897 protein-coding genes, 12 tRNA genes, 3 rRNA genes and 15 pseudogenes (1 of these 927 only partly in view) are annotated in these 922746 nt (G+C 37.5%); 424 read left to right on the top strand and 503 right to left on the bottom strand.

Going from position 1 to position 922746, the window contains the following annotated elements:
• From Q9M50_10440 to Q9M50_10430, 3 genes are all read left to right on the top strand, one after another.
• A protein-coding gene (locus Q9M50_10440; GenBank protein ID MDQ7091043.1) for a Na/Pi symporter crosses the window boundary here: on the top strand, positions 1-727 show its 3' end. 1085 nt of this gene lie to the left of the window's left edge; 727 of the gene's 1812 nt are visible here — the last part of the coding sequence; its start codon lies beyond the left edge, outside the window; it ends in the stop codon at positions 725-727.
• A 203-nt stretch (positions 728-930) separates the two neighbouring features.
• Entirely contained in the window at positions 931-1167 is a 237-nt protein-coding gene (locus Q9M50_10435; GenBank protein MDQ7091042.1) for a hypothetical protein, read from the top strand.
• 365 nt (positions 1168-1532) lie between these two features.
• Positions 1533-1868: a hypothetical protein gene (locus Q9M50_10430; protein MDQ7091041.1), complete on the top strand. Its 336-nt coding sequence runs from the start codon at positions 1533-1535 to the stop codon at positions 1866-1868.
• Positions 1869-2009: 141 nt separating this feature from the next.
• On the opposite strand, the gene Q9M50_10425 is transcribed toward Q9M50_10430, so the two are convergent.
• From Q9M50_10425 to Q9M50_10410, 4 genes are all read right to left on the bottom strand, one after another.
• A complete protein-coding gene (locus Q9M50_10425) occupies positions 2010-2993 on the bottom strand; it encodes a DNA cytosine methyltransferase (GenBank protein ID MDQ7091040.1) in 984 nt (327 codons plus the stop codon).
• Positions 2990-4045 carry a HindVP family restriction endonuclease gene (locus Q9M50_10420; GenBank protein MDQ7091039.1) on the bottom strand — a complete coding sequence of 352 codons (1056 nt, stop codon included), beginning with the start codon at positions 4043-4045 and terminating at the stop codon, positions 2990-2992. Before Q9M50_10420 ends, Q9M50_10425 begins: the two co-directional genes overlap by 4 nt.
• A gap of 124 nt (positions 4046-4169) precedes the next feature.
• Complete coding sequence (glmS, locus tag Q9M50_10415) at positions 4170-5915, bottom strand: glutamine--fructose-6-phosphate transaminase (isomerizing) (GenBank protein ID MDQ7091038.1); 1746 nt, start codon at positions 5913-5915, stop codon at positions 4170-4172.
• A 128-nt stretch (positions 5916-6043) separates the two neighbouring features.
• On the bottom strand, positions 6044-6367 hold the full coding sequence (locus Q9M50_10410) for a rhodanese-like domain-containing protein (protein ID MDQ7091037.1): 324 nt from the start codon (positions 6365-6367) through the stop codon (positions 6044-6046).
• Between the two features lie 61 nt (positions 6368-6428).
• On the opposite strand from Q9M50_10410, the gene dcd reads away from it, so the two are divergent.
• From dcd to Q9M50_10390, 4 genes are all read left to right on the top strand, one after another.
• The gene (gene dcd, locus Q9M50_10405; protein ID MDQ7091036.1) at positions 6429-6995 is read left to right on the top strand and encodes a dCTP deaminase; all 567 of its coding nucleotides are present in this window, start codon (positions 6429-6431) and stop codon (positions 6993-6995) included.
• A gap of 159 nt (positions 6996-7154) precedes the next feature.
• Entirely contained in the window at positions 7155-7568 is a 414-nt protein-coding gene (locus Q9M50_10400; GenBank protein ID MDQ7091035.1) for a sodium-independent anion transporter, read from the top strand.
• Between the two features lie 273 nt (positions 7569-7841).
• The gene (locus Q9M50_10395) at positions 7842-11243 is read left to right on the top strand and encodes an EAL domain-containing protein (protein MDQ7091034.1); all 3402 of its coding nucleotides are present in this window, start codon (positions 7842-7844) and stop codon (positions 11241-11243) included.
• A gap of 31 nt (positions 11244-11274) precedes the next feature.
• Positions 11275-12726 carry a M48 family metalloprotease gene (locus Q9M50_10390; GenBank protein ID MDQ7091033.1) on the top strand — a complete coding sequence of 484 codons (1452 nt, stop codon included), beginning with the start codon at positions 11275-11277 and terminating at the stop codon, positions 12724-12726.
• A gap of 462 nt (positions 12727-13188) precedes the next feature.
• Here the strand turns inward: Q9M50_10390 and Q9M50_10385 are convergent, their stop codons facing one another.
• Entirely contained in the window at positions 13189-13995 is an 807-nt protein-coding gene (locus Q9M50_10385; protein ID MDQ7091032.1) for a spermine synthase, read from the bottom strand.
• Positions 13996-14147: 152 nt separating this feature from the next.
• Between Q9M50_10385 and Q9M50_10380 the strand changes: the two genes are divergently transcribed.
• The 3 genes from Q9M50_10380 to Q9M50_10370 are packed head-to-tail and all read left to right on the top strand — an operon-like array spanning position 14148 to position 17299.
• The gene (locus Q9M50_10380) at positions 14148-14525 is read left to right on the top strand and encodes a hypothetical protein (protein ID MDQ7091031.1); all 378 of its coding nucleotides are present in this window, start codon (positions 14148-14150) and stop codon (positions 14523-14525) included.
• 3 nt (positions 14526-14528) lie between these two features.
• A complete protein-coding gene (locus Q9M50_10375; GenBank protein MDQ7091030.1) occupies positions 14529-15206 on the top strand; it encodes a DUF2760 domain-containing protein in 678 nt (225 codons plus the stop codon).
• A 2-nt stretch (positions 15207-15208) separates the two neighbouring features.
• The gene (locus Q9M50_10370) at positions 15209-17299 is read left to right on the top strand and encodes an Hsp70 family protein (protein ID MDQ7091029.1); all 2091 of its coding nucleotides are present in this window, start codon (positions 15209-15211) and stop codon (positions 17297-17299) included.
• A 28-nt stretch (positions 17300-17327) separates the two neighbouring features.
• Here Q9M50_10370 and Q9M50_10365 read toward each other — a convergent pair whose 3' ends face one another.
• The 4 genes from Q9M50_10365 to Q9M50_10350 are packed head-to-tail and all read right to left on the bottom strand — an operon-like array spanning position 17328 to position 20938.
• Positions 17328-18236 carry a response regulator gene (locus tag Q9M50_10365; GenBank protein ID MDQ7091028.1) on the bottom strand — a complete coding sequence of 303 codons (909 nt, stop codon included), beginning with the start codon at positions 18234-18236 and terminating at the stop codon, positions 17328-17330.
• Positions 18142-19968, bottom strand: a complete 1827-nt coding sequence (locus Q9M50_10360; protein MDQ7091027.1) for an ATP-binding protein — start codon at positions 19966-19968, stop codon at positions 18142-18144. Before Q9M50_10360 ends, Q9M50_10365 begins: the two co-directional genes overlap by 95 nt.
• Before the next feature lie 53 nt (positions 19969-20021).
• Complete coding sequence (locus Q9M50_10355) at positions 20022-20393, bottom strand: transposase family protein (GenBank protein MDQ7091026.1); 372 nt, start codon at positions 20391-20393, stop codon at positions 20022-20024.
• Positions 20394-20419: 26 nt separating this feature from the next.
• On the bottom strand, positions 20420-20938 hold the full coding sequence (locus tag Q9M50_10350) for a transposase family protein (protein MDQ7091025.1): 519 nt from the start codon (positions 20936-20938) through the stop codon (positions 20420-20422).
• Positions 20939-21503: 565 nt separating this feature from the next.
• On the opposite strand from Q9M50_10350, the gene Q9M50_10345 reads away from it, so the two are divergent.
• Positions 21504-21863, top strand: a complete 360-nt coding sequence (locus Q9M50_10345) for a hypothetical protein (GenBank protein MDQ7091024.1) — start codon at positions 21504-21506, stop codon at positions 21861-21863.
• Between the two features lie 53 nt (positions 21864-21916).
• Here the strand turns inward: Q9M50_10345 and cysS are convergent, their stop codons facing one another.
• Positions 21917-23302 (bottom strand): cysteine--tRNA ligase, encoded by a 1386-nt coding sequence (cysS, locus tag Q9M50_10340; GenBank protein MDQ7091023.1) that lies wholly within the window; start codon positions 23300-23302, stop codon positions 21917-21919.
• A 117-nt stretch (positions 23303-23419) separates the two neighbouring features.
• Here cysS and Q9M50_10335 point away from each other — a divergent pair, with 117 nt between their 5' ends.
• From Q9M50_10335 to Q9M50_10310, 6 genes are all read left to right on the top strand, one after another.
• Positions 23420-24001 (top strand): peptidylprolyl isomerase, encoded by a 582-nt coding sequence (locus tag Q9M50_10335; protein ID MDQ7091022.1) that lies wholly within the window; start codon positions 23420-23422, stop codon positions 23999-24001.
• 60 nt (positions 24002-24061) lie between these two features.
• Complete coding sequence (locus tag Q9M50_10330) at positions 24062-24814, top strand: UDP-2,3-diacylglucosamine diphosphatase (protein ID MDQ7091021.1); 753 nt, start codon at positions 24062-24064, stop codon at positions 24812-24814.
• A 107-nt stretch (positions 24815-24921) separates the two neighbouring features.
• A tRNA-Pro gene (locus tag Q9M50_10325) sits at positions 24922-24998 on the top strand.
• Between the two features lie 4 nt (positions 24999-25002).
• Positions 25003-25079 (top strand) — tRNA-Arg (locus tag Q9M50_10320).
• A gap of 36 nt (positions 25080-25115) precedes the next feature.
• Positions 25116-25191, top strand: a tRNA-His gene (locus tag Q9M50_10315).
• Between the two features lie 1131 nt (positions 25192-26322).
• Positions 26323-26673, top strand: a complete 351-nt coding sequence (locus Q9M50_10310) for a cupin domain-containing protein (GenBank protein MDQ7091020.1) — start codon at positions 26323-26325, stop codon at positions 26671-26673.
• A gap of 408 nt (positions 26674-27081) precedes the next feature.
• Here the strand turns inward: Q9M50_10310 and Q9M50_10305 are convergent, their stop codons facing one another.
• A complete protein-coding gene (locus Q9M50_10305) occupies positions 27082-27210 on the bottom strand; it encodes a hypothetical protein (GenBank protein ID MDQ7091019.1) in 129 nt (42 codons plus the stop codon).
• Positions 27211-27568: 358 nt separating this feature from the next.
• On the opposite strand from Q9M50_10305, the gene Q9M50_10300 reads away from it, so the two are divergent.
• The 3 genes from Q9M50_10300 to Q9M50_10290 are packed head-to-tail and all read left to right on the top strand — an operon-like array spanning position 27569 to position 32606.
• Positions 27569-31939 carry an N-6 DNA methylase gene (locus Q9M50_10300; protein ID MDQ7091018.1) on the top strand — a complete coding sequence of 1457 codons (4371 nt, stop codon included), beginning with the start codon at positions 27569-27571 and terminating at the stop codon, positions 31937-31939.
• A 14-nt stretch (positions 31940-31953) separates the two neighbouring features.
• Positions 31954-32166 carry a DUF4177 domain-containing protein gene (locus tag Q9M50_10295; GenBank protein ID MDQ7091017.1) on the top strand — a complete coding sequence of 71 codons (213 nt, stop codon included), beginning with the start codon at positions 31954-31956 and terminating at the stop codon, positions 32164-32166.
• 59 nt (positions 32167-32225) lie between these two features.
• Positions 32226-32606 carry a hypothetical protein gene (locus Q9M50_10290; GenBank protein ID MDQ7091016.1) on the top strand — a complete coding sequence of 127 codons (381 nt, stop codon included), beginning with the start codon at positions 32226-32228 and terminating at the stop codon, positions 32604-32606.
• 122 nt (positions 32607-32728) lie between these two features.
• Here Q9M50_10290 and Q9M50_10285 read toward each other — a convergent pair whose 3' ends face one another.
• On the bottom strand, positions 32729-32923 hold the full coding sequence (locus Q9M50_10285; GenBank protein ID MDQ7091015.1) for a hypothetical protein: 195 nt from the start codon (positions 32921-32923) through the stop codon (positions 32729-32731).
• Between the two features lie 183 nt (positions 32924-33106).
• Here Q9M50_10285 and Q9M50_10280 point away from each other — a divergent pair, with 183 nt between their 5' ends.
• Both Q9M50_10280 and Q9M50_10275 read left to right on the top strand, forming a co-directional pair.
• The gene (locus Q9M50_10280; protein MDQ7091014.1) at positions 33107-33589 is read left to right on the top strand and encodes an IS1634 family transposase; all 483 of its coding nucleotides are present in this window, start codon (positions 33107-33109) and stop codon (positions 33587-33589) included.
• A 172-nt stretch (positions 33590-33761) separates the two neighbouring features.
• A complete protein-coding gene (locus Q9M50_10275) occupies positions 33762-34346 on the top strand; it encodes a YigZ family protein (protein ID MDQ7091013.1) in 585 nt (194 codons plus the stop codon).
• A 122-nt stretch (positions 34347-34468) separates the two neighbouring features.
• Here the strand turns inward: Q9M50_10275 and Q9M50_10270 are convergent, their stop codons facing one another.
• Together Q9M50_10270 and Q9M50_10265 are read right to left on the bottom strand one after the other, a co-directional pair.
• Positions 34469-34756, bottom strand: coding sequence for a hypothetical protein (locus Q9M50_10270; GenBank protein MDQ7091012.1), 288 nt, complete (start codon positions 34754-34756; stop codon positions 34469-34471).
• Between the two features lie 9 nt (positions 34757-34765).
• Positions 34766-35242, bottom strand: a complete 477-nt coding sequence (locus Q9M50_10265) for an EndoU domain-containing protein (protein MDQ7091011.1) — start codon at positions 35240-35242, stop codon at positions 34766-34768.
• Between the two features lie 189 nt (positions 35243-35431).
• On the opposite strand from Q9M50_10265, the gene Q9M50_10260 reads away from it, so the two are divergent.
• The 4 genes from Q9M50_10260 to Q9M50_10245 all read left to right on the top strand — a co-directional run bounded on the left by Q9M50_10260 (position 35432) and on the right by Q9M50_10245 (position 39987).
• The gene (locus Q9M50_10260) at positions 35432-36943 is read left to right on the top strand and encodes an endonuclease/exonuclease/phosphatase family protein (protein MDQ7091010.1); all 1512 of its coding nucleotides are present in this window, start codon (positions 35432-35434) and stop codon (positions 36941-36943) included.
• An 11-nt stretch (positions 36944-36954) separates the two neighbouring features.
• Positions 36955-38553 (top strand): phospholipase D-like domain-containing protein, encoded by a 1599-nt coding sequence (locus Q9M50_10255; protein ID MDQ7091009.1) that lies wholly within the window; start codon positions 36955-36957, stop codon positions 38551-38553.
• Positions 38554-38679: 126 nt separating this feature from the next.
• Positions 38680-39264, top strand: coding sequence for a TerD family protein (locus tag Q9M50_10250; protein ID MDQ7091008.1), 585 nt, complete (start codon positions 38680-38682; stop codon positions 39262-39264).
• Between the two features lie 84 nt (positions 39265-39348).
• Positions 39349-39987: a VWA domain-containing protein gene (locus tag Q9M50_10245; protein ID MDQ7091007.1), complete on the top strand. Its 639-nt coding sequence runs from the start codon at positions 39349-39351 to the stop codon at positions 39985-39987.
• Between the two features lie 56 nt (positions 39988-40043).
• Here Q9M50_10245 and Q9M50_10240 read toward each other — a convergent pair whose 3' ends face one another.
• From Q9M50_10240 to Q9M50_10225, 4 genes are all read right to left on the bottom strand, one after another.
• A complete protein-coding gene (locus tag Q9M50_10240; GenBank protein ID MDQ7091006.1) occupies positions 40044-40685 on the bottom strand; it encodes a uracil-DNA glycosylase in 642 nt (213 codons plus the stop codon).
• A gap of 230 nt (positions 40686-40915) precedes the next feature.
• Entirely contained in the window at positions 40916-41092 is a 177-nt protein-coding gene (locus tag Q9M50_10235) for a hypothetical protein (GenBank protein ID MDQ7091005.1), read from the bottom strand.
• A gap of 255 nt (positions 41093-41347) precedes the next feature.
• Complete coding sequence (locus Q9M50_10230; GenBank protein ID MDQ7091004.1) at positions 41348-43762, bottom strand: hypothetical protein; 2415 nt, start codon at positions 43760-43762, stop codon at positions 41348-41350.
• A gap of 134 nt (positions 43763-43896) precedes the next feature.
• The gene (locus Q9M50_10225) at positions 43897-44067 is read right to left on the bottom strand and encodes a hypothetical protein (protein MDQ7091003.1); all 171 of its coding nucleotides are present in this window, start codon (positions 44065-44067) and stop codon (positions 43897-43899) included.
• A gap of 451 nt (positions 44068-44518) precedes the next feature.
• Between Q9M50_10225 and Q9M50_10220 the strand changes: the two genes are divergently transcribed.
• The 12 genes from Q9M50_10220 to Q9M50_10165 all read left to right on the top strand — a co-directional run bounded on the left by Q9M50_10220 (position 44519) and on the right by Q9M50_10165 (position 55242).
• Positions 44519-45346: an MOSC domain-containing protein gene (locus Q9M50_10220; GenBank protein MDQ7091002.1), complete on the top strand. Its 828-nt coding sequence runs from the start codon at positions 44519-44521 to the stop codon at positions 45344-45346.
• Positions 45347-45433: 87 nt separating this feature from the next.
• Entirely contained in the window at positions 45434-46789 is a 1356-nt protein-coding gene (locus Q9M50_10215) for a porin (GenBank protein ID MDQ7091001.1), read from the top strand.
• A 198-nt stretch (positions 46790-46987) separates the two neighbouring features.
• Positions 46988-47497, top strand: coding sequence for an FMN-binding protein (locus tag Q9M50_10210; GenBank protein ID MDQ7091000.1), 510 nt, complete (start codon positions 46988-46990; stop codon positions 47495-47497).
• The gene (locus Q9M50_10205; protein MDQ7090999.1) at positions 47484-48236 is read left to right on the top strand and encodes a PepSY-associated TM helix domain-containing protein; all 753 of its coding nucleotides are present in this window, start codon (positions 47484-47486) and stop codon (positions 48234-48236) included. The genes Q9M50_10210 and Q9M50_10205 overlap by 14 nt, the downstream gene beginning before the upstream one ends.
• 12 nt (positions 48237-48248) lie before the next feature.
• Positions 48249-49070 carry an aminodeoxychorismate lyase gene (gene pabC / locus Q9M50_10200; GenBank protein ID MDQ7090998.1) on the top strand — a complete coding sequence of 274 codons (822 nt, stop codon included), beginning with the start codon at positions 48249-48251 and terminating at the stop codon, positions 49068-49070.
• Positions 49067-50068: an endolytic transglycosylase MltG gene (mltG, locus tag Q9M50_10195; protein MDQ7090997.1), complete on the top strand. Its 1002-nt coding sequence runs from the start codon at positions 49067-49069 to the stop codon at positions 50066-50068. The genes pabC and mltG overlap by 4 nt, the downstream gene beginning before the upstream one ends.
• Positions 50065-50682 (top strand): dTMP kinase, encoded by a 618-nt coding sequence (tmk, locus tag Q9M50_10190; protein ID MDQ7090996.1) that lies wholly within the window; start codon positions 50065-50067, stop codon positions 50680-50682. Before mltG ends, tmk begins: the two co-directional genes overlap by 4 nt.
• Positions 50682-51671, top strand: coding sequence for a DNA polymerase III subunit delta' (gene holB, locus Q9M50_10185; protein ID MDQ7090995.1), 990 nt, complete (start codon positions 50682-50684; stop codon positions 51669-51671). Before tmk ends, holB begins: the two co-directional genes overlap by 1 nt.
• A gap of 2 nt (positions 51672-51673) precedes the next feature.
• Positions 51674-52030, top strand: a complete 357-nt coding sequence (locus Q9M50_10180; GenBank protein MDQ7090994.1) for a PilZ domain-containing protein — start codon at positions 51674-51676, stop codon at positions 52028-52030.
• Positions 52031-52084: 54 nt separating this feature from the next.
• A complete protein-coding gene (locus Q9M50_10175) occupies positions 52085-52864 on the top strand; it encodes a TatD family hydrolase (protein MDQ7090993.1) in 780 nt (259 codons plus the stop codon).
• A 15-nt stretch (positions 52865-52879) separates the two neighbouring features.
• Positions 52880-53257: a hypothetical protein gene (locus tag Q9M50_10170; protein ID MDQ7090992.1), complete on the top strand. Its 378-nt coding sequence runs from the start codon at positions 52880-52882 to the stop codon at positions 53255-53257.
• Positions 53258-53340: 83 nt separating this feature from the next.
• Positions 53341-55242, top strand: coding sequence for a DUF4105 domain-containing protein (locus Q9M50_10165; GenBank protein MDQ7090991.1), 1902 nt, complete (start codon positions 53341-53343; stop codon positions 55240-55242).
• Position 55243: 1 nt separating this feature from the next.
• On the opposite strand, the gene Q9M50_10160 is transcribed toward Q9M50_10165, so the two are convergent.
• Positions 55244-56335 carry a hypothetical protein gene (locus Q9M50_10160; protein MDQ7090990.1) on the bottom strand — a complete coding sequence of 364 codons (1092 nt, stop codon included), beginning with the start codon at positions 56333-56335 and terminating at the stop codon, positions 55244-55246.
• A gap of 235 nt (positions 56336-56570) precedes the next feature.
• Here Q9M50_10160 and Q9M50_10155 point away from each other — a divergent pair, with 235 nt between their 5' ends.
• A complete protein-coding gene (locus Q9M50_10155) occupies positions 56571-57176 on the top strand; it encodes a histidine phosphatase family protein (GenBank protein ID MDQ7090989.1) in 606 nt (201 codons plus the stop codon).
• Positions 57177-57392: 216 nt separating this feature from the next.
• Here the strand turns inward: Q9M50_10155 and Q9M50_10150 are convergent, their stop codons facing one another.
• Positions 57393-59006: a hypothetical protein gene (locus Q9M50_10150; protein MDQ7090988.1), complete on the bottom strand. Its 1614-nt coding sequence runs from the start codon at positions 59004-59006 to the stop codon at positions 57393-57395.
• A gap of 349 nt (positions 59007-59355) precedes the next feature.
• Between Q9M50_10150 and Q9M50_10145 the strand changes: the two genes are divergently transcribed.
• The 3 genes from Q9M50_10145 to Q9M50_10135 all read left to right on the top strand — a co-directional run bounded on the left by Q9M50_10145 (position 59356) and on the right by Q9M50_10135 (position 63105).
• On the top strand, positions 59356-60615 hold the full coding sequence (locus Q9M50_10145) for a formylmethanofuran dehydrogenase subunit B (GenBank protein ID MDQ7090987.1): 1260 nt from the start codon (positions 59356-59358) through the stop codon (positions 60613-60615).
• 9 nt (positions 60616-60624) lie between these two features.
• Positions 60625-62283, top strand: coding sequence for a formylmethanofuran dehydrogenase subunit A (locus Q9M50_10140; GenBank protein MDQ7090986.1), 1659 nt, complete (start codon positions 60625-60627; stop codon positions 62281-62283).
• Positions 62284-62802: 519 nt separating this feature from the next.
• Positions 62803-63105, top strand: a complete 303-nt coding sequence (locus Q9M50_10135) for a hypothetical protein (GenBank protein MDQ7090985.1) — start codon at positions 62803-62805, stop codon at positions 63103-63105.
• Here the strand turns inward: Q9M50_10135 and Q9M50_10130 are convergent.
• From Q9M50_10130 to Q9M50_10110, 5 genes are all read right to left on the bottom strand, one after another.
• Positions 63071-64297 (bottom strand): DUF6399 domain-containing protein, encoded by a 1227-nt coding sequence (locus Q9M50_10130; GenBank protein MDQ7090984.1) that lies wholly within the window; start codon positions 64295-64297, stop codon positions 63071-63073. The genes Q9M50_10135 and Q9M50_10130 overlap by 35 nt on opposite strands.
• A 45-nt stretch (positions 64298-64342) precedes the next feature.
• Entirely contained in the window at positions 64343-64573 is a 231-nt protein-coding gene (locus Q9M50_10125; protein MDQ7090983.1) for a hypothetical protein, read from the bottom strand.
• 29 nt (positions 64574-64602) lie between these two features.
• Entirely contained in the window at positions 64603-64800 is a 198-nt protein-coding gene (locus tag Q9M50_10120) for a hypothetical protein (GenBank protein MDQ7090982.1), read from the bottom strand.
• Positions 64801-65017: 217 nt separating this feature from the next.
• Positions 65018-65650 (bottom strand): hypothetical protein, encoded by a 633-nt coding sequence (locus Q9M50_10115; protein ID MDQ7090981.1) that lies wholly within the window; start codon positions 65648-65650, stop codon positions 65018-65020.
• A 104-nt stretch (positions 65651-65754) separates the two neighbouring features.
• Entirely contained in the window at positions 65755-66963 is a 1209-nt protein-coding gene (locus Q9M50_10110) for an argininosuccinate synthase (protein ID MDQ7090980.1), read from the bottom strand.
• Between the two features lie 136 nt (positions 66964-67099).
• Here Q9M50_10110 and Q9M50_10105 point away from each other — a divergent pair, with 136 nt between their 5' ends.
• The 5 genes from Q9M50_10105 (at position 67100) to dhaL (ending at position 70751) form a co-directional block, all read left to right on the top strand.
• Positions 67100-67708 carry a TetR family transcriptional regulator C-terminal domain-containing protein gene (locus Q9M50_10105; protein ID MDQ7090979.1) on the top strand — a complete coding sequence of 203 codons (609 nt, stop codon included), beginning with the start codon at positions 67100-67102 and terminating at the stop codon, positions 67706-67708.
• Positions 67709-67809: 101 nt separating this feature from the next.
• Entirely contained in the window at positions 67810-68157 is a 348-nt protein-coding gene (locus Q9M50_10100; GenBank protein ID MDQ7090978.1) for a hypothetical protein, read from the top strand.
• A 122-nt stretch (positions 68158-68279) separates the two neighbouring features.
• Positions 68280-68675, top strand: a complete 396-nt coding sequence (locus Q9M50_10095) for a CBS domain-containing protein (GenBank protein MDQ7090977.1) — start codon at positions 68280-68282, stop codon at positions 68673-68675.
• A 10-nt stretch (positions 68676-68685) separates the two neighbouring features.
• Positions 68686-70113, top strand: coding sequence for an exodeoxyribonuclease I (sbcB, locus tag Q9M50_10090; GenBank protein ID MDQ7090976.1), 1428 nt, complete (start codon positions 68686-68688; stop codon positions 70111-70113).
• Positions 70110-70751 (top strand): dihydroxyacetone kinase subunit DhaL, encoded by a 642-nt coding sequence (gene dhaL, locus Q9M50_10085; GenBank protein ID MDQ7090975.1) that lies wholly within the window; start codon positions 70110-70112, stop codon positions 70749-70751. The genes sbcB and dhaL overlap by 4 nt, the downstream gene beginning before the upstream one ends.
• Here dhaL and Q9M50_10080 read toward each other — a convergent pair.
• From Q9M50_10080 to sucC, 3 genes are all read right to left on the bottom strand, one after another.
• Positions 70746-71732, bottom strand: coding sequence for a hydrolase (locus Q9M50_10080; GenBank protein ID MDQ7090974.1), 987 nt, complete (start codon positions 71730-71732; stop codon positions 70746-70748). The two genes, dhaL and Q9M50_10080, sit on opposite strands and share 6 nt — an antisense overlap.
• Positions 71733-71806: 74 nt before the next feature.
• Positions 71807-72673 carry a succinate--CoA ligase subunit alpha gene (gene sucD, locus Q9M50_10075; GenBank protein MDQ7090973.1) on the bottom strand — a complete coding sequence of 289 codons (867 nt, stop codon included), beginning with the start codon at positions 72671-72673 and terminating at the stop codon, positions 71807-71809.
• The gene (sucC, locus tag Q9M50_10070) at positions 72670-73839 is read right to left on the bottom strand and encodes an ADP-forming succinate--CoA ligase subunit beta (protein MDQ7090972.1); all 1170 of its coding nucleotides are present in this window, start codon (positions 73837-73839) and stop codon (positions 72670-72672) included. Before sucC ends, sucD begins: the two co-directional genes overlap by 4 nt.
• A gap of 107 nt (positions 73840-73946) precedes the next feature.
• Here sucC and Q9M50_10065 point away from each other — a divergent pair, with 107 nt between their 5' ends.
• The 4 genes from Q9M50_10065 to Q9M50_10050 all read left to right on the top strand — a co-directional run bounded on the left by Q9M50_10065 (position 73947) and on the right by Q9M50_10050 (position 79353).
• Positions 73947-75578, top strand: coding sequence for a HAMP domain-containing sensor histidine kinase (locus Q9M50_10065; protein ID MDQ7090971.1), 1632 nt, complete (start codon positions 73947-73949; stop codon positions 75576-75578).
• Complete coding sequence (locus Q9M50_10060) at positions 75575-76918, top strand: sigma-54 dependent transcriptional regulator (GenBank protein MDQ7090970.1); 1344 nt, start codon at positions 75575-75577, stop codon at positions 76916-76918. The genes Q9M50_10065 and Q9M50_10060 overlap by 4 nt, the downstream gene beginning before the upstream one ends.
• A 174-nt stretch (positions 76919-77092) precedes the next feature.
• Positions 77093-78685 (top strand): phosphoethanolamine--lipid A transferase, encoded by a 1593-nt coding sequence (locus Q9M50_10055; protein ID MDQ7090969.1) that lies wholly within the window; start codon positions 77093-77095, stop codon positions 78683-78685.
• 11 nt (positions 78686-78696) lie between these two features.
• The gene (locus Q9M50_10050; GenBank protein MDQ7090968.1) at positions 78697-79353 is read left to right on the top strand and encodes a riboflavin synthase; all 657 of its coding nucleotides are present in this window, start codon (positions 78697-78699) and stop codon (positions 79351-79353) included.
• Positions 79354-79452: 99 nt separating this feature from the next.
• Here Q9M50_10050 and Q9M50_10045 read toward each other — a convergent pair whose 3' ends face one another.
• From Q9M50_10045 to Q9M50_09990, 12 genes and pseudogenes are all read right to left on the bottom strand, one after another.
• Complete coding sequence (locus Q9M50_10045) at positions 79453-79722, bottom strand: hypothetical protein (GenBank protein MDQ7090967.1); 270 nt, start codon at positions 79720-79722, stop codon at positions 79453-79455.
• Complete coding sequence (locus Q9M50_10040; GenBank protein MDQ7090966.1) at positions 79703-80608, bottom strand: hypothetical protein; 906 nt, start codon at positions 80606-80608, stop codon at positions 79703-79705. The genes Q9M50_10045 and Q9M50_10040 overlap by 20 nt, the downstream gene beginning before the upstream one ends.
• A 156-nt stretch (positions 80609-80764) precedes the next feature.
• Positions 80765-81601 (bottom strand): cyclic nucleotide-binding domain-containing protein, encoded by an 837-nt coding sequence (locus Q9M50_10035; protein MDQ7090965.1) that lies wholly within the window; start codon positions 81599-81601, stop codon positions 80765-80767.
• Complete coding sequence (locus Q9M50_10030; protein ID MDQ7090964.1) at positions 81577-81756, bottom strand: hypothetical protein; 180 nt, start codon at positions 81754-81756, stop codon at positions 81577-81579. Before Q9M50_10030 ends, Q9M50_10035 begins: the two co-directional genes overlap by 25 nt.
• Positions 81757-81799: 43 nt before the next feature.
• Positions 81800-81934, bottom strand: coding sequence for a hypothetical protein (locus Q9M50_10025; protein MDQ7090963.1), 135 nt, complete (start codon positions 81932-81934; stop codon positions 81800-81802).
• A gap of 47 nt (positions 81935-81981) precedes the next feature.
• Complete coding sequence (locus Q9M50_10020; protein MDQ7090962.1) at positions 81982-82212, bottom strand: hypothetical protein; 231 nt, start codon at positions 82210-82212, stop codon at positions 81982-81984.
• A 118-nt stretch (positions 82213-82330) separates the two neighbouring features.
• Positions 82331-82597 carry a hypothetical protein gene (locus Q9M50_10015; protein MDQ7090961.1) on the bottom strand — a complete coding sequence of 89 codons (267 nt, stop codon included), beginning with the start codon at positions 82595-82597 and terminating at the stop codon, positions 82331-82333.
• A 21-nt stretch (positions 82598-82618) separates the two neighbouring features.
• Positions 82619-82852 (bottom strand): annotated as a pseudogene (locus Q9M50_10010) (type II toxin-antitoxin system RelE/ParE family toxin).
• Positions 82853-83001: 149 nt separating this feature from the next.
• Complete coding sequence (locus tag Q9M50_10005; GenBank protein ID MDQ7090960.1) at positions 83002-83631, bottom strand: hypothetical protein; 630 nt, start codon at positions 83629-83631, stop codon at positions 83002-83004.
• A gap of 16 nt (positions 83632-83647) precedes the next feature.
• The gene (locus tag Q9M50_10000; GenBank protein MDQ7090959.1) at positions 83648-84769 is read right to left on the bottom strand and encodes a hypothetical protein; all 1122 of its coding nucleotides are present in this window, start codon (positions 84767-84769) and stop codon (positions 83648-83650) included.
• A 2-nt stretch (positions 84770-84771) separates the two neighbouring features.
• Positions 84772-86754, bottom strand: coding sequence for an N-6 DNA methylase (locus tag Q9M50_09995; protein ID MDQ7090958.1), 1983 nt, complete (start codon positions 86752-86754; stop codon positions 84772-84774).
• A 283-nt stretch (positions 86755-87037) separates the two neighbouring features.
• Complete coding sequence (locus tag Q9M50_09990) at positions 87038-87235, bottom strand: hypothetical protein (GenBank protein ID MDQ7090957.1); 198 nt, start codon at positions 87233-87235, stop codon at positions 87038-87040.
• A 741-nt stretch (positions 87236-87976) separates the two neighbouring features.
• On the opposite strand from Q9M50_09990, the gene Q9M50_09985 reads away from it, so the two are divergent.
• Positions 87977-88495 carry a transposase family protein gene (locus Q9M50_09985; GenBank protein MDQ7090956.1) on the top strand — a complete coding sequence of 173 codons (519 nt, stop codon included), beginning with the start codon at positions 87977-87979 and terminating at the stop codon, positions 88493-88495.
• A 26-nt stretch (positions 88496-88521) separates the two neighbouring features.
• Positions 88522-88905, top strand: a complete 384-nt coding sequence (locus Q9M50_09980; protein MDQ7090955.1) for a transposase family protein — start codon at positions 88522-88524, stop codon at positions 88903-88905.
• Between the two features lie 339 nt (positions 88906-89244).
• Here the strand turns inward: Q9M50_09980 and Q9M50_09975 are convergent, their stop codons facing one another.
• Both Q9M50_09975 and Q9M50_09970 read right to left on the bottom strand, forming a co-directional pair.
• On the bottom strand, positions 89245-90411 hold the full coding sequence (locus Q9M50_09975) for a DUF6399 domain-containing protein (protein ID MDQ7090954.1): 1167 nt from the start codon (positions 90409-90411) through the stop codon (positions 89245-89247).
• Positions 90412-90466: 55 nt separating this feature from the next.
• Positions 90467-90745 carry a hypothetical protein gene (locus tag Q9M50_09970; GenBank protein ID MDQ7090953.1) on the bottom strand — a complete coding sequence of 93 codons (279 nt, stop codon included), beginning with the start codon at positions 90743-90745 and terminating at the stop codon, positions 90467-90469.
• 295 nt (positions 90746-91040) lie between these two features.
• Between Q9M50_09970 and Q9M50_09965 the strand changes: the two genes are divergently transcribed.
• Positions 91041-91445, top strand: a complete 405-nt coding sequence (locus Q9M50_09965) for a transposase family protein (GenBank protein ID MDQ7090952.1) — start codon at positions 91041-91043, stop codon at positions 91443-91445.
• 26 nt (positions 91446-91471) lie between these two features.
• A complete protein-coding gene (locus Q9M50_09960; protein ID MDQ7090951.1) occupies positions 91472-91855 on the top strand; it encodes a transposase family protein in 384 nt (127 codons plus the stop codon).
• A 7-nt stretch (positions 91856-91862) separates the two neighbouring features.
• On the opposite strand, the gene Q9M50_09955 is transcribed toward Q9M50_09960, so the two are convergent.
• The 5 genes from Q9M50_09955 to clpB form a co-directional block, all read right to left on the bottom strand.
• On the bottom strand, positions 91863-92087 hold the full coding sequence (locus tag Q9M50_09955) for a hypothetical protein (protein ID MDQ7090950.1): 225 nt from the start codon (positions 92085-92087) through the stop codon (positions 91863-91865).
• A 131-nt stretch (positions 92088-92218) separates the two neighbouring features.
• Entirely contained in the window at positions 92219-93220 is a 1002-nt protein-coding gene (locus tag Q9M50_09950; GenBank protein MDQ7090949.1) for a DUF6399 domain-containing protein, read from the bottom strand.
• 59 nt (positions 93221-93279) lie between these two features.
• Entirely contained in the window at positions 93280-93714 is a 435-nt protein-coding gene (locus tag Q9M50_09945) for a hypothetical protein (GenBank protein MDQ7090948.1), read from the bottom strand.
• A gap of 390 nt (positions 93715-94104) precedes the next feature.
• Positions 94105-94674 carry an RnfABCDGE type electron transport complex subunit B gene (locus Q9M50_09940; protein MDQ7090947.1) on the bottom strand — a complete coding sequence of 190 codons (570 nt, stop codon included), beginning with the start codon at positions 94672-94674 and terminating at the stop codon, positions 94105-94107.
• A gap of 66 nt (positions 94675-94740) precedes the next feature.
• Positions 94741-97317, bottom strand: a complete 2577-nt coding sequence (gene clpB / locus Q9M50_09935; protein MDQ7090946.1) for an ATP-dependent chaperone ClpB — start codon at positions 97315-97317, stop codon at positions 94741-94743.
• A 171-nt stretch (positions 97318-97488) separates the two neighbouring features.
• Between clpB and Q9M50_09930 the strand changes: the two genes are divergently transcribed.
• Positions 97489-98292 carry a symmetrical bis(5'-nucleosyl)-tetraphosphatase gene (locus Q9M50_09930; protein MDQ7090945.1) on the top strand — a complete coding sequence of 268 codons (804 nt, stop codon included), beginning with the start codon at positions 97489-97491 and terminating at the stop codon, positions 98290-98292.
• A gap of 22 nt (positions 98293-98314) precedes the next feature.
• Here Q9M50_09930 and Q9M50_09925 read toward each other — a convergent pair whose 3' ends face one another.
• The 6 genes from Q9M50_09925 to Q9M50_09900 form a co-directional block, all read right to left on the bottom strand.
• Positions 98315-98731 carry a hypothetical protein gene (locus tag Q9M50_09925; protein ID MDQ7090944.1) on the bottom strand — a complete coding sequence of 139 codons (417 nt, stop codon included), beginning with the start codon at positions 98729-98731 and terminating at the stop codon, positions 98315-98317.
• 153 nt (positions 98732-98884) lie between these two features.
• Positions 98885-99000 (bottom strand): 5S ribosomal RNA (gene rrf, locus Q9M50_09920).
• Between the two features lie 136 nt (positions 99001-99136).
• A 23S ribosomal RNA gene (locus Q9M50_09915) occupies positions 99137-102045 on the bottom strand.
• Between the two features lie 256 nt (positions 102046-102301).
• A tRNA-Ala gene (locus tag Q9M50_09910) sits at positions 102302-102377 on the bottom strand.
• A gap of 63 nt (positions 102378-102440) precedes the next feature.
• Positions 102441-102517: transfer RNA gene (locus tag Q9M50_09905), tRNA-Ile, on the bottom strand.
• A 66-nt stretch (positions 102518-102583) separates the two neighbouring features.
• Positions 102584-104122 (bottom strand): 16S ribosomal RNA (locus Q9M50_09900).
• Together the 16S, 23S and 5S rRNA genes with 2 tRNA genes alongside form the textbook arrangement of a ribosomal RNA operon.
• Positions 104123-104633: 511 nt before the next feature.
• Here Q9M50_09900 and Q9M50_09895 point away from each other — a divergent pair.
• A complete protein-coding gene (locus Q9M50_09895; protein MDQ7090943.1) occupies positions 104634-105296 on the top strand; it encodes a TIGR04282 family arsenosugar biosynthesis glycosyltransferase in 663 nt (220 codons plus the stop codon).
• Between the two features lie 2 nt (positions 105297-105298).
• Here the strand turns inward: Q9M50_09895 and Q9M50_09890 are convergent, their stop codons facing one another.
• Together Q9M50_09890 and Q9M50_09885 are read right to left on the bottom strand one after the other, a co-directional pair.
• On the bottom strand, positions 105299-105490 hold the full coding sequence (locus Q9M50_09890; GenBank protein ID MDQ7090942.1) for a dihydrofolate reductase family protein: 192 nt from the start codon (positions 105488-105490) through the stop codon (positions 105299-105301).
• A 67-nt stretch (positions 105491-105557) separates the two neighbouring features.
• Positions 105558-105809: a hypothetical protein gene (locus Q9M50_09885; protein ID MDQ7090941.1), complete on the bottom strand. Its 252-nt coding sequence runs from the start codon at positions 105807-105809 to the stop codon at positions 105558-105560.
• Between the two features lie 427 nt (positions 105810-106236).
• Here Q9M50_09885 and Q9M50_09880 point away from each other — a divergent pair, with 427 nt between their 5' ends.
• A complete protein-coding gene (locus tag Q9M50_09880; GenBank protein ID MDQ7090940.1) occupies positions 106237-106437 on the top strand; it encodes a hypothetical protein in 201 nt (66 codons plus the stop codon).
• Positions 106438-106522: 85 nt separating this feature from the next.
• Here the strand turns inward: Q9M50_09880 and Q9M50_09875 are convergent, their stop codons facing one another.
• Complete coding sequence (locus Q9M50_09875) at positions 106523-108046, bottom strand: restriction endonuclease subunit S (GenBank protein ID MDQ7090939.1); 1524 nt, start codon at positions 108044-108046, stop codon at positions 106523-106525.
• Between the two features lie 327 nt (positions 108047-108373).
• On the opposite strand from Q9M50_09875, the gene Q9M50_09870 reads away from it, so the two are divergent.
• The 3 genes from Q9M50_09870 to Q9M50_09860 all read left to right on the top strand — a co-directional run bounded on the left by Q9M50_09870 (position 108374) and on the right by Q9M50_09860 (position 110325).
• Positions 108374-108781, top strand: coding sequence for a HEPN domain-containing protein (locus tag Q9M50_09870; protein MDQ7090938.1), 408 nt, complete (start codon positions 108374-108376; stop codon positions 108779-108781).
• 17 nt (positions 108782-108798) lie between these two features.
• Positions 108799-109515: a transposase gene (locus Q9M50_09865; GenBank protein MDQ7090937.1), complete on the top strand. Its 717-nt coding sequence runs from the start codon at positions 108799-108801 to the stop codon at positions 109513-109515.
• Between the two features lie 144 nt (positions 109516-109659).
• A complete protein-coding gene (locus tag Q9M50_09860; protein ID MDQ7090936.1) occupies positions 109660-110325 on the top strand; it encodes a TIGR04282 family arsenosugar biosynthesis glycosyltransferase in 666 nt (221 codons plus the stop codon).
• Between the two features lies 1 nt (position 110326).
• On the opposite strand, the gene Q9M50_09855 is transcribed toward Q9M50_09860, so the two are convergent.
• The gene (locus Q9M50_09855; protein ID MDQ7090935.1) at positions 110327-111511 is read right to left on the bottom strand and encodes a hypothetical protein; all 1185 of its coding nucleotides are present in this window, start codon (positions 111509-111511) and stop codon (positions 110327-110329) included.
• Between the two features lie 140 nt (positions 111512-111651).
• On the opposite strand from Q9M50_09855, the gene Q9M50_09850 reads away from it, so the two are divergent.
• The 4 genes from Q9M50_09850 to Q9M50_09835 all read left to right on the top strand — a co-directional run bounded on the left by Q9M50_09850 (position 111652) and on the right by Q9M50_09835 (position 114774).
• Positions 111652-112128, top strand: coding sequence for a DnaJ domain-containing protein (locus tag Q9M50_09850; protein MDQ7090934.1), 477 nt, complete (start codon positions 111652-111654; stop codon positions 112126-112128).
• 52 nt (positions 112129-112180) lie between these two features.
• Positions 112181-113200 (top strand): M23 family metallopeptidase, encoded by a 1020-nt coding sequence (locus Q9M50_09845; protein ID MDQ7090933.1) that lies wholly within the window; start codon positions 112181-112183, stop codon positions 113198-113200.
• Between the two features lie 29 nt (positions 113201-113229).
• On the top strand, positions 113230-114225 hold the full coding sequence (rpoS, locus tag Q9M50_09840) for an RNA polymerase sigma factor RpoS (protein MDQ7090932.1): 996 nt from the start codon (positions 113230-113232) through the stop codon (positions 114223-114225).
• Positions 114226-114339: 114 nt separating this feature from the next.
• Entirely contained in the window at positions 114340-114774 is a 435-nt protein-coding gene (locus Q9M50_09835) for a lysozyme inhibitor LprI family protein (GenBank protein MDQ7090931.1), read from the top strand.
• A gap of 53 nt (positions 114775-114827) precedes the next feature.
• Here the strand turns inward: Q9M50_09835 and queA are convergent, their stop codons facing one another.
• Positions 114828-115853 carry a tRNA preQ1(34) S-adenosylmethionine ribosyltransferase-isomerase QueA gene (queA, locus tag Q9M50_09830; protein ID MDQ7090930.1) on the bottom strand — a complete coding sequence of 342 codons (1026 nt, stop codon included), beginning with the start codon at positions 115851-115853 and terminating at the stop codon, positions 114828-114830.
• 90 nt (positions 115854-115943) lie between these two features.
• Here queA and Q9M50_09825 point away from each other — a divergent pair.
• Positions 115944-116028 (top strand) — tRNA-Leu (locus tag Q9M50_09825).
• 125 nt (positions 116029-116153) lie between these two features.
• Entirely contained in the window at positions 116154-117269 is a 1116-nt protein-coding gene (gene ribBA, locus Q9M50_09820) for a bifunctional 3,4-dihydroxy-2-butanone-4-phosphate synthase/GTP cyclohydrolase II (GenBank protein ID MDQ7090929.1), read from the top strand.
• An 87-nt stretch (positions 117270-117356) separates the two neighbouring features.
• On the opposite strand, the gene Q9M50_09815 is transcribed toward ribBA, so the two are convergent.
• The 5 genes from Q9M50_09815 to smpB all read right to left on the bottom strand — a co-directional run bounded on the left by Q9M50_09815 (position 117357) and on the right by smpB (position 121165).
• Positions 117357-118544: a hypothetical protein gene (locus tag Q9M50_09815; protein MDQ7090928.1), complete on the bottom strand. Its 1188-nt coding sequence runs from the start codon at positions 118542-118544 to the stop codon at positions 117357-117359.
• Between the two features lie 32 nt (positions 118545-118576).
• Positions 118577-118951, bottom strand: coding sequence for a YajD family HNH nuclease (locus Q9M50_09810; protein ID MDQ7090927.1), 375 nt, complete (start codon positions 118949-118951; stop codon positions 118577-118579).
• Positions 118952-118967: 16 nt separating this feature from the next.
• Entirely contained in the window at positions 118968-119321 is a 354-nt protein-coding gene (locus tag Q9M50_09805) for a response regulator (protein MDQ7090926.1), read from the bottom strand.
• 70 nt (positions 119322-119391) lie between these two features.
• Positions 119392-120396, bottom strand: a complete 1005-nt coding sequence (moaA, locus tag Q9M50_09800) for a GTP 3',8-cyclase MoaA (GenBank protein ID MDQ7090925.1) — start codon at positions 120394-120396, stop codon at positions 119392-119394.
• 283 nt (positions 120397-120679) lie between these two features.
• On the bottom strand, positions 120680-121165 hold the full coding sequence (gene smpB, locus Q9M50_09795) for an SsrA-binding protein SmpB (GenBank protein ID MDQ7090924.1): 486 nt from the start codon (positions 121163-121165) through the stop codon (positions 120680-120682).
• 97 nt (positions 121166-121262) lie between these two features.
• Here smpB and Q9M50_09790 point away from each other — a divergent pair, with 97 nt between their 5' ends.
• The 3 genes from Q9M50_09790 to Q9M50_09780 are packed head-to-tail and all read left to right on the top strand — an operon-like array spanning position 121263 to position 123329.
• A complete protein-coding gene (locus tag Q9M50_09790) occupies positions 121263-122627 on the top strand; it encodes a sodium-dependent transporter (GenBank protein ID MDQ7090923.1) in 1365 nt (454 codons plus the stop codon).
• Positions 122627-123058, top strand: a complete 432-nt coding sequence (locus Q9M50_09785) for a type II toxin-antitoxin system RatA family toxin (GenBank protein ID MDQ7090922.1) — start codon at positions 122627-122629, stop codon at positions 123056-123058. The genes Q9M50_09790 and Q9M50_09785 overlap by 1 nt, the downstream gene beginning before the upstream one ends.
• Positions 123051-123329 (top strand): RnfH family protein, encoded by a 279-nt coding sequence (locus Q9M50_09780; protein ID MDQ7090921.1) that lies wholly within the window; start codon positions 123051-123053, stop codon positions 123327-123329. The genes Q9M50_09785 and Q9M50_09780 overlap by 8 nt, the downstream gene beginning before the upstream one ends.
• 39 nt (positions 123330-123368) lie before the next feature.
• Here the strand turns inward: Q9M50_09780 and glyA are convergent, their stop codons facing one another.
• A complete protein-coding gene (gene glyA / locus Q9M50_09775; GenBank protein ID MDQ7090920.1) occupies positions 123369-124622 on the bottom strand; it encodes a serine hydroxymethyltransferase in 1254 nt (417 codons plus the stop codon).
• Positions 124623-124726: 104 nt separating this feature from the next.
• On the bottom strand, positions 124727-125584 hold the full coding sequence (locus Q9M50_09770) for an NADP-dependent methylenetetrahydromethanopterin/methylenetetrahydrofolate dehydrogenase (GenBank protein MDQ7090919.1): 858 nt from the start codon (positions 125582-125584) through the stop codon (positions 124727-124729).
• 241 nt (positions 125585-125825) lie between these two features.
• Here Q9M50_09770 and Q9M50_09765 point away from each other — a divergent pair, with 241 nt between their 5' ends.
• From Q9M50_09765 to Q9M50_09745, 5 genes are all read left to right on the top strand, one after another.
• Entirely contained in the window at positions 125826-126803 is a 978-nt protein-coding gene (locus tag Q9M50_09765) for a malate dehydrogenase (GenBank protein ID MDQ7090918.1), read from the top strand.
• 58 nt (positions 126804-126861) lie between these two features.
• A complete protein-coding gene (locus Q9M50_09760) occupies positions 126862-127659 on the top strand; it encodes a sulfite exporter TauE/SafE family protein (GenBank protein ID MDQ7090917.1) in 798 nt (265 codons plus the stop codon).
• Positions 127660-127722: 63 nt separating this feature from the next.
• Positions 127723-128520, top strand: coding sequence for an Rpn family recombination-promoting nuclease/putative transposase (locus tag Q9M50_09755; protein MDQ7090916.1), 798 nt, complete (start codon positions 127723-127725; stop codon positions 128518-128520).
• 75 nt (positions 128521-128595) lie between these two features.
• Entirely contained in the window at positions 128596-130041 is a 1446-nt protein-coding gene (gene gnd, locus Q9M50_09750; GenBank protein MDQ7090915.1) for a decarboxylating NADP(+)-dependent phosphogluconate dehydrogenase, read from the top strand.
• A 24-nt stretch (positions 130042-130065) separates the two neighbouring features.
• Complete coding sequence (locus Q9M50_09745; protein MDQ7090914.1) at positions 130066-130392, top strand: ASCH domain-containing protein; 327 nt, start codon at positions 130066-130068, stop codon at positions 130390-130392.
• A 53-nt stretch (positions 130393-130445) separates the two neighbouring features.
• Here the strand turns inward: Q9M50_09745 and rsxE are convergent, their stop codons facing one another.
• The 13 genes and pseudogenes from rsxE to gatC all read right to left on the bottom strand — a co-directional run bounded on the left by rsxE (position 130446) and on the right by gatC (position 142516).
• Entirely contained in the window at positions 130446-131117 is a 672-nt protein-coding gene (gene rsxE / locus Q9M50_09740) for an electron transport complex subunit RsxE (protein ID MDQ7090913.1), read from the bottom strand.
• 12 nt (positions 131118-131129) lie between these two features.
• Entirely contained in the window at positions 131130-131813 is a 684-nt protein-coding gene (locus tag Q9M50_09735) for an FMN-binding protein (GenBank protein MDQ7090912.1), read from the bottom strand.
• Between the two features lie 323 nt (positions 131814-132136).
• Complete coding sequence (locus Q9M50_09730) at positions 132137-132541, bottom strand: XdhC family protein (GenBank protein ID MDQ7090911.1); 405 nt, start codon at positions 132539-132541, stop codon at positions 132137-132139.
• 584 nt (positions 132542-133125) lie between these two features.
• Positions 133126-134601 carry a restriction endonuclease subunit S gene (locus Q9M50_09725; protein ID MDQ7090910.1) on the bottom strand — a complete coding sequence of 492 codons (1476 nt, stop codon included), beginning with the start codon at positions 134599-134601 and terminating at the stop codon, positions 133126-133128.
• 111 nt (positions 134602-134712) lie between these two features.
• Entirely contained in the window at positions 134713-134934 is a 222-nt protein-coding gene (locus Q9M50_09720; GenBank protein MDQ7090909.1) for a 2Fe-2S iron-sulfur cluster-binding protein, read from the bottom strand.
• Positions 134931-136925 carry a heavy metal translocating P-type ATPase gene (locus tag Q9M50_09715; protein ID MDQ7090908.1) on the bottom strand — a complete coding sequence of 665 codons (1995 nt, stop codon included), beginning with the start codon at positions 136923-136925 and terminating at the stop codon, positions 134931-134933. The genes Q9M50_09720 and Q9M50_09715 overlap by 4 nt, the downstream gene beginning before the upstream one ends.
• Positions 136926-136965: 40 nt before the next feature.
• Positions 136966-138168: an adenylosuccinate synthetase gene (locus tag Q9M50_09710; protein MDQ7090907.1), complete on the bottom strand. Its 1203-nt coding sequence runs from the start codon at positions 138166-138168 to the stop codon at positions 136966-136968.
• Between the two features lie 161 nt (positions 138169-138329).
• Complete coding sequence (locus Q9M50_09705; protein ID MDQ7090906.1) at positions 138330-138602, bottom strand: transposase family protein; 273 nt, start codon at positions 138600-138602, stop codon at positions 138330-138332.
• Positions 138603-138751: 149 nt separating this feature from the next.
• Positions 138752-139255 (bottom strand): transposase family protein, encoded by a 504-nt coding sequence (locus tag Q9M50_09700; GenBank protein ID MDQ7090905.1) that lies wholly within the window; start codon positions 139253-139255, stop codon positions 138752-138754.
• Positions 139256-139425: 170 nt separating this feature from the next.
• Positions 139426-140007 (bottom strand): TIGR00730 family Rossman fold protein, encoded by a 582-nt coding sequence (locus Q9M50_09695; GenBank protein ID MDQ7090904.1) that lies wholly within the window; start codon positions 140005-140007, stop codon positions 139426-139428.
• Between the two features lie 130 nt (positions 140008-140137).
• A complete protein-coding gene (locus tag Q9M50_09690; GenBank protein MDQ7090903.1) occupies positions 140138-140743 on the bottom strand; it encodes a Uma2 family endonuclease in 606 nt (201 codons plus the stop codon).
• 11 nt (positions 140744-140754) lie between these two features.
• Positions 140755-142208: pseudogene (gatA, locus tag Q9M50_09685) on the bottom strand (Asp-tRNA(Asn)/Glu-tRNA(Gln) amidotransferase subunit GatA).
• Positions 142209-142228: 20 nt separating this feature from the next.
• Entirely contained in the window at positions 142229-142516 is a 288-nt protein-coding gene (gene gatC / locus Q9M50_09680; protein ID MDQ7090902.1) for an Asp-tRNA(Asn)/Glu-tRNA(Gln) amidotransferase subunit GatC, read from the bottom strand.
• A 124-nt stretch (positions 142517-142640) separates the two neighbouring features.
• Here gatC and Q9M50_09675 point away from each other — a divergent pair, with 124 nt between their 5' ends.
• The 20 genes and pseudogenes from Q9M50_09675 to Q9M50_09580 all read left to right on the top strand — a co-directional run bounded on the left by Q9M50_09675 (position 142641) and on the right by Q9M50_09580 (position 164226).
• A complete protein-coding gene (locus Q9M50_09675; protein ID MDQ7090901.1) occupies positions 142641-143690 on the top strand; it encodes a rod shape-determining protein in 1050 nt (349 codons plus the stop codon).
• Positions 143691-143699: 9 nt separating this feature from the next.
• Positions 143700-144620, top strand: a complete 921-nt coding sequence (gene mreC / locus Q9M50_09670) for a rod shape-determining protein MreC (protein MDQ7090900.1) — start codon at positions 143700-143702, stop codon at positions 144618-144620.
• On the top strand, positions 144586-145140 hold the full coding sequence (gene mreD, locus Q9M50_09665) for a rod shape-determining protein MreD (protein MDQ7090899.1): 555 nt from the start codon (positions 144586-144588) through the stop codon (positions 145138-145140). The genes mreC and mreD overlap by 35 nt, the downstream gene beginning before the upstream one ends.
• A 10-nt stretch (positions 145141-145150) precedes the next feature.
• Positions 145151-147028 (top strand): penicillin-binding protein 2, encoded by a 1878-nt coding sequence (mrdA, locus tag Q9M50_09660; protein ID MDQ7090898.1) that lies wholly within the window; start codon positions 145151-145153, stop codon positions 147026-147028.
• Positions 147015-148145, top strand: a complete 1131-nt coding sequence (gene rodA / locus Q9M50_09655) for a rod shape-determining protein RodA (protein ID MDQ7090897.1) — start codon at positions 147015-147017, stop codon at positions 148143-148145. Before mrdA ends, rodA begins: the two co-directional genes overlap by 14 nt.
• Positions 148146-148154: 9 nt before the next feature.
• On the top strand, positions 148155-149147 hold the full coding sequence (gene mltB, locus Q9M50_09650; GenBank protein ID MDQ7090896.1) for a lytic murein transglycosylase B: 993 nt from the start codon (positions 148155-148157) through the stop codon (positions 149145-149147).
• On the top strand, positions 149137-149865 hold the full coding sequence (locus Q9M50_09645; GenBank protein MDQ7090895.1) for a septal ring lytic transglycosylase RlpA family protein: 729 nt from the start codon (positions 149137-149139) through the stop codon (positions 149863-149865). The genes mltB and Q9M50_09645 overlap by 11 nt, the downstream gene beginning before the upstream one ends.
• Before the next feature lie 149 nt (positions 149866-150014).
• A complete protein-coding gene (locus Q9M50_09640; GenBank protein MDQ7090894.1) occupies positions 150015-150455 on the top strand; it encodes an FxsA family protein in 441 nt (146 codons plus the stop codon).
• Entirely contained in the window at positions 150445-151005 is a 561-nt protein-coding gene (locus Q9M50_09635) for a TRAP transporter small permease subunit (protein ID MDQ7090893.1), read from the top strand. Before Q9M50_09640 ends, Q9M50_09635 begins: the two co-directional genes overlap by 11 nt.
• On the top strand, positions 151006-152388 hold the full coding sequence (locus Q9M50_09630; protein MDQ7090892.1) for a TRAP transporter large permease subunit: 1383 nt from the start codon (positions 151006-151008) through the stop codon (positions 152386-152388).
• Position 152389: 1 nt separating this feature from the next.
• Positions 152390-152596 carry a lipoprotein gene (locus Q9M50_09625; protein MDQ7090891.1) on the top strand — a complete coding sequence of 69 codons (207 nt, stop codon included), beginning with the start codon at positions 152390-152392 and terminating at the stop codon, positions 152594-152596.
• A gap of 7 nt (positions 152597-152603) precedes the next feature.
• Positions 152604-153859: pseudogene (lysA, locus tag Q9M50_09620) on the top strand (diaminopimelate decarboxylase).
• 144 nt (positions 153860-154003) lie between these two features.
• Positions 154004-154690 (top strand): hypothetical protein, encoded by a 687-nt coding sequence (locus tag Q9M50_09615; protein ID MDQ7090890.1) that lies wholly within the window; start codon positions 154004-154006, stop codon positions 154688-154690.
• Positions 154691-154704: 14 nt separating this feature from the next.
• A complete protein-coding gene (gene dapF, locus Q9M50_09610) occupies positions 154705-155529 on the top strand; it encodes a diaminopimelate epimerase (protein ID MDQ7090889.1) in 825 nt (274 codons plus the stop codon).
• Between the two features lie 267 nt (positions 155530-155796).
• On the top strand, positions 155797-156858 hold the full coding sequence (locus Q9M50_09605) for a DUF2333 family protein (GenBank protein ID MDQ7090888.1): 1062 nt from the start codon (positions 155797-155799) through the stop codon (positions 156856-156858).
• Positions 156859-156942: 84 nt separating this feature from the next.
• Positions 156943-157245: a DUF4389 domain-containing protein gene (locus tag Q9M50_09600; protein ID MDQ7090887.1), complete on the top strand. Its 303-nt coding sequence runs from the start codon at positions 156943-156945 to the stop codon at positions 157243-157245.
• Positions 157246-157733: 488 nt separating this feature from the next.
• The gene (locus Q9M50_09595; GenBank protein MDQ7090886.1) at positions 157734-158990 is read left to right on the top strand and encodes a TerD family protein; all 1257 of its coding nucleotides are present in this window, start codon (positions 157734-157736) and stop codon (positions 158988-158990) included.
• A 137-nt stretch (positions 158991-159127) separates the two neighbouring features.
• Complete coding sequence (gene gatB / locus Q9M50_09590; GenBank protein ID MDQ7090885.1) at positions 159128-160567, top strand: Asp-tRNA(Asn)/Glu-tRNA(Gln) amidotransferase subunit GatB; 1440 nt, start codon at positions 159128-159130, stop codon at positions 160565-160567.
• A gap of 1465 nt (positions 160568-162032) precedes the next feature.
• Complete coding sequence (locus Q9M50_09585) at positions 162033-163775, top strand: TolC family protein (protein MDQ7090884.1); 1743 nt, start codon at positions 162033-162035, stop codon at positions 163773-163775.
• Between the two features lie 121 nt (positions 163776-163896).
• A complete protein-coding gene (locus Q9M50_09580; protein ID MDQ7090883.1) occupies positions 163897-164226 on the top strand; it encodes a hypothetical protein in 330 nt (109 codons plus the stop codon).
• A gap of 218 nt (positions 164227-164444) precedes the next feature.
• On the opposite strand, the gene Q9M50_09575 is transcribed toward Q9M50_09580, so the two are convergent.
• Both Q9M50_09575 and Q9M50_09570 read right to left on the bottom strand, forming a co-directional pair.
• Complete coding sequence (locus Q9M50_09575; protein ID MDQ7090882.1) at positions 164445-165689, bottom strand: HlyC/CorC family transporter; 1245 nt, start codon at positions 165687-165689, stop codon at positions 164445-164447.
• A 265-nt stretch (positions 165690-165954) separates the two neighbouring features.
• Positions 165955-166305: a hypothetical protein gene (locus tag Q9M50_09570; protein MDQ7090881.1), complete on the bottom strand. Its 351-nt coding sequence runs from the start codon at positions 166303-166305 to the stop codon at positions 165955-165957.
• 115 nt (positions 166306-166420) lie between these two features.
• Here Q9M50_09570 and Q9M50_09565 point away from each other — a divergent pair, with 115 nt between their 5' ends.
• From Q9M50_09565 to Q9M50_09555, 3 genes are all read left to right on the top strand, one after another.
• The gene (locus Q9M50_09565; protein ID MDQ7090880.1) at positions 166421-167332 is read left to right on the top strand and encodes an SPFH domain-containing protein; all 912 of its coding nucleotides are present in this window, start codon (positions 166421-166423) and stop codon (positions 167330-167332) included.
• A gap of 3 nt (positions 167333-167335) precedes the next feature.
• On the top strand, positions 167336-167776 hold the full coding sequence (locus Q9M50_09560) for an NfeD family protein (GenBank protein MDQ7090879.1): 441 nt from the start codon (positions 167336-167338) through the stop codon (positions 167774-167776).
• Positions 167777-167978: 202 nt separating this feature from the next.
• On the top strand, positions 167979-169145 hold the full coding sequence (locus tag Q9M50_09555; protein ID MDQ7090878.1) for an HPP family protein: 1167 nt from the start codon (positions 167979-167981) through the stop codon (positions 169143-169145).
• Between the two features lie 145 nt (positions 169146-169290).
• Here Q9M50_09555 and Q9M50_09550 read toward each other — a convergent pair whose 3' ends face one another.
• The 12 genes from Q9M50_09550 to Q9M50_09495 all read right to left on the bottom strand — a co-directional run bounded on the left by Q9M50_09550 (position 169291) and on the right by Q9M50_09495 (position 182881).
• A complete protein-coding gene (locus Q9M50_09550; protein MDQ7090877.1) occupies positions 169291-169833 on the bottom strand; it encodes a hypothetical protein in 543 nt (180 codons plus the stop codon).
• 33 nt (positions 169834-169866) lie between these two features.
• Entirely contained in the window at positions 169867-171612 is a 1746-nt protein-coding gene (gene recJ / locus Q9M50_09545) for a single-stranded-DNA-specific exonuclease RecJ (GenBank protein MDQ7090876.1), read from the bottom strand.
• 27 nt (positions 171613-171639) lie between these two features.
• The gene (gene cysN, locus Q9M50_09540) at positions 171640-173253 is read right to left on the bottom strand and encodes a sulfate adenylyltransferase subunit CysN (protein MDQ7090875.1); all 1614 of its coding nucleotides are present in this window, start codon (positions 173251-173253) and stop codon (positions 171640-171642) included.
• A 53-nt stretch (positions 173254-173306) separates the two neighbouring features.
• Positions 173307-173744 (bottom strand): PIN domain-containing protein, encoded by a 438-nt coding sequence (locus Q9M50_09535; GenBank protein MDQ7090874.1) that lies wholly within the window; start codon positions 173742-173744, stop codon positions 173307-173309.
• Between the two features lie 3 nt (positions 173745-173747).
• On the bottom strand, positions 173748-174857 hold the full coding sequence (locus Q9M50_09530) for an AAA family ATPase (GenBank protein ID MDQ7090873.1): 1110 nt from the start codon (positions 174855-174857) through the stop codon (positions 173748-173750).
• A 2-nt stretch (positions 174858-174859) separates the two neighbouring features.
• On the bottom strand, positions 174860-175474 hold the full coding sequence (locus tag Q9M50_09525) for a hypothetical protein (protein ID MDQ7090872.1): 615 nt from the start codon (positions 175472-175474) through the stop codon (positions 174860-174862).
• Between the two features lie 16 nt (positions 175475-175490).
• Positions 175491-176399: a sulfate adenylyltransferase subunit CysD gene (gene cysD, locus Q9M50_09520; GenBank protein ID MDQ7090871.1), complete on the bottom strand. Its 909-nt coding sequence runs from the start codon at positions 176397-176399 to the stop codon at positions 175491-175493.
• A gap of 187 nt (positions 176400-176586) precedes the next feature.
• Positions 176587-176733, bottom strand: coding sequence for a hypothetical protein (locus Q9M50_09515; protein ID MDQ7090870.1), 147 nt, complete (start codon positions 176731-176733; stop codon positions 176587-176589).
• Between the two features lie 89 nt (positions 176734-176822).
• A complete protein-coding gene (locus Q9M50_09510) occupies positions 176823-177011 on the bottom strand; it encodes a hypothetical protein (protein MDQ7090869.1) in 189 nt (62 codons plus the stop codon).
• Between the two features lie 98 nt (positions 177012-177109).
• Positions 177110-179803 (bottom strand): Ig-like domain-containing protein, encoded by a 2694-nt coding sequence (locus Q9M50_09505; GenBank protein MDQ7090868.1) that lies wholly within the window; start codon positions 179801-179803, stop codon positions 177110-177112.
• Positions 179804-179940: 137 nt separating this feature from the next.
• Positions 179941-181329 (bottom strand): Re/Si-specific NAD(P)(+) transhydrogenase subunit beta, encoded by a 1389-nt coding sequence (gene pntB / locus Q9M50_09500; GenBank protein ID MDQ7090867.1) that lies wholly within the window; start codon positions 181327-181329, stop codon positions 179941-179943.
• 13 nt (positions 181330-181342) lie between these two features.
• Entirely contained in the window at positions 181343-182881 is a 1539-nt protein-coding gene (locus Q9M50_09495; protein MDQ7090866.1) for a Re/Si-specific NAD(P)(+) transhydrogenase subunit alpha, read from the bottom strand.
• A 275-nt stretch (positions 182882-183156) separates the two neighbouring features.
• Here Q9M50_09495 and thyA point away from each other — a divergent pair, with 275 nt between their 5' ends.
• The gene (thyA, locus tag Q9M50_09490) at positions 183157-183990 is read left to right on the top strand and encodes a thymidylate synthase (GenBank protein MDQ7090865.1); all 834 of its coding nucleotides are present in this window, start codon (positions 183157-183159) and stop codon (positions 183988-183990) included.
• Between the two features lie 10 nt (positions 183991-184000).
• Here the strand turns inward: thyA and Q9M50_09485 are convergent, their stop codons facing one another.
• Positions 184001-184417: a YeeE/YedE family protein gene (locus tag Q9M50_09485; protein MDQ7090864.1), complete on the bottom strand. Its 417-nt coding sequence runs from the start codon at positions 184415-184417 to the stop codon at positions 184001-184003.
• A complete protein-coding gene (locus Q9M50_09480) occupies positions 184414-184845 on the bottom strand; it encodes a YeeE/YedE thiosulfate transporter family protein (protein MDQ7090863.1) in 432 nt (143 codons plus the stop codon). The genes Q9M50_09485 and Q9M50_09480 overlap by 4 nt, the downstream gene beginning before the upstream one ends.
• 333 nt (positions 184846-185178) lie before the next feature.
• Here Q9M50_09480 and Q9M50_09475 point away from each other — a divergent pair, with 333 nt between their 5' ends.
• Positions 185179-185586 carry a cyclic nucleotide-binding domain-containing protein gene (locus Q9M50_09475; GenBank protein MDQ7090862.1) on the top strand — a complete coding sequence of 136 codons (408 nt, stop codon included), beginning with the start codon at positions 185179-185181 and terminating at the stop codon, positions 185584-185586.
• 208 nt (positions 185587-185794) lie between these two features.
• Here Q9M50_09475 and ribA read toward each other — a convergent pair whose 3' ends face one another.
• Together ribA and yaaA are read right to left on the bottom strand one after the other, a co-directional pair.
• A complete protein-coding gene (gene ribA / locus Q9M50_09470; protein MDQ7090861.1) occupies positions 185795-186397 on the bottom strand; it encodes a GTP cyclohydrolase II in 603 nt (200 codons plus the stop codon).
• Positions 186398-186478: 81 nt separating this feature from the next.
• Entirely contained in the window at positions 186479-187237 is a 759-nt protein-coding gene (gene yaaA / locus Q9M50_09465; GenBank protein MDQ7090860.1) for a peroxide stress protein YaaA, read from the bottom strand.
• Between the two features lie 133 nt (positions 187238-187370).
• Between yaaA and Q9M50_09460 the strand changes: the two genes are divergently transcribed.
• On the top strand, positions 187371-188135 hold the full coding sequence (locus Q9M50_09460; protein MDQ7090859.1) for an elongation factor-1 alpha: 765 nt from the start codon (positions 187371-187373) through the stop codon (positions 188133-188135).
• A gap of 33 nt (positions 188136-188168) precedes the next feature.
• Positions 188169-189041, top strand: coding sequence for a fumarylacetoacetate hydrolase family protein (locus tag Q9M50_09455; GenBank protein ID MDQ7090858.1), 873 nt, complete (start codon positions 188169-188171; stop codon positions 189039-189041).
• Between the two features lie 181 nt (positions 189042-189222).
• Here the strand turns inward: Q9M50_09455 and Q9M50_09450 are convergent, their stop codons facing one another.
• The 18 genes from Q9M50_09450 to Q9M50_09365 form a co-directional block, all read right to left on the bottom strand.
• A complete protein-coding gene (locus Q9M50_09450; GenBank protein MDQ7090857.1) occupies positions 189223-189963 on the bottom strand; it encodes a hypothetical protein in 741 nt (246 codons plus the stop codon).
• A gap of 473 nt (positions 189964-190436) precedes the next feature.
• The gene (locus Q9M50_09445) at positions 190437-191561 is read right to left on the bottom strand and encodes a WecB/TagA/CpsF family glycosyltransferase (protein MDQ7090856.1); all 1125 of its coding nucleotides are present in this window, start codon (positions 191559-191561) and stop codon (positions 190437-190439) included.
• 32 nt (positions 191562-191593) lie between these two features.
• Positions 191594-192442 carry a glycosyltransferase gene (locus Q9M50_09440; protein ID MDQ7090855.1) on the bottom strand — a complete coding sequence of 283 codons (849 nt, stop codon included), beginning with the start codon at positions 192440-192442 and terminating at the stop codon, positions 191594-191596.
• Positions 192443-192446: 4 nt separating this feature from the next.
• Positions 192447-193481 (bottom strand): peptidoglycan bridge formation glycyltransferase FemA/FemB family protein, encoded by a 1035-nt coding sequence (locus Q9M50_09435; GenBank protein ID MDQ7090854.1) that lies wholly within the window; start codon positions 193479-193481, stop codon positions 192447-192449.
• On the bottom strand, positions 193481-194299 hold the full coding sequence (locus Q9M50_09430) for a polysaccharide deacetylase family protein (protein MDQ7090853.1): 819 nt from the start codon (positions 194297-194299) through the stop codon (positions 193481-193483). The genes Q9M50_09435 and Q9M50_09430 overlap by 1 nt, the downstream gene beginning before the upstream one ends.
• Complete coding sequence (locus Q9M50_09425) at positions 194300-195247, bottom strand: sulfotransferase (GenBank protein ID MDQ7090852.1); 948 nt, start codon at positions 195245-195247, stop codon at positions 194300-194302.
• A 2-nt stretch (positions 195248-195249) separates the two neighbouring features.
• Positions 195250-196197 carry a glycosyltransferase family 2 protein gene (locus tag Q9M50_09420; protein ID MDQ7090851.1) on the bottom strand — a complete coding sequence of 316 codons (948 nt, stop codon included), beginning with the start codon at positions 196195-196197 and terminating at the stop codon, positions 195250-195252.
• Positions 196198-196201: 4 nt separating this feature from the next.
• A complete protein-coding gene (locus Q9M50_09415) occupies positions 196202-197014 on the bottom strand; it encodes a hypothetical protein (GenBank protein ID MDQ7090850.1) in 813 nt (270 codons plus the stop codon).
• A 23-nt stretch (positions 197015-197037) separates the two neighbouring features.
• Complete coding sequence (locus Q9M50_09410) at positions 197038-197532, bottom strand: hypothetical protein (GenBank protein ID MDQ7090849.1); 495 nt, start codon at positions 197530-197532, stop codon at positions 197038-197040.
• A 78-nt stretch (positions 197533-197610) separates the two neighbouring features.
• On the bottom strand, positions 197611-198582 hold the full coding sequence (locus Q9M50_09405) for a glycosyltransferase family A protein (GenBank protein ID MDQ7090848.1): 972 nt from the start codon (positions 198580-198582) through the stop codon (positions 197611-197613).
• A 1-nt stretch (position 198583) separates the two neighbouring features.
• Positions 198584-199156: an acyltransferase gene (locus Q9M50_09400; GenBank protein MDQ7090847.1), complete on the bottom strand. Its 573-nt coding sequence runs from the start codon at positions 199154-199156 to the stop codon at positions 198584-198586.
• Between the two features lie 70 nt (positions 199157-199226).
• Entirely contained in the window at positions 199227-199877 is a 651-nt protein-coding gene (locus Q9M50_09395; protein MDQ7090846.1) for a hypothetical protein, read from the bottom strand.
• On the bottom strand, positions 199840-200139 hold the full coding sequence (locus Q9M50_09390; protein ID MDQ7090845.1) for an oligosaccharide flippase family protein: 300 nt from the start codon (positions 200137-200139) through the stop codon (positions 199840-199842). The genes Q9M50_09395 and Q9M50_09390 overlap by 38 nt, the downstream gene beginning before the upstream one ends.
• A complete protein-coding gene (locus Q9M50_09385) occupies positions 200051-200818 on the bottom strand; it encodes an oligosaccharide flippase family protein (GenBank protein MDQ7090844.1) in 768 nt (255 codons plus the stop codon). Before Q9M50_09385 ends, Q9M50_09390 begins: the two co-directional genes overlap by 89 nt.
• A 56-nt stretch (positions 200819-200874) precedes the next feature.
• A complete protein-coding gene (locus tag Q9M50_09380; GenBank protein MDQ7090843.1) occupies positions 200875-201576 on the bottom strand; it encodes a CpsD/CapB family tyrosine-protein kinase in 702 nt (233 codons plus the stop codon).
• Positions 201577-201621: 45 nt separating this feature from the next.
• Positions 201622-203229 carry a Wzz/FepE/Etk N-terminal domain-containing protein gene (locus Q9M50_09375; GenBank protein MDQ7090842.1) on the bottom strand — a complete coding sequence of 536 codons (1608 nt, stop codon included), beginning with the start codon at positions 203227-203229 and terminating at the stop codon, positions 201622-201624.
• A gap of 2 nt (positions 203230-203231) precedes the next feature.
• Positions 203232-204362, bottom strand: coding sequence for a hypothetical protein (locus tag Q9M50_09370; GenBank protein ID MDQ7090841.1), 1131 nt, complete (start codon positions 204360-204362; stop codon positions 203232-203234).
• A gap of 167 nt (positions 204363-204529) precedes the next feature.
• Positions 204530-205084 (bottom strand): polysaccharide biosynthesis/export family protein, encoded by a 555-nt coding sequence (locus Q9M50_09365; protein ID MDQ7090840.1) that lies wholly within the window; start codon positions 205082-205084, stop codon positions 204530-204532.
• Positions 205085-205769: 685 nt separating this feature from the next.
• Between Q9M50_09365 and Q9M50_09360 the strand changes: the two genes are divergently transcribed.
• Both Q9M50_09360 and Q9M50_09355 read left to right on the top strand, forming a co-directional pair.
• Positions 205770-206891, top strand: a complete 1122-nt coding sequence (locus tag Q9M50_09360; GenBank protein ID MDQ7090839.1) for an efflux RND transporter periplasmic adaptor subunit — start codon at positions 205770-205772, stop codon at positions 206889-206891.
• Positions 206891-210016, top strand: a complete 3126-nt coding sequence (locus tag Q9M50_09355; GenBank protein MDQ7090838.1) for an efflux RND transporter permease subunit — start codon at positions 206891-206893, stop codon at positions 210014-210016. The genes Q9M50_09360 and Q9M50_09355 overlap by 1 nt, the downstream gene beginning before the upstream one ends.
• 225 nt (positions 210017-210241) lie before the next feature.
• Here Q9M50_09355 and Q9M50_09350 read toward each other — a convergent pair whose 3' ends face one another.
• Positions 210242-210664 carry a hypothetical protein gene (locus Q9M50_09350; GenBank protein ID MDQ7090837.1) on the bottom strand — a complete coding sequence of 141 codons (423 nt, stop codon included), beginning with the start codon at positions 210662-210664 and terminating at the stop codon, positions 210242-210244.
• A gap of 80 nt (positions 210665-210744) precedes the next feature.
• On the opposite strand from Q9M50_09350, the gene Q9M50_09345 reads away from it, so the two are divergent.
• From Q9M50_09345 to Q9M50_09320, 6 genes are all read left to right on the top strand, one after another.
• Entirely contained in the window at positions 210745-212490 is a 1746-nt protein-coding gene (locus Q9M50_09345) for a GTPase domain-containing protein (protein ID MDQ7090836.1), read from the top strand.
• Complete coding sequence (locus Q9M50_09340; protein MDQ7090835.1) at positions 212471-214051, top strand: GTPase; 1581 nt, start codon at positions 212471-212473, stop codon at positions 214049-214051. Before Q9M50_09345 ends, Q9M50_09340 begins: the two co-directional genes overlap by 20 nt.
• Before the next feature lie 118 nt (positions 214052-214169).
• Positions 214170-215285: a histidinol-phosphate transaminase gene (gene hisC / locus Q9M50_09335; protein ID MDQ7090834.1), complete on the top strand. Its 1116-nt coding sequence runs from the start codon at positions 214170-214172 to the stop codon at positions 215283-215285.
• Between the two features lie 2 nt (positions 215286-215287).
• Positions 215288-216193, top strand: a complete 906-nt coding sequence (locus Q9M50_09330; GenBank protein ID MDQ7090833.1) for an AAA family ATPase — start codon at positions 215288-215290, stop codon at positions 216191-216193.
• Positions 216190-217200 (top strand): DUF4435 domain-containing protein, encoded by a 1011-nt coding sequence (locus Q9M50_09325; GenBank protein ID MDQ7090832.1) that lies wholly within the window; start codon positions 216190-216192, stop codon positions 217198-217200. The genes Q9M50_09330 and Q9M50_09325 overlap by 4 nt, the downstream gene beginning before the upstream one ends.
• A complete protein-coding gene (locus tag Q9M50_09320; GenBank protein ID MDQ7090831.1) occupies positions 217193-218065 on the top strand; it encodes a prephenate dehydrogenase/arogenate dehydrogenase family protein in 873 nt (290 codons plus the stop codon). The genes Q9M50_09325 and Q9M50_09320 overlap by 8 nt, the downstream gene beginning before the upstream one ends.
• Positions 218066-218080: 15 nt before the next feature.
• Here Q9M50_09320 and rsmI read toward each other — a convergent pair whose 3' ends face one another.
• Entirely contained in the window at positions 218081-218944 is an 864-nt protein-coding gene (gene rsmI / locus Q9M50_09315) for a 16S rRNA (cytidine(1402)-2'-O)-methyltransferase (protein MDQ7090830.1), read from the bottom strand.
• A 109-nt stretch (positions 218945-219053) separates the two neighbouring features.
• Between rsmI and Q9M50_09310 the strand changes: the two genes are divergently transcribed.
• On the top strand, positions 219054-220760 hold the full coding sequence (locus tag Q9M50_09310) for a penicillin-binding protein activator (GenBank protein ID MDQ7090829.1): 1707 nt from the start codon (positions 219054-219056) through the stop codon (positions 220758-220760).
• Between the two features lie 197 nt (positions 220761-220957).
• A complete protein-coding gene (locus Q9M50_09305) occupies positions 220958-221287 on the top strand; it encodes a hypothetical protein (GenBank protein ID MDQ7090828.1) in 330 nt (109 codons plus the stop codon).
• Between the two features lie 49 nt (positions 221288-221336).
• Here the strand turns inward: Q9M50_09305 and alr are convergent, their stop codons facing one another.
• The 7 genes from alr to Q9M50_09270 form a co-directional block, all read right to left on the bottom strand.
• Positions 221337-222413 (bottom strand): alanine racemase, encoded by a 1077-nt coding sequence (gene alr / locus Q9M50_09300; GenBank protein MDQ7090827.1) that lies wholly within the window; start codon positions 222411-222413, stop codon positions 221337-221339.
• Complete coding sequence (dnaB, locus tag Q9M50_09295) at positions 222410-224830, bottom strand: replicative DNA helicase (protein MDQ7090826.1); 2421 nt, start codon at positions 224828-224830, stop codon at positions 222410-222412. The genes alr and dnaB overlap by 4 nt, the downstream gene beginning before the upstream one ends.
• 150 nt (positions 224831-224980) lie before the next feature.
• Complete coding sequence (locus Q9M50_09290; GenBank protein MDQ7090825.1) at positions 224981-226321, bottom strand: S41 family peptidase; 1341 nt, start codon at positions 226319-226321, stop codon at positions 224981-224983.
• A 78-nt stretch (positions 226322-226399) separates the two neighbouring features.
• Positions 226400-227620, bottom strand: a complete 1221-nt coding sequence (locus Q9M50_09285; GenBank protein ID MDQ7090824.1) for a peptidoglycan DD-metalloendopeptidase family protein — start codon at positions 227618-227620, stop codon at positions 226400-226402.
• A gap of 4 nt (positions 227621-227624) precedes the next feature.
• Positions 227625-229157: a 2,3-bisphosphoglycerate-independent phosphoglycerate mutase gene (gpmI, locus tag Q9M50_09280; protein MDQ7090823.1), complete on the bottom strand. Its 1533-nt coding sequence runs from the start codon at positions 229155-229157 to the stop codon at positions 227625-227627.
• Between the two features lie 165 nt (positions 229158-229322).
• The gene (gene mnmA / locus Q9M50_09275; protein MDQ7090822.1) at positions 229323-230417 is read right to left on the bottom strand and encodes a tRNA 2-thiouridine(34) synthase MnmA; all 1095 of its coding nucleotides are present in this window, start codon (positions 230415-230417) and stop codon (positions 229323-229325) included.
• The gene (locus tag Q9M50_09270; protein MDQ7090821.1) at positions 230414-230866 is read right to left on the bottom strand and encodes an NUDIX hydrolase; all 453 of its coding nucleotides are present in this window, start codon (positions 230864-230866) and stop codon (positions 230414-230416) included. Before Q9M50_09270 ends, mnmA begins: the two co-directional genes overlap by 4 nt.
• A 133-nt stretch (positions 230867-230999) precedes the next feature.
• On the opposite strand from Q9M50_09270, the gene clpS reads away from it, so the two are divergent.
• Together clpS and clpA are read left to right on the top strand one after the other, a co-directional pair.
• Positions 231000-231320, top strand: a complete 321-nt coding sequence (gene clpS, locus Q9M50_09265; protein ID MDQ7090820.1) for an ATP-dependent Clp protease adapter ClpS — start codon at positions 231000-231002, stop codon at positions 231318-231320.
• 15 nt (positions 231321-231335) lie between these two features.
• The gene (gene clpA, locus Q9M50_09260; protein ID MDQ7090819.1) at positions 231336-233603 is read left to right on the top strand and encodes an ATP-dependent Clp protease ATP-binding subunit ClpA; all 2268 of its coding nucleotides are present in this window, start codon (positions 231336-231338) and stop codon (positions 233601-233603) included.
• Positions 233604-233646: 43 nt separating this feature from the next.
• On the opposite strand, the gene infA is transcribed toward clpA, so the two are convergent.
• Positions 233647-233865, bottom strand: a complete 219-nt coding sequence (gene infA / locus Q9M50_09255) for a translation initiation factor IF-1 (protein MDQ7090818.1) — start codon at positions 233863-233865, stop codon at positions 233647-233649.
• 168 nt (positions 233866-234033) lie between these two features.
• Here infA and Q9M50_09250 point away from each other — a divergent pair, with 168 nt between their 5' ends.
• A complete protein-coding gene (locus tag Q9M50_09250) occupies positions 234034-234504 on the top strand; it encodes a DciA family protein (protein ID MDQ7090817.1) in 471 nt (156 codons plus the stop codon).
• Positions 234505-234512: 8 nt separating this feature from the next.
• Here the strand turns inward: Q9M50_09250 and lpxC are convergent, their stop codons facing one another.
• The 19 genes from lpxC to dbpA all read right to left on the bottom strand — a co-directional run bounded on the left by lpxC (position 234513) and on the right by dbpA (position 256995).
• Positions 234513-235427: a UDP-3-O-acyl-N-acetylglucosamine deacetylase gene (gene lpxC / locus Q9M50_09245; GenBank protein MDQ7090816.1), complete on the bottom strand. Its 915-nt coding sequence runs from the start codon at positions 235425-235427 to the stop codon at positions 234513-234515.
• A gap of 35 nt (positions 235428-235462) precedes the next feature.
• The gene (gene ftsZ / locus Q9M50_09240) at positions 235463-236626 is read right to left on the bottom strand and encodes a cell division protein FtsZ (protein ID MDQ7090815.1); all 1164 of its coding nucleotides are present in this window, start codon (positions 236624-236626) and stop codon (positions 235463-235465) included.
• 32 nt (positions 236627-236658) lie between these two features.
• Complete coding sequence (gene ftsA, locus Q9M50_09235; GenBank protein MDQ7090814.1) at positions 236659-237885, bottom strand: cell division protein FtsA; 1227 nt, start codon at positions 237883-237885, stop codon at positions 236659-236661.
• Positions 237886-238421: 536 nt separating this feature from the next.
• Positions 238422-239117 (bottom strand): cell division protein FtsQ/DivIB, encoded by a 696-nt coding sequence (locus Q9M50_09230; GenBank protein MDQ7090813.1) that lies wholly within the window; start codon positions 239115-239117, stop codon positions 238422-238424.
• A gap of 23 nt (positions 239118-239140) precedes the next feature.
• Positions 239141-240073, bottom strand: coding sequence for a D-alanine--D-alanine ligase (locus Q9M50_09225; GenBank protein ID MDQ7090812.1), 933 nt, complete (start codon positions 240071-240073; stop codon positions 239141-239143).
• Entirely contained in the window at positions 240070-240960 is an 891-nt protein-coding gene (murB, locus tag Q9M50_09220; protein MDQ7090811.1) for a UDP-N-acetylmuramate dehydrogenase, read from the bottom strand. Before murB ends, Q9M50_09225 begins: the two co-directional genes overlap by 4 nt.
• On the bottom strand, positions 240957-242393 hold the full coding sequence (gene murC, locus Q9M50_09215) for a UDP-N-acetylmuramate--L-alanine ligase (protein MDQ7090810.1): 1437 nt from the start codon (positions 242391-242393) through the stop codon (positions 240957-240959). The genes murB and murC overlap by 4 nt, the downstream gene beginning before the upstream one ends.
• Positions 242393-243445, bottom strand: a complete 1053-nt coding sequence (gene murG / locus Q9M50_09210) for an undecaprenyldiphospho-muramoylpentapeptide beta-N-acetylglucosaminyltransferase (protein ID MDQ7090809.1) — start codon at positions 243443-243445, stop codon at positions 242393-242395. Before murG ends, murC begins: the two co-directional genes overlap by 1 nt.
• Positions 243430-244608: a putative lipid II flippase FtsW gene (gene ftsW / locus Q9M50_09205; protein MDQ7090808.1), complete on the bottom strand. Its 1179-nt coding sequence runs from the start codon at positions 244606-244608 to the stop codon at positions 243430-243432. The genes murG and ftsW overlap by 16 nt, the downstream gene beginning before the upstream one ends.
• Complete coding sequence (murD, locus tag Q9M50_09200) at positions 244608-245984, bottom strand: UDP-N-acetylmuramoyl-L-alanine--D-glutamate ligase (GenBank protein ID MDQ7090807.1); 1377 nt, start codon at positions 245982-245984, stop codon at positions 244608-244610. The genes ftsW and murD overlap by 1 nt, the downstream gene beginning before the upstream one ends.
• Positions 245985-245986: 2 nt before the next feature.
• Positions 245987-247069: a phospho-N-acetylmuramoyl-pentapeptide-transferase gene (gene mraY, locus Q9M50_09195; GenBank protein ID MDQ7090806.1), complete on the bottom strand. Its 1083-nt coding sequence runs from the start codon at positions 247067-247069 to the stop codon at positions 245987-245989.
• A gap of 3 nt (positions 247070-247072) precedes the next feature.
• Positions 247073-248437 (bottom strand): UDP-N-acetylmuramoyl-tripeptide--D-alanyl-D-alanine ligase, encoded by a 1365-nt coding sequence (murF, locus tag Q9M50_09190; protein MDQ7090805.1) that lies wholly within the window; start codon positions 248435-248437, stop codon positions 247073-247075.
• A complete protein-coding gene (locus Q9M50_09185; GenBank protein ID MDQ7090804.1) occupies positions 248434-249903 on the bottom strand; it encodes a UDP-N-acetylmuramoyl-L-alanyl-D-glutamate--2,6-diaminopimelate ligase in 1470 nt (489 codons plus the stop codon). The genes murF and Q9M50_09185 overlap by 4 nt, the downstream gene beginning before the upstream one ends.
• A 148-nt stretch (positions 249904-250051) precedes the next feature.
• Positions 250052-251752: a penicillin-binding protein 2 gene (locus Q9M50_09180; protein ID MDQ7090803.1), complete on the bottom strand. Its 1701-nt coding sequence runs from the start codon at positions 251750-251752 to the stop codon at positions 250052-250054.
• Positions 251753-251826: 74 nt separating this feature from the next.
• The gene (gene ftsL / locus Q9M50_09175; protein MDQ7090802.1) at positions 251827-252108 is read right to left on the bottom strand and encodes a cell division protein FtsL; all 282 of its coding nucleotides are present in this window, start codon (positions 252106-252108) and stop codon (positions 251827-251829) included.
• 1 nt (position 252109) lies between these two features.
• Complete coding sequence (gene rsmH, locus Q9M50_09170) at positions 252110-253036, bottom strand: 16S rRNA (cytosine(1402)-N(4))-methyltransferase RsmH (protein ID MDQ7090801.1); 927 nt, start codon at positions 253034-253036, stop codon at positions 252110-252112.
• Between the two features lie 78 nt (positions 253037-253114).
• Positions 253115-253486 carry a cupin domain-containing protein gene (locus tag Q9M50_09165; protein MDQ7090800.1) on the bottom strand — a complete coding sequence of 124 codons (372 nt, stop codon included), beginning with the start codon at positions 253484-253486 and terminating at the stop codon, positions 253115-253117.
• 9 nt (positions 253487-253495) lie between these two features.
• Positions 253496-255529, bottom strand: a complete 2034-nt coding sequence (gene prlC, locus Q9M50_09160) for an oligopeptidase A (protein MDQ7090799.1) — start codon at positions 255527-255529, stop codon at positions 253496-253498.
• 83 nt (positions 255530-255612) lie between these two features.
• Complete coding sequence (gene dbpA / locus Q9M50_09155; protein MDQ7090798.1) at positions 255613-256995, bottom strand: ATP-dependent RNA helicase DbpA; 1383 nt, start codon at positions 256993-256995, stop codon at positions 255613-255615.
• Between the two features lie 174 nt (positions 256996-257169).
• Here dbpA and Q9M50_09150 point away from each other — a divergent pair, with 174 nt between their 5' ends.
• The 4 genes from Q9M50_09150 to rdgB all read left to right on the top strand — a co-directional run bounded on the left by Q9M50_09150 (position 257170) and on the right by rdgB (position 261124).
• Positions 257170-258501, top strand: a complete 1332-nt coding sequence (locus Q9M50_09150) for a DUF58 domain-containing protein (GenBank protein MDQ7090797.1) — start codon at positions 257170-257172, stop codon at positions 258499-258501.
• A 94-nt stretch (positions 258502-258595) separates the two neighbouring features.
• On the top strand, positions 258596-259729 hold the full coding sequence (zapE, locus tag Q9M50_09145) for a cell division protein ZapE (protein ID MDQ7090796.1): 1134 nt from the start codon (positions 258596-258598) through the stop codon (positions 259727-259729).
• A 73-nt stretch (positions 259730-259802) separates the two neighbouring features.
• Positions 259803-260522, top strand: a complete 720-nt coding sequence (gene rph, locus Q9M50_09140; protein MDQ7090795.1) for a ribonuclease PH — start codon at positions 259803-259805, stop codon at positions 260520-260522.
• Positions 260522-261124 carry an RdgB/HAM1 family non-canonical purine NTP pyrophosphatase gene (gene rdgB / locus Q9M50_09135; GenBank protein MDQ7090794.1) on the top strand — a complete coding sequence of 201 codons (603 nt, stop codon included), beginning with the start codon at positions 260522-260524 and terminating at the stop codon, positions 261122-261124. Before rph ends, rdgB begins: the two co-directional genes overlap by 1 nt.
• 57 nt (positions 261125-261181) lie before the next feature.
• Here the strand turns inward: rdgB and Q9M50_09130 are convergent, their stop codons facing one another.
• From Q9M50_09130 to cpdA, 8 genes and pseudogenes are all read right to left on the bottom strand, one after another.
• Entirely contained in the window at positions 261182-261568 is a 387-nt protein-coding gene (locus tag Q9M50_09130; protein MDQ7090793.1) for a hypothetical protein, read from the bottom strand.
• Between the two features lie 473 nt (positions 261569-262041).
• Positions 262042-262473: pseudogene (locus Q9M50_09125) on the bottom strand (transposase family protein).
• Positions 262474-262499: 26 nt separating this feature from the next.
• The gene (locus Q9M50_09120) at positions 262500-262970 is read right to left on the bottom strand and encodes a transposase family protein (protein MDQ7090792.1); all 471 of its coding nucleotides are present in this window, start codon (positions 262968-262970) and stop codon (positions 262500-262502) included.
• Positions 262971-263122: 152 nt separating this feature from the next.
• The gene (locus Q9M50_09115; protein MDQ7090791.1) at positions 263123-264553 is read right to left on the bottom strand and encodes an SPFH domain-containing protein; all 1431 of its coding nucleotides are present in this window, start codon (positions 264551-264553) and stop codon (positions 263123-263125) included.
• A 249-nt stretch (positions 264554-264802) separates the two neighbouring features.
• Positions 264803-266752: a dynamin family protein gene (locus tag Q9M50_09110; protein MDQ7090790.1), complete on the bottom strand. Its 1950-nt coding sequence runs from the start codon at positions 266750-266752 to the stop codon at positions 264803-264805.
• Between the two features lie 132 nt (positions 266753-266884).
• Positions 266885-267526: an orotate phosphoribosyltransferase gene (pyrE, locus tag Q9M50_09105; GenBank protein MDQ7090789.1), complete on the bottom strand. Its 642-nt coding sequence runs from the start codon at positions 267524-267526 to the stop codon at positions 266885-266887.
• 45 nt (positions 267527-267571) lie between these two features.
• Complete coding sequence (gene hemW, locus Q9M50_09100; GenBank protein MDQ7090788.1) at positions 267572-268711, bottom strand: radical SAM family heme chaperone HemW; 1140 nt, start codon at positions 268709-268711, stop codon at positions 267572-267574.
• A gap of 78 nt (positions 268712-268789) precedes the next feature.
• Positions 268790-269596, bottom strand: a complete 807-nt coding sequence (gene cpdA, locus Q9M50_09095; protein ID MDQ7090787.1) for a 3',5'-cyclic-AMP phosphodiesterase — start codon at positions 269594-269596, stop codon at positions 268790-268792.
• 650 nt (positions 269597-270246) lie between these two features.
• Here cpdA and tldD point away from each other — a divergent pair.
• Positions 270247-271692 carry a metalloprotease TldD gene (gene tldD / locus Q9M50_09090; protein MDQ7090786.1) on the top strand — a complete coding sequence of 482 codons (1446 nt, stop codon included), beginning with the start codon at positions 270247-270249 and terminating at the stop codon, positions 271690-271692.
• Between the two features lie 76 nt (positions 271693-271768).
• Entirely contained in the window at positions 271769-273097 is a 1329-nt protein-coding gene (gene pmbA / locus Q9M50_09085; GenBank protein ID MDQ7090785.1) for a metalloprotease PmbA, read from the top strand.
• A 335-nt stretch (positions 273098-273432) separates the two neighbouring features.
• On the opposite strand, the gene Q9M50_09080 is transcribed toward pmbA, so the two are convergent.
• Positions 273433-274569, bottom strand: a complete 1137-nt coding sequence (locus Q9M50_09080) for a response regulator (GenBank protein MDQ7090784.1) — start codon at positions 274567-274569, stop codon at positions 273433-273435.
• A 308-nt stretch (positions 274570-274877) separates the two neighbouring features.
• On the opposite strand from Q9M50_09080, the gene dusB reads away from it, so the two are divergent.
• The 23 genes and pseudogenes from dusB (at position 274878) to Q9M50_08965 (ending at position 295451) form a co-directional block, all read left to right on the top strand.
• Positions 274878-275855, top strand: coding sequence for a tRNA dihydrouridine synthase DusB (dusB, locus tag Q9M50_09075; protein ID MDQ7090783.1), 978 nt, complete (start codon positions 274878-274880; stop codon positions 275853-275855).
• Positions 275855-276130 carry a helix-turn-helix domain-containing protein gene (locus tag Q9M50_09070; GenBank protein MDQ7090782.1) on the top strand — a complete coding sequence of 92 codons (276 nt, stop codon included), beginning with the start codon at positions 275855-275857 and terminating at the stop codon, positions 276128-276130. The genes dusB and Q9M50_09070 overlap by 1 nt, the downstream gene beginning before the upstream one ends.
• A 25-nt stretch (positions 276131-276155) precedes the next feature.
• Positions 276156-277715 (top strand): bifunctional phosphoribosylaminoimidazolecarboxamide formyltransferase/IMP cyclohydrolase, encoded by a 1560-nt coding sequence (gene purH / locus Q9M50_09065; protein MDQ7090781.1) that lies wholly within the window; start codon positions 276156-276158, stop codon positions 277713-277715.
• A gap of 287 nt (positions 277716-278002) precedes the next feature.
• Positions 278003-278572 (top strand): hypothetical protein, encoded by a 570-nt coding sequence (locus Q9M50_09060; GenBank protein MDQ7090780.1) that lies wholly within the window; start codon positions 278003-278005, stop codon positions 278570-278572.
• 138 nt (positions 278573-278710) lie between these two features.
• Positions 278711-278842, top strand: a complete 132-nt coding sequence (locus tag Q9M50_09055) for a hypothetical protein (protein ID MDQ7090779.1) — start codon at positions 278711-278713, stop codon at positions 278840-278842.
• A gap of 57 nt (positions 278843-278899) precedes the next feature.
• A pseudogene (locus Q9M50_09050) lies at positions 278900-279214 on the top strand (transposase family protein).
• A gap of 196 nt (positions 279215-279410) precedes the next feature.
• The gene (locus Q9M50_09045; protein ID MDQ7090778.1) at positions 279411-279638 is read left to right on the top strand and encodes a transposase family protein; all 228 of its coding nucleotides are present in this window, start codon (positions 279411-279413) and stop codon (positions 279636-279638) included.
• Between the two features lie 263 nt (positions 279639-279901).
• The gene (locus tag Q9M50_09040) at positions 279902-280264 is read left to right on the top strand and encodes a hypothetical protein (GenBank protein MDQ7090777.1); all 363 of its coding nucleotides are present in this window, start codon (positions 279902-279904) and stop codon (positions 280262-280264) included.
• 115 nt (positions 280265-280379) lie between these two features.
• Entirely contained in the window at positions 280380-280994 is a 615-nt protein-coding gene (locus tag Q9M50_09035) for a hypothetical protein (protein ID MDQ7090776.1), read from the top strand.
• Positions 280995-281040: 46 nt separating this feature from the next.
• A complete protein-coding gene (locus tag Q9M50_09030; protein MDQ7090775.1) occupies positions 281041-282501 on the top strand; it encodes a radical SAM protein in 1461 nt (486 codons plus the stop codon).
• Between the two features lie 186 nt (positions 282502-282687).
• Positions 282688-282981 (top strand): VTT domain-containing protein, encoded by a 294-nt coding sequence (locus tag Q9M50_09025; GenBank protein ID MDQ7090774.1) that lies wholly within the window; start codon positions 282688-282690, stop codon positions 282979-282981.
• A 138-nt stretch (positions 282982-283119) separates the two neighbouring features.
• The gene (locus Q9M50_09020; GenBank protein ID MDQ7090773.1) at positions 283120-284061 is read left to right on the top strand and encodes a glycosyltransferase family 2 protein; all 942 of its coding nucleotides are present in this window, start codon (positions 283120-283122) and stop codon (positions 284059-284061) included.
• A 271-nt stretch (positions 284062-284332) separates the two neighbouring features.
• Positions 284333-284851, top strand: a complete 519-nt coding sequence (locus tag Q9M50_09015; GenBank protein ID MDQ7090772.1) for a transposase family protein — start codon at positions 284333-284335, stop codon at positions 284849-284851.
• Between the two features lie 136 nt (positions 284852-284987).
• Positions 284988-285260, top strand: a complete 273-nt coding sequence (locus Q9M50_09010) for a transposase family protein (protein ID MDQ7090771.1) — start codon at positions 284988-284990, stop codon at positions 285258-285260.
• 280 nt (positions 285261-285540) lie between these two features.
• On the top strand, positions 285541-286050 hold the full coding sequence (locus tag Q9M50_09005) for a hypothetical protein (protein MDQ7090770.1): 510 nt from the start codon (positions 285541-285543) through the stop codon (positions 286048-286050).
• Positions 286041-286814 (top strand): hypothetical protein, encoded by a 774-nt coding sequence (locus tag Q9M50_09000; GenBank protein ID MDQ7090769.1) that lies wholly within the window; start codon positions 286041-286043, stop codon positions 286812-286814. The genes Q9M50_09005 and Q9M50_09000 overlap by 10 nt, the downstream gene beginning before the upstream one ends.
• A gap of 172 nt (positions 286815-286986) precedes the next feature.
• Positions 286987-288420 (top strand): mannose-1-phosphate guanylyltransferase/mannose-6-phosphate isomerase, encoded by a 1434-nt coding sequence (locus Q9M50_08995; GenBank protein MDQ7090768.1) that lies wholly within the window; start codon positions 286987-286989, stop codon positions 288418-288420.
• A 9-nt stretch (positions 288421-288429) separates the two neighbouring features.
• The gene (locus tag Q9M50_08990; GenBank protein ID MDQ7090767.1) at positions 288430-289224 is read left to right on the top strand and encodes an ABC transporter permease; all 795 of its coding nucleotides are present in this window, start codon (positions 288430-288432) and stop codon (positions 289222-289224) included.
• Complete coding sequence (locus tag Q9M50_08985; GenBank protein ID MDQ7090766.1) at positions 289224-290453, top strand: ABC transporter ATP-binding protein; 1230 nt, start codon at positions 289224-289226, stop codon at positions 290451-290453. The genes Q9M50_08990 and Q9M50_08985 overlap by 1 nt, the downstream gene beginning before the upstream one ends.
• Positions 290443-291300 (top strand): class I SAM-dependent methyltransferase, encoded by an 858-nt coding sequence (locus Q9M50_08980; GenBank protein MDQ7090765.1) that lies wholly within the window; start codon positions 290443-290445, stop codon positions 291298-291300. The genes Q9M50_08985 and Q9M50_08980 overlap by 11 nt, the downstream gene beginning before the upstream one ends.
• A gap of 52 nt (positions 291301-291352) precedes the next feature.
• Complete coding sequence (locus Q9M50_08975; GenBank protein ID MDQ7090764.1) at positions 291353-293113, top strand: methyltransferase domain-containing protein; 1761 nt, start codon at positions 291353-291355, stop codon at positions 293111-293113.
• Positions 293110-294168, top strand: a complete 1059-nt coding sequence (locus tag Q9M50_08970) for a glycosyltransferase family 4 protein (protein MDQ7090763.1) — start codon at positions 293110-293112, stop codon at positions 294166-294168. The genes Q9M50_08975 and Q9M50_08970 overlap by 4 nt, the downstream gene beginning before the upstream one ends.
• On the top strand, positions 294168-295451 hold the full coding sequence (locus tag Q9M50_08965) for a glycosyltransferase (GenBank protein MDQ7090762.1): 1284 nt from the start codon (positions 294168-294170) through the stop codon (positions 295449-295451). Before Q9M50_08970 ends, Q9M50_08965 begins: the two co-directional genes overlap by 1 nt.
• A gap of 62 nt (positions 295452-295513) precedes the next feature.
• Here the strand turns inward: Q9M50_08965 and Q9M50_08960 are convergent, their stop codons facing one another.
• Positions 295514-295861, bottom strand: a complete 348-nt coding sequence (locus Q9M50_08960) for a zinc ribbon domain-containing protein YjdM (GenBank protein ID MDQ7090761.1) — start codon at positions 295859-295861, stop codon at positions 295514-295516.
• 162 nt (positions 295862-296023) lie between these two features.
• Here Q9M50_08960 and tsaE point away from each other — a divergent pair, with 162 nt between their 5' ends.
• Both tsaE and Q9M50_08950 read left to right on the top strand, forming a co-directional pair.
• Entirely contained in the window at positions 296024-296485 is a 462-nt protein-coding gene (gene tsaE, locus Q9M50_08955) for a tRNA (adenosine(37)-N6)-threonylcarbamoyltransferase complex ATPase subunit type 1 TsaE (protein MDQ7090760.1), read from the top strand.
• Between the two features lie 29 nt (positions 296486-296514).
• Entirely contained in the window at positions 296515-297729 is a 1215-nt protein-coding gene (locus tag Q9M50_08950; GenBank protein ID MDQ7090759.1) for an N-acetylmuramoyl-L-alanine amidase, read from the top strand.
• An 80-nt stretch (positions 297730-297809) separates the two neighbouring features.
• On the opposite strand, the gene Q9M50_08945 is transcribed toward Q9M50_08950, so the two are convergent.
• The gene (locus Q9M50_08945) at positions 297810-298280 is read right to left on the bottom strand and encodes a DUF697 domain-containing protein (GenBank protein MDQ7090758.1); all 471 of its coding nucleotides are present in this window, start codon (positions 298278-298280) and stop codon (positions 297810-297812) included.
• 18 nt (positions 298281-298298) lie between these two features.
• Positions 298299-299624 (bottom strand): hemopexin repeat-containing protein, encoded by a 1326-nt coding sequence (locus Q9M50_08940; protein MDQ7090757.1) that lies wholly within the window; start codon positions 299622-299624, stop codon positions 298299-298301.
• Positions 299625-300068: 444 nt separating this feature from the next.
• On the opposite strand from Q9M50_08940, the gene Q9M50_08935 reads away from it, so the two are divergent.
• The gene (locus tag Q9M50_08935; protein ID MDQ7090756.1) at positions 300069-303518 is read left to right on the top strand and encodes an AAA family ATPase; all 3450 of its coding nucleotides are present in this window, start codon (positions 300069-300071) and stop codon (positions 303516-303518) included.
• A gap of 70 nt (positions 303519-303588) precedes the next feature.
• On the opposite strand, the gene gluQRS is transcribed toward Q9M50_08935, so the two are convergent.
• Positions 303589-304509: a tRNA glutamyl-Q(34) synthetase GluQRS gene (gene gluQRS, locus Q9M50_08930; GenBank protein MDQ7090755.1), complete on the bottom strand. Its 921-nt coding sequence runs from the start codon at positions 304507-304509 to the stop codon at positions 303589-303591.
• Entirely contained in the window at positions 304490-304921 is a 432-nt protein-coding gene (gene dksA, locus Q9M50_08925) for an RNA polymerase-binding protein DksA (protein ID MDQ7090754.1), read from the bottom strand. Before dksA ends, gluQRS begins: the two co-directional genes overlap by 20 nt.
• Before the next feature lie 675 nt (positions 304922-305596).
• Between dksA and Q9M50_08920 the strand changes: the two genes are divergently transcribed.
• Genes Q9M50_08920 through Q9M50_08910 form a run of 3 tightly spaced genes read left to right on the top strand, consistent with a single transcriptional unit; the run spans position 305597 to position 307139 of the window.
• A complete protein-coding gene (locus tag Q9M50_08920; protein MDQ7090753.1) occupies positions 305597-305764 on the top strand; it encodes a hypothetical protein in 168 nt (55 codons plus the stop codon).
• Positions 305765-305804: 40 nt separating this feature from the next.
• Positions 305805-306476: an MFS transporter gene (locus Q9M50_08915; protein MDQ7090752.1), complete on the top strand. Its 672-nt coding sequence runs from the start codon at positions 305805-305807 to the stop codon at positions 306474-306476.
• Positions 306477-306485: 9 nt separating this feature from the next.
• Positions 306486-307139 (top strand): hypothetical protein, encoded by a 654-nt coding sequence (locus Q9M50_08910; GenBank protein ID MDQ7090751.1) that lies wholly within the window; start codon positions 306486-306488, stop codon positions 307137-307139.
• Positions 307140-307234: 95 nt separating this feature from the next.
• Here the strand turns inward: Q9M50_08910 and Q9M50_08905 are convergent, their stop codons facing one another.
• Together Q9M50_08905 and plsY are read right to left on the bottom strand one after the other, a co-directional pair.
• Entirely contained in the window at positions 307235-307675 is a 441-nt protein-coding gene (locus Q9M50_08905; GenBank protein ID MDQ7090750.1) for a hypothetical protein, read from the bottom strand.
• 123 nt (positions 307676-307798) lie between these two features.
• Positions 307799-308374: a glycerol-3-phosphate 1-O-acyltransferase PlsY gene (plsY, locus tag Q9M50_08900; GenBank protein ID MDQ7090749.1), complete on the bottom strand. Its 576-nt coding sequence runs from the start codon at positions 308372-308374 to the stop codon at positions 307799-307801.
• Between the two features lie 84 nt (positions 308375-308458).
• On the opposite strand from plsY, the gene folB reads away from it, so the two are divergent.
• Complete coding sequence (gene folB / locus Q9M50_08895; protein MDQ7090748.1) at positions 308459-308812, top strand: dihydroneopterin aldolase; 354 nt, start codon at positions 308459-308461, stop codon at positions 308810-308812.
• A 2-nt stretch (positions 308813-308814) separates the two neighbouring features.
• Positions 308815-309309, top strand: a complete 495-nt coding sequence (folK, locus tag Q9M50_08890; GenBank protein ID MDQ7090747.1) for a 2-amino-4-hydroxy-6-hydroxymethyldihydropteridine diphosphokinase — start codon at positions 308815-308817, stop codon at positions 309307-309309.
• A 53-nt stretch (positions 309310-309362) separates the two neighbouring features.
• Here the strand turns inward: folK (Q9M50_08890) and Q9M50_08885 are convergent, their stop codons facing one another.
• On the bottom strand, positions 309363-310403 hold the full coding sequence (locus Q9M50_08885) for a serine protease (protein MDQ7090746.1): 1041 nt from the start codon (positions 310401-310403) through the stop codon (positions 309363-309365).
• Between the two features lie 275 nt (positions 310404-310678).
• On the opposite strand from Q9M50_08885, the gene Q9M50_08880 reads away from it, so the two are divergent.
• From Q9M50_08880 to Q9M50_08825, 12 genes are all read left to right on the top strand, one after another.
• Positions 310679-311254: a TerD family protein gene (locus Q9M50_08880; GenBank protein ID MDQ7090745.1), complete on the top strand. Its 576-nt coding sequence runs from the start codon at positions 310679-310681 to the stop codon at positions 311252-311254.
• Between the two features lie 64 nt (positions 311255-311318).
• The gene (gene mutY / locus Q9M50_08875; protein ID MDQ7090744.1) at positions 311319-312098 is read left to right on the top strand and encodes an A/G-specific adenine glycosylase; all 780 of its coding nucleotides are present in this window, start codon (positions 311319-311321) and stop codon (positions 312096-312098) included.
• A complete protein-coding gene (locus Q9M50_08870) occupies positions 312022-312300 on the top strand; it encodes an NUDIX domain-containing protein (protein ID MDQ7090743.1) in 279 nt (92 codons plus the stop codon). The genes mutY and Q9M50_08870 overlap by 77 nt, the downstream gene beginning before the upstream one ends.
• Before the next feature lie 59 nt (positions 312301-312359).
• Positions 312360-312632, top strand: coding sequence for an oxidative damage protection protein (locus Q9M50_08865; protein ID MDQ7090742.1), 273 nt, complete (start codon positions 312360-312362; stop codon positions 312630-312632).
• A gap of 35 nt (positions 312633-312667) precedes the next feature.
• Complete coding sequence (gene rpe, locus Q9M50_08860; GenBank protein ID MDQ7090741.1) at positions 312668-313336, top strand: ribulose-phosphate 3-epimerase; 669 nt, start codon at positions 312668-312670, stop codon at positions 313334-313336.
• Between the two features lie 346 nt (positions 313337-313682).
• Complete coding sequence (gene ggt / locus Q9M50_08855; GenBank protein ID MDQ7090740.1) at positions 313683-315308, top strand: gamma-glutamyltransferase; 1626 nt, start codon at positions 313683-313685, stop codon at positions 315306-315308.
• Positions 315309-315587: 279 nt separating this feature from the next.
• Positions 315588-316271, top strand: coding sequence for a tRNA (guanosine(46)-N7)-methyltransferase TrmB (gene trmB / locus Q9M50_08850; GenBank protein ID MDQ7090739.1), 684 nt, complete (start codon positions 315588-315590; stop codon positions 316269-316271).
• Positions 316268-319009 carry an RNA polymerase-associated protein RapA gene (gene rapA, locus Q9M50_08845; GenBank protein MDQ7090738.1) on the top strand — a complete coding sequence of 914 codons (2742 nt, stop codon included), beginning with the start codon at positions 316268-316270 and terminating at the stop codon, positions 319007-319009. Before trmB ends, rapA begins: the two co-directional genes overlap by 4 nt.
• Positions 319010-319174: 165 nt before the next feature.
• A complete protein-coding gene (locus tag Q9M50_08840; GenBank protein MDQ7090737.1) occupies positions 319175-319762 on the top strand; it encodes a hypothetical protein in 588 nt (195 codons plus the stop codon).
• Positions 319749-320108, top strand: a complete 360-nt coding sequence (locus tag Q9M50_08835; protein MDQ7090736.1) for a hypothetical protein — start codon at positions 319749-319751, stop codon at positions 320106-320108. Before Q9M50_08840 ends, Q9M50_08835 begins: the two co-directional genes overlap by 14 nt.
• A gap of 19 nt (positions 320109-320127) precedes the next feature.
• A complete protein-coding gene (locus tag Q9M50_08830) occupies positions 320128-320592 on the top strand; it encodes a GFA family protein (protein MDQ7090735.1) in 465 nt (154 codons plus the stop codon).
• Between the two features lie 518 nt (positions 320593-321110).
• Positions 321111-321806 carry a transposase gene (locus tag Q9M50_08825; protein ID MDQ7090734.1) on the top strand — a complete coding sequence of 232 codons (696 nt, stop codon included), beginning with the start codon at positions 321111-321113 and terminating at the stop codon, positions 321804-321806.
• A 545-nt stretch (positions 321807-322351) separates the two neighbouring features.
• Here Q9M50_08825 and Q9M50_08820 read toward each other — a convergent pair.
• The 5 genes from Q9M50_08820 to Q9M50_08800 all read right to left on the bottom strand — a co-directional run bounded on the left by Q9M50_08820 (position 322352) and on the right by Q9M50_08800 (position 330190).
• Positions 322352-323290: a Gfo/Idh/MocA family oxidoreductase gene (locus Q9M50_08820; GenBank protein MDQ7090733.1), complete on the bottom strand. Its 939-nt coding sequence runs from the start codon at positions 323288-323290 to the stop codon at positions 322352-322354.
• Between the two features lie 56 nt (positions 323291-323346).
• Entirely contained in the window at positions 323347-326130 is a 2784-nt protein-coding gene (locus Q9M50_08815) for an EAL domain-containing protein (protein ID MDQ7090732.1), read from the bottom strand.
• Positions 326131-326835: 705 nt separating this feature from the next.
• The gene (locus Q9M50_08810; GenBank protein ID MDQ7090731.1) at positions 326836-327333 is read right to left on the bottom strand and encodes a hypothetical protein; all 498 of its coding nucleotides are present in this window, start codon (positions 327331-327333) and stop codon (positions 326836-326838) included.
• A 64-nt stretch (positions 327334-327397) separates the two neighbouring features.
• Complete coding sequence (locus Q9M50_08805) at positions 327398-329644, bottom strand: heavy metal translocating P-type ATPase (GenBank protein MDQ7090730.1); 2247 nt, start codon at positions 329642-329644, stop codon at positions 327398-327400.
• A gap of 330 nt (positions 329645-329974) precedes the next feature.
• The gene (locus Q9M50_08800; GenBank protein ID MDQ7090729.1) at positions 329975-330190 is read right to left on the bottom strand and encodes a heavy-metal-associated domain-containing protein; all 216 of its coding nucleotides are present in this window, start codon (positions 330188-330190) and stop codon (positions 329975-329977) included.
• A gap of 138 nt (positions 330191-330328) precedes the next feature.
• Here Q9M50_08800 and Q9M50_08795 point away from each other — a divergent pair, with 138 nt between their 5' ends.
• The 3 genes from Q9M50_08795 to Q9M50_08785 are packed head-to-tail and all read left to right on the top strand — an operon-like array spanning position 330329 to position 332322.
• Positions 330329-330766, top strand: a complete 438-nt coding sequence (locus Q9M50_08795; GenBank protein ID MDQ7090728.1) for a rhodanese-like domain-containing protein — start codon at positions 330329-330331, stop codon at positions 330764-330766.
• 4 nt (positions 330767-330770) lie between these two features.
• Positions 330771-331397 carry a high frequency lysogenization protein HflD gene (gene hflD, locus Q9M50_08790; GenBank protein ID MDQ7090727.1) on the top strand — a complete coding sequence of 209 codons (627 nt, stop codon included), beginning with the start codon at positions 330771-330773 and terminating at the stop codon, positions 331395-331397.
• Positions 331398-331404: 7 nt separating this feature from the next.
• On the top strand, positions 331405-332322 hold the full coding sequence (locus Q9M50_08785; GenBank protein MDQ7090726.1) for an ABC transporter ATP-binding protein: 918 nt from the start codon (positions 331405-331407) through the stop codon (positions 332320-332322).
• Between the two features lie 152 nt (positions 332323-332474).
• Here the strand turns inward: Q9M50_08785 and htpG are convergent, their stop codons facing one another.
• Positions 332475-334412 carry a molecular chaperone HtpG gene (gene htpG / locus Q9M50_08780; GenBank protein MDQ7090725.1) on the bottom strand — a complete coding sequence of 646 codons (1938 nt, stop codon included), beginning with the start codon at positions 334410-334412 and terminating at the stop codon, positions 332475-332477.
• 369 nt (positions 334413-334781) lie between these two features.
• Between htpG and Q9M50_08775 the strand changes: the two genes are divergently transcribed.
• Complete coding sequence (locus Q9M50_08775; GenBank protein ID MDQ7090724.1) at positions 334782-335561, top strand: outer membrane lipoprotein-sorting protein; 780 nt, start codon at positions 334782-334784, stop codon at positions 335559-335561.
• A 106-nt stretch (positions 335562-335667) separates the two neighbouring features.
• On the opposite strand, the gene Q9M50_08770 is transcribed toward Q9M50_08775, so the two are convergent.
• The 7 genes from Q9M50_08770 to rpsF all read right to left on the bottom strand — a co-directional run bounded on the left by Q9M50_08770 (position 335668) and on the right by rpsF (position 341779).
• Positions 335668-337326, bottom strand: a complete 1659-nt coding sequence (locus tag Q9M50_08770) for a glutamine--tRNA ligase/YqeY domain fusion protein (protein ID MDQ7090723.1) — start codon at positions 337324-337326, stop codon at positions 335668-335670.
• A gap of 96 nt (positions 337327-337422) precedes the next feature.
• Positions 337423-338679, bottom strand: coding sequence for a lipid IV(A) 3-deoxy-D-manno-octulosonic acid transferase (gene waaA, locus Q9M50_08765; GenBank protein ID MDQ7090722.1), 1257 nt, complete (start codon positions 338677-338679; stop codon positions 337423-337425).
• A 7-nt stretch (positions 338680-338686) separates the two neighbouring features.
• The gene (rfaD, locus tag Q9M50_08760; protein ID MDQ7090721.1) at positions 338687-339631 is read right to left on the bottom strand and encodes an ADP-glyceromanno-heptose 6-epimerase; all 945 of its coding nucleotides are present in this window, start codon (positions 339629-339631) and stop codon (positions 338687-338689) included.
• Between the two features lie 6 nt (positions 339632-339637).
• Complete coding sequence (gene rplI, locus Q9M50_08755; GenBank protein MDQ7090720.1) at positions 339638-340087, bottom strand: 50S ribosomal protein L9; 450 nt, start codon at positions 340085-340087, stop codon at positions 339638-339640.
• A gap of 48 nt (positions 340088-340135) precedes the next feature.
• A complete protein-coding gene (locus Q9M50_08750) occupies positions 340136-341053 on the bottom strand; it encodes a hypothetical protein (protein MDQ7090719.1) in 918 nt (305 codons plus the stop codon).
• Positions 341054-341070: 17 nt separating this feature from the next.
• Positions 341071-341298: a 30S ribosomal protein S18 gene (gene rpsR / locus Q9M50_08745; protein ID MDQ7090718.1), complete on the bottom strand. Its 228-nt coding sequence runs from the start codon at positions 341296-341298 to the stop codon at positions 341071-341073.
• A gap of 31 nt (positions 341299-341329) precedes the next feature.
• Positions 341330-341779: a 30S ribosomal protein S6 gene (rpsF, locus tag Q9M50_08740; protein MDQ7090717.1), complete on the bottom strand. Its 450-nt coding sequence runs from the start codon at positions 341777-341779 to the stop codon at positions 341330-341332.
• Between the two features lie 347 nt (positions 341780-342126).
• Between rpsF and Q9M50_08735 the strand changes: the two genes are divergently transcribed.
• The 3 genes from Q9M50_08735 to Q9M50_08725 are packed head-to-tail and all read left to right on the top strand — an operon-like array spanning position 342127 to position 345771.
• Positions 342127-342879, top strand: coding sequence for an ABC transporter permease subunit (locus tag Q9M50_08735; protein MDQ7090716.1), 753 nt, complete (start codon positions 342127-342129; stop codon positions 342877-342879).
• Positions 342876-344195: a Gldg family protein gene (locus Q9M50_08730; GenBank protein ID MDQ7090715.1), complete on the top strand. Its 1320-nt coding sequence runs from the start codon at positions 342876-342878 to the stop codon at positions 344193-344195. The genes Q9M50_08735 and Q9M50_08730 overlap by 4 nt, the downstream gene beginning before the upstream one ends.
• Before the next feature lie 55 nt (positions 344196-344250).
• A complete protein-coding gene (locus Q9M50_08725) occupies positions 344251-345771 on the top strand; it encodes an aldehyde dehydrogenase family protein (protein ID MDQ7090714.1) in 1521 nt (506 codons plus the stop codon).
• A gap of 195 nt (positions 345772-345966) precedes the next feature.
• On the opposite strand, the gene crcB is transcribed toward Q9M50_08725, so the two are convergent.
• Both crcB and orn read right to left on the bottom strand, forming a co-directional pair.
• Positions 345967-346677, bottom strand: a complete 711-nt coding sequence (gene crcB, locus Q9M50_08720) for a fluoride efflux transporter CrcB (GenBank protein ID MDQ7090713.1) — start codon at positions 346675-346677, stop codon at positions 345967-345969.
• Entirely contained in the window at positions 346677-347225 is a 549-nt protein-coding gene (gene orn, locus Q9M50_08715; protein ID MDQ7090712.1) for an oligoribonuclease, read from the bottom strand. Before orn ends, crcB begins: the two co-directional genes overlap by 1 nt.
• Positions 347226-347316: 91 nt before the next feature.
• On the opposite strand from orn, the gene Q9M50_08710 reads away from it, so the two are divergent.
• Genes Q9M50_08710 through Q9M50_08700 form a run of 3 tightly spaced genes read left to right on the top strand, consistent with a single transcriptional unit; the run spans position 347317 to position 351710 of the window.
• Positions 347317-348573, top strand: coding sequence for a M48 family metallopeptidase (locus Q9M50_08710; GenBank protein ID MDQ7090711.1), 1257 nt, complete (start codon positions 347317-347319; stop codon positions 348571-348573).
• Positions 348573-349451, top strand: coding sequence for a ribosome small subunit-dependent GTPase A (rsgA, locus tag Q9M50_08705; GenBank protein ID MDQ7090710.1), 879 nt, complete (start codon positions 348573-348575; stop codon positions 349449-349451). The genes Q9M50_08710 and rsgA overlap by 1 nt, the downstream gene beginning before the upstream one ends.
• Before the next feature lie 27 nt (positions 349452-349478).
• Complete coding sequence (locus tag Q9M50_08700; GenBank protein MDQ7090709.1) at positions 349479-351710, top strand: DNA internalization-related competence protein ComEC/Rec2; 2232 nt, start codon at positions 349479-349481, stop codon at positions 351708-351710.
• Between the two features lie 55 nt (positions 351711-351765).
• On the opposite strand, the gene Q9M50_08695 is transcribed toward Q9M50_08700, so the two are convergent.
• Positions 351766-352140: a DUF3015 family protein gene (locus Q9M50_08695; GenBank protein ID MDQ7090708.1), complete on the bottom strand. Its 375-nt coding sequence runs from the start codon at positions 352138-352140 to the stop codon at positions 351766-351768.
• Between the two features lie 429 nt (positions 352141-352569).
• Between Q9M50_08695 and Q9M50_08690 the strand changes: the two genes are divergently transcribed.
• On the top strand, positions 352570-353079 hold the full coding sequence (locus Q9M50_08690; GenBank protein MDQ7090707.1) for a DUF2062 domain-containing protein: 510 nt from the start codon (positions 352570-352572) through the stop codon (positions 353077-353079).
• A 63-nt stretch (positions 353080-353142) separates the two neighbouring features.
• Here the strand turns inward: Q9M50_08690 and metF are convergent, their stop codons facing one another.
• Entirely contained in the window at positions 353143-354003 is an 861-nt protein-coding gene (gene metF / locus Q9M50_08685) for a methylenetetrahydrofolate reductase [NAD(P)H] (protein ID MDQ7090706.1), read from the bottom strand.
• A gap of 634 nt (positions 354004-354637) precedes the next feature.
• Here metF and Q9M50_08680 point away from each other — a divergent pair.
• The 5 genes from Q9M50_08680 to Q9M50_08660 all read left to right on the top strand — a co-directional run bounded on the left by Q9M50_08680 (position 354638) and on the right by Q9M50_08660 (position 361716).
• Positions 354638-356140 (top strand): DUF6399 domain-containing protein, encoded by a 1503-nt coding sequence (locus tag Q9M50_08680; protein ID MDQ7090705.1) that lies wholly within the window; start codon positions 354638-354640, stop codon positions 356138-356140.
• A gap of 208 nt (positions 356141-356348) precedes the next feature.
• Positions 356349-356867 (top strand): transposase family protein, encoded by a 519-nt coding sequence (locus tag Q9M50_08675; protein ID MDQ7090704.1) that lies wholly within the window; start codon positions 356349-356351, stop codon positions 356865-356867.
• Between the two features lie 136 nt (positions 356868-357003).
• The gene (locus Q9M50_08670) at positions 357004-357243 is read left to right on the top strand and encodes a transposase family protein (protein ID MDQ7090703.1); all 240 of its coding nucleotides are present in this window, start codon (positions 357004-357006) and stop codon (positions 357241-357243) included.
• A gap of 197 nt (positions 357244-357440) precedes the next feature.
• Positions 357441-361355 carry a response regulator gene (locus Q9M50_08665; protein ID MDQ7090702.1) on the top strand — a complete coding sequence of 1305 codons (3915 nt, stop codon included), beginning with the start codon at positions 357441-357443 and terminating at the stop codon, positions 361353-361355.
• A gap of 22 nt (positions 361356-361377) precedes the next feature.
• A complete protein-coding gene (locus Q9M50_08660; GenBank protein ID MDQ7090701.1) occupies positions 361378-361716 on the top strand; it encodes a DUF2782 domain-containing protein in 339 nt (112 codons plus the stop codon).
• A gap of 84 nt (positions 361717-361800) precedes the next feature.
• Here Q9M50_08660 and Q9M50_08655 read toward each other — a convergent pair whose 3' ends face one another.
• Positions 361801-362988, bottom strand: a complete 1188-nt coding sequence (locus Q9M50_08655) for a pyridoxal phosphate-dependent aminotransferase (protein MDQ7090700.1) — start codon at positions 362986-362988, stop codon at positions 361801-361803.
• A gap of 137 nt (positions 362989-363125) precedes the next feature.
• Between Q9M50_08655 and uvrB the strand changes: the two genes are divergently transcribed.
• Together uvrB and Q9M50_08645 are read left to right on the top strand one after the other, a co-directional pair.
• On the top strand, positions 363126-365129 hold the full coding sequence (gene uvrB, locus Q9M50_08650) for an excinuclease ABC subunit UvrB (protein MDQ7090699.1): 2004 nt from the start codon (positions 363126-363128) through the stop codon (positions 365127-365129).
• A 547-nt stretch (positions 365130-365676) separates the two neighbouring features.
• A complete protein-coding gene (locus tag Q9M50_08645; protein MDQ7090698.1) occupies positions 365677-366072 on the top strand; it encodes a hypothetical protein in 396 nt (131 codons plus the stop codon).
• A 246-nt stretch (positions 366073-366318) separates the two neighbouring features.
• Here the strand turns inward: Q9M50_08645 and Q9M50_08640 are convergent, their stop codons facing one another.
• A complete protein-coding gene (locus tag Q9M50_08640; GenBank protein MDQ7090697.1) occupies positions 366319-366570 on the bottom strand; it encodes a YfhL family 4Fe-4S dicluster ferredoxin in 252 nt (83 codons plus the stop codon).
• Between the two features lie 9 nt (positions 366571-366579).
• Entirely contained in the window at positions 366580-367059 is a 480-nt protein-coding gene (coaD, locus tag Q9M50_08635; GenBank protein ID MDQ7090696.1) for a pantetheine-phosphate adenylyltransferase, read from the bottom strand.
• Positions 367060-367395: 336 nt separating this feature from the next.
• On the opposite strand from coaD, the gene dnaE reads away from it, so the two are divergent.
• Positions 367396-370893, top strand: a complete 3498-nt coding sequence (dnaE, locus tag Q9M50_08630) for a DNA polymerase III subunit alpha (protein ID MDQ7090695.1) — start codon at positions 367396-367398, stop codon at positions 370891-370893.
• A 176-nt stretch (positions 370894-371069) separates the two neighbouring features.
• Here the strand turns inward: dnaE and Q9M50_08625 are convergent, their stop codons facing one another.
• The 4 genes from Q9M50_08625 to Q9M50_08610 form a co-directional block, all read right to left on the bottom strand.
• Complete coding sequence (locus tag Q9M50_08625; GenBank protein ID MDQ7090694.1) at positions 371070-371651, bottom strand: Fe-Mn family superoxide dismutase; 582 nt, start codon at positions 371649-371651, stop codon at positions 371070-371072.
• Between the two features lie 271 nt (positions 371652-371922).
• Complete coding sequence (locus Q9M50_08620; protein ID MDQ7090693.1) at positions 371923-372579, bottom strand: hypothetical protein; 657 nt, start codon at positions 372577-372579, stop codon at positions 371923-371925.
• A 47-nt stretch (positions 372580-372626) separates the two neighbouring features.
• Positions 372627-374648 (bottom strand): heavy metal translocating P-type ATPase, encoded by a 2022-nt coding sequence (locus Q9M50_08615; GenBank protein ID MDQ7090692.1) that lies wholly within the window; start codon positions 374646-374648, stop codon positions 372627-372629.
• Positions 374649-374744: 96 nt separating this feature from the next.
• On the bottom strand, positions 374745-375515 hold the full coding sequence (locus Q9M50_08610; protein ID MDQ7090691.1) for a hypothetical protein: 771 nt from the start codon (positions 375513-375515) through the stop codon (positions 374745-374747).
• 116 nt (positions 375516-375631) lie between these two features.
• Here Q9M50_08610 and Q9M50_08605 point away from each other — a divergent pair, with 116 nt between their 5' ends.
• From Q9M50_08605 to Q9M50_08595, 3 genes are read left to right on the top strand one after another with little or no spacing between them, the layout of a single operon-like run.
• Positions 375632-375997, top strand: a complete 366-nt coding sequence (locus Q9M50_08605; GenBank protein MDQ7090690.1) for a YraN family protein — start codon at positions 375632-375634, stop codon at positions 375995-375997.
• A 54-nt stretch (positions 375998-376051) separates the two neighbouring features.
• Entirely contained in the window at positions 376052-376639 is a 588-nt protein-coding gene (locus Q9M50_08600; protein ID MDQ7090689.1) for a phosphoheptose isomerase, read from the top strand.
• Between the two features lie 4 nt (positions 376640-376643).
• Positions 376644-377219, top strand: coding sequence for a BON domain-containing protein (locus Q9M50_08595; GenBank protein MDQ7090688.1), 576 nt, complete (start codon positions 376644-376646; stop codon positions 377217-377219).
• A 130-nt stretch (positions 377220-377349) separates the two neighbouring features.
• Here the strand turns inward: Q9M50_08595 and Q9M50_08590 are convergent, their stop codons facing one another.
• Positions 377350-378306 (bottom strand): LamG domain-containing protein, encoded by a 957-nt coding sequence (locus tag Q9M50_08590; protein ID MDQ7090687.1) that lies wholly within the window; start codon positions 378304-378306, stop codon positions 377350-377352.
• A gap of 603 nt (positions 378307-378909) precedes the next feature.
• Here Q9M50_08590 and rep point away from each other — a divergent pair.
• The 4 genes from rep (at position 378910) to Q9M50_08570 (ending at position 381763) form a co-directional block, all read left to right on the top strand.
• Complete coding sequence (gene rep, locus Q9M50_08585; protein MDQ7090686.1) at positions 378910-380916, top strand: DNA helicase Rep; 2007 nt, start codon at positions 378910-378912, stop codon at positions 380914-380916.
• 275 nt (positions 380917-381191) lie between these two features.
• A complete protein-coding gene (locus tag Q9M50_08580; GenBank protein MDQ7090685.1) occupies positions 381192-381365 on the top strand; it encodes a hypothetical protein in 174 nt (57 codons plus the stop codon).
• Complete coding sequence (locus Q9M50_08575; GenBank protein MDQ7090684.1) at positions 381366-381599, top strand: hypothetical protein; 234 nt, start codon at positions 381366-381368, stop codon at positions 381597-381599.
• Positions 381600-381686: 87 nt separating this feature from the next.
• Positions 381687-381763 (top strand) — tRNA-Arg (locus Q9M50_08570).
• Positions 381764-381788: 25 nt separating this feature from the next.
• Here Q9M50_08570 and Q9M50_08565 read toward each other — a convergent pair.
• From Q9M50_08565 to rlmE, 7 genes are all read right to left on the bottom strand, one after another.
• The gene (locus Q9M50_08565) at positions 381789-382559 is read right to left on the bottom strand and encodes a YwqG family protein (protein ID MDQ7090683.1); all 771 of its coding nucleotides are present in this window, start codon (positions 382557-382559) and stop codon (positions 381789-381791) included.
• Between the two features lie 132 nt (positions 382560-382691).
• Positions 382692-382776, bottom strand: a tRNA-Leu gene (locus Q9M50_08560).
• An 11-nt stretch (positions 382777-382787) separates the two neighbouring features.
• Complete coding sequence (secG, locus tag Q9M50_08555) at positions 382788-383354, bottom strand: preprotein translocase subunit SecG (GenBank protein ID MDQ7090682.1); 567 nt, start codon at positions 383352-383354, stop codon at positions 382788-382790.
• 14 nt (positions 383355-383368) lie between these two features.
• On the bottom strand, positions 383369-384115 hold the full coding sequence (tpiA, locus tag Q9M50_08550; GenBank protein ID MDQ7090681.1) for a triose-phosphate isomerase: 747 nt from the start codon (positions 384113-384115) through the stop codon (positions 383369-383371).
• A 55-nt stretch (positions 384116-384170) separates the two neighbouring features.
• Positions 384171-385508: a phosphoglucosamine mutase gene (gene glmM, locus Q9M50_08545; protein ID MDQ7090680.1), complete on the bottom strand. Its 1338-nt coding sequence runs from the start codon at positions 385506-385508 to the stop codon at positions 384171-384173.
• A 115-nt stretch (positions 385509-385623) separates the two neighbouring features.
• A complete protein-coding gene (gene ftsH / locus Q9M50_08540) occupies positions 385624-387552 on the bottom strand; it encodes an ATP-dependent zinc metalloprotease FtsH (protein ID MDQ7090679.1) in 1929 nt (642 codons plus the stop codon).
• Positions 387553-387725: 173 nt separating this feature from the next.
• Positions 387726-388343: a 23S rRNA (uridine(2552)-2'-O)-methyltransferase RlmE gene (rlmE, locus tag Q9M50_08535; protein ID MDQ7090678.1), complete on the bottom strand. Its 618-nt coding sequence runs from the start codon at positions 388341-388343 to the stop codon at positions 387726-387728.
• Between the two features lie 50 nt (positions 388344-388393).
• Here rlmE and Q9M50_08530 point away from each other — a divergent pair, with 50 nt between their 5' ends.
• The 4 genes from Q9M50_08530 (at position 388394) to thiS (ending at position 391569) form a co-directional block, all read left to right on the top strand.
• Positions 388394-388660, top strand: a complete 267-nt coding sequence (locus Q9M50_08530; protein MDQ7090677.1) for a YhbY family RNA-binding protein — start codon at positions 388394-388396, stop codon at positions 388658-388660.
• Positions 388661-388798: 138 nt separating this feature from the next.
• The gene (locus tag Q9M50_08525; protein ID MDQ7090676.1) at positions 388799-389434 is read left to right on the top strand and encodes an EF-hand domain-containing protein; all 636 of its coding nucleotides are present in this window, start codon (positions 388799-388801) and stop codon (positions 389432-389434) included.
• A gap of 71 nt (positions 389435-389505) precedes the next feature.
• Complete coding sequence (gene aroG / locus Q9M50_08520) at positions 389506-390576, top strand: 3-deoxy-7-phosphoheptulonate synthase AroG (protein ID MDQ7090675.1); 1071 nt, start codon at positions 389506-389508, stop codon at positions 390574-390576.
• A 15-nt stretch (positions 390577-390591) separates the two neighbouring features.
• Positions 390592-391569, top strand: coding sequence for a sulfur carrier protein ThiS (gene thiS, locus Q9M50_08515; protein MDQ7090674.1), 978 nt, complete (start codon positions 390592-390594; stop codon positions 391567-391569).
• A 299-nt stretch (positions 391570-391868) separates the two neighbouring features.
• Here the strand turns inward: thiS and Q9M50_08510 are convergent, their stop codons facing one another.
• From Q9M50_08510 to nth, 7 genes are all read right to left on the bottom strand, one after another.
• Positions 391869-393230, bottom strand: a complete 1362-nt coding sequence (locus Q9M50_08510) for a FecR family protein (protein MDQ7090673.1) — start codon at positions 393228-393230, stop codon at positions 391869-391871.
• A gap of 12 nt (positions 393231-393242) precedes the next feature.
• Positions 393243-397643, bottom strand: coding sequence for a filamentous hemagglutinin N-terminal domain-containing protein (locus Q9M50_08505; GenBank protein MDQ7090672.1), 4401 nt, complete (start codon positions 397641-397643; stop codon positions 393243-393245).
• 24 nt (positions 397644-397667) lie between these two features.
• Positions 397668-399224, bottom strand: coding sequence for a ShlB/FhaC/HecB family hemolysin secretion/activation protein (locus Q9M50_08500; protein MDQ7090671.1), 1557 nt, complete (start codon positions 399222-399224; stop codon positions 397668-397670).
• 710 nt (positions 399225-399934) lie between these two features.
• On the bottom strand, positions 399935-400711 hold the full coding sequence (locus Q9M50_08495) for a putative DNA-binding domain-containing protein (protein ID MDQ7090670.1): 777 nt from the start codon (positions 400709-400711) through the stop codon (positions 399935-399937).
• A complete protein-coding gene (locus tag Q9M50_08490; GenBank protein ID MDQ7090669.1) occupies positions 400692-401543 on the bottom strand; it encodes a DUF692 domain-containing protein in 852 nt (283 codons plus the stop codon). The genes Q9M50_08495 and Q9M50_08490 overlap by 20 nt, the downstream gene beginning before the upstream one ends.
• Positions 401544-401641: 98 nt before the next feature.
• Complete coding sequence (locus tag Q9M50_08485) at positions 401642-402229, bottom strand: hypothetical protein (protein ID MDQ7090668.1); 588 nt, start codon at positions 402227-402229, stop codon at positions 401642-401644.
• Positions 402230-402364: 135 nt separating this feature from the next.
• On the bottom strand, positions 402365-403000 hold the full coding sequence (gene nth / locus Q9M50_08480; protein MDQ7090667.1) for an endonuclease III: 636 nt from the start codon (positions 402998-403000) through the stop codon (positions 402365-402367).
• A gap of 103 nt (positions 403001-403103) precedes the next feature.
• Here nth and msbA point away from each other — a divergent pair, with 103 nt between their 5' ends.
• Positions 403104-404870: a lipid A export permease/ATP-binding protein MsbA gene (gene msbA, locus Q9M50_08475; protein MDQ7090666.1), complete on the top strand. Its 1767-nt coding sequence runs from the start codon at positions 403104-403106 to the stop codon at positions 404868-404870.
• Between the two features lie 101 nt (positions 404871-404971).
• Here the strand turns inward: msbA and Q9M50_08470 are convergent, their stop codons facing one another.
• The 11 genes from Q9M50_08470 to Q9M50_08420 form a co-directional block, all read right to left on the bottom strand.
• Complete coding sequence (locus Q9M50_08470) at positions 404972-405490, bottom strand: hypothetical protein (GenBank protein MDQ7090665.1); 519 nt, start codon at positions 405488-405490, stop codon at positions 404972-404974.
• A gap of 79 nt (positions 405491-405569) precedes the next feature.
• Positions 405570-406427: a transporter associated domain-containing protein gene (locus Q9M50_08465; GenBank protein MDQ7090664.1), complete on the bottom strand. Its 858-nt coding sequence runs from the start codon at positions 406425-406427 to the stop codon at positions 405570-405572.
• Positions 406424-406876, bottom strand: a complete 453-nt coding sequence (ybeY, locus tag Q9M50_08460) for an rRNA maturation RNase YbeY (protein ID MDQ7090663.1) — start codon at positions 406874-406876, stop codon at positions 406424-406426. The genes Q9M50_08465 and ybeY overlap by 4 nt, the downstream gene beginning before the upstream one ends.
• 7 nt (positions 406877-406883) lie before the next feature.
• Positions 406884-407867, bottom strand: coding sequence for a PhoH family protein (locus Q9M50_08455; protein MDQ7090662.1), 984 nt, complete (start codon positions 407865-407867; stop codon positions 406884-406886).
• 3 nt (positions 407868-407870) lie between these two features.
• Positions 407871-409226, bottom strand: a complete 1356-nt coding sequence (gene miaB, locus Q9M50_08450) for a tRNA (N6-isopentenyl adenosine(37)-C2)-methylthiotransferase MiaB (protein ID MDQ7090661.1) — start codon at positions 409224-409226, stop codon at positions 407871-407873.
• A gap of 134 nt (positions 409227-409360) precedes the next feature.
• Positions 409361-410110, bottom strand: a complete 750-nt coding sequence (gene cobI / locus Q9M50_08445) for a precorrin-2 C(20)-methyltransferase (GenBank protein ID MDQ7090660.1) — start codon at positions 410108-410110, stop codon at positions 409361-409363.
• A complete protein-coding gene (gene cbiE / locus Q9M50_08440) occupies positions 410107-411384 on the bottom strand; it encodes a precorrin-6y C5,15-methyltransferase (decarboxylating) subunit CbiE (GenBank protein ID MDQ7090659.1) in 1278 nt (425 codons plus the stop codon). Before cbiE ends, cobI begins: the two co-directional genes overlap by 4 nt.
• Positions 411381-412487 (bottom strand): cobalt-precorrin-5B (C(1))-methyltransferase, encoded by a 1107-nt coding sequence (locus tag Q9M50_08435; protein MDQ7090658.1) that lies wholly within the window; start codon positions 412485-412487, stop codon positions 411381-411383. Before Q9M50_08435 ends, cbiE begins: the two co-directional genes overlap by 4 nt.
• A gap of 9 nt (positions 412488-412496) precedes the next feature.
• On the bottom strand, positions 412497-413153 hold the full coding sequence (locus Q9M50_08430) for a precorrin-8X methylmutase (protein ID MDQ7090657.1): 657 nt from the start codon (positions 413151-413153) through the stop codon (positions 412497-412499).
• A gap of 95 nt (positions 413154-413248) precedes the next feature.
• Positions 413249-414205: a sigma-54 dependent transcriptional regulator gene (locus tag Q9M50_08425; protein MDQ7090656.1), complete on the bottom strand. Its 957-nt coding sequence runs from the start codon at positions 414203-414205 to the stop codon at positions 413249-413251.
• Positions 414206-414232: 27 nt separating this feature from the next.
• The gene (locus tag Q9M50_08420) at positions 414233-414949 is read right to left on the bottom strand and encodes a sulfite exporter TauE/SafE family protein (protein ID MDQ7090655.1); all 717 of its coding nucleotides are present in this window, start codon (positions 414947-414949) and stop codon (positions 414233-414235) included.
• Positions 414950-415117: 168 nt separating this feature from the next.
• Between Q9M50_08420 and Q9M50_08415 the strand changes: the two genes are divergently transcribed.
• Entirely contained in the window at positions 415118-415474 is a 357-nt protein-coding gene (locus Q9M50_08415) for a hypothetical protein (GenBank protein ID MDQ7090654.1), read from the top strand.
• A 25-nt stretch (positions 415475-415499) separates the two neighbouring features.
• On the opposite strand, the gene yihA is transcribed toward Q9M50_08415, so the two are convergent.
• Positions 415500-416117: a ribosome biogenesis GTP-binding protein YihA/YsxC gene (gene yihA, locus Q9M50_08410; GenBank protein MDQ7090653.1), complete on the bottom strand. Its 618-nt coding sequence runs from the start codon at positions 416115-416117 to the stop codon at positions 415500-415502.
• A gap of 120 nt (positions 416118-416237) precedes the next feature.
• Here yihA and Q9M50_08405 point away from each other — a divergent pair, with 120 nt between their 5' ends.
• Together Q9M50_08405 and Q9M50_08400 are read left to right on the top strand one after the other, a co-directional pair.
• Entirely contained in the window at positions 416238-416954 is a 717-nt protein-coding gene (locus tag Q9M50_08405; GenBank protein ID MDQ7090652.1) for a c-type cytochrome, read from the top strand.
• A gap of 89 nt (positions 416955-417043) precedes the next feature.
• Positions 417044-417649, top strand: a complete 606-nt coding sequence (locus Q9M50_08400; protein MDQ7090651.1) for a thiol:disulfide interchange protein DsbA/DsbL — start codon at positions 417044-417046, stop codon at positions 417647-417649.
• A 206-nt stretch (positions 417650-417855) separates the two neighbouring features.
• Here Q9M50_08400 and Q9M50_08395 read toward each other — a convergent pair whose 3' ends face one another.
• Both Q9M50_08395 and Q9M50_08390 read right to left on the bottom strand, forming a co-directional pair.
• On the bottom strand, positions 417856-418188 hold the full coding sequence (locus tag Q9M50_08395) for a DUF5615 family PIN-like protein (GenBank protein ID MDQ7090650.1): 333 nt from the start codon (positions 418186-418188) through the stop codon (positions 417856-417858).
• Positions 418185-418415, bottom strand: a complete 231-nt coding sequence (locus Q9M50_08390; GenBank protein MDQ7090649.1) for a DUF433 domain-containing protein — start codon at positions 418413-418415, stop codon at positions 418185-418187. Before Q9M50_08390 ends, Q9M50_08395 begins: the two co-directional genes overlap by 4 nt.
• A 342-nt stretch (positions 418416-418757) precedes the next feature.
• Here Q9M50_08390 and Q9M50_08385 point away from each other — a divergent pair, with 342 nt between their 5' ends.
• Positions 418758-419198: a DUF3597 family protein gene (locus Q9M50_08385; GenBank protein ID MDQ7090648.1), complete on the top strand. Its 441-nt coding sequence runs from the start codon at positions 418758-418760 to the stop codon at positions 419196-419198.
• Positions 419199-419504: 306 nt separating this feature from the next.
• Here Q9M50_08385 and Q9M50_08380 read toward each other — a convergent pair whose 3' ends face one another.
• The 3 genes and pseudogenes from Q9M50_08380 to Q9M50_08370 form a co-directional block, all read right to left on the bottom strand.
• On the bottom strand, positions 419505-419933 hold the full coding sequence (locus Q9M50_08380; GenBank protein MDQ7090647.1) for a hypothetical protein: 429 nt from the start codon (positions 419931-419933) through the stop codon (positions 419505-419507).
• Positions 419908-420387 carry a metallophosphoesterase gene (locus Q9M50_08375; GenBank protein ID MDQ7090646.1) on the bottom strand — a complete coding sequence of 160 codons (480 nt, stop codon included), beginning with the start codon at positions 420385-420387 and terminating at the stop codon, positions 419908-419910. Before Q9M50_08375 ends, Q9M50_08380 begins: the two co-directional genes overlap by 26 nt.
• Positions 420351-420824: pseudogene (locus Q9M50_08370) on the bottom strand (class I SAM-dependent methyltransferase). Before Q9M50_08370 ends, Q9M50_08375 begins: the two are co-directional and overlap by 37 nt.
• A gap of 713 nt (positions 420825-421537) precedes the next feature.
• Between Q9M50_08370 and Q9M50_08365 the strand changes: the two are divergent.
• The 4 genes from Q9M50_08365 (at position 421538) to Q9M50_08350 (ending at position 424233) form a co-directional block, all read left to right on the top strand.
• The gene (locus tag Q9M50_08365) at positions 421538-423010 is read left to right on the top strand and encodes a DUF4214 domain-containing protein (GenBank protein ID MDQ7090645.1); all 1473 of its coding nucleotides are present in this window, start codon (positions 421538-421540) and stop codon (positions 423008-423010) included.
• A 34-nt stretch (positions 423011-423044) separates the two neighbouring features.
• Positions 423045-423242, top strand: coding sequence for a CopG family transcriptional regulator (locus Q9M50_08360; protein MDQ7090644.1), 198 nt, complete (start codon positions 423045-423047; stop codon positions 423240-423242).
• Positions 423235-423747, top strand: coding sequence for a DNA-binding protein (locus Q9M50_08355; protein MDQ7090643.1), 513 nt, complete (start codon positions 423235-423237; stop codon positions 423745-423747). Before Q9M50_08360 ends, Q9M50_08355 begins: the two co-directional genes overlap by 8 nt.
• Positions 423748-423999: 252 nt before the next feature.
• Positions 424000-424233 carry a hypothetical protein gene (locus Q9M50_08350; GenBank protein ID MDQ7090642.1) on the top strand — a complete coding sequence of 78 codons (234 nt, stop codon included), beginning with the start codon at positions 424000-424002 and terminating at the stop codon, positions 424231-424233.
• 311 nt (positions 424234-424544) lie between these two features.
• Here the strand turns inward: Q9M50_08350 and der are convergent, their stop codons facing one another.
• The 15 genes from der to tgt form a co-directional block, all read right to left on the bottom strand.
• A complete protein-coding gene (gene der, locus Q9M50_08345; protein ID MDQ7090641.1) occupies positions 424545-425948 on the bottom strand; it encodes a ribosome biogenesis GTPase Der in 1404 nt (467 codons plus the stop codon).
• A 2-nt stretch (positions 425949-425950) separates the two neighbouring features.
• Complete coding sequence (bamB, locus tag Q9M50_08340) at positions 425951-427171, bottom strand: outer membrane protein assembly factor BamB (GenBank protein ID MDQ7090640.1); 1221 nt, start codon at positions 427169-427171, stop codon at positions 425951-425953.
• A 45-nt stretch (positions 427172-427216) separates the two neighbouring features.
• Positions 427217-427873 carry a tetratricopeptide repeat protein gene (locus tag Q9M50_08335; GenBank protein ID MDQ7090639.1) on the bottom strand — a complete coding sequence of 219 codons (657 nt, stop codon included), beginning with the start codon at positions 427871-427873 and terminating at the stop codon, positions 427217-427219.
• A 15-nt stretch (positions 427874-427888) separates the two neighbouring features.
• Entirely contained in the window at positions 427889-429169 is a 1281-nt protein-coding gene (hisS, locus tag Q9M50_08330; protein ID MDQ7090638.1) for a histidine--tRNA ligase, read from the bottom strand.
• 36 nt (positions 429170-429205) lie between these two features.
• A complete protein-coding gene (locus Q9M50_08325) occupies positions 429206-429841 on the bottom strand; it encodes a PIN domain-containing protein (protein ID MDQ7090637.1) in 636 nt (211 codons plus the stop codon).
• A gap of 1 nt (position 429842) precedes the next feature.
• Positions 429843-430574: a type IV pilus biogenesis/stability protein PilW gene (gene pilW, locus Q9M50_08320; GenBank protein MDQ7090636.1), complete on the bottom strand. Its 732-nt coding sequence runs from the start codon at positions 430572-430574 to the stop codon at positions 429843-429845.
• On the bottom strand, positions 430574-431608 hold the full coding sequence (rlmN, locus tag Q9M50_08315; GenBank protein MDQ7090635.1) for a 23S rRNA (adenine(2503)-C(2))-methyltransferase RlmN: 1035 nt from the start codon (positions 431606-431608) through the stop codon (positions 430574-430576). The genes pilW and rlmN overlap by 1 nt, the downstream gene beginning before the upstream one ends.
• Positions 431609-431647: 39 nt before the next feature.
• Entirely contained in the window at positions 431648-432079 is a 432-nt protein-coding gene (ndk, locus tag Q9M50_08310) for a nucleoside-diphosphate kinase (protein MDQ7090634.1), read from the bottom strand.
• A 65-nt stretch (positions 432080-432144) separates the two neighbouring features.
• Positions 432145-432324, bottom strand: a complete 180-nt coding sequence (locus Q9M50_08305; protein ID MDQ7090633.1) for a hypothetical protein — start codon at positions 432322-432324, stop codon at positions 432145-432147.
• 70 nt (positions 432325-432394) lie between these two features.
• Positions 432395-432814: a hypothetical protein gene (locus tag Q9M50_08300; GenBank protein ID MDQ7090632.1), complete on the bottom strand. Its 420-nt coding sequence runs from the start codon at positions 432812-432814 to the stop codon at positions 432395-432397.
• The gene (locus Q9M50_08295; GenBank protein MDQ7090631.1) at positions 432793-433209 is read right to left on the bottom strand and encodes a HEPN domain-containing protein; all 417 of its coding nucleotides are present in this window, start codon (positions 433207-433209) and stop codon (positions 432793-432795) included. The genes Q9M50_08300 and Q9M50_08295 overlap by 22 nt, the downstream gene beginning before the upstream one ends.
• 17 nt (positions 433210-433226) lie before the next feature.
• The gene (secF, locus tag Q9M50_08290; protein MDQ7090630.1) at positions 433227-434153 is read right to left on the bottom strand and encodes a protein translocase subunit SecF; all 927 of its coding nucleotides are present in this window, start codon (positions 434151-434153) and stop codon (positions 433227-433229) included.
• Positions 434154-434171: 18 nt separating this feature from the next.
• The gene (gene secD / locus Q9M50_08285) at positions 434172-436022 is read right to left on the bottom strand and encodes a protein translocase subunit SecD (GenBank protein ID MDQ7090629.1); all 1851 of its coding nucleotides are present in this window, start codon (positions 436020-436022) and stop codon (positions 434172-434174) included.
• Between the two features lie 36 nt (positions 436023-436058).
• On the bottom strand, positions 436059-436427 hold the full coding sequence (gene yajC, locus Q9M50_08280) for a preprotein translocase subunit YajC (protein ID MDQ7090628.1): 369 nt from the start codon (positions 436425-436427) through the stop codon (positions 436059-436061).
• 67 nt (positions 436428-436494) lie between these two features.
• Positions 436495-437610 carry a tRNA guanosine(34) transglycosylase Tgt gene (gene tgt, locus Q9M50_08275; GenBank protein ID MDQ7090627.1) on the bottom strand — a complete coding sequence of 372 codons (1116 nt, stop codon included), beginning with the start codon at positions 437608-437610 and terminating at the stop codon, positions 436495-436497.
• Between the two features lie 259 nt (positions 437611-437869).
• Between tgt and tpx the strand changes: the two genes are divergently transcribed.
• Positions 437870-438364, top strand: coding sequence for a thiol peroxidase (gene tpx / locus Q9M50_08270; GenBank protein ID MDQ7090626.1), 495 nt, complete (start codon positions 437870-437872; stop codon positions 438362-438364).
• Between the two features lie 9 nt (positions 438365-438373).
• Positions 438374-439450, top strand: coding sequence for a bifunctional diaminohydroxyphosphoribosylaminopyrimidine deaminase/5-amino-6-(5-phosphoribosylamino)uracil reductase RibD (gene ribD, locus Q9M50_08265; protein ID MDQ7090625.1), 1077 nt, complete (start codon positions 438374-438376; stop codon positions 439448-439450).
• Positions 439451-439531: 81 nt separating this feature from the next.
• Here the strand turns inward: ribD and Q9M50_08260 are convergent, their stop codons facing one another.
• Entirely contained in the window at positions 439532-441409 is a 1878-nt protein-coding gene (locus tag Q9M50_08260) for a cytochrome c peroxidase (protein ID MDQ7090624.1), read from the bottom strand.
• Between the two features lie 134 nt (positions 441410-441543).
• Between Q9M50_08260 and pssA the strand changes: the two genes are divergently transcribed.
• The 8 genes from pssA to Q9M50_08220 all read left to right on the top strand — a co-directional run bounded on the left by pssA (position 441544) and on the right by Q9M50_08220 (position 451122).
• Positions 441544-442284 carry a CDP-diacylglycerol--serine O-phosphatidyltransferase gene (gene pssA, locus Q9M50_08255; GenBank protein ID MDQ7090623.1) on the top strand — a complete coding sequence of 247 codons (741 nt, stop codon included), beginning with the start codon at positions 441544-441546 and terminating at the stop codon, positions 442282-442284.
• A gap of 233 nt (positions 442285-442517) precedes the next feature.
• Positions 442518-444059, top strand: coding sequence for a 2-isopropylmalate synthase (locus Q9M50_08250; protein ID MDQ7090622.1), 1542 nt, complete (start codon positions 442518-442520; stop codon positions 444057-444059).
• A 92-nt stretch (positions 444060-444151) separates the two neighbouring features.
• Positions 444152-444697 carry a DUF2058 domain-containing protein gene (locus Q9M50_08245; protein ID MDQ7090621.1) on the top strand — a complete coding sequence of 182 codons (546 nt, stop codon included), beginning with the start codon at positions 444152-444154 and terminating at the stop codon, positions 444695-444697.
• Between the two features lie 894 nt (positions 444698-445591).
• Positions 445592-445969: a hypothetical protein gene (locus Q9M50_08240; protein ID MDQ7090620.1), complete on the top strand. Its 378-nt coding sequence runs from the start codon at positions 445592-445594 to the stop codon at positions 445967-445969.
• Between the two features lie 10 nt (positions 445970-445979).
• Positions 445980-446648: a methyltransferase domain-containing protein gene (locus tag Q9M50_08235; protein MDQ7090619.1), complete on the top strand. Its 669-nt coding sequence runs from the start codon at positions 445980-445982 to the stop codon at positions 446646-446648.
• Between the two features lie 376 nt (positions 446649-447024).
• Complete coding sequence (locus Q9M50_08230; GenBank protein MDQ7090618.1) at positions 447025-447627, top strand: Mur ligase family protein; 603 nt, start codon at positions 447025-447027, stop codon at positions 447625-447627.
• Between the two features lie 51 nt (positions 447628-447678).
• Positions 447679-447924, top strand: coding sequence for a hypothetical protein (locus Q9M50_08225; GenBank protein MDQ7090617.1), 246 nt, complete (start codon positions 447679-447681; stop codon positions 447922-447924).
• Between the two features lie 111 nt (positions 447925-448035).
• The gene (locus tag Q9M50_08220; GenBank protein ID MDQ7090616.1) at positions 448036-451122 is read left to right on the top strand and encodes an exodeoxyribonuclease V subunit gamma; all 3087 of its coding nucleotides are present in this window, start codon (positions 448036-448038) and stop codon (positions 451120-451122) included.
• A gap of 287 nt (positions 451123-451409) precedes the next feature.
• On the opposite strand, the gene dapE is transcribed toward Q9M50_08220, so the two are convergent.
• Genes dapE through Q9M50_08200 form a run of 4 tightly spaced genes read right to left on the bottom strand, consistent with a single transcriptional unit; the run spans position 451410 to position 454140 of the window.
• Positions 451410-452540 (bottom strand): succinyl-diaminopimelate desuccinylase, encoded by a 1131-nt coding sequence (gene dapE, locus Q9M50_08215; GenBank protein ID MDQ7090615.1) that lies wholly within the window; start codon positions 452538-452540, stop codon positions 451410-451412.
• Complete coding sequence (locus Q9M50_08210; GenBank protein ID MDQ7090614.1) at positions 452537-452878, bottom strand: Spx/MgsR family RNA polymerase-binding regulatory protein; 342 nt, start codon at positions 452876-452878, stop codon at positions 452537-452539. Before Q9M50_08210 ends, dapE begins: the two co-directional genes overlap by 4 nt.
• A 2-nt stretch (positions 452879-452880) precedes the next feature.
• Positions 452881-453123 carry a hypothetical protein gene (locus tag Q9M50_08205; GenBank protein MDQ7090613.1) on the bottom strand — a complete coding sequence of 81 codons (243 nt, stop codon included), beginning with the start codon at positions 453121-453123 and terminating at the stop codon, positions 452881-452883.
• Between the two features lie 12 nt (positions 453124-453135).
• On the bottom strand, positions 453136-454140 hold the full coding sequence (locus Q9M50_08200) for a tryptophan--tRNA ligase (protein MDQ7090612.1): 1005 nt from the start codon (positions 454138-454140) through the stop codon (positions 453136-453138).
• Between the two features lie 207 nt (positions 454141-454347).
• Here Q9M50_08200 and Q9M50_08195 point away from each other — a divergent pair, with 207 nt between their 5' ends.
• Positions 454348-454650, top strand: a complete 303-nt coding sequence (locus tag Q9M50_08195) for a PilZ domain-containing protein (GenBank protein MDQ7090611.1) — start codon at positions 454348-454350, stop codon at positions 454648-454650.
• 293 nt (positions 454651-454943) lie between these two features.
• Here the strand turns inward: Q9M50_08195 and Q9M50_08190 are convergent, their stop codons facing one another.
• The 4 genes from Q9M50_08190 to grxD all read right to left on the bottom strand — a co-directional run bounded on the left by Q9M50_08190 (position 454944) and on the right by grxD (position 460691).
• Positions 454944-458345, bottom strand: coding sequence for an EAL domain-containing protein (locus Q9M50_08190; GenBank protein ID MDQ7090610.1), 3402 nt, complete (start codon positions 458343-458345; stop codon positions 454944-454946).
• 232 nt (positions 458346-458577) lie between these two features.
• Positions 458578-459534 carry a lipoyl synthase gene (gene lipA, locus Q9M50_08185; GenBank protein ID MDQ7090609.1) on the bottom strand — a complete coding sequence of 319 codons (957 nt, stop codon included), beginning with the start codon at positions 459532-459534 and terminating at the stop codon, positions 458578-458580.
• On the bottom strand, positions 459531-460139 hold the full coding sequence (lipB, locus tag Q9M50_08180; GenBank protein ID MDQ7090608.1) for a lipoyl(octanoyl) transferase LipB: 609 nt from the start codon (positions 460137-460139) through the stop codon (positions 459531-459533). The genes lipA and lipB overlap by 4 nt, the downstream gene beginning before the upstream one ends.
• A gap of 231 nt (positions 460140-460370) precedes the next feature.
• On the bottom strand, positions 460371-460691 hold the full coding sequence (gene grxD / locus Q9M50_08175; protein MDQ7090607.1) for a Grx4 family monothiol glutaredoxin: 321 nt from the start codon (positions 460689-460691) through the stop codon (positions 460371-460373).
• A gap of 175 nt (positions 460692-460866) precedes the next feature.
• On the opposite strand from grxD, the gene Q9M50_08170 reads away from it, so the two are divergent.
• The 12 genes from Q9M50_08170 to Q9M50_08115 all read left to right on the top strand — a co-directional run bounded on the left by Q9M50_08170 (position 460867) and on the right by Q9M50_08115 (position 470833).
• Complete coding sequence (locus Q9M50_08170) at positions 460867-462039, top strand: aspartate aminotransferase family protein (protein ID MDQ7090606.1); 1173 nt, start codon at positions 460867-460869, stop codon at positions 462037-462039.
• 2 nt (positions 462040-462041) lie between these two features.
• Positions 462042-462944 carry an ornithine carbamoyltransferase gene (gene argF, locus Q9M50_08165; protein ID MDQ7090605.1) on the top strand — a complete coding sequence of 301 codons (903 nt, stop codon included), beginning with the start codon at positions 462042-462044 and terminating at the stop codon, positions 462942-462944.
• Between the two features lie 77 nt (positions 462945-463021).
• Complete coding sequence (locus tag Q9M50_08160) at positions 463022-463648, top strand: TIGR04211 family SH3 domain-containing protein (GenBank protein ID MDQ7090604.1); 627 nt, start codon at positions 463022-463024, stop codon at positions 463646-463648.
• Positions 463649-464032: 384 nt separating this feature from the next.
• Positions 464033-465730: a dihydroxy-acid dehydratase gene (gene ilvD, locus Q9M50_08155; GenBank protein ID MDQ7090603.1), complete on the top strand. Its 1698-nt coding sequence runs from the start codon at positions 464033-464035 to the stop codon at positions 465728-465730.
• Positions 465731-465789: 59 nt separating this feature from the next.
• Positions 465790-466071, top strand: a complete 282-nt coding sequence (locus tag Q9M50_08150; protein MDQ7090602.1) for a DUF29 domain-containing protein — start codon at positions 465790-465792, stop codon at positions 466069-466071.
• Positions 466049-466258 (top strand): DUF29 family protein, encoded by a 210-nt coding sequence (locus Q9M50_08145; protein ID MDQ7090601.1) that lies wholly within the window; start codon positions 466049-466051, stop codon positions 466256-466258. The genes Q9M50_08150 and Q9M50_08145 overlap by 23 nt, the downstream gene beginning before the upstream one ends.
• A 59-nt stretch (positions 466259-466317) precedes the next feature.
• Positions 466318-467067, top strand: coding sequence for a hypothetical protein (locus tag Q9M50_08140; protein ID MDQ7090600.1), 750 nt, complete (start codon positions 466318-466320; stop codon positions 467065-467067).
• Between the two features lie 23 nt (positions 467068-467090).
• Positions 467091-467291, top strand: coding sequence for a DUF433 domain-containing protein (locus tag Q9M50_08135; protein ID MDQ7090599.1), 201 nt, complete (start codon positions 467091-467093; stop codon positions 467289-467291).
• A gap of 171 nt (positions 467292-467462) precedes the next feature.
• Positions 467463-467981 carry a DsbE family thiol:disulfide interchange protein gene (locus Q9M50_08130; protein MDQ7090598.1) on the top strand — a complete coding sequence of 173 codons (519 nt, stop codon included), beginning with the start codon at positions 467463-467465 and terminating at the stop codon, positions 467979-467981.
• Entirely contained in the window at positions 467974-468450 is a 477-nt protein-coding gene (locus Q9M50_08125; protein ID MDQ7090597.1) for a cytochrome c-type biogenesis protein CcmH, read from the top strand. The genes Q9M50_08130 and Q9M50_08125 overlap by 8 nt, the downstream gene beginning before the upstream one ends.
• Positions 468450-469751: a c-type cytochrome biogenesis protein CcmI gene (gene ccmI, locus Q9M50_08120; GenBank protein MDQ7090596.1), complete on the top strand. Its 1302-nt coding sequence runs from the start codon at positions 468450-468452 to the stop codon at positions 469749-469751. Before Q9M50_08125 ends, ccmI begins: the two co-directional genes overlap by 1 nt.
• Positions 469751-470833 (top strand): protein phosphatase 2C domain-containing protein, encoded by a 1083-nt coding sequence (locus Q9M50_08115; protein MDQ7090595.1) that lies wholly within the window; start codon positions 469751-469753, stop codon positions 470831-470833. Before ccmI ends, Q9M50_08115 begins: the two co-directional genes overlap by 1 nt.
• Here Q9M50_08115 and epmB read toward each other — a convergent pair.
• The 7 genes from epmB to Q9M50_08080 all read right to left on the bottom strand — a co-directional run bounded on the left by epmB (position 470827) and on the right by Q9M50_08080 (position 479842).
• Positions 470827-471819 (bottom strand): EF-P beta-lysylation protein EpmB, encoded by a 993-nt coding sequence (gene epmB / locus Q9M50_08110; GenBank protein MDQ7090594.1) that lies wholly within the window; start codon positions 471817-471819, stop codon positions 470827-470829. The genes Q9M50_08115 and epmB overlap by 7 nt on opposite strands.
• 69 nt (positions 471820-471888) lie before the next feature.
• Positions 471889-473850 carry an SUMF1/EgtB/PvdO family nonheme iron enzyme gene (locus Q9M50_08105; protein MDQ7090593.1) on the bottom strand — a complete coding sequence of 654 codons (1962 nt, stop codon included), beginning with the start codon at positions 473848-473850 and terminating at the stop codon, positions 471889-471891.
• 311 nt (positions 473851-474161) lie between these two features.
• On the bottom strand, positions 474162-475433 hold the full coding sequence (locus Q9M50_08100) for a restriction endonuclease subunit S (protein ID MDQ7090592.1): 1272 nt from the start codon (positions 475431-475433) through the stop codon (positions 474162-474164).
• On the bottom strand, positions 475434-476066 hold the full coding sequence (locus tag Q9M50_08095; protein ID MDQ7090591.1) for a hypothetical protein: 633 nt from the start codon (positions 476064-476066) through the stop codon (positions 475434-475436). It abuts the gene before it with no gap.
• 119 nt (positions 476067-476185) lie between these two features.
• The gene (locus tag Q9M50_08090; protein MDQ7090590.1) at positions 476186-476608 is read right to left on the bottom strand and encodes a hypothetical protein; all 423 of its coding nucleotides are present in this window, start codon (positions 476606-476608) and stop codon (positions 476186-476188) included.
• A 46-nt stretch (positions 476609-476654) separates the two neighbouring features.
• The gene (locus tag Q9M50_08085) at positions 476655-479153 is read right to left on the bottom strand and encodes an FtsX-like permease family protein (protein ID MDQ7090589.1); all 2499 of its coding nucleotides are present in this window, start codon (positions 479151-479153) and stop codon (positions 476655-476657) included.
• On the bottom strand, positions 479150-479842 hold the full coding sequence (locus Q9M50_08080) for an ABC transporter ATP-binding protein (protein MDQ7090588.1): 693 nt from the start codon (positions 479840-479842) through the stop codon (positions 479150-479152). The genes Q9M50_08085 and Q9M50_08080 overlap by 4 nt, the downstream gene beginning before the upstream one ends.
• Between Q9M50_08080 and Q9M50_08075 the strand changes: the two genes are divergently transcribed.
• The 3 genes from Q9M50_08075 (at position 479841) to crp (Q9M50_08065) (ending at position 482205) form a co-directional block, all read left to right on the top strand.
• Positions 479841-480455, top strand: coding sequence for an arylesterase (locus Q9M50_08075; GenBank protein ID MDQ7090587.1), 615 nt, complete (start codon positions 479841-479843; stop codon positions 480453-480455). The genes Q9M50_08080 and Q9M50_08075 overlap by 2 nt on opposite strands.
• Before the next feature lie 98 nt (positions 480456-480553).
• Positions 480554-481393, top strand: coding sequence for a carboxylating nicotinate-nucleotide diphosphorylase (gene nadC, locus Q9M50_08070; GenBank protein MDQ7090586.1), 840 nt, complete (start codon positions 480554-480556; stop codon positions 481391-481393).
• Between the two features lie 152 nt (positions 481394-481545).
• Positions 481546-482205: a cAMP-activated global transcriptional regulator CRP gene (crp, locus tag Q9M50_08065; GenBank protein MDQ7090585.1), complete on the top strand. Its 660-nt coding sequence runs from the start codon at positions 481546-481548 to the stop codon at positions 482203-482205.
• A 75-nt stretch (positions 482206-482280) separates the two neighbouring features.
• Here crp (Q9M50_08065) and Q9M50_08060 read toward each other — a convergent pair whose 3' ends face one another.
• On the bottom strand, positions 482281-482763 hold the full coding sequence (locus tag Q9M50_08060) for a YchJ family protein (protein ID MDQ7090584.1): 483 nt from the start codon (positions 482761-482763) through the stop codon (positions 482281-482283).
• A 190-nt stretch (positions 482764-482953) separates the two neighbouring features.
• Positions 482954-483736, bottom strand: a complete 783-nt coding sequence (locus tag Q9M50_08055; protein MDQ7090583.1) for an enoyl-ACP reductase — start codon at positions 483734-483736, stop codon at positions 482954-482956.
• Between the two features lie 140 nt (positions 483737-483876).
• On the opposite strand from Q9M50_08055, the gene pyrF reads away from it, so the two are divergent.
• From pyrF to Q9M50_08010, 9 genes are all read left to right on the top strand, one after another.
• On the top strand, positions 483877-484593 hold the full coding sequence (pyrF, locus tag Q9M50_08050; protein ID MDQ7090582.1) for an orotidine-5'-phosphate decarboxylase: 717 nt from the start codon (positions 483877-483879) through the stop codon (positions 484591-484593).
• On the top strand, positions 484594-486234 hold the full coding sequence (gene soxB / locus Q9M50_08045; GenBank protein ID MDQ7090581.1) for a thiosulfohydrolase SoxB: 1641 nt from the start codon (positions 484594-484596) through the stop codon (positions 486232-486234).
• A gap of 36 nt (positions 486235-486270) precedes the next feature.
• A complete protein-coding gene (locus tag Q9M50_08040; GenBank protein MDQ7090580.1) occupies positions 486271-486549 on the top strand; it encodes a hypothetical protein in 279 nt (92 codons plus the stop codon).
• A 576-nt stretch (positions 486550-487125) separates the two neighbouring features.
• A complete protein-coding gene (locus tag Q9M50_08035; GenBank protein MDQ7090579.1) occupies positions 487126-488286 on the top strand; it encodes a cytochrome D1 domain-containing protein in 1161 nt (386 codons plus the stop codon).
• On the top strand, positions 488286-488741 hold the full coding sequence (locus tag Q9M50_08030) for an Lrp/AsnC family transcriptional regulator (protein ID MDQ7090578.1): 456 nt from the start codon (positions 488286-488288) through the stop codon (positions 488739-488741). The genes Q9M50_08035 and Q9M50_08030 overlap by 1 nt, the downstream gene beginning before the upstream one ends.
• On the top strand, positions 488734-489216 hold the full coding sequence (locus tag Q9M50_08025; protein ID MDQ7090577.1) for an AsnC family protein: 483 nt from the start codon (positions 488734-488736) through the stop codon (positions 489214-489216). The genes Q9M50_08030 and Q9M50_08025 overlap by 8 nt, the downstream gene beginning before the upstream one ends.
• A gap of 6 nt (positions 489217-489222) precedes the next feature.
• On the top strand, positions 489223-490116 hold the full coding sequence (locus tag Q9M50_08020) for a hypothetical protein (protein ID MDQ7090576.1): 894 nt from the start codon (positions 489223-489225) through the stop codon (positions 490114-490116).
• Positions 490116-490613: a hypothetical protein gene (locus Q9M50_08015; GenBank protein MDQ7090575.1), complete on the top strand. Its 498-nt coding sequence runs from the start codon at positions 490116-490118 to the stop codon at positions 490611-490613. Before Q9M50_08020 ends, Q9M50_08015 begins: the two co-directional genes overlap by 1 nt.
• A 15-nt stretch (positions 490614-490628) precedes the next feature.
• The gene (locus Q9M50_08010; protein ID MDQ7090574.1) at positions 490629-491072 is read left to right on the top strand and encodes an AsnC family transcriptional regulator; all 444 of its coding nucleotides are present in this window, start codon (positions 490629-490631) and stop codon (positions 491070-491072) included.
• Positions 491073-491188: 116 nt separating this feature from the next.
• Here the strand turns inward: Q9M50_08010 and Q9M50_08005 are convergent, their stop codons facing one another.
• From Q9M50_08005 to Q9M50_07965, 9 genes are all read right to left on the bottom strand, one after another.
• Positions 491189-495553 carry a translocation/assembly module TamB domain-containing protein gene (locus Q9M50_08005; GenBank protein MDQ7090573.1) on the bottom strand — a complete coding sequence of 1455 codons (4365 nt, stop codon included), beginning with the start codon at positions 495551-495553 and terminating at the stop codon, positions 491189-491191.
• Between the two features lie 73 nt (positions 495554-495626).
• Entirely contained in the window at positions 495627-496097 is a 471-nt protein-coding gene (locus Q9M50_08000; protein ID MDQ7090572.1) for a CYTH domain-containing protein, read from the bottom strand.
• 12 nt (positions 496098-496109) lie between these two features.
• Complete coding sequence (locus Q9M50_07995) at positions 496110-496358, bottom strand: CDGSH iron-sulfur domain-containing protein (protein ID MDQ7090571.1); 249 nt, start codon at positions 496356-496358, stop codon at positions 496110-496112.
• A 141-nt stretch (positions 496359-496499) separates the two neighbouring features.
• The gene (locus Q9M50_07990) at positions 496500-497600 is read right to left on the bottom strand and encodes a response regulator (GenBank protein MDQ7090570.1); all 1101 of its coding nucleotides are present in this window, start codon (positions 497598-497600) and stop codon (positions 496500-496502) included.
• A gap of 4 nt (positions 497601-497604) precedes the next feature.
• Positions 497605-500886 (bottom strand): PAS domain S-box protein, encoded by a 3282-nt coding sequence (locus Q9M50_07985; GenBank protein ID MDQ7090569.1) that lies wholly within the window; start codon positions 500884-500886, stop codon positions 497605-497607.
• 78 nt (positions 500887-500964) lie between these two features.
• A complete protein-coding gene (locus Q9M50_07980; protein MDQ7090568.1) occupies positions 500965-504369 on the bottom strand; it encodes a PAS domain S-box protein in 3405 nt (1134 codons plus the stop codon).
• Between the two features lie 84 nt (positions 504370-504453).
• Positions 504454-507153 (bottom strand): right-handed parallel beta-helix repeat-containing protein, encoded by a 2700-nt coding sequence (locus Q9M50_07975; protein ID MDQ7090567.1) that lies wholly within the window; start codon positions 507151-507153, stop codon positions 504454-504456.
• 255 nt (positions 507154-507408) lie between these two features.
• The gene (locus Q9M50_07970; GenBank protein MDQ7090566.1) at positions 507409-507870 is read right to left on the bottom strand and encodes an RDD family protein; all 462 of its coding nucleotides are present in this window, start codon (positions 507868-507870) and stop codon (positions 507409-507411) included.
• Positions 507871-508050, bottom strand: a complete 180-nt coding sequence (locus Q9M50_07965; GenBank protein ID MDQ7090565.1) for a hypothetical protein — start codon at positions 508048-508050, stop codon at positions 507871-507873. It lies immediately after the preceding gene.
• A gap of 413 nt (positions 508051-508463) precedes the next feature.
• On the opposite strand from Q9M50_07965, the gene pcnB reads away from it, so the two are divergent.
• Genes pcnB through panB form a run of 3 tightly spaced genes read left to right on the top strand, consistent with a single transcriptional unit; the run spans position 508464 to position 511131 of the window.
• The gene (pcnB, locus tag Q9M50_07960; protein MDQ7090564.1) at positions 508464-509843 is read left to right on the top strand and encodes a polynucleotide adenylyltransferase PcnB; all 1380 of its coding nucleotides are present in this window, start codon (positions 508464-508466) and stop codon (positions 509841-509843) included.
• On the top strand, positions 509840-510325 hold the full coding sequence (folK, locus tag Q9M50_07955; GenBank protein MDQ7090563.1) for a 2-amino-4-hydroxy-6-hydroxymethyldihydropteridine diphosphokinase: 486 nt from the start codon (positions 509840-509842) through the stop codon (positions 510323-510325). Before pcnB ends, folK (Q9M50_07955) begins: the two co-directional genes overlap by 4 nt.
• A complete protein-coding gene (gene panB / locus Q9M50_07950) occupies positions 510322-511131 on the top strand; it encodes a 3-methyl-2-oxobutanoate hydroxymethyltransferase (GenBank protein MDQ7090562.1) in 810 nt (269 codons plus the stop codon). The genes folK (Q9M50_07955) and panB overlap by 4 nt, the downstream gene beginning before the upstream one ends.
• Before the next feature lie 56 nt (positions 511132-511187).
• Here panB and Q9M50_07945 read toward each other — a convergent pair whose 3' ends face one another.
• The gene (locus Q9M50_07945) at positions 511188-512711 is read right to left on the bottom strand and encodes a SwmB domain-containing protein (GenBank protein MDQ7090561.1); all 1524 of its coding nucleotides are present in this window, start codon (positions 512709-512711) and stop codon (positions 511188-511190) included.
• A gap of 596 nt (positions 512712-513307) precedes the next feature.
• On the opposite strand from Q9M50_07945, the gene Q9M50_07940 reads away from it, so the two are divergent.
• The 11 genes from Q9M50_07940 to Q9M50_07890 all read left to right on the top strand — a co-directional run bounded on the left by Q9M50_07940 (position 513308) and on the right by Q9M50_07890 (position 519185).
• Entirely contained in the window at positions 513308-513523 is a 216-nt protein-coding gene (locus tag Q9M50_07940; GenBank protein ID MDQ7090560.1) for a hypothetical protein, read from the top strand.
• Between the two features lie 5 nt (positions 513524-513528).
• Positions 513529-513810, top strand: coding sequence for a hypothetical protein (locus tag Q9M50_07935; protein MDQ7090559.1), 282 nt, complete (start codon positions 513529-513531; stop codon positions 513808-513810).
• Positions 513773-514234, top strand: coding sequence for a transposase family protein (locus Q9M50_07930; GenBank protein ID MDQ7090558.1), 462 nt, complete (start codon positions 513773-513775; stop codon positions 514232-514234). Before Q9M50_07935 ends, Q9M50_07930 begins: the two co-directional genes overlap by 38 nt.
• A 58-nt stretch (positions 514235-514292) precedes the next feature.
• Positions 514293-514823 (top strand): NAD(P)H-dependent oxidoreductase, encoded by a 531-nt coding sequence (locus tag Q9M50_07925; GenBank protein MDQ7090557.1) that lies wholly within the window; start codon positions 514293-514295, stop codon positions 514821-514823.
• 26 nt (positions 514824-514849) lie between these two features.
• Positions 514850-515143 (top strand): hypothetical protein, encoded by a 294-nt coding sequence (locus tag Q9M50_07920; GenBank protein ID MDQ7090556.1) that lies wholly within the window; start codon positions 514850-514852, stop codon positions 515141-515143.
• 523 nt (positions 515144-515666) lie between these two features.
• A complete protein-coding gene (locus tag Q9M50_07915) occupies positions 515667-515801 on the top strand; it encodes a hypothetical protein (protein ID MDQ7090555.1) in 135 nt (44 codons plus the stop codon).
• On the top strand, positions 515794-516426 hold the full coding sequence (locus tag Q9M50_07910) for a hypothetical protein (GenBank protein MDQ7090554.1): 633 nt from the start codon (positions 515794-515796) through the stop codon (positions 516424-516426). The genes Q9M50_07915 and Q9M50_07910 overlap by 8 nt, the downstream gene beginning before the upstream one ends.
• Positions 516427-516645: 219 nt before the next feature.
• Positions 516646-517008, top strand: coding sequence for a roadblock/LC7 domain-containing protein (locus Q9M50_07905; protein ID MDQ7090553.1), 363 nt, complete (start codon positions 516646-516648; stop codon positions 517006-517008).
• Between the two features lie 35 nt (positions 517009-517043).
• Positions 517044-517529, top strand: a complete 486-nt coding sequence (locus Q9M50_07900) for a PAS domain-containing protein (protein MDQ7090552.1) — start codon at positions 517044-517046, stop codon at positions 517527-517529.
• A 3-nt stretch (positions 517530-517532) separates the two neighbouring features.
• Complete coding sequence (locus Q9M50_07895) at positions 517533-518279, top strand: phosphate/phosphite/phosphonate ABC transporter substrate-binding protein (protein ID MDQ7090551.1); 747 nt, start codon at positions 517533-517535, stop codon at positions 518277-518279.
• 6 nt (positions 518280-518285) lie between these two features.
• Entirely contained in the window at positions 518286-519185 is a 900-nt protein-coding gene (locus tag Q9M50_07890) for a 5'-nucleotidase (protein MDQ7090550.1), read from the top strand.
• An 11-nt stretch (positions 519186-519196) separates the two neighbouring features.
• Here Q9M50_07890 and Q9M50_07885 read toward each other — a convergent pair whose 3' ends face one another.
• The 3 genes from Q9M50_07885 to Q9M50_07875 all read right to left on the bottom strand — a co-directional run bounded on the left by Q9M50_07885 (position 519197) and on the right by Q9M50_07875 (position 521002).
• Positions 519197-519514: an excalibur calcium-binding domain-containing protein gene (locus Q9M50_07885; GenBank protein ID MDQ7090549.1), complete on the bottom strand. Its 318-nt coding sequence runs from the start codon at positions 519512-519514 to the stop codon at positions 519197-519199.
• Positions 519515-519542: 28 nt separating this feature from the next.
• The gene (locus tag Q9M50_07880; GenBank protein ID MDQ7090548.1) at positions 519543-519845 is read right to left on the bottom strand and encodes a hypothetical protein; all 303 of its coding nucleotides are present in this window, start codon (positions 519843-519845) and stop codon (positions 519543-519545) included.
• Between the two features lie 227 nt (positions 519846-520072).
• Positions 520073-521002 carry a hypothetical protein gene (locus Q9M50_07875; GenBank protein MDQ7090547.1) on the bottom strand — a complete coding sequence of 310 codons (930 nt, stop codon included), beginning with the start codon at positions 521000-521002 and terminating at the stop codon, positions 520073-520075.
• 298 nt (positions 521003-521300) lie between these two features.
• On the opposite strand from Q9M50_07875, the gene Q9M50_07870 reads away from it, so the two are divergent.
• The 4 genes and pseudogenes from Q9M50_07870 (at position 521301) to Q9M50_07855 (ending at position 523996) form a co-directional block, all read left to right on the top strand.
• Positions 521301-522398 carry an FAD-dependent oxidoreductase gene (locus Q9M50_07870; GenBank protein MDQ7090546.1) on the top strand — a complete coding sequence of 366 codons (1098 nt, stop codon included), beginning with the start codon at positions 521301-521303 and terminating at the stop codon, positions 522396-522398.
• 5 nt (positions 522399-522403) lie between these two features.
• Positions 522404-523418: pseudogene (locus Q9M50_07865) on the top strand (quinone-dependent dihydroorotate dehydrogenase).
• Positions 523419-523602: 184 nt separating this feature from the next.
• Positions 523603-523692, top strand: a tRNA-Ser gene (locus Q9M50_07860).
• 52 nt (positions 523693-523744) lie between these two features.
• Positions 523745-523996 (top strand): hypothetical protein, encoded by a 252-nt coding sequence (locus Q9M50_07855; GenBank protein ID MDQ7090545.1) that lies wholly within the window; start codon positions 523745-523747, stop codon positions 523994-523996.
• A 444-nt stretch (positions 523997-524440) separates the two neighbouring features.
• Here the strand turns inward: Q9M50_07855 and Q9M50_07850 are convergent, their stop codons facing one another.
• From Q9M50_07850 to Q9M50_07835, 4 genes are all read right to left on the bottom strand, one after another.
• Positions 524441-525583, bottom strand: a complete 1143-nt coding sequence (locus Q9M50_07850) for a hypothetical protein (GenBank protein MDQ7090544.1) — start codon at positions 525581-525583, stop codon at positions 524441-524443.
• 168 nt (positions 525584-525751) lie between these two features.
• Positions 525752-526207, bottom strand: coding sequence for a hypothetical protein (locus Q9M50_07845; protein MDQ7090543.1), 456 nt, complete (start codon positions 526205-526207; stop codon positions 525752-525754).
• A 195-nt stretch (positions 526208-526402) separates the two neighbouring features.
• A complete protein-coding gene (locus tag Q9M50_07840) occupies positions 526403-526852 on the bottom strand; it encodes a hypothetical protein (GenBank protein MDQ7090542.1) in 450 nt (149 codons plus the stop codon).
• Between the two features lie 176 nt (positions 526853-527028).
• Positions 527029-528147 carry an SPOR domain-containing protein gene (locus tag Q9M50_07835; protein ID MDQ7090541.1) on the bottom strand — a complete coding sequence of 373 codons (1119 nt, stop codon included), beginning with the start codon at positions 528145-528147 and terminating at the stop codon, positions 527029-527031.
• A 411-nt stretch (positions 528148-528558) separates the two neighbouring features.
• Between Q9M50_07835 and lpxA the strand changes: the two genes are divergently transcribed.
• The 8 genes from lpxA to Q9M50_07795 all read left to right on the top strand — a co-directional run bounded on the left by lpxA (position 528559) and on the right by Q9M50_07795 (position 538485).
• Positions 528559-529320, top strand: coding sequence for an acyl-ACP--UDP-N-acetylglucosamine O-acyltransferase (gene lpxA, locus Q9M50_07830; GenBank protein MDQ7090540.1), 762 nt, complete (start codon positions 528559-528561; stop codon positions 529318-529320).
• A 158-nt stretch (positions 529321-529478) separates the two neighbouring features.
• Entirely contained in the window at positions 529479-531785 is a 2307-nt protein-coding gene (locus Q9M50_07825; protein MDQ7090539.1) for an alpha/beta hydrolase, read from the top strand.
• A gap of 74 nt (positions 531786-531859) precedes the next feature.
• On the top strand, positions 531860-532174 hold the full coding sequence (locus tag Q9M50_07820) for a hypothetical protein (GenBank protein MDQ7090538.1): 315 nt from the start codon (positions 531860-531862) through the stop codon (positions 532172-532174).
• The gene (locus Q9M50_07815) at positions 532101-532307 is read left to right on the top strand and encodes a hypothetical protein (protein ID MDQ7090537.1); all 207 of its coding nucleotides are present in this window, start codon (positions 532101-532103) and stop codon (positions 532305-532307) included. Before Q9M50_07820 ends, Q9M50_07815 begins: the two co-directional genes overlap by 74 nt.
• Positions 532252-533001 (top strand): thiolase family protein, encoded by a 750-nt coding sequence (locus Q9M50_07810; protein MDQ7090536.1) that lies wholly within the window; start codon positions 532252-532254, stop codon positions 532999-533001. Before Q9M50_07815 ends, Q9M50_07810 begins: the two co-directional genes overlap by 56 nt.
• A complete protein-coding gene (locus Q9M50_07805) occupies positions 533001-535316 on the top strand; it encodes a 3-hydroxyacyl-CoA dehydrogenase/enoyl-CoA hydratase family protein (protein ID MDQ7090535.1) in 2316 nt (771 codons plus the stop codon). The genes Q9M50_07810 and Q9M50_07805 overlap by 1 nt, the downstream gene beginning before the upstream one ends.
• 148 nt (positions 535317-535464) lie before the next feature.
• A complete protein-coding gene (locus Q9M50_07800; protein ID MDQ7090534.1) occupies positions 535465-537873 on the top strand; it encodes an acyl-CoA dehydrogenase in 2409 nt (802 codons plus the stop codon).
• Between the two features lie 324 nt (positions 537874-538197).
• Positions 538198-538485 (top strand): hypothetical protein, encoded by a 288-nt coding sequence (locus tag Q9M50_07795; protein MDQ7090533.1) that lies wholly within the window; start codon positions 538198-538200, stop codon positions 538483-538485.
• 98 nt (positions 538486-538583) lie between these two features.
• On the opposite strand, the gene Q9M50_07790 is transcribed toward Q9M50_07795, so the two are convergent.
• The 8 genes and pseudogenes from Q9M50_07790 to Q9M50_07755 all read right to left on the bottom strand — a co-directional run bounded on the left by Q9M50_07790 (position 538584) and on the right by Q9M50_07755 (position 549622).
• Entirely contained in the window at positions 538584-538961 is a 378-nt protein-coding gene (locus Q9M50_07790) for a 4a-hydroxytetrahydrobiopterin dehydratase (protein ID MDQ7090532.1), read from the bottom strand.
• A gap of 64 nt (positions 538962-539025) precedes the next feature.
• Complete coding sequence (locus tag Q9M50_07785) at positions 539026-540219, bottom strand: GIY-YIG nuclease family protein (protein MDQ7090531.1); 1194 nt, start codon at positions 540217-540219, stop codon at positions 539026-539028.
• Positions 540216-542078, bottom strand: coding sequence for an ATP-dependent helicase (locus Q9M50_07780; GenBank protein MDQ7090530.1), 1863 nt, complete (start codon positions 542076-542078; stop codon positions 540216-540218). Before Q9M50_07780 ends, Q9M50_07785 begins: the two co-directional genes overlap by 4 nt.
• A 67-nt stretch (positions 542079-542145) precedes the next feature.
• A complete protein-coding gene (locus tag Q9M50_07775) occupies positions 542146-542355 on the bottom strand; it encodes a hypothetical protein (protein MDQ7090529.1) in 210 nt (69 codons plus the stop codon).
• Positions 542352-542648: a BrnT family toxin gene (locus Q9M50_07770; GenBank protein ID MDQ7090528.1), complete on the bottom strand. Its 297-nt coding sequence runs from the start codon at positions 542646-542648 to the stop codon at positions 542352-542354. Before Q9M50_07770 ends, Q9M50_07775 begins: the two co-directional genes overlap by 4 nt.
• Before the next feature lie 6 nt (positions 542649-542654).
• On the bottom strand, positions 542655-545294 hold the full coding sequence (locus tag Q9M50_07765) for a class I SAM-dependent DNA methyltransferase (protein MDQ7090527.1): 2640 nt from the start codon (positions 545292-545294) through the stop codon (positions 542655-542657).
• Between the two features lie 401 nt (positions 545295-545695).
• Positions 545696-548545 carry a DNA gyrase subunit A gene (gyrA, locus tag Q9M50_07760; protein ID MDQ7090526.1) on the bottom strand — a complete coding sequence of 950 codons (2850 nt, stop codon included), beginning with the start codon at positions 548543-548545 and terminating at the stop codon, positions 545696-545698.
• A gap of 90 nt (positions 548546-548635) precedes the next feature.
• Positions 548636-549622, bottom strand: a pseudogene (locus tag Q9M50_07755) (LAGLIDADG family homing endonuclease).
• 268 nt (positions 549623-549890) lie between these two features.
• On the opposite strand from Q9M50_07755, the gene cysM reads away from it, so the two are divergent.
• The 3 genes from cysM to Q9M50_07740 all read left to right on the top strand — a co-directional run bounded on the left by cysM (position 549891) and on the right by Q9M50_07740 (position 552176).
• A complete protein-coding gene (gene cysM / locus Q9M50_07750; protein MDQ7090525.1) occupies positions 549891-550787 on the top strand; it encodes a cysteine synthase CysM in 897 nt (298 codons plus the stop codon).
• 269 nt (positions 550788-551056) lie between these two features.
• Positions 551057-551890, top strand: a complete 834-nt coding sequence (locus Q9M50_07745) for an ATP-binding protein (GenBank protein MDQ7090524.1) — start codon at positions 551057-551059, stop codon at positions 551888-551890.
• Positions 551871-552176 (top strand): response regulator, encoded by a 306-nt coding sequence (locus Q9M50_07740; protein ID MDQ7090523.1) that lies wholly within the window; start codon positions 551871-551873, stop codon positions 552174-552176. Before Q9M50_07745 ends, Q9M50_07740 begins: the two co-directional genes overlap by 20 nt.
• Before the next feature lie 12 nt (positions 552177-552188).
• Here Q9M50_07740 and trmL read toward each other — a convergent pair whose 3' ends face one another.
• The 3 genes from trmL to secA form a co-directional block, all read right to left on the bottom strand.
• Positions 552189-552659, bottom strand: a complete 471-nt coding sequence (gene trmL, locus Q9M50_07735; protein ID MDQ7090522.1) for a tRNA (uridine(34)/cytosine(34)/5-carboxymethylaminomethyluridine(34)-2'-O)-methyltransferase TrmL — start codon at positions 552657-552659, stop codon at positions 552189-552191.
• A gap of 187 nt (positions 552660-552846) precedes the next feature.
• Entirely contained in the window at positions 552847-555351 is a 2505-nt protein-coding gene (locus tag Q9M50_07730; protein MDQ7090521.1) for a glycogen/starch/alpha-glucan phosphorylase, read from the bottom strand.
• A gap of 114 nt (positions 555352-555465) precedes the next feature.
• Positions 555466-558201 carry a preprotein translocase subunit SecA gene (gene secA, locus Q9M50_07725; GenBank protein ID MDQ7090520.1) on the bottom strand — a complete coding sequence of 912 codons (2736 nt, stop codon included), beginning with the start codon at positions 558199-558201 and terminating at the stop codon, positions 555466-555468.
• 395 nt (positions 558202-558596) lie between these two features.
• Here secA and Q9M50_07720 point away from each other — a divergent pair, with 395 nt between their 5' ends.
• From Q9M50_07720 to pabB, 3 genes are all read left to right on the top strand, one after another.
• Positions 558597-561443: a DUF1800 family protein gene (locus Q9M50_07720; protein ID MDQ7090519.1), complete on the top strand. Its 2847-nt coding sequence runs from the start codon at positions 558597-558599 to the stop codon at positions 561441-561443.
• 10 nt (positions 561444-561453) lie between these two features.
• Positions 561454-563067 carry a DUF1501 domain-containing protein gene (locus tag Q9M50_07715; GenBank protein ID MDQ7090518.1) on the top strand — a complete coding sequence of 538 codons (1614 nt, stop codon included), beginning with the start codon at positions 561454-561456 and terminating at the stop codon, positions 563065-563067.
• Positions 563068-563169: 102 nt separating this feature from the next.
• A complete protein-coding gene (gene pabB, locus Q9M50_07710) occupies positions 563170-564555 on the top strand; it encodes an aminodeoxychorismate synthase component I (GenBank protein ID MDQ7090517.1) in 1386 nt (461 codons plus the stop codon).
• 371 nt (positions 564556-564926) lie between these two features.
• On the opposite strand, the gene Q9M50_07705 is transcribed toward pabB, so the two are convergent.
• The gene (locus Q9M50_07705) at positions 564927-565268 is read right to left on the bottom strand and encodes a tetratricopeptide repeat protein (protein ID MDQ7090516.1); all 342 of its coding nucleotides are present in this window, start codon (positions 565266-565268) and stop codon (positions 564927-564929) included.
• A gap of 193 nt (positions 565269-565461) precedes the next feature.
• On the opposite strand from Q9M50_07705, the gene Q9M50_07700 reads away from it, so the two are divergent.
• The 7 genes from Q9M50_07700 to Q9M50_07670 all read left to right on the top strand — a co-directional run bounded on the left by Q9M50_07700 (position 565462) and on the right by Q9M50_07670 (position 570505).
• The gene (locus Q9M50_07700) at positions 565462-566100 is read left to right on the top strand and encodes a DUF1294 domain-containing protein (GenBank protein MDQ7090515.1); all 639 of its coding nucleotides are present in this window, start codon (positions 565462-565464) and stop codon (positions 566098-566100) included.
• Positions 566101-566224: 124 nt separating this feature from the next.
• On the top strand, positions 566225-567055 hold the full coding sequence (mutM, locus tag Q9M50_07695; GenBank protein ID MDQ7090514.1) for a bifunctional DNA-formamidopyrimidine glycosylase/DNA-(apurinic or apyrimidinic site) lyase: 831 nt from the start codon (positions 566225-566227) through the stop codon (positions 567053-567055).
• A 266-nt stretch (positions 567056-567321) separates the two neighbouring features.
• Entirely contained in the window at positions 567322-568233 is a 912-nt protein-coding gene (locus Q9M50_07690; protein MDQ7090513.1) for an ABC transporter ATP-binding protein, read from the top strand.
• Complete coding sequence (locus tag Q9M50_07685) at positions 568230-569534, top strand: ABC transporter permease (protein ID MDQ7090512.1); 1305 nt, start codon at positions 568230-568232, stop codon at positions 569532-569534. Before Q9M50_07690 ends, Q9M50_07685 begins: the two co-directional genes overlap by 4 nt.
• A gap of 53 nt (positions 569535-569587) precedes the next feature.
• Positions 569588-569908, top strand: a complete 321-nt coding sequence (locus Q9M50_07680) for a multidrug efflux SMR transporter (protein MDQ7090511.1) — start codon at positions 569588-569590, stop codon at positions 569906-569908.
• Entirely contained in the window at positions 569898-570203 is a 306-nt protein-coding gene (tusB, locus tag Q9M50_07675; GenBank protein ID MDQ7090510.1) for a sulfurtransferase complex subunit TusB, read from the top strand. The genes Q9M50_07680 and tusB overlap by 11 nt, the downstream gene beginning before the upstream one ends.
• Positions 570194-570505 (top strand): TusE/DsrC/DsvC family sulfur relay protein, encoded by a 312-nt coding sequence (locus Q9M50_07670; protein ID MDQ7090509.1) that lies wholly within the window; start codon positions 570194-570196, stop codon positions 570503-570505. The genes tusB and Q9M50_07670 overlap by 10 nt, the downstream gene beginning before the upstream one ends.
• A gap of 15 nt (positions 570506-570520) precedes the next feature.
• Here Q9M50_07670 and Q9M50_07665 read toward each other — a convergent pair whose 3' ends face one another.
• Complete coding sequence (locus Q9M50_07665) at positions 570521-570913, bottom strand: S4 domain-containing protein (GenBank protein ID MDQ7090508.1); 393 nt, start codon at positions 570911-570913, stop codon at positions 570521-570523.
• A 174-nt stretch (positions 570914-571087) separates the two neighbouring features.
• Between Q9M50_07665 and Q9M50_07660 the strand changes: the two genes are divergently transcribed.
• From Q9M50_07660 to Q9M50_07630, 7 genes are all read left to right on the top strand, one after another.
• The gene (locus Q9M50_07660) at positions 571088-571471 is read left to right on the top strand and encodes a DUF6394 family protein (protein ID MDQ7090507.1); all 384 of its coding nucleotides are present in this window, start codon (positions 571088-571090) and stop codon (positions 571469-571471) included.
• A 26-nt stretch (positions 571472-571497) separates the two neighbouring features.
• A complete protein-coding gene (locus Q9M50_07655) occupies positions 571498-573261 on the top strand; it encodes an NAD-binding protein (protein MDQ7090506.1) in 1764 nt (587 codons plus the stop codon).
• A gap of 245 nt (positions 573262-573506) precedes the next feature.
• Positions 573507-574391, top strand: a complete 885-nt coding sequence (rfbA, locus tag Q9M50_07650; protein ID MDQ7090505.1) for a glucose-1-phosphate thymidylyltransferase RfbA — start codon at positions 573507-573509, stop codon at positions 574389-574391.
• The gene (gene rfbC / locus Q9M50_07645; GenBank protein MDQ7090504.1) at positions 574388-574963 is read left to right on the top strand and encodes a dTDP-4-dehydrorhamnose 3,5-epimerase; all 576 of its coding nucleotides are present in this window, start codon (positions 574388-574390) and stop codon (positions 574961-574963) included. Before rfbA ends, rfbC begins: the two co-directional genes overlap by 4 nt.
• Positions 574964-574974: 11 nt before the next feature.
• Positions 574975-575856 carry a dTDP-4-dehydrorhamnose reductase gene (gene rfbD, locus Q9M50_07640; GenBank protein MDQ7090503.1) on the top strand — a complete coding sequence of 294 codons (882 nt, stop codon included), beginning with the start codon at positions 574975-574977 and terminating at the stop codon, positions 575854-575856.
• 1 nt (position 575857) lies between these two features.
• Positions 575858-576910, top strand: a complete 1053-nt coding sequence (rfbB, locus tag Q9M50_07635; GenBank protein ID MDQ7090502.1) for a dTDP-glucose 4,6-dehydratase — start codon at positions 575858-575860, stop codon at positions 576908-576910.
• Positions 576911-576914: 4 nt separating this feature from the next.
• Complete coding sequence (locus Q9M50_07630; protein MDQ7090501.1) at positions 576915-578009, top strand: glycosyltransferase family 9 protein; 1095 nt, start codon at positions 576915-576917, stop codon at positions 578007-578009.
• Between the two features lie 89 nt (positions 578010-578098).
• On the opposite strand, the gene Q9M50_07625 is transcribed toward Q9M50_07630, so the two are convergent.
• From Q9M50_07625 to Q9M50_07590, 8 genes are all read right to left on the bottom strand, one after another.
• Positions 578099-578488: a hypothetical protein gene (locus Q9M50_07625; GenBank protein MDQ7090500.1), complete on the bottom strand. Its 390-nt coding sequence runs from the start codon at positions 578486-578488 to the stop codon at positions 578099-578101.
• 221 nt (positions 578489-578709) lie between these two features.
• Positions 578710-578832, bottom strand: coding sequence for a hypothetical protein (locus Q9M50_07620; protein MDQ7090499.1), 123 nt, complete (start codon positions 578830-578832; stop codon positions 578710-578712).
• 342 nt (positions 578833-579174) lie between these two features.
• Positions 579175-581082: a DmsC/YnfH family molybdoenzyme membrane anchor subunit gene (locus Q9M50_07615; GenBank protein ID MDQ7090498.1), complete on the bottom strand. Its 1908-nt coding sequence runs from the start codon at positions 581080-581082 to the stop codon at positions 579175-579177.
• A gap of 17 nt (positions 581083-581099) precedes the next feature.
• Positions 581100-583301, bottom strand: coding sequence for a nitrate reductase (locus Q9M50_07610; GenBank protein ID MDQ7090497.1), 2202 nt, complete (start codon positions 583299-583301; stop codon positions 581100-581102).
• A gap of 98 nt (positions 583302-583399) precedes the next feature.
• Entirely contained in the window at positions 583400-584311 is a 912-nt protein-coding gene (locus Q9M50_07605) for a PhzF family phenazine biosynthesis protein (protein ID MDQ7090496.1), read from the bottom strand.
• Between the two features lie 3 nt (positions 584312-584314).
• Entirely contained in the window at positions 584315-584647 is a 333-nt protein-coding gene (nirD, locus tag Q9M50_07600; GenBank protein ID MDQ7090495.1) for a nitrite reductase small subunit NirD, read from the bottom strand.
• Positions 584648-587185 carry a nitrite reductase large subunit NirB gene (gene nirB, locus Q9M50_07595; GenBank protein MDQ7090494.1) on the bottom strand — a complete coding sequence of 846 codons (2538 nt, stop codon included), beginning with the start codon at positions 587183-587185 and terminating at the stop codon, positions 584648-584650.
• Between the two features lie 180 nt (positions 587186-587365).
• Positions 587366-589114: a bifunctional protein-serine/threonine kinase/phosphatase gene (locus Q9M50_07590; GenBank protein MDQ7090493.1), complete on the bottom strand. Its 1749-nt coding sequence runs from the start codon at positions 589112-589114 to the stop codon at positions 587366-587368.
• Between the two features lie 170 nt (positions 589115-589284).
• Between Q9M50_07590 and Q9M50_07585 the strand changes: the two genes are divergently transcribed.
• Positions 589285-590763: a NarK family nitrate/nitrite MFS transporter gene (locus Q9M50_07585; protein ID MDQ7090492.1), complete on the top strand. Its 1479-nt coding sequence runs from the start codon at positions 589285-589287 to the stop codon at positions 590761-590763.
• 220 nt (positions 590764-590983) lie between these two features.
• On the opposite strand, the gene Q9M50_07580 is transcribed toward Q9M50_07585, so the two are convergent.
• A complete protein-coding gene (locus tag Q9M50_07580) occupies positions 590984-591217 on the bottom strand; it encodes a DUF2281 domain-containing protein (protein MDQ7090491.1) in 234 nt (77 codons plus the stop codon).
• 302 nt (positions 591218-591519) lie between these two features.
• Here Q9M50_07580 and Q9M50_07575 point away from each other — a divergent pair, with 302 nt between their 5' ends.
• Positions 591520-591804 carry a type II toxin-antitoxin system Phd/YefM family antitoxin gene (locus Q9M50_07575; GenBank protein ID MDQ7090490.1) on the top strand — a complete coding sequence of 95 codons (285 nt, stop codon included), beginning with the start codon at positions 591520-591522 and terminating at the stop codon, positions 591802-591804.
• Positions 591801-592223 carry a type II toxin-antitoxin system VapC family toxin gene (locus Q9M50_07570; protein MDQ7090489.1) on the top strand — a complete coding sequence of 141 codons (423 nt, stop codon included), beginning with the start codon at positions 591801-591803 and terminating at the stop codon, positions 592221-592223. The genes Q9M50_07575 and Q9M50_07570 overlap by 4 nt, the downstream gene beginning before the upstream one ends.
• 679 nt (positions 592224-592902) lie before the next feature.
• On the opposite strand, the gene Q9M50_07565 is transcribed toward Q9M50_07570, so the two are convergent.
• The 10 genes from Q9M50_07565 to Q9M50_07520 form a co-directional block, all read right to left on the bottom strand.
• Entirely contained in the window at positions 592903-594285 is a 1383-nt protein-coding gene (locus Q9M50_07565) for a sigma-54 dependent transcriptional regulator (GenBank protein MDQ7090488.1), read from the bottom strand.
• Entirely contained in the window at positions 594282-595715 is a 1434-nt protein-coding gene (locus Q9M50_07560; GenBank protein ID MDQ7090487.1) for an ATP-binding protein, read from the bottom strand. The genes Q9M50_07565 and Q9M50_07560 overlap by 4 nt, the downstream gene beginning before the upstream one ends.
• A 196-nt stretch (positions 595716-595911) precedes the next feature.
• Positions 595912-596421 (bottom strand): NADH-quinone oxidoreductase subunit NuoB, encoded by a 510-nt coding sequence (nuoB, locus tag Q9M50_07555; protein MDQ7090486.1) that lies wholly within the window; start codon positions 596419-596421, stop codon positions 595912-595914.
• Between the two features lie 9 nt (positions 596422-596430).
• On the bottom strand, positions 596431-598011 hold the full coding sequence (locus Q9M50_07550) for an NADH-quinone oxidoreductase subunit C (GenBank protein MDQ7090485.1): 1581 nt from the start codon (positions 598009-598011) through the stop codon (positions 596431-596433).
• Positions 598008-599471 (bottom strand): hydrogenase 4 subunit F, encoded by a 1464-nt coding sequence (locus tag Q9M50_07545; protein MDQ7090484.1) that lies wholly within the window; start codon positions 599469-599471, stop codon positions 598008-598010. Before Q9M50_07545 ends, Q9M50_07550 begins: the two co-directional genes overlap by 4 nt.
• A complete protein-coding gene (locus Q9M50_07540) occupies positions 599468-600145 on the bottom strand; it encodes a formate hydrogenlyase (protein ID MDQ7090483.1) in 678 nt (225 codons plus the stop codon). Before Q9M50_07540 ends, Q9M50_07545 begins: the two co-directional genes overlap by 4 nt.
• Positions 600145-601089 carry an NADH-quinone oxidoreductase subunit H gene (locus tag Q9M50_07535; protein MDQ7090482.1) on the bottom strand — a complete coding sequence of 315 codons (945 nt, stop codon included), beginning with the start codon at positions 601087-601089 and terminating at the stop codon, positions 600145-600147. Before Q9M50_07535 ends, Q9M50_07540 begins: the two co-directional genes overlap by 1 nt.
• Positions 601089-603206: a hydrogenase 4 subunit B gene (gene hyfB, locus Q9M50_07530; GenBank protein ID MDQ7090481.1), complete on the bottom strand. Its 2118-nt coding sequence runs from the start codon at positions 603204-603206 to the stop codon at positions 601089-601091. The genes Q9M50_07535 and hyfB overlap by 1 nt, the downstream gene beginning before the upstream one ends.
• A gap of 25 nt (positions 603207-603231) precedes the next feature.
• Positions 603232-604896 (bottom strand): SulP family inorganic anion transporter, encoded by a 1665-nt coding sequence (locus Q9M50_07525; GenBank protein ID MDQ7090480.1) that lies wholly within the window; start codon positions 604894-604896, stop codon positions 603232-603234.
• A gap of 345 nt (positions 604897-605241) precedes the next feature.
• Positions 605242-605394, bottom strand: coding sequence for a hypothetical protein (locus Q9M50_07520; protein MDQ7090479.1), 153 nt, complete (start codon positions 605392-605394; stop codon positions 605242-605244).
• Between Q9M50_07520 and Q9M50_07515 the strand changes: the two genes are divergently transcribed.
• Complete coding sequence (locus tag Q9M50_07515; GenBank protein MDQ7090478.1) at positions 605329-605463, top strand: hypothetical protein; 135 nt, start codon at positions 605329-605331, stop codon at positions 605461-605463. The two genes, Q9M50_07520 and Q9M50_07515, sit on opposite strands and share 66 nt — an antisense overlap.
• Positions 605464-605483: 20 nt before the next feature.
• Here the strand turns inward: Q9M50_07515 and waaF are convergent, their stop codons facing one another.
• The 3 genes from waaF to Q9M50_07500 all read right to left on the bottom strand — a co-directional run bounded on the left by waaF (position 605484) and on the right by Q9M50_07500 (position 608766).
• Positions 605484-606512, bottom strand: a complete 1029-nt coding sequence (gene waaF / locus Q9M50_07510) for a lipopolysaccharide heptosyltransferase II (GenBank protein MDQ7090477.1) — start codon at positions 606510-606512, stop codon at positions 605484-605486.
• Positions 606513-606675: 163 nt separating this feature from the next.
• Entirely contained in the window at positions 606676-607602 is a 927-nt protein-coding gene (locus Q9M50_07505) for a branched-chain amino acid transaminase (GenBank protein ID MDQ7090476.1), read from the bottom strand.
• 276 nt (positions 607603-607878) lie between these two features.
• The gene (locus Q9M50_07500) at positions 607879-608766 is read right to left on the bottom strand and encodes a hypothetical protein (protein ID MDQ7090475.1); all 888 of its coding nucleotides are present in this window, start codon (positions 608764-608766) and stop codon (positions 607879-607881) included.
• Positions 608767-609175: 409 nt separating this feature from the next.
• On the opposite strand from Q9M50_07500, the gene panC reads away from it, so the two are divergent.
• The 10 genes from panC to Q9M50_07450 all read left to right on the top strand — a co-directional run bounded on the left by panC (position 609176) and on the right by Q9M50_07450 (position 621013).
• A complete protein-coding gene (gene panC / locus Q9M50_07495; GenBank protein ID MDQ7090474.1) occupies positions 609176-610018 on the top strand; it encodes a pantoate--beta-alanine ligase in 843 nt (280 codons plus the stop codon).
• 132 nt (positions 610019-610150) lie between these two features.
• On the top strand, positions 610151-612004 hold the full coding sequence (locus Q9M50_07490) for a mechanosensitive ion channel family protein (GenBank protein MDQ7090473.1): 1854 nt from the start codon (positions 610151-610153) through the stop codon (positions 612002-612004).
• Positions 612005-612061: 57 nt separating this feature from the next.
• Positions 612062-612442, top strand: coding sequence for an aspartate 1-decarboxylase (locus Q9M50_07485; protein MDQ7090472.1), 381 nt, complete (start codon positions 612062-612064; stop codon positions 612440-612442).
• A 246-nt stretch (positions 612443-612688) separates the two neighbouring features.
• Positions 612689-613156 (top strand): 23S rRNA (pseudouridine(1915)-N(3))-methyltransferase RlmH, encoded by a 468-nt coding sequence (gene rlmH / locus Q9M50_07480; protein ID MDQ7090471.1) that lies wholly within the window; start codon positions 612689-612691, stop codon positions 613154-613156.
• A gap of 6 nt (positions 613157-613162) precedes the next feature.
• Positions 613163-613738: a Maf family protein gene (locus Q9M50_07475; GenBank protein ID MDQ7090470.1), complete on the top strand. Its 576-nt coding sequence runs from the start codon at positions 613163-613165 to the stop codon at positions 613736-613738.
• Entirely contained in the window at positions 613731-615176 is a 1446-nt protein-coding gene (gene rng / locus Q9M50_07470) for a ribonuclease G (protein ID MDQ7090469.1), read from the top strand. Before Q9M50_07475 ends, rng begins: the two co-directional genes overlap by 8 nt.
• Before the next feature lie 106 nt (positions 615177-615282).
• On the top strand, positions 615283-619074 hold the full coding sequence (locus Q9M50_07465) for a YhdP family protein (GenBank protein ID MDQ7090468.1): 3792 nt from the start codon (positions 615283-615285) through the stop codon (positions 619072-619074).
• A gap of 27 nt (positions 619075-619101) precedes the next feature.
• Positions 619102-619926, top strand: coding sequence for a carbon-nitrogen hydrolase family protein (locus tag Q9M50_07460; protein MDQ7090467.1), 825 nt, complete (start codon positions 619102-619104; stop codon positions 619924-619926).
• Positions 619927-619936: 10 nt separating this feature from the next.
• Entirely contained in the window at positions 619937-620527 is a 591-nt protein-coding gene (bamC, locus tag Q9M50_07455) for an outer membrane protein assembly factor BamC (protein ID MDQ7090466.1), read from the top strand.
• Positions 620528-620719: 192 nt separating this feature from the next.
• Positions 620720-621013, top strand: coding sequence for a hypothetical protein (locus tag Q9M50_07450; protein ID MDQ7090465.1), 294 nt, complete (start codon positions 620720-620722; stop codon positions 621011-621013).
• Between the two features lie 103 nt (positions 621014-621116).
• Here Q9M50_07450 and Q9M50_07445 read toward each other — a convergent pair.
• The 3 genes and pseudogenes from Q9M50_07445 to Q9M50_07435 all read right to left on the bottom strand — a co-directional run bounded on the left by Q9M50_07445 (position 621117) and on the right by Q9M50_07435 (position 624857).
• Positions 621117-621524 (bottom strand): annotated as a pseudogene (locus Q9M50_07445) (M48 family metallopeptidase).
• A 653-nt stretch (positions 621525-622177) separates the two neighbouring features.
• On the bottom strand, positions 622178-623491 hold the full coding sequence (locus Q9M50_07440) for a pitrilysin family protein (protein ID MDQ7090464.1): 1314 nt from the start codon (positions 623489-623491) through the stop codon (positions 622178-622180).
• Positions 623481-624857 carry a pitrilysin family protein gene (locus tag Q9M50_07435; protein MDQ7090463.1) on the bottom strand — a complete coding sequence of 459 codons (1377 nt, stop codon included), beginning with the start codon at positions 624855-624857 and terminating at the stop codon, positions 623481-623483. The genes Q9M50_07440 and Q9M50_07435 overlap by 11 nt, the downstream gene beginning before the upstream one ends.
• Before the next feature lie 98 nt (positions 624858-624955).
• On the opposite strand from Q9M50_07435, the gene cyoE reads away from it, so the two are divergent.
• A complete protein-coding gene (cyoE, locus tag Q9M50_07430; GenBank protein MDQ7090462.1) occupies positions 624956-625843 on the top strand; it encodes a heme o synthase in 888 nt (295 codons plus the stop codon).
• Between the two features lie 308 nt (positions 625844-626151).
• Here cyoE and Q9M50_07425 read toward each other — a convergent pair whose 3' ends face one another.
• A complete protein-coding gene (locus Q9M50_07425) occupies positions 626152-626313 on the bottom strand; it encodes a hypothetical protein (GenBank protein MDQ7090461.1) in 162 nt (53 codons plus the stop codon).
• A gap of 254 nt (positions 626314-626567) precedes the next feature.
• Between Q9M50_07425 and Q9M50_07420 the strand changes: the two genes are divergently transcribed.
• Positions 626568-627425, top strand: a complete 858-nt coding sequence (locus Q9M50_07420; protein ID MDQ7090460.1) for a transposase — start codon at positions 626568-626570, stop codon at positions 627423-627425.
• A gap of 514 nt (positions 627426-627939) precedes the next feature.
• On the opposite strand, the gene Q9M50_07415 is transcribed toward Q9M50_07420, so the two are convergent.
• Positions 627940-628089, bottom strand: a complete 150-nt coding sequence (locus tag Q9M50_07415) for a hypothetical protein (protein ID MDQ7090459.1) — start codon at positions 628087-628089, stop codon at positions 627940-627942.
• 135 nt (positions 628090-628224) lie between these two features.
• Between Q9M50_07415 and Q9M50_07410 the strand changes: the two genes are divergently transcribed.
• Complete coding sequence (locus Q9M50_07410) at positions 628225-629538, top strand: YihY/virulence factor BrkB family protein (protein MDQ7090458.1); 1314 nt, start codon at positions 628225-628227, stop codon at positions 629536-629538.
• A 25-nt stretch (positions 629539-629563) separates the two neighbouring features.
• Here the strand turns inward: Q9M50_07410 and Q9M50_07405 are convergent, their stop codons facing one another.
• Both Q9M50_07405 and moeB read right to left on the bottom strand, forming a co-directional pair.
• The gene (locus Q9M50_07405; GenBank protein ID MDQ7090457.1) at positions 629564-630088 is read right to left on the bottom strand and encodes a DUF523 domain-containing protein; all 525 of its coding nucleotides are present in this window, start codon (positions 630086-630088) and stop codon (positions 629564-629566) included.
• 3 nt (positions 630089-630091) lie between these two features.
• A complete protein-coding gene (gene moeB / locus Q9M50_07400; protein ID MDQ7090456.1) occupies positions 630092-630841 on the bottom strand; it encodes a molybdopterin-synthase adenylyltransferase MoeB in 750 nt (249 codons plus the stop codon).
• Between the two features lie 162 nt (positions 630842-631003).
• Between moeB and Q9M50_07395 the strand changes: the two genes are divergently transcribed.
• Complete coding sequence (locus tag Q9M50_07395) at positions 631004-631291, top strand: co-chaperone GroES (protein ID MDQ7090455.1); 288 nt, start codon at positions 631004-631006, stop codon at positions 631289-631291.
• A gap of 46 nt (positions 631292-631337) precedes the next feature.
• On the top strand, positions 631338-632993 hold the full coding sequence (gene groL, locus Q9M50_07390) for a chaperonin GroEL (protein MDQ7090454.1): 1656 nt from the start codon (positions 631338-631340) through the stop codon (positions 632991-632993).
• A 658-nt stretch (positions 632994-633651) separates the two neighbouring features.
• Here the strand turns inward: groL and Q9M50_07385 are convergent.
• The 3 genes from Q9M50_07385 to Q9M50_07375 all read right to left on the bottom strand — a co-directional run bounded on the left by Q9M50_07385 (position 633652) and on the right by Q9M50_07375 (position 637904).
• A complete protein-coding gene (locus tag Q9M50_07385; GenBank protein ID MDQ7090453.1) occupies positions 633652-634185 on the bottom strand; it encodes a copper resistance protein NlpE in 534 nt (177 codons plus the stop codon).
• Between the two features lie 124 nt (positions 634186-634309).
• Positions 634310-637189, bottom strand: a complete 2880-nt coding sequence (locus Q9M50_07380) for a type I restriction endonuclease subunit R (GenBank protein MDQ7090452.1) — start codon at positions 637187-637189, stop codon at positions 634310-634312.
• Positions 637190-637493: 304 nt separating this feature from the next.
• On the bottom strand, positions 637494-637904 hold the full coding sequence (locus tag Q9M50_07375) for a nucleotidyltransferase substrate binding protein (GenBank protein ID MDQ7090451.1): 411 nt from the start codon (positions 637902-637904) through the stop codon (positions 637494-637496).
• A gap of 130 nt (positions 637905-638034) precedes the next feature.
• Here Q9M50_07375 and Q9M50_07370 point away from each other — a divergent pair, with 130 nt between their 5' ends.
• Both Q9M50_07370 and Q9M50_07365 read left to right on the top strand, forming a co-directional pair.
• Positions 638035-638286 carry a type II toxin-antitoxin system prevent-host-death family antitoxin gene (locus Q9M50_07370; protein MDQ7090450.1) on the top strand — a complete coding sequence of 84 codons (252 nt, stop codon included), beginning with the start codon at positions 638035-638037 and terminating at the stop codon, positions 638284-638286.
• Positions 638283-638537, top strand: coding sequence for a Txe/YoeB family addiction module toxin (locus tag Q9M50_07365; protein MDQ7090449.1), 255 nt, complete (start codon positions 638283-638285; stop codon positions 638535-638537). Before Q9M50_07370 ends, Q9M50_07365 begins: the two co-directional genes overlap by 4 nt.
• Positions 638538-638566: 29 nt before the next feature.
• Here the strand turns inward: Q9M50_07365 and Q9M50_07360 are convergent, their stop codons facing one another.
• The 6 genes from Q9M50_07360 to Q9M50_07335 form a co-directional block, all read right to left on the bottom strand.
• Positions 638567-638788: a type II toxin-antitoxin system VapB family antitoxin gene (locus Q9M50_07360; GenBank protein ID MDQ7090448.1), complete on the bottom strand. Its 222-nt coding sequence runs from the start codon at positions 638786-638788 to the stop codon at positions 638567-638569.
• Between the two features lie 14 nt (positions 638789-638802).
• Positions 638803-640344, bottom strand: a complete 1542-nt coding sequence (locus Q9M50_07355; protein MDQ7090447.1) for a restriction endonuclease subunit S — start codon at positions 640342-640344, stop codon at positions 638803-638805.
• Entirely contained in the window at positions 640325-640741 is a 417-nt protein-coding gene (locus Q9M50_07350) for an HI0074 family nucleotidyltransferase substrate-binding subunit (protein MDQ7090446.1), read from the bottom strand. Before Q9M50_07350 ends, Q9M50_07355 begins: the two co-directional genes overlap by 20 nt.
• 11 nt (positions 640742-640752) lie before the next feature.
• The gene (locus Q9M50_07345; GenBank protein ID MDQ7090445.1) at positions 640753-642330 is read right to left on the bottom strand and encodes a type I restriction-modification system subunit M; all 1578 of its coding nucleotides are present in this window, start codon (positions 642328-642330) and stop codon (positions 640753-640755) included.
• A gap of 214 nt (positions 642331-642544) precedes the next feature.
• On the bottom strand, positions 642545-643153 hold the full coding sequence (locus Q9M50_07340) for a TerD family protein (protein MDQ7090444.1): 609 nt from the start codon (positions 643151-643153) through the stop codon (positions 642545-642547).
• 17 nt (positions 643154-643170) lie between these two features.
• The gene (locus tag Q9M50_07335) at positions 643171-643779 is read right to left on the bottom strand and encodes a TerD family protein (GenBank protein MDQ7090443.1); all 609 of its coding nucleotides are present in this window, start codon (positions 643777-643779) and stop codon (positions 643171-643173) included.
• Between the two features lie 167 nt (positions 643780-643946).
• Between Q9M50_07335 and polA the strand changes: the two genes are divergently transcribed.
• From polA to Q9M50_07320, 3 genes are all read left to right on the top strand, one after another.
• A complete protein-coding gene (gene polA / locus Q9M50_07330) occupies positions 643947-646709 on the top strand; it encodes a DNA polymerase I (protein ID MDQ7090442.1) in 2763 nt (920 codons plus the stop codon).
• Between the two features lie 67 nt (positions 646710-646776).
• Positions 646777-647931 carry a methyltransferase gene (locus Q9M50_07325; GenBank protein MDQ7090441.1) on the top strand — a complete coding sequence of 385 codons (1155 nt, stop codon included), beginning with the start codon at positions 646777-646779 and terminating at the stop codon, positions 647929-647931.
• A gap of 10 nt (positions 647932-647941) precedes the next feature.
• Positions 647942-649414 (top strand): cobyric acid synthase, encoded by a 1473-nt coding sequence (locus Q9M50_07320; GenBank protein ID MDQ7090440.1) that lies wholly within the window; start codon positions 647942-647944, stop codon positions 649412-649414.
• 34 nt (positions 649415-649448) lie between these two features.
• Here the strand turns inward: Q9M50_07320 and Q9M50_07315 are convergent, their stop codons facing one another.
• The 6 genes from Q9M50_07315 to Q9M50_07290 all read right to left on the bottom strand — a co-directional run bounded on the left by Q9M50_07315 (position 649449) and on the right by Q9M50_07290 (position 656883).
• Positions 649449-651563, bottom strand: a complete 2115-nt coding sequence (locus tag Q9M50_07315; GenBank protein MDQ7090439.1) for an adenylate/guanylate cyclase domain-containing protein — start codon at positions 651561-651563, stop codon at positions 649449-649451.
• A gap of 165 nt (positions 651564-651728) precedes the next feature.
• A complete protein-coding gene (hemN, locus tag Q9M50_07310) occupies positions 651729-653108 on the bottom strand; it encodes an oxygen-independent coproporphyrinogen III oxidase (GenBank protein ID MDQ7090438.1) in 1380 nt (459 codons plus the stop codon).
• A 115-nt stretch (positions 653109-653223) separates the two neighbouring features.
• A complete protein-coding gene (gene clpX / locus Q9M50_07305) occupies positions 653224-654492 on the bottom strand; it encodes an ATP-dependent Clp protease ATP-binding subunit ClpX (GenBank protein ID MDQ7090437.1) in 1269 nt (422 codons plus the stop codon).
• A gap of 250 nt (positions 654493-654742) precedes the next feature.
• The gene (gene clpP / locus Q9M50_07300; protein ID MDQ7090436.1) at positions 654743-655387 is read right to left on the bottom strand and encodes an ATP-dependent Clp endopeptidase proteolytic subunit ClpP; all 645 of its coding nucleotides are present in this window, start codon (positions 655385-655387) and stop codon (positions 654743-654745) included.
• Between the two features lies 1 nt (position 655388).
• Complete coding sequence (gene tig, locus Q9M50_07295) at positions 655389-656711, bottom strand: trigger factor (protein ID MDQ7090435.1); 1323 nt, start codon at positions 656709-656711, stop codon at positions 655389-655391.
• A gap of 87 nt (positions 656712-656798) precedes the next feature.
• Positions 656799-656883, bottom strand: a tRNA-Leu gene (locus Q9M50_07290).
• Positions 656884-657818: 935 nt separating this feature from the next.
• Here Q9M50_07290 and Q9M50_07285 point away from each other — a divergent pair.
• Together Q9M50_07285 and Q9M50_07280 are read left to right on the top strand one after the other, a co-directional pair.
• Positions 657819-658340 carry a YfiR family protein gene (locus tag Q9M50_07285; protein ID MDQ7090434.1) on the top strand — a complete coding sequence of 174 codons (522 nt, stop codon included), beginning with the start codon at positions 657819-657821 and terminating at the stop codon, positions 658338-658340.
• A 5-nt stretch (positions 658341-658345) separates the two neighbouring features.
• Complete coding sequence (locus tag Q9M50_07280) at positions 658346-661300, top strand: response regulator (GenBank protein ID MDQ7090433.1); 2955 nt, start codon at positions 658346-658348, stop codon at positions 661298-661300.
• Here Q9M50_07280 and Q9M50_07275 read toward each other — a convergent pair whose 3' ends face one another.
• From Q9M50_07275 to coaBC, 7 genes are all read right to left on the bottom strand, one after another.
• Positions 661301-662464, bottom strand: coding sequence for a TonB-dependent receptor (locus tag Q9M50_07275; GenBank protein ID MDQ7090432.1), 1164 nt, complete (start codon positions 662462-662464; stop codon positions 661301-661303).
• Positions 662465-662625: 161 nt separating this feature from the next.
• On the bottom strand, positions 662626-663180 hold the full coding sequence (locus Q9M50_07270; protein MDQ7090431.1) for a TonB-dependent receptor plug domain-containing protein: 555 nt from the start codon (positions 663178-663180) through the stop codon (positions 662626-662628).
• Between the two features lie 55 nt (positions 663181-663235).
• Positions 663236-663658: a protoporphyrinogen oxidase HemJ gene (hemJ, locus tag Q9M50_07265; GenBank protein ID MDQ7090430.1), complete on the bottom strand. Its 423-nt coding sequence runs from the start codon at positions 663656-663658 to the stop codon at positions 663236-663238.
• A gap of 27 nt (positions 663659-663685) precedes the next feature.
• Positions 663686-664342, bottom strand: a complete 657-nt coding sequence (gene crp / locus Q9M50_07260; protein MDQ7090429.1) for a cAMP-activated global transcriptional regulator CRP — start codon at positions 664340-664342, stop codon at positions 663686-663688.
• Between the two features lie 201 nt (positions 664343-664543).
• Positions 664544-667072 (bottom strand): phosphomannomutase/phosphoglucomutase, encoded by a 2529-nt coding sequence (locus Q9M50_07255; protein MDQ7090428.1) that lies wholly within the window; start codon positions 667070-667072, stop codon positions 664544-664546.
• A 23-nt stretch (positions 667073-667095) separates the two neighbouring features.
• Positions 667096-667551, bottom strand: a complete 456-nt coding sequence (gene dut / locus Q9M50_07250; GenBank protein MDQ7090427.1) for a dUTP diphosphatase — start codon at positions 667549-667551, stop codon at positions 667096-667098.
• On the bottom strand, positions 667523-668740 hold the full coding sequence (coaBC, locus tag Q9M50_07245; protein ID MDQ7090426.1) for a bifunctional phosphopantothenoylcysteine decarboxylase/phosphopantothenate--cysteine ligase CoaBC: 1218 nt from the start codon (positions 668738-668740) through the stop codon (positions 667523-667525). The genes dut and coaBC overlap by 29 nt, the downstream gene beginning before the upstream one ends.
• Before the next feature lie 100 nt (positions 668741-668840).
• Between coaBC and radC the strand changes: the two genes are divergently transcribed.
• The 3 genes from radC (at position 668841) to Q9M50_07230 (ending at position 671153) form a co-directional block, all read left to right on the top strand.
• Positions 668841-669515, top strand: coding sequence for a DNA repair protein RadC (radC, locus tag Q9M50_07240; protein MDQ7090425.1), 675 nt, complete (start codon positions 668841-668843; stop codon positions 669513-669515).
• Positions 669516-670033: 518 nt separating this feature from the next.
• The gene (locus Q9M50_07235; GenBank protein ID MDQ7090424.1) at positions 670034-670294 is read left to right on the top strand and encodes a hypothetical protein; all 261 of its coding nucleotides are present in this window, start codon (positions 670034-670036) and stop codon (positions 670292-670294) included.
• A gap of 73 nt (positions 670295-670367) precedes the next feature.
• Positions 670368-671153, top strand: coding sequence for a hypothetical protein (locus Q9M50_07230; GenBank protein MDQ7090423.1), 786 nt, complete (start codon positions 670368-670370; stop codon positions 671151-671153).
• Positions 671154-671697: 544 nt separating this feature from the next.
• Here the strand turns inward: Q9M50_07230 and Q9M50_07225 are convergent.
• From Q9M50_07225 to Q9M50_07180, 10 genes are all read right to left on the bottom strand, one after another.
• Entirely contained in the window at positions 671698-671946 is a 249-nt protein-coding gene (locus Q9M50_07225) for a hypothetical protein (protein ID MDQ7090422.1), read from the bottom strand.
• A 169-nt stretch (positions 671947-672115) separates the two neighbouring features.
• Positions 672116-672499 carry a transposase family protein gene (locus Q9M50_07220; GenBank protein MDQ7090421.1) on the bottom strand — a complete coding sequence of 128 codons (384 nt, stop codon included), beginning with the start codon at positions 672497-672499 and terminating at the stop codon, positions 672116-672118.
• Positions 672500-672525: 26 nt separating this feature from the next.
• Entirely contained in the window at positions 672526-672945 is a 420-nt protein-coding gene (locus Q9M50_07215; protein MDQ7090420.1) for a transposase family protein, read from the bottom strand.
• Positions 672932-674098 (bottom strand): DUF6399 domain-containing protein, encoded by a 1167-nt coding sequence (locus tag Q9M50_07210; protein MDQ7090419.1) that lies wholly within the window; start codon positions 674096-674098, stop codon positions 672932-672934. The genes Q9M50_07215 and Q9M50_07210 overlap by 14 nt, the downstream gene beginning before the upstream one ends.
• The gene (locus Q9M50_07205) at positions 674095-674433 is read right to left on the bottom strand and encodes a hypothetical protein (protein MDQ7090418.1); all 339 of its coding nucleotides are present in this window, start codon (positions 674431-674433) and stop codon (positions 674095-674097) included. The genes Q9M50_07210 and Q9M50_07205 overlap by 4 nt, the downstream gene beginning before the upstream one ends.
• 154 nt (positions 674434-674587) lie before the next feature.
• Entirely contained in the window at positions 674588-674755 is a 168-nt protein-coding gene (locus Q9M50_07200; GenBank protein ID MDQ7090417.1) for a hypothetical protein, read from the bottom strand.
• Positions 674756-674934: 179 nt separating this feature from the next.
• Positions 674935-675306, bottom strand: a complete 372-nt coding sequence (locus tag Q9M50_07195) for a transposase family protein (GenBank protein MDQ7090416.1) — start codon at positions 675304-675306, stop codon at positions 674935-674937.
• A gap of 26 nt (positions 675307-675332) precedes the next feature.
• Entirely contained in the window at positions 675333-675851 is a 519-nt protein-coding gene (locus Q9M50_07190; GenBank protein ID MDQ7090415.1) for a transposase family protein, read from the bottom strand.
• A gap of 138 nt (positions 675852-675989) precedes the next feature.
• Complete coding sequence (locus tag Q9M50_07185) at positions 675990-676256, bottom strand: hypothetical protein (GenBank protein MDQ7090414.1); 267 nt, start codon at positions 676254-676256, stop codon at positions 675990-675992.
• 3 nt (positions 676257-676259) lie between these two features.
• Complete coding sequence (locus Q9M50_07180) at positions 676260-676961, bottom strand: Crp/Fnr family transcriptional regulator (GenBank protein ID MDQ7090413.1); 702 nt, start codon at positions 676959-676961, stop codon at positions 676260-676262.
• Positions 676962-677267: 306 nt separating this feature from the next.
• Between Q9M50_07180 and Q9M50_07175 the strand changes: the two genes are divergently transcribed.
• Both Q9M50_07175 and Q9M50_07170 read left to right on the top strand, forming a co-directional pair.
• A complete protein-coding gene (locus Q9M50_07175) occupies positions 677268-679367 on the top strand; it encodes a TonB-dependent receptor (protein MDQ7090412.1) in 2100 nt (699 codons plus the stop codon).
• 193 nt (positions 679368-679560) lie between these two features.
• Positions 679561-680418, top strand: a complete 858-nt coding sequence (locus tag Q9M50_07170) for a transposase (GenBank protein ID MDQ7090411.1) — start codon at positions 679561-679563, stop codon at positions 680416-680418.
• A gap of 113 nt (positions 680419-680531) precedes the next feature.
• Here Q9M50_07170 and Q9M50_07165 read toward each other — a convergent pair whose 3' ends face one another.
• Together Q9M50_07165 and Q9M50_07160 are read right to left on the bottom strand one after the other, a co-directional pair.
• Positions 680532-680729: a hypothetical protein gene (locus Q9M50_07165; protein ID MDQ7090410.1), complete on the bottom strand. Its 198-nt coding sequence runs from the start codon at positions 680727-680729 to the stop codon at positions 680532-680534.
• Between the two features lie 10 nt (positions 680730-680739).
• Positions 680740-682043 (bottom strand): annotated as a pseudogene (locus Q9M50_07160) (FMN-binding glutamate synthase family protein).
• A 468-nt stretch (positions 682044-682511) separates the two neighbouring features.
• Here Q9M50_07160 and Q9M50_07155 point away from each other — a divergent pair.
• The 15 genes from Q9M50_07155 to Q9M50_07085 all read left to right on the top strand — a co-directional run bounded on the left by Q9M50_07155 (position 682512) and on the right by Q9M50_07085 (position 694001).
• Positions 682512-683102 carry a DUF547 domain-containing protein gene (locus tag Q9M50_07155; protein MDQ7090409.1) on the top strand — a complete coding sequence of 197 codons (591 nt, stop codon included), beginning with the start codon at positions 682512-682514 and terminating at the stop codon, positions 683100-683102.
• The gene (locus tag Q9M50_07150) at positions 683099-684238 is read left to right on the top strand and encodes a hypothetical protein (protein MDQ7090408.1); all 1140 of its coding nucleotides are present in this window, start codon (positions 683099-683101) and stop codon (positions 684236-684238) included. Before Q9M50_07155 ends, Q9M50_07150 begins: the two co-directional genes overlap by 4 nt.
• Positions 684239-684295: 57 nt before the next feature.
• Positions 684296-684814, top strand: a complete 519-nt coding sequence (locus Q9M50_07145) for a hypothetical protein (protein MDQ7090407.1) — start codon at positions 684296-684298, stop codon at positions 684812-684814.
• A gap of 25 nt (positions 684815-684839) precedes the next feature.
• Complete coding sequence (locus Q9M50_07140; GenBank protein ID MDQ7090406.1) at positions 684840-685106, top strand: hypothetical protein; 267 nt, start codon at positions 684840-684842, stop codon at positions 685104-685106.
• Between the two features lie 22 nt (positions 685107-685128).
• A complete protein-coding gene (locus Q9M50_07135) occupies positions 685129-685815 on the top strand; it encodes a TVP38/TMEM64 family protein (GenBank protein ID MDQ7090405.1) in 687 nt (228 codons plus the stop codon).
• Positions 685808-687295 carry a dihydrolipoyl dehydrogenase gene (gene lpdA, locus Q9M50_07130; GenBank protein ID MDQ7090404.1) on the top strand — a complete coding sequence of 496 codons (1488 nt, stop codon included), beginning with the start codon at positions 685808-685810 and terminating at the stop codon, positions 687293-687295. Before Q9M50_07135 ends, lpdA begins: the two co-directional genes overlap by 8 nt.
• Positions 687280-687954, top strand: coding sequence for a DUF3047 domain-containing protein (locus tag Q9M50_07125; GenBank protein ID MDQ7090403.1), 675 nt, complete (start codon positions 687280-687282; stop codon positions 687952-687954). Before lpdA ends, Q9M50_07125 begins: the two co-directional genes overlap by 16 nt.
• 2 nt (positions 687955-687956) lie before the next feature.
• Positions 687957-688916, top strand: coding sequence for an arsenosugar biosynthesis radical SAM protein ArsS (arsS, locus tag Q9M50_07120; GenBank protein ID MDQ7090402.1), 960 nt, complete (start codon positions 687957-687959; stop codon positions 688914-688916).
• A gap of 28 nt (positions 688917-688944) precedes the next feature.
• Positions 688945-690069 carry a methyltransferase domain-containing protein gene (locus Q9M50_07115; GenBank protein ID MDQ7090401.1) on the top strand — a complete coding sequence of 375 codons (1125 nt, stop codon included), beginning with the start codon at positions 688945-688947 and terminating at the stop codon, positions 690067-690069.
• Between the two features lie 649 nt (positions 690070-690718).
• Entirely contained in the window at positions 690719-691222 is a 504-nt protein-coding gene (locus Q9M50_07110) for a transposase family protein (GenBank protein ID MDQ7090400.1), read from the top strand.
• Positions 691223-691372: 150 nt separating this feature from the next.
• Complete coding sequence (locus Q9M50_07105; GenBank protein MDQ7090399.1) at positions 691373-691645, top strand: transposase family protein; 273 nt, start codon at positions 691373-691375, stop codon at positions 691643-691645.
• Positions 691646-691736: 91 nt separating this feature from the next.
• Positions 691737-692057, top strand: a complete 321-nt coding sequence (locus tag Q9M50_07100; GenBank protein ID MDQ7090398.1) for a Fic/DOC family N-terminal domain-containing protein — start codon at positions 691737-691739, stop codon at positions 692055-692057.
• 138 nt (positions 692058-692195) lie between these two features.
• Positions 692196-692714, top strand: a complete 519-nt coding sequence (locus Q9M50_07095) for a transposase family protein (GenBank protein ID MDQ7090397.1) — start codon at positions 692196-692198, stop codon at positions 692712-692714.
• A gap of 26 nt (positions 692715-692740) precedes the next feature.
• A complete protein-coding gene (locus Q9M50_07090) occupies positions 692741-693124 on the top strand; it encodes a transposase family protein (GenBank protein MDQ7090396.1) in 384 nt (127 codons plus the stop codon).
• An 88-nt stretch (positions 693125-693212) separates the two neighbouring features.
• The gene (locus Q9M50_07085; GenBank protein ID MDQ7090395.1) at positions 693213-694001 is read left to right on the top strand and encodes a Fic family protein; all 789 of its coding nucleotides are present in this window, start codon (positions 693213-693215) and stop codon (positions 693999-694001) included.
• A gap of 544 nt (positions 694002-694545) precedes the next feature.
• Here Q9M50_07085 and Q9M50_07080 read toward each other — a convergent pair.
• The gene (locus Q9M50_07080; GenBank protein ID MDQ7090394.1) at positions 694546-694818 is read right to left on the bottom strand and encodes a transposase family protein; all 273 of its coding nucleotides are present in this window, start codon (positions 694816-694818) and stop codon (positions 694546-694548) included.
• Between the two features lie 136 nt (positions 694819-694954).
• Positions 694955-695473 (bottom strand): transposase family protein, encoded by a 519-nt coding sequence (locus tag Q9M50_07075; GenBank protein ID MDQ7090393.1) that lies wholly within the window; start codon positions 695471-695473, stop codon positions 694955-694957.
• 968 nt (positions 695474-696441) lie between these two features.
• On the opposite strand from Q9M50_07075, the gene Q9M50_07070 reads away from it, so the two are divergent.
• Positions 696442-696645 carry a reverse transcriptase N-terminal domain-containing protein gene (locus Q9M50_07070; protein MDQ7090392.1) on the top strand — a complete coding sequence of 68 codons (204 nt, stop codon included), beginning with the start codon at positions 696442-696444 and terminating at the stop codon, positions 696643-696645.
• A gap of 591 nt (positions 696646-697236) precedes the next feature.
• On the opposite strand, the gene nqrF is transcribed toward Q9M50_07070, so the two are convergent.
• The 7 genes from nqrF to Q9M50_07035 all read right to left on the bottom strand — a co-directional run bounded on the left by nqrF (position 697237) and on the right by Q9M50_07035 (position 703932).
• A complete protein-coding gene (nqrF, locus tag Q9M50_07065; GenBank protein MDQ7090391.1) occupies positions 697237-698457 on the bottom strand; it encodes an NADH:ubiquinone reductase (Na(+)-transporting) subunit F in 1221 nt (406 codons plus the stop codon).
• A 12-nt stretch (positions 698458-698469) separates the two neighbouring features.
• Positions 698470-699078, bottom strand: coding sequence for an NADH:ubiquinone reductase (Na(+)-transporting) subunit E (nqrE, locus tag Q9M50_07060; protein MDQ7090390.1), 609 nt, complete (start codon positions 699076-699078; stop codon positions 698470-698472).
• A complete protein-coding gene (locus Q9M50_07055; GenBank protein MDQ7090389.1) occupies positions 699078-699746 on the bottom strand; it encodes an NADH:ubiquinone reductase (Na(+)-transporting) subunit D in 669 nt (222 codons plus the stop codon). The genes nqrE and Q9M50_07055 overlap by 1 nt, the downstream gene beginning before the upstream one ends.
• A 1-nt stretch (position 699747) precedes the next feature.
• Positions 699748-700635: a Na(+)-translocating NADH-quinone reductase subunit C gene (locus tag Q9M50_07050; protein ID MDQ7090388.1), complete on the bottom strand. Its 888-nt coding sequence runs from the start codon at positions 700633-700635 to the stop codon at positions 699748-699750.
• On the bottom strand, positions 700628-701830 hold the full coding sequence (locus tag Q9M50_07045) for an NADH:ubiquinone reductase (Na(+)-transporting) subunit B (protein MDQ7090387.1): 1203 nt from the start codon (positions 701828-701830) through the stop codon (positions 700628-700630). The genes Q9M50_07050 and Q9M50_07045 overlap by 8 nt, the downstream gene beginning before the upstream one ends.
• Positions 701830-703173 carry a Na(+)-translocating NADH-quinone reductase subunit A gene (locus Q9M50_07040; protein ID MDQ7090386.1) on the bottom strand — a complete coding sequence of 448 codons (1344 nt, stop codon included), beginning with the start codon at positions 703171-703173 and terminating at the stop codon, positions 701830-701832. The genes Q9M50_07045 and Q9M50_07040 overlap by 1 nt, the downstream gene beginning before the upstream one ends.
• A 252-nt stretch (positions 703174-703425) precedes the next feature.
• Positions 703426-703932: a phosphatidylglycerophosphatase A gene (locus Q9M50_07035; GenBank protein ID MDQ7090385.1), complete on the bottom strand. Its 507-nt coding sequence runs from the start codon at positions 703930-703932 to the stop codon at positions 703426-703428.
• A 145-nt stretch (positions 703933-704077) separates the two neighbouring features.
• Here Q9M50_07035 and Q9M50_07030 point away from each other — a divergent pair, with 145 nt between their 5' ends.
• Both Q9M50_07030 and ubiD read left to right on the top strand, forming a co-directional pair.
• Positions 704078-704536, top strand: a complete 459-nt coding sequence (locus tag Q9M50_07030) for a ferritin-like domain-containing protein (protein ID MDQ7090384.1) — start codon at positions 704078-704080, stop codon at positions 704534-704536.
• Between the two features lie 111 nt (positions 704537-704647).
• Positions 704648-706111, top strand: coding sequence for a 4-hydroxy-3-polyprenylbenzoate decarboxylase (gene ubiD / locus Q9M50_07025; GenBank protein ID MDQ7090383.1), 1464 nt, complete (start codon positions 704648-704650; stop codon positions 706109-706111).
• A gap of 57 nt (positions 706112-706168) precedes the next feature.
• Here ubiD and Q9M50_07020 read toward each other — a convergent pair whose 3' ends face one another.
• Entirely contained in the window at positions 706169-707479 is a 1311-nt protein-coding gene (locus Q9M50_07020) for an ABC transporter permease (protein MDQ7090382.1), read from the bottom strand.
• On the bottom strand, positions 707479-708450 hold the full coding sequence (locus Q9M50_07015) for an ABC transporter permease (protein MDQ7090381.1): 972 nt from the start codon (positions 708448-708450) through the stop codon (positions 707479-707481). Before Q9M50_07015 ends, Q9M50_07020 begins: the two co-directional genes overlap by 1 nt.
• Before the next feature lie 263 nt (positions 708451-708713).
• On the opposite strand from Q9M50_07015, the gene Q9M50_07010 reads away from it, so the two are divergent.
• The 9 genes from Q9M50_07010 (at position 708714) to Q9M50_06970 (ending at position 717841) form a co-directional block, all read left to right on the top strand.
• On the top strand, positions 708714-709340 hold the full coding sequence (locus Q9M50_07010; protein ID MDQ7090380.1) for a phosphoribosylanthranilate isomerase: 627 nt from the start codon (positions 708714-708716) through the stop codon (positions 709338-709340).
• Positions 709340-710542 carry a tryptophan synthase subunit beta gene (trpB, locus tag Q9M50_07005; GenBank protein ID MDQ7090379.1) on the top strand — a complete coding sequence of 401 codons (1203 nt, stop codon included), beginning with the start codon at positions 709340-709342 and terminating at the stop codon, positions 710540-710542. Before Q9M50_07010 ends, trpB begins: the two co-directional genes overlap by 1 nt.
• Entirely contained in the window at positions 710539-711342 is an 804-nt protein-coding gene (gene trpA / locus Q9M50_07000) for a tryptophan synthase subunit alpha (protein ID MDQ7090378.1), read from the top strand. Before trpB ends, trpA begins: the two co-directional genes overlap by 4 nt.
• Positions 711343-711355: 13 nt before the next feature.
• Entirely contained in the window at positions 711356-712291 is a 936-nt protein-coding gene (gene accD, locus Q9M50_06995) for an acetyl-CoA carboxylase, carboxyltransferase subunit beta (protein MDQ7090377.1), read from the top strand.
• A 6-nt stretch (positions 712292-712297) separates the two neighbouring features.
• Positions 712298-713569 (top strand): bifunctional tetrahydrofolate synthase/dihydrofolate synthase, encoded by a 1272-nt coding sequence (gene folC, locus Q9M50_06990; GenBank protein ID MDQ7090376.1) that lies wholly within the window; start codon positions 712298-712300, stop codon positions 713567-713569.
• A gap of 11 nt (positions 713570-713580) precedes the next feature.
• A complete protein-coding gene (locus tag Q9M50_06985; protein ID MDQ7090375.1) occupies positions 713581-714186 on the top strand; it encodes an SPOR domain-containing protein in 606 nt (201 codons plus the stop codon).
• A 28-nt stretch (positions 714187-714214) separates the two neighbouring features.
• The gene (locus tag Q9M50_06980; protein MDQ7090374.1) at positions 714215-714694 is read left to right on the top strand and encodes a CvpA family protein; all 480 of its coding nucleotides are present in this window, start codon (positions 714215-714217) and stop codon (positions 714692-714694) included.
• A 339-nt stretch (positions 714695-715033) separates the two neighbouring features.
• Positions 715034-716542, top strand: a complete 1509-nt coding sequence (gene purF / locus Q9M50_06975; GenBank protein MDQ7090373.1) for an amidophosphoribosyltransferase — start codon at positions 715034-715036, stop codon at positions 716540-716542.
• A 114-nt stretch (positions 716543-716656) separates the two neighbouring features.
• Positions 716657-717841, top strand: a complete 1185-nt coding sequence (locus Q9M50_06970; GenBank protein MDQ7090372.1) for an O-succinylhomoserine sulfhydrylase — start codon at positions 716657-716659, stop codon at positions 717839-717841.
• 63 nt (positions 717842-717904) lie between these two features.
• Here the strand turns inward: Q9M50_06970 and murJ are convergent, their stop codons facing one another.
• Positions 717905-719545, bottom strand: a complete 1641-nt coding sequence (gene murJ, locus Q9M50_06965; protein MDQ7090371.1) for a murein biosynthesis integral membrane protein MurJ — start codon at positions 719543-719545, stop codon at positions 717905-717907.
• Between the two features lie 93 nt (positions 719546-719638).
• Here murJ and rpsT point away from each other — a divergent pair, with 93 nt between their 5' ends.
• The gene (gene rpsT, locus Q9M50_06960; GenBank protein ID MDQ7090370.1) at positions 719639-719902 is read left to right on the top strand and encodes a 30S ribosomal protein S20; all 264 of its coding nucleotides are present in this window, start codon (positions 719639-719641) and stop codon (positions 719900-719902) included.
• Between the two features lie 368 nt (positions 719903-720270).
• On the opposite strand, the gene Q9M50_06955 is transcribed toward rpsT, so the two are convergent.
• Together Q9M50_06955 and Q9M50_06950 are read right to left on the bottom strand one after the other, a co-directional pair.
• A complete protein-coding gene (locus tag Q9M50_06955; protein ID MDQ7090369.1) occupies positions 720271-720534 on the bottom strand; it encodes a hypothetical protein in 264 nt (87 codons plus the stop codon).
• A gap of 54 nt (positions 720535-720588) precedes the next feature.
• Positions 720589-720894: a hypothetical protein gene (locus tag Q9M50_06950; GenBank protein MDQ7090368.1), complete on the bottom strand. Its 306-nt coding sequence runs from the start codon at positions 720892-720894 to the stop codon at positions 720589-720591.
• Positions 720895-721660: 766 nt separating this feature from the next.
• On the opposite strand from Q9M50_06950, the gene Q9M50_06945 reads away from it, so the two are divergent.
• Positions 721661-722413: a DDE-type integrase/transposase/recombinase gene (locus Q9M50_06945; GenBank protein MDQ7090367.1), complete on the top strand. Its 753-nt coding sequence runs from the start codon at positions 721661-721663 to the stop codon at positions 722411-722413.
• On the opposite strand, the pseudogene Q9M50_06940 reads toward Q9M50_06945, so the two are convergent.
• Positions 722412-722780: pseudogene (locus Q9M50_06940) on the bottom strand (methanogen output domain 1-containing protein). The gene Q9M50_06945 and the pseudogene Q9M50_06940 sit on opposite strands and share 2 nt — an antisense overlap.
• Before the next feature lie 192 nt (positions 722781-722972).
• On the opposite strand from Q9M50_06940, the gene Q9M50_06935 reads away from it, so the two are divergent.
• The 4 genes from Q9M50_06935 to Q9M50_06920 all read left to right on the top strand — a co-directional run bounded on the left by Q9M50_06935 (position 722973) and on the right by Q9M50_06920 (position 725263).
• Positions 722973-723629, top strand: a complete 657-nt coding sequence (locus tag Q9M50_06935; GenBank protein MDQ7090366.1) for a DUF938 domain-containing protein — start codon at positions 722973-722975, stop codon at positions 723627-723629.
• A 68-nt stretch (positions 723630-723697) separates the two neighbouring features.
• Positions 723698-724276, top strand: coding sequence for a carbonic anhydrase (locus Q9M50_06930; protein ID MDQ7090365.1), 579 nt, complete (start codon positions 723698-723700; stop codon positions 724274-724276).
• On the top strand, positions 724276-725016 hold the full coding sequence (locus Q9M50_06925; GenBank protein MDQ7090364.1) for an SDR family NAD(P)-dependent oxidoreductase: 741 nt from the start codon (positions 724276-724278) through the stop codon (positions 725014-725016). The genes Q9M50_06930 and Q9M50_06925 overlap by 1 nt, the downstream gene beginning before the upstream one ends.
• A 22-nt stretch (positions 725017-725038) precedes the next feature.
• Positions 725039-725263, top strand: a complete 225-nt coding sequence (locus tag Q9M50_06920; protein MDQ7090363.1) for a DUF1326 domain-containing protein — start codon at positions 725039-725041, stop codon at positions 725261-725263.
• 221 nt (positions 725264-725484) lie between these two features.
• Here the strand turns inward: Q9M50_06920 and Q9M50_06915 are convergent, their stop codons facing one another.
• Entirely contained in the window at positions 725485-726342 is an 858-nt protein-coding gene (locus tag Q9M50_06915) for a transposase (protein MDQ7090362.1), read from the bottom strand.
• Positions 726343-726469: 127 nt separating this feature from the next.
• On the opposite strand from Q9M50_06915, the gene Q9M50_06910 reads away from it, so the two are divergent.
• Positions 726470-726673 carry a hypothetical protein gene (locus Q9M50_06910; protein MDQ7090361.1) on the top strand — a complete coding sequence of 68 codons (204 nt, stop codon included), beginning with the start codon at positions 726470-726472 and terminating at the stop codon, positions 726671-726673.
• A gap of 221 nt (positions 726674-726894) precedes the next feature.
• On the opposite strand, the gene Q9M50_06905 is transcribed toward Q9M50_06910, so the two are convergent.
• Positions 726895-727149, bottom strand: a complete 255-nt coding sequence (locus tag Q9M50_06905) for a BrnA antitoxin family protein (protein ID MDQ7090360.1) — start codon at positions 727147-727149, stop codon at positions 726895-726897.
• A gap of 189 nt (positions 727150-727338) precedes the next feature.
• Here Q9M50_06905 and Q9M50_06900 point away from each other — a divergent pair, with 189 nt between their 5' ends.
• The 4 genes from Q9M50_06900 to Q9M50_06885 all read left to right on the top strand — a co-directional run bounded on the left by Q9M50_06900 (position 727339) and on the right by Q9M50_06885 (position 729173).
• Positions 727339-727518 carry a hypothetical protein gene (locus tag Q9M50_06900; GenBank protein ID MDQ7090359.1) on the top strand — a complete coding sequence of 60 codons (180 nt, stop codon included), beginning with the start codon at positions 727339-727341 and terminating at the stop codon, positions 727516-727518.
• A 154-nt stretch (positions 727519-727672) separates the two neighbouring features.
• Positions 727673-728011 carry a hypothetical protein gene (locus tag Q9M50_06895; protein MDQ7090358.1) on the top strand — a complete coding sequence of 113 codons (339 nt, stop codon included), beginning with the start codon at positions 727673-727675 and terminating at the stop codon, positions 728009-728011.
• On the top strand, positions 728008-728514 hold the full coding sequence (locus Q9M50_06890) for a hypothetical protein (protein ID MDQ7090357.1): 507 nt from the start codon (positions 728008-728010) through the stop codon (positions 728512-728514). Before Q9M50_06895 ends, Q9M50_06890 begins: the two co-directional genes overlap by 4 nt.
• On the top strand, positions 728508-729173 hold the full coding sequence (locus Q9M50_06885) for a DUF6399 domain-containing protein (GenBank protein MDQ7090356.1): 666 nt from the start codon (positions 728508-728510) through the stop codon (positions 729171-729173). The genes Q9M50_06890 and Q9M50_06885 overlap by 7 nt, the downstream gene beginning before the upstream one ends.
• A gap of 24 nt (positions 729174-729197) precedes the next feature.
• Here Q9M50_06885 and alaS read toward each other — a convergent pair whose 3' ends face one another.
• From alaS to Q9M50_06845, 8 genes are all read right to left on the bottom strand, one after another.
• Positions 729198-731813 carry an alanine--tRNA ligase gene (gene alaS, locus Q9M50_06880; GenBank protein MDQ7090355.1) on the bottom strand — a complete coding sequence of 872 codons (2616 nt, stop codon included), beginning with the start codon at positions 731811-731813 and terminating at the stop codon, positions 729198-729200.
• A gap of 21 nt (positions 731814-731834) precedes the next feature.
• Positions 731835-732317 carry a nucleotidyltransferase substrate binding protein gene (locus Q9M50_06875; GenBank protein ID MDQ7090354.1) on the bottom strand — a complete coding sequence of 161 codons (483 nt, stop codon included), beginning with the start codon at positions 732315-732317 and terminating at the stop codon, positions 731835-731837.
• On the bottom strand, positions 732299-732589 hold the full coding sequence (locus Q9M50_06870; protein MDQ7090353.1) for a nucleotidyltransferase domain-containing protein: 291 nt from the start codon (positions 732587-732589) through the stop codon (positions 732299-732301). The genes Q9M50_06875 and Q9M50_06870 overlap by 19 nt, the downstream gene beginning before the upstream one ends.
• A gap of 9 nt (positions 732590-732598) precedes the next feature.
• Positions 732599-733177 (bottom strand): Uma2 family endonuclease, encoded by a 579-nt coding sequence (locus Q9M50_06865; GenBank protein MDQ7090352.1) that lies wholly within the window; start codon positions 733175-733177, stop codon positions 732599-732601.
• Between the two features lie 10 nt (positions 733178-733187).
• Positions 733188-738095, bottom strand: a complete 4908-nt coding sequence (locus Q9M50_06860) for an alpha-2-macroglobulin (GenBank protein MDQ7090351.1) — start codon at positions 738093-738095, stop codon at positions 733188-733190.
• A 406-nt stretch (positions 738096-738501) separates the two neighbouring features.
• Positions 738502-739422 (bottom strand): hypothetical protein, encoded by a 921-nt coding sequence (locus Q9M50_06855; protein MDQ7090350.1) that lies wholly within the window; start codon positions 739420-739422, stop codon positions 738502-738504.
• A 200-nt stretch (positions 739423-739622) separates the two neighbouring features.
• Positions 739623-741962 (bottom strand): hypothetical protein, encoded by a 2340-nt coding sequence (locus Q9M50_06850; protein MDQ7090349.1) that lies wholly within the window; start codon positions 741960-741962, stop codon positions 739623-739625.
• A 215-nt stretch (positions 741963-742177) separates the two neighbouring features.
• A complete protein-coding gene (locus Q9M50_06845) occupies positions 742178-744175 on the bottom strand; it encodes a TonB-dependent receptor (protein MDQ7090348.1) in 1998 nt (665 codons plus the stop codon).
• A 561-nt stretch (positions 744176-744736) separates the two neighbouring features.
• Between Q9M50_06845 and serC the strand changes: the two genes are divergently transcribed.
• The 3 genes from serC to erpA are packed head-to-tail and all read left to right on the top strand — an operon-like array spanning position 744737 to position 747309.
• Positions 744737-745816 carry a 3-phosphoserine/phosphohydroxythreonine transaminase gene (gene serC, locus Q9M50_06840; GenBank protein MDQ7090347.1) on the top strand — a complete coding sequence of 360 codons (1080 nt, stop codon included), beginning with the start codon at positions 744737-744739 and terminating at the stop codon, positions 745814-745816.
• Between the two features lie 28 nt (positions 745817-745844).
• The gene (gene pheA, locus Q9M50_06835; GenBank protein ID MDQ7090346.1) at positions 745845-746933 is read left to right on the top strand and encodes a prephenate dehydratase; all 1089 of its coding nucleotides are present in this window, start codon (positions 745845-745847) and stop codon (positions 746931-746933) included.
• A 37-nt stretch (positions 746934-746970) separates the two neighbouring features.
• Positions 746971-747309: an iron-sulfur cluster insertion protein ErpA gene (gene erpA, locus Q9M50_06830; protein ID MDQ7090345.1), complete on the top strand. Its 339-nt coding sequence runs from the start codon at positions 746971-746973 to the stop codon at positions 747307-747309.
• Positions 747310-747433: 124 nt separating this feature from the next.
• On the opposite strand, the gene rpsI is transcribed toward erpA, so the two are convergent.
• The 4 genes from rpsI to rpmE all read right to left on the bottom strand — a co-directional run bounded on the left by rpsI (position 747434) and on the right by rpmE (position 749950).
• A complete protein-coding gene (rpsI, locus tag Q9M50_06825) occupies positions 747434-747826 on the bottom strand; it encodes a 30S ribosomal protein S9 (GenBank protein MDQ7090344.1) in 393 nt (130 codons plus the stop codon).
• A gap of 9 nt (positions 747827-747835) precedes the next feature.
• Entirely contained in the window at positions 747836-748264 is a 429-nt protein-coding gene (gene rplM / locus Q9M50_06820) for a 50S ribosomal protein L13 (GenBank protein MDQ7090343.1), read from the bottom strand.
• Between the two features lie 115 nt (positions 748265-748379).
• Positions 748380-749687, bottom strand: coding sequence for a citrate synthase (locus Q9M50_06815; GenBank protein MDQ7090342.1), 1308 nt, complete (start codon positions 749685-749687; stop codon positions 748380-748382).
• A 62-nt stretch (positions 749688-749749) separates the two neighbouring features.
• Positions 749750-749950, bottom strand: coding sequence for a 50S ribosomal protein L31 (rpmE, locus tag Q9M50_06810; protein MDQ7090341.1), 201 nt, complete (start codon positions 749948-749950; stop codon positions 749750-749752).
• A gap of 96 nt (positions 749951-750046) precedes the next feature.
• Between rpmE and Q9M50_06805 the strand changes: the two genes are divergently transcribed.
• Both Q9M50_06805 and Q9M50_06800 read left to right on the top strand, forming a co-directional pair.
• Positions 750047-750820 carry an exodeoxyribonuclease III gene (locus Q9M50_06805; protein MDQ7090340.1) on the top strand — a complete coding sequence of 258 codons (774 nt, stop codon included), beginning with the start codon at positions 750047-750049 and terminating at the stop codon, positions 750818-750820.
• 186 nt (positions 750821-751006) lie between these two features.
• Positions 751007-752011, top strand: a complete 1005-nt coding sequence (locus tag Q9M50_06800; protein ID MDQ7090339.1) for a class 1 fructose-bisphosphatase — start codon at positions 751007-751009, stop codon at positions 752009-752011.
• 49 nt (positions 752012-752060) lie between these two features.
• On the opposite strand, the gene Q9M50_06795 is transcribed toward Q9M50_06800, so the two are convergent.
• On the bottom strand, positions 752061-754733 hold the full coding sequence (locus tag Q9M50_06795; GenBank protein ID MDQ7090338.1) for a UPF0182 family protein: 2673 nt from the start codon (positions 754731-754733) through the stop codon (positions 752061-752063).
• A 328-nt stretch (positions 754734-755061) separates the two neighbouring features.
• On the opposite strand from Q9M50_06795, the gene ispH reads away from it, so the two are divergent.
• The 3 genes from ispH to Q9M50_06780 all read left to right on the top strand — a co-directional run bounded on the left by ispH (position 755062) and on the right by Q9M50_06780 (position 760159).
• On the top strand, positions 755062-756018 hold the full coding sequence (gene ispH, locus Q9M50_06790; protein ID MDQ7090337.1) for a 4-hydroxy-3-methylbut-2-enyl diphosphate reductase: 957 nt from the start codon (positions 755062-755064) through the stop codon (positions 756016-756018).
• A 36-nt stretch (positions 756019-756054) separates the two neighbouring features.
• Positions 756055-757149, top strand: a complete 1095-nt coding sequence (gene hisC, locus Q9M50_06785) for a histidinol-phosphate transaminase (protein ID MDQ7090336.1) — start codon at positions 756055-756057, stop codon at positions 757147-757149.
• Between the two features lie 328 nt (positions 757150-757477).
• Positions 757478-760159, top strand: coding sequence for a bifunctional acetate--CoA ligase family protein/GNAT family N-acetyltransferase (locus Q9M50_06780; GenBank protein ID MDQ7090335.1), 2682 nt, complete (start codon positions 757478-757480; stop codon positions 760157-760159).
• A gap of 159 nt (positions 760160-760318) precedes the next feature.
• Here Q9M50_06780 and Q9M50_06775 read toward each other — a convergent pair whose 3' ends face one another.
• From Q9M50_06775 to moaC, 4 genes are read right to left on the bottom strand one after another with little or no spacing between them, the layout of a single operon-like run.
• Positions 760319-761098 carry a hypothetical protein gene (locus Q9M50_06775; protein ID MDQ7090334.1) on the bottom strand — a complete coding sequence of 260 codons (780 nt, stop codon included), beginning with the start codon at positions 761096-761098 and terminating at the stop codon, positions 760319-760321.
• 14 nt (positions 761099-761112) lie between these two features.
• Positions 761113-761379 carry a glutaredoxin 3 gene (gene grxC / locus Q9M50_06770; protein MDQ7090333.1) on the bottom strand — a complete coding sequence of 89 codons (267 nt, stop codon included), beginning with the start codon at positions 761377-761379 and terminating at the stop codon, positions 761113-761115.
• 40 nt (positions 761380-761419) lie between these two features.
• Positions 761420-762058: a class II aldolase/adducin family protein gene (locus Q9M50_06765; GenBank protein ID MDQ7090332.1), complete on the bottom strand. Its 639-nt coding sequence runs from the start codon at positions 762056-762058 to the stop codon at positions 761420-761422.
• Positions 762055-762528 (bottom strand): cyclic pyranopterin monophosphate synthase MoaC, encoded by a 474-nt coding sequence (gene moaC / locus Q9M50_06760; GenBank protein ID MDQ7090331.1) that lies wholly within the window; start codon positions 762526-762528, stop codon positions 762055-762057. The genes Q9M50_06765 and moaC overlap by 4 nt, the downstream gene beginning before the upstream one ends.
• A gap of 63 nt (positions 762529-762591) precedes the next feature.
• On the opposite strand from moaC, the gene Q9M50_06755 reads away from it, so the two are divergent.
• From Q9M50_06755 to Q9M50_06715, 9 genes are all read left to right on the top strand, one after another.
• On the top strand, positions 762592-762825 hold the full coding sequence (locus tag Q9M50_06755) for a MoaD/ThiS family protein (protein ID MDQ7090330.1): 234 nt from the start codon (positions 762592-762594) through the stop codon (positions 762823-762825).
• Between the two features lie 3 nt (positions 762826-762828).
• The gene (locus Q9M50_06750) at positions 762829-763275 is read left to right on the top strand and encodes a molybdenum cofactor biosynthesis protein MoaE (GenBank protein ID MDQ7090329.1); all 447 of its coding nucleotides are present in this window, start codon (positions 762829-762831) and stop codon (positions 763273-763275) included.
• Positions 763276-763396: 121 nt separating this feature from the next.
• A complete protein-coding gene (locus Q9M50_06745; protein ID MDQ7090328.1) occupies positions 763397-764119 on the top strand; it encodes a TSUP family transporter in 723 nt (240 codons plus the stop codon).
• 40 nt (positions 764120-764159) lie between these two features.
• Positions 764160-764735 (top strand): DUF502 domain-containing protein, encoded by a 576-nt coding sequence (locus Q9M50_06740; GenBank protein MDQ7090327.1) that lies wholly within the window; start codon positions 764160-764162, stop codon positions 764733-764735.
• A 2-nt stretch (positions 764736-764737) separates the two neighbouring features.
• Positions 764738-766075, top strand: coding sequence for a sodium:alanine symporter family protein (locus Q9M50_06735; GenBank protein ID MDQ7090326.1), 1338 nt, complete (start codon positions 764738-764740; stop codon positions 766073-766075).
• A 304-nt stretch (positions 766076-766379) separates the two neighbouring features.
• Complete coding sequence (locus Q9M50_06730) at positions 766380-767384, top strand: hypothetical protein (protein ID MDQ7090325.1); 1005 nt, start codon at positions 766380-766382, stop codon at positions 767382-767384.
• A gap of 247 nt (positions 767385-767631) precedes the next feature.
• The gene (locus Q9M50_06725) at positions 767632-768213 is read left to right on the top strand and encodes a c-type cytochrome (GenBank protein ID MDQ7090324.1); all 582 of its coding nucleotides are present in this window, start codon (positions 767632-767634) and stop codon (positions 768211-768213) included.
• Between the two features lie 344 nt (positions 768214-768557).
• Positions 768558-769220, top strand: coding sequence for a lysophospholipid acyltransferase family protein (locus Q9M50_06720; GenBank protein ID MDQ7090323.1), 663 nt, complete (start codon positions 768558-768560; stop codon positions 769218-769220).
• 109 nt (positions 769221-769329) lie between these two features.
• Positions 769330-769405: transfer RNA gene (locus Q9M50_06715), tRNA-Phe, on the top strand.
• Between the two features lie 293 nt (positions 769406-769698).
• Here Q9M50_06715 and Q9M50_06710 read toward each other — a convergent pair.
• The 3 genes from Q9M50_06710 to Q9M50_06700 all read right to left on the bottom strand — a co-directional run bounded on the left by Q9M50_06710 (position 769699) and on the right by Q9M50_06700 (position 771355).
• Complete coding sequence (locus Q9M50_06710; protein ID MDQ7090322.1) at positions 769699-770061, bottom strand: hypothetical protein; 363 nt, start codon at positions 770059-770061, stop codon at positions 769699-769701.
• 270 nt (positions 770062-770331) lie between these two features.
• Positions 770332-770607 (bottom strand): Lpp/OprI family alanine-zipper lipoprotein, encoded by a 276-nt coding sequence (locus Q9M50_06705; protein MDQ7090321.1) that lies wholly within the window; start codon positions 770605-770607, stop codon positions 770332-770334.
• Between the two features lie 88 nt (positions 770608-770695).
• Positions 770696-771355, bottom strand: coding sequence for a L,D-transpeptidase (locus tag Q9M50_06700; GenBank protein MDQ7090320.1), 660 nt, complete (start codon positions 771353-771355; stop codon positions 770696-770698).
• A 73-nt stretch (positions 771356-771428) separates the two neighbouring features.
• Here Q9M50_06700 and Q9M50_06695 point away from each other — a divergent pair, with 73 nt between their 5' ends.
• The 3 genes from Q9M50_06695 (at position 771429) to Q9M50_06685 (ending at position 774347) form a co-directional block, all read left to right on the top strand.
• The gene (locus tag Q9M50_06695) at positions 771429-773063 is read left to right on the top strand and encodes an alpha-D-glucose phosphate-specific phosphoglucomutase (protein ID MDQ7090319.1); all 1635 of its coding nucleotides are present in this window, start codon (positions 771429-771431) and stop codon (positions 773061-773063) included.
• Between the two features lie 527 nt (positions 773064-773590).
• Positions 773591-773923: a hypothetical protein gene (locus tag Q9M50_06690; protein MDQ7090318.1), complete on the top strand. Its 333-nt coding sequence runs from the start codon at positions 773591-773593 to the stop codon at positions 773921-773923.
• A 7-nt stretch (positions 773924-773930) separates the two neighbouring features.
• Positions 773931-774347 carry a hypothetical protein gene (locus Q9M50_06685; protein ID MDQ7090317.1) on the top strand — a complete coding sequence of 139 codons (417 nt, stop codon included), beginning with the start codon at positions 773931-773933 and terminating at the stop codon, positions 774345-774347.
• A 504-nt stretch (positions 774348-774851) separates the two neighbouring features.
• Here Q9M50_06685 and Q9M50_06680 read toward each other — a convergent pair.
• From Q9M50_06680 to Q9M50_06655, 6 genes are all read right to left on the bottom strand, one after another.
• Positions 774852-775313, bottom strand: a complete 462-nt coding sequence (locus Q9M50_06680) for a transposase family protein (GenBank protein MDQ7090316.1) — start codon at positions 775311-775313, stop codon at positions 774852-774854.
• Positions 775276-775779: a transposase family protein gene (locus Q9M50_06675; protein ID MDQ7090315.1), complete on the bottom strand. Its 504-nt coding sequence runs from the start codon at positions 775777-775779 to the stop codon at positions 775276-775278. The genes Q9M50_06680 and Q9M50_06675 overlap by 38 nt, the downstream gene beginning before the upstream one ends.
• 138 nt (positions 775780-775917) lie before the next feature.
• Positions 775918-776058 carry a hypothetical protein gene (locus tag Q9M50_06670; GenBank protein ID MDQ7090314.1) on the bottom strand — a complete coding sequence of 47 codons (141 nt, stop codon included), beginning with the start codon at positions 776056-776058 and terminating at the stop codon, positions 775918-775920.
• A gap of 63 nt (positions 776059-776121) precedes the next feature.
• A complete protein-coding gene (locus tag Q9M50_06665) occupies positions 776122-776256 on the bottom strand; it encodes a hypothetical protein (protein MDQ7090313.1) in 135 nt (44 codons plus the stop codon).
• Positions 776257-776303: 47 nt separating this feature from the next.
• Positions 776304-776534 (bottom strand): hypothetical protein, encoded by a 231-nt coding sequence (locus Q9M50_06660; GenBank protein ID MDQ7090312.1) that lies wholly within the window; start codon positions 776532-776534, stop codon positions 776304-776306.
• A 182-nt stretch (positions 776535-776716) separates the two neighbouring features.
• A complete protein-coding gene (locus Q9M50_06655) occupies positions 776717-777094 on the bottom strand; it encodes a hypothetical protein (GenBank protein MDQ7090311.1) in 378 nt (125 codons plus the stop codon).
• Positions 777095-777276: 182 nt separating this feature from the next.
• On the opposite strand from Q9M50_06655, the pseudogene Q9M50_06650 reads away from it, so the two are divergent.
• From Q9M50_06650 to Q9M50_06635, 4 genes and pseudogenes are all read left to right on the top strand, one after another.
• A pseudogene (locus Q9M50_06650) lies at positions 777277-777447 on the top strand (GTPase).
• Between the two features lie 168 nt (positions 777448-777615).
• Positions 777616-778119, top strand: a complete 504-nt coding sequence (locus Q9M50_06645) for a transposase family protein (protein ID MDQ7090310.1) — start codon at positions 777616-777618, stop codon at positions 778117-778119.
• On the top strand, positions 778082-778543 hold the full coding sequence (locus tag Q9M50_06640) for a transposase family protein (protein MDQ7090309.1): 462 nt from the start codon (positions 778082-778084) through the stop codon (positions 778541-778543). The genes Q9M50_06645 and Q9M50_06640 overlap by 38 nt, the downstream gene beginning before the upstream one ends.
• A gap of 22 nt (positions 778544-778565) precedes the next feature.
• A pseudogene (locus tag Q9M50_06635) lies at positions 778566-779123 on the top strand (ribosome biogenesis GTPase Der).
• 164 nt (positions 779124-779287) lie between these two features.
• Here the strand turns inward: Q9M50_06635 and Q9M50_06630 are convergent.
• From Q9M50_06630 to Q9M50_06615, 4 genes are read right to left on the bottom strand one after another with little or no spacing between them, the layout of a single operon-like run.
• Positions 779288-779830, bottom strand: a complete 543-nt coding sequence (locus tag Q9M50_06630; protein MDQ7090308.1) for a PriCT-2 domain-containing protein — start codon at positions 779828-779830, stop codon at positions 779288-779290.
• Complete coding sequence (locus Q9M50_06625; GenBank protein ID MDQ7090307.1) at positions 779827-780066, bottom strand: hypothetical protein; 240 nt, start codon at positions 780064-780066, stop codon at positions 779827-779829. Before Q9M50_06625 ends, Q9M50_06630 begins: the two co-directional genes overlap by 4 nt.
• A gap of 44 nt (positions 780067-780110) precedes the next feature.
• On the bottom strand, positions 780111-780734 hold the full coding sequence (locus tag Q9M50_06620) for a recombinase family protein (GenBank protein ID MDQ7090306.1): 624 nt from the start codon (positions 780732-780734) through the stop codon (positions 780111-780113).
• Positions 780731-780898, bottom strand: a complete 168-nt coding sequence (locus Q9M50_06615; GenBank protein ID MDQ7090305.1) for a hypothetical protein — start codon at positions 780896-780898, stop codon at positions 780731-780733. The genes Q9M50_06620 and Q9M50_06615 overlap by 4 nt, the downstream gene beginning before the upstream one ends.
• 128 nt (positions 780899-781026) lie before the next feature.
• Between Q9M50_06615 and Q9M50_06610 the strand changes: the two genes are divergently transcribed.
• The 5 genes from Q9M50_06610 to Q9M50_06590 all read left to right on the top strand — a co-directional run bounded on the left by Q9M50_06610 (position 781027) and on the right by Q9M50_06590 (position 784890).
• Complete coding sequence (locus tag Q9M50_06610) at positions 781027-781470, top strand: hypothetical protein (protein ID MDQ7090304.1); 444 nt, start codon at positions 781027-781029, stop codon at positions 781468-781470.
• Between the two features lie 118 nt (positions 781471-781588).
• Positions 781589-781819: a hypothetical protein gene (locus Q9M50_06605; protein ID MDQ7090303.1), complete on the top strand. Its 231-nt coding sequence runs from the start codon at positions 781589-781591 to the stop codon at positions 781817-781819.
• A gap of 47 nt (positions 781820-781866) precedes the next feature.
• On the top strand, positions 781867-782001 hold the full coding sequence (locus tag Q9M50_06600) for a hypothetical protein (protein ID MDQ7090302.1): 135 nt from the start codon (positions 781867-781869) through the stop codon (positions 781999-782001).
• Positions 782002-782104: 103 nt separating this feature from the next.
• Positions 782105-783943, top strand: a complete 1839-nt coding sequence (locus Q9M50_06595; protein ID MDQ7090301.1) for an N-6 DNA methylase — start codon at positions 782105-782107, stop codon at positions 783941-783943.
• 5 nt (positions 783944-783948) lie between these two features.
• Positions 783949-784890 carry a restriction endonuclease subunit S gene (locus Q9M50_06590; GenBank protein MDQ7090300.1) on the top strand — a complete coding sequence of 314 codons (942 nt, stop codon included), beginning with the start codon at positions 783949-783951 and terminating at the stop codon, positions 784888-784890.
• An 80-nt stretch (positions 784891-784970) separates the two neighbouring features.
• Here the strand turns inward: Q9M50_06590 and Q9M50_06585 are convergent, their stop codons facing one another.
• Together Q9M50_06585 and Q9M50_06580 are read right to left on the bottom strand one after the other, a co-directional pair.
• On the bottom strand, positions 784971-785624 hold the full coding sequence (locus tag Q9M50_06585) for a group II intron maturase-specific domain-containing protein (GenBank protein MDQ7090299.1): 654 nt from the start codon (positions 785622-785624) through the stop codon (positions 784971-784973).
• Positions 785554-786234, bottom strand: a complete 681-nt coding sequence (locus Q9M50_06580) for a reverse transcriptase domain-containing protein (protein MDQ7090298.1) — start codon at positions 786232-786234, stop codon at positions 785554-785556. Before Q9M50_06580 ends, Q9M50_06585 begins: the two co-directional genes overlap by 71 nt.
• A 146-nt stretch (positions 786235-786380) precedes the next feature.
• On the opposite strand from Q9M50_06580, the gene Q9M50_06575 reads away from it, so the two are divergent.
• A complete protein-coding gene (locus Q9M50_06575; GenBank protein MDQ7090297.1) occupies positions 786381-786539 on the top strand; it encodes a hypothetical protein in 159 nt (52 codons plus the stop codon).
• A 199-nt stretch (positions 786540-786738) separates the two neighbouring features.
• Here Q9M50_06575 and Q9M50_06570 read toward each other — a convergent pair whose 3' ends face one another.
• The 5 genes and pseudogenes from Q9M50_06570 to Q9M50_06550 form a co-directional block, all read right to left on the bottom strand.
• Positions 786739-787143 (bottom strand): hypothetical protein, encoded by a 405-nt coding sequence (locus Q9M50_06570; protein MDQ7090296.1) that lies wholly within the window; start codon positions 787141-787143, stop codon positions 786739-786741.
• A 13-nt stretch (positions 787144-787156) separates the two neighbouring features.
• Positions 787157-788323 carry a DUF6399 domain-containing protein gene (locus Q9M50_06565; protein ID MDQ7090295.1) on the bottom strand — a complete coding sequence of 389 codons (1167 nt, stop codon included), beginning with the start codon at positions 788321-788323 and terminating at the stop codon, positions 787157-787159.
• Positions 788320-788658 carry a hypothetical protein gene (locus Q9M50_06560; GenBank protein MDQ7090294.1) on the bottom strand — a complete coding sequence of 113 codons (339 nt, stop codon included), beginning with the start codon at positions 788656-788658 and terminating at the stop codon, positions 788320-788322. The genes Q9M50_06565 and Q9M50_06560 overlap by 4 nt, the downstream gene beginning before the upstream one ends.
• A gap of 154 nt (positions 788659-788812) precedes the next feature.
• Positions 788813-789043, bottom strand: a pseudogene (locus Q9M50_06555) (transposase family protein).
• 57 nt (positions 789044-789100) lie between these two features.
• Positions 789101-789232, bottom strand: coding sequence for a hypothetical protein (locus Q9M50_06550; GenBank protein MDQ7090293.1), 132 nt, complete (start codon positions 789230-789232; stop codon positions 789101-789103).
• A gap of 475 nt (positions 789233-789707) precedes the next feature.
• Between Q9M50_06550 and Q9M50_06545 the strand changes: the two genes are divergently transcribed.
• Complete coding sequence (locus Q9M50_06545) at positions 789708-789965, top strand: BrnT family toxin (protein MDQ7090292.1); 258 nt, start codon at positions 789708-789710, stop codon at positions 789963-789965.
• Between the two features lie 20 nt (positions 789966-789985).
• Here Q9M50_06545 and Q9M50_06540 read toward each other — a convergent pair whose 3' ends face one another.
• Together Q9M50_06540 and Q9M50_06535 are read right to left on the bottom strand one after the other, a co-directional pair.
• Positions 789986-790447 (bottom strand): transposase family protein, encoded by a 462-nt coding sequence (locus Q9M50_06540; GenBank protein MDQ7090291.1) that lies wholly within the window; start codon positions 790445-790447, stop codon positions 789986-789988.
• Positions 790410-790802, bottom strand: coding sequence for a transposase family protein (locus tag Q9M50_06535; GenBank protein MDQ7090290.1), 393 nt, complete (start codon positions 790800-790802; stop codon positions 790410-790412). Before Q9M50_06535 ends, Q9M50_06540 begins: the two co-directional genes overlap by 38 nt.
• 178 nt (positions 790803-790980) lie before the next feature.
• Between Q9M50_06535 and Q9M50_06530 the strand changes: the two genes are divergently transcribed.
• A complete protein-coding gene (locus tag Q9M50_06530) occupies positions 790981-791859 on the top strand; it encodes an Rpn family recombination-promoting nuclease/putative transposase (GenBank protein MDQ7090289.1) in 879 nt (292 codons plus the stop codon).
• Between the two features lie 388 nt (positions 791860-792247).
• Here the strand turns inward: Q9M50_06530 and Q9M50_06525 are convergent, their stop codons facing one another.
• From Q9M50_06525 to Q9M50_06500, 6 genes are all read right to left on the bottom strand, one after another.
• Entirely contained in the window at positions 792248-793180 is a 933-nt protein-coding gene (locus Q9M50_06525) for a methyltransferase domain-containing protein (protein ID MDQ7090288.1), read from the bottom strand.
• A gap of 166 nt (positions 793181-793346) precedes the next feature.
• A complete protein-coding gene (gene rnt, locus Q9M50_06520; GenBank protein MDQ7090287.1) occupies positions 793347-793988 on the bottom strand; it encodes a ribonuclease T in 642 nt (213 codons plus the stop codon).
• A gap of 72 nt (positions 793989-794060) precedes the next feature.
• Entirely contained in the window at positions 794061-794528 is a 468-nt protein-coding gene (gene tadA, locus Q9M50_06515) for a tRNA adenosine(34) deaminase TadA (protein MDQ7090286.1), read from the bottom strand.
• Complete coding sequence (locus Q9M50_06510) at positions 794521-794985, bottom strand: hypothetical protein (GenBank protein MDQ7090285.1); 465 nt, start codon at positions 794983-794985, stop codon at positions 794521-794523. The genes tadA and Q9M50_06510 overlap by 8 nt, the downstream gene beginning before the upstream one ends.
• Before the next feature lie 10 nt (positions 794986-794995).
• Positions 794996-795589 carry a CPBP family intramembrane metalloprotease gene (locus Q9M50_06505; protein ID MDQ7090284.1) on the bottom strand — a complete coding sequence of 198 codons (594 nt, stop codon included), beginning with the start codon at positions 795587-795589 and terminating at the stop codon, positions 794996-794998.
• 105 nt (positions 795590-795694) lie between these two features.
• Positions 795695-795877, bottom strand: a complete 183-nt coding sequence (locus tag Q9M50_06500; GenBank protein ID MDQ7090283.1) for a hypothetical protein — start codon at positions 795875-795877, stop codon at positions 795695-795697.
• A gap of 65 nt (positions 795878-795942) precedes the next feature.
• Here Q9M50_06500 and Q9M50_06495 point away from each other — a divergent pair, with 65 nt between their 5' ends.
• Positions 795943-797838 carry an ATP-binding cassette domain-containing protein gene (locus Q9M50_06495; protein MDQ7090282.1) on the top strand — a complete coding sequence of 632 codons (1896 nt, stop codon included), beginning with the start codon at positions 795943-795945 and terminating at the stop codon, positions 797836-797838.
• 6 nt (positions 797839-797844) lie between these two features.
• Positions 797845-798369, top strand: coding sequence for a hypothetical protein (locus Q9M50_06490; GenBank protein ID MDQ7090281.1), 525 nt, complete (start codon positions 797845-797847; stop codon positions 798367-798369).
• 97 nt (positions 798370-798466) lie between these two features.
• Here the strand turns inward: Q9M50_06490 and Q9M50_06485 are convergent, their stop codons facing one another.
• Both Q9M50_06485 and Q9M50_06480 read right to left on the bottom strand, forming a co-directional pair.
• Positions 798467-798727 (bottom strand): hypothetical protein, encoded by a 261-nt coding sequence (locus Q9M50_06485; GenBank protein MDQ7090280.1) that lies wholly within the window; start codon positions 798725-798727, stop codon positions 798467-798469.
• A 56-nt stretch (positions 798728-798783) separates the two neighbouring features.
• Complete coding sequence (locus Q9M50_06480; GenBank protein MDQ7090279.1) at positions 798784-800496, bottom strand: SpoIIE family protein phosphatase; 1713 nt, start codon at positions 800494-800496, stop codon at positions 798784-798786.
• A gap of 240 nt (positions 800497-800736) precedes the next feature.
• Here Q9M50_06480 and Q9M50_06475 point away from each other — a divergent pair, with 240 nt between their 5' ends.
• Entirely contained in the window at positions 800737-801180 is a 444-nt protein-coding gene (locus Q9M50_06475) for a hypothetical protein (protein ID MDQ7090278.1), read from the top strand.
• Here the strand turns inward: Q9M50_06475 and Q9M50_06470 are convergent.
• From Q9M50_06470 to trxA, 4 genes and pseudogenes are all read right to left on the bottom strand, one after another.
• Complete coding sequence (locus Q9M50_06470; protein ID MDQ7090277.1) at positions 801177-802559, bottom strand: class II fumarate hydratase; 1383 nt, start codon at positions 802557-802559, stop codon at positions 801177-801179. The genes Q9M50_06475 and Q9M50_06470 overlap by 4 nt on opposite strands.
• Positions 802552-802803, bottom strand: coding sequence for a glutaredoxin family protein (locus tag Q9M50_06465; GenBank protein ID MDQ7090276.1), 252 nt, complete (start codon positions 802801-802803; stop codon positions 802552-802554). The genes Q9M50_06470 and Q9M50_06465 overlap by 8 nt, the downstream gene beginning before the upstream one ends.
• Before the next feature lie 47 nt (positions 802804-802850).
• A pseudogene (gene rho, locus Q9M50_06460) lies at positions 802851-804112 on the bottom strand (transcription termination factor Rho).
• Between the two features lie 200 nt (positions 804113-804312).
• Positions 804313-804648, bottom strand: a complete 336-nt coding sequence (gene trxA / locus Q9M50_06455) for a thioredoxin TrxA (protein MDQ7090275.1) — start codon at positions 804646-804648, stop codon at positions 804313-804315.
• A 99-nt stretch (positions 804649-804747) separates the two neighbouring features.
• Between trxA and Q9M50_06450 the strand changes: the two genes are divergently transcribed.
• Positions 804748-806010 carry a DEAD/DEAH box helicase gene (locus Q9M50_06450; GenBank protein MDQ7090274.1) on the top strand — a complete coding sequence of 421 codons (1263 nt, stop codon included), beginning with the start codon at positions 804748-804750 and terminating at the stop codon, positions 806008-806010.
• Between the two features lie 11 nt (positions 806011-806021).
• Positions 806022-806297, top strand: coding sequence for a hypothetical protein (locus tag Q9M50_06445; protein ID MDQ7090273.1), 276 nt, complete (start codon positions 806022-806024; stop codon positions 806295-806297).
• A gap of 16 nt (positions 806298-806313) precedes the next feature.
• Here the strand turns inward: Q9M50_06445 and bluB are convergent, their stop codons facing one another.
• The 3 genes from bluB to Q9M50_06430 form a co-directional block, all read right to left on the bottom strand.
• Complete coding sequence (gene bluB / locus Q9M50_06440) at positions 806314-806958, bottom strand: 5,6-dimethylbenzimidazole synthase (GenBank protein MDQ7090272.1); 645 nt, start codon at positions 806956-806958, stop codon at positions 806314-806316.
• 4 nt (positions 806959-806962) lie between these two features.
• Positions 806963-808780, bottom strand: a complete 1818-nt coding sequence (locus Q9M50_06435) for a VWA domain-containing protein (protein MDQ7090271.1) — start codon at positions 808778-808780, stop codon at positions 806963-806965.
• 502 nt (positions 808781-809282) lie between these two features.
• Positions 809283-809543, bottom strand: coding sequence for a hypothetical protein (locus Q9M50_06430; GenBank protein MDQ7090270.1), 261 nt, complete (start codon positions 809541-809543; stop codon positions 809283-809285).
• Between the two features lie 301 nt (positions 809544-809844).
• Between Q9M50_06430 and Q9M50_06425 the strand changes: the two genes are divergently transcribed.
• The gene (locus Q9M50_06425) at positions 809845-810348 is read left to right on the top strand and encodes a transposase family protein (GenBank protein MDQ7090269.1); all 504 of its coding nucleotides are present in this window, start codon (positions 809845-809847) and stop codon (positions 810346-810348) included.
• Between the two features lie 150 nt (positions 810349-810498).
• Positions 810499-810771, top strand: a complete 273-nt coding sequence (locus tag Q9M50_06420; GenBank protein MDQ7090268.1) for a transposase family protein — start codon at positions 810499-810501, stop codon at positions 810769-810771.
• 164 nt (positions 810772-810935) lie between these two features.
• On the opposite strand, the gene Q9M50_06415 is transcribed toward Q9M50_06420, so the two are convergent.
• Positions 810936-811610 carry a transaldolase family protein gene (locus Q9M50_06415; GenBank protein MDQ7090267.1) on the bottom strand — a complete coding sequence of 225 codons (675 nt, stop codon included), beginning with the start codon at positions 811608-811610 and terminating at the stop codon, positions 810936-810938.
• 702 nt (positions 811611-812312) lie between these two features.
• On the opposite strand from Q9M50_06415, the gene Q9M50_06410 reads away from it, so the two are divergent.
• From Q9M50_06410 to Q9M50_06385, 6 genes are all read left to right on the top strand, one after another.
• Positions 812313-812954, top strand: coding sequence for a cell division protein ZipA C-terminal FtsZ-binding domain-containing protein (locus tag Q9M50_06410; GenBank protein MDQ7090266.1), 642 nt, complete (start codon positions 812313-812315; stop codon positions 812952-812954).
• A gap of 592 nt (positions 812955-813546) precedes the next feature.
• On the top strand, positions 813547-817716 hold the full coding sequence (locus Q9M50_06405; GenBank protein MDQ7090265.1) for an SNF2-related protein: 4170 nt from the start codon (positions 813547-813549) through the stop codon (positions 817714-817716).
• A gap of 297 nt (positions 817717-818013) precedes the next feature.
• Positions 818014-818808, top strand: coding sequence for a hydroxymethylpyrimidine/phosphomethylpyrimidine kinase (locus Q9M50_06400; GenBank protein MDQ7090264.1), 795 nt, complete (start codon positions 818014-818016; stop codon positions 818806-818808).
• Complete coding sequence (thiE, locus tag Q9M50_06395) at positions 818808-819440, top strand: thiamine phosphate synthase (protein MDQ7090263.1); 633 nt, start codon at positions 818808-818810, stop codon at positions 819438-819440. The genes Q9M50_06400 and thiE overlap by 1 nt, the downstream gene beginning before the upstream one ends.
• Before the next feature lie 5 nt (positions 819441-819445).
• A complete protein-coding gene (gene soxX / locus Q9M50_06390; protein ID MDQ7090262.1) occupies positions 819446-819808 on the top strand; it encodes a sulfur oxidation c-type cytochrome SoxX in 363 nt (120 codons plus the stop codon).
• 21 nt (positions 819809-819829) lie between these two features.
• Entirely contained in the window at positions 819830-821755 is a 1926-nt protein-coding gene (locus tag Q9M50_06385; GenBank protein MDQ7090261.1) for an ATP-dependent DNA helicase, read from the top strand.
• Positions 821756-821757: 2 nt separating this feature from the next.
• Here the strand turns inward: Q9M50_06385 and Q9M50_06380 are convergent, their stop codons facing one another.
• Positions 821758-822114, bottom strand: a complete 357-nt coding sequence (locus Q9M50_06380) for an Hpt domain-containing protein (protein ID MDQ7090260.1) — start codon at positions 822112-822114, stop codon at positions 821758-821760.
• Between the two features lie 106 nt (positions 822115-822220).
• Here Q9M50_06380 and Q9M50_06375 point away from each other — a divergent pair, with 106 nt between their 5' ends.
• Positions 822221-822544, top strand: coding sequence for a ferredoxin family protein (locus Q9M50_06375; protein MDQ7090259.1), 324 nt, complete (start codon positions 822221-822223; stop codon positions 822542-822544).
• 70 nt (positions 822545-822614) lie between these two features.
• On the opposite strand, the gene rplQ is transcribed toward Q9M50_06375, so the two are convergent.
• The 41 genes from rplQ to Q9M50_06170 all read right to left on the bottom strand — a co-directional run bounded on the left by rplQ (position 822615) and on the right by Q9M50_06170 (position 852393).
• Entirely contained in the window at positions 822615-822995 is a 381-nt protein-coding gene (gene rplQ / locus Q9M50_06370) for a 50S ribosomal protein L17 (GenBank protein MDQ7090258.1), read from the bottom strand.
• Between the two features lie 21 nt (positions 822996-823016).
• The gene (gene rpoA, locus Q9M50_06365) at positions 823017-824027 is read right to left on the bottom strand and encodes a DNA-directed RNA polymerase subunit alpha (protein ID MDQ7090257.1); all 1011 of its coding nucleotides are present in this window, start codon (positions 824025-824027) and stop codon (positions 823017-823019) included.
• A 20-nt stretch (positions 824028-824047) separates the two neighbouring features.
• Positions 824048-824668, bottom strand: a complete 621-nt coding sequence (rpsD, locus tag Q9M50_06360; GenBank protein MDQ7090256.1) for a 30S ribosomal protein S4 — start codon at positions 824666-824668, stop codon at positions 824048-824050.
• An 18-nt stretch (positions 824669-824686) separates the two neighbouring features.
• Positions 824687-825073, bottom strand: a complete 387-nt coding sequence (gene rpsK / locus Q9M50_06355; GenBank protein ID MDQ7090255.1) for a 30S ribosomal protein S11 — start codon at positions 825071-825073, stop codon at positions 824687-824689.
• Positions 825074-825101: 28 nt separating this feature from the next.
• Complete coding sequence (rpsM, locus tag Q9M50_06350) at positions 825102-825458, bottom strand: 30S ribosomal protein S13 (GenBank protein MDQ7090254.1); 357 nt, start codon at positions 825456-825458, stop codon at positions 825102-825104.
• Positions 825459-825532: 74 nt separating this feature from the next.
• On the bottom strand, positions 825533-825646 hold the full coding sequence (gene rpmJ, locus Q9M50_06345; protein ID MDQ7090253.1) for a 50S ribosomal protein L36: 114 nt from the start codon (positions 825644-825646) through the stop codon (positions 825533-825535).
• A 21-nt stretch (positions 825647-825667) separates the two neighbouring features.
• Positions 825668-826972, bottom strand: coding sequence for a preprotein translocase subunit SecY (secY, locus tag Q9M50_06340; GenBank protein ID MDQ7090252.1), 1305 nt, complete (start codon positions 826970-826972; stop codon positions 825668-825670).
• A gap of 25 nt (positions 826973-826997) precedes the next feature.
• Positions 826998-827432, bottom strand: coding sequence for a 50S ribosomal protein L15 (gene rplO / locus Q9M50_06335; GenBank protein ID MDQ7090251.1), 435 nt, complete (start codon positions 827430-827432; stop codon positions 826998-827000).
• Positions 827432-827617, bottom strand: a complete 186-nt coding sequence (rpmD, locus tag Q9M50_06330) for a 50S ribosomal protein L30 (GenBank protein ID MDQ7090250.1) — start codon at positions 827615-827617, stop codon at positions 827432-827434. The genes rplO and rpmD overlap by 1 nt, the downstream gene beginning before the upstream one ends.
• 4 nt (positions 827618-827621) lie before the next feature.
• Positions 827622-828125: a 30S ribosomal protein S5 gene (gene rpsE / locus Q9M50_06325; GenBank protein MDQ7090249.1), complete on the bottom strand. Its 504-nt coding sequence runs from the start codon at positions 828123-828125 to the stop codon at positions 827622-827624.
• A 9-nt stretch (positions 828126-828134) separates the two neighbouring features.
• Positions 828135-828488: a 50S ribosomal protein L18 gene (rplR, locus tag Q9M50_06320; GenBank protein ID MDQ7090248.1), complete on the bottom strand. Its 354-nt coding sequence runs from the start codon at positions 828486-828488 to the stop codon at positions 828135-828137.
• Between the two features lie 8 nt (positions 828489-828496).
• A complete protein-coding gene (gene rplF, locus Q9M50_06315; GenBank protein MDQ7090247.1) occupies positions 828497-829030 on the bottom strand; it encodes a 50S ribosomal protein L6 in 534 nt (177 codons plus the stop codon).
• 9 nt (positions 829031-829039) lie between these two features.
• Positions 829040-829435: a 30S ribosomal protein S8 gene (gene rpsH / locus Q9M50_06310; protein ID MDQ7090246.1), complete on the bottom strand. Its 396-nt coding sequence runs from the start codon at positions 829433-829435 to the stop codon at positions 829040-829042.
• A 31-nt stretch (positions 829436-829466) separates the two neighbouring features.
• Complete coding sequence (rpsN, locus tag Q9M50_06305; protein ID MDQ7090245.1) at positions 829467-829772, bottom strand: 30S ribosomal protein S14; 306 nt, start codon at positions 829770-829772, stop codon at positions 829467-829469.
• A 10-nt stretch (positions 829773-829782) separates the two neighbouring features.
• Positions 829783-830322: a 50S ribosomal protein L5 gene (rplE, locus tag Q9M50_06300; protein MDQ7090244.1), complete on the bottom strand. Its 540-nt coding sequence runs from the start codon at positions 830320-830322 to the stop codon at positions 829783-829785.
• Between the two features lie 11 nt (positions 830323-830333).
• On the bottom strand, positions 830334-830651 hold the full coding sequence (gene rplX / locus Q9M50_06295) for a 50S ribosomal protein L24 (GenBank protein ID MDQ7090243.1): 318 nt from the start codon (positions 830649-830651) through the stop codon (positions 830334-830336).
• A 14-nt stretch (positions 830652-830665) separates the two neighbouring features.
• Entirely contained in the window at positions 830666-831034 is a 369-nt protein-coding gene (gene rplN / locus Q9M50_06290; protein ID MDQ7090242.1) for a 50S ribosomal protein L14, read from the bottom strand.
• A 43-nt stretch (positions 831035-831077) separates the two neighbouring features.
• Entirely contained in the window at positions 831078-831338 is a 261-nt protein-coding gene (gene rpsQ, locus Q9M50_06285; GenBank protein ID MDQ7090241.1) for a 30S ribosomal protein S17, read from the bottom strand.
• Entirely contained in the window at positions 831335-831532 is a 198-nt protein-coding gene (gene rpmC / locus Q9M50_06280) for a 50S ribosomal protein L29 (protein ID MDQ7090240.1), read from the bottom strand. The genes rpsQ and rpmC overlap by 4 nt, the downstream gene beginning before the upstream one ends.
• Positions 831532-831945, bottom strand: coding sequence for a 50S ribosomal protein L16 (rplP, locus tag Q9M50_06275; GenBank protein ID MDQ7090239.1), 414 nt, complete (start codon positions 831943-831945; stop codon positions 831532-831534). Before rplP ends, rpmC begins: the two co-directional genes overlap by 1 nt.
• Before the next feature lie 2 nt (positions 831946-831947).
• Positions 831948-832634 (bottom strand): 30S ribosomal protein S3, encoded by a 687-nt coding sequence (rpsC, locus tag Q9M50_06270; GenBank protein ID MDQ7090238.1) that lies wholly within the window; start codon positions 832632-832634, stop codon positions 831948-831950.
• A 13-nt stretch (positions 832635-832647) separates the two neighbouring features.
• Positions 832648-832983, bottom strand: coding sequence for a 50S ribosomal protein L22 (gene rplV / locus Q9M50_06265; GenBank protein ID MDQ7090237.1), 336 nt, complete (start codon positions 832981-832983; stop codon positions 832648-832650).
• 4 nt (positions 832984-832987) lie between these two features.
• A complete protein-coding gene (gene rpsS / locus Q9M50_06260; protein MDQ7090236.1) occupies positions 832988-833260 on the bottom strand; it encodes a 30S ribosomal protein S19 in 273 nt (90 codons plus the stop codon).
• Positions 833261-833270: 10 nt separating this feature from the next.
• Positions 833271-834098 (bottom strand): 50S ribosomal protein L2, encoded by an 828-nt coding sequence (gene rplB / locus Q9M50_06255; GenBank protein ID MDQ7090235.1) that lies wholly within the window; start codon positions 834096-834098, stop codon positions 833271-833273.
• A gap of 36 nt (positions 834099-834134) precedes the next feature.
• A complete protein-coding gene (rplW, locus tag Q9M50_06250) occupies positions 834135-834434 on the bottom strand; it encodes a 50S ribosomal protein L23 (protein ID MDQ7090234.1) in 300 nt (99 codons plus the stop codon).
• A complete protein-coding gene (rplD, locus tag Q9M50_06245; GenBank protein ID MDQ7090233.1) occupies positions 834431-835051 on the bottom strand; it encodes a 50S ribosomal protein L4 in 621 nt (206 codons plus the stop codon). Before rplD ends, rplW begins: the two co-directional genes overlap by 4 nt.
• A gap of 2 nt (positions 835052-835053) precedes the next feature.
• A complete protein-coding gene (gene rplC / locus Q9M50_06240) occupies positions 835054-835704 on the bottom strand; it encodes a 50S ribosomal protein L3 (GenBank protein ID MDQ7090232.1) in 651 nt (216 codons plus the stop codon).
• Between the two features lie 30 nt (positions 835705-835734).
• Entirely contained in the window at positions 835735-836046 is a 312-nt protein-coding gene (gene rpsJ / locus Q9M50_06235) for a 30S ribosomal protein S10 (GenBank protein MDQ7090231.1), read from the bottom strand.
• Positions 836047-836051: 5 nt separating this feature from the next.
• Positions 836052-837272, bottom strand: coding sequence for an elongation factor Tu (gene tuf, locus Q9M50_06230; protein MDQ7090230.1), 1221 nt, complete (start codon positions 837270-837272; stop codon positions 836052-836054).
• Between the two features lie 29 nt (positions 837273-837301).
• Entirely contained in the window at positions 837302-839398 is a 2097-nt protein-coding gene (gene fusA, locus Q9M50_06225; protein ID MDQ7090229.1) for an elongation factor G, read from the bottom strand.
• 23 nt (positions 839399-839421) lie between these two features.
• The gene (gene rpsG / locus Q9M50_06220; GenBank protein ID MDQ7090228.1) at positions 839422-839892 is read right to left on the bottom strand and encodes a 30S ribosomal protein S7; all 471 of its coding nucleotides are present in this window, start codon (positions 839890-839892) and stop codon (positions 839422-839424) included.
• Positions 839893-839906: 14 nt separating this feature from the next.
• Positions 839907-840281, bottom strand: coding sequence for a 30S ribosomal protein S12 (gene rpsL / locus Q9M50_06215; protein MDQ7090227.1), 375 nt, complete (start codon positions 840279-840281; stop codon positions 839907-839909).
• 143 nt (positions 840282-840424) lie between these two features.
• Positions 840425-844657, bottom strand: a complete 4233-nt coding sequence (gene rpoC, locus Q9M50_06210; protein MDQ7090226.1) for a DNA-directed RNA polymerase subunit beta' — start codon at positions 844655-844657, stop codon at positions 840425-840427.
• 66 nt (positions 844658-844723) lie between these two features.
• Positions 844724-848818 (bottom strand): DNA-directed RNA polymerase subunit beta, encoded by a 4095-nt coding sequence (gene rpoB, locus Q9M50_06205; GenBank protein ID MDQ7090225.1) that lies wholly within the window; start codon positions 848816-848818, stop codon positions 844724-844726.
• Positions 848819-848941: 123 nt separating this feature from the next.
• Positions 848942-849316 carry a 50S ribosomal protein L7/L12 gene (gene rplL / locus Q9M50_06200; GenBank protein MDQ7090224.1) on the bottom strand — a complete coding sequence of 125 codons (375 nt, stop codon included), beginning with the start codon at positions 849314-849316 and terminating at the stop codon, positions 848942-848944.
• Between the two features lie 75 nt (positions 849317-849391).
• Positions 849392-849919: a 50S ribosomal protein L10 gene (rplJ, locus tag Q9M50_06195; protein ID MDQ7090223.1), complete on the bottom strand. Its 528-nt coding sequence runs from the start codon at positions 849917-849919 to the stop codon at positions 849392-849394.
• A gap of 207 nt (positions 849920-850126) precedes the next feature.
• A complete protein-coding gene (gene rplA / locus Q9M50_06190; protein MDQ7090222.1) occupies positions 850127-850819 on the bottom strand; it encodes a 50S ribosomal protein L1 in 693 nt (230 codons plus the stop codon).
• Entirely contained in the window at positions 850819-851250 is a 432-nt protein-coding gene (gene rplK, locus Q9M50_06185) for a 50S ribosomal protein L11 (GenBank protein ID MDQ7090221.1), read from the bottom strand. The genes rplA and rplK overlap by 1 nt, the downstream gene beginning before the upstream one ends.
• Before the next feature lie 102 nt (positions 851251-851352).
• A complete protein-coding gene (nusG, locus tag Q9M50_06180; protein MDQ7090220.1) occupies positions 851353-851886 on the bottom strand; it encodes a transcription termination/antitermination protein NusG in 534 nt (177 codons plus the stop codon).
• Between the two features lie 3 nt (positions 851887-851889).
• A complete protein-coding gene (gene secE / locus Q9M50_06175) occupies positions 851890-852270 on the bottom strand; it encodes a preprotein translocase subunit SecE (protein ID MDQ7090219.1) in 381 nt (126 codons plus the stop codon).
• Positions 852271-852317: 47 nt separating this feature from the next.
• Positions 852318-852393 (bottom strand) — tRNA-Trp (locus Q9M50_06170).
• Positions 852394-852654: 261 nt separating this feature from the next.
• Between Q9M50_06170 and Q9M50_06165 the strand changes: the two genes are divergently transcribed.
• The 6 genes from Q9M50_06165 (at position 852655) to rimI (ending at position 857556) form a co-directional block, all read left to right on the top strand.
• Complete coding sequence (locus Q9M50_06165) at positions 852655-853185, top strand: ACT domain-containing protein (GenBank protein MDQ7090218.1); 531 nt, start codon at positions 852655-852657, stop codon at positions 853183-853185.
• A gap of 4 nt (positions 853186-853189) precedes the next feature.
• Positions 853190-853648, top strand: a complete 459-nt coding sequence (locus Q9M50_06160) for a peroxiredoxin (protein MDQ7090217.1) — start codon at positions 853190-853192, stop codon at positions 853646-853648.
• A 588-nt stretch (positions 853649-854236) separates the two neighbouring features.
• Positions 854237-855544, top strand: a complete 1308-nt coding sequence (locus Q9M50_06155; GenBank protein ID MDQ7090216.1) for a sensor histidine kinase — start codon at positions 854237-854239, stop codon at positions 855542-855544.
• Entirely contained in the window at positions 855541-856185 is a 645-nt protein-coding gene (locus Q9M50_06150; GenBank protein MDQ7090215.1) for a response regulator transcription factor, read from the top strand. Before Q9M50_06155 ends, Q9M50_06150 begins: the two co-directional genes overlap by 4 nt.
• Positions 856186-856270: 85 nt before the next feature.
• Positions 856271-857005, top strand: a complete 735-nt coding sequence (locus Q9M50_06145) for a uracil-DNA glycosylase (GenBank protein MDQ7090214.1) — start codon at positions 856271-856273, stop codon at positions 857003-857005.
• Entirely contained in the window at positions 857005-857556 is a 552-nt protein-coding gene (gene rimI / locus Q9M50_06140; GenBank protein MDQ7090213.1) for a ribosomal protein S18-alanine N-acetyltransferase, read from the top strand. Before Q9M50_06145 ends, rimI begins: the two co-directional genes overlap by 1 nt.
• A 43-nt stretch (positions 857557-857599) precedes the next feature.
• Here the strand turns inward: rimI and dctP are convergent, their stop codons facing one another.
• From dctP to rpsB, 28 genes are all read right to left on the bottom strand, one after another.
• Entirely contained in the window at positions 857600-858586 is a 987-nt protein-coding gene (gene dctP / locus Q9M50_06135) for a TRAP transporter substrate-binding protein DctP (protein ID MDQ7090212.1), read from the bottom strand.
• Between the two features lie 26 nt (positions 858587-858612).
• Positions 858613-859467, bottom strand: a complete 855-nt coding sequence (locus Q9M50_06130) for a TRAP transporter TatT component family protein (GenBank protein ID MDQ7090211.1) — start codon at positions 859465-859467, stop codon at positions 858613-858615.
• A gap of 8 nt (positions 859468-859475) precedes the next feature.
• Positions 859476-860969 (bottom strand): polyphosphate:AMP phosphotransferase, encoded by a 1494-nt coding sequence (gene pap / locus Q9M50_06125; GenBank protein MDQ7090210.1) that lies wholly within the window; start codon positions 860967-860969, stop codon positions 859476-859478.
• An 89-nt stretch (positions 860970-861058) separates the two neighbouring features.
• Entirely contained in the window at positions 861059-864304 is a 3246-nt protein-coding gene (locus Q9M50_06120) for a TaqI-like C-terminal specificity domain-containing protein (protein ID MDQ7090209.1), read from the bottom strand.
• 298 nt (positions 864305-864602) lie between these two features.
• Complete coding sequence (gene parC, locus Q9M50_06115) at positions 864603-866834, bottom strand: DNA topoisomerase IV subunit A (protein MDQ7090208.1); 2232 nt, start codon at positions 866832-866834, stop codon at positions 864603-864605.
• Between the two features lie 45 nt (positions 866835-866879).
• Complete coding sequence (locus Q9M50_06110) at positions 866880-867608, bottom strand: protein phosphatase 2C domain-containing protein (protein ID MDQ7090207.1); 729 nt, start codon at positions 867606-867608, stop codon at positions 866880-866882.
• A gap of 24 nt (positions 867609-867632) precedes the next feature.
• Complete coding sequence (locus Q9M50_06105; protein MDQ7090206.1) at positions 867633-868454, bottom strand: hypothetical protein; 822 nt, start codon at positions 868452-868454, stop codon at positions 867633-867635.
• A gap of 277 nt (positions 868455-868731) precedes the next feature.
• Positions 868732-870150 carry a hypothetical protein gene (locus Q9M50_06100; protein MDQ7090205.1) on the bottom strand — a complete coding sequence of 473 codons (1419 nt, stop codon included), beginning with the start codon at positions 870148-870150 and terminating at the stop codon, positions 868732-868734.
• Between the two features lie 111 nt (positions 870151-870261).
• Entirely contained in the window at positions 870262-871020 is a 759-nt protein-coding gene (kdsB, locus tag Q9M50_06095; protein MDQ7090204.1) for a 3-deoxy-manno-octulosonate cytidylyltransferase, read from the bottom strand.
• Positions 871017-871208 (bottom strand): Trm112 family protein, encoded by a 192-nt coding sequence (locus Q9M50_06090; protein ID MDQ7090203.1) that lies wholly within the window; start codon positions 871206-871208, stop codon positions 871017-871019. Before Q9M50_06090 ends, kdsB begins: the two co-directional genes overlap by 4 nt.
• Positions 871201-872196 carry a tetraacyldisaccharide 4'-kinase gene (gene lpxK / locus Q9M50_06085; protein MDQ7090202.1) on the bottom strand — a complete coding sequence of 332 codons (996 nt, stop codon included), beginning with the start codon at positions 872194-872196 and terminating at the stop codon, positions 871201-871203. The genes Q9M50_06090 and lpxK overlap by 8 nt, the downstream gene beginning before the upstream one ends.
• Complete coding sequence (locus Q9M50_06080; protein ID MDQ7090201.1) at positions 872193-872630, bottom strand: biopolymer transporter ExbD; 438 nt, start codon at positions 872628-872630, stop codon at positions 872193-872195. The genes lpxK and Q9M50_06080 overlap by 4 nt, the downstream gene beginning before the upstream one ends.
• Positions 872611-873243 (bottom strand): MotA/TolQ/ExbB proton channel family protein, encoded by a 633-nt coding sequence (locus Q9M50_06075; GenBank protein MDQ7090200.1) that lies wholly within the window; start codon positions 873241-873243, stop codon positions 872611-872613. The genes Q9M50_06080 and Q9M50_06075 overlap by 20 nt, the downstream gene beginning before the upstream one ends.
• 130 nt (positions 873244-873373) lie before the next feature.
• A complete protein-coding gene (pdxJ, locus tag Q9M50_06070; GenBank protein MDQ7090199.1) occupies positions 873374-874117 on the bottom strand; it encodes a pyridoxine 5'-phosphate synthase in 744 nt (247 codons plus the stop codon).
• 67 nt (positions 874118-874184) lie between these two features.
• Positions 874185-874388, bottom strand: a complete 204-nt coding sequence (locus Q9M50_06065) for a hypothetical protein (GenBank protein MDQ7090198.1) — start codon at positions 874386-874388, stop codon at positions 874185-874187.
• A 161-nt stretch (positions 874389-874549) separates the two neighbouring features.
• A complete protein-coding gene (locus Q9M50_06060; protein ID MDQ7090197.1) occupies positions 874550-874744 on the bottom strand; it encodes a hypothetical protein in 195 nt (64 codons plus the stop codon).
• On the bottom strand, positions 874720-874995 hold the full coding sequence (locus tag Q9M50_06055) for a hypothetical protein (protein ID MDQ7090196.1): 276 nt from the start codon (positions 874993-874995) through the stop codon (positions 874720-874722). The genes Q9M50_06060 and Q9M50_06055 overlap by 25 nt, the downstream gene beginning before the upstream one ends.
• A gap of 45 nt (positions 874996-875040) precedes the next feature.
• The gene (locus Q9M50_06050; GenBank protein ID MDQ7090195.1) at positions 875041-876162 is read right to left on the bottom strand and encodes a glycosyltransferase; all 1122 of its coding nucleotides are present in this window, start codon (positions 876160-876162) and stop codon (positions 875041-875043) included.
• A gap of 144 nt (positions 876163-876306) precedes the next feature.
• Entirely contained in the window at positions 876307-877779 is a 1473-nt protein-coding gene (locus Q9M50_06045) for a phosphomannomutase (protein MDQ7090194.1), read from the bottom strand.
• A gap of 230 nt (positions 877780-878009) precedes the next feature.
• Positions 878010-878723 carry a DsbC family protein gene (locus Q9M50_06040; protein MDQ7090193.1) on the bottom strand — a complete coding sequence of 238 codons (714 nt, stop codon included), beginning with the start codon at positions 878721-878723 and terminating at the stop codon, positions 878010-878012.
• Positions 878724-878791: 68 nt separating this feature from the next.
• Positions 878792-880150, bottom strand: coding sequence for an RIP metalloprotease RseP (gene rseP, locus Q9M50_06035; protein ID MDQ7090192.1), 1359 nt, complete (start codon positions 880148-880150; stop codon positions 878792-878794).
• The gene (ispC, locus tag Q9M50_06030) at positions 880150-881331 is read right to left on the bottom strand and encodes a 1-deoxy-D-xylulose-5-phosphate reductoisomerase (GenBank protein ID MDQ7090191.1); all 1182 of its coding nucleotides are present in this window, start codon (positions 881329-881331) and stop codon (positions 880150-880152) included. Before ispC ends, rseP begins: the two co-directional genes overlap by 1 nt.
• Complete coding sequence (locus tag Q9M50_06025; GenBank protein ID MDQ7090190.1) at positions 881328-882203, bottom strand: phosphatidate cytidylyltransferase; 876 nt, start codon at positions 882201-882203, stop codon at positions 881328-881330. The genes ispC and Q9M50_06025 overlap by 4 nt, the downstream gene beginning before the upstream one ends.
• A 33-nt stretch (positions 882204-882236) precedes the next feature.
• On the bottom strand, positions 882237-882989 hold the full coding sequence (locus Q9M50_06020) for an isoprenyl transferase (GenBank protein ID MDQ7090189.1): 753 nt from the start codon (positions 882987-882989) through the stop codon (positions 882237-882239).
• Between the two features lie 12 nt (positions 882990-883001).
• Positions 883002-883559, bottom strand: a complete 558-nt coding sequence (frr, locus tag Q9M50_06015; GenBank protein MDQ7090188.1) for a ribosome recycling factor — start codon at positions 883557-883559, stop codon at positions 883002-883004.
• The gene (gene pyrH / locus Q9M50_06010) at positions 883556-884284 is read right to left on the bottom strand and encodes a UMP kinase (GenBank protein ID MDQ7090187.1); all 729 of its coding nucleotides are present in this window, start codon (positions 884282-884284) and stop codon (positions 883556-883558) included. Before pyrH ends, frr begins: the two co-directional genes overlap by 4 nt.
• A 224-nt stretch (positions 884285-884508) precedes the next feature.
• On the bottom strand, positions 884509-885402 hold the full coding sequence (tsf, locus tag Q9M50_06005; protein MDQ7090186.1) for a translation elongation factor Ts: 894 nt from the start codon (positions 885400-885402) through the stop codon (positions 884509-884511).
• Between the two features lie 107 nt (positions 885403-885509).
• Positions 885510-886283 (bottom strand): 30S ribosomal protein S2, encoded by a 774-nt coding sequence (gene rpsB / locus Q9M50_06000; GenBank protein ID MDQ7090185.1) that lies wholly within the window; start codon positions 886281-886283, stop codon positions 885510-885512.
• A 357-nt stretch (positions 886284-886640) separates the two neighbouring features.
• On the opposite strand from rpsB, the gene map reads away from it, so the two are divergent.
• Positions 886641-887405 (top strand): type I methionyl aminopeptidase, encoded by a 765-nt coding sequence (map, locus tag Q9M50_05995; protein MDQ7090184.1) that lies wholly within the window; start codon positions 886641-886643, stop codon positions 887403-887405.
• A 3-nt stretch (positions 887406-887408) separates the two neighbouring features.
• Positions 887409-890027 (top strand): [protein-PII] uridylyltransferase, encoded by a 2619-nt coding sequence (gene glnD / locus Q9M50_05990; GenBank protein MDQ7090183.1) that lies wholly within the window; start codon positions 887409-887411, stop codon positions 890025-890027.
• Positions 890028-890138: 111 nt separating this feature from the next.
• On the opposite strand, the gene Q9M50_05985 is transcribed toward glnD, so the two are convergent.
• From Q9M50_05985 to Q9M50_05955, 7 genes are all read right to left on the bottom strand, one after another.
• The gene (locus tag Q9M50_05985) at positions 890139-890705 is read right to left on the bottom strand and encodes a hypothetical protein (protein ID MDQ7090182.1); all 567 of its coding nucleotides are present in this window, start codon (positions 890703-890705) and stop codon (positions 890139-890141) included.
• A 120-nt stretch (positions 890706-890825) separates the two neighbouring features.
• The gene (locus Q9M50_05980) at positions 890826-891197 is read right to left on the bottom strand and encodes a hypothetical protein (GenBank protein MDQ7090181.1); all 372 of its coding nucleotides are present in this window, start codon (positions 891195-891197) and stop codon (positions 890826-890828) included.
• 31 nt (positions 891198-891228) lie between these two features.
• The gene (locus Q9M50_05975) at positions 891229-891471 is read right to left on the bottom strand and encodes a succinate dehydrogenase assembly factor 2 (protein MDQ7090180.1); all 243 of its coding nucleotides are present in this window, start codon (positions 891469-891471) and stop codon (positions 891229-891231) included.
• Entirely contained in the window at positions 891472-892272 is an 801-nt protein-coding gene (locus Q9M50_05970) for a hypothetical protein (protein MDQ7090179.1), read from the bottom strand.
• Between the two features lie 396 nt (positions 892273-892668).
• A complete protein-coding gene (gene guaA, locus Q9M50_05965) occupies positions 892669-894249 on the bottom strand; it encodes a glutamine-hydrolyzing GMP synthase (protein ID MDQ7090178.1) in 1581 nt (526 codons plus the stop codon).
• A 113-nt stretch (positions 894250-894362) separates the two neighbouring features.
• Complete coding sequence (locus tag Q9M50_05960) at positions 894363-894956, bottom strand: TMEM165/GDT1 family protein (GenBank protein MDQ7090177.1); 594 nt, start codon at positions 894954-894956, stop codon at positions 894363-894365.
• Between the two features lie 256 nt (positions 894957-895212).
• Entirely contained in the window at positions 895213-895455 is a 243-nt protein-coding gene (locus Q9M50_05955; GenBank protein MDQ7090176.1) for a DUF2892 domain-containing protein, read from the bottom strand.
• A 112-nt stretch (positions 895456-895567) separates the two neighbouring features.
• Between Q9M50_05955 and uvrD the strand changes: the two genes are divergently transcribed.
• From uvrD to Q9M50_05915, 8 genes are all read left to right on the top strand, one after another.
• Entirely contained in the window at positions 895568-897706 is a 2139-nt protein-coding gene (gene uvrD / locus Q9M50_05950) for a DNA helicase II (protein MDQ7090175.1), read from the top strand.
• A 30-nt stretch (positions 897707-897736) separates the two neighbouring features.
• The gene (locus tag Q9M50_05945) at positions 897737-898333 is read left to right on the top strand and encodes a hypothetical protein (protein MDQ7090174.1); all 597 of its coding nucleotides are present in this window, start codon (positions 897737-897739) and stop codon (positions 898331-898333) included.
• 10 nt (positions 898334-898343) lie between these two features.
• Complete coding sequence (locus Q9M50_05940) at positions 898344-898634, top strand: hypothetical protein (protein MDQ7090173.1); 291 nt, start codon at positions 898344-898346, stop codon at positions 898632-898634.
• Between the two features lie 8 nt (positions 898635-898642).
• The gene (locus Q9M50_05935) at positions 898643-899749 is read left to right on the top strand and encodes a hypothetical protein (protein ID MDQ7090172.1); all 1107 of its coding nucleotides are present in this window, start codon (positions 898643-898645) and stop codon (positions 899747-899749) included.
• A gap of 11 nt (positions 899750-899760) precedes the next feature.
• Positions 899761-900144, top strand: a complete 384-nt coding sequence (locus tag Q9M50_05930) for a hypothetical protein (GenBank protein ID MDQ7090171.1) — start codon at positions 899761-899763, stop codon at positions 900142-900144.
• Positions 900141-900620: a thioredoxin fold domain-containing protein gene (locus Q9M50_05925; GenBank protein MDQ7090170.1), complete on the top strand. Its 480-nt coding sequence runs from the start codon at positions 900141-900143 to the stop codon at positions 900618-900620. The genes Q9M50_05930 and Q9M50_05925 overlap by 4 nt, the downstream gene beginning before the upstream one ends.
• Before the next feature lie 107 nt (positions 900621-900727).
• A complete protein-coding gene (gene hemL, locus Q9M50_05920; protein MDQ7090169.1) occupies positions 900728-902014 on the top strand; it encodes a glutamate-1-semialdehyde 2,1-aminomutase in 1287 nt (428 codons plus the stop codon).
• A 36-nt stretch (positions 902015-902050) separates the two neighbouring features.
• Positions 902051-902284, top strand: a complete 234-nt coding sequence (locus tag Q9M50_05915; protein MDQ7090168.1) for a nucleotidyltransferase domain-containing protein — start codon at positions 902051-902053, stop codon at positions 902282-902284.
• Between the two features lie 192 nt (positions 902285-902476).
• Here the strand turns inward: Q9M50_05915 and Q9M50_05910 are convergent, their stop codons facing one another.
• From Q9M50_05910 to Q9M50_05890, 5 genes are all read right to left on the bottom strand, one after another.
• A complete protein-coding gene (locus Q9M50_05910; GenBank protein ID MDQ7090167.1) occupies positions 902477-902812 on the bottom strand; it encodes a pyridoxamine 5'-phosphate oxidase family protein in 336 nt (111 codons plus the stop codon).
• 141 nt (positions 902813-902953) lie between these two features.
• Entirely contained in the window at positions 902954-903577 is a 624-nt protein-coding gene (locus tag Q9M50_05905) for a glutathione S-transferase (protein ID MDQ7090166.1), read from the bottom strand.
• A 63-nt stretch (positions 903578-903640) separates the two neighbouring features.
• Positions 903641-904096, bottom strand: coding sequence for a nuclear transport factor 2 family protein (locus Q9M50_05900; protein MDQ7090165.1), 456 nt, complete (start codon positions 904094-904096; stop codon positions 903641-903643).
• A gap of 171 nt (positions 904097-904267) precedes the next feature.
• On the bottom strand, positions 904268-906088 hold the full coding sequence (locus Q9M50_05895; GenBank protein MDQ7090164.1) for a sigma 54-interacting transcriptional regulator: 1821 nt from the start codon (positions 906086-906088) through the stop codon (positions 904268-904270).
• Between the two features lie 70 nt (positions 906089-906158).
• Positions 906159-906872, bottom strand: a complete 714-nt coding sequence (locus Q9M50_05890; protein MDQ7090163.1) for a transposase — start codon at positions 906870-906872, stop codon at positions 906159-906161.
• An 85-nt stretch (positions 906873-906957) separates the two neighbouring features.
• Between Q9M50_05890 and Q9M50_05885 the strand changes: the two genes are divergently transcribed.
• The 9 genes from Q9M50_05885 (at position 906958) to Q9M50_05845 (ending at position 913212) form a co-directional block, all read left to right on the top strand.
• Entirely contained in the window at positions 906958-907818 is an 861-nt protein-coding gene (locus tag Q9M50_05885) for an ATP-binding protein (GenBank protein ID MDQ7090162.1), read from the top strand.
• Positions 907819-907836: 18 nt separating this feature from the next.
• A complete protein-coding gene (locus tag Q9M50_05880) occupies positions 907837-908040 on the top strand; it encodes a (2Fe-2S)-binding protein (protein ID MDQ7090161.1) in 204 nt (67 codons plus the stop codon).
• A gap of 142 nt (positions 908041-908182) precedes the next feature.
• Positions 908183-908956, top strand: a complete 774-nt coding sequence (locus Q9M50_05875) for a DUF3450 domain-containing protein (GenBank protein MDQ7090160.1) — start codon at positions 908183-908185, stop codon at positions 908954-908956.
• Positions 908957-908961: 5 nt separating this feature from the next.
• Positions 908962-910290 carry a MotA/TolQ/ExbB proton channel family protein gene (locus Q9M50_05870; GenBank protein ID MDQ7090159.1) on the top strand — a complete coding sequence of 443 codons (1329 nt, stop codon included), beginning with the start codon at positions 908962-908964 and terminating at the stop codon, positions 910288-910290.
• Positions 910290-910823 (top strand): MotA/TolQ/ExbB proton channel family protein, encoded by a 534-nt coding sequence (locus Q9M50_05865; protein MDQ7090158.1) that lies wholly within the window; start codon positions 910290-910292, stop codon positions 910821-910823. Before Q9M50_05870 ends, Q9M50_05865 begins: the two co-directional genes overlap by 1 nt.
• A 7-nt stretch (positions 910824-910830) precedes the next feature.
• On the top strand, positions 910831-911238 hold the full coding sequence (locus tag Q9M50_05860; GenBank protein ID MDQ7090157.1) for a biopolymer transporter ExbD: 408 nt from the start codon (positions 910831-910833) through the stop codon (positions 911236-911238).
• A gap of 123 nt (positions 911239-911361) precedes the next feature.
• Positions 911362-911592, top strand: coding sequence for a hypothetical protein (locus tag Q9M50_05855; GenBank protein MDQ7090156.1), 231 nt, complete (start codon positions 911362-911364; stop codon positions 911590-911592).
• Positions 911593-911746: 154 nt separating this feature from the next.
• Positions 911747-912031, top strand: coding sequence for an energy transducer TonB (locus Q9M50_05850; GenBank protein MDQ7090155.1), 285 nt, complete (start codon positions 911747-911749; stop codon positions 912029-912031).
• The gene (locus Q9M50_05845; GenBank protein MDQ7090154.1) at positions 912028-913212 is read left to right on the top strand and encodes a tetratricopeptide repeat protein; all 1185 of its coding nucleotides are present in this window, start codon (positions 912028-912030) and stop codon (positions 913210-913212) included. Before Q9M50_05850 ends, Q9M50_05845 begins: the two co-directional genes overlap by 4 nt.
• An 18-nt stretch (positions 913213-913230) precedes the next feature.
• Here the strand turns inward: Q9M50_05845 and Q9M50_05840 are convergent, their stop codons facing one another.
• From Q9M50_05840 to Q9M50_05810, 7 genes are all read right to left on the bottom strand, one after another.
• On the bottom strand, positions 913231-913938 hold the full coding sequence (locus Q9M50_05840) for a prolipoprotein diacylglyceryl transferase (protein MDQ7090153.1): 708 nt from the start codon (positions 913936-913938) through the stop codon (positions 913231-913233).
• Positions 913939-914308: 370 nt separating this feature from the next.
• Complete coding sequence (locus Q9M50_05835) at positions 914309-914446, bottom strand: hypothetical protein (GenBank protein ID MDQ7090152.1); 138 nt, start codon at positions 914444-914446, stop codon at positions 914309-914311.
• Positions 914447-914466: 20 nt separating this feature from the next.
• Positions 914467-915858, bottom strand: a complete 1392-nt coding sequence (locus Q9M50_05830) for an aspartate aminotransferase family protein (protein MDQ7090151.1) — start codon at positions 915856-915858, stop codon at positions 914467-914469.
• A gap of 13 nt (positions 915859-915871) precedes the next feature.
• Positions 915872-918478: an MMPL family transporter gene (locus Q9M50_05825; GenBank protein ID MDQ7090150.1), complete on the bottom strand. Its 2607-nt coding sequence runs from the start codon at positions 918476-918478 to the stop codon at positions 915872-915874.
• Positions 918475-919188: a phosphorylase gene (locus Q9M50_05820; GenBank protein MDQ7090149.1), complete on the bottom strand. Its 714-nt coding sequence runs from the start codon at positions 919186-919188 to the stop codon at positions 918475-918477. Before Q9M50_05820 ends, Q9M50_05825 begins: the two co-directional genes overlap by 4 nt.
• On the bottom strand, positions 919188-921146 hold the full coding sequence (shc, locus tag Q9M50_05815; protein ID MDQ7090148.1) for a squalene--hopene cyclase: 1959 nt from the start codon (positions 921144-921146) through the stop codon (positions 919188-919190). The genes Q9M50_05820 and shc overlap by 1 nt, the downstream gene beginning before the upstream one ends.
• Positions 921147-921167: 21 nt before the next feature.
• A complete protein-coding gene (locus tag Q9M50_05810; protein ID MDQ7090147.1) occupies positions 921168-922256 on the bottom strand; it encodes a phytoene/squalene synthase family protein in 1089 nt (362 codons plus the stop codon).
• Positions 922257-922746 lie beyond the last annotated feature (490 nt).

Genomic DNA, 922746 nt, shown 5'->3' with positions numbered 1-922746 from the left:
AGCGGTACGTCAAGAAAGTACACATCTTTATGATAATGCCATCCATGTAATTTTACGCACCTTTGGTTTACGGCGTGCGGAATTATCCTCTAATGTCGACTTAGCCGACTTAATACAAAAACGACAACATCATGTTGAATATGATATAGATGCGGGTTATGAAAAACGTATAAAAGGTATATACAGTGCTATTATAGCGTTCATTAGCCAAGCAAAGTTCACTTGGGAAATGGAGCAATCATCAGGGTTAACCTGGTTAAGAGCGGCTAATAAAAATTTAGTTGAAGCGATTAAAGAAACCAAACATTTACAAAAAAATCTTATTCGTTTTAAAACCTCAAAGAATACCGCAACAGTCACAGAATATAATAATATCGCCTATCAAATCGTTTCTTTAATACAAGAAATCGAAGCAGTAAGAAAAGATATTAGCGAAGATGAGTTACCTTTATTATCATTTGATGCTTTAAAAATTAAACTAGAAGACAATGATGTACAAATGAATCGATCAGTTGAAACGCTCATCAGAGAACAGCATATAACCCCTGAAACGGGGACATCATTAATTAATGATACGGCTTATATGTACCGAATCAAGAAAGACCTTATTAAAGCCGCTGAAACGTTATTTATATTTTCTAATTCAGACAATGCACAAGTAGAATCTCAATTAGCCTTAAATGAAACAGAAATTCAGGATGTTGTCGATACAATGGATGAAAAATAGTCTCCCTTGTTAGGTAACTCGCAAAAAATAACTTACCCTAATATATTATTCTCACCATCAAGTTAAACCGTTCGTGCCGAGCTTGTCGAAGTATGAATGGAAAAATTCTCAACTTATGGGTATATTATTTATTTCGAGTTACTTTACGTTTTTGTTATTTTAACTAATGCCAATCAACGATATTTATAATTTGGATAAATCTTATGACCCAAAAAAAATTGTTAGCTAAGTTACATGCTCTGTTAAATACTGATGTTCATAAAAAAAACAAACGACGTGACGCGTTAAAAAAGATTTTAAAGAAATTAAAGAAAAAAGAATTAAAAGTTAAAGATAAAGTAAAGATATGTACCCATAAAGAAAGTAAAAAGTTATTGGTGATGGAATTAAAAATTATTCATGCGCAACGTAAAAAAGGCATTGCGGTTTTACGTGGATAGCATCCTACCGAAATGCCAGCTATAATGCGAAGCTCACGGCGTGCGGAAGCGAAGCGTTATCCTCCCTTGCTTGCATAGTAAACTCACCTCTATGCAAGGCTACCTACTTAAGACGGGACACTATGGAGTGAGGCTTAACCTCAATTTGTCCCGCCTTAAGTTGGTAGTCGCTATCTTTGGCTTTTTAAATAATTGCCAATATTGTTGGCGTTCGTTCCTTGCTTTAGCCTACGTGCTAAAATCCACTTTTAAGGTACAACCTATATGTACCAATCATTTAGATTTTATAAGTCATGAAAACACTGATAATAATTGGATTAATAATTTTTTTGGTGGTATTTGATATTATATGGAATTATTATCGAATGAAAAAAATAGCCAAATGTCGAGGAAAGCCTGATATTTGTAGCTACGCACGTTCCTTTGATTATCGTAAAATTGATACAAAAATTATACGAGAAGTCTTTAATTCAACTCAAGACTGGGTTGGAAAGTATGAGGGAGTTCCATTTCCTATCAGAGCAGACGATTGTTTTAATACGATTTACAAAATAGATTCCGATGATTTGGATGATATTTATAGTGAAATTGCAAAAAAACTAAACATTAATATAAATAACCCAGAAAAAAACCCATATTGGAATAAGGTCAATACTGTGAAAGATTTAGTGATGTTTCTACATTTTCAAAAAATATCGTAGGGTGCCTAAAAAACATCTGGCACTCGATGTAAACCTACCTGGGTTAGCTTATTGTGCATAACGAAATAACGTAGCCCCGCTTTAGCCTCAATTTATATTAAGATTAGATACTCTCAAAAATGGCCTTGCCAAATTTACTTATTATTCTACCCGCTGAAGTACTTTACCAGGCATTATGAAATCATCAAGACCTGTAAACAAATCCTGTTGTCCCTGTATTTCGACTTCTGAATTAGCTATAAACTCTAAAATACCACTAGCAACAAATTTAGCAAGATTAACTGGAACAGCATTACCAATCATTTGCTCGAGATTTGTTTTTGTTCCTAAAAATTCAAAAGTTTCAGGAAATGTTTGCAAATAACTTCGTTCTATTGTTGTCAATGGGCGAACATCTGAAAGTATAGCATTTACAGGATCTCCTGAATGCTTATTGTAGCCTGATGGTACAGGTCTATTAACACCTCTAACCGTAGGGCTAGGCTCATCAATAGAAAAAATTCCTCGACGATTATAGTTTCTTGGGTGTCGATAATAATATTTGAGTCCTAAACTACCCCCCAGATAATCCCTAATCGTCATTCTTTTATTAGTTAATTTTTTCTGAAAAATAGGTGTCAATACGTTATTTTCCTGTCCCAATGCACCTATTAGAAAAAATCTTTTTCTTGATTGAGGCGTATTACAATAGGAAGCATCTAATATAACCGAGGTTAACCCGTAACCAGCTTTTTCATACTGTTGGATAACCTCTGCAAGAATATGGCTTTTTTTAATGCGTTCTACATTTTCCATCACAAACCATTTCGGTTGATAAGAACAAATAATATTTGCAAAATGATAGGTCAAATCAGCTCGACCTAACGTTTCATCTCTTTTTCCCGCAGATGAAAAATCTTGACAAGGAGGCCCTCCTATTATCATCTCAGGATTAAACTTATCTATAATTTTTAATGCCCCTTCCTCATCTTTCAGATCATGCAGATAACATTTATGTGAAAAATTTTTATTATAGACATTAATGGATTTTTCCCAATTATCAATAGCGGCCAATATGTCCACACCAGCCATTTGAAAACCCAAGGACATTCCTCCACACCCCGAAAATAAATCAACACATTTCATGATTCAAATAGCCCAGGTGAATTAAAAACGATCGCATCAAATCGACGTTCGGGGCTAAGCATATTTTGCCCACCACCTAAAATGATATTTTTAATTTCTGATTTAGCTATAATTGGCTTTTTAAGCCGCTCAGTTGACATGTATTTATGGGTAATATTTCCTGTTGATGAAAATGCTTTATCATTTTTTGTGTTATACGAAAGGCTATCGATGATTTCTTTATGATTAAATTTCCCATGCTCATTAAAGTCTTTTAACATTTTATACAGCCATATAGCCGTCCGTGTTTGGCGAGTAATTTTATTGGCATTAGGGTCTTTACTTGCAATCTTGGAAATAAAATAGCTAAATCCTGCATCACTCCAAACGAATACATCTAAACACTGCTCTGCTAATTGTGGCGATTTTCCTGTTGTCTTCCAAACAGGTTGAATAAGAAAGGGAGTTTGATATTTTTCAGTAGCCAGTGAAATTTTTTCAATAGCTGTAACAATATTTTTAATATGAGGTAATACTTGAGAGGCATCTGACCAGTCATCTATAGTCATTTCACCGAGATAATCAGCCAGTTTTTCACTGAAATTTAATGCAAGACTACACGCTAAATAAACAATAGAATCAGGGCGTACAACTATTTCACTACCGTAAAAATGATCGTCTAAATTACACGTTGTGTTATCGGGTAAGGCCGTTAATTTCACTTCAAGTCCAGCTAAACATTCTCCTGTGCTTTCTTTTTGAATAACTATGTCCGTTCTTGGTAGTGTCCCGATAACATATTTTTGGAATGGCGTATACTGAGATTCAAACGCAAAATATAAATCGTTACTCTCTGCTGGAATTCCAAATACGTCTTGCACTCCTATTAATGAATGTGTATAGCGACTATTTTTAATGGCTAAATAATTGGCCTCAATATTTTTTGATGCCAGATAACAGCATAGCGAGGCAGGAAAAGAGGAATTAAATTGATTTTTACCCCATGATTCTTTCTGACTAAAGTCTCTGTTGGTTTTTAGTAAACCAAATAGGCTTGGTGATGTTATTGACAAAATTTTATGACCTTTATTAAAGATGACACCCAATAGGTTGCCTTAGCGAAACGTCATGCCCCCATCACTAAAACCTCTACCTCATTTTCGGAATACCTTACATCCACAATGACAAAAATAGTTACTATTCTACCGTAACTGATTTGGCTAAATTTCTAGGTTTATCAACGTTAATATTACGGTGTAAACCTGCATGATAAGCAAGTAATTGTAAGACAACTATTTGAGCAATTAAGTTAAATGGCTTTTTAAGCGGAGGAATTTTTATATAACTAACGTCACACGAAAAATCAAAACATTCACCATCTAGTGAATCAATAACCAGAAGTTGCCCCCCACGTGTAGCGACTTCTTCTGCATTAATCACTGTTTTTACCGCAACGGATTCATCACCCAGTAAAATTAACACAGGCATTCCATATTCAATTAAAGAAATACTCCCATGCTTAAACTCGCCTGCATACATCGCTTCTGCATGGATATAAGCGGTTTCCTTTAACTTTAATGCCCCTTCTAATGAAGTTGGATAATCTAGTCCTCGGCCCACAACAAACATATTTTGATGCCCTGCCAAGAGTTTGGCATAATTTTTAATGTCTTCTTCCATTTCTATTATTTTTTCTATGCCTACTTCCAGTTCTTCAATAGATACAAGCCATTGCTTTAATGCCTCTCGCTTTTGTTGACGTAAAACCTCAATAAGAAACACCGCCGCAATAAATTGATTAATCACGGCTTTCGTACTAGGAACCGCCACTTCAGGGCCTGCACTAAGATTCAGCGTTAAATCACCAATCATACTAATCGTACTCCCAACCACGTTAATAACCGAAATTATTTTTGCGCCTTTCAATTTGGCATAACGTAATGCACTCACCGTATCCGCCGTTTCACCTGATTGACTCATTCCAATCACTAAGGTTTTTTCATTAATAATCGGAGGGTTATATCTAAATTCAGAACCAATTTCCCATGATACACGTTGTTTTAATTCTATATTTCGTGCAAAAACGGTGGCAAAAACACAACTATACGAAGCCGAGCCACACGCAATAAAAATAATAGCGTCTGGATTAACGGAGGTTATAAACTCATCAATTTCATTAACTTTTTCCATTAACGTATTTTTTAACCCGCGCACAGAAGTCGGCTGTTCCGCAATCTCTTTTCTTAAAAAATAATCGTAACCTAGTTTTTCAGCCGCTTTAACATCCCAATCAACATTAACATGCAAACAATCTACTTCGGAACTGTCAAAGTTAATAAGATCCTCTGTATCTAGGGTTAAATGAACCGCCTGCCCATCACGTAATATATTTATATTCCGATCATAGCCGATTAAACTGGCTATATCAGATGATATGGCAACCGTGGTTGGCGTTTGAACGTAGGCTAATGGGCATTCAAACCGTAACCCATAAATTTCATTGGGTTTATTTACAAACTGAATCAATAAAGCGTAGGCCCCTTTTAATGTTTCAGCTAAATAAGCGACCAATTCATTAAACGTCCAGTGAGGATTATTCACCGTAAATAATTCTATTAAGTGGGCTATGACTTCTGAGTCAGTTTCAGACTCCATCGCATACCCTTTTTCAGATAAACTTTGTCGAAGGGCTTTATAGTTTTCAATAATGCCGTTGTGGACAACCGTCACCGATGAATTGAAGGATAAAAAAGGATGGGCATTATTATCGGTGGGGGCCCCATGAGTTGCCCAACGGGTATGCGCAATGCCAGAGGTTCCTTTTAAGGTAATGCCTTCGATTTCTTTTTTTAAAACTGATAACGCCCCTGCTTTTTTTGTAAACTTGAAAATCTCCATTATAATTGACCGCAATCCCTGATGAATCATACCCTCTGTATTCAAGTCCTTGAAGCATTGTTATCAGTTCGGTTGAAATATCGTTAAGACCAATAATACCTACAATTCCACACATGTTTATTTCCAATTAAGTTAATTAATATAGTATCTGTATTCAAACAAGTTAAGATAATTTAATACCGTCGCATAGTGGGGTTACACTTAATTGCCCACGCATCAATTCCACCAACAAGATTGAATAAATTTATAAAACCTGCTTTATTCATATACTCTGCCGCCTGTTGACTTCGCATTCCGTGATGACAAATCAGGACAATAGCTTGTTCAAAATCCAAGTTAGTAATATAGTTTGGAATTTGATTAAGCGGCACTAAATTACTCTCTTTAATATGGACGAATTCAAATTCATGTGGCTCTCTAACGTCTAATAATAAAGGAGGATGATTCGTATTTAAATCGTGCTGTAACGTTTCTGCTGAAATTTGTTTGATGGTCATGATTGTTTTTAGGGAGATGAGGGTAATACAATAGTACCATTTTGCTAAACTTTAATAAATTATGAGTATTAAATCTGACATTTGGATCCGCCGTATGGCTCAACAACATAAAATGATCGAGCCTTTCATTCCCGGTCAAATAAAAAATTCATCGCAAGGGCGAGTCATTTCTTATGGAACATCAAGTTATGGTTATGATGTTCGCTGCGCGGATGAATTTAAAATTTTTACGAATATTAACTCGGCCATTGTTGATCCCAAAGATTTTAATGAAGATAGTTTCGTTGATGTCAAATCAGATGTCTGCATTATTCCACCTAACTCTTTTGCCTTAGCAAGAACGATTGAATTTTTTCGTATTCCACGCGATGTACTCACGATTTGTTTAGGGAAAAGTACCTATGCCCGTTGTGGTATTATTGTGAATGTAACTCCTTTAGAACCTGAATGGGAAGGTCATGTCACACTAGAATTTTCTAATACCACCCCCTTACCCGCCAAAATTTACGCCAATGAAGGCGTTGCACAAATGTTATTTTTTGGGGGCGATGAAGTGTGTGAAACGTCTTATAAAGACAGAGGGGGGAAATACCAAGGACAACAAGGGGTTACTCTACCTAAAGCCTAATGCCCCTACCGTATTTTAATAAACGTCAACGCTTTCTATAAGCCATTCAAAAAGTGGGGTACCAACTTAAGACGGTTAAGCGGTTCATACTTCGACAAGCTCAGCACGAACGGCTTAACCTCAAGGTGTCCCGCCTTAAGTTGGTAGCCTAAATCAGCAATGGGGTCAGTCGCCCAATTTGCACATGAAGAATCATGCGATGATGAGGAAAATATTTCAAAAAAAATTCAGACACAGGTTTATATTAAACATTTTGACAGGCCTATATTTTTTGGTTTTGCCGTCGCTTTTCAAGATATGCACCATAAACTTCCTGAGGTAAAAGTCGTCGTTATGCGCATGTCTAAAGTACCTTACATTGATCAGTCTGGAATTTATGTCATTGAAGATGCTGTTCTTTCTTTAAAAGAGAAAGGCGTTGTCGTCATGATGATTGATATACAAGAACAACCCAAAGATATGTTAAAAAATATTGGTTTAATTCCCTGCTTGATTCCAGAGATAAATTTATTCTCTAATTTTCGGGATTGCGTTGAAGCATTAGAAACGGGTGATACCATCAAAATGGATTAAAAAATCGCAGAAATGGGATGTTTTTTATCTCTATGGTATACACTGTAAATTAAATACAGAGATATAAAGCAACCCATCTCTTCTGAAATTTTATATTCAGATATTGAGTTAATTTAGGCTACCAACGTAAGGTAGAATCGTTGCATTCAGATCTTTGAGGTTTTCAAAACCTCAAAGATATAGCGCCTGTTTTTTTGTCCCATATTACGTTGGTAGCCTTAATCTACACGCGTTATAATTTAATAATCACTGTTACCTAAAGAAAGGTGTTTAATGAAAACTGTTTCTTTACGTTTATGGATTCCTGTTGTTGTTTTACTATTAACAATAGTATTAATTTCTGGGCTATTATTTTGTCAATTAACATTGCAAACAAACAATCTAAAACAACATAAAATAGAAGACGTACGTTATTTAATGATTCGTTTACAAAAGCTTGCGGAAAAAGCAATCGTTCGGCAACATTTGTATTTTATTGAACAAGAGATTAATGTCTTAGCGATAGAAACAGGCATTAAAACATTGGTATTAATCAACCCTCAGGGGCAAATAGAGTATGCCAATCATTCTCATTGGAAGTCCAAAAAAGCCACGGAGGTTATTCCTAATAACTATATCAAGCAGGATAAACAAACGCCCATAAAATTTAAGATCGAGCTTTCAGAAATTGACCCGTCTATTCATGCTGTTTTTCCAGTCCTATTCCCCTCCGAAGTAAAAAAATCAGATTCATTTTCTTATGGATTACTATACCTCCATTATAATTTAACCCCTGCTTTAGCGACTATTCAGGCTAATGTTTTCGCCCAAGGAGTCCTTTTATTACCAATGGCTTTGCTTTCGATGCTAATTCTAATGGTTCTTTTAAGCTATTTTATTAATCAACCCATTAACCACCTAGTCAGGGTCATCGAACTTTTTTCTGAAAATAAATTAGCCCAATCTGAATTAACAGGAACAGGGGAATTAGCGGTTTTAGGGCGTGCCTTTAATGAATTAACCTTACATTTAGAAACAACCCAGCAGAACTTGAAGCGACAAATGGATTTATATTCATTATTAAGTGCAAGCAATCAATTAATTATTCGAGCTAAATCGCAGCAAAAATTATTTGATGATATTTGTCAAATCACCGTAGAAAAAAAACAATTCTCATTAGCATGGATAGGGTTACTTAACCATCAAACCTCCAAAATTGAAGTGGCCGCTAAATCGGGTTCAGCCGAAAATTATTTAGAAAATATTTTTATTTCTGTCAACCCAGAAATTCCTGAAGGTCAAGGAGCAACGGCTATTGCGATTAGAGAAAATACACATGTTATTAATAATGACTTTTTACATGCCATTCGTAATAAGCCGTGGTATAGAGTCGCAAAAAAGAAACCCATACAATCAAGTGCCGCCTTTCCTATTGTTAAATTTGGTTTGGTCGTAGGAGCCTTTAATATTTATGCCGATGTAAAAAATTATTTTTCAACCGATCTTATTAGCTTACTTGATGAGATGGCACAAGATATTTCGTTTGCCCTAGAAAATATACTGTTAAATCAATTACGGAACAAAGCGGAAGCGGCCTTACTTGAGAAAGAAAAAAACTTATCCGTTACGCTTGATTCAATTGGGGACGGTGTCATCGTCGTTAATAAAATAGGCTTAATCACTCGAATGAACCCCGTTGCCGAATCCTTAACAGGCTGGAAAGAAAAAGATGTCCTCAGACTTCCCTTTGATAACATTTTTCATATTATCAATACCAGTACTCGAAAAGAGGTTATAAACCCCATTCACCAAGTTTTACGCGAAAAAAAAATTGTTGGGCTTGCAAATCATACAACCCTCATTTCCAAACAAGGGGTTGAATATCAAATCTCTGATAGTGCCGCGCCTATTTTAGATGAAGGCAAGCAAATTGTAGGGGCTATTTTAGTTTTTCAAGATGTGACCAAACAATACATCACGATGGAGGCATTAAAACTGAGTGAATTACGATTTCGTGATGTTATTGAAGCCTCAGAAGCTTATATCTGGGAAGTTGATCTTGAGGGTTATTACACCTATTTAACTGAAAAAGTAGAGGCCATTAAAGGTTACAAGCGTTCAGAATTGTTAGGACATAAACCCTTTGAATTTATGCCTGAAGAAGAAGAAATTGTTTCTGCGATGAGCATTTTAAAGAACGTCATTCATGAAAAAGGTAAATTTGAACTAACCCACCGAAATATTACCGCCAAGGGAACCATTTTATGGGAAGAGGTTAAAGGGCAAGTCGTTATTAATAACGAAGGTAACGTATCCGGTCTTCGAGGCGTGGGTGTCAGTATTAATCAGCGTAAACAAGATGAAGCAGAAATCCAACGGTTAGCTTATTACGACTCATTAACCTCGTTGCCTAATCGCCGAATGATTAATAATCGCCTTGCTGATGAAATTTCAGCCGCTAAACGACACCATTTTTTTGGCGCGTTATTATTTATTGATTTAGATCATTTTAAAAACCTTAATGACTCACTAGGCCATGAAGTCGGTGATGAACTTTTAGTTCAAATTGCTAAACGACTTAAAAATGAATTACGCAAAGAAGATATAGCGGCCCGACTTGGCGGTGATGAATTTATTGTTTTACTCACCCATTTAAGTTTAAATTTAGAAAGTGCAGTAACCAAAGTAAGAAAAGTAACCGAAAAACTACTACAGGAATTGCGTAGACCTTATCAACTAAAAGAGCATCAGTACTATAATAGTAGTAGCATTGGTATTGCCTTATTTCCAATTAAAAATGAAAACGCTGAAATTGTATTTAAACAAGCGGATACGGCTTTATATCAGGCCAAAGATAAGGGACGAAATAACTTTCTATTTTATCATCCACAAATGCAAGCAATGGCTAATAAACGCCTAGAAATAGAAAAAGATTTACGCATCGCCTTGTTAGAAAAGCAACTCCAATTATATTATCAACCCCAAGTCAATCAACAAAAAGAGTTAATCGGTTCCGAAGTTTTATTACGTTGGAAACACCCAACAAAAGGTTATATTCCACCCGATCAATTTATTCCTATTGCGGAAGAAGTCGGGTTAATTATTGAAATCGGTGATTGGATTATTCAACAAGGATTTCAACAAATTAAACAGTGGGAAGAATCTAAGTTCTTAAAAAAAGGACAAAAATTTTCAATTAATGTCAGTCCTAATCAATTTAAAGAAGAATATTTTGCGAACAAATTAATTCAACAAATCAATAAAATTGGAATCAATCCAAAATTAATTATTTTAGAATTAACCGAAGGAACCTTTTTAGACGACATCACAGAAACGGTCGAAAAAATGAAGCATTTAAAGAATTTAGGCTTTATTTTTTCAATTGATGATTTTGGGACAGGTTACTCTTCACTTTCTTATTTAAAACGTCTTCCGATTGATGAACTTAAAATTGACAAAGCATTTATTGATGATTTAGAAAATGACAGTGATGACCAAATCATTATTGATACCATTATTGCTATGGCTAAACACTTAAAATTAAGTGTTATTGCCGAAGGGGTTGAAACACAACCCCAATTTGAATTTTTGAAAGCGCATGGATGTTTTAATTACCAAGGGTATTTATTTAGTAGACCTTTGAATACACAAGACTTTGAAGATTACATGCAAAAAACATTAAATCCCCCCTTATAGGCAAGCGATTATTCTTAGGATTAAAACCATAATGAAATTAAAATTTGCTATTTTAACGGTCTCTTTCGCCTTTTTTTCAACGGCCTTGTACGCCATAACCCCCTCTAAAATCAATTTACCCGACATGGGGGATTCAAGTGGAACGTTAATTTCGCCTATTCAAGAACAAAAACTGGGCGAGGCTTTTTTTCGGAGTTTACATTATCAACTCACGATTAATGAGGATATTGAAATTGAACACTATATTCAATCCATGGGAAGACATTTAGTTTCAAATACGGATGCCCCCAGTAATCCCTTTCATTTTTTTATCGTGTTAGATAAAAGTATTAATGCCTTTGCAGGGCCTGGGGGTTATATTGGCATTAATTCGGGGTTATTTTTATTAACCGAGGCTGAAAGTGAATTAGCCTCTGTCGTCGCCCATGAAGTCGCTCATGTAACACAACGCCACTTATATCGTGCTTTTGAAGCCGCGAGTCAACTTTCTATTCCAACCGCCGCCGCGACCTTAGCCGCTATTTTAATCGGCACTCAAAATCCAGCATTAGGTCAGGCCGCCTTAGTGGCGATACAAGCGAGTAACATGCAATTTCAAATTGATTTTACACGTGATAATGAGCAAGAAGCGGATCGCGTCGGTATGCAAAATTTAGCCGATTCAAACTATGACCCACGCAGTATGCCTTCTTTTTTTGAACATTTACAACAATCTAGCCGTTTTTATGGAAAAGGAATTCCAGAATTTTTACGCACCCACCCTGTTACGGTTTCCCGCGTTTCAGATACACGCGGTAGGGCAGAAAAATACCCTTATCAACAATACCCTAACTCGATAAGCTATCTTTTAATTCGAGCAAAACTAAGAGTGTTAAGTGCGGACAATAGTGACACTGTATTAGATTATTTCAAACTCAAATCGACCCTTGGCACATCACAGCAGCGCGCTGTTGCCCGTTATGGGATTGCCTTAGCCCACTTAAAAAAACAGCAATTTTCTAACGCTGAAGAAATATTAATTGCCTTAAGTAAACGTTACCCTAACCAACCACACTATATCAATGCCCTAGCAAAAACAGCTCTAGAAACAAAGAATTATAAACAGGCCATCCGACTTTATAAGCAAGCACTCACTCGCTTTCCAACCAATAAAGCCCTTAAAATTGATTATATAAAAGGATTATTAAAATCAGGACAGCCCTATATCGCAAAACAACACTTAGAAACATTAGACGAGGCCTTTCGTAAACGCGCTTTATATTTTGAATTGCTCGCTCAAAGTTATGCAGGTTTAAAACAAATGGCCGAATCACATCGTTATGTTGCCGAATATTATTATGCTATAGGCGATACACAAACAGCCATTTTACAACTTAAATTAGCCCGAAAATCAAAACCCATGGATCTTTATTTAAACGCTATTTTAAATGCACGTTTACATTTTTTTCAAAAAGAAGAACAACAAAGAAAAAGAAATGAATAACCCATAGCCATTATTTTTTAATAATTTGTGAGATATCTCTCTAAAATAAAGAGGCCAATACTGCGTGTTTTAAAGCACTCTTAATACAAAAAACCGTCTTAGCTGCCCATTAATTATCTAAACGATAGTTAAATAACATTACAACGCATTGTTTTTAATCTTTATTTTTAATAACCTGAATTATTTTAATGATAATTTTATTTTTTAATTAGGTATTTATGCCGTTATCACTTAAACTGAACACCAGCTTAACGGATTAAGCGGTAGCGTCAAACCTACTCATGAGGATAGAGCGACCTTTAGTAATAATAATAATAATTTTAAAGGTAATCATAATTATAATAAATAACCGCTGACATTAAGCTGTGATCGTAGCAGTCGCGTATGACACAATAATAACAATAATACTGAACGCAAGCCCGCTTTAAGCGGGCTTTTTGTTGCCTGTCATAAAATAATTAACTAAGACAAGACGATTTTTTTAAATGTTGTCGGGTTATTTGTTTTTAGTTTTTTCAAATACAAAGGAAAATCAAGAAAATGAGACTGCTGTAGTTGGTAAGTCTGTTTAATTAACGATTTAAAGTTTAAGGGTTGAAAACCGTCATTAAAAGCAAAGGCAATCACATTATCACGTCCTTCTACTGGTAAAAATAAGACCCGTTCATGAAAAACCTGCTGTAAATCCCAACTTATTTTTTCATAAAGAGCTTTATCGGTTTTCCATAAGTTAATGACTAATAAACCCTCTTGGTTAAGGGCTGATTTACAGTGATCGAAAAAAGCACTGTGCGTTACTGCATCCGACATCCCTTGGCTGTCAAAAGCATCAATAATCATAAGAGGATAACGTCCTTCGTCATGCGTCGATTGTTTTCGTAAATAATCACTGCCATCGGCAATTAAGGTTTTTAAACGTGACTCTTTTAGCGGTAGTCCAAAATGGCTACGCGCAATTTTTAGCACATTAGGTCGATATTCAACTACTTTTACGTTGCAATCGTCAAAATGATATAAAAAATAATTAGCCAATGTTCCGCCCCCTAAGCCAATCATCAAGACATCATTAATTATCGGTTTAAATAATAACCAACTCATTAACGTTTGAGTGTACCGTAAATATAATTGATACGGATGCGATAATTGAACACTACTTTGCTGGGCATCATTACCAAAATGTAACGACCGAATCCCTTTAGTATCAATTACTTCAATTAAACCTTGCTCATCATAACTTTGATGAATCAATAGCCCTCCATATTTATTCATTGATTGTCCTTTGCTTAATAGTATTTCATTCAAATACGTGTACATGGCTTGAAAATTCAAGGTATAAGACGCATTATATTTTGATAATTCATTTTTTTAGCTGTTCGCGTAAAATAACGCGCTTAACGATCTATCTTAATAGAGGAAAACCGATGAAACAATTTTTAATGGTCACTATTTTACTGTATTCAGGGCTACTAGCGGCTGCTGAAACTAAAAATGAATGGCAAGGCACCGTATTAACAGAGGCATTGATTAAAAAAATTCAACTTTCACAACGCCACTATAAAGAATGCGTTATTAAAGAAATGCAAAAACCTGCTTATAATGCGCAAGAAAGTCGTCATGCGACCGAAGCAATCATTAAACAATGTGAATCTGAATTGGCTAAAATGCGAAAAACTTACATTGATGCCAACGTTCCAAAGACAATTGCTGACCGATATTTAAAAAAAATGCGGATTCAAGTGACTCGACGATTATTAAAAGAACTTATGTTTAGAGAAGCCGCTAAAAAGGCAGGTCAATAACTCATGTTTTACACCATTGATTTATCATTAAAACCAACAACCTTTGATTTGTGGCATGTTTGCTTGGCAGGAACCATTGCAATTTTAGCGTTAACCCTCTTAATCGTCTTACTGTCATGGGTTATTTCTTTAACCCGCTCTAAAAAACAAGTAGCCCCTGTCGTGATTGAAAAACCTGCGCCTGAAATTCAAACTGTTGAAAAAATTGTTGAAGTTGAGAGAATTGTTGAGGTTGAAAAGATTGTTGAAGTTGAAAAAATTATTGAAGCCCCCATACCTGAGCCTGTTATTTTAAAAGAATCGACTCCAGATGCAGCCTTACAATTATTAGGCTTGTTACAAAAAGAAGCCCGTTTTATTGATTTTATAAAAGAAGATATTACCGTTTATAGTGATTCCGATGTAGGCGTTGCCGCACGAGTCGTTCATGAAGGCTGTACCAAAGTCATTAATGAACATTTGAGCCTAGACATCATACGCAATGAAGACGAAGGCAGTAAAATCACCCTTCAAAAAGGGTTTGATGCATCTAAGGTACGGCTAACAGGAAACATTGTCGGTGATGCCCCTTTCACGGGGGAACTTATTCATAAAGGCTGGCAAGTTACCGAGATTCGTTTACCTAAATTAACACAAGGGCATAATGCAAAAATTATTGCTGCGGCAGAGGTTGAATTATGAAAATGAAAGGCTTATTTGGACACGCTAAAAATAAATCGGATGATTCAGAGACATCTGAACCTGAAACAACAAATGAAATTGAAAACGCTGATGAAGTTGAAAGTGTTGATGAAATGGAAGCCGATGAGAAAATTGAATTGAATGATGAAACCATAGCGTCGGAAAAAGTTATCGATGCAGAGGAAGAAAATGAGGCCATTAATGAAGAAGAGTCCCTCGTTGAAGAAGAAATCATCTCAGAGAGCGGCCCTCGTTTTACGGTAGGTATCGATTTAGGAACAACCCATTGCGTATTATCGTATGTGGATTTAACCAACACCGATGACGATCATATTGAACAACATGTGATGACTATTCCACAGTTAATTGCACCCGGTGTGGTTGAAGATAAAAGTCAATTGCCTTCCTTCATGTATTTAGCGCATGAAGCTGAAATGACCGCCGATGATAAAACCTTACCGTGGACAGCCTCCACTGATTATCTTGTTGGCGAAATTGCCCGAAACATGGGCGGAAAAACGCCTATTCGATTAGTTTCCAGCGCAAAAAGTTGGTTGTGTCATGCGGGGGTTGATTGTAAAAAACCCATTTTACCCGCCGAATCACCTGAAGAAATTGAACGGGTTTCGCCTTTTCAAGCCACCACCGCTTATTTACAGCATTTGCAAGCGGCTTGGAATAGCCAGAACCCCGATTTCCCCTTAGCTGAACAAAATGTAACCCTTACAGTTCCCGCATCATTCGACCCCTCAGCACGGGAATTAACCGTAGAAGCGGCGCGAGAAGTGGGGTTAGGTCAAGCGGTTTTATTAGAAGAACCCCAAGCCGCCTTATATAGCTGGATAGAAAACAGTGACGGGGACTGGCGTAATCATGTCAATATAGGCGATGTTTTATTAGTGATTGATGTCGGGGGAGGAACCACTGATTTATCGTTAATTGCAGTCACTGAACAAGAAGGTAATTTAGAATTAACCCGTGTTGCGGTCGGGGATCATATTCTTTTGGGCGGTGATAATATGGATTTAGCCCTCGCCTATACCATCAAAGCGAAAATTGAAAAAGAAGGAACGCGACTGCAACCATGGCAAGTACAAGCCTTAACCCATAGCTGTCGTGATGCCAAAGAGAAAATTTTTAATGATGGCGATATTGATACCATCCCGCTCGTTATTGCAAACCGTGGTTCATCCCTGATCGGTGGAACCTTGCGTAGTGAATTAACCCGTGATGAAGTTAATCAAGTCTTAGTCGAAGGTTTTTTACCTAAAACTGCCGTGAGTGAACGTCCTGTTACTCGAACACGTACAGGCTTGAGAACGACTGGCTTACCTTACGCACAAGATGCAGGGATTACGCGCCATTTAGCGGCTTTTTTAACCAAACAATTATCCGCCACAGCCGATTTAAAAGATATTTCATTACCTGAGAATGCTAGCTTTTTACACCCAACCGCTGTTTTATTTAATGGGGGCGTTTTAAAAGCGGATATTCTCTCAGAACGTTTAATGTCAATTTTGAATGACTGGTTAGCCACCGAAGAGGCTCCTGATGCTCGATTATTAGAGGGGGCTGATTTAGATCTTGCCGTCGCACGAGGGGCGGCTTATTACGGCTTTGTTCGTAAAGGTAAAGGCGTTAGAATCAAAGGCGGCACCGCTGCGTCTTATTATGTCGGTATTGAAAGCTCAATGCCCGCAATCCCTGGAATGCCTCCCGAAATTCAAGCACTTTGTATTGCCCCTTTCGGAATGGAAGAAGGCACCGATGCGTTATTACCCGATGATGAGTTTGGCTTAGTCATCGGTGAACCCGTCCGTTTTCGTTTTTTTGGCTCAAATAACCGTCGTGACGATTTAGTGGGAACACGACTTGATTATTGGAGTGATGACGAGCTTGACGAATTAGACGAAATTGAAATTACCTTACCCGAAGATACGCATAAAGCAGGTGAAGTCGTTCCTGTTCATTTACGAGCTGCGGTCACCGAAGTCGGAACACTGGAGCTTCATGCCGTTTCTCAACGTAATAAAGCCAGTTGGAAAATTGAATTTGATGTCAGAGCAAACGATGAAGACTCATTAGCTAATTAATGCTAAAACGGGGTAAGGAACGATTTCTTTATCCCGTTTTTTTTAACCATTTTTTTAACATATCCGCAAGCAAAAGACCCTCAATCGGTTTTGATAAATAATCATCCATACCCACGCCAAGACATTTTTCTTTATCAGAGAGACTGGCATGGGCTGTTAACGCAATAACAGGAACCCGACTATCAACTGTTTCTGCTGAGTAATATTCACGTAACTTTTGTGTCGCTTCATACCCATCCATAACAGGCATTTGACAGTCCATAAAAATCAAATCATATTTTTGAATGGTTATTCTATCGAGTAATAACTGACCATTATCAACTAAATCAGCCGTAATATTAAATTGACGTAAAAGCCCTGAAATCACTTTTTGATTAATGATGTTATCTTCTGCGACCAATATTTTATAATCGCTATAGTTAGGACGCTCAATACGATTCGGTGACATTATGACGGGTAAATCATCTTTCATATTTAATAGTTTAGATAAAGTGTGAAATAAAACATCTTTACGAATAGGCTTCGCAATACTTTGTAAACTGTTTGTTATTTTATAATCTGGATTAATGACCTTTTCTGAAAATAACAATAAACAGGGTGTTTTTTCATACGCCTCTTTTTGATGTATTTTTTTAACCAGCTCAAGCCCCCCCATCTTAGGTATTTGGGTATCTAATAACAAGACATCATATTTCTTTTGTTGCTCTAATGCATTATCGAGTCGATCCAATGCTAACGAGGCCGATGTCACCTGCTCAACCTCACATCCCCAAAATTGTAAATAATCATCCAGAATAGACTGACTTGCTGAATGACTATCAATAACAAGCACTCGTTTTCCCTTAAAATAGCCTGATGAATGAACCGTTTGACGTTTTGAGGCTAACAAAGGCAGGGTAAACCAAAATAAGGCCCCTTCCCCTAATTGACTGTCCACGCCAATTGAACCCCCCCATAAGCTCAACTAAATCTTTACAAATAGAAAGTCCTAACCCAGTTCCACCAAAGTGACGAGCGGTTGAACTATCGGCTTGCGAAAAAGGTTTAAATAAGTTCTTTTGAATTTTTGGGGTAATACCAACACCCGTATCTTGAATTTCAAAACGTATATCGCATTTTCCATTCTCAGCTACCACCGATTTTACACGAACAAAAACATCCCCTTGTTGCGTAAATTTAATCGCATTTCCTAAAATATTCGTGACTATTTGTCGAATTCTAATCGCATCACCTTGCCAATAAGATTGTATTTCAACATCAAGGGAACACGTCAGTTTTAGGGTGTTATGCCGTGCTTCTATAGCAAGTAAAGAACAGACATCTTCCACTAAATCAGGCAAATGAAATTCAATGGTTTCAAGCTCTAATTTCCCCGCTTCTAACTTAGAGAAGTTTAAAATATCGTTAATAATCGTTAGGAGTGCATTCGCTGAATTTGCCGCTGTTTTTACCATATCACGCTGCTCTGCCTCCATTTCGGTCTCTTTCAATATACTAAGCATTCCTAAAACCCCATTCATTGGCGTTCTAATTTCATGACTCATATTCGCTAAAAAATCACTTTTATTCTTTGCTGCCAGCAACGTGGTTTCATGGGCAAGCCTAAGTGATTCTTGTGCCTTTTCACGTAATAAAGCAATAGCCATCATCTCACTAACCTGCATAAATATATCAATCCTTTCTTGATTTTTTGCAGGATAGGGCGATGTATATAAAAATAAAACCCCTAATATTTCAGTATTAAATGCAATCGGCATAATATAATGCCCATGGGCTTTCATGCCTTCAAATTGATGCTCATGGCGTGGATCACAAAAACAATCATCCGAAATAATCATCTTCCCAGAGACGGCCGTACGACCACATAAACAGGCCCCTAAAGGAATCCGTTTTTCTCTACGAATAAATTCATCACTAAATTGTCCTTTCATCACAAACATATCTAAAAAATCATCAGCCTCGTCTTTAATAAAAACGCCGCCTTTACTTTCTAGCTCACAATTTTTCAAAGAAAATAAAACCGCCATGACCTCAATAAAACGTTGTTTTAAGGGGGATGTTTGTTGCAATATATTCGCAATTTCAAATCGAGCAGCAATATCCTTTTTTTCTATTTCTACGACGATCTCGTGTGACACTTGGGCGCTAATGTCACGTAAAACTTCAACGTAGCCTATATTTTCACCCTCCCTAATTATGGGAGTTATGCTAACGTCAACCCAACATTCCAAAGGATCAGGAGCGGTTGTTTGTCCTAAAATTTTAATTTGCTCCATGCCTTTTCGACGCGCGAGTAATCGACCCGACCAGGGTTTATGCTGTTGTAACCTATGCTGTAATTCTTTTAAACTGGCTTTATCTGTATTAGGACTATTCAAAATATTTGCATTTTTTTTCAATAAAGAAGCACTTGTCCAGCCTGTTAATTGAAAAAAAGATTGATTTGCATAAGAAATATTTCCCTTAATATCCATTAGTAAAATCATATCATTACAGCTATCTAGTGCCTCAAGCAAACTCATGTTAGCAGCCGTTTGTTTTTCAAGGTGTTGCTTTTCTTCAATTATTTGTATAGATAAAGGCCGTAATGCAAAAAACCAAAGCGGTAAAGAACTTGAAAGAGCTAATAAAACAACATCTAAAACAGTTAGTTGTAGCGGCGTTAACACGCTAAAAAAATGAATATTAGACTTGTTCTTTAAGAAGAAGTTAATATATCATGTTAAAATTCCATAGGATAGCCGCTAAAAAAGAAAATAAATCTTTTACACCTTCTTTTTTTATTTCTAAACTTGTCAACTAGGCATCTATATCTTTTCATTCCACCGATTACATGCTCAACAATGACTCTTTCACGACTCATCTCTTTGTTTTCTTTTTTTTGATTTTCTGTTAATGTTGGGTTTGGATTATGCTTAGATTTATTTGGTTTTTTATGAGGAATATTTACCGAATTAGTTTTATATTCATTATTAAACCCCAAATAACCTAAATCAATAAATATATTAAAATTACTAAACCAATTTAATTCTGGATTAAATTCTTTTTTAAACATTCCATAATCATGATTTTTACCTGGAAAACTAACCCCAATATATAAAATTAAATGACCTAAAGAAGCTATAGTGGTATTTTTAATTGTATGCTGTTTTTTTTACCACTGTAAAATTCATTTTGTTCTTCATAGTCACTAGGGCGTTGTACAGCACGCTCTGTAGCATCTATTATCAATGTTTGAACTCCGCCAAAAGCCTGCTGCATTTCTTCAGGGGTTGAAAAACTTGTTGCAGGTAAAACATTAAATATATCTAACGTCTTTATTAAAATTGGAAATAATTTGTATACATGAGTATGGGCGCATGATTTATTCATATTAAAAGAAAACCCTAAGTGATCGAAAGTAGAATAGCACTTCATATAATTTAATATAAATAATAATTTGTCTGCGGGTGTTTTTAATGTGCTATCTAAACCACTACCGTATTTTCTTTCTTTATTTTCATGTTTTTCTTTTTGATCTTCAATAAGGGTCTTTTCAAATAGAGATAATAGTAAAATAAAATGTTCTGTTTTTAATCCTGTTAAAGCTCTTAACTGTCTATCATCATAAATTCTTGGTAAAATTTCTTTTATTTTCATGTTATACTTTGATTTTTATTTTTTATAGAAATTTATTATAAAGCTTATTTATTATTTTTAATAATTTAATTTAAAGTTTATTTATTAGGCTGTATCAACTGATTGTGAATGTTATCAAGTATATATAAGCAATTGATTTTAATATATTTTATTTAGAAGAACAAGTCTATTATTTAATAACAGCATAATAAGTGCTTCAAAGAGGCCGATAATAAAAATAATAAGACATAAGGAATGTATAAAATTTTTTTTCAACGAATAGGAAGCTGATAATGGTTTTATAAAAAAAAATTCTTCATTAAATTTTAGAATAAATTGATTGAAATTGAACAATTAATAATTGCCATACTGATAGGGTTAATTGATAGATAGTATATAGAAATTAAATAAAAAAGGGCGATTATCAGCTAATGCTTACAATTTCTTAATTAAAAATATAAATTTAAATTTTATTTTAAAGAGGGCTGTTTTTATTTTTACCCCTATTTTTTTTATGGTAGAATGCGAAGTTAGTAGATGCTCTCTATTAACATAATAATAAACATCATCTATTAGGTTTTAATCTATGAAATTTTTAAAAAATATTGCGTTAAGTCTTTTTATAGCTGCCTCATCTGTAGGCATTTCTTCTGTTGCCTTTGCAGGACCTTCTCAAGCAATTGATAGTGTTTCAGTCAAAGTAACTGAAGCATCAAAAGCCATTGAAAGTGGTTCTTCAAAAGAAGATATTATTCTTATAATCAGAGAAGCCGCTGATTTAGTTAAAGAAATACATGTTAGTGATAATATTGATGTAAAACGTCAACGTGCTAATGCTCATTTGAAAAAAGCTCGTCTTGCGGCTAAAAAGAGTGATTTAGACGGTGCAAAATCACACTTAAAAGAAGCGACAAAAGCCTTTGCCAATTTAAAAAGTCTTTTATAATAACGCGTTAGGATACTCTTTTGAGTGTCCTATTTATTTTTATCAATAAATTTTTATTCGCGTCGCCATAGGGTTACATTACCCGCAGAATCTTCAAGAACCACCCCTTTCTCCTTTAAATCATCTCGAATTTTATCCGCCATTCCCCACTCTTTATTTTGTTTAGCGGTTATTCGCTCTTGAATGAAGGCTTCAATTTTTTCAGCAGATAGCTCATTATTATTTGAACACGTTCCTTTTAAAAAATCCTCAGGATTTTCTTGTAAAATACCTAAAATAGAACTTAATGAATATAAAGTTGCCGCTAACACGTTAACGCGATGTGGATCTTCCTTATCTTTATTTAATTCTTTGGCAATATCAAATAAAACAGCAAGAGCAATCGCCGTATTAAAATCATCATTCATCGCAGATTCAAAACGCGCGATATAATCGGCATCCCCCGTTCCATCAACTCGTTCGACCCCTCGCAATGCCGTATAAAGTCGCGTTAACGCTGCTTGCGCCTCATTTAACTGAGTATCCGAATAATTCAAGGGACTGCGATAATGACTAGAAAGGATAAAAAACCGAATAACTTCGGGGCGATATTGTTTTAAAACTTCACGCACCGTAAAAAAATTACCCAAGGATTTCGACATTTTTTCATCATCAACGCGAACAAAACCGTTGTGCATCCAATAATTAACAAATTTTTCACCCGTCGCGCCTTCCGATTGCGCTATTTCATTTTCATGATGGGGAAACTGTAAGTCCATCCCGCCCCCATGAATATCAAAATGATTTCCTAAACAACAAGTCGCCATTGCTGAACATTCAATATGCCAACCTGGACGACCTGCGCCCCAAGGAGATTCCCAAGCAGGCTCGCCCTCTTTAGCCATTTTCCAGACGACAAAATCCAAGGGGTTATTTTTCGCATTATCCACATTAACACGCTCACCCGCCTGTAATTCCTCTAACTTTTTACCCGACAAAGCCCCGTACGATTTAAATTTATTAACCGCATAAAATACATCGCCATTGGTTCCGACATAAGCCAATTCATTAACAATCAACTGTTCAATCAGCGCGATAATAGCGGCGATAGACTCCGTTGCTTTCGGTTCACTATCAGGCGGTAATACCGCTAAGGCCCTTTCATCTTCGTGCATCGCCTCAATAAAACGCGCGGTTAATTGCGTAAAGGCTTCTCCTTTCTCATTGGCTCGCTTAATAATTTTATCGTCTATATCGGTCACATTACGCACATAGGTTAACTCATAACCTGAGTATCGAAAATAACGCGCCACCGTATCAAAAACCACCATTACCCGTGCATGACCAATATGACAATAATCATAAACCGTCATTCCACAGACATACATGCCCACTTTGCCTGCAATTCTAGGCGTAAAAACTTCTTTTTTTCGAGTAAGGGTATTATATATTTTCAGCATTTTAGGTAAATAAAGATAAAAAAGACAATAGAATTAGGCCAATTTACCAAGCTTGAATTTCTCTTTCAAGTAAAAAACCATTAAAATGACTGATTTGCATCAACTTTGGAGAAATTTATGCGTTATTTGTTTTTGGGTTTGATGCTGTTTTCATTCACAAACCTATTAATTGCAAAGGAAACCACCATGTCGGTAGAAACAACTCAAGTAAAAATGGTCACATCATTAGGGGATATTATTATTGAAGTTGATAATAAAAACGCACCCGTTTCAGCGGCAAATTTTTTAAATTACGTTAAAGATGGCTTTTATGATGGTACAATTTTTCATCGAGTGATTCCAGGTTTTATGGCACAAGGCGGCGGGTTTGATACCAACTTTAACGAAAAGAAATCAAAAGATCCGATTAATAATGAAGCGAACAACGGTGTAAAGAATACTCGTGGCACCTTAGCAATGGCAAGAACAGGCGATCCGCATTCAGCCAGTTCACAATTTTTTATTAACTATAAAGACAATGACTTCTTAAATTATACAGGCCCGAATCCTCAAGGTTGGGGTTATGCCGTATTTGCTCACGTTGTTGAAGGGATGGATACCATTGATGAAATAGAGAAACAATCAACAAGCTCAAAAGGTCATCATCAAGATGTCCCTAAAATTAATATTGTGATTAAAAAAGCAGAAATTATAAACTAACAACAACGTCCTGAGACGCGATAGTTCGCGTCTCTATCTAAATTATTGTCCCCTCTACAGATGTCTTCTATCCCGCGCTCAGATCATCAAACTATTTTTTTTATTTCAGACCTCCATCTTGCTCTGGAGAAACCTAAAATCACCCAGAATTTTTTAAATTTTTTAACGAATGAAGCCAAAAAAGCCACTAAGATTTATATTTTAGGGGATTTATTTGATGTTTGGCTTGGGGATGATGATTTTATGCCCCCGATTAATAAAATTAAATATCACTTAAAAGAACTCACAGAGTCAGGGGTTATGATTTATTTACAACAAGGTAATCGTGACTTTTTACTAGGCCAACAGTTTTGCCAGCAAACAGGGCTTATATTATTAGATGAATACAGCGTTATTAATTTATTTGGTATTGATACCTTACTAACACATGGTGATTTATTATGTAGCGATGATTTAGCCTATCAAGCGTTTAGAGAAAAATCACATAGCAAGGCTTGGCAACAAAATGTGTTATCGAAACCCTTGGTTTTAAGATTATTAGTAGCACGCTGGTATCGTGTTCGGAGTTTTTTTCATAAAAAAAATAAGTCGTCTGAAATAATGGATGTGAATCAAAACACCGTCATCGAGATAATGCAACACTATCAAGTTACCCGTTTAATTCATGGACATACACATCGTCCTGCACTGCATAATTTTAAAATAAATGAAAATACGGCTCAACGTTTTGTCTTAAGTGAATGGTCAAAAAATACGGTTAATCTCTTATCTTGGAATTCACAGGGCTATCAAATGGTTCCATTAAAAACTTAAAATTTAAAAAAAGTTTGACGAAAGGGTTTTTTATCGTTAACATAGTCAGCTCTTTAAGAGATTAAAGATGACTTAGCACAGACACAAGTCAGCTAGTAGGATTATATCGGGGTATAGCGCAGTTTGGTAGCGCGCCTGCTTTGGGAGCAGGATGTCGGGAGTTCGAATCTCTCTACCCCGACCAATTTGCGTTTGTAGCTCAGCTGGATAGAGCATCGGCCTTCTAAGCCGAGGGTCGCAGGTTCGAGTCCTGCCAAGCGTACCATCTTCTTTAAATTCAAAATTACTTCAATACGCTATGGTGAGCGTAGCTCAGTTGGTAGAGCCCCGGATTGTGATTCCGGTTGTCGTGGGTTCGAGCCCCATCGTTCACCCCAAGTATCCATTATAACGCAAGTCCTCTTATTTTAAATTCTCCAATCATTGCCTTTTCTACTCCCCCTTTAACAAGCACAATTATTACGTCCTTTATTTTTGCTTGATCTAAATAAATTCAACTGCATTTCCCTTACCTCTCTAATTTTAGAGTAATAAATCCGTTAGCAATCTCTTTGTAAATAAACTCGAACTTACTATTTATAACTATACTATATTCAGGTAACTTTTTAAAATAAAAGGACCTGAAATGACTCATAAATTAAAAATATTATTCTATGTATTTTTTACATTTATTATCGTAAGTTGTAATAACCATGAGCCTATAAACAGCTCAGTAGAACAAAAAAACATTCCTGAAAAATTAGCTAATTGTCACATCTTGTATGATGCAGGAAGCAGAGGCCAATAGCTTTAACTATTAACCTCCGATTTAAACTGCCAACCCAAAAATGAAAGAGGCTATTTAACCTCTATTTTTTAATTAATCAAAAACAGGTAAGCCACTTGGAACAGTAGTCGGTGTAGTATGACATAAGTCAAGACAGCTTTGGTCAGTTAATGCGTTTAAAAAATCTAACAAATAAGACACTTCTTCATGGGAAAAGACTTAACTATTAGACGTATGGATTTTATATTTTACTTTTCAGGTGTACTGATGGGCATCTTTATATTGATATTCCAGCAATACACCCGATTAAAAAAAATATTCAAATTAAAAATAACGGGAGGGAAATAAATATCCGTAATCTTAGCTTTAACCAACTGATATTAATATAGTTTTAGGCATTAAAAATAAATGATATTTTATATTTTTTTAACCGTCCTAGATAATCAAGCCCCTTCTAAATTTCTCCTTTTAAAATTTTACAAAAAGCCATTCCAAGGAAATTTAATTATTATAAATCAATTAGTTACCTTTAATTTATTGGCATTAATTCTAACTCCAGTTATTTCAAAGGTTGATTTTATTGGTTGCTTTTTGGTTTTTAGCTTATTGGCTTTCAATAACTCGGATTTTTTGATTCCAATTTTTGTTACTTAAAATGTAGGCAAAAGAAGATAAACGATATATTATGACCTATCCCAAATCATTCTGGTTCTGGGCATAAATCTAATTTTTAGGAATAAACATGAAAGAAATTACAGTTGATAGCAGCCCAAGCGAAGCACTTTTAAAAGAAATGGGTGCTGTTTACTGGCCAACATGGGAAAAAGAAGTGTCTGTATTCCCATGGGAATTTGTTACCACAGAAACGGCTCTTATTTTAGAAGGTGAATGTGAAATGACACCTGCAGAGGGCGGCCCTTCAACTACGTTTAAAGCGGGTGACTTAGTCGTCTTTCCATTAGGCTATAAAGGAACATGGGAAGTTAAAAAAGCACTTAAAAAGCGTTACAAACACAGCGAAGGTGATATTAAGAAACGTTTTTTTAACCGTTTAGCTAGAGTGTTAAATATCATTAAATCAATTATGAAATAAAGCTCACATTCATATCGTGTCCCGTCTTAAGTTGGTAGTCCAACCTTAGATGAACGTGCGGTAGGTTGGAATAAAGAACAAACTCCAATATTTGTTGCAACCAAGCCTAACGAATAAGAATATCTCATAGTGCTTACCTTTGACTTGTTAGCCTATATTTTAATATTGATAGAAAACAATCGCGCAACATTTGCTATGGATTCTTTGTTTTTTTGAGGTGCATTTTTATACCATTCATTAAGATATGTTGAAAATTCTTTTAAATTACTCTTAGAACCAAGGTTTAAATATTCAATAGTTCGGACAGTTTTTGTAACCCATTGATTTAAAAAAGAATTCACCAACACACCTCGTAAATATAAAACCCTTTAAAATCAATGTCTTATAGAATTAAGACCGCTATCTTTTTTAAAACTGTCCGAAGTATTGATAAAGTTGATTAAACTGTTTTGATGTTACTTCCTGCTGATAGTGATGATTATTTTCTGCATATAAATCAGAGGATAAAATAAAAAAACAAAGTAAAATAGTTTTCATAAAAATCTCATTAAAGACTCACAATTGATAGTAAGCACTTTCGCTCGAATAACCTAACATCGCTGGAAATTCAAGATAACCTTACCCATTTTTAAGTTTTTTCCAAGCAGATTCACCCTCATCTTTAGCCATTAGCTGGATATTCAGATAAATATACTTTATATTTAAAATAATAACTGATTCTAAACTCTAATTTAAAAATGTCAATCAAAAAATAAAACGGTTAAGTTAGGTGAAAAATATCAACGAAAATGATACGCTTAACGAGTCCCCTCCCCTTTTTTTCCACAAACCTTTTTTTAAATAAATAAAAAATGGATAAAAATCAATCATCAATAAAAATATAAGGCAACTATTCATGGATTTTGTTGAAAATAACGGTTTATTTACCCAATCTGTCTTTGATGTTTTTGCTCAGAATGAAGATTTCTTATATATAACAGAACATGATTTAAAAAAATCAGCCCAGCATTTAACAGAATTGGTTAACTATTGGAATAAAGCCGCCGCGATGGTTTTACAGCCGCTTTCCAAAGCGGATAAAGCTGTAAAATTACTCGGTGTTCCTATAGGTTTTAAGCTTTTAAACGCCTCTGAAAGCGAGATAGAGCAGGGAATCATTAGGAAAACCTTAGAAATAATAGGCTTTGAACATAAAATTGCGAACAATAAAAGCCTAACAGAAAAAAATAAATCTAATCGTCCTGATATGGTTTTATTCAGTTTGAAGAAAGATATTTATGCGGTTAATAAAGCGTTAGCAAGTAGCAGAACGTTTAACGGGCGAAAATTTTGTCAGCCTGCAGTCTTTATTTTAGAGGCAAAGAAACCTACTGAAAAAACTGAAAATGAAAATCATATTGCCCAGTTACAAGGCTATTTAGATAATTATGCGAAAGACTGGGGTATTTTATCCAATGGTTTAAGTTGGCGTTTATCACATAAAAGCAATCAAGAAAATTATTTTAGATTTGATTTAGTGTTGTTTTTACAACAATTTATTGGAAAAAATAAGTGCAAGCCAAATGATGAGGATATAAAAACCTTTGCTTTATTTGAGCATTTATACGGGGCTAAAGCGCATTCATCGGGTTTTTTAAAGAATCTTTTTAGTGAAACCCAACAAGCTAATGAAAATTTACGCGAAGTTTTAAAACAAAATGCCCATAATGCGGTGGAACACATTGCTAATGGTTTTTGGTTAGATGGTAAAAACCGTGATAAAGGCTTTATTGCAGAAGAACCACAGCAGAAGGATTTAGATTATTTACGCGAGCAATCGTTAATTTTACTTTATCGGTTGTTATTTATTCTTAAAGCAGAAAGTCGGCAATTATTATTAAAAGAAGTGGATGGCGAATTATCCGCTTATGCTCAGGAATACGCGCTTTCAACATTATTAGAAAACTTAGAAGCGAAAACCCCTGCACAATTAGAACGTTCTACCGTTTATCGGGTTCTACAAGCTTTTTTTAAAGATATAGATGGCGGTGATTTAAGTTATGGCGTTCCTGCTTATAACGGCGGATTGTTTGACCCAGAAACCCATACCGATTTAATTAAATGGCGGATGACGGATGCCGCATTAAAAAAGGTTTTAACCGCGTTAATGTATGCCGATGAAGCGCAAAAAGAAGAAATTGTTTGGAAAGAATTAGAAGTTAGGGATTTAGGGGATGTTTACGAAGGCTTATTAGAACAGCGTTTGATTTTAGAGGATAGCGGCGAATTATCAGAATTAGTGTTAAAAAATGAGAAAGGCGAGCGTAAAGCCAGTGGTTCTTATTTCACCCCCGATTCAATGGTGACTCAGTTAGTCAATGCGACTTTATTACCGTCATTAAAAGCCTGTAAAGCTAACCCTAATAAAATTTTAGACTTAAAGGTTTTGGATCCTGCTATGGGGAGTGGGCATTTTTTAGTTAAAGTCGTTGATGTGATGTCGCGTTATTTGGCGATGTATTGTAATCCGCAAGATTTAACTCATCCTGATAAGGGGATTAAAGATACTAAGGATGCCGCAGAACGGGCGTACTGGAAACGTAAAATTATTGATAATTGTATTTATGGGGTCGATTACAACCCGATGTCGGTTGAGTTGGCAAAAGTGGCTTTATGGCTGCATACGGCGGAATATGCCAAACCGTTATCATTTTTATCGCATCATTTAAAGGTCGGTAATACTTTGTTAGGGGCAGATATTGATGAGTTACAAGAGCCTGCGTTAGAACTTAAAGCCTTAAAGTCTGGAATGATATGGAAAGTTAAACCACGCACTAAAGAGACCTTAGAAAATAAACCTCAAAAAGTACCAGTTGAGCAGCAGTTGGATTTATTTTTTATTGACGAAAATATTATCAGTGGGGTACTGGAAAATGTGCGTAATTTATTGGCAGCAAGCAGTGCTAACAGGGATGATATTCATAATAAGCGTAAAAAATATCAACAAATTGTTAGGGAGTTATCTGCCCATAAATTATTAGCCGATTTATGGTGTGTACAGTGGTTTTTTGTTAAACCTGATAGTCGTGGCGAAAAGGCATTTGGTGTTCATGGAAATAGTTTATATAACCAGTTGTTAAAAATTTGTAATATTAAAGATTCTGAATCGCGACAAGTAGAATTAGAAAAATTTAAGAATAATTCCTTCATTAAACGGGTAAGGAAAAATACGGAACATGGTTATGGCGCACGTCCGACGATGTTTTTTCATTGGCAATTAGAATTTCCCGAAGTCGCGTTTGATAAAAGAGGACAACCTAAAACGGATTATGGTTTTGATGTGGTGTTAGGTAATCCACCGTGGAATAAAATTAAACCTGACACTAAAGCCTTTTACGCGCCATACTCTGAAGAAGTTGCCAATACCCAAGGCACTAGTATTAAAAAGTTAGTGCATGAATTAGAGCTAAAACACCCACATTTACCGCAAGAATGGTTAGATTATGAAAATACGATTAAAAAAACGGTGTTCTTTTTAAAAGAAAGTCAGCATTATCAACATCAATCTGCTTTAGTTGAGGGTAAAAAAACAGGCGGCGATCCTGATTTATTTCGTTTTTTTATTGAACGAGCTTATCAATGTGCGCGTGTCGGGGGGCGTGTTGGTTTGGTAACGCCCGCAGGATTATGGCAAGCCGAAGGTTGTACCGCATTAAGACGCTTATTATTTCAGCATAATCAATTAGAACAGCTTTATACCTTTGAAAATTTTCGTAAATGGGCGTTTGGTATTCATACCAGTTTTAAATTTAGTAGTTTTGTGTTTAAAAAATTAGCTGAGGATAAAAAACCCAAAGCAGAGCATACTTTTAAGGCGGCGTTTATGTTGCGCCATGACCGTATTTTAAATGAAACGCCACCGAGTTTACGTTTAATGGATTTATCGTTTGAAGCTGTTCAAGCCTTTAGCCCTGAAACCTTAGCGTTATTAGATTTTAAAGCAGCGGGTGATAGTGCTTTAGTGTCTAAATTGCATCAGAATTTTTCGGCCTTAGGTAAAAGTGATTGGAAAATAAAATATCGTTGTGAATTGCACATGACCAATGATGCGTATTTATTTAAAAAACCTGAATGGATGGCGATACGCGGTTTTACGGGGTTAGTTTCCAATAAAGCGGATTTTTATGAAAATCGCGGTTATGAAAAACTGGAAATTGAATTAAAAAATAAAGAAAATTTGAGTGTTTATCTTCATCCAGACGATAAAAAATCGGCTGAAGAAAATCCACATTTAAACGAAGCTCATTTTTATATTGTCCCTGATGAAACTTATGTACCGTTATACGAAGGGCGTATGGTACATATTTTTGACCATTGCCAAAAAGAATATTTAGAGGGCGAAGGCAGAACGGCTAAATGGGGAAATTTAGATTTTGACAATAAAGCGTTAAAACCCAGAGTTTATGTAAGTTTAAAAGAATCTCAAATTGATTTACATGACAAGCTAGGCTTTTGTGATGTTACAGGTGCGACAAACGAACGAACAACTTTATCTTCATTATTACCAAAAAATATAGCTTGTGGGCATAAAGTTCCGACTTTTACAGTTAAGGATAACTCATCAAAAAATTTAATTCTCCTACAATGCCTAATGTCGTCTTTTGTATGGGATTTTCTGATTCGTTTACGAGTATCAACGTCAATGACCATGAATTTTTTAACCCAAGTTCCCGTGCCTAATTTAGCCGATATTGACGAATTTCTAAGCACAGAATTATGCCAACGCGCGGTTAAATTAAGTTGTACCACCGCAGAAATGGCAAGCTACTGGAATCATGTTTATCCAGATAATACATGGACAGAAGACTCCGCCGAAAAAGACTTAAATAAACGCGCTTTATTACGCGCAGAAATAGATGCTCGCATCGCTAAATTGTATGGATTAAGTTTAGAAGACTACGCGCGTATCCTCACGCATTTTCCCTTATTAGACCGAAACTACGAGCCTCTAACAGGCGATAAATTTGTCGCAGAAGGCACAACCGAAGAAAAAACTGATCGCGCCTTCATCACGCGTGACCTTGCTTTACATGCTTATTTATGTTATCTAAATAAACAAGGAGAAAAAATTCCTTTTATTGACGATTTAGAAAAATTCTACTCCGAACACGTCCAACTTAATCCAATAAGCGAAGAAAGTCGCTTTAGAATCGGCGAGATTAAAGACTTAGAAATTCGCGTAAAAACCGCCCTAAAAAATGGCGCAATTGCTTATTCACCCTCATAAAAAGAGACACTATCATGGCATCAAAAGAATATAAAGTTTTACATATTGTAGAAGGCGGTCTAGGGACTATATTTTTAGGCGCGTCAGGTATTCCTATCAAAAAAATGGAATTAGCCTTAAATAAAGAAGCTGCTGCGGGTTGGTCATTGGCTTTTCAAATCGTTGAGCAAAAACGCTTTTTACTTTTTTGGAAACGTGAAGCCGTTATTATTACCCTAGAACGCTAATCCCTAACAAAAGGCGGCGACGGTCGCCTTTTGTCATTATTTTTATCAAGGTAGTTAAAATGACAACCCAAGAAGCCGCTCAAGAGCATGAAGAATCTATTAGAAAAAAAGTTCGTAATCTCTCTGATGACCAACGCCTTGCCTTTTTTAAAGAATCTGAAAAAAAACTTAAAGATCCTGATACCTATGCAACTTTAAATTATATTTTTATCGCAGGCCTTCATCATTTTTATTTAGGAAAATGGGGCTTAGGTTTAATGAATATTTCTATTTTTTGGACGGGAGTCATTCTTTTATTTTCCGATTACACAACCAGTGGCCTTGTTGTTATTGCTGCCATTAGCATCTTTGAGTTTTATGAACTCTTTAAATCACAAGTTATTGTTCAAGAATATAACAATAAAATGATGGAAGAAATTTATACGCAGATTAATCAATAATTTAATCGGATGGATCCCACCTTTTTCAGACAAATAAAAATCCCTCCTTCGTTAAAAATGCTGATGATGAATATTGTAAAGACTAAAAATAGCGAAACGACTTCCTTCTTGTAAGCTGGAATCTATTGGTTGATTTGCATGACCTTAGTATCCGATAGCGCAGTTACCGTGCCGTCAATAACCTCACGATTAAGTCGTGATAAATCACCAAAAATATCCGCAACCCCTAATTTAATTTCACCCATTTCTCTCTTATTAAGACTTACGGCCCCTTCTGTAATAATAAAAAGATCCTTATTATTTTCATTTTCTGTCAAAATAACTCACATTGAGCGGCTATTATCACTTGAAAAATTGATTTAAACTACACACCTTATTTTCATATTTTAAATGTAGAAAAATTATCGCAACCAACTATTCAATAGAACGCTTAGATCACTTAGGAATTGTGGCAGGAGTAATAAAAGACTTGAACATTGTTCAGCTCATTGACGAACGCCTTGGTACTTTCGAAAGCGAAAGAGGCGCATTACATCATTGGCGGTAATACCGATCCAAAAGAGCTGAGCGATCAAGAAGTTGTACAGGCTTACAAAGAGCAGCATCAAGTAGAACGCGGCTTTCGTTTTCTCAAAGACCCGTTGTTTTTTGCATCCTCGTTATTTGTCAAAACGCCAAAGCGCATTATGGCGTTATTAATGGTGATGTTATTGTCATTGTTGGTGTATGGGATTGCAGAAAGACGAATGCGAGCCAGTTTAGCTGAACAGGGTGAAACGTTACCGAATCAAATTCACCAACCGACAGCCACTCCGACTTTGCGTTGGGTCTTTCAGTTATTGTATGGCATTCATTGTCTTGAGGTTTCCACTGAAAAACAGACGCAGCAAGTAATTGAAGGGCTTACACCTTTGCGACAGAAAATCTTGCTTCTTTTTGGGAGAACGGTGGCAGAGATATATCAACTTTCTTATGAGTCATAGCCGCTCAATGTCAGTTTTAATTCCATAAATCATGCCTCATTTTTAGTCGTGTTATTGAAGTATTTAATCGTTTAAATTAAAATAATGGCCTTAATTGTAACAAAAAATTACAATCTTTTCCTTAAACCATCATGCCCCTCATCATCATTTTCAATGTCATTAGGTTGTAACTATGTATTGTGTTAAATCTACACACATAATTGAAGAAATTATTAAGAAATCACGTTTTATAGGGATTATTATGTCCTGTGAATCAGAAGGTCATTGTTTAGAATCCCTAAATCAGCTTCATCAAGCCTACCCACAGGCCAGTCATATTGCATTTGCTTATCGAATAAAATCGTCAACAGGATTAGTTTATCGTTTTCATGATGCAGGTGAACCTTCGGGGACTGCGGGGAAACCTATTTTCAAGCATTTGGAAGGCAAGCAATTAATTAACGTGCTAATCGTCGTTATTCGTTATTTTGGCGGTATAAAATTAGGAGCAGGTGGATTAACCCGTGCTTATGGTAATACCGCGTCTAAAGTAATTGCCACGACTGAACTTATTAGTTATATCGACTATGTAACGATTAACGTTTGTTTAGCCTATCCACAAATGCAATTATTTGAATATCAATTAAAAAAATTAGAGGGTAAAATTATAGATCAGAATTTTACGGATAAAATACGACTTTTAATCATAATTCCTCAACAAAATTTAAATAAACTGACTAGCCTTTATAGTAGAGAGACTCGTGTTATAAAAAAATAAAATACGATAACCACTCCATTAAAATGAGATGCAATACGGGCTACGGGACACTATGGAACAAGGCTTAACCTCAACTTGTCCCGTTTTAAGTGGGTAGACGCAATGCATTGCATCTCAATTATTTATGCGTTTATATTTTTATCCTCCTTTAGTATCTTTTTTCGCCAGTCCTCTATCATTAATTGTAATAATTCGAGGGTCATTGATTCTGAAGCAATCTCATCATCATGAATATTTTCTAAAAATACCTTATCTGCAGTGAGTTGTAATTCGTAAACATTGCCACAAAAACAGCTTGTTTTAAGCGGTCTTTGTTTTAAAGCGAGTAAAATATCATCACAAAAATCAATATTTTTATTAATGTCTGTGATTAAAAAATCCATAAATAAAGCGGAATACTGAGGCATCATTTTAATTTTTTAAGGTTGAGGAAAGGCGGTATTAACCCGGCTTCCATTTTTCATTAATCCCATTCGTATCGTAAACGTATCGCCATTAAATTGTAAACAATAACCTCTACTGTCAGGTTTAGGGGCGGATTGCCCTAAAATTCCCCATTGTCGATGGTTAGCGGTCTTATGAGTAGAGGCATAAATCACCGATCGGGTAATCGTCGCTAACGTACAATGATCGGGGAAAAAAGTAGAAAACTTACTTTTTCCATCGCTAAATTTAACTTTAGCACTATAAATCCCGCCTTTGAGTTGTTTTTTATTAGAAATTCCCGTGACAAGGGGGGAGGTTGAGAGTAAATAATTGGAATGAACGCCTTTATTGCGCCCGTTCTTACTTTCACCACAAAAAATATGTTTTAAATTAACCGCAGGTCGGCTGTCACTCCATGTTACCAGCTTGCTTTGACAAGAAAGTTCGGCATGAGCTGCGACTGGAAGCATTAATAGTAAATAAGAAAAAAGTCGTACTTTTAACGTAAGCATCAATAATTACCGTGTAGTTTAAAAAACAGAATCGGTTATTATAGTCTTAAAGTTAAAGTTCTCATTAATCTTGTTCCTAAAGTATTTCTTTGAATATCAAGCAATGCTCTCTATCATTTTACGAATATTAAAATCAGGCGTATTATTATGAAGATGGATAAAATAAAATTACTTTATGTAGAAAATATAATCACTCGAAAAACATCCCTCGTTCAACAACAGCTCACATTTTTTATTTTGGTTGAAAATGTCAGTTACAGCAAACAAGTCGATGTTATCTGGGCGGGAGAAGATGATATTTGGCATACCTTACCCGTTAATTTTCATGGTATGCAAGGGCTTGATAAGGAGCATTGGCACGCGACAATTAATTTTGATTTAACGCCAAAACAATCCCTAGCAGGTAACATTAAATTTAGTTTACGTTATCGGGTTTCAGGCAAAGAATATTGGGATAATAATCATGGGCTTAATTATGCCGCTGAAGCCGATTCGGGTATCCAATTAACCCATAACCAGCAAATACAAAATGTAGGTTTTGATAATCATCTTGAAGATAAGCCCCAATCTATTGCCCTCACGATTGCGGTGGCAAATGCATTTAATGCAAAAACAGTCACCATTCACTGGACGACCAATCGCTGGGAAACGACCCATAAAACAAAGTGTTGTTTGAATCATAATTACTGGGACACGAATTTTCAAAGCAATGCTAGAAATCCAAATCAATATGAGACTCAGCTTTGGACGGCTGAATTAAAAGGCGAGGATTGGTTTAAATCAGAATATATTATTAAGTGTGAAAATAGTGCGCAAACGTTATGGGAGAATAATGCAGAACATAATTATCGTTTTCAGCATGAACGATTAAAAATTCTTATCCTCAACTTACATTGCTATCAAGAAGAAAATCAGGATGATAAATTCACACAAATTGCAAAAACGATTGATAAATTAGAAATTGATATTGTCTGTTTACAGGAAGTCGCTGAATACTGGCGGGATGGTGAGGGCGACTGGGAGTCTAATTCGGCAAAAATTATTAATGACCGTTTAAATAAACCCTTTTACCTTCATAACGACTGGTCACATTTAGGCTTTGATAAATACAGGGAAGGCGTGGCTATTTTAAGCCGTTACCCGTTGTCGAATAAAGAATCAAGCTATGTCTCAGAAAGTCATGATATTTACAGTATTCATTCCCGTAAAGTCGTTGCCGCTGAAGTTTATGTCCCTTTCATCGGTAAAATCAATGTCTTTTCTGCCCATTTAAGTTGGCTGGAAGATGGTTTTAAAGCTCAATTCGAACAATTACAACAATGGGCCGATAAAAATAACCGTGATGAGATTAAAGCCACGTTACTTTGTGGTGATTTTAATGTTGCCGCAGGCTCTAGCGGCTATCAATTAATCGTTGATTCAGGGGATTATGAAGATCAATTTTTAGCGATTAATAAACAGGGGGTTTTTGAAAAAGTTTTCAAGGTTAATGATGACCATTGGCGTGAGCTTTTAGCCGATGATTACCGAATTGACTATATTTTTATGAAAAAAGGTAGCGAATTACAGATCACTTCTGCTAAGGTTATTTTTACGGATCAAGATTATGGGCCAGTCTCAGATCATTGTGGTTACTTTATGACATTTGAACCTCGTTAAAAGGATGTACTATGCAAATAGCTGAACACTACGCCAAACCAGTACAAGGTGAGTTAGGGGGTTCATTCGCTAGAACCAATGATTTTAATCATAAATTTTTTTTACGCTGGGGGAAAATTGACTTTGAACTCTTTCAAGGCGATCAAATTAATTTAAAAGTTATTTTAAAGGTTTATCGAAATCATAATATTTGTGAAACTTATATCGTAGATACCGATGCCTATGATATTAAATGGAACCATCATAAACGTAGAACAAGAGATTTTTACCTCCATCCCTTTTCCAATTCGTTTGGTTCCATTAATTGTGTTAAATTTTCGTTTATTATTCATCAAGGTAACCACTCCATTGCCTCGAAAAAAGATTATGTGTTTATGGATTGGTCGCTATTACATGGGGATTCAGGTAAACCACAAACCCGTGAAATAACCGCGCTTCACTCGACACCCAATAGCTATCAAACCTATGAGTTACAAGCCAATGCGCTACAAGATGATGTTAATTGGATAAATCATCATTTTGAATCATTGCATTTGATGCCTAAGTTTACCAAAGGACAGCCTAATCATCCTTACCATCCTAAAAGCTATATCCATTCCCTCATTGATAAGGTTATTACCTCAAAACAACAATCGCCCGATCGACTTTGTACGATTAAAGTAAGTGTTGATTGTATTGATGATACGGATTTCATAACCCATTTAATTCATGCCAGCACACAAGGCGTTTGGGTGCAATGCATTGTGGATTGGCGAAAAATGACCTTAACCAACAGTCCTAATTATGCACGTTTAAAACAAGCAGGCGTTGAACTCATGGGGGTTGTCTGTAGCCCGAATCACTCACTTATTGAAGTTGAACCCGATATGCACACAAAATTCATTATTTTTAATGATGAAGATTGTATCTTAGGCTCGTTTAATATCACCTTTGATCGCTGGTGGGCAAACTGGGAATCAGGAATGACCTTTCATTCTAAGGGCGTTTGCCGATTGCTCGACAATATTTTTCAAAGCCAACGAGGCGGAGTTATTCAGCACTACGGCATAGATCCTTTTAGCCACTTTAACTTGCTTTATACCTTTGGGCATCACACGCTGCAAAATGGAGAAAATTATTTACCTCATCATGCTATTTTAGCTGAAATTAATCGCGCTCAAACCTCCATTAAAATAAGTTTGTTTTTGATTGGCGAATTATTAGGCAATCATAATGACAGTGTCATTTGTGCGTTAATTCATGCTAAAAATAGAGGGGTTCATGTCCATATATTATTCAATGGTCATTTAGCGAGGCAAGGAAAAATTGGGGTCGAGCGAACGATGGAAGAAGAGTTAAATCGTCCTCTGCTGCCTGTGATTGATCGTTTAAAATCAGCGGGGATTGTTGTAGGTCTGGTTTATGGTCAAGACGATCACCCCATCCCTTACTCTCCCATCCATTCTAAATATTGTATTATTGATAAATCTATTATGATAGAGGGAAGTTTTAATTGGTATAATACCTCTGTTTTTTCGCATGACTTAATTGTTATTGCAGCCAATTCTGAAATTGTAAAACCCTATTTATACGAGTTTGAACGAATACAGCAATTATTTCGAGTTTATTAAGCCGGCGTGCATTTTTAAACTAACGTGAATAAACACTCCGTGTAGAGTATATAGCGTAAAATTTTTTGACCTTACGCTCGTTTTCAACCCCTACTTTCTATTGACAACTACCCAAGAGGAAATCACATGGCCGTACAATTAAACAAAGGTGGCAGGCTGTCACTTTCCAAAGAAAACCCAGGTTTAAAAAAAATCCAAGTCGGTTTAGGCTGGGATGAGCGTCAAACAGATGGCGCAACCTATGATTTAGATGCCTCCGCATTTATTTTAGACGCATCCGATAAAGTAAGAAGTGATTCTGATTTTATTTTTTATAATAATTTAACGGGGGCAAATAATGCCGTTGAACATCAAGGTGATAATTTAACAGGCGATGGCGAAGGCGATGATGAAGTGGTAAAGCTGGACTTATCCCTTCTTAACCAGCAAATGGATATTGCAAAAATTGCAATTGTCGTTACCATCCACGATGCCGATGCAAAAAATCAAAATTTTGGACAGATAGAAAATGCGTTTATTCGTATTGTTAATGATGAGACCAACCAAGAAATTGTACGTTTTGACTTAACCGAAGATTATTCCATTGAAACCGCCATGATTTTTGGTGAAATTTATAAGAAAAATGGGGAATGGCGTTTTTCAGCCGTCGGTCAAGGTTTTGCGGGGGGCTTATCCGCTGTTTGTAGTCGTTATGGCATTGATGCCGCTTAAACGTTTGAGTCTTTTCATTATTTATACTAAGAGAGCTACCTAAAAATAGCTCTCCAGAACTAATTATCAAATAGGATCACTTTAATGCGACGATTACCCGTTTATTTAGTTCTTGACACCTCAGCATCTATGGCAGGAAAGCCTCTTGATGCGGTTAAGCAAGGATTAAACGCGCTTATTTTAACCCTACGACAAGACCCTTATACCTTAGAAACCGCTTACATTAGCATTATTACCTTTAATTCTACCGCCAAACAAACGATTCCTTTAACCAATTTAATCAGTTTTCAAATGCCCAGCATCGAAGTCGAAGGAATGACCGCCCTAGGCGATGCCCTCTCATTAACGGCCGACTGTATTGAAAAAGAAGTCATCAAAACCACCGCAACACAACGTGGAGATTGGCGACCTATGGTCTTTTTAATGACCGATGGCGAGCCAACGCATAATTGGTCAAAAGGTTTAGAACGATTTAAAGCCTTAAACTTACAAATGGTGATCGGTTGTGCGGCAGGTCATTCCGTCAATCCCCAAGTATTAAAACAAATTGCCAATGTCGTGGTACGACTGGATAGTGCCAATGAATCAACCATTAAATCTTTTTTTAAATGGGTGTCTGCCAGTGTCAGTAGCCATAGCCATAAAGTCAATTTAACAAAATTAAGTACACTTAATATCAATGATTTACCTTCCCTACCCGCAGAAATCACGGTTATTTCCTAAATTAGCTAAAATAGACTAAGTTCTAACTCCCCTTACGATTACATAGAATCCATTACTTAAGCTAACAAGGTTTGAATCTGAGAAAAAACAGCGGCAAACATTTCACTGTTTAAGCGTTTAGTTTGAATGTTATAACGACTGGTATGATAGGAATCAACCAAATATCGTCCATCAGGTAATTGATAGAATGCATTGTGTCCAAATTTTGCACTGCTTAATTTTAACTGATACGCCTTTAAAATTGCATTATGGGCAAGTCCACCCAACGCTAATAAAACTGATTTTTTAGGCAGCGTTTTTATTTCTGCCTGCAAATAATGATTGCAAAGATTAACTTCCGCACCTGTGGGTTTATTTTGAGGCGGCAAACATTTAACCGCATTGGTAATCCGCGCATTTTGAAGTATAAGCCCATCCTCTAATGACCTCGAATCGGCTTGATTACTAAAGCCAAAATCATACAACGCTTGATAGAGTAATAATCCTGCATAATCACCTGTAAAAGGACGGCCTGTTGCATTTGCACCGTGCATACCAGGGGCTAACCCCACCACTAATAATTGAGCATTCGCATCACCAAAAGGAGCAACAGGACGCGCATGATAATCAGGGTACTGACGTTTAACCTCTTTTAAAAAAGAGCTTAAACGAGGACATTGCTCACATTGAAGATCAAAAATTTGTTTTGTAAAAGTCATGGGTTTCAAGTTAATATTAAATTTAGCGTAAAAAATGTGTTTTTTGACTTCGTTGCCTCATATCAGTTTTAATAACGCTACATGACTCACATCTAAAAAGGTGAGTCGCTTCATAAAACGCTGTTGTTTCTAAAATAATTATGATTGGACACTATTATATCATTTTAAGATGATGACTATTTTCATCGAGTTTTGATATTAAAAATGTCTCGCTTTAAGTTAGTAAGTACTCAAACAAAAGTTATTAAGTATTTTTTACCGAAATTATCTAATATCTCTAAAACTGATTTTTTCAAATGTTCATACCTTAAATAACAATCCAAAGGTAACCCAAGTCCTTGCCCCATCCAATCGTCGTGTTTCTCTAAAAATGCCTGACGGGTATGAACGGAAGCATTATCAACCACGATAATTACGGGTATTTTATGTTCAGCGTAAAAAGGCGCATAATAGCCTGCAAAAGCATTAAATGCTTCGATGATATTTTCACTTTTAGCACTTCCCTCAACGGTAAAGTAGCTTTATAAATTTCATGCTATTTTGGTTTAAATTATTACATTGTATACCTGATAATTTTTATTTTGGTACTTATATTATTTTTAATAACTTAATTTAATCCAACCCCTTTATCATAGTTATTTTTCTTTAAATTATTAATTCTATTACGCTTTCAAAAAACCCAACTCAAACACTTGCGGTTTAAGTTTTTCGGTGAGGGTTTTATACGCGGTTTCAAAGGGGGTAAAATCGGTAGGAATAGCGTCACTGTCTGTATTACGTTTTTTGAGGGCGTTGCGGATTTGATACCAGCCGACATCGGGGCGGTTGAGTTTGAGTTCTTCGCGGACGTTGTAAACATCGGTTTCAGAAAAATAAGCTTTCCATAATTCGCGTCCTGCATTTAAAACGGCTTTGGCTTCTTTTGAAAGTTTCTTTTTTTCGAGGTATTGCACCATAAAGTCGGATTCAAAACGGTCTGGGGCGTTTACTTCGTCTTCGGTGAAAGGGATGAAGTGATTAACGATTGACCATGTTTTATCGTTCCATTCGAGGTCATTTGCACTGGCAGTTAAATTACTGTTATGAAATAACATCCAAATTAAACAGTCGTGTTTAAATTCATCGGATAAAGGTTTAGTAGGTTGTAAAAATTGGTCGCGGTCATTTTGCCATGTAGGTTTGATTAATCGGCGAACTGAAAAAATTACAGCGGCTTGCCAAAGATTTTTAGAATTAATAAAAATTCCATGTCCACCATTAAATCCAGATGAAAATAATGCAGTTCTAAGTGATTGTTGTATATCGTTACTATTACACCAAAGATATGCAATTGCATCATTTGACCATTTTCTTCCTCTTAAATCCTTGGTTGATGTGGCGGGTGTAATTGCATTCTTTAGCGGAATTACTTCTGTCTTATTAGTTTTTGGACGTTCAGCCCAATTGGTCAATAGTTGTTCATTGGGTAAGTTGTAAAAATGTTTTTCACCAATAGCTTGTATATTTTTATTAAATACTTCAGTAGTAATTTTAATAATAGGTTGTTTTTTCTTGGCATTTTGATTTGTTGCCCATACTAAAAAACCAATGGGGAAATTTCCTTTTAACCCATCAAACGATTTACTGTGAACAATAAACCCTCCTAAATATTTAGCATTCCAAGAACCACGAAAAACATTCATTGTTTGTGAATTAACATATTTAAGTGTACTAAACATGGCTAAAGTGGCACTAGGTATTTCTTTTGCAATTCGAGCAACAAATTGAGTAAAGAGTTCGTTACTCGCTCTGCCATAATCCACCATTCCAACAGTTGCAAGTTTGGTTTTTGCAACACCCGTTTTACTTGCTTGAGCTATACCTCCAGAATTAATATTATCTGAACTTGTTGCCTCTGCATACGGCGGATTAATCAACACTAAAATCTTTTTTCCCTCTGCAATCGCCTTGCGTAAACCCGGAGGGACTTTATTCGTCAAACTATAATCAATCGCGCCGTCATCCATAATATCATCATTCAAATAATCATACTGAAAACGCTGTGCTGCCACACAAGTCTTAGTCGCTTTCATCACATCGACATCCGCTTGATCTAAAGTACTCATAAAAATATTACGCGGATTACTGTGCTTAACCTCCAAATTCCCCACACCACAACACATATCCCAAACCACATAATTCTTTTGCCAATTCTTGCCCAAGGTCTGCGTCAACTTATCATAAGCCTTATCTACCACCGCCAACGGCGTATAATAAGCTCCTTTAAAACTGCGCTCATCCAAAGGAATCAAACTGTCACGCCGCTCTAACAAATAATTACGATATTGCGCCTCAGGTGGCTTATGATAAATCGCCCAAAACTGACGATAACCTTCCTTATTCCCCAATTCATACAACTTGCCATCCAAACTAAACACAGGCGCATTATTCTTATGTAACAATTCAGCAGGCAAATTATCATGAGTCGAAACCGTCCCATCGTGCATAATATCGGCAAAAAATAATAAGGCGTATTTATCCTCATCAACCCCAATCACCTCACGCCCAATCATCATCACCCATTTATCAAACACCTGCTTTAAATTATCTGGGGTAATCTGAGTGCGAATAATATCGCCTAATTTAATGGCATCCTGAACGGTGCTAATAAACTTATCTTCATGGGTTGCCATTTTAAACGACACAAAATGCGTCCCAATATGTGCCGACACTTCATCTAACGCCTCTTTAGGGTATTGACTCGCCGACTTGCCCCACTTCACCGTCTTTTTTTTCAAAAATGGCAACACATCAGAAGTCTTCATTAATGACGCTTTTTCGGTATCAATCACCGCTAAAAACGGCGGAATGGTTTCACCCTTATTCAAACCATCTTGAACATAATGCAATAATTGGGTAAACATGGCATAACTGGAATGCCTGCCTGTATCTTTGGCTTCAAACCAGATTTCATCCGTGCGAATATCAACTAAACCTTTGGTATAACTTTTAAGTCCTAGGGCTTTAATGTAAATATCCTTAACGTCTTCTTCACTTTTAGCTTGTTTTAAATGGGTATATAAATTGGTTGCAGTCATAAAATTAAATTGGCCTAAAATAGTTAATTTAGTATAGCGTTTTGTAACATAATAATGCTATAACCTATTGCGTTATTTTTTTAATAAACTTGAATTCCAGAAAGGCAGAACGTTGACTAAAAAATACTAAAGACTCAGGATTTAATAAAACCCGAAACGATGGAGTCAACAGGAATGGCAACATAATTCCATTGAGGCAAGAACTCATCAAACTGAATTTGCATATTTTCTTTGAAATCATCCGCTACTTTACGCCCTGTTTCAAAGGTTGTATTGAGAATACTCGAAAATACTTTGCTTTTCATTAGATAGGTCGGTTTTTAATTCCTGCTGACCGCGAGTAATGGTACGGTCATCACACTGTAAAATTCGACAAATATAGCTTACCCCCGCCATAGCCCAATTTTGTCGCTTCAATAGCGGCGACGGTCTTTTTCCGATAAGCTATTATAAAAATTGCGCATTTGCGCTTCAATGTTTACTGGATAATTTTGTATTTTCATAACAATAGAGCATACTTGATTCAAAACTTGTTACCAACTGATATAATTTATTCAGATTTGGGTTTTATTAAATCCGCATTCCTTAGTGTGGAATTTTATGGTTTTAAATAATAATCAATATTGTATTAGCAAAAACTATAATGCCGATGATAAAGAACTGTTTACTATTTTTAAAATGCTAAAACGTTTAAAACAATAAATAAAAAAAGAACGCCCTTCATCAACGTAACAAATACTGCAAAGGATCATTGCCATGCCCCCTTTTTTAAGTCAACTTATTATTTACCCTATAAAATCATTAGCAGGGATTCATGTTAATCACTGGCCTGTCAATGAAAAAGGGTTACGCTATGATCGAAAATGGATGTTAATTGACTCGGATAATAAATTTTTATCTCAACGCCGTTTACCTAAAATGGCCTTAATTAAAACCCATCTAGTTGATACCACCTTAATTTTATCCGCGCCTGAAATGGATGCTATTCAACTCTCATTAAAGGACACAACCGAAGGTGAGCCTGTCATCACCCATATCTGGCATGATGACTGTTTAGCGCGTTGTGTCTCTACAGAATTAGACCAATGGTTTACGACCTTTTTGAAACAACCCTGTCGTTTAGTCTATCAACCTGACTCGGTTAATCGTATTGTTGATTTAACCTATGCAACCCCAACCGATAAGGTTAATTTTAGTGATGGTTTTCCTTTTCTCATCCTTTCAGAAGCCTCTTTAAAATCACTTAATGAGGCGATGCAATTAGAAGTCACCATGGCCCGCTTTCGACCTAATTTAGTCATTGCCAATTGCAAGGCTTATGCGGAAGATTATTGGCGAGAAATAATGATTGGTGAAATTAATTTCCGATTACCAAAACCCTGTTCTCGCTGCTCAGTTCCTGCCATAAATCCCAACAATGCTGAAATAACAAAAGAGCCGTTAACAACGCTTAATCGTTTACGAAAATGGCAGCATAAAATATTTTTTGGACAAAATGCGTTACACGATCAACAAGGTCTATTAAACATTAATGACCCATTAATTATTCATCTGAGTGGAAAATCTCAACCCCCGCTTATTTAATCCATAAATTTTCAACCCAAAATTAAGCTGATATATAAAGTTAAAGACTGACCGTCAAGATCTGTTGTGTAAAAGCAACACTAGTTATTGCGAATCATTCGTATTTGTATTACTATAGACACTTATCTTTATCTTATGGACTTTTCTATGTTATCCACTCAATCTTATTTGACGATCATCATAGCTTCAAGCTTATTATTAACCTCAACAGCCCACGCAATTACCGCCGATGAATTAGCGGTTCAATTTGAAGCGTATAAAAAACAACAAGCAATTGCATTAGAAAAAATTTCACGCGAAAACTCAAGCTTAAAACAACAAAATAAAACCTTAAAAACCAAACTTGAAAGCACTCAAAAACAAGTTAAAAATAATACGGTCGCGGTTGAAACCGTGAGTGATAATGTAACCGTCAGCTCACAAGTAAGCGGCTTCTTTAATAATACGACCATAGGCGGTTATGGCGAATTACACTACACGAACCGTAGTCGAGAAAATGGCCGCCATCAAGAACAAGTTAACTTTCATCGCTTCGTTTTATTTTTTGGTCATGAATTTTCTGATAATTTACAGTTTTTTTCTGAATTAGAACTCGAGAATTCCATTGCAGGTGATGGTCAAAGTGGCGAAATTGAATTAGAACAGGCGTATTTAGAATATTATTTTAATGATAACTTTTCTGCAAAAGCGGGTTTATTTTTAATGCCAATAGGCACTATCAATGAAACTCATGAACCTTATACCTTTTATGGCGTAGAGCGTAATGAAGTTGAAAAATATATTATTCCTACAACATGGTGGGAAGCGGGGATTGGAGCCCGCTATAAATTTGATAATGGCTTAAGTGTGGATGCCGCTGTAATGACGGGGTTAGAAATGGGCAATGACTATTCGGTTCGCTCAGGTCGTGGTAAAGTCTCCAAGCAACAAGCGAATGAACCTATTATTGTTGCTCGCGTTAAATATACGGGCGTTCCTGGTTTAGAAGTTGCCGCAACCGTACTGCATCAAACCGATATGGGACAAGGTGATAACCCAAGTGCGGATAAAGTGGATGTCGGTTCAGGAACATTAGTTGAAACCCATGCGATTTATAGTCATAGTGTAGGACCTGGTGTCTTTACCGCTAAAGCACTTTATAGTCGTTGGCAGATTACTATAAATGGCGATGCCAACCAAGCCGCCGAAACACAATACGGCTGGTATTTAGAACCAAGCTACCGTTTACCTACAAATTATGGTGATGTCGGTATTTACGGACGCTTTCAAAAACTTGATTACTACAGTGGTCGTGACAAAAATTATAATATATGGGAAGTGGGCGCAAATTGGTGGATACATGAAAATGTAGTCTTAAAGGTAAATTATATCTATAAACAAGATACCTTAACGGAAAATAGCGATGAGCGAGGCTTTGATTTAGGGATTGGTTATAGCTTCTAATTAAAAAAAGCGTTTATAGTTCGGCATCCTTTATTTAGCTTAAACGTAGTTTACACTTTATTCTTAAAAAATAGTGTGTAGTAAAATAAGGCTATTGAACTCCGATTTAAACTGTAAACCGAAAAATGAAGGATGCCTATCGTTCAAACTTAAGCGATGCCAAACATCGTATCTCTACTTTATTTTAAAATCGTAAGTATGTTAAAAAAAATAGCTTTATTATTCTTTATTAGTTGCTCAATTGTTTTTGCTGAAACCTATCAAAGTAAGGACGATTTTTTAAATCAAATTTTTACCGACACCCTGCCTGAACCTCAGCTATTATGGCTTGATAAAACCATAAAGCCTCATGTTGAAAAAATTCTTCAACATAAAATGAGTTTTTTACGCACGCGTTATTGGCAAAATGCGGATAAAAGTGTCTGGATATTGGATGAAATAGGTAAAACGAAACTCATTACCGTCGCCGTCGTTGTTGAACAACAAAAAATTAGCCAATTAAAAGTACTGGCCTTCCGAGAAAGTCGAGGGTGGGAAGTTAAACATGACTTTTTTACCCAGCAATTTAAAAACATAAGCTTAGCGGATAATTTACAACTAACTCAGGCTATTGATGGAATTTCAGGGGCCACACTTTCTGTTCGAGCTTTAACTAAAATAGCTAAACTCGCTTTATTCTTTGACCAAAAAATTAATGAAGAAAAATAGCCATTCCTTTTGGCGATTACTTTATAAAGCCCATCGTTATATGGGATTAATTTCCGCGTTGGTTTTATTAGTACTCGCTATAACAGGCATTGCTTTAAATCATACCGACACCTTAAAATTAGATAGTCGTTATACGCATAACCCTTATTTACTTACTTGGTATGGCATCCTTTCCCCAAATGCAACCCGTGTTTTCAAAACATCTCAGCACTACATCAGTCAATTCGACAAACAACTTTATTTAAATAAATCGGTTATTTCAAACACCACTGAGGTTTTACAAGGGGCGATTGAAACCCATGATTTCATTGTTATCGCATTAGAAAATAGCCTGATATTACTCTCTTTAGACGGGGCTATCATTGAACACATTGAACAGCCTCGTTTAGAAAAAATAGGGATAAATACCCAACAACATATTTTTATTAAGCAATTAAAAACTATTTTAGTCTCCGATGATGGCTTACTTAGCTGGAAATCGGCATCAACAACACAAATTCAATGGTCACAAACGGCAAAATTACCTGAATCCATAGAGACCGTTATTAAACAAGAATTTCGTGGTACAATTCTTCCCCTAGAACGTATTTTTTTAGATCTACACAGTGGACGATTCTTTGGAAAAATAGGCGTTTTTATTGTCGATGCCTGTGGCATCTTATTAATCTTACTTATTTTTTCAGGGTTGAGTATTTGGTTAAAACATGCCCTTAAAAAACTATTACCGCCCTATAAATGATAGGTTTATTTGATGATGTTAGTGAATGGCCAACCGCAAACACAGATTAATGTCGCTGACCGAGGATTTCAATACGGGGATGGTTTATTTGAAACCATTGAAATTTTAAATAGCCAACTTGTTTTTTTTGAGCAACATCTACAACGTTTAATACAAGGCTGTGAGCGATTATTATTCCCCCCATTAGATCGCCAACGCATCACCGAAGAAGCCCTACACAGTGCCAAAAACTGTTCTCACGGTATTTTAAAAATTATTATTACCCGAGGAACGGGGGGACGCGGCTATCAACAACCTCAAACCATTATTCCTACCCGTGTTTTATCGCGTCACCCCTTCCCCGATTATCCTGATAGCTTCCAAAAACAAGGCATTAACGTTAAATTATGCCAACAACGATTAGCATTAAACCCAACGCTTGCAGGACTTAAACATTTAAATCGTTTAGAACAAGTCCTTGCGCGTGCGGAATGGTCTGATTTAGCAATTCAAGAAGGCCTGATGCGAGACCTTAACGGTCACGTTATCGAAGGGACAATGAGCAATATTTTTTTTGTGACCGACAATAAACTTTATACGCCTTCTTTAGAACAAGCGGGAATTGCAGGTATAATGCGCGGCTTCGTATTAGAAAAAGCAGCCACATTAGGAATAGAATGCCAACAAGGAATAGTTACCCTGCAAACATTATTGGCGGCTGATGAAATTTTTATGACCAATTCGATTATCGGAATCTGGGCCGTTAATCAATTAGATGCTCACGTTTTTCATAAAGGCCCCTTAACTCAACAATTACACGCGTTACTCACACAACATAAGCAGCAATTTTTATGAAAATTTTCGTTAATATCTTAGCTTTTTTATCATTTGCATTCATCGCAGTGGCTATTTTTGGCTGGGTGACCTATCACAAAGAAAATCTACGAATTGTCGTCATTGAGTCGCAATCCTTTGAAATAAAAAAAGGCGATTCCGTCACTCAAATCATTCAAAATTTGCAAAAACAAAAGGTTGATATTAACCCGTTATGGTTTAAAATTATAGGCTACAGTCAACAGTCTATTCATACCTTAAAAGCGGGGGAATACACGTTAAAGAAAAACCTAACCACGCGTGAGTTATTAGCCTTATTAACGTCAGGAAAATCACGTCAATATTCGATTACTTTTCCAGAAGGTTGGGCCTTTAAGCAAATGCTTAAAAAGATTTCAGAAACGCCTAACTTACAACAAACACTGGCAGGCGTTGATAATGAAACCTTGATGTCACGCTTAGGGGCCGATTATAAACATCCCGAGGGCTTATTTTTCCCTGATACCTATTTTTTTAATAAAAACAGCAGTGACTTTTCGATCCTTCAAAAAGCCTATGATAAAATGCAACGCGTTTTACAACAGCAGTGGGACAATAAAGAAAAAGACTTAGTCATAAAAACACCCTATGAAACCTTAATTCTAGCGTCTATTATTGAAAAAGAAACCGCTGCCATGAGTGAAAGAACCTTAATTTCAGGCGTTTTTAGTCGGCGTTTACAAAAAAGAATGTTGTTACAAACAGATCCTACGGTCATTTACGGAATGGGCGATCATTATCAAGGTAATATTCGCCGCAAAGATTTACGAGAGGCCACCCCTTATAATACCTATGTTATTAAAGGATTACCGCCAACGCCCATTGCCATGCCCGGAAAAGCCGCTATTCATGCCGCCCTGCATCCTGCGAAAGGAAAGAGTCTTTATTTTGTCTCACGGGGGGATGGCACCCATGTTTTTTCAGCTACTTTAAAGGATCATAATAATGCCGTTAATACTTATCAAAGAAACCCTCAATGAAATTAGGTAAATTTATTAGTTTAGAAGGCGGTGAGGGGTTAGGGAAAACCACCAATCTAGCGTTTATTGAAGCCTTGCTCATTGAACGCGGAATTTCCGTTGTTGTCACGCGTGAACCTGGAGGAACGCCTCTTGCTGAAAAATTACGGCACTTATTATTAACCCATGAGAGTGAAACTATTGCCGAACAAACCGAATTATTATTAATGTTTGCCGCACGAGCGCAACATCTCAATAATGTTATTAAACCTGCTCTAAACCAAGGACAGTGGGTTTTATGTGATCGTTTTACCGATTCAACCTACGCCTATCAAGGGGGAGGACGGAAACTAGAACGCGCCTCGATTGCTTGGTTAGAAAACTTTGTTCAACATCAATTAAGGCCCGACTTAACCCTTTTATTTGATGCCCCCGTTGAATTAGGCATGGCCCGTGCAAAAAAACGAGGGAATTTAGATCGTTTTGAAACCGAGCAACTGGTTTTTTTTAATAAGGTTAGAGCGGCTTTTTTAAAACAAGCGGCCAATAACCCCCAACGAATAAAAATGATTGATGCGTCATTGCCTTTATTATCCGTTCAGCAAAACATTAAACAGTTACTGGACCTCTTATAATGAGATATGAGGAAATTTTTCCGTGGCAACAACCCAGTTGGGCTTTATTTAATCAATATTTATTACAAAATAGAGTGCCACAAGCCTTATTAATCAATGGCGTAAAAGGCTTAGGAAAACAACAATTAGCGCGTGGATTTGCCAAGGCATTATTATGTCCTCAACGCCTACCCTCTGGACAAAGCTGTGGACAATGTGACCGTTGCAAATTATTTAAGGCACAAACCCACCCCGATTTTATAAGCTTAAGCCCTAAAGAAGAGGCTAATGTAATCGGAATTGATCGCATTCGAGAATTAATTATAAAACTATCCTTAAAACCTCAGTTTGAAGCCTATCGGGTTGTACTAGTCGCTCCTGCTGACAAGCTTAATAAGGCCGCTGCGAATGCCTTTCTAAAATGTTTAGAAGAACCCAATGAACGTACCTGCATCATTCTCCTAACAGAGACCTTATCAAAACTACCCGCGACAATTCTAAGTCGTTGTCAAAAAATGTCATTACTTAAGCCAAGCAATGACGTTGCTAATCGTTGGTTAATCGAGCAACAGGTATCCGAGCATAGAGCCTTATTGTTAAATTTAGCGCAGGGTGCGCCGCTGTTAGCAAAAGACTATGCAGAAACCAACATTTTACCCTTACGTCAACAATGTTTTAGTGATTGGCTCAACGTAGCAACGACACAGGCAAATCCTATCGAAATTGCTGAAAAGTGGGTTAAACAGTCCTCCCCCTTAATTATTTTTTGGTTAATTGCGTGGGTAGCCGACTTAATTAAATGTTTTTATCAATCTAAAGAAATTAACTTATATAATCCTGATTTACAACAAAACTTACAAAAATTGATCAGTCAATTAAACGTAAGGAATCTGTATCACTTTTATGATAAGTTACTTCAAAGTCAAAAAAGGCTTGATTCTCAAATTAATAAACAACTTATGTTTGAAGAATTACTTATTTTATGGGCGCAACTTAATCAAGGGAATTAAAAATGGTCGAAGTGGTTAAAAAATCTTCTTCAGGTATTGCAACACTGACAATTAAAGAAAAAAAACAACTGTATAAGGCCTATATGCCTTTTATTGAAAATGGAGGCTTATTTATTCCCACCAAACGACCGTATAAAATGGGGGAGGAAGTTTTAATGTTGTTATCACTCATGGAAGAAAAGGAACGAATCCCCCTTGCTGGAAAGGTTATTTGGAAAAGCCCCGAAGGCTCTGATGGCCATCGAGCAGCAGGAATCGGTATTCAATTAAACAATAAAGACGGTGGCAAAGTCAAAGATAAAATTGAAGCCTATTTAGCGGGTGCCTTAGAATTAGACCGAGCAACCCATACGATGTAACTAAATAGTCTATAATCATCCTCTTATTTTTCCCAATATAACGAATACGTCCCCATGTTTATCGACTCCCATTGCCACCTTGATCGCATTGATCTTACCCCTTATCAAAATGATTTTGCTGTCTTTATGCAAGCGGCAAAACAGCAACACATTCAAAAAATGTTATGCGTTGCGATTGATTTAGAATCCTACCCCGCAATGAGGGCATTAGTTAAAGACTATCCTCAAATTTTTTTATCCGTAGGAGTTCACCCTAACGTTGAAAATAAGCAACCCTTAACCGAATCTCAACTCTTAAAATGGGCAGAAAATGACCAAGTTATCGCGATTGGTGAAACAGGGTTGGATTATTTTCGTAGTGAGGGTGATTTAGACTGGCAGCATCAACGCTTTAAAACCCATATTCGCGTTGCAAAAGCCTTAAAAAAACCCTTAATTATTCATACCCGTGAAGCAGGTCATGATGCCTTAGACGTGTTAGAACAAGAAGGGGCCGCCGAAGTCGGTGGAGTAATTCATTGTTTTACCGAAGATTGGGAGTTTGCTAAAAAAGCCTTAGCCCTTAATTTTTATATTTCATTTTCAGGGATTGTCACCTTTAAAAATGCTTTAGCCATTCAAGAGGCCGCTAAACAAATTCCAAATGATAAATTTTTAATTGAAACCGATTCGCCTTATTTAGCGCCTGTCCCTTTTAGAGGGAAACCCAATTATCCGCTTTATGTCCCTTATGTTGCCAAACAACTGGCTTTATTACGTGACGTTGATATTGATACCATTGCCACGCAATCTACCGCTAATTTTAATCGCTTATTTGGTACTCACGATTCATAGGAATTTAAATTATTTATGATGCACTTAAAATCATCGGCCCTTTGTCTTTTATTACTCAACGTAACAGGCTGTGCCTCATTCGGCTACATCAGCACAGCCGACTATGTTGAGGCGGTTTTTAAACGTCAAAATTCATTCTCAGCCCAAATTATGATGCTGACAGACGATCAGCTATCGGCTGAAGATTACGACATTTTATTGCAAGCTGAATCTAAAATGCAGCAAGCCTGCCAATTACTGAATGATTATGCCGTGAAAGAAATGAATCATGAATCCACAGGGCTTTTATTTAAAAAACGAGTGAAGGATAGTGCTGAAAACTGTGATTTAAGTGCGGATGATGTTGAAGATTTATTAGATGATTTTGATCTGGATTCAGATGACTACGATTAACCCTTCTAAATCCTGATGTTTTTATTTTACACCGTAAAAAACGGGTCTATCCTTCCACAGTGTAATGTCTGTTATGAATAAAATTGACTAATTATTTTTTAATTATTACGCTAATAGTAAGCTATCCCTCTATTAGCTCTGCGGCGAACCCTTACCTAATCACCCAGAAACAGCACGCAAACACGTTAAAACTTTCAGAACAACGGACATGGCAACGTTTATTGCATTATCAAACGAAATGGATAGGTCAACAAACGTATAGTCTTGTTAAGGATGACGCATTTTTTTTTCATCCCCAAGGAATGACCTCTCCTAAAGCCGAATTATCAGCCACCCTCGCTGCTTTTTTTTTAACCACAGACTCGGATAAAAACTCGGCACAGTGCCGTTTTCCAGCTCGCTTTCAATGGTTAAAACAACAATTAAACCTTGATCCTAACCAACTCCCTAAAAGAAATTGTACCGAATTAACGCATTGGTTAAATAAGCTGGCGGTTAAAAGCATTACCGTGGTTTTCCCCGTGGCTTATTTAAATAACCCCGCCTCCATGTTTGGCCATAGTTTTTTAAAACTTGATAAACAACAGACTGCCAAGGGAAGTGAGTTACTCGCCTCAACCGTCAATTATGCGGCTGTCACTGAAAAAGAACGGGGACTGAGTTTTGTTTTAAAAGGACTTTTTGGCGGCTATCAAGGCCAATTCACCTTAGCCCCGTATTACTTATTGCTAAAAGAATATGCCGATTTAGATAACCGTGATCTTTGGGAATATAAGCTTAATCTTAATTCCGATGAAATTAAACGACTGTTACAGCATTTATGGGAGTTATTACCCACTCATTTTGATTATTATTTTATTAATAAAAATTGCTCGTATCAATTATTATCGTTGCTCGAAGTCGCCCGCCCTCAACTGGAGTTAAGTACGCACTTTAAATTCGATGCGATTCCTGCCGACACGATTCGCGCAATTATTAAACCCTACGGCTTATTAAAAGACGTTCATTACCGCCCTGCCCTCGCCACCGTTGTCACCGCTAAAGCCAATTTATTGACTCGCGAACAAAAACAAATTGTAAAAGCACTGGCTTTAGGGGAACTCAAACTTAACGACGCATCGTTAAAAAGTAGTTCACGTTTACAACAAGCGCAGGTTTTAGAATTAGCCTCCGATTATTTAGCTTATTTAAACGCCCATAAAATTAAATACCAACAAAAAATCAATGGCACACGGGCTTATGACTTATTAGCGGCTCGAAGTTTACTTAAGGTAAAATCATCAACGTTGACACTTCTTACCCCACCAACACGACCTGATGAAGGTCATGCAGGTCATCGTCTTCAAGTAAGCTATGGTTATGATGGTCAACAATCGTTTATCGAAACAGGTTATCGCTGGGCGTATCATGACCTTTATGATGATCCCCTAGGCTTTGTTAAAGGAGCGGAAGTTGAATTTTTTAACAGTCAATTCCGCTATTACCCCACAACCGATCAAATTAAATTAGAAGCGGTTGAACTCTTAAAATTGACCTCGCTGCCTCAATTTAATAGTTTTATCCAGCCTTTTTCTTGGCAACTGTCCTTTGCGATAAAACAAATGCGCTTTGCTAACAATCAACGTTATTTAACCGCTGTTAGTAAGTTCGGGGGCGGGATAAGTTACTACCCCACCCCCAACAGCTTACTTTCCTTAAATTTATTGACCTCAGTTTTATTTAACACCGAGTTTCACCAATCAACGGCAATCGACATGGGCGTAAGGTTACACGGACATTATGACCCCATACCCGCGTGGCGCATTGCATTTAATGCGACTATTTTTCACTCTATTCAAGGAATAACACAAACACGCCATCATTATCAATTAAAACAACGCCTTAGCGTATCAAAAAACACCGCTTTAATTTTAAATTTTAATCATCTTCGTGAGTTTTCTAAAGCTGAATTAACGGCCCAACTTGCCTTACAGTTTTATTTTTAACTTATCGTACGGGGAGTGTTAATGTCGGTGCTGAAAAATTAGGCTTTCCTGCTTGCAAATTAAATAACTGCATTAACAACATAAACGTCGATTTAGATTGTAAATCATTATCGTCAATATAATACCAATAGCCTCGATAAGGAATCGTCAAAAAAGCATCACCTGGGTGAAATTCGCTAAATTTTACATCAAAAACAGAGCCTGCAGGCGTTTGTGACCAATTAAAATCAACCCCTTCGCTATCTTTTGCCATCGTGACTAATCCCTCCTTAATATGCGATTGAGGGGTTGCAACACTTTGAGATAAGTAAAATAAAATACTTGAAATAGAGCGAGTACGAATCGTTAGTTGATTAGGAACAGGGCTTAAGAAATTAGTACTAATATTTACCCGTAATTCATCAGTAATGGTGGGGGTAAAATTTAACATTTCAGATAACTCCGTCATCATTTTACGATTACTCTCCATGTTTTCAAACTGTATCATTAAGCTATTATCGCGATTGGTACTCGCGCCAATTTCCATATCACCTTTACGTTGTAATTTTCTAAAAATAGACAGCATTCGATTAAACTTTTTAAACCGAGGTTCATACTCAGGCGTTGGCCCTGATGCTTCAGGAGCATTGTAAAGTTTATTAATTCGCTCAACACACAAGCCAAAAATACGCTTAATACTCCACCCTGATTGTGTCATCACTAACAGTGATTCTAATGAAATAGGGGATAAAACACTTTTTAAAAAATCTTCACCTTGCAGGGGTTGATATGAAATAGTGGGGCGATCACTATACGTAATCCCTAATGACGGCTTAATCAGGTTTCCACCCACCCCTAAATCTAATTCAGATCCGACACCTAGACTACTCCCAAACGTTAATGACTCGGTAACGCTATTAATTTTCAAAAAATAAGCTTCATCACGATATTTTAAACGAACTAAATTAAGCAACATTTGTTGATTTAGCGTATTAACAATCGATTGATTATAGGCATAATGGGTATTATTAAGTGCATCAGGGCCAAAACTTGATTGGCAGGCGGTTAGAAAAACACTTAATATTAAAAGCACAAAATAAAATTTTCGTCTCATAATCATTGATTTCGTTTAGAATTATTAGCTTCTACTATAAAAAATTAAAATAACATGAACTATTTAAATTCAAGTAACTAAATGGGGGTGTTAAATATAATTACAACATAAAAAAATGCGGATTATACCCTTGGAAAAAACAAACAAAGGCGGTAATTTAATCATGAATTTATTATTTTTTCCTTTATTATTCGCATTAATTTTCTGGCTAAGTGCAAAAATCAATTAGATGACCATGATACCTAACTCAAAAGAAACATTTATTGATGTACTACGGCATGGTGAGGTCTTGGGCGGATCTTATTATAGAGGAATAACGGATGATGCGTTAACTGAACGTGGTTGGCAACAAATGCAACAACGCAGTGATACGATTGAAACGTGGGATGTTATTGTTAGCTCACCGTTACAACGTTGTTTAAAATTTGCAACCCACCTAAGTCAGCAACGACAATTACCCTTAAGAATTGAAGTAGGTTTTCAAGAAATTAATTTTGGGGATTGGGAGGCTAAAACAGCGTTAGAAATTGAAACACAGCAACTAGGTGACTTAATGAAATTTTATCAAGACCCTATTAATAATACGCCCCCGAATGCCGAGCCTATTTTAGAGTTTCAGCAACGGGTACTGAAAAGTTGGCAAGAATTACTCAAACAACAACAGGGAAAACGCATTTTAATAATTACGCATAGCGGAGTCATTCGCGCCCTCTTTTCGTTAGTCTTAGACATTCCTTTAAAAAATAGCTTTGCAATTCAAGTTAATCACGCGGGGTTAAGCCGTTTTCAATGCTTTCATGGTAATCCTAACTTTATTCAGTTAAACGATCACCTAAGTTAAAAGGCTACCAATTTAAGACGGGAGGCAAGTTGAGGTTAAGCCTCGCTCCATAGTGTCCCGTCTTAGGTTGATAGCCAGTTAAAAACAACCCCGTGTAGAGATGCTAGGCTTCACATCTCTTATGTTCAGGTTCTCAAACAACCTTTATAGGATATGTTTCAAGACGGGAAGCATCGCATCTACCTCATCTTGAATCAATAGCGGACTAAACGCGGTTTAAGGGTTATAAAACTCCCCATCTTTACGTAAATAAAACCACCAATTAATCATAATACAGGCAATATAAAACACTGCAAAACCAATTAAAGCGACTTCTGGTGTGGTCTCTTTAATTTGCTCACCCAAAACTTTAGGGATATAAAATGCGCCATACGCTGCAACCGCTGATGTCCAACCTAAGACAGGGCCAACTTGTTCTTTTGGAAACACCATTGCAATCGTTCTAAACGTTGATCCATTACCAATTCCTGTCGCTGCAAATAAAATTAAAAATAAAACAAAAAACTGAACAAAAAATTCTTCTGGCGTTGCCGAGTTATAAGCCGCTTTCATATAGTAAGCCACACCCCCTGCACTTAAGACCATAATACCTGCACAAATATGGGTGACCCACGCGCCCCCAAACTTATCAGCAATCATGCCGCCAACAGGACGAATCAATGCACCAATAAAAGGCCCCATCCACGCATACATTAACGCACTTGGACCATTGACATTGGCTGTATCATGATTCATCACGCCATCAACTATTAAATGCTGATAACCAAAAATAACTTTAATAGCTAAAGGGAAACAAGCCGCAAAACCAATAAAAGAACCGAAGGTCATGGTATAAATAATACTCATTACCCACGTATGTTTATTATCAAAAATTTGATATTGATGCTGTAAACTATCCCCAATTTGGCCAGGAATAATTTTAAGTAACGAAACCGTCAACATGATGACAATAAATAAAACAATCTCTTTAGGGACTTTAAAACCTGAACCATTAACGGATTCGGGTAACATTAACCATAAACCAAAAATAGAACTACCAAAAGCAATTAAAAACATGCCTGTAATCATCCCAAAACAAGTAACGGGACTGCGTACTGTGGGTGAAATATTTTCAGTCCGAATATTATTCATTCCAAACCAACCCAGAAAAGCCAATGGAATTAATAAGATTAACCAAATAAACCCTGCATTTTGAATATAGGTTTCCGTTCCTGCGGGTATTTTTCCAATCAATGTCCCCGACGTGGATTGCAACGTCATCGACTCGCCTCCCATTGAACCAAATAAGCCAAAGGTCATGGATAGCGGAATCAACATTTGCATGGTGGTAACCCCAAAGTTCCCCAACCCTGCATTAAGACCTAAAGCTAATCCTTGTACTTTCTTTGGGAAAAAGAAGCTAATATTTGACATGGATGAGGCAAAATTTCCACCACCAAAACCTGATAATAAGGCTAATATTTGAAATACCCAAAAAGGCGTATTTTTATCTTGTAACGCGATCCCTGCACCGAAGGCTGGAATCATTAATAGTGCGGTCGTAAAGAAAATCGTATTTCGTCCCCCACAAAGACGAATAAAAAAACTACTGGGTATTCTAAGCGTTGCTCCCGTTAATCCTGCAATGGCCATTAACGAAAATAATTGTGATTTTTCATAGGGAAAACCTAAATTCAACATTTGAACCGTAATAATTCCCCAATATAACCAAACTGCAAAACCGCTTAATAAACTCGGGATTGAAACCCACAAGTTACGATTTGCAATCTTTTTGCCTTTAGACTCCCAAAAATCAGAATCTTCAACATCCCACTTATCTATATCTGCCACTCTACTCTCCAATTAATTTAATTAATTCTACGCTTTAGCTCATCAAAAATCCCTTTGTTTTCGACTTTTATCATGAGTAAACACTTGAAAATACAAAGTAATTTAGTAGGGATTTACCCTTAACTTATTTAATTTGTTAGTCTTTATTAAATCAATGCACTCTTTAAATCAATAACAGCAATGCGATCTAAATAAAATAAACCGCAATAATAGAGGAAGACACTGCTCTAAAAATTATCTATAAAAATGAAACCAGATAGACTATTTGTCATTTGTAAAAAGAGTTACAATACTCAGTTACATAGAATCTATAAATTACACATTTAATCACATTTTTAAGGGGATACGCGTGAATGAAATAACGGAAGTACCCAGTCCTTTTTGCGGTATTGGAACCGATGATCTGACGATTCAGGTTGACGGCGAATCGCTTAAAGTCATCAAAAAGGGTTGTCGTATTAACACCCCTAATTTTGAACAAGCCATCACCGATAAAAGTCCTAGAATTAAGGGCAAAGAAGTCAGTTTAGAGCAAGCCGTCGCCAAAGCCGCTGACTTATTGAAGGAAACAAATCAATCGGTCATTGCGGGCTGTGCAACCGATGTGAATGGAATGCGGGCTTTAATGGCCTTAGCCGATAAAAATAACGCGGTGGTTGATAATATTAATTTTAAAGGCGCGAAAAATAATTTCCTCGCCCTTCAAGACAGTGGTTGGATGAATACCACCTTAGCGGAAGTTAAAAATCGCTGTGATTTATTCGTTATCATCGGGTGTGATCCTGAAGCCTTTGCTCCTCGATTCTTTGAGCGTTATTTATGGAATCAAGAATCCATGTTTTTAAACGATACCGCGCAACGTGAAATCGTTTATATCGGTCAACCGCCCAAAGGGAGTACATCAACCTCACCGAATGGAACCGCTGCACAAACGTTAGTCTGTGATGAGGCGGATTTACCCGACGTAACCGCCGTATTAAGAGCATTAATTAAAAATAAAATCGTTGCGGCTGACAACGTGGCGGGGATTAGCCTATCCGACTTAAAGGTATTGGCCGATAAATTAAAAAAGGCAACCTATAGCGTGGTAACGTGGGCTGCGGGGAGTTTAGACTTCTCACACGCTGAATTAACCGTTCAAATGATTTGTGAAATGGTCAAAGATGTCAATGCGTCAGGCACACGCTGTTCTGGATTACCGTTAGGGGGAAAAGAAGGCGACCAAACCGCTAATCAAGTCTGTGGTTGGCAAACAGGCTATCCCGCTAGAATGCACTTCTCACAAGGGTTTCCAGAATATGACCCCTATCTTTATGATAGCCAACGTTTATTAGATGACAATGAAGCGGACGCGCTGCTCTGGGTACATGCGTTTAATAGTCAAGCAACCCCGCCTAAAACCCATATTCCGACGATTGTCGTCGCTCGCTCAGGGATGGTATTTGAACACGAACCCGATGTTTTTATACCGATAGGCACACCAGGTATAGATCATGCGGGACATGCTTATCGCATGGATAATGTCGTGGTGATTCGTTTAAAAAAATTAAGAGACTCCCGTTTACCCAGTACCGCCGAGGTACTTAATGCCATTGAACAGGCTTTGTAGGATACAATTATGTTGACAAAATTAACAGGGGGACGCATTTATGATCCTGCAAATAAAATTGATGGCCAAATAGCCGATATTTATATTCAAGACGGGAAAATTATTACCCCCCCTCACGAGGCCAAAATAGATAAAGAATATGATCTTAAAGGCAAAGTGGTCATGGCTGGGGCGATTGATTTACATACCCACATTGGCGGCGGTAAAGGCAATATTGCACGGATGTTAATGCCTGAAAGCCATCGTCTTGATCCTGAACCGCATACCGCAATTAAACGAGCGGGAACGGGTCATCCAATGCCAAGTACCTTTACCACGGGGTATCGTTATGCAGAAATGGGCTATACCGCAGGCTTTGAACCCGCTGTATTACCGATTAATGCCCGCCAAGCCCACATGGAAATGGGTGATATTCCCATTTTAGATAAAGGCGGTTATGTGATGCTAGGGAGTGATGATTATTTACTCCGCATGATGACGGCAAAAAAAGATCAACAAGCGATTAATGATTATGTCGCATGGACCTTACACGCCGCAAAAGGGATTGGGATTAAAGTCGTCAATGCAGGCGGAATTAATGCCTTTAAATTTAATCAACGAAAATTAGATTTAGATGAGAATAATAGCCATTACAATGTCACCCCGCGTGAAATATTAAAATCTCTAGCCACGGCGGTTAACGAACTCGGCGTTAAGCATCCCTTGCATGTTCACGGGAGTAACTTAGGCGTTCCAGGAAATATCGAAACCACCTTAAATTCCATTGCAGGCGTTGAAGGCTTGCCGATGCACTTAACTCACGTGCAATTCCATAGTTATGGCACAGAAGGGGATTTTAAATTTTCATCAGGCGCGGCACAAATTGCAGAAGCGACCAATAAAAATAAAAACATTTCGCTTGATGTCGGACAAATTATGTTTGGGCAAACTATCACAGCCTCTGGCGATGCCCAACGTCAATATGCCAATCATAAAATTGCCAGTCCCAATAAATGGGTCTCTATGGATATTGAATGCGATGCAGGCTGCGGTCTTGTTCCCTTTAAATACAGAGATAAAAACTTTGTTAATGCCTTGCAATGGGCGATTGGCTTAGAAATCTTTTTATTAGTTGATGACCCTTGGCGTATCTTTTTAACGACAGATCATCCTAATGGCGCTCCGTTTACCTCTTATCCACATTTAATTCGTCTCTTAATGGATAAAAGCTTTCGTAACGATAGGTTATCAACCATTCACCCTGAAGCCCAAAAAATGACGACATTAGCCTCCATTGATCGTGAATATACGATGTCAGAAATTGCGATATTAACCCGTGCAGGAGCGGCAAAAATTACGGGATTAGTCGGGCGTGGCGCGTTAGGAATTGATGATTTTGCAGATATTACGGTTTATACCGAAAATGCCGATCGTGAAAAAATGTTCAGTAAACCCGATTATGTATTTAAAGACGGTGAATGTGTGGTTAAGGATGGTGAGGTTGTTAAAGTTACTTGGGGAACGACTCATCTTGTCAAACCTGATTATGACAAATCGGTAGAAAAAGATTTAGAAAAATACTTTAGTCGTTTTATGACCATGAAGTTAGGCAACTTTAAAATCAGTGATGATGAAATTACCGAAGATGGACGCGGGAGTATTACAGTGCATCCCACGGTAAGAAATTAAGCGTTGAAAAAAGGGGTGGAAATGTATTTTTCACCCTTTTTAATAAATCACCAATTTCGGTGTGAAAAAACTTGTGTTTTCACTCTATAATGCCCCGATTTATAGGAAGTGCCTAGGCTGTTGAAATAAAATTTTAACCTTTATAATTCAAATATTTATAAATTTTAAGGGGTAAAAAACCAACCCCTAAACCTGCTTTTATTTTTCTGACCAACCAATAATCAATAACTTAGGTAAAAATAGCAAAATTGAACGCGTTATAACTCTCCATCTTATCGTAATTTTATTTTCTCAGCTTATAGATTTAAAGTAATCGAAAAAATTGTTATAAATATTCTTTTTAACCAATATTCTTAAATACTATGCTTCAAATGTCAAAAATATTAAACGGCCGAGATGAATGGAAAAATAAAGCCACTGAGCGTGCCGCTAAAATTCGAGAATTTAGAAAAACTTAAAAGCGTCACCTAGAAAAAATAGCTGAACTTAAACGGCATAACTGTCAATTAGAGATACTTGTTGAAAAAAAAATTTGTTGCCGCTAATAAGCGAGTCTTAGAAAATCAACAAATTGTTACAGCAGAAAAACTTTCAAATGTAACAGATATTAATCAAGCCCAGAAAATACGCACCTTATGTGTCTTGTTGGTTCTTGAAGCAGTGGTTTCTTTTCGTAGCGCTCCTCGTATTCTTGCGTTATTTAATTTAAAAACCCCACTCGAATTAGCTTGGATCCCTCATTTCACTTCAGTTATTAACTGGAATCTACGTGTTGGTGGCTACCAATTTAAGACGGGACATCCAGCAATTTCAAAGGGTTAGAAAACACACGCTTTCGACTATTTCTAGGAAGCGGTAACTCGCCCATTTCATTCAGTAGCCATGAAAACAAGTCTGGAAACTCGGTATCAAATAAACGCATGGCGGCGGTTGTGCCATCCTCACGTTTGATTCCGTAGTTATGAATGACCGTCAACGCGTTTAATCGCTTTTTATTCAAACCTCGCCCATTGCGATACATTTGCGATAAACAGCCATTTCGCCCTTCCACCGCAGATGAACTGCGTTGAAACTGCCTTGCCATATGCTCCGCCAATGTTAGCCATCGCTGCATTTCACTGATTGATAACTTTGCACTAAATGGGTCTGATTTGAGCTTATCAGACGCGGTTTCCCAAGCTTTTCGATAGTTTTCCTTTGACCTGCGGCTTTTAGTTTGTTCCATTTTCTGATGCCAATAAACAACGGGTAATAATGTTGTGGTCAACCAATATTCGGTATCCGCATCAAGCCCCAAATTTTGCAAGGTTTCGCGTACCCAAAGCCACCAAAAACTGATGGATACCGCTAACGGTTTTATTTGATTACGAAACTTTTTCATCACGCCTTTATGATCGTTAATCCCTTGTTTTTCCGCTATTTTTTCAAAGGCTCGCGCTCTTAACTCTAGCAACTTCTCAACCTGTTCCGCATCGTTTCTACGACTATCATTGAGTGAAAAAGGATGAACTTCATCCGCAATCCCTTGTAAGTTTTCGTGATAATCTGTTTGTATTTTTTTGGCTTCTTCAAGCTCTTTTTCAGCCGTTATCCGTGTTGTTTTAAGTCCAATAATTTTCTGCATCGTTGCCGTTTTAGAAACAGTAGACTCTGCGGTTTGCGCTGCTTGCCGCTGTTTTTCAGCCCTTGCTGCACGCCTGCCGATTTTCGCGCCTAACCAGCGACTCATATCTTGTTGAGCATGAAAAATATCTGCCCCCGATTCGCACTTAAACCCCGTCACTGCCATTTTTATCAACGCCTTAGCGCGATCACTAATCGCATGATTAACCTCAATGCCTAATGATTCTAATCGTGGCGAAACCTTTTTATACCAAGTATCGTAGCACCTATCATCGCTAATATCTTCCAACAAAAGATAGCCAGAACGTAAGTCCATTAAAACTAAAATCATAAAGTTGCCGAAAAAAGTCTCATCCAGCCCAGCAACAACTTTACGTGTTTGTTTTTTCACACTTTTTCGCATTCTTGCTGAAACTGCGGCAATAAGACTTCCATTTTATTGATTTGAGTCCGCAGTGCGTCGGGTGATACGCCCAACATGGGTGTCAATCCGTATCATTTTAAAAAACAGCGATAAAGTCTCTGCACCTACGCCTGCCTTTAATCCAAAGACATACAAGGCGGAAAACACCATTAATCTTTGCCAAGAACTACCTGCCTCGGTTTCCCATAATGATGATTCAGGATGTCGATTTCGCTTTGTTTGCGCTTGACGATGACGATGCACACTGCTTTTTGAGCGACCAACAATTGAAGCTAAGTTACGAACAGTTTGCTTGCCTGTTGTTGTAATTTCAGCGATAATTGCGTGACTAGCTGCGCGTATTTTCTGTGTTGTTCTGTTTTTTTAGTCATTAACCTATGATACAAGAATATCGCAGTTAGTTCTTTATTTTGTCCCGTCTTAAGTTGGTAGCCGTGTTGGTTTGGGATTGATTTTTCAAGTTTGTCCAATTTGTGAGCCTTGGGTTGCCTTTATCGAATCATTGTTTGGTAATTATAAACATATAATGGGAGAAAGAAAATATCCCTTATACTATACGAAAAAAACGCCAATAATTCCTTGTTAATTTAAGCCAAAAATCGGAAAAATAATTAGTTTTTATTATCAGTTTTTCGGCAGTCTAGGAAGTGCCTATTTTAATTTTGAACGAACTCTGTATTATTTTAGTTATTCTTCAGATTCTTTTGCTGACTTAAGTAAATAGTGATTATCTTTTTCGTAATTTAAAAAATATTTACGATTTTTCACCCAAATTAACACGAATGCGGTAAACATTAAGCCACATGAACCTAAGGTTAAATAAATTAAACCTCTAAGATGAGAAACTTCTTCAATTAAAACCAGATTCGCCTGTGCAATTTGTTGTTGTTTTTGTTTTAACGGCTCAGAATAGCCATGCAGCACTTTAATATCATGACGAATAGTCGTTAAGGTTTGCAACGAACCTAAAACACTCCCTAATTTAATGCCTTCTTCAAGCGAGTTAAGTCGCCTTTCAATGGAACCACTAACGACACCGACAAGTTCCCTTTTTAAGCTATCAATTTCAGCATTCATTTCTAAAGGCGTTTTTGTTGTAATAATAGACTGCTGTTTATTTTTTAAAGCCTCTACAATGTCATTACCGTTAGGAAATATAAAAAGACCTAACATAAAAACGGCGGTCATTAATATAAAAACAGCGGCGATTAAATAGCGATTAATCGTAATTAATCGACGTTGTTGAGGTTGATGATGAACAATGACCCTATTATTCTGCATTTTGCCAGATGTTGGAGTGATTTTACGAGTCTTAGCCATAATTATATCCTATGCTGGATCAAACGCCGTAATTAAAGCGTTTGGTTGTTATTATTATAAACTCACAGTAGAGTGAGCAATGGCTCACCCTACTTGCCCACTATTTATTTATTTTTTGCAGCAATACGCATTCTTAACGCATTTAATTTAATAAACCCTTCGGCATCTTGTTGATTATAAGCCCCTTCATCATCTTCAAAGGTCGCAATCGCTTCATCAAATAAACTATTGGTTTCTGATTGACGACCGACCACACTGACGCTGCCTTTATACAATTTAATTCTGACTTGACCATTCACATTAATTTGCGAGGCATTAATCATCGTTTGTAACATTTCACGTTCAGGTGACCACCAATAGCCGTTATAAATAAGTGAGGCATAACGCGGCATTAATTCATCTTTCAAATGCGCGACTTCACGATCTAAGGTTAATGATTCAATCGCACGATGTCCTTTTAGCATCACGGTTCCTGCGGGTGTTTCATAACATCCACGCGATTTCATACCCACATAACGGTTTTCAACAATATCTAAACGACCCACCCCATGAGCCCCTGCCACGGTATTAAGCTTTTCCATCACTTGGTGAGGACTATGAGCTTCGCCATCAATGGCAATAATATCACCTTGACGATACGTTAATTCGATATAAGTTGCTTTATCAGGTGCATTCTCAGGTGAAACAGACCAACGCCACATATCATCTTCCGCCTCAGTCCACGGATCTTCTAAAACCCCGCCTTCATAGGAAATATGCAAGGAATTCGCATCCATTGAGTAAGGCGATGCTTTGCCTTTTTTCATATCGACGGCAATACCATGCTGTTCCGCATAGACTAGTAAGGCTTGACGCGAGTTTAAATCCCATTCACGCCACGGTGCAATGATTTTAATCTCAGGACGTAACGCATAGGCTCCTAATTCAAAGCGAACTTGATCGTTCCCTTTTCCTGTTGCGCCATGAGAGATCGCTTCAGCCCCTGTTTCATTGGCAATATCAATTAATCGTTTGGCAATTAACGGGCGTGCAATTGAGGTGCCTAGTAAATACTCCCCCTCATAGATCGTATTGGCTCGGAACATAGGGAAAACATAATCACGCGCAAATTCCTCACGTAAATCTTCAACATAAATATCTTTAATGCCTAATGCTTGCGCTTTTAAACGAGCGGGTTCAACTTCCTCACCCTGACCAATATCAGCGGTAAAAGTAACCACTTCAGCAGAATATTCATCTTGTAACCATTTCAAGATAACAGAGGTATCTAGCCCGCCTGAGTAAGCTAAGACCACTTTCTTAATATCTGACATAATCCTTAATACCTTTAGACTTAAAATTTTTTGATTATACCTGAAAATAAGCCAACTATGAATGAAACTTTAGGGTTTCAAATCAAAACAAAAAGAAAGCATTGCTTTTTAAAAAAATGGGTCATATTATTTATCCATGAATGAATCAATCTCGAAACAAATTAAACGCGAAAAATTACTTGAACAAGGTGTCAATTTAATCATGACACAGGGGTATCATGGCACAGGATTAAAAGAAATTTTAGACAACGTTAATATACCCAAAGGTTCTTTTTATCACTATTTTGAAAATAAAGAAGTGTTCGGCTCTGAAGTTATAAAATATTATATCGCGCCCTTTATAACGCAACTTCAAGCGCATATCGATGATGATCGCTATGATACCCTTTCTGCCTTAACTTTTTATTTTGATGAATTAATCCGTCTTTCTCGACAAGAAAATTTTAAAGGCGGCTGTTTATTAGGTAATTTAATGGGTGAAATAGGCGATAGCAGTGAAATTTGTCGATTAGCCCTAAAATCAGCCGTTGAAGATTATCGTGATTTATTAGAATACGGGCTTAATAAGGCACAAAAACAAGGCACCATACGCCCTGACAAAACAGCAAAAAGAATGGCTGATTTATTGGTCGATAGCTGGCAAGGGGCTTTACTAAGAATGAAAATAGAGCAATCAACCACCCCCTTAGCGCGTTGCTGTGATGATTTATTACATGATTATTTTAAAGTTAATCCTCGTCAATAAAGAGGTATATTGTTTTTGTCATTCACGCAATAATGTTAAAATTACAGGGGTCAATGATATGAATAACTTGACAACTTACAATAATTTTTAGGAGAAAATAGATGAAATTCAAACTATTAATTTTATCAGCTGCTTTGTCTTTTTTTACAGCAAATAGCTTTGCAGCAAATACGGATGATTGGGTTTATAAAGAAACATCAGGCCATTTAAAATCAAACCCAGGCTGTTTGACCAAAGAAAAAGCCTCAAAAAAAGCCTCAAAACCGTATCGTTTTAAAAAATACAGCACACTTTTATGTAATGATCTGGGCTATGGCTGGAGTCTTTCTGAAGTTTTAGAGCAAGGAAGCCTTGTCTGTGATGAGTGTGGAGGCGAATATGAAGGATTTTATCGCTGCCAAGTTGAAAATGTAAAAGTAAAATGTAAACAAGTTAAACGAAGCTGGTAATTAACGAAAAAATAACGCATAAAACCGTATAAAAAACCTTACTTTGGTGATCCTATTTTCATCAAGGTAGGGTTCATGCGCCAGCAAAAATATAAAATTCATACCGAGAAAAAGGAGTTGCTATGTTAGCAAAAATAACCATTGCCGATTATATGGCAAAACATATTGTTACGTTAAAAAAAGAAACGGATGTCTTAACGGCCATTAAACAATTATTGTCACATAAAATTACCAGTGCGCCTGTATTGGATGAAAATGGTCATTTATTAGGTATTTTTTCTGAAAAAGATTGCATGAAAGTTGCATTAGAAACGGTTTATAACGAAGGGCCTATTGCCAATGTTGCCGAATATATGGCGACGGATACGGTAACCGTCAATGCCGATGCCAGTGTTATTGATCTGGCTGAAAAATTTAAAAATAGTTCCACCCGTAGCTATCCCGTTTATGATGATAGAGAACTCGTTGGAATGATTAGTCGAGCCGATGTTTTAAGAGCCTTAGTGACAATTTTGTAAAGGAATAGTGATGGAAAACACCCGCTTTTATTGGCATGATTATGAGACTTTTGGCACCGACCCGCGTCGTGATTGGCCAATGCAGTTTGCAGGGGTTTGTACCGATGCTAACTTTAATCCCATCAGTGAACCACTAACGCTTTATTGTCAACCGCCGAGTGATTGTTTACCCCAACCCGATGCCTGTGTCATTACAGGCATTACGCCTCAACTAGCCGCAGAAAAAGGGGTGTGTGAAGCTGAATTTATTAAAACCATTCATCAGCAATTTATACAGCCCAATACCTGTGTCTTAGGCTATAACAGTTTACGTTTTGATGATGAAGTCACTCGTAATAGTCTTTACCGTAATTTTTATGATCCTTATGAACGGGAATGGAAAAATAATAATTCACGTTGGGATTTAATTGATGTTGTAAGAGCGGCAAGAGCGTTACGTCCTGAAGGCGTTAATTGGGTGGATGATGAAAATGGAAAGCCGAGTTTTAAACTTGAACGTTTAACGAAAGCCAATGGTATTGCGCACGAATCGGCACATGATGCGTTATCCGATGTTTATGCAACGATTGCCATCGCAAAATTAATCAAACAAGCGCAGCCCAAATTGTATGATTTTTTATTTTTGCATCGTGGAAAGCAGGCGGTTAATAGTTTATTACAATTAGGAACATTTGAACCGCTGGTACACATTTCAGGAATGTACCCTGCCACTAAAGGCTGTTTAACGATTGTTTTACCGCTTTGTCCACACCCTACGAATACCAATGGGGTTATTGTTTATGATTTATCCTCTGATCCTGCACCGCTTTTAGAGTTAACGGCGAAAGAGATTAGTCAGCGTCTTTTTACCGCAACGGCTGATTTACCTGAAGGCATTGAGCGGATTCCCTTAAAAACCGTCCATATCAACAAATGTCCTGTCTTAGCGCCACTTAAGGTCTTAGGAGAAAACGATCAACTACGTTTAAACATAGATTTGGAAGGTTGTTTGGAAAATGCCAAAAGAATAAAAAATGCGCCTTCGATTACGCATAAATTAATTGACGTTTTTACACGAATATATGAACCTGAAACGAACCCTGATTTAATGATCTACAGTGGTGGTTTTTTTAGTGGTACTGATAAAGCGGCAATGACTAAAATTAGAAATAGCTCTATTGATAAACTCGCTGCATTAAAACCTCAGTTTCAAGATAAGCGTTTAGCCGAAATGTTTTTTCGTTACAAAGCCCGTAATTATCCTCAAACGTTATCAGAGGAAGAAAAACAACGCTGGCATATTTTTTGTCAGCATAAATTAACCGACAATGAAGCAGGGGCCAGTTTAACGGTCACTGAGTATCGTCAACGTTTGACTGAATTAAAAACCGAAGGAACAGCCGATAAAAAGTGTTTAGAGGCATTGGAGGCTTACTTAGACAGGAGGCTCGCGCTATGACACTAACGCCCGAAATATTACCTGCGTTAATCCGTGCCATCGTGACGGTGATTGAAACCCATAAAGACGAAGTAACTGCCCTAGATCAAGCAATAGGGGATGGCGATCATGTCATCAATTTACAACGAGGGCTTAATGCGTTAACAAAACAACACGCCGAATTAGCGAATTTATCGTGGGAAGTGGCTTTTCAAACCATCGGCATGACCTTGTTAAGTACGATGGGTGGGGCATCAGGGTCTTTATTCGGTACTTTATTTTTAACCATGAATAAAGCGTCTAAAGGCAAAGATCTTGATTTAAAAACCTTTGCTGTGGTTTTTACAACCGCCGTTGACGCCGTTAAAAAACGAGGGAAAGCCGAGGCAGCTGAAAAAACTATGTTGGATGTTTTAATTCCTGTTGAGCAAAGACTCCACCAAGAACTTACCGATAACGCTTCTCTTGAAAAAATGCTCAATACACTGTCTGAAACCGCCATAACAGGAATGGAAGCAACGCGTGATATGATTGCAACCAAAGGACGGGCTTCTTTTATGGCAGAACGTTCACAAGGCCATATTGATGCGGGGGCAAGAACGAGTCAATTAATGATTTGTGCCATTATCGACACGCTCAAACCGATGCAAATATCATAAATGTTGGTTTAAAAACACAGGAATCCGTTGCTCCAACCAATAACAGGGTTTTAAAGGATTATCACCCGTGATAAACCCAACATGACCGCCGCCTGTAGTTACTTCTAAACAAACACTTTCCGATAATTCATCCGCAGAAGGAATTACGGATGGATTCATAAAAGGGTCGTCTAAAGCTTGAATAATCAGAGTCGGGTGTTTAATCTGTTTAATAAATTGTCGAGAACTGGACGACTCATAATAATGATGAGCATCTTTAAAACCATGTAAGCTCGCCACCACTTGATTATCATAGTGCCAAAAAGAATGGATAGGCGATAAATCGCCTAATTGCTTCAATTTTTCAGCTTCTTGATAACACCCTTGTTTTTCTAAAGCCGACCGTTTATTTCCAATATAATCTTTTAATTCACGTAATAAATACTCGCGATAAATTTTAGAAAACCCTTGATCCATTTGAGTGGCACAGGTACTTAATACCAAGGGAACCGAAACCGCGACCGCTGCAAATAATTGAAGCGTCGTTTGCTGCTCACCTAACCATTTCAATAAGACATTCCCCCCAATTGAAAAGCCAATAACCGCTAAAGGGGTTTTGGGGTAACGTTGACGTAAGGTTTGATAAACAAAATGAATATCCTCGGTTTCACCTGAATGATAACAACGCGCTAAACGATTGGACTCCCCACTGCAGCCTCGAAAATTTAAAGTGACACTGTTAAATCCTTCGTCCAAAAGTGCATGTTGCAACCCGCTGATATACCCTGATTTTGAACTGCCTGAAAGTCCATGTAATAAAATAACCAGCGGCTGCTGTCCTTGAACACACCAATCAAGATCTAAAAAATCATTATCAGGGGTTATTAACCGCTCTCGCCTGACTAAAGGATGCGTTCGTATTTGGCGAAATAACGTGGGATACAGTGTTTGTAAGTGAGGGTTATTAAGCCACCATGCGGGCTTAAATGCAGCAGTAATCATCAGTGATTGCCTTAAAAAATACGATTAAAAAACCCAGTATGAATTTTACTGGGTTTCAAGCTCATAACAACAGGTTAAAAACAAGCCTTCATCGCTTCACCCATTTGTGTCGGTGACTGAACCACATTAATATTGGCCGCTTTTAACGCTGCAATTTTCCCCTCTGCAGTTCCTTGTCCCCCCGTTACAATCGCCCCCGCATGTCCCATTCGTTTCCCAGCAGGCGCGGTTTGTCCTGCAATATAGGCGACAACGGGTTTATCGACATACGATTTAATATACTCTGCGGTCTCCTCTTCTTCAGACCCCCCAATTTCACCGACCATGACAATGCCTTTCGTTTGTTCATCGTCCTGAAAACGACGAATAACATCAATGAAATTCATACCATGTATAGGATCGCCACCAATGCCCACGCAGGTACTTTGTCCTAAGCCTTGGGCGGTTGTTTGAGCAACGGCTTCATAGGTTAATGTCCCCGAACGTGAAACAATACCAATCGACCCCTGCAAATGAATGTGGGCAGGCATAATGCCAATTTTACATTCACCCGGTGTAATCACCCCTGGGCAGTTAGGGCCGACGAGTAAAACATCCGTGCCTTGCATCGCCGCTTTCACCTTAAGCATTTGCAACACGGGAATACCTTCGGTAATACAAATAATCAGGCCAATCCCCGCATCAATCGCTTCTAAAATTGCATCAGCGGCAAAAAAAGGAGGAACATAAATCATACTTACCGTCGCCTGCGTCACCGTAACGGCCTCGGAAACGGTATTAAAAACAGGAAGCCCTAAATGTATTTGTCCACCCCGATTAGGGGTTACGCCCCCGACTAATTGCGTACCATAAGCCAACGCTTGTTCCGAATGAAAAGTACCTTGTTTTCCCGTAAAGCCCTGACAAATGACTTTTGTTTGCTTATTAATTAAAATACTCATGCGATTTCCTCAGCTAAACTAACCACTTTTTCAGCCGCCGTGGCTAAATCATCCGCCGCCACAATCGCCATTTTTGACTGACTTAAAAGTAAACGACCCTCAGGCGCATTCGTACCTTCTAAACGTACAACAATAGGAATTTCAACATTAACTTGCTCAACCGCCGCCAAAATACCTTCCGCAATTACATCACATTTAACAATTCCCCCAAAAATATTAACAAGCATCGCTTTAACATTTTTATCGGATAAAATAAGCTTAAACGCTTCCGCTACTTTTTCTGGTGTCGTACCACCACCCACGTCTAAAAAGTTAGCGGGTCTTCCGCCTTTTAATTTCACTAAATCCATCGTGGCCATCGCTAACCCCGCCCCATTCACCATACAACCAATATTACCCTCTAACGAAATATAATTTAAATCAAACCGAGCGGCTTCATTTTCTTTTTCATCTTCTTGAGACGGGTCTTTAAATGCTAAAATATCAGGGTGAAGCGCGACTGCATTATCATCAAAATTGATTTTGGCATCAATCGCTAACAAATCCCCTGTCTCCGTTTCAATCAACGGATTAATTTCAATTTGGCTGGCATCTTTAGCCCGCATTAAGTCATACATCCCTGACATAACGGTCTCTAACGCTTTAAATTGTGTTTTTTCTAACCCTAATGTAAAGGCCACTTGCCGACATTGATAACCTTGCAACCCTGCCGCTGGATGAACCACGACTGTAATAATTTTTTCAGGGGAGGTTTCCGCAACGGCTTCTATATCCATACCCCCTTCACTTGACGCTATAAAAATAATCCGTTCGCTTTTTCGATCAACCAGTAAGCTCAAATAAAACTCACGCTTAATAACCGACGTTTGTTCAATTAAAACCGACTCAATCGGTAAGCCTTCGCTGCCTGTTTGTTGAGTAACTAAACGCTGACCTAACATTTGTCGACTAATTTCTTCAACCTCCGCCACTGTTTTCGCTAATTTAACGCCTCCCACTTTACCGCGCCCTCCTGCATGAACTTGAGCTTTAACAATCCAAGGCGATTCATTTAAATAATGAGCCGCATCAATCGCTTCTTGGGGAGAGGTTGCCAATTTATTTTTAGGCGTTGCAATACCAAATACGTTAAACAATTGTTTAGCTTGATATTCATGAATATTCATTTGTATTTATTTCCTCTTAAAAATGAAAAATTAAAAGACTGCTTTTTTATTTTCTTATCAATGCTATGATAAAATCCTATTTTATATCAGGGTTTTATCCAAATTATATGGCAGAACTTCAGCAAACTGAAACTATCTACCCCTGCCCTTTTTCCAAAGGTTACGGGATACCCAATCAGCAAGCATGGCTATTATTAAAAGTATTTTTGTTATATCGGGTTGTGCTTTCGAGTTTACTCGTGATTTTGTTTTATAGTCATTTTTCACACACACTCATCGTCACTAAATATTCAACATTATATAACTACAGTAGTAAACTCTATTTGTTTTTATCGGTTATTTCTATTTTCTTTGCCTTTTGGCGAATTATAACCTACAGCATTCAAACACAAATCATTATTTTTGTAGATATTATCGCAATTACCTTAGTGATGCACAGTTGCGGCGGCATTAGCAGTGGTTTTGGAATTTTACTCGCGGGCTCACTTGCCGCCTCGGGTTTATTGATTGGAGGCCGATGCTCCATGGTATTTTCAGCCATCGCAACTGTCTCAATATTTACTGAACAAGCGTATGCCATTCGTTTAAATGAAGTGCCTAACAGCACTTACCCGACAGTAGGTATGTTAGGGGCCACTTTTTTTATTACCGCGTTTTTAGCGTATATATTAGCCAAACGTTCAGAACAATCGGAGTTATTAGCCAATAAACAACAACAAACCATTGTCTCTTTAGAAGCCTTAAATCAATATATTATCCAACACTTACAATCTGGAGTTATTATTGTTAATAAGCATCAACAAGTTATAACGATTAATGAAGCGGCTTCAAGCTTGCTCTTTCAATGCCAAACGCCCTTAAAACTAGACGATATATCAACCCCTCTTTCCTTATTATTTAAAAACTGGATTGAAACTAAAAACCAAGATTTTTTTACACTACAACGTTCAAAACAAGCCAGTTTACATCTACGTTTTGACGCGCTTAAAACGGGTGAAAAAAACTTTTATATGATTATGCTTGAAGATATTAGCTTACATAATCAACGACTACAACAAGGCGTTTTAGCCTCTTTAGGGCAATTAACCGCTAATATTGCCCATGAAATTAGAAATCCGTTAAGTGCGATTACTCATGCGACACAATTATTATCTGAAAATACCGAACTTAACCCACAAGACATTCGACTAACCGAAATTATTTTAAATCACAGTGGCCGTGTTAATAAAATTATCAACGATATATTGCAATCCTCTAAAAGAACGCCCCGCAATAGAAAAAATATTGAACTCAATGAATACCTCAAAAAATATTTAGATGATTTTATATTAGAACAAAATATTAATACCGATTTTTTGCAACTGAGTTTGTATGATCGTCAATTATCGGCCCGAATAGACAGCGAGCATCTTAAACAAATTATGGATAATTTATGTCAAAATGCTTTAAAGTACGGTCACCCTGAAAAAGGGACTATTATAATAAAATTAAGTGAATTAACAGGAAGTCCCTGTATTGATATTATTGATAATGGAACTTTATTTAACTCAGAAGTGATTAGCCATCTATTTAAGCCTTTTTTTACAACGTCTAAGTCGGGAACAGGTTTAGGGCTTTATATTTCACGTGAATTAGCTGAATTAAATCAAGCATCATTAGATTATCGAATAAATTCAAAGAAAAAAAATAGTTTTAGATTACAATTATCAAATTCTGACAACATAAAAATAGAATTATGAAAAAAAATAAAGCCTTAATTATTGATGATGAACCTGATATCTGTGAGTTATTAGAAATCACTTTAAATCGCATGGGCATAGAAACCGAAAGTGCAGCTAATGTAGCCAACGCTAAGAAATTACTGAAAGAATCCCATTTTAACTTATGTTTAACTGATTTACGTCTACCTGATGGTAATGGCTTAGAAATATTAGATTATATACAACAGCATTACCCTCAACTCCCTGTTGCGATGATTTCTGCTCATGGAAGCATGGATACCGCCATTATTGCAATGAAAAAAGGTGCCTTTGACTTTATTTCTAAGCCGATTAATTTAGAGGGTTTACGACAACTTATCACCAATGCCCTTAAATTATCATCGGAAAATAGCCCGCCGAAAAAAACGGAAAATGAACAATCCCTCTTAGGGCAATCAGAACTCATCGTTAATTTACGTAAAAAAATAACTAAATTGGCACGCAGTCAGGCTCCTGTCTACATTACAGGCGAATCAGGATCGGGAAAGGAATTAGTGGCTAAACTAATCCATCAACAAGGAGGACGTGCAAACAACGCCTTTATTGCCATAAATTGTGGAGCCATTCCTCACGAACTCATGGAAAGTGAATTTTTTGGTCATAAAAAAGGCAGTTTTACGGGGGCTATTACCGATAAAAAAGGATTATTTCAAGCCGCTAATGGGGGAACCTTGTTTTTAGATGAAATTGCTGATTTATCACTTTCATTACAAGTTAAATTATTACGTGCGATCCAAGAAAAAAAAATTCGCCCTGTCGGCGGACAACAAGAAATCCTTGTTGATGTCCGTTTACTCAGTGCTACTCACAAAGATTTAGCGGCCATGATTAAAACAGGGGATTTTCGTCAAGACCTTTATTATCGTATTAATGTTATTGAACTTAATGTTCCTCCCTTACGCAAACGAATGGATGATCTTCCTGAATTGGCTGACTATTTATTAACTATTTTGGCAAAAAACAATGGCATTAAAAAACCAAATATATCCGTTAGTGCCTTAAAATCCTTAAAAAATTATAGTTTTCCAGGTAATGTTCGCGAATTAGGTAATATTTTAGAATGTGCCTTAGCTTTATATGAAGGCTCCGCTATTAATAGTGAGGATTTAAATTTACCGCTAAATGAGGATACTCTCAGTTTAGTCGAAAATTTTGATCCTAATAAAAATTCATTAGAGGATTATTTAGAAGTCATGGAGAAACGATTAATTAGTGACGCGTTAATTGAAAACAAATGGAATAAAACCGCAACCGCTAAATATTTAGGGCTTTCTTTTCGATCATTACGTTATCGTTTAACCAAACTTGATTTAGAGTAATTCATCGTAATGCAAAATTTGGCTACCAACCTAAAACGGAACCCTATGAGGCGAGGCTTAACCATCCTCCCTTCGACTAGGCTCAGGACGAACGGTAACCCCCCCCATCTTAAGTGGGTAGCCCTTTAAGGTGAGTAACCTTATTAATCATTTTTTAAACCAGTCTTTATTTTTATGAACATAACCCCTTTTAAATTAATTTGTATGAGTTCATTTTTTTTAGTGACCTTTTATAATCAGTCTTTCTTTAAAGCTGTTTTAAATAGCTACCCTCTCTCGTGGAAAACGGCTGGATTTATAAGTTCGTTAACCATCGCTCTTTTTTGTTTTATTGTTTTATTATTGACCCTATTAAGTGCTAAAAAAACACTCAAAATTAGTATTATTAGCCTTTTAATGATTTCATCGTTCAGTAGTTATTTTATGGATAGTTATCATCTGGTGATTGATGATAACATGATTCAAAATATTATTGAAACCAATTTAAATGAGTCTTTAGATTTATTTAGTTTTAATTTAGTTCTTTATACCGTATTACTTGGCATTCTTCCTGCAATTTTTATCGTTAAAGTCAATATTCAACATCATTCATTAAAAATAGAATGTATCCATAAATTAAAAGTTATCATTGGCGTTTTGGTTATTTCTCTCATTCTATTTTTCAGCTTTAGTAAGGCCTATTTATCCTTTATCAGGGAACATAAGCCGATTCGTTATTATATTAACCCTTTATATTATTTGTATTCAACAGGGCAATATATTAATCGGCTCACTCAGAAAAAAGAACTTGCTTTTAAAAAAATAAGTCAAAATGCACAGACACCGATAACGGATAATGATAGAGAATTAGTGATTCTTGTGGTTGGAGAAACCGCGCGGGCGGATCGATTTTCCTTCAACGGCTATCATCGTGAAACTAATCCGTTATTAAAAAAAGAACGTATTATTAATTTACCTAATATGTCCTCCTGTGGCACCTCAACAGCCACCTCTGTTCCCTGTCTTTTTTCAGTTTTTACACGTGAAAACTATGAGGCTAACAAAGCCTTTTCCACTGAAAATGTATTAGATGTTTTACAACATGCAGGCGCGAGTGTCTTATGGCGGGATAATAATTCAGATTCCAAAGGAGTCGCCTTACGAGTTCCTTATGAGGATTATAAAACGCCCCAAACGAATACGATTTGTGATAGCGAATGTCGTGATGAGGGAATGTTAGTCGGTTTACAAGCTCATATTAATAAAACAACGAATAAAGATATTTTAATTGTGTTACATCAAATGGGGAGTCATGGGCCTGCGTATTATAAACGTTATCCAAAGCGTTTTGAAAAATTCAAACCCGTCTGTAAAACGAATCAATTGGAACAATGTACCACCGATGAAATTAATAATGCGTATGATAATACCATTCTATATACTGATTATTTCTTATCAAAGGTTATCGCGTTATTAAAACAAAACTCAGCTGAATTTGAAACCGCGATGTTTTATGTCAGCGATCACGGCGAATCATTAGGGGAAAAAGGCTTGTATTTGCACGGACTTCCTTATTTTATGGCCCCCAAAGAGCAAACACATGTGGCCTCTCTCTTATGGTTTGGTAAAAACTATAAAATAGAGATTGATAATTTGAAAAAAGAAGTCACGCAGGCTTATTCACATGACCATGTTTTTCATACACTGTTAGGCTTAATGGAGACAAAAATTTCTGTTTATGATAAAAATTTAGATATTATCGGTAACCACCAACATCACTATCATTAAATAAGGTTTATATGTTTACAGGAATTATTTTAGCGATCGGTAAAATTACCAGTCTACAAAAACGACAAGGAGATTGTCGATTAACCATTAATACAGGAAAACTTGCGTTAAATGAGGTTGTATTAGGCGATAGTATTGCGGTTAATGGCGTTTGTTTAACCGCTGTAGACCTAGGCCAAGATTACTTTTGTGCTGATGTTTCAAATGAAAGTTTATCTAAAACCACCTTAGCCTTCGCTCAAGTAGGTACTGAGGTTAATCTTGAATTAGCATTAACGCTAGCGACCCGATTAGGCGGTCATTTAGTCAGTGGTCATGTCGATGGCGTTGCGACGGTGATTGAGAAAGAAGCCGATGCACGCTCCATTCGATTTAAATTAAACGTTCCCGATCACTTAGCCAAATACATTGCAGAAAAAGGGTCTATTTGTATTAATGGAATTAGCTTAACCGTAAATCGGGTCGAGGGGGCTGTTTTTGAGGTCAATATCGTCCCGCATACCTTAAAAGAAACGACGTTAGAGGCGACTGTTGTCGGGTCAAAAGTAAATATCGAAGTCGATTTATTAGCACGCTATATGGAGCGTTTAATGAAAGGAGAGGCGGCGGCAGAGCCTTCTAACAAAGTAACCTTATCATTATTACAGCAATCTGGATTTACGACTTAAGAAAGACGAATTGAATCACCGCCAAATTTTTTGTAATATGGACTGCGTAGGCCTGAATTTAGCCCACGCAGTCTGATATTTTACAGGTAAAATCCGCCATTAAAATTTATAAATAGTTCTAAAACGTAAATAATCATTATCTTCCCAGCGACCGAATTGAGTATCCGATAACCCGTTAAAAAAAGCCCCTTCTAACCTAAATTTTAAATTATCATTAGGTTTATATTCAACCCCGCCGAATAAGCCAAAATCAGATTCAACATTATGAATTGCGGAAAAAACGTAGCCCCATTGATGATTGTGTTCTATTTCAATTTTTCCTAAAATAGTATTACGAAACAGACGGGCTTTACGTGAGCGCGTATCCACTTGGATTTGAATTTTCAGCATCAACCGACTCATCCCCTGACCATTGCAGTGTGGTGTTAATTTGATTGAAACCTAAAAAATTAGCTAACACACTCTCGTTATAACTCACCCCTATGGCATAGCGAATAAAGTCTTCATCCCGATTATTATCGGAATACTGATAAATAACTTCGGAATAAAGCCCCCATTCCTCAATCACTTTTAAAACGCCTGCGGCAACCGACGTGGCTAAAGGATTAACTTTATTACGCTGATTCGGTGATAATCCATGCTGTAAGGTAGGATAGATTGAAGGCCCATGATGAATCAAACCAAAAAAATCATAACCCGCTCGTGTCCCTTTGTACTGTAATAAATACCCCATATTTTCAAGTCTAATGGGATAAAACTTTTCTTGGATTTCGTATGTGGTGGCTAAGGCTGTAAATTGAGGATCACTGGTATTACCTAACCATCGTGAATCTGTGGATGGAAGGGCTAATTTATCATTAACAGGAATAACCTTAAACGTCAGGGTATCATCACCCATAAAAAAATCGATGCCTGCTTGCCAAACCCCCATTTTATAGGTTTGAGTTGGATTAGCCGCGTTATAAAGCCCAAAACGATCAACGGGCGAATACATTTCTGATAAGCCCATTTCAATATAATCTTTACCCACCATAACGGCAAAATTATCCGCTTCATAACGTAACCACGCCGTATTAAAATCAATAAGTCGAGGTTGACGTGTGCGATGATCTGGATGAGTAAAGGTACCGTAATATTGATTTTTTTGGGTTGAATACGCGGTATAAAGACTAAAGCCTGCGGAAAGATTATCCGTTAAATAACTTTGAGATTTAACCGTAAAGCGGCCTAAAAAGGCAACCTCATCACTATCCACGGCACTTGAAGACGGGGTTTAAAGTAGCCAGTGCTGGTTATATCCAGTTCATATTCCGCATTATCAACCAATTAAACCAGTGGGTTTTTATCTGCCTGCCCATTAACCGCGTAAACAGTGGTTAAAACCAGTGCGAATAACGATTTTAAATTCACCTTACCCCCTATTATCATAAGCATTCATCTGCGTTCTTTCTAATAAACGTTTTGCTAATATCTTACAAATATTATAATTCAATTTTGCATGTAAGCGGGGATGAAAACGCATAACCGATTGTATTTGTTGTTGGTTTATCATAATAAGTTGCAAGGGCTGACTTTTAGACGACACCTTAACCGTCGCCGTACGCGTCACATTCCCTGTATAACCTGCTTCCCCAAAAACATCCCCTGAACCTAACTGAGCAATTGTTTTCTCACGTTCATTTTTTTCATGCAAAATAATTTCAGCGTCACCTTCAATCACAATAAATAATTTATCATCAACGTCACCTTGTTGAATAACCGTTTCCCCCGCTTGATATTCGCGCATTTGAGATAACAAGATCACGCGTTTAATTTGAAACGGGGTCATATCTGCAAAAATTTTACTGCTCGCTAAAACTTCTTTACCGACATTAAGCGCAATAACATCCCATAAACTGACCAACCGAATGCGTTTAAATAAAACGGGGGTGATTAACAAATCACTAAAAACGGCAACAATCATCGTTAACGCCGACAATTGACCAAATTGAGCAATAATATTAAACCGTGAAGCCGTTAAAATTAAAAAACCTGCGGCTAATGAAAGTGAGGTCGCCATAACAGGCATTGCCTCAGATCGAATAGCACGCCGAGCCGCTGCAACTTGATCGCCATCAATACGGCACTCTTTATTATAGGTACTTAAAATATGGATGGTATCATCTATTGCAATCCCAATCGCAATAACGGCGACAATGGCCGTTCCAGGATTCAGTGGAATCCCTAAAAGTCCCATAGTTCCAAACATATAACCACCACAGGGATAATATTAGGCACCAGCGAAACTAAACCTGCGGTAAAGGATGAATACAACAGCGACATCAGCAAACAAATAATAGCAATTAGAAACGCGCCTGACCAAACTTGAGTAATAAATAACGTTTCCGCCGCCTTATTCACCATAAGGTTTTTAGTATCTACTTTAAATTTCAGGGTAAAACAAATATCAGACCTGCAAACTTTGCGCTTTTTGAGCGATAAGATTCGCCATAGACGGCATTTTGAATTCACCACTAACTCGGTCATAAACATAATCATAAAAACTCACGGCTAGTTTTTTAGCCGTTTCAGCAAGACTCATAAAACTGTCTTTGATTTTCGTGCCTTTCTCATTTCGAGTCTGGAAGCTTATGTCTCGCGCACGCGCTTGTCTTCTTGATTCATCACTGTATTAACAGGTATTTGAGCATCAACTTTTACCCGCGCTTTATCAGCTAACTTGAACTCGTCAAGCAAGGATTGAGCTTGTTGATTGTAGATATAATGGCGTGGCGCATAGTCGGTCAGCACGTCGAGAACCGATAAACGGTCTTTGTTTTTAGGGGTGAAATAAGCGGTAAACAAGTCATTGCAGACCACCTGACAATAGTGGTTATCACCGTTGACTCGCGCACTGGTATCATCAATATGACCGTATCACTATTGAGAATACCGCTGCGATAAAGCTCGCTTTTTTCCTGAGACTTAAGCATGGGAATTAAGCTACGAAAAAGCCTTTAGATACTAAGTCGCTAGGCAAGCCAGTTTTGTCGAGTAGGCATTTTAGCGTTTGGTCGATTTTAACTCGTGGGATCTTGGGTTTACGGCGGCGTTTTTTCTTATCCGAGTCCGTATTTTCAGTGTCGTTATTAGTTTCTTTTTGCGCGTCAACTTGTGCTTTTTTACGTTCGTCTTCGGATGAAATATCATCACCCTTATTATTTTTATTGGGTTTGATATCAGGCTTTCCCTGCTCACCTTTCAAGCGATTAACCTCGTCACGTATCTACTGTAATTCAGTTTCTAAAGACAATTTATCACTGGCTAAGAGTTCAATAAGATTGAATATTTTTTTGACAATATCCTGCGCTTCGCTACTTTCCATTTCTAAGGTCATCGACTTATAAATCTTCTTTCGATGCCCAATTTTTAAAACCAAGATGATAACCTCATCATCCTGTATATTGCAAATTAATCTGTAATCCCCCACCCAATAACGCCATAATCTCTTATATTTCCCTGCTAATGGTTTAGGGTTGCCTAGGTGCTAAAATGTGTTGTCAATAAAGTTTAAATCAATAAGTTACAACCAAGGCTAACGCTTACCATATTTGGATTAGGGACTTTACCCCCCCTATTAGTAATGGGGGTAGAAAGATATTAGAGGAATCAGGGGTTAGGGGCGCGGCAAAAAATCAAGCTGGCTGACCCCTTGTTGGACCCTTGTTTGGACCCTTGTTTGGACCCTTGTTTGGACCCTTGTTTGGACCCTTGTTTGGACCCTTGTTTGGACCCTTGTTTGGACCCTTGTTTGGACCCTTGTTTGGACCCTTGTTTGGACCCTTGTTTGGACCCTTGTTTGGACCCTTGTTTGGACCCTTGTTTGGACCCTTGTTTGGACCCTTGTTTGGACCCTTGTTTGGACCCTTGTTTGGACCCTTGTTTGGACCCTTGTTTGGACCCTTGTTTGGACCCTTGTTTGGACCCTTGTTTGACCCCTTGTTTTATTTGGACTTCAATTTTTAACCATTTGATTGCTGTTTGTTCGTCTTGCTCGATTGCCATTTCTACGGCTTTTTTTGCACTCTCTAACAGGTGCTTGGATTGTTTTCGTAGGTTAAATGATTCGGTAACTTTTTGCTGGATTTCTACTTGTTTTACCTCTGACAAAATAGGAATAACCGTTTCTTTTACCTGATCGGGTCGCCAGTGGAGAATGATTGAACCACCCACATCACGGTTTACCTGCTCTTGCGTTAAAACGGAATTAAGTACCAAGGTTAAATATTCGTTATTCACTTTGTCTGTTTTGCTTTTAAGCCGCAATATGCCGCCAGACGGGAAGCATTTTTTGTGGTTCATCTTTTAGGTAATAGGCAATGCCTGGAGTACCATCTTTGCTGAATAATATCTCGCCTTTTTGGGGTTGGTGACTTTTTGATTTTTCAAATGGGACATTTTCTTCCTTTGGTGTTAGTTTTTTATAGAGTTCGTTTGAAATATATTTCTCTTCTGTCATTTCAAGCGGACTAATATTGCTAACGCGAACAAAAGGGACACCCCCATCAAGGTATTGACCACTTCCAACCTCAATACATTTTTTTATATGCGCCAACTTTTCCAGCGACTCCCAGCCACCAGAATATATTTTTATTGCCTTTATGATTTCTTCGTATTTCGGCTGGTAGTATTCTGCGTCTATGCGTTCAGCATGTTGAGTATCGGAATAATTTTTGATAAAAGTGAGCTGGTGTTTAGGTTGCCAGTGAGTTAAGCCGAGTTCAGAGAGGAGGAGGGTTTGAGCTTGGGTGTATACTGTTTCTCCATTTTTTTGATTTATTCTAGCCACTTGGCATAGACGTTCTATAATCTCTTGAAAATTAATAGGTAATTCAGGTACTAAAATTTCATTTATTTTATATACGAACAAGCTTAACTGTACATTACCTGTTGATTCTCGCAAAGATTGAAATTTGCCATATTTTGTAAGCATAAATGTAGAAATAAATTGAGGTTTAAAATTTTTATTTTGCAATCTAATAATACCAACATGCCTATCTGAATTTGCAGGCAGTATTTCTTTGTCAACAACAGCACAATTGCCAATTGTTCCAACACTCGAGATAATAATGTCGTTTTCTAACAGTTGTGTTCTTGGATTTTTTATATTTTGCTCATTTGATATATTTTTTAAACCAGAAACATCAAAATAATTTTCTTTGGGGGCTTTTGCTGAAACTAATTTGACATTACTATTTTCATCAAAATTGATAGACTCATGTATTCCATCAGTAACAAATGCGATATTTTTTATTTTTTTATATTTTGTCTCCACTAATTTGTCATTCAACACTAAATAGTAAGGATGGTAATATTCAGGATCTAAACGCAAGGCGATACTTTCAAGTTCAGAATAATTAACAATAGAAACCTGCACCTTTACCCCTCCGCCCAAAACGACAACTTTTCACTTTTTGCCCATTCAATAAAGGCTTCAGCTATGCCATCTTGTAATTCTCCATCGTGATTATGCAAATCATGGTCAACAATCAAATGCCCATTTTTATCTAGTTTTTGTTGCCCGTTACCATTTTTAACATAGATGTAATCGCCCGAATTATCCTTACCGCCTTTTTCCGATACAGCAAAAAAGATAGGGTAATCATCTACTTTAGGGCAAAGCTCATCGTGCCATTTCTGCACAAACAAGACGCTGGTTTTTGTGCCAGTATGGGGTTTAAAGCTATTTCCGTGCAAACCAACCACGCCCAAAATACGCCCATGTTGGGCGATAAATTTCCGAATATGCTTGTCTGAGGTATTATTAAAACGTCCTTGCGGTAACACGATTGCCATGCGTCCACCTGCCTTGATAAAATCAAGGTTTCTTTCAATAAATAAAATATCTCGCCCGACTTTTGTTTGGGCTTTTTTACCGTCTGCCTTAAAGCCCAGTTCATATTGATGCAAGATACGGCTTTCTTTAATGTCCCCGGCAAAAGGTGGGTTTGCCATGAGAATATCAAAGTTGAATTGCTTGTCTTGACCTTTTTCGGCTCGTAGTTTCTCTAAGCGTTCAAAGCCTTTTCCGTAGGTGTTGATCCATTTTTTGTCTTTTTCTGTTTTATCTTTCCAGCGGTCAAAGTCTAATGTGTTTAAGTGCAGTACATTGGTTTCACCGTCTCCTGCTATCAGGTTTAGGGTTCTGGCAACCCTCACGGTTTTTTCATCAAAGTCGATACCAAAAACTTTGAGTACATGCTGCTTATCTTCATCGGGTATTTCGGCATTGGTGAATAAATGCCCTGTGAGTTTAAAAATGGTGTGAACGGGAAAGCCACAACTGCCCGAAGCGGTATCAATCATATACTCGCCCCGTTTGGGGTTGAGCATTTGCACGCACATATCAATCACATGGCGAGGTGTAAAGTATTGACCTTTTTCACCTTTGGCAGATTTATTGACCAAGTATTCAAAGGCTTCATCTACTACTAGCAAATTAGAATTAAACAGTTTGACATCTTGCAAGCTGGACACGCAAACCGATAAATGACTATCGGATAATTCAAAGTTTGAACCTTCAGGAAATACCCCCGACCACTGGCTTTTAGCTTCATCAAATAGCGTTTGAATTTTGTTTTTTAATTCCGTATCGGTTTGTCCTGTATTTCTAAATTCCATCACACGGAATTTTTTATCATTAATACCTGACAAGGTGTTTTTAAGTTGGTCGTAATCGCCCCTGTCTTCATCATCAAGGTTTTGGTCAAGATAAAATTCAATATTGGCTTTGTCTTTTTTAGAGCCAAATTCATCATAGAGTTTGGTGAATATAAGCTTAAAAACTTCTTCAAATACATCAACGCCGGCATTAGCTAAAACTTCATCTTCCATTTCAAGAATGATGTCTTTTAGGGATTTACGCTCATTGGCGATTTTATCCTTGATAATAAGGTCTTTGAGGGTAAAGCGTTCGCTGAGAATATCCTTGAGGCTTTGGTTTGCCTTGGGAATATCGGTAATGTCTTCAAAATAATTGGGGTCTTTGCGGTGATAGTGGGATATTTTCTCACCATTCGTCCATACGCCAATCGGCGCACCTGTGGCGTTGCAGTATGAACGAAGTTGGTCTTTACCGTCTTTGAGCTTGGGTTTTTTAAGTTCAATAATAATAAATGAAGCATCGGAACGGTCTTTGTCAAATATGACAATATCGGCACTTTTCTTTTCTCTACCAAAATTTACCGAATATTCAAAAGCCAGTCGCTTTTTTGGATAGCCATACTCATTGATAAGCCGTGCGGCATAAAGCTGGCGGACTATTTCCTCTGGCTTTAGCTGAATATCCTTTTCTCGAACGATACATTTAATGTATGGGGTTTCTTTACCTCTGGTAGTTTTGGTAAAAACTTCTTTACGCAAGGCTTCAATTTCACCTGCGGAAAATAAGGCAAGATGATAATTACTGTCTTTAAGTATTATTTGGATAATGTCCGATTGTGTCATTTACTCTCCATTGTCTTTGTTTTTTGTTTCGGTCTGGCACGGTGGTTGGTTTGCAAATATAACGACTAAATCACTTGACGTAAAAAGGGGCAGAAATTTTGCGACAGCAAAAATTTGTGACGCTTTTTACGGTCAAGTGGATTTTTTTGTTATGTTTTTTATTAAATGAACCGTTCAACATTAACATTAAAAAAAGCACTTAATTTTTTTGCAACCTCTTTACTAATACTTCGTCGACCAAGCTCAAAACAAAACCGACCATGGGTTTTTCGGTCACGCCCATCAACTTTTGCATGGGAATTAAGCGAACTTTGGGTTTTTCGGTCACGCCCATCAACTTTTGCATGGGAATTAAGCGAACTTTGGGTTTTTCGGTCACGCCCATCAACTTTTGCATGGGAATTAAGCGAACTTTGAAATTATAAGGGGACGAGAAAAAAGTGCATCCCCTTTTTTATCTCGTCCCCTTTTTATCCCTAGCATATCAATGTATTTAACATTTTTAAAGATTCAAAATGGTAATGAATAAAGGGGTCGTGAATAAAGGGGTCGGAATAAAGGGGTCGGAATAAAGGGGTCGGAGTAAATTATAAGGGGACGAGAAAAAAGTGCATCCCCTTTTTTATCTCGTCCCCTTTTTATCCCTAGCATATCAATGTATTTAACATTTTTAAAGATTCAAAATGGTAATCAATTCTTTTATTGATAAAATCTGAAATTAATTGTCGAGCTTTTGGCTTCATTTCCCTTTTAATATCTAGCATAATATGACTATAGATATAGTCTCTTGCTTTGTACTCAATCTTTGATTGACTATTCCAGCCATTATCTTTTTCTAAAACTGAATTTATATAAATATTCATATTGATTACAACCCAGTTTGAAGAGTCTCCTTCATAAATTTTTGGAAGAAACTCTTTTTTAAAATGATTATATTTATCACCACCTAACTCACGAATTTCTGGATAATAGACTTGTTCTTCTAAATAAAATATATTAAAATCAATTGCTTATATATACTTGATAACACTCACAATCAGTTGATACAGCCTAATAAATAAACTTTAAATTAAATTATTAAAAATAATAAATAAGCTTTATAATAAATTTCTATAAAAAATAAAAATCAAAGTATAACATGAAAATAAAAGAAATTTTACCAAGAATTTATGATGATAGACAGTTAAGAACTTTAACAGGATTAAAAACAGAACATTTTATTTTACTATTATCTCTATTTGAAAAGACCCTTATTGAAGATCAAAAAGAAAAACATGAAAATAAAGAAAGAAAATACGGTAGTGGTTTAGATAGCACATTAAAAACACCCGCAGACAAATTATTATTTATATTAAATTATATGAAGTGTTATTCTACTTTCGATCACTTAGGGTTTTCTTTTAATATGAATAAATCATGCGCCCATACTCATGTATACAAATTATTTCCAATTTTAATAAAGACGTTAGATATATTTAATGTTTTACCTGCAACAAGTTTTTCAACCCCTGAAGAAATGCAGCAGGCTTTTGGCGGAGTTCAAACATTGATAATAGATGCTACAGAGCGTGCTGTACAACGCCCTAGTGACTATGAAGAACAAAATGAATTTTACAGTGGTAAAAAAAACAACATACAATTAAAAATACCACTATAGCTTCTTTAGGTCATTTAATTTTATATATTGGGGTTAATTTTCCAGGTAAAAATCATGATTATGGAATGTTTAAAAAAGAATTTAATCCAGAATTAAATTGGTTTAGTAATTTTAATATATTTATTGATTTAGGTTATTTGGGGTTTAATAATGAATATAAAACTAATTCGGTAAATATTCCTCATAAAAAACCAAATAAATCTAAGCATAATCCAAACCCAACATTAACAGAAAATCAAAAAAAAGAAAACAAAGAGATGAGTCGTGAAAGAGTCATTGTTGAGCATGTAATCGGTGGAATGAAAAGATATAGATGCCTAGTTGACAAGTTTAGAAATAAAAAAGAAGGTGTAAAAGATTTATTTTCTTTTTTAGCGGCTATCCTATGGAATTTTAACATGATATATTAACTTCTTCTTAAAGAACAAGTCTAATGTTCCATAAAAAATTTATAAACCTTTATCTCAAATTCTTTAGAGACCCAAGTAGCAAATTTAAATGCTAATAAATGATGAATTCTTTTTGTTTTTCCTCTTCCAAAAATTATTTTATTAGACTTGTTCTTCTAAATAAAATATATTAAAATCAATTGCTTATATATACTTGATAACACTCACAATCAGTTGATACAGCCTAATAAATAAACTTTAAATTAAATTATTAAAAATAATAAATAAGCTTTATAATAAATTTCTATAAAAAATAAAAATCAAAGTATAACATGAAAATAAAAGAAATTGGCTACCAATTTAAGACGGGACATCCAGCAATTTCAAAGGGTTAGAAAACACACGCTTTCGACTATTTCTAGGAAGCGGTAACTCGCCCATTTCATTCAGTAGCCATGAAAACAAGTCTGGAAACTCGGTATCAAATAAACGCATGGCGGCGGTTGTGCCATCCTCACGTTTGATTCCGTAGTTATGAATGACCGTCAACGCGTTTAATCGCTTTTTATTCAAACCTCGCCCATTGCGATACATTTGCGATAAACAGCCATTTCGCCCTTCCACCGCAGATGAACTGCGTTGAAACTGCCTTGCCATATGCTCCGCCAATGTTAGCCATCGCTGCATTTCACTGATTGATAACTTTGCACTAAATGGGTCTGATTTGAGCTTATCAGACGCGGTTTCCCAAGCTTTTCGATAGTTTTCCTTTGACCTGCGGCTTTTAGTTTGTTCCATTTTCTGATGCCAATAAACAACGGGTAATAATGTTGTGGTCAACCAATATTCGGTATCCGCATCAAGCCCCAAATTTTGCAAGGTTTCGCGTACCCAAAGCCACCAAAAACTGATGGATACCGCTAACGGTTTTATTTGATTACGAAACTTTTTCATCACGCCTTTATGATCGTTAATCCCTTGTTTTTCCGCTATTTTTTCAAAGGCTCGCGCTCTTAACTCTAGCAACTTCTCAACCTGTTCCGCATCGTTTCTACGACTATCATTGAGTGAAAAAGGATGAACTTCATCCGCAATCCCTTGTAAGTTTTCGTGATAATCTGTTTGTATTTTTTTGGCTTCTTCAAGCTCTTTTTCAGCCGTTATCCGTGTTGTTTTAAGTCCAATAATTTTCTGCATCGTTGCCGTTTTAGAAACAGTAGACTCTGCGGTTTGCGCTGCTTGCCGCTGTTTTTCAGCCCTTGCTGCACGCCTGCCGATTTTCGCGCCTAACCAGCGACTCATATCTTGTTGAGCATGAAAAATATCTGCCCCCGATTCGCACTTAAACCCCGTCACTGCCATTTTTATCAACGCCTTAGCGCGATCACTAATCGCATGATTAACCTCAATGCCTAATGATTCTAATCGTGGCGAAACCTTTTTATACCAAGTATCGTAGCACCTATCATCGCTAATATCTTCCAACAAAAGATAGCCAGAACGTAAGTCCATTAAAACTAAAATCATAAAGTTGCCGAAAAAGTCTCATCCAGCCCAGCAACAACTTTACGTGTTTGTTTTTTCACACTTTTTCGCATTCTTGCTGAAACTGCGGCAATAAGACTTCCATTTTATTGATTTGAGTCCGCAGTGCGTCGGGTGATACGCCCACATGGGTGTCAATCCGTATCATTTTAAAAAACAGCGATAAAGTCTCTGCACCTACGCCTGCCTTTAATCCAAAGACATACAAGGCGGAAAACACCATTAATCTTTGCCAAGAACTACCTGCCTCGGTTTCCCATAATGATGATTCAGGATGTCGATTTCGCTTTGTTTGCGCTTGACGATGACGATGCACACTGCTTTTTGAGCGACCAACAATTGAAGCTAAGTTACGAACAGTTTGCTTGCCTGTTGTTGTAATTTCAGCGATAATTGCGTGACTAGCTGCGCGTATTTTCTGTGTTGTTCTGTTTTTTTAGTCATTAACCTATGATACAAGAATATCGCAGTTAGTTCTTTATTTTGTCCCGTCTTAAGTTGGTAGCCAAGAAATTTTACCAAGAATTTATGATGATAGACAGTTAAGAGCTTTAACAGGATTAAAAACAGAACATTTTATTTTACTATTATCTCTATTTGAAAAGACCCTTATTGAAGATCAAAAAGAAAAACATGAAAATAAAGAAAGAAAATACGGTAGTGGTTTAGATAGCACATTAAAAACACCCGCAGACAAATTATTATTTATATTAAATTATATGAAGTGCTATTCTACTTTCGATCACTTAGGGTTTTCTTTTAATATGAATAAATCATGCGCTCATACTCATGTATACAAATTATTTCCAATTTTAATAAAGACGTTAGATATATTTAATGTTTTACCTGCAACAAGTTTTTCAACCCCTGAAGAAATGCAGCAGGCTTTTGGCGGAGTTCAAACATTGATAATAGATGCTACAGAGCGTGCTGTACAACGCCCTAGTGACTATGAAGAACAAAATGAATTTTACAGTGGTAAAAAAAACAGCATACAATTAAAAATACCACTATAGCTTCTTTAGGTCATTTAATTTTATATATTGGGGTTAGTTTTCCAGGTAAAAATCATGATTATGGAATGTTTAAAAAAGAATTTAATCCAGAATTAAATTGGTTTAGTAATTTTAATATATTTATTGATTTAGGTTATTTGGGGTTTAATAATGAATATAAAACTAATTCGGTAAATATTCCTCATAAAAAACCAAATAAATCTAAGCATAATCCAAACCCAACATTAACTGAAAAACAAAAAAAAGAAAACAAAGAGATGAGTCGTGAAAGAGTCATTGTTGAGCATGTAATCGGTGGAATGAAAAGATATAGATGCCTAGTTGACAAGTTTAGAAATAAAAAAGAAGGTGTAAAAGATTTATTTTCTTTTTTAGCGGCTATCCTATGGAATTTTAACATGATATATTAACTTCTTCTTAAAGAACAAGTCTATTGTCTTTTAAGCTTTCAGAGTGTTTTAATACGGAAATAAATTCTTTTGTGTCTTTTCTTGACATAAAAATGTTAAATCTTTTATCAAGCAACCCTGTAAATTTTAGTATCTCAACCTCAAGCTCATTGACATAAATCATTTTCAAATGCATGTCTTGAGCAAAAATCAACCCATCAAATTCAATCTCCAACTTTTGATTTATTTTCATATTTTTAGTCTATTTTCATATCATGCTTTTTTCATAAAATTATGTTTTTTTAACAAATGAAAGTATATCATGTTTTTTTCATAGAATTATGTTTTTTTTAACAAATAAAAAAAGGGATGAAGGCTACCAATTTAAGACGGGACATCCAGCAATTTCAAAGGGTTAGAAAACACACGCTTTCGACTATTTCTAGGAAGCGGTAACTCGCCCATTTCATTCAGTAGCCATGAAAACAAGTCTGGAAACTCGGTATCAAATAAACGCATGGCGGCGGTTGTGCCATCCTCACGTTTGATTCCGTAGTTATGAATGACCGTCAACGCGTTTAATCGCTTTTTATTCAAACCTCGCCCATTGCGATACATTTGCGATAAACAGCCATTTCGCCCTTCCACCGCAGATGAACTGCGTTGAAACTGCCTTGCCATATGCTCCGCCAATGTTAGCCATCGCTGCATTTCACTGATTGATAACTTTGCACTAAATGGGTCTGATTTGAGCTTATCAGACGCGGTTTCCCAAGCTTTTCGATAGTTTTCCTTTGACCTGCGGCTTTTAGTTTGTTCCATTTTCTGATGCCAATAAACAACGGGTAATAATGTTGTGGTCAACCAATATTCGGTATCCGCATCAAGCCCCAAATTTTGCAAGGTTTCGCGTACCCAAAGCCACCAAAAACTGATGGATACCGCTAACGGTTTTATTTGATTACGAAACTTTTTCATCACGCCTTTATGATCGTTAATCCCTTGTTTTTCCGCTATTTTTTCAAAGGCTCGCGCTCTTAACTCTAGCAACTTCTCAACCTGTTCCGCATCGTTTCTACGACTATCATTGAGTGAAAAAGGATGAACTTCATCCGCAATCCCTTGTAAGTTTTCGTGATAATCTGTTTGTATTTTTTTGGCTTCTTCAAGCTCTTTTTCAGCCGTTATCCGTGTTGTTTTAAGTCCAATAATTTTCTGCATCATTGCCGTTTTAGAAACATTAGACTCTGCGGTTTGCGCCGCTTGCCGCTGTTTTTCAGCCCTTGCTGCACGCCTGCCGATTTTCGCGCCTAACCAGCGACTCATATCTTGTTGAGCATGAAAAATATCTGCCCCCGATTCGCACTTAAACCCCGTCACTGCCATTTTTATCAACGCCTTAGCGCGATCACTAATCGCATGATTAACCTCAATGCCTAATGATTCTAATCGTGGCGAAACCTTTTATACCAAGTATCGTAGCACCTATCATCGCTAATATCTTCCAACAAAAGATAGCCAGAACGTAAGTCCATTAAAACTAAAATCATAAAGTTGCCGAAAAAAGTCTCATCCAGCCCAGCAACAACTTTACGTGTTTGTTTTTTCACACTTTTTTCGCATTCTTGCTGAAACTGCGGCAATAAGACTTCCATTTTATTGATTTGAGTCCGCAGTGCATCGGGTGATACGCCCACATGGGTGTCAATCCGTATCATTTTAAAAAACAGCGATAAAGTCTCTGCACCTACGCCTGCCTTTAATCCAAAGACATACAAGGCGGAAAACACCATTAATCTTTGCCAAGAACTACCTGCCTCGGTTTCCCATAATGATGATTTAGGATGTCGATTTCGCTTTGTTTGCGCTTGACGATGCACACTGCTTTTTGAGCGACCAACAATTGAAGCTAAGTTACGAACAGTTTGCTTGCCTGTTGTTGTAATTTCAGCGATAATTGCGTGACTAGCTGCGCGTATTTTCTGTGTTGTTCTGTTTTTTTAGTCATTAACCTATGATACAAGAATATCGCAGTTAGTTCTTTATTTTGTCCCGTCTTAAGTTGGTAGCCGGGATGAAAAAAGGCGGAAATAAAGGGGGTCGAATAAAGCGAAAAAATAACCTACCCACTTTTTCCTAGTTTGCGGGGACAGTATAAATTTAAATCAAAACAAGTCGCCCGTATGAAACTTGCGTAATATGAGAAACCCCGCGTTAACGCTTCATATAAAACTCGATCAACAACCCAACCTATCATTTTAAACGATAACTTAATTTTCAGCTCTCACTTTTTTTGCTTGCATCATTGCCTTTAACGCGGCCTTCTTTTGATTAGCTCGCTCCTTTTTTTCATTTTGTAACACCAATAAACGATGCTGTTTCGCTTGATAACGTTGTTTTGCTAAAGTTTTGTTATATACATTATCCGTTACCTCAATAACAATACAATCAACGGGACAAGGAGGAATGCATAAATCACACCCCGTGCATTCCTCACTGATAATCGTATGCATCATTTTAGAAGCCCCTAGAATCGCATCAACAGGACAAGCCGTTAGACATTTTGCACAACCAATACAGTCTTGTTCAACAATAAGAGCAACATGAGGCGGCTGATATTCACCAAACTTAGGATTTAAGGGTTTAACCACTTTATTAAGCAAAGCCGCCAGTGACTGAATCGTCTTATCCCCACCAGGTGGACACTGATTAATCTCCGCCTTATTATTGGCTAACGCGTGAGCATAAGGCTCACAACCTGAGTACCCACAGCGCGTACAGTGTGTTTGAGGTAAAACATCACTGATTTGTTTTGTTAATTCAAGTTGAGATAGGCTCATTCCTTTATTCCTTTATCTTTTTTAAAATGGATTTCGCATTTTCCACTCAATTGATTCATCTTGAAACTAGGTAGATGAGAACTGCAGCTGATTGTTATCTAATTCAACCTTGATCGTTGAGCCTGCTAAAAATTCACCCGCTAATAATTTTTCAGCTAAAGGGTTTTCTAATTGTTGTTGAATAGCTCGCTTTAACGGTCGTGCGCCATAAATAGGATCAAACCCTGCTTCCCCTAATAAATCCAATACCGCCACTGAAAGCTCTAGGTCAAGATCTCGTTCCAGTAGTCGTTTGCGTAATGATTGAATTTGTAGTTTACAAATAGCCCGAATATGTACTTTTCCTAAAGGATGAAAAACAACGGCTTCATCAATTCGGTTAATAAATTCGGGTTTAAATTTCCATTCGACAATATCCATAACCGCCTTTTTCATAGCAGGATAATTATTTTCACCCGCTAATTCTTGAATGCGTTCTGAACCTAAATTAGAAGTCATAATAATGACCGTATTACTAAAATCAACGGTACGTCCTTGGCCATCGGTTAAACGCCCATCATCCAAAACCTGCAACAAAACATTAAAAACATCACTGTGGGCTTTTTCAATTTCATCGAGTAATACAATAGAATAGGGCTTTCGGCGAACCGCCTCGGTTAAATAGCCCCCTTCTTCATAGCCCACATAACCAGGAGGCGCACCAATGAGGCGAGCCACTGAATGTTTTTCCATAAACTCAGACATATCAATCCGCACAATTGAATTTTCAGAATCAAACAAAAAATCCGCTAACGCTTTGCAAAGTTCAGTTTTCCCAACCCCTGTAGGGCCTAAAAATAAAAAAGAACTAATCGGTTTATTTGGATCAGAAATCCCTGCTCTGGAACGACGAATAGCATGACTCACGGAGGTTAAGGCATCGTCTTGACCAACAACACGCAAGACTAATTCTGTTTCCATGCGTAATAATTTATCTTTTTCACCCTCCAGCATTTTTGAAACAGGAATGCCTGTCCATTTTGAAACCACTTCGGCAATTTCATCCTCGGTAACGTTGTTACGTAACAATTGTAATGGCTTAGTTTCAAGGGTATTTGCTTGCGTCAATTCCTGTTCCAATTTAGGAATAACGCCATACTGCAATTCTGACATTTTGGCTAAATCATTATGACGACTGGCCACGTCCAAATCTAATCGCGCTTGCTCTAACTTTTCTTTAATTAAGCTTGAACCCTCCAACATCAGCTTTTCGGCCTTCCAAATTTCGTCTAAATCAGCAAACTCTTTTTCTAAGGATAAAATTTCAGTTTCTAAATCCTGTAAACGTTTTTTAGAACTGACATCTTTTTCATTTTTCAACGCCACTTGTTCAATTTTTAACTGAATCAAACGCCGTTCTAATTTATCCATCACTTCAGGTTTAGAGTCAATTTCCATCCGAATTTTACTCCCCGCCTCATCAATTAAATCAATGGCTTTATCGGGCATTTGTCGGTCTGAAATATAACGATGCGATAAAACCGCCGCCGCCACAATCGCGGGATCGGTTATATCAACTCCGTGATGAACTTCATAGCGTTCTTTTAATCCCCGTAAAATAGCAATCGTCGCTTCAACATTGGGTTCATCCACTAAAATCTTTTGAAAACGTCGCTCTAAAGCCGCATCTTTTTCTAAATATTTTCGGTATTCATCTAATGTCGTCGCTCCAACACAATGCAATTCGCCTCGTGCTAATGCAGGTTTTAGCATATTCCCTGCATCCATTGATCCTTCCGCTTTCCCTGCGCCGACCATCGTGTGTAATTCATCAATAAACAGGATGATTTGTCCTTCCTGTTTTGCAAGTTCTTTTAAAACCGCTTTAAGTCGCTCTTCAAATTCCCCTCGAAATTTTGCTCCTGCAATCAATGAGGCCATATCTAAGGATAATAGCTGCTTATTTTTAAGTCCTTCAGGAACTTCACCCTTGATAATTCGTTGCGCTAACCCTTCAACAATCGCCGTTTTTCCCACACCTGGCTCACCAATTAGAACAGGATTATTTTTAGTTCGCCGCTGTAATACTTGAATCGTCCGTCGAATTTCATCATCACGACCGATCACAGGATCAAGCTTACCTTGGGCGGCTTGCTCGGTTAAATCAGTGGTATATTTTGATAAGGCTTGACGCTGGTCTTCTGCATTTTCATTGTGAACCTTTTCGTCTCCACGAAGTGCGTTAATGGCCCGCTCTAAAATTAGTTTATTGAGTCCTAATTTTTTTAATATCCCCTGTAATTTATCTTTACTTTCAATCGCCGCTAATAAAAATAACTCACTAGAAATAAAACTATCGCCTTGTTGTTGTGCTAATTTATCGGTTAAATTAAGAGTTCGTGTTAATTCCGCTGAGATTTGAACATCGCCACCTGCCCCTGAAACAGTGGCTATTTGTTTTAATTCATTGTCTAAAATTGATTGAAGTTGGTTAACATTGGTTTCAATTTGAGTTAATAAAGGGCGAATACTTCCCCCTTCTTGGGTTAATAAGGTCAACATCAAATGCAGGGGCGTAATAAATTGATGATCTTTCCCCACGGCTAAGCTCTGAGCATCCGCAATCGCTTGTTGAAATTTGTGTGTTAATTTATCCATTCTCATAAAATAAGCCTTAATCAGTAATAATATAAAGGTAACATGGAGATTAATAGGCGAACTTTCAATATAATTTACCCAAGTTCGGTTGTACTTTTAAAAATTAGGTATAATTTGACTCTGGTTTTAACATTAAGATGTGGGGATGACATCTTTAATTTATAAAGGGAACGTCTCGTGGCTATTTATGCAATTGGTGACATACAAGGGTGCTATGATGATTTATTACGTTTACTTGAGGTGATTAATTTTGATCCTAAAAATGACCAACTTTGGTTTGCGGGTGATTTAGTTAATCGGGGAGATAAATCATTAGAAACGCTACGTTTTGTAAAAGGGCTTGGGGCGGCGGCGATTACCGTATTGGGTAATCACGATTTACATCTTCTTGCGATTGCCTATTTACATAAAAAACCGAAATGCAAAGATTCATTTGATGCCATTCTTCGCGCAAGTGATCGAGATGAGTTAATGAACTGGTTACGAAAACGCCCTTTTTTTCATTATAATGATGAGTATTGCTTACTTCATGCGGGATTACCACCACAATGGAGCATTGCACAAGCTAAAAAAATGGCTCTTTCATTGGAAAAAGTTTTAAAATCGGATGATTATCTGGCATTTTTTAAGGTTATGTATGGAGACCAGCCTGATTTATGGTCTAAAAACTTAGAGGGCGTTGATCGTTTACGCTTTATTCTTAATTGTTTTACACGGTTGCGTTATTGTGATGCGATGGGGCGTTTAGATTTTTACCATAAAGATAAACCAGGAACACAACCTAAGCACTTACAACCTTGGTTTAGTTTTAAATCCCGTAAAAATAATGAATTAAAAATTATTTTTGGTCATTGGTCAACTTTAGGATTTTATCAAGATAAAGATTGTTATGGTATTGATACTGGATGTTTATGGGGGGGGCAGTTAACGGCCTTAAAATTAGGACAAACGACTAAGCGCATTAGTATTGACTGTGGTTAACGTTACTTTTCTATCCTATTTATTATACAAATAAGAACGTAATGAATGTTGAGCCGATCAGTAAATAAGTTAGGGATAATTTAATTTTTTCTAATAACCTTAATGTGTACCAAAAGCCCATAAATTGTCGTCTAAAGCCCTCGCCTATATCACTTAAGTAATCGTATATGCGTGGTGATGCAATCCATAAATAAACCAGACTACATAAAGCAATGGCTAAAAATAAATTAAGAACAATAATTTCACTCACATGATGGCCAACTCCTAACATCTCTTGGGCAATTTCTTCTAAATTATATTCCATGAATTCAAATATAACTTCAATTAGATAACTTAACATCCCCAACCAAATATCATACATAAAGAGGACAATTGTAATTGCAATAACTTTTTGGTTAATCGTTAAATTTATGGGTGATTTTCTTAATAAAACTTTCATAGTTTATAGTGTTGAACCTAAAGTATTTGATCGTGTTTTTAGAAAGACTCAATATATCAAGATAAGTTTCCATCTCTGTTTCATTGCTTTTTTTAATAAATTTCAAACAAAAAAAAACCGTTGTACTTTCGTAAACGGTTTTTTTAAATTTAAGCTTGGCAATTCCCTACTTTCACATGGCAACCTGCCACACTATCATCGGCGCTAAGAGGTTTCACTTCTGAGTTCGGGATGGGATCAGGTGGTTCACTCTCGCTATGGTCACCAAGCAATTTGGTGTAATAAGTAACTCACTTATTATCAATCAATGCAGCTCTGTTGCATTGAGTTGGAAATCTGTATCAATTCTCTTCGCTTTAAAAGCATGTTAACTTCCAATAACGACCCAAACTGATTGGGTGTTATATGATCAAGCCTCACGGGCAATTAGTATCAGTTAGCTTCACACATTACTGCGCTTCCACACCTGACCTATCAACGTTGTAGTCTCCAACAGCCCTTCAGGGAACTTTAAGTTCCAGTGAGATCTCATCTTGGGAGGGGCTTCGCGCTTAGATGCTTTCAGCGCTTATCCTGTCCGAACGTAGCTACCCAGCAATGCCTCTGGCGAGACAACTGGAACACCAGGGGTTCGTCCACTCCGGTCCTCTCGTACTAGGAGCAGCTTCCCTCAAATCTCAAACGCCCACGGCAGATAGGGACCGAACTGTCTCACGACGTTCTGAACCCAGCTCGCGTACCACTTTAAATGGCGAACAGCCATACCCTTGGGACCTGCTTCAGCCCCAGGATGTGATGAGCCGACATCGAGGTGCCAAACACCGCCGTCGATATGAACTCTTGGGCGGTATCAGCCTGTTATCCCCGGCGTACCTTTTATCCGTTGAGCGATGGCCCTTCCATTCAGAACCACCGGATCACTATGACCTACTTTCGTACCTGCTCGACACGTCCGTCTCGCAGTCAAGCACCCTTATGCCATTGCACTAAACTCCTGATTTCCGACCAGGATTAGGGTACCTTCGTGCTCCTCCGTTACTCTTTGGGAGGAGACCGCCCCAGTCAAACTACCCACCATACACTGTCCCCAACCCGGATAACGGGTCTAGGTTAGAACTTCAAACATACCAGGCTGGTATTTCAAGGGTGACTCCACCCCACCTAGCGATGTGGTTTCAATGTCTCCCAGCTATCCTACACAAGTAGGTTCAAAGTCCAGTGTAAAGCTATAGTAAAGGTGCACGGGGTCTTTCCGTCTAGCCGCGGGTATACGGCATCTTCACCGCAATTTCAATTTCACTGAGTCTCGGGTGGAGACAGTGTGGCCGTCGTTACGCCATTCGTGCAGGTCGGAACTTACCCGACAAGGAATTTCGCTACCTTAGGACCGTTATAGTTACGGCCGCCGTTTACTGGGGCTTCGATCAAAAGCTTCGTGCAAGCACTAACCTCATCAATTAACCTTCCAGCACCGGGCAGGCGTCACACCCTATACGTCCACTTTCGTGTTTGCAGAGTGCTATGTTTTTGCTAAACAGTCGCAGCCACCAGTTTAATGCTGCCCTCTTTGGCTCCATCCGCAAGGGACTTCACCTACCAAGGGCGTACCTTCTCCCGAAGTTACGGTACCATTTTGCCTAGTTCCTTCACCCGAGTTCTCTCAAGCGCCTTAGAATTCTCATCCCACCCACCTGTGTTGGTTTGGGGTACGGCTCGTTATAACCTGAAGCTTAGAGGTTTTTCTTGGAAGCATGGCATCAATCACTTCGGTTCATCCCCGAGGGGATTACTTCTCGTCATCACATCTCAGGATTAACAAAAGTCCGGATTTACCTAAACTTTCTCCCTACCTGCTTAAACAACCTATTCCAACAGATTGCTGATCTAGCCTTCTCCGTCACCCCATCGCAGTTATAACAAGTACAGGAATATTAACCTGTTCTCCATCGACTACGCCTTTCGGCCTCGCCTTAGGTACCGACTAACCCTGCGTCGATTAGCGTTGCGCAGGAAACCTTGGGTTTTCGGCGTGGGAGTTTTTCACTCCCATTATCGTTACTCATGTCAGCATTCGCACTTCTGATACCTCCAGCCCACTTCTCAATGAACCTTCAACAGCGTACAGAACGCTCCTCTACCACCTTACTCAAAGTAAGATCCGTAGCTTCGGTATATAGCTTAGCCCCGGTAAATCTTCCGCGCAAGCCGACTCGACCAGTGAGCTATTACGCTTTCTTTAAAGGATGGCTGCTTCTAAGCCAACCTCCTGGCTGTCTGGGCCTTCTCACATCGTTTTCCACTGAGCTATAATTTTGGGACCTTAGCTGACGGTCTGGGCTGTTTCCCTCTTCACGACGAACCTTATCACCCGCCGTGTGTCTCCCGTGCTGCAACTTGTTGGTATTCGGAGTTTGCATTGGGTTGGTAAGTCGGGATGACCCCCCTAGCCAAAACAGTGCTCTACCCCCAACAGTTATACACGAGGCTCTACCTAAATAGATTTCGAGGAGAACCAGCTATCTCCGGGCTTGATTAGCCTTTCACTCCGATCCACAACTCATCCCCTCATTTTTCAACATAAGTGGGTTCGGTCCTCCAGTAGGTATTACCCCACCTTCAACCTGGTCATGGATAGATCGCCCGGTTTCGGGTCTACACCTTGCGACTAAACGCCCTATTAAGACTCGCTTTCGCTACGCCTCCCCTATTCGGTTAAGCTTGCCACAAAATGTAAGTCGCTGACCCATTATACAAAAGGTACGCAGTCACACCGATAAATCGATGCTCCCACTGCTTGTACGCATACGGTTTCAGGTTCTATTTCACTCCCCTCACAGGGGTTCTTTTCGCCTTTCCCTCACGGTACTAGTTCACTATCGGTCAGTAAGGAGTATTTAGCCTTGGAGGATGGTCCCCCCCTATTCAGTCAAAGTTTCTCGTGCTCCGACCTACTCGATTTCACACCTAATAAGTTTTCGTGTACGGGGCTATCACCCTGTATCGCCAGACTTTCCAGACTGTTCCACTAACTTAATAAATGCTTAAGGGCTAATCCCCGTTCGCTCGCCGCTACTAAGGGAATCTCGGTTGATTTCTTTTCCTCTGGGTACTTAGATGTTTCAGTTCTCCAGGTTCGCTTCCTTACCCTATGTATTCAGGTAAGGATACTTATCTTATGATAAGTGGGTTTCCCCATTCGGAAATCTTCGGATCATAGTGGGTTTGAACACTCCCCGAAGCTTATCGCATTCTACAACGTCCTTCATCGCCTCTTACTGCCAAGGCATTCACCGTATGCGCTTATTCACTTGACCATATAACCCCAATAAGTCTGTTAAGGCTTATTTAACGTTATACGGGTTCGCTAACATTTTCGCTTTTTTCTGCTTGAGAACTCATTATTCAACAGTTTAATTATAAAAATTAATCCATTGTTTAACTCGTTTTAAAATATTTATCGTTATAATAAAGATAAACACTATAGTTACAGATTTCCAAATTTTTAAAGAGCTTATTAATAACCAAAGTTACCAATTCTATAAAATCTTAACCTACAAAATCTTATAGAAATGGTGGAGCTATGCGGGATCGAACCGCAGACCCCCTGCGTGCAAGGCAGGTGCTCTCCCAGCTGAGCTATAGCCCCAATAGATACAGACACAAATAGAGATGAAAAACTTATTTTCCATCCTTAAAATTATCTATAAATTGGTGGGTCTGGGAGGATTTGAACCTCCGACCTCACCCTTATCAGGGGTGCGCTCTAACCAACTGAGCTACAGACCCAATTCGTCTGAGCATTAAACCGAAATAATTTGTTGTGGATACTTATGCCTAACTTAAGTCATTTTGTAAGGAGGTGATCCAGCCCCAGGTTCCCCTAGGGCTACCTTGTTACGACTTCACCCCAGTCATGAATCACAAAGTGGTGAGCGACCTCCCGAAGGTTAGTCTACCCACTTCTTTTGCAACCCACTCCCATGGTGTGACGGGCGGTGTGTACAAGGCCCGGGAACGTATTCACCGCGACGTTCTGATTCGCGATTACTAGCGATTCCAACTTCATGGAGTCGAGTTGCAGACTCCAATCCGGACTAAGACCAGCTTTCTGGGATTTGCTTACTCTCGCAAGTTCGCAGCCCTCTGTACTGGCCATTGTAGCACGTGTGTAGCCCACCCCATAAGGGCCATGATGACTTGACGTCGTCCCCACCTTCCTCCGGTTTATCACCGGCAGTCTCCCTAGAGTTCCCACCATTATGTGCTGGCAACTAAGGATAAGGGTTGCGCTCGTTACGGGACTTAACCCAACATCTCACGACACGAGCTGACGACAGCCATGCAGCACCTGTCACAGAGTTCCCGAAGGCACTCAATTATCTCTAACAGATTCTCTGGATGTCAAGGGGTGGTAAGGTTCTTCGCGTTGCATCGAATTAAACCACATGCTCCACCGCTTGTGCGGGCCCCCGTCAATTCATTTGAGTTTTAGCCTTGCGGCCGTACTCCCCAGGCGGTCAACTTAATACGTTAGCTCCACCACTAAGTACCGAAGTACCCAACAGTTAGTTGACATCGTTTACGGCATGGACTACCGGGGTATCTAATCCCGTTTGCTACCCATGCTTTCGTTCCTCAGCGTCAGTTTTAGTCCAGGAAGCCGCCTTCGCCACTGGTGTTCCTTCAGATCTCTACGCATTTCACTGCTACACCTGAAATTCCACTTCCCTCTCCCAAACTCTAGTCTGCCAGTTTTAAATGCCGTTCCCAAGTTAAGCTCGGGGCTTTCACATCTAACTTAACAAACCGCCTACGAACGCTTTACGCCCAGTAATTCCGATTAACGCTTGCACCCTCCGTATTACCGCGGCTGCTGGCACGGAGTTAGCCGGTGCTTCTTCTAAAGGTAATGTCAATCTAATGGCTATTAACCACTAGGTATTCCTCCCAATTGAAAGTGCTTTACAACCCTCAGGCCTTCTTCACACACGCGGTATTGCTGGATCAGGCTTTCGCCCATTGTCCAATATTCCCCACTGCTGCCTCCCGTAGGAGTCTGGGCCGTGTCTCAGTCCCAGTGTGGCTGATCATCCTCTCAGACCAGCTATAGATCGTCGCCTTGGTGAGCCATTACCTCACCAACAAGCTAATCTAACATAGGCTCATCTAATAGCACGAGGTCCGAAGATCCCCCGTTTTCCCCCGTAGGGCTTATGCGGTATTAGCACGAGTTTCCTCGAGTTGTCCCCCACTACTAGGCAGATTCCTATGCATTACGCACCCGTCCGCCACTCGTCAGCCAGAAGCAAGCTCCTGCTGTTACCGTTCGACTTGCATGTGTTAAGCATACCGCCAGCGTTCAATCTGAGCCATGATCAAACTCTTCAGTTTAAACGTGCATTGGTTGATTTTATAAAGATAAACCAACCAAAAAATCTTGACTCGATTCAGAATTAAACGTAAACATTCAAATGAATGATTGTTCAGTGTAAATACTGTCTCGAATATTTTTTACAAACTTAATATCCAAGCACAAGTACCCACACAAATTATTTCGATTTACTTGTTAAAGAGCGTAAGAACCGAAGTTCTTAATCACTTTAAAGAGTTAATTAACTCTCCTTAGTGAGCCGACCATTATAACTTAATGTTCGTTTTTGTCAACACCTTGTTGAAAATTCTTTTTCCTTAAAGTTCTTCCCGAAACAGTGTGTTGCTGAAAGAAAGGCGTATTATACAGTTCTATTTTCTTTCGTCAACACTTTTACAAAAATATTTTTGTCTATATTCAACATTCCTTTACTTTCAATAGGTTACTGTAAAAAATTAATTTATCTTATCCTAATCATTCTATATATTTAGTGACTATTAACCTTCTCCTAACCTTTTATCCCTCAAATTAATGATAAATAATTACCCTTTTCCACAAACAATTATCCAAATTTTTTGTAAAGCCCCTATTGCCAGACAAGTTAAAACTCGCTTAACACCTGAATTAACAATAGACCAAGCTGCTATTGTACATCAACATTTATCAAAAAATATAATTAACCAACTTTCTAAATTCAAGCTTTGTCCTTTGCAATTATGGTGTTCACCTAATGAAAACCATCCTTTTTTTCAACAACTTAAGATTGATTACAATTTATCTTTGCAGGTTCAATCTACAGGAGATTTAGGACTGCGGATGTTTAATGCTATAAATTCTGGTTTAAATGATTATCAACAGGTTCTATTAATAGGGTGTGATTGCCCCTCATTTAATAAACAAGATTTTATTAATGCGATTGAAGCTTTAGAACGGGGCGTTGATGTGGTTATCGCACCGACAGAAGATGGCGGTTATAGTTTAATCGGTTTAAACCAGTCTCAAATTAGCTTATTTGAGAATATGACTTGGGGGCATTCTGAGGTTTTAAAGACAACACTAATAAAAATTAAGCAGCAAAATTTGAATTGTAAAATACTGAGACAACAGTGGGATATAGACACAGCTGGAGATTGGACGAGATATTGTCAACAAAATGACATACAAAAAATAGAAGATCTAGTGCAAAAAGATTAGGCTTACGAAAATATTAATTTTAAATCGTTTCCTACTTGTCGAGTTTGTTTTAAATGAAATTCCTTTTTATCTGCCATTGTTTGCAAAGTGGGGATATTAAATAAACCGCGTCCTTGATCGCCTAAAATAACGGTCGCCATGTAAATAACCCACTCATCAACTAATCCCGTTTCTAATAATGCACCATTTAATATAGCCCCAGCCGGCTACCAACTTAAGGCGGGACAGCAGTAAATTCAACTACTGCATGGTTATTAACTTTCATTCAACCTTGAAGTTAAAAGTGTCCCGCTTTAAGTTGGTAGCCGCCCCAGCCTCAACTAGAACCTCATTAATTTGCTGTTTTGCTAAAAATAAAAAGACGGTCTTTAAATCTAAACGTCCTTTTCGTTCTGCTAAAACAAACACTTCAAAGCCGGCCTGTTCTAAAACCTGCTTTTTTATTTTATCTTTAGAACACGTTAAAATTAAACAACGACCGTCAAGCAAACGCATTTTTGCATCACAGGGCATTTGTAACGGGGTCAGGGGTCAAGTCTTGCAATTTGCGTATAATTTCACCTATACTGCATTATTGTATTTATAGTAGTAGGTGAAAGATGAGCCGCCCACGTTCGGTTATTTGATCTTAACACATTATGCACAATGAAAGACCTGACCCCCAATTTTCTTTAACCATATTTTAGAAACTATTGGTTTATTAGTGTTTTAAAGTCACAACACAAAATAAATAATGAAAGAACAAGCCAAGGAAAGTAATGAAAAATAGATTGTTCAAAAGTTAGCATAATTTCAATTTCATTTTAACTTGTCGCACACCCCTTGATTTTGTAGTATTACCAAGCTGGCTGACCCCTTGATTTCCCAAGCTGGCTGACCCCTTGATTTCTCGAAATTACCATTACATAACAATGCAGCCGAACTCGGCGCAAGAAGACAAGTGCGTGCGCGAGACATAAGCTTCCAGACTCGAAATGAGAAAGGCACGAAAATCAAAGACAGTTTTATGAGTCTTGCTGAAACGGCTAAAAAACTAGCCGTGAGTTTTTATGATTATGTTTATGACCGAGTTAGTGGTGAATTCAAAATGCCGTCTATGGCGAATCTTATCGCTCAAAAAGCGCAAAGTTTGCAGGTCTGATATTTGTTTTACCCTGAAATTTAAAGTAGATACGTATTGTTGATATGGAAAAATATCGTGACGCAACTAAAAAATAGCGATTAGGTTAAACGAACATCTTCTGCAACAATCCTTTTTTATAGTCCTTTGTGCCATTTAGTTGTTTTTCTACGAGGTTTATTTTTTGATCGAGTTCGGTTAGGAAGTTGGCGATTTTAGTTTGTTCTTCAAGACAAGGGAAATTTATTAAACAATGACTAATTTCACCTAAATTTATTTTTTTAGGGAATGCAACATGAATAATCCTTTTATGTAATTCCTTTTGAAAAAGTGAAGATTTAATATACTGATTAATAAATAAAGTATTATTAATTTCTGTTTTTTTTATTAAGGCAAGACTTACATAAAATGAAGCATTAACATCCCAATTAATATATTTTGATGTTCCAATATCTCCTATTTTAGTCATCAAAATATCACCTTTTTCCAGTTTTACCCTTTTATTTTCTTTTTCAAAAACCTCTTTAGAAATAAATTTTGTATTAAAAAAATTATTACTGGTTAAATGTTCAACACTATAAAAAGGTATTCCCTCTTTTTTATAATCAGGAGTCATATGAGTACCATCATAAATTTTTGTAACATCCCCCAACCTTTTAACTTCCCAATCAGGGTAAGCATTGCCGTTGTCGTCTTTAAATCTCAACTCTTGAGAAAAAACCTTTTGCATCAGCCCTTTTTTATAGCGTTCTAAAAGCTGTTTTTTCTTGCTTAACTGCTCTATTTTGCTGTCGATTTGGGTTAAGAAATCAGCTATTTTTTGTTGTTCTTTAATGGATGTTAGAGAAATATTTAAAATTTTATACTCTTCCGCATTTATTCCAGGTTGTCCTGATCTTACAGACATAACATGAACCCAGTTATCATAGTAACTTCTTAATGACTGACTAAAAATAAAATATGGATTATTCAACTTAATTGTAAATTTAATTAAAAAACCTGCAAAATATAACTTTCCATCTTTAGGAGTATATAAATAACTTTTTCCTACACTAGCTCCTGTTCTAGTAAAAACAATATCGCCTTCTTTTAACTTAAACTTATCATCTAAATCACCACTTGGGGTTGTTAATGGATTAGGCTTAAATCTTCTTGAACCTTCATCTATATCGGTTATTCTTAAATATTGATTTTCACCATCAAAGTTTATTGCTGAACTATTAAGTCCATACATTACATTTTCAGAAACCTCTCCTAATTTCTTAACTTCCCACTCCCCCGAAAACTCAGGAAACCGTAACACAGGCACTTTATTCAAATGATTCAAAGGAAACAAAACCCTCTCTTTATCAATAATTTCTTTAAAATAAGGCTTAACCGCCTTCATATCAACAACATCGACCCGATAAGGCAGCCGTGAATCTTCAAACGCTATTTTTAGCGCAGTCAATAATTTTAGCTCTATTTTAGCATCACATTCTATGGCTAAATCTAAATCAGAACCCACTAAAGAACGACTTTTAGCACGACTACCAAAAATCCAAACCGTGCAATCCTCTTGCAAATACTTCGCTAAAATATCCCTAACGATAACTAGCTCTTTTGGTGTCACATCAAATTTAATTTTCATTATTAGTAATTTTCATTATTAGCATTAATACGTTCACTTAAAAATAAAATCTCATGATAAAACGCGGGTAATTGTTCCACAATTTCAACAGGAAATCAAGGGGTCAGCCAGCTTGAAATCAAGGGGTCAGCCAGCTTGATATTGAAATCAAGGGGTCAGCCAGCTTGATATTAATGGAAATCAAGGGGGCAGCCAGCTTGATATTGAAATCAAGGGGTCAGCCAGCTTGATATTAATGTAAAGAATCAAGGGGTCAGCCAGCTTGATATTAATGTAATATCAAGGTATAATTTATATGTCTGTCACTATAAGTAGTTGGTGTATGCCGTGTATCAAGAAAAAATAAAATATTTTGAAAATATAGAAAATTTAGGCGGTAAGGCTTGGGAACATGCTGTCACTTTAGATATACTAAATAAATCTAATATTAAAGATTGCTCAATTCATTGTTTTCATTATCAACAGATGCTAGAGTTATTGATTAAGCATTTACTAGAAACTCAAAGTAAATTTGGAGCTTATAGTAAAACACATAAGTTACAAAAACTATTAGAGGAGTTGATTGCTAACACTTCATTTAAAACTGATAAAACACAGTATTTTATGGCGCTACAGGTCATTACTGTTTGCGCGGAAGAGTATCGTTATAATTTTTTAATTGATTGTGCAGGGTATAAGCAGAGTGTAAAAATTTGTGATGATTTGTTGAATGAGCTACTTGCTTATATAAAATAAAAAGAGGCTTAATTTATATGGCACGATTACCCAGAATAGTCATTCCCAATCAACCGTTACATATTATGCATCGTGGAAACAACAAGCAAAACATCTTTGAATCTGAAGAGGATATGCAACGGATTAAAGAAGATATTGCCTCTGCTTTATCTAAAACAGGTTGTGCATTACATGCCTATGTCATTATGTCTAATCATTTGCATTTATTAATAACCCCTCAAAGTAAAAAAAGTCTTGCAACCTTTATGCAAACAATGGCGAATCAGTATACACGCTATTTTAATGCCAAACACAATCGAACTGGAACGATTTGGGAAGGTCGGTTTAAATCTTGTTTGGTAGATAGTGAACAGTATCTATTTGTGTTGTATAAATATATTGAAATGAATCCTGTTAAAGCTGCCATGGTTAAAAATGTAGGGGATTATATGTGGTCAAGTTATGCTCATAATGCTTTGGGTAATAAGGATGCGTTAATCACGGAGCATGTGCTTTATAAATCACTTGGTATCAATAAATGCCGTTATGATGCGTACAAAGATTTTTTTAATACACTAACTATTTCTAATCAACAAAATAAGGATATTACTAAAGCTACACTAGCTGGTGAGGTGTATGGTAGTAAGATTTTTCATGATAAAATAAGATTAATGGTTTCTAGGGTTACACGATTAGGGCAACATGGTGGCGATAGAAAAAGTGATATTTATAAAACGAAAAGAGATCAGACCTGATAACCTGACACAAAACATTTAAGCTATTGGGCTACCAACTTAAACCATTCATACTTCGACAAGCTCAGCACGAACGGCTTAATCTCAACTTGTCCCGTCTTAAGTTGGTAACCATAAATTTAATCTAAGGATTCTACACATTCAATGTCTCATTACTCTTTTCAACACGCAACCTTACAAATTTTCTGTAAAGCCCCTGTAGCAGGCAAGGTTAAAACCCGTTTAACACCCGAATTAACCCCAAAACAAGCCGCTATCATTCATCAATATTTATCGGAAAAAATAATTGAACGCCTGATTGAATTCAAATTATGCCCTTTACAATTATGGTGCTCTCCTGATATAGACCACCCCTTTTTTCAACAATTAGACGCTTATTATAATTTGTCCCTACATACCCAATCAGAAGGTGACTTAGGTCTGCGAATGTTCAATGCCTTAGAGAGCGGTTTAAAACATTACACTCATACACTACTCATAGGCTGTGACTGCCCGTCATTCAACCGACAAGACTTTATGAATGCTATTGAAGCCTTAGAACAAGGACATGATGTCGTTATCGCTCCCACGGAAGATGGAGGGTATAGTTTAATTGGCTTAAATCAATCGCAAATGGGCTTATTTAATGACATGACCTGGGGGCATTCTAACGTTTTTGAAACCACTCTGGCTAAGGCTAAAAAATTAAATCTAAACGTTCATTTACTTAAACAACAATGGGATATTGACACCCCTTTAGATTGGAAACGATATAATAATCTCTATGGCGTACAGGCTATAGATACCAATAATTTTTTAAAATTTAATTAATTTACCCCAGTTCAAAATCTAACTGACATAACGCTTTTGCCGCATGTAATCGCCCATTTAACAACGCTTCTGTTAAATTTTCCATACGCGCCATATAAACATCGGTGTATTCGCCAAACGCTTGCGGTAAATGATAACGTTCAAGCCGTGAAAGATTACCATCAAAGGCCGCCGATACAGAAAGTAAATCTAAAATAAAATACCGCTCATGTGTTTCTACCTCACTTAATACCTGTAAAAAATCATCCCAATTATCATACTCAACTTGTTTTTTAATTTTAAAAACATCACTCAACTTAATCATCAAAATCAACATATTAGGGTGATAATTTTGTGATAAAACCATCGTTGTTGCAACCGCCCTAATCGCCCCTTCACGTGCTTTAGGGGATAAACGATCCATTAATTCAGCCTGCATAATACTGTCCGCTAAATAATGCGCTAATCGATTACCAAACAAACGCAATCGTGCTTCCTTTGCAACTTTATACATCACAAAAGCATCCCAAATCCCTGTAATAGGGATGGCAATCCATGTAAACCCTAAACGACTACTGCCTTTACCAAAAATACGGATAAAAAGAAACTTAATCACTAAGCCACTCAATATCACTTTCGCTTTATAAAGCACACTAATAAAAAGTAATTTCGTTCTCGGCGCATGTTTTAAAGGATCAATCCCTAAATAATGCACCACCGGATCAGGGACTTCTAAGGCCGCTCGCGCTAAAATATTAGCGACCGCATCATTTCCAGGCAGCGACATCTCATCATTAGCATAGTGATGACCTGTTAAGCACGCTAACCCATGCACTGTTTTTAAACTTAACCAAAATAACACCCCCATTTCTATCACTAACATAGCAATAACAATTAAACCATAATAAAAATAATAGAGGGTTTCATCCATTCTTTGATAATATTGCCATTCAAACCAAACCGAAATCATCGTGGTTAATGCCCCCACACTAAAGGCAATAATCGCTGCAAAATGCGTCATATTTGCCGCAATGGAACACATAACATCATCAGGCGGCAAATCATCAATCGACAGGGAGGCCATTTTGGAAATTCCTGCTTTTTTGGCCATATACTGATAGTATTTAACCCCTATTTTTTCTAAAATACCTGATTCTTCTTCACGAACAGCGTAATTTTTTTCGGAGGCGTACTTATTTTCTGACATAATTAAACACTACAAAAAATTAATAAAAATAAACGTTAAAATTTCAGCAACCCATTTAAAACGAGACAAAATGGATTGCGCCTTTTCCATTAAACATTCAAGGTAAACATCATTTGATTCGACTTTTTTTAATTATACTGTTGATTTTTCTGGTCTGGTTTTTATTGTGGCTATTTTTAAGAATACCTGCGGAAATCCAAGCAAAATACATTAAAAAAATAACACTTTGGGTAACTGTCATCGCGTTATTATTACTGACCCTGACAGGAAAACTAAATGGTATCATTGCATTATTCGGTCTTATCATCACCGCGATAATTCGACTGTTACCTACCCTGCTGCGCTTTTTTCCGCAATTTCATCAACTATGGTCTATATTTAAAAACAAGCCTGAGCAAGATGACCGTCAACACAAAACTAACACCGCGCCAGAAACTAAGGATCAAATGACAAAAAAAGAAGCTTATGCGATTTTAGGGTTAGAATTAGGGGCAAGTGATCAAGATATTATTTCAGCCCATCGACAATTAATGCAAAAAGTACACCCTGACCGTGGAGGTTCTAATTATTTGGCCACTAAAATTAATCGAGCAAAAAAAATTTTACTACAAAAATAACGCTATTAAACAGGCTTTATTTTTGTAATTAATAACCATCGTTTTTAATTCAATGTCTATTTCCCGAAAATTACATCTTGTTTTACACCTTTTACTGCCTTTATCGCTACAGGCCTGTCAAAAAAATGAAACAAACGCCGCTGAAACCCTCGCTGAGTCATCCCTTGCAAAACAAACAATAAAATATTACAACGTTAAAGCTGGGGATACTTTAATTAACATTAGTGTTCGATATGGCTGTAGTTACCAAGATATTGCGCGTTGGAATCATATCAAACCACCCTACGCAATAGCGATTGGCCAACAAATAAAACTTTTTAAAACGATAAGTTCCGCTTCAATTATTCAAAATAAAGCCGCGCCTACGTTACTAAAATCTGCTGCTATACCCACCACAACCTTAACACAAAAATCATCCCCTCCCCGTCTTAGACAAAATTTTAATTTTGTCCCCTACACCATCAAAAAAGGGGATACTTTATTTTCAATTAGCCGCCATTTTAAGGTTGATCGCCACCTTATTGCTGCCGCCAATAATCTTTTAGCCTTAAATAAATTAAATACAGGACGTAAATTAAAGATTCCTAATACGAAACAAAAACATAGCGAACAAGAATTAACCTACAACCAGCCCCCCCCTATTCAAAACCTGAGATTTAATCCACAAAAAACTTCAATAATTTCAAATAATAACGAAAACATGTTAAAGTTTTACTGTCACTGGCCAATTAACGGAAAAATCTTAAAAACATTTTCCACAACAGGTCACAGAGGAATCGAAATTAGTGGATATTCAGGGCAAAAAGTAAAAGCCGTTGCCAATGGTATTGTCGTTGCAGTGAATGCAAGTATTTATGGCTATGGCAAATTTGTAGTCATTAAACATCATAATCATTACATGACCTCTTACGCTAATAATCATCGAACCCTCGTTAAACGCGGCCAAATAGTAAAACAAGGTCAAGTCATAGCAGAGCTTGGGAAGATTGGATACAAAGCACCGTTACTAAAATTTGAAATTAGAAAAGCGGGCAAACTCATCAACCCAATGTATTTTTTACCTAAAAGGTAAGCACGCTTTAATAAAGCTTGGAGGTTAATATGAAGGTAGAATTAGTTGAAATGGTAACAGATAACATGGGAATGTCTTTTTCTGAAAATGTTAGTTTTAATGCCGATGATAATGTTACTGAACGTGTTGAAACTCGCCGTCAAGACCCTCCTAAAATAGAAGGTTCTGAGGCAATCGACTTGCAACAAGCCCCCCATTTTGATGCAACCCGTATTTACTTAAATGAATTGGGTAAGTCAAAACTCTTAACCGCTGAAGAAGAAAAGTTTTATGGAAAACGAGCCATAAAAGGGGATCAAGAAGCCCGTAAGGTGATGATAGAGAGTAACTTACGATTAGTGGTAAAAATTTCAAAACGTTATTTAAATCGAGGACTCCCGTTATTAGATTTAATTGAAGAGGGAAATTTAGGCTTAATACGCGCGGTTGAAAAATTTGATCCCGATCGTGGTTTTCGCTTTTCGACCTATGCAACATGGTGGATTAGACAAACCATAGAGCGAGCGATTATGAATCAAACACGCACCATTAGACTCCCTATTCATATTGTTAAAGAAATGAATGTTTATTTAAAAGCCCAACGATTTTTAACGCAAAAATTTAATGCGGAACCTTCAATGGACGACATTGCAACCTATGTTAATAAACCCGTTCAAACTGTAACAAAAATTTTAAAACTCAATGAACGCGTAACGTCTGTTGATATTTCTTATAACCAAGACTTTGAACGTTCCATTATTGATTCCATTGCGGACGATGAAAATAAAGCCGCTCCCGAATCATTACAAGAAGAAGGCATTAAAAATAATGTCGCTAAATGGGTGTTTCAATTATCCGAAAAACAGCGTGAAGTCATTTGCCGTCGTTATGGTTTATGTGGCTATGAAAATGCAACCTTAGAACAAGTGGCTAAGGAATTAGAAGTCACCCGAGAACGCGTCAGACAAATTCAAATGGATGGTTTGAAACGCTTAAAAGAAATTTTAGAATTTAGTGGCTATTCTTTTGAAGCTATTTTTCATTAAAAAAAGTTCCGCCAATCAATGTAATATGAGTCTAAAAAATTAAAATGAATACGCTATTTTTCATTCTGTCAATACTATGACTGTTTAATTCAAAATTATAATAAGAGAATCAAAATGAAGATCAAACAATTCATAGGACAATTTTTACTCGTTATTATTTCAACGACGGCCATTGCAGAGGACACACAAACCTGTTTAGGAGCAGCCGTCACTCAGACAGCCATGAATCAATGTACGGGCATTGCCTACAAGGAAGCCGATGCGGAGTTAAATCGGGTTTATAAAAAAATCGTAGTCCGTTACCAAGACAATGCTTTGTTTTTAAAAAAATTAAAAAAAGCACAACTTGCGTGGATTAAACTTCGTGATGCTGATTTTGAGTTGCAATACCCACATACCGATGAAGCGAACTATTACGGCAGTATATTTCCTATGTGTGCGAGCAATTATAAAACACAACTGACCTTACAACGCGTTGTATTTTTAAAGCAGTGGCTCCTCGGTCTCAAAGAAGGGGATCTTTGTAGTGGCTCTAAAAAATCTCAATAAGACTTATAAAAACCTCATTTTTTAAAACATGAGGTTTTATTCACCATAAAAATTTAAGCCGATAAAAACATCGCATCCCCATAACTAAAAAAACGGTACTCTTGCTTTATCGCATGTTGATACGCTATTTTGGTCGCCTCATACCCTGAAAATGCTGAAATCAACATTAATAACGTTGACTCAGGCAAATGAAAATTCGTCAGCATCGCATCCACACTTTTAAATTCATAACCGGGTGTAATGAATAAATCGGTATGACCTAATCCCGCCTTAAGGACACCCTCTTTAGAGGCAGATTCTAAGGCTCGCACTGCCGTTGTTCCAATAGCAATCACCCGTCCCCCTTTTGCCCGCGTTTTTTCAATCGCCGTCACCGTAGCGTCATCAACTCTAAAATATTCCTTGTGCATTAAATGGTCATCTAAATTTTCAACACGAACCGGTTGAAAGGTACCACTACCGACATGCAATGTTACAAAAGTCATTGCGATCTCACTCTCTCGAAACCGCTGCATTATTTTATCATCAAAATGAAGCCCTGCGGTCGGTGCAGCAACCGCCCCTTTTTGTTTGGCAAACACCGTCTGATAACGTTCTAAATCCGATTCATCATCTTCACGCGTAATATAAGGTGGCAACGGGATATGACCTATTTTATCCAATAATGTCAATAACGTCGTTTCTCCCTTAAAATAGAGTTGAAATAAATCCGCCTCTCGTCCTAATACCTCACAACTAAAACCGTCCTCTAATTCAATCGTTGACCCTGATTTAGGCGACTTACTCGCTTTTATATGCGCAATAGCCCTATTTTCATCGACTATTCGCTCAATTAAAATTTCAACCTTCCCCCCTGCTGTTTTTTTTTTACCAAATAAGCGGGCGGGAATCACTTTAGTATCATTAAAAACTAATAAATCATCGGGGTTAAGTAAATCAAAAAAATTATTAAACTGCTTATCCTCTAACTCTCCTGTCTTTTTATTCATGCAAAGTAAACGACTATCGCCACGATTTTTCAGTGGTTTTTGAGCGATAAGCTGCGGGGGAAGTTGGTAATTAAAGTCACTTTTTTTCATAGAGAGCGATATTATCAGCTTTGGCGATTTAATTCACGAAAAAAAATACTAGTATTTTTCAAGTCATTACTCTATAATTATGGATTCTGTGCCGGGGTGGTGAAACTGGTAGACGCGCTGGATTCAAAATCCAGTTCCTTCGGGAGTGTCGGTTCGATTCCGACCCTCGGTACCACAGATTATAAAGTTTAAACACTTAAGCATTAGCCTGCAAACACTGATATTTTTAAGTATTAAGTGTATGCGGGCTTTTTTATGCGTGGTGTTTTATTATTTTCGTGTTTGACATACTCCAAAAATATGAACTCTACTGAAGAAGTTATTGAAGATTTAAAACAAGGTAAAATGGTTATCATTATGGATGATGAAGACCGTGAGAATGAAGGGGACCTAGTGATGGCGGCCTCATTTGTTCGTGCTGAAGATGTTAATTTTATGGCACGTTATGGGCGCGGGTTAATTTGTTTAACGTTAACAGGCGACCGTTGCCAGCAATTAAAATTACCCTTAATGGTGGATGAAAATAACACCCCTTACTCAACTAATTTTACAGTTTCTATAGAAGCGGCAACGGGGGTTACGACAGGAATATCAGCCGCCGATCGAGCATTAACGATTCAAACCGCCGTTGCTAAAAAGGCAACTGCGGATGATTTAGTTCAACCCGGTCATATTTTTCCTTTAAAAGCACAAGCAGGCGGCGTACTTAATAGAGCAGGTCATACCGAAGCGGGCTGTGATTTAGCACGATTAGCAGGGCTAGAACCTGCGGCCATGATTGTTGAAATTTTAAATGATGATGGCAGTATGGCAAGACGTACGGATCTTGAAAAATTTGCCCAAAAACATCAGTTAAAAATAGGAACAATTGCCGATTTAATTCACTACCGCATTGAACATGAAAGCACCTTAGAACGTGTAAGTGAATGTAATTTTCCAACAGAATTTGGGGACTTTAGACTTTACGCCTATCAAGATAGAAACGACAATAACCTGCATTTAGCCTTAGTGATGGGGGATATTTCAACGGATGCTCCCGTGCTTGTGCGGGTTCATGCGCGTAACTTACTCGATGATGTCCTCGCCTCTAAACGTAACCCGTGCAGTATTTCTGTTCGAGACGCGATGAAAAAAATTGCTGAAGAAAAACGCGGCGTACTCGTTATTGTTAGGCAACAAGAAGGCGATCAATCCTTAGTTGAACTCATTCATCATTATCAAATGGAAGATAATGGCTTTGTTATGGACTCTAAAAAAACAGAAAGCAATAATGACTGGCGAACAACGGGAACGGGGTCACGGATTTTAGCCGATTTGGGGGTGCATAAATTAAAAGTATTAGGGACTCAAAAAAAATATATTGGGTTATCAGGCTTTGATTTAGAACTCATCGAATATGCTAACAAAGAAAGTTAGTCCCCACGTATCGACCCGTTCTTAAAACAGAATAAGGATGAGTAGAGAGGCAAAGCCTTCCCTCTCTACTCATCAAATTTTTAAGACTTACTCATTATTAAGTGGCAATAATTGTTTAAACTGCTTTTCCTTTTCAAACTGCTCACCCGCTTCCTTATATTTTTCTTGCTTAAATAAAAACATCCCATACGCGTTATACAAAAGATCATCATTTAATTTTTCTGCCCGTTCAATTTCAATAGCAGACTTAAAAGCGGCCTCAGCTTTATCATTTTCCCCCATTGACTCATAGGTTAAGGCCAAATGAAACCACGCTTTATAAAACTTAGGTTGTTTTTCAATGACTTGCTCTAATATTTTCACAGCAAAAATATAACGCTCACTTTTCCTAAGCACGCGGTCTAATTTATACTTAACTAAAATATCACTGGGAATTATTTCTTTTTTTTCGGTGGGGATGAGTTGAGTAGAGGGAATGGCGGCTATCATTTGCCGTTGTTTTGGATTAGTTTCAGGGTTAAAATTTTGTTGCTGCAACGTATTTTGATAATAATTAGCCCGTGCTATCTCAATCAAATCACTGACTGTCTTTGCGCGTTGCTGAAAGGCAAATAAGCTGTCAATATTATATTTTTTATTTAACCGATTGTTAATATAGGATAAGTCTATATTATCTAAACTTAAATCATCGCGTAATGATATATTTTTTGAAATTTCATCAAATTTAATTTTTGTAATCACCTCTAAAGCACGAAAAATTTCCTTATCAATATCGTCATTAGGTTCAGATCGATTATCATCTGCATAGGCAATTGAAATAGGGTTTAATGTTAACAATAATTGCTGCGTATTTTCAATAATTCCATTGGGAACAATTTTATAAGAATTTGTTTTTTTTGTATAAATTATTTTTGAACGTTTTAAATACGAGTTAGAAACAGGTACTTTGATTTCTTTAATTTTGGTGCTATTGGAATCAGGCGATAAAATAAAAAGATAAGAGCCGATCGGATAGTTTGTTGAAATAGGGACTGAAAAGCGTCCTTTACTGTCCGTTAATAAAATTAAAACCCGCCCTTCAATTTCAATTTCAATTTGCGCTCCGCCAATAGGAAACTCATCCCCATAATCATTGGAGACTAAACGCATATCTAAAAAACGCGGCGCGGTTAATAAATAGATAAATAAGATGACAAAAGATACATAGGTAAAGACCTGAACCCATTGCGGCATGAGTAAAAATCGGTCTTTGATAAATTTAAATAAACCATCCATTAACAAACTATCCTATTGTATTGTAACAATCATTATTTTTTATTCAGTAAGCCTTTAAGATTAGCAAAAGGATTATGTGTTCCCCCAACATTATCTTCAACAACCCCTGATTCGACACTCCCATAGCGCACTTGCTCTTCATAACGCGAATGTTCATTATCGTGGCAATATAAGCATAATAGCTCCCAATTACTGCCATCGGATGGGTTTTGATCGTGATTGTGATTTTTATGGTGGACGGTGAGTTCTTGCAAATTTTTATGCGTAAACTCCCGCGCACAACGCCCACAAACCCACGGAAATAATTTTAACGCCTGCTCTCTATAACCCTTCTCTCGATCTTCTTTATAACCTCGAGCTTCCGCAATAATTTTATTGCCTTCTGTTTGAGTCGCCTGTTGATTCATCTCTATTTCACCTTAATTACAATGCCTGTACCGCTGCAACAATGTCATGAGGCAACATAGATTTATTCAAGGCCAAATTAGCCCCTAATGCTTTAATCGTCGGTAAATATCCATCATTGGATGAAATAGCAACGATTAAGCTGGTCGAACATTCTTTTCTAATCGCCCTAACAATTTCAAAGCCATCTCTATCAGGCATAAAAACATCTAATACGATGGCATGGGGTGAATGCTCATTAAATAACGCTTCCGCGTTTAAACTATCTGTTGTAGTGACGACATGATACCCTTCCATTTCAAAGGCATTTTGCAAAATAAGCAAAGAAATTTCATCATCATCAATAATAAGTATTGTCGCGTTTTTATCCATTTTTATAATCTTGTCATAGACTGTTTAATTCATTATTATTCATTTTTTCCCTTATAGTATATAGGGTTTTTTACCCCCCAGTCGCATTCATATACCTCAAAATAATGGGTTGCTCGTCAAGACTAAACTCATGCTGCTCAGGCTTAATTTTCATTGCCTCAACAATAACTTGTTTTAGATACGTCATATCCCCTGGGTTTGCCCGAATAATATGTTTTAAATCAATGGAATGTTCATTGCCTAGACACAATAATAAACGCCCTTCCACGGTTAAACGGACTCGATTGCAGGTCGAACAAAAATTTTCACTATGCGGGGATATAAAGCCCACCCGTGTATGGGTCGCGGGGACTTGAAAATAATTGGACGGGCCGCCTGTTTTTTCAACACTGGGAATAAGCAAAAAACGCTGCGCTAAATCTGCTTTGATAAAATCACTTGAATAATAACTTTCGGCACGATTGTGTTGACTAACAATCCCTAGCGGCATTTCCTCAATAAAACTAATATCAATCCCTTTATCAATCGCAAATTGAACCAAATCACACACTTCTTGATGATTACGATTTTTTAAAATAACCGCATTAATTTTAATTCGTTCAAACCCCGCGTCTATCGCTGCATCAATACCCGCCAGTACTTGCTGCAAATCGCCTGTACGCGTAATGGCTTTAAACTTAGCCGCCTTCAAGGTATCCAAACTAATATTAATCCGTTTAACCTGCGCTTGCTTTAACCCTTCGGCCATTTGAACTAAATGCGACCCATTGGTTGTCAGAACTAATTCCTTCAACGCCAAGGTATGACCAATTTTATCCATTAGTCCAAGAACCCCTTTTCTTATCAAAGGTTCACCGCCTGTCACGCGAACTTTTTTAACCCCTAATTCAACAAAGGCTTTTGTAATGGTATAAATTTCCTCAAGCGTTAAAATCTGCGCACGCGGCAGAAATGTCATTTCTTCCGCCATACAGTACACACAACGAAAATCACAACGATCCGTTACTGAAATTCTTAAATAATCAATTTTTCGCCCAAAACGATCAATTAATGGCGACGAGGGTAAATTATTCATAGGTTATTATAAATTATTTAAAATACAAAACCGTGATATTAATCACAACATATAATGAGGCATAAATCACAATTAAACGATTAAAACGTGTTAATTATTTTTAACTCGGTGATAGATTATAAGCCCATTCCCTATTAAACAAAAACTATTGAGTGTAACACTTTAGATTATGCCATAGATTTTAGATAAAACCGACCGTATTAACAATGAAAAAATTTAAACGCGCCCATCTTATCCCCTTTATTCTTATCCATTTTAACCGCACTAAGTGATTGACTACCGTCTATGCATGTTTCATGATTCGCGCTTTTTCACGTTGCCAATCACGATCTTTGGAAGTCGCCCGTTTATCATGTAATTGCTTACCTTTGGCTAAACCAATTTCAAGTTTAGCTCGTCCTTTCACCCAGTACATGGACAACGGAATGATGGTATACCCCTTTCGTTCTACCGCCCCAATTAAACGACTTAATTCGCGTTTATGTAACAACAGCTTTTTAGACCGAATATTATTAGGCACGACATGAGTAGATGCCGATAGTAACGGAGAAACGTGCGCGCCAAATAACCATGCCTCCCCTCTTTTAAGCAAAACATAACTTTCTTTTAATTGAATTCGTCCATCTCGAAGACTTTTAACTTCCCAGCCTTGTAAGACAAGTCCAGCTTCAAAACGTTCTTCAACAAAATAATCATGCCGTGCATGACGATTAACCGCAATATTATTATCGGCTGATTTGTTTTTTTTCTTGGATTTTTTCGTTGCCATTACTTTATAAAAAGATTATTAAACTGACTAAAGGGAATATTTTTGTTATTTTACCTGATTCATTCATAAAAATTTAGTTTTAAACGGGGGAGTGGGTGTGTCAGAGATAAAAAAATCACAACATAGCGAATGGTCATCTCGATTTGCGTTTATTTTAGCGGCAACGGGATCAGCGGTTGGCTTAGGAAATATTTGGAAATTTCCTTATATCACAGGTGAAAATGGCGGCGGGGCATTTGTCATCGTCTATTTACTCTGTGTCATTGCGATTGGTATTCCGATTATGATTGCGGAAACGATGCTCGGACGACGTGGACGGCAAAGTCCAATTAATACGATGTCACAGTTAGCCAATGAGGCAGGTGCTAATAAAAATTGGCATTATGTCGGCTGGTTAGGGATTACTTCAGGTTTTTTAATCCTTAGTTATTACAGTGTCATTGCAGGCTGGGTATTGTCCTATGTCTTTAACGCCTTTATAGGCAGTTTCTCAGGCGGCACGGTAGACACCATTGGGGCGTTATATCAAGGTTTAATAGATAGCCCTGTCCAGCAAGTTTTTTGGCACAGTCTTTTTATAGTAGCAACCATGCTTATCGTTGCCCGTGGTATACAAGGTGGATTAGAAAAGTCCGTTCGCTTTTTAATGCCAACCTTATTTGTTTTACTCATTTTATTGGTCGGCTATGCGATGACCACAGGTTATTATCAACAAGGCCTTGATTTTCTATTTAAACCTGATTTTAGCCAAATAGATGCCGATGCTGTTTTAACCGCAATGGGACATGCCTTTTTTACCTTAGGGTTAGGTATGGGCGCGATTATGGTTTATGGCTCTTATTTACCTAAAAATATATCCATCGCTAAAACCACCTTAATTATTGCAGGGGCTGATACCGTCGTTGCCTTATTAGCGGGGATCGCTATTTTTCCATTAGTATTTGCCAATGGGTTAGAAGCCAGTGCAGGGCCTGGATTAATTTTTCAAACACTGCCTTTAGCCTTTGGTAACATGATAGGAGGCTGGTTATTTGGTCTTTTATTTTTTATATTACTTTTTTTTGCCGCCCTCTCGTCCTCAATTTCATTGATAGAACCTGCGGTTGCTTTTTTAGTTGAAAATAAAAACATTAAACGTCAACAGGCATCTATTTATACAGGATTAATGGTCTGGGCGGTGGGCGTAGTGGTTGCCTTGTCCTTTAATGTTTGGTCTGATGTTACTCTATTTGGTAAAAGTATTTTTCACTTACTTGATTATTTAACCGCTAATTTAATGTTACCGTTGGGTGGGCTTTGTATCGCTATTTTTGCAGGCTGGATTATGAAGACTAAAGACACTGAGCATGAATTAGCCATGGAAAAATCAGACTACTACTCAATATGGAAATTTTTAATTTCGTATGTTGCCCCGCTCGCCGTGTTTATTGTCCTGTTAAATGTCATCGGGGTTATTGGATGATTACTGTGGTACAAAAAAGTGCCTTAGTAAAGTTTTCAGCACAGCAAATGTTTGATATTGTTAATGATATTGAAACCTACCCCGAGTATTTACCTTGGTGTAAAAGTAGTCGTATTTTAACGCAAAATGAAGATATTATTGAAGCTGAATTAGTCATTGCAAAAGGGGGCTTACAAAAATCATTTTCGACTCGAAATAAATTAGACCCTGGGGGCCGAATTTATATGACGTTATTAGACGGCCCGTTTAAATCACTTGAAGGGGTCTGGAACTTTATGCCCTTACGTGAAGATGCCAGTAAAATATCGTTGGATTTAGAATTTGAAGTCATGGGAAAACTAGCAGGATTAACCTTTGGCGCGGTTTTTAGTCAACTTTGTAGCGGCATGGTTTCAGCCTTTAGTACACGAGCAAAACACCTTTATGACTGATACACAGATCACGATTGAAGTGGCTTACGCGCCTCATAATGAACAAGTTCTGATTCCTTTAAAAATCGCAAAAGGGACGTGTATTGAACACGCTATACAGGCCTCAAACTTATTAATGCGGTTTCCTGACATTGATCTTAAAAAAACAAAAGTAGGGATTTTCGGAACTATTTATCCGTTAAATAAAGTATTAATCGAAGGCGATCGCGTTGAAATTTATCGTCCATTACGTTGTGATCCTAAGCAAGCACGTCGTGATAGAGTAAAGTAGGTATCGAAGAGCCGTTTTCCAACGGCTCTTTTTTATTCTTTAACTATAAACAGGAAAGCGTGAACATAAAACGCTGACTTTTTCACGAACGGCTGAAATAATCGCATCATCGCCAATGTTTTCCATCACATCACACATTAAATTAGCAATTTCTGTCATTTGAGCTTCTTTAAATCCACGTGAAGTCGGGGCAGGCGTTCCAACACGAATACCACTTGTGACAAAAGGAGACTGCGGGTCATTAGGGACGGCATTTTTATTGACCGTAATACGTGCCTCATTTAAAGCCGCATCCGCCGCTTTTCCTGTAATGCCTTTTTCAATCAACGAAACAAGCATCAGGTGATTGTCGGTTCCGCCTGAGACCACATCAAATCCCCGTTGAATAAAAACTTCTGCCATCGCTTGCGCATTTTTAATCACTTGTTGCTGATACAATTTAAATTCAGGCTCTAAGGCTTCTTTAAACGCCACCGCTTTTGCCGCAATTACATGCATTAGCGGCCCCCCTTGAATCCCTGGGAAAATATTAGAATTAAATTTTTTCTCAAGCTTTGGATTACTTTTACATAAAATCAATCCTCCACGCGGGCCTCTTAACGATTTATGGGTTGTACTGGTCACGACATCGGCAATGGGAACAGGGTTAGGATAAAGTCCCGCTGCCACTAAGCCTGCCACATGCGCCATATCAACAAATAAATACGCGCCTACTTTATCGGCAATCTCCCGAAAACGTTGCCAATCCCACGTACGCGAATAAGCGGAAAAACCAGCAACAATTAATTTAGGTTTATGTTCTAAGGCTAAAGCTTCAACTTGTTCATAATCAATATCACCCGTTTCCGCATTGAGTCCATATTGAATGGAATTATAAATTTTCCCTGAAAAATTAGGGCGCGCACCGTGTGTTAAATGCCCGCCATCCGCAAGACTCAACCCTAAAATAGTATCACCTGGTTCAATTAATGCCATAAAAACGGCCATATTGGCTTGAGAACCTGAGTGCGGCTGAACATTCGCATAATCCGCACCAAATAATTCTTTCGCACGATCAATCGCAAGTTGCTCAACCTTATCAACAAACTCACAGCCACCATAATAACGTTTACCCGGATAACCTTCGGCATACTTATTTGTTAATTGTGAGCCTTGCGCTTCTAAAACCCTAGGACTTGCGTAGTTTTCAGAAGCAATAAGCTCAATGTGGTCTTCTTGACGTTGATGCTCTTCTTCTATTGCTTGAAAAAGATCATCATCGAAACCTGCAATGGACATGGATTTTTTAAACATTTATTTCTCCTAATGAAGCGCTGATAGTTTAAGGTTGAATAAGGACTATTTGAAGGTCAGCAACATTTCTACCCGTTGCCCTCCGTCTGAAAAATACGGTTGTATTAAGCCATTTCTTTGGCTAATTTAAAAATCAATTCTGCATCAAGCACTTGTTTATTATCTTCAAATAATTTCGCAATACAGGCACGATGTAACGCAAGCTTTAAAGCACCAAAACCAAGAGCACCCCAAATAACTTTTCCATGCCGTTCTCTCCCTTTATCCATCATTTCAGTCCCGCCAATACCCAAGGGGGGCGTTGCATTTGCATCCGCTATGATTTCAATATTTGCATTATTTTTCCAATGCTCAAGTCTTAATAGCTCAATCCCTGAGGCTCCTGTTGCAAAAACAATTTCCGCATCGGCGATCACATCCCCACGCGCGTCACAATCACGGGCTTCAATAGGGGTTAATTCAACGCCAAATCGTTGTTTCATTGCTGTGCAAGCTACTTTGGCCTGAGATAGATTACGCGAAGTAATTGAGACCTTCGCCCCTTCTTTTGCCAACATCACCGCCGCTCTTTGACCCACAGGCCCTGTTCCCGCTAAAATAACGGCTTTTTTACCCGCCACAGGCCCCAATGTTGCTAATTTTGCAACCCCCGCTGCCGCCGTCGTATTACATCCATTGCAATCCAACATGACCGACACTTGAAAGCCTAAGAAAAAATGCTGTTGAATGGCGTTAAGCAGGGTTTCTCCTGCCAATATATCACTGCCTCCAACAAAAATAGCGGTATTTTTTTTATCTTTCGGGGCGCGTGTAAAAATTGCACCATCAATCAAGGGGGCGACATTATCTGGGGTTAAGCCACCGTAAGCTGTCACATGATCTGCACCACCATCATAAGCGACAACGGTATCAAAAACAGAGGGATAAGCATCCGTATCAAATTGAAATAATAATTTTTTCATAATATTAACCGTCTAATCTGCTGTAAATTCCTAAACGCAGGCTAAAATCGCGCCATTGTAACGCATAATTTTAAAGTTACGATTTTATCATAACAAAAATTTTAATCGTCATACTTTTATCACTAAACACGATGACCCCTTAGATTTAAAGAAGAAACTAGCTATTAAGCCTATTTTTAAGTAATCTTGACTAAAATAAACAGGCTTACCAAATACCCTCTTAACTAAAAGGAAAAATACCATGAAAACGCCTATTGATATTGCTGTAACAGGCGCAGCAGGACAAATTAGTTACTCTTTATTATTTCGTTTAGCCTCAGGAGAGCTTTTAGGCAACGATCAGCCTATTAATTTGCATTTATTAGAAATTTCACCGGCCCTACCTGCATTAGAAGGTGTCGTCATGGAGCTTAATGACTGTGCTTATCCCTTGTTAAATAAGATCATAATAACCGATGATCCTCAAGTTGCCTTTAATAATGTTGATTATGCTTTTTTAGTGGGGGCGCGTCCTAGAGGTCCTGGTATGGAGCGTAAAGACTTATTACAATGTAATGCTGAGATTTTTTCAACACAGGGACGTGCGTTAAATGAGGTGGCCAGTCGAAATGTTAAAGTTTTGGTGACAGGGAACCCCGCGAATACCAATGCTTTAATTGCTATTCATAATGCGCCCGACCTAAAGCCTGAAAATTTTACAGCCATGACGATGCTTGACCATAATCGGACCATTGCCCAATTAGCCGAAAAAAGCGGGGTAAAAACAACCGATATTAAAAATGTTATTATTTGGGGAAATCATTCCAATACCCAATATCCCGATATTCACCACGCTAAAATTAAAGGGCAAGATGCCCTGTCTTTAGTTGAAAAAAAATGGTTTATTAATGAGATGATTCCATGCGTACAAACACGAGGCGCAGCCGTTATTAAAGCGCGAGGCCAATCAAGTGCGGCATCGGCCGCCACAGCCGCCATCAAACAAATGCGGTTATGGGCATTAGACACACCCGAAGGTGATTGGGTTAGTATGGCCCTATTCTCAGATGGAAGTTACGGCATTGAAAAGGGCTTAGTTTACTCATTTCCCATCACGGTTAATCAGGGTGAAATTAGTATTGTTCAAGGACTTGATATTAGCCCCTTTAGTTTGGAAAAAATGCGTTTAACCGAAAAAGAATTACACGAGGAAAAAGAAGCGATTAAGCATTTATTATAATCTAAAATAAAAACCGACTAATTACCTTTTAAAATGCTTTAAAAAACCGAGAAAATCAATGTGGGAAATTTTCAGTATCAGTTTATTATTAGGGGCATTATCAGGGGTATTAGCCGGTTTATTTGGAATCGGTGGGGGACTCGTTATTGTTCCTATATTAATGATGTTATTTTCGATGCAAGCGATCATCCCAATAGAACAACAAATGCTGTTCGCCATTGCTACCTCATTAGCAACCATCGTTTTTACAGCCAGTTCATCCGTTTTAGCCCATCATCGACAAGGGAATGTTTTATGGTCTAAAGTCGCCCGATTAACCCCTGGAATTATTATAGGGGCCATAATCGGCGCGGTCATCGCCCATAAAATAAGTGGTGATGACTTACGCTTTATTTTTATTGCTTACCTAAGCTATACCGCCTTAAAAATGGCGTTTAAAACGTCGTCAAAAGCAACCGAAATTGTTAAGCAAAAAAAATCGCTAGATTATATTGCCAGTGGAGGCATTGGCTTTTTATCGTCTATCTTAGGGATTGGTGGAGGCTCATTAACCGTGCCTTATTTAGTCGCCTGTCAGGTTCCCATCAAAAATGCGGTCGCTATTTCAAGTGCCTGTGGCTTACCGATTGCCTTGGCGGCCACGCTTAGTTATATTTTTTTAGGCTTACAACAACCTAACCTTCCTGAATGGAGCTTAGGTTATATTTATTTACCCGCTTTTTTCGGCATTGTTTTGTGCAGTATTTTAACCGCTCCTTTGGGGGCAAAATTAGCCACCCAATTACCCGCCGTAAAATTAAAACGCTACTTTTCAATAATGCTTTTTATTATGGCTTTAAAAATGATTTTTGCATAAATTTATAATCGTTTAGATAAATACCTTACTGACAAACCCTTTTTTTAGCTTTATACTTCTCTCATGAAGCATCGTATAGATCCCAAAATAGATTGTGTTTTCAAAGCAATATTAGGTACAACTGCAAATAGTAATTTATTAATTCATTTTTTAAATGCCATTTTAAAACAAGAATTTGAATATCCCATAAAAAGCGTTGAGATTTTAAACCCTTACAATGATAAAGAATTTATTAATGATAAATTAAGTATCGTTGATGTCAAAGCAAGTGATGATTTTGGTCACCTTTATCAAATTGAAATTCAGCTCAACTGTTTCAACTACTTACCTCAACGCATGATTTATAATTGGGCTGATATTTATAGTAATCAGCTTACGCAAGGCGAGCATTACAGCACCTTAAAACCGACCTATTCTATTTGGCTATTTGCAGAAAACTTACTTCAAAATGATAGCCACTATGCCCATAATTATCAACTTCGCGATCAAAATGGACAGGCTTTAAATAAACATGGCGGTATTGGGTTATTGGAATTGAATAAATTTAATGTTGTCGATGTCAAACAAAATGATCATCGCTGGTTAAAATTTTTTAAAGAAGGCAGCCAACTGGATGACCCATCACTCCCTAACTGGATGCAAACCGATAAAATGAGACAAGCCATGAATACGCTAAGTATTTTTTCTGAAAAAGAGCGTGAATATGACCGTTATCAAGCACGACAAGAATATTTACGCATACAACGTAGTAATCAATTTATGTTCGAGCAAGAACGTGAGGCTAAATTAAAAGCCCGATCCACGTTGAAACAGGCCGTAGAAGAAAAAAAAGCCACTATCCAACGTGAAAAAAACTTTTAGCCGAACTTACTCATCTCAAATCACTACAAAAATAACATTCCCCCTTACAATTTTAGTCTTAATCAAAGAGAATACATGAAAGCAGATATAGGTTTAATCGGATTAGCCGTCATGGGACAAAATCTTGTCCTTAATATGAATGACCATGGTTTTAAAGTCGTGGTTCATAATCGTACCCATCGTAAAACCGAAGATTTTTTACAAGAAGGGGCTAAAGATACGCAAGTTACTGGGGCTGAAAACCTTGTGTCCCTAGTTGAGCAACTGGACACACCGCGCAAAGTGATGTTGATGGTAAAAGCGGGGGAAGTTGTCGATCATTATATTGACCAGTTAATTCCTTTACTCTCAGCCGGTGACATCATTATTGATGGCGGTAATTCATTGTATACCGATAGCAATCGCCGTACAGAAATGCTTAAAAAACACGATTTATTATTTATCGGCACAGGGGTTTCAGGGGGTGAGGAAGGCGCGCGCTTTGGACCGTCTATTATGCCTGGTGGAAACCCTGCGGCATGGGAGGCTGTTAAACCTATTTTTCAAGCTATTTCAGCAAAAGTTGATGACCAGCCGTGCTGTCAATGGGTGGGTGATCAAGGCGCAGGACATTATGTCAAAATGGTTCATAATGGGATTGAATATGGGGATATGCAGCTCATTTGTGAAGCCTATCAGTTATTAACGGAAGGTTTAGGCTTAACGAATGATGAAGTTCAAGCCATTTTCGCTGAATGGAATCAAGGTCAACTTAGCTCTTATTTAATTGAAATTACCGCTAATATTTTAGCTTACAAAGATGAAGATGGTAGCCCCTTAGTTGAAAAAATTCTTGATACCGCAGGTCAAAAAGGGACAGGGAAATGGACAGCAATTAATGCACTTGATTTAGGAATGCCGTTAACCTTAATTGCTGAATCCGTGTTTGCACGCTGTTTATCCGCCCAAAAATCAGAACGTGTCATTGCAGCAGCCGCGCTTCCTAAAGAAAAACGTCATTTTTCAGGGGATAAATTAGCGATGATTCAAGCCATTGGGGATGCGTTATATGCGGCAAAAATCATTTCTTACGCTCAAGGCTTTCGATTAATTAAAGAAGCGGCTAATGAATACCAATGGTCACTTAATTATGGTGAAATCGCACTGATGTGGCGAGGAGGCTGTATCATTCGTAGCCAATTTTTAAATGATATTAAAGACGCTTATGATACAAATCCTGAGTTAGATAACTTACTCCTTGCGGATTATTTTTCAACCGCGATGAAACAAGCCGATAGCGGTTGGCGACAAGCGGTTATTTTAGGGGTTGAACTGGGAATTTCTACCCCCGTTTTTTCATCAGCTTTAGCCTATTATGATGGCTATCGTACCGAACGACTTCCCGCTAACCTATTACAAGCGCAACGCGATTATTTCGGTGCGCATTCTTATGAACGTCTTGATAAACCCAGAGGTGAATTTTTTCATACCGACTGGACAGGACACGGCGGCAAAACCGCATCATCAACTTACAACGTTTAATAACTTAACTCACTTATATCAATAATGACTGATTATCCTGAAAAAACCTGTGAAATTGCCAATTTAGTAAAACACCCTAAATTAGTTGAAGCAACTTTAGCGGGTCGTAAAACCCAACAACGCCGTGATGGCGTTTATGCCTATCCTGATGAAACTTTTGACTTAGAGGGGGTCACGTTTAAAGTAACGGCTTTAGATCGCCAACGCTTAGGGGATATGACCGATGCAGATGCACAAGCCGAAGGCTATCCTTCTTTGGCGATGTATAAAAATATTATTTTAAATATGCACGCAGGAATGACGTGGAATGAAGATGATCTAGTTTGGGTACATTGCTTCGAGAAAGCGTAAGTTTTCTTAGTTGTTAAAACAGAGCGGTCTATACAACCGCTCTGTTTTTAAAATTAATTAGAATGAATGGAACAATGGCTTGCTTCATTCGTAAGCGTCAACTGATCTATTTTTCGTTGCTGTAGATAATTAAATAAAAGTAACCACGATCCCAGAACAATAAACCCCCCTGGTGGTAAAATCATCACCACCCACGGTTCAAAATTAAGACTAAACACTTGATAACCCAAAAGCTGTCCCGCGCCTAATAATTCTCGAACACCGCCTAACGCCATTAAGGCTAATGTAAATCCTAAGCCCATTCCTAACGCACTAACCACTGACTTTGTAAATCCATTTTTAGACGCATACGCTTCTGCGCGCCCTAAAATGAGACAATTCACCACAATTAATTGTATAAAGGCCCCCAATTTATTATGCAAATCTAAACTAACCGCTTGAATTAAATAATCAACGACGGTTACAAACGTAGCAATAATAATAATATAAGCAATGATACGAATTTGTTTCGGTATAAAATTTCGTAAGGCGGACACTAAGGCATTCGAGCCGACCAAAACAAAAAGGGTGGCAACACTCATACCCAATGAGTTTTCTAGGGTATTAGTGACGGCCAACGTAGGACATAACCCTAACATCATCACAAATACAGGGTTTTCTTTCCACAAACCTGCGGTAAAGACATCCATAGTTAAAGGGGTTTCTGCTTTTTCCAATGCCGACATAAAAGAGTCTCGTTAAGGGTGTTTAGGGTGTTTTAGAAGAATTAAATTTTTTTCAACTAAGGGATGTAGTCGTTGCCCACTTTGATTAAGCATTCGACCCACGGCATTTGAGGTAATCGTTGAGCCTGAAATCGCATCAATTTCAAAAGGGTGTTTTTTAGTGCCATGGCGTACGGTTTTTATGCTATTTTCAAGTCCTGTTTGCGCCTCATTAACTGCGGCTTGTAAACAATTAAAATTCGCTAAAAAATCCTCATCTGTGGTAATTTTTGTCCCAAATCCTGGTGTTTCTGTACTTTTTAACACATCATAAGCGGTAATACAGCCTGTTTCTGGCTGGTAACTATAAAGTAATTTAACCACATCTTGATACCCTTGTGCGGCTGCATTTAGTGCGATCCCTACCAGTTGTTTATGACTATCATAGCCTGCATAAAGTAATTCCCCTGTGGCTTTATCATCCACTTGTTTCAGGCTATTATTGTCTACCAAAAAAGTCAGACGTGTTTTTGCTGTTGGTAGAACCTTAAAAATAGCATTTTCCGTGGCAACACGCTGATTTTCAGCAATAATAGGTTGGGTATATTCATAAACCACCACCACTAATAATCCCGCTATCATCGCAATGATCCCTAGGGTACTAATGAGTGTGGTGCTTTTAGGAAATTGCGGTTGTTGTTCCGAGGATTCACTCATCTATTATTCCTTAATCCTGATCGTATACATACATTCCTCAAAAAATAAAAATCTGGGTAACGTTAAGGTTGTTTTTGTTTTTTACCAGCTCTCAATTGTTTTTCGATTTGTAATTTAAGTCGAAGTTCAATCATTTTGATGTTCAGTCCCTCCCCCAAGAATAGCGAACTAGGCTGTGAAAGCATTCATGATATACAGAAAAATGTGAGTTTATTTTTTTATAACACATTGATTTAATTATGACGCATGGAGTCCAAAACATGTTTTGGACTCCAGATTTTTAATACTTTCACAGTCTCGAACGCTATTTTATTTCCAATTATTTAATTCACTTTATTTTTAAATAATATTATTTCTGCCGCAATGCTAATGGCAATTTCAGTAGGGGTGTGACTTCTTATCGGTAAACCAATAGGAATTTGAAGCTGAGATAATTTTTCAGGCGAAATACCTGCTTGTTTAAGCGTCGTAAAAATTCGTTTAATTTTCGCAGGACTTCCCATCAATCCTAAATACGATAGTTTTTTTTCAAGCAGTTGCTTTAAAACAATCTCATCTGTACGATGATTTGGGGTCACAATGACGACATAATTTCGTGATTTTTCTAAAATATGGGTATGAACATCATGATAAGAACAGGTTATCTTTTTATCCGCATCATGATTATTTTTAAAGGTGTGAAGATCAGCACGCTCATCTAACACCACAATATAAACAGTATGTGACAAGGTAACCCGACTGCCCCCTCACAGCATAAAATGATGGGTTTCGTTCCATTTCGCTATCGCTCATTACACTCTACTCATCCTTGTATCTCTCCAAACCATGATATATTGCTTAGCTGGCATTGTATCGAAGTGCATGATTAGAGTTTGTACCCATCCTTAGATGAAAGTCTGTGACGTAGATAAAACCCATGCGCTATTTTTCTTAAAACTGAATGGTATCCAAGTCCTTCCAATGCGGAATGAGACTGAATGAACAAGGGGAGTATACAAGAAATGAACACAATTAGGTATAGATATTAGTAAAGCGAAGATAGACTGTGCGTGGCTTAGAGAGTCTGAAAAACTAAAATTTAAAGTCTTTCCGAATACCAAAGCGGGTTGTATTGAACTCATAGAATGGTCACTAAAGAATACAGAAATGAAAATAAATGAGCTTCATTTTATCATGGAAGCCACTGGAATTTATCACGAGCAAATGGCACTAGGTCTTTATAATGCTGGTGCAATGGTATCTACGAGCTTGTTTACACAAGATTAAAAATCAAGCTGGCTGACCCCTTGTTTTTTATTTTATTTTCCTTGTTTTATTTAGGTCGAAAAATCAAGCTGGCTGACCCCTTGTTTGGCTGACCCCTTGTTTTTTTGCTGGCTGACCCCTTGTTTTTTTGCTGGCTGACCCCTTGTTTTTTTAACCATTTTATTGCTGTTTGTTCGTCTTGCTCTATTGCCATTTCTACGGCTTTTTTTGCACTCTCTAACAGGTGCTTGGATTGTTTTCGTAGGTTAAATGATTCTGTGACTTTTTGTTGGATTTCTAATTGCTTTTCCTCTGTAATTTTAGGCAAGACAATATTCTTAAATTCATCTTTGTTTATTGCGGTTAAAATTGTTCCATTACACCCTTTTTTTAATAACATTTGACCTGCAATGCTTTTCATTAACACCAACAATGTTTCTGAGTTAAAAGAGTTTGATCTAATGACATAAAAACCTGTTGAACATAAGACATTGTTATATTCCCTCCCAACTAAAGCAATACTTGATAAAGAACCCTCTATAGACGAAACAATCACATCACCTGATGCAACGATACGCCTTGCCCTGCTTGGCAATTCATTACCAAATTCGTACATGCACCCTGTTATTTCGCCATTTCCCGCAATATTGGAAAGTTCAAGATATTTGTATTCCTTGTCTGATTTTGGGGTATAGTTTTTGTCTTTAAGGTGAACGAGATTACCCAAAGTATCCCAACCACCCGAATAGCTTTTTATCGCCTTGATGATTTCATCATATTTAGGCTGGTAGTATTCTGCGTCTATGCGTCCCGATTTCTGGGTGTCGGAATAGTTTTTAATAAAGGTCAGCTGGTGTTTAGGTTGCCAGTGGGTTAAGCCGAGTTCGGATAGGAGGATGTTTTGAGCTTCTTCAAATAATCCTGTTGCTTTTTTAGTGCCATCGAATGACAGTTTTATTATTGCTTCAATTTGCTTTTGAAATTCATTAGATGGGATAAAAACTTGGATTTCTTTAAGATCTGGAAGGTTTAGCCCCTCTTGTATTGCCCCACGCTTTCCTCTAAGGGAAAACAATTTCCCTGTATTCGTGTTGAGATAAGTTAGTAGATAAAACGGATTTATATTCCTTGTTCTTATAATTGTGCTTTTACAGCTAAATATTGAGTTGGTATCTTTTTTTGTTGCGATAGCAACTTTTCCAAGTGTACCGACAACTGTAATCAATAAATCATTTTCTCTAATATGATATTTTGGTAGCTCTTCATAAACAGCCTTTGGTATAAGTGCCAGATCAACATCTTTTATCAAAAAATCATTTATGTCTTTATTTCTGACATATCTATAATCTGAATTATCTGAATATTGGTCTACTGTTACCGTTGACCCAAAGGGGCCGATAACAAAATCTACTAAATTCTCTAAATCGTCTTTGTTGTGTTTGTCTAACACATTAAGTTTATTTAGGACTTCTTCTCTATAGTATTCGGCATCAATCCTAAATTCGTGATTGAGTCTTTGAAACGCTACCACTGAAACCTGCATCCTTACACCCCATCCCAAAAAGACAATTTTTCACTTTTCGCCCACTCAATAAACGCCTCAGCGATTCCGTCCTGAAAACAACAAAACAAGAAAACAAGGGGAAACAAGGGGTCAGCCAGCTTGATTTTTAATCTTGTGTAAACAAGCTCGTAGATAAGACACCTCGTCATATTTTTTTTCGCCCACTAAGACTAAACACGCTCCGCAATCGCCTTCTCGACAGCCTTCTTTCGTGCCGACTAATCGCTGTGATTGACGTAAAAAATCTAACAGAACACTTCCTTCTGATAAGTCTGTATTAACGACTTTATCGTTTAAAATAAATGAAATCATTCTTTTTTAGTTTTTAATTTGGCTAACATGGCATTACCAACCCCAGCACTTAAGCCTATGTTATAAAGCATTCCTGCGGTTATCACCCCAATTTGAAACACATAAACGCCCCCTACACAAATGATACCAGGAATAAGACCGGTCATAAATCCAATGCGTAAGTTTTTATCAAGGTGTCCTGCAAGATCAAACAAATAAGGAAGTTGTCGTAAGCTTTCATCCATTAAAATAACTTGAGCGGTATCCGTAGCAATAGATGATGCACCACTTAAAGAAACCGATACATTGGCTTTTTTCAACGCGATGGTGTCATTAATGCCATCGCCGACAAAACAAACTGAACGCCCTTCTTTTTGTAAGCCTTCAATGAGTGCCGCTTTATTTTCAGGTAAAGTTTCAGCAAAATATTCATCAATTCCCAATTGTTGAGCAAGTTGCTGTGTGGGTTTTTCATGATCGCCTGAAATAATCATCACCCGTTTACCCAGTGCATGCAAATCATCAATAATTTGTTGAGCTTCAGGACGAATAGTGGCTTCTAATTCAATCGCACCACTTAACTGTTCATCAACGGCGACGTAGACTAAAGATGAACTATCGGCTAAGCTTTTTTCCTGTAAGGTTTTAATACTCGCTGGAATAGTAATATTTTCCATCGTCATAAAGCGAAGACTTCCAACTCTAATTAATTGACCGTCAAGTGTAACCTTTAACCCATAACCCACTTCGTAGCTTGCATCATCAATGTTCGGCAATTCTATATTTAATGCCTGTGCTTCATCAAGAATAGCCAATGCAATCGGATGTTTTTGTTTGTATTCTGCCGCTGCTGCAAAACGAATAATTTCATTTTCAGACTGTTGCGAACAACCATGAATGGCTTTAATATGGGGGCGTTCTTGCGTCAATGTTCCTGTTTTATCAAAAACGACCGTATCCACCGTATGTAAGGATTCTAAGGCGCGTCCATCTTTAATGAGAATGCTATGATCCGAGGCCACTTTTAGAAAGTTTAAAATACTAATAGGCGCGGTAATTCGCATTTGACTGCCAAATGAAGCCAATAAAACCGCTGCCGCACTTGCTGCCCCTAAAATAGGAAAGGTAATTACCCCTAAAATTAAGGTAGGTAGGGCTGCTTTTTCAGATATCTGTTCACCTCTCGCTTGTAAAGAGGATTTAAAATCAGTGGTATTATTTAAAATATGTTTAATTTTTGCCGCAACGGTTTCAGTACCCGCTTTATCAACTTTTATATACAACCGACCTGACAATAAAACCGTGGAAGCAAATACCGTATCTTTTACAGTTTTTTCTGCTAGTTGAGACTCGCCCGTTAATATATGCTGGTCAACATTACCGATGCCTTTTTCAATAGTGCCATCAACAGGAATCGTCTCCCCTGCATTGATAACAATAATATCGCCTAGTTCTAACTGTTCAAAGTCAATTTCTACTTCAACGCCTTCGCGTTCAATCCAAACAGATTGCGGCGTAGTTCCCCAAATATCAATGAGACTATGACGTGAAGCATCTTCTGTTTTTAATAAAATTTTTCGACTAGCATGGTACATAGTAAAAAATAATGCCGATGCAAAAAAATATTGCATACTTAGCATCGTCACACTAATAACCCCATCAAGTGCCGCAGAACCTACCTTATGTTCTTGTGTTAGTTCACAGTATGCACGCTTAATAAAAGGTATTTGAAAATAAAAAATTCCAGGTATACTTAAAAAAGTTAGAATGGGGAATCCTAAAGCCCCCCCTATCGTCAGCCCTGTCAACCCCGACGCTAATAAAATATTTTTATTAATTTCAATTTCTTCTTCACTTTTGACCGTTTTATCAATAGATAGACTATTTAACAGCGTTGAGGGCTGTTCATTAGGATTCTTAGTTATTTTATTATTTTGCCGTCTTTGACGAATTTTATTAGCAACATAAACACATCCTCCAGCAAGGATGACACCCACGATAGGTAATGGCATTTTGTTATCTCTTTAAAGTATCAACAAGGTTGTTGTGAAATTAACGAATAATAAGTTCTTCATTTAAAGGCCCTGTCCCAATCATACTGACTCGAACACCCAGTTGTTCTTCAATAAACATCACGTAATTTTGTGCTTCTACAGGCAAGTCCATAAAATTTTGTACACCCCGAATAGAACATTGCCAACCTTTTAGAACTTTATAAACAGGTTCATATTCACTGGCATCCATGTTACTCCATTCATAATGATTATCCAGTGTTTTACCTTGATAACGATAAGCGACACAAACAGGGATTTCTTTAAGCTCTGATAAAACATCTATTTTCGTTAAAGCAAGTTCCGTATAATCATTAATTGCTTGTGCATATTTTAAAGCCACAAGATCTAGCCAACCAACTCGTAACGCCACAAGTGTTCCGTGACTAAATTCATTCCCTGCCTTACGTATGTATTCTTGTTCACTTTCAGTACATTCTGTTGGGAGAACTCCGACAGAATATCGTGTTAAATAGGCTTTAGTAATCCCTATATTACGACTCACTTGACTAAAAGGAAGCCCAGCCCCTTGCAGTAACCCAGTAGAAGAGGTGTATGATGATGTCACAAAAGGATATGAGCCATGAACATTATCCAGCATAAATCCTTGCACCCCTTGAATGAGAATTTTTTTATCCGTTTTTCTCAAACTAGCAAGGTAGTGTTTGGTATTTTGTCGAAATTGAGTCAACATTTTAACGTAAAGTTTTCGATCATCCCAATGTTTACTTTGTCCCTCAGGCTCACCGCCTGACGCGATAAAAGTATCTACATTAACCCCCATTCGATAAGCTCTATCCGCTAATGCAGGCCCTACGCCTTGACGAATTGTTTTTATTTTCAATACCTTTTCATCCAAAAAAGCATCTTTATCGCGTTGTGAAGGCAAAACAACATGCGCATTACCACTAATCATAAAACGAGAAGATATATCACCAAAAACCGCTTCTAGTTGTTGAATTTCATTGATAAGATGATCGCAACCAATTAAAACACCATCGGATAGAATGCTGACATTATTATGCATAATACCAATTGGCATCATTCTAAAATGAAAGCCTTTTTTATTATGATAAAAAGTGGCTTCGGCATTTGAACCTCCGCCACAACGCATAGACACATCCGTAAATTGAGACAAATAATAATTTATTTTTCCCTTACCTTCATCGCCCCATTGAATATCACTTGCTACAATTATTTCCATTATTTTTCTTCTTCTTTAATGTTTAGCGTAGGGTGGGCTAAGCCCACCCTACGCTAGGTAATTTTCGAGAATGATTAAGTTTTCACTCTTTCCTTTAAAAGCCAGATGCTTTCAATATTTTTAGCCAAAAGACTACAATAGACTTGTTCTTTAAGAAGAAGTTAATATATCATGTTAAAATTCCATAGGATAGCCGCTAAAAAAGAAAATAAATCTTTTACACCTTCTTTTTTATTTCTAAACTTGTCAACTAGGCATCTATATCTTTTCATTCCACCGATTACATGCTCAACAATGACTCTTTCACGACTCATCTCTTTGTTTTCTTTTTTTTGATTTTCTGTTAATGTTGGGTTTGGATTATGCTTAGATTTATTTGGTTTTTTATGAGGAATATTTACCGAATTAGTTTTATATTCATTATTAAACCCCAAATAACCTAAATCAATAAATATATTAAAATTACTAAACCAATTTAATTCTGGATTAAATTCTTTTTAAACATTCCATAATCATGATTTTTACCGGAAAACTAACCCCAATATATAAAATTAAATGACCTAAAGAAGCTATAGTGGTATTTTTAATTGTATGCTGTTTTTTTACCACTGTAAAATTCATTTTGTTCTTCATAGTCACTAGGGCGTTGTACAGCACGCTCTGTAGCATCTATTATCAATGTTTGAACTCCGCCAAAAGCCTGCTGCATTTCTTCAGGGGTTGAAAAACTTGTTGCAGGTAAAACATTAAATATATCTAACGTCTTTATTAAAATTGGAAATAATTTGTATACATGAGTATGGGCGCATGATTTATTCATATTAAAAGAAAACCCTAAGTGATCGAAAGTAGAATAGCACTTCATATAATTTAATATAAATAATAATTTGTCTGCGGGTTTTTTTAATGTGCTATCTAAACCACTACCGTATTTTCTTTCTTTATTTTCATGTTTTTCTTTTTGATCTTCAATAAGGGTCTTTTCAAATAGAGATAATAGTAAAATAAAATGTTCTGTTTTTAATCCTGTTAAAGCTCTTAACTGTCTATCATCATAAATTCTTGGTAAAATTTCTTTTATTTTCATGTTATACTTTGATTTTTATTTTTTATAGAAATTTATTATAAAGCTTATTTATTATTTTTAATAATTTAATTTAAAGTTTATTTATTAGGCTGTATCAACTGATTGTGAATGTTATCAAGTATATATAAGCAATTGATTTTAATATATTTTATTTAGAAGAACAAGTCTAATCAACTATTTTCTTCTTTCATCCATCGTTTAAAATCAACAGGCTCGTAGGCCTCTAATTCATTAAGAAGTTCTGATGAGTCTTCTTTAACGATTAACAACTCTCTATGCACTGACTTTAAAAATCCTTGCTCCACCATTGTATCTAAACACAAAATAAAAGGATCGTAATAACCCGCCACATTAAGCAAACCGCAGGGTTTCTTATGAATCCCAATTTGCGCCCACGTTAAAATTTCACAGGCCTCTTCCAATGTTCCAATACCCCCTGGCAACGTAATAAACCCTGATGCAAGCTCTGCCATTTTAGCTTTTCGTTCATGCATTGATGTCACGACATGTAATTCAGTCAAGCCATCATGAACAATTTCTTTTTGAGTTAATCCTTCTGGAATAACACCAATAACACGACCTTTTTGCTCAAGCACTTCATCCGCAAGCGCACCCATCAGTCCTATTTTTGCACCGCCATAAACAAGCTCTATATTACGTTTAACTATTTCAGCGGCTAACTGCTTTGTCTGCAATAAATAATCGGTATTAACGCCTAATTCAGACCCCATAAAGACACAAACTCTTTTCATAATTTCTCCTAAAATAAAGTGTTTCGAGCATGATTACTCATATTGAGTGAATATAACGCCCACTTTTTGTATTAAAAATGCTATGGGTTTTGAACAATGAATGACTCATAAACCTTACAACACTGATTTATTATTCTGTAAAAACATCGGATAATTCAATTTTTAAATCGGGAAACAAACAGGGTGAAATAAGACCATTTTGTGCATACATTTTATGTAATTGATAACACCCTGTTTCTTGATCTAAAATAAATTGGTGAATAGCTTCTTCATAGGGGAAAACTAACCAATATTCTTCTACTCCATTTTCTTGATAGAGTTCATATTTTAAGAGTAAATCTTTTTTAGAATTCCCTTTCGAGACAATTTCAATAATAAACTCAGGCGCACCATCACAGCCTTGGGTCGTTAATTTATGGGTATCACAAATCACACATAAATCAGGTTGAACCACGCTATAAGCGTTATCATCCGATAAATGTTCTTTTTTACGATCATATAATTTGACATCAAAAGGGGCAACAAATAATTCACAACGCTTATCATGTAAATAATGGGCAATTTGGTAAGACAATTTACCAGAAAGTCGTTGATGATTTAAATTCGGTGCAGGTGACATTAACATGATTTTACCTTTAATTAATTCAACTCGTTCATTAAATTGCCAACGTAAATAATCCGCATAAGTATAAGTTTTATCTAAATCTAATTGTGAAAATTTAGTTATTGTTGCCATGATAACGTCCCCTATGAATAACCTTTAGGAATTTGTTGATGCCAGTCTGTTACTTGTTGGTATTGATGCGCTGCATTTAATAACTGAGCTTCTTTAAAATAATTACCTATGATTTGTAAGCCCACAGGTTTGTTACCCACAAAACCTGCGGGAACAGACATCGCGGGCAACCCAGCAAGATTAATCGCAATCGTATAAATATCCGCTAAATACATTTGCACAGGATCACTGGTTTTTTCCCCGATTCCAAAGGCCGTGGAAGGTGCAACAGGACTCATTAATACATCAACATCGCTTAATGCTTTTTTAAACTCTTCCGCAATTAAACGTCGTGTTTTCTGGGCTTTTATATAGTAAGCATCGTAATAACCTGCCGATAACGCATAGGTTCCCATTAAAATACGGCGTTTGACTTCCGCACCAAAGGCCTCCCCGCGTGAACGGGTATATAAATCGTTCAAGTCTTCGGGATTATCACAACGGTATCCATAACGAACCCCATCAAAACGCGATAAATTAGCCGAGCATTCAGCCGATGCAATCACATAATACGCAGGAATAGCATATTTCAACATGGGCATGGAAACTTCTTTTATTTCCGCACCTAATTTTTTATATTCATCGACCGCTGCAAGAATGGTTGCCGCAATATTAGCGTCTAACTCGGCACTAAAAAACTCGTTAGGCAACCCAATTTTTAAGCCCTTTAACGGTTGGTTTAAATTTTCACTGTAATCAGGAACAACCTCATTTGCACTGGTTGAATCCTTCTCATCAAACCCTGCCATCGCTTGTAATAAAATAGCCGAATCTTCAGCACTACGGGTCATCGTCCCCCCCTTGATCTAAACTTGAGGCATAAGCAATCATCCCATAACGAGAAACACGTCCATAAGTCGGTTTTAACCCTGTAATGCCACAAAAAGAAGCGGGTTGTCTAATTGATCCACCTGTATCCGTTCCTGTTGCGGCAACGGTTAATCGTGCAGCAACAGCCGCAGCTGATCCGCCTGAAGACCCTCCCGCAACGGTGTTATGATCCCAAGGGTTTTTTACACACCCGTAAAAGCTGGTTTCATTGGATGATCCCATCGCAAATTCATCCATATTCAATTTACCTAGCATTACTGCCCCTGCTTGATTAAATTTTTCAATGACCGTCGCATTGTAAGGGGCCACAAAATTATCTAACATTTTTGAGCCGCAGCTGGTTTTTACCCCATCGGTACAAAAAAATGTCCTTTTGAGCAATAGGTATACCTGTTAATAAAGGTGCGTTACCTGCTTTTAAACGGGCATCGGCCAAGCGAGCATCGGTTAATGCCTGTTCTTCGGTGACGGTAATATAACTATTCAGTGAAGTATGTTGCTTAATGCGCTCTAAATAACTTTGAGTTAATTCAACACTAGAAATATCGTTAGCGCGTAAGCTTTTGGCTAATTCGGTAATGGTTTTGTTGTGCATAATTTCGTAAATTGGACGCGTTAATCAAGAACTTTAGGGACAAGATATAAGCCTGCTTCTGTTTCTGAAGTCAGGGTTTGGAATTTATCACGTTGATTGGTTTCTGTGATTTTATCAGCGCGTAATCGTTGCATAGGATCTAAGGGATGCGACATGGGAGCCACGTTATCCGTATTTAATTCCCCCATTTGCACCATAAGTTCCAACATCCCTGATAAATCTTTGGTATACGTTGCTACATTTTTTTCATTAATTCCCACTCTAGCAAGATGGGCTATTTTTTTTACATCATCCGCCGATAATGACATTTTTTCCTCCGAATTTTCATTTAGAACATTTTAATTACTAAATATGATACGTTATATCTTGCCTAAATACCTTATTGATTGATAAAGTGACAAGATTTTTCATCCGTTAAGGAACCCGACAAAAATGCTTTTCAAACGAATTCGCGGACTTTTTTCTAATGATTTATCTATTGATTTAGGAACAGCTAATACTTTAATTTATATTCCAGGGCAAGGCATTGTACTGGATGAACCCTCAGTCGTGGCAATTAAAGAAGATCGGGCGCGAGGAACTAAAACTATTTCAGCCGTCGGAAATGATGCTAAAAAAATGTTGGGGCGTACACCAGGCAATATTGAAGCCATTAGACCGTTAAAAGATGGAGTAATTGCCGATTTTTATGTCACTGAACGAATGCTACGTTTCTTTATTGAAAAAGTTCATGAAAGTAAACTATTACGCCCTAGCCCTCGAATTTTAATTTGTGTTCCTTGTGGCTCGACCCAAGTGGAACGGCGGGCTATTCGTGAATCGGCTGAAATGGCAGGGGCGCGCGATGTTTATCTCATTGAAGAACCGATGTCAGCAGCCATTGGCGCAGGAATGCCAGTCGATCAAGCCCAAGGTTCTATGGTTTTAGATATTGGAGGGGGAACCTCTGAAGTTGCGGTGATTTCATTAAATGGAATTGTTTATTCATCCTCTGTTCGTATTGGCGGTGACCGTTTCGATGAGGCCATTATTAGTTATGTCCGTCGAAATTATGGAACATTAATTGGGGAGGCCACCGCTGAACGCATTAAAAAAGAAATTGGTACCGCTTACCCAAGCAGTGAAGTTAAAGAGATTGAAGTAAAAGGGCGTAATTTAGCGGAAGGAATTCCGCGTAGTTTTATCCTGAATAGCAATGAAATTTTAGAAGCCTTACAAGAATCTTTAGCGGGTATTGTCGGCGCAGTAAAATTAGCCTTAGAACAAACGCCACCCGAATTAGGCGCGGATGTTGCTAACAAAGGCATTGTTTTAACAGGAGGGGGGGCCTTATTAACCGATATTGACCGCTTGATTTCAGAAGAAACGGGCTTACCTGTTTATGTCGCTGATGATCCTTTAACCTGTGTTGCGCGGGGCGGTGGTATGGTGTTAGAAATGATCGATCAAGCCGGTGGTGCCGATAGTTTTTCTTTAGAATAGAGCGTTACGATAAAACTTTTATTTGCAAGAGGCCCGTCACTCAATACTCGTTTATTGGTTTTGGTTTTACTCTCCGTTTTATTATTAGCAATCGAACGTCAAAGTTCTCGATTGGAGAGTGTACGTGCCTTTTTATCGGTTATCGTTTACCCTATTCAATCCTTAGTCAGCTTACCTCTTTCGGTTACCGACCAAACGTTTCAGCTTTTTATTTCTTATAATGAACTAAAAGATGAAAATAAATTTTTAAAAGCACGGGCAAGATTACAAAAAACAGATTTATTAAAATTAAAAAACCTCGAAAAAGAAAATATTCGATTACGAGCATTAATGAATAAATCGTATACTCTAGGTGAACATGTGTTAACCGCCGAGTTAATTGGGGCAACGCATTTTCCTTATGAGCATGTGGTATTAGTGGATAAAGGCTCGCATTTTGGGGTTAATAAACGCCAGCCTGTCTTAGATACCAATGGTATTGTCGGACAAGTTATTCGTGAATACCCTTTAAGTGCTGAAATAATGATGATTACCGATCCTAGCCACGGCATTGCCGTTGAAGTCAATCGTAACGGATTACGTACGATTGCATTGGGTAATGGACGGTACAATGAATTGAAACTTCCTTTTTTACCCAATGATGCTGATATTAAAAAGGGAGATTTATTAATTTCTTCAGGACTTGATGGAACCTTTCCACGAGGATACCCTGTTGCAGTGGTTAATAAAATAGAACAAATAAGCAAGCCGTTTGCGGATATTTTTGCAGAACCTGTGGCACAATTGGATAAAATTCGAGAGGTTCTTATTGTTTTGAACAAACCTAAATCAATTTCTCTGATTGCAACCGAGGACGGGGCTAAAGGCGTAGACGATAAAAACCCTGCCGATTTCAATGAAAATGAGGTGGAACCGAATCATGCTGAATGATTATCAAAATTTAATTTTGACGCTAGTCTTAGCGATGTGTTTGAGAGTTGCCCCCTTTCCTCAAGTTATTAATCATTTAAATCCAGATTGGGTCCTATTAATCCTAATTTACTGGTCACTTGCCTTGCCCTATCAACAAGGGATTGTTAATGCTTGGTTTACAGGTTTATTAACCGATGTGTTAATAGGCGGTCCTTTAGGGGAACACGCACTGATTTATGTATTGGTTATCTATGTTTGTATCCTGCTGCATAAACGCTTACGCCAATTTCCGCTGTTTCAACAAATGGCTTTTATTTTTAGTTGTTTATTGGTTGCACGCGTGATGGTATTTTGGATCGGATCTATGCAAGGAACCATACAGATTGAAAGTATTTTAAGCCGTGAGAGTCGTCAAATCGTGATACGTCATTCATCCCTTTCCTTCTGGTTATCTATATTGACAGGTACACTGGTTTGGCCTTTCATTAATCCTGTTTTGCACTTTATTCGTCATTTTGGAAAAAAATCACTAATTTGAGCCCTTTTTTATGTCGCGCCGTTATACCATTAGAGATGCTATTGCTGAGCATCGTGTTTTTCTGAACCGTGTCGTTATTATTTTTGTCTTGGCCATTATATTAATGCTGGGCTTAGTCGTCCGTTTAATCTATTTACAAATAAATGGTCATGAACATTATTCAACCTTAGCCACTAAAAATCAGGTTAAAACCTCCTCAATCCCGCCTATTCGTGGCGTTATTTATGACCGAAATGGCATTGTACTTGCTGAAAATAGGCCTACGTATAATTTAGAAATTCTACCTGAAAAGGTTAAAAAAGATGGAAGTTTGGAGGATACGCTGACTCGATTGCAACAGCTTTTAGCCATTCCTGATGAAAAAATAGCTGAATTTCATAAACAACGTAAACGCCGTAAATATTTTGTGGCAACGCCTTTTCTCACTAATTTAACCGAAATAGATGTAGCACGTTTTGCAGCCATGCGTCCTTTTTTCCCTGGTGTTGAAATTAAAGTAAGTTTAGCGCGTTATTACCCACACGGGTTATTATCTTCCCATGTGGTCGGGTATGTCGGGCGAATTAATGAAAAAGAATTAAAATCATTACCGATTGCCGAATACAGAGGAACGCATTATGTTGGAAAAGTCGGTATTGAAAAATCGTATGAAACCTTATTACATGGTAAATCGGGATATACCGAAGAAGAAACTAATGCCCAAGGACGCTCAGTTAACACCCTACGAAAAGTAGACTCGCAATCGGGTGCTAACCTTTATTTAACCGTGGATATAAACTTACAAAAAACAGCCTACGATGCATTAGAGGGCTATAACGGGGCCATTGTCGCCCTTGATATTAAAACAGGCGAAGTATTAGCCTTTACCAGCCGACCTAGTTTTGATGCTAATCTTTTTGTTAATGGAATTAGTTTTAAAAATTACCGTCTGTTACAAGACTCTGAAGATAGACCGATGTTTAATCGTGCGTTACGGGGACAATATCCGCCAGGCTCAACCGTAAAACCCTTTATCGGGTTAGCAGGATTAGAATATGGGGTGATTAAGTCGCGTGAAAGTAATTATTGCCCAGGTTATTATCAATTACCCAATGTTAAACATCGGTTTAGAGATTGGAAACGGTGGGGACATGGGGCCACTAACTTGAATAAAGCGATTACACAATCCTGTGATGTTTATTTTTATAGTTTAGCGATGACCTTAGGCATCGATAAAATGCATAGTTTTATGTCTAAATTTGGGTTTGGGCAGAAAACAGGCATTGATTTAATCGGTGAAAAAAGTGGATTATTTCCTTCACGCGAATGGAAGAAACGGGTAAAGAAAAAAGTTTGGTATCCTGGCGATTCAATTATTACAGGCATTGGTCAAGGATTTACCTTAGCAACTCCGCTACAATTAGCGAAAGCAACGGCCACCTTAGCTGGCTATGGAAAAATAATTACGCCTCATTTAGTCAGTAAAGTGATTGAATCTAACAATACACGTTCAGAACCTAGGCCTCAAAGGGAAACAATTCCATTAAAACTACAGAATGTTGATGATGTGATTGCCGCGATGGTGAATGTTGTTCATAGCTCTGCGGGAACGGCAAAACGAATTTCTAAAGGCATTAATTATAAAATTGCAGGCAAAACAGGGACAGCACAGGTTTTTACCGTGAAGCAAAATGAAAGTTACAATCGACATAAATTAAAAAAGAAACTTCATGACCATGCCTTATTTGTTAGTTTTGCCCCTGTGGCTGACCCCCAAATTGCAGTCGCTGTTATTGTTGAAAATGGGGGGCATGGAGGCTCGGTCGCAGCCCCGATGGCATCAAAGGTTATTAAACAATTTTTAGCCGAATACAAAACTAATCTTGAGGCCAGTTATGAAGACCAATGATAGCCCTCCCTTTGAATCCCCCTCACTCATAGGCAATATTCTTAGAAAACTGCATATTGACATCCCTCTTTTTCTTACGTTAAGCATCAGTTGTTTATTAAGTTTTATTATTTTATACAGTGCGAGTGGTAAAAGTGAAGCCGTCTTAATTAAACAAGTGGTTCGTATTGTCATTGCCTTTTGTTTGATGGTTGTCTTAGCTCATGTCAATCCTGAGCAATTTAAGCGTTATTCTCCCCCTCTTTACGCGATAGGCATTATCCTCTTAATTGCGGTCTTATTAATCGGCGATATTGGAAAAGGGGCGCAGCGATGGCTGGACTTAGGTTTTTTTCGCTTTCAACCGTCAGAAATGATTAAAATTACGACCCCAATGATGTTGGCGTGGTACCTTTCCAAGCATCATTTTGAATTAAAATTTAAACAAATTTTAGTCGCTACGGCCTTGATTCTTACCCCCACCTTGCTAATTGCGAAACAACCTGATTTAGGAACGTCGCTATTAGTGGCCAGTTCAGGGGGGATTATTTTATTTTTTGCGGGAATTTCATGGCGATTTATCATCGCTATTGCTTCGTTGATTGCTGGATTTATACCTATTTTATGGTTTTATTTAATGCATGATTATCAGCGCGGACGGGTATTAACCTTGTTTAACCCCGAAGCAGACCCGATGGGAAAAGGCTATCATATTATTCAATCAAAAATAGCGATTGGTTCAGGAGGAATTTATGGAAAAGGTTGGCTGGGAAGTACACAAGCCCAATTAAATTATTTACCTGAAAGTTCGACCGATTTTATTTTTGCCGTCTTTGCCGAAGAGTTTGGTTTGATGGGGTGTTTAGCCTTATTAATCCTTTATCTCCTTATTATTGGCCGAGGTTTATATATTGCGGTTCAAGCCCAAACGACTTATAGTCGGTTATTAGCGGGAAGCTTAACCTTTACTTTTTTTGTTTATGTTTTTGTTAATATTGGGATGGTTATTGGTATTTTACCCGTAGTCGGTGTCCCGTTACCGTTAATTAGTTACGGCGGAACCTCTATGGTGACCTTGTTAGGGAGTTTTGGCATTTTAATGTCGATTCATACGCATAAAAAATTCTTAGTCCACTAGAAAATGATGATGAAAAAAATATTTATTAATTTAATGGTAATTGTCTGTTTTGTTTTGAGTCATTCTACGATGGCAGCGATTAAAATCACCCCTGAAGTAACCGTATTTATGGATAAAATGGTTAAAGAGTATGATTTTAAACAAAGTGACTTAACGGTTTTATTTCAAGCAGCAAAGACTAAACAAAGTATTTTAAAAGCGATGTCAAGACCTGCCGAAGGACACATGACATGGGGGAAATATCGGAAAATTTTTCTGACCAAAGCACGTATCGCAGGGGGCGTTAAATTTTGGCAAAAAAATCATGATGTCTTATTAGATGTTGAAAAAAAACAAGGCGTTCCTTGGCAAATCATTGTGGCTATTATTGGGGTAGAAACCCAATACGGCGGTAACATGGGATCATTTCGAGTGATTGATGCCCTCGCAACGCTGGCCTTTTCTTACCCTAAACGAAGTCAATTTTTTACATCCGAATTAGAAAACTTTTTATTATTATGCCGTGATGAAGGTAAAAATCCACTTGAACCTAAAGGCTCTTACGCGGGCGCGATGGGATTGCCTCAATTTATGCCGAGTAGCTATCGAAACTATGCGGTTGATTATGAACAGGATAAACAGCGTAATATTTGGTCAAATCCTGCCGATGCCATTGCAAGTGTGGGTAATTATTTATCAAAATATGGGTGGCAACGAGATAAAACCATCGCTCACCCTGTTACCGTAACGGGGAATGATTATTTAAGCGCGTTGTCCGATGATTTAAAGCCTAGTTTTAGTTTGGCGCAATTAAAAGATTTAAAGGTGAAAATACCAGACAACGTCGCCGAGGAAAGTCTGGCTAAGTTATTAGACTATGAGCAATCGACGGGTAAAGAATTTTGGGTTGGGCTGACTAACTTCTATGTGATTACCCGTTATAATCATAGTCGCCTGTATGCTTTGGCTGTTTATCAACTAAGCCAAGAAATTTTAACCAAGGTCAAAAGCGGTGAAAATTAAATCACTGTTATTAATTGGTTTATTGTCTGGCTGTTTAACTCAAATTCCATTGGGTGAAAAAGATGAAACAGCCGATGTAACCGTTGATAAACCGACTAAAATAGACACGCAAACCAGTGCGGGGAATCCAAGTTCCTATCATTTGTTAGGGCAATTTTATAAAGTATTAGCCTTTAGCAACGATTTCAAGCAACAAGGGATTGCCTCTTGGTATGGCGATGATTTTCATGGAAAAAAAACCTCTAATGGTGAGATTTATAATATGTATGGAATGACCGCTGCCCATAAAACCCTCCCCATTCCAAGCTATGTTAAAGTGACTAATGTTAAAAATAACCTTAGCATTACAGTTAGAATTAATGATCGCGGCCCTTATCATGATAATCGGGTTATTGATTTATCCTATGCAGCCGCACAAGCACTAGAGATTGAGATACAGGGAACAGAACAGGTAGAAATAGAAGCAATTAATCCTGATAATAATAACAGCCCTATTTATTTACAACTCGGGGTTTTTAATGAGGCGGATAATGCCCGCAATTTACAATATAAAGTTCGTGTTCATTCACTGCCTACCCCGACCATTAAACCCGTTATTTTACAAGGAAAAATGGCGTATAAAGTACAAATTGGCCCTTTGTATACCAATACCGAAGTCGATGACCTTACGCTAAAACTTGTTGATTTAGGGGTTTATAAAACGCGTTATGTCCGATAATACTCAGTCAATGAGAGTATGAAACACCGCTTTATACAAAGATAAAGCAAATTTAAAAATTATCCCGTTAAGGTGATTATTGCTTTTATTCCCCCTTTAAATAAGGAATAATTAAGCGTCTAATTCTAAGTTTTTTTAAGAGGTTTATTGTGAAAATGGTACAAATTCTTTTCTTATTCTTTTTAACAATACCTTTTGTAGAAATTTATTTATTACTACAGTTAGGGGGCATTGTTGGTATATTTCCGACTATTTTATTAGTTGTTTTCACCGCTATTCTAGGCGCGTGGCTCTTAAGGCGACAAGGGTTTGAAACGTGGAAACGCTTCCAAACTAATTTAGCCAAGGGTGAAATTCCTGCGTATGAAATGATTGAAGGGCCTCTCCTTTTAGTGGGCGGTGCCTTATTACTCACCCCTGGTTTTTTTACTGACGCGCTCGGCTTTGCGTGTCTTATTCCTCAAATTCGTCGAAAATTTGCCCAGTATATTATTGAAAAACATCTCATTAAATCACCCGATGGCTCTCCTTTTCAGCAAGCTAAACCGAAAGATAATGCCCTAGAGGGTGAATACAAACGTGAAGACTAATTTATCCTTAACTTCACGGCTCGTTGATGCCAGTCATTATTGCATTAACGCCATTAATTTTATTAATGAACGCATCGGGCGGCATATTTCATGGCTGACCTTACTCATGGTTTTGGTCACTTTTGCGATTGTAGTTTTACGCTATGTTTTTGATTGGGGTTTAATCTCAATGCAAGAAACCGTGACCTATATGCACGTCATTGTTTTTATGTTGGGAGCCGCTTACACGCTCAAACATAATGGGCATGTCCGCGTTGATATTTTTTATCAATCCTACCGCCCTAAAACACGAGCATGGGTTGATTTTTTAGGAACGTTATTACTTCTCTTACCTGTTACTGAATTTATTATTAGCAGCAGTTGGGATTATGTGAAAGATTCATGGGAAATTCACGAAGGATCAATGAATTCAGGCGGCTTAGAAGGGGTTTATCTACTCAAAACAACAATTATTATCATGGCCTGTTTACTGCGATTACAAGCAATTTCCATGCTATTAGAAAACTTATTAGTCGCCTTAAATTTATCGCCTCCCAAGGAAATGTCATAAATGGAAGATTACATGGCATTGTGGATGTTTGCAGCGGTCTTTATCGTGCTATTAACAGGCTACCCTGTTGCGTTTGCATTGGCGGGAACAGCTCTTGCTTTTGCAAAAATAGGGATGCAATTAGAACTGTTTGATGACGCTTTTTTAACGGCGATGCCCAATCGGCTATTTGGCATCATGAACAATCAAACCTTACTAGCTGTACCGTTATTTGTTTTTATGGGAGTGATGCTAGAGCGTTCAAAAGTGGCTGAAAGTTTATTAGAAACAATGGCAGAAGCGTTTGGCAATTTAAAAGGAGGCTTAGGCGTTGCCGTCACTTTAGTGGGTATGTTAATGGCGGCAAGTACAGGGATTGTGGGGGCGACGGTCGTGACGATGGGATTACTTTCCTTACCGACCATGCTGCGGAGTGGTTATAACCCCGCCGTGGCCTGTGGCACTATTTGTGCATCAGGAACCTTAGGGCAAATTATCCCCCCATCCATAGTATTGGTTTTGTTAGGCGATGTAATTTCTAATGCCTATCAGCAAGCACAGCTCGATATGGGCATTTTTTCTCCTGAAACCATTTCAGTCGGGGATTTGTTTACAGGGGCGGTCATTCCTGGTTTGGGCCTCGTTTTATTCTACTTAATATACTTACTCATACTCGCACGAGTCAAACCTGAATTAATGCCCGTATCAACTCATCATCAGCAACGACAACCTGATTTTTATAAACGTATTCTCATTAATTTATGCCCCCCCTTAATTTTAATCTTTTCAGTCTTAGGTTCAATTATGGGCGGATTAGCCACACCGACGGAAGCTGCTGCGGTGGGTGCGGTTGGCGCACTCCTACTGGCCATCATCAAAGGTGAATTTACGATTGAAAAATTGAAACAAGTCATGGAAAATACCACGCAAGTAACCTGCATGGTTTTTATGATTCTAATCGGAGCCACTTTATTTTCATTGGTGTTTCGAGGCTTTGGTGGGGATGAACTCATTGTTGATTTATTATCAGATTTACCAGGGGGCGTCTTCGGGGCAATGATGAGCGTGATGTTAATCATGTTTTTGCTGGGGTTTGTCCTCGATTTTATTGAAATCACCTTTATTATTGTCCCCATTGTTGGGCCTATTTTATTAACCATGGGCGTTGATCCCATCTGGCTAGGCATTATGATTGCGATTAACTTACAAACCTCATTTTTAACCCCTCCATTTGGATTTGCATTATTTTATTTACGCGGTGTTGCTCCCGCTGAGATTAAAACGATCGATATTTATAAAGGCGTTATTCCCTTCATTATTATTCAGCTTATGATGTTAATCATTTTAGCTATTTGGCCACAATTAGCGACATGGCTCCCTTCCTATGTTTATGATAAAATTTAAAATGAAAAGAAACTACGGTATAAAACTGAGCGTTTGGGTCATCTTATTAAGTGGCTGTGGTCAAGAGGGGCCTTTGTACTTACCAACAAATACCCCCCCTATTGCGGTTGAACCCAGTAAGAAAACGGAACCGAAAACTAAAAAAACACCGCCCGTCATTCTAAAAAAACAACACGAATCTCCTCCTGATTTAATTAACAACAACTAACCTAACTATGGACTATTTTAATTACCGTGAGCAACAGTTGTTTGCTGAAGATGTCGCTGTTTCAACGATTATTGAGCAATACGGATCGCCTTGTTATATTTATTCTAAAACCGCCTTTGAAAACCATTGGAATGCTTTTAATAGTGCATTTGGATCACACCCCCATTTAATTTGTTATGCCGTTAAAGCCAATTCTAATATTGCCATTCTTAATGTATTAGCTCGTTTAGGCTCAGGCTTTGATATTGTATCCATCGGTGAATTCGAGCGGGTCATTGCAGCCAAAGGCGACCCGAAAAAAAATTGTTTTCTCAGGGGTTGGCAAACGTAAAGATGAAATTGAAGCGGCCTTAAAAGCAGGGATTCGTTGTTTTAATATTGAAGTCACGGGTGAGTTAGATCGTATTAATCAAATTGCGGGCGAGTTAGGGCTGATCGCTCCCGTTTCTTTTCGGGTTAATCCTGATGTCGATGCCAAAACACACCCTTATATTTCCACGGGGTTAAAAGAAAATAAATTTGGTCTTGATTCCGATGCAGCAATCAATGAATATATTCGGGCGGCCACGCTATCACATATTAAAATTGTCGGAATTGATTGCCATATTGGCTCTCAATTAACCGAAACTCAACCTTTTTTTAGATGCGCTTGATAAAGTATTAGCCATTGTCGATCGTTTAAATGAAAAAGGAATTCAGTTAGACCATTTGGATTTAGGCGGCGGCCTTGGAATTTGTTACGACAAAGAGCAACCTCCCGAACCTAAGGCTTACATCAGCGCACTTTTAGAACGATTAGGAAACCTTCCTTATGAAATTTTATTAGAACCTGGGCGGGCAATTGCAGGGAATGCAGGCATTTTAGTCACCCGTATTGAATATTTAAAGACAACGACGGATAAAAATTTTGCCATTGTTGATGCGGCCATGAATGATTTAGTCCGCCCGTCACTCTACGGGGCTTGGCAAAAAATCATCCCTGTTAATCAACAGACGAATGCAACGCTATTTAACTGGGATATTGTCGGCCCTGTTTGTGAAACGGGTGATTTTTTAGGAAAAAATAGAGATTTAAAATTAACCGAAGGAGATTTATTAGCCATCCATTCATCGGGAGCGTATGGATTTACGATGAGCTCAAATTATAATTCACGCCCCCGTGTCGCTGAAATTATGGTTGAAGCCGATAAGCACTATTTAATAAAGAAAAGAGAACGCATCACCTGTCTTTGGGAAAATGAAAAATTATTACCTCTGGATTGAGGCGGTTCTCACGATAGAATAAAAATAAATAAAGTAGAAACAAAACACATTTTAGACACTGACTTACATTTTTATCACCAATATAAATTAAAATACAACTCACCCAAATTATTTTAAGGAGGGGCTTCCTAAAAGGAAAAGGCTATGAGTTTTTTAGAAATATTGTTTACACTAAGTTCACTGGCCATGTTTATTACGTGGGGGTGGTTTATGATGCTTGGATTTCGAGCAAATAAAGCCTGGGGATTGTCAATTATTTTTTTATCCCCAATTGCCCCCTTTATGTTTGCTTCTCGATTTGCGCGTAAAGCAAGGCGAGCTATTTATTATTATATGATTACCTTGTTCGCATTTATTTTATTAACCGCTTATATTCATTTTTCAACCATTAATTTTTATAGAAACTTATTAGGAAAAATAGGTCAAGAAAGCATTGTTGAAAATCAATATGAAACGCAAACAGCCGAGATAGAACAAGTATTACCTCAAGAAGATCAAATAAATAGCCCCGACATAAATAAGGAAATTTTACGTAAAGAGCCACCGACTATTGAAGCGTCTCCCGTTATTGAAGAGCGTATTATTTTACCTGCTGTAAAAACTGAGCCTCGAAAAAAGCCTAAAAGAAGAGGCTATAAGCCTGTTCAGCTCAATAGCATTCATCAGTATCTTAATAAACGTATTATTATAACGACGGCAATCAAAACACATAAAGGAAAACTTTCTTCGGTAACCGCATTAACGCTATTAATAAAAAAACGATCCTCTAGTGGTTCTGTTGTTATGCCTATCAAAAAAAGTAAAATTATAAAAATTGAAGTTTATCTATAAATTATAAAATGAAAATTAACTTTACAAAAATGCATGGGTTAGGAAATGATTTTGTTGTCATTGACGCAGTTACTCAAAAACTTACGTTAACGCCTGAAAAAATAAGTGAGTTAGCCCATCGTAATTTTGGTATTGGCTATGACCAATTACTCATTGTTGAACCTGCGGTTACCAAAACGGCTGATTTTAAATACCGTATTTTTAATGCCGATGGCAGTGAAGTTTTTCAATGTGGCAACGGGGCGCGTTGTTTTGCACGATTTATTTATAATCATAATCTATCTGATAAACGGAAAATACGCGTTGACACGGGCGCAGGGCAATTATTATTGTGTTTAAATGAAAAAGGCTTAATTACCGTTGATATGGGGATTCCTCGCCACTTACCTCAAGATATTCCGATACAAGCCACCCATGAAGCTCGGTTTTATTCCATTAATGTTAATGGAATAGAGCGAGCTGTCGGCGCAGTCTCTATGGGGAATCCTCATGCGGTTATGCAGATCAATGATATTAAATTTGCCCCCGTTGCTGAATTAGGTTCTGCCCTTGAAAGTCATTCTTTTTTCCCTGAACGGGCCAATATTGGCTTTATGCAAGTGGTCGATCGAGGGCATATTAAGTTACGGGTCTACGAGCGAGGCGCGGCGGAAACATTAGCATGTGGAAGTGGAGCCTGTGCCGCTGTCGTCATTGGAATAGAACGAAATTTATTAGATAACGATGTCACCGTTAATTTATTAGGGGGCGATTTGTCCATTCGTTGGCAAGGGCGAGGTCATTCAGTTTTTATGACGGGTCCTGCGGTATCAGTCTTTGAAGGACAAATTGAATTATAACCATTAGACGATATTTTAGTGCGTTATTAATTTTCGGGAGCTGAATTTTTGTAGGATTCCCAGCAATAGAGTTAGAAGCAACAACGGTATTTAATTGATAACTCCGCTTTAAAAAAATCTAATCTAAAATTTCAGGTCGTACGCAGGCATCCCCCTTAAATATCTGCTACTATAGCCCCATTATAAAATCATATTTTATTGTTCTTCCAGTATTAATTAAATAAGGGTACTTAACAAATGTCAGATACTGAGTCTTTAGACGATCAAATGCCAAAGTCAGACTATTCCGAAGATGCTAAATCAAAGGGAATTCTTTGGGCTTTTAACATTTTTTTTGGTATTGTTTTGTGTGTTCTTCTCATATTAGGCGCGTGGTGGGGAGCGGAACCCGATTCATTTGATGTTGAAAAAGAAGCGATTGAACGTTATTCACAAGAAGATATTGATAATGGAAGTGAGACGTTAAAAAAATTGGAAGACTTACCCGATGGTTATGTTTACACCAATACCTTAGCGCACATGGCAGAAATACTAATGCATAAACCTGGCGGCTATTTAACCAACGATGTCGCCCCTCCAGGGGTGCTTTTAGATAATGTTCCGAGTTGGGAGTATGGGGCCTTAATTATGTTACGTGATGCAACCACGGCATTAAGGAATCACTTTTCTCGTGACCAATCACAATCGGCAGAAGATATTGATTTATCAATAGCAGAACCTTACTTTTATTACGAACGTAATTCATGGGCATTACCCTCGACAGAAGCAGAATACGAAAAAGGAATTGAAGCCTTGCATTCCTATATGTCACGATTAAAAAGACCTACAAACAATCAAAAACGAGGACAGTTTTATTCACGAGCCGATAATTTATGGCAATATTCAGAGGTTGTTATTAAGCGTTTAGGGGGGTTGTCAACCCGTTTAGGAGCGAGTACAGATCGTCATGAAGCGATGGCCTTACTTGCTGTTGATATGCTGCCTACGGAGAAAACAAAAATAGGAAAGCAAACCCTACTGGACAAAACATCATGGTTAGAAATTGATAATGTTTTTTATGAAGCGCGTGGTGCGAGCTGGGCTTTATTGCATATTTTGAAAGCCATAAAATATGATTTTCGTCTTATTTTACTAGACAAACGCGCCATGCGAACAGTTGAGTCAATGATTTATTCAATGGAAAATGCGTTAAGCCCTATTTTAAGCCCAATGATTTTAAATGGGAGTGGCTTTGGTTTTTTAGCTAATTACTCTCTTTCTATGGCCAATTATATTGCACGAGCCAATGCAGCAGCCCTTGATTTGCGGGATGTTATGAATCGAGGTTAATTAAAAATAGCAAAAACGTTATTTTATAAATAACGTTCATTTTTTACTCCAGTAAATTATTTAGATAAGACGAAGGTTAGGTTAATGAAAGAACAAATTAATGATAATTTAAAAAAACTCAGCACCTGGAAAAGAATCTTTTTTATGGCTATTTTTTCAGTGATTATAGGGCTCGTTAGAATTTTATTATGGGCCATTATCTTCTTACAAGTCGCATCAACCCTTTTTACAGGGCATGTGAATAAAAATATTCTAACATTTGGGCAAGGGCTTTCCGCTTATTTATACCATATCTTACTTTTTCTAACCTTTAATACCGATACCCGCCCTTTCCCTTTTTCTGATTGGGATTTAACCGAACAAGTTGACTTACCTAAAATTAAATAAGCTAACGACCGTTTTTTTCAATGATGAGCAACCCCGTTAAAAAACTATCTGGATAGTTTTTTGAGCTACCAACTTAAGACGGGGCGCTATTGAGCAAGGCTTAACCCTTCGTCCTAAGTCCAGTCAACGGACAGTTAAGCCGTTCATACGAACGGCTTAACCTCAACTTGTTCCGTCTTAAATGGGTCGTTATTTTTTGCAACCTATAGAACCACAGGGTTTTTCACCCTATCTCGTAATAAGCCCTTAGCTGTTGGTAAATCAGCTCATTCTTTTAATCGTGTAATAATCAATTGCACGACACCTTGGTATCCATTCTGGCGATACTATCTAAGTCGTCTAAAAATAAATGATGACAACCCCGTAAATAATACCCTTGGGGCATTATAAAAATCACTTTAAAGTAGCTATCCCATTCTATTGCCAAAATTTTAATAGCAAAAACGGGTAAAGTTTATTTAACTAAGTTTACATATTGAGAGAATAAAATGACACAGATTTTACAAAAAGGAGCGAACGCTTCATTAACTCAAATTATGTCAAACAATAATGAGGCATTAATCACCGTAGAATGGATAAAAAAATCCGATAATGAAATTGAACTTGATATTGATGCAAGTGCCTTCATGCTAACGGATAAAAATAAAATTAGACAGGATGAAGATTTTGTATTTTATAACCAATCCAAATCGTTAGACGGTTCTTTTGAATTAATAACCGCGACCAAAGAATATACTCAAGACTTTAATGTTTTACTCAATCAAATTGATGAGGGGATCAATAAAATCGCACTTGTTTTAACCATTCATGAAGCACAAGAGCGACAACAAAACTTTGAAATTCTTGAAAAAATAGTCATAAAAGTGATTAATCCTATTGGAAAGCTAGAATTACTTAGCTACGTTTTAGATGATGCCGAAGAAGAAACGGCTCTTATTTTAAGCGAAATGTATCGCCATAATGGTGAGTGGAAATTTAAAGCCATTGGTCAAGGTTATATTAATGGATTAGATGTATTAGCGAATAACTTCGGTGTTGATGTTAGCGATTCAAATTCAACCCCAGATAAAGCACCTGTGCCTAAAAAGCCCATTATTGTTAAGTATACTGAAGCCATAAAGCCTAATATTTTAAAATTCACGACAAAAGCGAAAAGAGCAAAACGAGACAAAATAAATGAATCAGGGACTCGTTTAATTATTGACAGTGTTTTACAAGGCATCTTAGGTTACCAGTTACAACACATTAAAACGGAACATAGAATTCCAAACCGACGCTTACGGATAGATTATTTAATTTCAATTGATGATAAGCCGATCATGGCCATTGAAGCAAAGCATATTAACCAGAATTTAAGCGAAAGACATATTTCACAAGCAACCTCTTATGCTTACTACATGAAGCTAGACTTTGCCTTGTTAACCAATGGGATTGAGTGGCAACTGTATTATGTTATCCCTAAACGATTAAAAAAGTATGAATACCATCATGTTTTTACACTTAACTTACTAAATTTTAATCACACCATTGCCGAACAATTATTTAAAATTTCTAGGTTTGGTTTTGCAGAAAAAAGTTTAGAGGCGATTAAAAATAAAATGGATACATTAAACAGGATTAATGACGCTCTTTTAATGGATGATATTTTAGAAAAAATCACGACGACGGTTAATCAAAAAGAGTCACACGGTCATGTAACCTCAGCAGAAGTTCGTGATTTTATAGAAAATAATATATTACTTTAATTTTCTTTATCCCCTCTAAATTCATATAATCATGCTTGAAACGATAAACAGTCCCTTAATATCTCATTTATTCTAAAATTGAGTATTTTCACAAATCTATTTAGCTGTTGTGAACAGCATTTTCAAAAGGAATCAACATGAACTCACAATGGGAAACCGTCATTGGTTTAGAAATCCACACTCAACTAGCCACCCAAACTAAAATTTTCTCAGGGGCCGCAACGGCTTACGGTGCAGAACCGAATACTCAAGCCTGTGCTGTCGATTTAGCCCTTCCTGGCGTTTTGCCTGTTTTAAATGAAGAAGTCGTGAGTATGGCGATAAAATTTGGGCTTGGAATTGATGCTGAAATTGCGCCGTCTTCCGTATTTGCCCGAAAAAATTATTTTTATCCTGACTTACCGAAAGGCTATCAAATTAGTCAAATGGATCATCCTATTGTCGGTAAAGGCTATATGGATATTGAAATCAAGGGGAAAACAAAGCGTATTGGGATTACCCGCGCTCATTTAGAAGAAGACGCAGGAAAATCGTTACATGAAGATTTTCAAGGCTTATCAGGTATTGATTTAAACCGCGCGGGAACGCCTTTATTAGAAATCGTTTCAGAACCTGAAATGAGTTCTGCAAAAGAAGCGGTGGCTTATATGCGTAAAATTCACGAACTGGTACGTTATTTAGAAATATCAGATGGTAATATGCAGGAAGGCTCATTTCGCTGCGATGCCAATGTTTCTGTACGCCCTGTGGGTCAAAAAGAATTAGGAACGCGTGCAGAACTTAAAAATATCAATTCTTTTAAGTTTGTTGAAAAAGCGATTAATATTGAAGTTGAACGTCAAATTGATGTCATTGAAGCAGGGGGTAACGTTGTACAAGAAACACGACTTTATGATTCCGTAAAAAATGAAACCCGCTCAATGCGAAGTAAGGAAGAAGCCAATGATTACCGCTATTTTCCAGATCCTGACTTATTACCTGTTGAAATTAATGAAACCTTAAAGGCAGCCATTAAAGAAGATTTACCTGAATTACCTGCGGCAAAAAAACAACGTTTTCAAGATCAATATGCGTTAGATCCTGAAACGGCTGCGCTGTTAACTGGTTCTAGGTATTTTGCAGATTTTTATGAAGCGGTTATTAAGGAATCAGGTTCTGATATTAAGTTGTGTACTAACTGGATGATCGGTGATTTTTCAGGGGCTTTAAATAAAGCAGGGTTGGATATTAAGCAGTCTCCTATTGATGCGGTTCGATTTGCCGATTTATTAAAACGTATTAGTGATAAGACGATTTCAGGAAAAATTGCCAAGCAAGTTTTTGAAATTTTATGGCAAGGACAAGCTACGGTTGATGAAATTATTGAGACCGAAGGTTTAAAGCAAATCACCGATACTGGGGCTATTGAAGTCATTATTGATAAAATTATTGCTGATAATACCGCTCAGGTTGAACAGTATCGAAGTGGGAAAGAAAAAGTTTTTGGTTTTTTTGTCGGTCAAGTGATGAAGCAAACTCAAGGCAAAGCGAATCCTGCGGATGTTAATAAGATGCTCAGGGAAAAGTTAAGCGTGTAATTTTAATACTGTTTAGTGAGGGTTATGAATTTTTAAAAATAAATAATCCTTCTAACGTCTTTGTTGGGAACGCTCTACTTCTAATATCGCTAAGCAGATTTTGATACTAGGCGTTTCTGATTCTTTAATTATCCCGATTATGAAATATAATAAAAATTAAAAATGAATGAAGCTAATACAATTATATTAATTAGCGGTCTATTGGTATTATTAACAATAATTATATTATTATTAATATCAATTAGAAAAGCATCAAAATTAAAAAAGAATTAATAAAAATAGATACCTCATTTAAAAAATATAAAACAGTTACCGAACCTTTAAAAAAATATATTTTAGTTATAGATGCTGAACAAGCCGCATTATAAATAAAAAATAGTTCTGAAGAAAGAGCATTATTATTAATAAACAAATCAAAAAATATTTCTAAAAAAATAATTAGTTCTGCTCAAGAAAAATTAGACGATATAAACAAATTAAAATCTCGTGTCCGAGCTAATTATGACAACAAAATACTAGAAGCTATGTAAATAAAGTTAATTCAAGAAAAGAGTTTTTTAAAGTACCTCTTAGTGAAATAAAAAATAAAGTTGATAATCTAAAACTTGAGGCTCATTGGACTTTAGAAGCAGAAGCCTTACAGTACAGAGAGCCAACAAATATCCAAATAAATTAGTCAGCTCGTAAGTTGGATTTAGGTATGAACGCCCACCTACCATGCTAGGCACACTGGAACAAAGCGAATGAAATATTTAATAGCCCATAATTTTTAAAGACAGATAAGGCGCAACCATAAAAACTAATGTCACTATTTTATAATTACTCAAAAAATTAAAATACTTAAAATTTAACTACTTTTCATCTATATTAAACATCTTGCTATGAATAGAAACTATAGATCCTCTCATAAACATAAGCGTTATAGTCGCTATAAAAAGATAGCCTATATTAAGTACGGATGCCCACCCTAAAAACTCAGTTAACTTTGAAATAGTAATCATAACTTTTTCCTCTTGTTATCAAATTAGATTTTGTTAAATTCCTTCTTCACTACAAACTTCAAAATAACGCAGAAGAAATCAAACCCATTGCAACAGCCACCACAAACCATAAAAAACTGACTCTAAGCTTTAGAGTCTAAATCGTCAATTAAAATATCGCTAATTCAACGTTAAACTTAAAGGAAAGATGCCGATAATTCGGTGGGAAAAAAACTTGTTTTTTCACGCCATCATTTCCCACTTTATATCAATAGCCTATTTTAATTTGGATAATTATATTTTTCAATTTCTCTTAGCCTTATTCAAGTGTACGAGCCTATAGGGAAGAAAGTTATATTTATAGACCTATATCACATTTTTTGTTTTATAATAAATAGGTATTATCATATAAAATAGATATAGCATTCACACTTTACACGCTAAAATAATGTGGGCGTGATATTACACAAAACACGAGGTTATTCATGAATTTTTCAAGGAAAGTGACGCTTTCTTTCGCTATTATGGTTTCATTAACAGGCTGTATTAACCCTAAATCATTATCAGTCGATGAAATTGCAGAATCTGCTTTAGCAGATGTGACGCAAATTTATGCTGAACAAGAACCCATAGATGGCCCCTTAACGCTTTCTGACGCAATGGCTCGTGCGTTGAAATACAATCTTAATAACCGCGTTAAATTAATGGAACAAGCGGTTGCACACCAAAGTGTTGAAATGGCAAAACTTGATATGTTGCCCATGCTCGGCGTTTCTGCGGGTTATTTAAACCGTAATAATGTCGATGCCTCTGAAAGTGTTTCTATTTTTACAGGCCGTCAATCCTTAGAACCCTCAACCTCACAAGATAGAGAACGCTATATAGCCGACCTTCGCTTTACTTGGAATCTTCTTGATTTCGGTGTGAGCTACTTCCAAGCAAAACAAAATGCAGATCGGTTTTTAATCTCACAAAAAGCACGTGAAAAAGTGATGTTAAAACTATTGCAACAAGTGCGTTCAGCCTATTGGCGAGCCGTTATTATGCAACGGATGGAAAGAGATGTTAATGCTATTTTAAAAAGTGTTAAGGAATCTTTGCGCGATTTAAAAGAAGTTCGGGAACAACAACTTTATACCCCTTTATTTGCCCTTAATGATATTCGGCTATTAGTTGAAACTCAAGATCAATTAGTGGGCCTAAAAGAATCAATTAGCATTGCAAATGTTGAGTTAACAACCTTAATTAATGTCCCCCCGACGACAAAATTAAAATTAGCCACCTCGCAAAAATTTAAAGCGATACCCGTTATTCCTAATAAAATCGAAGAAATGGAATTAACCGCTTTAATTAACTCATCGGATTATGCCACCGAAATGTACAATGTTCGTATTGACCAATTAGAATCTCGAAAAGCATTGACCCGATTATTACCAGGTATTGAATTTTCTTATGCAGGGAACTTTACTTCAAATTCATTTTTGTGGAATAGTTTATGGGGCGAGTTAGGACTTAGATTGGCCGGTGATTTATTAAAATTAATTACAATTCCTGATATTTTAGAGTATGCCGAAGTCAGTAAACATCTGGCAAAATCACGACGTTTAGCGGTTAATACCGCTGTTATTGCGGGTGTTCATTTAGCCTGGCAAGATTATACCAACCGAATCGAACGCCTTAAACAAGTCTCTTTTCTTAATGAAATTGATAATGATATTGCAAAACTCACACGTAATGCCGAAAAAAATCGCTCAGGAAGTGAAGTCGAGGCGATTCAAAGTGAATTTAAAGCCTTTAATTCACAGTTACACTACCTCGTAAATTACGCCTTAACACAAGAATCCTTTGGGTCTTTTTTAGTGAGTTTGGGTTCAAACCCTGTGCCTGATAATTATCAACATTTATCAATCCAAGAATTATCGACTATTTTAAGTGAACGAAATAAATTATGGGAGCAGGGAAAATTAGAAATTTTAACCCCTGATGACATGAAAAAACGAATTCGTTTGAAAAAGAAAAAAGAATCTCAGCGTTCTTGGTGGGAAAAATTATTAGAGAGGCCCGTTACTATGCCAGCGGTAAAATATACTACGCTAAAATCGTCTAAGGCAAAGCCTGTTGTTAAAAAGAAAGAGCCGCAATCGAAAACGCTTAAGGTAAAAAAAGCGACCCCTAACGTTATAGAGATGGATTCATCCTATCAAGATGGTTATTTTGTTGTTGAATAAGACCTAAAAAAATAATGAATCCTATTGAATTTTTTATTAAAAATAAGCTCCATTTAGTTGACGACTATAACCACTTTTTTCAGTAGAATAGTGGGTTCATTTATTAACAACAGGATATATTATGAAAAAAACTAAACACAGCTCTTTTATTTTAACCCTAGGGACAACACTGGTTTCAGGATTGGCAGCAACTTCTGTTTATGCAGAAACCTCCAACCCTTTTGTAATGACTGAACTTACTGAAGGTTATATGCAATTAGCCGCCGCTGACACCAATACAGACGATAAAGATACCAGTAAAATGAAAGCAGGATCGTGTGGTGAAGGAAAATGTGGGGGTGAAATGATGAAGGGCAGTGAAGAAAAAACAACCGAGGGAAATTGCGCTGGAAATAAACCCATGCCGAAATCAAAAGGGGATAATGCAAAAAGTGGGTCTGACCAAAAATAACAGGTCTTTAAAGCGATGGAAAAAAGGAGTCAAACGCCTTTAATTTTGGTGATAAGAACCACTTTATTATCAAATTTTACGGCAACCATTGCTCATATAAATGTTATTGAAAAATAAGAAAAATGGGGGGAAGGAATAGAGGGTGATAAATCCCCTCTTAAACCTTTAGCCTAATTTTCTAACTCACCCCGATTATTTTTAAATGTTCGGGGTGTTTTTTAGTTGGGCGGATGAAATTTAACTTGCCGAATTGTTTTTTTATCACATTCAATAATTTCTAACAAATAACCATGAAGCTTCAAGCTTGTTCCATCGGCTGGAATAGTTTCCATAAATTCAATAATTAATCCATTTAACGTTTTAGGCCCATCTGTAGGTAATGACCAATGCGTGATGCGGTTTAGTTCACGTACAGTCACACTTGCATCCACTAAATAAGCCCCATCAGGTTGTTCTTTTACATTCGCTTCTTCCGTAATTAATTCACCAACAATTTCTTGTAATAAATCATCCAGCGTGACTAACCCTTGCACATCCCCGTATTCATTAACCGCTAACCCTATCCGCAAGCTCTGTGCTTTAAAGCTTTGCATTTGTTTGTGTAATGAAGTACTAATCGGAATAAATGAGGGTTTAATTAATTTTGCAGTAATTTTTTTCTTGCTAAAATCATCGTCATTTAGCAAAGCTAAGACCACCCGTAAATGAAGAAATCCAATCACTCGATCAATACTGGTTTTATAAACAGGTAAGCGAGTATGAGGGCTGCTAAGGATTTGTTGACAAATTTCTTCCATCGAATCGTCTAAATCTATGCCCACAATTTCATTACGCGGGGTCATAATGTCTTCAACGGTGGCGGACTCTAAATCTAAAACGCCCAGTAACATATTTTGATAACGGATTGGCATAATATCATCCGTATCCGCAAGAATGCTTTTTAACTCTTCTTTATCCAACCGATCTTGTTTATTTTCAGTGACTCGAACACCAAAAATTCGTAAGAGTAAGTTAGCAATCAGGTTAACAATCCAAACAATTGGGTAAAATAATTTTAATAACGGCGTATAAACCCATGCAGCAGGAAAAGCAATTGCCTCAGGTTTTATGGCGGCCAATGTTTTAGGGGTGACTTCTGAAAAAATTAAGACCACTAAGGTTAGTAAGGCTGCGGCAATAGGGATCCCTTGTTCACCTGCAATACGAATAGCAATAACGGTGGCAAGGGAGGAGGCCAGAATATTAACAAAGTTATTGCCTAATAAAATAATGCCAATTAAACGGTCAGGTCGTCGTAACAATCTATTCGCTTTAATCGCACTTTTATGTTTTTGTTTAACCAAGTATTGTAAGCGATAACGATTTAAAGTCATTAATGCAGTTTCAGAACCTGAAAAAAAGGCAGAAAGAAGGAGAAGGACTGCAAGTATACTGAATAATATACTAAGAGGGATGTCGTTCAAGGAGGTCTCTGAATTAATTGGAAAGTAGTATGCTCTCTAGGATAGCACCGTTTGTCAAGTATTGATTATCAAGTCCTTATTTTTATTACGTTATAATCCGCCTAAAAATTTGATGCCTTAAAACACAATGATATGATTAATAACGCTTAAATAGAAAAACAGGTGTTTTAAGGCCATTGCGTATTCAACGCGATGAGTGCTATTTAATTAATCACATGGCTTCATAATTTTAATTCAGACCGATATAAAATGTCATCTTTAGTTATTAAGGGTTATTAACCGTATTTAGTTCTGTGGTAGGTGCTTGTTTTTCATTATTAATTGCTTGTTTAGATGCCGTTGTTTCCATCACGCTAGGAATGTCCGCCGATGCATCCAAAGGTATTTTATCAGGGCTGATTTTTTTAGACTGTAGCGCCTCTAACTCCAATTGTTTTTGTCGTGTTCCTTCGCCAAATAAAGTAGCTCCCACCATAGCAAAGATGATAAACACAATGATAATAGGCCAACGACCGGGACTATCTAGCCAAAAAAGAATTATTTTAGGTCGCCATAAACCCACTAAAAGAAGAAGGATACCCAAAAGTAAAATGTTAATTGCTGCATGAATCATCATAGTATTACCAATTAATCGTATACAAAGTTAATAGAGATACATTATTATTAGATAATCGTTGTTTATTTGCAACAGGTTGTCTAGTTTTATTCGTTTATAAATTAAGGAGACTGTTATGATTGTATTTGCACTCGTTGCTGCTGTGGTGGTTATTTTAGGTTTATTTTTAACTATCAAGGCCGTGCCTCAAGGAGCAGAATATACGGTTGAGCGTTTTGGAAAATATACTAAAACCTTAACCCCTGGATTAAATACTGTTTTCCCCGTGATGGACAGCATTGGAAGAAAACTCAATATGATGGAGCAAGTTAAAGATGTTCCCTCACAAGAGATTATTACCAAAGATAATGCGATGGTGACCGTGGATGGCGTGGTCTTTTTTCAAATTATGGATTCCCCTAAAGCGGCGTATGAAGTGAGTAATTTGGATTTGGCCATTTTAAATTTAGTCATGACCAATATTCGTACGGTCATGGGGTCAATGACTTTAGATGAGCTTTTATCTAAACGGGATGAAATTAATGCGCGTTTATTGGATGTGGTTGATGAAGCCACTCATCCTTGGGGCGTTAAAGTCACTCGAATTGAAATTAAAGACATCGCACCGCCTAAAGATTTAGTGGAAGCGATGGGGCGACAAATGAAAGCGGAACGTTTGAAAAGAGCTTCAATTTTAGAAGCTGAAGGTCAACGTGAATCTGAAATTTTACGCGCAGAAGGCGATAAGGCTTCCGCTATTTTAGAGGCCGAAGGGCGAAAAGAATCGGCCTTCCGAGATGCGGATGCACGAGAGCGATTAGCAAAAGCAGAAGCCAATGCAACCATCATGGTTTCAAAAGCAATCGCAGAAGGGGATGTTCAAGCGATTAATTATTTTGTCGCCCAAAAATACATTGAATCCTTAAAAGACATCGCCACCGCCGATAATAGTAAATTAATTTTAATGCCCCTAGAGGCTTCAAATGTGATTGGTGCATTAGGTGGCGTAAGTGAAATTGCAAAAGAAGTCTTTAATAAAAAAGGGTAAGTAATGATAGCAATTGAAATTTTGTTTTGGTATTGGTGGGTTATTGCCGTATTTCTACTTGGGGTAGAAATGCTGTCGGCAGGTTTTTTCTTTTTATGGATGTCCGTATCCGCGTTTATCACAGGGCTGTTATTATTATTGTTCCCGATGATCGTAGAAATACAATTATTTATTTTTTCAATTCTATCCGTTGGGTCTGTGGTCGCATGGAAGCGATATATGAGGAGTCACCCCATTAAGTCCGATCAGCCGCATTTAAATCAACGTAATGATCAATATATAGGCCGTGTCTTTACGTTGGTAACCGATATTGATGGGGGGGATGGTAAAATAAAAATTAATCGTTCCCATTGGAAGGTCGAAGGCGAAGATTGCCCAGTGGGAACACGCGTAAAAATAGTTTCCGTTAATGGCAATTTTTTTAACGTCAAACCTGTTGATTAAAAAATTTAATAATCCTTGTTGATTCAAACTAACCAATACCTTCGCCAAACGTATAAAGTAAGTTGAAACTCTACTTTTTAATATTATAACTACTTGATTTTATTAGAACCTAAATATTAGATTTTGAAAGATTCTGGCTCAAAACCTAAATTGGCGAAGGTATTGAACTAACAAGACCTAAATTTAATCCCATCATTGACTTATGAATCTATTTCACTTTATAAAATACGTTACCATTGATCCTGTTAACTTAAGTATTAAAGCGAAACTTGTTTCTTTGATCGCTTGTTTTTGTTCCATTTTTTTTATTGCCTTGATAACTAAAATTATCTCACCTTGGCAAGGATACCCGATGATTGTCGCCTCAATGGGGGCCTCATCCGTTATTTTATTTTTTATTCCCAGCAGCCCATTAGCCCAACCGTGGCCTTTTGCAGGCGGACAATTAGTTTCTGCTATTGTTGGGGTTGCCTGTGCCTTAAACATACCTGAAATTGCAACAGCCGCCGCCACAGCCGTTGGCGGTTCTATCTTTATGATGCTTATTTTACGCTGCTTACATCCTCCTGCAGCCGCAACGAGTTTAACCCCCATCATGGCAGGGCCTTCCATTATTAATTTAGGGTATTCTTTTGTACTGGTCCCTGTGGCAATTAATGTTGTTACCTTATTATTACTGACGGTTATCATTAATCGTTGGGTCATGCGAAGACGCTACCCAAGTTCACTGCCTGTAAAAAATTCCCCCCGTCAACGCCATATTATTAGCCAACCGAGTCATCATATTGGTTTTTCCGAACAGGATCTTAATTTAGCGTTAAGTGAGAGTGATGTTTTTATTGATATGACCTATTCCGAATTGAGTCACTTATTAAGTCAGGCCGAAATAAATTCCTTTAAGCGACTTAAAACCGATATTATTTGTGCAGATATTATGATTACAAATATAACGACCGTTGAGTTTGGAACGGAAGTTGAAGACGCTTGGAAATTGATGATAAAAAAGCAGCTCAAAGCGATGCCTGTTATTGACAAAGCAGGACGGGTGATTGGGATGATTACTTGGAATGATTTTTTTAAATTTATAGATTTAAGTTTATATGATAATTTTCAAGATAATTTACGCGCATTTATTCGCCGAACCCCGCGTATATCGGCAACAAAACCTGAAGCGGTAGGGCTTATTATGAGTACCCAAGTCATGACATTACCCGAAACAGCGCATATTGTTGAGCTAATTGGTTTAATGTCTACTCATGGGCGACGACAAATCCCTATTATTAATGCTGAACGAGGTTTAGTCGGCATGGTCTATCAAGCCAATTTAATTGCCGCCCTGTATAACCAACAGTTAGCCCATAAACTCTGAATTATTTGGCGACCAACTTAAGACGAAACACCTGAAAGTTTATTCCATGTAGAAATTAAACAGACGGTCTCCACGATTTTAAAAACTTCGGAGGTCTAAATGCAACCGTCTCGCCTTAAGTGAGTAGCCCATTATTTAAAACAATTTAATGCCAACCGCCATACTGTTTTGTTGGATCCCCTCTAAAACCGCGTGTGCTTTTATTATCATCAGGAATTTTTACCATACTTTCAGCAGCAACGACCATATTAGAATGCGTATAACCCCCAAGTTTTTTCGCTTTTTCGGCAATTTTTGTAGATAAAGGGTTAATATCAAATTTTGTCATGGAAGTATAAATAATCGCTGCCGTTAATTCTTTATTTTCTGCCTTATCATTCGCTAAAGACACCTTTAATAAAATAGGGAGAACGGTTAATGCGGGGATTTCAATCTTATAATAACCATCCTCTTGAACACTTGCGGTTGCAATCACCTTCTTTTTATCATTAATCGCGCTAATTTTCCCTGCTTTTATGCGTCCTTTATCATCAGAAACCAACCCTTTTAGTATTTTTGCCTGTTTAAATATTTTTACAGTCTTAACGGATGTTTGCGTTTTTTTAGAGTCACTATCACCACAGCCATAAAGAAAACAACTGGTGGTTAATAAAATAAACCCCGTATTAAGAAGTGTACGTTTTATCATAAAATATGCCTTAACGATTGAAATGAAAACTAGTTAGTGTATTTTTTCTAAGTAATCCACTTTTAGTTGTAATGTTCGTTGCCCTCGGTATTCATTAATATCCAGTTTATACGCCGCTTTAATTTGTCGAATACCTAACCAATTTTCAGCGCGTTCAACAAAAAAAGCAATGCCATCAATAAAGACATCTTCTGAAGGTTGCCTTAAAACCAATTTAAGATGATTTCCGCCGACAATACGACATTGAATCACATCAAATAGCCCATGAAAAACAGGCTCTGGAAACCCTTGACCCCACGTTGCTACAGTTTGTAAACTTTCAGCAAATTCAAGGGTTAAGTACTTTGCGGACAATTCACCGTCAGAGTAAATTTTTTGCTGTAAATTCATCCCATGTAAAGACTTGCCGACCCGTTCATCAAACGCTAAGGCAAACGCAGGATAATCATGGGTTTTAATACTTAACCCTGCGGCCATCGCATGTCCCCCAAATTTACTTAATAAGGCGGGATGTTCTGTCGCTATATCGGCTAACACATCACGAATATGAACCCCTTCAATCGAACGGGCCGAACCTTTCATTTCACCCTCATCTGCGGGTGCAAATGCAATCACAGGTCGATGTTCACTTTCTTTTATTCGTGAGGCTAAAATACCAATAACCCCCTGATGCCACGCTTCATCGTATAAACAAATACCCGACATCAAACGATGTTTATCATTTGGACGCATGACATCCAATAATAAAGTCGCCTGTTGTTTCATTTCCGCTTCGACTTCTTTACGTTGCTGATTAAATTGATCGAGTTGCTGCATAATGGCGTAGGCTAATTGCGGATCATCTGTTAAAAAACCTTGAATCCCTAAACTCATATCATCCATTCGACCCACAGCATTGAGTCGAGGGCCTAATGCAAAGCCTAAATCAGCAGGCGTTAAATTTTTAGGATCCCGTTTAGCCACTAACATTAAACTTTTAAGACCCGTATGAGCGTGACCTGAACGCATTCGTAATAAGCCTTGATGGACTAAAATACGATTAACCTCATCCAACTGCACGACATCCGCAACCGTTCCTAATGCCACAAAATCTAATAATTGAGCTAAATTAGGTTCAGGAAAATTAATAAAATAATCCAATTCACGTAAACGCGCGCGTAAGGCCATTAAGACATAAAAAATAACCCCCACGCCTGCAATATTTTTACTGGGAAATTTATCATCGACTACGTTAGGATTCACAATCGCATCCGCAACGGGAAGTTCATTCGCAGGTAAATGATGATCGGTGACTAAGACTTTAATCCCTAATGCTTTAGCCGCCTTAACTCCTTCATGACTGGATATACCATTATCAACTGTGACAATAACGTCAACATCCTCATTACGCGCTTTGACTAAATCAACAATTTCAGGTGTGAGTCCATAACCGTATTTAAAACGATTAGGAACAACAAAATTAAGATTTGTCGCCCCTAATAAATAAAGCCCACGAATCGCAACCGCACAACTGGTTGCGCCATCGGCATCAAAATCAGCAACAATAACAATTTTTTGCTGGTTTTTAAGCGCGGTTATTAAATGAGAAACCATCGCTTCCATCCCTGATAATAACCACGGTGAGGGAAGTTTGGCTAAATTCCTATCTAATGCATTGACCGATGTAATGCCCCGTGCCGTAAAAATACGCTGTAAAAGAGGGTCTAAATGCGAGAGGTCTGTCGCTCTGTTTTCAACTTTACGGAGGATTATTTTCTTTTTAACAGGAATTTTTTCCATCACATACCTACTGATAAATTCAAACTATTAATAAATAACTGCTTGTTCCTTCAACGTGCTATAAATTTGTTCAATTGTTTGCTTATCGCAATCAAAACTTAATTCAGCATCCGCATTAACACACAAGCCAATTAAGCCCGCATTTTTTATTACACCGATATAATCAGGGGTTACTTTTTCTAAAATGGTTGCCGCATGACCGTTATCAAATAAATGCCGTTCCAATTGATAAACAATTTCCGCCGCCTTCTCACCGTTCAACGCAATCATCGTCGGTTGCTGACTAAAACGAGCGGCACGTTCTGCGGGGGTCACGGCTGTAAAATCACTCGCTTCCGTTCCGCCTAAAATCATACCCGCGCCAACCGTTACATTGGTTAGACGATCGACAATAATAAACGAACCCGTGCCTTTCGTTTTGGCGTAAGGGTCAAAAACAACAGGGGCATTAACAGAGACATTACAACAGCCAATTTCATTAAGTTCTAACTGCTCGGCATCGTGATGTTCTAAGGTGTTAACATCAATTCGATGATGAATAGATGAAATAGACCCTGAAACACTGCGCGTGGCTAATTTTATTAAATATTGTCGCCCAGGAATCATGGCTTTTTCAGTCATCCAAACCAAGACAGCTTTAAAACTATCTGCAATCATAGGAGGACTATCACCACTAACCAGAGTATCACCTCGGCTAACATCTATTTCATCATCAAGCGTTAAGGTAACGGCCATCGGTGGAAAGGCTTGTTCTAATTCACCGTCATAAGTCACAATGGATTTAATAGTGCTGCTTTTTCCAGAAGGGAGGGCGGTAATTTTATCGCCTTTATGAAATACCCCTGACGCGACAGTGCCACAAAAGCCTCTAAAATCAAGATTAGGCCGATTAACATATTGCACAGGAAAACGGGCTTCAACAAAATTATGGTCATCGGTAATTTTAATTGTTTCCAAGGATTCCATCATTGAAATCCCTTGATACCAAGGCATGTTAGCACTTTTATTGACGACATTATCGCCATCTAAGGCTGACATCGGAATAAAGTGAACATCCTCTAATTCTAGCGTGGAAATAAAACTTTGATAGTCTTGTTGGATTCTTAAATAGATTTCTTCGCTGTAATCAACTAAATCCATTTTGTTGATGGCAACAATAATATGTTTAATCCCTAATAAAGAGGCGATGAAACTATGGCGTTTAGTTTGTGTTTGCACGCCATAACGCGCATCAATTAAGATGACGGCTAAATCACAGGTTGAAGCTCCTGTTGCCATATTACGGGTGTATTGTTCATGCCCTGGTGTATCGGCAATAATAAATTTACGATTTTTAGTTGAGAAATAACGATAGGCCACATCAATGGTGATACCTTGTTCACGTTCGGCTTGTAATCCATCAACTAATAAGGCTAAATCAACTTTACCCGCGCCTGTTGTCCCTGATTTGACACTATCGGCTTGGACAGCGGCCAGTTGATCTTCGTAGATCATTTTTGAATCGTATAAGAGTCGCCCGATGAGGGTACTTTTACCGTCATCAACGTTACCGCAGGTTAAAAAACGTAAGAGTTCTTTACGTTCATGTTGAGCAAGATAGGCGTTTATATCGGTGCTGATTAAATCGGATTGGTGGGACATGGTATTCCTAAGTAATAACTATAATTTTTAATAAAGGAAGATAAAAGACGACGTTAGCTTGATTGGGAGTTTAACCAGCTTTGATAAAGATTTTCTAATTTTTCCAAATCACTATCATTTGAACATAACTCAAGCTCATTACATTTAGCGGTTGCAAGATGAAAAACATCAAAACTTCGTTTATCAACTAAGGCATTTTTTCCTGCTTCTTTTTTTGACTGAGAAAGGCGAAATAAATTAGACGATAATGCCGCTATATCACAACCAATATCAAATTCCTCAAAACCATTAAGAATAGAATTTAAATTATCATATCTTTCATGATGAGAATATGAAACGCCCCTTAAAACTTCATAACGAATTAAAGGACTAATGGCTAACGCCACATTTTCATCACCTAATAATTCTTTAATTTGATTGATCGCTTTTTGATTCTTCGTATCAAATGCAGCGATAATCAAATTGGTATCTAATAATACTTTTCTTTCCATTCGTTAAGTCTCTTCTTGTATTAAAAAATCAAGAAGTTTCTTTTTTGCCTCTTGCTGCTGTTTAGCAGACATATTGTCACGCTTCATTTTATTTAAATCAATATCAAACGCATCTTTAAGCACATCAATTAAAGCCGCTTTATTGGGTGCAATAATAGGCGAAGAACGTACAACACCATCATTCTCACGGTTTAATTTATACGCTTCACCTTCTTCAAGTTGTGTTAAAACAATAGATGAATGGGTGGTAATATAAAACGTGGTATTGGGAAATAATTTTTTTAATAAGGGAATAATTTTAGCTTGCCATGAAAGATGGAAATGACTTTCTATTTCATCTATTAAAACAATGCCTTTTACTTGCTGTAAGTTTTGCTCATTAGTAAAATTTCCATAACCTGCTACGATGGACTGAATAATTTTTAAAATGGATGCAAACCCTGTACTTAATTGGGATAACTGTCTTTTATTACCATTAATATCTATAAAAACCCGATTGTCACCGCTAATTTCAAGAAAATTTTCATCAATTCGAGTATCTAATTGATGTAATAATTTTAAAACAATTTGTAATTCTGCCACTCGGTTATCCGCTTGTTTTTGATAACTATTTGAAGATTGAGCGCGAGTAATAAACCATTGCTCAATATCATTTTCCATATTTAGGTTAGAAAAATTTTGCTGCATTCCTTGAAATAAAGAATCAATGTAACGTTTTCTTCTATCTGAAAAATTACCAATAGCTTTTGTTGCTTGTTGCTGGTGTTTTATAAATCCTCGGTTTTGTGATGCCATGTAAACGATGGGTAAATTATGTTGCTTAATATTATTAAAAAGACACTTATAACTAAAACTGCTTTTTGGAAATATAAACCTTATATCATCCACTTGTGCAGTAGTTAAAACAAATAACTCAGACAAATAACGCTCATTAGTTATTGTTGTTAACAGTTCATGAGAACCTAAAAATATTTGAAACAATGACTCTAAAAGTTTAGTTTTCCCTACGCCATTTTCAGCAATGAATGTATATACTTTTTTTTCAGGTATAAGGTCTAAGCCTATCGTACCTACACCTTTTACACCTTTTAGTAAAACTTTAGAAAAAATCATAATTATTTCACACCATCAAAACTATCAATAACAACCTGCCAAACCCCTAATAATTCAGATAAATTTTTAATCCCATAACGATGAATATCAAGTATGACCTCTTTATTCTCAAGCCTCAAAAAAATCCATTCGTAACCATTGGTAATTGAGCCATAAATAGCCGTGATTTTTTCCTCATTTTTTTCATTGTATAATTGAGCGGCATACATTTCAGCAATACATTGAGGTGATGCATCCGGTAAATCTTGGTTACTTTTAACTTCAACAACCGCAACAAGCGGGCTTTCTATAAATACAGCATTATATTTTTTTGAAATAATAAAATCGCAAAAACCTTTTAAACCTAACTGACTATCTACATTAAATTGATAGCCTGAAAAACAAGTAAACTTTTTAGGGTTTTTTACCTGTATTTCAGTCAAAATAGGGACAATCAAGTATTCCGATTTCGCTTTTTCAGATTCAATAGGAAACTCTTGATTAATTGCCAACGTATCAAGCAAAAACTGGGAAGGTTCTAAACGTTTTATTGAGTTAAATATTTTTCCTCGAATAAAACTTAATCCCAAGTTTTTAATATCATCAGGCTTAAATTGAGAATACGATTTTTTCATCATTCTTCACCAATTAAAATTAAAAATACCCTTCACGCTTTTTCTGTTCCATAGACCCAGATTGGTCATGGTCAATTAAACGCCCTTGCCGCTCAGAGGTTGTGGTTAATAACATTTCTTGAATAATTTCAGGCAACGTTGTTGCCGTGGATTCCACCGCCCCCGTTAAAGGGTAACAACCTAATGTGCGAAAACGAACCATTTTCATTTCAACTTTTTCATTTTCACCAATGGGCATACGCTCATCATCAACCATTATTAACATCCCATCTTTCTCAACCACAGGACGTTCTTTAGCAAAATATAACGGTACAATCGGAATATTTTCTAAATAAATATATTGCCAAATATCTAATTCAGTCCAATTTGATAACGGAAAAACACGAATACTTTCATCCTGATCTAATTTACCATTATAAATATTCCATAACTCAGGCCGTTGATTCTTAGGATCCCAACGATGATTTTTATCTCTAAACGAATAAACCCGTTCCTTTGCTCGTGATTTTTCTTCATCACGCCGCGCACCGCCAAAAGCGGCATCAAACTTATATTTATTTAAGCCTTGTTTTAACGCATCGGTTTTCATCACATCCGTATGCTTTTTACTTCCATGCGTAAAAGGCCCGACCCCTTGATCTATCCCTTCTTGATTACTATGGACTAATAACTCTAAGCCTAAATCGTCAATCAATTTATCACGAAAAGAAATCATTTCCTTAAATTTCCATGTCGTATCAACGTGCATTAATGGAAAGGGCAGTTTTCCTGGATAAAAAGCTTTCATCGCTAAATGCAGCATTACCGCAGAATCTTTACCTACGGAATAAAGCATCACAGGTCGCTCAAATTCAGCGGCCACTTCACGAATAATATGGATACTTTCAGCTTCCAATTGTTTAAGGTGGGTTAATTTATAATCAGTCATGGAATATCCGTAAAGAACAGAAAAAAGTGAGTAAACGAACTATTCTAATTTGAACCGAGGATGAAAGCTATAGTGTGATGAAAATTATTAATCAACACAAAAGCATCATCTGAAGAAATCAATGCTCAGAGTACAGTTAATTACTGTACTCTGAACACGATAACAAGTGAGGAATTTAGATAAATAATTATGGGGAAAGATCAAATAAATATTGTTCCACTTTCGCATCAATCATAGTGTCATAATGGTGTTTTAAAGCCGAGTCTTCTGGCCGCTCAGCCTGTTCAGATTCGATAATAGAACGAACATGCGTTAAATAATGCCGTCTTAACATTGAATCTTGAGGAAGGTTTTTATCTATTTTAGTTGCGTATTTCGTTTGTAAATTCGGTTTAGCGATGACTTCTATTACAGGATCTAACGTTAACTTAGTTTCAATCGGGGTTCAATTTCTGACGCTATAATAGGTTCTGGCGTTATTTCTTTGGCGGCAATGGTTTCTTTTTCTAATAAGCGGGCTTCTTTTTTAGCAAACCGTTTCCGCCCTAGAATATAAGTAACGACTAATAATAAAGCCAAAAAGCCGCCGAGTATGTATTCCGTTTCTATCATGACATTCTCCTATTTTTTTAAAATATGCAACGACTCGCGTCTCTGTCTAAATTAATAACATGAAAAATAAGTCATTACGAAAAACTATATTCGTACTTTTATATGAGTCCTTGAGAACTCAAAATACCCGCTGGCATGTTTATTTTGTAATCGTTACCGACCAGCTCTATATGGGCACTTCCATTCCATAACCCTGATTTATTGGTACCTATACTAAATAATCTTGTTGCTATACCACTTTTATTTAACACCATCGCCACTCCATCAACAGCAGCCTCATTAACAATCGTTATCCATTCTATTTTATTTTTTAAAACAGTTAATTTTCCCTTTGATAAAACTGTATTCATATTGACACCTTGGACAGGAGCTCCACCACTACCGACTAAAATTATTTCATCCCCTGCGCCTAAATTTGCACCTCCTGTCCATGGCGTGATTGTCGTAAAGACATCAGAATTACTATTAACCTTTATATAGAGCTTATAATCAACATTGGTCTTAAAGGTTCGGTTACTATGGGATGAGCTGTTACCTGTCGTCATATCAAAGACAACGATATTAGTATTAATTGCCGTCTCAAAAGAATAGTTATTCGCTGATAAACCCGCATAAGGGTTTCCTGCAAGATCCGTTATCGAACCTGCTCCAATAACAACATCATACGTTGACAAACCCTTCCCTAAATCATTATTCGGGTTGATTGTTAATACTTTGCCACTCACGGATAATTCAGATTCAGTAATCACTATATTATCCGAGCCACTGGTGAGTGTAATATTACTGGTTCCTACGGCAATATCTTCATTAAAGGTTAAAGTAATATTACTATCAACGGTGATTCCTGTCGCCCCGTCTATAGGTAAACGCCCTTCCGTGGTTAATAAAGGCGCGACGTTATCTAAAACAATCGCTTTACTTCCTGCTAATGACTTAGCTGAGGCTAGCACCGCTAAGGTTAAGATCGCATCATTTCCTGATTCATCTTTAATTGAACCGCCATTTAAACCTAATGCGGCTGTACTCGCATAATCTAAATCGCTCGTTGCATCCTCAGCAGCCACGATATAATCAAATGTTAATGTATTACTACCCGCCCCTGAAAGATAATTAATTGTTTTTTCAATTTCGCCAATTTTTAAGGTTAATGTCGGGGTTCCTGTCACGAAAATTATCTCACTAAACGCCACGGTAACTGCAATCACATCCCCTACTTTATAACTTCCATCCGCTGTTGTTGAACTTACGGCACTGACAGTAGGTACGATCTCATCAACGTCATTAATTTTTAAGGTCACCGCTCTTTCATTCTTATTTCCAGCGGTATCACTACTCACGGCGGTAAAACGATAATCGGGCTTAGTTTCAAAATCAGGATTACTAATAAGCCTTACGATACCTGTACTACCGTCAACAGAGAAAAAATCACGATCGCCTGTGTTTTTTAAACTATACAGGGCATTAACATCATTAGAGACAATGGAGTAAACTGCCTGACCTGCCCCACTATTTTCATCAATCGCAAAAGCCACATCTTCTGAGGTCAAAGCGGGGGCATTATCAACCACAAATAACGTATTTGTAGCAATAACGTCTGTAATCGTTTCGGTCTGCACCGCTTTGGTATTAATAATAACTGTTCCCGTAAAATCCCCCGATGGAACGGCTAAATCATAATAATAGGTAATGTTACTAATATTTGCCATACTCGCAAAACTAATCACATCACTGGTGCCATTATTAATACTTATGACGGGGATTGTTTCTATTTGGATAGGTTCGTCAAAGGTCACGAAAATACGCAAGATTTGAGGCTCTCTAACCGTAATCGTATTTTCATCAACAGGCGGAACAGAGCCTGTGGTATAACGTAAAGAACTGCTAAGCGGTTTAGTCGTCGTTTGAATAATCGAAGTCCCCCCCTCAACCGTTACCGTTCCTTCTACTAATTGGCTGGTTGAAATATCAATCCCGCCAAAAGCCACTATCTTTCCTTCAAACGTTTCATCCCCTACAAATGACCAGCGACCTGAATTATCTGTTTTAGTAGAAAGTTCGCCCTCATCCAATAGATCATTATCATTTTTATCAATAAAAACGGTCGCGTCAGCAATAGCACCACTGCCAATCACCGTTCCTTTACTAATTAAATGAGGAATAGGTTCCCCTTTATAATCATCATTCAAATAAAGACGACCAATAAGAGCAACGGGGTCACTTTCTTCGATGGCTTCACTCAACTCTTGATCTGTTGGCTCTCGACCTAAAATAGAAAAATACTTTAAGGTTATATTTATTTTTTCACCATGATTTTTTTCAAATTCTGGCAATTTCGAGGCCCTGATGACTAAATCATTCCATTGCAACCCCTTATCAAGCGCATTTAATAAAAAAGTAAGTTCATTTGAATTGGGTAAATGATCAAACGTATTACTATAAAGTTGCTTTAAGTAGGCCTCATTCCCTGATAAATGTGAATAGCTTGTGTCAAATTCAGAAGACGTTAAAAGGGCACTCGCAATATCATCTAGTGAAATTCCTTGGTTAAATTTCTCTATCCAAAATAAAAGCCCTGTAACATCAGGAAGACGTTCAAAAATTGTAAAATAAAGCCGAGCAATAGGAACCACGGTTTCCGTAAAATAAGCATCATTGATAAAAACCTCGGTCACTTCAAAAGCAGTCGCCACCTGCTTATCAATTTTATCAACCCAAAATAAACTTTCTCCCTCTAGGGAGCCTCGCCCTAAATATATTCGATAAAGTTGCTCAACAAAATCTTTGGTATTCATTGGATAAATCCATCATCAGAAACTTGAAAAAAATCATAGGTTATTACTCTACTCGTAAGTAGAGTGACTCTCATTAAAAAGATTACAATTAGTTGATATTCATCCCAAAAATATCAACACAACGCACCTAAAACAGCTTAATTTTGTAATTCTTTTAAAACAGCTTGCATACTGTCATTCGCATCACCAAATAACATTCGTGTATTCTCTAAAACAAACAAAGGATTACCCACTCCCGCATACCCTGATGCCATGCTACGTTTTAACACAATAGTGGTCTGACCTTTCCAACATTCTAATACGGGCATTCCTGCAATCGGGCTGTTTGGATCATCTAGTGCAGAAGGATTAACAATATCGTTGGCACCAATCACAATAGTGACATCAATTTTATCAAAATCGTCATTAATTTCATCCATTTCAAACACAATATCGTACGGAACTTTGGCTTCGGCTAATAAAACATTCATGTGACCGGGCATTCGCCCTGCAACAGGATGAATACCAAAACTGACTGTTTTACCTTCATTGCGTAGTAATTTAGTCATTTCATTAACCGTATGCTGTGCTTGTGCCACTGCCATTCCATAGCCTGGGATAATCATAATATTTTTAGCTTCAGCTAAGAGTTGCGCCGTTTCAGACACATCAATGGGCTGAACATCGCCTTCAACTTCAGCCGCCTCGCCTCCTGCCGAACCAAATCCGCCCGCTATCACACTTAAAAAATGTCGATTCATTGCACGGCACATGATATAGCTTAAAATGGCCCCGCTACTCCCCACTAAGGCCCCTGTTACAATCAACAAATCATTGCTTAACATAAAACCTGTGGCTGCCGCTGCCCAACCTGAGTAACTATTCAGCATAGAGACAACAACAGGCATATCAGCGCCCCCAATTGCCATCACCATGTGAACCCCAAAAGCTAATGCAATCAAGGTCATTAAGATTAATGCAATCGTACCGCCCCCGTCTTCGGCACCGTCTAAAAATAGAGTTCCCAACCCAATACACGCTACTAAAATACCGAGATTTAACCCATGTCGCATAGGTAACAAAACAGGTTTACCTGAAATTTTTCCGCATAATTTTCCAAACGCAATCACTGAACCTGAAAAAGTAACCGCACCAATTAAGATACCGATATAAATTTCTACTTCATGAATGGTTTTTTCAGCCCCTTCCAAAACTAAGGTACTGTCCATAAAATTAGCATACCCCACTAAGACTGCCGCCATTCCTACTAAGCTGTGCATTAAGGCGACTAACTCAGGCATCTGGGTCATTTCAACATTTAAAGCCGCTTTAGTACCAATAAAGCCACCCACAATTAAAGCAATGATTAAAATGGCATACGAGGTCACCGCATCACTTAACACGGTGGCTAAAATGGCAATCACCATCCCTACCATCCCGTAGTAATTACCTCGCCGTGCAGTTTCTTGGTTGCTTAACCCACTTAAACTTAAAATGAATAAAATGGATGCCGCAACATAAGACATTGAAACTAAACTTTCTGACATGATTCTATCTCCGTTATTTTCTAAACATTTCAAGCATACGGCGCGTCACTAAAAAGCCCCCTGAAATATTGATTGCAGCAATTAAAATGGCCAGTCCTGAAAAGAGACTAATCCAAAATCCTGTTGCAGAAATTTGTACCAATGCCCCCACAACAATAATACCGCTGATCGCATTTGTCACACTCATTAAGGGCGTATGAAGGGAGGCCGAAACACTCCAAATAACTTGATAACCTATAAAACAAGCCAGAATAAAAACAGTAAAATGCGACATAAAAGAGGCAGGGGCAACCGACCCGACTCCAAATAAAATAGCCCCTCCAATGATAACGGGTAAAAAAGGTTTTACAGAGTCAGGAATCCATGATTTTTTAGGCTCCTCATTAATAGCAGGAACTTCTGTTTGAGGCGGTGGCGCGACTGAAATTTTAGGCGGCGGGGGTGGCCATGTGATTTTTCCTTCTTTAATCACCGTTGCCCCACGAATCACCTCATCTTCCATGTTAACATTAATATGACCGTCTTTTTCAGGGGTTAATTCCGTTAATAAATGACGCAAATTAGTGGAATACAGTTGACTGGATTGATTGGCCAAACGACTGGGTAAATTCGTGTAACCAATAATCGTTACCCCATACTTAACCACCACCTTATCTTTTTCAGTTAAAGCACAGTTCCCGCCTCGCTCGGCGGCAAGATCAACAATCACACTCCCCGCTTTCATCGATTCAACCATACCCGTTGTAATCAATTCAGGCGCAGGTTTACCAGGGATCAACGCGGTGGTAATAATAATATCCACCTCCATTGCTTGACGTGCAAACAAGGCCATTTCCGCGTCAATAAATTCTTTTGACATGGTTTTAGCATAGCCGCCAGCCCCCGAACCTTCCTCTTTAAAATCCAGCATTAAAAATTCAGCATCCATGCTTTCAATTTGTTCTTTCACTTCGGGGCGCGTATCAAAGGCCCTAACAATTGCCCCCATACTTTTAGCCGTCCCAATAGCAGCAAGTCCTGCCACACCTGCACCAATAACCATAACTTTAGCGGGATTAACTTTACCTGCAGCGGTAATTTGCCCTGTAAAAAAACGTCCAAAATGCTGCGCTGCTTCAATAACCGCCCGATAACCTGCAATGTTTGCCATTGAGCTTAACCCGTCCAGTTTTTGCGCCCTCGAAATTCGTGGCACACTATCAATGGCTAAAACAGTCACTTTTTTGGATGATAGCTTCTTCATTAATGCTTTATTTTGTGCGGGCCAAATAAAGCTAATTAAGGTACTGCCTTCTTTTAATAAACCCGTCTCACTATTTTCTGGGGGACGAACCTTCATTACGATGTCCGCATTTTTCCATAAGGCTTTACTGGTTTTAACAATTTTCACCCCCACTTCTTGATAAGCTTCATTAGAAATATCGGCAGCCTCCCCTGCTCCTGATTCAACGCTGATCTCAAAGCCCATTTTTATAATTTTTTCAGCGGCCTCGGGCGTTGTGGCAACCCGCTTTTCACCTTTATGGATTTCTTTTGGAATACCAATTTTCATACAATCCTCATTTCGTTGTGTTTATTTATACGTTAGGCGCAATAAAACTATTCGATTCTAAACTGAGTTTATAATATTGTAACTGAGGATATGAGAAAAATTATTTTTTTTCAATCCCTAAATCAATACACTAACGTATCGTTCTATTATAGGAGAATTTTTTACCCCCTAACGCCTCATTTAAAACCGTATAAACGTTATAATATTCCCACTTTAAACTATTAAACATAATTTAAAGCTAAACGACCTTCATTCCCTAAATTACGTTTAAAACTATGCAACAATATTTACAACTTCTGGAAAAAATCTTAACCGATGGCGCACTAAAAGGCGACCGAACGGGCAGCGGTACACGCTCTATCTTTGGGCATCAAATGCGTTTTGATTTGCAAGCAGGCTTTCCTTTATTGACCACTAAAAAAGTCCATTTAAAATCCATTATTCATGAATTACTGTGGTTTTTAAAAGGGGATACCCAACTCGATTATTTACATCAACACGACGTTAAAATATGGAATGGCTGGGCGGATGAGCAAGGAAACTTAGGGCCTGTTTATGGCGAACAATGGCGTTCATGGTCGTCACCAAATGGGGAAAAAATTGATCAAATAGCCCAAATTATGCAGCAATTAAAGCAAACCCCTAATAGTCGACGAATCATTGTATCTGCATGGAATGTAGCCGATTTACCTGATGAATCCATTACTCCACAAGCTAATGTCAAGCAAGGAAAAATGGCCTTAGCGGCTTGCCACGCCCTCTTTCAATTTTATGTTGCCGATGGAAAATTATCGTGTCAACTGTATCAACGCTCTTGTGACACTTTTTTAGGACTGCCCTTTAATATTGCCAGTTATGCCTTATTAACACAGATGGTCGCCCAGCAAACAGGATTAGCTTTAGGGGATTTTATTTGGACAGGCGGCGATGTACATTTGTATTTAAATCATTTAGAACAAGCGCAACAACAACGACAACGCCAACCCAAGGCACTGCCTCAATTAATCATTAAACGTAAACCCGATTCTATTTTTGATTACCATTATAATGATTTTGAAATAACCCATTACAATCCGCATCCTGCGATTAAAGCCCCTATTTCAATTTAAAATCTGGGGGTTATTTTTTAGGATAAAGATAACCCTGCAACCAAGACCCTGTCACGAATGCAAGCATAAAAATAGCAGGGTCCACTAAGCCTAGCCCTAAACTTGCGAGTGCAGGCCCTGGACAAAACCCCGCAATGCCCCAGCCAATACCAAATAAAGAAGCACCGATGACTAACGGCCGATCAATATCGGTTCGTGTGGGTATGCGAAATTTAAGATCAAAAATAGGTTGGCTTCGTTTTAAAACCAATCTAAAACTGATCGTCGTCACCAGTAAAGCCCCTCCCATTACGAGGGCTAAACTCGGATCCCAGTGACCTGTCACATCTAAAAAGTTAAGCACTTTGTTAGGGTCAATCATTTTTGAAAGAGCCAACCCTATGCCAAAAATAAAACCTGCAACTAAGGCCGCTAGATTTTTTTTCATGACGACAGACCGATGACATGTCGAATAACAAAAACAGATAATCCACCTGAAAATATAAAAACGACAGTTGCCACTAAAGAACGTATCGAAAAACGAGCGATACCACAAACCCCATGACCGCTGGTACACCCATTGCCCAAACGCGTGCCAAACCCAACTAAAAAACCCCCGATAATTAATAATAATGGCGAAAAATTTTCACGCGCACTAAAGGATTCAGGAAAAAAGAAAACAAAAGCACTTGCCCCTATCATCATCCCAAAAATAAAGGCTAAACGCCAAAGTGACTCCCCTTTATCGGGTGATATTAAACCTGAAACCATTCCGCTAATACCTGTAATACGACCATTGAGTAACAACATTATCGTTGCACTTAACCCAATAAATAAGCCGCCAACCAGTGAGGCATAAGGTGTGAAATTTTCCATTAACGCTCCCAAAAAATAATAAACCCCCAACCGTTTAAATTAGGGAAACTTGCTATGTTACTTTAAAATAAATTTAATTATCAACAGTGTCATCGCTGGCTACCAACTTAAGACGGGGCAAGTTGAGGTTAAGCCGTAATGTCCCGTCTTAAGTTGGTCGTCGTCATCGCTAAAATTATTTTATCTCACCTTCTATGCAAAAAAATATCAAGACTTAATTTTTTCAACCCTCTTTTTTGGCATTTTTATATTTTGTTACCAAAAAATTAGAACGGACTATTTTGAAGTTATTGCTTATAACCCATCTACCCGCTTAATCTCCATTAGTGTACTTTGGATATTAACAACCTATTTATTGACGACGTATACCAAGGTATTATTCTGGCAGTTATCATTGAAAATAAAGACGAAAATATTAAATCCATTGATCACTTAAAAGTCGGTGATGTCTTTGGCGAAAACTCATTATTAACGGGTGAACCCCGTAATGCAACCATTATCCCTATCGTGGATAGTATTGTTTATGAAATAGATAAACAAATCATTGAGCCTTATTTCCACCGTTATCCTGTTTTTTTAGAGCATATCGAGTCTCTTTTAACAGAACGTAAATTGCATAATATGCAAATGATGACACTTTTTAATGAAGAAAAAACTAACGAAATAAAAGCGAGTATTTTAATAGATGTTAAGCAAAAAATTCGGCGATTTTTTAATCTTAAAAATGATTTACCCGCTTAAGTTAAATGCCTCTAAAACCTGAAGCACATTACAGCCGCCTTCCTTTATTACCGATTACAATACCTTCGCCAAACGTATAAAGTAAGTTGAAACTCTACTTTTTAATATTGTAACTACTTGATTTTGTTAGAACCTAAATATTAGATATTTGAAATATTCTGGCTCAAAACCTAAATTGGCGAAGGTATTGCTATTAAAGAGAGTTTTTTTAATTATCTAATGATAATAAATGCCGCATTTTTTTTACTTTTGTTTTTAAATAGCCTTGGTTATCTGAGTGAACGGGTGATTCTAAAGGAATACGTTGCTCAACGTTAATCCCTAATTCTATTAATGCTTCAATTTTTTTAGGATTATTAGTCATTAAGTTGACCGAAACCACTCCCAACGTTTGCAACATTAGAGCGGCAATATCATATTCCCGTTCATCGGCTAAATGCCCTAAATGTAGATTGGCATCAACAGTATCTAAACCGTCATCTTGTAAGTTATAAGCTTCGAGTTTTTTTAATAAGCCAATGCCCCGCCCTTCTTGACGTAAATATAACAAAACACCACTGCCTGCCTCAGAAATCATCCGTAAAGCCATATCAAGTTGCTCACCACAATCACAGCGGCGTGAACCTAGTACATCGCCTGTAAAACACTCAGAGTGAATACGAACAAGTACATTTTTTTTATGCAGGACATCGCCTTTAACAAAAGCAAGATGTTCTTTGTTATCTAGCAGGTTATTGTAGTAATGGAGTGTAAATTCGCCATATTGAGTAGGAATTCGAGTTTGAACTAAAGTTTCTAATTTTTCTTTCACGAGGGTAACGACATCAAAAAAGAGGGGTCATTTTACTACTGTTAAATAAAAAAAGGGAATAAGTTATTTTACAATCTCTATTTAACGACTAAACACCCATTCAGTAGCGGTCGATAATGACGCATTAAAATGATAATTTGCCTCCTTAAACGCTTTAAGTGATTCCGCTTCGGTTAAGTGATTTTTTATAATAAAATTAACCATTAACCCACGTGCGCGTTTAGCATAAATAGCAACTACCTTATAAATACCCTGTTTATTTTCTTTAAAAGAAAGGGTTAAAATTTTAGCGTTTAAATGGTTAGGTACAACAGCTTTAAAATATTCATTAGAGGCTAAGTTAACCAATAATGGCGACGTATTTGCTAAATCTTGATTCAGTATTTCAGTAATTTGAGTCCCCCAAAAATTATACAACTGTTTGCCCGCCTTATTTTCAAGCCGTGTCCCCATTTCTAAGCGATATGGCTGCATTAAATCCAAAGGACGTAACACGCCATAGAGTCCTGATAAGACGCGCAAATGCTGCTGTGCAAACTTAAAATCGTCATCACTATAAGCCGCTGTATCAATCCCTTGATAAACATCGCCTTTAAAGGCTAATAAGGCTTGTTTAGCATTTTCAAGCGAAAAAGGCGACTTAAACGATTGAAAACGTTGCCAGTTAAGATGACTTAATTTTTCACTTATTTTCATTAATTTGGCTAAATCCTCGGGTGATAATTGAATTAACTGTTCAATAAGTTGCTCGCTTTGATCTAATTGTCGAGGGATACTAAAATTAGTCTGTGTCGTCGATGAAAAATCTTGTGTTTTAGAAGGAGATATAACAACAATCATTAAAAAATAGCCATAGAAAAAATAGAAAAACGTAATTATCACTATAAATTAAACAAATTCCTAAATCTTGCCTTTTATTTTTTAAATAAAGAAATTTATGCTATTGTTGAATTATTTGCAACCAATCACGTCAATGAAAACCCTACCTGCACCCAGTTGGATTAATTTACCGAGCTTAGGTCTAAGTTTAAAAACATTATTTAGTAGTTATCTCATTATTATTGGTTTTGGTGCCTTGCTTGCCAGCGCGCAATTATTAATGACGCATGGCATGGCTGATGGCAAATTAGGTCTCTCTATCGACGATATTGTCTATAGTTATCACGGAGATCCCAAGCACAGTAAAATTGAAATAAAACTTAATGGTTCTATGAAGGATAAAGCCCCTCAAAAAGAGCGCGTGAAAATTATAAAGTGGATACATAATGGCACGTCTAACGAAGAATGGCATAATGAAATCAAAACAATTTTTGATAACCGCTGTATCTCCTGTCACAGTACTATACCTGGACTACCTGATTTTACGCAATTAGAACAAGTCTTAGCGGTCTCTAAACATAGCAAAGGCATTTCTGCTTCAACATTAACCCGTGTTTCTCATATTCATATTTTTGCCATTGCTTTTATCTTTTTTTTTAACGGTCTTATTTTTAGTTTATCGGTCGGTATCAATCGCGAATTTAAGGCATTAATGATTAGCCTCCCTTTTTTCTGTTTGATTTTTGATGTTTTTTCATGGTGGTTAACTAAAATTAATCCTGAATTTGCGTGGATAACCATGGTTAGCGGGATTAGTTACACCTTAATTTCTGCGTATACATGGACTGTTTCGATGTATCAAATGTGGATTTTGCCATTGAAGGGTAAAAAATATACGATCAATGCTTGGCGAAACTAATTTTTATACGTCACTATTTCTTCTTTAAATTTTATGAAACTAATTACATTTACCCATAATCAACAAACCCGTATTGGTGCGGTTATTAACAATAAAGTTATTGATACCTTAGATAACCCGAATATAGCGACTAGCATGATAGAGTTTCTCGCCCAAGGTGATGACGCATTAACTCAAATACGGCAACAAATAAAGACGGCCACGACTTATTTAAACTTAAATGAGGTTAAGTTACTTGCCCCTATTCCGAATCCCAGTAAGTTTTTGGGTATTGGATTAAACTATGCCGACCATGTTAATGAAACAGAACGTAGTCAGCCTGAGTTTCCTGTCTTTTTTAATAAACAACCGAGCTGTATTATTGCCCATGGTGAGGCCATTCATTTACCGAAAGTGTCTGATAAATTAGATTATGAATGTGAATTAGCCTTTGTGATTGGAAAACGCTGTCGTCATGTGCCTAAAAATAAAGCCCATTTAGTTATTGCAGGGTATACGATTGTAAATGATGTCACCGTCCGTGATTGGCAAATTCGCACACCAACGTGGACTATGGGAAAATCTTTTGATACGCATGGGCCTATAGGGCCTTATTTAGTGACTGCTGATGAAATTAGCGACCCACATCAATTAAATTTAAAAACATGGGTCGATGGCCAATTACGACAAAGTTCAAATACCGCACACATGTTATTTAATTGTTATGAAATGATCGCTTATTTAACGACCGTGATGACGTTGGAGCCAGGCGATATTATTTCGACAGGTACGCCAGCGGGAGTTGGGGTTAAAATGAGTCCACGTGGTTATTTAAAAGCAGGGCAAACTGTAAAAATTGAAATTGAAAAAATAGGTATTTTATCCAATCCTGTTATTGATGAACCTGATAATTTAGCCCTGTATTAGTCCTTTTTTTCACCAAGACAAGCATTCATTAATACGTTTTTTATCTAACGCATTAATAGATTTCACTATTTTAAAACACTTGAGTTCAACGCATAAAAAAAGGAAGCTAACCTAAATTAGTCCCCTTTCTTATTATAGATAAAATTATATCCTAAAACATAATTATCTAACTCTTGTCGATCTATGCAGCAACTAGTGCTTGACCTTTCTTTCGTTTTTTAGACAAACCAATCAAACCTAAACCAGAACCAAATAACCAAATTGCGGCTGGAATGGGAGTAACCACACCAATGTTATCAAGTGTTAAATCAACGGCATTAGCTGATTGAGTCACATTAAGCTGAATAGAATCAACTGAACCCCAATTAAAAGCTGCATTTGAAAATGAACTAAAACTCACTCGCTGATCATCGCCTTGAATTAAATTATTACCCGAGACAGTTGTAGTTTGACCAAATGTATCACGTAGAACCAACCCAAGAATCACCTCTCCTTGATCAATGCTTAAAATATCAAATGTAAACGCCCCTTTACTTACATCAGAAACACCCTGTAAAAGGTTTTTTCCGCCAAGACCCGCTCCATTTGCATCCCAAGTTACTGAACTACGGATTTTTGTACCCGAATCAGAACTATACGCAAAAACACCAGCAACTACTGCTGTATTTCCACCTAAGTTTCCTGATACATAATTTGTATCAGTAGTTCGGTAATCACCAATAATCTGATCGCTAGGTGTTGCTTGAGTTGTTCCACCTGCATTTTGATTACCAACACCAACCCGATATACTTCAACACTGGGAAGAGCAGGTGTATCAAATGTATCAATCATCAACCGACTTCCCGCTCCAACAACAGATGCAGAAGCTTGACCAGCCAGAGCAAGAGTCGCAACAGTCGCTACTAAAAGTAACTTTTTCATGACTTTCTCCTTAAAAAATAATTTTAAAAAAATTCCAATAAATATTTTCAATGTTTACAGAAAATTCTCGGAATCTCTAGGCCGATTATATTGTAATTACATAATTCAAAGCAACCCTAATTTTTATATCATGAGTAATTCGTTCATTTAAAATTAATTATAACAAATAACAAACCTTACTATCTTTATTGTTTACAGTATTTTTTAACTTATTTATCAGTAGGTTATATTAAAAAACCGGAGGATCTTCATATTTTATATGATAAAAAATCACATTTTTTTTACTATTTATATTTAAAAATAACATTTTTAAAAAAGGAATCAAGCAAGCAATGCCACTTATATTAAAAGCCAGAGTTTTTAAAGAAATCAAGATTTTTTCATTGATTTTATGATCAAAGTACCATCCCGCTTAAAATAATTATCACGCTTTATTATAAGAATAATGCCTCTCAGATAGCTAACTTCGCTCATCACTCCTTAAGTTGTAACGAAGGCTGATTTAAGGCGATGAGTGATAATTCGATGCCATTTGTTTTTAAATACTTATGTATCTTATGACTTAAATTAGTAAGCGTTAATTTTTTTTCATTAAGCTGTTGATATTTAATCATCAACAAAAGTTGGCCTAAAAATTTATTCTCGACATAATCAACTTGTTTAAAATTAAGAGTAATCGTCTTATTTTTTTTCAAGCTTTCTATGAAAATATCCCTTATTTCATCTTTATTTTTAAGCGTTAAATGACTTGCTAAAATAATTTCAAGCTCGCCATTACTTTCGATTAACGTATAAGGTTTAACCTCGGCCTCTGAAACAAGATTTTTGCTTGCCAATGCATAATTCGTGAGTATTTTAATAAATCCTAACCCATCAAAAAGATAACGCGTAAATAATTTAGGTTCTTTTAGAATACGCCAAACCCATTCTAAGCCTATTTTTTGAACATTTTCGGGCGCTCTTTTTAATGTATTCGTAAGAAAATGAATCGTAGCCCCTAAATAACTAATAATCGGAGCATTAATTTTATATTTATTTTCCATAATCCACTTTTGACCTTTATTAGCACCCAATGCAACCAATACAAAATCAGGTTTTGAATCATTAATATCATCAATGTTTTTAGGTCTACTTTGTTCTTTAACCGACCCAAATCCTGGGTCTTTTGCCCCTGCGTAGTTTATTCCTGATTGAGTCTGGCTGAATTTTTCTTTAAGCTTATCCAATGTCGCTTTTTCACCTCCAAAAAAATACATTGAAACAGAATGACGACCCTGATTAATTTTTTCAGCCAGCGTTGAGCCTTGAACAACCTCAACCAAAGGTAAACCAATTCTTTGAGCCAACCAAAGTAAAGGCACGCCATCTATGCTACAAAGTTCACTTAAGAGTATACTTTTTCTAAACTGCTGATCGCTCAATGACAAAATAAGTAAATTAATATTAATCGTTGTCAATACGGTTTTAGTCTTACTTTCAATTCGCTTATGAATAGTTTCAATTGTTTCTTCTAAGGTTAAATTATCAATAGGCAGACCATGTAAGCACCATATATCCCGATTGAAATCGTGTTGCAACGCATTATCATCATAATTCATTATTCTATTCCTAAAAATCAAGCAAGTATCGTTTAAGAGCGACTCGAATCATCTCGTTCCCAGACAGTTATTTTTCTTATTATTTGGTATTTTGCACGAACTCTAGTAATGATATTTATCCCAACATAAACCATAATTTTTGGCCATTGTTTGAAATTTAATAAAAAATCAATGAGTGCTGTTTGATAATTTTTAGCTTCGTTAGAAATTAAATCAGGAAATTTTTCTCGTAATTCATAGCACCCAACCCGACTACGGGTCGTAATCTTAATTAGACTCATTAAATCATGAGGCGCCGTAACGGTTGAATAACAATCGACTGTTAAAGGTCGTTCCGATTCGGTAAATAGACAACGAACATAACCATCATCTGCAATAATATCAGGAAATTTTTGAAAACGTTCACGGCCTTTTTTAGAAAGGGCATAAACACCACTTCCAATCATACCCGCCTTACAATAAGGTAAATTCAGCCAAACCTCATAAAAAGCACGCACAAACCACGAGCTTGAGTCTAAATCCATCTTAATGCAACTTGAGGTCGCCAAAAATTTTTCATCCGTCAGAGTTAAACAAAGCGCGTTAACCGCCTCAATCGTTAAAATAACATCGGCATCTAAATAAATTCGAGGATAAAATGTGGCCACTTCATCCCCTAAATTCAACGCGTGACTTTTAGAGGCAACCTCCGTTTCTAAACAGGTAATTGTTGAATCAAAGGCATTAACAAGGTCGGCGGTTTTATCATGACAGCCATTACAGACCACAATAATTTGCACCTTATAATCCGAATTAGGACGGGTTAGCGCACTTAAACACCGATTAATACTGGCTTCTTCATTATGGGCTGGAATAATAATTGAAATATTTTTTTGATCCATAACTTTAAACTCTAATTTTAGAACGCAACTGTTTGTATAATTTTTCAAGACCCAAGGTCAATATTCCCTTTAAACCTGACTGTATTTGAAACACAGGGGTGACTTCCGTTTCCTCGCCGCCCATGCGTTTTTTAAATTGATAAACAGGGGGGTTTTCTTCAGGGTTGATTCCCCCTAAATCATACCATTGGCATCCTTGTTTTTTTGATTCTTCGATCACATGCCATTGCAACAAATAAGCCGCCCCTAATTTTCTTCCGACATCATTAGTTGCCCCTAAAATATAAACCGAGGTATCTCCACTTATACTTGAGACATGACCCGATATAGGCAATTCATCCTTGTAAGCAATCGCAATGTGAAATTTTTCTTGCTCAGGCGAATTTTCCTGAACCGCTTTAAAAAAATGATTATCCATATCAATATCCAGTCCTTTTCTCTGCAATAAATCCGTAAAAAGACCTTCAAAATCGGTAAAAAGACTGAGTTCATTACCCGCAACCACGGTAATTTCTTGCTTTTCACTTTTATTTAATATATTTCGCCATTTTTGATGGAGGTTTTTCCGAATTAACGCAAGATCAGGCGATAAATCAACCAATATAGTGGCATTGGTTTTTCCCTGTTCAATAAAACCCAATTGATGATAAATAGTCGCTTCATCTGCAAACATGGAGGCCGTTTTAGGTCGTAAAAAAATGCGTAAAACTAGGCCGCGTTTCGTTACATAGGCTTGTTTAATCACCGTTAATACGGCCGTTAATGTCGTGCCAAGATCTGTTTGACCTTTATCAATCATTGCGCCACCACTGATATAAGCAATGCCGCCTAATTCAAAGGGGATTTTTTTAACTCGTACATTAAACATCGCCACTATCTTTTGATTTTCATCAAGCACGGCTATTTGATCCGAATCGGCATTAACTCGTTTTGCAGCCTGTTCCCCATACGCCCAATAGTGCATATAGCCATAATCATTAAATTCTTTTGCCGCTGAAAGCCAGTCTGTTTGATTTAATTGTTGTAATTGATAGGTCATTATTTCCCCAATCCTTTTTTTAATACCTTAATCAGGTGTCTAAAATAAAACAACCACGCATAAGAACCCGCCACCGTTAACCGAAATTCAATCGGCCAAACCGAAGGTTCCATGATAAATCGTCCCATTTTTCCTTGAGATTGCGTATTATCCAGCAATTTTTCTTCAAGGGTTAATAAGTGGGTTAAACCACAACGCGTTGCGACATTGGAAACCTCCGCATTAAACGCCCCATGCGGAAAAGCTAACACCGTTACTTTTTGAGTTATTAACGCCTCTAAAATTTCTTTAGAGTCTTTTAATTCATTTTCCAATGATTCCGCATTAAGTGTTGTTAAACTGGGGTGGGTATGAGTGTGGCTCCCTATAGAAATTAAAGGATTTTTTGCCAATTCCGTTATCTGCTCTTTTGTCATCAACCTTTCATGCTCATCATGATGTCCCGTATTTTTTAACCAAGCGGGTTTCCCTCCTAGATAATCCGTGACCACATAAATCGAAATAGGAATTTGATAATCCTCAATCACAGGGATTACATTCGTTAATACATTTTCAAACGCATCATCAAAAGTTAAAACAATTGAAGGTAATACGGAGGACGCTTGTTCTGAATGGTCGTTTTCTAAAGCCACCACTCGCGGAGCAATCTGCGCTATTTGACGACGAAAAGCCGCCGCATCCTGATCCGTTATTCCATGATAACAAAGTACCACGCGTTTAGATTTAAACAGTAATCCACCTAACGAGACACCCCAAACCATCGTTGAAACAATAAGATATAAAAATCGAACGATTTCACCTCGATTACTATAAACCATTTAACCTTCCTCCAATTCCAATAATGTTTGTTCAATTAACGCTTCTCTTTTTAAATCAAATAGTTTTGAGGGCGAGGGTTTAATCGTTGTCACTAAAGGTTGCCGAACGTTTAATTTACCGATTGAGGGCTTAAGAAAAGAAGCAATTTCTTCAACAACTAATGTGGGCTGTAAACACAGTTTTTCGTAGTTTACGATTAGTCGTCTATTTTCACCAATGACTTTAAACCCCGCCTCACTGTCTTTTCGTAAAAAAATAAGTTGCGCGCACGCTTGTTCTTCTAATGACCGACCACACCATTGATCGACATTACGAGGCTTAACCGACCACCAACCTTCCTTGTCCGCTTTAGGGCCCGCTTCATACTCACGCGCTCGAACGATGGACCGAACATTCGCTTTCATCTCTCGCCGAAGATCTATAAATAAACAATTTGGAAAAGCCGCATTAAGAAATTCTATATGCACGCTGTGCATCACATTTTTATTAATAAAAGGGGCTTGTTGAATATGTTGTAATTTTTGTATCACCTGAGCCGCTTCCGATAGGCTCTTTCTACGCGACTCAATCTCTTCTTTACCTAAATAGCCAAACTCAGGAATCCAGCGATCCCATAAACTGCCGGCTTCACTGGGCGCACCGAAGCCTTTAACATAACCAAATTCACTTTTTTGTCCCCCTTGCCAATGGGTTTTAAAACGATGACTTAATTTGGAAATAGCTAAGGGGGTTTGAGGAAAGGTATTTGCTAAATTAGTAAAATACGAAAAGGTATAATGACTAATTAATAACTCATAAAGTAAGGTTGTCCCTGATCGTGGTGCTCCTAATATAAAAACAGGCGGCGAAAGCGGCTCAGAAGAATCGGAGTTAAGCAATAGCGTTTCTAAAGGTGATAATAGTTGCTGTACACTGCCTCGAATGGCTGATTTTAAAATTTTTTTCACGGTTAAATCTCTTTTTCAATACCGATTAAATACTGAAGCAAATAAATAAATCGAAGCGGGGATATTTTTAAGGATTCCATTTTATCGGCCTTTTTAGGAACTAATAATTTACAAACCAAAAAAATACAAGCACGAGGCCCATCTCGCAGCAGCATAAGTAAATTAGCAATCGTTGCCACTAAAGCTCCGCGTGTTTTTTTAAAAACCATCAATCCGCCTTTGGCAATTAAGAGTTCTTTTCGATAGGACAACGTCGAGCTACAACCGCCCCCCGTATGAATGATCGTATTTTCAGGATAATAACGAATTTTTTTACCCGTTTGGCTAATGCGCCAACACCATTCTATTTCTTCCCCAAACATAAAAAAATCATCATCCATCCCCCCCACCTCATCAATAATCACATGGGGCAACAACATAAAACACCCTGCAACCACATCAACATCATGGTGTAAATTCGTATCAATCCCTGCATAACGCGAACGACCTAAATAAGGCAGTGTGCGCATTATTTTATAAGGGATAAATAAATTAATCAAAATACTGGTTAAAGCAGGAAAACGAATCAATGTCGATTGAATTTCCCCCGTTTCCCATAAGACTTTACACCCTAAAACACCCACTTCAGGATGATCCATAAGATAGGTAAGCGAATAATCAATCGCTCTATCCGTAATTAAAGTATCAGGGTTAAGCACTAAAATATAGTCGCCTTTGGCGGCCTCAAACCCAATATTATTACCCGCAGCAAATCCTAAATTAGCCCCTGTTTCAATCACATTAACGCTTGGAAACTTATTTTTAATCACAGCGATGGACTCATCGGATGAATCATTATCAACCACAATAATTTCGTAGCTATTATTTCTAGTTTCTTTAATAATGGATTCAATACACGCGGTAATTAATTCACCCGCATTAAAATTCACAATCACAATCGAGACTAACATTTTATTATCCTTTAATCCGTAGTTTTTCTTTGGCCGCTTGTTTTGCATCGTTAATAACGGTAGCCGCAACCGACACGCTTGCCCCCGTCAATAAAAAAAAAGCAATGTTAGTTTGTCCAAAATAAGCGGCTGCAAAAAAGCTCATCGTATGTGTAAATAACATCACGCCCGATGCCCATAAAATCCATAAATCAGATTTTGAAGCCGCTTTACGTTGCGCTTCGCCTAAAATCCCATAAGTCCGTTTAATAAACGTAATAAACAAGATCATGCCGACAATCCCACCCCGCACGCCTTCCAATAAATATTGATTGGTCATATCCTGCATCCCAAATGCCCAATGTCGGGTTGATAACGTCCCTACCATCCACCATTCATTGAAATGATTAATAGATTGCTGAATTAAATTAGAACGATGCCAACCTGTCGATCCCCCACTTAAATCAATTCGAGAAATAAGATCCCATATCGGAGCTTTCATTGCAAAATGAAGGGTCACTAAGAAAATAAATAATAATTTTCTCATCATGCGCATTTGATGGCGCACTTTAAAGGCCATAAATCCTAAAACAGTGAATAAAATAACCATAATAGGGGTACTTGAAGCCGTATTAGCCACAATAATAAAAATACAGATCATATAAAGCATGACCCGTGATTTCGAGGCAAATTTTCCATACCAAATCCCCCCCAGCCACGGCAATAACGAGGCCCAAAAAACCCCCGCCATAATCGGATGTGAAAAGGGCCCTTGACAGCGAAGTCTACCCTTACGAATCATGGTGTTTTCAGGAACCCCGCCCAAGACATGAAACATATTTTTTCCCGTTGCACGCTCAATCAGAAAAAAAAAAATAACATTGGAATTGCAATAGCACCGATGGCTAAGGATAAACGTTTAATATCCTCCGTCGTACGAATGTAAACCCGCCCAACATAGTAAGCTCCAACCGTATCAAGCATATAACCCGTTCGGGTAATAACCCCTGATGGCCCTCCTTTTAAAATTCCGTAGGTAATAATGCCAAAACCCATCCACCAAAATAATACTTTATCAGGCTTTTGTATCTTAAAATAACGACTTTCCCCGGTCATAAACATCCGTGCGAGTGAGACCATCACTAAAATCCGCACAAAACTAAAATCAAGGGTTGCAATCACCAATCGCTGCGCACTTGGAATCGAGACCATAAACAAAACCATCGGTAAAACAACCCGCTCACGGGGCTGTTTAAAAATAGCAATCGCACAAATAACTAAGAGCGCAATGCCGATGGGGTGAGCAATAGTTTCGCCCCCAATCGTATGTCCCTTACCAAACTGAGTTGTAGACATATTATGAGTGGTCGAGCGTCATTATTAAGTGAGTTCTTTGTATCATCTCTTTATTTTTATTACGCATGAAATTTGGGCTTATTTATGTAAAATACGGTGTTTTAATTGACGATAAATACTAATTAATGAACACGGCGCTAATGCGTAAAGCAACGGTTTAACATAATAAAAATCGAGCGGGTGCAGAATAAAACACTGCCAACCGACATAAAAAGCCTCACCTAATCGTTGTTTACTTTTTAGGTTTAAGACACTTTTCATGCAATGTGGAATAATATGGGTATCCGCATCACGATGTTTGAAAAAAGTCGATGGTTTTTGAAATGAAATTTTAAATTTTTCAAAATCCAATTGCCGCCGCTGACAGGCTTTTTCACGGACACTATTAATATGGCGGTTATTCTTAGTGGCATCTTGACGAATCGTTGAATCATAGTTGATTCGGTAAGTATAAAGACATTCCCCCAAACACATCATCGGAAATTGCTCACCAATGCGTAAAACAAAATCTACGCCTTGACCAATTCTTAGGGATTTATCAAAACGCATTCCCTTTATCAGTGAAAGTCGATACATCCCTGTCGCATCATGGGCTGGAATTTTAAATGCTTTAATCATTTCATCACAATCTGTGGCACTCAGTTCCTCAAAACTGGGTGCAAATTGTATTTTACCCAAAATAAGATCATGTCCAATATAAACGGCGGCTAATTCAGGGTAGCGAAATAAGCACTCTAATTGTTTTTCAATACGCTGTGGATCACTTTTATCATCCGCATCTTGAATAATAAAATAATCCCCTTGCAATTCGTCAAAAGCTCGGTTTAAAGCGGCGGCTTTTCCTTGATTTTCTTGATAAATAATTCGTAGGCGAGCCTCCTTTAAATCACCGATCGTTTCCAGACAACCATCGGTACTGCCATCATTGATGATGATAATTTCAAGCTCGGTATAGCTTTGATTGATAATACTTAAAACCGCTTCTTTAAGGTAATCCCCTGCGTTATACACAGGAATTAAAACGGAAACTAACGGGGCTTTTTTTAACATATTAATTTTTCTCGGCAGACGATTCTATTTTTCTAATAACTCTTGCAGGAATTCCTCCAACAACAGTATAGGGGGGAACATCTCGCGTTACCACGGCATTTGCACCGATAACGGCGCGCTTTCCAATCGTGACTCCTTTTAAAATAGCAACGCCTTCACCAATCCAAACTTCATCTTCAATAACCACAGGCGTGGTTGTTAACCCACTACGAATGGGGGGAACCGCTAAGTCATCTATTTCATGGTCATGATCTGAAATATAAACACGTCCCGCAATTAAAACATCGTTACCAATCGTAACCGATTCCGCTGCACCACAATGAAAATAAAATTGAATCGAGGTTCTATCACCGATCACTAATTTAGGGGTTTTACCCGCCCAATCACCAATCGTTTCAAGCCTTGCTCCTTTACGAATATTAACCCGATCACCCACTTGTATTGCCTGAGGTTGAAATAACAAATCAGGTTTATGTAATACGGCTCGCGTTCCCCACGAATAAAATCGTTTGGAATAAAAAATATAACTGCTCAGTAATAAGGTTAATCTCTTTATTTTTTGGATTATTTTCATGTTTAACCATAAATTTGTTTGTGTAAGTCACTTGAGTCACTTGTATTACTTAGGAAAAACAAAACCAACTTTAATTCCATAAGGCCACAAGCCATTGATAGGTAGCTATCTGGAGCGGATTGACAGGGATAATATTGAGATAGGTAAACGAAACAACAGCAATCAGGATAACAAGACCAAAAGCGGCAAAAAATATATTTTCATGATTATATTTTATAATGCCGAGGCAGTTATCAATTTTAAAACGCAGCGGTTTAAATGTAATAATTTTAAAATAAGGGATAATCATGACCCCCATAATTAGAGTCACCGCGATACCAATTCCAATTAGGGTGATAAATTCATTTTTTACCGTGCCAACCCAAATTAAATAGGTCATGCTAAACAAAACAATAGCATAAGAAAAAATTCGTCGCATAGATTGCAAATAGACTTTACCACTCATTTCTATTGATTCAAGGGTCATTATTTTTAAAACAACATAATAGAAGGACAATATAACGCTATAAGCCATTGCCATCCCAATAATACCCATTTTATCAACGATATAATAGCCGACAACCAATAACAACAATGACATCAATAGTTTAACAATATTTAAGGGAACAATTTTTCCCTTAATCATTAACACAGGTTCATCTGCAAAGGAAAAGCTCAAAAATAAAATATACACACTAAATATTTTAATCAGGGGAACCGCCCCTAACCACTTTTCCCCCACCACTAAAACCACTAAAGGTTCGGTGGTAAAAAATAAAAAAAACTAAAAAAGGCACGGTAATTAAGGCGACAAAGGCTGAGATCCGCAAAACATTGGTTCGAATCTGTTCTGGGTTATCTTGCATTAAGGCAAATGCAGGCATCAGCATTCGTCCTAAAACGGGCCCCATTTTTTCAATCGGGTAGCGTGAAAGCCGAAACGCCATCGTATAGATCCCTAATGCTTCTGAGCCTAATAATTTCCCGACTAAAAGGTAGTCTATGTTTTCTGAAAAAAAACCGAATTAAATTATTAACCGTTACATGCATTCCAAAGCCAAATAAGTCTTTAAACCGCGCATAGGAAAATCGAAATTTTGGCTTCCAGCTCATCCAAAAAAAGGTGGCAACTACTGTAACAATTTTCATACTCAACTGCTGAAAGACCAAGGCCCAAACCCCTGCCCCTCGTACCGCAAAGTAAATTGCAACACAGCCTGAAACAAGCAAACTAATCAGGCGAATAATGGAGAGCTTTTTATACTGTAATTTTTTTTGTTCTAATGCAAAAGGGACAAAGGTGTAAGAGCCTATAATAAAGGCCAAAGCCAAGACACGCGAAAGATCCGTTAATTCAGGTTGATTGTAAAACTGGGAAATATAAGGTGAAATTGCGTAAATAAACACATAAACAATCACCCCAAAAACAATCCCACCCCAAAACGCCGTATCACAATCTAACGCATCAATTTCTTTTTTCTTAATAATACTATAAATTAAGCCACATTCTGAAAAATACCCAAAAAAACCGGTAATAACGGACACCATCCCCAGTAAACCAAATTCTTCAGGCGACAGAAAGCGAGCCAGTACTAAGATTAAAACAAAACTAATTCCTTGTGCGCCGAACTGAGAAATTCCATTCCAAAGCCCTCCATTAATTATTTTCTTTTTTAAACTCATACGTCTCTAACGGTAATTTTCAGGAGGGTTCGGCAACATAATTTCAACGTGAAACGTTATAAATAATCGTGATAATGACTTGGGATGCTTTCAGACTTATTTAATACCGTGCCTAATAAGCTAACTTCTGAGAGCATTTTCAAGCTATTCTTTACCTCTTCAGCCGTATTTCCCCCCTCTTCAATAACGAGTAACATCGCATCATAATAATCTATACTGGCTAAGACATCATCCGACCCTAGAATGGGCGGTAAATCAAACAATGTAATTTGGGGATGATAAATATTTTTTAATTCCCGAACTAAACGTTGCATTTTAGGCGCTGTCATCATTTCTGATGAATTGCTTATTTGACCCCGACCGGGAAGTACCGCCAAACGATCAATTTGAGGGGTAATTAATATGTCTTCCAGCGACGTATCTGAAACTAAAAAATCCTTAACCCCTAAAGTGACCTCTAAATCAAAATAGTGATGAATTTTTGGGTTTCTTAAATTCATATCCACCAATAGAATAGTTTGATTAAGCTCCATTGCCATAACCATAGCAAGATTAACCGCAACCATTGTTTTTCCCGAATTTTTCGTTGGGGCGGTAATGGCAAAACTAGTCCACTGATTATCTTTTAATTTTTTAAGTATTTTAGTTCTCAATATCTTAAACGTATTAATTTCTAAGGTATTATTTTGCATAGCAACAATACGACGCTGCTTTAAAATATCGTCACTCATAGGAAGCGATTTAGAATCTGTTTTCATACGATCTATTTTTTATTTTATTCATAGTAAAAATTACCAAAAAAATTAAAGATTACCCAAAGAAACCAGTAAATCACTCCAAAGAAAGTAGAGTTTCCTATAAACAACGTGAATAGCAAGGGTAACAATGATTAATACGCTAAAGCTAAAGACAATAAGTCCCAGGCTTCTTTTATCTTTCTTTTTTCTATCTAAATCAAGTTGATTACTAATATAAGGAATTACAACGAGCGGATCTACCCCTGTTATAGCGGTGATATTTTTATAACTTCTAATTTTTCCATCTAATAGTTCAACTAAAAAGCCTAAAACGAGTCCAACCCCGATAGCGCCGCCCAATCCCATTAATAAAAATTTAAGTCGTTTAGGACTTTCTGGTTTCGTCGGCTTTACAGGCTGTTCCAGTAATACAAATTTTTCGGCCTTCTGTTCTTCTTCTAATGATTGCGATAAACGGGCCGCTAAGGCTTTGGATTTTAATTCTTGATATTTAGTTTTATAGTTCTCAAGGTCACGAACATAAGCATGATAACCTCGCTCAACCTGTGCGGTTGCTTCCACATAGGATTCTGTTTTTTCTAATTTTTTCTTCAAACGTTCTTTCTGCTTCACAATTTCTTGTAAGCGAATTTCCGCAAGTTTTATTTCATCTTGTACCTGTAAATAGGGCGGATTATTAATGGTTATCCCTGTTTTTTTAGTCTGTCCATACCCACTACTGGTTTCTTTTTGCTTAAAATTATCAATGCGCCGTTGTAACGATTTAATATCAGGGTGTGCCTTTGAATATTTAGTTGATAAACTTTCAAGTTTCGCCATCAGCATAGGTAATGTAATAATAGCCTCAGTCTCATTCCCCGTATTAATAGCCAACACAGGGCTAATTGATAATAACTGTGTTCGCAAGGTAATTTCCCTTGCCACTAACATGGTTCTCTCTAATCTCAACTGGGACAAATTAGTTTCTATTCGATTAATGGATGATAAATTAGTCGCGAGTAATTCAGGCAAACTATATTTGTTTTTTGCCTTATATTCCGCCATTTTTGTTTCAGTTTTTTCAATTTCGAGAATAAATTTGTGAGCTTCATCATCAAAAAAGGTCGTAGTATCCAAGGCATTTCGCTTTCTGGTTTTTCTATTTTCTTCCAAAAATAAAGTAACCAATTCAAAGGCTATTTTTTGAGCTATGCGTGGATTTTTATGATCAAACGAAAGTTTAAATGACAAGGTGGCTTTTGACTTTTTCCCTCGAACAATCACATCTTGTGGTTTGACTTCAAAATTAGTATGACTTCTAAATATATCCGCTAAATCGGAAATATTTAACTTCTTGTACTGTTCTGAATAAAGATTAAATTTATTAATAATTTTACTTAAATTATTAACAGTCATTAGTTTTTGTCTATTTTGCTCAATACGTTGACTTACATAACTTACAACCGATGTTTTCACATCCAATGGAATACTTTGTTGTTCAATCGCAATCGTCGCTTCTGAGCGATATAAAGGGGGTAAACTAAGCGCGATAATGATGCTTATTTCCAATATAATTAATATCGGAATAATAATAATTCGTTTGCGTCGTTTAAGTATATTGACATAATCTGCTAACGATTTGCCATTTTGTGCTGTTTCTTCTTCTGTTTCCATGTTTATCTCGCGATACTCAAACCCTGCCAATTATAATTAATCGACACCATAACAGAATTAGAGGCAACGACCGCTGAATCACTGCCTCTATCTTGTTGTCGATAACGATAATTCGCCGAAATTCGCCAGTCTCGTGCTATTTTCCAGTTAATTGAAGGTTGTAATACGCTATTTTTACGGACGCTTGTTTGATCTGAATTTGAGCTTGCCGATTTACTTACTTGATAAGAGACTAAAAATCCTGCGGTTAGATGCTCACTTAAATCATAATCTAAATTTAAACTCACTCGGTTTTGCTCATTTAATTGTCCCGTACTTGAGGGAACGAGAGAACGACTGACATTTAATTTAACGCGGTATAGTTCAGCCTTGTAATTGATCGCTGTGTTGGATAAAAACCCCATGCCTTTCGTTTTATCTACAAAATTTGCCAGCCTATTTTCGGAAGCGGTCATTCTTACGCCTAAAGAACTTGAGAGCTGTAAATTTTCAGACCACCAATAAGTACTCGAATAATTAATGCCATAACTATTACTGAGTGTTGCTCGAGTTGAATTTTGTGAACTAAACGTTGAATAAAAAACACTGATTGAACTTGAATAACGTTCTGTCCATTCGTGCGACCACGCAAGACTTATATTTGAATTTTTATTATCACTAAAATCGCCTTTTGAATAAGTATTTTCTGAGTAACTAGGTAATAACGTCAACCGATCAAGTTCAGTAAGCTGGTAGGCATAAAATAGGGCGACGGAACGCGTCATTTTTTCAGCATTTGACGTGAAATTACCCGAATCCTCTTCTGCGGTATTTCTAACGGGAGCCATATTTAAACTCACATTTCCGCTCCAATAACTTCGTTCTGTTTTATAATTCCCTTTGAGCTGATATTTTTGTGAATCTTGATTAAATGAACTGATACTTAAATAACGCTGTATCCCGTAATTAATGCTGCCACTAATTTCAGAAATCTCCGTTTTATGTGAGAAATTTAGGGCGGGGGTTAGCTTGTAAATAAGCGATCCTTTCCCGTTTTCTTCCATTCTTACATTATCATCATAAGACGTAGACTGCTTAATTTTTGCATCCATCGACCATTCAGCAGAGTGAACCGTGGGTATTACTGTCATCATGATAAAAAAACACAATAGCGGTTTAACGTGTAAAAACATTACATTACAAAAATAACATTAAGTATATAGACATAAGTGCTTTAATAACCGAAAAAATAAATAGGCGTTAACAATAACGATTTAAAAATGTAACGTGTCCTGCATCTAATCGCTTACTATAACTGATTTTAAGGAACAACAATCACATCCCCTGTTTTTAACAGATGATTTTCTTTTAATGATTCACCGTCTTCTATATCGCCATAACGAAAGGGGATTGAATCAGAAATTCCATTTTTCCGACGTAATATTAAAATATCATTTGACTTTGCAAAGGGTGTTAACCCACCCGCAAGACTTAATACTTGCATCACATCCATCGGTTGATACATTAAAAAATGACCTGGTTTTTTAACTTGCCCAATAACATAGACAAAATTTCCTTCGGCTAATTTAACTGATACATTAACCGTGGGATCAGGAATTGTTTCTGATATTTTTTCAGTCAATTCGAGTTGAACATCATTAACGGTTTTACCCGCCACGACAATGACACCGACAAGAGGAAAACTAATACTTCCATCCGGTAAAACGCGTAATTCACGCAACATTCCTTCTTCTTTCCAAACAGAAACATCTAAAATATCACCGGCATGAATTTTATATTGATAAGGTTCTGCCTGTGTAGTAGGCAACCATAATGCGATAAATAAAAAACCTAAAAATTTCATAAGCGAATGCATAAAATATATCAATAATTAAGGGCTTTAATTATAGCCTAAAGTTTTTTTTTCGTACGATTTTTCACCCAAGAATAGGAAATAAATAACTGATGGACGCTTATTTTTTCAATATTTGCACTATTTCTTCGCTCTAACCTATAATGCTTAAAAAATACAAATGCTTGAGAGACTTAATTTATTATCATCCTTATCTTAAGTGACTAGCCTATCAACTAAAAATATCTATTTTTTACTTCATTAGGTCACATTCATTATTTTCCATTTTTCAATTTTAAAGTTAAGTACCTAACGTAAATATTTTCGGGTCTTTTTAACGTTCAAAACATGTTTTTAACGCTAATTTTCACGATAAATTTTTAAACTCTATGAAAATTCATACTCGATTACTTAAAATCTAAAAATACTCAGTTACTTTAAAAGGTCAACAAAGTCAATACTTCGGACAGTTTTAAAAAAGATAGCGGTCTTAATTCTATAAGGCATTGATTTTAAAGGGTTTTATATTTACGAGATGTGTTGGTAAATTCTTTTTTAAATCAATGGGTTACAAAAACTGTCCGAACTATTGCAAAGTATGTCTTTATATTATTAATATTATTAAATTATTCCCATGCGTAAATTTCTATTCCAATGGTTACCTTCAATTCTTGTTATTTTGATAGCAGGAGGTCTTTCTTATTATTGGATGAGTTCAAAACCTCAAGCCAATCGTACCTCGTCTAAAAAAACAACGATGCTGGTTGAGCTAATAACGCCTGAATTTAAAAATCATACGTTAAGTGTTTATGCAATGGGAACCGTCATTGCCGCACAAGAAGTTAACTTAACCTCACGAATTAGCGGAATGGTGTTAAAAACTAACCCTAATTTTGTTGAAGGCGGAATTCTAAAAAAAGGCGAGCAAATTGTAAGCCTAGATCCAACGGACTATAAATTAGTCATTGCACAGCGAAAAAGTGACCTAGAAAAAGCGCGTTTTAATTTAAAGCTCGAACAAGGGCAACAAGCGATTGCGCTGCGAGAATTCCAATTACTCGGCTCAAAACTCGCCCCACAAGAAAAAGAGCTGGTTTTACGAAAGCCCCATTTACAAGCGGCTAAAGCCGCGTTAAATGCGGCAGAAGCCTCATTAAAACAAGCGCAATTAGACTTAGAACGAACGCGCCCTTATTCCCCTTTTGATGCTATTGTTATTAGTCGAAATGCCAATGTAGGCTCTTGGATTTCAACCTTTTCAACAGGAACACCCTTAGCAAAATTAGTCGGTATTAAAAATTTTTGGATTGATGTTTCCCTTCCCGTTGATAAATTGCGTTGGATAAATGTACCTGGAATTAACAGTAAAAAGGGAGCCAGTGTCCGCATTGCCTATGAAACAGGCTGGGGAAAAGGTATTTATCGTCAAGGTGAAATTACACGTTTAAAAGCCTCTGTTGAAAAGGAAGGCCGAATGGCTAAACTTGTGGTTGAAGTGAATGACCCCCTTAGTCAAAAACCTAACAATAAAAATTCGCCGCCGCTCATGTTAGGGACATTTGTACGTTTAAAAATACAAGGCCATACTTTAAACAACGTTGCCGCATTACCTGAAAGCCTTTTACATGAAGGCAATAAGCTGTGGTTGATGACCCCCGATAATAAATTAGCCATTCACCCTGTCACGCCTATTTGGAGAGAGCAAGGCTTAGTTTATTTTTCAATAGATGCGTTACCTCAGAATACACAGATTATTAAAAGTAACTTATCAACCCCCGTACAAGGAATGGATTTACGTGAAGCAACGCCAGTAACGAAGGATAACACCTAATGTCTTCAAAACAAAAGTCACAACCCTTAGGGGCCATTAGTTGGATGGCAGCGCATTCAATTGCCCCTAATTTAATTATGTTTGCCTGCATTATTGGTGGGTTGATGTTTTTACAAACCATGAAGCAAGAGGTCTTTCCTGATTTTGAACTTGATAAAGTCAGTATTAAAGTGATCTATCCAGGAGCAAGTCCTGAAGAAATTGAAAGTGGCCTATTATTGTCGATTGAGGATGCGATAAGTGGTTTAGATGGCATTGATGAAATTCGCTCAACAGCAACCGAAGGGTTAGCCATGGTTGTGGTCGATGCCTTGGCAGGTAGTGATATTCAACGCCTTGTTCAGGAAGTAGAAAAAGAAGTTGATCGAATTACGACCTTTCCAGAAGATGCTGAAGTCCCTCAAGTTTCCATTATCTCAGAAAAACAACAAGTGCTGACAATGGTCCTGTATGGTGACACCAATGAAAAGGTACTCCATCAATTAGGCGAAGATTTTCGAAAACAATTATTACAAAGTAAAGAGATTACCCAAGTTGAATTATCGGGGGTAAGACCACTGGAAATTAGTATCGAAGTTAGCCAAGAAAATTTACGTCGCTATAAAATTTCATTGGCCACCATTTCCCAGCGCATTAAAGAGGCGAGCTTAGATTTACCTGGGGGAAGCGTTAAAACTCAAGCGGGTGAAATTTTAATTCGCATGAAAGAGCGTAAAGATTATCAACAACAATTTGCGCGTTTACCGATCATTATTACCGCGGATGGCAGTGAAGTTTTACTTGAAGATATTGCCGTCATCAAAGATGGCTATCAAGAAACCGATTACTCAGCCACCTATAATGGTAAACCCGCCATCATGCTATTGGCCTTTAGTGTGGGTAACCAAACCCCTATCAGTGTTTCAGATGCGGTCAAAGCCAAAATTAAAACGTCAAAACAAAGCTTGCCCGCAGGGATCCATGCTGAAATTCGTTTTGATATGTCAGAAATTTATGCGCAACGGGTTGATTTATTATTACGCAACAGCGCTATGGGATTGCTCTTAGTTTTTTTTACGTTGGCCTTATTTTTAGAATTACGCCTCGCATTTTGGGTGATGATGGGGATTCCCATTGCTTTTTTAGGTTCATTTTTAGTTTTACCTTTATTAGGCGTAACGATCAACATGATTTCGTTACTTGCCTTTATTATTGCCTTGGGTATCGTTGTTGATGATGCGATTATCATTGGGGAAAATATTTATCATCACCGTCAAAACGGACTCCCCCCTTTAGAAGCGGCAATCAAAGGAGCCCGTGATATGGCGCAACCTGTTACCTTTAGTATTTTGACAAATATAGCAACGTTCATGCCACTATTTTTTATTCCAGGTCTCATTGGAAAAATGTTCTTCATGATTCCGTTGGTTGTCGTGACTGTTTTTTTATTGTCCTTAGCCGAAAGCTTATTAATTCTTCCCAATCACCTAGGGCATTTAAAACCATTAAAACGGACAGGATTTCAACGTTGGTTATTTGATAACCAACAAAAATTTAGTGATGCCTTTAAAGAATGGACGATCCATCGTTATGGCGGAGCCTTAGAGGGTATTTTAAAACATCGCTATCTAACCACCATTATTGCGTTTTCATTATTAGTCGCGGTCTTATCTTATGCCGCGAGTGGCCGCATGGGAATGAGTTTATTTCCAAAAACAGAATCTAATTTTTCCCAAGCAACCATTACCTTACCTTACGGAACCCCCATTGAAAAAACCCAAGCCGCCGTTAAAATATTAACCCAACATGCACGGCAGGTTATCAAAGATGTTCCTGATGGCGATCAATTAATCAAAGGCATTTTTTCTCAAATTGGTAAAAACGGCACCCATGTCGCATCCATCAAAGTGTATTTAGCCGCACCTGAAATTCGTGAAAGAATCATGGGGACGGATGAGTTTAGTCGGCGTTGGCGTAAATTAACAGGTGAATTAGTCGGAGTAGACTCCTTATTATTTGAATCCAATGCGGGCGGACCTGGGGCAGGCGCGGCTCTTACCATCGAATTAAACCATCAAGATATGGCTATCCTTGAAAAAGCCAGTAAAAAATTGGCCGATGCCATACGCTCCTACCCTATTACTAAGGATATTGATGATGGCTTTAGTTTGGGTAAACCCCAGTTAGATTTTAAATTGTTACCTGAGGGATTAAGTTTAGGCTTTAGTGCGCAAAATGTTGCTCGCCAAATCCGCAATGCATTTTATGGAAGTGAAGTCGCTCGCCAACAACGCGGACGTAATGAAATTAAAATTATGGTAAGACTTCCTAAAAATGAGCGTATTTTAGAACAAAACATTACCGACTTATTATTATGGACCGATTCGGGAAAAGAAATCCCTTTAACAGAGGTCGTTAAAATAGAACGAGGACGCGCTTATACTGAAATTAATCGTCGTAATGGTCAGCGTAATGTTCAAGTAAAAGCGGGAGTTTCTCCTAAAACAAAAACAGGCGATGTTATTAATAGTCTGAAAGCAACCGATTTGCCCGAACTGCTCAAACAGTTTCCAGGATTAAATTATAGTTTTCAAGGCGAGCAAGCTGAAATGACCGATAGTTTAGGCAGTTTAAAACTAAGTTTTGTGATTGCCGTTATTATTATCTATGCCATGTTAGCCATTCCATTTCAAAGTTATATTTTACCTTTTATTGTTATTATTAGTATCCCTTTTGGCATTATTGGCGCTATTTTTGGCCATTTAATCATGAGTTATGATTTAAGTGTTTTAAGTTTATTAGGGGTTGTGGCACTTTCTGGAATTGTCGTGAATGACTCATTGGTCTTAATTGATTCAGCCAATCAAATGCGAGCTAAAACGCAAAAACCAGCCTTTGAAGTAATTAAAATGGCGGCTATCCAACGATTTAGACCCATTATTTTAACCACGATGACCACTTTTTTAGGCTTGTTTCCAATGATATTAGAAACATCACGGCAGGCTAAAATATTAATCCCTATGGCCATTTCAATCGGTTTTGGAATTTTATTTGCAACCTTTATTACTCTCGTATTACTCCCGTCATTATATTTAATTATTGATGATATTGCCGTTTTATGGAAACGTATCAAATCCAATGACTAAAAAATAATCCTATTTTTAAGAGACGCGAACGATCGCGTCTCTTAAAAACTGATGTTACGCAGAGAAGTGAAAATCAAATTTTTTTACGTTTGCATATATCGACGGAGTCCAATACTTCGATTTTAAAGGTCTGTGAAAAAACTTGTTTTTTCACTCCAAATAACAAAAATGTTTATTGCCTATTATTTAACTATTTATAATTTTTTGCGTAACATCCATTAAAAACTACAAATCATAAATAACACTATTACCGGTATCACGAGTATCTGTTTTTTTCTTACGTTTGTTTTGATCCAGTCTTTCCTGTGCATAATGACTAATCATTTGATCCCAATTATCAAATTGGTCATAGTTTTTATAGCCTTCATTTTTACGTTTTTGATATAATGCTTTACCTAATTCAATGAGCTCCTCGGCGGAACTGCCTCCGACCTCATCAAGAAAGTCACTCTGATCTTTAATTTCATCTTTCAACATCCAAAAGGACATCTCAAATTCAATCCGCATTTCAGTAGACAAACGACTTTTAATATAATTTACCGAACGATAAGCACTGCGCATACTACGTCCACTGACTTCGCTACCTTTATTGCACCCTAATAAAGAAAGTAAAGCAAAAACAAGCACTAACATCGAAATTTTTTTCATTCATTTATCCTCAAAAATTATTAATTACACTATAAGCCAAAGTAAAAAACTTGGTTATTATAAACCTAAGCCTATTTTTTATGCTGAATTTTATCACCCTTTTAAGACAACGCTACCAAACACTTTTATCCCAATTAGATCATAAAAGCGCACATGCCATAACCTTTCAGCAGCGACTTGAACAACTTATTTTTGCCGAAGCATTTATCCGTAAGGGCGATCTTTTAGACGCTGAATTCAAGCTTCCTTTACAAATTGCCGTCATAGGACCGACGCAAGCAGGTAAAAGCTCGGTGTGCAATGGTCTACTTAATAATCCGCTTGCAGGGGTGAGTGCCTTGGCAGGTTATACCGTTCATCCCCAAGGTTTTTGTGCGGGTGTTTCATTAAACGCGACAACCGCTTTACAGCATTATTTTGGTCGCTACCAACAACTGGCCCCATCAGAATTATCCGCTAATCGGTATGATTGTTTTGCCCTTTCTGAAAACTTAATCGACGCGCCTTTATTACCCCCTTGTATTTTATGGGATACGCCCGATTTTGATTCGATCCACGCCCCTGATTATAAAGAAGGGGTCATTCGTACGATCGCATTAGCGGATATTATTATTTTAGTGTTAAGCAAAGAAAAATATGCCGATCAATCGGTTTGGGAAATGATATCATTGATTGAAGCCTTTAATCAGCCCACTTTAATTTGTATTAATAAATTACCTGAAAACACCGAAAACATAATCACGCGTTCACTCAAACAAAAATGGCAACAGGCACGAACCGATGTTTTTCCTGAAACGATTCCCCTGTTTTATGATAAACAAACAAATCGCCCGCATTGGCAACAAAAATATGACGATCTTATTTACCAATTAGCGAAAAAAGCGGTTAAACGTAACCATTTTCGGTACCAATCTAACTTAATTCGTCGTTATTGGTCTACGTGGCTCGCACCCGTTATTGCTGAGCATCAAGCCGCCGATGAATGGCAACGTCTCGTTTCCAAACAAATTGATCGCGCCTTAATTGGCTACCAACGAGATTATTTGAATCACCCCCATTATTATGAAACCTTTCAACAAACCTTAATAGAGTTACTTAATTTATTAGAAATTCCAGGTATTGCAACTGTATTAACCCAAACACGTCGTATTTTAACCTGGCCGATTAGAAGTTTATTACGCTTAAAAAAAACCACACCCCAGCACGGTCTTCATTCGAAAGAGTTAATTTTATTAAACCAACAAGCGGAACACTTATTCATTCAACTCACCGAACACTTGTTAGATAAAATAGATACCGACTCTCAAAAAAATAGCTGGTGGAAAGAAAATTATCGTTTATTACGACAACAACGTAAGCAAATACTAGAAGATTTTAGCTTACAAGTAGACCATTATCATGAAAATTTTCAACAAGATATTGAAGCCACGGCCCACCGTTTATATAAAAAATTGCAGCAAAAACCCCTAATATTAAATAGTTTACGAACCACCCGTTTAAGTGTCGATGCGGCAACGATTGCATTAGTGATAAAAACGGGGGGGATTGGTATTCATGACTTAGTGCTAACCCCCGCCATGTTATCATTGACCTCGCTGTTAACGGAAACAGCCCTCGGGAGTTATATGAATAAAACCGAAAAACAATTGAAAACACATCAACTTGAAACCGTTAAACAACAGCTTTTTATTGATTGCCTACAACACTGGCTTTATCAATTACCCGAACAAATGACAACAGATAATCACTTTAATATTTCTCCTGAGCAACTCGCAATGGCTGAGAAACAGCGTGTAGAAAAAAAACATGGATTACAAATACTCTGAATTAGTACAACAAAGTAAAGACTGGGCATTACAGGTAGAAAAAAACCATTGGCTAGAAACCGAGCAATTAGCCCCTCTTTTAACCATTGAACAAGCCTCACCGCAATCGTTACTGTCCTCAACGGATGAAAGACCTTTAATTGTCGCCTTTATGGGCGGAACAGGGGTGGGTAAAAGTACGTTGTTAAATCGTCTAGCGAAACAGGCCATCGCGAAAACAGGAATTGAAAGACCGACCTCCTATGAAGTAACCTTGTATCATCATTATTCCTTATCGCTCCAAAGCCTTCCTGAAAAATTTCCTTTAGATAAAATTAAAACCGCCTCACATACGGATGACACCCATAAAAATATCATCTGGGTTGATATGCCTGATTTTGATAGTACGGAATTAGCCAATAAACAGTTGGTCTTACAATGGCTCCCTCACATCGATGTACTCATTTATGTCGTGAGTCCTGATCGTTACCGTGACCATAAAGCATGGCAATTATTACTTTCTGAAGGTCAAAAACATGGCTGGTTATTTGTTTTCAATCAATGGGATTTAGGGCAAATTGAACAATATGAGGATTTTAAAAATCAACTTACAGAAGCGGGATTTAATGATCCCCTTATTTTTCGGAGTAGTTGTACCGAGCAAGCCGATGATGAGTTCCCCCCCCTCCTAGAGACTATAACCGCCTTAGCCACTAAAAATACCATTAGTCAATTAGAACAACAGAGTTCACACATTAAAAAGCAACAGCTACAACAGCAACTGCAACACTATTTACCTTTATTAGGGAGTGAGCAGGATTTCATTGAATTACGCCAGCACTGGAAACAACAATGGCTGTCTACAAAAAATAGTTTGAGTGACGGGTTTAGTTGGGAAATGAGTCAATATGCCAGCCAATATGCTGAAAAAGAAGGGCAATTATCGGCTAAAAAAAATCCACTTTATTTATGGGGAACATGGGCGCAGAATCGTTTTGATGATGTTTTAGATGAACTTATATTAACGGCGGACCAGTTAAAGCTTGCAACCATTCCATTACGAAAAAATTTAACCCCCATCCGAACCCGTGTCGGAGACACCCTAGATCAGCAAGTAGAATTACGTTGTCGGCAGGCCTTAATTAATCCGGGAAATATTCTTCATCGTGGGTTATTAAAACTGAGTCGATTTTGTGAAATTGTATTTCCATTACTCACCATGAGTGGCGTGGGTTATCAGCTATTTTTAGGGTTTTATCAAAGTGCGCAAGATAAGCAAGATTATTTAGGCATTGATTTTGCCGTACACAGCAGCTTATTAATCGGTATTAGTTGGCTCTTACCTTATTTTATCCATAAAAAGATGCAACCCTCCCTTCAAAAAGCCGCCTTAAGAGGATTGAATCAAGGATTAGAATTAGCGACCGATCATATTGGCGAGGCCGTTGATTTAACATTAGAAGGGATGCAACAACAACAAGAGCAGTTTATAGTGGAATTAACCCTGACTATTCAACAATGTGGCCTTAATAATGAAATTCCTGATAAAAAAGGCGTATTGACTCGAATTATACCTAAATAAAGAACGCGTAAGAATGGCTGACTCGCCATATAAAATCAACCCCTCGTTACAGAATGGTATAATTTAGTGATCTTTAAATTCCGCCATCTCGCTTCATTTTAAAATTTTTATTAATCCCATGACAAACACATCAACTATTTTTGACCTTGCTCTAAAGGGCGTACAACAACTTATTCCTTATACACCGGGTAAGCCGATTGATGAGTTAAAGCGTGAATTAAACTTAAGAAAAATTGTTAAGCTAGCCTCAAATGAAAGTCCTTTAGGCATAAACCCTACTATAACCCAAGCTATTACTAAAGTTTTACCTGAATTAAGTCGTTACCCAGATGGCAGTGGTTTTAATTTAAAAACGGCCTTATCTAAAAAATTAAGCGTGGGCATTGAACAAATTACCTTGGGTAATGGCTCAAATGATTTATTAGAAATTATTACTCGCACCTTTGTTAATCCTGATTTAGAAATTATTTATTCACAACATGCGTTTGCGGTGTATCCGATTGTTACGCAAGCAGTGGGGGCAACGGCACGAGTAATTCCTGCTAAAAACTATGGGCATGATTTAGAGGCGATGCTAAACGCGGTCAATAATAAAACCCGCTTAGTATTTATTGCCAACCCTAATAATCCGACGGGAACATTATTAAAACCTGAAGCGATTAAAGCCTTTATAAGTGCATTACCTAAAACCGTATTATGTGTGTTAGATGAAGCTTATTTTGAATTTATCGCTGATGATAAACGCGCGGATTCGATTAGTGGGTTGAGCGAATTTCCTAATTTAATCATCACTAGAACATTTTCTAAAGCTTATGGACTCGCTGGATTAAGGATAGGTTATAGTTTATCTAGTCCAGAAATTGCGGATTTATTAAATCGAGTTCGCCAACCGTTTAATAATAATGTCTTAGCATTAGTTGCCGCAGAAACCGCTTTAGCCGATGAAAAGTATTTACAATTAGCGGTAGAAACCAATAATAAAGGCATGAAACAATTAACCACAGCTTTTGAATTTTTAGATTTAAAATGGATACCGTCGGCGGGTAATTTTGTCAGTATTGATTTTAAACAGCCTGCGATGCCAATTTATGAAGCCTTATTACAAAAAGGGGTGATTGTGCGTCCTGTTGGGGGAATTTATGAAATGCCGAATCATTTACGCATTAGTATTGGAACTGAAAAAGAAAATCAGTTTTTTATTAATAGCTTAAAAACTAGTCTAACGGATATTTAATCATGACTGAATCTATAGATAATCAAATTACACATTTAACTAAGTTAGAAATAACAGGACTTTTGGGGAAATACGATATTGTTTGGAATTTGAATCCTGATGTTAATGTGCTTGCAGGGGGGAATGGGAGTGGGAAGTCAACTATTTTAAATAGCCTTTACCAAGCATTATCGGTTAAATCTAATATATATTCTGAAAGATTAGATCATATTAAATTATTTCTAAACAATGGAGTGTGGCTTCGTTTAAAAAGTTTTACGATACCAGATGATGAAGAAACATCAGGTAAACCAAAATTTGAAATTAAAACGAACTCCCCCCAGCAACCACCACATGAGCTTAAGAAAAGAATTAATATAGATTTTATTAGCACTTTTGATACAGAAGCAAAGCCACTAGAACTTTTACAAAAAGCAGGTAGACACGTTCAAACAGAATTAGATTGGGAATTATGGTTACTACAACAAGAATATACAAAATATCAAGTCAGAATTTATAAAACAAATTCTGAAGTTAATCGTGCTACACATATTCGTTTTTTAGCTATTATTGATGAGTTGTTTTTGGAAACTCATAAAAGAGTTAATGCCAATAAAGAAGAACTAGCATTTTTATTAGACAATAAAGAAATTAATACTTATCAATTATCCTCAGGTGAAAAACAGCTTTTAATTATCTTATTAACGGTTCTTATCCAAGATAATAAACCATTTATTTTATTTATGGATGAACCTGAAATATCATTACATATAGAATGGCAAAGAAAACTGATTAAATATATTCGTGAACTTAACCCTAATGTACAACTCATTATTGCAACCCATTCGCCCGATATTATCGTACATGGATGGCTAGATAACGTATTCAACCTTCAAGATCTCATTGTTAAGGATAACACGCGGCTATGACCCCTTTTGAAAATTACGCGCTTGATTCTGAACGGAGAAATGCGTTTAATCGTACTCAACAAAAATCTAAGCCAGCAGAAATTCTTGTTTATGTTGAAGGGTTTTCTGATGTTGGATTTTGGCATGGTATTTTAAGTCCTTATGAAAAACAAAATAATATTAAATTTGATATTTCACCTTATTCAGAAAATAACCTTACAACAGGGAAGGATAAGCTAATAAAGTTATTTTCACAAACCGCTCAAAATTTTATTATTTGTTTAGACAGTGATTATGACTATCTTTTAAAATCAAAAATTGCTAACCAAATTAATCATAACCCCTATATTTTTCAAACTTATGCGTATGCCATAGAAAATTTAAAATGCTACGCAGAAAGTCTTAACTCTCTTTGTATCAGAGCAACTAATAACACAGATGATACCGTAAATTTAGCTGAGTTTTTAAAAGATTATTCTGGCATTATCTACAATTTTCTTGTTTGTAACTTATATTATTACAGTATAGGTGATGAATCTACTTTTTCAAGAGATGAGTTTGGTAAAATTGTAACTTTTGGGGATAAAAAACCTAAAGACTACACTATAAATTCTAATAATTGGAAAGAAAAAATAAACCTTATTGAAAAATCTATTTCTGAAAAATCAAAAACATTAATTGATAAAGATATTCCTATTGAATTTTCTAAGCAACTAGATGAATTAGGTTTGAATAGAGAGAATGCCTATTTATTTATGCGCGGTCATAACCTTTATGACTTTATTTCAAAATTTCTTGTCGTCATTTGTAATACACTAAAAAACCAATACGAAGAATACATTACAACTTTAGCTAAAGACGAAGCTGAATTAAAGACTAATAAAGGTGGTCTTCATAATTCAAGTACTCATGTTACCTGTCTTTTAGCTAACAATGATAAATTTAAAGGTTGTAATTTATACCAAAAAATAGAAGATGATATTCAAGCCTACTTAGAAATTCTTAAAACATCAGAGACTCATGTTTAATAAATTATGTATCATCGGAGTTGGTCTAATCGGCGGTTCAATTGCTAAATCTGCTCGTCAAAAAAAATTAGCCAAAACCATTGTCGGTTTTGGTCGCCCAGAAGATTTTGAAAACTTAAAACACGCTCAAAAACTAAAAATCATAGACCATTATTACACCGATATTCAACTCGCTGTTGAAAATGCAAATTGCGTCATCATTGCAACCCCAGTCGGCAGTTTTGAACGCATTTTTAAACAATTAAAACCACATTGGTCAAAAGAAACTATTTACACCGATGCAGGCAGCACTAAAGGCAGTGTCATTAAAGCCGCACAAACTGTTTTTGGTTTTGTCCCCACTAACTTTGTCCCCGCACACCCGATTGCAGGGGCTGAAAAAAGTGGCGCAGAGGCCGCACAAATAGAATTATATAAAAATAAACGCTTAATTATTACCCCTTTAAAAGAGACCAACAAAAAGGCGTTATCCACTATCCAAACATTTTGGGAAGCTATCGGTTCGTATGTTTCATTCATGGACATCAAACATCACGATACCGTATTAGGGGCGACTAGCCATTTACCCCACATTTTAGCCTACGCTCTTACCGATTTATTAGGTCAAAAAAATGAAACTATCGAAATTTTTAAATATGCCGCAGGCGGATTTAATGATTTTACCCGCATCGCCTCCAGCGACCCCACCATGTGGCTAGATATTTGTATGGCAAATAAAGATGAAATTATTCCTTTACTCTTTGAATTTCGTCATAAATTAGAACAAATTGAAATCATGTTGCAAGACAATAAAACGCACGACTTATTTGAAACCTTTAGTTATGCTCAAAATTCCAGACAACAGTTTCTCGACCAACAAAAATAAGTTACCGTTAAACGATCAATCATGACTCACACCCTCCTTCAATAATAAAGCCTGCTGATATAATGTTTTTTTACGAATCCCTGTTATTTGAGCCGCCAATGAAGCCGCCGTTTTAATCGAACATTCACTTAATAAAATCTGTAATAAGTCCGTCTGTTCCTTCGTTATTGTTTGTTCTTTTTTATCAATTTTAACGCCCTCAACAATCACCACAAATTCACCTTTTTGCATATTGGGATCATTTTTAACCTGCGCCAACAAATTAACTAAGGTATCTTTAACGATTGTTTCATGCAGCTTTGTCATCTCTCTTGCAATCACCACAACCCTATCTAAAGGTAAAATAGCCACCATATCTTCCAAACACGCTAAAATTCGATGACTTGATTCATAAAAAACCCACGTTATCGACCAATCTAACCGCTCTGAAAAAAAGTTTTGTCGCGCATTGGATGTTCTTGGTAAAAAACCTTCAAAACAAAAACGATTAATCGGTAATCCTGCAACTGATAAGGCTGAAATCACCGCGCAAGCCCCAGGAATAGGGGAAACTTTAACTCCCTGTTCTTTAGCTAATCGAACCAAAGGCATCCCTGGATCACTTAATAAAGGGGTTCCTGCATCTGAAACTAACGCTACCGATAAGCCTTGCTGAATTTTCTCAACTAATTGCGGAGCAACATGGGCTTCATTATGTTGATGTAGCGAGACGACTCGTGTGGTGATACCATACTGTTGTAATAAAATTTTTACATGCCGCGTATCTTCAGCCGCAATTAATTCAACCTGTCGTAAAGTATCTACCGCGCGATAACTAAAATCTGCTAAATTGCCTATTGGGGTTGCAACAACGTATAATTCGCCGTAACTCTCTGACATTTAGTCTCCTTCATTTAAATTACAATAGACCCTTATGATACACCGTTATTTGATATTGTTAATTATTAGCTTACCCCTTTTTTATGGTTGTTCATTAGCAACACAAATAATGTATAACCCTGAAATTAATCAAGCCGAAGCATTTCTTAAACAAGGTAAAAATAAAGAAGCTGCTACGATTTACAAAAAGTTAGCCACCCTTAATACCAACCAGCGTAACCAGTTCAATTTATTAGCCGCCGATGCGTTAATTGGTTCAGGCGATGCCGAGCAAGGTAAAAAATATATTACCGTTATTGATTCCTCTAAATTAACGCCTGCGCAGTACAATCATCTAAAATTATTACAAGCACAAATTGCTCTGAGTGTGGGCGAGGCCAAAAAATCACTCAATTTATTTGAAACAATGGAAGTCAAATCCTTAGATACGCGCTCTAAATTTGCCTACTATGACTCCTTAGCTTTAAGCCATTCTTTACTCGGTAGTCCCCTAAAAAGTGTGCAAGCATTAGTCGCCTTAACACCCTTTATCGTTTCATCTGAAAAACGGTTACACCATTACGATAGAATTTTAGACATCTTAATGAAAACGTCCGTTACCGCATTAAACAAACGACCTGTTGCGGCCACAAAAAACTTTAATGGCTGGGTAGCCTTAGTCAAATTATTACGTTCTAATAACGTAAACCTGTCTACAAGCTTGGCTAAATGGCGACAAACCCACCCTAATCATCCAGTAACATCGGACTTATTACTGTCTTACGAAAAAAAATATCAGAACCAGTTTTCGCCTCCTGCATCCATCGCACTATTTTTACCTAAATCAGGACGTTATGCAGAAGCCGCTCGTGTTATTAAACAAGGTTTTATGGCGGCATACAACTTAGCCGTTCGTAGCAACCCTAATCAACCTAAAGTGGTTTCTTATGATACTGAAAGTGCAAGTATTACTGATTTATACAGCAAAGCCATCAATAACGGCGCGCAATTAATCGTCGGGCCGTTAAATAAAAAATACCTGCGTCGATTAGCAACCCATCCCGCTTTAAATATTCCTGTTCTGGCTCTAAATCATGATGAAGGTTTAAGCCATCCCCGTCTTTATCAGTTTGGTTTAAGTCCGATTGATGATGCCGAACAAGTAGCTTATAAAGCCTATCAAGATGGTCATAACAATGCGTTACTCTTAATTCCTAACTCAAAACGGGGACAACGTATTCAACATTATTTTACGAGCCATTGGCAACATCTAGGCGCGTCGATTGCGAGCGTTCATAATTATGATCCCGCTGCCGACGATTTGCGTCCCGTTATAAAGCAAGTGGCCCATAAACTATTAGAAAATAAAACGACTAATGTTATTTTTATGAATGCTTATTCAAAACAAGCGGGTGTTTTAAACCCATTGTTACGCTATAAAAAGACAACATCGAATATCCCCATTTATGCAACGTCAAATATTTATTTAGGCTCACCTAATAAATTTCGTGATGAAACCCTTAATGGTATTATATTTTGTGATATTCCTTGGGTCTTTGAAAAAGTTTATACAGGGGCATTAAGCAAAACGGCTTTGTATACACGATGGAGTGAGTTAAACCCCCTTTATCTACGGTTATTACCTCTAGGGATTGATGCTTATAATTTAACGTCTTATTTAGACCAATTAAAAACAGAAGCCTACCCTGGTGCAACAGGTCAATTAACATTAGGTGCCGATAATCGAATTAATCGTGAATTATTTTGTGCTAAATTTGTTAATGGCGAACCCCACTTACTTAACTTTTCCAGTAAAAAAACACCTTTTGTTCCATAAACATTTCGCTTAAATTAGAACGGGCGGGATTTAAAATCACGTCCGCTTCTAAAACGAGTCGATAAATTCCTGTTTCGACTCCAAAAAATAAAATCTGTTTCAAGTTTGCGTTATAATGCGGCAGTTAAAATTTATTTCACCTGTTAATTTTATAAAAATTAATACTATCAAACTCTTGATTCTGCTAAAAAATTATTATGAAAAAAATCAATGTCGCCCTTGTCAGATTACTCCAATTTATTGTTTTCGTTATTTTTACGTTTACAGTATTAAGTTATTTTTCAGCGATGGTATTACTCCCTTTAGAATTTGTCGCGTTACTGATTAAACTTTTAGGATTATTCGGTCTTAGTAGCTTAATCGCTGCATTAATCGCCATTCCTTTAATTGGGTACTTATCATTTTCTGCCTATAAAATACCTGGCTTAGGCAAAATGGTTGTTGATACCGGTGTTGATCTAATGCACATCGGTAAAGCACGTATTGAAGCCTTTAATGAAATTGCCGAACAAGTTAAAGAAGGCTAGTTTGACCTTATTATGAAGACGTGATACGTTACGTTTTCATAATAAAAAATTATTTTATTTCAAGCCTTGGAACCCGTGCAGTTACCCCACAGACCAACGTGTAAGCAATTGTTCCCGCACACGTCGCAATATCTTCAACAGCCAGATCATCCCCCCAAAGCATCACAGAATCATAAACGGCCGCCTCCAATTGGGAGGATAAATCAACAGTTATCATATCCATTGATACGCGCCCGACTAAAGGAACCTGTTTCCCTTTAATTAACATAGGGGTTCCCGTTTTAGCATGACGTGGATAGCCATCACCATAGCCTATGCCCACAATGCCTATACGGGTCGTTTTCTCAGCAATCCATGTCGATCCATAACCCACGGTTTCCCCTTTTTGAAGGGTTTTAATCGCAATGAGTTGTGAATAAAGACTCATGACAGGTTTTAAATTAAATTGTTTGCCTATTTCATTCTCAAAAGGAGAAATTCCATAGAGCATTAAACCAGGACGAACCCAATCACTTAAGGCCGCCGTCCATTCCAAAATTCCTGCTGAATTAGCCATACTACGCTGTCCTTTAACCCCCTTAATGATCGTTTTAAATAAATCAATTTGCGCTAAAGTTTTAGTATCTTTTTTATCATCTGCATTAGCAAGATGAGTCATTACGTTAATTTTAGTCTCATCCTTCACACAATCCTTTACTCGTTGATAAATATATGAAAAATCAGCGGATTTAAACCCCAAACGATTCATGCCTGTATCTAATTTTAACCAAACGAATAAGCTTGTTTCTGCTTTTTTTTCCAATAACGCCACTTGCTCAACACAATGAACAACGGGGTCTAAGTTATACTGAATAAATACATCAAGTTCTTCCGCATTCATAAAACCTTCCAAAACCACTAACCGTTGCTTAAAACCCGCATAACGTAAACGCATGGCTTCATTAATTCGTGCAACAGCAAATGCATCAGCGTGTTTTAACGCCTCGGCAACCTGTAATAAACCATGCCCATAACCATCGGCTTTAATCACTGCCATGATTTGAGCTTTAGGCGCATAATAACGAACCCTCGTTAGGTTATGCTCAATGGCCGATAAATTAATGGTCGCATAAGTAATTGGCGTCATTCGTCATAGCCCTCATTATCCCCATAAGGATCCCCCGCATAATTTTCAAATTTTGTGTATTGCCCTAAAAAAGTTAACCGTACGGTTCCTAAAGGGCCGTTACGTTGTTTACCAATAATAATTTCGGCAATCCCCTTATCAGGGCTATCTTCGTTATAAACCTCATCTCTATAAACAAATACAATTAAATCAGCATCTTGCTCAAGCGCACCACTCTCCCGCAAATCAGACATTACGGGGCGTTTATTCGGACGTTGCTCCAAATTACGATTTAATTGCGATAACGCAACAACGGGGACTTCCATTTCTTTAGCTAACGCTTTTAATCCACGTGAAATATCAGAAATTTGTTGAACTCTATTTTCACCACTACTCGGTGATTGCATTAATTGAATATAATCTAAAACAATAAGCCCTAATGGCCCATGATCTCGCGCTAAACGCCGTGATCTTGAACGAACTTCAGTCGGCGTTAACGCAGGTGTATCATCAATAAAAATATTCGTTTCAGCAAGCATATTAATAGCCGATGTCAAACGAGGCCATTCATCTTCTTCAAGCTGACCTGTACGCACTTTATGTTGATCAATACGTCCTATCGAAGACATCATTCGCATCGCCAAAGAGTCGCCAGGCATTTCCATACTAAAGACAGCGACATTTTTTTTGCCTGCAATGGCAATATTTTCAGCCATATTCATCGCTATGCTTGTATTATGAACAACCGTCATATCCTCCAATAAAAACAACCCATTCCCTTCAATCTCAAAGCCATAATAATCATCCACCTCTCCTTTTTCAAGAGAGATCTCTGTTTGATTCCAACTTCGACTGCACGTCCAAGGACGTGCTTTTTTTCTAACCACTTTGACAGGAATCGTATCAACATTACCCAACAAACGAACGCAATAAACCTCACAACTATAATTTTTATCAGCTTGTTTACTCATAAGTGACGTTCGGAAACCTAAGCTATCACATAAAAATTTAATGTGTTCTGTAAGGGATTTATTTTTCTGAGTAATTTCATACCCTCCAAACACATCCTCATAATGCCCAACGCTATCAATTAACCCAGCTAATAGCTCCAATCTATTTTCATAACTATTAATTAAAAACGACTTGGGAATATGTTTATTATTGAGAAGGTTTGATTCCCGAAAAACCCCCTGTAAACTAAATCGAAGGTTGGAATTTTCCCCCGCAATTCCCGAAGTAATCGTATAAAAAGGACATTTTCCTATTGTTTTTTTAACGGTTAATTGCAACCCTAGGTCTTTGGCATAATTAAATAAGTAATCAGCAACTTCTTTATCTTGATTAAAAATACTAATGCCTTTACTTTCACCCTCACCCAACCATAATCCTAAAAAATAAGGATCGAACGCTAACGATTGCACGGGGAAATCAACCGCCACTTTATAGCCCTCATAATTTGATTGAAACTTGGTTGATGAAGCTAAATAATCCATTAAAGCAATATTTAATAGGTCTCCATGCGGATGTTTTCCTTCATTACAACTACGTTTTAAAGACAAAATATGAGATTCATTCACGCAGTAATCCATTGCCTTGTTTTGTCTAACCCAATACATATTTTCTCGACCTTGTGCGAGAGAAAGTACTTTTCTAGGGGTTGAATCATCCCCCATTAACACATCGCCAAGTTTTATATTCTCAATAGATTTAACCTCACCTGAAAATAATAAAACGTTCGTTCCTTTAGCAAAACACTTTCCCATCGACGGACGACCTGCAACAATAATTAAATCCCCCGGTTGCAATCCTGACGTTTTCTCATCAAAATCCGTAAACCCCGTTGCCGCCCCCGTAATATTGCCCTCTTGTTCAAATAAGGTTTCGATTTTATCAACCGCTGAGGCTAACAATGATTTAATCGGCTCAAACCCCCCCTGCCCTTTTTGACGTTGCTCCGCAATTTTAAAGACATTACGTTCCGCATTTTCCAACAATTCAGCCGTTTCTCGCCCGTCAGGTGAAAAGGCGGAATCAGAAATATCGGTTCCTACGTGAATGAGTTGTCGTAAAATAGAGCGATCACGAACAATAGCGGCATAAGCGGCTATATTCGCTGCACTGGGCGTATCTTTGACCAACATTCCCAAATACGCAAGTCCACCTACTTCGGCTAATTGATGGGTTGTCTCCAGCACTTCTGAAAGCGTCACTACATCGAAAGGATCTTGTCGTTCGGCTAGCCGTGCAATGGACTTAAAAATTAACCGATGATCTCTACGATAAAAATCTATTTCAGTTAACTTATCAGCAACGGAATCCCACGTTTGATTATCTAACATTAACCCGCCTAAAACAGATTGTTCTGCCTGAATAGAATTGGGAGGAACTTTAAGCGCGGCAACGTCTAAGTCACCCGAGGGGTAAAAATCTTCGGACATAGAGTAATTTTAAAATGATAAAAAGGGAGAGATAACCTCACAACGATTATGAGCGGTTATTATTTAAGAGATATTAATGATTTAGGTTAATCATTGTAACGTAAAGACGTGATGATTCACGTCTTTACGACAAAGGAGTGCCTGATAATTTTATGGCTTAAGAATACTAATTGCTTTCAATAAATTTAAAGCTTCATGTAACGCATAATCACGTATTTCTTCAGAGGATGAGCCATCCTTAGTTTCTTTTTTAAGCGTTTTTTTATCCTCTACTTTTTTAGACGTTGATTTTGTCTCACGTTCGCCCTTATCTAAATGGCCTGATAAATCAGCTTCTTTAATAGATTCAAAATTAGAGGGCTTTAAGGATTCTAATTTAAGCTTCTTCAAAGGAATATCAGGCTCAATCCCTTCCGCTTGAATTGAACGACCTAACGGTGTGAAATAACGCGCTGTGGTTAATTTAACCGCCGCACCACTACTGGTGGGTAAAATAGTTTGTACTGAGCCTTTTCCAAAGGATTTTTCCCCCATAATAACCGCACGTTTATGGTCTTGCAATGCGCCTGCAACAATTTCAGAGGCGGATGCTGATCCTCCATTAACCAAGACAACTAAAGGAGCTTTATCAATCACATCCCCTCTTTCCGCATTAAAACGCATTTGTGAGTTTTTAATCCGCCCTTCCGTATAAACAATTAAACCCTCATCTAAAAAAGCATCACTAACGTCTACAGCCGCCTGTAAAACGCCACCTGGATTATTACGTAAATCCAATACTAATCCATTTAATTTTCCTTCATTTTCTTCAATTAAATCATTAATGGCTTCGGATAAATTTTCACCGGTTCTTGATTGAAAACTACTAATTCGCAAATAACCGTAATTTTTCTCTAGCAAACGACTTTTAACACTTTTAACTTTAATAATGTCGCGTGTCACCACCGTAACAATCGGTGCATCGGCACCTTCTCGGATAATGGTTAATGAAATATCTTCACCAGGATCCCCGCGCATTATTTTGACCGCATCCCCTAGTGACATCCCTTTGACAGGTTGCTCATCTAATTTGACAATTAAATCACCCGCCTGTAAACCTGCACGTTGAGCGGGGGTATCATCAATCGGTGAAACGACTTTAACAAACCCATTTTCCATCGTTACTTCAATCCCTAACCCACCAAACTGCCCACTTGTTCCTTCTCTTAATTCCTTATAATCCTCAATATCAAGATAAGCTGAATGAGGGTCTAAGCCTGTTAACATGCCTCTAATCGCATCTTCCAATAATTTTTTATCCGCAACAGGTTCAACATAATCTCTTTTTATACGTCCGAATATTTCTGTAAACGCACGTAATTCATCATACGGCAAAGCCTCTTGAATAACGCTATCTTCGCTACGTTCAGCCAGCACATTGCTGCTGGTTGCAACAAAAACCCCTAAAGAAAAGCCAAGGGATAAAATTAATATATTTTTCTTTTTAAGCATTTGCTTTCTAGTTTCCTAAAATTAATCGTTAATGATTAGTTTTTTAAATTCAAATTTATTGAGGTAAAAAATACTTTTTTACCCGACATAACCGCTTCGTATTTTTTGACACCAACGGGCAGGATTAATTGATTTCCCTTGAAATCGAACCCCAAAATAAAGTCCTGCCTGACTACGCCCCCCACTTTTCCCAACCGAGGCAATAACCATTCCAGTCTTCACTTTATCGCCAACTTTTTTATTAAGACTTTGATTAAACGCATATAAACTCATATAACCCGAACCATGATCAATAATAACCAACAATCCATAACCTCGCAACCAGTCTGCATAAATAACCTGCCCATCCGTAATCGCATGAATACTCGCGCCTTCTTTTGCTGAAATTAAAAAGCCGTCCCAACGCCCGTCATCACGCCTACTTCCAAATTTTTTCACAACCTTACCTTTTAAAGGCCACGGTAATTTTCCTTTTAGCTTCCGAAAAGACAAACCCGACTGCGTATAAGCAAGCATTTTCTGTTTAGCTTTTATTTTTTTCGGCTTATCCGTCTTAACAAGAAGTGTCTCAGCGTCATGTTGACTCATGACAGGCTCTCCTCCTCGACCTAATGAAACAATTAAATCACGCAATTGTTTTTCATTACCTTTTAATTGCGTTAGTTGTTGTGATTTTAAACTCATATCTTCATCCAATAAAGATAATAAATGTTGACGCTGACGCTTGGTTTTAATTAATTTATTTTGCTGGTTTTTTTTAACACTTGATGTTTTTTGTAACTGTTTTTTTTCTTGTTTTCTTTCTTGCCCTAGCTGCTCCAACACAGCAATATGCTTTTTTAACGTAATCAATTTTGTTAGTCGCGCCTTATTTAAATAATGATAATACATCATCATTCGACTGGCTAAGGCAGGGTCTTGCTGGTTGAGCAATAACTTTAGCTTTTCTCTTTTTCCCATAATATGAGTAGCTTTAAGCTGACCATTTAACTCATGATTTTCAATATCAAGCTTTTTTTGTCTTATACTTATTTCTTTATTAATTTCTTTTAATCGTCGCCGTTTACCATCAATTTTTTGTGTCAATGATTTAAGTAAATTAGTCGTTTTTCCATATTGTTTTTCAATCTGGCCTAACTTATTTGATAAATGCGTTCGCTTAACAGAGATCTGTTCTATAGTTTGATTAACATCTTTAATATCTGTTTGTAATTCATTCAGCTTTTCTATTTTCTCATTCGCCGACAACGGCAAATGACCACTGATAATAAAAAAAGCAACGATTAAAAAGAAGTGCATTGCTTTAATCAGCTAACAAGGAACGACCTGTCATTTCATCAGGTTGCTTAACCCCTAAAATAGCCAATAAGGTCGGGGCTAAGTCGGATAATCCGCCGCCATGACTCAAGCCTTGTTTTCCCCCGACATAAAGTAAAGGGACTTTATTAATCGTATGAGCCGTATGCGCCTGCTCCGTTTCAGCATTTATCATTTGTTCAATATTACCGTGATCGGCGGTAATTAACATTTGTCCATCAACCTCGTTGAGTGCATTCACAACACGCTCTAAACAGTGATCAATCGTTTCAACTGCTTTTAAGGCTGCATCCCAAACCCCCGTGTGTCCCACCATATCGCAATTTGCATAGTTACAAATAATGATGTCAAAGTCACCTGATTTAATTGAATCAACTAAATGATCGGTCACTTCAGGCGCATTCATTTCTGGCTGTAAGTCGTAAGTTTTTACCTGTGGAGACGGGACTAAAATACGCTTTTCTCCTTCAAAAGGTTCATCACGCCCTCCATTTAAGAAAAAAGTAACATGGGCATATTTTTCAGTTTCCGCTAAGCGTAATTGTGTTCGCCCCGCATTCGCTAAGACTTCGCCTAATCCATTTTCTATATCCGTTGGAGGATAAGCCACAGGATAAGGGAAATCTTGGTGATATTTAGTTAAGGTTGCAAAATGCCCTGTATGGGGTTCACATCCTCGTTCAAATTCAGAAAAATCTGTTTGAGTTAAGGCTCTGGAAATCTCACGCGCACGATCGGCTCTAAAATTCATAAACACGATTGAATCCTGTGAATCCAATGCTATTGCATTTTCACCAATCGCCGTGGCTTGTACGAATTCATCGCTTTCATCGCGTTGATAAGCCGCGTCCAATGCCTCTAAAGCTGTTTTAGCGGTAAATTCACTTTCACCTTTAGCAATTAAATTATAAGCAGGTTGCACGCGTTCCCAGCGGTTATCTCTATCCATCGCATAAAAACGCCCTGTTAATGAAACTATTTTCCCCACACCCAAGGCTTTAAACGTTTCTTCAATAAAGGCAATCGAACTTGCTGCACTTTTAGGAGCCACATCACGTCCATCTAAAAAGGCGTGTAAATAAATCTTTTTTAAGCCTCGTTTAGCCGCCAATTCAATCATGCCAGCAATTTGCTTTTCATGACTATGAACGCCGCCTGGGGAGAGCAAGCCTAATATATGCAGGGCTTTATCATTTTCTAAAGCTTTATCAACCGCTGTTTGCAAGACTTTATTATCAAAAAAACAACCGTCTTCAATCGCATTATTTATTTTAGGTAAATCTTGAAAAACAAAACGCCCACTGCCGATATGTAAATGCCCTACTTCAGAATTTCCCATTTGACCTTCAGGTAATCCGACTAAAGCCCCTGCGCAATCTAATAACGTTTTAGGGTTAGTTTGTTGTAATTGATCCCAAAAAGGTGTTTTAGCGGCTGCAATCGCATTATGATCGTGTTCTTCTCTATGTCCAAAGCCATCAAGAATTAATAAAACTAAGGGGGTAGGTCGTTTTAACATATTTTTATAATTTTCCGTATTAGTATTTGATTATTATAATCTATTTTTATTTATTATGACTGTATTGTCCAATAATCGATGACAAAACTGCTAAAAATTTAGGCCGTTCGGTAAACGTTAGTTTAAATTTAACGGTAAGACATTTTTATTTTATCCCCTAAAACGTTATACATTCGCTTTAGATTCAATAACACCGCCTCCGAGACAAACATCACCTTGATAAAAAACCACAGACTGCCCAGGCGTAATTGCCCGTTGAGGGTGTTCAAACGTAGCACGACAGCGATTATTTTCTAAAGGCTCTAAATAACAGGCTTGGTCTTGCTGACGATAACGAGTTTTAGCATGGCATTGTTTTGCCTCAGTTAAAGGTTGATTATCACACCAATCTAACTGCCCCGCTTCCAAGGAATTATGCAGCATCAAAGGGTGTTCATGCCCTTGCCCCACGATTAGAATATTAGTAGCTAAGTCTTTTTCTAAAACATACCAAGGCTCATCAGGGGCATTTTTAACCCCACCAATCCCTAATCCTTGTCGCTGTCCTAGTGTGTAATACATCAACCCGTGATGCTTACCAATGAATTGACCTTCAGGCGTTCGCATTTCACCGGCTTGTGTCGGTAAATAGCGTTGTAAAAATTCTTTAAACTTACGCTCACCAATAAAACAAATGCCAGTACTGTCTTTCTTTTTATAATTATCAAACCCAGCTTTTTTCGCCAAAGCACGCAATTCAGGCTTCATCATGGCACCAATGGGAAATAAGGTCTTAGATAAGGCTTTTTGCCCTAACGTATATAAAAAATAACTTTGTTCCTTATTCGGGTCTAAGCCTTTTAATAATTGATGATAATTAGCTTGAAAACCCACACGGGCATAATGCCCCGTAGCAATATATTCAGCCCCTAAATCATCAATCGCATAATTTAAAAAGGCTTTAAACTTAACATGTTTATTGCACAAAATATCAGGATTAGGCGTACGCCCTAATTTGAATTCAGATAAAAAAACTTCAAAAACCTCATCCCAATATTCAGCCGCAAAATTAACCGTTTTTAATTCAATGCCTAATTTATCACAAACTTGTTGAGCATCGGCTAAATCTTCCAGTGCGGTACAATAATCAGTGCCATCATCTTCTTCCCAGTTTTTCATGAACAAACCAGTCACCTGATGACCTTGTTCTAATAAAACCAAGGCTGTCACCGAAGAATCAACCCCCCCCGACATACCCACAATGATATTTTTTTTATTCATAATCCTAAACGAGACCTCACTAATGAAAGGGGATAAAAATGTCCTTCAAGATACTCATCAATGGACTCTAAAACTAAAGAACTGCGCAATAAAGAGGCTTTTTCAGCCACTTCATCACGCGTTAACCAATGCGTTTGAACAATCCCCTCATCCAAACATTGTTCACGATTATGACTATGAACGTTACCTGAAAAACAGACTCTTAGAAAACTGTCGGCCTCTGAATTTTTTCGCCAAAGTTGAATAGACATCAGTTTCTCAGGTTCAAATTGCCATGCGGTTTCTTCGAGTACTTCACGTTTAATCGCTTCAATAAGCGTTTCCCCTTCTTCTAAATGACCTGCGGGTTGATTAAAAGCAAGTCCAGAGGATACCTGTTCTTCAACTAATAAAAATCGTTGCTGGTTTTCAATAACGGCGGCAACGGTGACATGAGGTTTCCAAATCATAGCAAAGGTTAATCGCAAAAACGCGTCATTTTACTTGATTTATAACAATTATGTGTCTAAAGATTGAAATTTATTACATTTAGCATTATGGTAAGGTGTAATGATGTTTATTAATCTAATAATTATGAGAGCAATGTCAAATAGCAACCCTTTTGATGATGATGGTGATCTAGCCATTCAAGAAAGTAAACCACAATTAAAACGCCCCCCTTTGTATAAGGTCTTGTTATTAAATGATGATTTTACCCCCATGGACTTTGTTGTTGAAATTTTAACCGATTTTTTCAATTTAGATTTTGAAAAAGCCACCCTAGTTATGTTACAAGTTCATCACGATGGTGTCGGCGTTTGTGGAACCTTTTCTAAGGATGTGGCCGAAACTAAAGTTCATTTTGTAAACGAATACTCGCGTGAGAATCATCACCCTTTAATGTGTTCCATGGAAAAAGCGTAAACGAGGAAAATTAAAATGTTAAGTAGAGAAATAGAAGTTACGTTAAATCAAGCCTTTACAACCGCTCATAGCTTGCGCCATGAGTTTATTACCGTTGAACATTTATTATTGGCTTTATTAACAACCCCTTCAGTTGAGCCCATTTTAAAATCCTGTGCTTGCGATATACCCATGTTAGCGGATGAGTTAACTCAATATATTAAGGATACCATTTCTTTAATTCCCGCAGAAATAGACCGTGAAACCCAACCCACTTTAGGTTTTCAACGGGTTTTACAACGGGCTGTTTTTCATGTCCAAGCCTCTGATAAAAAAGAAGTCTCGGGTGAAAATATTTTTGTCGCTCTCTTTAGCGAGCAAGAATCTCATTCGGTTTTTTTGCTAAAAAAACAAGATATTACTCGATTAGACGTGGTTAATTACTTAGCTCACGGCATTTCAAAAATTGAGCAAGAAGAAAATGAAAATATAGAAAAAACTAACGCGAACAAAGAGACGGAACAATCGGCTAACAACCCCTTAGAAAAATACACCCTTAATCTGAATGAAGAGGCCAAGAAAGATAGAATCGACCCTTTAATTGGGCGAGAACTTGAAATTGAACGAACCATTCAAACCCTCTGCCGCCGCCGTAAAAATAATCCGCTTTTAGTCGGTGAAGCAGGTGTCGGTAAAACGGCTATTGCCGAAGGCTTAGCCAAACGAATTGTAGAGGGTGAAGTTCCTCAAATTTTAAACGATAATATTATTTATTCGTTAGATTTAGGCGCATTAGTTGCTGGAACAAAATACCGAGGGGATTTTGAAAAACGCTTAAAAGCCTTAATGAATCAACTCAAAAAACAGCCTGAATCTATTTTGTTTATTGATGAAATCCATACTATTATTGGCGCAGGTTCTGCCTCTGGCGGGGTTATGGATGCCTCTAACTTAATTAAACCGATGCTTGCTTCAGGCCAGCTACGCTGTATAGGCTCCACGACTTATCAGGAATACCGTAGTATTTTTGAAAAAGATCATGCACTGGCACGCCGTTTCCAAAAAATTGATATTATTGAACCGTCTGTAGAAGAAACTTTTCAAATTTTACAAGGATTAAAATTTCGTTTTGAAGCCCATCATCAAATAAAATACAGTGATGAAGCCTTACAGTCGGCGGCTGAATTATCAGAACGCTTTATTACAGATCGTTTTTTACCTGACAAAGCCATCGATGTGATTGATGAAGCGGGTGCAAAGCAACGCATTACCGATAAATCTCAACGTAAAGAAACCATTAATTCCGCCGAAATTGAAGAGATTATTGCAAAAATTGCCCGCATCCCTGAAAAATCTGTTTCAACAAAAGATAAAAAGACCCTAGAGAATTTAGAAAAAAATCTAAAAATGCTAGTCTTTGGTCAAGATGAAGCGATTAACTCATTAGCCTCGGCAATTAAACTATCACGTGCGGGGTTGCGTGATAAATCCAAAACCATTGGCTCATTTTTATTTGCAGGCCCCACAGGCGTAGGGAAAACAGAAGTTACACGACAACTGGCTAAAGTACTTGGGGTTGAATTAATTCGCTTTGATATGTCTGAATATATGGAAAGCCATACCGTTTCCCGTTTAATCGGCGCGCCCCCAGGGTATGTCGGGTTTGATCAAGGAGGGTTATTAACCGAGAAAGTCACCAAAAATCCTCATGCCGTCTTACTACTGGATGAAATTGAAAAAGCCCATCCTGATGTTTTTAATTTATTATTACAAGTTATGGATCATGGAACCTTAACCGATAATAATGGACGTAAAGCTGATTTTAGAAATATTATTCTCGTCATGACGACCAATGCAGGGGCAGCCGAAGGCAGTCGTGCATCAATTGGCTTTACACAACAAAATCATGCCACTGACAATTTGAAAGCCATCGAAAAAAGTTTTTCACCTGAATTTCGTAATCGTTTAGATGCGATTGTCCAGTTCAAGGCACTGGATATACTAATCGTAGGTAATGTTGTCGATAAATTTATTTTTGAATTGGAAGCATTATTAGATGAAAAGCATGTAACCCTTGCACTGACTGCAGATGCACGTTTATGGTTAGCAGAAAATGGGTGCGACCCCAAAATGGGAGCAAGACCGATGGCTCGTTTAATTCAAGAAACAATTAAAAAGCCACTCGCCAATGATTTATTATTCGGAAAACTTGCACAGGGCGGTCATGTTCGTATTTTTATCGAAAACAAAAAACTTTGCTTTGCGATTGAAAGTAAAAGTTTAAGTATCACCGAGAAAAATTAAACGATCCCTAATAAAATGCGCTATTCTTCTATGGATAATAAGATTAGCGCATACGAAAAGTAATCCGCCCCTTTGATAAATCATAAGGGGTCATTTCTACTTTTACTTTATCACCCGTTAAAATACGAATATAATGCTTACGCATTTTTCCAGAAATATGTGCGGTAACCACGTGTCCATTTTCAAGTTCAACCCGAAACATGGTATTAGGTAAGGTATCAATTACTTTACCTTCCATTTCTATCTGATCTTCTTTTGCCATCACAGTTCTCCAATTAATTTAAAACCGCCCATAATAGCATAAGTCTTCAACTAGCAGTAGATAGGGTTATATTTATTTGATGTTAACCTGTTTATATTGCCTTTTAAACTTAAAACATCAACGTTTTTTAAGCCGAATCATTTTTCAATAAAAATAACGTTAAAATCTATGATAGCCCCTAAAAAAGAGCATTTTAAAACGATAAAGACTTACAATAACCGTATTTTAGCCAATTACCAACGTAAGATAAATCAACAGAATCACCTGCTCATGTTAGTCAAAAAACCCTTACCCGATTTAATGGCTAAACACCTTTTATATTGTGTGGTTTTAAACAAAAAACTCCATATTTATACCGATTCTGCCGCGTGGTCTTCCCAATTACGCTTTTATCAACAGGCGATGTTAGAGGCGATCGTTAATGCCAAAATAACCCAAATCAGTAGTCTAAAAATTCAACTAATTCCATCAATTCATAAGCCAAAAAAAAACCAGCACAGTTTAAAAAAAACACCCTCTAAGCGTAATATTGAACTGTTAGATTATTGCAGCGAATCCATTCATGATAAAAAATTAAAGCAATCTTTAGTGAACTTAAGCCAAACGTTAAAAAAATTACTCCCTAAAACTAACGCATAAGCGTCTTATTATTCCGTAACGGGTGGGGGCTGTGAAAAATAAATAGAGGCTTTTTCTCCATTTTCAAACGTGACCATTTCCCAAGCATCTTCATTTGCTAATAAAGCCCGTAACAATTTATTATTTAAGGTATGCCCTGATTTATACCCTTTAAAGTGTCCAATTAAACTATGACCCAATAAATATAAATCACCAATGGCATCTAAAATTTTATGTTTAACAAATTCATCGGCATAACGTAACCCCCCTTCATTTAAAACTTTGTCATCATCAATAATAATGGCATTATCAAGACTTCCCCCTAGTGCTAAGTTATTTTCTCTTAAAAATTCAATATCTTTCATAAAACCAAAGGTTCTAGCGCGACTCACTTCTTTAACAAACGTCGTTGATGAGAAATCCATGGTTGCCATTTTTAAATGATCCGCAAAGGCTGGGTGTTCAAAATCAATCGTAAAAGAGACTTTAAAACTTTCAAGCGGTTCAAATTCTGCCCATTTATCCCCCTCACTGACTCGAATAATACGCTTTATACGAATATATTTCTTAGGCGCGTTTTGTTCAGTAATTCCCGCTGATTGAATCAAAAAAACAAAAGGGCCTGCACTTCCATCCATAATAGGCACTTCTGCCGAACTGACATCAATAATCGCATTATCAATGCCTAAGCCTGCTAATGCTGATAGCAAATGCTCAACGGTCGATATTTTTATTTCATTTTGCACTAAGGTGGTTGACAGCAGTGTTTCACCCACATTCTCAGGGGTTGCCTGAATAGTCACAGGCGGTGTTAAATCTACTCGTCGAAAGCAAATTCCCGTATTAACCTCCGCGGGGTGTAAGGTCAGATAAACCTTATCACCGGTATGTAAACCCACACCTGTGGCTCTAATCGTATTTTTTAATGTTTGTTGTTTTATCATAAATATAAATGTGTTAAGTCAGCTAACGATACGTTTTAATCGGCTTGTCTACGTAAAAAAGCAGGAATATCCAGATAATCCAAATCCATATCACCGTTCTTTTGAGGTTGTGCGCCAAACCGTGTTTCTTTGGTTTCTGTTGTCTTATTGCGAAGAATCGTCGGTCTATCTAAAACATCGTAGCTAACATCACCGACTGCCGCTTTTTGAACTAATTTAACAGGATCTACCATCACTCGATCCTCACTTCCCATCCCCGTTGCGACCACGGTTACTTTAATTTCATCGCCCATTTCAGAATTAATGGCCGTTCCAATTTTCATATCCGCATCATCTGAGGCAAATGAGTGCATAATATTACCGACTTCATTAAATTCAGTTAAGTCCATGTCGGAAGCCGTAATATTCACTAAAATTCCTTTCGCGCCTTGTAGACTAATATCCTCTAATAAAGGACAGGCTATCGCTTTTTCTGCCGCTTCTCTCGCACGATTTTCACCCGATGCGGAACCTGATCCCATGATAGCTGTTCCCATATTAGTCATCACCGTTTCTACATCGGCAAAATCAACGTTAATGAGTCCTGGATGGGTTATTAATTCAGTGATCCCCTGTACGGCATCAAGCAATACATCATTAGCGGCTTTAAACGCATTGACTAAAGAAAGATTATTACCTAAAACAGGTAATAATTTTTGATTAGGAATAATAATTAAAGAATCAACATGCTCTTCTAATACTTTAATGCCCTCTTCTGCCACTAAAATTTTCTTTTTTCCTTCAAAATCAAATGGTTTTGTTACGACAGCAACAGTTAGAACTCCGAGTTCTTTGGCGATTTGAGCAATGACTGAAATAGCCCCTGTTCCTGTGCCGCCGCCCATTCCTGCGGTTAAAAAAACCATATCTGCGCCTTCAATAACTTCTTTGAGACGTTCTGAATTCTCTTCGGCGGCTTTTTTACCTACTTCGGGGCGAGTCCCTGCTCCAAGTCCATTTGTAAGCTCAATACCTATCTGTACCACCGTATCGACATTTAAACGTCTTAGTGCTTGCGCATCGGTATTAGCACAAATAAACTGTACGCCATCAATACTACTATCCACCATGTGATTAACCGCATTACCCCCACCGCCTCCAATACCAATAACCTTGATGATAGCATTCTCATTGCTTGCATCGACTAGTTCGTATTTCATTTTACCGCCCCTAAATAAAGCCTTATAAATTTTTAAAAGTTGCCCTGAAACCAATTTTTGATCATTGATAACAATCCAGAAGACTCCTCGCCTCTTTTATCAAAACCACCATGATGTTCACGCCCATAAAGTAATAAACCCACACCTGTTGAGTAAATTGGGTTTTGTACCACATCAGTTAACCCCGCAACATGTTGAGGCATTCCAACACGGACAGGAATATGAAAAATTGATTCGGCTAATTCAGTCAGTCCTTTTACTTTTGAACTTCCCCCTGTTAAGACAAGACCTGCAGTAATTAAATCTTCGTAACCACTTCGCCTTAATTCAGCCTGTACCAACAAGAGTAGTTCCTCATAACGGGGTTCAACCACTTCAGATAAATGTCTAACTGAAATTTCACGCGCTGATCTTTCGCCAATACTAGCCACTTCAAGAATGTCTTCATTACTTGTCATTTCTGTCAATGCGCAGGCATATTGACATTTTATTTGTTCCGCATTTTTAGTCGGGGTTCGTAAAGCAACGGCAATATCATTGGTCACCTGATCGCCTGCAATAGGAATCACGGCGGTATGTTTTATTGCGCCATCCGTAAAAATAGCAATATCGGTTGTTCCACCACCTATATCACATAATAAAACCCCTAATTCTTTTTCATCTTCAGTTAAAACTGAGGTACATGAGGCTAATTGCTCTAAAACAATATCATCGACATCTAAGCCACAACGACGAATACATTTTATAATATTTTGAGCCGCACTCACACTGCCTGTGACCATGTGAACTTTCGCCTCTAAACGAATCCCCGACATTCCAATCGGCTCTTTAATTCCATCTTGCTGATCAATTACAAACTCTTGAGGCAAGATATGTAATATTTTTTGATCGGCTGGAATAGCCACAGCTCTCGCCGAATCAATCACACGATCTATATCATGCTGTCTCACTTCTTTATCGCGGATAGCAACAATTCCGTGAGAATTAAGACTTTTAATATGACTCCCCGCAATCCCTGCAAAAACAGATTGAATTTGGCAGCCTGCCATTAACTCAGCCTCTTCAACAGCCCGTTGTATTGAATGAACGGTTGACTCTAAGTTAACCACTACGCCTTTTTTTAACCCACGCGAGGGAGCGGTTCCTATTCCAATAATTTCAAGATCATCTTCATAATCATATTCACCCACGATAGCGGCAACTTTTGATGTCCCTATATCTAATCCTACAACAATACTACGCTCTGTTTTTTTTGCCATTGTGCATACTCATTTTAAGTATTGATTATTTGCCAATTATATTTAATGATGTTCAGACAATTTTTATTGCCCACTAAAATTTAGTTGCTTTACGATCAATCAGGGTTTAAATTGTGTCCTACAGTGAAATAGTTTAGAAACTATAAATGCATTTCATAATGATTTTTAATCAACGCATTCCGCTGATTAAATACCCAAACGCCACAATACACTTATTAGGTTAATTATATAAACCATCAGGTTTTATACTTATAAATAATTACACAAATACGACTATTTCCAATAATTTAATTAAAACATCAACTAAAAACGCGACCCCATACGTTATAAAAATGTTTCAACCTATCTTTTTCTCTTAAGCCAAATTACAATTTTAAATAATCATTATTATCATTTTCCTTAGTTATAACATCAACATATAGAAATAAAAACGCAGAAACCATTAAATATAGGATACATTATTCCCCCTTATTTTTTGAATTTATTTTTATTTCGACTATTCTATATAAATAGATTTTAGATTCCAGCTAGCGAGCTTATTTCCATGTAACAGCATAACCATTAGAGTATCTTAAATCTACTTTTTCAATGGCTCTTCTTTGATTTTTTTTCAATATAGGTAACGTTATCAAGAAGCGATTCAATTTTTTAAGCGGGTTTTTTTGCCCTAATCTTAATTTTAATCCATTCGATAACCGTAAATCCCATGCACGGCGATCATTGACATTAAATGTCTGTAACACCAGTGACTGTTGCGCTAAAAGCCCTTGTAAACGTTTCATCATTGGCATTAATTTTTTTTCTAAGCCTTCAGGTCCTTTCAGTAAAGGTAATTTATTAAATTTTGCTAAATTATCAGGAATAAATAAATCCCCGTCTTCATTTAATAACCCTATATCTCCCCAACGGGCAATAGGATATTGTTCATATATTTTAACTTCAATGGTATCAGGCCATATACGCCTAACTTTAACTTGAGCAATCCAGGGTAAATCCAATAATTCAATTTGAATGGCCTGCATATCCGCATTTAAAAAACCCGTCAAAACTTGTTTAAGTAACGCCTGCTTTATATCATCTTTAACAATATGTTGGTAAATTCCTGCTATTCTAACATATTTAATTGGCAGTAAATCAGCTCCTTGCGCCTTTAATTCGTTCCAACCCGCCCAAGCTCCCCCGATAATGAACACGCTAATCGCTAGCCATTTTAAATTTATGTATTTCATCATCATTAATTAAAATAGCAAAAAAATTAATTCAAACTGGTTTCTAAAATCCGCCAAACTAAGTCATCAAAATCTATTCCAACTTTTTTAGCGGCCATCGGGACTAAACTATGATCCGTCATCCCAGGAACCGTATTAACTTCAATTAATTGAGGGGTATTATTTTGATCTATAAAAACATCAACACGTCCCCATCCCACGACACCCACACCCTCAGAAGCCTCTAAAGCTAATTGTTGCAAGTTTTTTTCTTGTTTAAAATCTAAACCACAAGGGCAATGATAAGCCGTTGTATTCGACTCATATTTTGCCTGATAATCGTAAAAATCATGCGTTGTTTCCAGTCTAATCACGGGTAACGCTTCCCCCTTTAAAACACCCACAGTATATTCATTACCTTGTACCCAGCTTTCAGCATAAACGTCACACTTATATTGAGATGCCTCCTTAAAAGCATCGACTAATTGTTGCGAGGTATTTACTTTATTCATTCCAAGGCTAGATCCTTCTAAGATGGGCTTCACCATCATCGGAAACCCTAATTTTTGAATACACGCATCAATCTCATCCAAAGATTTTAATAAAAACCATTCAGGCGTTGGTAAACCTAAGCCCCGCCAACATAATTTGGTTTTCAATTTATCCATTGTCAAAGCCGAAGCCATCACCCCACTTCCCGTGTAAGGTAGTTTCATCACGTCTAATGCGGCTTGCAAAATCCCATCTTCACCGCCTCGTCCATGAATACTATTGAAAACTCGTGTTATCTTTTGACCCTCTAATGCCAAAAAAGGATTATCATCTACATTAATGGCGACCACATCGACATTTTTACGTTTTAACGCATTAAATACCGCCGTCCCACTCTTGATAGAAACCGCTCTTTCTGCTGAACAGCCCCCCATTACGACCGCAACACGACCAAATTTAGCAGGATCATCAATCATTAACGGTTTCATAAACTGACTCCCACCTTACAAACCTCTGTTTGCAAGCGGATCCCCTGTTCCAGCTCTACCTGACATTGAACATAATCAATTAAGGCTTCAATATTAGCCGCAGTCGCGTGCTCTATATTAACAATAAAATTAGCATGTTTTTCAGAAACACACGCGCCCCCAATGCAATAACCTTTTAAACCTGTTTTTTCAATTAATCTCGCGGCATAATCCCCTTCAGGATTCTTAAAAACCGACCCACAACTCGGTAGATTAATGGGCTGAGTTGCCGAACGATTTTCCATAAAACCTTTAATGTTTTCTAAGCTATTTGAAGTATCCCCAGGATTCAATTGTAATTCTGTGGCTAAAAACCACGAATCCTTTAGGTTTTTAACAGTTCGATAACTGACTTCAAATTCATCAGCTTTTCGCCAAGAGGTCACGCCGTCACGATTTAACATTTCGGTACGTGCAACGATTTCCCAAGTCTCACTCCCGAAAGCCCCTGCATTCATTTTTAAGGCTCCGCCCATTGTTCCTGGAATGCCTGCTAAGAATTCAGCGCCCATTAAGCCGTTATCAACACAAAAACGAGCAACACGCGCACAAGGAACCCCCGATTCAACATAAATACGCCCCTCATCAAGCAGATACATTTTTTTTAAACGGCCCCGTGTATTAATAACCACCCCCGAAATTCCACCATCACGAACTAAGAGGTTACTACCCAGCCCTAACCAAAAAATCGCGCTATCTTGGGGTAATTTACGAATAAAGTTAATTAAATCGTCTTTGTCATGAGGAAAATACATTTTTTCAGCGTTTCCACCCACACGCCAACTCGTATATTTAGCCATTTTTTCATTTAACAATAATTTACCGGTTGTTTCTAAACGTTCATTCATCGGTTTAAAGCGTTCGCCAATTCATCAGGTAAGGTACTTGCAATTTGTCCGACATTGCCTGCACCCATAGTTAAAATAACGTCATTTTTTTGAACAATCCCTGTTAAAATTGAGACTAAATCATCGGTATTTTTTACAAAGACAGGATCCACTTGCCCACGCGTCCGAATAGCGCGACAAAGCGTCGTACCATCCGCACTCATAATCACCGCTTCCCCCGCTGAATAAATATCTAATAAAATCAACACATCCGCTGTCGATAAGGCATCAACAAAATCTTCAAATAAATCACGGGTTCGCGTATATCGATGGGGTTGAAAAATCACCACCGCCCGTCTAGTTGGCCATGTTTGACGCAAGGCATCCATCATAGCGGCTACTTCGCGTGGATGATGTCCATAATCATCAACAAGGGTAATAATGCCCTCCCCCATCGCAATATCACCTTGCAATTGAAAACGTCGGTCAATGCCTTTAAAGGTTGAAAGACTTTGAGTAATTGCGTTATCCTTTACTTTTAAATGCCTAGCAATGGCAATCGCCCCCAAAGCATTTAACATATTATGCCACCCCGGCATGTTTAAACTGACCTGCAAAGAAGAACCATCCTCTCTAAATAGGACTTTAAACGAAGTCGTTAAGCCTTGTTGCTTTATCTCTACAGCACGTACATCCGCTTGCTCATCAACACCATAAGTTATAATAGGTTTAGACACGTTCGGTAAGATTTCTTTCACCCCCGCATCATCTAAACACATAACCGCCATGCCATAAAAAGGTAAATGGTGTAAAAACTCAATAAACGTTTCCTTTAAACGTTCAAAACTGCCCGCATAGGTTTCCAAATGATCTTGATCTATATTTGTAACCACCGCAACCATTGGCTGTAAATATAAAAATGAGGCATCACTTTCATCGGCTTCGGCGACTAAATATTTTCCTGAGCCTAATTTAGCATTCGTTCCTACACTATTTAAACGCCCTCCAATAACAAAAGTGGGGTCTAAATCATCTTCGGCTAAAATACTGGCCACTAAACTCGTCGTCGTTGTTTTTCCATGCGTTCCTGCCACCGCGATTCCAAAACGAAACCGCATCAATTCAGCTAACATTTCAGCACGCGGAATCACTGGAATCCTCTGTTGATAGGCTTTATCGACTTCAGGATTACTACGATCTATCGCCGTTGAAACAACAACAACATCGGTATTTTTAATATGAGTCGAATGATGACCGATATAAATTTTAACCCCTTGTTTCTGTAAGCGTTGCGTTGCAGCTGATTCCTTTATATCAGACCCTGACACTTGATACCCTAAATTAGATAACACTTCTGCAATTCCGCTCATCCCCGTGCCGCCGATTCCGACAAAATGAATATTTTCTATGTTACCCAAGGCTTTTGTAGGGATTTGTGTTTCAACATTACTCATTAATTCGCTGCCTCAATACAAAGGGTGGCCACCGTTTTCGTTGCCTCTAATCGTGCTTTATTTTTTGATCGTTTTGCCATCGTCTCTAAATTAGTAGAAATTTCTGTAATTGCTGCCGCCAAACTTGCCGCAGTTAATTGTTTTTGGGTTAAAATCAACGCCGCGCCCTCATCTGCTAAATAGCGTGCATTGGCCGTTTGATGGTCATCAATGGCCTGAGGTAACGGAATAAAAATAGCGGGTAATCCACAGGCAGCCACTTCACTCACCGTCATCGCACCTGCCCGACAAACCATTAAATCCGCCCATTGATAGGCTGTCGGCATATCATCAATAAAGGCTTTAACCTCAGCAGTAACGCCCAACGCCTGATAACGTGATTCAACCGATTCCAACATCACCAGCCCCGTTTGGTGAGTTACAGTGATATTATCTAATAAAGCCGTCGATTGAGGAACTATTTCATTTAAAATTTGCGCCCCTTGACTGCCGCCGACCACTAATAATTTTAACGGCTCACCCATTTTTTTTATCAGCCTAGGCTTTAAATTCATAAAATCTTGACGTAATGGGTTCCCCGTAAAGATAGCCGCTACTTTAGTCGAAAAACTATCAGGAAATGCTTCTAACCGTCGCGTTGCAATTTTTGATAATAATTTATTGGTTGTTCCAACCACACGATTTTGTTCATGAATAACCAAAGGAATCCCCAACACCTTGGCCATCAATCCCCCTGGGCCTGCAACAAAGCCTCCCATCCCTAACACCACATGCGGTTTTCGATGACGTAAACAAGTAAATGCCTGCCAGCATGCTTTAATTAACAATAAAATGCTTTTAAATTTAAAGATAAGTCCTTTTCCACGCAATCCTGAAACCGATAACCAATCAATTTCAATCTGATGTGCGGGAACAACGCGGGCCTCTAAGCCTTTTTGAGTCCCTAACCAACTGACAGACCAACCCTCTGCGCGTAAATATTCGGCCACCGCTAAAGCAGGAAAAACATGACCTCCTGTCCCCCCTGCCATAATAACTATTCGTCGTCCCATTTTTTATTTCTCTTGGTTTGTTGACTCACTTGCTTCATTACTTCGTAATGAATTCGAAATAAAAGCCCAATCGCAGCGCACATGACAATGATGCTTCCTCCGCCATAGGACATAAAAGGTAAGGTAAGCCCTTTCGTGGGTAACATTCCCATATTAACCCCCATGTTAATGAACGATTGAAAGGCAAACCAAACGCCTAAGCCATAAGCCACAAAAGCTGAAAAACGCAATTTCATTTGTTCTGCTTTAATGCCAATAATAAACGCTCTTAAAATTAATAAGGTATATAAAATGATAACGCTTAAAACACCCGTTAGCCCAAGCTCCTCGGCTAAGACTGAAAATAAAAAATCCGTATGCGCCTCGGGAAGATAAAATATTTTCTGAATACCACTCCCTAAACCGACACCAAAATACTCGCCTCGTCCAAAAGCAATCAAAGCTTGTACTAATTGAAACCCTGTGTCTTGAGCATCCGCCCACGGATCTAAAAAACTGGTTATTCGAGCCAAACGATAGGCGGAGTTATAAATTAATTCTTTTGCCAATACCGAAATTACAGTAATTAAAATAACAAATTGCCATAATCGCGCCCCTCCTAGGTACATAACGGACATTGCAATGGTTAATAATACCACTGCTGAACCAAAATCTGGCTCTAATAATAATAAAACACAAGCCAATAAAAATAAGAGGAGCGGTTTTAATAAACCAAAAAAATCCGTCTCAACCACGGCCTGATGACGAACAACATAACCTGATACATAAATAACCGAGGCAAATTTCATTAACTCCGAGGTTTGTATTCTCACGCCCATTAAGGATAGCCAACGACTACTGCCGTTGACTTTAACACCTAAACCTGGCACCAGAACTAAGACCAGTAAAAACAAGCCAAAAATAAATAAAACCGAGCCGTATTTTTCCCAAACTTTCATCGGAATAAAAACAACAACCGACATGACAATAAAAGAAATAATAATATGGGTCAACTGCCTCATCGGGTAATAAAAACTATCCCCTGTTAATTTCACCCCCAAATGTAAAGAGGATGAAACCATCATCACATAGCCGATTCCAATTAATGAAAGCGTAACCGTAAATAAAAACCAATCAACATAAGTAGGAGAGGCCGTCGTATTACGTTGTCTTTTTTCAGCCACTAACCCGTCTCCAAAGCCTTCACTGCCGTCATAAAACAGTTTCCTCGATGTTGATAATTTTGATATTGATCTAAACTCGCACAAGCGGGTGAAAGCAAAATCGTATCGCCTCTAAACGCAATATTAGCCGCATACAAAACCGCCGCCGCCATTGAATCAGCATGATACACAGGAATACCGTTATTTAAAGCAGATTCCATTAGATTTGCATCCTTCCCCATTAAAATGATATTTTTTACCTTTTTATAAATACTGGCTTGCAACTCATTCATATCCGCGCCCTTTGCATCGCCTCCTGCGAGTAAAATAACCTTGTCCTTGTAACCGTCCAACGCCGCGATACACGCCCCTATATTCGTGGCTTTAGAATCATTAACCCACTTAACGCCATTAATTATCGCCACTTGCTGCATTCGATGCGCCAACCCTTGAAACCCGGCCAACGCTTGGCACATTGGCTTAATCGCTAACCCCGCTGCAAACCCTAATGCAAGCGCGGCTAACGCATTGGCGATATTATGCTGACCTTCCAACGATAAATGACGACAAGGCATTAAAAAATCATTATTATAAACAAGGTAATCTTGATTTTCTTTCGTTTCCACATGAAACCCCAAAGGCTGATGCACACCAAACCAAAGACAACGACGCGCTTGTTTGTGCATTGATTTTACGTTGGAATCATCTGCATTTAACACCATGATACCGTTACCTTTAAAAACTTTTTCTTTTTCAATGCAATAATTTTCAAACGTTTCATGACGATCAAGATGATCGGCACTCAAATTTAAAACAGTTGCCGCAACCGCCTTTAAAGCAGACGTTCGTTCAAGTTGAAAGCTGGATAATTCCAAAACATAAAGTTCCGCCTCTTGATTCAATAAATCCAACGCCGCCGTACCTAAATTTCCACCCATCCTTGTTTTTTTACCTGCGGCATTCCCCATTTCGCCCAACATCGTGGTCACGGTACTTTTTCCATTGGAGCCTGTAATCGCAATAATAGGTCTATTTGTCGAGAGCGCAAATAAGTCTATATCACTCACAAGCCGGACTCCCTTCAGACACGCCGATTTAATTTGAGGCGTTAATGCAATTCCCGGACTTACGATTAAATGCGTTGCCTCAGAAAAATCAAAATTCTCAAAATTGCCTGTTATTAAGTTAATATTAGGTAATTCATGGCTCAATTGTTCCGCCATCGGGGGATTACGGCGGCTATCAATCAGTTTAAATTCAAACGAATAATGACTTAAAAAACGAGCCACAGACAACCCTGTTGCGCCCAACCCAACAATAATTAATTTTGAATGCTTAGTCTGCAACCCAAAAAAATCATGGAGTTGGTCTAAAACGAGGTCATCGGCTAATCGCATAACTATCTTAATTTCAAACTGGATAAACCAATTAAGACCAAAATAAAAGTAATAATCCAAAAACGGACAATAATACGCGGTTCTGGCCACCCTTTTAATTCAAAATGATGATGAATCGGAGCCATTTTAAATACCCGCTTGCCTGTCATTTTAAATGAAATAACTTGAATGATAACGGACAGAGTTTCAATCACAAAAATTCCGCCCATAATCGCTAAGACTAGTTCTTGTCTAATTAAAATAGCTAAAACGCCTAATCCTGCCCCCAATGCTAACGAACCGACATCCCCCATGAAAACCATCGCAGGATAGGTGTTAAACCATAAAAATCCCAAACCTGCCCCGATTAACGCGCCACAAAAAATAATTAACTCGCCACTGTTAGGTAAATAAGGAATGCCTAAGTATTGTGCAAAATTAACATGTCCTGACAGATAAGCAAAAATCCCCATCCCCGCTGCAATCATGACGGTGGGCATAATCGCCAAGCCATCCAATCCATCGGTTAAGTTGACCGCGTTACTGGTTCCGACAATAACAAAATAACTTAAAAGAATATAACCCCAGCCTAATTCTAAAACAACATCTTTAAAAAACGGCACAATTAATTGGGTTTCTACGGGGAGTTCAGCCGAATAATACAAAAAAATGGAGGCTATTAAACCAATAACCGATTGAAATAAATATTTCATTCGTCCTGATAAGCCGTCGCTATTTCCCATCATGACTTTTTTATAATCATCAATAAAACCAATCACACCAAAGCCAATCGTCACTAATAAAATAACCCAAACATAACGATTGCCTAAATCAGCCCAAAGTAACGTACTTACACTGACTGCGACTAAAATGAGCGTCCCCCCCATTGTCGGCGTTCCCGCTTTTTTAAAATGTGTCTCAGGGCCATCATCACGCACACTTTGACCAATTTTATCGCGCGTTAATTTCTTAATCATCCAAGGGCCAATCAAAAAAGAAATAACTAACGCGGTTAATGCCCCCAAAATTGTTCTAAAGGTTAAATATTGAAAAACTCTAAAGCCGCCATCAAGTGACATTAAAAAATCAGTTAAATACAATAGCATCCGTTATTTCCTAAAATTATCTATTAATGCCGCTGCAACCTGTTCCATTCCTTGCGCGCGTGAACCTTTAATTAACAAAGCTTCCTCTCCTTTAAGCCCTGCTTTTAAACTCGTAATTAATGCGACTTGACTTTCAAAAAATAACGCCCCTTCTCCAAATTCCTCCACACTGTAACGCGCATCAGTCCCTATTGCAAACAACCGTTTAATCCCTTGTTCGCGAATTAAAACACCGAGCTGTTGATGAATTTCTTGGCTTTTATCTCCTAATTCACCTAACTCACCCAAAATTAACCATGAATCGCCCTGACAAAATTTTAAAACCTCTATCGCCACTTTCAGTGATGCAGGGTTAGCATTATAGCTATCATCAATAACAATATTCCCATAACGACTGACCCAAGGTTGCAATCGACCTTTAACGGGTAAAAGCTTTTCAAGACCTTGTTGAATTTGAACTAACGGTATATTAACGGTTAAAGCCGCTGTTGCCGCTGCCAGTGCATTATAAATATTATGTTGACCTGCTAATTTTAAACTAATGGCGATTTTTTCAGTCGCCGTATGTAAATTAAACGTCGTCACGAATGCATTATTTTCAATCGTGGACTCTATTTCAGTGGCATAAACATTAGCCGATTTATCATGAAGTGAAAAACTATAATGGCTTCGATTTGCGGCTATCTTTACCCAGAGTGAATAAAAGGGGTCGTCTTGATTAAGAATGGCTATGCCTGACGCTTTTAAACCCGCAACAATTTCACCTTTCGCTTTAGCAATCCCTTCTAATGAACCAAAGCCTTCAAGATGCGCTTCGGCCACATTATTAATGAGTGCAATATTCGCCAAGGCTGCGCGACTACTAAACGCAATTTCACCTCGATGATTGGCCCCCATTTCAATCACCGCATAACGATGATCGACCGATAATTTCAATAAGGTTAATGGAACCCCTATTTCATTATTTAAGTTTCCTTCCGTCGCTAAAACAGACGCATTAACGGACAGAATGATGGCAAGCATTTCTTTAACGGTGGTTTTACCATTACTTCCTGTGACCGAAAAAATAGTCGCCTTACTTTTTTGGCGGGCTAAACCTGCCAGTTCAGCCAACGCTAAACGGGTATTTTTAACCACTAATTGAGGTAATAAACTTTTTACTTGATGTTCAACTAATAACGCACAGGCCCCAGCTTTTTCAGCCGCTTCCGTAAAATTATGGCCATCAAAATTTTCACCGCTAATCGCGATATATAAGTCCCCTTTTTTCAACGTCCGACTATCAATGCTAACGGCGTTAATTTCAGTACTCACCCCAATTAAATGAGCATTGAGATGCAAGGCAACCGTATTTAAATTTAATTTCATGGGGCGACCCATTCCTGTAAAACCTGTTCAACAATTTCTTGATCACTGAACGAATAATGGGTCCCTTCAATGGTTTGATAATCTTCATGGCCTTTTCCCGCAATTAAAATACAGTCATCGGAAGACGCTTGCCTAATGGCGCGGGTTATCGCAGCTTTTCTATCGGTTATAATTGTCACTTTATCTCTATCACAGTCAGTTAAAATATCACAAATGATGGCTTGGTTATTTTCATAACGTGGATTATCATCGGTAATAATAATTCGATGAGCTTGCTGAGAGGCCACTTTTCCCATCTGCATTCGCTTGCCTTTATCTCTATTTCCTCCACAGCCAAAAACAAGTGAAATTTGTTGGTGATGATGCTGTTTTAACGCGGTGAGGCTTTTTAGTAGTGCATCAGGCGTATGTGCATAATCAACAAAAACTTGAGGCGATTTAGTGTTACTAAAACGCTCCATTCGTCCTGAAATAGCCTTTAAAGAAGTGGCTTTTTTTGCCGCCTCAGTCAACGATTCACCCAGTGCTAATAAAGTGGCCATCATTGCTAGAATGTTTTCAACATTAAATTCCCCATAAAAATCAGATGAAACGGTTACGCTCTCATTTTTATAACGAACCTCAAAACAAAGCCCTGTGGTCACGAATTGAATTTTTTCAGCCACCAATGAATTCCCTTGATTTAAGGTCTTTCCACGACAACTAAAAGTCCATAAAACAACGTGTTCAGACAATGCATCAATAATCCGTAAACCATAGGCATCATCTAAATTAACAATGGCAAATTCTAATTCTGGGCGTTTAAAAAGTGAACATTTAGCTTGAAAATAAGCCTCCATTGATGGATGGAAATCTAAATGATCTTGCGTTAAATTCGTAAAAATAGCCCCTTTAAATTTTACGTGCTTAACACGACCGAGTTCTAAACCATGAGACGAAACCTCAAGGGTTAATAATTTTTTTTTCTCATTAACACAATGTGCCAAAATGGCGTGTAATGAAAGGGCATCGGGGGTGGTATTTTGAGTTTTTTGTAATTTCCCCCATACGCCCCAGCCTAATGTTCCCACAACGATAGAGTCGGGTAACACTTGCGCCAAAAATTGACTGCAACTTGTTTTACCATTCGTCCCCGTAACACCAATAACAGCCAATTTTTGGGCAGGATAGCAATAAAAACGCGCTGCAATATCCGCAAGCTTGGACTCTAAATTTTCTATTTCAATCAAAGGGAAAGGGGTTAACTTCATTGCCAGTGCTTTACCGCCGCCTTTGGGGTCATAAATAATAACCCGCGCCCCTTGTTTTATAACTGGGTCCGCGTAATCTAATCCGTGAGAATGTTCACCGTTTAAGGCCATAAACGCATAACCCGAACTTACTTGCTGACTATTAAGAGCGAGTCCTAAAATTTCAATATCAATTGATCGTGTTGTAAACCCTATGAGTAATTCATCAAGCTTCATTTTATTTTATTCCGATGGGCAAAAAAATAATCTAGGAAGACACGCTTAACGTCTTATTCCTAGGCATATTAGCGTATTCAAGCGTGTCTTCTCGTCTATCTTTCTAAACACTGAGTCTTAACCCTATTTATCACTTAACTCTCATTAATCAAGGCATTTTTTTATCAGGTTCAACACCATAAATTCTAAGTGTACCCGCCATTACTTTAGAAAAAACTGGCGCGGCCACAAGTCCCCCATAAAATTTACGTTTAGGTTCATCCACCATAACTGCAATCACAAAGCGTGGATTACTCGCAGGAGCCATTCCAACAAACACTGAAAAATATTTTTTTGCAGAATACCCGCCTTTTTTAGCCTTTTTTGCGGTTCCCGTTTTTCCTGCCACCCGATAACCTGTAACCGCGGCACGTTTAGCGGTTCCACCTGGCTTAACAACCTCTTCAAGCATTGTTCTCACTTTTTTGGCCACATCCGCTGTGAAAATACGCTTCGCATTAGGATCCCGATCTCTTTTCAATAAACTCACGGAGTGTAAAATGCCATTATCAGCTAATGCCGTATACGCTTTGGCTAATTGTAATGTTGAGGTTGATAAACCATAACCAAACGAAAGCGTTGCTTGCGCAAAATCATTCCACTTCATTAAGGGCAATAAAATACCATGCGCTTCACCTGGAAAGCCAATCTCAGCCGACTGGCCAAAACCTAATTGCTTATAAATACGCCATAAATAATCATCGGGCATTAATAAAGCCACTTTACTCGCCCCCACATTACTTGATTTTTTTAACACATTGGTTAAACTTAGCACCCCATAATTATGACCATCTCTCACCCAATTAACCCCAATTTTGTACGATCCATTCGTACGAATTCGGGCATCTTCGGCAATGTATTTTCCATCTAAAGCGGCGGCAATCACAAATGGCTTCATGGTAGAACCGGGTTCAAAAACATCCGTAATCGCTCGATTTCTATAAACGCCACTTTTTAAATTTTTTCGACTATTAGGATTAAAGGCAGGCTGAGTTACAGCGGCCAAAACATCCCCTGTTTTAGCATCTAAGACCACCAGCGACGCTGATTTTGCTCGATATTTAATAAAGGCGTGTTGTAATTCTCTAAACGCTAAATATTGGATGCGACGATCAACACTCAAGGTCAAATCTTTACCGGGAACAGACTCTTCAAGATTTTCAAAATCCTCAACAATACGTCGCCGTCCATCTCTAATAATTCGTTTTAATCCCGCCTTACCTTTTAAATGATCTTCATAGGTTCTTTCGATGCCTTCTTGCCCAACATCATCAACATCGGTAAAGCCAATTAAATGCGCAGACATAACGCCAGCGGGGTAAAAACGTTTAAATTCTTGATCAAAATGAATGCCCTTAATCCCCATTTTTTTTACTTTCATCGCCAACCCAGGACTAATCCGCCGCTTCAAATACGAAAACCGCAATTTTGAATTTTTATCCTTTAATAATTTAATTTTAGACGCAGGCAAGCCTAAGACTTTAGTCATTTCCTCAATCTCTTGAGATTGATTGCGATCTAATTGCCGTGGATTAACCCAAATGGAGCGAACAGGCGAGCTAATCGCCATAATTTCCCCATATCGGTCAAAAATTTTTCCACGATAAGTAGAAACAGGAATTTTACTAATATACCGCTTCGCCCCTTGCTGTTGTAAAAATTGCTTATCAATGACTTGTAAATTAATGGCGCGCAAGACCAATGAAAGCATTCCTAATAAAATAAGAATGACTAAGAACCGTCGCCGAAGAGCAAACGTCTTTATTTTTTTTGAGGGGCGAGACGTATTGCCTCTAAAAAGATCATGCATATAGATAAAAATTAAATGAATCACTCACACGTATTCGCTCGGCCATGTAAACATTAATTTCCAATAAAGCCTGATTATTTTTCATCTTGCTTTAAATAAATAATTCGTTTTCGATACGGAAATACTAATCCTAAGTTTTCAATGGCTTCAATTTCAACGCGATTTTCAGAGGTTAACGTCGTTATTTCCAATTGAAGTTGTCCCCATTCAATCGCTTGTTTTTCTAAGTAACTTTGTTGTTGCTGTATCTCAAAAAACAATAACCTAGATTGATATTTGCTATAAACGACCCCCAATGCGGAAGCCATCAAAAAACTTACAAATAAAAACCAGATAAAAAACCGAGCAACCGTCACCTTATACTCGCTCGGCAATCCGCATAACAGCACTACGCGATCGAGGATTCAAAGAAACTTCCTCTTTTCCTGCTCGTATCATTTTTCCCACTTTGTTTAACAAGCCTCGTTCTAAATCAACTTCTTTAATGGGTAACTTTCCAGGGGGATTTTTATAACCCGATTCGCGACGAATAAATCGCTTCACAATTCTATCTTCAAGGGAATGAAATGAAATAACCACTAACCGTCCTTCGGGTTTTAAAATTGCCGTCGCTTGCTTTAACGTAGCCGTTAACTCACCTAATTCGTCATTAACCGCAATCCGAATAGCCTGAAAACTACGTGTCGCAGGATGCTTATGTTTTTCTTTAAAAGGAACCGCATCAGAAATTAACTTCGCCAACTGCAACGTTGAAACAAGAGGTGTTTCTTGACGTTCATTAACAATGGCCGCGGCAATTCGTCGGGCAAAACGCTCTTCACCATACTCAAATAAAACCTGTCTTAATTCAGCTTCCTCTATACCCGCCAACCATTCTGCGGCGGATAAACCTGCTTCTGTATTCATCCGCATATCCAAAGCCCCTTCTTTTAAAAAACTAAACCCCCGTTCAGCCGTATCCAATTGAGGGGATGAAACCCCTAGATCCATAAAAACACCCTCCACTAAACCCGCCTCAACCGTAGATTTTATTGTCGCTTCTAATTCCGTGAAACTACCATGATGTAAGGTAAAGCGTGAATCCTTGCTCATTTCTTTAGCTATCGGCGAATGAATCGCGTCTAAATCTTTGTCAAAAGCTAATAATTGGCCGTGTTCATTTAATTTTTCTAAAATACCTTGACTGTGTCCACCGCGCCCAAACGTACAATCAACATAAATGCCATTGGCTTTTATCTTTAGGGCGTGCAGGGATTCTGCATACATAACAGGGAGATGTTCCATAGAAGGCATTTATAAGCAAAACGTTCTACTATAATTTTCAATGCGTTAATAGTCAAGATAAAAAATCACAGGAAAAATTTAATCCTTTTCAATCGCCTGATACGCCTCATTTAAAAATCTCGGGGTACAAATAGCCAAAAAAACCAAACTTTCCGTTCCTGTATTTGTAATACGTTGACGACACTGAGGCGGAATTAACACCACATCCCCTGTTTTAACGTCTTTTGGCGGCAATGTTCCCACTTCCATAATGCCACACCCACTCAGAATATAATAATATTCAGCGGTGGCCGTAAGTCGATGCCAACAGGTTGTTATTCCTGGCTCAACTCGCGCCCTAGCTATTGATAAATCAGGATTATCAACGGTATTAAGAAGCTCTGTAATATAACATTTTTCTGGTGTATAAAACTCATCGTTACGCGAGAAGGGTTGAATAACGTCGCTCATTTAATCATCCTAAATTATAATTCCATTATGTCGCAATAACGCATCAATTTTAGGCTCACGACCCCGAAAATCTTTAAATAACGCAAGAGCATCGACACTTCCGCCTTTCTCTAAAATATGCGTTAAGAATGCCTCACCTGTTTCACGGTCAAAAATACCCTTTTCTTCAAAAAGAGAATAGGCATCACTGGATAAAACTTCCGCCCATTTATAACTGTAATAACCCGCGGCATAGCCGCCTGCAAAAATATGAGAAAACGCATGAGCAAAGCGGTTAAAATTAGGCGGTAAAACCACTGAAACCTGCTGTCTAATGTCATCCAAAATTTGATAAATACGCCCCCCTTGTTCAGGGTCAAAGGCTTGATGAATTTTAAAATCAAATAAACTAAATTCTAATTGCCGAACCATCATCATGCCTGCTTGAAAATTTTTCGCCGCCAGCATTTTGTTATATAAGCTTTCAGGTAAGGGTTCACCCGTTTGATAATGCGCTGACATCAGAGCTAACGCTTCTTTTTCCCAGCACCAGTTTTCCATGATTTGACTTGGTAGCTCGACCGCATCCCATTCCACTCCATTAATTCCTGAAACCCCTAAGTAATCAATTTGCGTCAACATGTGTTGCAAACCATGACCAAATTCATGAAATAAAGTCGTCACTTCATCATGCGTCAATAAGGCGGAAGCCTCTCCCATCGGCGGGGTAAAATTACAAACCAAATAAGCCACAGGAATTTGAATCACCTCACCTATTTTTTTACGTCCGACGCAATCATCCATCCAAGCGCCGCCTCTTTTCTGCCCTCGAGCATAAAGATCTAAGTAAAACTTTCCGCGAACCTCTTTATTTTTATCTTTAATTTCAAAAAAACGAACCTCATCATGATAACGATCAAACTCGCTTATTTCATTAATTTCAAGCCCATAAAGCTTATTCACCACCGAAAACAAACCACTCATTACTTTATCAACGGGAAAATACGCTTTCACCTCTTCCTGTGATAAGTCATAACGATGTTGACGCATTTTTTCTGAATAATAACCCACATCCCACGCCTCAAGTGCTTGTAATTCAAACGCTTGCAGAGAAAATTTCTTTAACTCATCTAAATCTTGACGGGCTTGCGGTAATGATTTTTTCGCTAAATCCTCTAAAAACAAAGTCACATCAGCGGGCTTATCCGCCATTTTGGTTGCTAAGGATAATTCTGCATAATTTTCAAAGCCTAACAAACACGCTTTTTCATGACGTAAGCTTAATATTTTTTCCATGACCTCCGAATTATCCCAATCGGAATTTGCGCCTAATTCAGAGGCTCGTGTTGCAAAGGCTTGATAATGTTCTTGGCGTAAATCTCGATTAGCCGCATACGTCATTACCGCAATGTAAGAGGGAAATTGTAAATTAATTAACCAGCCTTCATGACCTGCTTGTTCCGCCGCTTGTTTTGCTTGATCTAAGGCCGATTCGGGTAACCCGTTTAATTCGTCCTTATCCGTAATTAATTTCACCCAGTCATTGGTCGCATCCAATACATTATCACTGTAACGACTGCACAACTCAGAGAGTTGCTGACTAATTTCCTTGTAACGTTGTTGCTTACCCTGCTCTAAATTAATGCCTGACAGTTGAAAATCTTTCAACGCATTACTAATAATTTTTTTTTGAGCGACCTTTAAATCAACAAAGTCTGAACCTTCAGCAATCGCTTGATAAGCGTCAAAAAGAGTTTTATTTTGTCCCATTTCGGTTGAATATTCGCTTAATTTAGGTAAACAAGCCTTATAAGCATCACGCACCGCCTCATTATTACAAACTGAATTTAAGTGACTAATAGGGGACCATGCTTTACTTAGCTTATCCTCAACGGCCTCAATCGGTTCAATTAAGTTTTCCCATGTATGGATAGTTTGCTCTAAACACTCGCTAACAACAGCACGTGCCTGTGCTAACAAGTCATCCACTGCGGGGATAATATGCTCAGGTTTAATCTTGGAAAATTGAGGTAATGCGGTGGTTTCTAATAACGGATTGGACATATTTAATAACAAATTAGAGATAAAAAATAAAGCAGGATAAATAATCTAAATAGACGCGTTAAACTTAATTTAATGCGTTTATTTTAAGAAATCATTCGCGCTCTGACGCTACGACCTTTTACTTTGCCTTCGATAAAATAATTTAAAACTTTGCGTAAGGCCATGCGCTCAATGGCAATATAACTTTGCTTATCAAAAATATCAATTTTACCAATTTGAGGGCCTTTTAACCCCGCATCCCCCGTTAAAGCCCCTAAAATATCACCTGCACGGACTTTATTTTTTCGACCAGCATCAATTTGTAACGTCGCCATCTTCGGGTGAACAGAAAATTTAGCATCCCGATTTAAGTGCTTAAAATCCTCATAAACACAGGCTTTATCTTGATAGCCCTCAATCGCTGTGACCCGCATTTTTTCAGAGTCAATAAAAAGACTCAAGGCCATGCCAGTCTCTCCCGCTCGCCCCGTTCGTCCAATACGATGAACATAAATTTCAGGGTCTCGCGGTAATTCAAAATTAATCACTGCTGATAACGATTTAATATCTAAGCCTCGCGCAGCCACATCGGTTGCCACTAAAACCGAACAACTTTTGTTGGCAAAGCGAACTAATACTTGGTCACGATCACGTTGTTCTAAATCGCCATGAATCGCTAAAGCCTCAATAGCATGACCGTCTAAAAATCGGGCCACTTCATTACATTGAATTTTCGTATGACAAAAAACAACGGTTGTTTCAGGTTGATAATGCTCAAATAAGGCCAATAAACTATCAAAACGCTGCGATTCTTTTACAGAATAAAAGGTTTGCTTAATAATATTGGTTTGATGTTCCGATTCAACGCTAACCGTTATCGGGTTATCTAAAACAGAGTGACACATTTTTTTAATCGAATTAGGATAGGTCGCCGAAAAAAGTAAGGTCTGACGTGTCGCAGGCGTTTGATTAATAATGTCATTAATCACCTCCGAAAATCCCATATCCAACATTCGATCCGCTTCGTCTAACACGAAGGTTTTTAAACCCTTTAGGTCTAATGTTTCCCGTTTTAAATGATCTTGAATCCGTCCTGGTGTTCCAACAACAATATGCGCCCCATGCTGTAAGGAATCTTTTTGAAAGGCAAACGGCTTCCCGCCACAAAGGAGGACTACTTTTATATTGGGGATAGCGCGGGCTAATTTACGCAATTCTTTACCCACTTGATCGGCTAATTCACGCGTAGGGCATAAAACTAAACCTTGTACGCCAAAAAATCGCGGATTAAGTGCATTTAATAAACCAATACCAAAAGTTGCTGTTTTTCCACTTCCTGTTTTTGCCTGTGCAATTAAATCTTTCCCTTGTAAGACATGCGGCAAACCTTGTGCCTGAATGGCAGTCATTCGCTGGTAGCCCAGAGAATCTAAATTAGTTAGTTGGTTTTTACTCAGGGGAAGTGTTGAAAAACTATCGCGCGTCATAATGGTATTATTCTCATTTAAAGAGGGCAATTATAACAGTAATCAGGTATTTAATCGTTTCAATCCTTATCAAATGTCATAATCAAAAAAATCAAGGGGCAGTTTTAAAACAACACCGATTAATTTAAACTGCTAAGATTGTTACATTAATCAACTTTGATCCCATTTTTAAACATGTTTCAGCGTTTTTTACTTCGACTCTATTATAAAATTTATCGTTATGATCATTGGCGGCGTTATCACTTTAGCTTTAATGGCCACTTAATTTTATTAGTGATGTCGATGGCGATTGTGTTTGGTATTGATACCAAACAAAGTACAACTTATCAATTAGCGGCCTTTTTATTCGCTTTAATCTTACTGGCTTTCATCAATAGCCTTTTTAATCGTTTAAACGTCTCTAGTCACCGACAATTACCCCGCTATGCAACCGTAGGGGAGCGTTTTAGTTATAACATTATTCTAAAAAATTTAACCCCAAATACCTACGATCAATTAATTTTAATTGAACGCTTACACGTTTCTGCGCCGTTATTAAGCCAATTACACACATTTTATCAATCCAAACATCAACCTTTTTTTAAGCGTTTCATCGGCTTTAAAAAATGGTATCAGTTTTTAAATTACCAACGCGGTGGAATTCTTGATGAAACCCCCTTGCCCCCATTAAGTCAACGCCCGCTCTCCGTTAAAATCCACTTAACCCCAACACGACGGGGAAAATTAACCTTAGATAACAGCTATTTAGCAAAAACAGATCGCTTAGGTCTTTATCGACGACTTATTTTATTGAATAATAGCCAAAGTTTACTTATTTTACCCCAACGTTACCCGATAAACCCCTTGAATTTAAGCGGTCAACGTAAATATCAACAAGGGGGTGTTTCCTTAGCCAATTCAGTCGGTGATTCATCGGAATTTATGTCGTTACGTGATTATCAACAAGGCGATCCCTTAAATACCATTCACTGGAAAAGTTACGCTAAACAAGGCAAATTAATCGTTAAAGAATATCAAGATGAATATTTTGTACGTCGAGCCTTATTATTAGATACCTTTGTCGGATCACAGCCGAACGATCAGTTTGAAGCGGCGGTCTCTGTTGCCGCCTCTATTGCGATGAGCGAACGCCAAAATGAAGCCTTATTAGACTTAATGTTTGTCGGTCATCAAGCTTATTGTTTTACCACGGGAAGAGGCGTGGATCACTTACCACATTTACAAGAAATTTTAGCCGCCGTACAAACAAGCTCTGAAACTGCCTTTGAAAAATTACAACAGCATGTATTTTCACAGTTAGGACAGTGTAGCAGCTTTTTTTGTGTGTTAATGCACTGGGATAATGCGCGTCAATCATTCGTTAAGCAGTTATTAGCGCGCAACATACCCGTTGCCGTTTTTTTAATACACGGTGGAGAGCTAATTTTAGAGCAGTGTAATAATAAACCTGAGCATTTTTATTTAATTAATTATCATCACTTAGCCACCGAATTAGCAAAAATATAAACTCACACTCAATAAATTGGCCTAATTCCGACTTTCTTCGTGACTCCTATCACTCATTCATTTCTCTAATCACTCATTCATTTCTCTAAAATAAATGTTCAATTATTTTTTTCGGCCCTCTAAAAAACCGCAGCCTTCTCACCCCTTTAGCGTTGAAAAAGATGCTCTTAAAAAACGTTACCAACACTTAGTTCAGCAACATCATATTAAAACTGACCTCGCCCAAGTAGCTGTCCTCGAATCGTTACAACATCTGCTCTATGCAATGGCTGAACAAAGACACCCAGAAAAATCGGCCAAAAGTCTGTATATTTTTGGCGATGTGGGGCGCGGAAAATCCTTGTTAATGGAATTATTTTTTGAAGCTTGCCCAATTAAGCAAAAACGCCGCGTTCATTTTCATAATTTTATGCTCGAAGTTCATGCTTTTGTTCATCAATGGCGTAAAAATAATCAGAGCGATCCTCTCGCCGCTTTTGCCAAACAGTTACGCCATTCAACCTGGTTATTATGCTTCGATGAATTTAATGTCACCGATATTGCCGATGCGATGATATTAACCCGTTTATTTAATCATCTCTTTGCCGAAGGATTAATTTTCGTCGCTACGTCAAATTATCACCCCGATAATTTATACAAAGGGGGCTTACAACACGATTTATTTTTACCCTTTATTGCGCGATTAAAACAAGCCTCCGATATTTTAGAACTGGTGGCAATAAAAGATTACCGCTTACGCCCTATGGATGCGTTAAATTATAGTTTCCATATTGGCTTAGGTATTGATGCCAGTCATTTTTTAACCCAAAAGTTAGCCCAGTTAAGCCATAACGCGCTAACTCATCGATATTCATTAAACATACAACAACGAGAAGTAGTTTTTAACGCCGTCTCAGGCCGTATCCTATACAGTTCCTTTGATGAACTTTGTCATCGAAATTTAGGATCTGCTGATTATATTGAAATTTCTAACTGTTTTGATACCGTATTTATTGCTGAAATACCGCAATTATCAATAGAATGCCGCGACCAAGCACGACGTTTTGTTACCTTAATTGACGCGCTCTATGAGGCTAATATAAAATTAATTTGTAGCGCAGCCGTGGCTATTGACTCCCTTTATAAAGAGGATGGGGTCTTTGAATTTAGGCGAACTCAATCGCGATTAACTGAAATGCAATCGGCTGACTACCGACAAAGACGAAAATTATTACAAATCAACCCTTAGTTGCCCACTTCATTAATCATTTATCCATAAAGAAGGTATACTGTAGCGTTTTTATTTTATTGAGAATCACATGATGAGACCAAGCGGACGTTTACCTGAGCAATTAAGAGAAATTAAATTTACCTGTCATTTTACCAAACATGCCGAAGGCTCCGTATTGGTTGAGTATGGTGATACCCAAGTGTTATGTACCGCCAGTGTTGAACGCCGTGTTCCTCGGTTTTTAAAAGGGAAAGGCGAAGGCTGGGTTACCGCAGAGTACGGAATGCTCCCTCGTTCAACCCATGACCGTATGGGACGAGAGGCCACGCGAGGGAAACAAGGCGGACGAACCTTAGAAATTCAACGTTTAATTGGCCGTTCATTAAGAGCGGGAATTAATCTAAAAGCTTTAGGTGAAAATACCATCACGATTGATTGTGATGTTTTACAAGCCGATGGCGGAACCCGAACAGCCTCGGTTACAGGGGGGTTTATTGCTTTATCATTAGCCATTAATGCAATGCTAGCAAAAAAAACAATTAAGAAAAACCCTTTATTCGGGCAAATTGCGTCGGTTTCGGTGGGGATTTATGAGGGCGTTCCCGTCTTAGATTTAGACTATGCCGAAGACAGTCATGCTGAAACAGATATGAATATCGTCATGAATGATGCGGGGGCTTATATTGAAGTTCAAGGAACAGCCGAAGGTCATGCCTTTAGGAAAGAGGAACTTGATGCCATGTTAGCGTTAGCAAGTTCAGGCATTAAAATCTTATTAGAAAAACAGCAACAAGCCTTAGCAGGCAGCTAATGATACTTCCTAAAGACCAAAAAATCGTTCTTGCCAGTAATAATCAAGGCAAAATAAATGAGTTTCAAACCATGCTTGCCGATTATTCAATGGTTCCTCAAAGCAACTTTAATATTAAAGCCGTTGATGAAACGGGAACAACCTTTGTTGAAAATGCTATTTTAAAAGCCCGTCATGCCGCTTTTAAAAGCCAACTTCCTGCCATTGCGGATGATTCAGGACTCGTTGTTGATGCGTTGGGAGGGCAGCCAGGTATTATTTCAGCACGTTATGCAGGTCTTAATGCTAGTGATCATGACAACCGTTTAAAACTTATAAACGAAATCAAACAACAGCCCGATAAACCGACTAATGCACGATTTGTATGTGTGTTGGTCTTTATGCTACATGCGGATGATCCTTGCCCGCTTATTGCACAAGGAATATGGGAAGGAAATATTATTTCCCAAGCGGCAGGGGATAATGGGTTTGGCTATGATCCTATCTTTTTTGTTAATGAGTCTAACTGTACTTCTGCACAATTAAGTTCTGAACAAAAAAATAGCTTAAGCCATCGTGGGAAAGCCCTAAGCTTATTAAGGCAGCAATTAGAAAGCAAATGACAAAAAAAATCAGGACACTTAAAAAGTGTCCTGATAAATCAAAATCAAAAAAACGATTTATAGGTGAGCTTTTAAACCAGCAAATTTTTCAACTGCTTCTTCTAAAAGTTTACCTGATTCTTCTAATTTTCCTTTTTTAGCAAGTGATCTTGCTTTAGTTAAATTAGAATTTGCACGTTGACGTCTAACATCAACATTATCATTTGCATTGATTTCTTTACTATAGTCTTTAGCTTCTTTGATAATATTAGCAATATCCATATTATCGCCACCCGCTTTAATGGCTTCTTCAGCTTCTTTGATTTTGCTAACAACTAAATCAATTGCCTCGGCTGGTTCATATGAAATTCTACCTGCATCAGATTCAGCAAAAGCTACTGAAGAAACGCCTACTGAAGAAACAGCAAGAAAAAGACCTAAAGCAATATGTTTTAAAAGTTTCATTAATTACGAACCCTCGTGTTGTTTATATGATTATTAATACATAAGCTTCTAGCTCATGTAAGAGTTATTCTAACACAAAAAAATACAATTTAAATCATTCACTCAAAATTTTCCGCTTAGATAAAAAAGTTTCAAAATATTGATCGACGCAATTTTAAAATAAATTATTTAATTTCAGCATCGATTCAGTTTAATCCCATTACCCATAAAAATAACATGAAAATCGGCATCCTTCATTTAGCTCAAAAATAGTTTACACTTCATTCTTAAAAAATAGCGTGGAGTAAAATAACTTTAGCTATTTTCGTGACTCACCAACAGCTAAAGCTATTGGACTCCGATTTAAACTGTAAACCGAAAAATGAAGAATACCTGAAAATCAACTGATTATTCTATTTTTAATTTATTTTTTCTTGGCGATTTTTTAGTGATTTTACGACGATAATTCAATAGACTTGTTCTTTAAGAAGAAGTTAATATATCATGTTAAAATTCCATAGGATAGCCGCTAAAAAAGAAAATAAATCTTTTACACCTTCTTTTTTATTTCTAAACTTGTCAACTAGGCATCTATATCTTTTCATTCCACCGATTACATGCTCAACAATGACTCTTTCACGACTCATATCTTTGTTTTCTTTTTTTTTATTTTCTGTTAATGTTGGGTTTGGATTATGCTTAGATTTATTTGGTTTTTTATGAGGAATATTTACCGAATTAGTTTTATATTCATTATTAAACCCCAAATAACCTAAATCAATAAATATATTAAAATTACTAAACCAATTTAATTCTGGATTAAATTCTTTTTTAAACATTCCATAATCATGATTTTTACCTGGAAAACTAACCCCAATATATAAAATTAAATGACCTAAAGAAGCTATAGTGGTATTTTTAATTGTATGCTGTTTTTTTTACCACTGTAAAATTAATTTTGTTCTTCATAGTCACTAGGGCGTTGTACAGCACGCTCTGTAGCATCTATTATCAATGTTTGAACTCCGCCAAAAGCCTGCTGCATTTCTTCAGGGGTTGAAAAACTTGTTGCAGGTAAAACATTAAATATATCTAACGTCTTTATTAAAATTGGAAATAATTTGTATACATGAGTATGGGCGCATGATTTATTCATATTAAAAGAAAACCCTAAGTGATCGAAAGTAGAATAGCACTTCATATAATTTAATATAAATAATAATTTGTCTGCGGGTGTTTTTAATGTGCTATCTAAACCACTACCGTATTTTCTTTCTTTATTTTCATGTTTTTCTTTTTGATCTTCAATAAGGGTCTTTTCAAATAGAGATAATAGTAAAATAAAATGTTCTGTTTTTAATCCTGTTAAAGCTCTTAACTGTCTATCATCATAAATTCTTGGTAAAATTTCTTTTATTTTCATGTTATACTTTGATTTTTATTTTTTATAGAAATTTATTATAAAGCTTATTTATTATTTTTAATAATTTAATTTAAAGTTTATTTATTAGGCTGTATCAACTGATTGTGAATGTTATCAATTATATATAAGCAATTGATTTTAATATATTTTATTTAGAAGAACAAGTCTAATCTTTCAGCGGTCTCTAAGGTTAATAACTTCATAAATGTTTTTGCTTCATCATCACGTCCTGTCGGTGTTCCATTACCGCCCCCAAAAACATTCGTTGGAACCGCTCGTTTTGCATACGCTTGCGCCCAAATTGTTTGAATTTTAACCTCAGCGTCTAGCTTTTGCGCTAAGGCATCATCGGCTTCTAAAATAACTCGTTTTTGATACGCCTCAGCCTCTGCTAAAGTTTGTTTCGTTTCTGCATCAATACGCGCTTTTTCTAAGTTAATTTGGGCTGTTTCCCTGCCAATTTCAGATTCTGCTTTGAGTTTTAGGGCGTGAGTAATGGCTAATTGCTTTTCCGTTTCAGCTTCTGTGGTACGTTGAATTTGTACCACTTTAGCTTTTGCTTGTCTTTCAGCGACTTCACGTTCTCCTGTTGCAATGGCTAATAAACGCTGCTCTTCTTCTTGTATTCGCTGCTCTCTCGCAATCGCCCTATCAGCCGATGCTTTTTGCTTTAATTGCATTCGCTCAATAAATTTACTATTAGGGACTAAGTCAGTAATGCGTGCATCAATAACAGTCACGCCATAATCCCCAAATTTTTGTTTTTTACGTCGTGGAATACCGTGTTTATCAAGCAGTCGTGTTACCACGTAAATCATTTTAGAATCATTACCATAATTTTTTTGATTTTGACCTAATGCCGCATTAGCAGAACCCTTTATTTTTCGTTTGGTTTCAACTAATTTTTCTTCTCGCCTTACCACTAATAAACCTTGGGTAATTTGAGTTTCAAATTCATTATTAAACTCTGTTCGCCCGCCTAAATAATACTCTTCAGCAGACATTAATGAACCTGTTGCTTGTAATGTTTCTTTAAAGGCTGGGATTAGAGCTGTTCTTAATAAATTAGAAGGCGTTCGATATTCATGCGCCATTTTTAAAAAGGCTTCTCGATCGGTCGGCATCGAAAAACGTACGGTTGCTTCAATATTTGCATCCACCTGATCTAAAAAGATAATATTTAAGGGCGATAATACCGCACTAGCCGCTCCCGTATCCTTTTCTGCCTCTATCAAATCGTTAACCCCTTCAGCTCCCTTGGATCCTAAAATATTTTTTTGCTGAAATGAACTTGCTTGAACCGTCATGGCACGTTTCCAAGAATTATAACGTCCAAATAAATAACTGTTATACCCAACGTCACTAATTACTTTTTCTTGGCCTGTAATGGTACGAACATGATAAATATAACCCGGTTCAGCATAAAAAAATACCTTATTAAAAACACCCCTAATAATCATAATGCCTGCAAAAACACCTAGCATTGGAATCACAAACAAGGGCGGGGTAATTTTATTCGATAATTTAATAATAGCGATGCCAATGATCGCTATAAAGCCAAGAACCAATACGAATGTATCCATAATGACCTACCTTTTATTGAGTTAACGTTACTTAAGAATAAGCCATTAAAATTGACAGAGACCTAAAGAGTAGGGTCAATAACAATGGGATTTAGTGTTTATTGATTAATACGAGGAAAACTAATAAAAATTAGGCCCTTAAAAATAAGGTCTTAACTTATTACCCGTTGATTGATGGGTAAAAGAACGTGGATTGTAAGCGTGTTATTTAATTTTCAAAGACGCTTACGTTAGGAAGGGCTTGTAACTTTACGAACTAACGCCTTCTTTTTCACGAAAGGCTTCAATCTGCATTTCTTTAATAATAAAAGAAAGTTCTTTTCGTTGTTGTTTCAAAGGTTCTAATTCCAATTTAAGATGGGCAATATTTTCAGATACACTGCCTTTAGATTCGTTGATTTTTTTCAACATCTGTAAGCGACTTTCAATTTGTTTTTTGTGATCTTTAATTTGGTGCATTAAAGGGACTAATACGCCATTACTCCACGTTAACGAATCTTTGTAAGCTTGTTTTAAAATGTTTTTAGCTTTTGCTATCAATGTACTGTAGAGCTTATTAACCACAACGCTTTGTTCCGTCATGGTTGTTTTTGTGCTTGAACGAAAAGCCTCACCTTCCGAAAAAATAACCTCTAACTCTTCTTGATACTGTTTAATTGAAAAAAGTTTAGGTTCAATCTCTTTAAAACCATATTCATCATGAAACTTTTTATGAATCGCCTTCACTAAGCGACGCGTTTCATTGGTAATATCAATAGAATCTTGTAATAAATCACGCAGATCATCAAATAATTTACGAATATTTTTCTTCATTCCAAACGTGGTTAAACTTTTACTCATTTCCCCTTTCGTTTCCTGAACAATGATTTCAATTTTCTCTTTAGCAAAGGATTCAATTAAAATTTTAGCTTGCACCGTAAAAACACGACGACTTGCTTGAAAGTTTTCAACATTTGATGCATAAGCTTTTTGTCTGTCGCGTGTTTCCGACATTAACTTACCCGTCATATCTTTATTTTCAAAATCAACTTTTTTAAATTCTTCTAGCTGTTTAGTCGCATTAACTAACTTAGAATCCGTTAAATTGGACGATTCATTAATTAAAAAACCAATGTCTTTAAGAATGGTTGACATTAAAATTTTACGGCGCTGCTTTAAAATATCATCTGAAAGATAATTTTCCAAGCCCTTTAAGCGGCTTCGCTCTAACAGCGCAGCATTTGACTTCACTTTAGCTAATAACGCTTGTTTCGCTGAAACAGGAAATATTAATCGCTCTTCAATCTTTAAAATAGAGGATGAGCTGCTAATTTGCTTTTTGATTGAGTTTTCATAGCCTGCCTCACCTGCAAGATCATCCCACATGGAATCAATCTTATTCATCACCACGGCAAGACCTTGCTTGTTATTACGCGCACTACAAATATGACTTCGCCACATTTCAAGGTCACTTTTGGTCACGCCTGTATCTGCCGCAAGAACAAAAATAATCGCTTGCGCATTCGGCAGCATACTCAGGGTTAACTCAGGTTCGGTTCCTAAAGCATTAAGCCCTGGGGTATCAAGAATAGAGAGTCCCTCTTCTAACAAGGGATGGGGGAAACTAATTAATGCGTGTCGCCAACAAGGGATTTCAACTTCCGTCGCATTAGCAAGTCCTTGTTCTGCCGCTTCTCGTTCATTCCATAAACCTAATTTATCTGCAATCGCAACGGGAACGGTCTTAACGGCAACAAGCTGCTTAAACGCATCTTGCATTTGGGCGGGAGTTTTTTTCTCTAACGAAATCTGTTTCCAGCTTTCAGGCATTTCTTTGTATTCTACCAATGAAATATCTTCAAGCCGAGTATTTATATCTAAAACCCTAATGTAGGAGGATTTAGCTTTTTTATCATAAAATATTTCTGTCGGACACATTGTTGTCCGCCCAGGTGATGAGGGTAATAATCGAACCCCTGTTTCTGCAAAGAATAAAGAGTTAATTAACTCTGTTTTTCCACGTGAAAATTCTGCTGCAAAAGCTAAGGTAATTCGGTCATTATCTAACCCACTAAGGATATTTAATAACGTATCAGTGCTATGAACGTCGCTCATTCCATAACGGCGACGCCATTCTCTGTACATTTCTATAGAACTTGCAAGCTGTCCACGCCATTGTGCGTATTCATGTAGCTGTTCTTTGAATTTCAAGTTCCCCATGGCAAGCCTTTTCCCGCTGTCACTATAGTGTAAAAATTAACAAAAATATGGTCATCATCCTGGTCTATTGTAGACTAAATATTAAAATCTGTTTAACTAATCAAGTATTTTCATTTAATTTAAAGATAATTACTAAACACCATATTGTTTTTGATAATTTTTAATAATCATAAGCTGTTTTTGATCGCTATCATTTAAGTCTAAATATTCAATAATATCAGCTAAACAAATAATAGCAATCACAGGAATATTAAATCGCTGTTCAACTTCACGTGTTGCAGACAATGCGTTTTGTCCTTTTTCAGCTCTATCCAATGCAATAAGTACGCCAGAAGGCGTTGCATTTTCTTGAGTAATAATTTCGATGGATTCTCGAACCGACGTTCCTGCCGTAATAACATCATCAATAATAACCACATTACCCTGTAATGGCGACCCCACTAAAACGCCACCCTCCCCATGATCCTTAGCTTCTTTACGATTAAAGGCAAAAGGAATATCACAGCCTTTCAGTCTTGAATAAGCAATAGAGGTGGTACTAACGAGAGGAATCCCCTTGTAAGCAGGTCCATAAAGTATATCCACATTAACCGTTGATGCGATTAAAGCTTGGGCATAAAAGTGACCTAATTTGTCAAGTTTTGTCCCTGTATTAAATAAACCTGTATTAAAAAAATAGGGGCTTACGCGGCCAGATTTTAACTGAAAACGCCCAAATTTAAGAACATTACATTCAAGCGCGTATTCGATAAATTGTTTTTGATAATCCAGCATAAAGTTTTCACGAAAAAAAGATTACCCCTATTATAAGTGAAAACCTTATGAAATAAATTTTTCTAAGAGCGTATCCATAAAATCCCACCCTTTTTCAGTACAAAAATAATTTTTTTCGTGTTCATACAGCAATTTTTGAGCCAGCGAGTTTGTAAGCGCAGGCTCTAATGTCATTTTTGATAACTGGGTTGTTTTTTGATAATGTTCAAGAGAAAACCCTTGTTTTAAACGCAATTGATTCATCATAAATTCTAAAGGTATCTCTTTTACAGCAATGCGTTTACTGGTTTTCTTAGTTTTTTCTAAATAATCGTGAGGATTTTTTGGTTTCAACGTTCGATAGATTTTATTCGGCAGGCACTGACTAATTTTACCATGCGCACCCGCTCCTATCCCAATATAATCACCAAATTTCCAGTAATTAAGGTTATGTTGACACTGAGATCCCTTTTTTGAATACGCGGAAACCTCATATTGTTCAAACATTTGTTCACGTAATAAGTGCTGACAATTTTCTTGCATCGTAACAATTGATGAATCTTTCGGTAATTTAGGTGGAAATCGATGAAAATACGTATTCGGTTCTAACGTTAATTGATACAATGATAAATGAGTAGGGTTTAGATCAATAGCCCGTTGAACATCCGCTACCGCTTGTTCTGACGTTTGCTGTGGAAGACCAAACATCAAATCTAAATTGAAGTTATCAAACCCTGATAAATGCGCTATTTCCGCTGCATTGATGGCTTCCGTCATCGTATGTACCCGTCCTAATTTTTTTAAATGCGCCTCATTAAAACTTTGTATCCCTATGGATAACCGATTAACGCCAGCCTCTCTAAATGCTTTAAATTTTTCGCTTTCAACAGAATTTGGGTTAGCTTCTAAGGTAATTTCTGCCTCGGGTTTTATAACAATGAGTTTGGAAATTTCTGATAATAACCGATAAATACTGGCTGCCGAAAATAAACTAGGCGTTCCCCCTCCTATAAAAATACTTTCAATCGGTCGTGTTATTTGAAAATGCGCTATCTCCGTCGCTAAGTCATCTAACAACGCGGTAATATACGCCGATTCAGGCAATTCACTCTTAACCGCATGTGAATTAAAATCACAATAGGGGCATTTTTGAATACACCAAGGAATATGAATATATAAACTTAACGGCGGTAGTCTTGATTTCATGTAGGGTTTAAGTAGCCAGCAGCTTTAATTGTTTAATTTAGTCGCGATAAAAATAAATTTTCGGTTCATTTTTAGTTATTAGTGATACCCATTCTGATTATTTTCAAGCTCATTTTGATCACCCGATAACCGATGAACATTCGTTTTAATCGCTCCTTCTGTGGATAACTCAATCACTCTATAGCCTGGCATAACCGAATCTAAGGTAAAGTTTTTGCATTTAGGTTTAAATTGAAAACACGTAGAGGGGGTACTCAAAATAGTAAGTCCTTGTTGCGAACTTTCCCTTGATTGATGAATATGACCTGTTACGATTAGTTTCACTTCAGAATAATCTTTGAGGCAATCCAGAAATTCACGGCTATTTTCTATCAACATGGTATCTAGCCATTCACTTTCACTCGGAATACAATGATGATGAACAACAACCATGACATGAGGTCGTTGCTTTTTCTTAAGTGTTTTTTCCAAAAAATCCAACTCTAGGGCGGTTAGCTTTCCCCCCGCATCATTAGGTTTTTTACTATTAAGGCAAATAATTTGCCAATTTTCTAGTAACAGTTGCTTTTCACAACTCACTTTATCTTTATTTAATAACCACGTCATTAAGGCGTAATCATCATGATTACCTGGAAGACAAATTGTTTTAGTGTCATACTTCGAAAATACTTTATGGATGCGTTGATAACTATCCACACAAGGCTGTTGAGCAAGATCACCCGAGGCGACAATTAAATCAAATTTGCCATGACGTTCATGAGCGGCCTTTAAAATACGCTTAAAATAATATTCCGTATCAATGCCCAACAGGGTCTCACCCGTTGTAGGTAAAACATGGAAATCAGAAATGTGTAAAATTGAAATCGGCGGTAAAATGGTTTTCATGGCTAATTCAGGATGTCTTTATAGAGAATTTTTGAATTTCTATCAGAATTATAATAATGCTTTAAAGAATAGGGCAATGACTGTTTGTCAGAAATGTGAAACCCCCGTTCTAAAAACCAATGCGTTGTTTGTGTCAATACTTCGGACAGTTTTAAAAGTAGAGGAAATCTTCAATTCATAGGAAAATGTAGTTTCTAAAGCAACAATTTCCTGAAAAGCAATAGTTCGGACAGTGTTTGTAACCCATTGATTTAAAAAAGAATTTACCAACACATCTCGTAAATATAAAACCCTTTAAAATCAATGCCTTATAGAATTAAGACCGCTATCTTTTTTAAAACTGTCCGAAGTATTGAGGCATTATACTTTATGAAAAAGGCGTTGCAAGTTGAATCAATCATCCTAAATAATCGATAAAATCCATCAAAAAAGTAATTAAGTCAGCAAACATAGGCCATTAAACGAATCAATTTATAGGCTATAATATACTCACTTAATTTCTAAATTGATAGGATACCAACAAATAAAAAATAGCGTGTAAATTGAAAAATAAAAACTTGTTTTTTACTTTGTTACCTAACCTCCTCTATCAAACATGTCGTTAGAAATCTTGCTATCAATCTATTCTAAAAGAACCCACACAACTATTTATGCCTACTAATCATTTAAGCCTTAGTCAAACTGCAATCCTCACGCCGAGTGGTTTACAACCTCAACAAATTGATGAGGTCATGAACCAACTTCTCTCCGCAAAAGTGGATATTGCTGACATTTATTTTCAATCAAGCCATCATGAATCATGGGTCTTAGAATCAGGTATCATAAAAGAAGGAAGTTATAATATAGAGCAAGGCGCGGGCGTTCGTGCTGTATGTGGAGATAAGACAGGGTTTGCCTACTCTGACCGAATCGAATTAGCCACGTTATTAAACGCGGCTAATAGCGTTAAGGCGATTGTAAGACAAGGGCAGAATGCGCGCGTTGCCATCAAATCTCCCTCAACATGGAAACACTATTACACCCATCAAAACCCATTAAAATCCTTTTCAGACCAACAAAAAGTTGATTTATTACGCCGTGTTGACAGTGAAACCCGAAAATTAGACCCTCGTATTGAAGAGGTGATTGTGAGTTTAGCAGGGGTGCATGAGTATGTCCTCATTGCGAATCAAGATGGCTCATTAGTAGCCGACATTAGACCGTTAGTGCGGATGAATGTCAGTGTTATTATTGAAGATAAAGGGCGACGCGAACAAGGCAGTATGGGCGGAGGCTCTCGGACTGATTATCATTATTTTATGAATGAAGATACCGCCTTAACGTATGGAAAAGAAGCCCTTCGACAAGCCTTAGTGAATTTAGAAGCCATTAATGCACCCGCAGGCAATATGACCGTGGTGTTAGGCTCAGGATGGCCAGGAATTTTATTACATGAAGCCGTAGGTCATGGTTTGGAAGGTGATTTTAACCGTAAAAAAACTTCCGCGTTTAGTGGAAAAATGGGCGAACGCGTTGCTTCCGATTTATGTACCGTGGTTGATGATGGAACATTAGAAAACCGTCGGGGATCATTGAGTATAGATGATGAAGGCACCCCGACCGAAAAAACGGTTTTAATTGAAAAAGGGATTCTCAAAGGCTATATGCAAGATAAATTAAATGCTCGGTTGATGAACCAGCCTTTAACGGGCAATGGTCGCCGTGAGTCTTACGCCTATTTGCCTATGCCTAGAATGACAAACACTTATATGTTAGCGGGTGAGCATCATCCCGATGAAATTATTCAATCGGTTAAAAAAGGTTTGTATGCTAAAAACTTTGGCGGCGGGCAAGTGGATATTACCTCGGGGAAATTTGTTTTTTCAACCACCGAAGTTTATCTCATTGAAAACGGTAAAATTACCCGCCCTGTTAAGGGAGCAACCTTAATTGGTAATGGCCCTGAAGTCCTCACAAAAGTCTCCATGGTGGGGAATGATTTAGAACTCGATAGTGGCGTAGGCACTTGTGGTAAAGAAGGCCAAAGTGTCCCCGTCGGCGTAGGACAACCCACTTTAAAAATTGATGGCTTAACCGTCGGTGGAACAAGCGTTTAACCCTTATTATTTTGAGAAAATGTAATCAATAGACGTTACTAATCCTCTCACTAGTTAACGACAAAGGAAATTTATTTTGCAAACTTCAAATCAAATAGAGTCATTAAAAAATCGGGTTCAGGACGCGCTCGATGAAGCTAAAAAGTTAGGGGCAAGTGCCGCAAAAGTGGGCCTCAGTACCAGCACAGGGCTTTCAGTCAGTGCGCGTTTAGGCGATGTTGAGACCCTAGAACATGACTGTAATCAAGGATTAGGGATTAGCGTCTATTTTGGCCAACGTAAAGGCTCGGCAAGCAGTACCGATTTATCAACAAAGTCGATAGAAGAAACGGTTAAAGCGGCGTGTAGTATTGCTAAATTTTCCAGTGAAGATGCCTTTTCAGGATTACCTGAGCCTGAATTGCTTGCCACCGAGTTTCCTGATTTAGAACTTAATCATCCGTGGGAATTAAGTGTTGAAGACGCGATTCAACTCGCTATTGAATGTGAAAATGCAGGGCGGAGTTTTCATCCTGAAATTACAAATTCTGATGGGGCCAGTGTTAATACTCATCAAAGCATTCAAATCTTAGGCAATAGTTTAGGATTTTTACAGGGACAGCAAGCCACCCATCATTTGATGAGCTGCTCTGTGATCGCCCAACGCGGCGATGATATGCAAACAAATTATTGGTACAGCGTCATGCGAGATGCCAATGATTTGGAAAAAGGCGTGAATATTGGACAAAAAGCGGCGGAACGAGCCTTAAAACGCCTAGGAAGTCGCTCTTTAACCACTCGTACGGCTCCCGTTTTATACAGCCCTGAAATGGCCTCAGGTTTATTAAGTTCATTAATGGGGGCTATTAGTGGCAGCAGTCTATACCGAAAATCAACTTTTTTATTAGACCGTCTTGATACTCAAATTTTTCCTGATTTTGTTCATATTCACGAACAACCTCATCTAAAGGGCGCGTTAGGCAGTGCTGCGTTTGATAGTGAAGGCGTTGCCACTCAAAACCGCGATATTATTGCAAATGGAATCTTAAAAAGTTATCTTTTAAGCAGTTATTCCGCTAAAAAACTAGGGATGAGAAGCACAGGAAATGCAGGCGGGGTTCGCAATCTAACGCTTAAAGCTCATAATGATGATTTTGATCATTTATTAAAAAAATTGGATACAGGCTTATTTGTAACCGAGTTAATGGGGCAAGGCGTTAACCCGATGACAGGCGATTATTCACGAGGAGCGGCAGGATTTTGGGTGGAAAATGGAGAAATTTTATACCCTGTAGAAGAAATCACCATTGCGGCAAATCTTAAAGATATGTTTAAAAACTTAGTCGCCATTGGCAATGATGTCGATCAACGTGGAAATATTAGGACGGGCTCTATTTTAATTGAAGAAATGTCAATAGCCGCTTAATTAAAAAATCGACTGAATGGCATTGCGTTAATCTAAGCAACAAATATCTGGAGAGACCCTATTATCAAGACAATAGCGACCTGAAAATCGCCTCTCCATTTATTTTTAGTCAATTTAGCGATCACGCACAAAAATTTAAAATATATTAAGTTCAGCGTCTGTGATGACAGTTTTCTGACCTAATTTTTCGCATCTTTCATTTAGCTCAGAAGTAGTTTACACTTTATTCTTAAAAAATAGTGTGGAATAAAATAACGTTAGCTATTTTCGTAACCCGCCAATAGCTTAAGCTATTGGACTCCGATTTAAACTGTAAATTGAGAAATGAAGGATGCCTAATCTTTATAATTAAAATCTTTTATCCAGCGCATAATGCGTAATAACATTTTTTGAAACTCATCCGATTCAATAGGCTTAGTCAAATACGTCGTACACCCTGAAATAATCCCTTTAACCTCATCAAGCGGCGATGTTTTTGCCGTTAACATAATGATCGGTAATTTGGACATTTTTTCTATTTTACGAATTTTCGCACAGGTTTCAAAACCATCAAGACCGGGCATCATCACATCAAGGAAAATGAAATCATAGTGTTTCGTTTCTAAATTTATCAAGGCTGCACTGCCATCAAGAACATAATCGGCCTGTAAATTAATCCCTGATTTATCAAATTCAAGTTTTAATGCTTTGTGCATCATTTCACTATCATCCACCACAAGAACACGATAACCTGAATGGTCAATATCATCCGTATCACTAGACACAATCATATTATCCGCATCGGCAAATGATTTTAAAATTCTAAGAACCACATGTGAATACTCAACCGCTTCCGCTTTAGTTGTCGGCATCACTACCGATGAACGATCATTGGCTTTTAAACTTTGATCAATGGCTTCAAAATTAGCCGTTTCCGCATCAACAAACAAAAAATCATAATATTTTTCATTAATCTTTTCAATTGCAAACGCATCATTTAAGGCAAAATCAATATTTAAAGGAATATCGGATTTAAGGAGTTCATTGCGTAATAATTGACGATTATCTTCATCTTCATTGACAACCAAAATATCATATTGCCCACCCACATTAACACTATCACTATCAACCGACTGTTGTCGCTCTAGTTGCGGTTTAGAGTCATCGTTAGCCATTAACGCCACTAAATCCAACACCTTCAATACCCGACTGAGTAACAAAACCCCTTGAATATGATACTCATAGCCTTCAACGGCTTCACGCCCCGCAGTAACCACTGGCATTTCACCATACTGCTGCTGATAACTTTCTAATTTTTTTAAGGCCGACTCTGCGGCTGTTTTTACAATTAAAAGATCAATATTTTCATCCACCGCGAGATCTTTTAAGTGATAAGTACGGTCACGTTCTAAACCCGCGCCAAATATCCACTTAAATTTTTCTTGTTCATGGTGAGAAAAGCCAATAATTCCAACATTAATATTTATAGACATAACTTATTTTGAGTAGATAACTTATTTTAAATAGACAGCGGCTGCTTGCAATGATGCTAATAATAGCACAGCATGAGCATAAAATGGAAAGCTAGAACCCCCGTTTTATTTTTAGCTTCAGAATTAACAAAGCATGTCGCGTTACAGCTTTTCAAATGCCGCAATATAAAATAGGTTTTACTTAAGCTGGCACTCACGATCTAAAATTTAGCTTAATTTTCCTATTTTTAAAGTCATTTATAAAAATTAACGTGCTTTTACGGCATCTTAGGTTAAAATAAACTGCCTATTTTTAACTTTGTAGCAACATGAGAATTGGTTCACATACGCTTAAAAACAAACTCATTCTTGCGCCTATGGCAGGGATTACTGACCAACCCTTTAGAAATTTATGTAGAAATTATGGGGCAGGTCTTGCGGTATCAGAAATGATTTCGTCTAATCCAAGTCTCCGTTCACACAGAAGAACCCGCCTGAAATCCGATCTGAGCAATGAAAATGGCCTACGAATGGTTCAAATTTTGGGAACAGAACCGCTCGTTATGGCCGAAGCCGCTCGTTTTAATCAGCAACAAGGGGCCGATATTATTGATATTAATATGGGTTGCCCCGCTAAAAAAGTCTGTGCGGTGGCCGCAGGATCAGCCTTACTAAAAAATGAGTCATTAGTTGCCTCTATTTTAGACGCTGTCGTGAATGCGGTCGATATTCCTGTCACCCTTAAAATTAGAACAGGGTGGGATTTAGAAAATCGCAACGCCTTAAACATTGCAAAATTAGCTGAAAACAGTGGTATCGCCGCGTTAACCATTCACGGACGAACACGCGCCTGTAAGTTTAATGGCCTTGCCGAATATGAGACCATTAAAAGGGTGAAGCAAAGCGTAACGATCCCTATTATTGCGAATGGTGATATTAATAGCCCTAAAAAAGCCGCGTTTGTTTTAAAGTATACAAACGCCGATGCGGTCATGATTGGGCGTAATGTACAAGGACAACCGTGGGTTTTTAATTATTTTCAGCAATACTTAAAGGAGGGAACGTACACCCCATTAAGTTTCCCCCAGATGATTCAAACCATCTTTACGCATCTTGAGCAGTTACACCATTTTTATGGTGAAAAAGGCGGGGTTAGAATAGCGCGTAAACATATTGGCTGGTATTTTAGTCAACTGGGTATTCCTCGTGAACAAACCCAACAGTTTTACCAAACCACCACCGCTCAACAACAAACCGTGCAACTTAAACGCTCATTTGATTCTTTTTTAAACACTACTTTCGCATAATGGATGATTCTGAAACTACGTCTCCTCAGGGACAGGTGACCCCTTTTCCTATTCCACTGTCTGTCTCTGTTGAACAAGCTGTGGAACTTTATTTTACCCAATTAAAAGGTCACGACACGGCTAATCTCTATCACCTAGTGATTAGTGAGGTTGAAAAACCTTTGCTCGCCACTGTACTTAAGCATTCGGGTTACAATCAAACCAAAGCCGCTAAAATTTTGGGTTTAAGTCGCAGTACCTTACGAAAAAAAATAGAAAGCTACCAGCTCTCCTAATCGTCTTTATACCCAAGAGGTTTATATGAATAAAAAAGTTTCTCGCGCTCTATTGAGTGTTTCTAATAAAACAGGCATCATTGAATTAGCATCAGGTCTCCAGAAATTAGGAATTGAGATTTTATCGACGGGTGGGACGGCTAAATTATTAATCACCCATAACATTGCTGTCACCGAAGTCTCTGATTACACCAATTTTCCTGAAATCATGGATGGTCGGGTTAAAACATTACACCCTAAAATTCATGGAGGCATACTGGCTCGTCGAGGAACGGATGATAAAGTCATGGCTGAAAATGACATTCAAGCCATTGATATGGTGGTTGTTAATTTGTATCCTTTCCAAGAAACGATTGCAAACCCTGATTGTAATTTAGCCACCGCCATTGAAAACATTGATATTGGTGGACCCACAATGATTCGCGCCGCGGCCAAAAATCACCATGATGTCGCCGTCATTGTTAATACGGATGATTACGCCCTCATACTAAACGAGTTAAACACCAACGAAGGCGCATTAAGTCAAGATACCCGCTTTGATCTCGCCTTAAAAAGTTTTGAGCATACGGCCAATTATGATAATGCCATTGCGACTTATCTAAACCATCTTAAGGGTGAACAGTTTCCACTGACCCTTAATCTACAGTTTCAACATTTACAGACGTTACGCTACGGAGAAAATCCGCATCAAAATGCAGCCTTTTATAAGGAGCATAATCCAGCTATCGGCAGCATTAGTGCCGCACAGCAATTGCAAGGTAAAGCCTTATCCTATAATAATATTGCCGATGCCGATACGGCCTTAGAATGTGTTAAATCATTTTCTGAAAAACCGACGTGTGTGATTGTTAAACACGCTAATCCCTGTGGCGTTGCACAAGCGGAAACTATTTTAGAGGCTTATGAACTCGCTTATGCAACCGACCCTACGTCTGCATTTGGCGGAATTATTGCGTTTAACCAAGAACTTGATGAAACGACTGCACATGAGATTATTAAGCGTCAGTTTGTTGAAGTCATTATTGCCCCTAAAATCAGCGAGGTCGCACAAAGCATTTTAACGACAAAGAAAAATGTACGCGTCTTAGTGACAGGGGTTTGGACGAACAAGCAAGCATTGGCCTTTGATTATAAACGCGTTGATGGGGGCTTATTAGTTCAAGATAAAGATTTAGACGAAATTAATGCCGACGATTTAAAAGTTGTATCGCAACGCGCTCCCTCTGAAGATGAATTATCTGATTTATTATTTGCGTGGAAAGTCGGTAAATTTGTCAAATCTAACGCCATTGTTTACTGTAAAAACAGTCAAACTATTGGAGTCGGTGCGGGACAAATGAGTCGAGTTTATTCGGCTAAAATTGCAGGCATCAAAGCTACCGATGAAAACTTAAAAGTGGAAGGATCGGTCATGTCCTCGGATGCGTTCTTTCCCTTTAGAGATGGCATTGATGCCGCCGCCACTGCGGGAATTACCGCCGTTATTCAACCGGGTGGATCCATTCGAGACAATGAAATAATTGCCGCAGCCGATGAACATAATATTGCAATGGTATTCACAGGAATGCGACATTTTAGACATTAAAAAAACGTTAATTTTTTGCCTAGGGTAGGATTAGCCCGCTTTAGGCAGGATAAATTTTGGACATTATTGTGAGTGTCACAGTAAACTTGCGGTATGGTGATGTTTTTCTCATTATTTAAACTTACTGAGTCATAGTTATAGCTTTAAAAACCTATTTTTCAAATAGGTGCAAGGGATCGTTATAGGTGATATTGTTTTCATCTATAATAAAAAATGAATGAGAAATTATATAGGATCTACATTTCACGCTCTAAATACTCTTTATTGAAATTAATTTAATTAACAACATGGAAAAATTAATAACCGAAAACATTGTTGAATGGTTTTATGAATGTAGAGGAAGTCAATATGGGTATTTATTATTAAATTCAGAAGATAGCAATCTAATTCAGCTCGTCAAAGATAAACTTATTACATCTGGTGTTATTTGTTTTAAGCATAATAGAAGTTTTAAACTGGCTTCTAATGATAGACAATATAAAGTTTATTTAACCATCGCAAAAGAATTGGGAGGAAGTCTTAATTTTGGAGAATTAAAAAGAATAATTAAAGATAATTTTCCAAACTTTCATTTTGATGCAGATCCTACTGAAATAAGACGATACTTTAATTATATGCAAGAGTCTATCGCTTTAAAAGAAGAAAAAATAAAAGAATTAAATGAGGGCTTATCGGAACAAGATGAAGAACTAAAAAATCTCAATAAAGAGTTGTCAATTTTGACTCATAATTATAAAAAACAACATAAAAAACTTGAGACTGAATACAACAAAGCTTTAAGAAAAATAAAAGAAAAAAATTCGAATGGTTCTTGGGATGAAATCATTAGACTTGTTCTTCTAAATAAAATATATTAAAATCAATTGCTTATATATACTTGATAACACTCACAATCAGTTGATACAGCCTAATAAATAAACTTTAAATTAAATTATTAAAAATAATAAATAAGCTTTATAATAAATTTCTATAAAAAATAAAAATCAAAGTATAACATGAAAATAAAAGAAATTTTACCAAGAATTTATGATGATAGACAGTTAAGAGCTTTAACAGGATTAAAAACAGAACATTTTATTTTACTATTATCTCTATTTGAAAAGACCCTTATTGAAGATCAAAAATAAAAACATGAAAATAAAGAAAGAAAATACGGTAGTGGTTTAGATAGCACATTAAAAACACCCGCAGACAAATTATTATTTATATTAAATTATATGAAGTGCTATTCTACTTTCGATCACTTAGGGTTTTCTTTTAATATGAATAAATCATGCGCTCATACTCATGTATACAAATTATTTCCAATTTTAATAAAGACGTTAGATATATTTAATGTTTTACCTGCAACAAGTTTTTCAACCCCTGAAGAAATGCAGCAGGCTTTTGGCGGAGTTCAAACATTGATAATAGATACTACAGAGCGTGCTGTACAACGCCCTAGTGACTATGAAGAACAAAATGAATTTTACAGTGGTAAAAAAACAGCATACAATTAAAAATACCACTATAGCTTCTTTAGGTCATTTAATTTTATATATTGGGGTTAGTTTTCCGGGTAAAAATCATGATTATGGAATGTTTAAAAAGAATTTAATCCAGAATTAAATTGGTTTAGTAATTTTAATATATTTATTGATTTAGGTTATTTGGGGTTTAATAATGAATATAAAACTAATTCGGTAAATATTCCTCATAAAAAAACCAAATAAATCTAAGCATAATCCAAACCCAACATTAACTGAAAAACAAAAAAAAGAAAACAAAGAGATGAGTCGTGAAAGAGTCATTGTTGAGCATGTAATCGGTGGAATGAAAAGATATAGATGTCTAGTTGACAAGTTTAGAAATAAAAAAGAAGGTGTAAAAGATTTATTTTCTTTTTTAGCGGCTATCCTATGGAATTTTAACATGATATATTAACTTCTTCTTAAAGAACAAGTCTATTGAAGAGGAAATAGCAAGACATCAAAAACAGGAGAAAGAGTTAGAGGAACTTTATGAAGCTGAAATTAAGCAATATAAATTTCAAATTCAACGTTATGAGATAGACATCATACGCCATAAAGCTAAAGCTGAAAATATTGAGTTATCTTTAGAGGAAAAAAAAATATGACTATGAAAAAATTTCAAACAATCGTGATATTCAGAATAAATTAAAACCATCAAAAAAAGATACTAAAATAATGAATTTATGTTTGGATGTTTTTTGTCCAAATTTACAATTTGATAATTTTTCTATCGACTATATAAATGATGAAATACAAGAACCTAAAGTATTATTGAATTGTTTGCATGATTTAAATGAACAAGTTAATCAGAAAAATAAGTTACCCTGTAAAAAATTTAAAGCTGTTCAAGACTGGTTAGAAATAAATAAACATATTACAAATGGCAGTTCAGCAGTTGTGCGTGTATATTATAAAAAACAAAATAATATTTATTATGTCCATGTTTCAGATAAAAACTATCAAAAGATTGTAATAAATAAATTGAAAATTTGGAAAAAACAAACACCTAATTACAATAATATATTTTCATCTAATTAAGTATAGCGAAATAACACCCCAAAAACTTTATTAAAAAATGATAAATAAACCCATAAAAACACCCATTAAATAAATAATCACGTTATAAAGCCCTCATTAGTTTAAAGGAAATTTCATGTCATACGGCGAATATAAAAATTATGGCAAAACGCAGTTAGCCAATATTTTTAATTTAACCATTAAATTAACGCCTATTTTTGATTTTAAGCCAGACGAAGAAGTGATAAAAAAATATACTGAGTTTCAAAATCGAATAGATAACTTAGCTGCTCGAACCAGAATTGCTAATACAAATGAAGCCACAAGAATAGGTCTTTTGGTGTCACCCATTTTGATAGAAGCCAGTATTTTATATGATCTAGGTCTTTTTTTTGAACAACCTTTCGATTTAACCAAAGAAGAAACACCTGATTTACCTCATCAACTCAATGGTGCATGGGATGGAGCTTTAACACTGGACAGTTTGGATTTTTCCGCTCCCATCATTTCTGTTGTGGACGTCAAACCCAACAAATTATCCGATGGGCTTGGACAATGTATTGCTGAAATGTATGCCACTAAAATAAAATTTAAACAAGATAAAATTTACGGTATTATTACAGATGGCGAAGTATGGGAATTTCTTTTATTAAAAGAAAAGCAATTACTTATCCATTCGGGTAATTGTCATATTAGTAACGTCATAAAAATTATTGGCAATATTGGCTGTATAGTAAAAGAGTTTAGTTAATAAAATTATTAAACGAATTAGATATTATTTTAAGAGAAAATTATTCATGACTGATATTGTATTTATAAACCCCGGTGACCGAAAAGCGGTTTTTCAAGAACTCGGTAAAAACCTAACCGCAATCGAGCCGCCCTTTCAAATTGCCTCTTATGCGGCTTATTTAAGAAATAATGGTTTTAGTGTGGCCATTATTGATGCCAATGCTGAAAATATTTCACCCGATGAGACCGCACAAAAGGTTAAAGAACTTAACCCTCTGTTAACGGCCATTATCGTTTATGGCAATCAACCTTCCGCATCGACTCAAAACATGAGCATCAGTGGAAAAATTGTTGATGCCGTCAAAGCAGGCAGTGATTCATGCGTCGTTTTAGGGGGGCTTCATGCCTCAGCCTTACCTGAACAAACCTTTGAACAAGAAAATGCGGATTTTATTATTGAAGGGGAAGAACAAATTCCGCTAAAAGAATTACTTGAACATTTGAAAGGTGAAAAAAAGGTCTCCGAAGTCAGTGGAGTTTGGTACCAAGACAATGGCGAAACAAAACATAACCCAAAACCGGCTTTAATTAAAGATTTAGATGAATACTTACCGATAGCGGCATGGGATTTATTGCCAATGGCGGTTTATCGCGCTCATAACTGGCATTGTTTTGATGACATTGAAAACCGTCAGCCTTATGCCGCCATTTATACCAGTTTAGGTTGCCCATACAGTTGTTCATTTTGCTGTATTAACGCACCTTTTGGGGGGTCAAGTTTACGTTGCCGTAGCCCTGAATTAGTCGTTGAAGAAATTACCTTATTAGTTGAAAAATATGGGATTAAAAATCTAAAAATCATTGATGAAATGTTTGTGTTAAATGAAAACCATTACATGAAAATCGTTGATTTATTAATTGAAAAAAACTTTGATTTAAATATCTGGGCCTATGCACGCGTGGATACCGTCAAAGAAAAAACGCTGAAAAAATTAAAACAAGCAGGAATAAATTGGTTAGCCCTTGGCATTGAATCCGCTAATGCCGATGTTCGTGATGGCGCATCCAAAAAAATGAAACCTCGTGATATTGCTGAAATAGTCAATGAGATTCAAGCCGCTGGCATTCGTGTGATTGGTAATTTTATCTTTGGTTTACAAGATGACACGCTGGCATCCATGACCGAAACCTTAACCATGGCAAAAGAGCTTAACTGTGAGTTTGCAAATTTCTATTGTGCAATGGCCTACCCCGGTTCTCAACTTTATACGATTGCCCTTGCGGACCATTTAAAACTTCCTGATGAATGGACGGGTTACTCACAACATTCTTATAATATCCAACCGTTACCCTCAAAACACTTAACGGCCAAAGAAATTGTTGCATTTAGGGATAATGCGTTTCATGATTACAATGAAAGTGACTTTTATCTTTCAATGCTAAACGATAAATTTGGCCTCGCGGTTAAGGAACACATGATGGAAATCACTCAAACACGATTAAAAAGAGCCATTTTAGACACTTAATTGTGGGGTTTTCTAAAAAAGACATCGTTCAATTAATTAAATTAGTTATTGTGTTGACGATTGTAATGGTCGGTATTATTTCACTACGCATTATTTTTGAAAACGAATATAATACCGCCGTTGACTTTGTTAAAACTAACCCTGACTCAGAAATAATTTTTTTAGTTTTTTTTTATTATTTCCAGTGTGGCCTCTTTTCCGACTTTACCGTTAAATGTTTTAGCGGGTTTACTTTATGGAACATGGGTTGGGGGAGGAATTGTGGTGACAGGGGCTGTGATTGGTTCTTATTTAACCTATGTTTTAGTACGAATTTTTAAAAAAAAACGTCGTCATTCATTTGAAGAAGATTCTTTATATGCTAAATTAGCTAACCATGATTTTGATTATAAAACGATTATTTTTTTTACGCTTAAATATTTTTTTACCGACTTTTTTAGTCAATACCGTCTTAGCAGGAAGCAAAATTGGGCCGTTTAAATTTTTTGTCACTGCACTCATTGGCTTTACGCCTTTTTCCTTTTTAATATCTTATCTAGGTTATTTAGCGAATGGGGACATGGACCTGTTCTACCGCTTACTTACCGAACATGATTTTTCTAAATACGAGTTATTTTAATGTTAGTATCTGTTGTTTTTTCTTTTCGTGATGAAGAAAGTAATATCAAAGAATTAATTAATCGCGTTCGTGCTGTTTTTTTAAAGATCAACGTTGATTATGAATTTATTTTTGTCAATGATGATTCAACTGACCGCTCTTTAGAACTCTTGCAACAAGAAAGAGCTGCGGATGATAAAATAAAAATTATTAGTATGTCGCGCTGTTTTGGCGTTTCTCCTTGTGTCTTAGCAGGGATGAAATACAGCACGGGCGATGCCGTGGTGTACATGGATAGCGATTTACAAGACCCCCCTGAACTCATTGAAAAAATGATCGCAGAATGGCAGCAAGGTTTTGATGTAGTTCACACTACACGTACCAAGCGTCATGGCGAACATCCCTTAAAAATGATGGTCACAGGCTGGGCGTATAAAATCATCAACTTTGTTTCTGAAATTAATATTAAAGAAAATACGGGCGATTTTAAATTATTATCTCGAAAAGTGGTCAATCAAATTTTAAAATTAGATGAACATGACCCGTTTATGCGAGGTTTACCTGTTTGGGTTGGCTTTAAACAAACGCATATTTATTATGAACGGGATGCACGTTTTGCAGGTGAGCCGCATTTTTCAATTTTTAGTAAAGGGCCAACGAAAGAATTTATTCGAGGCATTGTTTCTTATTCCTCCTCCCCTCTTTATTTATCCTTTTATCTAGGACTGCTCACTTGCTTGGTCTCCGCTTTTTTAATTGTTTATGCGTTAATTATTAAAGTATTAGGGGTTTCAGGCGAAGGGATTCCCAGCATTATTATTGCTATTTCATTTTTTAGTGGGATTACGATGGTCATCAATGGCATTATGGGACTCTATATCGCTAAAATATATGAGCAATTAAAAGGTCGACCTCGTTATATTATTGCGGATACCGAAGGATTTGAAGTATCTAATCAATAACTTATTATCACCTACCGTAAAATAAACATTTGATAATAAAATGGATATTATTGGGGATCTTGATTTGTCTACAATTAAACACCCCAATCAAAAACAAGTCAATAGACTTGTTCTTCTAAATAAAATATATTAAAATCAATTGCTTATATATACTTGATAACATTCACAATCAGTTGATACAGCCTAATAAATAAACTTTAAATTAAATTATTAAAAATAATAAATAAGCTTTATAATAAATTTCTATAAAAAATAAAAATCAAAGTATAACATGAAAATAAAAGAAATTTTACCAAGAATTTATGATGATAGACAGTTAAGAGCTTTAACAGGATTAAAAACAGAACATTTTATTTTACTATTATCTCTATTTGAAAAGACCCTTATTGAAGATCAAAAAGAAAAACATGAAAATAAAGAAAGAAAATACGGTAGTGGTTTAGATAGCACATTAAAAACACCCGCAGACAAATTATTATTTATATTAAATTATATGAAGTGCTATTCTACTTTCGATCACTTAGGGTTTTCTTTTAATATGAATAAATCATGCGCCCATACTCATGTATACAAATTATTTCCAATTTTAATAAAGACGTTAGATATATTTAATGTTTTACCTGCAACAAGTTTTTCAACCCCTGAAGAAATGCAGCAGGCTTTTGGCGGAGTTCAAATATTGATAATAGATGCTACAGAGCGTGCTGTACAACGCCCTAGTGACTATGAAGAACAAAATGAATTTTACAGTGGTAAAAAAAACAGCATACAATTAAAAATACCACTATAGCTTCTTTAGGTCATTTAATTTTATATATTGGGGTTAGTTTTCCAGGTAAAAATCATGATTATGGAATGTTTAAAAAGAATTTAATCCAGAATTAAATTGGTTTAGTAATTTTAATATATTTATTGATTTAGGTTATTTGGGGTTTAATAATGAATATAAAACTAATTCGGTAAATATTCCTCATAAAAAACCAAATAAATCTAAGCATAATCCAAACCCAACATTAACAGAAAATCAAAAAAAAGAAAACAAAGAGATGAGTCGTGAAAGAGTCATTGTTGAGCATGTAATCGGTGGAATGAAAAGATATAGATGCCTAGTTGACAAGTTTAGAAATAAAAAAGAAGGTGTAAAAGATTTATTTTCTTTTTTAGCGGCTATCCTATGGAATTTTAACATGATATATTAACTTCTTCTTAAAGAACAAGTCTAATATAGATTATTGGTTCTTTGGGATAGTTTTACCAAGTTTTAAACCATCAACTAAAAAGATCTTACTTGAATTACCTGAAATAATGATAGATAAACTAAAAGTATTAGCTAAATAAACAAAAAATTTTCAATAACATCATTTTCATTAGAAATTTATATACATCGTTTTAATTACGTCACACTATTAAAAATATCATAGTTTACATCCATATAAACGTAAGTACATTTAAACAAAATTCAGGTTATAGGTATCATTAATGAAAATAGACTCTCGTTTTACATCTACTGATTATTTTAAAGCCTCATTATTAAGAAATCAAGATTTAAGAAATCTTATGTTGAATACTAATCAATCTATTATTTTTTCATTATATTGTGCGGGTGTTGCTGTGGAATGTATGCTACGAGCATATATTTTAAAAATAACGACTGAATTTAATTCTAAACATGATTTGGAACTTCTTTATTTAGATTCTAAAATTGCCACATTGCTTAGTCTTGAAGAAAAGAAAGACTTAACAACTTCCATAAAAAAACTTAATAAAATATGGCGAAATGATTTACGTTATACCTCTAAAGATAGAATGATTAGATTAATATTATCAGAACTAAATTGTTCAAATAAAAAGCATACTCAACTGCAGAATTCTATTAACCAGCATAGAAATGCTGATGATAAATTCAATATGCTCTTTTATGATCATTTTAAACAAACTTTTGAAGCTGCAAATTTAATAGTTGAAATAGGAAAAAGAAAATGGACTTGATAGAAAAAATAAAAAAATCTTTTCATCGTAAGCAGACATTAATATCTCCACTTTTTGATATTCACTTTGATGTCGAAAATAAAATCGTAGGCTATGTAGCGGATGAAATTTTTGAAGATAAAAGTGATGAAGAATCACAAGAATTAATTTGGAAGACATTAACAAACTTTTTGTCCCAAGAAGAGCTTAACAGTATTTCAGCTATTTTCCATGAAACGCCTCAGGAAAAAAGCAATCGGTTAACTGTAACTAACTTAAATAAGGATAGTGAGGTTAATTTTTGGCTACATGAAACACCTGATCTAAGTAAATATTGGTTATTTATTGATATATTAAATATTGATGAAAATTATAAATCAGTTGTTATAATTATTAATGAAAAAAATAGTTTCCCCCAAAGAATCACTACTTACACTAACGATGTTATTCAATTTATGGGGTTGGTTAATGAAAATGAAATAAAAGATGAACTATATTCAAATACTATTAAGCAAGCTGAGGCTTCCATTAAGTTTGATTTAATGAAAAAGTACGAAAAACTAACAAAAAAAGGGCTTTGGGGGAAATATAATAGATTTAATTATGTTTTTGAAAATTTTAAAATCAATCCTATTTTGAAGAAAGATCTAATATTTAATAAAGAAGAAACTGTGCTTTTAGAGAAAGAATTAGTTAGTATTGGTGAGTTTAAGATGAAAAAGGATCTTGAAGAGGGAATTAAAATTTCAAAAATAATTAAGCCATTAAATTATGAAGCAGTATAAAAAATGGTATTTTTTCGTTACAGTTAATTAATTAAATATCAATACTATATTTTTTAGAACATTACCATCTTAAAACTATTTTTAAAGATATAAAAAACTGTAAAGTAGTTTAATTATTCTCAATAATGTGCATTATCTAAATACTACACAGGCATAAATTGGAAACCCTATTATGAAAAAAACAGTAAGAGCAGTTGTTTTAGCAGGCGGCACAGGTTCGCGTTTATGGCCTTTATCCAGAAAACAAATTCCTAAACAATTTCTTTGTCTTGATGGCAAAGAAACCATGTTAAAAGCGACCACTGATAGAATTGCCCCTTTTTGTGCCACTGAAAATGTAATCGTAGTTTCAAGTCAAGAACATGTGACGGGGGAAGCGTATCACGCCTTACAACCTTATCAAGTTATCTCTGAACCAGTCGGCAGAAATACAGCCCCCGCGATTGCATTGGCCGCAGCTTATTTACAGCTTCAAGATAATCATGAAGACCCTATCATGTTGGTTCTTCCCGCAGACCATGTTATTCAAGATATTGAGGCGTTTCATCAAGCCATAGAGCGCGCAATAGAGGCGGCCTCTGACGATTATTTAGTGTCATTTGGTATTTTACCCACACATGCGGACACAGGTTTTGGCTACATTAAGGCAAAAACAGATTATCCCGAGCCATTGCCCGCTCATACATTCATGGTTGAAGGCTTTACTGAAAAACCTAATCGTGAAACCGCAGAAGATTATTTAAAAGAAGGCGGTTATTTTTGGAATTCAGGCATGTTTGTTTGGAAAGCCTCGGTATTACTTGATGCTATAAAAAAATATTTACCTGAAGTCGATTCCGTATTAACCACCATTTTAGAAAACCATCAACACGGACTTTCACTCCAAGAATCCGTAGATAAAGTATTTGAAGAAATGCCTAATATTTCCATTGATTATGGGGTATTAGAAAAAGTAGTGGCGCAAGAAAATAAATTATTAGTCCTTCCTTGTAACATTCAATGGAACGATGTCGGTAGCTGGGATGCCGTCCATGAAATATCCCCTCATGATGGAAATGGGAACGTTACTCAGGGTAATGCCTTTGCTATAGATTGCAATAATTCATTACTTCAAAGTAATCATCGCCTAGTTGCCGCGGTTGGTTTAGAGGATATTTGCCTAATTGAAACTGCTGATGCGATTTTATTGGCTAAACGAGGGGACACTCAACGCGTTAAAGAGGTGGTTGAAGAATTAAAAAAACGCAATGCCACAGAACATCTATTACACTTAACCGTTCGTCGTCCTTGGGGAACCTATACGGTATTAGAAGAACAACCTGGGGTTAAAATAAAACGAATTATTGTTAATCCAGGGGCGGCTCTATCCTTACAACGCCATCAACACCGATCTGAGCATTGGGTGGTTGTATCAGGAACAGCCACGGTTACCTGCAACAATAAAACCATGATCGTCACTAAAAACCAATCAACCTATATTCCTGTCGGTGAAAAACATCGCTTAGAAAATCGGGGTAAAATTGACGTTCAACTGATTGAAGTTCAAGTCGGGGATTATGTGGCTGAAGATGACATCGAACGTTTTGATGACGTTTACGGACGATAAGGGCTAATTTTGAAAAATTTACTCTGTGTACTTTGGGATTACCGAGGATTTGTTTTAGGCAGTGTCAAACGCGAATTTCAATCTAAATATCGAAATTCAATGTTAGGGGCTGCATGGACAGTCATTAACCCATTGGCAATGATTGTGGTTTATACGGTCATTTTTTCACAAGTCATGCGTGCAAAACTACCGGGAATTGATACCACTTTTGCTTATAGCATATATCTTTGCGCAGGAATTTTAACGTGGGAGTTATTTTCTGAAATTGTTGACCGTGCGCAAAGTGTCTTTATTGATAATGCCAATTTACTTAAAAAAGTAAGTTTTCCACGTCTCTGCCTACCTATAATTGTGGTTGCTAATGCGGTTCTTAATTTTTCAATTATTTTTACCCTCTTCAGTCTTTTTTTAATCGTTTCTGATAATTTTCCAGGATGGAATTATTTTGCTATTTTTCCTGTTTTATTAATCAATATTATTTTTGCCATTGGTTTAGGCATAACACTTGGCATTCTCAATGTTTTTTTTCGAGATATAGGGCAACTTTCCACAATTATTTTAAAATTTTGGTTTTGGTTAACCCCCATCGTCTATCCCATTAGTATTATTCCTCAGCAATTACGCACCTTTGTCGATTTAAACCCTATGGTCAATATTATTTCAGCCTATCAAACCATTCTTGTTAAAGGTGAATTGCCTCAATGGCAAGAACTCTGGGTTGTTTCAGCCCTCTCCCTTTTATTATGTATCATCGGGCTGACTTTGTTTCGTAAACATGCAGGTGACATGGTGGATGAATTGTAATGGGCGCAATTACGGTTACAAATTTAGGTAAAGCCTATAAGCAATACCCAACACGCTGGTCACGTCTTTTTGAATGGGTTATTCCCTTTATCAAACCAAGACACCATTTAAAATGGGTATTACAGGATATAAACTTTTCAGTAAGTCCTGGTGAAGCTATGGGCATTATTGGTATTAATGGGGCGGGAAAAAGCACCTTATTAAAAATGATTACAGGAACGACTCAGCCAACCACAGGGAAGGTTCAGATTACAGGGAAACGCGTTGCCGCTTTATTAGAATTAGGCATGGGATTTCATCCTGACTTTACGGGACGACAAAATGTTTTTATGTCGGGGCAACTTTTAGGGTATACCGTTAACGATTTAACCCAATTAATGCCAGAAATTGAGCAATTTGCAGAAATTGGAGAGTATATCGACCAACCTGTTCGCGTCTATTCGAGTGGAATGCAAATGCGGTTAGCCTTTAGTGTCGCGACGGCGGTCCGTCCTGATATATTAATTGTTGATGAAGCCCTATCTGTGGGTGATGCCTATTTTCAACATAAAAGTATTGATCGAATTCGAGATTATCGTCAACAAGGAACAACCTTACTGATTGTTTCTCATGATAAATTGGCCATTCAAACGATGTGTGACCGAGCCATTTTATTAGATGCAGGTCATGTTGCGAAAGAAGGTAATCCTGAAGAAATCATGGATTTCTATAATGCCTTACTCGCTGATCGAGAAAATGAAAATGTCCAACAACAAAAAACAGAGGATGCTCGCATTCAAACGACATCAGGGACAGGGGAAGCGGTTATTAAAGATATAAAGCTATTCAATGAAACGAATGAAATAATTGATACGGTTGATGTCGGTGAACAAGTTTGCCTATCCATTCAAGTAGAAGCCAAAGAAGATATTCCCGAACTGGTCTTAGGCTACATGATAAAAGATAGGCTAGGGCAATCTATTTATGGTACCAATACCCATCACTTAAAAAACCATCATGAAAATGTAAAAAAAGGACAATTGATAACCTACCAATTTAAGTTTGATGCCAACTTAGGAAAAGGGTCTTATTCGATTGCGGTTGCGCTTCACTCATCCTCAACCCATATTCAAAAAAATTATGAATGGCGAAATTTAGCCTTAGTTTTTAACGTGGTTAATCTTAATAAATCGTCTTTTGTTGGAATGAGTTGGTTACCCCCTAAAACGGAAATTATTTATGAAGACTGATTTTTATCAAGCATTTGAAGAAAAATATCGAGGATCATCTGAATTAATTCAAACCCGTTTAGAGGTTTATTTTCCGTTCATCGAATCCTTAATTAAATTATCGCCTAAGGCAAATGCCGTTGATTTAGGATGTGGACGTGGCGAATGGTTAGCCTTATTGAAAGAATGGGGAATTGATGCCCAAGGGGTTGATCTTGATGAAGGAATGCTTGATTTAGCACGAAAAAAAGGCTTCAACGTTCAAAATAAAGAGGCGATTGCTTTTTTAAATTCATTAGCGGATGCGAGCCAATTAATTGTTTCAGGGTTTCATGTTGCCGAACACATTCCTTTTGCAGATTTACAACAATTAGTCCAAGAAGCCTTACGTGTTTTACAACCAGGCGGCTTACTTATTCTTGAAACCCCTAATCCTGAAAACATTGTGGTCGGAACCTCAACTTTTTATCTTGACCCAACACATAAAAACCCATTACCGCCCTTGCTTTTATCTTTTTTACCTGAGTATTATGGCTTTGATAAAGTAAAAATATTACGATTACAAGAACCGTCGTTTGCCATTGAACAAGGGGATGATATCACCCTTTTAGATGTCTTAAGTCGAGTAAGTCTTGATTATGCGATTGTGGCTCAAAAATTAGGCCAGGATGAATTAATGACCGCGACTCAACCCGCTTTTGAAGCCAATTATGGGCAGGAATTAAAAAAATTAGCCAATCTTTACGATCAACAAATTGACGCTAAAATTCAGGTGGCGGTTAATCGTATTTATTTAAGTCATTCTTGGCGCATTACTCAGCCTTTACGCTGGGTTATGGCTCGTATAAAGGCACTAAAGAAAAATTAGACACCCTATTAGAAATCGGTTGTTTATAATAAAAAATAAGGGGAATTAAATTATGGAAAAAAAAGTCATTCCAAAATTAAACATTGATACAATAATGCAAAAATTAAGAGATGAAAATAAACAGTCACAGGTCGTTGAAACAGCGTCAGCCGTCGCCGTGGAATCACAATTAAAGTTGAACTTAAATTTGGATATCTCTTTATTAGCCCCGTTGGAAAAATTAAAAAAAGTAGACACTGTTTTTCCAAATAACAACCGTTATCATATTAATGATTTTTGTGTTCATCACGATGAATTATTTATAACAAATATTTTTAAAGGGCTTTTAAAACGAAAACCCGATGCCGAGGAAATGAATCATTATCTTTTATTGGCACGACAGGGACAACTGTCAAAAAAAGAAATTGTTGCCAAAATACGGTTTTCAAAAGAAGGGCGAAAAAGAGGCATCACAGTCAAGGGATTAAAAATTCCTTATACCGTAATGCTCATTGGAAAAATACCGTTAATTGGTTTTATTTTCAAAATAATAATGGCAATCATACGATTACCTTTGCTCATTAATCAAATTCGCCAATTAGAAGCCCATAGTCAAATTCCTGAAATAAAAGTGGAGCAATTGGCTGAAATTTTAGAAGTTAAATTAAAAAATGCACTCGAGGATCGGTTACAAATAAACTTAGAAGAAAAGTTGAATAGTTTGCACCTCGCGATCGCACAAAAAGCCGAACGTTCCGAATTAGTAAATAAAGTCGAACGTTCTGAATTAGATGCTAAAGCCGAACGTTCCGAATTAGCCAGTAAAGTTAACCGAACTGAATTAGAAGAAAAAGTCGATTATATTTCCCTAACATCCCTACTCGAAGCAAAAGTAGACTACCCTGCTTTATATAAGGAGTTAGAATTACGAGTCGATTATGGTTCCTTAGAAATTAATTTAGCCACGAAAGCCAATCAAACGGAAATGATTAAGGCCTTAGAAAAAATTAACGCCAATAAATGTCGTCTCGATGAACATAAAACAACCTTTAGTGATCATAAAATTAATCTTATCGATAATCAGCGTCGATTAAATTTATTATTAGAAGAAGCTAGAAAACGCTTACCCGAACCTTTTTCTGTTGAACAACTGACCACAATAGCCAAAGAAGAAGATCATATTTTTGATGCGATGTATGTGGCCTTTGAAGATAAATTTAGAGGAACGCGTAACGATATACAACAACGTCAAAAAGTTTATTTACCCACGCTTGAAGCGGCCTTAAATGCAACCAATAAATCCTTAGTTTTAGATATGGGCTGTGGTCGAGGGGAATGGTTAGAATTATTGCAAAATCAGAATATTCGTGCCGAAGGGGTGGATTTAAATTGCATTATGATCCGAGAGTGTGAACAGCGAGGATTACAGGCAACCGAGGCTGATATTCTTGATTATTTACGTCCTCTTCAAGACAGTAGCATTGGTGCCGTAACAGGCTTTCATATCATTGAACATTTACCCTTTAAAGTTTTAATTGCTTTTTTTGATGAGTGCTTAAGAGTTCTTAAACCTGGAGGGACCATTATTTTTGAAACGCCTAACCCTGAAAACTTACTAGTCGGCGGGTGTAATTTTTACACCGATCCTTCGCATCACAACCCCCTTGTCCCAGAGACTATGCGCTTTACAATTGAACAACGCGGCTTTGAAAAAACTGAAATTAAACGCCTACACAAATATTCAGATTTTTATGAAACCACCTCAGATGATGAGTTTATCAAAGCGCATTTTTACAATGAAATGGATTACGCAATTATTGGGCATAAAGTATGAAACGGGTTGCTGTATTAGGGGCTCAAGTGCCTTTTGTTAGAGGGGGTGCTGAGTTATTAAATGAAAGTTTAGTCAAAGAAATTAACAAACTGGATGGAATTCAAGCAGAACTCATTCAATTACCCTTTAAATGGTATCCTGAAGAGCAAATGCTTAATGATATAGCGGCTTGGCGGTTATTAGATTTATCAGAAAGCTGCGGTAAAAAAATTGATTTAGTGATTCCCACTAAATTTCCCACTTATGCTGCCCAACACAGTAATAAAATACTATGGTTGGTTCATCAGCATCGAGTGTTATACGACCTTGAAAATACAGAATTTGATTACCCTGAAGAGATAAAGCGTCAATCAAATTCAGATATTATACGTAATAAAATTAGAAAAATAGATGTTGATTTTATTTCAGAATCCGTAAAAAAATACACGATTGCGGACAATGTAACCGCTCGTTTACAAAATTTTAATGGCATTCGTGCTGAAACTTTGTATCCACCCGCCCCCTTTGCCGATAAAATAGTGTCGGGGGATTATGGGGATTATGTCTTATTTATTGGTCGTATAGAAAAAATGAAACGGGCTGATTTACTGGTTAAAGCCATGATGCTCAGTTCTAAAAAAACAAAAGCTTATTTTATTGGAACAGGCTCAGAAAGTGATAATCTTCAAGCATTGATTGAAGCGAATAAATTAACCGATCGCTGTAAAATGCTCGGTTATGTAAGTGAAGAAGAACTGAGTAATTATTTAGCCCATTGCAAAGCTGTTTTTTATGCCCCTTATGATGAGGATTATGGTTATGCGACTATTGAAGCTTTTTTAGCTAAAAAACCCGTCATAACCTGTTATGATTCAGGTGAGGTAGCCACCCTTGTTCAAAATACAGAAAGTGGATTTGTGGTTGAAAATAAACCCGAAGCCATTGCCCATACGCTTAAAAAATTATATGAGTTATCACCGTCCCAATTAAAAAAGATGGCTCGTAATGGCTATGACTTTGCAAAATCAATTAGCTGGAATAACGTCTTAGAAAAGCTCGTTTTGGAAAATATCTAATGAAGATCGCCTTATTAAGCCCACTCCCCCCGCAACAAAGTGGAATTTCTGATTATGTTTTTCATTTATTAAAGGGATTTAATCATCATAAAACGGTAACGATTACTCTGTTTTCTAATGCGATGATTGATAACCTACTTAATTGCAAGGTTATAAATATTAATACACTCGCGGATAATAATGCATTGGATGATTACGATTTAATTATTTATCAGTTAGGAAATAATATTCATTATCATCACTATATGCTGGCATTATTAAAAAAATACGGGGGCATTGTTCATTTACATGATTTAGTCTTACATCATATGATTGCAGGAATGAATTATGAAAATGAACAAATGACCGCAGGCTATTTTAATATTATCGAAAATCATTATGGCAAAGAAAATAAAGCCTATATTGAGAGAAAATTAACTGAGGGGACTTCGGTATGGGAATCAAATGAAGTGATTGATTTCCCCTTATTTGAAGAATTTGTTCAATATGCCGATAGCTGTATTGTTCATTCTCAATATGCTTTAAATCGAGTCAAAGCGGTGTTTCCACGACTGAATGTTTATTGCATTGAACAATTATACGATTTAAAACCGTTACCTAAAAAAATCAAGGCTTCAAACTGTTTAAGAATTGGGGTCTTTGGCGGAGTTGATTTACAAAAAAAAGTAGATACTGTCATTGAAGTACTTGCGAGCATTCAAGCACTGGATCAACCCTTTGATTTTAGACTCGATGTCGTCGGTGCGGTTAACGAAACCTGTCAATCTATTTTTTCATTACCCGCAGAACTGGGTTTAGACGATAAGGTTTTTATTCACGGACGGATTGATGAAGCTTACTACCATGAGTTACTAATCCAAACCGATGTAATTGTGGCTTTAAGGGTTCCCACGATGGGTGAAACCTCAGCGGTTGTTATGCAAGGGTTACAATTGGGTATTCCTGTGATTGTGAATAATGTAGGCTGGTATCATGAGTTACCTGACGTTGTTGATAAAGTTTCCGCTGTAGAATTAAAACAAGGCTTACAAGCATTATTACTCAAATATTTAGAGACTGATTATTTACACCTAAAAACAGCCGCTATTACAGCGTATGCGTTAGAACATTTTAATTTTGAATCCTATATAGAACATTACCAAGCTATTTTATATCATGAATATAATGGCCAGTTAAATAAACCCCTTTACCCTCGGTTAGCTAAAGTTTTTAACGAACTTGATATTATTGATGATGATATTTTATTACGCGGCTGTTTGAAAAAAATTGAAGCCATTTTTTAAATTTAATCATTCCGTTAAAACAAGATAGGAATGATTAAAAATATAAGGTAAAAATAAGCGAATCAACCGTCCACTTTTTTTACAAACATTGACTTTAATTTCATCGCGCCAATCCCATTAATTTTACAATCAATATCATGATCACCCTCGACAAGGCGAATATTTTTAACTTTTGTGCCAATTTTTACCACCAGTGATGAGCCTTTTACTTTTAAATCCTTGATAACCGTCACCGTATCGCCATCCATTAACAAGTTACCATTAACATCTTTAATTTGGTTTTCATTTTCTAAAACGTCTTCATCCGCACTTTTTACCCACTCATGAGCGCATTCTGGACAAATATACATAGCCCCATCTTCATACGTATATTCAGAATTACATTCTATACAACGGGGTAAATCACTCATAACTACAGCCTCTATTGATTGGTTAAACTAAATTTTTCAGCCCTATCTTACTATAGATCAAGTTATGATAGGAATTCCTTCAAATTGAAACCTTCATTTTTTTGATCGCATTATTATTTGTTAAACTGGCCTTCAATTTTTAAATTATTAGGACTCAATCCATTGAATATTGAATTAGAAACATTAGACGAAACCGAGCATTTTGCAGCAGCACTTTGGAATGCCCTACCCCCTAACTATTTAATTTTTTTACACGGTCAACTGGGTGCTGGTAAAACAACCTTAGTACGCAGTCTATTAAGAGCGGCAGGCTATCAAGGGGCCGTAAAGAGTCCAACCTATACCTTAGTTGAAGAATATGAAATAAATCAGCAAAAAATATTTCATTTCGATTTATACCGTATTGCCGACCCTGAAGAGTTAGAACTCATCGGGATTCGAGATTATATGGAAGAACAATCTATTTGCTTTATAGAATGGGCTGAATTAGGTGAAAACTTCCTACCTGAACCCGATCTAGTTTTAAACTTTAGGGTTGAAGCGGATAAAAGGATTTTAAAATTGTCTAAAAAATCACAAAAAACTATCGAACTAAAATGGAAAAACAATAACCTACTGCTATAATCTAATCCAAGTTATTATTAGGATAGAACATGCATATCTTCTGGAAATTATTTTTATTGATCGGGCTACAATTTTTAGCATTCGCATCCGTTGCAAATCAAGTTGAAATTAGTGCGGTTAACTATTCAAACGATATTACCCATTCACGTGTTGTTTTTGATACCTCATCTTCGATTGTTCGTAATGTTTTTTTATTAGATGCCCCATCACGTCTAGTAATTGATTTTAAAAATGCACGGTTAAATAAACAACTTACACAACCGCCAACAAGTCATCCGCATTTTAAACGCATCCGCAGTGGTAAAAAAAATGCAGCGGATTTAAGAGTCGTTGTTGATTTAAAACACACGGTACAACAAAGTAATTTTAATATTGCCCCCTATGAAAAAAAAGGGCATCGTTTTGTTGTTGATTTAACCAATGCCTCAAAAAATATAACCCTTGTCCCCTCAATTAATCGCCCCCCTACGTTAAATAACTATCCTATTCTAGCCTCTAAAGGCACCCCAAAAACAATCTTAACAAAGAGCCAAGATATTATCATCGCTATTGATGCAGGGCATGGCGGGATTGATTCGGGAGCAAAGGGCCCTGAGGGAACACAAGAGAAAAAAGTCGTCTTTGCAATTGCACAAAAACTGGCAACATTGATTAATCAAAAAATAGGAATGCGCGCCATCTTAGTTCGTAAAGGGGATTATTATATTAAGCTAAGAAAACGAATGGAAATTGCACGCGCAGCAAAAGCAGACTTATTTATTTCTATTCATGCGGATGCGTTTAAAAATTCTGAAGTACGAGGGGCCTCGGTATTTACATTATCTCGTAACGGTGCATCCAGCGAAGCCGCTCATTGGTTAGCCAATCATGAAAATTCTGCCGATTTAGTGGGGGGGGTAAGTCTTGATGATAAAGATGATATATTAGCCTCCGTTTTATTGGATTTATCACAAAATGCAACAAAGGAAGCCAGTCGTAAGGTGGCAAGTAAAGTCTTAAAGCATTTCAAATCCATCGGAAAACTGCATAAGCATCAAGTACAAAAAGCTGCATTTGCGGTTTTAAAATCCCCAGACATCCCTTCTATATTGGTGGAAACAGCGTTTATTTCTAATCCCTATGAAGAGAGAAATTTATTAAGCCGCACCCATCAAGCTAAAATTGCTAATGCAATTTTCAATGGAGTCGTCAGTTATTTTAAAGAATACGCACCTGCCAATACCCGAATGGCCGCGATACGCTAATTTTATTAATTTCTTAAGTGACGCTTTATGATTATTCACCCCATCATAAAGCTAACATTAAACCCTAAATACTATTAACCCTATGGCGCAATACCTTCAAAATTTTTATTATTATCCGATGGATTTATTTTTAACTCTTGTTGATAATAAGCCTGTATTTTTTCGGCATCAAATGATAATAACGTTCCACCTGACTCAAAGTGCTGCCTAAAAACAGTTCCTATTGCGTAAGTAGACGTACAACCTAAGACAGAGCGGCTAATAATGCCTACCGCCATTCCATATCCAGGTACGAGACTCACTAAATTACTTGAAAATGAAGCAGGAATACTGCTACCCACCAGTGATGCAATAATAGATTTTGCTAAATCTTTTGAAAAAGAGACCTCGTAAATTGTGGATAAACGCTGAATCATTTTTAATTGGATGCCCGTTAATAAGGCAATATCAACAAATGTCATCGGAATAACCCCCACACCCGCTGATACCATGGTGTATTTTAAAATAGATTTTTCTGCTGATGATGAACATTCATTACATTCATTAGACATAATTTTTCTCCAAATAGATTAAAAAAACTTCCAGTCTTCAACATAACTACTGGTAATAAAACGAGGATAGCCTGGATCTGCTCGAAAATTAGTCATATCATAACGAATATATTGATTACCATGAAAAAAATATACTTTGCCATTCCCCCAATAAATAGCGGCATCAATACGATCAAAGACAACCCCTGACCAGCGTTTTCGAATCAATGCAGGATAACCTTCTTCGACTTTTCTATCACGAATGTTATAACGAACATATTGATTACCACAGAAAAAATATAACGAATTTTCACCTGCATTTAATGCCGCATCAATACGCTGAAAGGGAAGGTTTTCCCAGCCTTCGGCAATTTTTTTAGGGTAGCCCTCATCAACGCTCTGATTCTCAATATCGTAACGTAAATATTGATTATCACTAAAAAAGAATAATTTTTTCTCTAAACTTCCCCCATTTTTATCCCATAATTTATCGCCTTTAAAGGCGGCATCAATCATTTCAAAACCTTTAATAGTTTTGAATACAGGCCATTTTTCAGCCAAGGGTTTAGGTCTTTCACTCATTGACTTTTCAATATCGTAACAAAAATACTTTTTACTACTAATAAAGTAAATACTCCGTTCGATTCCTAAAATAGCGGTAATCGGGGTAAAGCTTGTCGCGGTTTTATAAGCCTCTGCAAGAGCTTTTGACTGGATAGGATCATCAATTAACGTCCATATTCCCGCGACTTCCAATTCAATGACTTGCGGGTTATCCTTAATAGTCATCAACCATTGAGTATAAACCGTTTCATCAAGCGTACTTAAACCCGCCAATTTTAATTCATCCCCCCCTTTACCTGACACCGTACATTGTGAATTACTCTGAACTTTTTGTTGCTTGTTTTTTAATTCAGTACTTATTTTTTGATCACCAGAACCTGTCGCAGAAACCTGCAAACTGGCTTGAATATCCGTTTTACTCAGTTCACTTGTTTTTTTGATAGTCATAGCGAAATTAGCTTTACCCCCCACCCAAACACGTTTTACATAATGCGTGCCATAACGCTCAAAAAATTTTTCATAATTTCTTCTGTCCGTATGTTTAAATGGCGCAGGAATTTTTAAATCAAACTTACAATGATACGCTTCAGGTAAGTAAACACTCCACAGGGGAATAAATGAGGTGCGTAAAGCATAATAAACTTCTCCCTCATTCTGAGATTGTTTGCTATAGCTTGCACTAGCATCAACCGTAAATAAACCGTTTCCCATCGCTAAATTACTGTCTAAACTCACTTGACAATTCATCTGCTCCCAAGACTCTTCAATAATTAATTGATTCAACGCCTTGTTAGGTGGCATAGGAGGGCTATTATTAACCCCATAATTATCAGGAATTGAATAGTTTATGTTCGTTTCTGAGGAGTAAAAACAATCTTCATTTAAGGTTTGTTCAAATAAAATTGTTTTAAGTTCGTAAGGCTGATGGGGGTCTTAAATAAATACCACGACCAACCACTTCTAAACCAGGTAAGGGAAGATTTTTATTCATTAGAATTATATTTATCCAAATAAGAAAAAAGGCATAATTACCCCGATATTTTTAACATTAAAAAATTAGGTATAAAACAACGACTTCCATTGTACACTTATTGCTTAGGAGTATGATGCTTTATACCGCTCAAACATTGAGCTTAAACCTGATAACTTGATAAACATTAGTCTCTATGGAAAAATAACAGACGGCGTTATAATACCTACATTCTACACTCAACCTTCAACACGCTCGAATAAAATCTATTGACCATGAAAATATTGAATCTTTATTTTAAAAACATCAACTCATTAGAGGGTGAAAGCCTAATTGATTTTCAAAAAAAACCACTCGTAAATGCAGGTGTTTTTGCCATTATTGGTCCAAATGGCTCTGGAAAATCAAGTATTTTAGATGCGATTAGTTTAGCTTTTTACGGAGAAACTTTTCGTTTTGATCGACCTGCGGATCATGTGATGACACAGAATACTGCCGAAAGTTTTGCACAAGTTGAGTTTTTATTGGCTGATAAAAAATTTAGAAGTCGTTGGCAAGTCAACCGTAAAAATAACAAAGTGAAAGGGGCGTTATTAGACCCTACCATGCGTTTATTTGCTTTAAATAAACAAGGGGAAGAATTATTAGCCGAATCATTACAGACGGTCACGACAACAATAAATGAAATTATGGGGATGGATTTTCATAGTTTCAGTCGCTCGATGCTGTTAGCTCAAGGTGATTTTGCCGCTTTTTTAAATGGGCTGGATAATGAACGCATTGATATTTTGGAAAAAATGAGTAGCCATGATATTTATGATGAACATAAACAGCAACTGATCACCAAAAAACAACAATCTGAACACGCATTAACACAGATTAAAGACGATTTAGATCAACTTCCCTTAATGTCTTCGATAGAAACTGAAGCATGTGCGCATGATTTACTGGATTTTAATGAACAGCTTAATGACTATCGACGGCAACAAAATGAAGCTAAAGTACAATTAGCATGGCATCAACGAATCAAATCGTTTGAACAACAACACGCTGAACTGAATAAAAAACACGCCATAACGCGTGAGAAAACCAAACTACTACAAAAAAAATTACAAAAAATTAACGCCGTAATGGATGTCGTTACCTTTAAAGACGATGTTGATACCTTAGATCGGCAACAAAAAAATTATAAGCAAAGTCAACTGGATTATGACCGCAGTAAAAGAGAATTAAAACAACTTGAGAAACAACAACAGCAACTTACGACTCAAATTGACCTCCGTGTTATTGAGGGTAAAAATACGGTTGAGCAAAAAAAGGTTATTGATGATATACGTTATCAAGTTAAACAAAAAAATGTTGTTTTAAAAACCGAATCCAGTGCTATTGAACTGATCCACAAAGAATTAACCACACATAAAAATAAACACGCTGATGTCATTACTTGGATGACCGCTCATTCAGCCGACAAGACCTTATTAGACGGGTTCCCTGAAACCAAAAAACTTAAACAATCTCGGCTAACGTTAGCTCAATTAGAAAAAAACTATGCAGCTGTTGAAAAACAAATGCTTGAAACACAGCAATTATTAGAAAAAAAACAAGCCACAGAACATCTCAGTGCTAGTAATTTATTAGAAATGAAACAAGACCTTGTTAATGCTGAAAAAAAATTAGCAGTCATGATTCAAGAAACACCGTTAATTGAACGCCAACAACAGGTGGATTACCAACAAAAACGAGTTAATGGTTTTAAAGAATTATATACCCTCGCAAAAGTTAATAACCAAGTAACAAAAAAAGGGTTTTTAGGCTTTTTTAGTGCTAAAAAAACGGCAGAACGATTAACCATCAAGCAATTAGAACAACAAGCCGCCGAGATAACCGCTCAAATAAGTGAAGCACAATTTTTAAGGAATACCTTAGAAAAAGCAATTATCAACGAAACTTTATTAAAAAAAATGCAGCAACATAGAGTGCATTTAGAAACCGATAAACCCTGCCCTTTATGTGGTTCTTTAGAGCATCCCTTTATCAAAAACCCACCAAGAGAGTCCGATTCACAACAGATTCTAAAAGACCAAAATATCAAACTACAAATATTGGTTATTAAAGCGGATAAACTTAAAAAGCAAATTTTTAATGCCGAAAAACGCGATAAAAAAGAAGAAACGAATGATAATAATTTACAACTTAATAATTCTCAATGGCATATTTTAAGTAATAAACTTAATGTTGCAGGCCATAAAATGGACATTGGTAATTTTTCATTAATGAAAGACTTATTAAAGAAAGAAGAGGAGGATTTGAGTGAATTTAAACAATCCCTAATCGTACTCCAGCAACAGTACTTATTAATTGAAAAACTGAACAAACAATTAGTGATTGAAAAAGAAAAGATATCTGAGTTAAAAATAGCGTTAGAACAACTCAGTAACCAAACTGAAAAAATACCTCAATCCCTTGCGACATTGAAAGTAGAGCTTGAAACATCGGTCACTAACGAAAAATCATTAACCGATAAAACGAACACACAATTAGCCCTATTAAATGAAAAAATGCCTTTAAAAAATAAAGATGCTCAACTTACTGAGCGTTTAAAGATTCGAGAACAAGATTACCAAGCTCACCAAGAAAGCGAACAACAGACTGCAAAAAAATTAACACAATTGAATGAAAAATTGACTGACAGTCAACAAAAAATGGCGCAGTTGAACGAGGATATTTTAGACAATGAAAAAAAATTAACCCACGAAGAATCCATTGGCCTACATTTAACCCTGCTTGAAAAACAAGGCTTAATTGTTGATGTTGAACACGAGTCTCAAAAAAAACAACAGCAATTAGAAACGCTAGAACACGCCTTGAAAGATAAACTAGATACCAGTCAATACTCAAACTTAGCTGCGCTGAAAGAAGCCTTGGTTTTAGTCGCTGAGAAAGAAACCGTTGAAGCGCAATATGCAAACTTACAGCAACAACTTGAACAGATGGACACAGAAAATGCTCAATTACAGGAACGCTCAGAGGCCGAAAAAAATCGGGCCATTAGCTCGCTTAATGTAGCCGAGTTAGAGGCCAATACCCGCGCCCTCAATGAAAAAATAAGCATTGCCAATGATGAAGTCCGTCATCTAAATGATAAGCAACGAAGTCAAACGCGTTTAGAACAGCAACAACAGCTTTTATCGGAAAAATTACAATATCAATTACAAGACTTTAATGAATCCGAAACTAATTTACGTGAAAGTAATGAAAATGGTCACGTTTTTCGTCGTCGTGTTCAATTAAAAATGGCGACAAAATTATTATCACAAACCAATACTATTTTAGAAAAAATTAGTGGGCGTTATTACGTTCGCCAAGCCCCTAGTGAAACAGGGTTAGCCTTAGAAATTGAGGATACAAATCAACAAAATAGTCGACGCTTACCTCAATCATTATCAGGCGGTGAAAGTTTTGTTGTCAGTCTAGCGTTAGCCCTAGGTCTCTCTGAATTAGCAAATAATGGTAAGGCGATGAATACGTTATTTTTAGATGAAGGCTTTGGTAATTTGGATTCAGAAACACTCTATACCGTAGTGACGACCTTACAAAATTTAAAAGCCCAAGGAAAAATAGTCGGGGTTATTTCTCATGTCGATGGGGTTAAAAAGCGGATTAAAACTCGCATTGAAATGATTAAAAAACCCAATGGGTTAAGTAAATTACGTAAAATTTCCTAATCACACGGTTCAACTCACCCGTTAACATGAATAAAAATAGAAGACGCGGTGAAGCATCGTGTCTTTACCGTTATTTTTTTAATTGTATGGCGTGTACCTGTTGTAAGTTTTTAACCTGCCAATGCGCAATAGCCCAGTTTAAAAGTTCGTTCACCGACGCGCCTTTTAATGTCACTGGGGGCTGTTGCTTTAAAAGTTCAAGAATATAAAAAAGCGTCTTTTCAGGTTGATGCTTATCAATGGCTTTAGCAAAGGTTTGCTTGCTCAGTTTTTGACCTTTTTCATCCATAATAATTGGACTGTGTAGATAATTAGGCGTGGGGAAGCTTAATAATTTTTGTAAGTATAACTGTCGAGGAGTCGAGGTTAATAAATCCATCCCTCGTAGTACATGATTAACGCGCTGCTGATTATCATCAACGACAACCGCGAGTTGATAGGCAATAATCTTATCTTTGCGCTGAATAATAAAATCCCCCTCATCCGTCGATAAATTATGAGTCGTTAACCCCTGTAATTCGTCTTGAAAATGAATAATCTGTTCGGTGGTTTTAACACGCAAAGCAACCTCTTTATCCGCCGCTATAACTTTATCGCGACAAAACTGAGGGTAAATTCCCTGACTATTTGCATCCGCAAGGTTTTTACGGCTACATATACACGGGTAAATACGTTGCTGTTGACGTAATTGCTTAATAACGGCCTGATAACGATGAGCGTGTTGGCTTTGATAGAAAACAGACTCATCCCAATGTAAACCAAAAACGTCAAGTGTTCTTAGAATATCATCGCTCGCCCCCACATAATTGCGTGGCGTATCAAGATCATCCATTCTAACAAGCCATTGTCCTTGATGAGCGCGTGCATCTAAAAAACTTGCAACCGCCGTATAAAGTGACCCTAAATGCAACTGACCTGTCGGCGAGGGCGCAAATCGCCCTCGGTAAATAAAAGAATCCGTCAGCGAAAAATCACCCCATTTGTTTTTCACGGATTTCATCTAAAGTTTTACAATCAATACACAAGGTTGCCGTCGGTCTTGCTTCAAGACGACGAACCCCTATTTCAATACCACATGAATCACAATAACCATAATCATCCGATTCAATAGACTCTAACGCTTCATCAATTTTTTTAATCAATTTACGCTCTCGATCACGAGTTCTGAGTTCTAAGCTGAATTCAGATTCTTGTGTCGCCCTGTCATTAGGATCAGGAAAATTGGCCGCATCATCTTGCATATGATGAACCGTGCGATCAACCTCTGCTCTCAACTCATTTTTCCAGTTGCTAAGTATTTTATTAAAATGAGCTTGTTGTGGCTCATTCATATACTCTTCACCTTCTTTTTCTTGATAAGGCATAAAACTGAAAGGGCTTTCACCTCTTTTAGACTCGGTCATCCATTAGCTCCTAAGCGTAATTAAAAACTGCGCATTTTTAACAGAATAGTGAGCAGTTAGCAAGAAATATTGTTATTATCACTCAAATTTTATTTAAAAACAGAGTGAAAAACACACCCCTCGTATGGCAACACGAATGGCTAATATTTTATTATTTTTTATTTCATTCTATTATCACAGCGAGTAAAATAATTAAAAAACCAAGGGCATGACCCTATTTATTTATAAATGGGTGAGCCTTATTTTTCAACCCCTGACCTCATTATTCAAGCTAAAATGAACTTTATTCAACAAGGTGAAATAAAATAATCATCGGCTGAGAGACCGTCTTTATTGCGAAAAATTATACCCCCACATTATTAGCGATAATTATGATGTTAACGTAACCGCCTAGATTTTTTTATTGGGCATTTTTTATTAACCTTAGCGGCAACGTTGAACCTTGATGAAGAATGACGCAAGCCCAATCTTTGTTATCCCTGTAATCGTACTTTTGGACGTTTATTTAATGGAAAACCCCCCCTTTTTAGCGGGTTATCAGTATTTACGCGTTATTTATACCCTCTCGATTGAAACCATTAAAGAAGCCATGACCCGATTAGAAAAATTTATAAACTAATGAGGTTATTCACGCCACGCTTAAGAACGCATAGCCCGTATTAATAATCTAATTTTATGCTCGCTGCCGTAGGGATTGAAAATATTCAAGTCTTAATTGCCCCCTCTGATCCTAGAAAAAAACCGTTACACTACAATAAAAATACACAGGCTCTTTGGGTGAATACTCTTTACCAGAGGCTTAACATTGAATTTAATCAATTCAAAATAAATAAGCCGTCATAAAACGCCTGACTAATGCAACCTAACCGAGTGTAAAAACCAAATGAATCACTATAAAAATTCCCCTGTTGCCACTGAAAAACTACCTGACGGTATCCCTTTTATTGTGGGTAATGAGGCGGCTGAACGTTTTAGTTATTATGGAATGCGAGCGATCTTAGTTGTCTTTATGACCCAGTATATGACCAATACACAGGGACAACTGGATGTAATGAGTGAAGCGGAGGCTCAAGGTTTTTTTCATTTATTTGTTTCCGCTGTTTATTTAACGCCTCTATTAGGGGCTTTATTAGCGGATGGCGTGTTAGGAAAATATCGAACTATTATTTGCTTGTCCATTGTCTATTGTTTTGGCCATTTTGCATTAGCATTAGATGACACCCGTATGGGCTTATTAATTGGGCAGAGTTTAATTGCATTAGGGGCGGGGGGAATTAAACCGTGTGTATCTTCTCATCTTGGCGATCAATTTGGCCGAACCAATCAACATTTATTAAGTAAGGTCTTCGGCTGGTTTTATCTATCCATTAACTTAGGCGCGTTTGCAGCCATGTTGATTATTCCTTGGGTATTACAACACTATGGCTCATCATGGGCCTTTGGTCTTCCTGGCCTAGTCATGTTATTAGCCACAATCTCTTTTTGGTGGGGCCGTCATCGTTTTGTACACATTCCCCCCGCAGGCATGAATTTTGTTAAAGAATCATTAAGTTGAGTCGGCTTAATGACTTTAGGTAAATTAAGCAGTATCTATCTATTTGTCGCCATGTTTTGGGCCTTATTTGAACAAATAGGTTCATCTTGGGTATTACAAGCACAAAAAATGGATCGAGTTTTATGGGGAGTTGAAGTCTTACCATCACAAGTCCAAGCGGCCAACCCTTTATTAATTATCCTCTTAGTCCCCCTTTTTTCCTATGGCATTTACCCGCTTTTAAACCGCCTATTTGAATTAACCGCCTTACGAAAAATTGCCATCGGCATGTTTATTACCGCGATTGCTTTTGCTGTTCCTGCCTTGATTCAAATGCAAATAGATGATGGTTTAACGCCTTCCATTGCATGGCAATTATTAGCCTATGTTTTATTAACCGCCGCAGAAGTCATGGTTTCAGTCACCTGCTTAGAGTTTTCATATACCCAAGCACCCAACAGTATGAAATCGTTTGTCATGGCCTTTTTCTTTATGTCGGTTGCGATCGGTAATTTATTTACCAGTGCGGTTAATTTTTTTATTATTAATGCCGATGGCAGTAGTAAATTAGCAGGTGCAAGCTATTTTTGGTTTTTTACGGGGCTTATGTTTGTAACGGCGGTCTTGTTTTTAGGGGTCATTCGTTACTATAAAGAACAAAATCATTTACAACTAGAAAAATAACCATTCCCCCCTAAATTATCCTTACTCACTCAAATCATTTTTAGCGATATTTCATCTCTTTACCTAATTTTATACGTTGAATCAGCAACCTCAGCTTATTCAAAAATCACTTCTGTTGATATTGAAGCCTCTAATTTGCATAAGGCTTCAATAAGTTCTACCCCAAAATAAACGCCTGTGGATTTTTCTTCAACAGATGCCGTATAAATCGCTGAAAAATATATTTCTACCGTTTCGTTTTTATAGGGTAAAAGTATTTTTTGTAACTCATAAAATTTTTTAAGAAAGTTAAGCATAAACCGCTCTTCATTCAAATAGATTTTAAAGGGGTTGGTAACACCATCATGACTAAAATAAGCCTTTGGTGTTTTCCAAGTACTTACACGCCCTAACTTTAATGCAGTGACCGGTGATCTTGGATAGTTTTTTTCTCGGTATAAAATCTTTGCATTCAAAATATTCATATCATCTGAAAAATTTTTAGCCTGAAAATCAGACCCAAAAACTTTCAGATGACAATAATCAAGATTTGGCATTCCCCCTCCCCTTTATTCAACATTTAACCTAAAATATTCAGTGCTTAAATATTTGAACCATTAATTTAAGTTTTAGAAAAAAAAGGTTATCTCATTCCTCGCCATTGTAAAAATAAAATTTCCTTAAGTTTCCGTTCCTTTTATCAATTTTTTAATATTACTTGTATGCCTATATAATAATAAAATTGTTGTTATTGTAAAGGTAATCACTAAATAACCATCCCCCACCATAAACCAAACATAAATCGGCGCGAAAATACTGGCGACTAAGGCTGAAAGCGACGAAATTTTACTTATTTTATAAACCAATAACCAAGTTGCTAGTAGGGAAAAGCCTAAAAAAACATCAACCCCTAAAGCAACCCCTAATGAAGTTGCAACGCCCTTCCCTCCTTTAAACTCAAAAAAGACAGGATATAAATGCCCAATAAAGGCAGCAAAAACAACACAGGCCAACAAAAGAGTCTCAACATTGAGTAATTGGGCAATTAAAACGGGAATCACCCCCTTTAATGCATCCCCAACTAAAGTAATTACACCCGCTTTTTTACCTCCGATGCGTACAACATTCGTCGCCCCTGGATTACCCGATCCTTGCCCCCTAGGGTCTGGTAATCCCATTAATTGACAAACAATAACAGCACTCGAAATTGAACCTATTAGATACGCACCAGGAACAAGTAACCACTCAATCATAATTTAATCCTCTTGAAAACCTGTATCATAATTATTTATACTTAACCGTTAATTATTTAAAATCACTATTTTAACTGGAAAAATACAATGGACATTATCTTTTTAGGCGGCCTTGAAATTAAAACAATTATTGGCATCTATGATTGGGAACGTGAAACTAAACAAACAGTGATACTCAATATAGAAATGGCTTTTGATATTACGCAAGCTGCAAAAAGTGATGATATTACGGATACGCTTGATTATAAAGCTGTTTCTAAACGTATTATTTCTTTTGTTGAAACCAGTCAATTCTTTTTAGTTGAAAAATTAATTGAAGAAATTGCACGCATTATTCGTTCAGAATTTAATGTACCGTGGGTCAAAATTACTTTAAATAAAAAAGGCGCAATTAGTGGCGCAAGCGATGTCGGCATTATTATTGAACGAGGAGCAATGTAATCATGCCAACAGGATACATTAGCATCGGCAGCAATATTGAACGAGAACACAATGTACGTTCCAGTCTAATTGCACTCGAAGACTATTTTGGCCAACTTATAATCTCAAGTGTTTATGAATCAGAAGCCGTGGGATTTTCAGGAAATTTTTTTTATAACTTAATCGTCGCCTTTAAATCAACGCTTGATGTAACGCTTGTCGCTAAACAACTAAGAGAGATTGAACTCGCTCATGGGCGAACGCGAAATAGTCAAAAATTCTCAGCCAGAACACTGGATTTAGATTTAATTCTTTATGGGGATCTGGTACTCACTAAAGAACGCTTACAAATTCCTCGTGATGAAATTGAACGCTATGCATTTGTATTAGAACCTTTAGCCGAAATTGCAGCCAATCTATTACATCCGATCAGCAAAAAAAGTTATGCTGATTTATGGTGCGAATTTGATAAAACCAATTTAAAACAACACAAGATTGATTTAAAGCTAACGATCTAAGCCAACCTTTACACCCTTTACTTTTTATGTGAGGATGTCGATAGCGAGTGCCTTTATTGTACAAGCCCAGAATGGCTAAACGATTCAATATTAGAAAAATCACTGAGGCAATTATCACGATAATTTGTTATGGCAACATAATAGGCATCCCCTGCTTTTAAAGCAACAGAATAAAGTCCTAATTGGTTCATATCTATACTATGAATGACTTGCCCTTGAGGATAGAGCGCGTAATTTAAACGGTATCCCGTTGCATTAGGCGCATGTGTCCACTGGGCAGTCACTAAATCATCCGTCACCGTTAACGCTAATACAGGGGGAATCAGCGCGTTATCCGTACAAATCGTTTTTGAAATAAAGTCAGTATATTTTTTAACGCGGGTATAAACCCCGTAGCTATCCTTTTGAGCGCACTTAAATCCCCAACTGGTAATTCCCGCTTGTTGCCAAGTATTGCTTTCCGTATCGAAAACAACTAAAGGCCCACCACTATCGCCTTGACAGGTATCTTTTTGATATAAATCATCGCCTGCACAGAGCATATTTTCAGTCACATTCCCCATAAAAGACCTGCAAATTGAGGTATCAACAATTGATAAGGCGACTTGTTGTAATTGGGTGGGATAAATTGTCTCCGTCGCCGAGGTTGTTCCCCAACCTAAGGCAATAGCCATTTTTTCTGCCCTATCTTGAGACGTATAAGGCGATATAATTTTAATAGGGTCATTTTTAGACTCATGGGTTAGTTGAATCAGAGCTAAATCATTATCAAAGGTTATTTTATTGTACGACGGATGAATAATAATACGCGCTACAAATAAGCGTTCATTATGGATGACAATACCAAAACTATCCGTAGTCTCCCCAATGACACAATGCGCCGCTGTTAGCAGCCAATCTTTAGCAATTAAACTTGCGCCACAAAAAATATTTCTATTTTCTGATAACGGTTGATAAGCCAATGCCGCCATCCAAGGCCATTTAGCCGAACTCGTTGTTTCGCCTCCAACAATTTTAGGGATTCGCTCTGCGTGAGTCCCATGACTGATCAATAATAAAATGAGTATTAAGCCAAATTTAATTTTTTTAAACATAAGATAATAAGTGTCCCTAAAATACTAAAAAATAGCCCTATGGATAAAGCAAATTCTTCACCCAACAAGCGGACGCTATCACCTTAACGTAACTCACCTTAATGTTCAATAGTTAAGCTTTTACAAAAATAACCCGTTAAATTATTTAAGGATGCCTTATTATTTAATACGGGATAGGTAGCTTTTTTTTAAAACTTAAGTAAACTCTTAACTGTGAGCAAAAATTTAGCGTTCACATTATTATGATAATCATTAATAACAATTAGGAGCAAAAAATGGCAGTTTCACTCTCAAAAGGCGGAAATGTAAATTTAAGCAAAGAAGCCCCAGGCTTAACACACATTAAAATTGGATTAGGCTGGGATGTCCGCGCAACCGATGGCTCAGCATTTGATTTAGATGCCGTGGGTTTTTTATTAAACACTGAGGGTAAAATACTCTCTGATAATAGCTTTATTTTTTATAACAATAAAACCTCAGAATGTGGCTCAATTGTTCATTTAGGTGATAATCAAACAGGGGAAGGGGAAGGCGATGACGAAGCAATCACCGTTGATTTAGCCAAAGTACCAACTAATGTGGATAAATTTATCATCGCCGTAACGATTCATGAAGCGGACACCCGTAATCAGAATTTTGGACAAGTCAGTAATGCCTTTGTTCGGGTGCTTAATGATACCAATGATACAGAAATTGCACGTTATGACTTATCAGAAGATGCCAGTGTTGAAACGGCTATGGTGTTTGGTGAATTGTATCGTCATGGAAATGACTGGAAATTTAGAGCGGTCGGTCAAGGTTTTAATGGCGGTTTAGGGCCGTTAGCCTCAAGCTACGGTGTCTCTGTTTAATCTTTTCTTTCTTTAAGAAGGGCTGTTTAAACACTAAACCTCCCTTTTTTATCGGCTCAATTTAATGAAAGCTTATTTCCAACAACAGTTGCTACTTTGGTTTGATCATAACGGCCGTAAAGATTTGCCTTGGCAACAACCTGTTACTCCTTATCGTGTTTGGATATCAGAAATCATGTTACAACAAACCCAAGTTGCCACCGTGATTCCTTATTTTGAACGTTTTATGCAGGCGTTCCCTGATATTGAAACCCTTGCAAACGCCTCTTTAGATGAAACCTTACATTATTGGGCGGGACTCGGCTATTATGCGCGGGCAAGAAACCTACATAAAACCGCAAAAATAATTGTTAAACAAGCTTATTTTCCCGATAATGTTGATGAATTAGTGACCTTCCCTGGAATAGGATTATCCACCGCAGGAGCTATTTCAAGTATAGCCTTTAATCATTCAGCGGCTATTTTAGATGGCAATGTACGGCGCGTCTTAGTCCGCTTTCACGCCTTATCAGGGTGGACAGGACTCACAGCGATGACTAAAAAGTTATGGGAACTCAGTCGTTTTTACACCCCTAATGAACGGGTCGCGGATTATACCCAAGCGATCATGGATTTAGGCGCAACATTATGCACACGAAGTAAGCCAGACTGTGAACATTGTCCATTAGTTAAACAGTGTCAAGCTTGGTTACAAGGAAGGGTCGCCGAATTACCCACCCCTAAACCTAAAAAAAGAAAAGCCCCTAAAAACCTGTGTATTTTTAATTTTGCACAGCCAACAACAGGTCTTATTAGAAAAACGCCCACCCACAGGTATTTGGGGGGGATTATGGAGTTTTCCTGAGTTTTCATCCATTCAGGAAGCCGATGATTGGTGCAAGCAATCTAATATTATTTTAAAAAAACAAACAAAACTGAGCTGTCAACGCCATACTTTTTCACATTACCATTTAGATTACACCCCGTTACTCATTAAGTGTGACTCACCGAATACAATTGTGATGGAAAAAAAAAGAAGCTGTTTGGACTCACTCAGAACACCTTAACACTTTAGCCTTACCTGCCCCTATTAAGCAGCTATTGCAAACTACAATGGAACCTATAAATGACCCGAATGATTCAGTGCGCTAAACTTAAAATAGAAGCGGAAGGCTTAGAGTTTCCTCCTTTTCCAGGGACGAAAGGACAACAAATTTTTGAACATATCTCTAAACAAGCGTGGCAAGAATGGATAAGTATGCAAACCCTGTTAATTAATGAACATCGGTTAGCCAGTTTTGAACCCAAAGCACGAATATTTTTAGAGTCTGAACGTGAAAAATTTTTATTTTCTGAAAATTTTGAAATGCCCGAGGGTTATGTCCCCCCTGCTAACTAGATTATAATAGTCAATTTTACAAAGAGGATACGAAAATGTCAAAAAATTGGATTGCGCCTTCAATTCTTTCCGCAGACTTTGCACGCCTAGGGGAAGAAGTTGATAATGTTTTAGCATCAGGTGCGGATATCGTACACTTTGATGTAATGGATAATCATTTTGTCCCTAACTTAACGATTGGCCCGTTAGTCTGTCAAGCCTTAAGAAATCATGGGGTTACCGCCCCGATTGATGTTCATTTAATGGTTGACCCTGTTGACAGAATCATTCCTGATTTTGCAAAAGCTGGGGCCTCTATGATTACGTTTCACCCAGAAGCCTCAACACATATTGATCGTTCGTTACAAATGGTACGCGATGCGGGCTGTAAATCAGGGTTAGTTTTTAATCCTGCCACCTCACTAAGCTATCTTGACTATGTGATGGATAAAGTGGACATTATCTTATTAATGTCCGTTAATCCAGGTTTTGGGGGACAATCATTTATTCCCGCAACCTTAGATAAATTACGCGAAGCCAGAAAAAGAATTGACGACAGTGGTTTTGATATTCGTTTAGAAATTGATGGCGGCGTTAAAGTTGATAACATCCGTGAAATCAAAGCCGCAGGGGCTGATATGTTTGTTGCAGGTTCCGCTATTTTTAGTCAACCTGACTACAAAAAAGTTATTGATGAAATGCGTGTTGAATTAGCAAACGCGTAATTTAAAATAGCCGACTATCACGATAGAACGTTTGCATTAAGAAACAAGAGATTAATAACGTCCGAAAGTCATATACAAAACCAAAATAGATTTTGTAGACTGAGTTACGTTTTTTGTAATCACAAAAAAACTAACCCAACCTGCAATAATATGTCGGATGTTATTAAACTTTTATTCCTAAGATAGGCTAACATTACGTATTAAATAGAAATAAACAGTCCACTTAACAAGTGTCCACTCAATTTTTCTACTACTAAATATGAATTATTTTAATAGTCTAATTTTAAAAAGGGTTAACACCTTTGGGTTAAAAAAAAGTACGCTGCTTATTTTATTAACCCTGAACATGGCTATTCCTGCTTATGCGGAATCATTAAAAACAGCCATTGCCAGTGCGCACCCATTAGCAACCGAAGCAGGCTTTGAAGTCTTAGCCAATGGGGGAAATGCCTTTGATGCCGCCGTTGCAGTAAGTGCGGCATTAGCCGTTGTAGAACCGACTGGATCAGGGCTTGGGGGCGGAGGTTTTTGGTTATTACATCGCGCGAAGGATAATTTTGAAACCATGATTGATGGTCGCGAAAAAGCACCGATAGCCGCGACTAAAAACATGTATGTTAATGAACAAAATAATGTCATTGAAGATTTATCAAAAGAGGGCGCACTATCGGCTGCAATTCCAGGACTGCCTGCGGCAATAACCCATTTAGCTAAAAAATATGGTCGCCTACCCTTAAGCGAATCACTAGCCCCTGCCATTCGTTATGCCACCGAAGGGTTTGCTATAGGGCCTCATTATTTAGATTTACTCACTCGGCGACAAAAACTCATCCGTAAAAATAAAGAATCCACCCGCATTCTCTTAACAGACGGTCAACTTCCGCTGCAAGGGGCCTTATTAAAGCAACCTGACTTAGCTCATACACTGCAACAGATTGCCGCAAAAGGTAAAGCGGGGTTTTATCAAGGTGAAACCGCTAAAAAATTAATACAAGCGGTTCAAGAAAAAGGGGGAATTTGGACACAAGCGGATTTAGATCGCTATCAAATTATTGAAAGAATGCCTATTTATGGCTATTATAAAGACATCAAAGTTACCAGCGCGGCCTTACCATCATCGGGTGGAATTGTACTGGTTGAAGCCTTAAATATTCTTTCAGCTTACAAATTAGATACCGTCACAAACATTCAAAAGAAACATTTAATTACTGAGGCCATGCGCCGTGCTTATCATGATAGAGCCTTATATTTAGGCGATAGCGATTTTATACAGGTGCCTATTTCTCAACTCCTAGATCATAATTATGCCGCTGGATTAAGAAGTAATATCCGTATTGACAGAGCCTTGCCGAGTAACGCGTTAAGCGGTGAAGAAGAAATAAAAATAAAAGGCGAAGATACCACTCATTTTTCCATTATAGATACCGAGGGTAACCGCATCTCAGCCACCTTAAGTATTAATTTCCCTTTTGGCTCAGGCGTTATTGCCAAAGGAACAGGGGTTATTTTAAATAACGAAATGGATGACTTTGTCAGCCTTGAAGGACAACAAAATGGCTATGGCTTAATCGGTGGTGCCGCCAATACCATTGCCCCTGAAAAACGAATGCTCTCAAGTATGACACCGACCTTCCTAGAAAGTCACGATCGCATTGCCGTATTAGGTACCCCTGGCGGGAGTCGTATTATTTCAATGATATTATTAAGTGTGCTTGATTTTTCGGAAGGAAATTCCCCCGATTCGTGGGTAAAAATACCCCGCTATCATCACCAATATATTCCCGATCAAATTCTTTATGAAGCAGGTGGCTTAAGTGAGGCAGAAGAAAAAGGTCTTTTTGCTTTAGGTCACTCCTTAAAAGAAAGAGAAAATACCTATGGAAACATGCAAGCCGCTGAGTTAAATAAGCATAAGGGAAAATTAAAAGCCGCCAGTGATCCACGCGGTGAAGGATTTTCGGATGTGCGTTAAAAATCGTTCATGTCCACCGTCCAACTTAAAGCGATAAAAAAATAAAAATTAAGGCATCCTTCATTTAGCTTAAAAGTAGTTTACACTTTATTCTTAAAAAATAGTGGGGAGTAAAATAGCTTTAGCTATTGAACTCCGATTTAAACTGTAAACCGAAAAATGAAGAATGCCAAAATTAACTAACCGCATCACACTCAAACACCGTCAGATAAGCTTTACCCAATCGAGCCTACTGCGTTTTAAACGATCACTTTCTCTCAAAAAAACTGCTGTTCAATTATGACCTCTCCCACCAAAAAACACCGTATCCGTAGCTTTATTCTTAGACAAGGTAGAGCGACTGCAGGTCAGAAACTAGCAATCGACACCCTTTGGGATAAATACTGCTTAGACCTCAACCAACCGCTGGATTTTAAACATCACTTCGATAACACCGCCCCTATTATTTTAGAAATCGGCTTTGGTAATGGCGATAGTTTAGCCAAAATGGCCGCTGCAAACCCAGAACAAAATTATTTAGGTATTGAAGTTCACAAACCAGGAGTTGCCCATTTAATGCTCTTGCTCGAACAACAGCAATTAACCAATGTGAAAATTTATCATCATGATGCGATTGAAATCTTAGAAAAAAAAATTCCCGATCACTGCTTGCAGGGCATTCAATTATTTTTCCCTGATCCGTGGCAAAAACGCCGTCATCATAAACGCCGCATTGTCACCCCCGATTTTTTAGACCTATTAGCTAAAAAATTAATCTCAGGCGGCTATTTTCATGCGGCAACCGATTGGGAACATTACGCCAAAGAAATGTTAAAAACCCTTTCAAATCAAACTCAATTTATCAATAACAACCCCGCTAAACGTTACAGCGAACGTCCTGACTACCGCCCTCTTACGAAATTTGAACAACGCGGAATTCGTCTAGGGCATGGCGTTTGGGATTTAATTTTTAAAACATTATGACTCATTTTATTGCAGGTCAACGTTGGATTAGTAGCACCGAACCTGAACTTGGTTTAGGCATCCTCCTTGACGTATTAGCCCATCGTATCACCGTACTTTTTTTAGCCACGGGTGAACGCCGTGTTTATGCGCGTGATAACACCCCTTTAATACGAGTTAAATTCAGTGTCGGGGATCAAATTGAATCCACCGATAACCAACCCCTAAAAATTAAAGCGTTCTCTGAGAAAAAAGGACTCATCACATACCAATGCACCAACCAAGCTAATGAAACCATAGACTTAGATGAAATTGATTTAAATCACCACCTCCAATTTAATAAACCGCAAGAGCGACTTTTCACAGGAAAAACAGATCCTACAGCGTGGTTTTTATTACGTTATCAAACGTGGCAACACCTCCAAAAGCAACATCAATCGCCTGTAAAAGGTCTACAAGGAGGACGTACCACCTTAATTGCCCATCAATTATTTATTGCCCAACACGTCGCCAATCGTTTCTCGCCCAAAGTCATGCTAGCCGATGAAGTTGGCTTAGGTAAAACCATTGAAGCGGGATTAATTCTACATCATCGGCTACTTAATGGATTAAGCCAGCGAGTCTTAATCATTGTCCCCGAACCTTTACTGCATCAATGGTTAGTGGAAATGCTAAGACGGTTTAATTTACAATTTAGTTTATTTAATGAAGACCGTTGCCATGAATTAACCGATGAAAACCCCTTTTTATCCGAGCAATTGGTGTTAGCGGGTCAGCAGTTTTTTTCAAACCATCCCAATCGTCAACAACAAGCCCTAGATGCGGGCTGGGATATGCTCGTGATTGACGAAGCTCATCATTTAGAATGGAATCAACAGCAACCCAGCCCTGAATATTTATTTGCCGAATACCTAAGTCATCAAACTCAAGGCGTTATTTTATTAACGGCTACCCCCGAACAACTGGGGAAAGAAAGTCATTTTGCACGGTTACGCTTACTTGATCCTGACCGATTTTATGACTTTGACACTTTTTTAAGCGAAGAACAGCAATTTGAACCCGTTGCCGCCATTGCAAAACTCTTATTAACGGGCAATCCTTTAGACGCTCAAGCAGAAATTAAGCTTAAAAAATTAGTCCAACACGATGCCATCGAGGGTTTATTAGATGCCTTAAATTTACCTGAAAAAGCAGCCGAGGCTCGCCAAAAAATTATTGCCATCTTATTAGACTATCATGGCACAGGGCGAATTTTATTTAGAAATTCACGGCAAACCGTCAAAGGTTTTCCTGAGCGTCAACCCCATCCCTACCCGATTAACATTGACCCTAGTGACTGGTTATTAGAAAAATTAAAACAAGAGGAACAACCTCAAATGGTTTTGATTTGTCATTTAGCAGAAACCGTAATTGCATTAGAAAAGAAATTAAAAAAACAAGGCATTCGGGTGGCTGTTTTTCATGAACAAATGAGTATTGTTGAGCGAGATCGAGCCGCCGCTTACTTTGCCGACACGGATAATGCCGCGCAAATTTTATTGTGTTCTGAAATTGGAAGTGAAGGCCGTAATTTTCAATTTGCTCATCACTTAATCTTATTTGATTTACCGATGAACCCCGATTTATTACAACAACGCATCGGGCGTTTAGACCGTATTGGTCAAAAATCAGTGATTCAAATTCATATTCCGTATCAAGAAAAAACGGCGGAATCTGTTTTATACCGTTGGTATGCCGAAGGGTTGGATGCGTTTCATCATAATTGTTCAGCGGCTCAATCCGTTGCCGTTCATTTAGGCGATGAATTACAACAAGTTATGATATCAACCGACCCAGCCCTCATTGATGATTTTATTGAAAAAACACGCCATTTAACGGCTAAAATTGAAGCTGAATTACATCATGGACGCGACCAGTTATTAGAATTAAATTCATGTCGTCCTGAGCAAGCTGAAAAATTAATTCAATTACTGAACCCAGCAGAACAACCGCATTTATGGCATTATGCCGAAGCGTTATTTGATTGTTATGGGGTGAGTTCTGAGGAACATTCAAAGGATTGTTATATTTTAAAACCCAGTGAAAGTTTACGTTTATCGCATTTTCCTTATTTATCGGAAGACGGGATGACCCTAACGGTTAACCGCGAAACGGCTTTAGTACGAGAGGATATGCAGTTTTTAACCTTGGAACATCCAATGATGGTGGCGGCAATGGATTTGGTGTTATCAAGTGAAACAGGTAATGCGTGTATGAGTGTTGTCGCTCACCCGTTACTCAAGGGCGGGCAATTTTTGTTGGAATGTTTATTTATTGTTGAATGTGCCGCCCCCATTGAATTACAAGTGGGGCGTTTTTTACCCCCGACCCCGATTCGAGTTTTGATTGATCAAAATCAAGAGGATATTAGTGACTTGATTTTTCATGAAGATTTAATTGAAGCCCATGATAAATTAAATAAAGAGCAAATCGCTGATTTTTTAAACAGTCAGCGTTCTTTGATTCAAGCTATATTAGCTGTTGCAGAGCAACAAGCCCAGTTAGAAATGCAGGTCTTAGTGACTGAAATCTCTAAAGCGATGATTGTCTCATTAGGGGATGAAATTAAACGGTTAACCAGTTTACAGAAGATAAACCCAAGCATCAAAACGAAAGAAATTGACCAGCTTAAAGACGTGATGTTGTTATTACATGAAAATATGAGTGAATCGCAATTGAAGCTTGATGCCGTTAGGTTTATTGTCACTAAAGAATCATAAAATATGATGACACACTCGTTTTGACTACCAGTTTAAGATTTGATCGTGACGCATAGGAATGCGGATTTAATAAAACCCAAAAATTAATAAATTATATTAGTTGGTAACAAGCTTTGAATCAAGTATGCTCTATTGTTATGAAAATACAAAATTATCCAGTAAACATTGAAGCGCAAATGCGCAATTTTTATAATAGCTTATCGGAAAAAGACCGTCGCCATTACTCGCGGTCAACAGGAATTAAAAACCGACCTATCTAATGAAAAGCAACGCATTCGCAAATCAGGAGGAGGACGTAACTTTTTACTGCCAACCCTTGATGGAATAGATGAGGTATTTTTAGACGTATTGAAAAATAACACGGCGGGATCACCCATGGATGAAACGATAAAATGGACAAATTTATCGCGCCCTGCTATCGCGAAAAAGCTTGGGGAACAAGGCTTTCCAATGAGTGTAACGGTTGTTGATAGACTGTTGAAAAAACATAATTTTCGTCCACGGCAAGCTTTTAAAGCCGAGGCAGGAAAGTCTAATATCCCTTATCGAGACGAACAATTTAAGAATATTGAACGCCTCAAGCAGGAATATACAACACAGGGAGATCCTGTTTTGAGTATGGATGTTAAAAAAGAATTAATCGGTAATTTCTTTCGTGCAGGTACGCTTTACACACAAGAAATTATCCGTGTAAATGACCATGATTTTCCATCCTATGCCAAAGGTAAAGTTGTACCTCATGGGATTGTATGATATTAATCGTAACGTAGGTTATATCACTCTGGGAGTCAGTCATGATACCTCTGAGTTTGCCTGCAAATGTATTCGTCAATGGTGGTTAGAGCATGGACAGGCATTGTATGAGGGATCGACAAATTTATTGCTACTATGTGACTGCGGTGGTAGTAATAATGCACGCTATTATATTTTCAAAGAAGATTTGGAAAAATTGTCAGAGGAATTAAAGATTAATATTCGTATCGCCCATTATCCGCCGTATACATCGAAATATAACCCAATAGAACATCGCTTATTTCCGCAATGGAATTATGTTGCCGTCCCTGTTGACCCTGTATCTTCGGGTTTTATTAAATCCTGAGTCCATAGTGAAAAAGGAAATGAAGACTGAAGAACAAAAAAATTATGGGGGATGTTCCTGTAAGTTAATTCGTTACCAATTTTCAGGGCAACCCATTATTGCTTATAAATGTCATTGCCTAGATTGCCAATTAGCATCAGGAGGTGGTGCAGTTGCTGCAATCTGGGTTAATACTAACGATTTGGTGATAACAGGAGAACTTAACTATCATGAAGTTATTGCCGATAGCGGTCGAAAAATTACCCGTGCTTTCTGTGGTCAGTGTGGTACACCCATCCTTGCAAAATTGAGCATTCCTAATGTGAATGGTATTTTTGCAATGAGTTTAGATAATCCTGATATTTTTTTTCCAGAATACGAAATTTGGACCTGTCGAACACGACGCTGGGAAATTTTAAACCCCACATCGTTATGTTTTGATCAAGGTTTTCCGTCTGCTATTATACGAAAACATTTAGCCGCCAATAGCCTTAAAACTAAGTAACCGACCTAGTTGTATCTAACTGGGGAGCTAAGTAAAATTAAGTTATTTATTTTTTCTAAAGTTAATGGGTAAAATAACTTAGAAAAATGGACTTTCTTTTTAAGAAAGTATCTACCTAGGATGCTGTCCGACAATAGTAAAATCAGCCTTTTTCAAAAATAAGATCTTATAAATCAAGTACTTAATTTTTTAATTTAGCCAAAAAGTGAGTTATTAGACAGCCTCCTAGCTTGGCTTTGATTCAAAACCCTCAAATGAAAAGAATATAGTTTATTAAGGTAGCTTATGAATGATTTTAGTTTACTAATATCCCATAAAGAAAAATTAATCCCTATTGGTATGATGCTTGCTGCATTAATAGCTGGATTTTTTTCATTATTAAATCTAACAATACTTCGGACAGTTTTAAAAGTAGAGGAAATCTTCAATTCATAGGAAAATGTAGTTTCTAAAGCAACAATTTCCTGAAAAGAAGATTTCCATGCAACTAATAGAAACGATTTTAGAAAAAATGTCTAGTGGTTCTAAACCACCGTTACAATGAGTTATCAGAAAAAACCTATCGTCGATGGTTTAATAAAAAGTTAGATTTTCTTAAATTTAATCAGGTAGGTAATAATGAAATTCTTTCAACGTCGGGACAAAAAATAGCGGCTTTAGAGTGTAGCTTTGTTAACAAAAGTGGTGAAAAAACTTACGGTTTAGCTAAGTTTTGGGATTCTAAACAAAAGTTTACCCATGGCGTGATCGCTAAAGGTTACCATCAAATTGGAAAATTACGTTATGATGCTAATTTACGTTTACTCTACGAAGGTGTGCAAAAAGAAAAAGGTCGCCATAAATGTTATGACAGTAAGTGGATTGTGGGTGAGACGAGAAAATTAGAATTAGCAGGTAAACAGGGTGGTGTTAAGATTTATACAGCAATCGTTAATTCTGTCTCATTGAAATGTAATATTCGCATCGCTTATTTAGTTAAAACAACGTCACAAGGTACACGTTATGCCTTGTTGTTTTCAACAGATACAGAGATTGATGCAATGACACTTTATAATTATTACAAGGCACGGTTTCAGATTGAATTTCTATTTCGTGATGCTAAACAATTTACAGGACTTTGTGATTGCCAAGCACGTTCTGAAGTAGACCTGAGTTTAATAAAATGCTCTTCTCAATACGAGGAGCTTTGTAGCTTCGGGGTTATCTCGCATTAAAACTGTCCGAAGTGTTGTTATTTCTAAACTTGAGTTTTTATCTTTTCCCAACCTCTCCGATAATGATGCTAAATTATTTGACGATTTTATTAAGAAAATTGAAATTATGGATTTATAAATACTAACTTTTCAATGGGAATCGCTTTAATTTTTTAACAATAATCTTCCCTTAATTTTTGGTTTTTTTCGCTATATTTTTAGGGTCATAGGGACTTTTTTTTAACGCTAATCCCTGCACGCTTTAATGCTCTATCCATTGAGCTTTTCCCCATTTTGACCTTAAAATGCGGGTCGTATTTATCGCAAAGTTCAATTAAAGTTAGATCAGATTCTTCATCTAACCATATTTTAAGCTGTTTTTCACCTGCTTTAGGAAGAGTATAGCCACCTGCTTGTTTAGGCTCAACACTACCTGTTTCTTGATAATGAAACCATAATGAACGAACAAAATGATAGGAAACACTAAAGCGTTTAGCAATTTCAGGTTTACTTTGCTTGCCTTCTTTTATGGCATCAATAACTCTTTTAAATAGCCCCTCTTTATTTTAAGAATCAGCTAATAAATCCGTGATCTTAATCGCGGTTTCTAATGCCCTTCGCCCCTCATGACCTGAAACTAAAGGGTTTGTACCTGTTTGAATACAGTCTATAAAATGTTTAATTTCTTCTAATAAAGCATCGCCGCCTTCAAAAACCGATTCTTCGGTTTCGATCTCAGGAATACCAGGAAACATTTCTTTTTTACCCGTACGATGTTTGGTGAGAATCTTATTTTGAAAATCAACGGAAATATAAGAACAGGGCCGAAACATTCGCATTTTACGTTCCGTTTTCAAACTAATACGACTTGCCGTAACATTCGCAACACAGCCATTTTTAAAGGTTAACCGTGCATTGGCAATATCAGTTCCTTGAGTTAAAACCGCAGTTCCACTCGCATCAATCCGTTCAATCTCACTATCAACTAACGCTAGAATAATATCTATATCATGAATCATTAAATCCAGTACGACGCTAACATCATTAGCTCGCGGATTAAAGGGCGATAAACGATGTGACTCAATAAAAAGAGGATTGTCATCACTTTTATTTAATCCCAAGATTGCAGGATTAAAACGTTCTAAATGACCGACTTGTAAAATCAGTTTTTTTTCATGTGCAATGGCAATCAGTTCGTCGGCTTCTTTTAGGGTAACCGTGATCGGCTTTTCAACTAAAACATGCACCCCCGCGTTTAAAAAATCTTTTGAGACGAGATGATGTAAACTCGTAGGAACAACAATACTAACGGCATCCACTTTGGATGATAATGTTTTATAATCTGTTAAGGCGGCTACGTTATATTTTTGAGCCATTTCATCGGCAATCGTAGGGTCAATATCGACAACCGCTACTAATTCGCAATCAGGATGATTCGCATATTTTTCAGCGTGAAATTTTCCAAGATAACCGGTCCCGATTACTGCACATTTAAGTTTTTTCATGTAAATTTAAGTTGATTAAAGAGAAAAGAATTTTAACGGATGTTTTATCTAGTGTGCTAATTGAGAGGCCCAGGTTTACCAATAAGATAGCCTTGCGCATATTCAATCCCAAATTCTTTTAAAATATCTAAAATGGCTTCATTTTCAACAAACTCAGCAATCACTTTTTTCCCCAGTGCTTGTGACACTTCGGTTAACGCTTTTACAAAAATTCTATCTTCATTATTTTTATCAACTTGACGAATAAAGACACCGTCTATTTTGACGTAATCGGCAGGTAAATATTTCAGATAATAAAAGGACGAAAAGCCGACACCAAAGTCATCCAAGGCAAAGGCACACCCCAGTTTTTTTATTTTTTGAATCAAGGATTGTGCCGCTAAAAAATTAGAAACTGCTGACGTTTCTGTAATTTCAAAGATAATATTTTTTGCATCAACATCGTGGTAATTTAACTCATCACTAATCGTTTCAAAAATTGACGTATCATTAAACGATGCCCCCGATAAGTTAATTGACATTTTATAATGTTTGCCACATCGTTTCAGTTCCGTATGTTTTTTAATCGCCATTTTTATGACCCAACGATCAATTTTTTCGATAATCCCTAAGTTTTCAGCAACGCCAATAAACTCATCAGGCATCACCAGTGTTCCCTCTTCAGAGTGCATACGAATCAAGCACTCATAATGGGTTATGACATTGGTTTTAATATTTAAAATAGGTTGATAAAATAAAACAAAATGATCATGAATTAATGCCTGTTCAATGCATTCGCGCCAATAATGATTTTGAGTCAATAAGGTATGATATTTAAGGGTGGGTGAATAAATATGATATTGTCCCCCGCCTTGTTCTTTAGCTCGATACATGGCTAAATCGGCATAGGTTAATAATTCATCTTTATTTTTTCCGTGAGTAGGATAGAGGGCAATTCCCGTACTTACGCTGACTTTATAAAGCTTGCCTTTGAGTTGATATTCTAATTGTGAAAGTGCACGATTAATTTTAGCTGCTATAATTTCAACACTAAAAGTATCATGGGTCTGCATAATAATACTAAATTCATCGCCCCCAATTCTAAAAAGGGCATCGGTATTATGCAACAGCTTCTTTAATTGCTTGGTCACTTGTATTAATAAGCGATCCCCTTGGGCATGATTACTATTTTCATTGATAATTTTAAACTGGTCTAAATCAAGATAAAACAAGGCGACTAAAAAACCATAGCGTTTTGCTGAATCAATTTGATTTTCCAAATCACTATGAAATATTTTCCTATTTTTTAAACCTGTCAAAGGATCTTCAGTGGCCATTTTAACCATTTCGGTTTCGACACGTTTACGCTCACTAATATTAATCCCTAACGTTAGAATTAATTTATCCGTGTTTTTACTTTTACCTTTAATTAATGAATGAACCCATGCAATATGGCAATTACCTTGGCTGGTTAATAAAATACCATCTATTTCAAAAATATCTAATAAATTACCTTGCTTTAATTGATTGATTTTTCTTAAATGTTCATTTTCTAATTTTGGAATAAAACTCGAAAAGTTTTTACCGATAATCGCATTTTTTTCAATTTCCAACGCATTAATACCTGCCTTGTTAACTGAAATAACCTCTCCGTCAAGATCTTGTAAAATAATGATAATGGGAGCAACTTCAATTAGTTGTTGAATAAAGTCACGTTCTAAAGCCAGTTCTTCAGATTTAATTAATAACTCATGCGTATTTTTTTTTACTTGTATTTCTAATGTTTCTAGCTTATCTGAAACATTTAACGCCATATTATTAAGTAAATCTAACTCATCGTTAACCAGTAATATTTTAGGTTGAAAGGCTATTTTTTGTTTAAATTTATTATATTTTTGATTAGCCAATAATGGTAATGCGGTGGATAAGTTTTTGATTCGTTTTAAAAACTTTTTAATAACGATTAATAAAATAATAAGGGCAATTAAAAAATTAGCCAGTCCAAAAACAACTATTTTATTCAAATTAGATTTTAATAATTTTAAATCCTGACTAATATCAACCATCACCATAAAAAAAGCAATTTGATTCGTGGTGTTTTTTTGAATAGGAAATATTTTTATTTCATAAGAATTATTATTAAGCATCACTATATTTTGTCGTGATAACAGCTCTGAACGTGAATATTGTTGCCTTGCTAAAGCAAAAATTGATTTAGAATTAGGATTTGTCATCCCTGCAAAATTAACTTCTAGCGCAAGGTCAGTAAAACTGGTATCCGTGACTAAAATAGCAATATCGGAATAGGTGACTTTTTTATAATTAATAATAATATCAGCAAATGATCGCGCGACACTTAAAGCCCCGACGAGTTCACCTTTAACTAAAATAGGAACAATCGCTATTTGATAACATTTTTTTCTACATTCAATTTGATACGTTGGGGCTTCAGATTTAAGCGTCGTTATAATATTTTTTTGGTTAGGGGTAATACCTAGTGATTCCCAGCGTTTAATAACCCGTCCCTGTCGGTCAAAAAAAATGGCATTTTCAATATTGCCTAATAGTAACCACCCCCCTAAATTTTTATCAATAAATTCAATTACATTATCAATCGATTGGAGTTGATTTCCAATTAAAAATAACTCAATAGATTTATTGAGGTTAACAAAAAAAATTTCAGTTAACGTATGTGCGCTAGTGATATGATTAATCGCTATTTTTTCGCGTGAGGATTCAAAATTTTCAAAGGTATCAATATATAAACGATAACTAAATAAACTTAAAAAAATTAAAAAAACACTGCCGAAAATAAGAGAAAATTGCCATTTCAAGCTTAAAAAAAATCGTTTTTTAACCATTGCTATCCCTCTGATTTAGGCTATTAAGTGAATGATTTACAAATGCTAGGTATGTGTTTTTATGTGTTTTAAATCAGGCTTAACCGTCTGCCCTTCGACAAGCTCAGGACGAACGGTTAAGGCTCGCTTCGTAGTATCCCGTCTTGTTAGTAGCCACTTTATTATTCCTAAAATTTAAATGATTATTGGGTATCCTTTATTTATCTCAAAAGTAGTTTACACTATATTTTTAAAAACAGAGTGTGGAGTAAAATAGCTTTATCTATTTTCGTGACTCGCCAACAGCTAAAGCTATTGGACTCCGATTTAAACGGTAAACCAAACAATAAAGGATGCTGATTATTGTAAGGCAAAAAAACAACGTTGGCATTTAACTTACGCTCTACGTTTTGAGTCTAAAGCTTAACAATGGACATTTAATTGAATGGATGTTTAATCATTTTAGCGATTACTGTGGCTTGTTCAAAAGAAAGTGTAAACTATTTTTGGAGTTTTGTGAGAAGTACCCCCATGATTTTAAATTAAAATTATTCCAATGGGCCTGCTATCACTAATAAAATGGATCGTTGCTACCGATAAAATAAATCGGCTACCAATCTAAGACGGGACACTATGGAGCAAGGTTTAAGCGGTTCATACTTCGACAGGTTCAGTACGAATAGCTTAACCTCAACTTGCCCTGTCTTAAGTTGGTAGCCAATAAGTCTATTGATAGTTAAGTCGACGAATATTTTTATGTGTTTTATTTTCGTCAATGTAACCAATAGCATAAGGCGTTACGGCAATGGCTTTTAACATTTGAGCTAAGGAGGCAACTTCAATGGGGGCTTTCCCCGTTCCTGACTGAACTAATCTATTCCAAAAACTACGTAATTGATGGGGAAATAGGGCTAATTTATTTTTTGTAAACGCTTGGTGACTGGGGTGATTATCGGCGAGAACAAAGACTTTAATTATTTTTCCATTGGCCCATTGTGTTGTTCGCATCATGAAAATAGCACGAACGTCATTTAAAGAGTAAGATTTTGCAGGGACACTGTTGTTAACCACAACGTCTACCGCATAACTCGTTGAGGGAATTACCAATAAAAAAATAAAACTGAGACACACCACCCGTAGAACAAAAAAAAATTTTGTTGTCAACAAAAGCAATGAGTCGCGATTATTACCTTGTTTTAAATCACAAAAGTCGGGGTATTTCATTAGACTTAGTCGTTTGTAATCAAATAATGTTAAATAACAGTGTGTGTCGGTTTTAATAGTGAGACTAATCAAGCTTAACCCAACGTAAACGATTAGCATTACTAACCACTGTAAAGGATGACATTGCCATAGCAGCCCCCGCAATCATAGGGTTAAGTAATACACCAAATAAGGGGTAAAACAGACCTGCGGCAACAGGGATACTTAAGGTATTATAGAAAAAAGCTCCGATTAGATTTTGTTTAATATTGGTGACCGTGACCTTTGATAATTGCATCGCTTCGGCGACTCTTAATAAAGAACCTTGTAAAATAACAATGTCTGCACTTTCTATAGCCACATCGGTGCCTGTACCGATCGCAAAACCGACATCTGCTTGTGCAAGGGCAGGGGCATCATTAATACCATCGCCTACCATCCCTACTTTTTCGCCTTGCTGTTGCAATTTTTTTATAATAGCTGCTTTATCGGCAGGTAATACTTGTGCACGAATATCTGTAATGCCGACCTGTTTAGCAACGGCTTTTGCTGTAATTTCATGATCACCTGATACCATCACACAGTGTACACCCAATTTTTTAAGTTGTTCAATAGCTTGCCTTGAGTCTTGTTTTATTGGGTCAACTACACTAATAATAGCGGCTATTTTTTGGTCAATCGCTAATAACATCGGGGTTTGACCTAATGCGGCTAATTTTTCAAGCTTTTGAATATAACGATTATACTTAATTCCCTTGGTATTCATCATGGAAATATTACCGAATACAATGACTCGTCCTTCAATTTCACCACTAATACCCTGTCCTATACTCGCTTTAAATGCCGTAACCCGTTGAAGATTAAGTTGTTGCATTTTTGCTTTTGCTAAAATAGCGGTTGCCAATGGATGCTCTGATCCTGATTCAATGCTCGCTGCGAGTTGCAGTGCGGTCTCTTTATTCGTATTTCCAAACGTTTCGATATGACTAACGCTCGGTTTTCCTTCGGTAACGGTGCCTGTTTTATCCAAAACAAGAGTCGTTATTTTTCCCGCTGTTTGTAGCGCATCCCCTTGACGAATTAGAATGCCTAGCTGGGCGGCACGACCTACGGACACCATGATAGAAATGGGCGTGGCTAAACCTAAAGCGCAGGGACATGCAATTACCAATACGGTCATTGAGGTGACAAACGCATACGCTAATGCAGATTCATCGGCAATAATAATCCAAAGAAAAAAGGTTATGACGGAAATGGCAACGACAATGGGGACAAAAACACTGGAAATTTTATCCGCTAATTTTGCAATTTCGGGTTTATTTGATTGGGCTTGACGAACACTTTGAATAATTTGAGCCAGCGCGGTATCACGGCCTATTCGTGTCGCTTTAAATAAAAAACTGCCTTGCTGATTTATCGTACCAGCAACCACTTTTTCACCTATAATTTTTTCAACAGGAATAGGTTCCCCCGTAAGCATGGACTCATCAACGGTCGAATGACCTTCAAAAACATCCCCATCAACGGCAATCTTTTCGCCTGGACGAACCCTTAAAATTTCACCTAACCCAACGGTTTCAATGGCAACATCTTGTTCAATACCCTCGCGAATTACGCGGGCTGTTCGCGGTTGCAAGCCTATTAATTGACGTATTGCCCCTGAAGTTTTACCTCGAGCGCGTGTTTCTAACCCTGCCCCTAAATTAATAAACGCTAAAATAATTACCGAGGCTTCAAAGTACGCATGGGTTGATAAGGAAGGGAATGACTGATAATAGTCCAAGACCACACAGGAATAAATCCATGCAGAGCCTGTTCCTAAAGCAATCAGGGTATCCATATTCGCTTGTTTAAGTTTTAATGCTTTGAGCGCACCCCGATAAATATGTTCTCCTGAATAAACCAAAACGCCAAGGGTGATAAGGGCTATTTGAGGCCAGAACCATTGACCTACCGTTGAGCCTATTTCAGGTAGAGCCTCAAAATAACCTAATAACATCAAAGGAACCCCAAAAGCGGCGGCGACTCCTGCTTTTTTCATTAAGTGCTGGTAATGTTGTAATTCTTGCTGTTCTTGTTGTTGAGGATCTTCAAAACCCTCCATAACAGCGGCCTCATAGCCTGCCTCTTTAACCGCTTTAATTAATTGACTCGCCTCTGCTGAACCGCTAACAAGTGCGGAATGATCGGCAAAATTTACACTAACCGTCACGACACCCTCAAGGGCTGATAATGCGCTCTCTACAGAGCCTACACAACCTGCACAGCTCATACCTAGAATAGATAACCTGAGTTCATTAGTCGTCGTGTTTGATTTTTTTTGTATACTCATCTAGGGTATCGCCTACGTTGTGAGGGAAGAAAACCGTCTTTGTAAAGGATTAACGCGTCGTTTTATAAAAAATTAACCCCCGTTATTTGCTCTATAGCTTAAGGAATGCGAATTTAATAATACTCGAAACTTTGTAACACGTAATATTATTGCTTGCGTGGAATGGTTTTAACTCACGCTACACTGAGTACATTTTGGAAATTATTAAGTTGTCATGCCTAAATTAAAGTTTGAACTTAGCAGGGCTAACTTAAAATATGCGGTTAATTTTTAAATACCCAAAAAATGGATTCTAGGTCGTTAAGCTTTAAAATCACCGCTTATTTACCATTACAATAGCATGACCTTATAACCCGCTTCAGTAATAACCTCAATAATTACCTCATTATTTATTTTTTCAGGGTCAAACTCAATTTTAATTTCATTATTCTTATGAGAGGCAATCACATCAATAATGCCGTCAACCGCGTCTAGTTTAGTTTTGGCATTGGTTTCACAACCTCCACATTTCATGCCAGTAACCGTTAATGTTATTAATTTGGACATTTTCTCTCCTCTTAAATTTTACAAAACAAGATGATACTCAACCTATAATTGGGTATTATGGTACAAAAGGACACCCTCGTTAATTAAGGGTGGGCTTTTTATAATAAACACTTTACCTTAACGACTCTATAGAAAACAATGATTTTAAGATTATTTTTTACCAGTTTACTCATTCTGTGCAGTTTTAATTTGTTTGCCACTGAACTGGGGCAATTAACCCCTCAACAATTAGAAACCCTTCAACAGCAACAAAACCCACTTGTTATTGATATTCGTACTCAAAAAGAATGGGCGCAAACGGGCATCATTCCTAAGAGTCATCCCTTACAATTTTTTGATGAACAGGGTCATTTTAATGAGGAACAATGGTTGGAAAATTTAAAAAAACTTCAAGAAAAGAGTGATCAACCTATTGTTTTAGTGTGTAACTCAGGGAATCGTTCCAGTAAAGTCGGTGAGTTACTAACCCAAAAACTAGGCATGAAAAATATTTATCATCTTTCTAAGGGATTTCGACATTGGCTAAAATCGAGTCATCCCGTGGTTGAAAACTGTCATCTTACTAAAACCTGTTAAACCCATGTCAACAAATCGAACATTTACCAATCAAACCATTGCATTAGCAGGTATTGCGCAATCCGTGTCACTGGTTCAACAATTAGCGACCACAGGAAAAGCGGATACCAATGCGTTGGAAGTGAGTATGAATAGTTTATTAAAAGTTAATTCTGATTCCGTACTCGATGTCTTTGGGGGACTTTCTGAAATTAAGTTTGGATTAACTCAACTTCAACAACAAATCACAGGCTATGATATAAAAAATCGAGAGCAAGCACGTTATGCGGCTTCTTTGGTTTTTTTAGAGCGGCAAGTCATTAAAAAGCCCGATATGTTGAAAAAAATTCAGCAAGGTATCGCACGGGTTCAACTTCAATCAGAACACTTTGAGGTGACTCATGAAAATATTTTAGCCAGCTTAGGTGATATTTATAGCAATACTATTAGCACCATTGAACCACGCATTATGGTTAATGGCGATGAGCAATTTTTACAACACGCTTATGTGGTTAACAAAATTAGAGCCTTACTCTTAGCAGGCATTCGTTCCGCACTTTTATGGCGGCAATGCGGTGGCAGTCGTTGGAAATTTATCTTTTATCGAGGTAAATTACAGCAAGAAGTTAAATTTTTATTGACGAAGGTTTAAGGGAGTAATGTCGGAATTAGTTCAGGTCATCGGACTTCATCGTTATTTTTCTAAACGATGTGTTATCAAAAATTTAAGTTTTAATTTAAAAAAAGGCCAAGTATTAGGTTTTTTAGGCATCAATGGCGCGGGGAAAACCACCACATTATGCATGTTGTCAGGCAACCTCGCCCCCCATGCAGGTCATATAAAAATTAACGGCTTTGATATACTGAAACAGCCACTGCACGCTAAAGAAAATTTAGGCTATTTACCCGAAATTGCGCCGTTATATAAAGAGTTAACCGTTTACGAATTTTTATATTATTGCGCTCAATTACACCGCATATCAAAGCCTTTTATTGATAAAGCCATTCAGAAAACTCAAGAACGCTGTGGTTTAACCGCTGTTTCAAAGCGATTAATTATGAATCTTTCTAAAGGGTATCAGCAACGTATCGGTATTGCTCACGCTATTTTACATAACCCAGACGTGATTATACTTGATGAACCGATGGTGGGATTAGATCCGATTCAAATTAAAGAAATCAGACAGTTAATTAAAGAACTCGGCCAAGAACATGGCGTTATATTATCCAGTCATATTTTGTCAGAAGTACAAGAATCCTGTACGGATGTTCAAATTATTCATCAGGGTGAATTAGTTTTAAAAGAAACCGTCGCCGATCTTAACCAACAAATGACGGATGCGAGTGTTAAATTAACCACTCGGAAAACAGTTGAAATCGTAAACTTTAAACCCATTAAGGGGGTTACAGCGGTTGAATCCTTAGGAAATAATCAGTATTTAATTCATCACAAACGCGATGACCGCCTAATAGAAAATTTGACTGAATTCATTATAGCGGGGGGATGGGGGCTGGAAGAAATTACGCCGATAAAACGTTCACTCGAAGATGTTTTTCTGACGCTAACGAAAAAATAAGTAAGCCGTTCAACTAGATTCGTTCATTGATCGCTGTAAAAAACGAGTTCTCTCTTGCCTAGATCATGACGGTTAACTAAAAAAAGGTCGGAAAAACCGACCTTTTCTATGAACAGTAAGACAGGGCTAATATCGCCCCTTCCATTCGTTTTTTATTTTAATAAGTTTTGCAATAAACCATTTAATTTATGAACAAATTCAGTTGGATTTTCCAATTGTCCACCCTCACTTAAAATCGCTTGGTCAAACAAAATCTGAGTAATATCCGCGAAACGCTCATCATCTTGCTCATCTTTAATATTAACCACAAGCGCGTGGGTTGGATTGATTTCAAAAATAGGTTTCGACCCGCCCATTCCCATCATGCTTAAATCTTGCCCTGCGTCCTTCATGATACGTTCCATGTTTAAACTCATATCATTCGTGCCGGTCACTAAACAAGCAGGGGAATCCGTCAAACGATGGCTTAAACGTACATCACTCACTTTATCGCCTAAAACCTCTTTAATCTGTTTTAAAACGGATTCAAAATCTTTAGTCGCATCTTCTTGTTCTTTTTTTTCTTCTTCACTGTCTAATTTATCTAAATCCAATTCACCTTTTGTGATGGACTGTAACTGTTTTCCTTCAAATTCAGTGAGATTAGAAAGCAACCACTCATCAACCCGATCAGACATTAATAACACTTCAATGCCTTTTTTACGGAAAATTTCTAAATGAGGACTATTTTTAGCCGCCGCATGGGAATCTGCGGTTACATAATAAATAGGCTCCTGCTCTTCTTTCATTCGACCTATATAATTAGCTAATGAGACATTCTGAGCCTCTGCATCGCTATGTGTTGAAGAAAAACGTAATAACTTAGCAATTTTGTCTCTATTTTTTTGATCTTCAATCACGCCTTCTTTAATGACGTTACCGAACTCTTTCCAGAAACCTGAATATTTTTCATGATCTTCATCATTAGCTAGCGTATTTAATAACGCTAAAACTTTTTTAACCGCGCCGCCTTTTATCGTACTGATTTTTTTACTTTGTTGTAAAATTTCACGCGAAACATTTAAAGGCAACGAATCGGTATCAATAATACCGCGAATAAAACGCAAATAACGGGGCATTAATTGTTCAGCATCATCGGTAATAAAGACTTTACGAACATAAAGTTTTACCCCATGTTTTGCATCTCTATCCCACATATCAAAAGGGGCATGACTAGGAATATAAAGCAATAAGCTGTATTGGGTATTGCCTTCAACTTGGCTATGAATATGAGCTAAAGGCTCTTGATAGTCATGACCGACATGCTTATAAAATTCGCTATACTCTTCATCAGAAATATCGTCTTTAGAACGCATCCATAACGCAGAAGCACTGTTAATCACTTCATCTTCGATACGCGCAGCTGCGGTTTCCTTACCTTCTTCATCCGTTTCAGCAGGAATTTCTTTATCCATAATAATCGGTAAAGAAATATGATCAGAGAATTTTTTAACAATCGTTTGTAAACGATAAGCGTCTAAAAATTCATCTTCAGCTTCTTTCAAATGTAAGACAATTTCGGTTCCACGCGTCGCTTTTTCAACCGACTCTAACGTATAATCACCTTCACCCGCTGATTCCCAACAAACCGCTTCTTCAGAGGAGGCCCCAGCTTTACGGGTGGTTAAGGTGACTTTATCGGCCACAATAAAAGAAGAATAAAAACCCACGCCAAATTGACCGATTAATTCACTGTCTTTTGCTTGATCGCCTGTTAATGCGTCAAAGAACTGTTTGGTTCCTGATTTTGCAATCGTACCAATGTGTTCTTGCACTTCGTCACGTGTCATACCGATACCGTTATCGGCAATCGTAATGGTCTTGGCTTCTTTATCAAACGCAATGCGAATATTTAAATCACTATCGCCATCATAAAGGCCGTCATTCGATAAGGCTTCAAAACGTAACTTATCTGCCGCATCCGAGGCATTAGACACCAACTCGCGTAAGAATATTTCCTTGTTGCTGTACAAGGAATGAATCATTAAATGTAATAAATGTTTAACTTCGGTTTGAAAGCCTAAAGTTTCTTTTTTTGCTTCAACAGTCATTTTTTCTCTTTCTTTACGATGATTAAAATTATAGCTACATCAATGGGGATGGGATTTCATTTTTCAATGAATAAAGTATTATAAATTTTTGCTAGGCATGAAAAAATAGCGACTAAATTAAGAGGGAATAAGTTGAGGTTAATCCGTTCGTGCTGAGCTTGTCAAAGAATGAATGGCTTAAGTTGGTAACCGAAAAAATCAATATATTCAGCAAATAAACGCAATCAATACAAAATAATAGAATTGCACAATTAACCCGCGTAGAATGCTCTTTTTAAAAACAAAAAAACGAGTTGACTCCACAGCCCTTAATTAATTTAGACACACCCTAAATTATACTTGCGACATAACGCTAACTAATCACCTAAAATGAAAAAATTACTATTAGCCTTGACCTTAAGCTTATTTTCCCTCTCAACGTTTGCCTTAACCCCCGAAGAACAAGGATTACAAATTGCTCAAGAAGTTGATAAACGTGATACGGGCTTTGGTGACTCACGCGCTCGATTGGAAATGGTTCTAAAAAATCGTAGCGGCGATGAAAGTCGGCGTTCGTTAGAATTAAAAACCTTAGAAATTAACGGCGATGGGGATAAAAGTTTAACCATTTTTGATACGCCCCGCGATGTAAAAGGCACGGCCTTTTTGAGTTTCACCCATGCGCTAACGCCTGACGATCAATGGCTTTATTTACCCGCTTTAAAACGGGTTAAACGTATTTCATCCTCTAATAAATCAGGGGCATTTTTAGGAAGTGAGTATTCATTTGAAGATTTAACCTCCTTTGAAATTGCGCGTTACAGCTATCGTTATTTAAAAGATGAAATGATTGATGGGATTGATTGTTTTGTAATTGAACTCAAACCTCAGTATGAATATTCTGGCTATACTCGCTTAGTTAGTTGGATTGATAAAACACGTTACATCCCGATTAAAGGTGAGTTTTATGATCGTAAAAATGCATTATTAAAGACCCAAGACTTTAAAGAATATAAACGCTATCTGGATAAATATTGGCGTGCGGCTATTCAAACAATGACCAATCAACAAAATGGAAAAAGTACGCAGTTATTATGGGAAGATTATGAATTTGGAATCGGTTTTACCGAGAGAGATTTTGATAAAAATACCTTAAAGCGTTCCAGATAACAACAGGGTATTATTAACAGCTCTAAAAAAACAATCCAAGGCTAACCGAGTCTTTAGTTGGCCTTGAGTTGATTAGCCCATGAAAATATGGCGTGAATAATTCAGCTTATTTAGACCATGTATCGCGTAATGAAACCGTCCGATTAAACACGAGTTTTTCCGCACGACTGTCTTTATCAACACAAAAATACGCACACCGTTCAAATTGATAGTGATTTTCAATTTGTGTATTTTCTAAGCTTGCTTCAACACGAACGTCCGTTAAAACAGTTAATGAATCAGGGTTTAAGGTTTCTAAAAAGTGAGCCTGTGCTTCTGGATTGGCCTCGGTAAATAAGGTGTCATAAAGGCGTATTTCCGCAGGAAGGGAGTGGGCTTCAGAAACCCAATGAATCACACCTTTAACTTTACGTCCTTCAGGTTTTTTACCTAACGTTTTTTCATCATAACGACAGCGTAATTCAACAACCTTTCCATCATCATCGGTGATTACTTGTTCACATTTAATAATATATGACCCTCGTAACCGGACTTCGCCCCCTTCAATCAGTCGTTTAAATTTAGCAGGCGGTTCTAACGCAAAATCGTCTTGTTCAATTAAAATCACCTTAGAAAAAGCGACCTCACGCGTTCCCAATTCCTCTTTTTGAGGGTGATTTTTAACGGTTAATGATTCTACTTGATTGTCAGGATAATTCTCAATCACAAGACGTAACGGATTCAATACCGCCATTGCTCGAGGGGCATTCTCATTAAGATCATCCCGAATACAACTTTCTAAGACCGCAAGTTCGATCCAAGCATCTTTTTTGGTAATTCCAATGCGTTCACAAAAATCAAGAATAGAGGCCGCAGTAAAGCCACGACGACGTAACCCAGCGATGGTGGGCATTCGTGGGTCATCCCAGCCCGTAACATGGTTATCAACCACTAATTGAGCTAATTTCCGTTTACTCATCACCGTATAGTCCAATTGCAAACGTGCAAATTCAATTTGTTGGGGATGGCAATTGGTTTGCACTTTTTCCAATATCCAATCATACAAAGGACGATGATCTTCAAATTCTAAGGTACATAACGAATGGGTAATGCCTTCAATCGCATCCGAAATACAATGAGTATAATCATACATCGGGTATAAACACCAGTGACTGCCCGTGCGATGATGGTCGGTGCGCCGAATTCGATATAAAGCGGGATCACGCAGATTGATATTAGGGGAGGCCATATCAATTTTAGCGCGTAACACATACGCGCCATCAGCAAATTCACCTTCACGCATTTTTTTAAATAAGGCTAAATTTTCCGCAATAGGACGACTTCGATCGGGACTTTCCTTCCCAACTTCGGTTAACGTGCCTCGGTAGGTTCTAATTTGATCCGCCGATAAACTATCAACATAAGCAAATCCATCTTCGATTAACTGTACGGCATAGTTATAAAGTTGTTCAAAATAATCCGAAGAATGGTATTCTGCTGTCCATTTAAATCCCAACCATTGGACATCTTTTTCAATGGCCTGTATAAATTCAATGCTTTCTTTTTCAGGATTGGTATCATCAAAGCGTAAATTACAACTTCCCTGATTTTCCTGCGCAATACCAAAATTTAGACAAATAGATTTCGCATGGCCAATATGTAAAAAACCATTAGGTTCAGGCGGAAATCGAGTGGCAACGCGACCCTTATGTTTATTACTGGCTAAATCATCCGCAATAATTTGGCGAATAAAATTTGAAGATGGCGTGTTTTCTGTCGTGGACATAGGATTATGAACTCCCCTTAAGGTAAAAAAATGAGTGTTAAAAATGGGGGAGGTTAACGTAATAAAAGAGGGGCTACGTTTTAACTTTTACCCATGTTACCTAATTAATTGTTTAATTATTTTTTGAATGCTTCCTTGATTTTGCTTTAAAAAACCATCCGCATTATTAATTAGTTGTTGTTTAAATTCTGGGTTTTGATAAAGCATTAAAACCGCGTTTATGAGTTCAGAACGATCGTTACATTGTAGCCCTGCCTTTGCCGCTAGAATCCCTGTTTCTATTGCTTTAAAATGGCGCATAAATCCTCCAAACATCACAGGAATACCGATTGCAATCGGTTCAAGTACATTATGTCCGCCCAACGTTTTAAATAAACTGCCCCCTACAAAGGCAATATCGGCGGCGGCATACAGCATTTTTAACTCGCCCATCGTATCAGCCAGATAAACCGCTGTATTTTTATGACAGATCGCCCGTTCACTGCGCCGTACTAAGGATAAATTTTCAGTCTTAGCTATCGCGGCAACCTCATCAAATCGTTCGGGATGCCTAGGGACAATGAGGAGTAATAAGTGAGGGATTTGTTGCTTAAGTTCAGAATACAGTTTAAAAAAAACCTGTTCTTCCAGCTTATGAGTGCTGGCAATAATCCAGACAAAACGATTTGCAAATAGAGTTGTTTTTAAAGAAGTTCCTTGTTTAATGAGTGCGTCCGTTATTTGAATATCGAACTTAATATTTCCCATTGTTTGTACGTTCAAGGTCTGACTTGAAATCGCTTGAAAACGTTCTTTATCCGTGTCTGTTTGTGTCGCAATCAAGGTAATAGCCGATAACGCAGGCTCTATGAGGGTCGAAACTTTTTGATAGCCTCGGCAGGAGCGTTCTGATAATCGGGCATTAATAATAAATAAAGGAATTTTTTGTTTTGCGGTTAATGTAAACAGATTTGGCCAAATTTCTGTTTCCATAATAATCGCTTTTTGGGGTTTAAAATGATTTAAAAACCGTTTAATCACATCAGGAAGATCATAGGGTAAATAGACATGCTCAACGGTATTCCCCATCACCGCTTTTACACGTGCAGACCCTGTGGGTGTTGTCGTCGTAATAAGGATAGGACATTTAGGTTGATCCAGCATGAATTGCTTAATCAGTGGAAAAACAGCTTCCGCTTCACCAACTGAAACTGCATGAAACCAGGCTACATTACGTTTAGATTTTTGCGAATAAAACCCTAAGCGTTCACGCCAGCGCAAACGGTAATCAGGGGCTTTATACCCTCGCCAATAAAGACGAAGTAAAATGAAAGGCGTTAGGCTATAAAAAAGGCAATTATAAATAACACGCATTAACGCTTTACGTATTTAACCATTCCATATACAGAGCAATCCCTTGTTCAACCGTTTTGAAATGATGATCGCAACCCGCTTCGCGTAATGCTTCAAGATTCGCCTCGGTAAAACTTTGATAACAGCCTTTTAAATGTTCAGGAAAAGGAATGTAGTCAATTTCACCCTGCTTATAATAATTAATGACCGCATTCGCCACGTCATTAAACGTTTGGCTACGACCTGTCCCGATGTTAAAAATACCTGAAAGATTCGGGTTGTCTAAAAACCATAAATTAATATCAATCACATCACCGACAAAAATAAAATCACGTCGCTGTTCGCCATTGCCATATCCATCACAGCCCTCAAAGAGGTAAACCTTACCCGATTCTTTAATTTGATTATTTAAATGGTAGGCAACGCTTGCCATGCTTCCTTTATGACCTTCTCTTGGCCCATACACATTAAAATAACGGAGTCCTACGACTTGTGAGTTAAATTTTCCTTTAAATCGACGGACATATTGATCAAATTGAAATTTTGAAAAACCATAAACATTAAGCGGGCTTTCAAACCGAGGATTTTCTTTGAAATTGGTATCCTTTCCATAAACCGCTGCTGAAGACGCGTAAACAAATGGAATTTCATGTTTTTGACAATAGTGCAGTAAAACTTTACTGTACTCATAGTTATTTTCCATCATATAACGCCCATCCCACTCAGTCGTGGTAGAGCAGGCACCCTGATGGAAAATAGCATCTATTTTTTCACTGCGAAAAAGACCTTCTTGCAGTTTTTTTAAAAAGACATCTCTATCAAGGTAATCAGAAATCTGACACCCTAATATATTTTTATACTTAACGCCTTTACTTAAGTCGTCTACAACTAAAATATCATCGTAACCCAGCTCATTTAGACCTAATACTAAATTACTACCAATAAATCCTGCGCCGCCAGTTACGATGATCATAGTCTGTTACTCTTCTGCGCTAATGTTGATTGAGAGTGTTATTACGACATCCGAATGTAATTGAATATCAATCCCATAGTCACCTGTATGGCGAATAACACCATCAGGTAAGCGCACTTCGTGTTTTTCAACCTTAGCGCCCGCCTCTGTGATCGCATCCGCAATATTTTGAGTGCCGACCGAACCGAATAACTTGCCTTCATCGCCTGCTTTATGAGCAATGGTGATTTCAAGTTTTTCTAATGCCGTTCCACGTACTTGTGCTGCGGCTAATTTTTCAGCGGCCACTTTTTCAAGCTCTGCACGACGCGATTCAAATTCAGCAATTTTTGTTGCAGTTGCAACTGTTGCTTTACCTTGTGGGATTAAATAGTTACGCCCATAACCTGATTTAATCGCAACCTTGTCACCAAGATTTCCTAGGTTTGTTACTTTTTCAAGAAGTATTACTTCCATCTTTTCACCTATGTAGTTCGACTTTTTGTCGAAGAATTGAATGCTTTATTAAGCATCCAGTTGATTTAGAGTAGTTTTTCGTAAGTTCAACCACGTATCAAGTAGTCCAATAATGGCAGCGGGTACCAGTGCATGAGGAATTAATACTATAGATACGTATAAAAAGGGGATCAGTATCTGTTTGCGCTTCATAATAGAAAACGTGCAATGTAAAACAACCGTTCCTAAAAATGCGTATAGCACAAAAAATATCACCATGATATTCCAGCAAATTTCCGCAGTAACACCTGATGAAAACCAAGCAACGCCTAACGTGATCAAGGTAATAAAAGCAAGATTTTTTTGACCTCTTAAGCCAATATACTCTCGCTTAAAACCACCAGGATTATAAAGGATTGCTTGCCATGCCCGTCCTAAAAACAAACCTGCTAACAAACCAAGAATATAAATTTGAGCCATAAGGCCTGTTAAGATGTAATGGAAAAAAACCGACAAGGAAGCCTGCATAACATCTTCGGGTAAATCGGGGTTACTTTTTATCACTAAAGGCTCAATAAACTCACTTAACTTGAGTTGCCAAGCATCCCCTAAATGAGGCTGATAAACATAAGCGGCTAAAATAGCAAGAATAGCCAATGAGACGACAATTTCTATGGCTAAAAATAAATGCCGCCCCTCTCTTAAAATAACCGCAATAACCCAAACAGGGGTCCATAAAAATAAGCTGTAAAAAAGCGTAAATTGATAATTACCCATCAATATTAAGCCTAATCCCCCTGCGGCTAAACACGCGAACATCAAAACATAGCCACCTTCTTTAGCACCCAATCTTAAGGTCACTAAAGCGATCATTGCTGAACTTACGATACTAATAGGGGGGAATTGAATGGATAATAGCGATAAAAAACAAGCCGTCATAATCGCTTGCATTTTTCCCCGCATAATATATGCTGCCAAAGCCCCCATACTATAAAACCTATGAATTATTTATGTGCGTCACAAAAAGGTAACAAGGCAATAAAACGCGCTTGTTTGATAGACGTTGATAACTTTCTTTGATACTTAGCCCCTGTTCCTGTGATGCGACTCGGGACAATTTTACCTGTTTCAGTAATGTATTCACTTAATAAATCTAAATCTTTATAATCAATCGCTTGCCCATCTGCTGAGCTAAAACGACATGATTTTTTACGTCTCATATTACGAGCCATGACAATCCTCTAATAATCTAATAAACTGTGATTACTCAGCGTCACTTGCTGAATCATCGCTTGCAGTCGCATTCGTTTCTTTAGCTTCGGCTGCTTCTTTCGCTTTTTTAGCCTCTTCTGCCGCTCTTACTTTTTCAGCGGCCATTTTACTTTCTTCGACTGCTGCCGCATTGGCGATAGGAGAAGGTTCCGTAATGGCCTCTTTTTTCAACAGCGTCATACTACGCAAAATAGCATCATTAAAACGAAAACCACTTTCAAGTTCGTCTAAAGTTACTTGATCACATTCAATATTCATTAGTACATAATGTGCTTTATGAATTTTATTAATGGGATAGGCAAGTTGTCTACGTCCCCAATCTTCAAAACGATGAATCGTACCATTATTCTCTTTAATAGTCGCTTTATAACGATCTACCATAGCGGAAACCTGAGAACTTTGGTCAGGATGCACTAAAAAGACAATTTCATAATGTCGCATGATTTCTCCTTGCGGGTTAAGCTTCCCACATTGTCTTATTATGCAGTGAAGCAAGGATGAGTAAAATACTCATAACTAATCATTATAATTTTTTTAGCCCTATTTGCAAAGAAAACCGCGTAATAATTAATATTATTAGCTATTTTAATTTTACTTATTGCTTTATAAGAGACATCTAAATACAATTAATATGAATGATTTTTTTAGCCAATAACGTAAAATAAAACGATCAAAAAGACACCTTATTTCAAGACATTATAAAAACGTAATGGGTCACGTTTTAAAAAAAAACACGGAACTCATGCGAGTTCTCCCGCCTCACTTTACGACTTTAACTTTTTATCTTTATGATTCATATTATCGCTTTACGTGAATTTAAAAATCAATTTTTATCGCCCCTAGCTTGGGTAGTTTTAGCGATATTACAATTTATTTTTGCTTATCTTTTTTTAACTCAGGTTGAAGCCTTTAACAGTTACCAAGTGCGCTTAACGGGGATAGACAATGCTCCTGGATTAACCGATGTCGTGGTGATGCCCTTGTTTTCTAATGCCGCTGTTATTTTACTTTTGGTGACTCCGTTATTAACGATGCGCCTCATTTGTGAAGAGCGACGTAATCACACATTTGCGCTCTTATTATCGGCTCCTTTACGTTCAACCGATATTATTTTAGGGAAGTATTTAAGTCTACTCAGTTTATTAATGACGCTCATTTTATTATTGATGCTAATGCCATTATCGTTGTTAGTGGGAGGAACTTTAGATTTTGGAAAGCTGTTCAGCAATTTTTTAGCCTTAAGTTTATTAGTTGCCGCCTTTAGTGCCGTTGGACTTTATATGTCAACTATTGCTTCTCACCCAACAATTGCCGCTATTAGTAGTTTTGGCTTGTTACTTTTATTATGGATGCTGGATATAAGCCGTAATATTCGTCAACATCACAGTGACTTGTTTGATTATTTGTCGTTACTTAACCATTTTCAATCCATGCAAACAGGGTTATTGAAAACGGTTGACGTGAGTTATTTTTTATTATTTATCAGTCTATTTATTATGCTCAGTATTCGTCATTTAGAAAAGGATAGGCTACAAAAATGAATAGGCTAAAAAGCGGACTGTTAACACTCGTTCTATTAGCACTCCTAAGTAGTGTGGCCTTGTTAACCCATCAGTATCAAGCTGAAATGGACGTGACGCTCAATGCACGCAACACCTTATCTGCCGCTAGTTTTAAATTATTAAAAACCTTAGACGAGCCGATTACGGTCACCGCTTATATTGCTTCGGGCTTACCTATACGGCAACAAATAGCCCAATTAATTAAACGGTATCAAAACTATAAAACAAACATTAGCTTATCCTTTATTGATCCTAAGCAAGATATTGAAGCCAGCAAGCGTTTAAATATTGGCTCACAAGGACTTATCGTCGTTACTTATAAACAGCGAATGGAAAAAATTGCTTTTTTAAATGAATCCAGTTTTACCAATGCCCTGCTGCAACTTTCGCAGGATAGCCAGCGATGGGTGAGTTTTTTAGCAGGACATGGAGAACGCGCCCCGAATGGGAAAGCTAATTTTGATTTTGGACGTTTTAGTCAAGAATTAGCGCGGCGACACATTAACGCGCAAACCTTAAATTTAGCACAGATGAGTAAGATTCCTGATAATACCGCTTTACTGGTACTAACGGCCCCTAGAGTGGCTTTACTTGCTGGTGAAATCACGCTTATTAAGGATTATATCGAGCAAGGGGGTAACCTATTAATTCTCACCGAGCCTGACAACCCTTATTTTGGTGCCTTTGAGCAACACCTAGGGGTTACTAAAGTGTCGGGCATTGTCGTTGATACAGGTTCTCGTCTTTATGGCATTGATGATCCTAGCTTTGTCTTAGTCAGTCGTTACAATCGCCATCCTGTGACCAAGGGAATGCAGAGTATGACCGTGTTCCCTGTCACCGCTGCCTTAACGATAACGAAAAAAACTGATTTTAGTGTCGAACCTATTTTAAAAACCATTGAACAAGCATGGACTGAACAGGATGAGATTAAGGGGGAAATTAAATTTGATAAAAACACCGAAGAAGTAACGGGAATTTTACCGATAGGCATGGCCTTAACGCGTAATTTAACGAAAGGAACGCAGCAACGGATTATTATAATCGGCGATGGTGATTTTTTATCGAATACCTTTTTAGGAAACGTAGGTAACTTAAACTTAGGGTTACGATTATTTAACTGGCTTATTCATGATGACCAATTTATTGATATTCCTGTTAAAATTGCTCACGATAAAAGCCTGCATTTAACGACATTATCCATTGCTCTGATGGGGTTTGGTTTTTTATTTGTAATCCCGCTCAGTTTAGTTGCGACAGGTTTTTTTATTTGGTATAAACGCAAGCACGCTTAAACAATAATATTGTATTCCCAACCCATTTTTTAAATTTTAGTGATTGAGGAAAGTCATGATTTATGCAAATCCAAACACCGAAGATTCAATTGTCTCATTTAAGGCACGCTACGAAAATTATATTGATGGCCAATGGGTCGCCCCTGTTAAAGGTGAATACTTTATTAATCGAACCCCTGTTACTGGTGAGGTTATCTGTGAAATTCCTCGCTCCAGTAGTGATGACATTGAATTGGCTTTAGATGCCGCTCATGCCGCTAAAGAAATCTGGGCGCAAACCTCGGTCACGGAACGGTCTAATATTTTATTAAAAATAGCCGATCGAATTGAAGCCAATACCGAATTATTAGCGGTGGCAGAGACGTGGGATAATGGAAAAGCGGTTAGAGAAACGTTAGCGGCGGATATTCCTTTGGCGATGGATCATTTTCGCTATTTTGCAGGCTGTATTCGCGCTCAAGAAGGGGGTATTAGTGAAATAGATAAAAATACCGTAGCTTATCATTATCACGAGCCTCTCGGTGTTGTTGCACAAATTATTCCGTGGAACTTTCCTATTTTAATGGCCGTCTGGAAATTAGCCCCCGCGCTTGTTGCAGGCAATTGTGTTATTTTAAAACCTGCCGAACAAACCCCTGTTTCTATTTTAAAATTAATTGAAGTGATCGGTGATTTATTACCTGCGGGAGTCTTAAATGTCGTAAACGGTTATGGTGCAGAAGCGGGTCAAGCCTTAGCAACCAGCACCCGTATTGCTAAAATTGCGTTTACAGGTTCGACCCCGACAGGCTCACATATTTTAAAATGTGCCGCAGAAAACATTATTCCCTCAACTGTCGAACTCGGTGGAAAGTCCCCTAATATATTTTTTGCCGATGTCCTTGACCAAGAAGATGCCTTTGTTAATAAATGTATTGAAGGCGCGGTATTAGCTTTTTTTAATCAAGGCGAAGTCTGCACCTGTCCTTCACGATTGTTAGTACAAGAGTCTATTTATGAGGCTTTTATCGCCAAGGTTATTGAACGGTCGAAAAAAATTAAGCGTGGGAATCCATTAGATACTGAGGTCATGGTTGGTGCGCAAGCCTCAAAAGAACAATTTGATAAAATTTTAGATTATATTGAAATTGGTAAAAATGAGGGCGCAAACGTATTAATTGGCGGAGAAATTGAACCGCTTGATGATGAGTTAGGGAAGGGTTATTACATTCAGCCGACCTTAATGAAAGGCACTAATAATATGCGAATTTTTCAGGAAGAAATTTTTGGCCCCGTCGTTTCTGTGACCACATTCAAAGATGAAGCCGAAGCCTTATCCATTGCGAATGACAGTGAATTTGGCTTAGGGGCAGGATTATGGACTCGTGATATGAATCTTGCTTATCGAATGGGACGTGGATTAGAGGCGGGGCGTGTCTGGACGAATTGTTATCATCATTACCCCGCTCATGCGGCCTTTGGCGGTTATAAAAAATCAGGTATTGGCCGTGAAACGCATAAAATGATGCTGGATCATTACCAACAAACTAAAAACATTATTACCAGCTATGACATTAATCCCCTTGGATTTTTTTAAGTAATAAGCATTTAATAGCCCTTAATTTTTTGGCTACCAACCTAAGACGGGACACTATGGCGCGAGGCTTAACCTCAACTGGCCTCGTCTTAAATGGGTAGTCAATTTTTTATTCTATATGGTATTAAAATCCGCCTAGGGTGGGCTTAACTCCTCCGACCTTAAGTGATTTTTTAATTAGGATGACCTTTTTGTTTATCGTGCTAATAAACCGCCAAACCAGCCTAATGTTAAAAAAGAACAACAAAGTAGAGTCTGGGTTAATAGGATCACTAGGATTTGTTTAATGTTTAATTCAAACGTATAGCCTTCACTTAATAACTGTAACGATAAGTAAAGATTAGAAAAGGTGATAAAAAAGCCGATTACAAGGATAATAATAGCGGCTTGATAGGCTATTGATAAACTCAATTTATGCAAAAGTAAGGAACTCGTAACGCCAATTAATAATGAAATAAATAAGTTAACCGCCACCAAACCGTAGGGAAAGACCCAGCCGTGCCAATAAAAAAGGCCTTTTTCATAAGAAAATAAAGCCTTCCCCATTAATAACCCCAGCCATACCATGAATAAGCAGCTAATAACGCTTATCGCAATATTACTCCCCGCTTTTGCTAATTGCCCTTGGGTGATTAAATAAACCGTGTCTAAAGAGAAGGTCGAAAAGGTGGTTAATGAGCCTAAAAAACCCACTAATAAGGCCGCCCGATATTCTGAACTTAACGCCACTTTTTCAACCACTAAAGCCGCTGTTAATAAACCCATTAACAACGAGCCTATGATATTAACCGTAAGCGTTCCATAAGGAAATCCACGCCCCAATCCACTATAAACCCCGCTGGAAATTAAAAAGCGTAAAACGGCCCCCGATGCACCGCCTAAAGCAATGGCAAAAATCTGCCCCATTAAGGTAATTTAATAAAATGCTTACGATAATGCTTAAGTTCATTAATGGACTCAATAATATCGCCTAAAGCAATATGCTCACTTTTCTTTTTAAACTGTTTCTTCATTTCAGGTGACCAGCGTTTAGCCAGTTCTTTTAAGGTTGAGACATCTAAATTACGATAATGAAAGAATTGCTCTAATTTAGGCATTAATCGATGTAAAAATCGCCGATCCTGACAAATACTATTCCCACACATGGGGGATTTATGGCTAGAAACCCATTGCTTCAAAAATTTTAAAGTCTGCTTTTCCGCCTCTTTTGCGGTCACGGTGGAGGCTTTCACATGCTTAATTAACCCCGAATTTCCATGATGTTTTTGATTCCATTTATCCATTGCTGACAAAACCTCATCAGGTTGATAAATCGCCAAAACAGGTCCTTGTGCAAGGGTATTTAAGTGCTTATCGGTAACAATTGTTGCGATTTCAATGATCCGGTCATTATCCACATCAAGCCCCGTCATTTCTAAGTCGATCCAGATTAAATTGCTAGAATCCTGTGCCATTAAGTTATCCGTAAAAGTGATTAAAGTTGCGGTAAATTGTAGCATTGGCTAATCTGTATGGCTAATTGTTAAATTTATCCCTTATTTACTCATGAATACCTTTACTTATATCTTCTTAATCGCCCTCGTTATTTCTTACAGCATTCAATTTTGGCTCGCCTTTCGACAGAAAAACCATGTCTTAGTTCACCGTAATGAAGTTCCTGATGCCTTTAAAGATAAAGTTTCCTTGGTCGATCATCAAAAAGCCGCTGACTATACCGCTGAAAAAGGAAGACTAGGTGACTTTGATAGTATCATCGGCATTATTTTTTTATTGGTTTTAACCTTAGGCGGCGCGATTGATTTAGTCTTTAAAAGCTGGACTGATTTAGGTTTTTCACCCACGATGACAGGCTTAGGCGCAATGGCCAGTATTTTTGTGGTGATGACGCTATTAGAAATGCCCACCAGTTATTATCAAACCTTTGTCATTGAAGAAAAATACGGTTTTAATAAAAGTACCTTACCGCAATTTTTTAAAGATCAAGCGATGTCAATAGGCTTAGTTTTTGCGATTGGAATGCCGTTATTAGGCTTGATTTTATGGATTATGGAATCCATTGGTTCAACATGGTGGTTATGGGCATGGGCTTTATTAATTAGTTTCTCATTATTAATGAGCTGGTTATTTCCAACGGTGATCGCCCCTTTATTTAATAAATTCACTCCGATGGAAGAGGGGTCATTAAAAGAACGGATTCAAGGGTTATTGGGACGCTGCGGCTTTAATAGTCAAGGCATCTTTATCATGGATGGGTCAAAACGCTCAGGTCATGGAAATGCTTACTTTACGGGCATGGGAAAAAATAAGCGGATTGTCTTTTTTGATACCTTAATTGAATCCTTAGATGATGAAGAATTAGAAGCCGTATTAGCGCATGAACTTGGTCATTTTAAATGCAAACATGTGATTAAAATGTTGGTCGCTAATTCCATCACCACCTTAATTAGCTTTGCTATTTTAGGCGCGTTGATTAATCAAGCGTGGTTTTTTAATGGCTTGGGGGTTGATTATATTCCTGAGTATTCCAATGCCGCTGCCTTATTGCTCTTTACTTTAGTTTCTCCTGTTTTCACCCCCTTCATGCAACCGATTAGTGCTTATTTTCAACGTAAATTTGAATTTGAAGCCGATGATTTTGCCGCCAATAATGCAAAAGCAACAAAAATGATTAGTGGCTTGGTTAAGTTGTATCAAGAAAATGCAAGTACGTTAACACCTGATCCCCTTTATTCCGCATTTCATTACAGTCATCCCCCTGCTGCAATCCGTATTGCCCACTTAAAAGAAAAGATGACATCCTAATGGCGATTTTAGAAGGACTGGTTATTTCCCATTTGGGTCAAGGCATTGCTGTTGAATGTAATGATGAAATAATACTCTGTCAAACCCGCCGAAAACTAGAAACCGTTGCCGTGGGTGATAAGGTTTTATTAACGGCGAAAGCTAATCAACAAGGGCGCATAGATGAAATTCTACCGCGCCGTTCGTTATTAATGCGTCCTAGCCGAGGCACTAAAACACGCCCTGTTGCGGCTAATATTGATAAAGTATATGTTGTTTTTGCCCGTGAACCGCATTGTGATTTTTTATTAATTGACCAATATTTAGCCATTTGTGAAAATCGTAATATTGATGCGGTATTAGTGTTTAATAAACAAGATTTACCCGCGTCAACTGAAATTGAAGCGGAACTTAAACATTATGAAGCCCTCGGCTATCCTATACATCGGGTGAGTGCCATCAGTCAGAAAGGCATTGATGCCTTAACCGCCTCGTTGAAAAACCAAGTGAGTTTATTTGCAGGGCAATCGGGGGTTGGAAAGTCATCATTAACCAACACGTTATTACCTGAAAAAAACTTAAAGACCAATACCGTGTCAGAAATCACTAAACACGGTCGTCATACCACTACAGCGGCTACTTTGTATCATCTTCCGAATGGCGGTGATTTAATTGATAGTCCAGGGGTGGCTATTTTTGGGTTAGCGGGTTTAAATGAAGTCCAGTTAGCCCAAGGTTATCGTGAATTTCAACCCTTAATTGCACGCTGTTATTTTCATAATTGTCGGCATGTTAAAGATAAGGGCTGTGCGGTTCGAGAAGCGGTTGAAAAAAAGACCCTTTCAGCCTTTCGATATCAACGTTTTCTTAAACTACGTGAAAAAATGCCCACGGCTTGAGTGAATAATCTAAGAATACCCTGTTTTGTGTTATTTTTTTTAACAGGGATTATTTTAGTTCAACAATTAACCCATCTGCCTACATTCATCGGGGTAGGCGTGATGGGTCTTTTAACCGCTGTTTGTTATTATCAGCGCGCTATGTATTTAGTGGCGTGCTTTGTGGGGGTTATTTGGGCGATCATTTTTGCTCAGATTCAGTTATCGCAGTCCTTAACTAACGATAAAGAAGGGGTTGATCTTAACGTCGCAGGCTATATTGATAATTTACCCAAACAGGATGACCGAAAGATTCGATTTGATTTTATTGTTGATCCGCCCCAAGCGAATCTACCGAATAAATTACGCCTGAATTGGTATACCCACGATAAAAGTCTTAAAGCCGGCCAATATTGGCATTTTACCGTTAAGCTTAAACGTCCACATGGCAGTTTAAACCCCTATGGATTTGATTATGAACGGCTCTTGTTTACCTACGGTATTGGCGCAACGGGTTATGTGCGTAAACCGCCGCCTGTAGCCGAGCCTAAAAAAAATAAACGCTACACCATCGCTCATTGGCGACAGTCTATTTCAGATCAATTAGACCAACTTTTAGACGAAAATACGCAGGTCGCCTTAATTAAAGCCTTAAGTATCGGGGAACGTTCACAAATAACCGATCAACAATGGAAATTATTATCTAAAACAGGTACGAATCATTTACTGGCTATTTCAGGGTTACATATTGGGTTAGTTGCAGGAATTGTCTTTTTTTTCACCCTAAAACTATGGGTTTGGACGGGTATTTTAAACGGTTCACCTCAAACCATCGCCGCGTACAGTGCCTTACTAGCGGCCACGCTTTATGCTGCATTAGCGGGGTTTTCTATTCCAACCCAACGCGCCTTAGTCATGTCAGCGGTGGCCATGATTTTTATTGTTTATCAACGCCATATTTTGCGTTCCACCGCCTTATCTATTGCCCTATTCTTAGTCCTTATTATTGATCCCTTAGCGGTTTTATCAGGCGGTTTTTGGCTCTCCTTTTCAGCCATCACGTTGATTATTTATTGCAATAGTAAACGATTGGGGAAAACAGGATGGCTCATTTCATTTTTAAAAATTCAAGTTATCATCTCATTAGGGCTTGCCCCCTTAACGCTGATATTTTTTCAGCAAGTTTCAATTATTTCACCCCTCGCTAACTTTGTTGCCATTCCTTGGGTGAGTTTTATTATTGTTCCTTTAATTTTACTGGCTCTTTTAACCCTTATTTTTTCAGCCTCCACAGCGACGTATTTATTAAATTTTGCGGATTACAATTTAGCCGCCTTGTTTGAGTTTTTAGAGCAATTGGCTGTTTTACCCTTAGCCACCGTCAATCATTCCTTTGTGTCCTTACCCGCGATTATCTTTGTTATCATCGCCCTTTTATTGCTCTACACTCCTAAAGGGATTCCCGCGCGTCATTTGGCTTTGTTTTTTGTTTTTCCTTTTTTATTTACAAAGCAAAATACACTTAAGCACAATGAATTTCGGCTTGATTTATTAGATGTTGGCCAAGGTTTAGCCACCGTTATTCAAACAAAAAATCATTTATTAGTCTTTGATACGGGCGTTAAACTTTCAGAAAGTTTTGATATGGGAAAAATGGTAATTATCCCGTATTTACGAGGTATCGGGATTTCAGAAATTGACCGATTAATCATCAGTCACGCCGATAATGACCATAAAGGGGGAATGAAATCGTTAGTTGAAACCCTGAATGTCAAGACTATTTATAGCAGCTATGGGCTGGCTAAGGCGTGTTTATCAGGAGACCGCTGGATCTGGGATGGCATTGTTTTTAAGTTTTTATCACCGCGAGAACACCGCTTCAAATCAAAAAATAATAATTCCTGTGTTTTAAAGGTGGAATCTATTTATGGCAGTGCTTTATTAACGGGGGATATTGAAGCACAAGCTGAAAAAAGTGTCGTGAACTATGCGGCCTCAGCATTAAAAAGTGATGTCTTAATTGTCCCTCATCACGGGAGTAAAACCTCATCAACGGCTTTATTTTTAAAACACGTTGATCCCAAATGGGCTTTAATACCTGTTGGCTATAAAAATCGTTATCGTTTCCCGCACGCTAAAGCATTAAAGCGTTATCAAAACCAAGGGGTTAAGACATTTTCAACCGCTAAACGGGGGGCTTTACAGCTCACTGTCTCCGATAAAGGTCTTCACTTAAGGGCTTATCGTGATGACGTTAGTAAGTATTGGAATTTTAAATAACGCGAATTGAAAAAGGCCAACTTCCTGTTAGCCCTTCCGATTTAAAAATTTTAAATTAAAGCTGGGTAACTTCTTGTTGTAATTGTTCTACTAATTGTGGAGCGGAGGCTTTTCCTTCCTTAAAAAGACGCACAAACTTTTGTTGGGTCATTTTATAAAAAGCCGTTTTTTGGGTTTCTTGAACTGCTAATAAACTTGCCATGGCGGCCAAATGTTCGCCTTCGCCTTTCGACATATTGGCACTTAGGTTCATCCAATTGATACGAGCAAATTCGATTGCTTTTTGTGTGTTTGAACTCGACGGCGATGAATCTTTAGAAATGTTCGTTGATGAGCCAGACGTTGAATCGGTCACATTGGTAAATGTTTGAGTACTGGCTGCAACCGTATCCGTCAGTGATGAACAACCTGATAAGACGAGACTTGTCATTATAATAACAAGCGTCCACTGTCGATAATAATTTTTCATACCTGTTCCATAAAATAAAAAAAAGAAAATTGTTTTAGCTATTTTAATGACCCTCGCGTCAAAATGGCAACTAATTTTCTATTAGGTCTGGGTATTTTAATTCAAACAAAATTTTCGTGACGTTAAAGAGCCGTCTTTCTGACGACTCTTTCATTTAATTACTCGCGATAACTCAGTGTTGCATAAATATTACGTTCTTGATAACGTGAGGCATTCTATTTTTTCGGGAAAAATTGACGTTCACAGCCCTGTTCTCATTCCTTAATTTAAAAGGACAGAACGTTTCATTTATGCGCTAAATGTGTGCATTCGTCTCAATTTGTAATATTATAACGACAGTACCTCATTAAATAATGTCGGATCCACTATTCTTAAATATGAAGTTTTGTTATGCCAAAAAAATTTATAAAAAAATACTTACCTAATCCTGAAACCTTAAAAAAACATAAAAACCTTCAGTTTTTGGGTGATCGACTGCACGATCCCAATCTTTGGCATTTAAATCGCCGCTCTATTTCAATGGCATTTGCAGTTGGCTTGTTTTGTGCGTGGATACCGACACCAGGACAAATGGCTATTGCAGCCGTGGGTGCCTTTTATTTTCGGGCGAACCTACCCATTTCAGTGGCGTTAGTGTGGTTAACAAATCCTTTAACCATGCCCCCTATGTTTTATTTTGCTTATTTTATTGGATTAAAATTATTAGCTCAACCCTCGCCCAGTAGCGACTTTGAATTTTCGGTTGAAAGTGTTTTGTCGGGGTTAGGCGATATATGGCAACCCTTTTTCTTAGGCTGTTTTGTTTTAGGCATTATTTCATCGCTTATTGGCTATTTGGGGATCCGAGGAATTTGGCGTTATTCAGTTGCCAAACAATGGAAGTTACGACAAAAAAGATAAATAAATTTTTGGATATAAATCAGAGACGCATGTTCTGCATCTCTGAATTTTTCGTTAAAAAAATTAGGCGATCTTGTCACCAAGACGTAAATTATTCCAAATAGCTTCTACGGGTTTTGCCTTATTCATCGTATAAAAATGTAATCCTGGCGCGCCATTGTCCAGTAAACGTTGACATAATCTAGAAACAACATCTTCACCAAAAGCACAAATAGAGTCACTATCATCACCAAACTGTTCTAAGCGTTTACGCATCCAGCGGGGAATATCGGCGCCACACATATCTGAGAATCGAAATAATTGTGAATAATTTGTAATCGGCATAATGCCTGGAACAATCGGAATATCAATGTTATTTTTTTCACATTCATCCAAAAAATAAAAATAGCTGTCCGCATTATAAAAATATTGAGTAATAACAGCATCCGCGCCTGCATCAACTTTACGTTTAAAATTTTCAAAATCATCTTTAGAGTTCTTGGCTTGAGGATGAATTTCAGGGTAGGCTGCGACATGAATTTGAAAGAAATCACCTGTTTCTGCACGAATAAATTCGACCAATTCATTCGCATAACGGAATTGACCTGCCGACATCATTCCCGAAGGTAAATCGCCACGTAACGCAACAATTTTTGAAACCTTGTTATTTTTATAATCATTTAATATTTCAGCAATATTTTCTTTTGTCGAGGCAACACAGGATAAATGAGGTGCGGCTGAAACGCCACTTTGTTGAATCTTAATCACAGTGTCATAGGTTTTATCCCGCGTTGAACCGCCTGCACCAAACGTCACTGAGAAAAAATCAGGATTGAGTTTATTAAGTCTTTTCTGAACTCTTTCTAGGTTGTTAGCTCCTTCATCTGTTTTAGGGGGGAAAAATTCAAAACTGAACAGAGACACGGTATTTTTAGATGATGACATAATTTAGAGTAAAAGTTATTTTTAATAGCGTGAAAATAAAGATCTTCATATAAAAGCTAGAATATAACTAGCGACATTAAAAATATGAAGAGGAGTAAATAGTAATGATTGGGGTCTTTAAAGAAGACAGCATTCATTGCAATCAACTTAAGACGGAATAAAAATGGGTAGAAACACTATGATTCACATCTCAAGGTCGTATAATATAAGACTTAATGTTAGTCCATGAATAGCAATACTTCGGACAGTTTTAAAAAAGATAGCTGTCTTAATTCTATAAGGCATTGATTTTAAAGAATTTTGTATTTGCGAGATGTATTGGTAAATTCTTTTTAAATCAATGGGTTACAAGAACTGTCCGAACTATTGTGAATAGGACAGATTGCTTTTCTATAGTTACTTGTAATAATTATGCACTATTATCCTATTTTAAGTTAGTTGCAGGCTACCAACTTAAGACGGGACAAAATAAAGAACTAACTGCGATATTCTTGTATCATAGGTTAATGACTAAAAAAACAGAACAACACAGAAAATACGCGCAGCTAGTCACGCAATTATCGCTGAAATTACAACAACAGGCAAGCAAACTGTTCGTAACTTAGCTTCAATTGTTGGTCGCTCAAAAAGCAGTGTGCATCGTCATCGTCAAGCGCAAACAAAGCGAAATCGACATCCTGAATCATCATTATGGGAAACCGAGGCAGGTAGTTCTTGGCAAAGATTAATGGTGTTTTCCGCCTTGTATGTCTTTGGATTAAAGGCAGGCGTAGGTGCAGAGACTTTATCGCTGTTTTTTAAAATGATACGGATTGACACCCATGTGGGCGTATCACCCGACGCACTGCGGACTCAAATCAATAAAATGGAAGTCTTATTGCCGCAGTTTCAGCAAGAATGCGAAAAAAGTGTGAAAAAACAAACACGTAAAGTTGTTGCTGGGCTGGATGAGACTTTTTTCGGCAACTTTATGATTTTAGTTTTAATGGACTTACGTTCTGGCTATCTTTTGTTGGAAGATATTAGCGATGATAGGTGCTACGATACTTGGTATAAAAAGGTTTCGCCACGATTAGAATCATTAGGCATTGAGGTTAATCATGCGATTAGTGATCGCGCTAAGGCGTTGATAAAAATGGCAGTGACGGGGTTTAAGTGCGAATCGGGGGCAGATATTTTTCATGCTCAACAAGATATGAGTCGCTGGTTAGGCGCGAAAATCGGCAGGCGTGCAGCAAGGGCTGAAAAACAGCGGCAAGCAGCGCAAACCGCAGAGTCTACTGTTTCTAAAACGGCAACGATGCAGAAAATTATTGGACTTAAAACAACACGGATAACGGCTGAAAAAGAGCTTGAAGAAGCCAAAAAAATACAAACAGATTATCACGAAAACTTACAAGGGATTGCGGATGAAGTTCATCCTTTTTCACTCAATGATAGTCGTAGAAACGATGCGGAACAGGTTGAGAAGTTGCTAGAGTTAAGAGCGCGAGCCTTTGAAAAAATAGCGGAAAAACAAGGGATTAACGATCATAAAGGCGTGATGAAAAAGTTTCGTAATCAAATAAAACCGTTAGCGGTATCCATCAGTTTTTGGTGGCTTTGGGTACGCGAAACCTTGCAAAATTTGGGGCTTGATGCGGATACCGAATATTGGTTGACCACAACATTATTACCCGTTGTTTATTGGCATCAGAAAATGGAACAAACTAAAAGCCGCAGGTCAAAGGAAAACTATCGAAAAGCTTGGGAAACCGCGTCTGATAAGCTCAAATCAGACCCATTTAGTGCAAAGTTATCAATCAGTGAAATGCAGCGATGGCTAACATTGGCGGAGCATATGGCAAGGCAGTTTCAACGCAGTTCATCTGCGGTGGAAGGGCGAAATGGCTGTTTATCGCAAATGTATCGCAATGGGCGAGGTTTGAATAAAAAGCGATTAAACGCGTTGACGGTCATTCATAACTACGGAATCAAACGTGAGGATGGCACAACCGCCGCCATGCGTTTATTTGATACCGAGTTTCCAGACTTGTTTTCATGGCTACTGAATGAAATGGGCGAGTTACCGCTTCCTAGAAATAGTCGAAAGCGTGTGTTTTCTAACCCTTTGAAATTGCTGGATGTCCCGTCTTAAATTGGTAGCCTAGTTGCACAATATAAATAATATTAATAATAGACTTGTTCTTCTAAATAAAATATATTAAAATCAATTGCTTATATATACTTGATAACATTCACAATCAGTTGATACAGCCTAATAAATAAACTTTAAATTAAATTATTAAAAATAATAAATAAGCTTTATAATAAATTTCTATAAAAAATAAAAATCAAAGTATAACATGAAAATAAAAGAAATTTTACCAAGAATTTATGATGATAGACAGTTAAGAGCTTTAACAGGATTAAAAACAGAACATTTTATTTTACTATTATCTCTATTTGAAAAGACCCTTATTGAAGATCAAAAAGAAAAACATGAAAATAAAGAAAGAAAATACGGTAGTGGTTTAGATAGCACATTAAAAACACCCGCAGACAAATTATTATTTATATTAAATTATATGAAGTGTTATTCTACTTTCGATCACTTAGGGTTTTCTTTTAATATGAATAAATCATGCGCTCATACTCATGTATACAAATTATTTCCAATTTTAATAAAGACGTTAGATATATTTAATGTTTTACCTGCAACAAGTTTTTCAACCCCTGAAGAAATGCAGCAGGCTTTTGGCGGAGTTCAAACATTGATAATAGATGCTACAGAGCGTGCTGTACAACGCCCTAGTGACTATGAAGAACAAAATGAATTTTACAGTGGTAAAAAAAACAGCATACAATTAAAAATACCACTATAGCTTCTTTAGGTCATTTAATTTTATATATTGGGGTTAGTTTTCCGGGTAAAAATCATGATTATGGAATGTTTAAAAAGAATTTAATCCAGAATTAAATTGGTTTAGTAATTTTAATATATTTATTGATTTAGGTTATTTGGGGTTTAATAATGAATATAAAACTAATTCGGTAAATATTCCTCATAAAAAACCAAATAAATCTAAGCATAATCCAAACCCAACATTAACTGAAAAACAAAAAAAAGAAAACAAAGAGATGAGTCGTGAAAGAGTCATTGTTGAGCATGTAATCGGTGGAATGAAAAGATATAGATGTCTAGTTGACAAGTTTAGAAATAAAAAAAGAAGGTGTAAAAGATTTATTTTCTTTTTTTAGCGGCTATCCTATGGAATTTTAACATGATATATTAACTTCTTCTTAAAGAACAAGTCTATTAAAATTATTAACGTAAGATGAGGTGTAATGATCTATTATATATAGGTTACCCCTTCTAAATCATTAAAAATAAATTGTACTTACTTGTTATATTTATTAAGTAAGCTTATGATTATAAAGAAATATGCGAGTGAATAATGACAACAACTAATAAACAATCAGATACTCAAAATATTCGTCGAGAATATAACCAATGGGTTGCTGATGAAACCTTAGAAGATTACTCGCTACGTTACACCCCAAAATCATTTCGTCAATGGCCTGAACTTTTAATTGCTAACACAGCAATAGGCAGTATTTCATTTTTAGTGTTAGAAGCTATTGGGGCATCCATTGCACTGAGTTATGGATTTAGTACCGCTTTTTGGGCAATTTTAATTTCTTCGATCATTATTTTTCTGACGGCTATTCCGATTAGCTATTATGCAGCACGTTATAATCTTTCTCTTGATTTAATAACTAGAAGTGCGGGTTTTGGCTATTTCGGTTCAACCATAACCTCGCTTATTTATGCAAGTTTTAGTTTTATATTTTTTGCACTTGAAGCCGCTATTATGGCTGAGGTGTTAGAACTCTATTTTGGTTTACCCTTGGTTTGGGGTTATCTTGTCTGTTCCATAGTCATTATTCCGCTGGTTTTTTATGGCATTACCTTTATTAATCAATTACAGTTATGGACACAACCAATATGGATTGTAATGATGGTAGTACCTATTGTTGCAGTAATAATGAAAGAAGGTCATGCGTTGGAAGCCTTTACCTTTTTCTCAGGAGTTAAATCTAAAACCCATGAATTTAGTTTTTATTACTTGGGCTTTGCAATCAGTATATCTCTGGCTTTAATTGCTCAAATTGGCGAGCAAGTTGATTATTTACGTTTTATGCCGCCGTTACAGAAAAATAATCGGTTTAAATGGTGGTTTTCAGTCTTCATAGCGGGACCAGGATGGATTATTTTAGGCTTTATAAGACAAATGGTGGGGGTTTTCTTAGCTATCCTTGTTTTTATCCTGAGTTTATCAGCTTATGAGGCTAAAAGTCCTGTCCAAATGTATTATACCGCTTACCAATATGTATTTGATAATACAGAATTTGCCCTCATAGCGGTCACTATCTTCGTTATTATTTCGCAAATAAAAATTAATGTGACTAATGCTTATACGGGTTCAATTGCTTGGTCTAACTTTTTTGCGCGATTAACCTATTCTCACCAAGGACGAGTGGTCTGGATGGTTTTTAATATTGGTGTTGCGCTATTATTAATGGAATTAGGAATTTTTAAGGCGTTAGAAAAAGTATTAGGACTTTATTCTAATGTTGCCATCGCATGGATTGCCGCTATTGTGGCGGATTTAGTGATTAATAAACCATTCGGTTTAAGCCCCAAGATTGTAGAATTTAAACGCGCTTACTTGTTTAATATTAATCCTGTAGGGATGGGGAGTATGGGAATTGCTTCAGTTGTTTCTATTTTAGCCTTTATGGGAGTTTTGGGTGATTGGCCACAAAGTTATTCAGCTGTTATTGCGTTGATTTTAGCCTTTATATTATCTCCTTTAATTGCATGGATTACGGAGGGGAAATATTATATTGCGCGTAAGAATGATTTTCAAGGAAGTCATGAAACTCATAAGCATTGTGGAACTTGTCGTTCAGATTATGAAATAGAAGATATGGCTTATTGTCCTCATCATAACGCTAATATTTGTTCCTTATGTTGTTCATTAGATGCCCATTGTCATGATAGCTGTAAAGAAGAAATTGTACGTACCTATCAGCAAAATTTAGCGGCTTTTCTTCAACGTTGTACAGGGGGGAAATGTTCACCTGCGATAATTTTAAAAATTTTTAAGTTTATAGCTATTTTATCACTGCTGTTTTTTATTATTGGGGTTATTTCATGGTTAGTGTTTTCAATTCAGACTGAAAATATGTCTGAAGAGATTATCGCTGTATTAGCAAGATCTTTTATCTTATTACTCTCTATTTTGGGTATTTTAATGACAGTGATTATTTGGTGGATATTATTGTTAAAAGAAAGAACTAATGAGGTGGAAAATGATCTGGAAAAACAAAATAAAAAATTAGAGCATGAAATTACAATCCGTAGTATTGCTGAACAAAAGGCGAATGAGGCAACCCGTACTAAATCGGAATTTTTAGCGAATATGAGCCATGAGATTAGAACCCCCATGAATGGTATTATTGGCATGAGTCATTTGGCTTTGTTGACTTCATTAGATGATAAACAAAAAAATTATCTTCAAAAAATAGATGATTCAGCTAAATCTTTATTAGGTATTATTAATGATATTTTGGATTTCTCTAAAATTGAAGCGGGTAAATTAACCATCGAAAAAATAGAGTTTGATTTATTTAAAACTATTGATGGGGTTATTGATTTAATCGAATTTAAAGCCCATGAAAAAAACCTTGAGTTAGTGGTTAGTTATGATGTAAATATGGGTAAGAATTTTTATGGGGATAGTTTAAGAATTAGTCAAATACTGACTAATTTAATGAGTAATGCGGTTAAATTTACGGGATCAGGTGAGGTTGGAATTTATATTAAAAAAATAACAAGCTCTACTTCATCTGATTTTATTCAATTTGAAGTGAAAGATACGGGGATTGGATTAAGTCCCAAACAACAAGAAAAATTATTTAAGTCATTTTCTCAAGCGGATGGAAGTACTACTCGAAAATATGGAGGTACAGGACTTGGGTTGACTATTTGCAAACAGTTAGTTGAACTCATGGAAGGTAAAATATGGGTTGAATCAGAATTAGGAAAAGGAAGCTCTTTTATTTTTGAAATAGAATTAACTCAGAAAAAAGAATCACTTAAAGAGATTACATTTTTTAATGATAAACATATTTTAGTGGTTGATGATAGTGAAAGTTGGCAACAAATATTGAATACATTATTACAAAGTTTTGGTTTTTCGGTTGATTTTGTTTCAGGGGGGCGACAAGCCTTAGAAAAACTCCATAAATTAAGTAATAAATACTATGATATTATCTTAATGGACTGGAATATGCCGCATTTAGATGGGATAGAAACAACTCGAAAAATTAACGAATTCTGTCAAGAAGAAAGTACAGCAACGATTATTATGATTAGTGCTTTTAAACAGCAAAGTATTATTACTTCCGCTAAAGAGGTGGGTATTGATGTTTTTTTACAAAAACCCATTAATCCTTCGATTTTAAATAATGTATTAACCGATATTTTATTAGGTGAGAAAACAAGCTCTTTTTCTGAACAAACCGCTAGCGCTAGTAGTGGTTTAAAAAATGATATTGAAGTCTTACAGGGCAGTAAAATTCTTTTAGCTGAAGATAATTTGATTAATCAAGAAATTATTATTGGATTATTAGAAAATAGTGGCATTAAAATAGATATTGCAAACAATGGTCAAGAAGCTATTTCATATTTTGAAGGGAATCAATATGATTTAATTTTGATGGATTTACAAATGCCAGTTATGGATGGTTATAAGGCAACAAAAATAATAAGAAATCAAAATAAAGACATACCTGTGATCGCATTAACTGCCAATGCCATGCGTGAAGATATTGAAAAAACACAGGCGATTGGGATGAATGAACATTTAAATAAACCTGTTGATGTTGAAAAGCTTTATAAGACTTTATTAAAATATATTTCTAAGAAAAATAGAGTCAGCGAACAGCTAGTTAATAAAGAAAAAGAAGTGATTAAATCAAAAAATAAGGACGGTTTTATTAACTTAGATATGAAAACTGGGCTGTTCTATTTTGCTAATAATAAAAAATTATATTTTAAAATTTTAATTAACTTTGCTCAGGAGTATAAAAATTTAAACTTAGATAATTTATCAGATGATGAGTTTAAAAGGGCGACTCATACGATAAAAGGTCTCAGTGCTAGTATTGGTGCAACAGCATTATCGGCTATTACTATTGAATTAGATCAAAGTCAAGATAAAGCCTTATTACCCCAGTTTTATAACGTACTTAAGGCGGTGATTAATGAAATAAATAAAAATGTACCCTCGCTTAATCCATAATAATTAAAAAGGATATTTTATGATGTATCGTTTATTTATTTTAATTCTATTTATCCCCGCACTTTGTTTGGCCGAGGATGAACTGGAAGAGCCAATGCCCCTTCCTGAATTACCTGAAATGCCCATGCCTGTTGAAGATAACGAGGTTATGGAACCTGATATTACAATTATTCGTCGCGATAATAAAACGATTCAAGAGTTTCGTAAGAATGGCGAGTTATACATGGTAAAAATCGTTCCTGATGTTGGCCCTCCTTATTATTTAATTGATACTGATGGGGATGGTAATATGGATGTCCGTGGTAATGATTTAGATCGTAATCTAAACGTCAATCAATGGAAATTATTGGAATGGGATTGATTTTAGTGACTGAGTGCAGTGTCATTTTAGACTTCAAATAGTAGAGACGCGAGATCTCGCATCTCTACTAACAAGATAACGAACTTAGGTTGAAAGGGCGGTTTTAATTCTTATCAGTGCGTTTTCTAAATTTTCCATACTGGTTGCAATTGAAATTCGCATGTGACCTGGACAGCCAAAAGCGGAGCCTGGAACAATCGCCACCCCTGCTTTTTCAATTAAATACTCGGCAAAATCCAAGTCATTTTTAATCCCGTCTAAGCGTTCAATCACCGCCTCTATTTTAGGGAAAACATAAAATGTTCCATCGGTTGAAAGGCACTCAAAGCCGTCTATTTTATTTAATTCTGCCACCACAAAATCATGACGTTTTTTGAATTCAACCATCATCGTATCAATACAAGATTGATCACCATTAATGGCTTCTTCAGCGGCAACTTGTGAAATTGAGGTAGGGTTAGAGGTGCTTTGCGATTGAATTTTGCTCATCGCTTTAATAATGGCCACAGGTCCTGCGGCATAACCAATACGCCAACCTGTCATCGCATACGCTTTAGAAACGCCATTTAAAACCAGGGTTCGTTCATAAAGTGCAGGGCAGGCATTCAGGATATTAACGAAAGTGCCTTTTTTCCACAAAATATGCTCATACATATCATCGGTTGCAATGATAACATTGGGAAAGTCGAGTAACACATCGGCTAAGGCTTTCAGTTCTTCTTCGGTATAAGCCACCCCTGTTGGGTTTGAGGGACTATTAATCACAAACAAACGCGTTTTACTGGTCATTGCCCCGCGTAATTGGGCAGGCGTAATTTTAAAATTTTGAGCTTGTGAGGTTCTAATCATAACAGGCACCGCACCCGCTAATAACACCATATCAGGATAAGAAACCCAGTACGGTGAGGGAATAATAACCTCATCTTCAGGATTTAAAAGGGCTTGCGCTAAATTGAAAAAACTTTGTTTTCCACCACAGGAAACTAAAATTTGATTGGCTTGATAATCAAAGCCATTATCGCGTTTAAATTTAGTAATAATCGCTTGTTTTAAACTCGCAATACCATCCACGGCCGTATAGCGGGTAAAGCCCGACTCAATGGCTTTAATCCCTGCGGCTTTAATGTGTTCAGGGGTATTAAAATCAGGTTCACCCGCACCCAATCCAATAATATCCTTACCTTCGGCACGCATTTGTGCCGCCCTTGCCGTAATTGCTAAAGTGGGTGATGGTTTAACAGCGTTGACCCGATTAGATAATTGAATGCTCATAGTGCCCTGTGAATAAAATCAAGATTTAAAAGAATTTGAGCATTATACGCTATGTATAATAGTGAACTCACTATAAAAAATAAAAATAATGACCCCTGTTTTAGATTTAAGTTAAAACGGATAAAGGAGACTCTGTTATGAAAAAACCATTTAAAATTAAAAGTCATTATCAGCCCGCAGGCGACCAACCTGAAGCGATCAATAAACTAGTGGAAGGACTTAATGACGGTGAGCTTCATCAAACGCTTTTAGGGGTAACAGGGTCTGGAAAAACATTCACCATTGCCAATGTTATTGAACGATGTCAGCGTCCTGCGATGATACTTGCACCGAATAAAACCTTAGCGGCTCAGTTATACGGTGAAATGAAAGAGTTTTTTCCGACGAATAGTGTTGAATATTTTGTTTCTTATTATGATTATTATCAGCCCGAAGCCTATGTGCCTGCGTCAGATACCTTTATTAATAAAGATGCTTCTTTAAATGAACATATTGAGCAAATGCGGTTATCGGCGACAAAGGCATTAATTGAACGGGACGATACTCTTGTGATCGCCACGGTCTCAGCTATTTACGGGTTAGGCGAACCTGAATCGTATTTTAAAATGGTTCTTCATTTAGTACGGGGGGACTTCATTAAACAGCGTGATATTTTACGGCGTTTAGCTGAAATGCAATACACTCGAAATGATACCGAATTGCGCCGTGCAAATTATCGTGTTCGAGGGGATGTGATTGATGTTTTTCCCGCTGAATCGGATAAAGCGGCCTTGCGTATTGAGTTATTTGATGATGAAATTGAACAACTGTCATTATTTGATCCGTTAACAGGCGAAATGTTACAACGGTTAGCACGGTATACGCTTTACCCTAAAAATCATTATGTAACCCCCAGAGATCAACTTTTAAACGCGGTTGAATCCATTAAAACTGAATTAGCATCCCGTTTAATTCAACTTCGTGAAACCCATAAATTAGTTGAAGCTCAACGTTTAGAACAACGGACTTTATTTGATATAGAAATGATTCTGGAAGTTGGCTATTGTTCAGGGATTGAAAATTATTCACGTTATTTATCGGGCCGTGATGCGGGTGAATCTCCGCCGACAATGTTTGATTATTTATCGGATGATGCCCTTATCATTATTGATGAAAGTCATGTGACCCTTCCACAGCTATCGGCGATGTATAAAGGCGATCGTTCTCGTAAAGAAACGTTGGTTAATTATGGGTTTCGTTTACCGTCGGCATTAGATAACCGTCCGCTGCGATTTGATGAGTTTGAACAGCGTTCAGGGCAACGTATTTATGTTTCGGCAACCCCGAGTGTTTATGAAAAACGACATTCTGGGGCGGTGGTTGAACAAGTCGTTCGACCGACAGGATTGTTAGATCCTCAAATTGAAGTACGTCCCGCAACGACACAAGTGGATGATTTATTATCCGAGATTAATCAACGTGTGAAACAACAAGAACGGATTTTAGTGACGACACTCACTAAACGAATGTCAGAAGATTTAACCGATTATTTAATGGAGCATGATGTCAAAGTTCGCTATTTACATTCGGATATAGATACCGTCGAACGGATGGAAATTATTCGTGATTTACGTTTAGGGTTATTTGATGTTTTAGTCGGAATCAACTTATTACGTGAAGGGCTTGATATTCCTGAAGTTTCCTTAGTCGCCATTTTAGATGCGGATAAAGAAGGTTTTTTACGCTCAGCAGTATCATTAGTACAAACGATAGGCCGTGCTGCGCGTAATAGTAAGGGAGTGGCACTTTTGTATGGGAACAAAATTACTCGGTCTATGCAGCAAGCGATTGATGAGACGAACCGTCGTCGTGAAATGCAGTTAACGTTTAATAAAGTCCATCAAATTATCCCTAAAAGTATTTCTAAATCGGTCACTGATATTTTAGAAATCAGTATTCCTGGAAAGGGTAAACCTGAAAAATTAGCGGTAACGATAAAGATTGCAGAAACATTGGCTCACTATCAGGCGATGAGCATCAAAGAAAAAAGTAAACATCTCAAACAACTTGAAGAACAAATGTATAATCATGCAAGAAATTTAGAATTTGAAGCGGCCGCTAAACTACGCGATCAGATAAAAGAATTAGATTCTTTTTTATAAGCTAATGTTACACAATAGTTCGGACAGTTTTTGTAACCCATTGATTTAAAAAGAATTTACCAATACATATCGCAAATACAAAATTCTTTAAAATCAATGCCTTATAGAATTAAGACAGCTATCTTTTTTAAAACTGTCCGAAGTATTGGTTACACAGAGGCGTGAAAAAACAAGTTTTTTCACACTAAACCCTAAAGATTTTTATGGCCTATTCGTTGGCTATTTACAATTTTTTCGTAACATTTGTTATAAACTTTAAACATTGAATTATTCATTTATTAATGAAACCTGCTATCTTTAATACACTCTAACTTTAGGAATGAAAATTTATTACTTTAAACGATTGGTCGTTTAAAGTTAGGCTGCTCGTGTGTAATCGCTTTATTACTAAGGAATAAGAGATTAATAACGTCTGAAAGCCATACAGAATGGAAATAAATTTTGGATGTTATTAGATTATTATGCCTAAATTAAGCTAAGGCGTTTATCCCAGCTGATATAAAATTTCATTATTTAAATTTTTAACACCCACGCATAGAGACTTAAAATGAAACTGTTAAATCATGGATTATTCATGCTTGTGATCGGCACGTTGTTAATGCAAACCGCCTGTAGTACACAAGGAGAAATGCCCCTTACGAATTCATATCCCTTAGTCAGTAATACTAAATGGCATTATATGGATACCGATTGGGAATATGATATGGAATTTATTTCCAATGGAACCCTACGAACCAAACACCCTAATGATAAAACGCCTAATAATGATACATGGCGACAAAGTGGTGAAAAAGTTTATTTTTATTTCAATAATAAATATTCTACCTATCAGGGAAGTTTTTCAGGAGACAATATTATTTCAGGGACGGCTGAAAGTAAAACAGGTGCGGTTTGGAATTGGAAAGCCGTTCGGGTTGACGAGCCGACTAATTTAAATAAATAGGGACTAATACATTAATAACATCCAAAATTTTATAGACCGCTTTCAGATGTTATTAATCATTCTGTTTTAACCCGCTACTCGTTGAAAGAGAGCGGATTATTTTTTCAACTATCAACTTAAACGCAGGGGTTAGACCTTCGAGGTTTTGAAAACGTCGGAGGTCTGAATGCAATGCCTCTGTTTTAAGTTGGTAGCCTATTGTTTATTAGGATGATTATTTTTTCTATCGCCCTAAAAACGATCGTTCTACGCTACTTTTGTTAAATTTAAGTATTTTTGATACAACGAATCGTGTTCTTCAACATTGCTGGCGTCTTTTTCAATACAGTCAACAGGGCAAACCTCAATACATTGAGGAAGATCATGATGACCGACACATTCCGTACAGAGGCTAGGGTCAATAATGTAAATGTCTTCCCCTTGACTAATCGCCCCATTAGGACATTCAGGTTCACAGACATCACAATTAATACATTCTTCGTCAATAATAAGTGACATAGATACTCCTTAAGTAAATTTTTTGATTAAAGATTGTTCAACAATAGGGGGAACGAAACTTGAAATATCCCCTTTTAATTTTGCTATTTCTCGGGTCATGGTGGATGAAATAAACTCATCGTATTCTGCGGGCATTAAAAAAATTGTTTCCAATTTAGGTGACAACCGTCGATTAACGCGGGCTAATTGAAATTCATATTCAAAATCGGAAACAGTGCGTAAGCCGCGCAAAATAACACGGGCTTGATGTTCGTTTGCAAAGTCTACGAGGAGATTTTTAAAGCCAATGACCTGTATGTTAGGATGATCGACCACGACTGATTGGAGGAGACCAATACGTTCTTCTAATGTAAATAAAGGCGTTTTTCTAATATTAGCGGCAACACCAACAATAAGCGTGTCATATAGTTTAGAGGCCCTTGCGATTAAATCTAAATGACCGTTGGTAACAGGGTCAAATGTTCCTGGATAAATAGCGGTAATTTGCATTTTTTAATAAAAAGGAGGGAATTTTATACTAAAAGTGATTGTCAATGTTAAAAAAATAGGAAACACACTTATATGAGTGGACAAATAACGTTAATAAATCAATTGCTTATATGAATAACGGAGACATTTTTAACAACTAATTGTAGTCTAAATCGTTCTATTAAGTCACGATTTCTATCATCTAACTCTAAAATTTCATAACCTACAAATTAAACGGTTTTTTTAGAGCAATCGCCTTATGCTGTATTTATCTTTAGTTTTTAAAAATTGAAGCGAAATAAAAAATAAGCGTAAACTAGCCACCTCTTGAATTTTTACACGATGTCTTAAATCCTCATGCAGCCTCAATTTATCCATCTTCGATTACATTCTGAATTCTCTCTTGTCGATGGGATTGTTCGCATTAAACCGCTGACTCAACGTTTAATAGACCTTAATATGCCCGCCGTCGCAATGACAGAGCAAGGCAATCTATTCTCATTAGTCAAATTCTATCAAGCCACCGCCGCAGTGGGAATTAAAGCGATTGTCGGGGCGGATGTTTATCTTTATAACCCTGAAACCCCGACGAAACCCTTTCAATTAACCTTGTTAGTGAATACACAACAGGGTTACATCACCTTAACGGAACTTATTTCTAAAGCTTACCAAGAAGGGCAGCATTTAGGCGTTCCGATGTTGAAAGAAAAATGGATATTTGAAAATCATGATGGCTTAATTGCCTTATCGGGAGCGATGGATGGCGATGTGGGCCAAGCCTTATTAGCTGAAAATAATGACCTCGCTCAACAACGCGCTCAAAAATGGGCGACCCTCTTCAAAGATCGTTTTTATTTAGAATTACAACGGATTGGAAAAGCAGAAGAAGAACGTTATCTGCATTCGGCGGTGAACTTAGCAACCGCTTTAAATTTACCCGTGGTTGCGACGAATAATGTTCGATTTTTATATCAAACTGATTTCGACTCCCATGAGGTACGGGTTTGTATTAACCAAGGTCGTGTCATTGATGATGAACGCCGTCCTAAAGAGTATACCGATCAGCAATATTTACGCAGCCCTGAAGAAATGCAGGCTTTATTTAAGGATCTTCCTGAAGCCCTCGCCAATACGGTTGAAATTGCCAAGCGTTGTAATTTAGAGCTGACTTTGGGAACTAATTATTTACCCGATTTTCCTGTCCCCAAAGGCATGACTTTGGATGAAGTCTTTCGTCAAGCGGCAAAAGAAGGGTTGAATCAGCGTTTGCAAGAATACGCCCCTATCGGTTCAGGAACGTTTGATGAAAACCGTCAAGCCTATGACGCACGATTGCAGCTTGAACTTGATGTGATTTGTAATATGGGGTTTCCTGGTTATTTTATGATTGTAGCCGACTTTATTCAATGGGCAAAAAATCAGAAAATTCCTGTGGGACCCGGACGAGGATCGGGTGCAGGTTCATTGGTTGCTTATGTTTTAAAAATCACTGATTTAGACCCAATAGAATTTGATTTATTATTTGAGCGATTTTTAAACCCAGAACGGGTTTCAATGCCTGATTTTGATATTGATTTTTGTATGGAACGCCGTGATGAAGTCATTGATTATGTGGCGGAACATTATGGACGCGACAAAGTTTCGCAAATTATTACCTATGGATCAATGGCGGCAAAAGCGGTGATTCGTGATGTCGGACGGGTATCGGGCCATGCTTATGGTTTTGTTGATCGGTTATCAAAACTGGTTCCTTTTGAAATAGGGATGACGTTAAAAAAAGCTTTACTGGCGAGTGCTGAATTAAAAGATTTGTATGATACGGATGAGGATGTTAAAGCCTTGCTTGATATGGCTTTATCATTAGAAGGTATTTCTCGAAACGCAGGGAAACATGCAGGGGGCGTTGTTATCGCGCCGACTAAGTTAACGGACTTTACTCCGCTTTACTGTGATGAAGAGGGTAATAATTTAGTCACTCAGTTTGATAAAAATGATGTGGAAGCGGTCGGTTTAGTTAAGTTTGATTTTTTAGGCTTACGAACGTTAACAATTATTGATTGGGCTTTGCAAACGATTAATGCCGAAAAGGAAAAACAAGGGGCGGCTTTCGTTGATATTAACAAGATTCCACGCGATGATTCATCGACGTTTGAAATCTTTCAAGCGGCTCAAACGACCGCCGTTTTTCAACTTGAATCTCGTGGAATGAAGGAGTTAATTAGTAAACTAAAACCTGATTGTTTTGATGATATTATTGCATTAGTGGCCTTGTATCGTCCTGGCCCGTTGGAATCGGGAATGGTGGATGATTATATTAATGTTAAACATGGGGCCAAAGCGGAATATGCTCATCCGATTTTAAAGCCGATTTTACAGCCGACGAATGGGGTTATTTTGTATCAGGAACAAGTGATGCAAATTGCACGGGAAATGGCGGGGTATACGTTGGGAGGGGCGGATATGCTACGGCGAGCAATGGGTAAGAAAAAACCCGAAGAAATGGCCAAGCAGCGTGAATTTTTTACCACAGGCTCTATAAAAAATAATATCGAGGCATCAATTTCTACCTATGTATTTGATTTAATGGAGAAATTTGCGGGGTATGGCTTTAATAAATCTCATTCTGCCGCTTATGCCTTAGTGGCTTATCAAACCGCATGGTTAAAAGCGCATTATCCCGCTGCTTTTATGGCGGCGGTTTTATCGGCCGATATGGACAATACCGATAAAGTGGTGATGTTAATTGAAGAATGTCGGCAAATGAAGTTAGAGCTTGCACCGCCTAATGTGAATGTTTCTAATTATCATTTTACGACCGATCATTCTCAAAAAATTGTTTATGGTATTGGTGCAATTAAAGGCGTAGGCCAGTCAGCAATTGAAGATTTAATGGCGGAACGCAAGCAAAATGGGTTATTTTTAGGGCTTTATGATTTATGTAAACGGGTTGAATTACGCAAAGTAAATCGTCGCGTTTTAGAAGGCTTAATTCGTGCGGGCGCATTTGATGTTTTTGATGATAATCGTGCAGGGCATTTTTCTGAGCTTCCTGTCGCGTTACGTGTTGCTGAAAAACATGGAAAAATGGCTGCAACGGGGCAGAATGAATTATTTGGCTTAATGGTTCAAGCAGAAGAATCCCATGAAGATGAGGAACGTTATTCCACTCAGGCCGAACCGTGGGCGGAACGGGATCGTTTAGAAGGTGAAAAACAAACGTTAGGCTTGTATTTAACAGGTCATCCGATTAATCAATATCAGCATGAGTTAAAGCAATTTACGCATGGAACCATTGCGTCCTTATTAGCGGATGCAGAACGTTCTCGTGGGAAAATGGAAGCGCGGGTCGCAGGGTTAGTTTTAGATATTAGGACAAGGCAAACTAAGAAAGGTAAAACAATGGGGTTTGCAGTCTTAGATGATCGAACTGGGCGGTTAGAAGTCGCGGCGTTTAGTAAGACTTACGACCAGTATCGTGATGTGTTTGTAAAGGATACGCTATTGGTGGCTGAGGGGAGTTTAACGATTGATGATTTTAGTGGCATGTTGCGGCTCACGGCGGATAAAATGTACAACATTGAACAAGCACGGGCAACGTTTGCACGTGGTTTAACCTTTGAATGGCATTGTCAGGATGAAACTACCGATACGTTTGTTTTTATGAAGACCTTACGCGAGATTATTGCTCCCTTTCAAGGCGGAAAGTGTCCTCTGCTTATTCATTATTTTTCAAAAGAAGCCTGTGCTAAATTACAATTAGGTGAAAGTTGGCGAGTAACGGCCACCGATGAATTAATTTCACGATTACAACGTTGTGCGGATATTCGCGCGGTCGAGGTTAAATACCAAGCGTAATTGTAGGCTTTAAAGAAGGAAAGGCTTTCTGTTGGGTCAAAATAATAAGCGATTAATAACACCCGAAAATCATCTACAAAATAAAAAAAATTGTAGGCTGGGTTAGCTTATTTCGCTGACGAAATAACGTACCCCAGCATTCATTAACAGTTCAGATGTTATTAAGTTCTTATGTCTTAAGCGGAAAAATTAGCAGCGGCAAAATCCCAGTTAACCAATGACCAAAAACCTTTCAAATAGCTAGGGCGTGCATTACGATAATCAATATAGTAGGCATGTTCCCAAACATCACAAGTTAATAACGGTGTTAACCCGTCAGTTAATGGACACGCGGCATTACTGCTGCTCACTAAAGATAAGTTACCTTCTTTATCTTTAACTAACCAAGCCCATCCTGAGCCAAAAGTAGTCACGGCACATTTAGTAAACGCTTCTTGAAACGCTTCAAATGAACCAAAACTTGCATTAATCGCACTCGCTAAGTTACCACTCGGTTGACCACCGCCATTTGGAGATAAGCTGTTCCAATAAAAAGTATGGTTCCAAATTTGTGCCGCATTATTAAAAGTACCGCCTGATGATTTAGCCATAATCTCTTCTAATGACAAGCTTTCAAATTCAGTTCCTGAGATCAAATTATTTAAGTTAGTAATATAGGTTTGATGATGTTTACCATGATGATAATCCAGAGTTTCTTCTGAAATATGGGGTGCTAACGCTGTTTTTGCATAAGGTAATGCAGGAAGTTCAAAAGCCATGATAATTTCCAATTGTGATTAAAAAAATAGATAACGAAATAATGATACCCGCTGTTCTTATAAATACCTAGTATTTTAATAAAGATTAGCGCGTATGACTAAAAAAAGGCAAAAAAAAGCGACTTAGTCAGTCGCTTGAAGAGGATATAATTTTTAGGACTCTTTAGCTGTGAGTGCATTTAAGAGTTGCCTTATGGTATCGCACTCATCCGCATAAGAAAATGTGACATATTGTCACGCGACAAAATGTCGCATTCTCAAAAGGTTACCTTTACTTAATCACTAACCCATTCAGTAGGGCTTTAAAATCCGCTTCATAATCCGCCATTAATGCGGTTGCCGTATAGGTGACGAACTGTACCGTTCCCCATTTTCCACTGGCATAATAATTAAAATAAGAAAAAGGCAGGTCTTCAATGACACTATTAATTTTTAGCACCATAATTTGATGGCCTTTAACACGTTTTTTTTCGGCTGAAATAATTTCAACTTTGGAGGCGACAGAACGCATTGTTATTAAGACTTCTTTTTTTAACGCTTCAAGATCAACAGGTGTTCGATCAAAAATGACCATTGCATAACCGTTGCCCTTTTTATGGGTTAATTGAATATCTGCATCCTTATTATTACTGTTTGTTTTTACCCACAAGGTATCATCATAACTAATTTTATAGGCATTTCGCTTACCTTTTAAAACAGGTTTCTTTTTAACTCGCTCAACAGCCTTTGTTGTTTTTATTTTTTTGACTTGGGTGACTTTTTTTAGAACAGGTAAGGGTAAGGTCGGTTCTAATTTAAATGCCCACGTCCCATTAGAATATAACACCACGCCTTGTCCTTTTTCAGTCACCGCATCTGTTCCTTCTTTTGCTTGCACAGATAAACTGATAAGCAATAGCAACATAACGTTAAAGCGCGTATTTTTCATGATTTATTTTAGACAGCTAAGTGAGAAGGAAAAAGTTTAGTAGTGAATTATACGTCTTCTTTTTTATACCACGGTAAAAAAGCATGAATACTTGCGGCACTAAACACAGAACCAAAAAGCAAGGTTGATTTAACTAAAGGTAAATGCAACGTACTAATCGCGGTAATATTTATAATTCCATAAGCCCCCCAAAATAGCATCACATGTTTTAAACGCTGTTCTAATTCATTAGAGAGAGTAAATAAGTCGGGAATATTGGCTAATTTATCATCCATCAATACAATTTGTGCGACATCGGAGGCGACATCGGAACCACTTTGTAAGGAAATAGAGACATCCGCTTGTTTCATCGCCAGTGCATCATTAATGCCATCACCCACAAAACAAACCTTGTGTCCTAATTGTTGATATTTAACGACTAGATCTGCTTTTTGTTGCGGTAACATTTCAGCATAAATTTCATCTAATCCAAGTTGTTGACCCACATGCTCGGCTGTTTGTTGATAATCCCCCGAAATCATACATACTTTTTTAATGCCTTGTGCATGTAATTGGGAGACCACGTCAGCCGCTCCTACGCGTAAACGAGGATGTATTTCAATCGCACCAATGACCTCTAAATCAATCGCAACAACAATAAGCACATGTCCGCGTTGTTGTATTTGCAGGTGTAATTGTTGAAGTGTATTGGGTAGTTTTAATCCAGATTCAACAATAAAGCGAACACTGCCCACACGAATTTTAGCGTCAAGGTAGTTTGCACTAATCCCCGCGCCTAATTCATAATGCTGATTATCAATCGGTAATGCTTCTAAATCACGCTGTACCGCTTCGTGGCATATTGCATTAGCAATCGGGTGTTTTAAATGCCCTTCTGTGGCGGCTGCATATTGTAATATTTGATCGGATGTGTAGGACGAACACACCATAATCCGTTCAACTTCTGCTTTATTTTCAGTCAAGGTGCCTGTTTTATCAAAAAAAACAATATCAATTTTTTTAATATTCTCTAAAGCACGCCCATCTTTAATAAAGATTCCCTTTTTAACCAAACTTGATAGATGATTCAAGGTTTGTAATGAGGTCATCATTTGAACGGTATTCGTTGGCGCGCTAAATAAGAGTCCAACAGCCGTTGCCGCCCCTAACGAAGGTGTCAGTAACGCCGCTCCTGCCAATAAAGGCAGTGCCATATTATTTGAAAATTTTTCGCCTTTTAATTGTGATTTTGATTTGTAATCGACTGTTTTTTCTAAAATTTCATTTAACTGTGCGACCGTGGTTTCTCCTCCTGCTTTTTGAACACAAATTTGAATTTCCCCTGCCAAAATAAGAGTGGATGAAAAAACGCTATCGCCTTTAATTTTTTCAACAGGCATTGACTCACCCGTTAAGACATGTTGATCTAACGTGGCAATACCCTTTGTAACCTCACCATCAACAGGAATAATATCGCCTGTTCGGACAATAAGAATATCACCGAGGTTAATATCGTCTAAGGGGGTTTCAATCACGGTTTTATCGGTTAGTAACCAAACCTTTTTATTTTGCGTTGAAAATACGCCCGTTAAGACCTGATGAGAAAGGTCTTTACTTTTATTTACCATTTTACAACTTAAATGGTAAATCCAAATTTGAATGCTGGCGGTAACAGGACTTCCTATGGCCATGGTTGCCACACTTACAACCGCCGTTAACAAATCATTTTTAATTTCTTTATCTTTAAACAAGGAGGCTTCTGTTTGTTTTAAAATCGGCAGGGTGTTATAAATAAGAAATCCCCACGAGATGACCGATAACGGTGGGTAAAAACGACCGACAACAACCATCCCCATGGTGGCCGTGCTTAATTTAAAATGATGATTAGCCGTTTCTTTGGCTACTGTATCCGCCGTTTTTTTTGACGAGGTTGATGTCGATTCGTTTAAATCCGTATTTTCATCCGTGGTTGTCGTTTTAGCCACAGGATGACGCGCTAAACTTAAATTAATTAACGTTTTATTGCTGTACCGCTCAAATAAGCGGAGTCCTGCATACAGGCCTAAAAAAATACTGGATTCAATTATCATAAGATTAAGGCTCGATAGGAATATAATTTATTTTAAAACGAACAGGGGGGGGTGATTTTTTTACGTCATTAGCATTCATTAGGCAACATCAATTAATTAGGTATAACGAATATGGAGCTGTCCTGTTTCTATACGCGTAAAGGCAAAAACAACATCATCGGTTTGTTTAGTAACCGTTTGAAGGGTTCCTATGATCGAATATTGTTCTACCTTGGCGAGACCGTCTACAATGATACCTTCAATAGGTATGATCTCTCCTTCGTGTATCGCTAAAACATCGTATTTTTGTAAGTCCGTAAACGGAATTTCAACTTCTATTTGCTCGCGTAAAACCCAAACGTTATAGGACTTAGCATTTAAAATTTCTTTAAAGCCAATATTAGCAGCATTTAATACTTTAAGTCGTAAAGTCCGAATATTAAATGAAAGTACTAATAAGAAAGACGACCACACATAATACCGACTTAATAATGTGAGGATTAAATTTGTTATTTCAAAAATATGAACCGCTGAAATCGTTTTATTTGTTTTTGAGGTTCTTTGTATGCTTCTTAATAAATAAAATGTATTGTAGGTGAGTAAAGGAATCGTGGCCAATAAAAAGGGGCTATAAAATAAAGCAAACGATGAGGTTAATGCCAACCCCATAAATGAGGAACGTTTATAATGCGTTAATTCAACCGCATCATCAACCATAACAGGTTGTTGCTCACCCCCTTCAATCATCGATGTTGATCGTTTTTTTGATGGATTGAACAAGTCATCTGCCAGCAAAATTTCTTGACGTTTTTTGTATTTATGTTCACGATATAATGCACCGACTAGCCCACTTAACGCTAAGGGAACCCAAATAACTAGATTAATCATCACAGACTGCTCCTTACATTTTTGTATGTAAAAAAATTCTTATTTTCAAATAAAACCAGTTTACAAGTAGATAGTCTAAAACTCAACCCATTGATTATTTTATACGATTTAAATTTATGTTTAACAAACAACGACCCGATCATTTAATTCAAGGGCAAATAGCAGAGCAACAAGCGTATGATTATTTACTAACGCAAGGGTTAAAATTGGTCTGTAAAAATTTTAATAGCCGATATGGTGAACTTGATTTAATCATGAAAGAAGGGGAAACACTGGTTATTATCGAAGTACGGTTTCGTAAAAACGATCATTTTGGCGGCGCATTAGAAAGCATCACGGCCAAAAAGAAAGCGCGTATAATAAAGACCACTCATTATTATTTAATGACTCATCCTATTGACTGCCCTATTCGTTTTGATGTCATTACCCTTTCACCTAAACAGGGCTTAAATTGGATACAAAATGCCTTTCAATGTCCCTAGAAGGTCTACTGTTTATCGTTCAATTTCCACTTTAGCTTACTCTGATATTTATTTATGACATTACAAGAAAGAATCATTAATCATTTTACTGAAAGCATTGAAACCAAACAAAAAACAGTCGATAATCTTTGTGGTACCTTAGAATTGGCCTCTCAAAAAATTGTTGAAACCTTAGTTAATGATAAAAAAATATTAACCTGTGGTAATGGAGGCTCTGCGGGCGATGCGCAGCATTTTTCCTCAGAAATGTTAAATCGTTTTGAACGTGAACGCCCCGCACTCCCTGCCATTGCGTTAACAACCGATACCTCAACACTGACATCAATTGCCAATGATTACCACTACAATCAAGTGTTTGCAAAACAAATTTCCGCTTTAGGACAGCGCGGTGATTTATTATTAGTCTATACTTCAAGCGGTAACTCTGAAAGTATCATTAAAGCCGTTCATCAAGCTCATGAAAAACAAATGTTAGTGATTGCATTAACAGGAAAAGATGGCGGTGTATTAGCCTCAATATTGACTGAATTTGATATAGAACTACGAGTTTCATCCCAGACTACCGCTCGTATTCAAGAAGTGCATTTATTAATGACACATTGCTTATGCGATTTAATTGATCATCAGCTCTTTGGAGACTAACAAAATGTTTAAAGCGCTTACTTTTATCATAATTAGTATGCTTATTAATGGCTGCTCGCCCTTAGCCGTGGGTACGTCAGAAATTACAGGAATTGCATTATTTAATGATCGCCGTCCTCTTGGAGATATTGCAAGAGATGAACAAATTGAGCTTGCCGTTAATATAGAATTATTAAGTGATAGTGCGATTAGTGATCTTACGCATTTTAATGTCACCTCGTTTAATGGCGTGGTTTTAATTACAGGTGAAGCACCAGGGAATGCCGTACGTCAAAAAATAACCACACTGGCCCGACGCGTATCAGGGGTTCGTTTACTCCAAAATCACATGGTACTCGCTTACCCCTCTTCATTGTCGAATCGCTCGAATGACAGCTTTATTACCTCAAAAGTGAAACTTAAATTCAGTAATAGTCCAAATATGCCAGGGTTTGATAGTACACGAGTTAAAGTGGTTACCGAAAATGCGCAGGTTTTTTTAATGGGCTTGGTACATAAAAAAGAAGCGTATATCGCCACTGAAAATGCTCGGCGCGTTTCAGGTGTTAAGAAAGTGATTAAAGTATTTGAATACCTTTAAGGCGTTGATAAAAATATAAACTATGGGTTACGTTATTTTGTAAGTGAAATAACGTAACTCAGTTTACACCCTCTATTTTTATTTGATACAGGGCTTTTGGCGGTTATTAAATTCTCGTTTTTACCCTCCTTTAATTTTCCCCAAAGTCTTTTAATTTCCAAGTGAAATCATTATTATTTTTACCTTGAAAGGTGAAGTCGGCCCATATATTCAGAACACCATTAGGCGATTGGTAGTTCATTGAAGGGACATGAATATCTAAACTGGTTGAAACCGTGCCTTGTAATGACTTATCAACGACTGTAGTTACTTGAGGTTCACATGTGGTAGGTTCTTGTGTCGTTGAGGGGGTTGTCGTAACCACGTCTTGACAGGTTCCCGTTCCATCATACAAGGCTTTTACCTCGCAATCCGATAAGGCGCGATTATAAATTTTGACCTCATCAATTTTTCCATTGAAACCTTGTCCGCCACTGGCCTCTGTTTGTCCAATGCGTAAGGGTAAACTTGTGTAACCAATCGCCCCTGTTTTTGAAAGTGATGATTTTAGAAGGCCATTAACATAGAGTTTAATATAAGACCCCGTATAAACCCCTGTGACCTGTGTCCAACTATTGGTTTTTAAATCCTCATTATCGGCGGTACAGGCTTGTGAATTTCGACTGTTATTTGAAAGACAAAAACGCCATTTATTATTAGAACTATTGCTGCTGCTTGAATCAAGAATATAGGAGTTAAAGGGACTTTCTGATTCACTGAATCGTTTAGTCATAATCGGATGCCATTCCGCTTTATGATCAGGATAAACCCAGGCAGAAATAGAGACACTGGATGTCGGCGAAATAGAATTAGAGGTGGGCGTACTTATAACCGAATTTTCAAATTGGTAAGCACTCTCCGCATTTTCAAGTCGATCGGTTGTTAAGACCGAATTGTTAACCGTTGGATTATTAGCATTGCCACTTTCATCATTTGCATTGCCATTGAAAGGATAATAAGCGACTAAACCACTTTGTAAGTCAGCAAGGGCATTTCCAGATAAGACCAGCCCAACGGCGGTGATTATTAAAAGGGAATGAATTTTCATTTTATACTCCTAACGTAAGTTTAAACAAATGAAGCTATTGATAGTTAAGACTTTATAGAGTCCGTAAAAGTAGCCATGATGCTTGTTAGATAATAGCAATAGAAAATAAATATGTCGATTTTATTTAATGATTTCATCGTGTTTTTTTGAATTAGGTCTTGTAGTTATGCCGCTACCAATTCAAGACGGGACACTATAGCGCGAGACTTAACTTCAACTTGCCTCGTTTTAAGTTGGTAGTCAGTTACGCAAAAATACGATTGATAATTAAGGTCTTCGCCTTCTTTGAAACTTTAACGTTCCTTACGATATAAATCTGTTATCTTTGTTAGTAAATCAATTGAAACGAGGGCATCCTTCATTTAGCTCAAAAGTAGTTTACACTTTATTCTTAAAAAATAATGTGGCGTAAAATAGCGTTAGCTATTTTCGTGACTCGCCAATAGCTAAAGCTATTGGACTCCAAATTAAACTGTAAACCGAAAAATTAAAGATGCCGACATTAGGTACTTTTTTATTCCTGTTCACTCAAATTTAAAAAAGATAATCGCCTTTGATATTTTTAAAATTATTCTTCATAAATTGCATTTCAACGTTGTCTCTATGTCAAAACTTAATACCCAACAACACGCGGCTGTAAAAATAACAGAACAACCGTTACTCGTTCTTGCAGGCGCGGGTAGTGGTAAAACGCGTGTTATTACTGAAAAAATTGCCCATTTAGTCAATAAAGGCTTAGCGGCTCGCCATATCGCCGCATTAACCTTTACCAATAAAGCGGCACGTGAAATGAAATCACGCGTTGAAAAACTTTTAGATGCCCAGCAAAGCCGAGGGTTACGAGTTTCAACCTTTCATTCTTTAGGCTTAGATATTTTACGCCGTGAACATAAGGTTTTAGGCTATAAATCAGGTATTACCTTATTTGATGAATCCGATAAAAAAACCTTATTAAAAAACCTTATCAATCAAGGAGTCGGACACTGTGATATTGATGAACTTGATTATTATTTGACCTTAATTGGAACATGGAAAAATGGATTTATTACGCCTGAACAAGCGATTAATACCGAAGATAAATCACACCATGAGGCCGCTGTTTTATATCAAACCTACAATCGACATTTAAAATCTTATAATGCAGTTGATTTTGATGATTTAATTTTATTGCCTGTTTTATTATTTCAACAATCATCAGAGACTTTAGAAAAATGGCAAAATAAAATTCGCTACTTATTAGTCGATGAATATCAAGATACCAATATCACCCAATATGAACTCGTGCGCTTATTAGCGGGAAATTTAGGACGGTTTACTGTTGTCGGCGATGATGATCAGTCAATTTATGCATGGCGTGGGGCGCAACCTGAAAATTTATCCCAATTACAAAAAGACTATCCACGATTAAAGGTTATTAAATTAGAGCAAAATTACCGTTCTATGGGCCGAATTTTAAACGTAGCCAATCATTTAATTGCAAATAACCCCCATGAATTTGAAAAACGTTTATGGAGTGAATTAGGCTATGGCGATCCGCTTAAAGTATTAGCTCATAAGAATGAACAAACCGAAGCACAGCAAGTGGTTTCAGAAATTATTCATCATAAATTTCATCAAGGCGGACGCTACCAAGATTACGCAATTTTATATCGAGGTAATTATCAATCACGTTTATTTGAACACTGTTTGCGTGAAAATAATATCCCTTATTTTATTAGTGGCAGCACCTCCTTTTTCTCCTACAGTGAGGTTAAAGATGTGATGGGGTATTTACGTTTATTGGTGAATCCCGATGATGATGCGGCTTTTTTGCGCGTTGTGAATACCCCAAGGCGTGAAATTGGCCCCACTACCTTAGAAAAATTAGGTGGGTATGCGAATGAACGGCATATTAGTTTATTTTCAGCCTGTTCAGAATTGGGATTATCCCAAAAATTACCTGAAAAGGCGGTATCGCGATTAACTAAATTTTGTCAATGGACTACTCGTACCGCTGAATCCATAGAAAATAATGATAATTTGACCCCCATTGATACGATGTTAGTGGATATTGGTTATGAGCAATGGTTAAAGGAAAACAGTAAAACTCCCGAGGCGGCTAAACGTCAGCAAAAAAATGTAACCGATTTGGTTGATTGGTTAAAACGAATGGGGACAGCCGAGGAGGGGGAAAGTGAAAAATCACTATCCGAGGTCGTTTCTAAAGTCATGCTGTTGGATATATTAGAGCGTCAGGAAGAAGACGAGGCGGATGACCAAGTGAGCTTAATGACGCTTCATGCAGCAAAAGGCTTGGAGTTTCCTCATGTTTTTTTGATTGGGATGGAAGAAAATTTATTACCGCATCAAAATAGTATTGAAATGGATAATATTGAGGAGGAACGCCGTTTAGCTTATGTGGGGATTACACGCGCACAACGCAGTTGTACGTTTAGTTATTGTACGCACCGTAAGCGTTATGGTGAGGTTTCTGAAACGGAACCCAGTCGATTTTTAGATGAACTGCCAGCGGATGATTTAGAATGGACGGCTAAAAACCCGATTAACCCAGAAGAGGTTAAAGCACGTGGGAAAGCCAATTTTGCGAATTTAAAAATGAGGTTATCATGACCCCTTATCTGATATTTTATTACCTATCTAATTTTTATGCCTAAAACGATACTGAAAGAAGGGAAAAAATACACGTTTAGTGATTATTTTAATATGCCCAATCCAGTAGAGGAAATCATTGCGGAATTTGGTTATCTATTATTCAATAGAAGTACTTAAATTACCCAAAAATCAGCAAATTGATCGAAATTTACTTTAGGTTTTAGTGGATTCATATTATTTATTAGTTCCAAAAGTATCTTTGAATTCAGAAATAGCTAAACGTGAATTAATGATTGCCCCCCTTACTTCATGCCGTCATAAAAACATTAAATGCAAGACTTAATATTGAATACTCTGTTGATATTAATGATAAATTAGCAGGAACCATTGATTATTTATTTCGTTCTCAGCAAGAACTGATTGTCATTGAAGCAAAAAAAGGTGATTTAGAAAAAGGGTTTAATTAATTGGCGGTTGAAATGATTGCAATGGATATTTACGAAGAAGACCTGTCTTCTGAAGTAATCTATGGGGCGATTACTATTGGGGAAGTTTGGCGATTTTCATTACTCAAACGACAAACGAAACAGCTTATAAAAGATGTGCATACCTTTCGATTTCCTGAAGATAGTGTGGATATTTTTTCGATTTTAACGGGTATTTTAAATAACAAAATTTTTAAAGAAAAATTAAAAAAATAGCCGTTTTTTAAGATTTAAGCGGTCAAATACAATAATATTATCGTAATTAGACTAAGAATCGGTTAGAATACGCCCTCTTTATGTCACGCGCCCGTAGCTCAGCTGGATAGAGTGCACCCCTCCGGAGGGTGAGGTCGGACGTTCGAATCGTCTCGGGCGTGCCATTTTAAAATTTCAATCCCTTGTTACCTAATAACATTGAAAAATTAATCTAACGTCATCAAAATTAGCAACACACGCATCGCGTTCTCGAACCCAAAAATATAACACACCACAATCGCCCCAAATCATCTCTGCATTTTCATCACTATCAAGCTGTAATAATAATCGCCAGTTATCTTTTTTATTCCCCTTTGTTTCAACAAGTTGATGACATTTTTTCTCCATAGTATCATCATGAATACAATCAGGAAACCCTGCCACTTGATGTGATGGTTGATCGCCTATTTCTCGGTCATAGAGTTCTTCATAGGCTATTTTTTGAACGTCCGTTAACTGTAAAGCGGTTACATAGCTTCTTTCTAGGCTAGGTAATTGTGTGATTTTAGTGGCGTTTAAATAATAAGTATCAAATTGAAACTCTGCGGCTAATTGATAAGGAAAATTTGCCTCGGTATCCGCCTTGGTACTATAAATAATTTTCCATAACCCACTGTCCTCGGTGTTAAGTCCTGAGGGCATTGTTTCAATATCATAAAAAAATAATAATATCCCCGTAATAGGAAGCCATTTGATGACTAAAGTACGCGCTAATTCGGTTAAATCTAATTGGGCAACGAAGGCTAATGGCTCACCACCACTATGAGGCCATTGAAATGAATTTAAGTCAACGCTCGGCTTTCCACCCAGTTTTGTTTGGGTTATTTGGTTGGTTTTAGATAAGCGTAAAGCAGAACGGTATAAATGACTGACATGGGGTTTTAATTGTTCCCAGTTTTTTTGTAAATTAATTAAGCTCATTTGATACCTTGCTAAAATATACGGTTAATTTAATTAGGATAGCGTTTTTTGCGTAAAGTCTCTAGTTGATTTGATTAAAATTATTTTTGACATAAAAAAAACCAGCGATTAAGCTGGTTTTTTATTTAATAATGGTGCCGATGGCCGGACTTGAACCGGCACAGCTTACGCCACTACCCCCTCAAGGTAGCGTGTCTACCAATTTCACCACATCGGCTTTTATCTTTTTTAAGGTTGTGTAACTATTTCGGTTGTTTCTTCAACAGAGGGGGTCGGTACGATTGATTCAACAGCATCCGTTGTTTCTACATTATTAACAACAGGTACATTGGGTTCAACAACTTGCTGTGGTTCACTTGTTGTTTCTGTAACCGATTCGACGACTGTGTTAACGACAGGCTCAACCGAAACAGCGGTGTCTTCAATAGAACTTGGAACAACAGGGACTTCATTAACCGGTGCAATAACAGGGATACTTTCAGCACTGGGTTTATTGACCCCCATTAAAGGAACATCTTCAACAAGTGTTTCTATAACAGGTTGTTCCATTAAGTCATCAGGTTTATTCTCATAACCACTTAAAACGGCTAACCCTAAACTGGTTGTAAAAAACAAAGCTGCGAGAATAGCCGTTGCTCGTGACAAAAAGGAGGCGGCACCTTGTGCGCCAAAAACAGACCCTGAACCGCCTGCAAATGCAGCGCCCGCATCGGCCCCTTTGCCCTGCTGCATTAAAATAAGACCGACTACGCTAAGCCCTAATAATACATGAACAATAATGATTAGTTGATACATAAACCTAAATCTATTTAAACTGAATGATAAATATCTAAAAAGGATTGAGCATCTAAGGATGCGCCACCAATTAAACCACCGTCAATATCTGCCATGCCTAATAATCCTTTAGCATTCGCAGGTTTCATACTTCCACCGTATAAAATTTGAATTTTATCCGCAATGGTTTGATTTTTTGCGGCAATACGCTCACGAATTGCTTTATGAACTTCTTGTGCTTGGTCATCAGAGGCGGTTACACCCGTACCAATAGCCCAAACAGGTTCATAAGCAATAACAGCATTACTTAAGGCTTCAATGCCTGCTTTTTCAATAACGGCATCTAACTGTCTATTGACCACATTAAAGGTCTCATTGGCTTTACGTTCGTCTAACGTTTCACCAATACATAAAACAGGAATTATACCTTGTGTTTGTGCTTCACAAAAACGAGCCGCAACAGAGGCATCGGTATCGCCATAATAAGAACGACGTTCTGAATGACCTACGAGTGCGTATTTACACCCAAATTCTTTCAGCATTGAGCTTGAAATCTCACCCGTGTAAGCCCCTGATGCTTGGTCTGCGACATTTTGTGCACCCACAGCTAAAGGACTCTTTGCTGTTAACGCTTGAAGGTCTGCTAAATAAACATAAGGCGCGCAAACTGCAATGCCTGCATCCCCTGCATTCAACCCTTCTATAATCGCATTACATAGCGATTTAGCACTTTCGGCTGAGCCGTTCATTTTCCAGTTTCCCATGATTAGAGACTGACGCATTACTTACTCCAAGACAAAATCAAACCAGCAATGATATAGGCTAATGCTTTGTAATTCAAGCGTTAATTGCATTTTTCACTTCATCGGCTAATTGTTGTGCATAATCGTTGACTTTTTTCATGTCTTTTCCTTCAACCATAACCCGAATTAAAGGTTCTGTTCCCGACGCTCTTAAAAGTACACGCCCGTCATGACCTAACGCTTTTTCAACCGCGACAACTGCTTTTTGAATCGCAGGGATTTCTAAAGGATTAACTCGTCTTGCGACCTTAATATTAAGAAGAACTTGAGGGTATTTCTGCATTCCTTGTTTTAAGGTATGTAAATCAAGCCCTGTTTGTTGAATTTCCGTTAAAATTTGCAATGCTGCAACAATACCATCCCCTGTTGTGGTTTTATCTAAGCAAATAATATGCCCTGAGCCTTCACCACCGAGCAATGCGTTATTCTGCTTTAAAATTTCCAAAACATAGCGATCACCGACATTAGCCCGTAGTAAGCTAAGCCCTAATTTTTCTAACGCATGTTCCATACCCAGATTGGACATCAATGTCCCAACGATCGCTTCCTGATGACCTTGTTTTAATCTAGATTTAGCGATAATGTAAATTAATTCATCCCCATCAACAATCTCCCCTTTATGATCCACCATAATGAGTCGGTCGCCATCCCCATCTAAAGCGATCCCTAGATCTGCTTTTTGCTCTATGACTGTTTTGGCCAATTGTTGCGGCTGAGTTGCACCACAGGCGTGGTTAATGTTCAACCCATTCGGTGAGACCCCGATACTGGTGACATTGGCCCCTAATTCTTCAAATACACAGGGAGCAATATGATAAGTGGCTCCATTGGCACAATCAACCACAATATTAAGTCCTTTTAGGCTCAGCGTAGTGGGTACGGTCGATTTACAAAATTCAATATACCGTCCTGCGGCATCTTCTACGCGTTTTGCCTTACCTAGCTTTGAAGACTCGACTGTAATAATAGGTTTATCAATATACCGTTCTATTTTATGTTCAAGTGCATCCGCTAATTTAGTCCCATCGGTTGAAAAAAACTTAACCCCATTATCATAATAAGGGTTATGGGAAGCACTAATAACAATACCTGCCCGCGCTCTTAAGGTACGGGTTAAATAAGCAATCGCAGGAGTTGGCATTGGGCCTAATAAATGGGTATTAACCCCCGCCGCGGATAAGCCTGCCTCTAAGGCAGATTCAAACATATAGCCTGAAATACGCGTATCTTTACCAATAAGAACAAAGTTTTTACCCTCTTCGGCAAATACACGCCCAATCGCCCAGCCTAATTTTAAGGCAAAGTCAGCCGTAATGGGATATTCACCCACTTTTCCGCGAATACCATCCGTACCAAAATATTTTTTTGACATAGTTTCTATTATTTTTAACCCATAAAAAAAGGAGAGGCAATCCTCTCCTTTCAAAAATTATGTTAATTGCCTAGTGGGTCTATTTATACCTGATAAATAGACCCCATTAGCCGACCTAATTTTGTTTAGCTTCACCACCTACCGAAGGCTTAGGCTTTTTTTTCTCTTCTCGTTTTTCATTGATTTCCACCCCATCATTAGGCGGTGTAGGGGTATCATCCCAGCCTTGAGGTTCTCTAACAGGTTTGCGACACATCAAATCTTCAATTTGATACTTATCAATGGTTTCATACTTCATTAGCGCATCGGCCATTGCATGAAGAATATCAACATTTTCTTTAAGAATTTTCTCAGAACGTTGATAGTTTCTATTGATAATGACACGAATTTCATCATCAATATTGTGCGAAGTTTCTTCAGCTACTGATTTGTGTTGCGTAACCGAGCGACCTAAAAAGACTTCCCCTTCTTCCTCACTATAAGCCAAAGGCCCGAGTCGTTGTGATAAGCCCCATTTTGTCACCATATTACGGGCAATTTCAGTTGCACGTTCTATATCATTAGAGGCACCCGTTGAAACTTCTTCCCAACCAAAAATTTGATCTTCGGCAATACGGCCCCCATAAAGACTGGAAATCATACTATCAAGTTTACGTTTACTGGCACTGTATTGGTCTTTTTCAGGTAAAAACATCGTTACCCCTAAAGCTTGACCCCGAGGCATAATACTGATTTTGTAAACAGGATCATGATCTGGAACAATACGACCAACAATAGCATGACCGGCTTCATGATAGGCCGTCATTTTCTTTTCTTTTTCATCCATGACCATCGTATGTCTTTCAACACCCATAATCAGTTTATCTTTAGCCCGTTCAAAATCGACCATACTCACAATACGTTTATTGATACGTGCTGCAAATAAGGCGGCTTCATTGACTAAGTTGGCTAAATCCGCGCCTGAAAACCCTGGGGTTCCTTGCGCTAAGTATTTAGTAATGACATCTTTATCAATAGGCAGTTTTTTCATGTGAACCGCAAGAATTTGTTCACGACCCTTAATGTCAGGTAAACCGACATTTATTTGACGGTCAAAACGACCAGGACGCAATAACGCACTGTCTAAAACATCAGCACGGTTAGTCGCTGCAATAACAATAATACCTTCATTGCCTTCAAAACCATCCATTTCAACTAAAAGTTGGTTTAAGGTTTGTTCGCGTTCATCATTGCCACCGCCTAAACCTGCACCCCGTTGGCGACCCACGGCATCAATTTCATCAATAAAAATAATGCAGGGTGCATGTTTTTTCGCTTGTTCAAACATATCTCGAACACGCGACGCTCCAACACCGACAAACATTTCTACAAAATCAGAACCTGAAATAGTGAAAAATGGAACTTTAGCTTCCCCCGCAATCGCTCTTGCAAGTAGGGTTTTCCCTGTTCCTGGTGGGCCAATCATTAATGCGCCATGAGGCACTTGACCGCCTAATTTTTGATATTTTGAAGGGTCTTTAAGAAAATCAACCATTTCTTCAACTTCTTCTTTGGCTTCGTCGCAACCTGCAACATCGGCAAAGGTGACTTTGATTTGGTCTTCTTCAAGCATTCGTGCTTTACTTTTTCCAAAACCCATCGCCCCTTTACCGCCCATGCCACCGCCACCTTGCATTTGGCGCATGAAGAAAATCCAAACGGCAATCAGCAATAAAATAGGCCCAAAAGAAATAAATATTTGCATCAGCATTGAGGTTTGCTCTGGGGGTTGTGCTTTAATTTCAACACCACTCGCCAGTAAATCATCAATTAAATGCGGGTCACTTGGGGCATACGTTTTAAATTTCTCCCCCGTTTGCATTCGGCCTTTAATAATATTATCGTCATCAATGATGACTTGTTGGACCTGTCCTGCCTTAACAGAATCAATAAATTGAGAATAGGATAACGACGAATCATTCTGATTGGGTCGTGAACCAAAACTGTTGAATACGGACATTAATACGACCGCAATGACAACCCATAAAATTAAATTTTTAAACATATCGCTCAAGTTACTCGCTCCTTACGGGACGGCCTCGTTAAAAAAAATACAGAGTAATTATATCAGGAATTAAGCCTGACTTTTAATCAAGACGATAGTTTTAAACAATCGCCTGTAGTACAGCTTGGGTTTTCTAATCCCTTTAGTTCATTCCAATATAAGGGCAATTAAATTTATTTAAAGCCTTTCGCTAAAATATAAACCTCGTTACTTCGCGCACGGGACGCTTTTGGCTTCCTAATCACGACGGAGTTGAATAGCTGTTTAACTTGTTGATGATAATCATCAAATCCTGCACCTTGAAAGACTTTAACTAAAAATGTTCCGCCTTGATTCAATGTGTTTTTTGCTGTGTCTAAGGCTAATTCAGCTAAATACAACCCACGGGCTTGATCCGTGCTTTTGTTACCACTTAAATTAGGTGCCATATCAGATAAGACCACATTAATCACCGCCCCGTCAAGCATGGCGTTGAGTTCATCTAAAACAGTGTCATTTGTAAAGTCACCTTGAATAAAATCAACCCCGTCTAAAGGGTCTATTGCCAGAATATCCAAGGCAATAATTTTATTTTTTTGACCGATAATTTTGCGAACATATTGAGACCAGCCGCCAGGAGCTGCGCCTAAATCAATGACATTCATCCCAGATTTAATGATTTTATCTTTTTCTTGAATCTCAATTAATTTAAAGGTCGCACGAGAACGATAACCCAGTGTCTGGGCTTGTTTAACATATTCATCATTAAAATGTTCTTGTAACCATTGTTTACTGCTTTTGCTTCGGGCCATATTTATTTGTTATAGTAGCTTTTATTTTATTTTAATTTATGAGGTTATGCGTGGATTCTACGGATAAGAGAAAACTAAGAGCTAAAGCGCACAGCTTAAAACCTGTGGTCATGATCGGTCAATCAGGATTGACACCCGCCGTTTTAACGGAAATTGAATCCGCTTTAGCGGCTCATGAGCTTATTAAGATAAAAATTCGCGCTGAACGTGAATTACGAAAACAAATAGGCCTCCAAATTTGTCTTGATACAAAAGCGGAGTTGATTCAAACGATAGGGCAAATTACAATTATCTATCGACATAATCCCGATAAATAATCCATTTGTCAATGGGATTAAACTGAAAACAAACGATTGATGTTGCCATAATCTAGGAAGCCCAACGGCTTTTTTGGCGACATCAATTTAAGTTTATCTAAATTAACGTAATCTTTACCCATTATTAAGGGGATATTTATGAAAAAATTTATTGTTTTAAGCAGCCTTTTTTTAGGTTCAATGCTGTTAGTGCAACTTCCTGTACAGGCAGATTCGGATAAGAAAGAACAAAAAGCAAAAGTTAAGCGGGGGTTTTTAAAAAAGTTTGATACTGATAAAGATGGCAAAGTAACGAAGGAAGAGTTTAAAGCGGCGATGGATAGACGCTTTCAACGTATGGATAAAAATGAAGATGAAACTGTCACGGTTAAAGAATTAGAGCAAAATCGTCAACGGCGACAGGATAAAAATAAAAATAAAAAATTTTCCAATTTAGACAGTGATAAGGATAACGCTATTAGCTTGGAAGAATTTTTAGTCCCCCGTATTAAGCGTAATGAAAAAAAGTTTTTAGAGTTCGATAAAAATAATGACGGAAAACTCACCGCCGACGAGCTATTTCATAAAAAACCTAAAAAAGGTAAAGGCTCAAATTTACCGCCCTTATTTCAAGGTATTGATGTTGATGGTGATGGAAAAATTAGTGAGGATGAAAAAAATAAAGCCTTTGACCGATTATTTAATCGTTTAGATCGTGATAAAGATCAAATTGTCACTAAAAAAGAAATTGATGCGGGGCGTAAAAATAAAAAACGCCAACGTGAAATTAAATAACTTCCTTTGACTAAAACGGTTAAAATGCTTGGTTTTATCATTTTTACAGCATTAACACTGACTTAACCATTATGCAAAGTAATTATACAACGGATGATTTGAGGATTACCGAGACTAAAGAGGTTATCTCGCCTGATCAGCTTCAAACCGATATGCCCCTCACTGAAATTGCAGCTAAAACAGTGTTGGCAACCCGAACCGATACCCATACTATTTTGCAAGGGAATGATGATCGTTTATTAGTGATTATTGGCCCTTGTTCTATTCATGACCCCAAAGCGGCCTGCGAATATGCCCATCGCTTGAAAGCCATTAAAGATGAATTGCAGGATGATTTATTGATTGTCATGCGTGTCTATTTTGAAAAACCACGAACAACGGTTGGCTGGAAAGGGCTTATTAATGACCCTGACCTTAATGATGCTTTTGATATTAATAAAGGGTTGCATATTGCACGTAAGTTACTCTTAGATATAAATAGTATCGGGGTTCCTGCGGCAACCGAATATCTTGATTTAATTACGCCTCAGTATGTTGCTGATTTAATCGCATGGGGAGCTATTGGTGCAAGAACCACCGAAAGCCAAGTTCATCGTGAATTAGCGTCGGGAATTTCATCACCTGTTGGCTTTAAAAATGCAACGGATGGATCGATTAAAATTGCTATTGATGCCATTGGGGCGGCTATGAGTCGGCATCATTTTTTATCGGTAACTAAGTCAGGGCATTCCGCCATTTTTTCAACAACAGGTAATGAAGACGTTCATATTATTCTTAGAGGCGGAAATGATCGCCCTAATTATGATGCCGTGAGTGTCGAGCAAGTTGCCGAAGGCTTGGAAAAGGCAAATTTAAATCAGAATATTATGATTGATTTTAGTCATGCTAATTGTTTAAAGCAGTATCACCGCCAACTCGTTGTCGCGGATGAAGTCGGAAGTCAAATCGCAGGCGGCGATCATCGTATTATGGGGGTCATGGTTGAAAGTCATTTAACCGCAGGCCGACAAGACCATTCTTCAGGTGATGCCCTTGAATATGGGAAAAGTATTACCGATGCGTGTTTAGGCTGGGATGACAGTGTCCTCTTATTAAAAAAATTGGCGAGTGCCGTACAAAAACGTAGAGCCCTAAAAATTTAAACCGAGTTTATAATTATGAATATTTTTATCAATGGTGATCGTCGTGATTATGGTGAAAACGCCACGGTTGCGGATGTTATCGCTGATTTAGGCTTGATTGGCAAGCGTATTGCTGTCGAACTAAATAAAGAAATTTTACCCTTTGATCGTTATACACAGCAATGTGTTGCGGCGGATGATAAATTAGAGATTGTACACGCTATTGGAGGCGGTGAGTCCGATCGTTTTACAATTGGTGATCGTGTTTTTAATTCACGATTATTAGTCGGAACGGGAAAATATAAAGATTTAGAGGAAACTCGTTTTGCGATTGAAGCCAGTGGCGCGGAAATTGTTACCGTAGCGATTCGACGTACCAATATTGGCCAAAACCCGAACGAACCTAACTTATTAGATGTTATCTCACCTGATAAATATACCATTTTACCCAATACAGCCGGCTGTTTTACCGCTGAAGACGCGGTGAGAACCTGTCGTTTAGGACGTGAATTATTAGGCGGTCATAACTTAGTTAAACTCGAAGTATTGGCCGATCAAAAAACCTTGTTTCCTGATGTGGCTGAAACATTTGGGGCGGCTGAATTATTAGTTAAGGATGGTTTTGATGTCATGGTGTATACCAATGATGACCCGATTGCAGCCAAACGGTTAGAAGATATTGGCTGTGTTGCTGTCATGCCATTAGCCGCGCCGATTGGTTCGGGATTAGGTATTCGCAATCCTTATAATATTTTAACGATTGTTGAAAATGCCACCGTTCCTATTTTGGTTGATGCAGGTGTTGGAACCGCATCAGATGCCGCGATTGCAATGGAGTTAGGTTGTGATGGTGTCTTAATGAATACCGCCATTGCTGCCGCACAAAACCCTGTCTTAATGGCATCCGCAATGAAAAAAGGCATTCAAGCAGGACGAGAAGCCTTTTTAGCGGGTCGAATGGCTAGAAAACGCTTTGCATCCGCTTCGTCCCCTATTGATGGTTTATTTTTGTAAAAATGAATTAAGTTTTAGTTAGCTGGGTTCTCTTTACAAAGAGAACCTATGGTATCTACACCTCTTAATGCGTTTATTTTTTTCTAAGTCATTAATCAACATCTGAGATACCGCTTAAAAAGAAAAGCAACGCGGGCTGTATCGTCTTTTTTTCCTTTGTAGCCGCGTAAGCATTATCAACCGTTTTGTTTAGGACGGTTGATACCATCTATCCAATAAATATGTAAATAACAAAGAAGCCACCTAAAATATTATTAAAATGAGGTGAATGTTATTAGGTTAGTAGCTGAGTTAAAAAATTATTCAGCGACACACTCATAAGTCGAGGCTGAACTCGAGGTGTATTTATCGACAAGTAATGAATATTTTCCAATTTTAGCGTTCAGTGGGTCAAAATTTGAGGGTAATGGGTAAGGGTCTTCTTCTTGAAACAGTTGTAATTCTAAGCGGATTATTTTCTTATTGTCATTAACATAGCCTGTTTCATTTTTCCCCAAATCCAATTCTGATGAACCTAGGCGGACATAGCCATCATGAACGGTGACATAGAGTCCTGCGGGAACGCCTTTTAATGAATTGGTTTTAAAAAGTTTTTCTTGGTTGATAGAAATTTTATCAGGTCGTAACGGCAAATTTTGTAAGAGCTTAGTTGGGAGCTTAGGTAAGGTTTTCATAATACTGTGTTCATTGGCAATATAACTACTTTTTAAAATAGTTAAAATGTTATCGCCTGCTTCATTGGTTTGGTCAATGGTGCCTTGCCAAACGTAGCTATAAAGCCCCTCTTCGTCAATATAATATAAGTCAAAGCCTGTGCCTCGAATGCCAATGGTGGCAACAGGGGTGTTAATTTTATAATTTTCTTTTTTTACTTTGCCAATTTTTCCTGTTAAAACACGCATTCCGCCCACGATAAGCTTATGAATGACCTTATCCTCTTGATTTTCTTGTTGGTATTGGTACTGTTTAATAACATACTCTGTTTTTGCTTCTACAGTAATGCGCTCGCCGTCCCGAAAGGCAATTACCGCAGAGCTATTTTTTTGACTGCTTAATTGGTCGCCACTGTATAAGGGCGATCCGACCACTAAGCGTCGTTGTTTGGCGGGGGGCTTACTATTTTCAGCGGTTACGTTTCCCTTAATTTTGGCAACACGGGCAACAACAAGGTTTGCTTTGGTTGGTTTTTTATTTTTAAGGCGTTTAGATTCTTCTTCGCAGTCATTTGTACATAACCTGACGGAGTAATCTGCTTGTTTAGCATTGACTGTTGTTAAGGGCGTTTTTATTTGAAATTTAGTCGGGTCGTCTTTGGATATTTCACCACTATTAGCCCGAATCCCTCCTTTATGGAGTTCCATTTTTACCGATTGTTTTGTTTGCTGATTGCTGTATTCGTTGATACTGAAACTGCTATCGGGTCGTACTGTAATTTTTGTGCCATCATTAAATATAATAATGACAAAACTTCGGGCAGAGGTTTGGATGTTATCGCCTTGATAAATGGGAGTATCTTTTCCAAGGAGTCTGGATTCTTTATTGGCGAGTATCGCTGCAACGCTGCCACGAACGAAGCTTACTTTTCCTATAGGCTCGGCTGCATGTAGTCGTTGTAGCATCAGTGATAGTACGATCAATAGGATGATTTTTTTGATGTTCATTTTTTTACCCGCTTAATTGGCTATACCAACGGTATTGTTATGGCTATCACTATTACTGGCATTGCATTGTTCTAAGGCGTAGTCTTTTTCTTCATCTTCGGTGGTTGTTTTAGTTTTTCTTTGATCAAGGTACGTTTTCTTTGATTCGGTGAGTTGAAAGCTTCCATTGTCGATTAGTGGGATAACATTGGATTCTGGGCTGATGGGGGTGCGAGTTAGTTCTGTTTCTTTTTTAGGTTGAAAAATAGAGGCATGTTTTGGGTCAATAACTGAACTAATAATGGGTTCAACGATAGGATCAATAGGCGCAATAACAGGAGTAATAACAACAGGTGTAACAACAGGATCAATGGGTATAATAATAGGATCCACAGGTGTAATTACTGGGTCAATAACAACAGGATCAATGGGTATAATAATAGGATCCACAGGTGTAATTACTGGGTCAATAACAACAGGATCAATGGGTATAATAATAGGATCCACAGGTGTAATTACTGGGTCAATAACAACAGGATCAATAGGTGTAATAATAGGGTCAACAGGTGTAATTACTGGGTCAATAACAACAGGATCAATAGGTGTAATAATAGGGTCAACAGGTGTAATTACTGGGTCAATAACAATAGGATCAATAGGATCAATAGGTACAACCACAGGATCAACCACAATAGGGTCAACAGGTACAACTACAGGATCAATGGGTGTAACAACAGGATCAACAACAGCAGGGGCTGTAAATTGTGAACCTAAACTTTTAGGGGTGACTGTCGCTGTATAATCAGCAGAGGGTAGGCCAGTTGTCTTAAAACTTCCAGAACAGGCCGTACCACAGTTAATTAAGGAAAAAGAGGCATCTGTTGTGGGTGTAAACCCCTCAATTTCAGTAATGTTGAGTGACCCCTCTAAGATGGCTTTACTGCCAATGTTAATGTGGTCATAGTCCGTTAATGATGTGCCTGCAAGTTCTATGTTAATGCTTGAGGATGTTGATAAGGTTAGATCATCCGTAAATGTGAGTGTACTAGGTGAGGCCCCAGGGCTTAGGATTCCGTTATTTAAAACGTTGTCTATGACAAATGTTCCAAAGCCACTTAACGTTCCTTCATTCGTTAATTGAGCCGATCCACTTGAAGCGGAAACACCAAATTTGGTACCACTAGCGGTTTTAATTAATCCCTGATTTACCCATTCGGTTTCTATGGGTAGTTCGATAAATAAATTTCCTTCTTGAATATCAAATAACCCATTGGTATCATTGGTCACATTACCCGTTAATAGTACATCGCCTGTATTCGTTTTAATGAGTGAACCGTTGTTATTAAGAGCTAATGTATGAAGACCTGCACCTTGTAATTCAAGTGTTCCTGTTGGGTTAATATCTATTTGACCCGTTCCACTGAGTCCACTTTGTACAATAAGTTTTCCATTATTAGTAATCGATAGGTTTTGATTACTGATTAACGTATCAATATCATAATTACCACTGTCTAAAGTAACTAAGCTACTGTCTTTATCAATAGTAACGGTATTACCTGATTCGGGTGAAAAATTAGTATTCCAGTTTTGAGGATCACTCCAAAGTCCATTATTATTATCATTATCCCAAAAAAGGTTACCGTTAAATGTAAATCCTGAGAGTATAACGTCCTTGGTATTGTAAGTTGGAGTCATGCTATAACTAAAGGGGGCATTGAGCGTATCAAATGTATTACTGATATTCCCAGCTGTACTGCTTATAATTTTAAAATTAAAGGGTGTAGGGTCAAAAGCAGTAGGTAAGGTTACATTGAATGTGCCTCCTAAGTTGATATTACCTGTTACATTAATTTGATCAAACTGAGGGATAGCGGCATTATTTCCTTCTATTTCTATATCTATAACTGATGTAGTCCCTAAATTTAAACTCCCTTTTATATTTAAAACTTCTGTAGATGATTCACCTGGAGAAATAGTCCCGTCATTTTGCAAGCCTGATGCGAGTGCGTTAAATGTTCCACTACCTTGTAATGTGCCTGTTGAGCTATTAGTAAAAGTACTACTTGCAACGCCAAAAGAGCTATTAGCAGTGGTGTTAATAATGCCATGATTGGTAAAGGTTGTTTTACTGGTTAACGTGCCTGTTTGTACGTCAATTTTACTGCCTGTAAATGTATTTAATTCAATAATATTATCTAAACCAATAACACTATCGTTAGTCCCCCCTGTTTTACGCAACGTTCCTTTATTATTAAAGAAACTTGTGCCGCTACTACTGGCTATATCTGAATCATCCGCAAATTCAAAAACTGCACCTGTTTGATTATTAAAAGTAGCTCCATTTGTGATTTTAAATAATTTATCATTTCCTGTGGCACTACTATAGATGACCGTTCCAGTATTGTTAACTGTTAGTCCTGAGCCTTTAAAATCGATAACACCGGTGTCAGACTTGAATACACTATTTCCTATTAAATTAAGTGTTCCTGCCCCTGTTGTCGTTATTATTGAGCCTAAAGTACTATCCCAATTTAAATTTTTAACGGTTGTCGTGTTATTGATATTGAGTTGACCATCATTAATATTTAAAGCATCTGCGGTGACAGTATTATTAAAATTAATGCTGGCAGTCGATGTAGGGGAAATATTAATTTCTTTGGCTAATAAAGGCGCGTTAATGGTTGCATTTTCAAGAATGAAAATTTTACCTGAGCCAGCGGTTTTCGCATCAATTAAGCCCCCATTAGTATCAAGGGTTACAAGATTCCCAATTTGAATGACTCCATTCGCATCCCCATCACTATCGGCAATTAAATTTAGGGTTAACTGTTGATTATTAGGGGCTATAGGATCATTGATATTTTGGTTTAAGATAATATCATTATGCGCTTCAAGAGTTAGGGTATTAGTCCCTATAGTACTACCTAACTCTAAGGGGACGGATAACGTTATATTACTATCAGTTCCTACAGCACTGGTTATGATGCTAACATTAGCCCCGCCATTTAAAGAACTTTCTATTAAATCAACCCCTAATTGAGAGCTAGTCCCTGTTGGGGTAAAAGGGTCACTTGCATTAATATTTGTGGTTCCAGATCCTGCAACAATCGTAATATTATTCGGATCAATTAACCATTCACCCGTATTTCCATCTTTTGACGAAATATTAGGGGATTGCGTGATAGTAAGGTGTTCTTTTGCTGAGGTTTCCACAAAACCACCATTCCCTGATATTTCACCGCCTTTAGCACTAATTTCGCCATGTATATTAGCGGTTTTATCTGCCCAGACAATGACTTTCCCTGCACTACCTTGGGTGATTCCATCGGCGTGAATTTGAGTCTCTTTTCCTGTATAAACCGCTGACGCATTTTTAATCGCGTTATTTTTACCTTGAAAATCGCCCCCCACTAAAACCTCACCCCCTTGGTCAACCCCACTGACATCAATAGTGGCTTTATCAAATAAACCCACCTGCTCACCTAATAAATGAATCTTTCCACCCTGTTTTGCTTTCGCTTCGAGTGTGCCTGAAACCGTGGTTGTGCCTGAGTCACTTACAACTGAAATGTTGCCTGCGTTGTTTGCATTATTCGCAGTGATTAAACTTTCTTCCGAGAGATTAATATCGCCTAAAGCAACGAGTTTAATATTGCCATTTTTATCAATGGTTACACTGTTGGCATTTAAATCACCGCTATGATGAATACTGCCCGCAAATAAATTAATAGCCCCGCCTTGGGTCAAAACTTTCCCCATATTTAAAACTTTATTTTCAGGGGCTTGGATTTGAAACTGAATTTCAGGGGAATCTAAATTTGTAAGCGTTAATTCAGACCCAGCGGCTAAGGTGATTTGCCCACCTTCCGTAGAAATAAGACCACTGTTTTTTATATCAGGGGCAATTAAAATAATATTACCGTCTTCGCCTGCACGAATAATGCCTTGATTAAGAATGCTCCCCGCATTATTACCCGCGACAAAATGATAATTGCCGTTTAAAAAATCTTGATTACTCAAGTTAAGCGTTGATGCAACTAATCCTTGAGTATCAATTACAGAATTTGCGCCAAAGACAATTCCATTCGGATTAATTAAAAAAACCTGCCCATTAGAAACCAGTTGCCCTAAAATTTGACTCGGATTTTGCCCAATAACGCGATTTAAAACCGCACTTTGGCTATTTTGTTGAATAAAACGGGTGATTTCATTTTGAGAAATATTAAAATTTTGCCAGTTAACAATTGCATTCGGGCTATTGGTAATCGTGGTTATATTTTCCAATGAGCGGTTAATAGAAACTTGACCCTTAATAATAGCCGCGCCATTAGGATTAGCATAGGCTCCATTTTGAAAAATAATGAGTAATATCGCCGTTCTGATGGCATTCATCTTAAAAAATGCAGTGTTTTTAGTTACTTTTTTTAGTTTCATGACGATACCTCGTTACCTTTTTTCTTAAAAACGGAAGACTAAACTTGCATGAGCACTATTTGTGCTTCGTTGTGTTCCTTCGATTTGAACATTTTTATCTAAGGCATGGGCTAGATCTAGTGTTGCAAAAACAGTGCCTTTCCATTGCCAGCGAATTCCTACACCTACACTACTTAATACCCAATTTTTTACTTCACCTTCGACGACATTTTGTTGATGGCCATAGCCATAATCATAAAAAGCTAATAAATTAACGCCGTATAAATGAGGGGTATACACTTCTAAATTAACAACCTGCCCACTATCAGCACTGGTTTCACGTTCATTATAGCCTCTGACACTGTAACGTCCCCCAATGCCTAACTGTTCACCTGAAATAATGGGTTCATCACTGTATTGGCCAGTTAAACTTACTTTAAATAACCATTCTTTAAAATTTGTACTTACATTCGCCCCATAACGAAATAAATGCCAATCGTGTTGGGCATTGAAGCGTGATTCCTGGTAATGGCTATCGCGATTATGGCCGCCCCAGCCTGTATTACCTACCCACTGCAGATGAAAATCAATTTTGGCATTTTTCCACGGGTACTCGCCTTTATATAAAAGACTGATCGGAACACTACGAATGCTATTGCCAATCGGGGTTTCTAAAAACTTAACATCATTAATAAAAAAACGATTGTCGATGCCTATTCCCATAGAATGTTCATATAACCCCCATCGCGGTAGAAACTGTTGATAATGTAATCCATACATTTCTCCAGAGCCTGTCACTGAAAAATCGTTAGCAATAATGCCATTGTCAACATCAGAAAACGCATAATAAGTACTTAATATTCCCTTTAATCGGTACAAGGGTAAACTGTAATTAACCCCATATTGTTTGACGGTATCAATATGATCGGGTGATGTGGTATAGCTGACACTCATTTGATGGTCAAGACCCCATAAATTACCGTGTTGTAGGGCGGCTGTAACTCTAAACTGTCCTGTTTTATTGGTTCCCGTGTTATTAAAAATTAAAAATGCTTGGTAAGGGCGTTTTTCCTTGACCGTAATCGTGGCATCAATTTTATCGGAGTCATTCTCACTTTGCTTAAAGGTGACTTTTATTTTTTTAAACGGATGACGGTTTGATAGTTTAAGGGCATCTGAAAGCGTGTCGGTATTAGGGGATTGTCCTTGTATCAAAGGGGGGACACTGCTTAAAATATTGGTCTGGCTAAATTCTTTATTGCCTTTTATATTAATGCGATTGACGACAAATGAAATAATTTTTAATTGAATCTTTTCATCCGTGAGTGTTTGAGGCGGTAATATAATGCGATAAAAAGAATAACCTCCAGTACGAATACGTTCTTCTAAGGCACTTGCAACTTGATTTAATCGTTCTAAGGTATAGTGTTGATTTTGGTAGGGCTTTAAAAAATCATTTATTTTTTCTATTGTTAGAGGACTCTCTCCTTGAATATAAAATTCTTTAACAAAAAAATTAATTTCTTGAGGAGCGGGGGCGGCGTAACAAAGTGTAATTAAAAAAAAATTAATAATTACTGTAAACAATAGATTTTTTAACATAGGTTATACCCCTTTATAACAACAATTATTCAGGGTGATAAATTAAACTTAGAAGGATAATAAAAGGGTTAAGATAAAAATGTAGAGCAACCCAAAGCTGTTTTAACGTCAGAAATTAAATCGGCTCAATAATTTTAATTAAGGCGGAATATCTTTTACAAGACTTTCGCCAATTTGAATTTTGAGCCAAAATCTTCCAAAATATAATATTTTAGGTCTAATAAAATCAATCGGTTACAAATTTTTAAAATGACATTTCAACTTAGGAATGAGAACTAAATAATACCCGAAACTTAAAATATATTTTTACCATGAAGAACATGAAGTTCATGAAGAAAAATCATTAAAACTTCATGTTCTTCATGATTTATATGTTTTATTGCGTAAACCAATGTGTAGTTTCGGGTATTATTAAAATGGCGTTCCTTACTCTATATATTTGGCGAAGGTATTGCTCTTAAGACTATATTATTTAATGCGCGCCGTCTGTTATTTTGTTCGCATTTTAAGAAAATTATTATGTAACAAAGCATTGCACTCCGATTACCTAACAAAAAATTCAGTCTTTCTTTAAAAAAGATTAGATAAAGAATATTTTTTATGATTTTCTTACTTTTGGCTACCAACTTAAGACGGGGCAAATTGGGCTTAACCGTGTCCCGTCTTAAGTTGGTAGCCCTACTTAGTTAAATGAAGGATGCCTGATTTTCTTACTTTTCTATAAAAAGAATTCCTTTTCTAATTAAACTTTTAAGGGTCTCAAGCCCATTGTTTACTAAGCTATCGATATTAGTTAGGTTCATTTCTAGGCCAATTTTCTGTAAACACGCATCGACTAAAAGCGTTGAATCTTCGTCTAATAACTGTAATAATCGAAAGGTAACGGGGGTGGTTTGAATAAAGTGGACATCATCCTCCCAATCACGATAAACGATTAAATACGTGGCTTGTGCTGGAGGTTCTAGGGGTAAAAAATCAGGGGATATTTTCTGAACAGGATATTGGTAAGCCAAAGACCACGCTAAGGGAGAGAGTCTCAGTGATTGGTGTAATAAATTGTCATGATCGCATTCAACCAAAGCGGGTAATGAGTCTGTGGCGATGGATAAGGCCATTTCAACCCATTCATAATGAGCCAGCTCCAGCATAAAGGGATAATCATTCGGATTATTCCGCTCATCTTGTAAATAGGCTAAAAATTCTTCAGGGATTTCAGAAAAATAAGGCGATTCACTTCGATGGTTTGCAAAGAAGTCTTGAGCGAGTTCAAGCCATTGGGCTTCGGTTAAAATTTTATTTAAAACGGGAAAATTACTACTTAAAAACCCCGAAACATTATTAAAAAATAATTCTCGGTAGATATTCATCCGTTGCGGTTTGACATCGGCTGGGGCTGGATTATTAAAGGGATCTTTAATATAGGCCGCAAACGCAAGCTGTGTCGCTTTAAAATCTACACCTTGACGACTAGGCAAGCAATCGGTCATGCTCGACACTCCACGAATTTTGTATTGTTTTAATCGTCTGTACTTCTTTAACTAATTCATCTAAGGCGGGAATATTAAAATCACGCTCTAATAAGGTAGGAAAAACGCCATATAATTCGTAGGCTTTACCTAACAGTTTCCAAACAGGATCAATAATCGTTGCTCCATGCGTATCGACTAAAAAATCATCCGCTTCAACGTAATGCCCTGCAATATGAGCATAAGCGATGCGTTTGGCAGGAATCGCTTTTAAAAAGTTTTCAGCATCATAGCCGTGATTAACACTATTAACGTAGATATTATTAATATCCAGTAAGATATCACAATCCGCTTCGGTAACAACCGCATTAAAAAAATCAATTTCATTCATTTCTTTGCCAGGTTCAGCATAATAAGAAACGTTTTCAATGGCTATTTTTTGTTCTAAGATGTCTTGTACTCGTTTAATTCGATTCGCCACATGGGTGACGGCTTCGCTGGTAAACGGAATCGGCATTAAATCGTATAAATGGCCTTCAGAACTGCAATAACTTAAATGTTCGCTGTAAAATTTTATTTGATGGGTTTTCATAAAGTCTTTGACTTGACCGACAAAAACTTCATCTAAAGGATCACTACTTCCAATAGAGAGTGATAAACCGTGACATACAAAATCATAACGCTCGGTCATTGCTCGAAATTGTTTCCCTAATTTACCGCCGAGGGTAATCCAGTTTTCGGGAGCCACTTCATAAAAATCGACATCAGAGACGGGGTTATTGATAATGTCCGTTAAGAACGAACGTCTTAGACCAAGACCTGAACCTTGAACAAGGTTGAGAGTTGTGTCCATCTGAACACCTTTTTAATTAGGGCGGCAAATAATCTTATCGACTATTTGCCGCTATCTTAAGAAAAGATAACTAAGGTTTAGCTATCCTGTAGTAAAGATTATTTTTTATCTGTTTTTTTATCAGTAGCTTTTACATCAGCTGCTTTTTTATCCATACCACATTTACCTTCTTTACCTTTCATCATTTCGCCACATGCTGCTTCTTGGCCTTTTTTCATTTTGCCATCTTTCATCATGCCGCCGCATTTGCCTTCACCACATTTACCTTCTTTAGCGTTAGCACCTGCTTTTTTATCCATGCCACATTTGCCTTCCTTGCCTTTCATCATGTCGCCGCATTTACCTTCTTTGGCTTTACCTTTACCTTTACAATCTTTCTTTTTTTTCATTCCACATTTGCCTTCCTTGCCTTTCATCATTTCACCACATTTGGCTTCCTGACCTTTTTTCATTTTTCCATCTTCCATCATGTTGCCGCACTTACCTTCACCGCAGGCACCATCTGCTTTTTTAGATTTTACATTTTTAGCCGGTGTTGTCGCTTTTGTATCGGCTGCTGCAAGCTGCATATAGCCTTCAGATAACTCTGTTACTGAAAATGGGTTGGCTTCAGCATGGGCTGCTGTGGTTGCGCCGAAAGCAGAAATAACCGCTGTTGTTACAATAGATGCTTTTAATTTTTTCATAAATATCTCTCAAATTGGTTGTTAGTACTAAGATTAATTTAAGCCAAGTGCGTTATTATTATTACTTGACAGGCTACTTCAAGCTCTCAAAGTATGCTGGTTAATTGTACCTTATATGATGCTTTAATGACTATCTTAATCTATTATTTTTTCCTTATATTCACATAAGTCACTAATAACACAGCTTTGACAGCGTGGCTTTCTAGCAATGCAAGTATAACGACCATGCAAAATAAGCAAGTGGTGGGCATCGTGTTTATATTTTTTTGGAACGTTTTTTTCAAGTTTTTTTTCAACTTCTAAGACATTTTTGCCTGTTGCTAACGGAATCCGATTAGACACTCTAAAAATATGAGTATCGACTGCGATTGTGGGTTGTCCAAAAGCAGTATTTAAAATAACATTGGCTGTTTTTCGACCGACCCCTGCTAAGGCTTCTAAGGCTTCACGGGTCGTTGGGACTTCCCCTTGGTGTTGGGTTAATAAGGTCTGACAGAGTTTTATAATATTGGCCGCTTTATTATTGTATAAGCCAATGGTTTTTATATGATTTTTTAGTCTATCCAAGCCCAAATCATAAATAGCTTGAGGGGTATTTGCCACCGCAAATAATTTAGCGGTCGCTTTATTAACCCCTTTATCGGTTGATTGTGCCGATAAAACAACGGCGATTAATAATTCAAAGTGACTTTGGTAATTTAATTCGGTGGTTGGTTCTGGAATGGCAATCGCAAGACGTTCAAAAATAGTGTGACGTTTTTGTGGGTTCATAAAAGTGAGCGAATAAACAAATAATTTAACAGTATTTTAGTTTACACTTAACTTTTAGTAAGCAGGCATTTTGCGTGTAAAAAAATTAACAAATGGATTCATAATGGCGAAATCAAAGCCCAAAAATACAGAAAATATAGAAAGTACCGAAAGTGCTGTTAAAAGTTATCAGCGTCTCTTTAGTTATGTTTTACCGTTTTGGAAGGCATTTACGATTAGTGTTTTTGGCTATTTAACCTATGCCGCAACGCAACCCTTATTTGCCGCTTTAATTCAATATATTGTTGACACGTTACAATCTAAAAATAAAGAAGCGATGATGATGCTCCCTGCTTTTTTATTGTTAATTATCATTGTTAGAGGGATCGGAACGTATTTAGGCACGTATTTTTTAGCTAAAGTTTCTACAAATGTTATTCATACCTTACGTTGCCATATTTTTAATAAGTATACGCAATTACCCACGGCTTATTTTGATTCTAAAAACAGTGGTTATTTAATGTCACTGATTACACATAATGTGAATGAAGTGACTCAAGCAACCACCGATGCGGTACGTACCTTTGTCCGCGAAGGCTTAACGGTGATTGGTTTGTTAATTTATTTATTTTACAGTCAATGGCAATTGTCGTTAGTGTTTATGTGTGTATCGCCGATTATTGTATGGATGGTGGCTTATGTGAGTAAACGGTTACGGCGATTGAGTAAATTAATTCAAGAGTCTGTTGGTAATATCTCGCATATTACTTCGGAAATGGTTAACGGACATCGTGTGGTTCGTAGTTATTCGGGCAAAGACTATGAAAAGCAGCGTTTTTTTACGGGGAGTGATTTTAATCGGCGGCAAAGTTTAAAATTAGCGACGACAATGGCGATTCATAATCCACTCTTACAGTTGCTCATTGGTATTTCTTTATCATCGCTGATGTATCTCGCGTTGTATATTATGGAAGATGCCAGTGCGGGCGAGTTTGTCAGTTATTTAACCGCTGCTTTCTTTCTCCCTAAACCTGTACGCCAGTTGAGTGAGGCGAATAGTAATATTCAAAAAGGCATTGCAGCGGCAGAAAGCTTATTTGCAGTGCTTGATGAAGAGGAAGAAGTTGATAAGGGAAGCTACCGCGTTGAGAGGGCGAATGGGGTGATAGAATTTAAGAATGTGAGTTTTTCATACCCTAATAGTCAAGAATTAGCGTTAAAAAACATTAGCTTTAAAGTTAAACAAGGACAAACCGTTGCGCTAGTCGGTGCATCGGGGGGCGGTAAAAGTACGGTAACGAATTTAGCTCTGCGGTTTTACTCCCCTCAAAAAGGTAAAATATTATTAGATGGGGTGAGTATTGATGACTATCAACTTGATAATTTAAGGCAACAAATTGCGCTGGTGACTCAGCAGGTCACGTTGTTTAATGACAGTGTGAGTAATAATATTGCTTATGGGGCCTTAGCGGATGCAACCGAGGATGAAATTACACAAGCGGTTAAACGTGCGTATGCCTTCGAGTTTATCACTAAAATGGATAAAGGCTTTGAAACTAAAATTGGTGAAAATGGGGTTAAATTATCAGGGGGACAAAAACAACGCTTAGCCATTGCGCGGGCGTTATTAAAAGATGCCCCCGTATTGATTTTAGATGAAGCGACTTCGGCTTTAGATGCCGAGTCTGAACGCCACATTCAACAGGCATTAACAGAAGTGATGCAAGGACGAACCTCATTAGTGATTGCTCATCGTTTATCAACCATTGAACATGCTGATTTGATTTTAGTGATTGATGAGGGTGAAATTGTAGAGCGAGGAACCCACCAAACCTTATTAGAAAAACAAGGGGCTTATGCGCGTTTATATGGGGTGCAATTTAAGCAATAATAAAGCGTTTTATTTTTTATAGTAGGAAGGAAGATTAGATATAACCCAACGGGGCGATGTGATTAAACGCACTGTTGGGTTATCGTGTCGATTGTTATGATTTAGCGGTTATAACGAAAGCCAAATCCACCTTTTGAGATTGATTTTTTAGTTTTTTTGTCTGATTTAGAAATAACGCCGTCTCTATTACGATCAAGATTTCCAAATTGTTTTTCTTGAAAATTCTCAAGTTCTTCAGGCTCAACTAAACCATCTTTATCGGTATCCATTTTTTTAATAATAGCGGCCGATTTTTTGTTAATACCTTTGAGTTCACTGGTAACGGTTTTATTAATATTATTTTCAGAAATGTTATGTTTTTTTAATTCTGTAACCGTTTCCCCCAAATTTTCGACTAATTCTGTTCTGACTTCATTTGCAGTAATATAGCCATCTTTATTTTGGTCATACTGGTTTTTAGTCTGGGTAAATTCTCTAATGTTAACTTCATCGTTACAGTCAGCATCGTCAACCGCAATGACTTCGTTAAGCTTATCCTCAGAATAAGAGTTAGCATAAACAGTCGCAGGCGATGCGATTACAAGGACACTTACAATTAGAGGGGTAATCAATGATTTCATTTTTTTTCCTTTGTATCAGTGGAGCTAGGGTAAATGGGTATTTTCACACCCAGTGGGTCATCTTAAAATATTATGAAAGCTAAGTGTTATCTTTTATTATTTTTTTTACTTTTAATTTGATTAAATGTAAGTGCCGACTATCGGCTCGTAAGACTTCAAAACGAAAGTTACCCACGTTTAATTTTTCCCCTTTTTTAGGAAAGCATTCGAGTTTATGAACAATGAAGCCGCCAATGGTATCAAATTCATCATCGTATAAATGGGTTGAAAATTTTTCGTTAAAATGCGCGATAGGAGTTAAGCCTTTTAAAATATATTCATGCTTATCCCGCTGCACTATAAAATCAGTATTCTCATCAACATCATGTTCATCTTCAATATCCCCGACAATTTGTTCGAGAACATCTTCAATGGTGACTAAACCTGCGGCCATACCATATTCATCAACGACAATGGCCATGTGATTACGTTCCGTTCGAAACTCTCTAAGTAAGACATTCAGGCGTTTACTTTCAGGGACAATATTGGCAGGGCGCATAATGTCTTCAACGGTTAAGTGTTTATTATTGACAATATAGGCGAGTAAATCTTTGGCCATTAAGACCCCAATAACTTCACTACGGTCATCCTCAATAACAGGGAATCGTGAGTGAGAGGATTCGGTGACTAAGGGATAAACAGCTTCCAACTCAATATTTTTGGAAACCACCACCATTTGTGTACGCGGGATCATAATATCTCGTACGCGCATTTCAGCGACATGTAAGACCCCCTCCATCATGGATAACCCTTCTGCATCTAAAAGATGTTTTTCGCGCGCGTCTTTTAATATTTCTAACAATTCAGTTTGATCTTGAATGTCGCCTCCTAAAAGTTGGGCTATTTTACTCAGCCAGCCTTTTTGCGAGCTAGTGTTCCTGGGAGGTTTATCGTTCATAAGGGAGTGTGTTCTTGATAAGGGTTCGGAATAGATAATTTTTTTAAAAGGTTAATTTCTTTGGTTTCCATTTCATCCGCATCGGCTTTATTTTCATGATCGTAGCCGCATAAATGTAACGTCCCATGAATAACTATATGCGCCCAATGATTGAGCAACGGCTTATGTTGTTGCAACGCTTGTTGTTCAATAAGGGGGACGCAAATGACCAAATCGCCTAATAATGAGGTGGTGACCATTTCAGGGGCTTCAAAGGGGAAGCTTAAAATATTAGTGGCTCCTTGTTTATGTCGATAACGTTGATTAAGTTCCGCACTTTCAGAGACATCAACGAGGCGTATCACTAACTCCGATGAGTCGTTTAAAACATTATCAACCCAGGTTTGAAAGTGCATTTCGGTGGGTAAGTTTTTAGCCGTTGATGCAATTTGAAGATCAATTTGAGTCATTAAAGGCTTATGACTTTTTTTGTTCGTAGGCTTCATACGCGGCCACAATCCGTTGTACTAAAGGATGTCTGACGACATCACGAACACTAAAGGTTGTAAAGCTCACACCTTCTACATCATGAAGCACATTTAAGACATGTTTTAAGCCTGAAAGTTTATCTTTAGGGAGGTCAATTTGAGTAATGTCACCCGTGACCACAGCGGTTGACCCAAAGCCAACACGGGTTAAAAACATTTTGATTTGTTCTGTGGTTGTATTCTGAGCTTCATCTAAAATAATGAAGGAATCATTGAGTGTTCGACCACGCATAAAAGCTAAAGGGGCGATTTCAATTATTTTACGCTCCAGTAATTTATCAACGCGTTCAACGCCTAACATTTCATATAAGGCATCATATAAAGGGCGTAAATAAGGGTCAACTTTTTGGGCAAGATCCCCTGGTAAAAAGCCTAACTTTTCACCCGCTTCAACCGCAGGTCGAACGAGGATGATGCGTCTAACTTGTTCGGTTTGTAAGGCTTCAACCGCACAGGCAACAGCAAGGTAGGTTTTACCTGTTCCCGCAGGCCCGACCCCAAAATTTATATCATACGTTTGGATTTTTTTTAAATAATGTTGTTGATTCCCCCCTCGTCCTTTGATCAGACCCATTTTTGTTTTAATGGTGACGAACTCGGATGTATTTTCTTTGGGAGAGAGGTCAAGTAGTTGGTCAACGGTTGCGTCTTGCATAGCTAAATGTATTTGTTCTGGAGTGATTTGTTCATGTTCAGTAGCCATAAATAAATTTTTAATAATCACACTAGCGGCTTTAATAGCGGTTTCAAGCCCTGTAATTTCAAAATGGTTCCCTCGATTATAAATATCAACGTTTAAACGCTGTTCAATTTGTCTTAGGTGTTGATCGCGTTCCCCACAAAAATTAGAGAATCGTTTATTATCAACAGGCTCTAATTGAAATGAATGGGATGATTTTACACTGTCCACCATAGGTTAACTCACCTGTTTTATTTTATCTAAGGACGATTCGACTAAACGTCCGCGTAATGAATTAGGGAGGGCTTCGGTGATGAGTATATCAACAAACTGACCCTTAAGCCTTGGATGACCTATAAAGTTAACCACACGGTTATTTTCAGTTCGCCCTGTCATTTGTAAGGCATTCTTTTTTGACTCGCCTTCAACTAACACGCTTTGAGTGCTGTTTATCATGGATTGAGAAATAGTTTGAGTGAGATCATTCAAACGTTTTTGCAGGCGTTTTAGGCGTTGTTTTTTGACTTCCATCGGAACATCATCGCTAAATTCAGCCGCAGGCGTTCCCGGTCGAGCACTGTAAATAAAACTATAAGAAAAATCAAAGCCCACTTCTTCAATTAAGTGCATGGTTTCTTCAAATTCCGCGTCGGTTTCACCCGGAAATCCAATAATAAAATCGGAGGAAAGGCTAATGTCAGGGCGAACCTGTTTGAGCTTCGTTAATTTATCAATATAATCTTCACGAGTATAGTCTCGTTTCATTTGTTTTAAAATATGATTACTGCCGCTTTGAACGGGGAGATGTAAATGATTAACTAATTGCGGGATTTCTGCAAAGGCTTCGATTAAATCATCACTGAATTCAACGGGGTGCGAGGTGGTAAAACGAATTCGGTCGATACCGTCAATGGTCGCAACATAATGCAATAACAGGGCAAAATCAATACTATCGCCGTCATCAGATTCACCTTGATACGCGTTAACATTTTGACCGAGTAAATTGATTTCACGAACGCCTTGTTGGGCAAGGGTTGTAATTTCATTTAAAACTTGGGTGAGCGGTCGGCTAATTTCTTCCCCTCGTGTGAAGGGAACAACGCAATAAGTACAATATTTACTACAGCCTTCCATAATAGAGACAAAGGCTTTAACCCCGTCAGCTCGAGGTTCAGGTAATGCATCAAATTTTTCAATTTCAGGGAAGGAAATATCAACGACTTTTTTATGCGTTTTTTGAGCTTGATCTAAAAGACTCGGAAGGCGGTGTAAGGTTTGAGGCCCAAAGACAATATCAACGTAAGGGGCGCGTTTTTGAATCGCCGCGCCTTCTTGACTGGCAACACAACCGCCCACACCAATAATAAGATCAGGGTTTTTGAGTTTGAGTTTTCGCCAACGACCGAGGGCAGAAAAAACTTTTTCCTGGGCTTTTTCACGGATTGAACAGGTATTCAATAATAAGACATCGGCCTCTTCTGGAAGGGGGGTTATGACCATTCCGTGTGATGCTTGGAGAACGTCCCGCATTTTTTCGGAATCGTACTCATTCATTTGGCAGCCGTTGGTTTGAATATAAAGTTTTTGTGTCATAGTTTGAGAAGAGAATTCAATCGTTTAGTCTGCGTAGCGATGGAGGCTCCGAAGGTAATATTCAATTAAATACAGTTGAAAATTTATGATTATAACCTGAAATTTAGTTATTACGTTAATTTTGAGTTAGGGGCTTATTTCTTTCGGCAACCTCGAATCATTTTTCCTCGAATACGATGCGGGTTTTGAATCATTATTAAGGATAAATAATTAACCTTTTCGCCGTATAAACAGGTAATGTCATGAATAATCCGTTCTTCACGCGAGCCTGCTTTTTCAATAAAACAGCTTTTATCTAATAAATTTTTACGAGTTAAAAAGGTAATTAGATCATCCAATATCGGTTTAACTTTTAAGAGAACTAAGGTATCAAAATCGTTTAATAAGGATTCAATCATCTCAATACCATACCCTGCGGGAATAATCGCTACGGTATCATCGGTATCGGCCAGTGGAATTTTTGCACAGGCCGCCGCCGCATTAAACGAGCTAACGCCTGCTATTGTTTCTATAACAATCGTTTGATCTAATCCTTGAACTGTTTTGGCTAAATGTTGGAAAGTTGAAAAGGTTGAGGCATCGCCTTCAACTAAAAAGACCACATCTTGACCTTGCTCTAAGACCGCTATGACAGTTTGTGCCGCTTGTAACCAGTAGTTAACTAAAATTTCCCGATTATGGGTCATTGGAAAAATTAAGGCGGTACTGTTTTCAGGCCGTGTTAACCCCGCATCCAGTGCAATCTGTAAGGCATAGCTCACCCCATTTTGTTTTTTAACGGGGTACATCCACTGGGCATTCGACTGTAATAAGGCCCATGAACGGCGTGTAATAAGCTCAGGATCACCGGGTCCTAATGACGCGCCATAAAGTTTTCCTGTCATTGGGATTCTCGTTGCGCGGATACAATCCAGACGGGGTTTTCAGCCTGCATTCGATTCATGTGTAAAATAGGTTGGCTGCGTGAGGCTTGTATTTGTACCACATCCCAGTAGGCCTGAACTGATTTTAAGGTCTCTAGTGCGGTATTGAGATTTTCTAAGGTCACAAAATTCATCACTAACCAGCCGTTTGTTTTTAAACGCTGTAAACAAAGATGAATTAAGCTAGCCAATTCACCGCCTGTTCCACCGATAAAAATAGCATTAGGACTCGGCCAAATTTCTAAGCCTTCAGGGGCTTTTGCATGAATGAGCTGATAATTGTGGATGTGTAATTGCTGACTGTTTTCACCCGCAATAACAAAATCGGCAATATTCTTTTCAATGGCATAGACATAACCTTGATGACATAAACGCGCGGCTTCAAGCCCCACTGAACCAGAGCCTGCGCCAATATCCCAAACCAGACTGTCGGCTTTTAATTGCATTTTGGCTAACGAGACTGCCCGAACTTCACGTTTGGTAATGAGACCTTTATCAGGTTTACGTTGTTTAAAACAGGTATCGTTTAATCCAAATAAAACCTCGGGATGAGGCGGTTGCTTGCGTTGTAAAATAACAATATTATTGCCATTGAATGATTGTTCAGCAATTGCTTTAATCGGTTGATCTTGGATTAAATTTTCATCCTCAGCCAATAAATTTTGAGCAATATAAATATCAAAAAAATGATCTAACTTTTCAATCCGTAATAAACGCGCAATACGGGCAGGGTCATTTTCGGGGGAGGTGAAAATAGCAATTTTTTTCTCGTGGGTCAAGGCTTGCAGTAAAACATAAAGTCCATGCTCAATGCCTGCGCCGTGTCGCCATTCACCCGTATCTTTTTTATGAATGGAAATAATTTTTGCATCGTGCCAAGGAATTGAAAACTTAGCAAAGGCCAGTGCAATAGTGGAAACGTTGGGTAATATTTCTAGGTGATCGGTGCCTAATTTTTTGGTTAAAAAACTAGCAAGCCCATGAAATAGGGGATCGCCTGTGGCGAGAACGACCACTTTTTTATTGTCTTTTTGTGCGGCTAAAATCCAATCAGGTACGGATTTTAAATGCCCGCCTAAATCTTTTTTTTCGGCATGACTAATTTGAGTTTCTAGCAATGCTAAGGTTCGTTCCGCCCCGATCACTAGGTCGGCTTGTTGTAAGGCAATTAAAGCTAAGGAGGTTAAACTGTCAATACCGTTGTCTAACACGCCCATTATTTTGCAAGGCTTCATCTATTATTTTCCTGATAATGAGCTAATTTTTCACCGTTAAAATCACACATAAGAACGGTGTAATTAAAGGTCTGAGGATAACGCGATTTTAAGGTGTTAACGACACGGCGACACAATTCATCATAAAACACTTGGCTCAAGCCGATTTCTTCCATACGTTCGCCTGCATAACGCGCGGTTTCATTGGCGGCAATCTCATTACAAACGGTTTCACCCGCGCCAACACTTTTTGCAATATCGGCTAATAATTGAGTATTAACAGGGTTGCGTCGTGCATGGGTTATTTTTTCACCTTGGGCCATTTTGGTTAATTTACCGACCATGCCGCCAATGACGATGTTTTTAATCCCCACCGTTTTAGCCGCATCTAAAGCAGGACTTAAAAAATCCCCCATTTGTACAAAACTTGCTTTACTTAAGTGGGGGAGTGTTTTGAGCGTGAATTTTTCAGTTCGTCCACCTGTGGTTAAAACAACGGTGTCTAAGCCTTGGTTTGCAGCGACTTCGACTCCTTGTACGACACTGGCTCTAAAGGCGGCGGTAGAGTAAGGGTGGACAATCCCTGTTGTCCCTAAAATAGAAATTCCCCCGATAATGCCTAAACGTGAATTTAGGGTTTTTTTAGACATTAATTCGCCGTCAGGTACGGATACCGTAATTTCTAAACCCTCGTGTTGGAGTAAGTCGGTTGCGATTTGTTGAAGGTTATCAATAATATTTTTTCGGGGAACGGGGTTAATTGCGGCCCCACCAACTTCTAAGCCTAAGCCTCGCATTGTGATGGTTCCTACGCCGTCACCACCGATGAGAATAATTTCTCCACGTTGGTTGGGTAAACGTTTAGCATCCACGGTTAAATGGGCCTTATGGGTACAATCAGGATCATCGCCCGCATCTTTAATAACGACTGCATGGGCTTGAGAGTGATTACCCTGACCTTCTGTTACCTGAAAGGTGACGTGTTGACCATTAGGCAGTTCGGCCTGTATTTGTTCAGGAACGTGTCCTGTGATTAAGCCTGTTACGGCTGCGCGCGCAGCAGCCGCAGTACACGCGCCTGTGGTATAACCTTTGCGTGTTCCTTTTTCTTTTTTAGGCTTCATGGCCACACGTTAAGCGGATTCGGCTAAGGCCAATAAGGCATGAATAGCGGAGACAACTAAGGTTGATCCGCCTTTGCGTCCGTGAGTGACAATCCACGGTGTTGACGCTAATAATTCAGTGGCCGCTTTTGATTCGGCGGCTGAAACGAAGCCTACGGGCATCCCTACAATGAGAGCAGGTTTTACACCCTCTTCTTTTATAAGCCGAATAACTTCTAATAAGGCGGTAGGGGCATTACCGACAGCGATAATACTCCCGTCTAATAACCCTTGTTGGTGTGCTTTACGCATGGCCTGTACGGCACGCGTGGTATTTTCTGCTTTTGCGGTGGTAATAACATCGTCATCGGCAATAAAGTGATGAGTTGTTACACCAAAATGCTTTAAACGGGGCTGTGATAAGCCGACACAAATCATTTCAACATCAGCAATGATTTTTGCCCCCTGTTTTATAGCCGTTAACCCTGATTTAACTGCGTGAGGATGAAAATGGGTTAATCCATTAAATTCAAAGTCAGCGGTAGCATGAATCATTCGCCGAACAATTCCCCATTGGTCAGCAGGATAGCTGTGTTCACCGACTTCATTATCGACAATGGCAAAGGAATTATGCTCTATTTTTTGACCTGCGGGGGTCATTTGTTCGGTAATACGGTTGGTTGTCATAGTTTAGTGTGATTTCAAAAAGACTACGGTATAAAGTTGAAAGGTAAGCATCAAAATTTAATCAACCTTGAAACGATAGGAATGACGGTTTGATCTTAACAGCTTGCTATTCCATGTTTTTGAATACGATAGAGCAAGGTGTCTCTTGAAATGCCTAATAAACGGGCGGATTTACTGCGATTGCCATTGGTTCGTATTAACGCTTGATTAATAAGATCGGCTTCAACCGTTTCTAATTTTAAACCTAGGGTTGGTAATTTAAAGGCCGTTTCGACAGCAGGTGTATTGCACGTACTAAATTCACGCGGTAAATTTTCAGGTTCAATGGTACGTCCTGCTAATAAAATACTTAATCGTTCGCATAAATTACGTAATTCACGAATATTTCCAGGCCATTGATAGCCTTGTAATTTTTTTATGCTCTGACGACTGAATTTAGACTTGTTAAGTTTATGAGTAATTGAAAAATGGTTCATGAAGTATTTGATTAAGGCATCAATATCTTCTTTTCGTTCTTTCAATGGTGGCAATTCTAATGGGACGACATTTAAGCGAAAAAATAAATCAGGCCGAAATTCCCCGCGATCAATTTGTTGATGAAGGTCTGCATTCGTTGCGGCAATGATGCGGGTATTCACTTTATAGGGTTTGATATCGCCAACTGCAAAACATTCGCCTGTTTCTAAAAAACGTAATAATTTTGCTTGCATGGCTAAGGGTAAGGAATTAATTTCATCTAAAAATAAGGTTCCCCCTTCAGCGGTTTGAAAGATGCCTAGTTTATGATTATTTGCACCGGTGAAGGCCCCTTTTCGGTGTCCAAATAATTCAGATTCCACAATGCCTTCGGGTAAGGCGGCACAATTTAAGGTGATAAAGGGTTTATCCGCGCGCGAACTGGCTTGTTGAATAGTGGTCGCTAAAACTTCTTTTCCTGTTCCTGTTTCGCCTTTAATTAAAACAGTGACATCCGTTGCAGCGACTATTCTAGCACTGCGTAATAAAGACTCAAAGGCGGGAGACTTACCGATAATAGAGTTGAATTGAGTCATATTAGACCTCATTATGTAATCATTGTGTTAAGTTGGCTGTAAACGCATAGGGTTTAGCCACGGGAATAACGCTACCAGCGCAAGTGCTATCATAAGAAGGCCGACTATTTGCTTGAACCCCCGCATTCTTGATAAATTCGCCAGAAAGCCTGTCATTATACCGACTCCTATTACAGCGGGTAAAGTACCTAAACCAAACGCTAGCATAGTTAGGCTGCTTTTTAGAACATTCCCTGTGGTGGCCGATAAGGTTAAGGCCCCATAAACTAAGCCACAGGGCAACCATCCCCAAATCATACCAAAAAAAAGGGCATGTAAATGCGTTTGCACAGGAATTAACCGTCGCCCGAAGGGTTCAATTAAGTGCCAAAATCGAGAACCTAGTTTTTCTATGTAAGCAAAGCGTGGGAACCAGCCCGCAATATAAAACCCCGCGCCGACCATGATAGTGGCTGAAAATAATTGTAATGCACGGTGTCCTTCCCCATGGATAATCGGTAAATTAAATAAAGTGCCTAATAATCCGACGATAGCCCCCGCAAGCGCGTAACTACTGATACGCCCTATGTTATAGCTTAGTACAAAGAAAAATAACCGCCATTTACACTGTCTAATTTTAGGCGAAAGACTTAAGGTTAATGTTCCAATCATAGAGCCACACATGCCGATACAATGAACGCTACTAAAAATACCCATGGTAAAAGCAACTAAGTAAGAGGCATTAAAAGCGAGATCAAATTCCATCACGAATCTGCATTATTATTAGGTTAAAGTTTAAATAGGCCATAACGTTTCAAAGTAAAAGTGTGGTCTATGCGACATTTTGTCACATTTATAAAGGAGGATAATTAGGCTAGTATGCTTGTCATTAATTTACACATAATTTTTATTAGTAATAAAGGACTTATGAGTATGACAATGAGTATCAGTAAGGCATCAAAAGCACCGCTTAAAACAAGAGTTCTACTATCCGTTTGGTTATCGTTTATGTTGCTACTGGTCTCAGTACTGCATACGGTCGAATTAAATTCGGCTCATTATGGGAATCGAAATGAACTTTTTCTAATTGAATTTACCTTATTTCTTATTGTTATTTTGCTGGGCATGAGTCATCTGATATCGAGTTTTTTTTATATTATCAATAATAATAGACAGAATTTACACTATTCATTAACCTGCTTATTTATTATCCTAGTCACGCTTATTATCGCATTTTTTCTTGATCCTGAAACATTGAATTTATGCAATACAGAGGCGTGTAAGAGATAATTCTGGTGTTTATTTAAATTAAAATTTAGGCAGTGATTACTCTTCGTTTGCCTTTAAACCACTGATCTAAAACGTGATGGGCATCATCAATCCCCTTCTTTTTAAGGGCGGAAAATAATTGTAGGCTCAGTGGAAAATCGACTTCCTCTAACTCACGCTGTACTTTTAGCAAGGTGTTTTTTGCCGCACCGTAATTTATTTTATCCATTTTGGTCAGTAAAATGTGTAAAGGAAGTGACGAATGCCCACACCATTCAATCATTTGCCAGTCAAAATCAGTCAGTGGGTGACGAATATCCATGACTAAGATAATGCCGCATAAGGCTTCACGCTTAATAAAATAATCTTCCATCATTTTACGCCACTGTTTTCTAACAGGAATAGGGACTTTAGCATACCCATAACCGGGTAAATCAACAAAACATTTTCCCTGTTCTATTTCAAAAAAATTTAATAATTGAGTTCGACCTGGTGTTTTACTGGTTCGTGCTAACGCCTTTTGGCGGGTCAAGGTATTTATAGCACTGGATTTACCCGCATTAGACCGACCTGCAAATGCAATTTCTAATCCGATGTCTTGAGGGGCATCACTAAGTTGTGGCGCACTATTAATAAATTTGGCTTGATGATAAACTGGATTCATCGTTGTCTCATGTAGATGTTGTAAAGGGTATAAGATGTTAATCTTAACTTAAACGATCACAGTCTTAAGCAAAAACTTAAGAACGTCTCCATTATTTTTTATTCCTTGAAGGGGAGTTTGATGATAAAAAAATTACTCACAATTTCAATTTCGCTACTATTGTCTACGACTGCGGCTATTCTACACGCTGAAGGTGATGTTAATGCAGGTAAACAACAGGCAGCTGCGTGTGCGGGATGTCATGGTGCTGACGGTAACAGTACGGTGCCTAGTTTTCCAAAGCTTGCAGGACAACATGCGTCTTATCTAATTAAGGAATTAACCGCCTTAAAAAAAGGGACTCGAAATGCACCGATGATGGCTCCGTTAGCGATGGGTTTAAATGAAAAATCTATGGCAGATCTTGCCGCTTTCTATGCCTCGCAAACGACATCTACTAATTCTATGCCCTCCTTACCGTTAGATGAGGATGATGAGGACGAAGAAGATGAAGCCGCACTTGCTGTTATTAAAGTCGCTCAACAAGAAAAATTGGATGGTTTATTAATAAAGGGGGCCGATTTATATCAAAATGGTAATTTAAAAAATAAAGTATCGGCATGTATTGCTTGTCATGGGGTTAATGGGGAAGGAAATCAACCGGCTAAATTTCCTGTTATTAATGGGCAACATGCCGATTATTTGATTAAAACACTCACTGATTTTCAACAAGGTAATCGTAATGCAGAATCTGAAAATATAATGAATATGATCGCTAAAAAAATGACGAGTGAAGAAATACAGGCGGTTTCTTATTATTTATCGGTTATGAATGAGCAAAAAAAATCGGCCAAATAATTTATTTTGTAACATTCAACGTATTGTATTAGACCTTAAAGTTTTTAAACGACTTTAAGGTTTTATTTTTTTTAACAAGGATATTTATCATGTTTAAAACTATTTTTTTCATTATGTTATTCAGTTTTACCACGTTGTTACAGGCCGAGGATAAAGGCTATGAAATTTTATCGCCTGCTCAACCCGTTACGAATCCCTCTAAAATTGAAGTCATCGAATTTTTTTGGTACGGCTGTCCACATTGTTACAGTTTAGAGCCGTATATTAATAAATGGTTAGCCACGAAGCCTGAAAATGTTGATTACATTCGTCAGCCAGCGGCTTTTAATCAGCAATGGGAAGATCATGCTAAAGCGTATTTTGTTGCTGAGACTTTAGGGGTTGTTGATACGGTTCACGCTGATTTTTTTGATGAGATTCAGAATCAAAAGAAAAAATTACAAACGGAAGAGCAGTTAGCGGGATTCTTTATCGCTCATGGGGTTGATAAAGCTAAGTTTCATGAAATCTTTAATTCATTTATTGTTGATAAAAAAGTCCGTCAAGCGAAAGTGCTTCCTGCACGTTATGGTTTAACAGGCGTTCCTGCGTTAATTGTTAATGGTAAGTATAAAATTAGTGCTAAATCAGCGAAGGGTCAAGAGAATATGATTAAAGTGTTAGACGCTTTAATTATGGAAGAAACAAATAAATAAATTATTTTATGGGTGGAGACGTGATGGTTTGCGTCTCTAGTCAAGTTACGTTTTATGGTTTGGTGAGGCGACGCATTATGCTAAATTTTTCGGCTATCAACTTAAGACAGGACACCATCTCTCCAAATCCATCACAAGTGAATTAATTTACCTCTTGTGATAGATTTGGAGAGATGGTATTGATTTCCAAGACGTGTTTTTATAACTTAAATTATCTGCAAAAAAGATAACTCATCATTAGCGATCAAACAACTAATTGCCTTAAACTTATTCCTAAGCAATAACTGAATATAACGATTTGAACAATTCTCACGCCTTATCCATATCACTTTAGGTGGATGTCCAAACAAAAGACTTTTATCATAAAAATCCGCATCCTTACTGACCACGATAAAACCATTTTCTTTAGCATAAGCCCAAACCTCATCATCACCAGCACCACCTAAACCAAGTCTGTGAATATGAGCCGATTCAGGAAACACATCTTCCAATACTGCCACTAACTTTGGAGATAGGTTTTCATCAAACAACAACTTCACGAATTAACAACCATCAAATGTTTCTCCCTATCCGCCGCATAAGCAAAACAGGCTTGAATATCTTCCTTAGTCAAATAATCAAAATCATCAAGAATCTCATCCATAGTCATCCCCGATGCAAAATATTCCAAAATATCATAAACCGTAATTCTTAACCCACGAATACAAGGCTTGCCACTTCTTTTTTCAGAGTCTATTGTAATGATGTTTTGATAATTAATATCCATGAGATTTAAACCTTTATAAAATTATTGATGAAAAAAAACGGACTAATCGTCAAAGTTTACCTACTTTCACAAATAACTGGATTCTTTTGCAATAATAACATAAAAAAATCAGGGATTTTATCTACAAACTACTTATAACAAGAACGAAAATATTGGCAAACAAAAATATTGAGGGTGGAGAGTAAACTTAAATTGTCATTCACTCTACCCTCCGTTTTCTTAGTTTTTATTTAACGTCAGATAAAGCTTAAAGTACCAGAATAAAAGATAGTGGTATGATGCCGTTTCCCGTATTAAATTTATGTTTTACGGATTTTTTAGTTATCTACTTGGAGAATAATTATGGGTATGTTTGATTCTATGATGGACACATTAGGCATGGGCGATGAAGCAGTTGAAGGAGAAAGCGTTGAAGCAGTTGAAGAAGAAGTAGAAAACGTTGAAGAAGTTGAAGAAGTTGAAGAAGAAATTCAAGATACAGAAGAACCCATGACTGTAGAGGCAATCGAAGTGGAGGCTAATTCTATTGATATTGTTAGTAAGTTGGAAGAGTTAGGCTCGGCTAATGAAGAAAATCTTAACTGGAAGGTGTCTATTGTTGATTTATTAAAATTATTAAAGCTTGATAGCAGCTATGGCTCACGTAAAGAACTGGCGGCGGAATTGAGTTGTCCTGAAGAAAAAATGGCGGACTCTGCACAAATGAATATGTGGTTGCATAGCACAGTATTACAAAAACTTGCAGAGAACGGCGGTAATATTCCACAAGAGTTATTAGATTAAAGTATTCGTAATGAAGGCAATTAAGCTAAGTTGATAGGCTTAATAACGGATGTTATGCAGGGAAGTGAAAAAACAAGTTTTTTCACGGTTGTAAATACTCGATATTTATAGGTAAGCCGAAGAGGGTATTTTAAAATTAAGATACTCTTTGGGTTCGTCTGATTTTTTTGTGAAAATATCGAAATAAATAAGTCGAGGTATGTTGTCCCTAATAAATAACTGGAGTCAGACTAAATTTAAACTCATCTGTCTTATTCTGACTCTCGTTATTCTATTAATTTCCATCACCCTTCATTTTTTGCTCTATCAAATATCAGAAGAGAGTACTTCTACCTTGGCTCTATCGGTTGAAAATATCCTAAAGCTATATTGGTTTTGTGCGCAAAAACTGCCCGTATTAACGTAAATATTATCATTAGAAAAATACTCTATTTTATGACTATGACTATGACTATGACTATGCCCAAAGGTAACGAAGGTCTTGCTTTTACTAAATTGCTTTTGAGCATGTTGCAGAAATAATTCATTAAGGGAGGCATAATCACTGTCAGAATTTAAACTGGCGTAAAAAAATGCTAACTTGATGATATTATTTTTAAGTCGATCATTCCAATGTTCAGAGCTAGTTTTGTTAGACCAATTTTCAAATTTCTGAGCAATGATGCTATCAAGACAAAAATCACGCCCTGATAACGTCATGCCGAGTTTATCAATCCACCAGCTCATGCAGTACATTAGGTGAAAATGCCAAGCATAGGAAGAATAGTGTTCTTTGGGGGACTCTTAATAGGTGACCATGTTCAGCTAATAGCGTGAAACCATGATCAAGTTCAACTTTTATTTTAACGGGTAAATCTAAAATTTTTTCTAGGGTATAGTCATGATTACCGACTACCCATAAATATTTTTTTGAAGAAATAATACGCTCAACGAATCTTTGACGGTTTTCTATCACTCGCATCGTTTGATCATAGTGAGAAAACTTTATTCGTGCACTTTTTAAGACTTCAAAAATATCACCATTTAATAAGATTAAATCGTTCTCACTCTCCCACTGGTCAAGCATATCAGTAAGCTGACTATTTGATAATTTTAAAGCATCACATGGATCCTTATAAATCCCCATGTGCCAATCTGAGGTACACAATACCTTCACCGTTTTTGTCCGATGTATATAAAGTAATTCCATACCCCTAAATAAGCTTTTTTAGGATGTAATATTTTTTTGTCAAATAAAGCGTCTAACTTTTCAACGGGGAAATCAGTTCGTATCGGAATACTATGTGATATCCAGCGTTTGAACGATTCATGGTTCGAGCTATGAAAATCAACGCAAGCAAAGTAGCCATTTTCATTAAGCGTTGCCGCCGTGAGTTCCAGCATTTTGGTTAACTCAGGGACAGTGGATGTCATATAAGAACATAAAATCAAATCAAATTTTGGTAGAACACTGTTGTGATCAAACATTTCATTGATTAAAGTGACATTTTTATTGTGACCTAGTTTTTTCTTAGCGACATCCAACATATCAGTTGATAAGTCGATACCAGTTAACTTAGCCTGAGGAAAAAATTTACTCAGCCTAAGCAAATTAGAACCTGTACCACAATCAATTTCAAGAATAGTTGACGGGGTAAGTGCATATTACTATCGGGTTCTAATTTACAATCCCTTCGCCAATTTGAATTTGGAGCCACAGTTTTCCAAAATCTAAAGAGTCTCTAAAACTATTTTGTGATAAAAATAAAATAAATATTCTGAATTTAGTTTTGCAGACGGTCTTAAGACAACATACTAACTTGAGCTAAAGCCAAACCCAACGCCATTAATTAATTTTTTTGCTATCCCAAGCTTTCCATTTTCAAAACAGAGTATCGGGGGCAGGTCTTGCATTTTGCAATCGCTCGATTTACGATAGAACCAAAATTTTAAGAGTGCAAGATAAAAGACCTGACCTAGGCTGTTGAAACACTGATAATAAAAACTAAGATTTTAAATCTATAAGCTGAGAAAAAAATTACGATAAGACGGAGAATTATAACGCGTTCAATTTTGCTATTTTTACCTAAGTTATTGATTGTTGGTTTGTTAGAAAAATAAAAGCAGGTTTAGGTGTTAGTTTTTTACCCCTGTAAAACTATAAGTATTTGAATTATAAAGGTTAAATTTTTATTTCAACAGGCTAGGTCAGCCCCCTATTTCCCTCCTATTTTGGAAATAACAACTAAGAATTGATTGTAGTATAATATTTAGTTAGCTTATAATCATGAAAGACAAATTTAAAAATCGACTGTAAAATTATAGGCTTTAAATTTTTTGAATTATTTTAAGGAATTAACATGGCAATAACCACCGAACAAAAAGAAACTATTATTGAGCTGTATTCTGCCTATTTTAACCGTGCCGCTGATGCGGGAGGTGCAAATTTTTGGATCAATTCATTTGAAACTTATATGGCTAATGCGCCGACCACATTATTAGCCCCCTCTCCAGAGCTGTATGCTTTCATAGAAGTGTTAGCCGATATTTCAACTGCAACGGAATATCAACAATTGTATCCCTCAACTTTGGAAAATAGTGATTTTATCACTAAAATTTACACCAATCTTTTAGGGCGTTTACCCGATGCTGGCGGGAAGGATTTTTGGGTTAATAATTTGAATGAAGGAAAAATGACTTCAGGAGAGGCCATTATTCGAATTATTGAGGGGGCGAAAGCAAACACTGAACCTCAAGGTTTAAAAGATGCCGCATTGATTGCCAATAAAACCGCTATTTCAGTTTATTTTGTGGATTATTTAAAATCAAATGATGGCAAATTATCGGCAAGTGCATTTTCTAATATTACGGCTGATATTGCGAGTGTTGAAAGTACGAAATCTGTCTTAAATATCGCTTTAGGGGTTTCTTTTAAACAAATTGTTGAATTATATTCTGCTTATTTTAATCGGGCGGCTGATGCAGGTGGGGTGGAATTTTGGGAGAAATCCTTTGAAACTTATCGTTTAAGTGCGGCTGATTCTTTATCAGATGCCCTTAAAGATCAATTTGCTTTAACGGCGGTTTCTAACGATATTTCAACGGCGGCAGAATATCAAGCGTTGTATCCATCGGCTTTGTCATCCAATGATTTTATTACCGCTATTTATACCAATCTTTTAGGGCGCGCGCCTGATGTCAGTGGTCGAGATTTTTGGGTCAATCAATTAGATCAAGGGGGAATGACTAAAGATGAGGCGATTATTCGGATGATTGAAGGGGCGAAAGCAAACACTGAGCCACAAGGTTTAAAAGATGCGGCATTGATTGCGAATAAAACCGAGGTTTCTATGTATTTTGTTGATCCTTTGCAATCGAATGATGTTACTTTAGCAAAGACGGCGTTAGCTACCCTGACTGCGGATGAATCGACCGTTGTGGTTGCAAAAGCTGCTTTAGATTCTGCTTTAGGGATGATTCATTTATCGGCGAATAATTCTCTTCCTCAACAAGGTACAGAAGGGATTGCTGATTTTTTTATTTATGATATAGACAGTAGTCTTTTTATTGTTGAAAGTAGTGAAGTAGTTGATGTTACGTTGCAAGGGTTTAAAGTGGGTGAAGATAAGCTGGTTTTTGATGATGTCAGGGGTAAAACGATCACGACTGAATCTTTTAGGCAGAGTGCCAGTATTGAATCGGCTACAGATACGCGAATTATTTTTGAGAAGGCGATTGTGCTTAATAATAACACGGTAGTTTCTGAGCCTGATGTTGCTTTAACATTGGCGGGTGTGAGTGATTTTTCTACGGTTGATTTTTCGATTGTTTAGCAGAGATTAAATTGAGTCAAATTAGGTAAAAATGATGAATAACGTAATTCAAGCAGAAATTCCAAAGCAATTATCTGAGCAAGCACAAATGTTAATACAGCGGGGATGGGCGGGTAGTTTACAAGAAATTATTAATGAATCTTTGCGGCGTTATTTAGAGTCGCATCAGGAGGTATTGACTGAGGCTTTTATTCAAGAGGATGTTGAATGGGGTTTGCGTGGTGATGACTAAGCAATCTTTGGTTGTTGCTGATGCGGGTGTGTTAATTCATTTGGATGAACTAGATGCGTTAGATGTTTTAAGTGACTATACAACGATTTTTGTCCCTGATGCAGTTTGGACGGAAGTTTTATATCATCGACCTCAGGCTTTACAAAATCAGGTTGTTACATTAGTTCATGTTCCCGCAACCCCTTATTTGGCTAAAGTGAATGCAATTGCGACCCTGTTTACTTTGCATCATGGTGAGCGTGAGGCTTTGAGTTTTTGTTTGACTAAAAATATCAATACTTTTTTGACAGATGATACGGCGGCACGGTTAGCCGCTAAAAATTTGAACATTAAAGCGCGTGGAACGTTAGGGTTGTTAATTCGTGCTGTGCGGCATAATTTGCGTTCTGTTGCTGAGATATTGGATTTATTGGTGGCTATTCCTGAAAAATCATCGTTACATGTTAGCCCAAAATTATTAGATGATGTTATTGAACAGTTAAACGCTGAATGGTTTGATAACTAATCGAAAGTATTAAGAATGAAAGTTTTAGTTTGTTTATATTTTAAGGATGTAACGCTATGAAAATAAGAAATTTTAGTGTGGTTTGGCTATTCCTGTATTTTTTCTCAAGCGCGGTGTTTGCAGAAACGATTACGATTATAACGCTTTCGCCTACGGGGGTTGCTACTTAAGATGTGCGGACAAAGGCGGTAGGGGAATCTATTAATGTGGTGGTTAAGCCTAAAGTGAGTTTTAAGGGGATTGTTAAGGTTAATGGGGGTAGTGGTTGCGACTGGAGAAATTAATCGTGTGCTTCGTTATAAATATAGGGTTGCGGGTAATTCTACGGTTGAGACATCTTATCTACAAACTATATCAAATAACAAAACAATCACAATAGGAACTTATACCGTTGATGAGATTGTCACTCCAACCGAAGAGCAAACACAAAATCTATCAGTACGTTTAGCTTTACCAGAAGGAACAAAGTTAAAACGTAGTCTGTAAAATAAAGGGGTCAAATAAAGGGGTCGGCAAATAAAGCAAATAAAGCGAAATAAAGGGGTCGGTGTTAATTATACTTTCTCTTTCTCCATCCAACAGGTCTCCCTCTGTTTACACTCACCAAATTATATATCAGCTATTCAAACCTGAAAGAGTCCGTACTGAAAATACTAAATAGCTTTGGTAAAAAATATACGATAATTTTTACTTAGGTACTTATAATTTACTACCCCGCCTGTATTTTATAATCTACAGACACCCTATTTATTATTAAAATAATTAGATTCAGCGGGGCAACAATTCATCCTATAAAATTAGTTTTTCTTTACCCTATTACGCGAGTTAATTCGGGCTAATCGCTCAACTTTCTTCTGGTGCTTCTCAGTCGGTTTCTTTTTAACTTCTTTATACGGATTATCAGGTGATTTAAACTTAAGCCGAATAGGCGTTCCTTTTAAGTTTAATTTATCTCGGTAAAAATTAATTAAATAACGCTTATAGGCATCAGGTAACGCATCCGTTTGCGCTCCGTGAATAATAATTACAGGCGGATTTCGTCCTCCTTGATGTGCATATTTTAATTTAATACGCCGTCCTTGTACTAAAGGCGGTTGATGCGCCATCGTCGCTTCTTTTAAAATTTGCGTTAATGCTGGCGTGGACATATTAATCATCGTCGCATCATAAAGCGTATGTACGACATCAAATAATTTTCCCACCCCACTGCCATGTAAAGCAGAAATAGGATGTTTCTCTGCAAAATCTAAAAAGGGTAATTTAACGTCTATTTGCCGATTAATCAGCTCTTTTTGGTCATGACTTAAACCATCCCATTTATTTAAACCTAGAATTAAAGCCCGTCCTGCTTCAATAACCAGTCCTAATAAATGACAGTCTTGATCGGTAATACCTTCACTCGCATCAATCAAATAAATGACCACATTGGCTTTTTCAATCGCTTGTAACGATTTAATAATACTGAACTTTTCAATGGCTAATGATATTTTTGCACGGCGACGCATTCCCGCCGTATCAATTAAGGTGAATAGCGTATCATTGCGTTCAAAGGGAATAAAAATACTATCCCGAGTTGTTCCCGGTTGATCAAAAACAACCACCCGCTCTTCACCCAACAAACGATTCACTAAGGTTGATTTACCGACATTAGGACGACCAACAATGGCAATACCAATTCCCTTATCGGCTTCATCAATTTCTTCCTCGACTTCGGGTAAAAGCGTGTCAATATGGTTTAAAAGCTCATGAACGCCACGCCCGTGTGTCGCCGCAATTCTAACGGGTTCACCCAAGGCTAATGAATGAAACTCGGCGGTCGCGAGTTCGGCATTAATACCATCCACTTTATTGGTCACTAGAATAACGGGCTTATTTAGCTTTCGTAATTCACTCGCCACTTGCTCATCCGACGCATTGAGTCCTTCCCGTGCATCAACAATAAAAAAAACAATATCCGCTTCTTCTAAGGCAATTTGAACTTGTTTTTTAGCAAAATCATCAACGCCTTCCGCATCATCCATAATGCCGCCTGTATCAACGACTAAACAATCGCGCTCACCTCGTTTAACCCGTCCATATTGGCGATCACGAGTTAAACCAGGGAAATCAGCAACGAGGGCTTCTCGGCTTCGGGTCAAATAATTAAATAAGGTGGATTTACCCACATTAGGTCGCCCAATTAGGGCAATAACAGGTAGCATTTTTAAAATAATCTCGCTCTTAAGGCGGCTAAAGTGCCATCTTTTGCATAAATATAAATGATGTCATTAACGACAACAGGATTTGAATCAATCGCGGCATCGGCAATTTTTATCCGATTAAGTAATCGACCATCCGTACGTGAAAGCCAATGTACATAACCATCATAATCACCCACCACCACATAATTATCGTACGCTATGGGGGAGGTTAATGAACGATAATGTAAGGCTTCTTGTTTCCATAAGGTCCCCCCATTACGTTTTTCTAATTCCCAAACATCACTTTTGGCATCACTTAAAAAAATATAACGGCGACTAATGGTTAAACCCGTATACGCGGATAAGTCTTCATTACGCCATAAGGGGTTGCCATTATCAATAGAAACCGCCGTTGTTCCCCCGTTATAACTGGAAATATAAACCACGCCATCACTTTCAACAGGGTCTGAATCTAAATCAACTAAACGTTCAACTTCGGAACGGCCACTCGGAATAGCCAGAGTCGTTTCCCAGTTATTTTTACCTGTTTTTAAATCAAGTGATAATAATTTGCCATTGGCATAACCTGCAATCACTTGGTTATCAAGAACAAGGGGCTTGCCTGTACCGCGTATGGTTAAGGCAGGAACATTTTTTTCAAACGACCAAAGTTGAAGCCCATCGGTTTCATTTAAGGCAATAATACGCCCATCGGTTGTACGAATAATAACAACCCCTTTGCTAATAACAGGAACGGCAAGGACTTCACTTGAAACCGTCGTTTTCCATAGTTCTTCCCCTGAACTACGATTAAACGCAACGACTTCTGCATTACTGGTTCCTAAAATTAAGTTATCAATACCTAAACCAGGGCCTGCTGAAAACGAATAGCTTGTTGTGGATTCCCAAAGCAGATCCCCATTAGAGGCCGATCGGGCTTGAACTAACCCCTCTCGATCAGCGACAAAAATATTATCTGAACTCAGCGCAATGTTTAATTTTAGGTATTTTTTATCTTTACCTACACCGATAGATTCTTTCCAGATAACATCGAGTTCTACTTCTATATCATATTCAGTCAGCGGGGCGGGGGGTTCGGACTCGCTATTGTTCCCTAGAATAGAACTGCCCAAACTTTGAACGGCATCGGATAAATTACTCAAGGATGCACAGGCGGGTAGCATTAGGCTAAAACCAAGGACAGTCAGCGGTAAAATATATTTTTGGGGTTTACGTTTTAGCATAATGTTTTAAAGAGTACGTAAAGTGGCATAGCCCAGCCTAGACAGCTAATTTTTAGTTTCAGGAGGCGTACTAATTTCAGTCGCGGTAATATCATCGAGTTTCATTTGCAATAAAGGCGAATCTTGAGCGGTTCTAATGGCATTTTGATAAGCGGTACGCGCTTCCCCGAGACGATCTAAAGCAACATATAAATCGCCTGTCAATTCATCATAACTGGATGAAAAACTTTCAGTGCTGGCAGGGTCGGTTTCAGAAATGAGTTGTAACCCTTTTTCATACTCTTTCGTCGCTAACATTAAACGAACCAAACGAATACGTGCGACATTTTTTAATTCAACATCACTTTGTTTTAAAATGCTTTCCAAAATTGTTTTTGCCGCAGTTAAATCACCCGCATTCACGTTCAATTTTGCCTGCATTAAGGTTGCATAATCCGCATAACTACTGCTTGGATAGCGTTCAATTAACTGGGTGGCAATTTTAGCCGCTTCCTCATCTTTTTCTTGATCGGAAAGGGTTAATAATTGTCCATACAAAGCAGAGGCTTCTAAGGCTTGTTCATGCTGTTGATCTTTCCAATAATTCCACCCTAAAATTAATGCCGCACCTAAAACGGCTCCCACAATAAGTGAGCGGCCATTTTCTTTCCACCACGCTTGGAGTGCTTCTACTTGTTCTTCTTCTGTATCGTAAATTGCCACGGTTTTTCTCTTAGTTTAATTTTGAGTATTTAAAAATTCAATTGCCGCTTCATACGACATGAGCTGTTGAGGCTGGGATTCGCGTAAAAATTTAACAGTGACCTGATTATTATCGGCTTCGTCTTCCCCTATAATGATCGCAAATTTCGCCCCGCTTTTATCGGCTTTTTTAAATTGGCTTTTAAAACTTCCCGCATTACAATTGACTTGTAATTTGAGTTGCGGTAGTTGATCTCGGATTTTTTCAGCAAAGATTAAGCCTTGTTTTTCAGCCTTCTCACCTACGCGAATCATGTAAACATCAACACTAGGGGCGATAGGGACATCGGCTAATAATTCAACCAATGACAATAAACGCTCCATGCCTAAAGCAAAACCAATGGCGTAATTATTTTTACCGCCCAATTGTTCAACTAACCCATCATAGCGTCCTCCCGCACAAACAGTGCCTTGTGCGCCGAGTTCATCCGTGACCCATTCAAAAACAGTTTTGCTATAATAATCCAAGCCTCTTACTAAGCGAGGATTTATCTGATAGGTAATTTCTAGGCTATCTAAGTTATCGGTTAACGTTTGAAAATGTGCGCGGCTATCCTCGCCTAAATAATCCATTAAACTGGGCGCATTTTCAACCACTGTTTTCATCTTAGGGTTTTTAGTATCTAAAATTCTTAAGGGATTAGTGGTTAAACGTCTTTGGCTATCTTCATCTAATTGGTCTTGATATTGCGTAAAATATTCAACTAGTTTTTCACGATAACGCGCTCGTTCTTCAATCGTTCCCAGTGAATTGAGTTGTAATTGTAATTTATTCTCAATCCCTAATTTTTTCCATAAACGCGTGGCTAAGGTAATAATTTCGGTATCAATATCAGCGGCAGCCATGCCATAGGTTTCCACCCCTAATTGATAAAATTGGCGATAACGTCCTTTTTGCGGTCTTTCATGGCGAAACATAGGGCCTAAATACCATAGGCGATGCACTTGATTGTGTAATAACCCATGTTCTAAACAAGCTCTTAAACAACCCGCTGTGCCTTCTGGGCGTAAGGTTAAAGAATCGCCATTACGGTCATCAAAGGTATACATTTCTTTTTCGACAATATCGGTGACTTCCCCAATAGCGCGTTTAAATAGGGCAGTCTTTTCAACAATGGGTAAACGAATTTCGTTGTAACCATAGACTGAAAGGACTTCTCTAATGTTTTGTTCAACGTAATGCCATAAAGGGGATTGTTCGGGTAATACATCGTGCATACCACGAATGGCTTGAATTGCCTGACTGTTTTTTGCCATAGTTTATATGTTTTTATTAATAATTAAATATTTACATTAATGATAAACAATTTCAGCTATTTTATTATCATTATAAATAACTTTATTTTCTTTAATAACAATTACTTTGTGCTTTATTAAAAATTTAAATACTACTTCAGGAGATTCTTGGTGATTTTTTAAAATACTTTTAATACTATTTAATAAGGTTTCTTCTTTTGAAGGTCTGTTTATATTATTAGTCATTAAGTATTTACAGTATGAATGAATTGCAACTAACGGTAAATTATTTTTTTCTTTTATTAAACCCACTCGTTCAGCAGTACACCCTTGACTTATCAATAAGCTAACTACATGATCTAAATCTAAGTCATTTGAGATGATAACAAAATGTGCTTTATTTTGAAATTCCTGCATTAATGCACCTGCAAAAAAACAAATGCCAAAATCAGCTGAATTTTTACCCACATGAGCCATTTTAAATATTTTAAGTTTATTTTTATTAACCGCACTACTTAACGATTCTAACCAATCAAGGGGTATTTTAACCCCAGTTTTTGCATAGCAAATAATGACTTGTGTATATTCTTCTATGTCATTTTGTAATTGATGAATTTGACAGGGACAATTCTCTAAATCAATCAATAAAATTTTAATTATTTCATCATTACAAGAGTCTTGCTGTATGTTCATATTATTCTACGCGTTGCGCTTCTTTGGAGTCAGGAAACTGGGTTAATAATTTATTTTTATATTGTTCTGCCCCTGATCTGTTTTTGAGTCCTAATTCTATACGGTAGGCATACCATAAAGAATCTGCAGATTCAGGACTAACACTGAAATAACGCTGTAAAAAAGCGCGGGCTGACATAAACTTATGAAAACGATAACTCATTTTTAGCATTTCTAATAAAGCTGGGGGATATTGAGGGTGAACCTCAAGAGCTTTTCTGAAATAATTCTCAGCCTCTTTCATTTTATTTTGCTTTAAATAACAGAGGCCTGCATTGGTCAAAGAAAACCATTTACGAGAATTTAAAGGCATATTAAATGCAACCGCTAAATGTGCGAGTCCTTCCTCATACTCGCCCTTTTCACATAAAAATCGGCCATAATTATTTCGAGGCTGCGGGCTTTCATCGTTCTCTGAAACCGCTTGCTTATAATGATACTTGGCATCACTTGAACGTTCAATTCGTTCATATAGCACCGCTAAGGCATTATGTGATTCACTATTACTGGAATTTAAATCAACGGATTTTTCTAATTTCTCTTTGGCAATCTCCAGTTTTCCCATTTCTAAATAACGAACGCCCATTTTTAAATAAATTTCAGCTTGTTCTTCAGAGCTAACTTCTCTTGGGGGATTTACTTGCACACAGGCAATTAAAAAAATTGAAAGATTGAAAATGACCCATAATTTCATTAAGGTTCTGCTAATTTAAGTTTTAAATGTCGGCGGCTTTTATCCTTTACTTTTCCCACTAATTGTCCACAAGCCGCATCAATATCTTCACCGCGTGTTCGTCGTATGGTGGTTATCATGGATGCATTATGTAAGACATCTCTAAAACGCTCGATTGTAGCCATTGATGAGCAAGTGTAGTTGGAGTTAGGAAACGGATTAAAAGGGATCAAGTTAAGTTTAGCAGGTATATTTTTTAATAACTTAATTAATGCGCGAGCATCGGCTCCTGAATCATTAATTCCCTCAAGCATAACATATTCAAAGGTTATGTTACGACGAGGGGACAGCTTGACATTGTCTTTACACGCCATCATTAATTCATTTAAGGGGTATTTTTTATTAATCGGGACTAAGACATCACGAAGTTCATTGTTTGCGGCATGTAAAGAAACCGCAAGGCTGACACCACAGACTTCCGTTAATCGGTATATCGCAGGGACAACGCCTGACGTACTCAGCGTCACGCGGCGTTTTGATAAACCATAAGCAAAGTCATCCATCATTAAGTTCATCGCACTGATGACATTATCAAAATTTAATAACGGCTCACCCATTCCCATCATGACGACGTTAGTAATGCGTTTTTCATCCCCTAAACGATTTTGAGCGACATAAAGTTGCCCAATAATTTCAGATACGGTCAGATTACGATTAAACCCTTGTTGGGCGGTTGAGCAAAAAGGACACGCTAAGGCGCAACCAACTTGAGAGGAAACACACAGAGTACCGCGTTTTTCTTCAGGAATGAAAACGGTTTCAATGCGATTATTACAGCTCATTTGTATCACCCATTTTCGCGTTCCATCGGAGGCGATTTGTTCGGTGATAATTTCAGGGGCTTCGATACGACAACTTTGAACTAATTTAGCCCGCAACACTTTGCTTAAGTTAGTCATTTCATCAAAATGAGTGACGTGTTCTTTATAAAGCCATTTTAGAACTTGAGTCGCACGAAAAGGTTTTTCGCCGATAGAGGCAAAAAAGGCCTCCATGCCTTTTCTGTCTAAGTCCAATAAATTAATCGTGGACACTTAACGGACGCGCTCACAAAGCTCATCATCAGAGAAAAAATAACTAATTTCTCTTGCAGCGGTTTCAGTTGCATCCGAACCGTGAACCGCATTTTCATCAATGCTCTCAGCGAAATCGGCACGAATAGTCCCCGCATCCGCTTCTTTAGGGTTTGTTGCGCCCATGATGTCACGATTTGCAAGGACTGCGCCTTCACCTTCTAAGACTTGCATGATGACAGGCCCTGAAATCATAAAGCTGACTAAGTCATTAAAGAAAGGACGCTCTTTATGTTCAGCATAAAAACCTTCCGCTTGCGCTTGGGTTAATTGAATCATTTTGGCCGCAACAATACGCAAGCCTTTTGCTTCAAAGCGACTGTAAATTTGTCCGATAACATTTTTAGCGACCGCATCGGGTTTGATAATAGAAAAAGTACGTTCTAGAGCCATGGTTTATTCCTGTTGGATTATATATAAATTAAAAGGGTTTTACTGTAAAGTCAGTTCGGTTTTAATTATTTTTTTAAAATTTTTATCATTTTTAAAATATCAATTATTTTTTCATCATCGGCATTATAATTTTTACTAATACAATAATGATTGCTGTCTAAAATAATAAAATTCCAAACCAAACCGACCACAAATAACCCATAAATGGGGTATTTATTTTGATTTATTTCTTTAGCAACTAACATAGCCGCTAATACTTGTGCATCGGGTGTTCCTTGGTTTTCTAGGGCTACTAATTTAAGACAAGATAAAATCTTAATTCATCCGATAAATATACATATCTTCAAAATAAATATTACTAAGAAAATTTTTACCAAGACGGGTATTTCTCCAATATTTATCATTCCACAAGCTAGAATTTTTTACATTATGTAATGCTTTTACAAAACGGTTATTGTTATCAATTACTTCAATATTATGTAAAGAAATTATATTTTTTTCTTTTGATTCACTCTCTTCATTAATTTCGTTAATGTGTTTGTAATAATCTCTTGCGCCTTTTTTAGCAACGATAGGTGATGCGATCATTAATGCCCAACTTTCTTTTTCTGTATCTAATAACCAAAAAGCCGCTTGTACTTTTAAATGCTTGTCTTCTAAATGTTTAATTAAAGCTTCACCTGCTAAAAGCATTTCTTGAGAAAGTTCCTGGGTTATAAAAAGTTCTTTAGCCATGGCAATACTCCTGATTCATTATTAGTCACTGCCTCAAAAAATTCTTTGGCTTTTATTGGGGTTATTGTACAGTCATAACGGGCTTCTTCTGACCAACTTTTAACGATATTCCAATTCAATTTAAAGGCTAAACTTCTATTTTCTTCTTCTCTTAATTTTTGATTCAAATTAGATATTTTCAATAGTTTGGTCAAGTCATGCGTATAGCTATCATTAGCAAGTTTCTTATCTGGAAAATCAAATGCACGTACTTGTTTTGTAATACAAGCTTTTAAGGTACATTCCAGTGCGTAACCTGCTAAATAATAAGCACCATGATAGCAACGTGCATTTAAAAGAATTTGGGATTCTTTAATTCTAATGTCTGCTAATTCCTTAAGTTCAACTTTATTCATTACTTAGTAAATAATCACTACGGCATATCATCAATATCCGCCCCTTCTGCAACAGGAATCATTAAATCTTCTTTACTAATTCCTAAACTTAAAACCACAGGGCTTGCAATAAAAATAGACGAGTACGTTCCAATACCCACACCCACCAATAAAGCAATGGCAAAGTTATGAATAATTTCGCCACCCAATACCGCTAACGCCGCTAATACCAACGCGGTGGTTACCGAGGTCATTAAGGTTCTGCTTAAGGTTTGATTTAAAGAAATATTCATAATTTCTTCCGCTGAATCCATTCGCAAATTTCTAAAATTCTCTCGAATACGATCATAAACCACAATCGTATCATTCAACGAATAACCAATGACCGCTAAAATGGCCGCTAAAACTGTTAGGTCAAATTCTAATTGTAAGACCGAAAAAAAGCCCAATGTAATTAAAACATCATGAGAAAGAGCCGCCACAGAACCTAATGAAAATTTATACTCAAATCGCCATGCAACATACAGTAAAATTCCAAACATCGAATATAACAGAGCTAACCCGCCATCTTCGGCTAGTTCATCGCCCACTTGAGGCCCTACAAATTCAACGCGTCGTACTTCGGCTTTTTCAGTGCTGTTTTTATTAACCGCCGCTAAAATTTGTGTACTAAGTTCTGCGTTACTCATGCCTTCTTTCGGTTTTAAACGAATTAAGACATCTTTTGCCGTCCCAAAATTTTGGACAGTTGCATCATCAAAACCACTTTTTCCTAATGTTTCACGTAATACGGTTAAATCAGCAGCTTGTTTATAGCCGACTTCAACCAGTGTCCCGCCTGTAAAGTCAATTCCCAGCTTTAATCCATTGATCGCTAAGGAAGCAATAGAAATAAGGAGTAAAATTGCGGATAAAATCATCGCAAACTTTCGTTTACCTAAAAAATCGAGTTCTTGTTTAAACATTTTTTTTATCCACAACAATTAAATAGAAAGTTTTTCTACACGGCGTTTGCCATAAAACCAGTTAATCAACATTCGTGTTCCTAAAATTGAGGTAAACATTGAACTTAAAATACCAATGGATAAGGTAATCGCAAAGCCTTTAATCGGGCCTGTTCCAAAACCAAATAAGACTAAGGCCACTAACAGCGTTGTAATATTGGCATCAAAAATAGTGGCAAAGGCTTTTTCATAACCTGAAAAAATACTTGATTGCGGGGTGTTTCCATTTTTAATTTCTTCTTTAATCCGTTCAAAAATTAAAACATTGGCATCAACCGCCATACCTACGGTTAAAACGATACCCGCGATTCCAGGTAACGTTAATGTCGCTTGTATCATTGATAAAACCGCGACAATAACAATAAGGTTAAACGCCAGTGCAACATTAGCCACCAGCCCAAATAAGCGATAATAAACTAACATGAAGACCAAAACGAGTGCTAACCCGACAATAACGGAGTTAAAGCCTTTATCAATATTATCTTGTCCTAAACTGGGGCCGACTGTACGTTCTTCAATAATATCAACGGGAGCAGCTAATGCGCCTGCTCTTAATAATAAGGATAAAGTACGGGCTTCTTCTGCATTACCTAATCCTGTGGTTTGAAAACGCTTACTAAATGAATCTCGAATCGTGGCGACACTAATAACCTTTTCAATTTTTTCTTTATATTTTTCTGTTTTCCCTTTGACAATGCGGGTTTTAGGCTTGTATTCAATAAAGACAACGGCCATCGGTTTACCGACATTTTTCTGAGTCATTTTACCCATTTTTTTCGCACCGACCCCATTTAAGGTAATGGAGACTGCGGGGGCATTATTTTGATCCATTGTATAGGCAGCATCAATAATTTCAGCCCCCGTTACGATGACACGACGTTTCAGTAAAATTGGAGTTCCATCGACTTCATAATACAAGCGACTTCCTATAACAGGTAAGCCTTGCACCGCTTTTTGTACATCATGTTCAACGTCAACTAAACGATACTCTAAGGTAGCTGTTTTACCTAAAATAGCTTTTGCTTTAGTGGTATCTTGCACACCGGGTAACTGGATAACAATACGGTTGTCACCTTGTTGTTGAATAACAGGTTCGGCTACCCCTATTTCATTGACACGATTACGTAAGGTGGTCATGTTTTGATCTAAAGCAAATTTTTTAATCTCTTGTTTTTCTTGCTCAGAAAGGGTGACTAACAACGTATTTTCAGATTCAGGGGATTCCTTGATATTTAAATCTCGGAAATCACGACTTAAAAAATCCAGTGTTGCTAGGGTATCCGCCGAATTCTTTAAGGTAACTTTAATCGCGCCCTTACTTTTAGCAACCGATTGATAACGAATTTTATGAGAGCGTAACGCCGCTTTTACATCCAGGTTATAACGCTCTTCGGCTTGTTTTACCGCAGCGTCCATATCAACTTCTAATAGAAAATGAACCCCACCGCGTAAATCTAAGCCTAAATACATAGGGCTTGCATTTAAAGCCCTTAGCCAAGTAGGGGTTGCAGGGGCTAAATTTAAAGCAACCGTAATATCATTGCCCATTTTAGCTTTTAATAAATCAGAAGCGTTTAGTTGATCATCTGTATTGTTAAAACGAACTAATACTTTATTATTTTTAAATTCAAATTCTTTAAGATTCAATCCTGCTTTATCTAACTCAGCTTTAATGATATCGGCTTGTTTTTGTTCTAATTTAGTCGTGGCACTAGAAGCGAGTTGTACAGAAGGGTCATTACCAAATAAATTGGGTAATGCATAAATAATTCCGACAACAAAGACGATCAGAATTATTAAATTTTTCCATAAAGGGAAATGGTTTTGCATGATTTTTCCAACAAATAAAGATGACTAAACCTTAAATTAAGATTTTTTAGTTTTTGCTAAGGTTGAGGATTTTTTACCCATCGCTTTATAGGTTCCTTTTGGCATCATATTTGCTATAGCGTGGCGTTGTACTTGGATAAAATTATTATCAGCAATTTCAAGTTTGACAAAATTATCGTCAATTTCTGTCACTTTGCCTAAAATTCCACCACTGGTTACGACTTCGGTCCCTTTATTTAACGCTTCTAACATTGACTTTTGTTCTTTTGTCCGTTTAGATTGAGGACGTATAAACATAAAATAGAAAAAAGCTAAAATGGCTAAAGGAAACAACATTCCTTCAATACCTGGTTGAGCAGCAGGTGCTGCGGCTTCTGCCATTGCATCCGAAATAAAAAAACTCATGATTTTCCTTAATTATTCTTAAAATTTAAAATAGTGTCCATTGACAAGTTGCCAATAAAACCGTCTATTATGCCACAGTTGGCACGGATTTTTCGCGTTGTTGATAAAAATGTTTTACAAAAGTTTCTAATTTTTGAGCGGCAATTGCATCCCGTAAGTCCTGCATTAGGTTTAAATAGTAATAAAGATTATGGATTGTATTTAAGCGTGATCCCAACATTTCATGACATTTATCTAAATGTTTTAGATAAGCCCGCGAATAATTTTGGCAGGTATAACATTCACATGATTCATCTAAAGGGCGGGTATCTAATTTATATTGACTATTGCGAATTTTAATCACCCCCGTTGATGTAAACAGATGTCCATTGCGTGCATTGCGTGTTGGCATAACACAGTCAAACAGATCAATACCACGTCTAACCGCTTCCACCAAATCTTCTGGGGTACCAACGCCCATTAAATAACGCGGTTTATCAGAAGGCATTTTAGAATGTAAGCCCTCTAAGGTGGCCATCATTTCATCTTTAGGTTCACCAACGGACAACCCACCAATAGCATACCCATCAAAGCCAAGATCAACGAGTCCATCCATAGATTCTTGACGCAGGTCATCATACATTCCGCCTTGAATAATACCGAATAAAGCCGCTGGGTTATCACCATGAGCTTGTTTACTCCGTTGCGCCCAGCGTAAGGAAAGTCGCATAGAATCCGCCGCTTCCTTGTGGGTTGCAGGATAAGGGGTACATTCGTCAAAAATCATGACAATATCCGAGCCTAAATCACGTTGAACGTGCATAGATTCTTCAGGCCCCATGAAAATAGAAGAGCCATTAATAGGTGATTTAAAAGTAACCCCTGCTTCGGTAATTTTGCGTAAATCACCTAAACTAAAAACTTGAAAGCCGCCTGAATCCGTCAAAATAGGTTTGTCCCAGTGCATAAAGTCATGTAAATCACCGTGAGCTTTAATGACTTCGACACCAGGGCGTAACATTAAATGAAAGGTATTACCGAGAATAATTTGCGCGCCAATCCCTTTGAGTTCTTCAGGCGTTAAGGCTTTAACCGTTCCATAGGTGCCTACGGGCATAAAAATAGGGGTTTCAATAACGCCACGTTCAAAGGTTAATTGTCCACGACGAGCATGACCGTCGGTATTTTTTAAAGTAAATTCCATAAGTTCTTGTTTAAACGTTTTCTAAAAAATAAAAAGTTAGCTCATTATACCTGTAAGGGTTGATCTTTAATTAACGAGCAGTGGGTAACATTAAAACACTATTTTAATAGGAACAAGCGGGGAATCGACCGATTTTTTAGCTTAAACTCATTGCGTTTAGCGAATAGGACTCTAATTAAATTAAGTCATCATGATTTAAAACAGTCACTTTGCTAAAATAGGTGACTTTATTTTTTACACTATTAATTTAACATTTATTATGGCAACGATTACATTTCATGGAAAACCCATTCATACCTGCGGTGATTTACCCTCTGTCGGTTCTAAAGCCCCTAATTTTGAACTGGTGAGCACTCAATTAAAAAACTTAAGCCTTAAAAACTTTCAAGGACAACGCAAGGTGCTGGTGATTGTTCCCAGTTTAGATACGCCAACTTGTGCCATCTCGACACGACACTTTAATGAAAAAGCCGCGCGTTTAGATAATACGGTGATCTTAGTGATTTCAGCAGATTTGCCGTTTGCACAAGGGCGTTTTTGTGAGGTTGAAACCATTAAAGGCGTACAGCCACTCTCTTGTTTTCGGAGTGATTTTGCCGATGATTATGGGGTACGTTTGACGGATGGTTTACTGAAAGGTTTAACGGCGCGTGCAGTGATGATTCTTGATGAAGATAATCAGGTGATTTATAGCGAATTAGTGGAAGAAATTACGAATGAACCTGATTATAAAGCCGCTTTAGCGATTCTTTAAAAAAATATGATGATGACACACGATGCAGTTTATATGGCAAAAGCTCTGGCTTTAGCTAAAAAAGGACGTTATACCACCGATCCTAACCCCCGCGTGGGCTGTGTTTTAGTCAAGGCGAATAAAATTATTGCTGAGGGCTGGCATCAATGGGCTGGACAGGGTCATGCAGAAATTGAAGCCTTAAAAAAAGCAACGGATGTTGTGGGCGCGACCGCTTATGTGACTTTAGAACCTTGCAGTCATTATGGAAAAACGCCCCCCTGTTGTGAGGCGTTGATTCAGGCAAAGGTTGCTCGTGTTGTCGTTGCCATGCAAGATCCGAACCCTTTAGTGGCAGGAAAAGGGCTAGTAAAACTTCAACAAGCAGGGATTGAGGTTTTATCAGGGGTTTTGGAAGCAGATGCACGGCTTTTAAATCAAGGTTTTATTAAACGGATGACCGAGGGCTTGCCCTTTATTCGGAGTAAATTAGCCATGAGTTTAGATGGTCGCACGGCAATGGCTTCGGGAGAAAGCAAGTGGATTACGGGGGATAAGGCCCGTGAAGATGTTCAACGGTTAAGGGCTAAAAGTTCGGCTATTTTAACAGGTATAAACACGGTGCTTGCGGATAATCCACGCCTTAATGTTCGTTTGGAAACGGAGGTATTACAACCGATTCGTGTTGTTTTAGACAGTCAATTACAGATGCCCTTAAATGCGCGTATGTTAGAGCTTGAAGGTCGAAGCCTTATTTTAACGTGTTCAGAAAATGCGATTAAAAAACGAGCATTGGAAGCGGTTGGCTTTGAGGTGTTTGTATTACCGTCAAAACAAGGACGATTAGATTTAAAGGCGGTTTTTTTATTATTAGCCTCGGAGCAGGTCAATGAGGTTTTAGTAGAAGCGGGCGCGGTGTTGAATGGGGCCTTATTGGAATCAGGGTTAGTGGATCAATGGATTATTTATATGGCTCCTGTCATTCTAGGAGATGAAGGCCGTGGTTTGTTTACCGTTCCTTCGTTACGAACAATGGCGGATAAAAAACGTTTAACGTTACAGCAAACAAGGCAGGTAGGAGAGGATTTAAGGTGCGTTCTTGTGTAGAACCGTTAGAGCCTCAGTAGACGGTCACAAAAAACAAAGACTTCACAGAAACCCACTCAGATTTCAGGTGTTATTAAATTCTTAGGGTTCTCCAATCGGAGCCGCAAGTCCGTCACTAACCAGCACGTCCACATTATTTCCTGTTAGGCTTTTCAAAAAAGAAACCAACTCCCCCTGCTCTTCTGTTGATAAATTTAAAGGGGTAACCCGTGAATCTAAATTTTCATTCGCAATGCCCCCTTGATTATAAAAATCAACCACGGCCTCTAAACTTTGTAACTGGCCATTGTGCATATACGGAGCCGTTAATTCTATGTTGCGTAAGGTGGGGGTTTTATACTTCCAACGATCCGTAGGTTTTTCGGTTATTTCATATAAACCCAAATCGGCCATTTTAGGCTCTGTAACACGTTTAATCACATCCGTCTTAACCTCAATAAATTGCCCCGCCGCTATTTGCAATGATTGTTTTTCAGGTGATTTCGCCATACTTTGTTGATAGCCTATCCCTGTATTATGAAGTTTTTGATCCATCAATAAGGCCTGTTTCTCATGGATTAAATGACATTGATTACAGCCTGCTTTACCTATAAATAACGCATACCCCTTCTTTTCATTATTACTTAATGCGTTAGTTTGTTTGCCGTAATGCCAACGATCAAAGTCAGAATCTGCCGCATTTAAACTGCGCTGATAACTGGCTAAAGCCTTCCCTATCGTTTCCATACCCGCCTCACGATTAAAGGCCGCTTCAAATAAACCCTTATAATCCACCTGCTGTTTAATTTTATTAATCACATAGCCAATCGAAGGGTTGGCCATTTCATTATGAGCTAATAAGGGTGACCACGCTTGCTGTTCCAACGTATTCTCACGGCCATCATGAAATAAATTTTCCATATAAGCCACATTATATAACGTCGGGGCATTACGTCTGACCGTTCGACCTTCAACTCCCACTGAGGTGGCCATTTCATCACTTCCAAATCCCTGCTCAGGAATATGGCACATCGCACATGAAAAGGTGTTGTTAATGGATAAACGGCGATCATAAAAGAGCTTTCGACCTAGCGCTATTTTTTCACGCGTTTGCGAATTATTTTTAGGAAACGTAATTGCAGGCAATCCTAAAGGTGGGTGCAGACTATTTTTTAATAAATTCGCAGGCTTTCCTTGACGTTGTTTTAAGGCCGTCGAGTGGGTTTGATACTCTTTATGCTGATAATTATGTTTAGTATCATCGGTTGTTAACGAAACGTGATTAGACTCACTTTCAATCACCGCGTGATTACCTTCTAATAAAGTTTTCATATCATTAATTAAGGTATCAGCATGTAAAAAATCCACACTATAAATATTACGAATCGTTTTGTTTTTATCAATTAAATAAACTCGTAATAAATGCGAAAAGGTCCCTGTAAATTCACCTTGTTGATTATATATTTTTTGAATATTCTGTTGATAATTCTTCAAAATAGGCTGTAATTCTTTTTCTGATTCTGTCGTTAAAAACTTCCATTCTAAAGGTTTACTTTGAAAGTTTTTTCCATAAACCCGCATTTTTTCGGGGGTATCCAATAACGGATTAAAACTTAAGGTCAATAGACGTAGTTTTTTAGCCAATTCAGGTTCTTTTAAAAGACGTTTTTTAATTTTATGAAAAACCATCGTTGCTAAAGGGCAACCATTGACATCACTGCAGGTGGCATAAATAAAACTTAATAAAACAACTTTATCGCCCATAAAATCGAAAAGTTCTTTAGATTGTTTTTGAGTCGTTAAAACACGACCATTATGGGCTTTTCCTAATTTATTTAACTGATAGCTGCCTACTTTAGGCGCGGTAAATTCTAAAATACCATAACCTGGGGCTAATTGAGGACGAATCACTGTATTCTCTGCATGTATGAATTTTGCCCACAAACCAATAAAGATGATAAAAATGAATTTAATTTGCATTATTTTTCTCATGAGTTTTCAGCTAACATCTTTAATTGTAGAATGCTAAACTATAGCAAGAAAAAGGAATACTAGCTTGTCTTAGTCCCCTTTAAATAAACATAAACGGCTTACACACTAAGGTTGAATCTATTATGAACCAAACTAAATTACCGCGTCATCGAGGTATTTATTTATTACCCAATTTATTTACCACGGGGGCCATGTTTTCTGGTTTTTATGCCATTACCTCGGCGATTAATGAAAATTTTGAAGCCGCTGCGATTGCAATTTTTGTCGCCATGATTTTAGATGGTTTAGATGGTCGAGTCGCACGAATGACCCACACACAAAGTGAATTTGGGGTGCAATATGACAGTCTATCGGACATGGTTTCTTTTGGGGTTGCGCCTGGTTTAGTGATGTATTTATGGGCTTTTTCATCACTTGGAAAATTAGGCTTATTTGCCGCCTTTGTCCATACCGCAGGGGGAGCTTTACGACTTGCCCGCTTTAACACCCAAGCTGAAACAGCCGACAAACGTTATTTTCAAGGCTTACCCAGTCCCGCAGCAGCGGCCATTCTCGCAGGTTTTTTATGGATTTGTGTTGAATATAACTATGATATTGAATCGTTAAAATTTATTGCCTTAATACTGACGATTAGTACAGGATTATTAATGGTGAGTAATTTTCGATACTCTAGTTTTAAAGAAATAGATTTCAAGGGGCGCGTCCCTTTTGTGGCCACCATTGTTGTTATGCTGAGTTTAGCTTTTATTATGATACAACCCCCAGCCATGCTATTTTTACTTTTTTTAGCCTATGCAATTTCAGGGCCTGTGATTACGTTGGTTACCTTACGACAAAAACGATTACAAAAAAAAATAAAATAACTTGAGTGAATGGAAACAAACGCGTATAGTTTTGACGCATGAATCCTCATCCATCGACCGCATCCAATTTTTCTAAAAAATTAGTCACTATGACTCGTTTTTGTGCGCGTGCTTATGCAAGTTTAAAGCTACTGCCTTAGGGCATACTCTTTAACCTTTCCACAAATAAACTCATCCTACCCTTTTTATCAACTTAATCATTAAGTTGAGGCTATTTCATGAACGGAGACATCATGAAAGATAAATTAATTATATTTGATACCACTTTGCGCGATGGCGAGCAAAGCCCGGGTGCATCCATGACGCGCGATGAAAAAATTCGCATTGCTAAAGCATTAGAACGTTTAAACGTTGATATTATTGAAGCGGGCTTTCCTGCTGCAAGTATCGGCGATTTTGAAGCGGTAAAAGCTGTTGCCAACGTAATTAAAAATAGTACCGTTTGTGCCTTGGCACGGGCTTTAAATAAAGATATAGACCGTGCAGGCGAGGCTATAAAATCAGCCGCCAGCTCGCGTATTCATACCTTCATTGCAACTTCCCCCATTCACATGCAATTGAAGTTAAAAATGCAACCTGAGCAAGTTATTGAACATGCGGTTAAAGCCGTAAAACGCGCTCGAAAATATACCGATAATGTTGAATTTTCACCTGAAGATGCAGGGCGTTCCGATGAAGATTTTTTATGTCGAATTTTGGAAGCGGTGATTGATGCAGGGGCAACCACGTTAAATATCCCTGATACCGTAGGTTACAGTATTCCTCAACAATTTGGGGCGACGATTGCCAACTTAAGACAACGTATTCCTAATTCTGATAAGGCTATTTTTTCAGTCCATTGTCATAATGATTTAGGATTGGCGGTTGCTAATTCATTGGCGGCGGTTATGAATGGAGCGCGACAAGTTGAATGTACGATTAATGGGTTAGGTGAACGTGCAGGGAATGCGTCCTTAGAAGAAGTTGTTATGGCCGTTCGTACCCGCCAAGATATTTTTGAGTGTGATACTCGTTTGAATACCACTGAAATAGTTACCTGCTCTAAATTAGTTTCTTCGGTGACAGGATTTCCTGTGCAACCGAATAAAGCGATTGTAGGGGCCAATGCGTTTGCCCATGAAGCGGGGATTCATCAGGATGGGGTTTTAAAGAATCCTGAAACTTATGAAATCATGAAAGCCGAAGCGGTGGGTTGGGCGACTAATCGAATGGTCTTAGGCAAGCATTCGGGGCGTAATGCGTTTAAAAGTCGAATGACCAGTTTGGGCTTTGAATTTCAAAGTGAACAGGAGTTAAATGAAACTTTTTTTCGATTTAAACAATTAGCCGATAAAAAACATGAAATTTTTGATGAGGACTTACAAGCCTTAATTTCAGAAGTTGCGACCCATGCTGAGGCTGAGAAAATTGAGTTAGTTTCATTGCAAGTTCAATCTGAAACAGGCGAAGTGCCTAAAGCTCATGTTACCTTAAGAATAGACAATGAAGAAGTCTCGGGTAATGCAGAAGGAAGTGGTGTCGTTGATGCCAGTTTAAAAGCCATTGAAGCCATTGTTCAAACACAGGCAACGTTAGAATTATATTCCGTCAGTAATATTACCAGCGGAACCGATGCACAAGGCGAAGTGACGATTCGTTTAGATAAAGGTGGACGTATTGTTAATGGCTCAGGGGCGGATACGGATATTGTTATAGCCTCAGCAAAAGCTTATATCAATGCGGTCAATCGCTTACAAATCCCTGATGAACGTCGTCATCCACAAGGGAATGTTTAAGTTAATTCATTTTTATTGACCAAGATCAATTTGAGTCCTTTTAAATAAGGACTCTTCTCTTTATTATTTAATTTTTAATCCAAAAAAATATCGTGGCAAAATCATTACAAGAGCAATTATTAGGTGCAGGGTTGACGAATAAGGCGAAAGCTAAAACGTCTAAAACCAATAAACGCAAACAAACCCAAGCACAGCGTAAAAATAAACTAGTTGTGGTTGATGAAACCGCAGAAGCGATGAAGCTGGCTAAATTAAAGCTTATTGAAAAAGATAAGGTTTTAAACTTACAAAAACAACAAATAGCGGCTAAAAAAGCCCTTGTGGCTCAAGTTAAGCAGTTAATTGAGTCTAAAAAGATTCCGCAAGATAAAGAAGGGGGCGCTTATAATTTTAGTGACGGTTCTAAAGTTAAAAAGATTTATGTGAGTGATGAAGTGAGGGATCAACTTGTTAAGGGACGTTTAGCCATTGTTAAAATAGAAAAATCGTATGAAATTGTAACGGCTGAAGTCGCTGAGAAAATTCATCAGCGTGATGAAAATTGTGTCTTATTATTAAATGAAGGGACTTCTTTAGAGACATTAGATGAAAATGATCCTTATGCGGATTATCAAGTGCCTGATGATTTAATTTGGTAGCTCAATAATTAGGACATTTTAGAGGACCTTCTTCCTCCCCCGTGCGGTGTTTCCAAAAAATAATCCCCCCATAAAAAAGAGGCGACCGATTTAAAATAGAATAGTTGCCTTGAGACCTCTGAGGTTTTCAAAGCCTCGGAGGTCTCGATTTGTATTTTTCTCTGTCTTAAGGTTGATAACTAAAAAACATAATCATCCACTATAGGTTTAAAATCAGACGATTATTAATGTTCATGCTCCTTATACTTTTAAAAAATAGCTATCGCGTTAATAGACAAGAATAAGCAATCTCACCTTTGATTTAAAAAGCGAGACTAGAAAAAATACCTAGTTCAGCAATTAAGTGTATAGTGGTAACCAATTCAAGATTAGGCTAGCTTCGTAAAAAAAAGGTTGAAATAGCGTTCCGCTCGTAAAGACTTTCATCCCATCACATTCTTTACCCCCCCTCATCGAATTTTGCTATCAGATGCCTTTACTCTAAATAGACCTAAGCGACCCATTAAAACGGAACCCTCTATTAATCAGCGTTCTATAATCACTTTAGCTATGGGCTACGTACTTACATCAGTAATTAACACGACTGGACTCTAATCTCATATCCTGTCTTAAATTGATAGTCGCTAATCTACCATAAACAGCTTTCATATTATCAACGACTCACATAAGGAATTATTTATTAGGACACAATCAAAATATAACATTTTAGGATCATTTTTTGTTTCTTCGCTGCTTATATTTGGCGTTAGCACCAGTGTCTATGCCGATGTCAGTCAGGAAACAATCCCTAAGAATGCGCGTTCTCAAACTTATGGAAATGGATGGGAATGTCTTTCAGGGTATCAACAAAAAGGTAAAACCTGTATTGCAATCAAGATTCCTGATAATGCCCATTTGAGTAATTCATCTTATGGTAATGGCTGGAAATGTAACTGGGGCTATCATAAAGCTGATAACCACTGTGTCATTATTAAAATACCTGAAAATGCTTATTTAAATTCTTTTGGTAATGGCTGGGCATGTCAACGTAAGTTTAAAGCACTTGATCAGCGTTGCGTTGCTGTAAAAATACCCGCGAATGGGTATTTTTTTGAATCGCCTTATGGTTCAGGCTGGAAGTGTGAGCGCGGATATTTAGCGCAAAATAAGGCGTGTATTCCCTTAAAAGTGCCTGCCAATGCTCATATTGATTATTCGGGGGCTGACTGGGGCTGCAACCCACCTTACATAAAAAAATTAGATCAATGCGAACGCCCTATCTCAAACGATTAGTTACCTAGTTATGGAAAATTCCCCATCAATACCTTTATTACGTGTTCGTTATCAAACCATTGAATTTGGTAACGTTGATATTCATTTACGGACTTTACGCAATAAACAACAATATCTTGATGTCGATGATATTGCTCAAAATCTCGGTATCTCATCGGCTATTTGGTCACTATTTGGCGTAGTTTGGCCCTCCAGCGAAGTGTTGGCGCATTTTCTATTCGATTATGACATTGCAGGAAAACGAATTTTGGAAGTAGGCTGTGGAATCGGCTTAACCAGTTTGATGCTGAATCATCGTCACGCCAATATTACCGCAACCGACTATCATCCCGAAGTTGAAAGTTTTTTAGTGGAAAATACCCGACTCAACAAGGGGAATAAAATACCGTTCGTCCGTATGAGCTGGAATAATGAAGACAGTGATTTAGGCAAATTTGATCTGATTATTGGCAGTGATTTATTATATGAAGGCGATCATGTCGGTTTATTATCGGATTTTATTAATCAACATGCAACGCCGCATTGTGAAGTCATTATTGTTGATCCAGGACGAAGTTATCATGGCCGATTTAGCAAGAAAATGGTTACATTAGGCTACTCACATAGCCACAGTAAAGCTGAAAATACCGATTATTTAAGCGACCCCTTTCGGGGACAAATTTTACGCTATCAACGATAGTCGGTCTTTTTCCAAATAATAACGAATACCCAGAAATGAAGCATCCCCTACAATCCTACTTTATATTTTATAACCTACTAGAGGCTACCTAATTAACACTATCGAACCCTATTCAAAAACGAATTATTTAAATAATTCTTTTGAGCCTGTCGAGTCAGTCGTTCAAAAAAAAATAGCCGTTACCTATAAACCCCGCCAACTTAAAAGCCTTGTCCCTTCATTAAAAAAAACGCAATCGTCTGCTGAGTTAAAGGAAACGGTTAATCCCCTTTCCACACATCGTTTAAAACGCCCTCAGCTTTCTTTAAAAAATCGGTCACGTAAAAAGGTTAATGCCCCTTACCAACATCCGTCAAAAGATCTTTGTGTCATTGGCATTACGGGAACCCATGGAAAAACGTCTGTTTCCTATTTAATTGGTGAAGTCTTAAAGTCCGCAGGTTATAAGCCTTTTGTATTAAGCCCCTTAAATTCAGATAATCAAGACCCGTCTAGCTCTAAACCATCTGATATTGAACGGGTTATGAACGATCATTTAAACCAAGGTGGAACGCACTTTATCATGGAAGTGACCTCTGAAGGCATCGATCAAGCACGCCTGTTAGGGATTGATTTTAATATTAAACTCCTTACCAATATTACCCCCAATCATTTGGATTACCATAAAACCTTTGAAAATTATAAACAAACAAAATTAAATTTTATGCGGGATGGCAAGGCTCATAAAATTCATCCGCAAAATTTTAAACAAGAAAGCATTGATTTTACGACTAAGCTGCTAGGGGATTTTAATCGTTTAAATATTAAAGCGGCGACCAATGTGCTTCGATATCTTAAAATTTCTGAAGAAGTGATTCAAACGACCTTATCATCCTATTTACCCGCTAAAAAGGGTTTAGAAACCGTTGATGCAGGGCAAGATTCCACTTTATTAGTCGATGATGCTCATACATCCGATGGATTGAAAATTGAAACCTAGATTAAAAAATATCACCTTCTCAACTCAACCTTTCTATGCCAGACATTAATCATGTATCGTTTGCTTAAATCTGAGATTATTCCCGTTCATAACCAACCTCCTTGGATTAAAACGGTTTATCGGCAAGTGGAGTTGCATCATTTTCAAGGATTGGAAGCCGCTTTGACCGCGTGCCATCTTTATAACGACAAATCTGATTCCTATCATTACATTATCAATGAATCGGGTAAAAAGTACCATGAGGGTATTTGGGTTGACTATGCAGAACCCTTAGCCGACCCAAAGATGATAAAATAACGGATCACCGCTTAGGCTTTAATTTTGAGTATCATTGACCTCAACGTACTCCCTACGCCAAAATTTTTCCCTCGTATTTTTTAAAATTTATGGGCTTCGTCCTTAAACGATATGTTTACACTTTATACCGCTGCTAATAACAGCACATTAGTTAGCCAACTAATCCGCTTCATTAAAAATTACCCTCTTAATGATGTCTTTGCAAAAGAACAGTTTTTAATTCAAAACTTCGCCACAGAACAGTGGCTATCACAGCAATTTGCACAACAGTTTAAAGTTTGGGCGCATTATCAATATCTAGCCCCCTCCCAATTTTTTAAATCAATTACCGCCAAAATCGCCCCTCTTTTAAACGAAGATTTACCCCTTAATAGCAACACACTCCGCTGGCAAATAGAACACGCACTCCATCATCTTGACAACCCATTTTACGCGCCGCTACAGACCTATTTAAATGCTGAAAATAAAGCCTTAAAACGTTATCAATTGGCCATAGAAATCGCTCAATTATTTGAGAAATACCAACAACTGCGCCCTGAATTATTAAACGCATGGCAACAAGGCGGTTATTTAACGCAAGATCCCTCAGAAAAATGGCAACAGGCGTTATGGCTACAAATTAAAACGCATCAAATAAGTGAAAAAACGCATTGGCAATCCGCGATTGATACCTTAAATAATTCCCCTATCGGAACGTTTAAATATTTATTACCTCAGCGACTTTTTATTTTGGGGGTTAATCACTTACCGCCATTACATTTAAATTATTTAAACGCCTTAGCAGGCCATTGTGATCTTCATTTCTTTTTACAAACACCGTCATTAGTTCCCTCGACGCATCCGTTAATAAAAAGTTTAGGGCAACAAGATCAGGGATTTTTGCACTTATTGCAAACAAATACCGCGCTTAATACACAACCGCTCATCCCTTTAAAAAGAACACTAAAAAATAATCTTCAACAATTACAGGATGACATTGCCTATTCATCGACTCAGCCCTTTTTTATTAAATTAACGGCGGATGATTCTCTTTCTATTCATGCCTGTCATTCCAAAACTCGTGAAATTGAAGTTTTAAAAAATGTATTATTAGCCGCGCTGGAAGAACAGCCTGAATTAACCCTGCGCGATATAAGTGTGGTTGCCCCTGATATAAATCAGTACGCGCCTTTTATTCGCGGAATTTTTGATGATATTCCTCACACGATTAACAGTCCTATTTTTTCACAGACGCATTCCGTCGCCGCCACGTTTATCCAATTTTTACGCCTTATCAACAGTCGATTTGAATGGCCTGATGTTTTGGATTTATTAGAACAAGAACTCATATTTCCACACTTTGATTTATCCATAACGGATTTAGCCACGATTAAACGATGGCTTGCGGATACTTATGTCCGTTGGGGGAAATCCGCCGAACATAAACACCAATTAGGGTTGCCGCCATTAAATGAAAATACATGGCAGGCCAGTATGGAACGGTTGCTTATGGGTTATGCTTTTGCAACGGATGATGTCTTAGTTGACGGGATTTTACCGTATATAGAACTCGAAGGTTCAACGGCCCAAGCTCTTGGCGGATTAAATGATTTCATTCAGCTTTTATTCAAGGCCAGTGATGAATTAACAACCGCTAAATCATTGAAAGACTGGGGGGAACGTTTAGTTCATTATGTAGACGTGCTGATGATCGACGATCAAGAGACGCAACCGCTTTACGCGCTATTGACAGAGATGGATGAAACCTTTGGTTTTCATTTCGATCAACCTATTGAATTATCGGTGATTATTTATTGGCTAGAAACTACACAGGTTAACCCAAAATCAGCACAGGGATTATTTCGAGGTCTGTTAAACTTTAGTATGATGACGGCTGTTCGAGGAATCCCTTTTAAAGTGATTGCGGTCTTAGGGATGAATGAAGGCGATTTTCCTAGTTTGGAACGGACACCCAGTTTTGATTTATTAGCTAAGTCCCCTAAACAAGGCGATCCGTCACAACGTAAAGATGACCGAGCGCAGTTTTTGCAACTTTTAATGTCCACAGAACAGCGTTTAATAGTGACTTATCGAGGTCAATCGCAACGTCAAAATGAAACCATTCCGCCCTCTGTTATTATCAGTGAATTATTAGAGACGATGATTCAAAATTACGGGTTAACGGCGAATGATTTAGTGATTAAACACCCCTTACAACCCTTTAGTTTGCCGTATTTTAATCCTCAAAATCCAAAGTTATTTAGTTATTCTGTTAATGATAAAGAAACCGCTCAGGCACTCGCTGAAGAAAAACAACCGCTTGCCCCGTGGTGGATAAACACACTTCCTCTCACGGAAAATAAAATTATAGAATTAGATGAGCTGTGTAAATTTTATCGTCATCCTCAGCGTTATTTTTTTCGTCGTCAACTGGGGGTTTATCTTCAGCCTTTAGACTCAGCCGCCGATAGGAATGAACCCTTTGAGATTGACCCTCTAACCGCTTATGGTATTAAAGACGATTGGATTATGACTTTGCTTGCCCAAAAAGAGTTTAATTTAGAAAAATTACAGGCGCAAGGTCGGTGGTTATCAGGGGTTTTGGGGGAAGTTGAATTTATCAAGCAACAACAAACCCTAGTGGCCTTTGTTCAACAAATTCAGGCATTAAATTTAGGTGAACCTTTAGAAAATTTAGCCCTTGATTATCGTTGTGGGGATTTTTATTTAACGGGGAAACTTTATAATCGTTATCAACACGGCAGTTTATTTTTTCGTTACGCGCCGCTTAAGGGAAAGGATTTATTACTGGCATGGCTACATCATTGCTTAATTAATCAGCATGAGCCTCAACGCACTTATATCGTCAGTAAAGAGTCCTGTTTCATTTTAAAAAGTGAACATCAAAGTGTTGAGATTTTGCAGACGCTTATTACGCTGTATCGTAGGGGCTTAGAAATACCTGATGCATTATTTGTTGATATTGCGTTAGATTATGCCAAACAAGTCCATAATTTAACCCTCAGTACGCGCAGTCATAAATCTGCGTTAGCGGTTGCAACGGACAAATTAAAGCTAGCATTAGAAACAAGCTACGAATTAGAAATACAACGACTTTATGGTCATACAGACGATTTATCCACCGTATTTTCCAGCGAATTTATTGAATTTTGTGAGCATTGTTTAGCTCCTTTATGGACAAGTCTACAAACAACCTAATACCTTCTCTAACAGGTAGCCATTCAAACCCCATAATTTTTTTATTTTCTAATAGATTCAATGATTTATAAGCGTGTTTTTTCCACATAAAATAGCCCTAAAAAGTTAGCCATTTTAAAACGCATTTTCAGCTCGTTTTTGTCTAAAAAATAGTCAATTTCATTCGTTTGAATGGCAGGGGTGATCATGCCTATTTAACGTAAAAAAATCAAAAAAAACATCCCGTATTTCAATAATTTTTAAACGTTCCCCCCTGCCCTCTTTCATTTCATTACTTAATTAATTACTCACGCTAACAACAAATTAACCAGTATTTTTTCATAAATCGCACTTAAAACCGCCAAATCATCCACAGGAATATTCTCATTCACCTTATGAATAGTGCCATTCAAATGCCCTAACTCAATGACTTGCGCCCCTGTCGGTGCAATAAAACGGCCATCCGATGTTCCACCGCCCGTATCATCTAAAGTCTCAATTCCCACCACCGATTTAATGGCTTGATGAGCGGCCTCAATTAACTCGTCTCCTGTCGTTAAAAATGGATTGCCCGATAACCGCCACACTAACTCATAACGAAACGAATACAGATCTAAAATAGCCTGAACCCGCTGTTTAATAACCGCTGCACTTAATTCCGTCGAAAAACGTAAATTAAACATCACATCAACATCGGCTGGAATAATATTTTCCGCCCCTGTCCCACTGTTAATATTGGAAACTTGTAAACTCGTCGGGGGGAAAAATTCATTCCCTTGATCCCAAACTTCATCCGTTAAAGCCTTAAGTGCCGCAGAAAAACTATGAATAGGATTATCGGCTTTATGAGGATAGGCAACATGCCCTTGAACGCCATGAATTTTCAAAGTCGCACATAACGACCCTCGGCGACCCACCTTAATGACATCCCCTACCCGCTTTTCACTGGACGGTTCACCCACTAAACACCAATCAATTTTTTCACCGCGTTGCTCTAAAACCTCGACAACCTTAATCACCCCATTTTTAGCACAACCTTCTTCATCACTGGTAATCATCAAAGCAATCGACCCTTGATGATCTGGGTTTTCCAAAACAAATTTTTCAACCGCCGTGACAAAACACGCAATCCCCCCTTTCATATCCGCAGTCCCGCGTCCATAAAGCTTACCGTCATGAATCGTCGGTTCAAAAGGAGGGAAATCCCACGCCTCTAAATTTCCCGTGGGGACAACATCGGTATGCCCTAAAAAAACCAATAACGGTTCAACATCGCCACGTCTCAACCAACTGTTTTGAGTATCTTCAAAATCTAAGCGTTCTTCTTTAAAACCCAGCTTAGATAACCGTTTAACCAAGACATCCTGACACCCTGCATCTCTTGGCGTAACCGATTCTCGGCGAATTAAATCATTTAATAACGCTAAGGTTTCACTCATAAGGCCGCATCATAATCATCAATTTTAAAACCTACCAATAATTGCTCACCCAGATCCAATAAAGGCCGTTTAATCAACGTCGGATAACGTATCATTAATGCAATCGCTTTGGCTGGATCAACGTCTAATTTTTGAGCTTCCTCCAACTGTCGCCATGTGGTGCTGCGCTTATTCAGCATTATTTTCCACCCAATACGGGCTTCTAACCCCCCGATTAAAGCCTCTGTTAACGGTTGTTTTTTTAAATCATAAAATTGATAGTCACATTTTTTTTCATCTAAAAAACGGCGAGCTTTAGTGACCGTACTGCAACTTGTAATACCATACAGGGTGTACATCGTTATAACTCGCTGGTGAGTAGTTCATCAATCGCAGGTAATTCTGAATCCGTTTTACATCGTTTTTTATAAAGATCAATAAATTCCATAAACGCTTGTTCAACATCATCTAAAATTTCTTGTTCTTCCTCTCGTTCTTCATTGGAAATTTCAGTGGATTCAATGAATTCTTTTTGTAAATCGGTTTCGCTTTTTAAGGCAAGGATGGCATAAATTAATGCGTTACTAGAAGGAGTTTCAGTCATTATTGGTTCACTTTAAAGGGAAAGGGCAGATATTCCTACAGCTTTGCGTAGGGTTTGGATAAAAGGTTGAGCAATCTCACGGGCTTTTTTTGCGCCTTCGAGTAATTCTTTTTCAATATGCTCAGGACTTTCTAATAAGGCTTGATAACGTTCGCGGGCTGGCGCGACTTGCGCATTAATATGCTCAAATAATAAATTTTTCATTTCACCCCATGCAATCCCTTCGGCATATAACTTACGAACGGCTTCGACCTCATTGGGACTCGCAAACGCTTGATAGGTACTAAATAAAGTACAGTTATCAGGGTCTTTAGGCTCACCAGGTTCTAAGGAATTTGTTTTTATTTTATTAATTAATTTTTTAAGCTTCTTTTCAGGCACAAATAAAGGAATGGTATTATTATAACTTTTACTCATTTTACGCCCATCCAAACCTAATAAGGTGGCGGAATTATCATCAATAATCGCCTTGGGCAAAACAAAATGATCCCCATAAATATGATTAAAACGACTGGCAATATCGCGGGCCATTTCAATATGTTGAATTTGATCTTTACCAACTGGCACTTGATGGGCGTTAAATATTAAAATATCCGCCGCCATTAAGACAGGGTAACTAAATAACCCCATAGTAATTCCCTTATCAGGGTCTTGACCTTCATTTTCAGCCACCACCGCTTTATACGCATGGGAACGATTCATCAGTCCTTTTGAAGTAACGCAGGTCAACATCCACATTAATTCCATAATTTCAGGCACATCGGATTGACGATAAAAGACCGCATTTGACGTATCCAAGCCTAAAGCTAACCAAGTCGCTGCAATTTCTAAACTGGATTGTCTCACTAACTCAGGTTGCTGACATTTTATTAAGGCATGATAATCCGCTAAAAAATAAAAAGGCGTGAGCGCTGAATTTTTACTCGCCTCAATAGCAGGACGAATGGCCCCGACATAGTTACCTAAATGCGGGGTTCCTGTGGTCGTAATCCCTGTGAGAACAGTTTCTTTGGTCATTATTAACTCAAGTAGTGATAATTAGAGGATAGTTAGTAATTAAATTTTACACAACTTTACTGAAATAGTCAGCGTTCCCGACAAATCAAAGCCCATATAACCTTAATTTATAGTAAAATTTAAACCGCTAACCCATGAACAAGATACCTTATTCGTTAGCCCCTGTTAAAAATAAACGCTTACTAAATTAAGAGGAACTTTTTTTAAATGACAGATTTTAGAGAAAAACGTGAATTTTTTAGAATGCAAGTCGATTGTGAAATTCAATATAAACACGCTGATGGCAGTAAAGAAAGTTATACCGGTCGCTGTACAACACTCAGTGGAGCGGGGGTTTCTTTTATTGGCTCACAGGCATTAAATATTAATGATACCTTAAATGTTATCATTAATCCTCAACAAACCTTAACACCTCCGATAACCGCTAAAGCCGTTGTTATGCGAGTTGTGAGTTTAGAAAATGATCAATATGAAATAGGGGCTACCCTAGAAATATTGAGCGATAACTAATCTGTCTATTAAAATTTATGCTTGTAATATCCAAAGACGTATTTTTTCTACGGTTCTGCCTAATGAATCTTACAGGTCAATACGGTCATTCACATAGTCATCGTGTTAAAACCTCCGTTTCAATAACCTAGAAACAACGCCATAAAAAAGGAGGGTTTGCAACGTTTCAGATGTGAAGTCCTGTGTTGAATTTTATATAAATACGCATTTTATGACGGTAGGTGAACACCCAACGGCTGAGGTGTTAAGGTTAATCAGGTTGTTTTATGGAAAACGGCCCGTGAAAATGCCTGCTATTGTGATGAAGAATCAAAAGGGTTAATTTTATTCGCTAATAGCTGACTAAATTCAAAGCACGGTAGGGGTTTACTAAAATAATAACCTTGATAATGGTAACATTTATTTTTTTGTAAAAATTGTATTTGTTCCTGATTTTCAACCCCTTCCGCAATAATATTTAATCCTAAATGAATCCCCATCATGAGCATCGCTTCCACAATTAAAGCAACGTTATTATCAGTACAAACATCTCGAATAAAGCTTTGATCAATTTTAAGCTGATCTATGGGTAAGTTCTTTAAATCGGCTAACGAGGAATGGCCTATACCAAAATCATCAATAGAAATATGAATGCCTAAGTCTTGTAAAGCGTTTAATTTTTCAAGACTTTCAGTTACATTTTGAGTAATAATTTCTTCAGTAATTTCAAGCATTAAACGATTCGGCGACAAGCTGTATTTGCTTAGTTTTTGTTTGATTTGTTCTACAAATAACTGTTGATAAAAATGACGGGGGCTTACATTTAATGAGATCGTCGCAAGCCTAGGCCATTTAACCAGTTGTTGACAAATAATTTCTAGCGTCGATTCCGCAATCACTAGGATCAAACCACTTTCTTCACACATCGGCATAAAATCAGGAACAGGTATTATCCCTTTTTCGGGGTGTATCCAGCGTAACAACGCTTCTGCACCTGTAATATGTCCTCGTTCATTATATTGTGCTTGGTAATATAACGTAAATTCAGCGTTGTTTACCGCCTTTCTTAAATCACGTTCTAACTGTAAACGTTGATTAACTTGCTCCGCCATACTGTTATTATAAAAACTAAAGGTATTACGCCCTCTATTTTTAGCCTCATACATGGCGGTATCAGCTTGTTTAAATAAATTGTCTATATTGTTATTATCCTTCCCAAAAAGGGTAATTCCAATACTTGAGGTGACAACATGCTCATATTTTTCGAGTGTATAGGGAATATATAAGGCATCTAAAATACGTTCGGCAATCATTAACGCATAATCCAATACATGTTCACTCGTCAAATTTTTATCATGACTTTTAAGTAAAACTACAAATTCATCGCCACCTAAACGTGCAACCGTATCGTCTTCACGAACGCATTTCTTTAGTCTTTCCGCCACTTGGATTAATAACATATCGCCAATATGATGACCTAACGAGTCATTCAATATTTTAAAATGATCTAAATCCAAAAACATTAAAGCACCATAATTAGAATGATCTTTGACTAATTTTAATTCTGTATTTAAGCGATCATACAATAAACGCCGATTAGGTAATTTAGTTAACGCATCATAAAAAGCAAGCGAGTGAATTTTAGACTCACTGGTTTTTTTCTCAATAGCAAGACTAATAAGCTGAGATAACCGAGTTATTTTGTCTAATATTTCCTGATCAGGGCTTTTAGGCTCATGATAATAAATAGCAAATGTACCTAATATTTGCTGTTTAGATGACATAATAGGTTCAGACCAACAAGCGGATAAGTTTGCTTTTTGGGCCAGTTCAGCAAAGTTTTTCCAATAAGGATGCTGACTAATATTATCAACAATAATACGTTTTTTTAAATACGCAGCCGTCCCACAAGATCCAACTAAATCCCCTATTTTAATTCCATCAATAGCTTGGATATAAAATAAAGGCAATCCCCCCGAGGCTCCGTGAACTAAGTATTCTCCCGACTCATCTACTAATAAAATCGAACATAAAATTTCTGAATTATCCGCCTCTGTAGTTTCTACAACCAAGGCTAATAACGCATCTAACGAAATGGGGCTTACCATCGCGTGTAAAACTTTATTATGCTGATCTCTTGCCTTAATAGCCTTACTTAAATCTAACGTGCGTAACCGTACTAATTCTTCTGTTCTTAATGTTCTTCCCGTTAACATGAGTAAGACAAAGCCTGTTAACCCTGTAAATAAAAATCCCCCCAATGTTAACCACCATTGCCCCCATGATTTTTGCATCAACATAAAGTTTTTTGACGGAGCATAGTTTATTTTCCAGCGTTGATTAGCAACGGATAAAATACTACTTCGGAGCAGAGAAAATGTCTGTAATTTTTTAGAATTTTCATGCGTTAATGAACTATAGATAACCGTGCTACCTGCTAAAATTTCTAACTCTATTTCTAATTTATTATTTTGTGTTTTTAACGCTTTGATCTCATTACTAATTGAAAATGTATTCGCAACAAATCCCCTAAGTTCTAATTTATCCCCCTGTCTCGGTGAAAAAATAGCCGAATAAAATCGTATACCATCCATCATACTTTCAGTTAACACTAACTTTTCAGTCACCACTAACTCTTCTGATTCCGATGCCAGTAATAAAGCCTTTTTAATCCTAGGATTAGAGCCTAAATTAAATCCTAAAACATTTTTTTTACCTTGCATCGGTTCAATATACGCAACAGGATAATATTGACTTCTTTCAGGAGCGATTAAAGCGATATTATTCGCATTTTTTTCATAAATGCACTGGTTAAATAAGACTTCAAATTCTGCTCGCTCTGATTGCTGAACCAAGGGAATCCATTCGATGGAAATTAAAGTTTGATATTGCTTTAAAATGACTGTACTAAAGCCTTTAAATTCCTCTTGACTAATAAATAATGAATTTTGAAAAAAACCCTTTAAAATTAAATTAACCGTTTGATAGGACTTTAATCTATTAAATAATGCATCATCTAATAAGTGACTTTCATGACTAAAAACCTCTTTGATACGAATGGCTTCTTGCTGTTTACTATAATTAAAAATAGTCACTGAAAGTATCAATAACAGAACCAAAGGGTAACCTACATAATTACATCGTTTTTTCCATAATTTACGGGGCTTAGCAAAAAAAATAAATAACAAAGGCATCATAATTAGGATACCAATCGCCTCGCTACTCCATTCTGTCAACCAATACGATAATAATTTCGCCGAGGTTATATCACTCTGTCGATAAAATAATTCAATTGATAAAAAAATAGGCGATAACGATGAGCCAAGGATGGATCCTAAAAATAAAAATTTAAGAATTTTTAAATCTTCAATAAGAGGATCATTTTTACCGACAAAACGTTGTATTAAATAGGTTGCAAATATCGCTTGTAAGCAAACACCTAACGTCACAAAAAGGCTGATTAATAGCGCGTCAAACGCTAGGTGTAAAGATGGGAAAAAAAAAGGAACGAGTTGGGTAACGAAAGCCCCTAAAAAAATTCCAGGTAAAACACGATAACCATAGAGTAATACGAGTGCTAATGCAATCCCTGCTGGTGGCCAAATAGGACTTACATCATTCGGTAAGAGTACAAGCAAATGCCCGACATATCGCCCTAAAATATAAGCGAATAAAGCAATAAAATTTAGAATAAATAACTGTTTTTTTTTAAACATATTAAACGTATCTAAGTAAAATAAAACATCTGCTTATGAGACCATAAAAGATACCATTAATTAAATTAATTGCCCAAAATATAAGGGGAGTATCACAAAATATAACCGACTAATTACTTAAATTCGCGTAGTCACATCACACGACTCAAAAAATTTATTAGAGAATAATAGCCCGCTTTTAATAATGACCGACTTAACTGAGCGTGTTTATATCAATAATGAAACACGGAGTTTAAATTAAAGCACTCGCCTGTAAATCTGCATGATAAGATGATCGCACTAAAGGCGCGCTTGCCACCTGCTTAAATCCTAATTCAGTTGCAATTTGGGCATAGCGATCAAATTGTTCAGGGGTGATATAAGCTTTAACCGCTAAATGCGCCTTACTCGGTTGTAAATACTGCCCTAGCGTTAACATCGAACACCCGTGAGCGACTAAATCCGTCATAACTTGAATAACTTCGTCACGATGCTCACCGAGTCCCAGCATTAATCCCGATTTAGTCGGGACATCAGGATGCTGCTGCTTATGGTGTTCTAATAAGTCTAATGATACCTGATAATCTGCCCCTGGACGGGCTTCTGGATAAAGTCTAGGAACGGTCTCCAGATTATGGTTAAACACATCACAACTGGATTTTTGTAAGCTATCCAATGCTTTCATCATTCGTCCACGAAAATCAGGTACTAAAATTTCAATTTTCGTATTGGGACTCACGCGACGAATTTCATCAATACAGGCCGCAAAATGTCCTGCGCCTGCATCGCGTAAATCATCTCGATTAACCGAGGTAATAACCACATAAGCTAACTTCATTTGTGCAATTGTTTTTGCTAATAAAATAGGCTCTTGGGGATCCAATGCCAACGGTTTTCCATGCGCGACATCACAAAAGGGACAACGGCGGGTACATAAGTCCCCCATAATCATGAACGTAGCGGTTCCTTGATTAAAGCATTCGCCCAAGTTGGGACATGCCGCTTCTTCACAAACCGTATGTAAGCCATTATGCCTTAAGACCTGTTGTAACTCAGAAACTTTTTTATTGCCCCCTAATTTTATTCGTATCCAATCAGGCTTTCGTAATAACGTATCCGTGGGTTGAACTTTAATCGGAATACGTGCTAATTTTTCACTGTTACGTTGATGGGTGGTCGGGGTTAAACGAGAAGGGGCTTTTAAACTCATGAGGTTATCGCCGTCAGCAGAGCATGAAGAACAGGAATCGCTAATTCATTTGTATGAATAGTAACGCCTAAATTTTGAAGTTTGGTTACCTCTAAGTTTTTAAAACCACAGGTATTAATTGCATCGAAAGGGGCTAGGTCAAGGGTGTTATTAAGACTTAAACCATGATAACTTTTCCCTTTTTTGATTCGCAGGCCAACAGATCCTATTTTTTTAGTATCAATATAAACCCCAGGCGCCTCACTTTTTGCTGTCGCCTTTAACCCATAATATGAAAGGCTTTCAATCATGACCTGTTCCAATAACGTGACTAATTGACGAACATCCCATTGTAAGCGTTCAATATCAAGTAATGTATAAACAATTAGTTGCCCAGGTGCATGATAAGTAATCTGCCCGCCTCGATCTGACTTAACCACGGGAATAGTTGTTTCACGCAGTAAATGCTCTGTTTTTGCATTAACCCCAAAAGTATAAACGGGGGGGTGTTCAACCACCCATAGCTCATCTACCGTGTCGGGTTTTCGTGCTTGGGTAAATTGCACCATAGCCTGCCAAACCGTTTGATAGTCTTGTAAGCCTTGATTACGAATAATAGGTTGCATAAAAATGACGCATAAATAGAGAAAGGATGCAGGTTTAACAATAATAGTGGATACTGTACCCTACCCTGCCCCGTTTAAATTTATTGAACTATATTTGACGGCGTTATTTAATTTCAATTCTTAAAGGAAATGATAAAAATAGTCGCCCACTTAAAACGTGAATTCGAAGAGAATAGAGTGAACAAATTTATTTTCACTCTATTTTATCCGATAAAGCCCGTCCTATGCGATCTAATTAGCCGCCTTGTTTGCCGTTGTTATCATAGGCTCTAATTCGCCTTTACCATGAAGCTCGGTAATAATATCGCAACCGCCAATCAATTCAGCATTAATATAAAGTTGAGGAAAGGTTGGCCAATTTGAATACGTTTTTAAGGCTTCTCTTAATTCAGGGTCTTCTAAAATATTCACATAGGTAAATTTTGCCTGACACGCTTGTAATACCTGCGCGACTTGTCCCGAAAATCCACACTGAGGAAAATCAGGCGTCCCTTTTATATAAACAACAACGGGATTTGAGAGTTGATCTTTAATTTTTTCAATAACGTCCATCATTTTTACTCTTAAGATAATTATAAAACCCAGTAATACTATCAAGAATAGGACGATAAAAAAAGCCTTATTTAAAAACAAAGGCTTGCTAGAAATGTTATAGAAAATTATAATTAAGGGTTTTTTAAATGGGTAGCTAATGGCTGCCTTTTTTGTTTTAGTACAGGATGATGTCATGCGTAGCCATATTATGCCAACCTATGGGCGTTTGCCCGTTACTTTTAGTCAAGGCGAGGGGGCTTGGTTATGGGATGAAAAGGGGAAACGCTATTTAGATGCCTTATCAGGCATCGCTGTCTGTAATTTAGGCCATGCCCACCCCGCGGTTCATGACGCTATTTGTAAACAGAGTAAAGCCTTAATTCATACCTCGAACCTCTACGGTATCGCAGCTCAAGAACAACTGGCTCAACAATTATGTGAAAAAAGCGGGATGGATAACGTTTTTTTTAGTAATTCAGGCGCGGAAGCCAATGAAGCCGCCATTAAAATTGCGAAAGCTTACGGCTATCAGCAAGGCATTAAAAAACCGATCATCCTTACTATGGAAAAAAGTTTTCATGGTCGAACCATGACGACCTTAAGTGCAACTGGAAACCCCAAGGTACATCAAGGCTTCGCCCCCTTGGTCGAGGGCTTTATTCATCTACCCTTTGATAATATTCCCGCCCTAAAAGCTGCGATTGCAGCCCATAAAGATTGCGTTACCATTTTAGTGGAACCCATACAAGGCGAAGGCGGGGTAAATATTCCTGCCCCTGACTACCTCAATCAAATTCGCACGCTTTGTGATCAAAACCAACTCTTAATGATGGTTGATGAAATTCAAACAGGTATTGGACGAACAGGGAAATTTTTAGCCTATCAACACAGCCCTATTCTCCCTGATGTATGTACCCTTGCAAAAGCCTTGGGCAATGGGGTTCCTATTGGCGCGTGTTTAGCACGTGGAAAAGCAGCCACCTTATTAACCGCTGGAATGCACGGCTCTACATTTGGAGGGAATCCTTTAGCGTGTAGCGCGGCACTGGCTGTTTTAAAAACCTTAGACGATGATAATTTAATCCCCACCGCCCAACTAAAAGGGGAAAAAATTGTCGCCTTATTAACTCAAAAATTACACGCCAATAAAAAAGTTACTCATATTCGTCACCAAGGATTAATGATAGGACTTGATTTAACCCTACCGTGTACAGATTTAGTCAATCAAGCACTAGAAGAAGGTTTATTAATTAATGTAACCAATGAAAAAACGATCCGTTTGTTACCGCCCTTAATCATTAATGACGCACAAATAGAACTGTTAGTGGACATACTATCCGCCCTAATTCAAAAATATACTCAGTAGCAATGACTCAACCAAGACATTTTATTAGCCTAAACGACCTTAGCAGCGATGAATTCAGAGCTTTAATTGCCCGAGCAATCGTCTTAAAAAACAATCGCGATCCTGATTTTCAACCCTTAAAAGGTAAGGTATTGGCGATGATTTTTGAAAAATCATCCACTCGCACGCGCGTTTCTTTTGAAGCGGGGATGGCACAACTCGGCGGCAGTGCTTTATTTTTATCCCCCAGAGATACCCAACTCGGACGAGGTGAACCGCTCACAGATAGTGCTAAAGTTATTTCAAGTATGGTCGATTGTATTATGATTCGCACCTTTGAACACTCAACCGTGACCATCTTTGCCAAGCACTCAAAAGTCCCTATTATTAATGCCCTGACTAATTTATTACACCCCTGTCAGTTACTGGCTGATATGCAAACTTATTTTGAGTTACGCGGCGATATTGCAGGAAAAACAGTCTGCTGGATCGGTGATGGTAATAATATGTGCCATTCTTATATCAATGCGGCCATGTCACTTGGGTTTAAACTTAACATAGCCACCCCTAAAGACTACCAACCCTTAGATTCAATGTTAGCGGGAACGGATAAGCGAGTACAATTATGTGACTCTGCCGAACAAGCGGCAATGAATGCTGATTTAGTCGTCACTGACGTTTGGGCAAGTATGGGGCAAGAACAAGAACAAAAGAAGCGCGAACAAGCGTTTAAAAATTATCAAGTTAACCAGAATATCATGGCTAAGGCTAATAAAGATGCGTTGTTCATGCACTGCTTACCTGCGCACCGAGGCGAAGAAGTAACCACGGAAATTATGGATGGAAATCAAAGCGTCGTTTTTATTGCGGCTGAAAATAGGCTTCATGCGCAAAAAGCACTATTAGAATTTTTAATATGTTGCTAAATTCGATAAAATCGTTTCCTCAATTTATAACAGAGACACTCGTGAAAAAAATAACGTTACTATTTTTGTTACTTAGTATGACTGGTTGGGTTCATGCCAAAACTCTTTATGTCACGGATAATGTCAAAATTAACCTAAGAGCAGGTGACAGTAATAAGAGTAAAATTATTGCAACACTTCCGAGTGGAACCGCCTTAACTTACATTTCTAAGCAACCCGGTTCAAATTTTGCCAAAGTACGGATGCCTAATGGGCGTTATGCTTTTGTCTTAAATAGCCAGACAACCACAGAACCTACGAATAAATTAGCCCTTGTTACCATCACGACAGAGCGGGATAAGCTTAGTCAGGAAAACGATGAATTAGAAGCCGAACTTTTAATGCTTCGTGGTGACTCTACTGCCGCAGAAACCTCTAAAAATTCATTAACCGTCGAACGTGAAAAATTAACTCGAGAGCTTGAAGATTTAAAATACACCTCCTCTCATGCGATTAAAATTAAAACGCAACGCGATAGTTTACAAGAACAAGTGGTTCAAACTCAAAAAGAACTTGAAGAATTCAAATTAGAAAATCAAACGTTAAAAGCAAATATAAAGTTGGAGTGGTTTCTATGGGGAGGCTGCGCCATTTTTTTTAGCATCCTATTAGGCGCTATTTTACCTAAATTAGGCTGGCGTAAACGCTCACATAATTGGGATTAATGGCTCTCCAGCTTAAATAGTCCCTTTCACCTAAGTTTTCTGATGTTATACCGTGTTTTCACACACGGTATAACCTATGACCCCTTTAAATCGCTTATCTTAGCGATCTTTAAATAAAAATTAGGCATCTTTCATTTAGCTTAAAAGTTGTTTACACTTTATTCTTAAAAAATAGTGTGGAGTAAAATAGCTTTAGCTATTTTCGTAACTCGCCAACAGCTAAAGCTATTGGACTCCGATTTAAACTGTAAATCGAAAAATGAAGGATGCCAAAAATTACGTTTTAACTCATTTAAAGTTTTAAACAAACCAACCCTGAAATACCTTTATATTGAAAGGTTGACTCTATATTTTTAACACTCAACGCCCAAGGAAATACAATCAATGGCTAATTCAACGGATAAACAAACACGACAATTTTCATCACAAGTCGTTGATGGTATGGAACGCGCACCCAGCCGAGCCATGTTATATGCGGTTGGTTTTGAAGAAGACGATTTTAAAAAACCCCAAATAGGCATTGCTTCCACATGGAGCATGGTCACCCCGTGTAACATGCACATCAACAAACTTGCCGATGATGCCGCTAAAGGCGTTAATGACGCATTAGGGAAAGCAGTCATTTTTAATACCATAACCATTTCTGATGGTATTTCAATGGGAACAGAAGGCATGAAATATTCCCTCGTTTCCCGTGAAGTCATCGCGGATTCGATTGAAACCGTCGTGGGTTGCCAAGGTTTTGATGGGGTCGTTGCTATTGGTGGCTGTGATAAAAATATGCCAGGCTGTTTAATTGCATTATCGCGCTTAAACCGTCCCAGTGTTTTTGTCTACGGCGGGACAATTTTACCAGGATGTCATAAAGATAAAAAACTAGATGTTGTCTCCGTTTTTGAAGCCGTTGGGGCCAGAGCTAATAATAAAATAGATGATATAGAACTTCATGCGATAGAAACCAAAGCCATACCCGGTGCAGGTTCTTGTGGCGGTATGTATACGGCAAACACGATGGCATCTGCCATTGAAGCCCTAGGGATGAGCTTACCGAACAGTTCTGCCCAAGCAGCTATTTCAGAAGACAAACGTTTAGATTGTGAACGCGCAGGTGCCGCCGTTTTAGAACTCTTGAAAAAAGATATTAAACCGCGTGACATCATGAGTAAAAAAGCCTTTGAAAATGCAATCACCATTGTTATTGCTTTAGGCGGCTCAACGAATGCAGTCTTACATTTATTAGCGATGGCCAATGCCACGGATGTTGATTTAAGCTTAGATGATTTTACCCGTATTGGTGCAAAGGTTCCGATGGTGGCCGATTTAAAACCGAGTGGTCGCTATCAAATGGCCGAATTAATTGAAATTGGGGGCATTCAACCCTTAATGAAAGAATTATTAGATCAAGGTTTATTACACGGCGATTGCTTAACCGTCACAGGAAAAACACTCGCTGAAAATTTAGCCGATGTCAAACCGTATCCTGCTGACCAAGATATGATTCGTCCTTTAAATAACCCGATTAAAAAAGACAGTCATTTGACCATTTTATATGGCAATCTAGCCACTGAAGGCAGTGTCGCTAAAATCACAGGGAAAGAAGGTTTAGTCTTTAAAGGTACTGCAAAAGTCTATGAAGCCGAAGAACAGGCATTAAAAAGTATTTTAGACGGTGAAATTGTTAAAGGCGATGTCATCGTCATTCGCTATGAAGGCCCTCAAGGCGGCCCTGGAATGCGCGAAATGTTATCACCAACTGCCGCTGTCATGGGTAAAGGTTTAGGCAATGATGTCGCTTTAATTACTGATGGGCGTTTTTCAGGGGGAACTCATGGCTTTGTTGTGGGTCATATTACCCCAGAAGCCTATGTTGGGGGCGCACTTGCTATTATTGAAAATGGCGATAAAATTACCATTGATGCCGAGACGAAACAATTAACTTTGCATGTAGATGATGCTGAAATTTCCCGCCGTAAAGTATTGTGGCAACAACCTAGCCCTCGTTATACACGCGGTGTTTTGGCTAAATACGCTAAATTAGTCAGTTCAGCTTCTAAAGGGGCTGTAACCGATAATTTAGATTAGATTTTTTGGGTAAGGTGAGTATTTATCATCTTCTCCCTTATTATAAATCAGGTAAGAAAATGAGTCATTTAAGCACACTTTATGAAACAGATTTTTGCTCATGGGCTTCAAAAAATGCCATGCTTCTTAAAGAAAAAAAATTCACTGAACTTGATGTCGAGCATGTAATTGAGGAAATTGAAAGCATGGGTGCAAGTGAAAAAAGAGCCTTAGAAAGTCGTTTTATTGAATTGATGCAACACCTTCTAAAATGGCAGTTTCAACCTAAACGACGCGGTAGTAGTTGGGAAATTTCGATTAATAAACAACGTATTGGTATTGAAAAAAGTATTACAAGATAATCCTAGTTTAAAATACAATTTAGAAGCGCGAATTTTAAAATGCTATGGCTATTCTCGCCGTTATACGGCTGTTGAAACCCAATTACCTTTAAAAAAATTTCCAGAGTCTTGTCCTTATTCATTGGAACAACTGGCTGATTTTGGTTTTATGGGGAATATTAAAAAAGAGAGACGGGGCGAGGTTTAACCGTTCGTCCTGAGCTTGTCCCGTCTTAAGTCAGTAGCCAAAAAAGATAACTAATACTTATGAAAACTGACGTTGAATTAAATTTATTAAAAGAAATAGATGCGTTAAAAAGGAAACTTTCTGTTTTAAAAGAAAGTGATAGCCCCTCAATCCCAACCTATCAATACAGTAAAATTCGAGAAAGTGATTTAAAAACCCTGTTTGATATTGAAAAAAAATTATCTACAAATAAGTTCGACGCTTGGTTTAATAATAAAATAAACTTAAACTCCGTGACCATTGATTTCTTACAAAATCTAATTGAACAAAACAGAGGCTTAATTGATGATTATAATGAAGAAGACCTAAAAATATACCTAATCAGCCCCTTACTCAATCGAATTAACTTTATTTTAAAAGACAAAGAGATACGCGGGTTTTATGAATTACCCATGCGTTATAGTACCGAAAAATTTATCTTAAATGGCACGGTTGATTTTGTTATTTCAAAAGGCTTATTTCAAAGTAAAAAACCCTATTTTTTTATTCAAGAATTTAAACGTAGTGAAGAGTATGGCAACCCAAGACCTCAACTTTTAGCCGAACTTATTAGTGCGATTGAATTAAATCATTGGAACTATATCAAAGGGGCTTATGTCATTGGTGGTAATTGGCATTTTGTTATTTTAGAAAAATTAAAAACGGCAAAATATCACTATTTTATTTCAGAGAACTTTGATGCCACGAAAATAGATGACTTAATATTAATTTATAAAAATTTAGTTTTTATTAAGAATGAAATTATCAATGAAAGAGGATCAAGTACATGAAATTTAATGATTACATTATAATTATGCCTGATATTCGCAGTGGAAATCCTTGTATCAAAGAAACTCGAATAACGGTCTATGATATTCTTCGGTATTTTGCAGGTGGAATGACCGAACAAGAAGTTTTAGATGATTTTCCAAGCCTAACTCACAAAGATATTCGAATGGTTTTTGCCTTTTCTGCTGCCAGAGAACACCGTTTATTTGGCTCTTTAGCCGCATAAAATTACTGTTTGATGAAAACATTAGACGTTCCTTTTAGTCCCTATCCATTATCCGCACGAGACTTCTTTTAAAATATTTTAAAACACACGTTGCCGAATGCCCGTATTCCGCAAGCTACCTATGGGCTACTTACTATTAATACTAACTAAACAATAACTTAGGAGTTATTCATGAAAAGAGGGTTATTATTTATTCCCTTAGCTTTATTTATCGTTTTAGGGGCATTTTTATGGAAAGGGTTAAGTATTGACCCCACCGAATTACCCTCCGCCCTTCTCGGTAAACCCTTCCCCAGTTTTAAGGTTGAAACCCTAAAAAATGCTAATACAATAGCCACTAATGCCGACCTTATCGGTCAACCTGTACTCGTTAATGTTTGGGCAACGTGGTGTCCTTCATGTCGCCAAGAACACATTCAACTCCTTAAAATGGCGCGAGAAAATAAAATTCCGATTATTGGACTTAATTATAAAGATAATCGTGAAGCGGCTTTAAATTGGTTAGAACAACTCGGTGATCCTTACCAATTTAATATCTATGACGAATCAGGTATGTTGGGGTTAGACTTAGGCGTTTATGGCGCACCCGAAACCTATTTATTAGATAAAAATGGGATTATTACATATCGCCATGTCGGTGTCGTCACCGAAGACGTTTGGAAAAAATTAAAAGGCATGATTAATGAATAAAATTTTAATGCTTATTTTAAGTGTCATGTCATTGAATGTATTGGCTGCCATTGATGTTTATCAATTTAAGGATGACGAAAAACAACATCGTTTTCAAACGCTTGTTGCAGAATTACGTTGCCCTAAATGTCAAAACCAAACGCTAGCCGACTCAAATTCAGAAATAGCAACTGATTTGCGGATGAAAGTTTATCAAATGCTCGAAAAAGATAAATCTGACGAGGTTATTATTGATTACATGTTGGAGCGTTATGGTGAATTTGTTTTATATAAGCCCCGTGTAAGTGGGCAAACCTTATTGCTTTGGTATGGTCCTATTCTATTATTAGTTATTGGCTTGATTATTGTGGGTTTTATTTTACGCCATCGACTTAAAAAAACGTCTACGAATGAAAATAATCCAACGCTAAACTCGCAACAACAGCGAACCTTAGCAACTTTATTAAATACAACGAATGAGAAAAAATAATGACAGAATTATGGTTGATTTTTGCGGGATTATCTCTGATCGCACTGCTGGTTATCTTTTTTCCATTAATAAAGCCGCATCATAGTGAGGCTAGCTTAAGTGATAAACAACAAAATATTGATATTTTTAAACAACGACTCGCTGAATTAGAGTACGAAAAGCTGCAAGGCAACTTAAATGAGGATACTTTTTTACAACTTAAGATTGAACTCGAAAAATCCTTATTGACTGATGTTCAGACTAATGTTGAGACTCCTTTAAAACCGATTTCCATACAACCCTCCCATTGGATGGTGAGTAGTGTCATTACCTTACTGGTCATTGGGATTAGTTTTGGCATTTATTTGAAAATCGGTCGTAGTGATGATTTTGCATTATCGTTAACAATGAATGCAGAAGCGGCATCTGAGCAACCAAAACAAACGGCAACGACGAAAAAAGAGGCCCCTAGTTTTGATAAAATCATCGTTATGCTCGAACAAAAATTGCAAAAAAATCCTAATGATTTAGAAAAATGGTTCTTATTAGCCAATACCTATTCTGCGACTGGAAAATTTGCTAAATCGGCTGATGCATTTTCATCTGCAATGAAACAAATGCCTAAAGACGATCCTAATCTTGCCGCTGTGATGGGTTCGTATGCTCAAATGTTATTTCAAGCCGCGGGTGAAGTCATCACTCCTGAAATAGAAAAAGCGATGAACACCGCATTGACCCTAGACCCACTTGAATCCTCTGCTTTAATTATTAAAGGCATACAAGCTTATACCGCAGGCGATTTAAAAACAGCGGTTGGCCATTGGGAAAAGGCAAAAACTAAAGCCAGCCCACAGCTTTTAAGCAGCTTTATTGAACCTGTTATTGCTCAAACTAACGCTAAATTAGGTCAAAAACCCATCGCCGCCGCGCCCATAAAAACAGCGGAAAAAACAACGGCAAAAATAGAATCCACCACTTCGGCTCATATTGAAATTAAATTAGATATTAGCCGCGAATTAAAAGCGAAAACTAAAGCCGATGATATTATTTTTGTTTTTGCTCAAAAAATGGGCGGCAGAATGCCTTTAGCTGCAGAACGCTTGCAGGTTAAGGATTTACCTAAAACCATTATTTTAGATGATACGAAATCACCGATGCCCTCCGCTAAATTATCCTCAGTTGATTTTGTTAGTATTACGGCACGAGTTTCATTTGCAGGACGACCTCAGTCAAATAAGGGTGACTTATTTATTAAAGCTGAGAAAGTAGCCGTTAAAGGAGCAGCCCCTTTTACTATGCTGATAAATCAAGTTGTCGAGTAATGAAAACCCTCTGTGCGGCAAAACAGTTACTAGGCCACCGAGAAAAGCAAGAAGATACCATCCGGTATCTTTCGCTTTCAACGACTAAGAGTGAGGGTGAAGAATCATTACTCTTATTAGCCGATGGAATGGGGGGTCATGTCGATGGGGAAAAAGCCAGTCAATTAGTCGTTCAGCAATTTATAGCAACGTACCAAAACGATCAAAAAGATATTGTCAACCGATTACAGCTAGGATTAGCTGAGGCTAATAACGCACTGGCAACACGAGTCTCTATACAGCCCGAACTTAAAGGAATGGGGACCACTTTATTAGTGGCCCATGTGAATAATAAGCAGTTACATTGGGTGAGTGTGGGCGACTCACCGCTTTGGCTGTATCGAAATGAAACCCTAATTCGTCTAAATCAAGACCATTCAATGGCCAGTGTTTACATGCGAATGGCGAAATTAGGTGAAATGACTGAAGAAGCAGCCAAAAATGAACCCTTAAGGCATAGTCTACGATCGGTTTTAAATGGCAAGGCCATCGCCTTGATTGATGCGCCTAAAAAACCGTTTGAGCTGTTGGAAAATGATATTTTACTGCTTGCCAGTGATGGCATAGAAACCTTAACTACGGATGAAATAAGCGCCATCTTACAGCAGAATCCGCATTATGATATGGCGTTATTAACAGAGGCGTTAATGCTGGCTATTCGCTCTAAAAATAATCCTATACAGGACAATACCAGTATTATTGCTTATAAAGTCGCAACGTTACCTAATCGTAACACCAAAAATTATGCGAGCTCTTTATCTTGGGCCTCAAAAAATTTAAACTTACTCATTATTATCGCTTTTGGTTTAGGGGCGTTATTTATCTTATTATTATTGCAATTTAATTTTCAAAATATTGAAGAAATACAACGTAACAATACGTTAGAGATTATGCGAGTAACACCGCCTATAATCCTCCCTAAGCCCGTATTTGATCCTCAAAATTTACTTAAAAAAAACACCTTAAACGCAACAATAACGATTGAAGATAGACATGAATCCGATGCTGTTATGGTTGAAATTCCTGAACGATTTAATCAATAATCTATCTGTGTTTTTGCCCTTTCGCCTGCTTCTTCTTGTACTAATTTAGGGATTAAATAACCTGATAAGTGGGCCTGTAATTCACGCATTAATAAAATGGCTCTTGCTTTTGAGACCTCAAAATGGGCGGTTCCTGCGGCTTTATCCAGTAAATGTAAATAATAGGGCATCACGCCAAAACTAACTAATTTTTCACTTAATTGCCCCAATTGAGCAACTTCATCATTAATACCTTTTAACAAAACACTTTGATTTAGTAACATAATATGAGCATCACGCATTTTTTCACACGCCCGTTTCACGTCTAAATTTAATTCATTCGTATGATTACAATGAATCACCATAATGATGTCTTTATTCGTTTGTACGAGCGCATTCATTAGCTCATCTGTAATTCGATCGGGCAAGACAATCGGTAAACGACTATGAATTCTAATCCGTTTTAAATGCGGAATCGTATTTAATTGCTGTATTAATTTAGCAAGCTTATCATCGGCTAATAACAGCGGATCGCCGCCACTTAAAATGACTTCATGAATATCCGTATGTTGTTGTAAATAAGCCACCGCTTGCCGTTGTTTTTGATTACCTAACTGAAAATCGGTATACGGAAAATTCCGCCGAAAACAATAACGGCAATGAATGGCACAACTTCCCGTATTAATAAATAACGCTCGTCCTTGATATTTATGAATAACACCCGTTTCGACCATCGCATTTAAATCACCCACAGGATCAAGACCAAATCCTGCAACGGTTTGCGTTTCTTGGATAAGTGGCAGTACTTGTTTTAATAACGGGTCATTCGGATTGCCTTTTTCCATTCGTTCGGCAAAACTTTGTGGAACACGTAACGGAAAATTAAGCTGCGCTGTCTTTGAAAAGGGAGTATTTTGCTCAAGTTCTAAATACGTGTAAAGATCTGAAATAGATTTAAAGGCATCAGTTAATTGTTGTTGCCAACGGCGGGTAGAATTAGGTTTCAAAGCAGTATATTTCCTAGCAAGATCATCAATAGGTGATTATTATTAAATTGAGCGGTGTGAGCGGATGAATTAACAGGTTCTAATAACCCGAAATCCTAGGTCGCTATTGCGATAACTGGCTTCCCAACCATCACGATAGGCTGAACGTAACCACCAAGGAATATAATCCCATGATCCCCCTCGGACGACGGGATGAAAAAAAAGATTATCTGCAAGCTGCATTTCATCAAGACTATAACTTTCATGGTATTTTGATGAAGTCCATTCCCATACATTACCGTGCATATCATAAATTCCCCAAAAATTAGGCTGTTTTAAGCCCACCTCATGGGTTTTAGCCTCCGCATTTTTTCGATACCACGCATAATCTTTTAATTCCTTCGTCGCTGGACCAAAATAATAAGCGGTTTCAGACTTAGCACGGCAGGCATATTCCCATTCAATTTCAGTGGGTAATTTATAATTTTTTCCTGTTTGCTCGGAAAGCCATTCACAATAAGCCATCGCATCAAACCATGAAACATGAATAACAGGACGCGCTCCTCGACCCCATCCTGAATCATCGGGCTTTTCTTTAGGGCTATGTGTCAAACTTGTTTGTTCACAAAATAAATCATATTCCGAAAAGGTGACAGGATATTTTCCAATATGAAAGGGTTTTTCTATAACCGCGTCATGCTGGGTTTCATTTTCAAAACGATCTATTTCTGTTTCTGCGGATCCCATTAAAAAACGACCTTCAGGAATAAGCACCATCACAGGAGCCAATTGCCCATCGATCAATTTATCTTGCGAGGTACTCAGTGAAAAGTGTTCGATAATCTTAATGCTTGGGGATACGCCATTTTGATTTTCTAAGGCAATTAATCGCGCTTCTAATTTTAAACGCTTAATGGCTTCTACGGCAATTTCGGCTTGCTCACCGAGTTCACAATGATCTAAATAACTTTGGTAGGCTTTAATGTTCTCGGCTTTTTTAGTTTGCTGCCACAGTGCGGAATCACGTTTACGTTGCTCCTCGAGTGACGCATTAGGAAATATCTGATTTGATGATGAAAAAAATGGAATTAAAAGTTTTTTTAACGCCGCTACTGTTTGAAGGCGATTTTTTTTAGATAACGCTAAACAACGTTCAATGGTTTTTTTTAAGGTGGGGTCAACATTTTTAATAAAGACTAAAGCGGAACCCATGCGGCGTATTTCAATATTAGGCATTTCTTTGCCATTAATACAATGAAATAAAACGGCCCCCAATGAATATAAATCGGTTAAGGCATCTATGTGGGTTTCAGGGTTATCAATATGTTGCTCAGGAGCTTTATATTTAATAGCATTAAGGTTTGTAACAGACGGTTGTATTGTTTGAAGTGATAATCCAAAGTCCATTAAAACAGGTTGGTTTATTTTGTCATCGCCGTCACGTAAAAATATATTTTTTAAGCTAATATTTTGATGATAATAATTACGTTGATGTAATTTTTCCAGAGTATCTAATAAGGGTTTTAACCAGAGTTTAATTTGTTTTTCAGAAAGTTTTTGCTGGTTTAACCATAAATCAAATAACGTACAGCCCTTTATATATTCCATCACTAAATACAGGGTATTGTTTTGTTCAATTAAGTCGGCATAGCGAACAATCCCCTCGATTGCGGGGTATTTTTGACAGTTTTCAAGTAAATGAGATTCGTTAATAAATTGTTTATGATAAAAATCAAATGCTTGTTTATTTTTTATTCCATTTTTAGGTTTGATATTGTTTCCGTCACGCGCGCGTCCTGCCAATTGTTCGGGGTAATATTCTTTGATAACAAATAATTCATTTTCATTATCTCTTTTTGCCCTATAAACAAGGGCGAGTTCACTGCTACTTAAGACACGCCCAAGGGTGTAGTGTTCGCCGATGATGCTAAATAAGGGTAAGTGTTGCTCCTCTTCACGATAACTTGTTCGATCAAAGTTACAAGATTGGCACTGTTTTTGTCGGCTAACCTTAAAGCAATTGGGACAAAGTGCGTTAAGCGTGTAGTTCATATCGGTTTATGACGTGGATGCCTTTAAAAATTTATAGATTTATTTGAGTATCGTAGGACGTATAAGCGATAGCGTCATACGCCATAAGCATTTGAACAGCATTAAAAAATTACGTGGAGTCCAATAGTTTTAGCTATTTTCGTGACTCGTCAATAGCTAAAGAGGCGGTGAAAATATTAGCAATCTGGAGTCCAAAACATGTTTTGGACTCCAATTTAAACGATCAACCGAGAAATGAAGGATGCCAAATAAGCATTATGTCATAACGAGGTTTTGGTGGATAACGCTACGTTTATCCACCCTACGCGAGATTAAACAAACAGTTGTTGCAGTAGTCCTTTTTTATAGTCCTTTGTGCCATTTAGTTGTTTTTCTACGAGGTTTATTTTTTGGTCGAGTTCGGTTAGAAAGTTGGCAATTTTGGTTTGTTCTTTAAATGATGAAGGGAAATTAACAACAATAACTTTCAAATCTTTAGTATAAATATGTTTTACTGTAGTACCAGTAACAAGGCGAATAACTTTATTTTTATCATAATTAATTAAATAACTTAAAAATATAGAGTTTATTCTTTCATTACTTCTTATAATATTAATATCTCCACCTAATAAAACATTACTTTTCATTAATACAGAAGCCTTTCCTAATCCTTGAGGAGTAACATCCGAACTAGGCATTAAAATATCTCCTACTTTACTCTTAACTCCTTCATTTTTATTTGTTTTAGAATTAACTATATTGATAACCTCATTATATAAAGTAAATAATTCACCATAATGAATACATTCATTACTTCCTTTATTATCTAAATCAGATTTAGATAAACCTCCCCCTCTATGAAAAGTTGCAATTAACTCTAACTTCTTAACTTCCCAATCAGGGTAAGCATTACCGTTGTCGTCTTTAAATCTCAACGCTTGAGAAAAAATATTTTGCATCACTCCTTTTTTATAGCGTTCTAAAAGCTGTTTTTTCTTGCTTAACTGTCCTATTTTGCTGTCGATTTGGGTTAAAAAGTTGGCGATTTTGGTTTGTTCTTTAAATTGTGGAAGGTTTAAATTTATTTTTGCTAACCTACTTGTTGATAAGCTTAAAACTTTTGTACCTTGAGCAATCGTCATAATCTGCTTTCTTACTTTCCAAGACTGTAATAAATATCCAGCATAACCTAAAGCCATATCATAATTGTTTGGTCTTGCTAAAAATGTATGTAAACCAGCTATTACTTTTTCATCATTTAAATTAATAATTTCCATTGTTTTACCAATGTCATCATAGTTTTCTGAAGCATCAGCTATCACTAAATCACCATTTAAGCAGTAGCTTTCTTTTTTAATTTTTGATAAATTAACATCGCTATTTATAAATGGTACATATTCATTTTTAATATTAAACATAGTATTAAATTTTGTATGTATATCTCCATAATGGATGTTTTTTACATTTTCATTATCATAATTTAATTTATCTCTTGAAAGTGAATTTGTAGAGTAAAAGGAATATATCTCTCCATATAATTTAACTTCCCAATCCCCCGAAAACTCAGGAAACCGCAACACAGGCACATTCTTAATCATATCCATCTAAAAATCATCACATTCATACAACGTCAACAAACTACGCTTAAACGCATCAAGCCGCTGTAAATCATCATTATGAAAAATTTGCCATTCCGCTATTCGTGAATCATAAAACAACGTACTGCCATCCACATCCACAGACCCGCCCAAAAATTGCAAAACAAAACGCCCGTCACCGTACCATAAAGAACCGACAGGGATTCCATCCTCCTTAATCATACGATTACTACGTCCGTTATAAGTAACCACCGTAGGAATATCAAAATACCCCCCTTCACAAGGCATCGGCATCTTCTCTCGAATCTTCTCAATCATAGGCCCGTAAGCACGGTTAAGTTTCCGTAATGCACTTTTTTGTGTATAGCGTAATAATCCACCCGCCAATAAAATACCCAAAATAAGCGTGCCTATCCCTAAACATCGTTTCCAACAAAAATCTTCTTTTTTCGCCAACGAATAACAAATAGAAATAAAATAATACAGAAAAAAAGGGCAAAAAAGGATTAACCAAAACCAAGATAAACACCCCTTCGTTGGCCACGAATGAGAAAGACTATAAACCGTATAAATATTAATACCGCTATAAATAACCAATAAAACCCAATGGAAAAATAATGATTTTTTATAATCATCCATAATCAGAAGAAATTAACAAAAGGTTAGTAATGAGCGCGTGGGTAATGTAAAACCAACACTTTACGAAACAATCGTTTGTAGAGATACGAACTCGTCGTATCTCTACAGCATAATAAATCTTAATCAAGTATGCGATGTCCACGATTTCTTAAACAATCCGAATAAATTTTCTTATATTGACTATTTGATTGATAACCTTGCTGAACGCCGCCTGTAATCGCGCCGACAGAAGCGCCTATAATCGCCCCTGTGCCTGCACGACTGCCTATATTACGCCCACTATAAAGACCTGATCCTGCGCCAATAGCGGCACCACCAGCACCCCCTGCAACCGCACCCACACCCGTACCAATCGCCGCTTTTTTAATCGTATCGCCCGAAGAATGTTTTGCAAGCTGCTCACACTCTTTCATATCTTGTTTAAGTAAATGGGCATTGGGGTCGTTATAACTGTCAACCGTTGGAGTCCAACCACTTTGCTGAGCGCAGGCCGTCAATAATAAAACACTTAAAGGCAGTGTTTTTGTTAATAATTTAATCATAGATGTAATCCTAATTTTTAAAATAATGAAAATAAGCTTTTTTTGATTATCTGTCTTCTGTCATTCGTAATACCCCCATTGGTGGCGATTTTACAACTTTTTTAACCCCCATATAACCTGCAATCGTTACCGTAAGCGCACCTATAATAGGTGTCAACCCCCATAATAACCCATGAAAATGAAACTCAAGATGCAGTACATAATGATAGAGTCCAAAAATTAAAGCTTCTGCAATCATAATCGCTAACAAACCAGAAATAAAGCCTAATAATGAAAATTCAACTAAATGACTGGTTTGTAATAATTTTCGATTTGCGCCTAAGGTTCGCATTAATGCACTTTCATAGATACGATCATCTAATGTGCCATAAACCGCCGCAAATAAAACGGTAAACCCCGCTAACAAGGCAAAATAAAGCAAGTAGTTAATCGCTTGCGTGAGCTGCATTAAAATAGTTTTAAGTTGCGTTAAAATAGCATCCACTTCCAATAATGTCATGGCAGGGTATTCTTTTACCAAGTGATTGAGGCTATTTTTATTTTCTTTAGGGACATAAAAGCTGGTTAAATAGGTATGCGCATAATTTTCTAAGGTTGCAGGTGAAAAAATCATATAAAAATTAGGCTTCATAGATTCCCAGTTTACCTTACGAATGCTGCTAATACGCGCATCAAATTGCATACTGCCCACAGTAAAGGTTAAGTTATCACCCAACTTAACCTTTAAACTTTTCGCTAATTTTTCTTCAATGGAAACCCACCCTTTTTCAGTCGTCTCTTCTGCCCACCATACCCCCTCAACAAGCGGGTTATCATCAGGCAAGGCAGCGGTGAAGGTTAAACTTAAATCTCGATGTGTCGCGCGTTGTCCCTGTGTATCTTTACTGACGATTTGCTGTACAGGCGTGTTATTAATTTTCACTAACCGCCCTTTTACAATTGGGTACAATTGACTCAGTTGAATTTTTTCAGCGTTTAAACTTTCTTCAAAACAAGCCAATTGCTCAGGGAAAATATTAAGCGCGAAATGATTCGGCGTATTTTCAGGCAATTGTTTTTGCCAATCACGAATCAAATCATGACTGACGATAAAACTTAAAATCATCGCCACTAAGGTCAAACTAAAGGCTAATAACTGCCCGACTGTCGCTTTCGGCTCGCGGAATAAAGCTTGAAGACCCAATCGCCAACTTAAGGGTAACTTAAATAAATAGCGACGCACAAAAATAATTAGAAAATAGAGGATAACCCCTAAAACTAATAAAATAATTGAACTTCCTCCCAGTAAGGTCAAGGTCATTTCAAGATCATCCGTATAATGCCAAATAAGCACACCGACCAACCCCAACGCGCAACTATAAACTAACCATGCGCTACTGGGTAACGGGGTTAAATCACGACGTAATACTCTTAAGGGGGAAACCTTTTTTAAACGCAATAACGGGGGGAAGGCAAAGCCGAATAATATAATGATCCCCGTTAAAAAACCTAAAACTAAGGCGAAAAAACTAGGGTCAGCCACCTTACTAGGTAATAAATTTGCCAGTAATTGAAACAATTGTTGCTGTCCAAACCAGCCAATAATGCAACCGATTGTGCTGGCAAAAATACCTAAATATAAAAATTGATAGGCATATAACTCTAAAATTTCGGTTTGTTTACAACCTAAACACCGTAAAATCGCCGAGGTATTAAAGTGTCGTTGACTATAACGCTGCGTTGCCATTGCAATAGCCACGCCTGCGATTAAAATCACCAAAATACTGGATAACCCTAAATAACGTTCCGAACGGATTAACGCGGTACTGAGTTCAGGACGGTCTTCATGAATGTCCATGATCCGTTGAGACGAATTTAAATAAGGCAGGGCCCAGTGTTTGAAATCAATAATATCGGATTGATCCCCACTAAATTGGAAAAAATAATGCACATGACTACCGGGCTGAACAACCTTTGTTGCCGATAAATCCCCCTTATTCATGATGACACGGGGCGATAAGCTATAAATATCACCACGTTTATCAGGTTCATAGGTAAGAATATGGCTGATTATCAGTGGCGTTTCCCCAATCGTTAACGCATCCCCTAATTTAAGTTTCAGGGCCGATAAAATCCGTAATTCAACCCAGACTTCGCCTTTTTGAGGCGGCTCTAAGCTTATTTTTTCGCCACTAAAGTCCGTCTTAGTATATTTTAATTGCCCTCGCAAGGGATACTGATCGCTGACCGCTTTAACCCCTACCAGTAATAACTCATCATTTTCCATTAATACGCTGGAAAACTCAGCCGTTTCCGCTTGTTTTAAATGAAATTGTTTGGCTTTTGCATACCAAACTGTGGGTAATAACGTGGGCGAGGCAACAACTAGATCACCTGCTAAAAAAGTCGCGGCTTGAAAATTCATCGTTCGATGCAAACGATTGGCAAATAAACTAATCGCAGTTGAACTACTTACCGCAATAATCAGGGCGATTAATAAAATAGTCAGTTCACCTGAACGACCTTCTCGCCATAATAAACGCAGAGCTAATGTTGAGTGTTTCATATAATTTTACCCGCTTCAAGCGTAATTTTTCGTCGGCAACGTTTAGCAAGGGCTTTATCATGCGTCACTAACACCAGCGTTGTTTTTTGCTCTTTATTAAGCTTGAATAATAAGTCAATGATAGACCGTCCTGTTTTACTATCAAGATTTCCTGTCGGTTCATCGGCAAATAAAATTGTAGGGCGAGTCACAAAGGCACGCGCTAATGCGACGCGCTGTTGCTCCCCCCCTGAAAGTTGTTTCGGCGTATGATGAAGGCGTTCCTTTAAGCCTACTTTTTCTAAAAATTCAGTCGCGGCTGTTTTAGCATTTTTATCCCCCGTTAATTCCAACGGTAACATCACATTTTCTAATGCAGTCAGATTAGGTAATAATTGAAAGGATTGAAACACAAAGCCAATGAATTGATTACGAATTGATGCCCGTCCATCTTCATTCATCGTGGTAATCGTTTGTCCTTTAATGATGACTTCACCGACGGTGGGGGTATCTAATCCTGCAAGTAAACCGAGTAACGTGGATTTTCCTGAACCTGATGCGCCCAAAATGGCTAAACTCTCTGCCGATTTGATTATTAAATCAACTGCTGACAGAATATGCAGTTCGGCATTGGAGCTAAAAACCGTTTTACCAAGATTTTTAGTTTCAATAACTACATCTGTTGTTTGATTAACCTGAAATTGAGTCATGTTTAAATTTATATGGGCTGTAATATTATTGATAAGTTCTTCAACACTGTTAGCAAATACGATCGTTGTTTTAGGCGATAGCTTGAGTGCCAGTCATGGTATTGAAGTTCAGCAAGGCTGGGTTAGTTTATTGCAAAAAAAATTAAATACAACTGAAAAAAAATATCAGATCATTAATGAAAGTGTCAGTGGCGAAACCAGCGCGGGTGGTTTAGCTCGAATAGACAAAATTCTAAATGATTATAAGCCTTCTGTACTCATTTTGGAATTAGGGGCTAACGATGGTTTACGTGGCTTATCACCTAAGATCATGAAAAAGAATCTGGCTGAAATTATTCATCGCAGTCAAAAGCACGATGTTAACGTGTTATTATTAAGTATGCGTATCCCCCCTAATTATGGTAAACGCTATACCGACCTATTTTATAAGGTTTACCCTCAATTAAAGAACGATTTAAAGGTGACACTGGTGCCTTTTATCCTTAATGATGTCGCCCTAATGAAGGGTTTAATGCAGAAAGATGGCCTCCATCCCAATGCAAAAGCACAACCGTTAATCATGGATAAAATTTGGCCTTATTTAAAAAAATTACTCGTTAATAAAGATAAATAACCCAAATAAACAAGGTGTTAATAATATTTTTAGGAATAAGGGTTTAAATTAAAAAACCTTTTATCTCACGCCCGTTTTCACTGTATACCAAATAAAAAATGATAACTTTACCCAGTAAAATAGATGTCAGTCCCTTTTTAGATGAAGATATTGGAACAGGGGATGTAACGGCCTTGCTCATTGATGAAACTAAAGAGGCAACCGCAACCGTTATCACACGCGAGCCGATGATCTTATGTGGGCAAGCTTGGTTTGAAGCTATTTTTAAAACCTTAGATCCTCAAGTAAAAATTCACTGGCAACACCAAGATAGTGAGGCCGTTGATGCCAATAAGGTACTCTGTACGCTAAGTGGGAATGCCCGTGCGTTATTAACAGGCGAACGAAGTGCGTTAAATATCGTACAAACGTTATCTGCCACCGCCACCCAATCAAAACGCTATGCTGAGGCGGTTTCTGAAACCCGCTGTCAGGTGTTAGATACCCGTAAAACACTCCCTGGATTAAGGCTGGCACAAAAATATGCCGTCACTTGCGGGGGCTGTCTTAATCATCGCATTGGCCTTTATGATGCCGTTTTAATTAAAGAAAATCACATCTTAGCCGCAGGTTCCATTGAACAGGCTGTAAAAAAAGCGCGTCAACAAACAACTCTAACTATTGAAGTTGAAGTTGAATCCATCCCTGAGTTAATACAAGCGATTGCCGCAAAACCTAATAAAATTATGCTGGATAATTTTTCAATCTCCGATTTAGAACACGCGGTGCGTTTAACCGATGAGACAATCACACTCGAAGCCTCGGGAGATATCACCTTAAATAATATCACTCAAATTGCAGAAACAGGGGTTGATTATATTTCTATTGGTTCACTCACTAAACATATCAATGCCATTAATTTATCCATGCGCATTGAGTTAGTTAGCGAAGAAGCGTAAGGTACCAACGGGTTAATAAACATAATCTAAACAGCTTTTGACGCTAAAATAGTCATGTCCACCCTTCATTCTATTCAAGTACTGTCTTTCTGAAGATGCTAGAATATTAAACTATTTAAACATAACTTTAATAAGGTCAAATCCTTGTGAGTATAACCATTAATAACCCTGATACGAATCCCGCGCTTAAAAATTTTTTACGTTATTGTCATATCAAAAACTACGCAGCTAAAAGCACGCTTATTCATATTGGCGACTATAATAAAAAACTTTATTTTATTATTAAAGGTTCTGTTACGGTCGGAACCATTGATGAAGACGATGGGCGTGAGCTTATCTATGCCTACCTTCATGAAGGTCAGTTTATTGGTGAAATTGGTATTTTCAACGAGACTGAAATTAGAATGGTTAATATAAAAACTCGTTGTGAGTGTCAATTAGCCGAAATAGATCATAAACGTTTAAAGCAACTCTTAAAATCTGAACTCGCTAAAGATGCCTTTGATATTTTATTTATGATTGGTAAGCAGTTGTCTGATCGTTTGATTATGACCAGTCGAAATTTTCGGGATTTAGCCTTTATGGATGTTGAAGGCCGCATGGCGCGAACCTTATTAGATTTATGCAAAGAACCCGATGCCGTTCCCCATTTACAAGGGACGCAAATCAAAATAACTCGACAAGAATTAAGCCGTATTGTGGGCTGTTCACGGGAAGTTGCGGGACGTGTTTTAAAAGAATTAGAACTTAAAAAACTCATTACCGCTCATGGAAAAACGATTGTAATTTTCCATAAAGAAGAACCCAGCTAATCGAAAATAGGATGCCAATAAATAGGGGAGCGCGTATCAACGTGTTTTTTCACCCCATTACGTCACCCCTATTCATTATTGACCACAACAGCGTTTAAACTTTTTACCACTGCCGCAAGAACAAGGCGCATTTTTCCCTTGATTGTGACTTTTGTTCACCAACCCCACTGATTTAACAAACCCATCCAAATAAAACCACTGCTCATCTATTTTTTTAAAGCGGCTAATTTCATTCATGACGGAGCTTTCACCCTGACTGATAAAATAAGCTTTAAATTCAACAATCCCTTTCGTATCCTTAACTCGCCCTTTTTTTATCGTTACAATTTCTAAACGTTGCCATTCCGCGTCTTCTTTCTCAAAATTAATAGCAGCGGGGCATTTACTTCCTGTCCAAGTGGCCAACAAATAATCTTCTTTTTTCAACGCGTAGGCGGTAAAGCGTGAGCGCATTAAAACTTCGGCTGTCGGGGCTTTTTTTTCACCTGAATGATAAAGGTAACAACAGTCCTGATACGTTAATTCTGAGCCACAAAGGCAAGCGGTTTCTGTATTCATTTAAAAAATAGGGGGTTAATTATTAAGTCGATAATATCTGAACGTTGAATCACATCCGAAACGTTAATGTGAGCTGAGTTATATTTTTACGACAACAAAAAACGTAACCCAGTAAGAAAGATAAATACTGAGTTACAAAATCCCTTTTTATTTTGCATATAACGATCGGAGATTATTACATTCGTATTCGTTAGCTTGCAACAATACCCGCAATATTATAACCACAATCAACGTAAGTAATTTCACCCGTCATTCCAGAGGCTAAATCAGAACACAAAAAAGCCGCCACATTACCGACTTCTTGAATAGAAACATTACGTTTTAAAGGGGCGGTATCTGCCGCTTTACTCAACATTGATTTAAAATTATTAATTCCAGCGGATGCTAAGGTTCTAATTGGGCCTGCGGAAATAGCATTGACACGCGTTCCTTCCGCCCCCAGTGCAACCGCCATATAACGAACATTCGCCTCTAAACTGGCTTTAGCCACACCCATCACATTGTAATTTGGGATAGCCCGTTCCGCGCCTAAATAACTTAAGGTTAATAAAGAACCATTACGTCCCGCCATCATTTCACGTCCCGCTTTGGCTAAGGCTGTAAAACTATACGAACTAATATCATGAGCCACTGAAAAATTCTCACGAGTGGTTGCATTGACATAATCCCCATCTAAAGCTTCACGAGGAGCAAAGGCAACCGAATGGATAATGACATCTAAACCATCCCAATGCTGACCTAATTCCGTAAAGACTTGGGTGATATTTTCATCTTTAGCCACATCCAATTCAATCGTAATATTAGAATCGCATTCAGCCGCCATTTTTTCAACACGCCCTTTTAATTTTTCATTTTGGTAGGTAAACGCTAATTCAGCCCCTTCACGGTGCATAGCAGTTGCAATTCCCCATGCAATAGAACGATTGCTCGCTAAACCTACAATTAAAACTCGTTTACCTTGCATAAAACCCATTCTAGTCACCCATTCATCAAATAAAATGGCAAGTATCCCTGAGCTATTTAATGATGTCCAGTTTTTTATAATCCCGCTTGAATAAATAATCAGTCTTAGTATACTGAGCCATTCATTTTTTACCTTTAAAAAAATACACTATGTCATTTATTTCAAACAAAGCGATCCCCGTGCAAGAGCGACTTATTATGGCTCTTGATGTTCCGAGTATTGAAGAAGCTCAAGCCTTGGTTGAGGAGTTAGGGGATTCGGTGATCTTTTATAAAGTGGGCATGGAACTTTTTATGTCAGGGAATTATTTTGAATTCATTGACTGGCTTAAACAACGTCATAAAAAAGTCTTTGTCGATTTAAAATTTTTTGATGTCCCTGCCACCGTAGGAAGAGCCATTAACGCCTTAAGTCACAAAGGGGTTGATCTCGCCACTATTCATGGAAATAACGCCATTATGGAGGCTGCGGCTAAAAATAAGGGTTCTTTAAAAGTCTTAGCCGTCACCGCGTTAACCAGTTTAGACCGAGGCGATTTAGATGATTTGGGCTTTCAATGTGATGTTAAAGCCTTAGTTTTATCACGCGCTAAACGCGCCTTAGAATTAGGCTGTGATGGCATTGTTTCGTCAGGACTTGAAGTGTCTATGATACGAAAAGAATTAGATCAACACTTACTCGTCATTACGCCAGGGATTCGTCCCGTTGATAATCAGGAAGAAGACGATCAAAAACGAGTGGTTAGTGTTGAACAAGCCTTTCAAAATGGCGCGGACTATATTGTCGTTGGGCGACCAATACGTGATGCTGAAAATCGTAAAGCGATGGCTGAAAAAATACAACAACAAATAGCATCACAGTTCTAAATGCAGCGTCGGCAATTTTTACAGTCATTAATAAGTTTAGGTTTATGCCCTACTTTAGGCCACGGATTTTCATCGACCCCTGACAATTTGTATCAATTGCCCGAACGCGGTCAGGCGCGTTTATTGCATTTTACCGATGTTCATGCCCAACTCCATCCTTTATATTATCGTGAACCGCATAGTAATATCGGCGTGGGTAAAGAAAAAGGTTTGCCGCCTCATTTAACGGGACAGGCTTTTTTAAATTTTTTTGGTCTTCACCCTCATTCACGTCATGCTTATGCATTTAGTGATCTTAATTTTGTGGAAGCGGCCAAAACTTATGGGAAAATGGGCGGAATGGCTTATTTAGCCACCTTAATTCATCAATTACGCCAACAAAGCGGGGAAGAAAACACCTTACTTTTAGATGGCGGCGATAGCTGGCAAGGGTCTGCTACCGCCTTATGGACACAAGGTCAGGATATGCTGAAACTCGCTAATTTATTAGGCGTAGATGCCATGACAGGGCATTGGGAATTTACTTATGGCGTTGAACACTTAAAAAAAAATATTGCCCAGTTTAAGGGGGAGTTCATTGCCCAAAATATTTCATTAACCGAAGAAGCTCAATTTAATCAAGACACCGATCAAGCGGAAGTTTTTAAGCCTTATATTATTAAATCCTTAAAAAATGCTCGTATTGCGGTGATTGGGCAAGCCTTTCCTTATACTCCCATTGCAAATCCACAACGCTTTACCCCTGATTGGCAATTTGGTATTCAAGAGCAACGGTTACAAACGATTATCAATGACATTCAACAGCATAAAAAAGCCGAAGTGATTGTTTTATTGTCACATAATGGCATGGACGTTGATTTAAAATTAGCCTCACGTGTGAACGGTTTGGATATTATTTTAGGCGGACACACGCATGATGCGATTCCAAAACCGTTATTAATTAATAAAACGTGGGTGACTAATGCAGGCAGTCATGGTAAATTTTTAGCCGTTGTGGATTTAGACATAAAACAAGGAAAATTAAAGCAGTGTCATTATCAATTACTCCCTGTTTTTTCCAATTTATTAGCCCCTGATAAAAAAGTCCAAACCTTCATTGAAGCCACTCGTAAACCTTATTTAGCCACGTTACGGAAGCCCTTAGCCATAACCGATAAATTACTTTATCGACGTGATAATTTCCAAGGAAGTTTTGATGAAATTTTATTAACGGCCTTACGCACAGTTAATAATGCTGAAATTTCTTTTTCACCAGGATTTCGTTGGGGCGCGAGCTTATTACCCCATCAAACGCTGTATTTTGAAGATGTCATGAATCACACTGCGATTACCTATCCGAACAGTTATACTCAACTGCTTTCAGGGGAAAAAATTAAAGCGATTTTAGAGGATGTGGCCGATAATCTATTTAATCGTGATCCTTATTATCGACAAGGCGGTGATATGGTTAGAGTGGGTGGAATGCGTTATAACATTAATCCTGAAGCGAAAATAGGCCAACGAATTAGTGCATTACGCTTATTAAACGGGCAATTATTAATGGCCTCTAAAAACTACAAAGTCTCTGGCTGGGCGAGTGTTAATACGCAAGCAACGGGGAGTCCTATTTGGAAGGTTGCAACCGATTACTTAGTGACCTAACCGATTTTTTCTCACCTTTAATTGAGACTTAATACCATGAAAAAAGTAGCCTCCTTACGGTATGGCGTCATTTTTAAAAAAGCATTCTGCGATGTCGATGTGTTTAAAGGGTTTGTCCGCGATATTTTAGGGATAAATTTAGAAATAGATCAGGTAGAAACCGAAAAATCATTTAAACCTAGCCTAGGGCGGGTCGAAGTTAAGTATAATTTATATGCCGACGATAAAAAAATCGTTTCATCGTTGATATTCAACACCCACGCCATAGCGATCATTATCACCGTTTTCTACATCATCATTGCATCGCCTTATTAGAACAAATTAAATCAGCCATTAATTATAAACCTCCGTTAGCAGTTTATACAATTGTTGTTTTAACGTCAGGTAATAAACATAAATACGATGTTTCGGTTATAGATTTTGACCCTAAAGATTTACAGGGAAACGCCTTAAATGAAATTCCACATAAAATTATTTATATTTACCCTAACTATTTAAACAATAACCCACCCCCCTGAATTATTTAAAGAATGGCTGCAAGTTATTGGTAATAGTTTAGATGGGGAAGTTAAAGAACACGATTATCAACGGCCTGAAATTCAAAAAATATTAACGCCTATTGAAGAAGATGAGGTATCCCCACAAGAAAAATCACGGATGATTGATGAAGTACATATTGAAGAGATGGAATCAACAGTGTTTGATAACGGAATTCAAATAGGGATGAAAGAAACACGGCAATTGCTAAAAACATGTTAAAGCAGGGACTAGATACCGAGGTTATTTCAAAAGCCACAGAGCTTAAGATTGAATTCATCCAATCATTAATTGATATAGAAAAATAAACCTTTAAAATAGTCTTACCATAGCCCCCCATAAAAATAATAAATTATGTTTAAACCTCTCTTTTTTTTAGCCCTAGTTTCCTTTAATAGCATGGCCGATTTACGCGCAACGGGTGATTTAGGCGTTGTTATTGAACGCGCCCAAGGCAGTGCTTTAATTGTCAATCATAGCCAACACACGACCTTAGCTAAAATTGAGGCATTAGGGGATTTATCCCACGCCTCAGTCGTTTTTTCCCGTGACCAACGTTATGCGTTTATTTTTGGACGCGATGGCGGGTTAAGTAAAATTGACCTATTAAAAGATAAAGTCGCCAAACGTATTATTCAAGCAGGTAATAGTATTGGGGGCGCGATTTCACAAGATGGACAGTTTATTGCCGTTTCTAATTACACCCCTGGTGGTATTAAGATTTTTTCAACCGACTCGTTAGAACTCATTGCGGATATTCCCGCAGAATACGGCGATAAAAAATTATCTAAAGTGGTTGGCTTAGTCGATGCGCCTAAACATCACTTTATTTTTAGTTTGTTTGATGCCGGTGAAATTTGGGCGGTCAATATTAAAAACCCTAAAAAACCTATTATTAAAAAATTTAAAAATATCGGTAAACAACCTTACGATGCCCTTCTTTCGCCTGACGGTCGTTATTACATTGCCGGTTTATTTGGTGAACAAGGCCTTGCTTTATTAGATTTATGGAATCCCGACCAAGGCGTAAAACGCATTTTGCCTGATTATGGTAAAAAAGATGAAAAATTACCTGTGTATAAAATGCCGCATTTAGAGGGTTGGGCGATGGCAGGGGATTTTATGTTAATTCCCGCAATGGGTCAGCATGAAGTATTAGTGATTGATAAACGTCAATGGACCTTAGTTAAACGTATCCCTGTTGCAGGACAACCTGTATTTGTCATGGCACAACCTGATGGCCGACAAGTCTGGGTTAATTTCGCCTTTCCCAATAATCAGACCTTACAAATTATTGATGTTAAAGACTTGAGTATTATTCACGCCTTAACGCCAGGTAAAGCTGTTTTGCACATGGAGTTTACGCCACGAGGTGAACAAGTTTGGGTCTCGGTGCGTGATGATAATCAACTGGTTATTTATGATACCGAAAATTTCAACCTAATAAAACGCTTGCCTGCCGATAAACCGAGCGGTATCTTTTTCAGCTCTCGCGCACATAAAATGGGTTTGTGATGTTATCACCCTTAGATCAACAACTTCTTAATAATTTTCAACATGATTTCCCCTTATCGCCGACCCCTTATAAAGAGATTGCGCGCTCACTTGGAGCCAGCGAAGATGAGGTCTTACTTGCTTTTGAGCAATTAAACGAACAACAATTTATCAGTCGGATTGGCTTAGTCATTCCCCCTAATCATCTTGGGGTTAGCTCATTAGTCGCTATGGCAGTTCCGCCCGATCAATTACAGGCCACAGCCTCCCTTATTAATCAACACCCCGAAGTGAATCATAACTATGAGCGGGAAAATCATTTTAATCTTTGGTTTGTATTAATGGCAGAAGACAGCGACCATTTACAAACGACCATTGAACGCATTGAAACCAAAACAGGTTTTAAAGCGATGCGACTGCCCTTATTGGAAGATTATTATATTAACTTAGGCTTTGAGATTGCATTTGATGATTGATATAAGAGATCAGCAGTTAATTGAAGCCCTACAAAATGGTTTACCGTTAGTTTCAAAACCTTATGCCTTAGTTGGAAAACCCTTAGGTTTAAGTGAACTAGAAGTCATTAAACGGTTATCAAAATTAAAACAAGAGGGGCTTATTAAACGCCTAGGGGTGATTGTAAATCATCGCCGCTTAGGGTATCGTGCCAATGCAATGGTCGTGTTTGATATTCCCAATAGCCAAGTGAAACAAATAGGTAAGCAAATTAGTCAATTTCAATTTGTGAATTTATGTTATTTACGCCCCCGTCATGGTGGAGTTTGGTCGTATAATCTTTATTGCATGATCCATGGAAAATCACGTGATAAAGTCTTGCAGCAATTAGAACAATTAATTGAATCCTGTGCCTTAGATAGTTTTAATCATGATGTATTATTTAGTCGTCAATGTTTTAAACAACGAGGCGCAATTTATAAAATTAAAGAATAATTAGCCTTGTCACCCACCCAAACACTTAAGTTTTCATGGTGGAATAGTAGTTTATCACCGCCCATAAAAAGAACCGAGAATGAATACGATAAACACAGAAAGGTTGCTGTCGAGGTTATTTATAAATTACTCAATGAAAAAGAGATTGATTTTCTTGCCCTAGGTGAGGTATCCGCCGACGACGTTACTTTTTTTAAGCAACTAAAAGAGCTAGAAAATTATGAAATAGTAACTGGGGTGGTTAAATCAGGTCGAGTAAACTTTGATACGTGTTTTATCTATCATCAGGATAAAGTGCGTATTCATTCAGAAGTCATTGTAATAGACACCGCACGAGGCGATCAAAAAATAAAAATTGCTCAAAAAATTATTTTAGAAATAATAAATGAGAAAGAGCCGTTCTATTTATTTGTTTCTCACTGGAAAAGTAGACTTCATTGTTCTAAAAGTGATGCAGATAGACATTTACTTGGAATGCGATTGCGCGATGAAGTCGATGATATTTATAAGAATTTTGGAAAAGACGCTCCTTTAATTTTATTGGGTGATTATAACGATGAGCCTTTTGATGACCCCTTAAGTGAACAACTGATGGCCACAAGAGATAAAGCTCTAATTTTGAAAAAAGAATTTTTACTTTATAATCCATTTTGGCAATATTTGAGCTATCAAAACCCAGACTATGCGGGAACGTATTATTATAAATCAGGGTCAATAACCCAATGGCATACATTTGATCAAATAATCGTATCTTCTGTCTTTATAATAGGTAATAAATGGTTATTAGACGAAAAAGAAACGGGAATTGTTTATTTTTCCGATTACTTAAAACAGGTAAAAAATGGGAAAACTATTTTCGATCATTTACCTGTCATGACAACACTTAAAAAGGGGGTATGATGATTAACTTTATTGAAGCGTTTAACCAAGGTCAAGAAGCGGTAGTAATCGCTGAAGAAAATAACTTAGAAATAAGGTTAGTTTTTGATGAATTAAATAACCAACTATCAAATGCTACCAAAGGGCAAATCAAAATTAGAATTGGTTTATCTATAAAGTTGTCTAAGCCAAAAATAGACAATGCATCTTTAGATGTCGCCAAATTTAATAATATATTTTCAAATAAAGTTACCACTAACGAATCTTTTTTTAAAGAAGAAAATGATGAGTCAATTATTGCTTATAACCCATCAGTTGAAAATTCTAAAAAAATAGAAATCGCAAAATGGTCTAAAGATAACAAAGGCTATCCTTGTAAGATTACACGGGATTATCGGCAGCATTATTGTGAAGATAAAATAGCATTGGAAAATACCTTAGCAGATATGCTAAAAGATCCTTCTGTTGGAAAAATTTTTCAAGAACTCATGCAACCGCTTGAAAATAAAGCCGCCTAACTTTTATATAAACCCATGGACGACATAGATAAAAAAATCATCAACGAACTGCAAGGGGGGTTTCCTATTTGTGAATCGCCTTATCAAGTGGTTGCGAGTCAATTAGGATTAACCGAAACGGTTTTAATTGAACGCCTCAAGCAATTATTAGCCTCAGGCATTCTCTCCCGTTTCGCGCCGTTATATCATGCTGAAAAAATGGGCGGCGCATTAACATTAGCCGCTGTTAAAGCACCTACCGATAATTTTGACGCAATTGCTAAAATTATTAACGCCTTCCCTGAAGTAGCTCATAATTATGAACGCGACCATATTCTTAATATGTGGTTTGTCATTGCCAGCGAAAACCCAGAACGGATTCAAGAAGTCATTCACGCCATTGAAGAACAAACAGGCTTAGAGGTTTATAACATGCCTAAAATTAATGAATATTTTGTAGGACTTAAACTAGAGGCTTAAGCTACCAACTTAAGACGGGGCAAGTTGAGGTTAAACCGTTCGTGCTTCGACTGAACTCAGGACGAACGATTAAGTCTCGCTCTATAGTGTCCCGTCTTAAGTTGGTAGCCAAAGACTTAATAATCGTGCTTCCATTTAATCCCTATCGCACTATCTGAGTTTTGATTAAATTCAACTTCGGCTTTTATATCGGGTAATAAATCCACTTCCACCGTAGCGGTACTCGACTCACTTTGTAACCCTTGCTCTACTTCCAGATAAATTTTATCCGTAATATATTTACCCGCTTTCACCGAGGCGGTATCAAAACTATCGCCACCTAAATTAAGACGATCCAATCCCAAGCCTGTTTGTAAATTCCCCAAGGTATCAATATTAGTTAAACCACCACTGGCCAGCATCGTAATGACATCGGCTAATTGTAATGCTTGCATCGGGGAAATACTTTTTGTATTTTCTTTGAATAATAAATACGATAAAATTTCATCTTGTGGACGAGTCGGATTATGTGAAAGTTCTAATTGGGGGTTATCTGCCATGCCTTTGATACGAACAAACGCTTCACCTTCGTCTGTATTAGCCACGGTTTCTATATCTAAACTGGGTAAAGGTGGATAAGCCCCATTAAAGTCAATTAATCCTTGTCGAAATGCAAAACGATTATTTAAAATTTCTAACGTTCCTTTTTTAATCTGAATTAAGCCTAAAACTTTAGGCATGGACGCATCCCCTTTTATAGTTAAATCCCCCTGCCATTCTGATTCTAAACCATAGCCTTTAATATAAAATTGATTGGCCATCTTAACGCCAACATCTAATTGCATATCGAATTCTTTTTTATTATTAACTTGTTTAATGGCTAATTGTTTCTTAACTGAAGGCCGACCTTTTCCAATTTCAATCACTTCTAATTCAGGAATGGCTTCTTGAGAACTCGAAATAGACGGCAGCGTAAAATGAAAATCATCAATACTTAATTGCCCTGATAACAAGGATTTTTTCTCATTTCCTTTGAGATAAATATTACCGCTCAAATGAGTTCGTAACTGAGGACTGTTCGCTAATTGAATGTGATTAATGTTTAATTCACCCTGAAAAGGAAACGTGGAATCGGTTGCTAATGTTAATAAGCCTTTACCGTTAATCGTCCCTTTTTCATTATCTTCTACCCTTAATTCAGTGAGTCTAATCTGTTTTGGCTTTGCATCAATATGCAATCGAATATTTTTAAGATGAGTCTCTGTGATGGCATTTTGATAATCGCCTTGTTCTAAACTCACTCGGCCATTGAGTTCTGGCTTCTTTAAAGTGCCTGTTAAATTAAGCCGTGTCTTAAAGTCACCCGCTAATTTTTGACCTTCAATCGGTATATTTTTCGTTAAATCCTTTAAATTTAAATCCGCAGTTAATTGTCCCTGTAATGCTTTGTCTTCAGGAAGTTTAAAATTAAACGGCTCAAGTTGTAAGCGCATAGGTAACTGTAACGCTAAATGCAGGGGCTTTTTAAATTGCGGATTCCGCATTTCAACTTGCGCTGATAATTGCTGCTGTTTAAACTGAGTAGTCAGCGCAATTTGAGTCGCAGGAATTTTTTCATAATCCTCTTCGTTCAAGCCTAAGTCATTAAGATTAAGCGCAAGCTCTATTTGAGGTTGCTTCCCTGTTCCTGACAACGTAACCTCTGTTTTAAAATCACCTTTTAAGGGCGTTTTGACCCATTGATTAATAAAACTTAAAGGGAAATCCAACTTTAAATTTCCTGCGACAAGTTCCTTACTGTAATTCACTTGCCCCTTAAGATGGGCTTTACCAATAAATAACGATAACGGACTCAAGGTTATTTTTTTAGGAGTTAATGTCAAGGTACTGAGGTGTTCTAGCTTAATTTTTTGTTTAGCCAGTTTTCCCGTAATACGCTGCAAGTGTAACTGTGTTTGTTGATCTTTTTGTTTAACGGTTGCGGTCACTGATAAATTAAACGGCTGTTGATGTTCGCCTTGAACCGCAAGCTGTACGTTTAATTGTTCTAATACCCCTAGGGCGGTTAGTTTTAAATCGTCTAATTGGGTTTGCTGTTGCTTGAGTTCTTTTAAATGCACACGCGCATTAAGCTTTGGCGTATTTAAAGCATCGTTAATCTCTGCATCGAATGTTAACGTTTTCAAACTTAACTCATCCAGCTTAAACCGCTTTAATCGAGCCTTTAATTGCACCGACTGCTTCCCCTGAATAGGTTTAAAATCGGCATTTAAAGCAAGACTTCCTTTTATTAATGATTTGTCTAACCACGGTTTAAACCCGCTTAAATCACTGGTTGCGGTTAATTTTCCTTGTAACTGTGTCGTTGATAAATCAACGGATAAATCCCCTTTTAATGTTGTTTTTGGGGCCTTAATTAAAATATTATTCAGGGTTAGCTGTTGTTTTTTTAAGCCGTAAGCTGTTTTTATGGCGAAGGGTTGTTGATAGTGTTTTAAATTTAAAGTTAATTTTCCTGTTAACTTATCAAGAACATCATTCGCTTTTACATGAAGTTTAATTCCGTTTAAATTTTGATTAGCCACCGTTAATTCAGGCAATGTCGCCAATAACGTGAGCTTCGGTTTTTTAGAACTCCCTGCAATCGTTAAATCAACTAAAGCGCGTTTAAAGTGTAAATCCTTGTTTTTAAAGTAAGGAATCGCAATCGTAACCTTGCCTTTAAGCTGTTGATTTTTTAAATTAAGGGTGGTCTTAGCCTTTAGATTAAGAGCTTTTGTATTAATAGCCAATCGTTTAATCTTAAGTTGCTGATTAGGAATCACTTCAATAGTTGAACTTAAATGAACCTGTTGGCCTAATAATTGATTAATTTCCGCATCAAGTCCTGATAATTGCAATAAATCGGTTTTTAAATCAATCGTTATTTTTTCAACTTTTGGATGAATTTTAATCGTTGCAGCGGCTTTTATATTTGCCTTGGCAACGGAGGTTACGGCCTTTAAATGGTCTACAACAAGGTTCAGTTTTAAATCACCTTGCTGCTGTTGGCTATCAAAAATACCCGCTAAGTGTAAATGCGACCACTCACCCTCTACGTTTAATTTTCTTAGGTTAAACCGCTTATTTTCATCAACCGTCGTGACCAGTTGCCATGATAAATTAGACTCGGGAAGTGATTGACCGTTTTGTTTTAAATCGGTCGCCGTTCCTTGTAATGCAATATTAAACTGCGCTTCAGCTAAGGTTTTTAAAGGGGCTAGATCAAGGTTTAATTTAAGAGCTTGGAGTGATAAATCATCCACCTTTAAATTTTTAACCCGTGCTTTTACATTAATTTTTGGGGCGGATAATAAACCTTCTGCCTTTAAATTCAGTTCACTTTCACCTGATAATTTAATCCCTGTTAACGTGGTTAATTTTTTTAATTGAGACAGTTTTAAATTAACCTGCGCCTCTATATTTTGAGTCGATAAATCAATGGTTGCTTGGGAATTTAAGCCGATTAATTTATTATCAAACGTTAAGTGTTTAAGTGCAACATTATAGGAGTTCGCGGCGATTACATTTAATTGAAGTTGTTGCTTTTGACCGATTAAATCAATTATATCCGCGTTTAATAACCCTGCTTGCAAGTGCAAATCAGTTTTTAAATTTAACCACGGTTGTTCTGTTAAACCTAACTGAATATCAGTTTTAAGCTGACCGATTCCTTCAATATCGGTCTTTAAATTAACCTTTAAGTTTGTTAATAAACCCGCTGTCGTTAAACTTAACTTTAGTTTTTTTAATTCAGGCTGTTGAGAAAGCGCGGCTAATATTCCCCCTGTTTCATCAAGGTCAAGTTGAGTCGTGAGCGTCAAAGGGTTAAGATGAATTTGAGCATCTAAATTTAAGGTTAAACTGGCTTGATCGGTCCGTTTTAACTGAAGTTTCGCCTTGATTTTTTGACCCACGGTTTGGGCATTCGCGGTAAATTTTAGGTTTAATGCCTGCCCTATAACCGCTTGTTCTAAGCGAATATCATTAATGCCTAACTGTTGAACATTAATGATCGGTAAATCAAGGTTAATTTCAGGGAGTGTCGTCGGGATTTCAAGGCCTGTAGCATCCTCTTTTTCAGGCGGAAGGGCGGGTGGTAAGCGTTTAATCCATAAACGTTTGGCTTCTAAGGCATCAATTTGAATTTCGCCTGTTAATAAAGCCGTCAATGACCATTTTAACTGAACGTCCTCCAATTCAAGCCAAACGCCTTGTTTATCCGCAAGACTAAAATTAGAAAATTGAATATCAAAAGGAAAGAACCCTTCAATCGGACTGAGCTTAATATGCACCGCATCATCACTTAAGGTTTGACTTAAAGTCTGTGCAATTTGTTTTTGTACAAAAGGAAGCTGTAATAAAATAACAAGGAGTAACGCGCTAATTAGGAGACCTAGCCCACAGTAGGTGCTAATACGGATTACTTTTCGTTGCCATAAATGAGCAATAAAAAATTTCAAATTTGATGCCCTGCTCTGTCAAACTTGAAATTTAATAAAAACCGCCCAGAAAACAGTTTTTCAACCATTTAATTTAGTTCCATGTGCTATAAGGTTGTTGGCTGAGGTTGTTATTATAATAACGAACATCGTCCGTGACTTCTTGACCTAACCAATCGGGACAGTGAAACGCTTCACCCACGACCGATAATTCAATTTCAGCCACAATTAAACCCTGATTATCTTGCACAAACTCATCTATTTCCCAAAGATGTTGCTCAATAGGGACAAAGTGCCGTGTTTTTTCAATCAAGGGTTTACGACAAAGGCTGTCAATAATTTCATTCGCATCGGTCATGGGAATTTCGTATTCATATTCTTGCCGCTGCGTGCCAATCGTCGCACTTTTTAAATTAAGCCATGCTTTATCATCGGCAATACGCACTCTAACGGAGCTTTGTTGATCCGAATTTAAATAACCCTGCTTATAATAAACGCTATGTGTTACTTGTTTACGCCATGTGTCATTCGCTAATAAAAACTTATGTTCGATTTCAATTGCCATTATTAACGCCTATTAAAATTCAGCCGTGCAGTGACTGCCATCACAAAGAGGGGGAACCTCTGAATTTGAACAGGCACATAAATAGGCTGTTTTGGTTTCTTCGGCAACAAAGATAACAGGACGTTTATCTGTTTTTTGATGTGAGCTATCACATAAAGGCATTGATTGACTTAACCCACAGGCACACCATGCGTAAGTTTTACCCGTTTCTAAATCAACCGATTGAGGCATTTTAGTTCGTGCAACCATTCGTATTTCCATTCTAAAAATTGCTTATTATAACCTGAGTTTACAAGTGTTGGGGATTCTAAGCAATGACCCTTTAATCACGTCTCATTCGCTATTTAAAACCCAGATAGCAACACGAAACCGCCCTATTTATAGATAATAATTACCCTAGCTTTAAGATTCAGGAAATTCTGATAATAATTCTAGTTTTATTTCAGTCCCTTGCTCTTCACTTTCTTCACTTTTTTCATGCGAAATAATGTCTATTTTGCCGCCATAAGCATCTATAAATTTTTTAACCAGCGGCATTCCAAAGCCTGTGCCTAATTCGCCGCCCGTCCCTTCCCGTGTCGTTGCTTTTTCAACATGAAAAACATCTTCTTGTAAGGATTTTGGCATCCCAACCCCAAAATCTTTGACCGATAAAAAGACTTTTCCCTCTGTTTTTTGAGCTGAAATAATAATTTTTGAATTCGGATATGAAAACTTAATGGCATTGGTTAATAAATTATTAAGAATCGAATTAATAAAAGAAACACTTTCAACTAAAACAACCACCTCTTCATCAACCTCAAGTACGATCTCAAGGCCTTTTTCTTTAATTTTAGCCCCCAAAATAATGAGCGTTTCACCAATTAAGCCCTTTAAATTTGATAAATTTAATTCAATTTCAACTTTATTTTCATCAATTTTTCTAAGTTGATGAACAATACCAATCACATCAACGGCATTATTAATGGCCAATGACATCATTTCATCTTCATCTGTAAGCCCTTCATCCATTTTTTTTATATCCATCATCGCTTGTGCGGCACCGACGGAATTCATCAAATCATGACACAAAACATGTAAAAGCTCTTGTTGAGCATGATTTTGTTTTACAATGGTTTCTTTGGTAAATTTAAGTTCTAAATGAGTTTTAACCCGAATAAGCACCTCGGTCGAATTAAAGGGTTTGGTAATGTAATCAACTGCCCCTAACTCAAAGCCTTTAATCACCGCCTCCGATTCTGTATTTGCCGATAAAAATATAATTGGAATATGCTTTGTTTTTTCAAAACTTTTTAGTTTCTCACAGGTTTCAAAACCATCCATTACAGGCATATTAATATCCAGTAAAATTAAATCGGGTGGAATGGCCTGTGCCGCTAATAAGGCTAATCTTCCACTGGTGACAGGACGGACATAATAATCGCTTCCTTTCATTAACTCAGCAAGTAATTTTAAATTTTGAGGTAAATCATCGACGATTAATATATTGGCTTTCGTTGTCATTCACTTATCCAAATAATTTTAATAAATTTTCATATTGAAAATCATCAATATGTTGTTGAATAGCCTCTGCAAGTTGACTATTTTGTTGGGAAACCTGTTGCTGTAACGCTTCTATTTTTTCAATATCAATATGTTCAATCGCTTGTTTTAATTCTGCTTGTAATTCTTCAGATAAGGATAATACGCTCGTTTTTAAATCAATCGCTGTTGATGTTTTTTCTATGACTTTATTTAAAGAAACATCACCATCATCGTCTTTAACATCCTCATTTTTCAAAAATTTTATTAGTTGTTTAATTAATTCATTTCGATTAACGGGTTTGCGTAAATAACCATCACAAATTTCACTAATCACTTCTTTATCTTGATTAAGTGCAAAAGCGGTGACGGCTATAATTGGAATATCTTGCGTTTTTTCAGTTGCTTTTAATTTATCAGCGGCTTCATACCCATCCATAACAGGCATTTTCATATCAAGAAGGATTAAGTCAGGATGGACATCCAACGCTTTTTCAAACGCTTGGATGCCATTTTCAGCAAAGTAAAGTTTAAATCCCCAATCCTCAAGATAGGTTGCTAAAATTTCGCGATTATAATCAACATCATCAACAATTAAAATTTTAGCGGGTTCAAAAAAGATGTTTTCGCTATCAAAGTCATTTTCTACTCCCAAATCAACAACGGTAGAGCCTATTTCAATATTAGGCATAAATAAACTAAACGAGGTTCCCACTCCTACTTCACTTTCAACCCGCACGTTCCCCTTCATTAAGGCCAAAATTTGTAATGTAATGGTTAATCCAAGACCTGTTCCGCCATAAAGTGTTTCTTTTTGTCCTTTTACTTGGGCAAAAGAGGAGAAAATAGTTTCTTGTTGATCTTTGGGAATACCAATGCCACTATCAGAAACCGTCATGGATAAATCCACTTTAGAGGGATCTGAGTTCTCAACCTGTTGACATTTTATGATCAGTTTAATAAATCCTTCATGGGTAAACTTAACGGCATTACCAATTAGATTAATTAAAACTTGGCGTAATCGTGACTCATCAATAATAATAACATCAGGTACATTTTCATTAACATTACACTCAAATGATAAGCCCTTATCGTATGTTTTTTGAGAAAAAAGACTATTTAATTCGGTACAAAGTGCGTTAATAGAAATTGAATGAGCTTGTAATTCCATTTTTCCTGATTCAATTCGTGAAAGATCAAGAATATCATTAATAAGATGTAATAAGGATTGTCCCGAGGTATGAATCGTATCAAGATAATGCGATTTTTTTGAATCGTGTTCTAACCGCTTAAGAATTTCAGTAAACCCTAAAATTGCATTCATTGGCGTACGAATTTCATGGCTCATATTGGCTAAAAATTCTGACTTAGCCCGATTCGCTGTTTCAGCGCGAATTTGTGCATCCTGTGTTTCTTCTTCATTTTTCTTACGCTTAGTAATATTATGCGTTGTTCCCAATACACCAATCAACGAGCCATCATCTGCTTTAACTGAGGTACTGGTCATTTCATAGAGTATTTTTTCATCTGAATTTTTATACGAAAGCCATACTTCACGCGTTGATGCTTTATCCGCCTTAATTGTTTCCCGATCTTGTCTAAGAAACATTTCAGCATCTTCAGGTTTAAAAAAATCAAAATCACTTTTACCAATAATTTCTGTTGATTTAACCCCTAAAAATTTTTCCATCATCGGGTTACAGGCAAGATAAATACCATTAATATCTTTTAACCACATTAAATCAGGAATATTTTGTAAAATATTTTTCTTTAACATTTCACTTTGATAAAGTTTTTCGGTTGCCTCACGCCGATCACTAATATCCGCATGAGTTCCCACTATACGTAAAGCAACCCCATTTTCATCCGTATCCGCTATTTTTCCCCGTGATCGAATCCATAAATAGCGTCCGTTTTTACATAAAAATCGTAATTCCGTATCGTAGTGATCACTTTTCCCTGAAATATATTCGCTGATACCCGTCTCGACTCTCACAATATCACCTGGATGAATACGTTTTTGCCATTCATCAAGCGTTTGTGGAAACTCATCAACTTCATAACCCGCCATTGTGTAATAACGCGCATCAAAGAGAATAGAGTTTGTCGTCAAATCCCAGTCCCAAACGCCATCATTGGCCACTGAAATGGCTAATTTAAAGCGATTTTCACTATTTTTAAAGGCAAGTTCAGCTTTTTTACGCAAACTTAAATCACGACAAACCGCATAAAGAATAGATTTACTATGATAAGGAATAAGCGTTAAGCAAATTTCAACAGGAAAGCTTTCACCATTAGCCCGTTCATTAGTCCATTCAAACGTATTAAGCCCGTCTTCATAAGCCAGCCCAATCATTTCATCGGCCTTTTCCAAAGAAAGAATACCATCTAATTGTTTTTTAGGCGAAATAAGCGCAAGATGCTTTTGTAATAATTCATATTTAGACTGATAACCAAACATAACAACCGAAGAATGGTTACACGCTATAATCTTATTACCATCAAATAATAAAATGGCATCATTACTTTTTTCAAAAATTATTTTGTATTTTTCTTCACTTTCACTCAGCTCCGTCATTTGTTTAATAATTTTAATTCTAATAATTAAAAATGCAAAAAATGAAAACCCCGCAATTAAAATAATAATAATTCTAAATATTTTATGCCCCACATCATCACGGTATCTAATTGTTTTTTGAATCCGTTTTTCTAATATTATAAAAAAATCATCAATTTCATTTAAAATTTTCGCTCTATAGTCAATGTAATTTTTACTCTCTAAAAGATCGACAGCCAATTCATAATCAGGCGACCCTTTAATCGTATATATTCCTTTTTCATCTGCAAAGACTCCATTCACCGCATTAAATGATTTTTTTTCTATTTTAAATAATCGTGTTGAATAAAGTTTAATTTGTTCTAATTTTTTTTGCTCAATTTTCGTAACAACTAATGCTTTTAACCTATTGTATAAAGCAATTTTCTTACCTTTAGCATTTGGCTGTGTTCCATTATAAATATTTCGTATATTCCAATACTGTCGCTCCCAGCCTTTATCTCTCTTTTTTACATAATTATAAGCATAACGTTCTAATTTATTAGTGCTTTGTTCTAAATCTTTAGCCACTAATAACGATTGTAGCCGCAATTTATAACTTTGCTCTAATTCAATATAATTTTCAAAAATCAATCCCGCCATAACCGCTAATGCGATTAAAAAAATAACGGTTATTCCGTGAAGTGTGGTAAATAATTTTTTTAGGTTCATTTAATTAACCTTAAATTATAGTTCATTATGATATTATTATTATGGTCAAAGCATCAATTTTTAGATCACTAAATTTATTTAATCACTAAATAGTTTTAATAATACTTCATATTCAAAATTATCAATTTGTACTTTAATTGCTTCAGCGAGAGGAACATCAAGCTTATCAATTTCTTTTAATAATATTTCAACTTGGTCAATATCAACTATTTCAATAGCTTGTTTTAGTTTATCACGCAACTCATCTGGTAATACGCTTAATGAATCCTTAGTGAGAATATAGTCGTCTTCTTTATCTTTTGTTTCTTCACAAATATATTTGACACCAAGATAACGTTGCATAATTTCAAAAATATCTGTGTGTCTAAAAGGCTTGCTAATAAACTCATCACAACCCGATTCAAAAATTTGTTCTTTTTTATCTTCAAAAACAGAGGCCGTTACGGCAACAATAATCGTATGTTTTAAGTGTTCCTTAATAATTCTACTGGCATCAAACCCATTCATAACCGGCATTCGCATATCCATAAAAACTAAATGCGGTTCCCACTCTTTACAAATATCAATTGCAATTTGGCCATTTTCAGCCTCCTTAATTTGAAACCCAAACGGGGATAGCAACTCAATAAGTATTAAACGATTTAAATAGTCATCATCAACAATTAAAATATTATGTTTACTTTGATTTGGTTCTAAAGCAACAATTTTAAAACTGGTCGGTTCCGCTACAACATTCTCTTTTGGTTGATTAACAACCAGATTAAATTTAAAAATAGAGCCTTTATTGGGTGTACTTTCAACATGAATATCCCCCTCCATTAATTTAATAAATTGCCGCGTAATCGCTAAACCTAATCCTGCACCCTCTTCTGATTTTAAACCACTACTCGTTTGCATAAAGGTTTGAAAAACCTTTTCTAATTCTGATGCCGCTATTCCACAGCCTGTATCTTCAACTTCAAAGGCAAGCATTAAATTTGTTTTGAAGGTTTGAGGAAGCCAAAGACGAAGCGTAATGCCTCCTTTTGAGGTAAATTTAATAGCATTACTAATTAAATTGACTAAAACTTGTCGTAATTTAGTTTTATCTGTATGAATATATTTAGGAATATTGCCATGATATTCAAAATTTAACGTTAATTTATTTTTTGCTAATTTATCTTGAAATAAAGGTTCTAATTCGGCCAGTAAATCCAGTAAATCAAAATCTGATTTTTGAAGCACTATCTTTCCTGCTTCAATTTTAGAAATATTGAGGACATCATCAATAAGATTCAGTAAATGATCCCCACTACGATTGATAATTTTAATATTTTCGCGTTGTTTTGCGGTTAAATTATCACTATTCGCCATAATTTGAGAAAACCCTAAAATTGCATTTAAGGGCGTACGCAACTCATGACTCATATTGGCAACAAATTGGCTTTTTGCTAAGCTGGCTTGTTCTGCGGCTTCTTTAGCTCGCTTTAATTGATCTTCTGCTTTGTTTCTTTCAGTAATATCTTGAATAATGCCCACAAAGATGGAGGTATTTTCTGTTTTAACCAGTTGTAATCGCACTTCTATTGGATAAATAGAGCCATCTTTACGTTGGTGTCGCGTTTGAAAAAGAATAAAGGGCAGCTTCCCTTCACGCAACGGTTGAATAATATTTTTAAAATAATCAAGACTGTAATCGGGTTTAATATCAACCGTCGTTAATTTTTTAAGTTCATCCATTGAGTAACCTAAATTATGACGAGCCCCTTTATTGACCTGAATTAAGAATAAGGTATCTGGGTCAAACATATAGATTTCATTCCAAGACTCTTCTAAAACGCGCCCTAAACGAGTACTTTTTTCTTCCGCCTCTTTATATTTGGTAATATCATCTTTAACCGCAACATAATGATCAATAATCCCCGCTTCATTACGTATCGGAGCGATGACGGTTCGTTCCCAATACGTTGCCCCATTTTTACGTTGATTAATAAACTCACCATGCCAAACTTCCCCTTTAGTTAAGGTTTCCCATAAATCTTCAAAAGTTTCTTTAGGGGTTAAATCTGATTTTAAAACACGTGGGTTTTTTCCAATAACCTCTTCGGCTGTATAACCCGTTACTTCGGTAAAGCGCGGATTAACGTACTCTATATTGGCCTTTAAATCTGTAATGGCAATGCTACTTGGGCTTTGTTCGATTGCCACTGTCAATTTTTTAAGTTCTTGAGTCCGCTCCGTAACAATCTTTTCTAACAGGTTTTTAGTTTCTGCATCAATCCGTGCTTTTCGGGCTTTTTTACCCAGAACTAAAATTAACCCGATTGCAAATAACGTCGAAATTAATGTAATCGCTGTCGTTAATAAAAAGATACGTTGCAAATTATTAAAATTCGCCATCGCTTCTTTTTCATCAATTTCTGTTGCAAAACCCACACCTAACGTACGATTCCATATCCACGCACCATAAACAGTAACGCCTCGATAATCACGATACCCTTTCATATTAATAATTATTTTACTGCGATGATCATTCAGGTTAGAAGATCTAGGTTGTTGGCTTAAAGATCGAATATCTTCTGCCATATAGGTAAAAGGGCGTTCTTTTAAAGGAACTCTGGGGATATAGCCATCTAGTAAGTCCCCTCCAGGATCACGAAGCTCCATCTGTGTGGACGGGGAGTCACTTACTAATAATTCAAGTTTAATCAACTGTTGCCGAAACCGAGACGTTGTAAACATACTCCCAAACTCATCAACCAAATAACTTTCTCCACTTTTACCAATACGTCCTTGCTGAATAATTTCAGACAGTGCATTTTCAGGTAATAAACGTTGCGTTAAGATGGCAATGACTTTGTTATCACGCGTTTGTATCGGTGCTGCAAAAAAAAGTGTTTTTGGACGTTCTATATCTTGACTTTCAAGCGGAACATCTGATTTAAGCGGCGGAACAAAAACCACTTTTCCTTGAAAAACCTGAGCCATTAAGGCAGGTTTTCTAAGACCAATAAAGTTTTGAGTCCCCAAATTAGTGTCGCGACGAGACCCTAAGCTTATGTTATCGGGCGAAATAATAAAAAAACCAATATTGTGTTGCTCTTGCTCTCTTCTAGCAAAATAATCTCTTGCTTTTTTTAGTGCGGCTGATTTTTTTAAACTGTCTGCATCCGTTGGTAATGTGAGCAGTTCTTCTGTTATTTTAACTAATTCGCTATCACGCCCCAGTTGTAGCAAATAACTTTTTCGTTCTTTAACAAAAAAATCCATTCGATCATGGGTCATTTCTAATACAAACTTAAGTTCATCCTCTACAGACTTGATCGTTTGTTTTCGGTTTTCAGTTAAGGTATATAAAATCAAATACATTGAAAAACTTACAATTGAAATCAGTACCAATCCAATTAAAGCGCGAAAAATCCGAGAATGGAAAGGGCGGACTAAATTATTATCCGAAAATGAATTATTTTTAGCGTCCGTAACATTAGAAGATGAATTTTTCATGGTTTTGCCATTTTTATATTTTACCCAAGGTAAAAGTAAGCGCGTTAAAATGACACGCGCATTGTGTTTCGCTTGATTCTTTATTTAAGGGATAAGAAAGGATTCAATATTAGAATAATCACTTTCACCTAATTTATTATAAGCTTTTACTGCAACATGAAAGGCGGAGCCTGAAGGTAACTCAACCCTAAAGTGGGTTTGATTCTTCACATCAAAAGACTGTATGCTCTTAGCACCTGTATAAGGCTTAGGGGCATAATATAAGCGGTAGCCTTCCGCATCAACTTCAGCTTCCCAAGTAATATCAATAATCCTCCCAGTCCTCTTCAACGTCATGGGTGGATTTTTAAGATTACCTAAAGACGGTGGGCGTTTCCCTGAAACATAGATTAATATTTGCGATGAAAAGGGTGCTAGAACTAAGCTTTCCCCCATGTCACGCCCGTCTAAATCCTTATAGAGCGTTCCATTCAAGCTAACTGTTTTTTCATGTGCGGTAATATTACTAAAAAGTACCGATTGTTTTTTAGCGTCATTCAATCCGCCCGCGACCGCTTCAAAAGTCAAACTATCTATTGTCAATGCATCCGCACCACTTCCCCCTTCTTTAATGGATGAAAAACTTAAAACCATTTCATCTCGGTCATCAGGGCCTACAAAAAATAATTCATGGGCTTTATTAGTTGAATCATACGCAACGGTAATGGTTTCAAAACGTTTCCATTTCCCATCTTTAGGCGCGTGATTGAGTTCAACACGCAAGGAACCCATTCCATTCCCCACCGCATTAAATTTTAAACGATAAACCTGATTTTTACTCACCGCAAAGCGATTACTATTCGGCGCGGTCTTTTTTGCCGTTTCTAAAACAATTTCAAACCCTGTTTTAGTTAATAAATTAGCACCGATTACCTGAGAAACCTGATAGATTTTAAGATTCAGGTCGCATCCTTTGGTGTCGGGTTCATCATCAGGAAAAAGGGTTTTCCAACGGGCTAATGAATAACTTTTATTATTTTTAACCAAAACCGTTTCACCGTAAGGATTACAATAACGCTTATTATTAAACGTCCCATGATCGACCGTCCCTGATAAAACTAATCCTCGTTGATTCGGGGTCAGTGAATACAGCGTATTTCCTTCAATAATATTCTGAGCCGATTGAGCCGATGTTCCCTCAATCGCCATTTGAGGATCATTGTTAAACACCACATTATTACGAACCGTGGTATTTTTAAACCGATTCAAACGAATTCCCATGTCAGGGTTATTCGCAATCGTATTTCCTTCAATAACGTTGTCTCTATAGTCATTATCCGAGCCAATTCCCATCCCATAGCTGGTATGATGCGTACACGGTGTATTATTTAAATTAGCGCAGCCATTCGATTCATCAATATTACCGACACTATCTAATAAAAAATTTCCTCGAATGACGTTGGCATCCGAACCAATGCTCATGGCTCCGCCATCGTTAAGCAGTGATAATGCATTTCTAACTAAATTGTTTTCAGCATAATGATGCCCTGAGGCTTTTAAATAAATTCCCGTCCAACCTGTGGTGTTAATGGTATTTTGACGTAATGATTGCGCACGTCCAAACACAGAAATCCCCAAACCATAGCAAACGCCTTCATAACGCTCACAATAAAGTGGAAACATGCCGGTATTATTAATTTCATTGCGTTCAACCACGCTATTTTCAACATCAAAATCACGCTCTCCATTCAATAAAATACCGATACTTAGTTGATTATTGAAGGTATTCTCAGAAACCAAAAGATTAGGGCTTTGCCAAACTGAAACACCAATCGTGTTATATTCAAAATGACAATTCCGAACGGTCACATTATTTGAATGATAAATTTTTACCCCTTCAAACGTAAAATGACGAAAGGTCAAGTTCTCAACAACATTATTATCTTCATGCCAAGAAAAATCGATTGCTCGACGATAAGTCGATCCTTCAATTAATACTGTATTTGGGTCACGATTTTTACGGGGATAAAGATAAACTTTTTTAGTTTTTGCATCATAATACCATTCGCCAGGATGATCTAATTCTTCTAATTTATCATCCAAAAAATAGCCCCACTCAGGTAACTGCGTTCTTAAGCCCGTTGCATTAATTTGACCGTTGGCCGCTTTATAACCCGTGACTTTAAAAACTTTATAATACCAACTATAAGTTCTAATGCGTAAGGTCGCATCTTTCCAATACCCATCAGGTTTAGGATAATTAGCCAAAGCAGGATCCGTAAAGGCATTATCACCCGCACTTGCGCCCACTTTAAGCCAATTTTTTTCCGCTGGCGAATCAACATTAGGATAACGCGCGATGGTCATCATCTCACCATTAACAAATAGGTGGTTAATCGTATTTTCGACGTTATTAATATTCGGGGTGATAAAGGCAGAGACATCCGCCTCATAAACAGCAGAGGATAACCCGCTGTGTGTTGTGGGTTTCCAGTTTGTTATTTGAACACTGCCTGAAATAACAGGATTCGGGCCTTCTCCATACGCCCCAAACGTTAAATTAGATTGAAAGGTATCCGCACTAACCACCCCCCGAAAAACCTCCCCTCGCTTAAACAGTATGCTCGAATTATCCGCATATTTTTCCTGATTAGCTCGCTCTATTGTTTTCCACGGTTGGGCTTCACTCCCGTTGTTCGCATCATTTCCAGTAAGATCGGAAACATAATAGTTAGCACTATAAGCAGGAAAAGCCCCCCCTAGAGCTAAACTACAGAACAAAATTAAAGCTATTTTTTTTGACACGACTCTACTCCCTTCATCATAAAAGCTGAACGGTCAGATAAATTCTTGGCGGTTAGCTCTTTGTTTTATACGTTTTAATAAAAATCACAGGGATTCTCACACATTTACTATTGCTATATTTTTTGTTTTAAATTTATTTAGTCAAATTGTGATATTTATTACAAAAATGTAAGCACTGACTTTCAACTATTTATTCGGCTACCCAGCGCATTTTAAAAAAAACAAGTCAACTTAAATAAATTCTATTTTTATTCTTCATTCTAATTTAGAATCATCAAAAACCAAATAGGTCTTTGATAAATGATCGTGCAGGGCATGGTTATTTTTATCCAGTACTATCCATAAAAAACCTAAGCCCCCGATCCCCCATGACAACAGGGCCGCTAAAAATCGTATTAGCGCGTGTTTCCACGTAACGGGCGTACCATCCAAGGTTTTTAAACGAATTTTCCACGTTCTAAGCCCTGCTGTTTGCCCTCTATGTGTCCAAAACCAACCATAGAAAATAAAACTCACTAATAAATAATAAGGCGTATTAATAATTTTGGAGGTAACCGCTTCACCCGCATTAAAAGGTAATAAACTCGTTGCCGCTAAAAAAAGAACCGCCAAAAGAAGAAACGAGTCATAGATTATCGCACCGAAACGACGAAAAAACCCCACGCCAGTGAAAACCATTAACGTAGGTTCGGGAGCAGACTCATTAACCACGTTCAATTATAACTTAAACAAGGCAAGTTTCTGTCCGTAATACATACACATTGCGCCTAAACCGCCTAGCATCAGTAATGAAAATACAAAAGGAGGTTTATGCAATAGAAGTATTGATAAGTCTATAACGAAAATACTTGATAAAATAGGGGTATCAACAAAGGCATTAATAATTTTTTTAAACATAAATTTTTCCAATCATGACCCTTTACTATGCGTATTATAAAGAGTATAGCTATAGATAAGCGTAAGATGTATTACAATTCACCTTACACGTTCAATTGACAATTTTACGGTTCTTTAAAACTTACCTCAACGTGCACACATAAGTTGAGTGTTGTGTCTTATCCAGTTTCTAGTTTCACTTAGTAAACTAAGCAGAGCTTGAAAAACACTAAGCTAACCTCGTAGAACCGACGGTTTAAAAGCAAGAAAGACAAGGAACATTTATATGAAAATCTAGTTTTCACCCCCTTTATTTGTTATGCTTTTAACCAATTATACCTAGTTATAGATAAGAATTACAGAACAGTTGATCGCTCTATTCCAAAAAGATATAAAAGCAAGATGTTGTTTGAGCTTCAATCTATCAAGATGATATGATGACCGAAATTAAAAAAATAACAGGGAATAGAGTCATTTTAAATTTGCCCAAAAATAATCACCCTCCAAAAGGAAAAGCTGAACCCGCTATGCAACCAACCATTTATACGCGATCAGAGCATACAATTTTACCTACACAAATTAATGCCAATGCTCTCACCGTTTTACATCGCTTAGAAAAATCAGGGTTTGATGCCTATTTAGTCGGGGGCTGTGTACGCGATTTATTATTAGGACGCGAACCTAAAGATTTTGATGTCGCTACCAATGCAAGTCCAGAAGAAGTTAAAAAGGTTTTTCGTAACTGTCGGCTTATTGGCAAACGCTTTCGTTTAGCGCATGTTTATTTTGGACGTGAAATTATTGAAGTGGCGACCTTTCGAGGGTCTACGAATGAAACCAGTGAGCATCAACAAACGCATAAAGATGGACGGCTTTTGCGTGATAATATTTATGGCACCTTAGAAGAAGACGTATGGCGACGAGATTTTACCGTTAACGCGCTGTATTATCGTATCAGTGATTTTTCAGTCATTGATTATGCTGACGGCATGACCGACCATAAAAATGCCATGCTACGGTTAATTGGTAACCCCGATACGCGCTATCGAGAAGATCCTGTTAGAATGCTTCGTGCTATTCGTTTTGCAGTAAAATTAGGCTTTAGTTTACATCCTGATTGTGAACAGCCCCTACATGAATTAGCCCCATTGCTATTAGGGATTCCGAGTGCGCGTCTCTATGATGAAACCCTTAAATTATTTTTGTCGGGTTATGCGTTACAATCGTTTGAAATGCTACGCCACTATGGTCTCTTTGCCATTTTATTTCCTCAAACAGAGCAACAACTTGCCATTGAAGATCACGATTTTCCTCGTGTATTTTTGATTAAAGCCCTAGAAAACTCCGATAAACGCGTGGCTTTAGGAAAAAGCATCACCCCTTATTTCTTATTATCGGCTTTTTTATGGGAAACCGTACAAATTAAAGCTGAAATTAAGCGGGAACAGGGGGAAAACCAATATATGGCCTTACAATCTGCCGCTCATGAAGTTCTTAAATTACAAGTTAAAAGTACCGCGATTCCAAAACGTGTGACCCAATCCATGCGAGAAGTCTGGACCTTACAAACACGCTTTGAACAACGCAGCCACTCAAAAGTTTACCGTTTACTTAATCATCCCCGCTTTAGAGCCGCCTATGATTTTTTAGTCTTACGTGCTGAAACAGGCGGCGCAAGTTCTGAGCTAGCCCAATGGTGGACCGAATTTCAAGACGTTGATGTCAAACAACAAGAAAAAATGTTGTCTCCACTTAATAAAGGTGTCCGAAAATATCGCCGCCGCTCTTCTAAAAATAACGCAAGCCCATCATGAATCAGTCCGTCATCGCTTATATTGGCTTAGGGAGTAATTTAAGCAATCCTATCGCTCAAATCAATAGTGCGCGTGAGTTCATTAAAACCACCGCTAATCTAACCGAAATTGCATTTTCAAGCTTGTATTGCAGTCCTCCCATGGGGCCTGAAAATCAACCTAATTATGTGAATGCCGTCATGGCTATTTCAACCGCCTTACCCCCTATAGATTTATTACGCTATTTACAAAAAATAGAAAGCGATCATGGGCGTATAAGAGTTCAACGCTGGGGGGCTAGAACCCTAGATTTAGACCTCTTATTATATGGCGACCAACAAATTAATATTCCCGATTTAATTGTGCCTCATATTGGCCTCAGTGAACGCGCGTTTGTTTTATACCCCTTACACGAAATTGCATCGGACTTAGAAATCCCCTTCTTTGGTTCAGTCAAAGACTTAGTGGCCGCCTGTTCATTAAATGGACTTGAAAAACTATGAAATATGCTCAAAATTCGCATCATAGTTTAACCATTCTTGATTTAATCGCACTCAAACAAGTAGGTGAAAAGATCAGCTGCTTAACTGCTTATGATGCAAGTTTTAGTGCATTAATTGATAGGCTAGGCGTTGAAGTCATCCTAATTGGCGATTCCTTGGGTATGGTTATACAAGGTCAAAATACCACCGTTCCTGTCACACTGGATGAAATTATTTATCACAGTCGCTGTGTTATTCGGGGAAGAAAACACGCCTTTGTCATGGCGGACTTACCTTTTTCAAGCTATTACTCAAAAATAACCGCTGTTGAAAATGCAATGAAACTGATGCAGCAAGGCGGCGTACAAATGGTCAAACTCGAAGGGGCTAAACTAGATATTATTCGTTTTTTAGTGGAACAAGGCATTCCTGTCTGTGGGCATTTAGGATTACTGCCTCAATCCATTAATCAACTTGGGGCTTATAAGGTAAAAGGAAAACAACCTGAAGAAGCAAATAGAATTTTTGAAGATGCTCAAAAAATAGAACAAGCGGGGGCGGATTTACTGATTTTAGAATGTGTTCCCGCCGTATTAGCTAAAGAAATAAGTTTAGCGTTAACGATCCCTGTTATCGGCATTGGCGCAGGCGTTGATTGTGATGGGCAAATTTTAGTACTCTACGATATGATTGGCTTAGGTGAAGGTAAACGGCCTCGATTTACCCAAAATTTCATGGATGGAACTAACACTATTGAAGAGGCGATTCAATGCTATCATCATGCCGTTAAACACACCTTATTTCCAACGCTTGAACAAAGCTATTAATTTTAACGTAAGAAAGCCGTCATACCGACGGCTCTCCACACCTTAACGACTTTTATCTAAACAAAAACAAAATCGGTCGCTGCCACGGTTCCTGTTAGCTGTAAGACGGCGAAATCATCACTCGCGCCTGCTGTATAAGCATTGTCTGCATCAATAACAGTATCCCCATTCTCATCAAGATACAACACATTATCCGTTGCATTAAAATAAAAACGGGCATTATCAACATCCGCCGCAAGTCCTTCAGACGACACAGTTATAAAATCAGTTTCAACCAATCCCGTTGTTATGGTCGCATCATACGTCGTACTATCAATCCCATTCAACGTATTTGCAAGAACAGCGGATAATTGAATTTTATCAGTTCCCGAAACAAAATCAGTAATGGTTTCAACGGTCGTTAAACTAGGTGCCGTTGTTGCATCAACCGCAACCACCGAACCGACTTCTGTCATTAACTCACTGGTTGTCGTTGCATTAAAAACAAAAACATCCGCTCCCGTATCGCCCGTAAGACTATCCGCACCATCATTTCCTGTAATGACATCATCAGCCGTTGTTCCTGTTAGCGTATCAACGTCAACCGTCCCATCAATAGCACTTGCGTCACTATTAGTTTCGCCATTAGGTTCACCTACGGCAACCTCGGTTACAACTTCTGTTGCATTATCAACCGTTTCATTAGTCACAGACTCCTGATTTAAGAAACCCGCATCATTTCCCGCCGCATCTTGAATCGTTGCATTCGATAACGAATTATCCGCTAGGGGTGCAAAATAAGAAACATCCACATTATCCGCAGAAACGACCGCATCATTTAAGGTTAACGTAATCGTTTTAGCGGTCACGTCAACACTTACATCGCTTACGTCAACCACTGTTTTATTAACATGTACTAAAAATGAAGAAGCATCTGCCGTATTTTCACCTAACGCATTATCATCTTGATACGTTAAGACTAACTGATCGTCATTAACCGACGACTTTTCATAAACTGGCGAAATAATATCGGCAATTAAACTATCGGTTGCTTTTTCAGCAGTATCTAATGTTTTTACATCATCCGTAATCAAGCCAAACTGAATAATGCTTATTTCCATTAACTGCTTGCTCATTTTAGAATGATGCTTGGTAAAGTATTTAGAAAATTTTGTTTTATGTCCTAAATGAAGATTACCTTTTGGACTTAGTTTAGCCGTAGAAATAACATCTAATAACATATCAGAAAGCGTAAAATCGCCTTGATCTAATTTAATCACATAAGCATTTATCGTCGCCTCATCCGCATCATAATTATGAGCATTTTTATACGCTTTTTTCACTTTATCATGATAGCTCTGCTTAGATGAAACCAGTTGATACTCATCAGAACCTGAAAGATGACCTGTGATTTCTTTTAACGCGTCATCTTCTGTTTGTGTTTTCAATAGTTCTAATAAACTACCTTCCCAATACGCTAAACCATCGGTATCTACGGGACGACCTAAAACCGTAGTATAAAGCTCGATTAGTGAATCCGTTCTTGTCGTCGTTGTCGTCGTTGTCGTCGTTGTGGTCGTTGTTGTTTGAGATAAAGCCATAATAAAATTACTCCTAAAGAATAGAAAAATATCGTAAACAGTCCTTGTTATTTGGTTTACAGTTTAAATAGAAACTCATTCACGCTAACTACTCAGAGCCGTTATAACTTTGTAAATAACCACTTAAAAGGATGCCGATAAACCCTTATTATGCAGGTATTTTTGTGTTATATCACGCATTTTAGCTTAATTTTAGCCAAATATTTGGAGTTAGTCACACTTACAGAAGAACTTTGTTGTTTTTTAAACCTATCAATTCATTAGGTTATAACCGCAAAGAAACAAGCCTTGATCCATAAGTCTCCCATCTTAAGTTAGTAACCTGACATTTGTAGTATGAGCCTAGTGTTAAATAAGCATTGGTTTACGCACCTCGAAATGATGCTAAACTCATTATTGAAAAGCCTGTACCCATCAGGTCATTTATTAGACTTGTTCTTCTAAATAAAATATATTAAAATCAATTGCTTATATATACTTGATAACATTCACAATCAGTTGATACAGCCTAATAAATAAACTTTAAATTAAATTATTAAAAATAATAAATAAGCTTTATAATAAATTTCTATAAAAAATAAAAATCAAAGTATAACATGAAAATAAAAGAAATTTTACCAAGAATTTATGATGATAGACAGTTAAGAGCTTTAACAGGATTAAAAACAGAACATTTTATTTTACTATTATCTCTATTTGAAAAGACCCTTATTGAAGATCAAAAAGAAAAACATGAAAATAAAGAAAGAAAATACGGTAGTGGTTTAGATAGCACATTAAAAAACCCGCAGACAAATTATTATTTATATTAAATTATATGAAGTGCTATTCTACTTTCGATCACTTAGGGTTTTCTTTTAATATGAATAAATCATGCGCCCATACTCATGTATACAAATTATTTCCAATTTTAATAAAGACGTTAGATATATTTAATGTTTTACCTGCAACAAGTTTTTCAACCCCTGAAGAAATGCAGCAGGCTTTTGGCGGAGTTCAAACATTGATAATAGATGCTACAGAGCGTGCTGTACAACGCCCTAGTGACTATGAAGAACAAAATGAATTTTACAGTGGTAAAAAAACAGCATACAATTAAAAATACCACTATAGCTTCTTTAGGTCATTTAATTTTATATATTGGGGTTAGTTTTCCAGGTAAAAATCATGATTATGGAATGTTTAAAAAAGAATTTAATCCAGAATTAAATTGGTTTAGTAATTTTAATATATTTATTGATTTAGGTTATTTGGGGTTTAATAATGAATATAAAACTAATTCGGTAAATATTCCTCATAAAAAACCAAATAAATCTAAGCATAATCCAAACCCAACATTAACAGAAAATCAAAAAAAAGAAAACAAAGAGATGAGTCGTGAAAGAGTCATTGTTGAGCATGTAATCGGTGGAATGAAAAGATATAGATGCCTAGTTGACAAGTTTAGAAATAAAAAAGAAGGTGTAAAAGATTTATTTTCTTTTTTAGCGGCTATCCTATGGAATTTTAACATGATATATTAACTTCTTCTTAAAGAACAAGTCTATTATTTACTTTTGAATAAAATGAATAGGAAACAAAATGAAAATAATCGCGTTTGCCGCAAGTAATAGCACTAAATCAATCAATAAAAAATTGGTCACTTATGCAAGTAGTTTGTTAGAAAATGTCTCTACGGAAGTCTTAGATCTTAATGATTATGAACTGCCTATCTTTAGTGAAGATAAGGAAATAGAAATTGGGCAGCCAGCCTTAGCAAAACAGTTTTTAGAAAAAATAAAAGAATGTGATGCGGTTTTTATTTCTTTTGCAGAGCATAACGGCTCATACAGTGTTGCTTATAAAAACATTTTTGATTGGTGTTCTAGAATAAATCCTAAAGTTTATCAAGGTAAGTCGATGGTGCTTTTAGCAACTTCCCCAGGAAAAGGCGGTGGCTCTAATGTCTTATCAACCGCGATGAAATCAATCCCCTATTTCGAGGGGGTTATTAAAGGAAGCTTTTCACTGCCTAGTTTTTACGATAATTTTGATATTAAAAATAATGTTGTGTCAAATGATGAATTAGCGACTCAGTTAAAAAAAGAGGTTGAAAAAGCAAGAGCGGTATAACTAATTTTTAGGGATTAGTGATTTTTATGAAACAAGTTGCCTCATTAAAATATGGCGTTATGTTTAAAAAGGCGTTTTCTAAGCCTGAGATTTTTACCGCGTTTGCACAAGCTGTTTTAGGGATTACGCTGGAGATAGATCATGTGGAAACGGAAAAACCGTTTAATCCTGTGATGGGTCGGGTTAATTCGCATTTTTATTTATTTGCTGAGGATGTTAAGAATCGGGTGATTATTGATATTCAGCATGAACGTCATGGAGACCATTATGATCGTTTTTTGCATTATCATTGTGTTGTTAGAATAAATTGCCCGTGCTAAAAATTATCATTCTGAGTTATAGGTTTTTACGATTGTGATTTTAACCTCAAGTGATAAACATAAAAAAGATGTTGCAACCATTAATTTTCAATACTTCGGACAGTTTTAAAAAAGATAGCGGTCTTAATCCTATAAGGCATTGATTTTAAAGGGTTTTATATTTACGAGATGTATTGGTAAATTATTTTTTAAATCAATGGGTTACAAAAACTGTCCGAACTATTGAATGGATAAGAAAATAAATAATCCCCAAGCAATAAATAACAAGAACCCTGTCTATTTATAAATAGCGCATACGCATTGAATTGGGTCAAACAACCGATTTTTTTACAGATCCTCTTAGAACTAAAAAAATGACCGCTATTAAAACAATCTACCGTATTATCCCCACTAAAATTGATCCCATAGCAACCCTAAATACCTCGATACGTCATAAAATGGACTCATCCATAAGGATAGATTATGGTATTCTAAACCTAACTGTTGATAACAAAATTCATTTCTAAGGTACATCAGGGAAAAAATGAATTTTTTCTTAACCCATTTTGATTATAATCCTGCTCTATTTACAGTCGATGCTCAGATGAAAATGGATGTGTCGATCTTAGCTCAGGCTTTACTTTATTCACTAGACACAGGATTAGACAATAATGAGTAAATATACCTTAATCGAATCCTTATATATTTACCCAACGCCCGCAGGCGTTTATTACGCGCTGTCATCGCCTGATAAAAATGAAATAAAGTCTTTTTTGATTAACTTATTACAACAATCAACAACCCCTGAATTAAATGTAAGCAACCTATTAATGCTTTCAAATTCTGATGATGAAAATAAAGCCTTTGATTTGCTGTATGAATGCCAAAAATTGGGCTGGGTTCAGGGTCTCAAAGAAGCAATAAAAACGCCATCGGGAAGATTAGAGGATATTTTACCGTCACTGTTAAGTAAACTCTCAACTAAAGGCAAGGTATTACTAGCGGACTATCAGGGATTTTTTTTAGCCAGTCATGGTTTTACCGCCGATATAGCCGAAGAATTTTCAGCACTAGCGGCTGAAATTTCACGTTTACGGGTGCGCAGTGCGCGGTTACTCATGAATGATATGGGCTTAGAAAGCCACGCGTGGAGTAGTGCTACGGCAACAGGAAAAAGCCAACTTGGTTTTTGGCCACTCTTTATTGGCGAGCATCAATTTATCATTAGTATTCTAGGCGTTCCCTACTTTAACCAGCCAGAATTTGTTTCTTTAGCTTGGACGTTAACCCACCGTTATTCATAAATAAACGTTTTATTCATAATCGAGCGTGACCAATGACTTTTATTTTTTAGATCGCTGTGGTTTAAATCACAAATTATCTATTTTTCCTTTAAGTTTTGTATTATTTTTAATACACTACGGTCATTAAAAAAATAAAATATGTCAGAGACAGGCGACCCGTTTATAATGTCGACACACCGTTTAAAAATTATTTGATTTAAAAGAAAAGAGGGTATAACAATGCGAGCAGACATGCTTACTTCCATATTAACAGAACTAAATAACACTTCCTCCGATATTGAAGCATCAGGAATCATCTCAACCGATGGATTAATGATTGCGGCCGCCTTACCTGGTGGCATTGATGAAGATCGTGTGGCCGCTATGAGTGCTGCAATGCTGTCATTAGGTGACAGGACAGCGCAAGAGCTTAATCGAGGTCATTTAGAACAAATCCTAATTAGAGGCGCGGGGGGGTATGTTTTAATGATTTATGCGGGGAAAGATGCTGTTTTAACCGTTCTTGCGAAATCGAATGCAAAACTAGGGTTAATCTTCCTTGATGTCAAACGCGCAGCAGGAAGCATCACTGAATTATTGTAATTGTTGTCATTGTTTAATTGAATGGGCAGATACTTATGCTAGAAGACATGAATCCTAGCGATATTATTGGTAAATATAAACAAGTAACACTTGATTTGTATAATGTTGGCACTAGAAATGTGCTTTATACGACGGTAGAAACGCCTTATCCTGAGGGCAAAATTATTGTTTCTACAACCAATACGAAAGGAATTATTACACATGTTAATCATGTGTTTATAGAAATGTCAGGCTATAAAAAATCGGAATTGCTGGGTGTCAACCATTCTATTCTACGGCATCCTGACATGCCTTCTCTTATTTTCAAAAGCTTATGGGACACCATACAAACGGGAAAAAAATGGCAAGGCGTGATCAAAAACCTACGTAAAGATGGCGGTTATTATTGGGTAAAAGTAACAGTTGCCCCTAATATAAGAAAAGGTCTTATTGTCGGCTATACCTCAGTGCGCCGAAAACCATCTGTTTCAGCCGTTGCTGAATTTATGGAACGTTATCCTGTGTCAAACAAAGGAGATTAAGTCATGTCAAAGCGGTTTACGGTGAGTCCTGATTTTTCACCTGATTACCTTTCAGGTTGGTATTTGTTTAACAAATGGATGCAGCAACAAACAGGGCTTAAAATTAAGCTGGAGTTATACAGTGATTTTTATGCACAACGCATTGTAACGTATAGTAATGAAGCAGATTTGGTCTATGTAAATCCTTTTGATGCGTCCATGCTGGTTCGTGATAAAGGTTTTTTACCCCTAGCCAAAGTTGCAGGCAATTATGATGAAACCGTTATCGTTGCCCATAATGAAAGTAGTATCAATAGTCTTGATGATTTAAAACCTGATCTTAAATTAGCAATGACGGAAGACCCTAATATTAATATGATAGGGATGATGTTGCTTGAAGCCATCGATCTGGAAGAGGACAATATCAAAAAAACAATTTATGATAATCATGTCTTAATTGTTAAAAATTTATTAGAAGATAAAATGGATGCGGGGCTTTTTCTGGCAAAAGCTTATGATGAGTTATCGTGGGTGGTTAAAAAACAATTAAAAATTTTATTACAAAGTGAAATCGGTGAACTGCATCATACCTTCTTAATTAGCCCCAATCTAGCGGAAAAAAAGGATGAAATTCAATCGCTATTAATTAATATGGACAAAAATAGGGAAGGACAGGATGTTTTAAAAAGCTTAGGTTTTGATGCGTGGATAACCATTGATGACCGTGAAATGGAATTTATGATTGATCTGATTGACGCACTTTCTATCTGAACTTAAATGGACACGCAAACGTTAATCATTGCCATTTCATCACGGGCCTTATTTGATTTAGATGCCTCTCATAAAATTTTTGAAACCGAAGGCAAAGAAGCCTTTTGTCGTTATCAAATAGAACATGAAGATGAAATTCTAAAACCTGGTCTAGGCTTTGCACTGGTTCAAAAGTTTTTAGCCATTAATAACGGTGGCTCAAAACCGCCCTTAGTTGAAATTATTTTATTATCTCAGAATAGTGCCGATACAGGGCTTAGAATCTTCAACGCTATTCGTCATTATGAACTTGACATAACCCGTGCCGCATTTACCAGTGGGCGGTCACCTTATGCTTATATTTCTCCCTTCTCCGCTCATCTATTTTTATCCACCAATACAGACGATGTTATTAAAGCCTTAGAGGCAGGGTTTGCCGCCGCCACGATTATTTCAGGAACCAATGAAAATCATTCGGAACAATTACGTATTGCCTTTGATGGCGACTCCGTTTTATTTTCTGATGAATCCGAACGCATTTATCAACAACAAGGATTAGATGCGTTTACCGAAAATGAACGTCATGAAGCAAAAACTCCGTTATCGGGTGGCCCCTTTAAAGATTTTTTAAGTGCTTTGCAACGAATACAGGCCCATTTTGATCCTAATGATTCGCCCATAAGAACGGCCTTAGTCACCGCCCGTGCCGCCCCTACACATGAACGCGTTGTGAGAACCTTACGATTATGGGGAATACGCATTGACGAAGCCTTATTCTTAGGAGGATTGCCTAAAGGCCCCTTTTTAAATGCGTTCGGAGCTGATATATTTTTTGATGACCAGCAAGGGCATTGTCAATCAGCAAGTGATCATAAAATTACCGCTGCTCACGTACCTCACGGCGTAGTCAATCACGCGGACGAATAATTTCAAAACGTTTACTTGTGAAGACACTTTGTTCCCTCACAAGGAATCAAATCTTTATCCCCATCAAGCCTTTTCACACCACATTCTTTTAAATAAAACAGAGCTTCTGCACAAGAACTCATTTGTGAACACGTTTTTTTAGCCTCACACTGGAAACCTGACACATCTAATAATGGCTTAACAATTTTTTTGGGCGAGGGTTTTTTAGTTATTTTTTTTGGACTTATTATTTTTTGTTTAATATGAGGAATTTGTTGTGGAACGTCCTCAGATAAAACTATCCCAATAACAGCAAAGATAAGTGGCACTAACCGAGATATTTTTTTCATTGAAATGCTTAAGATTGAAGTCAATAGATTATATTTTAAAAATTAAAAATGCGCCTGCAATAATTCCTAAGGAATGAACCACCATATTACTATAAGGAAAACTAAAATTAAATAAAAATAGACTGCTTTGTAAAACGGCCCAAATTCCAAGAAATAATAAACCAATTTCCCCACGTTTTATTTTAATAATACATAAGACTAAAAATACCCCTGCGGCTAAATTAACATAGGGCAGTATTTTTTCGTCTTTAATAAATGAAATATTAAAAAGATTCCCGACTCCTTGAGCAATTAGCCAAACAGAAAGCGAGAATAATCCTAAATATTTCACATTAAATTGCCTTTAGATTATATATTCAATTGAAAAACAGCCTGATTTAGGAATAAGCGATTAATAATCGTCCGAAAATGGGTCTACAACATCAAACTAAAGTTTCGGATGATATTCAATTATTACGCCTTAGCGTGCCTATCATACCTATTTCACTATTTTTAATACAAAAAAAGGAAGGTTTTTACACCTTCCTTTCCGCTATACAGCATTTAGATAAACTAAATTTAGAAGCCTAAACCTAAATAAGCACCCAAAGTAAAGCCATCTGTTTCAACACCATCAATATCATCAGCCGTTAGATGATAACGGGCATCTGCACCCACATAAATGTTATCGATCACTTGATAATCAGCACCTGCGCCGAAAACAACCCCTGGATTCATAACTGTTACTGCACCTGAAGGAGGGCTAATAATATTCAAATCAAAACCAATTGGAATCAACCAAGGTCTAAATTTGCTACCTTTTAAGAATTTTATTTTTGGCGATGCTGAAATCGTTAATTGATTAACAGTAACATTTTGACCTGTTAACAAGCTATGCGTATCATCAGAAAGTTCTTTGTACTCAAGCATTAATTCAGCAGCAACTTCTGTATCATCCATCAAGCCAAATAAATCATTGTTGATGTTGAAATCAAAGCCGACACCAAAATACCAAGCATCTTTATCCGATGTATTATCACCGCCACCAAGGAAAGCGTTTAATCCACCCGCAACACCAACAAGAGGATCACCTGAACCCCCTGTTGTTGGAACACCAATGGCAGAAGCATCTAATAAGCCCGAACCTGTTCCTGTAACACCTAAATCACCACCACGGTTATCATTAGTATGCGCCCAACCACCACGAAAAATAACCATGTTATCTTTTGTGTCTGTTTTAACAGGAGCCGCTTTTACAGAAGACATCCACTGATCTAATTCCTGAACCCCATTATCCGTTTTACTGCCTTTTGCTTTTACACGTGCTAATTCTGATTGCATAGAACGCATCATGTTAGCCATTTCATCAACTTGATGCTGTAAATCACGTACTTCTGCATGATGTGCCGATTTACTACCCGCCGTGGCATACGGAGAAACCATCGCCGCCGCTAAAGTCAACGTGGCTGTGGCAACGCCCAGCGCAATCTTACTTTTTTTAAATGTCATCAGTCCCGCCCTTCAAGAGGTTATTTGTTATTAAATCTATTTGTTGTAATACAACAATAAGTTTCTTTGACGGAACAAATGATAGCAATAAATAGGTTTACTTACAAGTTTTACGGCTTTTTAGCCAATGCTATTTAATCCTTTTATTTCAATAACTAACTGTAATAAGATAAACAATAAATGTTATTTGTTTAAAAAAAACAACAAAAATTATTAATTTACATTCTAATAATCACCTTGTCATGAGTCTATTGGCCCTGATACGATGCTTGCCTCCTAAAGTCTTTTACTACTAGCGATGAAAAAAATAACAGACATCACCCTTATTGGCAGTGGCATTATCGGTTTATTAACAGCAAAGGCATTAATAGAAACAGGGCTTAGCGTCAGTATTATCGAAAAGAATCAGCAAAGTTTAGAATCATCGTGGGCCGGTGGCGGTATTTTATTACCCCTCTACCCATGGCAACAAAAATCAGCGATTAGTGATTTAGTTAAACAGAGTTTAAGCCTTTACCCTTTATTAAGTCAGCAATTAATCCAAGCAACTCAAATAGACCCAGAATGGAATGATTGTGGTTTATTAATCAGTAAAAATGACGATATAAATAAAGCCACTGAATGGTGTCAGCACTATAAAATTGATTATCAACTTGCAAATGAAGCCTTGTTTAAATCATTTAATACAACGCCATTCAATCCATTATGGCTGCCTACAATTGCTCAAGCACGTAATCCACGTTTATTAAAATCACTTAAGCAATTTTTAGTTCAGCATCCCAACGTGCAATTTATAGAAAATTGTACCTTGACTGATTTTTCATTTAAGAATAACCGTATTAGCCAAATTAAGACCTCTAAGGGAAATTTTTCTATTAATCATCTGCTATTAGCCACAGGGGCGTGGACAGGAAAATTAAGCCAAAAACTTTTACCGTCTAATAACCCAATTAATATTAACCCAGTCAAAGGACAAATGTTATTATTTGATGCTAATGTAAATGATTTAAACACGATGATTTTAGATGGAAGTCATTATTTAATTCCACGCCGAGATGGTAAAATTTTAGCAGGAAGCACCGTTGAAAATACGGACTTTAATAAATCAACCACCGCAGAAGCAAAAGAAAGTTTAAAGAAATTTGCGGTGACATTGATGCCCACGTTAAAAAATAAAGCCATTATTCATCATTGGGCAGGATTACGTCCTGGAACTAAATATGGGGTCCCTTATATAGATAATCATCCTGAAATAGAAAACTTAAGTATTAATGCTGGACATTTTAGAAATGGATTAGTCATGGCCCCTGCTTCCGCACAATTAATGACCGATTTAATTTTAAAAAGAGAACCCTGTCTTAATCCAGAACCTTACCAACTTACCCGTCTTGACTAGATTTTATGAACCCATATCCCTTATTAAAACCTGCCTTATTCAAACTTGACCCCGAATTAGCGCATACACTCACCTTAAAATTATTAAAATATTCAGAAAAAACAGGGCTTTCCCGCTTAACGACTACCCGTCATAGTGACAAACCCGTTACCGTGATGGGGCTTAACTTTAAAAATGCGGTTGGGTTAGCAGCAGGTTTGGATAAAAATGGCGATTATATTGATGCCTTAGCCGCCTTAGGATTTGGCTTCATTGAAATAGGCACCGTCACCCCAAAAGCGCAAGCTGGAAATCCCAAGCCGCGCTTATTTAGATTACCAGAGCATCAGGCAATTATTAATCGAATGGGATTTAATAACTTAGGCGTTGATTACTTAACAACTCAAGTTCAAAAAAGTCGTTATCAAGGAATTCTAGGGATTAATATTGGTAAGAATTTTGACACCCCGATAGAAGAGGCGGTGACGGATTACCTAATCAGCTTGCGTAAAAGTTATGCTCATGCGAGTTACATAACCCTTAATATATCGTCACCGAATACAAAAAATTTACGACAATTACAGCAAGGGAGTGAAATTAAAAAACTATTGTCTGCATTAAAAGAAGAGCAACTTAGTTTAGAAAAACAACATCATCATTACGTCCCTTTAGTGGTAAAAATTGCCCCTGATTTAAATGACGAGCAAATTCAACATATTGCCCTTTTACTGCGTGAATTTTCAATGGATGGCGTTATTGCGACCAATACGACAATTGATCGAGAAATGATTAAAGCTCATCCATTAGCGAACGAAACAGGTGGGTTAAGTGGTGCGCCTGTTAAAGAAAAGGCAACTTATGTGGTTAAGGCACTGGCTTCTGAGTTAAAAGGAACCCTTCCGATTATTGCTGCTGGAGGAATTTTGACAGCAGACGATGCTCAAGAAAAAAATAGAGGCGGGTGCAAGTTTAGTACAACTCTATAGTGGCTTAATTTACAAAGGGCCGCAGTTGCTTGATGACATTTTACAGGCATTATAAAGGGTCATTTCAAAATAGAGAGGGCTTAAAAATAGGGGGTGTTATTCCACAGAACGGACCGCACCACCACGGCTTTATTTTGATATTTGTCTTCAAAAGGAAAATAAAAACAGGTTTAAACTAAATTATTTTAAATAAAAGCTAGTCAAAAATAGAACCCTCATGTATCATAGTCTGACTTTACGGAGAGGTGGCTGAGTGGCCGAAAGCGGCGGTCTTGAAAACCGTTGAGGGTTTATCCCCTCCCAGGGTTCGAATCCCTGCTTCTCCGCCATTTTTTGGTTTACGTCCTGTAAATCCATCAGTTACAAATCTAAAAAAATTCAATGGATACGAAAGTAATACACCCTCGTATACAAGTCCCATCTTACATTGTCAAAAATCATAATCAAATCTATTACTTTAGATTTATTATTCCCAAAAAATTAAAACATCTTTTTTCAAACCATAAACGAGAAATTCGTCGTTCTCTAAAAACGAGAAGTCGTCGTATTGCCTTACAAAAAGCAAGAAAACTATACGTTATTATGGATATTGATAAAGTCGAGCAAGAAGTTGAAAAGCTAGAGCATAGATAGCGGTTACTGGAAAAACTAGATAATGCTGAAAAATTAGCGGACTCCTCACCTTATGGAAATCCTGAAGTTATCCAAGAATTTCTTACTAGCCTCTCAGCAACAGAAGAAGCTAACTTAAAACGTGCTATGAAGCATGTTAATGGCTTGCCCTCCCCAGCGACAGCATCCACACCACAAATTCAAAACACTGTAGAAAAAACTGAGTCTGTAAGCAGTGATAATCTCAGTCTAATTATTGCGAGATTTTGGCTACCAATTTAAGACGGGACATTCAGCAATTTCAAAGGGTTAGAAAACACACGCTTTCGACTATTTCTAGGAAGCGGTAACTCGCCCATTTCGGCTACCAACTTAAGACGAGACAAGTTGAGGTTAACCCTTCTTAAACGGGTAGCCGTGTACAGAGAATGTGGGTTATTTTATTCTTAATGTTAGAATTACTTATCAACGCCTTTTTTTTGTAGATTTTAATTGAAAATTATTTTTATATATAAACGCCTCAATCTTAATTCCCCATGATATAAAAGTTTTCATTAGCCATATCAAAGGTCTAATAAAATATTTAAATCCCCAGGTGAAAGGGTATAAAAGGATAAAAATGATTGTTGTCCAACTAAATAATTTTACTACCCAAGAGTTGATACCTAAAAAATACCCAATTTCTTCAAATAAGTGACTAATTAAACTGGGATGAGCGATGGCAATATATGCCGTTGTAGCAAAAGCCCCATATTTCACCATTTTTTGTGCTGTTTTGGTTTTCAAAAATTTAGATGTAAAAACTCTAGCTTTTCTGAACATGGATAGTTTTTTTCCAGAGCGGACTGCCTTTGAAACCGATAAGGCTTTACTAGATTTTAGTAATTTAAAACCACTTGTTAAGGCTATAACATCAAAACTCGCCCAAAATATATCGCCTCCTGTTATTTCTTGTTTAGTTTTGTATTTTGTTTCTAAATCACGAATGCCACTTGTCATAAAGAGTCCAAAACCTCGTAAAAATCGTGTTGTTTGCATCCATTTTGCATCGCCATGCTTATCTATTGGGAATTCACTAAGAAAACCATGCCCTTCTTCATTAATATAATTAATGGCATACCAAGCTCTTTTTTCAGGTGAAAGTAATGTGACCGAAGTTTTTTGTTTGTTACTAGTGATCCAATTCCAAGTATTTGAAAGGCTATTTTTAAATGATTCTTTTATTTTCCAAAGAAAATCTTCATTTTTTAAAAAATAATCGGTAACAGGAATAACGTGATCCCCATACATTATTAAAGCGTTTTGAAATTCTTTTTCTTCTCCATATAAAAGGAAAATATTTTCAGCTTTATTCGGATATTTTTTTAATGATACCCATGACTCAAGAACTAATTCCTTATTATCAGCATAATCTAAAAGAATAGCCTTTATTTCAACAGACTCATTTTTAACAGCGTCTGGTAAATAATGAAGGTTTTCTTCGACAGCTAAATTAATAAATTGTTCTTCTATCTGCGTTGAACGTAAACTAAAGCTTAATATAAAAGCGGCGATAACAGAGAATAATAAAAAAAACTTCATTTTTTGCTTATTTATGGATAAAAACATGTTTACCTACATTCCACGCCCTAAACCCACCATTTCTTGACTATAATATTTCTCATATTTTTCACCTAACCGCTTTAAGAGCCAAATAATGGTTAAATTTTAGATTTAAAACAATAACTTGAAATCAAGGCAATAATAAAAATTAACATTTGACACCCTAATCACTGGTTAGGTTATTGAACGGTTAAGAAATGCAACAAGTTCATCGTGTTGTTCATTATTTAATATCGAAAATTGCTCAGATTGAACATGAGCGTTTTTAAAAACAAGGTTAATACCAATCTTTTCTCCTCGAATAATCTGCCTTTCTATTCGATGAATAGTATTTATTGGAATCTTATTTTTAAAATTGTAAAAATAAAGAAATTCATCATCTAACTTTGCTAACCATCCTTTTTTTCGTTTCCTATAGCCTGCTATCTCATCCCTAATAAATAGTAACCACAGCATAATAACAAGCCCCAAATATATAAAATTCTCAAGAAACAATGAGATTATTATTATCAAAAATAATTCTAGCTGATATACAACCTTTCCAATAATATCTTTTCGTTTATAACTAGGATATGGATAAATATGCATTGATAACCTAACTCCAAAATAAGCGATAGCTAAAAGCGTCACACTCTCCCCCCCCCTAAAAAGGATAATGATAACCGTTATTTATTATTACAACAAGCATAAAACCGTAGTCAAACGCTCTATTAGAGGTTGATTTGGCTAAGAATAATTTTCAATGACACAGGCTTAATGAAAATTAAACTCAAAAATTCGAGAGAGGGGGGAGGTATTGGGACTTCGAGTATGTCAGCTACTCACTTAAGATGATTTTTTTATAAGCTGACTAACCCCTATAAAACCTTTTGTTAGTACAGAGTAAGCATTTCCTTCCAATAATTTAATTTCATCAGCAGGGAGGTCTAAAGCATTTTTAAGATAATTGTAATCTTGAGCGGATAGTTTAAACTTAGTCCCTTCAATCATTCGGCGTTTTAAATCCAAACCATTTTTTTTCATAATAATTAAGAAATCAACTAAAGCCGCCAATAAATGATCGGTTAAATCCTGTTGATAGCAAAAAGAAATACGCTCTAAATGTGCTTGTAAAACATTAGGGTTTAATAGAATAGCAGAAATCAAGTCATCAATAGCTGGCGGCTGATTAAAACCCAAGGCGGTTATTTCTTGATGGTTAGAATAAAGAGTCGTGTTTTTTTTATGGGAGTCATTCTTTTCATTACAAATAATAAGCGGGATAAGTTGAGTCATAATCGGTATTTTTTTGTAGATTAAAGTAATGGTATATCATTTTTAGGGGGGGTTAGCGTACAAGTCCTCGTTTGAGCTATCAACTTAAGACGGGACACTATAGAGCAAGGCTTAACCGTTCGTCCTCAACTTGCCCCGTCTTAAGGTGGTAGTCCTCGTTTGTACGCTAAATTGTATTACTGCTTAGTGACTAAAATAGACTCAATTTTAAGCTGATTTTTAACCCGTTCCGCATAAAGCGTTGCTTCTTGTTGAGAACTAAACGGTTTTGTTAATAACCGATGCCACGTTTGCCCTTGCGTATTTACTTTAGAAATAACAACAGGAACCCCAGCTTTTCGGTATTCATTTGCATTTTTTGAGGCGGTTAATGAATTTTTGTAAGAGCCTAAAGCTACAACCCACTCTTTTTTAATGACAGGTTTGATTTCGGGTTTATTTTTGATAACGTCAGGAATTAATTCTGTTTGAACCTTCGGCTTACGGATAGGCTCCTTTTTTTCCTGTGGCTTTATGGTCGGTGGTTTTGCTATCGGCTCTGTTGTTAAATTCTTTTTAACAGTTTTATCCTCTAATTTAATTATTTTAGCAGGAACGGTCGTTTCTAAAATGGGAGGGGTAATGGTTTTTGGTTTAACAACCGCTTTATTTTTATTTTCCTTATCGGGTAAATTAGTTACTGAGGAACTGAGTTTCGCCTTTTTTTCAGTAGCCTCTTGTTCAGCAAAAACCTTATTAAGTTTGATGGCTAAATCATCAAGACGTGCATGAATATACTTGGTACTGGCGACATTGATAGGGTCACTCGGGTGTTTATGCTGTTCCAACGTTGAAATGGTTGTTGATAATTCAGTCACATCACGTTGTAAACTTCCTGCAAAAAACGCGGACGTAGCTCCAATAATTAAAGCCAATCCACCCATTGTTAATGCCACATAACTCGTAACCGATGCGCGTCGAGCATGACGTTCTTTTTTTAATTGTCTGGCTAAGCGATCAGAGGCGGTAAATGCACTCTCTAATTGCAATGCCATCAATGCTTGCGTTTCTTGTAATTGCTTAATTTGTTCTTGCCATGAATTTTCATCAGCCGCCAAATTTTCATCAGCCGCCGAACTTTCATCAACAGCTGAATTTTCAACCTGATCTGATTTTTCTTCAATCAATTCATAAACCACTTCATCTTCCTCGTGATCGCTCGTTGATGTATTTGTTTCTTTAATTGGCATAACATTAGTGATCTTATCGTCTTCTTTATCTGCTTGCTCAGTATTGGTGTCATTTCCCATTATCATTCTCAAAACTTAAAAAACTATCGTGTCATTATTATTAATTTAGATACTATATAATAGTATAAAACACTTAAAATTATCACCCAAAGCAAACACGCTACGTAAAATCATGTTTTTTAGGGCATCCTTCATTTCTCGGTTTACAGTTTAAATTGGAGTCTAATAGCTTTAGCTATTGGCGAGTCACGGAAATAGCTAAAGCTATTTTACTCCGCGCATTTTTTTAAAAATAAAGTGTAAACTACTTTTTGTAGCTAAATGAAGGATGCCTTTTTTAGTCGCTTATCTTTAAGATGTTTGCCGTATTTTACAACGATAAATTAACAAGTTGGTAACGATAATGCGTTTATTGTTGGAATATTATTTTTAATCGACTTCAGAGCTTTACCCCAAACTTAAACAAGAGACTTAACTATGCAACAAAAAATTCATTCAACTGCGATTATTGAAGATAATGTAACTTTAGGAAAAAACATTACGATTGAGGCATTTGCCGTCATAAAATCTGGGGTCGAAATTGGAGATAATTGTAAAATTGGGTCACATGCGGTTATTCAACCCTATGTAAAAATGGGAAAGGGAAATGAAGTACATCCACAGGTCGTTCTTGGCGGACTTCCTCAAGATATTAGTTTTAAGGCGGAGACAGTTTCTGAATTAATTATTGGCGATAATAATATTTTTCGTGAAGGGTTCACCGCACATAGAGCAACGGTTGAAACGAGAGCGACCCATATTGGTTCAAATAATTATTTTATGAATAATAGCCATGTTGCTCATGATTGTACGGTGGGTAATCAAACGATTTTTGCCAATAATGTGGCCATTGGCGGTTTTGTCGATATTGGGGATTATGTTTTTATGGGGGGATCGGCGATGGTTCACCAATTTTGTCGTATTGGTTCGTATGCCATTGTTCAAGGGACAACAGGCTTGAGTAAAGATGTGATCCCTTTTATGTTAATTGCAGGTTATCCTGCTAAACATTACCGTTTAAATACATTAGGGTTAAGGCGTGCTGGGATTATAGGGGAAAAGTATAAAGTATTATCTTCCGCTTTTCGCTTGCTTAAAAATAGACAATCGTTAGATGACTTAGACGAAACGAAAGAATTAATCTATTTAAAACATTGGTTAGCCGTTAAATCTAAGCGCGGGACGCATGGTTTTATTTAGAGCCATCAACCCTAATCTTAATTTTTATTATTCGATAAGTACCTGAATAAAAAATTTATCCCTCAATGCCCCTAAAAGTATTTTAAGTTCAACACAATACAAGTTAGTCTATTTATTGTAGAATAAATATTAATGCCGTTATATCTAGGGGGGTGTTTATGTCTAAAAAAAACTATGCTGAAGATTGGTATGATATAGATACCCATCTTTACGATAAAACTCGTGTTGTATTTCGCTCAATCAAAAAAATGCTGAGCGTTAATATGAAGCTGTACCCAGATGGTAACGCACTTGAAGGGGATATTTTCCTCTTTAATCATTTCGCACGTTTTGAAACCTTCATTCCTCAATTTTTAATTTATCAACGGACAGGAGCTTACAGTTGTGCCATTGCCTCCGCTGAGTTTTTTAAAGAGGATAATTTACTTTCACGCTACCTAAAACATGTCGGAGTCTTCCCTCACGATCATCCCAATCTTTTCCCCTTATTAGCCGCACAAATTTTTCGAGGGCGTAAGGTTATTATTTTCCCAGAAGGGGGGATGATTAAAGACCGTCGAGTTTTGGACGACCAAGGTCATTACAGTATTTTATCGCGACAGAATGGTGTTCGACGTAAACATCATACGGGCGCGGCTGTTTTAGCGCAGGGAATAGAAACGTTTAAAGCCACGGTTCGTCGTGCGTACTACCAAAAAAATCACTCCGAATTATTGCGCTGGAAAGAAGCGTTAAAGCTGGATAGCGTTGAACAATTACTAACGGCGGCTTTAAAACCCACCCTTATTGTCCCTGCAAATATTACTTTTTACCCCATGCGAGCCTCTGAAAACTGGCTAAAACAAGCCGTTGAATTATTTGCGGATGGGTTGTCGCTTAGGCAAACGGAAGAGTTAATTATCGAGGGAAATATTATGCTTAAAAATACGGATATGGATATTCATTTAGGCCCCCCTATTGATGCTTATCAAGATTGCTACCCATGGAATCGCTATTTATTAACGAAAGCGGCGGATAATTTTAAATCACTGGATGAAATTTTTAAATTACATCGTACCCCGAAAAATTACAAACAAACCTTGTTAGCGATGTATTTTAAACAAAATACTTTAAAAACGCGCAATCAATACATGAAGGCTATTTATTCACAGGTTACCATTAACTTGAGCCATCTTGCGGCCACCCTAATCATGTGTTGTATTAATAGGGAATTTACAACCATTAAAAAGATTCATTTTTATACCGTACTTTATAGCGCGGTTAAATACCTACAAACGAATAAAACAATTAATTTACACCGTAGTTTATTGAACCCAAATGATTATACGGATTTAATTACGGGAAAAAACAAACATTTTGAACAGTTTATTTCTACAGCTAAAAATAATGAATTAATTATTGAACATAATCATTACTATCAATTTCTACCTAAGCTTTATGTTAGCTACTCTATTGATACTATTCGTTTAGAAAATTTAATTGCGGTCTATCATAACGAAGCCGCCCCGATTAAAGCCGTTCGAGCCGCCTTAGTAAACGCGTTAACCACCTATAATACGCTGACAAAACAGCAACTTTCCCACTGGTATTTTGATGATGAGCTGCGCTTATTAGCTTGGGAGAAAAATTATTATGATAAATCACGTTACCGTAAAATTAATCAATTAGAACAATTTACCGAAGACTCTTCGCCCTTTTTATTACACCCAAAAGACTCGAATGGACGCGGTATTTTATTAGTTCATGGTTTATTAGCCAGTCCCGCTGAGGTCTATGGTTATGGCGAACACATTTGCCAGCAAGGGTATACTGTTTTAGGGATTAGACTCAAAGGGCATGGCACATCGCCCCACGCGCTTCACGATCAGGATCGTCATGCTTGGTATAGCTCGGTCATGCGGGGTTACCAAATTTTAACTGGCTATTGTGATGATATTATCGCTATCGGATTCTCAACAGGCGGTGGATTAGTTGCAAAATTAGCGGTCGAGCCTAAGATAAACTTAGTCGCCATCATTGTTATTGCCGTTCCCTTAAAATTTGTTGATAAAACGTTTATGTTTGTCCCCTTACTTCATGGGAGTAACAAATTGCTAAGCCATATTAGTTCACTAAAGGCGGTCAAATCCTTTGTTAGCAATACGCCAGAACACCCCACCGTAAATTATCAAAATACCCCCATTACCTGTCTTTATGAATTACGCTTATTAATACAGGATGTTGAAGCTATTTTAGGGGAAATTACCTTACCGTGTTTAGTCATTTATGCCGATAATGATCCTGTGGTATCAATTGAGAGTGCCAATGAATTTGTTAAAAAATTGGGAAGTCCCCATAAACAATTAGAAATTATTCATACGCAACATCATGGCATTTTAATGGATAATTCGGAAAACACTTGGCGCGTTATTGATCGTTTTTTACATAAATTAAAATTGGAACCGTTAAAAACTATCCTCCCCTAATTTTTATAGCACGAATGAAAGCAAAAAATAAAATAAATTATTGTTGATTGAGTTAATAAATAAAGGAGTCTGTCATGAAAAATATTGTTATTGCAGGGTATTGCCGTTCACCTTTTATGCCTGCCCATAAAGGGGCCTTTTTAAAATTGCGTCCTGATGATTTAACGGCACAAGTGGTGAAAGGACTCATTCGTAAAACAGCGGTTAATCCTGATGAAATTGAAGACTTAATTTTAGGCTGTGCCTTTCCAGAAGCCGAACAAGGCATGAATATGGCGCGTCTGGTTGTCTTTTTTAGCGGGGCTTCCGACAACGGTGGCAGGGACAACACTGAATCGTTTTTGTGGCTCATCAATGCAAGCTATTCACACGGCTGCGGGGGCTATTAAAATGGGGGCGGGTGATGCTTTTATTTGTGCGGGGGTGGAGTCAATGAGCCGTGTGCCGATGGGGGGGCTACAATATGATGCCCAATCCAAGATTGTATTCAAGCTATCCTCAAGCCTATATGAGCATGGGTGAAACAGCGGAAAATTTAGCCCAAAAATATCAAATAACGCGAGAAAGCCAAGAAGTTTTTTCACTACTGAGTCAACAAAAAGCCGCTTATGCACAACAACACGCCTTATTCGATGATGAAATTATCCCGATTCATTTGGAAAATGGCGATAGCATTCATCGGGATGGGTGTATTCGAGGGGATTCAACCCTAGATGAATTGGCTCAATTAAATCCTGTTTTTAATGCACAAGGCTCTGTAACGGCGGCAACCTCGTCGCCTTTAACCGATGGAGCCGCAGCGGTCTTAGTTTGTAGTGAAGATTATGCAGATAAGCGAGGGTTAGAAAAATTAGCTCTAATTAAATCAATTGCCGTTTCAGGTTGTTTACCCGAAATTATGGGCATTGCCCCCGTTTCAGCAACCCATAAAGCGTTGCAACGGGCTAATTTAACATTAGATGACTTAGACATCGTTGAATTAAATGAAGCCTTTGCAGCCCAAGCCTTAGCGGTGTTAAATGAATTACCTATTGCGGCTGAAAAACTTAATTTGGATGGTGGGGCCATTGCTTTAGGTCATCCACTAGGCGCAACAGGCGCTAGAATCACAGGGAAAGCGGCAAGTTTGTTAAAACGTAAACAAAAACGCTATGCCTTAGCGACTCAATGTATCGGTGGTGGACAAGGTATCGCGACTATTTTGGAGGCCATCTGATGAACATTAAAAAAGTTGCCGTCATTGGCGCAGGGGTTATGGGCGCGAGTATTGCCGCTCATATTGCTAATGCAGGTATCCCTGTTTATTTGTTAGATATTGCGCCTAAAGACGCTAAAAATCGTAATATCATTGCTGAAACAGCGGTCAAAAAATTATTAAAATCGCGCCCGCCTGCGTTAATGCAGCCACGTAATGCGCGTTTAATTACGGTAGGTAATATTGAGGATGATCTATATCAGCTTGAAGAGGTTGATTGGGTGATCGAAGCCATCATTGAAAATTTGGCGATTAAACAAAATTTATATCAAAAACTACAACGCCATTGTACTGAAAACACGCTCATTAGTTCAAATACATCGACATTGCCTTTAGCCTTATTAACGAAGGGTTTGTCGGTTAAATTTCAACAGCAATTTATCATTAGTCACTTTTTCAATCCACCCCGTTATATGCGCCTATTAGAAATAGTCGCGAGTGAGCAAACGCGAACAGATTTAGTTCAAGCGGTAACAACATTTGCAGATCATCGCTTAGGTAAAGGCTGTGTTTCCTGTAAAGATACCGCTGGGTTTATGGGCAATCGGATTGGTATTTATTGGATTCAATGCGGTCTTTTAGAAGCCATCAACTTAGGTTTAACGATTGAAGAAGCGGATGCGGTGCTAAGTATTCCTTTCGGCATTCCTAAAACAGGAGTTTTTGGCCTATTAGATTTAGTTGGCTTGGATTTAATGCCCCATGTCATCAAAAGCATGACGACAGCATTACCTAAACAGGATGCCTTTTTAACGCTTAATTCAATGCCGCCGCTCTTAGAAAAAATGATTGCCGAGGGCTATACGGGACGTAAGGGAAAAGGGGGATTTTATCGGTTAAATAAGGTGGATGGCAAGCGGGTAAAAGAAGGCATTGATTTAACGACAGGAGACTATCGTTTAAGCGAAAAACCTAAGCTTGAAATAATTAAACGACTTAAAAAATCAGGACTCCCCAGTTTATTAACCGAAAATGATAAATACGCCGATTATGCGTGGCGAGTCATGAGTAAAACCTTATTATATGCCGCGTCATTAGTGCCTGAAATCAGTGATGATATAACCTCAATTGATGAAGCGATGCGCTTGGGTTACAACTGGGAATATGGGGTATTTGAATTAATTGATCAGCTAGGGGTTGCCGCGTTTGTTGAAAAGCTTGAAGCCGATGGCTGCATCATTCCTCCCCTACTGCAAACGAAAGATCCTTTTTATAAGGTGAGTGAAACAGAATTACAGTATCGATGCTTACAAGGTTATCAAACCGTGAAACGGGCCGAGGGGGTATTGCTCTTAAGTGATATAAAACAAGGTCAACAGCCTGTCTTAAGTAATCATTCGGCAAGTCTATGGGATATTGGCGACCACGTTGCTTGTTTGGAATTTCATAGCAAAATGAACACGCTTGATATGGACTCAATGGCGTTAATAAGAGACAGTATTGAAAAAGTAAAAACTGATTTTTCAGCGTTAATTATTCATAACGAGGCCGATAATTTTTCTGCGGGGGCAAATTTAGGTCTGCTATTAGTCGCCTTAGAAAATAATGACTTTCAAGCGGTGACCGATTTAATTCACACAGGGCAACAAACCTATAACGCATTAAAATACGCACCTTTTCCCGTTGTTGCAGCCCCATCAGGGTTAGCTTTAGGCGGAGGTTGTGAAGTTTTACTCCATTGTGATGCGATACAAGCCCATGCTGAACTTTATGTTGGCTTAGTTGAAGTCGGCGTCGGATTAATTCCAGGTTGGGGCGGATGTAAAGAATATTTACGTCGGCAAATTCAGCAACCTAAACGTTTTGGTGGCTCAATTCCTCCGACGGTTGCAGCCTTTCAAACGATTGGTTTAGCGAAGGTATCAACGTCTGCGTTTGATGCCAAAACATTATTATTTTTATCCGCAGACGATGGTATTAGCATGAATAAGGCTCGTTTATTAGCCGATGCGAAAGCCAAAGCCCTTAGCCTTATCAAAAATTATCACCCCCCTGAACCCTGTACCTACTCATTAGCGGGTAAAAGTGCGCAAATTTTATTAGAAATGGGGACGAAAGCTTTTCAGTTGATGGGCAAAGCGAGTGCTTATGATGTCAAAATCTCAGCGGCGTTAGGAACTATTTTAAGTGGAGGCGACAGTGATATGACGAAACCGCTCACGGAAGCGGATTTATTAGCATTAGAGTTAGACGCATTTTTACACCTAGTTAAACAACCTGAAACCGTCGCTCGTTTAGAACACATGTTAGCGACAGGAAAACCACTGCGGAATTAAAAAGTAACCGATAACGATTTGGAACCGCGATTAAAGTCATCGTTCCAGAACATTTTTTAAAATGTACGCAATCTTAAATCCCGTTAATTCCTTTTTTAAGGTCTCCATTTAAAAATAATAATAACGCTCTAAATCAAGGAGAAGAATCATGTTTTGGTTACTTATATTACTCGTTATTCTCTGGGCTTTAGCTTATTTTAAAGCCTCATTACCCATCAACACGGCGGTATTAGCCGCCCTCTTATTTATGGTCACGTTACAAGGTGACTTTAGTATCGGCACGCAACTTATTTGGATTGTCTTTTTAATGACCGCCAGTGTCCTTAATTTTCCCTCTTTAAGACAACATTTTATTAGTCAGCACGCGTTTAAAATTATGCAAATGGCCATTCCAAAAATTTCACGAACAGAACGTGAAGCCTTGGAAGCAGGCGATACTTGGTGGGAGGCTGAGTTATTTTCAGGCGACCCGAACTGGACAGTTTTGGATGATTTACCTGAAGTAACCTTAACGAAGGAAGAGCAAGCCTTTATTGAGGGGCCTGTTGAAACACTTTGTGCCATGTTAAATGATTGGGAAATCACCCATAAACATCAAGATTTACCCGCCGATGTCTGGGATTTTATTAAAAAAAATAAATTTTGTGGCATGATTATTCCTAAAAAATATGATGGCTTAGAATTTTCACATTTTGCCCACTCCGAAGTGGTGATAAAAATTGCCAGTCGAAGTACCAGTGCAGGGGTTACCGTCATGGTGCCAAACTCTTTAGGCCCTGCTAAACTGCTGTTGGGTTATGGAACGGAAGCACAAAAAGACTATTATTTACCCCGCCTAGCTATTGGTAAAGATATACCTGCCTTTGCATTAACAGGCCCGAATGCAGGGAGTGATGCAGGCTCAATTCCTGATACAGGCATTGTTTGCCAACAAAAATTTGAAGGTAAAAATAATGTTTTGGGCATTCGCCTAAATTGGGATAAACGTTATATTACGTTAGGCCCTGTTGCCACAGTATTAGGCATGGCATTTAAACTTTATGATCCCAATCAATTAATCGGCGATCAAAAAGAATTAGGGATCACTGTGGCTTTAATTCCCACCAAAACCAAGGGCGTTTCTATTGGTCGGCGGCATTTCCCATTAGATTCAGCTTTTCAAAATGGGCCTAATTGGGGTAAAGATGTTTTTATCCCGATGGACTGGATTATCGGTGGGCAAGCTCAAGTCGGTAATGGTTGGAAAATGCTGATGCAATGTTTAGCAACGGGTCGAGCTATTTCACTCCCTGCGTTAAGCACCGCTGCGGTAAAATTTACCAGTCGTAATACGGGCGCTTACGCACGCATTCGTAAGCAATTTAATTTACCTATTGGCGAATTTGAAGGCGTACAAGAAGCTTTAGCTCGTATCGCAGGGCAAACTTACCTTATTGATGCCGCGCGTAAAATTTCCGTGGCCGCATTAGATGCAGGGAAACAACCCTCGGTCATTTCAGCCATTATCAAGTATGAACTAACCGAAAGAATGCGAGGGGTTCTAAATGATGGCATGGATGTACAAGGGGGATCGGGGATTTGTTTAGGGCCTAAAAACTATATGGGGCGTTTATATCAAGTGATTCCTGTGAGCATTACCGTGGAAGGGGCAAATATACTGACGCGAACAATGATGATTTTTGGACAAGGGGCGGTGCGCTGTCACCCCTTTATTCAAAAAGAAATCGCCGCGTTAGATACGAATGATCTTCCTGAATTTGATCGCTTATTATTTCAACATGCAGGGTTTAGTCTACATAATTTAGCGGCAACGGCGTGGTTAGCGTTAACGAATGCGCATTGGTTAAAGATTAAAGCCGATAAAGACACGCAACGTTATTACCAACTGATTAGCCGTTTTAGTGTGGCTTTCGCCTTACTCAGTGATTATGGTTTGTTAACGTTAGGCGGGGCATTAAAACGTAAAGAACGAATTTCAGGACGTTTTGCCGATGCCTTAAGTAATCTTTATTTATGTTCTTGTGTACTCAAGCACTATAAAGAACAAGGAAGTTTACAAGAGGATAAACCGCTGATGGATTGGGCATGTCAGCATACGCTGTTTCAAGTCCAGCAAGCTTTAGCGGCCTTATTAGATAAATTACCTTTCGCCCCCGTAGTCTATGCACTTCGCCTTATTTTATTTCCATTAGGAAAGCGGTTATCAGAGCCTAACGATGCCCTTGAAGAAAAAATTGCTAGACTGTTATTAGACGATTCGGCGACACGAGACCGACTGACTGCGGGTATTTATATTAATAATAACCCTGATGATGCAACGGGACGACTTGAAGTAGCCTTTCAAGCAGTTTTAAACGCAGCGAGCGTAGAAAAAAAATTACATGAGGCTAAGAAACAAAAACAATTATCAAAAGGACTTTCCCAAGAACAACTCATAAAAGAGGCATTAGCGAAAAAGATTATTTCTGCAAACGAGGCCGAACTATTAACGATAGCAGAAATAGCCCGCTCTAAAGCGATTGCCGTTGATGACTTTTCTAACAAAGAATTATCATAAAGCGGAGGTGAATTTAAAAAAATAACAACGACGACGGATAGCGTTTAAATTTGATTAACGTAGAATCGTGTCTAAAATAACTTAAACGATTATCCATCATTGGAATCATCAATAGTTAGGTTATAGGGTGTGTGTTCTTTGACGGGAGTATAAGATGAAAATAAAAATTTTATTAGTTTTATTGATGAGCGGCATCAGTTTTTTGCCTACCACTAGTTTTGCCAGAAACTCGGCTTCTGCCAATGGTAAATATAATAACCTTATTCAAGAACTTGCTTGTCCTAGCGATAGTGCTAAATATGGTACGTTTAATGATTATGGTTATTGGAAAGGGGGTCTTGGTGTGGTCAACAAGGTAAAGCAGGGTATTGGGTTTGGCTACAGCCTTCGTGGTATGTGTGGGCGGATAAAGCATCGGCTAATAAAACCTCAGCAGCAGGTAAATATTCTGGGTTATTACAAACATTGAATTGCCCTAAAGATAAAAGTCAGTATGGGCAATATCGAGATTATGGTTATTGGGGAGGAGGATCGTGGTGTGGTCAGGTCGGTGTAGCAGGGTACTGGGTTTGGGTTGTGCCTAACTGGTATGTCTGGAAAAACCAGCAATAAAAAAATAGATTATCAATCAATAAAACCTCATAGACGGTTTCATTTCTATGAGGTTTTTTATTTAAAGTAACGTGACTGGATTAAAAATAAGAACGCGTTTAACTGTTTTTAATATAATTGAAACGCGGGTCATCAGGGGTTCCTTCAAACACCCCATCAGAATCACTGGCTGCATCCCACATTAAAACCTCATCTATTTTTTTAGCCAGTTTAAAGTCTTTTTCGGTAATTCCTTTGGCCGAATGGGTGACTAGTTTGACGATAACAAACGCATAAGAGACATTTAAATCAGGATGATGCCATGCTTTTTCAGCTAAATGCCCCACAGTTGTAACCACCATTAAGGTTGCTTTCCAGCCACTGGTTTTAAATTTGCGCCGTATCCAGCCATTTTCATAAGACCATTGCGGTAATTCATCGTTTAAGCGTTGTTCTATTTTTTCAATACTAAAGGGTGTTTCTACTTGCTGAGACATAATAAGACCTGCTCGTTTTATGGGTACAGATCAGACCTCACTCAATGCGAATAGTTTATAAATCTCATTCCTTAGAAAATATTTCCTGCTGCTCACGATCATAACGATAATGGATAATCTCACCATTCCTTAAAAGTTGAACCGTAGTTTCTATGATCGCTAAGGGGACGATAAACCATTCGCGGGGTGAATATCGTTGCCCTTGATTAAAAACCTCTAAATTCAAACAGGATTCTGCAAAAAAAGTATGCAATAAAGTTTCTAATTTATGAGGATTTAAATTATAGGCTTGGTATTCTGTGATAATTTGAACCTTTGCCATTAAATAGGTCGGTTCATGGTGAGCATTGGCGATACGTTGTGTTACCGATTTCCGAGAAAACCCAATTTTATACAGGTTTTTAATCGCTTTAATTTGAGGGTCATCGCTTAATGAACGTAAGATATAAATATAACCTGTTGCCTTATCCGCTGGCGTTATTTTTTCCGCGTTATCAAACAATTCTTCACGGTGACTTAATATACGCCGTCCGTTTTCATCTTTATATAATTCGGTCGCTAACGAACGTAATAGCATGTTGGATTCTGTGCCATTTTCAAAAATACACCGTAATCGCGCATTGACCTTGCCGCGTTTTTTTGATTTCTTGCCGACTTTAGCAACATAAACCATCACCCCATGTAAAATAAAAAAATGCCCTGTGGTAATTTGTTGCTCGCCTGTAAATTTCTTTAATTCACTTTTCTCAGACACTAAGTCCGCATGACATTGTTTAAATAATGCTTCATAGTTTGCAAAGTTTTTACACGGTTTTCGTTGAGCAACTTTTTCAGGCATTTTTAAGGTTTTGGAGACATTTTTAAGCGTAAAAATATCATTCTCATCCTCGCCTAACAAACCTAATATATCGTCTACTAAAATATCGCTGACGCTGGTGATTTCTTTCGCTTCGGGTTCAAGTTCAAGCGTAGAAATAGTTTCTAATAACTTAAAACAATCAAAAGGCATTAACCGTTTTACTTTTTTAATATCATTTCTTAAACCCTCTAAGCGCGAAAACAAACTTCTTTCATTAATATCATCACGGTTTTTTGTGGGTTCATGCCCCTGTTTACGCACAAATTGATTAATTTCTTCAAATGAGGCAATTAAACGCTCATCATCATTCATTGCTGAGAGGGTTTTAGCTTTAATGGCTAATAAATCTAAAGGGTCATCGCTTAAAATATTTTCAAGTTCTTGAGCAAAATCAATCATGCTTGCGCGGTGTTTTGTTGGCGTTTTTTATTTTTAAGATAAATAATCGCTTCTGCCATGCGTTTTTCTAGCGCGTCTGATGAATTAATATCAGGTTCGCGGTTATATTTTTTGATAAATTCGCCGATTTTATCGCGGTACAGAATCACCGCTTCTTCGTCAGTCATTTCTATACGCCCTGCATCAATGGTTTCTTGAATCACTTTTAATAATTTTGCGGTGACGGATTTTGATAACACTTCAAAGGCTTTTTGAAACGGATTAACTTTATCAATTAAATCAATATGCAAGTCTTCTATGTTGACGAATTTACTGGCCATGCGGACAAAATATTTACCGCCCACTTCTTTAATTTCGCCATTTTTAATCACGGAATCGGTGACAACATGTTGGCGAATTTCTTCCACTTCCTCTGCGGTTAAATCAGGGTATTTTGTTTGAATGATTTTAGGAATCATCACCTTGTTAATGACCTGTGGATCAACGGATTCACTAGGTAACGCTTTTAGCATTGTATTATCTTGCAAAATAGCGGCTTTTAAATCATTCAAATCTGATTCGACAATTTCTTTAACTCGTTGGCTGCTGGGTTCTTTAAACCCGTGAATTTTAATCGTGCCTGCGACATGTTTATCATCATCGGGTAATTTGGTTTTAAATTTAAAATTAGGCGCAAGCACTTGTTCCATTAATAATGAGGCGGTAATCGCTTTCAACATGTTATTAACCGATAGTTTTACTAAGTCATCGGCGGCATCGGGTTGAGCGATTAAGTTGGTAAATTGAGCGTGGTTTTTGTTTTCGCTATCGCGTGTGGCTCTGCCAATAATTTGGATTATTTCAGTTAATGAGCCACGATAACCCACGGTCAGCGCGTGTTCGCAAAATACCCAATCAAAGCCTTCTTTTGCCATTCCGAGCGCGATAATCACATCTATATCATCTGCGGCGTTCATTTCGCGTAGATAACGCATAATTTTATCGCGGTCTTTCGGGGTGTCGTTGACTAAATCGGCGACTTTGATAATTTTGTCATCGCCTTTGCGTTTAATATGAATAACGCCTGTGTCGTTGTCTTGGTGTGTCACTGTGCCGATGCAGTCTAAAATACAATCGACTTCATTATGTTTGTCTTTGGTGGATTCACCGCCATTAACATTGGGAATATGCAGAATGGTTTTTTTGTTGGTATCTAAGACGTCATCTATTGCGTTGAGATAGTTGCCTTGATAAAAGTGATAGCCAATGCCGAGAGTTTTTAAATAGCTGTAGCCATTGAGTTGTTCGTAATAGTTGTAAGTGACTTTAGAAAATTTGGCTTCGTCTTCGGGTGATAACACAGGTATACTATCGCCGCGAAAATAAGAGCCTGTCATGGCAATAATATGGGCATTTGTGTGACGCATAATAGAGCGAATCACTTCGCCTAATTGGTTGTCACTATCGGCTGAGACATGGTGAAATTCGTCTATGGCTAATAGGGTATTATTAAAGTCATTTTCATCAACGGCTTGATAGGCAAAGCGCAGGGTGGCGTGGGTACAAATTAATATCGTCGCGCTGTTGTCGTTAAGAAAGTTTTTAAAGGCGCTGACTTTGCTGGATTCGCCGCCCCCTGTGCATAAATTGTATTTAGGCGCGTAATCCCAGTCGGCAAAAAATCCGTGTTGTGTAAGTTTGGTGCAATCAAAGGATGCGCCGATGGCACGTTCAGGAACGGCGACAATCACTTTTTTTATGCCTTGGTGATAGAGTTTATCTAAGCCTAGAAACATTAAGGCTCTTGATTTTCCTGATGCGGGTGGCGATTTTAATAGTAAATATTGTGCATGTCGCGCTTCAAAAGCGCGGATTTGCATTTTGCGCATTCCCATTTTATTTATGGAAATGCTGTCGCCTGTTTGGGAATAGTTTACATCAACAAGGTTAGGCATTTTTAGTGACGGCTTGAATTAAAGATATATCTTTACGCAATAAGTCATTCACTAAATCCGTAAGATTAACGCCTTTGGCTTGGGCTTTTTCTGTAAACCAGTTTTCAACATCAGTTTCTAAATAAACGGGCAGTTTTAAAGTGGCATCGGGGCGATAAAAACGCCCACGTTCGGCATTGGAAAAATCATATTCGTCTTTCATTCTATTTCCTCGTAGCGTCTTTGTTCGTGTCGGTTTGCAGGTCTTGCTGAAATAATACGGATTGTTATTTGCTCTTGGCTGTAGCTTACAAAAGTATGAACAACTAAGCGTAATTTATGTTGCTGCGTATTTCCTAAAGTAATCCAGCGTTCTTCTGCATCATGATGTTCATTATCAGGTAGCGTTAATTGTAAGGGGTCAAGAAACACTTCAGCGGCTTCTTCAAAGCTAACAGCATGTTTTTTTAAGTTTGTTTTGGTTTTAATAGGATCCCATTCAAAATGATATTGCATAGTTTATTAAGCCTCCGCTGCAATCATTTTTTCATAGCGTTTAAACAAATATTCTAGGCGTTCTTCGTCATTTTTAAAGGGTGTGGTGCGGTAACATTGTTCGATGGCTAGATCCATTTCATGATGGGCTTGGCGTAAGCCTTCGGGCATTTTATCGGGGTCATAAAGTTGCGCTATTGTTTTTTCGGGATGTAATTCGCGCTCGTCTAAAACTTTAAAAACACAGTCTTCTAAAATGATTTTTTTAGCTTTGCTGATTTTTGGAAAGGGGAAGGTGTTGTAGCAAAGTGTAGAGGAATAACGGTAATCTGTTTTTAAGCGACCAGCCACTGCGCGTACCCATGTCATGTGCATTCTTGAGGAAATTATGGCGAAAATATAAGTGGGTGGGTCGTAAATTGCAAATGCAAGATTAGAAACAATAATATTTTTATCAAGGAAACCAATAGGAATATATTCTCTTCGTTCTGAAGAAACACTTGGAATAATGATTGATCTTTTTTTTTGATAGCTTATTTGAACAAATCTATGAGGTTGATTCGCATATTTTTTTGTACTTTCAGCTTTACTTATCAATCGTTCGTTTTTTACAGCAAGTATTCGATTATTAATTTTAGGAATTGAAGAGGCTTCATTTAAATCTTTATCTTCAATCCATAAGCAATAACGTATCTCACTTCGTATAAACTCTTTTGAACCTAAATATTTAAGAATAAATTTACTAGCCCTAGGATCTGATGAAATAATTGATGCTCTCTCTTCTTCAGAGGATATAACAAGATGCCCTCCATCTCTAGGCATATTACCAAAATAAATAAGGGGAAGGTTTGAAATAGCTTTAGCTCTCTTATTTATTATTAATCCAGTACCAGATGTCAAATAAGCATTTATATTTTTAACTTGTCTTTTCACTAAGTTTTCAAATAAAAATTTAGGTTGATTCGATATATTACGAATACTCACTATAACGCATGTTATTCCAGCGTTACCTCTTGCATTATTTGTCCATTTAAACGATTGATGAGCAAAGTCTATTTCTATTTTTTTGCTAAATAAATAATTCCAAAGCAGTGAGACTTGTTCACCTTGGCATATTGAATTAGTTGAAACAAAAGCACATTTTATTAATGAATTATTTATATATTTAGTTCCTTTGATAAACCAGCAAGAGATATAGTCTAAGTTTTTACAATTCATAATTTCAAATGATACAAAACTCAAATCTTTTTTTTGGTCTGCGCTTTGTAACTTTCCACCCAAATAAGGCGGATTTCCCAAAATATAAATCTCCCCCACTTTCGGACATACCTCTTCCCAATCTAAACGGGTCGCATTGCCACACACAATATGCCCCGTATCTTGTAAAGGCAACGTCGGACGCGCCTCACCAAACACCGCCCTAAACTCAAGATTCATTTGATGCTCAGTCAACCACAAAGACAACTTCGCCGTCTCATGCGCAAAATCATCCAACTCAATCCCATAAAACTGATTCAAATGCAAACCCGAAACAGCCTGCTTCCAATTAGACGCATCAATCTTTTGCAACTGCTTAAAAATCGCAATCTCTAACCGACACAACACCTTATACGCAATAATCAAAAAATTACCCGACCCACACGCAGGATCAAAAATTCGCAACTGATACAAACGATGCAACAACTTCTTCAAGCGTCCCTCATGATTCTCAGCATTCTCTAACGCCAACGTCAAATCATTCAAAAATAAAGGCTCAATCACCTTCATAATATTAACCACCGAGGTATAGTGCATCCCCATATTACTACGCTGATCGTTATGCACCACCGCCTGAATCATCGAACCAAAAATATCAGGATTAATATCCTTCCAATTTAACGTCCCACACTCAATAATCAACTTCCGCGACTGACGACTAAACACAGGCAAAGCCACATCATCGGCAAATAAACCGCCATTTACATACGGAAAATATTGCAAAAACTGAGGAAACTCCGAACGCTCACGCCGATTCAAAACCACAAACAACTTCTGTAAATACCCCTGTAAATCTCCCCCATCCTCAACCGTATGCAATGCTAACGCATTAGTAAACTGACTCGGCTTAAAAATCCCCGTATCTTCCGCAAAAAAACAAAACAACAACCGCGACAAAAAAATATTCAGCGCGTGAATCTCCGTTGCCTCATGTGTAGGATTGTCCTCTAAAATAAGATCATACAAACGCCCCATACGTTCAGCCGCTTTAACATCCGCAGGGTTTTCATTCTGAAATTGCGCTTTTTCAATCCCCGCCCAAGGCAAGAAAAAATCATAATGCTTAGGCAATTCATCCAGCGCAATATCTAAACTATCCCCCGTTTTAGTATCCGTCGCTAACAAGGATTTAAAATTAGTCAACATCATAAAACGCGGATGCTGCTTACTGATTACAGGCGAATTTTTTAACGCATCAAATAAACTATGTAAATCTTCATCCTCTACCGATTTAAAAAAAAGCTTCTTCTTCCAAATAATTTCCCCCTCAACGTTAGATAAATTGTAATCGCCTTTTTTTAAGCGAGTAATCGACGCTCTAGGTAAACCATAAGCTAATAATAAATCATAGATAAAGGTATTTTTATCCAAAGAAGCGATAAGTGAATGAAGATTTTCTTCTGTATTCATAAGGTTTAATGAGGGTTAATAGTAATCATAACCCCTAAAATTCTGACAAAAAGAATAAAACTTGTAAGCTTTTAGGAGGGGGTTTCATATTATTAGACTGAAAAATAAATAAAAATAGCGTGCTTTGGTAATAAGGGCTACCAACTTAAGATGGGACATTATGGAGCGAGGCTTAACCGTTCGTCCTTAGCCTAGTCGAAAGGCGGACCGTTAAGCTGTTCATACTTCAACAAGTTCAGTACGAACGACTTAACCTCAACTTCCCCGTCTTAAGTTGATAGCCGTGACAAGCATTTAAAAATAAAAGGCGATGGCATTTTTTTATACGTTAGCCCGTATATAGTGTGAAAAATACGGGCTATTCATTGTTAAAAATAAGTTTTTATCCATATTTTTTCAAATTACTCAACGATTCCTTTATCATCATTAACATTGGATTCAGGGCTACTTTCTATTTCATTTTCTCCATTTTCTCCATTTTCTCCATTTTCTCCATTTTCTCCATTTTCTCCATTTTCTTCGGCTTCTAATGAATCTAAAGAACTCTCCTCATCGTCATCAGGTAACCCATCAATTCGATCAACCCCTACGACTTTTTCACCATTATCAGGACGAATAACCGTTACACCTTGTGCATTACGCCCCACGATTGAAATTTCATCAACACGCGTTCTAACTAAGGTTCCACCATTAGTAATGAGCATAATTTCATCGGTATCATTCACTAAAACAGCCCCAACTACCGCCCCATTACGTTCTGAGGTTTGAATAGCAATAACCCCTTGTCCACCTCGTTTCTGGCAATTATATTTTTCAATCAAGGTGCGTTTACCAAAACCATTTTCAGTAATATTAAGAACGGTTCCTTCGGCACCAATAATTAATGAAATAATTTTTTGATCTTCTTTTAAACGAATTCCACGAACCCCAGCGGCTGTTCGTCCCATTGACCGTACATCGGCTTCATTAAAACAAATGACCTTTCCATTACTGCTAAATAATAAAACGTTTTGTTGCCCATCAGTAATAACAACACCCACTAAACTATTATCACCACGTAAATCAAGAGCAATTTTTCCATTAACGGGTTGACGGGAAAATTCTTTTAGAGGGGTTTTCTTAACCGTTCCATTTGCCGTTGCCATAAATACAAATTTATCATCACTAAATTCACTAACGGGCAACATGGCATTAATTTTTTCATCCTTGGCCAGAGGTAATAAATTAACAAAGGGTTTACCGCGTGAGGTTCGACTGGCTACGGGTAAGTTATAAACTTTTAAGCCATAAACTTTGCCTAACGATGAGAAACATAAAACCGTATCATGAGTATTGGCAATAATGAGTTTTTCAACAAAATCCTCTTCTTTAGTGGCCGCCGCCATTTTTCCACGACCGCCGCGTCGTTGTGCTTTGTAATCACTTAACGGTTGTGATTTAACATAGCCTTCATGAGACATCGTAACCACCCTATCTTCCTCGGTGATTAAATCTTCAATACTTAAGTTTAAACGATCTTGTAAAATAACGGTACGACGGGCATCGGCATACTGTTCTTTGATGACCTCTAATTCTTCTTTGATAATTTCCATTAGACGGGAATCATGATTAATAATAAATAAATATTCATCAATCAAGCCTAAGAGCTGTTTAAATTCAGCCAGAATTTTATCTTGTTCCAACCCTGTTAAACGATGTAAACGTAATTCTAAAATGGCTTGGACTTGTATCGGTGAAAGTTTATAAAAATCACCGTCTACACCAAAACCCTCGGGTAAATCATCAGGGCGTGAACGCGACATATCAGAATTTTCCAATAAAGCCCGCACCATGCCTACGTTCCAATTTTGTGCTAATAAACCCGCTCGTGCTTCGGCTGGATTTTTCGCGCCTTTAATTAATACAATCATGGCATCAATATTGGATAAAGCGACCCCAAGCCCTTCTAAAATATGGGCTCTATCACGCGCTTTGCGTAATAAAAATAAGGTTCTACGTGTAACAACCTCACGACGATGATTGATAAAAGCGGCTAATATTTCTTTTAAGTTCATACAATACGGACGGCGATTAAGAATCGCAACCATATTCATTCCAAAAACCGTTTGTAATTGGGTTTGTTTGTATAAATTATTAAGAATCACTTCAGCGACTTCACCGCGTTTAAGCTCAATGACCATCCGCATTCCATCTTTATCGGATTCATCGCGTAAGGCTGAAATACCTGTTAACTTTCCATCTTTGTGCATTTCCCCAATTTTTTCTAATAAACGGGCTTTATTTACTTGATAAGGAAGTTCGGTAACAATAATGGCTTCACGGGTATCATTTATCCCAAACGGTTCAAAATGCGCTTTTGCGCGTAAGTGAACTTTACCTCGTCCTGTGCTATAAGCATCATAAATGCCGTCTACCCCATTAATAAACGCGGCAGTTGGAAAATCAGGCCCAGGAATATGTTGCATTAAATCGGCAATCGTCATTTCTGAATTGTCGATTAAGGCTAAACAAGCACTAATCACTTCACCTAAATTATGAGGGGGAATATTGGTTGCCATTCCAACAGCAATTCCTGATGAGCCATTAACGAGTAACGTAGGAACACGAGTTGGCATAACCGAAGGTTCAGATTCTGAGTCATCATAGTTAGAAACAAAATCGACGGTTTCTTTATCTAAATCGGCTAAAATTTCATGAGAAATTTTAGCCATACGAACCTCTGTGTAACGCATTGCGGCAGGTGAATCGCCATCGACACTACCAAAATTTCCTTGCCCATCAATGAGCATATTTCGCATTGAAAACGGCTGTGCCATTCTAACCATTGTGTCGTAAACTGCGGTATCTCCATGAGGGTGATATTTACCAATGCAATTATGAACAGCACACCCTTGTACTAAAAATTCGTGGCTATCATCTGCAATTTGAATATCATAGGTTTCTGCTTGTTCTGTTTGTTTTATAACATCGTTAACCGTCAGTACCGAATAGGTATTGATTAGATGGGTTAATTTTTTGGCCAAGGGTGAGCCAATTCGTTCTAATTTGTTAATAATTCCCCATTGCTCAAGCTGAGAATAGGAAATATCTTTATCAAATAAATCACTGCTATAGCGAATTTTTGCACCTGTTAGGTATTTAATTCCAGCACGAAATTTATCACCGTTTTTATCTTTGTACCAACCACCGCCTAAGTGATGTTTTGATAACTCTGTAAAAATAACGTCACTTGAAATAAACTCTGATAACACATTTGCATGAGAACGTTCCCATGCAGATATTTCAGCTGCTACAGCCTGTTTGCGTGGAATTTTTAAATAATCAACGATAAAACGACTAAAACGACTCGCGTTTTCACCTGTAATCCATAAGTTATAACGTGGTAAGAAATTATCACCATAATTTTTATCACTAAAGTCTTCACAAGTGTAATAACTATGAATACCAAAATCAGCCAACATAGTTTGTATTTGTGTCAATAATTTTGCTGAGGCAGAGGTTAGCGTGATTTCTCGTTTACTTTTTTTAAGGCGGATATGTCCATCGCCATCGGTAAATCCTGCAATAAAAGCTGCAAATAAAGTTCTATCGCTTAAAACCCATTCAGGCACAATTTTATCAGCACAAGTAGGATCACAAGATTGATAGGCTTCATCTAAACCTGTAAAACGAACACAATGTTGTAGGGAATGCTTAGGATTTTTCGGTGTAACTTCTGTCCAGCTCACTTTAATATTATTAGCAACACAATATTGACTTAAAAACTCTAAAGCTTCTGTATCAACCATATTAATAGAGACTCTTTGTGTGCGTCCTCGGTCAGCTAAGCAGCCTTCCGCTACTAACAAACCAATAATATAAGCTAAATTATTTTTATCATTAGTAGAACCGTTATCACCTAAACAACGTGAATTAGTCGCTAAAATACGTTTTCCCTGTAAGTCTTCCGCTTTTTCCCATGTAATTTCTAAGTCATCATTTAAAACTCGAAACAGTTGACCCAAGGTAACCGTTAACTTATTACCATTCGATAAATTAACGTTGACTACGTCGCTCGGTGGGTTATGAAAAGCTTCAACGACCTCACTTAAACGCGCATCAGGTAATAAAACTTTTTCACCTACTTTAATGGTTTCTATTGCTTTTAAGCCTTGTTCTGTATGAACCAAAGCACCTTTCACAAAACAGTCACCCACAATCCGCGCTGATTTTTTATACGGTTTATTCCAATCATTACCGAGTACACTCATCGCATATAAAACCCGACGATGCACAGGTTTTAAGCCATCTCGAACATCAGGAAGCGCACGTCCTATAATTACGCTCATGGCATAATCAAGATAGGATTGTTTCATCTCATCTTCGAGATTAACGGGAATAATTTCTTTAGCAAAATCTGACATAAGATCCATATTAGGTTGATTTAGGACAAACACTTTATGTTGGTCTGTGCATCTCGAAGTTTGATAGACTATTCTTGTTTTTAAAACTTCTAAAGATAACGAATTAACCTCGCAATTATAACAAATAATCCCTGTTAAATAACCTTTTCAAGGTGGGTTTCATGGGATAATCAATTTCATTTTTTTATCATAGATGCCCATGAACTTTAAAACCATTGAATCTTTTGTTGGCAATACCCCGCTGGTTAAGCTACAACGGCTAATTGACTCTAATAGTAATACCCTTTTAGTTAAATTAGAAGGGAATAACCCCGCAGGTTCGGTGAAAGATCGTCCTGCATTAAGTATGATTCAACAGGCCGAACAACGCGGTGAAATAAAGCCCGGTGATCGGTTAATTGAGGCAACGAGTGGTAATACAGGGATTGCTTTAGCGATGGTCGCAGCCATTAAAGGCTATAAAATGACGTTGATTATGCCTGATAATATGAGTGCCGAGCGTCGAGCGTCGATGAAAGCTTATGGGGCTGAGATTATTTTAACCCCTGCGAAAAAAAGTATGGAGGGGGCTATTGATTTAGCACGACAAATGCAAGCAGAAGGGCAAGGACGCATTTTAGACCAGTTTTCTAATTCTGATAATCCACTCGCACATTACGAAGGCACGGGTATTGAAATATGGCGTGATACCGAAGGTTCAATTACCCATTTTGTGAGTGCCATGGGAACCACAGGGACGATTATGGGAACATCGCGCTATTTAAAAAATAAAAATTCAGATATTCAAATTATTGGGGTTCAACCCGAAGGCGATTCAAAAATCCCAGGAATTCGTCGCTGGCCTCAAGCCTATTTACCCAAAATTTACGAGCCTAGTCGCGTCGACCGCATTATGGAAGTCGATCAACAAACAGCGGAAGAAACAACACGAGCCTTAGCCGCTAAAGAAGGTATTTTTGCAGGTGTTTCATCAGGGGGAGCGGTTGCGGCTGCATTGCATTTATCTCAAGAACTTAAAAATGCGGTCATTGTTGCTATTATTTGTGATCGAGGGGATCGTTATTTATCAACAGGCGTTTTTCCTGAATAAGACCCTAACTTCATAGGCTACTAACTTAAGACGGGACAGGTTGAGGTTAAGCCGTTCGTACTGAGCTTATCGAAATATGAATGGCTTAACCGTCCGTCCTTCAACTGGGCTCAGGACGAACGGTTAATCCTCGAACCAGAATCTCCCGTCTTAAATGGGTAGCCCCCTAAATAGATTAAATAATTTGGGATAATAGTTTAGAGAAAAAACAAAAACAGCAAATCCTACACGCTAAAAATGAAGCTGAGGAAGCAAATCGGGCTAAATCCTTGTTTTTATCGAATATGAGTCATGAATTACGAACCCCACTTAATGCCATTCTAGGGTTTAGTCAGCTCTTACAAATGACACTTGACGAGACTAAACATCAAGAACAACTGAGTTATATTGTAAAATCAGGCGAACATTTATTAAAACTTATTGATGAAATTCTTAATTTATCAAAAATTGAGACAGGGCATGTTGAATTATCAATGGAGACCGTTTTTCTTTATGAAACAGTTTGTGAGTGCAAACGATTATTAGATGTTCAGGCGGAAGCAAAAAATATTACCATTACGGTGGGTAGTGAGCTTAATAGCAATGAATATATTGTGTATGCCGATCACACACGGATACGGCAGGTCATTTTAAATATCCTCTCTAATGCGGTGAAATATAATAAAGAAAGCGGATCCATTAAAATTAGTACGCACAAAAATCAACAAAATAAATTAGTTTTATCTATTACCGATACCAATACGGGAAGAGAAATTTCTCCGAAGCATTTAAAAGAAATGTTTAAACCGTTTAATCGGTTAGACGCGGAAACAACCAGTATAGAAGGGACAGGAATCGGGCTAGTCATTACCAAAAAATTAATTGAATTAATGGATGGTCGTATTTATGTGACCAGTAATGAAGGTGAAGGCAGTACTTTTTCCATTGAAATTCCTCTTGCAGAACTTTCGGATGAACAACGAAATAATTTTCAGGCGAGTCAGGATTATATTGAAAAAGATGAGGTATCAAACGATAACGTGTTGCCAAAGTTATTATATATTGAAGACAATCCCGTTAACACTAAGCTAGTTAAAATGTTACTTGAAAAAAAACAGGCCTGATTTAGAACTTATTTTTGCCCCGTCGTCTCATTTAGGTTTAGATTTGGCCTTTAGTCATCAACCTAATTTAATTTTGTTAGATATTAATTTACCAGAGCTTGATGGTTATCAGGTATTGGAGCAATTAAAAGCGCATTCCGTTACAAAAAATACCCCTGTTATTGCTATCACAGCAAATACCAGTAAACATAATATTGAAAAAGGCAAAAAGGCAGGCTTTAATGACTATTTAACGAAACCTATGGATATTCCGTTATTTTATAAAACAGTTGATAAATATATTTAAAAATAACGCAGGTTATTTAATTTTTCCATTCACAAACCCTATTTGCTTCCACGCTTCAAATAAAACAATCGCGACCGTATTCGATAAATTTAAACTTCGGCTATTTTCTTGCATCGGTAAATATAGTTTTTTATCCTCGGTGAGTGAATTTAAAATCTCAGCGGGTAAGCCCCGTGTTTCTGGGCCAAAAATTAAAAAATCATCCTCTAAAAAATGCGCGTCACTGTATAGACTGTGGCCTTTGGTGGTTAATGCAAAAAGTCGTTGGGGCTGTTGTTTCTCAAGAAAGTCATTCCAATGCTGATAACGCTGTACTTGCGCCCATTCATGATAATCTAATCCTGCTCGACGTAATTTTTTATCCTCTAATTCAAACCCTAACGGTTCAATTAAGTGCAGTGCTGCCCCTGTATTCGCACACAGGCGAATGATATTACCACTATTCGCAGGAATTTCAGGTTCATGTAAGACAATATTTAACATAGTGATACGTTATCGTTGAAAGGTAGGGAATAAGCGATTAATAACGCCTGAATTTATATCTAAAATCAAAAGAGGAGTGTAGGCTGGATTATATTTTTTCACTCTCGCAAAAAAATTAACCCAACCCACACGAAAGTTTCGGAGGTTATGACCCTAACTCTAATCCTCCTTTGTCTTTAAATTTTAATTAACCGCCCGTTACTTTAATGGCTTCCAACTTCCAAATATCATGATTGTAATCACTGATAGCCCGATCCGTTGAAAATTTACCACTGGAGGCACAATTTAAAATACTCATTTTTGTCCAACGCTTTTTATCGTTATACGCAATTTCAACTTGTTTTTGAGCATTGATATAACTTCTAAAATCAGCAATCGTCATCCACGGATCATCAGAGGATTTCAGTGAATTGATAATATCATCAAAAATACCTTGCTCAAATTGGTTAAAATGACCGCATTCAAGTAAATTCATCACCCGTTTTAAATCGTTATCATCATGAATGATCGCTTGAGGATCATAATGAGAGCGTAAGGCTTCCACTTCCGTTTCGGTTAATCCAAATAAGAAAAAGTTTTCTTCACCGACTTCTTCACGGATTTCAATATTAGCCCCATCCAATGTCCCAATGGTTAACGCGCCATTCATCATGAACTTCATATTACCTGTTCCTGATGCTTCTTTACCTGCGGTCGAAATCTGTTCAGATAGATCCGCCCCTGGGCATATTTTTTCCATCGCAGAAACCCGATAATTCGACATAAAAACTAATTTTAATTTATTGCCGACTTTAGGGTCGTTATTAATGACCTTAGCCACATTATTAATTAATTTAATAATATTTTTTGCCATCACATAACCAGGGGCTGCTTTTCCCCCAATTAAAACGGTTCGATTGGTCCAGTTTTTAGTATCGCCGCGTTTAATGCGTTCATATAGATGAATCACATGCAGCACATTCAATAACTGACGTTTATATTCATGAATTCGCTTCACTTGGATGTCAAATAATGAATTAACGTCCAAGTCAATATCCATTTCTAACTTATTGAAATCAATCAAACGCTGCTTACTGCTTTGTTGAATTTTATACCACGCATCACCAAACTTCTTATTTTCCGCATAAGGTTTTAGTTTTTCTAATTGTGATAAATCAGTCACCCACCCTTTGCCAATCGTTTTGGTAATTAAGTCCGCTAAGTCAGGGTTACACGCCGCTAACCAACGTCTAGGCGTAACACCATTGGTTTTATTATTAAATTTATGCGGCCAAAAATCATAAAAATTCTTGAATAAACCTTGTTGTAGAAGCTGCGAATGTAACTCAGCAACGCCATTCACAGAAAAACTACCGACGATCGCAAGATAAGCCATGCGAACATGTTTTTCCTGTCCCTCTTCAATGATGGACATCGCAGCCATCTTATGACTGTCCCCTGGCCAATGTGCTGAAACTTCAGCCATAAAATGCGCATTAATTTCAAAAATAATTTCCATTAACCGAGGCAACAAATGCGCCATCAAGCCAACTGACCATCGTTCTAAAGCTTCAGGTAATAAAGTATGGTTTGTATACGCCATCGTATGAGTCGTAATTCCCCATGCTTCATCCCAACCTAAGCCGTGTTCATCCATCAGTAAACGCATCAATTCAGCGACGGCAATACTTGGATGGGTATCATTGAGTTGAAAGCAATTTTTATCTGCAAACTGGCTGAAATCAGACCCATGAAGGTCAACCCAATTATCAATAACATCTTGTAAACTGGCAGAGGCTAATAAATATTGCTGCTGTAAACGTAACGCTTTACCATTTTCATTGGAATCATTAGGGTATAACACCATGGTGATGTTTTCAGCATTATTTTTAGCCGCAACGGACTCTGCATAATCACCGGCATTAAACTCTTGTAAATCAAAAACTTCTGTGGCCGTTGACTTCCATAATCGTAAGGTATTTACTGTCCCATTTTGATAACCAGGAATCGGCGTATCATAAGGAACAGCAATAATGTCATGGGTATCGACCCAACGACGCTTTTCATTGCCTTCACTATCCAAATACGATTCAGTCCGCCCATAAAATTTAATACGCTGACTGTACTCGGTACGTTCTATTTCCCACACATTGCCATTTTTTAACCAATGGTCGGGGTTTTCTATCTGTTCGCCATCGGCAATAGATTGACTAAACATGCCATATTCATAACGCAGTCCATAACCTGTGACGGGAAGTTGTAACGTGGCGCAACTATCAATAAAACATGCAGCTAAACGTCCTAACCCACCATTACCTAAGCCTGCATCCACTTCAACATCTTCCAATTCTTCTAAATCTAAGCCTAAATCGTACATCGCTTTAGAAACCACATCCGAAACGCCTAAATTAAGCATGGCATTACTTAAGCTACGTCCCATCAAAAATTCCATTGATAAGTAATAGGCACGCTTACAGTTTTTATCTTTATAGGTATTAAACGTATCTTTCCAACGCTCAATCATGCGATCACTAATCGCCATCGAAAGGGCTTCATAGGCATAATGCGGCGAACGGCACTCTTTATCACGCCCTAAACGATGGCCGTAATACTGCTTGAAATCATTAATGAAATTTTGTTTATCCATACCCAGATTGGGCAATTTACAAATAATTGCTTTGGGCTTGCTTTTTTTAAAAACTCTATGAGGCATAGGTATTACCCTTAAAAATAGTTTAAATAAGAGAGCGTATCTTTAACAAAAAAAGGGGGTAAAAAAGCCCCCTTTTAGTTTAGTTAAATTTAACGGAGTGTATTTGATGATAAATTAACTTAATTTACCATGACATTGTTTGTATTTTTTACCACTTCCACAAGGACAAGGATCATTACGCCCTGTTTTTTCATTATCACGTGTAAACGGTTGTTCAGTTTCTAAGTCAGGCAGGTCATTCAAAGCAAGTGGCGCAACAGCGACCTCTTCTTCTAAGATAGAATGAGCTTCGGCATGTTCAAAGTGCATTTCTTGTTCAGCTTGTGCCTGGCGTTCTTCTTCTATCGCTTCAACATCTTCTTCACTTGCAATTTCTACTTTGGATAGAATGCCAATAATTTCATATTTAATATGATCCAATAAACTGGTAAACATTTCAAAGGATTCGCGCTTGTATTCTTGTTTAGGGTCTTTTTGAGCATAGCCTCTAAACTGAATGCCTTGGCGTAAATAATCCATCCCGGCAAGATGTTCTTTCCAATTATTATCCAGTACTTGTAACATCACCGATTTTTCAAAATTGCGTAAAACATCCGCTGTAATTTGAACTTCTTTTTCGATATAGTCATCATTCAATGCTTTAATTAATAAATCACGTAGCCCGAGTTCTTGCAACGATTTATCATCGGCTAAGTGTTGAGCAATCGGCACACTCAGTAAAAACTCATCCTTTAAATGCGTTTCTAAGCCTGCCACATCCCATTGTTCTTCCATCGTTTTAGGGGGAATATATTGCGTAATAACACTATTAATTACATCTTCACGAATCGCCCTAATAATGTCAGAAATATCATCCGAGGCCATTAATTCATTACGTTGCTCATAAATAACTTTACGTTGATCGTTAGCGACATCATCATACGCTAACACTTCTTTACGCTGGTCAAAGTTACGGCCTTCTACCTTCCGTTGTGCATTTTCAATCGAGCGAGTTACCCACGGATGTTCAATGGCTTCATCTTCATCCATGCCTAATTTTTTCATTAAGCCCGCCACTTTTTCAGAGGCAAAAATTCGCATTAAATCATCTTCTAAGGACAGATAAAAACGGGTTGAACCGGGATCCCCTTGTCGGCCTGAGCGTCCTCTTAATTGGTTGTCAATACGACGTGACTCATGACGTTCAGAGCCGATGACATGTAGACCACCATTTTCAATCACTTGATTATGACGTACTTGCCAAGCTTGACGAATTTTATCTTTATCCGCCTCACTCGCCTCTTCGCCGAGTGCCTTTAATTCAGCATCTAGGTTGCCGCCTAATACAATATCCGTTCCACGACCCGCCATATTGGTAGCGATAGTAATCGCCCCTGGCATACCCGCTTGTTCAATAATATGAGCCTCACGTTCATGCTGTTTCGCATTTAAAACTTCATGCTTAATTTTTTGTTGTGTTAACAGCGATGAAATTAATTCCGAAGTTTCAATGGAGGTGGTTCCAACTAAGGCCGGTTGCCCTCGTTCAACGCAATCTTTAATATCTACGGAAATCGCACGGTATTTTTCCATCGATGATAAATAAATTAAATCGCCTTTATCATCACGAATCATGGGGCGATGCGTTGGAATAACAATCACTTCCAACCCATAAATATTATTTAATTCAAACGCCTCGGTATCGGCTGTTCCTGTCATTCCTGACAGTTTTTCATACAGACGAAAATAATTTTGAAAAGTGATTGAAGCCAGCGTTTGGTTTTCATCTTGAATTTTAACGTCTTCTTTCGCTTCGATGGCTTGATGTAATCCTTCAGACCAACGCCGTCCTTGCATTACTCGACCTGTGAATTCATCAACAATCATCACTTCGCCATGCGTGACAATGTAATCAACATCCCGTTTAAACAATCCATGCGCTTTAAGTGACGCATTCAAATAGTGCATTAAACGAATGTTACTTGAATCATAAAGACTTTCGCCTTCATTCATCAATTCATGTTCCACCATTAAACGTTCAATATTTTCATGACCGGCTTCGGTTAAATGAACTTGACGTGATTTTTCATCAATCGAGTAATCGCCTTCGCCTTCTTCTTCTAATTGTTTGGTCAGAAAGGGGACTAATTTATTGGCTTGTGTATACGGCCCTGTACCTTCATCAGTTACCCCTGAAATAATTAAGGGGGTTCTAGCTTCATCAATTAAAATGGAGTCAACTTCATCGACAATAGCAAAATATAAATCACGTTGAACTTTCTGTGACAAACTAAAGGCCATGTTGTCACGTAAATAATCAAAGCCTAATTCATTATTTGTTCCGTAGGTAATATCAGCCGCATAAGCTTCCCGCCGTTCATTAGGACCCATTGAACTTAGAATAACACCTGTTGTTAGTCCTAGAAAGCCATAAAGTTTTGACATCCATTCTGAATCGCGTTCGGCTAAATAATCATTCACCGTGACAATATGAACGCCGCGCTCAGGCAGTGCATTCAAATAAGCCGCTAAGGTTGCCATCAGGGTTTTTCCTTCCCCTGTTTTCATTTCAGAAATTTTTGAATCATTTAAGACCATGCCGCCGATAAACTGCACATCAAAATGACGCATATCAAAGACACGGCTGGAGGCCTCTCTAACGGTTGCAAACGCTTCTGGAATAAGATTTTCTAGCGTTTCACCGTCTGCTAAGCGGGCTTTAAATTCAGGCGTTTTAGCTTGTAACTCCTCATCCGATAATTTTTCATAGTCGGATGTATAGGTGTTAATCTTTTTAACGACCTTCATTTTCTTTTTGATGAGTCTGTCATTACGACTACCGACAACGACTTTAACCAGCTTACTGAGCATACTTTATTCCGATGAAATGAAAAGATTGAAAAAAACAGGTCATTATATACTGTATGAGGCGGCTAATTCCAAATTAATAGCAATTATCCATATAATACAAGTTAATGGCGTCATACCGTTATAAAACGCATCAATTTCAAGCACAAGTTTCCCTCAACAAATTTATTCAGTAACCGTTGCCTACAACGAGTATTAATACTGAATCATTCAGATAAAAAAACAGTTTTTTTGAGAGCTGTATACCATAGCGTTAAACTTTTCAAAAAATCTTATACTCTTTATGGTATTGTACGCAAAAACTGACTATTTATTTCATAACTAGGCTAACACTTACACTAAAAATTAGTTTATATATGAATAAGTTGATGAATTTAACTGAGTTAAGGTGATTTTTTATGTTGAACAGGTATTTCCGCTTTCTGTTATTACTGTATTTTTTTTCAAGCACGGCTTTAGCAAACGTTTGTGAAAATATAAATGATAATTTATCTTCATTAGCCCCCTTAGAAAAGCAACAAATACAAGGGGTTCAAGCAATGGTGTTAGTTAATCATGATTTATATATTTTATTGCGTAAAGGAGCGGTCGATTCTGATGCATTAACGACGTTAATACGTATGAATATCAATGATAATAAAGGGGTTCAGTGGGTGCCTAATGTATTATCTGTTTTTGAACAATTACCTATTGAACAAGTAAGTGGAATGAGTTTAGTTCCTCAAGGAATAACAAAGGATCAAACCCTCTTCTTTCCTTTATTTTATGGGCAAGGACAATCAACCAACCTTTCTATTCAAGGATTACAGGAAGGTGATCTGGTTTTTTTATTAAATAGAACCCGTCAAGGGCAACCACAACAAGCTCTATCGATTTATCGAACACAGGGCGGGAACACTCAGTTTCAATGGCTACATAGTCAATGGAATACGAAACAATTAAAAATAGTCATTGATTCAGAACAACCGGGGAAAGAGGTTATCCTTGCTTCCGAGTTACCACAAATAGATGCTTTAGGAATGACGATCATTCAGTTGCAATCAGGGTGGAAAATTCTTAATACAACGGCATCAAGTATCTTTAATGCCAATAATTCTTCTCAAGTTGCTTATAACATCTATGATAGTGATGCTCTTAATGAGCCTATTTTTATTGATGTTAAACCATGGCTAAAATACGGTGATGATCAAATAACTGCCCTAGCTATATCGGCTAACGCAAAAAATATATTGATTGCGGGGCGATCGGTTAACCCTTCAACCCATGAAGGGGAAGTGAGATTACAATGTATTCCTCAAAATAGCCCGTTTATTTCGTCACAGCTAGGTGATGGTACTCAACCTAAAATTGAAACGCGAAAACAAGCGTTACGATTGTTACGACAAAGTGCTTTTACGTCAAAAGAAGTGGATATTGATTTTATCAGACGAAGAGGGGATGAGGCATGGTTATTAAAACAATTAGCTTTACCTAGTGATTTAGAGGTTATTTCGACTGAACCCGTTGGATCTGGAGTGAAAAAACAGGGGCATCTTAAATCAGTGCTTCAATTTTTAAATAACGTAACGCCAACCCGTTACCCAGAAGCAGTTATCAATGATCCTTACACGCATTTAGAAGAAAAAGAAGATAAAGACCGGTTTAAAATTTTTAGTCGTTCGGTATGGTGGCAAAAAGCCCTGCACAATGAAGACCAGCTACGACAGCGAGTGGCTTACGCACTTAGCCAACTATTAGTTGTTTCTAATATATCGCCAGCAGGGAGGGCTTTAGAAAGTCGAGGGGAGGCATTAGCTCATTATTATGATATTTTAATTAAACATGCCTTTGGAAATTACCGTGATTTATTAAAAGAAGTCACTTTATCTTCTACCATGGGTTATTACCTAACGTATGTAGGTAATAAAAAGGCATTAGGAAGCTCCGCCCCTGATGAAAATTATGCGCGTGAATTAATGCAGTTGTTTACTATCGGTTTATATGAATTAAACTTAGATGGAACACAAAAAATAGTTAACGGGAAAGCCATTCCTACCTATACGCAAAATGATGTTTCCGAATTATCAAAAGTATTTACCGGGTGGGATTGGCAAGAACGTGCGGGTGGAACGGCAAATTATGGCTCAACCGCGTATCTAACCCGTCATTCGTTAACTGTCCCATTAGAGTTCACCTCAATTTATCATGACTTTGGGGCTAAAAATGTATTGGGGCATCTTATTGTAGCGGGTCTTAGTGGTGAAGCCGATATTGATGCGGCTTTAAATATTCTTTTTTCCCATCCTAATATCGCCCCCCATGTCAGTAAGCATTTAATTATGCGTTTAGTGACCTCTAACCCGACACCTGCTTATGTTAAAAGAGTAGCAACCATCTTTAATAATAATGGTGAAGGGGTAAAAGGGGATTTAAAAGCAACCGTTAAAGCTGTTTTAATGGATGCTGAAGCAAGAGACCCCGCATCACGAAAACTGGCTTTACAAGAACAGGGAATAGCAAATCCTAACTTAACAGCTGATGATTTACGCGATAACTTTGGTAAGGTTGATGAGTTTTTATTAGCCACGACACATTTTTTGAGTAGCTTTAATGTGAGTCCCTTATCAAGTTGGGATTATTGGAGTGAGAAAACGTCTGATAAACGGGTTCCTGTTGCAAATACTTATTGGTTTAACCCAACATTTTACTATCCACAACTTCCTTTAAAAGCAGAATCGGTTTTTAATTTTTATAGTGCTGACTTTATTCCTAGCGACCCCTATTTTGTGAATAAACAATTAGCGGCTCCAGAATTACAAATTCGGAATAATAATAATTTATTAGGTTTTAGCGGGTTAATTTATTCATTGATATTCTATGAAAAATACCGTCTCATTGATTTAGAAGGGGCAGGATCAATGGCGAAATGGGCAAAAGACCATCGTAAGAGAAAATTACACAGGGATAATTTATACATTGATTTAACGGGCGTATTTCGCTTTTTTGAACAACAACTGGATGGCGATAATAACGGGGATTTTATTAATATGCCAGATATTACAAGAAAAACAACCGCTATTAATAATCTTATTAGTTACTTAGATTTGCGATTATTAGGCGGGACGATGCCGATGGATTACAAAATGCAATTACGCGATCATTTATTAGCTATTACGACAGTTCATTCAATTAATAAAGCTAAATATATTATTTCAGTAGCGATTCGTGCCATTGTTACCTCACCCTTGTATTTAGTTTTAGATTAAGGATAAATAGATGAATAGACGAAATTTTATAAAAGCGACAGTAGCAACTACCGCAACAGGGGTCTTTCCCTTGTTATCATTAAATAAAAACGCCCTTGCCGCGTCGCCTAATTTTACGGATTATAAAGCCATTGTTATTCTAAATTTAGATGGAGGAAATGATGCGATGAATACATTTATCCCTACAAATCCTATCCCTTATGGAACCTATGCGGCGCATAGAGGTCGTTTAACTATCGCGCAGACTAATTTATATAATGATGAAGCTTATCAAGTAGATAATGGCTATTTTAGAGGAAATACGCCTAATGGTAGCCCTAATATTAACCAGCCTTATTACGCGGTTTCTTTAGATAGATCAACGGCTAATTCACCTCGAACGGATCGAGAAGCAACCTATAGAAAAGGGAGTTATCATACAGGGTCGGGGTTAGGTATTAATAGCATGATGCCTGAAATGGCGGGTTTGTATGCGAAAGGAAAGTTATCGTTAATTTCTAATGTGGGACCATTGGTTAAACCGACCACTAAAATAGACATCAGTAATGGAACGGCCGAACTTCCCATCTTTTTATTTGCTCATAATCATCAAAGTCGTGCGGTAGAAACAGCACAAGCGGATGTATTAGGCACAACAGGTTGGGCAGGACGATTAGCGGATGCTTGGGATCCTATTAACGCGCCTATTGGTTTAAACATTTCGTATGTTAATGTTAATAAAACCTTGATTGGAGCAAAGACCTGGCCGTTAGCCATGAGTTTAGGTACGCCTAAATCGTATGCAAATGGTCGTGTTGAGGGTGAACAAATTGAAGATCTATTGTTTCGTTTCGCCGATAACACGACGCATTCAAACCCCTTTGTTAATTATTACAATAAAATTAATAAAATAACGGCAAACTTATCGACAACATTAGCGAGTGCTTGGGAGAATGCGCCTGATTTTTCAGGGTTTAGCGCAAAAAATAGTTACGGAGAGAATTTATTTACTATTCCAAATCCACTATTAACATTGGGTTTAGATAGTAATTTTAGATTAGCTAATGTCTTATTTGAGCAATTAGAAACGACGGCTAAAATGATTAAACTAGGTGCAAATGATTTATCTTATAGTCGACAAATTTTTTATGTCCGTGCAGGAAATTACGATTCACACTCTAATCAAATGAAACAACATTCATCAAACTTACGATCATTGAGTTTAGCCTTATCTGATTTTTATAAATCCTTAGAAGAAATGGGAGTCGATGATAAAGTACTGGTTATATCGGTTTCTGAATTTGGGCGTACCTTACAAAACAATGGTGATGGAACGGATCATGGTTGGGGAGGGCATTCATTTATGTTGACAGGGGATACTACCTTTAATGGCGGGCAGGTTTTAGGGCGAGTTATAACTGATTTAAATTTAGAGGGGGTGAACAATTATAAAAGTCGTGGGCGCACGATTCCTACCACCTCTATCGAACAAATGCTCGCGCCTGCTTTACGATGGTTTGGGGTTAATGATGAGTTAATGACCACTGTTTTACCTAATTTAAATAATTTTAAAACAACCCTTGACGATAATTTAGAAACCGCTTTTTTACAAAATGTTTTTCAAACCACCACGCCAAATTTGTAAAAGCAATGTACCCGAGTCATAAGGTTTCATCCTGGGATGATGATTAAGTAAATTTTAGGCTGTTATAATAGGCTCTTATACCTCGTTAAATATCATTATTAAATGCCAGCCTTAGATCAACGTTTACATGCACTGCCTTACCAAAAAGACAGTGCTTCTCTTTTTGCCCTTATTGCTCAAAACGCTTGGGCTATTTTTCTGGATAGTGCTTACCCACATAGCGAACAAGGACGTTATGATATATTAGCGTCTGATCCTCGTTGTACATTAGTCACAAAAGGACAGATAACTACCGTTACCATCAATGGAAAAAGCGAGCAATCGACAGATGACCCTTTCGCATTAATTAAACAGCACTTACCCTTTATTGAATCCGATCATGACTTACCCTTTAATGGCGGGGCATTAGGTTATTTTTCCTATGATTTAGCCCGACGTTTAGAAAAACTGCCTAATTTAGCGGAAGATAAAGAAAATATGGCTGAAATGGCCGTGGGTATTTATCCGTGGGCGGTTATTGTCGATCATCAATGCCAACAAAGCTGGTTAGTTGGGGTTGATGTGGAACTAGAACACTGGCAACAATTAATTCATCAATTTAGTGATGTCAATCCACCGACAAATCATACGGATTTTCAAGTCTTAAAAAAACCGCAGTCAAATATGACTAAGGATTTTTATGCACAGGCGTTTGAACGGATTAAATATTATTTGACCGAAGGTGATTGTTATCAAATTAACTTAACACAGCGATTCCAAAGTCCCTGTGAGGGAAATCCATGGGTTGCTTATCAAAAATTACGTCAATTAAATCCCGCGCCCTTTTCAGCCTATTTGAATTTTCCAGAGGTTCAAATTTTAAGTTCATCCCCTGAACGGTTTTTAAAAATTTTTAAAGGCGAGGTTGAAACCAAACCCATCAAAGGAACACGCCCCCGAAAACAAGATCCATTGGAAAATCAGCAACAAATAGAGGCGTTAGTGAATAGTGATAAAGATCGGGCTGAAAACCTGATGATTGTTGATTTATTACGTAATGATATGAGTAAGGGCTGTCAAGCAGGGTCGATTCATGTGCCGCTGTTATTTGATGTTGAAAGTTATGCAACGGTTCATCATTTGGTGAGTACGATTAAAGGCGTTTTGGCCAACCATAAGCACGCGATTGATTTGTTTAAAGACTGTTTTCCCGGTGGCTCGATTACAGGTGCGCCTAAGATTAGAGCGATGGAAATCATTGAAGAGCTTGAGCCGAATCGGCGGGGTCTTTATTGTGGTTCCATTGCTTATATGGGCTTTAATGGTAATATGGACAGTAGTATTACGATTAGAACCTTAGTGCATTCCGATAATACGATTCGTTTTTGGGCAGGGGGCGGTATTGTTAATGATTCGGTTATGGAAGATGAGTATCAAGAGAGTTTTGATAAAGCAGCGGCGATGTTACGTTTGTTGACATATTTTATGTCATCAAAAATAAGTAAGTAATGGTTATCTGACAAAGGAAGGACGGTAATTTATCCACTACTTTCGGTTAAAGTTGTTCGAGTAGTAATAATAGTTCTGCGGCATCATCGTAGTTTAGTTCAGGGTCGTCTATTAATTTGGGGTTACGATTACCTTGAAGGATAGCGATAAGCTTAGGGATGATGGCGTTTAGGTAGTCGGATGGATCTTCTTGGTTTTGAGCCTCATGGAGATCTTTTAGTCGCTTATCAATGTTGTTTTCATGAATAGCTTGTAAAATGGTTTAGCAAAGTTGAGGGACTTGTGAGTCACTCATATTCTCGCCACCGTCACGGCGATAGCTAAAATAGCTTTGAATGGCTTCTTTCTTTGCCTTAAAAGCGGCTGTGGGGTTATTGCAGGCGATCTCTAAATCGTATAATATATTCCAAGTTACCCACAAGGTTTCCACTATGTCCAAATTCTTTTCTACCGTCTATTGCTCGTTGTAATTCACTACGCGCTTCCTTATAGCGTTGCAGTTTAATTAAGCTACCCGCAATATTATTTCGATCTTGACCTTCATAGCGTTTATCTCCATGTTGAACGTGAATATCTGCCGCTTGCCTATAAAACACTATCGCTTGTTCCAGCCTACCCCAAGCAGCATAAAGGTTGCCTAATTCACCTAAGCTTATAGCTTCACCCGCTTTATTACCGAGTTGACTTTTAATTGCTAAAGATTGTCCGTGAATGCTGATTTTAAAAATTGAATAAAGTTTAACATACCCCTCAATTTTTTTGCGAAGTCTCCTGTTATGAGAGCAATTCTAATTTTCAAAACACAGTATTTATTGAATAATTACTTTCGCATTTTTAATTTTTTGGCTATGATTAATTTAGTCAAAAAACGATAACAATTCACACCTGCTTAGGAATTTAACCATCATGCGTCATCAAGGTAAAATCACTCAATGGAATGATGAAAAAGGCTTTGGCTTTGTTCAGCCGCTAAAGAGTGAAGAGCAACTATTTATTCATATTACCGCCTTTAAAGATCGTCAATTACGACCTGAGATTAATCAACTTATTACTTATACCCGTTCAACCGACAAACAAGGGCGTAAATCGACGGTGAAAATCACTCGTTCAACCGATAAAAAAAGAACGTCTCAACCATCAAAAAACAATTCGTTTTCAATTATGCTCGCGGTTACTTTTTTAATCATCGTGAGCAGCCTTGTTTTCATTAATCATACGTCTGTTTTGATTTTATACGCCTATCTTATTCTGAGTTTGATTACTTTTTTAATTTACGGTTGGGATAAATCAGCCGCTCAAAAAAATAATTGGCGAATATCTGAAAATAATCTTCATTTACTTGCATTAATAGGCGGATGGCCGGGGGCTTTAATCGCTCAAAAATTTTTTCGACATAAATCTAAAAAACAGCCTTTTCGTAAGATTTTTTGGCTAACGGTTGGTATCAATATTTGTATTTTTATGGGTTTTTTAAGTTCGTTAAACGAAGTTAAGATCATGATTACTTTTCTGCAAACCTTCATCGAACCGATCCTACCGCATTAATAGATTCCTATGTGAACTCGTTAATATGCGTATCACCAAGACTAAAAAAATAATATTTAAACGTTTATACCGCAAAAAATTATAATAAAATAAGTCTTGTTTTCAAAATAACACCGATAAAAATATGCCTGAATTACCCGAAGTAGAAACCATTTGTAATGGAATTCGTCCTCATATCCAGCATAAAATGATTCGTGAAGTCATTGTTCGTGAGTCACAATTACGCTGGAAAATTCCCGCTGATTTTGCTGCGCTAATAACTGAATTAACGGTTGATAGTGTTAGCCGACGCGGTAAATACTGTTTATTAAAAACCGCATCAGGGAGTATTATTTTACACTTAGGAATGTCGGGAAGTTTACGCATTGTTAATCTACAAACACCTGTCACCGCGCACGATCATGTCGATTTTGTTTTTAATGACAATACGGTATTACGGTTTAATGATCCGCGTAAATTTGGTGCGGTGTTATGGGGCGAAGGCGATGTTTATACCCATAAACTTCTCATAAATTTAGGCCCAGAACCTTTGACGGTCGATTTTACGGGCGATTATCTTTACCAACGGGCCGCCAAACGCCGAAAAGCGATTAAAAATTTTATTATGGATGGTCATATCGTGGTTGGGGTTGGAAATATTTATGCGAGTGAGTCCTTATTTAGTGCAGGCATTCATCCCACTTGTCCAGCGGGTCAGGTTTCATTAGCGGATTATCAAAAATTGGTTTCGGTTATTAAAGATGTCTTGCAACGAGCGATTGAACAAGGGGGGACGACGTTGAAAGATTTTGTTAATGAATCAGGAAATCCAGGCTATTTTAGTCAATCATTATTAGTTTACGGGCGGGCAGGACAACCGTGTTATCAATGTCAAACCTTAATTGAACAAATAACGTTAGCGCAACGTGCCAGTTATTTTTGCCCAAACTGTCAACCCGCTCTCGTTTCCCACTAAAAATGAACCGTTTAAGGTCTGCATTTTTAGAGGTTAGTATTTGAATATTTACCCTAAGCAGACTAAACTTGAAAATAATTACGTGTAATTTTTCATTAGACTGATTCATTTGTAATTAAGGGATAACATTGATTAACGTAAATAATTCAAGATAATGGCTTACTCGTTTTACCCGTTGCCTATAACGTGTCACTAAACCTATTCCTCAATGACTCAGTATTCAAAGATGTAACGCACTGCATCTTTTCACTCTAGGAGTCAGTCCTTTGTTAATCAACGTCTCTAATCTCATTTTTGAATATACGGGGTTTCGTGCTTTAAACGACCTTTCTTTTTCAATTCCTGCTGGCAGTATTACCGCGTTAGTCGGCCCTAATGGGGCAGGAAAAACAACCTTATTACGTTGTTTATCCGCCTTAGACCAACCCTTAACGGGTTCCATTCAAATTAATAATATTGACGTATTAGAACATCCGCGTCTTTGTCATCGTCAAGTAGGGTATTTATCCGATTTTTTTGGACTTTATGATCGTTTAACCGTCCGCCAGTGTTTATATTTTGTGGCTCGAGCGCAAGGCATTGAAACCAATGCGTGTGAACAGGCTATTTTGCGTGTCAGTCAGCAATTAAATATTAGTGATCGCTTAGACATGACACCCACTGAATTATCACGCGGTTTACGCCAACGGGTGGCGATTGCTCAGGCGATTATTCATCAACCGAAAGTTATCCTTTTAGATGAACCTGCGTCGGGTTTAGACCCTGAAGCACGGCATTTATTAGCCGAATTATTTTTGGCGTTACAAAAACAAGGGATGACGCTGATTGTCTCGTCACATATTTTGGCCGAATTAGAAGCGTATTCCAGTGATATGTTGGTGTTGCGTGAAGGAAAAATTATTGAGCATATTTCTATTCAACAAAAAGCCGAACAACTCAAAGCCTTTAAGCTTGTTTTAACCCATCCCAGTACAGAATTAGCGACTATTTTATCAACGATAGATCAGCTTACCGAGCTAAAAATAGAGGCAGAACAGGCTACTTTTAAATTAGGGGGGGATCTCAAGAGTCAGCATGAGTTATTAAAAAAACTTTTAGAGCATCAACTTCCTGTCTGTGAATTTAGTCCGATAACGACTAATTTACAAGATGCGTATTTATCAACGGTGAAACTATGAATCCTGAATTTCAACGACAACTGTACTTAGAATTTTCCTTATCACGCGTCATCGGGATGCCTATTTTTTTAGGGGTCATTTTTTCGTTTGCGTATTTACTCAATGATAAACAAGCGGATGAGGGCATTGCTTATACGGCATTGGGACTATACACCCTGCTTGTTTTATTTTGGGGGGCTAAACAAGCGGCGATGAGTATGATTGATGAATTAAACAATAATACGTGGGATATTCAAAAAACCTCGGCTATTTCCGCGTGGTCATTAACCTGGGGGAAATTATTAGGAAGTACGCTTTTCACATGGTACGGTGGAATTATTTGCTTAATCATCTATATGTTAGCCACGCCTGAGCCTGAATATATTATTTTAAACGGGGTTTATTTTTTAGGGTCAGGGTTATTAGCCCAAAGCATTAGCTTATTAATGAGCTTATTTTCAGTGCGACAAAAAAATAGAAGCAATAATATGAGCTATTTATTTATTCTTATTATTTTGTCCTTTATTATTCCCCTGATGTTTAATAGCCATGATATTAAAAGAGAAAGTGTCGTTTGGTATGGGGAGTCGTATAATCTTGCTTATTTTGTTGGCGTTAGTTTAATCCTCGCTTGCTTATGGTCGGTTATGGGAATTTACCGTTTATTATCAACCGAATTACGAATTAGAACCTTACCATCAGCATGGTTAGCGTTTATTAGTTTTTTAATTATTTATTTAACGGGATTTTTTATTAGCAATGATGACCCTCAAATTAACCTTTTTATGGGGATCGTATTAGCGAGTTTTTGTGTCGGTATTTCAGTGAGTTATTTAGGCTTATTGATTGATGACAATAGTCCACTGTTAGTGCGTAAATTATGGATTTATTCTCAACAGCATCAATGGCTACGCGTTTTACAAGAAATTCCATGCTGGATGGTAAGTGTCATTTTTGTGTTACCCGCAACTATTTTTCTGACTATTTTTTACTCTGTTCAAGCCATTGAAGAGCTTTATCTGCATCCATTAGTGATTTATTTATTACTCTTGCGTGACATCGCAATATTACTTTATTTTAGCTATTCACTCAATTCTAAACGTGTGTTGGGGTTAACCTTACTGTATTTGATTTGTTTATATGGTTTACTTCCTGCCATCTTTATAAGTGCTGAACTTGAATGGGTTGCAGGCATTATATTACCTATTCTAAATGAAAATTTAATCATTGCCCTTGTGATTGCAAGTTTGCAAACTTCCTTTATTGGGATTCTTTTATTTCAACGCTGGCAAGAGCGGGTCATGAATATTAAAGCGATCTAATGTTTAAAGTTTGTTAAAATAATTCATTTTTTTGATACCTTAGAGGGTTCTAAATGGCATGGTTGCTTTTATTTACAGCAGGGGGGGCAGAAATTATTTTTGCGTTAAGTTTAAAATATAACGAAGGCTTTACCAAATTATGGCCTAGTGTCATTACGTGTATTTCAGGATGCTGTAGTTTCTATTTATTAATGCTTGCGATTAAATCACTGCCTTTAGGAACCGCGTATGCGATTTGGACGGGAATGGGAGCGGTTGGTGTTGCTATTTTAGGCATTGTTTTATTTAAGGAGTCCATTGACTGGGTGCGGTTAGTTTCCATTGGTTTTATCATTATCGGTCTGATTGGACTTAAATTAACCTATGTTGAATAATGCTTCATTTAATTTAATTTATCAATCGCCTTTAGAAACGGCAACACTCCAACGAATCTCGGCGGGGGATAGTATTCTTTTTATGGAGAATGCGGTGTTACGATTATTAAAATCAAGCCGACACACAACGGAATTAAAAACAATGACCTTAAATAAAGCCTTGTTTGTTTTAAAGGAGGAGATTGAAATTCGTGGAATTTGTCCCGATGACTTAATTTCAGGAATTGAAATTATTGATTACCCAGACTTTGTCCAACTCACCCTTAAACACCCCTTAATACACACATGGAATTAAGTTTAAATTCAGACGGTTTTTTAGTGCAACCTAATGATTGGGATCAAGCAACGGGACTTACCTTAGCACAGTTAAATCAATTGGAACTCACGGAAGCTCATTGGGAAATTATTTTTTTTATTCGAGCCTACTATGAAAATTTTAAGGACTTACCCAATGCACGGGTTTTTACCAAAGCGATTGCTAAAAAACTAGGAACGGATAAAGGCAATAGTCGTTATTTACATCGACTATTTCCAAAAGGGCCTTTAAAATATGCCTGTAAAATTGCAGGATTACCCAAACCCCCGACCTGTTTATAATTTTTTTGAACGAAATTAACTTTGCTTAAATTGATGAATTTGACGGCGTTGTTTTTTATTGGGCCGATGTTCGCGCTCGGAATGGGGTAATAAGTGACGCTGTTCTTTATTATCGATGATTTGTTGTTGGCGTTTATCGTGACTTTCGACACTTTCCTCATATAATAAAACCGCCTCAGAGGCAGGGCGACGTTGTTTATTCAACCCTAAAACCTGAATTTCCCAACGACACTGGTCTTTATGGATGAGGACTTGTGAGCCTATTTTTATTTCTTTACTGGGTTTACAACGTTGGCCATTAACATGGACTTTTCCGCCTGATACCGCATCCGAGGCAAGTTTTCGGCTTTTAAAAAAACGACTCGCCCACAACCATTTATCAATTCTTAATGTTTCTAATTCTGGCATTTGTTGATAACATCTTTAGTATGAAGAAGCATAATTTTACCTTGCTGACTGTTTAATTAATATCTTTATGAACTGAGTTGTCAGTAAAATCTTACCTATTTCGTTTCTATAATTCTTTAGGTTAAAATACATTCCTTTATAAATTGTTACTTGCCCTGTGTGGTGGAGAAAAAAATGAATCTTGAAAAAGTCATCTTTGGTTTTTTTATTGTTTTTGCCTTAACCTTAAATTTTGGATTTTTTTTAGGTGACATGGGGAAGGCAGATCATCACAACATTCTTGAATTATTTGCGGCGATCGTGGTTAATTTTATTGCAACGATCTTAAAATTAGGGGATCGCTCGCAAATTGGGGCGGTACTTCTTGCAACCAGTTTAGTCGCTGATTTACAACTGGTCATGGCCGCGATGTATTGGACATTTGCCGTTCATATTACAGGGGGAGGAGTTGAACCTCGGATAGTTGCCGCCATTGTTTCACTTTCAGGGGGTGCTTTATTGGCGAATATTATTTCCGCTGTTATTTTAGTCAGTGAAACCTTAATGACCCGCTTATAAATCATTCATTTCAGGAACGATAAACGATGGCAACCCCTGTAGATCTAAGTCGTGTGACCTTTATTGTCATGCGTGATATGCGTCGGCCGATTATGGCCTTATTGTTAGTGTATGCCTTTTCTATTTTAGGGATGACCTTTATACCGGGTGAACTCGATGATTTCGGTCATCCCCGTCGAATGACTATTTTTCATTCCTTTTATTTTATGACCTATACGGCAACAACAACAGGCTTTGGTGAGATTCCATATCCTTTTAGCGATGCACAACGCGGATGGGCCATTATTTGTCTTTATTCCAGTGTCATTACTTGGATTTATGCCATTGGCGCGATTGTACAACTATTACAAAACCCTTTTTTTATATACGCTTTAGCGGAGTGGCGATTTTCACGTAAAGTTCGTCAAATTAGAATCCCCTATTTTATTATTTGTGGCTTTGGCGATACAGGCAGTGTATTGGCGCGGGGCTTAAGTGATTATGGCTGGGCATGTGTTATTATTGATGATAACGAAGAGCGAATTAAGGCCCTTCAATTACGGAATTATAAAGTCCCCATGCTTGGGCTTTATGCGGATGCCAGTGTCCCTAAACATCTATTAGAAGCGGGTCTTACGCGTAAAAATTGCAAAGCGATTGTAGCGATCACCAATGATGAAGAAGTTAATTTAAAAATCTCCACGATTGCACGGGTTTTAAATCCTAATCTTGGAATTATTACCATGTCTAAAATTGAAGTCGTTGAAGAGACGTTAGCCAATTTAGGGGGAGAAACACATATTGTTGACCCTTTTAAAACCTTTGCCAAAGTATTAGCCGCCTCCATGCACAATCCGGGGTTTTATGCTCTAAATCGTTGGTTAGCTCGAGAGAAAAGAGGACGGATTAATTATCATACTAAACCGCCATTAGGAAAATGGGTGATCTGTGGTTATGGACGGATGGGCTATGAAGTTAATCGCGTGTTATCTCATCATGGTATTGAGGCGACAATTATTGATCCTCATGGCTATAATGGTCAACCTGTTAATAGTTATATTACAGGACGTACAACGTCAAAAACATTATCTGAGGCAAAGATTGAGCAGGCGGTTGGAATTTTAGCAGGAACCAATGATGATGGGCATAATTTAGCGATTATATTAAATGCCCGCCGTTTTAATCCTACTTTATTTACGATTGCTCGACAAAATCATCATCAAAATGACATCGCCTTTACCGCGACGGATACTGATATGGTGATGCAACCTACGTTAGTCACGGCAAGGAAAATTTTATTTTTATTGATTGCGCCGTTATTAAAACCCTTCTTTTTTTATCTCTTAGAGGATAAAGTAGGAAGAGCGGACGAGATGGAACAGGTTATTGAGCGTTTACGAATGATTATTGGCGATAAAACCCCTTATTTAACCACCATTAATTTTACCGAAGACAGTACGGAATCGGTTTATAAATGGTTAATGAATGGTGACGATGTTTTTTTAGGCGGGCTGCTAAAACACCCTGATAATAGAGAGCGGTTATTAGAATTAGTCGTTTTTGTCATCAAATCAGGAAATGAAATTATTGTTTTACCAAAAGATGATTACAAAATCAAACTGGGCGATCAATTACTTTTTTGCGGTACCAAACGTAGTCAGTCTTTATTTAATGCCATCACTAATAATGACTATAAATTATTTTATACCCAAAAAGGTGTTTTTCTACCGAGAGGTAAATTAGGTAAAAAAATACTTGATTTAGGGAAAAAATTTGAAGGTACGGAACAGGATAAAAAAAATAAGGCATGAATTATGACGATACTTTAAGTCATATTAGGGGTAAAAACGCTATTTAACTATATGGTGAAACTAATTTTTGGCATCCTTCTTTAGCTCAAAAGTAATTTACACTTTATTCTTAAAAAATAGTGTGGCGTAAAATAGCTTTAGCTATTTTCGTAACTCGCCAACAGCTAAAGCTGTTGGACTCCAGTTTAAACTGTAAACCGAAAAATGAAGGATGCTAAAAAATCCATACTAATTAAGGCACTTATATGAAAGGAATTATTCTTGCAGGCGGTTCAGGTACACGCTTATACCCCATAACGAAAGGGGTCTCTAAACAACTGGTGCCTTTGTATAATAAACCGATGCTTTATTATCCATTGTCGGTCTTAATGCTTGCAGGTATTCGTGAGGTATTAATTATTACAACCCCCGAAGATCAGGCCAGTTTTCAACGGTTGCTTGCCGATGGTTCTGATTTAGGCATGAAATTTGATTATGTCGCTCAACCCTCCCCTGATGGCCTTGCCCAAGCTTTTCTGTTAGGTGAAGATTTTATAGGTGATGACGATGTTTGCTTAATTTTAGGCGATAATGTTTTTTATGGGCATAATTTAGTCGAATTACTCAATCAAGCGGTGATTAATGCAAAAGAAGATCAAAAATCAACCGTATTTGGTTATCGGGTTTCCACGCCCGAAGATTACGGCGTTGCCGAATTTGATGATAAAGGCAATGTGGTCAGTTTAGAAGAAAAACCCATCGAGCCTAAAAGTAATTATGCGGTCACAGGGCTTTATTTTTACCCGAATGATGTTGTTAAAAAAGCGAAAGAAGTTAAACCATCAGCACGGGGTGAACTGGAAATTACCACTGTCAATCAAATGTATTTAGATGAGCAACGACTTAAATTAAATATTATGGGCCGTGGAATGGCGTGGCTTGATACGGGAACGCATGAAAGTTTATTGGAAGCATCGGTTTTTATTGAAACCATTGAAAAACGCCAAGGAATGAAAATTGCCTGTTTAGAAGAAATTGCCTATGAAAAAGGCTATATTGATAAAGCCCAATTGTTAACCTTAGCCGAACCTTTACGAAAAAATCAATATGGGCAATACTTATTACAAATAGCCGAAGAGGGGCAATCATGAAGTTTATTCCACAAACTATTTCAGATGTCATTCTGTGTCAGCCCAAAGTTCATGGTGATACGCGCGGCTATTTTGTTGAAACCTTTCGACAGGATTTATTTGAAAAAGCATTGGGTTATTCCGTTGATTTTGTTCAAGACAACGAATCCAAATCCTCTAAAGGGGTTTTACGCGGGTTACATTTTCAACTGGCTCCTTATGCGCAATCAAAATTAGTGCGGGTCATTGAAGGTGAAGTCTTAGATGTTGCCGTGGATATTCGCCAAGGGAGTCCCACTTTTGGGCAACACGTTACCGCCCGATTGAGTGCTGAAAATAAACATCAATTATTTGTTCCACGCGGTTTTGCACACGGCTTTGTCGTTTTAACCGAAACCGCTATTTTTGCCTATAAAGTCGATAATTATTACTCGCCTGCCTGTGATCGTGGATTAGCCTTTGATGATGAATCCATTAATATTGATTGGCTCTTAGCTCCCGACGCGCTACAGCTTTCTGAAAAAGATAAAAAACAACCGAGCTTATCCGAAAGCCCTGAATTCTTTAACGCCTCAATCAATTACTACGCTTAAAAACTCAGCTTATGTCTTCAAAAAAAACGATTTTAGTAACGGGTGCAAACGGACAGCTTGGACAATCCATTCAAGCGATTCAAACGGATTACGAGGATTATGATCTAACCTTTGTCACTCGAAATGAATGTAATCTATCGTCCACCGATTCTATTCAACATTTTTTTTCACACCATCATTTTGATGTCATTATCAATTGCGCGGCTTATACAGCGGTCGATAAAGCGGAATCAGAACCTGAATTAGCCACCTTAATTAATGCCACAGCGGTTGAACAATTAGCCCAAATAGCGAAACAACAGCAGACGATTTTGATTCATATCAGTACGGATTATGTCTTTAAAGGTGAAAATTTTGCGCCTTATCAAGAAACCGAGGTAACCTGTCCGCAAAGTGTCTATGGCGACAGTAAACTAAAAGGGGAGCAAGCCATTCAAGCGATTAACCCCCAAGGGTTGATTATTCGTACCAGCTGGGTTTATTCTGAATATGGGGCTAATTTTGTTAAAACCATGTTACGACTCGGACGTGAACGAGAATCACTGGGGGTTATTTTTGACCAAATCGGCACTCCAACTTATGCCACCGATTTAGCACGGGCTATTTTAGCGATTGTCTCGAATCCTAAGCTAGAAAAACAATCAACCTCACTGGGCATTTATCACTACAGTAATGAAGGGGTCTGTAGTTGGTATGATTTTGCCAAGGCTATTTTTGAATTAAGTGCGATAGACTGTCAGCTTAATCCGATTGAAACAAAAGACTACCCCACCCCCGCTAAACGGCCTCATTACAGCTTACTTAATAAAGCAAAAATAAAACAAACGTTTGATTTAACCCTTCCTTATTGGAAAGATTCCTTACAACACTGTTTACAGACTCTAAATAATTAATATGACAGCGAGCAAAACTATTTTAGTGACAGGGGGAGCTGGATTTATTGGCTCGGCGGTCATTCGGGAACTTATTAACAACCATTCACATCACGTTCTTAATGTTGACAAACTCACCTATGCAGGTAATTTAGAGACCTTAAAATCCATTGACCACAGTGATCGCTATCAGTTTGAACAGGTGGATATTTGTGACAGTGTAGCAATGGAACGGGTTATAACAAACTGTCAACCGGACGTGATTATGCACCTTGCGGCAGAATCTCATGTTGACCGCTCTATTTCAGGGCCTTCTGAGTTTATTCAAACCAATATTGTCGGAACGTATACCTTACTTGAACAAGCCCGAAATTATTGGTCACAACTGGAGGCCGATAAAAAAGCCAATTTTCGATTTCATCATATTTCAACCGATGAGGTGTATGGGGATTTACCTCATCCAGACGAGCAAGAAAATTCAGATGAACAGCCTTTACCGTTATTTAAAGAAACCACGGCTTACGCTCCGAGTTCACCTTATTCAGCCTCAAAAGCGAGTTCCGATCATTTAGTCAGAGCATGGCACCGAACTTATGGTTTACCCATTGTCATCACCAATTGTTCAAATAATTACGGATCATACCAATTCCCTGAAAAATTAATTCCCTTAATGATTCTTAACGCCCTTGCGGGTAAACCCTTGCCTGTTTATGGAAAAGGGCGGCAAATTCGAGATTGGCTGTATGTTGACGATCACGCACGGGCTTTAATTTTAGTCGCAACGGAAGGAAAAATAGGCGAAACCTATAATATTGGTGGGCATAATGAAATGCAAAACATAGAAGTGGTAAACCTACTTTGTGAACTACTGGAAGAACTTGCGCCGAATAAACCTGAGACTATTACCCACTATCGTGATTTAATTACTTATGTCACCGATCGTTCAGGGCATGATGTTCGTTATGCGATTGATGCCAGTAAAATTCATCAGCAATTAAACTGGTTACCTAAAGAAAGTTTTGAAACAGGGATTAGGAAAACAGTTGAATGGTATTTAGCCGCCTATCAACACTAACCTAATGAAGCCACCTCTTTTTTTGAAACATAAGCCGCAACGTATTTTAGTCATTAGTTTACGTTTTTTAGGAGATACGTTATTAATCACCCCGTTACTTAATTCATTAAAAAAAGCCTACCCTGAGGCTGAAATTGATGTGCTTACTTACGGGTATAACGCCCTAATTTTGGAAGGGAATCCTGCTATTTCTCAGTGTATTTTTAGTCCGAAAAAGCCAACGCTACACGATTACAATGTTTTATTGAAACAAATATATCGACGTTATGATTTAGCGATGACGACTCAAACGGGGGATAGACTGACTTTATATGCGGTTTTAGCGGCTAAAACGCGGATTGGATTTATCCCTAAACCCACAGAAAAAAGACGATTTAAACGTTATTTTTTTCAACGATGGTTAACGTTTGATGAAACGAAAACCCATACGGTTTTAGAATTATTACGGTTATGTCAATTATTAGCCATTAAGCCTGTTTATGAATTAACGCCGCCGTCTACAACGCAACCCTTGGAAATATCACGGATGGGGATTACGTCAGCGTATGTAGTTATACACGTTTTACCGCAATGGCGTTATAAGCAATGGACGGAAGCGGGGTGGATTGCGGTTGCCCATCATTTAAAACAGCAAGGGTTACAAGTCTTATTATCAGGGAGTCCTGTTGTGGAAGAGGTTCATTATTTAATGCAGCTTCAAAAACAGTTTCCGACGAATACGATTAATTTAGCGGGAAAAGTATCGTTAGCACATTTGGCGATGATTATTGAAGGGGCTCAATTATTTATAGGCCCTGATACGGGAATTACACATCTAGCTGCGGCAACTAAGGTTAAAACGATCGCCTTATTAGGGCCGAGTGACCCAGTTAAATGGTCGCCTTGGCCTAACGATTATCATTCGACTACTCCACCGTTTAAAACACGCGGTTGTCAGCAGGTTAATAATATTTATATTATTCAAGGTCAAGAAGCCTGTGTTCCGTGTTATTCAGAAGGCTGTGAGCGTCATCAAAATAGTTATAGTCTGTGTTTGGATTCAATCCGTGCCGATCAGGTTATAAAAACAATTGATCGTGCTTTGAATAAGCCTGATTAGTTTTCTTGAATTCAAGTTATAAGTGCAATGCCAGTCGTTATACAGCTTTGCGCTTAGGTTGAATTCAAGAAATGATAAAATAATAAATGTTATTTTTCTGTAGTCTTTATTTTCAACAGCCAGCCATTATTCCCTTTACATTTATTGGTTCCCGTTGCGTTGATATTAACTCGGGCATAAGCCCCTTTTATCTCAGCGGGTAAGGTTCCCGTTACTAAATATTTATTACCCTTTTCACTGACTTTAATTGCAACGGACTGTTTTTTCACCGTGACCTTTATGCTTTTAGGATCCGTCGTTGATGAGGCGATAAATGAAAATTCGGATTGTAGTTTTACCTCGGTAAGTTTTGGCGGACTAAATTCAGAGAACGTGGGTTTTTTACAGGCTTTCTTACTGCTACTCGTACCGTAGGCAGCCACTTGATTAGTAAAGGCTATAAAAAATAATAAAATTATAATTTGATGTAATTTAATCATGCTATTCCCCTGGTTAATTAGAGTTGCCGATAAACAAGGTGACTTGTTTGGCATTTGACGCTTTATTAGTTTAACACCCCTTTCTATGAGTTAGGGAAAAACAAGCGTGATAAGTTCTTCCACTTAGGCTACTAACTTAAGACGAGACACGTTGAGGTTAAGCCGTTCGTGCTGAGCTTATCGAAGCATGAACGGCTTAACCGTCCGCCCTTCGACTGGGTTCAGGACGAATGGTTAAGCCTCGCTCCATAGTATCCCGTCTTAAGTTGGTAGCCAAAACGTGCTTCAACAGGTAAACGTACTGCTTGAATTTTATTATTAACAAATACTGAACTTTGTAACATGATATCCTCTGTATTTTATGTATATAGTTTGAGTATCTACTTGTTATTAAAAGTAATCAACTTTATAAGCTCCATCACCCCATTATTTTACTGCTCTTTATAGCTGTTAATTTTACTCTGACTCCATTTGATCGAGAAATTGCAAAATACAATACCCAACCAAAGGAGTCATAATCAAGTTGATCCGACCCTTTTGATTCGACCCTTTTGATTTCAGAGGAATAATAGGGATAAAATCGGAGAAAACTTAAAATTAACAGTTTTATTTAAATTTACTCGAATCTGCTAAAATACTTGTAAGAGATGCTTTAAAAAAGGGTGAAATCCACATTTACCAGCGATTTATTGACGACCAAAAATCCACTTTACATGTTCAAGCATATCTTTAAAGGAATTTCCTTTTAAGGTTTGAATAAACTCATCAACCTTAAACGCATGATGTCTTTCATAAACAACGCCTGTTTGTGGCATATCGGCTAATCCCGTTTCTCTAGCATGATCGACAAAGCCATCATTTTTCCAGAAAAAGGCACCTGGCATGGTGGTTGGAATGACCAATACAAAAAATAATGAACGCCCAAATGCACCCATGACTAACATGGAGACCGTTAATAATCCACCAAGGATAATAAATGCCAGCGCAGATTCCACATAGATCATCAAGATAGACGCTAATAAATTAATCCCTAATAAACCATTTCGTAATAAATATGATTTTCCATATTGGGTGACTTGACGATAATAGGAGGCCGCACCTTCATTGTTTCTCGTTTTCATATCACGAGCATGAAAAATATGCCCAATGCCCTCTAAACTTAAACCGATTGCCATGATAGTCGCTAAGGATTGTAATAACAGAATAGCATCAACTCTCAAGGGTAGGACAATGGTAGTCACCACCGCAATAATTAACGCGCCAAAACTAAGCATTGAACCCACAAATGCCGTCGCCGTTTGATAATGATCCCAAAAAGGACGCGCAGGAATTCGATACAGTTTATACATGTAAAATAAACCAATGAGGCCACTTAACCCCCCTAATAAAGCAAAACTCGTGGCAATAAAACCCATAAAGGCATTATCAAATAATGCAAACAATCCATAACCTAGTAAGCCAGTATAAAACATCGATACCCCTGCAATTTCCCGACTCACAGGTGATAAACGTAAATTATTAAAGCCGCGATAAAACCGATGCGGTTTACCTAAGTGCATATTGAGTTTATATAAACCTATTGTAGAAATCACAATTGTTACCCACAACACGGGCAATAATAAAGCTTTTTCAGTTAATAAACTTAAGGCTTCAATCGCAAAAATATCGCCTAAAATCAACATCAATAATACCCCAATAGTCGCTTGGATACACAAGGTGAAAATTACATGTGCGGACTCATGACTGGTTAATAATGTTTTAAAATTCCAAAATTTTTCATGCCCTTGCTTTTCATCGACAACCGCTTTAAATTCACTTTGCGGACTATCTTTATGATATTTAATCGGCATCGAATCGGTACGCGTCATTTCCTGTTGCGTGGCTTTTGTTTGTTGAAAGCGAATATTAGGATGGGTAATTTCAGGGGTTGGAAAACCTGGAATGGCCGCTTTTGCTTGTTCACGATTTTCAGGAATATCTTCAACAACCCCAAAATCCAGCGCGTTACCTAAACAAGCCGCAACACAGGCGGGTTTTAAGCCCACTTCCAAACGATCCACACACATATTACATTTGCTGACTTCACCTTTTACGGGATCAAGTTGCGGCGCATTATAAGGACAAACCCATGTACAATAACCACAGCCAAAACAAATATCAGGATCTTGTAACACTGCCCCATATTCGGCAAATTTAGTATAAGCACGAGTGGGACAGCCTGTTAAACACACGGGATCATCACAATGATTACAGGCCATCGAAAGATTAATTCGTTGATAATTCGGGAAACTTCCGCCTTCAATAAAACCGACCGACCGAAAAGCTAAATGCGCGGGAACATCATTTTTTTCACTGCAAGCCGATTCACAAGCATGACAACCAATACAATTATCGACATTTAAATAGAAACCATGTTGCTTATAACGATTAGGATTATCACCAATAGCCTCATCCCCATTAATTAATAAACTTTCATTGCGTAATTCACTAACATCTGAGGTTAATTCTATATTTTTACCGTAATGGTTTTTAGTTTGGCTCTCCAATTTTTCTAAAAAAGCGTATTTGGGTTCATCGGGACGGACTTCAAACATAATATTTTCTTAATTCCTTAATAGGTACGTGCTTCTTTATTCAGAATCGCCGCTTGTTTTTGGTCTATGAGTTCGATGTTAACTGCGGATTGTTTAAAGGCAGGTTGACGTGAATGTGGGTCTAATAATCCGAGGGTTAAACGATTAACACAATTAAAAAAGTGAAACGGAATAAAAACCATATTGCGGGCAATTCGTTGGGTTAGCATCACCATCACAATGGCATCACCTCGTTTTGAAATCACTCGAACATAGGATTGATGTTTAATCCCTAATTCTATCGCCGCATCAGGATTCATTTCCATAAACGGGGTAGGACTAAATTTATTATTATTGGCAATTTTTCCAGTACGGGTACGAGAGTGAAAATGCTCCACTAATCGCCCAGAATTTAACCAAAAAGGAAATTGTTCATCAGGTTTTTCATTATTATCAATAAAGGGTAATGGAATTAATTTAGCTTTACCCTCCGCAAATCGAAACGTTGCATCCTCGGTATATAATCGTAAGCCACCTTTAACAGGAGTTTCACCTCTTTTCGCTTGAGCTTCGGTATACGGCCATTGAATCCCTTGATGTTGCTCAATTAAATCATGCGTCATCCCTGAAATATCAACCAATCGCCCTTTGGATAATTCACACATTTCAGCAAATACTTCATGGAAATTATCAGGAAAAGTCATTTTTCGACCTTGTTCAAACTGTTGAGCTAAGGCGTTGAAAATATGTAAATCGGTTTTAGTATTCGCATAAGGTTCTTTAATTTTACGAATAATATTAACCCGTCGTTCGGTATTGGTGAACACGCCTTCTTTTTCTGCCCAAATCGCCGCGGGTAAAAAAATATGTGCATACTCTGTGGTTTCAACATCCAAATAAGAATCTTGCACAATACAGCATTCAAGTTTTTCTAAGGTTTTACGAATTCGAGCGGTATTCGCCATTGAGGTCATGGGGTTAGTTCCAACTAACCATAAGCCTTTAATTTTTCCTGTTTCAATCGCAGGGAAAATATCGGTCTGCGTCATGCCGCGTTTTTTAGGAAAAAATTCAGGATCAACCCCCCAATAATTACCTATTTCTTCGCGATCATCGGGATTTTCTAATAACCGATAGCCAGGTAATCCCGAACATGAAGACCATTCTCGTGTTCCCATCGCATTACACTGTCCCGTAATGGATAAACTGGTGCCGCCTTTTTTACCAATATTTCCTGTTAATAAACTAAGATTATTTAAACCCACCACCCCATCTGAACCATGCGTACTTTGGTTAATTCCCATGCACCAGATATTCATCGCTGCCCCCGCTTTGGCATAGAGACGTGCCACAACGCGAATGGTATCTTCATCAATCCCACAAATTTTAGCCGCACTCACGGGGTCATAATTTTGTACTTCGGCAGCGAGTTCATCAAAACCAGTGGTATTGGCTTTAATGTAAGCTTGATCCTCCAAGCCTTCATCTAAAATCACATACATTAACGCATTCATTAATACCACATCCGTCCCTGATGTGATTGGTAAATGAATATCCGCTGCTTGGGCAAACATGGTGACTCTAGGATCAATCACAATTAATGGGAAACCGCGTTTTTCTTGGGCTTCTTTAAATCGCCAATAAATAATTGGATGTTGTTCAGGTAAATTCGAGCCCCATGCTAATAAGCAATCCGTATGTTCAAAATCTTCATAACACCCTGGTGGGCCATCGGAACCAAAAGAGCGTTTATACCCTGAAACTGCTGAGGCCATGCACAGCGTGGTATTGCCATCATAATTATTTGTGCCAATTACGCCGCGTGCTAATTTCCCTAACGTATAAAAGCCTTCGGTTAAAATTTGTCCTGTTGAAACAATCGCAAACGAATCACGCCCGTATTTTTCTTGGATACGCTTGATTTCATCCGCCATTTTACCGAGTGCCGAATCCCAACTGGTTTCTTGATAATCATCATGAATACGATCACGAATTAAAGGCGTTGTTCCACGGCCTGCGGAATTAAAAATTTCATGTTCAAAAATACCTTTGGTACAGAGTTTGCCGCGATTAACATCCGCGCTCGCAACGCCTCGCGCACCGACAGGGTCGCCTTCTTTATTGATTCCAATTTCTATCGCACAGCCTGTCGAGCAATAATTACAAGTGGAATACGACCATTTGACAATGCCTTTGTCAGTAATTTTAATGGGATTTTTTTTGTTTCGACCAAATAGCATGAAAGAACCATTTATTAGTTAATATTAAGTATATTGATATGTAATGATATTTATAATTACATTGTGGTTATAAGTCAATTCTAGCTATAAATAACGTTTTAAACCATAATCTTACCTTCCGCAAACATAACTGCCGTGCCACCAGTCCTAAGCGTCAACAGCTCTTTTCCTTTATTATCCATTTCTAAATTCAACACACTACGACGCGTTTCTTCATCACCTCTATCTACTGCAAAAACATGTGTCCCTTTTTGAGTAATATCAAATGAACATAAATACGCCGCAAACGCTGGCATTGCCGTTCCTACAGGCGGATCATCATGAATGCCAATATTAGGTCCTAATAAACGCACGTTAAAATCGGCATCATTAAACGGTGATTTGGGTGCAAATAATAAAATTTCAGAAGCCGCCGTTTGGGGGGCTATAGATTGACTCCACGCGCTATAACTAAATTTAGCATGGCGTACACTGTCATAATTCCATACAGGCACAATTAAATACGGAAACCCACAAGAAACTAAACGCGGACTGTATTTTTTATGATCTAATTCCGATTGATCTAAACCTAAAAAGCTGACTAACTCATCATCATTAGGCGTAAAACGATCAATAATAGAACTGCTTTGACGACTAAATTGTACAAAAACAGGTTTACCCGATTCGCTGGTGACATTCGCTTCAATATCACCTAGATTTTGTTGAAATAAAATCGGCGTAATGGTTTCTTTTAATTTAACATCACCGCAAGTGCCTAAAACGTAAGCCGTAGCAATAATAGGGTGTCCCGCGAAGTCTTTTTCTTCTAATGGCGAAAAAATACGCATTCGGCGAGTATTTCCTTCAGCTTCTGGGTGAGTGACAAACACTGTTTCCGAAAGATTAAATTCTTTGGCAATCAACTGCATAGCTTCATCAGTCAAGCCATCGGCATTAGGGAAAACAGCAATTTGTGCACCACCAAAAACTTCTTTAGTAAAAATATCAGCAATATAGTAATTATAATTCATCATTTATTCCGTAAGACTCACTTCAATACGCCCATTTTTATTTCTTACCGCATAAGTATTAATACAAACAGTTTTATCTTCAAAACACTGTCCCGTTTGAAGATTAAAATGTTGTTTATAAATTGGAGAGGAAACCATCGGGATTCCTTTAATATCACCGATTAAGCCCCGTGATAAGACCTGAATTTTACTAAAAGGGTCGTAGTTATTAATCGCATAGAGGCCATTTTCTTTCGGCATATAAAAAATCGCAACTTGCGTGTTTTCCACTAACGCACACACGCCAGAATCAGCTTGGAGATCATCCACGCTGCCTACATCTATCCATTGAGACATTTACGCGTCCTCCACTAATTTAAAATGTTGACGTTCTTCTTCATCGGCCGGGCGAATTTGTCCGCGTTCTTCAACAAAGACAATATTTTCATCGGTTTTATCACTGTTAATAAAATGACGAAAACGTTTGAGTTTTTCTTCACTTTCAATGGTGGTTTTCCATTCACATTGATAAGTATCAACAACATGCTTCATTTGTGATTCTAAGGACTGACTCAAATTAAGCTTGTCTTCGATGACCACGGATTTTAAATAATCTAACCCGCCCTCCATGTTTTCCATCCAGACTGAGGTTCGTTGTAAACGTTCAGCCGTTCGGACGTAGAAAATTAAGACCCGATCAATGTATTTAATTAACGTTTCTTTGTCTAAATTAGTGGCGAATAAATCGGCGTGACGAGGTTTCATTCCACCGTTGCCGCAGACATATAAATTCCAGCCGCCTTCGGTTGCAATGATTCCTATGTCTTTACCTTGCGCTTCGGCACATTCACGAGTGCAACCTGAAACCGCAAATTTAATTTTATGCGGTGCGCGTAACCCTTTGTAGCGATTTTCTAATTCCACCGCTAAACCCACACTGTCATCAACTCCGAAACGACACCAAGTGCTACCGACACAGGATTTAACCGTTCTTAAAGATTTTCCATAAGCATGACCTGATTCAAAACCCGCCTCAATGAGTTCTTTCCAGATCGGAGGCAATTGATCCACTCTTGCGCCAAATAAATCAACGCGTTGTCCGCCCGTAACCTTAGTATAAAGATTATATTTTTTGGCAATTTGTCCAATGGCAATCAAACCATCAGGGCTAACTTCGCCACCTGTCATTCTAGGAACAACGGAATAAGTCCCGTCTTTTTGCATATTCGCTAGAAACGTATCATTAGTATCTTGCTGACTTAAATGATTTTTTTCCAGAACATATTCATTCCAATAAGACGCTAGAATTGAACCGACTGCTTGACGACAAACGTCACAACCGCGTCCTTGTCCGTGATTGTCTAATAACGCATCAAAGGTTTTTATTTTCTCAACCATGACCAAATTATAAAGGTCTTGGCGAGTATGAGAGAAATGTTCACAAAGGCTAGTATCGACTTCAATACCCGATTTTTCTAATTCAGAATCTAAAACTGATTTTAATAACGCCGTACACCCTCCACAGCCTGTTGCGGCTTTAGTCTCATCTTTTAAACCATTTAGGGTCATACAGCCTGATTCAATAACGCGACAAATTTGTCCTTTAGTCACATCGTGACAGGAACAAATTTGCGCCAAATCAGGTAATGCATCCACGCCTAAACCAACGGACTCATCAGAACGTGAAGGTAAAATTAATGAATCGGGATGTTCAGGTAATTCAATTCCATTTAAACAGTATTGTAATAACGTTCCATAACCCGAAGCTTCCCCGACCAATACCGCGCCTAAGAGTATTTTTTTATCTTGGCTAACAACCAAACGTTTATAAACTTCATCTGCCCCATTTTGATAAGTATAAACTAAAGCACCAGGCGTTCGCGCATGAGCATCACCGATACTCGCGACATCTACCCCCATTAATTTGAGTTTGGTACTCATGTCTGCCCCTGTAAATTCAGCGTCACCGCCTTCAAGGACATTCAAAACGGTTCGTGCCATGGCATAACCTGGTGCAACTAAACCAAAAATTTCACCGTTCCAAATCGCACATTCGCCTATTGCAAAAATATCAGGATCAGACGTACGACATTGGTTATCAATTTGAATGCCGCCACGTGCACCCAAGGCTAATCCTGCTGAACTGGCTAACTCATCACGCGGACGAATCCCTGCGGAAAATAAAATAATATCAGTTTCAAGTTCACCACCATCCGCAAAACTCATTTTATGAAAACACGATTTCCCTGCCGCAATTTTGGTGGTATTTTTACTGGTGTGAACACTAATGCCTAAGTCTTCAATTTTTTTCTCCAACATTGCACCGCCGCCTTCATCAACCTGTACCGCCATTAAACGGGGTGCAAACTGAACAACGTGGGTTTTTAAACCTAAATCTTTTAAGGCTTTCGCCGCTTCCAAACCTAATAAGCCTCCACCGACTACCGCCCCTACTTTAGATTTTTTTGCAATTTTTGTAATCGCCTCTACATCGTCAAGCGTGCGATAAACTAAACATTGTTCGCGTTGATGTCCTTGAATCGGTGGAACAAACGGATAAGAACCTGTGGCTAAAACGATTTTATCATAAGCGATACTTACCCCTTTTTCAGACGTGATTAATTTACGCGCACGATCAATCGCAACGGCTTTATCGCCAATATGAATGGTAATACCGTTATCTTCAAAAAAACCATCTTCGACTAACGATAAATCGTTTGCACTCTTGCCTGAAAAATAGTCGGTTAAATGCACTCGGTCATAAGCGACCAGCGATTCTTCGCAAAATGTCACCACCTCATAGTTGTCTTTGAGAGGGCTTGCCATTAAGCCAGTCAGGAAGTTTTGCCCGACCATGCCATTTCCAATAACCACTAATGTTTGTTTCCTACTCATGCTTGATTCTCAGCAATGTTTAATATGAATGATTTCAAATTAAGCATTTAACATGCCAAGTGGCTTTGAGATATTTGTAAGTAGTTGATAAATAATAACTTACAATTAAATAGGATTTAGTTTTTATTTAATTAACGCACTAAAATAGTGCATCAATTAAAGGGATGCGATCAATGCGTCTTAATTAAACCAATAAATAAGCACCAAATTACTTAAAAATAATAAAGCCGTCAGCGATTTCCAAAATAACAGCGGATTGCCTTCTATAAATGGAATGTTTTCTTCTGCACTTAAAAATCGTGTATTAGGCGCGGATAAATCATAAATAAATTCTGATAAATGCTCATAACGTAATTGAGGGTTCAGCGAAGTCGATTTTTTCAATGCACCATCTATCCAAGCAGGGACCATTGTATTGTGATGAAAACTTGAAATATAACGTAATTTAGCTAGGTTGATTTTATTAGGTTTTTCAGGCATTTGCCCATAAGGTAACGCGTGATTAATCATTTCATAAGTAATCACTCCCAGTGAATAAATATCCGATTGTATCGTGCCTGTTTGCCCCAAATGATATTCGGGTGCGCTGTAATTTAACGTGCCTAAAATATTTTCTTCTTTATCGTAATCTAAGGGGGTTATTTCTGCAATCCCTGCAATTTTAACCGAGCCAAAATCAATAATTTTTACGACATTATTCCTGTCAATCATAATGTTTTCAGGCTTTAAATCTTGATGCAACATTTCCATACGGTGAAAAGCACGCAAACCTTTCACCACTTGCTCGATTATTTCCCTTATTTCACTTATCTCTTTTGGATAAAGGCTGGCATCTATCCATTGTCTTAAAGTCTGACCTTCTATATATTCAGTGACATAATAAAGATAGCTTTTTTCTTTATTTAGATTAAGAATTTTAAGGACATTTTTATGCTGGATACGTTTTCCTGCCCACTCCTCGTGCAAAAAATGTTCAATATAGTGCGTATCATCGTTAAATAATATCGAAGGGGTTTTTAGAATAACCCGACTTTGAGTCTCTGTATCAAACGCTTTATAAATCTGAGTCCGATTACTGGCGTGTAGCTCTTCCTCGATTCGATAACCATCCAACAGCATCCCCACTTTCAATAGAGGGGGGAAAGGAATATTCACATGACGGCGCAAAACTTCATCGCCTTCAATGGGTGGTAATTGTTCAATTTTAATGATTTGACAGGTTAAATTATCATCACTTTTATTATCCACCGCTTGATTTAAAATGGCCTGTGCTTGCTGTTGTAAATTGTGTCCTGTTTGTAAACAATTTTTTAAATTTTTATCCTCTATAAAATCATGAATACCGTCCGTCGTCATTAAAAAAACATCGCCTCTTTCCAAAGGAAACGCTTTGTAATCAACTTCTAAACGAGGCTCTATTCCCATGGCTCGACTTAAATAATTTTTATCTTTGGATAAAAAAATACGATGATCGCGGGTCATTTGTTCAAAGCGTCCTTTACGCAAACGATATATCCGTGAATCTCCAATATGAAAAATATGTGCGGTGGTTGATTTAAACACCAAAACACTCAACGTAGAAACCATTCCCTTCGATGATTCATACTGAATTTGTCCTTGACTGTAAAGCCAAGAATTGGTCGCGGATAAAATTTTTTGCCCTGATTTTTTAATCGTCCACGAATCAGGCGTGCTGTAATAATCATTTAAAAAACTCACGATGCAACACTGACTCGCTTCCTTGCCTGCCTCACAACCACTCATACCATCGGCAATACCCACACTAATGCCTTTATGAGTCAGTTGTGCGCCTTCAGGTATTAAACTGCCAAAAAAATCTTCATTTTCTTCTTTAATGCCTTTATCACTTGCATAAGCAATGCTTACAGAAAGTTCATTTACCGCTGTCATTTTTAAATCCTCACTCATTTATTACCCTTAATCATAGAGTCAAGCAGAATATATGCCAGCTTAAAACCCAACCAATCGCTTTAAAGGAATCAATTTACTTGGCATATAAACTGCTTATATAACCCTTAATAGGATTAAACCGTTCAAATAGTTACAAACAAATTTTCCAACTTTATAGGGGTGTGTATATGTCAACGCAAAAATTTAATTTACTGTCTTTTTCAGGCAATATGAAAATTCTCCACACGACGTGGATTGCTTTTTTTATTAGCTTTGTGGTGTGGTTCAATCACGCCCCATTAATGCTCGTGATCGCTGATTCACTTGGGATGACTAAAGCCGAAATTAAAACAGTTTTAATCTTAAACGTGGCATTAACCATTCCAGCTCGTATTGTGATTGGCATTTTAGTCGATAAATTTGGTCCTAAACGCACTTTTTCCACTTTACTGGCGTTAGGCAGCCTACCGTGTTTTATGTTTGCTTTTGCTCAAAGTTTTGAACAACTGGCGTTAGCACGTTTTTTAATGGGCTTTGTCGGGGCGGGTTTTGTCATTGGCATTCGCATGGTCGGCGAATGGTTTCCAGCCAAACAAGTGGGCGTTGCTGAAGGAGTTTATGGTGGCTGGGGAAATTTTGGTTCAGCAGCGGCGGCAATGACGTTACCGACCTTAGCTTTAATATATGGCGGTGAAAATGGCTGGCGTTATGCGATTGCATCAACAGGTGTGATTGCTTTAATTTATTCAGTGATTTATTTTTTCAGTGTCACGGATACGCCTAAAGGCTCAACTTATTTCAAACCGAAAAAAGCAGGGGCGATGGAAGTAACCAGCATTTGGGATTTATTCTTTTATGTGACAATGACGATTCCTTTATATGCGACTTTAACGCTATTAACGTGGAAATTATCGCCAGCAGGGGTGAGTTTGCTTTCGAGTAGTTCTGCTCTTTGTGCTTACCTCGGTATCTGGGTGTTATTTTTCTACAATGTTTATAAAATTGTTCATGTTAATGAAGAGCATTTACAGCAGCCTGTTGATGAAATTCATAAATACAAATTCAAACAAGTAGCCATTTTAGATTTAGCTTATTTAATTACCTTTGGTTCAGAGCTTGCGGTGGTCTCTATGTTACCGATGTTTTTTTATGAAACTTTTCATGAATCTCAAGGGGTAAGCATGGTGCAAGCAGGATTATTAGCCGCAGGTTTTGCCTTTATGAATTTAGTCGCCCGACCTGGTGGGGGTTGGATTAGTGATAAGTTTGGTCGTAAATTATCGCTAACTATTTTTATTTTAGGCTTATCAGTCGGTTATGGCATTATGTCGCAAATTGATTCTGAATGGTCAATTGGGTTAGCGGTTGCAATGACCATGTGTTGCTCCTTTTTTGTGCAGGCGGGTGAAGGCGCGGTATTTGCAATGGTCCCTTTGATTAAACGTCGTATGACAGGACAGATTGCTGGCATGGTCGGAGCTTATGGTAATGTAGGAGCGGTCTTATTTTTAACCGTTTTATCGTTCGTTTCACCGTCAATATTTTTCATGGTGATTGCTTCAGGCGCATTAATCGTATTAATTGCCGTGCAATTTATTGAAGAACCCAAAGGACATATAGCCGAAGTTCAAGAAGATGGATCAGTTGAAATGATTGAGGTGGCTTAGCAAGTAGCCCGTATGGAGCTTGCGTAATACGGAAATCCCCATGTTAACGCTTCATATAAAACGACAATATTTATGGGCACGATTAAAACATCGTGCCGAAAATCCCGTATTATACTTCGCCACATATAACTTGTCTTTATCGGCTAAATATTTTTAATCAGCTCAACTTGCGGCAAATAAAATTCAAATTAATATATGCGTATCAATTAAATAATCCATTTCACATATACTCTTTTAAATCTTCAAGTGGTTCATCAAAATCATCTGGAATACTGTAACCTTTACCGACTAAACTGCCTATTTTCACACCTTTATTCGTCTGTTTTATTGGCGCAGTTTTATTTATTTCTTCTTCAATAAACATAATCAAAACTTTACTAGTTTTTGTCGTTGGGGCAGCTTCTTTTAAAATCACTCGTCCATTTTCGTAAACACCTTCTATTGCTGCATACATAATCAAAGCCTCTCAAAAAATCAAAAACTTAATATAGCATCATCTAATCCACCACGCCTTAAATTCCCTTTTGTTTTCAGTAAGTAGCAAGTCGCTCATATAAATAGTAAGTCACCAAATTAGTACATAAAATTAGGTGACACTAACGTAATAACCACCCTAAATCAAGCGTATTTGTCAAGTTCATTTAAAAATTTATTTTAATATTGCAAAAATAAATACATTTTTAAAAATAACAATTTTACTTATGGTTGGGTAGATAATAAAAGCAAAAATTGCTCTATGAAAAACAATTTGATAAAGTGTCTAGCCACTCTAGCCTTAATGGGAAAATAATTATGCAATGGCAATTACAAGAAGCAAAAAATAAATTTAGTCAGGTGGTGCAAGAAGCACGAAAAGAACCGCAAATTATTACTCTACGCAGCAAAGAAACCGTTGCAATTATTTCAATAGAAGATTATCGAAAACTTTATCCACAAAAAACTAAACCTTCATTACTTAACGTAATGCAAAATTCACCGTGGGCAAACATCGAACTAGATACTTCTCGCTCAAAAGAGACAGGACGAGATATTGAATTATGAACTATTTGCTAGATACCTGTTTTTTATCCAAACTTAGAAAACCACAACCTGATAGAGGCGTTACCGATTGGTTGAGCCAAATTGATGAACAACATTTATATATCAGTAGCGTCAGCGTTTGTGAAATTCAAAAAGGAATTAGCAAACTCAGTGACCCTGCTTATCAACAAAACCTAACGCAATGGTTAGAGGGTGTTTTACTCCCGTGGTTTGAAAATAAAATCATCCCTATTGATACCAAATTAGCACGTTATTGGGGAGAATTATTAGGGACGTTTAGTAAAAAAGGGTTAACACGCCCTATCATGGATACCTTAATTGCCGCCTCTGCAATACACGGTGAATTCACATTGGTTACTCGTAATACCGATGACTTTAAGTTATTTGAAATAGCGTTACATAATCCGTGGAATGTATAAAGCAAGTAGCCCGTATGGAGCTTGCGTAATACGGGAAACCCCACGTTAACACTTCATATAAAACGACAATATTTATGGACACAATTAAAACATCGTGCCGAAAACCCCGTATTACGCAAGCTCCATACGGGCTACAACTCTGACACCTTGATTGATAGTCGCTTAAATCACCAGCTATGTATGACTATTTTTTCTCATTATTTATCACAAAATAAGCTTCGTAATTTACTTAATATTTTTCTAAAAAGGTAAGTTTAAAAATATCAATTCCAATAAAAATCACTGTATTATCTCCCATTAAGTGTAAACTAAAATTGGATAAAATAACGTCATGGCATTCTTGTAACTATTCGTGCTCTTGCGTGGTTGCAGGCACAAGATACTGTTCGCATTTGAAGGCGTTATTAAAGAGAGCTAGGCACTAATCTGACCCACGATTTTTCTAATCAAGAGTACTTACAGTGTCTCTACCTCTCATCCAACCGTCATTGGATAGTGCCATTTATTTAACTAAATTGACACTGGAATCTAAGATACAAGAGTCAATGTCAGAAACTTAACACTAAAGCATTGATTATAAATAACTTTAATTTATTTGACGCAGATATTATTCTTACCCATTTAAAAACCCCTAATCTTCTTTATATAATTTATCAAGTACAAAGAAGCTAATAGATTTTTAGGGACACTTCAGATTATATTTTTGTACGCGGTATCGAAGGGTTTCTCGTGTCGTTCCGAGCATTCTGGCAGCGGCTGTAACATTATTACTTGTCCGATCCAGAACATCTTGAATAATATATTTTTCCATATCTTGGAGTGATAATGATCCATCAAGCGGTAAAAATACACCGTCATTAGTCGACATAGACCGTTGATTAGCGTTATTAGGTAACTGTAACCATTGTTCAGGAAACACACTCCCTGTTGCGAGTAAAACACAACGTTCGATAATATTACGTAGCTCACGGATATTACCTGGCCAGTGATAATTTTCTAAATTTTTTAAAACACTTTCAGGAATTACTCTGATATTTTTATTAGACTTAGCATTATTTTCTGCAACAAAAAGTAAGACTAACTCTCGTAAATCATCTAAACGATCCCTTAATGGCGGTATAGGTAAGTTAATCACATTCAAGCGATGATATAAATCCTCTCTAAACGTTCCTATGCTCACCTCGTGTACCAAGTTCTTATTGGTTGCAGCAATAATTTGCACATCAATATCTATTTCGTTCTCTCCCCCTAAACGACGAATACGAAAATCTTCAACCGCTTTAAGCAATTTTGCTTGCAAATCTAAATCCATTTCACCGATTTCATCTAAAAACAGCGTCCCCAGATGTGCTTGTTCGAACAAACCACGATGCCGTTTTTTTGCACCCGTAAAAGCACCCGCTTCATAACCAAATAGTTCAGATTCCAATAATTCACGCGGCAATGCTGCACAATTAATTTGAATTAAAGGGCCTTTAGCGCGCATTCCAGAATAATGCAATATATTGGTGATTAAGCCTTTCCCTGTCCCTGTTTCACCTGTAATAATCATGCTAGAAAAAGGAACTTGAGACACTTGCATAACCATTGTTCGTAACTGGTTAACTGCTTGGCTATGACCTACTAGCGTATGGATAGAATATTTGTTATTTTGCTCTTGAGTTTGATTTTCAAGGCGACGTTGCGCTCTCGCACTCCGTGCAGCCCCTGCAACCAACATATTCAGACGTTTTAATTCGCAAGGTTTTTCTATAAAATCATAAGCACCTAAGCGTACCGCCCTAACGGAATCAGAAACTGAGCCATATCCTGTTAAAAATATCCATTCAATACTATTATTATTAGCGTTTTGAAATTGTTCCAATAAATCGAGTGCATTGCCATCAGGTAAATTCATGTCCGATAAGATGACTTGAGGATCTACCCCTTGTTCCGCTAAACATTTTTCAGCATCAGCTAGACTACAAACCAGCGTTGTTTCCCAATTTTGTTTACGAAAATACCGAGCTAATTCATGTCCTAGCAAGGTTTCATCTTCGATGATTAATAAACTTTCTCTCATTGTTCATCCGGTAATATTAGTGATGCACAAGCATAGCCGTGGCTATCATTTTTTAATGCCAAAGTACCGCCATAAGATTTAGCAAAGCGTTGCACCATGGATAATCCCAATCCTGTGCCTTTTTCTTTATAACTGGCAAAAGGTCTAATTCCCTGTTCCAATAATAAATTTGGAAAAGCAGCCCCCGTATCACTAATTATAATCATGAGCTTATTATCTTGACGATGCACATGAAGATTTACCACGCCTTCCTCAGTACCTATGGATTGTATGGCATTCAGTAATAAATTGAGTAATGCCTGACGTAATTCGTTTTCTGGTAGAAAAGCCATTGTGTTTTCTTCAACCTGATAATGTAACGATATATTTTCTTTTACCTGATAATTCAACAAGGTAATGAGGTCATTAATTAACACATATAAATCAATACTCTTAGCTTCTTCAGGGGTTTGTTTAGAAAAAGCCAATAAGCCATTAAGTCGTTTTGTTAAACGATTGGTTTCTGAATTAATCATGGTCAAACGTTCATTCATATCCTCATCATGACAGTCTTGAAGCATATTTTCCAATGCAACCTGAATACCCGCTAAGGGATTGCGTAATTCATGAGCAGCCGTAGCCGCTAATTCACCGACTGCCGCAAGTCGTTCAGTACGTGCGAGGCTATGGCTTTGCTCTAATAAAGTATGAGTGGCATTGCGAATTTCTTTTTCTAGTGAATAGGTATGTGATAAGTGTTCTTGTTCTAATTCGGATAAACGAATGACTAAACAATTATAGTTATTAAATAATGGCTGCATCACGGAATCGATTTTATTATTTTCAATAGGTTGTTTTTCGCCTTTAATAAGATTTGATAACAGTTCATCCAATGCTTTAATGGGTCTCATCACATGGCGATTAAAAAATAATAATCCAAAGCTTAAAAAAATTAAAAAGACACTGGAAGGAATTAAAATAGCTAACTTTAATTCTAATTGACTATCAAGATACACTTCATCTAATAATTTTTCTTCCTCTTGAGATTGTTGTGACAGTACATTGAGTAACAATTGTACGGCTTTAATTTGGTCTTGCTGATAACCCTGCTCTACCTTTATCAGTAAATGCTGAATTTTTTTCAATGCTTCGGTGGTATTTTTAGCAGCAGGGTATTGATTATTAAGTAAGTTAATTATTTTATTATGAATATCAATGCGTTGATTAACACTGTCTTGAATAAGAGCAGGTGAATTAGGTTGCCTTTGATGTTTTAGTAATTGAAAGACTAAGTGCTGTAACTGATTACCATGGTTAATATCTTGTTTAATCCTATCAATACGAAGCTGATTTTTCCAAGTTATACTACTTAATGCGACCACTGAAATAATAACTAATATACTCAACACCAAACTGATGATAATAAAAGGACGAAAGATTATCTTATGCATGAGAATGACTAGAGACAACAAATAAATTAAAAAATAACCAAAAAAGAATAGGTGCGGCTAATAAGGTTAACATCATTGCGGTACTCCTTATTTATAGATACTAACTTAAAACGAGACAAGTTGAGGTTAAGCCTCGCTCCGTAATGTCCCATCTTAAGTTGGTAGCCTCTTTATTGAGGGCAGTGAACGCGAGGGTTTATTTCGCCATTAAACTCAATAAGCCTTTAACCAAAGTTTCTGGTGTCGGCGGACAGCCCTTAATAACCAAATCAACGGGAATCACATTTTCTACAGCACCACAACTCGCATAAGAAACCCCAAATTCGCCTCCGCAAGCCGCACAATCACCTACGGCAACCACCCACTTTGGATTAGGGGTCGCCTCGTAAGTACGCAATAAAGCGGTTTGCATGTGCCGTGAAACGGGGCCAGTTACCAATAAAACATCCGCATGACGGGGTGACGCTACAAAATGAATCCCAAAACGCTCCACATCATAAATTGGATTATTGAGTGCATGAATTTCCAGTTCACAGCCATTACAAGAGCCTGCATCAACCGCACGAATAGCAATACTACCCGAAAAACGCTTATCAATTTGACGTTTAACTTCAATTCCCAGCGGCTCTAACGCATCCACTTCAGGGCGTTTAATACGCTCAGTGACGAGACCTGTTTTTAAGGTTTTAATAAAAAGTCTTAGCATAGTGATCTCCTATAAGTCCTGACCTGAATACGAGGCATTAACTGATTTATTACACACAGGAAAGTCTGGTACGATATTATTCAGTACCATTTTTTCCAGAGCTAATGCACTAAAAACACTCGGATCTCGTGCATAAAAACGACTCACGGTGTTATTGTCAGCAAAGCGCACATAGCTGATAATTTCACCTCGCCAGCCTTCAACCATCGCCAGCCCTTGGCTCTGATCTAAGGGTATTTTCCACGCGGTTACTGTTTCTCCTTCTGGCATCTGTGCCAACAATTGCTTAATCAATTTGATAGAAGCAAAGACTTCTTTGATGCGTATCCAAACCCTAGAGGCGACATCCCCTTGCTCTTCTATGGCGACTTTAAGCTCTAATTGCGTATAGGGCGGGTAAGGTGTATCGCGACGCACATCAATATTCTGTCCACTGGCTCGCCCGACATAACCGACAACGCCATAAAGTGCAGCGGTAGCAGGCGATAAATAACCCGTGATAAACAAACGATCCTCCAAAGAAGAATTTAAATCTAAGGGCGGGATAATTTCGTTTAATTCGTTACGTAAGTCCTTTAATTCTTGCTCGATTAACGCACTATCAGCAGCTGATAAATTGATGTTCACCCCTCCAGGTACCAGCTTATCCATCAACAACCGATGCCCAAATATCTTAGCCTGAGTGCGTTGCCATTGTTCACGTAATCGGCTGAATTGCATTTGTGCAAAGGCAAAACCGACATCATTACAAATTGCGCCTATATCTCCGAGATGATTGGCAATACGTTCCCGTTCACATAACAAAGCGCGTAAAAAAGCCGCGCGGGCAGGAATTTCAATCCCTGCCGCGTGTTCCATCGCACGGCAAGCGGCCCAACTGTGTGCAACGGTGCTATCCCCAGAAATACGTCCTGCTAGGCGCACTAATTGTTCTGGAGTACGTCCTTCGGCGAGTTTTTCAATGCCTTTATGCACATAACCAAAACGCGCTTCCAAATTTAAAATGGTTTCACCCACTGCCTGAAATCGGTAGTGTCCAGGTTCAATAATGCCTGCATGTACTGGGCCGACAGGAATTTCATACACCCCTGCACCACGCGCTTTAACAAACTGATAATCCATATCCGCTGGGGTAATGGCTTTAGGATTACCCTGTAGTGGGAAGTCCTTACGCAATGGGGAATCATGCTTCCTCCATGCCTGATGGCGCAACCAAGCTCTGGAATCGGGATGATCCATAAATTTAATGCCAAACATATCTTGTGTATGTCGCTCACTACGGCTTGCAGCAGGATAGATGGTTGCTTGTGAAGGCAGTTCAGCACGTTCAAAGTCAAGTGTGGTTGATAGGCAAATATACTCACCTTTTAAGGCAAAACAGGCATGTACTAAAAAAGTATCCGAATTTTGTTCTGCCCAGCCTGCTGCCCAACGCATAGAATGTTGTTGGGCCAATTTAGCAAAAGATAACCAATTTTCTGGAGCAATATGCCATTGCTCGCTATTGGCATCAACGATTTCAAGCTTAATAGCTGCTGTGTCTAGTTCGGAAAGTAAGCGAGTCCGCCAATTTGATTGAATTTCACTCATAACGGCGCACTCCCTGAAATTAAAATAGTCGCTTGGGTAAACCAATCCGCCAGAAAATCAGGCATCGCCAATCCCAGCCATAAAACTATTACAAGATGCAAAGCCACAGGCCATAAATTAACCTTGACAGCGTGCTGTCCTTCAGGGCATTCGCCATAAACCATTGGCTGAATATTTCTAAATAAACCGGCACAGGCGATACCGATACCTAATAATAGAAAAGGCGTGAGCCACGGATAACTTTGCATAGTCGCGAGTAAGACCAAAAACTCACTTGCAAAGACACCAAAAGGCGGAAAGCCCGCAATCGCGAAAGTCCCGATTAATAAGCCCCAACCCACTTGCGGTTGAGTTTTAATCAATCCACGGATTTTATCAATACTTTGCGTACCTGCAATTTGCGCCGCATGACCTACCGTGACAAAAATAGCTGATTTGGTTAATGAATGTACGGTCATGTGCAATAAGGCCGCAAAAACAGCAAACGGTGTGCCGATGCCAAAAGCAAATGTCATCAACCCCATGTGTTCAATTGAAGAATAACTAAATAAGCGTTTAATATCTTTTTGACGATGAAGAAAAAAGGCTGCAACTAAAAATGAGACCAAACCAAAGCCCATCATTAAATAACCTGCTATATGGCTATCAGTTGCGCCATCGACCAGCATTTTATTTCGCACAACGGCATATAAAGCATCATTTAATAATAAACCCGATAACACCGCTGACATGGGCGTTGGACCTTCAGAATGGGCATCGGGCAACCAGTTATGTAACGGTACTAAGCCAATTTTAGTGCCATAGCCGATTAACATAAAAACAAAAGCAATTTCTAAAATATCGGGTTTTAATAAATAAGAATTTTCATTCAGAACTGACCACATCAAGGCATTTTCAGAGTCGTTGATTTGTATTGCAGCATAATATAATAAAATAGTGCCGAATAAAGCCTGAGCAATCCCAACCCCACATAGAATAAAATATTTCCAAGCCGCTTCAATCGCTTCGGGCGTACGATATAAACTCACTAATAGTACTGTCGCCAGTGTTGCGGCCTCCATTGCCACCCACATAACCCCCATATTATTCGTGGTCAGTACCAGATACATGGCAAACATAAAGCCCTGATACATGGAGTAATATAATTTTAAACGCTTGCCACTTAATTTACCCAATTCTTTCTCATGCGCCATATAAGGCCCCGAAAAAATCGAAGTGGTAAAACCCACTAAGGCGGTTAGCACGATTAAATAGACATTAAAGGAATCAACAATAAAATAATGTTCCTCTGACAAGATAGTGCCCGCATTAAACACATTAACCGCTAGCCATAATGACAGAAATAAGGCCACGGCATTGAAACGGATATTTTGTTGTCCCACATGGTCTTTATGTCCCTGTAAAGCAAAATAGACAATCCCACATAACGGTAACAATAATAATAAATAAGCTGGAATCATGAGTCTACCTCGTTTAAACGATTCATCTTATCGACATCCAAAGAATCTATGCTGCTATTAATATGCAGAAAGAAAATACCAAATAAGATCGCAGCCACTAGCACATCAAAGGCAACGCCTAATTCCACCACCATTGGCATACCATTAGTGGATACGGTGGCGGCAAAAAACAAACCATTTTCAATCGACATAAAACCGACCACATGGGCAATTGCTTGATGATGTGAAATCATTAATAACATGCCTAATAAAATAACCGCCAAACTTAAAGACAGCGCATTTAATAGAATCATGGATGAATCTTGCATAATAGGATGCAACACATAATAACTAAATACGACTAAGCCTGCACCGCCCATCATGATAGCGGTCTTATTATTCAAGGCTTCAACATCACGGTGCATATTCAGCTTCAAAATATGCCGCCTAAGCATCCAAGGAATAAAGATAACTTTCAAGGCGAACGTTATTGCGGCAGAAATATACAAATGCGAATTATTAAAGCTATATGCGGCAATTGCAGTGGCCGCGACTAACATAAAACCTTGCACAGCAAAAACAAACACCAAGCGTAATAAACGACCTTGCCCCAGCATAATGAATGACGTTAAGGTCACTAAAGCGGCTAAGGATAAAATAACTTGGGAATAATGATCAATATTTTCAATATCCATTAACCTACCGACTCCAAAATAATGTGGCTTAACATACCAAGCAAACCCAATAAATAGGCAAAACTCAGAAACTCTTGTACCCGAAATAAACGCATTTTAGCCAGCAGGGTTTCTGAAATGGCCAGTAAGAGAGCTAACACCGCTAATTTACCCATAATAACGAGTAAGCCATAACCTAATGCACTCAGGGTAAAGCTCTCGGCAATGCCCCAAGGGAAGAATATATTGGCAATCAAAACCCCATACAGCAGCAGCTTTAATTGACTCGCCCATTCAATTAACGCCAAATGACGACCACTGTATTCTAAAATCATCGCTTCATGAATCATGGTTAGTTCAAGGTGAGTCGCTGGATTATCGACAGGAATACGTCCCGTTTCAGCAACCGCGACTAATATCAACGCAAACAAGGCAAAGATAAAAGAGGGACGTAATACCAGACCTTCTTGTAAAACATGTTCTATCGCAAATGATAAATTAGTGGTTGAAGCGGTCATGGTAATGGTAAACACCGCCATTAACATGGCTGGTTCCGCTATTGAAGAAATCGTCATTTCCCGCGATGATCCCATCCCCCCAAAAGCAGTGCCTACATCTAAACCCGCAAGCACTAGAAAAAATCGTGCAAAGGCCAGAAAACCAACCAGTACAATGACATCTGCACTCGCTGCTGTGGGTAAGTCAACGGCAATTAAAGGAATCACTGAAATCGCTAATACCGTTGCAGAAAAAATAATATACGGTGCAATCACAAATAACCAAGACGCTTGTTTAGAAACCACAGGCTGCTTATGAGTGAGTTTTAGTAAATCCCGATAAGGCTGCAATATCGAAGGGGCCCTCCGATTTTGTAAATGACATTTACACCATTTCACCCAGCCTGCGAGTAACGGCGCGAGGATAAGAAACAGCAGTATTTGAATAATGGCTAGTAATCCACTCATTAGCTAATCACCCATAATAAGAACAATAATGTAAAAAATGAATAACTCAAATAAACACGGATATTTCCAGTTTGCATCCGACTCACTAAACGAGCAGTTTTATTAACCGTGCGTTCAATCGGCTGATAGAGTCTTACCCAACTGTGATCTTCGATATGTAATTGATAACGAATATCAGTGACTTGTAAGGGCATCCCTCCTGCCTGCTTATCAATCACTTCGTCAATTTTCCAGACTTTGGCAAAAATGCGTCTAAAGGGCATGGTAAATGCCATGCTGGTATATTGCATACGCGGGGTCAATCCCCCAAAACCACAATCCCAGGTATCGGATTGACGCAATTTAACGGCGGGGTCACGACGTAAATAATAAAAACTAATACCGCCTGCAATCAATGAAAAAATCAATACAATCGGTGCAGCGTAAGATGCTTGTTGTGCCGATACAGGTTCTAACCATATCCACCCAGCCGCTGCTGCATTAGGCATACCTTGACCAATAATTTGTACAGCAACATTGTCCAGTAAATTAAGCATCAGTCCTGGGAAAATACCGAATAAAAAGCACAAGCCCGCGAGTAAACTTAAACTTAACAACATGCCTTTATCTTGTGTTTCTTCGGCTTTATCGGCATGACGAGAACGCGGTAAACCTAAAAACATTATGCTGTATAATTTAACAAAGCAAGCCGCCGCTAAGGCTGCGGTTAACGCTAAAGCCGCTGCCATCACTGGGATTAAACTACGCAACACCGCATCATCTAATACACCAACCTGCAATGCCGTTTGAAAAGCGAGCCATTCAGAAACAAAACCATTCAATAAAGGCAACGATGAGATGCTCATGCAAGCAATCAAAAATAACTTACTGGTATGGGGCATCCGTTTAATGAGTCCGCCCATATCCTCAATATTCAGGCTATGGACCTGATGTTGAATTATTCCTGCCCCTAAAAATAATAGATTTTTAAATAAGGCATGATTAAAAGCATGAAACAAAGCGGCAACAAAACCAAGTGCGGCTAAATTAGGATGGCCTTTGGCGAGAAAAATCATTGATAAACCAAGGACCATAAAGATGATGCCGATATTTTCCACCGAACTATAGGCCAATAAGCGTTTTAAATTCGGTTGCATCATGGCGTATAAAATCCCACCTAATGCCGAAATAGAGCCAAAAATCATTAATATGACCCCCCACTTCCATTGAATATCACCGAGTAAATCAAAGCTAAAGCGAATTAAACCGTAAACAGCCACTTTTAACATCACCCCACTCATCAATGCAGAAATATGCGAGGGGGCAACGGGATGTGCTTCGGGTAACCAAACATGTAGAGGCACTAAACCCGCTTTCATACCAAAACCGACTAATGCTAGTACAAAGGCGATGCTGGCCCAACTACGGGAAAGCGAGACATTGCGTAAGGCATCAAAGGTAAAGGAGTAATCTGTTGAAAAGCTCGTGAGGACTCCAAAGGCGAGAATAATTGCGATAGCGCCGACTTCGGCCATAATCAGATAAATAAATGCAGCTCGCCTATTCGCTGAATTTTCATGCTGAAAAGCCACCAGAAAATAACTCGCCACGGACATCATCTCCCAAGCCATCATAAAAAAGAACGCATCATCCGCGAGTAAGACCATCAGCATACCCGCAATAAATAAACCACTGAATAAGCCTAAGATGGCAAACGGATGGTCTTGTTCTTTATTGTTTTTAACATAACCTGGCCCATAAAAACTGATCGTAAAAATAGCAATCCCAATAATCAGATAAAACAAGGCGGACAAACTATCAAAGCGTACATGCCAAGGTAGCCACGGCAACCCCAGAGGCAATACATCACGGGCGACCGATTGACTCATCATCCCTGCTAACCCTGCGGCAATGGCAAAGACACCTGCTACGCCCAGTGATATAAAAACGATTTGTTGGATACGCTGTAGATAATTTTCTTCAGTGAATACGCTACCTAAGCAGGTAAAACCTGTAGAATTCTGTGTACAAAGCTTACGAATAAGCACGAACACTCGGTTTCTCTGCCGGGCAAGCAAAGCCAGTAAGCCCGATAACAAGCTAAAACAAACCGCTGCATAAGCTAAAAAAAGAATCATACGATTTCTCTCCCTAAATTAAAAATTAAGATTTACGCATATCATGAGTCATCAAGCGTGCTGCTAAATCATGATCAGAAAACTTATGAATAGAATTCCCTATTTGTTCACATTGCCCACCATGCAACTGATAATCGCGCATAAAATCATGGAAAAACTCCATAACGGTATGATCAATCAAATAAGCATTACTTAAATTTAAAATAATTTTTTTACCCCTTGGAAGTTCATTTAAGGCTTTTTTAAGCGGTAAAAAATTACTAAAGACAGCCGAACCATTTAATTCAACGTCAAAGGTATCGCTGTGTGTTTCGTTAATAGAAAAATAGATTTTGAATAAATTGCTCCACCAGACACCCCGTATAAGATGCACCAGCACTTTAACCAGCATACCGATAGCGACCCCAATTAATAAGTCGGTTGCCAAGACACTAATAAGGGTAATAACAAACATGAAAAACTGTTCAGTACCAATCTCAAGCACATGTTTAAACTCTTTCGGTGAGGCTAACTTATAACCGGTATACACCAATAATGCCGCTAATGCCGCTAAGGGAATACTATGAATCACCTGTGGAAACAACATGACAAATAATAGCATCATCCCGCCATGGAAAAAATTTGCCCAGCCTGTCTTTGCCCCATTATTAATATTCGCTGAACTCCGCACGACTTCAGAAATCATCGCAGTCCCGCCGATCATTCCCGCAACGGTATTACCCACGCCGACTCCCCTTAAATCTTTATCCAAATTTGAACGTCGGTAATAAGGGTCTAACTTGTCGGTGGCTTGCGTGGTGAGTAAACTTTCCAAACTTCCCACTAAGGCAATGGCAATAACCGCTTTCCAGAACTCTAAAGTCAAAAATTTACCAAAATCTGGAAAATAAAAACTGGACATAAAATGATCAGAAATCGCCACTAAATATTTAGGCCCTACCGTGTCGTCATGTAAAATATTACCCGTCAACATCTCAAGCTGATGGGGGACATGAAAAATATGTATATGCGCCAAATTAAAAAAAGCCGCTAAACTGACTCCTAAAGTCACTACGACTAAAGGGGCTGGAATTTTTTTCAACAAGGGATGCTGTTGTTTATTCCAAAAAATTAACAATAACAAACTACTCACCCCAATAAATGCAATTTCCGCATTCATGGTCATAATACTGTGTGGAATTTGTGCCATGCTAGAAAAAATACTACCCGATTCTGGCGATGTACCGACCATGACATGAAATTGCTTAGTCATAATAATAACGCCAATTGCAGCCAGCATACCGTGTACGACTGACGATGGAAAAAAAGCACTCAACGTCCCTAATTTAAACTGCCCCATCAGTATCTGGATAATCCCAGCAACGACAATAGCCGCTAAGGTATAACGGTATCCCGCAATCGCATCGCCCTGCCCCATGCTTTGCACAGCATCCAGAATAATAACAATCAAACCCGCAGCGGGGCCCGTAATCGTTATATAAGAACCATTGACACGAGAAACCAGCATTCCGCCGACTATGGCACTTAAAATACCGGCCATTGGAGGCAAACCTGATGCCATAGCAATACCTAAGCACAAGGGCAAAGCAATCAAAAAAACTAAAAATCCAGAAAGAAGATCGTCTCGCCAATATTTTTTTAAGCCAGCAATACCTGTTTCAGGAACATTTTGTATCGATGAATTATTCATAAAGATAAGTCTCCAAAATAAAATATTAAAATAGATAGTGCAAAGCCTATGCCATAAATCAAAATTAAGATAACTAATTGAATTTAATAAAGTTTTTTATTTTTTAAAATAGCTTAGTGATTGCTCAAACCATTAAATCGGTTGAAAACAACCAAGCTCAATGGTTGTTTTGAACCAATTCAAAACTCCCTATGCTGGATTTCTGGGGGACGATTGTTTTTCAAGGTGACGTTAAAGGAATATCACCTCTCATAGCCAGAAAAAAGTTTATTTTTTTAACAGCATCCTGAAATTTCATTGTGTTTTTATGCTAAGAATTAAAGAGGTTAAGATAAATGAATATCTTCATTTTTGCAATAGAGGAAGATCGGTATAATATCTAATAAAATCATCCGCATAACGAATCACATTAATCTTGTGTGAACGCTTCTCATGAATGTTCTTGTACATGCAACTTTCCAGACCATCCAAACACAGATTTGCCAACAAAGTCGAGATAATTCCCCCTTGCGGCGTACCTTTATCGGTGTGATGAAAGACTTGTGGATCGCCTCCGTACTTTATTAACGCAAAAAAACTAACGTCGCTTACTCTAACGTCCGTTGCATTTTTTGATGGATCGCCTCAATCACTTGTTTCGGCTTAATCTCGGTTAAGCATCGTGTATGCTCTAAAGGACAGACGCGTTTAAAACACGGCGAACACTCAAGACCTAAATTAATGACCGTTGCATTTTCATTCAGAGGCGGAGTAAAGTTTGGATCTGAAGAACCATAAATCGCTATTAAATTTTTATTTAATCCTGCGGCAATATGCATTAATCCTGAATCATTAGCCACTACCATCGTTGCTAATGACATTAAATCAACCGCGTCTGCAATAGAGGTCGAACCTGTAAAATCATGACAGGTATTATTCGTCTGTTGATTAACCTCAGCAGCGGTCGTTTTATCTTTTTCTGAACCTAATAACCAAACCTGCCAGTTTTCAGAAAGAAAATGATTAGCGACTTGAGCATAATAATCCCCTAACCAACGCTTTGATCGTCCAAATTCCGCCCCTGTACAAAGAACCAAAACCTTAGCTTGACGGTTTAAATTAAACTTATCTTGCATCCGTTGTTGTTGATCGTCTGAAACTTTAAACGACGGAACAGGACAAATGGGCCGTGTGGTCGCTGTTTTTGGGTAAGCTAAAGCAACAAATCGCTGAACAGTTTTTGTTAGCTGGGTTTTATCTAATTTATAAGCATCATTTAATAACCCCCAACGGCATTCACCTACATAACCCGTTCTCAGCGGAATATTAGCAAAAAAAGGCGTTAACGCTGATTTCCATGAATTAGGTAATAGGATGGCTTGGTCATAGTGCTGATCGCGTAATCGTTTGCCTAATTGAATCCGCTCCATTAATCCTAATTTACCATGACCTAATGGCATTTCAATTGCTGTCGATACTTCGGGCATTCGGTCTAATAATGCAAACGTCCATTTAGGGGCAAGGACATCAATCTGGCAATCGGGGTGTTGTTGCTTCAAGGTCATGAATAAACTTTGTGCCATGACCATGTCGCCAATCCATGAGGCTCCTACAATTAAAATACGAGAATTTTTCATGGGTAACGGGATGAAAGGTAAGAGGTAAAGGGTTAAAGGGTTAATAACGTCCAAAAGTCGCCTACAAAATAAAAATAAATTTTGTAGACTGGGTTAGCTTATTTCGCTTGAGAAGTAACGTCAAGACCCTGCAAATTTATTGGAAATTATTAGCGTATTCTGCCTAAGCGGTATAGGTTAACCATTCAGGATGCGTTCCACGGCGACCATGCACATAATCAAAATAGAGACTTTGTAATTTTTCAGTAATTTCACCCCGCGTTCCAGAGCCAATAAGCCGATCATCATATTCCCGAATAGGCGTGACTTCTGCGGCTGAACCTGTAAAAAAAGCTTCATCAGCTACATAAACCTCATCACGTGTGATTCGCTTTTCGACAATCTCCAAGCCTTCCTCTCGCGCAACCGTCATAATCGTATCACGGGTAATGCCTTCTAAAGCGGAGGTCGTTTCAGGGGTATAAAGTTTACCATTACGAATAATAAATAAGTTTTCACCACTGCCTTCAGCAACATAACCTTCATGATCCAATAATAAAGCCTCATCATAGCCTGCGGATAACGCTTCTTGTAAGGCTAAAATAGAATTAATATAATTACCATTTGCCTTGGCTTTACACATGGTACTGTTAACATGGTTGCGAGTATAAGAAGAGGTTCTAATACGAATGCCTTTTTCCATGCTTTCATCCCCTAAATAAGCCCCCCATTCCCATGCAGCTACCATGATATGGACTTTTAAATTATCCGCGCGTAAGCCCATTCCTTCTGAGCCATAAAAGCACATTGTTCTAATATAGGCACTATCCAGATTATTTTTACCAATAGCCAGACGCTGGGCTTCATTTACGACCTCTTTGGTAAAAGGAATTTTCATGTTTAAAATATGCGCGGAACGGTAGAGACGATCCGTGTGTTCTTTTAATTTAAAAATAGCCGTCCCTTCTTCAGCATGATAAGCACGTAGACCTTCAAACACACCCGCGCCATAATGTAACGTGTGGGTTAAAACGTGAACTTTCGCCTCACGCCACTCTACCCACTCGCCATCCATCCAAATGAGTCCATCTCTATCATTCATTGTTTGCATATTTTTATCTATAGGGTCAATTTAATTTGACCTGATTATATCGACTTTAAAAAGCAAGGTAAACCCGATAGAAGCATTGTTTCAGGTATTCCGCTTAAAAAATAAGAGGTAGAAAGAAGCTAAAAATAAAACTAAGGTGAATGGGGGGGGGGTTTTAAACCTCGAATGAGCTTTAAAAATAAAGAAGGGGAGAATCTAAAACAGGGTCATAATCAACGAGTGTTCTATCGTGTCATGACCCTGTTATTTTATGAGGAAGATAAATTTAATTTAAAATTAAATGCTATTTAGATAAGCTGAAATTTTGTTTGCAGAGTCCGCTGTAATTACGGCACTTAGAAATCCCATTCCACCTTTATTTCCAGCAATCGCACTCATGGTTGAAGTTGCACTTCTGCCTTTTAATACGCCGTTTTGATTAAAGGCTGGATTTGCACCATGACAAGCCGATGAAGCACAACTGGCATAAGCAGCTTGACCTTCAGTAATTATGGAGACAGGTTCGGGTGTTACTGGAACAGGTTCAGGAGTTGTTACAGGAGTTGTTACAGGAGTTGTTACAGGAGGGGTAATGTTCTCATTCGCATCACGGATACCATTTTGATTAAGATCATCATCGTAGAAACCATCATTATTGGTATCGGCATCATGAAAACCATTTTGGTCTTTGTCGTCATCATGAAAACCATCGCGATTAATGTCATCATCCGCAAAACCGTTATTATCAAAATCACCACTTTGCTGAGGCGGTAACCCAATCATAAAATTAAGCTTACTTAAGCCCCCAAGTCCCCCGACCCAGTTGTTAAAATCTAAGGGATTGCTATCAGGATTTGCAACGACCTGAAAGATGGTATAACGACCTGGTGCTATACCTTCTGCGAGGATATTAAAAAGAGGAACTTGACCCAAATATTCTTGTCCTTGTGAAAAAGGGATAACATCAGGCGTTAATTGACCACTCTTTGTCATAAATAAGAATCTCCCCCCTGTTTGAATGGCTAAATAAAGATCCCCACTAACAGGGGTTGGAAAATTTGCTTTTGCAACAATACTTAACGTCGGATCATTAACAACCGCTCTATCGGTTTGTAATTCAGCAAAAGCAGGGCTTATTAAGGGGCTACAGGCAATTACCATTGCCATTATATTTAATTTTTTCATTTGGGTTATGCCTGTTTTTTAATTTTATATGAGATTAATCCCTTTTTTTATTTTAAGGGAACTGTTGTTATACAATGCACCCATCGTGCCAAAGCAGAAAATAACCTTTTTTTTCAATAGGTTAATTATTTATTTGTTGATTTAGTGACGATTTTTTTTAAATCTTGAAAATAAACCTGCAAAAAAAGTATGAGAATTTAAACATAAACTACAATTTTTGCAGGAAATAACCTGGTTGAAATTAAATAACCGTTGAAATTAAAAGTGCAAAAATATAATGCTTCTTATCTCGATCATGAAATAATGTGAATTATTTTAACGATAACGTTAACGTATTTATAAATGAGGTCGTAAATAGTAGTCAGTTATTTGCGTTTAAAAATTTAATATTTATTCAAAACCACACCCTATGCAAACGCTTAATTCAATTCAAAGCCTACGCGCGACGATAAAAAAATGGACTCAACAAGGAATGACGCTTGCTTTTGTGCCTACAATGGGGAATTTACATGCGGGACATTTAGCCTTAATACAGGCGGCTAAACAAAAAGCGGATAAAGTTATTGTGAGTATTTTTGTTAATCCGACTCAGTTTTCAGAAGGCGAAGATTTTAAGAGCTACCCACGAACAGAACAACAAGATAGGACGGCATTAATATCTGAAGGGGTTGATTTGTTGTTTTTACCGACTGTTGAGGAAATTTATTATCCCGATGCCCAAACAAGCCTTCATATTTCAACACTGGCTGATTTGCATTGTGGTCAACAACGGAAAGGGCATTTTTCAGGCGTTGCGACGATTGTGTGTAAATTATTAAATATCGTGCAACCCAATCTCCTTTTTTTAGGTGAAAAGGATTTTCAACAGCTCGCGATTATTCGACTGATGATTCGTGATTTAAATAGCCCAGTGGTCGTGGAAAGTATCAAAACTATGCGTGAAACAGATGGTTTGGCGATGAGTTCACGTAATGGCTATTTAACCTCAGAACAGCGTCAAATTGCGCCTAAGCTTTATCAAGCATTGGGTTACGCCCGTGACCAAATTATACAAAATGAGCTGGATTTTAGAACGATTGAAAGGCAACAACAACAGTTTTTAACGTCGATAGGTTTTGAAATTGATTATTTTTCAATTTGCTGTGCGAATGATTTATTATCTGCAACTAATTATGAGCAGGCACTGGTTATTTTAGCAGCAGCAAAATTAGGGAAACCTCGTTTGATTGATAATGTTTATTTGCAGAAATAATTGAGCTTCTTACCCTTAGCCTTTAGGGACTAAACTTAAAATATAAGAACCGACCTCAAAAATGCAAGGCGTTCTATTTATACCGATTTTTTTCCAGTTTTAAATTAGCAACTCCACAACAAGGTTTAAGCGATGACAAAGCCATTAATTTTTTTAATTATGCTCATTTTAAGTGTTACGGTTAATGCGAAACCCAGTGACCAAGATGACGTTATCAATAAGCTTTCCAAGCTCAATAGCTTTAACCAATCCTTGTTAACGCTGGAGGATGATGAAAAAATTGACCGTTTACTTACCGAAAAAAATCAGTTATTAAGTGATTTAATGTTTCAATTAAGATCAACGCTCGTTGAAAAATTACCGGGGGTTATTGATAAAAAACGATTAAATTTTTTAAAAACGCGTATTAGTGTCAATCAAGAAAAAAATAACACCTTGGCCGTACAACGAGATAAATTAAAACAGGCCTTGTATCATGTTCAACAAAATACTCATGAGTCGATTCTCTACTTCATTCAAGCGGCTCATAATTATGAACAACCTGAAACAATTGTTCTTTACGCAAAACAAGCGTTAAGTGATAACACGAAAGAGCGAAAGTTAATCGAACTTCCTGATGAAACCGAGTCGAGTATTTATCATGATGTGGTTAAAAACTACAAACAGTTTCATATTTTTAACGATACCTATCGTGATATTTTAAGCTATGCAGCTAATAATCCTGAACAAATATCCGTTAAACATTGGATAAAGAATTTTACGTTGCCATCAATGATTGCTTATGTGAATCATTTTGAATTTATTAAACCCTATAATCACAAATTATCCGCCTTTAAGGTTGATGTTGGGGGTGTTTTTCTATCCATTATGATTGTGTTAGTCGTTTATCTGTTTCACCCGTTTGTTTTTCGATGCACCAGTTGGTTTGTCGAGACCTATTTACTCGAAGCGGGAGCCGATCATCAAGAATTAATTTATCATGAAATTCGTCGTCCCTTACGAACGTTGTTAATCTTTTTTGGTCTTGATCTAGCGAATTATGCCTTTTTTTATAAAACCGATTATCGACTGTTACTTGAAAATGTTATTTTCGTTGTTTATGCGTTTATTTATAGCTGGTTTTTCTTTAAATTACTCGACAGCATTGCTTTATTACATATTCGTAAAATTTGTCGAACCAATAAAGAGCTACGGAAAGAGTTGTTTAATTTAGGCGTTCAAGTAAGTAAAGGACTCATTTTAGTGCTTATCATAACCGTCTGTTTAAAACATTTTGGTATTAATATTACCGCGATTGTCTCAACGTTAGGAATTGGCGGCTTAGCCTTTGCTTTGGCGGCAAAAGATACCCTATCCAATTTGTTTGGCGGCGTAACGATTCTTTTTGATAATATTTTTAGAATGGGCGATTGGGTAAAAATTGGCGATGCCGAAGGGACGGTGGCAGAAATTGGTTTACGAAGTACCACGATTCGCACCTTTGATAATGCACTCATTACCATTCCCAATGCGTCGGTATCGGTTTCTTGTGTTAAAAATTGGAATCGTCGGGTGGTTGGGCGACGGATAAAAATGTATATTGGCCTAACCTATGAAAGCGATATGAAGGATATACGTCAGGCGTTGGAGGATATTCGTACCATGTTACAACACCATAGCGATATTGCTAATCCCCATTCGACGATTCAAGGAAGAAAACGGCGAAATTTTCGGTTTTCATCGCAGGCGGATACGCAAGGCATTAAAAATATGCAATTAGTCTTTATGGATCGGTATAATGATTTTTCGATTGATATTTTAGTCTACTGTTTTTCAAAAACGGTTAATTGGAGTGAGTGGTTAGCCGTTAAAGAAGATGTTTTATTTAAAATTGCTGATATTCTTCAAAAAAATAATTTAGAATTTGCCTATCCAACCGAAGTTAGAATTAATCGTGATGGGGAAAATTTAAAGGATAAAACTAAAGAAGAATCATTTGAAAGTTGATAGTCTTATTAAAATAAGGCATAATCAAGAGTTCACAAGTATTTAAGTTTATTTATTATGCAAGCCACAATGCTTAAAGCAAAATTGCACCGGGCGACGGTTACACACTCTGAATTGGGCTATGAAGGCTCTTGTGCTATTGATTCCACTATTTTAGACCGTTCGGGAATCAAAGAATACGAGCAAATTCAAATTTATAACATTAATAATGGCGAACGTTTTACCACCTATGCGATTCGTGCAGAAGCGGACTCTAAAATTTTTTCAATTAATGGGGCGGCGGCTCGTCGTGCCTGTCCAGGTGATTTGATTATCGTTTGTGCGTTTGCAAGCTATAATGAAAAAGAACTTGAAGCCTATAAACCCACGTTAGTTTATTTTGATGAACAAAATAATATCAGTCATGCCAGTCATGTAATTCCTGTACAAGCAGCCTAACAAATAGGTTGCTAAATTGGGCATCCTTCATTTAGCTCAAAATATAGTTTACACTTTATTCTTAAAAAATAGTGTGGCGTAAAATAGCATTAGCTCGTTTCGTGATTCGCCAACCGCTAGTGCTATTGGACTCCGATTTAAACTGTAAACTGAAAAATAAAGGATGCCCTAAATTTAAAGAATTAATTTTTAAAAGGACACGCTAAGTGTCCTTTTTTTATCTCATTAGCTTGAATTCAACTCATTATGCAAATACAACTTATTTCCGTGGGAAAAAAAATGCCCGCTTGGATTGAACAAGGCTACGATGATTACGCTAAACGCTTGCCGAAGGCGTGTGAATTAATTTTAAGAGAAATTCCCGCAGGAAAACGAGGGAAAAATAGCGATACTCAGCGAATTATAAGAGATGAAGGCGAAAAAATGTTAGCGGCCATTTCACCGAGAAGTCATCTGGTGACCCTTGATATTCCTGGAAAAGCATGGACGACTCCAGCCCTGTCCGTTAACCTTAAAAGCTGGCTCGAAAGCGGACAAAACATTGCGTTATTAGTTGGTGGTCCTGAAGGCCTTGCTGATGCCGTAAAAGCACGCGCTCACCAATCGTGGAGCTTATCTAACTTAACGTTTCCTCATCCCCTTGTTCGCGTTTTAGTGGCTGAACAAATATACCGTGCGTGGAGTCTTCTTAACAACCACCCTTATCACCGCTAAATCATCATGACACAGATTATTTTAGCGTCAAATTCACCGCGACGACGCGAATTATTGACTCAATTAGGGGTTACTTATCATGTTTGCCGGATTGATATTGATGAAACCCCCTTAAAAAATGAATCCCCTTTAGTGTATGTACAGCGGGTAGCCGCTGAAAAATCGGCCGCGTGTGTTAAGCTAGATAATCCCATCTTGCCTGTACTTGCGGCGGATACGGCGGTCATTTTAAATAAAAAAATCATGGGAAAGCCTGAAAATCAAGCCCATGCCGCCGAGATGCTAACGCAGTTATCGGGAACAACGCATCAGGTTTGTAGTGCGATTTCGTTTAGGGGGACTGAACATTGGCAGCGATTAGTCATCACTGAGGTTAAATTTAGATCGCTTCAGCCGTCTGAAATGCGGAACTACTGGAAAACAGGCGAACCCTGCGATAAAGCAGGTGGCTATGCTATTCAAGGTCTAGGAAGTATTTTCATCGAATCAATCAAAGGCAGTTTTTCAGCGGTGATGGGGTTACCCTTATTTGAAACCGCTGAACTTTTATCTAAACAGGGAATAAAAATTATCCATGAGTGAAGAAATCTTAATTAATGTTACGCCACCGGAAACACGCGTCGCACTCATCGAAAATGGTATTTTGCAAGAACTCGTGATTGAGCGAATTCTACAACGGGGTTTAGTGGGTAATATTTATAAAGGCGAGGTGTGTCGGGTTTTACCAGGAATGCAAGCCGCTTTTATTGATATTGGATTACCGAAAGCGGCTTTTTTACATTTATCCGACTTCAAAGCCAAAGAAAAGGGCTGTGATAATATTGAACGCTATTTGCATGATAAGCAATCGGTTATTGTGCAAGTTACGAAAGATCCTTTAGGGTCTAAAGGGGCGCGTTTAACCACTGAAATCTCAATTCCGTCCCGCTTTCAAGTTTACATGCCTTATAGTAAAGCCTCTGGTGTTTCTCAACGCATTGAATGTCAAAATGAACGCGCCCGATTAAAAACGTGTAGCACGGCGTTTCAAAAGAAAAATAACTGTGGAGGCTTTATTGCCCGTACCGCAGCCGAATGTATTGAAGAGCCGATTTTATTTGCCGACATGACCTTTTTAATTAAATTATGGGAGTCTATCGCGGCAAAGGTTGAACTTGCGTTGCCTAAAACCCTTATTTATCAAGATTTCCCCTTAAGTGAACGTATTTTAAGGGATCTTTACAGTGAAAGTATTGAGCGTATTCGTATTGATTCGCGTGAAACATTTATACGGGTCACTGAATTTGCAAAAACCTTTGTTCCTGAAATTGTCCCCATTATTGAACATTATTCAGGCGAGTGTCCTGTGTTTGATATTTACAATGTCGAAGGGGAAATCAAAAAAGCCTTGGATCGAAAAGTTCCTTTAAAATCAGGGGGTTATTTAGTTTTCGATCAAACCGAAGCGATGACCACGATTGATGTTAATACGGGGGCCTATGTCGGTGGGCGGAACTTAGAAGAGACTATTTTTAAAACCAATCTTGAGGCAACACAGACCCTTGCACGACAGTTGAGACTTAGAAATCTGGGGGGTATTATTATTATTGATTTTATTGATATGCAAAGTAGCCGTCATAAAGATCAAGTATTAGAAGCCTTAGAACGCTATCTTGCAAAAGACCATGCAAAAACCCATATCTCCACCGTCTCTATTTTAGGTCTCGTCGAAATGACCCGTAAACGGACGCGAGAAAGTTTAGAGCATATTTTATGTGAACCTTGCTCGGTATGTGAAGGGCGTGGTGTCTTAAGAACAGCCGAATCCATGTGTCTTGAAATTTTTAGAGAAATTATTCGTGAAGTGCGACAATATAAGGTGCAAAAATTATTAGTTTTGGCCTCACATGAAGTCGTTGAAGCCCTCCTTGATGAGGCCGCTGATATGCTATCAGAATTAGAGGTTTTTCTAAATGTGCAAATTAAATTTCGTGCCGAATCGGAATATAATCAAGAGCAGTATGATGTGGTTTTATTGTAAATAAGAGGGTTAGTGATTGCATTTATTGAGATCACCCTCATCACTTAACCAACCGACTCCATTTTAAGGGACAAAATCGTGTCCGCCCTATTCTCTAGGATAATGAGTGATTTCTAAATTAACTCGCCTTACGCGTTATCTTACCCTTCTTAGTCTTATTTTTATTGCCTTCGTCTTAACGGTAATACGTCTTTTTGTGTTTTGTATCGACGTTTATAAACATGAATTAGAACTGAAACTCTCCGAACTTGTTGATGCCCCTGTCAGTATTAAACATTTATCAGCAAAAATGTACCGCCTCCATCCTGAAATTATTTTAAACGATATTTTTTTATCCACGCCTGAAAATAAACAAGCGATCAGTCTTAAAGAATTACACATTGGGGTTGATTTAGTGGAGTGGGTGTTAACGGGCCAGCTACTTGCCGCGACCCAAGTAAGTTTAATCGGGGCAAAATTATCAGTAATTCGACAACACGATGGGAGCTTCAGTCTTCTGGGATTAAAAGCAGGTGAAGGGCAACCTCTGTGGCTTTTACAGGGGAAACAATATCAATTATTGCAAAGTGAAATCACTTGGCTAGATAAAAAAAGACACGGTAAAAAAGTGACGTTTAAACACGTTGATCTGATTATTAAAAATGAGGGGGCTCAACGCCGCCATCAAATTCATTTTTTAAGTCAATTACCCTCTGTTTATGGGAAGAAATTACGCGCTTCCGTTGAAATACAAGGGAATCTCTTCGAGCCTGATAATCTAAGTGGGCGACTCTTTATTGAAGGCGATAACATTCAGTTTTCAAAATTACTCACAGGGGAACTCCCCTTAAAATTAACCCTTAATCGGGGGCAAGGTGATTTTAAACTATGGGGAAAAATTCAACATTCTGAACTGAATGCGTTAACGGGTTATATTGATGCTAAAAAAGTAAGTTTTCAGCGTCAGGATAAGAAAAAAATTAAGTTTAGTCGAGTCAAGACTCGGTTTAATTGGGCTAATCAAATGGATCATTGGCGGCTCGCGGTAGAAAATTTACAAACCACTCAAAAAAAGGGAATACGATCAACCTTTTCATTAGGAGCTAATCATAAACAACAAGTAGCCGCGACAATAACGAAAATAGATTTACAGTTATTAAGTCGTTTAAGTCAATTTTTTATGCCGTTAATAACCGATAAACCCATCTTTAAAAAGAGGCTTTTATTAAGCGGAGTTTTATCAAAAGGACGGTTATTTGCGGATTTAAAACAACAACGCTATGCTTTAAACGCAGACTTTAAACAGCTTGCAATTCAAGGCATGACAGGGATGCCTAATCTATCCAATTTATCAGGTTCAATTCAAGGCAGTGACGAGGGCGGTAAACTCACATTTACCAGTCAGAATGTAAAAGTACGGTCTAAAAAATTAGTACGGAAGCCCTTAAAAATAAAGCAATTAACAGGGATTGTTCATTGGCAACAATTCTGTGATCATTGGAGACTAAACACCCCCTTATTACGCCTAAAAACCCCTCATTTACGCACTGAAAGTCAATTTACCCTGACGATTCCAAAAACAAAACAAGCTAACTTTATTGATTTACACACCGCTTTTTATGATATTAAGGATGTCAGTCAGTTAAAACATTATTTTCCTGTCGGTAAAATGAGTAAAGAAACCCTCGCTTGGTTAGATCGTGCCTTTGTTAGTGGTGCCATAAAACAGGGGGGGATCTTATTTCACGGGCATTTAGATGCGTTTCCTTTCAAGAAGCATGAGGGGGTATTTCAAGTTTTATTTAAGACCCATCAGCTTGAGCTGGCCTATGCTGAAAAATGGCCTAATCTAAAAGCGATTAATGCCGAGGTCATGTTTTTAAATGAGGGCTTAGAGGTCACGATTAATCATGCCCAATCGAGGAATGTGACGGTTAATAAGACCGTGGCGAAAATTCCTTCTTTGAAAGACAGTGCGTATTTATCGGTTGATTTAACGGCAAAATCACGTACCCTCGAGGCATTAAATTGGTTACAGAAAACCCCCTTAAAACTCCCGATTGATGAAATTTTAGAACAATTAACCATCAAAGGTAACAGTGACATTGGGGTTCATTTAAAAATTCCATTGATGGATCAAGGGGGGGATCAATTAAAAGGTCAGGTGAAATTTAGTCAAAGTTCATTGATAGTACGCGCGATTGATTTACCCCTGACTCACTTTAAAGGGACGATTAATTTTGATGAGAAACATTTTTACAGTAATGATCTGCAAGCCGTGGCGATAGAGTCACCGATTAAAATTAAAATTAAAGATACGCCCCAGGCCGTTAAACTTAATATTAACGGTGAAGTGGGGGTAAAAGCCTTACAACGACAATTTAAATTAGCCGATTTAAAATTTGCGGAAGGTAAAGCCACCTATCAATTAGAACTTAGCTTACCTGCTGCGAAAAACCGTAATACTAAATTACACTTACGCTCTAATTTAAAAGGGATCGCGTTAACATTACCCGATCGTCTTGCAAAAAAAGCACATCAAAAAAGACCGTTAGCCATTGATTTATTTTTAAAACCCGACCCTTTATTACGGGTGAATCTTCGTTATCAATCTGATTTACACATTAAACTTGAGATTGATAAACAGCGTAAAAAATTACATTCAGCCGATATTTTATGGGGTGAAGGCAGTCTGTTTTATCCTAAACAACGGGGTCTTACCATCAAAATAAATCAAGCAACGTTTTCGCCCTTAGCGTGGTTGCCGTTGATTAATACTGACACCCCGAAAAAAAAGGATAAACCCACCTTATTAACCCGTATTGAGATAAACACCCCTGCGCTGAATTGGAATAATAAAAATTTAGGCGCATTTACATTCAATTTAGCTCGCGATGATATTAACTGGAAAGGACGTATTAATAGCGCGTTTGCAACAGGAAAAATAAAATTTCCAATCACCACCGATCAGGCTAATTATCAGCTTGATATGGAAACGATTAATCTTGATGAATTAACAAAATTAGCTCTTAATGACGATACAAAGCCAATTAATAAACAGGGGAAACTTCCACTGATCTCTATTCGGAGCCAGCAATTAATTTGGCGAAAACAAAATTTAGGCAAGTTTTCACTCAGTAGTCAGGCCGATCAGCACGGGGTTTTTTTTGATGCCATTAATATTTGGAACGATCAAGATACACTGTCGCTAACGGGACATTGGTATAAAGAAAACGGTCAGTTACTGTCGGATTTTAAAGGGCAATTAAAATCAAAAAAATTTGGAGCATTATTAAAAAAACTAGATTTTAGCCATGAAGTAAAAGAAACCGTTGCCACCCTTACCTTTGATTTTAATTGGCAAGCCGCCCCTTATCAATTTTCGTTTGCAGACTTAAATGGGGGTCTGAAATTAGAGCTTAACGAAGGACGTCTTTCAAGTATTGAACCCGGTTTTGGACGGTTACTTGGGGTTTTAGCGATGGAGCAGTGGATTAAACGGTTACAATTAAATTTTAGTGATGTTTATCAAGAAGGTCTCACGTTTAATACCATTACAGGACGTTACACCGTGGAAAATGGCATTGCCTATAGTAATGAACTTATTGTTGATGCGATTCCTGCAAAGATTATTTTAAAAGGCTCTATTAATTTAGGGAAACAAGAACTGGATAAAGAAATTTCAGTGATTCCTAAAAGTTCTGCGGCACTGCCTATTGCTGGTACAATTGTGGGAAGTATTGCAACGATGATTGCTCAAACGATTACAGGTGAATACACGGAAGGTTTTTATTTACGGACCAACTATCATTTATATGGAAAATGGAATAATCTTGAGGTAAAACCGTTACATGAACAAGATGGGTTACTCCTTAAAATAGGACGAGGACTGACTGATTTTTCATGGATTTCAGACTAATAAATAAGAATAATAGGAAATCAACGAATGAATAAATGTGCAGCCATACAAATGGCCTCTAGCCCTAATGTTGGCGCAAATCTTTTAGAAGCTGAGAAGCTCATAGCAACCGCCGTTAAACAAGGCGCAAAACTAGTCGCATTACCCGAAAATTTTGCGATTATGGGAATGAATGAATTTGATAAGGTCAATGAAAAAGAACACGATGGCGTTGGAATTATTCAGCAATTTTTAGCAAAAACGGCTGAAAAATATGCGGTGTGGATTATTGCAGGGACGATCCCTTTAGTTGCTGATGATGAGACTAAAATTAGAGCCGCCTGTTTAGTCTACAATAACAAAGGAGAGCGGGTTGCACGTTATGATAAAGTCCATTTATTTGATGTCAGTGTCCCCGATACCGATGAAAAATATTTTGAATCTAATTCCATAGAGGCGGGGTTTGAATCGGTGATTATAGACACCCCGTTTGGTAAAATTGGATTAGCTATTTGTTATGATTTACGTTTTCCTGAATTTTTTCGACAATTAGTCCATAAAGGGGCTGAAATTATTATTGCACCCTCTGCATTTACCGCTGAAACAGGGGCGGCGCATTGGGAAGTTCTTTTACGGGCGCGCGCCATTGAAAATTTATGTTATGTTATCGCGCCTAATCAAGGGGGATTTCATGTCAATGGGCGTAAGACTTTCGGTCATAGTATGATCGTTGATCCGTGGGGAACGGTTTTAGGCTGTCACAAAACAGGGGCGGGCGTGGTATGTGCCGACATAGATAAGGCTAAATTAGACAAAGTACGGACTAATTTTCCTGTTTTGAAGCATAGACGTTTATTTTGCGAAGCTATTTAAGAGAAATTAAATGAAAGCGGTTGTTAAATTTATAGGATTGATGGGGGCATCCTTGCTAGTTATCGGATGTAATAGCACTCAAAAACACCACGATAATGCGGTATTAGAACGTCCCCCGACTCTTGAAATATCCCATGAAATTAATGCACCCGCCCTAACAGAAACAACGATTAAAACAGGATTGAACTCAAAGGTTACCTTACTCGATTCAAACCATTTAAATTTAAAACAACCATTTGAACAAGCGTGGACAACGATAGCGACGGCACTGGAATTTCATCAAATTGAAATTAAGGATCGCGACCAAGAAGCAGGAACTTATTTTGTTAACTATGATCCTGATGATATAAAAACCACCAATATGCTCGATAACCTTGCTTTTTTTTTATTTAAAGATGATTATGCTAAAGCTGCTTATAAAATCATCTTAACTAAAAAAATCGCCAGTGTTGACGTGACCGCTGAAAAGCTGGATCATTTTGAAATGGATTTTCTGGATGATGGCGATGAAATAACGTTTGATGATAAAACCGATGATGGCGCGGATAAGCTTATTCATCATTTATACGGCCTATTAAAAAATGATTTGCCCTTAGATTAGGAAAATTAAAATAGGCTATCCTCCCCTTACAAAGTGGAATATTATGGCGTGAAAAAATATATTTTTTCACGCCGAATTATCAGTCCCTTTCCTTAATGTTATCTCTTAAATAATTTTAAGGTTAGGCTAAACGCAGGAGTACAAAACATGTTTTGTACTCCTGAGCGTGTGTAATTTAAGATAAGGAAAAAAATGAAAAATAATGGCACAAATTCTTCTGTCGCGGAAGGAAGTCGAAAAGTCGTTTTAACTAAATGGATGCTCGTCATTTTTACATTAGGTACCTTTGGCTACTTTGTGCTTTTAGGTCTAAAAGGCGATTCACCTCCCGATTCTTTTTTTATGAACTTTGTCTTGGGCTTAAGTACCATCGGCAGTGCTTTTACAATAGGCAATATATTTGAGCATCGGGAAAAAACAGCACAATTAAAAGTAAAACAAGGCGTTTCTAATAATGCGAATGAAGAAAATTCAGAAGAAGAATAGCAGGATTTTATCTCTTTAAAACCCAAGACCATGTTCATAGAGACGTGAGGATTCGCGTCTCTTGCATTAACGTGAAAGGGATGATTTTGAGTCATAAGCCCGTTTAATACGTTCTGCCATAGCAGGGGGGACTTGAAAAATAATTAGAATCGGAATCACTAGGCAATGGGGCCTGTAAATGCGTTAAAATTTCTGCGAAGGCTTTTGGGTCAATGTTATTTATTTTCAAAAACTCCAAGGCGTAATCATCGGCTTCACGTTCAAATTGGCGTGAATAACGCATATCAACTAAGAGTGTGGGTAATGCAACCGCAAGACTCGAAATCGAACTTATATCACCTAAAATCCCAGACATTAATAATGCGGTAAATGAATTTTGAAAGATTGAGCGCAAGCCATGATGTGCGATGACATGACCTAACTCATGCGCCAAAACAGCCATAATTTGCGGGTCATTATCAGCAAGGTGAACTAATGCATCCGTGACAATAATAATCCCACCGGGTAACGCTAAAGCATTCGCACCTAAAGGCGCACTATAACGAAACGCTAATTGATACCCGTTTGAATGTTCTAAGGAACGCCATTTTAATAATACCCGAAACTACACATTGGTTTACGCAATAAAACATATAAATCATGAAGAACATGAAGTTTTAATGATTTTTCTTCATGAACTTCATGTTCTTCATGGTAAAAATATATTTTAAGTTTCGAGTATTATTTAGTTCTCATTCCTAACATTATATTTACAATCCATATTTTAAAAAACTCAGCACTAGAGCCTGTGAATTTTAAGGGGTGTGTATTTTTATGTGTATCCATTTCTTGAGCCTTTTAATGTTATATTCGTTAGAGAGAACCGTGAGCTATCATCTTATTTTTTGAGTCATTCTTAAGGGAGGGGTGTGTACGTTATGGCGACGAACTTAGGGTGGGACACGTTGAGTTTAAACCGTTTATACTGAGCGTATTGACGTATGAATGGCTAACCGTCCGCCCTTCAACTAGGCTCAGAACGAACGGTAAGTGGATCGCCAAAAAGAGTAGAGACACAAGGCTTCGCGTCTCTATTCTTACCTTATATAATTTCCTCTTAACGAAGTCGCCTTTAAAAGCATCGTAGCACCTACGGATAAAATAGGTACTTTTTAATCATTCCAATTATTTTTTAGTTTCTTTAAGACTTCCCCCGACAGTAACCGTTTGTAATAACTCAGGACGAACGCGACGTTTAAACGCCTCTTTAATATCGGCTACCGTAATCGCTTCAACCCGTTGAGGAAAGGTATTGAGATAATCTAACGGTAATTTATGAAAACCAATTAAGCCTAAATAACGCATTAATTTACTGTTATTATCAAAACGAATAACAAAGCCCCCCGTAATATTTTTCTTAGCCGCAATTAATTCTTCTTCCGTAATGCCTTGATTAATAAAATCACTTAAGGTGGTATTTAAAACTTTTAACGCTTCTTGGGTTTGATCGTTTTTAGTTTGTAAACCCATCGTAAAAGGCCCTTTCTTAACCATCGGTGAAAAATGACTGTAGGCACTATAGGCTAAACCCCGTTTTTCCCGCACTTCCTTAAATAATTTAGAGACCAAACCGCTGCCGCCTAAAATATGATTCCCCACATAAAGAGCAATATAATCTTTATCATGGCGATCCATCCCAGGAAAACCGACTAAGACATGAGTTTGTGTTGAAGGATAATTAATATATTGGGTTGTTGATTTTTCAGGTAATTTAACATCAGGCAACGGCGCAGGTTTTTGTCCTTTAGGAAGTTTCGCCATCAGCGTTTCAGCGGTATAGGTGGCTTGTTGTTTGTTTAAATTACCGACAATAACCACCATTGCATTCGCCGTCACATAATGACTTTTATAAAATGCTTGAGTATCACTGGGCTTAAATTTAGAAACGGTTTCAATATAACCCGAACCTGCGTAGGCATAAGGATGATCACCATAGAGTGCCTTATAAAAAGCAAGACTTGCAATTGCCCCTGGTGATTCTTCACGATGCTTCAATAAGGTTAATAAACGCGTTTGTTCCCGATTAAAATCAGCGGAGGCAAACGTAGGCTGGGTTAAAACTGTTTGCATCGTTGCCAATGCTTTATCAAATAACTTAGGCTCTGTTAGTGTTCTTAATGACAGCGAAGCCGAATCATCACTTGCTCCAACACTAAATTGCGCCCCGACACTTTCAAAACGTTCAGCAATTTGATCCGCACTCCATTTACCCGCGCCTGTTTTTAATAAACTGGAGGTAAAAGAGGCCACCCCATGTTGTTTTAAATCTCTCGCACTGCCCGCATCAAAAATAACTTTGATGTCAACCATCGGCAAGGCGGAATTATTAATATAATAAACAGGCACGCCTTGTGAGGTTTGCCATTGTTGAATACTGACTTCCGCCTGTATAGAAACTGAAAAAACAAATAAAACAACGGATAATAATTTAGTTCGCATGACGCGCTCCTGCTATTGAGGCGGGTTTAGAAGGTTTTGTAATCGGTTGAGGATCCAAATACGCAATGGATAATTTATCGTCAATTAAATATTTAATCGCAACATCACGCACTTGTTCAGCGGTAATTTTATTAACATTTTCAATATAATGATCCATTTCTTGCCAACCAATGCCCACGGTTTCCATCATCCCTAATAACATCGCTTGATAGAAATTAGAATCCCGTTGATAAACCGCGCCTGCTAAAACTTGAGCTTTAATTCGTTGTAACTCATCCTGACCAACTAACTCTGTTTGTAATAATTTAACCTCAACTTTTAAAGCCGCTTCCAGTTCTTCAATCGTTTTACCTTCAACAGGTGTGGCTGATAAAGTCAATAAATCATCTAAACGCGCGGCTAAGGAATAACCCGCGCTGGCAGAAACCGCAATTTGTTGACCTCGCACTAAATGTTTACTTAAACGCGCACTATTTCCCCCGTCTAAAATTCCCGCCAAAACTTCCAAGGCATAGGCTTCGGAATCATCATCCAACGTATTTAACACAGGGACCTTATAACCCATGATTAAGTAAGGAAGTTTTGCAGGTAACTTCAAGGTCATTTTACGCACACCGTGCTGCTCTATTTCCAATTGGGGTTTTAAAGGCTTGATGACTTCGGCCTTAAAGCCTGCAAAGTATTTTTCAGCTAAAGCAAACACCTTCTCGGCCTCTATATCGCCAACCACCACTAGAGTTGCATTATTAGGCGCGTACCAACGTTGATACCATGCTTCTAAATCGTCAACCTGATAAGCCGAAATATCGCTAGGCCAACCAATGACAGGGTTTTTGTAAGGACTGTTGGAAAATGCCATCGCCATAAAATGCTCGTAAGTTTTAGCGCGCGGTTTATCATCGGTACGCATTCGGCGTTCTTCTGTAACGACTTCTAACTCTTTAACTAGCTCTTCTTTTAATAAATGCAAATTTCGCATTCGATCGGCTTCTAATTTAAAACTAATTTCCAGCCGTGATTTTTCCAAGGTTTGGAAATACGCGGTATAATCTTGACCTGTAAACGCATTTTCATTGCCTCCATTTTCGGCAATAATTTTAGAAAACTCACCTGCGGGGTATTTTTTTGTCCCTTTAAACATCATGTGTTCAAGCATGTGAGAAATGCCAGTAATCCCATTAGGCTCATAACTGCTACCGACTTTGTACCAAATTTGAGTCACAACAACAGGGGACCGACGGTCTTCTTTGATTAGGATTTTTAACCCATTTTTTAAAACTTTTTCATGAACCTTGCTTTCAGTTTCCGCGCTATTGACCCCGAAAGGCAGGCAGCAAAGTGCAATTAATAACAACTTAAATTTCATAACTTCCTCAATAATAAAAATGTTAGACGCATTGGACGTTTTTGATAATCAATCGTTCGCTGTATTTTATACGATTATCGCTAGTAATTTGAATTCTAATGACACACGAAAAAACAATTCTTTCTTGGAAAAATTATCTAGAGCTGTGTAAACCGAACGTGGTTGCATTGATTATTTTTACCGCTATTGTTGGCATGTTGCTTGCCATAGATGGAATTCCCCCGCTGGGTAGGTTTATCTATGCAACGATAGGGATTGGTTTAGCCGCCGCTTCAGCCGCCGCGATTAACCATTATATTGATCGCAAATCAGATGCTAAAATGGCTCGAACTAAAAATAGGCCGTTACCTAAAGGCGATCTGGAAGCAAAAAATGTAATGATTTTTGCCTTAATTTTAGGGGCAATTTCGATGGGTTTATTGGTATTTATGGTTAATATCCTCACGGCTTTCTTAACCTTTTTATCCTTAATCGGTTATGCCGTTATTTACACCGTTTATTTAAAGCGAATGACTCCCCAAAATATTGTTATTGGTGGAGCTGCAGGCGCTGCGCCGCCTGTTTTAGGCTGGTGTGCGATGACAGGTGAGGTTCATCCGTTTTCTTTATTATTATTTTTAATTGTATTCATTTGGACTCCCCCGCATTTTTGGGCATTGGCGATTGCAAGACGTGAAGAGTACGCAAAAATTGAAATCCCCATGTTACCTGTAACACATGGGGTTGAGTTTACCCGATTACAAATTTTACTGTATACCATTTTATTATTTATAGTGACTTTATTACCGTATTTAACAGGAATGAGTCACTTAATTTATCTTTTTACCGCGATCCCCTTGGGTTTTATATTTTTATTTTTTGCTATTTTGATGATGAAGCGAAAAGATGATAAAACAGCGATGAAAACCTTTGGCTTTTCGATTATTTATTTAATGCTAATCTTCGCCGCTTTGTTAGTCGATCATTATATTCCATTGAGTTTTTAAAAAACTAGGATGACCTTGATGGTTATTAATTAATTTTATCCAAATTTCGTACTGATCACCTCATTCCCAACGTCTTCATTGGGAACGAGAAAATTACATTCCGTTAAATTTTTAAAAAAATAATTATGAAAGATATCTTTGCTACGTCTATAGAAGTTAAAAAAGTCCGTAATCTTGATAACTTTACAATTAATTTAAGTGATACTGAACAATACCTTCGCCAATTTAGGTTTTGAGCTAGAATCTTTCAAAATCTAATATTTAGATTCTAATAAAATCAAGTAGTTACAATATTAAAAAGTAGAGTTTCAACTTACTTTATACGTTTGGCGAAGGTATTGACGTTTACTGGGGAGTTCTAATATTGCTCCCTTTTCTTGCCAAGCGTAAGGTACAGAAGGATTTAAACTAAAGCCAGATCCATCAAAGTAATATAAATTAATTTTCCCCTCAGTATCTAATTTTTGCATGATTTTCTGAGCATATTGTCCACGCCTAAAGGCTCCCTCATCACGCTGGCTCTTTAGTGATCGAGGACAGCGATGTCACGAATAATTTAATTTTTTTAATGCTTTCTTTAAGGTTTTTGTACATCAATACTTCGGACAGTTTTAAAAGTAGAGGAAATCTTCAATTCATAGGAAAATGTAGTTTCTAAAGCAACAATTTCCTGAAAAGAAGATTTCCATGCAACTAATAGAAACGATTTTAGAAAAAATGTCTAGTGGTTCTAAACCACCGTTACAATGAGTTATCAGAAAAAACCTATCGTCGATGGTTTAATAAAAAGTTAGATTTTCTTAAATTTAATCAGGTAGGTAATAATGAAATTCTTTCAACGTCGGGACAAAAAATAGCGGCTTTAGAGTGTAGCTTTGTTAACAAAAGTGGTGAAAAAACTTACGGTTTAGCTAAGTTTTGGGATTCTAAACAAAAGTTTACCCATGGCGTGATCGCTAAAGGTTACCATCAAATTGGAAAATTACGTTGTGATGCTAATTTACGTTTACTCTACGAAGGTGAGCAAAAAGAAAAAGGTCGCCATAAATGTTATGACAGTAAGTGGATTGTGGGTGAGACGAGAAAATTAGAATTAGCAGGTAAACAGGGTGGTGTTAAAATTTATACAGCAATCGTTAATTCTGTCTCATTGAAATGTAATATTCGCATCGCTTATTTAGTTAAAACAACGTCACAAGGTACACGTTATGCCTTGTTGTTTTCAACAGATACAGAGATTGATGCAATGACACTTTATAATTATTACAAGGCACGGTTTCAGATTGAATTTCTATTTCGTGATGCTAAACAATTTACAGGACTTTGTGATTGCCAAGCACGTTCTGAACCTGCTTTACACAGCCATTTTAAGGCACGTTTTACTGCGCTAAATTTGATTAAATGGCATGACCGACTTTTAAGTCCTAAACGAAAACCAATTTCAATCGGTAGCTGGAAGACTAGATTTTTCAATGAGTTATTGATTAAACGTATTTTTTCAAACTCTGGGGTAGACCTGAGTTTAATAAAATGCTCTTCTCAATACGAGGAGCTTTGTCGCTTCGGGGTTATCTCGCATTAAAACTGTCCGAAGTGTTGATTTTCTCTTTCTCCATCCAACAGGTCTCCCTCTGTTTACACTAACCAAATTATGACCTGTTAACACCTTAATCTGTGCAATAAAATCCTCATTACCAATCGCCATGCCCTTATTCGTGATTTTGCGAATGTCGTCAATTAGCTTATCATTAAGTCGTTGCTCGAATAATGACCTAAGTACCTAACTAAAAGTTATTTCTCGTTTGTATCATGTTTTTTACACGTTTTATTGAGTTATATGGCATTATCCAGCCTATTTAATTATTTTTAATATCTAGTGTAATATCTTGTTAAATAAGCTCTTTATATCTAAAAGTAGCTTTAAATTCAACAAGAAAGAATATGGGGTTTAGCTAAAATAACGCTTATTTTAAACGTGGAAACTCCCAAGCTCCAGCTTGGGAGCGAGATACGAGATAACTTCAAGCCTTATCAATAAATAACGTCCCACTTCCTTTGTAGGGTTTTATCGTGTTTAATCATCACACCTGTGATCCTTACTCTTTCTTTTTAGAATCATCCGTCGGACTCACAATTTCTTTAAACCGTTTTTTAAAATGTTCACGATCAAAAACAAAATAAGGTAATAACAATAAAATAGGCCACAATAGAAACCCAAATAATTTGAGAATAATTAAAAAGTTCATACTAAATTTCCTTTCGGTTTAATTAATAATAGAGGTTACGCAGAGACGTGAAAACACCCATTTTTTCACGCGTGCAACGACTTTAATCGTTAAAATATAACAGGATCCCTCTTGCTTTAAACATTCATTCCGCCTATGTTAAAAAATACCCTGCTCTTTCTTAAAGAAGATATTTGGTTCATGGCAGAAGATGGACTGCATCAGAGCCAACGCGTTGCCATCAAAGGTTTACGGATTTTATTACTAGCAGGACAAGGCTTTAATCACGACTTGTGTTTATTACGCGCCTCGGCATTAACCCTTTACACCTTGCTTTCGATAGTTCCTGTTATTGCGATGTTATTTGGAATCGCCAAAGGTTTTGGCTTTGAAACCATTTTAAAAGAACAATTATTAGACTATATTCCCGAACAAGAAACCTTAATTTTACGGCTAATTCAATTTGCTGAAAACTTATTAGCAAATACCGAAGGCGGTGTTGTCGCAGGAACAGGCATTATTGTTTTATTTTGGACCATTATTCGTGTGATTGGCAACATTGAAGAATCGTTTAATCATATCTGGAAAATTAAAAAACATCGTAATTTTGCACGTAAATTAAGTGATTATTTATCCCTCATGTTACTCGCGCCTATTTTATTAATTACGTCCAGTAGCATCACCGTTTTTGTCACCACGCAAATAACAGGATTGATTACTAAAACCCCATTTTCAACCCAAGGAACGGCGTATTTATTGTACCTGTTGAATTATTCACCCATGGTGATTATGTCTATTTTATTCAGTATTATTTTTATTTTTATGCCGAATCAAAAAGTTAATTATAACGCAGGTATTATTGCAGGCAGTATTACAGGCATTTTTTATCAAATTGTTCAATGGGGCTATTTAGAATTACAACTCGGAGTTTCAAGTTACAACGCCATTTATGGGAGTTTTACCGCCTTACCGTTATTTGTTATTTGGCTGCAATTAGGCTGGCTATTGGTTTTATTTGGCTGTGAAATGACTTTTTTTATTCAATATTATGCCCTTCATAAATACAAAGATAAATTTTCATTCCTGAGCTTTCGCTTAAAAAAACTAATTGCGTTACGCGTGATGCAATTAATTATTCAGCAATTTATTCAAGCGGAAAAGGCGTTATCAATGGCAGAAATAACAACTCAATTAGGATTGCCTGCGATGGTGATTCGGTCGAGTTTACAAACCTTAATCACTTGTAAAATGATTGTTGAATTTAAGAACGACACGCCGCTAGATCCTGTTTTTTATCCTGCTCATGATATTAATAAGCTAACGATTTATCAATTTATTAAGGCGCTGGAAACCCAAGAAAAAAATCAATTACCTGAAATGGCGAGTCTTGCTCAACTCGCTGAGATTAATTTAGGCTTTGATGAAAAAATAAAAAGGTCGGCTAAAAATATTTTATTAAAAGATCTTTAACCACGTTTGCCTTAAATAGATGAGATTAGCGTTTAAGCCTAAAATGATGTTGATGATACTGTTGAACGCGCTCAATAAAATTTGAAACCGTGTCTTGCGTCTGTAAATCAATCGCACAACACACAGGTAATAAAGGTTTTTCTTTTATAATCGTTGCCGCAAATAAACCACTATTCACTCCGATTAACGCGCCTTGGGTTGAAAAGACCTTACAATTATCAATCCCACAACTTGGCGATTTTTCTTGCAACACTAAGCCTGATATCGAGTGTTGTTTTATAAATTCTACGGCGTAATTTTGTAATAATAAGGTTAAATCAATCCGAGGGTTAACCGTATCTAAAACGCGGATTTTCCCCTGATCTAAGGTTAATTGAATTTTATTACGAGGAACAGGCAAGCCAATCGCGGTTTCTGGACAAACAGGCTGCAATTGAAGTTTTTCTTTCAGTCGATTAATGAGTAAAGAATTATACTTAGGTTGACCATCATAACGGACGATTTGCCCTGTTAAACAGCTACTTATGGCAAGAATAGGCAAGGCGGTCATCGTTTATTCGCGCCCCGAACAACAAGGACACTGAGGATTTTTTCTTAAGCGCATCGTTTGCCATTCCATTGTTAACCCATCCAACAATAATAATCGTCCGTTTAAAACTTCCCCAATCGCCATAATAATTTTCATCGCCTCTAATGCCTGAATACTGCCCACGATGCCTGTGATCGGAGCAATGACCCCATGAGTCGCACAATTTTGTAATTCGTCGCCTTCGTCTTGATACAGACAATTGTAACAAGGGCTGTCTTTCTGATGATTTAAAAAAACGGTTATTTGACCTTCAAAACGAATCGCTGCGCCTGAAACTAAAGGCGTTTTTTGCGCTACACAGGCGTTATTAATGGCAAAGCGGGTTTTAAAGTTATCGGAACAGTCTAAAACCACATCGGCCTTTTTGACTTCCTCTAATAATAAATTCCCTTCTAAACGCTGTTTTACCGCTTTTACATGGGTGTGTGAATTTAACAAATTTAACGTCTTTTTAGTTGAAATAACTTTATCCGTCCCTATATCGGCTGTGTAATGTGTAATCTGTCTTTGTAAATTAGATAACTCAACCACATCATCATCATAAATAGTCAGCGAACCTATACCCGCTGCTGTTAAATACAATGAAGTGGGCGAACCTAGCCCACCGGCCCCTATGATTAAAACATGGGCGTTTAGTAAGGCTTGTTGTCCTTTTATATCGACTTGAGGCAACATAATTTGCCGACTGTAGCGTAACAGTTGATGATCGTTCATAGCTTGATTTGATTAAAAAGTTAAGTAAAAAAGCGTTGTTATCATAAAACACAGATTCACTTGAAACAAATAACTTAGATAGATAAAATAACCCGATTATTATTAGCACTCATTATTAAAGCGTGCTAACCCTTTTAATTTTTACTCATTTTGGAGACATTAATGAAAATACGTCCGTTACATGACCGAGTCATCGTCAAACGTGTTGAAGAAGAAACAACAAGTGCTGGCGGTATCGTTTTACCAGGTTCTGCAACTGAAAAACCTAGCGAAGGCGAAGTTTTAGCCGTCGGTAATGGTAAACAACTTGATAATGGCGATGTTCGTGCTTTAGAAGTTAAAGTAGGCGATAAAGTGTTATTTGGTAAATACTCAGGTAACGAAGTCAAGGTTGACGGTGACGAATTAATCGTTATGCGTGAAGAAGACATCATGGGTATTTTAGTTTAATCCCTAACGTTCAAATAATCATTTACAGAATAGGAATAGAAATAACATGGCAGCAAAAGACGTAAAGTTTGGTGATGATGCACGTGGCTTGATGGCTCGCGGCGTAAATATTTTAGCAGATGCAGTAAAAGTAACGTTAGGCCCTAAAGGTCGTAACGCCGTTTTAGATAAAAGCTTTGGCGCACCTACGATTACTAAAGACGGTGTTTCAGTCGCGAAAGAAATCGAATTAGAAAATAAATTCGAGAATATGGGCGCGCAAATGGTTAAAGAAGTGGCATCACAAACGTCTGATGTCGCGGGTGATGGAACAACAACAGCCACTGTTTTAGCACAGTCTATTGTTAATGAAGGTTTGAAATCAGTTGCAGCGGGCATGAATCCTATGGATTTAAAACGCGGTATTGATTTAGCGGTGACGAAAGCGGTTAAAGCGATTATTGATAGTGCAGCACCTTGTACCGACAATAAAGCGATTGCTCAAGTCGGTACAATTTCTGCAAACTCGGATGAGTCTGTCGGTGAAATCATTGCAGAAGCAATGGAAAAAGTCGGTAAAGAAGGCGTTATTACCGTTGAAGAAGGTTCTGGTTTAGAAAATGAATTAGACGTTGTTGAAGGAATGCAGTTTGATCGTGGTTATTTATCACCTTACTTCATCAACAATCAAGACAACATGAGTGTTGAATTAGAAAGTCCTTTTATCTTAGTTTTTGATAAAAAAATCTCTAATATTCGTGATTTACTTCCTATTTTGGAAGGCGTTGCTAAAGCAGGTCGTCCTTTATTAATTATCGCAGAAGATGTTGAAGGCGAAGCCTTAGCCACCTTAGTAGTTAATAACATGCGCGGTATTGTTAAAGTAGCGGCTGTTAAAGCACCAGGTTTTGGTGATCGTCGTAAAGCGATGTTAGAAGACATTGCTATTCTTACTGGCGCGGTCGTTATTTCTGAAGAAGTTGGTTTATCATTAGAAAAAGCTGAGTTAGAGCAACTAGGTACAGCGAAAAAAGTTCAAATCACTAAAGACAACACCACCATTATTGATGGTGCGGGCGCAGAAGACGACATCACAGGCCGTGTTGCTCAAATTCGCGCACAAACAGAAGATGCGTCGTCTGATTACGATAAAGAAAAATTGCAAGAACGTTTGGCTAAATTAGCGGGCGGCGTTGCGGTTATCAAAGTTGGCGCGGCAACTGAAGTTGAAATGAAAGAGAAAAAAGCCCGTGTTGAAGACGCGCTGCATTCAACTCGTGCTGCAGTTGAAGAAGGCGTTGTTGCTGGAGGCGGTACTGCCTTAGTTCGTGCGATTGCAGCTCTTACTGATTTAGAAGGGATTAACCACGACCAAACAGTCGGTGTTGCTATTCTACGTCGTGCAATGGAAGAGCCTTTACGTCAAATTGTTGCGAACGCAGGTGATGAATCATCGGTTGTTCTTAATGAAGTTAGCAAAGGCGAAGGTAACTTCGGTTACAACGCGGCAACAGGCGAATATGGCGACATGATTGAGATGGGTATTTTAGATCCAGCAAAAGTGACGCGTTCAGCCTTACAAAATGCAGCATCGGTTGCAGGCTTAATGATTACAACAGAAGTAATGGTGTCTGATGCGCCTTCTTCTGATGACGGTCATGCACATGCAGGCGGCGGTATGCCTGACATGGGCGGAATGGGCGGCATGGGCGGCATGATGTAAATCATTGTCGTTGACGATTTTTTGAATCGTTAGCTGTTCAATCAAAAGCCTCGGTTGTGAAAACAATCGGGGATTTTTTATGCGTGCAATACTCGAAAGGTAGGCTACCAACTTAAGACGGGAGGCTATAGGGCGCGAGGTTTAACCATTCGTACTGAGTTCAATCGAAGGAAGTGAGGTTAAGCCGTTCATACTCAGCACGAACGGCTTAACCTCAACGTGTCCCGTCTTAAGGAATCAAGAGAAAATAAAGTATCCTTCATTTAGCTCAAAAGTAGTTTACACTTTATTCTTAAAAAATAGTGGGGAGTAAAATAGCTTTAGCTATTTTCGTAACTCGCCAATAGCTATAGCTATTGGACTCCAGTTTAAACTGTAAACCAAAAAATGAAGGATGCCGAAAATAACGTCCAAAACTAAATATGAAAATCTAGTGAATAATCAAAATTTCTCAAGGCTAGTTTCGGGGGTTATTAAAATTTCATTCCTACGTTCAATACCTTCGCCAATTTGAATTTTGAGCTAAAATTTTCCAAAACCTAATATTTTAGATCTAATAAAATCAATGAATTACAAACTTTTAAAATGATATTTCAACTTATTCTATATGTTTGGCGAAGGTATTGTAAGTTGGTCGCTGAAAGGTAAAGCATCCTAATTAGTGAATATGTACGGAACGGGCTTTATTTTTATCGGTTCTTAGTAAACTGTATTGATTTTGATTGCCTTTCAGTTTCATCCCATTCGGTTTCAATAAAATTAATTCCCCTTCATCTTTAATCTGATATTTTTGTATTTCACCCTCTTTTCGTGAAGTCAGGGTGACAATATTAGCTTGTTCGTCCCATTCATATTTTCCTTTATTATAATATTCCTTATTAGACGAGCGGGCATATTGAGTGACTAATAAATAATTTTGTTTATTTTTGAGTGATAAGGTCATTTTAACCCCTGCACAATCATCACAAGGTAGATAACCATAAAAAACGCCTCGAAAAGGGTGGCCTTCATCCATAAGCGGTATCGGCGGTTTTATATCATTATTTTGACTTCTAAGTTTGGCTCTATTTTCTTGAACAACAGCCATAATTTCCATATCCGATTTTTCTTTAAAAGGATTGAGATAGATCACTAAAAGTCCGAGTAAAAAAAGAATAATCGCTGTTTGCGAGGACTTTAGAAAATTTTTCATTATTTTTAAACCAATGGGCAGTGAAATAACCTGAGTTATTTAAATGGAGAAGCGTGGTTACTTATTAGATATTCCACGGGTTAAGAATTGTATCATTGGCTTCTGTAGACGATAAAATTTAAAATTAAACGTGAATGCCTTCAATAAAAATATCAACAAAAGCAATTATTTTGTCCGTCACTCGCTTAATGATCTTTTTTCTTTCAAGTAACTTAGGCTTATTATTAAGAATCGCTACAATATCATCCCTAAGCGGTTTTCTTGTTGTATAAAGATAATTCCCGATAACTTCTTGCAACTTTTCAGGGTTCAGGTTTTCTTGTTCACAAAGCACTTCAAAAGCTTTTTGTTTTTCTTCACCCCAAAAGGTTTCAAATATTTCTTCAATATTTTCTATCTCTTTAAGCTCAATAACATTTTCATTAATAAATTTTTCAATCAGGGATTTTTTACTTCTCAGCTTGGCATCCCCAGTTAATAAATCAATAATCGCTTTTTTATTTTTTTCCCGATCTTCTTGTTTTTGATCTTTAAAGTTACCTAGCAACCTTAAAATATAAGCCACATTTACATCATCACGATGAATAAGTTCTAGCTCAAAATCCACATCATCAAGAATAGAAACTTTTTCTTTAGCACGGTCACTTTTAACTTTATCGTGTAAGTCTAAATATTTACTTTTGTAGTCCTCAAAATTCTGCTGCGTCATCTCTAAATCAGTAAATTTAAAATTTGCAAAACTGGATAAAACATTATTTAACCGCATTAATTCCCTGAAGGCTTTTATAAAACCAAGCTCTTGCTCTTCAGTGCTTAGTTCATCCACACTTTCAAGCGTTGGAGCTAACTTTAACAATTCAGCAAAGCCCTGATTAAATTTATCAATATAGTTTTCATAAGGCTCTACTAAAATGGTTTCTTTGGCCTCTTTATTAGAAAATAAAGTAATCGCATCATCGGTATTTTTTTTCAGGTTACGGAAACAAATAATATTCCCTTGTGATTTTTTCTCGTCTAATATTCTGTTAGTTCTTGAAAAAGCCTGAATCAAACCATGATATTTTAAATTTTTATCAACATATAAAGTGTTAAGCGGTGGACTATCAAAGCCCGTTAAAAACATATTCACCACTAGCAAAATATCAATTTTTTTCTCTTTAACTTTTTTAGCTATATCTTGATAGTAATTGTAAAAACTGTGGCTATCTCTGGTTGAATAACGGGTATTGAATAGCTTATTATAATCAGCAATATAGCTGTCTAATTTATCCCTACTATGCTGATTTAGAGACCCCCCTTTTTTTATTTCTAGTTCCACATCAGGAATAAACCCGTTAGCATCCGTATCATTTTCATTGGCGATAAAACTAAAAATCGTGGCAACCCTTAAATTATGTTTTCCTGCCTGTTTTTTAGCCTGAAATAAATCGTAATATTGGGTTACGGTATCAATAGAACTCACACAAAATAGTGCTGTAAAGGCTCTACTATGGGTTTTGCGATTATGATTAGCAATAATATAATCGGTGATTTTCTCAAGCCTTACAGGGCTTTCTAATAACTCTTTAGTATCAATATCTTCGACTTCAATATCTATTTCATTTTGACTGTCTTCTTTTTGCTTATACCTACCCACATACTCAATAGAAAACTTTAAAACATTTTCATCTTTAATCGCATCGGTAATTACATATTTATGCAAACAATCATGAAATAGGTCTTTGGTCGTTTTTAAGCCTAGGGTATTTTCTGCAAAAATCGGTGTCCCCGTAAAACCAAACATTTGATGATTTTCAAAAAAGTTTTTTATACGATTATGCGTTTCTCCAAATTGTGAGCGATGGCATTCATCAAAAATAAACACGATTTTTTTATGTTTAAGTTTTTCCATTTTACTTAAATACTTGGGGTTTTTAATCGCTGTATTTAGTTTTTGAATGGTGGTAACAATCAGCTTGGTATCATCAGAAAATTGTTTGACTAAGGCGATAGTATTATCTGTACCATCCACTGAACCATCCGAAAAACCGTTAAATTCTTTGGTGGTTTGATAATCAAGATCTTTTCTATCCACCACAAAAACCACCTTATGTACTTGGGGTAGTTTGGTTAAAATCTGACTGACTTTAAAGGAGGTTAGCGTTTTTCCTGAACCTGTTGTATGCCAAATATAACCATTTTTATCAGTATCTTTTACGCGGTTTATAATAGCTTCCGTTGCATAATATTGATACGGTCTAAGTGCCATTAAAATTTTTTGAGTTGCGTTCAAAACGATGTATTTTGTAATCATCTTGGCAATGTGGCATTTTTCTAAAAAATCATCGGCAAATTCTTCTAACCCTGTGATATTTTTATTGTGTTCATCCGCCCAGTAAAAGGTTTGTTTAAAGGACTGGTGACGATTATTTGCATAATACTTGGTATTGACCCCATTACTGATAATAAATAACTGAATATAATTGAAGAGAGCTGAACCTGCGAAATAAGAATGTTTTTGATAACGGTTGATTTGATTAAAGGCTTCTTTGAGTTCTAGCCCTCTTCTTTTCAGTTCAATTTGTACCAATGGCAAACCGTTTATAAGCAGAGTAACATCGTAGCGGTTTTTATAGCTTCCTTCCATGGTCACTTGTTGGGTGACTTGAAATTGATTTTTACACCAGTGATCTTGGTTGATAAATTCAAGATAGAGCGAATCACCGTTTTCTTTTTCAAGGTGCATTTTATCTCTAAGAATTTTCGCCCTTTCAAATACATTGCCTTTGTTCAAGTGGTTTAGGACTTTAGAAAATTCGCCATCGGTTAAGGTTAAGCGATTATGTTTTTCTAGTTGAATTTTTAAATTAGCCAGTAGATCTTTTTCGTCTTTGATTTTTACCAAGTTGTGACCGAGTGAAACCAGTTGTTTAACCAGATTATCTTCTAAGGCTTGTTCTGATTGACTAACTTCTTTTGCATAATTTTTTTGCTGCATTTGTTTTTGTTGTTGTTTTTTAAACAAGTTTTTATTATAAAATTCAATGCCTATATGGTTAATATGTTTGATTAAATCAGCATTATTAAGAGGGGAAAATAAAGAAATATCAAAGCCGTAAATAAGCTCTAAATCCTCTATGGCATCCATGACCTGAGATAATAAATTTTTAGCAGGTTTTTCGATGGTTTTAATACTTAAATCAATATCAGAGCCATTTTTATAATTACCTTTGGCGCGTGAGCCATATAAAACCACGCTTTCAATCGCATCAAATTGAGCTAAAGCGGTTTGAATTTTTAACACAGTGTCAGGGTTTAAGCCTGATTGTTCAGAAAGATTCATCACGATGTTTTTTTAAGGTTTCAATAAGTGCTGCAAATTCTGAATAATAATCATCAATAATATGATTAATGATTTTTTGGGTTGTTTCTTCATGGTAGGTATGAGAGCTTAAATTACGGTCTTTAATCATTTCCATCCATAGTTCAGACTCGGTAATTAAACCCACCTTAAATGCCTCTCTGGTCACATCTTTTGAACCATATAAATTTATAACGCCCCGATATTCTAAAAAGTCTTTTTGGGTTTTCCAAGCTAATTCATGATTGTATTCAAAAGATTGAATTAAGCCTTGTTCTTCCAGTTCATTTAAACTATCTCTAGCCATAAACTTAGTTAATTGAGCAAAGGCTTTTAAAAAGTTATTAAAGCGTTGTATCCAGCGAATATCTTGCGTCATTTTTAAAGTTTGGCTAAGGTCAAAGTTTATATTTGGTGATGGTAATTTATATCAAACACACTTGATTTTTTATTATCTAAGATTATACTACGAGGTACATTTATCTGTACTTATTAGTAAAGAGGTTTTTATGGATACGATAAGCTATACGGCTATTCGCGCAAATTTATCAAAAACAATGAAGCAGGTTTGCAATGACCACGCGCCCATTATTATTACCCGAAAACGTGAAACACCTGTGGTTATGCTTTCTTTGGAGGATTATCACGCATTGGAAGAAACTGCTTATTTACTTTGTTCACCTGCTAATGCTCGAAATTTACTTGAGTCAATTGAATCACTTGAAACAGGGAAAGGTATAGAGCAAAATTTAATAGAATGAAGCTTATTTTTGCGCCTAAAGCATGGGATAGTTACCTTTATTGGCAAAAAACGGATAAAGCGATGCTGAAAAGGATTAATAGTTTAATTAAAGCTATTCAACGAGAGCCTTTTGAAGGCATGGGTAAACCTGAGCCATTAAAACATGCGTTATCTGGTTTTTGGTCTCGGCGTATCAATGATGAGCATCGAATTGTTTATAAAGTGACTGAGGATTCTATTTTAATTGCACAACTTCGTTATCATTATTAAGTAAATGACATTGGTATCAAGTAAATACATTATGATAAGTTCGCTGGGCGACAAAGCGGTGTATTTAATTTAGGTGGATTAAATTCAATTTCAGCGATTTCAGGCATTGCGAGTAGCTCTATAATGTTGGTTTGTTTGGGTTGTTGTAAATAATCAGATAAAATTTTACTAATAGCTTCTTGTGCATTTTGGTAATGACTTTTTGCAATGACTTGATTTATTAGGTTATCATCGAGGGTTATTGTGGTCATGGTTATATCCTAAGTTAAATAAACATTTGCTGGAGTAGTCCTTTTTTATAGTCCTTTGTGCCATTTAGTTGTTTTTCTACGAGGTTTATTTTTTGATCGAGTTCGGTTAGGAAGTTGGCGATTTTAGTTTGTTCTTCAAGACAAGGGAAATTTATTAAACAATGACTAATTTCACCTAAATTTATTTTTTTAGGGAATGCAACATGAATAATCCTTTTATGTAATTCCTTTTGAAAAAGTGAAGATTTAATATACTGATTAATAAATAAAGTATTATTAATTTCTGTTTTTTTTATTAAGGCAAGACTTACATAAAATGAAGCATTAACATCCCAATTAATATATTTTGATGTTCCAATATCTCCTATTTTAGTCATCAAAATATCACCTTTTTCCAGTTTTACCCTTTTATTTTCTTTTTCAAAAACCTCTTTAGAAATAAATTTTGTATTAAAAAAATTATTACTGGTTAAATGTTCAACACTATAAAAAGGTATTCCCTCTTTTTTATAATCAGGAGTCATATGAGTACCATCATAAATTTTTGTAACATCCCCCAACCTTTTAACTTCCCAATCAGGGTAAGCATTGCCGTTGTCGTCTTTAAATCTCAACGCTTGAGAAAAAACCTTTTGCATCACCCCTTTTTTATAGCGTTCTAAAAGCTGTTTTTTCTTGCTTAACTGCTCTATTTTACGGTCGATTTGGGTTAAAAAATCGGCGATTTTTTGTTGTTCTAGTTTGGCTGGTAGATTTATTTTTACTGAATTAACCAATTCGCTACTGATATTACTAACCACGCCTCCTGCCGCTAATCTTTTATATTGTTTTTGAACAAGTTCAGAACCTAATAATTGACGTAAATATGCTTTATTAAAATTCTTTTCATAATCTCTGAGAACAAACCATCCATCGTGAATATATCCATCTATATTTAATATATATGGCTTTCCATAACTCATAGAGTTTGACAGAATTATTTCACCCACATTAACTTTCCTAGATTTTTCAGCACCTTTTTTTGTTATTTTCTCTGCTGTAGAATTAATATAAATATTACTTAATTTGGTATCACCAATCTTAATCCAATTTACTCCATCATCAGACTTTGTAACAAACCTCACAATAGGACGAGGAGAACTTCCCCTTTGCAATTTGACTAATTGCTTGAAACTTTTCCCTTCCCAATCCCCCGAAAATTCAGGAAACCTTAAAACAGGCACTTTTTTATTGATGGCTTTCAATGGAAACACTATTTTCTCTTTATCAATAATTTCTTTAAAATAAGGCTTAACTGCGTGCATATCAATAACATCAACACGATAAGGCAGGCGTGAATCTTCAAAGGCTATTTTTAGCTGAGTCAATAATTTTAATGCTATCTTATCCTTGCACTCTAGGGCTAAATCCAAATCAGAACCCACTAATGAGCTGCTTTTAGCACGACTACCAAAAATCCAAACCGTGCAATCCTCTTGCAAATATTTCGCTAAAATATCCCTAACGATAAGTAACTCTTTTGGCGTCACATCAAATTTAATTTTCATTGTTGGCATTAATACGGTCACTTAAAAATAAAATCTCATGATAAAACGCGGGTAACTGTTCCACAATTTCAACAGCAATATCCTCATCATAGCCATGAGAGGTATTATTTCTATTTTCCCTGTAAATATCCCACTCATCCCAACTATGCTTAACGATGCCGATTTTATAAGCGTACCGAATTAAATTAGATAACTTTTCTCGGTCGATTTCCATCGGGTCGTCAGACATACTTTTTAAATAGCGGATTAATATTTTTTTTGACATTTCATAACAGTATTCAAACCGTTGAATACAAGAATCCCTGACAAAGGTGTTGGTTTTGTCTTTTTCGTACTCTCTTAATGCCTCACCCAATGACGAAATCACTTTATTAAAGGCGGTTAAATCGAGTCGCTCGTTATACATTTTACAATTCCTTAAAACGGGGTTGCAATATTAAGTTGCTTACAAAAATCTAAAATATTATTGTCGGTTTGAGTTATTTCCTCATCTAAACTCACCAACTCACTGGCGACCGCCTGTAAATCAATGGGCTCTTCTTCCTCAAAAGTATCGACATAACGCGGAATATTTAAATTGTAGTCATTTTCCTTAACCTCTTCTAAACTGGCACAATAACTGTATTTATTCTCAACAATTCGTTGCTGAAACGTGTGAATAAGCTTGTTAATATCCTCATTTCTCAAATAATTTTGATTCTTCTTTTTTTCAAAATGCGCACTAGCATCAATAAATAAAATCGTATTATCCGCTTCACGACATTTCTTAAACACTAAAATACAGGTGGGTATCGAAGTCCCATAAAAAATATTAGCAGGTAAACCAATCACCGCGTCAAGATAATTTCTATCTTCAATTAAATATTTTCTAATATGCCCCTCGCTACTTCCCCTAAATAAAACCCCATGCGGTAACACCACTGCCATAATGCCATTTTCAGCAAGCTGTGAAATCATGTGTTGCACAAAAGCAAAATCCGCTTTGGTTTTTGGGGCTAACTTGCCATATTGACTAAAACGCTCATCGCCCATAAAAAGTTGATTAGCCGACCAATGCGCTGAAAAAGGCGGATTCGCTACAATGGCTTCAAATTCTTGCCCTAAGTGTTGTGGATGCTCAAGCGTGTCCTCCTGCTTAATATCAAACTTTTGATAATGAACCCCGTGCAAAATCATATTCATTCTTGCAAGGTTGTAAGTAGTATTATTTAATTCTTGTCCGTAAAACACGTTAACATCCTGAACCTCTCTTTTAACCCTGAGCAATAATGAACCTGAACCACAAGTAGGATCATAAACCGATTTTAAACGCGTTTTACCCGTGGTCACGATTTTAGCCAACACCGTTGAAACTTGTTGTGGCGTATAAAATTCCCCTGCTTTTTTCCCTGCCCCACTGGCAAATTGCCCAATTAAATACTCATAAGCATCCCCTAAAACATCCGCTTTAGGATCATCAAGACTAAAATCTATGGCATCTAAATGACTTAATACTTTAGAAATTAAGGTGTTTTTAGCGGTTGCAGTTTTACCCAGTTTTTGTGAAGTTAAATCTAAATCAGAAAATAAATCATCAAAATCATCTTCTGAAGCCGTCCCCATGGTACTGGCTTCAATGTTTTTGAGAATCTTAGTTAAATCTTCAAGAATAAAATTACTTTGATCCTCGTTCTCACTTTCGGCATTGCCCTTTTTAGCTATTTCACTGAATAATTCAGACGGCTTTAAAAAGTAACCTAATTTATCAATAGATTCTTCCTTAATCGCTTCAAGGTACTCTCTCCCCTCTTCGTTATCTTCCTTGATAGCGTCATACTGCAAGCCGTCTTCTTTTAGAATCTTGTTTGCATAAATCATCATCTTTTCAGAAAGATATTTGTAGAAAATAAAGCCCAAAATGTAATCACGGAACTCGTCCGCATCCATCTTTCCTCGGAGTTCATTGGCGATATTCCAAAGCTGCTGTTCAAGTAATTTCTTTTGTTCTTCTGACATTGAGTAGTTTTAATTGAGATAAAAAGGGCCGTCGATGATAAATAGTTTAGTCAACCCAACTTAAATTTGATGGCTCAATAAAATAAGGACCTCCAAAAATCTATTTTGAACGCCCTCTTATTGTTTTATCATTGACAGAAAAACCTAACCTATAAAATATAAATTTTTAGGGGGAATGACGACATCATTTTTTTCAAATGATAACGGTTGAATCTTAAAGATATTGCTTTGAAACCGTATTTAATGTTTGTTCTAATTTTTTATCTGCGGTGGAATCACCAATCGAGGTAAATTTCCACGCGCCCGAATGACGGTAAAGTTTACCCATAATCATTGAAACTTTGCCTGAAAAAGTCGCATCATTTGCAATATCAAAGGTAGCGATAATCTCATCAACACGCTCAGGCGTGCCTTCATAAATCCGAATGGAGGCAAATGGAATCGAGGCAAAATCTTGTCCCTGAAATGAATTCAGCACAAAAACGACTTGATGAATAGTTTTAGGAATACGGGTTAAATCAACCACGATAACCTCATTATCTAAGCCATCATCGCCTTCCATATCCCCCGTTAAATCATCGCCTGAATGCTGAATTGAACCACATTTTGACGCTAATTGACCAAAATAAACAATATCCATTAATTGTTTGTTTTCTGCAAATAATCCCACTGACGCATCTAAATCAACCGCCACTTTTTTCATTTTACCGAATAAGCTTTTTTTCTCAATCGCGCCCCAATTTACCCCAATACAAATACGCTCTAAACTATTTCCGCCTTTAGCCAGACTAATACGTTGCCCTTTTTGAAGACTTATCGCCATGTTATTCCCCTTAATTATTAAAGATATTTACGTTCAACTGTTTTTAACGTCGCATCTAATTTACGATCTTCAGTTGAGTCACCTAGTGAGGTAAATTTCCATGCGTCTGCATGTCGATATAATTTCCCCAAAACCATTGAAACTTTACCCGAAAATGTTGCATCATTCGCTATGTCATAAGTGGCTACAATCTCATCAACACGACTTGGAGTCCCCTCATAAACGCGAATGGATGCAAACGGAATGCTGGCAAAATCCTGTCCATTAAATGAATTTAAAACAAAAACAAGTTGGCTTACATTGGCAGGAACCGCAGTTAAATCAACGGTGATGACTTCATTGTCTAAGCCATCATCCCCTTCCGTATCGCCCGTTAAATCATCCCCTGAATGCCGTATAGATCCGCATTGTGAGGCTAATTTACCAAAATAAACTTTACCTATTAATTTTTTATCATCTGAAAATAAACCCACAGAGGCATCTAAATCAACGCCCACTTTTTTAAGCTTTCCAAAGAGCCCTTTTTTCTCAATCGCGCCCCAATTAACCCCGACACATATTTTTTCTAATCCTTTGCCTGCTTTCTCAAGACTGATCCGTTGTCCCTTTTGAAGACTAATTACCATGATAGTTACCCCTGTTAGTTTAATGAATTATTTTATGATAGATGCGTTATTATATAGGCAGATTCTATTATCTCTTATACTTTGTCAATTTCTGTTATCGAATTTTTAAAGCTTAAGTGACCTAGCTCACACTCTTAATGCAGCTTTACCTTTAACCGCTTAAAAATATGTCAAAACAACGTCTTATTTTAATCGACGGCTCTTCTTTTTTATTTCGAGCCTATCATGCTGTTCCACCGTTAACCAATTCCGCTGGACTCCCCACCCATGCTATTTATGGGGTGGCTAATATGTTGCGTAAATTAATCAAAGATTATCAAACGCCTTATTTTACTGTGGTCTTTGATGCAAAAGGCAAAACCTTTCGCCATCAGCTCTATGAGGCGTATAAAGCAAACCGTCCGCCGATGGATGATGATTTGCGCGTACAAATTCAACCGTTGCATGATTTGATAAAAGCAATGGGCTTACCTTTAATTATTGAAAGCGGGGTTGAAGCCGATGATGTGTTAGGGGCTTTGGCACGCTATGCCGAAAATGAAGGCTTTGAGGTCATTATTTCCACTGGGGATAAAGATATGGCGCAATTAGTCACCGAGAATATTACCCTTGAAAATAGTATGTCCAATACAAAAATGGATCGGCAAGGGGTTGTTGATAAGTTTGGGGTTACGCCTGAGCAAATTATAGATTATTTAGCCTTAATGGGCGATAGTTCGGATAATATTCCTGGTATCCCTAAAGTGGGTACGAAAACGGCGGCAAAGTGGTTAGCTCAGTATCAAACCATTGATAATTTAATCGCCTCAGCCGATGAAATTAAAGGCAAGGTCGGCGAAAGTTTACGTGCCAATTTGGAACAGTTAGCCTTATCAAAACAACTGACGACCCTTAAAACCGATTTAAATTTAACCTATACGCTGGAGGATTTAAAATCGAAACCCGCTGATCTAAATTTACTGATGCAGCAGGTCAGTGATTTAGGGTTTTCAGGATGGCTTAGGCAACTTCAGTCACAAAATAAATCCACAAAGGTGGTTGAAGTGGTTGAAGTGGTTGAAGTGGTTGAGGTAATTGAAGTCGTTGATGCGGTTGACGAGTCACCGTCCAGTGATCCGCTAAAAATAGATTATCAAACGATTTTAACGCAAACACATTTAGATGAATGGCTTCAACGTTTAGAGCAGGCTGAAATTTTTGCGTTTAATACTAAAACGACCGATCTTAATTATTCAGAGGCAAAAATCGTAGGCTTATCGTTTGCGGTTACGGTTGGAATAGCGGCTTATCTGCCCTTAGCCCATGATTATATTGATGTTCCGCCTCAGCTTAATTTAGAGTCTGTTTTAGCCCAGTTTAAACCGCTATTAGAAGATAAAACGAAGGCAAAAGTCGGTCAAAACCTTAAATACGAGGCGCATGTTTTAAAAAATCATGGAATCACCTTACAAGGGATTCAAGACGATACCATGCTGGCCTCTTATGTGTTGAACAGTGTGGCAACCAAACATAATACGGATGATTTGGCGAAATTTTATCTAAAATTAAAGACGATTCATTATGAAGACGTGGCAGGGAAGGGAGTAAAACAAATTTCATTTAAAGACGTTGCCTTAGCGCAAGCAACCCCTTATGCCGCAGAAGGCGTTGAGATGAGTTTGCGTTTGCACTCGCTGTTTCGTGATAAATTAGCCGCGTTGCCACAGTTGCAACACCTTTATCAGCAATTAGAAATTCCGCTATTATCTGTTTTGACACAAATTGAAGCAAATGGGGTTTTAATTGATAGCGATCAATTAGCCACTCAAAGCATGGAGTTTGCCAGTCAATTAATTTCATTGGAACAACAAACCCATGATTTAGCGGGTGAGAGTTTTAATATTAATTCGCCGAAACAAATTCAACACATTCTTTATGATAAATTAAAGCTCCCTGTTTTAAAAAAAACCCCTAAAGGGCAACCCTCAACGGCGGAACCTGTATTACAAGAACTGGCTCAAGAATATCCTTTGCCTAAATTTATTTTAGAATACCGTAGTTTAAGTAAATTAAAATCGACTTATACCGATAAACTACCGTTACAAGTTAAGACTAAAACCAATCGGATTCATACCTCTTATCATCAGGCGGTTACGGCAACTGGACGCTTATCCTCATCCAATCCTAATTTACAAAATATTCCTATTCGCAGTGAAAATGGGCGTAAAATCCGCCAAGCGTTTATTGCACCTAAAGGCTATAAAATCGTGGCGGCTGATTATTCTCAAATAGAATTAAGAATCATGGCGCATTTATCGAAAGATTCGGGTTTGTTAAATGCGTTTGCAAAGGGTGAAGATATTCATACCGCAACCGCAGCGGAGGTGTTTGAAATTAGCAAAGATAAGGTGACACCAGATTTACGTCGTTCGGCTAAAGCGATTAATTTTGGGTTAATTTATGGAATGTCCGCGTTTGGATTAGCTCAACAATTGGGGATCGAAAAAGGCAAGGCGCAATTGTATATTGATTTATATTTTGAGCGTTACCCCGGGGTGAAACATTATATGGAAACCACCTGTGAATTGGCAAAACAACAAGGCTATGTCGAGACTTTATTAGGGCGGCGATTATATTTACCTGAAATTAATGCCAGTAATGGACGCAAACGTCAATATGCGGAACGGACGGCGATTAATGCCCCAATGCAAGGAACGGCGGCAGATATTATTAAGCGGGCGATGTTATCAACTCATGATTGGATTGTTAATTCTCAAGCCGACGTTAAAATGATTATGCAAGTCCATGATGAGTTGGTTTTTGAAATCCATGAAACCATTATCGACTCCGCGACCACTCAAATTAATCAGTTAATGTGTTCAGCAATGCCGCTGGATGTTCCTTTAATTGTCGATATAGGCATCGGCGATAATTGGGATGAGGCGCATTAATATGGGTCTCAAGGTGAGCCGTTTAGACGGCTCGGCTTTTCCTCCACGTTAAAGCAGGATTACACTCGTGTCAAAAATAGCCCCACTTAACAATAAGAAAACCGTAACGATGCTAACCACGCAACAAGGAACGTTTAATTTAGAATGCTACCCCAACGATTTAACAGGTAACTTACGCGCATGGGATGCCGCAGATGAATATTTACTCAATACGCTGGAACTATCACCGAATAGTCGTTTATTAATTTTTAATGATCGTTTTGGTGCATTAGCCGTTGCGCTGAGTCAATTTAAACCCTACATCATCTCCGATTCCTATTTATCACAAACCGCAACCCGTTCTAATTTAGCCGCCAATCAATTAGCTGAAACTCAGGTGACGTTTTTAAATAGCTTAGAGTTACCGCAGGGAACGTTTGATTATATCTTAATTAAGGCCCCTAAAACGCTGGCCTTTTTAGACGATTTTTTAATCCGAATACACGCATTACTTCACCCTAAGATACAGGTTATTGTGGCAGGAATGGTCAAAACATTACCCGCGTCGGTTTGGAAATTAGTCGCAAAACACATCGGTGAAACAACCCCGTCTTTAGCGAAGAAAAAAGCCCGTTTAATTTTTGCGACCCCCAATCCACAGCGAATGATTCCTGTTTTAGATTATCCGACAAATTATCATTTAGAAAATACAACCTACACCATCGCGAATCATGCTAATGTTTTTTCACGACAATCCTTAGATATAGGGACTCGATTTTTATTAGCACATCTGCCTTCAGATCCGCAGCTAAAAAATATTGTTGATTTAGGCTGTGGAAATGGTGTGGTTGGATTATTGTTAGCTGAAAAAAATCCTCAAGCAAAATTGTATTTTATTGATGAATCGTATATGGCCATTGCCTCTGCCCAACAAAATTTTAATCAAGCCGTTGCCAATAAAAATCCCGCCGTGTTTTCTGTAAGCGATTCATTAACCAACTTTGCCGCTAATTCAATGGATTTAATTGTTTGCAATCCTCCTTTTCATCAACAAAATACCATTGGAACGCAGATTGCGTTGACGATGTTTCAACAAGCCCATCAGGTTTTAAAAACAGGGGGACAATTGCTTGTAATTGGAAACCGTCATTTAGGCTATCATAGCGTCTTAAAAAAATATTTTAAACACACTAAATTGGTTGCAGCGAATGCTAAATTCGTTATTCTTCGAGCGATAAAATAAGTTTAATACAATGCAAATTAAATCATTAATGGTACAAGGCACAACCTCGGATGCGGGGAAGAGTGTGTTAGTGACGGCATTATGTCGTTATTTTTATCGACAAGGCATTAAGGTCGCGCCATTTAAACCGCAAAATATGGGATTAAACAGTGCCGTAACCGCAGACGGCGGCGAAATTGGACGAGCGCAAGCGGTTCAAGCCGTCGCAGCAGGATTATCCCCGCATATTGATATGAATCCCATTCTGTTAAAACCCAGTTCAGATAAAACGTCGCAAGTGATTGTTCAAGGAAAAGCCTTAAATTATCAAAATGCAACCACCTATCATGCCTATAAAAAAACGGCGATGAAAGCGGTTTTGGAGTCCTACCAACGGTTACGTGAACACTATGAAACGATCGTTATTGAGGGGGCGGGCAGTCCTGCGGAAATTAATTTGCGGAAAGGCGATATCGCCAATATGGGCTTTGCTGAAAAAATAGATTGCCCTGTGATTTTAATTGCGGATATTGATAAAGGCGGCGTATTTGCCCATCTTGTTGGCACCTTAGAATTATTATCACCCTCGGAACGTCAACGGGTTGTTGGCTTTGTCATTAATCGTTTTCGGGGCGATAAGGCATTATTAGAATCAGGTCTTAGCTGGTTAGAACAAAAAACAGGGAAACCCGTGTTAGCCGTTTTACCCTATTTAGAAAATTTTCATTTAGAATCTGAAGATTCATTGTCCCTTAAAAATTCAACGTCTAAACCCACACAAACGTTAAACATTGTCATTCCTAAATTACCGACCATGGGTAATCATACCGACTTTGATCCTTTACTTTTTCATCCAACTATTAATTTAAAATTTGTTGAACAGAGTCGTGACCTTGATAAAGCCGATTTAATTATTTTAGCGGGGACAAAATCGGTGCGTGATGATTTGAATTGGTTAAAAAAAACAGGATGGCAAACCGTTATTAATCGCCATTTGCGTTATGGTGGAAAGTTAATGGGAATTTGTGGGGGGTATCAAATGCTCGGTAATGCGATTCATGATCCTGATGGGGTTGAGGGATCACTAGGCAGTAGCCAAGGATTAGGGTTTTTAAACGTGGAAACTACTTTAAAAACACAGAAAATAGTACGACAAAACACAGGGCATTTAATCATGGATAATACCCCCATTAAGGGTTATGAAATTCATGCGGGTATTACGACAGGGCTGGGCTTACAACGTCCGTTAATGCAATTATTACAAGGGAATGAGGGCGCGGTTTCAGAGGATAATCTGATTATAGGCAGCTATTTACACGGTTTATTTGATTGCCCTGATGCCTGTTATACCTTACTGAAATGGGCGGGGGTAAATGAAGCTAAAACTATTGACTACAGCCTTTTACGTGAGGAAAATATTAATTTAATTACCGATACCTTAGAGCAATATTTTGATTTCTCACGTTTAAAAACGAGTCTAAAAAAATTTGATACCGCTCGCTAATAAAACTAACGTAAGCGTGTCATCAACATTAAGCTTACTTTTCAAAAATTCGGGTGGCCCCAGTCCAGTTTTCATCAGGCAATGATTTCATAAACTGTTCACATTTTGCGATCATTACTTTTGCGGGGTGGTCTTGCGGATTATCCTTTAAAATATCATGATAAACCGCTAAAGCCTGTTCAAATTTCCCCGCCAAATAGTAATCAAACGCTTTAGTCGCTTTTGCAACTAAGGCTAATGTTTCCTCATCGGCATCTTCTTTTTCAGTTATTAATTCATAAATTTTAATACCTTCATTTTTACCTTTGACAATAATGAAGTCTAAAGGTCTAAAAACAAAATATTGATACACTTGACGATAGGTTATTTGGCTAACAATAATATTGGTGTGATAAATTTTATTAACCCCTTCAATCCGACTAGCAAGGTTTACATTATCCCCAATCACGGTGTAATTAATACGATCATTTGAGCCTAAATGGCCGACAATCGCCAGACCCGTGTGAATACCTATTCGAGTATTAAAGGCTTTTTTCCCCTCTACTCGTCGCTGTTCATTCAATGAATCAATCGCTCGCCGACAGCCTAATGCGGAATAACACGCGAGTCGAGAATGGTCTGAAATATAGTTAGGTGCTCCCCAAAAAGCCATAACAGAATCACCAATATATTTATCAATCGTTCCTTGATTTTTTAAGACAATAATATGAGTCATCTGATCAAAATAATGAGATAAATCCGTCATTAATTCCTTCGGTCCGACTTCTTCTGCAATACTGGTAAACCCTTCAATATCTGAAAAGAAAAAACTTAGGTTTAATTCTTGATGTTCTGCGACAACGGCGGCCTCGCCCTTTTCTATAAACTGCTGTACTAATGACGGGGGAACATATTTTAAAAAGCCCTTTAATCCTTGTGTCATCGAGGTCGTTGCATCTGACATTTGTTGAAATTCTTGAATCGGGGATGAAAATAACTTTAAATCTGTAAAATTTAAGTTTTTAACTTGCTCCATTGTTTGAGTAATACTTTCAATGGGTTTGGATAAACTACGCGATAACCAAACACAAAAAAGAACCGAAAGTAGCAGCATCAACGAAATAATTAATAAGCTCATGGAGCGTGCTTGTTTTGCCCGCCCTAAAAAATCATCTTCGGGAATAATAATAATTAAAAACCAGTCTTGTCCCGTTTTGGCTGAAAAATCATAAACTTTTAGTAAATAATTTTTACCTTGCCAACGATAAGTAATTTCAGTCTCAAGGCGTTTAAAAAATTCTTGCGCCCCTTCGCGTACCCAGTCTTGTTCAATATCATTAATGGTCATTTCTTGACCACTGGTTAATTTTTCCATGGTTAAATCAGAAAACAAAATAATCTTTCGGGCTTGATTAACCACTAATGCTTTACCATTTTCACCTATTTTTAGGGATGAAAAAAAATCAGATAAACGATTTAAACTAATATCAGCCCCGACAACCCCTTTAAATTCATTATTAAGGTTTATGATAGGGCTAGCAACGGTAATGCCATAGAGTTGTTGTTTATCACTGACTTGCTGATAAATATTATCAGGCTCATTATTATGAAATTTATAAACTTCAGTCCAGTGTAGTTTTGATGCAGCTTTTACCCCTTGGTACCACCCTCGTAGACGAGGATCAAATTCAGCGTATTTTTCAGACTTGACTGTTAAAATAGCCTCTTCAGCATCTCGGTATTTCCATACGGTATGGGGATTCTTAGCGGTGTTATAAATTAATTTAGTTGAAATAGAACCAAACTTATTACGATATCCTAAAATGAAATGACCGTTTTCATCCGCAATATAGTACATGAATAAAAAAGGGGTTTGTTTTAAAATCTTAATAACATGCTGTTCTAAATGCGGGTCATTAACTAAATCCAGTTTATTGGCTAATAAAATAGACCCTAACGAGGTAGCGTCTTCTGCAATTTTTAGATGATGGGTGGTTTCACCCACGGCATGATTAATGGTTGTTGTCAGTAACGAATTAGATAGGCGTAACGTATTTTCAGAGTTAACGTTATAACTGTAAACTACGATGCCGACTGTAAAAATAATTAACCCAATAAAACAAGTCATTAAATCAAATTTAAAGGCGCGTTTATAACCTCTGAGTTTCATAGCATGAACCTAATAAGATGATGGGCTAAAAAAGATAGAATTAGATTATAACGGATGCAAATTTTAGACGCGCGTCTATTCGTTTACACGGATGAATAATTTAGAATATTCGGCTTTTGAACGTGGTGGGGATAACGAGCCGCCAACGTGACGGCTCTTTATTTTTTAAATAACTTTGGAGAATTGCTGTTGTTTTTGGGTTAAATAACGATCAAAAATCATACAAATATTACGAATTAATAAACGTCCTGGGGGTAATACGTCAATCTTATCATTAAAAATAGTGATTAAACCATCGACTTCCATGACCTCTAAACGGGATAATTCATCCGAAAAATAGTCTTTAAAGGTAATTGAATAATTGTTTTCAATGGTCTTAAAACTCAAATCAAAATGACAAATTAATTGGGTAATCACGGCTCGACGCAATTTATCATCTGCGTTAAGGACCAGGCCTTTAACGACGGGTAATTTACCTTGATTAATCAGTTGATCGTATTCGTCTAAGCTTTTTACATTTTGTGAGTAAGAATCGCCCACCCAACCAATGGACGTGACTCCCATGCCAATCAAGTCACAATCTGAATGGGTTGAATACCCTTGAAAATTACGGTAAAGCTTACCTTCTCGCTGTGCAATGGCGAGTTCATCATCAGGTTTTGCAAAATGATCCATTCCGATATACACATAGCCTGCATCTAATAGGCGTTGCCCCGTCATTTGTAAGATGTCTAACTTTTCTTCTGCTGAGGGAATTTCCTCATCTTTAATTTGCCGTTGGGTCTTGAATTTTGTCGGCATGTGGGCATAATTAAAAATAGAAAAACGGTCAGGTGAAACCGCTAACACTTTTTCTAAGGTTTCCGAAAAACTTTTGACCGTTTGTAAGGGCAAGCCGTAAATCAAATCTAAATTAGTTGAACGAAATCCATATTTACGAGCGGCTTCTAATACTGCGAAGGTTTCGGCTTCACTTTGAATACGATTAACGGCTTTTTGCACGATCGGGTTAAAGTCTTGTAAGCCTAAGCTAATTCGATTAAAACCTAATTCGCGTAATTGCTGAATGGTATTGTCATCGGTTTCGCGAGGATCAACTTCAATCGAATACTCACCACTATCATCCTCATGCAAATTAAAAAATTGACGGGTTGTCTCCATCAAACGTTTCATTTGCTGATAATTTAAAAAAGTCGGTGTGCCTCCACCCCAGTGCAGTTGATTGACTTTTCGACTGGAATCAAAAAGCTGGGCTTGCATTTCAATTTCTTTGAGTAAATTATTAAGATAGGGCTCTGCATGTTTTCGATTTTTAGTAATAATTTTGTTACACGCACAAAAAAAACAAACGGTATCACAAAAAGGTAAGTGAAAATATAACGATAATCCCCCACCATTAGCATTGGAATTTTTAATTTGCTGGGTGTATTCTTTCTCAGCAAACTGCGTATCTAATTCTAAAGCGGTTGGGTAAGACGTATAACGAGGGCCTGCTTTGTTATAACGGTTAATTAAGTTGAGGTCGAAGCTGATTGATTGATCCATAAGGTTTAATGACCTGTTATTTCAATATGACGATTAAATATAAAAGACGTTACAAAAAAAACGGGAACTTTGTTAGCCAAAGTTCCCGTTTTTTACGTTCATTGGGGTAAAAAAACTAGTTTTCACCCGATGCTATTTTTCGTTCGGCTTGTTCGTAAACAAATAGAGGTTCATTGTCACCTAAAACCGCTCCTTCATCAACCACAACTTTTGTAATACCATCAGCTGTGGGTAATTCATACATACTATCAAGTAATACATTTTCAACAATGGTTCTTAATCCTCGAGCCCCTGTTTTTCTTTCCATCGCTTTACGCGCAATAGCGATTAAAGAGTCTTCTCTAAACTCAAGCTCCGCGCCTTCCATTGAAAATAAATGCTGATATTGTTTGATCAGGGCATTTTTAGGCTGCGTTAAAATTTGAATTAAGGCGGCCTCATCAAGATCTTCAAGTGTTGCAACGACGGGTAAACGTCCTACAAACTCGGGAATTAATCCGTATTTTATTAAATCTTCCGCTTCAACTTCAGCAAATAATTCGCCTACATTTTTAGTTTCATTTTTAGATTGAACCTCAGCACCAAAACCAATCCCACTTTTTACGGAACGATTTTGAATTATTTTATCTAAGCCTGAAAAGGCTCCACCCACAATAAACAAAATATTTGCGGTATCAACCCGTAAAAAATCTTGCTGAGGATGTTTGCGTCCTCCTTGAGGAGGAATCGAGGCAATGGTTCCTTCAATTAATTTTAATAATGCTTGCTGCACGCCTTCACCCGAAACATCACGAGTAATGGAGAGGTTTTCAGATTTTCGGGTGATTTTATCAATTTCGTCAATATAGATAATCCCCGTTTCTGCTTTTTCAACGTTATAGTCACATTTTTGCAGAATCTTCTGAATAATGTTTTCAACATCTTCACCGACATAACCCGCTTCCGTAAGGGTGGTTGCATCGGCAATGGTAAAAGGAACATCTAACAGTCGCGCCAACGTTTCAGCTAATAAGGTTTTTCCTGACCCTGTCGGCCCGATCAATAAAATATTACTTTTACCGAGCTCAACATCATCTTTATTGGACTGACTACGCAAACGTTTATAATGATTATAAACAGCAACGGATAAATTTCTTTTTGCAGCATCTTGACCAATGACATATTGATCTAGAGTCGCTTTTATTTCTTTGGGCTTCGGTAAAGCCTCAGGAACGACCTCAGATGCCGCTAATTTTTCTTGTTCAGCATCATCTTTAATAATATCATTACAAAGCTCAACGCACTCATCACAGACATGAACCGAGGGGCCTGCAATCAATTTCTTTACTTCATTTTGACTTTTACCACAAAAAGAGCAATACAGTAGTTTATCGTCACTACTCATAAACAAGTCTCCAAGCTATTAGGCTACACATTTTTAGTACCGTAACACAAAATCATAATCTATTAAATTAAATAAATCGTATCGGCTAAGGAATAAGCGATTAATAATGTCCGAAAGTCGCCTACAAAATCAAAAAGTAATTTTGTAGACTAGGTTAGCTTGGTTTCGTTTCGTTTGCAAAATAAGTTAACCCAGCTTTGACTCTTTACAATAAAATTTCGGGTGTTATTAAAGGATTAGTCTAAATAAATTAAACATTAATACTAGGTCGATTTGATAATACTTTATCAATTAACCCATAGTCTACAGAGGCTTCAGCACTTAGAAAATTATCTCTATCCGTATCTTTTGCAATGGTTTTGACATCCTGACCCGTATGAAAGGCAAGAATATTATTTAATTTTTCACGAATCAACAAAATTTCTCGAGCATGAATGTCAATATCAGACGCTTGACCTTGAAAGCCCCCTAACGGTTGATGAATCATCATTCTTGAATGAGGCAAACAAAAACGTTTTTCCGCCGCCCCTCCCGCTAATAATAAAGCCCCCATGCTGGCGGCTTGGCCAATACACAAAGTACTTACATCAGGCTTAATAAATTGCATGGTATCATAAATTGACATCCCAGCGGTTACTGAGCCACCCGGTGAATTAATATACAAATGTATTTCTTTATCAGGGTCTTCAGATTCTAAAAACAAAAGCTGGGCAACAATTAAGTTGGCCATATAATCTTCAACTTGCCCGACTAAAAAAATGATACGTTCTTTTAATAGTCTTGAATAAATATCATAAGAACGCTCCCCTCGCGCCGTTTGCTCAATCACCATGGGGACCAGACCACCCGCAGCTTCGGGGGTTATCATTGAATGGGGGCTTGTTGTTTGATACATATTAACCTCGTTGTTGGCTCTGCTGATGAAACTTATTAACTAAATCGTTAAATTTATACAACTCATCCGTCAAAACGATTTTTCCTGTTAACCACTGAACTGTTTGCTCTTCTAACAGCCTTTGTTTCACTTCATCTAAACGCGATTGATCTTCGTAATACCACGCTAAGACTTCATCAGGCGAATCATAGCTTTTCGCCAAGTTAGTAACTTCTTTCCGAAGATTTTCACTACTAACAACCAATTCATTTTGTTCTATAATTTCACTTAAAATCAATCCGAGTCCGATACGACGTTTAGCTTCTTCTTCAAAAACATCCTTCGGTAAATTTAAGTCCTCTAAGGCTATGTTTTGTTTTTTTAAATTCTCAACATAAGGCCCCATAATCTCTTTTATTTCGCGTTGAACCAGTGCATTAGGAAGCGTAATCTCGGTATTTGTATACACCGCGCTTAAAACAGATGTTTTTAAGACCCCTGTTAATGCTTTTTTTAGTTCATTTTCCATATTCGCTTTAACATCCGTATAAAAAGCGTCTATATCGCCACTATCAATCCCATACTCTTGCACAAAATCTTCATTAATTTCAGGTAACTGAGGCGCTTCAATTTTGACAACATCGACTTCAAAACTAGCCAGTTTGCCTGCAAGTTCAGGTTTAGCGGTATATTCTGTTGGGAAAGTGAGTTCAACCTGTTTATGATTTCCTGTCTCTAACGACAACAACGCCGCTTCAAAACCTGGAATCATACTATTACTGCCTATTTCCACTTCAAAGTTTTCAACCGTACCGTCGGTAAAGCTTTCATCTTCACAGGTTCCTGTAAAATTTACAGTAACACGATCTTGATCTTGAGCCGCACGCTCAACTATGGCCCAAACAACTTTATGCTTTCTTAATTTCAATAACATTTCATCAAAATCAGCATCGCTTATTGACGAAATAGGACGCTTAGCTTCAATTTCGGTCAGACCCTCTAATGAAATAGTGGGATAAACTTCAAATTCAGCGGTATAAGCCAATCCTGTTTCTTGCACAATAGGCTTAATAGTTGGCATATCAACAGGGGTTAAGCTTTCTTGTTGTAACGCTTCATAATAACTGGATTGAATAATATCTCCTGCAATTTCCCCTCTAACGCGTGAACTGTATCTTTTTTTAATAAGACCTTTAGGGACTTTTCCAGGACGAAAGCCATCAATGCGAACCTCATTTTTCAATGACTTTAAGCGTACATCCACTTTCTCTTGAATGACTTCTTCTGGGATACTAACAGTCATAGTTCGGCTTAATTCTGATGTCTGTTCGACAGAAACTTGCATGAGTTTACCTCAAATAAAATAGATAGGAAATGGGCTTATGAAATGGGTGATTAACGGTGATTATGCTAATAACAATGGGGAGTAAAGTGGTGCGAGCGGAGAGACTTGAACTCTCACATCATAAGATACTGGTACCTAAAACCAGCGCGTCTACCAATTCCGCCACGCTCGCATACTTTAATAAAGCAGATAATTATAAGTGACTTTTTTCATATAAGCAAGGTTTAGTAAACCTTAAACTTATTTTTTTATCGTTAGGTGTTTATAAGAAAGCCATTTTAAATGGTTACCAAGAGACCTTTAATCTTAAGCTGAATAGCTTATTTATACTATAAAACAAGGATTTATTGTTGTTTTAAACTAATTCATAGTGATTTTTTTTATCGTGTATACCGCGTTAAAATAGTAATAATAGAGGTCTTGTTTTTAAGGAATTTAATTTTTAAAAATGCTTAAATAGCCTTCCAAATTTAAGATTAATTAAAATTTTCCCTTTTTATAATACTCATAATTTACAAGACTTAGATATTGCTTGTGACCCTACTTACTTAAAAACATTCGTTAGAGTTGTTTGCTATAAGGTAAGCAATAACAAAGTGTTATGTGAAAAAATATTTTTTATGATAAATTTTTAGGGGGCTTTCATGAAGGAGAATTGCTGTTAGCCAACAAAAAAGCTATAATGCAAGCGCGTTCAGAATACACAATAAATATTCGTTAATATGAGGTTAAGGATGGCGTTGGATAAATACATTGTCTCCCCCAGCCTAAATTAAGGATATTCGTTCTAGAACTAGTCAGCGTAATATTTAAAACCTATGATATTGTTGTGAAGAATTTACGTGTTTAACGCGAAGTCTTTGCCATGCTTACAGTCGCTTTAAATTTAGGTCGTAAATAAATTAAGCCGTAAAGCAATATTTTTGTATTTATTTGTAAGACTATTAAACATGCTTCAAACCTCTTGCAACCCATTGAGTTTAAAATAAAAACAATAATTAAATCATCCTAATTTTTATTTTTGTGTCATGATATTTCAACATTACCTAATGTACATGCTTAAATACGTAATAAAAAATCAAAATATAACTTTGGTAGAGTAAAATAGTGAAAGTTTTTATTATTTTTTGTGGGCTCATCAGTGGATTCATTTCTGCTCAGAGTTACGCATCAAAACCTAAAATAGCCTCAGAAGAAAAATTAAAAGCTATTTATTTAGTGCATATTAGCCAATTAACCACATGGTTAAAAAAACCTTCTGTTGATACTTTTTCTATCTGTATTAACAAAGCTGAGGAAATTAGTAAAAAACTAAAAGAAATCGAAAACCACTTAATTAAGAAAAGACCCCTTAAAATTCAATATAATTTATCACCTGAACAACTGCTGAAATGTGATGTTTTTTACGTCAGTGCCTCCGAAATTTCTCTGTTTGAAAAATATAAATCTGAACTTGAAAAACATGCGGTTCTAACCATTAGTAGTGAAGTCGGTTTTACCGAAAATTATGGTGGAATTATTCGTTATTACGTTGAAAATGATAAAGTAAAAATGCAAGTTAACTTAGAATCCATGCGAAAAACAGAACTTAATATGAGTTCTAAATTATTACGTTTAATGAAACCCTAGAGCTTATGTTAATTTTCTATAACTTACCTATCACAGCGAAAGTTAAACGACTTATTTTTATCGCAGTTAGCACCGCTTTATTCATCATGGTCATAACGTTAACCATCATGGATTATCAGCATAATAAATCAAAATTAGCCGATAGAATAAAAATTCAGGCCGATATTATCGTTGCAAACTCACAGGAAGCCATTTATTTTGATGACACCATAACCGCAACCGAAGCCCTTGATGCATTAAAAGTAGATAACATCATTCAATACGCCTCTATTTCCATAAAAGATACGCCGAATTATGCTATTTATGGTCAGATTGAAGAAAAAAGTTTTTTTTTCTTAAGTTTTGTGCCGCAGCAAAAAACGCTGACTTATCCTTTTACCTATAAAAAGCCTAGTTTACTCGAACAGATTGAGTCAGAACTCAATGGGGAAATTAGCATCCAATTTAAACTGGATTATTTTTACTTGGAATTACTTAAAGATATGGCTGTGATTACCCTCATCGCCATCGTTTGCTTAGTACTCACGCTTTCCGTGACGGGTCGGATTATTAAACAAATAGTTTTACCGATTCTCCAATTAGCCAGTACAGCAAAAAATGTTACCGCGAATAAAAATTATCAAACGCGTGCTGAGGTTTTTGGTGATGATGAGGTAGGGCGATTAACTGAAAACTTTAATGAAATGTTGTCGCAAATTCAATCCCATGAAGAAGCGTTAGAAGAAAAAGTATTAAAACGGACCGAAGCCTTAGAAAAAGCATTATTAACAGCCGAAGCCGCTAATCAAGCAAAAAGTGAATTTGTCGCTAATATTAGCCATGAAATTCGCACCCCGATGAATGCGATTATTAATATGAATCGCTTTGCCTTAAAAACCGAATTAACCCATAAACAACGTAATTATTTAACAACGGTAGATACCTCAGCCTCTTGGTTGTTAAATGTTATTAATGATACCCTCGACTTTTCTCGAATAGAATCAGGGCAGCTTGAGCTAGATGAAATTGAATTTAGCTTAAGCGACCTCATGAGTAAGCTTAAAATTTTTACAGGTGAAACCGATAAAAAAGGGTTAGAGCTTATTTTACAATCGCCCCTAAAATTAGAATATTATTTGATTGGCGATGATTTTCGCTTAGGTCAAGTCATTATTAATCTAGTTAGTAATGCCATTAAGTTTACTGAAAAAGGGGAAATCATTGTTTCGATAGAAATCGTGGAAGAAAGTAATCAACAAATAACCTTACTTTTTTCTGTGGTCGATACGGGGGTCGGTATTGAAACACAGTATCAAGATCGCTTATTTAATTCCTTTTCGCAAGCCGATGCCTCAACCACCCGAAAATATGGGGGGACGGGGTTAGGATTAGCGATTACCCAAAAGCTTATTAATTTAATGGGCGGGGAAGTTCAGGTTGAAAGCGAAGTTGGCAAGGGAAGTCGTTTCTTTTTTAACGTAACCTTAGATAAAAGCTCTAAATACCTGCCTAACCGTTTAACAGATTATAAAGTAGCGGTTGAACACCTTAGGGTATTATTACTTAATAATAGCCCGACCTATCAAACAATATTTGATAATCTATTGGGTGAGTTAAATATTTCAACAACGCCTGTAAACTCGCTATCATCCGCTATTCATGAGTTAGAGACTAACAATGCTTATGATTTATTTTTAATTAATTGGAATTCAATTTCTCCAAGCGAACAGGTTATCTTTTCTCAAAAATCATTTAGGGATCATGTTGCAATAGCCATTATCGCAAGTGCCTCAGAGCACGAGACTATTATTGCCCAAGATTATCATTTAACCTCAGATAATATTATTAATAAACCGTTACAAGCTGAAAACTTAGTGGATGCTATTAGTATCGCTGTTAATCAAAAAAGCTGTTTGAAGGTTAAATCATTAGAAAGTGATCGCTCACTGTTAAATCCTGAAAAAATAATTAATAGTCGTTTGTTGTTGGTTGAGGATAATGAAATCAACCAATTAGTAGCCTGTGAGTTACTCGAAAACAAAGGGGTTAATGTAACCATAGCGAATAATGGTCGAGAAGCGGTTGAAATTGCCGCTCAACAATCATTTGATTTAGTTTTAATGGATATACAGATGCCTATTATGGATGGTCATCAAGCAAGTAGAGCCATCCGTAAACATTTAACGAAGGACAAGTTACCCATTGTAGCGATGACAGCTCATGCCATGAGTGACGATAAAGAACGTTGTTTCTCAGCAGGTATGAACGATCATCTCGCCAAACCCATCGACCCGACCGCCTTATATACAGTTTTAGCTAAATATTTACATAAAACAGAAATCATTGAAACTGCTCAACCTACGGTTAATCTCAAAAATAATGCGGATGGCTTTCCGCAAATGAAAGGAATAAACTTTCAAAGTGGCATGGAACGCGTCGGTCAAAATCGAACGCTTTATCTTAAACTGTTGCAAATGTTTATTAAAGAACACCAATACAGTTTTGATGATATAACCCAAAAATTGGCAAATGATGATGTTAAAGGGGCCAAAATAAAAGCGCATACACTCAAAGGCGTTGGGGCTAACTTAGGAGCAACAGCCTTATCAACCATTGCGGCTGAAATTGAGGTGCTATTAAATGAACAAGAAACCGTAGAGGATACGACAAAATTACAGACGCTTGCGGATGAAGTAAAACATTTTATGGATGGAATTGAACGAATTTCTAGTGCAGACACTCAAAAACCGCCGCCTAAACAAAATGAGAACTTAGATTTAAAATTACAGTTACGTGAAGTTAGAACACAAGTTTCACGCTATGATTTTTCGGCCATTCAAACTATTCATTGTTTAATGGAGCAGTCGAAACAGAAAAAAAATATCTACCCACAGTTAGAAGACATTAAACAAGAGCTTGAAGGATTTAATTATCAAAAAGCGTCACAACTCATTACAAGCTTAACAAAAACACTGTCTTAGTTAAAAAGTAACATCAACGCCTACTGAGTAAGTTCGCCCACGGTTGGGAATTCCACTGGGTTCATTCGCTAATTTGGTTGAACTAAAATACTGCTCATTCAATAAGTTATGCCCTTGGCTAACAATGGCCAACCAATTCGTCATTTGATAACGAACATTGGCATTTAACAGCCAATAATCATCCAGCTCTGTAATTTTATTCGAGGTTTCTTGATCCATTTCGCTATGATAATAACCGTTTAAATTAATATTAAAATCGTTATATTCGTACATCGCGATCAAAGAAAACGTATTTTTAGCCACTCGACGTGGGTTTGTTTCCGTGGATAAAAGATAAGTATAGCTAGAACGTAACGAAAATTCATCCGTAATTTGTGCCTGTAATTCAAACTCTATTCCACTGGTTTTTAGTGTCCCTTCGATATTAGTAAATTTCCTTTTAAAATCACTAAGTTGTCGGTTTCTGTTAATAATCGTATCAATCTTATTTTCACTCCAGCTATGAAAATAAGTTAATGACGTATGATAATTATTAAAGAAAGTATGTAGCCAAGCAAACTCTAAGGTTTTAATATCTTCTGATTTAAGCCCAGCCTCCCCTAAACCCTGTGTTCTTGAGATTTGTCGAATTGAAGGCGCGCGAAAGGCTTGTCCATACATCAGTTTAAAGGTTGAATTAAAATCAGTGGTATAAACAAGGGAAAAACGGGGGTTAATCGCCTGATTACCATCAGAATAATGGTCATACCGTAAGCCAAGGGTTAATTCTAATTGCTGATTAAATCGATATTGATCTTGAATATAAACCCCAAAAACATCCCGTTTACCTGAAAGTATATCTCCCTTTACTGTCGCATAACGCCACTCCATGCCGGCTAACAAAAGATGATCTTCATTCAACTGGTAACGACCATCAAGACCGATATTAAATTCATTATCCTCAATACGTGAACTCTGTTGATTATTTATATCATAAGACGTTTGACGAATATACTGAAAACTACTGCGTAAGGTTAAGTTTAAATCTTTTAAAGTAAGCAGATCATATTCAAGATGAGCCGATTCTTGTTGTATATTTTCGGATTGTTGATTTTTTGTATTAAAAAACCCGTTTAACTGTTCTTCTGAGTAGCGTAAATTTAATCGAAAATCACGCCAACGCAATTTTGCATAAATTTCTTGATCTTTTTCAATTTCATCGGCATCAACTGTCTCATAATTTTGTCCATTATCATCATAATACTGACCAAAAAGACTTACGCCCCAGTCTTTTTCTTGTTTTGAAACTTGGGCATGGAATTCATGACTATCTAAATTTCCCCCCGCTAAAAAAACTGATAGTTTTTATTCTTTTCAGGCTGATCTTTAGTAATAATATTAACTACCCCTGAAAAAGCATTGGTGCCGTAAAGAGCAGAACCTGGCCCTCGAATAACTTCAATTTGTTTGATATTGGCTGTAGTAAGATAACGGTTAGCGATCATAGCTCCGCCGCTACTAACATCATTTAACCGATGCCCATCTAACATAAATAATATATTATACGATGTTTGAGGCGTTGATGCCCCCCGCGCAGAAACCATTGAGCCTTGGTTCACACGACTTTCACGCGTACTTTGAAACCCAGGAACGAAATTCAATAATTCTTGAACCGATTTTATGCCCATAGAACGAATTTCAACGGCGGTAAAAACGGTGACTGACGACGGTACAGTTTTAATATTTTTATTTGTTTTCGTCGCAACCGAAACCATAACCTCTTCTAAGTCACTCAAATCCATATCTATTAGGTCGGTCATACTTTCTTCACCTGAAGCAAAGGAAGGAATAAGACTTAAACTTAAAACGAGACATAATTTATTTTTAGTTGTTGTATTCATTTCAAGGGTGAATTTTTTTTCATTTCAAGGGTTAGAAAATAAAGGCTACAATACCTTAAAATGGCTTAACTACGGCTAAAAGAATAAGACCGATTAAAAATAAGACAGGGATTTCATTAACCCAGCGATAAAAAACATGGCTGCGTTGATTGCGATCATGTTTAAAATCGTTGAGCCATAAATAACAAAAATAATGATAAATAACCAGTGCGGCCAATAACAACAACTTTAAATGTAACCACCCCATTGATGAATACATTGCCCACGCATAATCAAACAGCATCCAAAAACCAAAGATAAAGGTCACGATCAGACCGGGGGTCATAATACCAAAAAACAGTTTTCTTTCCATCACCTTAAAACGCTCATTACTGGTTTCATCTTCACTCATGGCATGATAAACAAATAAACGGGGCAAATAAAACAAACCTGCAAACCACGTGACCATAAAAATTAAATGAAATGCTTTTAACCACATAAGCTAAGCCTCCTTAGTGAAAAATCATTAACGTGTTCCAAAAACAACAATCGTTTTACCATGTGCAGTAATCAAACCTTTTTCTTCTAATTCTTTTAAAACGCGTCCAACGACCTCACGGGAACAACCCACAATATGACTAATTTCTTGACGGCTCATGTGAAGCTGCATTCCATCAGGATGCGTAATAGCATCAGGTTCTTTACACAAATCTAATAAGGTTCTGGCAATTCGTCCCTTGGTATCCATAAAGGCAAGATCACGAAAATTACGACTGGTAATAAATAACCGTTCGGCCATTTGTTCGCCAATAATAAATAAAATATCTGCTGCATATTCAGGTAATTCTTTTTTCAACACATTACGAATACGATCATGACTAATTTCAGCCACCGTACATTCACAACGGGTTTTAACATTCACCATTCGGGGATCTTGCCCATTAAAAACGCCCATTTCACCAATAAAATCGCCTTTATTAAGGTAGGCTAAAATTAACTCTTTCCCATCATCATCTTCCGCATCCACTAAAACTGACCCTTTAATAATGTAATAGAGGGTTTCGTTAATATCACCTGATTTAATTAAAATAGTTTTACTGGGGTACGTTTTAATATGGCATAGCTTTAAAAAGCTTGAGAGTGCCTGTTGACGTACAGGGTCTTGGTTATAAATGGTAATCATAATGTTTATTATCCTTTAACACTTCAAATATAGTTTTTAGGCTAAAATACCGTAATAGGGTCAGTAAATGACTAAAAAATGTGACTAACTTCAAATGATTATCGCTTTTGTACTCGGTTACTATTTTTGACTCGAATCTTTGTAACGAGCGTAAAATCCATGTAGATTCCGCATCAAATTTCACCTTAAAAGAGATAGCCGCTAAAAAGGAATTTTAATTCCTTGATTAATTTCGCTCATTAATTGCTTAATTCGTTGTTGTATTTTTAACAGAGCCTCTTGATTATCGGCTTCAAATCGCAGCATAATTGACGAGCTGCTATTCGATGCCCGTACTAATGCCCATCCATCATCAAACTCTATCCGTAAACCATCGATATCAATCAGTGTCGCATCAGGAAAGTCGGCTCTTTTTATAAACTCAGCTATAAAAGGAAATTTTTCATTTTCTGCAATCTCAATTAATATTTCAGCGGTGTTAATACTATCAGGTAATTCTGCAAAAACTTCATGGGATGAACGTTTATCGGCGGCTAATATTTCTAACAGTCGAGCGGCTGAATAAAGCGCGTCATCAAATCCAAACCAGCGATCATTAAACGCTATATTTCCTGACATCCCCCCTATAAGTACCGCGCTTTTTTCTTGCATCTTTTCTTTTAAAAAAGAATGGCCTGCTTTCCACATGATAGGGCGACCTCCTTGTTTTTTAATATATTCCCCTAAATGCTGTGAACATTTGATGTCATAAATAATTTCAGCGCCTACTTGTTTACCTAAAATTTGTTTAGAAAATAACATCATTTGTCGGTCTGTCCAGATGATTTTTCCTTGACTATCAACAACCCCTAAACGGTTTCCATCGCCATCAAAAGACAAACCGACATCGGCTTTATCATTTTTAACCTTGTTAATCAGTTCTTTAAAATTTTCAGGGTTGGTTGGGTCGGGAAGATGATTTGGAAAGTGACCATCTACCTGATTATAGAGCAAGGTTACATCGCACCCTAAGTTTTCCAGTAATTCAGAAATAATTTTACCCACAATTCCATTACCACAATCGACAATTACCTTTAAATTTCTTTTAAGTTCGATATCATCACAAATGGTTCCGATGTACTCTTCACCGTACGAATCATTTTTTTCCACAGTGCCTAATGACCCGGTAATATAACGTTCATCTTCAATACGTTGTCGAAGCTGCTGAATCTTTTCGCCTGCTAAAATTTCACCATTAATAACCACCTTTAAACCGTTATATTCAGAGGCAAGGTGACCCCCTGTAATCATCACACCCGAGCGTCCTCCGACATGATGCGTAATAAAATACAATAACGGGGTAGGTATTTGCCCTAAATCTAAAACATTACAGCCTGTAGAAATAAGTCCTTTAACCAAACTCTCAATTAAATCATCACTTGAAAGCCGACCATCTTTAGCAACGACAACCATCCGTCGTCCTTTATTTTTCACCTCGGAACCAATGGCTAAACCAATTTCATAAACTTTGGTTTTCGATAAATTTTTGCCTGCAATCCCTTGAATACCATAAACTTTAAAAATAGTTTCTTCCAGATATGGGGGGGCTATCTTGTCTGGAATAGTCGGATTTATAGTGGTTTTTAATGATTTTTTTGACTCTGCCTCAAGTAACGGCTCAGGATTGGGTTCTTCTTTAGACTGCGCTATGGATTTTGGGAGCGGTGGCGATAATTTTTCTTTTGTCGGTGCGATCGTTGGAGGGGGAGGATTTTTACGTTTAAGTTGTTTTTTATGAGAACGTTTAAATTTTGCCAGTGTCGCGATAATAACTTTCATTTCAATTAAGTGCATTGAATAATGACTGACATCTTTCCCCGCTCTTAAATCTTTAATCGCATAAATTAATTTTTTTTGATCTTGCCGTAATAATCCTCGTACTTGATAATAACCAAAAAAATAGATAAGGCAGGTCAGTAAACTAACCCCGATTATAATCACGGTTAATAACTCATAACGAGGAAGGCTACTTTTCTTAACAACGACGCTTTGACCTGCTTGATTCGTTTGATAGGGCCAATAATCAAGTTGCCAGCGGGTATCAGGAATTTTTAAGACATGAAACGATTTATTTTTCATCGAAACATCCCCTATTTTTGCTACGGTCATATCGCGTTGTTTTAACATAACAAAGTTATTTTCTATCGGGGAATTTTTAAATAACCGCCGAAGAAAATTGACATCTAAACTTGCTAAAATAACCCCAATAATCTGATTATCTCTTTTTATTGCTGCCGTAATTGCAAAATGCCGATTAATACCTTGCCCTTGTACCGCAGACAGTTGTTTACTTTCAAATGTTTTTTGGACTAAAAATAAATCTGCTTGCCCCATATAAGGTTTTGCGGTTTCATCAATTCGATCAATTCCAAGCAAACAGATTCTAACTTTGAGCGCGTAAGGTAATTGTGTTTGAAATTTATAGGCAATATTTTCAAGTAGGACTCGATCGGCACTTTCAGTTGCGGCAATAACATCGCGGTCAGTTGCTAATTGCGCAACCTGTTTTTCAAGCAGTTTAACTTGTGAATAAACCGTATAAGCAAGCACTTTAATCGCAGAATTTGTCAATTCTTGTTTGGACTCTTCTTTAGCCTCCGATGTTATTGTGGAGACCCAAAAAACACCTAAACTACTCAGTACAATCATAGCAATCGTAAAGGCAGCCGCTATTCCAAAAATTCGAGCCATTTTAATTTTCCTTAACAGTCGTTTTAATCACGACCGGTATGACCAAAACCACCCGCACCCCGCAAACTTTGATTAAATTCATCAACGCGTTCAAATTCAACTTGTTCAACAGGAACAAACACCATTTGTGCGATTCGTTCACCGATATTAATCTCAAATTCACTGCTTCCTCTATTCCAGCAAGAAACAAAAACTTGACCTTGGTAATCGGAATCAATGAGTCCCACCAAATTCCCCAGCACAATACCGTGCTTATGACCTAAACCTGAGCGAGGTAATAGCATGGCCGCTAAGTGGGGGTTATTAATATGAATGGCTAATCCTGTTGGAATTAAAAGGGTATCGCCAGGTAATAACGTGGTCGCTGTCTCTATACAGGCGCGTAAATCTAACCCCGCTGACCCTGTTGTTGCATAATTAGGTAAGGGGATTTCATGGCCTAAGCGTTTATCAAGTATTTTTAATTGTATTGTTTTCATTTCTTATCTCAGCGATCAAAGCGATTAATTGCTTCGCTAGATGCTTTTTATTTATTAGGGGGAAATTTTTGTGACCATTATGCCAAAAAACCTGTAACGCATTCTCATTGTTTTCAAATCCACCCTGTTCACGCCCCACCCAATTCGCCGCAATCATGTCCAAGTTTTTGCATTGCAGTTTATCACGCGCATAGGTTTCAAGATGATCTGTTTCAGCGGCAAAGCCTACAACAAAAGGTCGCTTCGCTAATAAAGCCACTTCCGCTAAAATATCTTTCGTTTTTTGCAAGCTTAGGATCATTTCTTGCTTTTGTTTTTTTATTTTTTGAGAGGACATTTGAACAGGCGTATAATCGGCAACCGCCGCCGAACCAATATAAATATCGTGTGAGGTCGCTTTTGACATAACCGCTTGAAACATCTCGTCTGCGGTTTCAACGACCGTTAAATTAACCTCAGAAGGCGCGGTCAAATTAACCACACCGCTGACTAAACTAACTGATGCGCCCGCCCATAGTCCCGCTTCTGCTAGTGCATACCCCATTTTTCCTGAGCTGCGATTCGTCAAATAACGAACAGGATCCAAAGGTTCGCGGGTAGGCCCTGCACTAATTAATAAACGAACGCCTTTCAAACTGTTATTAACCGTTGATATATCGTCCTCAATGACAGACTGACAAATTATTAACGGCTCGGCAAGTCGTCCCCAACCCACTTCGCCACACGCTTGTTCTCCTTGTTCAGGAAAAATAAGCTGCATTCCTTGTTGTTGTAATGCGTTAATATTTGTCTGCGTAATAGGTTTATGCCACATAGCCTGATTCATCGAAGGCGCAATATAAATAGGGCATTCAGCGGCCAGACATAAAGTGCTGACTAAATCATCGGCTAAACCGTGGGCTAATTTAGCGATTATGTTAGCCGTTGCGGGTGCAATAATAATTTTATCGGCCCAACGTGCTAGATTAATATGCCCCATCGCATTATCTTGTTCGGTATCCAATAATTGCGTTTGCACAGGGTTTCCCGATAATGCCTGAAAGGTTAAAGGCCGAATAAATTCCATCGCTGAATCCGTCATAATGACCTTAACCGCATGGCCTTTTTTAACTAACAAACGAACTATTTCTGCTGACTTATAAGCGGCAATGCCGCCACAGACGGCAAGTAGAATATGTTGTTTAATAATAAGACCCCTTTAATCATCATGGAAATAGGCTCTATTATGGCAAGGATAAAAAAAATCTTCTATGATTTAAGAACTCTAAGGTTAAACGGAAGAATTTTTAATGGCAATAACAGACTGGGCAGAAGAAGAGCGTCCTCGTGAAAAACTGTTACAACGCGGGGCGGATGCACTAAGCGATGCTGAATTATTGGCCATTTTTTTGCGAACAGGCACGCAAGGAAAAACAGCCGTTGATTTAGCGCGTGACTTACTCCAAGAATTTGGTTCGTTACAAGCTTTATTTGGGGCGGATAGAGAGCGTTTTTGTCAATGTCATGGCTTAGGTAATGCAAAATATGCACAATTGCAAGCCGTTTTAGAAATGGCACGACGGCATTTTGTTGAAGTCATTAATCGCGGCGATGTTTTAACCAGCCCTGATGCCACACGGGCTTATTTAAGTGCGCAATTACGCGGTTATAGTTATGAGGTTTTTGCCTGTTTGTTTTTAGATAATCAGCATCGGATTATTGAATTAGAAGAATTATTTAGAGGCACGCTTAACAGTACCTGTGTTTACCCGCGTGAAGTGGTTAAAAAAGCGTTATCACATAATGCGGCGGCGGTTATTTTTGTTCATAACCACCCCTCTGGAATTAACGAACCCAGTCAAGCCGATAAAGACATTACTGAAAAACTCAAGCAAGCGTTAGGCTTATTTGATATTGAGGTTTTAGATCATTTTATTATTGGCGATAACCGACCCTATTCGTTTGCGGAATGGGGTTTGATTTAGTCGTTGATTGAGTATTTTTACTAAGGCATAAGAGATTAATAATTTCCGAATGTCGTCCTTTAAATTCACGGCTACCAACTTAAGATGGGACACTATGGAGCGAAGCTTAACCTTAACTTGTCTGGCCTTAAGTTGGTAGCTGAAATAGGTGGCTTCTTTGTATTATTAGTGGGCTTTTTTATGAGAATATTGTAGGATTGTAAGTATCTTGAATTTGCGTATAATGGAAATGGAGACAAGTGTATTTTGTTATCAGCCCGAATGGGGTGCAAAAAATTATGAGTTTAAACATATTTTAGTAACAACTAAGGCATAAAAATTTTATTTTGAAAAAAACAAGTGAAAATTAACCGAAATCAGAAATTACATATCGTAAGTTCATTCAAATACCCTGTGGGTGTTTTTCAAAAAAAGGGTAGGTTCCGTAAGTTTTGAACCCATTGCGTTTTTTATTGATTAATAAAAAAGAGAGCGATCCATTTTTTAACACCTGTTAAGACATAAAATCAGAGAAATTAATGCCAATTTTAACAACATTAGCCATCGCAAGGCTTGCCTTTGCTGCATGGAAAGAGCTAAAAAATAAACGCGCTTCAAAAGAAATAAAGCCGCAAACACAAGCATTAAAAACAATAGAGGATGATGTCTCCAATAATATAGGTAAATTAGTACGTTATCAACAGCTTTCGTTTACCGCATTGGCTTTAAATAGGGGTGGGTACTTTTTACGCTCCCTTTGCTTTACTCGGGATTCCGATATTAACCTACAATTATTTTAATTTTCTTAAAGTAACTCACCATACGCTTTTTACTAAAAAGAAAATTGCTCTGGCTTTATTTGAATTTTTAAGTGTGACAGGAATTTTGATCACAGGGCATTATTTTGTTGCAGCCTTTAGTAGCTGGGCATTTTTTAGCATACAAAAAATAATTTTACAGACAGAACGAACGGTATGTACGGATTTTAAAAATATTTTTAATTCTTTTCCTAAAAAAGTTTGGTTATTAGATAAGACGGTTGAAATAGAAGTTTCACTTGAGTGCTTAGAAGTTAATGATGTCATTGTTGTGCGAGCAGGTGAAACTATTGCCATTGATGGGGTTTTTGCATCCACCATTTTATTATCAGGTTATTTACAAATTCAGGTTAATAAACAAGGGACTGAAACCATTGCAGGGAAAATTGTAGATGTCTTAGAAAATACGGTTAATTTTAAAACCAATATTCAATCAAGAGGCGATGCAATCGTTGAAAGTGGCGCGGAAAAAACCTTATGGATGAGTGCTTTGAGTTTGCCTATTATTGGTTTGTCTCATACTTTAGCCTTAAGCTATGCAGGTTTTGGTTATCAGATGCGTTTAGCCGCCCCTTTAATGGTCTTGAATTATTTACGAGTACTTTCACATCAAAGTATTTTGGTGAAAGATGGACGGGCATTAGAACTTCTACATCAAATAGATGTTTTTATTTTTGATAAAACAGGTACATTAACCCAAGAAATTCCAGAAATTGTGCAAATTATTCCATCGGCTGACTTTGCAAAAATCTCATCATCGGCAAAAGCAAGAAACTGCTCGGATTCACACGTGTTTACTAAGGTATTGGGGAGCGATTTGCCGACACGAGATAAATATTGACTCATGTACCCCACAGAAGAAAAGGGGAGGATAGGTACGTTTCATTAGCGTAGAGATAGCATCAATACTGGATTTTCCTTCAAAACGTTGCGCGAGAATATTCGCTTCAGCGGCTTCCTTTGATGGCGAAGCTAGCCGTTCTCTGGGAAAAAATAGACTGCCCATTTCCTCTTTAAACCTAGAGAGCAAGGAATAAAGGAAGGTTCTGGAAATGTCGTATTGCCTAGATAATTCGGAGATAGCCCCCCAGTTGTGATTTACCTGTGCTTCATAAGCCTGCAAAATAAGCATTGTTCGTACTTCAAGGGTTAAATCGTGACGGCGAATAAATTTAGGAGCTACAGGGGGGAAAAAATTCGTTAATCTGGTTTTCTGTTATCATGATGCTAGAGTTATGTGAGATATTTGTCGTTTACACTATAACGCTTTTGTTCTATGGAGGCACTCTCTACAATTGAAGTTTTTTATGTAAAGTGTCAACTGGGAAATGAAAGATGCCTCTAATTTTTGGCAAACCTTAAAGGTTAAGTTTTTCTAAATATTTCTATTGCTTAATTTCCTTGGGTAAAACCTTAATTAATTCTTTATCTTTTTTTAAGTCATGATGGGCATCATGGTGCATAGTTGCATGACGAGCATGATCGCTTAATTGCGCATCAAACCATTGATGAATAGCCTCTACTAGTTTTAAATTATCAGAAGTATATAAAATTTCTGCACCCACTGGAATTTCTTTATAATCAATCGACAGCTCTCCTTTTTTAGCCCCTTCTAAAGTTGTTAACCCAGGCATATTTTTACCATGAATTTTTCTAGGATCAGAAAAATCACCTTGTTTAAAATTCTTGGAAATTTTACTTAAATGTTCACGGATCAGCTTAATTTGGTCTTTAGCTAAAGGGTCTTTAACAATAGACTTGTTCTTTAAGAAGAAGTTAATAGACTTGTTCTTTAAGAAGAAGTTAATATATCATGTTAAAATTCCATAGGATAGCCGCTAAAAAAGAAAATAAATCTTTTACACCTTCTTTTTTATTTCTAAACTTGTCAACTAGACATCTATATCTTTTCATTCCACCGATTACATGCTCAACAATGACTCTTTCACGACTCATCTCTTTGTTTTCTTTTTTTTGTTTTTCAGTTAATGTTGGGTTTGGATTATGCTTAGATTTATTTGGTTTTTTATGAGGAATATTTACCGAATTAGTTTTATATTCATTATTAAACCCCAAATAACCTAAATCAATAAATATATTAAAATTACTAAACCAATTTAATTCTGGATTAAATTCTTTTTTAAACATTCCATAATCATGATTTTTACCTGGAAAACTAACCCCAATATATAAAATTAAATGACCTAAAGAAGCTATAGTGGTATTTTTAATTGTATGCTGTTTTTTTTACCACTGTAAAATTCATTTTGTTCTTCATAGTCACGAGGGCGTTGTACAGCACGCTCTGTAGCATCTATTATCAATGTTTGAACTCCGCCAAAAGCCTGCTGCATTTCTTCAGGGGTTGAAAAACTTGTTGCAGGTAAAACATTAAATATATCTAACGTCTTTATTAAAATTGGAAATAATTTGTATACATGAGTATGAGCGCATGATTTATTCATATTAAAAGAAAACCCTAAGTGATCGAAAGTAGAATAACACTTCATATAATTTAATATAAATAATAATTTGTCTGCGGGTGTTTTTAATGTGCTATCTAAACCACTACCGTATTTTCTTTCTTTATTTTCATGTTTTTCTTTTTGGGCTACCAATTTAAGACGGGACATCCAGCAATTTCAAAGGGTTAGAAAACACACGCTTTCGACTATTTCTAGGAAGCGGTAACTCGCCCATTTCATTCAGTAGCCATGAAAACAAGTCTGGAAACTCGGTATCAAATAAACGCATGGCGGCGGTTGTGCCATCCTCACGTTTGATTCCGTAGTTATGAATGACCGTCAACGCGTTTAATCGCTTTTTATTCAAACCTCGCCCATTGCGATACATTTGCGATAAACAGCCATTTCGCCCTTCCACCGCAGATGAACTGCGTTGAAACTGCCTTGCCATATGCTCCGCCAATGTTAGCCATCGCTGCATTTCACTGATTGATAACTTTGCACTAAATGGGTCTGATTTGAGCTTATCAGACGCGGTTTCCCAAGCTTTTCGATAGTTTTCCTTTGACCTGCGGCTTTTAGTTTGTTCCATTTTCTGATGCCAATAAACAACGGGTAATAATGTTGTGGTCAACCAATATTCGGTATCCGCATCAAGCCCCAAATTTTGCAAGGTTTCGCGTACCCAAAGCCACCAAAAACTGATGGATACCGCTAACGGTTTTATTTGATTACGAAACTTTTTCATCACGCCTTTATGATCGTTAATCCCTTGTTTTTCCGCTATTTTTTCAAAGTCTCGCGCTCTTAACTCTAGCAACTTCTCAACCTGTTCCGCATCGTTTCTACGACTATCATTGAGTGAAAAAGGATGAACTTCATCCGCAATCCCTTGTAAGTTTTCGTGATAATCTGTTTGTATTTTTTTGGCTTCTTCAAGCTCTTTTTCAGCCGTTATCCGTGTTGTTTTAAGTCCAATAATTTTCTGCATCGTTGCCGTTTTAGAAACAGTAGACTCTGCGGTTTGCGCTGCTTGCCGCTGTTTTTCAGCCCTTGCTGCACGCCTGCCGATTTTCGCGCCTAACCAGCGACTCATATCTTGTTGAGCATGAAAAATATCTGCCCCCGATTCGCACTTAAACCCCGTCACTGCCATTTTTATCAACGCCTTAGCGCGATCACTAATCGCATGATTAACCTCAATGCCTAATGATTCTAATCGTGGCGAAACCTTTTTATACCAAGTATCGTAGCACTTATCATCGCTAATATCTTCCAACAAAAGATAGCCAGAACGTAAGTCCATTAAAACTAAAATCATAAAGTTGCCGAAAAAGTCTCATCCAGCCCAGCAACAACTTTACGTGTTTGTTTTTTCACACTTTTTTCGCATTCTTGCTGAAACTGCGGCAATAAGACTTCCATTTTATTGATTTGAGTCCGCAGTGCGTCGGGTGATACGCCCACATGGGTGTCAATCCGTATCATTTTAAAAAACAGCGATAAAGTCTCTGCACCTACGCCTGTCTTTAATCCAAAGACATACAAGGCGGAAAACACCATTAATCTTTGCCAAGAACTACCTGCCTCGGTTTCCCATAATGATGATTCAGGATGTCGATTTCGCTTTGTTTGCGCTTGACGATGACGATGCACACTGCTTTTTGAGCGACCAACAATTGAAGCTAAGTTACGAACAGTTTGCTTGCCTGTTGTTGTAATTTCAGCGATAATTGCGTGACTAGCTGCGCGTATTTTCTGTGTTGTTCTGTTTTTTTAGTCATTAACCTATGATACAAGAATATCGCAGTTAGTTCTTTATTTTGTCCCGTCTTAAGTTGGTAGCCTCTTTTTGATCTTCAATAAGGGTCTTTTCAAATAGAGATAATAGTAAAATAAAATGTTCTGTTTTTAATCCTGTTAAAGCTCTTAACTGTCTATCATCATAAATTCTTGGTAAAATTTCTTTTATTTTCATGTTATACTTTGATTTTTATTTTTTATAGAAATTTATTATAAAGCTTATTTATTATTTTTAATAATTTAATTTAAAGTTTATTTATTAGGCTGTATCAACTGATTGTGAATGTTATCAAGTATATATAAGCAATTGATTTTAATATATTTTATTTAGAAGAACAAGTCTAATATATCATGTTAAAATTCCATAGGATAGCCGCTAAAAAAAGAAAATAAATCTTTTACACCTTCTTTTTTATTTCTAAACTTGTCAACTAGGCATCTATATCTTTTCATTCCACCGATTACATGCTCAACAATGACTCTTTCACGACTCATCTCTTTGTTTTCTTTTTTTTGATTTTCTGTTAATGTTGGGTTTGGATTATGCTTAGATTTATTTGGTTTTTTATGAGGAATATTTACCGAATTAGTTTTATATTCATTATTAAACCCCAAATAACCTAAATCAATAAATATATTAAAATTACTAAACCAATTTAATTCTGGATTAAATTCTTTTTTAAACATTCCATAATCATGATTTTTACCTGGAAAACTAACCCCAATATATAAAATTAAATGACCTAAAGAAGCTATAGTGGTATTTTTAATTGTATGCTGTTTTTTTTACCACTGTAAAATTCATTTTGTTCTTCATAGTCACTAGGGCGTTGTACAGCACGCTCTGTAGCATCTATTATCAATGTTTGAACTCCGCCAAAAGCCTGCTGCATTTCTTCAGGGGTTGAAAAACTTGTTGCAGGTAAAACATTAAATATATCTAACGTCTTTATTAAAATTGGAAATAATTTGTATACATGAGTATGGGCGCATGATTTATTCATATTAAAAGAAAACCCTAAGTGATCGAAAGTAGAATAGCACTTCATATAATTTAATATAAATAATAATTTGTCTGCGGGTGTTTTTAATGTGCTATCTAAACCACTACCGTATTTTCTTTCTTTATTTTCATGTTTTTCTTTTTGATCTTCAATAAGGGTCTTTTCAAATAGAGATAATAGTAAAATAAAATGTTCTGTTTTTAATCCTGTTAAAGCTCTTAACTGTCTATCATCATAAATTCTTGGTAAAATTTCTTTTATTTTCATGTTATACTTTGATTTTTATTTTTTATAGAAATTTATTATAAAGCTTATTTATTATTTTTAATAATTTAATTTAAAGTTTATTTATTAGGCTGTATCAACTGATTGTGAATGTTATCAAGTATATATAAGCAATTTATTTTAATATATTTTATTTAGAAGAACAAGTCTAATAACTTGCTGCAATCCTCCTTTTTCTATTTTAGAAAAAACATGTACCGTTTTTTCTAAATCAAAAGGCATAACATGCTTCCCTAATTTTTCGACTTCATCCAGTCTGGCTTCGGTTGCTTTTTCATTTTTTTCATTTTTTTCATTTTTTTCATTTTTTTCATTTTGTTCATTTGCAACTATGAAAGAAGAATTAAGGATAATAAACGAGCTAAATAGAATTAAATGTAATTTCATAAGTTAATAAAATTGTTTAAGTTTAGAAAAATTAATTTTTGCATAATTCCCCTTAGCTTGTAAACACCCTTGACGTTTAAATTCTGCAATAATTCGACTCGCGGTTTCAGTTCTAATGGCTAATAATGCCCCTATATCTTCTCTACTGGGCAGAAAAAAGAAATCAGTATCATTCTCACCCGCCAGATAAATAAGTAAATTAGCCATCCGCTTTTTTGAATGACCCACGCTGAATTCTGTTATCCATAAATCTGCATCTTGTTGTATTTTTTGCCAACGAGCCATTAAAGGTTTGTAAAGACAAGTAGATTTTTGATCTAAGGCTTTAATATTTTTAATTGGAATCTGACAAAGCGATGCTTTTTGTAAAATGAGGGTATGTTGTTTATAAAAAGTATTATTTAACGCTTCAATTCCAGCAATATCCCCTTGTCGTAATAGGCGTACAATTCGATAACTCCCATCATCTAAATATCGAACTTGTTTGAGTAAACCAGAACGAACCGTGTAAAGATAACGAATAACTTGCTTTTCTTTATATAAAATTTCTTCAGCTTCTAATTCAATAATATTGATAGGTTGCCGTAATAAATAAAAATCACTCTCTTGTAAGTCTGAAAATAGGCTGATAGGACGCATAAGACATTGTTGACAATGATTGACTACTTCTTTATTAGCTTGGTTATTATATTTATTAGGTTTCATTAATCAATAATCGCTATGGTTTTGCACTTAATTGAATGTTTTATTAAAAATAAAATATTTTTTTTAAAAACCAAATAATTAAATCAAAGGTTAAATAACCTAAAGTAATAGGGCTTATAACTTATTAATGGATAGGTTTACCCCTTAAATTTAAATAAATAGTAAGTAAGCAATAATCATACCCTAATTTTAAGTATTTTTTCGTTAGTTTTGTAAATTGATAATTATCAATTAGTTTTTTGCAAATCTACTATAAAGTATAACCGATTGATCCACTATCAATTTAAATTATAAGGGACTCACTTCATGAATAAAAAGCACTTAAAAGTCGTTTCCATTTGTTTGATAACAAGCACAAGCTATTCAAGCTATGCTGAAGAGGCAACCACAACTGCGATACAAGAACTGCCGCCCATGATTGTTGAAGGAAATATTCTAACCCCAGATATTGTAGGAATTAGGCCTGATATGGGCGGAGTCAATGATGCGGCTGCTTTATTAAAACGTGTTCCAGGGGCTAATGTTAATTCTAATGGGCCTTTATCAGGGATTGCTCAATATCGAGGCTTATTTGGTGATCGTGTGAATGTTAATACCGATGGTGCAACCTATAAATCGGCTTGTGCTAATGCGATGGATGCGCCTTTAAGTCATGTGCCGACTTCATTAACCGAGGTCATGAGTATAAAACGAGGGATTGCGTCTGTCAGTAGCGGAATTGAAACCTTAGGCGGTAATATTGTACAACGTTCTCGTCGGGGAGAGTTTTCTGATGATGACGATATTTTATTCATGGGAAAAACAACGAATGGGGTTAATTCGATTAATAGTGCCTATTACAGTAGTCTATTTACCAGCATTGCCAGTAAAAATCATAAATTCCGTTTTGGAGCAAGTCGAGAAGAGGGCGGAAATTATGAGTGGGATGGCGGTGAGAATATTGATACCAGCCATGAAAGAAATGCAGGGGCTTTAGGCTATGGTTATCGTACTGATGATGAAAACCACGAATTTGATTTATCGTATAATTATAACGATACTCATACAACAGGCACGCCCTCTTTACCGATGGATATTGTTTATTCTCGAGGAGGGGTTACTAATTTTAGCTATAAAGGATTATTGGCGGACAAATATACCGTCACCACCGAATTTTCCTATCAAGATATTCAACATAGAATGGATAATTATAGCTTGCGAGGTAAAGTTTCTAAAGCCGCTACTCGCCAATCAAATAATACCGCTAGAGGGTTTGGTTATAAAGCAACGATTGATATTCCCTTGTATGATGGAAGCCTTTTAATAGGGGTAGATGGGGATAATATTGAACACGATGCTAAAATATTGAACCCAAATGTTTCCGCATTCAGTATTAATAATTTTAATGATGTTGAGCGCGACCGTTATGGTATTTTTGCCGAATGGAAAGGTGATTTTACCGAAGACTGGAGCATGGAACTTGGGACACGGGTTAATTGGATTCGGATGGATGCAAATGATATTGGAGGAACAGCAGGGCCTTTTGTTAAAGGAAAAGCGGGGGCAAAGTTAGCGAATAGTTTTAATGCTAAAAAACATGAAAAAGAAGATCTTAATGTTGATGTTGTTGCGGTTTTAACCCATCATTTTAATGATGAATTAGATATTGAAATGGGGTTTGGTCGAAAAACACGCTCACCCTCTTATCAAGAACGTTATCTTTGGCTACCTTTAAATGCAACCGCAGGATTAGCGGATGGGTATAATTATTTAGGTAATATCGAATTAAAACCTGAAGTTTCCTATCAAGCAGAATTAGGCTTTAACTGGCAAACAGACCAAGGTTATATTTTACCCCGCGTATTTTATCGTTATGTCGAAGATTATATTCAAGGAACGCCTACACAAAATACAGCGGCTTTAGCCATGAATTCCAGCACCTTAGAATTTACTAATATAGATGCTTATCTCTATGGCTTTGATGTTGAAGCAGGCTTTCGTTTTTTAGAAGATTGGAAAGTGGATATGATGGTCAGTTATGTTCGAGGAAGACGAGCTGATCGTACGGATAACCTTTATCGTATTGCCCCCTTAAATGGTCGAATCGGCTTATTTTATGATACCAATGAATGGTTAGCGGGGGTTGAACTGATTGGTTATGACGATCAAAACGAGACCGCTAATTTTAATACAGAAGTAGAATCCCCCGGTTATTTTATTTGGAATTTACGCGGACAATATCGCCCTCAATTAGCGGTATTACAAGGGTTACAAGTAGGATTTGGGATTGAAAATTTACTTGATGAATCCTATCGTACCCATCTTAGTGGCTTAAATAGAAATGCCCTTAATGATGGAACAGCAGTAGGTGAGCATTTACCAGGGGCGGGAAGAAATTTTTATGCTACTTTAAGTTATGATTGGTAGTATGTTTTCTTAAATATTAAGGGCGTAAATGGGTAATACTAAAATTTTACAAGTATCAGGAATCAATACTTCGGACAGTTTTAAAAGTAGAGGAAATCTTCAATTCATAGGAAAATGTAGTTTCTAAAGCAACAATTTCCTGAAAAGAAGATTTCCATGCAACTAATAGAAACGATTTTAGAAAAAATGTCTAGTGGTTCTAAACCACCGTTACAATGAGTTATCAGAAAAAACCTATCGTCGATGGTTTAATAAAAAGTTAGATTTTCTTAAATTTAATCAGGTAGGTAATAATGAAATTCTTTCAACGTCGGGACAAAAAATAGCGGCTTTAGAGTGTAGCTTTGTTAACAAAAGTGGTGAAAAGACTTATGGTTTAGCTAAGTTTTGGGATTCTAAACAAAAGTTTACCCATGGCGTGATCGCTAAAGGTTACCATCAAATTGGAAAATTACGTTGTGATGCTAATTTACGTTTACTCTACGAAGGTGAGCAAAAAGAAAAAGGTCGCCATAAATGTTATGACAGTAAGTGGATTGTGGGTGAGACGAGAAAATTAGAATTAGCAGGTAAACAGGGTGGTGTTAAGATTTATACAGCAATCGTTAATTCTGTCTCATTGAAATGTAATATTCGCATCGCTTATTTAGTTAAAACAACGTCACAAGGTACACGTTATGCCTTGTTGTTTTCAACAGATACAGAGATAGATGCAATGACACTTTATAATTATTACAAGGCACGGTTTCAGATTGAATTTCTATTTCGTGATGCTAAACAATTTACAGGACTTTGTGATTGCCAAGCACGTTCTGAACCTGCTTTACACAGCCATTTTAAGGCACGTTTTACTGCGCTAAATTTGATCAAATGGCATGACCGACTTTTAAGTCCTAAACGAAAACCAATTTCAATCGGTAGCTGGAAGACTAGATTTTTCAATGAGTTATTGATTAAACGTATTTTTTCAAACTCTGGGGTAGACCTGAGTTTAATAAAATGCTCTTCTCAATACGAGGAGCTTTGTCGCTTCGGGGTTATCTCGCATTAAAACTGTCCGAAGTGTTGGGGTTTATAAATTTATCCAGCGTCCACATCAACATAACTAAAAAAATACTCGATTTTAATAGCAGTAATGATAGCTGTAATTTGTTTTTTGATTCATCATTGGAGATCTCTTAAAGGCAATGAAAAATAAAATTGAGTTTCGTTATTTTTTTGATTTTTGCAGCCAATTTTCCCACCATGATCTTTGGGGCTTATTTCCCTATCCTTTAATGATTGATTTAGGCTATCAATCCGTAAAATAAAATCTTGAGATACGTGAGTAATTAATTCTACAATTCTATTAGTGGCAATCATTTTTTAGTCCTTAATCAATTTGACAGCATGTGCTAGAAAATAGTTGTAAACTTGCCTGACTTAACATTTCTTTATAAAATTCAGGACTATTTTCAGTGAGTAAACATCCTTTTTCCATAGAAGGATAAATGTCTTGATAGCGTTTAATCGTGGTTTGACTGACACGGCGAAAAATATGAGAACGGTTTAATTCTTCTGTTTGTAATAACCCAGCTGCTCCCATAATCTCAGTCACACTTTTAACGGTTTCTCGTTGAAAATTTGCGACTCGTTGCGCTTTATCGCTAACGACCAAGCCTTTTATTAATGAGGGGTTTTGAGTGGCAACCCCTGTCGGACAAGTGTCGGCATTACAACGCATGGACTGTATACAGCCTAACGATAACATCATGCCTCTCGCACTGTTGCATAAATCCGCGCCTAAACTTAAACGCTTTACAATATGAAAACCTGTAAACACTTTACCCGATGCGATGATTTTAATGTCTTTTTTCAAGTCAAAGCCGATTAAACAATCACTGACAAAAGCGATTGCATCAAAAAGAGGCATTCCTATTGAATTAGAGTATTCAAGCGGTGCGGCTCCTGTTCCGCCCTCGCCGCCATCCACCGTAATAAAATCAGGTTTAATGCCTGTTTCTATCATGGCTTTACACAGCGCGATAAATTCACTTTCTAAACCAATACACAGTTTAAAACCAATAGGTTTTCCATTAGATAAACGGCTTAGCGTTTGTATGAACGTCACTAATTCAATGGGGTTGCTAAAGGCACTATGGGTTGCGGGTGAATTTACTTGTATATAAGGTTCTTTAAGTCCTCTAATTTGTGCAATTTCAGGGGTATTTTTACAGGCGGGCAATACACCGCCATGACCTGGTTTGGCCCCTTGAGAGAGTTTAATCTCAATCATTTTTACACGGCTGTATTGAGCTTTTTCAGCAAATGAGGCTTCATCAAATAAACCCTCTGCATCTCTACACCCAAAATAAGCGGTGCCAATTTGCCAGACTAAATCCCCGCCTTTTTCTAAATGATAAGGACTTAAGCCCCCTCACCTGTGTTGTGATAAAAGCCGCCAATTTTTGCCCCGCCATTTAAGGCGAGAATAGCATTTTTACTTAATGCCCCAAAGCTCATAGCAGAAATATTAAGAATGCTAGCGTGATAGAGTTGGCTGCAATCAGCTCCTCCAATAGTCACGCGTAAATCTTCATTAATATCGCTTAGATTTTTTGCAGCTAAAGAATGTCCAATCCATTCATAGCCGACCCGATAAACATCAAACTTGGTGCCATAAGGGACGGTATCCATTTGTAATTTTGCGCGTTGATAAACGACTGAGCGAAACACACGGCTAATGGGTCTGCCATCAATATCGGATTCAACAAAATATTGTTGAATCATCGGTCTAATTTCTTCCATTAGGGTTCGCATACGACCGAATACGGGGTAATTTCGTAATAAAGAATGCCGTGTTTGGCGCATATCGTAAATACCGAGGGCGATAAACGGCAGAATAAGGATGAAAGCCCATAGTATAACGGGGGAAATTAAGGCTAAAATAAGGGTTAATACAACGCTAATTGAACAGCCGAGAATAAATAGTTTACGCATGGGATAGTTTTTGTTTGTGTATGAAAATAAGGGTGTTTATTAAATTAGTCTAAAATTTAAACAAAACCTTACATATAAAACTATTTATTTATTTTTATAATTTTTTTGTTAGTTTTTGACTTTTACTACGACTAATTGAGGAAACAAACAACTTAGGGAAAAATAATGAAGACTATAAAACAATCGCTTTTAGCGTTAACGACAGGTTTACTTTTAAGCACCCATGTTTCTGCCGCTGAACCCGACTGGAAACCCTATGCTGATTTATTATCCAGTACGGTGAAGCAAGGAACTAAACAAGGGGTTCCTTTAGCTAAGGTGGATTATGCTGCATTAAAGAAGAGTGGGAAACTGGAGGCCGTTTATCAACAGTTATCAGCTTTTCCTCTGTCTAAATTACAAGGAAAGCAGGAAAAATTAGCCTTTTATATCAATACTTACAATATATTGGCCTTAAAAATGGTCGTGGATCATTTCCCCTTAAAGAGTATTAAAGATGTCGGCAGTTTAATCAGCCCTGTCTGGGGAAAAGAGGCTGGAAATATTGGCGGAAAAACAGTTTCTTTGGATGATATAGAAAACAAAATCATTCGCCCAATGGGTGAACCGCGAATTCATTTCGCAATCGTCTGTGCCTCAGTGAGTTGTCCCGATTTATATAATAAACGTATCTACTTTAAATCTCAGGGTAAAGATAAAATTTCTAAAATAGATTTGACAACATATCATAAAAGAACGAACATTTACATACTTTGAATATCCACGACCTACAGGCTGAAACTAACGCCATTTATCAAGAAATCGCTCAAATTGAAAGTAGCGAAGCGCAGGATATTGTCAAAAAAATATTCAATCTTATTGAACGCTTAGCCAGTGATAAATTGTCTTTAGAAACTGAATTACAGCAACTTCGTGACGAGGTTAATCGCTTGAAAGGTGAGCAGGGAAAGCCTGATATCAAACCCAATAAAAATAATAAGAGTGATGATATTTCATCCGAAGACGAACGTAAAAAAGCACAAGTTGACGCGCAAAAAGAAACTAATAACGACACTGAAAATACGGACTCGGATAAGAAAAAACGCCGCCGTAAACCCAAGATCCCACGAGTTAAAATCGACCAAACGCTAAAATGCCTACTCGACAAAACTGGCTTGCCTAGCGACTTAGTATCTAAAGGCTTTGCGGAAGTGGTGATTCAAGACATTGTCATCAAAACCAATAATATTAAGTATCTCCGTGAGATTTTTTATTCACCTTCTGAAAATAAGTATTACCGCGCCCAATTGCCTGAAGGCGTTCGAGGTCAGGGCGAATTTGGTATTGGAATTCGTAGCTTGATTCCCATGCTTAAGATGATGGGCGTGACCGAAAAACCCATGGTCGGTTTTTTTGAAAATATTGGCATTGTGGTGTCGCCGACTTATGTTTCTCAGCAATGGACAGGCGGTTATGACTGGGCGCATCAGGAAAAAAGCGAGCTTTATCGCAGCGGCATTCTCAACAGTGATTATGGACAGATTGATGATACCAGTGCGCGAGTCAATGGTGATAACCACTATTGTCAGGTGGTCTGCAACGACTTGTTTACCGCTTATTTCACCACTAAAAACAAAGACCGTTTATCGGTTCTGGACGTGCTGACCGACTATGCGCCACGCCATTATATCTACAATCAACAAGCTCAATCCTTGCTTGACGAGTTCAAGTTAGCTGATAAAGCGCGGGCAAAAGTTGATGCTCAAATACCTGTCAATACAGTGATGAATGAAGCGCAATTTAAGTTGCACTTAGCGATCTTAAATACGCTTAGGCGTAAGACAGGCAACGCATGTCACCGAAGCTTGCGCCATTGTCTATTATCAGCAACAAACGGATTTTCCTGTTATTGAAACCTTGCTTGCAGACGATGCGCCGCAATTCAAATTACTGACGGAACATTTGGGGTTATGCTGGGTTCACGATGCTCGCCACTACAAAAACTCCGTCCAATTCTGGAAATACATCAGCAAGCATTAGCCGATTTTCGAGGCGACTATTGGGAGTATTATAAGGAGTTGCTTAACTATCAAAAAAATCCCTGCCCCGATAAAAAGGCATGGTTGTTAACGCGATTTGATGAATTGTTTGCAACCACAAGCGATTATGAAGACCTCAATGATCGCATCGCCAAAACACTGGCGAAAAAGACCGAATTATTGCGAGTTTTGGAACTTCCGAAATTACCATTACATAACAATGCAGCCGAACTCGGCGCAAGAAGACAAGCGCGTGCGCGAGACATAAGCTTCCAGACTCGAAATGAGAAAGGCACGAAAATCAAAGACAGTTTTATGAGTCTTGCTGAAACGGCTAAAAAACTAGCCGTGAGTTTTTATGATTATGTTTATGACCGAGTTAGTGGTGAATTCAAAATGCCGTCTATGGCGAATCTTATCGCTCAAAAAGCGCAAAGTTTGCAGGTCTGATATTTGTTTTACCCTGAAATTTAAAGTGGATACTAATAAACCTTATACGGCGGCACAATTAGATAACCGGTTAAATCAACAGGCAAAGGTTTTCTTAAATAATGCTAAAAAAGGCTTGTCTGTAGACGGCAACCAAATTCATGTCTCTAAAATCTTTGACTGGTTTGCAAAAGACTTTAAAGCGGTGGGTGGCATAGAAACGTTTATTCGTACTTACAGAGCGGATTTGCCCAAGTTAGAAATTGAGGCTGATATTGATTACAACTGGAATTTAAACGGCAATACCCCTTAATTTAAGCTTGGAGGATAGAACCATGAAAACATCTCGCATCATTTTATTAATCGTTATTGCTGGATTAATAGGGATATTTTTTGCCTTTGATTTGCAGCAGTATTTAACACTGGCAGCGTTAAAAGATAAGCAAGCCGCCATGTTAGCTTATAATCAAGCCAACCCGATGGTGATGGTTGTCGCATATATGTTAATTTATATTATAACTACCTCACTCTCTTTACCGGGTGCGACGATTTTAACCCTTGCAGGTGGGGGTGTTTTTGGCTTATGGATGGGAACACTGATTGTTTCCTTTGCGTCCACTATCGGTGCAAGTTTAGCCTTTTTAGCCGCACGGTTTTTGTTTAGAGACAGTGTTAAAGATAAGTTTGGCGATCGTTTAAAAACGATTGATGAGGGCATCGCTAAAGAGGGCGCATTTTATTTATTTACTTTACGGTTAGTGCCTATTGTCCCCTTTTTTATGATTAACTTATTGATGGGGTTAACCACCTTAAAAACGCGTACTTTTTATTGGGTCAGTCAATTAGGAATGCTCGCAGGAACGATTGTTTATGTCAATGCAGGCACTCAATTGGCCAAACTGGATTCTTTAGCGGGTATTTTATCCCCTATTTTATTAGGCTCTTTTGTGTTGTTGGGGCTATTCCCTTTGATGGCAAAAAAAGCGATTTATTTTATTGGAAAGAGAAAGTCAAATGTCTAAGTCAGTACAGACAAAAAAATGGAATAAGCCTAAAAAATTTGATACCAATCTTATTGCGATTGGGGCTGGTTCAGGGGGCTTAGTCACGGCTTATATTGCTGCGGCCGTTAAAGCCAAAGTGACTTTAATTGAAAAACATAAAATGGGGGGTGACTGTTTAAATACAGGGTGTGTCCCTTCAAAAGCCTTAATTCGTTCGGCTAAATTTTTATCTCATGTCACCCGCTCGGCAGAATTTGGAATTAAAAAAGTCGACGTTGACTTTGATTTTTCTGAGGTGATGGAACGAGTACAAAATGTCATTAAAAAGGTAGAGCCTCATGATTCTATTGAGCGTTATACTGAATTAGGCGTTGATATAGTGACAGGAACGGCTAAAATTATTTCGCCGTGGGAGGTTGAAGTCACGACTGAAACCGAGGTGAAAACCATTAGCACGCGTTCGATTGTGATTGCAGCAGGCGCACGTCCGTTTGTGCCACCGATTAAAGGCTTAGATAAAGTCGGTTATATGACCTCAGATAATGTCTGGGATATGCGTAAAAAACCTAAACGCTTAGTCGTATTAGGCGGTGGCCCTATTGGTTGTGAATTAGCGCAATCCTTTGCACGTTTAGGCATTGAAGTTACTCAAGTTGAACGGTCGCCACGAATTATGGCGCGTGAAGACAGTGATGTTTCAGAAATAGTTGAAGCTAAATTTCGCAAGGAAGGTATTAACGTTTTAACGAACCATACCGCGAAAGAATTTTTACTCGAAAAAGGTGAAAAAATTCTCATTGCTGAACATGAGGGTAACGACATTCGTATTCCCTTTGATGATGTTTTATTGGCCATTGGACGAGTAGCGAATGTTTCAGGTTATGGTGTTGACGAAATGGGCATCGAATTATCGCCGCGTAAAACCATTGCGATAAATGCCTTTCAAGAAACCAATTACCCCAATATTTATGCCTGTGGTGATGTCGCAGGGCCCTATCAATTTACTCATACTGCGGCGCATCAAGCATGGTATGCAGCGGTTAATGCTTTATTTGGTGGATTTAAAAAATTTAAAACGGATTATTCGGTGATTCCGTGGGCAACGTTTACAGATCCTGAAGTTGCAAGAGTCGGGTTAAATGAACAAGAAGCCAAAGAGCAAGGTATTGCTTATGAAATCAGTCACTATGGTATTGATGAATTAGATAGAGCGATTGCCGATAGTGAAGCACATGGTTTTGTCAAAGTGTTAACCGTCCCAAATAAAGATAAAATTTTAGGGGTTACGATTGTAGGGGAACATTCGGGGGATTTAATCGCTGAGTTTGTCTTGGCAATGAAACATGGTTTAGGCTTGAATAAAGTTTTAGTCACGATTCATATTTATCCAACGATGGCAGAAGCGAATAAATATGTCGCAGGGGTTTGGAAAAAACAACATCAACCTAAAAAACTATTAGAATGGGTAGAAAAATACCATCAATGGAAAAGAGGTTAAGTATGGGTTATAAGGTAAGCATTTTTTTACTGTCTTTAAGTCTTTTTTCGATACAAACTGCTCTAGCCAAAGACGCTAAACAAGTATTAGGTGACTTTAGTAACGGAAATCTATCGGGATGGGAGGAAAAAAGCTTTCAAGGAAAAACACGTTATCAGCTCCAAACAAAGGAAGGGATCACGGTTCTTAAAGCCGATAGCAATAATTCAGCGTCAGGATTATTTAAAGAACAGACGATTAATTTAGATGAAACCCCTGTTTTAAATTGGTCGTGGCGAATTGAAAATAAACTTCAGGGTTTAAATGAACACGAAAAATCAGGCGACGACTATGCGGCGCGAATTTATGTGTTGGTCAAAGGAGGGCTTGCCTTTTGGAATGCAAAAGCCATTAATTATGTGTGGGCAAGTCAGGCCGCTAAAAATACAGTTTGGAAAAATGCCTTTGCAAATGAACAGGTCATGATGATTGCCTTAAAAGATAACAAGGATGCGGTTAATCATTGGGTGCATGAAAAACGTAATGTTCGTACTGATTTTAAAAAAATAATCGGCGCGGATGTTCACACGATTGATGTTATCGCCATCATGAGCGATACCGATAATGGTCATGGACGTGTTGTCGCCCACTACGGTGACATTTGGTTTTCTAAGGATTAACGATGTATGATACAAAACCGCTGTTAATTAATCATAATTTTCCTGATATTTCCCGCGATTCATTAGCGATTTTACAACTTAATTTGGGGTATTTATGTAATTTAAGCTGCACTCATTGTCACGTTAATGCCAGTCCTAAACGAACTGAATTGATGAGCAAAGAAACCATTGATTTAGTTTTCGATTTCGCCCTCAAAAATAATATTCATAGCTTTGATTTAACAGGCGGCGCACCTGAAATGAACCCTGAGTTTCGCTATTTAATTGAACGAGCGAGTGCAGAAGGTATTAAGGTGATCGACCGTTGTAATTTGGTCATTTTAGAAGAAGATGGTTATCAAGATTTAGCCGAGTTTCTTGCCCGTCATAAGGTTGAAATCATCGCCTCGTTACCCTGTTATTTAGAAGATAATGTTGATAAGCAACGCGGCAAAGGAACCTTTAACTACAGCATAAAAGCATTAAAACGCTTAAACACGCTGGGCTATGCGCAACCCGAAAGTGATTTACACTTAAATTTAGTTTTTAATCCTCAAGGCGCGAGCTTACCACCGCCACAACAAAAATTAGAACAACAATATAAGCAACATTTACACGCCCAGTTTGGCATTGTCTTCAATCACTTATTTGCCTTAACCAATCTACCTATTCAGCGTTTTGGTAGTGTCTTAATGAGTCATGGCGAGTTTGAAGGCTATATGCAATTATTAAAAAATAATTATCAGGCGGAGAATTTAGCGGGGTTAATGTGTCGTAATACCTTAAGCATTGATTGGCAAGGTTTTGTTTATGATTGTGATTTTAATCAAATGCTGGACTTACCCTTGGGAGAAAATAATAACAAAACCCATCTCAGCCAATTAAAACAAGACTTAAAACACCACCCCATTAATACGTTGGCACATTGCTATGGCTGTACTGCGGGGCAAGGCAGTAGTTGTGGCGGCTCATTAACAAATTAAACAAAAATAAAGTTCAAAGGAACTCAAAATGACAATAGAAGCAGGCGTATTAGAACGTTACTCAGAAGGCGCGGAAGAAAGACAAGACGATTTATGTTGTCCTGTTGATTACGACAAAAATTTATTAAAACTATTACCACAGGAAATTATAGAAAAAGATTATGGTTGTGGTGACCCCTCACGTTATGTCAAAGCGGGGGATATTGTTTTAGATTTGGGGTCAGGTTCAGGAAAAATATGTTATATGGCGGCTCAATTAGTCGGCGAACACGGTCGAATTATTGGCGTGGATATGAACGATGATATGTTAGCGTTAGCCAATAAATACAAAGGAGAAATGGCAGAAAAAATAGGCTCAGAAAATGTTGACTTTGTTAAAGGTCAAATTCAAGATTTAGCCTTAGATTTAGCCGCATTAGATACTTATTTACATGATAATCCGATTAAAAATTCTGACGATGTAATTCATTTACGTGCGTGGCAAGAACAGCAACGTCAACAATCGCCTTTAATTGCCGATAATTCCGTCGATTTAGTGGTGTCTAATTGCGTATTAAATTTGGTTCACGATAGAGACAAGGAAAAATTAATTCAAGAAATTTTCCGCGTGACTAAAGCAGGTGGCAGAGTGGCGATTTCTGATATTGTCAGCGATGAAGTCGTTCCTGAACATTTAAAACAAGATTTACAGTTATGGAGTGGGTGTATTTCGGGGGCCTTACAAGAGCATGAATTTTTACAAGTCTTTATTGATGCGGGCTTTATTGCTGTCGCTTATGACAAATGGGAGTCTGAGCCGTGGAAAGTGGTTGAGGGGATTGAATTTCGTTCAGTGACGATTACGGCAATTAAACCACAGGATGAGCCGTGTATAGATAAAGGTCATGCGGTTATTTATCGAGGGGCTTTTTCAGAAGTTTATGATGATGAAGGGCATGTTTTTTTACGCGGTCAACGCATGGCGGTTTGCGAACGTAACTTTAATTTATTAACCCGTGGGGTTTATGGGGATGATTTTATTGGTATTGCGCCAGCCGATGAACGCGAAGGGGTTGAGTGGAATTGTGAGACAGGTAAAATAAGGTCTGTGGCCGAAACTAAAGGCAGTCAGCATCAAAATAGTAGTTGTTGTAGTGAGAGCGATTGTTGTTAATTTAGGATTAAATAGGTGGCCTGATTTGGAACAGGCTACCGTGCATTTTCTAATAACCAGAACAACACGTTATCTTAAAAGTGATATTTTTTGTAAGCCTTAAATAATCGTAAAAAAAAATATCACCTCAAAACCAATAGGGCTTTGGACGGTTGACTTCCAATCACACCCATTCGCTAAAGCATTGGCTTGAAACACAACCAACTTACTCCGACCCCTTTGGTTGCGACCCCTTTGGTTGTTACCCCTTTGGTTGTTACCCCTTTGGTTGTTACCCCTTTGGTTGTTACCCCTTTGGTTGTTCGACCCCTTTGGTTGTTAAAAAATTCGGCGAAGCGGCTTTAGTCAGTATTCCCGTGGAATATCATTCACAATTGCAGGGTATTTAGAAAATTTCATTCCCAAATTCTGTTTTATTTATCGACAAGTAGACGCATTATGACATTAGTAATCTCTTATGTCATTTTGATGGTTACTTATTAGACTTGTTCTTCTAAATAAAATATATTAAAATCAATTGCTTATATATACTTGATAACACTCACAATCAGTTGATACAGCCTAATAAATAAACTTTAAATTAAATTATTAAAAATAATAAATAAGCTTTATAATAAATTTCTATAAAAAATAAAAATCAAAGTATAACATGAAAATAAAAGAAATTTTACCAAGAATTTATGATGATAGACAGTTAAGAGCTTTAACAGGATTAAAAACAGAACATTTTATTTTACTATTATCTCTATTTGAAAAGACCCTTATTGAAGATCAAAAAGAAAAACATGAAAATAAAGAAAGAAAATACGGTAGTGGTTTAGATAGCACATTAAAAACACCCGCAGACAAATTATTATTTATATTAAATTATATGAAGTGCTATTCTACTTTCGATCACTTAGGGTTTTCTTTTAATATGAATAAATCATGCGCTCATACTCATGTATACAAATTATTTCCAATTTTAATAAAGACGTTAGATATATTTAATGTTTTACCTGCAACAAGTTTTTCAACCCCTGAAGAAATGCAGCAGGCTTTTGGCGGAGTTCAAACATTGATAATAGATGCTACAGAGCGTGCTGTACAACGCCCTAGTGACTATGAAGAACAAAATGAATTTTACAGTGGTAAAAAAACAGCATACAATTAAAAATACCACTATAGCTTCTTTAGGTCATTTAATTTTATATATTGGGGTTAGTTTTCCGTGTAAAAATCATGATTATGGAATGTTTAAAAAGAATTTAATCCAGAATTAAATTGGTTTAGTAATTTTAATATATTTATTGATTTAGGTTATTTGGGGTTTAATAATGAATATAAAACTAATTCGGTAAATATTCCTCATAAAAAACCAAATAAATCTAAGCATAATCCAAACCCAACATTAACTGAAAAACAAAAAAAAGAAAACAAAGAGATGAGTCGTGAAAGAGTCATTGTTGAGCATGTAATCGGTGGAATGAAAAGATATAGATGCCTAGTTGACAAGTTTAGAAATAAAAAAGAAGGTGTAAAAGATTTATTTTCTTTTTTAGCGGCTATCCTATGGAATTTTAACATGATATATTAACTTCTTCTTAAAGAACAAGTCTATTGACATAAGGTATTTTTTAATCTACTTTGAACACTAAAACATACCTTTACAATTTCAAGATTTATCCATGCAAACTAATATTCAGGATTTTGTTTCAGGAGCTTACGAGCAACAATATCAATATAAAAGCTTCTTACCTCAAAAAATAAATACTCAATGGATCCTATCGGATCCTGAAATTTTAACGCTAATGGAAAAAGCAAATAGGCTCTTAGGAGAGTTAAATGCTTTTTCTCAACTGATTCCTGATGTAGATTTTTTTATACGAATGCACATCACTAAAGAGGCAACCACATCTAGTCGAATTGAAGGTACTCAAACTAACATGGAAGAAGCCTTATTTGAAGAGCAAGATATTAGACTTGTTCTTCTAAATAAAATATATTAAAATCAATTGCTTATATATACTTGATAACATTCACAATCAGTTGATACAGCCTAATAAATAAACTTTAAATTAAATTATTAAAAATAATAAATAAGCTTTATAATAAATTTCTATAAAAAATAAAAATCAAAGTATAACATGAAAATAAAAGAAATTTTACCAAGAATTTATGATGATAGACAGTTAAGAGCTTTAACAGGATTAAAAACAGAACATTTTATTTTACTATTATCTCTATTTGAAAAGACCCTTATTGAAGATCAAAAAGAAAAACATGAAAATAAAGAAAGAAAATACGGTAGTGGTTTAGATAGCACATTAAAAACACCCGCAGACAAATTATTATTTATATTAAATTATATGAAGTGTTATTCTACTTTCGATCACTTAGGGTTTTCTTTTAATATGAATAAATCATGCGCTCATACTCATGTATACAAATTATTTCCAATTTTAATAAAGACGTTAGATATATTTAATGTTTTACCTGCAACAAGTTTTTCAACCCCTGAAGAAATGCAGCAGGCTTTTGGCGGAGTTCAAACATTGATAATAGATGCTACAGAGCGTGCTGTACAACGCCCTAGTGACTATGAAGAACAAAATGAATTTTACAGTGGTAAAAAAAACAGCATACAATTAAAAATACCACTATAGCTTCTTTAGGTCATTTAATTTTATATATTGGGGTTAGTTTTCCAGGTAAAAATCATGATTATGGAATGTTTAAAAAAGAATTTAATCCAGAATTAAATTGGTTTAGTAATTTTAATATATTTATTGATTTAGGTTATTTGGGGTTTAATAATGAATATAAAACTAATTCGGTAAATATTCCTCATAAAAAACCAAATAAATCTAAGCATAATCCAAACCCAACATTAACTGAAAAACAAAAAAAAGAAAACAAAGAGATGAGTCGTGAAAGAGTCATTGTTGAGCATGTAATCGGTGGAATGAAAAGATATAGATGTCTAGTTGACAAGTTTAGAAATAAAAAAGAAGGTGTAAAAGATTTATTTTCTTTTTTAGCGGCTATCCTATGGAATTTTAACATGATATATTAACTTCTTCTTAAAGAACAAGTCTATTAACCCAGAAAATCGTAATGATTGGCAGGAAGTCCAAAATTATATAAAGGCAATTAATTATGCCATGACTAGAATGGAAACCTTGCCTTTATCTAATAGACTATTTAAGGAAACACACAAAACGCTTATGCAAGGGGTAAGAGGAAAATTTAAACTTCCTGGTGAATATAGAACAAGTCAAAATTGGATTGGTTTGAGTCTAAAAAACGCAACCTTCGTTCCCCCTTATCATGAGCATATTGTTGATTTAATGTCAGATTTAGAGCAATTTATTCACAATGATGAAATTCATGTTCCCCACTTAATTAAAATTGCAATTATTCACTATCAATTTGAAACGATTCATCCTTTTTTAGATGGTAATGGGCGTTTAGGTCGGTTGTTAATTGTTTTATATTTAGTAGAAACTCAGTTAATCAGCAAACCAGCACTTTATTTATCAGATTTTTTTGAACGACATAAAGTTGATTATTATGATCGTTTAATGGCAGTTAGAACCCATAACCAATTAACAGAATGGATTAAATTTTTTATGTTTGGTTTATCTGAAACAGCGGAAAAATCTATTAATGTTTTTAAAGGTATCCTTATACTTAAAGAAAAGCTAGAAAGAAAAATATTGCCTACATTTCATGTTAAAAGACAAGAAAATGTTCAGAAATTAATGGCACATTTATACAAGCAACCTGTGATTAATATAAAATCTATTGCTAAATTACTTAGCATTCAAACAAATACAGCTAATAAATTAGTATTGGATTTTTCTAATCTTGGTATTTTAAGAGAGCTCACAGGGAAAAAGCGCAATAAGCTATATATTTTTAATGATTATGTGAAGTTGTTTATTGAATAAGTTTATAACTCATAAACGAAGAGGTCAGTGAAAAGGGCTACCAACTTAAGGCGAGACAGCTTTAAAGTTTCAAAGCTTGCAAAATTAGTAAAGTCAATAATCGCTCCAGACGCTTAATTTTACGGGTGTTTCTTATGAAAGTTTGATTATTTTATATTTGCGTGATTGTATGAATCAACATTGTAAAGTTGAGATTAGCTTTAATTAATGAGTGACAAGTGGGCGCAGATCTTTGATATTTTGAAAACCTCAAAGGTTTTTTATCGGTTTGGTATTTGATTGAAGTGACCATGTGGTTATAAAACCAAGTTACTCCGACCCCTTTGATTCCAGAAATTAATGGCACATTTATACAAGCAACCTGTGATTAATATAAAATCTATTGCTAAATTACTTAGCATTCAAACAAATACAGCTAATAAATTAGTATTGGATTTTTCTAATCTTGGTATTTTAAGAGAGCTCACAGGGAAAAAGCGCAATAAGCTATATATTTTTAATGATTATGTGAAGTTGTTTATTAGACTTGTTCTTTAAGAAGAAGTTAATATATCATGTTAAAATTCCATAGGATAGCCGCTAAAAAAGAAAATAAATCTTTTACACCTTCTTTTTTATTTCTAAACTTGTCAACTAGGCATCTATATCTTTTCATTCCACCGATTACATGCTCAACAATGACTCTTTCACGACTCATCTCTTTGTTTTCTTTTTTTTGATTTTCAGTTAATGTTGGGTTTGGATTATGCTTAGATTTATTTGGTTTTTTATGAGGAATATTTACCGAATTAGTTTTATATTCATTATTAAACCCCAAATAACCTAAATCAATAAATATATTAAAATTACTAAACCAATTTAATTCTGGATTAAATTCTTTTTAAACATTCCATAATCATGATTTTTACCTGGAAAACTAACCCCAATATATAAAATTAAATGACCTAAAGAAGCTATAGTGGTATTTTTAATTGTATGCTGTTTTTTTTACCACTGTAAAATTCATTTTGTTCTTCATAGTCACTAGGGCGTTGTACAGCACGCTCTGTAGCATCTATTATCAATGTTTGAATTCCGCCAAAAGCCTGCTGCATTTCTTCAGGGGTTGAAAAACTTGTTGCAGGTAAAACATTAAATATATCTAACGTCTTTATTAAAATTGGAAATAATTTGTATACATGAGTATGGGCGCATGATTTATTCATATTAAAAGAAAACCCTAAGTGATCGAAAGTAGAATAACACTTCATATAATTTAATATAAATAATAATTTGTCTGCGGGTGTTTTTAATGTGCTATCTAAACCACTACCGTATTTTCTTTCTTTATTTTCATGTTTTTCTTTTTGATCTTCAATAAGGGTCTTTTCAAATAGAGATAATAGTAAAATAAAATGTTCTGTTTTTAATCCTGTTAAAGCTCTTAACTGTCTATCATCATAAATTCTTGGTAAAATTTCTTTTATTTTCATGTTATACTTTGATTTTTATTTTTTATAGAAATTTATTATAAAGCTTATTTATTATTTTTAATAATTTAATTTAAAGTTTATTTATTAGGCTGTATCAACTGATTGTGAGTGTTATCAAGTATATATAAGCAATTGATTTTAATATATTTTATTTAGAAGAACAAGTCTATTGAATAAGTTTATAACTCATAAACGAAGAGGTCAGTGAAAAGGGCTACCAACTTAAGGCGAGACAGCTTTAAAGTTTCAAAGCTTGCAAAATTAGTAAAGTCAATAATCGCTCCAGACGCTTAATTTTACGGGTGTTTCTTATGAAAGTTTGATTATTTTATATTTGCGTGATTGTATGAATCAACATTGTAAAGTTGAGATTAGCTTTAATTAATGAGTGACAAGTGGGCGCAGATCTTTGATATTTTGAAAACCTCAAAGGTTTTTTATCGGTTTGGTATTTGATTGAAGTGACCATGTGGTTATAAAACCAAGTTACTCCGACCCCTTTGATTCTCCGACCCCTTTGATTACCAAACCAAGTTACTCCGACCCCTTTGATTCGCGACCCCTTTGATTCGGATTCGACCCCTTTGATTCGGATTCGACCCCTTTGATTCGGATTCGACCCCTTTGATTCGGATTCGACCCCTTTGATTCGACCCCTTTGATTCGACCCCTTTGATTCGACCCCTTTGATTCGACCCCTTTGATTCGACCCCTTTGATTCGACCCCTTTGATTCGACCCCTTTGATTCGACCCCTTTGATTCGACCCCTTTGATTCGACCCCTTTGATTCGACCCCTTTGATTCGACCCCTTTGATTCGACCCCTTTGATTACCCCTTTGATTCGGCACGGTGTTTTCATCGTGTCCATCAATATTATAGCTTTATATGAAACGTTAACGTGGGGTTTCCCGTATTACGCAAGTTCCATACGGGCTACACATCAAATTTTTAAGCGGTATTTCTTGTATTTCATACGGACTACTTGCTACTGACGCGGATTCCCGCGTAACAAATTGGCACACGTTCAATTGGACGCGAGCGAATCGTTATGTGCGTAAACTTCAAGCGCGTATCGTGAAGGCAGTTAAACAGGGTAAGTGGCGGCGGGTGAAAAACTTGCAACGCTTGCTCAATCACTCTGTAAGTGGTCGCCTGCTTGCTGTCAGGTGAGTGACAGAAAATCAAGGCAAGAAAACCGCAGGGGTGTAATTTAATTAACTGACCTCTTTATTTCCTTAGCTGATAACCTGCTTCAACGACATTATTATACTTAACCACCACTAAATTCGAGTCTTGCACAATGATGCTACTTTAATGGCTATAAAAAGGTAGTGATAAGCTATTAAAAAATCATGCAAAAAATCTTTGAAAATTGCGTTAATCCTTAGAGGAATTAAGCGTTTAATATTCAACTATTTTTTAACTATAAAAAATAGTTCAATACTATAAAAAGGTAGCGTTTAAACGGTAAAAAGGTAGTCATAAAACGATAAAAAGGTAGTCATATCCCCTCTGTAACCCTTTAAAATAAAGCCTTTCAAAAGTCTAAAAAACTAAAAAAGAAGCTCTATTATAAGTAAACAGGGATACCAACTTAAGGCGGGACAGCAGTAAATACAACTACTGCGGAGACATTAGATTTCATTGAGCTACGATGTTAAAAGTGTCCCGTCTTAAACTGGTAGCCAACATTACTAAACAAAAACGGGAAGCCAAGTTTAATCTCGACTTCCCGTTTTAGTGATACGCTCGCTAAAAAAATTAACCGCCGAAATCGTCCAACATAATATGGTCGTCTTCAACGCCTAAATCTTTCAGCATTTTTATTACCGCACTGTTCATCATTGGAGGCCCACACATGTAGAACTCACAATCTTCAGGGGCAGGATGATTTTTCAAATACTCTTCCAAAATCACGTTGTGAATAAAACCCGTGTAACCATCCCAATTGTCATCTGCCATTGGGTCTGACAAGGCACAATGCCATTCAAAATTGTCATTCTCTTTGGCTAACATGTCAAAATCTTCAACATAAAACATTTCACGTTTACTACGTGCGCCATACCAAAATGACATTTTACGTTTTGATTTTAACCGTCTCATTTGGTCAAAAAGATGGGAACGCATCGGTGCCATTCCTGCTCCACCACCAATAAAGACCATTTCATTATCAGTGTCTTTGGCATAAAACTCACCATAAGGCCCTGAAACCATCACTTTATCACCTTCTTTTAAATTAAAGATAAACGATGACATGATACCAGGAGGCACTGAATCAGCCGCACCAGGAGGTGGTGTGGCAATCCGTACATTCAACATGATTTCTTTTTCTTCAGGATAAGAAGCCATTGAATACGCACGCAAGGTATCTTCTTTTACATCCGAGACATAACGCCAAATGTTAAATTTATCCCAATCTTCATGGAATTCTTTAGCAACATCCATATCGGCATATTTCGAGACATGGGGTGGACATTCAATTTGAATATATCCCCCAGCACGATAATTAATCGCTTCACCGTCAGGTAAAGTTAAGACTAATTCTTTAATAAATGTCGCTACGTTGTCATTCGATTTAACGGTACATTCCCATTTTTTAACCCCGAAAACACTGTCTTCGACTTCAATGTTCATGTCATGTTTAACCGTGACTTGACAACAAAGACGCTCACCTTCGGCAGCTTCTCTTTTGGTTATGTGAGATAATTCCGTTGGTAAAATTTCACCACCGCCTGAATTAACTTTAACTTTACATTGCCCACACGTCCCGCCACCACCACAGGCAGAGGGAATAAATAATTCATTATCGGCTAATGCAGTTAGTAATTTAGAACCTGCGGGAACACGAATAGTCTTCTCATCATTGACAAGAATCTCGATGTCACCCGAAGCCACTAATTTACTTTTCGCGCCGATAATAATAAAGACCAGTGCAATTACGATCACCGTAAAAAACACCACGCCTAATAAAATTTCAAGCATTATGATACCTTTTTAAAGTTGAATGCCAGAGAATGCCATAAATCCTAATGACATTAATCCTGCACTGATGAAAGTAATTCCTAAGCCTTGTAGACCTGCTGGAATATCGCTGTATTTTAATTTCTCACGTACACCCGCCATCACTGTGATCGCTAATGCCCAACCAAAGCCACTGCCTACCCCGTAAACAATACTTTCGCCAAAATCATAATCCCGTTCAATCATGAATAAACTGCCGCCTAAAATCGCGCAGTTTACGGTGATAAGGGGTAAAAATACCCCTAACGCATGATACAAAGCAGGAAAAAATTTATCTAAAATCATTTCCAAAATCTGTACTAAGGCCGCAATCATGCCAATACAACTTAATAGGGCTAGGAAGCTTAAATCAACCCCTGTAATCCCCATCCATGCCAGTGCATCTTCTTTTAATAACAAATGATAAATCAGGTTATTCGCTGGGACGGTAATCATTTGTACTACCATCACCGCAATACCTAACCCCATTGCGGTTGAAATTTTCTTCGAGACCGCAAGGAAGGTACACATTCCTAAGAAAAAAGCTAAGGCTAAGTTTTCAACAAAAACCGCTTTAATAAATAAACTAATATAAGCTTCCATTAGTGATGCCCTCCTTCACCGTGTGAAATGTCCAAAATCTTAAAATCTTGGTCTTCAACTTGGTCAGGTTTCCATTGACGAACCACCCAAATAAGAATACCTATAATAAAGAAAGCACTTGGCGGTAATAACATTAAACCATTAGGTTCATACCAGCCGCCATCTTTGATTAATGGAAAAATTTCAATGCCTAATAATTTTCCAGAGCCTAATAATTCTCTGAAAAAAGCGACGATAATTAAAATTAAACTGTAGCCTAAGCCATTCCCAATGCCATCCATGAAACTTGCCATCGGTGGATTTTTCATCGCATAAGCTTCTGCACGTCCCATGACGATACAGTTAGTAATAATCAAGCCGACAAAAACCGATAATTGTTTACTCACATCGTAAGCAAAGGCTTTTAACAGTTGATCGACCACAATCACTAATGACGCAATAATGGTCATTTGTACAATAATCCGAATACTACTGGGAATATGATTACGAATCGAACTAATCGCCGCACTTGAACAGGCGGTTACCACTGTTAATGCCACCGCCATAATCAATGAGGTTGACATTTGTGAGGTCACGGCTAATGCCGAACAAATCCCTAAGACTTGTAACGTAATCGGGTTATTATTGACTAAGGGGTCGGTTAATACTTTTTTTGTTTCATTATCCATTTTATTCTCCCTCGCACTCAGGTCTTATTTTATCTAAATAAGTAGCAAAACCTTCGTTACTCATCCAGTATTTAATTAAATTACTCACCCCTGTACTTGTCAGAGTCGCACCTGCTAAACCATCGACTTGAAATTCAGAACCGTCTTTTGTATTATCAACGACTCCTTTAATTAATTTCAAAGCAACGTCACCCGATTCAGAATAAACTTGTTTACCTGACCATAAAGCACGCCAGTTAGGATTAACGACTTCACCACCTAACCCAGGTGTTTCTGCTTGATCGTAAAAGTTAATACTTTGCACCGTTTGACCATCGGCATCTAAGGCTAAAAAGCCATACATCGTTGACCATAAGCCATAGCCATGAACAGGAAGAATAATGGATTTAATCGCATCGCCTTCTTTGACTAAATAAACTTTAGCAATTTTGGCTTTGACTTTAATACTCGCAAGATCTTTATCTTTAGGGATAAGGGTATTTTGAGCGGGGTTTTTAGCTGCTTTACGCTGGTCATAAGTGATTACGTCCAGATCTTCAACGTATTCCCCTGTTTCCATATTGACTAATTTAGCTTCAATTTTTTCAGCAAACGCCTGATGAATATTAGCGTTTTCTGTCAGAAGACCAGCAACATCAAGGATATTCTTTTTCATATCCATTGCTTTATTTTCAACTTGTAACGGTTTTAAAGCGACCGCTGAAATTGAAACGAGAATCGCACAAACAAAACAGAGTGCTAATGCAACCGCAATGGTTTTCTTTAAACTCTCATTACTTAACGCTAAAATTTGATCTCTGTATTGTGCAAATTTTTGGTAATGTTCACATTTGTCTAATTTTTCGCAAAGACTAGCCATGGTTTTACATTGTTTCTTTTCATTAGACATGACGTTTCATCCTTCTTTTAATATTTGCTTGAACCACAAAGTAATCAATCACAGGCGCAAACATGTTGGCAAATAAAATTGATAACATCATCCCTTCTGGAAACGCAGGATTAACGACACGCACTAAAACGACCATGATGCCAATTAATGCCCCAAATATCCAACGGCCTGTATTCGTCATTGCTGCCGAGACAGGATCTGTTGCCATGTAAACCATACCGAAAGCAAAGCCGCCTAAGGTTAAATGCCAATAAAAAGGCATCGCAAACATGGGATTACTCTCACTACCAATCATATTAAATAATAATGATGTCGCAATCATACCGCCTAAAACACCTGCCATGATGCGGTATGACGCAATTTTAGTGTAAAGTAAAAAAGCGGCGCCGATTAAGATCGCTAAGGTTGAGGTTTCACCAATTGAACCAGGCATAAAACCCATAAAGGTTTGAAACCAATTATAACCTGCCGCTTGAACCGCTTCTAAACCGCCTTGTGCCGCTAAACCTAACGGGGTTGCTGCGGTAAAACCATCAACACCGACCCAAACTGCATCGCCTGAAATGGAGGCTGGGTAAGCAAAGAATAAAAAAGCACGTCCTGTTAACGCAGGATTTAAAAAGTTTTTACCTGTGCCTCCAAAGACTTCTTTACCAATCACGATACCAAAAGAAATCCCTAACGCGACTTGCCATAACGGCATATCAGGTGGCAAAATCAAGGTATAAAGCATTGAAGAAACTAAAAAGCCTTCATTCACTTCATGACCACGAACAGTGGCAAATAAAACTTCCCAAATACCACCAATGGCTAAGGTAACAATATAAATCGGTAAGAAAAACAATGACCCATGAATAAAATTTGATAATGGATTCATCGGGTTATAACCGAAGATATTCATCACCAAACTACGCCAGCTAGGCGATTCTGTGAGTCCCATCGCTTCAATGGCTAAATTAGCTTGATAACCCGTGTTATACATCGCCATCATGATACAAAAAAACGTTGCAATCACCACAAAAGTCATCGTACGTTTTAAATCATTACCATCACGGACATGGGTTTTGCCCTGAGTCACATCCGACGGGGTATATATAAAGGTATCCACCATTTCATAAAGACCGTAATAAGTCTCTAATTTACCGCCTTGGATAAAATGAGGCTCTACCTTGTCTAATAATTCTCTCGCTGAGATCATCCTTCCACCTCAATTTTGGTTAAATTTACCCTTAATACAGGGGCGAAATCATGTTTACCAGGATCAACGAAAGTAAACAAACTCATGTCTTCTTCGTCCAATTCCAAGCAGCCTAATAATTGTGCTTGGTCGGTATCGCCGACTAATAAGGCTTTAATTAACGGGGTGGCCAAAATATCCATTGGCATCACCGTTTCATAAACACCCACAGGCACAACCGCACGGTTACTGCCATTTTTATCAGTGGTTAAAGGAAACAAACGATTGTCTTTACGGTCACGACTTGACGTGTAAATATTCATTGCGGAATATTTATCTTTACCCGCCACAATCCAGCCAAATAACTCACGTTGACGACCTTCTTTCAACGCTGAAATTTGTAATGAATAACAGCCTAAGTAGCTGGCCCAATCAATGGCTTCATGACCGAATAAAACTGACCCAGAAATCACACGATTTTCATCATCGCTTAATTCACCCAGAACCAAATCATTGGTATTCGCCCCAACACGGGTACGAATTAAACGCGGGTTTTTAACCGCAGGCCCTGCAAGCGAAACCACACGCTCAACATTAAGTTTACCTGTGGTAAATAACGCGCCTATCGCAATCACGGCTTGGTAATCTAAATGCCAAACGGTTTTATCGTGATGAACGGGATCAAGAAAATGAATATGGGTACTTGCCAAGCCTGCTGGATGCGCCCCTGAAAATTCAGCAACCGCAACCTCTGAACTGGTAATATCAGCACCCGTTGCTTTGCAAAGATAGGTTTTACCGCTGCTTAGTTTTGATATAACCGTTAAGCCATGAGCAAAATCATCCGCCCGTTCCTTAATAATAAGGGTAGGATCGGCTGCGAGTGGACGGGTATCCATTGCGGTCACAAAAATGGCCGCAGGGGTGATGTCCGTATGAGGCACTTTACCGTAAGGACGATTTTTAAATGATATCCAAAGACCCGATGCTAATAAATTTTCCTTAACCTTATCCGAGGTTAATTCATTCAGTTTATCAGCTGCGTATTTTTTAAAGGTTTCTTCTTTCTTCCCTTTAATTTCAATGACAACCGATTGTAATACTCGCTTTGCGCCGCGATTAATCGCAGTGACGACACCCGCTGCAGGCGAGGTAAATACGACGCCAGAATTTTGTTTATCTGCAAACAAAGCTTGACCTAATTTAACGGTATCGCCTTCTGCGACCATCATTTTAGGTTTTAAGCCAATAAAATCCTGCCCAAGAACAGCAACGGACTTAACCGTGTTGCCATCCGAAATTTTTTGTTCAGGTTGACCCGTAATAGGTAAATCTAAACCGTTAGTTATATTAAATTGCATAGTGAATAAGCCTAATCTCCAGACAAGTTGTGGTAAACACGCCTCTTAATTTTATAGTTATTAAATAAGAGGGACTTGAAAAATGTAAAACCCTACTATTACACCATAAATCGCTTAATTCCTCAATCAACAAGCTCATGCAAGTTAATGCTTTATTAGTGAGCGTTGCTCTCTTAAATTAAGCTTAGAAATAAACGCTCTATTTTGCCAAAAATAATGACATTTTTAAGACTAGGTTAAATAGCTAACGGGTTAAAAAATAAAAAATAAAATAATTCCTGCAAAAAGACCCGCAATGACATCATCTAACATAATACCTAGGCCGCCTTCGACTTTACTGTCCACCCATTTAATCGGTTGAGGTTTTAAAATATCAAAAAATCTAAATAAGAGAAACCCAACAATAATAGCGGGCCATGAAAACGGGATAACGGCGACCGTAAACGCCATCGTAATCAAATAGCCTGCAATTTCATCCCAAACAATTCCACCAAAATCGTGAACCTCTAATTTTTTTGCCGCCTCATCGCAAATCCAAATACCCACAAGAGTAATGATTAGCGTCAGCAAGCAAAAAATCCAAATATTAAATTGAGCCATAACCCAATAAACAGGAATAGCAGCCACCGTTCCCATGGTTCCTGGGGCTTTTTTAACCAATCCTGAACCAAAGCCAAAGGCTAAAAATAAAATGGGGTCACGGATAATTTGCTTAGGGGTTAATTGGGTTTTGCCATAATTTTCAAGAAAAATAGTCATTACGATCAGTCCTTCATTAGGGGAAATTTTAGTCGCATATTCTAGCAAATTGTTACGAAAATCATCTAAATGGTTTTTAAGTGCTGTGCAATAGGCGATCATTATTGTTTATAATGAACATTTTTTAAACTAATAGGATTTTACGATGACAGAAGCAGAAACTAAAAAAGCGATTGATGTACTGAATAAAATAATGGAAATTGAATTAGCGGGTGTTGTGCGTTATACCCATTATTCATTAATGGTTTATGGGTACAATAGAATCCCCATTGTTAGTTGGATGAAAAGTAATGCTGAAGAGGGGCTGGTTCATGCGCATAAAGCGGGAGAATTAGTGACTCTTTTAGGTGGGCATCCATCGTTAAAAATTGGAAAATTACTGGAAACTGAACAGCATGATATGGGGGATATTTTACGTGAAAGTATGATTCATGAAAAAGCCGCCTTAAAAGGTTATTATAAGTTATTGAAAATAGCCGAAGAGGGCGTTTCAGTTTTATTAGAAGAATACGCAAGAGATATGATTGTGAATGAAGAGCTGCATCTTGATGAAGTTAATAAAATGTTAAGACATCCTGGTGATGTTGCCGCCTATAAAGCTTAAAAACTTGTCAGGTTTAATCTAATACGGTTCTTAAATTTAAATTGTGTGGGGTGGGCTAAGCCCATCCTACGCAGCTATGTATCCCCTCTTAATAGCCCCAAAACCTCCCTTATGAAATATAAAGATTTACGCGACTTTATTAAGCAATTAGAAAAACAAGGTGAATTAAAACGCATCACCGTTGAAGTTGACCCCGTTTTAGAAATGACTGAAATATGTGATCGTACTTTAAAACAAGGAGGGCCTGCTTTATTATTTGAAAACCCAAAAGGTTCAAATATTCCTGTCTTGGCCAATTTATTCGGCACGCCGCATCGCGTGGCTATGGGGATGGGTGCAGAATCTGTCAGCGCATTACGTGAGATTGGTGAATTATTAGCGATTTTAAAAGAACCTGAACCACCTAAAGGGATGAAAGATGCGTTAGAAAAGCTTCCCGTTTATAAAAGCGTTTTAAACATGGCACAAAAAGTGGTTAAATCGCCACCGTGTCAAGAATTAACCCGTGAAGGCGATGCGATTGATTTAGCCGATTATCCGATTCAAACCTGCTGGCCAGAAGATGCCGCGCCTTTAATTACCTGGCCTTTAGTGATTACACGAGGTCCGAATAAAGCCCGCCTTAATTTAGGGATTTATCGCTTACAGGTGATTGCTAAAAATAAAGTGATTATGCGTTGGCTAACCCATCGAGGTGGGGCTTTAGATTTTAAAGAATTTCAAGAACAATACCCTGATAAACCTTACCCTGTTGCCGTTGCTTTAGGGGCTGATCCTGCAACTATTTTAGGGGCAGTAACGCCTGTTCCTGATTCATTATCCGAATATGCGTTTGCAGGTTTATTGCGGGGCAGTAAAACCGAAGTGGCCAACTGTTTATTAAGCGACTTACAAGTTCCTGCCAGTGCCGAAATTGTTTTAGAAGGCTTTATTTATCCGAATGAGACCGCTCCAGAAGGGCCTTTTGGCGATCACACCGGCTATTATAATGAAGTTGATGACTTTCCTGTGTTTACCATTGAAAAAATCACTCAACGTCAAGCCCCCATTTATCATAGTACCTATACTGGCAGACCCCCTGACGAACCTGCTATTTTAGGGCTTGCACTCAATGAAGTTTTTATACCCATTTTACAAAAACAATTTCCAGAAATTATTGATTTTTATTTGCCGCCCGAAGGCTGTTCCTATCGAATGGCGGTTATTAGCATGAAAAAACAGTACGCAGGTCATGCTAAACGGGTTATGTTTGGAACGTGGTCATTTTTACGTCAATTTATGTACACTAAATTTGTCATTGTTGTCGATGAGGATGTTGATGTGCGTAACTGGCAGGATGTTATTTGGGCGATGACCACACGGATGGATCCTGCGCGTGATTTAACTATTTTAGAAAATACGCCGATAGATTATTTAGATTTTGCATCGCCTGTTTCAGGCTTAGGCTCAAAAGTAGGCTTTGATGCAACTAATAAATGGGAAGGGGAAACCACTCGTGAATGGGGCCGAACGATTAAAATGTCAGAGGATGTGGTTAAAAAAGTTGATGAGATGTGGAAAACGTTAGGGATTTAATCTCATGAATAGAGGCGCAAGGCATTTGCGTCTCTATAATTTTCCAACGCTTATCGGCTAATATTCTGCGCGCCTAGGATCAAAGGCATCTCTGACGCAATCGGCAAATAAATTCGCGGATAATACTAAGCTAAACATAAACACAAACGAGGCGGTTAATGACCACCAAACAATCGGTTCACGAGCCATTTCTAATCGCGCTCCATTAATCATATTTCCCCAACTGTAAGTCGTTGGGTCAACACCAATATTAATATAAGATAAAACGGCTTCGGCCAATACTAAAGCACTAAAATCTAAAACGACAGAAATCAGTACAATGTGCATCACATTCGGTAAAATATGACGGTATAAAATCGCTCCTCGCTTAACCCCTAACGCTTCTGCCGCCTGCACATAATCCATTTCACGCAACTTTAAAGTTTCAGCGCGTAATAATCGACACAACCCTGTCCAGCTTGTGACCCCTAAAATCAAACATAAAAACAATAAACGCATGTCGGCACGAATCAATAAACTGGTAAAATCTTGCTCATGATTCGCCATGTAAACCTGCACCATTAAGATGGAGGCGGCAATTAATAACACACTGGGGATCGAGTTTAAGGTGGTATAAACATATTGAATAAGGTCATCAACCCAGCCTCGAAAAAATCCCGCCATGATGCCAAATATAATCGCTAAAGGCAGCATAATTAAGGTGGTTAATGAACCAATCACCAAGCCTGTTCGGATGCTTTTAATCGCTTGATAAAACACATCTTCGCCGACTTTATCGGTGCCTAAAATATGATAATAGCCTGAAAGATGAATGGAGATTGAGGTTATCGACATTAGAATAAAAACCAAGCCGCCAACAAATTTTATCGTCCGTGTTTTTTTTCTAACCCACCACACAATAACGCCTAATAAAACAAATGTTTTTAAGAAGCCCATCATAACGTGAGTAAAAATATCGCCTATTTTTTCTTTTTCTGGATTTTGTAAATGACTGCCGCCATATTTTAAGCGAGGATAACGCCAAACTTTAGAGCCATCCTCAAGAATACTCATTTCTTTACTAAAAAGATGCGTCGAAAACGGGGCGGAATAGGTTTTTTCACCCTGTGTTCGTAAAGGCGTTGCCCAATAATCTAACAGACTAATAATAGGTTTCGCACTGGTTTCATTGGATTTAAAGTGAATCGAGTCCAATAAGCCAATCGCAATAAAAAATAATAAAAAAACCAGTGATAACATCCCTGTTTTATGGGCCGCTATTTTCTGTAACGGGCGTTTTAATTGAGGTTTTCCTGACAAATACAGGCTTAAGCCGATTAACATAATCAATAATAAGTAAATCAGCGCGTCTGTCCATAAAACCACCATTAGGATAGCCTCACGCGCGGATCAACAAAAGTATAGGATATATCCGTCATCAATAGCCCTAAAATATATAAAACCGAGCCTAAAAAAACCATTGAACGGACGATGGCAAAATCTTGACGATTAATCGCATCAATAGTGTAACTCCCTAAACCAGGAATACTGAAAAATGATTCCGTGATTAAACTGCCCATAAACAATAACGGTAAAACCACCACAACCCCTGTCAAAATGGGAATTAACGCATTTCGTAACACATGTTTAAATAAAACTTGAAGTTCGGTTAAACCTTTCGCGCGGGCGGTGCGGACATAATCTTTTTCAACTTCTTCTAAAAATAAGCTTCGATACCAGCGTCCTCCTGAACCAACCCCTGAAACCACCGCAATTAAAACGGGTAAAATTAAAAATTTAATCGCATTAAACCCCGTATCGTAGCCTGAAATGGGGACAAGCCGCAGTAATTTACCGACGAAAAACTGCCCACCAATAATGTAAAAAAGGGATGAAACCGACATTAAAACCACACATAAGACAAGGCTGCTAAATTCAATGTAACTATTACGAAAAAGCACCATTAATAAGGCCACCGAAATATTAATCAATAACCCAACAATTAACGAAGGTAAGGCCACGGCTAAACTGGGCCACATTCGTTGCTTTATATCATGACTAATATTACGACCACTGTCTGAAATACCAAAATCAAACCTAAATAAGCCGACCGACTTTTGATAAAAAATAGTCTCAGTAACAGGATTATCCGCTTTAGCATTCCACAGCAACGGTAAATCATAACCTCGTTGCAATTTCCAGTTATCAACCGCTTGTTGGGTAACGTGTTTTTTCCCTAACTGCATTCGCGCGACATCATCGGGACTGTTCACAATAAAAAATAACACGAACGTTAAAATATTAACGCCGAGCAACAAGGGAAATGCGTATAAAAAACGACGGATAATATAATTTATCATAGTAGGTAGTTAGGTTTTTAATTTAAAAACGGTCAATCTATAATAACAATAGAGTGAAAAATATAAGCTTAATTCATTAAATACGTTATCATTTAAAAGGGTTTATTGATCGTTAGGTTTTAGAACCTCCCCGACCCATGATGACTTAGCGTCCGTAAATACCCTTAAAAAAATTATTCATACACGGAATAGATACGTCTTAACAGTGTCTAAATTTATGGTATCCTAGTCTGCTTTATTCTATAAATGAATGTGATGTTGTCATGCGTACTCGCGTTAAAATGTGTGGATTTACCACAGTGGATGAAGCAGTTTATGCCGCAAATTTAGGGGTCGATGCGATTGGATTGGTTTTTTATCCGCCCAGCCCTAGAAATGTATCGCTTGAACAGGCCGCTAAAATTGTAGCCGCATTACCTGCGTTTACCAGCGTCGTTGCTTTATTTGTCGATGAATCCGAGGCGCGTATAAATCAAGTACTCAATCAGGTGACTATTGATTGTATTCAGTTTCATGGTCAAGAAACGCCCGATAAATGTCGTTTATATGATAAACCTTATATTAAAGCTATTTCCATGCGTGAAACGACGGATGTAAATCAAGTAACCGTGGATTATCAGGATGCGAGCGCGTTATTATTAGACGCGTATCATCCACAAACAAAAGGCGGAATAGGGGAGCGTTTTGATTGGGATCTCATTCCTAAACAGGCTAATCTGCCCCTAATTTTGGCAGGGGGACTCACCCCCGAAAATGCACAGCACGCCATTGTAAGCGTAAAACCTTATGCTTTAGATGTCAGCAGTGGAATTGAAATTAAAAAAGGCTGTAAAGCGCGTTCAAAAATGGCCGCTTTTATTCGTGAAGTTAATCAGGGTAATCAAACGTAATGACAGAAAAATATACTATGCCAGATGAGCGCGGCCATTTTGGTCCTTATGGTGGCTTATTTGTGGCTGAAACCTTAATCGAACCGATAAAAGAATTAAACACAGCTTATCAACACTATTTAAAAGACCCTGATTTTATCGCGGAATTAGATGATGATTTGCAACATTATGTGGGAAGACCGTCACCGCTCTATCACGCTCAACGCTGGTCAAAAAATTTAGGCGGCGCGCAAATTTATTTAAAACGGGAAGATTTAAATCATACGGGCGCGCATAAAATTAACAATACAATTGGTCAAGCCCTATTAGCAAAGCGAATGGGGAAAACCCGTATTATTGCTGAAACAGGGGCAGGTCAACATGGCGTTGCCACTGCGACTATTGCCGCTCGTTTAGGTTTAGAATGTGTTGTTTACATGGGCGCTGTGGATGTTCAACGCCAAGCGTTAAATGTGTATCGAATGAAATTATTGGGTGCGAGAGTCGTTGCGGTTGAATCAGGCTCTAAAACCTTAAAAGATGCCTTAAATGAAGCCTTAAGAGATTGGGTCACTAATGTGGACGATACCTTTTATATTATTGGTACGGTAGCTGGGCCGCATCCTTATCCCGCGATGGTTAGAGATTTTCAAACGATTATCGGTCGTGAAGCAAAACAACAATGCTTAGATCAAGCAGGCCGTTTACCCGATGCCTTAGTCGCCTGTGTAGGCGGTGGTTCTAATGCCATTGGTTTATTTCATCCTTTTATTGATGATGCCAGCGTTAAGTTATTTGGCGTAGAAGCGGCGGGGGATGGGATTGAAACAGGACGGCATTCCGCACCCTTGTGTGCAGGTCGACCAGGAGTTTTACATGGAAATCGAACCTATTTAATGAGTGATGATGACGGTGAAATTATTGAAACCCATTCGATTTCAGCAGGACTGGATTACCCAGGTGTTGGCCCTGAACACGCATGGCTTAAAGATATAGGGCGTGCGGACTATGTTAATATCACCGATAATGAAGCCTTAGAAGGCTTTTATGCCTTAACTAAAATGGAAGGAATTATTCCCGCCTTAGAATCCAGTCATGCGATGGCCTACACCTTAAAGCTTGCACCCACAATGGCAAAAGATGAGATTATTATTGTCAATTTATCAGGTCGTGGGGATAAAGATATGCACACAATGGCAGAACGTGAGGGGATTAAAATATGAGCCGTTTAGCGACTACTTTTGAAGCCTTAAAACAAGCCAACCGTCCTGCGTTAATCCCGTTTATTACCGCAGGTGATCCAACCCCTGAATTCACCGTGCCTTTAATGCACGCGATGGTTGAAGCGGGGGTGGATGTTATTGAATTAGGCGTGCCTTTTTCTGACCCAATGGCCGATGGCCCTGTGATTCAAAAAGCCAGTGAACGAGCCTTAACGCATCATATAGGGTTACGAAACGTACTCGCTATGGCGGCTGAATTTAGACAAACTGACCAAAAAACACCGTTGGTTTTAATGGGTTATTTAAATCCTATTGAAATTATGGGTTATCAAACCTTTGTTGATAAAGCCAGTGTCGCCGATATTGACGGGGTTTTAACCGTTGATTTACCGCCAGAAGAGGCCGAAGAATGTGCCGCTTTATTAAAAGAAAAAGAAATTGATACCATCTTTTTATTAGCCCCCAATAGTAACCAAGAGCGCGTTAAAAAAATGGATTCCATTGGCAGTGGCTATCTTTACTATGTTTCCGTTAAAGGCGTTACCGGTGCAGGGCATTTAGATATAGCGGATGTCGAAAATAAATTGGCGATGATTAAAGATAATACCTCACTCCCAGTCGGTGTGGGCTTTGGCGTTAAAGAGGCGCAGACGGCGAAAGCCATTGCAAACGTTGCCGAGGGCGTTGTCGTAGGCAGTGCCTTGATTAGTAAAATTGCAGCTAATTTGGATAATCCAAATAAAGCGAAACAGGAAATTATTGAATTATTAACATCCATGCGTCAGGCAATGGATAGCTAGTGGAGCATTATTAATGAGCTTGAGTTGGTTTGAAAAATTAGTCCCTGCAACCATTAGAACGGATGCCTCAAATAAAAAGGTCGCTGTCCCTGAAGGTTTATGGAATAAATGTCCCAGTTGCAGTGCGATTTTATATAACGCCGAGTTAGAAAAAAACTTGAGTGTTTGCCCAAAATGCGATCATCACATGCGCATTGCGGCCCGCACCCGCTTAGATTTATTTTTAGATCCTGAAGGCCGTGTAGAAATAGGCAAAGGCTTAAAGCCCGTAGACCCTTTAAAATTCAAAGACAGTAAAAAATATAAAGACCGATTATCTCAAGCACAAAAGCAAACAAAAGAAAATGATGCCCTCGTCGTCATGGAAGGCTTATTACACGGACATCCGATTGTTGTTGCGGCCTTTAATTTTAGTTTTATGGGCGGCTCAATGGGATCCGTCGTTGGCGAACGCTTTGTACGTGGGGTTAATCGAAGCCTTGAAATCGGTGCGCCTTTTTTAGTGTTTACCGCTTCGGGCGGGGCGCGAATGCAAGAGTCGTTGTTTTCACTGTTTCAAATGAGTAAAACCAGTGCGGCCTTGGCAAAATTATCGACGGCAGGATTACCCTATATCTCCTTTATGACCGACCCAACAATGGGCGGTGTTTCGGCTAGTTTAGCCATGTTAGGGGATATTAATGTTGCTGAGCCTAAAGCCTTAATTGGTTTTGCAGGCCCTCGCGTCATTGAACAAACCGTCAGAGAAAAACTGCCCGAAGGTTTCCAGCGTAGTGAATTTTTACAAAAACACGGGGCCATTGATATGATCGTTGATCGTCGAGAAATGCGCGATAAAATGAGCAATATTCTTTCTATGTTAATGATGTACCGTTTAAGTCAGCCTGTGGATTTAAAAATAGCACCTGATGAAACAGTAGAAGTTGACTCGTCAAACGTTAATCACTAGCCTAAGATGGCACGTTTTAATTCATTAGTAGACTGGTTGAATTGGCAAGAACAGTTTCATCCGCGATTAATTGATTTAGGGTTAGAAAGAGCTGCTTGCGTTTTTAATCGGTTACATCCAAATTATAAGCAGCCGTTAACCATTATCGTTGGCGGAACCAATGGAAAAGGCTCTTGTATTGCCTTTTTAGAAGCTATTTATAAAGCACAGGGGTATAAAGTTGGAACGTATACTTCCCCTCATATTGTAAATTACAATGAACGGATTAAAATTGATGGTATTCCTGTCGATAATGGATCTATTTGTGAGGCTTTTGAACGGATAGATGCCGTACGTGAAAATGGGTCACTCAGTTATTTTGAATTTGGAACCTTAGCTGCTATTGATATTTTTTCGCGCGAAAATTTAGATATTCAACTCTTAGAAGTCGGTTTGGGCGGACGGTTAGATGCGGTTAATATTTTAACGGCCCATTTGACATTAATTAGTAGTATTTGTCTTGATCATGTCGACTGGTTAGGCGGGACGCGTGAAGCTATTGGCTATGAAAAAGCGGGGATTTTTAGAAAAAACGTGTTAGCAGTGATTGGCGATGCCCAGCCCCCGCTCTCATTAATAACAGCCGCAACCGAAAAACAAACGCCTTTACGCTGCATTAATACCGATTTTGAATCTCAAATAAGGTCAAATGATTGGGACTGGAAAAGTGCGAATCAACACTATACACACTTACCCGTTCCCGCTCTAAAAGGCTTGCATCAATTTAATAATGCCTCGACGGTGTTGATGGCAATTACCGAAATGCAACCTTATTTATCGGTTGATGAAAATTCCATCACTGAGGGGTTAAAAAAGACCCACTTAAAAGGTCGCTTTCAATTAATCGACGATGATATACCTATTTTATTAGATGTTGGCCATAACCCACAAGCGGTTAAAATGTTAGCCCATTATTTAACCACCGAGTTTAAAAACAAAAAAATACACGCTGTCTTTGCTATTATGAAAGATAAAGATATAACAAGTATTCTTGATATTATGAATAATCGAGTTTTTGATTGGTTTATTAGCCCGATAAAAAGCCCTAGGGCGGTTAAAGAATCGGTTTTACGCCAAGAATTTAAACAAAAAAATATTACAAATGTTGCGTTTGGGTTTCAACATTTTAAAGAGGCCCTTGCGGCCGCTAAAAAAAATGCGCATAAAGATGAACTCATTTTAATTTTTGGCTCTTTCTTTTTAGTGTCCGATTATTTGACAGAATTTGAAAACAAGTAGGGTCATAAAGAATGGAAATAGATGAAGAATTAAGAAATAGAGTCGTAGGGGCCTCTGTTGTGACTATTTTAGCCATGATTTTTTTGCCTATGCTTCTTAATGACTCTAAAAGTGAAAGTCAACAAACCGAATTGCTTACTATTCCCGAACAATCGCTTGATTCACCTTCATTAACCGCCACTTTATTACCCGAAGGGGTGAGTGATGTTTTAGTAACCGAGGAAAGTCTACCCCCCAAAGAAAGTAAACCCCAGGTTTTAGCCGTGGCTAAAAAACCACGCCCTATTATAGATGAGAGTCCAATACAGTTACCCCCTGTATCAGAAATACCTGTATTAGCGGCTCCTGTATTAGCCGCTCCTGTTGAAGAGACCCTTCAAGCGGATCGTTGGTTTATTCAAGTGGCTAGTTTTAATCGCGAAGAAAATGCGTTTTCATTTCGAGATAAATTAAGAAATCAGGGATTTTCAGCCCTCGTAAGTTCTGCCTTATCAAAAGGACGAACGGTTTACCGATTACGTGTCGGGCCTGAATTAAGTAAGCCACGCGCAAAAGAAATTAAAACCAAATTAAATCAATTAAATAACGTTAAAAGTATTATTATATTAGCGCCTTAAATTTTCACTTTATCAGCAATTAGTTACGATGAACGAAATAGATTATGTCATTATTGCTATCATTACCCTCTCGTCACTGATAGGATTGTTACGCGGTTTAGTCAAAGAAGTCTTATCATTATTGGCATGGATTCTTGCTATTTGGGTTGGAATAAAATTTAGCCGCTCCTTTTCTGTTTTATTAGAAAATTGGGTGGACTTTCCCGCAGCTAGAATTGCCATTGCCTTTGTCGTTTTATTAGCCATTACCCTTATTATTAGTGGGATTGTTAATTATTTTGCCGAGTTATTACTTGAAAAAACAGGATTAACAGGAATTGACCGCTTTTTAGGCACATTATTAGGCGTTGCACGCGGTGGAATTGTCGTTGCCTTGCTCATTATGCTGGCAGGATTAACTCCCGCCCCTGAACAAGCCTTATGGAAACAATCCAGCTTAATTCCACACTTTAAAGTTCTCGCCTTATGGTTACGAGAACAAATTCCACCTGAAATAACGGATATATAATAATCACTTAACCGTTGTTTATACAACGGAATGAAAAAACAAGTTTTTTCACGCCCAATAAAAAATAGTTATGGCTTAACTATTTGGTTATTTATTATTTTTGCGTAATATCCGTTAATAATAAAGAAATAAGGGGTTAATAACTTCGGAAAGTCGTATACAAAATCAAAAGAAATTTTGTAGGCGGGGTTACGTTTTTTGCGATCACAAATAAACGCGCCTCGCCTACAATAAAAGTAATAGATAAAAACAACCGAACGTGTTACTTTTTCTAACCTTATTCCCCCTTGAAAATTTAACATTTCTCGATGACTTTAATTGTGTAATTCAGGATAAAAAATGTGTGGTATTGCGGGTATTGTTTCCCATCAAGATGTAAACCAAGAACTTTATGATGCCTTAACGGTATTACAACACCGAGGACAAGATGCAGCGGGGATTGTAACCTGTGAAAACGGACGATTACATTTACGTAAAGAAAATGGCCTAACACGCGATGTTTTTAATAACGCACAAATGATGCGTTTACGCGGTTCAATGGGAATAGCCCATGTTCGTTACCCAACCGCAGGTTGTACCAGTTCGGCTGAAGCCCAACCTTTTTATGTCAATTCGCCCTTTGGTTTAACCTTGGCTCATAACGGTAATTTAACCAATACTGACGATTTAAAAAAAGCCTTATTTATTGAAGATCAACGCCATCTTAATACCGATTCCGATTCTGAAATTTTATTAAACATCTTTGCTCATGAGCTACAAAGCTTAGGAAAATTAAAAATCAGCCCTCAAGATGTTTTTAAAGCCGTTGAAGGGGTTCATAGACGTTGTAAAGGCGCTTATGCTGTTGTCGTGATGATTGCAGGCGTGGGGATCTTAGGTTTTCGTGACCCTCATGGTATTCGACCGATTGTGTTTGGCGAGCGTCAAACCGAAGAAGGCACTGATTTTATGATTGCCTCTGAAAATGTCGCCTTAGATATTTTAGATTTTAAATTGACCCGTGATATAGAACCCGGTGAAGCAGTCTTCATTGAATCTTCAGGAAAACTACATACCCAGCAATGCTCTGATATTGTCGATCATTGCCCCTGTATTTTTGAATATGTGTATTTTGCTCGACCTGATTCGATTATTGATGGCATTTCCGTTTATAAAGCGCGGTTACGAATGGGTGAAAAACTAGCGGATCAAATTCTTAAAAACTGGCCCGATCATGATATTGATGTCGTTATTCCCATTCCTGAAACCAGTCGAGCCTCGGCATTGGAAATGGCAAAAAAACTGGATGTTAAATTTCGCGAAGGCTTTATAAAAAATCGCTATATTGGGCGGACTTTTATTATGCCCGGTCAAAAAATGCGTAAAAAATCAGTACGGCAAAAACTCAATGCCATTGATTTAGAGTTTGAAGGTAAAAATGTTTTATTAGTCGATGACTCGATTGTAAGAGGAACCACATCAGGACAAATTATTCAAATGGCCCGTGATGCAGGGGCTAAAAAAGTTTATTTTGCCTCAGCCGCCCCTCCTGTACGCTACCCTAATGTTTATGGTATTGATATGCCTGCTGTAAACGAACTCATTGCTCATAATCGTAATGAAGAGGAGATCAGTCAAGTTATTGGTGCCGATAAAATGATTTATCAGGATTTGAATGATTTAATTGAAGCGGTACAACGTGGAAATAGAGAAATTAAACATTTTGATACCTCCTGCTTTAGTCAGCACTATATTACAGGGGATATAGATGAGGCGTATTTAGAACGTATTGAACGATTACGTAATGATACCGCTCAACAAACACGAAATAATGAAAATTACAGCATTGAAATGCAAAATTCAATTTAGAGTTTACCGTCTAAAAATCGCCTGATTTTCAAAACTTACACCGCGTAGGCTGGGTTTATAGCCCATCCTACGCAGAAAGTAAAATACACTGCCTTTATAACACCCCCTCTATCTATGAAAAACCCGATTGATTGGAACGATTACGCCTTAGAAACCCAAGCTGTTAGAGCAGGTCAACAGCGTGGCTTAGAAACAGAACATAGCATTCCTATTTTTGCCACCTCAAGCTATGTTTTTGACAGTGCAGAAGATGCTTATTTACGGTTTACAGGCCAGAAAAAAGGCAATATTTATTCACGTTTCACCAACCCAACGGTTGATGCGTTTCAACAACGATTAGCCTTTATGGAAAAAGGCGAACGCTGTTTAGCCTTTGCATCAGGCATGGCCGCAATCATGTCATTAGGCATGAGTTTGCTCAAGGCGGGGGATCATATTGTTTCGTCACGCAGTGTATTCGGCAATACCATTTTAATGTTTGAAAATTATTTTGGTAAATTTGGCGTCACCACGGATTTTGTAAAATTAACCGATTTAGAGGCGTGGGAAGCGGCAATAAAACCTGAGACCCAATTTTTATTTGTTGAAACCCCCTCAAACCCTTTAATCGAAATTGTTGATATTAAAGCCTTAGCTGAAATAGCTCATAAGCATGATTGCTTATTAGTGGTTGATAATGTTTTTTGCACCCCTATTTTACAAACACCGCTGGAATTAGGGGCGGATATTATTGTCCACTCCACCACGAAATATATTGATGGACATGGGCGATGTATTGGCGGGGCGGTCATTAGCACAAATGAATTAATTGAAAAATCATTTTACCCCTACTTACGAACAAGCGGGGCGACCATGAGTGCCTTTAATGCGTGGGTATTTTTATCGGGACTGGAAACCCTCGCTATTCGGATGAAAGCCCATTGTGAAAATGCGATGAAATTAGCCTCATGGTTAGAACAGCAGGAAAATGTTATCAAAGTACATTACCCAGGCTTAACGTCCCATGCACAACATCAACTGGCAAAGGAACAACAACGTGGTTTTGGCGGCGTGGTTAGTTTTGAAGTTAAGAATGGTAAAGACGGGGCTTGGAAATTAATTGATGGCACAAAACTCATCTCAATTACCGCTAATTTAGGGGATGTTAAATCAACCATTACACACCCTGCAACGACCACACACGGACGATTATCCCCTGAAATTCGAGCTCAAGCAGGTATTAAAGAAGGCTTAGTGCGTATTTCAGTTGGATTAGAAAATAGTGACGATATCAAACAAGATTTATTAGCAGGATTATAAGCGACGCGGTTAAATCCGTGTCTAAAAAGAGGGCATGTACTTCTCTTTAGACGGTAACGATTCTTATTTTTGACGACTACGTCGGCGTTGTTGCTTAAGCCGCTGTCGTTTATTTAATTTCCTTGATTTTTTCTTGTGTCTTCGATGCGTATCAACAGGCATTAAATCAACTAATTGCGGCGATAAATGTTGAGGCCGAAAACCACTTAACAATAAAACAATCGCATACACTAAAGCCGCTAAAATAATCGTTAAGGCCAAATACATTATTTTATCCAACGCATTCCAGTCATACCAACGCGTTATATCAACAAAATAATAAAGACACCCGCCCATCACACTATTTGCGAGGATAATTTTCAATAAATAGTTTTTCCAACCTTGCACAGGTTGATAAATTTTTTCTTTTAGCAACTGCTTTAATAACAAGCTCGCATTAAAAAAAGCCCCTAATGAGGTTGCTAACGCTAATCCTGCATGAGCCAATGGGTAATATAAAATTAAATTAAACACCATATTCGCAATCATGGCATAAATTCCAAAGCGAACAGGGGTTTTCATATCTTTACGTGATGTAAACCCAGGGACTAAAATTTTCACCAAAATGAAGCCTAATAATCCAACTGAATACGCCATCAAACTTTTACCCGCCATCTGCACGTCGTTGATTCCAAATTCATTATATTTAAACAGCGTCGATAACATCGGCTCCGCTAATAAAAATAAACCAATCGACGACGGAATACCGATAAGTAACACTAACCGTAAACCCCAGTCCAACGACCGTGAAAAAGCCTCATGATCTTTGGCGGCATGATTTTTAGATAAACTCGGTAAAATAACCGTGGCCAGTGCAATTCCAAAAAGACCTAATGGAAATTCAACCAAGCGATCTGAATAATAGAGCCATGAAACACTTCCTGCGGCTAAGAATGAGGCCAATAAGGTATCAAGTAACAAATTAATCTGAGTAATGGACACCCCAAAAATAGCAGGTAACATTAACGACATAATTCGTTTAACCCCTGAATCTTTAAATCCAAACTGAGGACGCGGCACCAAACCCAATGCCATTAACGCGGGTAATTGAAACGCTAACTGTACCATTCCTGCAATAAAAACCCCCCAAGCCAAAGCTATAATAGGTTCAGCCATCAGTGGTGATAACCAAATGGCCGCACTAATCATACAAAGATTTAAAAATACAGGGGTAAAGGCGGGAACGGCAAACTGTCCATGTGAATTTAAAATTCCCCCTGCAAAGGCGACAGAAGAAATAAAAAATAAATAGGGAAAGGTGATTCGTAACATCTGCACCGCTAAATCATATTGATTGCCTTCCCACATAAAACCTGGCGCAAATAACATAATCAGTAAGGGCGCGGCGATCATTCCAATAATCGTCACCGCCATTAAAATTAAAGCCAACGCGCCTGCGGTTCGATCAATAAAAAGCTTCAACGCCTCTTGACTGCCTTTTTCTTTGTAGTCCGCTAATACGGGAACAAAGGCTTGAGCAAAGGCCCCTTCTGCAAATAATCGTCGTAAAAAATTAGGAATTTTAAAGGCAACAAAAAAAGCATCGGTTCCCGAATCAACCCCAAAAATTCGTGCAAATAACATATCCCTAATAAAGCCTAAAATTCTTGAGATCATCGTCATCCCACTGACAATAGCGGTCGATTTAAAAAGTTTTTTACTCAAAATAATGTCCGAAATAACTTAAATATTGACAATGATAACATTTAACAAGGATAATACAGGGTTCTTATAACCTATAGCACGAATCAGGTCACTATGGCTAATACAGCACAAGCGAAAAAAAGAGCGCGTCAGGCAGAAAAAAGCCGTATTCGCAACGCAGGACAGCGTAGCAAATTACGCACCTTCACTAAAAAAGTAATTGTTGCCGTTGAATCAGGTAATAAAGAAGAAGCGCAGTTAGCTTATAACACAGCTGTTCCTATTATTGACTCTGCGGTTTCTAAAGGTCTTATCCATAAAAATAAGGCTGCACGTAATAAAAGTAGATTAAATAAACGCGTCTATGCAATGGCATAACGGTTAGCTTAAAAATAACCCGCGTTAATTCTTGAGGATTGATTGTTGTATTAACAATAACCTATCCTCTTGATCTTCATTCGCTCCTTGGCAACTGATCCTGGAGGCTTGTTGAATTTAAGCCCGTAGATTTTTAAAAATAAACCCTAAGCGGACTAAAAAAATAGTTCAATACATGGCCTTACTTAAGGCGAGATAAAAACAGGCTACCAACTTAAGACAGGACACGTTAAGGTTAAGCCGTTCGTGCTGAGCTTGTCGAAATATAAACGGCTTAACCGTCTTAAGTTGGTAGCCAAAAAAAGCAATGTTAAAATGACCTTTTTATGGGTTAAGTTTAGTCTTTAGGTTGTTCTCTTTATAGATTCCTACCGACGTTTCTTTGTCCAATAATTTCCATTTTTGTCCGCTTTTCCATCTGAGTTACATCGAGTAACTTTGTTTAAATTATCAGTGATAGGAAGAGGAAGCCATTTAACTTTCTGCTGAGGAGCCATCCATACTGGCCAGTTTTCTATATTTAATTTTTCTGGCCGTCTTGGTGACATCATTAAAAAATGTGGCGTTACATTTTTCCATTTATCACCGACTGTACCAAAAATTTCTTTGAGACGAGCCGCCTTCGACTTCATTTGTTTATTGCTCCAACCCATCACCCCTTTAGCCTCAATAAGAATTATATGGGTTTAATGCTCTATTTCATAGACCATTAAATAATCTATATCTTCTTGATGTCCCTTGATTATTTCTTCTTTGTTTGAATATATTTTATCATTGTCATCTTCCGTTATCTGAAGACTTGCATAGAGCCAATCAAGATGGTAGTCCATCGCTGAAAATACATCGGTTGGAATTTCCATATCAAATAGTTGACATAATTCCTTACGAAATTCAGAAAATAATGTGAACTGAGCATTTCCCAGAGTCTTTCCAATTAAGAAAAATCTTTCTTTTGAATTTAAGGAATGGAGGGTTTTAATTAATTCATTCATTTTATCCTTTTTTGTTTTTTACACATTATGATAAGTACCCAAATAAAAATTATCAGGTATACAACAATACCTTCGCCAATTTAGGTTTTGAGCCAGAATCTTTCAAAATCTAATATTTAGGTTCTAATAAAATCAAGTAGTTATAATATTAAAAAGTAGAGTTTCAACTTACTTTATACGTTTGGCGAAGGTATTGAAACGTAGCAAGCGATTAAATGTACTTGAGTTTATGGCGATTCTTTTTTCCATACCGTTGAGGGAAGTGCTAAAAGTGAAAATATCACCGAAGAATTTAATGCTTCCGTTCATACCTGTCAGGAATTTTTAGAGAAACACGACGATTGGATGGGGCAAGGACTTGGATTGCATTATTTGCCTACTTACAGCCCTGAGTTAAATTTGATAGAAATTCTATAGCGAAAAATGAAATATGAGTGGTCCTGTCTGGTCTCACCACATTATCCCAATTTAGTAGAAAATAAAGCAATAGCTTGATACCATACGAAATCTTTCAGAAAAAAGGATTTATATGTCACAAGTCTATCACTCGAATGCGAGGTTGAACAAGCATTCAAGAGCTATTATACAAAACTCAGCATTAAAGAGTAGTGAGTTAGCAGAAAAATTCTCAGTAAGCCAGAAGACAATTACAAAGTGGAGAGGTAGAGACTTTACAGATGATGATAGCTCAATACCTCATACGATACACTATGCCCTTAACCCACTGGAAAAAAGGCTTATAGAGCTTGTTAGAACAACAACATGGATGAGCTTAGATGATGTAGTGGATACTGTAGTTCCAGTGATACCAAAAGCAAATAGAAGTAATGTTAGCAGAACATTAAAAGCACAAAGTATCAGTCAAGTTCCAGAAGAGAAAAAAGCGAAAGCAAAGAAGTTTAAAGAATATGAACCTGGGTATCTCCATATAGATGTCACCTATATGCCAAAGCTAGAAGGAATCAAATATTACCTCTTTGTCGCCATAGATAGGGCTACACGGCTTATGTACTACAAGGTATATAAAAATAAGACAGCTGATAATGCAGTATCATTTCTAGCAGAGTGTAAAGAGTTCTTTCCTTTTTATCTCTCTCATATACTCACAGACAATGGACTAGAGTTCACAGATAAATGGGCAAGAGGAAAAGGAGTAGTCAGTGGTAATCATAAATTTGATAAGGAGTGCAGTGAGGACAATATAGACCATAGACTAACAGCTCCACATACTCCTGCAACCAACGGAATGGTAGAGAGAGTGAATGGTACTATCAAAAATGCTACAATTAAAGTAGAAGAGTATCAAAATATAGGAGAACTCAAAGAAAGTTTAAATAAGTTTTTGCTATATTATCTTTTTACACGAAGACACGGAAGCCTAAGAAGAGAGTTGAAAGTCAGAACTCCCTACGAAGCTATGGAAAGTTGGTTTAAAACTAAACCTGAATTATTCAAGATTTCGCCTGATGAGTTTAGAGCTAATGCTTTTGAAAAATTGGAACAACGTGGTGAGAATTGACACCACCAAATACACTGGAGGTCATTCCACAAAGCTCAGGAAATTGATTAACGCGTTCACCAAAAGGACATTGGCAATTAGTTACTTTAATCACATCTTGGTTACAAGAACTTAAAGAAAAACTGCCGCCAATATTATTTTTTAAGCCTAAAATTAATTCAATATAGTGTTCACGGTCAAGTTGCTGTTGATTCCCCTTTTGATTGCGATAGGTTTCTTCAAAAAAACAGCTTGCCGTCGTTGCAATGTGTTCAATTAATTGTTCACAATGTTTTTGTCCTTGTTGTTCACTCGCGTGCATTAATTCCAAAATAATCGTTTGTAAAAAAAATATTGGCGTTAAATCAGATAAAGAAGGTTGAGTCATGGCTAGAGTGTGAAGTTTAATTTCATAAAGTGAAGTATAACTTCTTTTTATTAAAAAAACAAAAATATAAGTTATTGTATCTACAGTGTTTTTTGTTTTGTTTATTTTGGCATAACTGTTGCATTAGGTTAATGAAAGGAATGTTTAACCCTCCTTTATGTTCTCTAATTTTTACAACCACAGGAAAAAATCATGAGTAATGATAAGCCCGCTTTAGACCCACATCCTCTCAGTGAATATGTTGCTTGGGCAGGAAATCGCAATCGTGAGCCACTATTAGGTGTATTAAAAGACAAATTTCCAACCGATGAAGGGCAGGTTTTAGAACTTGCCAGTGGCAGTGGAATGCATGTTAATTATTTTGCTCCGCATTTTGAATACTTACATTTTCATCCAACGGACAGAGATCAAGACGTTTTTGATAATATCAAACAACTTTCTGTCGAACAGGGCAACGATAATATTGCGGATCCTGTTCATTTAGATTTAACCGACCCTGAAACGTGGCTTAATGTTAAAGGCAAACCTCATTCCTTTGCATCAATCTTTTGTATTAATATTTTTCAGGTTGCCCCTGTTTCGATCGCGGATGGTATAATGGAATGCGCATCTAAACTTTTGACTAAAGAAGGTTTTTTGTTAATCTATGGGCCTTTTAAAATTGAAGGAACTTTTAGCACAAAATCGAATCAAGCCTTTCATAATACTTTAGCTTCTGCTGGAGTTGATGAATGGGGCTTAAAAGATGTTGCTGACTTAAATACAGCCGCTCAAAAGCAGGGTTTGGAATTAAAAGAAAAAATTGATATGCCATCGAATAATTTTTCATTAATTTTTGCCAAAATATAAGTAAAAGACGGTGACTAATCGCCGCGATTGTAACCATAATAAAACCTATCCATAATGAGGAAACCACTATGAGTAAAGTACTAAATGAAGTCTTATTAGCAAATCGCAATTATGCCGCAGAATTTGATAAAGGGGATTTACCCATGCCTCCTGGACGGCATTTTGCGATTTTAACCTGTATGGATGCGCGTTTGGATCCTGCTAAATATGCAGGGTTATCGGAAGGGGATGCTCATGTAATTCGTAATGCAGGCGGACGCGCAAGTGATGATGCGATTCGTTCGTTAGTGATTTCTTATAAATTATTAGGAACACGCGAATGGTTTGTTATTCACCATACTGATTGCGGTATGGAAACCTTTACTGATGATATTATGCGTGATTTATTAGGCAGCAGTTTAAAAACGGCCTCGGTTGATGCGAGCGGTTGGCATGATTGCTGTGAAGGCCCTTGTTCTGATGAAGGTAAATATATAGATTGGTTAACGATTAAAGATCAAGCTAAAAGTGTGACCGAAGATGTTATTCGGATTAAATCTCATGCGTTAGTGCCTGATGATATTCCTGTTTATGGTTATATTTATGATGTTAAATCAGGTCAATTAATTGAAGTGCCTACAGCAACTGAAGTGGGTCGAGCTAGCTAATGGAGGGGAAATGTTTAGCCGTTATCATTGGGGTTGGGTCAGAACGTGGTCTGGGCGCTACACTCGCCGATCACTTTTCAGCGCAAGGGTTACACGTCATCATCGCCGGTCGCTCAGAAAATAAGCTTAACAAAGTCGCCGCCGTCATTGAAGCTAAAAATGGCTCGGTGACAACGGTGGTTGCGGATGCAACTAGTGAGCAGGATATAAAGCATTTATCTGAGGTCGTAAAGCTTGAAGGCGGTAACGTGGAAATTGCGGTTTATAATGTCGCCAGTAACATTCCTTCGCCGTTACTAGAAACAGAAGCGGATACCTTTACTGCGCTATGGCAACAAAGTTGTTTTGGAGCCTTTTTATTTGCTAAAGCGATGCTTGATTCTATGCTGAGTATGAGCAATCATCCCAGTACTCTTATCTTTACAGGCGCAACCGCCTCATTAAGAGCAAAACCGCCGTTTACTGCATTTTCTTCGGCTAAATTTGCATTAAGAGCTTTAGCACAAGGGGTCGCTCGGGAATTTTCACCCCAAGGAGTTCATGTGCTTCATGCCATTATTGATGGCGTTATTGATGGCGATGTCGCGGTTGAACAATTTCCTGATTATGTTGCTACGAAAGGTAAAGAGGGCTTGTTACAGCGTGAAGAAATCGCTAAAACCTATTGGATGATCCATCAACAACATCCTAGCGCGTGGACACATGAAATTGATCTACGACCCTTTAAAGAAGTGTTTTAAATTTTTTGATAGGAGAGCCTAAATGACAGATGATTGGATTCTAAAAGGCAGTTATTTTGAAAGTTGTAACTGCGAAGCCGCGTGTCCTTGCGTCTGGTTTAAAGAATCAACCGAAGGTGATTGTAAATTGCTCATTGTGTGGCATATTGACACAGGACATTTAAACGAAGTCGCACTTGATGGTTTAAATGTCGCCTTAGCCTCCCAAGCTCCAACTTGGGAACGCCTACCCTCAAGCTCTGCTTGACGTGTCAATTCAACAAAACAATTGCAGTCGCAAAATTTCGGCCCCTTTTTACGTCAAGTGATTTGGGCGTTATAAATTAATTTAAGGAATACCGTATGGCTTTTAAACTAAATGTAAATGACATAATTGGCCAGCCTATATCTGATGTTTGCCATATTATTGATACTCATTTTAAGTGTCCTCTTAAAGACTTAACTTATTTAACAACACTTCGGACAGTTTTAATGCGAGATAACCCCGAAGCTACAAAGCTCCTCGTATTGAGAAGAGCATTTTATTAAACTCAGGTCTACCCCAGAGTTTGAAAAAATACGTTTAATCAATAACTCATTGAAAAATCTAGTCTTCCAGCTACCGATTGAAATTGGTTTTCGTTTAGGACTTAAAAGTCGGTCATGCCATTTAATCAAATTTAGCGCAGTAAAACGTGCCTTAAAATGGCTGTGTAAAGCAGGTTCAGAACGTGCTTGGCAATCACAAAGTCCTGTAAATTGTTTAGCATCACGAAATAGAAATTCAATCTGAAACCGTGCCTTGTAATAATTATAAAGTGTCATTGCATCAATCTCTGTATCTGTTGAAAACAACAAGGCATAACGTGTACCTTGTGACGTTGTTTTAACTAAATAAGCGATGCGAATATTACATTTCAATGAGACAGAATTAACGATTGCTGTATAAATCTTAACACCACCCTGTTTACCTGCTAATTCTAATTTTCTCGTCTCACCCACAATCCACTTACTGTCATAACATTTATGGCGACCTTTTTCTTTTTGCACACCTTCGTAGAGTAAACGTAAATTAGCATCATAACGTAATTTTCCAATTTGATGGTAACCTTTAGCGATCACGCCATGGGTAAACTTTTGTTTAGAATCCCAAAACTTAGCTAAACCGTAAGTTTTTTCACCACTTTTGTTAACAAAGCTACACTCTAAAGCCGCTATTTTTTGTCCCGACGTTGAAAGAATTTCATTATTACCTACCTGATTAAATTTAAGAAAATCTAACTTTTTATTAAACCATCGACGATAGGTTTTTTCTGATAACTCATTGTAACGGTGGTTTAGAACCACTAGACATTTTTTCTAAAATCGTTTCTATTAGTTGCATGGAAATCTTCTTTTCAGGAAATTGTTGCTTTAGAAACTACATTTTCCTATGAATTGAAGATTTCCTCTACTTTTAAAACTGTCCGAAGTGTTGACTGCGCTAAATTTGATTAAATGGCATGACCGACTTTTAAGTCCTAAACGAAAACCAATTTCAATCGGTAGCTGGAAGACTAGATTTTTCAATGAGTTATCGATTGAACGTATTTTATTAAACTCTGGGGTAGACCTGAGTTTAATAAAATGCTCTTCTCAATACGAGGAGCTTTGTAGCTTCGGGGTTATCTCGCATTAAAACTGTCCGAAGTGTTGATCAATATTTCATATAAAAAAGTGGGAATTATTTCGCCTTTGTTGGCAAATCTGTGTTTGGATGGTCTGGAAAGTTGCATGTACAAGAACATTCATGAGAAGCGTTCACACAAGATTAATGTGATTCGTTATGCGGATGATTTTATTATCACTGTTAGAGGGCTTCCCCACCGAGAGGTGGGGCGGCTATTCGACTTATGTTTTTTACGCTACCTTTATTAATTTTAATTCATCACGAATTATTTTTCGCAGTGTTATTTCTAATGATTCATTGTGGGCTTGAATATGCTCTCGTAAAGCCTCATTGATAAGTGTTTGGTAATTTTCACCCCCTGAATTATTAACTAATGCTTTGAAATGGTTAATAATATCAGCATCTAGGCGAATAGTAATTCGCACTTTATTTGGGTCAGAGGGAACTACTGAGCCACGTTTTCCTTTACTGAAATCTTCACTCATAACTCAACCCTTTGTAATATTAGACTTGTTCTTCTAAATAAAACATATTAAAATCAATTGCTTATATATACTTGATAACACTCACAATCAGTTGATACAGCCTAATAAATAAACTTTAAATTAAATTATTAAAAATAATAAATAAGCTTTATAATAAATTTCTATAAAAAATAAAAATAAAAGTATAACATGAAAATAAAAGAAATTTTACCAAGAATTTATGATGATAGACAGTTAAGAGCTTTAACAGGATTAAAAACAGAACATTTTATTTTACTATTATCTCTATTTGAAAAGACCCTTATTGAAGATCAAAAAGAAAAACATGAAAAGGCTACCAACTTAAGACGGGACAAAATAAAGAACTAACTGCGATATTCTTGTATCATAGGTTAATGACTAAAAAAACAGAACAACACAGAAAATACGCGCAGCTAGTCACGCAATTATCGCTGAAATTACAACAACAGGCAAGCAAACTGTTCGTAACTTAGCTTCAATTGTTGGTCGCTCAAAAAGCAGTGTGCATCGTCATCGTCAAGCGCAAACAAAGCGAAATCGACATCCTGAATCATCATTATGGGAAACCGAGGCAGGTAGTTCTTGGCAAAGATTAATGGTGTTTTCCGCCTTGTATGTCTTTGGATTAAAGGCAGGCGTAGGTGCAGAGACTTTATCGCTGTTTTTTAAAATGATACGGATTGACACCCATGTGGGCGTATCACCCGACGCACTGCGGACTCAAATCAATAAAATGGAAGTCTTATTGCCTGCAGTTTCAGCAAGAATGCGAAAAAGTGTGAAAAAACAAACACGTAAAGTTGTTGCTGGGCTGGATGAGACTTTTTCGGCAACTTTATGATTTTAGTTTTAATGGACTTACGTTCTGGCTATCTTTTGTTGGAAGATATTAGCGATGATAGGTGCTACGATACTTGGTATAAAAAGGTTTCGCCACGATTAGAATCATTAGGCATTGAGGTTAATCATGCGATTAGTGATCGCGCTAAGGCGTTGATAAAAATGGCAGTGACGGGGTTTAAGTGCGAATCGGGGGCAGATATTTTTCATGCTCAACAAGATATGAGTCGCTGGTTAGGCGCGAAAATCGGCAGGCGTGCAGCAAGGGCTGAAAAACAGCGGCAAGCAGCGCAAACCGCAGAGTCTACTGTTTCTAAAACGGCAACGATGCAGAAAATTATTGGACTTAAAACAACACGGATAACGGCTGAAAAAGAGCTTGAAGAAGCCAAAAAATACAAACAGATTATCACGAAAACTTACAAGGGATTGCGGATGAAGTTCATCCTTTTTCACTCAATGATAGTCGTAGAAACGATGCGGAACAGGTTGAGAAGTTGCTAGAGTTAAGAGCGCGAGCCTTTGAAAAAATAGCGGAAAAACAAGGGATTAACGATCATAAAGGCGTGATGAAAAAGTTTCGTAATCAAATAAAACCGTTAGCGGTATCCATCAGTTTTTGGTGGCTTTGGGTACGCGAAACCTTGCAAAATTTGGGGCTTGATGCGGATACCGAATATTGGTTGACCACAACATTATTACCCGTTGTTTATTGGCATCAGAAAATGGAACAAACTAAAAGCCGCAGGTCAAAGGAAAACTATCGAAAAGCTTGGGAAACCGCGTCTGATAAGCTCAAATCAGACCCATTTAGTGCAAAGTTATCAATCAGTGAAATGCAGCGATGGCTAACATTGGCGGAGCATATGGCAAGGCAGTTTCAACGCAGTTCATCTGCGGTGGAAGGGCGAAATGGCTGTTTATCGCAAATGTATCGCAATGGGCGAGGTTTGAATAAAAAGCGATTAAACGCGTTGACGGTCATTCATAACTACGGAATCAAACGTGAGGATGGCACAACCGCCGCCATGCGTTTATTTGATACCGAGTTTCCAGACTTGTTTTCATGGCTACTGAATGAAATGGGCGAGTTACCGCTTCCTAGAAATAGTCGAAAGCGTGTGTTTTCTAACCCTTTGAAATTGCTGGATGTCCCGTCTTAAATTGGTAGCCCCTTTTTAGATGATTTAATGGCTAAGTTGTAACTTAACCCACTCTGGAACTTGCTTCAAAGCACCCGACAAAGCCGCAGGATTATTCCCCCCCGCTTGTGCCATATCAGGACGACCACCGCCTTTCCCCCCAACTTGTTGCGCGATAAAATTAACCAAATCACCCGCTTTAAGTTGCTTAGTTTCCGCTTTTGAAACCCCAGCAATCAAACTCACTTTATCACCCGTCACCGTGGCTAAAATAATCGCCGATTTACCGAGTTTATTTTTTAATTGATCCACCATTCCACGCATCGCTTTGGGATCAACCTCTTTCAATTCAACCGCCAAAACCTTAATGCCATTAATCTCAACCGCCTGAGAACTTAACTCATCCCCCGCTGAACTCGCTAGCTTCGCTTGTAAACGCTCAAGTTCTTTTTCTAACAATTTATGTTTTTCTAATAACTGCTGAACTTTACTTTCAACCTTTTCAGGCGAACTTTTTAATAACTGCGCGACCTGCGTTAACGCTTGATTATTTGCATGAACCCAATCAAATCCTGCTTGACCTGTCACCGCTTCCAAACGACGTACCCCTGCGGCAACGCCTGTTTCAGAGGTGATTTTACAAAAACCTATTTCCCCTGTCCGTTCAACATGGGTGCCTCCACAAAGCTCGGTGGAAAATTCACCCATTTTTAAAACCCGTACCTCATCACCATATTTTTCACCAAACAACGCCATCGCGCCTGCTTCCATAGCAGCGGCTTTAGGCATGATGTTAGCTGAAACCAAATGATTTAAGCGTATTTGTTGATTAACTAATTTTTCAACATGGCTTATTTCATCCTTAGTCATCGGCTCAAAATGTGAAAAATCAAAACGTAATTGTTTAGGATTCACTAATGAGCCTTTCTGAGTCACATGCTCCCCTAAAACTTGTCTTAATGCGGCATGTAATAAATGAGTGGCTGAATGGTTTAATTCGGTCGCTTTTCGAGGATCACTATTAACGCTTGCATGACAGGATTGTCCTTGTTTTAGCTCACCTGAAATGACTTTGCCTTGATGTAAAAATAACGTGCCTGCTTGTTTTTGGGTATCCGTGACTTTAAAAATGCCGCCCTCTACTTCAATTAAACCGTTATCACCGACTTGTCCGCCCGACTCACCATAAAACGGCGTTTTGTCTAACAATAAAACCCCTTCATTATTGGTTTGTAGACAATCAACAGCGTTCCCTTGATTAAATAAACCGAGAATATTCGCTTCATTCGTTAACGATTGATAACCTGTAAATTCAGTTTGACTGTCATGTTCAATTTCGTGATCGTAAGCAACCTTAAAACTACTCGCGCCTCTTGCACGTTCTCGTTGCTTATTCATCGCAATTTCAAAGGCGGCATGATCGACGGTTAAGTTATTTTCACGGGCAAAATCAGCGGTTAGGTCTAACGGAAATCCATAGGTGTCATAAAGTAAAAAAGCGGTGTCACCTGGAATTACGCTGTCGTGCATTTTTAAAATACAGGCTTCCAAAACTTTCATACCTTGTTCTAAAGTCTCGGCAAAACGTTGTTCTTCTTTTTTCAAAATTCGTTCAACCTGTGCTTGAGCTTTCGCCAATTCAGGATAAGCCGCGCCCATTTCATCAACTAAGGGCGCAACGAGTTTATAAAAGAAAATCTCACGAATCCCTAAACGATAACCATGACGAATTGCACGGCGAATAATTCGTCTTAATACATAACCCCGCCCTTCATTGGAAGGCATCACTTCATCAACAATTAAAAAGGCACACGAACGAATATGATCGGCAATCACTCGTAAAGAACTTAAACTTAAATCCTCGGTATTGGCTAATTTTGCCGCAACTTTCAATAAACCTTGAAATAAATCAATCTCATAATTATTATGCACCCCTTGTAAAATCGCCGTGACGCGCTCCAAGCCCATGCCTGTATCCACAGAAGGTTTCGGTAACGGATGTAAAACCCCGTCTTGATCGCGGTTATATTGCATAAAGACTAAGTTCCAAATTTCAATATAACGGTCGCCCTCTTCTTCGGGAGTTCCTGGAGGCCCGCCTGCAATCGTTTCGCCATGATCGTAGAATATTTCACTACAAGGACCACAAGGCCCTGTCTCACCCATTGACCAAAAATTATCTTTTGCGCCAATTTTAGATAAGCGTGAAGGATCAACACCTATTTTTTCTAACCAAATTTGTTCCGTATCGGCATCTTCTTCAAAGACAGTGACCCATAATTTTTCCGCAGGAATCTTTAGCTCTACGGTTAAAAATTGCCATGCAAAATGTATCGCTTCTTCTTTGAAATAATCACCAAAACTAAAGTTACCTAGCATTTCAAAAAACGTATGATGACGTGCGGTATAACCGACATTTTCTAAATCATTATGCTTGCCACCTGCACGTACACAACGCTGGCTAGAGGCTGCGCGTACAAAGTTTCTCTGTTCTCGACCTAAAAAGACATCTTTAAAAGGAACCATGCCCGCATTAGTAAATAATAGCGTGGGGTCATTTACTGGCACTAAAGAGCTACTTGGCTCAACCGTGTGTCCATGTTGTTGAAAAAAGTCTAAAAAAGCAGCTCGTACGGCGGCACTGGTTATATTTGTTTTCATGATGTCTAAAAGCGTTAAGGTTTAAGTATTATTTATTTGTTGTTCAAGCATGTTTAAAATAGTGTTTAATTCTTCTTTATAGCGATAAATATTATTGAGGATAGTTTTAGCCAGTAATTCATTTTCTTCGTAATCATGAGCAATTTCATTTCTAATTTCTCTTAATTCAAACCATTTTTCCACGTCTAAAATATCTAATTTTTCCAATGAATTTAGAATATCTAAAAAAGGACGGTTTATATTTTCGCCTTGGTATTGAACGAAGCTCTTGAATAATTTTGCCCCCATACTATCTTGTGTTTTTGAAAAACGATAGATAATTTGATCGGCAAAGGCTAACTCATTTCTATTAACTAGAATTTTCAAAAAATCCTCAGTTTCGATTGGAAATGAATAGTTAATGGATAACTCTTCAAACGCTTCATTAATACGTTGTAAATGTATCGCGGCTTCTTTAAGGTTTTTTTCAAATTTTTCTTTATAAATTAAAGCTTGATTGCCCATTTTTTTATTTCCTGTTCGATGAGTCGTGAGCTATCTTCATTAAAGACGAGATCAATTTTTTGATCGCCTATAGCACGTTTTAATCGGGCTAAAAATTTTATCTTTCGTTCAAAAAGATCATGCTTATCATCGACTTCAATGTATAAATCAATATCACCGCCTTTTTTATGGTCATCGACTCGACTGCCAAACAAAAAAACAGAACTCGTTTCTCCGAAAAAAGTGGCGGTTAATGTTTTTATTATTTTAATGTCCTCTGTTTTTAATCTCACAAGTGGTTTCTATTTTTCAAATACAATTTTGTCATAAATATCACCGAGACTCATCCTTTCTTCAATTTGAACGAGTTTCAATGAGTCGTCTAATAATTTATATTCCGTTAATAACCATTGGTTAAACGCTTGTTTTTCAAAATGCTCGATGTGAACTTTATCTTGGCTAATTAAAATATAATCATGTAACTCAGGTAAACTTCGGTAATTTTCAAACTTTCCTGCTCGATCATAATCTTTTGTACTGTCTGATAAAATTTCAATAATTAACTCAGATTTATCTATCGTATCTCGACGATTTTGCCAATAACTGGGTTCTCCGTTAATCACTAAAACATCGGGGTAAGTAAAACTATTCGTCGCTGGAATATGTAATTTAACATCGCCTGCAAAAACTCGAAAATCACGTTTTTTAAAGGCGATTCCTAAAATAATACAAAGGTTAATACTTATTTGATTATGATTTAAAGTTCCGCCTGCCGTTGGAAAAATTTCCCCCTCGTAATATTCACTTTTAGAATCTGCTTTATCTTCTAAAGCTAAATAGTCTTCGATAGAATAGCGTTTTTCCATCATTACCGCACTCATCTTTTTTTTCCTAAAAAATATCTACATTATTAAAGGTTCGCCCGATTCCTCGAATATAAGGACGATACATATCTTCAACATAAGGCGGGGGATTAACAAAATTACCTTTGGTCACCGCTCTCATCAAATAAAATACATGGCGTGAACGGTTTTTACCTAAGTCAATTGCAGCAATATAACGATCATCTAAATACTGTTCATAGCTGACTCGACTGTAACTTTGCATTTTTAAAATAGTTTCATTGCCAATTTTAAAACGATCAATTTTTAAATTATTTTCAAGGTTTTGATTTTCAATTTCAAAGCCTGCGGGGATTAAATCAATAATTAACGCATCTTTAATCCGTTTTTTGGCGGTTACATTAAGATGTACAACAAAAACATCACCACTCTTGACTTGCTTAAGCTCAACACGCTTGCCTTGAAGCGTGTAATAATTACGCTCAACTTGAATCGTGTCCATTTGCATCGCAGGGGCGGTACGCGGATAAGCTTGAACCCCATAGCGCATATATAAAGGAAGGGTCGCTTGTGAGTTAAAGGTCACCGTTTGGGGTATTTTATCACCTTGAAAGTTTTTATGATAAGTTCCCTTTTGCTTCAATATCGTCTCACTCGCGTCTAAGACTAAATTTCCTTGCCATGCTTGCTGAGGTTTGCTTTTTAATAACACCCCTGTTCTAAATAATGCGTTTCTTTCTTGAGTACTTAAATAATCTCGATGGGCTAATTCATCCCCTAATTGAAAAATTAAACCAGCCACTAATTTAGGGGCAACGGGATGTTTATTTAATAAATAATTAATTAAGGTTAAATCCCGCAATCGACTGCCATAATCGCCTAAATAAAAATAATCATTACGCGGTTTATTGATTCCCAACTGAATGGCTTGTTTCCCTTTGATTTGATCGCCTTGATTAAATAAGGCAATTCCTAAATGAGTTAAAGGGAGACCTGATTTTACTTCTTTATAATGATGATCGTATAAGGTGCGTAATGTTCCTAAAGGGGCGCGATTTACCCGCGATAATACATAAGCCGCATACGATTTATAAGCAAAACTCGCATGTTTGGGGTATTGACTATAGCCTTGCCCGTACATATTACCGCGTTGATTCAAATATTCCGTAAGCCGTTTGAGGGCTTTATCCAACATTTCTTGCGGAACACTCGCACCTTCATCTTTCGCATCCAATAAGAAATCAACGGCATAAGCGGTGAGCCAATGCTCTTCACGATCGTTATTTGACCATAAACCAAAGCCGCCATTACTGCGTTGCATTCCTGCTATTCGACTAATACTACGCTCAATAGTCCGCGCTTTATCTTTAATATTAAGCGGTTTATTATTAATTAATACTTTAGATAAGCCCCATTCGTTAATCGTTTGGCTATTAACGGATAACCACGGGTAGGTGCTGCTAATCGTTTGTTCAAGACAGCCATAAGGATATTGCAATAACTGTTTTAAATGACTTTTTATCGCAATCGGGGGATTCGCTGAAATGTTAAGTTGCGCGGTGGCCGACTCTATTAATAATTGATTTAAATTCGGGGTGATAGCAACCGACTCGCCTGCTTTAATTAATCGCCGTTGAATGGATGCTGTTGCAGGATAAGCAGGACGTGTGCCTAATCGCCATTCCCGTTTAAATTTAATTAATTCCTTTGCGCCTTGAGCATTATTTAAGTGCAGGGTAATTAATGATTGCCCCAAACTATTTCCCGCGATAATAGGTAACCGTAATACGTTTTTTTGTTTGTCGTTTAAGGTAATTGTTAGCGGTTTATTATCGACTAAAGTGATAGGTGATGTGGCTGAAAATTTTACATTTAAGGTTTGCTGTTCCCCACTTTGATTGCGTAAATCTAACGTTAATTCCGCTTTATCCCCTGCGGCTAAAAATCGAGGTAAGGAAATTTCGGCAATCACAGGGGCGGCAATGGTGACTTCAGTATCGGCTGCTCCAAATTGTTCATCATTAAAAGCTATCGCCATTAATCGTAAACGCCCATTAAAATCAGGAATGTCTAATTTAATCTGTGCCTGTCCTTGAGCATCGGTTTCAACTAAGCCACTAAATAACGACACAATTTTTATTTCTGAATCAGGTCGCGCTCCGCCTGCATGTTTATCTGCATCCCCTCCAAAACGGGCTTTTGTGACTCCGCCATCAACTAATTCAATAATTCGATTATAAATATCCCGTTGATCGACCTTATAGCGTCGTGGTTCAAAAAACCATTTGAAAGGATCGGGGGTTTTATAATTAGTAATATTTAATACGCCGACATCGACAGCGGCTAAGGTCACATAGTTTTTTTGTCCCGCTTTTGAATTTGCAATTTTTACGGTACTTATTAACGTTGTTTCAGGGCGAATTTCTCCCGTGGGGGCATCAATACTGACTTTAAGCTGACGATTATCACGGTTTAACGGTAAATGAACAATACCGACGGCTCGATTCGGGGTAATTTTCTCTTTGGCATCGCCTGCTCTAAAGACCACCGAAGAAATATAGAGATCATGCCGCGCCCATTCTTTTTTAACAGGAATCTCTATTTTCAACCCTTCCGCAGGGACGTTAACGCGTTTAAACCATAATTGTTCATCACCACTTTCAACACTAATAAAACCATTGCCCGTATAAGGTGGGGTTACTTTGAGTTTGACCTTTTCACCCGCGTGGTAATTCTTTTTATCTAATTCAATTACAACCCGTTCTGGGCGAGCCGATTGATTAATCTCAGTTTCATGCCAGCCACTGCCTGCATAAAAACGCACTGAACTTTTTTGGCCTGTTTTAGCGTCTTCAATCACTAAAAGATACGATCCCCATTCCACTGGCACGGTTAACGTCACGGCTTTTTTAGGGTCTAAAGTTAAACGTTTTTCAAAAACCTGATAGTTTTTTGCCGTATGTTCCGAATGCCAGCCTTCTGAATAGGAATATTCCCAGTAATAATCACGTTGTTCTTTGATTAGTTTGGCGACAATTTCGCTGTCTCCTTGTAACGTTCCTTCTACGGTGGCTTTAACGACATCAAATTTAATTTCCGTGCTATCAGGAATATCGGTAAGCGGTGTTTGGGGACGAATGCCGAGTAAAGTTTTTTGAGGCCATGAGGTAAAATTAATCGAACGGGTGACAGGTCGCCCGCCTGTTTCAAATAAACTATTAATGACCTTAATAGACATCGGACTATTTTTAACTTTTTTCCAACGTGAAGGGACGTTTAAGGTTGCCAAGCCTTTTTCATCTAAATTAATATCCGCTAACTCATAAAACTTAACCTTGGATTTCTCATCTTCTAAGCCAAAATAATAATCTTTTAAGGCTTTAATCGGTTGGCGATTTTGTTTAATAATCACCTTGGTACTTAAGCGATTATTAGCGGCGGGTGCGTCATAGAGGTATTGCCCTGAAACGGGAATTTTTAAGGCGGAATTACCCGTTGTCCAGTTATCACGCGGCGGTTGTTGACCCAGTAATAACTCCATCCGCTCAGGTAAAAACGCTTCTACTTTGAATTTATAGGCATGATAGGTTTTACCTGCGGTTTCTAACTCTAGTGTCCAATTACCTGTCATCGCATTATCGGGTAATTGATAATCCGTTTGATAATAACCTTGGCTATCCGCTTGAGGATGCCATGTAAAGTATTTAATTTTTTGACCGTCTGCGCGTTTTATCACTGCATTGATAGGGGGATATTTAATCGCTTTCGCATCGGCATTGCGTAGAATGGCACTAAACGTAATGGTTTCACCAGGGCGATAAATATCTCGAGGACTGTAGGTAAAAATCTCAATCGGTTTTTGTTCACGCCCTTCGACTTTAAATTCCGATAAATCTAGGGCGGGTGAATTTAATTTTAAAATTGAAATATGATCGTTATCTCGTGCAATCAATAATTCTGCTTTGTGATGACTGCCAAAATGTGCTTGTCCCGCTGAATCGGTTTTAGTTTTTGCTAATTCTTTTTCATTATTATCGAATAACGTTAACGCTACGTCAGAAACCGCTTTTCCTGTGGTTAATGAACTTATTTGTACGCTTAATTTATCGTGAAACATTCGTGCATGAAGCCCTAAATCACTGACCACAAAATAAGTCACTTGGTATTCATCTTTAAAGTTAGCCGCTTTTTTCATGGTGGCTAAATAAATGCCTGGCTGTTTTAAGGCATCAATGTCCGCTAAATCTAAATAGGTACTGTGGCGGGTATTTTTAGGAGGATTTAAATCAAAGCGTCCTGTATAGCTAAGATCCATAAAAGGCAGGTATTTTTGTAATTCATAATTAGATTGCTGTGCGCGTCCGCGCCATTCATTTAAAAAATGATTCATTTTATCGCTTTTAATTCGATAAAATTTAACATCAATGGCATCAATATTAGTGACGACAACAGGAAGGCCTTTGGCTAATTTTGCAGGTAAGACAGAGCCTTTACTGGCAAAACGCAATTGCGGCTGCATTTTTCGGGTTTTAATTTTTTTAGTGGTGGCTTGAGCTAATGGTTTATCCGTTGCTGCGGTTAACCCGCCCAAAACATCAACTGTATATTCACTTGACGGTTCAATGGTTGGAAAATAAACCACGAGGCCACTTTTTGAAAGCTCCCAGCTTCCCGTGATGGCTTGTCCTTTTTTATCACTGACTTTAAAAAAATCTTGGAAGTCTTCGGCTGGGTTGAGCGGAACGGTGAGTGTTACGGCTAATGCGGAGCCTTTGTTATAATTTTGCTCACTAATATCGGCAATGGTTAAATCAATTCCTGCATAATGCTGTTGCGCTATTTTTAAATCAAAGGGCTTTGATTTTGAGGCTGTTACATCGGTTGAATTTGAGTTGGAATCACAGCCACTGACAAATACAACAAGGCAGAGTAATAAAGCAGAAATGATATTATTCATGAGTCTTCTCACTTAAATAAAGAGCTAATTGTATGGAAAAGCTGTTTAGTCAAGGCTCAATGTTCACGGTAAATAGACACGCTTGACTTAATAAAGAGGCAGTATAACCTATTCACTTTGAGTGGGAAATATTTCATTGTAAGTCAGGTTAGGATTTTTTAATGGGGGTCTAAAGTGATGACTATGATTAAGTTTAGGTGAAAAATAAGAGGCAGGTGTGTCGATTAAAATACTACGTGTTGGAAGATGATGTTATCGGTAAAAATACGGTTAAATTTATCGTAAATAGGGGTAAAAATCGTCGTTTATTGATGTGTTATTAGCGGTTATTAGGAAAAAAGAAATCAACTTAAAATACAGTCGTTTCTTTTGACTTAATAACCGTTACTTTACACGATGAAGTTATTTAATCAGTGCTTTCCACGATAACATCTTTAAGAATACCGAGGGCATTAGGAAGAAGAACCGCGACCGAAAAGTAATTACTGATTAGGTAAGAAATGATAGATTGCTCATTAATTCCCATAAAACGAAGGTTTATACCTGCTTCCACTTGGTCAGGAAGGGTTTTTGGACGTAAACCGACGACTCCGCCATTATCTTCACCCGTACGCATAGCGAGAATAGAGCTTTTACCCTTTTTAACAGGGATCTTACTACAAGGAAGGATAGGAATACCGCGCCAAGATGGTACTAAACTCTCGCCTAATGGAATATTTTGAATAATCAATCCAGCTTTATTGCATTCAATTCCGAATGCGGTAATAGTTTTAGGATGTGCAAATAAAAATTGTGTATTACGTCGAAGAGAGATTAATCTATCAAGTGCATCGGGTGTTGGAAGGTTGTTTGCTGATTTTATAGTTTGTTTATCAGAAATGGATGCCAATAAACCAAAGGTAGGATTATTGATTAGTTCATTTTCTTGTTTCTCACGTAACGCTTGAATAGTAAGTTGTATTTGTGTTGAACTGGTATTAAAGGGTTCGTTATAAAGATCAACCGCTCGTGATTGTAAGCCTAAGATCGTTTGCACAACACTTAACTCATAAACCCGAGGGGCAGGTGTCATTTCAGGAAAAGACGCTGTTCTTGGTAAAGTAATAACAGGTTTATCATGATTGCATTCAGATGATGTTTGAATAACTTCTTTCTTCTTTTCATCGTACACGGTACGATTTACTTGATAAACCCCAGCGGTTACATCAACCCACGGTAATACCTTTAACAACCATTGCGAAGTAACCCCTTGTAATTGTAAGGGGGACTGGGTTACTTCTGCCATTGAACGCGCATCTGCGCTACTAAAATAATTATTTTCAGCCATATTAACCTCTATATAAAAATGTTGTTTTAACTACGTTTAAAGTTAATTAGTTGTTTTTTATACTAATAATCACTAGAAAAAATAGTAGGTGATTAAGAACAAACCAAAACGTCTAACTAACTACGTTCAAAATTAAAGTACCGACTTCTACTTTGTGAGACTTTCACCTTACTAAACTAAAAAGTAAAACTATAACCGTTTTAACGTTCAGTATTTTTTAATAAATCTATAATTTGTATTGCTGAAGTACCTAATTTATCTGAATTTATGTTATTAATTTTTAGGTCTAAGGGTAGAGAGGGTACTTCTGTTCTTTTTATTTTTAATAATGTTGTAATTTGTGCCGCTGACATACCTAACCCAGAAAAATTTTCAATAGGTCTTCTTGACCTCACTTGTTCATTTTTTAATTCGAATTCTTTATAGCGATCTACCGTTAGATGCCATTGAAGATTTCCACACATTAAATATTGTAACCCTTCAATATATTTTGATAATTTTTCAAGGCTCTTTTCATCTAGGCTGAATTTTTCAAAAATATTTTGCAAGTCATTAGTAATAAGATATTCAAACTGTTGCATTCTAGCAACCATTAAATTATTAAGAAATTTAACAGCTTGAATTCGACTGCAATTAAGAAAGCATTGAGCAACTAATACCCCATTATGCAATTCCCCTTCAAATTCTATTTCTTTTTGATATGAAAAAATATCATTAGTTAGCCAAATATAATCAATTGCTACATTGCTTATTTCCTGCATTGTTCTCGTACGATATACTTTAGATAAAATACCTTCATTTTGATCTACCTGCTGAGTAAACATTTTTATCAATTCCCAACCATATGTTTTTCTACGCATCTCAACATAATCTACAGGATCTGGAATTTTATTTTGTATATGGTTTGCAAGTTCCCATAACATACTTTCAACAAAGTCTTTAATAGTAGAGCATAATGAGCAACAATTATCGTTAGATAATTTTTTAGTGGAATTACTCCATAAGTCCAATAGCCCAAATTCTACAGGATTAGTCGCAACAGGCATAGCCCTAGCCGAGTTGACTGGCATGAAATCAGCTAATCTAGCAACAAAAATTTTAGCTCCTACCATATCATAATGGACTCCAGCGTATAACCGTGTGAAATAATCATCCACATAAGTTCCCCAAGTCACCCAAGATGCTATCTGTTTCAATTGAGAGACTGAAGAATTTGGACAAATTAACGCACTGTATAAAGCCAAGCCACCCGCATCAAATTTACGCTCATCCCAAACAAAAATATCAGGTCTATTACGTAAAGGATCTAGCATTCCCATTTGTTTCGCCCAATCTTTTGAGTGTTTTTGGGCTGCCTTTAAATGAGGATTTAAGCTCGTAGAGAAGGGCATATAAAAATTTGGCAATGTAGTCGAGCCTACAGACTGATAATGAGTATGAGTATAGTTTTTGAACCGTGCTAGACCTAGAGACCCATATAAAGAATTAATATCAACCGCTGATGTACCTAGCCCTGTTGACCCACTTGTATTCGTCTTTTTATTCATGTAGCGACTAGAACGCATATGCCATTCGTGAGCACCTGATTGAAAATCTTGAAGTCCTTTAACAAATAAAATAATTTCAGCATATTCTGCTGAATCTATCGCATACCTTTCGATAAGTAATGGCAACTCGGTAATTGCTGTATGCTCAAATTGTTGCAATCTAGATGTAAGTAAATCATTAGTAATATTGACAGCATGTTGCACTCCAATATTGAAAAATTTTTCAAATACTAAAACACAATTTGAATTTTCACCTTCCTCTTCTATTTCTCTTTGGTAAGAGAATATATCATTACGTAAATGCACTGCATCAGCAAAACTATCTTTCAATACACGTATTGAGCGAGTGGTTGTAATTTCAGCAGATATTTCCACAAACATGGCATGTTCAGTGAGGTCAGATGACCACAATGCGCCACCAACTACTCTTCGCATTTCAATAAATTCGATGGGGTTAGGTATTCTCTCTTGGTTAATATTAGCAAGTTCACATAAAGAAGCATCAAATTGATTCTTAGTATTATCAAAAAAACGTACTCGCCATTGTTCTGATTTAGTAAATGCAGTAAGCGGCCATAAATTTGCTAATCCATTCTCTACAGGGTTTGTTGGAATCGGTACTGATTCTATAGGATGTATAGGCATAAAGGAAGGTAAGCGATCAAGATATTCTTTTGCTCCCGTTATGTCATGACTACGTTTATATATTTCTAAAAAATGATCGTCGAAAAAAAATATCCAAACATACCAATTAGTTATTAGGTTAAGCTCAGCTTCTGGGGCATCGGGATGAATATAAGAACATAGTAAAGCATAGTCATGAGCATCAAAAGTACGTTCATCCCAAATATTTAAACTTTTTGCATCCTCTTCTGAGCCAAGTATGCCCATTTCATAAGCCCATGCTTTAGAATGTATCCGTGCAGAATTTAGGTTTGAGTTTATTCGTGCAGGCCAAGGCGAATAAAAATCTGGTAATTCAAAAGGTTGCATTTATTTATACCTAACTAATATTTTTAAAGATTATTGTTCGTATAAAATCTCAACTTATACACAAACAATAGTTTAAATACTAACAAAATAAAAATTAAGACGCTTTAGTATCTCTTAATAATTATTTTATATTTTATTTATAACTCTTTTAGTGTACTCATCCCCCTACAAGCTATGGAAATTAAAAACAGATATTTTTATGTAATGAGTAGAAATCAAAAATGTACATCTATATGACCAAGAAAACTAATTCCTTCTGCTTGAAAGTCACCTACAAAATCTAAGTTTTGTGGAGCTGGATCATAATATTTTTTATTCAATAAATTATGAATATTAAATCCAATGTCAAATTGTTTATTAAAAAGGTTTTTTCCTAGTATTCCTAGGTTAACCACTGCATAACCTGCCAGATCATCACGTGTATCACCTAAGTTTCGTGGTGTACTACTTTTAATCAGTACATGTGCAAAGCTACTCCATGTTTTATCAATAGCCCAATTAGCCATTAAATTAACTCGATAACGTGGGACATCAGCTAACTGGCGATCCAATTGTATACTATTTTGCCATACACCATTAGCACTCAAATAAGAACCATTAAAAAAATCGTCCATAAAATTATAACGAATTTCAGTTTCAACGCCTTGTGTGATGATATGACCTGTATTGTTATAAGTTTGTAGAGTCAGTGTTCCTGTGGGAGTAATAATTTTATTTATGTCAGTATAGTAATATGTTGCTTGAAGTGTTAATCCTTTTATTGGTTGTATAATAACTCCTCCTTCAAGTGTTTCTACTAATTCAGGAGTAAGTGCAGAGTTACCAAGTATAACGGGGTTATTTTTTAAGGTTAATTCTCCAACAGATGGTGGGCGATAAGCTGTTCCATAAGAAAATCGTAATGAATAACCTTCACTAAATTCCCAATTAAACCCCACTCTCGGGTTTAATGTGCCACCAAAATCACTGTATTCATCATAGCGCAGACCTACAGTTAAACGAAAATCCTTAATTGGATCCCAAACATCTTGCATGTAAACCCCCCAACGACTACGTTTGTATTCTGCTGAGGTATGAGGCACATCGATTGAAGAAGAATAAGTTCGCCCTATTTTATCTTTAAGGTTTTCATGTGATTCTTCTGCGTAAGAAGCTCCTACTATTAGTGTTTGAGTGTTGTTAAAAACATAGGTAGCTACAAGCTCTCCCCCAAGACGAGTATCAGAAAAACGGGGAAAAAGATATGTATCTGGAGCAATATTCCACGTAACATCATAGTCAAAAGAATCGTAGAAAAGTTGTGTGTCCAATGTAAATGAATTGTTAATTTTCCATTCACGACTTAATTTAAGAAAGTAGTTACTAAAATCTTGCTCTGCTTTATCATCACTAAGAATATTTGTAATTCCAAAAAACGTGCCTTGTTTTTTATTTATATACCGACCATCAAATTTAAAGTCTTCGTAAGCTAATTGCCATTCAAAATCAATACGCTCTTCCGTAAGCTTACTTGTTCCCAATAGTGTACGAGAATTATCTGTATAAAGTGGGGAGTCAATACCATTAGTATCAGCATAATTAAAATGCAAAGCTGCTTCAAAACCATTGTCAAATAGTTTTCCCCAAGAAACTTGGTATTGTTGAGTGTCAAAACTACCTATTCCAGCAGATGCATGAAAACCATCCAAATCTTTAGCGTTTTGGGTAATAATATTAACTACCGCCATGAAAGCATTCGCACCATACAATGCTGAACTAGATCCACGTACAATTTCTATCCGTTTAATCGTACCAACGGGTAGGTCTTCGTAGGTTAAATTACTAGTTGCTCCTAATAACTGATGATCAAGTGGGTGACCATTGAGTAGAAATAGTATTTTTTCTGAATTATTCGTTCTAATACCACGTACTTCAATTTGACGAGTACCTAGAATTGATTGAGTAACGCCAAAACCAGGCACAGTTTTTAAAATATCTAATAGATTACGCGCGCCCATTTCTTTAATTTGTTTTTGCTCAATAACAGTTGTTGTCGCAACAGATTTACTTACTTTTTCCTTCATCTTAGAAGCTGTTGTGACATACTGTCCTATTTCTTCAAAAGACTTACCTATCAACTCCTCCATTGACACGTCATCTTCTAGCTGATTATCGGCATAAAGAGGGCAGTTTACCGCGACTAATAATAATAAACTGACTGTTTGCTTGTACATATTCTAAATCTCATTTTAAAAACTCACATAATAACTTTAAGGGTACTCTAAATTAAATAAGGAACCGTGGCAAGTAGCTCTGTTCTTAAAGAGTATTAAAATACTAAAATCTATTTCTATCATTTTTTTTAAACCACAAAAAAACTGATTCACCCCGCTATTTTAAACTCAATTAAACCTGATATTCAACCTGAAAACGTTAAAAATACAGATTTTATTCAAACAATAAAACCCTTATTCTATCGTGTGTTTGTAAGCAATTACCGTCATAAAAATCACTCATTTTTAAAAATAATCAACCCCGTTCTCTAGCTGTTAGGTCTAAAGAGTTCACACGTTCTCATTAAATAAAAAATAACAAACGTTCTTCACTTGAAAAAAATGTATAGGGTAACCAATACCACCCCATTTAACGTTAAAATAAAACCATCATTCACAAAAATTACTAGGCCCTGTTAAAAAACACCCTAAGCTTATACTCCACTTGATTCTTATCAAAAAATACATGCTACACTATCCCCATTTATTTTTATTTAACATTCAACGTAAGGAATCCTATTAATGTCAAGAGCATTTAATTTTAGCGCAGGCCCTTCGGTACTTCCAGAAGACGTTTTAAAACAAGCTCAAACAGAATTATTAGATTGGCAGGGCAGTGGCCTATCCGTCATGGAAATGAGTCATCGCGGTAAAGAGTTTATGTCAATCGCCGAAGCCTTTAAAGCCGATTTAATTGAACTCCTTGCTATTCCTGATAATTATAAAGTCTTATTTCTCCAAGGCGGCGCGACGGGTCAGTTTTCTTTTATTCCTCAAAATATTTTACGCGGTAAAACCAAAGCTTGTTACGTTAACACAGGCGCGTGGTCAACCAAAGCCATAAAGGCCGCAAAAAACTATTGTGATGTCATTCTTTCGGCAACAGGGGAAGAATCAAACTTTACCGATATTCCCGCGCTAAGTGAATGGACGCTTGATTCCGATGCCGCTTACTTACATTACACCAGCAATGAAACCATTCAAGGGGTTGAGTTTCAAACCATCCCTGAAATTAAAGACATTCCATTAGTCTGTGATATGTCATCTAACATTCTATCGCGCTCCGTGGATGTGAGTCGTTATGGCCTTATTTATGCTGGCACACAAAAAAATATGGGGCCGAGTGGCGTAACCGTGGTCATCGTTCGTGATGATTTAATCGGTCAGGTCGATCCATCCCTTCCCGACATATTTGATTACGCGAAACAAGCTAAAAATGATTCAATGTTAAATACCCCTGCAACCTATAACTGGTATTTAGTGGGCTTAGTGATGAAATGGTTAAAAGCACAAGGCGGTGTGGCTGCAATAGAAAAGCAAAATAAAGCTCAAGCAACTAAACTTTATCACGCGATTGATAATTCAACCTTATATTCAAACCCCGTTAATACGATTCATCGTTCACGAATGAACATCCCTTTTGTTCTAAATGATGCGGCCTTAGATAAAGCCTTTTTAGCGGGCGCAACGGCCAATAGATTAGTGGGATTGAAAGGTCATCGCCTTGTTGGAGGAATGCGTGCAAGTATCTATAATGCAATGACGGATTCTGGAATTGATGCCCTCATTGAGTTTATGGCAGAATTTGAAAAAACGTCTTAAAGGGGTTTAAACAACCATGACCAAAAAAATGACTTCTGATATTATTCCTTTGCCTCAGCTACGTCAGCAAATTGATACAATTGATACGAAAATTTTAGAACTGCTTAATCAACGTGCAAATTGTGCAATGGAAGTGGCTAAAACTAAATTATCGACGGGTGAAAAAATAACTTTTTATCGTCCTGATCGTGAGGCTTTAGTGTTACGCCGTATTCGTGAGCTAAACACAGGGCCTTTAAGTGGCGATACGATGGTGTCTTTTTTTCGAGAAATTATGTCGGCCTGTTTGGCATTAGAAAAACCGCTTGAAGTCGCATTTTTAGGGCCTGAAGGCACGTTTACACAGCAAGCTACGTTTAAACATTTTGGTCATGCGGTTCATGCACAACCGATTAGTAGCATTCTGGATATTTTTAACAGTGTTGAAAACGATCATTGCCAGTTTGGTGTTGTTCCTGTTGAAAATTCTACGGAAGGCGTTATTGCTCATACCTTAGATTGCTTTTTAAATTCCCCCTTGCAAATTTGTGGGGAAGTTGAAATACGGGTTCATCAAAATTTAATTGGCAATGTCAATAAGCTATCAGAAGTGACCGAGGTGCTTTCACATCAACAATCATTGGCCCAATGTCGTCAATGGCTAGAGGCGAATTTACCGAATACCAAACTAACGCCTGTCAGTAGTAATGCGGAGGCGGTAAAATCGGTGAAAGAGTGTAATGATAAGGTGGCAATTGCAGGTAAAGTCGCCGCAGATTTATATGCGTTAAATATTATTGAAAAAAATATTGAGGATGAGCCTAATAATACCACTCGGTTTATGATTATCGGTAAACAACGACCCGAATCAACAGGTTTAGATAAAACCTCATTGGTGTTATCCATGGGGAATAAATCGGGCGCATTACATAAAATGCTAGAATCGTTTGCTGAACAAGGGATTAGTATGACTCATATTGAGTCGCGTCCTTCTCGACAAGGCTTGTGGGACTATGTATTTTTTATTGATATTGACGGGCATCAAGATGATGAGCCTGTTGCAAAAGCATTGGCGCATTTAAAAAATAATGTGACTTTGTTAAATATCTTAGGCTCTTATCCAAAAGCTGTGATATAAGATAGGTCTTCTCTTTTTTAACGATAACAATAGAGGCATTAATATGGAAAATCCTATTATTTTTACAAATAGTGCGGCAACGAAAGTCGGTACTTTAATTGCTGACGAAGGTAATGACAATTTAAAACTCAGAGTTTATGTCACTGGGGGGGGGTGTTCTGGTTTTCAGTATGGGTTTACCTTTGATGAAGAAGTGAATGAGGATGATACGCAAGTCGAAAATGGCGGAGTCACCGTTTTAGTCGATTCTATGAGTATTGGTTATTTAACGGGCGCGGAAATTGATTATAAAGAAGATGTGGCCGGCTCTCAGTTTGTGATTAGAAACCCAAATGCAACTACAACGTGTGGCTGTGGTTCTTCTTTTTCAACCTAACGAGTTATCCTTGTTGATACCATAGACGGTAGAAAAAAGCAGTGCCTTGTTACACTGCTTTTTATCAGGACATAAAAAAAGGGGAATCTTTCGATTCCCCTTTTTTCGACCGCTTGATTCAAACTTAACGTTTTGAATACTGAGGACGCTTTCTAGCTTTGTGCAAGCCGATTTTCTTACGTTCAACTTGACGAGAATCACGAGTAACATACCCAGCTTTTCTCAAAGGAGCGCGTAACGTTTCATCAAAATCCATTAATGCACGAGCTAATCCATGACGAATTGCGCCTGCTTGACCTGATGGACCACCGCCTTTGACGATGATATTAAGATCAAAATCAGTTGTTTTTTCAACACACACAAGCGGTTGTTTGACTAACATTTGATCAGTTTTACGACCAAAATAGTCTTCAATTGATTGTTTGTTAATCGTAATCTTACCTGAACCTGAGATCGCATATACCCGTGCAATTGCACTTTTACGTCGACCTGTTCCATAATACTGAGCTGCCATAATCTATCCTTTTTAGAGTTCTAACACTTTAGGTTGTTGAGCTTGATGTTCATGAGTTGGGCCTGCATAAACCTTTAACTTTTTGAACATAGCACGACCTAATGGGTTTCTAGGTAACATGCCTTTTATAGCCGTATTGATAATACGATCTGGAAAGGTTTTTCTTAGTTTACCTAGTGTGACAGACTTCATGTTACCGACATAACCTGTATGGCGATAATAAATTTTATTTTGTTCTTTATTGCCTGTAACACCAATTTTCTCTGCATTGATGACAATAATATAATCACCTGTATCCACATGAGGGGTATATTCAGGCTTATGTTTTCCGCGAAGACGGCGCGCAACTTCTGTGGCAAGTCGACCAAGCGTCTTCCCTTCTGCATCAATTACATACCAATCGCGCTTAACTTCTGCCGGTTTTGCACTAAATGTTTTCATTTATTAGTTAGTTTTCTGTTAAGGCTATCAAAGAGCGAGGATTTTACTAAACCCTTAAGCTGTTAGCAAGCTGTTTATGTTTATTTGTTGTTTTAATAACAAAATTAATGAGTTATTACGCGTCTTTTTTTGAAAAATAATCACGTTTAGCACTTCCTGTATAAAGCTGTCTAGGGCGACTAATACGTTGTACGGGTTCATCCATCATTTCTAACCAATGGGAAACCCAACCTGCAGTGCGTGCAATAACAAACATCACGGTAAACATGTTTTCAGGGATTTTTAGGGCGCGATAAATGATGCCTGAATAAAAATCAACATTAGGATAAAGCTTTTTCTCAATAAAATACTCGTCCTTTAAGGCGTATTCTTCTAAGGCGAGTGCTAATTCAAATAACGGGTCATCGGTTGGAAAGTGTTCTAAGACTTCATGGCAGGTTTCACGAATAATCGTGGCTCTGGGATCAAAGTTTTTATAAACGCGATGACCAAACCCCATTAAACGAAAAGGATCATTTTTATCTTTCGCTTTGGCAAGGTATTTAGGAATGTTATCAATCGTTCCTATTTCCGCTAACATTTTTAAAACAGCTTCGTTTGCACCGCCATGAGCGGGGCCCCAAAGTGCAGAAATACCTGCGGCAATGCACGCATAAGGATTTGCGCCTGTACTTCCCGCTAAACGTACGGTTGATGTGCTGGCGTTTTGCTCATGATCGGCATGAAGGATAAAGAGTAAATTTAAGGCTTTAACCGTAATCGGTTCAATATATTTATCTTTTTGAATAAAGGTTTGTGAGGGGAGTGAGAACATCATATTTAGAAAATTATCACAATAATCTAAATCTCGTCGTGGATAGACAATGGGGTATCCGACCGAGTGTCGATAACAGGCGGCTGCAATGGTTGGCATTTTTGCTAACATACGCATTGCAGATATGCGTCTATGTTCAGGATCTTCCATGTTGAGTTGGCTATGATAAAAAGCCGATAAAGACCCCACAACCCCGACCATCATGGCCATAGGATGCGCATCATAATGAAATCCCCCAAAAAAACCACTTAGGGATTCGTGTAGCAGAGTGTGATGATTAATTTCATCTGAAAAACTAAATAATTCATGTTTATTAGGTAATTCACCATTCATCAGTAAATAAGTGACTTCTAAAAATGAACTATGTTTTGCAAGTTGCTCAATAGGGTAGCCCCGATAGAGCAATACGCCGTTCTCGCCATCAATATAGGTAATATTACTTTTACAGCTTGCCGTTGAAACAAAACCTGGGTCATAGGTAAATAACCCTAAATTTTTATTCAACGAACCAATATTAACGGTAGGTGCCCCATGTGTCCCTGTTAAAAGGGGAAACTCGGACTCATCACCCGTGCTATTGTTTCTAAAGGATACAGTATCTTGTGACATTTGAGCCTCTCAAAAAATTATGTTAAGTAATTTTACACTAAGCGACACCGAGAGCTAAAAAATTATTTACTAAAACGTTTACGGAATTTATCTACACGTCCAGCGGTATCAACAACACGCTGTTTACCTGTGTAAAAAGGATGACATGAAGAGCAAACTTCAATATTTAAATCTTTAGTTAACACAGAACCTGTTTCAAAGGTATTTCCACAGCCACATGTTACGGTAATTTGTTTATAGTCAGGATGAATTTCTGGTTTCATAGTTCTTAATAGTGTGCCCAAGATGGGGCTTACAAACTTAATAGGGAACTGGTTATAATACGAGTTCCTTAACAAAACCGCAACCATCAATTAACAATGCGTATTATTACTTTAAATGCAAACGGTATTCGTGCCGCTGAACGTAAGGGGGTTTTTCCTTGGTTACAGACTCAAAATGCCGATGTTATTTGTATTCAAGAAACGAAAGCTCAAGAGACTCAACTCACAGCGGAGGCATTTCATCCAACGGGGTATCATTGTTTTTATCATGATGCCGTTAAAAAAGGTTATAGCGGGGTGGCCTTGTATTGTAAAAAGAAACCCGATGAGGTTATAAAAGGCATTGGCTGGGAGGATGTGGATGTCGAGGGCCGTTTTATTGAAGCGCGTTTTGGGCGTTTAAGTGTCATTTCTTTATACCTTCATTCAGGCTCGGCGAGTGAGGAACGACAAGCGGTTAAATTCGATTTTTTAGCCCGTTTTTTGCCATATTTACAAAAACTCGCTAATGAGGGCCGTGATTATGTTATTGCGGGGGATTGGAATATTGCGCACAAAGAAGAAGATTTAAAAAATTGGAAAGGGAATCGTAAAAATTCGGGATTTTTGCCTGAAGAGCGGGCTTGGTTGGATGATCTTTTTGTGGATGCGTTATGGTTTGATGCCTTTCGATTAGTAGAACAGCAACCTGATGAATATACCTGGTGGTCAAATCGGGGGCAATCCTGGGCAAAAAATGTCGGATGGCGGCTTGATTATCAAATAATCACTCAAAAACTGAAAGATAAGGTGCAAGCAACCGCTATTTACAAGGATCAACGGTTTTCAGATCACGCACCGTTAATCATTGATTATGATTATCCTTTTTGATAGACGATGATTAGTTAGGGGAGGGCGTGTTGATTTAAAGTGATCGAGTACGCTAGCGATGTACGACTATCTACTATAAAATAATCCGTGAGTCTATAAACGCCAGAGACGTGAAATATCGCGGTTCTGCTCATGAGCTGATAAGCCTTGACTATCCGCTTTTAAATTAAAACGACAGAGAAAAATATGGCACATAATGTCACGCTAACCCAGTTTATTATTGAACAACAACGTGAATTTTCAGGAATATCTGGGGATTTTAGTTTACTTTTAAATGACATCGCAACGGCCTGTAAAAAAATATCTCACTTAGTTAATCGAGGAGATTTAATGGGGGTGTTAGGGGATGCAGGTACTGAAAATGTACAGGGTGAAGTACAAAAAAAGCTTGATATTTTAAGTCATAATATCATGGTTGACGCGCTCAATTGGACGGGGCATTTATCAGGAATGCTCTCTGAGGAAATTGATGAGCCGATTAAAATCCCTAATCAGTACCCAAGAGGGAAATATCTCGCCCTTTTTGATCCGCTGGATGGTTCGTCAAATATTGATTTAAATTTAACCGTAGGTACTATTTTTTCAATTTTACGGTATGACAAAGGATTAGAGCCAACCGCTAATGATTTTTTGAAGCAAGGTTCTGAGCAAGTGTGTGCGGGATTTGTTTTATATGGCCCCTCGACAATGATGGTATTAACCACGGGTAATGGCGTAAATGGGTTTACGTTAGATCCTGATATTGGTGAGTTTATACTAACGCATCCCAAGATAGAAATTCCTAAAGAGACCGCTGAATTTGCTATTAATATGTCGAATCAACGTTTTTGGGAACCGCCTGTACAACGCTATGTTGATGAATGTTTACAAGGGGAAGAGGGGGTTCGGGGTAAAAACTTTAATATGCGTTGGATCGCGTCGTTAGTTGCTGAGGTCTATCGTGTATTAATGCGGGGGGGCGTTTTTATGTACCCTTTGGATACCCATAAATCTAAGTCGGGACGATTACGATTAATGTATGAAGCAAACCCGATGGGCTTGATTATTGAGCAAGCAGGCGGGGCGTGTTCAACAGGACGTGAACGGATTTTAGAGATAAAACCACAGGCCATACATCAACGAGTTCCCTTGATTTTAGGCTCTAAAAACGAAGTAGAGCGGTTGGTGGCTTATCACTTAGAAGAAGAATGAAAAAAGAGGATGCGAGCCGCTTTTGAGGCGGCTCTTTAATGACAACGCGTTATTTCTTTTTAAGGTTTGATGCGTCATTCTCAGGTGTTGGCGTATCCGATTCGCTAATGCCCGTCGTATCATTGGCATGAAGCATAAAACGTGTTTTTAAACGCTTAAAGGCTGAACGTAAGGTTTTATCCATCACCACTTGATTTCCAATGGAAACAATAACACGCACTAATTCGGGGATCTTAGTTTTGGTTGAAATCATATAAATGGGTTGAACATAAAGCATGGATTTCCCCATCGGTAAAATAATCATTCGACCTCGTTTTACCACCGAGCCATGTTGATCCCACAGGGTAAATTGTTCTGAGATTTCAGGGTTTTGATCAATTAAGGCATCGACTTGAGCCGGCCCATTCACTTGTATATCTTTATGAAACTTATAAACGGTAATTTCAGGTTTATATTTTAAGCCACAGCCTTCTTTATCCAATGTCCCTGCAATGCCAATCATGCTTAAATTATCTCTACGCACGGGGGTCATGGGGTTAATCATGACAAACTCTTCACGATCATTACAATTACCAAAATCCATCGTGATGAAATACGGTTCAACGAGTTTATTATTAATCGTTGCGAACTGCCATGTTTCCGCTTGCTCATAAAATAACTCAGGCGATTGTTGATGATATTTTGCATAAACTTTCATTTGCAAATAATAAAGATCGCGTGGGTAACGTAAATGCTTTCTTAGTTCATCGGGCATTTCTTCTAAGCTTTGAAAAACACCGGGGTATGCGCGACTATAGGCTTGAATGATAGGATCGGATTCATCAGAAATATAATATTTTACATCCCCCCCATAGGCATCCACCGTGATTTTAACGGCGTTACGGATATAGTTAAATTCTTGCGGCCCATCTAAAAAGTCGTTTTTAACGGGCTTAGAAACTGGGTATTTATCCGATAAGGTATACGCATCTTGTATCCAGAAAAAACGATCTTTGGTGATGACCAAATAGGGGTCGTTATCTAAATGTAAAAAAGGCGTTAAGGTATTAATTCGTTTAATAATATTTCGACGTAAGAGTACGCGGCTTTCTTGGGTAATATTGGGTGATAAAAAGATGTTGGTATTTTTTAAATAAAAGGCAAATAATAACTTTCTAAAATAAGAGGGAATTAAAACACCCGCGCCGCCCTCATACTGTCCTTTCATGATTAAATCCGAATCAGAAAGCTCTTTTATAATTAACCCATTAGGGACAATGGCATAATGGTAGTTTTCTTGCCCAAAATAAATATCAGGGTTTTTAACACTCAAGCCGACATCGGAGTGCATATTTAAACCCCGTAAATACCATTTGATCGGTTTGCCTGCATCTTGTGCCGCTGGGGTAACCACACCGCCATAACCATGCGTATAACGTAAGTGTGTGTTTTCCCAGTTTTGAGCTTCTTTGGGTAATTCACTGATATTAATTTCACGCGCACTTAAATTAACTTGCTGGGTATGCCCATGTAAAAAATAGCGATCTTCATCAACGGCTAAAAATTTATAATACGGTCGAATGCCTTGTAATTGCATATAACCATCGGTTAAATGTTCTCGATCCCAAACGGGAATATTCTCAAAATGTTGCTGTGACGACCACTCTTCAATGTCTTTGGTTGCATCGACACTACTTTCAACTTCAACTGTTTTAATGGCATTAAGGCCGTAAGCATCCAGCGTAGCTTTAATGTTATGAGCCATAAAGTTTTTTTCTGTTTTAACAGGATTAGGTTTTACAATAAATTTACTAATTAAGCTGGGAATAAATTCAACGGTTTGTAAGCCTATAACGCCTAAAAAAACAGTAATGGATAAGATTAACGGCCATTTTGCACGGTGTTTTTGTGAAAATATAAAAATAACGGTGGTTACGGCAATGATTAAAAAGCTAATGACAGCGATCCAAACCAGCGGTAATTCATAACGTATTTCAACAAAACCTGGGCCAAAAAAAACGGGTTCGTGAGCGTCGGCGTAAAGAAGTGAAAACCGTTCCAGAAAAAAACCTAAAATGACAAATAAAACCACAAACCCCATTAAAATGGTCAGATGAATTTTTGCGCCTAAGGGGTATTCTGTATTTTGATCGGGAACAAAAATATGTTCAATCCAATATAAAAAACTCACCATGAAAAATAAAATAATCGAGGTGATTAATAATTCTTGTTGAATGAGAACATACAGTGGGTAAGAAAATAAATAAAAGCTTATATCATGGCCATAAACGGGTTCTAAAACCCCTGAATCTTCGCCAAAAAAGAATAAAAGAGCCGATTCCCATTGATTGTAAAAAGGTAGGGCAATAACAATGGCTAGAATGAATGATAACGGCGTGTAAATTTTTTCCGAGCCATCCATAAACGCTTCTGAGAAACTTAGAAAACGTTTCCGCTTATCTTTATCAAGCAGAATGTCATCGGGGGGGTTAAGGCCTAAATAACGTGAGGCTATCCAAAAATGAAAAAAGAAAATAGCAAAAAAAGCGAGGGTAACACCGCCTGATAAAATAAAGCGATATAATAATTTTAACCAAAAATAACCTTCTAATTCTAATGAGCTAAACCACCATAAATCGACAAAGAGATCGAGAAAGATGACGTAAAAAGCAACATATAAAATTATGGTAATAACAATGGCTGCGCCAATCAATGACGGTAGCAACCGCTTCCAGTTCTGCATAAATCCCTCTTTATATAAAAATAGCGTTTAACATTTTTAGTATTTGAGTCACAGTATATAACACTCAATACTGAATTTCTTAAGGGTTTAAAGTTTTAGTGTTTTTCACTCTTGATAATGCCTTTTAAATACGGCAATCATTGCCTATCACAGAAGCCTGTAAAAAATGACTACGTTGCGTAAAGATAGATCAATACAGCTTACTCAGGTTCGCTTTTGGTTTAAATTCACGGCTTTCAACGCCCTTAAATGTAGAGGAATTATCGTTTGATTCAGATGGATTGCGTTAGAATGAAATTAATTTTAACCTAGTAAAGAAGTCAAGAATATGCAAATTGTACTCGCTAACCCTCGTGGATTTTGTGCAGGCGTTGATCGCGCTATTGAAATTGTAGACCAAGCATTGGATGCATTTGGTGAACCTGTTTACGTTCGCCATGAAGTCGTTCATAACCGTACGGTTGTTGAAGGCCTTCGTGAAAAGGGCGCGGTTTTTATTGAAGATTTAGACGATGTTCCTAAAAAAGGGAATGTAATCTTTAGTGCGCATGGCGTTTCAAAAAAAGTTCAACAGCAAGCGGTTGAACGGAGTCTAACTGTTTTTGATGCGACCTGTCCTTTAGTCACTAAGGTTCATATTCAAGTCGCTAAACATGCAAAAGAAGACCGTGAAGTCATCTTAATTGGACACGCAGGGCATCCTGAAGTGGAAGGAACGATGGGGCAATATGAAAAATGTACTGAACACGGTGACATTTATCTGGTGGAAACCCCTAAAGATGTTGAAGTCCTTAGCGTAAATAATCCTGAAAACTTAGCTTATGTGACCCAAACTACGCTTTCGATGACGGATACAAAAATCATGGTCGATGCGTTAAAAAAATATTTTCCATCGATTCAAGAACAAAAGAAAGATGATATTTGTTATGCCACTCAGAACCGTCAAGATGCGGTACGAGATTTATCCGCCATTGCAGATATTATTTTAGTGGTCGGTTCACCTAATAGTTCAAATTCTAACCGTTTACGTGAAATTGCAGTGCAATTAGGAAAATCTTCGTATTTAATTGATACCTATCAAGATATGAAGCAGGACTGGTTTACCGATGTGAATGTTGTTGGTGTGACCGCTGGAGCCTCTGCGCCTGAAATCTTAGTTCAAGAAGTGATTAAACAATTACAGAAATGGGGAGGAAAAATGGTTGCAGAGCATCAAGGTATAGAAGAAACTGTTGTTTTTTCGTTACCCAGCAATCTAAAAAAACATCTTGAAAAAAATAAATAAATTTAAGTGCTATTAAACTACTGTTTCCTATAGATTATGAATAACTCGGTTATTTCACGTATTTTTCGACCCCAAATTCTTGAAATGTCGGCCTATAAGGTGGCTGACTCCACTCATTTTATAAAACTGGATGCGATGGAGAATCCCTATAACTTGCCTGATGAAATCAGTCAGCAATGGCTAGAGTCGCTTAAACACTGTGCATTAAATCGTTACCCCGATCCTGCGGCTCAAAAATTAACTGCACTTATAAAGCAGGTAAATGATATTCCCGACGCTTTTGATGTGTTATTGGGTAATGGTTCGGATGAAATTATCCAATTATTATTAATGGGATTACAAATAGGATCAACGGTACTGGCCCCCGAACCTAGTTTTGTCATGTATAAACAAATTAGTTTAAGTTTGGGGCTTAACTACCAATCTGTTGGTTTAAATGAGGATTTTTCCTTAAATTTAGAGGCCATGCTGTTGGCAATCGACCAACATCAGCCTGCAGTAATTTTTTTAGCCTACCCCAATAACCCGACGGGGAACTTATTTAAAACGGCGGACATTAAAAAAATTATAGAAAAAAGCAACGGGCTGGTCATTATTGATGAAGCTTACGCGCCTTTTGCTGAAGCCAGTTTTATTGATTTTATGGGGGATTATGAAAACCTATTAGTGATGCGAACGTTATCTAAATTAGGGCTTGCAGGACTGCGTTTAGGCTTTATAGCAGGACAGCCTTCAATTATTGCCGAACTGGATAAAATACGATTACCCTATAATATTAATGTGTTAACACAAACGACCGCGTGTTTTGCGTTATTACATTATGATATTTTTGAGCAACAAACGCAGGAAATTTGTCAGCAACGTGGGGTTGTTTTATCTGAACTTAATAAAATAGAGGGCATTAAAACGTATGCGAGTGCCGCAAATTTTATTTTATTTAAAACCCCCGAGGGTTTAGCTGATACGGTATTTTTAGAGCTAAAAGTCCGCCAAATTTTAATTAAGAATTTATCACCACAAGCAGGATTACTCAGCGATTGTTTGAGAGTAACCATAGGAACTGCTAATGAAAATCAACTATTTTTGACGACTTTGATTGAAATTTTTAACGGTCAATTTAAAATAAAATAAAATAAAACAAACCTCAATTTAAATTAGTTTAAGTCATTATAGAGGCGCGAATCATCGTGTCTCTACCCACGTCTATCCCCTACCTCAAATAACATAAAAACAAGCGAATAACGATAAGGTTTAGTTATTCTTTAGTCACTATCAGGTGATGATTGGCGTTGTCTGTGGAGTCTATAGATTAGATTGAATTTTTAATAGCATTTCGCTTAAGAGCCAAGAACGTTGCCCTTGCATGATGTTTATTTTAGAACTATTTTTAATATCGCTTACACAATTCATTAGAAAACGCTAAAATGCTTATTTCTACTTTTAAGTTATTGGAGCATCAATGGGTCCGCATTATTTAAGTCCTTTTTTTACCCCCAAATCTGTCGCCATTGTTGGGGCTTCTGAACGTACAGAAAGTGTGGGTTACCGATTATTACTGAATATGCAGGAAGCAAAATTTAAAGGGGATCTGTATCCAGTTAATCATAAGCGAACCAAAATTTTAGGCTTAAAAGTTTATCCCAATTTAGATTCTATTCCTGAAACCTTGGATTTAGTTGTTATTTCGACACCCGCTCCTTCCGTTCCGTCCATTATGAAGCAGTGTGCCGCGAATGGGGTAACGTCCGTTATCATTATTAGTGCAGGCTTTGGTGAACTGGGTGTTGAAGGTCAACGTTTACAGCAAGAAATCTTAGAATGCGCTCACCGTTATAGTATTCGTATTATTGGACCTAATTGTTTGGGTCTTGCTCGTCCCAGTTCTTTTTTAAATGCGACTTTTGGCGATGGCGTTATTGCGGATGGTTCTTTAGCCTTACTTTCTCAATCAGGCGCGGTGTGTACCGCCATTTTAGACTGGGCGAAATCCCAAGAAATTGGTTTTTCAACCGTTGTTTCAATGGGAGGCGCGGCGGATATTGATTTTGGAGATGTTTTAGATTATTTAGCAACGGATCGTAAAACAACGGGTATTTTGATGTATGTTGAAGGGATTCGAGATGCTCGACGTTTTTTAAGCGGTTTAAAAGCCGCTGCCCGTTTAAAGCCTGTGATTTTAATTAAATCAGGACGACATGAAGCAGGCTCTAAAGCAGCAATGTCCCATACAGGCGCGATGGTTGGAGGCGATGATGTTTTTGATGCCGCTATTGAACGGGCTGGGGTTGTTCGTGCCTACAGTATTACCCAACTTTTTTCAGCCGCACGGGTCTTGGCGAATAATTATGAACTCAGTAATGATCGGTTAGCCATTATTACCAATGCAGGCGGCCCTGGGGTTATGAGTACGGATCATGCCGAAGATGTGGGTATTACGATGGCCACCTTGAGTCCTAAGAGCATTGAGTCGTTAAATAAGGTGTTGCCTGTCCATTGGTCTCATGCAAATCCCGTTGATATTTTAGGTGATGCCAATTCTGAGCGTTATCAACACGCATTAGAAATCTGTTTGCATGATGATAATATTGATGGGGTCTTAAATATTTTAACCCCGCAAGCCATGACCAACCCAACCGAGGTGGCCAATTACGTCATTGAAGCGGCTAAAAAAACGACTAAACCCGTACTTGCCTCATGGACAGGTGGCGAAAAAGTTCAAGAAGGACGCGCGTTGTTTGCGAATAGTCGAGTCGCGCACTTTAATACGCCCGAAGTTGCTGTTGATGCATTTTCTTTTTTAGCCAAATATCGACATAATCAAATTTTACTCAAGCAAATTCCATTGCCTTCTGCGGAATTGATTAGCCCTGATATTAAGGGGGCGCGGTTGATTATTCAGCGAATTTTATCAGAAGGGCGACAAGTTTTAACCACGCAAGAATCGAAAGCTATTTTAACCGCGTTTCATATTCCAGTAACGCAAACGATCAAAGTTTATAATGCCAAAGATGCGATGATTGCTGCGGAAACCTTGGGGTTTCCTGTCGTTTTAAAAATTGATATGTCAGAATTTAGTCATAAATCTGATATTGGTGGAGTCCGTTTAAATATTGAGAGTGTTCAAGCGGTTTCTCATCATTTCACAGAGATGGAAGCACAAATTAAAAAAGCGCATCCTGATATTGAATCGGTTGTGATTACGGTTGAACCGATGTATTGTTCACAAGGCGGACGAGAACTCATGATTGGGGTGGTTCGCGATCCAGTCTTTGGCCCTGCCATTAGTTTTGGATTGGGCGGTACAATGGTTGAAATATTACAAGATAAAGCGGTGTCCTTACCCCCCTTAAATACGTATATGGTTGAGCAGATGATTGCTAAAACTAAGGCGGCTCGTTATATTGGTAAGTTTCGTCAATTAGCCCCGATTAATCATCAAGCATTGGTTGATGTATTATTAAATGTTTCCATTATGGTGAGTGAATTACCTGAAATATTGGAATTAGATATTAATCCATTAATTGCAGATGAAAATGGAGTCATGGCAGTGGATGCGCGACTAAAAGTTGAAATAACACATCAGCTTACTTCCTACTCACACATGGCTATTCATCCCTATCCCTCGGAATTAATACGTCATAGTCAATTACCCAATGGGGTTGATATTACCATTCGTCCTATTCGTCCAGAAGATGCCAGTTTAGAAAAAGATTTTGTGCATAGTTTATCGGAACGCAGTAAATATTTACGTTTTATACAATCATTACAGGAGCTTACGCCTGAAATGATTATTCGATTCACCCAAATTGATTATGACCGTGAAATGGCTTTTATCGCTGTGACCGAACATGAAGATATGCCCAAAGAATTAGCGGTAGGGCGTTATATTATGAACCCAGATGGGCATAGTGTTGAGTTTGCTTTGGTCGTATCCGATCAGTGCCAAGGGCTGGGTATTGGGGCAAAAATCATGACAACATTAATGCAAGCCGCTAAATATAAGGGAATTTCATTTTTTGAAGGGGAGGTGTTAAGAGTTAATAAGCCCATGCTTTCCTTAACTAAAAAATTAGGGTTTAGTATTGAATCAATTACGGGTGATAGTGAAGTCGTTAGGGTTGTTAAAGATTTACGGGTATAAATTTAGGGCTACCAACGTAAGGCGGGACACTATGGGGCGAGGTTTAACCATTCGTCCTGAGCTGAGTCGAAGGGCGGACGGTTAAGCCGTTCATACTTCGACAAGCTCGGCACGAACGGCTTAACCTCAACTTGTCCTGTCTTAAGTGGGTAGCCTCTATTAATTAAGGTCTTTTAACTCATCAATAGATAATTCTGTAATTTGAGCGACTTGAGTGAATGATAAATTTAGTTTAAGTAATTGTTTTGCAATAATGATGGCTTTATCATGCTGCCCTTTTTCTTCACCGATTAAAAAGCTGGGTAATTTTTCTAATTCAACATCTAACATTTTAAACTCCCGTTGTATATCCAAATTTAAGTTACGATTACTCGCTAAAATTTCTAAGATACTAATATATTCTCTCAACATTTTAGAATCATCATTACTTAAAATAATGAGTTTACTCAAAATATCATGAATGACGGTTCGTGGTTCACTGTCCTTAAAATCACACAAAACAGCAAGAACTAAAGCATCGGCTGAATTTTGTTGCATAAAAAACTGATAATCTAATGTGTGCATATCAATCACAGGGTATTGATAATTTAATTGCTCAGTGATTATCCCATCCTTCATAGTTAAGGACTCTTTGCCAATGTACAACAAATATTGGTAAACAGCCTCATTGGGGTAATTTAGACAAATATCACTTAAATAACGCAACATTCGATGCGGCATGATTGCTTGGTTTTGATTCTGTATTTCAAGGTGTAGAATAAACCGTTTTCCTGAGCGATCCACCACTCTAGCGACTAAATCTGAACGACGATCTTCAATTCGTTGTTGTTCTGTTTCAATTAATTCAGCCTCTTGTAGGTCGAGTTTAAAAATGTAAGTCGCGACATCCACTAAAATACGTTTAAAAATCTGTTTTGAAATAATATCTTTTTGAGCCATTTTTATAGTTTAACTTAATTTTTAGAGTCCGTAACCAACAATGCATCTAATTTTTTAGACTGATCCAACGCATGTAATTCATTAAACCCCCCGACATGATAATCCCCAATATAGATTTGAGGGACGGTTCGGCGGTTCGTTTTTTTCATCATTTCTTCGCGAAGATGAGGCTCTGAATCAACATTAATTTCAGAATAATTTAAACCACGCTGTTCAAGTAACCGTTTGGCCATGGTACAAAAAGGGCAACGATTTGAGCTGTAAATAAGTATTTTTTGCATAATAATTTTTAAAGAGAAAAGAATAATTCTAGTGGTAAATTTAGCCCTGTTCTATGGCAAGAGCAAGTGAAAATTGTTCAATTAACGCATTGGCCGCTTGGTGTAAATTTTCGCCAAAAGCAATCACCCCATCCTCATGTCCTAATAGGGAAAAAACTGTTGTGGCCTGCCACTTTTCTTGTTCAAACAAGTGATTCATTGCAAAGGCCATTTCAGGCGTTCCATAAGCGATGTTACTCTCCGTGTAAGGCAAGGCAAGTTGAGTGGTATTTTTCCAAATTTCAGGGCAATGGGCATGAATAATTCCCTTTATGGCATCATCTTGTAAGTAGACCGACGCATGAGTTAACGCTTCTGAGGAAGGTTTACAAGATCCTGTCGAATGAATTTGATTTAACTCAGGGTTTGCATGGGTGACTAAGCAATAATGATCGCGACCTAATAGGGGGTGTTCACCTGTTTGGGTTCCACTGATGATAAATTTGTCAAAAGTCTTAGCGCGTTGACTTATATTACCAAATCCATAACCATCATAACGTTGATTATCCTGACCAATAAGTTGCAAACGACACATGAGTGTTCGCCACGCATTAAGTTCCGTTATCGAATAATGAGCGGGGAGCGATTTATCGGTATGAGTTAGTTGGTATTTTATAACGCCTTCTTGTTCGTGACTCATTGCTGCCAATGCCCCGATTTACCCCCACTTTTTTCCATTAAACGGATCGTTGTCATTTCCATTCCGCGATCAACGGCTTTACACATATCATAAATGGTTAATAGCGCAATTTGAGTGGCACACAAGGCTTCCATTTCGACCCCTGTTTGCCCCTTGGTTTTAACCGTTGTTTGACAATAAACCCGATTGTTTTCAAGTTCAGGTGTCAGCTTAATATCAACATGGGTTAATGCTAAAGGATGACAGAGGGGAATTAAATCAGCGGTTTTTTTTGTTGCCATAATCCCTGCAATACGCGCAACCCCTAAGACATCGCCTTTTTTATGATCGCCTGAAATAATTCGGTTTAGGGTCTCTTGTTGCATCATAATCGAGCCTTCCGTCGTTGCAGAACGTGAGGTAATCGCTTTATCGCCCACATCAACCATGTGTGCATCACCGTCTACATTAAAATGCGTTAATTCAGTCATTACTTTGTTGTTATAAGTGATAATCGGCTATTATCTAAGTTTTTAAAGTCAAAGTGTTAAATTATGTCAATTCATGTGCGTTATTTTGCCAGTTTAAAAGAAACTTTAGGTAAATCAGACGATTTTTTAGCACTCAGTGAAACGGTTACCTTAGCTGAAATTTGGACACTGGCCAATCCTAATAAAGTGATGCCTGAAAAAACCTTAATTGCGGTTAACTTAGAGTATGCTGAATTAGATAAAGTGATTAACGCAGGGGATGAAGTGGCCTTTTTTCCTCCTGTAACGGGCGGCTAAATTATGAAAATTAAAATTATTGAACAAGGATTTAATCCGTTGGATGAAGTTCAAAATTATCAACAAACGTTGACTGATTTAACGGGGAAATTTGGTGCAACCCATATTTTTATTGGCACTATGCGTGATTTTAATGACGGTGATGACGTTAAACGTATGCGGTTAGAGCATTACCCAGGGATGACTGAAAAATATTTAACCAAAACGGTTGAGCAAGCGATGCAGCAGTGGGCGATTTTAGATGTCTTATTAATTCATCGTGTGGGTGAATTACAACCTAACGAACCGATTGTTTTAATTGCTGTTTGGGCCCATCATCGTGGTGATGCGTTTGATAGTTGCCGCTATATTATGGAAGATTTAAAATCAAAAGCGCCTTTTTGGAAACAAGAGCAATTAGAACAAGGGAGTCGTTGGGTCAGTAATAATACGAATGGCTATCAATCCTAACAAATGCTTAGTGACCCATTAAGAGGGGAAACTGTAAAGAGGCGAGGCCGAACTCGCGACCTATTTTTCCCCCCTCTTAAATTGCTAATCCCCTTTAATAAAAATAATAACGAGATCACTCATGGCAATTGACATTTTATTAACCGTTTTCATCACCTCAATTATTCAGTCAATTTTTGGGGTGGGTGTTTTGCTTTTTGGAACGCCCATTTTATTACTACTCGGCTATGACTTTGCTAATACGCTGAGTATATTACTACCTATTTCTATTGCCATTAATTTATTACAATTGATTAAGCATTATCAGCATATTGACTTTAAATTTTACAAAAATGTTTTAATTTACACGCTCCCTTTTATCGTATTATTTCTTTTTATTGGCATTAATAGTCAACTTAATATAGGGTTAATTGTTGGGGCCTTTCTCTTATTTGTGGCCTTAAAAAACAGCTTACAACGCGTTGAAAAAATTTTAGATCAGTGGATCAAATACGAACGGAGCTACCTTATTATTATGGGGTTAGTTCATGGTCTAACCAATTTAGGCGGCTCATTACTCACGGCGATTGTTCATGGGAAAAATTATTCTAAAAAGTGTACTCGAATTACCGTAGCCGCCTGTTATGCGACCTTTGCTGTTGTTCAACTAATAACACTGGGGTTACTCGATTTATCATCCACCCTCTCTTATAGTGACCACATTAGCTATTTACAAATAGGGGTGATTGTTTTTTTATTATCTGAAGAATTTCTTTATCAACAACTTAATAATAATCGTTACCGCCAAATTTTTGCGGCTTTTTTATTTATTTCGGGGTGCTTACTGATGATTAAATCACTTTAAGCCCGTTCTTAAATCCTACAAATAAAATGGAATCATTCAAATGAAAAAAATTTTTAATTATTTTTTAATCGGGGTCTTGGCATTTATCCCTATTGTGGTTATTGCACAAATTGTTTTATTTGTTAAACAAATGATGGGGGATACGTTTAGAATTATTTATGATTATGCAGATAACTATATTGTCACTTGTGCTTTATTATTGACGAGTTTTATCATGTTTGCTTATGTCGGTTATCGGGTTTCAGTCGGACGCTCTTTGATTATTTCAGGGATTGATGCGGTTATTAATAAAATCCCACTCTTAAATACCGTTTACCGTGTGACTAAAAAAATAGTGAGCATGTTTTCAAGTCATGAACAGAAAACAGCTCGCGAAGTTGTTTATATTGAATACCCTAAAGCAGGCTTGTGGGTTCCCGCTTATGTCACGAATAAAGCAGGAAGTAAATATATTTTATTTGTGCCAACATCGCCTAACCCTACGTCAGGTTTTACAATTATTGTTGATGAAGCCCATGTGGTTAAATCAAAAATGGGGATAGAAGAAGCCACGAGTTTTATCATTAGTGTCGGCGTAGATTTTAACCAACCCGAAGAAATACAAAAGTTGACCTAATAATGGAAAGAATTGAAACAGTTTTAAATGAAATGAGCGCCCTCATCTGGGGGTCTGTCATGCTGGTATTTCTAGTCGGCATTGGTATCTATTTAACCCTAGGTTTAAAGTGCTTTACGTGGCGTGAAACATTTCCTGCCATAAAAATGCTGTGGCAAGGTCGACGCTCTGAAAGTGACGGCGATATAACCCCTTTTCAAGCCTTAATGACAGCATTATCAGCAACGATTGGAACAGGAAATATTGCAGGCGTTGCGACGGCTATTTTTTTAGGCGGACCTGGGGCTATTTTTTGGATGTGGGTTACGGCTCTTTTTGGCATGGCGACTAAATATGCAGAAGCGGTATTAGCCGTTGAATATCGTGAAAAAGATGAACAAGGCCGTTATCGGGGCGGACCTATGTATTACATTAAAAATGGCTTACAAGGAAACTGGAAATGGCTGGCGAGTTTATTTGCTTTTTTTGGCACACTCGCCTCGTTTGGTATTGGCAATATGGTGCAGGCTAATTCCGTTGCGGATGCGGTTAATAGTCTTTTTAACGTCCCTAGTTGGCAAACAGCGATTGTTTTAACGCTTCTTTCTGGCATGGTGATTATGGGGGGGATTTCGCGTATTGCCGAAGTTGCAGCAAAGCTTGTTCCCTTAATGGCGATAGCGTATATCGTCTGCGCTTTAGTGGTTATTTTTTTACATCTATCAGACGTTCCGAAAGCATTCATGCTTATTATTGAAAGTGCGTTTAGCCAAACGGCCGCAGTTGGTGGATTTACAGGGGCTGCCGTTTGGGCGGCGATTCGTTTTGGGGTTGCACGCGGAATTTTCTCTAATGAAGCGGGCTTAGGCAGTGCGCCTATTGCTCATGCGGCTGCAAAAACTAATAATCCTGTTCATCAGGGAATGATTGCAATGCTAGGCACCTTTATAGATACACTGTTGATTTGTACGATGACCGCGTTAGTGATTATTTTAACAGGTGCGTGGACGAGTGGAGAAACGGGGGCGGCCTTATCAACCTTAGCCTTTAATACTGGATTACCTGAAATGGGGGGCTATGTTGTCGTTTTTGGATTAGTTGTTTTTGCGTTTACAACTATTTTAGGCTGGAGTTATTACGGTGAACGTTGTGCGGAATATTTATTCGGCTCAAAAATTATTTTACCTTATCGGTTACTTTGGTTATGTGCCATTCCTGCAGGCGCGATGGGTAAGCTCGGAACTATTTGGGTTCTAGCGGATGTCATGAATGGATTAATGGCCATTCCTAATCTTATTGCACTCGCGTTATTAAGCCCGGTTATTTTTCAATTAACCTTACGCTATAAACAGAAAGATTAACGCTAAAGTTTTGAAATAAAACGGTTATATTTTAAGATTAAACTTAAAGTGAAATAACGTTAGATGACTATCAACTTTAAGGAAATATACCGATAATTTGGCGTGAAAAAATATTTTTTCACGCCATCATGTCCCACTTTATAGAGCTAAAAAATTAATGACCGTGAAATAAGTAAAATCAATATCTTATTACTTAATAAAATAGAGATAGTTCAAATAATGAATATATAATGCTGTACTTATTAACCCTAATGTGTAGCATAAGCGTTTCGTGCAGTATACTCCTCACTTTTCAGGTAAAAATATGTTGATACCCCTAACATTAGCTTTTCTTAATTTTACAGATCATCAACAAGATATTTTTTCATCGGTATTGTTTTTATCGAGTCGTAACCTTGATAATGAATGGACCGTTGTTAGTAAAAAGAATGCCCATGTTATATTTGTATACAGTCAAGAGGTGATTAACGATACCCAATGGAATGAAATACAATCAATTTATCCACAAGCCTTGCTTGTTGCCTATAGTGTTAATTTAACAGGGTTAAAAACGCCTTGGAAACTTTTAACAGAACCAACTGAATTACCCGCGCGTTCAGCATTAATTTTACTGCTTAACCGAATTGGAAATGAAAAAACTAATCCTAAAGAAGTCTTTAATAATGAAATTCCGCTTCAAATAACTCAGTTAACAAAAGTGGATAGTAACTTATTTTTACCTAATAATTATTTTTTAGGGATTATTCAGGAGAGTATTAAAACGGGACATATTTATCGTTGTAATATTCAAAATAACATCACCCTTTATATATTACCGCAACAATATTGCTATTTTTGTTCAACTGAGTTGTTTGATTTAAACGAAGTATTTCTTCTGCCTGCGAGTGAAATTAAGATAACTCGGATATTAGAGATTGAATTAGAACAACAAATTGAAGGCTTACAGACTAAAGCATTAGGTGATTTATTATGGTATGCAACGGTGAGTGCATCACAAGGTCGTTTTATGGAAAACTATCAACCTGATACAAAAATACATTTAAAATGTTGGCCAGATATTTCGTTAGTCAGCATTAATGAAAGTTATTTAGCGATTACCTATTATATGACTAAAAATACAGCTAATGTTATGGAAATAGCAAAACAAACTCAGCAAAAACTAATAGATGTTATTGATTTTTATAATGCGTGTCATGTCTTAGGGCTTATAGAAACAGCCCCTTTAAAAAGATCTCAATCTATTATTAACGGATCAAAACAATTACAACATTCAACACCTAAACATGTCCGATTACATATTGTTGCTTAGTCGGTTTAATTTGTTTCAATAGTGATTGTATCTCTATCTATTCATTTAATATTTACTGAAACCACTTACCATAAGGTATTATTATTTTAACCTTTAAGGGACTAGGACAACGGTTAAAATCGTTATTTCATATGTGTTATCCCCGCTTAACTATCTATTTTATTAGGTTATTTTTGTCCTCAGACTTAATGACAACAAACACACTATTATCAAACCTTGAATTCAAGAATTAAAATAAGGAATATAAATGAAAATTATCGTAAAAATTTTATTTGGGTTGAGTATTGTTACACTCTTTAGCCCAAGTCTTTATGCCGCAGATGCCAGTGCGGGAGAAAAGAAGTCTGTTATGTGTGCAAACTGTCATGGTGAAAAAGGGATTAGTACCAGCTTTGTTTTCCCAAATTTAGCAGGACAAAAAGCAGGTTATATTGCAGCGCAATTACGTGCCTTTAAAAAAGGAACGCGTACCAATTCAATGATGCAACCCTTTGCAAAAAAACTCTCTACCGATGATATTAATAATTTAGCGGCATTTTTTGCAAGTCAAAAAAATGAAACGATCCATCATCCTGAAACGAATATCATAAAAAAAGAGACCGCCTCTAAAGCACAAATGTGTAAAGGCTGTCATGGTAAAAATGGAGAAGGTCGGGGTACATTTCCAAGATTAACTAGCCAGCATGTTCATTATTTAGAACAGCAACTTAATAACTTTAAATCAGGGGATAGAAAAGGGGGCCCTATGTCAGGGATAGCAAAATCCCTGACTGAGGATGATATTAAACAATTAAGCCATTATTTTAGTAATTTAAATGCGGGTAAATAAATTAACTGAAAAATAAAGTATTTTAATTTTACTCTCGTTGATCTATGTAGAGCGAGTTAAATAGACGCTAGAAAAATTAATGCTGGATTAGGTTATTTTGGTTACTAACTTAAGACGGGACAAGTTGAGGTTAAGCCTCGCTCCATAGTGTCCTGTCTTAAGTTGGTAGCCGCTATTTTGCACGCGAAATAAATTAATCCAGTCTATAAAGCTACGATCACTTAGATCATCCAAATATTCTTGTTTTGAGACCCTAAATGACATCACCAAATACACCCTTCCCTCAACCTAACTTTAAAATTTATCTGGGTTCGAGTCTGTTATTTATTTATATTTTTAGCTCGATGTTTATTTTTGCGCCCATTATTATTAGTGCATCAATACTGCCTTTCCGTACTCGTTATCAATTAAGCCAAGGATGGATTAAATCCGTATTATTTATAGCAAAAATTTGTTGTGGAATAACCTATGAAGTTGAAGGCTTAGAGAATTTACCTAAAAATCAAGCCGTCATTATTTTATGTAAACACCAGTCTGCTTGGGAAACAATGGCACTGCGTTTATTTTTACCCTTACAAGTTTCATTATTAAAACGCTCTTTATTATGGATTCCTTTTGGAGGCTGGGCATTAGCCACCTTAAAGCCTATTGCCATTGATCGTGAAAATCAACGAGAAGCATTGAAAATGCTTATTAGTCAAGGTACAAAGGCACTTAAAGAGGGCTTGTGGGTGGTTGTTTTTCCCGAAGGGACTCGTGCGGCACCGAAAGAACATAAAAAATTTAGTGTCGGTGGGGCCATATTAGCCCATAAAAGTGGTTGCCCTGTTATTCCATTAGCTCATAATGCGGGAAGCTTTTGGCCCCGATATAGTTTTTTAAAATACCCTGGTGTGATTAAGGTAAAAATTGGAACGGCTATTAAGGTAGAAGGAAAAAAAGCGCGCGAAATAAATGCGGAAGCTGAACAGTGGATCATAGAGGCCATGAATGAAATTGAAGCCTGAAAACTCTAATTTTCATCAAAAGAGTCTATTAAATTTAAAAAAAGATAGCGTAAATAAAAATAGGTAGGTATAATACTCAGATCACTTAGGCAGTAAGCTATTAAGTGACGCCCAGGTAGCTCAGTCGGTAGAGCAGAGGACTGAAAATCCTCGTGTCGACGGTTCGATTCCGCCCCTGGGCACCACGAATTATAAAGCCTCTAGCTAGCTAGCTAGCTAGCTATTTATTTTGTTAGAGGCTTTTTTATGTGTAGTCGTTTTGTCTCAAGTTTTGAATTTTCTGCATAACCGTATTGATAATCGCTGAACAACTTTAAGTAACGGGCTACCAACTTAAGACGGGACACTATGGAGCGAGGCTTAACCTTAACTTGTTTCGTCTTAAGTTAGTAGCCAAGTAACACATAAAAAAAGCCGTCTAAGACGGCTCTTTATTGATTACAGTTGGAATGTTTTAGTCATTCCCTAGCAAAAATTTTTAAACATCTTTATCAATAAGAACTTTATCATCAATAACGAGTTTAGAAATTCCCCCTAATGAAACATGTAGCGTACACGTTGCCATTTTGAAATTGTCCTTTTCACCGCCGACCCATTTCATCGTGACATAAGTTTCCTTATCGGTATCGGTTTCAGAGGCAAAATAAACCTGTGTTCCTGTTTCTTTTTTAATCGCAACAGGGCATTTTTTACTGGCCATGCGACTCATGCCTGATACCGCTCGAACCATTGCCTCAGATTGAAGCTCTTCAATCGATTTTTCTTTGCTATTTCCTACCAATAAAAAACCTGCAACAAAACAGCCAATAACCGCTGCAATTATTTTTTGTACTTCACTCATTTTAATTTCCTAATTATTATTTTTGGCTTAAAACAGTAAGCGGGACAGATATATTCAGAATTTAACCCGATTTAAACGCGTTAAAAACTACGCCCATGTTTCCTATTAAGAATAGCCATTATTTTAGTTTGTCCTAACTGTTGATTCTATGCGATTTAAACACGCTCAGCAATGAAAATATAGTCCTGCTTTTAAAAACTAACAGACATAAAAAAAGCTCGATGATGATAACCACCGAGCCTTCTAATTATTTAACCTAAATTAAATAATTTATTTTTTCATAATGCCGTTTAGCATACGGTCTAGCTTTTGATTAACTTCATCCGCTGAACGTGCTGCACGGTTTGCAGCCGCTTCTGCTGCTGATGCTTTTGAAGCTGCATCTGTTGCGGCAGAATTTGCAGAGTTTGCGGCACTTTTTGCACTAGATACGTCAGTTTTTAATGTGTTAATTTGACCTTGAATATTTTCAATGTCAGAGTTAGTTGCACAACCTACCGCTAAACCAGCCGCAAGAACAACAGTTGATAATTTTAATAATTTCATGTTTTATACCTTAATGTAGAGAGACTAAATGAACTAAAATAATATGTAACTATCTAATTTTGCCTTTTTCTAAGTGTAATTTCCAGCTTTATTTTACTTTTACCATCATTCCTTTGATAATCCATGAGGCTAATTCGTCAATTTGCTGATTGGTGACCGCAATACAGCCTTTAGTCCAATCCCAGAACTTATGTACGTCCTCATTACCCTCACCTAACCCATGCAAACCAATTCTACCGCCTAAACGCGTATTTTGGGGCGGGATTTTATTATTTTTGTGAGCCACCTCAATAGTTCGGTACGTTGAGCTTGTAATCATATTTCTTTTTAAGGCAGTTTTAGCATTTTCAATAGAAGGATAGGTAAACCCATAAAAGATTTTAAACTTACTTTTATAGTTAATCCAGCCAATTTTATACGTTCCTATCGGGGTTACTTTATCGCCTTGTCTTTTTTTAAAACCCGCGCCTCGACGGCCGATCGAAATTTTGTTAAACGTGGCTAATACATGGTCGCCTCGTTTAACCTCTAAACGTTTTTTTTTAGTATCAATCGATAACCAAACAGGCAAATAACGCTCATCTTTTTTAAGCGTCGGCTTTGGTTTTATAACGACTTCTTCCGTAATTAAGGGTTTAATCACCAATTTTTTTTTAGGTTTTTCAGCAGAACAGGCTGTAATTAAGCAAATACAGAGGCTAAAAAAGATATTTAAAAATGATTGGGATGAAAAATGGCTTGGTAACATTAAGATACTCTATGATTAATTAACAATTTAGTGTAATTTACACAATTTACTTCTTTTACAGTAGAGCGTGTCTATGAATATAAAAACCATTTCCAGTTCTCCTTATAACGATCAGAAACCTGGAACATCAGGACTTAGAAAGAAAGTAACCGTTTTTCAACAGCCGCATTATTTAGCTAATTTTGTTCAATCTGTGTTTCATAGTTTAGAGGATTGTCAGGGACAGTGCTTAGTTTTAGGGGGAGATGGTCGTTATTACAATCGTGATGCGATTCAAATCATCATTAAAATAGCCGCCGCAAATGGGTTTAACAAACTTATTATAGGGCAAGGTGGATTATTATCAACCCCCGCAGCATCCCATCTTATTCGTAAAAACAAAGCCTATGGCGGATTAATTTTATCAGCGAGTCATAATGCTGGGGGACCAACGGAAGATTTTGGCATTAAATACAATATTAGCAGTGGTGGTCCCGCTCCTGAAAAATTAACCAACGCTATTTTTGACCGTAGTTTAGAAATTAACGAATACCCAATGGCTGAAATCGAAACCATTGATATAGATACGCAAACGGAATTTAAGATTGAGGGGCTAACTATTCAAATCATTGATCCTGTTACGGATTATGCTGATTTAATGGCGAGTATTTTTGATTTTGATTTATTAAAACAAAGCATTCGCTCTGGGTATATCAGCTTATGTTTTGATGCGATGCACGCGATTACAGGCCCTTATGCCAAACGTATTCTTGAAGAAATATTAGGTGCGCCGGAAGGAACGGTCATTAATGGAGAACCATTAGAAGATTTTGGCGGTGGTCATCCTGATCCTAATTTGGTTCATGCTAAAGAATTAGCCCAGTTAATGTTTAATGACGACGCGCCTGTTTTTGCGGCGGCATCGGATGGGGATGGGGATCGTAATATGATTTTAGGGGCAAATATTTTTGTGACCCCCAGTGATAGTTTAGCGATTATGGCCGCAAACGCCACGCTTATCCCTGCTTACTCAAAAGGAATAAAAGGCGTTGCTCGTTCAATGCCAACCAGCCAAGCGGTTGATCGTGTGGCAAAGGCTTGTAATTTACCTTGTTTTGAAACACCCACAGGCTGGAAATTTTTTGGCAACTTATTAGATGCCGATAAAATCACGCTTTGCGGTGAAGAAAGTTTTGGTTCGGGATCAAACCATGTTCGTGAAAAAGATGGGTTATGGGCGGTTTTATTTTGGCTTAATTTAATTGCTAAAAGAAGACAGTCCGTCGCTGATATTGTGCATGAGCATTGGCAAAAATTTGGTCGAGATATTTATAGTCGCCATGATTATGAAGCCGTTGATAGTGAGATTGTTAATGAAATTTTTAATCATTTACGCCGCTTATTACCCACTTTATCGGCGAAAAACTTTGGTGACTATACTGTTAGCTATGCTGATGAATTTAGCTATCAAGATCCTATTGACGCGAGCATTAGTGACCAACAGGGAATCCGCATTGGGTTTGAAAATGGTTCACGCATTGTATTCCGTTTATCAGGAACAGGAACCGTAGGAGCAACACTCAGGGTTTATTTAGAAAAATTTGCGCAAGATGTCAGCGAACATCAACAAGAGCCACAACAGGCATTAGCGGATTTAATTGAATTAGCCGAACAGTTTTGTGAAATTAAACAACGTACAGGTCGAACTGAACCGACAGTCATCACTTAAACCAAACACTTTTAATGACTTAGGAAACCGAGGGATGTACACTAATGTTTAAGTTAAACTTAAATTAATTCATAAAAAAATAATTATTTAATGAGGAGTAAGCACTTAGTAACATCCGAAACTAAGGAATAAGAATTTAATAATATCCGAAATTTTAATGTAGGCAGGGTTAGTTTTTACGACAGAAAATAAACCTAACCCAGCTTACGGCTACCAACTAAAGACGGGACAAGTTCAGCACGAACGGTTAAGCCTCGCTTCGTTAAGTTGGTAGCTCAGCTTACAATTTTTTTATTTTGTAGATGCGTTTTAGAAATTATTAATTCCTTATCCCTAAAATGTAAGAGTCATACGAAAATTTATATTTTTGAGTATTTTATTTTAAATCCATACTCACTGACATCAGTTTGACTCGCAAAGCCCTTTATCTTTGAATTAGTGAGGGTTTGGATGTTATGACGTTTTTATTCCTAAGTTTAACGGGCTTTTAAATTTCAGCAAGTAAAATAAAAGGAATAGGTATCATCATGGCTCAAAATTTTTTCGATAAAATACTAACGCTAACAGGATTGCAATCGTCTAAAGAAACACATCACTCAGCTCCCTCCATCTACCGAACGGAAGTCGATATGCAAAAAAAATCGAGTGGGGTCTCCAGTGTAGAAAAATATCAACGAAAAAAAGATACATCGTCAACATTAACCAGTACAGAACGCTATTTAGCAAAAAAACAGCAGCAAGAAGAACAAACTACGCAAAAATTAACAGGGGTTGATCGGTATTTACGCAAAAAACAACAACAATGCGATAAGCAATCGAAAAATAAAGCGACTCAATTAGCTAAAATGACGGGGGGTTGAAAAGTATTTGTTTAATTTATCGCCACGTAAGAAAGTAACACCGAGTGAAACAATACCCAAAAAAGCAAAAGAAGAAAGCGGTGTTGATAAATACCTAACAAAACAAACAACCGTGGAAGAAAGTCAACCTGTTGAAAAACCGAGTCAACAGAATCTTGTTGTTAGTGTGGTAGATGAAATTAAACCGAGTGTAGCCGAGATAGCAGATGAACCTGTTTCCGACGTTGATGTAAAAACTGAAACGGATGAAATCATTAAACCTGAAAATAAAGCAACACAATGTCAGGCGGCAACCATGAAAGGTTCACGTTGTCGGCGTAAAAGTGGTCTAAAAACGATTGAAAAAATGGTGAATGGACAACAGCAGCAATACAGCGTTTGTAGTCAGCATAACAATGACCTATTTGTACTTTTTGTTGATTAACAACGATTCGGTTAGTTTTATTAGAGTGAAAAATAAGGGAGGTGGAAATTAATAATCATTCTATTGTAAAAATATAATTAATAAATATCAATGGGTTATAATTTTATTTTAGATGATTATATTTTTCCATTTTCCTAAGTTCAACACTTCGGACAGTTTTAATGCGAGATAACCCCGAAGCTACAAAGCTCCTCGTATTGAGAAGAGAATTTTATTAAACTCAGGTCTACCCCAGAGTTTAATAAAATACGTTCAATCGATAACTCATTGAAAAATCTAGTCTTCCAGCTACCGATTGAAATTGGTTTTCGTTTAGGACTTAAAAGTCGGTCATGCCATTTAATCAAATTTAGCGCAGTAAAACTTGCCTTAAAATGACTGTGTAAAGCAGGTTCAGAACGTGCTTGGCAATCACAAAGTCCTGTAAATTGTTTAGCATCACGAAATAGAAATTCAATCTGAAACCGTGCCTTGTAATAATTAGACTTGTTCTTTAAGAAGAAGTTAATATATCATGTTAAAATTCCATAGGATAGCCGCTAAAAAAGAAAATAAATCTTTTACACCTTCTTTTTTATTTCTAAACTTGTCAACTAGACATCTATATCTTTTCATTCCACCGATTACATGCTCAACAATGACTCTTTCACGACTCATCTCTTTGTTTTCTTTTTTTTGTTTTTCAGTTAATGTTGGGTTTGGATTATGCTTAGATTTATTTGGTTTTTTATGAGGAATATTTACCGAATTAGTTTTATATTCATTATTAAACCCCAAATAACCTAAATCAATAAATATATTAAAATTACTAAACCAATTTAATTCTGGATTAAATTCTTTTTTAAACATTCCATAATCATGATTTTTACCTGGAAAACTAACCCCAATATATAAAATTAAATGACCTAAAGAAGCTATAGTGGTATTTTTAATTGTATGCTGTTTTTTTACCACTGTAAAATTCATTTTGTTCTTCATAGTCACTAGGGCGTTGTACAGCACGCTCTGTAGCATCTATTATCAATGTTTGAACTCCGCCAAAAGCCTGCTGCATTTCTTCAGGGGTTGAAAAACTTGTTGCAGGTAAAACATTAAATATATCTAACGTCTTTATTAAAATTGGAAATAATTTGTATACATGAGTATGAGCGCATGATTTATTCATATTAAAAGAAAACCCTAAGTGATCGAAAGTAGAATAGCACTTCATATAATTTAATATAAATAATAATTTGTCTGCGGGTGTTTTTAATGTGCTATCTAAACCACTACCGTATTTTCTTTCTTTATTTTCATGTTTTTCTTTTTGATCTTCAATAAGGGTCTTTTCAAATAGAGATAATAGTAAAATAAAATGTTCTGTTTTTAATCCTGTTAAAGCTCTTAACTGTCTATCATCATAAATTCTTGGTAAAATTTCTTTTATTTTCATGTTATACTTTGATTTTTATTTTTTATAGAAATTTATTATAAAGCTTATTTATTATTTTTAATAATTTAATTTAAAGTTTATTTATTAGGCTGTATCAACTGATTGTGAGTGTTATCAAGTATATATAAGCAATTGATTTTAATATATTTTATTTAGAAGAACAAGTCTATTATAAAGTGTCATTGCATCTATCTCTGTATCTGTTGAAAACAACAAGGCATAACGTGTACCTTGTGACGTTGTTTTAACTAAATAAGCGATGCGAATATTACATTTCAATGAGACAGAATTAACGATTGCTGTATAAATGTATCTACTTTAAATTTCAGGGTAAAACAAATATCAGACCTGCAAACTTTGCGCTTTTTGAGCGATAAGATTCGCCATAGACGGCATTTTGAATTCACCACTAACTCGGTCATAAACATAATCATAAAAACTCACGGCTAGTTTTTTAGCCGTTTCAGCAAGACTCATAAAACTGTCTTTGATTTTCGTGCCTTTCTCATTTCGAGTCTGGAAGCTTATGTCTCGCGCACGCGCTTGTCTTCTTGATTCATCACTGTATTAACAGGTATTTGAGCATCAACTTTTACCCGCGCTTTATCAGCTAACTTGAACTCGTCAAGCAAGGATTGAGCTTGTTGATTGTAGATATAATGGCGTGGCGCATAATCGGTCAGCACGTCCAGAACCGATAAACGGTCTTTGTTTTTAGGGGTGAAATAAGCGGTAAACAAGTCATTGCAGACCACCTGACAATAGTGGTTGTCACCGTTGACTCGCGCACTGGTATCATCAATATGACCGTATCACTGTTGAGAATACCGCTGCGATAAAGCTCGCTTTTTCCTGAGACTTAAGCATGGGAATTAAGCTACGAAAAAGCCTTTAGATACTAAGTCGCTAGGCAAGCCAGTTTTGTCGAGTAGGCATTTTAGCGTTTGGTCGATTTTAACTCGTGGGATCTTGGGTTTACGGCGGCGTTTTTCTTATCCGAGTCCGTATTTTCAGTGTCGTTATTAGTTTCTTTTTGCGCGTCAACTTGTGCTTTTTTACGTTCGTCTTCGGATGAAATATCATCACCCTTATTATTTTTATTGGGTTTGATATCAGGCTTTCCCTGCTCACCTTTCAAGCGATTAACCTCGTCACGAAGTTGCTGTAATTCAGTTTCTAAAGACAATTTATCACTGGCTAAGCGTTCAATAAGATTGAATATTTTTTTGACAATATCCTGCGCTTCGCTACTTTCCATTTGAGCGATTGCTTGATAAATGACGTTAGTTTCAGCCTGTCGGTCGTGGATATTCAAAGTATGTAACTGTTCGTTCTTTTATGATATGTTGTCAAATCTATTTTAGAAATTTTATCTTTACCCTGAGATTTAAAGTAGATACGTATAAATCTTAACACCACCCTGTTTACCTGCTAATTCTAATTTTCTCGTCTCACCCACAATCCACTTACCGTCATAACATTTGTGGCGACCTTTTTTTAATTGATACGGCGGGAATGCGTCGCCGTGCAAAAATATCATTAGCCATTGAAAAGTTCAGTATTATTAAATCGTTACAAGCGATTGAAAAAGCCAATGTGGTCATTTATTTGATTGATGCGAGTGAAGGTATTACCGATCAAGACTGTCATTTATTAGGACTGGTTATTAGACTTGTTCTTCTAAATAAAATATATTAAAATCAATTGCTTATATATACTTGATAACATTCACAATCAGTTGATACAGCCTAATAAATAAACTTTAAATTAAATTATTAAAAATAATAAATAAGCTTTATAATAAATTTCTATAAAAAATAAAAATCAAAGTATAACATGAAAATAAAAGAAATTTTACCAAGAATTTATGATGATAGACAGTTAAGAGCTTTAACAGGATTAAAAACAGAACATTTTATTTTACTATTATCTCTATTTGAAAAGACCCTTATTGAAGATCAAAAAGAAAAACATGAAAATAAAGAAAGAAAATACGGTAGTGGTTTAGATAGCACATTAAAAACACCCGCAGACAAATTATTATTTATATTAAATTATATGAAGTGCTATTCTACTTTCGATCACTTAGGGTTTTCTTTTAATATGAATAAATCATGCGCCCATACTCATGTATACAAATTATTTCCAATTTTAATAAAGACGTTAGATATATTTAATGTTTTACCTGCAACAAGTTTTTCAACCCCTGAAGAAATGCAGCAGGCTTTTGGCGGAGTTCAAACATTGATAATAGATGCTACAGAGCGTGCTGTACAACGCCCTAGTGACTATGAAGAACAAAATGAATTTTACAGTGGTAAAAAAACAGCATACAATTAAAAATACCACTATAGCTTCTTTAGGTCATTTAATTTTATATATTGGGGTTAATTTTCCAGGTAAAAATCATGATTATGGAATGTTTAAAAAAGAATTTAATCCAGAATTAAATTGGTTTAGTAATTTTAATATATTTATTGATTTAGGTTATTTGGGGTTTAATAATGAATATAAAACTAATTCGGTAAATATTCCTCATAAAAAACCAAATAAATCTAAGCATAATCCAAACCCAACATTAACAGAAAATCAAAAAAAAGAAAACAAAGAGATGAGTCGTGAAAGAGTCATTGTTGAGCATGTAATCGGTGGAATGAAAAGATATAGATGCCTAGTTGACAAGTTTAGAAATAAAAAAGAAGGTGTAAAAGATTTATTTTCTTTTTTAGCGGCTATCCTATGGAATTTTAACATGATATATTAACTTCTTCTTAAAGAACAAGTCTATTGAAGCAGGACGGGCTTTAATTCTAGGTTTAAATAAATGGGATGGTTTAAGTCATGACCAAAAAGAGCTGATTAATCGGCAAATAGACGTTAAATTACCCTTTTTAGATTTTGCAGAGAAACATCCTATTTCTGCTTTACATGGCAGTGGGGTGGGAAAATTATTTGATGTCGTACATACGCTTTATGATGCGACGATGATTAATATGTCCACGCCAGCATTAACGCAAATTTTAAAAGAAGCGACGATGGCGCATCAACCGCCTTTAGTACAAGGACGGCGTATTAAATTAAAATATGCACATCAAGGAGGACGAAATCCGCCTGTAATTATTATTCACGGAGCGCAAACGGATGCGTTACCTGATGCCTATAAGCGTTATTTAATTAATTTTTACCGAGATAAATTAAACTTAAAAGGAACGCCTATTCGGCTTAAGTTTAAATCACCTGATAATCCGTATAAAGAAGTTAAAAAGAAACCGACTGAGAAGCACCAGAAGAAAGTTGAGCGATTAGCCCGAATTAACTCGCGTAATAGGGTAAAGAAAAACTAATTTTATAGGATGAATTGTTGCCCCGCTGAATCTAATTATTTTAATAATAAATAGGGTGTCTGTAGATTATAAAATACAGGCGGGGTAGTAAATTATAAGTACCTAAGTAAAAATTATCGTATATTTTTTACCAAAGCTATTTAGTATTTTCAGTACGGACTCTTTCAGGTTTGAATAGCTGATATATAATTTGGTGAGTGTAAACAGAGGGAGACCTGTTGGATGGAGAAAGAGAAAGTATAATTAACACCGACCCCTTTATTCATTAAATAAGGATGATTTTCTGAGGCTTGAACCGCAGTATTTAAAAGTTTTTCGACCTTTGCAATTGCTTGTTTAGACTTAGTAGTCTTGGCTCTAGCTTCCTTTTGAGTTCGTGCCTTGCGTTCGGCTTCACGCTTTAATCGTTGCTGTTCGGTTTCTGGTTCTGCCGTGGTGTCTGGTTTCCAGCCATTTTCACCAGCTAAATAAAATAAAGTGCCGACAGTTACGCCGCCGCCGGCCTTTATTGACCGCCATGTATCTTTCGCATCATGAGATTGATAAGAATCTGAGCCTTTGCTCCAACTATCAAATAAATCAAAGCCCTCACCGTTTAGACCATCTTTTACAGCCATTCCAATTTTCACCCATTCCTCACGTTCTTCAAAGTCGGGTGAAATAAATCTTAAAGCTGATTCTACGTTTTCATAGGATGCTAATGTCATTGAGTAGCCCCTTCTGGTTTCCAGTCGGATAAATCAACTGTAAATTTTCCTATTCCTTTATTGTTCAAGAAAAATGCAGCAGTTTGTAATTTTTTAAAAATACGTTTGTGACCGCGTTTAGCTTTTATTTCCTTATCATTAATAATAATAATAAAACCACCGCTTGTACCGCTAATGAGTACCGAATTTACGGCGTTTGCTTCTGATAATGCAGTTAATTGATTAACATTTAGCATGATTTCAATGATTCCTATTTCGTTTGTTTTGGTATCTCATAATATCACTTCTGAAAATTAAATAAAACCTTGTCTGCCTCCACCATTTCTTTTTTAATACGTTGCACTACAGAAGTGCCGACAGAGTGAATTTTTGCAGTTTTTAAAATTCCAGTACCAGTGTTTAAGGTTTCAATAATCTGTGCTTCTTTTTCAGAATTGGTTGATGGTCTACCTAATATTTGACCATTTGATTTAGCTCTATCAAGCCCAGCTTTCACGCGATCTTGAATCATTGAGCGTTCAAATTCTGCGAAAACTCTAAGCATCTGAAACATGGCTTTACCTGCTGGCGTTGTTGTATCTATGCCCTGCTGGTGCAAATATAAATCTATTCCATAACCGTGAATGTCAGATAAAAAGCTAACAAGGTTTTGCAAGCTTCTGCCCAAGCGGTCAACACTCCACGCGGCTACAATGTCAAATTTTCTGCGTGTTGCATCCTTAAGTAAATTATCAAGTGCAGGGCGTTTATCACGTCCTTTAGCCCCTGAAATTCCAGCATCTTCATAGATTTCTGTAATTTCCCAACCTGCATGTTCAGCAACGTTTAAAAGCTCACGCTTTTGGTTTTCGGTGGTTTGCCCATCGGTGGACACTCTTATATATATAGCTACACGTTTTTTCATAAGTCACCTATAAATAAATCGTTTTTACAAATAGCTTTTATTTCCTTATCATTAATAATAATAAAACCACCGCTTGTACCGCTGATGAGTACCGAATTTACGGCGTTTGCTTCTGATAATGCAGTTAATTGATTAACATTTAGCATGATTTCAATGATTCCCATTTCGTTTGTTTTGGTATCTCATAATATCACTTATGGGAATTAAATAAAATCTTTTCTTACAAGTTGATATTTAAGGTTATCTGTAATTTCTTGCATTATTTGTAGCAATTAACGAACAGTTACATACTTTGAATATCCACGACCGACAGGCTGAAACTAACGCCATTTATCAAGCGATCGCTCAAATGGAAAGTAGCGAAGCGCAGGATATTGTCAAAAAAATATTCAATCTTATTGAACGCTTAGCCAGTGATAAATTGTCTTTAGAAACTGAATTACAGCAACTTCGTGACGAGGTTAATCGCTTGAAAGGTGAGCAGGGAAAGCCTGATATCAAACCCAATAAAAATAATAAGGGTGATGATATTTCATCCGAAGACGAACGTAAAAAAGCACAAGTTGACGCGCAAAAAGAAACTAATAACGACACTGAAAATACGGACTCGGATAAGAAAAAACGCCGCCGTAAACCCAAGATCCCACGAGTTAAAATCGACCAAACGCTAAAATGCCTACTCGACAAAACTGGCTTGCCTAGCGACTTAGTATCTAAAGGCTTTTTCGTAGCTTAATTCCCATGCTTAAGTCTCAGGAAAAAAGCGAGCTTTATCGCAGCGGTATTCTCAATAGTGATACGGTCATATTGATGATACCAGTGCGCGAGTCAACGGTGATAACCACTATTGTCAGGTGGTCTGCAATGACTTGTTTACCGCTTATTTCACCCCTAAAAACAAAGACCGTTTATCGGTTCTCGACGTGCTGACCGACTATGCGCCACGCCATTATATCTACAATCAACAAGCTCAATCCTTGCTTGACGAGTTCAAGTTAGCTGATAAAGCGCGGGTAAAAGTTGATGCTCAAATACCTGTTAATACAGTGATGAATCAAGAAGACAAGCGCGTGCGCGAGACATAAGCTTCCAGACTCGAAATGAGAAAGGCACGAAAATCAAAGACAGTTTTATGAGTCTTGCTGAAACGGCTAAAAAACTAGCCGTGAGTTTTTATGATTATGTTTATGACCGAGTTAGTGGTGAATTCAAAATGCCGTCTATGGCGAATCTTATCGCTCAAAAAGCGCAAAGTTTGCAGGTCTGATATTTGTTTTACCCTGAAATTTAAAGTAGATACCCTTTATACTTCCATAGCCTCAATGTAAAATAGTACCAAAATTTGAGATTGTAAATAATGAGACAACAAAATGGCAAATGAAAGAATAACTGAGAATCTTGTGCGTGATATTTTAAGGGATTTAAAATACTACGATAATGAGAATACTCAAGTAGAAGAGCAAAAAAGCCATATTGAAGAGATTAAAAAATTATTAAAAGGTGCAAGTAAAACAGGGAAAGGCGGAATAGGTGCACCCGAATTCATAATTTCCACATTAGAAACACCCGACTTTTTAATTGTTTTTGAATGTAAAGCAGATGTAAAGCATCACGAAAGTAAGGATAAAAATAGACCTGTTGAATATGCAGTTGATGGCGTTTTGCATTATGCAAAACGGCTTGCTAAATCTTTCAATGTAATCGCTATTGCTGTTAGTGGTCAAACAAAATCTAGTCTAAAAATATCAAACTTCATTTTTCCCAAAGAATCAGAAAATCATAAGGTACTTGTCAATAAGGCAGGTACACCCATAAAAAATATTATCCCTTTAGAGGACTATATTGAGCATGGAACATTTGATCCTGATGTAGCAAAACAGAGAGAAAATGATTTAATGGCACTGTCTCGTGATTTGCACGATTTCATGAGAGACCACGCCAAATTGACCGAAAGTGAAAAGCCACTTGTTGTTAGTGGAACGTTGATTGCATTAAGAAATAAAGCTTTTGCAAAAAGTTTTGATGCTCATTCACCAGAAGAGCTACAAAAAGAATGGATGCGAGTCATTAAAGAGGAAATGAAAAAAGCGGATATTCCTCATTCAAAAGAATTTAGTATGACTCAGCCTTATTCTTCAATTGCTGTACACCCAGAATTAGGTAAAGCACAAAAAAAATATCCTAGAGGCGTGTTATATGAATTAATTTTCATGTTAAACCAAAAGGTATGGCCTTTTATTAGTGTTTATCATGATTTTGATGTTGTTGGGCAATTTTATGGTGAATTTCTAAAATATACAGGTGGAGATAAAAAAGCTCTAGGGATTGTGTTAACGCCCAAACATATTACTGAGCTGTTTTCATTATTAGCTAATGTTCAGAAAGATAGTAGAGTTTTGGATATTTGTGCTGGTACTGGTGGTTTTCTAGTTTCAGCTATGCACAAAATGTTTAAACAAGCATTTACGCAAGAGGAAAAAGAAAAAATAAAAAAAGAGGGATTATTAGGTGTGGAGCAACAACCTAATATGTATGCCTTAGTTGCAAGTAATATGATTTTACGCGGTGATGGTAAAGCTAATTTACATCAAGGGAGCTGTTTTGGCGAGGGAATTACTGAGGCAGTGAAAAAACATAAGTGTAATATTGGGATGTTAAACCCTCCTTATTCTCAAGGCGAGGAATCTTTGCATGAATTGGTTTTTGTTAAACATATGTTGGATTGCTTGGTAGAAGGAGGTGTAGGAATTGCAATTGTTCCTATGTCTTGTGCTATTTCTCCTCATCCTTTACGTGAAGAAATATTAACTCATCATACACTTAATGCTGTTATGTCAATGCCAACGGAGTTATTTTATCCCGTTGGGGTTGTAACCTGCATTATGATTTTTACAGCACATACACCACATGAAAAAACTAATAAAAAAACATGGTTTGGCTATTGGAAAGAAGATGGCTTTGTAAAAACAAAGATGAAGGGACGAATAGACCTGAATTCAACATGGGAAGAAATAAGAGATAACTGGGTGGAGAGTTATAGAGATAGAGATGATGTGGCAGGAATGAGTGTTAAACAAAAAGTTACCCATGAGAATGAATGGTGTGCTGAAGCATATATGGAAACAGATTACTCAATTATTACGCAAGAATTATTTGAAGAAACCGTTAAAGATTACATGATCTTTAAACTAAAAAATGAAATATCATGAAGTTAGTGAAATTAACAGACATTTTTCATGTTGAGTACGGTAACAGTCTCCAGCTTAATAATTTAGTTGAGGATAACAATGGTGTAAATTTTATTTCTCGTACCGCAAAAAATAACGGTGTATCAGCTAAAGTGAAGTTCTTAAAAACTGTATCTCCAACACCAAAAAATACAATAACTGTTGCATTAGGTGGCTCTGTATTATCAACTTTTTTACAGCCAGAACAGTTTTATAGTGGTTATCATATTTATTGTTTATCCCCAAAAGGACATATGACTGATGAGGAGAAACTCTTTTACTGTTCTTGTATAGAAGCAAATAAATATAGATATAACTATGGTAGACAGGCAAATAGGACACTTAGAGAGCTTTTAATTCCAGAATTAAGTGAAATTCCTGAATGGGTAAATAAAGTTAATATTAATAAATTTAATTCTGCAAATAAACCGTTTAATAAAAATAGTAATTTAAAATTAGAGGTTAAAAGTTGGGGATGTTTTGAATATCAAGAGTTATTTGATATTGAGAGAGGAAAAGGCCCTAGAAAGAAAGATTTAGATGGTTCAGGAGAAATACCTTTTGTAACATCGTCAGATAGTAATAATGGCTGGACTTCTGTTACTAAAGAATCACCCATTCATGACGGTAACACAATTGGTGTGAATCGGAATGGAAGTGTAGCCGAGGCTTTTTATCAACCGATTCCTTTTTGCTCTACGGAAGATGTTCATATTTTTAAACCTAAATTTGAAATGAATAAATATATTGGTTTATTTATTTCTACGCTAATTAAACGTGAAAAATATAGATATAATTATGGTAGAAAATGGGGGATTGCAAGAATGAAAGTATCAAAAATAAAATTACCTATTAATAAAAATGGAAAGCCAGATTTTGAATTTATGGAAGCATATATAAAATCATTATCATTTAGCAAGCAAATATAAAAACCTAATCGGGGTAGCCAAGGGTATCTCACCCTCAGCCCCCACAACACCCTGCGTGCGGATCCGCACAGGGCGTTTCACTAACCGTAGTGATACTTAATCCAGCCATCTCGTAGTGAGAATAGCCCTTGCTGTTTCAGGTATTCTTTCCCTAATCCCTTATTAATACAAGGGGTTTTCGCGTTTCTCCAGTAGGATTTACTGCTTAATCCAGCCAATATTGCGGCGTGTTTTTCAATCCCTAATTTCATTAAATTGCGTATTTTCGTACGGGGTTTTCGCCACTGCTTCCAATAACACATTCTAATTCTGCGCCGTATCCAGCCGTCTAAATCAACGGTTTGTTGATATTGATTGGCAATGCCAAAGTAGTTTATCCAGCCGCGTAAATATATACTCAGTTGCTGAATTTTCCACTGCATTGACACGCCCCAAGTTCGGTTGGTTAGTTCTCGCACACGATGCTTAAACCTCGCTACCGTTTTGGGATGCCAAACAATATACTTGCCTTTAAAGCTAAACCCTAAAAATTTGGATTGACTACTTTTGACCACTCGACTTTTCTGTTCATTGACTTTGAGTTTTAAGTCTTCTTCGATAAATCGTGTCAGACTTTTTAACACGCGCTCACCTGCTCGCCGACTCTTTACCATGATGATGACATCATCCGCATAACGAGCAAATTTGTGACCCCGTTGCTCTAAGTTCTTTGTCCAAAAGGTCAAGCATAACATTAGATAATAACGGTGATAAGGGACTGCCTTGCGGCACACCTTCTCGACTGGGTTGTAGCTGTTTCCCCTCCAAAACACCCGCGCGTAAATAATGCCCAATCAATCGCAACAAAGCTTTATCCGTTATTCTGCGTCCCAATAACGTCATCAATAAATCGTGATTAACACGGTCAAAGAATTTTGACAGGTCAATATCGACTGCAATCTGGCGTTTTTGTTGACAAAATCCTTGCACTTCCTGCACCGCATATTTCGCGGATAAGTTAGGTCGAAAACCATAACTATGCTGCGAAAAAGTGCGGTCAAATAAGGGCGATACGATTTGTACGATAGACTGCTGTATAACGCGGTCTAACACAGTGGGAATGCCTAGTAAACGTTCAGAACCGTCATCTTTAGGGATGCGGACACGCTTAACAGGCTGGGGACGATAGTGGTTACTGAGGATTTGCGCTTTAATGTTGTGCCATTGCAGGCGCATTATTTCAGTAAAATCATCAATAGAAATACCGTCTATTCCTGCAACGCCTTTATTACGCTTAACTTGTTTCCAAGCCGTGCGAACATTGGCGGTTGCTAATACCTGATGTAACAAGTTTTCATTTTTCATTTAAGGCTGGGGTTTTATTTGCACGCTGATGATGACCTTTTCCTGTCGGAAAATGTGGGTTATTCAAGTTAAACATTCCTCTTACCTTTTAGTTAATGTTCAGCCCTTCACCGTGTCCCAACCATTACGATGGGCGTTTGATTACTATGGCTTCTGCTGACTTCTGCTTAAACAATCAATCCATTACTGAATTGACCGCCGTCGATTTCCATCCTATTCGCTCAACTTTGGATGATGGAATCCAAAGAGCCAAGACATTTTCTAATCCTGCGCCTTTTACAGGTTTCTTATCGACTGCCTGTTAAGCAGACCTCCCCAGATAAGAACATGAACTGTCACGCCACAACCTCATCATTTACGTTATCTCACAAACCTTGGGTTTCGTTGTCTTGTGCCAACTCACCTCAGAGACTACGCCTTATATGATATTTCTGTTCGTAGGCTTCCTTCTCACAAACCCTCGCGGTCTTGCAATTACCCTCGGCTAGTAGTTATACTTAGGACTCAGGATTTAATAAAACCCGAAGATACAAGGTCAACAGGGACGGCAACATAATTCCATTGCGGAAATAAGCGATGTTCTATTGGGTTATATTTCGATGTATACGGTGGATAATGGGCGATACGAATATTAATCTTTAATTCCTCTGACAATTTTTCCAAATCTTCTTTGAAAATATAATAGCGTGCATTATTACTACCACCGCAGTCACATAGTAGCAATAAATTTGTCGATCCCTCATACAATGCCTGTCCATGCTCTAACCACCATTGACGAATACATTTGCAGGCAAACTCAGAGGTATCATGACTGACTCCCAGAGTGATATAACCTACGTTACGATTAATATCATACAATCCCATGAGGTACAACTTTACCTTTGGCATAGGATGGAAAATCATGGTCATTTAGGCTACCAATTTAAGACGGGACATCCAGCAATTTCAAAGGGTTAGAAAACACACGCTTTCGACTATTTCTAGGAAGCGGTAACTCGCCCATTTCATTCAGTAGCCATGAAAACAAGTCTGGAAACTCGGTATCAAATAAACGCATGGCGGCGGTTGTGCCATCCTCACGTTTGATTCCGTAGTTATGAATGACCGTCAACGCGTTTAATCGCTTTTTATTCAAACCTCGCCCATTGCGATACATTTGCGATAAACAGCCATTTCGCCCTTCCACCGCAGATGAACTGCGTTGAAACTGCCTTGCCATATGCTCCGCCAATGTTAGCCATCGCTGCATTTCACTGATTGATAACTTTGCACTAAATGGGTCTGATTTGAGCTTATCAGACGCGGTTTCCCAAGCTTTTCGATAGTTTTCCTTTGACCTGCGGCTTTTAGTTTGTTCCATTTTCTGATGCCAATAAACAACGGGTAATAATGTTGTGGTCAACCAATATTCGGTATCCGCATCAAGCCCCAAATTTTGCAAGGTTTCGCGTACCCAAAGCCACCAAAAACTGATGGATACCGCTAACGGTTTTATTTGATTACGAAACTTTTTCATCACGCCTTTATGATCGTTAATCCCTTGTTTTTCCGCTATTTTTTCAAAGGCTCGCGCTCTTAACTCTAGCAACTTCTCAACCTGTTCCGCATCGTTTCTACGACTATCATTGAGTGAAAAAGGATGAACTTCATCCGCAATCCCTTGTAAGTTTTCGTGATAATCTGTTTGTATTTTTTTGGCTTCTTCAAGCTCTTTTTCAGCCGTTATCCGTGTTGTTTTAAGTCCAATAATTTTCTGCATCGTTGCCGTTTTAGAAACAGTAGACTCTGCGGTTTGCGCTGCTTGCCGCTGTTTTTCAGCCCTTGCTGCACGCCTGCCGATTTTCGCGCCTAACCAGCGACTCATATCTTGTTGAGCATGAAAAATATCTGCCCCCGATTCGCACTTAAACCCCGTCACTGCCATTTTTATCAACGCCTTAGCGCGATCACTAATCGCATGATTAACCTCAATGCCTAATGATTCTAATCGTGGCGAAACCTTTTTATACCAAGTATCGTAGCACCTATCATCGCTAATATCTTCCAACAAAAGATAGCCAGAACGTAAGTCCATTAAAACTAAAATCATAAAGTTGCCGAAAAAGTCTCATCCAGCCCAGCAACAACTTTACGTGTTTGTTTTTTCACACTTTTTCGCATTCTTGCTGAAACTGCAGGCAATAAGACTTCCATTTTATTGATTTGAGTCCGCAGTGCGTCAGGTGATACGCCCACATGGGTGTCAATCCGTATCATTTTAAAAAACAGCGATAAAGTCTCTGCACCTACGCCTGCCTTTAATCCAAAGACATACAAGGCGGAAAACACCATTAATCTTTGCCAAGAACTACCTGCCTCGGTTTCCCATAATGATGATTCAGGATGTCGATTTCGCTTTGTTTGCGCTTGACGATGACGATGCACACTGCTTTTTGAGCGACCAACAATTGAAGCTAAGTTACGAACAGTTTGCTTGCCTGTTGTTGTAATTTCAGCGATAATTGCGTGACTAGCTGCGCGTATTTTCTGTGTTGTTCTGTTTTTTTAGTCATTAACCTATGATACAAGAATATCGCAGTTAGTTCTTTATTTTGTCCCGTCTTAAGTTGGTAGCCTGCATTTCTTCAGGGGTTGAAAAACTTGTTGCAGGTAAAACATTAAATATATCTAACGTCTTTATTAAAATTGGAAATAATTTGTATACATGAGTATGAGCGCATGATTTATTCATATTAAAAGAAAACCCTAAGTGATCGAAAGTAGAATAGCACTTCATATAATTTAATATAAATAATAATTTGTCTGCGGGTGTTTTTAATGTGCTATCTAAACCACTACCGTATTTTCTTTCTTTATTTTCATGTTTTTATTTTTGATCTTCAATAAGGGTCTTTTCAAATAGAGATAATAGTAAAATAAAATGTTCTGTTTTTAATCCTGTTAAAGCTCTTAACTGTCTATCATCATAAATTCTTGGTAAAATTTCTTTTATTTTCATGTTATACTTTGATTTTTATTTTTTATAGAAATTTATTATAAAGCTTATTTATTATTTTTAATAATTTAATTTAAAGTTTATTTATTAGGCTGTATCAACTGATTGTGAGTGTTATCAAGTATATATAAGCAATTGATTTTAATATATTTTATTTAGAAGAACAAGTCTAATAGAGCATACTTGATTCAAAGCTTGTTACCAACTAATATAATTTATTAATTTTTGGGTTTTATTAAATCCGCATTCCTTAGCCTACAAATGTACGCTAAGTTGGGTTTTCCTACAGAGGACTTGCACCTCATTAGTTCATGCCCATGCTGGGCGTACACAAAGCAAATTCACTCAGACGGTAAAAAGTGGAGTTTCGTTCCTCACCCCACTTTTTACCGCTGGTGATTTACGACGTTATGTTTTTAAGGGTAATTACACATATTTTATCTTGATTTATGCACCAAATGTACATACACTAGAATCCATGAAATATGAATGGGGTTCACTAAAAGCTGCTGGAAATATCCGAAAACACGGTGTTGAATTTACTGATGCAGTTATTGCATTAGAAGATGAGTATGCACTTACCATTGAAGATAATTACCATAATGAACAAAGGTTTAAAACCTTAGGCATGGGAGCTTTACTAAATATCTTATTTGTAGTTCATGTTGAGCGCGGAGAAAATAATATCCGTATTATATCGGCTAGAAAAGCAGATAAAAAAGAGATTAAACAATAGACTTGTTCTTTAAGAAGAAGTTAATATATCATGTTAAAATTCCATAGGATAGCCGCTAAAAAAGAAAATAAATCTTTTACACCTTCTTTTTTATTTCTAAACTTGTCAACTAGGCATCTATATCTTTTCATTCCACCGATTACATGCTCAACAATGACTCTTTCACGACTCATCTCTTTGTTTTCTTTTTTTTGATTTTCAGTTAATGTTGGGTTTGGATTATGCTTAGATTTATTTGGTTTTTTATGAGGAATATTTACCGAATTAGTTTTATATTCATTATTAAACCCCAAATAACCTAAATCAATAAATATATTAAAATTACTAAACCAATTTAATTCTGGATTAAATTCTTTTTTAAACATTCCATAATCATGATTTTTACCTGGAAAACTAACCCCAATATATAAAATTAAATGACCTAAAGAAGCTATAGTGGTATTTTTAATTGTATGCTGTTTTTTTACCACTGTAAAATTCATTTTGTTCTTCATAGTCACTAGGGCGTTGTACAGCACGCTCTGTAGCATCTATTATCAATGTTTGAACTCCGCCAAAAGCCTGCTGCATTTCTTCAGGGGTTGAAAAACTTGTTGCAGGTAAAACATTAAATATATCTAACGTCTTTATTAAAATTGGAAATAATTTGTATACATGAGTATGGGCGCATGATTTATTCATATTAAAAGAAAACCCTAAGTGATCGAAAGTAGAATAACACTTCATATAATTTAATATAAATAATAATTTGTCTGCGGGTGTTTTTAATGTGCTATCTAAACCACTACCGTATTTTCTTTCTTTATTTTCATGGGCTACCAACTTAAGACGGGACAAGTTGAGGTTAAGCCGTTCGTACTGAGCTTGTCTAAGTATGAACGGCTTAACCGTCCGCCCTTCGACTAGGCTCAGGACGAACGATTAAGCCTCGCGCCATAGTGTCCAGTCTTAAGTTGGTAGTCGAGATTTGCGTATAAAAATACTGTACTAAACAAACCATTTATAAATAAATAAAATGAAATTTGCCGACCCAACTAACGACATAGCCTTTAAAAAAATATTTGGCGATCAAAATAAAAAAGAAATCCTTATTTCATTTTTAAATGCTATTTTAGGATTTGAAGGACAACATGTTATAACAAACATCCTAATTGTTAACCCTTATCAAGTACCTAAAATAGAAGCTCTTAAAGAAACTATTTTAGATATAAAAGCAACCAACCAAGCGGGTGAAAATTTTATTATTGAAATGCAAAAAAAGGACTTGGGAAATTTTGCTAAAAGAACACTTTACTATACCTCTAAAGCCTATGTTCAACAGCTTAATAAAGGGGATAACTATTCAAAACTAAAGAAAGTTTATTTTATTGGACTCCTTAAATTTGATATGTTTTCTAGTAAAAATTATATCAGCCGTCATCTTATTTTAAATACAGAAACCTGCTTACAAGACCTCGATGATTTTGAATTTACTTTTTTGGAATTAACAAAATTTAATAAACCGCTAAATGAATTAAATAGTCTTTTAGACAAATGGATTTATTTTTTAAAACATGCCTCAGATTTAAGCATTATTCCCAAGGAACTTGAAAACATACCTGAAATTGAAGAAGCATTTCAAATAGCCACTCAATATGGCTGGAACCAACAAGAGTTAGAGGTCTATGATTATATTGGATTAAAAGAATATGATGAGATTAATGCGATTCAAACGGCTGAGAAAAAAGCACTAAAAAAAGGAATTGAACAAGGCATTGAACAAGGTAAATATAACAATAACATTAAGATTGCTATTAAGATGTTAAATAATAAAATGGATATTGATTTAATTATGAAAATTACCGAGCTACCTGAAAAAATAATAGTCGATTTAAAAATTAAACATAAACAATAATTTCCCTACTCTCTATTCAAAATTAAATTGACGATATGAAACATAAAGAACGGTAAGGTATGGTTACTTAAGACGGGACACTATAGAGCGAGACTTAACCTCAACTTGTCCCATCTTAAGTTAGTAGCCTAACAAGTGGGCAATAAAACCAGATCGTAAAAAAATATTTACAAATTTTCATGATCGTTATTTATTAATTGATGAAAAAATAGAAATTATGCTAAGTAGCAGTTTTGATAATTTATTTTCAACGGATAAGGATTTAACGTGTTTAGTAAGGTATTTAAAATAGAAGATAAAATTAAAAGACACTTTAATCATCATGATAATTTATGGAGTACAAAATATTTTTTATACTCCAAAAAACTAAAACTTTTTAGTTAATCCTTTATTTTTTTGTCGCCGTAAAGACACAATATTCCGCATAACGATTTTTAAACATATCGTATTGCGCCAATCCCGCATAATAATTAGCCGTTTGAGCCTTCGTACGCAAACCCAACCATTGACTAATTTTCTGCACAGGTAACAATCGCTTACCTACTTTATACATATATTCAGCCGACTGAATCGTTTGCTCATGAATATAATCAAGCTCAATATATTTAAAGCCATTCTCTTTCAACAAACCCTCAAATTCATCACAATAGCATAAATTAGGCACTGCCCAGCCATTGAAAAAATCCATCATCGTTTGCCATTCTTCTTTATTAAATTCACGTTGCATCATGAACGCATCACAATACACTAAGCGACCCCCAGGCTTTAAAACCCGAAGAGCTTCTTTTAAAAATTTACCTTTATATTGGGTATGACATACACTTTCGGCCGCCCAAACTACATCAAAGGTTTCATCTTCAAAAGGCGTATCACAAAAATTTGTCTTAACAAAATCAGCTAAATCCCCAACGCCTCTTTTATTCGCTTGTTTTGTTGCATAATCAACTTGCATTCCACTAATAGTAACCCCTGTTGCACGGTTACCATATTTTTTAGCCATCCAAATAGAACTCCCCCCAATACCACAGCCCGCATCCCAAACACGATCGCTCGGTTTAATCTCTGCTTTATCATAAAGCAGTTGATTTTTATTCATCAACGCTTCATGTTGGTTATAAGGCTGATCTGAATCCCAATAACCATAATGAAATGCTAGGTTCTCGCTGTTACTCCAAGCAAATAAATAGTCATTGTGACAATCTTCAAAATGTTGTGCCGTATCTTCAACAAGCTCTCTCTCAGAAAGACTGACATCTTTTGCCAAACTATCATCACGGTAATCTTGGTCGGGTTCTAAACGGTATAAGGTTTGCTCGGTCATCGTAAGTTAAATAAATAAGTTATAAGAAGTAAGGAATAAAGAAATCTTTACCTTGAACTGCATCAATGCAGTAGAAAACCCATCATTTTACCTTGTTTTTTGGGTTTATTGTGGATTAAATACGTTTGCTGTCTATTCATCATAAATGCTTCAAATGATTACCTATTTAAGCCGATGACGAGGTGTTTTCGTCTAATCTCTGTAATTTTTCCCAGCGATTTACCATCATGCAAAATAGTTTTGCCGTTTGTTCTGCATCATAAAGTGCTGAATGCGCTTTTTCTGCATCCCATGCTAATCCTGCGGCTTTGGCAATTTTTGCAAGAACCGTTTGCTGGTAAATCAATCCCCCTAACGTTGCGGTATCAAAACAACTAAAAGCATGAAAAGGACTCCGTTTTGTTTTTGTTCGTGCAATCGCTGCATTCAAAAAACCAATATCAAAAGCGGGATTATGCCCGACTAAAATTGCACGAGTACACTGATTACGCTTAACAGCGGCTCTAATTGGGGTAAATAATTTAATTAAAACCTCTTTTTCATCTAACGCCATTCGAAAAGGATGATAAGGGTCAATCCCTGTAAATTTAAGGGCGGCTTGATCAAACTCACAATTTTTAAAGGGAATAATATGGGCTGAATGGCTTTCAGTAATCTCAAGATTATTCTCTTGATTACGCTCAACAATAACAGCAGCTATCTCTAAGAGTGGATTTTTTTGTGGACTAAATCCTGCGGTTTCAATATCAACAACAACAGGCAAATAGCCTCTAAAGCGGTCTGATAATGGGTTTTCATGTACTTGCATAATAGGTCAAGAAGTTAATAAGCGTGTATTATTCTAACAAACTGTGTGAAATGAAAAAATTTAAATCTAAATTCACTTTTTATTCGCATTTAATAAGCGTTTGCGCCGAAAAAAATCACGCAATAGATAAGCGGTATCGGTCTCTAAAACACCGCCTTCCCACTCAATTTTATGATTTAAAAAATTGGCCTCCGCCAACGTAAACGCATGGCAAACCGCACCCCGCTTTACATCATAAGCTCCAAACACTAATCGTTGAATACGGCTCTGACAAATAGCCCCGATACACATAAGGCAGGGTTCTAATGTGACATATAACGTGGTGTTAAGGAGGCGATAATTTTTCAATACCTGCCCTGCCCGTCTTATAGCGATTATTTCCGCATGAGCTGTCGGATCAAACTCTGAAATAGGACGGTTCCAACCTTCGGCAATGACTTCATTATCTTTAACTAATAACGCCCCCACAGGGACTTCGCCTGCTTCTTCTGCTCGTTGTGCCAATCGAATGGCATAGCGCATCCCTTCCTCATCATCCATGATTATTATCCTTTAACGATTGGTATTCTTCGGACTTCGGACGATGTAAAAAAAAACCTAACACCGCTAAAAAACTAAAAATATAAAGTGTATTAAAATCATCCCCCAACATAAACAGGATAAAACCTAAGCTCCCCATAGTCCCCATCATGACTTGGGCGACAACAACCGTCATTAAATAACGTTGATTTAACGGTTTATGACTCGGGATTGTTTGATTTAAACGCAATTGAATGTGACGAATTACGTTGGTGATAGGAAAGTTTATAATGGCGATCAGATAAAAAATACTGCGCATTAATTCCCTTGATTCGACAGGGATGATGTTTTGCGGCCTATCCGCTTGCAAAAAATACGATAACCCAATATAGCCAATCTGCATCATGCACATCGCACCGACCACACTCCAAGCAGCGGTAAATTTAGTTAAAGTCGTCTTAACGTTATTTTTCCTCATAAACCTATTTTTAAGTTGGATTATTTTTACGATAAGCGCGTATTACAACAATAAACGCAAAAAAATCATAGAGTCCGTGAATAATAATCGGAATTAATAAATTACGACTTTCACCGTAATCTAAAGAGAGTCCTAGATAAAAGCTAATCAAGGTCGCCAGTAAAGCATATAACGGGGTCACCGCATGAAGCAATCCAAAAAGAAGACTGGACAGGATAAGCGCCAAATCTAAGCCTAAACTTTGCTCTAACCACGGTAATAAGGCCCCTCGAAATAATATTTCTTCCCCAATGCCTGCAAGGGCAGCAAGTACCCATAAATCGGCCCAATCATACCTGTTTAAACTCTCGCCTAAGGTTTTTGATAATAATTCTCTGATAGTTTTTAACGATTCAAACGGTAGTTTTTCGGTGACTAAAAAGAGTAAAATTAAGGGTAAAGTCCCCATAATGCCATAAAAAACAGCTAATTCAGAAAAATATAAATCGGCAAAGGGATTAATGCCCGTTAACCAACCGATGATTATAGCGATTAAAACAAGTGAGCTTTCAAAATAACACGCTGTTTTAAAAAATCCTTTAGACTTTTCTTTGGAAAGATTCATTTAGGTTATTTTTGTATGTTATATTGAAATGATAGACGTACTTAAATTCCGATGCAGCCGTTACTTTTTGACGTTAACTGTTATAAAAATAGGGGACAAACGGGGTTAGATTAAATAACCGTCACGCTTTTGGATATAATAACGACAGGCATCAACACATATTCCTTTCGTTTCATAAGGCCCGCTAATCCTATCAACGGTATAAAACCACCATCCCTGTTCATTAATATAATAACGATCTTGAGGTTTAAAAACAGGCTTTAACGGTTTATTCAATTTACTTTTCATCCGCTTATTTTAAGCCTATTTCATCAACATATAAAACGCTTAAGGGCTTTTATTCCAAATCATCTATGTTAAATTTTAAAAATGTTTGTTTGCGTCGTGGAACGCAGGTGTTATTTTCCAAAACGACTTTTACCATTCATAAAGGACAAAAAGTAGGGTTAACAGGGGCGAATGGTTCGGGTAAATCCAGCTTATTTGCAATGATTCGCGATGAATTACATGCCGATGAAGGAGATTTTGAATACCCTTCAACCCTAGAAATTGCCCACGTCGCACAAGAAACGCCCGCCTTAAGTTCTTCCGCCTTAGATTACGTGACGGATGGTGATAATGAACTCAGACGATTACAGCAACAATTAGCACAGGCTGAACATGAAAACAATGGCTTAAAGCAAGCCGAAATTCATGGGGCATTAGAACACATTGAAGGCTATACCACCGAGGTTCGTGCCTCTCAGTTAATGAGTGGACTCGGCTTTAGCAAACAACAGCAACAAAATTCGGTAAGCTCTTTTTCAGGCGGGTGGCGAATGCGACTTAATCTTGCCCAAGCGTTAATGTGCCGTTCCGATGTTTTATTATTGGATGAACCCACGAATCATCTTGATTTAGATGCGGTCATTTGGCTGCAAGACTGGCTATTTAAATACCCAGGAACCTTGTTACTTATCTCTCATGATCGTGATTTTTTAGACATGATTGCCAGCCATATTATTCATATCGAACAAAAACAGGCGACTATTTACAGCGGTAATTACTCTGCCTTTGAAAAAATGCGAGCTGAAAAGTTAGCGCAGCAACAATCTGCTTACGAAAAACAACAGCGTGAAATAACTCATATCCAAAGCTTTATTACTCGCTTTAAAGCTCAAGCAACAAAAGCAAAACAGGCACAAAGTCGAATTAAATCGTTGGAAAAAATGGCCTTAATTGCACAAGCCCATGTTGATTCTCCGTTTAATTTTTCATTTCCAGCCCCTCAAAAAATGCCCAATCCACTCTTAAAATTGGAACAGGCCAGTTTAGGTTATGATGATAATGTGATCTTAAAGCAGGTTATGTTGTCCATTGCTCCTGGGGATAGAATTGGTTTGCTAGGCTCTAATGGCGCGGGGAAATCAACGTTAATTAAGGTTTTAGCAGGCGATGCGCCGTTACTTCAAGGTGATTTAACCCGTTCAGAGCATTTAAAAATTGGGTATTTTGCCCAGCATCAGTTAGAACAATTGCACATTGATGAAAGTCCATTATGGCATTTTCAGCAACTTGATAACAAAGCCACTGAAAAGGAATTACGTAATTATTTGGGTGGGTTTGATTTTCAAGGGGATAAAGTCCTCGAACACGTTGAACCTTTTTCAGGGGGGGAAAAAGCCCGTTTAGTGTTAGCCTTATTAGTCTATCAAAACCCCAATTTATTATTGTTAGATGAGCCGACGAATCATTTAGATTTAGAAATGCGACACGCGCTCACGATTGCATTACAAGACTATCAAGGTGCAATGCTGGTCGTTTCTCATGATCGACATTTACTGCGCTCCGTCACGGATCGTTTTTTATTAGTCGCCGAGGGAACATTGCAGTTTTTTGATGGGGATTTAGAGGATTATCGCCTGTGGTTAACAACTCAAAAAAAATTAACACAAGAACAGTCGCCAACCAAGACGGGGATTGATACGACGATCATTTCACGTAAAGATCAGCGAAAACAAGAGGCTGATCGTCGAAAACGTTTAAAGCCATTAACCGATGCGGTTAAAAAGTCTGAAAATGATTTGGAACACTATCACCAACGACAGCAACAACTAGAACAACAACTGGCAAACCCTGAACTTTATCATGAGAATGAAAAGCCGCGTTTAAAAAAATATTTATCCGAAAAAAATGAAGTCGATAAAGCACTCGCTCAAGCCGAAGAGGACTGGATGAATGCCGAAGAAAAATTAGCCTCCGAGGAGTAAATTGCTATGTTTAACCTATTAAAACTTTTTTTTGACATCGCCCTACTTAAAAAATCACCTCAAGACGTTCCCGCTTCGCTACTTTTACAGCGGATGATTATTGCTATTTATTTGTTTATTAGCATTTTATTACGCATAATTTCAGAAAACGGATTCAAAGTTGTGCTAGAAGTTGGTGTTGATCTTCTGTTTATGTTCTTATTTTGTCGTTTTATTTTATTTTGGGTCGGAAAACCTAAGCGTTTTCAACAAATGTTTATTGCTCTTTTAGGGGTTGACGCGCTCATAAGTTTTTGTGCCTTTCCCGCGATTGCGACCTTAAATACCCCAATGCCTGAAAAATCATCTTTTTTCTTATTAGGTATTTTTAGCTTTATCGTGTTAATTTTATGGCATTGGGTGGCTGCAGGGCATATTTTTCACCATGCTTTATCAAAACCCTTTATCATTGGTTTAGGCGTTGCTCTACTTTATTTAATGCTTTCTTATCAGCTTAATGCTTTATTATTTTCTGAAATAGCGATGGAATAAGTTCCAAAAATGCCCCCTGTTTTGTGGGTGTGACCAAGCAAAGCGAGAATGCTATAGATTCAACTATCATGATACAGCACAGGAGATTCGGGGCATTTTAAACCCGTGTTTCAGCAAATTTTTGTAATGCTTTAGGCGCGAAGGCGGCCAATAAAAAACCAAAGGTAAGAAAAATACCCGTTTGTTGTGATTCAACCGTTGAAAACAACATACTAATCACACCAAACATGATACTCGCTAACAGTGAGACAAAACTCATTGCTCGCATGGATGATTTACGACCAGGGGCTTCTTCCATATAACCTTTGGGTTCATAAATTACTTCAAAATCATCTTCTTCATCTATATCATCGTACATAGTAAAACCTCTTTATTGACGGGTAATGGCTTGTTTTTAAGTTAAACGACCCAGCTTTAAATTGAATCCCCCCAAGTATAGACTACTTCTACTTTATTACCTGGCTCACTATAAACCAGCGATTGACACAGTTCATCAACTAATACAATGCCGCGCCCATAGAGCATCACAGTTTCCGATACTTTAGGTTTATTCAATACTTTAGAAATATCAAAACCAACGCCACTATCAATAATGGTTATTTTTATTTTTAGTTGATCCTCTTGACGAAAGCCTTTTAATGAAAAACTAATAAAACCCGTGGTTAACGCCTCTAACCGTTCTTCACGCTCATTAAAATAAATACCAAAACCCTCTGGCGTTTCTTTTAAGCCAGAATCTAATTTCAAAATTCCATGATCAAGTGCATTCACATAAAGTTCAGTCAAAATGGTATAAAGAGGCTGTAAATGATCCTCTAACTTTTTTTCCATATTTTTTAATTGACCAATCAACAGCGGAATAGGGTCTTGTACAACTAATTCAGCACCCGCCAGTGTCAATTGATAATGCCATGCCCAATGGTCATCCTCTTGAATTTCAGAAACCGTAATATCCGTCAGTGAACTAATATCAAGAATTAAATCTCTTTCTTGTTGTTCAAAAAGTTTTTCACCACAAATAATTTCAGCAAGGCTAATATCATCTTCTTGCTCACCTCCATCACAAAACTCAGCTAAGGCGATTTTAACGTCATCGGTAATACATTCATGATCTGGGGATTCCAATAAACCTTCAAGTCGCTCTTGTCCAAAGAGTTCTTGCTCTGGATTCGTTGCTTCAATAACCCCATCACTAAATAAAATAATACTCGAGCCTCGGCTAATCGGGGCTTTGGTAAATAAGGGTTTGTAATCAATATTTGAGGTGACACTTAATGAATACAGGACTGACGCAATTTTTTGCTCTATGGCCCCATCTTTTATAATAAAAACATCAGGCATACCACAAACACAGACCTGTGCATAATCAAGTTCCTTACGGACAACGACATATTGCACCGCCATGAACATACCAACAGGCAATATTTTTTTCAGCTTATTATTCATTTCGCCTAAAATTTTATCGCCCGTAAAGCCCTTAGCGATCATCGCCTTAAAAACATTGGATGCGGGTAACGCACCGATCGCCGCTTTTAAACCATGCCCTGTAAAATCAGCCAACATGATATGCAATTCACCCGAAGGCGACATAGCACTCAAAAAGATGTCTCCACTAAACATATCAGCGGGTTCTAATAACGTTTTAATTTCCCCACAATCATAACTATCTGCAAGGATAACGCGATTAAATACTGTTTTTGCAATTTCTTGATCCCGTTGCGTCGAAGCTACCATTGAATAATAACGACTGTAAAGCAAGGATAAACGTTCTACCGACTTTATTCGTGCCGTTAAAATACGTAAATCAACAGGTTTAGCGATAAAATCATCGCCGCCTGCCTCAATACATTCAGAAAGTTTAGTATCATCTGAAACCGCCGTTACAAAGATAATCGGAACAAACGATGTTTCGCCACAGAGCGCTTTAATACGTTTACACGATTCAATGCCATCCATCACAGGCATCATTAAATCCATAAAAACAATAAAAGGCTCATGAAGCGTATATTGTTCAACCGCTTGCAATCCATTTTCAGCTTCAATTACTTCATAGTCATTTCGTTTGAGTAAAACGTTTAATAAATGACGGTTTATTTTATTATCATCAACCACTAACGCCTTTTTCATAGCGAAACATTCCCCTTAAATATTGAAAACGTAAATTTTAACGAACCTAGGATAAGCGTAACCCACTAAAGGTTTAAAAATCCCTCTAAAGTCGATACCTACAATTCAACCGTGACCATTCTAAAGGGATTGGGTTAATTTGTTAAGGGCCAATGTTAAGTAAACACGAAATCCGCTATCTGCGTATAATGGTAAGCCCTATGATTAAATAGATTTTTAAACCCAATACACGATATTATTATGAAAAAAAGACTGCTAATCCTCTTCGTTGCATTATTCTTGTCTGCCTGTGCTGATAAAAATCAGTATGAAGCAACCGTATTAGCAGAAATGCAAAAAGAACAAGACATTAAAGATTATAAACTAGACCCACAAATCATGACAGACTGTGTCATTGATTTAACGTCACAAAAAATGTCAGGATTTTTTGCATTTGACCCCGCACGGATGACAGCCTATCGTAATTACAATACGATGCTAACCTTAACTCAATCAGAAAACCCTAAAGAAGTCTTAGCCCAATTAACCAAAGATTTTGGTTCGGGAAAAGAGCTATTTAAAGCGCGTGTTATCTATTCTGAAAGTATCGGCCATTGCCTCGCCTCTGTTATTGCAACCTCTGAGGAACAACAACAAGAAGACGAAGAGGATTTACAAGAAGCCCCTGCAGCGGATAACAGTTAACCCACGCCCCCTCGTGTTAAATGGCTAGGTTCTAAAAGTTTTTCTAACTCACCTCGAGTTAAATCCGTCATTTCGACAGCAACATCGACAACAGGTCGTCCTTGTTTATAAGCCGCTTTTGCTATTTCAGCGGCTTTTAAATAGCCAATAATAGGATTCAACGCCGTAACTAGAATCGGATTTTTTGCTAACCCTTCCTGTAAATGCGCTTCACGCACTTCAAAATCCATGATCGCCTTATCTGCTAAGACCCGACTTACATTGGCTAATAACTCGATACTTTGTAAAATATTATAAGCAATGACAGGCAACATCACATTTAATTGAAAGGTTCCTGACTGTCCTGCGACGGTAATTGTTGCATCATTACCGATGACTTGAGCGGCAACCATTGCCACAGATTCTGGAATAACGGGGTTTACTTTGCCTGGCATAATGCTACTTCCAGGTTGTAACGCGGTTAATTCTATTTCTGAAAGTCCGGTTAAAGGCCCACTGTTCATCCAACGCAAGTCATTCGCAATTTTCATTAAACTAACACTCAGGGTTTTACACTGCCCCGAAAGTTCGACAACTGCATCCTGACAACTTAAGCTTTCAAAAAAAGAATCATTCGGCACAAACGGAAAGCCCGTTTCTGCGGCCAAACAGTCACTAAATTTTTCTGCAAAATCAGGGTGAGCGTTAATACCTGTACCAACCGCCGTCCCTCCTTGCGCTAATTTATAAAGTCTCGGTAAAGAGGCTTCAATTCGAGCGATTCCATTACGAATTTGTAACGCCCACGCCCCAAGTTCTTGATCTAAACGAATCGGCATCGCGTCCATTAAATGCGTCCGCCCCGTTTTAGTGACGTGCGTTAACGCGGCAGCCTTTGTTTCAATCACCGTCGCTAAATAGTCTAGGTTAGGTAATAACTGTTGCTGACATTCAATCACGGCACTTACATGAATGGCCGTCGGAATAACATCATTACTACTTTGACCTTTATTAACATCATCATTAGGGCTAATGTTCGCCCCTGATAGTTCTGAGGCTAATCGAGCCAACACTTCATTAACATTCATGTTGCTACTGGTGCCGGAACCTGTTTGAAAAACATCAACAGGAAACTGCTCGGCATGTTCACCTTTAATCAATAGATCAGCGGCTTTAATAATCGCATCACCCCGTGAGGCTTCCAACTCGCCTAAACTAACATTAACCGTTGCCGCCGTTTTTTTAATCAGCGCAACCGTCTTAATAAAGGTGTTAGGCAGCGTTAAACCACTAATCGGAAAATTATTCACCGCACGCTGTGTTTGCGCCCCATACAGCGCATTCATGGGAACCTCTAATGCTCCCATACTATCTTTTTCTACTCTATTATTTTCAGTCATGATTTAATTGATTAATAAAATGAGTCACATCCTGTTCATTAAAAGGCCAGCCTAATTCATGTTGGCTATCAGGGTGATATAAAACAGGAATTTTAACCGCATAACGCGCTTGCCATTGACTCTCTTCTGCAATATCAACTAATTCTAGTTTTAATTTTGGATATTGCAGCAGTAAAGTCGCTAATATCTCGTTAGCTTGCTCGCACAAATGACACGCTGAGGTTCCAAGTAAGATTATCCGCATAAGAAGAATACGTTAGAAGCCATAAGTTAAGCGAATGGACTGTAAATTTAATTACGTCTCATTGATGAGAAAAAATCAGCGTTCGTTTTAAAATCTTTTAATTTTCCTAGCAAAAATTGAGAACCTGCCATCTCATCCATTGGCTGTAAAATTTTTCGTAAAATCCACGTTTGCTGTAACTCAATAGGATCAACCAAATATTCCTCACGTCGTGTTCCCGAACGATTAATATTAATTGCAGGATAAACGCGTTTTTCAGCAATTTTTCGATCCAAATGCAGCTCCATATTACCGGTGCCTTTAAATTCCTCGAAAATAACCTCATCCATACGAGAAGCCCGTATCCACTAAGGCTGTCGCAATAATCGTTAAACTTCCACCTTCTTCAATATTTCTTGCCGCACCAAAAAAAACGTTTCGGTTTTTCCAACGCATTGGCATCTACCCCGCCTGATAAAATTTTTCCAGAGGAGGGCGCAACCATATTATAAGCTCGTGCTAAACGTGTAATTGAATCTAACAAAATAACTACATCGTGTTTATGCTCGACCAAACGCCGGGCTTTTTCAATGACCATATCGGCCACTTGCACATGACGGGTTGCAGGTTCATCAAACGTACTGGAAACTACTTCACCACGGACACAACGCTGCATCTCGGTGACTTCTTCTGGGCGTTCATCAATCAATAAAACAATAAGGTAACAGTCGGGACTTTTTTCAGCAATCGCATGGGCTATATGCTGTAAAATCATAGTTTTACCTGCCTTAGGGGGAGATACAATCAATCCCCGCTGGCCTTTCCCAATCGGCGCAATAAGATCAATAATCCGCCCTGTTAAATCCTCACTGGTTCCATTGCCTTGTTCTAAAACAAAACGTTTATTGGCAAAAAGAGGAGTTAAATTAGAAAAGAGGATTTTATGTTTTGCATTTTCAGGAGATTCATAGTTAATTTTTTCAACCTTGAGCATCGCAAAATAACGCTCACTGTCTTTAGGTGGCCTAATTTTACCACTAACGGTATCCCCTGTTCTAAGGTTAAAGCGCCTAATTTGACTGGGTGAAATATAAATATCATCAGGGCCTGCTAAATAAGAACACCCGGGTGTTCGTAAAAAACCAAAACCATCTTGCAAAATTTCTAAAACACCATCCCCATAAATATCCTCACCACTTTTTGCTTGGGCTTTTAAAATAGCAAAAATAAGTTCCTGTTTTCGGGTTCTGGCGACATTATCTAATCCTAAAGATTCTGCTATTTCTATAACTTGACTAATGGATTTTAATTTTAACTCAGTAAGATTCATATATATATAAAGGGGGAATTTAGGATGCAAAACGACGGAAAAATCCGTGACAACCGTGAAGGCTGTAGAGTTTTAAGATGATTTGACGGTTTATTGCTCAGAAGTGCTAGGATAGCATTAATGCAATGAGGGGGAATTATAGCGTAAAAAACTAAGCACGTCTAAGTTTTTATAGCGTACTTAGTTTTTAAACAGCGTGATTAAATACTCTTATCAACCGTCTTAATAAAATCAACAAGCGCTGATTTTGTTAACGAGCCTACTTTAGTTGCTTCGACTTCACCGTCTTTAAAAATCATTAACGTAGGAATACCCCGTACGCCGTAAGTCATAGGGGTTTCTTGATTTTCATCTATATTTAATTTAACTACTACTATTTTATCCGCATATTCAACCGAAACTTGCTCTAAAATAGGGGCAATCATTTTACAAGGGCCACACCATTCTGCCCAATAATCCACTAAAACAGGCACATCAGAACTAAGAACCACTTGTTTAAAATCACTATCCGTTACAGAAATGACTGAGTCGCTCACGCTATTTCTCCAAAATACTAAAAACTACGACTATAGGAGAATTGGCATTATCTTGTCAATCAATTTCAATCAATTTCATTTTTAAGTTATCCTATAGCAATGAATAATACACACTTAACTCAAACACGTTTTAGTAATTTAGAATTATCTTCTTCTATCCTCAGGGGGTTAAAAGAGGCTAATTTTGATCTTTGCACACCTATTCAAGATAGAACCTTGCCCCTATCGTTACGCGAAAAAGATGTCATGGGGCAGGCACAAACAGGAACAGGTAAAACCGCCACCTTTTTGTTAGCCACCTTTCAAAAGCTCATTAATGATGACAATAAAAAATTAAAAAATCCTCGGGCTATCATTATCGCGCCCACCCGAGAGCTTGCCATTCAAATCCATAAAGATGCGCTTCAACTCGGTAAACATCTCGGCTTTAAAACAGCCCTTATTTACGGGGGAACGGATTATCAAAAACAGTTAGATAAAATTAAAACCAATGTTGATATTATCATTGGAACCCCTGGACGCATCATTGATTTCTACCGACAAAAAGTGTTTACTCTGGCCAACATTCAAGTAATGGTGCTTGATGAGGCGGATCGAATGTTTGATTTGGGCTTTATTAAAGATATTCGTTTTTTATTGCGGCAAATGCCCGCACCCGAAAAGCGTCTTAGTATGCTGTTCTCTGCGACACTCTCTTATAAAGTCACGGAATTAGCTTACGAACACATGAACAATCCGATTACGGTTAAAATAGAAACCGAACAAGTGACCTCAAAATCGATTAAGCAAAGTGCTTATTGCCCGTCTAACCAGCAAAAAATAGCCTTGCTAGTCGGCATACTTAAACAACGTAAGCCACAACGAAGTATTGTTTTTGTTAATACTAAAAAATGCGCCGAAGAACTGGATAGCTACTTAAGTATTAATGGCTATAATGTCGCGGTCTTAAGTGGCGATGTTCCTCAGGATAAACGTCAAAAATTACTGGCAAGTTTCCAAGAAAACAAACTCAACTTAATGATTGCAACCGATGTAGCCGCACGGGGTTTGCATATCGCAGATGTATCTCATGTTATTAATTATGATCTTCCCCAAGATGCCGAAGATTATGTCCACCGAATAGGACGAACCGCTCGTTTTGGTGCTAAAGGTGAGGCCATCAGTTTTGTTTGTGAGGAATATGCTTATTACATGCCTGATATTGAAGATTTTATTGCTCAAAAAATTCCTGTTTTAAGCATTGACGAAGACCTATTAGTCGAATTAATTAAACCGGCTAAACGCACAAAGCCTAAATTTAAACCTCAAAAAAAATCAGCCATTCAAGCCGCAAAAACTAAAACATCCCCACCTAGAACCTAAAGGATCGCCTCATGTTTGCACCTATCGCCGCACTATTAATTACCGTTTGGTTTTACAAAACAGCTAAAAGCTCAGGACAAAAACCTATTGCCTGGGCAACAGCGGGTATTGTTGTTTATTTTATTAGTGCCTTATTTTGGAGTTACTTTATTAACCCCTCAATAAAAGATAGTGCCCTTCATAATCAAAGCCCGTTATTAATTTTTATTAGCCGCTATGCCTATATTGTGTTTGCACTTCTTTGTGCAACGGGATTTAAATACCTGATGTCCAAAAAAAGTGATTGAAATAGGGGGACTTTAGTTATTTTCCCCAACTATTTTCAAAAATAAATTCATTTAACGATCGCGCACTTGCCCAGTTTTCAAGTTCGAGCATGGGTTTCGGATAAAATTTTTCGACATGACCTAAACATAAAATAGCGATGGCACGACTCCCTATAGGCATTTTTAATAAGGTTGCCAACGCATCAGGATCAAATAGAGAAACCCACCCTAAACCTAACCCTTCAGCACGAGCCGCTAACCATAAATTTTGAATCGCACAGGCACAGGAAGCCACATCCATTTCAGGTAAGGTGCGACGACCAAAAATATGTGATTCACGCTGGTCAGGTAGCGCGACCACTAATAACTCGCCACATTCGAGAATACCCTCGACCTTTAATGCCATGAACTCATCTTCACGCTCACCTAATGCTTTTGCCGTTTGTAAACGCTCCGCCTCAACAAGCTGATGAATTTCCTGTCGGCGTTTAAGGGACGTAATCCGAATAAACCGCCACGGCTGCATTAAGCCCACACTTCCAGCGTGATGTGCTGCTTCCAGCAAACGCGCCAAGACCGCTTCATCAACAGGATCAGGTAAAAAATGTCGCATATCACGACGTTCCGCAATCGCCCGATAAACGCCTCGGCGTTCGCTCTCTTCAAAACAATGTTTATTCATTTCATCACCATGCCTGTTTATTTTTATCTTCCTTACGTTGACGAAGTTTATATTGATATTGAAACTTACGTCGTAATAAACCAGCGGGATCATCAGGAATACGCTTTAACCATTGAGCATCCGCCTGCTTACTTTCATCAATTGGCTCGTGTTGTTTAGATGCCGCCTCGGCTTGTTTATTTTCATCTTTTTCTTCTGGCGATTCTTTTTCAGCCTGCTGAGATGCCTTATCCGCCGCTTTTTCTTCATCCGTTTTTTCAGAGTTTTCTTTATTCTCTGCCTTAGATGGCTGCTCAGGTTCTTTATTATCTTTAGACGAGGCGGAATTTTCAGAGTTTTTAGAATCGGAAGACGGATCATCCTTTGAATTTTCAGATTCTTTAGAATCCCCCTGCTTATCCTTATCCCCCTCTTTAGGTTTATCTGATTTATTTGATTTATCTTTCTGCTCTTGTTCTTTTTTCTGCTGCTCTAACTGTTCCTCAACTAATTTTTTATTATAAGAAACATCCGTATCCGCACTCAATTTTAAGGCTTCTTCATAACGTTTAACCGCCGCTTCTAATTGCCCCATCTTAGCCAGTGCATTACCTTGGTTATAAAAACTATCCACTGTTTTTTCATCTTTCAATGCCTCTAAAACCTTATCATACTGCCCTGCTTTATAATAAGCACTGGCCTTCCAATTTGGATCATCAAAGGTTTCAGCCGCGCCTGAATAGTCTTGTTGCTTATAAAGTTCGCTTGCTTGCTGATTATTTGTTTCCCATAAATCTTGCCATTCCACGGCATAACTATTTTTTGGAATCGGTAACATTATGACCAAGGCCAACATTAATAGCCCTCGTCTAAAATTTGCAGCAACCAAAAGCAATACGCCTAATAGCAACCAAGCCCCTTTGTCATTCCATTGCTCTAATAACAAATCATCTTGCGCCTCTTTCCCTTCTGTTTTAGTCACTAATGAATCAAAAGTCTTTAATAAATTTTTAATATCATCTTCATTATCGGTGATTTTTTGGAACATTCCCCCACCCACCGAGGCCAATTGCTTTAAATCACTCACGGATAACTTCGGAACCACAATATGACCTAAACTATCCTTTAAAAATCCCCCTTGTGATAATTTAACAGGGGCGCCCGTTTCGGTACCTACGGCTAAGACCGATAACGTATGATTGACCGACTCTTTTACAAAACGAAGACTTTCCTCTAAATTCACCTCATCGGTGACTAATAATATATGACCTTTTTGTAATCCTGCTTGTTTGAATAAATCAACCGATTGCTCTAAGGCTAAAACCGTATTTGACCCTGAACTTGGAATAATCTCAGGGGTCAGTGCGTTTAATTGCGCGGTAATCGTTGCATTATCCGTTGTTAGTGGGGTTACCGTAAAAGCATCCCCCGCATAAACAACTAACGCGGTTTGTCCGTCCTTACGTTGCGCCAATATATCGGAAATTTTATATTTAGCGCGAACTAATCGACTGGGTTTAACATCATTAGCCAGCATTGAACGCGATAAATCTAATGCAATCACTAACCCTGAATCATTTCTAAAAACAGGCACAGGCAAACGTTCCCAAGTCGGGCCTGCTATCGCTAAAATAGCGAGTATAGAGGCAACCGAAGTACTGATTAAATTACCTTTTTTTTGAGCCATAGGCATTTGCTCTAATATATAAGGCAGTAAGGCTTCATCACAAACGTTAACCCAACTTCCTCGTTGTAATTTATGTCGGATGGCAAGGAAAATAAAAATAAAACAAGGAATTAAAGCGAGCAGCCAAAAAGGCCGAATAAAATGAAAGTCTGTCATAATCAATTTTTAGCATTTTTTAATAGGTAAGCCAATAAAAGTATTCTATCTTATAGATTTAGAATACCCATTATTCTACTTATAATAGGGGATGATTATATGAAATAAGTTCACCCTCTAACAACAAAAATACAAATAAATTTAAACATCCTTCATCGACTCAATTAGAATTTTTATATGTATTTAGAGTGAATGTTTGTTCTTAAGGGGCTTGGAAAATTTTTTGAGGGTTAAATTGACACCGAAAAATATCAATTACTTTTTATAAGATAGGAGAAATACCTAAATTTAAGTTATCAGACAAAACCAATAAATAACGGTGACATTAAAAATAGAAATTCTTGCGTAACCTCAGCGCTACCAACTTAAAACGGGATACTATGAAGCGAGGCTTAACCGTTCGTCCTTTAAGCCGTTCATACCTCGACAAGCTCAACACAAACGGCTTAGCCTCAACTTGTCCCGTCTTAAGTTGAAAGCCTAACATCAGTTAATAATTTTTCTAAATAGGAACACAAAGAAGTCTTCTTACTTTAAAACCTTTTTTAGAAAACCGTCTTTTTGCTTTTGCCACCGCTTTAAATTTTGTGGGTGCCTTAACTATCACTTTTCTCGCATTAGGCCCAATAGTACCATTTCGTTTTGCATTACCACATAGATAACGTTCGGCATGTGAGACCGAAGATATCCCTAAAAGTGTTACAAACATAACCGTTAAAAGACTTGTTTTAAACCCCTTTGTTTTTTTCATATGACTACTCATTATTCTTTCCCATAAACCATCATAAAACGTAGAACTAATTTATAGATATTAATTGATTGTTAAGTTTTAATTAACCTTTCAACAAATATAAGCGAAGGTTATATAAATAAAAAATTTCACTCATGATTATAATAGACTTGTTCTTCTAAATAAAATATATTAAAATCAATTGCTTATATATACTTGATAACATTCACAATCAGTTGATACAGCCTAATAAATAAACTTTAAATTAAATTATTAAAAATAATAAATAAGCTTTATAATAAATTTCTATAAAAAATAAAAATCAAAGTATAACATGAAAATAAAAGAAATTTTACCAAGAATTTATGATGATAGACAGTTAAGAGCTTTAACAGGATTAAAAACAGAACATTTTATTTTACTATTATCTCTATTTGAAAAGACCCTTATTGAAGATCAAAAAGAAAAACATGAAAATAAAGAAAGAAAATACGGTAGTGGTTTAGATAGCACATTAAAAACACCCGCAGACAAATTATTATTTATATTAAATTATATGAAGTGCTATTCTACTTTCGATCACTTAGGGTTTTCTTTTAATATGAATAAATCATGCGCCCATACTCATGTATACAAATTATTTCCAATTTTAATAAAGACGTTAGATATATTTAATGTTTTACCTGCAACAAGTTTTTCAACCCCTGAAGAAATGCAGCAGGCTTTTGGCGGAGTTCAAACATTGATAATAGATGCTACAGAGCGTGCTGTACAACGCCCTAGTGACTATGAAGAACAAAATGAATTTTACAGTGGTAAAAAAACAGCATACAATTAAAAATACCACTATAGCTTCTTTAGGTCATTTAATTTTATATATTGGGGTTAGTTTTCCGGGTAAAAATCATGATTATGGAATGTTTAAAAAGAATTTAATCCAGAATTAAATTGGTTTAGTAATTTTAATATATTTATTGATTTAGGTTATTTGGGGTTTAATAATGAATATAAAACTAATTCGGTAAATATTCCTCATAAAAAACCAAATAAATCTAAGCATAATCCAAACCCAACATTAACAGAAAATCAAAAAAAAGAAAACAAAGAGATGAGTCGTGAAAGAGTCATTGTTGAGCATGTAATCGGTGGAATGAAAAGATATAGATGCCTAGTTGACAAGTTTAGAAATAAAAAAGAAGGTGTAAAAGATTTATTTTCTTTTTTAGCGGCTATCCTATGGAATTTTAACATGATATATTAACTTCTTCTTAAAGAACAAGTCTAATGACATAAATTTTATCTTATTGTTTCATTTATAAAGCCTTTGTCATTGTCTCTGAAATTAAAGAACCATGCAACGTATTTATTTATAAGGATAAATAAAGTGTAGCCCTCCTGATTTCTATCTTATGAAATTAATAAAACTCAACTTTCAAAAGCTAGTTTCTTATCAAAAACCTGCTGCCAATCCGTATGAAACTGCTCAATCGCCAAAGGTACAGCAGGATGCATCAACATTTGCGCCATGATGTCTACAGGTAAGGTAATTGCACCGACACCTAGTTGTAAAACGTCTAAAACTTGACGCGTATTTTTAAAACTTGCGGGTAATAAGCAACTACTTAACTGTTGTTGGGTTAATAATTTCTGAATACCCTCAATAACGGCAATCCCATTACCGCCAAAATTATCAATTCGATTGACATAAGGTGCTAAATAATCGGCCCCCGCCAACGCCGCTAAAAATCCTTGCTGTACACTATAAATAGCTGTGGCTAACAAGGGTATTCCTTCACTATGTAATTGCTTAATCGCAGCCAAGCTCATTTCTGTTGCAGGAATTTTAACCACTACATCGTAAGGTAACGCTGAAATTTGACGGGCCTCCGTAATAATTTCATCTAATGACTGACTAACCACCTGCACATGAAAACGATACTTTTTTTCTAATCGTCGATCCAATTCCGCTAATAATTGATTAACCCCCATTTCTGCTTTCGCTAAAATACTGGGGTTGGTGGTAATCCCTTTAATGGGCAAGCAGGTTTGAAAACGTTCTATTTGTTGAATATCCGCGTTATCTAAATACAGCTCTATCATCATTTATTCCTGATTTAAACAGGTCATTGTAACGAATTTTCTCATGACTATTTTAACAATAAAAATTTACGGTTTTAACGCATGAAAAACCTCCGTCGTAACCGTTTTTTAAATAAAAAGTCGAAAACCTAATGAATATCGTCAATAATACCCGCCTAATAAATAGTTTCATTCTTATGAAGCTTGATAAAATACATTTTCAATAATCGAAATGCAAAAATTAGAGTAGAGCAATGTGCGGCTACCAACCTTATTAAGGGTCGTTGAAAAAATTGATAAGGAAACTCGTCTGCGTTTTAAAGTCACATTTGATAAAATAAAGACAGACTGGCAAGAAAAAGTGCTTAAACTCTTTGGGAGTGGATGCGAAGTCCCCGATTAAAAACACCCAATTTATTCATTATCAAGAGGCGAGAAGGCATTAACCATGCGTATATTAGTATTTTCTATTTTAAAATTAAACGCCTCGCCTTTTTTGCTTATTCAATGGGATCGACACACCATTAAGTAATGTAAAGGTTGGGCATTTTTCTAAACGGATTAAAGCAATATCAAAATCAGTGCAATTTCTATTTATTTCACCTAACAAAGTGACAATGGAAATGGCAAAAAACAATTAACGGGAGTAACCATCAAAGAAACGGGTGTTTCACGCATGGTTGCTGTAAATATAGGTGATGCAGTGGAGTTAGTAGAAAGCTAATGGATAAAGATACTTTAAGAATTGTTATATTTTTAATCGGATTACTTGTAGTCGCAGGCATGATTGCATGGAGTTTTTTTCAACATCAAAAAGACCAACGTGAATTTGAAGAATATGATCAGACATCACCCCCCAAGGACAGCTATAGTTTTAGTGCTATTTCATCGGCGTTGAAAAAAACCACCGAAAAATTTACGGAACCCTTAAAAGAGAAAGTTGAACCCGTAAGTAGTGAGAACAATGAACCATCGGCTACCCCTAATTTAATTCAATTGTCTATTATTTCGCCTAATGAAGAAGGCTTTAAGGGTGAAGATATTTTTGAGGTCTTAAATGGGGTCGGGTTAGCCTATGGCACGTTACAAATTTTTGAACGTTTAGACTCAAATCGTTTAGTCGATTTCGCCGTCGCTAATGTAGTTAATCCTGGTATCTTTCCACAAGATGATTTAACTAATTTTAGCTGCCCTGGTTTATCTTTTTTTATGCAACCTAAAAAAGTTGATCACCCCATCGAAGTCTTTGAAGATTTTGTTAGAACCTTTAATTTTGTAGCCTTAAAACTAGGCGGTGAAATGATTGATAGTCAACACCAAGTTTTAACCGATGAAACCCTACAACAAATTCGTCAATGTTTATAACGAACGTTATACCCGTTATTTTTTAGAATCTAAAAGGATAGAGCTAAAGCGAATAATTTTTCATTTTTTAAGTATAAGCCATGATAACGCTAACTCAAATGACACTGTCTTTTTGCTTTGGATGCGATAAGCTCTTATCTTAAAGGTTTATCTGTTCTTTAAAACTTACCTAGACTTACTCACCTAAGTTGAGTATTTAATTCTTATCCCGCTTCTAGTTTCACTGAGTAAACTAAAAGCCAGAGCTTGAAAAACAATAAGCCAACCCCGCAGAATCGACGATTTAAAAGCAAAAAGTACAAGACGTATTTGGCACCCTTTATTTTTCGGTTTACAGTTTAAACTGGAGTCTAATAGCTTTAGCTGTTGGCGAATTACGAAAATAGCTAAAGCTATTTTACTCCCCACTATTTTTTAAGAGTAAAGTGTAAACTACTTTTGAGCTAAATGAAGGATGCCGACTATTTATATGAAAATCTAGTTTTCAACCCCTTTATTTAGTATGCTTTTGACCCATTACATCGAGTTATAGATAAGAACGCTAGAACCGTTGATAGCTCTAAAAAAATACTTTCAATAGTAGACCTATTTTATGACACAAAAATTACTCACTAAGTTTGAAGAACTCCCTGAAGATGAGCAATCATTACTATTAGCACTGGCTATTATTTTTGCTCCCGTAGAACAAAGTATTTTAAAAAATATATTATGGGAATCGGACTGTATTGATGCCACAACCATTAATAAAATTGCGCCCAAATTTAAAGAAAAAATAAAAAGAACAGGGCTGGTTAAAATAACGATTGATGGTTGGGCATGTGACCCCTTAATTTCAGAACTCTTAATAAAAAAAGCCGTTAAGAACGAAAAGCTGTTTAATCAACTCAGCCAACATTTGCTTAGCCACCCCGCGCCCCATCTTCCAAGAATGGCCCTGGCAAATATGATTAAACTTTTACGAATTCATCTTTATAACAATGATCTAGACCGATTTATTGTTAGTTTAAGTGAAATTCAAATAGAATTCCCTGACTATATTGACTATACATTTGGGCGTTTATTTTTTAATAATTTTGATGCCGAATGGTTTACGACCTTACATGAAGGTATTCGGTTTGTAGTTTTAAAATATCAACTTTACTTAAGTGCCTCTAAATTTAAACCTAGCCCATTACAACAAACACTATTTGAGCGATATTTTTCAGATTATTCAAAACAACCTCTTTATATTGCGTTAAGTTATATTGAATTTTCACTTCATCGGGGACAATTTAATGACAAAATGGTCACCTTTTTAACAAAAAATAATTCCATTGATAGTTTAAAATTATTAGGTTCTTATTATTTTCTACAAAATAAACCCGATGAGGCTATTCGTTATTATGAACACGCGTTAACCTTACATAAAAAGCAATCAGGTAAACGTAATCTCGTTATTTCTGACTTAGATGGGCAGTTTTATTATTTAGCCTTATTAAAAAAACGAACACCTGAAAGCTTAATCACACTAAAAAAACAATTAGAGATTTCATTAAAAGTAGAAAAGAATGATTTCAGTTATCAAAACCAACGCTTACTCGAAGGAATTGGGGTTTATCAGTCCACAAAAAGTGTGGATGAGTGTCGTTATTTATTTAATGCGCCTTATCTTAAATCTAAAGCCGAAGGCTCACCTTATGATTGTTTATTCCAAGGGCTATTATTATTTTGGTTAGATGAAGTTGAACGGGTTTTAAAATTAAAAGACAACAAGCTACTTGAAAATTTAAGCTACTTTTGTAAACAAGCGGATGAAAATGGCTATTTATGGTTTGCCACGGTGAGCTCTGTGTTATTACAGGCATTAAAAACCAAAGATAAGGATTGTTTGCAATTAGCTAAAAAGTATAAAAAATCATCGTTTGCCGATATTTTAAATTTATTACCCCGAATTGAAAAATGGGAGCGGGCATTAACCGCCTTAACCTTATTAAGTGATCCTAAAAGTAACACCTCTCTTAATCCTACGCCTTCAATGCGAATGATTTGGCAGTTATCCTTAGAAGATAATGAAATAACCCTTACGCCACGTGAACAAAAACTCAGTAAAACAGGCCGCTGGACAAAAGGTCGCCCTATTTCCTTGACCCGTTTGGATGAGGATCTTGAAGATTTTAGCTATTTAACCCGACAAGACATAAAAATTTGTAAACAAATTTCCAGTTATCAAGAAAGCTATTATTATAGCTATCGCCCAAAAGAAATTTATTACCTAGGAGGACAAGGTTTATTGGCCGCCATAGGGCATCCTCATGTTTATTGGCAGACCGATGAAAAAATGTCTGCTCCCATCGAAGTCATTAAAGCAGAGCCTCAATTATTGGTCAAAGAGAAGGGGGAAAATTTACATATCTCCCTTCTACCCGAAATTGACAGCGAAGAAGGCGTGCTTATTGAACGCTCTACCACAGGGGTATTAGTCTATGAAATCAGCGAACAACATTTAGAAGTCGCCCATATTTTAACCCCACAAGGCTTAGTGGTTCCTAGTAAAGCCCGTCAACAAGTTATTGATTCTATCGCCTCTATCGCCTCAACTTTAACGGTACAATCGGATATAGGTGGGCAATCCGCTCATGCTGAAATCGTAGAGGTCGATAGCCGATTACACATTCATTTACAACCGATTAATGACGGCTTACAAATTGAAATTTTCATTCAACCTTTTAGAGAGGGCGGCCCTGTTTATAAACCTGAACAAGGGGGGATCACCGTATTAGCGGAAATTGAAGGGAAACAATTACAAACAACCCGTGATTTTAAATTAGAAAAAAGTTATTTAAAGCAATTCCAACAAGGCTGTCCTGAGCTTTACCCCTCTAAAACGGCTAACTGGCAAATGGATGACCCTGAAATGGCTTTAGAAGCCTTATTGCAATTACAGCAATTGGGTAATTTTGCCCAAATAGAATGGCCAAAAGGTAAAAAAATAAGGCTTAATAAAGAAATAAGCCTTTCAGAAGTTCATTTCTCAGTGCGTAAAGAAAAAGATTGGTTTGCTGTTGAAGGCGAACTTGCTGTTGGTGAGGATGATGTCGTCCAAATGCAAAAACTCATCCAATTGGTCAATGGTTCGCGTGGACGCTTTTTAGAAATTAAAGAGGGACAATTTGTCGCGTTAACAAAAGAACTGCGTCAACGATTAGATGACTTTTCAGGGCTGGGCGACCTGCATGGCAATAGCGTCCGCTTTCATCCATTAGCCGCCTCCGCATTAGATGAAATTACAGAGGGCATGGATCTCCAAGCAACTAAAGCATGGAAAGATCAGTTAAAGCGCCTATCCGAAATGAGTGAACTGGTTGTGAAAGTCCCCTCAACCTTACAAGGTGAATTGCGTGACTATCAATTAGAAGGCTATCAGTGGATGAGTCGTTTAGCTCATTGGGGAGCTGGAGCCTGTTTAGCAGATGATATGGGATTAGGAAAAACGATCCAAGCATTAGCCTTAATTTTATCGCGTGCTAAAAATGGAGCCACCTTAATTCTTGCGCCCACTTCCGTGTGTATTAATTGGCTAGAAGAGGCTCAACGTTTTGCACCTACCTTAAAAGTTCAGCAATTTGGCGTAGGGGATCGGCAAAAAATGTTAGATGAAGCCGATAGCTTTGACCTTATTGTTTGCAGTTATGGACTCTTACAAACCGAAGGGGATCGATTATCAACCAAACAATGGCATACCGTCGTCGCGGATGAAGCGCAGGCTATTAAAAATATGCAGACTAAACGCTCAAAATCAGCGATGGCCTTGAAAGCTGATTTTAAGTTAATTACCACAGGTACCCCAATTGAAAATCATTTAGGGGAGTTATGGAATTTATTTAACTTTATTAACCCAGGTTTATTTGGTTCATTGCAAAAATTTAATGAAAAATATGCAACCGCAATTGAAAATAACCAAGATTATGCCACTCAGCAACGCTTAAAGAAATTACTACGTCCTTTTATATTACGCCGCTTAAAAACCGATGTTCTCACAGAGTTGCCGCCAAAAACAGAGATCACCTTACATATTGAGCAAAGTACTGAAGAAAAAGCAATGTATGAAGCCCTGCGTCGTAATGCGGTTAGAACAATGGAACAGCTTAAAGCTCAAGAAACCGCGCAAGGTCAACAACATTTACAAGTTCTAGCTGAAATAATGAAACTGCGTCGTGCTTGCTGTAATCCATCACTAGTGATTGAAGATAGCCCGATTACTAGTACAAAATTAGCCGCCTTTGAAGAGTTAGTGGATGAATTAATAGAAAATCATCATAAAGCCTTAGTCTTTAGCCAGTTTATTGGTCACTTAAGCATTATTCGAGAGAAATTGGATGAAAAAGGGATTAGTTATCAATACTTAGACGGCTCGACTCCGATTGCAAAACGAAAAAAAGCGGTAAATGATTTTCAAGCGGGTGAAAGTGATTTATTTTTAATTAGTTTAAAAGCAGGCGGCTCTGGATTAAACTTGACGGCGGCTGATTACGTGATTCACATGGATCCTTGGTGGAATCCTGCGGTTGAAGATCAAGCTTCTGATCGAGTTCATCGCATCGGGCAAAAACGTCCCGTAACTATTTACCGTTTAGTCGCTAAAGATACCATTGAGGACAAAATTGTTGACTTACATAAACATAAACGAGATTTAGCTAATAATTTACTGGAAGGCGGCGATGTCAGTGGTAAAATGTCGGTTGATGAAATCTTAAGTTTAATTACCGACTTGGATAACGATTAAAAAGACGGAAAAGAGCCGTCCTTCCCGACGGCTTTGCCATGATAGTTGAATACATATCGTTATTCATCCATCGAACGCTTTATTTTTTATATAAATTTTGCCATCCTTCATTTAGCTCAAAAGTAGTTTACACTTTACTCTTAAAAAATAGTGGGGAGTAAAATAGCGTTAGCTATTTTCGTGACTCGCCAACCGCTAACGCCATTGGACTCCGATTTAAACTGTAAACCGAAAAATGAAGAATGCCAAATTTTACGCTTAAAATCAAACCTTTAATACACCTTACGCTCTAATTCAATGTCAAAAAATTATCCTATCGTTTTATCTTTTTCAGGTCATGACCCCAGTGGGGGTGCAGGCATTCAGGCCGATATAGAAACCCTTGCCAGCCATCATTGTCATTCTGTCAGCGTGATTACCGCATTAACCGAACAGGATTCGTCGAATGTAAAAAATATATACCCGCAATCCTCTGAAAATATCATGACTCAAGCACAAACCTTATTAGACGATATGTGTATTGATGTCATTAAAATTGGCATGATTGCCGATGATAAAGTGGCTTATGCCATTGCTCATATTTTAGAATCTAATCCGAGCATCCCTGTTGTTTTAGATCCTGTTTTAGTTGCAGGAGGTGGACAGTCACTCAGTAATCCCGCATTAATTAAGATAATCAACCAGCATTTATTACCCCACACCCAAGTTTTAACCCCTAATTATAATGAAGCTCGATTGTTAACAGGCTTAGAGTCCATAACCGAGTGTGCCAACGCACTGGAAAATCAAGGCTGTGAGTATGTTCTCATAACAGGGGCGGATGAAAATCTCGACTCTAATCAGGTTAAAAACCACCTCTTTCATCAACAACGTTGTATAGAAGACTTTAGCTGGGAACGATTACCCCATAACTATCATGGCTCAGGGTGTACCTTAGCCAGTAGTATTGCAGGCTTAATCGCCCAAGGTTTAGACCCGCTCGCGGCAATCAATGAAGCTCAAAACTATACGTGGAATACCTTAGATGCGGCCTATAAAGCAGGACGTGGACAATATAACCCTAAACGTTTATTTTGGATGGAGGCGGGCTAATGTTATTTCCGAAAACAGGTTTATATGCCATTACCCAAACGGATGATAACGATGCGGAGCAAGTTATTGCGGATGTAGCCACCGCCATTAAAGGCGGGGCCGTGGTGATTCAATATCGTGATAAAAGCCCTATTGACGCGGTTTATTTAAGTACCGAGTTATTAAAATTATGCCGTAGACATCATATCCCTTTATTAATTAATGATGATATTCAATTAGCAGCGACCATCGGTGCAGATGGGGTTCACTTAGGTAACGATGATGGTGATATAGAGCACGCGCGGCATCAATTAGGTGATCAGGCCATTATTGGGATTTCATGTTATAACGATATTCAATACGCGTTAACATGTGAAAAAAAAGGGGCGAGTTATGTCGCCTTTGGACGGTTTTTCACCTCATCATCAAAACCCCTAGCCGCTCCTGCCGCTATTGAAACCTTAACGCAAGCAAAAGCACAGTTAACCCTGCCTATTGTGGCCATTGGAGGCATTTTACCTGAAAATGGAGGGGAATTATTAACCGCAGGGGCCGATGTCTTAGCCGTCATTGGAGGTCTCTTTAACAAAAATATTGAAGCCTCATCCAACGCTTACCAACCTTTATTTATAAAAAATTCATTTAAAACGTAATCCAAATGCGAATTATCTCAGTAATTAAAGCTGTAATGTTATCAACGTGTTTACTCGTAACCACACAAGGGATAACGGCTGAAAAAGAAACCTCGATTTCTATAAATTCAGGAAAAAAACTTGCCTTTGCCCGTAATAAAGGAAATTGCCTCGCGTGCCACCGCATTGAAGAGGGGGAATTTCCAGGTAATATTGGACCTGAATTAAAAAATATCAAACAACGATTTAAAAGCCAAATTCAATTACGTCAATTTATTTGGGATGCAACGGCTTTTAATTCAGAAACAATTATGCCGCCTTTCGGTAAACATAAAATACTCACAGAAGATGAAATTGATCGCCTTATCAACTATCTTTGGACTTTATAACCTCTTAAAATTAAGACACTTGTGACTAAAATAGAACATATCTTTAGCAATGACGGAGCATTAGCCGAAACGATAGAAGGCTATCAACCCCGTACCGCTCAAATTGAAATGGCAACGACCCTTGCAGAAGCCCTTAAAAATAAACAACATTTAATTGCCGAAGCAGGAACAGGAACAGGAAAAACATTTGCCTATTTAATTCCTGCTATCTTGTCTACAAAAAAAGTGATTGTTTCAACCGCAACTAAAAATTTACAAGAACAACTTTTTAGTCATGATTTACCATTGATTCGTAACGTATTAACCGACACCCCCGTCAAGGCCGCGTTACTCAAAGGACGGGCTAATTATTTATGTCATTATCGCTTAAGAAACGCACTTACATTAACAGAAGGTTTTAATAAACAAGAAACCGCGTTATTAACAAAAATAAAAAGCTGGGCAACGCGGAGTCGTGATGGCGATATAGCTCAAATGACCTCGATTAATGAGTCCAATCCTATTTGGTATCAAGCCACATCAACGCGTGAAAACTGCTTAGGAAGCGAGTGCCCCGATTATAACGAGTGCTTTTTAGTAAAAGCCCGCCGCAACGCCCAAGAAGCCGATCTTATTATTGTTAATCATTATTTACTCTGTGCCGACGGTACGCTTAGAGAAACAGGTTTTGGTGAGTTATTACCCGATGCTGAAATTATTATTATTGATGAAGCCCATCAACTGGCTGAAATAGCCTCAAATTTTTTAGGGGTGGCACTGAGCGCCAAGCAATTTAATGATTTAAGTGATGATAGCTTAGTGGAGTATTTTCAAGGGGCTAAAGATATACCTGATTTACGTACCGCGTGTGAGGATTTAAAGCATGAGGTTCAAGATTTACGCCTCGCTTTTGGAACAGAAATTAAGAAAGCCGAATGGCAAGAGATCGAAAATAATCCTAAAATTTTTGCAGCTTTACACTGTTTTAAAGATCAAGTACAACGCTTAGAAACACAACTCAGTATAGCGGCAGAAAAATCGACAGGTTTAGAAAGTTGTTATCAGCGTTGTACGGATTTAAATTTACAGTTGCAAGCGTTAGTTAATAACAAGGATGATAGCGCCATTCGTTGGTATGAAACTCATCGTCTAAGCTTCACACTAGGAAGTACACCCTTGGAAATTTCAACAGAATTTAGAAGCTTTATGCAGCAGCATAAAGCCTCATGGATTTTTACCTCAGCCACATTAAGTATTGCTAAACGCTTTGACCATTTTAAAAAAACGTTAGGCTTAGAAGCTATCCCTAGTTATCATTGGGACAGCCCTTTTGATTACCCAAACCAAGCTCTTTTTTATCATCCCAAAGGGTTACCCCAACCCAATGATGCCGATGCCATTGAACGGATTATTGAATTTGCATTGCCTGTGTTAAAAGCGAGTCAAGGAAGAGCTTTTTTCTTATTTACCAGTTACCGTAATTTAAACCGCGCCGAAGAATTATTAAAAGATAAATTAGATTACTCTTTACTCGTTCAAGGGAGTCGTCCTAAAACGGTATTACTTGATGAATTTAAACGTGATGGCAATGCAATTTTACTAGGGACATCGAGTTTTTGGGAGGGCGTTGATGTCCGTGGCGAGGCACTTTCTTGTGTCATCATTGATAAACTTCCTTTTGCATCCCCCTTTGAACCCGTGTTAAAAGCTCGACTAGCCGCTATGAAAAAACAAGGACGTAATGGTTTTTTTGAATATCAAGTTCCCGCCGCAGCGATTGCATTACGACAAGGGGTGGGTCGTTTAATTCGTGATATTGATGATCGCGGGGTATTAATGGTTTGTGACCCACGATTATTAAAACGTGCTTATGGGCAAACTTTTTTAGATAGTGTACCGAATATGCAACGGACCCGTGACATTAAAGAAGTAGAAAAATTTTTCACCCTGAGTAATGAAATTACTTAATTTTATTTTGACTCTAATCGTTTCAAAATAATCGTTTCTAAGCTATAAAATTGCCTAACTTTTTCGCTTAGTAATTTTAAGCTCTCCTTAACCGGATCTAATTCATTCTCCCATAATTTTTTCTCTAAATTTTCAGCCAGTCCTTGGAGCTCTAAAAACCCACAAAAATTAAACCCGCCTTGTAGTTTATGAATTTTTTCTTGAGCCACCCCTTTTTCTTGTGTATCAATGGCTATTTCTATTTCCTTCAATTGCTCAGGAAGCTCTGAAAAAAATTTCTTAAATAAAATAACCGCTAAGGCTTGGTTACCCATTGTTCGTACTAACATTGCATCAATATAAACTAAATCATCATTCATACTATTCTTAAATAGTTAAGGGTTAAATTTAAAATGAATTTTTTAATTATTTCTGCTAGTATGAAGGATTAATTTTATTCCTCCTAACAACTTTTGGTAAATAAATATGACCTTTGTCGTCACAGAAAACTGTATTAAATGTAAATATACCGATTGCGTAGAAGTCTGCCCAGTCGATTGCTTCTATGAAGGCCCAAACTTTTTAGTTATTCACCCTGAAGAATGCATTGATTGTTCTTTATGTGAGCCGGAATGCCCTGCAGAAGCCATTTTCTCCGAAGATGACTTACCCGAGGATCAAGAACATTTTCTTGAGTTGAATGCTGAATTAGCTGAAAAATGGCCTGTTATTACCGAACAAAAAGACCCACTTCCTGATGCAGATGACTGGAAGGGAAAATCGGATAAAATGCAATTTCTTGAAAAATAAATAAAACCATCAGGCATAAAAAAGCCAGTTTATAAACTGGCTTTTTTATTTTATCTTTTAAGATTAGCTATCAATCTTCTGCTTCATCAAGTTCAGGTCTACCTACTAACTCAACATAAGCCATTGGTGCATCATCACCTGTTCTAAAGCCACACTTCATAACACGTAAGTAACCTCCCGCTCTCTCTTGATAACGAGGACCTAGGTGATTAAATAATTTGGCAACGGCTTCTTTATCACGCAGTTTTGCAAATGCCAATCGTCTATTAGCAACTGAGTCTTTTTTTGCTAACGTAATTAACGGTTCAGCAAAACCACGTAACTCTTTTGCTTTAGGCAACGTTGTTTTTATCAACTCATGTTTAATAATAGAACTCACCATGTTGCTAAACATAGCTTTACGATGGCTACTATTTCTATTTAATTGTCTTCCAGATTTGCGATGTCTCATTTTGAGATAACCTTCAATATGTTAAATGCCAGCTTGGCTTTGATCAGCTAGATTTTCAGGCGGCCAGTTTTCAAGACGCATTCCTAAAGATAACCCTTTCATTGCAAGGATATCTTTAATTTCAGTCAATGATTTTTTGCCTAAATTCGGGGTTTTTAATAATTCTACTTCTGTCCGTTGAATTAAATCACCTATGTAAAATATATTTTCAGCTTTTAAACAATTTGCTGATCGTACTGTTAACTCTAAATCATCAACAGGCCGTAATAACACAGGATCAAATGTTTCTTCTTCGACAATAGTTTCTTCTACAACTTGCTCATGAACTTTTTCAAAATCAACAAATACAGATAGTTGATCATGTAAAATCGTTGCTGCAAGCTTAATAGTCTCTTCTGGATCTACCGTTCCATTAGTTTCCAGCTCAACAATAAGTCGATCTAAATTTGTCCGTTGCTCCACACGTGTATTTTCAACATGATAGGCAACTTTAACCACAGGACTAAAAAGTGCATCGACCACTAAAGCCCCTACAGATGAAGAGCCGTCTAATTGCTCTTTTCTAACATTCGCAGGAACATAACCACGACCCCGCTCAACTTTAATGCGAATATTTAATTCACCCGCTTGCGTTAAATGGGCAATGATTTGATCAGGATTAACGATATCAACATCATGAGGCAAATCTATATCAGCAGCAGTGACAACACCTGTGCCACTTTTATTCAAAGACAACGTAATTTCATCTTTGGAATGTAGAATAATAGCAAGTTGCTTCAAATTCAATAAGATATCAATAACATCTTCTTGAACGCCATCAATAGTGGAGTATTCATGTAATACGCCTTCTATTTCAACTTCGGTAACGGCACAACCAGAAATAGAGGATAACATGACTCGTCTAAGTGCATTACCAAGCGAATGTCCAAAACCCCGTTCTAGTGGTTCAATAACAATTCGAGAGTGGTTTGCAGAATGACTGACTACATCAACCAAATTTGGTTTTAATAAGCCAGCAATAGATTTTTGCATAAATTATAATCCAGACCTAATTATTTAGAATAAAGCTCTACAACCAACTGTTCATTCATATCGCTTCCCAAGTCAACACGTTCAGGAAGTGATTTAAATGTCCCTGACATTTCTTTAGGGTTAGTTTCAACCCAAACAGGAAAACCATATTGTTCAGTCACCGTCAAAGCATCAACAATTCGTTGTTGTTTTTTAGCTTTTTCTCTAATCGTAATTTCATCCCCTGCCTTTACTTGATAAGAGGGAATGTTTGTTAACTGTCCATTAACAACAATTGATTTATGAGAAACTAATTGACGAGCTTCTGCACGTGTACAAGCAAATCCCATTCGATAAACCACATTATCAAGGCGTGATTCCAATAGGTTTAATAAATTCTCACCTGTTGCCCCTTTCTGTAAAGCGGCGGCTTTGTAATAGTTTCTAAACTGCTTTTCTAATACGCCATAAATTCGACGAATTCGCTGTTTTGCTCTTAACTGTAGTGCATAATCAGAACTTCTTACTCGCGCTGTACCATGTTGTCCAGGGCGCTGTTCTAACTTACATTTACTTTCTAAAGACTTGCCTCTGCTTTTTAAAAACAGATCCGTGCCTTCTCTACGACTTAACTTACAAGTAGGTCCTAGATACCTTGCCATAATAACTACTCCGAAATCTTAAACGCGACGTTTTTTGGGGGGACGACAACCATTATGAGGAATGGGGGTCACATCAACTATATTAGTAATCTTAAAACCTAAGTTATTAAGTGATCTTACCGCAGATTCACGCCCAGGACCAGGTCCTTTAATCATCACATCAAGGTTTTTCATTCCATATTCTAACGCAATATTACCTGCTTTTTCTGCGGCAACTTGTGCGGCAAAAGGCGTGCTTTTACGCGAACCTCTAAAACCTGAACCACCTGAAGTAGCCCAAGACAACGCATTACCTTTTCTATCGGTAATGGTTACAATTGTATTATTAAATGACGCATGAACATGAGCAATGCCATCCGCCACTTCTTTTTTAATGCGTTTTTTAGAACGATTTTGAGTTGCCATTATTTTTAAAGCCTTTTACAAAAATATCTTATTTTCTAATTGGTTTACGAGGACCTTTACGAGTACGCGCATTGGTTCGTGTTCTCTGCCCTCTTAACGGCAAGCCTCTACGATGTCTAATTCCACGATAACAGCCTAAATCCATTAGCCGTTTAATATTCATCGACACTTCACGACGAAGATCACCTTCAACCGTCATTTTTGAAATAACATTACGAATTGCGTCCAACTGCTCTTCTGTTAACTCTTTTATTTTTATCGAAGATTCAATACCAATTTCTTTACAAATGCTTTTAGCAGTTTGGCGACCAATTCCATAGACAGAGGTCAACGCAATCTCTGCGTGTTTATGCTCTGCTATATTTATTCCAGCAATACGTGCCATCTAGTACTCCCATGATGGTATTTTAAAGTTAAGCGCGAAATTATAACATCCTACAAAATTTAGCGCAATAAATATTAACCTTGACGTTGTTTATGACGACCATCTTTACAGATGACTCGAACAACCCCATTTCTTTTTACGACTTTGCAACTACGACAAATTTTCTTTACAGATGCTCTAACTTTCACAACACTCAACTCCTACAAGAATTACTTTTTAAGATTGGCTTTTTTCATTAGCCCTTCATATTGTTGCGACATCAAATGCGTCTGCAATTGTGAAATAAAATCCATAACCACAACAACGATAATTAATAACGAAGTCCCTCCAAAATAGAAAGGAACATTCCAATAAACAATTAAAAACTCAGGTAACAAACAAACTAAAGTAATATAAAACGCCCCTATCAACGTTAAACGAGTCATCACTTTATCTATATAGGCTGTCGTTTGTACGCCTGGTCTAACACCCGGTAAAAAAGCCCCTGATTTTTTTAAATTATCAGCGGTTTCTTTTGAATTAAAAACTAATGCGGTGTAAAAAAAGCAGAAGAAAATAATTGCGGCGGCATAAAACATGACGTAAACGGGTTGCCCTGGCGACAATACAGTCGATACATCTTGCAACCAAGAAAATCCTTCTGCATTACCAAACCAACCTGCAATAGTTGCTGGAAACAGAATAATACTTGATGCAAAAATAGGAGGAATAACACCCGCCATGTTTAATTTTAAAGGTAAAAAGCTACTTTGTCCTGCATACATTTTTCGCCCTTGCTGACGCTTGGGGTAATTAATGATAATTCGACGCTGTCCTCTTTCAACAAAAACAACTAATGCAGTAACTGAAATTGCAATTAAAAATAACAGTACAATAAAAGCACCATTCATTTCACCTGTTCTCGCAAGCTCTAAGGTTCCACCAATCGCTGATGGCAATCCTGAAACGATACCAGCAAAAATAATCAAGGAGATACCATTACCAATCCCTCTTTCTGTTACTTGTTCACCAAGCCACATTAAAAAGATAGTTCCTGTTACCAGTGTAATTGCTGTGATAACAATAAAACTCATTCCTGGATTAATAACAACAGATAAACCCCCTGCTGTTTGGTTCTGTAATGCGATCGAAATCCCTATCGCTTGAAACGTAGCTAACACCACCGTTCCATAACGTGTATATTGAGATATTTTACGCCGTCCTGATTCCCCTTCTTTTTTAACTTGCTCTAATGTCGGTATAATAACCGTCATTAGCTGCATGATAATAGAAGCTGAAATATAAGGCATAATCCCTAATGCAAATAAACTTAAACGCATTAAAGCTCCACCTGAAAACATGTTAAACATGTCCAGAATAGATCCACTTTGCTGTTCAAACATTAAATGCAAGGCTTTAGGATCAATTCCAGGAACAGGGATATGTGCGCCCACCCTGTAGACAAACAATGCACCAAGAACAAAAAGTAATCTTGACTTTAGTTCCGAGAAACCGCCCCCTGCTTTTTTCGCCATTTTTGCTCTTGATGTACTCACTTAATTAAGCCTCTATTTTTCCGCCAGCGGCCTCAATAGCCGCCTTTGCACCTGTTGTTGCTTTAATCCCTTTAATCGTAACCGCTCTACTTACCTCACCCGACAGGATGATTTTAGCCGTTTTTGAAATTGCAGGAATTAAATTCGCATCAATCAAGGTTTTTAAATCAATAACATCGGCATCCACTAAGTTCAATTCATTTAATCTAACTTCCGCTGAGTATTTTTTACTACGAGAACTAAAACCTACTTTAGGAAGTCGACGCTGCAAAGGCATTTGTCCGCCTTCAAAGCCAACTTTATGAAAACCACCACTACGTGATTTTTGACCTTTATGTCCCCTACCGCAAGTTTTACCTAATGTAGAGCCAATACCACGACCGACTCGTTTAGATTTTTTTCGCGAACCCGCTGCTGGCTGAATGCTGTTTAAAAACATTAAATTTCCTCAACTTTAACCATATAGGCTATTTTATTAATCATTCCTCTATTTTCAGGGGTATCAATAACCTCTACTGTTTGATTAATTTTACGTAAACCCAACCCTATTAAGCAACCTTTATGGCTTGCTAAACGACCAATCTTACTTTTTGTCATAGTCACACTTAGTTTTTTATCTGCCATGTGCCTATCCTGTGACTTGATCAACGGTTAAACCACGTTTTGCAGCAATTTGTTTAGCATCACGCATATCAGTTAAGCCATCAATTGTTGCTCTTACAACATTAATAGGATTATTCGTACCAATACATTTTGCTAATACGTTATGCACGCCAACCACTTCAAATACAGCACGCATCGCACCACCAGCGATAATACCCGTACCTTCAGATGCGGGCTGCATATAAACTTTAGCTGCCCCTGTGCTTGCCATAATAGGATATTGTAAAGTGTCCCCTTTCAGGTGTACTTTACGCATATTCTTACGTGCTTGCTCTAACGATTTTTGAATCGCGATGGGAACTTCGCGAGCTTTGCTCACACCATATCCTATACGTCCCTCACCATCACCAACAACGGTTAGTGCTGTGAATCCAAAAACTCGACCACCTTTTACTACTTTTGCAACACGGCGTACAGAAACTAATTTTTCCTGTAAACCGTCAGAGCTGCCTTGAGATGCTGCTGCCATTATATTCCCCTAGAACTTCAATCCAGCTTCACGTGCAGCATCTGCTAATGCTTTTACACGACCATGATATTTAAAACCTGAACGATCAAATGCAACTTTAGTTACCCCTGCGGCAACTGCTTTTTGTGCAATAAACTTTCCAACTGCAATCGCTGCGTCCTTGTTACTTGTACTTTTGACTGATGCCTTAACATCGGCTTGAGTCGTTGAAGCACTAACAAGTGTTGTTTCGCCATCTTTACTTAAAACTTGCGCATAGATGTGCTGAGAAGTCTTATGAATAGTGAGCCTGTTTATATCTAATTTTTTGATTTTAGATCGTAACCTTAAGGCACGTTTTAATCGGGATGCTTTTTTGTCCATACTATAACCTACTTCTTCTTAGCTGCTTTTCTTGCAACATATTCATCCGTATAACGAACACCTTTACCTTTATAAGGCTCTGGTGGACGGTATGCCCTAATCTCTGCTGCAACCTGACCTACTTGCTGCTTATCCATCCCTTTAACAATAACTTCTGTTTGAGACGGGGCTTCAATTGTAATGCCTTCTGGCATTAGATAGGCCACTGGGTGTGAGAAACCTAAAGAAAGATTAAGCGATTTACCGCTTACCTGTGCTCTATAACCCACACCAACTAGTGTTAGTTTTTTTTCAAAACCTTTGGTAACGCCTTCAACCATATTGTTGATTCTAGCTCTTACTGTTCCAGCTTGAGCATTTGCGTTCTTAATCGCTTTGTTCCAGTCAACACTAATAACATTGTCATTAATTTCAACATTAACACAGCTTTTAACACCCAAAGACATTTGTCCCTTACTACCTTTAACGATTATGTTATCGCCTTCCAGCTTAACATCAACGTTGTTAGGAATTGTAATAGGAGCCTTCGCAATTCTTGACATACCAATCTCCTAACAAACAGTACAAATGACTTCACCACCATGACCGATAGCACGTGCTGCTCTATCTGTCATGACACCACTCGAAGTAGAAACAATCGCAACGCCCAATCCACCTAATACGTTAGGTAGTTCATCTTTAGATTTATAAACACGCAAACCTGGCTTACTAATTCTTTTTACTTTTTCAATCACAGGAGTACCATTGAAATATTTCAAATCAATAGTCAGTTCTGTATGACTACCTTTTGTTTCAGTGGAACACCCGAGAACATATCCTTCTTCTTTTAATACGTTTGCAATTGCAACTTTTAATTTAGAAGAAGGCATAGACACACTTTTTTTACCCGCAAACTGCCCGTTTCTAACACGGGTCAACATATCTGCTATAGGGTCTGTCATACTCATTTTATATTGTCTCCAAAAACCTTAACCAAGATTACCAGCTTGCTTTCCTTAACCCAGGAACATCACCGCGCATAGTCGCTTCTCTTAGTTTGTTACGACTAAGACCAAATTTACGATAATACCCATGAGGACGACCCGTTAGTTTACAACGGTTACGTAACCTTGCCGTACTTGAATCTCTAGGAAGCTTTTGAAGCTTAATATGAGCCTCTTCTTTATCTTCATAAGAAACATTAGGATCTCTAATAATTTCTTTTAAAGCCGCACGTTTCTCGGCATATTTTTGCACGAGTTGATCGCGTTTTTTTTCACGCGCAATCATTGATTTTTTTGCCATTTTTCGCCCTTTAGTTCTTAAATGGAAAATTAAAAAGCTTCAGCAACGCTAAGCCTTCTTTATTTGTTTTAGCTGTCGTCGTAATGGTAATATCCAAACCACGTAAGGTATCAATTTTATCATAATCAATTTCAGGAAAAATGATTTGTTCTTTAACACCCATTGAATAGTTACCACGACCATCAAAGCTTTTAGGGCTCATACCGCGGAAATCACGGATTCGAGGTATAGAAATACTGATTAAACGGTCTAAAAATTCATACATCCTATCATTGCGTAAAGTTACTTTACAACCGATAGGCATATCATCACGAATCTTAAAGCCCGCAATCGACTTTCTTGCTATTGTTACAATCGCCTTTTGACCTGCAATTTTTTCCATATCGGAAACTGCAGCCTGCAACACTTTTTTATCAGCAACGGCCCCACCAACACCCATATTCAGGGTAATTTTAGTTAGCTTTGGAGCTTCCATTACAGATTTATACCCAAACTGCTCTACTAAAGCAGGTAGGATTCTTTGTTTATATTCAGTTTTTAGTCTAGCCATGGTTGTTCTCCCTACGAATCAACAGTTTCGTTAGTTGATTTAAAATATCTGACCTTTTTTCCATCATCTAAAAACTTGATCCCTACTCGGTCGGCTTTTTGAGTTTCAGGATTATATAATCCAATATTTGAAATCGCAATAGGCATATCTTTTTCAATGATACCCCCCTGAACACCAGAGTTTGGGTTACCTTTTTGGTGTTTTTTTACACGATTAATACCGTCTACTAAAATTTTACCATGACTGAAAACTTTGGCAACTTTACCGCGTTTACCTTTATCTTTGCCAGCGCGAACAATAACTTCGTCACCTTTTTTTATTTTTTGCATCTTTAGTATCCCCCTTATAAAACTTCTGGAGCTAGAGAAATAATTTTCATAAATTTTTCCCCTCTTAACTCACGAGTAACAGGGCCAAAGATACGTGTACCCAGTGGTTGTAGTTGAGCATTTAAAATAACCGCAGCATTCCCGTCAAAACGAATGACAGAACCATCAGGTCTGCGAACCCCTTTACGGGTTCTTACGACTAAGGCATTATAAACCTCACCTTTTTTAACACGACCCCGCGGAATCGCATCTTTGACACTCACTTTGATGATATCGCCAATACCTGCATAACGTCGGTGTGAACCGCCTAATACTTTGATACACATGACCCTTTTTGCACCACTGTTATCAGCAACGTCAAGGTTAGTTTGCATCTGAATCATTATAAAATCCCAACTATCTCAATTAATTGTTTTATAAAAACGCTTACTTCGCGTTTTCGAGAACGTCAACCAGTCTAAAGGTTTTTCTTTTAGATATAGGACGACAGGAAGTAATCGTTACTGTATCACCCTCTTGGCACTTATTTTTTTCGTCATGAGCCAATAATTTCGTTGAACGTTTAATATATTTACCATAGACAGGATGTTTAATGATACGTTCGACTAAAACGGAAATTGTTTTATCCATTTTATTACTAACAACACGACCTGTCATTGTGCGTAATTTTTCTGTATTTTCACTCATGCTGATGCACTCGCCATTTCATTTAATATGGTATGAACACGTGCTATATCACGCCTTACCTTTTTAACCTGATCAGACTTTGTTAACTGACCCGAACCCTTTTGCATTCTTAAATTAAATTGCTCACGTGATAATTCAAGCAATAGAGTATTTAATTCTTCTTTCGTCTTTTGACGTAATTCACTAGCAATCATTACATTATCGTCCGCGCAGCAAAAGTAGTTTTAATCGGCAACTTAGCAGCTGCAAGTGCAAATGCCTCACGTGCCAATTCTTCAGGAACGCCCTGAATTTCATAAAGCATCGTACCCGGTTTAATTTGAGCAACCCAGTATTCGACACTTCCCTTCCCTTTACCCATACGAACCTCTAAAGGTTTTTTAGTAATTGGCTTATCAGGGAAAATTCTAATCCAAAGTTTACCGCCCCGTTTTACATGGCGAGTAATCGTTCTTCTAGCCGCTTCAATTTGACGGGCAGTTATTCTACCACGAGAAGTTGATTTTAAGCCAAACTCACCAAAACTAACCGAAGACCCACGCTGAGCCATACCGTTATTTCGACCTTTATGTTGCTTACGAAATTTTGTTCTTTTAGGCTGAAGCATGATTATTTCCTTTCAACAGTTTTTTTAGAACCTGCGCTATCTGAAACCAAATGCGCATCCGTATCAAAAACCTCACCCTTAAATATCCACACCTTAATGCCGATAATTCCGTAGGTTGTATTTGCTTCTGCCGTTCCGTAATCAATATCAGCACGTAACGTATGCAAAGGTACACGCCCTTCTCGATACCATTCACCTCGTGCAATTTCAGCCCCGTTTAAACGTCCACCCACATTAATTTTAATGCCTTCTGCGCCTAGACGCATGGTGTTAGTTACTGCACGCTTCATCGCACGACGATACATAATTCTTTTTTCAAGTTGCTGTGCAATACTTTCTGCAACTAACTTAGCATCTAACTCAGGCTTTCTAATTTCTTCAACATTCAGTTGAACCGAAACCCCCATCATTTTAGATACTTCACGTCTCAACTTATCAATATCTTCGCCTTTTTTGCCAATTACAATCCCAGGGCGTGCCGTGTGGATAGTAACATGTGCATTGCTAGCAGGACGATTAATTTGAATACGACTAACCGACGCATGTGCTAACTTAGTTTTGATATAATCACGAACCTTTAAATCCTGTAACAAAAATACGGGATAATTCTGGCTATTTGCGTACCATCTTGATGTCCAATCCTTAACAATTCCAAGACGTATACCCGTTGGATGTACCTTTTGACCCATTTTATATAGTCCTCTACTCGTATTCTGCTACTTTGACGGTAATATGACAGCTTCTTTTTAGGATATGATTCGCACGTCCCTTTGCTCTGGCTCGAACACGTTTCAGCGTTCGACCTTCATTAACAAATACAGTAGAGACGACTAACTCGTCAATATCAGCACTTTCATTGTGCTCTGCATTTGCAATGGCTGACTCTAAAACTTTTTTCATAATACCCGCCGCCTTTTTAGAGCTGAATTTTAAAATATTCAACGCTTTCTCGACAGGTAAACCCCGGATTTGATCACCGACTAATCGTGCTTTTTGAGCCGACAGTGGCGCATTAGATAATTTTGCTGAAATTTCCATAACCCTACCTAGATTTCTTATCGGCCAAATGACCTCTATAGGTACGCGTCGGTGCAAACTCACCCAACTTATGTCCTACCATATTTTCAGAAATAAGCACAGGAACATGTTGGCGACCATTATGTACAGCAATAGTTAAACCCAACATATCAGGACTAACCATGGATCTTCTCGACCAAGTTTTAATTGGTTTCCTATTATTACTACTGACCGCAGTCTCTACTTTTTTTTGTAGATGATGGTCAATAAATGGACCTTTTTTAATTGAACGTGGCACACTTTACCCCTTATTTTTGCTTACGTCGTCTGACAATCATACCATCAGTCCGTTTGTTTTTACGCGTTTTATACCCTTTAGTAGGTACACCCCATGGCGAAACAGGATGTCTCCCCCCTGATGTTCGGCCTTCACCACCCCCATGTGGGTGATCAACAGGGTTCATGGCAACACCTCGAACCGTTGGGCGGACACCTTTGCGACGTTTTGCACCCGCTGTCCCTAAAGAAATCAGGTTGTGTTCAGAATTTGAAACTTCGCCAATAACAGCTTTACAGTCTCCCATAACTTTACGCATTTCACCCGAACGCAAACGTAAAGTAACATACATTCCTTCTTTTGCAACTAACTGCGCTGATGTCCCTGCACTTCTTGCCATTTGCGCACCTTTACCAGGCTTCAGTTCAACACAATGAACTGTGACCCCTAAAGGCATATTGCGTAATGGCATACAGTTTCCAGCTTTTACAGCGGCAACTTCAGAAGAAATAATTTCTTGACCTACCGCTAATTCTTTAGGCGCAATAATATATTTACGCTCACCGTCTTTAAACAACAATAATGCGATATTTGCTGTTCTATTAGGATCATATTCCAAATGCTCAACAATAGCAGGAATATCAATTTTATTGCGTTTGAAATCAATAATACGGTAGTGCTGCTTATGCCCACCGCCTATATGACGTGTTGTAATACGTCCTTGATTATTCCTACCACCGTTTCTACTTTGTTTCTCTAGTAGCGGTGCAAATGGCTTGCCTTTATGCAACTCATCATTTTTTACACGTACTACAAACCGCATCCCAGGAGATGTTGGTTTTGATTTTAGAATAGCCATGCTATCTACCGTTCCTATTGATCTTATTTTTAATTATCAAGCGGTTACAAATTCTATATCGTGACCAGGTTTAAGCTTAACATATGCTTTTTTCCAATCTGACCGCTTACCTAATGCTCGCCCGAAACGCTTAACCTTTCCTTTAACATTAAGCACTTGAACCGAGTCAACCTTCACATCAAACATCAATTCAACTGATTTTTTAATTTGATGTTTAGTTGCTGATTTTTGAACTTTAAAAACAATACGTGACTGTTCTTCTGCTGCCACTGAACTTTTCTCAGAAATAACAGGGCCTAGCAATACACTCGCTATTTTGCTTTCTGCAATACTCATGCTAAACGTTCCTCAATTTTCTTCAACGCGACAACGGTTGCAATAACTTTATCCGCACCAACCAAGGCAACAGGGTTAACACTCTCCGCCGTTACAATGTTAACGTAAGGAATATTCCTCGAAGCCAACACCAAGTTTTCATCCAAAGATTCAGCAATAATCAAAATACGTTTAACACCCGTCTCTGCTAATTTTTTTGCAAATTCTTTAGTTTTCACACTTGTTGGTAAAATATCGTTACTAACAACCAAACGTTCTTGTCTTAATAACTCAGAAAATATAGAGCGAATACCCACCTTATACATCTTTTTATTAATTTTTTGATCAAAAGAACGAGGTTGCGCTGCAAAAGTAACGCCACCTGAACGCCAGATAGGACTTGACATTGTACCAGCTCGCGCTCGTCCTGTCCCCTTTTGTCGCCAAGGCTTGCTTCCACCCCCACTGACTGCCGCACGATTTTTTTGTGCTTTTGTTCCAGCACGCGCCGCCGCTTGGTACTTTGTAACTAATTGATGAACCAATGTTTCATTAAATTTTTGACCGAATATAGTTTCAGTAACATCAACTGAACCTGCCGAGTCTTGACTATTTAATGCGGGTATCTGTAATGTCATAACTAACCCCTACTTTCTTTTTTTACTGCGGCTGTAATGATAACATCTCCACCTTTAGAGCCAGGTACAGAACCTTTCACTAAAATCAGGTTTTTTTCTTCATCAACAGAATGAATTGTCAGATTTTGAACGGTTGTTTTAACAGCGCCTAAATGCCCTGCCATTTTTTTACCTTTAAAAACCCGCCCTGGTGTTTGACATTGACCAATAGACCCAGGCGCTCTATGAGAAATAGAGTTACCATGCGTTGCATCCTGCATTTGGAAGTTATGTCGTTTAACACCCCCTGCAAATCCTTTACCGATACTCGTTCCACGAACATCAACAAATTGCCCATTAGTAAATATATTCAACGCCAGCTCTGAACCTGCTATTAAATCTTCACCCTCACCATCCTCTAACCTAAATTCAATTAAAGAACGACCCGCAGTTACATTGGCAGCGGCATAATGCCCTGCCATTGCTTTATTAACTTTTGAAGATTTTTTATCACCAACAGCAATCTGAATCGCACGGTAACCATCACTATCGACACTTTTTACTTGAGTTACTCTATTTGAGTTTATTTCAAGAACAGTGACGGGCGTAGATGAACCATCTTCATTAAAAACTCGGGTCATACCACACTTACGACCAATAAGACCTATTGACATCTGCCAATTCCTCTATTTAACTTTAAACGCTCAATTGAGCTTAATTTGAACATCAACCCCTGCTGCCAGATCTAACTTCATCAAGGCATCAACAGTTTTTTCACTAGGATCAACAATATCAAGTAACCGTTTGTAGGTTCTTAATTCATATTGATCACGCGCATCTTTATTCACATGAGGTGAAATCAAAATAGTAAAACGTTCTTTTTTAGTCGGTAATGGAATAGGCCCTTTTACTTGAACACCTGTTCTTTTTGCCGTTTCTACTATTTCACTTGCTGATTGATCAATTAACTTATGATCAAATGCTTTTAAACGAATCCGAAGAGTTTGATTAGCCATGTTGATTACTCGATTATTTTAGCAACAACGCCCGCACCAACAGTACGACCGCCTTCTCGAACTGCAAAACGCAACCCATCTTCCATTGCAATCGGTGCAATCAAAGTCACAACAACGGTTACATTATCACCAGGCATTACCATTTCAACGTCTTTTTGAAGTTCAACAGCCCCTGTAACATCTGTTGTTCTAAAATAAAATTGAGGACGATAGCCATTAAAGAACGGTGTATGACGACCGCCTTCATCTTTTGACAGAACATAAATTTCCGCATCAAATACCGTATGAGGATTAATAGATCCCACATGAGCTAATACTTGACCACGCTCAACGTCTTCACGCTTAGTGCCTCGTAATAAAATACCGACGTTATCGCCCGCTTCACCTTGATCCAACAACTTGCGAAACATTTCTACGCCAGTACATGTTGTTTTAACGGTTTCTTTAATTCCTACAATTTCAATTTCTTCGCCAACTTTAATAACGCCACGTTCAATACGCCCCGTTACGACCGTACCACGACCTGAAATAGAAAATACATCTTCAATAGGAAGTAAAAACGCCCCTTCAATAGCACGCTCAGGTTCTGGAATATAAGTATCCAAAGCTTCAACGAGCTTCACAATCGCAGGAACACCGACTTCACTATCATCACCTTCCAGTGCTTTTAATGCAGAACCCACAATAATAGGCGTATCATCACCTGGAAATTCATAAGCATCTAATAGCTCACGCAATTCCATTTCTACTAGCTCAAGCATTTCTTCATATTCTTCAGTCCCTAAACCACCACAATCTTCTGCAAGCAAATCTGCTTTATTTAAGAAAACGACGATATAAGGTACGCCTACTTGGCGTGATAATAAGATATGCTCACGCGTTTGCGGCATCGGCCCATCTGTTGCACCGCAGACTAAGATAGCGCCATCCATTTGCGCCGCCCCTGTGATCATGTTTTTAACATAATCAGCATGACCTGGACAATCAACGTGCGCATAATGACGAACAGCTGATTCATATTCTACATGAGACGTTGCGATAGTAATACCACGCTCACGCTCTTCAGGTGCATTATCAATTTGGTCAAAGGCTTTAACTTCACCACCTTGAATTTCAGCCATTACTTTTGTTAAAGCAGCTGTTAAAGTTGTTTTACCATGGTCAACATGACCAATTGTGCCTACATTTACATGCGGCTTATTACGTTCAAATTTTTCTTTAGCCATGATCCAGTACCCTTAAACTTAAATCTATTTTATGAAACTCTTTTAATGATTGCTTCTGCTATATTTGCAGAAGCCTCACTGTATTTTTCGAACTGCATACTATAGGTAGCACGACCCTGCGTTGCAGAACGCAAATCAGTCGCATAACCAAACATTTCTGCCAACGGTACTTCGCAGTCTATCATTTTACCCGCTGGAGAATCTTCCATTCCTTGAATTATACCGCGACGCCTATTAATATCGCCTACGACGCTCCCCATATATTCCTCGGGGGTTACTATTTCTACTTTCATGATCGGTTCCAATAAAGCGGGCAATGCTTCTTTTGCACCGTCTTTAAAGGCTATGGCCCCTGCAATTTTAAAGGCCATTTCATTTGAATCAACATCATGATAGGAACCATCAAACAGACTTACTTTTACATCAACAACAGGGAAACCCGCTATAACGCCATTTTCCATTTGCTCCTGCACACCCTTGTCTACAGAGGTAATGTACTCTTTGGGAACAGCCCCCCCTACAATCTCATTTATAAACTCATATCCTTCACCGACACCCAACGGTTCAATTCGCAACCAAACATGACCATACTGTCCACGCCCACCTGATTGCCTAATGAATTTACCTTCAATTTCTGTTCGTTGCCGAATCGTTTCTCTATAGGATACTTGGGGCGCACCTACATTCGATTTCACATCAAATTCCCGTTGCATTCTATCAACGATAATATCTAAATGAAGCTCACCCATCCCTGAAATTATTGTTTGCCCTGATTCTTCATCACTACGTACGTGAAAAGAAGGGTCTTCTTGAGCCAGCTTGCCTAAAGCAATGCCCATTTTTTCTTGATCACTTTGTGTTCTAGGTTCAACTGCAACTGAAATCACTGGCTCTGGAAACTCCATTCGTTCCAAAACAATAGGCGACTCTAAATCACATAAGGTATCGCCTGTAATGACACTTTTCAACCCGACGGCTGCCGCAATATCACCCGCCCGAACTTCTTTTATTTCTTCTCGGCTATTTGCATGCATCTGTACAATTCGACCAACGCGCTCTTTTTTTTCTTTTACCGCATTATAAACACTATCACCTGTACGCATAATGCCCGAATAAACGCGAAAAAACGTTAACGTCCCTACAAAGGAATCCGTTGCAATTTTAAAGGCTAACGCAGAAAAAGGTTCATCATCATTAGCAACTCGCATCACTTCCGTTTCGCCTTCACCGACAACCCCATTAATTGCTGCAACGTCAGTAGGAGCGGGCATATAATCAACTAAAGCATCGAGTATTGACTGAACTCCTTTATTCTTAAAGGCTGACCCACAAAAAGCAGGAACAATCTTATTGGCAATCGTTTGAATCCTAATCCCTTGTTTAATCTCTTCATTTGAAAGCCATCCTTCTTCCAAATATTTTTCCATTAATTCATCATTGGCTTCAGCCGCAGCTTCTACCATAAACTCGCGCCATTCCTCGGCAAGCTCTTGCATATCACTAGGGATTTCCTTTTCTTCAAAGGCCACACCCATGTTTTCTTCTTCCCAGTAGATCGCTTTCATTTTAACAAGGTCAATAACCCCCTTAAAACTATCTTCTGCCCCGATAGCAAGCTGCATAGGGATAGCAACACTTCCTAAACGTGCTTTTATCTGCGCGACAACACGTAAAAAATCCGCACCAGCCCGATCCATTTTGTTCACAAAAACAATTCTAGGAACATTATATTTATTAGCTTGTCGCCAAACCGTTTCTGACTGAGGTTCGACCCCGCCTACCGCACAAAAAACAGCGCAGGCCCCATCCAGAATCCTTAAAGATCGTTCAACTTCAATCGTAAAATCAACATGCCCTGGCGTATCAATAATATTAATACGATACCGAGGATATTGACCAGACATCCCTTTCCAAAAACAGGTCGTTGCCGCAGAGGTAATCGTAATCCCCCGCTCCTGCTCTTGCTCCATCCAATCCATGGTAGCCGCACCGTCATGCACTTCACCTATCTTATGAGACACCCCTGTATAATACAAGATACGCTCTGTTGTCGTGGTCTTACCCGCATCAATATGCGCCATAATCCCAATATTACGATAACGCTCAATAGGGGTTTCACGAGCCACGACTTAGACCTTTTATTAGACTATTACCAACGATAATGAGAGAATGCCTTATTAGCTTCTGCCATTCTATGCGTATCTTCACGTTTTTTAGCGGCTGACCCGCGACTTTCAAACGCATCCAATAATTCACCCGCTAATTTAGCAGGCATATTTTTTTCATTTCTATTACGTGCCGCATCAATTAACCAACGCATTGCTAAAGTAATACGTCGAGAAGGACGCACTTCAACAGGCACTTGATAGGTTGCACCACCCACACGACGAGACTTGACTTCCACTCTTGGCTGAACATTCTCTAACGCCTTAGATAAAACTTCTAAGGAGTCTTCGTGACCTTTACTTTCAATTGTTTCCAAAGCTCCGTAAACAATTTTTTCAGCAACTGACTTCTTGCCATCAACCATAATCATATTCATAAATTTGGTTAGCATTTCACTACCAAATTTAGGATCAGGAATGACATCTCTTTTTGCTGCAATTCTTCTTCTAGACATTTATCTCACCAGCCTTAGCTTTTAGGTCGCTTAGTTCCATATTTAGAACGTCCACATTTTCTACCGTCAACACCTGACGTATCAAGACTACCACGCACAACATGATAACGTACACCAGGCAAATCCTTTACCCTGCCGCCTCTAATTAAAACAACCGAATGTTCTTGAAGATTATGTCCCTCACCTCCAATATAACTACTAACTTCCTGTCCATTAGTTAATCGAACCCTTGCAACTTTACGTAACGCTGAATTAGGTTTCTTAGGTGTTGTTGTATACACACGTGTACACACGCCTCTTCGCTGAGGACAAGCTTCTAACGCGGGAACATTACTTTTTTCTATTTTCTTAGCACGAGGCTTACGAACCAATTGATTGATCGTGGCCATATTTTTTAACTCCGATATACAAATTAACTGTTAGATAAGTTACCTGTCGATATAACCAGGCTCAAAATTACCTATTTAAATGCTCAGCTCATGTGAGCAGAGCATAATACGATTTTATTCAAGCTGGGTCAAGCATTATTTTGTTACTCCGTATTCAAAGCTTGTTTTAAAGCTTCCTCAACTTCAACGGCATTAACAGCGGCTACAGCCTCAGCACTTTTATTTTTTTCAGCCAAACGTTTTTTCTTTCTATGTTCATGGTAGGCAAGACCTGTTCCTGCAGGGATCAAACGCCCTACAATAACATTTTCTTTCAAACCATTCAGGTTGTCACCAATCCCTCTAACTGCCGCATCGGTTAATACCCGAGTCGTTTCTTGAAAAGAAGCCGCTGAAATAAAAGACTCGGTTGCCAAGGATGCTTTCGTGATTCCAAGTAAAACAGAATCATAACTTGCTGGAATTTTACCTTCTTTTTCCATTTGCTCATTGGTCGCATTAACAAACCCTCGCTCCGTTTGCTCCCCTTTAACAAAATCTGTTTGACCTGAAGCGGTAATCTCAACCTTTCTCAACATTTGTCGAATAATTGCTTCAATATGCTTATCATTGATTTTTACGCCTTGTAAACGATAAACATCTTGAATTTCTTTAACTAAATAACCAGCAAGTTCTTCAATACCTCTTAATCTTAAGATGTCATGAGGCGTGAGCTCACCTTCCGCAATAGTCTCACCCTTTTCAACAAATTCACCTTCAAAGACGGTGATATGTCGCCACTTAGGAACTAAAGTTTCAAAGGTTTCTCCCTCTGAATCGGTGATAACAATACGTTGCTTGCCTTTTGTTTCTTTACCAAACGAAACGGAACCCGTCGCTTCGGCTAGAATAGCAGGATCTTTCGTTTTTCGCGCTTCAAATAAATCAGCAACACGTGGCAAACCTCCTGTAATATCACGAGTTTTACTTGATTCTTGTGGAATTCTTGCAAGGACATCCCCGACATTAACTTTCCCACCATCTTTAATTCCTACAATCGCGCCAGAAGGTAAAAAGTACTGAGCAGGAACATCGGTTCCTGAAAGGTTAATGCTCTCATCTTCACTATCAAGCAATTTAACCATCGGTCTTAATTCTTTACCTGCATTTCCCCGCTGCTTAGGATCGGTGACGACTCTTGATGTCAACCCAGTCACATCATCTGATTTCTCTTGAACCGTAATTCCATCAACAAAATCAATTAATCGAACAAAACCATCAACCTCGGTAATAACAGGATGCGTATGCGGATCCCAATTAACAATGATGTCCCCGGCCTTGATTTTACTCCCATCTTTAACATTTAACACGGCACCGTAAGGAATTTTATAACGCTCTCTTTCACGTCCATATTCATCCATAACACCGACTTCACCTGAACGTGACACCGCCACTAAATTTCCTTCCTTATTAATGACTGTTTTCATGTTAGTTAAACGAACGGTTCCTCCGCCTTTAACTTGCACATTACTAATTGCCGCCGAACGTGATGCCGCTCCCCCAATATGAAAGGTTCTCATGGTTAACTGAGTACCTGGCTCACCAATAGACTGGGCAGCAATAACACCGACAGCCTCACCAATATTAACTAAATGTCCACGCCCTAAATCACGCCCATAACATTTAGCACAAACCCCTTGGCGACTTTCACATGTAATAATAGAACGAACCAATATTTGATCAATACTATTATCTTCCATCACGGCAACCCAATGCTCATCAAGCACTGTTCCGTCTTTAATTAATACATTCTCACCTGCAACATCCATCAAGTCACCGACAACAACACGTCCTAAAACACGTTCTGCCAACGGCTCAACAACATCGCCGCCTTCAATAATCGGGGTCAATGTTATACCGTGAGAAGTGCCACAATCGACTTCTAAGATCACTAAATCTTGAGCCACATCAACCAAACGACGCGTTAAATACCCTGAGTTTGCCGTTTTAAGGGCGGTATCCGCCAATCCTTTACGCGCGCCATGTGTCGAGATAAAGTACTGTAAAACATCTAAACCTTCTCTAAAGTTTGCTGTAATTGGTGTTTCAATAATTGAACCATCAGGTTTTGCCATTAACCCACGCATTCCAGCCAACTGTCGAATCTGTGCCGCCGAACCCCGTGCGCCTGACTCCGCCATCATGAAAATAGAATTAAATGACTTTTGCATCACTTTTTCACCATTCTCATCAAGAACTTGTTCGCCTTTCGCATCAAGAACTTCATCTTCTCCCAACGCTTCCATCATCACTTTAGCCACTTGATCACTCGCATGAGACCAAATATCAACCACTTTATTGTAGCGTTCACCGTCTGTGACTAAACCTGAAGAATATTGATTTTGAATTTCACGAACTTCAGCTTCCGATGTATTAATAATATTAACTTTTTTGGCAGGAATTTCCATATCATTAATGCCAAATGAAACGCCCGATCGAGTCGCATATTCAAAGCCCAAGTACATTAATTGATCGGCTAACACCACCGTATCTTTAATACCTAAATAACGATAACTAAAATTAATTAAGCGTGAGATATTCTTTTTAGTCATATCGACATTAACAATTTCAAAAGGCATTCCAGCGGGTAAAATTTCCCAGATAAGAATACGACCTACGGTTGTTTTTTGTCTACTGACCTTTTCCTCAAACTCACCTGCTTCATTTTTTAACTTTTCACAAATGCGTACTTCAATTTTTGTCTGCAATTCAACGGCTTTATTCCCTAAAGAACGCTGAACTTCATTGATATTAGCAAAAATAGAGCCTTCGCCACGCGCACTTACTTTTTCACGGCTAATATAATACAACCCTAAAACGATATCCTGAGTTGGATTAATAACTGGCTCGCCATTAGCAGGCGATAATATATTATTCGTTGCCATCATTAATGTCCGCGCCTCTAACTGCGCTTCAATAGATAATGGGATGTGAACCGCCATCTGATCGCCATCAAAATCTGCGTTAAACGCACTACAAACGAGAGGATGCAACTGAATCGCTTTACCTTCAATTAAGGTCGGTTCAAATGCTTGAATCCCTAATCTATGTAACGTTGGCGCACGGTTTAATAAGATGGGATGCTCACGAATGACTTCCTCAAGAATATCCCAAACTTCAACCCCTTCACGCTCAACCATTTTTTTAGCGGCTTTAATGGTGGTTGCTAGGCCACGTAATTGCAATTTACTAAAAATAAAGGGTTTAAATAGCTCCAATGCCATTTTTTTCGGTAAACCACATTGATGTAAACGCAAGGTAGGTCCAACTACAATCACCGACCGACCTGAATAATCAACCCGTTTACCTAATAAATTTTGACGAAAACGTCCCTGCTTACCTTTAATCATATCCGCTAAAGATTTTAAAGGTCGTCTATTCGTTCCTGTAATCGCACGTCCACGTCGTCCATTATCCAGTAAGGCATCGACGGATTCTTGTAACATTCGTTTTTCGTTACGCACAATAATATCAGGGGCATTTAAATCCAACAACCGATTTAAACGATTGTTTCTATTGATAACCCGACGATATAAATCATTCAAATCAGACGTTGCAAAACGCCCCCCATCCAAGGGAACTAAAGGACGTAATTCAGGCGGTAATACGGGTAAAACCGTCATAATCATCCATTCAGGACGATTATTTGAGGCCAATAACGATTCAATAACTTTTAAACGTTTTGAGAATTTCTTAGTTTTCGTTTCAGAATTCGTTGCATTGATTTCTTCTCGTAAAATACTGACTTCTTCTTTCAGCTTAATTGATTTTAATAAATCAAAAACCGCTTCCGCCCCCATTTTTGCATCAAATTCATCACCAAACTCTTCAACGGCATCTAAATACTCATCATCAGTTAGCAATTGTCCGCGTTCTAAGGTTGTCATTCCAGGGTCAAGTACAACAAAAGACTCGAAATATAAAACACGCTCAATACTCCGCAACGTCATATCTAACAACAATGCGATTCGTGAAGGCAGTGATTTTAAAAACCAAATATGTGCAACAGGGCTGGCTAAATCAATATGGCCCATCCGATCACGACGCACTTTTGATAATGTAACTTCAACGCCACATTTTTCACAAATAACGCCACGATGTTTTAAACGCTTATATTTACCACATAAACATTCATAATCACTAACAGGACCAAAAATTTTTGCACAAAACAAGCCGTCACGCTCAGGCTTGAAGGTACGATAATTAATGGTCTCAGGTTTTTTTACTTCCCCATACGACCACGAACGAATCATATCAGGTGATGCTAGACCGATACGGATACCATCAAAATCATCTGCATGACCTTGACGTTTTAAGAAATTCATTAAATCTTTCAAGAGCTTACCCTTTTTAATTGTTTATTTGATAGCCATCAAGCTATAGCTGCGTCATAAAAATCAGACTTAATTCTGCTCTAATTCAATGTTCACCCCTAACGAGCGTATTTCTTTAATCAATACATTGAAGGATTCAGGCATTCCTGCATCCATCGTATGATTGCCATCGACAATATTTTTATACATCCGAGTTCGACCTGAAACATCATCTGATTTAACCGTCAACATTTCTTGCAAGGTATAAGCCGCACCATAAGCTTCCAACGCCCAAACTTCCATTTCACCAAAACGCTGGCCACCAAATTGTGCTTTTCCGCCTAAAGGCTGCTGTGTTACTAAACTATAAGGCCCTGTTGAACGTGCGTGCATTTTATCATCGACTAAATGATTTAACTTCAACATGTACATATAACCCACTGTAATTTTACGCTCGAAGGCTTCGCCCGTTAAGCCATCATACAAAGTTACCTGACCTGCTTCGGGTAAATCGGCTAATCGTAACATTGTCCGAATTTCTTCTTCCGTTGCCCCATCAAACACAGGCGTTGCCATAGGCACTCCCGCAATAAGATTTTCCGCCATTTCCAATATTTCAGTGTCTGAAAAAGAATCCAAGTCTTCTTTACGTCCACTACTGTTATAAATTTTATCTAAAAAATCTCTAATCGTTTTTACTTTCTCTTTTTCTTGTTCATATTGAGCTTCTAACATTTTACCTATTTTAATGCCTAAGCCTTTCGCAGCCCATCCTAAATGAGTCTCCAATACTTGCCCGACATTCATCCGTGAAGGAACCCCTAATGGGTTTAATAAAATATCAATTGGATTACCATCTACGGTATAAGGCATATCTTCAATAGGTACAATCTGCGAAATAACCCCTTTATTACCATGACGACCCGCCATTTTGTCACCGGGTTGAATTCGTTTTTTAACCGCTAAATAAACTTTAACCATTTTTAATACCCCAGGTGCTAAATCATCCCCCATGGTAATTTTTTGACGTTTAATCTCAAATTTTGAATCAAATTCTTTACGCTGCTGCTCAACTTGTCCTACAACTTTTTCCAATTGTAAATTAACATCTTCATCATCAACCTTAATTTCCAGCCATTCTGAATGACGTAAACTGTCTAAGTAGCTTTTAGTAACAGGCATTGCTGTTTGCACTTTACCAGGCCCTGATACCAAAATTTTATCCATTAGAAACTCAGCAACTCGTGCATAAATATCTTCTTCAACAATTTTTAATTGGTCATCAAGATCTTTTTTGTAACGCTTAACTTCTGCCTCTTCAATTTCTAATGCACGTCTGTCTTTTTTAACCCCATCCCGTGTAAAAACTTGCACGTCAATAACGGTTCCACGCACGCTGCCTGGGACTCTTAACGAGGTATCCTTAACATCGGCTGCTTTTTCACCAAAAATTGCGCGTAATAATTTTTCTTCTGGCGTTAACTGGGTTTCACCTTTAGGCGTAACTTTTCCAACCAGAATATCGCCGCCTTTTACTTCCGCACCGACATAAACAATCCCTGATTCATCCAGTTTAGCTAACGCATCTTCACTTACATTTGGAATATCAGCTGTAATTTCCTCTGGGCTATGCTTCGTATCTCGAGCAACACAGGTTTTTTCTTCAATATGTATCGTTGAAAAGCGATCTTCTTTTACGACCCGCTCAGAAACTAAAATTGAATCCTCAAAGTTATACCCATTCCAAGGCATAAAAGCAATCAGCATGTTTTGCCCTAAGGCTAACTCGCCTAAATCCGTGGAGGGCCCATCTGCAAGAATATCACCTGCATTAACGCGGTCACCCAATCTAACTAAAGGCTTTTGATTAATACAGGTATTTTGGTTTGAACGGGTATATTTGGTTAGATTATAAATATCAACCCCAGGTATCCCTTCAACCGTTTCGTCGTTATTAACTCGTACAACAATTCTAGCCGCATCGACCGCTTCAATAGCACCGCCACGGTTTGCAACAACTGAAACCCCTGAATCTTTCGCAACAACACGCTCCATTCCCGTACCGACTAAAGGCTTCTCAGCTTTCAACGTAGGCACCGCTTGACGCTGCATATTCGACCCCATTAAGGCCCGATTCGCATCATCATGTTCTAAGAAGGGAATAATAGAGGCGGCGACAGAAACAATTTGTTTCGATGAAACGTCCATATACTGAACCGAATCAGAGGTCGCTAACGTAAACTCATCTTTATGCCGACAGGAAACCAAGCCTTCAATCAGTTTATTATTCTCATCCACCTTAACACTGGCTTGTGCAATAACATGCTCACCCTCGTCAATCGCTGATAAATAATCAACCGTATCGGTTACTTGACCATCAATCACACGGCGATAAGGCGTTTCTAAAAATCCGTAAGAATTGGTTCGCGCATAAACCGATAATGAGTTAATTAGACCAATATTTGGCCCTTCTGGCGTTTCAATAGGACAAACGCGACCATAATGTGTTGCGTGAACATCACGAACCTCAAAGCCTGCCCGTTCTCGCGCTAAACCACCTGGCCCTAACGCCGATACTCGACGCTTATGCGTGACCTGTGATAACGGGTTATTTTGATCCATGAACTGCGACAATTGACTGGAACCAAAAAATTCTTTAACCGCCGCCGAAACAGGTTTCGCATTAATAATTTCTTGCGGCATGTAACCTTCAGAGTCCGCTAACGTTAAACGCTCCCTTACCGCACGCTCTACTCGCACTAAACCTACACGAAATTGATTTTCAATCATTTCACCAACAGAACGAACCCGTCTATTACCTAGATGGTCAATATCATCGACAATTCCATTGCCATTACGAATATTAATAAGTTCTTTTAGAACATCAATAATGTCCTCTTTACTCAGTGTGCCACCCTCATCGTCTTTTTCTTCCCGATCCAAACGACGATTAAACTTCATTCGTCCCACCGCTGATAAATCATAACGATCTTCGGTGAAAAATAAATTTTCAAATAAGTTTTCAGCCGACTCTTTAGTCGGAGGTTCACCTGGGCGCATCATTCGATAAATTTCGACTAAGGCCTCTAAACGATTTGTGGTTGCATCCAAGCGCATGGAATTAGAAATATAAGGACCTCGATCCAAATCATTCACATACAGGGTTTTAATTTCACTGACCCCCGCACCAATCAAACGCTCTAATAACTCTTCTGATATTTCATCATTAACATTGGCAATAAGCTCGCCACTCTCCGTGTCAATGACATTATGTCCTAAAATTTTTCCATAAAGATAATCTTTAGGAACAACCAGTTTAGACAACTTTGCTTTCGTTATTTGTCTTACATGCTTAACCGTAATTCGACGGCCTTCCTCGACCAGAACTTTATCACCATCTTTAATATCAAATGCCGCCATTTCTCCCCGTAATCTTTCGGGAATAAAATGAAACTCACATTGATCCGCACTGAGGCTGAATCTATTCGTTTTGAAGAAAATATTAATCATTTCTTCGTTATCAAAACCTAACGAACGCAATAAAATAGTCGCAGGAATTTTACGTCGTCTATCAATTCGTACATAAACCGCATCTTTATGGTCAAATTCAAAATCTAACCAAGATCCACGATAAGGAATAACACGCGCATTAAATAATAATTTTCCTGATGAATGCGTTTTTCCCTTGTCATGATCAAAAAAGACACCCGGTGAACGATGTAATTGAGAAACAATCACACGCTCAGTTCCATTAATGACAAACGTTCCGTTATCTGTCATTAGAGGGAGTTCCCCCATATAAACTTCTTGCTCTCGAATATCCTTAACGATTTTTGCACTGACCGATGCTTCTTTATCGTAAATAACCAACCGAACCAAAACTTTTAACGGAGCAGCATACGTTGCGCCACGTTGCTGACATTCTTTAACATCAAAGGCAGGCTCTTCCAAGCGATAAGTAACATACTCAAGTACCGCATAGCCAGAATGGCTCACGATAGGAAAAACACTAGAAAATGCGGCATGTAAGCCCATATCGTCACGTTTTTCAGGTTTAACATCTGCTTGCAAAAAACTTGCATAAGAGTTAATTTGTGTCGCTAACAAATAAGGAACATCAAGTACTTCTGTACTTTTTCCAAAATTGTTACGAATACGCTTTTTTTCGGTAAAAGAATAGGCCATATTGCTTTTATACCTTCTGGTCAAGAGTGATTATACGGTTTATTACAAACAGTAAAAGGCCGATGATAAAAAATCACCAGCCCAATTAAAAAGGGTTTTCCCCCTTGTTTGTTCAGTCGATATTTATTTAATTTCGACTGCAGCACCTGCTGCTTCAAGGGCTGTCTTAACTTCTTCTGCTTCGCTTTTACTAACAGCGTCTTTAATCGTTGTTGGTGCGCCTTCAACAGCCGCTTTAGCTTCTTTCAAGCCTAATCCTGTAATCGCACGAACCGCTTTAATAACAGAAACTTTAGTTGCACCGAATGATGTCATCACGACATCAAACTCAGTTTGTTCCGCATCAGCGGCACCTGCATCACCTGCTGGAGCAGCAGCAGCAACAGCAACCGCTGCTGATACGCCAAATTTTTCTTCCATTGCTGAAATTAAATCAACAACTTCCATTACAGTCATGCCTGAGATTGCTTCCAAGATATCTTCTTGTGAAAGTGCCATTTTGTATTCCTCTGTTTCGTTTCAATTCGCTCTTTTTAAAATTAAGAGCGATTATTAATGTGATAAATTAGGGGCTTATGCCGCTTCTTTTTGCTCTTTAATCGCTGCAATAGTACGAACCATTTTTGAATTAGGCTCCGCTAAAGTACGAACAAGTTTTTCAACAGGTGCTTTCATCACCGACATCAACATACTTAATGCTTGATCTCGAGTAGGTAGACTGGCTAGTTTTTTCAATTCACTTGCGCCATAGACTTGTCCGCCTATAGAAACAACTTTTGTAACTAACTTGTCATGATCTTTTGAAAAGTCACTAATTAATCGCCCTGCACAGCCTGGATCTTCCATTGAAAATGCAAGAATTAAAGGGCCTTTTAAACCCGCTTGCATACATTCAAACTCAGTTCCAGCAACAGCACGTCTTGCAAGTGTATTTTTAACCACTCGCAAATAAACCCCTGTCTCTCTTGCTATTTTACGCAATTCGGTGAGTTCCGTTACCGTTAAGCCACGATATTCTGCTGCAACAGCCGAATGTGCTTGCGCGGCGATGGTAGCAACTTCTTCGACGACAGCTTTTTTGTCATCCAATATTAATGCCACACTTACCTCCGATAATTTTCTAAGTTCCCTTAGAATTAATAAATCGCATCCATTACAAATGCCCCACAGTCTCTTTCACTAGATTATCCAGTTTAAGTTTCTGTCTGCGTAGGATTATTAAGCAATTAAGTTTTGATTAAAAACGACTTATCGCCCCTACGGTCTTTGACAGTTACCGATAAATCGGCAACTCAAAGTTTAATTACCTTACTCGCTAAAACCGCTTATATCAATACACAAGCCAGGTCCCATCGTTGAGGATAAAGTCACTTTCTTTAGATAAATCCCTTTCGCAGACGCAGGCTTTGCTTTTCTCAAATCAACTAACAAAGCTTCTAAATTTTGTAAAATGGCTTCCGCTTCAAATGAAACTTTACCAATCGTACAATGAATAATTCCACCTTTATCATTACGATAGCGAACTTGTCCTGCTTTCGCATTTTTAACAGCCGTTGCAACATCAGGTGTGACAGTTCCAACTTTAGGGTTAGGCATTAAACCACGAGGCCCTAAAATTTGTCCTAATTGACCCACAACACGCATTGCGTCAGGAGATGCAATAACAACATCAAAATCCATTTCGCCTTTTTTAACTTGGTCAGCTAAATCATCCATTCCCACAATATCTGCACCTGCCGCTGTTGCCGCATCTGCATTAGGACCTTGGGTAAAAACGGCAACACGTACTGTTTTTCCTGTCCCTTTAGGAAGGACAGTTGCGCCACGAACATTTTGATCTGATTTTCGCGCATCAATCCCTAAGTTGATACTAATATCAACAGCCTCATTAAACTTAGTCGAGGTAAATTCTTTTAATATCGAAACCGCTTCTATAACTGTATATAACTTAGTTACATCTACTTTTTCTTTAATTAATTTTTCTTTTTTAGACATTGCCATTAGAGACCCTCCACTTCAAGACCCATGCTTCGCGCACTGCCTGCAATTGTTTTAACTGCCGCATCCATATCAGCTGCATTAAGATCTTCCATTTTAGTCGTTGCAATCGCTTCCAATTGCTCACGCGTAACCGTTCCGACTTTCACAGTATTAGGTGTTCCGCTGCCCTTTTGAAGCCCCGCTGCCTTCAACAATAAGACCGAAGCGGGAGGCGTTTTAGTAACAAAAGTAAAACTTCTATCCGCATAAACCGTAATGACAACAGGAATCGGCATCCCTTTTTCAGTATCTTGTGTCTTGGCATTAAATGCTTTACAAAACTCCATGATATTAACCCCGTGTTGACCCAATGCAGGGCCGACGGGAGGACTCGGATTTGCTTCACCCGCTTTAACTTGTAGCTTAATATAAGCTTGTATTTTTTTCGCCATTATTTACTCCAAAACGGGTACAAACGCATTATCAGCTCCCCAAACAAACAAAAATCTCTATCCTCGAAAAGATAGAGATTCCTTGATTTTTTACTTAAAAAGTTAAGCTTTTTCGACCTGTGAAAACTCTAATTCAACAGGCGTTGCTCGCCCAAAAATCAACACAGAGACTTTTAGTCTATTTTTTTCATAATTTACATCTTCAATATCACCGTTAAAATCTTTAAACGGCCCATCAATAATTCTGACCACTTCACCGACTTCAAATAAGACTTTAGGTCTGGGCTTGTTAACCCCATCTTCGACTCGGCTCAAAATTAAATTGGCCTCTTTATCTGAAATAGGAGCAGGTCTATCCGATGTTCCGCCAATAAAACCTAATACTCGCGGGACATCTTTCACTAAATGCCACGTTTCATCGGTTAGTTCCATTTGAACCAATACATAACCTGGAAAAAATTTACGATCGCTTTTGCGCTGCTGTCCCATTCGCATTTCAACCACTTCTTCCGTAGGAACAAGAATTTTACCAAAATGTTCTTGCAAGCCTTCGCGCTCTACTCGCTCTTCCAAAGCTTCTTTAACTTTACCCTCAAAATTAGAGTAAGCGTGAACTACATACCAACGTAAAGCCATTTTTTATCCCTGTCCTGTTAGGAGACGAATACCCCAAAAAAGAAACATATCAAGCAACCACAAAACCAACCCAACCATAAAAACCATTCCAAAAACTAATAAAGTCGTCCGAACTGTTTCTTCGCGTGTTGGCCAAACGACTTTCCTTACTTCCTGCTTAGCCTCCAACATAAAGGCCCATGTATTACGTCCAAATCCTGTTGTTAGTATTAACCCTATTGCTACGATAACAACAAAGACTAAACCTAAAACACGATAAAGTAATAATATTTCTGAAAAATAATAAAAAGCGGCTACAGCGGCAACCACAAAAAATAGAGAGAAAACTTGCTTAACAACATCAAACATTTGTGTTGTTTCTTCTGTCGCTGCTTGTGCACTCATTTGAATAATTTGGGTAATAGATAGAAACTTGTTGACTGAGTTTAGAATGGCAGGCCAGGAGGGACTCGAACCCACAACCTGCGGTTTTGGAGACCGCTGCTCTACCAATTGAGCCACTGACCTAATTCATAAACTCTAAAGAACTAAGAATAATACATTATCGACAACAACTATTCAAGTTTTTTTTAATATTTTTTTTAGTTCTATTGTCAGTTCTATCATCAGGACAGTTAAAAAATGACTTAAATTGAAAACCAATAACCTAATTACCGTGTACAATTGGCCCCATAAAATTAAAATCTATTAGTAATGGTAACGTTTTAATCAATTTTCATTTAGCTCCAAAGATAACCTTCACTTAAAATCTAAGGAATACAAATAACCATGCATCTTGCCATCACCGCCTTAAGTCAATCTCCCACTCACTTTATTGCTGATATCCTCGAAGCGGTTACCCACTGTCATTGTAATATTTTAGAATTGCGTTCCACTCACCTTGAGAAATCAGCGATTGCGGCTTATCTATTGGTTGAAGGTAACTGGAATCATCTTGCGAAGCTTGAATCCATATTGAACAGTTTACAAAAACGGCTCAATGTACAAATTCATACGCAACAAACGAAAACGCTTAATTTAAAAAAACCGTATATTACTTATAAGCTAGAAACGATTTCGATTAATCAACAAAATATCACTCAAGATATTATTACCTTTTTGTCCACTCGTAATATTTTGATCGATGAAATCAAGGCCAGTTGCCGTCCCGACTACACCACCCAAACGTCTATTTTTTCCAGTTATTTTATACTATTAATTCCTGTTGATATTCAGTTATCGGTATTACGGGAAGAAATTCTCAATTTCTGTGATGATTTTAATTTAGATGCTATTTTTGAACCTGTAAAATACTTATAAACTTATGACTAAGCCAATCAATTTTTCAGCCGATGCAACGGGCAATAAAACGATTCATTTGAGTGATTATCAAGGTAAAAATTTAATTTTATATTTTTACCCCCGCGATAATACCTCTGGATGCACTCAAGAAGGAAAGGACTTTAAGGATCATTTTGAGGAATTTAATGATTTAAATTGTGTTATTTTAGGTGTTTCCCGTGATAGTGTTCGCGTACATGAAGGGTTTAAAGCGAAACATGAATTTCCATTTGATTTACTCTCCGATAAGGATGAGGTTTTATGCAAATTATTTGATGTGATTAAAATGAAGAATATGTATGGAAAAAAAGTTTATGGGATAGAGCGCAGTACTTTTTTATTTGATGAACAAGGTGTTTTACAATATGAATGGCGTAAGGTTAGGGTTAAAAATCACATAGAAGAGGTTTTAAACACGTTAAAATCCAACCTATCCAATTAAGCTTCCTACGTTTAATCTCGCTCAAAAATAGACCATTCTCAACGTGATATAGAAGAATCCCAAAGGTTGTATCACAACAACCTTATGAGGCTTACAAAATACAATGCCAATAATGGGGTGATTTTTCCCTGTTCATTTTGATATTTTCACCGTTATTATTCGCTAATAACAGATCGAATTATTAAATCACTTACCATAAAAAGTTTACGATACCACAAAATGTTGAACTCTTTGCCATTGAAGACCCCACGTTATGATGAAGGCGATGTTCATACTAATTGTGGCCTGCCCTTATTATTAATGGGGCAAGAAAAACTAAGCCAATTAATACAATCTTAGAAACTAAAAATTCTGGCTACCCGCTTAAGGTCGGACAACAGTAATTTTATAAGGGTAGAAACGCAATGCTTTTGCATCTCTGACCTTGATGTATAAACTCACGTTTATATTAAAAACTCCTGAGACTTGAGGCATCGTGTCTCTACTCATTTTTATTCCATCCGACGTAACTCGCCAAAAATTTTACGTAATTAAATCGTCTACTTTATGAATCATAATGATACTTTATTCAAAGAAGCGGTTTAACGCATGAGTTTACGCAATCAAATTAGCATTAGAATCTTATTCTTTTCACTCTTTATTCTTCTACTCGGTGGCTCTGTTAGTATATGGCAAGCACGCCAAGCGGTTGATAAGGAAGTCGATTCGTCTATTAACCTCGTCTTACAATTAATTAAAATAGGCACTGAAACCGCTAAAATTCATCAAACTGCATGGATATATCACTTAAGTAGTTTAGAGCAAACGCGACATTTGACGATTCAACTTAAAATGCCTTCAAATGAAATTATTAATATCAGTCATCAATCCCAATTAAAAATAAAAAATAACCCCTCGCCCCATTGGTTTACAAATTTAGTTATCGGTCAATATTTAAAAGTTGAGCATCCCATTAAAACCTTTGATAATAAAATTTTAACGCTAGTCATTCAAGCCAATCCTATGGATGAAATAGCGGAAGTCTGGCATGAAACCGTTGCTTTTTTTACGGCCATTTTATCGCTCATTTTACTCACTTTTCTTGCCGTGCAATTGGTGTTCAATAAAACCTTACGAACGATTCAATCCATTGTGGATCATCTTAATTATATTGAAACAGGGGATTATCAAAAAAGACTGCCTGTTTTTGCAACACAGGAATACAATGATATTGCTTTGGCAATTAACCACATGACAGGTGTTCTATATACAACTCAACAACAAAATCACGCATTAACTCAGCATTCATTAAAAATTCAAGAAGATGAACGACAATGGCTTTCTCAAGAGTTACATGACCAATTTGGACAATCACTTACCGCAATTAAAGTAATGGCCGTTACCGCTACGCATGAAAAATCAGACACCCAACAAATTACCACGACGATTATCGAAATTTGTGAGCATTTAATCACGATAGTCCGTTCAATGATGAAGCAGCTACATCCCTTGATGCTCACAGAACTGGGGTTAAAAGCCACGTTAGAGGATTTAGTTCACCATTGGAGAGCGAACACAACGCAGATTTCGTTTAAATTGCACTGTGATGAGGCTGTCGATAAAATAGACCCTTCCATTGTGATACATGTTTTTAGAGTCATCCAAGAAAGCCTAACTAATATTATCCGTCATGCTAATGCAAATCAGGTTACCATCCATTTAAATATCACTCCATCACCGAATACACTTCACTTATTAATTACCGATGACGGTCAAGGTTGTAACCTTACCCATATTCACTCGGGCTTTGGTTTATTAGGAATGGAAGAACGCATAAAATTACTGGGCGGCGACTTTAAAATTGACTCTGAAATTCATAAGGGGATGAAGATCATCGCCCAAATTCCATTAGAATGACCTCTAAAATAAAAGTCTTACTGGTTGATGACCATGCTGTCGTTAGAGCAGGTTTTAAATTGCTCTTAGCCACCTCGGCTAATATTGAAGTGATTGCAGAAGCCGATCGTGGTGAAGAAGCCATTCAACTTTATCAACACCATCAACCCGACATTATTGTGCTTGATTTATCTATGCCAGGTATTGGCGGCTTAGAAACCATTAAACGCCTCATCCAACGGGATAAGTTGATTAATATTCTCGTTTTTAGCGTTCATGATGAGTCGGTTTATGTCAGTCGCGCGTTAAATGCAGGGGCAAAGGGTTATATTACCAAAAATAGCGCACCTGAAATATTACCAGAAGCGATTATAAGTATTCAACAAGGACAACCTTATGTTGAAAAGGGGTTATTAAAAGAGACGCTGGACGTGTCTATTCCCTCGGGTTATCAAAACGTTATCCAAACATTTTCCGCGCGTGAATTTGATATTTTTAGACTGTTAGCCAAAGGATTAACCCCGCATAAAATAGCCGATGAACTTTGTTTGAGTTATAAAACCGTCGTAAACTATGTCACTCAAATTAAAAAGAAATTGCAAATATCCAGTATTGCTGAGTTAGCGCATGTCGCTGTGTTGCTGGGAATAATGAAATATTAAGGCGTGTTTTCGATTTGTACCGCCTACCTTATGTAAAATAACGCTATAATATCTATTTAATTTTTAGCTATTGCCCTTTCTAATAATGAATGAGACTTTACGCTTACACTATCTTGAGGCCATGGGAATTGAGTCTTGGTATTCTAAAAACGCCTCCAAGATAGAAACGCCTACTGAAAATAGGACACCGTGTCATCAAGTGGCCCCTATGCAACCGCCGCTTGCTAAGCCCGAACCATTAGCCCAACCGATACTCACGATTAATGATAACTGGTCCCAATTAGAACAGGATGTTCGTTCTTGTCAAAAATGTGAACTTTATCCTACCCGTAAGCAAACCGTTTTTGGCACAGGAAATATTACCGCCGATTGGCTATTTATCGGTGAAGCCCCGAATGAAACTGAAGATTTACAAGGCATTCCTTTTGTTGATAATGCAGGTTTATTATTCACAGAAATGATGCGGGCCATGAATTTAACGCGGGATGAAATTTTTATGACTAATATTTTGAAATGTAGGCCGCCTAATAGTCGTGATCCGCATGTGAATGAACTCAATCAGTGTCATGATTATTTAAAGCGACAACACGCCTTAATTAAACCCAAAATTATAGTTGCAGTTGGACGGGTTGCGGCTCAAAAATTACTTAAAACCCATGAACCCTTAAGTAAACTCCGTGGCGTAGTTCATACATTCGATCAGACCCCTCTTATTGTTGTTTATCATCCTGCTTATTTATTACGTTCCCTGAGTCAAAAACGGGCTGCGTGGCAAGATTTACAGCTTGCTTTAAAAACTTACCAGCAATTACCCCACTAATGAATTTATTAAACCTACTTAAAAATTTTGTCACTTATGATGCCGATAGAGAGTTTTACGCTAAAGTTTTTCCTGATTCTGTGAAGGCGGTTGATTTGGCTCAGTTACGAAAAATGCACAAGGATGATCTCCCGCCTATTTTAAAAATTGAAGCCAAAAACTATCAATACCCTTGGAGTGAGGCTATTTTTAAAGATTGCTTTATTGCAACCAGTTATAGTTGCTGGGTCTGTGAAAATGAGCGTCAAGAAATTATCGGTTATGCTATTTTATCAACTGGCGCGGGTGAAGCCCATATTATCAATATTTCAGTGGATCCTCTAGTACAAGGACAAGGTATTGGTCAAAAAATGATGCAGCATTTAATTGCTATAGCCCGTAAAAAAGCCGAAACAATGTTTTTAGAAGTCAGACCTTCAAATTTAGGCGCGATTAAATTATATAATTCATTAGGATTTAATGAAGTCGGTCGGCGAAAAAACTATTATCCCGCCGAATCAGGCCGCGAAGATGCGGTTATTTTAGCCTTAGAATTGGTCAGTCTTTTTTAATTGAATTGAGATGCCCTTGATCGCATCTCAATAGAAACGCTAACTACCGCCCGCGAAAATCAATTAAGTGTTGATTTAACTCATTGACGAGTTCAGCCGATAAAATGTCTGAATCAATTAACTGGGTTTCAATATTATTCATTAACCCTCTTAATTCGACGGCAGCTTCTGGACTGGGGGCTATAAATTCAATCCCTTGCTTTTTCAGAGCGGCACTCGCTTTTTGATTATCATCCCGACTGCGCTGATTAATTTCAGCTAAGACTTGAGTAAACTTGTTACGAACGATCGCTTGGTCATCGGTAGATAGTTTTTCAAAATCTTTCTTATTTAAAGCCAACACCCCAAAAACATACGATAACGGCAATTCAGTCAGATAGCTAACTTTAGTATGCCATTGCAAGGCTAATGCGCCGATCGGCGAGGTAGCTACGACATTCACCATTCCTGTTTGTAAGCCCATTAAAACATCACGAACAGGCAGTGGAATTGGTGAAACTGAAAACGCTTTTTGAGCGGCTATCGCAATTTCATTATTATCAGGTGCCCACGCTTTTTGGCCTTTCATATCGCTTAAATTGCGAATAGGTTGAGTTGACATTAAATAGGTCATGCCTATTTCAACAAACCCAAAACTAATAATGCCTTTTTCAGCTAAACCTTGCGTGAGTTTTATATCCATTTTGCTACGAACATAATCAATTTCAGCTAACGACCGAAATTTTAAAACTAAATTATAAAGTTGAATATCGGAATAAATCGAACTTAATCCTGAATTGGTTAACGCAGCCCCATTGAGTTGTTTAAAGCGCATTTTTTTTAAAACACTCTTATCGTCCCCCATCACGCCCCCAGGATACAGTTTGAATTTAACGCGTCCTTCTGTTTGAGTTTCAATGCTTTTTGTTACCGTACGAATGCTTTCCATCCAATACGAGCCTTCGGGTGAAAGGCTGGCAATTTTAAAAGTGACCGCGTGTGCGTAACTTGAGATCACCAGTAAGAAAAAAAAAGAAAAAAGATGTTTCATAATACGTTTCCTCATTTGCTTTTCATTCAAAAATAATCATCCGCTGATTCTAATAACTGTTTTGCTTGTTGTTTAGCCGTGAGATTAATGAGATTTAAATTATCTTGTTTCGCATCGGCTTTCACGACTTGATTTAATAAACGATCATGCAATTTTCTGTCAAAAAGTAATCGCGCATAATGCTTTGCGTATAATACTTTAACCATTAAATTCTTATTTTCAGATAATTTAATCGCTTGTTCAAAATGTTGTTTAGCCACATCAGGTTTCCCCCCTAATGCAGGCGGTAACAAGCTTTCAAGAACCGCTAAATATAAATGCCCTGCACCGTATTGATAGCCCTCATCCAGCTTAACTAATTGCATCATGATGGTTTTAACTTGAGCTAATTGTGCAACCGCATTCATATCAGTTTTATGCGCTTGTATCCATGAAGCCCATGCAGTTCCCACTGTATAAAGACTGTTTAAATCCTCAACGGTACTTTGTTGAATAAGCGATTCAAACGGGGTAAAAGGTAACTGCTCCAACTGACAATATGTTTTTTTGTGTAAACACGCGCCGCGTAAGCCAAATTCAAATGCTTTTTCTGTTAACGCTTTTAAACGCTCCTTATCTTTGGGAATCAATGCCGCATAAGAACGATAAAGTGTTGATAATGATAATGCCAAGCGTGCATTTTCAGGCTGTTGTTTTATTAACGCCTCTTGGAGTAATAAATACGCAGGAATCGCACTAACAACCGTTTTAGGATCATTATGATTTAAAATAACGGTTCTTAAATTTTGAGCCAGATCATCACTAACTGATGATAATAACGAACTGCACGCGGTCAAACTTAGGCTAGTTGATAAGACCATGAGTTTAAGTAAATAACGCATTTTAAGCCTCATTTTTTTTGATCCAACATTTTTTCCAAATGCTCACAAAATGTTTTTATCACTTTAATCCGTGCATATTTTTTATCATTACCTTCAACTAAAACCCACGGGGCATTTTGAGTGCTGGTCCGTGCAACCATTTCATTAACCGCTAACTGATAATCATCCCATTTATTACGATTACGATAATCTTCGTCCGTAATTTTATGTTGTTTATAACTAATTTGTTCGCGAGCTTTAAAACGTGATAATTGCTCATCTTTATCAATGTGCAGCCAAAATTTGACGACTAAAATACCATGAGCCATCATTGCTTCTTCAAAATTTACAATTTCACTGTAGGCGCGCATCCATTCATTTTCACTGGCAAACCCTTCTACTCTTTCAACTAAGACTCGACCGTACCAACTACGATCATAAATAGTCAACCAGCCCGCACGCGGAATATGTCGCCAAAAACGCCATAAATAATGATGTTGACGTTCCTCATCGGTCGGGGCGGCCACAGGAATAATTTGATAACTTCTCGCATCCACTGCACGGGTTAACCGACGAATAACACCGCCCTTCCCTCCTGCATCCCAGCCTTCAAAAACTAAAATACTCGACCGTTTTTGATTGTGTGCCGCTCTTGAAAGTTTATTTAATTTGCCTTGATAAAAACTCAATTGCTGATTATAGGATTTTTTATCCAATTTTAAGGATAAATCCAGCGAGTCCAATAGATTTTGTTGTTTAAGTTGAATAATTTTGGGGGTATCATCAGTCGTTGTCATCGGTTTAGTGACCTGACGCTCGGTGATCTGTTGTTGAATACGGTTAAGAATATGTTGCGCGACGGTTAAGCTGCTATAACGACTATCCGCGCCTTCAACCACAAGCCAAGGTGAATCCGCCGTACTGGTTTCTGTGAGGACTTTTTCAGCGACCCCTAAAAACTTATCATATAATTTTAGATGTTTTTTATCACGATCACTGACTTGCCAGCGGGTATCAGGGTTTTTCGCTAAAGTTTTTAAGCGTTTCTTCTGTTGATCTTTTTTAAGGTGTAACCAGCATTTAATAATTAAAGCTCCATCATCAATTAATTCCTGCTCTAATTGACGAATTTCCATTAATTCCACTTGCAACGTATGATCGTCTATTTCACCATAAACCCGTTGTGACAGCGAATCACTATACCAAGAACCGACATAAATTCCGATGAATCCTTTCGGTGGAAGTGTACGCCAAAATCGCCAAAATTTAGGCCGTTCTTTTTCTTCGTCACTGGGTTTGCTAAAGGCAATGGTTCGCATATAGCGCGGGTCTAACCATTCGTTGAGTAAATTAATAACCTCACCTTTTCCCCCACCATCAACGCCTGAGATTAAAATGATAACGGGGAAATCACAACGTTTTAGTTGTTGCTGAATCATTAATAGTTCAGTCCTCAATACAGGGACTTGCGCATTATAATTAAGCTTGGTAACGGTATGTCCTAATTCGGCAATTTCAAACATGTTGATATTTTCCTTATATTCAGGTTTGATAAGGGGACTTTGATTATACCCAACGGATGTTAAGGTGCTAAATAAAAATTTAGAAGCAGCTACAAATTAATTGATTTTTCTAAACAGGTAATTTCATCTGAGGTTAGCTTAAATAAGGCATAAACCTGTTTATTTATCTCTTTTTCTAGGCGTTCAATTTCATCTGTAAAACTTTGCCATGCTTGGCTTTGTTCTTCAAGAAATTTTTTCCATTGCATTTGGGCATTAGGATCGCTTAAGTCTAAAGATAATGTGTCAGCTTTTTTTAATTTAAAGGCTTTGCGGGCTTCTTGGTTTAAGGTTTTAATATCGGAAACTGTCCACCATTTTAAGAGTTTTTTATTCAATGAATGATGATTATTTTCAGGACGAAAATTTTCGATTAGTAAATCTCTTACATTTTGCTCTAACTGATAGCGTTCTCCTGCCTGTTGTTGACATTGTTCCGCTAATTCAGCGATGATTTGTTTTTGTTCATCTGTTGCTTTTGGAATAGGAATTTGATTAATATAAATAGGCTTACATTCAAGAAACCCGCCAGAACGACCAATAGCAACGTTATGAAGAAAAAACCAAGAAATATTAGAATTAAGATAAGCGACTAACCATTTTTCAGAAGTCGCTAATATTGGAGAGGGAGCATTAATATAATACAGTTTTTCATCATAAAAAAATGAAGATTTACTTTGCAAATTGCCCCACACAATTTTTTCTTTTTCAAATTTTTCATAATAAGCCACGGTATCTTGAATTTCATACCACTTATATATCCCTCCTTTACGACCGATCCATTTATTTTTATTATTCCAATCATGGGGTTTTGGCTCTAATCGTTTTCTAAATTGTTCTAAATGCGCTTTAATCAATGGGTAATTATCAATTTCAACACCTCTTCGTGTGAAGATTAAATACAAGTGCCGACTTTCCGACCGCCAGCGTTTTAAATCTTTACCTTCTAAAAACGGTCTTAAAATATCGCCTTTAGGATCATCGGCTTTTAAGTCTTCATACTGGGCTTGATTAATCACAAAGGCTTCATTGAAACCTGTTTTAATTCCATAATAAGGCGAGCCATAAACTTCTTTTAAGGTTTTCTTATTATCCGTAATTTTCTTTCTTAAGGCAGCTAAAGCTTCATTTTCTAATTGCCAAGCATCGTCTTTTAAACTGGCTTGTTTCATTTGCGAAAAACCAGCCTCCATTTCTATAATAACTGCTTTATGCTCAGGTTGTTTAAGTGATTTAATCGTCAAAAAATTAAAACTAGTTTTTGGTGCGACTTTTCGTATTGCATTCGGTTTTTCTAAGATTAAAATAGCAGGATAGGTGGTTACGCCTGCAAAGACTTGGTAATCACCAAAATCTATAATCGTTTTAACATTACTATGCGAATTCAAAAATTGACGTAACTTTTGTCCACTATGGGTTCTAAAAAATGTCGATGACGATATAAAGCCTAATCGCCCCTCTTTTTTCAAGAGCTTTAACCCCTGCTCAAAAAAGTAAGTATAAAGATCCGCCACCCCATGAAAAGTATCCGCATAATATTTTTCTAAATAGGGCTTAATAGCCGTTAATCGTTCTTGACGCACATACGGTGGGTTTCCCAATACCACATCAAAACCGCCTTCATTCATCACTTTGTTAAAACGTAATGGCCAGTTAAAAGCATTTTTATCGGCGTTTTTATGCGCGATAATGCTATTGCCTTGTTGAATATTATCCCCCAACGCATTTAATTTCTTACCCTTCTCCGCCGTTTCTAACCATAACGCCAATTGCGCTATTTCAACCGATTCAAAATTTAAATCCACGCCAAATAAATTATGATTTAAAATCGCTTTGTCCAAATCACGACTAAATAAATCATTAGGGTCATCATCAAATTGACTCAACTGTTGATTAACATTTTCATACTCATGCTTTAAATAATGAAACGCCCCAATTAAAAAAGCACCACTGCCACAGGCAGGATCTAAAACGCGCGTTTTGGCTAATAATTCTCGATATTCCAGCCAGTATTCAACACTTTCTTGTTCATGGGGGATTTTTGCTTGCTTAACCGTTAAATAACCGCCTAAAGTTTTTTTAACAATATATTCGGTAATAAAAGCAGGGGTATAAACCACGCCATCTTGCTTGCGTTTTCCACTGGTTCCCGTGACTTGTTGAGAGTTTATGAGTAACTCATCTTCCTCTAACGTCTCATAAATTTCATCTAAATCGGTAATCGACTGTTCAAAAATATGCCCTAAAATATGCGTGCCGATTTCAGCAAAATCATAGCTATATAAATGCTTAAAACCCAGTAATAATTCATCACTGACCTTTAAATGTTCAATCTTGTCATCGGGCGCAAATAAACCGCCGTTATAAGGAAAAATAGCCGAGGTTTCATTGCCCTCATTAATATCCGTAAACAGCTTTTTAACTAAATCCCAACGAGTCAAACCAATCGCCGCTAAATTACTTTGTTCATCTTCAATACGGGTATAGAGGCTTTTTCTGGGCAATAAGCCCCGATTTTCAGCAAAAGCAATAAACATCACCCGATCCATTAACTTTTGTGCGCGTGCAACCATCTCTCGACGATGAATATGGTTGTTTTCTGCCTTTAAACCATTAATTAAATTAATCCGTAATGCACGGTAATCGCGGTAAAGCTGTACCGTAATGTCTTTCTCTAAAGCTTGTGAATCTTTAAAAATTGCCTCAGTTTTCGTGCCTAATAAATTACTTTTACTGAGTAATAAGACAAAGCGTGCATACTCTGAGGGCTTAATTAAATCATCAATAAACCACTGTTCGTAACTGCGTTCAGAATACGGGTATTTATATAACCGAAATTCAAGACAATTACACACTAAAAACCATTGTGCCGTGCCGTTGGTTTCCTTGGCATAATCCGATGCTTGTTGTACAGCGGATTGTTTACGTCCCAACATCGGTAAATCTAAGGTGTATGTTTTGGTACTTTTAAATTCAAAAGGAACACTAATTTTTTTATCGTCTGGCGTGAATTTCCCTAAGGCAAAATCAATATAATTTAATTCGGCTTCAAAGCTCCATGTTTTAGCATTTTTGGTATCATTTAGCGCTTTGTAACCTAATAAATCTTTAAAAAAAACGCTAAATTCTTCACGAATAGATTGCTCGTTACGTTTTTTATGTTCGTCTTGATTACTCAGCCATTTTTCAATAAGCTGCTTAGGTTTTGAGGGGATTTCGCCATTTTTTAATATCCGTGCGGCATCAAGATATTTATTAATAATTCTGGGATGAAATAGGGCGGTTTTATTTTTCATAACAAGCGACTCTGTAGACGGCAAAAAATTGAATTGAAGCGAGCAGTATAAGATGTATCATACACCTTATAATGATCGTTAGGTGCTGGCGACTGAGGGCATAAAGCATCACGGAAAGACTGGGAGCGTATTGACAATTTGGAGTCCAAAACATGTTTTGGACTCCACGTGTTATACGGAAATCAATTTGTGATAAAAGGACACGCGCGTGTTTTTATGAATGGCATAAATACTTTCACAGGCTCTTATAGACTTGATAATATTTTGTGTCAGACTCTGTTTTTTAATTCATGCGAATTTATTCCGCCATCACCGCATCGACTCGTTGAAACCCTCGGGGTAACGTTGCCCCTCTTTTCGCACGAGTTGCGGTGTAACGTTCAATATCGGCCTGCTTTAACGTTAAATGACGTTTACCCGAAAAAACCTTAAGCTTCTGATTACCCACGATAACCGCCATCAATTTAACGCCATCTTCTTTTGCTGCCCAATCTTTACTCGCTATTTGAATGATTTTATTCCCTTTACCCCGTGCTAATGCTGGTAATTCGTTAATAGGAAAAATCAACAAACGCCCTTGTAACGTAATCACCGCTAATAAGGCGGTTTCATCTTCAATCGTTAACGCCCTCAAAAGCTGTGAATTTTTAGGTAAGGTGACCAACGTCTTACCCGCTTTGTTTTTGGTTTGAAAGGCGTTAAGTTGCACTCGAAAACCATAACCTGCATCGCTGGCTAATAAATACCAATCATCAGGTTGGCCGCTTACTATTTGTGTAAACGAGGCCCCTGTCGGGGGGTTAAACCGTCCTGTTAACGGTTCGCCCTGACTCCGTGCCGAGGGTAAATCATGGGTTGCTGAACTGTAAACACGTCCTGTTGAATCCAGAATATAAACCGCTTCCGTACTACGTCCTTTAACCGCATCTAAATACGCATCACCTGAACGATAACTTAAGCTTGCAACCTCTATATCATGGCCTTTAGCCGCTCGTATCCAACCTTTTTCAGATAAAATAATGGTTAAAGGTTCATTTGAAATTAAGGCCGTTGTTTCTATCGCGTGAGCCGCTTCACGCTCAACTAAGGGCGAACGACGTAAATCCCCATATTTCTTAGCATCGCTGGTGATTTCTTTTTTAATTAATCGGTTCAATAATCGAGCAGAGGCCAGTGTTCGTGCTAATCCCTTACGTTCTTTCTCTAAGACCTGTTGCTCTGCACTAATTTTAACTTCTTCCAACTTAGCTAATTGACGTAACTTTAATTCTAAAATCGCCTCAGCTTGCTTATCACTTAAGCTGAAACGGGTGATTAAAATAGCTTTAGGATTATCATAATCACGAATAACCCCAATGATGTCATCAATATTTAAAAAGGCAACTAACAAGCCTTCCAAAAGATGTAATTTGGTGAGAATTTTATCCAGTCGATGTTGTAGACGTTTCCGCACCGTTAAAGTCCTAAATTCTAACCACTCAACTAAAATCTGCCGTAAATTTTTAACCTGTGGCTTACCCTTTAAACCCACTATATTCATGTTAACGCGATAATTTTTTTCTAAATCCGTCGTCACAAATAAATGTGACATGATTTGCGCGCTGTTAATGCGTCGTGAACGGGGGATAATGACCAGCCGCGTGGGGGTTTCATGATCGGATTCATCGCGTAAATCATCAATCATCGGTAATTTTTTAGCCTGCATTTGTGCGGCAATTTGCTCAATTATTTTTGAACCTGACACTTGATGCGGTAAGGCCGTAATTACAATATTTTGAGCTTCACACTCATAGGTCGCCCGCATTTTAATACTGCCTATGCCCCGCTGATAAAGTTTTTTTATGTCTTCAAGCGGCGTAATAATTTCAGATTCTGTTGGATAATCAGGGGCTTTAATATGCTGTAATAAATCCTCAAGCGAGGTGGTCGGATCATCTAATAAATCAATACAGGCCGCCGCAACTTCCCGTAAATTATGCGGTGGAATGTCGGTCGCCATACCCACAGCAATTCCCATGGTACCATTCAATAAAATATTGGGTAAACGAGCGGGTAATAATTTCGGCTCTTTTAACGTACCATCAAAGTTATCGCTCCATTCGACCGTACCTTGTCCTAATTCCGCTAATAAAATTTGTGAATACGCGGTTAAACGAGATTCGGTATAGCGCATGGCTGCAAAGGATTTTGGATCATCCGCTGACCCCCAGTTTCCTTGACCATCAACCAGCGGATAGCGATAAGAAAAAGGTTGGGCCATTAAAACCATCGCCTCATAACAGGCGGAATCACCATGTGGATGATATTTCCCCAAAACATCGCCGACCGTACGCGCTGATTTTTTATACTTTGCCAGGGCCGTTAACCCTAATTCAGACATCGCATAAATAATTCGCCGTTGAACAGGTTTTAAACCATCGCCAATATAAGGTAAGGCACGGTCTAAAATCACATACATTGAATAATCAAGGTAGGCTTTTTCTGCAAATTCTTTTAAAGGAATTTTTTCAAAATTTTCCTGTAATCCCATGGGTCTTTTTTCCTTTTTAATTTACCGAATCATTTTTATTGATAATCAAGTGACTTGCCGATTTTGGATCAACAAAACCGTAATGTTATCATGCGCTTCTCGTGCTAATACTGAGTGTACTAATTTATCCGCTTTCCACGATAGGCTGTTAACAGGGGCTAAAATAGCGGCTATCTTAGAATCGCTCAATTCCGAGGATAAGCCATCGCTACAGAGCAATAAAATTCCATCCGCTATAGTTCCTGTGATGGTGTCAATATGAAGCGGGGTATTTCCACCTAATGCTTGGCTAATAAGATTACGTTGAGGATGAATTTTAGCTTGTTGTTCGCTGATATGCCCACTATCAATCAAGGTTTGAATAAATGAATGGTCATGGGTGAGTTGTTTCAATTGGCCCTTTTCAAATAAATACGCGCGACTGTCTCCAACCCACGCTATTTCAAACTGGTTTTCTACTATTTTAGCGACAACAACGGTGGTTGCCATGCCTTTTTTCCCTTTTTGAGTTTTTGCTAATTGACAAATTTCGTCGTGGGCTTGTTGGATGCCCTCCATTAAACTAACGCCCTCATTTATGACACGGGTAATATGAGTGACCGCTAATTGGCTTGCGATTTCGCCTCCTTCATAGCCGCCCATTCCATCGGCAACGACCCATAACCCCATATTAGGGCTGGCTTTAAAAGCATCTTCATTTAACGGTTTGTGATTTCCTGTCACCGAAAGTGCAGAATCTATAAAAAGTGAGGGTAATAATTTTTTATCGTCCATAAGTATCCGCTTTTAAGCGTATGTCTATTGGCAAAAATTATCTTGCAAAACATTAATCATCAATCGTAATGGGGGGGCGGGGTTACGATGACAGGTTAAATTATGGCAAAATTTAGAATCAAGGGTTAATAATAATTGCTGAACTTTTGGCTGCTGAAGCTTGGTGTGTATCCATTCCAGTGCGTAACGTTGTCCAGCCGTGCGTTCTTGGCTGGGTTCAGTCAGGGTAAAGCGTGAATCAAATACTAATTTTCCACGGTAAAAGACTAATCCAAAATCAATATTGGCCAATCGCTGACCATTCCAACGAATATTACCTGTTTTACGATCGGTTAAATGTAAAATTCGGGTGAAAACTTCCCATGCCCCAAAAGCAAATAAATACTCTGGCGTATCTCGTAGCGTATAGACTTGTCGTGGCGTTATCACATCAAAAAGTTTTTCCGTAATAATGAGTTCGTTACTGCATAAGTAACGAATAGGGGTATCTGTTAATAAGTTATTGAATTCTATTCCAATTCCTTCTTTAATAGCCCCTTCCCAAGCGTGTTTAATAAAAAAACTTTTTAACGTCTGTTCTTTCGTTGTAAAAATAACTTCGGCACAATGCGGGACAATTTGACGGGTGTGTTTGAAGGTTAAGTCGGTTGTTTCACAACAAAAAAGATGAGTGGCATAAAAACATAATAAGGCTTCGGAATCGAGTGATTCCTTATAAGTTTTCATTTCAAGATAATGCAGCGCGTCAATAATATTAAAATTATCATTAACACTCATTTGTTGCTGAGTATTTAAGCTTTTTAAAGATAACAAACACTCGTTGACGACTTCTTGAAAATCAAGCATTTTATCAACTCTATATTTACAATACTTCGGACAGTTTCAAAAAAGATAGCGGTCTTAATTCTATAAGACATTGATTTTAAAGGGTTTTATATTTACGAGATGTGTTGGTAAATTCTTTTTTAAATCAATGGGTTACAAAAACTGTCCGAACTATTGTATTTATAGAAAGGCGTTAATAGGCAAGATTAAAATTAAAAAACCTACTTGCTTATTAAAAATGAAATTTAACAATAAACACTTTAAATTTCATTCTATAAAGCAAGTAGGCTTTTATTAATTATGACAGTTGACTGCCACTGGTTTCACCGACTTTTGCCAGCAATAATTTTGCCATACCTACATTTGCATTAGGCTCTAACAAAACGGCTACAACCGATTGATCTTCAACAGCCCAAACAGCCCCAAAAATACCTCGTTCAGAATTGACTTGGATAAAATTATATTTTCCTAAGCCTGCTCCATTCATTGCTTTTATCGCACTGTTAATCATTGAAATAGCATTAGCCCCAATTAAAGAGACATTATATTTTGAGTTATTATGCTGAACTAATACTTCACCTGACATATCAAAAATAGCCGATGCTAAATAACCATCAATATCTTGTAAAGGAGTTAAACAATCTTGTAAAGCCATATTTTCTTTTCCTATTATTTGAGATTTTTCAAATACCACCTCTATCTTATCCTCCAAGATAGAAGTATCTGTTTTTATAACGGTATTATCGTCTCCTTTTTCATCAACCCTGTCAAGAACTTTTATTTCTACTTCTAAGGGTTTTATTTCTTGAACCCCTATTAACGAATTAATCTTATTTTCTTTAGATAAAGTCGCTTGTTTTATTACCGGCAAGACTTCAATTTCTGTCAGCTCTACCAAGCCTTCTGTAATCACTAAGGCCTCATCCTCCTCATTATTTTCTAATACGGTTATATTTTCTGATTTAACGGGGCGTTTATTTTTATGCGCTATTGAAAAATCGTCTCTATTATTGGCTTCTCTTGACGTATTGGTCGTATTTGTTTTTTCAATAATAGTGGGCGCATTCTTTTGTGCGATATATTTTTTAATTAAACCCAGTAAGGAAGTCGTAATAACTCTTGCAAAACTGCGTTCAGGGATGCTTCTAAAAGAAAGGTTGTCACATTTATGGTCTAATATTTTTAAAAATGCAACTTCACCTTTATCGCCACCATAGACACTATTAAATAATTCGCCTTGATAAAAATAAATAAAACCTTTTGTTTTTTCAACGGTAATTTCGATTAAGCAGGTTTTTCTTTTCATTTGAAGTAAACGAAAAAAATCAGCAATAAGAATACGGTTAACGACTTTTAAATCGAGTTCTTTTTTTCTTATACTCGTTAATAAACATTTTAACTGGTTAAGGGATGATGATTTTTTTAGGCAATTAAAACTCGAAAAAAAAGGGTTAGTATGAACGATTGAGTCCGACAGAATAATCATATTAATGGTTGGATAACTTTTTATGCTCAACAATAATAAGTCAAAACCATCAAATTTTTCTACTTCTAAATCCATAATAATCACATCTATTTGATGCTTTTTTAAAATTTCACGTCCCTCTAAAAAATGTGAAACTAAAATAACATCATCAATAGTTTTGCTATAATTATGCAACCAAATTTTAAAGGTGGTTAATAAAATAGTGTCATGTAAAACAATTAATATTTTCATAATGGCTTTAAAGCCCGCTAGAGGTGAGTAAATAAATAATTTCTGTACACAATAAAAAATTTAATTAAAGTAGAAGGCATCTCTATAATGCGTTATGGCACGTTACCAAAATCAAGTAGAAAAATGCGCTTGAACACGGATTAAATCATCCCTTGTATCAATACCTGCTTCTGGGGCCTTATTAACCGTTTTAACTAAAATTGATTCCCCTTGCCATAAAATTCGTAGCTGTTCTAAAGATTCAATTAATTCTAAAGAAGAGGCGGGCCATTGACAATAATTTTTCAAGAAGCTGACGGTATACGCATAAATACCAATATGACGTAAATAGGGGATTGTCGATAAGGTCTTAGTGGCGTGACTAAACCGATCTCTATCCCAAGGTATCGGGGCGCGGCTAAAATAAAGGGCATAGCCTTTTTTATCGGTGACCACTTTAACGGTATTTGGATTAAAAACATCATCCACCGAATTAATTTTTGCAGCTAAGGTCGCAATTCCCGCATGCCACTGCGCCGCTAAGGTTGTTGCAACCTCACGAATATAAGCCGGTGGAATCAAAGGTTCATCGCCTTGAACGTTTACAATAATAGTCTCTTCGTGCCAGCCGAGTATCGTTGCAACTTCGGCAATGCGCTCTGTGCCACTTTGATGGTTTTTATCGGTCATGACGACTTCAATACCTAATTTATCCACCGCATCATAGATACGCTCATCATCGGTAGCAACCACGACTTGCTCTGCCTTGGCTTCTAAAGCTCTTTCACAGACATGAGCAATCATAGGTTTCCCTGCAATATCAATTAAAGGTTTCCCTGGTAAACGTGTGGAGGCAAAGCGAGCAGGAATGACGACCTTAAACGGGTTCATTGATGCAAGCTATCAATCTCTTCTTGAGATAAAACTCGCGCATCCTCTTTTAACATCACAGGAATATCATCACGTACAGGAAAAGCCAGACCATCCGCTTTACACAAAAGTTCTTGTTCAGGTTGATGGTAAATTAAGGGGCTTTTACACAACGGACATGCAAGAATATCAAGTAGTTTTTTATCCATGTTTCTGTTTAATTAAGGTTAAGAGGTGATTAAAAAAAGTATCGGGCAATTGAGGTTCAACAGGAATAAACCAATGCTGTTCAGTCGCAAAATCACGACATTTTACCGCATCTTTTTCAGTCATTAAAACAGGGAAATTATCTTTAAAGGTAATATCACGAACTTTAAACGCATGATGATCGGCAAAACTATGGTTTTGAGTGGTTAGACCCGTACTCAATAATACGTCAAAAAAACGTTGTGGGTTTCCAATGGCGGCGATAGCATGGCAATTTTGCGTACTAAATTCAGATAATTTTTTTTGCTCATCCGTGACTAAATTAATAGCGACACTCGCTTTAAGGGTCATTAATAGTTCATTATCTTGAGGGATTCCCCCATTAAGAATAACAAAATCAACTTCACGTATTCGTTCTTGAGGTTCACGCAAAGGCCCACAGGGAAGAAAAAAATTATTTCCAAATCGTCGTTTACCATCAATCACGACAATTTCAATATCACGCTGTAACGCGTAATGTTGTAAGCCATCATCGGCTAAAATAATATCACATTTTTTTTCATCTAATAAACGTTGTACCGCCTCTACACGTAATGGCGATACCGCAACAGGCGCGGTTGTTTTATCGGCAATTAAAACCGCCTCATCACCTGCTTGCTCCGTTGTCGTCTTTTTATCAACGATAAAAGGGTAATCTTCGCTTTTCCCCCCATAGCCTCGTGTAACGACTCCTGGATTATAACCAGCCTGTTGCAGTTGCTGAGCTAACCAAATAACCAGCGGCGTTTTTCCTGTGCCACCGACGGTGATATTACCAACAATAACGACAGGGACAGGAAACGCTCTACTTTTTAAAAATCCGTGTCGGTATAAAAATCGTCTAAAACAAACAACATCGAGATAAAGATAAGATAACGGTGAGAGCCATGAGGCAAGATAATAGTCTTCATACCAAAATTTATTGGCCCAGCGTTCCAGAATTTTTTTCATTTGATGGCCTCGGGTTCCTTGGTTGCAAACGCAATATGTTTAAAACCGACTTGACTGGCAATATCCAAGGCTTTAATAACAAATTGATGGGAGGTTTTACTATCGGCACTAATGACAACAGGGGTTTCAGTACGATTATTCATCGCTTTAATCAGTTCTTGTTTTAAGGTCGTGACCCGCGAGTCAACTAATTTTCCTTTTCTTGCATCGTTTGTTGAAATAAAGTAATGTCCTTTTGAATCAATTAACAAGGTGATTGACTGGTTATCTTTTTCAGTTTGCTCGCCTTTTGCCTCAGGTAAGTTAATATTTAACCCTGTTTCACGGGTAAATGTAGTGGTTACCATAAAGAATATCAGTAATAAAAAGACCACATCAATCATAGGGGTTAAATTAATATCTAACGGAGGACGTTTATTTCGATGAAAGTTCATCGCTACTCTCTCTATCACCGTGAATAATATCCACTAATTTTAGGGACTCTTCTTCCATCTTTAGAACATACTCATCAATTAAGCGTTCAAAATAACGATGAAAAATAAGACTGGGGATCGCCACCGTTAATCCTGCGGCGGTGGTAATTAACGCCTCTGAAATGCCACCCGCTAACACGGCAGGATTACCCACCCCACTTTCCATGATAGCAGCAAAAACTTTAATCATTCCCAAGACGGTTCCCAGTAAACCTAATAGTGGTGTAATGGAGGCAATGGTTCCCAAAGTATTTAAAAATCGCTCAAGTTCATGAACCACCTGTCGTCCTGTTTCTTCAATGCTGGATTTCATGATTTCTCGACCATGATGACGGTTTTCCAGACCTGTCGCCAAAATAACCCCCAAAGGCGAATCATTTCTCAATCCTCGAATCGTATTTTCATTGATTTGATTGATTTGAGCTTCTTTCCATATTTGCGGAACTAAATGCAGCGGTAGAATTTTTTTTCGCTGTAATGACCAAAAGCGTTCGCCAATAATGGCCAGAGCGATAATTGAACACAGGAGAATCGGAAACATGATCCAACCCCCACTTCTTATTAATTCAAACATGTCCTAATCCTTTTAATTATCTCTTTTTAAATCACAGTAGAAATTTTCATCTGTCCCCAACAAGTGCAGAATACGCGGTAATTCCCCAAATACGCCAAAAAAATTTTGAGTAGGATTCAATTCACAGTCCTTAGCTTATTAACCGTGCTTGACGTATGATCGCTTTTAAATCACTCACCGTTTGCGCTAATCCTGAAAATACGGCTTGAGCAATCACGGAATGACCAATATTTAGCTCAACAATTTCAGGAATATAACAAATTTCTTCAACATTATGAAAATGTAAGCCATGACCCGCATTCACTTGTAAGCCCATATTATGAGCATAATAAGCGGCGTGCTGAATCCGCTTTAATTCCTGTGTTTGTTGCGTTGACGTGGTTGCATCGGCATACGCGCCTGTGTGTAATTCAATTACAGGGGAACCTGCGGCTTTAGCGGCATCAATTTGTTTTTCGTCGGGATCAATAAATAAAGAAACTTCAATTTCCGCATCGGCTAATTTAGAACAGGCAGCTTTCATTCGTTCCGCTTGAGAGGCTACGTCAAGCCCGACTTCGGTAGTTAGTTCCTCACGTTTTTCGGGGACTAAACAACAGGCATAAGGTCTTACTTTTTGAGCAAGGGCAATCATTTCATCGGTCACCGCCATTTCTAAGTTTAAACGACTATGCAGCCTTTCTTTTAATAAGAAAATATCACGATCTTGAATATGACGACGATCTTCGCGTAAATGAGCGGTAATCCCATCAGCACCTGCTTGTTCTGCAACTAAGGCCGCTTGAACGGGATCAGGATAACGTGTTCCGCGTGCTTGACGTAAGGTTGCCACATGATCAATATTAACCCCTAATAAAATAATTTCTTTTTTCATTTTAAAAAAACCTTGGAAAAATAAATGTTAAATGACCCGCTCAGACGAAAAAACAAGCCTCTATTTTTTAAATTAATTGAGCAATCGCATCTTCTGTTAAATGGGTGACACGGGCAATTATTTTAATCTCAAAACCTTGGTTTAACATCGTCTGAGCAATTTCAACTTTGCCTGCTTTAATGCCTTTTTCCATTCCTTTTTCAATGCCTTTTATAAGTCCTTTTTCGATGCCTATACTTTCAATCTCATCAAAATAAAATTCCTCAATCATCGTCCGTTTTTCGGTCGGTGAAATTTCATCTTCTTCTATATGCGCTAAAACTTTTTGAATTTCAGGTAAGTGGTCATTAGATTCGTCAACGAGCTCTCATCAATCACTTGCAGCTATTCACGATAAGCCACAGGGGTTTTAGCATTTAAATACTTGGGGCATCAATAAATAATTTTATGTGGAATTTCATTTAAAGGTTGCCCCTCTAAATCTTTAGGATCAAAATCAATCACTGAAATATCACGCTTATGTTGATCCCCTAACGTTAAAACCACAATCGTATAAACACCCAACGGAGGGCGGTAATTTACCGCACTTTTAATCTGCTCAATTAAAGCAATACCGTGATAATACAAAAAACGATCATAATGATCGGTAGGACGTTCATGCTGAATATCAACAATGTATCGGTTTTTTTATCTTCGACGTATAAATCAAATTTAATATCAACCTCACCTACGGTAGGTTTAAATGATTTTCCAGTCTCAACACGATCAATTTCTAGGTTAATACCAATAATGTCACGAACAAATCCTTTAAAAACATCCACATCACAAAATGCTTTTTTAAAGATAACGCCATAACGTAATAAGGCAACTTTTTTCATAAATAAGTGGATAAGTTATCGGGTGATCGAATTAATTGAGTCACCTTAGTTTTTTTTAGACAATAGAACCTTGCTATAAAGTGTCGCGTAACTTAGTCCCATTTTATGCCCTGTAAATAAATCTTCATACCGTTTTCGTGCCGCCTTTCCAAATTTTTCCACTAAGTTTGAGTCCGCTCTTAATTTTTCCATCGCGTCCCGAAATTTTTCAGGATTAACTGGCGGAACAACAAACCCTGTTTCATTATCCTTGTTCACAAAACTTGTTCCTGTGCCTAGTTCACATGAAATCATCGGCTTACCTTGCATCGAGCCTTCTAATAAGGTGACGCCAAAGGCTTCTGAACGTAAGTGAGATGGAAAAACAATCGCAAGGGATAAGGCAATCAGAGCCGCTTTTTCTTGATTAGAAACACGCCCCATAAAGTATACATGGTTTAAATCTAAGGTTTTAGCCTGTGCCTTTAAGGCCTGCTCTTCCGCCCCTGAACCGACAATAATAATCGGTAAATCCGTATTTTTAGCGGCTTCTAATAAGGTCGATAAGCCTTTGTAATAACGGAGAACACCAATAAAAAGAAAGAATTTTTCACCCACTCGTTGACGCATCGCGTCTATATCGCTTTCAGTTGCAATAGGGTAACTGGCCTCATCAAGGCCAATAGGAATTACCTCCACTTTATCGGCATAACGCTGTAAAACAGGGCTGGTTCGCGCATAGTTCGGTGAGGTTGCAACCAGTGCATCCATTTGTTTTAAAAATAAATGTTTTAACGGGCGATACAGTTTTAAAAAACCTTGCTGTCGAACAATATCTGATTGATAAGTGAGTACGGTTGGTTTTTTAACTCGGGCTAATAAGTGGAGAACATCGGCAAAGGGCCACGGAAATTGGTAATGAACCACATCCGCCCAGTCCACCAGTTCTTTAAAGACGCTTAACGCTGAAAAAGAAAGTCCACATGAGGCAATTTCAAGATGCGTTTTCACTCTATAAACTTTAATTCCATCATAGTCTATTATCGCAGGCTCTGGGTGATGACTTAAACAAAAGAGACGACTTTCAACCCCTTCGGTTACCGTATTTTTACAAATTTGGCGAACGACTTCTTCAAGCCCTCCTTGTGTATCAGGAAAAAATGTACGATAAACATGTAAAACGCGCATAAGCAAACCTTAAGGAATGAAGACTGAATAAGAGTTTAAGTCTATTTTATAATACAATCGTGAAGAACTCTGTTCTTGATCGCTCTAATGGGGATGGTTTTAACGTAGCCTCTGAATGAAGCTACTTAGAATTGAATGTGTATTTTATGACAATTGCCAACCTCGCATCAACTGCATACAATCATCATTTAATTGTTGCGCCTGTGCTTCGGTGTCGGCTTCATTGTAACAACGTAATTCCGGCGCATTCCCAGATGGTCTAAAATGGATAATATGACCTTGTTCAAAGGTAACCCGAACACCGTCCGTAGTATCCATTGAAATCGGCTTCCCTGCAATAGGGCCTAACTGTTTTTCAAGGGCGGTTAAATTAGCCTCATTATCGCCCGCCATCATTTCAGTAAGAATTTTTTGGCTTAAGGCCGTAGGAAAGGCTTTTAAACGATCACTCACGGTAAAACGAGGCGGTAATGCCTCTAATAATTTTGAAATAGGGGTTTGTTGATTGCAACTGAGCATTAAAATCGCTAAAGGAACGATAGCAGCATCACGCGTGGGTAAGGCGGCTAAACACTGCCCATTTTGATGAATGTCACTCCCTTGTAAGACACCGCCATTGGCTTCATAACCCATAACAATCGCCGCGTTTTTGGCTGCTTGCTGCATCGCTTCAATCACAAAAGGCGAACCAATACGGGTTCGACAGGTTTGGGTAAAATAATTTGATAATTCTAAGGCTGAATTACTGCTTACAGGGGTCACAACGGTATCGGCATTAAAATAGTGAGTGCATAATAACCCAGCTATATCTCCCCGTAACCAATTCCCCTTTTCATCACCGACTAAAGGACGATCCCCATCGCCATCGGTAGAAATTAAACAATCAAATTGATAGGTTTCAGACCATTGCTTACCTAAGATAATATCTTCGGCTCTAATGGCTTCGGTATCCACGGCAACAAAGCGATCGGAACGCGCTAATGAAGTAACCTCTGCACCCAAGGTCGTTAGGATTATTTTTAAACAATCGCGGGCAACCGATGAATGTTCATACAAACCAATGCGCTTACCGTGCAAACAATTTTTAGGAAAAAAATCAATAAAACGTTGAATATAATGTTGTTCTGCGGATTTATCAACGATCGGGAGGGGGGGCGACGTGAGTAACTCACTCGTGTCTAAAAATTTCTCGGAGGGTATTTCAACAACTTGCGCTCTAATTTCAGTCTCATCCGCTTTTAGAATTTCACCGTCGGCTTTATTAAATTTAATTCCATTACGGTCATCAGGAATATGACTTCCTGTGACCATAATAGTGGGGCATTGTTGATACAAACCGTAGAGCGCAATCGCAGGTGAAGGAATTGTGCCATAATTGACCGCTTTAAAACCTTTATCGGTAATCGCTTGAGCAACCACAGACATAATGCGCTGCGTACTCTTACGCAGATCCCCCGCAAGGCCGATTTCATCGCCTGCGTTTAAATTTGTTAAGGTTTGAAGAAAGGCGGTTGTATAAACCCAGCAAACTTCATCACTCATATCAGCGACAAGTCCTCTTACGCCACTGGTACCAAATGAAACACCGCTTTGTTCCATTAATGTAGAAACAGACATTGTTTTGTTTTTTAACGACATGATTATAGACCGAAGAGGTGAGATAATTTGAATTTAATAAAGAGTCTCTTTTTTAAAAATTCAAGGTTAATTGAGTATCAACCCGTTAGAATTTTTGGGTCTTTTAAAAATAGAGAAAATAGACGTGGAAATGAGATCCAATAAAGTTATCACGTTTAAACAGCGTAGGGCGTGTTGAATACGCCCTACACCACTGAATTTAAAACGCGTTATTTTTTTCTTTCAAGCTCTTTGATTAATTTATCCGCTGGTACATAACCAGGTAAAACGGTTCCTTTATCCGTCACAATCATCGGCGTTCCTTGAACTTCAAAAACTTCGGCTAAAGCCATGTGTTCGTCAATCGGATTATCACAGGTTTTTTTCTTAGGACTTGTGCCTAGTTTAGCGTCCGTCAATGCTTTTTTTCGGTCGATTGCACACCAGACAGAAACGGCTTTATCATACGATTCTGAGCCTTTGCCTGCGCGTGGAAAAAATAAATACCGAACAGTAATGCCTTTCGCTAAATACTGTTCCATTTCGGAATGAAGTTTACGGCAATAGCCACAATCTATATCGGTAAAAACAGACACGGTATGTTTAGATTTTTCAGGTCTAAAAACAATCATTTTTTCTTCGCTAATTCCATCCAGTGCGGTCATTCTTAAATTAGCTAATTTTGCTTCTGTAATATCTTTTTTAGCGATTAAGTCAAATAAATGTCCTTGGATTAAATAGTTTCCATCCTCTGAAACATAAAAAATAGCCCCTTTAATAGCGACCTCTTTTAATCCTGGAATTTCTGAATCTTTTAAAGAGATGATACTGACGGTGGGCATGGCCTTTTTCAAGGCGGCTTTAATTGCAACATCATCCGCCTGTACAGCGGAAAAAGAAAATAAACTTGCGGCAACTAACAGAGATTGATAAAAAAATTTCATAATTTATGGGCTTAAATAGCTTAAAGTTTTATTAAAAGTGTTTGAAACATGTGTTTATTTCTTCATTTTCAAAATAATCGTCCTACATCCAAAAAAACGGCAAAAAGCATTAACGACATTAATAAAAACAGTCCAACTTGTTGAAAAAGAATTTGAATGTTTTCTGAAACAGGGCTGCCTTTAATACCTTCGATAAGATAAAACATTAAATGTCCGCCATCTAAAACGGGAATAGGTAATAGGTTTAGCACCCCTAAACTGACACTGACAATCGCTAAAAATTTAAGAAAATGAATCAATCCCATTTCAGCTGATTGACCTGCATATTGGGCGATACTAATCGGTCCACTTAAATTATCAACAGAGGCTTTACCTGTTAGCATTTTTCCCATCATTTTTAATGAGGTGAATGCGTAGTAATAAGTTTGTTGTACCGCTGCAATAAAAGCCTCTCCAACAGGAAGTGAGTAATGAACACGAAATGAGTCCAGTAACGCATCATCAATATGAACCCCTGCCCCAATTCGCCCTAAAATTTTATCTTTAGTTTCAACGCGCTTAGGTGTAATCGTTAATGGTAAATGCAGACCTTCCCGAGAAATCAATAATTGAATCACGATTTCTGGACGTTGCTGTACATAATGAACCCATTGCATCCATTGCTCAATTTTAATCGTATCCGCACTGAGGATTAAATCACCGGGTTTCAAACCCGCCTCTTTCGCCGCACTATCATCTAACACACGACCAATGATAGGTTTTAATTTAGGGGTAAAGGGTTTTAAGCCCACACGATCATAAAGTAACTCAGGCTCCATTGCCGCTTCATTAGGAACATCTAAAAAATGAGTTCCTTCAAGGCCATCACGACTTTTAGTGACAACTTTTATCCCTTGCTCACTGCCAATCGCTAAGGCAAACAACGCCCCTATTGCCTCATTCCATGTGGGGGTCAGTTTATCATTAACTGAAATAATTTCCTCGCCCTCAGCAAACCCAGCCTGATAAGCTAAAGTTTTAGGGGCTACCTCCCCAATAATGGGACGCATTCCTGTTTCACCCATTACAAATATAACCCAATACAAGACAATCGCGAGGAGTAGATTAAAAATAGGTCCTGCGGCAACAATTGCTGCACGTTTCGCGAGCGGCTGGCGGTTAAAGGCAAAAGGAAGATCTTCTTTTTTAACATCACCCTCTCGCTCGTCAATCATTTTGACATAACCACCCAACGGAATAGCCGATAACGCGTATTCAGTAGAATCCGCTGTTTTTTGATATGCCCATATAATTTTACCAAAACCAATTGAAAATCGTACCACTTTAACGCCACATCGACGGGCAATCCAAAAGTGACCAAATTCATGAATGGCAACCAACAATCCAATCGCGACAATAAAATGAAAAAGTGTATATAACAAGTCCATTAAGGGGTTAATCCGTTAATTATGTCGATTGCCTTGTTTCTTGCTTTTTTATCCGTCGCCAAAACAATCGCTAAAAGGGATGCGTCTTCCGCAGTAAATTGCGCCATTGTTTGTTCAATAACCACGGCGATGTCGGTAAATTTTATTTTTTCATTCAAAAAGAAATCAACCGCAACTTCATTGGCTGCGTTTAATACTGTCGGCATAATTCCACCCGCATTAACCGCTTCTTTGGCTAAACGCAAACATGGAAATCGTTCTAAGTTCGGTTTTTCAAAGTTCATCTGCCCGACTTCAAAAATATCTAACGGACTCACGCCCGATTCAAATCGTTCTGGATAAGCCATTGCATGAGCTATCGGGGTTCGCATATCAGGATTTCCCATTTGGGCTAATACGGAACCATCTTCATAATCCACCATGGAATGAATAATGCTTTGTTTATGAATCACCACCTGAATCGCATCAGCCGGCATATTAAATAATAAACAGGCTTCAATGAGTTCTAAGCCTTTATTCATCATCGTGGCTGAGTCTACGGATATTTTTCGGCCCATATCCCATTTAGGATGTGCAACCGCTTCATCAGGCGTTACATCAACTAAGTCTTCTACCGCTGTTTCGCGAAAAGGGCCACCCGATGCCGTTAATAAAATTCGTCGGATACTCGCTTTTTCACCTGTACTATACCCTGCGGGCATACATTGAAAAATGGCATTATGTTCACTGTCTATGGGCAGTAGGGTTGCGCCAGACTCGGCAACCGCTTGCATAAAAATATTCCCCGACATTACAAGGGCTTCTTTATTGGCCAATAAAATAGTTTTACCTGCTTTTGCCGCCGCTAAGGAAGGCAACAAGCCTGCCGCCCCTACGATAGCGGCCATAACGGAATCAACCGCATCAAGAGCTGCGACCTTTTCTAAAGCGGCGGTGCCTGATAAGACCTCAATAGAGGTTATTTCTGCCGCTACCAATTTTTGCTGCAAACTAATCGCTTTTTCTTTGTTAACCATAACGGCGTAGCGAGGTAAATACGTTAAACATTGCTGATAAAGAACCTCAACATTAGTATTTGCGGTGAGTGCAATGACCTTGTATTTATCAGGGTGGCGAGACACAACCTCTAATGTGCTAACACCAATGGATCCTGTCGCGCCCAGTATACAAAGCCCTTTCATTGAAAAACCCCGAAACCAATTAAGGTAATACCTGCATAGAAAAAGGGAGCCGCTGCAATAATACTATCAATTCTATCTAAAACGCCGCCGTGTCCTGGAAAAATAATACCGCTATCTTTCACGCCACGTTGACGTTTGATTAAACTGAAAAATAAATCCCCATAAATTGAGACCAGAACCGTCAAAATCGACAGCAACATAAAGTCAATAATACTCATCCATGAAAATTTATACAGAATTCCAAGGACGAGTCCACAAATTCCCGCGCCGACTAAGGCACCATAGATACCCTGTACTGTTTTTCCTGGGCTAATATCAGGCGATAGCTTGTCTTTACCCAAGCGTTTACCGACAAAGTAAGCGGCAATATCAGCGACCCAGATTAAGATCATAAAATATAACACCATCTCTTCGCCATAAAGTAAGCGCAATCGACTAATAAACATCCACGCCGCTAATAATATAAACCAACCTGTAAAGGCTCGGTAATGCTGTTTTAATTCTAGTTTTAATAAGGATGTCGGTAATTGACGAATTAACATCATCATTATAATCCAAAATAACACAGGAGGAATGACAGTCCATTCTATCGCCCCTGAATATTCTCTAACATCACCCCATTCAAATTGTAAGGCAACCATTTCTAAAAACTGAGTCCAGAAAGCAACCCCTAACATAGGGAGTACTAAGCTTATTAAAAACAATATCCGTAAGCCGATTTGTTCCATTTTAATAAGATGAGTCCATTCCCACGCGCCAACTAAGACCACCAGTGCAATGACTAAGGAAAAGTGCAGTGAACTCAAAAAAAGGACCGCTGGAATAATTAAAACGGCTAAAATTGTTGCAGTAATAATACGTTGTAATAGCATGTTGGATTATTTTATTCTAATAATTATAATGAATTAGCTTTTAGAAAGCACTTGATCACCGGTGCGTCCAAAACGTCGTTGTCGGCCCTTGAAACTATCAATAGCTTTTTGTAATGCCGCAGAATTAAAGTCAGGCCATAAGGTCGGTGTGAAATAAAACTCAGTATAGGCAAGTTGCCATAAAAGAAAATTACTAATACGCTGCTCCCCCCCTGTTCTAATAAACAAATCAGGATCAGGTAAAGAGGCGGTAGAAAGATGCTGGGAAATAAGCGTTTCGGTGATGACAGGACTGGTTATTGTTTTATTCGTTATTTTTAAGGCAACCTGATTTGCGGCTTGAGCTATATCCCAATGCCCCCCGTAATTAACGGCAATCACCAGCGTCAAACCATCGTTATTTTTAGTGAGCCTTTCACCTTCGTTTATTTCATGCTGTAATTCACTCGAAAAAACAGCTCGCTCACCAATACAAACTAGTTTGACATTTTTACGCATCATTTTTTTTACTTCTGAACGCAAGGTCGTCACAAACAATTTCATCAATAACGAAACTTCTTCTTGGGGTCTACGCCAATTTTCACTGCTAAAAGCAAAGAGTGATAACACCTCTATTTTTTGGTCCGTACAAAAATCAACCAGTTCTTTAACGGTTTTTACCCCTGCTTTATGCCCAACGACTCGAGGCATAAACCGCTTTTTTGCCCAACGGCCATTGCCATCCATAATAATGGCAATATGGCGGGGTAAACCATTGTTAGTCGTAGGCAGGCTATCATTGCTCATAAGGAAACACCCCTACATTGATAGCAAATCAGCTTCTTTTAATTCCAGCTGCTTTTCAATTTTCTGAATAAATAAATCCGTCAATTTTTGAGTTTTTTCTTCCCCTGAATGCGCCTCATCCTCGGAAATAATTTTCTCTTTCAAGGCTTCTTTAATTTCAGAGTTCGCATCACGGCGAATACTTCTAATTGAAATACGCCCATTTTCAGCTTCATTTTTAACTAATTTAACTAAATCACGACGACGCTCTTCGGTTAAAGGCGGCAATGGAATACGGATAACCGTTCCTGTGGTCGCGGGGTTTAAACCTAAGTTTGAAGCCATAATTGCTTTTTCTATCGCTTGAACCATCGGCTTTTCCCAAGGCGTTACCTTTAAGGTTCTTGAATCTTCAATCCCTATATTAGCGACTTGAGATAAAGGCGTATCGGTTCCATAGTAAGAAACCTTAATTTGCTCTAACAAGCTTGGGTGCGCCCTCCCGGTACGAATACGGGTAAACGCATTAACTAACGCTTCAACCGATTTAGTCATCCGTTCTGAAGCCTCTTGCTGAATATCATTAATCATTTGTTTTGTCCTCGTTCAATAAATGAACCAATCTCTTCACCCTGCATAAGACGCATTAACGCGCCCTGCTCAAAAATATTCATAATTCGCATCGGCATATTATGTTCCCGACATAACACTAATGCGGTTGTATCCATGACCGCTAATTGCTGATCAATTGCTTCACTGTAAGTTAACGTCGGATAAAAAATAGCGTTCGCATTTTTATGAGGATCCGCTGAGTAAACCCCCTTAACTTTAGTCGCTTTAATTAATAATTGCGCCTCAATTTCAATCGCTCTTAAACTTGCCGCGGTATCGGTGGTAAAAAAAGGATTCCCCAGACCTGCGGCAAAAAGAACAACTCGCCCCTTATTGAGATGATTCATGGCTTTAGTTCGCACATAATCTTCACAAACATGGTTAATTTTTAACGCACTCATCACCCGCGCAGGCTGTCCTACAAATTCTAAGACATCTCGCATCGCCAGTGCATTAATGACCGTGGCTAACATCCCCATCTGATCGCCTGTCACTCGATTTAACCCTTCTGAGGTTTGTTGCGCACCGCGCAATATATTTCCCCCACCGAGTACCAAACCAATTTGTAAGCCCGCGTCACAAAGTGCTTTAATTTCTAGGGCAAGGCGTTTAATAATTTCTGCATCAATGCTACCGCCATCGTTACTCATTAAAGCTTCGCCACTTAATTTTAGTAAAATTCTCTGGCAAATCAATTTAGTCATCTTACCGAATCTCCATTAAAAGAAAATGAATATAAAAAATCAACATCCTTCATTGGGATTTATGCGTTATTGGACTTCAAATTCAAACGACACGCCAAAACAGAAGGAGATCTAAAAATTATTAAAAATTACTATAGGTGAGCGTGCAACCCACCTATATTTATCTAGCATTCGTGTCACTGGATAAAAACAGAATTCAACACGATTTTAAGGGGTGAAATTCGTTACCCGTTAACTTGCGCCATAACTTCCGCTGCAAAATCTTCATCTGCTTTTTCAATTCCTTCGCCCACTTCAAAACGACTAAAACGAACCACGCTGGTTTTATTTGATTTTAACAATTCAGCCACGGTGACTTTATCATCTTTAACAAATTTTTGACCGACTAAGGTAATTTCACTTAAGAATTTTTTAATCCGACCCGTCGCCATTTTTTCAATAATAGCATCAGGTTTTGATTTTCCTGTTTCTTCAGCTTCAATTTTAATACGTCCACTGATGATTTCTTTTTCTTTCGCAATCACCGCAGCAGGCACGTCTTCTTCTAATACACACTGAGGGTTTAATGCAGCAATGTGCATCGCAATATCTTTACCTAAGGCAACATTTTCATCACCCATCTCAACTAAAATACCAATTTTACTTCCATGAACATAACTGGCAATACTTCCTGTTGAGGTATATCTCTCAAGACGTCTTAAGGTAATGTTTTCACCCACTTTAACAATCAAAGCACGACGCGTGTCATCAACCGTTTTACCCGCTGATAATTCGGCAGCTAGTAATTCATCCGTTGAGCTAATCTCATTATTTAAGACTAAATCGGTGACTAAATTAACAAACGTAATAAAATCTTCACTTTTGGTTACAAAATCAGTTTCGCTATTAACATCAACCATCGCGGCTGTTTTCGCATCATCGCTAATTTTAATACCAATCATTCCTTCAGCGGCAACCCGACTCGCTTTTTTATCTGCTTTGGCAAGCCCCGCTTTTCGCATATTTTCAATAGCGATTTCCATATCACCTTCGGCTGCGGTTAAAGCGCGTCTACATTCCATCATGCCAGACCCCGTTCTTTGACGAAGTTCTTTTACCATTGGTGCCGTAATCTTCATTATTTCTTTTCCCATATATTTTGACCGTAAAAATGCCTCTTTTAAAGAGGCATTTTTGTTAATCCTATGTTTGATACCTGCGATTTTCAAAAATAGAACTTTATACCTTAAACGTCTTCTTTTACTTGATCCGCTTCCGACGTTGCTTCTTCAATAAAATCACCTTGTTGAGACGTTGCAGCCCCTTGTCCTTGTAAGGCAAGTTTAGCATTATTAACCGAATCTGCAGCCGCTTCACAATACAATTTAATCGCACGTATTGAATCATCATTACCTGGAATGACGTAATCAATACCCACAGGTGAATTGTTAGAATCAACCACACCGACGACTGGAATACCTAATTTTTTAGCTTCGGCAATCGCATTTTTTTCATAACCGACATCCAAGACAAAAATAACATCGGGAGTCCCGCGCATATCTTTGATTCCACCTAGGCTACGCTCAAGTTTTTCTAACTCACGATCCATGCCCAAGGCTTCTTTTTTACTAAAACGTTGATATAACGTTCCATCGGCTTTCATCGCTTCTAATTCTTTGAGGCGATTAATTGATTTTTTAATGGTTTTATAATTGGTGAGCATTCCACCCAACCAACGATGATTTACATAGGGCATTCCACATAATTTGGCTTGCTCGGCAACCGCTTTACGCGCTGCTTTTTTAGTCCCCACAAATAAAATATTACCTTTATTTGCAGTCACTTGACCTAAGTAATTCATTGCGTCATTAAATAAGGGAAGGGACTGTTCCAAATTAATGATATGAATTTTATTACGCGCGCCAAAAAGGTAATTAGCCATTTTGGGGTTCCAGTAACGTGTTTGATGTCCGAAATGAACTCCGGCTTCCAACATTTGACGCATTGACACTGCTGCCATTTTTTTCTCCTGATAATTAAACCACTTTATAACTAAAGTGATTATGGGTTACGCCTCTACTTATCCCGCCTAGCAACCTGTTTGACAACAAGCACCCTACCAAGCGTGTCGATAAATGTGAGTATTAAATTAAAAATAACTTACCTTTATATCATAATTTAATTTTTATACCAATAATTTATCCGTAAAATAGCGTAAAATAAAGATCAACTAAACATTTAAAACTTGAACTAATTTGCACGATAACCCTTTATCGGAGCTTATCTTTTTCTATAAAAAAAGAGAATAAGCCTAACTAAAACGAATAGATTGCGTTAACCTAACCAACATCTATCCACTAACCCCCCCCATTATTCAATGAGCATCCTTATCAAGACCGCTGACGAAATTGAAAAAATGCGTGTAGCAGGTAAACTTGCTGCCGACGTTTTAGACATGATCGCCCCTCACGTTGTTGCTGGTATTTCAACTAATGAACTCAATGATATTTGCCATGATTATATGGTTAATAGTCAGCAAACGATTCCCGCCCCTTTAAATTATAAAGGCTTCCCTAAATCAATTTGTACCTCGGTTAATCAGCAAGTTTGTCATGGTATCCCTTCTGAGAAAAAACTTAAAAAAGGCGATATTATTAATATTGATATTACGGTGATTAAAGCAGGCTATCATGGTGATACCAGTCAGATGTTTTGTATCGGTCAAGTGACTCCTTTTGCAAAACGTCTTATTGAAATAACGCGTGAAGCCATGTTTCTTGGGATTGAACAAATAAAACCGGGAAATCATTTTGGGGATATTGGTTATGTGATTCAAAAACATGCTCACAAACACCGCTATTCCGTGGTACAAGAATTTTGTGGGCATGGAGTCGGTAAAAAATTCCACGAACCGCCTCATGTCATGCACTATGGAAAAATGGGGACGGGTGAACTGTTTAAGCCAGGGATGATTTTTACGATTGAACCGATGCTAAATATGGGAAAACGTCAAACAAAAATACTTAAAGACGGCTGGACGGCTGTCACCAAGGATCGCTCTTTATCCGCACAGTGGGAGCATACTATTTTGGTCACGGAAACAGGCTATGATGTCTTAACTTTGCGTGCAGACGAGGTCTAAATCATGAGCATTTTTAGTGGATTATTTTCGACAACGCAACCGGTTGGTGAATTTAAAGCGTTGATGAAAACACAGGCCGAAAACTTAGAGCAACAATTTAATCCCCATAACGATGTTATCGAACTGATCCATCAAAAATCTGATTTTATTGATGAATTAGTCAGCACCATTTGGCATCACTTTATGGGGGATTTTGCCTTAAAGTTTAGTCTGATTGCCGTGGGCGGCTATGGTCGACGAGAATTATTTCCTTTTTCAGATGTTGATATCTTAGTTTTACTCGATCAATCCGACGAACAACGTTATCAAGAAAAGTTATCCACCTTCAATACTTTTTTATGGGACATTGGCTTAAAGCTTGGCTTAAGTGTCCGAACCTTAAAAGAATGTCGAAAAGTGGCCATTGAAGACCAAACGGTCATGACCAGTTTATTAGAAATGCGTCTAATTGCAGGTCATCAACGCTTATATGATAAATTAAAATATTATCGGGTCTACAATGAACTGATGCCATCCGATACCTTTTTTGCCGCTAAAATAGAGGAACAACATCAACGTTACTTTAAAGCCAATCAAACCGCGTTCAATCTTGAGCCTGATACCAAGGAAGGTCCAGGAGGATTAAGGGATTTACAAGTCATTGGCTGGGTCTTTAAATATCAGTATAAATCTGAAACCTTAAGAGAATTAATTAAGCATGGTTTTATTCCTGAATCTGAATATCAAGAACTGATTGAAGCTCGTAATATTATTTGGCGAATTCGTTATGCCCTGCATTTATTAACAGGACGAAGTGAAAACCGCTTATTATTTGATTATCAACGCGCACTCGCCATGCAATTTGGCTTTACCACCGACTATAAAAATCAAAATATTGAAGAGTTCATGCAGTTTTATTTTAAAACGGTCGTCGGAGTTGAACGTTTAAATGAAATGCTTTTACAACTTTTTAGTGAACGCTTTATTTGCCCCAAAGGCGATTGTAAGGCGATTATGATTAATCATTCTTTTGTGGCCATTAACGGCTACTTAGAAGCCCAGTCTAATAGCATCTTTGAACGTCAGCCGTTATTGCTTCTCAGTATTATTTTATTATTACAACAAAATCCTCAACTCAAAGGGATTCGCGCCACAACCATTCGTCTTATTCGTAAAAGCTTACCGCTGATTAATGATGAATTTAGACATAATACAAAGGCCAATCAACTCTTTATTGAAATTTTACGCCACCCGCACGGTATCACCCATCAACTTAGACGAATGAACCGTTATGGTATTCTTGCGGCTTATTTACCCGCTTTTGCCAATATTGTTTCACGAATGCAATATGATTTGGTGCATATTTACACGGTTGATGTTCACACCTTATTTGTTATTGGAAATTTACGACGTTTTGCCTTAAAAACACATCAGCAAGAACTCCCCTTTTGCTATGATGTTTTTCAACTTATTTCTAAACCTGAAGTCCTTTATCTTGCGGGCTTGTTTCATGATATTGCTAAAGGCATGGGCGGCGATCATTCAGAATTAGGTGAAGTCATTGCGATTGAATTTTGTCAGCAACATCAATTATCAACGCATGATAGTAAATTAGTTAGTTGGTTGGTTAGAAATCATCTATTAATGTCAATGACCGCACAGCGTAAAGATATTAGTGATCCTGAGATAATTTATGAATTTTCCTCTCAAGTGAACACAATAGAACGATTAAATTATTTGTATTTATTAACCGTGGCCGATATTCGCGCAACCAGTTCTAGTTTATGGAGTTCATGGAAGGATTCGTTATTAAAACAACTGTATAACGCCAGTTTGCGTGCCTTACATAGAAATTTACAAAACCCCATTTCTATCTCAAAACGCGAGGAAGAAAATAAAAAAGATGCCACCGAAATGCTATTTAAAGAGGGGCTATCGCTGGCAACCATTGAAGATTCATGGTCTCATACCAATCAAGGCTATTTTCTACGCTACAGTACCGATGAGATCGTTTGGCATACGTTAGCCATTTCTGCCAGTAACAAAACTGATTTGCCCTTGGTCTTATTACGCTCTCAAAGCAAACGAGGAAGTGCCGACGTTTTTGTTTATGCTAAAAATGAAGCGATGGTTTTTTCCATCAGTACCAGCAGCCTAGATCATTTGAATTTAACGATTCTTGATGCTCATATCAGTACCACTGATGATAAATATGTGCTGAATAGCTTTCAAGTTATTGAGCAATCAGGGGAACCGATTACGGATGAGCGTCAGAAAAAACGCATTTGTGAGTCTTTACGTCATAATTTATTAAAAAAACACATTAAAGAGCAAAAAAATATTCATCGCCAATCGCGCCAAGCTAAACATTTCCCTCTTAATAACCGTGTAGAATTTGAAAAAGATCCTTTAAAACGCTATACAATTATTGAGTTAATTACCACGGATAGGGCGGGTTTATTATCCGATATTGGACAAATTTTTATTACGCTAAATATTCAGCTTCATGATGCTAAAATTACAACGATAGGCAGTCGTGCCGAAGATATTTTTTATGTAACCGATCTTAAAGGTCAACTTTTAAGCCCCGAACAAGAAAATAAATTTAAAGTTACGTTATTAACACAATTAGATAGCGAATAACCAAGTACTCAATGCGGCTCGCCTCCTAATGTTTTAGGGGAACTGCTAAAAAGTAAAGCCTTACATTATTGAAAAAATGCAAACCATTACTTTTTTAGCAATACGTTTAATTTAGTTTAATACGCCGTTTAATAGTTGTAACTGATTAGTGACCGTGCCTGCACAAGGAAGTACCTTATTACGACTGGGTGCTTTTGCCCAAAAAGTTTTTATACCTGCTGAACCTTGAGTATAAACTTGATATTTAATGCTGCCATTATTAAAACTTAACCCTTGGCTATCATAACTAAAAAGACTCTGAGCCGCGCTTGAATCTTGAGGAAAACGCATATCAACATTATACGCATCTGACCCATAACGGTATTGTAATGAACCGCTGGTGTTCGTTAACCCATTAGAGGCACATACTGAAACGGTTTTTCCGCCTGCGGCCATGTCACAATTGAATAAGACTTGTTCGTTAGCATTACACAAACTATTGGCAGGTCGCGCAACAGGGGCAGGTTGTGATGGGATTGTTGCCACAGGTGGTGTCGCTACAGGGGGCGTTGCCACAGGGGTCGTTGTGTTATTGGGTGTTGTTGGCGTAGCTATCGTTGTATCCGGTGTTTTTGTATTACTACACGCCGACAAGGCTAAGACGATGAGACTTGCGGGAATTAAGATGGAATTTTTCATAAATGACTCCTAGTAGGTATTTTATGGATAAAAAATCACATGTGCTATGGATTTTAAAGAGGCCCCATTAAAAATGGGAAAAGACGCTATTGATTGCTCTCACATTTTAGCAACTGTTCATTACTTTGCGGACGTTAGTCCCGAAATTTTTAAAGCAACCAATAAAATTTTAAATTCAGTGTTTTTTAAAGCATCCCTAACAAGGATTAAGCTTTGTTTTTTAGAGCCATCTAAATAAAAATGTAACACAATAAACTGCGCGGTTAAAACCGTTGTCGGTAAAATGGTTATCGTTTGAAAATTAGTTTCAGTTTTCGCCAACTGCCATTTTACCTTCGAGCTGTATCGAATATAATAGGGCTGGAATTTTTTATAATCATGATAATAAAATAGCCCACTGAGAATAACGCCCCCGAAACTAAGTAGTTTACCTGCTCCAGATAAGTCATGATACACACTTGCAAAGGCGGCAAGACTATGAATAAAAATCAACCAAATACAACGTCGTTTTGACTGATTAATTTTAAATAAGTGGGGTGCTACGGATTTTGTTGATAAGTTGGGCAAATTTTGTTTCTTTAGAGTAAGGTTCGGCTAATAAAAAAACGATTAACTCGTTATCTTCAAGCGTTAAAAAATCTTCAAATAACTGTTGTTCTTGGGAGCTTGTCGCGCTATAACAGGTTTCTAAATAACCAACTAATAAACGATCCAACTCTTTTGTTCCGCGTCGGCATTGCCAGTTTAATTTTGCCTGTGACATCATTTATTTAATGAAAATTTGTAAGTTATAGGCCACATTCCCGCGTGAACCCTCAATAACTATTAAATACTGCCCTGAAATAGGCACTTCACCTAACCAATGTTTCATTTGATAGGCGGATTTTTTACCATTTAAAATTTCCCCTTTCACTTCAACAACGTCATCGGCCTCGGTGAGTCGATAAAAAGGTTTATAAATTGAAAAGGTCGCATTATTTTCTTGTGAGGCTAAATCAAGATTTAACATTTGCCCCTCACGCGCCGTAAAATAATAATAGTGGCTTTTACCTTTAAGCATATTTTTTTTATAGGCCGCAGAACTTGCTCCCTTAGCAAAGCGAATAATTTCACTCGCATCATCTAAGGTTTCGTCCCCTTTTGGTGTATTAACCGACGTTACAGGCGTTCCATTCCACTCTTTGGTTAAATCACCCTCACAGTTCCCCCAGAGGGCTTTCCAATGGGAGGGGAAATCCTTATCAATAAAATTAATATGAAAATAGCCCCAGTAAGTCGTCGTTCTACCGTTAACGCCCCCGCGCTCGGTCTCACAAGGAACATCACCGTTATCTTGCGCCCAATAGCCCTCATAAGAGCCTCGGTTATTATAAACCCCCGCTAAATTTTCAATATAGATAATCCCTCCATCACGACCATTATCATTATATTGCCACAATGCGGTGGTACCTGAATCTTCTGAATAGATAACTTTACCATGATTACTATTCCAAACTTCATCAGCAAAACTATTAAAACTAATCACTAAAGCAGTGCTAAAGAGTAGCGAGGCGATTGTTTTTTTCATAAAGATATCTCGGTACATTTGTTAATATTATAAATGTAATTCTGTTTTTATTATATTTTTTAGCCTTTTAAGCATTTAAAAAGGCTATAAACATCATTGTGTGATGAGGCGTAATCAGGGCTAATACCCTAACCATTACAGTCTAAAATAATAAAACTTCCTATTCAGCCAACAATAAATAACCTCTAAATGGCCTGTTTTTTTTGACTCAGCCCCCTGGCAACTAATATAGCAACTAAGGTCTATACATCGGGGGCCTCTTGATTTTCAACACGCTGTTTATATTTGTATACTATAAGCGAGGGGATACAGACTCACGAAAACTTATCACTATCATACCATTAACCGTTTCTGATAATTCATAATCCCCCGCAAGGCTCATTTCTAAGCCTTTATTTATTCCCATTCAATCGTCGCGGGGGGTTTGCCTGAAATATCATAAGTAACCCGTGAAATTCCCGATACTTCATTAATAATACGTCTGGAAATAATGTCTAAAAAATCATAAGGTAAATGCGCCCAGCGTGCTGTCATAAAATCAATGGTTTCTACCGCTCGAATCGCAATGACATAATCATAACGCCGTCCATCCCCCATCACACCGACCGATTTAATCGGCAAGAAAACCGCAAAAGCCTGACTAACTTTATCATATAAATCATGCTTATAAAGTTCTTCAATAAAAATAGCATCGGCTTGTCGCAATAAATCCGCATACGATTTTTTAATCTCGCCTAAAATTCGCACCCCTAAACCTGGCCCTGGAAACGGATGACGAAAAACCATATTCGCAGGTAACCCCAATTCTAATCCTAATTTACGCACCTCATCCTTAAACAGTTCACGCAAAGGTTCGACTAATTTTAACGTCATGTCATCAGGCAAGCCGCCCACATTATGATGAGATTTAATTAAATGAGCCTTTCCTGTTTTAGCCCCTGCCGACTCAATCACATCGGGGTAAATCGTTCCTTGGGCTAACCATTTAGCGTCTGTTAATTTATTGGCTTCTTCATCAAAAATTTCAATGAAAAGATTCCCAATAATTTTACGTTTTTTCTCAGGATCCGTCACCCCGACCAAAGCCGATAAATAACGCGGTTCAGCATTAACTCGAATAACCTTAACCCCCATGTGGGCCGCAAAGGTCGCCATCACTTGATCGCCTTCGTTTAAACGTAACAATCCTGTATCGACAAATACACAGATTAATTGTTCGCCAATGGCTTGGTGTAATAAGGCCGCCACCACCGATGAATCCACTCCGCCCGATAAACCTAAGATAACTTGTTCATTACCCACTTGTTTACGAACCGCTTGAATACTTTCTTTGATGATATTATCAGCGGTCCATAATGAATCACAGCCGCAAATTTCATTAACAAAGCGGGATAAAATAGCATGACCTTGCTTGGTATGCGTGACTTCGGGGTGAAACTGTAACCCATAAAAATGTTTATCTTCATTCGCAATCCCTGCAATCGGTGCGCCCTCAGAACTTGCAATTAATTTAAAGCCTTCGGGTAAATCGACCACACGATCACCATGACTCATCCAAACATCCAATAAACCATGTCCTTCTGAGGTCACTAAATCTTCAATATTATTTAATAATTGTGCATGTCCTCGCGCTCGAATTTGGGCAAAACCAAATTCTCGATGATCTGAACTTTCAACCTTTCCCCCTAATTGCTCGGTCATGGTTTGCATTCCATAACAAATCCCTAAGACAGGAATCCCCATTTCAAAAACAACAGGGTTGGCTCTTGGCGTATTATCACTGGTAACCGTTTCAGGCCCGCCCGATAAAATAATCCCTTTGGGTGAAAATTTTTGAATTGCTTCAGCAGAGGTTTCACACGAATAAATTTCGCAATAAACTCCACACTCACGTACTCGCCGCGCAATAAGCTGAGTATATTGAGAGCCAAAATCAAGAATCAAAATTTTATGGGAATGAATGTTTGTTGAGTTCATAGTGTGCGTTTATTAGTGAAATATAGACCTGAGTTGTATCCATAACAATACAACCGCTTTAATGTTCTAGGGGATTGGTTTAATGGGTTAGGATTAATACCTAACATTGAGTCTCAAACCGTGTAATTCAAATAGCTATTATAAGCGGCAACCAATGCGAAAATTAAAAAGAGGCTGCCACTAAAGCGATGCAGCAAAGTCATTGGGATTTTTTGCAAAATAGTTCGTCCTGCTAAAACGCCTAAAGCTGATGTCGTTGCTAAAGCGGCCGTTGCCCCTAACCAAACAGCCACGGGTAATGTGCTACTGCTTAATGCCACCACCGCTAATTGAGTTTTATCGCCCAATTCTGCCAACGTAATCAATAAAAAAGTACTAAAAAAAAGATTAGCCCCTTTTTTTTCAATGATTTCATCGTCATCATCCGCGTCAATAACCAACGAATGCAACCCAAAAAAGAAAAATAATACCGCGACTGTCGCAGAGATAATATAGCTAGGAAACCAACTCGCAATCGCCACACCAAAAACAACCGCTAAGGTATTTAATAGTGCAAATGCTATGATTGCCCCCAATAGAACGGGAAAAGCACGGTATCGTGAGGCTAATGCCATACATACTAATTGGCTTTTATCTCCCATTTCTGCGGCTAAAATAAGCGCGTAACTCGTACTCGCTGTTGTGGTAACGTCCGCTAAATTCCCCATAAAAAAGGGCTGAATGGCGATCGGTAAAAAATCGAATGTCACAATTAAAAAACTCAGGTTATTTTAGATTGAAGGCTAAAGAGAATCCCTTCTTCTATCGGGGTTAATGATCTTTTAAAAGGTGAAATACGCCCTAAAATATTACCTTGTATAGGGTGGAATTTCCACTCTATACGGCGACCCATAATAAAATTTAACGTCATTAAAAAAATTAAATTTCAACGACAGGAATATCGCTACCTTTTAAGAAAAATCGTTATTCCGTAGACGATTCATCATTTTCACTCGCAGGACGTGTATTTTTATGAAAAGCAGAATAAGCAGGACACCAACCAATATAACCTGACGTAATAAGGATTAACCCGACCAGTAATAATAAAACTTTGGCTAAAAATAAGGAAACCAAAATCAATGCGCCTCCCACACCCATACGAATTGTTTTTTCTTTATTACTTATGTTAAGTTCAAATTTAATCAAACGTTTATAATCAAAATTCATCCTAAAACCTCTTTTAATGTTAATTGTTGATAAAGATTCCCTATATAATGGGACTTCATAATTTAAGTTACTCAATAATACACAGCTAAAAAAAATGTGCAAGTGATAAAAAATGGATGTCTCTTTTCTAATCAACACTTTAAATGACGCGCAACGCTTAGCCGTTACCGCCCCTTCCAAGCCGATGCTAATTTTAGCAGGGGCTGGCAGTGGTAAAACGCGTGTTCTAGTCCACCGCATTGCTTGGCAAATACAAGTAGAGGGTTTGTCACCGCATAGTTTACTGGCCGTAACCTTTACCAATAAAGCCGCCAAGGAAATGCGTGAGCGCATTGAAGCCCTGTTAAAAATGCCGACACAATCCATGTGGATTGGTACATTTCATGGGTTAGCGCATCGCATTTTACGCCGTCATGCTCATGAAGCACAGTTACCTGATGCCTTTCAGGTCATGGATTCCAGTGATCAATTAAGAATGATTAAGCGGTTATTAAAATCCTTAGAAATTGATGATAAAAAATGGCCGCCCAAGCAAATACAAAGGTTTATTAATGCTCAGAAGGATGAAGGCTTAAGAGCGGCACATATTAGCGATAATGACGATTTTTTCCTCCATCAAATGCTAAAAATTTATAAAGCCTATGAGGTGAGTTGTAACCGATCAGGTTTAGTGGATTTTGCTGAATTACTCCTCAGAGCGCACGAATTGCTGCGTGATAATGCCGCTTTATTAACCTTTTATCAACGCCGTTTTCGACAGGTTCATGTGGATGAATTTCAAGATACCAATACCGTTCAATATGCGTGGCTACGATTATTAACCGAAGGTCAGGAAAATTTATTTATTGTCGGCGATGACGATCAATCCATTTATGGCTGGCGCGGTGCGAAAATAGCCAATATTTTAAGCTTTCAAGATCACTACCCTACACATGATTTAATTCGTTTAGAACAAAATTACCGTTCGACCGGGTATATTTTACAAGCAGCGAATACCTTAATTGCCTATAACAACAATCGAATGGGCAAACAGTTATGGACAAGCAGTGGGCAGGGCGATTTAATTTCCTTATATTCCGCGTTTAATGAACAGGATGAAGCCTATTTTGTTGTTGATCGGATAAAACAATGGCAGGAAAAAGGCGGTTTAAAAAAAGATGTGGCCATTTTATACCGCTCGAATGCCCAGTCACGACAATTTGAAGAACGCTTAATGACCACAGGGATTCCTTATCGTGTCTATGGCGGATTACGATTTTTTGAGCGGACTGAAATTAAAAACGCGCTGGCTTATCTGCGTTTATTATCCAATCGTGATGATGACCCCTCTTTTGAGCGCGTCGTTAATATGCCGACACGCGGGATTGGAATGCGAACATTAGACAATCTTCGTGACTTAGCACGGAGTCAACAAATCTCTTTATGGCAAGCCAGTGAGCAACTATTAGACGCTGATTTTTTTTCCCCTCGTGCCGCCAACGCACTAAAAAAATTCAGGCAATTAATTAATGATTTACACACCGAAACTGAAACACAAGAACTTTTTGAACAAGTTAAATTAGTCGGTGAAAAAAGTGGGTTAATTGATTTTTATAAAAAAGAAAAAGACGATCGTGGTGAAGCACGCATTGAAAACTTAGAAGAACTTGTTAATGCCGCCCGTGGCTTTGATTACCCGCGTGAGGATGACGAGACTTTAAGTGATTTGGTGATGTTTCTTACCCATGCAACACTGGAAGCGGGTGAAATGCACGGGGCCGATGCGGATGACTGTATTCAGTTAATGACGCTGCATTCCGCAAAAGGTTTAGAATTTAAACAGGTCTTTATGGTCGGGCTTGAAGAGGGGTTATTTCCATCAGGCCAATCTATTGATGACGTTGCGCGTTTAGAGGAAGAACGCCGACTCTGTTATGTTGGCATTACCCGCGCAATGCAACAACTGTGTATTTCTTATGCTGAATCACGACGACTTTATGGCAAAGAAACCTACCCCAGTCCCTCACGATTTTTGCGTGAAATTCCTAATGAATGTACACAGGATGTCAGAATGGGCGTTCAAAAATCCCGCGCTAACCCTGTACAAACCAGTCGTTATAAAGTAGGTGAAAAAATTAATCATGCTAAATTTGGTTTAGGGGTTATTCTTCAAGTAGAAGGCGAAGGCAAGCAAGAAAAAGTACAGGTTAACTTTTATAAAGGCAGTTTAAAATGGCTCATATTGGCTTATGCTAAACTAGAACGTGTTTAGAACTGAAAATTTAATCTAAGGAAAAAACGTATGAAGCGTTACAAACTTTTTATTTTATCATTTATTATTATCATCTCAGGGTGTGCCACACCGCCTGAAGTTAAACAATTATCACTTAAACAACTTGAATACCTTGATGTTTTAACAACGGCGATGAACGTTCAATCGGAAGGCCTTATTTCAGTGGCTGAAAGTTTAAAAGAAGAAGCGGGGGGGAAAATCGCCTGCTATCAACAAAATAGCGTCAATCGTCTCAATGCTTTGATGACCAAAACGATCCCCACTATGGATAGAGAAAAACGGATTGAAACTAAACGAAAAATTTTTGCTCAAGCGGATATCTTGAGTAAAACCGCAGAAACCGCACGAGAAAAATTATCAACCGATTTTATAGCGATTAAAGAAAAAACCTTAGAACTCCAAGGCTACTTAACAAAAATAAAAGAAGTGCAGACTATTTTAGATGGTTATATTCAGTCCGAAAAAATCGGCGAAAAATTGCTTAAAACCACAGCAGGGCATACTAATGTCAGCGGTTTCTTAGGAACGATTAATACCTATATTCCCAAAATTAAATCAACCACCGAAAGTTTAAAAGCTTTATTGTCAGTTTTAAAGAAAAAATAGCGGGGCAATTATGACTAAAAATGAACTTGAATTAAACATCGTGACGTTAACGCAGTTAGCCCAAAAGATGCCCGAACCTGATCGAACCTTTAAGCTCGGTGAAATAGATGAGCTGGCTATTCAATTACAAGGTGTGGCTTTAAATGATTTAAAATCACGCTTAGATAAGGTGAATTTAACCGAACTGGAGACAATAGATCATCAAATTTCAGCCACTAAAAATAGATCAGAAAGCCAAGAATCTACGGTAGAAGCCTTTGATTTTGGGATGATGCTGATAAAAAAGGCACTGAACCGTTAAGGTCTATTATGTTATCAACCATTACCGATTCTTATCGTCGCTTAGGGTTATCTTTTGGAAAAGTGAGCCTGCTACTCCTCATTTTTTGCCTAAATGCGTGTTCCGTTGTTCCTAAGCGCGAATTTTCAGATTATCAACATCTTTTTAAAGCCGTTCGCAACGTGGGTGAAGAGGTCATTATTAATTATGCTGTCGCTAAAAAGGAACAGGCACAACTTAAGAATCATGAAGAAATTCAATCGCCACGAAAAGTATCCTTTAAAAGCAAGCAGTTATTAATGTCAACCGTTGCCATTGATGACGTTGCTATTCGATTGAAATCATGGAAAGTGGTTGATTCCTATAACACCCTGTTAATAAAATTAATTGAAGGCAAACCTATTGAGGCCGAAAGTAATCATCTATTAGATAATTTACTGCGCTTATCGGTCAAAGGTCTACGGGATACGGCTAAAAAAATATCGCCTTTTGCCGTGGCTTTAGATGCTATTTTTAGTGAACTACAAAAAAGTTTTGAACGCCGTAAAATCATCAAAAGTATTGAACGCGTTTCCCCGATTATTAGTTCAAAATTAATTACAAGTATGAAAAAAGATACGGAATTATTTTATAGCGTACGCTATGGAATTAATAACTATCACTATCAAAAGCTTAGAGTTAACATTAGTCGGCATATTGCCGCCTTTGTAAAATTAGCCAATCAAATTGAACCCAAAACGCAAAATTATAAAGTTTACCCGCTGGTTGATAAATTAAATCTGCGTTTAGAGCAAATAGCCGTTTCGTCAACAGGGCGCGGATTTAAACCCATTCGATTAAAATCGTCTAAAGGTCGGCGACGAAGCAGCCTAGCCATTTCACAATTAACCTTACTAAAAACTCAAATTATTATGCTGCTCGACCAAGCAGAACAGCAGAATATTGCTTTAGAAGCGTACAGCGATATGCTAACCGCCTATGTTCGTTTATTAGGTCAAATGGATTTAAGCCTCAGGGTCATGCAGCAAGCCGCCATAACAGGAACGGCTCGTGATATCGACCTAGGTGATGATTTTGAAATGTCTTTAATGAAAATGCGCCAAGCTTTTTTATATTATCAAAAAACCCAACATTAGGAATTTAAACCATGTCGCTTACTCATGATATTGCCGCAGAAGACTATCAAATCGCGTGTGACCAATTAATGGAAATTGCAGAAGATTACAGTACCTCCGAAGAAACCGCTGAGATTGCTCTTGCTTCAGCCCAAGAATTAACGTTAAAATTTATTGATAGTTCCATTGATGATATTGGCGAACTCAATCGTCACTATGGATTATTTATTGAGACCCTAGAACGAATTATTCGTGATTTAGAACGAACCCCGCTCGAACGGTTATTAATAGGGCCTATCAAAAAACATCTACAAAATTCTAAAAAAAAATCCTCAACCCCCCTCATTGAAAATAATTGGTCTTATAAGCTTGATTTAATTTTTAAATGGTTTCGTACTCGGATGGGAATGCGTTGATAAAAAAATTTAAAATTCGAAAAATAGAAGGGTTAATCTATTTAATGGCCTTTTTATTATTATTTGTCGCGCCTATTTTTGTAAATTTTAACCCGTTATCGGGTCGTGTTCCTCAGATTACTCAAGCTCCGTTAAAAGGGACTATGCTCCAAAAGCCTAAATTTATTTATTTTTGGGCAAAATGGTGTGCAACCTGTGAAAAGATGAAAGCCCCTATTTCAACCCTTTTAAACGACTATGACGGTGTTAGTATTGCCGTTAGATCAGGCCCAGATGAGCAGCTACAGCCTTATTTAACACAACACCAACTTGATTGGCTAACGATAAACGATGAAAATGGCACGATTGCTAACCAGTATTTTGTTAACGCCGTTCCGACGATTTTTATCCTTAATGCAAACGGTGAAATTGCCTTTGTCACGTTAGGCTATATGAGTGAATGGAGTTTACGCTTCCGATTATGGCTCGCGAATTAACCCTATTTTTGACCACCCACTTACGACAAAAAAGCCCTCAGCGGTTTTAAAAACCTCCGAGGTCTTCCCTCCTGATTTTTAACTCAATTAATACCGACTAATAAAATATGACATCTGCAACTGAATTATTTACCCAAGCTAAAACGGTTATTCCTGGTGGAGTCAACTCCCCTGTTCGCTCATTTAGTAGTGTGGGAGGAACGCCTGTTTATATCGATCACGCGCAAGGGGCTTATCTCTATGATAGTACCGATAAGCGTTATATTGATTATGTGGGTTCGTGGGGGCCGATGATTTTAGGTCATGCCCACCCTGAAGTCATCGCCGCCGTAAAAGAGGCCGCCGAAAAAGGTTTAAGCTTTGGCGCACCGACCGAGTTAGAAACCCAAATGGCGACTAAGGTTTGTGAATTAATACCCTCTATTGAGTTAGTCCGCATGGTAAGCTCAGGCACAGAAGCCACCATGAGTGCTATTCGTCTTGCGCGTGGATTTACAGGACGCACTAAAATCATCAAATTTGAAGGCTGTTATCATGGACATGCCGATTCATTATTAGTTAAAGCGGGATCAGGCGCATTAACACTGGGCGTTCCTAGTTCACTGGGTGTTCCCGCCGCCGTTGCAGAGGATACCTTAACCGTAACTTACAACAACAGTGACGAAATCAAAGAAACCTTCGCGCTCTATGGCGATCAAATTGCTTGTATTATTGTTGAACCCGTTGCTGGAAATATGAATTGTATTCCCCCTGTCGCGGGTTTTTTAGAAACATTACGCACGCTTTGTGATGACTATGGCAGTGTTCTTATTTTTGATGAAGTGATGACAGGCTTTAGAGTTGCACTCGGTGGCGCGCAAGCGGTTTATAACGTCACACCTGATTTAACCACCCTAGGTAAAATTATTGGTGGCGGAATGCCCGTGGGAGCATTTGGCGGTAAGCGTGAAATTATGGAAAGCATCGCGCCTTTAGGTGGGGTTTATCAAGCAGGAACATTATCGGGAAATCCCATTGCAATGGCCGCTGGTTTAAAAACTTTAGAATTAATTTCCGCACCCAACTTTTATGCGACATTAACTCAAAAAACACAAAGATTTGTGACTGAAATTCAACAGCGCGCTTTAGACGCGGGGGTTTCACTGAGTACAAATACAGTCGGAGGGATGTTTGGTTTATTTTTTAGTGGTGAACCAACAATTCGCACCTTTGCTCAAGTGATGAAATGCGATCAAAACCAATTTAAAACTTTTTTTCATGGGATGTTAGAACAAGGTATTTATTTAGCTCCCTCGGCTTTTGAAACAGGTTTTATCTCAGCAGCGCATACGGATGCCGATATAGAACAAACATTGGATGCCGCAAGTGTTGTTTTCAAAAAACTAAGAACGTAGGGATTAATAAAAGCCAAGATTCCCTGTTTAAAAATAATGACGCTTATTAAAGTGTATACGCCCGTAGATGCGATTTATTTGTATGGCTCACGGGCGAAACAAACGAGCCATAAAAACAGTGATTGGGATATTGCGGTCTTATTTAGCCAGTATGAAACCGAGTTAACTAAGCGCGTATTACGTCCTCAATTATTAGAAGCCATGTTAGAGCGTGAGTTACAGCGTTATCTTCAAATAACAATAGTTCGGACAGTTTTTGTAACCCATTGATTTAAAAAAGAATTTACCAACACATCTCGTAAATATAAAACCCTTTAAAATCAATGCCTTATAGAATTAAGACCGCTATCTTTTTTAAAACTGTCCGAAGTATTGTTCTATTAGTTGTATGGAAATCTTCTTTTCAGGAAATTGTTGCTTTAGAAACTACATTTTTCTATGAATTGAAGATTTCCTCTACTTTTAAAACTGTCCGAAGTATTGATTTTTTGAAACCTGATTAATATAAGCGGAAATCCGATTTCTGCGCCGTGTTTCTAACTCAATCCTTAATAAACCTAATCGCCTTCCCTTATTTAAGCCATTAGCTAACGGATCCCCCGTTACAGGCATCGCGTTAATATGTAATTGCTGATTATTAGGCGAGCTAATAAAACGAGTTCGATTAAATAAAATAGAAGCCCACGGAAACCCCTGTTCATCATCATGAGCCACAAAAACAAACGGTAATTGCGAAAAAAACTCGCGGTGTTGTTCGGGCATAAAATCACGAATAACTTGCCGTCCAAAGCGTTCCATTTTTTCACGAACCCCAAGGCGTGCTTGGATTTTTTGTTCGCCTTAATGAAATGGGGATTCAATTACATTGCTCATTGTCTGCGCCTGATTAAATGAAAAAACCTCCGAGGTTTTAAAGACCTCGAAGGACTAGGCATTAAACTATGTCGCTAAACCCACGACTGAAGATTGCATATAAATAAAATTCGGCAAATTTTCAACACGCTGTAACCATGCTCTGACATTAGGATAATTTTGCAAGGAAACATCACCTTCAGGTGCATGAGCAATATACGGATAATTAGAAATATCAGCAATCGTTGGTTGCGTATCAGCCAACCATTCACGGTCGTCTAAATGTTGTTCTAAGAGGCTAAAAATAGTATGCGCGGTTTCAACTGCTTGCGCTTTATCCAATGCGGCCCCGAATAAATTAATCAATCGTGCCGTAGCAGGCCCTGCGGCAATTGCACCCGCTGCAACCGTTAAAAAGCGTTGCACTTCGGCCGCTTTCGCAGGTTTGAGTGACAGCCATGTGTGTTCATTATCGTATTGACTGGCCAGATAAACCAAAATAGCGTTGGAATCTACAATCGTTACCTCACCATCTTCCAATACAGGGACTTGACCAAAAATATTTTTCTTTAAAAATGCCGCTTGTCTTTGTTCACCTTTCATTAAATCAACGTCGATAATCTCAGCCTCTAAACCAAGAAAAGATAAGAGTAATTCGACACGATGTGCATTGCCAGATAAAGGGGGACGGTATAATTTTAGAGTAGCCATGAGTATTCCTTAAAATAAATAATTAAATAGTAATATTGTTTAAATCAAAATCGGTATGACGAACTAATTGGGATAATTCGGTAATCTCTCCCCTTGGTTTTTGATAAATAAAATTTCGCGTTCCGATTTAAGAATCGGCTTATCGTTAATACTGGCAATACGCCGCTGCATTAAACCGTTTTCGGCAAACTCCCATAATTCATTGCCATAAGAGCGAAACCATTGATTTGAATCATCCTGCCATTCGTAGCGAAAAGTCACCGCAATGCGGTTATCCGTAAAACTCCAAAGTTCTTTTTTGAGTCGATAATCACGTTCCTTTTCCCACTTTCGTGTTAGAAATTCGATGATTTTGTCTCGACCTGAAAAAATTTCTGCGCGATTACGCCATTCACAATCAACCGTGTAAGCACTAGCGACTTTTATGGGATCTTTACTATTCCAGCCATTTTCTGCGCGCTGTACTTTTTCAATCGCACTTTCTAAGGTAAATGGGGGAAAAGGGGGGCGGTTTTCCATTCTGTTTTCCTAAAATAATAAGCGTTTAGAATGGATATTGCAGGAGTTGTGCCATAAAATAAAATAAAAATTAAATCATTTTAAAACAATGACTTATATTTTATAGCAAGAAATAGAGAGAGGAATGAATAGTGTTTAAGTTACGAAATATCGTGAATTTACGATATTATGTTAATGGGCTAAATCAGAGCGGCGAATGCCTAATTTATTCATTCGAGAACGTAAGGTATTAGGGTGCATTTCCAAAATAGAAGCGGCCCCATTTTCCCCTGAAATCTGCCAATGTGTTTGTTCCAATACGTTAATAATATGGGATTTTTCGATTGCAGTTAACGATAATAACGGCTCACCCGAATGATTATTGTTCGTCTTTATTTCAAGTAATTCAGGAAGTTGAAAATTTTGTTCGGGGGATAAAATCACCGCACGTTCAATTACATTTTCTAATTCACGAACATTGCCTTGCCATGAATAATTGCGTAATTGTTCCATCACCGATTGAGGAATATGCTTAATAGACTTTCCCATTTTGCGGGCGTACTTATTCACAAAATAATGAGCCAATAACGAAATATCGTTTTTACGAGATCGTAATGGCGGGAGGGTCAAGGGAAACACGCTGAGGCGATAAAATAAATCTTCCCGAAAATCGCCCTTAGCCACCATTTTTTTTAAATCTCTATGGGTAGCGGCAATGACTCTCACATTTATTTTAAGGGTCTTAGAATCACCCAAGCGTTCAATTTCACCCTCTTGTAAAACGCGTAATAATTTAGTTTGTAATTCTAAGGGTAATTCACCGATTTCATCTAAAAAAATCGATCCCTCATGAGCTAATTCAAAGCGTCCAATACGTCGGGCCATCGCCCCTGTAAAACTGCCTTTTTCATGGCCGAATAACTCGCTTTCAATTAAATGACTCGGTAAAGCGGCGCAATTGACTTTAACTAAGGTTCGATTTTTACGCTGACTTAAATTATGCAACGCGCGTGCAATTAATTCTTTACCTGTACCTGTTTCACCTTGAATTAAAACCGTTGTTTCAGTCGGTGCAACTTGTTCTACTTGAAGTAACACCACTTTTAAGGGCTGACTGTTTCCTAAAATATCTTCAAACTTATGATTAAGATTAATTTCTTCTTGCAGATAACTATTTTCTGCTTGTAGACGGTTTTTGAGTTGTTTAATTTCAGATAAAGCGAGGGTGAGTTTTTTCTCGGCGAGTTGGCGTTCCGTAATATCCCTAAACACCATTACCACACCCTGTAACTCACCCTTTTCCATGATAGGGGTGCTAACAAAATCAACAGGAAAACTAGAACCATCCTCACGGTAGAAGCGTTTATTATTCGCTTCATAGCGGGTTTTTCCATTAACAATCGTTAACACAGGGCAGTATTTTTCAAAGTCGCTTTCATCTTTTCCAAAAATAGTATGAATGCTTTGACCGTTTAAATCGGTCGTTGACCAAGCGAGCATCTTAGTCGCCGTAGGATTTATAAACGTCAGGTTTCCTTCACAATCAAAACCACAAATCCCCTCACCTGCCGCCGCGAGTAATAATTGATTATGGCGTTGTAATTGTGCTAATGCGTTTTCGGTTTGTTTGAGTTGACTCACATCTTGAAAAACAACGACCGCCCCCATAATTTCCCCCTCGTCCCAAATGGGGGTGCTGGTGTAATGCACAGGAAAACAACTGCCATCCTTACGCCAAAAAATTTCGTGCGTTATATGATGAATTTCACCATCGTTTAACGCGGCATAAATGGGACATTCATGTTGTGGATAAGGCGTACCATCGGCCTTGCTATGATGATGTTTTTCATGAACAGGCTGACCGAGAATATCTTTTTCATCCCACCCCATCATTGCAATGGCAGCAGGATTAACAAACGTTCCCTTGCCTTCATGATCTAGCCCATAAATTCCCTCCCCTGCTGAGGTTAATATAAGTTCGTAACGGCGAAGAATATGTTCATTATTGTTCATAAAATTAGGTGCTTTTGAATTTTAAAACCAAAGAAGTTCAACTAAAGAGATTAGAATAACTCAATCTGTATCAATTTATTTTACTTGCCTTATATTTTTCTGATTTTTTATCACCACCACGAGGTAACGGTGAAACGCGTCGTCCTATTTGAGTTTCAATGTGTTGCTTAAACCGATCATCGCCCAAAACCCACGATTTATTGATTGAATCACGAATTTCTTTTAGCGTATCATCAGGAATTTTCGGATCAAATAATTCTTTATAAACACCTTGTCTTTCTTTACTGGTTTTTCCTAGCCTCGAATAAGTGGCATGTGGCGTAATAAGTCCTGATCTCTTTCCCATTGCATTTTTAGAATAGCTAGACCACGGATAATCTGCGGGATGCTTCACCATACTTGCTCTTACTGGGTTTAATTCAATATAGCGGCTGACGGTTAAAAAATATTTTTCACTATCGACTAAAGACGCTTTGAATCTTCCATCCCATAATGTCCCTGTTCTGTTATAGTTTTGATTGATATAGCGCACATAATATCGACCTAAAGACTGCATCAATTTACTTACGCCATGTGCTTCTTCGGGGGTGACGAGTAGGTGTACATGGTTGGTCATTAATATATAGCTATGCACTTGAACCTTATATTTGCGACTGTATTCTTTTAGTTTGTCCAAATAGACGGTGTAATCCGTTTCGGTAAAAAAGCAAGCTTGACGATTATTTCCACGCTGGATGACGTGTAATGGAATATTGGGTAAATTTAAACGAGGTAAACGAGCCATAAAAATAAAGAATCCTAAATTATAATTTTGAATATATTAACTCACAATAGCTATAAAATCAATTTACTCCGACCCCTTTGATTCTTTGATTCCGTTAGTTTTATTAATGCCTTTAGCGGATAAAGAGGCTATTAAAATTAAACTGCTTACTAATTTAAACTATACCATTAATGCCGATTACACCCGATTAAAACAAATTATTATTAATTTAGTCTCTAACGCGATTAAATACAATCGTAAAGGAGGGGTGATTAACGTATCCGCTATCATTGTTGAAAATGATTATGTGCGGTTAAGCATTTCCGATACGGGTATTGGAATTTCTGAAAAAAACAAATCAAAAGTATTTGATGCGTTTAATCGTTTAGGACAAGAAACATCCACCATTGAAGGCACAGGAATAGGGCTGGTGGTAACGAAAGAATTAGTTGAACAAATGGGCGGTAAAATAGGCTTTGAGAGTGTTGAAAATGAAGGGTCTACGTTCTGGGTTGAATTTCCAATTATGCACGGTCATGGTCATGCAAAGTCTAAAATTAAACCGATAGCAAAGGATATAGCTATCGCCCTTGAAATACCCGACACAAAAAAAATACTGTACGTTGAAGATAACCCCACGAATAGAGTTTTTATGCGATCTTTTCTTGAAAGTAACCAATACTATGGATTACAACTAGCCGAGACAGGCGAGCGTGGCTGGGAACGGGCGATGGAAGAAGAGTTTGACCTCATATTAATGGATATTCACCTCCCTAAAATGAATGGTAAGGAGTTAGCTCAGAAACTAAGAGCAACCGATCATTATAAAGACAAACCTATTCTTGCGGTTTCAGCCGCCGTGATGAAACATGATGTTGAATCTGCAGGGGAATTATTTGATGCTTATGTCACTAAGCCGATTATTATTACCGAATTAATGACGCTTCTAAATAAATATTTAAAATAAACAAGTTGGGCAATATTGATGATTATTGAAGATGATTCCACGAAAGCGAATACTATTATTTGTGATTGCACTGGAACAACGCAAGTTAAAATTGAAGCCCTTATTATGAAAGGTAAAAATACCCTTGACCAAATTTCATCCGCTACAGGGGCGGGAACGGGCTGTGGTAGCTGTGATATTTTAATTCTTGAATTAGTAAATAAATCAAAGGGGATACAGTAATTAAGACGCATTACATCGCATTCTAAAGTGCGACTAATAGTCGCATCTTGAGTTAAACCCTTTATCAGACACAAGTAATTATGATATAAATTACCGCATTTACGCTGTTAATTTTTCTTTTACCCAATCACAATTTTATTATATGTCCTTTTTTTACCCGCCTGTAAAAACCCCTATTGTATTAATGGTTGCGGTACTGTCTTTTCCTTGTGTTTCTGCTCCCTTAGAAGATGCTATTCGCGTTAATCAAGCAACACAAGAAGCCGCCGCCGATTCACAAAAAAAAATTGACACCCTGAGTCAACAAACAGGAACCTTACTGGAGCAATATCGTTTTGCCACCCGACAAACTAAAAATTTAAAAATCCAATCCGAGCATTTACAACAGGTTTTAATTAATCAAAAACTTGAAAAATCCTCACTGGAAGAACAATTAAAAACCATTGTCACCACGCAAAACGAAATTACCCCTTTAATCTTACGGATGCTAACCAATTTAGATGCGTTTATTGCCTTAGACTTACCCTTTCTTCCTGAAGAACGTAAGCAGCGGTTAACCAAGTTAAAGGCGATGATGTTAAGAGCCGATGTCACCAAAGCTGAAAAGTTTCGTCGTATTATTGAAGCGTATCAAATTGAAAATGAATACGGCAATACCATCGAAGCCTATAAGGATGAAATCAACTTAAACGGAACGAAAAGTCCTGTTGATTTTTTACGGCTTGGACGTATCGCCCTCTATTATCAACGACTGGATGGCAGTGAAACAGGTTTTTGGAATAAAACGGAAAAACGTTGGGAAACCTTACCCGATAGCTATCGTAATAAGATTCATGATGGCTTAAGTGTTGCCCGAAAACAATCTGCGCCCGACTTACTTATCTTACCCGTTGCCGCCGCAGAAGAAGGAAAATGAAGCTGATGAAAAAACTAATCCTGACGTTATTACTCACCTTTACGATTCAACCTCTCTTTGCAGAACATTTAGACTTAACGCAATTATTGCGAGAAGCCCAAAAAATACAAGGCATGGAAGGAAAAATAAATCAAGAACGTGAAACTCGTTTTTCAGCAGATAACAGCAAACAACAAGCCTTGTTAAATACGGCCCAACAAACATTCAAAGACCACAGTAAAATAACCAATGAATTAAAGGCCACCGTTAAAAACAATGAAAATGAATTGGCCTTATTGCAAACGTTACTCAAAGAAAATAGCGGTGATTTAACGGACTTATTTACCGTGGCCAAACAAGTCGCGGGCGATTTAAAAGTTAATTTAGACAGCTCATTGATTTCAGCCCAATTTCCACAACGTAGCCTTCTACTCAATAAAATTTCTAAAAGTAAAAAAATCCCGACCATTGACCAGCTTGAAGCCTTATGGATTACCTTACAGCAGGAAATGACCGAATCAGGAAAAATCGTTTATTTTACTACTGAGGTATTAAATAGCGCGGGTACGCCAGAACAAAACAAAGTCATTCGGGTCGGTAATTTTAATGCCTTTTCAAAGGGTCAATATTTACGCTACTTACCCGAAACAGGAAAATTAGTAACCCTTCCACGCCAGCCTCAAGGGGACTACCTCAGTATGGCGGAAAATATGGACAGTGTTAACACAGGACAGGTTGATATTGGTATTGACCCCACGCGTGGAGTTATTTTGAGCATGTTAATTCAAGCTCCTGATACCATTCAACGGATTAAACAAGGCGGGGTTATTGGTTATATTATTTTAGTCATGGGTGGGCTTGGGTTTATTTATGCTTTAGTTAGGTTAACGATGCTATCGCTAACGGCTAAAAAAATAAACGAACAAATTGAGCAAGAAAAGGCAAACGATGATAACCCTTTAGGTCGGGTTTTTATTGCGACACAAAATGATAATCAAGCCGATGGCGATAATTTAGAGTTATTATTAGATGAAGCGATTACTCGTGAAATCCCTGCGTTAGAAAAGGGCTTGCCGATGATAAAACTTCTTGCCGCCGTCGCGCCTTTATTAGGATTATTAGGAACGGTCACGGGCATGATCGCAACCTTTCAAGCGATTAGTTTGTTTGGAACGGGGGATCCTAAATTAATGGCTAACGGGATTTCACAAGCATTAGTCACTACGATGCTGGGTTTATGTATTGCCATTCCTTTATTATTTTTACACAGTATTGTGGCCGCCCGCAGTCGGACGTTGATTCAAATATTAGACGAACAAACCGCTGGTATATTATCGCGACGGTTAGAAAAATAATGAACGCTTTTAATAGCTTTTTTGATGCGATTAATAATTTTTTAGAGATGGGCGGTACGTTGCTCACGGTCATACTCTGGGTATCCATCTTATTATGGACACTCATTATTGAACGCCTGCTATTTTTCAAATTTCATTATCCCGAATTGCGTTTACACTGCCTAGAAAGCTGGGAAAAGCGTCACGATAAAACCTCAAAAAAATCCCTTTTTATTCGTAAAGCGTTATTATCGGAAGCCAAAATCAGCATGAATAAAACCGTGCCGATTATAAAAATGTTAATTGCGCTGTGTCCTCTGCTAGGCTTATTAGGGACAGTGACGGGGATGATTAGTGTTTTTGATGTCCTTGCCATCACAGGAACGGGCAATGCACGCGCGATGGCATCGGGTATTTCCCAAGCGACCGTCCCAACAATGGCAGGGATGGTTATTGCTATTTCAGGGCTTTATTTCAGTAAAATCATTCAAGAACGGATCAGTGATGAAAGCCATCATTTAGCCGATTTATTAAAATATCATTCATTAAAATAGTCTTATTATGCGTCGCCGATCTAGCCGTTCAAATACCCAAGAATCCGCTGATATTGATATGACCCCGATGCTCGACATCGTGTTTATCATGTTAATCTTTTTTATTGTCACCACCTCCTTTGTCAAAGAATCAGGGATTGAAGTTAACCGTCCTACGGCGGAAACAGCAACACGCAAAGAAAATGCCAATATTATTGTCGGGATTAAAGCCAATGGAAATGTTTGGGTTGATAAACACCTCACCGATATACGCGCCGTGCGAGCTAATATTGCACGCCTACACGCTGAAAACCCGTTAGGATCCGTTATTATTGCCGCCGATAAAAATTCAAAAACAAAGACATTGATTCAAGTGATGGATCAAATTCGTCTCGCAGGGGTGATGAACGCCTCTATTGCCACGGATGTAGATTAATGGCGAAACACTCAACATTTGCCATTCTATTGGGACTTTTCGTTTCATTAATTTTATTCTGGCTAATGCAGATCATGATTAGTAATAATCAACAGCCCTTAAAAAAAAAGCCCCCATTTACAAATGACCGAATTTGTAAAACTTAAAAAGCTTGATAAGGACGTTGAAAGCAAACGAGAACTCCCAGAGGAAGAGCCGCCCCCCCCGCCGCCCCCTGAAGAATCGCAACAAAAACCGATCGAGCAAAAAATAATCCCTGAAATGGAAATACCTGAGCTGAGTATTCCTGAGCCTGATTTATTAACCAATTCGGATATACAATTAGCGGTCGTGAAAAAAAAAGCCGAAACCTAAAATAAAACCGATAAAATCCATAAAGCCGATAAAATCCGTAAGAACGGTTAACAAACCTACGGTAACGGCCCAGCCTACAGTAGTCTCTAAAGTAACACGGCCAAAACCCGTTAAAGTTGTCGTCAAAAAGCCTGTTAAAGTGGCCGCCCCTAAAATGTCAAATAAGGTGAGTTCAAATGTTCGTCCGACTTACCGTGTTGCTCCTAAATACCCAAGACGAGCTTTAAGTCGCCGACAAAAAGGTTGGGTCAAAGTCCAATTTATCATCACCGCGAATGGACGTGTAAAAAGTCCCTTTGTGGTTTCATCCAAGCCCAGTGGCGTGTTTGATAAAGCTGCTCTTAGAGCCATTCGTAGCTGGAAATTTAAAGCGAAAAAAGTTAATGGTCAAGCGGTTGCTCAACGAGCTGTACAAACGATACAATTTAAATTACGATGAAATTAAGTCTTAAAATTCTATTATTATTTTGTCTGGTCAGCCCCAGTTTTGCGGCTATCGTTTCAGCCCCTGTTTATCAGCAATTAAAGCAAGCCGATCGTTTAATCGCCAAAAAATCGTACTCACAGGCTGAAAAACTCTTAAAAAAACGTTTAAAACAACGTAATAATCGCTATGAAAAGGCGATTTTATTACGCAGTTTATCCTCGGTTAAGGCGGGACAAAAAAATTATATCGAAGCCATCAAATACATTAACAAGGCATTAGCGATTAAATCATTGCCTTATGCGGCGACTCAAAAAGCACAACTGACGTTAGGGCAGTTTTATTTAGTGAATAAACAATCAACTAAAGCCTTTGCCTTATTAGACCCTTGGTTTAAACGCAACCCAAATCCTAAGCCTAAAACCGCGATGTTATTAGCTAATTTGTTTAGTCAACATCAGCAATACAATAAAGCAATGGCCTTGGTTAAAAAAGCGATGAAAGTAACCAAGAATCCACCTAAAGCCTGGGCGGATTTACAGTTAGCATTAGGGTATAAAACCAAAGATTATCGTGCGGCTATTACCGTTTTAGAGCGGTTATTAAAAAAAGAGCCTGACAATAAGGCGAACTGGCAAAAACTAGCAACCGCTTATCATAATGCCGAAGATTACAGTCATGCCGCGAATATTCAACAGTTAGCCTATCAACGCGGCTTTTTAACCACAGAAATCGAGCTATTGGACTTAGTTCACTTATTTTTATATGCAAAAACACCGCATAAAGCAGCGGAATTTTTACAGCAACAATTTGATAAAAAAACATTACCTGAAACTGCAAAGACTTTAGAATTATTTGGTCTTACATGGCTAAAGGCGAAAGAACAAGCCGCTGCTCAAAAAGCCTTAGAAGCCGCTTTAGCACTTAATCCGAAAGCCTCTATTTATGAAAAATTAGCTCAAATTTATAGCCGTCAAAAAAATTGGCAACAGGCACTGGCGGGATTTAATAACGCCTTAACGTTAGGAGGGTTTGAAGACAAGGGATTAAGTCAGTTATTATTAGGCACAACACACTATCATCTTCAAAATTTAACGGAAGCAGAGTCCGCATTTGAAGGGGCTATTTTACATAAAAATACAGCGACAACCGCTCAGCAATGGTTACGTTATTTAAAAGAAATGAACCCCGATTAATTTTATTCAACTTCAAATTCAATCGGTTAACGGCGATGACTGTTTTCGTGTTAGCATCCACAACGCATAAAGTATCAGCAAAAAACTCAATAAATGGAATAAATTAAAATTAGCCCATAAATAGGGATAAGGTTTTAAAAATTCCCATATAAACCGTTGTCCCGCGTACACCCCGACAAAGAGATAAAAGCCGTGTCGTTGCCAAAATAAGGGATTTTTGGGATAGCGGATTAACAAGATAATTAAGAAAATAAACATCGTTAATGACTCATACAACTGCACAGGGTGGCGTTTAATATCATCACCAAAATTAACCCCCCAAGGTACGCTCGTTTCTACTCCATAGGTAAAATCGTCTAAGCCTGCTAAAAAACAGCCCACTCGGCCAACGATAATGAGTATGAGTAACCCTGGTATAAAATATAATCCCGTTGATTGTCGGATATTGGAAAAATATTTAAAGATTTCTGCCGCCACAATCGCACCAAAAATCCCCCCCAGCATACTTTTAGCCACGCCCTGATAGCCCGCAAGATAAATATTAAGCGTACCCAAGATTACGCTTCCTCCGATTAAGCCGACGAGTAAAGTAATCAAATAATAGTCGTATTGCGAGGATTGAATAATTCCAATAGGACGTTTGAGACCATATTTTTTCCGAAACCATGCGCTAACAAAGATTCCACTTAATAAGGCCAGTAAATCGAAAATAAGATGAATAGACACGGGATTTAGATGATTAATTTAAGGGGATGTAATCGATATAAGGCTTGGTATTTTTCATTTAGCTCAAAAGGGCTATCAACTTAAGATGGGGAACATTGAGGTTAAGTCGTTCGCCCTGAGCTTGTTGAAGTATGAACGGCTTAACCGTCCGCCCTTCGACAAGCTCAGGACGAATGGTTAAGCCTCGCTCCATCGTGTTCCGTCTTAAGTTGGTCGCCGCTCAAAAGTAGCTTATACTTTATTCTTAAAAAATAGTGTGGCGTAAAATAGCTTTAGCTATTTTCGTGACTCGCCAATAGCTAAAGCTATTGGACTCCGATTTAAACTGTAAACCGAAAAATGAAGGATGCCCTATCCATACGAAAAATAATTATAACGGGGCGGTTTCTTTTTCGACAACGTTTTCTGGCTGGGAAATATAGGTTCCAATGAGAATAAATCCCATAATGACAACATAAACAACCGAAAGGGTGTATCTTACTTTTTTACTGGTTTTATAAAAGCCCATGATTCATTCCCTCAGAAAAATTATTTTTTAGTTTTATTTTTTAACGCATGGCTGGCTAATGTTTTGCCTAAATCCCAAATGGAACCGGGAATTTGATGGGTGTCTGCAATCGTTTTATCAAAGGAACTAATAATATGTTGACTATTTTTATTGGTTAAATTTAACGGGGGTAATAACTTAACCACATTCATTCCATGACCTGCGACTTGCGTTAAAATTTTATGCTCTTTAAATAATGGAATCGTAATCATCTGACAAAACAAGCCTTTATTCGCCGCCTCTAACATCGTCCAAGCCGCTTTTAACGATAAGCTTTTAGGGGATTGAAATTCAACCGCAATCATCAAACCCTTCCCTCGCGCTTCTTTTAAAAATTGATAATCGGCGGACATGGCATTAATCTGCGTAATTATTTCATCGCCTATTTTTGCACTATTTTCAACCAGATTTTCATCTTCAATAACGTGTAACGTCGCTAACCCTGCGGCCATTGCCATGTTATTTTTACCAAAGGTTGACCCATGAACGACGGCTCTATCCATTCGATTAAAAACCGTATCCATAATTTTTGTCGTCATCGCCACCGCGCCAATAGGTACAAATCCGCCTGATAAGGCTTTGGCCATTAACAACATATCAGGGGTTACGCCCCAATGTTCACAGGCCCATAATTTCCCCGTGCGTCCTAGCCCTGTTTGAATTTCATCCGCAACAAACAACGTCCCGTATTTTTTACATAATCGTTCAACTTCAGGTAAATAATCATCATCAGGAACGTTAACGCCTTTTCCTTGAATCGGTTCTACAAAAAAAGCCGCAACCTCGCGCCCCCTTAAGACTTCTTCTAAGGCATCTAAATCATTAAAAGGAATCGCATTGCAATCTGATAATAACGGCTCAAAGCCTTCTCGGAAAATTTCTTCACCATTTAAGGATAACGCGCCCAAAGTTAAGCCATGAAAACTATGTTCGCAATGAACAATCCGCTGACGTTTCGTGGTATAACGCGCAAATTTAATCGCAGCCTCCACGGCCTCTGTTCCTGAATTACAAAAGAACATTTTATCTAAGGAATCGGGCGTGGTTTCTAAGATTTTTTTAGCCAGTAAGCCACTCAGCAGTGAGACATCCATTTGAACTAAATTGGGCAGTTCGAGGGTTAATGTTTCCTGCAATGCTTTGATAACCGTGGGGTGATTGCGACCCAGCGCAAAGACACCGAAACCACTTAATAAATCTAAATATTCAGCCCCTTGATTATCGTATAAATACTGTCCTTCCGCACGAGTATAGGTACGATCATAACCAATGGTTTTTAGCACACGCACCATTTGGTTATTAAGATATTGCTCATGCAATGCGAATTTCTCATCCGCATGATTTGAAAATAATTCGGCTATACTAAAAGTCATCGTTATCTCATTATTAAACAGTTTTGCCACTAAAGGCGGGTAATACAATCAGCGTGCAAATTAAGGTAAAGAAGATACCCATCGCCAATAAAAGCCCCATGCTGGATGTCCCCACATGAGGTGTAAACGCAAGACTAGAAAAGCTACACATGGTGGTTAAAGAGCTAAAAAATACACCCCGCGCGGTACTGGTTTCTAAGAGGTTTTCCTCTTCAGTAAAATGAACGTGTAAACGGTGCATAATATGAATCCCACTATCAACGCCCATCCCCATTAATAAAGGTAAGGCGATAATGTTGGCAAAATTAAACGGATTATCTAACAAAACGTTGCTCGCCCCTGTTAAAAGGGTCGCTAATAATAAAGGAAAAATAACCAGTAAGGTCTTTTTTATACTTTTTAAGATAATCAATAACAGTAACGTGATGGCAATTAACGCGCCTGTAAACGCTTGAATAAAAGCATCCACGACCGCATCGCCCGAAGCCTGATCGGCAACCGATAAGCCTGTCACTCCCGCATCAATCGTTTGAACCTCATTAACAAAATTTCGCTGATTTTCAAGTTTATTTTGATCGTCTGCGGGCATGATGAGAATACGATACAAGCCCTCATCACTTAACCAGTGCTGGGTTAAATAACGGGGTAAATCCCCCAAGGTATAAGGACTGGCCATTAAACTCGTGCGTAAACGTTCCATCGTATAGGGTAATAACTCTAAAATATTCGCCTCTAACGCAGGGTACTGACTTGAATCTGTGCGATCAGTTTGAGTAATAAAGTGTTGCAGCGATTGTTGTAATTGCTGTAAGGAGGCCGTGGCCGTATGTTGAGGTTGTTTGGTTAAAACGTCGGTGATTTGTTTTAAAAATTCAACTAAGGCTTGCCGACTATCGACTTTTTCATGGGGTTCTTTAAACTCACTTAATTGTGAGCCTAAAATTAAATCAAGCTCTTCAATAATTGCTAATTTTTCATCTTGATTTTTGGCCACTAAATCCGTTAATAAAATCGTATTATCAACCACGGACAAGGCTTTAAACCGCATGGCTTGTTGCTGTGCTTGCTCTAAATTATCACTTAAAGCCGATAAGGCATAAGGTGAGTCTGTTTTTGAGCTTAATAATTCTTTAATGGTTACAACAGATTCACTGGTTGGGTCGCGTAAATTAATTGAATTTGAATCAAACGTTAGATTTGTTAAAATTCCAATGGAAATAAAACTTAATAAAATCGCCGTCACTCGGATGGATTTTGAAAAATTAAAAGGTAAATTAACCAACCATAAGGGGGTGCATGATTTACCAAGAGGTTTAACGTTTTTTAATGAAAATAAGGTTAATAGGGCGGGTAAAACCGTGATCGAAACAAATAAGCCGATAAACATTCCCGCGCCTGAAATAAGCCCTAACTCAGAAACTCCTGAGTAATCGGTGGGAACAAAGGCTAAAAATCCTAATGACGTGGTTAAGGCACAAAGAAAAAGGGAAAAACCGACGTTGTGAATACTATCACAAATAGCCACGCCATTTTCCATTCCTAAAGCACGGCATTCTCGATAACGTAAACAGAGATGAATGGCGTAATCAACGCCGAGGCCGATATACAAAACGGCAAAGGCAATTGAGATTAAGTTTAAATGCCCAATCGCAACTGCGGCAAACCCTGCTGTTAAAATGAGTCCAAAAATAAGAGCTAAAAAGGTAGTCATTAATAATTTAACAGAACGCAATCCAAACCACAATGAGCTGCAAACTAATAATAATGAAACAAGGCCCGCAACGGCGGAACCTTCGGAGACACTTTCTAATTCTTCATGTTCTAACGCAATCTCACCGGTCATCCTAATCGTCAAACTTGGTGTTTGTGCCATCATTTCTTTAACGGTTAATCGAGCCGCCGTTAAGGCTAATTCAGCAGGAAAAATTTCGTTAAAATTCATTTTAGGACGCGCAATAACAATCGTTCGCCGACTTTCGGTATTTAATTTATTTGCAGCTAATAAGTCTTGCCATGATAAATAATGCGGTTGCTGTTGTGTTTGCGCAATAATAGACTGGTTAACCGCTTGTAACAAAGGCTCTAAATCCATCGGCAAATTTTCTTGCTGATTCAGTGCTTTATTAATAAGGCTAAATAAGCCTTGAAGATGATAATTTTGTGCTAAATGGCCAATGAAGGGTTGAGCATTGGTTAGCTTAGTTGCTAAGGCTTCAAGCTCATCGGTTTCAAGGTAGAGAAGGGCTTGGCGTTTGAAAAAATCATTTTCTGTGGGAATATAAACCGAATTAAAGTGATCGGATTGTGATTTTAATTTTTTCGCTAATTTATCAGCGGCTTGCGAGGTTTCTTCGGGGGTTAAGGCTTCAACAACTAATAAAATCGCCCCTGCATCAAAAGGAAAAGCGGCTTCCATACGCTTTCTATTTTGTTGAAAAGGTAAATCAGGGGACAGCATTTCCGCTGTATTGGTATTAACGCCTAAATTATTTAGGGTGTAATTCAAGCTTATTCCACAAAGAACACACGTAAAAATTAATAAAACCCAAGGGAATCGTAAAATATTAGATCCCCACCAACATAAAAATTTATCCAGCGAAATGATAGGCGAGTGACTCATGTAGTTGTATTTAAATCAAAACCCACTATTGTATCAAGATGTACGGCGACTGCCTTTAATTTGTTTTTAGCCGCCTTAAAATTCAAGCCTAATTTCATTAAGGCGGGTATTTGCTGAGGATGGGTTAATAAATAGCGGAGCAGTTTCGCTAACATGATTTCACCGTCGCTATTCAAGGCATAACTCACCGCTGGGGGAAAGTTTAGAGTAACGGGATCGGAAATTGTTCGTATCACTAAGCTTTTAAGGCCCGCTTTTTCAGCCGTTTCAACAATGGCCGCACTTTCCATATCAACGGCAACAGCCTGTGTTTGTTGATGTAATTTTTTTTTCTTCTCGCTGGTTTCAATGATGGCTAGGCTTTCAACCAAACTCACCGAGCGATGAATAACCGGTAAATTTTTCTTAATATGCGCTAACCAATGCTCACTCACCCGTAAAGAATCGCCTTTGGCTGGGATTATTTTTTCAGGAAAAAGAAGGTCACCCGCTTTTAAATCACGCGCTAAGGCTCCCGCACAGCCCCAACTAATCAGCCCTTTTGCCCCTTTAGCAATCAATACATTAGCCGCTTTAATGGCATTGTCGCGCCCCACACCTGAACAGATTACCATGACGTTATTAGCCACAAACGCACACTGCCCCCTAACCATTTTTTTTGTCGTTAAGGTGGCCAGCTCTTCAGGTAAAGCGACAATGATTCCAATCATTATTTTTTAGACAGTTCGTTACGATAGCGAGCTAAGGCCCACAATGGAAAGAATTTATCATAGCCGTGATATTTTAAATAAAAGACCTTTGGAAACCCCGGTGCGGTAAAGCAAGGATCCTCCCAAACGCCATTGTCTTGTTGTTGACGTAACAGATAATTAATCCCCAATTTAACTTCAGGGCTATCCACTTCGCCTGCCGCCATTAAACCCAGCAATGCCCACGCAGTTTGGAAGCTGGTACTTATATGGTAACGACCATCATATTTATCGTCAACTTCATAGCTTTGGTTATCTTCTCCCCAACCGCCATCGTCACGCTGTACACTTTTTAACCAAGCCGACGCTTTGGTATAAAGAGGATCACTTTTAGGAATATCGGTAGGCTCTAAACCGATTAAGACCGACCAAGTCCCATAAATATAATTGGTTCCCCAGCGACCAAACCATGAGCCATTTTCTTCTTGTTCGCTGCGAATATAAGTAAGGGTTCGCTCCAAAACAGGTAAGTATTCCTCATGATTTTGAGCAACACGCGCCATTAACATCGCACAACGCGCACTGACATCAGCGGTCGGCGGATCTAATAACGCGCCGTGATCTGCAAATGGAATTTCATCTAAATAGTAGCTGGTATTGTCCACATCAAAGGCACCGTAGCCCCCATTTTTAGATTGCATCCCTACAATCCAGTTAGTCGCCCGATGAATGGGTTCGTCATAGGCTTTTATATCTAATTCAGCCATTGCGAATGCCACTAAAGCGGTATCATCCACATCAGGATAATGTGCATTTTCAAATTGAAAGGCCCACCCGCCGCCCGCAACATCGGGACATGCAATACGCCAATCACCGGGTTCATCGGAAAGTTGTTTGCTTTTTAACCATTCATAACAAAGCATAAGGCTTTCTTTATTGGCCTCTTTATCAACTTCTTGTAACGCAAGTGCGACCAAGCCTGTGTCCCAAACAGGCGATAAACACGGTTGGCAATACGCCGAATCGTCTTTAATCACCAAAAGTTTATCAATCGCCTTTCGGATGGTACGCATTTTCTCATCTTCTTTTGGCACGCCCACTAATAATAAAGATTGATAAGAGGCCACCATCGCAGGGAAAATTCCGCCTAAGCCATCTTCGCCATTTAATCGTTCAATAATCCATTGCTTTGCTTGTTCAATGGCTTTTTGATGCAGTTTTTTAGGGATTAAACCCCGAGTTTTTAAGCCTAATTGATCCATGGCTAAAAAACATTTATTCAATAATGTTCGATCAGGAAAGTAATGTTTTTCTTTATCAGGATGAGTGACAAATAACTCCAACACACTCGTATTTGTTGGGTTTTTTGCTTTAGCTTTTAGAGTATATAAAATGAAAAAAGGAACCATGACCGTACGTGACCAATAAGAAACTTTATCCAAATGAAAGGGAAACCATTTAGGAAACAGCATAATTTCAACAGGGATATAAGGAACACCCCGCCAAGGTAATTCACCAAACGTCGCTAACGCAAGACGAGTAAATACATTGGCTTTTGCAACGCCCCCCTGCGTTAAAATAAAGTCCCGTAATTTCGTCATTGGCTCTGAGTCAACATCATCCCCTGCCAGTTTCAATGCAAAATAAACTTTAACACTGGTACTAATATTTCCCTCGCCCCCAGGATATAAAGCATAATGCCCCGCCTCAGATTGGCCCGCTCTTAAATAAACCGCAATTTTTTCTTGTAAGGGCTTATTAATTTCACCTAAATAGTGCATAAACATGATGTATTCCGCAGAAATACTGCAATCCGCTTCTAATTCAAAATTCCAAAATCCCGATTTATCTTGAAGATTGAGTAAATAATCCTGAGCGTTTTCTATGGCTTTATCAAGATTAAGCGATTTAGATTTAATAGCCGTTGATGAGTGTTGAGCGTCGCTCGTATCCATCGGCATTGCAGCTTCTGTAAACATGATGAATCCTTAATAGGTACTTTAAGATTTAGTTGAAAGAGATTGATAGTGCCAGTTGGGTTCTTTAAGTTCTTTACTAAAGTAATTAAAAACCAATGATAATAAATAATTATTGCGAACGGTTAATTTAGCCACCAAAATAGTTGCCTTAACCTGTTTGCGGTTAATTTTTACCTGACTTGACTCATTAAAACTTAGATTTTGTTTGATTTTCTTTAGCGTAAGAACCGCCATTCCAATCGCCCATAGACAAAAATTACGAATGCCTGTTTCATGCGGGGGTAATAATTGGGTGTATTCCATGGCATCTTCCAGATGCTTTTCAGCAATACTCAGTAAATGTATTAAACCTTGACGAAATTTTTCATCATCGGTTTCAGGCGTGAGTGTTGATAAATCAAACCCCGTTTCCGTAAAAATATCTTGAGGGAGCCAACATACGCCTCGTTGAGCATCATCCCAAATATCTTTTAAAATATTGGTCATTTGTAAACCCTGCCCAAATGAAACCGATAATTTTAATAATTTTTCTCGATGTTGATTAATTTCAGCCGAATAATAGCAAAAAAGTTTAGCTAACATTTCACCGACACAGCCTGCAACGTAATAACAGTAATCATCCATATCGGCCATTGTTTTCAGGCCTGCCCGTAAATCTAACGCTTGAAAGATCGGCATTCCTTTAGCCATAACCGCGATGCATTCCGCTAAAGCATCAATTTGTGTGGCTTCAAAATTTTGGGTAATACTAATAACACGAGGCGTTAATTCGATTAACGTATGTTCTGCGGGTAACGTTTTTTCAGATAATAAGGGCGATAATGCTTGGGCAAAAACAGCGGCCCCCTCACCTGTTTTGACCACCTTAATAAAGGCCGAACAAAAAGATTCCTTTTGGGCGACTGAAAGCGAGATCTCATCTTCTATCGTATCAATAATTCGACACAATAAATAAGCATTTGCTACCGCAGGGTAAAGGCTTGCAGGCAATTGAGGAATGGTTAGTGCAAACGTTCTGGAAACCCCTTCAAGTAAAATAGCTTGAAATTCATCATCGCTTAAATTAAGGAGTGATTCTGGGTGGTTAATAGAAATTGGTGTACCGATCATAGTGTGTTTTGCCGTGCAAAAAGATGCTTATGGTATAACGGAACGCTAAAATTTTAAATAAAATATGGCTGGGTTGAGTTAATAATAGACTGTTTGTTGGTATTTTGCAAAGCATTGTTGTTTTATTGCAAACTTAATCACAAATAGATACGTGATAGCGGCGATAACGTTTGTATTTGTTGAGGATTGTATTTTTAATTATAATGAGTCATCGTTAGAAATAAGTAAAATTAATAAACCATATTAACCCACCTAATGATTACTCTAAAATAATAGAGTTCATTTGTTTTTTAAAGTTTTTTTATTTTAAGTGAATCTTCTTCGTTATTTTCTGAGTCCCTACAACAAGCACCTAAAAGAAACGTTCACTTTTAAAATCATTTATATTCAGTAGCTTATTCTATAAAAATAGACCTAAATAGATACATCTAGACTTCACCAAAGCGTTTAAACCTTAAATTAAACAGCTCAATAAAAATACAGAATGTCG

This window comes from Methylococcales bacterium, assembly GCA_030949405.1.
Lineage (GTDB): Bacteria > Pseudomonadota > Gammaproteobacteria > Methylococcales > Methylomonadaceae > WTBX01.
The sequence above is the reverse complement of the archived record's forward strand: the minus strand, read 5'-3'. Positions and strand labels throughout refer to the sequence as shown.

Coding starts and splice junctions, on each gene's coding strand:
- Q9M50_07040 (MDQ7090386.1), bottom strand. CDS start 703,173: ATGCAATTTAATATAACTAACGGTTTAGATTTACCTATTACGGGTCAA.
- Q9M50_07700 (MDQ7090515.1), top strand. CDS start 565,462: ATGCGTCATCAAGGTAAAATCACTCAATGGAATGATGAAAAAGGCTTT.
- frr (MDQ7090188.1), bottom strand. CDS start 883,559: ATGATTAATGATATTCAGCAAGAGGCTTCAGAACGGATGACTAAATCG.
- aroG (MDQ7090675.1), top strand. CDS start 389,506: ATGCAAAGTAATTATACAACGGATGATTTGAGGATTACCGAGACTAAA.
- moaC (MDQ7090331.1), bottom strand. CDS start 762,528: ATGACTGAATTAACGCATTTTAATGTAGACGGTGATGCACACATGGTT.
- hflD (MDQ7090727.1), top strand. CDS start 330,771: ATGTCAACAAATCGAACATTTACCAATCAAACCATTGCATTAGCAGGT.
- dctP (MDQ7090212.1), bottom strand. CDS start 858,586: ATGAAACATCTTTTTTCTTTTTTTTTCTTACTGGTGATCTCAAGTTAC.
- Q9M50_05830 (MDQ7090151.1), bottom strand. CDS start 915,858: ATGACTTTTAGTATAGCCGAATTATTTTCAAATCATGCGGATGAGAAA.
- Q9M50_07915 (MDQ7090555.1), top strand. CDS start 515,667: ATGAATTTTTTCTTAACCCATTTTGATTATAATCCTGCTCTATTTACA.
- hemN (MDQ7090438.1), bottom strand. CDS start 653,108: ATGGATCAATCAATCAGCTTCGACCTCAACTTAATTAACCGTTATAAC.
- Q9M50_09760 (MDQ7090917.1), top strand. CDS start 126,862: ATGTGGGAAATTTTCAGTATCAGTTTATTATTAGGGGCATTATCAGGG.
- Q9M50_07720 (MDQ7090519.1), top strand. CDS start 558,597: ATGTTGAACAGGTATTTCCGCTTTCTGTTATTACTGTATTTTTTTTCA.
- Q9M50_05845 (MDQ7090154.1), top strand. CDS start 912,028: ATGAAATTAAGTCTTAAAATTCTATTATTATTTTGTCTGGTCAGCCCC.
- Q9M50_09955 (MDQ7090950.1), bottom strand. CDS start 92,087: ATGAAAATAAATCAAAAGTTGGAGATTGAATTTGATGGGTTGATTTTT.
- soxX (MDQ7090262.1), top strand. CDS start 819,446: ATGCGAATTATCTCAGTAATTAAAGCTGTAATGTTATCAACGTGTTTA.
- Q9M50_07075 (MDQ7090393.1), bottom strand. CDS start 695,473: ATGAAAATAAAAGAAATTTTACCAAGAATTTATGATGATAGACAGTTA.
- Q9M50_08490 (MDQ7090669.1), bottom strand. CDS start 401,543: ATGGACACAACTCTCAACCTTGTTCAAGGTTCAGGTCTTGGTCTAAGA.
- Q9M50_10055 (MDQ7090969.1), top strand. CDS start 77,093: ATGAACATAACCCCTTTTAAATTAATTTGTATGAGTTCATTTTTTTTA.
- Q9M50_07505 (MDQ7090476.1), bottom strand. CDS start 607,602: ATGCAAACAATGAATGATAGAGATGGACTCATTTGGATGGATGGCGAG.
- Q9M50_07560 (MDQ7090487.1), bottom strand. CDS start 595,715: ATGCATAAGATAATCTTTCGTCCTTTTATTATCATCAGTTTGGTGTTG.
- Q9M50_08805 (MDQ7090730.1), bottom strand. CDS start 329,644: ATGAGTATACAAAAAAAATCAAACACGACGACTAATGAACTCAGGTTA.
- Q9M50_06900 (MDQ7090359.1), top strand. CDS start 727,339: ATGAAAATAAAAGAAATTTTACCAAGAATTTATGATGATAGACAGTTA.
- tuf (MDQ7090230.1), bottom strand. CDS start 837,272: ATGGCTAAAGAAAAATTTGAACGTAATAAGCCGCATGTAAATGTAGGC.
- Q9M50_07820 (MDQ7090538.1), top strand. CDS start 531,860: ATGAAAAATATTGTTATTGCAGGGTATTGCCGTTCACCTTTTATGCCT.
- Q9M50_08600 (MDQ7090689.1), top strand. CDS start 376,052: ATGACATTACAAGAAAGAATCATTAATCATTTTACTGAAAGCATTGAA.
- Q9M50_08785 (MDQ7090726.1), top strand. CDS start 331,405: ATGTCGGAATTAGTTCAGGTCATCGGACTTCATCGTTATTTTTCTAAA.
- Q9M50_07580 (MDQ7090491.1), bottom strand. CDS start 591,217: ATGTATGCAGCAATAGAAGGTGTTTACGAAAATGGACGAGTGATTTTA.
- Q9M50_06645 (MDQ7090310.1), top strand. CDS start 777,616: ATGAAAATAAAAGAAATTTTACCAAGAATTTATGATGATAGACAGTTA.
- dnaE (MDQ7090695.1), top strand. CDS start 367,396: ATGCAGCCTCAATTTATCCATCTTCGATTACATTCTGAATTCTCTCTT.
- Q9M50_08170 (MDQ7090606.1), top strand. CDS start 460,867: ATGCGTAGCCATATTATGCCAACCTATGGGCGTTTGCCCGTTACTTTT.
- Q9M50_06470 (MDQ7090277.1), bottom strand. CDS start 802,559: ATGACTGAAAATAATAGAGTAGAAAAAGATAGTATGGGAGCATTAGAG.
- Q9M50_08885 (MDQ7090746.1), bottom strand. CDS start 310,403: ATGTTTAAAAAAATTAAATTTGGCTTAATACTCATTTTATTATTGATC.
- Q9M50_10105 (MDQ7090979.1), top strand. CDS start 67,100: ATGAATGAATCAATCTCGAAACAAATTAAACGCGAAAAATTACTTGAA.
- Q9M50_10225 (MDQ7091003.1), bottom strand. CDS start 44,067: ATGAAAAGCAAAGTATTTTCGAGTATTCTCAATACAACCTTTGAAACA.
- Q9M50_07985 (MDQ7090569.1), bottom strand. CDS start 500,886: ATGAACCTAAAAAAATTATTTACCACACTTCACGGAATAACCGTTATT.
- Q9M50_09040 (MDQ7090777.1), top strand. CDS start 279,902: ATGAATTTATGTTTGGATGTTTTTTGTCCAAATTTACAATTTGATAAT.
- Q9M50_09370 (MDQ7090841.1), bottom strand. CDS start 204,362: ATGATGACAGTAATACCCACGGTTCACTCTGCTGAATGGTCGATGGAT.
- Q9M50_07805 (MDQ7090535.1), top strand. CDS start 533,001: ATGAACATTAAAAAAGTTGCCGTCATTGGCGCAGGGGTTATGGGCGCG.
- glnD (MDQ7090183.1), top strand. CDS start 887,409: ATGAGCATTTTTAGTGGATTATTTTCGACAACGCAACCGGTTGGTGAA.
- Q9M50_05985 (MDQ7090182.1), bottom strand. CDS start 890,705: ATGAAAAATTCCATCTTAATTCCCGCAAGTCTCATCGTCTTAGCCTTG.
- Q9M50_06615 (MDQ7090305.1), bottom strand. CDS start 780,898: ATGGGAATCATTGAAATCATGCTAAATGTTAATCAATTAACTGCATTA.
- Q9M50_06935 (MDQ7090366.1), top strand. CDS start 722,973: ATGAGTAATGATAAGCCCGCTTTAGACCCACATCCTCTCAGTGAATAT.
- Q9M50_05895 (MDQ7090164.1), bottom strand. CDS start 906,088: ATGAACAATAATGAACATATTCTTCGCCGTTACGAACTTATATTAACC.
- Q9M50_08105 (MDQ7090593.1), bottom strand. CDS start 473,850: ATGAACTACACGCTTAACGCACTTTGTCCCAATTGCTTTAAGGTTAGC.
- panC (MDQ7090474.1), top strand. CDS start 609,176: ATGCAAACGCTTAATTCAATTCAAAGCCTACGCGCGACGATAAAAAAA.
- Q9M50_08750 (MDQ7090719.1), bottom strand. CDS start 341,053: ATGGGGGCTTTGGCAGCATATATTATGCGGGGAAAAATGCAAGCGATT.
- Q9M50_07585 (MDQ7090492.1), top strand. CDS start 589,285: ATGTCAACGCAAAAATTTAATTTACTGTCTTTTTCAGGCAATATGAAA.
- Q9M50_06815 (MDQ7090342.1), bottom strand. CDS start 749,687: ATGTCACAAGATACTGTATCCTTTAGAAACAATAGCACGGGTGATGAG.
- Q9M50_10370 (MDQ7091029.1), top strand. CDS start 15,209: ATGAAAGGCTTATTTGGACACGCTAAAAATAAATCGGATGATTCAGAG.
- lpxA (MDQ7090540.1), top strand. CDS start 528,559: ATGCAACAAAAAATTCATTCAACTGCGATTATTGAAGATAATGTAACT.
- Q9M50_07615 (MDQ7090498.1), bottom strand. CDS start 581,082: ATGTTTGAAGTCCGTCCCGATGAACCCAAATACGCTTTTTTAGAAAAA.
- Q9M50_07180 (MDQ7090413.1), bottom strand. CDS start 676,961: ATGAAACCTAATAAATATAATAACCAAGCTAATAAAGAAGTAGTCAAT.
- rpsR (MDQ7090718.1), bottom strand. CDS start 341,298: ATGGCTCGTAATATGAGACGTAAAAAATCATGTCGTTTTAGCTCAGCA.
- Q9M50_10345 (MDQ7091024.1), top strand. CDS start 21,504: ATGAAATTTTTAAAAAATATTGCGTTAAGTCTTTTTATAGCTGCCTCA.
- Q9M50_06065 (MDQ7090198.1), bottom strand. CDS start 874,388: ATGATTGAGGAATTTTATTTTGATGAGATTGAAAGTATAGGCATCGAA.
- Q9M50_05855 (MDQ7090156.1), top strand. CDS start 911,362: ATGACCGAATTTGTAAAACTTAAAAAGCTTGATAAGGACGTTGAAAGC.
- Q9M50_10080 (MDQ7090974.1), bottom strand. CDS start 71,732: ATGATTACTGCTGCATTTAAGCCCGCATGGTGGCTTAATAACCCTCAC.
- Q9M50_10305 (MDQ7091019.1), bottom strand. CDS start 27,210: ATGAAAACTATTTTACTTTGTTTTTTTATTTTATCCTCTGATTTATAT.
- Q9M50_08025 (MDQ7090577.1), top strand. CDS start 488,734: ATGATTGATATAAGAGATCAGCAGTTAATTGAAGCCCTACAAAATGGT.
- Q9M50_06630 (MDQ7090308.1), bottom strand. CDS start 779,830: ATGACATTAGCATCCTATGAAAACGTAGAATCAGCTTTAAGATTTATT.
- Q9M50_07780 (MDQ7090530.1), bottom strand. CDS start 542,078: ATGCAAATCCGCGCTTTTGAAGCGCGACATGCACAATATTTACTATTA.
- msbA (MDQ7090666.1), top strand. CDS start 403,104: ATGGCGAAATCAAAGCCCAAAAATACAGAAAATATAGAAAGTACCGAA.
- Q9M50_06755 (MDQ7090330.1), top strand. CDS start 762,592: ATGTCAATTCATGTGCGTTATTTTGCCAGTTTAAAAGAAACTTTAGGT.
- Q9M50_07980 (MDQ7090568.1), bottom strand. CDS start 504,369: ATGAAAAATTCATCTTCTAATGTTACGGACGCTAAAAATAATTCATTT.
- Q9M50_06955 (MDQ7090369.1), bottom strand. CDS start 720,534: ATGAAGTCGAAGGCGGCTCGTCTCAAAGAAATTTTTGGTACAGTCGGT.
- pabB (MDQ7090517.1), top strand. CDS start 563,170: ATGCCAGCCTTAGATCAACGTTTACATGCACTGCCTTACCAAAAAGAC.
- hemW (MDQ7090788.1), bottom strand. CDS start 268,711: ATGAAATCAAGACTACCGCCGTTAAGTTTATATATTCATATTCCTTGG.
- Q9M50_06865 (MDQ7090352.1), bottom strand. CDS start 733,177: ATGAGTGCGGTAATGATGGAAAAACGCTATTCTATCGAAGACTATTTA.
- nadC (MDQ7090586.1), top strand. CDS start 480,554: ATGATAACTTTACCCAGTAAAATAGATGTCAGTCCCTTTTTAGATGAA.
- Q9M50_08905 (MDQ7090750.1), bottom strand. CDS start 307,675: ATGCCAAATCTTGATTATTGTCATCTGAAAGTTTTTGGGTCTGATTTT.
- Q9M50_09755 (MDQ7090916.1), top strand. CDS start 127,723: ATGAAGCATCGTATAGATCCCAAAATAGATTGTGTTTTCAAAGCAATA.
- Q9M50_06545 (MDQ7090292.1), top strand. CDS start 789,708: ATGAAATATGAATGGGGTTCACTAAAAGCTGCTGGAAATATCCGAAAA.
- Q9M50_10050 (MDQ7090968.1), top strand. CDS start 78,697: ATGTTTACAGGAATTATTTTAGCGATCGGTAAAATTACCAGTCTACAA.
- Q9M50_09030 (MDQ7090775.1), top strand. CDS start 281,041: ATGACTGATATTGTATTTATAAACCCCGGTGACCGAAAAGCGGTTTTT.
- Q9M50_10110 (MDQ7090980.1), bottom strand. CDS start 66,963: ATGTCAGATATTAAGAAAGTGGTCTTAGCTTACTCAGGCGGGCTAGAT.
- Q9M50_09595 (MDQ7090886.1), top strand. CDS start 157,734: ATGACACAGATTTTACAAAAAGGAGCGAACGCTTCATTAACTCAAATT.
- Q9M50_06480 (MDQ7090279.1), bottom strand. CDS start 800,496: ATGAAAAAGGCGTTAGTGGTTGATGATAATAAAATAAACCGTCATTTA.
- Q9M50_08000 (MDQ7090572.1), bottom strand. CDS start 496,097: ATGGCAATTGAAATCGAACATAAGTTTTTATTAGCGAATGACACATGG.
- Q9M50_06575 (MDQ7090297.1), top strand. CDS start 786,381: ATGGCTTCTGCTGACTTCTGCTTAAACAATCAATCCATTACTGAATTG.
- Q9M50_07050 (MDQ7090388.1), bottom strand. CDS start 700,635: ATGTCTAATGAAAAGAAACAATGTAAAACCATGGCTAGTCTTTGCGAA.
- Q9M50_07770 (MDQ7090528.1), bottom strand. CDS start 542,648: ATGCAATATCATTTTGAATGGGATCCTATTAAAACCAAAACAAACTTA.
- ribD (MDQ7090625.1), top strand. CDS start 438,374: ATGATGACACACGATGCAGTTTATATGGCAAAAGCTCTGGCTTTAGCT.
- Q9M50_06680 (MDQ7090316.1), bottom strand. CDS start 775,313: ATGAATTTTACAGTGGTAAAAAAACAGCATACAATTAAAAATACCACT.
- cysS (MDQ7091023.1), bottom strand. CDS start 23,302: ATGCTGAAAATATATAATACCCTTACTCGAAAAAAAGAAGTTTTTACG.
- Q9M50_10230 (MDQ7091004.1), bottom strand. CDS start 43,762: ATGACTGCAACCAATTTATATACCCATTTAAAACAAGCTAAAAGTGAA.
- Q9M50_05970 (MDQ7090179.1), bottom strand. CDS start 892,272: ATGAAAAAAACAATCGCCTCGCTACTCTTTAGCACTGCTTTAGTGATT.
- thyA (MDQ7090865.1), top strand. CDS start 183,157: ATGCAACAATATTTACAACTTCTGGAAAAAATCTTAACCGATGGCGCA.
- dhaL (MDQ7090975.1), top strand. CDS start 70,110: ATGACACTAACGCCCGAAATATTACCTGCGTTAATCCGTGCCATCGTG.
- Q9M50_07590 (MDQ7090493.1), bottom strand. CDS start 589,114: ATGAGTGAGGATTTAAAAATGACAGCGGTAAATGAACTTTCTGTAAGC.
- rimI (MDQ7090213.1), top strand. CDS start 857,005: ATGAATTTATTAAACCTACTTAAAAATTTTGTCACTTATGATGCCGAT.
- Q9M50_06775 (MDQ7090334.1), bottom strand. CDS start 761,098: ATGGCTCAAAAAGATATTATTTCAAAACAGATTTTTAAACGTATTTTA.
- Q9M50_06585 (MDQ7090299.1), bottom strand. CDS start 785,624: ATGTTATGCTTGACCTTTTGGACAAAGAACTTAGAGCAACGGGGTCAC.
- clpX (MDQ7090437.1), bottom strand. CDS start 654,492: ATGAGTAGTGACGATAAACTACTGTATTGCTCTTTTTGTGGTAAAAGT.
- smpB (MDQ7090924.1), bottom strand. CDS start 121,165: ATGGCAACGAAAAAATCCAAGAAAAAAAACAAATCAGCCGATAATAAT.
- Q9M50_07620 (MDQ7090499.1), bottom strand. CDS start 578,832: ATGTTACAAAGTTCAGTATTTGTTAATAATAAAATTCAAGCAGTACGT.
- rfbD (MDQ7090503.1), top strand. CDS start 574,975: ATGTCTTCAAAAAAAACGATTTTAGTAACGGGTGCAAACGGACAGCTT.
- Q9M50_09530 (MDQ7090873.1), bottom strand. CDS start 174,857: ATGATTTTTTCTAAAGTTTTACTAAAAGGTGTAAAAGGTGTAGGTACG.
- rpsN (MDQ7090245.1), bottom strand. CDS start 829,772: ATGGCAAAAAAATCAATGATTGCGCGTGAAAAAAAACGCGATCAACTC.
- Q9M50_07810 (MDQ7090536.1), top strand. CDS start 532,252: ATGCCCAATCCAAGATTGTATTCAAGCTATCCTCAAGCCTATATGAGC.
- Q9M50_09185 (MDQ7090804.1), bottom strand. CDS start 249,903: ATGAAGCTTGATGAATTACTCATAGGGTTTACAACACGATCAATTGAT.
- Q9M50_09560 (MDQ7090879.1), top strand. CDS start 167,336: ATGATAGCAATTGAAATTTTGTTTTGGTATTGGTGGGTTATTGCCGTA.
- Q9M50_09310 (MDQ7090829.1), top strand. CDS start 219,054: ATGTATAACCCTGAAATTAATCAAGCCGAAGCATTTCTTAAACAAGGT.
- Q9M50_10035 (MDQ7090965.1), bottom strand. CDS start 81,601: ATGTTTGGAACTATGGGACTTTTAGGGATTCCACTGAATCCTGGAACG.
- rfbA (MDQ7090505.1), top strand. CDS start 573,507: ATGAAAGGAATTATTCTTGCAGGCGGTTCAGGTACACGCTTATACCCC.
- Q9M50_07255 (MDQ7090428.1), bottom strand. CDS start 667,072: ATGGCTCGAATTTTTGGAATAGCGGCTGCCTTTACGATTGCTATGATT.
- Q9M50_08030 (MDQ7090578.1), top strand. CDS start 488,286: ATGTTATCACCCTTAGATCAACAACTTCTTAATAATTTTCAACATGAT.
- Q9M50_05825 (MDQ7090150.1), bottom strand. CDS start 918,478: ATGAGTCACTCGCCTATCATTTCGCTGGATAAATTTTTATGTTGGTGG.
- Q9M50_09060 (MDQ7090780.1), top strand. CDS start 278,003: ATGGAAAAATTAATAACCGAAAACATTGTTGAATGGTTTTATGAATGT.
- Q9M50_07825 (MDQ7090539.1), top strand. CDS start 529,479: ATGTCTAAAAAAAACTATGCTGAAGATTGGTATGATATAGATACCCAT.
- Q9M50_07800 (MDQ7090534.1), top strand. CDS start 535,465: ATGTTTTGGTTACTTATATTACTCGTTATTCTCTGGGCTTTAGCTTAT.
- Q9M50_06860 (MDQ7090351.1), bottom strand. CDS start 738,095: ATGAATAATATCATTTCTGCTTTATTACTCTGCCTTGTTGTATTTGTC.
- bamB (MDQ7090640.1), bottom strand. CDS start 427,171: ATGCTAAAACGTAAACCCCAAAAATATATTTTACCGCTGACTGTCCTT.
- Q9M50_09000 (MDQ7090769.1), top strand. CDS start 286,041: ATGGACTTGATAGAAAAAATAAAAAAATCTTTTCATCGTAAGCAGACA.
- rpsJ (MDQ7090231.1), bottom strand. CDS start 836,046: ATGGCTAATCAAACTCTTCGGATTCGTTTAAAAGCATTTGATCATAAG.
- bamC (MDQ7090466.1), top strand. CDS start 619,937: ATGAAAGCGGTTGTTAAATTTATAGGATTGATGGGGGCATCCTTGCTA.
- shc (MDQ7090148.1), bottom strand. CDS start 921,146: ATGTTTACAGAAGCTGCAATGCCGATGGATACGAGCGACGCTCAACAC.
- rplR (MDQ7090248.1), bottom strand. CDS start 828,488: ATGGACAAAAAAGCATCCCGATTAAAACGTGCCTTAAGGTTACGATCT.
- rdgB (MDQ7090794.1), top strand. CDS start 260,522: ATGATACTTCCTAAAGACCAAAAAATCGTTCTTGCCAGTAATAATCAA.
- Q9M50_10025 (MDQ7090963.1), bottom strand. CDS start 81,934: ATGAGTCTTGCTGAAACGGCTAAAAAACTAGCCGTGAGTTTTTATGAT.
- Q9M50_07100 (MDQ7090398.1), top strand. CDS start 691,737: ATGCAAACTAATATTCAGGATTTTGTTTCAGGAGCTTACGAGCAACAA.
- Q9M50_07280 (MDQ7090433.1), top strand. CDS start 658,346: ATGTTAATTTTCTATAACTTACCTATCACAGCGAAAGTTAAACGACTT.
- Q9M50_08055 (MDQ7090583.1), bottom strand. CDS start 483,736: ATGGGTTTTATGCAAGGTAAACGAGTTTTAATTGTAGGTTTAGCGAGC.
- Q9M50_06745 (MDQ7090328.1), top strand. CDS start 763,397: ATGGCAATTGACATTTTATTAACCGTTTTCATCACCTCAATTATTCAG.
- Q9M50_08920 (MDQ7090753.1), top strand. CDS start 305,597: ATGCTCGCTGCCGTAGGGATTGAAAATATTCAAGTCTTAATTGCCCCC.
- Q9M50_08355 (MDQ7090643.1), top strand. CDS start 423,235: ATGACTAAGCAATCTTTGGTTGTTGCTGATGCGGGTGTGTTAATTCAT.
- Q9M50_10335 (MDQ7091022.1), top strand. CDS start 23,420: ATGCGTTATTTGTTTTTGGGTTTGATGCTGTTTTCATTCACAAACCTA.
- Q9M50_07545 (MDQ7090484.1), bottom strand. CDS start 599,471: ATGATTCCAGCTTATTTATTATTATTGTTACCGTTATGTGGGATTGTC.
- mltG (MDQ7090997.1), top strand. CDS start 49,067: ATGAAAATTTTCGTTAATATCTTAGCTTTTTTATCATTTGCATTCATC.
- Q9M50_07790 (MDQ7090532.1), bottom strand. CDS start 538,961: ATGTCTCAGCAAGTAGAAACACCCTTTAGTATTGAAAAAATAGAACAA.
- Q9M50_07660 (MDQ7090507.1), top strand. CDS start 571,088: ATGAATCTTGAAAAAGTCATCTTTGGTTTTTTTATTGTTTTTGCCTTA.
- Q9M50_05935 (MDQ7090172.1), top strand. CDS start 898,643: ATGTTATCAACCATTACCGATTCTTATCGTCGCTTAGGGTTATCTTTT.
- Q9M50_08325 (MDQ7090637.1), bottom strand. CDS start 429,841: ATGAACATACAGCAAGACTCTTGTAATGATGAAATAATTAAAATTTTA.
- Q9M50_08835 (MDQ7090736.1), top strand. CDS start 319,749: ATGGGATTGTATGATATTAATCGTAACGTAGGTTATATCACTCTGGGA.
- rseP (MDQ7090192.1), bottom strand. CDS start 880,150: ATGGACTTGTTATATACACTTTTTCATTTTATTGTCGCGATTGGATTG.
- Q9M50_08010 (MDQ7090574.1), top strand. CDS start 490,629: ATGGACGACATAGATAAAAAAATCATCAACGAACTGCAAGGGGGGTTT.
- Q9M50_07200 (MDQ7090417.1), bottom strand. CDS start 674,755: ATGAAAATAAAAGAAATTTTACCAAGAATTTATGATGATAGACAGTTA.
- Q9M50_08260 (MDQ7090624.1), bottom strand. CDS start 441,409: ATGCAAATTAAATTCATTTTTATCATCTTTATTGGTTTGTGGGCAAAA.
- Q9M50_09455 (MDQ7090858.1), top strand. CDS start 188,169: ATGAAACTAATTACATTTACCCATAATCAACAAACCCGTATTGGTGCG.
- Q9M50_06510 (MDQ7090285.1), bottom strand. CDS start 794,985: ATGAGGAAAAATAACGTTAAGACGACTTTAACTAAATTTACCGCTGCT.
- Q9M50_09770 (MDQ7090919.1), bottom strand. CDS start 125,584: ATGAAAAAATTATTATTTCAATTTGATACGGATGCTTATCCCTCTGTT.
- Q9M50_08130 (MDQ7090598.1), top strand. CDS start 467,463: ATGAAAAGAGGGTTATTATTTATTCCCTTAGCTTTATTTATCGTTTTA.
- dusB (MDQ7090783.1), top strand. CDS start 274,878: ATGAGAATTGGTTCACATACGCTTAAAAACAAACTCATTCTTGCGCCT.
- secY (MDQ7090252.1), bottom strand. CDS start 826,972: ATGGCGAAAAAAGCAGGGGGCGGTTTCTCGGAACTAAAGTCAAGATTA.
- Q9M50_06155 (MDQ7090216.1), top strand. CDS start 854,237: ATGAGTTTACGCAATCAAATTAGCATTAGAATCTTATTCTTTTCACTC.
- rplP (MDQ7090239.1), bottom strand. CDS start 831,945: ATGCTTCAGCCTAAAAGAACAAAATTTCGTAAGCAACATAAAGGTCGA.
- Q9M50_06625 (MDQ7090307.1), bottom strand. CDS start 780,066: ATGCTAAATGTTAATCAATTAACTGCATTATCAGAAGCAAACGCCGTA.
- Q9M50_10265 (MDQ7091011.1), bottom strand. CDS start 35,242: ATGCTTCCAGTCGCAGCTCATGCCGAACTTTCTTGTCAAAGCAAGCTG.
- Q9M50_08815 (MDQ7090732.1), bottom strand. CDS start 326,130: ATGGTTAAAAAACGATTTTTTTTAAGCTTGAAATGGCAATTTTCTCTT.
- Q9M50_06875 (MDQ7090354.1), bottom strand. CDS start 732,317: ATGGGCAATCAAGCTTTAATTTATAAAGAAAAATTTGAAAAAAACCTT.
- Q9M50_06570 (MDQ7090296.1), bottom strand. CDS start 787,143: ATGACCATGATTTTCCATCCTATGCCAAAGGTAAAGTTGTACCTCATG.
- miaB (MDQ7090661.1), bottom strand. CDS start 409,226: ATGACACAAAAACTTTATATTCAAACCAACGGCTGCCAAATGAATGAG.
- Q9M50_06730 (MDQ7090325.1), top strand. CDS start 766,380: ATGTTGATACCCCTAACATTAGCTTTTCTTAATTTTACAGATCATCAA.
- Q9M50_06430 (MDQ7090270.1), bottom strand. CDS start 809,543: ATGAGTAGTCATATGAAAAAAACAAAGGGGTTTAAAACAAGTCTTTTA.
- murD (MDQ7090807.1), bottom strand. CDS start 245,984: ATGCGATTAGCCGATGACCTCGTTTTAGACCAACTCCATGATTTTTTT.
- Q9M50_08655 (MDQ7090700.1), bottom strand. CDS start 362,988: ATGAGCATTCAATTATCTAATCGGGTCAACGCTGTTAAACCATCACCC.
- Q9M50_07475 (MDQ7090470.1), top strand. CDS start 613,163: ATGACACAGATTATTTTAGCGTCAAATTCACCGCGACGACGCGAATTA.
- Q9M50_09765 (MDQ7090918.1), top strand. CDS start 125,826: ATGAAAACGCCTATTGATATTGCTGTAACAGGCGCAGCAGGACAAATT.
- Q9M50_09015 (MDQ7090772.1), top strand. CDS start 284,333: ATGAAAATAAAAGAAATTTTACCAAGAATTTATGATGATAGACAGTTA.
- Q9M50_07410 (MDQ7090458.1), top strand. CDS start 628,225: ATGTTAAAAAATACCCTGCTCTTTCTTAAAGAAGATATTTGGTTCATG.
- nth (MDQ7090667.1), bottom strand. CDS start 403,000: ATGAACCCACAAAAACGTCACACTATTTTTGAACGTCTTGCGATTGCC.
- tmk (MDQ7090996.1), top strand. CDS start 50,065: ATGAAATTAGGTAAATTTATTAGTTTAGAAGGCGGTGAGGGGTTAGGG.
- arsS (MDQ7090402.1), top strand. CDS start 687,957: ATGTATGATACAAAACCGCTGTTAATTAATCATAATTTTCCTGATATT.
- murF (MDQ7090805.1), bottom strand. CDS start 248,437: ATGAAATTAAATTTAAATACGGTTGCCTTGCATCTCAATGCTCATTTA.
- Q9M50_10175 (MDQ7090993.1), top strand. CDS start 52,085: ATGTTTATCGACTCCCATTGCCACCTTGATCGCATTGATCTTACCCCT.
- Q9M50_08595 (MDQ7090688.1), top strand. CDS start 376,644: ATGTTTAAAGCGCTTACTTTTATCATAATTAGTATGCTTATTAATGGC.
- Q9M50_08640 (MDQ7090697.1), bottom strand. CDS start 366,570: ATGTCACTTATTATTGACGAAGAATGTATTAATTGTGATGTCTGTGAA.
- Q9M50_08400 (MDQ7090651.1), top strand. CDS start 417,044: ATGTTTAAAACTATTTTTTTCATTATGTTATTCAGTTTTACCACGTTG.
- Q9M50_07840 (MDQ7090542.1), bottom strand. CDS start 526,852: ATGACTCAACTTATCCCGCTTATTATTTGTAATGAAAAGAATGACTCC.
- hisC (MDQ7090834.1), top strand. CDS start 214,170: ATGACAAACACATCAACTATTTTTGACCTTGCTCTAAAGGGCGTACAA.
- cysN (MDQ7090875.1), bottom strand. CDS start 173,253: ATGTCCCACCAATCCGATTTAATCAGCACCGATATAAACGCCTATCTT.
- polA (MDQ7090442.1), top strand. CDS start 643,947: ATGTCAAAACAACGTCTTATTTTAATCGACGGCTCTTCTTTTTTATTT.
- Q9M50_05910 (MDQ7090167.1), bottom strand. CDS start 902,812: ATGGAACGCTTTGGACGGCAAGTTATTCGTGATTTTATGCCCGAACAA.
- Q9M50_08965 (MDQ7090762.1), top strand. CDS start 294,168: ATGAAGATCGCCTTATTAAGCCCACTCCCCCCGCAACAAAGTGGAATT.
- Q9M50_08365 (MDQ7090645.1), top strand. CDS start 421,538: ATGGCAATAACCACCGAACAAAAAGAAACTATTATTGAGCTGTATTCT.
- Q9M50_07685 (MDQ7090512.1), top strand. CDS start 568,230: ATGAATCCTGAATTTCAACGACAACTGTACTTAGAATTTTCCTTATCA.
- Q9M50_09975 (MDQ7090954.1), bottom strand. CDS start 90,411: ATGATTTTAGTTTTAATGGACTTACGTTCTGGCTATCTTTTGTTGGAA.
- rpsK (MDQ7090255.1), bottom strand. CDS start 825,073: ATGGCAACTCAAAATCGTTCTAAAAAACGCATTAAAAAAGAAGTGGCG.
- Q9M50_08040 (MDQ7090580.1), top strand. CDS start 486,271: ATGAAAAAAGTAGCCTCCTTACGGTATGGCGTCATTTTTAAAAAAGCA.
- Q9M50_09480 (MDQ7090863.1), bottom strand. CDS start 184,845: ATGGAAAATTTCACACCTTATGCCTCACTGGTTGGCGGCTTATTTATT.
- yajC (MDQ7090628.1), bottom strand. CDS start 436,427: ATGAGTTTTTTTATTTCGGATGCAATGGCAGAAGCCGCAGCACCTGCT.
- secE (MDQ7090219.1), bottom strand. CDS start 852,270: ATGAGTGCACAAGCAGCGACAGAAGAAACAACACAAATGTTTGATGTT.
- Q9M50_07900 (MDQ7090552.1), top strand. CDS start 517,044: ATGCTAGAAGACATGAATCCTAGCGATATTATTGGTAAATATAAACAA.
- Q9M50_09700 (MDQ7090905.1), bottom strand. CDS start 139,255: ATGAAAATAAAAGAAATTTTACCAAGAATTTATGATGATAGACAGTTA.
- clpP (MDQ7090436.1), bottom strand. CDS start 655,387: ATGTATCAAACAACAAGCCCCCATTCAATGATAACCCCCGAAGCTGCG.
- rlmN (MDQ7090635.1), bottom strand. CDS start 431,608: ATGGAGGCCTTTTTTGCCTCTATCGGCGAAAAACCTTTTCGTGCGACT.
- Q9M50_07270 (MDQ7090431.1), bottom strand. CDS start 663,180: ATGAATACAACAACTAAAAATAAATTATGTCTCGTTTTAAGTTTAAGT.
- orn (MDQ7090712.1), bottom strand. CDS start 347,225: ATGGCACAGGATTCTAGCAATTTAATCTGGATCGACTTAGAAATGACG.
- moaA (MDQ7090925.1), bottom strand. CDS start 120,396: ATGAATAATTTACCCTCGTCGCCATTAATTGATCGTTTTGGGCGAAAA.
- Q9M50_08800 (MDQ7090729.1), bottom strand. CDS start 330,190: ATGTCCAAATTAATAACATTAACGGTTACTGGCATGAAATGTGGAGGT.
- Q9M50_10385 (MDQ7091032.1), bottom strand. CDS start 13,995: ATGAATAAATATGGAGGGCTATTGATTCATCAAAGTTATGATGAGCAA.
- Q9M50_08945 (MDQ7090758.1), bottom strand. CDS start 298,280: ATGTCTAATGAATGTAATGAATGTTCATCATCAGCAGAAAAATCTATT.
- Q9M50_07890 (MDQ7090550.1), top strand. CDS start 518,286: ATGGACACGCAAACGTTAATCATTGCCATTTCATCACGGGCCTTATTT.
- queA (MDQ7090930.1), bottom strand. CDS start 115,853: ATGAAAAAAAGTGACTTTAATTACCAACTTCCCCCGCAGCTTATCGCT.
- rplD (MDQ7090233.1), bottom strand. CDS start 835,051: ATGACATTACAGATACCCGCATTAAATAGTCAAGACTCGGCAGGTTCA.
- tusB (MDQ7090510.1), top strand. CDS start 569,898: ATGTTGAATAATGCTTCATTTAATTTAATTTATCAATCGCCTTTAGAA.
- Q9M50_07460 (MDQ7090467.1), top strand. CDS start 619,102: ATGAATAAATGTGCAGCCATACAAATGGCCTCTAGCCCTAATGTTGGC.
- Q9M50_08455 (MDQ7090662.1), bottom strand. CDS start 407,867: ATGGTGGACAGTGTAAAATCATCCCATTCATTTCAATTAGAGCCTGTT.
- Q9M50_06405 (MDQ7090265.1), top strand. CDS start 813,547: ATGACACAAAAATTACTCACTAAGTTTGAAGAACTCCCTGAAGATGAG.
- Q9M50_08590 (MDQ7090687.1), bottom strand. CDS start 378,306: ATGAAAATTCATTCCCTTTTAATAATCACCGCCGTTGGGCTGGTCTTA.
- Q9M50_10290 (MDQ7091016.1), top strand. CDS start 32,226: ATGACAACCCAAGAAGCCGCTCAAGAGCATGAAGAATCTATTAGAAAA.
- Q9M50_05945 (MDQ7090174.1), top strand. CDS start 897,737: ATGAAGCGTTACAAACTTTTTATTTTATCATTTATTATTATCATCTCA.
- folK (MDQ7090563.1), top strand. CDS start 509,840: ATGAATCAGTCCGTCATCGCTTATATTGGCTTAGGGAGTAATTTAAGC.
- crcB (MDQ7090713.1), bottom strand. CDS start 346,677: ATGGGGCAGATTTTTGCCATTGCTTTAGGCGGTGCATCGGGGGCCGTT.
- Q9M50_08220 (MDQ7090616.1), top strand. CDS start 448,036: ATGTTTACACTTTATACCGCTGCTAATAACAGCACATTAGTTAGCCAA.
- Q9M50_06845 (MDQ7090348.1), bottom strand. CDS start 744,175: ATGTACAAGCAAACAGTCAGTTTATTATTATTAGTCGCGGTAAACTGC.
- rpmE (MDQ7090341.1), bottom strand. CDS start 749,950: ATGAAACCAGAAATTCATCCTGACTATAAACAAATTACCGTAACATGT.
- gnd (MDQ7090915.1), top strand. CDS start 128,596: ATGAAAGCAGATATAGGTTTAATCGGATTAGCCGTCATGGGACAAAAT.
- Q9M50_06425 (MDQ7090269.1), top strand. CDS start 809,845: ATGAAAATAAAAGAAATTTTACCAAGAATTTATGATGATAGACAGTTA.
- folC (MDQ7090376.1), top strand. CDS start 712,298: ATGGCACGTTTTAATTCATTAGTAGACTGGTTGAATTGGCAAGAACAG.
- Q9M50_07095 (MDQ7090397.1), top strand. CDS start 692,196: ATGAAAATAAAAGAAATTTTACCAAGAATTTATGATGATAGACAGTTA.
- Q9M50_10205 (MDQ7090999.1), top strand. CDS start 47,484: ATGAAGAAAAATAGCCATTCCTTTTGGCGATTACTTTATAAAGCCCAT.
- nirD (MDQ7090495.1), bottom strand. CDS start 584,647: ATGTCTCAATGGATAGATGTAGGCAGCGTGGATGATCTCCAAGCTGAT.
- Q9M50_10435 (MDQ7091042.1), top strand. CDS start 931: ATGACCCAAAAAAAATTGTTAGCTAAGTTACATGCTCTGTTAAATACT.
- moeB (MDQ7090456.1), bottom strand. CDS start 630,841: ATGAACGATCATCAACTGTTACGCTACAGTCGGCAAATTATGTTGCCT.
- trmL (MDQ7090522.1), bottom strand. CDS start 552,659: ATGTTAAATATTGTCTTACATGAACCTGAAATTCCTGCGAATAGTGGT.
- Q9M50_08380 (MDQ7090647.1), bottom strand. CDS start 419,933: ATGTACTGCATGAGCTGGTGGATTGATAAACTCGGCATGACGTTATCA.
- cyoE (MDQ7090462.1), top strand. CDS start 624,956: ATGACACACGAAAAAACAATTCTTTCTTGGAAAAATTATCTAGAGCTG.
- rsxE (MDQ7090913.1), bottom strand. CDS start 131,117: ATGTCGGCATTGGAAAAAGCAGAAACCCCTTTAACTATGGATGTCTTT.
- rfbC (MDQ7090504.1), top strand. CDS start 574,388: ATGAAGTTTATTCCACAAACTATTTCAGATGTCATTCTGTGTCAGCCC.
- Q9M50_05820 (MDQ7090149.1), bottom strand. CDS start 919,188: ATGATTGGAATCATTGTCGCTTTACCTGAAGAGCTGGCCACCTTAACG.
- radC (MDQ7090425.1), top strand. CDS start 668,841: ATGGCAATAACAGACTGGGCAGAAGAAGAGCGTCCTCGTGAAAAACTG.
- Q9M50_08735 (MDQ7090716.1), top strand. CDS start 342,127: ATGATTCATATTATCGCTTTACGTGAATTTAAAAATCAATTTTTATCG.
- Q9M50_07895 (MDQ7090551.1), top strand. CDS start 517,533: ATGTCAAAGCGGTTTACGGTGAGTCCTGATTTTTCACCTGATTACCTT.
- Q9M50_07110 (MDQ7090400.1), top strand. CDS start 690,719: ATGAAAATAAAAGAAATTTTACCAAGAATTTATGATGATAGACAGTTA.
- clpB (MDQ7090946.1), bottom strand. CDS start 97,317: ATGAGAATGGATAAATTAACACACAAATTTCAACAAGCGATTGCGGAT.
- Q9M50_05960 (MDQ7090177.1), bottom strand. CDS start 894,956: ATGGGGAATTTAGCGGACGTTACCACAACAGCGAGTACGAGTTACGCG.
- Q9M50_06490 (MDQ7090281.1), top strand. CDS start 797,845: ATGTTTAACCTATTAAAACTTTTTTTTGACATCGCCCTACTTAAAAAA.
- Q9M50_07490 (MDQ7090473.1), top strand. CDS start 610,151: ATGACAAAGCCATTAATTTTTTTAATTATGCTCATTTTAAGTGTTACG.
- rplI (MDQ7090720.1), bottom strand. CDS start 340,087: ATGGAAGTAATACTTCTTGAAAAAGTAACAAACCTAGGAAATCTTGGT.
- Q9M50_08095 (MDQ7090591.1), bottom strand. CDS start 476,066: ATGGATGATTATAAAAAATCATTATTTTTCCATTGGGTTTTATTGGTT.
- rpmD (MDQ7090250.1), bottom strand. CDS start 827,617: ATGGCAGATAAAAAACTAAGTGTGACTATGACAAAAAGTAAGATTGGT.
- holB (MDQ7090995.1), top strand. CDS start 50,682: ATGAGATATGAGGAAATTTTTCCGTGGCAACAACCCAGTTGGGCTTTA.
- Q9M50_07355 (MDQ7090447.1), bottom strand. CDS start 640,344: ATGCCAACAATGAAAATTAAATTTGATGTGACGCCAAAAGAGTTACTT.
- Q9M50_07875 (MDQ7090547.1), bottom strand. CDS start 521,002: ATGACATTTAAAAAAAGTAAGATTGCGCTGGGCGTTGCCACAGCCACG.
- Q9M50_05870 (MDQ7090159.1), top strand. CDS start 908,962: ATGAAAAAACTAATCCTGACGTTATTACTCACCTTTACGATTCAACCT.
- Q9M50_06410 (MDQ7090266.1), top strand. CDS start 812,313: ATGGATAAAGATACTTTAAGAATTGTTATATTTTTAATCGGATTACTT.
- Q9M50_10210 (MDQ7091000.1), top strand. CDS start 46,988: ATGTTAAAAAAAATAGCTTTATTATTCTTTATTAGTTGCTCAATTGTT.
- Q9M50_09580 (MDQ7090883.1), top strand. CDS start 163,897: ATGAAAAAAACTAAACACAGCTCTTTTATTTTAACCCTAGGGACAACA.
- Q9M50_10155 (MDQ7090989.1), top strand. CDS start 56,571: ATGATACCTAACTCAAAAGAAACATTTATTGATGTACTACGGCATGGT.
- Q9M50_09225 (MDQ7090812.1), bottom strand. CDS start 240,073: ATGAAACCGTTAATGATTGATGATCCTGCTAAATTTGGTCGTGTTGCG.
- Q9M50_05955 (MDQ7090176.1), bottom strand. CDS start 895,455: ATGAATTTTGATTATAAACGTTTGATTAAATTTGAACTTAACATAAGT.
- Q9M50_09690 (MDQ7090903.1), bottom strand. CDS start 140,743: ATGGCAACAATAACTAAATTTTCACAATTAGATTTAGATAAAACTTAT.
- Q9M50_06450 (MDQ7090274.1), top strand. CDS start 804,748: ATGAATAATACACACTTAACTCAAACACGTTTTAGTAATTTAGAATTA.
- Q9M50_09745 (MDQ7090914.1), top strand. CDS start 130,066: ATGACTGATTATCCTGAAAAAACCTGTGAAATTGCCAATTTAGTAAAA.
- Q9M50_07670 (MDQ7090509.1), top strand. CDS start 570,194: ATGGAATTAAGTTTAAATTCAGACGGTTTTTTAGTGCAACCTAATGAT.
- Q9M50_06780 (MDQ7090335.1), top strand. CDS start 757,478: ATGGGTCCGCATTATTTAAGTCCTTTTTTTACCCCCAAATCTGTCGCC.
- Q9M50_09585 (MDQ7090884.1), top strand. CDS start 162,033: ATGAATTTTTCAAGGAAAGTGACGCTTTCTTTCGCTATTATGGTTTCA.
- ndk (MDQ7090634.1), bottom strand. CDS start 432,079: ATGGCTCTAGAACGTACTTTTTCTATTATCAAACCCGATGCGGTCGCT.
- Q9M50_06800 (MDQ7090339.1), top strand. CDS start 751,007: ATGGCACATAATGTCACGCTAACCCAGTTTATTATTGAACAACAACGT.
- Q9M50_09525 (MDQ7090872.1), bottom strand. CDS start 175,474: ATGATGAAAAAATCGTATTCTCAATTTAAGCCTGATGATATTAAAAAC.
- mrdA (MDQ7090898.1), top strand. CDS start 145,151: ATGTCGCGCCGTTATACCATTAGAGATGCTATTGCTGAGCATCGTGTT.
- Q9M50_08140 (MDQ7090600.1), top strand. CDS start 466,318: ATGAAAACTGACGTTGAATTAAATTTATTAAAAGAAATAGATGCGTTA.
- pabC (MDQ7090998.1), top strand. CDS start 48,249: ATGATGTTAGTGAATGGCCAACCGCAAACACAGATTAATGTCGCTGAC.
- Q9M50_09600 (MDQ7090887.1), top strand. CDS start 156,943: ATGAAAGAACAAATTAATGATAATTTAAAAAAACTCAGCACCTGGAAA.
- Q9M50_10430 (MDQ7091041.1), top strand. CDS start 1,533: ATGAAAAAAATAGCCAAATGTCGAGGAAAGCCTGATATTTGTAGCTAC.
- parC (MDQ7090208.1), bottom strand. CDS start 866,834: ATGGGATTACAGGAAAATTTTGAAAAAATTCCTTTAAAAGAATTTGCA.
- Q9M50_07010 (MDQ7090380.1), top strand. CDS start 708,714: ATGCGTACTCGCGTTAAAATGTGTGGATTTACCACAGTGGATGAAGCA.
- Q9M50_05880 (MDQ7090161.1), top strand. CDS start 907,837: ATGATTATTGAAGATGATTCCACGAAAGCGAATACTATTATTTGTGAT.
- Q9M50_08935 (MDQ7090756.1), top strand. CDS start 300,069: ATGAAAATATTGAATCTTTATTTTAAAAACATCAACTCATTAGAGGGT.
- Q9M50_07610 (MDQ7090497.1), bottom strand. CDS start 583,301: ATGCTATTTGGTCGAAACAAAAAAAATCCCATTAAAATTACTGACAAA.
- uvrD (MDQ7090175.1), top strand. CDS start 895,568: ATGGATGTCTCTTTTCTAATCAACACTTTAAATGACGCGCAACGCTTA.
- Q9M50_07385 (MDQ7090453.1), bottom strand. CDS start 634,185: ATGAAAAATTTTCTAAAGTCCTCGCAAACAGCGATTATTCTTTTTTTA.
- rplK (MDQ7090221.1), bottom strand. CDS start 851,250: ATGGCGAAAAAAATACAAGCTTATATTAAGCTACAAGTTAAAGCGGGT.
- gatB (MDQ7090885.1), top strand. CDS start 159,128: ATGAACTCACAATGGGAAACCGTCATTGGTTTAGAAATCCACACTCAA.
- tpx (MDQ7090626.1), top strand. CDS start 437,870: ATGGCAACGATTACATTTCATGGAAAACCCATTCATACCTGCGGTGAT.
- crp (MDQ7090429.1), bottom strand. CDS start 664,342: ATGATTACCATTTATAACCAAGACCCTGTACGTCAACAGGCACTCTCA.
- Q9M50_06540 (MDQ7090291.1), bottom strand. CDS start 790,447: ATGAATTTTACAGTGGTAAAAAAACAGCATACAATTAAAAATACCACT.
- Q9M50_07910 (MDQ7090554.1), top strand. CDS start 515,794: ATGAGTAAATATACCTTAATCGAATCCTTATATATTTACCCAACGCCC.
- nqrE (MDQ7090390.1), bottom strand. CDS start 699,078: ATGGAAGCTTATATTAGTTTATTTATTAAAGCGGTTTTTGTTGAAAAC.
- Q9M50_07855 (MDQ7090545.1), top strand. CDS start 523,745: ATGGATACGAAAGTAATACACCCTCGTATACAAGTCCCATCTTACATT.
- Q9M50_07125 (MDQ7090403.1), top strand. CDS start 687,280: ATGGAAAAGAGGTTAAGTATGGGTTATAAGGTAAGCATTTTTTTACTG.
- Q9M50_10115 (MDQ7090981.1), bottom strand. CDS start 65,650: ATGGCTAAGACTCGTAAAATCACTCCAACATCTGGCAAAATGCAGAAT.
- Q9M50_07350 (MDQ7090446.1), bottom strand. CDS start 640,741: ATGTATAACGAGCGACTCGATTTAACCGCCTTTAATAAAGTGATTTCG.
- Q9M50_08100 (MDQ7090592.1), bottom strand. CDS start 475,433: ATGGATATGATTAAGAATGTGCCTGTGTTGCGGTTTCCTGAGTTTTCG.
- zapE (MDQ7090796.1), top strand. CDS start 258,596: ATGTTCAATTATTTTTTTCGGCCCTCTAAAAAACCGCAGCCTTCTCAC.
- Q9M50_09805 (MDQ7090926.1), bottom strand. CDS start 119,321: ATGGATAAAAACGCGACAATACTTATTATTGATGATGATGAAATTTCT.
- Q9M50_08615 (MDQ7090692.1), bottom strand. CDS start 374,648: ATGATAATTGAATCCAGTATTTTTTTAGGCCTGTATGCAGGACTCCGC.
- rapA (MDQ7090738.1), top strand. CDS start 316,268: ATGACTCATTTTATTGCAGGTCAACGTTGGATTAGTAGCACCGAACCT.
- tpiA (MDQ7090681.1), bottom strand. CDS start 384,115: ATGCGTCAGTCTCTAATCATGGGAAACTGGAAAATGAACGGCTCAGCC.
- Q9M50_09510 (MDQ7090869.1), bottom strand. CDS start 177,011: ATGATAGAAACGGAATACATACTCGGCGGCTTTTTGGCTTTATTATTA.
- Q9M50_09460 (MDQ7090859.1), top strand. CDS start 187,371: ATGAAAACCCTACCTGCACCCAGTTGGATTAATTTACCGAGCTTAGGT.
- rplL (MDQ7090224.1), bottom strand. CDS start 849,316: ATGGCACTTTCACAAGAAGATATCTTGGAAGCAATCTCAGGCATGACT.
- Q9M50_05905 (MDQ7090166.1), bottom strand. CDS start 903,577: ATGGCTACTCTAAAATTATACCGTCCCCCTTTATCTGGCAATGCACAT.
- Q9M50_05940 (MDQ7090173.1), top strand. CDS start 898,344: ATGACTAAAAATGAACTTGAATTAAACATCGTGACGTTAACGCAGTTA.
- Q9M50_07905 (MDQ7090553.1), top strand. CDS start 516,646: ATGCGAGCAGACATGCTTACTTCCATATTAACAGAACTAAATAACACT.
- Q9M50_07485 (MDQ7090472.1), top strand. CDS start 612,062: ATGCAAGCCACAATGCTTAAAGCAAAATTGCACCGGGCGACGGTTACA.
- Q9M50_08390 (MDQ7090649.1), bottom strand. CDS start 418,415: ATGGATATTAATTATCAAAACATCATTACAATAGACTCTGAAAAAAGA.
- Q9M50_09675 (MDQ7090901.1), top strand. CDS start 142,641: ATGCTTTTCAAACGAATTCGCGGACTTTTTTCTAATGATTTATCTATT.
- Q9M50_08150 (MDQ7090602.1), top strand. CDS start 465,790: ATGAGTCATTTAAGCACACTTTATGAAACAGATTTTTGCTCATGGGCT.
- Q9M50_06150 (MDQ7090215.1), top strand. CDS start 855,541: ATGACCTCTAAAATAAAAGTCTTACTGGTTGATGACCATGCTGTCGTT.
- Q9M50_08195 (MDQ7090611.1), top strand. CDS start 454,348: ATGACAGATTTTAGAGAAAAACGTGAATTTTTTAGAATGCAAGTCGAT.
- ftsH (MDQ7090679.1), bottom strand. CDS start 387,552: ATGTTTAAAAATTTAATTTTATGGGTTGTCATTGCGGTCGTATTAATG.
- rpsB (MDQ7090185.1), bottom strand. CDS start 886,283: ATGGCAGCAGTGTCAATGCGTCAAATGTTGGAAGCCGGAGTTCATTTC.
- lpxK (MDQ7090202.1), bottom strand. CDS start 872,196: ATGAAAAAAATTCTGGAACGCTGGGCCAATAAATTTTGGTATGAAGAC.
- Q9M50_07630 (MDQ7090501.1), top strand. CDS start 576,915: ATGAAGCCACCTCTTTTTTTGAAACATAAGCCGCAACGTATTTTAGTC.
- rpsE (MDQ7090249.1), bottom strand. CDS start 828,125: ATGGCAGCAGCATCTCAAGGCAGCTCTGACGGTTTACAGGAAAAATTA.
- Q9M50_06920 (MDQ7090363.1), top strand. CDS start 725,039: ATGACAGATGATTGGATTCTAAAAGGCAGTTATTTTGAAAGTTGTAAC.
- Q9M50_08090 (MDQ7090590.1), bottom strand. CDS start 476,608: ATGATTAAATTATTAACAAAAACACTGCCTTTAAGTGTTTTATTATTG.
- Q9M50_07370 (MDQ7090450.1), top strand. CDS start 638,035: ATGGATACGATAAGCTATACGGCTATTCGCGCAAATTTATCAAAAACA.
- sbcB (MDQ7090976.1), top strand. CDS start 68,686: ATGGAAAACACCCGCTTTTATTGGCATGATTATGAGACTTTTGGCACC.
- rodA (MDQ7090897.1), top strand. CDS start 147,015: ATGAAGACCAATGATAGCCCTCCCTTTGAATCCCCCTCACTCATAGGC.
- Q9M50_06080 (MDQ7090201.1), bottom strand. CDS start 872,630: ATGAACTTTCATCGAAATAAACGTCCTCCGTTAGATATTAATTTAACC.
- hemL (MDQ7090169.1), top strand. CDS start 900,728: ATGACATCTGCAACTGAATTATTTACCCAAGCTAAAACGGTTATTCCT.
- Q9M50_08495 (MDQ7090670.1), bottom strand. CDS start 400,711: ATGACCGATTGCTTGCCTAGTCGTCAAGGTGTAGATTTTAAAGCGACA.
- Q9M50_08730 (MDQ7090715.1), top strand. CDS start 342,876: ATGAATAGGCTAAAAAGCGGACTGTTAACACTCGTTCTATTAGCACTC.
- Q9M50_07870 (MDQ7090546.1), top strand. CDS start 521,301: ATGAAAAAAATAACAGACATCACCCTTATTGGCAGTGGCATTATCGGT.
- Q9M50_06160 (MDQ7090217.1), top strand. CDS start 853,190: ATGACTAAGCCAATCAATTTTTCAGCCGATGCAACGGGCAATAAAACG.
- Q9M50_08865 (MDQ7090742.1), top strand. CDS start 312,360: ATGACCCGAATGATTCAGTGCGCTAAACTTAAAATAGAAGCGGAAGGC.
- Q9M50_08645 (MDQ7090698.1), top strand. CDS start 365,677: ATGAAACTGTTAAATCATGGATTATTCATGCTTGTGATCGGCACGTTG.
- Q9M50_07405 (MDQ7090457.1), bottom strand. CDS start 630,088: ATGACCGCCTTGCCTATTCTTGCCATAAGTAGCTGTTTAACAGGGCAA.
- Q9M50_10410 (MDQ7091037.1), bottom strand. CDS start 6,367: ATGACCATCAAACAAATTTCAGCAGAAACGTTACAGCACGATTTAAAT.
- Q9M50_06640 (MDQ7090309.1), top strand. CDS start 778,082: ATGAATTTTACAGTGGTAAAAAAACAGCATACAATTAAAAATACCACT.
- mnmA (MDQ7090822.1), bottom strand. CDS start 230,417: ATGAATAAAAAAAATATCATTGTGGGTATGTCGGGGGGGGTTGATTCT.
- dut (MDQ7090427.1), bottom strand. CDS start 667,551: ATGAAAACAATACAATTAAAAATACTTGATAAACGCTTAGGCCATGAA.
- ggt (MDQ7090740.1), top strand. CDS start 313,683: ATGGCTATTCCTGCTTATGCGGAATCATTAAAAACAGCCATTGCCAGT.
- rnt (MDQ7090287.1), bottom strand. CDS start 793,988: ATGCAAGTACATGAAAACCCATTATCAGACCGCTTTAGAGGCTATTTG.
- rlmE (MDQ7090678.1), bottom strand. CDS start 388,343: ATGGCCCGAAGCAAAAGCAGTAAACAATGGTTACAAGAACATTTTAAT.
- tsf (MDQ7090186.1), bottom strand. CDS start 885,402: ATGAAGATTACGGCACCAATGGTAAAAGAACTTCGTCAAAGAACGGGG.
- Q9M50_09990 (MDQ7090957.1), bottom strand. CDS start 87,235: ATGCAAAAGTTGATGGGCGTGACCGAAAAACCCAAAGTTCGCTTAATT.
- Q9M50_07030 (MDQ7090384.1), top strand. CDS start 704,078: ATGACAGAAGCAGAAACTAAAAAAGCGATTGATGTACTGAATAAAATA.
- Q9M50_07210 (MDQ7090419.1), bottom strand. CDS start 674,098: ATGATTTTAGTTTTAATGGACTTACGTTCTGGCTATCTTTTGTTGGAA.
- Q9M50_10170 (MDQ7090992.1), top strand. CDS start 52,880: ATGATGCACTTAAAATCATCGGCCCTTTGTCTTTTATTACTCAACGTA.
- Q9M50_07930 (MDQ7090558.1), top strand. CDS start 513,773: ATGAATTTTACAGTGGTAAAAAAACAGCATACAATTAAAAATACCACT.
- Q9M50_06505 (MDQ7090284.1), bottom strand. CDS start 795,589: ATGAATCTTTCCAAAGAAAAGTCTAAAGGATTTTTTAAAACAGCGTGT.
- Q9M50_09725 (MDQ7090910.1), bottom strand. CDS start 134,601: ATGCAGGTTTCAGTGGTAGCGTTTCAAAGACTCAATCACGAATTTAGG.
- Q9M50_07165 (MDQ7090410.1), bottom strand. CDS start 680,729: ATGATTGCCACTAATAGAATTGTAGAATTAATTACTCACGTATCTCAA.
- ribBA (MDQ7090929.1), top strand. CDS start 116,154: ATGAACTCTACTGAAGAAGTTATTGAAGATTTAAAACAAGGTAAAATG.
- Q9M50_09810 (MDQ7090927.1), bottom strand. CDS start 118,951: ATGAATCAACAGGCGACTCAAACAGAAGGCAATAAAATTATTGCGGAA.
- Q9M50_10240 (MDQ7091006.1), bottom strand. CDS start 40,685: ATGACTTTTACAAAACAAATTTTTGATCTTCAATGTGAGCAATGTCCT.
- Q9M50_08690 (MDQ7090707.1), top strand. CDS start 352,570: ATGCCAAAAAAATTTATAAAAAAATACTTACCTAATCCTGAAACCTTA.
- Q9M50_05835 (MDQ7090152.1), bottom strand. CDS start 914,446: ATGGGCTTTTATAAAACCAGTAAAAAAGTAAGATACACCCTTTCGGTT.
- Q9M50_06530 (MDQ7090289.1), top strand. CDS start 790,981: ATGAAATTTGCCGACCCAACTAACGACATAGCCTTTAAAAAAATATTT.
- Q9M50_09410 (MDQ7090849.1), bottom strand. CDS start 197,532: ATGTCTACAACTCAGTTTGGTAAGGGACATACGATTGGGGGCGAAACT.
- nqrF (MDQ7090391.1), bottom strand. CDS start 698,457: ATGCTTGAAATTTTATTAGGCGTGGTGTTTTTTACGGTGATCGTAATT.
- Q9M50_05860 (MDQ7090157.1), top strand. CDS start 910,831: ATGCGTCGCCGATCTAGCCGTTCAAATACCCAAGAATCCGCTGATATT.
- trpB (MDQ7090379.1), top strand. CDS start 709,340: ATGACAGAAAAATATACTATGCCAGATGAGCGCGGCCATTTTGGTCCT.
- Q9M50_07435 (MDQ7090463.1), bottom strand. CDS start 624,857: ATGAAATTTAAGTTGTTATTAATTGCACTTTGCTGCCTGCCTTTCGGG.
- Q9M50_09385 (MDQ7090844.1), bottom strand. CDS start 200,818: ATGAGTTTAAAAAAGAAAATAATTAATGGAGGGCTTTGGAATGGAATT.
- Q9M50_10330 (MDQ7091021.1), top strand. CDS start 24,062: ATGTCTTCTATCCCGCGCTCAGATCATCAAACTATTTTTTTTATTTCA.
- clpS (MDQ7090820.1), top strand. CDS start 231,000: ATGTCAAATAGCAACCCTTTTGATGATGATGGTGATCTAGCCATTCAA.
- trpA (MDQ7090378.1), top strand. CDS start 710,539: ATGAGCCGTTTAGCGACTACTTTTGAAGCCTTAAAACAAGCCAACCGT.
- Q9M50_07440 (MDQ7090464.1), bottom strand. CDS start 623,491: ATGCGAACTAAATTATTATCCGTTGTTTTATTTGTTTTTTCAGTTTCT.
- purF (MDQ7090373.1), top strand. CDS start 715,034: ATGTGTGGTATTGCGGGTATTGTTTCCCATCAAGATGTAAACCAAGAA.
- Q9M50_07175 (MDQ7090412.1), top strand. CDS start 677,268: ATGAATAAAAAGCACTTAAAAGTCGTTTCCATTTGTTTGATAACAAGC.
- Q9M50_07085 (MDQ7090395.1), top strand. CDS start 693,213: ATGACTAGAATGGAAACCTTGCCTTTATCTAATAGACTATTTAAGGAA.
- rlmH (MDQ7090471.1), top strand. CDS start 612,689: ATGCAAATACAACTTATTTCCGTGGGAAAAAAAATGCCCGCTTGGATT.
- cysM (MDQ7090525.1), top strand. CDS start 549,891: ATGCCCATGAACTTTAAAACCATTGAATCTTTTGTTGGCAATACCCCG.
- Q9M50_10060 (MDQ7090970.1), top strand. CDS start 75,575: ATGAAAAAAAATAAAGCCTTAATTATTGATGATGAACCTGATATCTGT.
- Q9M50_06090 (MDQ7090203.1), bottom strand. CDS start 871,208: ATGGATAAAAAACTACTTGATATTCTTGCATGTCCGTTGTGTAAAAGC.
- Q9M50_07015 (MDQ7090381.1), bottom strand. CDS start 708,450: ATGATAAATTATATTATCCGTCGTTTTTTATACGCATTTCCCTTGTTG.
- Q9M50_06485 (MDQ7090280.1), bottom strand. CDS start 798,727: ATGTACGATGATATAGATGAAGAAGATGATTTTGAAGTAATTTATGAA.
- rplN (MDQ7090242.1), bottom strand. CDS start 831,034: ATGATTCAGATGCAAACTAACCTTGACGTTGCTGATAACAGTGGTGCA.
- Q9M50_06145 (MDQ7090214.1), top strand. CDS start 856,271: ATGAATGAGACTTTACGCTTACACTATCTTGAGGCCATGGGAATTGAG.
- Q9M50_09495 (MDQ7090866.1), bottom strand. CDS start 182,881: ATGAAAATTGGTATTCCAAAAGAAATCCATAAAGGTGAAAAGCGGGTT.
- Q9M50_08625 (MDQ7090694.1), bottom strand. CDS start 371,651: ATGGCTTTTGAACTTCCTGCATTACCTTATGCAAAAACAGCGTTAGCA.
- Q9M50_09435 (MDQ7090854.1), bottom strand. CDS start 193,481: ATGACCTATCAATTACAACAATTAAATCAAACAGACTGGCTTTCAGCG.
- Q9M50_07315 (MDQ7090439.1), bottom strand. CDS start 651,563: ATGAAACTCAGAGGTTATAAACGCGCCTTTAAATTTGATTTAATGACT.
- rpoB (MDQ7090225.1), bottom strand. CDS start 848,818: ATGGCCTATTCTTTTACCGAAAAAAAGCGTATTCGTAACAATTTTGGA.
- Q9M50_07785 (MDQ7090531.1), bottom strand. CDS start 540,219: ATGATTGATTTTGCTCAAGAACTTGAAAATATTTTAAGCGATGACCCT.
- Q9M50_09570 (MDQ7090881.1), bottom strand. CDS start 166,305: ATGATGATTCATGCAGCAATTAACATTTTACTTTTGGGTATCCTTCTT.
- rph (MDQ7090795.1), top strand. CDS start 259,803: ATGAGACCAAGCGGACGTTTACCTGAGCAATTAAGAGAAATTAAATTT.
- sucC (MDQ7090972.1), bottom strand. CDS start 73,839: ATGAATATTCATGAATATCAAGCTAAACAATTGTTTAACGTATTTGGT.
- Q9M50_08075 (MDQ7090587.1), top strand. CDS start 479,841: ATGTTTAAATTTATATGGGCTGTAATATTATTGATAAGTTCTTCAACA.
- grxC (MDQ7090333.1), bottom strand. CDS start 761,379: ATGCAAAAAATACTTATTTACAGCTCAAATCGTTGCCCTTTTTGTACC.
- Q9M50_09365 (MDQ7090840.1), bottom strand. CDS start 205,084: ATGCATTCGCTTATGAAATTTTTAGGTTTTTTATTTATCGCATTATGG.
- rpsF (MDQ7090717.1), bottom strand. CDS start 341,779: ATGCGACATTATGAAATTGTCTTTTTAGTGCATCCTGACCAAAGTTCT.
- pcnB (MDQ7090564.1), top strand. CDS start 508,464: ATGATGACCGAAATTAAAAAAATAACAGGGAATAGAGTCATTTTAAAT.
- rpsC (MDQ7090238.1), bottom strand. CDS start 832,634: ATGGGTCAAAAGGTACATCCAACGGGTATACGTCTTGGAATTGTTAAG.
- Q9M50_09845 (MDQ7090933.1), top strand. CDS start 112,181: ATGTCTATTTCCCGAAAATTACATCTTGTTTTACACCTTTTACTGCCT.
- cysD (MDQ7090871.1), bottom strand. CDS start 176,399: ATGACTGATTATAAATTAACCCACCTTAAACAATTGGAAGCTGAAAGT.
- secD (MDQ7090629.1), bottom strand. CDS start 436,022: ATGCAAAACCATTTCCCTTTATGGAAAAATTTAATAATTCTGATCGTC.
- Q9M50_06945 (MDQ7090367.1), top strand. CDS start 721,661: ATGAGCTTAGATGATGTAGTGGATACTGTAGTTCCAGTGATACCAAAA.
- glmM (MDQ7090680.1), bottom strand. CDS start 385,508: ATGTCAAAAAAATATTTTGGTACGGATGGTATTCGCGGAAAAGTGGGT.
- Q9M50_08210 (MDQ7090614.1), bottom strand. CDS start 452,878: ATGTACACCCTGTATGGTATTACAAGTTGCAGTACGGTCACTAAAGCT.
- Q9M50_09330 (MDQ7090833.1), top strand. CDS start 215,288: ATGACTGAATCTATAGATAATCAAATTACACATTTAACTAAGTTAGAA.
- Q9M50_06740 (MDQ7090327.1), top strand. CDS start 764,160: ATGAAAAAAATTTTTAATTATTTTTTAATCGGGGTCTTGGCATTTATC.
- Q9M50_06165 (MDQ7090218.1), top strand. CDS start 852,655: ATGCATCTTGCCATCACCGCCTTAAGTCAATCTCCCACTCACTTTATT.
- Q9M50_06435 (MDQ7090271.1), bottom strand. CDS start 808,780: ATGACAGACTTTCATTTTATTCGGCCTTTTTGGCTGCTCGCTTTAATT.
- Q9M50_09420 (MDQ7090851.1), bottom strand. CDS start 196,197: ATGTTAGTCTCGATTGTGATTGTGAATTTTAATGCGGGTGAATTAATT.
- Q9M50_09855 (MDQ7090935.1), bottom strand. CDS start 111,511: ATGTCAGAAAATAAGTACGCCTCCGAAAAAAATTACGCTGTTCGTGAA.
- Q9M50_08950 (MDQ7090759.1), top strand. CDS start 296,515: ATGCATATCTTCTGGAAATTATTTTTATTGATCGGGCTACAATTTTTA.
- Q9M50_09715 (MDQ7090908.1), bottom strand. CDS start 136,925: ATGCCATTACCTATCGTGGGTGTCATCCTTGCTGGAGGATGTGTTTAT.
- serC (MDQ7090347.1), top strand. CDS start 744,737: ATGTCAAGAGCATTTAATTTTAGCGCAGGCCCTTCGGTACTTCCAGAA.
- waaF (MDQ7090477.1), bottom strand. CDS start 606,512: ATGAAAAATTCTCGTATTTTAATTGTAGGAGCCTCATGGATTGGCGAC.
- Q9M50_07925 (MDQ7090557.1), top strand. CDS start 514,293: ATGAAAATAATCGCGTTTGCCGCAAGTAATAGCACTAAATCAATCAAT.
- Q9M50_08940 (MDQ7090757.1), bottom strand. CDS start 299,624: ATGCCACCTAACAAGGCGTTGAATCAATTAATTATTGAAGAGTCTTGG.
- infA (MDQ7090818.1), bottom strand. CDS start 233,865: ATGGCAAAAGAAGATCAGATAGAAATGGAAGGTAAAGTAATTGATACC.
- Q9M50_08980 (MDQ7090765.1), top strand. CDS start 290,443: ATGAAGACTGATTTTTATCAAGCATTTGAAGAAAAATATCGAGGATCA.
- htpG (MDQ7090725.1), bottom strand. CDS start 334,412: ATGACTGTTGAAGCAAAAAAAGAAACTTTAGGCTTTCAAACCGAAGTT.
- rng (MDQ7090469.1), top strand. CDS start 613,731: ATGAGTGAAGAAATCTTAATTAATGTTACGCCACCGGAAACACGCGTC.
- Q9M50_07185 (MDQ7090414.1), bottom strand. CDS start 676,256: ATGAAATTACATTTAATTCTATTTAGCTCGTTTATTATCCTTAATTCT.
- rplX (MDQ7090243.1), bottom strand. CDS start 830,651: ATGCAAAAAATAAAAAAAGGTGACGAAGTTATTGTTCGCGCTGGCAAA.
- Q9M50_10295 (MDQ7091017.1), top strand. CDS start 31,954: ATGGCATCAAAAGAATATAAAGTTTTACATATTGTAGAAGGCGGTCTA.
- Q9M50_05850 (MDQ7090155.1), top strand. CDS start 911,747: ATGTCAAATAAGGTGAGTTCAAATGTTCGTCCGACTTACCGTGTTGCT.
- Q9M50_07515 (MDQ7090478.1), top strand. CDS start 605,329: ATGAATGTTCTTGTACATGCAACTTTCCAGACCATCCAAACACAGATT.
- pdxJ (MDQ7090199.1), bottom strand. CDS start 874,117: ATGAAAAAAGAAATTATTTTATTAGGGGTTAATATTGATCATGTGGCA.
- trmB (MDQ7090739.1), top strand. CDS start 315,588: ATGACCTCTCCCACCAAAAAACACCGTATCCGTAGCTTTATTCTTAGA.
- Q9M50_07550 (MDQ7090485.1), bottom strand. CDS start 598,011: ATGAGTGAAATTCAATCAAATTGGCGGACTCGCTTACTTTCCGAACTA.
- Q9M50_09950 (MDQ7090949.1), bottom strand. CDS start 93,220: ATGGCAGTGACGGGGTTTAAGTGCGAATCGGGGGCAGATATTTTTCAT.
- rfbB (MDQ7090502.1), top strand. CDS start 575,858: ATGACAGCGAGCAAAACTATTTTAGTGACAGGGGGAGCTGGATTTATT.
- coaD (MDQ7090696.1), bottom strand. CDS start 367,059: ATGCAAATTACCGCTATTTATCCAGGAACATTTGACCCTGTTACCAAC.
- ftsZ (MDQ7090815.1), bottom strand. CDS start 236,626: ATGAAATACGAACTAGTCGATGCAAGCAATGAGAATGCTATCATCAAG.
- Q9M50_06025 (MDQ7090190.1), bottom strand. CDS start 882,203: ATGCTATTACAACGTATTATTACTGCAACAATTTTAGCCGTTTTAATT.
- Q9M50_07965 (MDQ7090565.1), bottom strand. CDS start 508,050: ATGTTTAAAAAAATTATTAATGCCTTTGTTGATACCCCTATTTTATCA.
- Q9M50_10180 (MDQ7090994.1), top strand. CDS start 51,674: ATGGTCGAAGTGGTTAAAAAATCTTCTTCAGGTATTGCAACACTGACA.
- soxB (MDQ7090581.1), top strand. CDS start 484,594: ATGCAGCGTCGGCAATTTTTACAGTCATTAATAAGTTTAGGTTTATGC.
- Q9M50_08405 (MDQ7090652.1), top strand. CDS start 416,238: ATGATAAAAAAATTACTCACAATTTCAATTTCGCTACTATTGTCTACG.
- Q9M50_06105 (MDQ7090206.1), bottom strand. CDS start 868,454: ATGCTTGATTTTCAAGAAGTCGTCAACGAGTGTTTGTTATCTTTAAAA.
- Q9M50_07775 (MDQ7090529.1), bottom strand. CDS start 542,355: ATGAAAGACGAATATGATTTTTCCAATGCCGAACGTGGGCGTTTTTAT.
- dcd (MDQ7091036.1), top strand. CDS start 6,429: ATGAGTATTAAATCTGACATTTGGATCCGCCGTATGGCTCAACAACAT.
- Q9M50_07995 (MDQ7090571.1), bottom strand. CDS start 496,358: ATGGAAATACGAATGGTTGCACGAACTAAAATGCCTCAATCGGTTGAT.
- Q9M50_07035 (MDQ7090385.1), bottom strand. CDS start 703,932: ATGACTATTTTTCTTGAAAATTATGGCAAAACCCAATTAACCCCTAAG.
- Q9M50_08605 (MDQ7090690.1), top strand. CDS start 375,632: ATGTTTAACAAACAACGACCCGATCATTTAATTCAAGGGCAAATAGCA.
- Q9M50_06950 (MDQ7090368.1), bottom strand. CDS start 720,894: ATGAATGAATTAATTAAAACCCTCCATTCCTTAAATTCAAAAGAAAGA.
- rpsL (MDQ7090227.1), bottom strand. CDS start 840,281: ATGGCCACGATCAATCAATTGGTTCGTAAGCCTCGTGCTAAGAAAATA.
- Q9M50_06400 (MDQ7090264.1), top strand. CDS start 818,014: ATGTCAAAAAATTATCCTATCGTTTTATCTTTTTCAGGTCATGACCCC.
- Q9M50_09835 (MDQ7090931.1), top strand. CDS start 114,340: ATGAAGATCAAACAATTCATAGGACAATTTTTACTCGTTATTATTTCA.
- Q9M50_09875 (MDQ7090939.1), bottom strand. CDS start 108,046: ATGAAAATTAAATTTGATGTGACACCAAAAGAGCTAGTTATCGTTAGG.
- rpsT (MDQ7090370.1), top strand. CDS start 719,639: ATGGCTAATACAGCACAAGCGAAAAAAAGAGCGCGTCAGGCAGAAAAA.
- Q9M50_06690 (MDQ7090318.1), top strand. CDS start 773,591: ATGGCTCAAAATTTTTTCGATAAAATACTAACGCTAACAGGATTGCAA.
- rplM (MDQ7090343.1), bottom strand. CDS start 748,264: ATGAAAACATTTAGTGCAAAACCGGCAGAAGTTAAGCGCGATTGGTAT.
- Q9M50_08775 (MDQ7090724.1), top strand. CDS start 334,782: ATGAAAAAATTACTATTAGCCTTGACCTTAAGCTTATTTTCCCTCTCA.
- Q9M50_08250 (MDQ7090622.1), top strand. CDS start 442,518: ATGAAAGATAAATTAATTATATTTGATACCACTTTGCGCGATGGCGAG.
- Q9M50_08015 (MDQ7090575.1), top strand. CDS start 490,116: ATGATTAACTTTATTGAAGCGTTTAACCAAGGTCAAGAAGCGGTAGTA.
- panB (MDQ7090562.1), top strand. CDS start 510,322: ATGAAATATGCTCAAAATTCGCATCATAGTTTAACCATTCTTGATTTA.
- Q9M50_06445 (MDQ7090273.1), top strand. CDS start 806,022: ATGTTTGCACCTATCGCCGCACTATTAATTACCGTTTGGTTTTACAAA.
- Q9M50_08770 (MDQ7090723.1), bottom strand. CDS start 337,326: ATGTCCACGACAGAAAACACGCCATCTTCAAATTTTATTCGCCAAATT.
- Q9M50_10065 (MDQ7090971.1), top strand. CDS start 73,947: ATGGCAGAACTTCAGCAAACTGAAACTATCTACCCCTGCCCTTTTTCC.
- Q9M50_08470 (MDQ7090665.1), bottom strand. CDS start 405,490: ATGAAATCATTGATTACCCCTCTAATTGTAAGTGTCCTTGTAATCGCA.
- Q9M50_09380 (MDQ7090843.1), bottom strand. CDS start 201,576: ATGAAAACAGATTCTAAATCGCTTCCTATGAGTGACGATATTTTAAAG.
- Q9M50_06795 (MDQ7090338.1), bottom strand. CDS start 754,733: ATGCAGAACTGGAAGCGGTTGCTACCGTCATTGATTGGCGCAGCCATT.
- Q9M50_10220 (MDQ7091002.1), top strand. CDS start 44,519: ATGCCCCCTTTTTTAAGTCAACTTATTATTTACCCTATAAAATCATTA.
- Q9M50_06620 (MDQ7090306.1), bottom strand. CDS start 780,734: ATGAAAAAACGTGTAGCTATATATATAAGAGTGTCCACCGATGGGCAA.
- Q9M50_08350 (MDQ7090642.1), top strand. CDS start 424,000: ATGGGGGTAGTGGTTGCGACTGGAGAAATTAATCGTGTGCTTCGTTAT.
- Q9M50_10395 (MDQ7091034.1), top strand. CDS start 7,842: ATGAAAACTGTTTCTTTACGTTTATGGATTCCTGTTGTTGTTTTACTA.
- Q9M50_06550 (MDQ7090293.1), bottom strand. CDS start 789,232: ATGAAAATAAAAGAAATTTTACCAAGAATTTATGATGATAGACAGTTA.
- Q9M50_07395 (MDQ7090455.1), top strand. CDS start 631,004: ATGAAAATACGTCCGTTACATGACCGAGTCATCGTCAAACGTGTTGAA.
- Q9M50_08205 (MDQ7090613.1), bottom strand. CDS start 453,123: ATGACTGAAACTCCTTCTAGTAACGCATTAATTTATGCCATCCTTGCC.
- Q9M50_09940 (MDQ7090947.1), bottom strand. CDS start 94,674: ATGAGCCTATCTCAACTTGAATTAACAAAACAAATCAGTGATGTTTTA.
- recJ (MDQ7090876.1), bottom strand. CDS start 171,612: ATGGAAAAAATTCCTGTTAAAAAGAAAATAATCCTCCGTAAAGTTGAA.
- Q9M50_09360 (MDQ7090839.1), top strand. CDS start 205,770: ATGAGTTCAAAACCTCAAGCCAATCGTACCTCGTCTAAAAAAACAACG.
- Q9M50_09120 (MDQ7090792.1), bottom strand. CDS start 262,970: ATGAAAATAAAAGAAATTTTACCAAGAATTTATGATGATAGACAGTTA.
- Q9M50_07540 (MDQ7090483.1), bottom strand. CDS start 600,145: ATGGATATTGAAAATATTGATCATTATTCCCAAGTTATTTTATCCTTA.
- Q9M50_07360 (MDQ7090448.1), bottom strand. CDS start 638,788: ATGACCACAATAACCCTCGATGATAACCTAATAAATCAAGTCATTGCA.
- Q9M50_08970 (MDQ7090763.1), top strand. CDS start 293,110: ATGAAACGGGTTGCTGTATTAGGGGCTCAAGTGCCTTTTGTTAGAGGG.
- rpoS (MDQ7090932.1), top strand. CDS start 113,230: ATGAAGGTAGAATTAGTTGAAATGGTAACAGATAACATGGGAATGTCT.
- rfaD (MDQ7090721.1), bottom strand. CDS start 339,631: ATGATCATCGTAACTGGCGGCGCAGGATTTATTGGTAGTAATTTAGTA.
- Q9M50_09290 (MDQ7090825.1), bottom strand. CDS start 226,321: ATGCTTAAAAAGAAAAATATATTAATTTTATCCCTTGGCTTTTCTTTA.
- Q9M50_06100 (MDQ7090205.1), bottom strand. CDS start 870,150: ATGAAAATATTAATTGTTTTACATGACACTATTTTATTAACCACCTTT.
- waaA (MDQ7090722.1), bottom strand. CDS start 338,679: ATGCGTGTTATTTATAATTGCCTTTTTTATAGCCTAACGCCTTTCATT.
- Q9M50_10245 (MDQ7091007.1), top strand. CDS start 39,349: ATGCGACGATTACCCGTTTATTTAGTTCTTGACACCTCAGCATCTATG.
- Q9M50_06765 (MDQ7090332.1), bottom strand. CDS start 762,058: ATGAGTCACGAACAAGAAGGCGTTATAAAATACCAACTAACTCATACC.
- Q9M50_09355 (MDQ7090838.1), top strand. CDS start 206,891: ATGTCTTCAAAACAAAAGTCACAACCCTTAGGGGCCATTAGTTGGATG.
- Q9M50_09150 (MDQ7090797.1), top strand. CDS start 257,170: ATGTTTCAGCGTTTTTTACTTCGACTCTATTATAAAATTTATCGTTAT.
- Q9M50_08795 (MDQ7090728.1), top strand. CDS start 330,329: ATGATTTTAAGATTATTTTTTACCAGTTTACTCATTCTGTGCAGTTTT.
- Q9M50_07340 (MDQ7090444.1), bottom strand. CDS start 643,153: ATGGCGATAAGTCTTCAAAAAGGGCAACGTATTAGTCTGGCTAAAGGC.
- nuoB (MDQ7090486.1), bottom strand. CDS start 596,421: ATGCTAAGACTTTTTATTAAAACCTTAAAAACAGGTCTCGTCACTGAG.
- Q9M50_06050 (MDQ7090195.1), bottom strand. CDS start 876,162: ATGCGCGTTTTACATGTTTATCGTACATTTTTTCCTGATACACAAGGA.
- Q9M50_10260 (MDQ7091010.1), top strand. CDS start 35,432: ATGAAGATGGATAAAATAAAATTACTTTATGTAGAAAATATAATCACT.
- prlC (MDQ7090799.1), bottom strand. CDS start 255,529: ATGTCCAATCCGTTATTAGAAACCACCGCATTACCTCAATTTTCCAAG.
- Q9M50_08820 (MDQ7090733.1), bottom strand. CDS start 323,290: ATGAAAAAACTTAAATGTGCAGTAATCGGGACCGGTTATCTTGGAAAA.
- Q9M50_06925 (MDQ7090364.1), top strand. CDS start 724,276: ATGGAGGGGAAATGTTTAGCCGTTATCATTGGGGTTGGGTCAGAACGT.
- Q9M50_08435 (MDQ7090658.1), bottom strand. CDS start 412,487: ATGAAGCCTAAAAAAGAAAAAGGAACACGCAAAGGTTATACCACAGGC.
- Q9M50_09815 (MDQ7090928.1), bottom strand. CDS start 118,544: ATGGATGGTTTATTTAAATTTATCAAAGACCGATTTTTACTCATGCCG.
- pyrE (MDQ7090789.1), bottom strand. CDS start 267,526: ATGCTGGATTATCAAAAACAATTTATCGAATACGCGCTTGAATGTAAT.
- rpsH (MDQ7090246.1), bottom strand. CDS start 829,435: ATGAGTATGACAGACCCTATAGCAGATATGTTGACCCGTGTTAGAAAC.
- Q9M50_06565 (MDQ7090295.1), bottom strand. CDS start 788,323: ATGATTTTAGTTTTAATGGACTTACGTTCTGGCTATCTTTTGTTGGAA.
- rpe (MDQ7090741.1), top strand. CDS start 312,668: ATGTCAAAAAATTGGATTGCGCCTTCAATTCTTTCCGCAGACTTTGCA.
- Q9M50_09250 (MDQ7090817.1), top strand. CDS start 234,034: ATGATAGCCCCTAAAAAAGAGCATTTTAAAACGATAAAGACTTACAAT.
- Q9M50_06805 (MDQ7090340.1), top strand. CDS start 750,047: ATGCGTATTATTACTTTAAATGCAAACGGTATTCGTGCCGCTGAACGT.
- cobI (MDQ7090660.1), bottom strand. CDS start 410,110: ATGACAGGAAAACTTTATGGCGCGTCATTAGGACCCGGTGATCCTGAG.
- gatC (MDQ7090902.1), bottom strand. CDS start 142,516: ATGTCATTATCGGCGGATGATGTAAAAAAAATAGCCCATCTTGCTAGA.
- map (MDQ7090184.1), top strand. CDS start 886,641: ATGAGCATCCTTATCAAGACCGCTGACGAAATTGAAAAAATGCGTGTA.
- rplC (MDQ7090232.1), bottom strand. CDS start 835,704: ATGTCAATAGGTCTTATTGGTCGTAAGTGTGGTATGACCCGAGTTTTT.
- Q9M50_06725 (MDQ7090324.1), top strand. CDS start 767,632: ATGAAAATTATCGTAAAAATTTTATTTGGGTTGAGTATTGTTACACTC.
- Q9M50_08710 (MDQ7090711.1), top strand. CDS start 347,317: ATGAATACCTTTACTTATATCTTCTTAATCGCCCTCGTTATTTCTTAC.
- rpsD (MDQ7090256.1), bottom strand. CDS start 824,668: ATGGCAAGGTATCTAGGACCTACTTGTAAGTTAAGTCGTAGAGAAGGC.
- Q9M50_06850 (MDQ7090349.1), bottom strand. CDS start 741,962: ATGCAACCTTTTGAATTACCAGATTTTTATTCGCCTTGGCCTGCACGA.
- Q9M50_07835 (MDQ7090541.1), bottom strand. CDS start 528,147: ATGATAATGGGAAATGACACCAATACTGAGCAAGCAGATAAAGAAGAC.
- Q9M50_09325 (MDQ7090832.1), top strand. CDS start 216,190: ATGACCCCTTTTGAAAATTACGCGCTTGATTCTGAACGGAGAAATGCG.
- lpxC (MDQ7090816.1), bottom strand. CDS start 235,427: ATGATAAAACAACAAACATTAAAAAATACGATTAGAGCCACAGGTGTG.
- Q9M50_09340 (MDQ7090835.1), top strand. CDS start 212,471: ATGGATTACAAATACTCTGAATTAGTACAACAAAGTAAAGACTGGGCA.
- cbiE (MDQ7090659.1), bottom strand. CDS start 411,384: ATGAAGCCTTGCAAAATAATGGGCGTGTTAGACAACGGTATTGACAGT.
- Q9M50_06040 (MDQ7090193.1), bottom strand. CDS start 878,723: ATGAAATTTTTTTATCAATCTCTGTTAGTTGCCGCAAGTTTATTTTCT.
- sucD (MDQ7090973.1), bottom strand. CDS start 72,673: ATGAGTATTTTAATTAATAAGCAAACAAAAGTCATTTGTCAGGGCTTT.
- dksA (MDQ7090754.1), bottom strand. CDS start 304,921: ATGACCGAGTCTAAAAGAGGTGAAAGCCCTTTCAGTTTTATGCCTTAT.
- mutM (MDQ7090514.1), top strand. CDS start 566,225: ATGCCTGAATTACCCGAAGTAGAAACCATTTGTAATGGAATTCGTCCT.
- guaA (MDQ7090178.1), bottom strand. CDS start 894,249: ATGAACTCAACAAACATTCATTCCCATAAAATTTTGATTCTTGATTTT.
- Q9M50_08830 (MDQ7090735.1), top strand. CDS start 320,128: ATGAAGACTGAAGAACAAAAAAATTATGGGGGATGTTCCTGTAAGTTA.
- pheA (MDQ7090346.1), top strand. CDS start 745,845: ATGACTTCTGATATTATTCCTTTGCCTCAGCTACGTCAGCAAATTGAT.
- Q9M50_10095 (MDQ7090977.1), top strand. CDS start 68,280: ATGTTAGCAAAAATAACCATTGCCGATTATATGGCAAAACATATTGTT.
- Q9M50_06495 (MDQ7090282.1), top strand. CDS start 795,943: ATGTTAAATTTTAAAAATGTTTGTTTGCGTCGTGGAACGCAGGTGTTA.
- Q9M50_08505 (MDQ7090672.1), bottom strand. CDS start 397,643: ATGAAACTAAAAAAAGTAACTAAAAACACTGCATTTTTTAAGATGAAT.
- Q9M50_06890 (MDQ7090357.1), top strand. CDS start 728,008: ATGATTTTAGTTTTAATGGACTTACGTTCTGGCTATCTTTTGTTGGAA.
- ftsA (MDQ7090814.1), bottom strand. CDS start 237,885: ATGGCAAAAAAAACAGAGCGTAGTATTGTTGTAGGATTAGATATAGGG.
- Q9M50_09230 (MDQ7090813.1), bottom strand. CDS start 239,117: ATGATGAAATACATAAATTTAAAATGGCTAGCGATTAGCGTGTTCATT.
- Q9M50_07990 (MDQ7090570.1), bottom strand. CDS start 497,600: ATGACAACGAAAGCCAATATATTAATCGTCGATGATTTACCTCAAAAT.
- Q9M50_07375 (MDQ7090451.1), bottom strand. CDS start 637,904: ATGACGCAAGATATTCGCTGGATACAACGCTTTAATAACTTTTTAAAA.
- Q9M50_06980 (MDQ7090374.1), top strand. CDS start 714,215: ATGAACGAAATAGATTATGTCATTATTGCTATCATTACCCTCTCGTCA.
- Q9M50_09180 (MDQ7090803.1), bottom strand. CDS start 251,752: ATGCATGATCTTTTTAGAGGCAATACGTCTCGCCCCTCAAAAAAAATA.
- Q9M50_07715 (MDQ7090518.1), top strand. CDS start 561,454: ATGAATAGACGAAATTTTATAAAAGCGACAGTAGCAACTACCGCAACA.
- Q9M50_09720 (MDQ7090909.1), bottom strand. CDS start 134,934: ATGATTTCATTTATTTTAAACGATAAAGTCGTTAATACAGACTTATCA.
- Q9M50_06675 (MDQ7090315.1), bottom strand. CDS start 775,779: ATGAAAATAAAAGAAATTTTACCAAGAATTTATGATGATAGACAGTTA.
- Q9M50_08360 (MDQ7090644.1), top strand. CDS start 423,045: ATGAATAACGTAATTCAAGCAGAAATTCCAAAGCAATTATCTGAGCAA.
- uvrB (MDQ7090699.1), top strand. CDS start 363,126: ATGAAAAAACCATTTAAAATTAAAAGTCATTATCAGCCCGCAGGCGAC.
- Q9M50_05810 (MDQ7090147.1), bottom strand. CDS start 922,256: ATGATCGGTACACCAATTTCTATTAACCACCCAGAATCACTCCTTAAT.
- hisC (MDQ7090336.1), top strand. CDS start 756,055: ATGAATAACTCGGTTATTTCACGTATTTTTCGACCCCAAATTCTTGAA.
- Q9M50_10275 (MDQ7091013.1), top strand. CDS start 33,762: ATGTATTGTGTTAAATCTACACACATAATTGAAGAAATTATTAAGAAA.
- Q9M50_08125 (MDQ7090597.1), top strand. CDS start 467,974: ATGAATAAAATTTTAATGCTTATTTTAAGTGTCATGTCATTGAATGTA.
- Q9M50_07020 (MDQ7090382.1), bottom strand. CDS start 707,479: ATGGTGGTTTTATGGACAGACGCGCTGATTTACTTATTATTGATTATG.
- Q9M50_06110 (MDQ7090207.1), bottom strand. CDS start 867,608: ATGGACGATAAAAAATTATTACCCTCACTTTTTATAGATTCTGCACTT.
- rplF (MDQ7090247.1), bottom strand. CDS start 829,030: ATGTCAAGAATTGCGAAGGCTCCTATTACAATTCCTAACAACGTTGAT.
- rpsG (MDQ7090228.1), bottom strand. CDS start 839,892: ATGTCTAGAAGAAGAATTGCAGCAAAAAGAGATGTCATTCCTGATCCT.
- Q9M50_09630 (MDQ7090892.1), top strand. CDS start 151,006: ATGGAAGATTACATGGCATTGTGGATGTTTGCAGCGGTCTTTATCGTG.
- tgt (MDQ7090627.1), bottom strand. CDS start 437,610: ATGGAATTTACTTTAAAAAATACCGACGGTCATGCTCGTCGTGGACAA.
- Q9M50_09110 (MDQ7090790.1), bottom strand. CDS start 266,752: ATGGGGAACTTGAAATTCAAAGAACAGCTACATGAATACGCACAATGG.
- accD (MDQ7090377.1), top strand. CDS start 711,356: ATGAGCTTGAGTTGGTTTGAAAAATTAGTCCCTGCAACCATTAGAACG.
- Q9M50_06380 (MDQ7090260.1), bottom strand. CDS start 822,114: ATGAATGATGATTTAGTTTATATTGATGCAATGTTAGTACGAACAATG.
- Q9M50_08725 (MDQ7090714.1), top strand. CDS start 344,251: ATGATTTATGCAAATCCAAACACCGAAGATTCAATTGTCTCATTTAAG.
- yihA (MDQ7090653.1), bottom strand. CDS start 416,117: ATGAATCCAGTTTATCATCAAGCCAAATTTATTAATAGTGCGCCACAA.
- Q9M50_06580 (MDQ7090298.1), bottom strand. CDS start 786,234: ATGAAAAATGAAAACTTGTTACATCAGGTATTAGCAACCGCCAATGTT.
- ispH (MDQ7090337.1), top strand. CDS start 755,062: ATGCAAATTGTACTCGCTAACCCTCGTGGATTTTGTGCAGGCGTTGAT.
- Q9M50_09035 (MDQ7090776.1), top strand. CDS start 280,380: ATGTCATACGGCGAATATAAAAATTATGGCAAAACGCAGTTAGCCAAT.
- Q9M50_09445 (MDQ7090856.1), bottom strand. CDS start 191,561: ATGAATTATGATGATAATGCGTTGCAACACGATTTCAATCGGGATATA.
- Q9M50_06595 (MDQ7090301.1), top strand. CDS start 782,105: ATGGCAAATGAAAGAATAACTGAGAATCTTGTGCGTGATATTTTAAGG.
- metF (MDQ7090706.1), bottom strand. CDS start 354,003: ATGTCATCATCTAAAAATACCGTGTCTCTGTTCAGTTTTGAATTTTTC.
- thiS (MDQ7090674.1), top strand. CDS start 390,592: ATGAATATTTTTATCAATGGTGATCGTCGTGATTATGGTGAAAACGCC.
- Q9M50_07055 (MDQ7090389.1), bottom strand. CDS start 699,746: ATGGATAATGAAACAAAAAAAGTATTAACCGACCCCTTAGTCAATAAT.
- Q9M50_08610 (MDQ7090691.1), bottom strand. CDS start 375,515: ATGATTAATCTAGTTATTTGGGTTCCCTTAGCGTTAAGTGGGCTAGTC.
- lpdA (MDQ7090404.1), top strand. CDS start 685,808: ATGTCTAAGTCAGTACAGACAAAAAAATGGAATAAGCCTAAAAAATTT.
- Q9M50_09305 (MDQ7090828.1), top strand. CDS start 220,958: ATGAAAAAAATCAATGTCGCCCTTGTCAGATTACTCCAATTTATTGTT.
- mreD (MDQ7090899.1), top strand. CDS start 144,586: ATGAAAATGAGGTGGAACCGAATCATGCTGAATGATTATCAAAATTTA.
- rsmH (MDQ7090801.1), bottom strand. CDS start 253,036: ATGGAACATCTCCCTGTTATGTATGCAGAATCCCTGCACGCCCTAAAG.
- Q9M50_07655 (MDQ7090506.1), top strand. CDS start 571,498: ATGGCAACCCCTGTAGATCTAAGTCGTGTGACCTTTATTGTCATGCGT.
- Q9M50_08305 (MDQ7090633.1), bottom strand. CDS start 432,324: ATGTTAGTTGCTAAAGAAATAAATCAAAATAAATACCCCATTTATGGG.
- tig (MDQ7090435.1), bottom strand. CDS start 656,711: ATGCAAGTTTCTGTCGAACAGACATCAGAATTAAGCCGAACTATGACT.
- Q9M50_08190 (MDQ7090610.1), bottom strand. CDS start 458,345: ATGTTTAAAAAAAAACAGTTATTTATTCTAAATTTTATTGCTTTATTC.
- Q9M50_09405 (MDQ7090848.1), bottom strand. CDS start 198,582: ATGTTAAAAAAAGCCCCGTTAGTTTCCGTTTTAATTCCTGTGTATAAC.
- Q9M50_08665 (MDQ7090702.1), top strand. CDS start 357,441: ATGACAACAACTAATAAACAATCAGATACTCAAAATATTCGTCGAGAA.
- lipB (MDQ7090608.1), bottom strand. CDS start 460,139: ATGCAACCTATTATTCGTAATCAAGGCTTACAAGACTATCAAACGGTT.
- tadA (MDQ7090286.1), bottom strand. CDS start 794,528: ATGGATGATGAGGAAGGGATGCGCTATGCCATTCGATTGGCACAACGA.
- Q9M50_09555 (MDQ7090878.1), top strand. CDS start 167,979: ATGAATCTATTTCACTTTATAAAATACGTTACCATTGATCCTGTTAAC.
- Q9M50_10375 (MDQ7091030.1), top strand. CDS start 14,529: ATGTTTTACACCATTGATTTATCATTAAAACCAACAACCTTTGATTTG.
- Q9M50_09485 (MDQ7090864.1), bottom strand. CDS start 184,417: ATGAAAAAAAATCTAGCGGCCTTAGTTGCAGGTTTTATTTTTGGCATA.
- Q9M50_08975 (MDQ7090764.1), top strand. CDS start 291,353: ATGGAAAAAAAAGTCATTCCAAAATTAAACATTGATACAATAATGCAA.
- Q9M50_08085 (MDQ7090589.1), bottom strand. CDS start 479,153: ATGAAACACTCAACATTAGCTCTGCGTTTATTATGGCGAGAAGGTCGT.
- Q9M50_06700 (MDQ7090320.1), bottom strand. CDS start 771,355: ATGTTACCAAGCCATTTTTCATCCCAATCATTTTTAAATATCTTTTTT.
- Q9M50_06130 (MDQ7090211.1), bottom strand. CDS start 859,467: ATGCGTTATTTACTTAAACTCATGGTCTTATCAACTAGCCTAAGTTTG.
- grxD (MDQ7090607.1), bottom strand. CDS start 460,691: ATGGACGTTATTGAAAAAATTAAAGATCAACTCTCAAATCCCGTTGTT.
- Q9M50_09615 (MDQ7090890.1), top strand. CDS start 154,004: ATGAGTTTTTTAGAAATATTGTTTACACTAAGTTCACTGGCCATGTTT.
- Q9M50_08960 (MDQ7090761.1), bottom strand. CDS start 295,861: ATGAGTGATTTACCCCGTTGTATAGAATGTAATTCTGAATATACGTAT.
- Q9M50_07215 (MDQ7090420.1), bottom strand. CDS start 672,945: ATGTCCCGTCTTAAATTGGTAGCCCAAAAAGAAAAACATGAAAATAAA.
- Q9M50_06720 (MDQ7090323.1), top strand. CDS start 768,558: ATGTTTATTTTTGCGCCCATTATTATTAGTGCATCAATACTGCCTTTC.
- Q9M50_06750 (MDQ7090329.1), top strand. CDS start 762,829: ATGAAAATTAAAATTATTGAACAAGGATTTAATCCGTTGGATGAAGTT.
- Q9M50_08035 (MDQ7090579.1), top strand. CDS start 487,126: ATGTTTAAACCTCTCTTTTTTTTAGCCCTAGTTTCCTTTAATAGCATG.
- Q9M50_06055 (MDQ7090196.1), bottom strand. CDS start 874,995: ATGAAAAAAGTTGCCTTATTACGTTATGGCGTTATCTTTAAAAAAGCA.
- Q9M50_09020 (MDQ7090773.1), top strand. CDS start 283,120: ATGTTAGTATCTGTTGTTTTTTCTTTTCGTGATGAAGAAAGTAATATC.
- Q9M50_07605 (MDQ7090496.1), bottom strand. CDS start 584,311: ATGAATTATAATTACTATATTGCTGATATTTTTACTAAAGAAGTTTTT.
- Q9M50_08425 (MDQ7090656.1), bottom strand. CDS start 414,205: ATGACTCAATTCAACTCTATTATCGGTAAGTCTCCCGCCTTTGAGTCT.
- Q9M50_09895 (MDQ7090943.1), top strand. CDS start 104,634: ATGATAAATAATTACCCTTTTCCACAAACAATTATCCAAATTTTTTGT.
- rplV (MDQ7090237.1), bottom strand. CDS start 832,983: ATGGAAATTTCAGCAAAATTATCTAATGCGCCACTGTCGGCTCAAAAA.
- Q9M50_09860 (MDQ7090936.1), top strand. CDS start 109,660: ATGTCTCATTACTCTTTTCAACACGCAACCTTACAAATTTTCTGTAAA.
- Q9M50_08810 (MDQ7090731.1), bottom strand. CDS start 327,333: ATGAAATACCCCGACTTTTGTGATTTAAAACAAGGTAATAATCGCGAC.
- Q9M50_08660 (MDQ7090701.1), top strand. CDS start 361,378: ATGTATCGTTTATTTATTTTAATTCTATTTATCCCCGCACTTTGTTTG.
- Q9M50_06465 (MDQ7090276.1), bottom strand. CDS start 802,803: ATGCGGATAATCTTACTTGGAACCTCAGCGTGTCATTTGTGCGAGCAA.
- Q9M50_09270 (MDQ7090821.1), bottom strand. CDS start 230,866: ATGATTTGGAAACCTCATGTCACCGTTGCCGCCGTTATTGAAAACCAG.
- Q9M50_06665 (MDQ7090313.1), bottom strand. CDS start 776,256: ATGAGTCTTGCTGAAACGGCTAAAAAACTAGCCGTGAGTTTTTATGAT.
- murG (MDQ7090809.1), bottom strand. CDS start 243,445: ATGGGACGACGAATAGTTATTATGGCAGGGGGGACAGGAGGTCATGTT.
- Q9M50_09925 (MDQ7090944.1), bottom strand. CDS start 98,731: ATGAAAGTTTTATTAAGAAAATCACCCATAAATTTAACGATTAACCAA.
- pyrH (MDQ7090187.1), bottom strand. CDS start 884,284: ATGACTAAATTGATTTGCCAGAGAATTTTACTAAAATTAAGTGGCGAA.
- Q9M50_07320 (MDQ7090440.1), top strand. CDS start 647,942: ATGCAAATTAAATCATTAATGGTACAAGGCACAACCTCGGATGCGGGG.
- Q9M50_08235 (MDQ7090619.1), top strand. CDS start 445,980: ATGGAAAATTCCCCATCAATACCTTTATTACGTGTTCGTTATCAAACC.
- folB (MDQ7090748.1), top strand. CDS start 308,459: ATGGACATTATCTTTTTAGGCGGCCTTGAAATTAAAACAATTATTGGC.
- Q9M50_08430 (MDQ7090657.1), bottom strand. CDS start 413,153: ATGACAACCAACCGTATTACCGAACAAATGACCCCCGCAGGTCAAAAA.
- alaS (MDQ7090355.1), bottom strand. CDS start 731,813: ATGAAAACAAATATAACCAGTGCCGCCGTACGAGCTGCTTTTTTAGAC.
- rplB (MDQ7090235.1), bottom strand. CDS start 834,098: ATGGCTATTCTAAAATCAAAACCAACATCTCCTGGGATGCGGTTTGTA.
- Q9M50_08225 (MDQ7090617.1), top strand. CDS start 447,679: ATGTATCGTTTGCTTAAATCTGAGATTATTCCCGTTCATAACCAACCT.
- secA (MDQ7090520.1), bottom strand. CDS start 558,201: ATGCTCAGTAAGCTGGTTAAAGTCGTTGTCGGTAGTCGTAATGACAGA.
- pap (MDQ7090210.1), bottom strand. CDS start 860,969: ATGTTTGAAATTGCCGAATTAGGACATACCGTTACCAAGCTTAATTAT.
- secG (MDQ7090682.1), bottom strand. CDS start 383,354: ATGTATCAACTAATCATTATTGTTCATGTATTATTAGGGCTTAGCGTA.
- Q9M50_08415 (MDQ7090654.1), top strand. CDS start 415,118: ATGACAATGAGTATCAGTAAGGCATCAAAAGCACCGCTTAAAACAAGA.
- Q9M50_06020 (MDQ7090189.1), bottom strand. CDS start 882,989: ATGAGCAATGATAGCCTGCCTACGACTAACAATGGTTTACCCCGCCAT.
- Q9M50_05890 (MDQ7090163.1), bottom strand. CDS start 906,872: ATGGCTCGTTTACCTCGTTTAAATTTACCCAATATTCCATTACACGTC.
- Q9M50_09535 (MDQ7090874.1), bottom strand. CDS start 173,744: ATGGAAAGAAAAGTATTATTAGATACCAATTTGATTATCGCTGCATTT.
- murC (MDQ7090810.1), bottom strand. CDS start 242,393: ATGAGTAATGTTGAAACACAAATCCCTACAAAAGCCTTGGGTAACATA.
- Q9M50_08115 (MDQ7090595.1), top strand. CDS start 469,751: ATGAAAACCCTCTGTGCGGCAAAACAGTTACTAGGCCACCGAGAAAAG.
- bluB (MDQ7090272.1), bottom strand. CDS start 806,958: ATGAATAAACATTGTTTTGAAGAGAGCGAACGCCGAGGCGTTTATCGG.
- clpA (MDQ7090819.1), top strand. CDS start 231,336: ATGTTAAGTAGAGAAATAGAAGTTACGTTAAATCAAGCCTTTACAACC.
- Q9M50_08485 (MDQ7090668.1), bottom strand. CDS start 402,229: ATGAAAAAATTAAAAGCATCTATTGTAACAACAGCGGTTATTTCTGCT.
- Q9M50_07525 (MDQ7090480.1), bottom strand. CDS start 604,896: ATGAATAATTCATCGATACAAAATGTTCCTGAAACAGGTATTGCTGGC.
- Q9M50_09780 (MDQ7090921.1), top strand. CDS start 123,051: ATGACTGATACACAGATCACGATTGAAGTGGCTTACGCGCCTCATAAT.
- rsmI (MDQ7090830.1), bottom strand. CDS start 218,944: ATGTCAGAGAGTTACGGCGAATTATACGTTGTTGCAACCCCAATAGGC.
- Q9M50_06500 (MDQ7090283.1), bottom strand. CDS start 795,877: ATGAAAAGTAAATTGAATAAACCGTTAAAGCCTGTTTTTAAACCTCAA.
- Q9M50_05930 (MDQ7090171.1), top strand. CDS start 899,761: ATGTCGCTTACTCATGATATTGCCGCAGAAGACTATCAAATCGCGTGT.
- Q9M50_10270 (MDQ7091012.1), bottom strand. CDS start 34,756: ATGATGCCTCAGTATTCCGCTTTATTTATGGATTTTTTAATCACAGAC.
- Q9M50_07850 (MDQ7090544.1), bottom strand. CDS start 525,583: ATGTTTTTATCCATAAATAAGCAAAAAATGAAGTTTTTTTTATTATTC.
- Q9M50_07940 (MDQ7090560.1), top strand. CDS start 513,308: ATGAAAATAAAAGAAATTTTACCAAGAATTTATGATGATAGACAGTTA.
- Q9M50_07565 (MDQ7090488.1), bottom strand. CDS start 594,285: ATGAGAGAAAGTTTATTAATCATCGAAGATGAAACCTTGCTAGGACAT.
- Q9M50_07625 (MDQ7090500.1), bottom strand. CDS start 578,488: ATGATTAAATTACATCAAATTATAATTTTATTATTTTTTATAGCCTTT.
- Q9M50_06905 (MDQ7090360.1), bottom strand. CDS start 727,149: ATGAGTGAAGATTTCAGTAAAGGAAAACGTGGCTCAGTAGTTCCCTCT.
- Q9M50_08880 (MDQ7090745.1), top strand. CDS start 310,679: ATGGCAGTTTCACTCTCAAAAGGCGGAAATGTAAATTTAAGCAAAGAA.
- rplW (MDQ7090234.1), bottom strand. CDS start 834,434: ATGAGTATTGCAGAAAGCAAAATAGCGAGTGTATTGCTAGGCCCTGTT.
- glyA (MDQ7090920.1), bottom strand. CDS start 124,622: ATGTTTAAAAAATCCATGTCCATTGCAGGTTTCGATGATGATCTTTTT.
- Q9M50_09565 (MDQ7090880.1), top strand. CDS start 166,421: ATGATTGTATTTGCACTCGTTGCTGCTGTGGTGGTTATTTTAGGTTTA.
- Q9M50_09440 (MDQ7090855.1), bottom strand. CDS start 192,442: ATGGATCAAAAAAATATTTCAATTATTATTCCAGCCCATAATGAAGAA.
- Q9M50_09080 (MDQ7090784.1), bottom strand. CDS start 274,569: ATGTCTATAAATATTAATGTTGGAATTATTGGCTTTTCTCACCATGAA.
- Q9M50_09985 (MDQ7090956.1), top strand. CDS start 87,977: ATGAAAATAAAAGAAATTTTACCAAGAATTTATGATGATAGACAGTTA.
- Q9M50_09430 (MDQ7090853.1), bottom strand. CDS start 194,299: ATGGTTTATAGTAATCGAGGTGAAATCGTTCGATTTTTATATCTTATT.
- Q9M50_09285 (MDQ7090824.1), bottom strand. CDS start 227,620: ATGCACTTCTTTTTAATCGTTGCTTTTTTTATTATCAGTGGTCATTTG.
- cpdA (MDQ7090787.1), bottom strand. CDS start 269,596: ATGAAAACCATTTTACCGCCGATTTCAATTTTACACATTTCTGATTTC.
- ubiD (MDQ7090383.1), top strand. CDS start 704,648: ATGAAATATAAAGATTTACGCGACTTTATTAAGCAATTAGAAAAACAA.
- Q9M50_06600 (MDQ7090302.1), top strand. CDS start 781,867: ATGAGTCTTGCTGAAACGGCTAAAAAACTAGCCGTGAGTTTTTATGAT.
- mltB (MDQ7090896.1), top strand. CDS start 148,155: ATGAAAAAAATATTTATTAATTTAATGGTAATTGTCTGTTTTGTTTTG.
- Q9M50_09505 (MDQ7090868.1), bottom strand. CDS start 179,803: ATGAATACCAAAGATTTTGTTGAGCAACTTTATCGAATATATTTAGGG.
- pssA (MDQ7090623.1), top strand. CDS start 441,544: ATGAACCAAACTAAATTACCGCGTCATCGAGGTATTTATTTATTACCC.
- Q9M50_08565 (MDQ7090683.1), bottom strand. CDS start 382,559: ATGAGCTTAATTAATTTACAAAAAAACTGGGAACAATTAAAACCCCAT.
- Q9M50_07680 (MDQ7090511.1), top strand. CDS start 569,588: ATGGCATGGTTGCTTTTATTTACAGCAGGGGGGGCAGAAATTATTTTT.
- Q9M50_10380 (MDQ7091031.1), top strand. CDS start 14,148: ATGAAACAATTTTTAATGGTCACTATTTTACTGTATTCAGGGCTACTA.
- Q9M50_07365 (MDQ7090449.1), top strand. CDS start 638,283: ATGAAGCTTATTTTTGCGCCTAAAGCATGGGATAGTTACCTTTATTGG.
- Q9M50_06375 (MDQ7090259.1), top strand. CDS start 822,221: ATGACCTTTGTCGTCACAGAAAACTGTATTAAATGTAAATATACCGAT.
- hisS (MDQ7090638.1), bottom strand. CDS start 429,169: ATGGCAAAAAACAGTCAGGCAATTCAAGCCATTCGTGGTATGCACGAT.
- Q9M50_07415 (MDQ7090459.1), bottom strand. CDS start 628,089: ATGAACTTTTTAATTATTCTCAAATTATTTGGGTTTCTATTGTGGCCT.
- Q9M50_08135 (MDQ7090599.1), top strand. CDS start 467,091: ATGCCTGATATTCGCAGTGGAAATCCTTGTATCAAAGAAACTCGAATA.
- Q9M50_08500 (MDQ7090671.1), bottom strand. CDS start 399,224: ATGTTAAAAAATCTATTGTTTACAGTAATTATTAATTTTTTTTTAATT.
- Q9M50_07935 (MDQ7090559.1), top strand. CDS start 513,529: ATGAAGTGCTATTCTACTTTCGATCACTTAGGGTTTTCTTTTAATATG.
- Q9M50_10160 (MDQ7090990.1), bottom strand. CDS start 56,335: ATGAGACGAAAATTTTATTTTGTGCTTTTAATATTAAGTGTTTTTCTA.
- Q9M50_09605 (MDQ7090888.1), top strand. CDS start 155,797: ATGCCAAAGTCAGACTATTCCGAAGATGCTAAATCAAAGGGAATTCTT.
- nirB (MDQ7090494.1), bottom strand. CDS start 587,185: ATGAGTAGGAAACAAACATTAGTGGTTATTGGAAATGGCATGGTCGGG.
- Q9M50_08060 (MDQ7090584.1), bottom strand. CDS start 482,763: ATGAATACAGAAACCGCTTGCCTTTGTGGCTCAGAATTAACGTATCAG.
- Q9M50_06075 (MDQ7090200.1), bottom strand. CDS start 873,243: ATGTTTGAATTAATAAGAAGTGGGGGTTGGATCATGTTTCCGATTCTC.
- Q9M50_10250 (MDQ7091008.1), top strand. CDS start 38,680: ATGGCCGTACAATTAAACAAAGGTGGCAGGCTGTCACTTTCCAAAGAA.
- pyrF (MDQ7090582.1), top strand. CDS start 483,877: ATGTCATTTATTTCAAACAAAGCGATCCCCGTGCAAGAGCGACTTATT.
- yaaA (MDQ7090860.1), bottom strand. CDS start 187,237: ATGATTGTTGTTATATCTCCTTCTAAAACACAAGATTTTTCATCGACG.
- Q9M50_06045 (MDQ7090194.1), bottom strand. CDS start 877,779: ATGTCTGTTTCTACATTAATGGAACAAAGCGGTGTTTCATTTGGTACC.
- Q9M50_10255 (MDQ7091009.1), top strand. CDS start 36,955: ATGCAAATAGCTGAACACTACGCCAAACCAGTACAAGGTGAGTTAGGG.
- mraY (MDQ7090806.1), bottom strand. CDS start 247,069: ATGCTATTGTATTTAACTGATTTTTTAATGTCACTTGATGGCGGCTTT.
- Q9M50_07920 (MDQ7090556.1), top strand. CDS start 514,850: ATGAAACAAGTTGCCTCATTAAAATATGGCGTTATGTTTAAAAAGGCG.
- Q9M50_10100 (MDQ7090978.1), top strand. CDS start 67,810: ATGAAATTCAAACTATTAATTTTATCAGCTGCTTTGTCTTTTTTTACA.
- Q9M50_08375 (MDQ7090646.1), bottom strand. CDS start 420,387: ATGGAATTACTTTATATACATCGGACAAAAACGGTGAAGGTATTGTGT.
- Q9M50_09550 (MDQ7090877.1), bottom strand. CDS start 169,833: ATGATAAAACGTACACTTCTTAATACGGGGTTTATTTTATTAACCACC.
- Q9M50_08300 (MDQ7090632.1), bottom strand. CDS start 432,814: ATGGCTAAAGAACTTTTTATAACCCAGGAACTTTCTCAAGAAATGCTT.
- Q9M50_09450 (MDQ7090857.1), bottom strand. CDS start 189,963: ATGAAAAAGTTACTTTTAGTAGCGACTGTTGCGACTCTTGCTCTGGCT.
- Q9M50_09515 (MDQ7090870.1), bottom strand. CDS start 176,733: ATGTTAAGACGGCATTATTTAACGCATGTTCGTTCTATTATCGAATCT.
- dbpA (MDQ7090798.1), bottom strand. CDS start 256,995: ATGACGCGCGATAGTTTTTCAACACTTCCCCTGAGTAAAAACCAACTA.
- pilW (MDQ7090636.1), bottom strand. CDS start 430,574: ATGAAATTATGGGTCATTTTCAATCTTTCAATTTTTTTAATTGCCTGT.
- Q9M50_10400 (MDQ7091035.1), top strand. CDS start 7,155: ATGGGGTCAGTCGCCCAATTTGCACATGAAGAATCATGCGATGATGAG.
- Q9M50_10030 (MDQ7090964.1), bottom strand. CDS start 81,756: ATGGTGAATAAGGCGGCGGAAACGTTATTTATTACTCAAGTTTGGTCA.
- Q9M50_06970 (MDQ7090372.1), top strand. CDS start 716,657: ATGAAAAACCCGATTGATTGGAACGATTACGCCTTAGAAACCCAAGCT.
- Q9M50_08510 (MDQ7090673.1), bottom strand. CDS start 393,230: ATGAACATCAAAAAAATCATCCTATTGATCGTACTATCACTGATGCTA.
- Q9M50_08910 (MDQ7090751.1), top strand. CDS start 306,486: ATGACTTTAGGTAAATTAAGCAGTATCTATCTATTTGTCGCCATGTTT.
- Q9M50_08620 (MDQ7090693.1), bottom strand. CDS start 372,579: ATGAAAAATACGCGCTTTAACGTTATGTTGCTATTGCTTATCAGTTTA.
- Q9M50_07235 (MDQ7090424.1), top strand. CDS start 670,034: ATGCCAATTTTAACAACATTAGCCATCGCAAGGCTTGCCTTTGCTGCA.
- Q9M50_09885 (MDQ7090941.1), bottom strand. CDS start 105,809: ATGCCCTGTGATGCAAAAATGCGTTTGCTTGACGGTCGTTGTTTAATT.
- ybeY (MDQ7090663.1), bottom strand. CDS start 406,876: ATGACTCAAATTGATCTTCAAATTGCATCAACGGCTAAAAACTTACCC.
- Q9M50_08465 (MDQ7090664.1), bottom strand. CDS start 406,427: ATGAACGATAAACCTCCCAGGAACACTAGCTCGCAAAAAGGCTGGCTG.
- Q9M50_07765 (MDQ7090527.1), bottom strand. CDS start 545,294: ATGAATACAGAAGAAAATCTTCATTCACTTATCGCTTCTTTGGATAAA.
- rpsM (MDQ7090254.1), bottom strand. CDS start 825,458: ATGGCACGTATTGCTGGAATAAATATAGCAGAGCATAAACACGCAGAG.
- rplO (MDQ7090251.1), bottom strand. CDS start 827,432: ATGTTTTTAAACAGCATTCAGCCAGCAGCGGGTTCGCGAAAAAAATCT.
- Q9M50_09115 (MDQ7090791.1), bottom strand. CDS start 264,553: ATGGATACATTCGTATTGGTTCTTGGCTTTATAGCGATCATTGGCATC.
- Q9M50_09345 (MDQ7090836.1), top strand. CDS start 210,745: ATGCTGAATTTTATCACCCTTTTAAGACAACGCTACCAAACACTTTTA.
- Q9M50_07135 (MDQ7090405.1), top strand. CDS start 685,129: ATGAAAACATCTCGCATCATTTTATTAATCGTTATTGCTGGATTAATA.
- Q9M50_06415 (MDQ7090267.1), bottom strand. CDS start 811,610: ATGATAGAGCTGTATTTAGATAACGCGGATATTCAACAAATAGAACGT.
- nusG (MDQ7090220.1), bottom strand. CDS start 851,886: ATGGCTTTACGTTGGTATGTAGTTCACGCTTACTCTAATTTTGAGGGT.
- Q9M50_06705 (MDQ7090321.1), bottom strand. CDS start 770,607: ATGAAATTATTAAAATTATCAACTGTTGTTCTTGCGGCTGGTTTAGCG.
- Q9M50_07535 (MDQ7090482.1), bottom strand. CDS start 601,089: ATGAGTGGATTACTAGCCATTATTCAAATACTGCTGTTTCTTATCCTC.
- ccmI (MDQ7090596.1), top strand. CDS start 468,450: ATGACAGAATTATGGTTGATTTTTGCGGGATTATCTCTGATCGCACTG.
- Q9M50_08995 (MDQ7090768.1), top strand. CDS start 286,987: ATGAAAAAAACAGTAAGAGCAGTTGTTTTAGCAGGCGGCACAGGTTCG.
- Q9M50_06695 (MDQ7090319.1), top strand. CDS start 771,429: ATGAATATAAAAACCATTTCCAGTTCTCCTTATAACGATCAGAAACCT.
- Q9M50_10350 (MDQ7091025.1), bottom strand. CDS start 20,938: ATGAAAATAAAAGAAATTTTACCAAGAATTTATGATGATAGACAGTTA.
- mutY (MDQ7090744.1), top strand. CDS start 311,319: ATGAAAGCTTATTTCCAACAACAGTTGCTACTTTGGTTTGATCATAAC.
- Q9M50_09165 (MDQ7090800.1), bottom strand. CDS start 253,486: ATGAGCGACGTTATTCAACCCTTCTCGCGTAACGATGAGTTTTATACA.
- Q9M50_05865 (MDQ7090158.1), top strand. CDS start 910,290: ATGAACGCTTTTAATAGCTTTTTTGATGCGATTAATAATTTTTTAGAG.
- Q9M50_09005 (MDQ7090770.1), top strand. CDS start 285,541: ATGAAAATAGACTCTCGTTTTACATCTACTGATTATTTTAAAGCCTCA.
- Q9M50_07885 (MDQ7090549.1), bottom strand. CDS start 519,514: ATGAAAAAAATATCTCGGTTAGTGCCACTTATCTTTGCTGTTATTGGG.
- rsgA (MDQ7090710.1), top strand. CDS start 348,573: ATGGCGATTTTAGAAGGACTGGTTATTTCCCATTTGGGTCAAGGCATT.
- tldD (MDQ7090786.1), top strand. CDS start 270,247: ATGCCTACTAATCATTTAAGCCTTAGTCAAACTGCAATCCTCACGCCG.
- Q9M50_07225 (MDQ7090422.1), bottom strand. CDS start 671,946: ATGCCTGGGTTAACAACTTTAGAAGGGGCTAAAAAAGGAGAGCTGTCG.
- Q9M50_08985 (MDQ7090766.1), top strand. CDS start 289,224: ATGGGCGCAATTACGGTTACAAATTTAGGTAAAGCCTATAAGCAATAC.
- Q9M50_05975 (MDQ7090180.1), bottom strand. CDS start 891,471: ATGATGTCACAGGCAAAATTAAACTGGCAATGCCGACGCGGAACAAAA.
- rpoA (MDQ7090257.1), bottom strand. CDS start 824,027: ATGCAAAAATCTATTGCTGGCTTATTAAAACCAAATTTGGTTGATGTA.
- Q9M50_05875 (MDQ7090160.1), top strand. CDS start 908,183: ATGTCCTTTTTTTACCCGCCTGTAAAAACCCCTATTGTATTAATGGTT.
- Q9M50_05915 (MDQ7090168.1), top strand. CDS start 902,051: ATGACGCTTATTAAAGTGTATACGCCCGTAGATGCGATTTATTTGTAT.
- Q9M50_09130 (MDQ7090793.1), bottom strand. CDS start 261,568: ATGAAACTTTTAAAACATATTGCTTTAGGTCTTTTTCTTGCTGTTTCT.
- Q9M50_06930 (MDQ7090365.1), top strand. CDS start 723,698: ATGAGTAAAGTACTAAATGAAGTCTTATTAGCAAATCGCAATTATGCC.
- purH (MDQ7090781.1), top strand. CDS start 276,156: ATGAATAAAAAAGTTTCTCGCGCTCTATTGAGTGTTTCTAATAAAACA.
- Q9M50_07945 (MDQ7090561.1), bottom strand. CDS start 512,711: ATGGCTTTATCTCAAACAACAACGACCACAACGACGACAACGACGACA.
- rplQ (MDQ7090258.1), bottom strand. CDS start 822,995: ATGAGACATCGCAAATCTGGAAGACAATTAAATAGAAATAGTAGCCAT.
- rplA (MDQ7090222.1), bottom strand. CDS start 850,819: ATGGCAATGTCTAAAAAAGAAAAATTAATTAAAGAAAAAGTAGATGTA.
- Q9M50_08295 (MDQ7090631.1), bottom strand. CDS start 433,209: ATGAATAAAGTTGAACTTAAGGAATTAGCAGACATTAGAATTAAAGAA.
- Q9M50_07345 (MDQ7090445.1), bottom strand. CDS start 642,330: ATGTCAGAAGAACAAAAGAAATTACTTGAACAGCAGCTTTGGAATATC.
- Q9M50_06475 (MDQ7090278.1), top strand. CDS start 800,737: ATGAAAAAAAGACTGCTAATCCTCTTCGTTGCATTATTCTTGTCTGCC.
- Q9M50_06735 (MDQ7090326.1), top strand. CDS start 764,738: ATGGAAAGAATTGAAACAGTTTTAAATGAAATGAGCGCCCTCATCTGG.
- Q9M50_09625 (MDQ7090891.1), top strand. CDS start 152,390: ATGAAAAGAAACTACGGTATAAAACTGAGCGTTTGGGTCATCTTATTA.
- Q9M50_07425 (MDQ7090461.1), bottom strand. CDS start 626,313: ATGCAAAAATTAGATACTGAGGGGAAAATTAATTTATATTACTTTGAT.
- hemJ (MDQ7090430.1), bottom strand. CDS start 663,658: ATGTGGTTAAAAGCATTTCATTTAATTTTTATGGTCACGTGGTTTGCA.
- alr (MDQ7090827.1), bottom strand. CDS start 222,413: ATGACGCCAATTACTTATGCGACCATTAATTTATCGGCCATTGAGCAT.
- hyfB (MDQ7090481.1), bottom strand. CDS start 603,206: ATGATTCTTTTTTTAGCTTATGCAGCGGTTTGTTTTAGCTTGTTATCG.
- Q9M50_08200 (MDQ7090612.1), bottom strand. CDS start 454,140: ATGACCAAAGAAACTGTTCTCACAGGGATTACGACCACAGGAACCCCG.
- rplE (MDQ7090244.1), bottom strand. CDS start 830,322: ATGGCTAGACTAAAAACTGAATATAAACAAAGAATCCTACCTGCTTTA.
- Q9M50_09710 (MDQ7090907.1), bottom strand. CDS start 138,168: ATGGAAATAATTGTAGCAAGTGATATTCAATGGGGCGATGAAGGTAAG.
- Q9M50_08675 (MDQ7090704.1), top strand. CDS start 356,349: ATGAAAATAAAAGAAATTTTACCAAGAATTTATGATGATAGACAGTTA.
- folK (MDQ7090747.1), top strand. CDS start 308,815: ATGCCAACAGGATACATTAGCATCGGCAGCAATATTGAACGAGAACAC.
- Q9M50_08915 (MDQ7090752.1), top strand. CDS start 305,805: ATGAATCACTATAAAAATTCCCCTGTTGCCACTGAAAAACTACCTGAC.
- Q9M50_10390 (MDQ7091033.1), top strand. CDS start 11,275: ATGAAATTAAAATTTGCTATTTTAACGGTCTCTTTCGCCTTTTTTTCA.
- Q9M50_05900 (MDQ7090165.1), bottom strand. CDS start 904,096: ATGGAAAACCGCCCCCCTTTTCCCCCATTTACCTTAGAAAGTGCGATT.
- Q9M50_07190 (MDQ7090415.1), bottom strand. CDS start 675,851: ATGAAAATAAAAGAAATTTTACCAAGAATTTATGATGATAGACAGTTA.
- Q9M50_08080 (MDQ7090588.1), bottom strand. CDS start 479,842: ATGACTCAATTTCAGGTTAATCAAACAACAGATGTAGTTATTGAAACT.
- Q9M50_09055 (MDQ7090779.1), top strand. CDS start 278,711: ATGAAAATAAAAGAAATTTTACCAAGAATTTATGATGATAGACAGTTA.
- dapE (MDQ7090615.1), bottom strand. CDS start 452,540: ATGAGTGAAACCTTAGCGTTATTAAATGATTTAATTCGCCGAGAATCG.
- thiE (MDQ7090263.1), top strand. CDS start 818,808: ATGTTATTTCCGAAAACAGGTTTATATGCCATTACCCAAACGGATGAT.
- ilvD (MDQ7090603.1), top strand. CDS start 464,033: ATGGCTAATTCAACGGATAAACAAACACGACAATTTTCATCACAAGTC.
- Q9M50_10300 (MDQ7091018.1), top strand. CDS start 27,569: ATGGATTTTGTTGAAAATAACGGTTTATTTACCCAATCTGTCTTTGAT.
- Q9M50_06525 (MDQ7090288.1), bottom strand. CDS start 793,180: ATGACCGAGCAAACCTTATACCGTTTAGAACCCGACCAAGATTACCGT.
- Q9M50_07665 (MDQ7090508.1), bottom strand. CDS start 570,913: ATGCCAGAATTAGAAACATTAAGAATTGATAAATGGTTGTGGGCGAGT.
- Q9M50_07115 (MDQ7090401.1), top strand. CDS start 688,945: ATGACAATAGAAGCAGGCGTATTAGAACGTTACTCAGAAGGCGCGGAA.
- Q9M50_07570 (MDQ7090489.1), top strand. CDS start 591,801: ATGAACTATTTGCTAGATACCTGTTTTTTATCCAAACTTAGAAAACCA.
- Q9M50_07155 (MDQ7090409.1), top strand. CDS start 682,512: ATGAAGACTATAAAACAATCGCTTTTAGCGTTAACGACAGGTTTACTT.
- secF (MDQ7090630.1), bottom strand. CDS start 434,153: ATGTTTAAACAAGAACTCGATTTTTTAGGTAAACGAAAGTTTGCGATG.
- Q9M50_07145 (MDQ7090407.1), top strand. CDS start 684,296: ATGCTGGGTTCACGATGCTCGCCACTACAAAAACTCCGTCCAATTCTG.
- Q9M50_08525 (MDQ7090676.1), top strand. CDS start 388,799: ATGAAAAAATTTATTGTTTTAAGCAGCCTTTTTTTAGGTTCAATGCTG.
- Q9M50_08385 (MDQ7090648.1), top strand. CDS start 418,758: ATGGGTATGTTTGATTCTATGATGGACACATTAGGCATGGGCGATGAA.
- Q9M50_10140 (MDQ7090986.1), top strand. CDS start 60,625: ATGTTGACAAAATTAACAGGGGGACGCATTTATGATCCTGCAAATAAA.
- Q9M50_09865 (MDQ7090937.1), top strand. CDS start 108,799: ATGGCACGATTACCCAGAATAGTCATTCCCAATCAACCGTTACATATT.
- Q9M50_10425 (MDQ7091040.1), bottom strand. CDS start 2,993: ATGAAATGTGTTGATTTATTTTCGGGGTGTGGAGGAATGTCCTTGGGT.
- Q9M50_09415 (MDQ7090850.1), bottom strand. CDS start 197,014: ATGTTTCATGTCTTGGGCGGGGTTCCTGAAAACACCATGATTCGTAAG.
- Q9M50_07730 (MDQ7090521.1), bottom strand. CDS start 555,351: ATGCCTCATAGAGTTTTTAAAAAAAGCAAGCCCAAAGCAATTATTTGT.
- Q9M50_09070 (MDQ7090782.1), top strand. CDS start 275,855: ATGGATGATTCTGAAACTACGTCTCCTCAGGGACAGGTGACCCCTTTT.
- rpsQ (MDQ7090241.1), bottom strand. CDS start 831,338: ATGAGTGAAAATACAGAAAAATTACGCACAATGACAGGTCGTGTTGTT.
- Q9M50_09400 (MDQ7090847.1), bottom strand. CDS start 199,156: ATGAAAATAATCCAAAAAATAAAGAGATTAACCTTATTACTGAGCAGT.
- Q9M50_10310 (MDQ7091020.1), top strand. CDS start 26,323: ATGAAAGAAATTACAGTTGATAGCAGCCCAAGCGAAGCACTTTTAAAA.
- Q9M50_09375 (MDQ7090842.1), bottom strand. CDS start 203,229: ATGGAAACAGAAGAAGAAACAGCACAAAATGGCAAATCGTTAGCAGAT.
- Q9M50_07450 (MDQ7090465.1), top strand. CDS start 620,720: ATGAAAAATAATGGCACAAATTCTTCTGTCGCGGAAGGAAGTCGAAAA.
- gpmI (MDQ7090823.1), bottom strand. CDS start 229,157: ATGTTAAAACGACCTACCCCCTTAGTTTTATTAATTCTTGATGGCTTT.
- Q9M50_08695 (MDQ7090708.1), bottom strand. CDS start 352,140: ATGACAAGTCTCGTCTTATCAGGTTGTTCATCACTGACGGATACGGTT.
- Q9M50_09320 (MDQ7090831.1), top strand. CDS start 217,193: ATGTTTAATAAATTATGTATCATCGGAGTTGGTCTAATCGGCGGTTCA.
- rep (MDQ7090686.1), top strand. CDS start 378,910: ATGTCAAAACTTAATACCCAACAACACGCGGCTGTAAAAATAACAGAA.
- dnaB (MDQ7090826.1), bottom strand. CDS start 224,830: ATGTCCGAAGATTTTTACCCCTCGGGTGACTTAGACGTTGCCGCGCTT.
- Q9M50_06120 (MDQ7090209.1), bottom strand. CDS start 864,304: ATGAAAAATAAAACCGCCCTATTTCATCCCAGAATTATTAATAAATAT.
- Q9M50_06710 (MDQ7090322.1), bottom strand. CDS start 770,061: ATGAGTGAAGTACAAAAAATAATTGCAGCGGTTATTGGCTGTTTTGTT.
- pntB (MDQ7090867.1), bottom strand. CDS start 181,329: ATGTCAGAAAGTTTAGTTTCAATGTCTTATGTTGCGGCATCCATTTTA.
- der (MDQ7090641.1), bottom strand. CDS start 425,948: ATGCTACCTGTTATTGCCCTAATTGGGCGACCTAATGTGGGTAAATCC.
- Q9M50_09695 (MDQ7090904.1), bottom strand. CDS start 140,007: ATGAAAAGAGTTTGTGTCTTTATGGGGTCTGAATTAGGCGTTAATACC.
- Q9M50_07335 (MDQ7090443.1), bottom strand. CDS start 643,779: ATGGTAATTAGTCTTCAAAAGGGACAACGGATCAGTCTTGAGAAAGCA.
- ispC (MDQ7090191.1), bottom strand. CDS start 881,331: ATGAAAGGGCTTTGTATACTGGGCGCGACAGGATCCATTGGTGTTAGC.
- Q9M50_06985 (MDQ7090375.1), top strand. CDS start 713,581: ATGGAAATAGATGAAGAATTAAGAAATAGAGTCGTAGGGGCCTCTGTT.
- Q9M50_09350 (MDQ7090837.1), bottom strand. CDS start 210,664: ATGAAAAAAATTTCGATGTTAGTGCTTGTTTTTGCTTTACTTTCTTTA.
- lipA (MDQ7090609.1), bottom strand. CDS start 459,534: ATGAGTTTAAAAGCCCCTTCTCGTTTAACCCCGACCACCCATCAACGT.
- murB (MDQ7090811.1), bottom strand. CDS start 240,960: ATGAATGAACGTTTAGAAACAACCGGTAAATTATTGTTAAATGAAAAA.
- rpmC (MDQ7090240.1), bottom strand. CDS start 831,532: ATGATTGCTAGTGAATTACGTCAAAAGACGAAAGAAGAATTAAATACT.
- Q9M50_09735 (MDQ7090912.1), bottom strand. CDS start 131,813: ATGAGTGAATCCTCGGAACAACAACCGCAATTTCCTAAAAGCACCACA.
- Q9M50_08420 (MDQ7090655.1), bottom strand. CDS start 414,949: ATGGAATTTGATCTCGCTTTTAATGCCTCTTACTTAGTTGCTTTTACC.
- groL (MDQ7090454.1), top strand. CDS start 631,338: ATGGCAGCAAAAGACGTAAAGTTTGGTGATGATGCACGTGGCTTGATG.
- Q9M50_07500 (MDQ7090475.1), bottom strand. CDS start 608,766: ATGAAAAAATTAAATATAATGGCAATGGTAATTGCCTGTAGCCCCTTA.
- Q9M50_08160 (MDQ7090604.1), top strand. CDS start 463,022: ATGACTGGTTGGGTTCATGCCAAAACTCTTTATGTCACGGATAATGTC.
- kdsB (MDQ7090204.1), bottom strand. CDS start 871,020: ATGAACCCGTTTAAGGTCGTCATTCCTGCTCGCTTTGCCTCCACACGT.
- argF (MDQ7090605.1), top strand. CDS start 462,042: ATGACTCAACCAAGACATTTTATTAGCCTAAACGACCTTAGCAGCGAT.
- Q9M50_06855 (MDQ7090350.1), bottom strand. CDS start 739,422: ATGGCTGAAAATAATTATTTTAGTAGCGCAGATGCGCGTTCAATGGCA.